Source organism: Pseudomonas sp. LBUM1672 (assembly GCF_059695655.1).
The window spans coordinates 1,709,248-2,620,417 of record NZ_CP166781.1; the positions used below are offsets into that span (position 1 = coordinate 1,709,248).

861 protein-coding genes, 9 tRNA genes, 1 other RNA gene, 12 pseudogenes and 1 riboswitch (1 of these 884 cut by a window edge) are annotated in these 911,170 nt (G+C 59.1%); of the genes and pseudogenes, 493 read left to right on the top strand and 390 right to left on the bottom strand.

Going from position 1 to position 911,170, the window contains the following annotated elements:
- Positions 1–116, bottom strand: partial view of a phenylalanine 4-monooxygenase gene (gene phhA, locus ACA053_RS07670; protein ID WP_109628547.1) — the beginning only. 670 nt of this gene lie to the left of the window's left edge; the window shows 116 of its 786 coding nt (coding positions 1–116); it begins with the start codon at positions 114–116; its stop codon lies off the left edge, out of view.
- A gap of 371 nt (positions 117–487) precedes the next feature.
- Here phhA and ACA053_RS07675 point away from each other — a divergent pair, with 371 nt between their 5' ends.
- The 64 genes from ACA053_RS07675 (at position 488) to ACA053_RS07990 (ending at position 70,846) form a co-directional block, all read left to right on the top strand.
- Positions 488–2,053, top strand: a complete 1,566-nt coding sequence (locus ACA053_RS07675; protein ID WP_497297999.1) for a sigma-54-dependent transcriptional regulator — start codon at positions 488–490, stop codon at positions 2,051–2,053.
- A 369-nt stretch (positions 2,054–2,422) separates the two neighbouring features.
- On the top strand, positions 2,423–3,163 hold the full coding sequence (locus ACA053_RS07680) for a flagellar basal body rod protein FlgF (RefSeq protein WP_109628549.1): 741 nt from the start codon (positions 2,423–2,425) through the stop codon (positions 3,161–3,163).
- A 45-nt stretch (positions 3,164–3,208) separates the two neighbouring features.
- A complete protein-coding gene (gene flgG, locus ACA053_RS07685) occupies positions 3,209–3,994 on the top strand; it encodes a flagellar basal-body rod protein FlgG (protein ID WP_219097700.1) in 786 nt (261 codons plus the stop codon).
- 51 nt (positions 3,995–4,045) lie between these two features.
- Positions 4,046–4,741 (top strand): flagellar basal body L-ring protein FlgH, encoded by a 696-nt coding sequence (flgH, locus tag ACA053_RS07690; RefSeq protein WP_219097699.1) that lies wholly within the window; start codon positions 4,046–4,048, stop codon positions 4,739–4,741.
- A 27-nt stretch (positions 4,742–4,768) separates the two neighbouring features.
- Entirely contained in the window at positions 4,769–5,857 is a 1,089-nt protein-coding gene (locus ACA053_RS07695; RefSeq protein WP_219097715.1) for a flagellar basal body P-ring protein FlgI, read from the top strand.
- Positions 5,858–5,868: 11 nt separating this feature from the next.
- Positions 5,869–7,167, top strand: coding sequence for a flagellar assembly peptidoglycan hydrolase FlgJ (flgJ, locus tag ACA053_RS07700; RefSeq protein WP_497394899.1), 1,299 nt, complete (start codon positions 5,869–5,871; stop codon positions 7,165–7,167).
- Positions 7,168–7,190: 23 nt separating this feature from the next.
- Positions 7,191–9,257 carry a flagellar hook-associated protein FlgK gene (flgK, locus tag ACA053_RS07705; RefSeq protein WP_497316396.1) on the top strand — a complete coding sequence of 689 codons (2,067 nt, stop codon included), beginning with the start codon at positions 7,191–7,193 and terminating at the stop codon, positions 9,255–9,257.
- A 13-nt stretch (positions 9,258–9,270) separates the two neighbouring features.
- A complete protein-coding gene (locus tag ACA053_RS07710) occupies positions 9,271–10,836 on the top strand; it encodes a flagellar hook-associated protein 3 (RefSeq protein ID WP_497316398.1) in 1,566 nt (521 codons plus the stop codon).
- 93 nt (positions 10,837–10,929) lie between these two features.
- Entirely contained in the window at positions 10,930–14,502 is a 3,573-nt protein-coding gene (locus ACA053_RS07715; protein WP_497316400.1) for a glycosyltransferase, read from the top strand.
- Between the two features lie 1,159 nt (positions 14,503–15,661).
- On the top strand, positions 15,662–16,435 hold the full coding sequence (gene rfbF / locus ACA053_RS07720; protein ID WP_461957774.1) for a glucose-1-phosphate cytidylyltransferase: 774 nt from the start codon (positions 15,662–15,664) through the stop codon (positions 16,433–16,435).
- Positions 16,417–17,499: a CDP-glucose 4,6-dehydratase gene (gene rfbG, locus ACA053_RS07725; protein ID WP_497316402.1), complete on the top strand. Its 1,083-nt coding sequence runs from the start codon at positions 16,417–16,419 to the stop codon at positions 17,497–17,499. Before rfbF ends, rfbG begins: the two co-directional genes overlap by 19 nt.
- The gene (locus ACA053_RS07730) at positions 17,496–18,056 is read left to right on the top strand and encodes a dTDP-4-dehydrorhamnose 3,5-epimerase family protein (RefSeq protein ID WP_497394901.1); all 561 of its coding nucleotides are present in this window, start codon (positions 17,496–17,498) and stop codon (positions 18,054–18,056) included. The genes rfbG and ACA053_RS07730 overlap by 4 nt, the downstream gene beginning before the upstream one ends.
- Entirely contained in the window at positions 18,053–19,279 is a 1,227-nt protein-coding gene (locus ACA053_RS07735) for a methyltransferase domain-containing protein (RefSeq protein WP_497316406.1), read from the top strand. The genes ACA053_RS07730 and ACA053_RS07735 overlap by 4 nt, the downstream gene beginning before the upstream one ends.
- Positions 19,276–20,133 (top strand): NAD-dependent epimerase/dehydratase family protein, encoded by an 858-nt coding sequence (locus ACA053_RS07740; protein WP_497316408.1) that lies wholly within the window; start codon positions 19,276–19,278, stop codon positions 20,131–20,133. Before ACA053_RS07735 ends, ACA053_RS07740 begins: the two co-directional genes overlap by 4 nt.
- On the top strand, positions 20,123–21,193 hold the full coding sequence (locus ACA053_RS07745; RefSeq protein ID WP_497394903.1) for a class I SAM-dependent methyltransferase: 1,071 nt from the start codon (positions 20,123–20,125) through the stop codon (positions 21,191–21,193). Before ACA053_RS07740 ends, ACA053_RS07745 begins: the two co-directional genes overlap by 11 nt.
- Positions 21,194–21,210: 17 nt before the next feature.
- Positions 21,211–21,948: a cephalosporin hydroxylase family protein gene (locus ACA053_RS07750; protein ID WP_497316412.1), complete on the top strand. Its 738-nt coding sequence runs from the start codon at positions 21,211–21,213 to the stop codon at positions 21,946–21,948.
- Between the two features lie 51 nt (positions 21,949–21,999).
- Positions 22,000–24,933, top strand: coding sequence for a TIGR00180 family glycosyltransferase (locus ACA053_RS07755; RefSeq protein WP_497316414.1), 2,934 nt, complete (start codon positions 22,000–22,002; stop codon positions 24,931–24,933).
- Between the two features lie 103 nt (positions 24,934–25,036).
- A complete protein-coding gene (gene pseC / locus ACA053_RS07760) occupies positions 25,037–26,206 on the top strand; it encodes a UDP-4-amino-4,6-dideoxy-N-acetyl-beta-L-altrosamine transaminase (protein WP_497394905.1) in 1,170 nt (389 codons plus the stop codon).
- 37 nt (positions 26,207–26,243) lie between these two features.
- Positions 26,244–26,939 carry a pseudaminic acid cytidylyltransferase gene (gene pseF, locus ACA053_RS07765; protein ID WP_497316418.1) on the top strand — a complete coding sequence of 232 codons (696 nt, stop codon included), beginning with the start codon at positions 26,244–26,246 and terminating at the stop codon, positions 26,937–26,939.
- Positions 26,936–28,441: a UDP-2,4-diacetamido-2,4,6-trideoxy-beta-L-altropyranose hydrolase gene (gene pseG / locus ACA053_RS07770; RefSeq protein WP_497394907.1), complete on the top strand. Its 1,506-nt coding sequence runs from the start codon at positions 26,936–26,938 to the stop codon at positions 28,439–28,441. The genes pseF and pseG overlap by 4 nt, the downstream gene beginning before the upstream one ends.
- Complete coding sequence (gene pseI / locus ACA053_RS07775) at positions 28,434–29,486, top strand: pseudaminic acid synthase (protein WP_497394909.1); 1,053 nt, start codon at positions 28,434–28,436, stop codon at positions 29,484–29,486. Before pseG ends, pseI begins: the two co-directional genes overlap by 8 nt.
- A gap of 229 nt (positions 29,487–29,715) precedes the next feature.
- On the top strand, positions 29,716–30,642 hold the full coding sequence (locus ACA053_RS07780; protein WP_497316424.1) for a ketoacyl-ACP synthase III: 927 nt from the start codon (positions 29,716–29,718) through the stop codon (positions 30,640–30,642).
- 96 nt (positions 30,643–30,738) lie between these two features.
- The gene (locus ACA053_RS07785) at positions 30,739–32,031 is read left to right on the top strand and encodes a motility associated factor glycosyltransferase family protein (protein WP_497394911.1); all 1,293 of its coding nucleotides are present in this window, start codon (positions 30,739–30,741) and stop codon (positions 32,029–32,031) included.
- Entirely contained in the window at positions 32,028–32,297 is a 270-nt protein-coding gene (locus tag ACA053_RS07790) for a hypothetical protein (protein ID WP_497316428.1), read from the top strand. The genes ACA053_RS07785 and ACA053_RS07790 overlap by 4 nt, the downstream gene beginning before the upstream one ends.
- Positions 32,298–32,550: 253 nt before the next feature.
- Positions 32,551–33,402, top strand: a complete 852-nt coding sequence (locus tag ACA053_RS07795; protein ID WP_497316430.1) for a flagellin domain-containing protein — start codon at positions 32,551–32,553, stop codon at positions 33,400–33,402.
- Between the two features lie 74 nt (positions 33,403–33,476).
- A complete protein-coding gene (locus ACA053_RS07800; RefSeq protein ID WP_497309185.1) occupies positions 33,477–33,842 on the top strand; it encodes a flagellar protein FlaG in 366 nt (121 codons plus the stop codon).
- A gap of 82 nt (positions 33,843–33,924) precedes the next feature.
- On the top strand, positions 33,925–35,331 hold the full coding sequence (gene fliD, locus ACA053_RS07805) for a flagellar filament capping protein FliD (RefSeq protein ID WP_497394913.1): 1,407 nt from the start codon (positions 33,925–33,927) through the stop codon (positions 35,329–35,331).
- 128 nt (positions 35,332–35,459) lie between these two features.
- The gene (gene fliS / locus ACA053_RS07810; RefSeq protein WP_094471224.1) at positions 35,460–35,855 is read left to right on the top strand and encodes a flagellar export chaperone FliS; all 396 of its coding nucleotides are present in this window, start codon (positions 35,460–35,462) and stop codon (positions 35,853–35,855) included.
- A 10-nt stretch (positions 35,856–35,865) separates the two neighbouring features.
- Positions 35,866–36,162 (top strand): flagellar protein FliT, encoded by a 297-nt coding sequence (gene fliT, locus ACA053_RS07815; protein WP_109628577.1) that lies wholly within the window; start codon positions 35,866–35,868, stop codon positions 36,160–36,162.
- Positions 36,163–36,334: 172 nt separating this feature from the next.
- On the top strand, positions 36,335–37,810 hold the full coding sequence (locus ACA053_RS07820; RefSeq protein ID WP_109628578.1) for a sigma-54 dependent transcriptional regulator: 1,476 nt from the start codon (positions 36,335–36,337) through the stop codon (positions 37,808–37,810).
- Positions 37,811–37,938: 128 nt separating this feature from the next.
- Positions 37,939–39,144, top strand: a complete 1,206-nt coding sequence (locus tag ACA053_RS07825) for a sensor histidine kinase (RefSeq protein WP_497394915.1) — start codon at positions 37,939–37,941, stop codon at positions 39,142–39,144.
- A gap of 5 nt (positions 39,145–39,149) precedes the next feature.
- Entirely contained in the window at positions 39,150–40,529 is a 1,380-nt protein-coding gene (locus ACA053_RS07830; protein ID WP_497316437.1) for a sigma-54-dependent transcriptional regulator, read from the top strand.
- A gap of 263 nt (positions 40,530–40,792) precedes the next feature.
- Positions 40,793–41,122, top strand: a complete 330-nt coding sequence (fliE, locus tag ACA053_RS07835; RefSeq protein WP_010456962.1) for a flagellar hook-basal body complex protein FliE — start codon at positions 40,793–40,795, stop codon at positions 41,120–41,122.
- Between the two features lie 14 nt (positions 41,123–41,136).
- On the top strand, positions 41,137–42,924 hold the full coding sequence (gene fliF / locus ACA053_RS07840) for a flagellar basal-body MS-ring/collar protein FliF (protein WP_497316439.1): 1,788 nt from the start codon (positions 41,137–41,139) through the stop codon (positions 42,922–42,924).
- Positions 42,917–43,936 (top strand): flagellar motor switch protein FliG, encoded by a 1,020-nt coding sequence (fliG, locus tag ACA053_RS07845; RefSeq protein WP_007894195.1) that lies wholly within the window; start codon positions 42,917–42,919, stop codon positions 43,934–43,936. The genes fliF and fliG overlap by 8 nt, the downstream gene beginning before the upstream one ends.
- 7 nt (positions 43,937–43,943) lie before the next feature.
- A complete protein-coding gene (gene fliH / locus ACA053_RS07850) occupies positions 43,944–44,744 on the top strand; it encodes a flagellar assembly protein FliH (RefSeq protein WP_109628583.1) in 801 nt (266 codons plus the stop codon).
- Positions 44,734–46,092 carry a flagellar protein export ATPase FliI gene (fliI, locus tag ACA053_RS07855; RefSeq protein ID WP_109628584.1) on the top strand — a complete coding sequence of 453 codons (1,359 nt, stop codon included), beginning with the start codon at positions 44,734–44,736 and terminating at the stop codon, positions 46,090–46,092. The genes fliH and fliI overlap by 11 nt, the downstream gene beginning before the upstream one ends.
- A gap of 6 nt (positions 46,093–46,098) precedes the next feature.
- Entirely contained in the window at positions 46,099–46,548 is a 450-nt protein-coding gene (fliJ, locus tag ACA053_RS07860; protein WP_109628585.1) for a flagellar export protein FliJ, read from the top strand.
- Positions 46,549–46,764: 216 nt separating this feature from the next.
- The gene (locus ACA053_RS07865; protein ID WP_497316442.1) at positions 46,765–47,070 is read left to right on the top strand and encodes an STAS domain-containing protein; all 306 of its coding nucleotides are present in this window, start codon (positions 46,765–46,767) and stop codon (positions 47,068–47,070) included.
- Positions 47,071–47,075: 5 nt separating this feature from the next.
- Positions 47,076–48,782: an ATP-binding SpoIIE family protein phosphatase gene (locus tag ACA053_RS07870; protein WP_497396138.1), complete on the top strand. Its 1,707-nt coding sequence runs from the start codon at positions 47,076–47,078 to the stop codon at positions 48,780–48,782.
- Between the two features lie 30 nt (positions 48,783–48,812).
- Positions 48,813–49,160, top strand: a complete 348-nt coding sequence (locus tag ACA053_RS07875) for an Hpt domain-containing protein (RefSeq protein ID WP_497316444.1) — start codon at positions 48,813–48,815, stop codon at positions 49,158–49,160.
- 105 nt (positions 49,161–49,265) lie between these two features.
- Complete coding sequence (locus ACA053_RS07880; RefSeq protein WP_497394917.1) at positions 49,266–50,642, top strand: flagellar hook-length control protein FliK; 1,377 nt, start codon at positions 49,266–49,268, stop codon at positions 50,640–50,642.
- A gap of 223 nt (positions 50,643–50,865) precedes the next feature.
- Entirely contained in the window at positions 50,866–51,363 is a 498-nt protein-coding gene (gene fliL, locus ACA053_RS07885; RefSeq protein ID WP_109628589.1) for a flagellar basal body-associated protein FliL, read from the top strand.
- 9 nt (positions 51,364–51,372) lie between these two features.
- Positions 51,373–52,341 (top strand): flagellar motor switch protein FliM, encoded by a 969-nt coding sequence (gene fliM, locus ACA053_RS07890; protein ID WP_109628590.1) that lies wholly within the window; start codon positions 51,373–51,375, stop codon positions 52,339–52,341.
- Positions 52,342–52,406: 65 nt separating this feature from the next.
- Entirely contained in the window at positions 52,407–52,865 is a 459-nt protein-coding gene (gene fliN / locus ACA053_RS07895; protein ID WP_109628591.1) for a flagellar motor switch protein FliN, read from the top strand.
- The gene (gene fliO, locus ACA053_RS07900) at positions 52,866–53,315 is read left to right on the top strand and encodes a flagellar biosynthetic protein FliO (protein WP_497394919.1); all 450 of its coding nucleotides are present in this window, start codon (positions 52,866–52,868) and stop codon (positions 53,313–53,315) included.
- On the top strand, positions 53,315–54,073 hold the full coding sequence (gene fliP / locus ACA053_RS07905; RefSeq protein ID WP_010456947.1) for a flagellar type III secretion system pore protein FliP: 759 nt from the start codon (positions 53,315–53,317) through the stop codon (positions 54,071–54,073). The genes fliO and fliP overlap by 1 nt, the downstream gene beginning before the upstream one ends.
- Entirely contained in the window at positions 54,070–54,339 is a 270-nt protein-coding gene (fliQ, locus tag ACA053_RS07910; RefSeq protein WP_219095676.1) for a flagellar biosynthesis protein FliQ, read from the top strand. Before fliP ends, fliQ begins: the two co-directional genes overlap by 4 nt.
- 3 nt (positions 54,340–54,342) lie before the next feature.
- Entirely contained in the window at positions 54,343–55,128 is a 786-nt protein-coding gene (gene fliR, locus ACA053_RS07915; RefSeq protein ID WP_497316453.1) for a flagellar biosynthetic protein FliR, read from the top strand.
- 3 nt (positions 55,129–55,131) lie between these two features.
- Positions 55,132–56,271 (top strand): flagellar biosynthesis protein FlhB, encoded by a 1,140-nt coding sequence (gene flhB / locus ACA053_RS07920; RefSeq protein WP_497316455.1) that lies wholly within the window; start codon positions 55,132–55,134, stop codon positions 56,269–56,271.
- Between the two features lie 246 nt (positions 56,272–56,517).
- Positions 56,518–58,647, top strand: coding sequence for a flagellar biosynthesis protein FlhA (gene flhA, locus ACA053_RS07925; protein WP_109628595.1), 2,130 nt, complete (start codon positions 56,518–56,520; stop codon positions 58,645–58,647).
- Between the two features lie 11 nt (positions 58,648–58,658).
- A complete protein-coding gene (gene flhF / locus ACA053_RS07930; protein ID WP_497309217.1) occupies positions 58,659–59,993 on the top strand; it encodes a flagellar biosynthesis GTPase FlhF in 1,335 nt (444 codons plus the stop codon).
- A gap of 116 nt (positions 59,994–60,109) precedes the next feature.
- Complete coding sequence (gene fleN / locus ACA053_RS07935) at positions 60,110–60,940, top strand: flagellar synthesis regulator FleN (RefSeq protein WP_003222917.1); 831 nt, start codon at positions 60,110–60,112, stop codon at positions 60,938–60,940.
- On the top strand, positions 60,937–61,677 hold the full coding sequence (fliA, locus tag ACA053_RS07940; protein ID WP_007894214.1) for an RNA polymerase sigma factor FliA: 741 nt from the start codon (positions 60,937–60,939) through the stop codon (positions 61,675–61,677). The genes fleN and fliA overlap by 4 nt, the downstream gene beginning before the upstream one ends.
- A gap of 167 nt (positions 61,678–61,844) precedes the next feature.
- A complete protein-coding gene (locus tag ACA053_RS07945; protein WP_003183998.1) occupies positions 61,845–62,216 on the top strand; it encodes a chemotaxis response regulator CheY in 372 nt (123 codons plus the stop codon).
- A gap of 22 nt (positions 62,217–62,238) precedes the next feature.
- Positions 62,239–63,027 (top strand): protein phosphatase CheZ, encoded by a 789-nt coding sequence (locus tag ACA053_RS07950; protein WP_403099478.1) that lies wholly within the window; start codon positions 62,239–62,241, stop codon positions 63,025–63,027.
- 53 nt (positions 63,028–63,080) lie between these two features.
- On the top strand, positions 63,081–65,312 hold the full coding sequence (locus ACA053_RS07955; protein WP_497316457.1) for a chemotaxis protein CheA: 2,232 nt from the start codon (positions 63,081–63,083) through the stop codon (positions 65,310–65,312).
- A 50-nt stretch (positions 65,313–65,362) separates the two neighbouring features.
- A complete protein-coding gene (locus ACA053_RS07960; protein WP_497316459.1) occupies positions 65,363–66,502 on the top strand; it encodes a protein-glutamate methylesterase/protein-glutamine glutaminase in 1,140 nt (379 codons plus the stop codon).
- Positions 66,502–67,242: a flagellar motor protein gene (locus ACA053_RS07965; RefSeq protein WP_109628600.1), complete on the top strand. Its 741-nt coding sequence runs from the start codon at positions 66,502–66,504 to the stop codon at positions 67,240–67,242. Before ACA053_RS07960 ends, ACA053_RS07965 begins: the two co-directional genes overlap by 1 nt.
- Positions 67,243–67,254: 12 nt before the next feature.
- Positions 67,255–68,148, top strand: a complete 894-nt coding sequence (gene motD / locus ACA053_RS07970) for a flagellar motor protein MotD (protein ID WP_497318199.1) — start codon at positions 67,255–67,257, stop codon at positions 68,146–68,148.
- A 43-nt stretch (positions 68,149–68,191) separates the two neighbouring features.
- On the top strand, positions 68,192–68,980 hold the full coding sequence (locus ACA053_RS07975; protein ID WP_109628602.1) for a ParA family protein: 789 nt from the start codon (positions 68,192–68,194) through the stop codon (positions 68,978–68,980).
- A 1-nt stretch (position 68,981) separates the two neighbouring features.
- The gene (locus ACA053_RS07980) at positions 68,982–69,878 is read left to right on the top strand and encodes a CheW domain-containing protein (RefSeq protein ID WP_497394921.1); all 897 of its coding nucleotides are present in this window, start codon (positions 68,982–68,984) and stop codon (positions 69,876–69,878) included.
- Between the two features lie 89 nt (positions 69,879–69,967).
- On the top strand, positions 69,968–70,453 hold the full coding sequence (locus ACA053_RS07985; RefSeq protein WP_010456928.1) for a chemotaxis protein CheW: 486 nt from the start codon (positions 69,968–69,970) through the stop codon (positions 70,451–70,453).
- Positions 70,454–70,846: a DUF2802 domain-containing protein gene (locus ACA053_RS07990; protein ID WP_461957815.1), complete on the top strand. Its 393-nt coding sequence runs from the start codon at positions 70,454–70,456 to the stop codon at positions 70,844–70,846.
- A gap of 132 nt (positions 70,847–70,978) precedes the next feature.
- Here the strand turns inward: ACA053_RS07990 and ACA053_RS07995 are convergent, their stop codons facing one another.
- Complete coding sequence (locus tag ACA053_RS07995) at positions 70,979–71,308, bottom strand: EscU/YscU/HrcU family type III secretion system export apparatus switch protein (protein WP_497394923.1); 330 nt, start codon at positions 71,306–71,308, stop codon at positions 70,979–70,981.
- Positions 71,305–72,879 carry a flagellar hook-length control protein FliK gene (fliK, locus tag ACA053_RS08000; protein ID WP_497394925.1) on the bottom strand — a complete coding sequence of 525 codons (1,575 nt, stop codon included), beginning with the start codon at positions 72,877–72,879 and terminating at the stop codon, positions 71,305–71,307. The genes ACA053_RS07995 and fliK overlap by 4 nt, the downstream gene beginning before the upstream one ends.
- Positions 72,880–73,076: 197 nt before the next feature.
- On the opposite strand from fliK, the gene ccmA reads away from it, so the two are divergent.
- The 10 genes from ccmA to ACA053_RS08050 all read left to right on the top strand — a co-directional run bounded on the left by ccmA (position 73,077) and on the right by ACA053_RS08050 (position 80,462).
- Positions 73,077–73,712 (top strand): cytochrome c biogenesis heme-transporting ATPase CcmA, encoded by a 636-nt coding sequence (gene ccmA / locus ACA053_RS08005; RefSeq protein WP_497316475.1) that lies wholly within the window; start codon positions 73,077–73,079, stop codon positions 73,710–73,712.
- Positions 73,709–74,377, top strand: coding sequence for a heme exporter protein CcmB (gene ccmB / locus ACA053_RS08010; RefSeq protein ID WP_497394927.1), 669 nt, complete (start codon positions 73,709–73,711; stop codon positions 74,375–74,377). Before ccmA ends, ccmB begins: the two co-directional genes overlap by 4 nt.
- 75 nt (positions 74,378–74,452) lie before the next feature.
- Positions 74,453–75,208: a heme ABC transporter permease gene (locus tag ACA053_RS08015; RefSeq protein WP_109628608.1), complete on the top strand. Its 756-nt coding sequence runs from the start codon at positions 74,453–74,455 to the stop codon at positions 75,206–75,208.
- A complete protein-coding gene (ccmD, locus tag ACA053_RS08020; RefSeq protein WP_027922383.1) occupies positions 75,205–75,381 on the top strand; it encodes a heme exporter protein CcmD in 177 nt (58 codons plus the stop codon). The genes ACA053_RS08015 and ccmD overlap by 4 nt, the downstream gene beginning before the upstream one ends.
- On the top strand, positions 75,378–75,833 hold the full coding sequence (gene ccmE / locus ACA053_RS08025) for a cytochrome c maturation protein CcmE (RefSeq protein ID WP_497316477.1): 456 nt from the start codon (positions 75,378–75,380) through the stop codon (positions 75,831–75,833). Before ccmD ends, ccmE begins: the two co-directional genes overlap by 4 nt.
- A 3-nt stretch (positions 75,834–75,836) precedes the next feature.
- Entirely contained in the window at positions 75,837–77,825 is a 1,989-nt protein-coding gene (locus ACA053_RS08030; protein ID WP_497316479.1) for a heme lyase CcmF/NrfE family subunit, read from the top strand.
- Positions 77,822–78,358, top strand: coding sequence for a DsbE family thiol:disulfide interchange protein (locus ACA053_RS08035; RefSeq protein WP_083375996.1), 537 nt, complete (start codon positions 77,822–77,824; stop codon positions 78,356–78,358). The genes ACA053_RS08030 and ACA053_RS08035 overlap by 4 nt, the downstream gene beginning before the upstream one ends.
- Positions 78,355–78,828: a cytochrome c-type biogenesis protein gene (locus ACA053_RS08040; RefSeq protein WP_109628611.1), complete on the top strand. Its 474-nt coding sequence runs from the start codon at positions 78,355–78,357 to the stop codon at positions 78,826–78,828. The genes ACA053_RS08035 and ACA053_RS08040 overlap by 4 nt, the downstream gene beginning before the upstream one ends.
- Positions 78,821–80,023 (top strand): c-type cytochrome biogenesis protein CcmI, encoded by a 1,203-nt coding sequence (gene ccmI, locus ACA053_RS08045; protein ID WP_077748640.1) that lies wholly within the window; start codon positions 78,821–78,823, stop codon positions 80,021–80,023. The genes ACA053_RS08040 and ccmI overlap by 8 nt, the downstream gene beginning before the upstream one ends.
- A 31-nt stretch (positions 80,024–80,054) precedes the next feature.
- A complete protein-coding gene (locus ACA053_RS08050) occupies positions 80,055–80,462 on the top strand; it encodes a hypothetical protein (RefSeq protein ID WP_497394929.1) in 408 nt (135 codons plus the stop codon).
- 188 nt (positions 80,463–80,650) lie between these two features.
- Here the strand turns inward: ACA053_RS08050 and ACA053_RS08055 are convergent, their stop codons facing one another.
- Positions 80,651–81,370, bottom strand: a complete 720-nt coding sequence (locus ACA053_RS08055) for an SDR family oxidoreductase (protein ID WP_497316485.1) — start codon at positions 81,368–81,370, stop codon at positions 80,651–80,653.
- A gap of 300 nt (positions 81,371–81,670) precedes the next feature.
- Here ACA053_RS08055 and ACA053_RS08060 point away from each other — a divergent pair.
- Positions 81,671–81,898 (top strand): annotated as a pseudogene (locus ACA053_RS08060) (type II toxin-antitoxin system HicB family antitoxin); the annotation flags it as partial.
- Positions 81,899–81,984: 86 nt separating this feature from the next.
- Here ACA053_RS08060 and ACA053_RS08065 read toward each other — a convergent pair.
- Positions 81,985–83,190, bottom strand: coding sequence for an MFS transporter (locus tag ACA053_RS08065; protein WP_497394931.1), 1,206 nt, complete (start codon positions 83,188–83,190; stop codon positions 81,985–81,987).
- Between the two features lie 234 nt (positions 83,191–83,424).
- Between ACA053_RS08065 and ACA053_RS08070 the strand changes: the two genes are divergently transcribed.
- On the top strand, positions 83,425–84,054 hold the full coding sequence (locus ACA053_RS08070; protein WP_497394933.1) for a hypothetical protein: 630 nt from the start codon (positions 83,425–83,427) through the stop codon (positions 84,052–84,054).
- Positions 84,055–84,174: 120 nt separating this feature from the next.
- Here ACA053_RS08070 and ACA053_RS08075 read toward each other — a convergent pair whose 3' ends face one another.
- From ACA053_RS08075 to gcl, 8 genes are all read right to left on the bottom strand, one after another.
- Positions 84,175–85,173 carry a sulfate ABC transporter substrate-binding protein gene (locus ACA053_RS08075; protein ID WP_497316489.1) on the bottom strand — a complete coding sequence of 333 codons (999 nt, stop codon included), beginning with the start codon at positions 85,171–85,173 and terminating at the stop codon, positions 84,175–84,177.
- Positions 85,174–85,265: 92 nt separating this feature from the next.
- Positions 85,266–86,090, bottom strand: a complete 825-nt coding sequence (locus tag ACA053_RS08080; protein WP_109628617.1) for an ion transporter — start codon at positions 86,088–86,090, stop codon at positions 85,266–85,268.
- Between the two features lie 21 nt (positions 86,091–86,111).
- The gene (locus ACA053_RS08085; RefSeq protein WP_497316491.1) at positions 86,112–87,026 is read right to left on the bottom strand and encodes an urea transporter; all 915 of its coding nucleotides are present in this window, start codon (positions 87,024–87,026) and stop codon (positions 86,112–86,114) included.
- Between the two features lie 147 nt (positions 87,027–87,173).
- A complete protein-coding gene (gene pyk, locus ACA053_RS08090; RefSeq protein WP_497394935.1) occupies positions 87,174–88,589 on the bottom strand; it encodes a pyruvate kinase in 1,416 nt (471 codons plus the stop codon).
- Positions 88,579–89,859 (bottom strand): glycerate kinase type-2 family protein, encoded by a 1,281-nt coding sequence (locus ACA053_RS08095; RefSeq protein ID WP_497394937.1) that lies wholly within the window; start codon positions 89,857–89,859, stop codon positions 88,579–88,581. Before ACA053_RS08095 ends, pyk begins: the two co-directional genes overlap by 11 nt.
- A gap of 154 nt (positions 89,860–90,013) precedes the next feature.
- Positions 90,014–90,904 carry a 2-hydroxy-3-oxopropionate reductase gene (locus ACA053_RS08100; RefSeq protein WP_497394939.1) on the bottom strand — a complete coding sequence of 297 codons (891 nt, stop codon included), beginning with the start codon at positions 90,902–90,904 and terminating at the stop codon, positions 90,014–90,016.
- Positions 90,905–91,130: 226 nt separating this feature from the next.
- Positions 91,131–91,913, bottom strand: coding sequence for a hydroxypyruvate isomerase (gene hyi / locus ACA053_RS08105; protein ID WP_109628622.1), 783 nt, complete (start codon positions 91,911–91,913; stop codon positions 91,131–91,133).
- Positions 91,914–92,051: 138 nt separating this feature from the next.
- Complete coding sequence (gcl, locus tag ACA053_RS08110) at positions 92,052–93,827, bottom strand: glyoxylate carboligase (RefSeq protein WP_109628623.1); 1,776 nt, start codon at positions 93,825–93,827, stop codon at positions 92,052–92,054.
- 267 nt (positions 93,828–94,094) lie between these two features.
- Here gcl and ACA053_RS08115 point away from each other — a divergent pair, with 267 nt between their 5' ends.
- Together ACA053_RS08115 and ACA053_RS08120 are read left to right on the top strand one after the other, a co-directional pair.
- On the top strand, positions 94,095–94,535 hold the full coding sequence (locus ACA053_RS08115; RefSeq protein ID WP_497394941.1) for a GlcG/HbpS family heme-binding protein: 441 nt from the start codon (positions 94,095–94,097) through the stop codon (positions 94,533–94,535).
- Between the two features lie 210 nt (positions 94,536–94,745).
- On the top strand, positions 94,746–95,204 hold the full coding sequence (locus ACA053_RS08120; protein ID WP_497394943.1) for an REP-associated tyrosine transposase: 459 nt from the start codon (positions 94,746–94,748) through the stop codon (positions 95,202–95,204).
- 128 nt (positions 95,205–95,332) lie between these two features.
- Here the strand turns inward: ACA053_RS08120 and ACA053_RS08125 are convergent, their stop codons facing one another.
- Positions 95,333–95,938, bottom strand: coding sequence for a TetR/AcrR family transcriptional regulator (locus ACA053_RS08125; protein ID WP_077748647.1), 606 nt, complete (start codon positions 95,936–95,938; stop codon positions 95,333–95,335).
- 134 nt (positions 95,939–96,072) lie between these two features.
- Between ACA053_RS08125 and ACA053_RS08130 the strand changes: the two genes are divergently transcribed.
- Positions 96,073–96,987: a DUF808 domain-containing protein gene (locus ACA053_RS08130; protein ID WP_109628626.1), complete on the top strand. Its 915-nt coding sequence runs from the start codon at positions 96,073–96,075 to the stop codon at positions 96,985–96,987.
- Between the two features lie 189 nt (positions 96,988–97,176).
- Here ACA053_RS08130 and ACA053_RS08135 read toward each other — a convergent pair whose 3' ends face one another.
- Together ACA053_RS08135 and ACA053_RS08140 are read right to left on the bottom strand one after the other, a co-directional pair.
- A complete protein-coding gene (locus ACA053_RS08135; RefSeq protein ID WP_497394945.1) occupies positions 97,177–97,965 on the bottom strand; it encodes an MlaA family lipoprotein in 789 nt (262 codons plus the stop codon).
- The gene (locus ACA053_RS08140; RefSeq protein WP_109628628.1) at positions 97,958–99,256 is read right to left on the bottom strand and encodes a serine/threonine protein kinase; all 1,299 of its coding nucleotides are present in this window, start codon (positions 99,254–99,256) and stop codon (positions 97,958–97,960) included. Before ACA053_RS08140 ends, ACA053_RS08135 begins: the two co-directional genes overlap by 8 nt.
- Before the next feature lie 224 nt (positions 99,257–99,480).
- Here ACA053_RS08140 and ACA053_RS08145 point away from each other — a divergent pair, with 224 nt between their 5' ends.
- Positions 99,481–99,849, top strand: a complete 369-nt coding sequence (locus ACA053_RS08145) for a hypothetical protein (protein WP_109628629.1) — start codon at positions 99,481–99,483, stop codon at positions 99,847–99,849.
- 107 nt (positions 99,850–99,956) lie between these two features.
- Here the strand turns inward: ACA053_RS08145 and ACA053_RS08150 are convergent, their stop codons facing one another.
- On the bottom strand, positions 99,957–101,552 hold the full coding sequence (locus tag ACA053_RS08150) for a glycoside hydrolase family 17 protein (RefSeq protein ID WP_109628630.1): 1,596 nt from the start codon (positions 101,550–101,552) through the stop codon (positions 99,957–99,959).
- 299 nt (positions 101,553–101,851) lie between these two features.
- Here ACA053_RS08150 and ACA053_RS08155 point away from each other — a divergent pair, with 299 nt between their 5' ends.
- From ACA053_RS08155 to ACA053_RS08165, 3 genes are all read left to right on the top strand, one after another.
- A complete protein-coding gene (locus tag ACA053_RS08155; protein ID WP_109628631.1) occupies positions 101,852–102,703 on the top strand; it encodes a glycine betaine ABC transporter substrate-binding protein in 852 nt (283 codons plus the stop codon).
- Positions 102,704–102,930: 227 nt separating this feature from the next.
- Positions 102,931–103,242 (top strand): DUF485 domain-containing protein, encoded by a 312-nt coding sequence (locus ACA053_RS08160; protein WP_109628632.1) that lies wholly within the window; start codon positions 102,931–102,933, stop codon positions 103,240–103,242.
- Positions 103,239–104,897, top strand: coding sequence for a cation acetate symporter (locus ACA053_RS08165; RefSeq protein WP_497316510.1), 1,659 nt, complete (start codon positions 103,239–103,241; stop codon positions 104,895–104,897). The genes ACA053_RS08160 and ACA053_RS08165 overlap by 4 nt, the downstream gene beginning before the upstream one ends.
- A gap of 1,137 nt (positions 104,898–106,034) precedes the next feature.
- Here ACA053_RS08165 and gltA read toward each other — a convergent pair.
- Positions 106,035–107,324, bottom strand: a complete 1,290-nt coding sequence (gltA, locus tag ACA053_RS08170; RefSeq protein WP_109628635.1) for a citrate synthase — start codon at positions 107,322–107,324, stop codon at positions 106,035–106,037.
- 363 nt (positions 107,325–107,687) lie between these two features.
- On the opposite strand from gltA, the gene sdhC reads away from it, so the two are divergent.
- The 12 genes from sdhC to ACA053_RS08230 all read left to right on the top strand — a co-directional run bounded on the left by sdhC (position 107,688) and on the right by ACA053_RS08230 (position 122,235).
- On the top strand, positions 107,688–108,062 hold the full coding sequence (gene sdhC, locus ACA053_RS08175) for a succinate dehydrogenase, cytochrome b556 subunit (RefSeq protein WP_082555868.1): 375 nt from the start codon (positions 107,688–107,690) through the stop codon (positions 108,060–108,062).
- Positions 108,056–108,424 carry a succinate dehydrogenase, hydrophobic membrane anchor protein gene (gene sdhD / locus ACA053_RS08180; RefSeq protein WP_007945134.1) on the top strand — a complete coding sequence of 123 codons (369 nt, stop codon included), beginning with the start codon at positions 108,056–108,058 and terminating at the stop codon, positions 108,422–108,424. The genes sdhC and sdhD overlap by 7 nt, the downstream gene beginning before the upstream one ends.
- Positions 108,425–108,427: 3 nt before the next feature.
- On the top strand, positions 108,428–110,203 hold the full coding sequence (gene sdhA, locus ACA053_RS08185; RefSeq protein WP_008032662.1) for a succinate dehydrogenase flavoprotein subunit: 1,776 nt from the start codon (positions 108,428–108,430) through the stop codon (positions 110,201–110,203).
- Positions 110,204–110,214: 11 nt separating this feature from the next.
- Positions 110,215–110,919 (top strand): succinate dehydrogenase iron-sulfur subunit, encoded by a 705-nt coding sequence (locus ACA053_RS08190; protein WP_157711726.1) that lies wholly within the window; start codon positions 110,215–110,217, stop codon positions 110,917–110,919.
- A 254-nt stretch (positions 110,920–111,173) separates the two neighbouring features.
- The gene (locus tag ACA053_RS08195) at positions 111,174–114,005 is read left to right on the top strand and encodes a 2-oxoglutarate dehydrogenase E1 component (protein ID WP_497394948.1); all 2,832 of its coding nucleotides are present in this window, start codon (positions 111,174–111,176) and stop codon (positions 114,003–114,005) included.
- A 42-nt stretch (positions 114,006–114,047) separates the two neighbouring features.
- On the top strand, positions 114,048–115,268 hold the full coding sequence (gene odhB, locus ACA053_RS08200) for a 2-oxoglutarate dehydrogenase complex dihydrolipoyllysine-residue succinyltransferase (RefSeq protein WP_033056077.1): 1,221 nt from the start codon (positions 114,048–114,050) through the stop codon (positions 115,266–115,268).
- A 110-nt stretch (positions 115,269–115,378) separates the two neighbouring features.
- Positions 115,379–116,815 (top strand): dihydrolipoyl dehydrogenase, encoded by a 1,437-nt coding sequence (gene lpdA, locus ACA053_RS08205; protein ID WP_077749772.1) that lies wholly within the window; start codon positions 115,379–115,381, stop codon positions 116,813–116,815.
- A gap of 200 nt (positions 116,816–117,015) precedes the next feature.
- Positions 117,016–118,182, top strand: a complete 1,167-nt coding sequence (gene sucC / locus ACA053_RS08210) for an ADP-forming succinate--CoA ligase subunit beta (RefSeq protein ID WP_008148602.1) — start codon at positions 117,016–117,018, stop codon at positions 118,180–118,182.
- On the top strand, positions 118,182–119,063 hold the full coding sequence (gene sucD, locus ACA053_RS08215; protein ID WP_008148605.1) for a succinate--CoA ligase subunit alpha: 882 nt from the start codon (positions 118,182–118,184) through the stop codon (positions 119,061–119,063). The genes sucC and sucD overlap by 1 nt, the downstream gene beginning before the upstream one ends.
- Positions 119,064–119,520: 457 nt before the next feature.
- Entirely contained in the window at positions 119,521–120,834 is a 1,314-nt protein-coding gene (gene brnQ / locus ACA053_RS08220) for a branched-chain amino acid transport system II carrier protein (RefSeq protein WP_109628637.1), read from the top strand.
- A 262-nt stretch (positions 120,835–121,096) separates the two neighbouring features.
- Positions 121,097–121,834, top strand: coding sequence for a DUF599 domain-containing protein (locus tag ACA053_RS08225; RefSeq protein WP_109628638.1), 738 nt, complete (start codon positions 121,097–121,099; stop codon positions 121,832–121,834).
- Positions 121,834–122,235, top strand: coding sequence for an MAPEG family protein (locus tag ACA053_RS08230; protein ID WP_109628639.1), 402 nt, complete (start codon positions 121,834–121,836; stop codon positions 122,233–122,235). The genes ACA053_RS08225 and ACA053_RS08230 overlap by 1 nt, the downstream gene beginning before the upstream one ends.
- Before the next feature lie 67 nt (positions 122,236–122,302).
- On the opposite strand, the gene ACA053_RS08235 is transcribed toward ACA053_RS08230, so the two are convergent.
- Entirely contained in the window at positions 122,303–122,536 is a 234-nt protein-coding gene (locus ACA053_RS08235; protein WP_109635983.1) for a hypothetical protein, read from the bottom strand.
- Positions 122,537–122,693: 157 nt separating this feature from the next.
- Between ACA053_RS08235 and ACA053_RS08240 the strand changes: the two genes are divergently transcribed.
- The 4 genes from ACA053_RS08240 (at position 122,694) to ACA053_RS08255 (ending at position 126,400) form a co-directional block, all read left to right on the top strand.
- Complete coding sequence (locus ACA053_RS08240) at positions 122,694–123,170, top strand: PaaI family thioesterase (protein WP_497316520.1); 477 nt, start codon at positions 122,694–122,696, stop codon at positions 123,168–123,170.
- Positions 123,167–123,619 carry a PaaI family thioesterase gene (locus ACA053_RS08245; protein WP_497316522.1) on the top strand — a complete coding sequence of 151 codons (453 nt, stop codon included), beginning with the start codon at positions 123,167–123,169 and terminating at the stop codon, positions 123,617–123,619. The genes ACA053_RS08240 and ACA053_RS08245 overlap by 4 nt, the downstream gene beginning before the upstream one ends.
- Before the next feature lie 81 nt (positions 123,620–123,700).
- The gene (gene htpG / locus ACA053_RS08250; RefSeq protein ID WP_109635985.1) at positions 123,701–125,605 is read left to right on the top strand and encodes a molecular chaperone HtpG; all 1,905 of its coding nucleotides are present in this window, start codon (positions 123,701–123,703) and stop codon (positions 125,603–125,605) included.
- Positions 125,606–125,671: 66 nt separating this feature from the next.
- The gene (locus ACA053_RS08255) at positions 125,672–126,400 is read left to right on the top strand and encodes a dienelactone hydrolase family protein (protein WP_497394950.1); all 729 of its coding nucleotides are present in this window, start codon (positions 125,672–125,674) and stop codon (positions 126,398–126,400) included.
- Positions 126,401–126,559: 159 nt separating this feature from the next.
- Here the strand turns inward: ACA053_RS08255 and ACA053_RS08260 are convergent, their stop codons facing one another.
- On the bottom strand, positions 126,560–127,420 hold the full coding sequence (locus tag ACA053_RS08260; protein ID WP_497394952.1) for a pirin family protein: 861 nt from the start codon (positions 127,418–127,420) through the stop codon (positions 126,560–126,562).
- Between the two features lie 61 nt (positions 127,421–127,481).
- Complete coding sequence (locus tag ACA053_RS08265; protein ID WP_109628644.1) at positions 127,482–127,898, bottom strand: OsmC family protein; 417 nt, start codon at positions 127,896–127,898, stop codon at positions 127,482–127,484.
- Positions 127,899–128,046: 148 nt separating this feature from the next.
- Between ACA053_RS08265 and ACA053_RS08270 the strand changes: the two genes are divergently transcribed.
- The 3 genes from ACA053_RS08270 to ACA053_RS08280 all read left to right on the top strand — a co-directional run bounded on the left by ACA053_RS08270 (position 128,047) and on the right by ACA053_RS08280 (position 131,751).
- Positions 128,047–129,051, top strand: coding sequence for an amidohydrolase family protein (locus ACA053_RS08270; protein ID WP_497394954.1), 1,005 nt, complete (start codon positions 128,047–128,049; stop codon positions 129,049–129,051).
- A gap of 148 nt (positions 129,052–129,199) precedes the next feature.
- Complete coding sequence (locus ACA053_RS08275) at positions 129,200–130,576, top strand: pyridoxal-phosphate dependent enzyme (protein ID WP_109628646.1); 1,377 nt, start codon at positions 129,200–129,202, stop codon at positions 130,574–130,576.
- The gene (locus tag ACA053_RS08280; RefSeq protein ID WP_497394956.1) at positions 130,573–131,751 is read left to right on the top strand and encodes a trans-sulfuration enzyme family protein; all 1,179 of its coding nucleotides are present in this window, start codon (positions 130,573–130,575) and stop codon (positions 131,749–131,751) included. Before ACA053_RS08275 ends, ACA053_RS08280 begins: the two co-directional genes overlap by 4 nt.
- Positions 131,752–131,815: 64 nt before the next feature.
- On the opposite strand, the gene ACA053_RS08285 is transcribed toward ACA053_RS08280, so the two are convergent.
- Genes ACA053_RS08285 through purM form a run of 3 tightly spaced genes read right to left on the bottom strand, consistent with a single transcriptional unit; the run spans position 131,816 to position 134,246 of the window.
- Complete coding sequence (locus ACA053_RS08285) at positions 131,816–132,529, bottom strand: DUF3108 domain-containing protein (RefSeq protein ID WP_109628648.1); 714 nt, start codon at positions 132,527–132,529, stop codon at positions 131,816–131,818.
- A gap of 8 nt (positions 132,530–132,537) precedes the next feature.
- Positions 132,538–133,188, bottom strand: coding sequence for a phosphoribosylglycinamide formyltransferase (gene purN, locus ACA053_RS08290; protein ID WP_497394958.1), 651 nt, complete (start codon positions 133,186–133,188; stop codon positions 132,538–132,540).
- Positions 133,188–134,246, bottom strand: a complete 1,059-nt coding sequence (gene purM / locus ACA053_RS08295) for a phosphoribosylformylglycinamidine cyclo-ligase (protein WP_010456810.1) — start codon at positions 134,244–134,246, stop codon at positions 133,188–133,190. Before purM ends, purN begins: the two co-directional genes overlap by 1 nt.
- Before the next feature lie 383 nt (positions 134,247–134,629).
- On the opposite strand from purM, the gene ACA053_RS08300 reads away from it, so the two are divergent.
- The 6 genes from ACA053_RS08300 to ACA053_RS08325 all read left to right on the top strand — a co-directional run bounded on the left by ACA053_RS08300 (position 134,630) and on the right by ACA053_RS08325 (position 140,041).
- Positions 134,630–135,691, top strand: coding sequence for a DUF2066 domain-containing protein (locus ACA053_RS08300; protein WP_497394960.1), 1,062 nt, complete (start codon positions 134,630–134,632; stop codon positions 135,689–135,691).
- A 38-nt stretch (positions 135,692–135,729) separates the two neighbouring features.
- Positions 135,730–136,803 (top strand): AI-2E family transporter, encoded by a 1,074-nt coding sequence (locus ACA053_RS08305; RefSeq protein WP_497394962.1) that lies wholly within the window; start codon positions 135,730–135,732, stop codon positions 136,801–136,803.
- Positions 136,804–137,033: 230 nt separating this feature from the next.
- Positions 137,034–137,738, top strand: a complete 705-nt coding sequence (hda, locus tag ACA053_RS08310) for a DnaA regulatory inactivator Hda (RefSeq protein WP_010456804.1) — start codon at positions 137,034–137,036, stop codon at positions 137,736–137,738.
- Positions 137,739–137,966: 228 nt separating this feature from the next.
- Positions 137,967–138,608 (top strand): C40 family peptidase, encoded by a 642-nt coding sequence (locus ACA053_RS08315; RefSeq protein ID WP_497394964.1) that lies wholly within the window; start codon positions 137,967–137,969, stop codon positions 138,606–138,608.
- Between the two features lie 220 nt (positions 138,609–138,828).
- Positions 138,829–139,365 carry a C40 family peptidase gene (locus ACA053_RS08320; protein WP_109628654.1) on the top strand — a complete coding sequence of 179 codons (537 nt, stop codon included), beginning with the start codon at positions 138,829–138,831 and terminating at the stop codon, positions 139,363–139,365.
- 22 nt (positions 139,366–139,387) lie between these two features.
- The gene (locus ACA053_RS08325) at positions 139,388–140,041 is read left to right on the top strand and encodes a class I SAM-dependent methyltransferase (protein WP_497316541.1); all 654 of its coding nucleotides are present in this window, start codon (positions 139,388–139,390) and stop codon (positions 140,039–140,041) included.
- Positions 140,042–140,173: 132 nt separating this feature from the next.
- Here the strand turns inward: ACA053_RS08325 and ACA053_RS08330 are convergent, their stop codons facing one another.
- Together ACA053_RS08330 and ACA053_RS08335 are read right to left on the bottom strand one after the other, a co-directional pair.
- The gene (locus tag ACA053_RS08330; protein ID WP_497394966.1) at positions 140,174–141,487 is read right to left on the bottom strand and encodes a PQQ-dependent sugar dehydrogenase; all 1,314 of its coding nucleotides are present in this window, start codon (positions 141,485–141,487) and stop codon (positions 140,174–140,176) included.
- Positions 141,488–141,554: 67 nt separating this feature from the next.
- Positions 141,555–142,139 (bottom strand): hypothetical protein, encoded by a 585-nt coding sequence (locus tag ACA053_RS08335; protein ID WP_497394968.1) that lies wholly within the window; start codon positions 142,137–142,139, stop codon positions 141,555–141,557.
- Between the two features lie 153 nt (positions 142,140–142,292).
- A riboswitch (cobalamin riboswitch) is annotated at positions 142,293–142,525 on the top strand.
- An 81-nt stretch (positions 142,526–142,606) separates the two neighbouring features.
- On the opposite strand from ACA053_RS08335, the gene cobO reads away from it, so the two are divergent.
- The 15 genes from cobO (at position 142,607) to ACA053_RS08410 (ending at position 155,338) form a co-directional block, all read left to right on the top strand.
- The gene (gene cobO / locus ACA053_RS08340; RefSeq protein WP_497394970.1) at positions 142,607–143,218 is read left to right on the top strand and encodes a cob(I)yrinic acid a,c-diamide adenosyltransferase; all 612 of its coding nucleotides are present in this window, start codon (positions 142,607–142,609) and stop codon (positions 143,216–143,218) included.
- 10 nt (positions 143,219–143,228) lie between these two features.
- On the top strand, positions 143,229–144,566 hold the full coding sequence (locus ACA053_RS08345) for a cobyrinic acid a,c-diamide synthase CobB (RefSeq protein ID WP_497394972.1): 1,338 nt from the start codon (positions 143,229–143,231) through the stop codon (positions 144,564–144,566).
- On the top strand, positions 144,563–145,213 hold the full coding sequence (bluB, locus tag ACA053_RS08350) for a 5,6-dimethylbenzimidazole synthase (protein WP_497394974.1): 651 nt from the start codon (positions 144,563–144,565) through the stop codon (positions 145,211–145,213). The genes ACA053_RS08345 and bluB overlap by 4 nt, the downstream gene beginning before the upstream one ends.
- The gene (gene cbiB / locus ACA053_RS08355) at positions 145,210–146,118 is read left to right on the top strand and encodes an adenosylcobinamide-phosphate synthase CbiB (protein WP_497394976.1); all 909 of its coding nucleotides are present in this window, start codon (positions 145,210–145,212) and stop codon (positions 146,116–146,118) included. Before bluB ends, cbiB begins: the two co-directional genes overlap by 4 nt.
- Positions 146,111–147,103 (top strand): threonine-phosphate decarboxylase CobD, encoded by a 993-nt coding sequence (gene cobD, locus ACA053_RS08360; RefSeq protein ID WP_497394978.1) that lies wholly within the window; start codon positions 146,111–146,113, stop codon positions 147,101–147,103. The genes cbiB and cobD overlap by 8 nt, the downstream gene beginning before the upstream one ends.
- Positions 147,100–148,551 (top strand): cobyric acid synthase, encoded by a 1,452-nt coding sequence (locus ACA053_RS08365; RefSeq protein WP_497394980.1) that lies wholly within the window; start codon positions 147,100–147,102, stop codon positions 148,549–148,551. The genes cobD and ACA053_RS08365 overlap by 4 nt, the downstream gene beginning before the upstream one ends.
- A 146-nt stretch (positions 148,552–148,697) precedes the next feature.
- Complete coding sequence (gene cobU, locus ACA053_RS08370; protein ID WP_497394982.1) at positions 148,698–149,219, top strand: bifunctional adenosylcobinamide kinase/adenosylcobinamide-phosphate guanylyltransferase; 522 nt, start codon at positions 148,698–148,700, stop codon at positions 149,217–149,219.
- A complete protein-coding gene (gene cobT, locus ACA053_RS08375) occupies positions 149,216–150,271 on the top strand; it encodes a nicotinate-nucleotide--dimethylbenzimidazole phosphoribosyltransferase (RefSeq protein ID WP_497394984.1) in 1,056 nt (351 codons plus the stop codon). The genes cobU and cobT overlap by 4 nt, the downstream gene beginning before the upstream one ends.
- Positions 150,268–150,843 carry an alpha-ribazole phosphatase family protein gene (cobC, locus tag ACA053_RS08380; protein ID WP_497394986.1) on the top strand — a complete coding sequence of 192 codons (576 nt, stop codon included), beginning with the start codon at positions 150,268–150,270 and terminating at the stop codon, positions 150,841–150,843. The genes cobT and cobC overlap by 4 nt, the downstream gene beginning before the upstream one ends.
- 2 nt (positions 150,844–150,845) lie before the next feature.
- Positions 150,846–151,577 carry an adenosylcobinamide-GDP ribazoletransferase gene (locus ACA053_RS08385; RefSeq protein WP_497316561.1) on the top strand — a complete coding sequence of 244 codons (732 nt, stop codon included), beginning with the start codon at positions 150,846–150,848 and terminating at the stop codon, positions 151,575–151,577.
- Between the two features lie 246 nt (positions 151,578–151,823).
- Positions 151,824–152,759 (top strand): IS110 family transposase, encoded by a 936-nt coding sequence (locus ACA053_RS08390; RefSeq protein ID WP_497312732.1) that lies wholly within the window; start codon positions 151,824–151,826, stop codon positions 152,757–152,759.
- Between the two features lie 187 nt (positions 152,760–152,946).
- Complete coding sequence (locus tag ACA053_RS08395; RefSeq protein ID WP_109628667.1) at positions 152,947–153,351, top strand: MarR family winged helix-turn-helix transcriptional regulator; 405 nt, start codon at positions 152,947–152,949, stop codon at positions 153,349–153,351.
- Positions 153,352–153,403: 52 nt separating this feature from the next.
- The gene (locus ACA053_RS08400; protein WP_497394988.1) at positions 153,404–154,612 is read left to right on the top strand and encodes an MFS transporter; all 1,209 of its coding nucleotides are present in this window, start codon (positions 153,404–153,406) and stop codon (positions 154,610–154,612) included.
- Positions 154,609–154,731, top strand: a complete 123-nt coding sequence (locus tag ACA053_RS08405; RefSeq protein ID WP_497394990.1) for a hypothetical protein — start codon at positions 154,609–154,611, stop codon at positions 154,729–154,731. The genes ACA053_RS08400 and ACA053_RS08405 overlap by 4 nt, the downstream gene beginning before the upstream one ends.
- A 55-nt stretch (positions 154,732–154,786) precedes the next feature.
- The gene (locus tag ACA053_RS08410; protein WP_109628669.1) at positions 154,787–155,338 is read left to right on the top strand and encodes a glutathione peroxidase; all 552 of its coding nucleotides are present in this window, start codon (positions 154,787–154,789) and stop codon (positions 155,336–155,338) included.
- 90 nt (positions 155,339–155,428) lie between these two features.
- On the opposite strand, the gene ACA053_RS08415 is transcribed toward ACA053_RS08410, so the two are convergent.
- The 3 genes from ACA053_RS08415 to ACA053_RS08425 form a co-directional block, all read right to left on the bottom strand.
- Positions 155,429–156,700, bottom strand: coding sequence for an OmpP1/FadL family transporter (locus ACA053_RS08415; RefSeq protein WP_109628670.1), 1,272 nt, complete (start codon positions 156,698–156,700; stop codon positions 155,429–155,431).
- A gap of 146 nt (positions 156,701–156,846) precedes the next feature.
- On the bottom strand, positions 156,847–157,329 hold the full coding sequence (locus ACA053_RS08420; RefSeq protein WP_109628671.1) for a hypothetical protein: 483 nt from the start codon (positions 157,327–157,329) through the stop codon (positions 156,847–156,849).
- Positions 157,330–157,606: 277 nt separating this feature from the next.
- Positions 157,607–157,831, bottom strand: a complete 225-nt coding sequence (locus tag ACA053_RS08425) for a hypothetical protein (RefSeq protein WP_008031832.1) — start codon at positions 157,829–157,831, stop codon at positions 157,607–157,609.
- A 941-nt stretch (positions 157,832–158,772) separates the two neighbouring features.
- Here ACA053_RS08425 and ACA053_RS08430 point away from each other — a divergent pair.
- Both ACA053_RS08430 and ACA053_RS08435 read left to right on the top strand, forming a co-directional pair.
- Complete coding sequence (locus tag ACA053_RS08430) at positions 158,773–159,096, top strand: SEL1-like repeat protein (RefSeq protein WP_109628672.1); 324 nt, start codon at positions 158,773–158,775, stop codon at positions 159,094–159,096.
- A gap of 175 nt (positions 159,097–159,271) precedes the next feature.
- Positions 159,272–160,636, top strand: coding sequence for a DNA recombination protein RmuC (locus tag ACA053_RS08435; RefSeq protein WP_178082342.1), 1,365 nt, complete (start codon positions 159,272–159,274; stop codon positions 160,634–160,636).
- A gap of 140 nt (positions 160,637–160,776) precedes the next feature.
- Here the strand turns inward: ACA053_RS08435 and ACA053_RS08440 are convergent, their stop codons facing one another.
- Positions 160,777–164,247: a hybrid sensor histidine kinase/response regulator gene (locus tag ACA053_RS08440; RefSeq protein WP_497316568.1), complete on the bottom strand. Its 3,471-nt coding sequence runs from the start codon at positions 164,245–164,247 to the stop codon at positions 160,777–160,779.
- A 232-nt stretch (positions 164,248–164,479) separates the two neighbouring features.
- A complete protein-coding gene (locus tag ACA053_RS08445; RefSeq protein ID WP_497394992.1) occupies positions 164,480–165,019 on the bottom strand; it encodes a TetR/AcrR family transcriptional regulator in 540 nt (179 codons plus the stop codon).
- Between the two features lie 91 nt (positions 165,020–165,110).
- On the opposite strand from ACA053_RS08445, the gene ACA053_RS08450 reads away from it, so the two are divergent.
- The 4 genes from ACA053_RS08450 (at position 165,111) to ACA053_RS08465 (ending at position 169,882) form a co-directional block, all read left to right on the top strand.
- Entirely contained in the window at positions 165,111–166,304 is a 1,194-nt protein-coding gene (locus ACA053_RS08450) for an MFS transporter (protein WP_497394994.1), read from the top strand.
- Between the two features lie 42 nt (positions 166,305–166,346).
- Positions 166,347–166,658, top strand: coding sequence for a cupin domain-containing protein (locus tag ACA053_RS08455; protein ID WP_497316574.1), 312 nt, complete (start codon positions 166,347–166,349; stop codon positions 166,656–166,658).
- A gap of 105 nt (positions 166,659–166,763) precedes the next feature.
- On the top strand, positions 166,764–167,909 hold the full coding sequence (locus ACA053_RS08460) for a TDT family transporter (RefSeq protein ID WP_497394996.1): 1,146 nt from the start codon (positions 166,764–166,766) through the stop codon (positions 167,907–167,909).
- Positions 167,910–168,007: 98 nt separating this feature from the next.
- Positions 168,008–169,882, top strand: coding sequence for an MFS transporter (locus tag ACA053_RS08465; RefSeq protein ID WP_497394998.1), 1,875 nt, complete (start codon positions 168,008–168,010; stop codon positions 169,880–169,882).
- A 122-nt stretch (positions 169,883–170,004) separates the two neighbouring features.
- Here ACA053_RS08465 and sugE read toward each other — a convergent pair whose 3' ends face one another.
- The 3 genes from sugE to rdgC form a co-directional block, all read right to left on the bottom strand.
- A complete protein-coding gene (sugE, locus tag ACA053_RS08470; RefSeq protein ID WP_010456757.1) occupies positions 170,005–170,319 on the bottom strand; it encodes a quaternary ammonium compound efflux SMR transporter SugE in 315 nt (104 codons plus the stop codon).
- A gap of 119 nt (positions 170,320–170,438) precedes the next feature.
- Positions 170,439–171,404 carry a bile acid:sodium symporter family protein gene (locus ACA053_RS08475; protein ID WP_497395000.1) on the bottom strand — a complete coding sequence of 322 codons (966 nt, stop codon included), beginning with the start codon at positions 171,402–171,404 and terminating at the stop codon, positions 170,439–170,441.
- A 144-nt stretch (positions 171,405–171,548) separates the two neighbouring features.
- Positions 171,549–172,469, bottom strand: coding sequence for a recombination-associated protein RdgC (gene rdgC, locus ACA053_RS08480; protein ID WP_109628681.1), 921 nt, complete (start codon positions 172,467–172,469; stop codon positions 171,549–171,551).
- Between the two features lie 160 nt (positions 172,470–172,629).
- On the opposite strand from rdgC, the gene ACA053_RS08485 reads away from it, so the two are divergent.
- The 4 genes from ACA053_RS08485 to ACA053_RS08500 all read left to right on the top strand — a co-directional run bounded on the left by ACA053_RS08485 (position 172,630) and on the right by ACA053_RS08500 (position 173,171).
- Positions 172,630–172,705: transfer RNA gene (locus tag ACA053_RS08485), tRNA-Val, on the top strand.
- 18 nt (positions 172,706–172,723) lie between these two features.
- A tRNA-Asp gene (locus ACA053_RS08490) sits at positions 172,724–172,800 on the top strand.
- A gap of 199 nt (positions 172,801–172,999) precedes the next feature.
- Positions 173,000–173,075 (top strand) — tRNA-Val (locus ACA053_RS08495).
- A gap of 19 nt (positions 173,076–173,094) precedes the next feature.
- A tRNA-Asp gene (locus tag ACA053_RS08500) sits at positions 173,095–173,171 on the top strand.
- Positions 173,172–173,256: 85 nt separating this feature from the next.
- Here the strand turns inward: ACA053_RS08500 and ACA053_RS08505 are convergent.
- Together ACA053_RS08505 and ACA053_RS08510 are read right to left on the bottom strand one after the other, a co-directional pair.
- Positions 173,257–174,390, bottom strand: a complete 1,134-nt coding sequence (locus ACA053_RS08505) for a catalase family protein (RefSeq protein ID WP_497395002.1) — start codon at positions 174,388–174,390, stop codon at positions 173,257–173,259.
- Positions 174,387–176,198: a di-heme-cytochrome C peroxidase gene (locus tag ACA053_RS08510; protein WP_497395004.1), complete on the bottom strand. Its 1,812-nt coding sequence runs from the start codon at positions 176,196–176,198 to the stop codon at positions 174,387–174,389. The genes ACA053_RS08505 and ACA053_RS08510 overlap by 4 nt, the downstream gene beginning before the upstream one ends.
- A gap of 269 nt (positions 176,199–176,467) precedes the next feature.
- Here ACA053_RS08510 and bamJ point away from each other — a divergent pair, with 269 nt between their 5' ends.
- The 6 genes from bamJ to ACA053_RS08540 all read left to right on the top strand — a co-directional run bounded on the left by bamJ (position 176,468) and on the right by ACA053_RS08540 (position 179,987).
- Complete coding sequence (gene bamJ / locus ACA053_RS08515) at positions 176,468–177,181, top strand: BamJ family beta-barrel-assembly machinery protein (RefSeq protein WP_497316586.1); 714 nt, start codon at positions 176,468–176,470, stop codon at positions 177,179–177,181.
- Between the two features lie 293 nt (positions 177,182–177,474).
- Positions 177,475–177,930, top strand: coding sequence for a YkvA family protein (locus ACA053_RS08520; RefSeq protein ID WP_109628688.1), 456 nt, complete (start codon positions 177,475–177,477; stop codon positions 177,928–177,930).
- Between the two features lie 114 nt (positions 177,931–178,044).
- Positions 178,045–178,386 carry a helix-turn-helix domain-containing protein gene (locus tag ACA053_RS08525; RefSeq protein ID WP_109628690.1) on the top strand — a complete coding sequence of 114 codons (342 nt, stop codon included), beginning with the start codon at positions 178,045–178,047 and terminating at the stop codon, positions 178,384–178,386.
- A complete protein-coding gene (locus ACA053_RS08530) occupies positions 178,383–178,754 on the top strand; it encodes a hypothetical protein (RefSeq protein ID WP_003223109.1) in 372 nt (123 codons plus the stop codon). The genes ACA053_RS08525 and ACA053_RS08530 overlap by 4 nt, the downstream gene beginning before the upstream one ends.
- Positions 178,755–179,162, top strand: a complete 408-nt coding sequence (locus tag ACA053_RS08535) for an SEL1-like repeat protein (RefSeq protein WP_497395006.1) — start codon at positions 178,755–178,757, stop codon at positions 179,160–179,162. It begins immediately after the preceding gene.
- A 498-nt stretch (positions 179,163–179,660) separates the two neighbouring features.
- Positions 179,661–179,987, top strand: coding sequence for a hypothetical protein (locus ACA053_RS08540; protein WP_497395008.1), 327 nt, complete (start codon positions 179,661–179,663; stop codon positions 179,985–179,987).
- Between the two features lie 137 nt (positions 179,988–180,124).
- On the opposite strand, the gene ACA053_RS08545 is transcribed toward ACA053_RS08540, so the two are convergent.
- Together ACA053_RS08545 and ACA053_RS08550 are read right to left on the bottom strand one after the other, a co-directional pair.
- Positions 180,125–181,915: a bifunctional diguanylate cyclase/phosphodiesterase gene (locus ACA053_RS08545; protein WP_497395010.1), complete on the bottom strand. Its 1,791-nt coding sequence runs from the start codon at positions 181,913–181,915 to the stop codon at positions 180,125–180,127.
- 119 nt (positions 181,916–182,034) lie between these two features.
- Positions 182,035–184,116, bottom strand: a complete 2,082-nt coding sequence (locus ACA053_RS08550; RefSeq protein ID WP_162556189.1) for a carboxy terminal-processing peptidase — start codon at positions 184,114–184,116, stop codon at positions 182,035–182,037.
- A 140-nt stretch (positions 184,117–184,256) separates the two neighbouring features.
- Between ACA053_RS08550 and ACA053_RS08555 the strand changes: the two genes are divergently transcribed.
- Positions 184,257–185,219: a zinc-binding dehydrogenase gene (locus ACA053_RS08555; protein WP_497395012.1), complete on the top strand. Its 963-nt coding sequence runs from the start codon at positions 184,257–184,259 to the stop codon at positions 185,217–185,219.
- 115 nt (positions 185,220–185,334) lie between these two features.
- Here the strand turns inward: ACA053_RS08555 and ACA053_RS08560 are convergent, their stop codons facing one another.
- The 6 genes from ACA053_RS08560 to ACA053_RS08585 form a co-directional block, all read right to left on the bottom strand.
- On the bottom strand, positions 185,335–185,988 hold the full coding sequence (locus ACA053_RS08560) for an HAD family hydrolase (protein WP_497316596.1): 654 nt from the start codon (positions 185,986–185,988) through the stop codon (positions 185,335–185,337).
- 34 nt (positions 185,989–186,022) lie between these two features.
- The gene (locus ACA053_RS08565; RefSeq protein WP_497316598.1) at positions 186,023–187,012 is read right to left on the bottom strand and encodes an ABC transporter ATP-binding protein; all 990 of its coding nucleotides are present in this window, start codon (positions 187,010–187,012) and stop codon (positions 186,023–186,025) included.
- Positions 187,009–187,809 carry an ABC transporter permease gene (locus ACA053_RS08570; RefSeq protein WP_403100910.1) on the bottom strand — a complete coding sequence of 267 codons (801 nt, stop codon included), beginning with the start codon at positions 187,807–187,809 and terminating at the stop codon, positions 187,009–187,011. The genes ACA053_RS08565 and ACA053_RS08570 overlap by 4 nt, the downstream gene beginning before the upstream one ends.
- On the bottom strand, positions 187,796–188,632 hold the full coding sequence (locus ACA053_RS08575; RefSeq protein WP_497318202.1) for an ABC transporter permease: 837 nt from the start codon (positions 188,630–188,632) through the stop codon (positions 187,796–187,798). The genes ACA053_RS08570 and ACA053_RS08575 overlap by 14 nt, the downstream gene beginning before the upstream one ends.
- 5 nt (positions 188,633–188,637) lie before the next feature.
- Complete coding sequence (locus tag ACA053_RS08580) at positions 188,638–189,444, bottom strand: alkaline phosphatase family protein (RefSeq protein ID WP_497395014.1); 807 nt, start codon at positions 189,442–189,444, stop codon at positions 188,638–188,640.
- A 179-nt stretch (positions 189,445–189,623) separates the two neighbouring features.
- Entirely contained in the window at positions 189,624–190,688 is a 1,065-nt protein-coding gene (locus ACA053_RS08585; protein ID WP_497316601.1) for an ABC transporter substrate-binding protein, read from the bottom strand.
- 349 nt (positions 190,689–191,037) lie between these two features.
- On the opposite strand from ACA053_RS08585, the gene ACA053_RS08590 reads away from it, so the two are divergent.
- Complete coding sequence (locus ACA053_RS08590; RefSeq protein WP_008030372.1) at positions 191,038–191,751, top strand: UTRA domain-containing protein; 714 nt, start codon at positions 191,038–191,040, stop codon at positions 191,749–191,751.
- Between the two features lie 111 nt (positions 191,752–191,862).
- On the opposite strand, the gene ACA053_RS08595 is transcribed toward ACA053_RS08590, so the two are convergent.
- The 8 genes from ACA053_RS08595 to minC all read right to left on the bottom strand — a co-directional run bounded on the left by ACA053_RS08595 (position 191,863) and on the right by minC (position 199,910).
- A complete protein-coding gene (locus ACA053_RS08595; RefSeq protein WP_109628716.1) occupies positions 191,863–194,031 on the bottom strand; it encodes a mechanosensitive ion channel family protein in 2,169 nt (722 codons plus the stop codon).
- A 78-nt stretch (positions 194,032–194,109) separates the two neighbouring features.
- Positions 194,110–194,286 carry a hypothetical protein gene (locus tag ACA053_RS08600; RefSeq protein WP_178082289.1) on the bottom strand — a complete coding sequence of 59 codons (177 nt, stop codon included), beginning with the start codon at positions 194,284–194,286 and terminating at the stop codon, positions 194,110–194,112.
- Between the two features lie 288 nt (positions 194,287–194,574).
- A complete protein-coding gene (locus tag ACA053_RS08605) occupies positions 194,575–195,864 on the bottom strand; it encodes a M18 family aminopeptidase (protein WP_497316603.1) in 1,290 nt (429 codons plus the stop codon).
- Between the two features lie 76 nt (positions 195,865–195,940).
- Entirely contained in the window at positions 195,941–197,047 is a 1,107-nt protein-coding gene (locus ACA053_RS08610) for a hypothetical protein (RefSeq protein ID WP_497395016.1), read from the bottom strand.
- Between the two features lie 50 nt (positions 197,048–197,097).
- Positions 197,098–197,733, bottom strand: coding sequence for an RluA family pseudouridine synthase (locus tag ACA053_RS08615; protein ID WP_109628722.1), 636 nt, complete (start codon positions 197,731–197,733; stop codon positions 197,098–197,100).
- 182 nt (positions 197,734–197,915) lie between these two features.
- The gene (minE, locus tag ACA053_RS08620) at positions 197,916–198,170 is read right to left on the bottom strand and encodes a cell division topological specificity factor MinE (protein ID WP_007898843.1); all 255 of its coding nucleotides are present in this window, start codon (positions 198,168–198,170) and stop codon (positions 197,916–197,918) included.
- Positions 198,170–198,982: a septum site-determining protein MinD gene (gene minD / locus ACA053_RS08625; protein WP_109628724.1), complete on the bottom strand. Its 813-nt coding sequence runs from the start codon at positions 198,980–198,982 to the stop codon at positions 198,170–198,172. The genes minE and minD overlap by 1 nt, the downstream gene beginning before the upstream one ends.
- 190 nt (positions 198,983–199,172) lie before the next feature.
- The gene (gene minC, locus ACA053_RS08630; RefSeq protein ID WP_497316606.1) at positions 199,173–199,910 is read right to left on the bottom strand and encodes a septum site-determining protein MinC; all 738 of its coding nucleotides are present in this window, start codon (positions 199,908–199,910) and stop codon (positions 199,173–199,175) included.
- A gap of 118 nt (positions 199,911–200,028) precedes the next feature.
- On the opposite strand from minC, the gene ACA053_RS08635 reads away from it, so the two are divergent.
- Together ACA053_RS08635 and ACA053_RS08640 are read left to right on the top strand one after the other, a co-directional pair.
- Positions 200,029–200,961, top strand: coding sequence for a lipid A biosynthesis lauroyl acyltransferase (locus ACA053_RS08635; protein ID WP_497395018.1), 933 nt, complete (start codon positions 200,029–200,031; stop codon positions 200,959–200,961).
- Positions 200,962–200,996: 35 nt separating this feature from the next.
- Positions 200,997–202,169 (top strand): patatin-like phospholipase family protein, encoded by a 1,173-nt coding sequence (locus ACA053_RS08640; protein ID WP_497395020.1) that lies wholly within the window; start codon positions 200,997–200,999, stop codon positions 202,167–202,169.
- Between the two features lie 116 nt (positions 202,170–202,285).
- Here the strand turns inward: ACA053_RS08640 and ACA053_RS08645 are convergent, their stop codons facing one another.
- The 8 genes from ACA053_RS08645 to puuE form a co-directional block, all read right to left on the bottom strand.
- Positions 202,286–203,071: an outer membrane protein OmpK gene (locus ACA053_RS08645; RefSeq protein WP_497395022.1), complete on the bottom strand. Its 786-nt coding sequence runs from the start codon at positions 203,069–203,071 to the stop codon at positions 202,286–202,288.
- Between the two features lie 375 nt (positions 203,072–203,446).
- Positions 203,447–204,232 carry an outer membrane protein OmpK gene (locus ACA053_RS08650; RefSeq protein WP_497395024.1) on the bottom strand — a complete coding sequence of 262 codons (786 nt, stop codon included), beginning with the start codon at positions 204,230–204,232 and terminating at the stop codon, positions 203,447–203,449.
- Positions 204,233–204,391: 159 nt separating this feature from the next.
- A complete protein-coding gene (locus ACA053_RS08655) occupies positions 204,392–205,750 on the bottom strand; it encodes a nucleobase:cation symporter-2 family protein (RefSeq protein WP_109628733.1) in 1,359 nt (452 codons plus the stop codon).
- Positions 205,751–205,965: 215 nt separating this feature from the next.
- Positions 205,966–207,258 carry a urate hydroxylase PuuD gene (locus ACA053_RS08660; protein ID WP_497316618.1) on the bottom strand — a complete coding sequence of 431 codons (1,293 nt, stop codon included), beginning with the start codon at positions 207,256–207,258 and terminating at the stop codon, positions 205,966–205,968.
- Between the two features lie 50 nt (positions 207,259–207,308).
- The gene (locus ACA053_RS08665) at positions 207,309–207,812 is read right to left on the bottom strand and encodes an ureidoglycolate lyase (protein ID WP_497395026.1); all 504 of its coding nucleotides are present in this window, start codon (positions 207,810–207,812) and stop codon (positions 207,309–207,311) included.
- A 121-nt stretch (positions 207,813–207,933) separates the two neighbouring features.
- Positions 207,934–208,929 carry an allantoicase gene (gene alc / locus ACA053_RS08670; protein ID WP_059404692.1) on the bottom strand — a complete coding sequence of 332 codons (996 nt, stop codon included), beginning with the start codon at positions 208,927–208,929 and terminating at the stop codon, positions 207,934–207,936.
- A 90-nt stretch (positions 208,930–209,019) separates the two neighbouring features.
- Entirely contained in the window at positions 209,020–209,535 is a 516-nt protein-coding gene (uraD, locus tag ACA053_RS08675; RefSeq protein WP_497316620.1) for a 2-oxo-4-hydroxy-4-carboxy-5-ureidoimidazoline decarboxylase, read from the bottom strand.
- On the bottom strand, positions 209,532–210,458 hold the full coding sequence (puuE, locus tag ACA053_RS08680) for an allantoinase PuuE (protein ID WP_109628743.1): 927 nt from the start codon (positions 210,456–210,458) through the stop codon (positions 209,532–209,534). The genes uraD and puuE overlap by 4 nt, the downstream gene beginning before the upstream one ends.
- Before the next feature lie 419 nt (positions 210,459–210,877).
- Here puuE and uraH point away from each other — a divergent pair, with 419 nt between their 5' ends.
- Complete coding sequence (uraH, locus tag ACA053_RS08685; protein WP_010456673.1) at positions 210,878–211,231, top strand: hydroxyisourate hydrolase; 354 nt, start codon at positions 210,878–210,880, stop codon at positions 211,229–211,231.
- A 203-nt stretch (positions 211,232–211,434) separates the two neighbouring features.
- Here the strand turns inward: uraH and ACA053_RS08690 are convergent, their stop codons facing one another.
- The 4 genes from ACA053_RS08690 to folE form a co-directional block, all read right to left on the bottom strand.
- The gene (locus ACA053_RS08690; protein ID WP_497316623.1) at positions 211,435–212,061 is read right to left on the bottom strand and encodes a LysE family translocator; all 627 of its coding nucleotides are present in this window, start codon (positions 212,059–212,061) and stop codon (positions 211,435–211,437) included.
- 79 nt (positions 212,062–212,140) lie between these two features.
- Positions 212,141–213,490 (bottom strand): NCS2 family permease, encoded by a 1,350-nt coding sequence (locus ACA053_RS08695; RefSeq protein ID WP_042932677.1) that lies wholly within the window; start codon positions 213,488–213,490, stop codon positions 212,141–212,143.
- A gap of 404 nt (positions 213,491–213,894) precedes the next feature.
- On the bottom strand, positions 213,895–214,266 hold the full coding sequence (locus tag ACA053_RS08700) for a glutathione S-transferase N-terminal domain-containing protein (protein ID WP_497395028.1): 372 nt from the start codon (positions 214,264–214,266) through the stop codon (positions 213,895–213,897).
- A 101-nt stretch (positions 214,267–214,367) separates the two neighbouring features.
- A complete protein-coding gene (gene folE, locus ACA053_RS08705) occupies positions 214,368–214,913 on the bottom strand; it encodes a GTP cyclohydrolase I FolE (RefSeq protein ID WP_010456659.1) in 546 nt (181 codons plus the stop codon).
- Between the two features lie 370 nt (positions 214,914–215,283).
- Here folE and ACA053_RS08710 point away from each other — a divergent pair, with 370 nt between their 5' ends.
- Positions 215,284–215,943 (top strand): hypothetical protein, encoded by a 660-nt coding sequence (locus ACA053_RS08710; protein ID WP_497316627.1) that lies wholly within the window; start codon positions 215,284–215,286, stop codon positions 215,941–215,943.
- Between the two features lie 46 nt (positions 215,944–215,989).
- On the opposite strand, the gene ACA053_RS08715 is transcribed toward ACA053_RS08710, so the two are convergent.
- The 3 genes from ACA053_RS08715 to ACA053_RS08725 form a co-directional block, all read right to left on the bottom strand.
- On the bottom strand, positions 215,990–216,547 hold the full coding sequence (locus tag ACA053_RS08715) for a Smr/MutS family protein (RefSeq protein ID WP_007898817.1): 558 nt from the start codon (positions 216,545–216,547) through the stop codon (positions 215,990–215,992).
- Between the two features lie 87 nt (positions 216,548–216,634).
- Positions 216,635–216,955: a hypothetical protein gene (locus ACA053_RS08720; protein ID WP_010456650.1), complete on the bottom strand. Its 321-nt coding sequence runs from the start codon at positions 216,953–216,955 to the stop codon at positions 216,635–216,637.
- Positions 216,956–217,085: 130 nt separating this feature from the next.
- Positions 217,086–217,676, bottom strand: a complete 591-nt coding sequence (locus ACA053_RS08725; protein ID WP_109628751.1) for a cysteine hydrolase family protein — start codon at positions 217,674–217,676, stop codon at positions 217,086–217,088.
- A 238-nt stretch (positions 217,677–217,914) separates the two neighbouring features.
- Between ACA053_RS08725 and prmB the strand changes: the two genes are divergently transcribed.
- Complete coding sequence (prmB, locus tag ACA053_RS08730; RefSeq protein WP_497316630.1) at positions 217,915–218,823, top strand: 50S ribosomal protein L3 N(5)-glutamine methyltransferase; 909 nt, start codon at positions 217,915–217,917, stop codon at positions 218,821–218,823.
- A 114-nt stretch (positions 218,824–218,937) separates the two neighbouring features.
- Here prmB and ACA053_RS08735 read toward each other — a convergent pair whose 3' ends face one another.
- Entirely contained in the window at positions 218,938–219,729 is a 792-nt protein-coding gene (locus ACA053_RS08735) for a hypothetical protein (RefSeq protein ID WP_497316632.1), read from the bottom strand.
- Positions 219,730–219,828: 99 nt separating this feature from the next.
- Positions 219,829–220,828: pseudogene (locus ACA053_RS08740) on the bottom strand (alpha/beta hydrolase).
- A gap of 83 nt (positions 220,829–220,911) precedes the next feature.
- Between ACA053_RS08740 and aroC the strand changes: the two are divergent.
- Genes aroC through mtnC form a run of 5 tightly spaced genes read left to right on the top strand, consistent with a single transcriptional unit; the run spans position 220,912 to position 225,060 of the window.
- Positions 220,912–222,003: a chorismate synthase gene (aroC, locus tag ACA053_RS08745; protein ID WP_109628758.1), complete on the top strand. Its 1,092-nt coding sequence runs from the start codon at positions 220,912–220,914 to the stop codon at positions 222,001–222,003.
- Between the two features lie 34 nt (positions 222,004–222,037).
- The gene (locus tag ACA053_RS08750) at positions 222,038–223,183 is read left to right on the top strand and encodes an MFS transporter (RefSeq protein ID WP_497395030.1); all 1,146 of its coding nucleotides are present in this window, start codon (positions 222,038–222,040) and stop codon (positions 223,181–223,183) included.
- Positions 223,180–223,806 carry a methylthioribulose 1-phosphate dehydratase gene (locus ACA053_RS08755; protein WP_497316636.1) on the top strand — a complete coding sequence of 209 codons (627 nt, stop codon included), beginning with the start codon at positions 223,180–223,182 and terminating at the stop codon, positions 223,804–223,806. The genes ACA053_RS08750 and ACA053_RS08755 overlap by 4 nt, the downstream gene beginning before the upstream one ends.
- Positions 223,807–223,826: 20 nt before the next feature.
- Positions 223,827–224,372: a 1,2-dihydroxy-3-keto-5-methylthiopentene dioxygenase gene (locus ACA053_RS08760; RefSeq protein ID WP_109628764.1), complete on the top strand. Its 546-nt coding sequence runs from the start codon at positions 223,827–223,829 to the stop codon at positions 224,370–224,372.
- Between the two features lie 4 nt (positions 224,373–224,376).
- Entirely contained in the window at positions 224,377–225,060 is a 684-nt protein-coding gene (mtnC, locus tag ACA053_RS08765) for an acireductone synthase (protein WP_497395032.1), read from the top strand.
- Between the two features lie 204 nt (positions 225,061–225,264).
- Here the strand turns inward: mtnC and ACA053_RS08770 are convergent, their stop codons facing one another.
- Entirely contained in the window at positions 225,265–225,543 is a 279-nt protein-coding gene (locus ACA053_RS08770) for a DUF3509 domain-containing protein (RefSeq protein ID WP_109628767.1), read from the bottom strand.
- A gap of 344 nt (positions 225,544–225,887) precedes the next feature.
- Here ACA053_RS08770 and ACA053_RS08775 point away from each other — a divergent pair, with 344 nt between their 5' ends.
- The 10 genes from ACA053_RS08775 (at position 225,888) to ACA053_RS08820 (ending at position 235,157) form a co-directional block, all read left to right on the top strand.
- Positions 225,888–227,714: a long-chain-acyl-CoA synthetase gene (locus ACA053_RS08775; RefSeq protein WP_109628769.1), complete on the top strand. Its 1,827-nt coding sequence runs from the start codon at positions 225,888–225,890 to the stop codon at positions 227,712–227,714.
- A 112-nt stretch (positions 227,715–227,826) separates the two neighbouring features.
- A complete protein-coding gene (locus ACA053_RS08780) occupies positions 227,827–228,345 on the top strand; it encodes an ankyrin repeat domain-containing protein (RefSeq protein ID WP_497316642.1) in 519 nt (172 codons plus the stop codon).
- Between the two features lie 271 nt (positions 228,346–228,616).
- Positions 228,617–229,147, top strand: coding sequence for a hypothetical protein (locus tag ACA053_RS08785; protein ID WP_109628771.1), 531 nt, complete (start codon positions 228,617–228,619; stop codon positions 229,145–229,147).
- Positions 229,148–229,211: 64 nt separating this feature from the next.
- Complete coding sequence (locus ACA053_RS08790) at positions 229,212–229,403, top strand: PLDc N-terminal domain-containing protein (protein WP_010456621.1); 192 nt, start codon at positions 229,212–229,214, stop codon at positions 229,401–229,403.
- Between the two features lie 264 nt (positions 229,404–229,667).
- Complete coding sequence (gene speE / locus ACA053_RS08795) at positions 229,668–230,543, top strand: polyamine aminopropyltransferase (protein ID WP_109628773.1); 876 nt, start codon at positions 229,668–229,670, stop codon at positions 230,541–230,543.
- A 222-nt stretch (positions 230,544–230,765) separates the two neighbouring features.
- Positions 230,766–230,999: a hypothetical protein gene (locus tag ACA053_RS08800; protein ID WP_109628775.1), complete on the top strand. Its 234-nt coding sequence runs from the start codon at positions 230,766–230,768 to the stop codon at positions 230,997–230,999.
- A 214-nt stretch (positions 231,000–231,213) separates the two neighbouring features.
- Complete coding sequence (locus ACA053_RS08805) at positions 231,214–231,555, top strand: ribonuclease E inhibitor RraB (protein ID WP_109628776.1); 342 nt, start codon at positions 231,214–231,216, stop codon at positions 231,553–231,555.
- 399 nt (positions 231,556–231,954) lie between these two features.
- The gene (locus ACA053_RS08810) at positions 231,955–233,364 is read left to right on the top strand and encodes a circularly permuted type 2 ATP-grasp protein (RefSeq protein ID WP_017337349.1); all 1,410 of its coding nucleotides are present in this window, start codon (positions 231,955–231,957) and stop codon (positions 233,362–233,364) included.
- Between the two features lie 12 nt (positions 233,365–233,376).
- The gene (locus ACA053_RS08815; RefSeq protein ID WP_010456611.1) at positions 233,377–234,327 is read left to right on the top strand and encodes an alpha-E domain-containing protein; all 951 of its coding nucleotides are present in this window, start codon (positions 233,377–233,379) and stop codon (positions 234,325–234,327) included.
- Positions 234,324–235,157 carry a transglutaminase family protein gene (locus tag ACA053_RS08820; RefSeq protein WP_497395035.1) on the top strand — a complete coding sequence of 278 codons (834 nt, stop codon included), beginning with the start codon at positions 234,324–234,326 and terminating at the stop codon, positions 235,155–235,157. The genes ACA053_RS08815 and ACA053_RS08820 overlap by 4 nt, the downstream gene beginning before the upstream one ends.
- A 120-nt stretch (positions 235,158–235,277) precedes the next feature.
- On the opposite strand, the gene ACA053_RS08825 is transcribed toward ACA053_RS08820, so the two are convergent.
- A complete protein-coding gene (locus tag ACA053_RS08825; protein WP_497316647.1) occupies positions 235,278–236,099 on the bottom strand; it encodes a c-type cytochrome in 822 nt (273 codons plus the stop codon).
- A 598-nt stretch (positions 236,100–236,697) separates the two neighbouring features.
- On the opposite strand from ACA053_RS08825, the gene ACA053_RS08830 reads away from it, so the two are divergent.
- The 3 genes from ACA053_RS08830 to ACA053_RS08840 all read left to right on the top strand — a co-directional run bounded on the left by ACA053_RS08830 (position 236,698) and on the right by ACA053_RS08840 (position 240,897).
- On the top strand, positions 236,698–237,903 hold the full coding sequence (locus ACA053_RS08830; RefSeq protein ID WP_109628784.1) for an acetyl-CoA C-acetyltransferase: 1,206 nt from the start codon (positions 236,698–236,700) through the stop codon (positions 237,901–237,903).
- Positions 237,904–237,928: 25 nt separating this feature from the next.
- On the top strand, positions 237,929–240,073 hold the full coding sequence (locus ACA053_RS08835) for a 3-hydroxyacyl-CoA dehydrogenase NAD-binding domain-containing protein (RefSeq protein ID WP_497395037.1): 2,145 nt from the start codon (positions 237,929–237,931) through the stop codon (positions 240,071–240,073).
- 95 nt (positions 240,074–240,168) lie between these two features.
- Positions 240,169–240,897, top strand: coding sequence for an amidotransferase (locus ACA053_RS08840; RefSeq protein ID WP_497316653.1), 729 nt, complete (start codon positions 240,169–240,171; stop codon positions 240,895–240,897).
- A 115-nt stretch (positions 240,898–241,012) separates the two neighbouring features.
- Here ACA053_RS08840 and ACA053_RS08845 read toward each other — a convergent pair whose 3' ends face one another.
- From ACA053_RS08845 to ACA053_RS08855, 3 genes are all read right to left on the bottom strand, one after another.
- Entirely contained in the window at positions 241,013–241,984 is a 972-nt protein-coding gene (locus ACA053_RS08845; protein ID WP_109628790.1) for a magnesium and cobalt transport protein CorA, read from the bottom strand.
- A 147-nt stretch (positions 241,985–242,131) separates the two neighbouring features.
- Positions 242,132–242,854, bottom strand: a complete 723-nt coding sequence (locus tag ACA053_RS08850; protein ID WP_109628791.1) for a lysophospholipid acyltransferase family protein — start codon at positions 242,852–242,854, stop codon at positions 242,132–242,134.
- Positions 242,855–243,068: 214 nt separating this feature from the next.
- Positions 243,069–243,758 carry a crotonase/enoyl-CoA hydratase family protein gene (locus tag ACA053_RS08855; protein ID WP_131062465.1) on the bottom strand — a complete coding sequence of 230 codons (690 nt, stop codon included), beginning with the start codon at positions 243,756–243,758 and terminating at the stop codon, positions 243,069–243,071.
- Between the two features lie 307 nt (positions 243,759–244,065).
- On the opposite strand from ACA053_RS08855, the gene ACA053_RS08860 reads away from it, so the two are divergent.
- From ACA053_RS08860 to ACA053_RS08895, 8 genes are all read left to right on the top strand, one after another.
- Positions 244,066–244,155 (top strand) — tRNA-Ser (locus ACA053_RS08860).
- A gap of 332 nt (positions 244,156–244,487) precedes the next feature.
- A complete protein-coding gene (locus ACA053_RS08865; protein ID WP_497395039.1) occupies positions 244,488–244,670 on the top strand; it encodes a hypothetical protein in 183 nt (60 codons plus the stop codon).
- 123 nt (positions 244,671–244,793) lie between these two features.
- Positions 244,794–245,114 carry a YbjQ family protein gene (locus tag ACA053_RS08870; protein WP_109628795.1) on the top strand — a complete coding sequence of 107 codons (321 nt, stop codon included), beginning with the start codon at positions 244,794–244,796 and terminating at the stop codon, positions 245,112–245,114.
- Between the two features lie 187 nt (positions 245,115–245,301).
- The gene (locus ACA053_RS08875; RefSeq protein ID WP_131062468.1) at positions 245,302–245,487 is read left to right on the top strand and encodes a hypothetical protein; all 186 of its coding nucleotides are present in this window, start codon (positions 245,302–245,304) and stop codon (positions 245,485–245,487) included.
- Between the two features lie 339 nt (positions 245,488–245,826).
- On the top strand, positions 245,827–246,198 hold the full coding sequence (locus ACA053_RS08880) for a hypothetical protein (protein ID WP_010456583.1): 372 nt from the start codon (positions 245,827–245,829) through the stop codon (positions 246,196–246,198).
- Between the two features lie 192 nt (positions 246,199–246,390).
- Positions 246,391–246,819, top strand: coding sequence for a glycine zipper domain-containing protein (locus ACA053_RS08885; protein WP_109628799.1), 429 nt, complete (start codon positions 246,391–246,393; stop codon positions 246,817–246,819).
- A gap of 126 nt (positions 246,820–246,945) precedes the next feature.
- Positions 246,946–247,128 carry a hypothetical protein gene (locus ACA053_RS08890; protein WP_109628801.1) on the top strand — a complete coding sequence of 61 codons (183 nt, stop codon included), beginning with the start codon at positions 246,946–246,948 and terminating at the stop codon, positions 247,126–247,128.
- A 106-nt stretch (positions 247,129–247,234) separates the two neighbouring features.
- Positions 247,235–247,447, top strand: a complete 213-nt coding sequence (locus ACA053_RS08895) for a hypothetical protein (RefSeq protein WP_109628803.1) — start codon at positions 247,235–247,237, stop codon at positions 247,445–247,447.
- 587 nt (positions 247,448–248,034) lie between these two features.
- Here the strand turns inward: ACA053_RS08895 and ACA053_RS08900 are convergent.
- Positions 248,035–248,430 carry a hypothetical protein gene (locus tag ACA053_RS08900; RefSeq protein WP_497395041.1) on the bottom strand — a complete coding sequence of 132 codons (396 nt, stop codon included), beginning with the start codon at positions 248,428–248,430 and terminating at the stop codon, positions 248,035–248,037.
- Entirely contained in the window at positions 248,417–253,288 is a 4,872-nt protein-coding gene (locus ACA053_RS08905) for an RHS repeat-associated core domain-containing protein (RefSeq protein WP_497395043.1), read from the bottom strand. The genes ACA053_RS08900 and ACA053_RS08905 overlap by 14 nt, the downstream gene beginning before the upstream one ends.
- Before the next feature lie 252 nt (positions 253,289–253,540).
- On the opposite strand from ACA053_RS08905, the gene ACA053_RS08910 reads away from it, so the two are divergent.
- Positions 253,541–254,236 (top strand): HAD-IA family hydrolase, encoded by a 696-nt coding sequence (locus ACA053_RS08910; RefSeq protein ID WP_109628810.1) that lies wholly within the window; start codon positions 253,541–253,543, stop codon positions 254,234–254,236.
- Positions 254,237–254,356: 120 nt separating this feature from the next.
- Here ACA053_RS08910 and ACA053_RS08915 read toward each other — a convergent pair whose 3' ends face one another.
- Positions 254,357–255,103, bottom strand: a complete 747-nt coding sequence (locus ACA053_RS08915) for a 3-oxoacyl-ACP reductase family protein (RefSeq protein WP_109628812.1) — start codon at positions 255,101–255,103, stop codon at positions 254,357–254,359.
- Between the two features lie 126 nt (positions 255,104–255,229).
- Here ACA053_RS08915 and ACA053_RS08920 point away from each other — a divergent pair, with 126 nt between their 5' ends.
- Complete coding sequence (locus ACA053_RS08920) at positions 255,230–256,153, top strand: LysR family transcriptional regulator (RefSeq protein ID WP_497316730.1); 924 nt, start codon at positions 255,230–255,232, stop codon at positions 256,151–256,153.
- Positions 256,154–256,267: 114 nt separating this feature from the next.
- Here the strand turns inward: ACA053_RS08920 and ACA053_RS08925 are convergent, their stop codons facing one another.
- Both ACA053_RS08925 and ACA053_RS08930 read right to left on the bottom strand, forming a co-directional pair.
- Positions 256,268–256,996, bottom strand: coding sequence for an aspartate/glutamate racemase family protein (locus ACA053_RS08925; protein WP_497395045.1), 729 nt, complete (start codon positions 256,994–256,996; stop codon positions 256,268–256,270).
- 543 nt (positions 256,997–257,539) lie between these two features.
- A complete protein-coding gene (locus ACA053_RS08930) occupies positions 257,540–258,280 on the bottom strand; it encodes a phosphoadenylyl-sulfate reductase (protein WP_497316734.1) in 741 nt (246 codons plus the stop codon).
- Between the two features lie 173 nt (positions 258,281–258,453).
- On the opposite strand from ACA053_RS08930, the gene thrH reads away from it, so the two are divergent.
- Positions 258,454–259,071 carry a bifunctional phosphoserine phosphatase/homoserine phosphotransferase ThrH gene (gene thrH / locus ACA053_RS08935; RefSeq protein ID WP_109628821.1) on the top strand — a complete coding sequence of 206 codons (618 nt, stop codon included), beginning with the start codon at positions 258,454–258,456 and terminating at the stop codon, positions 259,069–259,071.
- Positions 259,072–259,223: 152 nt separating this feature from the next.
- Here thrH and pabB read toward each other — a convergent pair whose 3' ends face one another.
- The 4 genes from pabB to rloA all read right to left on the bottom strand — a co-directional run bounded on the left by pabB (position 259,224) and on the right by rloA (position 263,873).
- Entirely contained in the window at positions 259,224–260,561 is a 1,338-nt protein-coding gene (pabB, locus tag ACA053_RS08940; RefSeq protein WP_497395047.1) for an aminodeoxychorismate synthase component I, read from the bottom strand.
- A 248-nt stretch (positions 260,562–260,809) separates the two neighbouring features.
- Complete coding sequence (locus ACA053_RS08945; RefSeq protein ID WP_109628825.1) at positions 260,810–261,796, bottom strand: alpha-L-glutamate ligase-like protein; 987 nt, start codon at positions 261,794–261,796, stop codon at positions 260,810–260,812.
- Entirely contained in the window at positions 261,796–263,331 is a 1,536-nt protein-coding gene (gene rloB, locus ACA053_RS08950; RefSeq protein WP_109628827.1) for an osmotic stress tolerance membrane protein RloB, read from the bottom strand. The genes ACA053_RS08945 and rloB overlap by 1 nt, the downstream gene beginning before the upstream one ends.
- A 5-nt stretch (positions 263,332–263,336) precedes the next feature.
- Positions 263,337–263,873 carry a retropepsin-like aspartic peptidase RloA gene (gene rloA, locus ACA053_RS08955; protein WP_109628829.1) on the bottom strand — a complete coding sequence of 179 codons (537 nt, stop codon included), beginning with the start codon at positions 263,871–263,873 and terminating at the stop codon, positions 263,337–263,339.
- 302 nt (positions 263,874–264,175) lie between these two features.
- Between rloA and ACA053_RS08960 the strand changes: the two genes are divergently transcribed.
- The 6 genes from ACA053_RS08960 to prpD all read left to right on the top strand — a co-directional run bounded on the left by ACA053_RS08960 (position 264,176) and on the right by prpD (position 272,853).
- Positions 264,176–264,895 carry a GntR family transcriptional regulator gene (locus ACA053_RS08960; RefSeq protein WP_178082343.1) on the top strand — a complete coding sequence of 240 codons (720 nt, stop codon included), beginning with the start codon at positions 264,176–264,178 and terminating at the stop codon, positions 264,893–264,895.
- On the top strand, positions 264,892–265,782 hold the full coding sequence (gene prpB, locus ACA053_RS08965) for a methylisocitrate lyase (RefSeq protein ID WP_403100757.1): 891 nt from the start codon (positions 264,892–264,894) through the stop codon (positions 265,780–265,782). The genes ACA053_RS08960 and prpB overlap by 4 nt, the downstream gene beginning before the upstream one ends.
- A 202-nt stretch (positions 265,783–265,984) precedes the next feature.
- Positions 265,985–267,112, top strand: a complete 1,128-nt coding sequence (gene prpC, locus ACA053_RS08970; protein ID WP_109628833.1) for a bifunctional 2-methylcitrate synthase/citrate synthase — start codon at positions 265,985–265,987, stop codon at positions 267,110–267,112.
- A gap of 203 nt (positions 267,113–267,315) precedes the next feature.
- Positions 267,316–269,910, top strand: a complete 2,595-nt coding sequence (gene acnD, locus ACA053_RS08975; protein WP_497395049.1) for a Fe/S-dependent 2-methylisocitrate dehydratase AcnD — start codon at positions 267,316–267,318, stop codon at positions 269,908–269,910.
- Positions 269,911–269,965: 55 nt separating this feature from the next.
- On the top strand, positions 269,966–271,156 hold the full coding sequence (gene prpF, locus ACA053_RS08980; protein WP_497395051.1) for a 2-methylaconitate cis-trans isomerase PrpF: 1,191 nt from the start codon (positions 269,966–269,968) through the stop codon (positions 271,154–271,156).
- A gap of 212 nt (positions 271,157–271,368) precedes the next feature.
- Positions 271,369–272,853: a 2-methylcitrate dehydratase gene (gene prpD, locus ACA053_RS08985; protein ID WP_497395053.1), complete on the top strand. Its 1,485-nt coding sequence runs from the start codon at positions 271,369–271,371 to the stop codon at positions 272,851–272,853.
- A 63-nt stretch (positions 272,854–272,916) separates the two neighbouring features.
- On the opposite strand, the gene ppsR is transcribed toward prpD, so the two are convergent.
- Positions 272,917–273,735, bottom strand: coding sequence for a posphoenolpyruvate synthetase regulatory kinase/phosphorylase PpsR (ppsR, locus tag ACA053_RS08990; RefSeq protein ID WP_084318745.1), 819 nt, complete (start codon positions 273,733–273,735; stop codon positions 272,917–272,919).
- Between the two features lie 174 nt (positions 273,736–273,909).
- On the opposite strand from ppsR, the gene ppsA reads away from it, so the two are divergent.
- From ppsA to ACA053_RS09030, 8 genes are all read left to right on the top strand, one after another.
- Positions 273,910–276,285, top strand: coding sequence for a phosphoenolpyruvate synthase (gene ppsA, locus ACA053_RS08995; protein WP_109628842.1), 2,376 nt, complete (start codon positions 273,910–273,912; stop codon positions 276,283–276,285).
- 98 nt (positions 276,286–276,383) lie between these two features.
- On the top strand, positions 276,384–277,373 hold the full coding sequence (locus ACA053_RS09000) for an alpha/beta fold hydrolase (protein WP_497395055.1): 990 nt from the start codon (positions 276,384–276,386) through the stop codon (positions 277,371–277,373).
- A gap of 121 nt (positions 277,374–277,494) precedes the next feature.
- Positions 277,495–277,986, top strand: a complete 492-nt coding sequence (gene rraA / locus ACA053_RS09005) for a ribonuclease E activity regulator RraA (protein WP_046816185.1) — start codon at positions 277,495–277,497, stop codon at positions 277,984–277,986.
- A 26-nt stretch (positions 277,987–278,012) separates the two neighbouring features.
- On the top strand, positions 278,013–279,008 hold the full coding sequence (gene cmaX / locus ACA053_RS09010; protein ID WP_497316747.1) for a divalent cation transporter CmaX: 996 nt from the start codon (positions 278,013–278,015) through the stop codon (positions 279,006–279,008).
- A gap of 63 nt (positions 279,009–279,071) precedes the next feature.
- Positions 279,072–279,320: a hypothetical protein gene (locus ACA053_RS09015; RefSeq protein WP_007944521.1), complete on the top strand. Its 249-nt coding sequence runs from the start codon at positions 279,072–279,074 to the stop codon at positions 279,318–279,320.
- 2 nt (positions 279,321–279,322) lie between these two features.
- Complete coding sequence (locus ACA053_RS09020; protein WP_008027407.1) at positions 279,323–280,147, top strand: mechanosensitive ion channel family protein; 825 nt, start codon at positions 279,323–279,325, stop codon at positions 280,145–280,147.
- Positions 280,148–280,234: 87 nt separating this feature from the next.
- A complete protein-coding gene (sigX, locus tag ACA053_RS09025) occupies positions 280,235–280,825 on the top strand; it encodes an RNA polymerase sigma factor SigX (RefSeq protein ID WP_010456518.1) in 591 nt (196 codons plus the stop codon).
- A 107-nt stretch (positions 280,826–280,932) separates the two neighbouring features.
- Positions 280,933–281,967: an OmpA family protein gene (locus ACA053_RS09030; RefSeq protein WP_497316750.1), complete on the top strand. Its 1,035-nt coding sequence runs from the start codon at positions 280,933–280,935 to the stop codon at positions 281,965–281,967.
- A gap of 85 nt (positions 281,968–282,052) precedes the next feature.
- On the opposite strand, the gene cobA is transcribed toward ACA053_RS09030, so the two are convergent.
- The 7 genes and pseudogenes from cobA to ACA053_RS09065 all read right to left on the bottom strand — a co-directional run bounded on the left by cobA (position 282,053) and on the right by ACA053_RS09065 (position 292,059).
- Entirely contained in the window at positions 282,053–282,817 is a 765-nt protein-coding gene (gene cobA / locus ACA053_RS09035; protein WP_497316752.1) for a uroporphyrinogen-III C-methyltransferase, read from the bottom strand.
- A 10-nt stretch (positions 282,818–282,827) separates the two neighbouring features.
- A complete protein-coding gene (locus ACA053_RS09040) occupies positions 282,828–285,542 on the bottom strand; it encodes a nitrate reductase (RefSeq protein ID WP_497395057.1) in 2,715 nt (904 codons plus the stop codon).
- A gap of 2 nt (positions 285,543–285,544) precedes the next feature.
- Positions 285,545–286,801: pseudogene (locus ACA053_RS09045) on the bottom strand (NAD(P)/FAD-dependent oxidoreductase); the annotation flags it as partial.
- 326 nt (positions 286,802–287,127) lie between these two features.
- Positions 287,128–288,798, bottom strand: a complete 1,671-nt coding sequence (locus tag ACA053_RS09050; RefSeq protein WP_497395059.1) for a bifunctional protein-serine/threonine kinase/phosphatase — start codon at positions 288,796–288,798, stop codon at positions 287,128–287,130.
- 7 nt (positions 288,799–288,805) lie between these two features.
- A complete protein-coding gene (locus ACA053_RS09055; protein WP_497395061.1) occupies positions 288,806–290,017 on the bottom strand; it encodes a nitrate/nitrite transporter in 1,212 nt (403 codons plus the stop codon).
- A 239-nt stretch (positions 290,018–290,256) separates the two neighbouring features.
- Positions 290,257–290,832: an ANTAR domain-containing response regulator gene (locus ACA053_RS09060; protein WP_008146285.1), complete on the bottom strand. Its 576-nt coding sequence runs from the start codon at positions 290,830–290,832 to the stop codon at positions 290,257–290,259.
- 15 nt (positions 290,833–290,847) lie between these two features.
- A complete protein-coding gene (locus ACA053_RS09065) occupies positions 290,848–292,059 on the bottom strand; it encodes a CmpA/NrtA family ABC transporter substrate-binding protein (RefSeq protein ID WP_497395063.1) in 1,212 nt (403 codons plus the stop codon).
- 232 nt (positions 292,060–292,291) lie between these two features.
- On the opposite strand from ACA053_RS09065, the gene ACA053_RS09070 reads away from it, so the two are divergent.
- Positions 292,292–293,311, top strand: a complete 1,020-nt coding sequence (locus tag ACA053_RS09070; RefSeq protein ID WP_109635990.1) for a quinone-dependent dihydroorotate dehydrogenase — start codon at positions 292,292–292,294, stop codon at positions 293,309–293,311.
- 320 nt (positions 293,312–293,631) lie between these two features.
- Here the strand turns inward: ACA053_RS09070 and rmf are convergent, their stop codons facing one another.
- A complete protein-coding gene (rmf, locus tag ACA053_RS09075; protein WP_003223300.1) occupies positions 293,632–293,847 on the bottom strand; it encodes a ribosome modulation factor in 216 nt (71 codons plus the stop codon).
- A 531-nt stretch (positions 293,848–294,378) separates the two neighbouring features.
- On the opposite strand from rmf, the gene rlmKL reads away from it, so the two are divergent.
- Positions 294,379–296,649, top strand: coding sequence for a bifunctional 23S rRNA (guanine(2069)-N(7))-methyltransferase RlmK/23S rRNA (guanine(2445)-N(2))-methyltransferase RlmL (gene rlmKL, locus ACA053_RS09080; protein ID WP_084318668.1), 2,271 nt, complete (start codon positions 294,379–294,381; stop codon positions 296,647–296,649).
- 141 nt (positions 296,650–296,790) lie between these two features.
- Positions 296,791–299,193 carry a sensor domain-containing diguanylate cyclase gene (locus ACA053_RS09085; protein WP_497395065.1) on the top strand — a complete coding sequence of 801 codons (2,403 nt, stop codon included), beginning with the start codon at positions 296,791–296,793 and terminating at the stop codon, positions 299,191–299,193.
- A gap of 202 nt (positions 299,194–299,395) precedes the next feature.
- Here ACA053_RS09085 and dacB read toward each other — a convergent pair whose 3' ends face one another.
- A complete protein-coding gene (gene dacB, locus ACA053_RS09090; protein WP_497316764.1) occupies positions 299,396–300,856 on the bottom strand; it encodes a D-alanyl-D-alanine carboxypeptidase/D-alanyl-D-alanine endopeptidase in 1,461 nt (486 codons plus the stop codon).
- A 234-nt stretch (positions 300,857–301,090) separates the two neighbouring features.
- Here dacB and ACA053_RS09095 point away from each other — a divergent pair, with 234 nt between their 5' ends.
- Positions 301,091–301,435: a YggL family protein gene (locus ACA053_RS09095; RefSeq protein ID WP_007896965.1), complete on the top strand. Its 345-nt coding sequence runs from the start codon at positions 301,091–301,093 to the stop codon at positions 301,433–301,435.
- A 142-nt stretch (positions 301,436–301,577) separates the two neighbouring features.
- Here ACA053_RS09095 and ACA053_RS09100 read toward each other — a convergent pair whose 3' ends face one another.
- Positions 301,578–302,768 carry a benzoate/H(+) symporter BenE family transporter gene (locus tag ACA053_RS09100; protein ID WP_497395067.1) on the bottom strand — a complete coding sequence of 397 codons (1,191 nt, stop codon included), beginning with the start codon at positions 302,766–302,768 and terminating at the stop codon, positions 301,578–301,580.
- Positions 302,769–303,160: 392 nt separating this feature from the next.
- On the opposite strand from ACA053_RS09100, the gene ACA053_RS09105 reads away from it, so the two are divergent.
- Complete coding sequence (locus ACA053_RS09105; RefSeq protein WP_497316766.1) at positions 303,161–303,925, top strand: GntR family transcriptional regulator; 765 nt, start codon at positions 303,161–303,163, stop codon at positions 303,923–303,925.
- A gap of 109 nt (positions 303,926–304,034) precedes the next feature.
- On the opposite strand, the gene guaD is transcribed toward ACA053_RS09105, so the two are convergent.
- The 4 genes from guaD to xdhA all read right to left on the bottom strand — a co-directional run bounded on the left by guaD (position 304,035) and on the right by xdhA (position 310,182).
- Positions 304,035–305,339 carry a guanine deaminase gene (guaD, locus tag ACA053_RS09110; RefSeq protein WP_497395069.1) on the bottom strand — a complete coding sequence of 435 codons (1,305 nt, stop codon included), beginning with the start codon at positions 305,337–305,339 and terminating at the stop codon, positions 304,035–304,037.
- An 8-nt stretch (positions 305,340–305,347) separates the two neighbouring features.
- Positions 305,348–306,193: a xanthine dehydrogenase accessory protein XdhC gene (gene xdhC, locus ACA053_RS09115; protein ID WP_497395071.1), complete on the bottom strand. Its 846-nt coding sequence runs from the start codon at positions 306,191–306,193 to the stop codon at positions 305,348–305,350.
- A gap of 142 nt (positions 306,194–306,335) precedes the next feature.
- Positions 306,336–308,735, bottom strand: coding sequence for a xanthine dehydrogenase molybdopterin binding subunit (gene xdhB, locus ACA053_RS09120; protein ID WP_497395073.1), 2,400 nt, complete (start codon positions 308,733–308,735; stop codon positions 306,336–306,338).
- A complete protein-coding gene (gene xdhA / locus ACA053_RS09125) occupies positions 308,728–310,182 on the bottom strand; it encodes a xanthine dehydrogenase small subunit (RefSeq protein ID WP_497395075.1) in 1,455 nt (484 codons plus the stop codon). Before xdhA ends, xdhB begins: the two co-directional genes overlap by 8 nt.
- A gap of 266 nt (positions 310,183–310,448) precedes the next feature.
- Here xdhA and ACA053_RS09130 point away from each other — a divergent pair, with 266 nt between their 5' ends.
- From ACA053_RS09130 to ffs, 6 genes are all read left to right on the top strand, one after another.
- Positions 310,449–311,108: a GntR family transcriptional regulator gene (locus ACA053_RS09130; RefSeq protein ID WP_109628876.1), complete on the top strand. Its 660-nt coding sequence runs from the start codon at positions 310,449–310,451 to the stop codon at positions 311,106–311,108.
- A gap of 2 nt (positions 311,109–311,110) precedes the next feature.
- Positions 311,111–314,599: a chromosome segregation protein SMC gene (smc, locus tag ACA053_RS09135; RefSeq protein WP_497395077.1), complete on the top strand. Its 3,489-nt coding sequence runs from the start codon at positions 311,111–311,113 to the stop codon at positions 314,597–314,599.
- 258 nt (positions 314,600–314,857) lie between these two features.
- The gene (zipA, locus tag ACA053_RS09140; RefSeq protein ID WP_109628880.1) at positions 314,858–315,712 is read left to right on the top strand and encodes a cell division protein ZipA; all 855 of its coding nucleotides are present in this window, start codon (positions 314,858–314,860) and stop codon (positions 315,710–315,712) included.
- 228 nt (positions 315,713–315,940) lie between these two features.
- Complete coding sequence (gene ligA / locus ACA053_RS09145) at positions 315,941–318,298, top strand: NAD-dependent DNA ligase LigA (RefSeq protein WP_497395079.1); 2,358 nt, start codon at positions 315,941–315,943, stop codon at positions 318,296–318,298.
- Between the two features lie 228 nt (positions 318,299–318,526).
- A complete protein-coding gene (locus ACA053_RS09150) occupies positions 318,527–319,693 on the top strand; it encodes a zinc-binding metallopeptidase family protein (protein ID WP_497316779.1) in 1,167 nt (388 codons plus the stop codon).
- 298 nt (positions 319,694–319,991) lie between these two features.
- Positions 319,992–320,088, top strand: an RNA gene (gene ffs, locus ACA053_RS09155) — signal recognition particle sRNA small type.
- Positions 320,089–320,266: 178 nt separating this feature from the next.
- Here ffs and ACA053_RS09160 read toward each other — a convergent pair.
- Positions 320,267–320,581: a helix-turn-helix domain-containing protein gene (locus ACA053_RS09160; protein ID WP_109628903.1), complete on the bottom strand. Its 315-nt coding sequence runs from the start codon at positions 320,579–320,581 to the stop codon at positions 320,267–320,269.
- A 303-nt stretch (positions 320,582–320,884) separates the two neighbouring features.
- Between ACA053_RS09160 and ACA053_RS09165 the strand changes: the two genes are divergently transcribed.
- Positions 320,885–322,585, top strand: coding sequence for a putative bifunctional diguanylate cyclase/phosphodiesterase (locus ACA053_RS09165; RefSeq protein ID WP_497395081.1), 1,701 nt, complete (start codon positions 320,885–320,887; stop codon positions 322,583–322,585).
- A 141-nt stretch (positions 322,586–322,726) separates the two neighbouring features.
- On the opposite strand, the gene ACA053_RS09170 is transcribed toward ACA053_RS09165, so the two are convergent.
- A complete protein-coding gene (locus ACA053_RS09170) occupies positions 322,727–323,476 on the bottom strand; it encodes a substrate-binding periplasmic protein (RefSeq protein ID WP_497316783.1) in 750 nt (249 codons plus the stop codon).
- Between the two features lie 145 nt (positions 323,477–323,621).
- On the opposite strand from ACA053_RS09170, the gene dnaX reads away from it, so the two are divergent.
- From dnaX to ACA053_RS09195, 5 genes are all read left to right on the top strand, one after another.
- A complete protein-coding gene (gene dnaX / locus ACA053_RS09175; RefSeq protein ID WP_497316785.1) occupies positions 323,622–325,703 on the top strand; it encodes a DNA polymerase III subunit gamma/tau in 2,082 nt (693 codons plus the stop codon).
- Positions 325,704–325,769: 66 nt separating this feature from the next.
- Entirely contained in the window at positions 325,770–326,108 is a 339-nt protein-coding gene (locus tag ACA053_RS09180; protein WP_109628912.1) for a YbaB/EbfC family nucleoid-associated protein, read from the top strand.
- Between the two features lie 243 nt (positions 326,109–326,351).
- Complete coding sequence (gene curA, locus ACA053_RS09185; RefSeq protein WP_497316786.1) at positions 326,352–327,386, top strand: NADPH-dependent curcumin/dihydrocurcumin reductase; 1,035 nt, start codon at positions 326,352–326,354, stop codon at positions 327,384–327,386.
- Between the two features lie 65 nt (positions 327,387–327,451).
- Positions 327,452–328,054, top strand: a complete 603-nt coding sequence (gene recR / locus ACA053_RS09190; protein ID WP_109628916.1) for a recombination mediator RecR — start codon at positions 327,452–327,454, stop codon at positions 328,052–328,054.
- 198 nt (positions 328,055–328,252) lie between these two features.
- Complete coding sequence (locus ACA053_RS09195) at positions 328,253–329,401, top strand: acyl-CoA dehydrogenase family protein (RefSeq protein ID WP_497395083.1); 1,149 nt, start codon at positions 328,253–328,255, stop codon at positions 329,399–329,401.
- A gap of 133 nt (positions 329,402–329,534) precedes the next feature.
- On the opposite strand, the gene ACA053_RS09200 is transcribed toward ACA053_RS09195, so the two are convergent.
- The 8 genes from ACA053_RS09200 to ccoG form a co-directional block, all read right to left on the bottom strand.
- Positions 329,535–330,083 carry an adenine phosphoribosyltransferase gene (locus ACA053_RS09200; protein WP_497316790.1) on the bottom strand — a complete coding sequence of 183 codons (549 nt, stop codon included), beginning with the start codon at positions 330,081–330,083 and terminating at the stop codon, positions 329,535–329,537.
- 79 nt (positions 330,084–330,162) lie between these two features.
- The gene (gene fnr, locus ACA053_RS09205; protein ID WP_497316792.1) at positions 330,163–330,897 is read right to left on the bottom strand and encodes a fumarate/nitrate reduction transcriptional regulator Fnr; all 735 of its coding nucleotides are present in this window, start codon (positions 330,895–330,897) and stop codon (positions 330,163–330,165) included.
- Positions 330,898–331,026: 129 nt separating this feature from the next.
- The gene (gene hemN / locus ACA053_RS09210; protein ID WP_109635992.1) at positions 331,027–332,409 is read right to left on the bottom strand and encodes an oxygen-independent coproporphyrinogen III oxidase; all 1,383 of its coding nucleotides are present in this window, start codon (positions 332,407–332,409) and stop codon (positions 331,027–331,029) included.
- A gap of 178 nt (positions 332,410–332,587) precedes the next feature.
- Positions 332,588–333,271 carry a sulfite exporter TauE/SafE family protein gene (locus ACA053_RS09215; RefSeq protein ID WP_497395085.1) on the bottom strand — a complete coding sequence of 228 codons (684 nt, stop codon included), beginning with the start codon at positions 333,269–333,271 and terminating at the stop codon, positions 332,588–332,590.
- The gene (ccoS, locus tag ACA053_RS09220) at positions 333,264–333,482 is read right to left on the bottom strand and encodes a cbb3-type cytochrome oxidase assembly protein CcoS (RefSeq protein ID WP_109628926.1); all 219 of its coding nucleotides are present in this window, start codon (positions 333,480–333,482) and stop codon (positions 333,264–333,266) included. Before ccoS ends, ACA053_RS09215 begins: the two co-directional genes overlap by 8 nt.
- Positions 333,483–333,504: 22 nt before the next feature.
- Positions 333,505–335,955, bottom strand: coding sequence for a heavy metal translocating P-type ATPase (locus tag ACA053_RS09225; RefSeq protein WP_497395087.1), 2,451 nt, complete (start codon positions 335,953–335,955; stop codon positions 333,505–333,507).
- A gap of 175 nt (positions 335,956–336,130) precedes the next feature.
- Positions 336,131–336,670, bottom strand: a complete 540-nt coding sequence (locus ACA053_RS09230) for a FixH family protein (protein ID WP_109628930.1) — start codon at positions 336,668–336,670, stop codon at positions 336,131–336,133.
- An 11-nt stretch (positions 336,671–336,681) separates the two neighbouring features.
- Entirely contained in the window at positions 336,682–338,097 is a 1,416-nt protein-coding gene (ccoG, locus tag ACA053_RS09235) for a cytochrome c oxidase accessory protein CcoG (RefSeq protein WP_109628932.1), read from the bottom strand.
- Positions 338,098–338,659: 562 nt separating this feature from the next.
- Between ccoG and ACA053_RS09240 the strand changes: the two genes are divergently transcribed.
- Positions 338,660–339,682 (top strand): metallophosphoesterase family protein, encoded by a 1,023-nt coding sequence (locus tag ACA053_RS09240; protein ID WP_497395089.1) that lies wholly within the window; start codon positions 338,660–338,662, stop codon positions 339,680–339,682.
- 78 nt (positions 339,683–339,760) lie between these two features.
- Here the strand turns inward: ACA053_RS09240 and ccoP (ACA053_RS09245) are convergent, their stop codons facing one another.
- The 8 genes from ccoP (ACA053_RS09245) to ccoN (ACA053_RS09280) all read right to left on the bottom strand — a co-directional run bounded on the left by ccoP (ACA053_RS09245) (position 339,761) and on the right by ccoN (ACA053_RS09280) (position 346,679).
- Positions 339,761–340,744, bottom strand: coding sequence for a cytochrome-c oxidase, cbb3-type subunit III (gene ccoP, locus ACA053_RS09245; RefSeq protein ID WP_109628936.1), 984 nt, complete (start codon positions 340,742–340,744; stop codon positions 339,761–339,763).
- Positions 340,741–340,926 carry a CcoQ/FixQ family Cbb3-type cytochrome c oxidase assembly chaperone gene (locus ACA053_RS09250; RefSeq protein WP_003175465.1) on the bottom strand — a complete coding sequence of 62 codons (186 nt, stop codon included), beginning with the start codon at positions 340,924–340,926 and terminating at the stop codon, positions 340,741–340,743. The genes ccoP (ACA053_RS09245) and ACA053_RS09250 overlap by 4 nt, the downstream gene beginning before the upstream one ends.
- Positions 340,927–340,931: 5 nt before the next feature.
- Positions 340,932–341,540 (bottom strand): cytochrome-c oxidase, cbb3-type subunit II, encoded by a 609-nt coding sequence (gene ccoO, locus ACA053_RS09255; RefSeq protein WP_009042961.1) that lies wholly within the window; start codon positions 341,538–341,540, stop codon positions 340,932–340,934.
- Entirely contained in the window at positions 341,540–342,982 is a 1,443-nt protein-coding gene (gene ccoN, locus ACA053_RS09260) for a cytochrome-c oxidase, cbb3-type subunit I (RefSeq protein WP_109628938.1), read from the bottom strand. The genes ccoO (ACA053_RS09255) and ccoN (ACA053_RS09260) overlap by 1 nt, the downstream gene beginning before the upstream one ends.
- Before the next feature lie 484 nt (positions 342,983–343,466).
- Positions 343,467–344,420: a cytochrome-c oxidase, cbb3-type subunit III gene (gene ccoP / locus ACA053_RS09265; RefSeq protein WP_497395091.1), complete on the bottom strand. Its 954-nt coding sequence runs from the start codon at positions 344,418–344,420 to the stop codon at positions 343,467–343,469.
- Positions 344,417–344,632 carry a cbb3-type cytochrome oxidase subunit 3 gene (locus ACA053_RS09270; protein WP_256597487.1) on the bottom strand — a complete coding sequence of 72 codons (216 nt, stop codon included), beginning with the start codon at positions 344,630–344,632 and terminating at the stop codon, positions 344,417–344,419. Before ACA053_RS09270 ends, ccoP (ACA053_RS09265) begins: the two co-directional genes overlap by 4 nt.
- Positions 344,633–344,635: 3 nt before the next feature.
- Positions 344,636–345,244 carry a cytochrome-c oxidase, cbb3-type subunit II gene (gene ccoO, locus ACA053_RS09275; RefSeq protein WP_109628942.1) on the bottom strand — a complete coding sequence of 203 codons (609 nt, stop codon included), beginning with the start codon at positions 345,242–345,244 and terminating at the stop codon, positions 344,636–344,638.
- A 10-nt stretch (positions 345,245–345,254) separates the two neighbouring features.
- The gene (gene ccoN, locus ACA053_RS09280) at positions 345,255–346,679 is read right to left on the bottom strand and encodes a cytochrome-c oxidase, cbb3-type subunit I (RefSeq protein ID WP_497395093.1); all 1,425 of its coding nucleotides are present in this window, start codon (positions 346,677–346,679) and stop codon (positions 345,255–345,257) included.
- A gap of 99 nt (positions 346,680–346,778) precedes the next feature.
- Here ccoN (ACA053_RS09280) and ACA053_RS09285 point away from each other — a divergent pair, with 99 nt between their 5' ends.
- Entirely contained in the window at positions 346,779–347,456 is a 678-nt protein-coding gene (locus tag ACA053_RS09285) for an alpha/beta family hydrolase (RefSeq protein ID WP_497316809.1), read from the top strand.
- A gap of 21 nt (positions 347,457–347,477) precedes the next feature.
- Here the strand turns inward: ACA053_RS09285 and ACA053_RS09290 are convergent, their stop codons facing one another.
- From ACA053_RS09290 to acnA, 6 genes are all read right to left on the bottom strand, one after another.
- A complete protein-coding gene (locus tag ACA053_RS09290) occupies positions 347,478–347,894 on the bottom strand; it encodes a type II toxin-antitoxin system YafO family toxin (RefSeq protein ID WP_497395095.1) in 417 nt (138 codons plus the stop codon).
- 6 nt (positions 347,895–347,900) lie between these two features.
- Positions 347,901–348,047, bottom strand: coding sequence for a hypothetical protein (locus tag ACA053_RS09295; protein WP_497395097.1), 147 nt, complete (start codon positions 348,045–348,047; stop codon positions 347,901–347,903).
- A gap of 439 nt (positions 348,048–348,486) precedes the next feature.
- Complete coding sequence (locus ACA053_RS09300; RefSeq protein ID WP_015093115.1) at positions 348,487–349,509, bottom strand: IS110 family RNA-guided transposase; 1,023 nt, start codon at positions 349,507–349,509, stop codon at positions 348,487–348,489.
- A gap of 128 nt (positions 349,510–349,637) precedes the next feature.
- The gene (locus ACA053_RS09305) at positions 349,638–351,203 is read right to left on the bottom strand and encodes a methyl-accepting chemotaxis protein (RefSeq protein WP_497395099.1); all 1,566 of its coding nucleotides are present in this window, start codon (positions 351,201–351,203) and stop codon (positions 349,638–349,640) included.
- A 104-nt stretch (positions 351,204–351,307) separates the two neighbouring features.
- On the bottom strand, positions 351,308–352,099 hold the full coding sequence (locus ACA053_RS09310; protein ID WP_497395101.1) for a CPBP family glutamic-type intramembrane protease: 792 nt from the start codon (positions 352,097–352,099) through the stop codon (positions 351,308–351,310).
- A 233-nt stretch (positions 352,100–352,332) separates the two neighbouring features.
- Positions 352,333–355,074, bottom strand: coding sequence for an aconitate hydratase AcnA (acnA, locus tag ACA053_RS09315; RefSeq protein ID WP_497395103.1), 2,742 nt, complete (start codon positions 355,072–355,074; stop codon positions 352,333–352,335).
- 222 nt (positions 355,075–355,296) lie between these two features.
- On the opposite strand from acnA, the gene rlmM reads away from it, so the two are divergent.
- Together rlmM and tusA are read left to right on the top strand one after the other, a co-directional pair.
- The gene (gene rlmM, locus ACA053_RS09320; protein ID WP_497395105.1) at positions 355,297–356,370 is read left to right on the top strand and encodes a 23S rRNA (cytidine(2498)-2'-O)-methyltransferase RlmM; all 1,074 of its coding nucleotides are present in this window, start codon (positions 355,297–355,299) and stop codon (positions 356,368–356,370) included.
- A gap of 210 nt (positions 356,371–356,580) precedes the next feature.
- Complete coding sequence (gene tusA, locus ACA053_RS09325; RefSeq protein ID WP_054054315.1) at positions 356,581–356,832, top strand: sulfurtransferase TusA; 252 nt, start codon at positions 356,581–356,583, stop codon at positions 356,830–356,832.
- Here tusA and ACA053_RS09330 read toward each other — a convergent pair.
- Positions 356,829–358,238: an MATE family efflux transporter gene (locus tag ACA053_RS09330; protein ID WP_497395107.1), complete on the bottom strand. Its 1,410-nt coding sequence runs from the start codon at positions 358,236–358,238 to the stop codon at positions 356,829–356,831. The genes tusA and ACA053_RS09330 overlap by 4 nt on opposite strands.
- Positions 358,239–358,584: 346 nt before the next feature.
- Here ACA053_RS09330 and pdxB point away from each other — a divergent pair, with 346 nt between their 5' ends.
- Complete coding sequence (gene pdxB / locus ACA053_RS09335; protein WP_497395109.1) at positions 358,585–359,727, top strand: 4-phosphoerythronate dehydrogenase PdxB; 1,143 nt, start codon at positions 358,585–358,587, stop codon at positions 359,725–359,727.
- A 185-nt stretch (positions 359,728–359,912) separates the two neighbouring features.
- On the opposite strand, the gene ACA053_RS09340 is transcribed toward pdxB, so the two are convergent.
- On the bottom strand, positions 359,913–360,092 hold the full coding sequence (locus ACA053_RS09340; protein ID WP_497316823.1) for a PA1571 family protein: 180 nt from the start codon (positions 360,090–360,092) through the stop codon (positions 359,913–359,915).
- Between the two features lie 257 nt (positions 360,093–360,349).
- Between ACA053_RS09340 and ACA053_RS09345 the strand changes: the two genes are divergently transcribed.
- On the top strand, positions 360,350–362,128 hold the full coding sequence (locus tag ACA053_RS09345; protein ID WP_497316825.1) for an ABC transporter transmembrane domain-containing protein: 1,779 nt from the start codon (positions 360,350–360,352) through the stop codon (positions 362,126–362,128).
- A gap of 146 nt (positions 362,129–362,274) precedes the next feature.
- Here the strand turns inward: ACA053_RS09345 and ACA053_RS09350 are convergent, their stop codons facing one another.
- Positions 362,275–364,203 (bottom strand): transglycosylase SLT domain-containing protein, encoded by a 1,929-nt coding sequence (locus ACA053_RS09350; RefSeq protein WP_497316827.1) that lies wholly within the window; start codon positions 364,201–364,203, stop codon positions 362,275–362,277.
- 213 nt (positions 364,204–364,416) lie between these two features.
- Here ACA053_RS09350 and ACA053_RS09355 point away from each other — a divergent pair, with 213 nt between their 5' ends.
- The gene (locus tag ACA053_RS09355) at positions 364,417–366,336 is read left to right on the top strand and encodes an ATP-binding cassette domain-containing protein (RefSeq protein ID WP_109628971.1); all 1,920 of its coding nucleotides are present in this window, start codon (positions 364,417–364,419) and stop codon (positions 366,334–366,336) included.
- A gap of 191 nt (positions 366,337–366,527) precedes the next feature.
- On the opposite strand, the gene ACA053_RS09360 is transcribed toward ACA053_RS09355, so the two are convergent.
- Positions 366,528–366,965 (bottom strand): universal stress protein, encoded by a 438-nt coding sequence (locus ACA053_RS09360; protein WP_008151425.1) that lies wholly within the window; start codon positions 366,963–366,965, stop codon positions 366,528–366,530.
- Between the two features lie 104 nt (positions 366,966–367,069).
- On the opposite strand from ACA053_RS09360, the gene ACA053_RS09365 reads away from it, so the two are divergent.
- The 7 genes from ACA053_RS09365 (at position 367,070) to ACA053_RS09395 (ending at position 375,488) form a co-directional block, all read left to right on the top strand.
- Positions 367,070–367,507 carry a hypothetical protein gene (locus ACA053_RS09365; protein WP_223511686.1) on the top strand — a complete coding sequence of 146 codons (438 nt, stop codon included), beginning with the start codon at positions 367,070–367,072 and terminating at the stop codon, positions 367,505–367,507.
- 539 nt (positions 367,508–368,046) lie between these two features.
- A complete protein-coding gene (gene fadB / locus ACA053_RS09370; RefSeq protein WP_497316831.1) occupies positions 368,047–370,194 on the top strand; it encodes a fatty acid oxidation complex subunit alpha FadB in 2,148 nt (715 codons plus the stop codon).
- 32 nt (positions 370,195–370,226) lie between these two features.
- Positions 370,227–371,402 carry an acetyl-CoA C-acyltransferase FadA gene (fadA, locus tag ACA053_RS09375; protein ID WP_010456360.1) on the top strand — a complete coding sequence of 392 codons (1,176 nt, stop codon included), beginning with the start codon at positions 370,227–370,229 and terminating at the stop codon, positions 371,400–371,402.
- 100 nt (positions 371,403–371,502) lie between these two features.
- Positions 371,503–371,739 (top strand): DUF1653 domain-containing protein, encoded by a 237-nt coding sequence (locus ACA053_RS09380; RefSeq protein WP_285435762.1) that lies wholly within the window; start codon positions 371,503–371,505, stop codon positions 371,737–371,739.
- A gap of 114 nt (positions 371,740–371,853) precedes the next feature.
- Positions 371,854–374,481: a type I DNA topoisomerase gene (gene topA / locus ACA053_RS09385; protein ID WP_497316833.1), complete on the top strand. Its 2,628-nt coding sequence runs from the start codon at positions 371,854–371,856 to the stop codon at positions 374,479–374,481.
- A gap of 142 nt (positions 374,482–374,623) precedes the next feature.
- Positions 374,624–375,148, top strand: a complete 525-nt coding sequence (locus ACA053_RS09390) for a DUF6586 family protein (protein ID WP_109628978.1) — start codon at positions 374,624–374,626, stop codon at positions 375,146–375,148.
- 106 nt (positions 375,149–375,254) lie between these two features.
- Positions 375,255–375,488 carry a hypothetical protein gene (locus ACA053_RS09395; protein ID WP_010456352.1) on the top strand — a complete coding sequence of 78 codons (234 nt, stop codon included), beginning with the start codon at positions 375,255–375,257 and terminating at the stop codon, positions 375,486–375,488.
- A gap of 94 nt (positions 375,489–375,582) precedes the next feature.
- On the opposite strand, the gene sulA is transcribed toward ACA053_RS09395, so the two are convergent.
- Positions 375,583–376,056: an SOS-induced cell division inhibitor SulA gene (gene sulA, locus ACA053_RS09400; RefSeq protein WP_109628980.1), complete on the bottom strand. Its 474-nt coding sequence runs from the start codon at positions 376,054–376,056 to the stop codon at positions 375,583–375,585.
- A gap of 10 nt (positions 376,057–376,066) precedes the next feature.
- Positions 376,067–376,675: a transcriptional repressor LexA gene (gene lexA / locus ACA053_RS09405; RefSeq protein ID WP_046026989.1), complete on the bottom strand. Its 609-nt coding sequence runs from the start codon at positions 376,673–376,675 to the stop codon at positions 376,067–376,069.
- 229 nt (positions 376,676–376,904) lie between these two features.
- Between lexA and ACA053_RS09410 the strand changes: the two genes are divergently transcribed.
- The 4 genes from ACA053_RS09410 to ACA053_RS09425 all read left to right on the top strand — a co-directional run bounded on the left by ACA053_RS09410 (position 376,905) and on the right by ACA053_RS09425 (position 382,873).
- Positions 376,905–377,612, top strand: a complete 708-nt coding sequence (locus tag ACA053_RS09410; RefSeq protein ID WP_109628982.1) for a TetR/AcrR family transcriptional regulator — start codon at positions 376,905–376,907, stop codon at positions 377,610–377,612.
- Positions 377,613–377,782: 170 nt separating this feature from the next.
- Complete coding sequence (gene nagZ, locus ACA053_RS09415) at positions 377,783–378,781, top strand: beta-N-acetylhexosaminidase (RefSeq protein ID WP_178082344.1); 999 nt, start codon at positions 377,783–377,785, stop codon at positions 378,779–378,781.
- Positions 378,782–378,793: 12 nt separating this feature from the next.
- Positions 378,794–379,531 carry an S-methyl-5'-thioinosine phosphorylase gene (locus ACA053_RS09420; RefSeq protein WP_497395111.1) on the top strand — a complete coding sequence of 246 codons (738 nt, stop codon included), beginning with the start codon at positions 378,794–378,796 and terminating at the stop codon, positions 379,529–379,531.
- Between the two features lie 45 nt (positions 379,532–379,576).
- Positions 379,577–382,873 (top strand): DEAD/DEAH box helicase, encoded by a 3,297-nt coding sequence (locus ACA053_RS09425; RefSeq protein ID WP_497395113.1) that lies wholly within the window; start codon positions 379,577–379,579, stop codon positions 382,871–382,873.
- Between the two features lie 122 nt (positions 382,874–382,995).
- On the opposite strand, the gene ACA053_RS09430 is transcribed toward ACA053_RS09425, so the two are convergent.
- The 3 genes from ACA053_RS09430 to mfd are packed head-to-tail and all read right to left on the bottom strand — an operon-like array spanning position 382,996 to position 389,726.
- Positions 382,996–385,689, bottom strand: coding sequence for a DEAD/DEAH box helicase (locus ACA053_RS09430; RefSeq protein ID WP_109628988.1), 2,694 nt, complete (start codon positions 385,687–385,689; stop codon positions 382,996–382,998).
- A 10-nt stretch (positions 385,690–385,699) separates the two neighbouring features.
- Entirely contained in the window at positions 385,700–386,266 is a 567-nt protein-coding gene (locus tag ACA053_RS09435; protein ID WP_497395115.1) for a CsiV family protein, read from the bottom strand.
- 10 nt (positions 386,267–386,276) lie between these two features.
- A complete protein-coding gene (gene mfd, locus ACA053_RS09440) occupies positions 386,277–389,726 on the bottom strand; it encodes a transcription-repair coupling factor (protein WP_497316842.1) in 3,450 nt (1,149 codons plus the stop codon).
- A 362-nt stretch (positions 389,727–390,088) separates the two neighbouring features.
- On the opposite strand from mfd, the gene ACA053_RS09445 reads away from it, so the two are divergent.
- Positions 390,089–391,552, top strand: a complete 1,464-nt coding sequence (locus tag ACA053_RS09445; protein ID WP_497395117.1) for a glyceraldehyde-3-phosphate dehydrogenase — start codon at positions 390,089–390,091, stop codon at positions 391,550–391,552.
- A 193-nt stretch (positions 391,553–391,745) separates the two neighbouring features.
- Here ACA053_RS09445 and ACA053_RS09450 read toward each other — a convergent pair whose 3' ends face one another.
- Entirely contained in the window at positions 391,746–393,044 is a 1,299-nt protein-coding gene (locus ACA053_RS09450; protein WP_497395119.1) for an MFS transporter, read from the bottom strand.
- Between the two features lie 133 nt (positions 393,045–393,177).
- On the opposite strand from ACA053_RS09450, the gene ACA053_RS09455 reads away from it, so the two are divergent.
- Together ACA053_RS09455 and sthA are read left to right on the top strand one after the other, a co-directional pair.
- Positions 393,178–394,227 carry an FAD:protein FMN transferase gene (locus ACA053_RS09455; protein WP_497395121.1) on the top strand — a complete coding sequence of 350 codons (1,050 nt, stop codon included), beginning with the start codon at positions 393,178–393,180 and terminating at the stop codon, positions 394,225–394,227.
- A 207-nt stretch (positions 394,228–394,434) separates the two neighbouring features.
- On the top strand, positions 394,435–395,829 hold the full coding sequence (gene sthA / locus ACA053_RS09460; RefSeq protein ID WP_007907752.1) for a Si-specific NAD(P)(+) transhydrogenase: 1,395 nt from the start codon (positions 394,435–394,437) through the stop codon (positions 395,827–395,829).
- A 42-nt stretch (positions 395,830–395,871) separates the two neighbouring features.
- On the opposite strand, the gene ACA053_RS09465 is transcribed toward sthA, so the two are convergent.
- Positions 395,872–396,594 (bottom strand): glycerophosphodiester phosphodiesterase, encoded by a 723-nt coding sequence (locus tag ACA053_RS09465; protein ID WP_497316847.1) that lies wholly within the window; start codon positions 396,592–396,594, stop codon positions 395,872–395,874.
- Positions 396,595–396,608: 14 nt separating this feature from the next.
- On the bottom strand, positions 396,609–397,187 hold the full coding sequence (locus tag ACA053_RS09470) for a PilZ domain-containing protein (protein WP_109629003.1): 579 nt from the start codon (positions 397,185–397,187) through the stop codon (positions 396,609–396,611).
- Positions 397,188–397,281: 94 nt separating this feature from the next.
- Between ACA053_RS09470 and ACA053_RS09475 the strand changes: the two genes are divergently transcribed.
- From ACA053_RS09475 to ACA053_RS09485, 3 genes are all read left to right on the top strand, one after another.
- Complete coding sequence (locus ACA053_RS09475; RefSeq protein WP_109629005.1) at positions 397,282–398,532, top strand: lipoprotein-releasing ABC transporter permease subunit; 1,251 nt, start codon at positions 397,282–397,284, stop codon at positions 398,530–398,532.
- Between the two features lie 7 nt (positions 398,533–398,539).
- Complete coding sequence (gene lolD / locus ACA053_RS09480) at positions 398,540–399,223, top strand: lipoprotein-releasing ABC transporter ATP-binding protein LolD (protein WP_178082290.1); 684 nt, start codon at positions 398,540–398,542, stop codon at positions 399,221–399,223.
- Positions 399,224–399,287: 64 nt separating this feature from the next.
- A complete protein-coding gene (locus ACA053_RS09485; RefSeq protein WP_497316851.1) occupies positions 399,288–400,532 on the top strand; it encodes a lipoprotein-releasing ABC transporter permease subunit in 1,245 nt (414 codons plus the stop codon).
- A 124-nt stretch (positions 400,533–400,656) separates the two neighbouring features.
- Here the strand turns inward: ACA053_RS09485 and ACA053_RS09490 are convergent, their stop codons facing one another.
- A complete protein-coding gene (locus tag ACA053_RS09490) occupies positions 400,657–402,006 on the bottom strand; it encodes a heavy metal sensor histidine kinase (RefSeq protein WP_497395123.1) in 1,350 nt (449 codons plus the stop codon).
- The gene (locus ACA053_RS09495) at positions 402,006–402,686 is read right to left on the bottom strand and encodes a heavy metal response regulator transcription factor (RefSeq protein ID WP_497395125.1); all 681 of its coding nucleotides are present in this window, start codon (positions 402,684–402,686) and stop codon (positions 402,006–402,008) included. The genes ACA053_RS09490 and ACA053_RS09495 overlap by 1 nt, the downstream gene beginning before the upstream one ends.
- Before the next feature lie 155 nt (positions 402,687–402,841).
- Here ACA053_RS09495 and copI point away from each other — a divergent pair, with 155 nt between their 5' ends.
- Together copI and queF are read left to right on the top strand one after the other, a co-directional pair.
- Positions 402,842–403,366 carry a copper-resistant cuproprotein CopI gene (gene copI / locus ACA053_RS09500; RefSeq protein ID WP_497395127.1) on the top strand — a complete coding sequence of 175 codons (525 nt, stop codon included), beginning with the start codon at positions 402,842–402,844 and terminating at the stop codon, positions 403,364–403,366.
- Between the two features lie 61 nt (positions 403,367–403,427).
- Positions 403,428–404,258 (top strand): NADPH-dependent 7-cyano-7-deazaguanine reductase QueF, encoded by an 831-nt coding sequence (queF, locus tag ACA053_RS09505; protein ID WP_497395129.1) that lies wholly within the window; start codon positions 403,428–403,430, stop codon positions 404,256–404,258.
- An 83-nt stretch (positions 404,259–404,341) separates the two neighbouring features.
- Here the strand turns inward: queF and ACA053_RS09510 are convergent, their stop codons facing one another.
- Both ACA053_RS09510 and pcrP read right to left on the bottom strand, forming a co-directional pair.
- Positions 404,342–404,605, bottom strand: coding sequence for a DUF4404 family protein (locus tag ACA053_RS09510; RefSeq protein ID WP_109629019.1), 264 nt, complete (start codon positions 404,603–404,605; stop codon positions 404,342–404,344).
- Between the two features lie 109 nt (positions 404,606–404,714).
- Positions 404,715–405,335, bottom strand: coding sequence for an HAD superfamily inactivated hydrolase PcrP (gene pcrP, locus ACA053_RS09515; RefSeq protein WP_497395131.1), 621 nt, complete (start codon positions 405,333–405,335; stop codon positions 404,715–404,717).
- Between the two features lie 200 nt (positions 405,336–405,535).
- Between pcrP and ACA053_RS09520 the strand changes: the two genes are divergently transcribed.
- On the top strand, positions 405,536–406,225 hold the full coding sequence (locus ACA053_RS09520; protein WP_497395133.1) for an MlaA family lipoprotein: 690 nt from the start codon (positions 405,536–405,538) through the stop codon (positions 406,223–406,225).
- A gap of 61 nt (positions 406,226–406,286) precedes the next feature.
- Here ACA053_RS09520 and ACA053_RS09525 read toward each other — a convergent pair whose 3' ends face one another.
- A complete protein-coding gene (locus ACA053_RS09525) occupies positions 406,287–406,586 on the bottom strand; it encodes a PilZ domain-containing protein (protein ID WP_109629025.1) in 300 nt (99 codons plus the stop codon).
- Between the two features lie 276 nt (positions 406,587–406,862).
- On the opposite strand from ACA053_RS09525, the gene rssB reads away from it, so the two are divergent.
- Positions 406,863–408,044, top strand: coding sequence for a two-component system response regulator RssB (rssB, locus tag ACA053_RS09530; protein WP_497395135.1), 1,182 nt, complete (start codon positions 406,863–406,865; stop codon positions 408,042–408,044).
- A complete protein-coding gene (rssC, locus tag ACA053_RS09535; protein WP_007935262.1) occupies positions 408,044–408,526 on the top strand; it encodes an anti-sigma factor antagonist RssC in 483 nt (160 codons plus the stop codon). The genes rssB and rssC overlap by 1 nt, the downstream gene beginning before the upstream one ends.
- Before the next feature lie 115 nt (positions 408,527–408,641).
- Here rssC and tal read toward each other — a convergent pair whose 3' ends face one another.
- Complete coding sequence (gene tal / locus ACA053_RS09540) at positions 408,642–409,568, bottom strand: transaldolase (protein WP_109629027.1); 927 nt, start codon at positions 409,566–409,568, stop codon at positions 408,642–408,644.
- Positions 409,569–409,887: 319 nt separating this feature from the next.
- On the opposite strand from tal, the gene ACA053_RS09545 reads away from it, so the two are divergent.
- Positions 409,888–410,298, top strand: coding sequence for a hypothetical protein (locus ACA053_RS09545; RefSeq protein WP_497395136.1), 411 nt, complete (start codon positions 409,888–409,890; stop codon positions 410,296–410,298).
- A gap of 7 nt (positions 410,299–410,305) precedes the next feature.
- Here ACA053_RS09545 and ACA053_RS09550 read toward each other — a convergent pair whose 3' ends face one another.
- On the bottom strand, positions 410,306–411,283 hold the full coding sequence (locus tag ACA053_RS09550; RefSeq protein ID WP_497395138.1) for a glycosyl hydrolase family 5: 978 nt from the start codon (positions 411,281–411,283) through the stop codon (positions 410,306–410,308).
- Between the two features lie 302 nt (positions 411,284–411,585).
- Here ACA053_RS09550 and ACA053_RS09555 point away from each other — a divergent pair, with 302 nt between their 5' ends.
- The 8 genes from ACA053_RS09555 to ACA053_RS09590 all read left to right on the top strand — a co-directional run bounded on the left by ACA053_RS09555 (position 411,586) and on the right by ACA053_RS09590 (position 421,170).
- Entirely contained in the window at positions 411,586–412,026 is a 441-nt protein-coding gene (locus ACA053_RS09555; RefSeq protein WP_109629030.1) for a low molecular weight protein-tyrosine-phosphatase, read from the top strand.
- Positions 412,027–412,071: 45 nt separating this feature from the next.
- Positions 412,072–414,300: a polysaccharide biosynthesis tyrosine autokinase gene (locus ACA053_RS09560; protein ID WP_497316868.1), complete on the top strand. Its 2,229-nt coding sequence runs from the start codon at positions 412,072–412,074 to the stop codon at positions 414,298–414,300.
- 107 nt (positions 414,301–414,407) lie between these two features.
- Entirely contained in the window at positions 414,408–415,490 is a 1,083-nt protein-coding gene (locus ACA053_RS09565) for a glycosyltransferase (protein ID WP_109629034.1), read from the top strand.
- Between the two features lie 14 nt (positions 415,491–415,504).
- Positions 415,505–416,617 (top strand): polysaccharide pyruvyl transferase family protein, encoded by a 1,113-nt coding sequence (locus ACA053_RS09570; protein ID WP_497395140.1) that lies wholly within the window; start codon positions 415,505–415,507, stop codon positions 416,615–416,617.
- A complete protein-coding gene (locus ACA053_RS09575; RefSeq protein ID WP_497316870.1) occupies positions 416,614–417,834 on the top strand; it encodes an MATE family efflux transporter in 1,221 nt (406 codons plus the stop codon). The genes ACA053_RS09570 and ACA053_RS09575 overlap by 4 nt, the downstream gene beginning before the upstream one ends.
- Complete coding sequence (locus tag ACA053_RS09580) at positions 417,834–418,937, top strand: hypothetical protein (protein ID WP_109629039.1); 1,104 nt, start codon at positions 417,834–417,836, stop codon at positions 418,935–418,937. The genes ACA053_RS09575 and ACA053_RS09580 overlap by 1 nt, the downstream gene beginning before the upstream one ends.
- 12 nt (positions 418,938–418,949) lie before the next feature.
- Complete coding sequence (locus ACA053_RS09585) at positions 418,950–419,987, top strand: acyltransferase family protein (protein ID WP_497395142.1); 1,038 nt, start codon at positions 418,950–418,952, stop codon at positions 419,985–419,987.
- A gap of 43 nt (positions 419,988–420,030) precedes the next feature.
- A complete protein-coding gene (locus ACA053_RS09590) occupies positions 420,031–421,170 on the top strand; it encodes an SGNH/GDSL hydrolase family protein (protein WP_497395144.1) in 1,140 nt (379 codons plus the stop codon).
- 4 nt (positions 421,171–421,174) lie between these two features.
- On the opposite strand, the gene ACA053_RS09595 is transcribed toward ACA053_RS09590, so the two are convergent.
- Positions 421,175–421,582: a mannose-1-phosphate guanylyltransferase gene (locus ACA053_RS09595; RefSeq protein WP_109629045.1), complete on the bottom strand. Its 408-nt coding sequence runs from the start codon at positions 421,580–421,582 to the stop codon at positions 421,175–421,177.
- Positions 421,583–421,610: 28 nt separating this feature from the next.
- Positions 421,611–422,444: a UTP--glucose-1-phosphate uridylyltransferase GalU gene (galU, locus tag ACA053_RS09600; RefSeq protein ID WP_109629047.1), complete on the bottom strand. Its 834-nt coding sequence runs from the start codon at positions 422,442–422,444 to the stop codon at positions 421,611–421,613.
- A 311-nt stretch (positions 422,445–422,755) separates the two neighbouring features.
- Here galU and galE point away from each other — a divergent pair, with 311 nt between their 5' ends.
- The 6 genes from galE (at position 422,756) to ACA053_RS09630 (ending at position 428,865) form a co-directional block, all read left to right on the top strand.
- Positions 422,756–423,772, top strand: coding sequence for a UDP-glucose 4-epimerase GalE (gene galE / locus ACA053_RS09605; RefSeq protein ID WP_497395146.1), 1,017 nt, complete (start codon positions 422,756–422,758; stop codon positions 423,770–423,772).
- Positions 423,773–423,912: 140 nt separating this feature from the next.
- Positions 423,913–424,155, top strand: a complete 243-nt coding sequence (locus tag ACA053_RS09610) for a hypothetical protein (protein WP_497316878.1) — start codon at positions 423,913–423,915, stop codon at positions 424,153–424,155.
- 87 nt (positions 424,156–424,242) lie between these two features.
- The gene (locus ACA053_RS09615) at positions 424,243–425,352 is read left to right on the top strand and encodes a polysaccharide biosynthesis/export family protein (RefSeq protein ID WP_497316880.1); all 1,110 of its coding nucleotides are present in this window, start codon (positions 424,243–424,245) and stop codon (positions 425,350–425,352) included.
- Positions 425,353–425,366: 14 nt separating this feature from the next.
- Complete coding sequence (locus ACA053_RS09620) at positions 425,367–426,032, top strand: YjbF family lipoprotein (RefSeq protein ID WP_497316882.1); 666 nt, start codon at positions 425,367–425,369, stop codon at positions 426,030–426,032.
- Positions 426,029–426,790: a capsule biosynthesis GfcC family protein gene (locus ACA053_RS09625; protein WP_497395148.1), complete on the top strand. Its 762-nt coding sequence runs from the start codon at positions 426,029–426,031 to the stop codon at positions 426,788–426,790. The genes ACA053_RS09620 and ACA053_RS09625 overlap by 4 nt, the downstream gene beginning before the upstream one ends.
- Positions 426,787–428,865: a YjbH domain-containing protein gene (locus tag ACA053_RS09630; RefSeq protein WP_109629058.1), complete on the top strand. Its 2,079-nt coding sequence runs from the start codon at positions 426,787–426,789 to the stop codon at positions 428,863–428,865. Before ACA053_RS09625 ends, ACA053_RS09630 begins: the two co-directional genes overlap by 4 nt.
- A 257-nt stretch (positions 428,866–429,122) precedes the next feature.
- Here ACA053_RS09630 and ACA053_RS09635 read toward each other — a convergent pair whose 3' ends face one another.
- The 4 genes from ACA053_RS09635 to ACA053_RS09650 all read right to left on the bottom strand — a co-directional run bounded on the left by ACA053_RS09635 (position 429,123) and on the right by ACA053_RS09650 (position 433,118).
- Positions 429,123–430,517 (bottom strand): undecaprenyl-phosphate glucose phosphotransferase, encoded by a 1,395-nt coding sequence (locus ACA053_RS09635; RefSeq protein ID WP_109629060.1) that lies wholly within the window; start codon positions 430,515–430,517, stop codon positions 429,123–429,125.
- 362 nt (positions 430,518–430,879) lie between these two features.
- Positions 430,880–431,569, bottom strand: a complete 690-nt coding sequence (locus tag ACA053_RS09640; RefSeq protein WP_497395150.1) for a helix-turn-helix domain-containing protein — start codon at positions 431,567–431,569, stop codon at positions 430,880–430,882.
- Positions 431,570–431,599: 30 nt separating this feature from the next.
- Positions 431,600–432,349 (bottom strand): EAL domain-containing protein, encoded by a 750-nt coding sequence (locus tag ACA053_RS09645; RefSeq protein WP_109629064.1) that lies wholly within the window; start codon positions 432,347–432,349, stop codon positions 431,600–431,602.
- Positions 432,350–432,377: 28 nt separating this feature from the next.
- The gene (locus tag ACA053_RS09650) at positions 432,378–433,118 is read right to left on the bottom strand and encodes a winged helix-turn-helix domain-containing protein (protein WP_497395151.1); all 741 of its coding nucleotides are present in this window, start codon (positions 433,116–433,118) and stop codon (positions 432,378–432,380) included.
- Positions 433,119–433,617: 499 nt separating this feature from the next.
- Here ACA053_RS09650 and ACA053_RS09655 point away from each other — a divergent pair, with 499 nt between their 5' ends.
- Complete coding sequence (locus ACA053_RS09655; RefSeq protein WP_109629068.1) at positions 433,618–434,451, top strand: undecaprenyl-diphosphate phosphatase; 834 nt, start codon at positions 433,618–433,620, stop codon at positions 434,449–434,451.
- Between the two features lie 54 nt (positions 434,452–434,505).
- Here the strand turns inward: ACA053_RS09655 and dusA are convergent, their stop codons facing one another.
- Entirely contained in the window at positions 434,506–435,516 is a 1,011-nt protein-coding gene (gene dusA / locus ACA053_RS09660; protein ID WP_497395153.1) for a tRNA dihydrouridine(20/20a) synthase DusA, read from the bottom strand.
- 102 nt (positions 435,517–435,618) lie between these two features.
- On the opposite strand from dusA, the gene ACA053_RS09665 reads away from it, so the two are divergent.
- Positions 435,619–436,743 carry a site-specific integrase gene (locus ACA053_RS09665; protein WP_497396141.1) on the top strand — a complete coding sequence of 375 codons (1,125 nt, stop codon included), beginning with the start codon at positions 435,619–435,621 and terminating at the stop codon, positions 436,741–436,743.
- 1 nt (position 436,744) lies between these two features.
- Here the strand turns inward: ACA053_RS09665 and ACA053_RS09670 are convergent, their stop codons facing one another.
- Positions 436,745–437,020, bottom strand: coding sequence for a pyocin activator PrtN family protein (locus ACA053_RS09670; protein ID WP_497395155.1), 276 nt, complete (start codon positions 437,018–437,020; stop codon positions 436,745–436,747).
- 26 nt (positions 437,021–437,046) lie between these two features.
- Between ACA053_RS09670 and ACA053_RS09675 the strand changes: the two genes are divergently transcribed.
- Positions 437,047–437,697 (top strand): hypothetical protein, encoded by a 651-nt coding sequence (locus ACA053_RS09675; RefSeq protein WP_497395157.1) that lies wholly within the window; start codon positions 437,047–437,049, stop codon positions 437,695–437,697.
- 335 nt (positions 437,698–438,032) lie between these two features.
- Here the strand turns inward: ACA053_RS09675 and ACA053_RS09680 are convergent, their stop codons facing one another.
- The 4 genes from ACA053_RS09680 to ACA053_RS09695 form a co-directional block, all read right to left on the bottom strand.
- Entirely contained in the window at positions 438,033–438,512 is a 480-nt protein-coding gene (locus ACA053_RS09680) for a hypothetical protein (protein ID WP_497395159.1), read from the bottom strand.
- Between the two features lie 57 nt (positions 438,513–438,569).
- Positions 438,570–438,893, bottom strand: coding sequence for a pyocin activator PrtN family protein (locus ACA053_RS09685; protein WP_497395160.1), 324 nt, complete (start codon positions 438,891–438,893; stop codon positions 438,570–438,572).
- A 158-nt stretch (positions 438,894–439,051) separates the two neighbouring features.
- Positions 439,052–439,336 carry a phage antirepressor KilAC domain-containing protein gene (locus ACA053_RS09690; RefSeq protein WP_497395162.1) on the bottom strand — a complete coding sequence of 95 codons (285 nt, stop codon included), beginning with the start codon at positions 439,334–439,336 and terminating at the stop codon, positions 439,052–439,054.
- A 10-nt stretch (positions 439,337–439,346) separates the two neighbouring features.
- On the bottom strand, positions 439,347–439,937 hold the full coding sequence (locus ACA053_RS09695) for a hypothetical protein (RefSeq protein ID WP_497395164.1): 591 nt from the start codon (positions 439,935–439,937) through the stop codon (positions 439,347–439,349).
- Positions 439,938–440,250: 313 nt separating this feature from the next.
- Here ACA053_RS09695 and ACA053_RS09700 point away from each other — a divergent pair, with 313 nt between their 5' ends.
- Positions 440,251–441,180 carry a DUF2971 domain-containing protein gene (locus tag ACA053_RS09700; protein WP_497395166.1) on the top strand — a complete coding sequence of 310 codons (930 nt, stop codon included), beginning with the start codon at positions 440,251–440,253 and terminating at the stop codon, positions 441,178–441,180.
- A gap of 4 nt (positions 441,181–441,184) precedes the next feature.
- On the opposite strand, the gene ACA053_RS09705 is transcribed toward ACA053_RS09700, so the two are convergent.
- Complete coding sequence (locus ACA053_RS09705; protein ID WP_497395168.1) at positions 441,185–441,916, bottom strand: LexA family protein; 732 nt, start codon at positions 441,914–441,916, stop codon at positions 441,185–441,187.
- A gap of 79 nt (positions 441,917–441,995) precedes the next feature.
- Between ACA053_RS09705 and ACA053_RS09710 the strand changes: the two genes are divergently transcribed.
- From ACA053_RS09710 to ACA053_RS09865, 32 genes are all read left to right on the top strand, one after another.
- Entirely contained in the window at positions 441,996–442,256 is a 261-nt protein-coding gene (locus ACA053_RS09710; protein WP_414883563.1) for a hypothetical protein, read from the top strand.
- 331 nt (positions 442,257–442,587) lie between these two features.
- Positions 442,588–443,106 carry a phage regulatory CII family protein gene (locus ACA053_RS09715; protein WP_083366735.1) on the top strand — a complete coding sequence of 173 codons (519 nt, stop codon included), beginning with the start codon at positions 442,588–442,590 and terminating at the stop codon, positions 443,104–443,106.
- Complete coding sequence (locus ACA053_RS09720) at positions 443,099–443,326, top strand: TraR/DksA family transcriptional regulator (protein WP_497395171.1); 228 nt, start codon at positions 443,099–443,101, stop codon at positions 443,324–443,326. The genes ACA053_RS09715 and ACA053_RS09720 overlap by 8 nt, the downstream gene beginning before the upstream one ends.
- Positions 443,316–445,532, top strand: coding sequence for a VapE domain-containing protein (locus ACA053_RS09725; RefSeq protein ID WP_497395173.1), 2,217 nt, complete (start codon positions 443,316–443,318; stop codon positions 445,530–445,532). Before ACA053_RS09720 ends, ACA053_RS09725 begins: the two co-directional genes overlap by 11 nt.
- Positions 445,525–445,884, top strand: coding sequence for a PA0613 family protein (locus ACA053_RS09730; RefSeq protein ID WP_497395175.1), 360 nt, complete (start codon positions 445,525–445,527; stop codon positions 445,882–445,884). The genes ACA053_RS09725 and ACA053_RS09730 overlap by 8 nt, the downstream gene beginning before the upstream one ends.
- Before the next feature lie 528 nt (positions 445,885–446,412).
- Complete coding sequence (locus ACA053_RS09735) at positions 446,413–446,757, top strand: phage holin family protein (protein WP_497395177.1); 345 nt, start codon at positions 446,413–446,415, stop codon at positions 446,755–446,757.
- A 133-nt stretch (positions 446,758–446,890) separates the two neighbouring features.
- The gene (locus ACA053_RS09740) at positions 446,891–447,481 is read left to right on the top strand and encodes a terminase small subunit (RefSeq protein WP_497395179.1); all 591 of its coding nucleotides are present in this window, start codon (positions 446,891–446,893) and stop codon (positions 447,479–447,481) included.
- A gap of 4 nt (positions 447,482–447,485) precedes the next feature.
- Complete coding sequence (locus ACA053_RS09745) at positions 447,486–449,501, top strand: phage terminase large subunit family protein (RefSeq protein WP_497395181.1); 2,016 nt, start codon at positions 447,486–447,488, stop codon at positions 449,499–449,501.
- A 1-nt stretch (position 449,502) separates the two neighbouring features.
- Entirely contained in the window at positions 449,503–449,709 is a 207-nt protein-coding gene (locus tag ACA053_RS09750; protein WP_497395183.1) for a phage head-tail joining protein, read from the top strand.
- Positions 449,709–451,190, top strand: a complete 1,482-nt coding sequence (locus ACA053_RS09755; protein WP_497395185.1) for a phage portal protein — start codon at positions 449,709–449,711, stop codon at positions 451,188–451,190. The genes ACA053_RS09750 and ACA053_RS09755 overlap by 1 nt, the downstream gene beginning before the upstream one ends.
- On the top strand, positions 451,187–452,341 hold the full coding sequence (locus ACA053_RS09760; RefSeq protein ID WP_497395187.1) for a head maturation protease, ClpP-related: 1,155 nt from the start codon (positions 451,187–451,189) through the stop codon (positions 452,339–452,341). Before ACA053_RS09755 ends, ACA053_RS09760 begins: the two co-directional genes overlap by 4 nt.
- Positions 452,338–452,682, top strand: a complete 345-nt coding sequence (locus ACA053_RS09765) for a head decoration protein (RefSeq protein ID WP_497395189.1) — start codon at positions 452,338–452,340, stop codon at positions 452,680–452,682. The genes ACA053_RS09760 and ACA053_RS09765 overlap by 4 nt, the downstream gene beginning before the upstream one ends.
- Before the next feature lie 62 nt (positions 452,683–452,744).
- The gene (locus ACA053_RS09770; RefSeq protein ID WP_497395191.1) at positions 452,745–453,740 is read left to right on the top strand and encodes a major capsid protein; all 996 of its coding nucleotides are present in this window, start codon (positions 452,745–452,747) and stop codon (positions 453,738–453,740) included.
- 2 nt (positions 453,741–453,742) lie between these two features.
- Entirely contained in the window at positions 453,743–454,063 is a 321-nt protein-coding gene (locus ACA053_RS09775) for a head-tail joining protein (RefSeq protein WP_497395193.1), read from the top strand.
- Positions 454,060–454,725: a hypothetical protein gene (locus ACA053_RS09780; RefSeq protein WP_497395195.1), complete on the top strand. Its 666-nt coding sequence runs from the start codon at positions 454,060–454,062 to the stop codon at positions 454,723–454,725. Before ACA053_RS09775 ends, ACA053_RS09780 begins: the two co-directional genes overlap by 4 nt.
- Entirely contained in the window at positions 454,718–455,227 is a 510-nt protein-coding gene (locus ACA053_RS09785) for a hypothetical protein (RefSeq protein WP_497395197.1), read from the top strand. Before ACA053_RS09780 ends, ACA053_RS09785 begins: the two co-directional genes overlap by 8 nt.
- Positions 455,224–455,829, top strand: a complete 606-nt coding sequence (locus ACA053_RS09790) for a phage baseplate assembly protein V (RefSeq protein WP_497395199.1) — start codon at positions 455,224–455,226, stop codon at positions 455,827–455,829. Before ACA053_RS09785 ends, ACA053_RS09790 begins: the two co-directional genes overlap by 4 nt.
- A 54-nt stretch (positions 455,830–455,883) precedes the next feature.
- Positions 455,884–456,114: a hypothetical protein gene (locus ACA053_RS09795; RefSeq protein WP_497395201.1), complete on the top strand. Its 231-nt coding sequence runs from the start codon at positions 455,884–455,886 to the stop codon at positions 456,112–456,114.
- 5 nt (positions 456,115–456,119) lie between these two features.
- The gene (locus ACA053_RS09800; protein ID WP_497395203.1) at positions 456,120–456,446 is read left to right on the top strand and encodes a GPW/gp25 family protein; all 327 of its coding nucleotides are present in this window, start codon (positions 456,120–456,122) and stop codon (positions 456,444–456,446) included.
- Positions 456,443–457,330 carry a baseplate assembly protein gene (locus ACA053_RS09805; protein ID WP_497395205.1) on the top strand — a complete coding sequence of 296 codons (888 nt, stop codon included), beginning with the start codon at positions 456,443–456,445 and terminating at the stop codon, positions 457,328–457,330. The genes ACA053_RS09800 and ACA053_RS09805 overlap by 4 nt, the downstream gene beginning before the upstream one ends.
- Positions 457,327–457,935, top strand: a complete 609-nt coding sequence (locus ACA053_RS09810; protein ID WP_497395207.1) for a phage tail protein I — start codon at positions 457,327–457,329, stop codon at positions 457,933–457,935. Before ACA053_RS09805 ends, ACA053_RS09810 begins: the two co-directional genes overlap by 4 nt.
- Positions 457,928–459,529, top strand: coding sequence for a phage tail protein (locus tag ACA053_RS09815; protein ID WP_497395209.1), 1,602 nt, complete (start codon positions 457,928–457,930; stop codon positions 459,527–459,529). Before ACA053_RS09810 ends, ACA053_RS09815 begins: the two co-directional genes overlap by 8 nt.
- Positions 459,530–459,540: 11 nt before the next feature.
- The gene (locus tag ACA053_RS09820) at positions 459,541–459,945 is read left to right on the top strand and encodes a hypothetical protein (RefSeq protein ID WP_497395211.1); all 405 of its coding nucleotides are present in this window, start codon (positions 459,541–459,543) and stop codon (positions 459,943–459,945) included.
- A gap of 103 nt (positions 459,946–460,048) precedes the next feature.
- Complete coding sequence (locus tag ACA053_RS09825; protein ID WP_403108037.1) at positions 460,049–461,215, top strand: phage tail sheath subtilisin-like domain-containing protein; 1,167 nt, start codon at positions 460,049–460,051, stop codon at positions 461,213–461,215.
- Positions 461,216–461,227: 12 nt separating this feature from the next.
- Positions 461,228–461,731 (top strand): phage major tail tube protein, encoded by a 504-nt coding sequence (locus ACA053_RS09830; protein WP_221106765.1) that lies wholly within the window; start codon positions 461,228–461,230, stop codon positions 461,729–461,731.
- Between the two features lie 13 nt (positions 461,732–461,744).
- Entirely contained in the window at positions 461,745–462,065 is a 321-nt protein-coding gene (locus ACA053_RS09835; RefSeq protein ID WP_497395213.1) for a phage tail assembly protein, read from the top strand.
- Positions 462,066–462,213: 148 nt separating this feature from the next.
- Positions 462,214–464,964: a phage tail tape measure protein gene (locus tag ACA053_RS09840; RefSeq protein ID WP_497395215.1), complete on the top strand. Its 2,751-nt coding sequence runs from the start codon at positions 462,214–462,216 to the stop codon at positions 464,962–464,964.
- 12 nt (positions 464,965–464,976) lie between these two features.
- Positions 464,977–465,837 (top strand): phage tail protein, encoded by an 861-nt coding sequence (locus tag ACA053_RS09845; protein WP_497395217.1) that lies wholly within the window; start codon positions 464,977–464,979, stop codon positions 465,835–465,837.
- Complete coding sequence (locus tag ACA053_RS09850; RefSeq protein ID WP_497395219.1) at positions 465,812–466,018, top strand: tail protein X; 207 nt, start codon at positions 465,812–465,814, stop codon at positions 466,016–466,018. Before ACA053_RS09845 ends, ACA053_RS09850 begins: the two co-directional genes overlap by 26 nt.
- 96 nt (positions 466,019–466,114) lie before the next feature.
- Positions 466,115–467,161: a phage late control D family protein gene (locus ACA053_RS09855; RefSeq protein ID WP_497395221.1), complete on the top strand. Its 1,047-nt coding sequence runs from the start codon at positions 466,115–466,117 to the stop codon at positions 467,159–467,161.
- Positions 467,162–467,218: 57 nt separating this feature from the next.
- Positions 467,219–467,782 (top strand): glycoside hydrolase family 19 protein, encoded by a 564-nt coding sequence (locus ACA053_RS09860; RefSeq protein WP_497395223.1) that lies wholly within the window; start codon positions 467,219–467,221, stop codon positions 467,780–467,782.
- A complete protein-coding gene (locus ACA053_RS09865; protein WP_497395225.1) occupies positions 467,764–468,312 on the top strand; it encodes a lysis protein in 549 nt (182 codons plus the stop codon). The genes ACA053_RS09860 and ACA053_RS09865 overlap by 19 nt, the downstream gene beginning before the upstream one ends.
- A 54-nt stretch (positions 468,313–468,366) precedes the next feature.
- Here ACA053_RS09865 and ACA053_RS09870 read toward each other — a convergent pair whose 3' ends face one another.
- Together ACA053_RS09870 and ACA053_RS09875 are read right to left on the bottom strand one after the other, a co-directional pair.
- Entirely contained in the window at positions 468,367–470,100 is a 1,734-nt protein-coding gene (locus ACA053_RS09870; protein WP_497395227.1) for a hypothetical protein, read from the bottom strand.
- Positions 470,101–470,275: 175 nt separating this feature from the next.
- Entirely contained in the window at positions 470,276–470,980 is a 705-nt protein-coding gene (locus ACA053_RS09875; RefSeq protein ID WP_497395229.1) for an SOS response-associated peptidase, read from the bottom strand.
- Between the two features lie 95 nt (positions 470,981–471,075).
- Between ACA053_RS09875 and ACA053_RS09880 the strand changes: the two genes are divergently transcribed.
- Together ACA053_RS09880 and umuC are read left to right on the top strand one after the other, a co-directional pair.
- Positions 471,076–471,501, top strand: a complete 426-nt coding sequence (locus ACA053_RS09880) for a LexA family protein (RefSeq protein ID WP_034154886.1) — start codon at positions 471,076–471,078, stop codon at positions 471,499–471,501.
- Positions 471,494–472,771, top strand: coding sequence for a translesion error-prone DNA polymerase V subunit UmuC (gene umuC / locus ACA053_RS09885; protein ID WP_497395231.1), 1,278 nt, complete (start codon positions 471,494–471,496; stop codon positions 472,769–472,771). The genes ACA053_RS09880 and umuC overlap by 8 nt, the downstream gene beginning before the upstream one ends.
- Positions 472,772–472,903: 132 nt before the next feature.
- Here the strand turns inward: umuC and ACA053_RS09890 are convergent, their stop codons facing one another.
- Genes ACA053_RS09890 through ACA053_RS09900 form a run of 3 tightly spaced genes read right to left on the bottom strand, consistent with a single transcriptional unit; the run spans position 472,904 to position 474,929 of the window.
- Positions 472,904–473,608 carry a hypothetical protein gene (locus ACA053_RS09890; RefSeq protein WP_497395233.1) on the bottom strand — a complete coding sequence of 235 codons (705 nt, stop codon included), beginning with the start codon at positions 473,606–473,608 and terminating at the stop codon, positions 472,904–472,906.
- Positions 473,609–474,136, bottom strand: coding sequence for a hypothetical protein (locus ACA053_RS09895; protein WP_497395235.1), 528 nt, complete (start codon positions 474,134–474,136; stop codon positions 473,609–473,611).
- The gene (locus ACA053_RS09900) at positions 474,114–474,929 is read right to left on the bottom strand and encodes a TIGR04255 family protein (protein WP_497395237.1); all 816 of its coding nucleotides are present in this window, start codon (positions 474,927–474,929) and stop codon (positions 474,114–474,116) included. The genes ACA053_RS09895 and ACA053_RS09900 overlap by 23 nt, the downstream gene beginning before the upstream one ends.
- An 809-nt stretch (positions 474,930–475,738) precedes the next feature.
- Here ACA053_RS09900 and ACA053_RS09905 point away from each other — a divergent pair.
- Positions 475,739–476,901 (top strand): IS3 family transposase gene (locus ACA053_RS09905; protein WP_497394283.1). Its coding sequence is split into 2 segments (ribosomal slippage): positions 475,739–475,994 and positions 475,994–476,901, totalling 1,164 coding nucleotides; the frame shifts between segments, so codons are not numbered across the junction.
- Positions 476,902–476,968: 67 nt separating this feature from the next.
- Here the strand turns inward: ACA053_RS09905 and ACA053_RS09910 are convergent.
- The gene (locus tag ACA053_RS09910; protein ID WP_497395239.1) at positions 476,969–477,691 is read right to left on the bottom strand and encodes an AbiU2 domain-containing protein; all 723 of its coding nucleotides are present in this window, start codon (positions 477,689–477,691) and stop codon (positions 476,969–476,971) included.
- A gap of 90 nt (positions 477,692–477,781) precedes the next feature.
- Complete coding sequence (locus ACA053_RS09915) at positions 477,782–477,997, bottom strand: hypothetical protein (protein ID WP_497395241.1); 216 nt, start codon at positions 477,995–477,997, stop codon at positions 477,782–477,784.
- Positions 477,998–478,114: 117 nt separating this feature from the next.
- On the opposite strand from ACA053_RS09915, the pseudogene ACA053_RS09920 reads away from it, so the two are divergent.
- Positions 478,115–478,201: pseudogene (locus ACA053_RS09920) on the top strand (DUF4113 domain-containing protein); the annotation flags it as partial.
- A 209-nt stretch (positions 478,202–478,410) separates the two neighbouring features.
- Here the strand turns inward: ACA053_RS09920 and ACA053_RS09925 are convergent.
- The 14 genes and pseudogenes from ACA053_RS09925 to ACA053_RS09990 all read right to left on the bottom strand — a co-directional run bounded on the left by ACA053_RS09925 (position 478,411) and on the right by ACA053_RS09990 (position 490,897).
- Entirely contained in the window at positions 478,411–479,307 is an 897-nt protein-coding gene (locus tag ACA053_RS09925) for a S1 family serine peptidase (RefSeq protein ID WP_497395243.1), read from the bottom strand.
- Between the two features lie 72 nt (positions 479,308–479,379).
- Entirely contained in the window at positions 479,380–479,892 is a 513-nt protein-coding gene (locus tag ACA053_RS09930; RefSeq protein ID WP_497395245.1) for a hypothetical protein, read from the bottom strand.
- A 54-nt stretch (positions 479,893–479,946) separates the two neighbouring features.
- Entirely contained in the window at positions 479,947–481,080 is a 1,134-nt protein-coding gene (locus ACA053_RS09935) for a DUF3800 domain-containing protein (RefSeq protein WP_497395247.1), read from the bottom strand.
- A 326-nt stretch (positions 481,081–481,406) separates the two neighbouring features.
- A pseudogene (locus ACA053_RS09940) lies at positions 481,407–481,623 on the bottom strand (hypothetical protein).
- A 343-nt stretch (positions 481,624–481,966) separates the two neighbouring features.
- Positions 481,967–483,160 (bottom strand): hypothetical protein, encoded by a 1,194-nt coding sequence (locus ACA053_RS09945; protein WP_497395249.1) that lies wholly within the window; start codon positions 483,158–483,160, stop codon positions 481,967–481,969.
- 603 nt (positions 483,161–483,763) lie between these two features.
- Positions 483,764–484,555 (bottom strand): transporter substrate-binding domain-containing protein, encoded by a 792-nt coding sequence (locus ACA053_RS09950; protein WP_497395251.1) that lies wholly within the window; start codon positions 484,553–484,555, stop codon positions 483,764–483,766.
- Positions 484,556–484,716: 161 nt separating this feature from the next.
- The gene (locus ACA053_RS09955; protein WP_497316894.1) at positions 484,717–484,986 is read right to left on the bottom strand and encodes a heavy-metal-associated domain-containing protein; all 270 of its coding nucleotides are present in this window, start codon (positions 484,984–484,986) and stop codon (positions 484,717–484,719) included.
- 99 nt (positions 484,987–485,085) lie between these two features.
- Positions 485,086–485,490: a hypothetical protein gene (locus ACA053_RS09960; RefSeq protein WP_497395253.1), complete on the bottom strand. Its 405-nt coding sequence runs from the start codon at positions 485,488–485,490 to the stop codon at positions 485,086–485,088.
- A 104-nt stretch (positions 485,491–485,594) separates the two neighbouring features.
- Positions 485,595–485,987 (bottom strand): hypothetical protein, encoded by a 393-nt coding sequence (locus ACA053_RS09965; RefSeq protein ID WP_109629079.1) that lies wholly within the window; start codon positions 485,985–485,987, stop codon positions 485,595–485,597.
- Positions 485,988–486,074: 87 nt separating this feature from the next.
- Positions 486,075–487,007: a copper homeostasis membrane protein CopD gene (gene copD, locus ACA053_RS09970; RefSeq protein WP_497395255.1), complete on the bottom strand. Its 933-nt coding sequence runs from the start codon at positions 487,005–487,007 to the stop codon at positions 486,075–486,077.
- Between the two features lie 3 nt (positions 487,008–487,010).
- Positions 487,011–487,382 carry a copper homeostasis periplasmic binding protein CopC gene (copC, locus tag ACA053_RS09975; RefSeq protein WP_497316901.1) on the bottom strand — a complete coding sequence of 124 codons (372 nt, stop codon included), beginning with the start codon at positions 487,380–487,382 and terminating at the stop codon, positions 487,011–487,013.
- A gap of 52 nt (positions 487,383–487,434) precedes the next feature.
- Positions 487,435–488,322, bottom strand: a complete 888-nt coding sequence (locus tag ACA053_RS09980) for a copper resistance protein B (RefSeq protein WP_497395257.1) — start codon at positions 488,320–488,322, stop codon at positions 487,435–487,437.
- A 10-nt stretch (positions 488,323–488,332) separates the two neighbouring features.
- Positions 488,333–490,033, bottom strand: a complete 1,701-nt coding sequence (locus ACA053_RS09985) for a copper resistance system multicopper oxidase (protein WP_497395259.1) — start codon at positions 490,031–490,033, stop codon at positions 488,333–488,335.
- A gap of 159 nt (positions 490,034–490,192) precedes the next feature.
- Positions 490,193–490,897, bottom strand: coding sequence for a murein L,D-transpeptidase catalytic domain family protein (locus ACA053_RS09990; RefSeq protein ID WP_109629087.1), 705 nt, complete (start codon positions 490,895–490,897; stop codon positions 490,193–490,195).
- Positions 490,898–490,978: 81 nt separating this feature from the next.
- Between ACA053_RS09990 and ACA053_RS09995 the strand changes: the two genes are divergently transcribed.
- Positions 490,979–492,730 (top strand): L,D-transpeptidase family protein, encoded by a 1,752-nt coding sequence (locus ACA053_RS09995; protein WP_497316909.1) that lies wholly within the window; start codon positions 490,979–490,981, stop codon positions 492,728–492,730.
- Between the two features lie 74 nt (positions 492,731–492,804).
- On the opposite strand, the gene ACA053_RS10000 is transcribed toward ACA053_RS09995, so the two are convergent.
- The gene (locus ACA053_RS10000) at positions 492,805–493,272 is read right to left on the bottom strand and encodes a hypothetical protein (protein WP_497316911.1); all 468 of its coding nucleotides are present in this window, start codon (positions 493,270–493,272) and stop codon (positions 492,805–492,807) included.
- Positions 493,273–493,383: 111 nt separating this feature from the next.
- Positions 493,384–494,232, bottom strand: coding sequence for a LysR substrate-binding domain-containing protein (locus ACA053_RS10005; RefSeq protein ID WP_497395262.1), 849 nt, complete (start codon positions 494,230–494,232; stop codon positions 493,384–493,386).
- 108 nt (positions 494,233–494,340) lie between these two features.
- Between ACA053_RS10005 and ACA053_RS10010 the strand changes: the two genes are divergently transcribed.
- From ACA053_RS10010 to ACA053_RS10025, 4 genes are all read left to right on the top strand, one after another.
- Positions 494,341–495,045, top strand: a complete 705-nt coding sequence (locus ACA053_RS10010) for a haloacid dehalogenase type II (RefSeq protein ID WP_497395264.1) — start codon at positions 494,341–494,343, stop codon at positions 495,043–495,045.
- Between the two features lie 18 nt (positions 495,046–495,063).
- Positions 495,064–495,855 carry an aldolase gene (locus tag ACA053_RS10015; RefSeq protein ID WP_497395266.1) on the top strand — a complete coding sequence of 264 codons (792 nt, stop codon included), beginning with the start codon at positions 495,064–495,066 and terminating at the stop codon, positions 495,853–495,855.
- Between the two features lie 65 nt (positions 495,856–495,920).
- A complete protein-coding gene (locus ACA053_RS10020) occupies positions 495,921–497,492 on the top strand; it encodes a sensor domain-containing diguanylate cyclase (protein WP_497395268.1) in 1,572 nt (523 codons plus the stop codon).
- A gap of 141 nt (positions 497,493–497,633) precedes the next feature.
- The gene (locus tag ACA053_RS10025) at positions 497,634–498,197 is read left to right on the top strand and encodes a DUF1254 domain-containing protein (protein WP_497316919.1); all 564 of its coding nucleotides are present in this window, start codon (positions 497,634–497,636) and stop codon (positions 498,195–498,197) included.
- 586 nt (positions 498,198–498,783) lie between these two features.
- On the opposite strand, the gene ACA053_RS10030 is transcribed toward ACA053_RS10025, so the two are convergent.
- Positions 498,784–499,806, bottom strand: coding sequence for a purine-nucleoside phosphorylase (locus ACA053_RS10030; protein ID WP_109629103.1), 1,023 nt, complete (start codon positions 499,804–499,806; stop codon positions 498,784–498,786).
- 24 nt (positions 499,807–499,830) lie between these two features.
- Complete coding sequence (locus ACA053_RS10035) at positions 499,831–500,787, bottom strand: nucleoside-specific channel-forming protein Tsx (protein ID WP_497395270.1); 957 nt, start codon at positions 500,785–500,787, stop codon at positions 499,831–499,833.
- Positions 500,788–501,186: 399 nt separating this feature from the next.
- On the opposite strand from ACA053_RS10035, the gene selD reads away from it, so the two are divergent.
- On the top strand, positions 501,187–502,221 hold the full coding sequence (gene selD, locus ACA053_RS10040) for a selenide, water dikinase SelD (RefSeq protein WP_497316923.1): 1,035 nt from the start codon (positions 501,187–501,189) through the stop codon (positions 502,219–502,221).
- Positions 502,221–503,324: a tRNA 2-selenouridine(34) synthase MnmH gene (gene mnmH, locus ACA053_RS10045; protein ID WP_497395272.1), complete on the top strand. Its 1,104-nt coding sequence runs from the start codon at positions 502,221–502,223 to the stop codon at positions 503,322–503,324. The genes selD and mnmH overlap by 1 nt, the downstream gene beginning before the upstream one ends.
- 142 nt (positions 503,325–503,466) lie before the next feature.
- Here mnmH and ACA053_RS10050 read toward each other — a convergent pair whose 3' ends face one another.
- Complete coding sequence (locus ACA053_RS10050) at positions 503,467–504,141, bottom strand: histidine phosphatase family protein (RefSeq protein ID WP_497395274.1); 675 nt, start codon at positions 504,139–504,141, stop codon at positions 503,467–503,469.
- 354 nt (positions 504,142–504,495) lie between these two features.
- On the opposite strand from ACA053_RS10050, the gene ACA053_RS10055 reads away from it, so the two are divergent.
- From ACA053_RS10055 to hemB, 3 genes are all read left to right on the top strand, one after another.
- Positions 504,496–505,194 carry a glutathione binding-like protein gene (locus ACA053_RS10055; protein WP_497395276.1) on the top strand — a complete coding sequence of 233 codons (699 nt, stop codon included), beginning with the start codon at positions 504,496–504,498 and terminating at the stop codon, positions 505,192–505,194.
- Between the two features lie 33 nt (positions 505,195–505,227).
- A complete protein-coding gene (locus ACA053_RS10060; RefSeq protein ID WP_497395278.1) occupies positions 505,228–506,070 on the top strand; it encodes a PhzF family phenazine biosynthesis protein in 843 nt (280 codons plus the stop codon).
- A 274-nt stretch (positions 506,071–506,344) separates the two neighbouring features.
- Positions 506,345–507,319 (top strand): porphobilinogen synthase, encoded by a 975-nt coding sequence (gene hemB / locus ACA053_RS10065; protein ID WP_497395280.1) that lies wholly within the window; start codon positions 506,345–506,347, stop codon positions 507,317–507,319.
- Between the two features lie 216 nt (positions 507,320–507,535).
- Here hemB and ACA053_RS10070 read toward each other — a convergent pair whose 3' ends face one another.
- Complete coding sequence (locus ACA053_RS10070) at positions 507,536–509,071, bottom strand: FAD-dependent oxidoreductase (RefSeq protein ID WP_497395282.1); 1,536 nt, start codon at positions 509,069–509,071, stop codon at positions 507,536–507,538.
- A 206-nt stretch (positions 509,072–509,277) separates the two neighbouring features.
- Here ACA053_RS10070 and ACA053_RS10075 point away from each other — a divergent pair, with 206 nt between their 5' ends.
- Entirely contained in the window at positions 509,278–510,372 is a 1,095-nt protein-coding gene (locus ACA053_RS10075; protein ID WP_497395284.1) for a DUF1615 domain-containing protein, read from the top strand.
- Positions 510,373–510,451: 79 nt separating this feature from the next.
- On the opposite strand, the gene ACA053_RS10080 is transcribed toward ACA053_RS10075, so the two are convergent.
- Positions 510,452–510,853, bottom strand: a complete 402-nt coding sequence (locus ACA053_RS10080) for a hypothetical protein (RefSeq protein ID WP_083377053.1) — start codon at positions 510,851–510,853, stop codon at positions 510,452–510,454.
- A gap of 224 nt (positions 510,854–511,077) precedes the next feature.
- Between ACA053_RS10080 and ACA053_RS10085 the strand changes: the two genes are divergently transcribed.
- Positions 511,078–511,698 (top strand): cysteine hydrolase family protein, encoded by a 621-nt coding sequence (locus tag ACA053_RS10085; RefSeq protein ID WP_497395286.1) that lies wholly within the window; start codon positions 511,078–511,080, stop codon positions 511,696–511,698.
- 6 nt (positions 511,699–511,704) lie between these two features.
- Here the strand turns inward: ACA053_RS10085 and ACA053_RS10090 are convergent, their stop codons facing one another.
- The 3 genes from ACA053_RS10090 to ACA053_RS10100 all read right to left on the bottom strand — a co-directional run bounded on the left by ACA053_RS10090 (position 511,705) and on the right by ACA053_RS10100 (position 513,556).
- Positions 511,705–512,424, bottom strand: coding sequence for an anti-sigma factor (locus tag ACA053_RS10090; RefSeq protein WP_109629203.1), 720 nt, complete (start codon positions 512,422–512,424; stop codon positions 511,705–511,707).
- On the bottom strand, positions 512,421–512,942 hold the full coding sequence (locus ACA053_RS10095) for a sigma-70 family RNA polymerase sigma factor (RefSeq protein WP_497316939.1): 522 nt from the start codon (positions 512,940–512,942) through the stop codon (positions 512,421–512,423). Before ACA053_RS10095 ends, ACA053_RS10090 begins: the two co-directional genes overlap by 4 nt.
- 98 nt (positions 512,943–513,040) lie before the next feature.
- Complete coding sequence (locus tag ACA053_RS10100) at positions 513,041–513,556, bottom strand: DUF3455 domain-containing protein (protein WP_109629207.1); 516 nt, start codon at positions 513,554–513,556, stop codon at positions 513,041–513,043.
- Positions 513,557–513,714: 158 nt separating this feature from the next.
- Between ACA053_RS10100 and ACA053_RS10105 the strand changes: the two genes are divergently transcribed.
- A complete protein-coding gene (locus tag ACA053_RS10105; RefSeq protein ID WP_497316943.1) occupies positions 513,715–514,338 on the top strand; it encodes a glutathione S-transferase in 624 nt (207 codons plus the stop codon).
- Positions 514,339–514,535: 197 nt separating this feature from the next.
- Here ACA053_RS10105 and ACA053_RS10110 read toward each other — a convergent pair whose 3' ends face one another.
- Positions 514,536–514,976, bottom strand: a complete 441-nt coding sequence (locus tag ACA053_RS10110; RefSeq protein WP_007944798.1) for a CBS domain-containing protein — start codon at positions 514,974–514,976, stop codon at positions 514,536–514,538.
- A 332-nt stretch (positions 514,977–515,308) separates the two neighbouring features.
- On the opposite strand from ACA053_RS10110, the gene ACA053_RS10115 reads away from it, so the two are divergent.
- Positions 515,309–517,669, top strand: a complete 2,361-nt coding sequence (locus ACA053_RS10115) for a DNA polymerase II (RefSeq protein ID WP_497316945.1) — start codon at positions 515,309–515,311, stop codon at positions 517,667–517,669.
- Here ACA053_RS10115 and ACA053_RS10120 read toward each other — a convergent pair.
- The 3 genes from ACA053_RS10120 to ACA053_RS10130 all read right to left on the bottom strand — a co-directional run bounded on the left by ACA053_RS10120 (position 517,634) and on the right by ACA053_RS10130 (position 520,367).
- Entirely contained in the window at positions 517,634–518,104 is a 471-nt protein-coding gene (locus ACA053_RS10120) for a DUF1810 domain-containing protein (RefSeq protein ID WP_109629212.1), read from the bottom strand. The genes ACA053_RS10115 and ACA053_RS10120 overlap by 36 nt on opposite strands.
- A gap of 30 nt (positions 518,105–518,134) precedes the next feature.
- Positions 518,135–518,956, bottom strand: coding sequence for an aldo/keto reductase (locus tag ACA053_RS10125; RefSeq protein WP_497395288.1), 822 nt, complete (start codon positions 518,954–518,956; stop codon positions 518,135–518,137).
- A gap of 262 nt (positions 518,957–519,218) precedes the next feature.
- On the bottom strand, positions 519,219–520,367 hold the full coding sequence (locus ACA053_RS10130) for an aldose epimerase family protein (RefSeq protein ID WP_497395290.1): 1,149 nt from the start codon (positions 520,365–520,367) through the stop codon (positions 519,219–519,221).
- Between the two features lie 250 nt (positions 520,368–520,617).
- Between ACA053_RS10130 and ACA053_RS10135 the strand changes: the two genes are divergently transcribed.
- Positions 520,618–521,367, top strand: a complete 750-nt coding sequence (locus ACA053_RS10135; RefSeq protein WP_497316951.1) for a hypothetical protein — start codon at positions 520,618–520,620, stop codon at positions 521,365–521,367.
- 255 nt (positions 521,368–521,622) lie between these two features.
- Positions 521,623–522,408 (top strand): sulfite exporter TauE/SafE family protein, encoded by a 786-nt coding sequence (locus tag ACA053_RS10140; protein ID WP_497395292.1) that lies wholly within the window; start codon positions 521,623–521,625, stop codon positions 522,406–522,408.
- Between the two features lie 19 nt (positions 522,409–522,427).
- On the opposite strand, the gene ACA053_RS10145 is transcribed toward ACA053_RS10140, so the two are convergent.
- Complete coding sequence (locus tag ACA053_RS10145; protein WP_497395294.1) at positions 522,428–522,796, bottom strand: VOC family protein; 369 nt, start codon at positions 522,794–522,796, stop codon at positions 522,428–522,430.
- A gap of 181 nt (positions 522,797–522,977) precedes the next feature.
- Between ACA053_RS10145 and ACA053_RS10150 the strand changes: the two genes are divergently transcribed.
- Positions 522,978–523,541 carry a DUF4174 domain-containing protein gene (locus ACA053_RS10150; protein WP_497316956.1) on the top strand — a complete coding sequence of 188 codons (564 nt, stop codon included), beginning with the start codon at positions 522,978–522,980 and terminating at the stop codon, positions 523,539–523,541.
- Between the two features lie 158 nt (positions 523,542–523,699).
- On the opposite strand, the gene ACA053_RS10155 is transcribed toward ACA053_RS10150, so the two are convergent.
- The gene (locus ACA053_RS10155) at positions 523,700–523,846 is read right to left on the bottom strand and encodes an autotransporter outer membrane beta-barrel domain-containing protein (protein WP_497316958.1); all 147 of its coding nucleotides are present in this window, start codon (positions 523,844–523,846) and stop codon (positions 523,700–523,702) included.
- 228 nt (positions 523,847–524,074) lie between these two features.
- On the opposite strand from ACA053_RS10155, the gene ACA053_RS10160 reads away from it, so the two are divergent.
- A complete protein-coding gene (locus tag ACA053_RS10160) occupies positions 524,075–524,452 on the top strand; it encodes a DUF6124 family protein (RefSeq protein ID WP_497316960.1) in 378 nt (125 codons plus the stop codon).
- 77 nt (positions 524,453–524,529) lie between these two features.
- Here ACA053_RS10160 and ampC read toward each other — a convergent pair whose 3' ends face one another.
- Positions 524,530–525,696: a class C beta-lactamase gene (gene ampC / locus ACA053_RS10165; protein ID WP_497316962.1), complete on the bottom strand. Its 1,167-nt coding sequence runs from the start codon at positions 525,694–525,696 to the stop codon at positions 524,530–524,532.
- 160 nt (positions 525,697–525,856) lie between these two features.
- Between ampC and ACA053_RS10170 the strand changes: the two genes are divergently transcribed.
- Complete coding sequence (locus ACA053_RS10170; protein ID WP_109629230.1) at positions 525,857–526,729, top strand: LysR family transcriptional regulator; 873 nt, start codon at positions 525,857–525,859, stop codon at positions 526,727–526,729.
- A 126-nt stretch (positions 526,730–526,855) separates the two neighbouring features.
- Here the strand turns inward: ACA053_RS10170 and gudD are convergent.
- Together gudD and ACA053_RS10180 are read right to left on the bottom strand one after the other, a co-directional pair.
- Positions 526,856–528,196, bottom strand: a pseudogene (gene gudD, locus ACA053_RS10175) (glucarate dehydratase); the annotation flags it as partial.
- Positions 528,197–528,220: 24 nt separating this feature from the next.
- Positions 528,221–529,567, bottom strand: coding sequence for an MFS transporter (locus ACA053_RS10180; RefSeq protein WP_497395296.1), 1,347 nt, complete (start codon positions 529,565–529,567; stop codon positions 528,221–528,223).
- A gap of 282 nt (positions 529,568–529,849) precedes the next feature.
- Between ACA053_RS10180 and ACA053_RS10185 the strand changes: the two genes are divergently transcribed.
- Both ACA053_RS10185 and ACA053_RS10190 read left to right on the top strand, forming a co-directional pair.
- Positions 529,850–530,563, top strand: a complete 714-nt coding sequence (locus ACA053_RS10185) for a FadR/GntR family transcriptional regulator (protein ID WP_497316969.1) — start codon at positions 529,850–529,852, stop codon at positions 530,561–530,563.
- A gap of 92 nt (positions 530,564–530,655) precedes the next feature.
- Complete coding sequence (locus ACA053_RS10190; RefSeq protein WP_497316971.1) at positions 530,656–530,886, top strand: hypothetical protein; 231 nt, start codon at positions 530,656–530,658, stop codon at positions 530,884–530,886.
- A 37-nt stretch (positions 530,887–530,923) separates the two neighbouring features.
- Here the strand turns inward: ACA053_RS10190 and ACA053_RS10195 are convergent, their stop codons facing one another.
- The gene (locus tag ACA053_RS10195) at positions 530,924–531,832 is read right to left on the bottom strand and encodes a DMT family transporter (RefSeq protein WP_497316973.1); all 909 of its coding nucleotides are present in this window, start codon (positions 531,830–531,832) and stop codon (positions 530,924–530,926) included.
- 96 nt (positions 531,833–531,928) lie between these two features.
- Here ACA053_RS10195 and ACA053_RS10200 point away from each other — a divergent pair, with 96 nt between their 5' ends.
- Positions 531,929–532,792, top strand: coding sequence for a LysR substrate-binding domain-containing protein (locus tag ACA053_RS10200; RefSeq protein ID WP_497316975.1), 864 nt, complete (start codon positions 531,929–531,931; stop codon positions 532,790–532,792).
- A 1-nt stretch (position 532,793) separates the two neighbouring features.
- Here ACA053_RS10200 and trhP read toward each other — a convergent pair whose 3' ends face one another.
- Positions 532,794–534,116 (bottom strand): prephenate-dependent tRNA uridine(34) hydroxylase TrhP, encoded by a 1,323-nt coding sequence (trhP, locus tag ACA053_RS10205; protein ID WP_497316977.1) that lies wholly within the window; start codon positions 534,114–534,116, stop codon positions 532,794–532,796.
- A gap of 164 nt (positions 534,117–534,280) precedes the next feature.
- Here trhP and ACA053_RS10210 point away from each other — a divergent pair, with 164 nt between their 5' ends.
- Complete coding sequence (locus ACA053_RS10210) at positions 534,281–535,342, top strand: AI-2E family transporter (protein ID WP_497395299.1); 1,062 nt, start codon at positions 534,281–534,283, stop codon at positions 535,340–535,342.
- Here ACA053_RS10210 and ACA053_RS10215 read toward each other — a convergent pair.
- The 3 genes from ACA053_RS10215 to ACA053_RS10225 all read right to left on the bottom strand — a co-directional run bounded on the left by ACA053_RS10215 (position 535,339) and on the right by ACA053_RS10225 (position 536,418).
- Positions 535,339–535,521 (bottom strand): hypothetical protein, encoded by a 183-nt coding sequence (locus tag ACA053_RS10215; RefSeq protein ID WP_109629246.1) that lies wholly within the window; start codon positions 535,519–535,521, stop codon positions 535,339–535,341. The genes ACA053_RS10210 and ACA053_RS10215 overlap by 4 nt on opposite strands.
- 100 nt (positions 535,522–535,621) lie before the next feature.
- Positions 535,622–535,816, bottom strand: a complete 195-nt coding sequence (locus ACA053_RS10220) for a hypothetical protein (RefSeq protein ID WP_003179723.1) — start codon at positions 535,814–535,816, stop codon at positions 535,622–535,624.
- Positions 535,817–536,052: 236 nt separating this feature from the next.
- On the bottom strand, positions 536,053–536,418 hold the full coding sequence (locus ACA053_RS10225; RefSeq protein WP_109629248.1) for a hypothetical protein: 366 nt from the start codon (positions 536,416–536,418) through the stop codon (positions 536,053–536,055).
- A gap of 246 nt (positions 536,419–536,664) precedes the next feature.
- On the opposite strand from ACA053_RS10225, the gene ACA053_RS10230 reads away from it, so the two are divergent.
- Together ACA053_RS10230 and ACA053_RS10235 are read left to right on the top strand one after the other, a co-directional pair.
- Complete coding sequence (locus ACA053_RS10230; RefSeq protein ID WP_497316982.1) at positions 536,665–537,483, top strand: shikimate 5-dehydrogenase; 819 nt, start codon at positions 536,665–536,667, stop codon at positions 537,481–537,483.
- A gap of 242 nt (positions 537,484–537,725) precedes the next feature.
- Complete coding sequence (locus tag ACA053_RS10235) at positions 537,726–538,244, top strand: cupin domain-containing protein (protein WP_497395301.1); 519 nt, start codon at positions 537,726–537,728, stop codon at positions 538,242–538,244.
- Positions 538,245–538,359: 115 nt separating this feature from the next.
- On the opposite strand, the gene ACA053_RS10240 is transcribed toward ACA053_RS10235, so the two are convergent.
- A complete protein-coding gene (locus tag ACA053_RS10240; RefSeq protein WP_109629254.1) occupies positions 538,360–539,007 on the bottom strand; it encodes a YceH family protein in 648 nt (215 codons plus the stop codon).
- Between the two features lie 139 nt (positions 539,008–539,146).
- Here ACA053_RS10240 and ACA053_RS10245 point away from each other — a divergent pair, with 139 nt between their 5' ends.
- Positions 539,147–539,656 (top strand): DUF1993 domain-containing protein, encoded by a 510-nt coding sequence (locus ACA053_RS10245; RefSeq protein WP_497316986.1) that lies wholly within the window; start codon positions 539,147–539,149, stop codon positions 539,654–539,656.
- 182 nt (positions 539,657–539,838) lie between these two features.
- On the opposite strand, the gene sstT is transcribed toward ACA053_RS10245, so the two are convergent.
- Positions 539,839–541,071, bottom strand: a complete 1,233-nt coding sequence (gene sstT / locus ACA053_RS10250; protein WP_497395303.1) for a serine/threonine transporter SstT — start codon at positions 541,069–541,071, stop codon at positions 539,839–539,841.
- A gap of 279 nt (positions 541,072–541,350) precedes the next feature.
- On the opposite strand from sstT, the gene ACA053_RS10255 reads away from it, so the two are divergent.
- A complete protein-coding gene (locus tag ACA053_RS10255; protein ID WP_497395305.1) occupies positions 541,351–542,505 on the top strand; it encodes an MFS transporter in 1,155 nt (384 codons plus the stop codon).
- Positions 542,506–542,509: 4 nt separating this feature from the next.
- On the opposite strand, the gene nhaR is transcribed toward ACA053_RS10255, so the two are convergent.
- Positions 542,510–543,409, bottom strand: coding sequence for a transcriptional activator NhaR (gene nhaR, locus ACA053_RS10260; RefSeq protein ID WP_109629261.1), 900 nt, complete (start codon positions 543,407–543,409; stop codon positions 542,510–542,512).
- Between the two features lie 135 nt (positions 543,410–543,544).
- On the opposite strand from nhaR, the gene ACA053_RS10265 reads away from it, so the two are divergent.
- The 5 genes and pseudogenes from ACA053_RS10265 (at position 543,545) to ACA053_RS10285 (ending at position 546,239) form a co-directional block, all read left to right on the top strand.
- Positions 543,545–543,787 (top strand): hypothetical protein, encoded by a 243-nt coding sequence (locus tag ACA053_RS10265; protein ID WP_109629263.1) that lies wholly within the window; start codon positions 543,545–543,547, stop codon positions 543,785–543,787.
- Positions 543,788–543,814: 27 nt separating this feature from the next.
- On the top strand, positions 543,815–544,564 hold the full coding sequence (locus tag ACA053_RS10270; protein ID WP_109629265.1) for a TerC family protein: 750 nt from the start codon (positions 543,815–543,817) through the stop codon (positions 544,562–544,564).
- Positions 544,565–544,976: 412 nt separating this feature from the next.
- Positions 544,977–545,704: pseudogene (locus tag ACA053_RS10275) on the top strand (C39 family peptidase).
- A 95-nt stretch (positions 545,705–545,799) separates the two neighbouring features.
- On the top strand, positions 545,800–546,006 hold the full coding sequence (locus tag ACA053_RS10280; protein ID WP_497316996.1) for a DUF6021 family protein: 207 nt from the start codon (positions 545,800–545,802) through the stop codon (positions 546,004–546,006).
- Positions 546,007–546,023: 17 nt separating this feature from the next.
- Entirely contained in the window at positions 546,024–546,239 is a 216-nt protein-coding gene (locus ACA053_RS10285; RefSeq protein ID WP_109629269.1) for a hypothetical protein, read from the top strand.
- 55 nt (positions 546,240–546,294) lie between these two features.
- Here ACA053_RS10285 and pbpG read toward each other — a convergent pair whose 3' ends face one another.
- Positions 546,295–547,233 (bottom strand): D-alanyl-D-alanine endopeptidase, encoded by a 939-nt coding sequence (gene pbpG / locus ACA053_RS10290; protein ID WP_497395307.1) that lies wholly within the window; start codon positions 547,231–547,233, stop codon positions 546,295–546,297.
- 236 nt (positions 547,234–547,469) lie between these two features.
- Positions 547,470–548,324, bottom strand: coding sequence for a bifunctional methylenetetrahydrofolate dehydrogenase/methenyltetrahydrofolate cyclohydrolase FolD (gene folD / locus ACA053_RS10295; RefSeq protein ID WP_109629273.1), 855 nt, complete (start codon positions 548,322–548,324; stop codon positions 547,470–547,472).
- Between the two features lie 275 nt (positions 548,325–548,599).
- On the opposite strand from folD, the gene ACA053_RS10300 reads away from it, so the two are divergent.
- From ACA053_RS10300 to ACA053_RS10350, 11 genes are all read left to right on the top strand, one after another.
- Positions 548,600–548,676 (top strand) — tRNA-Arg (locus ACA053_RS10300).
- A gap of 32 nt (positions 548,677–548,708) precedes the next feature.
- Positions 548,709–548,784, top strand: a tRNA-His gene (locus tag ACA053_RS10305).
- A 56-nt stretch (positions 548,785–548,840) separates the two neighbouring features.
- Positions 548,841–548,925 (top strand) — tRNA-Leu (locus ACA053_RS10310).
- A 77-nt stretch (positions 548,926–549,002) separates the two neighbouring features.
- Positions 549,003–549,078, top strand: a tRNA-His gene (locus tag ACA053_RS10315).
- Between the two features lie 403 nt (positions 549,079–549,481).
- A complete protein-coding gene (gene tig / locus ACA053_RS10320) occupies positions 549,482–550,792 on the top strand; it encodes a trigger factor (RefSeq protein ID WP_497395309.1) in 1,311 nt (436 codons plus the stop codon).
- Positions 550,793–550,885: 93 nt separating this feature from the next.
- Positions 550,886–551,521 carry an ATP-dependent Clp endopeptidase proteolytic subunit ClpP gene (clpP, locus tag ACA053_RS10325; RefSeq protein WP_095167796.1) on the top strand — a complete coding sequence of 212 codons (636 nt, stop codon included), beginning with the start codon at positions 550,886–550,888 and terminating at the stop codon, positions 551,519–551,521.
- A 113-nt stretch (positions 551,522–551,634) separates the two neighbouring features.
- On the top strand, positions 551,635–552,918 hold the full coding sequence (clpX, locus tag ACA053_RS10330; RefSeq protein ID WP_007946893.1) for an ATP-dependent Clp protease ATP-binding subunit ClpX: 1,284 nt from the start codon (positions 551,635–551,637) through the stop codon (positions 552,916–552,918).
- Between the two features lie 162 nt (positions 552,919–553,080).
- The gene (gene lon, locus ACA053_RS10335) at positions 553,081–555,477 is read left to right on the top strand and encodes an endopeptidase La (RefSeq protein ID WP_497395311.1); all 2,397 of its coding nucleotides are present in this window, start codon (positions 553,081–553,083) and stop codon (positions 555,475–555,477) included.
- Between the two features lie 147 nt (positions 555,478–555,624).
- The gene (locus tag ACA053_RS10340; RefSeq protein ID WP_002552737.1) at positions 555,625–555,897 is read left to right on the top strand and encodes an HU family DNA-binding protein; all 273 of its coding nucleotides are present in this window, start codon (positions 555,625–555,627) and stop codon (positions 555,895–555,897) included.
- Positions 555,898–556,130: 233 nt separating this feature from the next.
- Positions 556,131–558,002 (top strand): SurA N-terminal domain-containing protein, encoded by a 1,872-nt coding sequence (locus ACA053_RS10345; protein ID WP_497317001.1) that lies wholly within the window; start codon positions 556,131–556,133, stop codon positions 558,000–558,002.
- A gap of 228 nt (positions 558,003–558,230) precedes the next feature.
- Entirely contained in the window at positions 558,231–559,085 is an 855-nt protein-coding gene (locus ACA053_RS10350) for a DUF2242 domain-containing protein (protein ID WP_497395313.1), read from the top strand.
- Positions 559,086–559,432: 347 nt separating this feature from the next.
- On the opposite strand, the gene ACA053_RS10355 is transcribed toward ACA053_RS10350, so the two are convergent.
- Positions 559,433–560,473, bottom strand: a complete 1,041-nt coding sequence (locus ACA053_RS10355) for an AraC family transcriptional regulator (protein WP_497317004.1) — start codon at positions 560,471–560,473, stop codon at positions 559,433–559,435.
- A 3-nt stretch (positions 560,474–560,476) separates the two neighbouring features.
- Positions 560,477–561,607 (bottom strand): carbon-nitrogen hydrolase family protein, encoded by a 1,131-nt coding sequence (locus ACA053_RS10360; RefSeq protein WP_497317006.1) that lies wholly within the window; start codon positions 561,605–561,607, stop codon positions 560,477–560,479.
- 209 nt (positions 561,608–561,816) lie between these two features.
- On the opposite strand from ACA053_RS10360, the gene ACA053_RS10365 reads away from it, so the two are divergent.
- Both ACA053_RS10365 and ACA053_RS10370 read left to right on the top strand, forming a co-directional pair.
- Positions 561,817–563,856, top strand: coding sequence for an oxidoreductase (locus tag ACA053_RS10365; RefSeq protein ID WP_497317008.1), 2,040 nt, complete (start codon positions 561,817–561,819; stop codon positions 563,854–563,856).
- Positions 563,857–563,999: 143 nt separating this feature from the next.
- Positions 564,000–564,926: a 1-aminocyclopropane-1-carboxylate deaminase/D-cysteine desulfhydrase gene (locus ACA053_RS10370; RefSeq protein WP_497395315.1), complete on the top strand. Its 927-nt coding sequence runs from the start codon at positions 564,000–564,002 to the stop codon at positions 564,924–564,926.
- A 164-nt stretch (positions 564,927–565,090) separates the two neighbouring features.
- Here the strand turns inward: ACA053_RS10370 and ACA053_RS10375 are convergent, their stop codons facing one another.
- The 3 genes from ACA053_RS10375 to ACA053_RS10385 all read right to left on the bottom strand — a co-directional run bounded on the left by ACA053_RS10375 (position 565,091) and on the right by ACA053_RS10385 (position 567,961).
- Positions 565,091–565,639, bottom strand: a complete 549-nt coding sequence (locus ACA053_RS10375; RefSeq protein ID WP_109629289.1) for a cytochrome b — start codon at positions 565,637–565,639, stop codon at positions 565,091–565,093.
- Positions 565,640–565,897: 258 nt separating this feature from the next.
- On the bottom strand, positions 565,898–566,725 hold the full coding sequence (gene phnX / locus ACA053_RS10380; protein ID WP_497395317.1) for a phosphonoacetaldehyde hydrolase: 828 nt from the start codon (positions 566,723–566,725) through the stop codon (positions 565,898–565,900).
- Positions 566,726–566,851: 126 nt separating this feature from the next.
- The gene (locus ACA053_RS10385) at positions 566,852–567,961 is read right to left on the bottom strand and encodes a 2-aminoethylphosphonate--pyruvate transaminase (RefSeq protein WP_497395319.1); all 1,110 of its coding nucleotides are present in this window, start codon (positions 567,959–567,961) and stop codon (positions 566,852–566,854) included.
- A 115-nt stretch (positions 567,962–568,076) separates the two neighbouring features.
- On the opposite strand from ACA053_RS10385, the gene ACA053_RS10390 reads away from it, so the two are divergent.
- Complete coding sequence (locus tag ACA053_RS10390) at positions 568,077–568,940, top strand: LysR substrate-binding domain-containing protein (protein ID WP_497317014.1); 864 nt, start codon at positions 568,077–568,079, stop codon at positions 568,938–568,940.
- Positions 568,941–569,060: 120 nt separating this feature from the next.
- Here ACA053_RS10390 and ACA053_RS10395 read toward each other — a convergent pair whose 3' ends face one another.
- On the bottom strand, positions 569,061–569,933 hold the full coding sequence (locus ACA053_RS10395; RefSeq protein ID WP_109629296.1) for a LysR family transcriptional regulator: 873 nt from the start codon (positions 569,931–569,933) through the stop codon (positions 569,061–569,063).
- 268 nt (positions 569,934–570,201) lie between these two features.
- On the opposite strand from ACA053_RS10395, the gene ACA053_RS10400 reads away from it, so the two are divergent.
- Positions 570,202–571,527 (top strand): MFS transporter, encoded by a 1,326-nt coding sequence (locus ACA053_RS10400; protein ID WP_497395321.1) that lies wholly within the window; start codon positions 570,202–570,204, stop codon positions 571,525–571,527.
- Between the two features lie 10 nt (positions 571,528–571,537).
- Positions 571,538–572,929, top strand: a complete 1,392-nt coding sequence (locus ACA053_RS10405; protein ID WP_497395323.1) for an FAD-dependent oxidoreductase — start codon at positions 571,538–571,540, stop codon at positions 572,927–572,929.
- Here ACA053_RS10405 and ACA053_RS10410 read toward each other — a convergent pair whose 3' ends face one another.
- Positions 572,930–574,258, bottom strand: coding sequence for a type VI secretion system Vgr family protein (locus ACA053_RS10410; protein WP_497395325.1), 1,329 nt, complete (start codon positions 574,256–574,258; stop codon positions 572,930–572,932).
- A 233-nt stretch (positions 574,259–574,491) separates the two neighbouring features.
- On the opposite strand from ACA053_RS10410, the gene ACA053_RS10415 reads away from it, so the two are divergent.
- The gene (locus ACA053_RS10415; RefSeq protein ID WP_109629301.1) at positions 574,492–575,199 is read left to right on the top strand and encodes a YebC/PmpR family DNA-binding transcriptional regulator; all 708 of its coding nucleotides are present in this window, start codon (positions 574,492–574,494) and stop codon (positions 575,197–575,199) included.
- A 136-nt stretch (positions 575,200–575,335) separates the two neighbouring features.
- Here the strand turns inward: ACA053_RS10415 and ACA053_RS10420 are convergent, their stop codons facing one another.
- Entirely contained in the window at positions 575,336–576,652 is a 1,317-nt protein-coding gene (locus tag ACA053_RS10420; protein ID WP_497395327.1) for a leucine-rich repeat-containing protein kinase family protein, read from the bottom strand.
- A 195-nt stretch (positions 576,653–576,847) separates the two neighbouring features.
- A complete protein-coding gene (gene zapE, locus ACA053_RS10425; RefSeq protein WP_497395329.1) occupies positions 576,848–577,969 on the bottom strand; it encodes a cell division protein ZapE in 1,122 nt (373 codons plus the stop codon).
- A 246-nt stretch (positions 577,970–578,215) separates the two neighbouring features.
- Between zapE and ACA053_RS10430 the strand changes: the two genes are divergently transcribed.
- From ACA053_RS10430 to ACA053_RS10460, 7 genes are all read left to right on the top strand, one after another.
- Entirely contained in the window at positions 578,216–578,776 is a 561-nt protein-coding gene (locus ACA053_RS10430) for a Csu type fimbrial protein (RefSeq protein WP_497317024.1), read from the top strand.
- A gap of 19 nt (positions 578,777–578,795) precedes the next feature.
- Positions 578,796–579,329 carry a Csu type fimbrial protein gene (locus tag ACA053_RS10435; RefSeq protein WP_497317026.1) on the top strand — a complete coding sequence of 178 codons (534 nt, stop codon included), beginning with the start codon at positions 578,796–578,798 and terminating at the stop codon, positions 579,327–579,329.
- 20 nt (positions 579,330–579,349) lie between these two features.
- Positions 579,350–579,886, top strand: coding sequence for a Csu type fimbrial protein (locus tag ACA053_RS10440; RefSeq protein WP_109629307.1), 537 nt, complete (start codon positions 579,350–579,352; stop codon positions 579,884–579,886).
- Positions 579,887–579,890: 4 nt separating this feature from the next.
- A complete protein-coding gene (locus tag ACA053_RS10445; RefSeq protein ID WP_497395331.1) occupies positions 579,891–580,394 on the top strand; it encodes a Csu type fimbrial protein in 504 nt (167 codons plus the stop codon).
- 28 nt (positions 580,395–580,422) lie between these two features.
- On the top strand, positions 580,423–581,211 hold the full coding sequence (locus ACA053_RS10450) for a fimbrial biogenesis chaperone (protein WP_497317030.1): 789 nt from the start codon (positions 580,423–580,425) through the stop codon (positions 581,209–581,211).
- A 196-nt stretch (positions 581,212–581,407) separates the two neighbouring features.
- Entirely contained in the window at positions 581,408–583,765 is a 2,358-nt protein-coding gene (locus ACA053_RS10455; RefSeq protein ID WP_497395333.1) for a fimbria/pilus outer membrane usher protein, read from the top strand.
- Positions 583,762–584,724 (top strand): Csu type fimbrial protein, encoded by a 963-nt coding sequence (locus ACA053_RS10460; protein WP_497395335.1) that lies wholly within the window; start codon positions 583,762–583,764, stop codon positions 584,722–584,724. The genes ACA053_RS10455 and ACA053_RS10460 overlap by 4 nt, the downstream gene beginning before the upstream one ends.
- A 199-nt stretch (positions 584,725–584,923) precedes the next feature.
- Here ACA053_RS10460 and ACA053_RS10465 read toward each other — a convergent pair whose 3' ends face one another.
- From ACA053_RS10465 to ACA053_RS10495, 7 genes are all read right to left on the bottom strand, one after another.
- Entirely contained in the window at positions 584,924–585,970 is a 1,047-nt protein-coding gene (locus tag ACA053_RS10465) for an ABC transporter substrate-binding protein (protein WP_497317036.1), read from the bottom strand.
- 18 nt (positions 585,971–585,988) lie between these two features.
- Positions 585,989–587,104 (bottom strand): NAD(P)/FAD-dependent oxidoreductase, encoded by a 1,116-nt coding sequence (locus tag ACA053_RS10470; RefSeq protein ID WP_497395337.1) that lies wholly within the window; start codon positions 587,102–587,104, stop codon positions 585,989–585,991.
- Positions 587,101–588,456 carry an FAD/NAD(P)-dependent oxidoreductase gene (locus ACA053_RS10475; protein ID WP_497395339.1) on the bottom strand — a complete coding sequence of 452 codons (1,356 nt, stop codon included), beginning with the start codon at positions 588,454–588,456 and terminating at the stop codon, positions 587,101–587,103. Before ACA053_RS10475 ends, ACA053_RS10470 begins: the two co-directional genes overlap by 4 nt.
- 133 nt (positions 588,457–588,589) lie before the next feature.
- The gene (locus ACA053_RS10480; RefSeq protein WP_497317042.1) at positions 588,590–588,880 is read right to left on the bottom strand and encodes a (2Fe-2S)-binding protein; all 291 of its coding nucleotides are present in this window, start codon (positions 588,878–588,880) and stop codon (positions 588,590–588,592) included.
- Between the two features lie 7 nt (positions 588,881–588,887).
- Entirely contained in the window at positions 588,888–589,682 is a 795-nt protein-coding gene (locus tag ACA053_RS10485) for an ABC transporter permease (protein ID WP_077749753.1), read from the bottom strand.
- A gap of 6 nt (positions 589,683–589,688) precedes the next feature.
- Positions 589,689–590,558, bottom strand: a complete 870-nt coding sequence (locus ACA053_RS10490; RefSeq protein WP_109629324.1) for an ABC transporter permease — start codon at positions 590,556–590,558, stop codon at positions 589,689–589,691.
- On the bottom strand, positions 590,555–591,574 hold the full coding sequence (locus ACA053_RS10495; protein WP_109629326.1) for an ABC transporter ATP-binding protein: 1,020 nt from the start codon (positions 591,572–591,574) through the stop codon (positions 590,555–590,557). Before ACA053_RS10495 ends, ACA053_RS10490 begins: the two co-directional genes overlap by 4 nt.
- Before the next feature lie 243 nt (positions 591,575–591,817).
- On the opposite strand from ACA053_RS10495, the gene ACA053_RS10500 reads away from it, so the two are divergent.
- Positions 591,818–592,654 (top strand): IclR family transcriptional regulator, encoded by an 837-nt coding sequence (locus tag ACA053_RS10500; protein ID WP_109629330.1) that lies wholly within the window; start codon positions 591,818–591,820, stop codon positions 592,652–592,654.
- 46 nt (positions 592,655–592,700) lie between these two features.
- On the opposite strand, the gene ACA053_RS10505 is transcribed toward ACA053_RS10500, so the two are convergent.
- On the bottom strand, positions 592,701–593,453 hold the full coding sequence (locus ACA053_RS10505) for an anti-sigma factor family protein (protein WP_497395341.1): 753 nt from the start codon (positions 593,451–593,453) through the stop codon (positions 592,701–592,703).
- On the bottom strand, positions 593,450–593,956 hold the full coding sequence (locus tag ACA053_RS10510; protein WP_109629333.1) for an RNA polymerase sigma factor: 507 nt from the start codon (positions 593,954–593,956) through the stop codon (positions 593,450–593,452). The genes ACA053_RS10505 and ACA053_RS10510 overlap by 4 nt, the downstream gene beginning before the upstream one ends.
- Before the next feature lie 163 nt (positions 593,957–594,119).
- Here ACA053_RS10510 and ACA053_RS10515 point away from each other — a divergent pair, with 163 nt between their 5' ends.
- Both ACA053_RS10515 and ACA053_RS10520 read left to right on the top strand, forming a co-directional pair.
- A complete protein-coding gene (locus ACA053_RS10515; RefSeq protein WP_497395343.1) occupies positions 594,120–595,211 on the top strand; it encodes a catalase family peroxidase in 1,092 nt (363 codons plus the stop codon).
- Positions 595,208–595,750, top strand: a complete 543-nt coding sequence (locus tag ACA053_RS10520; protein ID WP_497395345.1) for a cytochrome b — start codon at positions 595,208–595,210, stop codon at positions 595,748–595,750. The genes ACA053_RS10515 and ACA053_RS10520 overlap by 4 nt, the downstream gene beginning before the upstream one ends.
- 149 nt (positions 595,751–595,899) lie before the next feature.
- Here the strand turns inward: ACA053_RS10520 and ACA053_RS10525 are convergent, their stop codons facing one another.
- Together ACA053_RS10525 and ACA053_RS10530 are read right to left on the bottom strand one after the other, a co-directional pair.
- Entirely contained in the window at positions 595,900–597,051 is a 1,152-nt protein-coding gene (locus ACA053_RS10525) for a M14 family metallopeptidase (protein WP_109629339.1), read from the bottom strand.
- A gap of 483 nt (positions 597,052–597,534) precedes the next feature.
- Positions 597,535–597,876, bottom strand: coding sequence for a DUF6124 family protein (locus ACA053_RS10530; RefSeq protein ID WP_109629340.1), 342 nt, complete (start codon positions 597,874–597,876; stop codon positions 597,535–597,537).
- A gap of 129 nt (positions 597,877–598,005) precedes the next feature.
- On the opposite strand from ACA053_RS10530, the gene ACA053_RS10535 reads away from it, so the two are divergent.
- Positions 598,006–598,653: a LexA family protein gene (locus ACA053_RS10535; protein WP_109629342.1), complete on the top strand. Its 648-nt coding sequence runs from the start codon at positions 598,006–598,008 to the stop codon at positions 598,651–598,653.
- Positions 598,654–598,692: 39 nt separating this feature from the next.
- Here the strand turns inward: ACA053_RS10535 and ACA053_RS10540 are convergent, their stop codons facing one another.
- The 4 genes from ACA053_RS10540 to ACA053_RS10555 are packed head-to-tail and all read right to left on the bottom strand — an operon-like array spanning position 598,693 to position 604,260.
- Positions 598,693–600,648, bottom strand: a complete 1,956-nt coding sequence (locus ACA053_RS10540) for an acetyl/propionyl/methylcrotonyl-CoA carboxylase subunit alpha (RefSeq protein ID WP_497395347.1) — start codon at positions 600,646–600,648, stop codon at positions 598,693–598,695.
- A complete protein-coding gene (locus ACA053_RS10545; protein ID WP_497395349.1) occupies positions 600,648–601,463 on the bottom strand; it encodes a gamma-carboxygeranoyl-CoA hydratase in 816 nt (271 codons plus the stop codon). Before ACA053_RS10545 ends, ACA053_RS10540 begins: the two co-directional genes overlap by 1 nt.
- Before the next feature lie 13 nt (positions 601,464–601,476).
- Positions 601,477–603,084: a carboxyl transferase domain-containing protein gene (locus tag ACA053_RS10550; protein ID WP_219097080.1), complete on the bottom strand. Its 1,608-nt coding sequence runs from the start codon at positions 603,082–603,084 to the stop codon at positions 601,477–601,479.
- 12 nt (positions 603,085–603,096) lie between these two features.
- Complete coding sequence (locus tag ACA053_RS10555) at positions 603,097–604,260, bottom strand: isovaleryl-CoA dehydrogenase (protein ID WP_438658451.1); 1,164 nt, start codon at positions 604,258–604,260, stop codon at positions 603,097–603,099.
- Between the two features lie 204 nt (positions 604,261–604,464).
- Here ACA053_RS10555 and ACA053_RS10560 point away from each other — a divergent pair, with 204 nt between their 5' ends.
- Positions 604,465–606,162: an AMP-binding protein gene (locus ACA053_RS10560; RefSeq protein ID WP_497395351.1), complete on the top strand. Its 1,698-nt coding sequence runs from the start codon at positions 604,465–604,467 to the stop codon at positions 606,160–606,162.
- Positions 606,163–606,815: 653 nt separating this feature from the next.
- Here the strand turns inward: ACA053_RS10560 and ACA053_RS10565 are convergent.
- The 3 genes from ACA053_RS10565 to ACA053_RS10575 form a co-directional block, all read right to left on the bottom strand.
- Complete coding sequence (locus ACA053_RS10565; RefSeq protein WP_497395353.1) at positions 606,816–607,715, bottom strand: hydroxymethylglutaryl-CoA lyase; 900 nt, start codon at positions 607,713–607,715, stop codon at positions 606,816–606,818.
- A 217-nt stretch (positions 607,716–607,932) separates the two neighbouring features.
- Complete coding sequence (locus ACA053_RS10570) at positions 607,933–608,334, bottom strand: MerR family transcriptional regulator (RefSeq protein ID WP_497395355.1); 402 nt, start codon at positions 608,332–608,334, stop codon at positions 607,933–607,935.
- A 178-nt stretch (positions 608,335–608,512) separates the two neighbouring features.
- Positions 608,513–609,442 carry a LysR family transcriptional regulator gene (locus ACA053_RS10575; protein ID WP_497395357.1) on the bottom strand — a complete coding sequence of 310 codons (930 nt, stop codon included), beginning with the start codon at positions 609,440–609,442 and terminating at the stop codon, positions 608,513–608,515.
- Between the two features lie 176 nt (positions 609,443–609,618).
- Between ACA053_RS10575 and ACA053_RS10580 the strand changes: the two genes are divergently transcribed.
- Complete coding sequence (locus ACA053_RS10580; protein ID WP_497395359.1) at positions 609,619–610,848, top strand: acyl-CoA dehydrogenase; 1,230 nt, start codon at positions 609,619–609,621, stop codon at positions 610,846–610,848.
- Positions 610,849–611,011: 163 nt separating this feature from the next.
- On the opposite strand, the gene ACA053_RS10585 is transcribed toward ACA053_RS10580, so the two are convergent.
- The 3 genes from ACA053_RS10585 to xthA all read right to left on the bottom strand — a co-directional run bounded on the left by ACA053_RS10585 (position 611,012) and on the right by xthA (position 614,593).
- Positions 611,012–612,352, bottom strand: coding sequence for a substrate-binding domain-containing protein (locus ACA053_RS10585; protein ID WP_497395361.1), 1,341 nt, complete (start codon positions 612,350–612,352; stop codon positions 611,012–611,014).
- Between the two features lie 113 nt (positions 612,353–612,465).
- A complete protein-coding gene (locus tag ACA053_RS10590; RefSeq protein WP_497312732.1) occupies positions 612,466–613,401 on the bottom strand; it encodes an IS110 family transposase in 936 nt (311 codons plus the stop codon).
- 379 nt (positions 613,402–613,780) lie between these two features.
- Positions 613,781–614,593, bottom strand: coding sequence for an exodeoxyribonuclease III (xthA, locus tag ACA053_RS10595; protein WP_109629360.1), 813 nt, complete (start codon positions 614,591–614,593; stop codon positions 613,781–613,783).
- A 174-nt stretch (positions 614,594–614,767) separates the two neighbouring features.
- Between xthA and ACA053_RS10600 the strand changes: the two genes are divergently transcribed.
- The 7 genes from ACA053_RS10600 (at position 614,768) to ACA053_RS10630 (ending at position 626,018) form a co-directional block, all read left to right on the top strand.
- On the top strand, positions 614,768–615,418 hold the full coding sequence (locus ACA053_RS10600) for a GNAT family N-acetyltransferase (protein ID WP_461954808.1): 651 nt from the start codon (positions 614,768–614,770) through the stop codon (positions 615,416–615,418).
- 65 nt (positions 615,419–615,483) lie between these two features.
- Positions 615,484–617,211, top strand: a complete 1,728-nt coding sequence (locus ACA053_RS10605; RefSeq protein ID WP_497317063.1) for an autotransporter assembly complex protein TamA — start codon at positions 615,484–615,486, stop codon at positions 617,209–617,211.
- A complete protein-coding gene (locus ACA053_RS10610) occupies positions 617,208–620,876 on the top strand; it encodes a translocation/assembly module TamB domain-containing protein (protein WP_497395363.1) in 3,669 nt (1,222 codons plus the stop codon). The genes ACA053_RS10605 and ACA053_RS10610 overlap by 4 nt, the downstream gene beginning before the upstream one ends.
- A gap of 235 nt (positions 620,877–621,111) precedes the next feature.
- Positions 621,112–621,585 carry a MarR family winged helix-turn-helix transcriptional regulator gene (locus tag ACA053_RS10615; protein WP_010458806.1) on the top strand — a complete coding sequence of 158 codons (474 nt, stop codon included), beginning with the start codon at positions 621,112–621,114 and terminating at the stop codon, positions 621,583–621,585.
- Entirely contained in the window at positions 621,582–623,051 is a 1,470-nt protein-coding gene (locus ACA053_RS10620; protein WP_497395365.1) for an efflux transporter outer membrane subunit, read from the top strand. The genes ACA053_RS10615 and ACA053_RS10620 overlap by 4 nt, the downstream gene beginning before the upstream one ends.
- A gap of 15 nt (positions 623,052–623,066) precedes the next feature.
- Positions 623,067–624,272, top strand: coding sequence for an HlyD family secretion protein (locus ACA053_RS10625; protein ID WP_497395367.1), 1,206 nt, complete (start codon positions 623,067–623,069; stop codon positions 624,270–624,272).
- A 216-nt stretch (positions 624,273–624,488) separates the two neighbouring features.
- A complete protein-coding gene (locus ACA053_RS10630; RefSeq protein ID WP_109629372.1) occupies positions 624,489–626,018 on the top strand; it encodes a DHA2 family efflux MFS transporter permease subunit in 1,530 nt (509 codons plus the stop codon).
- A gap of 126 nt (positions 626,019–626,144) precedes the next feature.
- Here ACA053_RS10630 and lpxH read toward each other — a convergent pair whose 3' ends face one another.
- Complete coding sequence (lpxH, locus tag ACA053_RS10635) at positions 626,145–626,897, bottom strand: UDP-2,3-diacylglucosamine diphosphatase (RefSeq protein ID WP_497395370.1); 753 nt, start codon at positions 626,895–626,897, stop codon at positions 626,145–626,147.
- The gene (locus ACA053_RS10640) at positions 626,894–627,400 is read right to left on the bottom strand and encodes a peptidylprolyl isomerase (RefSeq protein WP_109629376.1); all 507 of its coding nucleotides are present in this window, start codon (positions 627,398–627,400) and stop codon (positions 626,894–626,896) included. The genes lpxH and ACA053_RS10640 overlap by 4 nt, the downstream gene beginning before the upstream one ends.
- 276 nt (positions 627,401–627,676) lie before the next feature.
- Between ACA053_RS10640 and ACA053_RS10645 the strand changes: the two genes are divergently transcribed.
- Both ACA053_RS10645 and cysS read left to right on the top strand, forming a co-directional pair.
- Positions 627,677–629,377: a glutamine--tRNA ligase/YqeY domain fusion protein gene (locus ACA053_RS10645; protein WP_497317075.1), complete on the top strand. Its 1,701-nt coding sequence runs from the start codon at positions 627,677–627,679 to the stop codon at positions 629,375–629,377.
- Positions 629,378–629,394: 17 nt separating this feature from the next.
- The gene (gene cysS / locus ACA053_RS10650; RefSeq protein WP_497317077.1) at positions 629,395–630,777 is read left to right on the top strand and encodes a cysteine--tRNA ligase; all 1,383 of its coding nucleotides are present in this window, start codon (positions 629,395–629,397) and stop codon (positions 630,775–630,777) included.
- Between the two features lie 215 nt (positions 630,778–630,992).
- Here the strand turns inward: cysS and ACA053_RS10655 are convergent, their stop codons facing one another.
- Positions 630,993–632,840 (bottom strand): sigma-54-dependent Fis family transcriptional regulator, encoded by a 1,848-nt coding sequence (locus tag ACA053_RS10655; RefSeq protein ID WP_497395372.1) that lies wholly within the window; start codon positions 632,838–632,840, stop codon positions 630,993–630,995.
- Positions 632,841–633,268: 428 nt separating this feature from the next.
- Here ACA053_RS10655 and ACA053_RS10660 point away from each other — a divergent pair, with 428 nt between their 5' ends.
- From ACA053_RS10660 to ACA053_RS10685, 6 genes are read left to right on the top strand one after another with little or no spacing between them, the layout of a single operon-like run.
- Complete coding sequence (locus tag ACA053_RS10660; RefSeq protein ID WP_497395374.1) at positions 633,269–634,363, top strand: ABC transporter ATP-binding protein; 1,095 nt, start codon at positions 633,269–633,271, stop codon at positions 634,361–634,363.
- The gene (locus ACA053_RS10665; protein ID WP_109629385.1) at positions 634,363–635,478 is read left to right on the top strand and encodes an ABC transporter ATP-binding protein; all 1,116 of its coding nucleotides are present in this window, start codon (positions 634,363–634,365) and stop codon (positions 635,476–635,478) included. Before ACA053_RS10660 ends, ACA053_RS10665 begins: the two co-directional genes overlap by 1 nt.
- Positions 635,475–636,341, top strand: a complete 867-nt coding sequence (locus tag ACA053_RS10670) for a carbohydrate ABC transporter permease (protein WP_497317084.1) — start codon at positions 635,475–635,477, stop codon at positions 636,339–636,341. The genes ACA053_RS10665 and ACA053_RS10670 overlap by 4 nt, the downstream gene beginning before the upstream one ends.
- Before the next feature lie 8 nt (positions 636,342–636,349).
- A complete protein-coding gene (locus tag ACA053_RS10675; protein ID WP_010458825.1) occupies positions 636,350–637,150 on the top strand; it encodes a carbohydrate ABC transporter permease in 801 nt (266 codons plus the stop codon).
- Positions 637,151–637,160: 10 nt separating this feature from the next.
- The gene (locus tag ACA053_RS10680) at positions 637,161–637,433 is read left to right on the top strand and encodes a DUF2160 domain-containing protein (protein ID WP_109629387.1); all 273 of its coding nucleotides are present in this window, start codon (positions 637,161–637,163) and stop codon (positions 637,431–637,433) included.
- A gap of 48 nt (positions 637,434–637,481) precedes the next feature.
- Positions 637,482–639,224 carry an ABC transporter substrate-binding protein gene (locus ACA053_RS10685; protein WP_109629389.1) on the top strand — a complete coding sequence of 581 codons (1,743 nt, stop codon included), beginning with the start codon at positions 637,482–637,484 and terminating at the stop codon, positions 639,222–639,224.
- Between the two features lie 46 nt (positions 639,225–639,270).
- On the opposite strand, the gene ACA053_RS10690 is transcribed toward ACA053_RS10685, so the two are convergent.
- The 28 genes and pseudogenes from ACA053_RS10690 to ACA053_RS10825 form a co-directional block, all read right to left on the bottom strand.
- Positions 639,271–640,137: an alpha/beta fold hydrolase gene (locus ACA053_RS10690; protein WP_497395377.1), complete on the bottom strand. Its 867-nt coding sequence runs from the start codon at positions 640,135–640,137 to the stop codon at positions 639,271–639,273.
- The gene (locus tag ACA053_RS10695; protein ID WP_497395379.1) at positions 640,137–641,081 is read right to left on the bottom strand and encodes a class I SAM-dependent methyltransferase; all 945 of its coding nucleotides are present in this window, start codon (positions 641,079–641,081) and stop codon (positions 640,137–640,139) included. Before ACA053_RS10695 ends, ACA053_RS10690 begins: the two co-directional genes overlap by 1 nt.
- Positions 641,078–642,313: a YcaO-like family protein gene (locus ACA053_RS10700; protein ID WP_497395381.1), complete on the bottom strand. Its 1,236-nt coding sequence runs from the start codon at positions 642,311–642,313 to the stop codon at positions 641,078–641,080. Before ACA053_RS10700 ends, ACA053_RS10695 begins: the two co-directional genes overlap by 4 nt.
- Before the next feature lie 45 nt (positions 642,314–642,358).
- Positions 642,359–642,487: a hypothetical protein gene (locus ACA053_RS10705; protein WP_256597498.1), complete on the bottom strand. Its 129-nt coding sequence runs from the start codon at positions 642,485–642,487 to the stop codon at positions 642,359–642,361.
- A gap of 570 nt (positions 642,488–643,057) precedes the next feature.
- A complete protein-coding gene (locus ACA053_RS10710) occupies positions 643,058–643,372 on the bottom strand; it encodes a helix-turn-helix domain-containing protein (protein WP_497396143.1) in 315 nt (104 codons plus the stop codon).
- 75 nt (positions 643,373–643,447) lie between these two features.
- Positions 643,448–643,537, bottom strand: a pseudogene (locus tag ACA053_RS10715) (type II toxin-antitoxin system prevent-host-death family antitoxin); the annotation flags it as partial.
- A 229-nt stretch (positions 643,538–643,766) separates the two neighbouring features.
- On the bottom strand, positions 643,767–645,230 hold the full coding sequence (gene nuoN / locus ACA053_RS10720; RefSeq protein WP_109629405.1) for an NADH-quinone oxidoreductase subunit NuoN: 1,464 nt from the start codon (positions 645,228–645,230) through the stop codon (positions 643,767–643,769).
- Between the two features lie 7 nt (positions 645,231–645,237).
- Positions 645,238–646,770 carry an NADH-quinone oxidoreductase subunit M gene (gene nuoM / locus ACA053_RS10725; protein WP_109629406.1) on the bottom strand — a complete coding sequence of 511 codons (1,533 nt, stop codon included), beginning with the start codon at positions 646,768–646,770 and terminating at the stop codon, positions 645,238–645,240.
- A 39-nt stretch (positions 646,771–646,809) separates the two neighbouring features.
- On the bottom strand, positions 646,810–648,663 hold the full coding sequence (gene nuoL / locus ACA053_RS10730; protein ID WP_497395383.1) for an NADH-quinone oxidoreductase subunit L: 1,854 nt from the start codon (positions 648,661–648,663) through the stop codon (positions 646,810–646,812).
- Positions 648,660–648,968 carry an NADH-quinone oxidoreductase subunit NuoK gene (gene nuoK / locus ACA053_RS10735; protein ID WP_010458852.1) on the bottom strand — a complete coding sequence of 103 codons (309 nt, stop codon included), beginning with the start codon at positions 648,966–648,968 and terminating at the stop codon, positions 648,660–648,662. The genes nuoL and nuoK overlap by 4 nt, the downstream gene beginning before the upstream one ends.
- Positions 648,969–648,970: 2 nt before the next feature.
- On the bottom strand, positions 648,971–649,474 hold the full coding sequence (nuoJ, locus tag ACA053_RS10740) for an NADH-quinone oxidoreductase subunit J (protein ID WP_109629413.1): 504 nt from the start codon (positions 649,472–649,474) through the stop codon (positions 648,971–648,973).
- A gap of 9 nt (positions 649,475–649,483) precedes the next feature.
- Positions 649,484–650,029 (bottom strand): NADH-quinone oxidoreductase subunit NuoI, encoded by a 546-nt coding sequence (gene nuoI, locus ACA053_RS10745; protein WP_007905075.1) that lies wholly within the window; start codon positions 650,027–650,029, stop codon positions 649,484–649,486.
- Positions 650,030–650,041: 12 nt separating this feature from the next.
- Entirely contained in the window at positions 650,042–651,049 is a 1,008-nt protein-coding gene (gene nuoH, locus ACA053_RS10750; RefSeq protein WP_008146046.1) for an NADH-quinone oxidoreductase subunit NuoH, read from the bottom strand.
- Positions 651,046–653,760 (bottom strand): NADH-quinone oxidoreductase subunit NuoG, encoded by a 2,715-nt coding sequence (gene nuoG, locus ACA053_RS10755; RefSeq protein WP_497395385.1) that lies wholly within the window; start codon positions 653,758–653,760, stop codon positions 651,046–651,048. The genes nuoH and nuoG overlap by 4 nt, the downstream gene beginning before the upstream one ends.
- A 138-nt stretch (positions 653,761–653,898) precedes the next feature.
- Positions 653,899–655,254 carry an NADH-quinone oxidoreductase subunit NuoF gene (nuoF, locus tag ACA053_RS10760; protein ID WP_497335390.1) on the bottom strand — a complete coding sequence of 452 codons (1,356 nt, stop codon included), beginning with the start codon at positions 655,252–655,254 and terminating at the stop codon, positions 653,899–653,901.
- Entirely contained in the window at positions 655,251–655,748 is a 498-nt protein-coding gene (nuoE, locus tag ACA053_RS10765; RefSeq protein WP_003223804.1) for an NADH-quinone oxidoreductase subunit NuoE, read from the bottom strand. The genes nuoF and nuoE overlap by 4 nt, the downstream gene beginning before the upstream one ends.
- A 2-nt stretch (positions 655,749–655,750) precedes the next feature.
- The gene (nuoC, locus tag ACA053_RS10770) at positions 655,751–657,535 is read right to left on the bottom strand and encodes an NADH-quinone oxidoreductase subunit C/D (protein WP_109629421.1); all 1,785 of its coding nucleotides are present in this window, start codon (positions 657,533–657,535) and stop codon (positions 655,751–655,753) included.
- Positions 657,536–657,607: 72 nt separating this feature from the next.
- The gene (locus tag ACA053_RS10775; RefSeq protein WP_008146035.1) at positions 657,608–658,282 is read right to left on the bottom strand and encodes a NuoB/complex I 20 kDa subunit family protein; all 675 of its coding nucleotides are present in this window, start codon (positions 658,280–658,282) and stop codon (positions 657,608–657,610) included.
- A gap of 10 nt (positions 658,283–658,292) precedes the next feature.
- Positions 658,293–658,706: an NADH-quinone oxidoreductase subunit A gene (locus ACA053_RS10780; protein ID WP_003223812.1), complete on the bottom strand. Its 414-nt coding sequence runs from the start codon at positions 658,704–658,706 to the stop codon at positions 658,293–658,295.
- 639 nt (positions 658,707–659,345) lie between these two features.
- Entirely contained in the window at positions 659,346–660,671 is a 1,326-nt protein-coding gene (gene aceA, locus ACA053_RS10785) for an isocitrate lyase (RefSeq protein ID WP_033057066.1), read from the bottom strand.
- A 500-nt stretch (positions 660,672–661,171) separates the two neighbouring features.
- Positions 661,172–661,933: a secretin N-terminal domain-containing protein gene (locus tag ACA053_RS10790; protein WP_109629424.1), complete on the bottom strand. Its 762-nt coding sequence runs from the start codon at positions 661,931–661,933 to the stop codon at positions 661,172–661,174.
- Between the two features lie 303 nt (positions 661,934–662,236).
- Positions 662,237–662,662 carry a GNAT family N-acetyltransferase gene (locus ACA053_RS10795; RefSeq protein WP_017339601.1) on the bottom strand — a complete coding sequence of 142 codons (426 nt, stop codon included), beginning with the start codon at positions 662,660–662,662 and terminating at the stop codon, positions 662,237–662,239.
- Complete coding sequence (locus tag ACA053_RS10800) at positions 662,655–663,824, bottom strand: ribosomal protein uL16 3-hydroxylase (protein WP_497395387.1); 1,170 nt, start codon at positions 663,822–663,824, stop codon at positions 662,655–662,657. Before ACA053_RS10800 ends, ACA053_RS10795 begins: the two co-directional genes overlap by 8 nt.
- Before the next feature lie 86 nt (positions 663,825–663,910).
- Positions 663,911–665,281, bottom strand: coding sequence for an adenylosuccinate lyase (gene purB / locus ACA053_RS10805; RefSeq protein WP_497395389.1), 1,371 nt, complete (start codon positions 665,279–665,281; stop codon positions 663,911–663,913).
- A 126-nt stretch (positions 665,282–665,407) separates the two neighbouring features.
- Positions 665,408–666,031, bottom strand: coding sequence for a high frequency lysogenization protein HflD (gene hflD, locus ACA053_RS10810; protein WP_109629433.1), 624 nt, complete (start codon positions 666,029–666,031; stop codon positions 665,408–665,410).
- Positions 666,028–667,152: a tRNA 2-thiouridine(34) synthase MnmA gene (mnmA, locus tag ACA053_RS10815; protein ID WP_109629435.1), complete on the bottom strand. Its 1,125-nt coding sequence runs from the start codon at positions 667,150–667,152 to the stop codon at positions 666,028–666,030. The genes hflD and mnmA overlap by 4 nt, the downstream gene beginning before the upstream one ends.
- Positions 667,153–667,211: 59 nt before the next feature.
- Entirely contained in the window at positions 667,212–667,658 is a 447-nt protein-coding gene (locus ACA053_RS10820) for an NUDIX hydrolase (RefSeq protein WP_497317106.1), read from the bottom strand.
- 198 nt (positions 667,659–667,856) lie between these two features.
- The gene (locus ACA053_RS10825) at positions 667,857–670,082 is read right to left on the bottom strand and encodes an NADP-dependent isocitrate dehydrogenase (protein ID WP_497317108.1); all 2,226 of its coding nucleotides are present in this window, start codon (positions 670,080–670,082) and stop codon (positions 667,857–667,859) included.
- 509 nt (positions 670,083–670,591) lie between these two features.
- On the opposite strand from ACA053_RS10825, the gene icd reads away from it, so the two are divergent.
- Positions 670,592–671,848, top strand: a complete 1,257-nt coding sequence (gene icd, locus ACA053_RS10830) for an NADP-dependent isocitrate dehydrogenase (RefSeq protein WP_008146904.1) — start codon at positions 670,592–670,594, stop codon at positions 671,846–671,848.
- Between the two features lie 62 nt (positions 671,849–671,910).
- Here the strand turns inward: icd and ACA053_RS10835 are convergent, their stop codons facing one another.
- Complete coding sequence (locus ACA053_RS10835; RefSeq protein ID WP_109636008.1) at positions 671,911–672,192, bottom strand: cold shock domain-containing protein; 282 nt, start codon at positions 672,190–672,192, stop codon at positions 671,911–671,913.
- A 224-nt stretch (positions 672,193–672,416) separates the two neighbouring features.
- Between ACA053_RS10835 and clpS the strand changes: the two genes are divergently transcribed.
- The gene (gene clpS, locus ACA053_RS10840; protein WP_010458899.1) at positions 672,417–672,800 is read left to right on the top strand and encodes an ATP-dependent Clp protease adapter ClpS; all 384 of its coding nucleotides are present in this window, start codon (positions 672,417–672,419) and stop codon (positions 672,798–672,800) included.
- A gap of 30 nt (positions 672,801–672,830) precedes the next feature.
- Entirely contained in the window at positions 672,831–675,101 is a 2,271-nt protein-coding gene (clpA, locus tag ACA053_RS10845; RefSeq protein WP_007946437.1) for an ATP-dependent Clp protease ATP-binding subunit ClpA, read from the top strand.
- A gap of 236 nt (positions 675,102–675,337) precedes the next feature.
- Here the strand turns inward: clpA and infA are convergent, their stop codons facing one another.
- The 4 genes from infA to trxB all read right to left on the bottom strand — a co-directional run bounded on the left by infA (position 675,338) and on the right by trxB (position 678,126).
- Positions 675,338–675,556 (bottom strand): translation initiation factor IF-1, encoded by a 219-nt coding sequence (gene infA / locus ACA053_RS10850; RefSeq protein ID WP_002553999.1) that lies wholly within the window; start codon positions 675,554–675,556, stop codon positions 675,338–675,340.
- 100 nt (positions 675,557–675,656) lie between these two features.
- Positions 675,657–676,364, bottom strand: a complete 708-nt coding sequence (locus tag ACA053_RS10855; protein ID WP_109629446.1) for an arginyltransferase — start codon at positions 676,362–676,364, stop codon at positions 675,657–675,659.
- Positions 676,365–676,421: 57 nt separating this feature from the next.
- Positions 676,422–677,102 carry a leucyl/phenylalanyl-tRNA--protein transferase gene (aat, locus tag ACA053_RS10860; protein WP_497317111.1) on the bottom strand — a complete coding sequence of 227 codons (681 nt, stop codon included), beginning with the start codon at positions 677,100–677,102 and terminating at the stop codon, positions 676,422–676,424.
- A 64-nt stretch (positions 677,103–677,166) separates the two neighbouring features.
- Complete coding sequence (gene trxB / locus ACA053_RS10865; protein ID WP_497317113.1) at positions 677,167–678,126, bottom strand: thioredoxin-disulfide reductase; 960 nt, start codon at positions 678,124–678,126, stop codon at positions 677,167–677,169.
- 306 nt (positions 678,127–678,432) lie between these two features.
- On the opposite strand from trxB, the gene ACA053_RS10870 reads away from it, so the two are divergent.
- From ACA053_RS10870 to cysG, 6 genes are all read left to right on the top strand, one after another.
- Positions 678,433–680,841 (top strand): DNA translocase FtsK, encoded by a 2,409-nt coding sequence (locus tag ACA053_RS10870; protein WP_109629455.1) that lies wholly within the window; start codon positions 678,433–678,435, stop codon positions 680,839–680,841.
- A gap of 66 nt (positions 680,842–680,907) precedes the next feature.
- Positions 680,908–681,531 (top strand): outer membrane lipoprotein periplasmic chaperone LolA, encoded by a 624-nt coding sequence (gene lolA, locus ACA053_RS10875; protein WP_008154853.1) that lies wholly within the window; start codon positions 680,908–680,910, stop codon positions 681,529–681,531.
- Positions 681,532–681,704: 173 nt separating this feature from the next.
- The gene (locus tag ACA053_RS10880) at positions 681,705–683,027 is read left to right on the top strand and encodes a replication-associated recombination protein A (RefSeq protein WP_497318209.1); all 1,323 of its coding nucleotides are present in this window, start codon (positions 681,705–681,707) and stop codon (positions 683,025–683,027) included.
- Entirely contained in the window at positions 683,028–683,402 is a 375-nt protein-coding gene (gene crcB, locus ACA053_RS10885; RefSeq protein WP_497395391.1) for a fluoride efflux transporter CrcB, read from the top strand.
- A gap of 15 nt (positions 683,403–683,417) precedes the next feature.
- A complete protein-coding gene (gene serS, locus ACA053_RS10890) occupies positions 683,418–684,698 on the top strand; it encodes a serine--tRNA ligase (RefSeq protein ID WP_109629460.1) in 1,281 nt (426 codons plus the stop codon).
- Entirely contained in the window at positions 684,699–686,093 is a 1,395-nt protein-coding gene (gene cysG, locus ACA053_RS10895; protein ID WP_497335417.1) for a siroheme synthase CysG, read from the top strand.
- 117 nt (positions 686,094–686,210) lie between these two features.
- Here cysG and ACA053_RS10900 read toward each other — a convergent pair whose 3' ends face one another.
- From ACA053_RS10900 to ACA053_RS10940, 9 genes are all read right to left on the bottom strand, one after another.
- The gene (locus ACA053_RS10900; protein WP_497395393.1) at positions 686,211–687,212 is read right to left on the bottom strand and encodes a glutathione S-transferase family protein; all 1,002 of its coding nucleotides are present in this window, start codon (positions 687,210–687,212) and stop codon (positions 686,211–686,213) included.
- 90 nt (positions 687,213–687,302) lie between these two features.
- On the bottom strand, positions 687,303–688,304 hold the full coding sequence (locus ACA053_RS10905) for a glycosyl transferase family protein (RefSeq protein ID WP_497395395.1): 1,002 nt from the start codon (positions 688,302–688,304) through the stop codon (positions 687,303–687,305).
- Positions 688,301–688,636, bottom strand: coding sequence for a TusE/DsrC/DsvC family sulfur relay protein (locus ACA053_RS10910; protein ID WP_497395397.1), 336 nt, complete (start codon positions 688,634–688,636; stop codon positions 688,301–688,303). Before ACA053_RS10910 ends, ACA053_RS10905 begins: the two co-directional genes overlap by 4 nt.
- A complete protein-coding gene (gene tusB, locus ACA053_RS10915) occupies positions 688,633–688,926 on the bottom strand; it encodes a sulfurtransferase complex subunit TusB (protein WP_109629476.1) in 294 nt (97 codons plus the stop codon). Before tusB ends, ACA053_RS10910 begins: the two co-directional genes overlap by 4 nt.
- On the bottom strand, positions 688,926–689,288 hold the full coding sequence (tusC, locus tag ACA053_RS10920) for a sulfurtransferase complex subunit TusC (protein WP_497395399.1): 363 nt from the start codon (positions 689,286–689,288) through the stop codon (positions 688,926–688,928). The genes tusB and tusC overlap by 1 nt, the downstream gene beginning before the upstream one ends.
- A gap of 1 nt (position 689,289) precedes the next feature.
- The gene (gene tusD / locus ACA053_RS10925) at positions 689,290–689,682 is read right to left on the bottom strand and encodes a sulfurtransferase complex subunit TusD (RefSeq protein ID WP_497395401.1); all 393 of its coding nucleotides are present in this window, start codon (positions 689,680–689,682) and stop codon (positions 689,290–689,292) included.
- Between the two features lie 200 nt (positions 689,683–689,882).
- Complete coding sequence (locus tag ACA053_RS10930) at positions 689,883–690,587, bottom strand: YoaK family protein (protein ID WP_497317126.1); 705 nt, start codon at positions 690,585–690,587, stop codon at positions 689,883–689,885.
- A gap of 35 nt (positions 690,588–690,622) precedes the next feature.
- Positions 690,623–690,952, bottom strand: a complete 330-nt coding sequence (locus ACA053_RS10935) for a DUF6388 family protein (protein ID WP_109629484.1) — start codon at positions 690,950–690,952, stop codon at positions 690,623–690,625.
- 21 nt (positions 690,953–690,973) lie between these two features.
- Positions 690,974–691,222 carry a hypothetical protein gene (locus tag ACA053_RS10940; RefSeq protein WP_008154823.1) on the bottom strand — a complete coding sequence of 83 codons (249 nt, stop codon included), beginning with the start codon at positions 691,220–691,222 and terminating at the stop codon, positions 690,974–690,976.
- A gap of 162 nt (positions 691,223–691,384) precedes the next feature.
- Between ACA053_RS10940 and ACA053_RS10945 the strand changes: the two genes are divergently transcribed.
- Complete coding sequence (locus ACA053_RS10945) at positions 691,385–691,735, top strand: hypothetical protein (protein WP_109629487.1); 351 nt, start codon at positions 691,385–691,387, stop codon at positions 691,733–691,735.
- 146 nt (positions 691,736–691,881) lie between these two features.
- Here the strand turns inward: ACA053_RS10945 and ACA053_RS10950 are convergent, their stop codons facing one another.
- On the bottom strand, positions 691,882–692,313 hold the full coding sequence (locus ACA053_RS10950) for a GNAT family N-acetyltransferase (protein ID WP_109629490.1): 432 nt from the start codon (positions 692,311–692,313) through the stop codon (positions 691,882–691,884).
- Positions 692,314–692,465: 152 nt separating this feature from the next.
- Between ACA053_RS10950 and ACA053_RS10955 the strand changes: the two genes are divergently transcribed.
- The 4 genes from ACA053_RS10955 (at position 692,466) to ACA053_RS10970 (ending at position 695,533) form a co-directional block, all read left to right on the top strand.
- On the top strand, positions 692,466–692,903 hold the full coding sequence (locus ACA053_RS10955) for a hemerythrin domain-containing protein (RefSeq protein WP_497317131.1): 438 nt from the start codon (positions 692,466–692,468) through the stop codon (positions 692,901–692,903).
- A 222-nt stretch (positions 692,904–693,125) separates the two neighbouring features.
- Positions 693,126–693,761 (top strand): lytic polysaccharide monooxygenase auxiliary activity family 9 protein, encoded by a 636-nt coding sequence (locus tag ACA053_RS10960; RefSeq protein ID WP_109629496.1) that lies wholly within the window; start codon positions 693,126–693,128, stop codon positions 693,759–693,761.
- A 42-nt stretch (positions 693,762–693,803) separates the two neighbouring features.
- Entirely contained in the window at positions 693,804–694,865 is a 1,062-nt protein-coding gene (locus tag ACA053_RS10965; RefSeq protein WP_497395404.1) for a chitinase, read from the top strand.
- A gap of 80 nt (positions 694,866–694,945) precedes the next feature.
- Complete coding sequence (locus ACA053_RS10970) at positions 694,946–695,533, top strand: NUDIX domain-containing protein (protein ID WP_497317136.1); 588 nt, start codon at positions 694,946–694,948, stop codon at positions 695,531–695,533.
- A 181-nt stretch (positions 695,534–695,714) separates the two neighbouring features.
- On the opposite strand, the gene ACA053_RS10975 is transcribed toward ACA053_RS10970, so the two are convergent.
- Positions 695,715–696,230 carry a methylated-DNA--[protein]-cysteine S-methyltransferase gene (locus ACA053_RS10975; protein WP_497395406.1) on the bottom strand — a complete coding sequence of 172 codons (516 nt, stop codon included), beginning with the start codon at positions 696,228–696,230 and terminating at the stop codon, positions 695,715–695,717.
- Between the two features lie 149 nt (positions 696,231–696,379).
- On the opposite strand from ACA053_RS10975, the gene ggt reads away from it, so the two are divergent.
- Both ggt and ACA053_RS10985 read left to right on the top strand, forming a co-directional pair.
- Positions 696,380–698,107: a gamma-glutamyltransferase gene (ggt, locus tag ACA053_RS10980; protein WP_109629505.1), complete on the top strand. Its 1,728-nt coding sequence runs from the start codon at positions 696,380–696,382 to the stop codon at positions 698,105–698,107.
- Positions 698,108–698,176: 69 nt separating this feature from the next.
- Entirely contained in the window at positions 698,177–698,716 is a 540-nt protein-coding gene (locus ACA053_RS10985) for a cysteine hydrolase family protein (RefSeq protein ID WP_497395408.1), read from the top strand.
- Here ACA053_RS10985 and ACA053_RS10990 read toward each other — a convergent pair.
- Positions 698,706–699,605 carry a LysR family transcriptional regulator gene (locus ACA053_RS10990; protein WP_109629510.1) on the bottom strand — a complete coding sequence of 300 codons (900 nt, stop codon included), beginning with the start codon at positions 699,603–699,605 and terminating at the stop codon, positions 698,706–698,708. The two genes, ACA053_RS10985 and ACA053_RS10990, sit on opposite strands and share 11 nt — an antisense overlap.
- A 149-nt stretch (positions 699,606–699,754) precedes the next feature.
- On the opposite strand from ACA053_RS10990, the gene ACA053_RS10995 reads away from it, so the two are divergent.
- The 3 genes from ACA053_RS10995 to ACA053_RS11005 all read left to right on the top strand — a co-directional run bounded on the left by ACA053_RS10995 (position 699,755) and on the right by ACA053_RS11005 (position 703,395).
- Positions 699,755–701,254 carry a purine-cytosine permease family protein gene (locus ACA053_RS10995; protein ID WP_497395410.1) on the top strand — a complete coding sequence of 500 codons (1,500 nt, stop codon included), beginning with the start codon at positions 699,755–699,757 and terminating at the stop codon, positions 701,252–701,254.
- Positions 701,251–702,090: a nitrilase family protein gene (locus ACA053_RS11000; RefSeq protein WP_497395412.1), complete on the top strand. Its 840-nt coding sequence runs from the start codon at positions 701,251–701,253 to the stop codon at positions 702,088–702,090. The genes ACA053_RS10995 and ACA053_RS11000 overlap by 4 nt, the downstream gene beginning before the upstream one ends.
- A gap of 273 nt (positions 702,091–702,363) precedes the next feature.
- Positions 702,364–703,395 (top strand): IS110 family RNA-guided transposase, encoded by a 1,032-nt coding sequence (locus ACA053_RS11005; protein WP_497395414.1) that lies wholly within the window; start codon positions 702,364–702,366, stop codon positions 703,393–703,395.
- Between the two features lie 331 nt (positions 703,396–703,726).
- Here the strand turns inward: ACA053_RS11005 and ACA053_RS11010 are convergent, their stop codons facing one another.
- Positions 703,727–707,635, bottom strand: coding sequence for a hypothetical protein (locus tag ACA053_RS11010; protein ID WP_497395416.1), 3,909 nt, complete (start codon positions 707,633–707,635; stop codon positions 703,727–703,729).
- A gap of 1,000 nt (positions 707,636–708,635) precedes the next feature.
- Between ACA053_RS11010 and ACA053_RS11015 the strand changes: the two genes are divergently transcribed.
- Positions 708,636–708,995: a DUF6124 family protein gene (locus tag ACA053_RS11015; protein WP_497395418.1), complete on the top strand. Its 360-nt coding sequence runs from the start codon at positions 708,636–708,638 to the stop codon at positions 708,993–708,995.
- 236 nt (positions 708,996–709,231) lie between these two features.
- Here the strand turns inward: ACA053_RS11015 and ACA053_RS11020 are convergent, their stop codons facing one another.
- Both ACA053_RS11020 and ACA053_RS11025 read right to left on the bottom strand, forming a co-directional pair.
- On the bottom strand, positions 709,232–710,215 hold the full coding sequence (locus ACA053_RS11020) for an AEC family transporter (protein ID WP_497317146.1): 984 nt from the start codon (positions 710,213–710,215) through the stop codon (positions 709,232–709,234).
- A gap of 62 nt (positions 710,216–710,277) precedes the next feature.
- On the bottom strand, positions 710,278–711,384 hold the full coding sequence (locus ACA053_RS11025) for a mandelate racemase/muconate lactonizing enzyme family protein (protein ID WP_497395420.1): 1,107 nt from the start codon (positions 711,382–711,384) through the stop codon (positions 710,278–710,280).
- Between the two features lie 259 nt (positions 711,385–711,643).
- On the opposite strand from ACA053_RS11025, the gene ACA053_RS11030 reads away from it, so the two are divergent.
- A complete protein-coding gene (locus tag ACA053_RS11030) occupies positions 711,644–712,378 on the top strand; it encodes a FadR/GntR family transcriptional regulator (protein WP_145310806.1) in 735 nt (244 codons plus the stop codon).
- Between the two features lie 133 nt (positions 712,379–712,511).
- On the opposite strand, the gene ACA053_RS11035 is transcribed toward ACA053_RS11030, so the two are convergent.
- Complete coding sequence (locus ACA053_RS11035; protein ID WP_497395422.1) at positions 712,512–713,444, bottom strand: LysR family transcriptional regulator; 933 nt, start codon at positions 713,442–713,444, stop codon at positions 712,512–712,514.
- A 138-nt stretch (positions 713,445–713,582) separates the two neighbouring features.
- Here ACA053_RS11035 and ACA053_RS11040 point away from each other — a divergent pair, with 138 nt between their 5' ends.
- The 3 genes from ACA053_RS11040 (at position 713,583) to ACA053_RS11050 (ending at position 716,815) form a co-directional block, all read left to right on the top strand.
- Complete coding sequence (locus ACA053_RS11040) at positions 713,583–714,896, top strand: MFS transporter (RefSeq protein WP_497395424.1); 1,314 nt, start codon at positions 713,583–713,585, stop codon at positions 714,894–714,896.
- Between the two features lie 61 nt (positions 714,897–714,957).
- Positions 714,958–715,707, top strand: a complete 750-nt coding sequence (locus tag ACA053_RS11045; RefSeq protein WP_497395426.1) for a creatininase family protein — start codon at positions 714,958–714,960, stop codon at positions 715,705–715,707.
- 277 nt (positions 715,708–715,984) lie between these two features.
- The gene (locus ACA053_RS11050; RefSeq protein ID WP_109629539.1) at positions 715,985–716,815 is read left to right on the top strand and encodes a type 1 glutamine amidotransferase domain-containing protein; all 831 of its coding nucleotides are present in this window, start codon (positions 715,985–715,987) and stop codon (positions 716,813–716,815) included.
- A 317-nt stretch (positions 716,816–717,132) separates the two neighbouring features.
- Here the strand turns inward: ACA053_RS11050 and ACA053_RS11055 are convergent, their stop codons facing one another.
- The 3 genes from ACA053_RS11055 to yfcF form a co-directional block, all read right to left on the bottom strand.
- Positions 717,133–717,597 (bottom strand): NUDIX hydrolase, encoded by a 465-nt coding sequence (locus ACA053_RS11055; protein ID WP_497317154.1) that lies wholly within the window; start codon positions 717,595–717,597, stop codon positions 717,133–717,135.
- Positions 717,598–717,769: 172 nt separating this feature from the next.
- Positions 717,770–718,162 carry a VOC family protein gene (locus ACA053_RS11060; protein ID WP_497317156.1) on the bottom strand — a complete coding sequence of 131 codons (393 nt, stop codon included), beginning with the start codon at positions 718,160–718,162 and terminating at the stop codon, positions 717,770–717,772.
- 445 nt (positions 718,163–718,607) lie between these two features.
- The gene (yfcF, locus tag ACA053_RS11065) at positions 718,608–719,240 is read right to left on the bottom strand and encodes a glutathione transferase (RefSeq protein WP_109629543.1); all 633 of its coding nucleotides are present in this window, start codon (positions 719,238–719,240) and stop codon (positions 718,608–718,610) included.
- A gap of 132 nt (positions 719,241–719,372) precedes the next feature.
- Here yfcF and ACA053_RS11070 point away from each other — a divergent pair.
- From ACA053_RS11070 to ACA053_RS11085, 4 genes and pseudogenes are all read left to right on the top strand, one after another.
- Positions 719,373–719,518 (top strand): annotated as a pseudogene (locus tag ACA053_RS11070) (transposase); the annotation flags it as partial.
- A 266-nt stretch (positions 719,519–719,784) separates the two neighbouring features.
- Positions 719,785–719,856: pseudogene (locus ACA053_RS11075) on the top strand (integrase); the annotation flags it as partial.
- A gap of 78 nt (positions 719,857–719,934) precedes the next feature.
- Positions 719,935–720,690: an NUDIX hydrolase gene (locus ACA053_RS11080; RefSeq protein WP_497395428.1), complete on the top strand. Its 756-nt coding sequence runs from the start codon at positions 719,935–719,937 to the stop codon at positions 720,688–720,690.
- A gap of 223 nt (positions 720,691–720,913) precedes the next feature.
- Positions 720,914–721,525 carry a LysE family translocator gene (locus ACA053_RS11085; RefSeq protein ID WP_253436847.1) on the top strand — a complete coding sequence of 204 codons (612 nt, stop codon included), beginning with the start codon at positions 720,914–720,916 and terminating at the stop codon, positions 721,523–721,525.
- Positions 721,526–721,841: 316 nt separating this feature from the next.
- Here the strand turns inward: ACA053_RS11085 and ACA053_RS11090 are convergent, their stop codons facing one another.
- Together ACA053_RS11090 and ACA053_RS11095 are read right to left on the bottom strand one after the other, a co-directional pair.
- Positions 721,842–722,186 (bottom strand): hypothetical protein, encoded by a 345-nt coding sequence (locus ACA053_RS11090; protein WP_497395430.1) that lies wholly within the window; start codon positions 722,184–722,186, stop codon positions 721,842–721,844.
- Positions 722,187–722,232: 46 nt separating this feature from the next.
- Positions 722,233–723,135: a LysR family transcriptional regulator gene (locus tag ACA053_RS11095; protein WP_497395432.1), complete on the bottom strand. Its 903-nt coding sequence runs from the start codon at positions 723,133–723,135 to the stop codon at positions 722,233–722,235.
- A 122-nt stretch (positions 723,136–723,257) separates the two neighbouring features.
- Between ACA053_RS11095 and ACA053_RS11100 the strand changes: the two genes are divergently transcribed.
- The 3 genes from ACA053_RS11100 to ACA053_RS11110 all read left to right on the top strand — a co-directional run bounded on the left by ACA053_RS11100 (position 723,258) and on the right by ACA053_RS11110 (position 726,834).
- The gene (locus tag ACA053_RS11100) at positions 723,258–724,688 is read left to right on the top strand and encodes an aldehyde dehydrogenase family protein (RefSeq protein WP_497395434.1); all 1,431 of its coding nucleotides are present in this window, start codon (positions 723,258–723,260) and stop codon (positions 724,686–724,688) included.
- A 600-nt stretch (positions 724,689–725,288) separates the two neighbouring features.
- Positions 725,289–726,451, top strand: a protein-coding gene (locus ACA053_RS11105) for an IS3 family transposase (RefSeq protein WP_497394283.1) whose coding sequence is annotated in 2 segments (ribosomal slippage) — positions 725,289–725,544 and positions 725,544–726,451 — 1,164 coding nt in all. Because the reading frame shifts where the segments join, the coding sequence is not laid out codon by codon here.
- Between the two features lie 23 nt (positions 726,452–726,474).
- Positions 726,475–726,834: a DUF6124 family protein gene (locus tag ACA053_RS11110; protein WP_497395436.1), complete on the top strand. Its 360-nt coding sequence runs from the start codon at positions 726,475–726,477 to the stop codon at positions 726,832–726,834.
- Between the two features lie 176 nt (positions 726,835–727,010).
- Here the strand turns inward: ACA053_RS11110 and ACA053_RS11115 are convergent, their stop codons facing one another.
- The 4 genes from ACA053_RS11115 to ACA053_RS11130 all read right to left on the bottom strand — a co-directional run bounded on the left by ACA053_RS11115 (position 727,011) and on the right by ACA053_RS11130 (position 732,649).
- Positions 727,011–728,576: an amino acid permease gene (locus ACA053_RS11115; RefSeq protein ID WP_497317168.1), complete on the bottom strand. Its 1,566-nt coding sequence runs from the start codon at positions 728,574–728,576 to the stop codon at positions 727,011–727,013.
- Between the two features lie 133 nt (positions 728,577–728,709).
- Positions 728,710–729,870 (bottom strand): iron-containing alcohol dehydrogenase, encoded by a 1,161-nt coding sequence (locus tag ACA053_RS11120; protein ID WP_497395438.1) that lies wholly within the window; start codon positions 729,868–729,870, stop codon positions 728,710–728,712.
- Between the two features lie 3 nt (positions 729,871–729,873).
- Entirely contained in the window at positions 729,874–731,265 is a 1,392-nt protein-coding gene (locus ACA053_RS11125; RefSeq protein ID WP_497395440.1) for an aldehyde dehydrogenase family protein, read from the bottom strand.
- 10 nt (positions 731,266–731,275) lie between these two features.
- The gene (locus ACA053_RS11130) at positions 731,276–732,649 is read right to left on the bottom strand and encodes a glutamine synthetase family protein (RefSeq protein WP_109629574.1); all 1,374 of its coding nucleotides are present in this window, start codon (positions 732,647–732,649) and stop codon (positions 731,276–731,278) included.
- 391 nt (positions 732,650–733,040) lie between these two features.
- Here ACA053_RS11130 and ACA053_RS11135 point away from each other — a divergent pair, with 391 nt between their 5' ends.
- The 6 genes from ACA053_RS11135 (at position 733,041) to ACA053_RS11160 (ending at position 741,022) form a co-directional block, all read left to right on the top strand.
- Positions 733,041–734,942 carry a potassium transporter Kup gene (locus ACA053_RS11135; protein WP_497317174.1) on the top strand — a complete coding sequence of 634 codons (1,902 nt, stop codon included), beginning with the start codon at positions 733,041–733,043 and terminating at the stop codon, positions 734,940–734,942.
- Positions 734,943–735,121: 179 nt separating this feature from the next.
- Positions 735,122–736,126 (top strand): helix-turn-helix transcriptional regulator, encoded by a 1,005-nt coding sequence (locus ACA053_RS11140; RefSeq protein WP_497395442.1) that lies wholly within the window; start codon positions 735,122–735,124, stop codon positions 736,124–736,126.
- Positions 736,127–736,319: 193 nt separating this feature from the next.
- Entirely contained in the window at positions 736,320–738,161 is a 1,842-nt protein-coding gene (locus tag ACA053_RS11145; RefSeq protein ID WP_497395444.1) for an amidohydrolase, read from the top strand.
- 166 nt (positions 738,162–738,327) lie between these two features.
- Entirely contained in the window at positions 738,328–739,725 is a 1,398-nt protein-coding gene (locus tag ACA053_RS11150; protein ID WP_497317180.1) for a purine-cytosine permease family protein, read from the top strand.
- A 160-nt stretch (positions 739,726–739,885) separates the two neighbouring features.
- The gene (locus tag ACA053_RS11155; RefSeq protein WP_403104202.1) at positions 739,886–740,539 is read left to right on the top strand and encodes a peroxiredoxin; all 654 of its coding nucleotides are present in this window, start codon (positions 739,886–739,888) and stop codon (positions 740,537–740,539) included.
- Positions 740,540–740,563: 24 nt separating this feature from the next.
- Positions 740,564–741,022 carry a GNAT family N-acetyltransferase gene (locus ACA053_RS11160; RefSeq protein ID WP_497317182.1) on the top strand — a complete coding sequence of 153 codons (459 nt, stop codon included), beginning with the start codon at positions 740,564–740,566 and terminating at the stop codon, positions 741,020–741,022.
- A 52-nt stretch (positions 741,023–741,074) separates the two neighbouring features.
- Here ACA053_RS11160 and ACA053_RS11165 read toward each other — a convergent pair whose 3' ends face one another.
- Positions 741,075–741,521, bottom strand: a complete 447-nt coding sequence (locus ACA053_RS11165; protein ID WP_109629589.1) for a cupin domain-containing protein — start codon at positions 741,519–741,521, stop codon at positions 741,075–741,077.
- 193 nt (positions 741,522–741,714) lie between these two features.
- On the opposite strand from ACA053_RS11165, the gene ACA053_RS11170 reads away from it, so the two are divergent.
- Genes ACA053_RS11170 through ligD form a run of 3 tightly spaced genes read left to right on the top strand, consistent with a single transcriptional unit; the run spans position 741,715 to position 746,705 of the window.
- Entirely contained in the window at positions 741,715–743,100 is a 1,386-nt protein-coding gene (locus tag ACA053_RS11170; RefSeq protein ID WP_497395446.1) for an iron-containing redox enzyme family protein, read from the top strand.
- A 9-nt stretch (positions 743,101–743,109) separates the two neighbouring features.
- The gene (locus ACA053_RS11175) at positions 743,110–744,102 is read left to right on the top strand and encodes a methyltransferase (protein WP_497317186.1); all 993 of its coding nucleotides are present in this window, start codon (positions 743,110–743,112) and stop codon (positions 744,100–744,102) included.
- A complete protein-coding gene (gene ligD, locus ACA053_RS11180) occupies positions 744,099–746,705 on the top strand; it encodes a DNA ligase D (protein WP_497317188.1) in 2,607 nt (868 codons plus the stop codon). The genes ACA053_RS11175 and ligD overlap by 4 nt, the downstream gene beginning before the upstream one ends.
- Positions 746,706–746,769: 64 nt before the next feature.
- Here ligD and ACA053_RS11185 read toward each other — a convergent pair whose 3' ends face one another.
- The 5 genes from ACA053_RS11185 to ACA053_RS11205 form a co-directional block, all read right to left on the bottom strand.
- Positions 746,770–747,444, bottom strand: a complete 675-nt coding sequence (locus ACA053_RS11185; RefSeq protein ID WP_497317190.1) for a DUF3313 domain-containing protein — start codon at positions 747,442–747,444, stop codon at positions 746,770–746,772.
- 179 nt (positions 747,445–747,623) lie between these two features.
- Positions 747,624–747,902 carry a DUF3303 domain-containing protein gene (locus ACA053_RS11190; RefSeq protein ID WP_497317192.1) on the bottom strand — a complete coding sequence of 93 codons (279 nt, stop codon included), beginning with the start codon at positions 747,900–747,902 and terminating at the stop codon, positions 747,624–747,626.
- A gap of 182 nt (positions 747,903–748,084) precedes the next feature.
- Complete coding sequence (locus ACA053_RS11195; protein WP_497317194.1) at positions 748,085–748,624, bottom strand: HD domain-containing protein; 540 nt, start codon at positions 748,622–748,624, stop codon at positions 748,085–748,087.
- A gap of 11 nt (positions 748,625–748,635) precedes the next feature.
- Positions 748,636–749,037 (bottom strand): hypothetical protein, encoded by a 402-nt coding sequence (locus ACA053_RS11200; RefSeq protein WP_109629612.1) that lies wholly within the window; start codon positions 749,035–749,037, stop codon positions 748,636–748,638.
- Between the two features lie 33 nt (positions 749,038–749,070).
- A complete protein-coding gene (locus ACA053_RS11205; RefSeq protein ID WP_497317196.1) occupies positions 749,071–749,640 on the bottom strand; it encodes an RrF2 family transcriptional regulator in 570 nt (189 codons plus the stop codon).
- 256 nt (positions 749,641–749,896) lie between these two features.
- Between ACA053_RS11205 and ACA053_RS11210 the strand changes: the two genes are divergently transcribed.
- Positions 749,897–751,102, top strand: coding sequence for an NAD(P)/FAD-dependent oxidoreductase (locus ACA053_RS11210; RefSeq protein WP_497317198.1), 1,206 nt, complete (start codon positions 749,897–749,899; stop codon positions 751,100–751,102).
- Between the two features lie 78 nt (positions 751,103–751,180).
- Here ACA053_RS11210 and ACA053_RS11215 read toward each other — a convergent pair whose 3' ends face one another.
- The 3 genes from ACA053_RS11215 to ACA053_RS11225 all read right to left on the bottom strand — a co-directional run bounded on the left by ACA053_RS11215 (position 751,181) and on the right by ACA053_RS11225 (position 752,552).
- Positions 751,181–751,606 (bottom strand): nuclear transport factor 2 family protein, encoded by a 426-nt coding sequence (locus ACA053_RS11215; RefSeq protein ID WP_497317200.1) that lies wholly within the window; start codon positions 751,604–751,606, stop codon positions 751,181–751,183.
- Positions 751,607–751,751: 145 nt separating this feature from the next.
- Complete coding sequence (gene grxC / locus ACA053_RS11220) at positions 751,752–752,003, bottom strand: glutaredoxin 3 (RefSeq protein ID WP_497395448.1); 252 nt, start codon at positions 752,001–752,003, stop codon at positions 751,752–751,754.
- 30 nt (positions 752,004–752,033) lie between these two features.
- The gene (locus ACA053_RS11225; RefSeq protein ID WP_109629625.1) at positions 752,034–752,552 is read right to left on the bottom strand and encodes a carboxymuconolactone decarboxylase family protein; all 519 of its coding nucleotides are present in this window, start codon (positions 752,550–752,552) and stop codon (positions 752,034–752,036) included.
- A gap of 135 nt (positions 752,553–752,687) precedes the next feature.
- Here ACA053_RS11225 and ACA053_RS11230 point away from each other — a divergent pair, with 135 nt between their 5' ends.
- From ACA053_RS11230 to ACA053_RS11240, 3 genes are all read left to right on the top strand, one after another.
- Positions 752,688–753,518 carry a helix-turn-helix transcriptional regulator gene (locus ACA053_RS11230; protein ID WP_497395450.1) on the top strand — a complete coding sequence of 277 codons (831 nt, stop codon included), beginning with the start codon at positions 752,688–752,690 and terminating at the stop codon, positions 753,516–753,518.
- Between the two features lie 188 nt (positions 753,519–753,706).
- Positions 753,707–754,927, top strand: a complete 1,221-nt coding sequence (locus tag ACA053_RS11235; RefSeq protein WP_497395452.1) for a helix-turn-helix domain-containing protein — start codon at positions 753,707–753,709, stop codon at positions 754,925–754,927.
- 35 nt (positions 754,928–754,962) lie between these two features.
- A complete protein-coding gene (locus ACA053_RS11240; protein WP_497395454.1) occupies positions 754,963–755,601 on the top strand; it encodes a Vgb family protein in 639 nt (212 codons plus the stop codon).
- Here the strand turns inward: ACA053_RS11240 and ACA053_RS11245 are convergent.
- On the bottom strand, positions 755,598–755,867 hold the full coding sequence (locus tag ACA053_RS11245) for a hypothetical protein (RefSeq protein ID WP_109629637.1): 270 nt from the start codon (positions 755,865–755,867) through the stop codon (positions 755,598–755,600). The two genes, ACA053_RS11240 and ACA053_RS11245, sit on opposite strands and share 4 nt — an antisense overlap.
- Positions 755,864–756,220, bottom strand: a complete 357-nt coding sequence (locus tag ACA053_RS11250; protein ID WP_497396265.1) for a hypothetical protein — start codon at positions 756,218–756,220, stop codon at positions 755,864–755,866. The genes ACA053_RS11245 and ACA053_RS11250 overlap by 4 nt, the downstream gene beginning before the upstream one ends.
- Before the next feature lie 70 nt (positions 756,221–756,290).
- Here ACA053_RS11250 and ACA053_RS11255 point away from each other — a divergent pair, with 70 nt between their 5' ends.
- Both ACA053_RS11255 and ACA053_RS11260 read left to right on the top strand, forming a co-directional pair.
- Complete coding sequence (locus ACA053_RS11255) at positions 756,291–757,358, top strand: hypothetical protein (protein ID WP_497317208.1); 1,068 nt, start codon at positions 756,291–756,293, stop codon at positions 757,356–757,358.
- A gap of 16 nt (positions 757,359–757,374) precedes the next feature.
- Positions 757,375–757,728, top strand: a complete 354-nt coding sequence (locus ACA053_RS11260) for a DUF1428 domain-containing protein (protein WP_109629643.1) — start codon at positions 757,375–757,377, stop codon at positions 757,726–757,728.
- A 14-nt stretch (positions 757,729–757,742) separates the two neighbouring features.
- On the opposite strand, the gene ACA053_RS11265 is transcribed toward ACA053_RS11260, so the two are convergent.
- Positions 757,743–757,937, bottom strand: a complete 195-nt coding sequence (locus tag ACA053_RS11265) for a hypothetical protein (protein ID WP_497317210.1) — start codon at positions 757,935–757,937, stop codon at positions 757,743–757,745.
- Positions 757,938–757,997: 60 nt separating this feature from the next.
- Here ACA053_RS11265 and thpR point away from each other — a divergent pair, with 60 nt between their 5' ends.
- The gene (gene thpR / locus ACA053_RS11270; protein WP_497395456.1) at positions 757,998–758,537 is read left to right on the top strand and encodes an RNA 2',3'-cyclic phosphodiesterase; all 540 of its coding nucleotides are present in this window, start codon (positions 757,998–758,000) and stop codon (positions 758,535–758,537) included.
- 260 nt (positions 758,538–758,797) lie between these two features.
- Here thpR and ACA053_RS11275 read toward each other — a convergent pair whose 3' ends face one another.
- From ACA053_RS11275 to ACA053_RS11295, 5 genes are all read right to left on the bottom strand, one after another.
- Positions 758,798–759,895: a polyamine ABC transporter substrate-binding protein gene (locus ACA053_RS11275; protein WP_497395458.1), complete on the bottom strand. Its 1,098-nt coding sequence runs from the start codon at positions 759,893–759,895 to the stop codon at positions 758,798–758,800.
- A gap of 268 nt (positions 759,896–760,163) precedes the next feature.
- Positions 760,164–761,048 (bottom strand): ABC transporter permease subunit, encoded by an 885-nt coding sequence (locus tag ACA053_RS11280; RefSeq protein ID WP_497317216.1) that lies wholly within the window; start codon positions 761,046–761,048, stop codon positions 760,164–760,166.
- Positions 761,045–761,926 carry an ABC transporter permease subunit gene (locus ACA053_RS11285; protein ID WP_162556267.1) on the bottom strand — a complete coding sequence of 294 codons (882 nt, stop codon included), beginning with the start codon at positions 761,924–761,926 and terminating at the stop codon, positions 761,045–761,047. The genes ACA053_RS11280 and ACA053_RS11285 overlap by 4 nt, the downstream gene beginning before the upstream one ends.
- 29 nt (positions 761,927–761,955) lie before the next feature.
- A complete protein-coding gene (potA, locus tag ACA053_RS11290; RefSeq protein ID WP_109629660.1) occupies positions 761,956–763,098 on the bottom strand; it encodes a polyamine ABC transporter ATP-binding protein in 1,143 nt (380 codons plus the stop codon).
- Positions 763,099–763,443: 345 nt separating this feature from the next.
- Entirely contained in the window at positions 763,444–764,205 is a 762-nt protein-coding gene (locus tag ACA053_RS11295) for a gamma-glutamyl-gamma-aminobutyrate hydrolase family protein (protein WP_109629663.1), read from the bottom strand.
- 280 nt (positions 764,206–764,485) lie between these two features.
- Here ACA053_RS11295 and ACA053_RS11300 point away from each other — a divergent pair, with 280 nt between their 5' ends.
- The 5 genes from ACA053_RS11300 (at position 764,486) to ACA053_RS11320 (ending at position 770,502) form a co-directional block, all read left to right on the top strand.
- Positions 764,486–765,862, top strand: a complete 1,377-nt coding sequence (locus ACA053_RS11300) for a glutamine synthetase family protein (protein ID WP_109629666.1) — start codon at positions 764,486–764,488, stop codon at positions 765,860–765,862.
- A 251-nt stretch (positions 765,863–766,113) separates the two neighbouring features.
- Entirely contained in the window at positions 766,114–767,604 is a 1,491-nt protein-coding gene (locus ACA053_RS11305) for an aldehyde dehydrogenase (RefSeq protein ID WP_497395460.1), read from the top strand.
- A 71-nt stretch (positions 767,605–767,675) separates the two neighbouring features.
- Entirely contained in the window at positions 767,676–768,959 is a 1,284-nt protein-coding gene (locus ACA053_RS11310; RefSeq protein ID WP_497396145.1) for an NAD(P)/FAD-dependent oxidoreductase, read from the top strand.
- Between the two features lie 441 nt (positions 768,960–769,400).
- Positions 769,401–769,949 carry a cupin domain-containing protein gene (locus ACA053_RS11315; protein WP_007946335.1) on the top strand — a complete coding sequence of 183 codons (549 nt, stop codon included), beginning with the start codon at positions 769,401–769,403 and terminating at the stop codon, positions 769,947–769,949.
- A gap of 106 nt (positions 769,950–770,055) precedes the next feature.
- The gene (locus tag ACA053_RS11320; protein WP_497395462.1) at positions 770,056–770,502 is read left to right on the top strand and encodes an NUDIX hydrolase; all 447 of its coding nucleotides are present in this window, start codon (positions 770,056–770,058) and stop codon (positions 770,500–770,502) included.
- Between the two features lie 153 nt (positions 770,503–770,655).
- Here the strand turns inward: ACA053_RS11320 and ACA053_RS11325 are convergent, their stop codons facing one another.
- The 3 genes from ACA053_RS11325 to ACA053_RS11335 all read right to left on the bottom strand — a co-directional run bounded on the left by ACA053_RS11325 (position 770,656) and on the right by ACA053_RS11335 (position 772,133).
- Positions 770,656–771,174 (bottom strand): hypothetical protein, encoded by a 519-nt coding sequence (locus tag ACA053_RS11325; protein WP_497317225.1) that lies wholly within the window; start codon positions 771,172–771,174, stop codon positions 770,656–770,658.
- Between the two features lie 96 nt (positions 771,175–771,270).
- A complete protein-coding gene (locus tag ACA053_RS11330; protein ID WP_497395464.1) occupies positions 771,271–771,783 on the bottom strand; it encodes a DUF6644 family protein in 513 nt (170 codons plus the stop codon).
- Positions 771,783–772,133 carry a DUF6152 family protein gene (locus ACA053_RS11335; RefSeq protein WP_497395466.1) on the bottom strand — a complete coding sequence of 117 codons (351 nt, stop codon included), beginning with the start codon at positions 772,131–772,133 and terminating at the stop codon, positions 771,783–771,785. The genes ACA053_RS11330 and ACA053_RS11335 overlap by 1 nt, the downstream gene beginning before the upstream one ends.
- Before the next feature lie 327 nt (positions 772,134–772,460).
- On the opposite strand from ACA053_RS11335, the gene ACA053_RS11340 reads away from it, so the two are divergent.
- Positions 772,461–772,931 carry a GNAT family N-acetyltransferase gene (locus tag ACA053_RS11340; protein WP_497395468.1) on the top strand — a complete coding sequence of 157 codons (471 nt, stop codon included), beginning with the start codon at positions 772,461–772,463 and terminating at the stop codon, positions 772,929–772,931.
- Between the two features lie 114 nt (positions 772,932–773,045).
- Here the strand turns inward: ACA053_RS11340 and ACA053_RS11345 are convergent, their stop codons facing one another.
- Positions 773,046–774,521: a hypothetical protein gene (locus ACA053_RS11345; RefSeq protein ID WP_497395470.1), complete on the bottom strand. Its 1,476-nt coding sequence runs from the start codon at positions 774,519–774,521 to the stop codon at positions 773,046–773,048.
- A 129-nt stretch (positions 774,522–774,650) separates the two neighbouring features.
- Between ACA053_RS11345 and ACA053_RS11350 the strand changes: the two genes are divergently transcribed.
- Complete coding sequence (locus tag ACA053_RS11350) at positions 774,651–775,073, top strand: hypothetical protein (protein ID WP_497395472.1); 423 nt, start codon at positions 774,651–774,653, stop codon at positions 775,071–775,073.
- Positions 775,074–775,195: 122 nt separating this feature from the next.
- On the opposite strand, the gene ACA053_RS11355 is transcribed toward ACA053_RS11350, so the two are convergent.
- From ACA053_RS11355 to ACA053_RS11395, 9 genes are all read right to left on the bottom strand, one after another.
- Positions 775,196–775,930: an ATPase gene (locus ACA053_RS11355; RefSeq protein WP_497395474.1), complete on the bottom strand. Its 735-nt coding sequence runs from the start codon at positions 775,928–775,930 to the stop codon at positions 775,196–775,198.
- On the bottom strand, positions 775,917–776,279 hold the full coding sequence (locus ACA053_RS11360; RefSeq protein WP_497395476.1) for a hypothetical protein: 363 nt from the start codon (positions 776,277–776,279) through the stop codon (positions 775,917–775,919). The genes ACA053_RS11355 and ACA053_RS11360 overlap by 14 nt, the downstream gene beginning before the upstream one ends.
- A 77-nt stretch (positions 776,280–776,356) precedes the next feature.
- Positions 776,357–776,650 carry a fructose-bisphosphate aldolase gene (locus ACA053_RS11365; protein WP_497395478.1) on the bottom strand — a complete coding sequence of 98 codons (294 nt, stop codon included), beginning with the start codon at positions 776,648–776,650 and terminating at the stop codon, positions 776,357–776,359.
- Between the two features lie 573 nt (positions 776,651–777,223).
- Positions 777,224–777,442 (bottom strand): PLD nuclease N-terminal domain-containing protein, encoded by a 219-nt coding sequence (locus ACA053_RS11370; protein WP_109629695.1) that lies wholly within the window; start codon positions 777,440–777,442, stop codon positions 777,224–777,226.
- Positions 777,443–777,616: 174 nt separating this feature from the next.
- A complete protein-coding gene (locus ACA053_RS11375) occupies positions 777,617–779,032 on the bottom strand; it encodes a purine-cytosine permease family protein (protein ID WP_497395480.1) in 1,416 nt (471 codons plus the stop codon).
- 426 nt (positions 779,033–779,458) lie between these two features.
- Positions 779,459–780,610 carry an acetylornithine deacetylase gene (gene argE, locus ACA053_RS11380; RefSeq protein ID WP_497395482.1) on the bottom strand — a complete coding sequence of 384 codons (1,152 nt, stop codon included), beginning with the start codon at positions 780,608–780,610 and terminating at the stop codon, positions 779,459–779,461.
- The gene (locus ACA053_RS11385) at positions 780,607–781,284 is read right to left on the bottom strand and encodes a DUF1028 domain-containing protein (protein ID WP_497395484.1); all 678 of its coding nucleotides are present in this window, start codon (positions 781,282–781,284) and stop codon (positions 780,607–780,609) included. The genes argE and ACA053_RS11385 overlap by 4 nt, the downstream gene beginning before the upstream one ends.
- Positions 781,285–781,427: 143 nt before the next feature.
- A complete protein-coding gene (locus ACA053_RS11390) occupies positions 781,428–781,844 on the bottom strand; it encodes a RidA family protein (protein ID WP_008038953.1) in 417 nt (138 codons plus the stop codon).
- A gap of 24 nt (positions 781,845–781,868) precedes the next feature.
- Complete coding sequence (locus ACA053_RS11395) at positions 781,869–783,179, bottom strand: flavin-containing monooxygenase (protein WP_497317253.1); 1,311 nt, start codon at positions 783,177–783,179, stop codon at positions 781,869–781,871.
- 271 nt (positions 783,180–783,450) lie between these two features.
- Between ACA053_RS11395 and ACA053_RS11400 the strand changes: the two genes are divergently transcribed.
- Positions 783,451–784,434 (top strand): GlxA family transcriptional regulator, encoded by a 984-nt coding sequence (locus tag ACA053_RS11400; RefSeq protein ID WP_497395486.1) that lies wholly within the window; start codon positions 783,451–783,453, stop codon positions 784,432–784,434.
- A gap of 244 nt (positions 784,435–784,678) precedes the next feature.
- On the opposite strand, the gene ACA053_RS11405 is transcribed toward ACA053_RS11400, so the two are convergent.
- Both ACA053_RS11405 and ACA053_RS11410 read right to left on the bottom strand, forming a co-directional pair.
- A complete protein-coding gene (locus ACA053_RS11405; protein WP_497395488.1) occupies positions 784,679–785,167 on the bottom strand; it encodes a copper chaperone PCu(A)C in 489 nt (162 codons plus the stop codon).
- Positions 785,167–785,772, bottom strand: coding sequence for an SCO family protein (locus tag ACA053_RS11410; RefSeq protein ID WP_497395490.1), 606 nt, complete (start codon positions 785,770–785,772; stop codon positions 785,167–785,169). Before ACA053_RS11410 ends, ACA053_RS11405 begins: the two co-directional genes overlap by 1 nt.
- A 436-nt stretch (positions 785,773–786,208) precedes the next feature.
- Here ACA053_RS11410 and ACA053_RS11415 point away from each other — a divergent pair, with 436 nt between their 5' ends.
- Together ACA053_RS11415 and ACA053_RS11420 are read left to right on the top strand one after the other, a co-directional pair.
- Positions 786,209–786,409, top strand: coding sequence for a YbdD/YjiX family protein (locus ACA053_RS11415; protein ID WP_497317259.1), 201 nt, complete (start codon positions 786,209–786,211; stop codon positions 786,407–786,409).
- A 192-nt stretch (positions 786,410–786,601) separates the two neighbouring features.
- Entirely contained in the window at positions 786,602–787,408 is an 807-nt protein-coding gene (locus ACA053_RS11420; protein ID WP_497317261.1) for a hypothetical protein, read from the top strand.
- 40 nt (positions 787,409–787,448) lie between these two features.
- On the opposite strand, the gene ACA053_RS11425 is transcribed toward ACA053_RS11420, so the two are convergent.
- The 4 genes from ACA053_RS11425 to ACA053_RS11440 form a co-directional block, all read right to left on the bottom strand.
- A complete protein-coding gene (locus ACA053_RS11425; protein WP_497395492.1) occupies positions 787,449–788,189 on the bottom strand; it encodes a hypothetical protein in 741 nt (246 codons plus the stop codon).
- A gap of 253 nt (positions 788,190–788,442) precedes the next feature.
- Positions 788,443–788,691 carry a hypothetical protein gene (locus tag ACA053_RS11430; RefSeq protein ID WP_497317263.1) on the bottom strand — a complete coding sequence of 83 codons (249 nt, stop codon included), beginning with the start codon at positions 788,689–788,691 and terminating at the stop codon, positions 788,443–788,445.
- Positions 788,692–788,882: 191 nt separating this feature from the next.
- On the bottom strand, positions 788,883–789,308 hold the full coding sequence (locus tag ACA053_RS11435; RefSeq protein WP_497317265.1) for a hypothetical protein: 426 nt from the start codon (positions 789,306–789,308) through the stop codon (positions 788,883–788,885).
- Between the two features lie 147 nt (positions 789,309–789,455).
- Positions 789,456–791,132 (bottom strand): MFS transporter, encoded by a 1,677-nt coding sequence (locus ACA053_RS11440; RefSeq protein WP_497395494.1) that lies wholly within the window; start codon positions 791,130–791,132, stop codon positions 789,456–789,458.
- Positions 791,133–791,461: 329 nt separating this feature from the next.
- Between ACA053_RS11440 and ACA053_RS11445 the strand changes: the two genes are divergently transcribed.
- Positions 791,462–792,130 (top strand): ATPase, encoded by a 669-nt coding sequence (locus ACA053_RS11445; RefSeq protein ID WP_497317269.1) that lies wholly within the window; start codon positions 791,462–791,464, stop codon positions 792,128–792,130.
- Positions 792,131–792,411: 281 nt separating this feature from the next.
- Here ACA053_RS11445 and ACA053_RS11450 read toward each other — a convergent pair whose 3' ends face one another.
- The gene (locus ACA053_RS11450; RefSeq protein WP_497317271.1) at positions 792,412–793,293 is read right to left on the bottom strand and encodes a serine hydrolase domain-containing protein; all 882 of its coding nucleotides are present in this window, start codon (positions 793,291–793,293) and stop codon (positions 792,412–792,414) included.
- A 114-nt stretch (positions 793,294–793,407) separates the two neighbouring features.
- Between ACA053_RS11450 and ACA053_RS11455 the strand changes: the two genes are divergently transcribed.
- Positions 793,408–794,196 carry a DeoR/GlpR family DNA-binding transcription regulator gene (locus ACA053_RS11455; RefSeq protein WP_109629742.1) on the top strand — a complete coding sequence of 263 codons (789 nt, stop codon included), beginning with the start codon at positions 793,408–793,410 and terminating at the stop codon, positions 794,194–794,196.
- 4 nt (positions 794,197–794,200) lie between these two features.
- On the opposite strand, the gene ACA053_RS11460 is transcribed toward ACA053_RS11455, so the two are convergent.
- The 3 genes from ACA053_RS11460 to ACA053_RS11470 all read right to left on the bottom strand — a co-directional run bounded on the left by ACA053_RS11460 (position 794,201) and on the right by ACA053_RS11470 (position 796,280).
- Positions 794,201–794,401, bottom strand: a complete 201-nt coding sequence (locus ACA053_RS11460; RefSeq protein ID WP_162556148.1) for a hypothetical protein — start codon at positions 794,399–794,401, stop codon at positions 794,201–794,203.
- Between the two features lie 86 nt (positions 794,402–794,487).
- Complete coding sequence (gene yghX / locus ACA053_RS11465) at positions 794,488–795,375, bottom strand: YghX family hydrolase (protein ID WP_218277782.1); 888 nt, start codon at positions 795,373–795,375, stop codon at positions 794,488–794,490.
- A gap of 59 nt (positions 795,376–795,434) precedes the next feature.
- Positions 795,435–796,280 (bottom strand): LysR family transcriptional regulator, encoded by an 846-nt coding sequence (locus ACA053_RS11470; RefSeq protein WP_497395496.1) that lies wholly within the window; start codon positions 796,278–796,280, stop codon positions 795,435–795,437.
- Positions 796,281–796,426: 146 nt separating this feature from the next.
- Between ACA053_RS11470 and ACA053_RS11475 the strand changes: the two genes are divergently transcribed.
- Complete coding sequence (locus ACA053_RS11475) at positions 796,427–797,374, top strand: DMT family transporter (protein ID WP_497395498.1); 948 nt, start codon at positions 796,427–796,429, stop codon at positions 797,372–797,374.
- Positions 797,375–797,495: 121 nt separating this feature from the next.
- Here ACA053_RS11475 and ACA053_RS11480 read toward each other — a convergent pair whose 3' ends face one another.
- Positions 797,496–798,458, bottom strand: coding sequence for an AraC family transcriptional regulator (locus ACA053_RS11480; protein ID WP_497395500.1), 963 nt, complete (start codon positions 798,456–798,458; stop codon positions 797,496–797,498).
- A 67-nt stretch (positions 798,459–798,525) separates the two neighbouring features.
- On the opposite strand from ACA053_RS11480, the gene ACA053_RS11485 reads away from it, so the two are divergent.
- Both ACA053_RS11485 and ACA053_RS11490 read left to right on the top strand, forming a co-directional pair.
- Positions 798,526–799,380, top strand: a complete 855-nt coding sequence (locus tag ACA053_RS11485; RefSeq protein ID WP_497395502.1) for a sterol desaturase family protein — start codon at positions 798,526–798,528, stop codon at positions 799,378–799,380.
- Positions 799,377–799,970 carry an NADPH-dependent FMN reductase gene (locus ACA053_RS11490; RefSeq protein WP_497317282.1) on the top strand — a complete coding sequence of 198 codons (594 nt, stop codon included), beginning with the start codon at positions 799,377–799,379 and terminating at the stop codon, positions 799,968–799,970. The genes ACA053_RS11485 and ACA053_RS11490 overlap by 4 nt, the downstream gene beginning before the upstream one ends.
- Positions 799,971–800,123: 153 nt before the next feature.
- Here the strand turns inward: ACA053_RS11490 and ACA053_RS11495 are convergent, their stop codons facing one another.
- A complete protein-coding gene (locus tag ACA053_RS11495) occupies positions 800,124–800,537 on the bottom strand; it encodes an ester cyclase (protein ID WP_497395504.1) in 414 nt (137 codons plus the stop codon).
- A 102-nt stretch (positions 800,538–800,639) separates the two neighbouring features.
- Here ACA053_RS11495 and ACA053_RS11500 point away from each other — a divergent pair, with 102 nt between their 5' ends.
- A complete protein-coding gene (locus ACA053_RS11500; protein ID WP_497317286.1) occupies positions 800,640–801,518 on the top strand; it encodes a LysR substrate-binding domain-containing protein in 879 nt (292 codons plus the stop codon).
- Positions 801,519–801,575: 57 nt separating this feature from the next.
- Here ACA053_RS11500 and ACA053_RS11505 read toward each other — a convergent pair whose 3' ends face one another.
- On the bottom strand, positions 801,576–803,339 hold the full coding sequence (locus ACA053_RS11505) for an L-lactate permease (protein WP_497395506.1): 1,764 nt from the start codon (positions 803,337–803,339) through the stop codon (positions 801,576–801,578).
- A 405-nt stretch (positions 803,340–803,744) separates the two neighbouring features.
- On the opposite strand from ACA053_RS11505, the gene ACA053_RS11510 reads away from it, so the two are divergent.
- Positions 803,745–803,981: a hypothetical protein gene (locus ACA053_RS11510; RefSeq protein WP_109629760.1), complete on the top strand. Its 237-nt coding sequence runs from the start codon at positions 803,745–803,747 to the stop codon at positions 803,979–803,981.
- Between the two features lie 31 nt (positions 803,982–804,012).
- Here the strand turns inward: ACA053_RS11510 and ACA053_RS11515 are convergent, their stop codons facing one another.
- Complete coding sequence (locus ACA053_RS11515) at positions 804,013–804,864, bottom strand: CAP domain-containing protein (protein ID WP_109629762.1); 852 nt, start codon at positions 804,862–804,864, stop codon at positions 804,013–804,015.
- Positions 804,865–805,029: 165 nt separating this feature from the next.
- On the opposite strand from ACA053_RS11515, the gene ACA053_RS11520 reads away from it, so the two are divergent.
- The 3 genes from ACA053_RS11520 (at position 805,030) to ACA053_RS11530 (ending at position 807,769) form a co-directional block, all read left to right on the top strand.
- Positions 805,030–805,650, top strand: coding sequence for a cell wall hydrolase (locus ACA053_RS11520; protein ID WP_497395508.1), 621 nt, complete (start codon positions 805,030–805,032; stop codon positions 805,648–805,650).
- 108 nt (positions 805,651–805,758) lie between these two features.
- Positions 805,759–806,691, top strand: a complete 933-nt coding sequence (locus ACA053_RS11525; protein WP_497395510.1) for a GlxA family transcriptional regulator — start codon at positions 805,759–805,761, stop codon at positions 806,689–806,691.
- A gap of 103 nt (positions 806,692–806,794) precedes the next feature.
- Positions 806,795–807,769: a nitrilase-related carbon-nitrogen hydrolase gene (locus ACA053_RS11530; protein WP_497395512.1), complete on the top strand. Its 975-nt coding sequence runs from the start codon at positions 806,795–806,797 to the stop codon at positions 807,767–807,769.
- 145 nt (positions 807,770–807,914) lie between these two features.
- Here ACA053_RS11530 and ACA053_RS11535 read toward each other — a convergent pair whose 3' ends face one another.
- Genes ACA053_RS11535 through ACA053_RS11550 form a run of 4 tightly spaced genes read right to left on the bottom strand, consistent with a single transcriptional unit; the run spans position 807,915 to position 810,115 of the window.
- A complete protein-coding gene (locus tag ACA053_RS11535; protein ID WP_109629774.1) occupies positions 807,915–808,613 on the bottom strand; it encodes a dienelactone hydrolase family protein in 699 nt (232 codons plus the stop codon).
- A gap of 35 nt (positions 808,614–808,648) precedes the next feature.
- Positions 808,649–809,272 carry a glutathione S-transferase family protein gene (locus ACA053_RS11540; RefSeq protein ID WP_109629777.1) on the bottom strand — a complete coding sequence of 208 codons (624 nt, stop codon included), beginning with the start codon at positions 809,270–809,272 and terminating at the stop codon, positions 808,649–808,651.
- A 51-nt stretch (positions 809,273–809,323) separates the two neighbouring features.
- Positions 809,324–809,839 (bottom strand): HvfX family Cu-binding RiPP maturation protein, encoded by a 516-nt coding sequence (locus tag ACA053_RS11545; RefSeq protein ID WP_497395514.1) that lies wholly within the window; start codon positions 809,837–809,839, stop codon positions 809,324–809,326.
- A gap of 57 nt (positions 809,840–809,896) precedes the next feature.
- Positions 809,897–810,115, bottom strand: coding sequence for an HvfA family oxazolone/thioamide-modified RiPP metallophore (locus tag ACA053_RS11550; RefSeq protein ID WP_497317297.1), 219 nt, complete (start codon positions 810,113–810,115; stop codon positions 809,897–809,899).
- Positions 810,116–810,507: 392 nt separating this feature from the next.
- On the opposite strand from ACA053_RS11550, the gene glsB reads away from it, so the two are divergent.
- The 5 genes from glsB to ACA053_RS11575 all read left to right on the top strand — a co-directional run bounded on the left by glsB (position 810,508) and on the right by ACA053_RS11575 (position 816,391).
- Complete coding sequence (glsB, locus tag ACA053_RS11555; RefSeq protein WP_010459549.1) at positions 810,508–811,416, top strand: glutaminase B; 909 nt, start codon at positions 810,508–810,510, stop codon at positions 811,414–811,416.
- A gap of 84 nt (positions 811,417–811,500) precedes the next feature.
- A complete protein-coding gene (locus ACA053_RS11560; RefSeq protein WP_497395516.1) occupies positions 811,501–813,003 on the top strand; it encodes an aldehyde dehydrogenase family protein in 1,503 nt (500 codons plus the stop codon).
- Positions 813,004–813,079: 76 nt separating this feature from the next.
- On the top strand, positions 813,080–813,427 hold the full coding sequence (locus tag ACA053_RS11565; protein WP_497395518.1) for a BON domain-containing protein: 348 nt from the start codon (positions 813,080–813,082) through the stop codon (positions 813,425–813,427).
- 149 nt (positions 813,428–813,576) lie between these two features.
- Complete coding sequence (locus ACA053_RS11570; RefSeq protein ID WP_109629791.1) at positions 813,577–814,200, top strand: DJ-1/PfpI family protein; 624 nt, start codon at positions 813,577–813,579, stop codon at positions 814,198–814,200.
- A 127-nt stretch (positions 814,201–814,327) separates the two neighbouring features.
- Entirely contained in the window at positions 814,328–816,391 is a 2,064-nt protein-coding gene (locus ACA053_RS11575; RefSeq protein ID WP_497395520.1) for a 2Fe-2S iron-sulfur cluster-binding protein, read from the top strand.
- Positions 816,392–816,403: 12 nt separating this feature from the next.
- On the opposite strand, the gene ACA053_RS11580 is transcribed toward ACA053_RS11575, so the two are convergent.
- The 3 genes from ACA053_RS11580 to cynS form a co-directional block, all read right to left on the bottom strand.
- The gene (locus ACA053_RS11580) at positions 816,404–817,057 is read right to left on the bottom strand and encodes a carbonic anhydrase (protein WP_497395522.1); all 654 of its coding nucleotides are present in this window, start codon (positions 817,055–817,057) and stop codon (positions 816,404–816,406) included.
- 34 nt (positions 817,058–817,091) lie between these two features.
- Positions 817,092–817,328: a DUF2790 domain-containing protein gene (locus ACA053_RS11585; RefSeq protein WP_109629800.1), complete on the bottom strand. Its 237-nt coding sequence runs from the start codon at positions 817,326–817,328 to the stop codon at positions 817,092–817,094.
- Between the two features lie 87 nt (positions 817,329–817,415).
- Positions 817,416–817,883 carry a cyanase gene (gene cynS / locus ACA053_RS11590; protein ID WP_109629803.1) on the bottom strand — a complete coding sequence of 156 codons (468 nt, stop codon included), beginning with the start codon at positions 817,881–817,883 and terminating at the stop codon, positions 817,416–817,418.
- Positions 817,884–818,005: 122 nt separating this feature from the next.
- Here cynS and cynR point away from each other — a divergent pair, with 122 nt between their 5' ends.
- Complete coding sequence (cynR, locus tag ACA053_RS11595; protein ID WP_497395524.1) at positions 818,006–818,902, top strand: transcriptional regulator CynR; 897 nt, start codon at positions 818,006–818,008, stop codon at positions 818,900–818,902.
- Here cynR and ACA053_RS11600 read toward each other — a convergent pair.
- The 5 genes from ACA053_RS11600 to ACA053_RS11620 form a co-directional block, all read right to left on the bottom strand.
- Positions 818,888–819,193 carry a hypothetical protein gene (locus tag ACA053_RS11600; protein ID WP_010459562.1) on the bottom strand — a complete coding sequence of 102 codons (306 nt, stop codon included), beginning with the start codon at positions 819,191–819,193 and terminating at the stop codon, positions 818,888–818,890. The two genes, cynR and ACA053_RS11600, sit on opposite strands and share 15 nt — an antisense overlap.
- 132 nt (positions 819,194–819,325) lie before the next feature.
- Positions 819,326–819,655 (bottom strand): hypothetical protein, encoded by a 330-nt coding sequence (locus ACA053_RS11605; RefSeq protein ID WP_042932832.1) that lies wholly within the window; start codon positions 819,653–819,655, stop codon positions 819,326–819,328.
- 518 nt (positions 819,656–820,173) lie between these two features.
- A complete protein-coding gene (locus ACA053_RS11610; RefSeq protein ID WP_497395526.1) occupies positions 820,174–820,677 on the bottom strand; it encodes a GNAT family N-acetyltransferase in 504 nt (167 codons plus the stop codon).
- A gap of 49 nt (positions 820,678–820,726) precedes the next feature.
- Positions 820,727–821,356 (bottom strand): glutathione S-transferase family protein, encoded by a 630-nt coding sequence (locus ACA053_RS11615; protein ID WP_497317312.1) that lies wholly within the window; start codon positions 821,354–821,356, stop codon positions 820,727–820,729.
- 115 nt (positions 821,357–821,471) lie between these two features.
- Positions 821,472–823,421 (bottom strand): DNA topoisomerase III, encoded by a 1,950-nt coding sequence (locus ACA053_RS11620; RefSeq protein ID WP_497395528.1) that lies wholly within the window; start codon positions 823,419–823,421, stop codon positions 821,472–821,474.
- 296 nt (positions 823,422–823,717) lie between these two features.
- On the opposite strand from ACA053_RS11620, the gene ACA053_RS11625 reads away from it, so the two are divergent.
- The gene (locus tag ACA053_RS11625; protein ID WP_497395530.1) at positions 823,718–824,086 is read left to right on the top strand and encodes a DUF427 domain-containing protein; all 369 of its coding nucleotides are present in this window, start codon (positions 823,718–823,720) and stop codon (positions 824,084–824,086) included.
- 223 nt (positions 824,087–824,309) lie between these two features.
- On the opposite strand, the gene lldD is transcribed toward ACA053_RS11625, so the two are convergent.
- The 3 genes from lldD to ACA053_RS11640 form a co-directional block, all read right to left on the bottom strand.
- Positions 824,310–825,452: an FMN-dependent L-lactate dehydrogenase LldD gene (gene lldD / locus ACA053_RS11630; RefSeq protein ID WP_497395532.1), complete on the bottom strand. Its 1,143-nt coding sequence runs from the start codon at positions 825,450–825,452 to the stop codon at positions 824,310–824,312.
- A 254-nt stretch (positions 825,453–825,706) separates the two neighbouring features.
- Positions 825,707–827,329 carry an MFS transporter gene (locus tag ACA053_RS11635; protein WP_109629822.1) on the bottom strand — a complete coding sequence of 541 codons (1,623 nt, stop codon included), beginning with the start codon at positions 827,327–827,329 and terminating at the stop codon, positions 825,707–825,709.
- Positions 827,330–827,466: 137 nt separating this feature from the next.
- Positions 827,467–829,116 (bottom strand): GMC family oxidoreductase, encoded by a 1,650-nt coding sequence (locus ACA053_RS11640; protein WP_497395534.1) that lies wholly within the window; start codon positions 829,114–829,116, stop codon positions 827,467–827,469.
- A 133-nt stretch (positions 829,117–829,249) separates the two neighbouring features.
- On the opposite strand from ACA053_RS11640, the gene ACA053_RS11645 reads away from it, so the two are divergent.
- The 3 genes from ACA053_RS11645 (at position 829,250) to ACA053_RS11655 (ending at position 831,552) form a co-directional block, all read left to right on the top strand.
- Positions 829,250–830,146 carry a LysR family transcriptional regulator gene (locus ACA053_RS11645; RefSeq protein ID WP_497317322.1) on the top strand — a complete coding sequence of 299 codons (897 nt, stop codon included), beginning with the start codon at positions 829,250–829,252 and terminating at the stop codon, positions 830,144–830,146.
- Between the two features lie 150 nt (positions 830,147–830,296).
- Positions 830,297–831,178, top strand: a complete 882-nt coding sequence (locus ACA053_RS11650; protein WP_497395536.1) for a tetratricopeptide repeat protein — start codon at positions 830,297–830,299, stop codon at positions 831,176–831,178.
- Positions 831,179–831,336: 158 nt separating this feature from the next.
- Positions 831,337–831,552: a DUF4287 domain-containing protein gene (locus ACA053_RS11655; protein WP_109629835.1), complete on the top strand. Its 216-nt coding sequence runs from the start codon at positions 831,337–831,339 to the stop codon at positions 831,550–831,552.
- Positions 831,553–831,769: 217 nt separating this feature from the next.
- Here the strand turns inward: ACA053_RS11655 and ACA053_RS11660 are convergent, their stop codons facing one another.
- Genes ACA053_RS11660 through ACA053_RS11690 form a run of 7 tightly spaced genes read right to left on the bottom strand, consistent with a single transcriptional unit; the run spans position 831,770 to position 838,115 of the window.
- Positions 831,770–833,188: an ATP-binding protein gene (locus ACA053_RS11660; protein ID WP_497395538.1), complete on the bottom strand. Its 1,419-nt coding sequence runs from the start codon at positions 833,186–833,188 to the stop codon at positions 831,770–831,772.
- Positions 833,185–833,847 (bottom strand): response regulator, encoded by a 663-nt coding sequence (locus ACA053_RS11665; protein ID WP_109629839.1) that lies wholly within the window; start codon positions 833,845–833,847, stop codon positions 833,185–833,187. Before ACA053_RS11665 ends, ACA053_RS11660 begins: the two co-directional genes overlap by 4 nt.
- An 11-nt stretch (positions 833,848–833,858) precedes the next feature.
- Positions 833,859–834,503 (bottom strand): tetratricopeptide repeat protein, encoded by a 645-nt coding sequence (locus tag ACA053_RS11670; protein WP_109629842.1) that lies wholly within the window; start codon positions 834,501–834,503, stop codon positions 833,859–833,861.
- On the bottom strand, positions 834,500–835,309 hold the full coding sequence (locus ACA053_RS11675; RefSeq protein ID WP_497395541.1) for an SDR family oxidoreductase: 810 nt from the start codon (positions 835,307–835,309) through the stop codon (positions 834,500–834,502). The genes ACA053_RS11670 and ACA053_RS11675 overlap by 4 nt, the downstream gene beginning before the upstream one ends.
- Positions 835,296–835,970, bottom strand: coding sequence for an iron-containing redox enzyme family protein (locus tag ACA053_RS11680; protein ID WP_497395543.1), 675 nt, complete (start codon positions 835,968–835,970; stop codon positions 835,296–835,298). Before ACA053_RS11680 ends, ACA053_RS11675 begins: the two co-directional genes overlap by 14 nt.
- Complete coding sequence (locus tag ACA053_RS11685) at positions 835,967–837,448, bottom strand: AMP-binding protein (protein WP_497395545.1); 1,482 nt, start codon at positions 837,446–837,448, stop codon at positions 835,967–835,969. Before ACA053_RS11685 ends, ACA053_RS11680 begins: the two co-directional genes overlap by 4 nt.
- On the bottom strand, positions 837,438–838,115 hold the full coding sequence (locus ACA053_RS11690) for a thermostable hemolysin (protein WP_042932122.1): 678 nt from the start codon (positions 838,113–838,115) through the stop codon (positions 837,438–837,440). Before ACA053_RS11690 ends, ACA053_RS11685 begins: the two co-directional genes overlap by 11 nt.
- A 205-nt stretch (positions 838,116–838,320) precedes the next feature.
- On the opposite strand from ACA053_RS11690, the gene ACA053_RS11695 reads away from it, so the two are divergent.
- Together ACA053_RS11695 and ACA053_RS11700 are read left to right on the top strand one after the other, a co-directional pair.
- Entirely contained in the window at positions 838,321–838,893 is a 573-nt protein-coding gene (locus ACA053_RS11695; protein WP_145310343.1) for a cytochrome b, read from the top strand.
- Positions 838,894–839,411: 518 nt separating this feature from the next.
- A complete protein-coding gene (locus ACA053_RS11700) occupies positions 839,412–839,774 on the top strand; it encodes a DUF6124 family protein (protein ID WP_172790787.1) in 363 nt (120 codons plus the stop codon).
- Between the two features lie 101 nt (positions 839,775–839,875).
- Here the strand turns inward: ACA053_RS11700 and ACA053_RS11705 are convergent, their stop codons facing one another.
- From ACA053_RS11705 to ACA053_RS11715, 3 genes are all read right to left on the bottom strand, one after another.
- Complete coding sequence (locus ACA053_RS11705; RefSeq protein ID WP_497395548.1) at positions 839,876–841,303, bottom strand: restriction endonuclease; 1,428 nt, start codon at positions 841,301–841,303, stop codon at positions 839,876–839,878.
- Between the two features lie 180 nt (positions 841,304–841,483).
- Positions 841,484–841,876, bottom strand: a complete 393-nt coding sequence (locus ACA053_RS11710; protein ID WP_497395550.1) for a hypothetical protein — start codon at positions 841,874–841,876, stop codon at positions 841,484–841,486.
- On the bottom strand, positions 841,863–842,999 hold the full coding sequence (locus ACA053_RS11715) for a polymorphic toxin type 44 domain-containing protein (protein WP_497395552.1): 1,137 nt from the start codon (positions 842,997–842,999) through the stop codon (positions 841,863–841,865). The genes ACA053_RS11710 and ACA053_RS11715 overlap by 14 nt, the downstream gene beginning before the upstream one ends.
- A gap of 399 nt (positions 843,000–843,398) precedes the next feature.
- Between ACA053_RS11715 and ACA053_RS11720 the strand changes: the two genes are divergently transcribed.
- The 5 genes from ACA053_RS11720 to ACA053_RS11740 all read left to right on the top strand — a co-directional run bounded on the left by ACA053_RS11720 (position 843,399) and on the right by ACA053_RS11740 (position 847,638).
- On the top strand, positions 843,399–843,863 hold the full coding sequence (locus tag ACA053_RS11720; protein WP_461674688.1) for a hypothetical protein: 465 nt from the start codon (positions 843,399–843,401) through the stop codon (positions 843,861–843,863).
- A 14-nt stretch (positions 843,864–843,877) separates the two neighbouring features.
- Positions 843,878–844,831 carry an MvdC/MvdD family ATP grasp protein gene (locus tag ACA053_RS11725; RefSeq protein ID WP_497395555.1) on the top strand — a complete coding sequence of 318 codons (954 nt, stop codon included), beginning with the start codon at positions 843,878–843,880 and terminating at the stop codon, positions 844,829–844,831.
- On the top strand, positions 844,828–845,499 hold the full coding sequence (locus ACA053_RS11730) for a hypothetical protein (protein ID WP_497395557.1): 672 nt from the start codon (positions 844,828–844,830) through the stop codon (positions 845,497–845,499). Before ACA053_RS11725 ends, ACA053_RS11730 begins: the two co-directional genes overlap by 4 nt.
- A 192-nt stretch (positions 845,500–845,691) precedes the next feature.
- Entirely contained in the window at positions 845,692–846,999 is a 1,308-nt protein-coding gene (locus tag ACA053_RS11735; RefSeq protein ID WP_497395559.1) for a hypothetical protein, read from the top strand.
- A gap of 462 nt (positions 847,000–847,461) precedes the next feature.
- The gene (locus ACA053_RS11740) at positions 847,462–847,638 is read left to right on the top strand and encodes a hypothetical protein (RefSeq protein WP_497395561.1); all 177 of its coding nucleotides are present in this window, start codon (positions 847,462–847,464) and stop codon (positions 847,636–847,638) included.
- A gap of 256 nt (positions 847,639–847,894) precedes the next feature.
- Here the strand turns inward: ACA053_RS11740 and ACA053_RS11745 are convergent, their stop codons facing one another.
- The gene (locus ACA053_RS11745; RefSeq protein WP_497395563.1) at positions 847,895–848,998 is read right to left on the bottom strand and encodes a DNA alkylation repair protein; all 1,104 of its coding nucleotides are present in this window, start codon (positions 848,996–848,998) and stop codon (positions 847,895–847,897) included.
- 352 nt (positions 848,999–849,350) lie between these two features.
- On the opposite strand from ACA053_RS11745, the gene ACA053_RS11750 reads away from it, so the two are divergent.
- The 3 genes from ACA053_RS11750 (at position 849,351) to ACA053_RS11760 (ending at position 852,503) form a co-directional block, all read left to right on the top strand.
- A complete protein-coding gene (locus ACA053_RS11750) occupies positions 849,351–850,262 on the top strand; it encodes a LysR family transcriptional regulator (protein ID WP_497395565.1) in 912 nt (303 codons plus the stop codon).
- Between the two features lie 105 nt (positions 850,263–850,367).
- Entirely contained in the window at positions 850,368–851,390 is a 1,023-nt protein-coding gene (locus ACA053_RS11755) for an LLM class oxidoreductase (RefSeq protein WP_497395567.1), read from the top strand.
- Positions 851,391–851,411: 21 nt separating this feature from the next.
- Positions 851,412–852,503, top strand: a complete 1,092-nt coding sequence (locus ACA053_RS11760; protein ID WP_497395569.1) for an alkene reductase — start codon at positions 851,412–851,414, stop codon at positions 852,501–852,503.
- Between the two features lie 71 nt (positions 852,504–852,574).
- Here ACA053_RS11760 and ACA053_RS11765 read toward each other — a convergent pair whose 3' ends face one another.
- Together ACA053_RS11765 and ACA053_RS11770 are read right to left on the bottom strand one after the other, a co-directional pair.
- Complete coding sequence (locus ACA053_RS11765) at positions 852,575–853,186, bottom strand: glutathione S-transferase (RefSeq protein WP_497395571.1); 612 nt, start codon at positions 853,184–853,186, stop codon at positions 852,575–852,577.
- 76 nt (positions 853,187–853,262) lie between these two features.
- Positions 853,263–854,183, bottom strand: a complete 921-nt coding sequence (locus ACA053_RS11770; RefSeq protein WP_109629879.1) for a MurR/RpiR family transcriptional regulator — start codon at positions 854,181–854,183, stop codon at positions 853,263–853,265.
- A gap of 311 nt (positions 854,184–854,494) precedes the next feature.
- Here ACA053_RS11770 and ACA053_RS11775 point away from each other — a divergent pair, with 311 nt between their 5' ends.
- From ACA053_RS11775 to ACA053_RS11835, 13 genes are all read left to right on the top strand, one after another.
- Positions 854,495–856,432, top strand: coding sequence for a bifunctional 5-dehydro-2-deoxygluconokinase/5-dehydro-2-deoxyphosphogluconate aldolase (locus ACA053_RS11775; protein ID WP_497395573.1), 1,938 nt, complete (start codon positions 854,495–854,497; stop codon positions 856,430–856,432).
- 134 nt (positions 856,433–856,566) lie between these two features.
- Positions 856,567–857,460, top strand: coding sequence for a myo-inosose-2 dehydratase (gene iolE, locus ACA053_RS11780; RefSeq protein ID WP_497395575.1), 894 nt, complete (start codon positions 856,567–856,569; stop codon positions 857,458–857,460).
- Entirely contained in the window at positions 857,457–858,266 is an 810-nt protein-coding gene (gene iolB, locus ACA053_RS11785) for a 5-deoxy-glucuronate isomerase (RefSeq protein ID WP_497395577.1), read from the top strand. The genes iolE and iolB overlap by 4 nt, the downstream gene beginning before the upstream one ends.
- A 44-nt stretch (positions 858,267–858,310) precedes the next feature.
- Complete coding sequence (locus ACA053_RS11790; protein ID WP_497395579.1) at positions 858,311–859,813, top strand: CoA-acylating methylmalonate-semialdehyde dehydrogenase; 1,503 nt, start codon at positions 858,311–858,313, stop codon at positions 859,811–859,813.
- A 25-nt stretch (positions 859,814–859,838) separates the two neighbouring features.
- Entirely contained in the window at positions 859,839–860,660 is an 822-nt protein-coding gene (locus tag ACA053_RS11795; RefSeq protein ID WP_497395581.1) for a TIM barrel protein, read from the top strand.
- Positions 860,661–860,830: 170 nt separating this feature from the next.
- Entirely contained in the window at positions 860,831–862,762 is a 1,932-nt protein-coding gene (gene iolD / locus ACA053_RS11800) for a 3D-(3,5/4)-trihydroxycyclohexane-1,2-dione acylhydrolase (decyclizing) (RefSeq protein WP_497395583.1), read from the top strand.
- Between the two features lie 32 nt (positions 862,763–862,794).
- Positions 862,795–863,805 carry a bifunctional inositol 2-dehydrogenase/D-chiro-inositol 1-dehydrogenase gene (iolG, locus tag ACA053_RS11805; protein WP_497395585.1) on the top strand — a complete coding sequence of 337 codons (1,011 nt, stop codon included), beginning with the start codon at positions 862,795–862,797 and terminating at the stop codon, positions 863,803–863,805.
- A 133-nt stretch (positions 863,806–863,938) separates the two neighbouring features.
- Positions 863,939–864,991 carry a Gfo/Idh/MocA family protein gene (locus ACA053_RS11810; RefSeq protein WP_497395587.1) on the top strand — a complete coding sequence of 351 codons (1,053 nt, stop codon included), beginning with the start codon at positions 863,939–863,941 and terminating at the stop codon, positions 864,989–864,991.
- Between the two features lie 157 nt (positions 864,992–865,148).
- Positions 865,149–866,075, top strand: coding sequence for a sugar ABC transporter substrate-binding protein (locus tag ACA053_RS11815; RefSeq protein ID WP_010459630.1), 927 nt, complete (start codon positions 865,149–865,151; stop codon positions 866,073–866,075).
- A 70-nt stretch (positions 866,076–866,145) separates the two neighbouring features.
- On the top strand, positions 866,146–867,711 hold the full coding sequence (locus ACA053_RS11820) for a sugar ABC transporter ATP-binding protein (protein WP_497317374.1): 1,566 nt from the start codon (positions 866,146–866,148) through the stop codon (positions 867,709–867,711).
- A 192-nt stretch (positions 867,712–867,903) separates the two neighbouring features.
- Positions 867,904–868,926 (top strand): ABC transporter permease, encoded by a 1,023-nt coding sequence (locus ACA053_RS11825; protein WP_497395589.1) that lies wholly within the window; start codon positions 867,904–867,906, stop codon positions 868,924–868,926.
- Between the two features lie 326 nt (positions 868,927–869,252).
- Positions 869,253–869,657 (top strand): TraR/DksA family transcriptional regulator, encoded by a 405-nt coding sequence (locus ACA053_RS11830; protein ID WP_007907888.1) that lies wholly within the window; start codon positions 869,253–869,255, stop codon positions 869,655–869,657.
- Positions 869,658–870,251: 594 nt separating this feature from the next.
- A complete protein-coding gene (locus ACA053_RS11835; RefSeq protein WP_497396147.1) occupies positions 870,252–871,475 on the top strand; it encodes a methyl-accepting chemotaxis protein in 1,224 nt (407 codons plus the stop codon).
- 187 nt (positions 871,476–871,662) lie between these two features.
- Here the strand turns inward: ACA053_RS11835 and ACA053_RS11840 are convergent, their stop codons facing one another.
- The 3 genes from ACA053_RS11840 to ACA053_RS11850 all read right to left on the bottom strand — a co-directional run bounded on the left by ACA053_RS11840 (position 871,663) and on the right by ACA053_RS11850 (position 872,661).
- A complete protein-coding gene (locus ACA053_RS11840; protein ID WP_282377837.1) occupies positions 871,663–871,902 on the bottom strand; it encodes a DUF2789 domain-containing protein in 240 nt (79 codons plus the stop codon).
- Positions 871,903–872,022: 120 nt separating this feature from the next.
- Positions 872,023–872,253 (bottom strand): hypothetical protein, encoded by a 231-nt coding sequence (locus ACA053_RS11845; RefSeq protein WP_497396149.1) that lies wholly within the window; start codon positions 872,251–872,253, stop codon positions 872,023–872,025.
- Positions 872,254–872,412: 159 nt separating this feature from the next.
- Entirely contained in the window at positions 872,413–872,661 is a 249-nt protein-coding gene (locus ACA053_RS11850) for a hypothetical protein (RefSeq protein ID WP_497317378.1), read from the bottom strand.
- A gap of 431 nt (positions 872,662–873,092) precedes the next feature.
- Between ACA053_RS11850 and ACA053_RS11855 the strand changes: the two genes are divergently transcribed.
- From ACA053_RS11855 to ACA053_RS11870, 4 genes are all read left to right on the top strand, one after another.
- Positions 873,093–873,542 carry a hypothetical protein gene (locus ACA053_RS11855; RefSeq protein ID WP_497318218.1) on the top strand — a complete coding sequence of 150 codons (450 nt, stop codon included), beginning with the start codon at positions 873,093–873,095 and terminating at the stop codon, positions 873,540–873,542.
- Positions 873,542–873,745: a hypothetical protein gene (locus ACA053_RS11860; RefSeq protein ID WP_109629926.1), complete on the top strand. Its 204-nt coding sequence runs from the start codon at positions 873,542–873,544 to the stop codon at positions 873,743–873,745. Before ACA053_RS11855 ends, ACA053_RS11860 begins: the two co-directional genes overlap by 1 nt.
- A gap of 118 nt (positions 873,746–873,863) precedes the next feature.
- Positions 873,864–874,880 carry an ABC transporter substrate-binding protein gene (locus tag ACA053_RS11865; RefSeq protein WP_497395591.1) on the top strand — a complete coding sequence of 339 codons (1,017 nt, stop codon included), beginning with the start codon at positions 873,864–873,866 and terminating at the stop codon, positions 874,878–874,880.
- A 220-nt stretch (positions 874,881–875,100) separates the two neighbouring features.
- Positions 875,101–875,538 (top strand): DUF3995 domain-containing protein, encoded by a 438-nt coding sequence (locus tag ACA053_RS11870; RefSeq protein WP_497395593.1) that lies wholly within the window; start codon positions 875,101–875,103, stop codon positions 875,536–875,538.
- Positions 875,539–875,681: 143 nt separating this feature from the next.
- Here the strand turns inward: ACA053_RS11870 and ACA053_RS11875 are convergent, their stop codons facing one another.
- The 7 genes from ACA053_RS11875 to ACA053_RS11905 form a co-directional block, all read right to left on the bottom strand.
- Complete coding sequence (locus ACA053_RS11875) at positions 875,682–876,044, bottom strand: Na+/H+ antiporter subunit G (RefSeq protein WP_497395595.1); 363 nt, start codon at positions 876,042–876,044, stop codon at positions 875,682–875,684.
- Positions 876,041–876,319: a K+/H+ antiporter subunit F gene (locus tag ACA053_RS11880; protein ID WP_007935991.1), complete on the bottom strand. Its 279-nt coding sequence runs from the start codon at positions 876,317–876,319 to the stop codon at positions 876,041–876,043. Before ACA053_RS11880 ends, ACA053_RS11875 begins: the two co-directional genes overlap by 4 nt.
- Positions 876,316–876,804, bottom strand: coding sequence for a Na+/H+ antiporter subunit E (locus ACA053_RS11885; RefSeq protein WP_497395597.1), 489 nt, complete (start codon positions 876,802–876,804; stop codon positions 876,316–876,318). Before ACA053_RS11885 ends, ACA053_RS11880 begins: the two co-directional genes overlap by 4 nt.
- Entirely contained in the window at positions 876,801–878,486 is a 1,686-nt protein-coding gene (locus ACA053_RS11890; protein ID WP_109629939.1) for a monovalent cation/H+ antiporter subunit D, read from the bottom strand. Before ACA053_RS11890 ends, ACA053_RS11885 begins: the two co-directional genes overlap by 4 nt.
- Positions 878,483–878,827, bottom strand: a complete 345-nt coding sequence (locus tag ACA053_RS11895) for a Na+/H+ antiporter subunit C (protein WP_007986256.1) — start codon at positions 878,825–878,827, stop codon at positions 878,483–878,485. Before ACA053_RS11895 ends, ACA053_RS11890 begins: the two co-directional genes overlap by 4 nt.
- On the bottom strand, positions 878,827–881,745 hold the full coding sequence (locus ACA053_RS11900; RefSeq protein WP_497395599.1) for a monovalent cation/H+ antiporter subunit A: 2,919 nt from the start codon (positions 881,743–881,745) through the stop codon (positions 878,827–878,829). The genes ACA053_RS11895 and ACA053_RS11900 overlap by 1 nt, the downstream gene beginning before the upstream one ends.
- Before the next feature lie 273 nt (positions 881,746–882,018).
- Positions 882,019–883,044 carry a DMT family transporter gene (locus ACA053_RS11905; protein WP_497395601.1) on the bottom strand — a complete coding sequence of 342 codons (1,026 nt, stop codon included), beginning with the start codon at positions 883,042–883,044 and terminating at the stop codon, positions 882,019–882,021.
- On the opposite strand from ACA053_RS11905, the gene ACA053_RS11910 reads away from it, so the two are divergent.
- The 5 genes and pseudogenes from ACA053_RS11910 to ACA053_RS11930 all read left to right on the top strand — a co-directional run bounded on the left by ACA053_RS11910 (position 883,039) and on the right by ACA053_RS11930 (position 887,500).
- A complete protein-coding gene (locus ACA053_RS11910; RefSeq protein ID WP_497395603.1) occupies positions 883,039–883,602 on the top strand; it encodes a helix-turn-helix domain-containing protein in 564 nt (187 codons plus the stop codon). The two genes, ACA053_RS11905 and ACA053_RS11910, sit on opposite strands and share 6 nt — an antisense overlap.
- Before the next feature lie 164 nt (positions 883,603–883,766).
- Positions 883,767–884,105, top strand: a complete 339-nt coding sequence (locus tag ACA053_RS11915; protein WP_497395605.1) for a hypothetical protein — start codon at positions 883,767–883,769, stop codon at positions 884,103–884,105.
- Between the two features lie 264 nt (positions 884,106–884,369).
- Positions 884,370–885,281: pseudogene (locus tag ACA053_RS11920) on the top strand (acyl-CoA dehydrogenase family protein).
- A 3-nt stretch (positions 885,282–885,284) separates the two neighbouring features.
- Positions 885,285–886,052 carry an ABC transporter ATP-binding protein gene (locus ACA053_RS11925; RefSeq protein ID WP_497395607.1) on the top strand — a complete coding sequence of 256 codons (768 nt, stop codon included), beginning with the start codon at positions 885,285–885,287 and terminating at the stop codon, positions 886,050–886,052.
- A gap of 14 nt (positions 886,053–886,066) precedes the next feature.
- Positions 886,067–887,500, top strand: a complete 1,434-nt coding sequence (locus ACA053_RS11930; protein ID WP_497395609.1) for an FAD/NAD(P)-binding protein — start codon at positions 886,067–886,069, stop codon at positions 887,498–887,500.
- 252 nt (positions 887,501–887,752) lie between these two features.
- Here ACA053_RS11930 and ACA053_RS11935 read toward each other — a convergent pair whose 3' ends face one another.
- The 5 genes from ACA053_RS11935 to ACA053_RS11955 form a co-directional block, all read right to left on the bottom strand.
- Positions 887,753–887,977, bottom strand: coding sequence for a hypothetical protein (locus tag ACA053_RS11935; RefSeq protein ID WP_497317399.1), 225 nt, complete (start codon positions 887,975–887,977; stop codon positions 887,753–887,755).
- A gap of 108 nt (positions 887,978–888,085) precedes the next feature.
- Complete coding sequence (locus ACA053_RS11940) at positions 888,086–888,820, bottom strand: substrate-binding periplasmic protein (RefSeq protein WP_497395611.1); 735 nt, start codon at positions 888,818–888,820, stop codon at positions 888,086–888,088.
- 255 nt (positions 888,821–889,075) lie between these two features.
- Positions 889,076–889,495, bottom strand: a complete 420-nt coding sequence (locus ACA053_RS11945) for a hypothetical protein (RefSeq protein ID WP_497395613.1) — start codon at positions 889,493–889,495, stop codon at positions 889,076–889,078.
- Between the two features lie 185 nt (positions 889,496–889,680).
- Entirely contained in the window at positions 889,681–890,994 is a 1,314-nt protein-coding gene (locus ACA053_RS11950) for an ATP-binding protein (protein ID WP_497395615.1), read from the bottom strand.
- Complete coding sequence (locus tag ACA053_RS11955) at positions 890,991–891,731, bottom strand: response regulator (protein ID WP_219094804.1); 741 nt, start codon at positions 891,729–891,731, stop codon at positions 890,991–890,993. Before ACA053_RS11955 ends, ACA053_RS11950 begins: the two co-directional genes overlap by 4 nt.
- A gap of 292 nt (positions 891,732–892,023) precedes the next feature.
- On the opposite strand from ACA053_RS11955, the gene ACA053_RS11960 reads away from it, so the two are divergent.
- The gene (locus ACA053_RS11960) at positions 892,024–892,269 is read left to right on the top strand and encodes a DUF2790 domain-containing protein (protein WP_497317409.1); all 246 of its coding nucleotides are present in this window, start codon (positions 892,024–892,026) and stop codon (positions 892,267–892,269) included.
- Between the two features lie 308 nt (positions 892,270–892,577).
- On the opposite strand, the gene ppnN is transcribed toward ACA053_RS11960, so the two are convergent.
- The gene (gene ppnN / locus ACA053_RS11965) at positions 892,578–893,951 is read right to left on the bottom strand and encodes a nucleotide 5'-monophosphate nucleosidase PpnN (protein ID WP_497317411.1); all 1,374 of its coding nucleotides are present in this window, start codon (positions 893,949–893,951) and stop codon (positions 892,578–892,580) included.
- A gap of 226 nt (positions 893,952–894,177) precedes the next feature.
- On the opposite strand from ppnN, the gene ACA053_RS11970 reads away from it, so the two are divergent.
- Together ACA053_RS11970 and ACA053_RS11975 are read left to right on the top strand one after the other, a co-directional pair.
- Positions 894,178–894,705, top strand: a complete 528-nt coding sequence (locus ACA053_RS11970) for a DUF3087 domain-containing protein (RefSeq protein WP_497395617.1) — start codon at positions 894,178–894,180, stop codon at positions 894,703–894,705.
- Positions 894,706–894,858: 153 nt separating this feature from the next.
- A complete protein-coding gene (locus tag ACA053_RS11975; RefSeq protein ID WP_497395619.1) occupies positions 894,859–896,436 on the top strand; it encodes a sensor domain-containing diguanylate cyclase in 1,578 nt (525 codons plus the stop codon).
- 49 nt (positions 896,437–896,485) lie between these two features.
- On the opposite strand, the gene ACA053_RS11980 is transcribed toward ACA053_RS11975, so the two are convergent.
- Positions 896,486–896,860 (bottom strand): DUF2784 domain-containing protein, encoded by a 375-nt coding sequence (locus ACA053_RS11980; RefSeq protein WP_109629982.1) that lies wholly within the window; start codon positions 896,858–896,860, stop codon positions 896,486–896,488.
- A gap of 168 nt (positions 896,861–897,028) precedes the next feature.
- Between ACA053_RS11980 and ACA053_RS11985 the strand changes: the two genes are divergently transcribed.
- Genes ACA053_RS11985 through ACA053_RS11995 form a run of 3 tightly spaced genes read left to right on the top strand, consistent with a single transcriptional unit; the run spans position 897,029 to position 898,252 of the window.
- Positions 897,029–897,727 (top strand): AzlC family ABC transporter permease, encoded by a 699-nt coding sequence (locus ACA053_RS11985; protein ID WP_497317419.1) that lies wholly within the window; start codon positions 897,029–897,031, stop codon positions 897,725–897,727.
- The gene (locus ACA053_RS11990; protein ID WP_010455066.1) at positions 897,727–898,038 is read left to right on the top strand and encodes an AzlD domain-containing protein; all 312 of its coding nucleotides are present in this window, start codon (positions 897,727–897,729) and stop codon (positions 898,036–898,038) included. Before ACA053_RS11985 ends, ACA053_RS11990 begins: the two co-directional genes overlap by 1 nt.
- Positions 898,039–898,093: 55 nt before the next feature.
- Positions 898,094–898,252 (top strand): hypothetical protein, encoded by a 159-nt coding sequence (locus tag ACA053_RS11995; protein ID WP_497317421.1) that lies wholly within the window; start codon positions 898,094–898,096, stop codon positions 898,250–898,252.
- Between the two features lie 256 nt (positions 898,253–898,508).
- Here the strand turns inward: ACA053_RS11995 and ACA053_RS12000 are convergent, their stop codons facing one another.
- Positions 898,509–898,736: a DUF6555 family protein gene (locus ACA053_RS12000; RefSeq protein WP_497395621.1), complete on the bottom strand. Its 228-nt coding sequence runs from the start codon at positions 898,734–898,736 to the stop codon at positions 898,509–898,511.
- On the opposite strand from ACA053_RS12000, the gene ACA053_RS12005 reads away from it, so the two are divergent.
- Positions 898,735–898,896, top strand: a complete 162-nt coding sequence (locus tag ACA053_RS12005; RefSeq protein ID WP_497395623.1) for a hypothetical protein — start codon at positions 898,735–898,737, stop codon at positions 898,894–898,896. The two genes, ACA053_RS12000 and ACA053_RS12005, sit on opposite strands and share 2 nt — an antisense overlap.
- Before the next feature lie 23 nt (positions 898,897–898,919).
- On the opposite strand, the gene ACA053_RS12010 is transcribed toward ACA053_RS12005, so the two are convergent.
- The 3 genes and pseudogenes from ACA053_RS12010 to ACA053_RS12020 all read right to left on the bottom strand — a co-directional run.
- A complete protein-coding gene (locus ACA053_RS12010; protein ID WP_497395625.1) occupies positions 898,920–899,192 on the bottom strand; it encodes a hypothetical protein in 273 nt (90 codons plus the stop codon).
- Positions 899,193–899,443: 251 nt separating this feature from the next.
- Entirely contained in the window at positions 899,444–900,124 is a 681-nt protein-coding gene (locus tag ACA053_RS12015; RefSeq protein ID WP_497395627.1) for an SOS response-associated peptidase, read from the bottom strand.
- A 49-nt stretch (positions 900,125–900,173) separates the two neighbouring features.
- Positions 900,174–900,314: pseudogene (locus ACA053_RS12020) on the bottom strand (ABC transporter ATP-binding protein); the annotation flags it as partial.
- Between the two features lie 132 nt (positions 900,315–900,446).
- Here ACA053_RS12020 and ACA053_RS12025 point away from each other — a divergent pair.
- Positions 900,447–901,346, top strand: coding sequence for a polysaccharide deacetylase family protein (locus ACA053_RS12025; protein ID WP_497395629.1), 900 nt, complete (start codon positions 900,447–900,449; stop codon positions 901,344–901,346).
- A gap of 211 nt (positions 901,347–901,557) precedes the next feature.
- Here ACA053_RS12025 and ACA053_RS12030 read toward each other — a convergent pair whose 3' ends face one another.
- On the bottom strand, positions 901,558–902,439 hold the full coding sequence (locus ACA053_RS12030) for a LysR family transcriptional regulator (RefSeq protein WP_077749269.1): 882 nt from the start codon (positions 902,437–902,439) through the stop codon (positions 901,558–901,560).
- Between the two features lie 127 nt (positions 902,440–902,566).
- Between ACA053_RS12030 and ACA053_RS12035 the strand changes: the two genes are divergently transcribed.
- The 8 genes from ACA053_RS12035 to ACA053_RS12070 all read left to right on the top strand — a co-directional run bounded on the left by ACA053_RS12035 (position 902,567) and on the right by ACA053_RS12070 (position 910,242).
- Complete coding sequence (locus tag ACA053_RS12035; protein ID WP_162556202.1) at positions 902,567–903,715, top strand: muconate cycloisomerase family protein; 1,149 nt, start codon at positions 902,567–902,569, stop codon at positions 903,713–903,715.
- 10 nt (positions 903,716–903,725) lie between these two features.
- Complete coding sequence (catC, locus tag ACA053_RS12040) at positions 903,726–904,016, top strand: muconolactone Delta-isomerase (RefSeq protein WP_109629998.1); 291 nt, start codon at positions 903,726–903,728, stop codon at positions 904,014–904,016.
- Positions 904,017–904,071: 55 nt separating this feature from the next.
- Positions 904,072–905,001, top strand: a complete 930-nt coding sequence (gene catA / locus ACA053_RS12045) for a catechol 1,2-dioxygenase (protein WP_109630000.1) — start codon at positions 904,072–904,074, stop codon at positions 904,999–905,001.
- A 259-nt stretch (positions 905,002–905,260) separates the two neighbouring features.
- Positions 905,261–906,220 carry an AraC family transcriptional regulator gene (locus tag ACA053_RS12050; RefSeq protein WP_497317432.1) on the top strand — a complete coding sequence of 320 codons (960 nt, stop codon included), beginning with the start codon at positions 905,261–905,263 and terminating at the stop codon, positions 906,218–906,220.
- Positions 906,221–906,515: 295 nt separating this feature from the next.
- Positions 906,516–907,880 carry a benzoate 1,2-dioxygenase large subunit gene (benA, locus tag ACA053_RS12055; protein WP_497395631.1) on the top strand — a complete coding sequence of 455 codons (1,365 nt, stop codon included), beginning with the start codon at positions 906,516–906,518 and terminating at the stop codon, positions 907,878–907,880.
- Positions 907,877–908,365, top strand: coding sequence for a benzoate 1,2-dioxygenase small subunit (gene benB / locus ACA053_RS12060; RefSeq protein WP_497395633.1), 489 nt, complete (start codon positions 907,877–907,879; stop codon positions 908,363–908,365). The genes benA and benB overlap by 4 nt, the downstream gene beginning before the upstream one ends.
- A gap of 10 nt (positions 908,366–908,375) precedes the next feature.
- On the top strand, positions 908,376–909,389 hold the full coding sequence (gene benC / locus ACA053_RS12065) for a benzoate 1,2-dioxygenase electron transfer component BenC (protein ID WP_497395635.1): 1,014 nt from the start codon (positions 908,376–908,378) through the stop codon (positions 909,387–909,389).
- A gap of 79 nt (positions 909,390–909,468) precedes the next feature.
- Positions 909,469–910,242, top strand: coding sequence for a 1,6-dihydroxycyclohexa-2,4-diene-1-carboxylate dehydrogenase (locus ACA053_RS12070; protein ID WP_109630014.1), 774 nt, complete (start codon positions 909,469–909,471; stop codon positions 910,240–910,242).
- Between the two features lie 15 nt (positions 910,243–910,257).
- Here ACA053_RS12070 and ACA053_RS12075 read toward each other — a convergent pair whose 3' ends face one another.
- Complete coding sequence (locus ACA053_RS12075; protein WP_497395637.1) at positions 910,258–910,620, bottom strand: NUDIX hydrolase; 363 nt, start codon at positions 910,618–910,620, stop codon at positions 910,258–910,260.
- Positions 910,621–910,831: 211 nt separating this feature from the next.
- Between ACA053_RS12075 and ACA053_RS12080 the strand changes: the two genes are divergently transcribed.
- Positions 910,832–911,032: a DUF2188 domain-containing protein gene (locus ACA053_RS12080; protein WP_497395639.1), complete on the top strand. Its 201-nt coding sequence runs from the start codon at positions 910,832–910,834 to the stop codon at positions 911,030–911,032.
- Positions 911,033–911,170 lie beyond the last annotated feature (138 nt).

Sequence of the window (911,170 nt, forward strand, 5' to 3'; positions counted from 1 at the left end):
TCGATCACTTTCAGTTGACGAGTAATCAGCGTGTTCCACACCGCGTGTTCTTCAGCGGGGTAGTCGATAAAACCTTGCGCATCGGGCTCGCGAGCCACGTATTGCGTCTGCTTCATGCTGCTCTCCTGCTAGGGGATTTCGTTCTTGTTATGTGCTGCTATGGACTTAGAAATACCCCAAGGCGTGCGGTGTTGCAGCAGGTGAGCGCTGGCGTGCGTAGGAAAAATCGTCGTTTTTCGTAAAGTATTCGTTACGGTTTGGCGCCTATGGCGCAGCTATTGAGATTTGCGGGTTTGAAACGGCGCACAGGTGTCACATAATCTTGACGACTATCTGAGTGCCCCATCAGAAAAATCGGGCGCTAACCCTGTGGGAGCCAGCCTGCTGGCGATAGCGGTGTGTCATTCGACATCAACATCGCCTGATGCGACGCCATCGCCAGCAGGCTGGCTCCCACAGGTCAATCATCGTTTATCAGGCCTTTTATATGCGTATCAAAGTCCACTGCCAGAACCGCATCGGCATCCTGCGCGACATTCTCAACTTGCTGGTCGAGTACGGGATCAACGTCGCTCGCGGCGAGGTCGGCGGAGAGCATGGCAACGCGATCTACCTGCATTGCCCGAACCTGATCAACATTCAGTTCCAGGCATTGCGTCCGAAATTCGAGTCGATTGCCGGGGTGTTTGGTGTCAAGCGTGTAGGGCTGATGCCCAGCGAGCGTCGGCACATGGAGCTCAATGCCTTACTCGGTGCGTTGGAGTTTCCGGTGTTGTCGATCGACATGGGCGGCTCCATCGTCGCGGCCAACCGTGCGGCGGCGCAGTTGCTGGGTGTGCGGGTCGATGAGGTGCCGGGCATTCCGCTGTCCCGATATGCCGAGGATTTCGACTTGCCGGAACTGGTGCGCGCCAACAAGTCGCGGATCAACGGGCTACGGGTCAAGGTCAAGGGCGACGTGTTTCTCGCCGACATCGCGCCGCTGCAATCGGAGCATGACGACAGCGAAGCCATGGCCGGGGCGGTGCTGACGCTGCACCGGGCTGATCGGGTCGGTGAGCGCATCTATAACGTGCGCAAACAGGAACTGCGTGGGTTCGACAGCATCTTCCAGAGCTCCAAAGTCATGGCCGCCGTGGTGCGCGAGGCTCGACGCATGGCGCCGCTGGATGCGCCGCTGTTGATAGAAGGCGAAACCGGCACCGGTAAAGAGTTGTTGGCGCGTGCCTGTCACCTGGCGAGCCCTCGCGGTCAATCACCCTTGATGGCACTCAACTGCGCCGGTCTGCCGGAATCGATGGCCGAGACCGAGCTGTTCGGTTACGGCCCCGGCGCTTTCGAAGGGGCGCGAGCCGAAGGCAAGCTTGGGCTGCTGGAGCTGACGGCGGGCGGTACGCTGTTTCTCGATGGCGTCGGGGAAATGAGCCCGCGCTTGCAGGTGAAATTGCTGCGTTTCCTGCAGGACGGATGCTTCCGTCGTGTGGGCAGTGATGAAGAGGTTTACCTGGATGTGCGGGTGATCTGCGCGACGCAGGTGGACTTGTCCGAGTTGTGCGCGCGGGGTGAGTTTCGCCAGGACCTGTATCACCGCTTGAACGTGTTGTCGCTGCATATCCCGCCGCTGCGTGAATGCCTCGACGGTTTGACGCCGCTGGTGGAGCACTTCCTCGACCAGGCCAGCCGGCAGATCGGCTGCCCGTTGCCGAAACTGGCGCCGGCGGCAATGGAGCGGCTGAGTCATTACCACTGGCCGGGCAATGTCCGGCAGTTGGAGAACGTGTTGTTCCAGGCGGTTTCCCTGTGCGAGGGCGGGACCGTGAAAGCCGAGCACATTCGCTTGCCGGATTACGGCGTGCGTCAGCCGCTTGGCGATTTCTCCCTCGAGGGCGGGCTGGATGCGATTGTCGGGCGCTTTGAGAAAGCGGTGCTGGAACGGCTGTATTCCGAGCATCCGAGCAGTCGGCAACTGGGCAAGCGCTTGGGGGTTTCCCATACGACCATTGCCAACAAGTTGCGTGAGTATGAAGTCGGAAAAGAACCCGGCAACACCTAGGTCCCTGTAGCAGCTGTCGAGCACCGCGAGGCAGCGTTCGGCTGCGCAGCAGTCGTGAAGCCAGACACCGCGGTGTGTCAGGAAAACCTTGCATGCCGGATTTGCGACGGCTTCGTCGCCGAACGCTGCCTCGCGGTGCTCGACAGCTGCTACAAGGGTTCGGTTGAGCCCGTGGAGTCGACACTTGCCACCAAACGGCATAACACCGCCGGTTTTTCGTCTCCGATACATTTCCCCAATCCCCGCAAAACCCCTCAAGTCCTTTGTTTGCCGGGCCTCGCGCCGTCAGAAAAAAGTTGGTCTGTAAATTGCTTATCGCTCAGCAGTACAGCGGTGGACGGCAAACGTCCGGCATGCAGAGGAAAGAGCGTGGATAAGTACCTTTATGTGGCAATGACCGGCGCCAGCCAGAATGCACTGGCGCAGAAGGCTCATGCCAACAACCTGGCAAACATCTCCACCAACGGTTTTCAGAAGGACCTGGAACAGGCCCGTTCGATGCCGGTGTTTGGTGACAGCTTTCCGGCGCGTGCGTTTGCCATGACCGAGCGTCCGGCCACCGACTTCTCTCCAGGTTCGCTGGTTCAAACCGGTCGTGACCTCGACGTCGCGGTGCAAGGCAATGGCTGGATCGCCGTGCAGACCCCCGATGGCGCAGAAAGCTACGTGCGCACCGGCAGCCTGAACGTGGACGCCCTGGGCGTGCTGCGGGCCGGCAACGGTATGCCGGTGATGGGCAATGGCGGACCGATCGCCGTGCCGCCCGAGCAGCAGATCGAAGTCGGCGAAGACGGCACCATCAGCATCCGCGCCATGGGTGAAGGCCCGCGTGTGATGGCTGAAGTCGACCGCATCAAACTGGTCAACCCTGACCTGAAGAACATGACCAAAGGCCTGGACGGTTCGATCCACACCAAAGACGGCAAGCCGGCGCAAGCCGATGCGGGCGTCAAGCTGGTGTCCGGGTTCCTTGAGTCGAGCAACGTCAATGCCGTGGAAGAAATGACCTCGGTGCTGGCGCTGGCCAAGCAGTTCGAGCTGCACATCAAGATGATGAACACCGCCAAAGACGATGACCAGGCCATGGCTCGGGTCTTGCAGATCAGCTAATTATCAGAACGTCGCGCCGTAAAACAGGCGCACGAGGAGAATCGAATGCTTCCGGCTCTATGGGTTGCCAAAACAGGTCTGTCCGCCCAGGACACCAACCTGACGACCATTTCCAACAACCTGGCGAACGTGTCGACCACGGGTTTCAAACGTGACCGCGCCGAGTTCCAGGACTTGCTCTATCAGATCAAACGCCAGCCAGGCGCCCAGTCGACCCAGGACAGCGAACTGCCGTCCGGTCTGCAAGTGGGTACCGGTGTGCGCATCGTCGGCACCCAGAAAAACTTCACCGCCGGCAGCCTGCAAACCACCGAGCAGCCGTTGGACCTGGCGGTCGACGGTCGCGGTTTCTTCCAGATCCTGCAGCCGGACGGCACCACGTCCTACACCCGTGACGGTACGTTCCACCTCGACTCCAACGGTCAGATCGTCAACGCCAGCGGCTTCGCCCTGGAACCGGCCATCGTCATTCCGAACGACGCGCAGACCTTCACGGTCGGTCGCGACGGCACCGTGTCCATCACCGTTCCGGGTAACCCGGCCAACCAGGTGATCGGCAACCTGCAAACCGCCGACTTCATCAACCCGGCCGGCCTGCAAGCCGTGGGGAACAACCTGTTCCTGGAAACCGCTGCCAGCGGCGCGCCGCAAATCGGTACGCCGGGCCTGAACGGTTTCGGTACCACGCTGCAGAACACCCTGGAAACGTCCAACGTCAGCACCGTTGAAGAGATGGTCAACATGATCACCACTCAGCGCGCCTACGAGATGAACTCCAAGGTGATCTCCACCGCCGACCAGATGCTCTCGTTCGTAACGCAGAATCTGTAATCAGTCTATGAGGCGACCATGAGGTCGCCTGCAACACCGTGAGGTAGGGTCATGAATCGCTTTGTATCTGTTCTGGCACTGAGTGGGGTCGTCGTGCTCGCGGGCTGCGTCGCTCCGCCGCCCAAGCCCAATGACCCTTACTACGCCCCGGTGTTGCCGCGCACGCCGCTGCCGGCTGCCGCCAATAACGGCTCGATCTACCAGGCCGGTTTCGAACAGAACCTGTACAGCGACCGCAAGGCGTTCCGGGTCGGTGACATCATCACCATCACGCTGAATGAGCGGACTCAGGCCAGCAAGAATGCCAACTCGCAAATCGGCAAGAACAGCAAGACCGACATCGGTCTGAGCTCGTTTTTCGGCGGTGGCCTGAGCACCAGCGATCCAGTGGGCAGCGGTAGTCTGAGCCTGGACGTCGGCTACGAAGGCGACCGCGCAACCAAGGGCGACAGTAAATCCGGGCAGAGCAACAGCCTGACCGGCTCGATCACCGTGACCGTCGCTGACGTGCTGCCCAACGGCATCATCGCCGTGCGCGGCGAGAAGTGGCTGACGCTCAACACCGGCGATGAGCTGGTGCGGATTGCTGGCATGGTGCGCTCCGATGACATCGCCACTGACAACACCGTGTCGTCGACCCGTGTCGCCGATGCGCGCATCACCTACTCGGGCACCGGTGCGTTCGCCGATGCGAGTCAGCCAGGCTGGTTCGACCGTTTCTTCCTCAGCCCGCTGTTCCCTTTCTAGGTGGCTACGTTGAATCTTAAACACCTGATGGTGGCCGCCCTGATGCTCTCGGCTGCGTTCAACGCGCAAGCCGAGCGGCTGAAGGATATCGCTAGTATTTCCGGCGTGCGTTCCAACCAATTGATCGGCTACGGCCTGGTGGTCGGGCTTAACGGCACCGGCGACCAGACGACGCAAACCCCATTCACCCTGCAGACCTTCAACAACATGCTCTCGCAGTTCGGCATCAAGGTGCCGCCGGGTTCGGGCAACGTGCAGCTGAAGAACGTCGCCGCCGTGTCGATCAGTGCTGATCTGCCGGCGTTTGCCAAGCCGGGTCAGCAGGTCGACATCACCGTTGCATCGATCGGTAACTCCAAGAGCCTGCGCGGCGGCACCTTGCTGCTGACGCCGCTTAAAGGTATCGACGGCAACGTCTACGCGATCGCCCAGGGCAACCTGGTGGTCGGCGGTTTTGATGCCGAAGGTCGCGACGGTTCGAAGATTACCGTCAACGTTCCGTCGGCCGGTCGTATTCCGGGCGGTGCCTCGGTGGAACGTTCGGTACCGAGCGGTTTCAACCAGGGCAACAGCCTGACCCTGAACCTCAATCGTTCGGACTTCACCACGGCCAAGCGCATCGTCGACAAGATCAACGACATGCTCGGCCCTGGCGTGGCCCAAGCCATCGACGGCGGTTCGATCCGTGTCAGCGCGCCACTCGATCCAAGTCAGCGCGTCGACTATCTGTCGATCCTCGAGAACCTTGAAGTCGACCCGGGTCAGGCGGTGGCGAAAGTCATCATCAACTCGCGCACCGGCACCATCGTGATCGGCCAGAACGTCAAGGTCTCGCCGGCCGCCGTGACTCATGGCAGCCTGACAGTGACCATCACCGAAGACCCGATCGTCAGCCAGCCCGGCCCTCTGTCCAATGGCCAGACCGCCGTCGTGCCGCGCTCGCGGGTCAACGCCCAGCAAGAAGCCAAGCCGATGTTCAAGTTCGGCCCGGGCACCACCCTCGACGAGATCGTGCGGGCGGTGAACCAGGTCGGCGCGGCGCCGGGTGACTTGATGGCGATCCTCGAAGCACTGAAGCAGGCCGGCGCGTTGCAAGCCGACCTGATCGTGATCTGAGGACAGCGACCATGGATATGCGCAAGGGCGGTCTTGGTGTGAGCAGCAACGATTCGGGGTCCTATTCGGACTTGAATCGTTTGAACCAGCTCAAGGTCGGCGACAAGGACAGTGACGCGAACATGCGCAAAGTGGCGCAGGAATTCGAGTCGCTGTTCCTCGGTGAAATGCTCAAGTCCATGCGCTCGGCCACCGATGCGCTGGGCAAGGACAATCCGCTCAACACGCCGGCGGCCAAGCAATACCAGGAAATGTACGACCAGCAGTTGGCCGTTTCCATGTCCCGCGAGGGCGGCGGTATTGGTCTGGCAGACGTGCTGATGCGGCAGATGTCGAAGAACAAACCGCTGGCGCCGGGCGAGGCTGCGGCCTTGTCCGCCGCCAAGCAGGAAGCGGCGAAAGCCGCGGTGCCAACGCCGATTGCCGCAGGCACCGTCGCCACCGACGGTCCGCTGTCGCGGCTCAATGGTCAGCGTCCGTTGTGGGCCTCGCGTTCGGTGAAAGCGCCGACAGGCGAGGGCACCCATCACAATGACATGGAGCTGATCAATCAGCGCCGTCTGGCCTTGCCGCCGAAACTGGCCGATCGCTTGCTCGCCGGTCTGGTGCCTTCGGCAACGACGACCGCCGCGACAACTCCGAACAAAACCTTGCTGCCTGAACGCGCCGCGACGCCGGTAGTGACCGGTGCCGGGCCACTGTTCAATGGTGACTGGCTGCCTTCGCCAGCCGATAACAAATCGAGCGGACGCTTGCAGGTTTACGGTCGTGCGATGGCGCAGATTCCACTGGCGCCTCCGAAGAAAGCCTTCAGCTCCGCCGACGAATTCGTCAACACCATGCTGCCGATGGCCAAGGAAGCCGCCGACCGTATCGGCGTCGATCCGCGTTACCTGGTGGCCCAGGCGGCCCTGGAAACCGGTTGGGGCAAATCGGTCATGCGCGCCCAGGATGGCAGCAGCAGCCACAACCTGTTCGGCATCAAGGCCAGCAGCAGTTGGAAGGGTGAGTCGGCACGCGCAATCACCAGCGAATTCAGGAATGGCGAGATGGTCAAGGAGACGGCCGAGTTCCGTTCCTACGACTCGTATAAAGACAGCTTCCATGACCTGGTGACTTTGCTGCAAACCAATAATCGCTATCAAGATGTTCTGAAGTCTGCCGATAACCCAGAACAGTTTGTACGCGAGCTGCAGAAAGCCGGTTATGCAACCGACCCGGCCTACGCAAGCAAGATTTCGCAGATAGCCAAGCAGATGACGAGTTACCAAAACTACGCTGCGGCGGGCGCTTCCACTACGCCTCTATAGGCACAAGGCATAAGGTCTGAACCATGAGTTTGCTCAATATCGGGATGTCGGGTCTGGCCGCTGGCCAATCCTCGTTGATGACTACCGGCAATAACATTGCCAACGCCGACACCGCCGGTTACTCACGCCAGCAAACCGTGCAGGGCACCAAAGCCTCGAATCAGTTCGGCAATGTCTACATCGGCACCGGTACGACCCTGGCCGATGTGCGCCGCGTCTATAACAGCTACCTCGATGCGCAACTGCAGACCACCACCTCGCTCAACAGCGATGCGGCCGCGTACGCCGGGCAGATCAGCCCGCTCGACGCCTTGCTCTCGGACAGCGGCACCGGCCTCAATGGCGCCCTGACCAAGTTCTTCGCCTCGGTGCAGAACGTCAACGCCAAGCCGGGTGATGACGCGTCGCGTCAATTGCTGCTTAGCGATGCCCAGGCGTTGAGCAATCGTTTCAACTCAGTGTCCAGCCAGTTGACCCAGCAGAACGCGAGCGTCAACGGCAACCTGACGAACATGGCCGACCAGGTCAACAAACTCGCCGCCACCGTGGCGCAGTTGAACCAGAAGATTTCCGAGATTTCCAAGGCCGGCGGCATGCCGAACGAGCTGCTCGATGCGCGTAACGAAACCGTGCGTCAGCTCTCCACCTTCACCGGTGCGCAGGTCATCGAGCGCGAGGGTAACCTCGACGTTTACCTGGGCAGCGGCCAGCCGCTGGTCATGGGCGGCACCGCCAGCACCCTGTCCGTGGCACCCAGCCTGAACGATCCTTCGCGCATGGGCATTCAGCTCAATCGCAACGGCACCACCGTCGACATCACCTCGGTCATGACCGGTGGTGAAATGGGCGGTCTGCTGCGTTATCGCAGCACCGTGCTGGACCCGGCCATGAACGAACTGGGCCGCGTGGCCCTGGTGGTCGCCGATCAGATGAACAGCCTCCAGGCACAGGGCATCGACAAGAACGGTGCGTTCGGCTCGAACCTGTTCAACAGCATCAACAGTGCCGCGCAGATGGCCAGCCGCAGTGTCGCCACCGTCGGCAACAGCGCCGGTTCAGGCAACTTTGATGTGACCATCGCGGACAGCGGCAAGCTGACCATCAACGATTACAAGGTCACCTTCACCAGCGGCACCAACTACACCGTTTCGCGTCTGCCGGATGGCACGTCCATGGGCGCTTTCAGCACCCTGACCACGCCACCGCCGGTGATCGACGGTTTCTCGCTGAAGCTTTCCGGCGGCACCGCCGCGGCGGGCGACACGTTCAAGATCACCCCGACCCGCAACGCGGCGGAGAACATCAAGACCGAGATGACCGACTCCAAGCGTCTGGCCATCGCGGCACCGTTGAGCGCGGCCATCACGCCGGGCGGCAGCGGTACCCTGACGATCCCGGCCAGCGGTCAACCGACCCTGACCACGAAGCTCGATATTTACGATGCCGCCACCACCACGGCGATCCAGAACGGCATCAAGAACTCGACGCCAGTCAAAGTGGTATTCGGTGCGCCATCGGCCGACGGCACCAGCCAGACTTACCAGTTGCTGGACGCCAAAGGCGTGCAGATCAGCACCGGCACCATCAAGCCAAACCAGAACAACACCCTGAGCCTGAGCATCCCTCTCAAGGATTCCGCGGGTGTGCCGATCATGGACCCGGGTCCGCCGGCCGTGCAGCGTACCGCGACCTTCGACATGACCGTGGCCGGCTCGCCGGGCACCGGCAGCGCGATCGACATCAACGTCGCGCAGCCAGGCACGATGGACAACCGCAACGGCACCGCCCTGGCCGGTTTGCAAACCAAGCAGGTCGTGGACACCGGGAGCGCCAGCAAAGGCATTTCCCTGACCGACGCCTACGGCAAACTGGTTGAAGGCGTGGGTGCAAAAGCCGCTCAGGGCAAGCTCGACAGTGCCGCCACCGGCGCCATCCTGGCCAATGCCAAAGGCGCTCGCGACTCGTTGTCCGGTGTCGACCTCGATGAGGAAACCGGCAATCTGGTCAAATATCAGCAGTACTACACCGCCTCTTCGCAGATCATCAAGGCTGCGCAGGAAATCTTCAGCACACTGATCAACAGTCTTTAAGGAGTCGTAGCCCATGCGCATTTCTACCGCCCAGTTTTACGAGTCCTCTGCTGCGAACTACCAGAAGAACTTCGCCAACGTAGTCAAAAGCAGCGAAGAGGCCAGCAGCCTGGTTCGCGTCAACACCGCCGCCGATGATCCGGTCGGCGCTTCGCGCCTGCTGCAATTGGGCCAACAGGCGTCAATGCTCGATCAGTACAAGGCCAACACCAACACCCTCAAGGCGACCCTGGGTCAGACCGAAGCGGTGATGACCAGCATCAACAACGTGCTGCAGCGCGCCCAGGAACTGGCGGTCGGTGCCGGCAACGGTGGCTACACCGATGCCGACCGTCAGGCCAACGCCAAAGAGCTGGGTCAGATCGAAGAACAGTTGCTGGGCCTGATGAACAGCAAGGACGAGAACGGCAAATACATCTTCGCCGGCTCCAAGGGCGATACCGCGCCGTTCTCGCGCAACAGCGATGGCACCTACAGCTACAACGGTGACCAGGTGACCCTTGACCTGGCGATCGGCGACACCATGTCGATGGCGACCAACAGCACCGGTTGGGAAGTGTTCCAGCAGGCGATCAATACCAGCCGCAGCCAGGTCACCATGACCGCGCCGGCCGTGGATGACGGCCGCGTGGTCCTGTCCAATGGCCAGGTGTCGTCGAGCGTGACCTACAACAGCAAATTCCGTGCGGGCGAACCGTACACCGTCGACTTCGTCAGCGGTACCCAGTTGAAAATCACCGACTCGGGCGGTAACGACGTGACCGCCGAGGCCAGTCAGGGCGGTGCGTTCGACCCGGCTGCCAAAGCCGGCCAGGGCGTGTCTTTCCGCGGTGTCGAGTTGACCCTGAACATCAACCTGGCGGCCGGCGATAACGCGGCGACCGTATTGCCGGGCCACAGTTTCACTCTGGCGGCCAAGCCTGACACCTTCACGGCAACCCGCAGCCCGGGCAACCCGTCAGCGACTCAAGTGACCGGCAGCAGCATCACCAACCCGGCGGCTTACCACGCCAGTTTCCCGACCGGTTCGGCGGTGATGAAATTCACCAGTGCCACCGCCTTCGATTTGTACGCGGCACCGCTGACAGCCGACAGCAAGCCAGTGTCTTCCGGCACTGTGGTGGCGGGCGTTGCCACCGCCTCGGGCGTGAGCTTCAACCTGGCCGGCACACCGGCGGCAGGCGATCAGTTCAGCGTGGCCGTCAATACACACGAAACCCAGAACATTCTGGACACCGTGAGCCAGTTGAAGTCTGCGCTGAACACGCCAACCAATGGCGACCCGATCCTGACCCAGAAGCTGCAAGCCTCCCTCGCTTCGGGCATCGGTAACCTGGCGAGCGGCAGCGATCAGTTGTCCAGTGCGCTGAGTTCGGTGGGCGGTCGCGGTTCGGCCCTGGATACCCAGAGCGACACCAACCAGAGCCTGGTACTGGCCAACGCCCAGACCCAGTCGTCGATCCGCGATTCCGATCCGGCCGCTGTGATGACTCGTCTGACCTTGCAGCAAACCATGTTGCAAGCGTCGCAACTGGCCTTCAGCAAGATTGCTCAGCTGGGCTTGTTCAACAAGATCTGAGTCTGTGCCTGTCGAGCTGCCAACCGTCTTTTCCTAAGCGGTTACGAAGCCTCTGCCTGAAAGGGCAGGGGCTCGCCGCTCGAGAGTTTCGTCGTGAATCAATACCCTTTAGTCAGTATCGTCATCCCCGCCTACAACCCGCGCTTCTTCAGCCAGGCGCTGGAAAGTTCGCTCGCTCAAACGTATGAGAACGTCGAAATCGTCATCTGTGACGATTCGTCTTCTGACGAGATTCGCGACATCGTCGAGTCGTTTGCCGACCCCGTGCACACCGTTCGTTACCTGCGTAACCCGAAGCGTCTTGGCCTGCAAAAGAACCTGCTGCGCTGCGTCAAGGAAGCTCGTGGGGAGTTCATCAAAGTGTTGTGCGACGACGACCGTCTGTTCACGCCCAGCATCGAGATGCAAGCCCGGGTACTGATCGACCATCCCGACGCCACCCTCGTTTGTGGCCTGCGGATGATGAGCGATGCCAACAATTTCATCTTGCCGCCACGCATCGATAACTGCCGGTTTTCGCCCCTCGATTCGCTGCTCAAAGGCGATGACATGTTGGCGATTTTCGAGAGCACACCGAAAAATTTCATCGGCAACTTCAGCTCGACTTTGATGCGTCGTGCCGATGTGCTGGAGCTGTTGCCTGCGTTGATTCAGGAAGGTTCCGGCTTTGTCGCGATGCTCGATTTTGCGTTGTTCGTGTGCCTGTTGCGTCGCGGTAACCTGGTGGCGATAAACACGGTGCTGAGTACCGAGCGTCTGTACCCGGAGCGCCTGAGCAAAACCCTGGAAATGACTCGGGCCGCCGTGCAGGAATGGGAATGGCTGGCGCAAATGCTGACAGCACGCGGCGGCGAGTCGGCACCGGCCTCGGGTTGGGTGCGCAGCGTTGAGTTGAGCAAGGCCTCTTATGAGCCGCGCCAGTGGGAAGAGTTGTGTGTGGTGCGCGTGTTGGGCAACCGCAACACCGTGGTCAATGGTCGAGTGGGTGGCAATAGCGAAAGCTATGCCGAGTTCTATCGCGAGTGGCTGTCGGTTCGCAAATTCAACCCGGCTGAAGCGCGGCACATGCCGGAACGTATCAGCCGCTGGGCCGTGCGTCCGAACCTGGTGCCGATCATCATCGACACTGAATCCGACAGCGTTGCGCTCAACGCCACGCTAGCCAGCATCGGCACTCAACTGTACGCACCGCAAGCAGTGATCGTGCTGTCCAACGCTGACTGCGATGCCAACGACAAGGTGCTGCAGCTACCGTTTGAGGACAACTGGTCGCAACAGCTCAATGGCGTGGTGCCGCAACTCGAAGGCGCGCACTGGTTTTATCTGCTGCGGGCGGGTGACACGCTACGTGAGTCGGCGTTGCTGGTGCTGGCCGAACGCATCGCCGGTACGCCAGGCATGCTTTGCGCCTACAGCGATGAAGGCGCGCTGGTCGAAGGTGAGTCCATCGAACCGGTGTTCAAGCCGGGTTTCAATCTCGACCTCATGCGTTCTTATCCTTACATCGGGCGGGCGCTGGCGTTCGAGCGTCAGCGCTTTCTGGCGGTGGGTGGCTTCGATTCGGCTCACGGCGAACTGGCGCCGCATGATCTGCTCTGGCGTCTGGTTGAAGAGGCCGGGTTGCACACCATCGAGCACATTGCCGAGATTCAGGTGGAGTCGACCCTGACCTTTGCCGATTGGCTGTCGTTGCCTGAAGTGATTGAGGGCAGTGAGGCGGTGGTCAGCGCGCACTTGACCCGCATCGGTCTCGAGCACCGGATTCGCAATGAAGAGTTGCCGCTGCTCAAACGCATCGATTACCTGCACGCTCACCGGCCTGTGGTCTCGATCATCATTGCCGCGGGCACCTCGCTGTCGGCCTTGCAGCGTTGCACCGAAAGCCTGATCGAAAAGACCACTTACACCGAATACGAGATCCTGATTGTCGATGAGGGGCGCGGTGATGCGGCGATGGCCGAATGGCTGGGCGCCATGGCTCAGTTGGGCGCGGCCATGCTGCGGGTGCTGCGTTATGACGGGCGCTCCGGTGAGGCCGCCATCGTCAACTTCGCTGCCTGCCAGGCACGTGGCGAGTACCTGCTGACGCTCAGCCCGCGCAGTGTGATTTGTGCGGACGACTGGCTCGCTGAACTGCTCAATCACGCGCAGCGTCCGGAAGTCGGCGTTGTGGGCGCGCGGTTGCTGGGTGCCAACGGTGCGATCGTCTCCGCCGGTCTGATTCTGGGGTTGGCCGGGCCTGCCAATTCGCCATTTTTCGGCGAGCATGCCAGTGCCCGAGGCTACATGCAGCGTCTGCAGGTGGCGCAGAACTGGAGCGCTGTCAGCAGTGATTGCCTGATGGTGCGCAAAGAGGTGTTCGACAGCCTGGGTCAGCTGGATGAGGCTAAATTCAACCTTGGGCTCGGCGGTGTTGATCTGTGCCTCCGGGCGGATAAAAACGGCTACCTGATCGTCTGGACACCTTTTGCGACCGTGATGATGGGTGAAGAAACCTCGCCCGCAACCTCGCCGGCCGATGTACAGGCGCAGGTGCTTGAGCACGAAACCTTCTACAAAAAGTGGCTGCCGAAAATCTCCCGTGATCCGGCCTACAACCCGGCGCTGACGCTCGGTGTGGCGAGCTTCAGTCTGGAGCCTTCGCTGCGCAACAACTGGAACCCGTTCTGCCATCGCGACCTGCCGCTGATTCTCGGCTTGCCGGTCAATGAATCAGCGATCGGGCATTACCGTGTGACCGCGCCTCTGGCCGAGCTTGAGGCCGCCGGGCGAGTCATTTCGCGAGTGGCCTACGAGTCGCCGTCGACCGTGGAAATCGAGCGGCTGTCGCCGGACACCATTATCTTGCAGGGGCGCTATAGCGACGGTTCGGCGGCAGACATTCTGCGCATGAAGAAATACTCCAGCGCCCTGCGGATTTTCGAGCTGGACGACTACATTATCAGCACGCCGAAAAAGAACACTCACGCCCGCAACAAGCCGATCAACACCGAGCAGATGTTGCGTGAGTGCGTTGCTCTGTGCGACCGCGTCGTGGTGACCACGCAGGCGCTGGCCGATTCGCTGTCGAGCATGCACAGCGAGATACGCGTGGTGCCCAACATGTTGCCGCCAGATCCGTGGGCGACGCTGACCAGTCAGCGTCGCACCTCGAAAAAACCACGGGTTGGCTGGGGCGGTGGCACCAGCCACACCGGCGACCTGGAAATCATTGCCGACGTGGTTCGCGAACTGGCCAATGAGGTGGAGTGGGTGTTCTTTGGCATGTGCCCGGACGCCTTGCGCCCGTACATCCATGAGTTCTATGGCACGATCGATTTGCAGAGTTACCCGTACAAGCTGGCGAGCTTGAACCTTGATCTCGCCTTGGCACCGTTGGAGTTTCATATCTTCAATGACTGCAAAAGCAATTTGCGGTTGCTGGAATATGGCGCGTGCGGTTATCCGGTGATTTGCACTGATACCCGGGCGTATGACGGGTTTCTGCCGTGTACCAAGGTGGTGAGTAACAGTACTGAGGAGTGGTTGCAGGCGATTCGTATGCACCTGGCTGATCCGGATGCCAGCTATCGCATGGGGGATCAATTGCGGGAGGCGGTGCATCGGGACTTTATGTTGCGGGGGGATAATCTGCAGCACTGGCTTTGGGGGTGGTTGCCGGATTGATTGATTGATTGATTGATTGATTGATTGTTTGGTGTACATATCCGTTTCTGCGGTAACGGCGGCTGGCGGTTTCGCCCTTACGGCGACTCACTTTTTTTTCAAACGCCAAAAAAAAGTAAGCAAAAAAAGGCTCGCCCCGAGCGTCCGGCCCCTCGCCTGGGCTCGGCGTTCCTTCGCTGCGGTATCCATCCGGGGACACTGCCCTCCGGTCTGCTTCGCGACGACCTACATGCAGCGTGTTCGACTGCGTCGAACGGCGCTGCGCGCCACTCCCCGGATGAACACCTCCACTCAGCCTCCCGAAGGGGGGGCAGATCAAGATCAAAAGCTGAAGGCGAGCTAACGCTCGGCCTGATGAGTGGTGAGAAGCGGAAGGCGTACGCCGATCCATTGTGGGAGCTGGCCTGCCAGCGATGGCGGCCTGACAGCCGACCTATCTCTTGCAGGTGTACACCAAACCCCTGTGGGAGCTGGCCTGCCAGCGATGTCGGCCCGACAGCCGACCAATTACTTGCAGATGTACACCGAACCCTGTGGGAGCTGGCTTGCCAGCGATGGCGGCCTGACAGCCGACCTGTTCTTTCGGATGTACGCAAGCTTCTCGACGGCTGCGATCCTTTTGGCTTTGGCTTTGGCTTTGGCTTTGGCTTTGGCTTTGGCTTTGGCTTTGGCTTTTGACGTTGATCTTGATCTCTCGCCCCTTCGGCAGGCCGAGCGTAGGTGTTCATCAGGGGGTTAGGCGCGTAGCGCCGTGCGGCGGAAACGCTCAGGGCGTGAAGCAGACCGTAGGCGATGCCCCCTGATGGACACCGTAGCGAGGGAACGCGGAGCCTCAGCGAGGCGCCGTACGCCGGGGCGAAGCCTTTTGCTTACTTTTCGGCGTCTGGAAAAGTGAGTCGCTGTAAGAGCGAAACCGCCAGTAGCCGTTACCGCAGAAACGGATATGTATACAAATCCCAAATCCCAAATCCCTCCAACCCCCACCAGTCGCCGACCCCAAACAATTGGCTCACTTCCTGCAAGTCCCCCGCATATCGCCATAAAACCTTCACCTCAAAACACGTGAAGGCCCCAGTGGCTGCGGGTAAATGATGTGCATCTGACGGTTCGCCAACCCTCGCGGGGGTGGCAGGGCCGCGCGAAGAGCAAGAGGACAGCGATGAAGGCAGTAATTCTGGCAGGTGGTCTCGGTACGCGGATCAGCGAAGAGTCGCACCTCAAGCCCAAGCCGATGATCGAAATCGGCGGCAAGCCAATTCTTTGGCACATTATGAAACAGTACTCCGCCCACGGGATTCATGACTTCGTGATCTGCCTTGGCTACAAGGGCTACGCGATCAAGGATTTCTTCGCCAACTACTTCCTGCACACCTCCGACGTCACCTTCGACATGTGCAACAACCGCATGGACGTCCACCAGAACTACAGCGAACCGTGGCGCGTCACCCTGATCGACACCGGCGAAGACACCATGACCGGTGGCCGTCTGCGTCGCGCCGCCCGTTACCTGGAAGGCGAAGAAGCGTTCTGCTTCACCTACGGCGACGGCGTTTCGGACCTCAACATTGGCGCCTTGGTGGACTTCCACCTGACCCACGGCAAACTCGCGACCGTCACCGCCGTTCAGCCACCGGGTCGTTACGGCGCTCTGGAGCGCGACGGCGACAGCGTCAAAGGCTTCATCGAGAAACCACGCGGTGATGGCGGCTGGATCAATGGCGGGTTCTTCGTGCTGTCACCCAAAGTGCTGCCCTACATCGCCGACGATCAAACCTCCTGGGAAGCCGAGCCATTAGCCGCGCTGGCCAGCGAACAGCAACTGCAAGCCTTCCAGCACGACGGTTTCTGGCATCCGATGGACACCCTGCGCGACAAAAACCACCTTGAGCAGTTGTGGCTGAGCGGGGAGGCCCCATGGAAACAATGGGACTGAGCCCGGAGTTCTGGCGCGGCAAGCGGGTCCTGCTGACCGGCCATACCGGCTTCAAAGGCAGTTGGTTGACGTTGTGGCTGCAAAGCCTCGGCGCCGAGGTCAGCGGTTTTTCGCTGGACCCGTCGACCGAGCCGAGCTTGTTCGAGCTGGCGCGGGTGCACGAAGGCATCAACGATCAGCGCGGCGACTTGCGTGACCTCGGCGCGTTGCTGGAGCTGATCGCCGAGACCCAGCCGGAAATCGTCCTGCACCTGGCGGCCCAGCCGTTGGTGCGCGAAGCTTATCGCGACCCGCTGGGGACTTACTCCAGCAACGTCATGGGCACCCTCAACCTGCTCGAAGCGATCCGCCAAGTCGGCGGCGTGCGCGCCTGTGTGCTGGTGACCACCGACAAGGTCTATGCCAACCAGGAATGGCTGTGGCCGTACCGTGAAAACGAAGCCCTCGGCGGGCACGATCCCTACAGCAGCAGCAAAGCCTGTTGCGAGTTGTTGGCACAGTCTTACGCCGCTTCGTTCTTCCCGGCGGAAAAGCATGCCGAGCACGGTCTGGCCCTGGCCACCGCGCGTGCCGGCAACGTCTTGGGCGGCGGTGATTTTGCACCAGAGCGTTTGATCCCCGATGTGCTCAAAGCCTGGTCCGCCGACGAACCCGTGACCCTGCGCTACCCACAAGCCGTGCGCCCGTGGCAGCACGCGCTGGAGCCCCTGGCCGGTTACCTGCAACTGGCCGCCGGCCTCTATGAAAAAGGTCCGGCATTTGCCGGTGCGTGGAACTTCGGGCCGAGCGAAGCGGACATGTGCAGCGTCGGCGAAGTCGTCGAATTGCTTGCCAGCCGCTGGCCGCAAGCCCGTGGTTTGCGCATCGAGCCGAGTGATTTGCATGAGGCCGGTCTGTTGCGTCTGGACAGCAGCCGCGCCCGTCAACTGTTGGCCTGGCAACCGCGATGGTCGTTGCAGCAGTGCCTGACCCAGACCCTCGACTGGCACCTGGCGTGGCAAAACGGCGACGACATGCGCGCTATCACCCTGGGCCAGTTGAACCTGTACCGAGGCGCGCTGTGAGCGAGTTTCTGTTGAAACCATTGCCGCTCGCCGGGCTGTTCAGCGTGCAGCACAAACGCTTCGAAGATGAACGCGGACACTTTGCGCGGCTGTTCTGTGAAGGCAGCCTCAGCGCGTTCGGCGAGCCGTTTCATATTCGCCAGATCAACCATTCCTGCACCCGCGAACGCGGCAGTGTGCGCGGTCTGCATTACCAGAACGCGAGTGCGCCGGAAGCCAAGCTGATCACCTGCCTGCGCGGTGAAGTCTGGGACGTGGCGGTGGATTTGCGCCCCGACTCCGAGACCTTCCTGCACTGGCACGCCGAACACCTGCGCGCCGGCGACGGTCGCAGCCTGTTGATTCCGGCCGGGTTCGCCCACGGTTTCCAGTCCCTGACTGACGACGCCGAATTGCTCTACCTGCACAGCGCTGACTACACGCCTGTGCACGAGGGTGGTTTGAGCGTGAATGATCCACGGCTGGAGATTGCCTGGCCGTTGCCTGTCAATAATCTGTCGGCACGGGATTCCAGCCATCCCTTGCTCGATGAACAATTCGCTGGAGTGCGTGTATGAACTGCCGTGGTTGCGGGACTTCCCTGGCCTTGCCGCTGATCGATCTCGGCACCTCGCCGCCGTCCAACGCCTATGTGCGCGCCGATCAACTTGAGCAAGCCGAGCAATGGGTGCCGCTGAAAGTGGCGGTGTGTCAGCAGTGCTGGCTGGTGCAGACCGAGGATTACACCAGCGCCGATAGCCTGTTCGATGCCGAGTACGCGTATTTCAGTTCGTTTTCCAGCACCTGGCTGGCTCATGCCGATAAGTACGTGGCCGAGATGGTCGAACGCTTCGGCCTGAACGCCGACAGCCGCGTGGTGGAAATCGCCGCCAACGATGGCTACCTGCTGCAGTACGTGGCCGGGCGCGGCATTCCCTGCCTGGGCGTCGAGCCGACCCGCAGCACCGCGCAAGCGGCGCGAGAAAAAGGCCTGGAGATCCGCGAGCTGTTCTTCGGCCGCGACACGGCTGCGCAATTGATCGCCGACGGTTGGTCCGCCGACCTGATGGCGGCCAATAACGTGCTGGCCCATGTGCCGGACATCAATGATTTCCTCGGTGGTTTCGCGACATTGCTGAAACCGACCGGCGTGGCGACCTTCGAATTTCCGCAATTGCTGGCCCTGATGGCCGGACAGCAGTTCGACACGCTGTATCACGAGCACTATTCCTACCTGTCGCTGACCGCGGTGCAGACCCTGTGCGAGCGCAACGGTCTGGAAGTGTTCGACGTCAGTCAGCTGTCGACCCATGGTGGATCGCTGCGCGTGTTCGTTCAGCGCTTTGATGGTCTGCGCCGGGAAGTCCAGCCAGCGGTTCAAGAGCAACTGCAAGCCGAACGCGACGCCGGGGTGAAAACCCCCGAGTACTACGCGACCCTCGCGCCCGCCGCCGAGCGCATCAAGCACGAACTGCTGTGTTTCCTGTTGCAGGCCAAAGCCGATGGCAAGCGCGTGGTCGGTTACGGCGCCGCGGCCAAGGGCAACACCTTGCTCAACTACGCCGGGGTCAAGCCGGACCTGCTGGCCTGGGTTGCCGACGCCAATCCGCACAAGCAGGGCAAATACCTGCCAGGCAGTCGCATCCCGATTGTGTCGCCGGCGCAGATCGATCTGGAAAAACCCGATTACGTCCTGGTGCTGCCGTGGAACCTGTTGCACGAAGTCAGTCAGCAACTGGCCCAGGTGCGCGAGTGGGGCGGCCGCTTTGTCATCGCCGTGCCTGAGTTGACCGTCCTGTGAAGGTCCTGGTCACCGGGGCGACCGGGTTCGTCGGTCGCCATCTGGTCGAGGCCTTGCTCGCCCGCGGCTGCGAAGTCCGCGCCGTGGCACGTAACGTCGAGACCGCTGCGAACATGCCGTGGATCAATGCCGTGGAATTCGTTGCGGCGGATATTCACGCCGCCGACCTCGACATCGCCGCGCTGACCGATGGCATCGACGCCTTGGCGCACCTGGCTTGGCCTGGGTTGCCGAACTATCAGGCGCTGTTTCACTTCGAGCACAACTTGATGGCCGACTATCGGTTCATCAAGGGCGCGGTCGAGGCGGGCGTTTCGCAAGTGCTGGTCACCGGCACCTGCTTTGAATACGGCTTGCAGAGCGGTCCGCTCGGCGAGCAAACCGCGCCACAGCCAAGTAATCCTTATGGCTTGGCAAAGAACACACTGCGCCTGTTCCTCGAAAATCTGCAGCGGGTTCAACCGTTCACCCTGCAATGGGCGCGGCTGTTTTACCTGCACGGCGAGGGGCAAAACCCGAACAGTTTGCTGGCGGCGCTGGACCGGGCCATCGATGCCGGTGACGCCAGTTTCAATATGTCGGCCGGCGAACAGTTGCGCGATTACCTGGCGATCGAGACGGCCGCCGGCTACCTCGCCGCCATCGTGCAACACCGTGAATTCGACGGCGTGATCAATTGTTCCAGCGGCCAGCCGATTTCGGTGCGGGCGCTGGTCGAGCAGCGACTGCAGGAACGTGGCGCGGCGATCCGTCTGAACCTCGGTCATTACCCATACCCGACCCACGAACCCATGGCGTTCTGGGGCGTGGCGGACCGTTTGCAACAGCTACTGGGAGCAGAGCATGAGGCATGAGTTGTATCGGGTCGCCGACCTGCCGGTGTTGCAGAACCGCACCTTTGCCGACCCTGCGTCGGCGAAAGCGTCAGCGTGCGCCGACATGGTCCTGGTGCAGGACGACAAGAGCGGGTTGATCTTCAACCAGGCCTTCGATGCCGACAAGCTCAGCTACGACGCTGACTACCAGAACGAGCAGGCGCACTCGGGCCAGTTCCAGAAGCACCTGAGCGATGTCGAAGGCATCATTGCCCGTCACTTCAAGGGTCAGGAACTGATCGAAGTCGGCTGCGGCAAAGGCTACTTCCTGGAGCTGCTGAAAAGCCTGGGCTACGCCATCACCGGCATCGACCCGGCCTACGAAGGCAGCAACGCCGATGTGATCAAGGCACCGTTCACTCGAGGCCTGGGCTTGGCGGCGGACGCGATCGTGCTGCGCCATGTGCTGGAGCACATTCAGGATCCAGTGAGTTTCCTCGCTGAAATAGCCGACGCCAATCAGGGCGGGCAAATCTACATCGAAGTGCCGTGCTTCGACTGGATCCTGGAGCACCGCGCCTGGTTCGACCTGTTCTACGAGCACGTCAATTACTTCCGCCTCGACGATCTGCGCCGGATGTTCGGCACGGTGCACGAGGCCGGTCACCTGTTCGGTTGCCAATACCTGTACATCGTGGCGGACCTGGCGACCTTGCGCCTGACCCCGGAACAACCGGTGCCGCGCCTTGAGTTGCCACAGGGTTTCACCAGCAGCCTCGAGCGCGCGGTGCAGATCATTCAAGCCGCCCCCGAGCAGGGTTCGGTGATCTGGGGCGCGTCGTCCAAAGGCGTGATCTATTCGCTGTTCCTGCAGCGGGCCGGTGTGGCGGTGGATCGCGTGGTGGATATCAACCCGGCCAAACAGGGCCGGTATCTGCCCCTGAGCGGCGTGCGGGTGTCCTCGCCGCAAGAGGCCATGGATGCGTTGCCCGAAGGCGCCAACCTGTTTGTGATGAACTCCAACTACCTCGAAGAAATCAAGCGGATGACCGATGGACGCTACGTCTATCACGCCGTCGACAGCGCTTCGTTCCAGTGACTATTGAGATTAGAAAAATGACTGACAACACCATCAATACAGCCTTCGAAGCCGAATGCCAGGCAGAAATCGCAGCCCAGGGCGACGACCAGAAACTCACCGGCCTGGCCCAGGATTTCTTCAACCAGTCGGCGAAGCACAAGTACAGCTACCACTTCTCGTGGATGGGCCGTCCGATCATTCAGTTGCCGCAAGACATGATGGCGATGCAGGAAATCATCTGGCAGGTCAAACCCGACCTGGTGATTGAATGCGGCATCGCCCACGGCGGTTCGATCATCTACTACGCCTCGTTGCTGGAACTGCAAGGCCACGGTGAAGTGCTGGGCATCGACCTCGACATTCGCCCGCACAACCGCGAAGCCATCGAATGCCACCCGATGAGCAAGCGCATCAAAATGATTGAAGGTTCGAGCATCGACGCGGCCATCGCCGAGCAAGTGCGCGCAGCGGCCGAAGGCAAAAAAGTCATTCTGGTCCTGGATTCCAACCACACCCACGACCACGTGCTGGAAGAGCTGCGCTTGTATGCGCCACTGGTCTCGGTCGACAGCTACTGCGTGGTGATGGACACCGTGGTTGAAGACATGCCGGCCGACTTCTTCCCGGATCGTCAATGGGGCCCGGGCGACAACCCGAAGACTGCCGTGTGGAAATACCTGGAAGAAAACGCTGACTTCGAGATCGACCGTCAGTTGCAGAACAAGCTGCTGATCACCGTGGCGCCGGACGGCTACCTGCGTCGCGTTCGTTAATCATTATTGAATCTGGGTTCTCGGCGCTTGGCCGGTTGTGGGGATAGAGATATGCGCGTTCAAAACACTGCTCGTAACGATGTGGCATCGCTGAAAGAACGGTTGACGGTGGTGGTGATTTCCCACAACCGCAACGCCTACCTGCGGCGCACCTTGCAGTACTACAGCAGCTATCCCTGCACGATCCTGGTCCTGGATTCTTCGCTGAAAAGCGATGAAAACATCACCCGCGATTACCCGATGGTCGATTACCGGCACCTGCCGCAGTTCACCTACACCGGGCTCCAGGAAAAACTCGCCTATGGCGTGAACCAGGTGACCACGCCGTACATGGTGCTGGCGGCTGATGACGATTTCCTGATCCACGATGCGGTCACCGAGTCGCTGGAGTTCCTCGAAGACAACGCCGATTACGGCATGGCCCACGGCTACGGGATCATGTACCTGGCCCGCGCCACGGAAGTGAATTACTTCCGCCGCGACCGCAAGGGGCCGGAAGATTACTGCTCCGATAAAGCCGAAGATCGCCTGATGCAATTCATGGGGCACTTCCTGCCGCCGTTCTACGCGGTCAGCCGCACCGAGCTGCTGCAAGACTGGCACAACGCTTTGCTGCCAGGCACCAGCTTCGAATGGCAGGAAATCGGCCATGCCTATTACATGCTCGCTCGGGCCAAGGCGCGGATTTTGCCGATCCCGTTCGCCGTGCGGGAAATCCCTTACGGGGCCTCGGAGCACAACACCAACGTGCTGACGGTGTTGACGCTCAAAGACGCAAAAACCGTGGCCGACCGCGAGCGCTTCGCCGAGTTTCTGGCCTCATTGCCGACCGGCATGAGCCACAAGACGCTGGCCGAGGGCAAGCAGGTGGCGCTGGACAGTTTCGCCACCATGGCCGACTGCCTGAACAACATGCGTTCGCTGAAAGGCACGCTGATTTTCACCTCGGCCTGGCTGGAGTCTGGCAAAGAGCCGGTGCGCACGTTCAACACCGAGCAGTTTGTCGAAATGCCGTTCTACAACCAGCCGGTGTTCGATCTGCTGACTGAATTCGAATTCCTCCTGCACACCATGCCGGCCGGCAAACTGCAGTTGCAGGAACTGGAAGGCATCTTGCTCAAGCAACATGAGCTGATGCGCGTTCATCCCAATGATAACGACCGCACTCTGCGTGCCCGTTTGTGGGAAGCACTGAGCCTCTATGCGTTCAACCGCACCGTGGTTGCGCGTCTGGCCGAGTCGTTGCAGGGCACCGAAGAAGAGGAGGAGGGCGTCAAGCTGCAAGCCTGGGCCAAGCGTCTCGTGTCGGTGCCGAAACAGGACGAACAGTCGTTGTTCGAGAACATGCCGTCCGGTCGCCTGCTGAACTGGATCGAAGCGCGCAATCCTGACGCAAAGCAACTCAAGTCGATCAGTGCGCACCTGGCCAAACACAACGGCGGTCCGCAATTCGGCATTCTCTTGCTGGACCTTGACGCTGACATGGTCAAGTTGCAGACCACCTTCGACAGCCTGGTCAGTGGTCACTGCAAAGCGTTCAAGGTGGTGGTGTTTACCACCGGCGATTTGCCAGCGACCACCACGGCGCGTGACACGGTGCACTTCGTCAAGGTCACCGCCACCAACTATGTCGAACGCATCAACCAGAGTGTGACCCAGTCCACCGCCGACTGGCTGGTGCTGGCCGAGGCCGGTGATCAGTTCACCGCCAGCGGCCTGCTGCGCGCGAGCCTCGAATTGTTGGGTGCCGAAGGCGTGCGCGCCGTGTCCATGGACGAAATCCAGCGTCAGGAAAACGGTTCCCTGAGCGATGTGTTCCGTCCAGGCGTCAACCTCGATCTGCTGCAAACCGTGCCGTCGATGATGGCCCGTCACTGGTTGATCCAGCGTGACGTCTTGGTCGAGGCGGGTGGTTACTCGACTGAATACGCGTCGGCACTGGAATTCGATCTGGTGTTGCGCCTGATCGAAGACGGCGGCTTGGGTGGCCTGGCACATCTGGCCGAGCCGCTGCTGATCTGCAACGCGCCGTCGACCGAGGAAAACGCCCACGAACGTCAGACCCTGACACGTTCCCTCAAGGAGCGCGGTTATCGCGCTCAGATCAGCTGCGAATTGCCGCAGACCTGGCAGATCAACTACCAGCACGCCGAACGGCCGAAGGTCTCGATCATCTTGCACAGCCAGGACAATTTCGAGTCGCTGCAACAAGCCGTGGTCAGCGTACTGCAACGCACCCGTTATCAGCAGCACGAAATTCTGATCGCCGATAACCACAGCCAGTCCGAAGAATTGCTGACCTGGCTGGCCAGCCTGGAAGGTAAGGACGATCGCCTGCGCGTCCTGCGTACCGGCGAGCGTCTGAGCGCCTCGGCGCTGCATAACTTTGCCGTGCGTGAGGCCAAGGGTGCCTACGTGGTGCTGATGTCTACTGACGCCGTAGTGGTCAACGCCAACTGGCTCGACAGCCTGTTGAACCAGGCCCAGCGTCCGGAAGTCGGGATTGTCGGCGCCAAGCTGATGGACATTCGTGGCGTCACCACGCAAGCCGGCCTGGTGCTGGGCCTCAATGGCGTGCTGGGCTCGGTGTTTATCGATGAGCGCAAAGATGCCAAAGGCTACATGAACGGCCATCAGGTGGAGCAGAACTACTCGGCGGTGTCCGGGGCCTGCATGATGGTTCGCAAAGACCTGTATGAAGCGGTCGGCGGTCTGGACGAAGAACATTTCGACGAAGCCTTCGCAGACATCGACCTGTGCCTGAAAGTCGCCGACGCCGGTTACCTGATCGTCTGGTGCCCTCAAGCGCAAATGCTGCACCCGGGCCTGTTGCCTGACGCACCGCAAACCGCCGCGGCCCTGCAAGACAAATGGCAAGCGCGTTTTGCCCAAGATTCGGCTTACAACCAGAACCTGGCCTTGACCGGCAAGGGCTTTACCCTCGGCGACGCTTCCAGTGTGAACTGGGCGCAGTTGCTTGCTTAAGCTGTCTGATCAGCAAAAGGACTCAGCACATGTGCAACCGCAAAATGATGTTCAAGGACACGCGTGTCTGCCTGCGGGTTGGGCAATGTGTTGAGTCACGGTCATGATGCCGTACCGGATTCCCTACGGCCGACAAAACATTGATCAGTCAGACATCGACGCCGTCATGGCAGTGCTCAACTCGCCCTGGCTGACTCAGGGGCCGACGATCGAGCGCTTTGAAAAAGCCCTGGCCGAACACTGCCAGGCTGAATATGCGGTCGCGGTGTGCAACGCCACGGCGGCACTGCACATTGCCTGTCTAGTCGCGGGACTTGGACCGGGCGACTACCTCTGGACCAGTCCCAACACTTTTGTCGCCTCGGCCAACTGCGGTCGCTACTGTGGCGCCAACGTCGATTTCGTCGACATCGACCCGCACACCTTGAACCTGGATGCACGGTTACTCGCAGAGAAACTGGAGATCGCCGAAGCCGCCGGCAAGCTGCCCAAAGTGGTGGTGGCGGTCGCGTTCGCGGGGCAGAGTTGCGACATGCGAACAATCTCGCAATTGTCCGAACGCTATGGCTTTACCTTGATCGAGGACGCTTCCCATGCGGTGGGCGCCTCGTATCTGGGGCGGCCGGTGGGTTGTGGTCAATACGCAGCCATGACGATTTTCAGCTTCCACCCGGTCAAGATCATCACCAGCGCCGAAGGCGGCATGGTGCTGACCAATCGCGCGGAATTCGCCGACCGTTTGCGTCGCTTGCGCAGTCACGGCATTACCGGTGATCCGGCGCAGATGAACGTGCCGGACACGGGGTTGTGGTACTACCAGCAACTGGAGCTGGGCTTCAATTACCGCATGACCGATCTGCATGCTGCCTTGGGCCTGTCGCAGATGGCGCGGCTCGATGCGTTTGTCGCCCGGCGTCGTCAATTGGCCGCGCGTTATGAAACACTGCTGGCCGGTATCGCGGTGACGTTGCCGGTAACCCAGCCAGGTACTGAATCGGCCTGGCACCTGTACGTTGTCCGGTTGCAGCTGGAGCAGATCAAACTCAATCAGGCCCAGGTGTTCGAAGCGTTGCGAGCCGCCGGGCTGGGAGTGAACCTGCATTACATTCCGGTGCATTTGCAGCCGTATTACCGTGAGCAGGGTTTCAAGGATGGCGACTTCCCGCAGGCTGAGCGGTATTTTTCCGAAGCCATCAGCTTGCCGCTGTTCCCGGATCTGACGGATGAAGAGCAGGAAGAAGTGGTGGAACATTTGAGGCGAATTCTGGGGTGAGCATCATGATTTGTCGTCGGGCAACGGAGAGTTGGCTGTGAGTTGCATCGCCATCATTCCGGCCCGGGGCGGCAGCAAGCGCATACCGCGCAAGAACCTTAAGCCGTTCGACGGCGTGCCGATGATCGTTCGTTCGATCCGTACGGCACTGGATTCGCAGCTGTTCGACCAAGTGATCGTCAGCACCGACGATGATGAAATCGCCGGGGTCGCGCGCGCGCATGGCGCTCAGGTGCCGTTCATGCGTCCAGCAACATTGGCCGATGAATTCACGGGAACGGCGGCGGTGATGGTGCATGCCTTGAATGAGCTTCCGGCGTTCGACTATGCCTGTTGTATCTACGCGACCGCACCGCTTTTGCAGGCGCGGTATCTGCGTCAGGGATTTGAATTGCTGGAGCAGCATCCCGATAAATCCTTCGCATTTTCCGTGGCCGGTTTCGGCTTTCCCGTGCAGCGTGCCTTGACCCTCGACGAGCACGGTGCGCTGACGTCGCTGTACCCGGAATTTCGCAACACCCGCTCTCAGGATCTGGCTGAAGCCTTTCAAGATGCGGGGCAGTTCTATTGGGGGCGTCGCGAGGCCTGGTTGCGTGGCGATGTGTTGTTCTCCCCGGCGAGCCTGCCGGTGATTCTGCCGCGGCATCTGGTGCAGGACATCGACACTCCCGAAGACTGGAAGCGCGCTGAATACCTTTACGCCGCGCTGAAGGCCGGCGGTGAACTGCAATGAGAGTGCTGATTCGTTCCGACGCGTCGCCGACCATTGGCAGCGGGCATATCGCTCGCTTGTTGCCTCTGGCCAGAACCTTGCGCAAGCAGGGCTCGCACGTGGCCTTTGCTTGCCGGCTGCTGCCGGGGCATCGTCTGGACGCGCTGGCGGCCGAAGGCTTTGAAACCTTCGCTCTGCCGGCGCGTTATCTGGATGAAGACCCGCAGCAAGCGATCGAATCCATGCTGCCGTGGCAGGCAGACATCGACGCGCTCGCGCACGCGCTGGAAAACCAGCCGGCGTTCGACTGGATCGTCGTCGACCACTATGGTCTCGACCATCACTGGCAGACGGCGGCCCGGCGCTGGGCGCCTCGGATTGCTGCGGTGGATGACCTTGCTACTCGCCAGTACGCCGTCGATCTGCTGCTCAACCAGAACCTGTCCGGCACGCCAGAGGCTTATGAATCGCTGCTCGCGCCAGGTTGCCAGACATTGTTCGGTCCACGTTTCGCGATGCTGCGCGACGAATTCTGCTGCCCGGCGATTCTGATCAAGCCCCAGGCCAAACGGATCCTGGTGAATTTCGGCGGCTTCGATGCGGCGATGCAGACTCATCACGCGATGCTGGCGATGGCGGATTTCGACGCGCTGGAAGTCGATTTCGTGGCCGGTGCCGACAACCCGGCCTGGGACACGATGGCGGCCATGGCGGCGGATCGTCCGAACTGGCGCTTGCACCGTTTTGTCAGCGACTTCTACCGGCTGATGACCGAGGCCGACCTGTTTGTCGGTGCCGGTGGCGGCACCAGTTGGGAGCGGGCGGCCATGGGGTTGCCGACGATTTGCATTGCGGTCTCGAACAATCAGCAAGCCAACGGCGAGGTGATGGCGGCTTCGGGTGCCCATGTTTTTTTGGGGGCTCGTGAGCAGGTCAGCGTCGAACAGTTGCGTCAGGCGATCGGTTTTGTCGCGGGCAATCAGGGAATACGTCAGAGCCTGGCCGACCGTTCACGGCAATTGGTTGATGGCCGAGGCGCGCAACGGGTAGCGGCCGCCTTGGCCGGTGCGGTGTTGCAGATCCGTGCTGCAACCCTCGTCGATGCCCGGCTACTGTTCGACGGACGCAATGCCGAGGCGGTACGACGCTGGTCGCTGGAGACCGGTGCGATTGAATGGTCGTCGCATCAAAACTGGCTGACCGCCAGTTTGAACAATGCGCAACGCTTGCTGTTGATCGCCGAAGCTGATGACGGTCCTGTGGGCGTGTTGCGTTATGACTTGCGTGGCTTTACAGCGGAAGTCTCGATTTATCTGTTCGAAGATCGCATGGGCCTGGGCTGGGGCAGGGCGTTGCTGGCCCGCGGCGAGGCGTTCGTCACGGCCCACTGGCCGCAATTGATCGCCATCACCGCCCAGGTTTTGCCAGCCAACCAGCCGTCGCTGAAGGTCTTTCGCGAAGCCGGTTTCACTCAGAGTGCTTGCGCGTTCACGCGCGTATTGAAGGATCACAGAAATGACTAGCTTCAAGATTGGCGACCGCATGATCGGTACCGACGCGCCGCCATTCATCATCGCCGAGATGAGTGGCAACCATAACCAGTCGCTGGACATGGCTTTGCAAATCGTCGAAGCCGCAGCCAGGGCCGGCGCGCATGCCTTGAAGCTGCAAACCTACACCGCCGACACCATGACCCTGAACCTGTCCGAAGGCGAGTTCTTCATCAAGGACCCCAACAGTCTGTGGGCCGGGACCTCGTTGTTTGCGTTGTACGAGAAAGCGCATACACCGTGGGAGTGGCATGCGCCGATTTTCGCCCGAGCCAAAGAGCTGGGCATGCTGGCGTTCTCCACGCCCTTCGATGACAGTGCTGTCGACTTCCTCGAAAGCCTCGATGTGCCGGCCTACAAGATCGCCAGTTTCGAAAACACCGATCTGCCGCTGATTCGCCGGGTCGCAGCCACCGGCAAGCCCTTGATCATCTCCACCGGCATGGCCAGCATCGCCGAGCTCGACGAAACCGTACGCGCGGCCCGTGAGGCGGGGTGCAAGGATTTGGTGCTGCTCAAATGCACCAGCACTTATCCGGCGACACCGGCCAACAGCAACGTGCGGACCATTCCTCATTTGCGCGAATTGTTTGGCTGCCAGGTCGGCCTGTCCGATCACTCCATGGGTGTCGGCGTGTCCGTAGCGGCGGTGGCGCTGGGCGCGACGGTAGTGGAAAAACACTTCACCCTTGACCGTTCGGCCGGTGGCGTGGACGCCAGTTTCTCCCTGGAGCCGGCCGAACTCGAAAGCCTGGTGATCGAAACCGAGCGTGCCTGGCAGGCCATGGGTCAGGTGCATTACGGGGTGACCGAAGCCGAGCGCAAGTCCCTGGTGTACCGACGCTCGCTCTATGTCACGCAGGACATGGCGGCCGGCGAGCCGTTTACCGTCGCCAATCTGCGGGCCATCCGTCCTGGCCTGGGGCTGGCACCCAAACACGCTGAAACCCTTCTGGGCCGCCGCGCCCGCCATGCCATCAAGCGTGGAACCGCGCTGGACTGGTCGTTGGTCGAATAACGCCTTGCAGCTCTGTTTCGGCAAAATAGCGTGACCTGCGGGTCATAACGCGCATCTTCACTGTATTGTATTAATCGGGGAGGTGGCGCCTGGTCTGTTTTCAGCCCAGTGATGGCCTTTTATTTCTTCCCGCTGCCGCCTCGATGGGGCGACGTTTTTCACTGTTTGTCGGCGCCCCTCGAATCATTACGAGCGGTGGTATTGGGCTGTTTATTATTGGGAAGCCGTAATGATTGGCATAAAAAGCATTGCGAGCTACGTTCCTGTAGCCGGCGTGGACAATTACGCACAAGGTGCAAAATTCGAAAAGGATGAAGAGTTCATCCTGGGCAAAATCGGTTCGGCCTTCCTGCCGCGCAAAGACGCCGGGCAGGAAACTTCGGACCTGTGTGTCGAAGCAGCCAATGCGCTGTTCGCCAACAACCCCGATCTGAAACGTGAATCCATCGATGTGCTGATCGTCGTCACCCAGAACGGCGACGAAGAAGGCCTGCCCCACACCGCAGCCATCGTTCAGGACAAGCTCGGCCTGCCGACCACCGTGGCCGCGTTCGATATTTCCCTGGGCTGCTCCGGCTACGTCTATGGCATCTACGCGATCAAGGGCTTCATGGAAGCCGCCGGCCTGAAGAATGGCTTGCTGATCACCGCCGACCCGTATTCGAAGATCGTCGACCCGGAAGACCGCAACACCACCATGCTCTTCGGTGACGCCGCCACCGCGACCTGGATGGGTGAAAACGCGCCGTGGCAGCTGGGCAAAGCCAAATTCGGCACCGACGGTTCCGGTGCACCGCACCTGAAAGTCACCGACGGCGTGTTCTACATGAACGGTCGCCAGGTGTTCAACTTTGCCCTGCTCAAAGTCCCGGCGCATTTGCATGAGTTGCTGGCCGACTCGCAACTGACCGCTGATGACATCGACGCCTTCTGCATTCACCAGGGCAGCGCAGCGATTGTCGACGCCGTGGCGCGTCGCTTCGAAGGCGAGCCGGAGAAGTTCATCAAGGACATGGTCGAGACCGGTAACACCGTGTCTTCGAGCATTCCGCTGCTGTTGGAAAAACACGTGCTGGACTCCGACTGGAAGCGCGTCGCGTTGAGCGGTTTCGGTGTTGGCCTGTCCTGGGGCTCGGCGATCCTTTATCGCCCTTGAATCCGGTGTTTTAGTCAACGAAAGCCAGACACAAAAATAGCGCTCAAGGTGTAATCTTGAGCGCTATTTTTTTGCCCGAACCAAAAGCGAGGCGCCATGAGCGAGTTCTTTGAGCACAACGTCGACGTCATCCAGCAGCGCTGGCCGGCGTTGGCTGTGCGTTTGCTGGTCGAAGACACGAGCCTGTTGCAGGCTGATCTGGTGGAAGGCCTGGGTTCGACGTTGAGCATCAATGGCATTCAGCTGACCAGCCGCCATGATCGCAGTCGCGAGGCCATGCTTCAGGCCAACAGCTTGCCGCTCGACAGTCCGGTGGCGCATGTCTACGGCACCGGGCTCGGTGATCTGCAAATGGATTTGTTGCGACGCGCCGGTCTTGAGCGGCTGTACGTGCACATCCTCAACGGCGCCGTGTTTTCCTTGGTGCTGCAACTACTTGATCAGCAGGCGTGGCTCGGTGATCCTCGGGTCGAGCTGCTGTATGCCGGTGACCTCGGGGAAATCCAACTACCGTTTTTTGCCTTGCCCTCCGAGCTGGTGCTGGCCGACGATTTCAACGCGAAGATCCGTGATCGCCTGATCAGTGAAACTCATCTGACCTTCAACAACCGTGAGTTCGATCCGCAGGCGCCAGAGATTATCGAGCGCTTGCAGGTCAGTCTCAAATGGGTGCAGGCCGATCGCGACGTGGCCGAGTTGTCCGGTTCACAACCGGGGAGGGAGGTGTTTGTCATCGCCACCGGCCCGAGCCTGGAACAGCACTTTGCGACCTTGCGCGCGATTCGCAATGAAGCCGGGCGGCCGTTGTTCATCTGCGTCGATACGGCTTATCGCCCATTGCTCAAACACGGCATACGGCCCGACATCGTCGTCAGCATCGACCAACGTATTTCGGATCGACACCTGCCGTCTGAAGGCACGACCGAGATCACGCTGGTGTACATGCCCATGCTTGATCCGGCGGTGATCGAGGCCTGGCAGGGGCCGCGTTATGCCGGTTACTCCGCGAGCCCGATCTACCAGCAGCTGCGTCGGCAATTGCCGAGGGGCGAGTTGTATGTCGGCGGCAGCGTGATTCATCCGGCGGCGGACCTGGCGGTGAAAATGGGCGCGGCGCAGATCACGTTGTTCGGCGCCGACTTCGCCTTCCCGGGCGACAAGACCCACGCCGGCTGGAACGACGGTGATCTGGGGCCGCAACTGGGCGCCGCCAAGCACTGGGTGCTGGACGGTCACGGCCAGCGCATCAAGACGCAGCTCAACTTCCGCAGCTATTTGTGTGAGCTGGAGCGTTTTATCGCGGGCCATCCGCAGGTGCGCTTCTTTAACAGCAGTCGGGCAGGGGCGATGATCGCCGGCACGGTTTTTCATCCGGAGTTTGCATCGTGAGCGCGCTTGAAACCTTCGTTGCCGATGCGCAGCACTGTGCAGCCTTGTTCCGTCTGGGGCGTGATGTCGAAGCCGGGCTGGCGATGATCGAGTTGGCCGGTGCGGTCCACCCGGTGTTCGATTCGAAGCCGCAGGAGGCTCAGCAGCAGTGGGCATTTGTGCTCGGCCAGATGTTCGCGTGTCAGGAAGCGCAGAACTGGCTCGCACTGGCCGATTACCTGGAATATGAACTGGTCCAGTTGCTGAATGACACGCTGTCCATATAAGCAATTTGCCCTCTGTCGGTGCCGGCGAGTCCTCGCCCACCTGTCGCCGACATTTCCCTGACGTCATTTTTTCGCTGTCGGATCGTCGCCAACCCCTTGATTTGCGGGGGGTGGCAACGTGATGGCAAATAATTTTGAAAATCCCCTAAAGCAAGTTGCATTGGCGACGATAACTATTACGAAGGTTCTCTAGGCCATACCCGGCGGTTGCCAGGGCCGGAAGCCGCAGTACCCAACCAACGAGGAATTCGTCATGGCTTTAACAGTAAACACCAACGTCACATCGTTGAGCGTTCAGAAGAACCTGAACCGCTCCTCCGACGCTCTGTCGACTTCGATGACTCGTCTGTCTTCCGGCCTGAAAATCAACAGCGCTAAAGACGACGCCGCCGGCCTGCAAATCACCACTCGTATGACCTCGCAAATCCGCGGTCAGACAATGGCGATCAAAAACGCCAACGACGGTATCTCGATCGCTCAGACCGCTGAAGGCGCGATGCAGGAAACCACCAACATTCTGCAGCGTATGCGTGAACTGGCCGTACAAGCTCGAAACGACTCGAACGGTACTCAAGACCGCGTTGCTCTGAACAAAGAATTCGCGGCAATGTCGGACGAGATCACTCGTATCGCCAACTCCACCAACCTGAACGGCAAGAACCTGCTGGACGGTACTGCTGGCACCATGACCTTCCAGGTTGGTTCCAACACTGGTTCGGCTAACCAGATCACTCTGACCCTGGCCTCCGGTTTCGGCGCTGCAACCCTGTCGGTTGACTCGGCTACCACTCAGATCACTGGTAACAACTCGGCTACCGCTCAGGCTTCGTTCTCCGCTGCCCTGACCCGTATCGACGCCGCTCTGCAGACCATCAACACCGCCCGTGCTGACCTCGGTGCTGCACAAAACCGTCTGACCAGCACCATCTCCAACCTGCAGAACATCAACGAAAACGCTGAAGCTGCTCGTGGTCGCGTACAAGACACCGACTTCGCTGCTGAAACTGCTCAGCTGACCAAGCAACAAACTCTGCAACAAGCTTCCACCGCAATTCTGGCTCAGGCCAACCAACTGCCATCCGCTGTACTGAAACTGCTTCAGTAATAGCTGATTGAGTTTTGGCGAGGGGTGTGCGCTGGTCGTGCCCTCTCGCTTTTTTACTTTTAGAGGTGATGGACATGGATATGAGCGTGAAGCTGAACTTGTCTTATCCGACGGCGAAGCACGCAACCACGGTGGCGGACAAGCCTGCGGAAAAGCCTCGAGCGGAGCCCGCGAAAGTGGTCGACGTCAAGGAGGTGCGCAAGAGCGCACAGACTGAGCAGGACAAGCTGAAAATGGCTGTTCAAGAAATTGAAAAGTTCGTTCAGTCGGTTAAACGTAATCTGGAGTTCTCGATTGATGAGCCTTCAGGTCAGGTTGTTGTGAAAGTCATTGCCAGTGAATCCGGTGAGGTGGTCCGTCAGATCCCCAACGAAGAAGTCCTGAAACTGGCCAATAGTTTGAATGATGCAAGCAGCCTGTTGTTCAGCGCTAAAGCCTGACAGTTGGCATGAATTTTGTTGCTATGTTCTTTTGGGCGTTGTAGTGGTCAAAAGGCCGGCGACACACTGAAGGGAGTTCCACATGGCAAGTCCAATTTTACCGGGCACGGGTTTAGGCTCTGGCCTTGATACCGGTGCTATCGTCAAAGCCTTGGTGAACGCTGACAAAGCGGCCAAGCAAGGTCAGATCGACCGTGGGACCACTACCAACACCGCGAGCATTTCCGGGATTGGTACACTGAAGTCGCTGCTGGCCACGTTCCAGAAAGCACTCACCGATCTGGGCAGCACGACGACCCCTCAGTTCACGGGTTATTCGGCAACGTCTTCCGACCCCAAAGTGCTGACTTCCACGTCCAGTAACACGGCTGTTGCCGGCAATTACGTGGTCAAAGTCACCAGCCTTGCCACCTCGTCGAAAGTCGCCTCGGCGGCCTTTGCCGGCGGCGCGACCAGTGCTATCCCGGCAGGCACGCTGACCATCACCCAGAACGGCACCAGCTACCCTGTCACCGTAGGTGCGGGCGCCACGCTGCAATCGGTGCGTGACTCGATCAATAGTCAGTACCAGGCCAGTGGCCTGAGCGCCAACATCGTGACCGACAGTTTCGGTTCGCGCCTGGTACTGGGTTCTACCGCGACCGGTGCAGGTTCCGATATCTCCGCCAGCGGTATCGCCGGCCTGACAATCGACGGGACGGCCCCAATGCCCGACGTACCGACCGCAACCTCTTCGGGTGCTATCGGTGGTCTGGCCGCGGATGCGGTGTTCTCGGTCGATGGTCTGGCGATGACCAGCAAGTCCAATACCATCGCCAACACGATCTCCGGTCTGAGTCTGACCCTGACCGGCGCAGGTACATCGACTGTTAACGTCGCTCCCAACAACGATGGTCTGAAGGCATCGATCCAGAAGTTCGTTGACGCCTATAACGCCATCGCTAATGCTGTGACGTCCTTGACCAAACCGTCCCTGGATGACGATGGCAAGCCGACTGTCGCTGCTGCGCTGACCGGTGACCCGTTACCACGGTCGCTGCTGGCCGCCATTCGTGGTCCGCTGTCCCAGACCGGTGCTGGCGACAAGCTGACCGTGCTCTCGCAGTTGGGGATCACCACTGACCAGAAAACCGGTGCACTGAACTTCGACTCCACCAAGTTCACCGCAGCGATGAATACCAAGAAGCTCGGTGGCGAAGTTCAAACCCTGTTTACCGGTACCAATGGTCTGCTTGAGCGCATGAACAATGTGATCAAGCCGTACACCGATACGGGCGGTATTCTTGATACTCGCACCACCAATCTGAATGTGACCAAAACCAGGCTGACCGCTGATCAGGCTAATTTGGATCGTCGGGTCGAAACACTGACCGCGGTATTGACCAAAAAGTACAACGATATGGATACGCTCGTTGGCAAGTTGAAGGCGACAGCCAGCAACATCACCTCGATGTTTGAAGCGATGAACGCGCAGCAGAAGAACTCGTAACACGCACAACGCCAAAAGCCCGGCAGCGTTTTCAAGCGCTCCGGGCTTTTTGCATTTGAATCTAAAGTTTTTTGACGCGTCGTCGATACACTGGTTAGACGAACTACAGAATTTTGATGAGGTACAACATGAATCCAATGTTAGCCCTTCGCCAATACAAGAAGATTGGCGCTCAAGCGCAAACTTCCGAAGCCAGCCCGCATCGTCTGGTTCAGATGCTGATGGAAGGCGGGCTTGACCGTATCGCCCAGGCCAAGGGTGCGATGGAGCGCAAAGACATTCCGAACAAGGGTGTACTGATCGGCAAGGCCATCGGCATCATCGGTGGTTTGCGTGAAGGCCTGGACCTTGAGAACTCCGTCGAAACAGTGGGTGAACTGGACAACCTGTACACCTACATGATGAAGCGTCTGGCCGAGGCCAACATCAAGACTGATCCGGCGATTCTCGACGAAGTCGCTGATTTGCTTCGAACAGTCAAAGACGGTTGGGATGCGATTGCCGCACCGGGTCCGCAGTTTTAAGGAGATCACCATGAGTCTTGTATTGCAGCGTATCGAACACACCCGCGACGCCCTGGTCGGTGCATTGGCCGAGCGCAATTGGGAAGCCATTGGTGAGTTGGACCTGGCGTGTCGTTCCTGCATGGAAGACGTCTTGAGTGAGGCTTCGGTGGACGAAGCTGCTCTGCGCGATAATCTTGAGGAGTTGCTGGGGGTGTACAAGCAGCTTCTGGAGGCGGCGACGGGGGAGAGGCAGGCGATAGTCGACGAGATGTCGCAGATCCATCAAGCACAGAGCGCGGCAAAGGTTTACCATCTGTTTGGTTAATTAATCCTCAGTTAATCCGAACATAGTGCGCCATAAATTTGACTGTGCACGGTTTTTTGACTTAACTAGTGGCTGGTTCCAGATTTCAGGCGTCTACAGGCATAACGTGTCTGCAAGCGTCTAGCTTGCCCCATCATTTGGGCATTGAGTTGACTAGGGAAGTTGCTATTGCATGTGGCGTGAAACCAAAATTCTGCTGATTGATGACGATAGCGTCCGCCGCCGCGATTTGGCGGTGATTCTAAATTTTCTCGGCGAAGAAAATTTACCCTGCGGTAGCCATGACTGGCAGCAGGCGGTCGGCTCTTTGTCATCAAGTCGTGAAGTGATCTGTGTCCTCATCGGGACGGTCAATGCTCCTGGCGCACTTCCGGGCTTGTTAAAGACACTCGCAACCTGGGATGAGTTCCTTCCGGTTTTGTTAATGGGCGATAATTCTTCCGTTGACTTGCCTGAAGACCAGCGTCGCCGAGTGCTTTCGACACTCGAAATGCCGCCCAGCTACAGCAAATTGCTCGACTCGCTGCACCGTGCCCAGGTCTATCGCGAGATGTATGACCAGGCCCGCGAGCGCGGTCGTCATCGCGAACCCAATCTTTTCCGCAGCCTCGTCGGCACCAGTCGGGCGATCCAGCACGTCCGTCAGATGATGCAGCAAGTGGCCGACACTGACGCCAGTGTGCTGATCCTCGGCGAGTCCGGCACCGGCAAGGAAGTGGTCGCGCGCAACCTGCACTACCACTCCAAGCGTCGTGACGGGCCATTCGTACCGGTCAACTGCGGGGCGATCCCGGCCGAGTTACTGGAAAGCGAATTGTTCGGCCACGAAAAGGGCGCCTTCACCGGGGCGATCACCAGCCGCGCCGGGCGTTTTGAACTGGCCAACGGCGGCACCCTGTTCCTCGACGAAATCGGTGATATGCCGCTGCCGATGCAGGTCAAGTTGCTGCGCGTGTTGCAGGAGCGCACCTTCGAGCGCGTGGGCAGCAACAAGACTCAGAGCGTCGACGTGCGCATCATTGCAGCGACCCACAAGAATCTCGAAAGCATGATCGAGATCGGCACCTTCCGTGAAGACTTGTACTACCGCCTGAACGTGTTCCCGATCGAGATGGCGCCACTGCGTGAACGTGTCGAAGACATCCCGTTGCTGATGAACGAGTTGATCTCGCGCATGGAGCACGAGAAGCGCGGTTCGATCCGCTTCAACTCGGCGGCGATCATGTCGCTGTGCCGCCACGGCTGGCCGGGCAACGTCCGCGAACTCGCCAACCTAGTGGAGCGCATGGCGATCATGCACCCATACGGAGTGATCGGCGTGGTCGAACTGCCGAAAAAATTCCGCTACGTCGATGACGAAGACGAGCAACTGGTCGACAGCCTGCGCAGCGATCTTGAAGAGCGAGTGGCCATCAACGGTCATACCCCGGACTTCACCGCCAACGCCATGTTGCCGCCGGAAGGCCTGGACCTCAAAGACTACCTCGGTGGTCTGGAGCAGGGCTTGATTCAGCAGGCGCTGGACGATGCCAACGGCATCGTGGCGCGTGCAGCGGAACGCCTGCGTATTCGTCGCACCACCCTGGTGGAGAAGATGCGCAAGTACGGCATGAGCCGTCGTGACGGTGATGAACAGGCGGATGATTGACGCCTGTTTTTCAAGTCGTTCATATATAGGCGGTTTTTTTTAGGCACGGGTATTGCTACATCCCTCGCAACGTTCCGTTTAACTGACGGTCAGCCAAGCGAGAGAGCACGATGCCCCAAGCCGCCCAGATGTCTCCTGTCCCTGACACTTCGGGGCAACCGTCGTCCGTAGAGCAGGCAAGCCGGCTTGGCCTTGAGCAGGCGTTCTCGCTGTTCAATCAGATGTCGAGCCAGTTGACTGATTCCTACAGCATGCTTGAAGCCCGGGTCACCGAGCTCAAGGGCGAGCTGGCAGTGGTCAGCGCGCAGCGCATGCAAGAGCTGGCGGAAAAAGAACGTCTGGCCAACCGTCTGCAAAACCTCCTTGATTTGTTGCCCGGCGGCGTCATCGTCATCGACGCCCAAGGGATCGTGCGCGAAGCCAACCCGGCGGCCTGCGAACTGCTCGGACTGCCTCTCGAAGGCGAACTCTGGCGCCATGTCATTGCCCGCTGCTTTGCGCCCCGCGAAGACGACGGTCATGAAATCTCTCTCAAGGACGGTCGGCGTCTGTCGATCGCCACTCGCTCGCTGGATGCCGAGCCTGGGCAGTTGGTGTTGCTCAACGACCTGACTGAAACCCGTCATCTGCAAGATCAACTGGCCCGTCACGAACGCCTGTCGTCCCTTGGGCGAATGGTCGCTTCGCTGGCCCATCAAATTCGTACGCCGCTGTCCGCCGCCTTGCTCTATGCCAGTCATTTGACTGAGCAGGAGTTGCCTGTCGCCACCCAGCAGCGTTTCGCCGGGCGCCTTAAAGAGCGCCTGCATGAACTGGAGCATCAGGTTCGCGACATGCTGGTGTTTGCGCGCGGCGAGCTGCCGTTGACCGACCGCGTCACGCCCAAGCAGCTGATGCAGTCGCTGCAATCGGCAGCGCTGACCCATGTTCAAGACCTGCCGATTCGCTGGCAGTGCGACAGTCACGCCGGCGAGTTGCTGTGCAATCGCGACACCCTGGTCGGGGCGATTCTCAATCTGATCGAGAACGCCATTCAAGCCAGTGCCGGTGATGTCCGCTTGAAGGTGCATTTCTACGCCCGTGAAAACAACCTGCGCGTGTGCGTCAGTGACAGCGGCAGCGGTATCGACGGTAAAGTGCTGGCGCGTCTCGGCGAGCCGTTTTTCACCACTAAAACCACAGGGACTGGCCTGGGCCTGACCGTGGTCAAGGCAGTGGCCCGTGCTCATCAGGGAGAATTGCAGTTGCGCTCGCGGCCGGGTCGCGGCACCTGTGCGCAAGTGACCCTGCCGCTTTTTTCCGGTGAGCAGCCCAGCGCTCAGGGAGCGGAGTGAAGGAAATGGCAATCAAGGTTCTGCTGGTCGAGGACGACCGCGCGCTACGCGAAGCACTGGCCGATACGCTGTTGCTCGCGGGGCACGATTACACGGCGGTCGGTTCGGCGGAAGAGGCGCTCGCGACGGTCGGTAACGAGGCGTTCAGCCTGGTGATCAGCGACGTCAATATGCCGGGCATGGACGGCCATCAACTGCTCGGTTTGCTGCGAGCGCGTCAGCCGCAGCTGCCGGTGTTGCTGATGACCGCTCACGGCGCTGTCGAACGGGCCGTCGATGCGATGCGCCAGGGCGCTGCGGATTATCTGGTCAAGCCGTTCGAACCCAAAGCCTTGCTCGATCTGGTGGCGCGGCACGCATTGGGCGCGCTCGGCGCGACCGAGAGCGAAGGGCCGATCGCCTTCGAACCGGCCAGCGTGCAATTGCTGGAGCTGGCCGCGCGGGTTGCGCGCAGCGATTCGACGGTATTGATCTCCGGCGAGTCCGGGACCGGTAAAGAAGTGTTGGCTCGCTACATTCATCAGCACTCCCATCGCTCCAGTCAGCCATTCATTGCGATCAACTGCGCGGCGATCCCCGACAACATGCTCGAAGCCACCTTGTTCGGTCACGAAAAAGGTTCGTTCACCGGTGCCATCGCGGCGCAGGCTGGCAAGTTCGAGCAGGCCGATGGCGGCACCATTCTGCTCGACGAAATTTCTGAAATGCCCCTCGGGCTCCAGGCCAAATTGCTGCGTGTGTTGCAGGAGCGCGAAGTCGAGCGGGTCGGCGCGCGCAAGCCGATCACCCTGGATATCCGGGTCGTGGCGACCACCAACCGTGATCTGTCCGGTGAAGTGGCGGCGGGGCGCTTTCGTGAAGACCTCTTCTATCGCTTGTCGGTGTTTCCGCTGGCGTGGCGTCCGTTGCGTGAGCGCACCGCCGACATCCTGCCGCTGGCCGAGCGTCTGCTGGCCAAACACGTCAATAAAATGAAGCATGCTGCGGCGAAACTGTCACCCGAGGCGCAGGCGTGCCTGATCGGTTATCCGTGGCCGGGCAACGTGCGTGAACTGGACAACGCAATCCAGCGCGCCTTGATTCTGCAGCAGGGCGGTTTGATCCAGCCTCAGGATTTCTGCCTGGCCGGGCCGGTGGCCTGTGCGCCGTTGCCGGCCTTGGCGCCGGTGCGGGCGGTGGAGGTCGAGGCTGAATCGGCCGGGGCGTTGGGCGACGACCTGCGCCGCCGTGAGTTCCAGATGATCATCGACACCTTGCGCACCGAACGCGGCCGCCGCAAGGAAGCCGCCGAGCGACTGGGCATCAGCCCGCGCACCTTGCGCTACAAGCTGGCGCAGATGCGTGATGCCGGCATGGATGTGGAAGCGTATTTGTTTGCTACCTGAAAGTTGACGCTAGCAACACCGATCGACATGTGGGAGCGGGCTTGCTCGCGAAAGCTGTAGTCCAGCCAGCATCTCTGTTGAATGGAAAACCGTATTCGCGAGCAAGCCCGCTCCCACTTGGTTTTTGTGGTGATTCACAGTTGAGGAGGGCCCGGGAAGGGCTTTTGTTCAGAGCGGCCACGGAGCTGGCACCCTTGTTGCTAACACCTCACTACCCGCCGAGTGAGTGTCAAAAAATTGCGGGTCGCCAATGAGAGTAGATCATGAGCCAAGGTATTGAATTCAATCGGTTGATGCTGGACATGCGTTCCATGCAAATGGATGCCATGTCTGCGCCTAAATCGACTGCCGCAGTCCCTGAACTGGGTGGCAGCAGCTTTTCCGACATGCTCGGTCAGGCTGTCAATAAAGTGAACGACACCCAGCAGGCGTCCAGTCAGTTGGCCAGTGCCTTCGAGATCGGCAAAAGTGGCGTCGACCTGACGGACGTGATGATTTCCTCGCAGAAGGCCAGCGTGTCTTTTCAAGCGTTGACCCAAGTGCGCAACAAGCTGGTTCAGGCATACCAAGACATCATGCAGATGCCGGTTTAAGGACGAATTGAGTCATGGCAGAAGCAGTCGCCGATAACGTTCCGGCCAAGGCCACCCCAGTAGACGGCAAACCGCCGCTGTTCGGGTTGTCCTTCCTGGAAAACCTCTCCGAGATGACCATGTTGCGTCAGGTAGGCCTGTTGGTCGGCCTGGCTGCGAGCGTGGCGATTGGCTTTGCCGTGGTGCTGTGGTCTCAGCAGCCGGACTACCGGCCTCTGTACGGCAGCCTTGCCGGTATGGACGCCAAGCAGGTCATGGATACCCTGGCCGCCGCCGATATTCCCTACACCGTGGAACCCAACTCCGGCGCCTTGCTGGTCAAGGCCGAAGACCTGTCCCGTGCGCGGCTCAAGCTCGCGGGCGCTGGTGTCACTCCCAGCGATGGCAACATCGGTTTTGAGATCCTCGACAAGGACCAGGGCCTGGGGACCAGCCAGTTCATGGAAGCGACCCGTTATCGTCGCGGCCTCGAAGGCGAACTGGCCCGCACCATTTCCAGCCTGAACAACGTCAAGGGTGCCCGCGTGCACCTGGCGATTCCGAAAAGCTCGGTGTTCGTGCGTGACGAACGCAAGCCAAGTGCATCGGTGCTGGTTGAGCTGTATTCCGGCCGCTCGCTGGAGCCGGGTCAGGTGGTGGCGATCATCAACCTGGTCGCGACCAGCGTTCCCGAGCTCAGCAAATCCCAGATCACCGTGGTCGATCAGAAGGGCAACTTGCTTTCGGATCAGGCGGAAAACTCCGAACTGACCATGGCCGGCAAGCAATTCGACTACAGCCGTCGCATGGAAAGCATGCTGACCCAGCGCGTGCACAACATCCTGCAACCGGTGTTGGGCAACGACCGCTATAAAGCCGAAGTATCGGCCGACGTGGACTTCAGCGCCGTCGAGTCGACTTCCGAGCAGTTCAATCCGGACCAACCGGCGCTGCGCAGCGAGCAGTCGGTCAACGAACAACGCACCGCCAGCAATGGCCCGCAAGGTGTGCCGGGTGCCCTGAGCAACCAGCCGCCATCGCCAGCCTCCGCGCCGCAAACCACCGGTGGCAGCACCGCAGCCGCCGGCATGGTGCAGCCAGGCCAGCCGTTGATCGATGCCAACGGTCAGCAAATCATGGACCCGGCCACCGGTCAGCCGATGCTGGCGCCGTACCCGGCGGACAAGCGTCAACAATCCACCAAGAACTTCGAACTCGACCGCTCGATCAGCCACACCAAGCAACAGCAGGGTCGTCTGAATCGCCTGTCGGTGTCGGTCGTCGTGGATGATCAGGTCAAGGTCAACGCCGCCAACGGCGAGACCACTCGTGCGCCGTGGAGCGCCGATGAGTTGGCGCGCTTCACGCGCCTGGTGCAGGACGCCGTCGGTTTCGACGCCAGCCGGGGTGACAGCGTCAGCGTGATCAACATGCCGTTCTCCGCCGAGCGCGGTGAAGTGATTGCCGATATTCCGTTCTACTCCCAGCCGTGGTTCTGGGACATCGTCAAGCAAGTGCTGGGTGTGTTGTTCATCCTGGTGCTGGTGTTCGGTGTGCTGCGTCCGGTGCTCAACAACATCACCGGTGGCGGCAAAGGCAAACAGCTTGCTGGCTTGGGAAGTGATGTGGAACTCGGTGGCATGGGCGGCCTGGACGGCGAACTGGCCAACGACCGCGTCAGCCTCGGCGGTCCGCAAAGCATCCTGCTGCCGAGCCCGAGCGAAGGCTATGACGCACAGTTGAATGCAATCAAGAGTCTGGTGGCAGAAGATCCGGGTCGCGTGGCCCAGGTCGTGAAAGAGTGGATTAACGCAGATGAGTGATAACCGAGCCGTTGCCGCCAAACTGACCAAGGTCGACAAAGCCGCGATTCTGCTGCTGTCCCTGGGTTCTACCGATGCTGCGCAAGTGTTGCGCCACATGGGGCCCAAAGAGGTCCAGCGTGTGGGTGTGGCCATGGCGCAGATGGGCAACGTCCATCGCGAGCAGGTCGAGCAGGTCATGAGTGAGTTCGTCGACATCGTCGGCGACCAGACCAGCCTGGGCGTCGGCTCCGACGACTACGTGCGCAAAATGCTCACCCAGGCACTGGGCGAAGACAAGGCCAACGGCCTGATCGACCGGATCCTGCTGGGCGGCAACACCAGCGGCCTCGACAGCCTGAAGTGGATGGAGCCGCGCGCCGTCGCCGACGTGATCCGATACGAGCACCCACAGATCCAGGCGATCGTCGTGGCGTACCTCGACCCGGATCAGGCCGGTGAAGTGCTTGGCAACTTCGATCACAAGGTGCGTCTGGACATCATTCTGCGGGTTTCCTCGCTGAACACCGTGCAGCCAGCGGCCCTGAAAGAGCTCAACCAGATTCTCGAGAAGCAGTTCTCCGGCAACTCGAATGCCTCGCGCACCACCCTGGGTGGCATCAAGCGCGCGGCCGATATCATGAACTTCCTCGACAGTTCGATCGAAGGCCAACTGATGGACTCGATTCGCGAAGTCGACGAAGACCTGTCCGGTCAGATCGAAGACCTCATGTTCGTGTTCAACAACCTGTCCGATGTCGACGACCGCGGGATTCAGGCGTTGCTGCGCGAAGTGTCCTCCGACGTGCTGGTGCTGGCCCTCAAGGGTTCGGACGAAGGCGTCAAGGAGAAGATCTTCAAGAACATGTCCAAACGAGCGGCCGAACTGTTGCGCGACGACCTCGAGGCCAAAGGCCCGGTGCGCGTCAGCGACGTGGAAACCGCGCAGAAAGAAATCCTCACCATTGCCCGCCGTATGGCCGAAGCCGGAGAAATCGTTCTCGGCGGGAAGGGCGGCGAAGAGATGATCTAAGGTCACTATGTCGTCCAAACATGATGAGTCCCAGACCGACCTGATCCGAGGCAAGGACGTCGCCGGTTTCGACGTCTGGGCGTTGCCCAGCTTCGATCCTTTTGTGCCGGAGCCCGAGCCGGAACCCGAGCCTGAACCGCCGGAAATGGAAGAAGTGCCGCTGGATGAAGTCCAGCCACTGACCCTCGAAGAACTCGAAAGCATCCGTCAGGAGGCTTACAACGAAGGCTTCGCCATCGGCGAGAAAGAAGGCTTCCACAGCACCACGCTCAAGGTCCGTCAGGAAGCCGAAGCCGTCCTGGCACCAAAGGTCGCGGGCCTGGAACAGCTGATGGCCAACTTGTTCGAGCCCATCGCCGAGCAAGACACCCAGATCGAAAAGTCTTTGGTTGATCTCGTGCAGCACATCACCAAACAGGTGATTCAGCGCGAACTGGCCATCGACTCGACGCAAATCGAACACGTCATGCGCGAAGCCCTCAAGCTTTTGCCGTTGGGCGTGGGCAATGTGCGGCTGTACATCAATCCGCAGGATTTCGAACAGGTCAAAGCCCTGCGCGAGCGCCATGAAGAAACCTGGCGCATCGTCGAGGACGAGTCTCTGTTGCCTGGCGGTTGCCGGGTCGAGACCGAGCACAGTCGCATCGACGCCACTGTTGAAACCCGTGTCGCCCAGGTCATGGCCAAGCTCTTCGATCAGTTGCACGACCAGGCCTTGCACCCGGCTGCGCCGGATCTGAGCCTGGAACTGCCGGTCGACGAGAAGCCTGCGGTCGCTCCGACACTGGACGACCCCGATGCGCCTTGATCGCACCAGCTTCGCCAAGCGCCTCGGCAGTTACGCCGAGGTCACTACGCTGGCGGGGGCGCCGATCCTCGAAGGCCGTCTGCTGCGCATGGTCGGCCTGACCCTCGAAGCCGAAGGTTTGCGCGCTGCCATGGGCAGCCGCTGCATGGTCATCAACGACGACAGTTATCAACCGGTGCAGGTCGAAGCCGAAGTCATGGGTTTCTCCGGCAGCAAGGTGTTCCTGATGCCGGTCGGCAGCGTCGCCGGCATTGCGCCCGGTGCCCGTGTGGTTCCTATGGCAGACACTGGCCGCTTGCCGATGGGCATGAGCATGCTCGGGCGGGTGCTGGACGGCGCCGGTCGTGCGCTGGACGGCAAGGGCGGCATGAAGGCCGAAGACTGGGTGCCGATGGACGGCCCGACCATCAACCCGCTCAAACGCGAACCCATCAGTGAGCCGCTGGACGTGGGCATCCGCACCATCAACGGTTTGTTGACGGTCGGTCGCGGTCAGCGTCTCGGTCTGTTCGCCGGTACCGGCGTCGGTAAATCCGTGCTGCTGGGCATGATGACCCGCTTTACCGAGGCCGACATCATCGTGGTCGGGCTGATCGGTGAGCGGGGCCGTGAAGTTAAAGAGTTCATCGAGCACATCCTCGGTGAAGAAGGGCTCAAGCGTTCGGTGGTCGTCGCCTCGCCGGCGGACGATGCGCCGCTGATGCGTCTGCGCGCGGCCATGTACTGCACGCGCATCGCTGAATATTTCCGCGACAAGGGCAAGAATGTCCTGTTGCTGATGGATTCGCTGACCCGTTTCGCCCAGGCCCAGCGGGAAATCGCCCTGGCCATCGGCGAACCGCCCGCGACCAAAGGTTATCCGCCGTCGGTGTTCGCCAAGTTGCCGAAACTGGTGGAGCGGGCCGGTAACGCCGAGAAGGGCGGCGGTTCGATCACCGCGTTCTACACCGTATTGTCGGAAGGCGATGACCAGCAGGATCCGATTGCCGACTCGGCGCGAGGCGTGCTCGACGGGCACATCGTGCTGTCCCGGCGCCTGGCCGAAGAAGGCCATTACCCGGCTATCGACATCGAAGCGTCCATCAGCCGGGTCATGCCCTCGGTGGTCAGCCCCGAGCACATGGCGCGCGCGCAGATGTTCAAGCAGTATTGGTCGCGCTATCAGCAAAGCCGCGACTTGATCAGCGTCGGCGCCTACGTGCCGGGCGGTGATCGAGAAACCGACATCGCGATTTCCCTGCAACCGGCCATGACCACGTATCTGCGTCAGGGTTTGAACGACAACATCGGCATGGGCGCCAGCGAAAACCACCTCGCCACCATCTTCGCCCCGGCAGCGGGCGGCTAACCGGCCATGGCCCAGAGCCGCGCGGCACGCTTGGCACCGGTGGTGGAAATGGCCGAAAAGGCCGAAAAAACCGCGGTCATGCGCCTCGGGCACTTCCAGGGCCAGGTTCGTGTGGCGGAAAGCAAACTCGCCGACCTCGAAAACTTTCGCCTCGAATACCAGGAACAATGGATCGTGCGCGGCAGTTCGGGCGTTTCCGGTCAGTGGTTGCTCGGCTATCAGGGCTTTCTTGCGCAACTGGGCACCGCCATCGATCAGCAGCGCCAAAGCCTGAACTGGCACCAGAACAACCTGAACAAGGCGCGCGAGTCATGGCAGCAGGCGTTTGCCCGGGTCGAAGGCTTGCGAAAACTTGTACAACGCTACATGGACGAGGCGCGCAAGCTCGAAGACAAGCGCGAGCAGAAGCTGCTGGATGAGTTGTCCCAGCGGTTGCCGCGGCATGATCCGTATTGAGTCAGTCGGACCGCGTGATCGTTCTTCGCGGGCAAGCCTCGCTCCCACAGGATCCGTGTCGTTCGTAATTGCTGTGTACGACACAAAACCTGTAGGAGCGAGGCTTGCCCGCGAAGGCGGTCTGACAGACACCACAATTTCCCGCCTTGCTCCCATCTCCGCCAAGTGCTAAACCTTGTACACGTACGTTCCCCCATGACAAGGAAGCCGTTAAAAATGTCAGTCGTTACAGAAATCTCCCAGGATGGGCAAAAACTGACGATTTCGATCAAGGGACGATTCGATTTCGCCAAGCATCAGGAGTTTCGTGAATCCTACGAAAACCTGCAGCCAAAACCCGAGTCCTTCGAGGTGGATTTGAAGGATGCCACCTACCTCGACAGTTCCGCGCTCGGCATGCTCTTGCTGTTGCGTGATCACGCCGGCGGCGAGAATGCCGAAATCACATTGACCAACGCCAACGCCGATGTGCGCAAGATTCTCGCCATCTCCAACTTTGAACAAATCTTCGACGTTGCATGACCGCCATGCAGCCGTCGCTTGAACCGCTGACGATCCTCATCGCCGAAGACAGCGCGGCCGATCGCATGCTGCTGTCGAGCATCGTCCGCCGCCAGGGCCACCAGGTGCTCACGGCCGCCAACGGTGCCGAAGCGGTCGAAGCGTTTCGCGAGCAGCGGCCGCACCTGGTGCTGATGGACGCCATGATGCCGGTGATGGACGGGTTCGAGGCGGCACAGCAGATCAAGGCGCTGGCCGGGGAAACCTTGGTGCCGATCATCTTCCTGACCTCGCTGACCGAAAGCGAGGCCCTGGCCCGATGTCTGGAGGCCGGTGGCGATGACTTTCTGGCGAAGCCCTACAACCAGGTGATCCTCGCCGCCAAGATCAAGGCCATGGACCGCTTGCGCCGGTTACAGGCCACGGTGCTGCAGCAGCGTGACCTGATCGCCAAACATCACGACTACTTGCTCAACGAGCAGCGGGTGGCCAAGGCCGTGTTTGACAAGGTGGCGCATTCGGGCTGCCTGAGTGCGCCGAACATCCGCTACCTGCAATCGCCGTATGCGTTGTTCAACGGCGATCTGCTGCTCGCAGCGTTCACCCCGGCCGGCGACATGCACGTGCTGCTGGGGGATTTCACCGGTCACGGTTTGCCGGCCGCCGTGGGCGCCATGCCCCTGGCTGAAGTCTTTTACGGCATGACCGCCAAGGGCTACGGCCTGGCCGAAACCTTGCGCGAGATGAATGCCAAGCTCAAACGCATCCTGCCGGTGGACATGTTCTGCTGCGCCACCTTGCTGAGTCTGAGCTTTCAGCGGCGCTCGGTGGAAGTCTGGAACGGCGGGATGCCGGACGGTTACTTGCACAGTATCGCCACGGGGGAGCGCACGCCGCTGCCGGCGCGGCACTTGCCCCTGGGTGTGCTGAGCCCGCAAACCTTCAATGACCGCACCGAAGTGTTTCCGATGGCCGTCGGCGATCGGGTGTTCCTGCTGTCCGACGGGGTCATCGATACCTGCGATGCCAACGAACAGTTGTTTGGTGTGGAGCGGCTGCAGCGGGTGTTTGCGGCCAATCGTCATCCAGACGCGCTGTTCGAGGAAATCGAGCAAGCGTTGCTGGACTTTCGTGGCGAGGCTCGCGATGACGTGAGCATGGTCGAGGTCAGTCTGCTGGAGGCTGCGCAACTGATTCCACCGGCGCCGGTGTATTCCGACAGTGGTCAGTCCTGTCCGCTGGACTGGTCGGTGAGTTTCGAATTTCGTGCCGCGACCCTCAAGCGTTTCAATCCGCTGCCGTACCTTTTGCAATTGTTGCTTGAGGTCCACGGTCTGCGAGCTCAGAGTGGCGCGCTCTACAGCGTGTTGGCAGAGCTTTATTCCAATGCCCTTGAGCACGGCGTGCTCGGGCTGGATTCAAGCCTCAAACGCGATGCCTCGGGGTTCGCGCGCTATTATCAAGCGCGCGGTGAGCGGCTGGAGGCGTTAAGCGACGGCTATGTGCGGGTGCATTTGCAAGTCGTGCCGACCGGCAAGGGCGGGAGCCTGATTGTGCGGGTCGAAGACAGCGGCAAAGGCTTTGATGTGGCGCGGGTGATGGAGCGTCCCGTTGACGGTGGCCGTCTGTCGGGACGCGGCGTCAGTCTGATCCGCCAATTGAGCCGTAGCGCGAGCTGGTCCGACGATGGTCGTAGTGCTCGCGTGGAGTTTTTCTGGGAGGCTCTGGCATAATTCACCCATTCTTGATCAAGGAGTGAGCAAGTGGCTGACACACATCTGGACCGCGACGTGCTGAGCGCGTTGCAGGAAGTCATGGAGGGTGAGTATCCGATGTTACTGGATACCTTCATCTCCGACTCCGAAGAGCGTTTGCGCGTGTTGCGAAAGGCAGAAGATGCAGCGCAACTCATGAATGCCGCCCACAGTTTCAAGGGCAGCAGCAGCAACATGGGCGCCGTTCGCTTGGCAGAGTTGTGCAGTGAGCTGGAACGTCGCGCCAAGGAAAAGAGCCTCACGGGTATCGAAGCGCTTGTCGGTGAAATCGATGGTGAATTTGCCATTGTCCGCCCGCTGTATGAGGCTGAGAAACAGCGCTCTATCGCTGAGTAACGCGACCGTCCGGCGCTTTTGGCCGCTGTCGAGCCAACCTGGCTCGACCTTTGCAACTATCTCGCTCAACTGTACCTACGATCCCAGTGCAGCGGAGACCGTTTTATGCCCGTTACCCCCCATTCGCTTCTGCAGGCCGTCGCGACGGCCAAGACTCAAGTCGCCTCCGCCAATACCCCGGCGCCAGGCTCTGAGCCAGGGGGCAAGGCGTCCAGCTTCGCTGATGTTTACGCCAATCAAGCCCGGAACAAGCCTTCTGCGGTCGCTGATAAACCGACTAAATCTGCTGCCGATAATGCCCCGCAGGGCACCGGCAAACCGGATGTGAGCAGTGACAAGCCTGCCGCTCCGGAGCCGGTGGTTGCCGATAGCGGCAATTCCTTGCCCGCCGATAAACCGGCGCCGACCGATGACGTAACGGCCAGCGACGATCAGGCCGAGACCACTGAAACGCCGGTGGTTGATGCGGCGCCTGTTGATCCGAGCCTCGATCCCGCCCTTGATACTGCGTTGATGCAGGCAGTGCAGCCGTTGGTGACCGTGCCGGTCGTACCAACCGCTGCGCCAGTCGTCACGCCCGCACCGCCACAGGCTGAAGCGCCAGTTGCCGCAGCCGTCGTTGCCGCGACCGTGCAAGCGGCGCCTGTCACCGATAGCGATTTCGATCCTGAGGCTGATCCGCTCGACGCGCTGCCGGCCGTGCGCATGGCCATGGAGCAGAGCGGTCATGTGTCCGCCAGCAGCCAGGCCCAGCCAAAAGCCACACCTGCCCAAACCCAGGCTGACGGTGAGCTGACGGCGGCGCAGAACTTTGCCGCCGGCATGGCCAGCATGCTCGACGTGCAAGCCGACAAGGACAGCACCAGCCAGGGCGGCGAGAAGGCTTTCAGCGGTCTGATCGATAGCGGCCTCAAGGATTTGACGTCTGCCAGCAGCGATACCCGAGTCGATGACTTCGCCAACCGTCTGGCGGCACTGACTCAGGCGGCCACTCCGAAAACCGCCAATGCCTTGCCGGTGAACCAGCCGATTGCCATGCATCAGAGCGGCTGGACCGAGGAAGTGGTCAACCGCGTCATGTACCTTTCCAGTGCCAACCTCAAGGCAGCCGACATTCAGTTGCAACCGGCGGAACTGGGGCGTCTCGATATCCGGGTCAACATGGTTCCGGACCAGCAAACCCAGGTCACCTTCATGAGCGCCCATCCAAGCGTACGCGAAGCGCTGGACAGCCAGATCCATCGCCTGCGTGACATGTTCACGCAACAGGGCATGGGCCAGGTGGACGTCAACGTGTCCGACCAGTCTCGTGGCTGGCAAGGGCAGGGCCAGGATCAGGCTCAACAGGGGCAGGGCGGTCGGACCAATGCCAGCGGCGGACGCCTCGATGGCATGGATGACGAGGTTGCACCGACCGTCACTGAAGTGGCGGCCACCGCGACCAGCGTGATCGGCTCCAGCGCCGTCGACTATTACGCCTGATCCAACGCAATACCCACTCTGGGAGCGAGCCTGCTCGCGATAGCGGTGTAACAGTCAATGCATATGTTGAATGTTATGGCCTCATCGCGAGCAGGCTCGCTCCCACAGGGGGTTGTGGTGTGCCGCAACTCCCCGCTCAACTCCCTCCCGACACTTCTGGCATAACACTTGCTCTTGCCTTGCCGTGCGACTGTGAAAACTAGAATAGTGACGGATTATTGGCATGGCGAAGAGCGACGCAGTAGTAAAAGACCCCGCAACCAAAGGCAAGATCAAGCTGATCATTGTGATCGTGGTGGCCCTGCTGCTGGCGATCGGCATGTCTGTGGGGGCGACCTGGTTCTTCATGCACAGCGCCCAGAGCAAACCTGCCGCCGCTGAAACTGCTGTCGTCGGCAAGCAGCCCGCGATTTTCGAGCCCATGGCCCCGGCTTTCGTGGCCAACTACAACGTGAGCGGTCGCCAGCGTTACATGCAGGTGAGCATCACCATGCTGGGGCGCAATCAGGCTGATCTGGAAGCGCTCAAAGTGCACATGCCGGTGATCCGCAATAACCTGGTCATGCTGTTCTCCGGCCAGGATTTCGCCACGCTGGCGACCCCGGTCGGCCAGGAGATGTTGCGTCAGAAGGCCACGGCCAGCGTCCAGGAAGTGGCGCAGAAAGAACTCGGCAAAGTGGTTATCGAACAGCTGCTTTTCACTAATTTCGTACTGCAGTAGGAACACGACATGGCCGTGCAGGACCTGCTGTCCCAGGATGAGATCGACGCGCTGTTGCATGGCGTCGACGATGGTCTGGTACAGACCGATACCGCCGCCGAACCCGGCAGCGTAAAAAGCTACGACCTGACCAGCCAGGATCGCATCGTCCGCGGACGCATGCCGACCCTGGAAATGATCAACGAGCGTTTCGCCCGCTACACCCGCATCAGCATGTTCAACATGCTGCGCCGCTCGGCGGACGTTGCCGTCGGTGGTGTGCAGGTGATGAAGTTCGGCGAATACGTGCACTCGCTGTACGTGCCGACCAGCCTCAACCTGGTCAAGATCAAGCCGTTGCGCGGCACCGCGTTGTTCATCCTCGACGCCAAACTGGTGTTCAAGCTGGTGGACAACTTCTTCGGCGGCGACGGCCGTCACGCCAAGATCGAGGGGCGTGAATTCACCCCCACCGAGTTGCGCGTGGTGCGCATGGTGCTGGAGCAGGCCTTCGTCGATTTGAAGGAAGCCTGGCAGGCGATCATGGAAGTGAACTTCGAGTACATCAACTCGGAAGTGAACCCGGCCATGGCCAACATCGTCGGCCCGAGCGAAGCGGTGGTGGTGTCGACGTTCCACATCGAACTCGATGGTGGTGGCGGCGACCTGCACGTGACCATGCCGTACTCGATGATCGAGCCGGTGCGCGAAATGCTCGACGCCGGCTTCCAGTCGGACCTGGACGACCAGGACGAGCGTTGGGTCAACGCCCTGCGCCAAGACGTGCTCGACGTCGACGTGCCGATCGGTGCCACGGTTGCCCGTCGCCAGTTGCGCTTGCGCGACATCCTGCACATGCAACCGGGGGACGTAATCCCGGTCGAGATGCCCGAAGAAATGATCATGCGCGCCAACGGCGTGCCGGCCTTCAAGGTCAAGATGGGCTCGCACAAAGGCAACCTCGCGTTGCAAGTGATCGAGCCGATCGAGCGTCGCTGACCGGCGCTCCAACCCCCTATTAATTGGCTGCTCTTGATTGAGCAGTTGCCCGCCGAGGACACATGATGAACGACGATATGAACGCCCAGGACGACCAGGCACTGGCTGACGAATGGGCTGCCGCCCTGGAAGAAACCGGTGATGCCGGCCAGGACGATATCGACGCCTTGCTGGCTGCCGACGCCGCCAGTTCTCCGTCCAACCGTCTGCCGATGGAAGAGTTTGGCAGCGTGCCGAAGAACCACGATCCGGTCACCCTCGACGGTCCGAACCTCGATGTGATTCTCGACATCCCGGTGTCGATTTCCATGGAAGTGGGTAGCACCGACATCAACATCCGCAACCTGCTGCAACTCAACCAGGGTTCGGTGATCGAGCTCGATCGCCTGGCCGGTGAGCCGCTGGACGTGCTGGTCAACGGCACCCTGATCGCCCACGGCGAAGTGGTCGTGGTCAACGAGAAGTTCGGCATCCGCCTGACCGACGTGATCAGCCCTAGCGAACGTATCAAGAAGCTGCGCTAAGTGAAAAAGGTTCTGGGGCTTCTGCTTGCGTTGCCGTTCAGTGTTCTGGCAGCCGAACCCGTGGCCACGGTTGCAACGGTCGCTGCTGCACCGGCGACCAGTAGCGGTGTGGCCGGGCAATTGACGCAGTTGGTGTTCGGCTTGCTGCTGGTGCTGGGGTTGATCTTCTTCCTCGCCTGGCTGCTGCGCCGGGTCCAGCAGGCCGGGCCGGCCGGTAAAGGGCAGGTGATCGAGATTGTCGGCTCCCGTGCCTTGGGGCCGCGCGATCGTTTGATGCTGGTGCAGGTCGGCAACGAGCAAATCCTGCTTGGCCTGAGCCCTGGCACGATCACTGCGCTGCATGTGCTTAAAGAGCCGATTGACGTGCCGACCACCACCGAGAGCGCGACTCCGGAGTTTGCCCAGCATCTGTTGAAGATGCTCGGCAAGGATCAGAAGGATAAGAAGTAATGGGTGCGTTACGCATCGTCTTGACGCTGGCCCTGATGCTGGTCGCGCCGCTGGCGTTCGCCGCCGATCCGTTGTCGATCCCGGCGATCACGCTGGGCACCAACGCCAATGGCGCTCAGGAATATTCGGTCAGCCTGCAAATTCTGCTGATCATGACGGCGCTGAGTTTCATCCCGGCGTTTGTCATGTTGATGACCAGTTTCACCCGGATCATCATCGTCTTTTCGATCCTGCGCCAGGCCCTGGGCCTGCAGCAGACGCCGTCGAACCAGATCCTTACCGGCATGGCCCTGTTCCTGACGCTGTTCATCATGGCGCCGGTATTCGACCGCGTGAATCAGGACGCCTTGCAGCCATACCTGGCGGAAAAGCTCACCGCTCAGGATGCTGTGGCCAAGGCCCAGGTGCCGATCAAGGACTTCATGCTGGCGCAGACGCGCAGCAGCGATCTCGAGCTGTTCATGCGCCTGTCCAAGCGCACTGACATAGCCTCGCCGGATCAGGCGCCGTTGACCATTCTGGTGCCGGCCTTCGTGACGTCTGAGCTGAAAACCGCGTTCCAGATCGGCTTCATGATCTTCATTCCGTTCCTGATCATCGACCTGGTCGTGGCCAGCGTGCTGATGGCCATGGGTATGATGATGCTCTCGCCGCTGATCATTTCCCTGCCGTTCAAGATCATGTTGTTCGTGCTGGTGGATGGCTGGGCGTTGATTATCGGTACCCTGGCGAGCAGCTTCGGTGGTGTGTCGCCATGACGCCGGAAGTGGCGGTAGACATCTTCCGCGAAGCGCTGTGGCTGACCACGATGATGGTTGCGGTGCTGGTGATTCCGAGCCTGCTGGTGGGCCTGCTGGTGGCGATGTTCCAGGCCGCCACGCAAATCAACGAACAGACCCTGAGTTTCCTGCCGCGCTTGCTGGTGATGTTGGTGACGCTGATCGTCGCCGGCCCGTGGATGGTGCAGACGTTCATGGAATATATCCTGCAGCTTTACGGCAGCATTCCTCAGGTCATCGGCTAAACCATGCCGACGCTGCTGCAACTGACCGATACCCAGATCAGTACCTGGGTCGCGACGTTCATGTTGCCGCTGTTTCGCATTGGCGCGTTGCTGATGGTCATGCCGGTCTTTGGCACGTCCCTGGTGCCCACTCGCGTGCGCCTGTACTTCGCCCTGGCGTTCACAGTGGTGATTGCGCCGGGCCTGCCGCCGATGCCGCCGATCAATGCGCTGGATTTGAGTGCGCTGTTGCTGATCGCCGAGCAGATCCTCATCGGCGCGCTGCTGGGCTTTTCCTTGCAGTTGTTTTTCCAGGCGTTCGTGGTGGCGGGGCAGATCGTCTCCATTCAGATGGGCATGGGCTTCGCGTCGATGGTCGACCCCACCAACGGCGTCTCAGTGGCGGTGATCGGGCAGTTCTTCACCATGCTGGTGACGCTGTTGTTCCTGTCCATGAATGGCCACCTGGTGGTCTTCGAAGTCCTGACCGAAAGCTTCACCACGATGCCGGTAGGCAGTGGCTTGATGGTCAATCATTTCTGGGAACTGGCCGGCAAGCTGGGCTGGGTCCTCGGTGCTGCGTTATTGCTGGTGCTGCCGGCGATCACGGCGTTGCTGGTGGTCAACATTGCGTTTGGCGTGATGACCCGGGCCGCGCCGCAGCTGAACATCTTTTCCATCGGCTTCCCGCTGACCCTGGTGCTCGGGCTGTTCATCGTCTGGGTCGGTCTGGCGGACATCATCAATCAGTATCAACCGCTGGCCTCCGAGGCCTTGCAGTTGTTACGCGAACTGGCACGGGCGCGCTGAGTCATGGCTGAGAGCGAAAGCGGTCAGGACAAAACAGAAGACCCCACGGAGAAACGTAAAAAGGACTCCCGGGACAAGGGCGAGATTGCGCGCTCCAAGGAACTCAACACCCTGGCGGTCATGCTTGCCGGCGCCGGTGCGCTGCTGATTTTCGGCGGCGCGTTGGCCCAGGACCTGATGGAGTTGATGCGGATGAACTTCACGCTGTCGCGTGAAGTGATTCTGGATCAGCGCAACATGGGCACCTTCCTCTTGCACTCGGGGCAGATCGCCCTGCTGTCGATTCAACCGGTAATGATCACTTTGTTACTGGCTGCGCTGATCGGCCCAATTTCCCTCGGTGGCTGGCTGTTTGCAGCGGGCTCCATGGCGCCGAAATTCAGTCGCATGAACCCCGGCGCGGGGCTCAAGCGAATGTTCTCGGCCAAGGCGCTGGTCGAACTGCTCAAGGCGTTGGCGAAGTTTTTCATCGTGCTGTTCGTGGCGCTGGCGGTGTTGTCTTCCGACATCGACGATCTGATGCGCATTGCCCACGAACCGTTGGACATGGCGATCATTCACAGCCTGCAAGTGGTCGGCTGGAGCACCTTGTGGATGGCCTGCGGGCTGATCATCATCGCCGCCGTCGACGTGCCGGTGCAGCTGTGGGAAAGCCACAAGAAACTGCTGATGACCAAGCAGGAAGTGCGCGACGAACACAAGGATCAGGAAGGGCGTCCGGAGGTCAAACAGCGCATTCGCCAGTTGCAGCGCGAGATGTCGCAGCGGCGGATGATGGCGGCCATTCCCGAAGCTGATGTGGTCATCACCAACCCGACGCACTACGCCGTCGCCCTCAAGTACGACCCGGACAAGGGCAGTGCGCCGGTGCTGTTGGCCAAGGGTAATGACTTCCTCGCCTTGAAGATTCGTGAAATCGCCGTGGCCAACAATGTGCTGCTGCTCGAATCGCCGGCCCTGGCACGTTCGATCTACTACTCCACGGAGCTGGAGCAGGAAATCCCTGGTGGGTTGTATCTGGCGGTTGCCCAGGTATTGGCCTACGTCTACCAGATCCGCCAATACCGCGCGGGCAAGGGCAAGCGCCCGGATCCGCTCAAGGATAATCTGCCGATTCCACCGGATCTGCGCCGCGATTCCTGAGTTTTGCGCTGTCGCTGATGGCCTCTTCGCGAGCAAGCCCGCTCCCACATTCGACCGCATTTCTCTGAGCGCGCGCGGTTAAATGTGGGAGCGGGCTTGCTCGCGAAAGCGCCGGATCAGCCACTGCGATTTCCCTTAGACCCCCTCTATTTCAAGCGCCTGCAAAAGTTGGAAGGTTTCTTGCAATAGCCGCCTTGCGCCTGGTTTGGGCGTCAAAAGTTTGCTTTAAAGAAACGGGGAAAACCGGTGGATCGCTCTCAGTTATTCAACACTGCCCGCACAAACGTTGCCGACTTGAGTCGGGGCAACCTGGGTGTGCCGTTGTTGCTGCTGGTCATGCTGGCAATGATGATGTTGCCGATCCCGCCGTTCCTGCTGGACGTGTTTTTCACGTTCAACATCGCGTTGTCGATCGTCGTCCTGCTGGTTTGCGTCTACGCCTTGCGGCCGCTGGATTTCGCAGTGTTCCCGACCATTCTGCTGGTGGCGACGCTGTTGCGACTGGCGCTGAACGTGGCATCCACCCGGGTGGTGATGCTTCACGGACAGGACGGTCACGCTTCCGCCGGTAAGGTAATCCAGGCCTTCGGCGAGGTGGTGATCGGCGGTAACTACGTGGTTGGTATCGTGGTCTTCGCGATCTTGATGATCATCAACTTCGTCGTGGTGACCAAGGGTGCCGGGCGGATTTCCGAGGTGAGCGCGCGTTTCACCCTCGATGCGATGCCCGGTAAACAAATGGCGATCGACGCCGATTTGAACGCCGGCCTGATCGACCAGAACCAGGCCAAACTGCGCCGGGTGGAAGTGGCCCAGGAAGCCGAGTTCTACGGCTCAATGGACGGTGCCAGCAAATTCGTGCGCGGTGACGCCATCGCCGGTTTGCTGATTCTGTTCATCAACCTGATCGGCGGCATGGCGGTCGGTATCTTCCAGCACGGCATGACCTTTGGCGACGCCGGCCGGGTGTACGCCTTGCTGACCATCGGTGACGGTTTGGTGGCGCAATTGCCATCACTGCTGTTATCGACCGCTGCAGCGATCATGGTGACCCGTGCGTCCGGTTCGGAAGACATGGGCAAGCAAATCAATCGCCAGATGTTCGCCTCGCCCAAAGCGTTGGCCGTGGCGGCCGGTTTGATGGCGGTGATGGGCCTGGTGCCCGGCATGCCGCACTTCTCCTTTCTGTCCATGGCCGCGTTGGCGGCCGGTGGTGCGTACCTGTTCTGGAAGAAGCAGAACGTGGTCAAGGTTCAGGCCCTGCAAGAGGTCAAGCGTCAGCAAGAGCTGCTGCCATCGCCGGCCCGTGCCATGGAAACCAAGGAGCTGGGCTGGGACGATGTGACGCCGATCGACATGATCGGCCTGGAAGTCGGCTATCGCCTGATTCCGCTGGTGGATCGCAACCAGGGTGGTCAGTTGCTGGCGCGGATCAAGGGCGTGCGCAAGAAGCTGTCCCAGGACCTGGGCTTCCTGATGCCGACTGTGCATATTCGTGACAACCTCGACCTGGCGCCGAGTGCTTACCGCCTGACCCTGATGGGCGTGATCCTGGCCGAAGCCGAGATTTACCCGGATCGCGAACTGGCGATCAACCCGGGGCAAGTCTACGGCACGCTCAACGGCATAACCGCCAAAGATCCGGCTTTTGGCCTGGAAGCGGTGTGGATCGAAATCAGCCAGCGTGCCCAGGCACAATCGCTTGGTTACACCGTCGTGGATGCCAGCACGGTCGTGGCGACGCACTTGAACCAGATTCTGTACAAGCACTCCAGCGAGTTGATCGGTCACGAAGAAGTCCAACAACTCATGCAATTGCTGGCCAAAAGCTCACCGAAGCTGGCCGAAGAGCTGGTGCCGGGGGTGGTTTCGCTCTCGCAGCTGCTCAAAGTGCTTCAAGCGTTGTTGGCCGAACAGGTGCCCGTGCGGGATATTCGCAGCATCGCCGAGGCCATCGCCAACAATGCGGCCAAGAGTCAAGATACTGCCGCTTTGGTGGCTGCGGTGCGCGTCGGCGTTTCCCGCGCAATCGTCCAAAGCATTGTAGGCACTGACTCCGAGCTACCAGTTATCACGCTGGAGCCAAGGTTGGAACAAATATTGCTCAATAGTCTTCAGAAGGCAGGACAAGGCTCGGAAGAGGGCGTTCTGCTGGAGCCAAGCATGGCTGAAAAGCTGCAGCGTTCGTTGATCGATGCGGCGCAGCGTCAGGAAATGCAAGGTCAACCGGTGATTCTGCTGGTGGCCGGTCCGGTTCGCGCGATGCTTTCGCGATTCGGCCGACTGGCAGTCCCGGGTTTGCATGTGTTGGCTTATCAGGAAATACCTGACAACAAGCAAGTGACCATCGTTGCGACAGTAGGGCCCAACGGCTGAGGTAGTGGTTTATGCAAGTTAAGCGTTTTTTCGCCGCCGATATGCGTCAGGCCATGAAACTGGTTCGTGATGAGCTGGGCGCTGATGCCGCCATTATTGGCAATCGCCGGATCGCCGGTGGTGTCGAGCTGACGGCTGCCCTGGATTACAAATTGTCGGCGCTGGCCCCGCGTGTTCCGAACATGGAACTCGAGGATGAGTTGCGCAAGACCCAGTCGCGGATCGTCACCGCCCAGGCCGAATTGAGCCTGCGTGGCGAAGGCGAGACCGAAGGCGACAAGACCACCAATCGCCAGTTGTTCGCCGGCCTGCCATTGACCGCCGCCGAGCCGCTGATCGAACCGACCTACGCCGAACCTCGTCGTTCCGCTCCAGCCCCGGCACCCGCTGCTGGCGGCGTGGACCCACGGGCTTTCGATTCGATGCGTTTCGAGCTCAACAGCCTGCGCGAGCTGATGGAAGTGCAACTCGGCTCCCTGGCCTGGAATCAGCTGCAAGGCAGCCGTCCGGCCCAGGCCAATCTCTGGCGTCGCCTGCAACGCATCGGCCTGTCCGGCCCGTTGTCTCGCGACTTGCTGGCGATGATTGCCGACATTGACGAGCCCCGTCAGGCCTGGCGCATGTTGCTGGCGCACCTGGCGCGGATGATTGCCACGCCGGAAGTCGAGCCACTGGAAGAGGGCGGCGTGATTGCCATGGTCGGCCCGGCCGGCATGGGCAAGACCACCACCCTGGCCAAGCTCGCGGCCCGCTACGTGCTCAAATACGGCGCGCAAAACATCGCGCTGGTGAGCATGGACAGCTACCGTATCGGTGCGCAGGAACAATTGAAGACCCTGGGCCGGATTCTCAACGTGTCGGTCACTCACGTCGATCCGGGCCAATCGCTGGTGCAGGCGCTGGATCCCTTGTTGCGCAAACGCGTGGTGCTGATCGATACCGCGGGCCTTCAGGCCAGTGATCCGGCCCTGCGCATGCAGCTCGAAAGCCTGGCTGGACGTGGCATCAAGTCAAAAAATTATCTGGTTCTCGCAACCACCAGCCAGAAACAGGTTCTAACGGCCGCTTATCACAGTTACAAGCGCTGCGGGCTAGCTGGCTGCATCCTGACTAAACTGGATGAAACGGCAAGTCTGGGCGAGGTGTTGAGCCTGGCGATCAGTCATGAATTGCCGGTGGCTTACCTGACCGATGGCCCGCGTATTCCGGATGATTTGCATCTGCCGCGTCGTCATCAGTTGGTCAGTCGCGCCGTAAGCGTGCAAATGCAGGAAGAACCCAGCGAAGAAGCCATGGCTGACATGTTCGCTGATATTTACCACAGCCCGACCAAGCAGGTTGGCTGAGGTACTAATGAACAGTTTTTGTACCTACATCGATGGTCTGCCATGCATTGTTCAGTTGATGAACGCGCAGCCAGTAATGTGGCCTCCGTCTATGCAAGACAAGGTAAAGAAATAACATGGGCAGCATGCATCCCGTACAGGTGATCGCGGTGACCGGCGGCAAAGGTGGCGTCGGGAAGACTAACGTGTCAGTGAACTTGTCCCTGGCTCTAGCTGAGCTCGGCCGGCGCGTCATGCTGCTGGACGCCGATCTGGGGCTGGCGAACGTCGACGTCCTGCTGGGGCTGACACCCAAACGTACCCTGGCCGACGTGATCGAAGGCCGCTGTGAGCTGCGCGACGTGCTGTTGCAAGGCCCCGGCGGTATCCGCATCGTCCCGGCCGCGTCCGGCACGCAGAGCATGGTTCATTTGAGCCCGGCCCAACACGCCGGCCTGATCCAGGCCTTCAGCGATATCGGCGACAACCTCGACGTCTTGGTGATCGACACCGCTGCGGGCATTGGTGACTCGGTAGTCAGTTTCGTTCGCGCCGCGCAAGAAGTTTTGCTGGTGGTCTGCGACGAGCCGACTTCGATCACGGATGCCTACGCGTTGATCAAACTGCTGAACCGCGACTACGGCATGAACCGCTTCCGCGTCCTGGCCAACATGGCCCAGAGCCCGCAGGAAGGTCGCAACCTGTTCGCCAAGTTGACCAAGGTCACGGACCGCTTCCTCGACGTCGCCCTACAATACGTTGGCGCGGTGCCTTACGACGAAAGCGTGCGCAAGGCTGTGCAGAAGCAGCGCGCCGTCTACGAAGCCTTCCCGCGTTCCAAGTGCGCCCTGGCGTTCAAGGCAATCGCGCAGAAGGTCGACACCTGGCCGTTACCTGCCAACCCGCGTGGGCACCTGGAGTTTTTCGTCGAGCGCCTCGTGCAACAGACCGCAGGACCCGTCCTATGACAGCCAGTGGCTACAACCTCTACAAGAAGTCGGCACGTGATGCGCAGTACGAGCTGATCGAGCGTTACGCGCCACTGGTCAAACGCATTGCTTACCACTTGCTGGCCCGTCTGCCGGCCAGTGTTCAGGTTGAAGACCTGATCCAGGCCGGGATGATTGGCCTGCTTGAAGTATCGACCAAATATGACGCCAGCAAAGGCGCGAGTTTCGAGACGTACGCGGGCATTCGAATCCGTGGCGCGATGCTCGATGAAGTACGCAAGGGGGACTGGGCGCCACGTTCGGTCCACCGCAATACCCGGATGGTCAGCGACGCAATTCGCTCGATTGAAGCTAAAACCGGTCGTGACGCTAAAGATCATGAGGTTGCGGCCGAACTCCAATTGAGTCTCGATGATTATTACGGGATTTTGAACGACACCCTGGGCAGCCGGTTATTCAGTTTCGACGATCTGTTGCAGGACGGCGAACACGAAGGGCTGCACGAGGATGGCGCGAGTGCACATCTGGAGCCGTCACGCGATCTGGAAGATGAACGCTTCCAGGCAGCGCTGGCGGACGCGATTGCCAATTTGCCGGAGCGTGAGCGACTGGTGTTGGCGCTGTACTACGACGAAGAGCTGAACCTCAAGGAAATCGGTGAGGTCCTGGGGGTCAGCGAATCGCGGGTCAGCCAGTTACATAGCCAGTGCGCGGCCCGTTTGCGGGGGCGTTTGGGGGAGTGGCGAGCGCGCTGAAGGCAGTGTGGGGACACTGCGAACGAGGCCGGTGGGGTGTTGAACTGCACCGGTCGCGATCTGTTGTGCTCCAGACAGTCATCGAATGCATTGCCGGATTGATTGAAATGGCGCGTCCAGGTGCTGGGCGCGTTTAAGACTGCTTGGAGGTCGAATTGGACAAGAACATGAAAATCCTCATCGTTGATGACTTCTCAACGATGCGGCGGATCATAAAAAACCTGTTGCGTGACCTTGGGTTCACCAACACGGTCGAGGCTGACGATGGCACTACCGCCATTCCGGTTCTCAACAGCGGGAGCATCGACTTTCTGGTAACGGACTGGAACATGCCTGGCATGACCGGTATCGATCTGCTGCGTCACGTACGCGCCGATGAAAAGCTCAAGCACCTGCCAGTGCTGATGGTGACTGCAGAAGCCAAGCGCGAGCAGATCATCGAAGCGGCCCAGGCCGGTGTTAACGGCTATGTGGTCAAACCCTTCACGGCCCAGGCGTTGAAAGAAAAAATCGAGAAGATTTTCGAACGCATCGGTTGATCCACTGCGCCACGGGGGAGCTATGGAGCATAAAGAATCTTCATTGGGCGATTTTGAATCGACCCTGAAAAAACACGCGGTCGAACTGGTCGAAAGCCTTGAAAAAGGCAGGTTCGGCGACGCCGTGCAACTGATCCATGAGCTCAATCAGACCCGTGACCGCGGCCTGTATCAGGAAGTGGGCAAGCTCACTCGCGAGCTGCATAGCGCGATCGTCAATTTCCAGATTGACCCGAACATGCCGCAAGCCGAGGAAGTGTCGCAGATCACGGACGCCACCGAGCGCCTGGGGTATGTGGTCAAGCTGACCGAGGCTGCCGCCAACCGCACCATGGACCTGGTGGAGAACGCCACGCCGCTGGTCAACAGCCTGAGCGAAGAAGCCCAGGCGTTGAGCACGGATTGGGGTCGGTTCATGCGTCGCGAAGTCGGAGCCGAAGAGTTCCGCGAACTGGCTCGGCGGGTCGACGGTTTCCTGACACGCAGCAGCGAAGACAATCGCACGGTGTCGAGCAACCTCAATGACATTCTGCTGGCCCAGGATTACCAGGACCTCACCGGTCAAGTGATCAAACGCGTAACCCAATTGGTCACCGAAGTTGAAAGCAACTTGCTCAAGCTCGTGCTCATGGCCAGCCAGGTAGACCGCTTTGCGGGTATCGAACATGACCGTGATGCGATGCTCGCTGAAAAAGATCCGCAAAAACATCTCTCTCAGGGTGAAGGTCCGCAGATTCATGCCGATAAAAGAGAAGACGTTGTGTCCGGTCAGGACGATGTGGACGATTTGTTATCCAGCCTAGGATTTTAGAGTTTTAGCATTTTAGGTTTTTTAGGTTTTTAGACCTCAGGAGCACCCCCTTAATGAGCTTCGGCGCCGATGAAGAGATCCTTCAGGATTTCCTGGTTGAGGCCGGCGAGATTCTAGAGCAACTGTCCGAACAGCTGGTCGAGCTGGAAAGCCGACCGGATGATGCGGATTTGCTCAATGCAATTTTTCGCGGTTTTCACACTGTAAAAGGGGGCGCCGGCTTCCTCCAGCTCAACGAGCTGGTGGAGTGCTGTCACATCGCCGAGAACGTGTTCGACATCCTGCGCAAGGGTGAACGTCGCGTCGACTCGGAACTGATGGACGTGGTTCTCGAAGCGCTGGACGCGGTGAACAGCATGTTCACCGAAGTGCGCGAACGCAGCCCGATCACGGCTGCCACGCCTGAATTGCTCGCGGCACTGGCCCGTCTGGCCGAGCCGCAAACGGCTGATGAAGCTGCACCGGTGGCTGAAGTGGTCGAAGCACCGGCCGCTGAAGAGTCGGGCGACATCACCGATAACGAATTCGAACAACTGCTGGACTCGCTGAACGCCGTCAAGGCTCAAGCCGAAGCACCGGCAGCTGCTCCAGTGGCTGCTGCGGATTCTGCGGCCAGCGACGAAATCACCGATGCCGAGTTCGAGTCGTTGCTCGATCAACTGCACGGCAAAGGCCAGTTCGCTGTCGACGCAGTGGCAGCGCCCGCTGCACCGGCTGCCCCGAAAGCGGCAGGCGACAGCTCTGACATCACCGACGACGAATTCGAAGCATTGCTCGATCAACTGCACGGCAAGGGCAACTTTGCGGTGGATGCGCTGGAATCGGCCATTGCCGCCGTACCTGCACCGGCTGCGCCAACCGCTAAAGCGGCTGGTGGCGATCTGATCTCCGATCACGAGTTCGAGTCGCTGCTCGACGAATTGCACGGCAAAGGCAAGTTCACCGAAGTCGGCACAGGTGCAGCAGTCGCTGCTCCAGCCGCCAAGGCTGCGGCGCCGAAACCGGTTGCCAAGGCGCCCGAGCCGAAAGCCGAAGCGCCGAAGCCAGCGGCTGCCGCTGCACCGGCTCCAGCCCGTGCACCGTCCGCGCCACCACCGGAAAAACCGGCCAGTGAAGCCGAGACCACCGTGCGGGTTGATACCGCGCGTCTCGACGAAATCATGAACATGGTCGGCGAACTGGTTCTGGTGCGTAACCGCCTGGTCCGTCTGGGCCTCAACAGCGGCGACGAAGCCATGTCCAAGGCCGTGTCGAACCTAGACGTGGTCACGGCCGACCTGCAGACCGCGGTCATGAAGACCCGGATGCAACCGATCAAGAAAGTCTTCGGGCGCTTCCCGCGTCTGGTTCGCGACCTGGCTCGCCAGCTCAAGAAAGAGATCAACCTGGAGCTGGTCGGCGAAGAAACCGACCTCGACAAGAACCTCGTCGAGGCCCTGGCCGACCCGCTGGTCCACTTGGTGCGCAACTCGGTCGACCACGGTATTGAAGAGCCGGCCGAGCGTGAAGCGATGGGCAAGCCTCGCAGCGGCAAGGTGATCCTGTCCGCTGAGCAGGAAGGCGACCACATCCTGCTGTCCATCTCCGATGACGGCAAAGGCATGGACGCTGACGTTCTGCGCGGCATCGCCGTGAAGAAAGGCTTGATGGACAAGGATGCAGCCGATCGCCTCAGCGAGTCCGATTGCTTCAACCTGATCTTCGCGCCGGGTTTCTCGACCAAGACCGAAATTTCCGATGTCTCCGGACGCGGCGTGGGCATGGACGTGGTGAAAACCAAAATCGCCCAGCTCAACGGCACCATCAATATCTATTCGACCAAGGGCAAGGGCTCGAAGATCGTCATCAAGGTCCCGTTGACCCTGGCGATCATGCCGACGCTGATGGTCATGCTCGGCAACCAGGCGTTCGCGTTCCCGCTGGTGAACGTCAACGAGATCTTCCACCTCGACCTGTCGCGCACCAACGTGGTGGACGGCCAGGAAGTGGTGATCGTGCGGGACAAGGCACTGCCATTGTTCTACCTCAAGCGCTGGCTGGTCAGCTCCGCCGCTCACGAAGAGCAGCGCGAGGGCCACGTGGTGATCCTTTCGGTGGGCACTCAGCGGATCGGCTTCGTCGTCGACCAACTGGTGGGCCAGGAAGAAGTGGTCATCAAGCCATTGGGCAAAATGCTCCAGGGAACCCCGGGCATGTCGGGCGCCACCATCACCGGTGACGGTCGCATTGCGCTGATTCTCGATGTACCGAGCATGCTCAAGCGTTACGCCGCACGGCGTATTTGATTCTGGTGGAGCGGGGCGACTGAGCCTCGCTCCGTCCTAACGGAGTGTTTATGGTAGTCAAAGTCCTGGTGGTGGACGATTCGGGGTTTTTCCGCCGCCGCGTCTCGGAAATTCTTTCAGCGGATCCGAATATCCAGGTCGTCGGTACGGCGACCAACGGAAAAGAGGCGATCGATCAGGCGCTGGCCCTCAAGCCAGACGTGATCACCATGGACTACGAGATGCCGATGATGGATGGCATCACGGCGGTGCGGCACATCATGCAGCGCTGCCCGACCCCGGTATTGATGTTCTCCTCGCTGACGCACGAAGGCGCTCGGGTAACCCTCGACGCGCTGGACGCTGGCGCGGTGGATTTCCTGCCGAAGAATTTCGAAGACATCTCCCGTAACCCGGAGAAGGTCAAGCAACTGCTGTGCGAGAAGATTCTCAGCATCTCGCGCAGTAACCGTCGTGCCAACACCTACAGCGCACCGGCTCCTGTCGCCGCGCCAGCCCCGACGCCTGCGCCTTCGAGCGTCAGCAGTTACGGCAGCAGCACGCCTGCGCGTCCGGCAGCGGCACCGATTCCGGCGCGTAGCTACGCCCCGGCATCGTCGGGCCCGTCGTCGCCCGCGCCAAAACGCAAAGCCTACAAACTGGTGGCCATCGGCACGTCCACGGGCGGCCCGGTTGCCTTGCAGCGGGTGTTGACCCAGTTGCCGGCCAACTTCCCGGCCCCGATCGTGCTGATCCAGCACATGCCGGCCGCCTTCACCAAGGCTTTCGCCGAACGGCTGGACAAGCTTTGCCGCATCAGCGTCAAGGAAGCCGAGGATGGCGACATCCTGCGTCCGGGCCTGGCGCTGCTGGCGCCGGGTGGCAAGCAAATGATGATCGATGGCCGTGGCGCGGTGAAAATCCTGCCGGGCGACGAGCGTCTGAACTACAAACCGTGCGTGGACATTACCTTCGGTTCCGCCGCCAAGTCCTACGGCGACAAAGTTCTGGCGGTCGTACTGACCGGCATGGGCGCCGACGGTCGTGAAGGCGCGCGCCTGCTCAAGCAGGGCGGCAGTGCGATTTGGGCACAGGATGAAGCCAGCTGCGTGATCTACGGCATGCCGATGGCGATCGTCAAAGCAGACCTCGCCGACGCGATCTACGGCCTGGACGATATTGGCAGACACTTGGTCGAGGCCTGTATCTGATGGATGTTTTAAGCCTTATCGGGATCATCATGGCGTTTGTCGCCATCATTGGCGGCAATTACCTTGAAGGCGGTCACCTCGGCGCATTGGCCAACGGCCCGGCGGCACTGATCGTAATCGGTGGGACCGTCGGCGCGGCGTTGCTGCAATCGCCGATGAGCGCTTTCAAGCGTGCCATGCAAATCGTTGGCTGGATTCTGTTTCCGCCGCGCGTTGACCTGGCCGGCGGTATCGACCGCGTCGTCAACTGGAGCCTGACCGCGCGCAAGGAAGGGCTGCTCGGTCTGGAAGGGGTGGCCGATGCCGAACCTGACAGTTATTCGCGCAAAGGTCTGCAACTGCTGGTGGACGGCGCTGAGCCGGAAGCGATTCGCAGCATTCTGGAAGTGGATTTCTACACCCAGGAATCCCGCGACATCGAAGCGGCCAAAGTTTTTGAAAGCATGGGCGGTTACGCGCCGACCATCGGCATCATCGGTGCGGTAATGGGCCTGATCCATGTCATGGGCAACCTGGCCGATCCGTCGCAACTGGGCAGCGGCATCGCCGTCGCCTTCGTCGCCACCATCTACGGCGTGGCCAGTGCCAACCTGGTGTTGCTGCCGGTTGCCGCCAAGCTCAAGTCCGTTGCCTTGCGCCAGTCGCGTTATCGCGAAATGTTGCTGGAAGGGATCCTGTCGATCGCCGAAGGTGAAAACCCTCGCTCTATTGAGTTGAAGCTTCAGGGCTTCATGGATTGATGGGGGATATGGATCATGGCTCGTCGTCGGCAACCTGAAGAACATGTAAACCATGAACGCTGGCTCGTTTCCTATGCCGACTTCATCACGTTGCTGTTCGCATTCTTCGTGGTCATGTATTCGATTTCTTCGATCAACGAGGGCAAGTACAAGGTCATCTCGCAGGCGTTGATCGGGGTCTTTACGGATGCCGATCGCTCGCTCAAGCCGATTCCGATTGGTGAAGAACGGCCGCAGACCGTGACCCCGGCCAAGCCGCTGGTCAAGGACAGTGAGCAGGTCGATGCCGGTGTTTCCGGTGCCAGCGATCCGCTGAAAAGCATCGCCGATGACATCAGTGCGGCGTTTGGCGACTTGATCAAGTCCAACCAGATGACCGTGCGCGGCAACGAGTTGTGGGTCGAGATCGAACTCAACTCCAGCCTGTTGTTCGGCAGCGGCGACGCCATGCCCAGCGACATGGCGTTCAGCATCATCGACAAGGTTGCCGGCATTCTGAAACCGTTCGACAACCCGATTCACGTCGAAGGCTTTACCGACGATCAACCGATCCGCACCGCGCAATACCCGACCAACTGGGAACTGTCCTCGGCCAGGTCGGCGAGCATCGTGCGCATGCTGGCGATGCAGGGTGTGAACCCTGGCCGCCTGGCATCAGTGGGTTACGGCGAATTCCAGCCAGTAGCCAACAACGCCACTGCCGAGGGCCGGGCACGCAACCGTCGCGTCGTACTAGTCGTGTCTCGAAATCTCGATGTACGCCGCAGCCTCACCGGCACCGGGACCGCCCATGCGCAACCGGATGCGGCGTTGAAGCGTGCTGGCACACAAACTGCACCGACCCCGGTCAAGTCGCCGGTACGAGAGAGCGCCGTCAATTCTCCGTCACCTGCATCAACACGTTGAGCTATTTCTCGGTCCACCTTGTCGACCGAGTGGAACAATCCGAATGAGAGTCTGGGCCGTTGCCAATCAAAAGGGTGGTGTTGGTAAAACCACTTCCTCTATCGCTTTAGCCGGGTTACTGGCCGAGGCGGGCAAGCGCGTGGTCGTGGTCGATCTCGATCCGCACGGCTCGATGACCAGCTACTTCGGCTACGACCCCGACAGCCTGGAACACAGCAGCTACGACCTGTTCCTGCACAAGGGCAGCGTGCCGCAGGGCTTGCCTGGTCAATTGCTGTTGCCGACCAGTGACGAACGCATTTCGTTGTTGCCGTCGAGCACCGCTCTGGCAACGCTTGAACGTCAGTCGCCGGGCCAGAGTGGCCTGGGCCTGGTGATCGCCAAGAGCCTGGCGCAACTGTGGCAGGACTTCGATTACGCGGTCATCGACAGCCCACCGTTGCTCGGCGTGCTGATGGTCAATGCCTTGGCGGCAAGCCAGCAACTGGTGATCCCGGTGCAGACCGAGCACCTGGCCGTCAAAGGACTGGAGCGCATGGTCAACACCTTGGCGATGATCAACCGCTCACGCAAAGTGGCGTTGCCGTTCACCATCATTCCGACCCTGTTCGACCGCCGCACCCAGGCATCCCTCGGGACCCTTCGCGTGCTGCGCGACAAATACCCGGAAGAAATCTGGCAGGGCTACATCCCGATCGACACGCGTCTGCGGGATGCGAGCCGGGCCGGGCTGACGCCTTCGCAATTCGACGGCAAGAGCCGTGGGGTGCTCGCGTACCGCGCACTGCTCAAGCATTTGCTGGCGGCACAACTTGTCCCGCAGGTGGCCTGAGATGAATCGGCCGGTGAAAATCACCTCGCGTCCGCAACTGGCGCTCCAGTCTTATCTGGACAGCTTGCTGATGGAGGCAACTGAAGAGTTGCCGCTGGAAGTCGAAGCGGTGGCTGAAGTCATTGAGGTCGTTGAAACGGTCGAGGTTGAAGCGGCACTGGACGAGTTCCAGGCAGCAGTGCTTGAAGAGCAGGCGCGTGATGCGCAGAAGTCCGTTGTGGCTGCCGCGCCTGTCGAAGCGCCAGTGCTTGCGCCGGTCGCAAAAGCCCCGGTGGTGATCGAAGAATCGCCGGCACCGATCCTGGCCCCGGTCTCGACCCTCGCACCGTTGCTGCAAACCCTCGTGCCGCCGTTGGTCGAAGTCCATCTGCCACCGAGCAACACGCCGCCACCGGTGGAAACCGACGGTCGTCCGGCGTGGGCCGCCGAGCCGTTCGAATGCCTGCTGTTCGATGTCGCCGGGTTGACCCTGGCGGTGCCGCTGGTGTGTCTGGGCTCGATTTACTCGCTGGCGGGGCACGAGCTGACGCCGCTGTTCGGTCAGCCGGAATGGTTCCTCGGGATCCTGCCGAGTCAGGCCGGCAACCTGAAAGTCCTGGATACCGCGCGCTGGGTCATGCCCGACCGCTACCGCGATGATTTCCGCCAGGGCCTGCAATACGTTATTTCGGTTCAGGGCTACGAGTGGGGGCTGGCGGTGCATCAGGTCAGCCGCTCGTTGCGCTTGGACCCGAATGAAATCAAATGGAGAAGTCACCGAGGTCAGCGGCCATGGCTCGCCGGCACGGTGATTGAGCACATGTGTGCATTGCTGGACGTCTCCGCATTGGCCGAGTTGATCGCCAGCGGCGGGGCAAAGCACATGGGCGGCAGCAAGCCGCTACACAAATCGACATAACAGCCGACATAACAATCATGCGACGGCATTGTTGAATGCCGCCACACAGAACACACGCCGCCAGAAGCGGTTTTTCGAGGGGTCAGGGTATGAGTAGTCAAGCGACGAATGCAAAAGGTTCCGAAGATCCGATCCTGCAATGGGTAACCTTCAAACTGGATAATGAAACCTACGGCATCAACGTGATGCGCGTTCAGGAAGTCCTGCGCTACACCGAAATCGCCCCGGTTCCGGGTGCTCCGAGCTACGTGCTGGGCATCATCAACCTGCGCGGTAACGTGGTCACCGTGATCGACACCCGTCAGCGCTTCGGCCTGATGAATGCCGAGATCAGCGACAACACCCGTATCGTCATCATCGAAGCCGACAAGCAAGTGGTCGGGATCATGGTCGACAGCGTGGCCGAAGTGGTTTACCTGCGTCAGTCAGAAATCGAAACCGCGCCAAACGTCGGTAACGAAGAGTCCGCCAAGTTCATTCAAGGCGTGTGCAACAAGAACAACGAACTGCTGATCCTGGTCGAACTGGACAAGATGATGAGCGAAGAAGAATGGTCGGACCTGGAGAACATCTGATTGATTCTTGAGGTAGCGGTCATTGTCCTGTTCCTTTTCTGGGCAGGTACGCTGGCAATGTTCCTGGCGTACATTCGCGCTCAACGGCAAATTGCCGCGCAACAGGCCCAGGGTGATGCGCTGCGCGATCAGCGCATCAAGGACCTGGCCAAGCGCGTTGATGACTATCAGAGCGGCAACGTGCGCATGGGTGAAGACCTGCACGAACTGCGCGCCGTCGTCGGTCCCCTGCCGGACAAACTGGCGCAGCTTGAACAGCGTGATCCGTCGAGCCTGTCGTTTGCACAGGCGGCACGCCTGGTCGGGATGGGAGCTACGGTGGATGAACTGACTCAGTCTTGCGGGTTGACCCAGGCTGAGGCGGAGTTGATGCGCAAGCTGCACAAGAGCTGATCATTGCGACTCGGCTGAGATTGCCATCGCGAGCAGGCTCGCTCCTGCATGGGGATGGGGTTGAACACAAATTGTGTGAACACCGCTGAACCCTGTGGGAGTGAGCCTGCTCGCGATGGCATCCGTGAAGTTTTAGTAATCATCCCCGCGTTCGGTAACATCCTTCTCGACCATCACTGCATCCGGATCATGCCCCGCCGGAAACTTGCCCTTCAGGTTCCACGCAAACGCAATAATCTCGGCAATCGTGCGGTACAACTCTTCCGGAATACTTTCCCCCAGTTCCATCCGCGCCAGCAGCTTCACCAGCTCGGCGTTTTCATAGATCGGCACTTCATAATCACGGGCAAGCTTCAGAATGGCTTCGGCCAGTGCTTCGTCGCCTTTGGCCGTGAGGGTAGGGGCGTGGGTGCCGTCGTATTTGAGGGCGATGGCCTGGCGTGGGGTGTTGGGGTTTCTCATGCGGTTTCGTCGACCCAGCGTTGTTCGAGGCGGGTTTGCGGGCCTTGCGGTGGGGTGCCGAGGTGGCAGTCGAGATCACCGACGTTCAGCCCGGAATCCAGCAAGCGCTGGCGCAGCGCGGCCAGATTGCTTTCGATCAGGCTGGCGGTGTACGGCCGTTCGGCCCACAGCTGGCTGGACAGGCTGCCCTTGATCAGCTGCGCCTGAATCTGCAACGGGCCCAGCGGTTCCATGTCGAACGCCAGGTCCACGCGCCACAGTTGTTGCTTCGGCTCGCGTTCGTCCCGACGTTCGTGCGGCTGTTCTTTCTCCGGCGCTTCTTCGCGCTGGAACTTGACTTGCAACGGCACGATGTCCTGCAAATTGCGCATGGGGATTTCAAGCTGCCAAGTGCTGAGCAGTCGACCATCGTCAGTGACGCCGGTCTGCTCAAGACTCGACAATTGATGGCTTTGCAGGCGCGAAACCGCCGCCGCAGCCAGACGCAGTAAATGCTCCAGATCGTTTTCACCGTCCTGGCTTTGCAGCAGGCGCTCGGGCAGCGGGAAACTGGTCGGCAGCGGTTTGGCGCTGACCTGACCGAGCATGCCCAATGCGCTTCGCACAAAACTCGGCATGGTCTGGACCAGCGTATTGGCCGCAATGATCGCGTTGAGATTGGTGTTGGCCGGCAATCCTGGCGTCAATTGCGCGATCAGCTTGAGCAGATCGCCTTTCATGTCCGGCGCCAGTGTCGGATTTTGCCCGGTCAGCAGTTTCGCTTCGAGGAACACACCGCTATTGGCCAGCGCCTGAGCCAAACCTTTCGGGGTACTCAGTTGCTGAACGTCCGGCAAACCGGCCAGCAGTTTTTCCACGGCAACCCGCAGGTCGCTGGACGTCTGATCTGACGGTGGCAGGTTTTGCAGGACTTTGATCAAGCCATCCAGCGAGCCTTGGCGGCTCTGCTGACTGACCAATTGCTGGGTGACCGCCAACTGCTCCTGACGATTGCTCAGCGGCACGAATTTCAGGGTTTGCGTGTCCTGCACCAGGGCGCTCAACAACGTGCCGATGCGCAGCGGCGTCGGACTCTCGATGCTCAGCGTGCTGCCGCTCAACGCGGTGTTGAGCAGGCTCACCATCGAACGAAACACCGTCGGTTGCCCCGGCACCTGCGGCAGCACCTGCGAGGTCAGCACTTTGCCTTGCAGCAAGGTGCCGACCGGCAGCTGCGCGGTGTCGATGCGGGTGAGGGTGGCGACGCTGGACGCGATGGCCTGTTGCACCGTGATCGCCAGATTGCTGGCTGACGGCTGGGTGATCGCCAGGCTCGTGCCTTGGGGCAGCGGCTGGGTGCTGGTGGCCTGGACCGTGGTCTGGCGGCCGCTCTCAAGGGTGACTTTGAGCAACAGTTGAAAGGTCTGATCCGCTTGCTTGAGCGACAGCACTTCGGCCTTGGCGGTTTGGCCGGGTGTGATCAGGCCCTCCATCGGCGTCAGCAGCTTGAGCAGATCGCCACTCACCACCAGCGGCCGCGAAGTCGCGGGGGTGGTCTGTGGGAGCGGGAGGATGTTCATTTCGCCTGTCATACGCGGTCACAACCTGAGGAAAATGCACTCTTTAGAGTAGGGCATGGCATGTATAATGCCGCCCGTCTTTCGGGGAGTGGCGAAAACATTGCATTTGTTTGACGCAGCTCTCTAGAACAAGCCGCCAATGCATCTATGCTGCATCTCTTTAGCGGCCGCTCCGCCGCCGACTTGAACCGCAAAAGGCCCGTGATCTCTTGACCAGTCCTGTCCTGCAAACCGTTGCCCTCGCTTGTGAGCGAGACCTTCGGCTGCTCTTCGAAAATCTCGAATTGAGACTGGCCAGTGGCGAAATGGTGCAAATCAGCGGCCCCAACGGCAGTGGCAAGACCAGCCTGCTGCGTCTGTTATCCGGCTTGATGCAACCGACCGCCGGTGAAGTGCTGCTCAATGGCCAGCCGCTGAACGATCAGCGCCTGGAACTGGCGCGTAACCTGTTGTGGATCGGCCATGCCGCCGGCATCAAGGATCTGCTGACGCCGGAGGAGAATCTGACCTGGCTCTGTGCGCTGCATCAACCGGCCTCCCACGAGGCGATCTGGCAAGCGCTGGCCGATGTCGGACTGCGTGGTTTCGAGGATGTTCCCTGTCACACGTTGTCTGCCGGGCAGAAGCGCCGCGTGGCGTTGGCACGGCTGTATCTGGACAGCCCGCCGCTGTGGATCCTCGACGAACCGTTCACCGCGCTCGACAAACAAGGCGTGGCGCAACTCGAAGAACACCTGGCCGCCCACTGCGAGCGCGGCGGCATGGTGGTGCTGACCACTCACCACACGCTGAGCCGCATGCCGGCCAGCTATCGCGATATCGATCTGGGGAAATGGGCCGTATGAGTGTTTTCGGTCTGTTGGTCGCCCGTGAGGCCCGTCTGTTGTTCTGCCGTCCTGCGGAATTGGCCAATCCGCTGGTATTTTTCGCGATCGTCGTTTCGCTGTTCCCTTTGGCGGTCGGCCCCGAGTCTCAATTGTTGCAAACCTTGTCTCCGGGACTGGTCTGGGTGGCGGCCCTTTTATCGGTCCTGCTCTCGCTGGACGGGCTCTTTCGCAGTGATTTCGAAGACGGATCGCTTGAACAGTGGGTCCTTTCGTCGCACCCCCTGCCTCTTCTGGTTTTGGCCAAGGTACTGGCACACTGGGCCTTCTCTGGCCTGGCACTGGTTTTGCTCGCTCCACTGCTGGCGTTGATGCTCGGTTTGCCAACCGCCTGTCTGCCGGTGTTGCTGCTTTCTTTATTGCTGGGTACACCGGTGCTGAGCCTGCTCGGTGCGGTGGGCGCAGCCCTGACGGTGGGATTGAAGCGTGGCGGCCTGTTGCTGGCGCTACTGATTCTGCCGCTGTACATCCCGGTGTTGATTCTCGGCAGTGGCGCCTTGCAGGCAGCCTTGCAGGGCATGCCGGCGACCGGTTATCTCTTGTGGCTTGGTAGCCTGACCGCCCTGGCGATAACACTGACACCGTTTGCAATAGCTGCTGGCCTGAAGATCAGCGTCGGCGAATAATGAGGTCTGGTTAAATTTTGACCAGTAAAGACCCTTGGCTCTTCATAGCGAAGAGCAACCGTGATGGAAACAGTAATGAACTGGACCTGGTTTCATAAGCTCGGCTCGCCCAAATGGTTTTACGGCATCAGTGGCAAACTGCTGCCGTGGCTGAGCATCGCCGCGTTATTGCTGATCGGCATCGGTGTCGTTTGGGGCCTGGCTTTCGCGCCGCCTGACTACCAGCAAGGCAACAGCTTCCGCATCATCTATATCCACGTTCCCGCGGCCATGCTGGCGCAGTCCGTCTACGTGATGCTGGCGGTGTGCGGCATCGTCGGGCTGGTCTGGAAAATGAAACTGGCCGACGTCGCCCTACAATGCGCGGCGCCCATCGGTGCGTGGATGACCGCCGTGGCGCTGGTCACCGGCGCGATCTGGGGCAAGCCGACCTGGGGCTCGTGGTGGGTCTGGGATGCGCGACTTACGTCCATGCTTATTCTGCTGTTCCTGTACTTCGGTCTCATTGCGCTGGGCAACGCGATCAGCAATCGTGACAGCGCGGCCAAGGCCTGCGCGGTCCTGGCGATTGTCGGCGTGATCAACATCCCGATCATCAAATACTCGGTGGAGTGGTGGAACACCCTGCACCAGGGCGCGACCTTCACCCTCACCGAAAAACCGGCGATGCCTGCCGAGATGTGGCTGCCACTGCTGCTGACGGTGCTGGGCTTCTACTGTTTCTTCGGCGCGGTGCTGTTGCTGCGCATGCGCCTTGAAGTGCTCAAGCGCGAAGCCCGGGCGAGCTGGGTGAAAGCGGAAGTGCAGAACAGTCTGGAGGCCGTTCGATGAGTTTTGCTTCATTCGGCGACTTCCTCGCCATGGGCCATCACGCCCTGTATGTCTGGTCGGCCTATGGCATCTGCCTGGCGGTGCTGGTCCTCAACGTGGCGGCGCCGATCCTGGCCCGCAAGCGGTATCTGCAACAAGAGGCGCGTCGTCTGCGCCGGGAGAACGGCAAGTGAATCCGCTGCGCAAAAAGCGTCTTATCATCATTCTCGCGATCCTGGTGGGTGTCGGCGCAGCCGTCGGCCTGGCCCTGAGCGCCCTGCAGCAGAACATCAATCTGTTTTACACCCCGACCCAGATCGCCAACGGCGAAGCCCCGCAAGACACGCGCATTCGCGCCGGCGGCATGGTCGAGAAAGGTTCGCTGCAACGTTCCGGCGATTCGCTGGACGTGAAATTCATCGTCACCGACTTCAACAAGTCCGTGACCATCAGCTATCGCGGCATCCTCCCGGACCTGTTCCGCGAAGGGCAGGGCATCGTGGCGCTGGGCAAACTGAACGCCGAAGGCGTGGTGGTGGCCGACGAAGTGCTGGCCAAGCACGATGAAAAGTACATGCCGCCGGAAGTGACCAAGGCTTTGAAAGACAGCGGTCAATCTGCTCCAACGCCCGCGAAGGAGGGTTGATCGATGACATCCGGACTGTTTATTCCTGAACTCGGCCACCTGGCCATGATCCTGGCGCTGTGTTTCGCGCTGGTCCAGGCCATCGTGCCGTTGCTCGGCGCCTGGCGCGGTGACCGCTTGTGGATGAGTCTCGCGCAGCCGGCCGCCTGGGGTCAGTTCACTTTCCTGGTGTTCGCCTTCGGTTGCCTGACCTACGCGTTCATGGCCGACGACTTCTCCGTCGCCTATGTGGCCAGCAACTCCAACAGCGCCTTGCCGTGGTACTACAAGTTCAGCGCGGTGTGGGGCGCTCACGAAGGTTCGCTGCTGCTGTGGGCCTTGATCCTCGGCGGCTGGACCTTTGCAGTGTCGGTGTTCTCCCGGCAGTTGCCGCAAGTGATGCTGGCCCGCGTGCTGGCCGTGATGGGAATGATCAGTACCGGTTTCCTGCTGTTCCTGATTCTTACTTCGAACCCGTTCAAGCGCATCCTGCCGCAAGTGCCCAGCGATGGCGCGGACCTCAATCCGCTCCTGCAAGACATTGGTCTGATCGTTCACCCGCCGATGCTGTACATGGGTTACGTCGGTTTCTCGGTGGCCTTCGCCTTCGCCATTGCGGCGCTGATGGGCGGTCGTCTTGATGCGGCGTGGGCGCGCTGGTCGCGTCCATGGACCATCGTTGCCTGGGCCTTCCTCGGTATCGGCATCACCCTCGGTTCGTGGTGGGCCTACTACGAACTCGGCTGGGGCGGCTGGTGGTTCTGGGACCCGGTGGAAAACGCCTCGTTCATGCCTTGGCTGGTCGGTACGGCGCTCATTCACTCGTTGGCGGTCACGGAAAAACGTGGCGTGTTCAAGAGCTGGACCGTGTTGCTGGCCATCGCCGCGTTCTCGTTGAGCTTGCTCGGCACGTTCCTCGTGCGTTCCGGTGTACTGACTTCGGTTCACGCGTTTGCGTCCGATCCTGAGCGAGGCGTGTTCATTCTGATTTTCCTGCTGTTCGTGGTCGGCGGTTCGCTGACGCTGTTCGCCCTGCGCGCGCCGGTGGTGAAGAGCCACGTCGGCTTCAACCTCTGGTCCCGGGAAACCCTGCTGCTGGGCAACAACCTGGTGCTGGTGGTGGCGGCGTCGATGATTCTGCTGGGCACGTTGTACCCGCTGATTCTTGATGCGATGACTGGTGCCAAGCTGTCGGTCGGCCCGCCGTACTTCAATGCGCTGTTTATTCCGTTGATGGCGTTGCTGATGATGGTGATGGCGGTCGGCATGCTGGTGCGCTGGAAAGACACCCCGGTCAAATGGCTGATGAGCATGCTCACGCCGGTGTTGCTTGGCAGTGCTGCGTTGGCCGTGGTGGCCGGTGTCGCTTACGGCGATTTCAACTGGGCGGTGATCGCCACGTTCATGCTCGCCGCGTGGGTGTTGCTGGCCGGTGTGCGCGACATCCTCGACAAGACCCGCCACAAAGGCCTGATCAAAGGCCTGCCGACCTTGACCCGCAGCTACTGGGGCATGCAGATCGCGCACTTGGGCATCGCCGTGTGTGCCCTCGGTGTGGTGCTGTCGAGCCAGAACAGCGCCGAGCGCGATTTGCGCCTGGCGCCGGGCGAGTCCATGGACCTGGCCGGTTATCACTTCGTGTTCGAAGGCGCCAAGCACTACGAAGGCCCGAACTTCACCTCCGACAAGGGCACCGTGCGAGTGATCCGCGATGGCAAGGAAGTCAGCGTATTGCACCCGGAAAAACGCCTGTACACCGTGCAGAACTCGGTGATGACCGAAGCCGGGATCGACGCCGGTTTCACCCGTGACATTTACGTCGCACTCGGCGAACCGCTGGGCGATGGCGCCTGGGCTGTGCGCGTGCACGTCAAACCGTTCGTGCGTTGGATCTGGTTCGGCGGGCTGCTCACAGGTTTCGGCGGGTTGCTGGCGGCGCTGGATCGCCGTTATCGGGTCAAGGTGAAAAGCCGTGTGCGTGAAGCACTGGGCATGACAGGAGCCACTGCATGAGACGTTGGTTAATGCTGTTGCCACTGGCGATTTTTCTGGTGGTGGCTGTTTTCCTGTATCGCGGGTTGTACCTGGACCCGGCCGAGTTGCCTTCGGCGATGATCGGCAAGCCGTTCCCGGCGTTTTCCCTGCCGACCGTGGAAGGCGACAAGACCCTGACCAAGGCCGACATTCTCGGTAAACCGGCGCTGGTCAACGTCTGGGCCACTTGGTGCATCGCCTGCAAGGTCGAGCACCCGGTACTGAACAAACTGGCCCAGCAGGGCGTGACGATTTATGGCATCAACTACAAGGACGTCAACGCCGACGCGAAGAAGTGGCTGGTGGAATTCCACAACCCTTACCAGTTGGGCATCAGTGATGCGGACGGTTCGCTGGGCCTGAACCTCGGCGTATACGGCGCCCCGGAAACCTTCTTCATCGACGCCAAGGGCATCATCCGCGACAAGTTCGTCGGGGTGATCGACGAGCAGGTCTGGCGCGAAAAACTGGCGGCCCGGTATCAGGCGCTAGTCGACGAGGCCAAGCCATGAAACGCTGGATAGCCGCTGTTGTACTGGGTTTGAGCATGGCCGGCGTCGCGCACGCGGCCATCGACACCTATGAGTTCGCCAAAGAAGGTGATCGCGAGCGTTTTCGCGAGCTGACCAAAGAGCTGCGTTGCCCCAAGTGCCAGAATCAGGACATCGCCGATTCCAATGCACCCATCGCCGCCGACCTGCGCAAAGAGATTTTCCGCATGTTGGGCGAAGGCAAGGACAACCAGCAGATCATCGACTTCATGGTTGATCGCTACGGTGATTTCGTCCGCTACAAACCCGCTCTGAACGCCAAGACCGCCTTGCTCTGGTTCGGCCCTGCCGGCCTGTTGCTGGGCGGTTTTGTGATCATCGCCGTGATCGTCCGCCGTCGTCGCGTGCAACGCACGGACACCAAGGACGAGCTTTCTGCCGAGGAGCGTGAGCGCCTCGACCACCTGTTGGATAAAACCAAGAATGATTGATTTCTGGCTCGCTGCAGGTCTGCTACTTCTGGTTGCCCTGAGTTTTCTGCTGATCCCCGTTTTGCGTGGCCGTCGTGCGCAGCTTGAAGAGGATCGTACTGCCCTGAACGTCGCGCTGTATCAGGAGCGCGTGGCTGAGTTGCAAACCGAACAGGAAGAGGGCGTGCTCAACGCTGCGCAACTGGAAACCGGTCGCGCCGAAGCGGCCCGTGAGTTGCTCGCCGACACCGAAGGCGTCGAGGCACCGCGCGTGGCGCGCCTGGGCAAACCGTTGCCCTTGCTGGCGGCGATTCTGGTGCCGGTCCTGGGGTTGGGCTTGTACCTGCATTACGGTGCCAGCGACAAGGTCGAACTGACTCGCGAATTCGCCCAGGCGCCGCAGTCGATGGAGGAGATGACCCAGCGTCTGGAGCGCGCGGTCGCGGCGCAGCCGGATTCCGCTGAAGGCTTGTATTTCCTCGGTCGCACGTACATGGCTCAGGACCGTCCTGGCGATGCGGCGAAGATCTTCGAGCGCACGGTGAACCTGGCCGGTCGTCAGCCGGAGCTGCTCGGTCAATGGGCCCAGGCCCAGTACTTCGCCGATGGCAAAAAGTGGTCGGACAAGATTCAGGCGCTGACTGACGAAGCGCTGAAAGCCGATCCGAAAGAAGTCACCAGCCTTGGCTTGCTGGGTATCGCGGCGTTTGAAAGCCAGCGGTATCAGGACGCCATCGACTACTGGAATCGCCTGTTGGCGCAACTGCCGCCGGAGGACAGTTCCCGTGCCGCGCTGCAAGGCGGGATCACCCGGGCCACCGAGAAACTCGAAGCCAGCGGCGGCAAAGTCGCCCAGGCCCCAGTGGCCAAAGCGGCAGCGAAACTTAAAGTCACTGTCGATCTGGCGCCTGAGCTCAAAGCCAAGGTCCAGCCTGGCGACAGCGTGTTCATTTTTGCCCGCGCCACCTCGGGTCCACCGGCCCCGCTGGCCGCCAAGCGTCTGACCGTGGCCGACTTGCCGGCCACCGTCGAACTGGGCGATGCCGACGCAATGATGCCGCAGTTGAAACTGTCTAACTTCCCTGAAGTCCAACTGGTTGCGCGCATCTCACGCGCCGGCCAACCGACTGCCGGCGAATGGATCGGTCGCAGCCAGCCCCTGGCCAGCAGCACCACTGCGGCGCAAAAACTGACTATCGACAGCCCGGACAAATAACAGCCCGGGATAATTAACAGGAAGCACCGCCATGACCGCCATCGCTCGTATCACCCTGCTCAGTCTGGTTTTGGGGTTAAGCGCTTGTGCGGTCCAACGGCCCCCTGAGCAGCCAACCCCGCCACCGATCCCACCATCGCAGCCCAGCACCAAACCGGCGCCCTCGACGGTGCCAAGCAAACCGACCACCCCGGCCAAACCCGCCAAGCCGCTGCCACGCACTTCCGCGAGCTTTGCGCCACCACCGGGCGGCAACAGCCATTGGGATGCCAAGCTTGGCGTTTACGTGCTGGATGATCAGCCCAATACCTTCTACCGCCAGCGCACCTACTACCGCTGGAACAACGGCTGGAGCCGGTCGATCAGCCCGAACGGGCCATGGGAAGAGACCAATATCCATGGCGTGCCGGGTGGGTTGGGGCGGCAGTTCGGGGAGTAACCGCTAGCACAGAACAAGGCGACCTTCGGGTCGCCTTTTTTGTGCGCGCAGGAAATCGATTCTGGTTTCAACCCAACTCCCTGTGGGAGCGAGCCTGCTCGCGATGATGGCGGCACATCCAACATTAATGTGACTGACAGTCCGCCATCGCTAGCAGGCTAGCTCCCACAGGGGATTTGTGTTGTTGGTCAGAACGCGGCTTTGCCGATAGAAGAACCGCCATCGACAAACAACGTTTGCCCGGTGATAAACCCGCTCTGCTCGGACAGCAAAAACGCAATCGCCGCCGCGATCTCATGCGGCTGCCCCAACCGACCCATCGGCACACCCGCCAGATACCGCGCCTCGCCTTCGCTACCCGGCGGGTTGTTGGCGCGAAACAGCTCCGTTTCCGTCGGCCCCGGCGCCACGGCATTCACGGTCACGCCGGTTTGCGCCAGTTCCAGCGCCCAGGAGCGCGTGAAGCTGATCAGCGCTGCTTTGGCCGCCGCGTACGCCGTGCGCTGGGTGATCCCGAGCACGGTCAAACTGGAAATATTCACCACCCGGCCCCAGCCCTTGGCGCGCATGTTCGGCAGCAGCGCCTGAGTGGCCTGCAACGCCGAATGCAGGTTGACACGCATTACGTCGTCGAAGGTATCGAGGTCGATTTCGCCCAGCACTTGCGGGCGAACCAGGCCGACGTTATTCACTAGCCCATCGAATTCATACGTTCTGGACAAATCCGCCAGCACTTCCTGGGTCAGCGTCCTGTCGCTCAAATCCAGCGGAAACAGAATGCCGGGGAACGACAGGTCCGGGGTTCGGGCAATCCCGACTACCCGATGCCCCGCGCGGTCCAGATGCTCGGCCACTGCCCGGCCAATGCCTTTGCTGGCGCCAGTGATGAGAAAAGTACGTCGGGTCATTGCGAACTCCTTGAAAGGACATGCCGCCGGGGCAGGCAGCCGTTGAACGGGTCAGCCGCGAATCGCATCCGGCATCGCTTCAGGCGCTGGACGCTGAGTGTAATCCGGGTTGGCCCTGGCGGTAACGAATCAGGTGAGATCCATCCTGACCGCAGGGGCGAAATGCGCTCAGGTGAAGCTATAGGATTCATGCTTGGGGCATGAGGAATTCACATCCTGAAAAACAACGTGAACAGATCCTGCCTGGCTTCTATGGTGCAGTGGCGTTCCATTAAGGTGAATTTTGCTGAAGGAACCGCTGTGCACTATCCAATCATTATTGAGTGGGGAGATGAACGGACTGCGACAGGTATTCAAATACCGGATATCCCGGGTGCTGTGGCTGCCGGGGATACGTTCGAGGAGGCATACGACGCAGATACTTCTGCAACAAATGGAAGAACTGGGGATGTTCCGGCGCCCACATCGGTGAGCGAGCATCGAGGCAATCCGGAGTTCTCAGGCAGAGGCTGGGGAGTGTTGAAGATTTGATGTGCGGAACATCAGTCGCACATCAATCACGAGCAAACCAGATTCCTGTGGGCGCGTGGCTTGCCCGCGAAGCTTTTGACGCCTTAAGCCGTCGCCAACGAAGCCTTCGGCGAAACGCTCAAAAACCGCAACAACGCCAACAGCGGAAACGCGCTGCCCACGATCACGATCCACAGCCAGCCGCCATGCTCATACACCGCGCTGGCCACCGACGAACCGAACGCGCCGCCGATAAAGATGCTGGTCATGTACAACGCGTTCAAGCGGCTGCGGCTTTTGGCGTCGAGGGCGTAGACCGCGCGTTGGCCGAGGACCATGTTCATCTGCACGCAGAAGTCGAGCACCACGCCGGTGACCGCGAGGCCGATGACGCTGTAGACCGGGTGGATGAACGCTGGCAGGAAGCTGAGGCTGGCGAACAGCAGGGCCAGCAATGAGGCGATGCGGGTGTGGCCGGCGTCGGCCAGGCGACCGGCGATAGGCGCGGCAATCGCACCGATGGCACCGACCAGGGCGAAGATCGCGATTTGGGTTTGCGACAGGCCATGATTGCGCGCCAGTTCCAGCGGCACGGCAGTCCAGAACAGGCTGAACGTGGCGAACATGCAGCCCTGGTAGAACGCGCGTTGACGCAACACCGGTTGCTGGCGCAACAGCGTCCATAGAGAACCCAGCAACTGGCCATAAGAGGCGCTGTGATCAGGCTGGCGCTTGGGGATCGTCAGTGCCAGCACCACGCTGATCGCCGCCATCAACACGGCCGCGATCACAAACATCGCGCGCCAGCCGAAGTGGTCAGCCACGAGGCTGGACACCGGCCGCGCCAGCAGAATCCCCAGCAGCAACCCGCCCATGATCCCGCCGACGACCCGACCCCGTGACTCTTCCGGCGCAAGGTGCGCCGCCAGCGGAATCAGGATCTGCACCGACACCGAGCTGAAACCCACCAGCAACGAGATCAGCAAAAACGCGTTCGGCTGATCGGTAAACGCCGCACCCAACAAGCTGGCGATCGCCACCACAGTGGTGATGATCATCAGCCGGCGATTTTCCAGCAGATCCCCCAGTGGCACCAGGAAGAACAGGCCCAGCGCGTAACCGATCTGGGTCAGCGAAACGATCAGGCTGGCCATGGTGCTGGTCAGGCCGATGTCCGGCGCGATCAGGCCGATGATCGGCTGGGCGTAGTAGATGTTGGCCACAATCGCGCCACAGCAGAAGGCGAACAGCAGCACCATGCCTTTGGTCATTGTCGCGGTGCCGTGGGGCACCTGAGTCGCTGGGTTCATAAGGTGTCTCGCTGAACAAAAGGGAATGCGCGCAGGCTAAAGAGCTATCGAATTCGGCAGAAGAGGGGTTGGAGTGATAGCAATCATTCCTTTGCGGAATGAGTGACGGACGTGAGTGCTGTCCATCGACGAACCTTGCGTCAAAATGTTGAGGTCCGATGATACATTCACTTACATCCTGTTCGATAGCGTGCTTATGTTCTCCTTCACGATTCATAACCGGAAGGCACTTCCATGAATGCGATGTTTCGTCACCTTATTCGCGGCGTTTCAGTGGTCACCTTGATCGGCATGTTCACGGCAGGTTTCGCTCAAGCCGCCGACGCGCCGGGAATGCGCATTGGCGTGCGCGGCGAGATCACCGGGGTCAGCCCCGATGTCTTGAAAGTCCACGTCAATAGCGGTGAAAACGTGGTGATCAACCTGACCCAAGACACCAAAGTCCGCGCCGTTACCCTGGCCAATATCGAAGATATCAAACCCGGCAGCTACATTGGTTCGGCGGCCATTCCACAAGACGACGGCACCTTGAAGGCGCTGGAAGTCCACGTCTTTCCACCGGAACTGGCAGGCAGCGGCGACGGGCATCGACCGTTCGACCTGGCCAAGGGCAGCAGCATGACCAATGGCAGCGTGGGCGATCTGGTGGTCAGCAATGGCCGGGTGTTGACAGTCAACTACAAGGGCGGGCAGCAGAAGATCCTGGTGCCGGAAGATGTGCCGATTGTGAACCTGATGCCGGGGGATCGGAGTTTGCTGAAGGTCGGGGTGAAGATCGTCACGTTTGTGACCCAAAGTGCTGACGGGACGCTCACCGCTCAATCGATTTCTGCCGGCAAGGATGGCGTCACCCCACCGATGTAAAGCGAATCGAAATCCTTGTGGGAGCGAGCAAGCCCGCTCCCACAGTTGTTCAGTGGGCGTGGCTAAAAAACCACAAAAAAAGGCGACCTTATCGGGTCGCCTTTTTGTTGGGCTCAGGAATTACTGACCGCTGTAAATCTGATCAAAAACCCCACCATCATTGAAGTGAGTCTTCTGCACAGTCCGCCAGTCGCCAAAGGTCTTCTCCACCGACAGGAAATCCACTTTCGGGAAACGATCGGTGTACTTGGCCAGCACCGCCGGATCACGTGGACGCAGGTAGTTGGCCGCGGCAATTTCCTGACCTTCAGGCGACCAGAGGTACTTCAGGTATTCCTCGGCTGCGGCGCGGGTGCCTTTCTTGTCGACGGTTTTGTCGACCACCGACACCGGCGGCTCGGCTTCAGCGGAGACGCTTGGGTAGATCACTTCAAACTGGTCACGACCAAACTCGCGGGCAATCATTTCCGCTTCGTTTTCGAAGGTCACCAGCACGTCACCGATCTGGTTGGTCATGAACGTGGTAGTAGCGGCACGGCCGCCGGTATCCAGCACTGGCGCTTGCTTAAACAGTTTGCCGACGAAGTCTTTGGCCTTGTTCTCGTCGCCACCGTTTTTCAGCACATAACCCCAGGCGGACAGGTAGGTGTAGCGACCGTTACCCGAGGTTTTCGGGTTCGGCACGATCACTTGCACGCCATCCTTGAGCAGGTCCGGCCAGTCTTTCAGGGCTTTCGGGTTGCCTTTGCGGACGATAAACACGGTGGCCGAGGTAAACGGTGCGCTGTTGTTCGGCAAGCGGGTGACCCAGTTGTCCGGGATCAGTTTACCGTTGTCCGCCAGGGCATTGATGTCGGTGGCCATGTTCATGGTGATGACGTCAGCCGGCAGGCCATCGATCACCGAACGCGCCTGTTTGCTGGAACCGCCGAAGGACATCTGCAGGGTGATGTTCTCGTTGTGCTCGGCTTGCCAGTGTTTCTGGAACGCAGTGTTGTAGTCCTTGTAGAAATCGCGCATCACGTCGTAAGAAACGTTGAGCAGGGTCGGTGCGGCCTGAGCCACGCTGGTCAGTGCCAGGCCAGCGGCCAGAAGTGAGGCGCCAAAGAGTTTTTTCACTGCGCATTCCTTGTTCTATTTAAAAGTGAGGCAATTTGCCAGCGACTATAGCCGGGCTCGCATAGGCCCTTAAAGATTAAAAAGCTCTTTGCTTATTCCAGTTTCTTAAACAGAGCGTTGCCGCATCGCGAGCAGAATGCCGCACCGTGTTCGTGGCTGTTTTTCTTGCATACCGGGCAGTCGTGTTGCAGCTGTTCACCGCGCATGGCATTGGCCAGTTCGGCGGTGAAAATCCCGGTGGGTACGGCGATGATCGAATAACCAGTGATCATCACCAGCGACGAAATCACCTGGCCCAGCGGTGTCTTTGGCACGATGTCGCCGAAGCCCACCGTGGTCAACGTCACGATCGCCCAGTAGATGCCTTTGGGAATGCTGGTGAAACCGTGTTCCGGGCCTTCGATCACATACATCAGCGTGCCGAATACCGTCACCAGCGTGCAGACGCTGACCAGAAACACCACGATTTTCTGCTTGCTGCCGCGTAGCGCCGACATCAAATAGTTGGCTTGCTTGAGGTACGGGCTGAGCTTGAGGACGCGGAAGATCCGCAGCATCCGGATGATCCGGATAATCAGCAGGTATTGCGCATCGGCGTAATACAGCGCCAGGATCCCGGGCACGATCGCCAGCAGATCCACCAGCCCGTAAAAGCTGAACGCATAGCGTAACGGCTTGGGTGAGCAGTACAGACGCAAGCCATATTCGATGGCGAAAATGACGGTGAAACCCCACTCGATGTACGCCAGCACGTCGGCGTAGTTCTTGTGGACCGTGTCGATGCTGTCGAGCATCACGATCACGATACTGGCGAGGATGATCAACAGCAATATGCCGTCGAAGCGCCGCCCCGCCTTGGTGTCGCTCTGGAAAACCATGACGTAAAGCTCTTCACGCCAGTTTTTGCTGCTGTCCATGGATACCGCCTGAACCAATGATCAGCGAAGCCTAGGTTGATTCTCCTCCAGAGTGCAAGGCGTAAGGGCGACAGGAGTCTTGCCGAGCATTTGAACAACGGTGCGGATCAGCCAGCAGGCGAGGATGAACGGCGCGGTCAGCGTTGGCAGACCGATGGCGGCAAACACCGGCGTCAGCAACAGCGCTGATGCAATACCGAGCAGCGGCAGCCAAGGTTTCTGGCGTTGCGAGCTGAAGGCGAGGGCGGCGAGTACGGCGTTATAGCCACCGAGGCCGATCAATGCGGTATAGAAGTCGTGATGCAGCAGGCTCCAGCCCATGCCCGCGACAGACGCCAATAACGCCCAACAGAATGCGCGGCGATCAGCGATCAGCAAACCCACGGCAATCATCGCGCCGGCCAGGGGATGGCCGAGGAACATCACCTGGCCAAGGCCTTTGAGTGGTGCGATGAGCATGTTCAGCGTATTGATTTCGATCAAGTGTGGAGTTGTCGAGGGCGTGGCGAAGCACAGCAGCAACCAGCCCAGCCCCACAAAGGGCGCGGTGTAGGCAGGCAGGTAGTGGCTGACCCGGACGCGTTTGAGCCACTGTTGAGTGACCATCGCACTCAGCCCACCCGCAGCGATGACCAGCGGTGGCAACAGCGCGGACCAGGGGAAATAGAGGCTCAGCAGCAGGCCGAGCAAGACACCGTTGTAACTGAACAGCCCGGCCTGGCGATCGGCCTTGGCATAGCCGCGACGTTGCGCCGTGAGCAACCCGGCGACACCGCCCAGCAGTGCACCGCCGAGCAGGGTGGGCGCGGTGAGAAGAATCGCCAACAGGCACAGCAGACCGCACAGCGGATGACGCTGGAGGAAGATCTGGCTGAAACCGTTGAGCAGGGCAGTCGCCCAATCGGGGCAGTGGGTGTTGAAGTGGTTGGCAGGCATGGCAGTTCTAAAAGACAGTGAAACCGAGTCGCCTTCATCGCCAGCAGGCTGGCTCCCACACTGAATCTCAGTTCAGTCTTGATTCCGTGATCGACACAAAACCAATGTGGGAGCCAGCCTGCTGGCGATGAGGCCGGTATGGGCGCTCTAGATCAACGTCTCGATACGCAGTGAGTTAGTCGACCCCGGCTGCCCAAACGGCACACCCGCGGTGATCAACAACGTGTCCCCGCGCTGCGCCATTCCCTGCGCCTGCGCAATCTCCAGCGCCGTCGAGCAGACCTCATCCACCTGGCGCAGCCGATCATTGACCACCGAGTGCACGCCCCACGCCACGGTCAAGCGGCGCGCGGTCTGCAGGTTCGGCGTCAGGTTGAGGATCGGCACGGTCGGCCGTTCCCGCGCCGCACGCAGGCTCGACGTCCCCGACTCGCTGTAATTCACCAGCACCGCCACCGGCAGCACGTTGCTGATGCGCCGGATTGCGCAGCTGATCGCATCGGAAACCGTCGCCTCGGCCTTCGGCCGGCTCACGTCCAGTTGTGCCTGATAATCCGGACCGTTTTCCACTTGGCGAATGATCTTGCTCATCATCTGCACGGCTTCCAGCGGGTACTCGCCGGACGCGGTTTCGGCCGATAGCATCACCGCATCGGCACCTTCGGCCACGGCGTTGGCGACATCGGTGACTTCGGCGCGGGTCGGGGCCGGGGAGAAGCGCATCGATTCGAGCATCTGCGTCGCCACCACCACCGGTTTGCCTAGTCCGCGGCAAATGCTGATGATGTTTTTCTGAATCTGCGGCACGCTTTCCGCCGGCACTTCCACGCCCAGGTCACCGCGAGCGACCATGATCGCGTCGCTCAACTCGGCGATCTCGCGCAGCTGGGTCACGGCCGAGGGCTTCTCGATCTTGGCCATCAAAAACGCTTTGTCGCCGATCAGTTCGCGGGCTTCGCGGATGTCTTCCGGACGCTGCACAAACGACAGCGCCACCCAGTCCACACCCAGTTCCAGACCGAAGCTCAAGTCACGACGATCCTTGGCGGTCAGCGGGCTCAATTCCAGCACCGCTTGCGGCACGTTCACGCCTTTGCGGTCCGAGAGTTCGCCGCCGTTGAGCACGGTGGTATCGATCGCGTCGGCGTACTTGGTGACCACGCGCAGACGCAGCTTGCCGTCGTCCAGCAACAGGTCCATGCCGGGTTCCAGCGCGGCGATGATTTCCGGGTGCGGCAGGTTGACCCGACGCTGATCACCCGGCGTCGTATCGAGATCCAGGCGCAGGGCCTGGCCGCGGTGCAGTTGCACCTTGCCCTCGGCGAACTTGCCGACCCGCAGTTTCGGGCCTTGCAGGTCCATCAGGATGCCCAACGGGTAATTCAGTTGGCGCTCGACCTCACGAATCCACTGATAACGCTGAGCGTGGTCGGCGTGATCGCCATGGCTGAAGTTCAGGCGAAAGATGTTGACCCCGGCCTGCACCAGCTCACGGATGTCGTCGATCCCGTCGGTGGCAGGACCGAGGGTGGCAAGGATTTTAACCTTCTTGTCAGGCGTCATTTTTTGGGCTCTCGAGGATCAGGATGGCGCGGAAGTCGTTGACGTTGGTGCGGGTCGGCTCGGTGACGATCAGTGCGTCCAGCGCCTCGAAATAGCCGTAGCCATTGTTGTTGTCCAACTCGTCGCTGGCGCTCAAGCCGAGGGCGGCGGCGCGGGCGTAGCTGTCCGGGGTCATGATGGCGCCGGCGTTGTCTTCGGAGCCGTCGATGCCGTCGGTGTCACCGGCCAGGGCGTAGACGCCGGGCAAGCCTTTGAGGCTGTCGGTCAGGCTGAGCAAGAATTCGGCGTTGCGTCCGCCACGGCCATTGCCGCGCACGGTGACGGTGGTTTCTCCGCCCGACAAAATCACGCACGGCGCCGCCAATGGCTGGCCATGCAGGACCACCTGGCGGGTGATGCCGGCGTGAACCTTGGCCACTTCGCGGGATTCGCCTTCCAGATCGCCGAGGATCAGCGGACTGAAACCGGCCTGACGGGCTTTCACCGCGGCCGCTTCAAGGGATTGCTGAGGACGGGCGATCAACTGGAAATGGCTGCGTGCCAGACTCGGATCTCCGGGTTTGACGGTTTCCGATTCCGGGCTCTGCAGCCAGTTGCGCACCGAGGCCGGAACGTCGATGCCGTAGCGTTTGAGGATCGCCAGGGCTTCAGCCGAAGTGCTTGGGTCGGCCACGGTGGGGCCGGAAGCGATGACCGTGGCGAGGTCGCCCGGCACATCGGAAATCGCGTAGGTATAAACAGTGGCGGGCCAGCAGGCCTTGCCGAGGCGGCCGCCCTTGATCGCCGAGAGGTGCTTGCGCACGCAATTCATCTCGCCGATGGTGGCGCCGGATTTGAGCAGGGCTTTGTTGATCGATTGCTTGTCGGCCAGGGTGATGCCGGCCGCCGGCAATGCCAGCAGCGCAGAACCGCCGCCCGAGAGCAGGAAGATCACGCGGTCGTCTTCGGTCAGGTTGCTGACCATTTCCAATACCCGTTTGGCTACTGCCAGACCAGCAGCATCAGGCACCGGGTGAGCGGCTTCGACGACTTCGATTTTTTCGCACGGGGCGCCGTGGCCGTAACGGGTGACCACCAGGCCGCAGACTTCACCCTGCCAGCAACGCTCGACGACTTGGGCCATGGCGGCTGCGGCTTTGCCGGCGCCAATGACGATCACCCGACCGCTGCGATCCTGGGGCAAATGGGCTTCGAGGACTTGCTGCGGATGGGCCGCGTCGATGGCTGTGGCAAACAGCTCGCGCAGGAATTGTTGCGGATTGACCGACATGGCGGGCTCCCGGGAATTCTTGTTATTCGAAAGGGCAACTCAGATCCCTGTGGGAGCTAGCCTGCTAGCGATTCAGGCGCCCAGGTCTATCAGACACACCGCGTTGATTTCATCGCTAGCAGGCTAGCTCCCACAGGTTTTGTGCAGGGCTTTGTTACTTATCGCGAATCGAGAAGTTCGCCATGTGTTCCAGGCCCTTGATCAGCGCCGAGTGGTCCCAGTTGCTGCCACCGATGGCCGCGCAAGTGCTGAACACTTGCTGGGCGTTGGCGGTGTTCGGCAGGTTGATGTTCAGCTCTTTGGCGCCTTGCAGGGCCAGGTTCAAATCCTTCTGGTGCAGGCTGATGCGGAAGCCCGGGTCGAAGGTGCCTTTGATCATGCGCTCGCCGTGCACTTCGAGGATCTTCGACGAAGCGAAACCGCCCATCAGCGCTTCACGCACCTTGGCCGGATCGGCACCGTTTTTCGCGGCGAACAACAGCGCTTCGGCTACGGCCTGAATGTTCAGCGCGACGATGATCTGGTTCGCCACTTTCGCGGTTTGACCGTCGCCATTGCCACCGACCAGGGTGATGTTCTTGCCCATCGCCTGGAACAAAGGCAGTGCGCGTTCGAAAGCATCGGCATCGCCACCGACCATGATGCTCAGGCTTGCAGCCTTGGCGCCGACTTCACCGCCAGACACTGGGGCGTCGAGGTATTGCGCGCCTTTTTCGTTGACCTTGGCCGCAAAGGCCTTGGTGGCGGTCGGCGAGATCGAGCTCATGTCGATGACGATTTTGCCTTTGCCCACGCCGGCCGCAACGCCGTCGGCGCGGAACAGCACGTCGTCGACCTGCGGGGTATCCGGCACCATGATGATGATGACTTCAGCTTCCTGGGCGACTTCTTTCGGGTTGGCCAGGGCGACGGCGCCACCGGCAACCAGGTCGGCCGGTGCGGCGTCGTGGTGCGCCGACAGGAACAGGCTGTGACCGGCATTCTGCAGGTTCAACGCCATTGGGTGGCCCATGATGCCGGTGCCGATAAATCCGATTTTAGCCATGAGAAATTCCTCTTGTTTTTGTGTAGCCAAATAATGTGCGCGTAGCTGAGGCGACCACTTTCTGTGGCGAGGGAGCTTGCTCCCGCTCGGCTGCGTAGCCGTCGCAAAACCTGAGAACCGGTTCTGCCTGATACACCACGGTGGATGGCTTTGGGGCCGCTTCGCGACCCAGCGGGAGCAAGCTCCCTCACCACAAGTACAAGGCCACAAAAGGCCTGCTTTAGTGTCAGATCGCGTTGTGGGTTTTCAACCACCCCAGGCCCGCTTCAGTGGTGGTCAGCGGCTTGTATTCACAGCCAACCCAACCCTGATAACCGATGCGGTCAAGGTGTTCGAACAGGAAGCGGTAGTTGATTTCACCGGTGCCCGGTTCGTTGCGCCCCGGGTTGTCGGCCAACTGGATATGGTTGATCTCGCCCAGGTGCGCAGCCATGGTGCGGGCCAGGTCGCCCTCCATGATTTGCATGTGGTAGATGTCGTATTGCAGGAACAGATTGGCGCTGCCGACCTGTTCGCGAATCGACAGGGCCTGCGCCGTGTTGTTCAGATAGAAGCCCGGGATGTCGCGGGTGTTGATCGCTTCCATCACCAGTTTGATGCCCGCTGCTTGCAGCTTGTCGGCGGCGTATTTGAGGTTGGCGACGAAGGTTTTTTCCACGGTGGCATCGTCGACGCCTTGTGGACGAATACCGGCCAGGCAGTTGACCTGGGTGTTGCCGAGCACTTGCGCATAAGCGATCGCCAGATCGACACCGGCACGGAACTCTTCGACACGGTCCGGCAGGCACGCGATACCGCGTTCGCCCTTGGCCCAGTCACCGGCCGGCAGATTGAACAGCACCTGGGTCAGGCCACTGGCGTCGAGCTTGGCCTTGATCTCGGCGGAGCTGAAGTCGTAGGGGAACAGGTATTCGACACCACTGAAGCCGGCCTTGGCGGCCGCTTCGAAACGGGCAAGAAAATCCTGCTCAGTGAACAGCATGGACAGGTTGGCTGCGAAACGCGGCATGGTGGTCTCCCGAAAGTATGTGCAGATCCCCTGTGGGAGCCAGCCTGCTGGCGATAGCGGTGGGACAGTCAACATCAATGTTGAATGTGCCGGCCTCATCGCGAGCAGGCTCGCTCCCACAGGGAGAGCGTTCAGCTGTTAATCAAGCAACGAAATCGCGGTCGGCGCGTCGTTGCCGACCAGCGCCAGGTCTTCGAATTCGTTGACGGCGTTGATCTCGGTACCCATGGAAATGTTGGTCACGCGCTCCAGGATAATCTCGACGATCACCGGCACCTTGAACTCTTCGATCAGCTCCTGGGCCTTGCGCAGGGCAGGCTGGATCTGACCCGGTTCGAACACTCGCAGCGCCTTGCAGCCGAGGCCTTCGGCAACCGCGACGTGGTCGACACCGTAACCGTTGAGTTCCGGAGCGTTCAGGTTATCGAAGGACAGTTGCACGCAGTAGTCCATGTCGAAACCGCGCTGGGCCTGACGAATCAGCCCCAGGTACGAATTGTTGACCACGACGTGGATGTACGGCAGCTTGAACTGCGCGCCCACCGCCAACTCTTCGATCATGAACTGGAAATCATAGTCGCCCGACAGCGCCACGACCTTGCGGGTCGGATCGGCCTTGACCACGCCGAGTGCTGCCGGAATGGTCCAGCCCAACGGACCGGCCTGACCGCAGTTGATCCAGTGACGCGGCTTGTAGACGTGCAGGAACTGCGCGCCGGCAATCTGCGACAGACCGATGGTGCTGACGTAGCAGGTGTCTTTGCCGAACACCTGGTTCATCTCTTCGTACACACGCTGCGGTTTGACCGGCACGTTGTCGAAGTGAGTCTTGCGCTGCAGGCTGGCTTTGCGCTGCTGGCAGTCTTGCAGCCAGGCGCTGCGGTTTTTCAGCTTGCCGGCGGCTTGCCATTCGCGAGCGACTTCGATGAACACGGTCAGCGCGGCAGCGGCGTCGGAAACGATGCCCAGGTCCGGGTTGAACACGCGGCCGATTTGCGTCGGCTCGATGTCTACGTGAATGAATTTGCGGCCTTCGGTGTAAACGTCGATCGAACCGGTGTGGCGGTTGGCCCAACGGTTACCGACGCCCAATACCACGTCGGACTTCAGCAGGGTGGCGTTGCCGTAACGGTGCGATGTCTGCAAGCCCACCATGCCGACCATCAGCGGGTGATCGTCCGGGATGGTGCCCCATCCCATCAAAGTCGGGATCACCGGAATACCGGTCAGCTCGGCGAATTCAACCAGCAACTCGCTGGCGTCGGCATTGATGATGCCGCCACCGGCTACCAGCAATGGACGCTCGGCCTGGTCGAGCATGGCCAGGGCCTTCTCGATTTGCACGCGGTTGGCGGTTGGCTTGGCCAGCGGCAGTGGTTGGTAAGCATCGATGTCGAATTCGATTTCAGCCATCTGCACGTCGAACGGCAGGTCGATCAGCACCGGGCCCGGACGGCCGGAGCGCATTTCATAGAAGGCTTTCTGGAACGCATACGGCACCTGGCCCGGTTCCATGACGGTGGTTGCCCACTTGGTCACTGGCTTGACGATGGTGGTGATGTCAACGGCCTGGAAGTCTTCCTTGTGCATACGGGCGCGGGGTGCTTGCCCGGTGATGCACAGAATCGGGATCGAGTCGGCCGAGGCGCTGTAGAGCCCGGTGACCATGTCGGTGCCGGCCGGGCCGGAAGTGCCGATGCACACGCCGATGTTGCCGGCCTTGGTGCGGGTGTAACCCTCGGCCATGTGCGAGGCGCCTTCAACGTGGCGCGCGAGGACGTGATCGATGCCACCGACCTTCTGCAAGGCGGAGTACAGCGGGTTGATCGCGGCGCCCGGGATGCCAAAAGCGGTATCAACCCCTTCACGGCGCATCACCAGAACGGCGGCTTCGATTGCTCTCATTTTGCTCATGGTTTTGTGCCTCTTACGTTTTGTAATTGTATACAAGTGGCTTTGCGCAGAGTGTATTCACGGCGGACGGCGCAGGTCAATCCATTTTCTCAAGCGACTGTTTCATTCGTCGGAAGCCCAGTCTACTGTGGCTTTTCGTCGCGTGTGGCGCTTTTCGAGAATTATTGTATGCAAAAAAATAACTCATTGTGTTCTATTTGTTGCATCGGACTGCGGCACAACCGCGCAGGCCACTGGCTTTCCCTATAACAAAATGAGGACGGCACCATGAGCGCTTTAACCTTGAAAGTTGCAGTCAACCTGATCAATCAGGCCATCACCGCCGGGCGTGCAATCTCCGCGGCGCCACTGACCATCGCGGTACTGGATGCCGGCGGGCACGTGATTAGCCTGCAACGCGAAGACGGCGCGAGCCTGCTGCGCCCGCAGGTCGCCATCGGCAAAGCCTGGGGCGCCATCGCCCTCGGCAAAGGCTCACGCCTGCTGGCACTGGACGCCCAGCAACGCCCGGCCTTCTTCACCGCGCTGAACAGCCTGGGGCAGGGCAGCGTCGTGCCGGCACCGGGCGGTGTGTTGATTCGGGATCAGGACGGGAACGTGCTGGGGGCGGTGGGGATCAGCGGGGATCTGTCGGATGTTGACGAGCAGTGTGCGATCAGTGCGATCGAGGCGGTGGGGTTGAGGGCGGATGCTGGGGTGGTGGCTTGATCTTCAGCGCCTGACCCGATGCCATCGCGGGCAAGCCCGCTCCCACAGTGTTAGTGGGTGGACACAAAATTTGTGAACACCCTTGATCCTTGTGGGAGCGGGCTTGCCCGCGATGACTATTTATCAGACACATCCAGCTAAAAGTCTGTCCCACTCTCTGGCATTCACAAGTCTAGTCTTCTCATGAATACATGAGAGAGAGGCAAAGGAATGCCTGATTTACCCGCTTCACATCGCCTGCGGATGGGCCGCTACGCCGAACCCAACCGAATCTATTTGCTGACCACCAATACACATGACCGCAAGCCGGTTTTTGCCGACTTCGCTTTGGGCAGATTGGTGGTTCATCAATTTCGTCGGGCACAAGATCTCGGATTGGCAAAATCACTGGCTTGGGTCGTCATGCCCGATCATTTCCATTGGCTGGTCGAATTGGAAAACTGTTCGCTCAGAAAGCTGATGCGCCAGACTAAATCCCTTATCACTAGAGAGGTGAATCTTTCGAGTAGTAAAAGTGGGCCGCTTTGGCAGCAGGGTTATCACGACCGGGCGTTAAGGCGGGAAGAGGATTTGGTGAAATTGGCCCGGTATGTCGTGGCAAACCCGTTGCGGGCTGGGCTGGTGGAAAAGCTTGGTGACTATCCGTTGTGGGATGCTGTTTGGGTTTGAATCGGCACCGAGTTGCCTTCATCGCTGGCAAGCCAGCTCCCACAGGGATTTGGGTCGTTCTCAACATTTGAATCCAACACAGAAACTTGTGGGAGCTGGCTTGCCAGCGATGGCTGCACCACCGTGTATCAATCCGGCTCACACCCTTTAAGCACCAACCGAATAATCGTCTGCGCCGCCGCTTCATAGTCCTCTTCATCCAGCTTGGCCTTGCCAGTGATGGCAGTGATCTGCCAGTCAAAGTCGGCGTAGGTCTGGGTCGCGGCCCAGATGCTGAACATCAGGTGGTTGGGATCGATCGGGGCGATTTGCCCGCGGTCGATCCAGGTCTGGATGCAGTCGATGTTGTGCTTGGCCTGGCCGTTAAGCTGTTCGACCAGGTCGGCGCTCAGGTGCGGGGCGCCGTGCATGATTTCGCTGGCGAACACTTTGGAGGCGAAGGGCAGGTCGCGGGAGATGCGGATTTTCGAGCGGATGTAGCCGCTCAGCACTTCGCTGGGCACACCGTCGGCGTTGAACGGCGTCGAAGCCTGCAGAATCGGTTCGATGATGCTTTCCAGGACCTCACGGTAGAGGTTTTCCTTGGATTTGAAGTAGTAATAGACGTTGGGCTTGGGCAATCCCGCCTTGGCTGCGATATCACTGGTTTTGGTCGCAGCGAAGCCCTTGTCGGCAAATTCTTCACTGGCGGCACGCAGGATCAGTTCTTTGTTGCGCTCGCGGATAGTGCTCATAAACCAGGGGGTTCCTTGCCTGTTCTGGCGGTTGCGCATGGTAGCACCGGCCTCGCGCAGCGCTCAAGAATGCCCCGTGTGGCGCTCGGTCGCGCTATGCTGCGCAGCATTCATTCCAGAAGGACACCTGATTCATGGCAGGAAGCAGTTTGCTGTTGCTGATCGACGACATCGCCGCCGTTCTCGACGATGTGGCGTTGATGACCAAAATGGCCGCCAAGAAGACCGCTGGCGTACTCGGCGATGATCTGGCGCTAAATGCCCAACAGGTTTCCGGCGTACGTGCCGAGCGGGAAATCCCGGTCGTATGGGCGGTGGCCAAGGGCTCGTTTCTCAACAAACTGATCCTGGTGCCGTCAGCCCTGGCCATCAGCGCATTCATTCCGTGGCTGGTCACGCCGTTGTTGATGATCGGCGGCGCGTACCTGTGCTTCGAAGGTTTCGAGAAGCTCGCCCACAAATTCCTGCACAGCAAGGCTGAAGACCAGGCCGAGCATGCGGAGTTGGTCGAAGCGGTGGCCGATCCGGCTGTTGATCTGGTGGCGTTCGAGAAAGACAAGATCAAGGGCGCCATCCGCACTGACTTCATTCTGTCGGCAGAAATCATCGCCATCACCCTCGGCACCGTGGCGGATGCGTCGTTGACCCAGCAGGTCATCGTGCTGTCGGGCATCGCCATCGTCATGACCATCGGCGTCTATGGCCTGGTGGCGGGCATCGTCAAGCTTGATGACCTGGGCCTGTGGCTGACCCAAAAGCCTGGGCAGATGGCCAAAAGCATCGGCGGCGGGATTCTGCGTGCAGCGCCGTACATGATGAAAAGCCTGTCCGTGATCGGCACGGCGGCAATGTTCCTGGTGGGCGGCGGGATTCTGACCCATGGCGTGCCGGTGGTTCATCACTGGATTGAGAGCGTCAGTGCAGGGGCGGGCGGTGCCGGGTTTATCGTGCCGACGTTGCTGAATGCGGTGGCGGGGATTGTGGCGGGGGCCGTTGTGTTGGCTGGTGTGATGGTCGTCAGCAAACTCTACAAGGCGCTGAAAGGCTGAAGGCGGACACTGTCCAAATGTGGGAGCGAGCCTGCTCGCGATAGCGGAGTGTCAGTCAGCATAGATGTTGACTGTGCTGGCCCCATCGCGAGCAGGCTCGCTCCCACAGTGGTTTCGTGGTGCTTGAAAAATACCCATTAAAAAGGCCATTCGATCCGCATCGAATGGCCTTTTTTGTTGCCGCCGGATTTACTCGGCAATCTGCAACTTGCGTGACTCGGTGTACACGTAACGCACTTTCTCGTACTCGAACGGCGAGTTCAGCTGGCCGTAGCGGAAGCTGTTCTGGTAGCGCTTGTCGACGCCGCGCAGGGCCCAGACTTCAGGATGGTTAGAGCTGACTTCCGAGACGTTCAGGAAGTTGATCGCCGATTCGGCGCTGAAGTCCACCACCAGGCCGCCGGTGTCGCGGATGTTCGAAGGGCCGAGGATCGGTAACACGAAGTAGGCGCCGCCCGGTACACCGTAGAAGCCCAGGGTCTGACCGAAGTCTTCGGCCTGGCGCGGCAGGCCCATGGCGGTGGCCGGGTCCCACAGGCCGGCAATGCCGATGGTGGTGTTGAGCAGCAGGCGCGCGGTGGTTTCCATCGAACGCTTGCCTTTGAACTGCAGCAGGCTGTTCATCAGGTTCGGCACATCGCCGATGTTATTGAAGAAGTTGCTCACGCCGGTGCGCAGGAAACTTGGCGTGATGTAGCGATAACCGTCGACCACCGGCAGAAACACCCATTGGTCGAAGCGGTAGTTGAAGTGATAAACCCGGCGGTTCCACTCTTCCAGCGGGTCGTAGACGTTCAGCGCGTTGAGCGTGGAACGTTCGAACTCGCGCTGATCCAGCCCTGGGTTGAACTTGAGTTTACTCAGCGGTTCCTTGAAACCGTCAGTGTCGACCACGACAGGGGCGTTGGCTTTGCTGTTGTCTGCATTGGCGACGCCTGCACAGAGTAACGCAGCGATAAGCAGGAGGTATTTAGCCACGGAAGAACTCCAGCATAGCGTCGCTGTTGACGCGGTAATTTAGGTTGCCGCAATGGCCGCCCAGTGGATAAACGGTCAGACGGTCGCCGAAGGTCTTGCGCAGGAAACCGAGGTCGCCTGGGCCGAGGATCACGTCGTCGGCGTTGTGCATGACCGCGATTTTCGGGCTGTCGTGCAGGTAATCCTTGAGGGCATACAGGCTGACCTGATCGATCAGTTGCAGCAGGCTGCCGCCGTCGGTGCGGGCGCGCCACATCGGGATAACCTGCTCGGTGATGTAGCAGTCGAAGTCGCATTGCAGCGCACGCTTGAGGAACGGCGTGAGGCTGGTGCCTTCGGTGATCGGGTATTTCGGAGGGGTGATCAAGCCGCGACGGTTGATCAGGTCCGAGGTGAAGGCAATGTCGGCCGCCGAAAAGCGGAACGAAGTGCCGATCAGCATGGCCATCTGTTCGTTGGTCAGGTGCTGCTTGGACTGCTGGAAGTCGTAGAGCAGGGCATCGTTGAGGTCGATGTAGCCTTTTTGCTGGAAGTAGCGGGTCAGCTTGTTCAGCACCAGTTCATAGAACGTGGTGCTGTTGTTGATGCCCTTGACCTCGGTCTGGACCAGCTTGTCCAGGTTGGTGATCGAGGTGTAGAGGTTGACCGGCGGGTTGAGCAGCAAGACTTTCTTGAAGTTGAAGCTGCGACGGGTTTCGTCCAGGTGCGCGACGAAGGCCGCGTCCAGCGCGCCCAGGCTGTAACCGGTCAGGTAGTAATCAGTGACGGGGACGTTCGGGTTTTGCGCCCGCACGGCCTGCATCACCCGGTACATGTCTTCGGCATCTTCCTTGGTGATACCCGGTGTGGCAAAGCGTGAAGCCGCGCTCATGAAGTCGAAGCTGGTGGGCGACGACAGCTGCACCACGTGATAACCGGCCTTGTAGTAGAGCTTTTTCAGGTACTCGTTGAGGCTGCTGTCATAACGCGCACCGGTGCCGGCGATCAGAAAAATCAGCGGCGCTGCCTTGTCTTGCGTGGCAATGCGGTAGGTCAGCTTTTTGACCGGCCAGAAATTGTCTGGCAGTTCGAATGCACGCTCTGGGCGCAGGGTCACGCTGCGTGTCTGTTGGTCGATGTCGTCGTCCAGCGGCAACTCCGGACGCAGGTCCGGCGGAGTCGTGGCGATAGTCGCCTCGAACGGGTTGGTCAAGGGGTAGCCATAACTGGCGGCGTCGATATCGACCGCCAGTGCGGACGCACTCAAAATAAGGCCGCCAAACAGGGCGGCGAAGCGCAAGGAACGGAGCATGACTAGATCCCTTAGAGGAAGGTGCCGAATGAAGTTCGCAGGCTATGACCACGGGGTTTGCGCCAAAGTGCCATGCTGCGGCACCAATCAGGGCGTATTTCGGATCAATAGTAGCTGGACGATACACTTTGCAGCTATTTCGTGACCAATTATCTGCTATGCGCGTTTGCTAAGTGCTGTCGGGGGATTAAGCTGGCCGCCGTTTTCGTTTATTGGAGTGCTTCATGTCTCGCCGTCTGCCTGTGATTCTGCTACTCGTTCTGCTGCCGTTATGGCTGGCCGCCAGTTATGGCGCGCGTTATGGCTTTATGGAGGATGCGCAGTGGGTTGGCGTCTGTGTGGACGAGTCGAGTCGTTGGGAATGCCAGATTCGTTCGAGCCTGGGCTTGATGATTCACTTCAAGATGTTGGGCTACGCCGCATTGGCCGCCGCGATCATCGGGTTTGTGGTGCCGGGTCGGGCGGGGTGGTGGCTGGCGGTGCTGGCGCTGGTGTTCGGGTTTCCGGCGCTGGCGTTGTACAACACTACTTTGGCTGTTTTTGCGGTGGTGATTGCTGCTCTGCGTCTGGTCAGGGCTTCCCGCAGCGCCTGACAGTCCGTTATCGCGAGCGGGCTCGCTCCCACAGGGATCATCTGAGCGACAGAGATCAACTGTGGGAGCGAGCCTGCTCGCGATGAGGCCGGTAGCCGCGCTGAAGATCAGGCCTTGCGAACCCGCAAACAGCGCCACAACGCGGCAACCATCAACACACTCACCAGAGCCCAACCCCAGGCCTGCTGGTTCTGCAAGCCTTCAACGTACAGCTGCGGCGCAATGCCGGCGCCTATGATGAAGGTCAGCAGGGCGATTTCACGGCGCGGCACGTTCACCGGGCGGCACAGGTAAACCAGTGCCGGCAGGATGAACGCGACACTCGGGAAACTGCGATAACGCGGATCGAACACCAGCTCCAGCATCATCACCGCCGCCGCAAAACCTGCCGCAGCGACCAACCAGCCCGCTCGACGTTCCAGTGCATTGAACGCCCGCTCACGCCAGCCAGTTCGGGCGCTCAGCGTCAGCGCGGCATGCGCCAGTACCAGCAGATTCAACCCCGTCAGCAACGCCACCCACAACCATTCACTCGCAAATCGGGTAGTGACACGCGCCAGATCGCCCCACGCGCCAATCGAGCACGCCGCCAGTGCGCCGAGCAGCGGCAGCACCAAGGCGGCGCGCGTGGTGCGTACACGCCCGCCGAGCATCAGCGTGCCAAGGAAGATCAAGCCGCCAACGGCCAGCCACTGCGACCAGTACGGCACGTTCGACACAGGGCCGGCCAGCACGCCTTTGTCCTGGCGATCAGCGTCGAACAGCCCCCAGTAACCACCGACGGCACCTTCGCTGGCGCGTTTCCAGGGCTGGTCGAAGGCTTCGATCAGGTTGTAATGCCAGCCTTGCTGTTCGGCCATGATGACAAAACCACGGATGAACTTGGCTTCGTTAACCCGGCTCGGCAGGGCGGTTTCGCGCTGGCGGCCTTCGCTCGGCCAACCGGTTTCGCCAATCACCACGTCCTTGGGCGCGAATTTGTTGCCGAACACCTGACGCACTTCAGCCACGTGCTGCAGCGCTGCGTCGATGTTCGATGGATCGTCTTCCCAATACGGCAGCAAATGGATGGTCAGGAAATCCACCGCCGGGGCGATTTCCGGGTGCTTGAGCCAAAACTCCCAGACGTCGGCGTAAGTGACCGGCTGCTTGACCTGACTTTTGACTTTATTGATCAGCTTCGCCAGTTGCGCACCGGTGATTTCCTTGCGCAGCAGGGTTTCGTTGCCGACGATCACCGAAGTCACCACGTCCGCATTGGCGTTGGCCGAGGCGATCAGCAGGTCGACTTCTTTCTCGGTGTCCACCGGGTTGCTGTTGACCCAGGCACCGATCATCAGTTTCAGACCATGCTTGCGGGCCAGATCGGGCAGGGCCTCGAGACCGGTCATGGAATAGGTGCGAATGCATTCGAAGCTTTTGGCCAGCAGCGCCAGGTCGGCGTCCATGCGCTCGGGGCGCAATTTGAACGGCACGTCGAACGGCGACTGGTCTTTGTCGAACGGGGTATAGGAGGCGCACTGCAGCTTGTGCGTCGCACTGGCCACGTCCGGCAGAACCACCGGTTTACCGAGGCCATACCAGAAGCCGCCAAGGGCAAACAGCCCCAGCAGGCAAGCGAAGAGATAAGCCAGAAAAGGAAAGCGGGATGTCGCGGGCATGGTCAGGCCGTCTGGGAGCAAAGCCGCGCATGTTACCTGCATTTACCCCGCACTTGGGCCCTTGCATGATTTTGACATGCAAAGTTCAGGCGGATTGGCCGGTGTGCTTTCTGTGCACTAGATTAATGGCGATCTGATGTCGTTTCTCGATGCCTTGAGGTCGCTGACAGAGCAGGTCGCGGTTGTCGTCAGGTTGATGATCGACGCATCAGTGCTCTCATTGAAAATCACGCTGATGTTCGAACGAGTTTGCGGTGGGTGTGATGGGGGCGCTGTGCACCATAACAATACGTTGACGCGACTCGGCACCCGTCGAGCGCAGCACTTTCGGGGAAGTAACGATGAAGATGCGACGACTTTTAGGCGCCGGTGCCGCTCTGGTGCTTGCGATTGGCTCCACGATGGCCAATGCCGAGAGCAAAACCCTGAGCATCGGTTACGTTGACGGCTGGTCCGACAGCGTCGCGACCACCCATGTGGCCGCCGAAGTGATCAAGCAAAAGCTGGGTTACGACGTGAAACTTCAAGCCGTCGCCACCGGGATCATGTGGCAGGGTGTGGCCACCGGTAAACTCGACGCCATGTTGTCGGCCTGGCTGCCGGTGACTCACGGCGAATACTGGACCAAGAACAAGGATCAAGTCGTCGATTACGGTCCGAACTTCAAGGATGCAAAAATCGGCTTGATCGTGCCGGAATACGTCAAGGCCAAAACCATTGATGATCTGAAAACTGACGACACCTTCAAAAAACGCATCGTCGGCATCGACGCCGGTTCGGGCGTGATGCTTAAAACCGAGCAGGCGATCAAGGATTACGATCTGACCGGGTATCAACTCAAGGCCAGTTCCGGCGCCGGCATGATTGCCGAGCTGACCCGTGCCGAGAAGAAGAACGAATCCATTGCCGTGACCGGTTGGGTGCCGCACTGGATGTTCGCCAAGTGGAAACTGCGCTTCCTGGACGACCCGAAAGGCGTTTATGGCGCGGCTGAAACCGTAAACAACATCGGCAGCAAAGAACTGGCGACCAAGGCACCCGAAGTTGCCAAGTTCCTGAAGAACTTCCAGTGGGCGTCGAAAGACGAAATCGGCGAAGTCATGTTGGCGATTCAAGATGGCGCCAAGCCTGAAGCCGCGGCGAAGGATTGGGTGGCAAAACACCCTGAGCGCGTTGCAGACTGGATCAAGTGATTTGAGCTGAAGCCTCTAATCAGCACCTCTCAAGGCCCTTTGGCAGTTCTGCCAACGGGCCTTTTTCTTTTCCGCAGGAGAAGGGTGCAAAGCTGGCTAATTATTATCTGCTGGAAAATGGCCAGACCGTCATGTCGTTCTAATACTAAGGTCGTCTGGAACCAGTTCCGCAGCCGCATAGAGTGGATAACGTTCCAACTTTAATCTGTGCTGCGAGGATAAAAACAATGAACGACAGCATTTACCTCTCGATTCAAAACAGCCCGCGCTTCAAGGAGCTGGTTAGTAAGCGAGAAAGGTTCGCCTGGATTCTTTCGGCGATCATGCTTGGGCTGTACTCCGGATTCATCCTTTTGATTGCTTACGGGCCGCATATTCTTGGGGCGAAAATCAACCCCGAGTCTTCGATTACCTGGGGGATACCGATTGGTGTCGGGCTGATTCTCTCGGCCTTTGTCCTGACTGCAATCTACGTACGACGCGCCAATGGCGAATTCGACGACCTGAACAATCTGATTCTCAAGGAGGCTCAGCAATGATCCGGCGTCTATTGGCTCTATTGAGCGTTGCAGCATTCGCACCGGGTGCCTGGGCGGCTGAAGCCCTGACCGGCGCCGTGCAGAAACAACCGCTGAACGTCGCCGCGATCCTGATGTTCGTGGCGTTTGTCGGCGCGACTTTGTATATCACCTACTGGGCCTCCAAGAAAAACAACTCGGCGGCCGACTACTATGCGGCTGGCGGCAAGATCACCGGTTTCCAGAACGGTCTGGCGATTGCCGGTGACTACATGTCCGCGGCGTCCTTCCTGGGTATTTCCGCTCTGGTGTTCACCTCCGGCTACGATGGCCTGATCTACTCGATCGGCTTCCTGGTGGGCTGGCCGATCATTCTGTTCCTGATCGCCGAGCGCCTGCGTAACCTGGGTAAGTACACCTTTGCCGATGTGGCGTCCTACCGCCTTGGGCAAACCCAGATTCGCTCGCTGTCCGCTTGCGGTTCGCTGGTGGTGGTGGCGTTCTACCTGATCGCGCAAATGGTCGGGGCCGGCAAGCTGATCCAGTTGCTGTTCGGTCTGGATTACCATGTAGCCGTGATCCTGGTCGGCGTCCTGATGTGCATGTACGTGCTGTTCGGCGGCATGCTGGCGACCACTTGGGTGCAGATCATCAAGGCAGTACTGTTGCTGTCCGGTGCCTCGTTCATGGCGCTGATGGTGATGAAGCATGTCAACTTTGACTTCAACACGCTGTTCTCCGAGGCGATCAAGGTTCACGCCAAAGGCGAAGCGATCATGAGCCCGGGCGGTCTGGTGAAAGATCCGGTTTCCGCGTTCTCCCTCGGCCTGGCACTGATGTTTGGTACCGCTGGCCTGCCGCACATTCTGATGCGCTTCTTTACCGTGAGTGACGCGAAGGAAGCTCGCAAGAGCGTGCTGTACGCAACCGGCTTCATTGGCTACTTCTACATCCTGACTTTCATCATCGGCTTCGGTGCGATCCTGCTGGTCAGCACTAACCCGGTCTTTAAAGATGCGGCTGGCGCGCTGTTGGGCGGCAACAACATGGCGGCGGTGCACCTGGCCAACGCGGTGGGTGGCAGTATTTTCCTGGGCTTCATCTCGGCGGTAGCGTTCGCGACCATTCTGGCAGTGGTTGCCGGTTTGACCCTGGCCGGTGCTTCGGCGGTGTCTCACGACCTGTATGCCAGCGTGATCAAGAAAGGCAAGGCCAACGAGAAGGATGAGATCCGTGTCTCGAAAATCACCACCATCGCTTTGGCGGTGCTGGCGATCGGTCTGGGCATTCTGTTCGAAAGCCAGAACATCGCGTTCATGGTGGGCCTTGCGTTCTCCATCGCGGCGAGCTGTAACTTCCCGGTGCTGCTGCTTTCCATGTACTGGAAGAAACTGACCACTCGCGGTGCGATGATCGGTGGCTGGTTGGGTCTGATCAGCGCTGTTGGTTTGATGGTGCTTGGGCCAACCATTTGGGTGCAGATCCTGCATCACGAGAAGGCTATCTTCCCGTATGAGTACCCGGCGTTGTTCTCGATGGCCATTGCGTTTGTCGGGATCTGGTTCTTCTCGATCACTGACAAGTCCGCGGCTGGCGTTAATGAGCGTGCGCTGTTCTTCCCGCAGTTTGTTCGTTCGCAGACCGGGTTGGGGGCGAGTGGGGCGGTTTCTCACTAAGGCTTCGAGTTTGTCTGTGTAAGTTGCGTTAAACGAAAAATGCCCCGGTCGAGAGATTGGGGTATTTTTTTGGGCGTTGGGTTGAATCTGTGGGAGCTGGCTTGCCTGCGATGGCGGCCTGATAGCCGACCATGTTCTTTCAGGTGTACATATCCATTCCTGCGGTAACGGCGGCTGGCGGTTTCGCCCTTACGGCGACTCACTTTTTTTTCAAACGCCAAAAAAAAGTAAGCAAAAAAAGGCTCGCCCCGAGCGTCCGGCCCCTCGCCTGGGCTCGGCGTACCTTCGCTCCGGTATCCATCCGGGGACACTGCCCTCCGGTCTGCTTCGCGACGACCTACATGCAGCGTGTTCGACTGCGTCGAACGGCGCTGCGCGCCACTCCCCGGATGAACACCTCCACTCAGCCTCCCGAAGGGGCGGGCAGATCAAGATCAAAAGCTGAAGGCGAGCTAACGCTCGGCCTGATGAGTGGTGAGAAGCAGGTGTCGTCGATCTGCTTTATGTGGGCGTGAGCCTGCTCGCGATGGCGGCCTGACAGCCGACCAATCTCTTGCAGGTATACACCGAACCCTGTGGGAGCTGGCTTGCCTGCGAAGGCGGCTTGGTAGCCGACCTGTACTTGCGGATGTACGCAAGCTTCCCGAAGGCTTTGGCTTTGGCTTTGGCTTTGGCTTTGGCTTTGGCTTTGGCTTTGGCTTTGGCTTTGGCTTTTGACGTTGATCTTGATCTTGATCTTGATCTTTCGCCCCTTCGGCAGGCCGAGCGTAGGTGTTCATCAGGGGGTTAGGCGCGTAGCGCCGTGCGGCGAAGCCGCACACATCGAGAGGAGGTCGTCGCGAAGCAGACCGTAGGCGATGCCCCCTGATGGACACCGTAGCGAGGGAACGCGGAGCCTCAGCGAGGCGCCGTACGCCGGGGCGAAGCCTTTTGCTTACTTTTCGGCGTCTGGAAAAGTGAGTCGCTGTAAGAGCGAAACCGCCAGTAGCCGTCACCGCAGAAACGGATATGCACCCAACCCAAAACCCAGTCGGCCCACTGGCCGCTGATACCACTGAAACCACACAAACAAAAACGGCCTCTATATAAATAGAGGCCGTTCCCGGTACAACTTAAGACGTTATCGCAAGACAGGTCTTATTTGCGGTCTTCCAGCTTGGTAATGTCACGCGACTCGTAGCCAGTGTACAGCTGGCGCGGACGGCCAATCTTGTACGGGCTGGAGAGCATTTCTTTCCAGTGGGAGATCCAGCCGACAGTCCGCGCCAGAGCGAAGATCACGGTGAACATGCTGGTTGGAATGCCGATCGCCTTGAGGATGATCCCCGAGTAGAAGTCGACGTTCGGGTACAGCGAGCGTTCGATGAAGTACGGGTCGGTCAGCGCGATCTCTTCCAGGCGCATGGCCAGTTCGAGTTGCTTGTCGTGCTTGATCCCCAGTTCCTTCAACACTTCGTCGCAGGTCTGCTTCATCACGGTGGCGCGCGGGTCGCGGTTTTTGTAAACCCGGTGACCGAAGCCCATCAGCTTGAACGGATCGTTCTTGTCCTTGGCCTTGGCGATGTACTTGTCGATGTTCGACACATCGCCAATTTCATCAAGCATGGTCAGAACAGCTTCGTTCGCGCCGCCGTGGGCAGGGCCCCACAGTGCAGCGATGCCGGCGGCGATACAGGCGAACGGGTTGGCACCCGAAGAACCGGCCAGGCGTACAGTGGAAGTCGATGCGTTCTGCTCGTGGTCGGCATGGAGGATGAAAATCTTGTCCATGGCGCTGGCGAGTACCGGGCTGATCGGTTTGATCTCGCACGGGGTGTTGAACATCATGTGCAGGAAGTTTTCCGCGTACGTCAGGTCGTTGCGCGGGTACATCATGGGTTGGCCCATGGAGTACTTGTAAACCATCGCTGCCAGGGTCGGCATCTTGGCAACCAGGCGAATCGCGGATATTTCGCGATGCTGCGGGTTATTGATGTCCAGGGAGTCGTGGTAGAAGGCCGAGAGGGCGCCGACTACACCGCACATGACGGCCATTGGGTGGGCGTCGCGACGGAAGCCGTTGAAGAAGGTCTTCAGCTGCTCGTGAACCATGGTGTGGTTCTTCACGGTGCTGACGAACTGGGCCTTCTGTTCTGCGGTCGGCAATTCGCCGTTGAGCAGCAGATAGCAGGTTTCCAGGTAGTCCGATTTTTCAGCCAGCTGTTCGATCGGGTAACCGCGGTGCAGCAGAATGCCGTTGTCGCCGTCGATATAGGTGATCTTCGACTCGCAGGAAGCTGTCGACATGAAACCAGGGTCAAAGGTGAAACGGCCCGTGGCCGTCAGGCCCCGAACATCGATTACATCGGGACCAACGGTGCCGGTTAAAATGGGCAGCTCGACGGGGGCTGCGCCCTCGATGATCAACTGCGCTTTTTTGTCAGCCATGTGGCCTCCTATTTATGCTTGAAATCATCAGACAGACCCCCCACGCAGGGCCCGCACCACTATAGTGAGATAAATTCGAATGTCAATTTGCCTAAAGTCTTGCTCCAGAAGGCTTTAACCGGACTTTTTCCTCGAAATTGACTGCCATTTACGCCTTTTATCCAACTTGTGCAATGAGCTATTAGGGGAAGGTGAACGCGTTGTCATTAGTAGCCTAACTGTCTATACTCGGCCTCCGACCGCCAGGGGCTTTTGGGCCTGCTTTACTGGGGGTCGCACTCCCTGGGTGGTGGGTACCTGACCAGTGCACTCCCCAACAACTTTGCCCTGATTGTTAGGGGCTCTTCAGTGTGAAAAAAAGCCGTGAATAGCCAACGACCTGTAAACCTAGACCTAAGGACCATCAAACTCCCAGTCACTGCTTACACGTCCATTCTTCACCGAATCTCCGGAATCATTCTCTTCGTCAGCCTGGCCATCATGCTTTATGCATTGGACAAGTCGCTCGACTCGGAAGAAGGCTTCGGTCAGGTGAAAGCGTGTCTGACCAGTCCGCTAGCCAAGCTAGTGATTTGGGGCATCCTGTCCGCCTTGCTGTATCACCTGGTTGCCGGTGTGCGCCATTTGATGATGGACATGGGCATCGGCGAGTCGCTTGAAGGCGGCAAACTGGGCTCGAAAATCGTTATCGCCGTTTCCGTGGTGGTAATCGTTCTGGCAGGAGTCTGGATATGGTAACTAACGTCACGAACCTGTCGCGTTCGGGCCTCTATGACTGGATGGCACAACGTGTGTCTGCGGTCGTTCTCGCGGCTTATTTCATTTTCCTGATCGGATACGTCGTCGCCAACCCTGGCATCGGCTACGCCCAATGGCATGAACTGTTCGCAAGCAACTGGATGCGTATTTTCAGTCTCCTGGCCCTCGTTGCCCTCGGCGCTCACGCCTGGGTCGGCATGTGGACCATCGCGACCGACTACCTGACGCCAATGGCGTTCGGCAAGTCCGCGACTGCAATACGTTTCCTTTTCCAGGCAGTATGCGGCGTTGCGATGTTCGCTTACTTCGTCTGGGGTGTGCAGATTCTCTGGGGTATCTGATTCATGTCTACTACCGTTAATACGCTTTCGTTCGACGCCATCATCATTGGCGGCGGCGGTGCTGGCATGCGCGCTGCGCTGCAGCTGGCACAAGGTGGTCACAAGACTGCCGTGGTTACCAAGGTTTTCCCGACTCGTTCGCACACTGTATCCGCCCAGGGTGGCATCACCTGCGCCATCGCCTCGGCTGATCCGAACGATGACTGGCGCTGGCACATGTACGATACCGTCAAGGGTTCCGACTACATCGGTGACCAGGACGCTATCGAATACATGTGTTCCGTAGGCCCGGAAGCTGTTTTCGAACTTGAGCACATGGGCTTGCCGTTCTCCCGTACCGAGCAGGGCCGCATCTATCAGCGTCCGTTCGGCGGTCAGTCGAAAGACTTCGGTAAAGGTGGCCAGGCTGCACGTACGTGCGCCGCTGCCGACCGTACTGGTCACGCGCTGCTGCACACCCTGTACCAGGCCAACCTGAAGGCCGGCACCGTATTCCTCAACGAATACTACGGCGTCGACCTGGTGAAGAACGAAGATGGTGCCTTTGTCGGCATGATCGTCATCTGCATCGAAACTGGCGAAACTTCCTACGTCCGCGCTAACGCCACCGTACTGGCGACTGGCGGTGCAGGTCGTATCTACTCGTCCACCACCAATGCCCTGATCAACACCGGTGACGGCGTCGGCATGGCCCTGCGTGCTGGCGTGCCGGTACAAGACATTGAAATGTGGCAGTTCCACCCGACCGGCATCGCCGGCGCTGGTGTGCTGGTTACTGAAGGTTGCCGCGGTGAAGGCGGTTACCTGATCAACAAGCACGGCGAGCGTTTCATGGAGCGTTATGCTCCGAACGCCAAAGACCTGGCTGGTCGTGACGTTGTTGCTCGCTCGATGGTTAAAGAAATCATCGCCGGCAACGGTTGCGGTCCGGATGGCGACCACGTAATGCTGAAACTCGATCACCTCGGTGAAGAAGTTCTGCACAGCCGTCTGCCAGGCATCATGGAACTGTCCAAGACCTTCGCCCACGTCGATCCAGCCGTGGCGCCGATTCCGGTCGTTCCAACCTGCCACTATATGATGGGCGGCGTAGCCACCAACATTCATGGCCAGGCAATCACCCAGGACGCCGACGGCGTCGACCAGATCATTCCTGGTCTGTTCGCAGTGGGCGAAGTGGCGTGCGTATCGGTTCACGGTGCCAACCGTCTGGGCGGCAACTCGCTGCTCGACCTGGTGGTATTCGGCCGTGCGGCCGGCCTGTTCCTGGAGCAGACCCTGAAAGAAGGCGTTGATTACGCCCGTCCTCGCCAGTCCGACATCGACGCAGCCCTGGCTCGTCTCGATGGCCTGAACTCGCGTACCGAAGGCGAAGACGTCGCCACCCTGCGTAAAGAGCTGCAAAGCTGCATGCAGAACTACTTCGGTGTATTCCGTACCGGCGAATACATGCAGAAGGGTATTGCCCAGCTGGCTGATCTGCGTGGCCGTATCGCCAACGTCAAGATCAACGACAAGAGCCAGGCGTTCAACACCGCTCGAATCGAAGCCCTGGAACTGCAGAACCTGCTGGAAGTGGCCGAAGCCACTGCCATCGCTGCAGAGATCCGCAAAGAGTCCCGCGGCGCTCACGCCCGTGAAGACTACGAAGATCGCGACGACGAAAACTGGCTGTGCCACACCCTGTACTTCCCGGGTGACAAGCGCGTGACCAAGCGTGCTGTGAACTTCTCGCCGAAGACTGTTCCGACTTTTGAACCTAAGATTCGGACTTATTAAGGGTGGCCGCCATGTTGCAAGTCAGTGTTTATCGCTACAACCCTGATCAGGACGCTGCGCCGTTCATGCAGGAATTCCAGGTCGACACCGGTGGTAAAGACCTGATGGTGCTGGACGTGCTGGCCCTGATCAAAGAGCAGGACGAAGGTTTCTCCTATCGTCGCTCTTGCCGTGAAGGTGTTTGCGGTTCCGACGGCATGAACATCAACGGCAAAAACGGCCTGGCGTGTGTCACGCCGCTGTCTTCTGTCGTAAAAGGTAACAAGCTGATCGTTCGTCCGTTGCCAGGTTTGCCGGTTATCCGTGACCTGGTCGTCGATATGAGCATCTTCTACAAGCAATACGAGAAGGTTAAGCCATTCCTGCAGAACGACACGCCGGCTCCGGCCATCGAACGTCTGCAGACTCCTGAAGAGCGTGAAAAGCTCGACGGTCTGTACGAGTGCATCCTGTGCGCTTGCTGCTCGACCTCTTGCCCGTCCTTCTGGTGGAACCCGGACAAGTTCCTGGGTCCAGCTGCCCTGCTGCAAGCGTACCGCTTCCTGGCAGACAGCCGCGACACCAAGACTGCCGAGCGTCTGGCTTCACTGGATGACCCGTTCAGCGTATTCCGCTGCCGCGGGATCATGAACTGCGTCAACGTCTGTCCGAAAGGCCTGAACCCGACTAAGGCCATCGGTCACGTACGTAACATGCTGCTGCAAAGCGGCGTGTGATTCAGAAGGCAGGACCGCTGTACCCGTAGATGCTACGGCGCAGGCTTCAACCGGCGCCGTAGTTTTAACCTGAGCAGCAGCTTATAAGGCTGCGGCTCTTATTTTGAAGAAATGAGACAAGCAGGGGCATCCGGGCTGGTACCCGGACTATCAGCGTGATCCTAAGTGGCTTGTTTTGGTCGCTGCATTCGGACTTCTGCAAGTTTGCTCGGTGTCGACGCCGGTGGTGTTCCCCTAACCGAGGGTGACCAAGCATGCAAGAAAGCGTGATGCAGCGCATGTGGAACAGCGCCTACCTATCCGGTAGTAACGCTGCCTATGTGGAAGAGCTTTATGAGCTCTACCTGCACGACCCTAACGCTGTGCCAGAAGAGTGGCGCACCTACTTTCAGAAGTTGCCGGCTGACGGCAACCCTGCCACCGATGTTTCGCACTCCACAATTCGCGATCATTTCGTGCTGCTGGCAAAGAACCAGCGCCGCGCCCAACCGGTTTCCGCCGGCAGCGTGAGCAGTGAGCACGAGAAGAAGCAAGTTGAAGTGCTGCGATTGATCCAGGCCTACCGTATGCGTGGCCACCAGGCAGCCCAGCTTGACCCGCTGGGGCTGTGGCAGCGTCCTGCACCTGCAGACCTGTCGATCAATCATTACGGCTTGACCAATGCCGATCTTGATACGACCTTCCGTGCCGGCGACCTGTTCATCGGCAAAGAGGAGGCGAGCCTACGCGAAATTCACGAAGCGTTGCAGCAGACATATTGCCGCACCATCGGCGCTGAATTTACGCACATCACCGATTCCGAGCAGCGCCAGTGGTTCCAGCAGCGTCTGGAAAGCGTGCGTGGTCGCCCGACGTATTCCGCCGACATCAAGAGCCACTTGCTTGAGCGTGTTACTGCCGGCGAAGGTCTGGAAAAATACCTGGGCACCAAATACCCGGGCACCAAGCGTTTCGGTCTGGAAGGCGGCGAGAGCCTGATTCCGATGCTCGACGAACTGATCCAGCGTTCCGGTTCCTACGGCACCAAGGAAATCGTCATTGGCATGGCCCACCGTGGCCGTCTGAACGTGCTGGTCAACACCTTCGGCAAGAACCCGCGCGAGCTGTTCGACGAGTTCGAAGGCAAGAAGAAGGTCGAGCTGGGTTCCGGTGACGTTAAATATCACCAGGGCTTCTCGTCCAACGTCATGACCACCGGCGGTGAAGTTCACCTCGCGATGGCCTTCAACCCGTCTCACCTGGAAATCGTATCTCCAGTGGTCGAGGGTTCGGTTCGCGCCCGTCAGGATCGTCGTAACGACCCTACCGGCGAGAAGGTTCTGCCGATCTCCATCCACGGTGACGCGGCATTCGCCGGTCAGGGCGTGGTGATGGAAACCTTCCAGATGTCGCAGACCCGCGGTTTCAAGACCGGCGGCACTGTGCACATCGTGATCAACAACCAGGTTGGTTTCACCATCAGCAACCCGCTGGACTCGCGTTCCACCGAGTACGCGACCGACGTTGCGAAAATGATCCAGGCGCCGATCCTCCATGTGAATGGTGATGATCCGGAAGCCGTTTTGTTCGTGACCCAGCTGGCCATCGATTACCGCATGCAGTTCAAGCGTGACGTGGTGATCGACCTGGTCTGCTACCGTCGTCGCGGCCACAACGAGGCCGACGAGCCAAGCGGCACCCAGCCGATCATGTATCAGCAGATCACCAAACAGCGCACCACCCGTGAGCAGTATGCCGATCGTCTGACCCAGGGCGGCGTACTTGACGCAGAGCGTGTTCAGGCGAAAGTCGACGAATACCGCAACGCGCTGGACAACGGTCTGCATGTTGTAAAAAGCCTGGTCAAAGAGCCGAACAAAGAGTTGTTCGTGGACTGGCGTCCGTATCTGGGCCACGCCTGGACCGCACGTCATGACACCCGCTTCGACCTGAAAACCTTGCAGGAACTGTCCGCCAAGCTGCTGGAAATTCCGGAAGGCTTCGTGGTTCAGCGCCAGGTCTCGAAAATCTACGAAGACCGTCAGAAGATGCAAGCCGGCGGCCTGCCGATCAACTGGGGTTACGCTGAAACCATGGCGTACGCGACCCTGGCGTTCGAAGGTCACCCGATTCGCATGACGGGTCAGGACATCGGTCGCGGTACGTTCTCGCACCGTCACGCTGTCTTGCACAACCAGAAAGACGCGGGAACCTACGTTCCGCTGCAAAACCTGTACAAGGGCCAGCCGCGTTTCGACCTGTACGATTCGTTCCTGTCCGAAGAAGCCGTGCTGGCGTTCGAATACGGTTACTCGACCACCACGCCTGAGGCGCTGGTGATCTGGGAAGCCCAGTTCGGCGACTTCGCCAACGGTGCCCAGGTGGTTATCGACCAGTTCATCACCAGTGGCGAGCACAAGTGGGGCCGTCTCTGCGGTCTGACCATGCTGCTGCCGCACGGTTACGAAGGTCAGGGGCCGGAGCACTCGTCGGCACGTCTGGAGCGTTACCTGCAACTGTGCGCCGAGCACAACATTCAGGTGGCTGTACCGACTACCCCGGCGCAGATCTATCACTTGCTGCGCCGTCAGGTGATTCGCCCGCTGCGCAAGCCATTGATCGTTCTGACTCCGAAGTCGCTGCTGCGTCACAAACTGGCCGTATCGACCCTGGAAGATCTGGCCGAAGGTTCGTTCCAGACCGTGATCCCGGAAATCGATGCACTGGACCCGAAAAAGGTCGAGCGCGTTGTTCTGTGTAGCGGCAAGGTCTACTACGACCTGCTGGAAAAACGTCGTGCCGAAGGTCGTGATGACATCGCCATCGTGCGTATCGAGCAGCTGTACCCATTCCCTGAGGACGACTTGAACGAAGTCCTGGCTCCGTACACCAACCTCAAACATATCGTTTGGTGTCAGGAAGAGCCGATGAACCAGGGTGCCTGGTACTGCAGCCAGCATCACATGCGCCGCATCGTTGGCAATCACAACAAGTCGCTCGTACTCGAATACGCCGGCCGTGATGCTTCTGCTGCACCTGCTTGTGGTTATGCATCGATGCACGCTGAGCAGCAGGAAAAACTGCTGCAAGACGCCTTTACTGTTTAACGCCTTCGCGCACCTGAAACCGAATTTAAGGACTCACAGATAATGGCTATCGAAATCAAAGCCCCCACTTTCCCGGAATCGGTTGCCGATGGCACCGTTGCCACCTGGCACAAACAACCGGGCGACGCTGTAAAGCGTGACGACCTGATCGTCGACATCGAAACCGACAAGGTTGTGCTGGAAGTGTTGGCTACCGCCGACGGTGTGCTGGGCGCTATCGTCAAGAACGAAGGCGACACCGTTCTGTCCGACGAAGTCCTGGGCTCCATCGAAGCGGGCGGCGCTGCTGCCGCCCCAGCTGCTGCCGCTGCTCCGGCCGCCGCACAAGCTGCTGCTCCAGCCGCTGAAGGCGAAGACGATCCTGTTGCTGCACCGGCTGCTCGCAAGCTGGCTGAAGAAAACGGCATCAACATCGCCTCCGTTGCCGGCACTGGCAAAGGCGGTCGTGTGACCAAGGAAGACGTGGTTGCAGCCGTTGCTGCCAAGAAAGCCGCTCCGGCTGCCGCGCCTGCCAAGGCTGCAGCCCCGGCTGCCGCTGCTCCTGTGTTTGCCGCTGGCGACCGCATCGAGAAGCGCGTTCCAATGACCCGCGTTCGCGCTACCGTGGCCAAGCGCCTGGTAGAAGCGCAGTCGAACATGGCGATGCTGACCACCTTCAACGAAGTCGACATGACTGAAGTCATGGCCCTGCGTTCGAAGTACAAGGACCTGTTCGAGAAGTCCCACAACGGCGTACGCCTGGGCTTCATGTCGTTCTTCGTCAAGGCTGCCACCGAAGCGCTGAAACGCTTCCCGGCTGTCAACGCGTCGATCGACGGTGCCGACATCGTTTACCACGGCTACGCTGACGTCGGTGTGGCTGTTTCCAGCGACCGCGGCCTGGTTGTACCGGTTCTGCGTAACGCCGAACTGATGAGCCTGGCTGAAATCGAAGGCGGCATCGCCACCTTCGGCAAGAAGGCTCGCGACGGCAAACTGTCGATGGACGAAATGACCGGCGGTACGTTCACCATCACCAACGGTGGTACCTTCGGTTCGATGATGTCGACCCCGATCGTCAACCCGCCACAAGCGGCCATCCTGGGCATGCACAACATTCTGCAGCGTCCTATGGCGATCAACGGTCAGGTCGTAATCCGTCCGATGATGTACCTGGCTCTGTCCTACGATCACCGTCTGATCGATGGCAAAGAAGCTGTGACCTTCCTGGTTACCATCAAGAACCTGCTGGAAGACCCGGCTCGTTTGCTGCTGGATATCTGATTTCGTTGCACGGGCCGGCCAGTGATGGGCGGCCCTCCTGTAATGACCAGCTTCGTCCCACGACAATCCCCAAAAGGGATAGTCCGGTTTGATTCGAGAAGGAATGACACATGACTCAGAAATTCGACGTGGTAGTGATTGGCGCGGGCCCTGGCGGTTACGTGGCTGCCATTAAAGCAGCGCAACTGGGCCTCTCCACTGCCTGCATCGAGAAATACACCGACAAGGAAGGCAAACTGGCCCTCGGCGGTACTTGCCTGAACGTCGGCTGCATTCCATCCAAGGCGCTGCTGGACAGCTCCTGGAAATACAAGGAAGCCAAAGAAGGCTTCGCCATCCACGGTATCAATCACGCTGGCGTGACCATGGACGTGGCGGCAATGGTTGGCCGTAAAGCCAACATCGTCAAAGGCCTGACCTCTGGCGTTGCTACCCTGTTCAAGGCGAACGGCGTTACTTCCCTGCAAGGCCACGGCAAACTGCTGGCCGGCAAGAAAGTCGAACTGACCAAGCCGGACGGCACCGTCGAAATCATCGAAGCCGAGAACGTGATTCTGGCTTCGGGTTCGCGTCCTATCGACATTCCACCGGCTCCGGTTGACCAGAACGTGATTGTCGATTCGACCGGCGCTCTGGAATTCCAATCCGTACCTAAGCGTCTGGGCGTGATCGGCGCTGGCGTCATCGGTCTGGAACTGGGTTCGGTGTGGTCGCGTCTGGGTTCGCAAGTGGTTGTCCTGGAAGCGCTGGAGAAGTTCCTGCCAGCCGCTGACGAAGCCGTTTCCAAGGAAGCCTTCAAGACCCTGACCAAACAAGGTCTGGACATCAAGCTGGGCGCTCGCGTCACCGGTTCCAAAGTGAACGGCGACGAAGTCGTTGTGAACTACACCGATGCCAACGGCGAACAGAACATCACCTTCGACAAGCTGATCGTTGCCGTTGGTCGCCGTCCAGTGACCACCGAACTGTTGGCTGCCGACAGCGGTGTGAACATCGACGAGCGCGGTTTCGTATTCGTTGACGACCAGTGCGCCACCAGCGTGCCGGGCGTTTACGCGATCGGTGACGTGGTTCGCGGCATGATGCTGGCGCACAAGGCGTCCGAAGAAGGCATCATGGTGGTTGAGCGCATCAAGGGCCACAAAGCCCAAATCAACTATGACCTGATCCCGTCTGTTATTTATACTCACCCGGAAATCGCGTGGGTCGGTAAAACCGAGCAGGTCTTGAAGGCTGAAGGCGTTGAAGTTAACGTTGGCACCTTCCCGTTCGCAGCCAGTGGCCGTGCCATGGCAGCCAACGACACCGGCGGTTTCGTCAAAGTCATTGCCGATGCCAAGACTGACCGCGTATTGGGCGTCCACGTGATTGGCCCGAGCGCTGCAGAACTGGTTCAGCAGGGCGCGATCGGCATGGAATTCGGCACCAGCGCTGAAGACCTGGGCATGATGGTTTTCTCCCATCCGACCCTGTCTGAAGCCTTGCACGAAGCAGCTTTGGCTGTGAATGGCGGCGCCATCCACATTGCCAACCGCAAGAAGCGTTAAGACAAGACAATAAGAAACCACGGCGGAAGGCCCGTCGTGAGCCTTGCGTGCAAGACTCACCGCGGAATGTCCGCCGGACGCAGCCTTGCGTAGGCTCACCGGTTATCCGGAACACGTACGCAAGCAGCAGTCACAGGTGGTGCGGCACTTGAACAAGTGCAGCACCGAATGCGCAGTACCTAACGAAGACGGTAATAAGCATGAATCTTCACGAGTATCAGGGTAAGCAGCTGTTCGCTGAATACGGCCTGCCAGTATCCCAGGGTTTCGCCGTAGACACCCCGGAAGCAGCAGCAGAAGCGTGCGACAAAATCGGCGGGACCGAATGGGTTGTCAAAGCCCAGGTTCACGCAGGTGGTCGCGGTAAAGCGGGCGGCGTAAAGCTGGTTCGCAGCAAAGAAGACGCCAAGGCCTTCGCACAGCAGTGGCTGGGCAAGCGTCTGGTGACTTACCAGACTGACGCCAACGGCCAGCCAGTCACCAAGATCCTGGTTGAATCGTGCACTGATATCGCTAAAGAGCTGTACCTGGGCGCTGTCGTTGACCGTTCGAGCCGTCGCATCGTGTTCATGGCTTCCACCGAAGGTGGCGTGGACATCGAGAAAATCGCTCACGACACACCAGAAAAAATTCTGAAAGCCACTATCGATCCACTGGTTGGCGCTCAGCCATTCCAGGGTCGCGAGCTGGCATTCCAGCTGGGTCTGGAAGGCAAGCAAGTTGCTCAGTTCGCCAAGATCTTCGTAGGTCTGGCCAAGCTGTTCAAGGATCACGACCTGGCTCTGCTGGAAGTGAACCCGCTGGTGATCAAGGCTGACGGCGATCTGCATTGCCTCGACGCCAAGATCAACATCGACGCCAACGCCATGTACCGTCAGCCTAAGCTGAAGACTTTCCACGATCCGTCGCAAGACGATCCGCGCGAAGCGCACGCTGCCAAGTTCGAACTGAACTATGTAGCGCTGGAAGGCAACATCGGTTGCATGGTCAACGGTGCTGGCCTGGCCATGGGTACCATGGACATCGTCAACCTGCATGGCGGCAAACCAGCCAACTTCCTCGACGTGGGCGGCGGTGCTACCAAAGAACGCGTTACCGAAGCGTTCAAGATCATCCTGTCCGACACTAACGTCGCTGCAGTACTGGTCAACATCTTCGGCGGCATCGTTCGTTGCGACATGATTGCCGAAGGCATCATTGGCGCCGTGAAAGAAGTCGGCGTGAAAATCCCGGTTGTTGTTCGCCTTGAAGGCAACAACGCTGAGCTGGGCGCTAAAGTACTGGCAGAAAGCGGTTTGAACATCATCGCTGCTACCAGCCTGACCGACGCTGCTCAACAAGTCGTTAAAGCTGCGGAGGGCAAATAATGAGCGTCCTGATCAATAAAGACACCAAAGTTATCTGCCAGGGTATTACCGGTTCGCAAGGTAGTTTCCACACCCAGCAAGCCATCGAATACGGCACCAAGATGGTTGGCGGCGTAACTCCTGGCAAAGGCGGCACCGAGCACCTGGGCCTGCCAGTGTTCAACACCGTGAAAGATGCTGTAGCTGCCACTGGCGCCACCGCCAGCGTGATCTATGTTCCAGCTCCTTTCTGCAAGGACTCCATCCTGGAAGCAGCATTCGGCGGCATCAAGCTGATCGTTTGCATCACTGAAGGCATTCCTACCCTGGACATGCTGGATGCCAAGGTCAAGTGCGACGAACTGGGCGTAGTCCTGATCGGTCCTAACTGCCCAGGCGTGATCACTCCAGGTGAATGCAAGATCGGCATCATGCCAGGTCACATTCACTTGCCAGGCAAGGTCGGTATCGTTTCCCGTTCCGGCACCCTGACCTACGAAGCTGTTAAGCAGACCACTGACGCCGGTTTCGGTCAGTCGACTTGCGTCGGCATCGGCGGTGACCCGATCCCGGGTTCGAACTTCATCGACATCCTGAAGCTGTTCCAGGAAGACCCGAAGACCGAAGCGATCGTAATGATCGGTGAGATCGGCGGTTCGGCTGAAGAAGAAGCGGCTGCCTACATCAAGGCACACGTGACCAAGCCGGTTGTTTCCTACATCGCTGGTGTGACTGCCCCTGCGGGCAAGCGCATGGGCCATGCTGGCGCAATCATCTCTGGCGGCAAAGGCACTGCAGACGAGAAGTTTGCTGCCCTGGAAGACGCAGGCGTTAAAACCGTGCGTTCGCTGGCAGACATCGGCAAGGCTTTGTCCGAGCTGACCGGTTGGGCGATCAAGTAAGCCTCGCGCTTACCTGACGCTTCACCAAACAAAGGCCACCTTCGGGTGGCCTTTGTCGTTTCTGGAGATTGTGATGGGCCGTTGTGGCGAGGGGATTTATCCCCGTTCGACTGCGCGGCAGTCGTAAAACCATTGTATGCGGTGCATCTGATACACCTCGAATGCAGGTTTTGGGGCCGCTTCGCGACCCAACGGGGATAAATCCCCTCGCCACGGGGTTCTGTGCAAGTAAATAAAATATGTAAACGCGACACAGAAATGTCGCGTATCGGATAGATCGCCCCTTAACAGTGCGTTTGTCGGGCAAATTCGTTAGGCTAGCCGCCATTTTTGCGTTTGCGTCCCACAAGGAAGCGTCGCGCTAAACGGGTCAGTCCTATACGGACCGACAGCATTTCCCTCACCCCTCAGGGAAATCCCTCTCTAAATTCCGATTCAGTAGTGTGGTATTTCCTTAATGAAAGTGTTGAAAGGCCAGGACATCCTGGCACTTGGTTTTATGACGTTTGCCCTGTTTGTCGGGGCTGGCAACATCATCTTCCCGCCTATCGTCGGCTTACAGTCCGGGCCCAATGTCTGGATGGCGGCACTGGGCTTTCTGATCACAGCGGTCGGTCTGCCGGTCATCACGGTGGTTGCACTGGCCAAGGTCGGCGGCGCGATGGATGCGCTGAGCAGCCCGATCGGCAAAGTCGCCGGCGGTTTGCTGGCTGCGGCGTGTTACCTCGCGGTTGGCCCGTTGTTCGCCACGCCGCGCACCGCAACCGTGTCGTTCGAAGTGGGCCTGGCGCCGCTGACCGGCGAAAGCCCGTTGGCGCTGTTCCTCTACAGCTCGGTGTACTTCCTGCTGGTGTTCTTCATTTCGCTGTATCCGGGCCGTTTGCTGGATACCGTGGGACGTTTCCTCGCGCCGCTGAAGATCATCGCCCTGGCCGCCCTCGGCATCGCCGCGTTCGCACTGCCGGCCGGCGATATTGGCGTGGCCACGCCTGAGTATGTCGCGGCACCGTTCTCCCAGGGGTTCATCAATGGTTACCTGACCATGGATACCCTTGGCGCGCTGGTGTTCGGCATCGTCATCGTCAACGCGATCCGCTCCCGTGGCGTCGAGTCTCCAGCGCTGATCACCCGTTACGCGATCATCGCCGGTTTGATCGCTGGCGTGGGCCTGGCGCTGGTGTACGTCAGCCTGTTCCGGCTGGGTTCCGGCAGCCATGAAGTGGCGGCGGGTGCAACCAACGGCGCCGCGGTGCTGCACGCTTATGTTCAGCATACCTTCGGTTCGTTGGGCAGCGGCTTCCTGGCGGTGCTGATCTCCCTGGCCTGTCTGGTCACGGCGGTCGGTCTGACCTGCGCTTGCGCTGAATACTTCAGCCGTGTGCTGCCGTTGTCTTACAAGACATTGGTCATCATCCTCGCCGCATTCTCCCTGCTGGTGTCCAACCTGGGCCTCACCAATCTGATTGCGTTCTCGATCCCGGTGCTGACCGCGATTTACCCACCGTGCATCGCCCTGGTAGCGCTGAGCTTCTGCAAGGACTTCTGGCATGAACAGGGCCGTATCGTTGGCCCGGTGATGCTGGTGTCGTTCATCTTCGGCATGATCGATGCGCTCAAGGGCGCGGGTCTGGCGGACTGGATGCCGACTCAGCTGTCCCACTTGCCACTGAGCGAGCAGGGCCTGGCGTGGCTGGTGCCGTCGGTGATGACCCTGGTGGTTGCGGTGGTGTGCGACCGTCTGCTGGGCAAGCGCGAAGAAGCGCTGGCTTAAGCGGCTTCATGGCCCGCCACAAGCGGGTCTTGAGCCTCTACAGAAATGCCCCGTATCAATCGATACGGGGCATTTTTTATGCGCGTGATGCGGTGTCTTTTTTTGTCAGCTAACGTCGAAACACTGCAAATCCCCTGTGGGAGCGGGCTTGCTCGCGAGGCGGTGGGTCAGTCGACATCAATGTTGAATGATAAGCCGTCTTCGCGAGCAAGCCCGCTCCCACAGGGTTTCGGTGTACCGATCTCACATCACAAGGACCTGCATGTCGTTCATCCACGCCAACATCATCCACATCCTCGCCGCCGTCTGGTTTGTCATCTGCTGGGGTGGTTACACCCGATACGCCTCGTGGAAAGGCCGCGACACCGCGTGCCTGGCCAGTGTGCTGCACTTGTACCGTGAAGACTGGATGCGCCGTATGCTGCTGCGCGATAACCGCATCGCCGACGCCAGCGTGGTCGGCAATCTGGAGCGCAACGCCTCGTTCTTTGCTTCCAGCACGCTGATTATCCTGGCCGGTATTCTTACGGTGCTCGGCGCGTCCGAACGGGCCGTGTCGTTGCTGGCGGATATTCCGATGGTGCAGCAGGCGTCGCAAGGCATGTCCGAGATCAAGTTGCTGTGTCTGGCGCTGGTGTTTGTCTACGCGTTCTTCACCTTCAGTTGGTGCATGCGCCAGTACAACTTCGCCGCCATTTTGATCGGGTCGGCGCCAATGGTTGGCGAGCGCCACGTGTCTGAACAAGAGCGCAAAGCCTTTGCGGCCCGCGCGGCCCGGGTTATTTCCATGGCCGCCAACCAGTTCAACTTTGGCCTGCGTTCTTACTACTTCGGCATGACCATGCTGGCCTGGTTTGTCAGCCCGTGGCTGTTCATGTTGATGAGTGCCGGCGTGGTGCTGGTGTTGTATCGCCGGGAGTTTCATTCCGACGTTCTCGATGTGATGGTCTATACCCCTACAGAGGCGCCATTGCCCGAAGCCAACAAAGAGGCCGCTTGATGAGTATTCCGTTCTGGTGCGTGTTTATCAGCGCCTTGCTGATTTACGTGGCAAAGATTCCGGTGGCCAAGGCCATGAAAGAGCAGGGCGGTTACGACAATCACCTGCCGCGTCAGCAACAAGCGCAACTCACCGGTTTTGGCGCCCGCGCGGTGGCGGCTCATCAAAACTGCTTCGAGGCATTCATATTATTTGCGGTGGGAGTGTTGATGGCGCACACCACGCAAACGGCCGGGTGGCTGATCGATTCGCTGGCAATCATCTTCGTGATCACCCGGATCATTTATTTGCTGTGCTATTGGGCAGATCTTGCCTGGCAGCGGAGTCTGGTGTGGTTCATCGGACTAGTGTGTTCGTTGCTGCTGATGATTAGTCCGACTTTTAGAACTATTTTGCTCTAGCGGGACAAATCACAGGCAAAAGAAAACCCGCACTTGGCGGGTTTTCTTTATCACGCTAAAAACTGTTTTAGTTTTTAGGTGCTTCTTTTGCTGCCGCTGCATCCGATTCAGCCTGAGCTTTGGCGGCTTCGGCGTTTTCTTTCGCAGCGTCGTTCACTTTATCCTGAGCTTTGTTCATGTCTTGCTGAGCTTGCTCGGCATGTTGGTTAGCATCTTGAGCTTTGTCCTCGGATTTTTTATCGCAAGCAGCGAGACCGAGGGAAGCGGTCAACATCAAGGCAATAGCTAAAGTCTTACGCATGGGGTGTATCTCCTTATGGAAAATATCTACTGGCCTTTCGAGCACAGCCATCAGGGTTAAGTTCCTCAATTCGTTCAGATATATAAGATTATTCCCACGGGAACTTTTACGAATACGCTGAATACGATTTTCGAGTACTAAAAAGAGTGTTTATCACATGGCCGAAAACCCCGTTTTTGAGCGCGCGACGCGATTTCTTTCCGCGCTCAGGCATTGTCAGGTATTGGGTTTGCGCGTTCACAGCGCCAGCAGCGACGGACTGACGGTCATCCTGCCGTACAGCCCGCAAATCGTAGGCAATCCGCGAACCGGGGTGATCCATGGCGGGGCGCTGACCTCACTGATGGACACCGCCTGCGGCATGTCGACCCTCTGCGTCCTGCCCGAATTTGAAGTCTGCCCGACCCTCGATTTGCGCATCGACTACATGCACGCCGCCGAGCCTCACAAGGATGTCTACGGTTTCGCCCAATGCTACCGGGTGACCACCGACGTGATCTTCGCCCGCGGCTTTGCCTACCAGGACGATCCCGAGCAGCCGATCGCCCATGTCGTCGGCACATTCATGCGCATGGGCAAGGCCGTCAAAGGCACCAAGGGTTTTGGCGGTGCGATCGCCGGAGGTGCGAAATGACTGACACGTTCAAGGAACAACTTCAGCAGGCCCACGAGCAGGGCGATTACGCCTCGCTGCTGCATTTGCTTCCCTACGCCAAACTGATCGGCGTCGAGTGTTCGCGTGTCGGGGATGAGTTGCTGTTTCGCCTGCCGGCCAACAAGGACAACATTGGTAACCCTTTGCTGCCCGCCATCCACGGTGGGGTGATCGCCGGGTTCATGGAGCTGTCCGCAGCGCTGCACCTGCTGATTTTCACCGGTTCGCCCGGTGTGCCGAAGATCATCGACTTCTCCCTCGACTACCTGCGAGCCGGGCAGTTTCGCGACACCTGGGCCAAATGTCAGGTTTGCCGCCAGGGCCGGCGCGTGGCAAACGTGGCGATTACGGCCTGGCAAACCACCGAAGGCGAACCGATTGCCACGGCCCGCGGCCATTTCAAAATTGAAGAGCCCTTGAAATCCTGAACTCAGCCCCAAACTCTGATGACAACCCGCCGCCGACCCTCAAGGTCGCGGCCACTGCCATCTGATTGGAGTTTGATGACCATGAGTGTGGAAACTCAAAAGGAAACCCTGGGCTTCCAGACCGAGGTGAAGCAATTGCTGCACCTCATGATCCATTCGCTGTATTCCAACAAGGAAATTTTCCTTCGCGAATTGATCTCGAACGCCTCTGACGCTGTCGACAAATTACGTTTCGAAGCCCTGTCCAAGCCTGAACTGCTGGAAGGTGGCGCCGAACTGAAAATCCGTGTGAGCTTCGACAAGGACGCGAAAACCGTCACCCTCGAAGACAACGGCATCGGCATGAGCCGTGAAGACGCGATCACCCACTTGGGCACGATCGCCAAATCCGGCACTGCCGACTTCATGAAACACCTGTCTGGCGATCAGAAGAAAGACTCGCACCTGATCGGTCAGTTTGGTGTTGGTTTCTACTCGGCCTTCATCGTTGCCGACAAAGTCGACGTGTTCAGCCGCCGTGCCGGTGTTGCCGCCAGCGAAGGCGTGCACTGGTCGTCCAAGGGTGAAGGCGACTTTGAAGTGGCCACCGTCGAGAAAGCCGAGCGCGGTACCCGTATCGTTCTGCACCTGAAGTCCGGTGAAGACGAATTCGCCGATGGCTGGCGCTTGCGCAACATCATCAAGAAGTACTCCGACCACATCGCTTTGCCGATCGAGTTGCCGAAAGAAGTGGCAGCTGTCGAAGGCGAAGAGAAGCCGGCCGTTGAATGGGAAACCGTCAACCGCGCCAGCGCCCTGTGGACCCGTCCTCGCACCGAGATCAAGGACGAGGAATACCAGGAGTTCTACAAGCACATCGCTCACGATTTCGAGAATCCGCTGAGCTGGAGCCACAACAAGGTCGAAGGCAAGCTGGAATACAGCTCGCTGCTGTACGTGCCGACCCGTGCTCCGTTCGATCTGTACCAGCGTGAAGCGCCGAAAGGCCTGAAGCTGTATGTGCAGCGCGTATTCGTCATGGACCAGGCCGAGTCGTTCCTGCCGCTGTACCTGCGCTTCATCAAGGGCGTGGTCGATTCCAACGACCTGTCGCTGAACGTGTCGCGGGAAATTCTGCAGAAAGACCCGATCATCGACTCCATGAAGTCGGCGCTGACCAAGCGTGTTCTGGACATGCTGGAAAAACTGGCGAAGAACGAGCCTGAGCAATACAAAGGCTTCTGGAAGAACTTCGGTCAGGTCATGAAAGAAGGCCCGGCAGAAGACTTCGCCAACAAAGAGAAAATCGCTGGCCTGTTGCGTTTCGCCTCCACTCAGGGCGAAGAAGGTGAGCAGGTTGTGGGTCTGGCGGATTACCTGGCTCGCGCCAAGGAAGGTCAGGACAAGATTTACTACCTGACCGGCGAAACCTACGCGCAAGTCAAAAACAGCCCGCACCTGGAAGTCTTCCGCAAGAAAGGCATCGAAGTGCTGCTGCTGACCGACCGCATCGACGAGTGGCTGATGAGCTACCTCAGCGACTTCGACGGCAAGAGCTTTGTCGACGTGGCCCGCGGTGACCTGGACCTGGGCAACCTGGACTCGGAAGAGGACAAGAAAGCCGCGGAAGAAGTCGCCAAGTCCAAAGAGGGCCTGGTTGAGCGTCTGAAAACCGCGCTGGGCGACTCCGTTGCCGAAGTGCGTGTTTCCCACCGCCTGACCGACTCCCCGGCGATTCTGGCCATCGGCGAGCAGGACCTGGGCATGCAGATGCGTCAGATCCTCGAAGCCAGCGGTCAGAAGGTGCCGGATTCGAAGCCGATCTTCGAATTCAACCCGGCTCACCCGCTGATCGAGAAGCTCGACAACGAGCAGAGCGACGAGCGCTTCGGCGACCTGTCGCACATTCTCTTCGATCAGGCGGCCCTGGCGGCCGGCGACAGCTTGAAAGACCCGGCCGCGTATGTGCGCCGCCTCAACAAGCTGCTGGTTGAACTGTCGGTTTAACTGAGTTGTACAAAAACCCGCTTCGGCGGGTTTTTTCATTCTGGTGTCTTTTGCTGGGAGTTAGTCATGAGCCAAATCACTGTTCGTTCCGTCGCTTATCAGATTGATGGCCAGGCGTATGAAAGCCGCCTGGCGTTCGATGCCGGCCACAAAGGCCCACGACCCGGTCTGTTGATGGCGCCAAACTGGATGGGCGTCAGTGCCGGTGCCGAGGAGATTGCCAGGTCGGTGGCAGCGAAGGGTTATGTGGTGCTGATCGCGGACCTGTACGGTCAGTCGGTACGCCCGCAGAACGCCGACGAGGCGGGCGCAGCGATGATGCCGCTGAAGAACGACCGCGGGTTGCTGCGCACGCGCATGCAGGCGGCGTTCGAACAGTTGCAAGGGCAGGGCGAGGCGGCGGTCGATACCTCGAAGCTGGCGACTTTCGGTTTCTGTTTTGGCGGTTGCTGCGCACTGGAACTGGCCCGCACGGGCGCGCCGGTCAAAGCGGCGGTGTCGTTCCATGGCACGCTGGATACGCCGAACGTCAACGATGCGAAAAACATCAAGGGCTCGGTGCTGGTGTTGCACGGCGCGTCCGATCCGTTGGTGCCGAAAGAGCAATTGCCGGTGTTTGAACAGGAAATGAACGCAGCGGGCGTGGATTGGCAACTGCTGAGCTACGGCGGTGCGGTGCATTCGTTTACGGATCCGCATGCGGACGTGCCGGGCAAGATGATGTATGACGCGAAGACGGCGGCTAGGGCGTTTACCTCGATGCACAATTTGCTGGATGAAGTTTTTAAAGACTGATAGCTGATTCCGCCCTGAGACTCTCGGTGTCAGTGCCGACCTCATCGCGGGCAAGCCCGCTCCCACAGGGAATTGTGTCGTATGCAACTTTTGAATACGACTCGGCAAACTGTGGGAGCGGGCTTGCCCGCGATGGCGCAATGACTGACGCAGAAGATCTTAAGGCAGTTCAATCCGCTCGCTTTCCCCGGGCACCGTCGGCCAATCCCCAGCCGCCCAGCGCCGCCGCGCTTCATCGATCGCCGCCGGATCGCTCGCCACAAAATTCCAGTTGATCCGCCGCGGCCCGTCCAGCGGCGCCCCGCCAAACAGTACCGCATGACAGTCGCTCTCGGCGAAAAGTGTCATTTCCTCCCCAGCAGGTAACACCACCAGCGCATGCGGTTCCAGCAGTTCGCCATCCAGCTGCGCTTCGCCACTGAGCACATACAGCGCCCGTTCTTCATGCTCGGCCGGAATCAGCAAGGTGGTCGCGGTTTGCAGGTTCAGCTCCGCATACAACGTAGGAGAAAGCACCGGTACCGGCGATTCCAGGCAAAAGCCTGACCCGGCAATCATCCGGATCTTCACACCAAGGTTATCGCTGACCGGCAACGTCGCCGCCGGGTGATGGCTGTAGTGGCCTGGGCCCTGTTCATGCTCCTTGGGCGATGCCAGCCAGATCTGCAAGCCGTGCATCGTGAAGCCGCTTTCTTTCAAGGCTTCAGGGGTACGTTCAACGTGAGCAATCGCACTGCCCGCCGTCATCCAGCTGACATCACCGGCTTCTACCACCTGATCAGAGCCAAGGCTGTCCTTGTGCTGGATTTTGCCTTCGAACAAGTAGGTGAGCGTGGACAGACCAATGTGCGGATGCTGACGGATGTTCATGCCTTTACCCGCCGGATAACGGGTTTCGAGCATGTGGTCGAAAAACACGAAAGGCCCGACGCTGCGGCATTTGGCCGACGGCAATGGGCGGAGAATGGGCTGGCCTTCGACATCTTCGGCGCGAGGGCGGATCACGAGCGGAGTGTTCATGGTGCATTCCAGGCTGAGCGGGTGACGCGTGGAGCATAACCCGCTTGCGCAGCCCTTGCCGCTATTGGCTGAAGGCACCTTCGGACAGGTGGGTTTCGATGCTGACTTCAGAGCTGGTCATCAGCTTGTGCACCGGGCAGCGGTCGGCCACGCGGTGCAGCTCGTCGCGCTGTGCGTCGGTGAGCACACCCTTGAGGGTCAGCTTGACGTGCAGGGCGTATTTGCCTTTCTGCTCTTCGCTGTTGTCACGTTTGACTTCGACCGTGACGCCAGTCAGCGGAATGTCTTTCTTCTTCGCGTACATCTTCAGCGTCAGGGCCTTGCAGGCGCCCAGGGCAGCGTCGAAGTAATCGTGTGGCTCAGGGGCCGTGCCTTCGCCGCCGGATGTGGTCGGCACATCGGCAAAGAGTTCGTGGTCATCGATCTGGACGCTGTGGCGAAAACCTTCGGCGGAAACGGTATTGACGGTAACGGTCATGAGAAGCCTCCCAGGCTAAAAAGTCATTCGATCAAAAAAGACCTTGAAGGTATAGAGCATTCCTACTGGTGCGCGTTCCACTTTATTACAGGATGAACCGCTTCGAGTGCGCGGAGGTCTACGTGTTTCCTGCCCCCGGAGATTGCCCGTGCCCTTGTTCCGTTTGAGCCTTTTCTGTTTGCTGGCGCTGTCCAGTGCTTACGCCAATGCACGCGAATACGCCTACAGCGACGCGCACCTGCATTACGTGGACTTTTTCCAGGAAACGGCCGGCATGCCGACATTGCTCAAGGCCATGGACGACAATGCCATTGAGCACGTGATGATTTCCGGCATCCCGGTGGCGAAGAAATGGCACGAAGACGAACCGAAGCGCCCACGCTATTACGCCGGTGATGACGCCGATGCCTATTGGTACAGCGCCACTGATGTGATCGTTGCGGCGGCGGTGAACAAATTAACGCCCGAGCAGCGCCAGCGTTTTCACCCGTTCCTGTCGGGCTTCAACCCCAACGACAAAAACTCCGCGGCGCACATCCAGCGCATGCTCGACCTTAATCCGGGGTTGTGGCAGGGGATTGGCGAAGTGTTCACCCGGCACGATGACCTGACCGCGCTGACTTCCGGGGACACGCCACGGGCCAACAACGAAGCGATGACGCGGATCTATCACCTCGCGGCCGAGAACGACTTGCCGGTGATGCTGCACTCCAACATCACCTCCAAGCGTGAGAAAAATCCGCTGTACCTGTCGGAAGTCGAGGAGCCGCTGCGCAATCACCCGCACACGCGATTCATTTGGGCCCACGCGGGGACCAGCGCTGAAGTCCATCGGCATCAGACCCAGCTGGATTTTCTGTTGCCGACCCTGACACGAATGCTCGAGGCTTACCCCAATCTGTACATCGACCTGTCCTGGAGCATGCTGACGCCTTATTTGCTGGATGAGCAGGGCAAACCCTCGCAAGCCTGGCTGAAACTGGTGGAGCGCTTCCCGGATCGCTTCATGCTCGGCTCTGATGTGGTGGGACGTTTCAACAAGCTCGGTAAGGAAATGCGCAGCTTCGATCCGTTTCTCGACGCCTTGCCTGAAGAGGTTGCGAGGAAAGTCGCACGGGACAATTTCCTGTCGATTCTGCCGCGTAACCGTTAAGGCGGCCAGGTGACCGATTGGCTGCGGGCGGTTGCGGATGACGCAATCCGTGCCTATGTTCCAAGCGAGGCATTATTGGCGACTCGCGTGCGATGACCCGCCGCAGTCGCTGTCCATCCAGTGCGGATTCTCGCAGCGAGGTTACGACATGCCAAACGACTCCCGCCCTGCCGTGCTTGAACTGATCGGCAATACGCCGCTGGTGCGCGTCAGCCGCTTCGACACCGGCCCGTGCACACTGTTTCTCAAACTCGAATCGCAGAACCCCGGCGGTTCGATCAAGGATCGCATCGGCCTGGCGATGATCGACGCCGCCGAACGCGATGGCCGTCTGCAACCCGGCGGCACCATCGTTGAGGCCACCGCCGGCAACACCGGCCTCGGACTGGCCCTGGTCGGTCGTGCCAAAGGCTATCGAGTGGTGCTGGTGGTGCCGGACAAGATGTCCACCGAGAAGGTCTTACACCTCAAGGCCATGGGCGCCGAGGTGCACATCACCCGTTCCGACGTCGGCAAGGGCCATCCCGATTACTATCAGGACGTGGCGGCGCGGCTGGCGCAGGAAATTCCCGACGCGTTCTTCGCCGATCAATTCAACAACCCGGCCAACCCGCTGGCCCACGAGTGCAGCACCGCGCCGGAAATCTGGGCGCAGACCCAGCATGATCTGGACGCCATCGTCGTCGGTGTCGGTTCGGCCGGCACGCTGACCGGGCTGACGCGCTTCTTCCAGCGCGTGCAGCCTAACCTGGAAATGGTGCTGGCCGACCCGGTCGGCTCGGTGATGGCCGAGTACAGTCGCAGTGGCATTCTCGGCAAGGCCGGGTCCTGGGCGGTGGAGGGCATCGGTGAGGATTTCATTCCGTCGATTGCAGACCTCTCAAGCGTGCGCCATGCCTATTCGATCAGCGACGAGGAGAGCTTCGATCATGCCCGCCAGTTGCTGCGCGCCGAAGGCATTCTCGGCGGCTCCTCGACCGGTACATTGTTGGCGGCGGCCCTGCGTTACTGCCGTGAGCAAACCGAGCCGAAGCGCGTGGTCAGCTTCGTCTGCGACACCGGCACCCGCTACCTGTCAAAGGTCTACAACGACCAGTGGATGAACGATCAGGGCCTGCTGCAATACAAGCGCTACGGCGATCTGCGCGACCTGATCGCGCGGCGCTTCGAGGATGGCCGCGTGATCAGCGTCGGCCCCGACGACACACTGCTCACGGCCTTCCAGCGCATGCGCCTGGCGGATGTCTCACAACTGCCGGTGCTGGCGGACGGTAAGCGGCTGATCGGTGTGATAGACGAGTCCGACATTCTGCTGGGTGTGCACCAAGACGCTTCGCACTTGCGCATGCCCGTGGCCAGCGCGATGACCGACAAGTTGCAAACCCTGCCGGCGGACGCCAGTCTGGCCGAACTGCAGGCGGAGCTCGATCGCGGGCTGGTGGCGATCATCGCTGATGCCTCGGGCTTCCACGGCTTGATTACACGAGTCGACATGCTCAATCACTTACGGAGATCCCTTTCATGAGTCAGCACGATGAATCCGGCGCGCCACGTGCCTTCGGCACCCGTGTGATCCATGCCGGACAGACGCCGGATCCTTCCACCGGGGCGCTGATGCCGCCGATTTATGCCAACTCCACGTACTTGCAGCAGAGCCCCGGCGTACACAAGGGCCTCGACTATGGGCGCTCTCATAACCCGACGCGTTTCGCGCTGGAACGTTGCGTGGCAGACCTCGAGGGCGGGACCCGGGCGTTCGCCTTCGCCTCCGGACTGGCGGCGATTTCCACCGTACTGGAGCTGCTCGACGCCAACGCGCACATCGTCTCCGGCAACGACCTGTACGGCGGAACATTCCGACTGTTCGACAAGGTGCGTCAGCGCAGCGCCGGGCATCAGTTCAGCTACGTCGACCTGACCGACCTGTCGGCCTTCGAAGCGGCGTTGCAAGACGACACGCGGATGGTCTGTGTCGAGACGCCGAGCAATCCTTTGCTGCGCCTCTCTGATCTCGCCGCCATTGCGCGTATCTGCCGCGAGCGCGGCATCCTCTGCGTGGCCGACAACACCTTTGCCAGCCCGTGGATACAGCGTCCGCTGGAGCTGGGTTTCGATATCGTGGTGCACTCGACGACCAAGTACCTGAACGGCCACTCAGACGTGATCGGCGGTATCGCGGTGGTCGGGCAGAACGCTGAACTGGCCGAGCGCCTGGGCTTCTTGCAGAACGCGGTGGGCGCTATCGCCGGGCCGTTTGACGCGTTCCTCACCCTGCGTGGGGTGAAGACCCTGGCGTTGCGCATGGAGCGCCATTGCAGCAACGCGCTGGAGCTGGCGCAATGGCTGGAGCGTCAGCCGCAGGTGGCGCGCGTCTACTATCCGGGCCTGCCGTCGCACCCGCAGCATGAACTGGCCCGGCAGCAAATGCGTGGATTCGGCGGGATGATATCCCTCGATCTGAACAGCGACCTGGCCGGTGCCAGACGCTTCCTTGAAAGTGTGCAGATTTTCGCCCTGGCCGAGAGCCTGGGTGGGGTGGAAAGCCTGATTGAGCACCCAGCGATCATGACCCACGCCACCATCCCGGCAGACACGCGCGCGCAACTCGGCATTGGCGATGCGCTGGTGCGTTTGTCCGTGGGTGTCGAGGATATCGAAGACCTGCGCGGTGATCTGGCCCAGGCGCTGGCGCGAATTTAGCTTTCAGCAGGCATAAAAAAATCCGGAATCCTTGTCGGATTCCGGATTCTTGTGTCGAACCTGATCAGCTGCCTTTGACGGTCTTGCCGTTGACCTTACCGTCGAGGAGCATGATGTTGTACTCCTTGCCGTCGGTTTCGACCTGTTGCAGGCGGACCAGCAAGTAATCCCAATCCTTGGCGAACCACAGGACGGTGATGCGCTTGCTTTGTGTCGGGTCGCGCACGCGCTCGACCTTGATCGCGTCGATCTGGCCGGCTTTGGTGTCGACTTTTTCCGAACCCAGCACACGGAAGTCATAGGTATCGACTTCGCCATCATCGACAACCTGATAGCTCATGCTTTTCTTGCCGGCGGCTACGTCGTGCTGCAGGGCCAGCTGATACGTGGATTTGTCGACCATGCCGCGATTGAGCGGGATCTTGACCGCGTCACCGCGATCGGTGCCGGTGACCATTTTGTTGGTCCAGTCGAAGTCCAGGTCGGCTTTCTTGGCTTTACCCAGGCCACCGCGTTCGAAGTGGTAGGACTGTGGCAGCAGGGTGTCCTTGTCCACAGTCAGGGTGCTTTCTTCGGTCAGGCTGGCGATCATCATCGAAGCCTTGAAGCTGAGCTTCCAGACACCGTTGGCTTCCTTGGTCAGGCTGCGTTCGGCCGTGCCGCTCATGGGCAGCTGTTTCCAGTCGGCGGTGTAGCTGGCGGAGAACGGTTGAAGTTCTGCTGCCTGCGCAAAAGGCAGTGCGAGCAGAGCGCAAGCGAAGAGCAGGGCGCGACGCATAAAATCTCCTAGTTTCGAATCAAGTGGCCGCTGGCCGCGAGTAACTTTCCATCCAGTAACGCACCTTGCTCGCCGAGCGATAAACGACCCTCGGCAAACCAGCGTACGGCCATCGGGTAGATCAGGTGTTCCTGAACGTGGACCCGCTGCGCCAGACTCTGCGGCGAATCGTGCAACTCTACCGGTATTACTGCCTGTACGACCAGTGGTCCGCCATCGAGTTCCTCGGTGACGAAGTGCACGGAGCAGCCGTGTTCCGTGTCGCCGGCTTCCAGCGCGCGCTGATGAGTGTGTAACCCTTTGTATTTGGGCAGCAGCGAGGGATGAATGTTCAGCAGACGACCCGCGTAATGGCGCACGAAGTCGGCGCTGAGAATGCGCATGAAACCGGCCAGTACAACGAGTTTGGGGTTGAAAGCGTCGATCAGTTCGATCAGCGCGGCATCGAAGGCTTCGCGGCCTTCGAAAGCCTTGTGATCCAGGGAGCGGGTGTCAATACCCGCGTCCCTGGCGCGTTGCAGGCCGTAAGCGTCGGCGCGGTTGGAAATCACCGCAGCGATGCGGACCGGGCTGTTGCCGGTCCGCGTGCTGTCGATCAAGGCCTGCAAGTTACTGCCGGTGCCGGACAACAGCACCACCACATCACAGGTCTGGGACATCAATGAGCCTTGAGGTTCTTCAGTTCAACCTGGGCTGCGCCTTCGGCAGCGGTGGCGATCTGACCGATGACCCAAGGTTGCTCGCCGGCTTCACGCAGGACGTTCAGCGCAGTCTCGACGTGCTCTTGAGCGACGCAGATAACCATGCCGACGCCGCAGTTCAGCACGCGGTGCATTTCGTTTTCGTCGACGTTGCCTTTCTCTTGCAGCCAGTCGAATACCGCAGGGCGGGTCCAGCTCGCGACGTCAACCACGGCTTGTGCGCCTTTTGGCAGAACGCGCGGGATGTTGTCCAGCAGGCCGCCACCGGTGATGTGGGCCATGGCTTTGACGGCGCCGGTGTCCTTGATCAGCTTGAGCAACGGCTTCACGTAGATGCGGGTCGGGGCCATCAGCAGGTCGGTCAGCGGTTTGCCGTCGAGCTGGATGTTTTCGATGTCGGCACCGGACACTTCGATGATCTTGCGGATCAGCGAGTAGCCGTTGGAGTGCGGGCCGGAAGACGGCAGGGCGAGCAGGGCATCGCCGGCAGCGACTTTCGAACCGTCGATGATTTCGGATTTTTCCACGACGCCGACGCAGAAGCCGGCCAGGTCGTAGTCTTCGCCTTCGTACATGCCAGGCATTTCAGCGGTTTCGCCGCCGACCAGGGAGCAGCCGGACAATTCACAACCAGCGCCGATACCGGTCACGACCTGGGTCGCGGTTTCGACGTTCAGTTTGCCCGTGGCGTAGTAGTCGAGGAAGAACAGCGGCTCGGCGCCGCAGACCACCAGGTCATTCACGCACATGGCCACCAGGTCGATGCCGATGCTGTCGTGCTTGTTCAGGTTCAGTGCCAGGCGCAGCTTGGTGCCCACGCCGTCGGTGCCGGAAACCAGTACGGGCTGCTTGTAGCCGGCCGGGATTTCGCAGAGGGCGCCGAAACCGCCCAGGCCGCCCATGACTTCCGGGCGCGCAGTGCGCTTGGCGACGCTCTTGATGCGTTCGACCAATGCTTCACCGGCGTCGATGTCTACACCGGCGTCCTTGTAGCTCAGGGAGGGTTGCTTGCTCATGATCCAGGCCTTTAGGGGGGATTCAGGGGTAACGACCGAGTCCAGTGGGACCGCCGAAACAGACGAAGGCGAGTGCCGTCCGCGAATTTCAGGGTGCCCGGCTGTTGCCGGTCTGCGAAGGCGCGCGATTTTATCAGGCTTGAGGGGCAGCGGCCATCCTCACGCCGACGGCAGGGGCATATCGGCTGAAAAAAACCGTTATTGCCCATGTTGGTCGCAGCCTCGATGGCTGTATAAGGTATCGCGATTAACCGTCTATCGTTATGACAGTGCGAAAACTTAGTCAGATCGTGGTGAATGTTTTGCGCAGGGACGTGGTCACAGCCTTGCTCGATCATCTTCATGCGGTCTGTTCCAGCCGCTCTCGTCGTCAGGAATCTTCCATGCGTTTTTTTTCCAGATTTTTATTTGCAGGCTGTTTGTCACTGGTCAGCTTGGCGAGCCATGCCGAAACCGTCAAAGGCTTGTATCAAGTGCGCGAGCCTGTCAGCAGTCAGTCGGCCGAGGAGCGCGATCAGGCGACCCAGCGCGCGCTGGACACGCTGGTGCTGCGCCTGACCGGCGACCCGAAGGCTGCGCAAAGCCCGGGGTTGGCGGCACTGCGTAAAGACCCGCAGCAGATCATCAGTCAATACGGTTTTGATGCCGGCCCGCCGGAAGTACTGAAGGTCGATTTCGACCCGGCCAGCACCGAACAGGCCTTGCGCCGCGCCGGGTTGTCTTTGTGGGGGGCGAATCGACCTTCGATCCTGAGTTGGTGGTTGAACGATTCCGCCGAGGGTTCCAGCCTGGTGGGTGATGGCCAGGCCAGCGCCGCGCCGTTGCGTCGCGCGGCACAACACCGTGGTCTGCCGTTGCGTCTGCCGCTAGCGGACCTGAGTGAGCAACTGGTCGCTACGGCACCGAATCTTGAAGGGGCGGATGCAGCGCCGCTACGTGGTGCATCCGATCGTTACAACGCGGACGCCTTGCTCGCAGTGCATGCCCGGGAAGAGGGTGGCCAGTGGCAGGCCAAGTGGAATTTGTGGCTGGGCGACAAGAAGGAAGCGGGCAGCGTACAGGGGGCGGACCAGGCCGCGGTGGCCGATGCGGTGATGCTGGCGGTGAGCCAGCGTCTGGCGCCGCGGTTTGTCGTCAAGCCGGGGGCTTCGGGGGAACAATTGCTGGAAGTGCAGGGCATGAACCTGGAACGCTACGCCGCCCTTGGTCGTTTGCTGGAGCCTTTTGGGGCGCGCCTGCAAACGGTCGACGGCGATCGCATTCTCTATCGGGTCAATGGCAGTGCCGAGCAGTTACGCTCGCAGCTGTCCCTGGCGAAGTTGCAGGAGGTTCCGGCCGGTGAGGCGCCAGCTCCGGCAGCGCCTGTTCAGCCGGTGGCCGATGGTTCGGCGCCTGTGGTTGCGCCAACCCCGGCACCGGTGCCGCAGTTGAGATTCCGTTGGTAAGGTTTTCTTTCTTTATATAGATGCAGATGGAGTGGTACATGGCCGATACGCGGCGTTGGTTTTGGTTGGGTGGGGTGGTTCTGCTCTGCGTGTTTGTCTGGTTGTTGCATCCGATCCTGACGCCTTTTCTGGTCGCGTTGCTGCTGGCCTATCTGTTCGATCCGCTGGTGGATCGGCTGGAGAGGGCCGGTCTGTCACGGACCTGGGGCGTGGTGGCGGTGTTTGCGCTGTTTACCTTGATCTTCACGACACTGCTGTTGGTGTTGGTGCCGATGCTCGCCAAGCAGTTGTTTCGCTTGTACGAACTGACGCCGCAGATGCTCGATTGGTTGCAGCACACCGCACTGCCGTGGGCGCAATCGAAATTTGGACTGTCGGATAATTTCTGGAAGTTCGACAAGCTCAAGGCTGCGATCAGTGAGCACATGGGCCAAACCACTGACATTGTCGGTGTTGTGCTGAGTCAGGCAACGGCCTCCGGCCTCGCATTGATTGGCTTGCTGGCGAATCTGGTGCTGATTCCGGTGGTGGTCTTCTATTTGCTGCGGGACTGGGACCTGATGATGGCCAAGATCCGCAGCCTGCTGCCCCGTGATCGCGAAGAGCGTGTTGTGACCCTGGCAGGTGAATGCCATGAAGTGCTGGGTGCATTCGTGCGCGGGCAGTTGCTGGTGATGGTGGCGTTGGGCGTGATCTACGCGGCGGGCTTGATGCTGTTGGGACTGGAGTTGGGGTTGTTGATCGGTCTGATCGCAGGCCTGGCGGCCATTGTGCCGTACATGGGTTTTGTCATCGGCATCGGCGCGGCGTTGATTGCCGGCCTGTTCCAGTTCGGTGGCGATCTGTATCCCATGATCGGCATCGTCGCGGTATTCATGGTTGGGCAGGCGCTGGAAGGCATGGTGTTGACGCCTTTGCTGGTGGGCGATCGTATCGGCCTGCACCCGGTAGCGGTGATCTTCGCCATTCTGGCGGGGGGTGAACTGTTCGGCTTTACCGGCATATTGCTGGCGTTGCCGGTGGCGGCGGTGATCATGGTGTTGGTGCGCCATGTTCATGATTTGTATAAGGATTCGGATATCTACAGTGGCGTCGACGAACCGGAGTTATAAAGGTCGTTGAAGTCTCATGGCGGGCGGCCTGGTGTCATGCCAGGCAGGCCCGTATCCCTCGCGCTGCTGTCACATGCGCCGCCAAAGAAACTGTCATGAAACCAGGGCGTTAACGCAAACCTTTGATTTTGCTTGTGGTCTGTCGCATTGTGCGACCCGCCTCACGGGTATAAACTTCGCAAACTTTACACAGAGGCCACTAACGGTTCCTTTGGAACTGTTCAGTCAGCATGAAACCGATTCAGCTGCCCCTAGGTGTGCGTCTGCGTGATGACGCTACCTTTATCAATTACTACCCAGGCGCCAATGCCGCTGCACTCGGCTATGTCGAGCGGCTATGCGAAGCCGACGCCGGCTGGACCGAAAGCCTGATTTACCTCTGGGGCAAGGACGGGGTAGGGCGTACGCATTTGTTGCAGGCGGCCTGCCTGCGCTTTGAACAACTGGGAGAGCCTGCGGTGTATCTGCCGCTGGCCGAGCTTCTGGATCGCGGCATCTCGATTCTCGACAACCTCGAACAATATGAACTGGTCTGCCTTGATGATCTGCAGGCGGTCGCCGGCCGGGCGGATTGGGAAGAGGCGCTGTTCCATCTGTTCAATCGTCTGCGCGACAGCGGTCGGCGTCTGCTGATTGCGGCATCGACCTCGCCGCGCGAACTGCCGGTGAAACTGGCTGACCTGAAATCGCGCCTGACCCTGGCACTGATTTTCCAGATGCGTCCACTCTCCGACGAAGACAAACTGCGTGCGCTGCAGTTGCGTGCTTCCCGTCGCGGCCTGCACCTGACCGATGAAGTCGGGCATTTCATTTTGACGCGCGGTACCCGCAGCATGAGTGCGCTTTTCGAATTGCTCGAGCGACTCGATCAGGCCTCCCTCCAAGCTCAGCGCAAGCTGACGATTCCCTTCCTTAAAGAAACGCTGGGCTGGTAAAAAAAGCTTGGCCAAACCCAAGCCTGGCGGGGTTTTCGGCATATTTCAGGCGCCAGAAAATCCGCTTTCCTACAGGTTGCAGGCAGCGCAGGCGTTTAGAACGGGCTTAAGCGCTTAGATGTAAACCCGGAACCGGGAAGTCACATAAAGTTCGATTGAATTTGCAAATGAGGATGATAGCGGGCATAGTCGCGGCTTCTTTACCCACTATCAGCCACGGTCGTGCCCATGCTAAAGCGCTTCGCACCCCTCGTGCCTCTCGCACTCGTTACCCTGTTGTTCGGTTGCGCTGCCCACTCTCCAGTGTCTCAGCAAGAGCAACAACAGCAGGTCAAGAATTCAGTTACTGCGCAGTCCACTTCCGTTCTTTTCCAGGAAGATCTTTACCAGGACGGCGTGGCCACCGATAAAGAGCTGGCAAACTTCGCCGACGGCAAGTCATACCAGCTTCCGGTTCTGGCCGACAGCATCCTCGAACGTGGCATGTCCCTGATCGGTACCCGTTACCGTTTCGGCGGCACCTCCGAGGCTGGCTTCGATTGCAGCGGTTTCATCGGTTATCTGTTTCGTGAAGAAGCCGGCATGAACCTGCCGCGCTCCACTCGCGAAATGATCAACGTGGACGCTCCGCTGGTGGCTCGCAGCGCGCTGAAGCCGGGGGACCTGCTGTTCTTCGCCACCAATGGTCGTCGCGGTCGTGTCAGTCACGCCGGGATCTACCTGGGCGACAACCAGTTCATCCACTCCAGCAGCCGCAAAAGCGGTGGTGTCCGGGTCGATAGCCTGGGCGATAGCTACTGGAGCAAGACCTTCATCGAAGCCAAGCGCGCACTCGCAATGGCCCCGACCGTGGTCACGGCACGCAAGTAAATCTTCAGCCTGTCGCCACGTCAGTGGCGACAAAAGCCTCTTCGCAACGAAGTAGGCGGACAGTTTGTAAGGCGAACTTAAAGTCTTACTTGAAGTTTGGCGTATAGCCGCTAGAATCCAGATCTATTATTGATGGCAAACCGCCTGCGTCCTGCGCAGGCGGTTTTCTTTTCTGCCTTTGCGGCAGGAAAAGCCGCAGCCAGATCAGGATGTTCTGCTTATGACGATGTCGGCCCGCCTCACCATCATGCTCTTCGCAGCCCTGCTCAGCGCCTGCGCCAGTCGCACACCGCCGCCCGCGCCGGTGGTTCGCGCCCCCATTGTTTTCGGCAACCCGCAACCCTTTTCCCCCGAGGCAGAAGACGTGCTGTTCCGCGCGCTTGGCCTGGTGGGCACGCCGTATCGTTGGGGTGGCAACACGCCGGATTCGGGCTTCGATTGCAGCGGCCTGATCGGTTACGTCTACCGTGATGTCACCGGCATTTCCCTGCCGCGTACCACCCGCGAAATGATCAGCATGCAGGCAGCCAGCGTTGGCAAGGAAGGCCTGCAAACCGGTGACTTGATCTTCTTCGCCACCAATGGCGGCTCCCAGGTCAGCCATGCCGGTATCTACGTCGGTGAAGGCCGCTTCGTTCATGCGCCAGCCACTGGTGGCACGGTCAAGCTCGACAGTCTGTCCAAGGCTTACTGGCAGAAAGCGTATCTGAGCGCCAAGCGCGTTCTGCAGCCTGAGCACTTGGCGCGCAACCCGTAGCATTCTGTCCGAAGAGGTTGTCATGACCGCTCGCACGCTCAATCTCGACGATTCCCTGTACCAATACCTGCTCGATGTTTCCCTGAGAGAAACGCCGTTGCTCAAGCGCTTGCGCGACGAAACCCAGGCGCTACCCATGGCGCGCTGGCAAGTGGCGCCGGAGCAGGGGCAGTTCCTCGCGTTACTGGTCAAGCTCATCGGCGCGAAGCGCTTGCTGGAAGTCGGCACGTTCACCGGTTACAGCGCCTTGTGCATGGCTTCAGCGTTATCGGAGGACGGCTCGCTGATCTGCTGTGATATCCCCGGCGACTACAACGCTATCGCACGCCGTTACTGGCAGGAGGCGGGGCTCGCCCATCGTATTGATCTGCGCCTGGCGCCTGCGCTGGCAACCTTGGCTCAGCTGAATCAGCCGGGGCAATTCGATCTGATCTTCATCGATGCCGATAAAGCTAACTATCCGGGCTATCTGGAGCATGCGCTGCGTTTACTGCGCGTTGGCGGGCTAGCAGTGTTCGATAACACGCTGTGGAGCGGGCGGGTGCTTGAGCAGAGTCCCGAGAGTGCAGATACCCGCGCCATCCAGGCGCTCAATCGCGCCTTGAAGGATGACACGCGGGTGGATCTGTCGTTGTTGCCGTTGGGGGATGGTTTAACGCTGTGCCGCAAAAGGTAGGCGCTGAACCGATCTAATGTGGGAGCGGGCTTGCTCGCGAAGACGTCATAACAGTCGACATTGATGTTGAATGTAATGCCGTCTTCGCGAGCAAGCCCGCTCTCATATTGGTTAGATGTTGGCAGTTGAGACCTATTTAGCGGTCGAAACCCGCCACACCTTGTTCCCGACATCATCGGCCACCAGCAAACCTCCCTGCTGATCAATCACCACGCCCACCGGCCGGCCCATAGCCTTCTCATCCTTATTGAGGAAACCAGTCAGCACATCCACCGGTTGCCCGGTCGGCTTGCCTGCGCTGAATGGGACGAAAATCACTTTATAACCACTGTGCGGTTTGCGGTTCCATGACCCGTGCTGGCCGATGAAGGCGCCTTCCTTGAACTGCGCTGGAAGTGTGTTGCCCTCGGCAAACGACAGGCCCAGCGACGCGGTATGCGGGCCCACCGCGTAGTCCGGGGCAATGGCCTTGGCCACCAGGTCCGGGTTTTGCGGCTCGACGCGAATGTCGACGTGCTGGCCGTAATAGCTGAAGGGCCAGCCGTAGAATCCGCCGTCCTTCACTGACGTGATGTAGTCCGGCACCAGATCGCTGCCGATCTCGTCACGCTCGTTGACTGCCGTCCACAGCGCGCCGGTCTGCGGTTCCCACGCAAGGCCGTTTGGATTGCGAATCCCCGAGGCGAAGATCCGGTGGTTGCCGGTGGCGCGATCCACTTCCCAGATCGCCGCCCGACCTTCCTCCTGATCCAGACCATTTTCGCCAACGTTGCTGTTGGAGCCGACCGTGACGTACAGCTTGCTCCCGTCCTTGCTGGCGATGACGTTTTTGGTCCAGTGATGATTCAGCGTGCCGCCCGGCAGATCGACCACCTTGATCGGCTGCGATTTGATCGCGGTATCGCCATTTCCATAGTGAAAACGCAACAAACGATCGGTGTCGGCGACGTACAGGTCATTGCCAACCAAGGTCATGCCGAAAGGGGAATTGAGGTTTTCCAGGAACACCGTGCGGGTTTCGGCGATGCCGTCGTGGTCCTTGTCCCGCAGCAGCGTGATGCGGTTCGGGCTGGGGACGCCGGCACCGGCGCGACCCATGACTTTGCCCATGACCCAGCCGCGAATGCCTTTGCCGTCATCGGGTTTCGGTGGCGCGTTGGTTTCAGCCACCAGCACATCGCCGTTGGGCAGCACGTAGAGCCAGCGCGGGTGATCGAGCCCTTCGGCAAAGGCCGCCACCTGAGTGCCGGCTGCGGCGGTGGGTTTCGCACCTTCCGGCCAGCCGATCGCCGGGGCGATATTCACCGTCGGGATCAGGGTCTTGTTCGGTTCGGGCAACTTAGGTGACGGGCCGGTGCCGTCGGAGACTTGCAGGCTGGAGGTTTCACCACAAGCGGCGAGCCCTCCGGCGAGCGCGATGACAAGAACGAGCTGGGGCTTGCGCATGCTGGACTTCCCTATGAATGCATTGACTTAATCATAGAGAAGCTTAGACGCGCGATGGTTCAACCGGTCAGCCGCGGGCTTCCTTGAACAGGACGGCGATGCCAGGGTGATAGTTGCCGGCTTCGTTGCGCAACTTGCGATAGGCGTACGGGAAATACCAGGCCACGGCGCAGCTGTGTTCCTTTTGCAGGTCGTCGACCATGTCCTGGAGTTCTTCCGGCGTCGCGCTCTGCTGGGCCTTTTGTGGCGCAACGAACAGGCAGCCGAGTTTCAGGTCGCTGGCGTAGCTGATGCGTTTGGCGTCGCTGGTGATGTCCTGCAATGCCTGGGTCAGGTTCAGGCTATTGACCTTCGGCCAGCGTTGCGTGGCCTGCAGGTAGGCGCGTTCTTCGGTGGTTGCGATAAACAGATCGGCGCGGCTGTTGCGTTCGCCTTCTTCGTTCTGTTTACGGGTCGGCGTTTGTTGCAACGTGACCATTTCCGCCATCCAGGCCGCGGCGGAGAGCAAGCCAAGGTTGGCTTTTTCGTCGTACCAATAAGGCGTGTCGTTATCGCCGCGCACCGCATTGTAGCGGTCGATACAGTCAAACCAGCGTTCCAGCGCCGGTCGCAGGAATTCCAGCTTCGGATTGCTGATGATCATGCCTTGCATGTGCTCACCCTTGTAATTGTGTTGTTGGGTTGTGGCGCTTTGATATCACTGCTGACAGTGTGGTGCAAGTTGGGGTGTCAGTAAATTGACCGGCGGCAGTATATCGCTCGCCCTGGCTTTGTCTTCAATTGACGCTCCACCCCCAACCCTCTAACCTTCGCGCTTGTTTCAGGTGCTCTGTGGCGAAGCCGACAGAGTGAAACAGGGAAGCTGGTGAGTGACTATCTTCACGCGACGAAACGTCACGATCCCGGCGCTGCCCCCGCAACGGTAAATGAGTGAAGACTACGCCTTGAGCCACTGTGTTGACTGTCGACATGGGAAGGCGCGCAGTCCGGCGAATGCCGCTCATGAGCCCGGAGACCGGCCTGATTCATCCAACGGCATCACGGTGGGCGATGCCAGGCTTCTTGCCGTCTGTTTCTGTGCCTGCCCGCCGTTATCCAGCCTCAACGGAGAGCTCCCCCATGACTGATTCCCCTGATCGTGACGAACGCCATCTGGCGCGCATGCAGCGCAAAAAAGCCGTGATCGACGAACGCATCGCCAACTCGCCGAACGAGTGCGGCCTGCTGCTGGTGCTGACCGGCAATGGCAAAGGCAAGAGCAGCTCGGCCTTTGGCATGCTCGCCCGGTCCATGGGCCACGGCATGCAGTGCGGCGTGGTGCAGTTCATCAAGGGCCGCAACAGCACCGGCGAAGAATTGTTCTACCGGCGCTTCCCGGATCAGGTGCGTTTTCATGTGATGGGCGAGGGCTTCACCTGGGAAACCCAGGACCGCCAGCGTGACATAGCCGCCGCCGAAGCCGCCTGGGCGGTGTCCCGCCAATTGCTGCGCGATCCATCGATCGGCCTGGTGGTGCTCGATGAATTGAACATCGCCCTCAAGCACGGTTACCTCGACCTTGATCAAGTGCTCACTGACTTGCAGGCGCGTCCGTCGATGCAACACGTGGTGGTCACCGGTCGCGGCGCCAAGCCGGAGATGATCGAGTTGGCTGACACGGTCACCGAAATGGGCGTGATCAAGCACGCATTCCAGGCCGGGATCAAAGCGCAAAAAGGCGTCGAGTTGTGAGCTGCACTTTATGAATAGCCATCGTCATTGCCCGGCGGTACTGATCGCCGCGCCGGCCTCCGGTCAGGGCAAGACCACCGTCACCGCCGCGCTGGCCCGTTTGCATCGCAATCAGGGACGCAAGGTCCGCGTGTTCAAATGCGGGCCGGACTTTCTCGACCCGATGATTCTCGAGCGCGCCAGCGGTGCGCCGGTGTATCAACTGGACATGTGGATGGTCGGCGAGCAGGAAAGTCGTCGACTGTTGTGGGAAGCCGCCGGTGAAGCCGACCTGATCCTTATCGAAGGCGTCATGGGGCTGTTCGACGGTACGCCGTCCAGCGCTGACCTGGCGCGGCACTTCGGTGTGCCGGTGCTCGGCGTGATCGATGGCACGGCCATGGCGCAGACCTTTGGAGCGCTGGCGCTGGGTTTGGCGAAGTATCAGCCGGACTTGCCGTTTGCCGGTGTGTTGGCCAACCGCGTGGGCACTTTACGCCACGCGCAATTGCTCGAAGGCAGCCTGACTGAAGGTTTGCGCTGGTACGGCGCGTTGTCGCGGGAAACCGGGATCGAATTGCCGAGTCGGCATCTCGGTCTGGTCCAGGCCAGTGAGTTGAACGATCTCGACCTGCGCCTCGATTCGGCGGCTGAATCGCTGGCCAGCAGTTGCGATGTGGCGCTGCCTCCGCCCGTGGAATTTGCGGCGCCTGAAATGATCGTCGCCGAGCCTTTGCTGGCCGGCGTGCGAATCGCCGTCGCCCGTGATGAAGCGTTCGCTTTCACCTACGGCGCGAGCCTGGATTTGCTACGGGCGATGGGCGCCGAGTTGCTGTTTTTCTCGCCTATCCGCGATGCTGATTTGCCAGAGGCGGACAGCCTTTATCTACCGGGCGGTTACCCGGAACTGCACCACGTGGCGCTGTCACAGAACACCTCGATGCTGAATGCGATCCGCGCCCATCATGCCGCCGGCAAACCGTTGCTGGCCGAGTGTGGCGGGATGTTGTACCTGCTCGACTCCTTGACCGATGTCGAAGGCACTCGCGCCGAACTGGTCGGCTTGCTCAAAGGTGATGCGGTGATGCAAAAGCGTCTGGCCGCGCTGGCGTTGCAAGCGGTTGAGTTGCCGGAAGGTTCGCTGCGCGGGCACACCTATCACCATTCGCTGACCAGCACCGAGCTTGAGCCGATTGCCCGCGGGCTGAGCCCCAATGGCGGGCGTGGGGCTGAGGCGGTTTATCGTGAGGGGCGGATGACCGCCTCTTATGTGCACTTTTATTTTCCGTCCAATCCATCGGCGGTTGCAGCGCTATTTGCGCCTGACCAAAACCCTGTGGGAGCGGGCTTGCCCGCGAAGAGGCCATGAGCGACAACGCCTTCTCCGAGGCCGAACGCGAAGCGGTTTATCGGGCAATTGCTGAACGCCGTGACATGCGTCATTTCAGCGGTGGCACGGTCGAGCCCGAGTTACTGCGACGCCTGCTCGAAGCCGCCCACCAGGCGCCGAGCGTCGGCCTGATGCAGCCCTGGCGGTTCATCCGCATCAGCGACCGGGCCCTGCGCGGCAAGATCCAGCAACTGGTGGAAGAAGAACGCATCCGTACCGCCGAAGCCCTCGGCGAGCGCACTGATGAATTCATGACGCTCAAGGTCGAAGGCATTAACGACTGCGCCGAGGTGCTGGTCGCCGCGCTGATGGACGATCGCGAGCGCCATATCTTCGGTCGTCGCACCTTGCCGGAAATGGACATGGCCTCGTTGTCCTGCGCGATCCAGAACCTGTGGCTGGCCTCCCGCGCCGAAGGTCTGGGCATGGGCTGGGTGTCGCTGTTCGAGCCACAAGCGCTGGCGGACTTGCTGGGTCTGCCGCCCGGGGCCAAGCCGTTGGCGGTTCTTTGTCTCGGTCCGGTCAAGGAATTCTATCCGGCGCCGATGCTGGTACTCGAAGGGTGGGCGCAGGTGCGTCCGCTCAGTGAGTTGCTGTATGAAAATTATTGGGGAGTGAGTCAATGAGTGTGGCGTTATTGAGTGTCGCCGCGGTTGCGCTGGACGCGCTGCTGGGTGAACCCAAACGCTGGCATCCGCTGGTGGCGTTCGGCCGTTTTGCCGACCGCATCGAGCAACGTTTCAACGGTGAAGGTCGTGGCTGGCGTAGTCATGGCGTCACCGCTTGGGTGATTGCAGTGTTGCCGCTGACCTTGCTGGCCACGGCGTTTTCCTGGGCGCCCTATGTCGGCTGGATTGTCGAGATTCTCGCGCTCTATTGCGCCCTCGGCATGCGCAGCCTCGGCGAACACGTCGAGCCGGTGGCCAAGGCCTTGCGCAGCGATGATCTGATTGAAGCGCGTATTCGCGTGGGCTATCTGGTCAGCCGTCAGACCAGCGAACTGGACAAGACCGAAGTGGCCCGCGCCGCCACCGAATCAGTCCTGGAGAACGGCAGCGACGCGGTGTTCGCCGCGCTGTTCTGGTTTGCCGTGGCCGGCGCACCCGGCGTGGTGCTCTATCGCTTGAGCAACACCCTGGACGCAATGTGGGGTTATCGCAACGAACGCTTCGAACGTTTCGGCTGGGCGGCGGCGAAGATCGACGACGTCCTCAACTACATTCCTGCGCGCCTGGTGGCGTTGACCTACGCGCTGCTGGGCAAAACCCGACTGGCGTTGAAATGCTGGCGCACCCAGGGCCCGACCTGGGACAGCCCGAACGCCGGGCCGGTGATGGCGGCCGGTGCCGGGGCGCTCGGCGTCGAGTTGGGCGGGGCGGCGATCTATCACGGTGAACTGCATCAGCGTCCGCAACTGGGCGAAGGCGTGCCGGCGGATGCCGACTCCATCGACCGTGGCTGGCAATTGGTCCAGCGCGGGGTATGGTTATGGCTGCTGATTCTCTGCGTGGGAGCTGAATTCTATGCTTGAGCACGGTGGCCGGTTGCGTAAGGCAGCGCTCGAATACGGCATCGCCGAAGCCGATTGGCTGGACCTGTCCAGCGGCCTCGCGCCGTGGCCATTCCCGGCCCCGGAGATTCCGCTGCGGGCCTGGGCGCGCTTGCCGGAAACCGATGACGGCCTGGAGCAGGCCGCTTGCGATTATTACGGTGCGGCCCAGGTGCTGCCGGTCGCCGGTTCGCAAATGGCCATCCAGTTGCTGCCGCGTTTGCGCCGGGCCGGCAAGGTCGGCGTGTTGTCGCCGTGTTACGCCGAACACGCGCAAGCCTGGCGGCGTAACGGCTACATCGTGCGCGAAGTGCTGGAGCAGGAAGTCGACTTCTATATCGACAGCCTCGACGTGCTGGTGGTGGTCAACCCGAACAACCCGACGGGCCTGAGCCTGACCCCGAGCCGCCTGCTCGACTGGCACGCCCGACTGGCCTCGCGCGGTGGCTGGCTGGTGGTGGACGAAGCGTTCATGGACAACACGCCGACGCTGAGCCTGGCACCGTTTGCCCATCAGGTCGGTTTGATTGTGCTGCGTTCTTTCGGCAAGTTTTTTGGTCTGGCCGGTGTGCGGCTGGGCTTTGTGCTGGCTGAGCGCAAGCTGCTCAAACTGCTCGCCGAGCAGGTGGGCCCGTGGGCGGTCAGTGGCCCGACACGGGTGTTGGGCCAAGCCTGTTTGCTGGACACCGAAGGCCACGCCAGGCAGCGCGTGCGCAGCGAAGCGGCCAGCGAGCGTCTGGCACTTTTGCTTGGGCAGTATGGTTTGCAGCCGCAGGGTGGCTGCGCGTTGTTTCAATGGCTGATCACCGAGCATGCTGAAGCGCTTCACGAGTTCATGGCGCGGCGCGGCATTTTGCTGCGGCTGTTCACCCACAACAGCAGCGTGCGTTTCGGCTTGCCGGCGGATGAAGCCGATTGGCTGCGTCTTGAGCAAGCGCTTCAAGCCTTCGTAAAGGAAACCCAATGACAACGTTGATGGTGCAGGGCACCACGTCGGATGCCGGTAAAAGCACGCTGGTGACGGCGCTGTGTCGCTGGGTCACGCGTCAGGGCGTGCGTGTCGTGCCGTTCAAACCACAGAACATGGCGCTCAACAGTGCCGTGACCGCCGACGGTGGCGAGATCGGTCGCGCCCAGGCGGTGCAGGCTCAGGCGGCCAACCTTGAGCCGCACACCGACATGAATCCGGTGCTGCTCAAACCCAACAGCGACACAGGCGCCCAGGTCATCATCCATGGTCGCGCGGTCACGACGATGAACGCAGTCGCCTATCACGACTACAAAACCATCGCCATGCAAGCGGTGCTGGCCTCCCATGAGCGATTGAGCGCGGCGTATCCGGTGGTGATGGTCGAAGGTGCGGGTTCGCCGGCCGAGATCAATCTGCGTGCTGGCGACATCGCCAACATGGGCTTTGCCGAAGCGGTGGATTGCCCGGTGGTGTTAATTGCCGACATCAATCGTGGCGGGGTTTTTGCGCATCTGGTGGGCACGCTGGAACTGCTGTCGCCGACCGAACAGGCGCGGGTCAAAGGCTTCATCATCAACCGTTTTCGCGGTGACATCGCCTTACTGCAACCCGGCCTCGACTGGCTGGAAGCACGCACCGGCAAACCGGTAATCGGCGTGCTGCCGTATGTGATGGATTTGCACCTGGAAGCCGAGGACGGCATCGATCAGCGCCAGACCGACAAGGCTGAGCGCGTGCTCAAAATGCTGGTGCCGGTGCTGCCGCGCATCAGTAACCACACCGATTTCGATCCGCTGCGCCTGCATCCGCAAGTTGACCTGCAATTCATCGGCCCCGGCCAGGCGATCCCGCCGGCTGATCTAATCATTCTTCCCGGCTCGAAAAGCGTGCGCAGTGACCTCGCGTACCTGCGGGCCAATGGCTGGGACACGGCCATCAGTCGTCATTTACGTTATGGCGGCAAAGTGCTGGGGATTTGCGGCGGTCTGCAAATGCTCGGTGAGCAGGTGCACGATCCGCTGGGCCTCGAAGGCGCGCCCGGTTCCAGTACCGGTCTGGGTTTGCTGGCGTTTGAAACCCGGCTCGAAGAAGAGAAGCAATTGCGCAATGTGCGCGGTCGTCTGGCGCTGGAGGATGCGCAGGTCAGCGGCTACGAAATCCATGCCGGAGTGACCACCGGCCCCGCGCTGGAAAACGCTGCGGTGCAGCTGGACGACGGTCGCTGCGATGGTGCGCAAAGTGCTGACGGCCAGATTTTTGGTACCTACTTGCATGGCCTGTTTGAATCACCCGCAGCCTGCAGTGCGCTGCTGCGCTGGGCGGGTTTGCAGGATGTGCAAGATGTGGATTACCACGGGTTGCGCGAGCGGGATATCGAGCGGTTGGCGGATCTGGTGGAGAAGCATTTGGATACCCGATTGCTGCGTGAGCTCTGCGGGATTTGAGGTGGCTGTGCCGGCCTCATCGGGGGCAAGCCCGCTCCCACAAGGATGGAGGCTGCTCACAAATAGGTGTCCACCACAGAAACTGTGGGAGCGGGCTTGCCCGCGATGAGGCCAGTCGCCTCACCGATGATTTTAAGGAATGAACCATGCTGCAACTAATCCTTGGCGGCGCCCGCTCCGGCAAAAGCCGCCTCGCTGAAAAACTCGCGACAGACAGCCAGCTTCAGGTCACCTATATCGCCACCAGCCAGCCACTGGACGGTGAAATGAACGAACGCGTCGCCCATCACCGTGCCCGTCGCCCGGCCGAATGGGCGTTGATCGAAGAGCCTCTGGAAATCGCCCGAGTGCTGCGCGAAAACGCCCGCGCCGAGCGTTGCCTGCTGGTGGATTGCCTGACCCTGTGGCTGACCAATCTGCTGATGCTCGACGACGCCGAACGTCTCAACGCTGAACGCGAAGCCCTGCTGGACTGCCTGGCCTCGTTGCCGGGTGAAATCATTTTTGTCAGCAACGAGACCGGAATGGGTGTCGTGCCGCTGGGCGAATTGACTCGCCGCTATGTCGATGAAGCCGGTTGGCTGCATCAAGCCCTGGCCGAGCGCTGCCAACGTGTCGTCCTGACCGTCGCCGGCCTGCCCCTGACTTTGAAAGGAACTGCGTTATGACTCAAACCTGGTGGCTGAACCCGTGCAAGCCGGTCGATTCGCAAACCGTGGAACTGGCGCAGGCACGTCAACAGCAACTGACCAAACCCGCCGGCTCCCTCGGCCGGCTCGAAGCCGTTGCGGTGCAATTGGCAGGGCTGCAGGGTCAGGTCAAACCGAGTCTTGATCAGCTGTGGATTGCCATTTTTGCCGGCGATCATGGTGTGGTGGCGGAAGGCGTCTCGGCGTTCCCTCAGGAAGTCACCGGGCAGATGCTGCACAACTTCGTCAGCGGCGGCGCGGCGATCAGCGTGCTGGCGCGCCAGCTCGGAGCTTCCCTGGAAGTGGTCGACCTCGGCACCGTAACGCCGTCGTTGAACCTGCCGGGCGTGCGTCACCTCAACATCGGTGCGGGCACCGCCAATTTCGTCAAAGGTCCGGCCATGACGCAGGCCCAGGGTGAACTCGCTTTGCAGGCCGGTCGCGACAGCGTGCAGCGTGCGGTCGCCGCCGGTGCGCAGCTGTTCATCGGCGGCGAGATGGGCATCGGCAACACCACGGCGGCCAGCGCGCTGGCCTGTGCCTTGCTCGATTGCCCGGTGGTGCATCTGGCTGGGCCGGGTACGGGTCTGGACGCTGCGGGTGTCAGCCACAAAGCCCGGGTCATCGAACGTGCCTTGGCATTGCATGGCGCTCAGCGCGGCGATGCGTTGCAGACGCTGTTCAACCTCGGTGGGTTTGAGATTGCGGCGCTGGTTGGCGCGTATCTGGCGTGCGCCCAGGAGGGTGTTGCGGTGCTGGTGGACGGCTTTATCTGCAGCGTCGCCGCGTTGGTGGCAGTGCGCTTGAACCCGCAATGCCGTGAATGGCTGTTGTTCGGCCATCGCGGCGCCGAGCCGGGTCATCGTCATGTGCTGGAAACACTGAACGCCGAGCCGTTGCTGGATCTCGGCCTGCGTCTGGGCGAGGGCAGTGGTGCTGCGTTGGCTGTGCCGTTACTGCGTTTGGCCTGCGATCTTCACGGGCAGATGGCAACCTTCGCCGAAGCGGCAGTGGCGGACCGCCCGGCATGACGTTGCGTCTGGACCTTCTGCGTCATGGTGAAACCGAACTCGGCGGCGGTCTGCGCGGCAGCCTCGACGATGCGCTAACCGCCAAGGGCTGGGAGCAGATGCGCGCAGCGGTGGTCGAGCAAGGGCCATGGGATCGGTTGATCAGTTCGCCGTTGCAACGTTGTGCGCGGTTTGCTGATGAACTCGGAGCGCAGTTGGGGCTGCCCGTTCACCTCGACAACGATCTGCAAGAACTGCACTTTGGTGCCTGGGAAGGGCAGCGCGCGGCGGCGTTGATGGAAACAGACGCCGAAGGGTTGGGGCTGTTCTGGGCCGATCCGTATTCGTTTACGCCGCCTGAGGGTGAGCCAGTCGGGGATTTTTCGACGCGGGTGCTGACGGCGGTGGAGCGTCTGCACGCGGCGTATGCGGGCGAACGGATCTTGTTGATCAGCCATGGCGGCGTCATGCGTTTGTTGCTGGCGCAGGCTCGGGGTTTGCCGCGAGAGCAGTTGCTGAATGTCGAGGTCGGGCATGGCTCGCTGTTTTCGTTGAGCGTCGAGTCGGGCGCCATTCTCAAGGAAACGATCTGACCATGTTGCCCTTCTGGATCGCCCTGCAATTTCTCAGCAGTTTGCCGATTCGTCTGCCCGGCATGCCGGCGCCTCAGGAACTCGGACGTTCGCTGTTGTTTTATCCGCTGGTCGGGCTGCTGTTCGGCGTCATTTTATGGGCGCTGAACTGGCTGTTACTAGGCACGCCGTTGTTGCTTCACGCCGCGCTGTTGCTGACGGTTTGGGTGCTGCTCAGCGGCGCGTTGCACCTGGACGGCCTGGCCGATAGCGCCGACGCGTGGCTCGGTGGTTTCGGCGACCGCGAGCGCACGCTGACGATCATGAAAGACCCACGCAGCGGGCCGATTGCGGTGGTGGCGCTGGTGCTGGTGTTGCTGCTCAAATTCGCCGCGTTGCTGGCGTTGATCGAGCAGCAGGACACTGTTTTGCTGATCATCGTTCCGCTGATGGGTCGTAGCGCGATGCTGGGGTTGTTTCTGACCACGCCGTATGTGCGTGCCGGCGGGTTGGGGCAGGCGCTGGCCGATCATTTGCCGCGCTCGGCGGGTAAGCAAGTGTTGGCGGTCAGTGCGTTGGCGTGTGTGCTGATCGCAGGGTTCAGCGGTGTCTGGGCGCTTGTTCTGGCGGGCGGGATGTTCGTTTGGTTGCGGCAGGTGATGCTGCGGCGATTGGGCGGGACGACGGGCGATACGGCCGGGGCGATGCTGGAGTTGCTGGAGATGGTGGTGTTGGTAGGATTGGCGTTGGTCTGATGGTTTGTGGGCAGGATGTACCGGCCTCATCGCGAGCAGGCTCGCTTGTATGTTTAGACTTGAAGGGGTGGGTGGGACTACAGACTCGATTCTGACTCTGACCAGTACAGACTGTGGGAGACTTCTCGTCCCGCCCCTTCTACCCAAAGCGCCGATAAGGAATTCATCGGTAAACCGACGATAGAGACAAGCCAGCGCAACGGTAGACCCCAACAAGCACTTAAACCCTAGCTCCGAGGATTCGTCATGACAATCCTTACTTCGCAGACGGTTGTTGGTATCGATATCGCCAAGGCCCAAATTGCTGTCTATCGCACCGACCTGCAAATCATTCAAGACATCAAGAACGATCGAACCGCCCTCAAGCGTTGGCTTAAAACCCTGCCTGCCCAAAGTGCTATCGCCGTTGAAGCCACCAACATCTACCACTTGGACACGGTAGAGCTGGCCCATGAGATGGGTCATCAGGTCTACGTGGTGGATGCTTATCGCGTGAGTCATTACCGCCGTGGCGTTGGCCAACGAGCCAAGAACGATCCCTGCGATGCGCGTTTGCTGGCGCGTTACCTGGAGAATGAACAAAGCAAACTGCGGGTCTGGAGCCCGCCACCCAAGGCCTACAGCTCGCTGAAAAGCCTGCTTCACAGACGTGCAACGCTGATCCAGAACCATGCTGGGCTGATGTTGAGTTGGGCCAATGAACCCTTGTTGAAGAAAGTGCAGGTCGCTCAGCAGAAGGCGTTCAAGCAAGCGGATCAGGCGATTCAGAAACTGCTGCGCAAGGTCAGCAAAGAGGCGGGAATTGAGGCGAATATTGATCGCTGCAAAGCCATCGAAGGCGTTGGGGAACTGACCGCAACCGGGTTGGCGACGACCTTTATGCGGGGCGATTTTGCGAACAGCGATGCGTTCATCGCATTCCTGGGAATGGACTTGGCAGTCGAAGACTCCGGCAAGAAGAATGGGCAGCGGTACCTGACCAAAAAAGGAGATCCGGAGGTTCGTCGTTTGGCGTACAACGCCGCAATGGCGGCGTGTCGCTCGCCTAAATGGAAGCCGTTTTACGAGGCATACCTGGCTAGAGGCTTCTCGAAAACCCAGGCCTTGGTTGCCTTGGCCCGAAAGCTCTGTCGAGTGGCATTTGCCCTGATGAAAAATCAGAGCGAATACCTGTCAGCCTGAGAATTCAGGGTTGCCGGGCAACATAGAATCTCCCACATTTATTGCGTCGTACATGAATTCAACATTCACTGAAGATCTACTGTGGGAGCGAGCCTGCTCGCGATTGCGGTCGGCCAGACATTTCTATATCGCTGATTGAACCCATCTGTAACTTGATTTAACACACTCGCGGGTATATACACGCACCATGCTCGACTCTCAATGTTTATGCACCAACCTGCGACGCGCCGCCCGTGGCGTCAGCAGGCATTATGACGGCGCTCTCGATGGCTTCGGAATCAACGTCGCCCAGTATTCTTTGCTGTGCAATCTGCAGCGTCTGAATGAACCGAGTATTTCCACCCTGGCCGAAGCCATGGGCCTGGACCGTAGCACCCTGGGGCGCAATCTTCGGGTGCTGGAAGGTGAGGGGCTGGTGGCGCTGGTCGAGGGCGAGGACATGCGTAACCGCATCGTCCGCCTGACCCAGGCGGGTGCTGATCGCCTGACAGCGGCCTTGCCGGCGTGGGAAGCGGCACAGCAGCGGTTGATCGACCGTCTGGGTGCCGAGAAACGCGAAACCTTGTTGCGACTGCTGGACGAACTGGCGTGATGCCGGTTTTTCCGATCATAAGCGGGTATATACCCGCTACCGGAGAATAAGAATGACCTCGATGTGGCGTACGTGCGGTTGGGTGTTGGTGGGGAGTGCGCTGATCCTGGCATTGTCGTTGGGCGTGCGACACGGCTTCGGCCTGTTTCTGGCACCGATGAGTGCCGAATTCGGCTGGGGACGGGAGACGTTTGCGTTTGCCATTGCCTTGCAGAACCTGATCTGGGGCCTGGCGCAGCCGTTCACCGGCGCGCTGGCCGACCGCTTTGGCGCGGCGAAAGTGGTGTTGGTCGGTGGTGTGCTGTACGCCTTGGGCCTGGTGTTCATGGGCTTGTCCGACTCGGCGGTAACCTTGTCCCTGAGTGCGGGCCTGTTGATCGGCATCGGCCTGTCGGGCACGTCGTTCTCGGTGATCCTCGGCGTGGTCGGTCGCGCCGTGCCGCCGGAGAAACGCAGCATGGGCATGGGTATCGCCAGCGCCGCCGGTTCGTTTGGTCAGTTCGCCATGTTGCCCGGTACGCTGGGGTTGATCGGCTGGCTGGGCTGGTCCGCGGCATTGCTGGTGTTGGGCCTGCTGGTGGCGCTGATCATTCCATTGGTAAGCATGCTCAAGGACAAACCGCTGCCTGTGCTCGGCCATGAACAGACCCTTTCCGAAGCGCTGCATGAAGCCTGCTCCCATTCGGGTTTCTGGCTGTTGGCGTTCGGCTTTTTTGTCTGCGGTTTCCAGGTGGTGTTCATCGGCGTGCACTTGCCGGCGTATCTGGTGGATCAACACCTTCCCGCCACGGTGGGCACCACGGTGCTGGCGCTGATCGGGCTGTTCAATATCTTCGGCACGTACACCGCAGGATGGCTTGGCGGGCGCATGTCCAAGCCGCGTTTGCTCACCGGTTTGTATCTGCTGCGGGCGGTGGTGATTACGCTGTTCCTGTGGGTACCGGTCACCACGACCACCGCGTACCTGTTCGGCATGGCGATGGGCTTCCTGTGGCTGTCGACCGTGCCATTGACCAACGGCACGGTGGCGACCTTGTTCGGTGTGCGAAACCTGTCCATGCTCGGTGGGATTGTTTTTCTCTTCCACCAGCTCGGCTCGTTCCTCGGCGGCTGGTTGGGCGGGGTGGTGTATGACCGGACCGGGAGCTATGACTTGATCTGGCAAGTGGCAATCCTCTTGAGCCTGTTGGCCGCCGCCCTGAACTGGCCGGTGCGTGAGCAGCCGGTAGCGCGCCTGCAAACCCGGTTGAGTGCGATATGAACGGTCTCTGGCCGCGAATAGCGGTCGCCGCTGTCGGCGCCTTGCTGCTGGCGCTGGCCTGGTGGGGCTGGCATCAAGGCGGGCTGGCGCTGATGCAGTTGGGCATGGGTGCTTGCTAGGAACAGGCGAGGGCGAGTAACTTCGTTTGTGACCATTGATCAAGGATAAACCGACATGCTGATGCGCTGGATTGCAGTCCCCGCGTTGCTGGTGGCGTTTACCGGATTGGCACAAGCGGCCGAGTGCCCGGAGTTGTTGCAGGGTTCGTTGCCCAAGCTGCGCGCCAAGGAATCCATCGACCTGTGCCAGCGGTTTGAGGGTAAACCGCTGGTGGTGGTCAATACCGCAAGCTTCTGTGGTTTCGCCCCGCAGTTCAAAAGCCTTGAGGCACTGAATCAGCGCTACAAGGATCAGGGGCTGGAGGTGATCGGCGTTCCGTCCAATGACTTCAAGCAGGAGTCCAAGGACGGCGCCGAGACCGCCAAGGTTTGCTACGTGAACTACGGCGTGACGTTCACCATGACCGAGCCACAGAAAGTCCGCGGTGACGACGCGACTCACCTGTTCAAGGTCCTCGCCAAACAGACCAGCGCGCCGAAGTGGAATTTTTACAAATACGTGGTTGATCGCAAGGGTAAGGTGATCGCCAATTTCTCCAGCCTGACCAAACCCGACGACCCTGAGTTCATCGAGGCGGTGGAAAAAGCACTGGCCTCGCAACCCTGATTGACGCCCACTAAAAAGCCCCGCCTCTGTACAAGAGCGCGGGGCTTTTTTTGATTCAGGTGGCGAGCGTTTCAGGCTCGCCGTGAATCATCAGAAGCGGTAGGTCGCGCCTACACCGAAACCGTTCGCATAGTTTTCATACTTGGCGTTGTAGTTCTGGCCACGGTTGTTGCTGTTGTCAACTTTGACCGACTCTTCACGCAGGTACGAGTACGCGACGTCGATGGTCAGGTCGTCAGTCGGGCTCCAGCCAGCGCCCAGGCTGAAAATCTTGCGATCGCCAGTCGGAATGCGTGGGGAACGGTCGGTGTTGTTGGTCGGCGCCTGGTCGACGGACAGACCGGTACGCAATACCCATTGCTTGTTCAACTGGTAGGACGCGCCGATGGCGTGAGCCCAGGTGTCGTGCCAGTTCTGTTCTTCGGTGATGGTGCCGAACTGGCCGTTCAGGATCGCCGGAACACCTTTGTTATCAACGGTGATTTCTTTCAGGCGGCTCCAGCGAGTCCAGGTGCTGCCTGCGTAGAGGGTCCACTTGTCGTCCAGCTGGTGAGTGACCGAGAAGTCCACCGATTCAGGCGTGGTCAGGTCCAGCGAGGCATCGTACTTCTGGCTTGGGTTCTGACCCACGGCAGCGAGGACGTTGTAGTCGACCTTGGTGTTGCCCTCGAGCTTGTACTTCACTTTCGAGTGGTAGGTCAGGCCGACGCGAGTGCTGTCGGTGGCTTGGACCAGCACGCCGATGTTGTAGCCCAGCGCAGTGTCGTCACCTTCGATCTTGACCTTGCCGTCCGGCGCGGCCTGGGTGATCGACAGGTTCGATTCGAGGGTGCCGTCGACGCGGTTGATGGTCGGGCCGAAACCGATGGAGACCTTGTCGTTGAAGGCGTAGCTGACAGTTGGTTGCAGGGTCACGATCTTGACTTCGCTCTTGCTGCCGAAGTAACGGCCGGCAAAGCCTTTCTCGTAGTCGGTCACCAGGCCGAATGGAGCGTAGACGCCGAAACCGACTGCCCAGTGGTCATCGATTGGCTTGACGTAGTAGCCCATCGGCACGCCCATGAAAGGGACCATGTCACCTTTGTTGGTACCGCCATTCGGACTGGAGCTGGCGTCACTGATGTCAGTGTGCGCGTCGATGAATGCAATACCGCCGGTCACTTGTTCGCGCTTGAGGCGGGACATGCCGGCAGGGTTACCAGCAATGGTGGATGCGTCGTCGGCAGAAGAAGATCGCCCGGCAAAACCTGTTCCCATCCCGCTGATGCTTTGTTCGTTGAGGGCAAAGCCACTTGCGAAAATCTGGGTGGATGCCATGGCAACGGCGAGGCTAATGGTGGTTTTGAGCATTACTTTTTTCATTATTAGAACTCCTGGTGATCACCGGGGCGAAAATTACCAACATTTTCGTCCCAGCGCTATAGGCTGTATCGCTTGAGTTAGAGCGGTTTTGTAGGACAATCCAACCAGATTCGCGACCCGTTACAGGATCTTTGGAAACCGGAGGGTCAGCAGGCGACCTGATTCATTGGTGAAACACAGGTTTGCCAAGCGTAGGTGAAGTCGCGAAGGCGACCTTGAGGCTGAAAAGTCTGGCGCCAGATTCGGGCCATTCCCAACAAGTCATCTGCGGCGGGGAGGGGAGTGTTCTGTTCTTCCACCAGCAGCCAGGCGATGGCAGTGGCGTAACGCAGGTTGACGGTCAATTCCAGGTGCGGTCCGCTGAGAAAGGCATGCTGGCTGGCCAAGCCGCGCACGAGACTTGCTCGCTCCGGGTCCAGGGCCAGGTAATGATCCCAGAGAGCCTGGTGGCGGGGTTCGGCAATTCGGTACAGGCCGTGCCCACGGCGGTCATGCAGGGCGGAACCAAGGGCTGACTGACTGGCGGCGATGCCCAGCAGCAAGGATTCGGCAGTTGCGCTATGGCGCCCTAGGTAAATCAAAGTCGGGCGGATCACATAACGGCACAGTTCGCTGGCAGCGATACCCATAAAGCCCTCGGAACATGAAGTGGTCGGCGATACCTGAAGGGAGCGTTGGCAGCTGGTGAATCGAATCAGGCTCGCCGGAAGCGGAACAAGCCGCTTGAGTTGAAGTGTAGTGTCATATTCGCGCTGTAAAGGACTGTTTTTAAAATATTTCCGGCTTCGAGTTATAACCGTTATATCGGTTAGTGCTTAGCCGCAGGCTGCCTGAGGGGAAATAACAGGCAATAAAAAGCCCCACTTTTTGAGCAGGGCTTTTGAGGTTTTCAGTCTTTCTGGCGTATCAGGCAACCAGTGCCTGACGGGTACGCTCGATCACGGCCTGCAGCGGTTCTGCGCTGGAGTATTGATCGGGGTAGAGGCGTTCGCTGTGACGAGCGATGCCGTGTTCGTTGACCAGAGTGAAGCTGAAGCAGCCTTTGCGAGCAGCCATGATCAGGCAGTTCATTGGTGCAAAAGCGTTGGTTAGGGTGCGGATGGCATCCTGGGTGTGGATTTGAGTAGTCATTAAATGGGTGTTCCTACAAGCGACACGGATAAGAACCGTGCAAAATTAAAACGTTCCAGTGACGACGACCACCATTGGTCGAACGAAGAACCCGACTGGAACAAAGCAGCCAGTTTGAAGCGCTGATAATTGGCGCGCTTGGGCTGGCAGGTAGGTACTTAGGAGGGCAGGCAACACATCAAGGGCAAAGGTTCTGGGCCCGGGGTGAAGATCCTGATCAATTTGCAGGCTGGTTCGGTCAGAGTAAGTGAGCTTCGCAACACCCTTTGCTTTCGATTCAAAGGCTGTGTTGGCGCAAGGTTTACCTGGAAACCATCGAGGTGGTCGATCCCGCTTGTTCGGTAGAGGCTTCCGTTGGGAAGGCTGACCGGGAGGATTTGTTCGACCAGAATTGACTTTCAGCTTGGTACTAACGCCGCGGATACTAACGGATCGAGTGGGCGAAGGGAAGCGTGAAAGCAAAATAATTGCAGAGCCCCGCAATCTCGCTCCGCATTGGGCCGATTTCCGACCACTGGTCATCTGTCCGGCACAAGCCTGGGACAAGGGTTTGCCAAGGTTATCCCCAGAAACGGTCTGCAAAACGCTCCGAAAAAGCGCATCGATATAACTGCCGCGAAGGTACTTGTGCACATAAGTTGCGCAGACTGTAACCGCACTGTCATCCGCGAATCGATCACAGTGGGTGCCTGTATTGAAAATTTAAGTCAATGAAAAACATCGCTTTTTTTTACTGGTGAAAAAATCGTCAGTTTGACTGCGAGCCCCATTCCACAGGGCTTTGCGAGAGTTCAAGGGCGGTTGTCCACTGAGTTATCCACAGCTTCTGTGGATTGTCCCGAGCGCTTGCTCTAGGACGGGCGTGCCGGGTTTTTTTAGGCTTTACCTGTAAGAAAAAAAGAGTAGAGTGGCGCGCCTTCCGATCTGCCCCACAGTGCTTTATGAAGTTTCGCTCCGTATCAGTTTCTGCGACCTCCACACCTCCCGGTGTTACCCCTCCCAAACGCTTTTCGATGCGAGTGGCGGAGTGGTTGCTCGATAGCCCGCGCCTGGGTGAAAACACCAACGTCAAACACTTCGCCGGGCGTTTGCTCAAGCAGCCTGCCCGTGAAGGTGTCGTGGCCGCGCAAAGTCGTCTTGGCCAGCTGATGTGCCGCGAATGCGGCAATGCCCGCGATCGCCGCATTGGCCAGGACCTGCTGCGCCAAGCCGCGCGAGCAGGGGATCGGCGCGCCCTACAGGAACTGGGCCTGGTCGAAGACTGAGCTGTCCAAGTTCTGACGCCTTGGTTACCCTTCAAGCTTTATCTCATCGGCAGGAGTCGCTATGGCTATGGACTTGACCAGCATTTTGCTTGGTCTGGCGGGCGCTGCATTGCCATTGCTGGTACTCGCCTGGCAGATCCAGCGCCGGGCGAGCGCGGGGCAGGCCGAGGTGGCCTTGCTGGAAGAGCGTCTGGCCATGTCGCAACTGGCGCAGGACGGTTTGAACGCTCAGCTCGAAGCCTGCCGCGATGAAATCGGTGATCTGAGCCAGGCCAACGGTGCCAAGCAAGCAGAGTTGGCCGCCATGCGCCGTGAAATCGAACTGCTGCAAATCGAGCGCGATGACGCCCGCGATGCATCTCACGCCTGGAACATCGAGCGCGCCGGCAAAGAAGCCGAGCTGCGGCGCCTGGACGCCCGGGCGGCCTCGCTCACCGCCGAACTGCGTGAGCAGCAGGACAGCCATCAACAACGCCTCAACGACCTGCAAGGCTCGCGTGACGAGCTGCGAGCTCAGTTTGCCGAGCTGGCGGGCAAGATCTTCGACGAGCGTGAACAGCGTTTCGCCGAAACCAGCCAGCAGCGCCTGGGCCAATTGCTCGATCCTTTGAAGGAACGCATCCAGTCTTTCGAAAAACGCGTTGAGGAAAGCTATCAGGCCGAAGCCCGCGAACGGTTTTCCCTGGCCAAGGAACTGGAGCGCCTGCAGCAGCTGAACCTGCGCCTGAGCGACGAAGCCACCAACCTCACCCGCGCCTTGAAAGGGCAGAAAACCCAAGGCAACTGGGGCGAGCTGATTCTTGAACGCGTGCTCGAACACGCCGGGTTGGAGAAGGGCCGCGAGTACCAGACCCAAGTCACGCTCAAGGGCCCGGACGGTGAGCGTTTCCAGCCGGACGTGATCATTTATCTGCCGGGCGACAAGCAGGTCGTGGTCGACTCCAAGGTCAGCCTCACGGCCTATCAGCAATACGTGGCGGCCGAAGACGATGCCATCGGCCAGATCGCCATCAAGCAGCACGTCCTGTCGCTGCGCAATCACGTCAAAGGCCTGTCGGGCAAGGATTACAAGCGACTCGACGGCTTGCACAGCCTGGATTTCGTCTTGCTGTTCGTGCCGATCGAAGCGGCGTTTTCCGCTGCCTTGCAGGCTGAGCCGACACTGTTCCAGGAAGCCTTCGACCGCAACATCGTCATCGTCAGCCCGACTACGTTGCTGGCGACCCTGCGGGTCATCGACAGCCTGTGGAAGCAAGAGCGCCAGAGCCAGAACGCCCGGGAAATCGCCGAGCGTGCCGGGTGGCTGTACGACAAGTTCGTGTTGTTCATCCAGGATCTGGATGAAGTCGGCAATCGCTTGCAGCAACTGGACAAGGCCTACAGCTCTGCGCGCAACAAGCTGACAGAAGGGCGCGGCAATCTGGTCAGTCGCAGTGAGCAGTTGAAATTGCTGGGTGCGCGCGCCAGCAAGAGCTTGCCGGCTGATCTACTGGAGCGAGCGATGACCGATGTCGATGGATTGGCTGAGTTGCCTGAATAGGTCAAAAGCTTCGCGAGCAAGCCCGCTCCCACAGGTTTTTTGGCTTGCTCACTCGATGTGTGCAACAACTCCGATTCCCTGTGGGAGCGGGCTTGCTCGCGAAGGCGTCAGCACTGCCGCCAAAGAGCTCAAGCCCTCCATCACAACGGCAAATGCCGACTCAACAACGCCCGCAACGCCGCCGGTTTCACCGGTTTGGCCAGGTACTCCAGGCCCGCCGCATGCACCTGGGCCACCGTCTCGGGCCGGCCATCGGCACTGATCACCACCCCCGGCACCGGCTCTCCCAATTGAGTGCGCAACCACGCCATCAACTCGGTCCCGGTCTCGCCATGGTCCAGGTGGTAATCCACCAGCGCCAGCTGCGGACGTACACCGTCCTTCAGCAGCGCCGCGCATTCGTCGCGGTTGCGCGCGGTCCAGACCTGGCAACCCCAGCGTGTCAGCAAGCTGTTCATGCCGATCAGGATGCTGTCTTCGTTATCGATGCACAGCACCTGCGCGCCGCTCAACACATGGCCATTGAGTTCGCTGACCTTGGCCGGCGCGACAGTCTGAGCCCGCGCGAGCGGCACGCTGACACTGAACACGCTGCCACGCCCCGGCCAGGACCGTACGCGCAAGCTGTGACCCAATACGCGACACAGCCCGTCGGCAATCGCCAGTCCCAGACCCAGGCCTTTCTCGGCGCGCGTCTGGTGGCTGTCGAGGCGTTTGAACTCCTCGAAAATCACCTGCAGTTTGTCTTCCGCAATCCCCGGCCCACGGTCCCAGACCTCCAGGCACAACTCGCCCTTGCGCCGCCGGACGCCAAGCAGCACCGGCCCCTTGGCATAGCGGAACGCGTTGGTCAGGAAGTTCTGCAGAATCCGTCGCAGCAGTTTGATGTCGCTGTCGATCCGCAACGTGCTGCCCCGAACCCGGAATTTCAGCCCTTGCTCCTGAGCCAGTGCCTTGAACTCGGCACCGAGCGCATCAAACAGTTCGTTGAGCGCGAAGGGTTTGGGGTCCGGGTTGATCTTGCCGTTTTCCAGGCGGGAAATGTCCAGCAGATCGCTGATCAAGTCCTCGGCAGAACGCAGCGAACTGTCCAGGTGATGCACCAGTTTCTGCGCCTCGCTGGACAGACCGTCCTCTTGATGGGAAAGAGCGGCGGAGAACAGGCGCGCGGCATTCAGCGGCTGCATCAGGTCATGGCTGACCGCTGCCAGAAAGCGGGTTTTCGACTGGTTGGCCGATTCTGCGGTGCCCTTGGCTTCGGTCAGCGCCACGTTGAGTTGTGACAGTTCATGGGTCCGCTCGGTAACGCGTTGCTCCAGGCCTTCGTTGGCTTCGGTCAGGGCCTGTTCGGCCTCTCGGAACGCGGTGATGTCGGTGAAACTCATGACGAAACCGCCGCCGGGCATCGGGTTGCCGATCAGCTCGATCACACGCCCGTTGGGGAACAGTCGTTCAGAGGTGTGGGCGCGGCCCTGGCGCATCCAGTGCAAACGGCGAGCGACGTGCACTTCGGCCTCGCCGGGGCCGCACAGCCCGCGTTCAGCGTTGTAGCGAATGATGTCGGCAATCGGTCGGCCAAGCCTGATCAGCCCGTCCGGGTAATTGAACAGCTCCAGATAGCGCCGGTTCCAGGCCACCAGTTTCAGCGACTGGTCGACCACGCTGATGCCCTGAGTGATGTTTTCGATAGCGCCTTGCAACAGGGCGCGGTTGAACTGCAGCACCTCCGAGGCTTCGTCGGCGATGCGGACGACATCCTCCAACTGCATTTCCCGACCTTCGATGGCGGCCTTTACCACCGCGCGCGTCGAAGAAGCGCCGAGTACACCGGCCAGCAACCGTTCAGTGTGAGCAATCCATTCACCGTCAGCGTTCTGGTTCGGGTTGAAGCCTTTGCCTTGGCGGTAGGCAAAACGGATGAAGCTCTGCCGCGCCCGTTCTTCACCGACGAAGCGTGCAGCCAGTTGCAGCAAATCGTTGATCTGCACCGCCAGCATCGAGCGGGCGCTGGGGCGTGCGCTGATTTCCTGGCCGATGAAACGACCGGCCTGCCAGTGCTCCGACACCCGCGTGCGTGACAGCACGGATACCCAGGCGAACAGCGTGAAGTTGGCCGCCAGCGACAGCACCACGCCTTGGGTCAGCGGGGTCAGCGGCAGGTTCAGCGGGTTGCTGTGCAACCAGGCCAGCCCTGGAAAGCTACTCAAGGACAAACCGAGGCTGTGGGCGGCGATTGGCAGAATCAGGGTGTAGAACCAGAGGAATGTCCCGGCGGCGAGGCCAGCGAAAACCCCTCGGCGGTTGGCCTGCTTCCAGTACAGCGCGCCGAGCATGGCCGGGGCCAGTTGGGTCACGGCGGCGAAGGCGATCTGGCCGATGGTCGCCAGGCTGGCGGTCGAGCCAAGCAGGCGATAACTGACATAGGCCAGCAACAGAATCACCACGATGCTGACGCGGCGCACCGAGAGCATCCACTGGCGGAACACTTCGAACGGTCGCTCAGCGTTGTTCCGCCGCAGCAGCCACGGCAGCAACATGTCGTTGGAAACCATGGTCGACAGCGCCACGCTGGCGACGATCACCATGCCGGTCGCCGCTGAGGCGCCACCGATAAAGGCCAGCATCGCCAGGGCCGGGTGGGCTTGGGCCAGCGGCAGGCTGATGACGAAAGAGTCCGGCAGTACCGAGCTGGGCAGCAGCATCTGACCAGCGAGGGCGATCGGTACGACGAACAGCGCGGCCAGCGCCAGGTAAGCCGGGAACACCCATTTGGCCAGGCGCAGATCCTGGGGATCAATATTTTCCACCACCGTCACGTGGAACTGCCGGGGCAGGCAAATGATCGCCATCATTGCCACGCCGGTCTGCACCACCATCGACGGCCAGTTGATGGTTTCCTTCCAATACTCTTCGAGGCGCGGGGCGAGCATGGCCTGGTTGAACAGGTCGTCGAAGCCGTCGTACAGGCCGTAAGTCACGAATGCCCCGACCGCGAGAAACGCAAACAGCTTGACCAGCGATTCAAAGGCAATCGCCAGCACCATGCCACGGTGGTGTTCCGTGGCGTCGAGGTTGCGGGTACCGAAGACAATGGTGAACAGCGCCAACACCAGCGACACGATCAGCGCCGTGTCCTGCGCGCGAGTGCCCATGGCGTCGGCACCGGCACCGATCAGCAGGTTCACCCCGAGCACGATGCCCTTGAGCTGCAAGGCGATGTAAGGCAGCACGCCAACCATGCAGATCAGCGCCACCACCACCGCCAGCGATTGGGATTTGCCGTAGCGGGCGGCGATGAAGTCGGCGATGGAGGTGATGTTCTCCTGTTTGCTGATCATCACCATTTTTTGCAGGACCCACGGCGCGCAGACCAGCAACAGGATCGGCCCGAGGTAGATCGGCAGGAATGACCAGAGCTGCTCGGCGGCCTGGCCGACAGCGCCAAAGAAGGTCCAGCTGGTGCAATAGACCGCCAGCGACAGGCTGTACACCCACGCGCGCACTCGCGGCGGCAACGGTGTGCTGCGACGGTCGCCGTAAAAGGCGATGGCGAACATGATGGCCATATAGGCCAGGGCGACGACGGCGATCAGCCCGCTGGACAGCGACATGGGAACTCCCGGCAAAAGACACCCGGGACTCCCGCCCGGTCAGACAGTCTCGCACGATGGCCGGGGTTAGTCAGTGTCGACCAAGGTCGTGGCGTGGTGGGGTGTCGCAGGGTGTTTGTCAGTTGGATTTTTAGTGTTTGTGCTGGCCTCTTCGCGAGCAAGCCCGCTCCCACATTGGATTTGCGTCGTTCACAAATTCCCTGTGGGAGCGGGCTTGCCCGCGAAGACGGCCTCACTGACTCAACGCAATCTCGATCAACTGATGCAATTCCCCAACCTCCAACGGTGCCGCCGAAAACAGGATGCGAAACACCGTCGGTGCCGCCACCAAATTGATCAATCGATCGACACTCGGCTTCGGCTGATCCGGGTAACGATCCAGAATCGCCTGCAACTGCCCGCCAATGATCGTCGCGCAGTAAACCGGTGTGATGCTGCATTGCACGTCGCGCAGCATGTTCCGGCCGGGCTCGGAGCTCATCTCGTCCAGATACTGCTCCGCCCAGGCCCGCACATCACCGCGCAAGCTGCCGGTGACGGCCGGTTCGCTGTCCGGGCGCAGGCGGGCGAGGGCGACGTCGGCCAGCAACACCGACAAATCGCCCCAACGCCGATAGATCGTCGACGGCGTCACCCCCGCGCGCGCAGCGATTTGCGGGACGGTCACGGTGGCGCGGTCCTGCTCTTCGAGGAGTTGGCGGACAGCCGAATGAATCGACTCTTGCACCCGGGCGCTTCGACCGCCGGGGCGTAAACCTTCTTTAATAGCCATACGGCGGACCTTAACACAAAGAATTTGCTTTAAGCGCTGGCCAGTAGCACACTCCGCAAACGCAATAAATTAGCTTTTGCGGAGTGTGCGCATGTCCAGCTCGATATCAAACCGTTCCAGCCTGTGGTTTCTGGCGATTACTTTACTGAGTTTTCTTGCCGCTTCCACTGCGCCAACGCCGCTGTACCACTTGTATCAGGAACACCTGCAATTCTCAGCAGCGACCCTGACCCTGATCTTCGGCGTCTACGCCATCAGCCTGCTCGCGGCGTTGCTCACCGTCGGTTCGCTGTCGGATTACCTGGGGCGAAAACCGGTGATTTTCACCGCTGTGGTGCTGAACATGCTGGCTATGCTGCTGTTTATCAATGCCGACAGCGTCGCCTGGTTGATCAGCGCCCGAGTGCTTCAAGGCTTTGCTACCGGAATGGCCACGGCTGTATTAGGTGCCGCGCTGCTCGACACTGATCGCCAGCAAGGTCCGCTGGTCAATAGCGTCGCGCCGCTGCTCGGCATGGCGGTGGGTGCCATGGGGTGTGGTTTGTTGGCCGAGTTTGCGCCGTTGCCGCTGCAATTGACCTTTTGGGTGTTGCTCGGACTGTTCGGGTTGCAAGCGCTGTACGTCTGGCGTCTGCCGGAAAGCGTCAGCCCACAAGCGGGGGCATTGGCTTCGCTGTTTCCGACCCTGCATGTACCGATCCAGGCGCGGCGCGTGTTGTGGCTGGTGCTGCCGCTAAACACCGCCGCATGGGCGCTCGGCGGCTTCTTTGCCTCCCTCGCGCCGTCCCTTGTACGGACGGCCACCGGATCGACCTCGAATCTGATTGGCGGCGCGACAGTGGCTGCGCTGACCGTCACCGGCGCATTGATGATCTACACCTTGCGCAGTCGCCCGGCTGACAAAGTCTTGCGGATCGGCGCAAGCATTCTGCCCGTGGGTGTAGCGCTGATTTTACTGGCGGTCCACAGCGCCAGCCTGCTGCTGTTTTTCATCGGAACGCTGGTGGCCGGATGCGGTTTCGGGGCCAGTTTCTTGGGTTCGTTGCGCAGTGTCGTGCCGCTGGCCTTGCCTCACGAACGGGCCGGGTTGATGTCGGCGTTTTATGTGCTCAGTTATCTGGCGTTCTGTCTGCCGTCGTTGCTGGCGGGGAACCTGACGCGAGCCTTTGGTCTGGTGGCGACGACCGATGGTTATGGCGCGGTGCTGATTATCCTGTCGGTCAGTGCTCTGCTCGCGTTGATGCGTCAGGAGCCTGTCAAAGTCTGTGGCGCCAATGTTCGATGACCGCTAGCCTTGGCACCGCCACTCATTTCGACGGACCACCCGATGAAGATCATTCGCAGCAAATCCTTCACCGCTGACCGTGCCTGGGGCGCCCTGGATATCGCCAACATGAACGGCATCACCACCCGTTTGCACTGGACCGACCAACCGTATAAATGGCATGTCAACGATGGGCAGGAAGTGTTCGTCGTGCTGGATGGGCAAGTGCGGATGCACTACCGCGAAGAGGGCGTCGAAAAGGAAACACTGCTGGACGTGGGCGATATTTTCTATGCGTCGGTCGGCACCGAGCACGTCGCTCATCCACAAGGTGCGGCGAGGATCCTGGTGATCGAAACGGAAGGCAGCGTCTGACGCTATATCTGCTAAACAGATAACAGTTAGAGATATTACCCGTTATATAGATATTCGATTCGGATCTACCATGAATTCCACCTCACAAGAGGAGAGGAATTCATCATGACATGCCCCAACACCACCGGTTTCAAGCCACTCAGCCATTTGCCACACCCGCTTGAGGCTATTCGCCAATTCACGCCCAACTGGTTCGCCGCGACCATGGGCACAGGCGTGCTGGCATTGGCGCTGGCGCAATTGCCCGTCGCCATACCCGGCCTGCATGCGGTGGCCGAAGGCCTATGGCTGCTCAACATCTGCCTCTTTGCATTGTTCACCGCCGCCTACGCAGCACGCTGGGTGCTGTTCTTCGATGAGGCTCGGCGGATTTTCGGCCATTCCACGGTCTCGATGTTTTTCGGCACCATTCCCATGGGGTTGGCGACCATCATCAACGGCTTCCTGGTGTTCGGCTTGCCGCGCTGGGGCGACGGAGTGATTCATGTCGCCGAAGTGCTGTGGTGGCTGGATGTGGCCATGTCTCTGGCCTGCGGCGTATTGATTCCGTACATGATGTTCACCCGTCAGGAACACAGCATCGACCAGATGACAGCGGTCTGGCTGTTGCCAGTGGTCGCGGCGGAAGTGGCTGCCGCCAGTGGAGGTCTGTTGGCACCGCACCTCGCCGATGCCCATTCGCAACTGGTGGTGCTGACGACCAGCTACGTGCTGTGGGCCTTTTCCCTGCCGGTGGCGTTCAGCATTCTGACGATCTTGTTACTGCGCATGGCGCTGCATAAATTGCCTCACGAAAACATGGCTGCCTCCAGCTGGCTGGCGCTGGGGCCGATCGGCACCGGGGCCTTGGGCATGTTGCTGCTGGGCGCCGACGCGCCGGCCATCTTTGCGGCCAACGGTCTGCCGGGCATCGGTGAAATTGCTGAAGGGCTGGGCCTGGTGGCCGGGATCACGCTGTGGGGCTTCGGCTTCTGGTGGATGCTGATGGCTGTGCTGATCACCGTGCGTTACCTGCGCGAAGGTATCCCGTTCAACCTTGGCTGGTGGGGCTTCACCTTCCCGCTGGGCGTCTATTCTCTGACGACGTTGAAACTGGGCAGCACCTTGAACCTGGCGTTTTTCAGTGTCTTTGGCTGCGTGCTGGTGGCGATGCTGGCGGTGATGTGGCTGATCGTCTCCACACGCACGGTGCAAGGCGCGTGGCGGGGCGAGTTGTTTGTCTCGCCGTGCATTGCAGGATTAAAGAAATAAGCGGCAAAGATTAGGTAATGTGTGGCCTGAATCGACGTTCGACATTCCAATAACAGTCGCCAAGCCACTCTCTACCCAACATCAGGGACACATGGAAGATGAGCCACCCCTCGCAGTTCACCTTGCTTCGCACCCGGCGCTTCCTGCCATTCTTTATTACGCAGTCCCTCGGGGCGTTCAACGACAACATCTTCAAGCAGTCGTTGATCCTCGCCATTCTGTACAAGCTGACTATCGAAGGTGACCGTTCGATCTGGGTCAACCTGTGCGCGCTGCTGTTTATTCTGCCGTTCTTCCTGTTCTCGGCGCTGGCCGGCCAGTTCGGCGAAAAGTTCGCCAAGGACGCGCTGATCCGTCTGATCAAGCTCGGGGAAATCGCCATCATGGCGGTCGGCGCGGTCGGATTCCTGTTCGATCACCTGTCGCTGATGCTGGTGGCGCTGTTCGCCATGGGCACCCACTCGGCGCTGTTCGGGCCAGTAAAATATTCGATCCTGCCCCAGGCCCTGCGAGAAGAAGAGCTGGTGGGCGGCAACGGGCTGGTGGAAATGGGCACGTTCCTTGCGATCCTCGCCGGCACCATCGGCGCCGGGATCATGATGTCCTCCAGTCATTACGCGCCCATCGTTTCCACCGCGATCATCGGTATCGCGGTGCTCGGCTACCTGGCCAGTCGCAGCATTCCCCGAGCGGCCGCTTCATCACCCCAAATGCGCCTGAACTGGAACATCTTCAGCCAGTCCTGGGCCACCTTGAAACTGGGCCTGGGGCAAACGCCTGCGGTGTCGCGTTCCATCGTCGGCAACTCGTGGTTCTGGTTTGTCGGGGCGATTTATCTGACGCAGATCCCGGCCTATGCCAAGGAATGGATGCACGGCGACGAGACCGTGGTGACGCTGATTCTGACGGTGTTCTCGGTGGGTATTGCCCTCGGTTCGATGCTTTGCGAAAAACTCTCCGGACGCAAAGTCGAGATCGGCCTGGTGCCGTTCGGTTCCTTTGGGCTGACGGTGTTTGGCTTGCTGCTGTGGTGGCATTCGGGCGGTATTCCAGACAGCGTTGATGGCCATGGCTGGATCGAAATCCTGGGGTTTGGCCACACCTGGCTGGTGCTGGTCGACATTCTCGGCCTGGGGATCTTCGGTGGTTTCTACATTGTGCCGCTGTATGCGCTGATTCAGTCGCGCACCCCCGAGAACGAACGGGCGCGGGTGATTGCCGCCAACAACATTCTCAACGCATTGTTTATGGTGGTGTCGGCGATTGTCTCGATCGTTTTGTTGAGCATGGTCGAGCTGTCGATCCCGCAGCTGTTTCTGGTGGTGTCGCTGCTGAACATCGGCGTCAACGCCTACATCTTCAGCATCGTTCCTGAATTCACCATGCGCTTCATGATCTGGCTGCTCAGCCATTCCATGTACCGCGTGGAGCATCGCAACCTCGATCTGATCCCGGATGAAGGCGCGGCGTTGCTGGTCTGCAACCACGTGTCCTTCGTTGATGCGCTGCTGATTGGCGGCGCGGTGCGTCGGCCGATTCGCTTTGTCATGTATTACAAAATCTACAACCTGCCGGTGCTGAACTTTATCTTTCGCACGGCGGGGACGATTCCGATCGCGGGTCGCCAGGAAGACATTCAGATTTACGAAAAGGCCTTCACACGGATTGCTCAATATCTGAAGGACGGTGAGCTGGTGTGCATCTTCCCTGAAGGCAAGTTGACCGCTGACGGGGATATGAGTGAGTTCAAGGGCGGGCTGGTGCGGATTCTTGAAGAGACGCCGGTGCCGGTGATTCCGCTGGCGTTGCAAGGACTGTGGGGGAGTTTCTTCAGCCGCGATCCGGGCAAGGGGTTGTTTCGTCGGTTGTGGTCGCGGGTGACATTGGTGGCAGGGCCGGCGGTGGCGGTTGAGGCGGCGGAGCCAGCGAAGTTGCAGGCGATGGTTGGGGATTTGCGTGGGACCGTTAGATAGTTGGCGAGTGTGGTGGCCTCATCGCGGGCAGCCCGCTCCCACAGGTTTTTTGGCGTGCCACAGATGGCAGGCATAAAACTGAACCCTGTGGGAGCGGGCTTGCCCGCGATAGCGGTAGTGGCTTAGGCGCTAACCTTGAGGCCAATCAACCCGGCAATAATCAACGCAACGCTGGCCAGCCGGAACAGCGCCATCGACTCGCCAAACAAAATAATCCCGGCGATGACCGTGCCCACGGCACCCACACCGGTCCAGATCGCATAGGCCGTGCCCAGCGGCAATTCCTTCATGGCAAGGCCCAGCAAACCAAGGCTGATCGCCATGGCGGCAACGGTCAATGCGGTCGGGAGAGGGCGGCTGAAACCGTCGGTGTACTTCAGGCCAACGGCCCAGCCGACTTCGAACAGACCGGCGAAAAACAGAATGATCCAGGACATGAAAGACCTCCATCGATTGACGGGGTCGTCCCCAGACTAATGACTCGATCGAGCCGCGAGGTCGTCCTCGCGTTGCGCCATAGAGTGCCCATCATTAATCCGGGGATCAAGTTTGCGGATCACTCGGCAGCTTGTTGTGCCGCGGTTTCGCGGTCTTGTTTCTCGCTCATGCGGCGGAAATACGTCGAAAGCAACGCCCCGGAAATGTTGTGCCAGACGCTGAATAGCGCGCTAGGCACCGCCGCCAGTGGCGAGAAGTGCGCACTGGCCAACGCGGCGCCCAGACCGGAGTTCTGCATGCCGACTTCCAGCGCCAGGGATTTGCGCTGGGCCAGTGGCAAGTTGAACAGGCGCCCGGTGAAGTAACCCAGCAAATAACCGAAGCTGTTGTGCAGCATGACCACGGCCATGATCAGCAGGCCAGACTCGGCGATCTTCGCCTGGCTGGCGGCCACCACGGCGGTGACGATGATCACGATGCTCACCACCGAAATCAGCGGCAACACTTCCACCGCATGGCGCACCCGATCACCCAGCAGGCGTTGGGCAACCACACCGAGCACGATCGGTAGCAGCACGACTTGCAGGATCGACCAGAACAGCTCCATGAAGGACACCGGCAGCCACGCCGAAGCCAACAGCCAGATCAGCGCCGGCGTCAGCAACGGAGCGAGGAGGGTGGTGACAGCGGCGATGGCCACCGACAGCGCCAGGTCACCGCGCGCCAGCCAGGTCATTACGTTCGACGAGGTGCCGCTTGGGCAGCAGCCGACGAGAATCACGCCGACGGCGATTTCCGGCGGCAGGTGAAACGCCTGGCAGAGCAACCACGCCACGCCGGGCATGATCACGAAATGTGCAACCACGCCCAATGCCACGCGCCATGGATGGCGAGCGACTTCGGCAAAGTCTTCGAGTTTGAGGGTCAGGCCCATGCCGAACATCACCAGGCCCAACAGCGGCACGATCGCGCCTTTCAGGCCGATGAACCACGCCGGCTGCAAAAACGCCACGACGGCGAAAATCAGTACCCAGTAAGCGAAGGTGTTGCCGACAAAACGACTCAATGCAGCGAGGGCGCGCATGGCCTGATCCTTTTTATTAAGTAACACCACGAAACCAATGTGGGAGCGGGCTTGCTCGCGAAGAGGCCGGTACATTCAACATTTATGTCGCCTGTAAGACCGCCTTCGCGAGCAAGCCCGCTCCCACATTTAGACCACGTCGGTTTAGATCCCCTGCGGAAGCTCTTCACCGCCCAACGCTTCAACCAGTGCCGGCAGGAAGTCGCCGAAGGTCAGCATCATCAGGGTGAAACTGGCGTCCAGCTGGCCGAGGGCTTCTTCGCCGCCGTCCTGTTCCGCCTGGTCTTGCAGCAGGTCTTCGAACTTCAGGCGCTTGACCACCATCTTGTCGTCGAGGACGAAAGACAGCTTGTCTTGCCAGGCCAGCGACAATTGAGTGACCACTTTGCCGGTGCTCAAGTGCAGCTGGATTTCTTCGCTGGTCAGGTCCTGACGCTTGCAACGCACGATGCCACCGTCTTCGTGGGTGTCGCGCAGTTCGCACTCGTCCAGCACAAAGAAGTCGTCCGCGGCTTTCTGGGTGGTGACCCATTCGGTCATGGTCGCGGTCGGCGACATTTTAACGGTCAGTGGACGTACTGGCAGTGTGCCGATCACTTCACGCAAAGTGGACAGCAGGTCTTCGGCACGTTTCGGGCTGGCCGAGTTGACCAGGATCAGGCCCTGTTTCGGTGCGATGGCGGCGAAGGTCGACGAACGACGGATAAAGGCACGCGGCAGGAACGCCTGGATGATTTCATCCTTGATCTGGTCGCGTTCCTTTTTGTAGACCTTGCGCATTTGTTCGGCTTCGATCTCTTCGACCTTTTCCTTCACGGCGTCACGCACGACGCTGCCCGGCAAGATGCGTTCTTCTTTACGGGCGGAGATCAGCAGGAAGTCGCCGCTGACGTGCACCAGGGGTGCATCTTCGCCTTTGCCGAACGGCGCGACGAAACCGTAGGTGGTCAACTCCTGGCTTGCACATGGACGCGCCAGTTTGGTGGCCAGTGCAGTTTCCAACGCCTCGGCATCAAAAGGCAGATCTTGGGTCAGGCGATAGATAAGCAGGTTTTTGAACCACATGGGGCGAGTCTCTCCTTTATACAAAGGGGGGCATTATTCTCTTAGCGAAGCCATAGGCCAACCCTTCTCTAAGCCTTTGGAAGGGCTGCAAAAATTATTTAAAAAAGTGCTTGCCAGAGGTGGGGTCGCTCCGTAGAATGCGCGCCACACCGAAAGTGAAGGGTGATTAGCTCAGCTGGGAGAGCGTCTGCCTTACAAGCAGAATGTCGGCGGTTCGATCCCGTCATCACCCACCATTCGCTTTAGTGTTACGCGCAGCGGTAGTTCAGTCGGTTAGAATACCGGCCTGTCACGCCGGGGGTCGCGGGTTCGAGTCCCGTCCGCTGCGCCATATTCGGTAACCTGGAATGCTGAACGCCAGGTCACCACGGAAAAGCCCGCTAACGCGGGTTTTTTTCTGCCCAAAGTTTGTACGTTGTTCCTGCAGGTCGTGTCGTTTCACCGGATTTCAGATTTTTTTGAAAAATTATTCAATTAAATCAACACTTTACGAAAATCTGTGGCACAATGCGCCCCGCAACGAAGGTAAAGGGTGATTAGCTCAGCTGGGAGAGCGTCTGCCTTACAAGCAGAATGTCGGCGGTTCGATCCCGTCATCACCCACCACTTACTTTCAACGCTACGCGCAGCGGTAGTTCAGTCGGTTAGAATACCGGCCTGTCACGCCGGGGGTCGCGGGTTCGAGTCCCGTCCGCTGCGCCATATTCGGTAACCTGGAGCGCTGAACGCCAGGTCACCACACAGAAAGCCCGCTTTATGCGGGCTTTTTGCTGTCCGGGATTTGGCTTTATTGCTCGGCGTTGCGGCTGTGGCGGTAATCGCTGACCGCTTCGTACACCGCTTTGCGCAAGCGGTTGATGCCACCAATCGGCCGATGAGCCTCAAGCCCGAACCACGGATTGAACGACTGGTTGTCGCATTGCAGGTTCAGCGCCGGCGTATCGAAGTCCTGAGCGGGCAGTTTGATCCGGGCCACGGTTTCGAACGTCGCATCCTTTTCCTTCCACTCGATACTTGTGTCCTCGATCGGCATGTACTTGCCCGGATCCTGGCGCTGGATCTGCAAGACGAAGCACGCCGGCACCCGATCCGTCGACAATTGCTGATTCAGCGCATTGCGTAAAAAATTCGGCAGCTTCTGGTTCTGCACCGGCAGCGTGTAGGCCGGGCAATTGTCGGGATCCGGCGTCACCCGAAACTTCGCGTTGGCGTCACCAAACTTGTAGGGCGAAACTGAAAAGTACGTCGTCTGCGTCGGACTTTCCGGGGCAGGGGAGAGCGTCGCCAAGGCAATGAACAGATGACGAACCTGCCACGTGCGCGGATCCCAACCGGGGAAAAACGCCATCAGCTTCTTGCCATCGGCCTGGGCGGCCACATTCTGACGGTATTCGGCGACATCGCTGACGAAGAAGTTCGGGTGGCTGAACATCACAAAGTCTTGTTCACCACGGCTTTGTTGATCGGCGAGCAGTTGTTTGCCGGGCACATCGAGCAACTTGATCGCCATGCCCCGGGCATCGCGGATACTGTCGAACTGTGGATAAGCATTGCCATTGGACAGCCGCATCGTCGCGTTCCAGGTTTTGCCGGGTTCGCTGAACACGCCCTGACGCAGCTCATCCGCCAGATCCGGCAGCACTTGGACTTCGGCCTTCACGCAACCGTGCGCCTTGGCATGCGCATCGCGCAGGTAGCGGGTGTTTTCACGGTGCTGATCGACGATGCGCACGGCCGTCTGGATGATGTCCTGAGTCATCGCCGCTTCGCCGTTCGGGATCAGTTCTTCAGCCGAGACCGGTCCCCGGTGCTGCCAGGCAAACCACGCCGTGGCCAGTGCCCAGCCGAGTAACCCCAGGCCCAGCAACCACAACAGGGTTTTGCCGAGGAAGACGCCAAACCACCTCCAGAGTCTGCTCATGGCAATTGTGCCTCCAACGGGCCGCCCAACACTTTTAGATATTCCAGCAGCGCCCAGCGCTCCTCCGGTTGCAGCAGGCGACCGATCACGCCGTTGCCGCGCTTGCCAGCCCGGAATTCGTGGCCACTGTTGTGATTGCCGGTGATCCACGTGTCGAACTTGAAGCCATTGGTGAACGCTTCGGTGCGATAGCCCAGGTGCCTGGGGTCGTACTCGAACGTGCCTTTGTAGAAGGTCGTTGCGCGTTCATCCTGGGGCGAGAGCAGTTGATAGATGCTTGGTACCGAACCGTTGTGCAGAAACGGCGCCGTCGCCCAGACCCCGGCCAATGGTCGGGCTTTGTAGTCGCGCAATTCACGCACGCCAATCGGCAGGCCGAAGCCATCCATGTCCGGGCGCTCGGCCTCGGGAATTTTCGCCTCGCGGTAAGCGCGGTTTCCTACGAACGCGGTGACGTAGGCCAGGCCTTTGGCTGACGAGAGCTTGCTCAAGTCCAACGGCTCGGTGGGCGGCGGCTGCAACTGCACATCCAGTTTCGCCAGCTCTGCCGGGTCCCATTGCAAGGCGCTTAGGTCGAAGCGATGGTCGGCGATGTTGTTGGCGGCGCCCGGGTCTGTGCCGATGTAGTCCACCGGCAGCATTTTCAGGTGTTGCACCCAGCGCCCGTTGGTCTGGACCGATCGAGGCACATGGCAACCGGCGCAGTTTTCACTGAACAATTCGCGCCCTTTGGCGGCCAAGGGCTTATCGACAGCGCCGAGCACGTCTTCCGGCCAGGCAGGTGGTTTGAGCCGTTGCAGGGTTTGTTCGATCTGGTGCAGGTCGCGCAAGCGGACACTCGACGGGTAGCGCGCGTCACCTTTCAGCGGTTGGCCGTTGGCGTCGAAGAAGCTCAGGGTTGCGCCGACGCCCAGCGCCTCGCCGATGTTGCGGGCCATCGGTTGCTGCGCCGAACCGTTCCATTGCACCCAGTCAAAGGTCCACATGTCCCACAGTTGCGGGTAGTCCACCGGTGCGTTGGCCACGCGGTAGTTATCGGTGGAAATCGCGTCGCCGAAGCTGGCATTGGCAATTCGCCCGAAGGCATCGGTGCGGCCGGGGCCTTCCTCGGTCGGGTAGAGCCCGCGATGGGTATCGTTCCACGCCACTTTTACAAAGGTATCAAGCGAGGTTTTGAAGTCTTTTCGTAGTTGTTCGCGGCGGGCGTCGTAGTCCTCGCCAAGCACGTTGCGTGCGAAGCGTTCGAATTTCCACGGGTTGTAGTACGTCGAGGCCAGACTGGCGACAAGCGCTTGTCCGAAACTGCCACCGCGCAATGTAGGAACGCTGGAAGGCAGGACATGCTGCGCCGAACCACCGTCGATGCGCACGGCCTGGCCGTTGAAACGCAATTCACCGGTGTGGCAGGCGGCGCAGGTGATGTCGAGGAACTCATCCTGACTGCCGGGGTTTTGATGGCGGGCAAACCCTACCGGCAGGTTGCCAGGGTTGTTGTTCGGCGTTTCCTTCTGGTCGCGGTCGATCAGAAAACCAAAGCGCGCGAGATACTCGGGGGCGGCGAATCGTTGTTCCGAGAAGGGCAGTTCGAGTGCCTTGAACCAGTCATAGCGCAAGCCCTTGACCTGAGTGCCTTGTGGGGTGAAGTAGTAAGTCTGGCGGTCGGCGGCGCTCCACTGCTCCAGGTAATGCACCTGTTGCGCTGGTGACCAGGTCGGCAGTTTCGGGTTGGCGACGTAGTACAGCACCACGGCCAGGCCCAGTCCCAACAGCACAGCAAGCAACACCAGCAGGCGGAATAAGAGGCGCAAGATAAACATCCTTGTCGATTTGTAGCTCTCTTATGCCTCAGTGCCTGAGGTGCGGCAAGTGGCCATTACGCCAGATGCTGTGGGATCCGGTATCCATCCCTGTGGGCCCAAGATGACAGAAGCTTCATCCTTCCAATCCCGAAATGCGTTAAAACCCCTGAACTTATCAGAAGTTTCCTGCTCTCATGCCGGTAGCCATTGGTCGTGGCCGCCTGATAAGCTCGCGGCTTTACTCGATTGCCCTTTAGGCGCATGAACAAGGAAATAGCATGAAACAGCATCGGTTGGCGGCGGCGGTGGCCCTGGTTAGCCTGGTACTTGCGGGTTGTGATTCGCAGACCAGCGTAGAGCTGAAAACCCCGGCGCAAAAAGCTTCCTACGGAATTGGCCTGAACATGGGCAAGAGCCTGGCTCAGGAAGGCATGGATGACCTGGACTCCAAAGCCGTAGCCCAAGGCATTGAAGATGCCGTCGGCAAGAAAGAACAGAAGCTGAAGGATGACGAGCTGGTTGAAGCCTTCGCAGCACTGCAGAAGCGTGCTGAAGAGCGTATGGCTAAAATGAGCGAAGAGTCGGCAGCCGCCGGCAAGAAATTCCTCGAAGACAACGCCAAGAAAGCGGGTGTCACCACCACTGCTTCGGGCCTGCAATACGAAGTGGTCAAGAAAGCGGATGGCGCACAGCCTAAGCCGACCGACGTAGTGACTGTTCACTACACCGGCAAGCTGACGGACGGCACTACCTTCGACAGCTCCGTCGACCGTGGCAGCCCGATCGATCTGCCGGTCAGCGGCGTGATTCCGGGTTGGGTCGAAGGCCTGCAACTGATGCACGTTGGCGAGAAGTACAAACTGTACATCCCTAGCGAGCTGGCCTACGGGGCCCAAAGCCCAAGCCCAGCGATTCCAGCCAACTCGGTGCTGGTTTTCGACCTGGAACTGCTGGCGATCAAGGATCCAGCAAAAGCAGACGCCGCTCAGTAATCAGCGTCGGCTTTAAAAACAACGCCTCGCTTTTTGCGGGGCGTTGTTGCATCTGGCGTTCGGCAAGGGTAAACAAAGCGAACGGACGCTGTACGTTGCAGTCATAGCCATTGAGGACGCCGTGCTAGCCGCGCCGGCGCGCCAAGTCAATGAAATCTTGGGTTTTTTTATGTGAGTAAAAAACGCCCGATCTGAGTTGAGCCCTTATGAAACGGGGCTTTCAGCCGTGAAATATAGCTCTGTTCACAAGGTTATCCACAATTTGTGTGGATAACATTTCAGCGGGAGGAATGATGAAAGCACCCTGGAATTTTGCTCGTTTCCTGCCACTCGCCGGACGCCTGCTTGCCCGTGGACGCTTGCCGACCCTGCTGTTCGCCGTCGCCAGCAAAGGTGCCAGCCAGGGCAACCGCCTGGGCAAGCTCAAGGACGATTTGCGCCTGTTACAGGCCCTGTGCCTGGCCTACTGGCGTGGCGAGTACCGCGCCATCAGCCCGAAGGCAATAATCTCGGTGGTGGCCGGCCTGATGTACTTCCTCAGCCCGGTGGATGCGATTCCGGACTTCATCCCGATGTTCGGCATGCTCGATGACATCGCCGTGCTGGCCTGGTTGATGAAAGTTCTCGACGACGAACTCAATGCCTTCCGTGCCTGGCGCAAACGCCAGGTGCCGGAGAAGCTTGCGGTGGTCGAACGTCTTCCCGATACCCCTGAGCAACTTCAGCTTCAGGGCCCGAAAAAAACCTGATTCGATTGAGGATCGTCCTTATATTCATACCCCCCGCGACCGTGGCCGCTGTTAGGATTACACTTCTAGGGAAAAGTGCCGACTCGCTAAGTGTCGTTGTCCTACGGGGAAGTCATGGATATTCAGATAATCACACGCGAAGGCGAGCCCGAATACGCGGTTTTGCCGTGGGCTCAGTACCAGGCTCTACTGAAAGCAGCAGGCATCAACCAACAACCGGCGCCCGACACGCCGGTGCGTCACGCAGCATCACCCGACCCGATTCTTCCGGGTCTGGATCAACTACGCAGTTTGCGCGAAGGGAAGGGCATCGCCATTGAGGCGCTGGCCCGCACGGTAGGCATCAGCCCGTCTTATCTGGCCCTGATCGAAAGTGGCGAGCGTCAACCCGACGCTGCGATTCGCCGCAGTCTGGCCTGGGAGCTGACGGTGCCAGGGTGGAGGGATGAATCGTGAGCGTACGCATCAGTCGTCAACATTGGGACGGGTTGCTCGGTGAGCTGGATCAGGCTCGTCGGCAGCGCCATCTGCTGACTTATCGAGCCTTGCTGGAACGTTTGCAATTGCCCACGCCGGCCATGCAAACCCTCACCGCCGCGCTTGAGCACCTGGCCGCGCTGGACGCCAAGGCCGAGCAGCCGCTGCGCAGCTCCCTGGTGATCAGCCAAGGCGCCAGCCGCCTGCCACGCACCGGTTTCTTCGAATGCGTCGAACGTCTGGGGCGTTTCTCCGGTCCGTCCGACGGCGTTGCTGCCGCCTCGTGGCACGCCTCGGAAGTGGTGCGCGTGTTCGAATACGAGTACCCGGAATCGGCGGAGGCCTGAGTGTTTCTGAAACTCAAGGCGCGGGCCGGTTACTGGCTGGCCCGCCGGTTGTTTCACTGGTCGTGGTTCGTGCGTCAGCCGCGCGGCTGGAGCTGGCTCGAAGGCCAGTTCGCCCGCATGGCCAACCTGGGTGACGTCGGCGCGCAAAGCTTCTACGGCCACATCCTGACCTTTCGCGGCGTCGGCCTTGGGGCGCGTGAAGAGGGTGTGCGATTGCTGCGCCTGGCGGCGTTGGCGGGGGATGGCAAAGCGGCGTATCAGGTGGGCGTGATCAGTTTGGCGGGATCGCCGAGCAAGGCGCCGGATCCGGCTGAAGCGGCGAGATTTTGGGAGATGGCGGCAAAGGCGGGGCATCCGTTGGCTGAGACGAAGCTCAAGGAGCTGGCGTCTCGTGATGCTGCGAAGTAAGTCCATCATTTGTTTGAAGAACATGACGTGGCGTGAGGGAAACCTCCCGCCACGTTTGCGTTTCTGACGTTTCTTTTATTAGCGACGGCGCATTAGAGAATTGCCCTACGCCAACATCGTCCTTTGCTGGCTTCTTTCCTGATTGATCCCCCGCAAAGTGCTGCGCGTTTATTGTTGTGTAAATCCGTCGGAGATTTCCTTCGAGTTGTGGCGGCTTTCATGAACTGGTGCGAAGGAGGTTCACCCGATAGCCTTTGATGGTCACTGAAAACTCAGTGGTGGGGTGTAGGAACCCTTTCAGCATCGGTATTGCGTTAGCGTCGAAACCTGATTTGCGGCCGTCTATGTACGTCCGTAACATCTGTTGCGGCGGCTGTGCGCGGGCACGCTTCGGCGTGGTCGAGTCTCCGATGCTCGGTATTCCTACCCCGCGTATAGCTGCCACCCAAGCCTGTAGGAAGGCTTTTGGCAGCTCCCATTGTCATCGGAAGGTCTCAAATGCCAACACTTCATCCTGATCCACCCTACGAAAAGCCGATTTCCCATCCAAAAAACCGCTTCATGGCGCTGACCAGTAATTGCAGCGACATGCCCACACTGTTCGTCGATACCCACGCGCCGCTGGATATTTTGACCGACGCCGCCCGCTACCGAATCCGAGCCGTCACCCAAGTGCTGGAGAACCTGTCCATGCGCGGTTCGATTGAGTGCGATTCCATGATTCTCAGCGACTTCGCGTTGCTCTGCGCCATTCCGTTGCGCGATGGCTGTGATGTGCTGGATGTGGTTGGGCGGCGGTTGGGGGCGCGGTCAGCGGCTGACTAGATCCTGAGATTTTGGTTGTCTGGTCGGGCCTCTTCGCGGGCAAGCCCGCTCCCACAGGGTTTTGTGTCGTTCACCATAATCACAAACGACACAAAACCCTGTGGGAGCGAGGCTTGCCCGCGAAGGCGTCCGTTCAATCACCGCTGTTCAATGATCAAGTTCACGTCCTGCACCGGCACCACCAAACTATCAATCACATGCACGCTATACCCCGGCACATTTTTCGCGTGATGCTTGGCCTGCGATGCCATCTCCGCCAACTGGCTCGCATCGAGTTGTCCACAGGCCTGTGGATGCAAATGCACCACGCCAATCGACAATGACAGCAGCGCAAACTCCTGGCGCACGCCCTGGCGATTCGGTGCGATGAAGCAGCCAGCTTCCAGGTGTTCGCTGCGGTAGAAGCGTCGGCACTGGCTCTGGAAGTCGTCCAGCAGCTGGTTCAAACGTCTGCGCCAGTCTTCCGGACCGAGCACCAGCAGAAAGTCATCACCGCCGATATGACCGACAAAGTCGCGGGACGGGTCGACGCGATCGTTCAGGCATTGCGCCAGGCATAGCAGGACTTCATCCCCACGGCCGTAGCCGTAGATGTCATTGAAGGGTTTGAAACTGTCGATGTCGACGTAACAAATCACCGATTCCCGCTCCTGTTGCAGCAGCCGCGTCAGGCATTGCTGGATGGGCACGTTGCCCGGCAACAGGGTCAGCGGGTTGGCGTAGCGGGCTTGCTGGATTTTCAGTTCGGTAATCAGCTTGAGCACATCGATCACCCGGCCCAATCCCAGATAACCGCCGTTGAGGGTGATGATGAAATCCTCCTCGATGCGTTGCCGCGCGCGGCTGGTGATCAAGCGGCTGACCTGTTGCAGCGACTGGCTCATTTCCACGGCGAGGAAGTCATCGTTCATCAAGCGGCTGATCGGCTTGCGCGCAAACAGGTCGGTTGCAAAGGGCTTGAGCAACGCGTCCGAGAGCGAATGCCGATGGACGATGCCGCAGGGATGGCCTTGCTCGTCGAGCACCGCCAGTGAGTTCAGGTTGGCCTGGCGGCGGAAGGCTTCCAGCACTGTGGCCGTCGGAGTGTCCCGGGCCACGGCCGGTTGGTCGTTGAGCAAGGCGCTGAGGTCGCTGCCTTCGTCATTCAGCGCCACGGCGGTGTTGTCCTGTTTGGGCATCAAGGCCCGGGCGTCGCGAGGTGGATGTTCCTGGGGGCGGCAAAGCAGATAACCCTGGACCAGATCCACGCCCATCTCGGTCAACACCGCGAGCTCTTCCGGTAGCTCGATCCCTTCGGCAATCACTTTCGCCCGCGAGGCCTTGGCGATTTGCAGGATCGAGCCGACGAACTCGCGCTTGAGTGCGTCCTGATGAATACCGTCGATGAAATGCCGGTCGATCTTCACATAGTCCGGACGCAGTTCTGACCACAGCCGCAAGCTTGAATAACCAGCGCCCAGATCATCCAGTGCAATGGAAAACCCCATCGCCCGATAGTGATGCAGGGCGTTTTGCAGTAACTGGAAATCGTCGGTCGGGGTCTGTTCCGTGAGCTCGATCACCACCTGGCTCGGTGGGATGCCAAAGTCCTGCAGCAATTGCAGGGTGCGGCCCGGTTGGTGAGCGGCTTCAAGCAGGGATTCCGGAGAGACGTTGAGAAACAGTTTGCCCGGAAGCTGTTGTTCGTTGAAACGTCGGCAAGCGCTTTCACGGCAGGCGATTTCCAGCTCGCTCAAGCGGCCGGCCTGACGGGCGACCGCGAACAACGCGATGGGGGAGTGCAGTGGACTGTTCGAGGGGCCGCGGGTCAGGGCTTCGTAGCCGACAATGCGTCGCTCGGAGAGGGAAATGATCGGCTGGAACAGACTGTGCAAACCGCTTTGAGTCAGTATTGAACTCAATGCACTCAGCTGTTCGGTCGTGGTCATGGCGATCTCTGGCGATAAAAAAAGGACTGAGCGCCAAAGCGCTCAGTCCTTTATTTCACGACAGAATGATGACTGTATGATGACGCTCCGAAGAGCGTCAGCATTAATTTGCCATCATCTTAATGCTTGGCGACCGCAGTGTTGAGTTTCAGGTAGTCCAACAGAATCCGCCCGGTCTCGCTCAGGTAGGCATCGTCTTCTGGCTTGGTCTTGTCCAGCTCGGCCGCAATCGCGTCTTCGTCTTCTTTCTTGAGCTCTTTGAGCGGTTCTTCGCCCTTGGCCTTGCGACGGAGGTTTTCCATCACCAGTTGCTTGGCTTCTATATCGGCGTGTTGCGCACGACGATCGGCTTCATTGAGGCTGACGGTTTTTTCCGTCATCAGCTTCTGCGCCAGGGCCAGCTTGTCGCGGATGAACACGAACTCTGCGTCTTTGGCCGAACGCACGTCATGCTCGGACTTGAGCTGCGCGATGTACGGTTTGAACGGATCGACCGCCGGCTTGATGGCCGCACGGATGGTGTCCCACGGCATGGCTTCCGGCAGGGCGCTTTCGCCGATTTCCTTGGTGTCGATGATCGACGGGTAATCGATGTCCGGCAGTACGCCCTGATGCTGGGTGCTCTGGCCGGAAACCCGGTAGAACTTGGCCAGGGTCAGTTTCAGTTCGCCATGGTTCAGCGGCTGAATGGTCTGCACGGTGCCTTTGCCGAAGGTCTGGCCGCCGATGATCAGTGCGCGGTGGTAGTCCTGCATGGCGCCGGCGAAAATCTCCGAAGCCGAGGCCGACAAGCGGTTGACCAGCAACGCCATCGGGCCTTTGTAGAACGCACCCGGGTTTTCATCTTCCAGCACGTCAACCCGGCCGTCGGCGTTACGCACCAGCACGGTCGGACCTTTGTCGATGAACAGGCTGGTCAGCTCGGTGGCTTCCTGCAAGGAGCCGCCGCCGTTGTTGCGAAGGTCGATGACCACGCCGTCGACTTTTTCTTTCTGCAACTCGGTCAGCAGTTTCTTGACGTCGCGAGTGGTGCTCTTGTAATCCGGATCGCCCGCGCGGAACGCCTTGAAGTCGAGGTAGAAGGCCGGGATCTCGATGACACCGAGCTTGTAGTCCTTGCCATCCTGTTTCAGGTTGAGGACCGACTTCTTCACAGCCTGGTCTTCAAGCTTCACCGCTTCGCGGGTGATCGGCACGATCTTGCTGGTCTGGTCGTTTGGCGCATTGCTGGCCGGAATCACTTCCAGGCGCACCACGGTGCCTTTCGGACCACGGATCAGCTTGACCACTTCGTCCAGGCGCCAGCCGACCACGTCGACCATCTCTTTGTTGCCTTGGGCAACGCCGATGATCTTGTCTGCCGGTGCAACCTGTTTGGTCTTGTCGGCCGGGCCGGCAGGCACCAGACGCACGATTTTTACCTGGTCGTTATCGCTCTGCAACACGGCGCCGATGCCCTCGAGGGACAGGCTCATGTTGATGTCGAAGTTTTCCGCGTTATCCGGCGACAGATAGTTGGTGTGCGGGTCGTAGGACATCGCGAAGGTGTTGATGTACGCCTGGAAGATGTCTTCCGCACGGGTCTGGTCCAGGCGCGCCAACTGGTTCTTGTAGCGCTTGGTCAGGGTTTCCTGAATCTGCTTGGAGTCCTTGCCCGCGATCTTCTGCCGCAAGACTTCGTCCTTGACGCGTTTGCGCCACAGGTCGTCGAGTTCGGCGGTGGACTTGAGCCAAGGGGCGTCCTTGCGATCGATCAGCAAGGTTTCCTTGGTGTTGAAGTCGATTTTGTCGACGCCCTTGTTCAGCTCGGCAAGGGCAAAGTCCAGACGCGCTTTGACGCGGTCCAGGTAGCGCTTGTAGATGGTGAACCCGGCGTTCAGGTCGCCGCTTTTGAGGAAGTCGTCGAACTGGGTTTTCCACTTGTCGAATTCGGCAATGTCGCTGGCCATGAAGTAGCTGCGCGACGGATCCAGCAGCTTGATGTAGCTGTCATAGATGATCACGGAGCGCGCGTCATCGAGCGGCGGCTTGCTGTAGTGATGGCGCTTGAGCAACTCGACGACGTTCAGGCTGGCGATCACTTCGTCACGATCAGGCTGAAGCTTGTCCCAGCTATTGGCTGCGAAAGTATTGCTCGACATCGGCATCAGGCCGATACCAATGAACAGGGCTAGGGCGGTGCTGGGGAGAAAATGCTTCATGCTGATTCGACGCGGGGACAATTGATCACGCATATTAGGCCGTCTTTGAAGTCGCCGGTTCCACAAAGGGCCGGTCACATAATGCAAGAAAGCCCGGCGCTACAGCTACGGGCTCAGTCCAGACTCACTATGGAGGCACTGTGAAAGCATTGCAAGGCGTGGAAGGTCAAGTGGAGTGGGTTGAAGAGCCCAGTCCTACATGCGATGTAGGACAAGTTCGAATTCGAGTGGCGGCAGCGGGCCTCAATCGCGCCGATTTGTTACAGAAGGCAGGACTTTATCCGCCACCGCCGGGAGCCAGCCAGGTACTGGGTCTTGAGTGTTCGGGGGTGATCAGCGAGGTCGGTGCGGGCTCGTCCTGGCAGGTCGGCGATCGGGTTTGCGCCCTGCTGGCCGGGGGCGGGATGGCCGAGGAGGTGGTTGTCGACGGACGGCATGTGCTGCCGGCTCCCGAAGGTTTTTCCCTGGCCGAGGCGGCGGCATTGCCGGAAGTTTACGCGACCGTCTGGCTGAATTTGTTTCAACTGGCTGCGCTCAAACCGGGTGAGAAAGTTCTCCTGCACGCCGGAGCAAGTGGAATCGGTTCAGCTGCCATTCAGCTGTGCAAGGCCTTTGGCAACCCGTGCTGGGTCAGCGTTGGTTCTGCCGAGCGTCTGGCGTATTGCGAAGCACTGGGTGCGCAGGGTGGGGTGGTGCGCACCGGCGACCTGGACAGCTTGCGTGATCTGGGGCCGTTCGACGTGATTCTCGATCCGGTCGGCGGCAACTATGCCGCGCTGAATCTGAAAATGCTGGCGCTCGACGGTCGTTGGGTGCTGATCGGTTTGATGGGCGGTCGTGAGGCGAAGCTGGACCTGGCGCAGGTCCTGGCCAAGCGCGTGCAAATACTGGGATCGACCTTGCGCAGTCGCGATGAGCAGTTCAAGGCAGATTTGTTCAGTGATTTGAGCCAGCACGTGTGGCCGCTGTTTGCCGAGGGGCGGTTGAGTCCGCAGTTGGCCAAGACATTCCCGATCAAGGACGCCGAAGCGGCGTTTGCGGAGTTGGCGAGTAATAAGGTGGCGGGGAAGTTGGTGTTGATAATCGACCCAAGCCTGTCCTGAAGGACACACTGACCCTGTAGGAGCGAGGCTTGCCCGCGAATGAGGCGTCGCGGTTTACCAGTGAGACCGCGTCATCGTTCTTCGCGGGCAAGCCTCGCTCCTACAGGGGTATCGGTTATTTCCAGAGATGGATCGGCCAGCCGGCCTTTTCGGCGTGCTCCAGCAACACCGGATCCGGATTCACCGCATGTGGGAAATCCACCTTCAATAGCAGCGGCAAATCGTTACGCGAATCGGAATAGAAACTCGCGCCTTCCAGATTTTCCTCTTCCGCATCCAGCCACTCCAGCAATCGAACGATCTTGCCTTCGCGGTACGTCAGCGTTCCAACGGTGTGGCCGCTATACACCCCATGCGCCACTTCCAGTTCAATGCCGAGAATCTCGTCGATGCCCAGCCGGTCGGCAATCGGCCTGACCAGGTGCGTACCCGACGCCGAAATCACCAGGATCCGGTCGCCGGCCTTGCGATGGGCCGCGATGGCTTTGGTGGCATCACTGAAAATGATCGGCTCGATATAGTCTTCCACCCAAGGCCCGACCAGATGGTCGACCTCTTCCGGTGTGCGCCCGATCATCGGTTCCAGGCTGAAATCCATGTACTCTTCCATCCGCAACTTGCCGTGGCTGTAAGCGTCCATCAGTTCGTTGTTCTGACGCATGAACGACTCGGGATCGACCCAGCCCAGGCGACCCATTTGCTCGCTCCAGAGGGTGGCGCAGTCGCCGTGAATCAGGGTTTCGTCCAGATCAAAAATTGCCAGGGCCATCAGTGCAGTTCTCTCTTCGACATCAACAAAGGCATCAGGCTACCTCACGCAGGGCCGTCGGATCGATGGAAAGTGCCAGGCGCTGACCATCGGGGTGCAGATCGGCCGCCGAGCGGTTCAGTACATCCACCACCAATTCCACACCCCGGGCTTCAACCCGATAACGAATCACGTTGCCCAGCAAACTGTGGCTGCGCACTTGCGCATCAAGCTCGCCGTTCAGGCTCAGCTCGATGGCTTCCGGGCGAATCGCAATGCGATGGCTGATCGGCCGCTGCAGCAGTTTCGAGGCACTGTCGGCGTCCAGCAGGTTGTAGTTGCCGATAAAACCTGCGGCAAACACATCCACTGGCGCCGTGTAGAGGGTTTCGGCGTCGCCGCTCTGTACGATCTTTCCCTGATTCATCAGGAAAATCCGGTCAGACATCGTCAGGGCTTCTTCCTGATCGTGTGTGACGAAAATCGTGGTCAAACCGAGTTCGCGCTGGATCTGACGGATCTGTTCGCGCAGGTGCTTGCGAATCCGCGCATCGAGGGCCGACAGCGGTTCATCCAGCAACAACAGCCGTGGCCGCGTGACCAAGGAGCGGGCGAGGGCCACGCGCTGGCACTGGCCACCCGACAGTTGGTGCGGATATCGCGCGGCGAAGTCCTTCAGTTCCACCAGTGCCAGCACTTCGGCGACGCGCTTTTGGCTGTCGTCGGCGTTGACCTTCTGCATGCGCAAGCCGAAGGCGACGTTTTGCTCTACGGTCATGTTCGGGAACAGCGCGTAGCTCTGGAAGACCATGCCGATCCCGCGTTTCTGCGGGCTCAACGGCACGATGTCGACGCCATCGAGCAGAATCTTGCCGCCATCCACCGACGTCAGGCCGGCGATGCAACGCAACAGCGTGGATTTGCCGCAACCGGAAGGACCGAGGAGTGTGACGAACTCACCTTTCTGGATCTCGCAGTCGATATCGCTGAACACCGGGGTGCCGGCATAGCTTTTTTGCAGGTGTTGGACGCTGACATAGCTCATTCGCTTTTGTCCTTGTTCAAGATATTGGCCGCCCAGGTCAGAACCAGCACAAAGAAGAAGTAGGAAATCACCAGCGCGCTGGTGAAGTGGCCGCTGCTGTTACGCATGTTGTTGAGGTAGACCTGCAGGGTTTCGTAGCGGGTGCCGACCAGGATGTTGGCGAACACGAACTCACCGAACAGGAACGAGAACGATAGCAGCAACGCCACCATCAAACCCTTGCGCAGGTTCGGCAGCACCACCAGGAACGCCGCTTGCCAAGTGCTGGCGCCGAGCAACTGCGCGGCGTCCATCAGGTCGCGCAGGTTGATCGCTTGCAGGTTGTTGGTGATCGCCCGGTACATGAATGGCAGCGCGATGGTGAAGTAGCAGCCGATCAGAATCCACGGCGTACCGACCATCGCAAACGGCCCGGAACCATAGAGCTGCAACAGCCCCACCGATGACACTACCGGCGGCACAGCGAAGGGCAGCAGGATCAGGATGTTCATCAGTGCATCAAGTTTCGGGAAGTGGTAATGCACCACGAACAGCAGCGGCAGAATCAGCACCACCGACAAAATCAGCGCACCGACACACACCAGCAGCGACTGCCCGAAGGCATGCAGAAAACGCGGATCGCTCCACAGCTGGATGTACCACTTGAAGGTAAAGCCGCTGGGCAGAATCGTCGCCGACCAACTGCTGGCGATCGAGTAGATCAGCGTCCCGGCCAGCGGCAGCAACAGAATGGCGAACAGCACATACACCACGACGCGGTGATAGACACCGACGGGGCCCAGTTCAGCGCGAGACATGGTAGCTCCTCTTCAACAGCAGTTGATGCACGATGGTCACCAGGGTCATCAATGCCACGAGCACCACGGCCAGGGCGCTGGCCAGGTTCGGATCAAGGGAAATGTCGCCGGACACCATCGCCGCGATGCGGATCGGCAGCACGTTGAAGTTGCCGGTAGTCAGCGCGTAGACCGTGGCGTAGGCGCCAAGGGCGTTGGCCAGCAAGATCACGAAGGTGCCCAGCAGCGCAGGCGTCAGCACTGGCAAACCGATGTGCCGCCAGAACTGCCAGCCGTTGGCGCCGAGCAGTTCGGCGGACTCACGCCAGTCTTCGCGCAGGGCGTCGAAGGCCGGGTAGAGCAGCAGCACACCCAATGGAATCTGGAAGTAGGTGTAGAGAATGATCAACCCGGTTTTCGAGTACAGGTTGAAGTCCTGAATGATCCCGGCCTGCTTGAGCATGATGGTGAAGCTGCCGTTGAAGCCCAGCAGGATGATGAACGCGAAGGCCAAAGGTACACCGGCGAAGTTGCTGGTCATGTTGGCGAAAGCATTCACGAAGTTACGCAGTTTCGAATCGACCCGACGCAGGGAATAGGCGCCGAGTACCGCGATGATGATGCCGAATACGCTGGACCAGAAACTGATCTCGAGGCTGTACTGGATCGCCTGCATATAGAACTTCGAATTGAAGATCTTGGTGAAGTTGGCCAGGCCCCAGCCGAACTCTTCCGATTGCAGGCTGTTGATCATTACCCAGACCAGCGGGGCGATCTCGAACACGATAAAGAACAGGGCGAAAGGTACCAGGCACAACGCTGCCAGCCACTTGCCACGGGTCATGGAGTTCACTTGAGCAGCTCCCGGCAGACAGGTTTGTCGTGGGCCACGCCCAGCAACTCGCAGACAGTGCCGCAGATTTGTGTTTGTTTCGGCGCCGCATCGGCATTGAAACTGAAGGCGTCGCCGAGCACGAACAGCGGCACTTCGCGTTCTTCGGGCAGCAGACCGTTGTGAGAGCGGTCGTTGTTCATGCCGTGGTCGGCGGTCACCAGCACCTGATAGCCGGCGTCAAGCCAGCCTTGCAGGTAGTCGGCGATGAAGATGTCGGCGAAGCGTGCACTGTTGCGGTATTGCGCAGTGTCGAGGCCGTGCTTGTGCCCGGCGTCGTCGATGTTCATGGGGTGGATCAACAAGAAGTTCGGCGCGTGGCGCAGACGCAGGTTTTCGGCGTCGGCGAACAGGTGCGAATCCGGATAGTGATCGTTCCAGTAGAAGTGACCGTGCTGGATCGGCAGGTCGGGGCTGTCGGTGTGACGATCCCGGGCGGCCACGAACGGCGAGCGGTTATACAGCTCGCTGACCCAGTGATAGGCCGCGGCGGCGGTGGTCAGCCCGGCATCCGTGGCGTAGTGATAAATGCTGCGCTGGTTGGACAGGCGCGAGACGTTGTTGTGGACGATGCCGCTCTCGATCGGCGGGACGCCGGTAAGGATGCATTCGTAAAGCGGTCGGGACAGGGCCGGCAGTTCGCACTCCAGTTTGTAGAGTGCCGCGCGTCCTGCGCCGACATAAGCCTGCAGGTGCCCCATGGCGTGGCGCGCGACCTCGTAGTTGAGGCCGTCGAGCACGACAAGGATGACGTTGTGCTTCATAGGGCAAAACTCCGCGAAACAGATGATTCAGGTACGCAACCAATTCCCCTGTGGGAGCGAGCCTGCTCGCGATGGCGGCGTGTCAGTCAACATATGTGCTGAATGTAAGTCCGCTATCGCGAGCAGGCTCGCTCCCACATTGGATCTCCAGTGGATCTCCAATGTGGGGTTTTACAGGGTTATTTCATCTCGACGAGGACTTCTTCGTTCCACTTCTGCGGCAAAGCCTTGGAAGTCTTTTCCCACGCATCCGCGTCTTTGATCGGCGTGACCTTTTTGTACTGCTCGTTAGGCAGCAGCTTGGCCTGCACGTCTGCCGGCAACTTGATGTGCTCGGCGCGGATCGGACGGGCGTTGCCTTTCGCCAGGTTGATCTGACCGGCATCGCTGAAGATGTATTCGCGGGTCAGCTTGGCGGCGTTCGGGTTCTTCGCGTATTTGTTGATGATGGTGGTGTAGCCGGAAATCACCGAACCGTCGGACGGGATCAGCACCACGTAATCATCCGGGTTGGCCATCTTGGCTTTGTAGCTCAGGCCGTTGAAGTCCCAGACCACGCCGACTTCGATTTCACCCTTTTCCATCGTGGCGATGGTCGGGTTGGCCATGGACAGGCGGCCCTGTTTGGCGATGTCTGCGAACAGCAACAGCGCGGGCTGCAGGTTCTTCTCGTCGCCACCGTTGGCCAGTGCCGCGGCCAGTACACCGTTGGCGGCCTGTGCGGCGGTGCTCACGTCACCGATCGAGACTTTGTATTTACCGGTTTTCAGGTCAGCCCATTTGGTCGGGGCTTCGGAACCGTGCAGCAGCTTCTTGTTGACGATGAACGCGATGGTGCCGGTGTACGCCAGCGCCCAGTTGCCGTCCTTGTCTTTGGCCCAGTCCGGGATCTGATCCCAGGTGCTTGGTTTGTAAGGTTGCACCACGCCTTGTTTGACCGCGATCGGGCCGAAGGCTGCACCAACGTCGCCGATGTCGGCGCTGGCGTTGTCTTTCTCGGCGGCGAACTTGGCGATTTCCTGCGCCGAGCTCATGTCGGTGTCGATGTGTTTCAAGCCGTATTTTGTGGCCAGGTCTGCCCAGGTGCCTTTCCAGTTGGCCCAGTCATCGGGCATGCCGACGCTATTGACCGCGCCTTCCGCTTTCGCAGCGGCTTCCAGGGTTTTCAAATCATCAGCGGCCATGGCGGCGCTGCACATGGCAATGGTCGAGCCTAACAGTGATGCCAGGAAAAGCTTTTTCATCCGAAGCTCCTTTGGGCGTTTTCACGCTGCGATTGCGGTTGTGTTGGTCTAGGTCAGCAATACCTGAGCCAATTTAGGCGCCGCTGATGACATTTTGATGTCGACGATCGGTCGGCCTACATTTTTCACGCGGTAACGCTCAGGCTTGCGAGTAAGCGTAGACCATGGCTAAAGGGCTGATCCGAAAGGACTTGGCCGTGAATTTGCAGGTGTCTTGCGCAACCGTTCGGCGGCTTTGTCATCTGCCAGTCACACGCAGTGCCTAGGCTTGCAGGAAGTTGAAGGAGCCGGTTTGAATCACGGTTTCTGCCCCGAAACAGTGCTGGTCTAGTCCAGATAGGTAACGTTGATGCGCATCGAGACCACCAAAGCGGTGACAGCCATCGGGCAGGTTCTGCAAGAACAGCTCGACCATGGCCTGTTGGCGCCCGGGAGCAAACTGCCGGCCGAGCGCAAGCTCAGTGAGTTGTTCGGTACCACGCGCATTACCGTGCGTGAAGCATTGTTGCAACTGGAGGCCCAGGGGCAGATTTATCGCGAGGAACGCCGTGGCTGGTTCGTGTCGCCACCGCGCCTGGCCTACAACCTGATGCAGCGCAGTCACTTTCACGCGATGGTCAGTGCGCAGGGGCGGGTGCCGTCGACCGAGGTGATCTCGGCGCGGTTACAGCCGGCGTCGGCGGCGGTGTGTGCGTGGTTGCAGTTGCCGGCGCTGTCCAGCGTGATCCAGATCTGCCGGGCGCGGCGCATTGATGAGCGGCTGGTGTTGTACGTGGAGCACTACCTGAATCCGCAGTACTTTCCGGGGATTCTGGAGTTCGATCTGAATCAGTCGATCACCGAGCTGTACGCCAGGCATTACGATCTGCACTACGGCCGGGTGCGTTTCGAGATCGTGCCGACGGCGTTGTCGGTGGATGCGGCGGCAGCGTTACGGGTGTCGGTGGGGAGCCCGGGGTTGCGGATTGCCCGGGTCAATTACGATCAGCATGAGCGGCTGATCGATTGTGACCTGGAGTTTTGGCGGCATGATGCGATTCATGTGGGTGTTGATGTGGTTTAGTCAGATAAACCGCGTCGTGGCCATCGCGAGCAGGCTCGCTCCCACATTGAAATGCACTCCAAAGTGGGAGCGAGCCTGCTCGCGATGGCGGCCTCTCAGCCACCCTATAAATCAGGTAGCGGACACATCCTTCTGCGGGCCACCACCCGCGGTTATCACCTGCACACTCATCCGTGGTGTCGCCAGGTCCATCCCGGCCTCATCCAGATGCCGCTTCAGCGACAAATTGAACGCTCGTGAAACTTCCCACTGTTTGATCGGCGCAGTCTTGAACCGCGCCCGAAGAATCGCGTTGCCCGACTCGAAACTCTCGACACCCTGAATCTCCAGCGGCGACCAGATGTTGCGCCGTTGCAGCGGGTCGGTGCGCATTTTCTGGCCGACTTCGCGCATCAGTTTGATCGCCTCGTCGATGTCCATGCTGGCGGGCACCGCCACCCGGAAGATCGCGTAGCCGAATTCCCGGGAGTAGTTCTTGATGCTTTTGATTTCGCTGAACGGAATGGTATGCACGATGCCGTCGATGTCTCGCAGGCGCACGGTGCGGATGGTCAGGCCTTCGACGGTGCCAAGGTGGCCGCCGACGTCCACGTAGTCGTCGATGGCCAGGGAGTCTTCGATGATGATGAACAGGCCGGTGATCAAGTCCGCGACCAGCGACTGCGCACCGAAACCAATGGCCAGGCCGATCACGCCGGCACCGGCCAGCAGTGGCGTGACGTTCATGCCCATGTTCGCCAGCGCGACGATCAGCGCAATGATGAAAATCGCCACGAACAACACGTTGCGGATCAGCGGCATCATCGTCTGTGCGCGGGCGTTGGCCAGGCCTTTGCGCGAGCGGGTGAGGGCGTGATGCACTGCGGTGTCGCTGAGAATCCAGATCAGCCAGGCAAAAATCAGCGTGCCGGCGAGGCTGAACAGTTTGACGCTGACTTCATGGCCTTCGCCTTCAGTGAAGGCAATCAGCGACATGCCCCAGACCCGCAGGCCCAGTTCGATAAAGACCAGCCAGACCACGAGATGGGCGAGGGTGTAGAAGAAGCTTTTCAGGCGCTCCGAATACAACGCATGACGCTTCACACCCCGTTGCGGTTTCAGCGAATGGCGGCGCACCAGGCCGTTGATGACCATGCACAACACCAGCAACACCGTGCAGATCAGTGCCTGACGCAGTGCGGTGCTGGTGTCGCCGGCAGAGACAAACGTGGCGAACAGCGAGATGCCCACCAACACCAGGGCCGGCACGTACCAGAAGGTGCCGAGAATATCGATGGTGTCGCTGAGCGCGCGGCGGGTCAGGCGTCGGGACAACGGCTGGTTGCGGATCAAGTGGGCGATCGGCCGACGGAAACGCAGGATGAACAACCCGGTGGACAGCGCCGCCAGCACGTTGGCGACGGTGGCGGCGGTGTGAGCCAGGTGACTGCCGAGGCTGGCGACCAGACGCGGATCGCTCAGCGCTTCACCGAACGCGGCGAAACTGCCGATCAGCCACAGCGGCCGGAAGGCTTGATGGCGCAGGATGTACAAGGCGCGGTGGCGATGCGGGCCGTCGAGCAAGGAAAACGCGATCACGCAGATCGCCGAAAAACAGGTGCCAACCACCAGCGCATAGGCCAGCACCATGGCGAGGCTTTTGCCCAGTGACGAAGGCAAGGCGTAACTCATGTAGACCGTGATGACCAAGGCAATCAGCCACGGCCCGAGTTTGCGCAGTGCGAAGCGCAACATGTCGAGGGCCTTGGGGTGTTGCGGCAGTTCTTCGGTCAGGCCGAAGCGCAGGCGTACCCGGTGACTGACCCAGATCAGCGCAGCGGCCAGCAGGCTCCAGACCATCAGAATCATCGCGAAGGCAAAGATGATCGGCAGCCACTCGCTGGCCGGCAGCATCAGTGCCGCGAGTTCGTCCTTGGCCAGATCAAACTCCTCGGACCAGCGCGTCAGCGGACTGCCCGCTCCGGAGAACTGCTTTTCGAAGGTGGCCAGCGTGCCGCCGATCAGGCCGAGTACGCCTTGTTCAGCGGTCGGCTGGGCTTTTTTGGTGACGTCGCGCAGCTTCTTCAGATCCGCCAGCAGTTTGCTGCGCTGCTGATCGTTCTCCAGCGACTTGATGACTTCGTCCAGCGACTGCCCCAGCGGTTCTTGCGCCTCCGGCTGGGCTTTTGACGAGCTGCCGAGCAGCCCCGGCAAGCCGACCGCCTGGGCAGGCGTCATCGGCAGCAGCGTCATCAGGCAGACAAGGAGGAAACACGGCAGGGCGAAAAGACGAGCGAACACTAGGCGGTCAACCTTGGGATAAACAGATCGGCCGAGTGTACGAGCCCGTCAAAATCAATGCGAGCCAAGGGGGAGGATTTATTCGTTGAGTTTGGCGAGGATCTTGAACACCACGGTGGCGAGGATCGTCAGCATGCCGATCCACATGGCGAACACGCCGGCGTTTTTATCGCGGAAATTGAAGCCGATGGCCAGCATGATCATCCCGGCAAGAATGGGGATGAGCATGGCGTGGAACGAGGACATAGAGATCATGGGCGACTGCCTTGTCGGAGGGAGTATTTAAAGTCTAGGTGGCTTTTGGGGGATCGGTGGTGATGTGTGTCAGCGACGGGCCACACATAAAACGCAATATGTGTAGATGGAAAGCTTCTGTGGCGAGGGGATTTATCCCCGTTCGACCGCGCAGCGGTCGCAAAGCCAGCGAATGCGGTCTGCCTGAGAGACCGCGGTGCCAGTTTCGGGGCCGCTGCGCAGCCCAGCGGGGATAAATCCCCTCGCCACAGATGAATATCCTCACTACAGGTTGGTCGTTGGGTCGAGTTACGGCAATTCCTGGCAGGCGTAGAACGCGCTCAGCACTTTGACCAGGTGGGCCAGGTCATGGCTGCCGCACAGTTCGCGGATCGAGTGCATGGCGAACGTCGGCAGGCCGATGTCCACGGTGCGCACGCCCAGGTGGCTGGCGGTGATCGGGCCGATGGTCGAGCCGCAGCCCATGTCGCTGCGCACCACGAAGCTTTGCACCGGCACTTCTTCGGCCATGCACAGATGGCGGAAGAACCCGGCGGTTTCGCTGTTGGTGGCGTAGCGCTGGTTGCTGTTGACCTTGATCACCGGGCCGGCGTTGAGTTTCGGGCCGTGGTTGGCGTCGTGCTTTTCCGCATAGTTGGGGTGCACGCCGTGGGCGTTGTCGGCCGAGACCAGCAGGGATTTCTGAATGGTGCGAACGAATTCGTCACCTTCAGGCAGCAGGCGACGCAAGGTTTGCTCAAGCATCGGGCCATCGGCGCCGCAGGCCGAGCAGGAACCGACTTCTTCGTGGTCGTTGCACACGAGCACGCAGGTTTCGTCGGTTTCAGCGGTCAGCAAGGCTTGCAGGCCGGCATAGCACGACAGCAGGTTGTCCAGGCGCGCGCCGGCGATGAAGTCGCCGTGCAGGCCGATGATCGCAGCGCTTTGCGTATCGTAGAAGCTCAGCTCGTAATCGAGCACCACGTCGGCATTCAAGCCATGTTCCAGCGCCAGCTGATTGGTGAGCACGGCACGGAAGTCCACGCGCTCGTCACCGGCAAATTGCGCGAGGATCGGCGGCAGTTCGGTCTGGGCGTTGATGGCCCAGCCCATATTGGCTTCACGGTTGAGGTGGATCGCCAGGTTCGGGATGGTAGCGATCGGTGCCTTGAAGTCGATCAACTGGCTCTCGACCTTGCCGTCGCGGCGGAACGTCACGCGGCCGGCCAGGGACAAGTCGCGGTCAAACCACGGCGCCAGCAACGCACCACCATAGACTTCGACGCCCAGTTGCCAGAAACCCTGGCGCTGCAGTTCCGGCTGCGGCTTGACCCGCAGGCACGGGCTGTCGGTGTGGGCGCCGACCAGGCGAATACCGCCATGCAGCGGCGAATGACGGCCCATCTTGACCGCGACAATGGACGAGTCGTTACGGGTGACGTAGTAACGACCGTTGGCTTCGGTAGTCCAGGGCTCGCGCTCGTCAAGGCGCACAAAACCCGCCGCTTCCAGACGCTGAACAAGGCTGGCAGTGGCATGAAACGGGGTAGGGGAGGCCTTGAGGAAGTCGATCAGGCCTTGGTTCAACTCTTCGCGCATAAGAAGCTCCAGACAGCAGTGGGCGGGAGTTTAACGTATTGGCCGGGGCCTTTGGGCATGACGTGAGCCGGTCACGTCAGCTGGCAGCCTCTACCCGCTTTTTCAGGTACTTCATGATGATCCGCTCATCTTCAGGCTTTTCAGGCTTGGGCAATTGCCGGGGCCAGCCGTTCTGATGGGTCTCCAGCAGCTTTTTCTGTTGCGCCTGGTCCCAACGAAGGATCTCCCGCGAGGCACACTCCCACCATTCGTGGCGGCAGGCCGTGTAGTACGGGTGATCGGGCGCCGCGCTGCCGTAAAGCAGATCGCGGCCGACCTTGCGCAGGGCGCCACTCTGGTTGCGCAGTTTCCATTTGATTTTCAGCCGCTGCCAGGCCGAAGGGAAGGGTTTGACCCGTGGCACGTCCCGGCACAATTCAACCAGCCGCTGGCTGAACCGCTCGCCATGCTGAGAGAAAAAATACGCCTGCATCGCATGGAAAAAGCGTTTTTCCGCAAAGTAGTGATAGATGTATTTTCGGGCTTCATAAATCGGTTTGTCGCGCATGGCGAACGACAAGGCGATCTGCTCGATGGTGTGGATGTCGAAGCCGTCCCGGGTCCATTCGTCGATGTACTTGATGGACTCTTCGAACAGCCCGGCGTCGCGGTCGGTCACGCCACACAATCCGCTGTTGTACAGCTTGAAACCGTTGTCCGCAGTGACGCCGTGAGCGTGCAGGCAACCGCCGAGCTTCACGTATTCGGGGCGTTCACACACGTTCTGCCAGTCGTACTCGAAGCGATCCATCAAGTAGTGCTGCGGCTGGATCTGGTTGAAGATCAGGTTCGGATCGCTGGTGAACAGCGTGTCGGTATCGACGAACAGGGTTTTTTCCGCAAACTGCAGGCCGGCGGCAATCGCGCAGGCCTTGCGGCGATGGTGATAGCCGTTTTCGCCTTGCCACAGGGTCAGGGTTTCCTGGGTCAGCAAGACCGTTTCGACCGGCCAGCCGGCGTAGTCCTGAGGGCGATCCGTGAGGATGCGGATGCTCGGGAGCTTGCCGTTCTTCGCGTGGGACAGCGCGGTCAAGATACTGAATTTGGCTTCGCGCCGGTAAACGTCCTGGCTGCCATAGATCAGGTAGAGCAGTTGATTTCGGGTTTTCTTGACGGGTGTTGCCGGGAATTCGGTAAAGCTCATCGGGATGGGTATCCTTTTGCTAAAGCAGGCGACTGCGTGTCAGGCAGTGCTTAAAACGGTGCGGGACATTCGAAGCGCAAGCGTTCACCGGTTTGCGGATGGGTGAAGCTGAGCATGCTGGCGTGCAGGCACAAACGCGGCCAGGCGGTCAGGGCCTGTTCGTGGGCATAAAGCCCGTCACCCAGCAGCGGGTGGCCGATGGAAAGCATGTGCACGCGCAACTGGTGGGAGCGGCCGGTGATCGGCGTCAGTTCGACGCGGCACCAATCGCCACAACGCTCCAGCACTCGCCAGAAGGTCAGGGCATGTTTGCCGAACTCATGGTCCACCACGTGGCGTGGCTTGGTCGGCGGATCGTAGCGCAAGGGCAGGTCGATGCTGCCGCTGTCCAGTTCCGGTTGTCCCCAGCACAGGGCGGTGTAGGCTTTTTCGGTTTCGCGGTCGTGAAATTGCCGAGACAGCTCGCGATGTGTGTCTGGGTCACGGGCCAACAGAATGATTCCGGACGTTTCCCAATCCAGGCGATGGACGATTCGCGCTTCCGGGTAGCCGTTTTCTTGCAGGCGAGTGATCAGGCAGTCCTTGTTGTCATCGGCCCGGCCAGGGACAGAGAGCAGCAGGGTCGGTTTATCCACCACCAGTACGGCGGCGTCCTGATGGATGATGCGGATGTTGGACAACGGCATTAAAACAGCCTCGTAACAAACGCCAACGGCGACTCAGGCCCCCGCACTCTGTAGGAGCGAAGCTTGCTCGCGAATGCGTCACCTCGGTCTATCAGATACACCGAGTTGCCTCTGTTCGCGAGCAAGCTTCGCTCCTACGGAGTGCATAAGAGCCTGCGCCGCCGTGGCTCCCGCTGGATCGACTAGCGATCCGGCAGGGTGATATTGAGTTCCAGAATCGAGCAGCTGCCCTGGTTTTCCAGCGCGACGTGCACGTCGTCGGACCCGATATTGACGTACTTGCGGATCACTTCCACCAGTTCCTTCTGCAAGGCTGGCAAGTAGTCCGGCGTACTGCGCTGGCCGCGTTCATGCGCCACGATGATCTGTAGACGCTCTTTCGCTACCGACGCGGTGCTGACCTTTTTGCTGGCACGAAAGAAGTCAAAAAGATTCATTATCTACCTCCAAACAGGCGCTCGAAGAAGCCCTTCTTCGTCACATCGAGAAAACGATGTTCCACGGATTTGCCCAGCAGACGATCGACCGCATCGCTGTACGCCTGACCGGCGTCGCTCTGGTCGTCGAGAATCACGGGCACGCCCGAGTTGGAGGCCTTGAGTACCGCTTGGGATTCCGGGATGACACCCAGCAGGGCGACCGCCAGGATTTCCTTGACGTCTTCGACGCCCAGCATTTCGCCATCACTGACACGCTGCGGGTTGTAGCGGGTCAGGAGCAAGTGTTCCTTGATCGGATCTTCGCCCTTTTCGGCGCGACGGGATTTGCTGGCCAGCAGGCCCAGCATGCGGTCCGAGTCACGTACCGAGGACACTTCCGGGTTGGTCACGATAATCGCTTCATCAGCGAAGTACATGGCCAGGTGGGCGCCTTTCTCGATGCCGGCCGGGGAGTCGCAGACCACGTATTCGAAGTCTTCTTTCAACGCCATCAGGACTTTTTCAACGCCTTCCACGGTCAGCGCGTCTTTGTCGCGGGTCTGACTGGCGGCCAGGACGTAGAGGTTTTCCAGGCGTTTGTCTTTGATCAGGGCTTGTTGCAGGTTGGCTTCGCCATTCACAACGTTGACGAAGTCATACACCACGCGGCGCTCGCAACCCATGATCAGGTCGAGGTTACGCAAACCGACGTCGAAGTCGACGATCACTGTTTTGTGGCCGCGCAGTGCGAGGCCGGTACCGATAGCGGCGCTGGTGGTGGTCTTACCCACACCACCCTTGCCGGATGTAACCACTAGAATCTTGGCCAAGGTGTTTCACCCCTAAGGAAAAGGACTTTTAGCCCCTGAAAAACATCTCTTGAAAAACTACTGCAGTCGGACAGCCTTGGCTGGAATCCGGTCCAGAACAGCGATAAACACTGCGTTTGGCCTTTTTCCTACTTCGTTTGAGCCGTTTTCGCTACGTTTTAGAGATGCTTGGAAAATGCGGCAGTATCCGTTAAAGCCGAATGATGTTCAACACGTCACCTGACAGGCTGACTTGCACGCCCGCCCCCCACAAAGGGTCACGGCGCAAATCCTCGGAAACCTTGTAGTGGCCGGCGATGGAGACCAGTTCAGCGCTCATCTGCTGACAGAAAATCCTGGCTTTCGTGTCGCCTTTGACCCCGGCCAACACGCGACCGCGCATCGGACCGTATACATGGATGTTCCCATCGGCGAGAAGTTCCGCACCCGGGCTGACCGAGGAGATCACCACCAGATCGCAGCCCTGGGCATAAATCTGCTGGCCACCGCGTACGGGCGACGTGATGATTTTCGTCGGTTTGATGGTCGGCTCAGGCGGTTTTTCCGGCTTTTTCTTGACGGCGCCTTCGAGCGGATCAAGAGGACGCTCACGGGCGCCGGACGGCGGCAACACCGGCAAATCCACCGCGATGGCGGCGGCGATGTCTTCGATGCGGCTGGCACGGATCGCCAGGGTGCGCAGGCCATGTTGGCGGCACACACGCATCACGCCCGGCAGATCAACGGCGCCTTCACTGGCCGGGAGTTTGTCCAGGGCCAGCACCAGCGGCGCGTTGCTGAAGAAATTGGGCGCCTGGGCGACCTTGGCGGCCAGTTGCCGATCAAGGTTCTCGAGGTCGTTGCGGGCCAGCTCCAGCACCGTAATGGCGAGCATGCTGCCCTTCAACTGGAACACGGGATCCTGGTCTTGCGGTTCGGTTTGGCTCATGGTCGGCATACAACGGCTTGTCACTAAAAGTGCCGAGACTTATAACGAGAACGCCCGCAAGCCGCAAGCCGGGTCGAACGATGTAGAATGCGCGGCCATTGTCTTTCCGGAACCTTTAATGGATCGCCCGCGTTTTCGAAAAACATTTCTTATGCCGCGTTTCTGGCCGCTGTGGTGTGGCTTGGGGCTGTTGTGGCTGATTGTTCAGTTGCCGTATCCGGCGTTGCTGTTTATCGGTCGCCTGCTCGGTGCACTGATGTATCGGCTGGCCGGCGACCGACGGCGCATTGCCAAGCGCAATCTGGAACTGTGTTTCCCTGAAAAGTCCGCCGACGAGCGCAAACGCCTGCTCAAGGAAAACTTCGCCTCCACCGGCATCGCTTTCTTTGAAATGGCCATGAGCTGGTGGTGGTCGCGCGAGCGGCTGGCGAAGCTGGCCCATGTCGAAGGCCTGGAGCATCTGAAAAAGGCCCAGCGCGAAGGCAAGGGCGTGATCCTGATGGCGGTGCATTTCACCACGCTGGAAATCGGCGCGGCGCTGTTGGGGCAGCAGCACACCATCGACGGCATGTACCGCGAGCACAAGAATCCGTTGTTCGACTACATCCAGCGCCGGGGCCGCGAGCGGCACAACCTCGATTCGCTGGCGGTGGAGCGCGACGACGTGCGCGGCATGCTCAAGTTGCTGCGGGCCGGTCGGGCGATCTGGTACGCACCGGATCAGGACTACGGCGCCAAGCAAAGTATTTTTGTGCCGCTGTTCGGGATTCAGGCGGCGACGGTCACGGCCACCAGCAAATTTGCGCGGCTGGGCAAGGCGCTGGTGGTGCCGTTCACCCAGGAGCGTCTGGCGGACGGCAGCGGTTATCGGTTGACGATTCATGCGCCGCTCGAAGGGTTCCCCGGCGAGACCGAAGAGGCCGACTGCATCCGCATCAATCAGTGGGTCGAAGGCGCCTTGCGCGAGTGCCCTGAGCAATACCTCTGGGCCCATCGCCGCTTCAAGAGCCGTCCACCGGGCGAGCCGAAGCTGTACAAGAAACGCGCTTGAGTCACCCATCCCTTTAAGCACCATGGAGTGTTGCGATGAGTCCTGCTGAACCGGTTACAGGGTTGATTCTTTCCGGCGGCGGGGCTCGGGCGGCGTATCAAGTGGGCGTGCTGGCGGCGATTGCCGAGTTACTGCCGGTGGGCGCAGACAATCCGTTCCCGGTGATCGTCGGCACCTCGGCCGGGGCGATCAACGCGGTCAGCCTGGCCAGTGGGGCGATGGACTTTCGTGGCGCGATTGAGCGCCTGACCGCTTTCTGGCAAGGCTTTCGCAGTCATTTGGTTCTACGCAGCGACTGGCCGGGCGTGATCCATCAGGCCAGCCGCTTCGTCAGCCACAGCTTGCTCGGCATTGGTGCTCAGGTTCCGGTTGCCTTGCTCAACAGTTCGCCGCTGCGCGGGTTGCTCAACGACAAATTGCACATGAACGGCATTGCCGAGGCCATCGCCCAGAAGCAGTTGCAGGCGGTGGCGGTCACGGCGTTCGGTTACGAGTCCGGGCAGGCCGTCACGTTCTATCAGGGCGGCGGCACCATCGATGCCTGGTTGCGCCATCGGCGGATCGGCGTGCCCACGCAATTGACCGTCGACCACTTGCTGGCCAGTTCAGCCATTCCGCTGTTGTTCGCGCCGGTGAAAATCGGCGAAGAGTATTTCGGCGACGGCGCGGTGCGCCAATCAGCGCCGATCAGCCCGGCCCTGCACCTGGGCGCCAGCCGGGTGCTGGTGGTGGGCGTCAGCGGCAACCCGCGTGGCGTCGACCCGGAGCAGCCACTGCAACGCGCCTACACCGGTCAGCAGCCGACCCTGGCGCAGATCGGCGGGCACATGCTCAACAGTACGTTCATTGACAGCCTGGAAAGTGACATCGAGTTGCTGCAGCGTCTGAATCAGTTCAGTCACTTGTTGCCCGATGGCACGCCGACCCGTGCGCTGGGCGTGGCGCCGGTCGAGGTGCTGGTGATTTCGCCGAGTCAGCCGATCGATGAAATCGCGGCGCGGCATCGGCAGGAATTGCCGGCGGCGTTGCGCCTGTTTCTGCGCGGGCCGGGGGCGACCAAGACGAGTGGGGCGGGGGTGCTGAGTTATCTGCTGTTCGAGGCGGGGTATTGCAGCGAATTGATTGATCTGGGGCGGCGGGATGCGTTGGCCAAGCGCGAGGAGTTGTGCCGGTTTCTGGGGTTGTCGGAGCCGGTGGTTACGGCCTGAGAGCTGCGGTGTTGCTATCGCTAGCAGGCTAGCTCCCACAGTGGATCTTCAGTGTCATTCAGATCAACTGTGGGAGCTAGCCTGCTAGCGATGGCGTCCTTACAGACGCCGCCGGATCAGAAGTGAACCTTGACCAGGAAGCTGGTCACGCTCTGATCAGTCTTGAAACCCTGGCTGTCTTCGATGCCGTACTTGTTTTTCCAGTAGTCATACTCGACGCCGACGTACAACTGCTTTTCGCCCAGGTTCAGTGCCTTGCCCAGGTCGTATTTGACCTGCGGATTGAAGTGCAGGTTGGCGTGATATTCGCCCTTTTTGTTGACGTCGTTGTCGACCACCCAGTCCATGAAACCGTCGATCAGGATGTTCGAATCGCCAACGGGAATGGTGTAGGACCAGACCGGTGTGATCTGCCAGATATCATCACCCGGACGGTCGCCTTCGGTGTGACGGTTGTAGAAGTTCAGCTGGAAGTAGTCGAAACCTGGAATGGCCAGGTCGAAACCAGGACCGATCAGGTAGGACTCGGTATCGTCTTCACCGAACTCATACGTCATGGCCAGCAGCACGTCTTTGACTGGGCCGAATTCGAGTTTCTGGTCGAAGATCTTGTTGAACGACAAGCGTGGGCTGAACTCACCGTAGTAGGTGTTCTCACCGGCGAAGGCGTCTTCCTTGCCGTTGTAGAAGATCTTGTCGATGAAGAAGAAGTTGTCGCCGTATTTCCAGCCATCGGCGTGTTCGAAAGTCACGGTCTGCTGAATGCGCGGGTTGACCTGGAAGTCCTTGCCATACAAGTAAGTCAGGCTGTTGTTCTGCCATTGCAGCAAGTCGCCGGCCATGGCCTGGCCCCCGGCCAGCAGCGATCCCGCGAGCATCAGGCTGGTGCACATACGTTTCATTCGGTTGCTCCCAAAAAGTAGTAGTTCCACGTTATTTTTCTAAGGTCGACGCTCTGGTGTGGCGCCTTTTTCTGTAGCGGTAAAAAATCATCCATTCGGTCAGCTTCAGTGCTGTTAGCAAGAGCTGCGCCAAGGCTTTCAAAAAACCAAAAAACTCCCGCTCGGCTGCTCAAGAGCAGTCGATTGAGAGGGGGGGTGGAGTGCCTTGGAACCGTCCAGAGCCGGGATAAGTTGGCTTTCTGGTCAGGAATTAAATCCGGGCTTTTTTTTAAAGCGGATTCAGGCGGCCGCGGAGAATACTGACTCCTTGGCCAGGTCTCAAGTGCCCCGCAACAGCGCACCGACGACAGGTTTGGAGCACGGTTGCGGGCCATCTTAGAAGTGCACCTTAACCAGCAGGCTGGTGGTGTTTTCATTGGTGTCGAAGTTGCCGTTGTTTTCGATGCCGTACTTGTCTTTCCAGTAGCTGTACTCGGCGCCGACGTACACCTGTTTTTCGCGCCAGCCGAGGGCTTTGCCCAGGTCGTACTTGATCTGCGGGTTGAAGTGCAGGTTGGCGTGATAGGTGCCGTGCGAGTTCTGGTCGTTGTCCACGACCCAGTCGATGTAGCCGTCGATCAACAGGCTCGAATTACCCAATGGAACGGTGTAAGACCAGGCCGGTGTGATCTGCCAGACATCATCGCCGGGGCGCGAGCCTTCGGTCTGGCGGTTATAGAAGTTCAAGGTGAAATAGTTGAATCCTGGCACCGCGAGATCGAAGCCGGGGCCGATCAGGTAGGCCTCGGTGTCGTCTTCGCCATTCTCGTAGGTCATGGCCAGCAGCACGTCCTTGATCGGGCCGAATTCGAAACGGCGGTCGAGGATTTTGCCGAAGGAGAGGCGCGGACTGAACTCTCCGTAATAGGCGTGAACGCCTTTGTTCCGGTCTTTCTCGCCGTTGTAGTAAGTGCTGTCGACGAACAGAAAGTTGTCGCCGTACTTCCAGCGGTCGGCATGCTCAAAGGTTATCGTCTGCTGGATCGACGGGTTGACCGCGAAATCCTTGCCGTACAAATAGCTGAGGCTGTTGGTCTGCCACAGCAATAAATCGCCGGCCATGGCCTGGCTTGCAGCCAGCAGGCCACCGCCCAACAGCAGGGTTGTCTGAGTCCGAATCATCTGTTGCTCCCTCTTGTTTTTATTGTTTGAGGCACAGGCAGCCCCAACCTGTGGGAGCGAGCCTGCTCGCGATGGCGTCGGTTCAATCAACATTGATGTTGAATGTGATACCGCTATCGCGAGCAAGCTCGCTCCCACAGGTTTTGGGGCGTTATTGGGTTAGCGCGGGTGAGCGTGGCAGTCGTTGATCGCCGCGCGTTCGCGGCCGCCAAGAATGTTGAACAGCAGGTTCAGCGACAGCGCACTCAGCGTCGCCATCGCAATGCCGCTGTGGGTGATCGGACTCATCCACAACGGCAAGTGCGCGAAGAACTCCGGACGCACCACCGGGATCAGCCCCATGCCGATGCTCACCGCCACCAGCAACTGGTTGCGACGGTCACCGATGTCGGCTTCCTGGAGAATCTTGATCCCGGTGGCGGCGACCATGCCGAACATCGCAATCGCCGCGCCGCCCAGCACCGCCGGCGGAATCGATGCCACCAGGAATGCCGCTTTCGGCAGCAAGCTCAGCAGCACCAGCAAACCACCGGCAACGATGGTCACCGAACGGCAACGCACGCCGGTCATCTGCACCAGGCCGATGTTCTGCGCGAAGGAGGAGTGAGTGAAGGTGTTGAAGAAACCGGCGAAGAACGAGGCGCCGGCATCACACAGCAAGCCGCGACGCAGCATCCGTGGGCAGACTTCCTGGCCGGTGATTTTGCCCAGGGCGAGGAACATCCCGGTGGACTCGACGAAGATGATCACCACCACCAGGCACATGGACAGGATCGGTGCGAGTTCAAACTTGGGCATGCCGAAATGCAGTGGGGTGACGATCTGCAGCCATGGCGCATCCGCCATGCCGCTGAGGTCGACCATGCCGATCAGCCCGCAAATCACGTAGCCGAGGCACATGCCGATCAGCACGGAAATATTGACCCAGAACCCGCGCATGAAGCGGTGGACCAGCAGGATGGTGGCCAGCACCAGCGCGGCGATGGCCAGGTAAATCGGTGAGCCGAATTGAGTGGCGCCAGCACCGCCGCCCGCCCAGTTGACGGCCACGGGGAACAGCGACAAACCAATCGAGGTGATGACCGTGCCGGTCACCAGCGGCGGGAAGAAGCGTACGACTTTGGACATGAACGGGGCGATGATCATGCCGAAGAAACCGGCGGCGATGGTCGCGCCGAAGATCCCTTGCAGACCGATGCCCGGCATGCCGGCCATGGCGACCATGCTGCCGACGGCGGCGAAACTGGCGCCCATCATCACCGGCATGCGGATGCCCATCGGGCCGATGCCTAAGGATTGCACGATGGTGGCGATGCCGGCGACCAGCAGGTCGGCGTTGATCAGGAAGGCGATTTCTTCACGACTCAGACCGGCGGCCTGTCCGATGATCAGCGGCACCGCGATGGCTCCGCCGTACATCAGCAGAACGTGTTGCAGACCGACCAGGATCAGTTGCAAAAGGGGCAAACGCTGAATAGCGGGTGCGTCGGGGATGCGCGCTTCGGATAGCTCGGACATGCAACACCTCGGATCTTTTTTATTCTTGTGATTGACAACTGCGGTGCTGCTGGCAGTTGTTTTCGAATCAGGTGGACCTGTGGCGAGGGAGCTTGCTCCCTCTGGACTGCGTAGCAGTCCTCTACTTTTTTGACAGGAAGTGGGGGCCGCTTCGCGACCCAGCGGGAGCAAGCTCCCTCGCCACAAAAGCCCGCTTTCACGGGCTTTTGTTCTGCTTAGTTGGTGGGAGCTCCCTGAACAATCCATGCACCGATCAGGTCACGTTCCTGCTGGGTCATCTGGGTGATGTTGCCCAGTGGCATGATCTGGGTGGTGACGGCTTGCGCCTGGATCCGCGCGGCGTTCTGACGGATCTGTTCGGGGGTGTCGAACATCACACCGCCCGGCGCGGCACTGAACAGCGGACTGGTCGGTTTGGCCGAATGGCACACCGAGCAACGTTCCTGGATCACACTGTGCACCTTGTCGAAACTCGGGCCGGCGTTTGACGCCTGGACCGGTGCTTCAGCAGGTTTCGCAGCGGCAGGTTTGGCACCGCCACCGACGGCGGTTTCCGGCAGCGGCTGGTACTCGATGGTGCCAGGAGCCTTGGCCACTTCAGGTGCGCTCGGCATTTGCGCCGGGCCAGTCACGTAGGCCAGGCAGATCATGCCAACAGCCGCGACAGGCAAGGTCCAGGCGAACTTGTGGCTGTCGTGACGGGTGTTGAAGTAGTGACGCACCAACACCGCCAGCACCGCGATCCCGGCCAGGATCAGCCAGTTGTATTGGCTGCCGTAGGTGCTCGGGAAGTGGTTGCTGATCATGATGAACAGCACTGGCAAGGTGAAGTAGTTGTTGTGACGCGAACGCAGCAAGCCTTTGGCCGGCAGCGCCGGATCCGGCGTGCGGTTCTCGGCAATCGCCGCCACCAGGGCGCGCTGCGCCGGCATGATGATGCGGAACACGTTGCCGACCATGATGGTGCCGATGATCGCGCCGACATGCAGGTACGCACCCCGACCGCTGAACACTTTGCTGAAGCCGTAAGCGGCGCCAATGATCAGCACGAACAGGATGAAACCGAGCAGGGCAGGGCGTTTGCCCAGGGCCGAGTCGCAGAGGAAGGAGTAGACGAACCAGCCGACGAACAACGAAGCAATGCCCAGTGCGACCCCTTCAGGGCCGGTCAGGCTGCTGCCCGGTGCCAGCAGGTACAGCGTCGGGTTGGAGTAGAACACCACGCACAGCAGCGCGATCCCCGACAGCCAGGTGAAGTAGGCTTCCCATTTGAACCAGTGCAGGTTGTCCGGCATGGTCGGTGGGGCCAGTTTGTATTTTTCCAGGTGGTAGATACCGCCGCCATGGATCGCCCACAGATCGCCCGCCAGACCGCTTTTCGGGTTGACCCGATTGAGGTTGTTTTCCAGCCAGACGAAATAGAACGACGCACCGATCCAGGCCACGCCAGTAATCATGTGAACCCAGCGCACGCTCAGGTTCAGCCATTCCAACAGATGTGCTTCCACAGTCTTTACCTCTCGCCTGTCACTCTGTTGTCGAGTGATCAGACCTTCTCTTATTGGTGGGGGGCAAGGATCAAACGCTCATCCTCTTTGAAAAAATGCTCATCGCAGTTATTGCCTGTGCCACTGCGATCAACCACCAGGAAGTCATCCCGCTTTTCGATCGTCAGCACCGGATGGTGCCAAACGCCGCGATGGTAATTAATGCCCTGCCTGCCGTTGGTGACGAAGGCGCGGACCAAGCCTGATACAGGTTCATCGCCAAGTGGCGCGACCACGATCAGAAAGGGGTTGCCGAGCAGCGGAATGAAAGCCTGGCTGCCCATCGGGTGACGCTCCAGCATGCAGACGGTCAGCGGCATGTCCTGCGCGTCGGCGCGGAAGATGCTGATGATCGCGTTGTCCTCTGGCGTGGCGGTTTGCACCGTCGCCAGTTTATGGAAGCGCATGGTCGAACCGTTGTTGATCATGAAGTGATCGCTGCCGTCGGTTTCGATCACGTCACCGAAAGGGGCGAAGGCTTCTTTGGTCAGCGGTTCAATCGTCAGTGTGCGCATGCTGGTCTTCTTACCTTGAGTTCTGTGTTGTTTGTTCTATTGCTATCGCTAGCAGGCTAGCTCCCACATTTGGAATGCATTCCCCTGTGGGAGCCAGCCTGCTGGCGATTGGGTTCAGCGCTTATTTAGCGACCTTGCCCAATACCCGCAGGCGGCTAACACCACCATCCGGGAACACGTTCAGGCGGATGTGGGTGATCGGACCCAGCGCCTTGATCTGCTCGGCGAAGGTGTGTTCGGCGTGCATTTCCAGTTTCTGCGCCGGCAACAGTTCGCGCCAGAACAGCGACTGGGTTTCGATCTGGCTGTCGGTGCCGCCCTTCACGAACGCGCCCTGGATCGAGCACGTGTCCGGGTAGTTGCCTTTGAAGTGCAGGGTGTCGACGATGACTTTTTCGATCTCGCCGGCATGACCCAGCGCGACGATCACCCAGTCATTGCCCGGCGTACGACGACGTGCAGTTTCCCAGCCGTCGCCCATGTTGATGCCACGGCCCGGGTTGAGGATGTTGCTCATGCGGCCGAAGTGTTCGTCGGAGCAGGCGAGGGCGCGGCCACCGTTGAGGGCTGCAGCCAGGTCAACCTGCTCGTTGTCGCCGACAGCGGACCAGTCGCGGAACGGAATGCCGTACACACGCAGACGGGCCACGCCACCATCCGGATAGATGTTGAAGCGCAGATGGCTGAACGCCTGGTCGTTGCTGATTTCGTGGTAGTGATGGCTGTTGCCTTGCAGCTCGACGGCGGACAGCACTTCAGTCCACTGGGTGTTGTCGTCCGGCTCGCCCGAGGCCAGGAAGCAGGCCTCCAGGGACGCCGATGGCGGGAAGTTGCCGGTGAAGAATGAAGTGTCGATGTCCACGCCTTTGATCGAACCCGGTACGCCCAGGCGGATCACCGCGCTGTCGTAGCCTTCGAAGCGCTTGCGGCGCGACTCCCAGCCGTCCATCCACTTGCCGTTGTCATCGAACACGCCTTCTTTCCACACAGCCGGAGTCGGCTGGAACAGGCGGTTGGCATCAGCGAACCAGTCATCGGTGACCGAGATGATTTTGGTGCCCAGACGGGCGTCGGCCAGGTTGACGAACTTCTCGAAAGGTACGGCGTAAGCTTTCATTCTTCTTGTCTGCCTTTAATAAGTTGGCTTGGGATGCTTGCAGGGCCCTGGGAAACGCAAGCGTTCATGAGGTTTCTCGGGCCAGGCTCGCTATAGGGTCAGTAAACGGAACAAGGCGATCTTGTTGATCTCCGCCAGCGCGCATTTGAATTCGGTGTCTGCCGAGTTGTGAATGCGCGTTTCGAACGCCGCGAGGATCTGATGCCGGTTGCTGCCTTTTACCGCCATGATGAAGGGAAACTTGAACTTGGCCTTGTAGGCGTCGTTCAGCTCGGTGAAGCGAGAAAACTCTTCGGCCGTGCATTGGTGAATACCGGCGCCAGCCTGTTCATTGGTGCTGGCTTCGGTCAGTTGGCCCTGGACGGCGGCTTTGCCGGCCAGGTCCGGGTGAGCGTTGATCAGGGCCAGTTGGCTTTCGTGATCGGCGCTCAACAGGATGTCGCTCATGCGTTGGTGCAGGGTTTCGATCTCGTCGATCGAGGCGTCCTGGCCCAAATCGAAGGCCTTCTCGGCCACCCATGGCGAATGTTCGTAGATGTCGGCGAAAGCGGCGACAAACGCGTCGCGGGCCAGGGTCGAGGGTTTCAGCGTTTGAAAGGTGCTCATTTGGCAGCCTCTTGGTACGGGTGGGTTTCGTGCCAGTGGCGAGCGATGTCGACGCGACGGCTAAACCACACCTGTTCATGACTTTTAGCGTATTCGATAAAGCGTTTGAGCGAGGCCAGACGCGCCGGACGGCCGATCAGTCGGCAGTGCAGGCCGATCGACAGCATTTTCGGTGCATCGGCGCCTTCGGCATACAGCACGTCGAAGGCGTCTTTGAGGTATTCAAAGAAGTCGTCGCCCTTGTTGAAACCCTGGACCTGGGTGAAGCGCATGTCGTTGGTGTCCAGCGTGTACGGGATCACCAGATGCGGCTTGCCGGTCGGGTTGTTCGGTTCCCAGTAGGGCAGGTCGTCGTCGTAGGTGTCGCAGTCGTAGAGGAAACCGCCTTCTTCCATCACCAGGCGACGGGTGTTCGGGCCGGTGCGGCCGGTGTACCAGCCCAGTGGGCGCTCGCCGGTGATTTCGGTGAGGATGCGGATCGCTTCGAGCATGTGCTCGCGTTCCTGCGCTTCGTCCATGTACTGGTAGTCGATCCAGCGATAACCGTGGCTGCAGATTTCGTGGCCGGCCTCGACCATAGCGCGGATCACATCCGGGTGACGCTGGGCGGCCATGGCCACGGCGAAGATGGTCAGCGGAATGTCGAATTCCTTGAACAGTTTCAGAATCCGCCAGACGCCGGCTCGGCTGCCATACTCGTAAAGCGATTCCATGCTCATGTTGCGCTCGCCCTGCAGCGGCTGCGCCGAGACCATCTCCGACAGGAAGGCTTCGGATTCTTTATCGCCGTGCAGGATGTTGCGCTCTCCGCCTTCTTCGTAATTGAGTACGAACGACAGGGCGATACGGGCATTGCCCGGCCAGTGTGGGTGAGGAGGGTTACTGCCGTAACCGATCAGGTCGCGTGGGTAGTCAGCGCTCACTGCAGTCTTCCTTCTTATTCGTTGACAGGTTGTGTGGCGTGCCTGCAGATGGGAAGTCAGGCTGGCGTCACAGCGATGGGCTGATTGTATACAACTTTATGTTCACTTTGTAAGCCTGATTTTTTGCATTTTTGATGAGCTGTCATTTGTTCATGTTATTGCAAGAAACCTGCCTGAATGGTCAGCTTATGGAGGGAAGATCCTTTGAACGTATGGTTTGGCGTTAGATTTTCCGTATTTCCATGAATGGCGAGGGTAGCGCTAAAAATGTCGTTTTTATTGTGTACAATTTTTCTGAAAAGTGTCTTAATCAATCGCTCGCCGCAGCGTTTCGTGCTCCGAATCGGTGCGGTCTCCTTTTCAACTGACTTCGGGAGGCGCGAGGTCTGACTGCTCCATGCAGCAGGCGCGCAGAATCAATGGGACGTTTGACTACACACGTTTTGGACGCTGCACACGGTTGCCCGGGCAGCTCGATCAAGGTCGAGTTGTACCGCGTTGAAGGCTCGCAGCTGGAATTGGTCGCCAGCGCGATCACCAACAGCGACGGCCGTGTCGATGCTCCGTTGCTGCAAGGCGATGACTACCGTTCCGGGGTCTATCAGGTTCAGTTTCATGCGGGCGATTACTACCGCGCCCGCGGCGTTCAGCTGCCGGAGCCGGCGTTTCTGGATGTGGTGGTGCTGCGGTTTGGCATCTCTGCGGAACAGGATCACTACCATGTGCCGTTGCTGATTTCGCCGTACAGCTATTCCACGTACCGCGGCAGCTGATCCCCCAAGCAGCTGCCTCAACCTGGAAGCGACTGCGCATATAGCTTCTTTGGTCTTTCGCCCGCTCACACTGCGGGCTTTTTTTTGCCTGGTGAAACGTGGCGTCCGTGCAGGCGTAATCGCTAGCAGGCTAGCTCCCACAGGAGGCTTGCGAACGCCGCAAATCCAATGTGGGAGCTAGCCTGCTAGCGATGCTTTAGACTTTAGCGGCTCAACAACGAAGCCGCACCGGCACCACTGAACAACCCCGCACTCACCCGATTAAACCAACTCTGCCCCTTGCCACTGCGCAAGTACCGCGCCGCGCCGTGGGCTCCCAGCCCGTAAGCCAACTTGCACAGCAAATCCAGTACGGTCCACGTTGCAATCATCACCAGCAATTGCGGCAGGAACGGTTGCCCGGCACTGAGGAACTGCGGAAGGAAAGCGGCGAAGAACAGAATGTCTTTCGGATTGCTCGCACCCAGCACAAACGCGCGCCCGAACAGTGCGCGAAAGCGTGGCACTGGCGCAGCCTGGGGCACTTCAGCGCCGACGGAGGGCAGCCGCGATTGCTGCCAGCTCTGCCAGGCGAGGTAGAACAGGTACAGGGCGCCGACGATTTTCAGCGCGCTGAACAGCTGTTCCGATGCCAGCAGCAACGCACCCAAGCCAAGTGCGGAAGCGCTTAACAGGCAGATCGAAGCAAACACGCCGCCCAGAAACGCCGGGTAAGAACGGCGCAAACCGTAATTCAGACTGTTGCTGATCATCAGCAAAGACAGGGGCCCCGGGATCAGGATCACCACCAGCGCAGCGGCGCTGAACAGCAGCCAGGTTTCCAGACTCATCACTTTCCTCCATTTGTGCAAAAGCCCCACCCGCCGGGGTGAGGCTGTTTTGAAACACTGTTTTTGAAACGTGGACGGCTTACAAGAAAATGAACTTGGCGATGAAGATCGCGCACAGCACCCACAGACTGACGGAGATTTCCTTGTGCTTACCGGTGAAAGCCTTCAGCACCACGTACGTGATAAAACCCAGCGCGATGCCGTCGGCGACCGAGAAGGTCAGCGGCATCATGATCGCGGTGACGATCGCCGGAATGCTGTCGGTCGCTTCGTCCCACTCAATGTGCGCCATACCGCCCATCATCAGCATCGCCACATAAATCAGCGCACCGGCGGTGGCGTAAGCGGGAATCATGCCAGCCAGCGGTGCGAAAAACATTGCCGCAATAAATAGCACACCTACGGTCACGGCGGTAAGACCAGTCCGACCACCCGCCGCTACACCCGCGGCACTTTCCACGTAGCTGGTGACGGGAGGAACACCCACCACCGCACCAAACACGCTGGACGCACTGTCGGCTTTCATGGCGCGGGAGAGGTTTTCGATGCGGCCGTCAGCGTTCACCAGGTTGGCGCGCTGGGCGACGCCCATCAGGGTGCCAGCGGTGTCGAACATGTGCACGAACAGGAAGGCCAGCACCACGCTGATCATGCTGACGTTGAATACGCCGGCAACATTCATGGCCATCCAGGTCGGCGCCAGGCTCGGCGGGGCAGACATGATGCCTTCGTAGTGGACGAGGCCCAGGCCCCAGCCCGCGAGGGTCACGGTGATGATGCTGATGAGGATTGCACCGAACACTTTGTGGTAGCTGAGCACGGCGATCATCAGGAAGCAGATGGCGGCCAGCAGCGGGCCGGGTTCGCGCAGAGAGCCGAGTTTGATCAGGGTGGCCGGGCTATCGACGACGATGCCGGCGGTTTTCAGGCCGATCAACCCCAGGAACAGACCCACGCCGGCACCCATGGCGTAACGCAAGCTCACAGGAATGCTGTTGAGCAGCCATTCGCGAATCCGCGAAAAGGTCAGGAACATGAACAACACACCGGAAACAAACACCGCGCCGAGGGCGGTTTCCCAGTTGTAGCCCATGGTGCCGACCACGGTGTAGGTGAAGAACGCGTTCAAACCCATGCCAGGCGCGAGGCCGACCGGCCAGTTGGCGTAAAGGCCCATCAACAGGCAGCCCAAGGCCGCAGCGATGCAGGTTGCGACGAACGCGGCACCGTGATCGATCCCGGCGTCGGCCATGATGTTTGGGTTGACGAAGATGATGTACGCCATGGTGATGAAGGTTGTCAGACCGGCAATCAGCTCGGTCTTCACCGTGGTGCCGTGCAAGCTGAGTTTGAAGATGCGCTCAAGCAAGCCATTGCGTAACGGCGGCGAGAGTTCCAGCGTCGGGGCTTCGGATTTGCGGCTTTCCACAGCGAATACTCCTCAAGAGTTTTATTTTTATTTCCAGGGCCGGACCCATGAGGGTGGCAGCGACCCTTTGAGGCACTTGCGAATTTGTTGACCGGCTGGTCAGAAACTCGCACGAAGTGGATTATGCTTTTGTATACAAATAAAGCAAATAATGTTTTTGGTTTTGTAGACGAAAAGTTTGGCAATAGGGGTATATCGCCGGGAGGGATGCTTTCGCGAGCCGTCTATCGCCGGTGTGCGGGCGAAAAAAAACCGGCGATCGGCCGGTTTTTTCTGTTCGGGATTTGCAGTGTTGGTGCGGGCCTCATCGCGGGCAAGCCCGCTCCCACAGGTTTTGTGTGCACCACAGATCACTGTGGGAGCGGGTTGCCCGCGATGGCGTCAGTCAAATCACCACAAAACCATCAGGCCGCTGCGAACCGCTTATCCAGATAATCAATAATCGCCTTGGACTCATACATCCAGGTGGTCTGCCCATTCTCTTCAATGCGCAGGCATGGCACCTTGATCTTGCCGCCTTGCTCCAGCAGGGTCTGGCGATCCTGTTCGTTGTTTTTCGCATCGCGCAACGCCACCGGTACATTCAGGCGACGCAGGGTGCGGCGGGTTTTCACACAGAACGGGCAAGCGTGGAACTGATACAACGTCAGGTCCTTGGCGGCCGATTCGACCTGGGCCTGGGCGGCGGCAGGGCGCTGCTTCTTGCCAGGGCGGGTGATAAAGTCGATGAAGATGATCAGTTGGCCAAGGCCGACACGAAGCGCTTTTACGAACACGGAATAAGCCTCACAGGGCGAACGGAAGGCGCGCAGCTTACCTGATTTTTCACAGGCGAAAAAAAACCGGCGATGAATGCCGGTTTTCTTCGTGTAACAAATTACTTGATCAGGCTGAGAAACTCGCTGCGGGTCGCCGCGTTTTCGCGGAACTCACCCAGCATCACCGACGTGATCATCGACGAGTTCTGTTTCTCCACACCACGCATCATCATGCACATGTGCTTGGCCTCGATCACCACAGCAACGCCCAGGGCGCCGGTGACTTGCTGGACCGCATCGGCGATCTGGCGGCTGAGGTTTTCCTGGATCTGCAGGCGGCGGGCGTACATATCGACGATCCGTGCGACTTTCGACAGGCCCAACACTTTGCCGCTCGGAATGTAGGCGACGTGAGCCTTGCCGATGAACGGCAGCAGGTGGTGTTCGCACAACGAGTAAAGCTCGATGTCCTTGACCAGCACCATTTCGCTGTTGTCGGAGCTGAACAAGGCACCGTTGGTGACTTCTTCCAGTGTTTGTTCATAGCCGCGGCAAAGGTACTGCATGGCTTTGGCGGCACGCTTTGGCGTGTCGAGCAGGCCCTCGCGGGAGACGTCCTCGCCCAATTGGCCGAGAATCGCGGTGTAATTCTGTTCCAGTGTCACAGAGGCTGATTCCATAAGGGTTTCAGGAGGGTACTTATTCTGTCTGTACCAATTTTGTATCAATCGAGCTGTTTCGTTTGCCTAGGTCATCCAGTCGGTGCTGGAGGTCCACAGGGCATAGGTCGACAGCATCTGACGCTTTGACCGAGCTTAAAGGCAGTGATTGCAGGGTTTCATACCCGTCGTGCTGCACATGGTAGCTTAAGTGTGTCGGCAGTTGTATGGCCGGCGGGCGTGAACCTTCAATCCGGTCGGTGCTGACCTGAGGTATCTGCAGACCACACCGGCCTGCTTGGGTTGAAGAGACAAATCTGATCCAGGGCTGATAGCATTGGGCTATCCCTTGCCCTCTATCCCAGGAACGGAATCCATGTTTAAAAAAACCTGTGCGCTGGCCCTGTCCATGGTAGCCATTATCTCGAGTGCGCAGAATGCAGTTGCAACTGACAACCTGTTTAAAAACTACGCTTATGACTCACCTATCTCAAAGTATACTGAGGCTACCGGTTATCATGATTGTTCGTCGCAGGTAGGTACTACGGCTAAATGTACTGAATTGGTTTTTATTGAAAATAAATTCACAGCATCGCTAGTTTTCAAAAATGACAAGCTTTCGATGGTTTCGCTACGTTCCCCGTTTGATCGTGAGTTGTACCTGCGCGCCATGGCTGCCGTTAGGAAGAGCTTTGGCATGGCAGTGATTAGCAATGGGGAATCTACTATCGATATACTTTATCTGGCGAGCAGATTGACAAAAGCCGAGGATGTAAAAATCGGAGTTTCTAATTATGAAAGTATGGCCTTGGGGGCGGGTCATGTTGCTTATACTTTCATAGATAATAGAGTTTCGATTGGATATGCTAAAAACTTTCGTCGATTATTATTATTGGCCCCTGACAATGTGAGGACCGTAGATCTAATCGTCAATAGCGTAGGTAAAGATGCTTATTTGATTTTAAAGTTTTCCTTTCCAAAGCTTGACCAAAAAAAGCTGGATCAGCAGGCAAATAAGCCAGTCGAGTCGTTTTAAAGAAAATTGCCATAGGGCACGGCGCTGCAAGCGTGAAGCGACAGCTTTACTCGTCACGACCTTCCATCATGGTCCGTTTGAGCATCACATAAACCGCGCCGGCACCGCCATGTTTCGGTTGGCACGAGGTGAAGCCGAGCACCTGTGAATGCTGACGCAACCAGGTGTTGACGTGGCTTTTGATCATCGGCCGCTTGCCGTCCAGACGCACGGCCTTGCCGTGGGTGACACGCACGCAGCGGATTTCGAATTTGGTCGCTTCGGCCAGGAATGCCCAGAGGGTTTCCCGGGCTTTCTCCACGTTCATGCCATGCAGGTCGAGGCTGCCTTCGAACGGGATCTGTCCGATCTTGAGCTTGCGCATCTGGCTTTCCTGAACACCGTCGCGGGCCCACATCAGTTCGTCTTCCGGACCGACATCGATCACGAACTGGTCAGACAGACCATCAACGGTGGTGGCATCGGTGCGAACGGTCGCGGCCTGGCGCAGCTTGGCGATTTGCGCGCGATCGGCCTTGGGTTTGCCGGTTTCGGCGCGATCGTGCTTGATCGGCTTGACGCCTTGGATCGCACTTTTGAACAGGGAAAAATCGTCGTCTTGCATGTCAGCCTCCGCGAAGGGCGGCCAGTTTACCCAAGTCGAGGCGCTATCCATAACAATTGAGGCCCGCCTGAGCGCCGGGCCTTTGATTCAATCGTGTTTTTTCATCAGGTGCGGGGACATGTTCAGCTCTCGCGACTGGCGCGAGCGGCGACGGCAGCGACGCCACAGCCACACCCCGATATAAAGCACGAACAGGCCAACCGCCAGAATGATCGCCGAGCCCAGCGGGCTGGCATTCAACTCGCCCAGGGCCGGGGGACGGCCCAGCAGACTGGCGGCACCGGCCATGGCCAGCAACACACCGCACGTCGCCAGCAAGGCAGCAAAAGCTGCGCCGAATCGAAAACGCCAGTTGCGTTGGCCCTTGGGCCGCAAGCGGCGTGCATCAAAACCATCGGATAACTTCATTCCGACCTTCCTCAATGGGTATCGGCCCTTCGACCGGGAGTTGTCCGGGTTGTTCCTGAGGCTAAGTCAATTGCAGCAAATGAGAGGCTTTTGCGGATGAGCGGCGGTATTGACCGCTCTTCGAAGCCGATCAAATCAGTTCGTGAGTCAGTGCGAGGGTGGCGAAGTTGTCCGCCATGATCGCCATTTCGGTCTGTTGAACGTGCTCGGCCGTGAGTACACCACCTTTGTAGGGCAAATCGCGCGTCGCGCAGGCGTCTTCAACCAGGGTGCAGCGAAAGCCCAGGTTCTTCGCTGCACGCACGGTAGTGCTGACACTGGAGTGGCTCATGAAGCCGCACACGATCAGGTCCAGGGAACCCAGGTTCTGCAAGCGTTCCAGCAATTCGGTGCCGTGAAACGCACTCGGCAGCAGTTTGCCGATAATGGTTTCGTCCGCCTGTGGCTCCAGGCCCGGGATGAACTCACCGCGTTCGCCCTGTGGATCGAACAGCCCGCCGACAGTGCCGAGATGGCGTACATGCACGATCGGACGACCGGCTGCACGGGCAGCGGCGACCAGTTGCTTGATGTTCGCGACGGCAGCATCCATGCCGCTCAGGGCCAGCGGGCCGCTGAGGTATTCTTTCTGGGCATCGATGATGATGAGGGTCGCTTGGCTCAGTTTGGCCGCCGGGTAACCGCGACCGCTGAGTTGAAACATCGTTTGTGGAACGGACATTCTGGGGCTCCTTGGAGTGGGGCTTTTGCGACATTGTCCTCTGGCTGAGCGGTTCTGTGAATCGCTACTATCGTAGACGCCGTCGTTGCTGGCGTGCAGCCTTGTCAAGATGCAGGTTTTGTTCAATAGCCAACAGCAAAAATGGATGTGTCCTACATCTGATCCGCTGTTTTCCCGCGTCGTCGTGGCGCGTTTTGGCTGTTAGAATCGCCAGTCGTTTTTTCTGGAGTTTGCCCCCGTGATCACTTCCCGCCTTCGTACCCTGCGTGACCATATCCGTTGGGCCGTCAGCCACTTCCATGGGGAGGATCTGTTTTTTGGCCATGGGACCGACAACGCCTGGGACGAAGCCCGTCAACTGGTGTTGGGTGCCTTGCACTTGCCGTGGGAAATCGCCGACAGCTACCTCGACTGCAATCTGGAAGAGGACGAGTTGGTCAACCTGCAACGCCTGCTCAAGCGCCGTATCGAAGAGCGCATCCCGACTGCTTACCTGCTGGGCGAAGCTTGGTTTTGTGGCATGTCGTTCATCGTCGACGAGCGCGTGCTGATCCCGCGTTCACCGATTGGCGAGCTGATCGAAAAACGCTTTGAACCCTGGCTGGGCGCCGAGCCTGCGCGGATTCTGGACCTGTGCACCGGTTCCGGCTGCATCGGCATCGCCTGCGCCTACGAATTCCAGAACGCCGAAGTGGTGCTGGCCGATCTGTCGTTCGAAGCGCTAGAAGTGGCCAACCAGAACATTGAGCGTCACGGCGTTGATGAGCGGGTCTACACCGTTCAGGGTGACGGGTTTGATGGCTTGCCGGGTCAGCGTTTCGACCTGATCGTGTCGAACCCGCCCTACGTCGATGCGGAAGATTTCGCCGACATGCCGGACGAATATCAGCACGAACCCGAGCTAGGCCTGGCCTGCGGTGATGATGGTTTGAACCTGGTGCGACGGATGCTCGCCGAGGCGGCAGATCATTTGACCGAGAAGGGCTTGCTGATTGTTGAAGTGGGCAACAGCCAGGTTCACGTCGAGGCGTTGTACCCGGAAGTCGACTTCGCCTGGCTCGATTTCGAACGCGGCGGGCATGGTGTGTTCATGTTGAGCGCAGAGCAGTGCCGCGATCATCAGGCCCTGTTCGCTTCCCGCGTCTGACTGAATTGGCTTTTGTGGCGAGGGGATTTATCCCCGTTGGGCTGCGAAGCGGCCCCCAAAAGAGGGACTGCTACGCAGTCCAACGGGGATAAATCCCCTCGCCACCAAAAGCAATCAGCGGTGCGTAGCAATCCAGATCAACAACCCCGCCTGAAACACCGCAAACGCCACCAGACACGTAATGGTAAAGCGCAGCCCGGCGTCTTCACGCTTGTACTTGCTGACCTTTTCTTCGTGTTTCTTCAGCTTCACTTCCTGCTCGGCCAGATTCTGCTCGGCCTGCTGAAGCATCTGCGCGGCTTCAAGGATTTCCACCAGTTGCAGCTTTTCGCTGTTCCAGTCACCCACAAGGTCTTCGACCTTTACTTCTTTGACGCTGCCTTTCAAATGCTGAGCGTCGGCATACACCACCTCAAACCCATGCGCCTTCAGAAAGTGATCGCGGCGCAGGCGGGTGTCTTCGTTCAACGCATCTTTATTGTTCAGATCGGTGCCGTCGACGGTGTAGCCGGGCCAGCGTTTTTTCGCCCAAGTAATCCCTTGGGCGGCCATGAACCGGCCGATGCCACGGTTGATCGGTTCAATCTGCAAGCCGCTATCGGGCTCGAAATGCACACGTTTGGTGGTGTGATTGACCCACACGTCCAGGTGATTCTGCTCTTTGCGCACGCGCTGGCCGGGCAGCTTGATGCTCATGCGCATCAGGCTGTAGTCCTTGCTGTTGCGGTCGGCGTAACCGAACTCGACAAAGCGCAGCGGCCGCCCACCGGTATTGCGGTCGGTCTGCAGCGGCGCCAGACGGAGCATCTTGTGGTGCTCGACGTGGACGTCCGCCCACGGCAGCTCGACCGCTGGCGGTGCGTCTTTTTCAGCGGTCGTGTCGGGTGAAGTCTGGGTATCAGTCATAACGGCGAGATCCTGTCCAAGCTCTGCTTGTCGCCAGTCATAGCGCTGGCGACAAAGGCTTATCGGCCGTTTTTTTCAGGACTGGAGGGCAAAAGCCTCTTAACTGGCGCGAAGTCCGTCAATAAACCCGAGGATTCGTGCACCAAGTTCGGCGGCCAGAGGCAATTGTGGATCCTTGTACGAGGCCATTTGCCGTTTCACGTCGTTGGGCACGATGCGCATGACGTGGTTCATGCCTTCGATCAGCGCCAGTTCGGCGTCAGGCTTGGCGGCCTTGAGCATTCGGGCGTCACCGACGCCGACCTGGATGTCGTTGCTGCCCTGAATGATCAGCGCCGGCATTTTCAATTTGCTGAACGCCGCCGCCGGATCCTGACGGAACAACGAAATCAGATACGGCTGCACACTCGGGCGGAAGATCACCTGCAACTGCGGTGGCACGTTGTCGTCGGTTTTGCCGGCCTTGAGGCTGTCGAGCAGTTCATTGCTGCGCAGCATCAGCGGCGGGGGCAGGCGATTGCTCAATTGCTGACGCAACACCTCATCGATCGGCCGGGCGCTGCCGGACATGGAGATGACCGCTGCGGCTTCGACGCTCGGTGCCGCGAGGCTGGCAATCAAGGCGCCTTCGCTGTGGCCCAGCAAAATCAGCTGGCCAAAGCGCGGATCGGTCTTGAGCTTGCGGCCCCAGGCCTCGGCATCGGCCACATAGGCTTCCACCGACAGATTGCGCTCGTCCGGCGTCGCCGCAAGGCTCGCCGCCACGCCGCGCTTGTCGTAACGCACGCTAGCGATGTTGTGTTTGGCCAGCACCCAGGCCAGCCGCTTGAGGCTGTCGTTGCGTCCGCCATCGGGGTTATTTCCGTCACGATCCGTAGGACCAGAGCCGGAAATGATCAGGACAACCGGCACCGGGGTCTCGGATTTCGGCAGCAACAGCGAGCCGAAAAGCTCGCCGGTGCCGGTATCCAACGTGATCGGGCGTTGCAGGACAGTGGCCTGGGCAAAGCCGGTAAACAGGGTAAGGCTCAAGGCTAGAACTCGCAGCATCATCACGCCATCATTCACAAAGGTGCCGGTTGGACTCGCGGGCACCCATAAGGTTCGAGGATGAACTACTTGGGTAGCCTGCGTATACTGGCGCGCATTACGTATTCAGGTTCATTTCACGGAGCGTCCTGCATGTCCGGCAATACCTACGGCAAGCTGTTCACTGTCACCACCGCGGGCGAAAGCCATGGTCCGGCGTTGGTCGCCATTGTCGACGGCTGCCCGCCGGGGCTGGAGATTTCCCTTGAGGATTTGCAGCGCGACCTGGACCGCCGCAAACCCGGCACCAGCCGCCACACCACGCAACGCCAGGAAGCCGACGAAGTCGAAATCCTCAGCGGCGTATTCGAAGGTCGCACCACCGGTTGCGCCATCGGCCTGCTGATCCGCAACACCGACCAGAAGTCCAAAGACTACTCGGCGATCAAGGATCTGTTCCGCCCGGCCCACGCCGACTACACCTACCACCACAAATACGGCGAGCGCGATTACCGCGGCGGTGGTCGCAGCTCCGCCCGTGAAACCGCCATGCGTGTGGCCGCCGGCGCGATTGCCAAGAAATACCTGGCCACCCAGGGCATCGTCATTCGCGGCTACATGAGCCAGCTCGGCCCGATCGAAATCCCGTTCAAGACCTGGGATTCGGTGGAAGACAACGCGTTCTTCAGCCCTGACCCGGACAAGGTGCCGGAGCTGGAGGCCTATATGGACCAGTTGCGCCGTGATCAGGATTCGGTCGGCGCAAAGATCACTGTCGTCGCCGAAGGCGTGATGCCTGGCCTCGGCGAGCCGATCTTCGACCGCCTCGACGCCGAACTGGCCCATGCACTGATGAGCATCAACGCGGTCAAGGGCGTGGAAATCGGCGCCGGTTTCGCCAGCGTTGCCCAGCGCGGCACCGAACACCGCGATGAAATGACCCCGGAAGGTTTCCTCAGCAACAACGCCGGCGGTATTTTGGGCGGCATCTCGTCCGGTCAGCCAATCGTTGCGCACCTCGCGCTTAAGCCGACCTCGAGCATCACCACGCCGGGCCGCTCCATCGACGTTCATGGCAACCCGGTGGATGTCATCACCAAGGGCCGTCACGACCCGTGTGTCGGCATCCGCGCCACGCCGATCGCCGAAGCGATGATGGCCATCGTGCTGATGGATCACCTGTTGCGTCATCGCGGGCAGAACGCCGACGTGCGCGTGAGCACGCCGGTGCTGGGTCAGCTTTGATGGCTGACCTTTACGCCGCAGCGGCCTGACGGCCGTGGCGGCACTCCCGTACTGGCGGCTTTCCAGTTTCTATCTGTTCTATTTCGCCTTGCTCGGTTCGACAGCGCCGTTTCTGGCGCTGTACTTCGATCACCTGGGCTTTTCCAGCGCGCGCATCGGCGAGCTGGTGGCGATCCCGATGCTGATGCGCTGCGTGGCGCCGAATATCTGGGGCTGGCTCGGTGACTACACCGGCCGTCGCCTGGCCATCGTGCGCTTCGGCGCCGTCTGCACACTGCTGACGTTTTCGCTGATTTTCGTCAGCAAAACCTACGCCTGGCTGGCGATGGTCATGGCCTTGCATGCGTTCTTCTGGCACGCGGTGTTGCCGCAGTTCGAAGTCATCACCCTCGCTCACCTGAAAGGGCAGACCTCGCGCTACAGTCAGATCCGCCTCTGGGGCTCCATCGGTTTCATCATCACCGTGGTCGCGCTCGGCCGGATGTTCGAATGGCTGAGCCTCGACATCTACCCGGTGGCGCTGGTGCTGATCATGGCCGGCATTGTCGTCAGCAGCCTGTGGGTGCCCAACGCTCAACCGGTTCAGGGCGAGCGAATTGCCGGAGACGGGTTTCTCAGGCAATTGCGCAATCCCGGTGTGTTGGCGTTTTACGGCTGCGTCGCGCTGATGCAGGTGAGCCACGGGCCTTATTACACCTTTTTGACCCTGCACCTTGAACGGCTCGGTTACAGCCGGGGCGTGATCGGCATGCTCTGGGCGGTCGGCGTGGTCGCCGAAGTCCTGATGTTCCTGGCCATGAGCAAGATCCTCGCGCGCTTTTCGGTGCGTAGGGTCCTGTTTGTGAGCTTTCTGCTGGCGGCCGTGCGCTGGTTGCTGCTGGGTTCGTTGGCTGAATTCCTCTGGGTGCTGTTGTTTGCCCAAGTGCTGCACGCCGCAACGTTCGGCAGCTTTCACGCCGCTGCCATCCAGTTCGTGCAACGTAGCTTCGGTGCGCGCCAGCAAGGGCAGGGCCAGGCGCTTTATGCCGCGCTGGCCGGCACCGGCGGCGCATTGGGCGCGTTGTACTCCGGCTACAGCTGGAACGCCCTTGGTGCCACGTTCACCTTTAGTATTGCCAGTCTCGCAGCCTTCGCCGCTGCCGTTATCATTGCCACACGTATGCAAGAGGACAGGCCATGAGCCTTACCCGTGAACACCTCGCCCAGGAAATCATCGACGCCGGGCGTTTTCTGTATGGCCGCGGCTGGTCGCCGGCCACCAGCAGCAATTACTCGACCCGCCTGTCGCCGACCGAGGCGCTGTTGACTGTGTCCGGCAAGCACAAAGGCCAGTTGGGTCCAAATGATGTGCTGACCACCGACTTGTCCGGCAACAGCCTGGAACCGGGCAAAAAGCCGTCCGCCGAAACCCTGCTGCACACCCAGCTCTACAGCTGGCGCCCGGAGATCGGCGCGGTGCTGCACACCCATTCGGTGAACGCCACGGTGCTGTCGCGCCTGACGCCAGACGCGTTCATCGAGTTCGAAGATTACGAACTGCAAAAGGCCTTCAGCGGCGTCTCGACCCACGAGTCCCGGGTGCGCGTGCCGATTTTCGACAACGATCAGGACATTGCGCGCCTCGCCGCCAAGGTGCAGCCTTGGCTCGAAGCCCATCCCGATTGCGTCGGCTACCTGATTCGCGGCCACGGCCTCTACACCTGGGGCGCGCGGATGAGCGACGCGTTGCGGCAGATTGAAGCGTTTGAATTTCTGTTCGAGTGCGAGTTGAAGATGCGCTCACTCTTGAACCATAAAAGCTGAACCGTTAAGGAGTTGCCCTGATGAGCAGCCTGTCCGTTTACCACGTCTCAAGCCCTGACATTCCGAACAAGGTGCTGACCCATTTCGAAGACATCGCCTCGACCCTGGCCGAGCAGGGCGTGCGTTTCGACCGCTGGCAAGCCACGGCGAAAATCCAGCCCGGCGCCAGCCAGGAAGAAGTGATCGCCGCGTACCAGGAACAGATTGACAAGCTGATGACCGAGCGCGGTTACGTCACCGTCGATGTGATCAGCTTGAACAGCGATCACCCGCAAAAAGCAGAGTTGCGCGCCAAGTTCCTCGACGAACACCGCCATGGCGAAGACGAAGTCCGATTTTTCGTCGCCGGCCGTGGGCTGTTCACCCTGCACATCGACGATTACGTCTACGCCGTGCTCTGCGAGAAGAACGACCTGATCTCGGTGCCGGCCGGCACGCCGCACTGGTTCGACATGGGCGAGCATCCGCATTTTGTCGCGATCCGTCTGTTCAACAACCCTGAAGGCTGGGTGGCCAAGTTCACCGGCGAAGACATCGCCAGCCGCTTCCCGCGTCTTGAGGACTGAGCCGATGCCGATCAAAGCGATTCTCACCGACATCGAAGGCACCACCAGCGCGGTGAGTTTTGTGTTCGACGTGCTGTTCCCATACGCCGCTAAACACCTGCCGGATTTTGTTCGCCAGCACGCCGGGCGCGCCGATGTAGCCGAACAACTGGCCGCAGTGCGCCGTGACAGCAACGAGCCGGACGCCGATGTTGAGCGGGTGATCGACATCCTGCTGGGCTGGATTGCCGAAGACCGCAAGGCCACGCCGCTGAAAGCGTTGCAGGGCATGGTGTGGGAGCAGGGCTATCAGGCCGGGCAGTTGAAAGGCCACGTTTACCCGGACGCCGTCGAAGCGCTCAAGCGCTGGCATCAGGATGGATTCAAACTATTTGTGTATTCCTCGGGCTCGATCCAGGCGCAAAAGCTGATCTTCGGCTGCTCGGAGGCGGGGGACTTGTCGCCGCTGTTCAGCGGCTACTTCGACACCACGTCGGGGCCCAAGCGTGAAGCGCAGTCTTACGCGCGCATCGCCCAATCCATCGGGGTTGAGGCTGCGCAGATTGTGTTCCTCTCCGATATAGTCGAAGAGCTGGACGCGGCGCGCACGGCTGGCATGGCCACCTGCGGACTGGCCCGAGAAGGTGGGGAGCTGGCAGGGCATGTAACCGTCGACAGCTTTGCGCGGATTGATCCCTCCACCTTCTAAATCACAACACCCTACCCGTAGGAGCGAAGCTTGCTCGCGAAGGCGGCGTGTCAGTCAACATTAATACTGTCTGACACGCCGCCTTGGCGAGCAAGCTTCGCTCCTACAAAGGCTCGGTGTAGGTTCAGAAACTAAACAGGCCGTGGAGCGAAAGCTCTCACGGCCTGTTTGTGTGCAGCGTATTTCTTTACACCACCGCAGGGTTCACGCCGAGTGATAGGTCGGCAGGGCAAACCGTTGCTGGCTTTGCAGCATGGAGATCTGCGGCAGCTCGCTGGCCTGTTCGGCCAGGTCACGGCGAATTGCACTGATCACCCACGACAACTGATCGCCGGCATGCAATTGCTGGTATGAAATCGAACGCTTGAACACTTTGCCTTCGGCGCTGCGCAGGGTCAGCAGAATGCCGCCATCCGGACGTGGTTGGGTGTTCACTTCGAAGTTGGAGAACAGGGAGGTAAATTTTTCTTGGATCAGGCTCATGTCTATCAGCTCCGTTAGCACTTGATTGGCAAGCATGGAGAGGTAGTTGCAGTGATTGTGCCAGCACCTGATATTTTTAAAATGCTTATAAATCAATAAGTTATGTTTTCAGTGGTTTTTTGCTTTCGTGCAATCTGCATGAATGGCCATCGTGCATCCTGCATTTTGCGTGGTCGGCCATGATTCGATGGAACCAATCACCCTCGCTGAGGTTCCCGATCTCGAACGCACCGGGCGCGGATACAAAACATTTCAAAAACCGCGTGTACAGCTCAAGAACCCCTGACGTATTTTCGGGCTCATAGACCGCCACCCGACAATAAAAAGATCGAACGGGAGCAAGCATGAGCGACACGATTACCTGGGGCATGATGCTCCGCAAGCTGCCTTCCATTGCCAAAGCCATTCCGCGAGTGGTGAAAGGCATGAAAGTCGCCAACGTCAAGGACCCGACCCAACCGTGTGGCCTCGGCTGGACGTTCGAGCAAGCGACCTTGCGCAATCCTGACGGCCCAGCGTTGCTGCAGGGCGACGTGACGCTGAGTTATGCACAGGTCAACCAGTGGGCCAATCGCATCGCCCATCACCTGATCTGCGAAGGCATCAGAAAGGGCGATGTGGTCGCGGTTTTTCTTGAGAACCGTCCGGAGTTGCTGGTGACGATATTGGCAGTGGCCAAGGTCGGTGCGATCAGCGCCTTGCTCAATACCTCGCAAACCCGCGACACCCTGGCCCACAGCCTGAACCTCGTGGCACCAGCGGCGATCATTGTCGGCGAAGAACTGGTCCCGGCTTTCAGTGCAGTCCGCGAGCGGGTATCGATCGAGCCGACGCGCACCTGGTTCGTTGCCGATCAAGACACCTACCGGCATCCGGGCAATGCGCCCGACGGTTTCATCAATCTGATGAGTGCCAGCGCCCAAACGTCCAGTGAGAATCCGGCCAGCAGCCAGCAGGTTTTCTTCGACGATCCTTGTTTCTATATCTACACCTCAGGCACCACCGGGTTGCCCAAGGCGGGTGTTTTCAAACACGGTCGCTGGATGCGCAGCTCGGCGAGTTTTGGCCAGATCGCCCTGAATATGCAGCCGCAGGATGTCGTCTATTGCACCTTGCCGCTGTACCACGCCACCGGACTCTGTGTGTGCTGGGGCTCGGCGATCAGCGGCGCCGCAGGATTTGCCATCCGCCGCAAGTTCAGCGCCAGCCAGTTCTGGAATGACGTGCGCAAATACCAGGCGACCACCCTCGGTTATGTCGGCGAATTATGCCGCTACCTGGTGGATCAACCACCCTCGGCCGACGACAACCAGCACCGCGTGACCAAGATGATCGGCAATGGCCTGCGGCCCGGTGCCTGGCGCGAGTTCAAGACGCGCTTTGGCGTTGATCACATCTGCGAGCTATACGCCGCCAGCGACGGCAACATCGGGTTCACCAACATCCTCAACTTCGACAACACCATCGGTTTTTCCCTGATGGCCTGGGAGCTGGTGGCCTACGACCACGACAGCGGCCTGCCGATTCGGGACGCCAAGGGCTTCATGCGCAAAGTCGCCAAGGGCGAGCAAGGTCTGTTGCTGGCGAGAATCGACGACAAGGCGCCACTGGACGGTTACACCGATCCGCAGAAAACCGAAAAAGTCGTGCTCCACGACGTGTTCACCCAGGGCGACCGCTACTTCAATACGGGCGACTTGCTGCGCAACATTGGTTTTGGCCATGCGCAGTTTGTGGATCGGTTGGGCGACACCTACCGCTGGAAGGGTGAAAACGTCTCGACCACCGAGGTCGAGAACATCCTGCTGCAACACCCGAATATCTCTGAAGCCGTGGCGTATGGCGTGGAAATCCAGAACACCAATGGACGTGCCGGCATGGCTGCTATCACCCCGGCGGAGTCCTTGGCGACCCTGGACTTCAGCGAGTTGCTGGCGTTCGCCCGCCAGCAAATGCCCGCGTATGCGGTGCCGCTTTTCCTGCGGGTGAAAGTGAAAATGGAAACCACCGGAACCTTCAAATACCAGAAGACCCGGCTCAAGGACGAAGCCTTCGACCCCGGCAAAACCGGCGATGACCCGATCTACGCCTGGCTGCCCGGCACCGAGACTTACGTGCAAGTCACTCCGCAGTTGCTGGCGGATATTCACGGCGGCGCTTTTCGTTATTGAAAGCAGCGCTATTGAATGTGGCTATGACGGCGCTCGAGAAAAAAGAAGTGACAGCCTCGGGGCTGCTCGGGAAACTGTCGGCTTTCCCGAATGACAGAAAGTGGAGTCCCCAATGTCAGACCAAAGCCGCCAGATGACCCCCGAAGAAGCCGCTGAATTTGCCGAACAGGTATTCAACAAGGCGCGTGAGGGCGATGCGGCCATGATGGCTGCGCTGCTGACCAAAGGCCTGCCGCCGAACCTGCGTAACCACAAGGGCGACACGTTGCTGATGCTTGCCGCTTACCACGGCCATGTGGAGACGGTAAAAGTGCTGCTGGAACACAAGGCCGATCCGGAAATCCGCAACGACAACGGCCAGAGTCCGATTGCCGGTGCCGCGTTCAAGGGCGACCTGGCGGTGGTCGAGGCGTTGGTCGAGGGTGGTGCGCAAGTGGAAGGTTCGTCCTTCGATGGCCGCACGGCGCTGATGATGGCGGCGATGTTCAATCGCGTTGAAATCGTTGATTACCTGATCAGCAAAGGCGCCGACCCGAAAGCCAAGGATGCCAATGGCGTCACAGCGCTGGATGCCGCGAAGACCCTCGGCGCTGTCGATACCACTGCGCAGCTGCAAAAACTGCTGGCCTGATTTCGCACGGTCCCCTGTGGTGGGTCATCCTGTTCACTTAAAATAATCTTCAGTCGAGCAGAATCCTGTGGCGAGGGGGCTTGCCCCCGTCCGGCTGCGAAGCAGTCGCAAAACCGGACAACTCGGTTTGTCTGAGCGGACGCTGGGGGCCGCTTCGCTGCCCAACGGGGGCAAGCCCCCTCGCCACAGGGAGCTCACCACAAGTCCGCATCTCACGCTGAATGCGCTATCCTTCGCGCCCTCAAAATTCACTCGCTACAGGATCCGCCCCATGAAAGCCGCACTCGTCGAACTCATCACTAAAATCAGCTCCGGGTGCATGAGCGATGACGAAATCCTGAAAGTCGCCGACGAAGCGGCCCAGGCCTACGCCGATCCCGAGGCTTTCCTGACGGCCAATCCGGACATCAACTACGACGACACCTTCCCGATTCCACTGGGCGAGTGGGTGGTGGTCGGCAGCCTGCCGGAAACCGTGCTGTTCCAGGCCGACACCTACGTGGACCTGTTCGCCCAGATCGTCGCCTCGTTTGGCCCCGGTGTTGATTTCAACATCAAGCCCAAGCAACTGGCCAAGACCGAAGCCCTGACCGCGCTCAATCGCATTCAGGTGCAGATGGGCAGCATGAACAAGGAAAACGGCGGTTACACGCTGATGAACTTCAGCCAGTTGCTCGACGACGAACTGCAAGTGGTGCTGGTCTTCGGCAACGACGTACCGCGCGTGCTCGAGTTGTGCGCCGAAGTGGGCATCACCGCCGCACCCTCGCTCGAAGCCCTGAAAATCGCGGTCCACGTTTAAAAAGCGGAACCCTCGCAAGGCCCGGCTATCCTAAGAGTGCACACCACTCTTAGGGAGCGACACCATGGGTTCCACGTTCAACGGCCTGATTGGCCTGATTATTCTTGTCCTGGACATCTGGGCAATCATCAACGTGCTCAAAAGTGGCGCCGACACAGGGATGAAAATCATCTGGGTGCTGCTGATCCTGCTGCTGCCGGTCCTGGGCCTGATCATCTGGGCCATCGCCGGGCCACGGGGCAATGTCCGGATCTGAATACGCAACCAAAGCCATCACTATTCCCCTGTGGGAGCTAGCCTGCTAGCGATAGCGGAGTGTCAGCCACAACTTTACTGACTGACACTCCGCTATCGCTAGCAGGCTAGCGCCCACAGGTATTGTGTCGACTCATCAAGTGAGGTTCGACCTGTCATCTTCCGCAACGTAGAATGCGCGCCTTTCCCGGTTAATCGAGCCGATCGATTAGCCGTCATGGGCGGGTAACCGTCCGTTGCCACCGCATTCATCGGAGCACTTCCCATGAGCAACATCACCACCAGCGATTACCTGGAAACCCTCTACGAAGGCTACGGCCAGCGTTTTCGCATGGAAAAACTGCTGCACGAAGTGCGCACCGAACACCAGCACCTGGTGATTTTCGAAAACCCGCGCATGGGCCGGGTCATGGCGCTGGACGGTGTGATCCAGACCACCGAAGCCGACGAATTCATTTACCACGAGATGCTCACCCACGTACCGATCATCGCCCATGGCTCCGCCAAGCGCGTGCTGATCATCGGTGGCGGCGACGGCGGCATGCTGCGTGAAGTGGCCAAGCACCGCAGCATCGAGCACATCACCATGGTCGAGATCGACGGCACCGTGGTCGACATGTGCAAGGAATTCCTGCCGAACCACTCCAAGGGTGCGTTCGATGATCCACGCCTGAACCTGGTGATCGACGACGGCATGCGTTTCGTCGCCACCACCACTGAAAAATTCGACGTGATCATTTCCGACTCCACCGACCCTATCGGTCCGGGTGAAGTGCTGTTCTCGGAAAACTTCTACCAGGCCTGCCGTCGCTGCCTGAACGAAGGCGGCATCCTCGTGACCCAGAACGGCACGCCGTTCATGCAGATCGAAGAAGTCAAAACCACTGCCGGTCGCCTGCGCAGCCTGTTCCCGGACTGGCACTTCTATCAGGCGGCGGTGCCGACCTACATCGGTGGCTCGATGACCTTTGCCTGGGGCGCGACCAACACGGCCTATCGCAAGTTGTCCCGTGAAACCTTGCAGCAGCGTTTCGCCGGCAGCGGCATCATCACCCGCTACTACAACCCGGAAATCCACATCGGCGCCTTCGCCTTGCCGCAATACGTGCTGCAAGCGATCAACAAGCCAAGCAACGACTAAACTCAAGATGTACGCATAACCCCTTGTGGGAGCGGGCTTGCTCGCGAAAGCGGTTCTCCATTCAACAGTGATGTTGCCTGACAGACTGCCTTCGCGAGCAAGCCCGCTCCCACAGGTTCTGTGTTTTTCATACTTCTACGCGGTAATCCGTTTGAACGATCACTCAGGCCAAAAGTCCAGATGGTTGTAAGCCCATTTGCGGGTTTGTTCGAGGAGGCACTGATGCAAAAGTGGAAAATCACTTTCGTGGATGATCACGGTGAAACACTCGATGAAGTCTTTGAGTGCGAGGAATGCCCGGACAACGAGCAAGCCGCGAAACTCATCAAGGCCCGGCTCCTTCCTGTCGCCGCCGAACTGGATCTGAACGATCTGGAAGGGCGAACCGCCGACGCAAGCGTCAAAGATCTCAAGACCCAGAACAGCATACAAATCCTCGGCATCACGCCAATCTGAACAACACCTGTCTCATTCTTATCCAGGCCTTGGCAGCGCCTCTGTCTTGGGGCTACTCTGCAAGCGAGATCAGCGAACGGATCGCTAAGGTCTGGTCTTGTCAGCTACATGCTTGCTTCCCACCGGCAACGTTGTTGCCGCATCGCTCGCACCAATCGGTTGCGAGTGCCGGGAATACGGAAAGTCTATCCATCAAGATTGAGGGGGACGTTTCATGAGCACAGCCTATCAAGAAGACATCAGCAGCAGCGTGTTGCGCCGCATGAAAGAAGGCGGTTTCGATTTCTCACGATTCCATCCCATCGAGTTCTACGCCATTTTCCCGGACGAGGAGCGGGCACGCAGGGCGGCAGGGCAATACAAGGGTGAATCGTTGAACGCGCAAATCAGTGTGCGCGATGACGGCGCATGGGCGCTCGAACTGAGCAAAGTCATGTACGCCACCTACGATGACATCGGCGATTTCGAACAGGGTTTCGAGGCGGTGGTTGAGCCTCTGGGCGGTATCATCGAAGGGTGGGGCGTCAAGCAGGAAGTACGAGGGCGACTCGCATAACGTTATGAACAGTGACAACGCTCAGCAACGGCTGACCTTCGGGTTGGCCGTTTTCGTTTATGGCGCCCGGAACATCCCCTCGGCAAAACCCTGAAACAAGAATCCGACGCAAAAAAAACCGCCTGAGCAGGCGGCTAAAGGGAAGTTTTGGTCAGGTTTTGCAGCGAATGCGCGGATTATCCGCAGCGCCGGCCGGGCAGTGAAATCAACTCTGACTATGCTGGTGATAGGCGACAACGTCGCCTTGCAATGAAGCGGGGGCGATCAGGTTGAGGCGTTTGCTGCACAGGATTGGTGCGGTGCAAACGGCGTGATTATCCAACTGGTTGATAACAAAGCGTTTCTGCCGATGGCACGGGCCTTGCGAAGCCTAGATGTCCGGGTGACAAGGAGTACGGCATGATCCGCACCTATTTTGATGAGATGTACGATGCCGGCGGCCAGGTCCGCCCGCATTATCGGGAGTTTGCCCGTTGGCTGGCCGAGACGCCTGACGAGCTTTTGGCACAACGGCGACGCGAGGCCGATCTGTTATTTCATCGCGCCGGGATTACTTTCACGCTCTACGGTGATGAGCAGGGCACAGAGCGCCTGATTCCTTTCGACACCATCCCGCGCAGCATCCCCGCCAGTGAATGGCGGATCGTCGAGCGCGGCTGCATCCAGCGGGTCAAGGCGTTGAACATGTTCCTCGCCGACCTCTACCATGAGCAGCGCATCATCAAGGCCGGCATCATTCCGGCCGAGCAAGTGCTGGCCAACGAGCAATACCAGCTGGCGATGCAAGGGCTCGATCTGCACCGCGATATCTACTCGCACATCTCCGGCGTCGACCTGGTGCGCGATGGTGACGGCACGTACTACGTGCTCGAAGACAATCTTCGTACACCCAGCGGCGTGAGCTACATGCTCGAAGACCGCAAGATGATGATGCGGCTGTTCCCCGAACTGTTTTCGGCCCAGCGCATCGCGCCGATCGATCATTATCCGAACCTGTTGCTCGACACCCTGAAAAGCTCCAGCCCGATCGATAACCCGAGCGTAGTGGTGCTGACGCCGGGTCGCTTCAATAGCGCGTTTTTCGAGCATGCCTTCCTGGCGCGGGAGATGGGCGTCGAGTTGGTTGAGGGCGCGGACCTGTTCGTGCGTGACGACAAGGTGTTCATGCGCACCACGGACGGGCCGAAAGCCGTCGACGTGATTTACCGTCGCCTCGACGATGCGTTCCTTGATCCGCTGGCGTTCAACCCGGACTCGATGCTCGGCGTTCCAGGGCTGCTGTCGTCTTACCGCTCTGGCAACGTGGTGCTGGCGAACGCCATAGGCACCGGGGTGGCGGATGACAAGTCGGTGTATCCGTTTGTCACCGACATGATCCGTTTTTACCTGGACGAAGAACCGATCCTGAAGAACGTGCCGACGTTCCAGTGTCGCAATCCTTCTGAGCTTTCCCACGTACTGGCCAATCTTCCAGACCTGGTGGTCAAGGAAACCCAGGGCTCTGGCGGGTACGGAATGCTGGTGGGGCCGGCGGCGACCGCGGCGGAAATCGAGTCGTTCCGCGCACGGATAAAAGCCAAGCCCCACGCGTACATCGCGCAACCGACGTTGTCGCTGTCGACCTGTCCGACCTTTGTCGAAAACGGCATCGCGCCACGTCACATCGACCTGCGTCCGTTTGTATTGTCTGGCCGCGAAACCCGGGTTGTGCCCGGTGGTTTGACCCGTGTCGCCCTGCGTGAAGGCTCCCTGGTGGTGAATTCCTCCCAGGGCGGCGGCACCAAGGACACCTGGGTAGTCGAGGATTGAAGGAAGCTTGCCATGTTAAGTAGAACTGCCTCGGATTTGTATTGGATGTCGCGTTACCTGGAGCGGGCGGAAAACCTCGCACGGATGCTCGACATCAGTTATTCGCTGTCGCTGATGCCACAGGATGGTCGCGGCGACGGTCTGCACGAACTGGCCATGCCGCTGCTGATCACCGGCACCCTGGACGATTACCTCGAGCGTCACGGAGATTTGCACGCCGAACGGCTGCTGCATTTCTTCGCCCTGGACGCGGCCAACCCGGCGAGCATCTACAGCTGCCTCGGCGCAGCGCGGGCCAGTGCCCATGCGGTGCGTGGGCGAATCACCGCCGACATGTGGGAAAACATCAACGCCACCTGGCTGGAAATTCGCGGGATCGCCGAACAAGGCTTGAGTCGCTACGGCATGAGCCGTTTTTGCGAGTGGATCAAGGAACGTTCCCACCTGTTCCGTGGTGCGTCCTACGGCACGATCATGCGCAACGATGCGTTCCGCTTCATCCGCCTGGGGACGTTTATCGAACGGGCCGACAACACCTTGCGCCTGCTCGACGCCCGATACGAAATGGCCGGCGATCAGGCCGAAGCGGTCAGCGATGGCACGGCTCACGCGTATTACCAGTGGAGCGCTTTGTTAAGGGCGTTGTCGTCGTTCGAGGCTTACACCGAGATCTACCGCGACGCACCCGGCGCCCGGCATGTGGCCGAATTGCTGTTGCTGCGCGCCGATGTGCCACGTTCCTTGCGCGCCTGTACCGAAGAAATCGACCAGATCCTTGCCCAACTGCCGGGGGCCAATGGCCGTCCCGCGCAGCGTCTGGCGGCGGAAATGGACGCGCGCCTGCGCTACACCGGCATCAACGAAATTCTCGACGAAGGGCTGCACGCCTGGCTGACCGAATTCATCCCGCTGGTGCGCCAGTTGGGTAACGCCATTCACAGTTCCTACCTGGAGGCTGCATGAGACTTTCCATTAGCCACGAAACCACCTATCACTACGAAGATCAGGTGCGGGCGAGCATCCAGTACCTGCGGCTGACACCCCACGACAGTGAGCGCCAGCACGTGCTCAGCTGGCAACTCGACCTGCCGCGCCCGGTGCGTGCGCAACTCGACCCGTTCGGCAACATCCTGCACGTGCTGACCATGGACGAACCCCATGAGGCGATCATCATCGGCGCCCGGGGCCAGGTGGACATCGACGAACTGCGCGAAGCCGAACATGAGAGCCAGTCGGCGCTGCCGTTCCTGCGCTTCACCCGGCTGACAGAAGCCGACGAGGCGTTGCGTGCGTTCGCTGAGAAAGAATGCAAAAAGCGCCGGGATCGTACGGCGCTGATCGACTTGATGCATGGTCTGAATTCGCACATGACCTACACGCCGGGCTCCACTGAAGTCGACACCAGCGCCGCCCAGGCCTTCGCCGGGCGTTCCGGCGTCTGTCAGGACCACACCCATGCGTTCCTCGCGTGTGCTCGCAGCCTGGGCATTCCGTCGCGTTATGTGTCGGGTTATTTGTACAGCGAGAACAGCGAGCACTTGGCCAGTCACGCCTGGGCCGAAGCCTGGCTGGATGACGCCTGGTACAGCTTCGATGTGACCAACGAACTGGCCCGCCCCGAGCGCCATTTGAAACTGGCCGTGGGCCTGGATTACCTGGACGCCTGCCCGGTACGCGGCATGCGCCGTGGCGGTGGGTGCGAGCAGATGCATGCGAAGGTGTTTGTGTCGCCGACGCCGACGCCGACGCCGATGCCGGCGCCGGCGCCGGTTATCTCGGTCCAGCAGCAATAACCGCAGCACCAAATAACCCCTGTGGGAGCTAGCCTGCTAGCGATAGCGGACTGTCAGTCACAACTGTACTGACTGACGCACCGCTATCGCGAGCAGGCTCGCTCCCACAGGGGGGAAGTGTCAGGGCTTAGCTTTGCGCCCGGCCATATGCTTCAAATACCCCACCAGCATTTCCAGATCCCCCTCCGGCAATACCGTCGCCGCAAACCCCGGCATCTTCGCCTGAGGCCACTGCCGCAAGCTCTGCGGATCTCGAATGTAGCGCTTTAGAAAATCCGCCCCAAAGTACTCGGTCGGGTTAAACGGAATGTTCAAGTCCGGCCCGAACTGCGCATCCCCGGCACCGTTCAATCGATGGCAGGCCAGGCAATTTTTCTGAAACAACGCAAAGCCTTTATTCACCGGATCATCCGGCTTCAACGCAGGATCAGGCAGCAGGGCAGGGAAGCGCTCGGCCACCGGCGCCATGCGCTTGATGCTCGCCACTTGAAACGGCCATTGCTCAGGGCTGATGTTGCCGGCCTGCGGATCGACCCAAACCAGATAAAACGGCCCGGCGCCGGGTTTCCCTTCGGATAAGGCAGGCCACGGCTTGGCCGGGTCTTCAATCGCCAGCCACGCGCGCGCGCCCTTGGTGTTCAGCAATGGTGCCGCCGACAGTTCTGCGGCAAACCCGTCCAGCGCCACGGCTTGCAGATGATCTTCAGGCTTGATGCCGGTCAACAATGCCGCCAACGGAACTGCGCGATAACTCATCTCCCGCTTGTAGGAAACGTCGTCGCTGATGGTGATGGTCTGGGTCTGAGGGTGCTTGAGCAATTCCTCGGTCTGCCAGGTGCGACTGCTCGCGCCCAACTCGAGATTGAGCTGGGCGGCATATAGAGGCGTGCTGAGCAGCAAGGCCCCGAACAGAATGAGCGTTTTCAAATGATCGCCGTCCATGTCGTGGAAGTGCCATAAAGGTTGGCACACCCACGCTGGCCCGGGTAGCGAACCAGTCACATTTTTAAGAGGGCGATATAAAAACCTGGCGCCGTATTATTTGAAGTCCGACTAGCCGATCACCTTGGTCAGGTTCGGCAAAATCAACAACAGCGTAGTGGCGAAAAGAATGAGCCCGGCTTGACGTACTTTCGAATGCTTGAACATGGCTTGACCGCCTTTATTGTTATTTCCTGATGCTTGCCTGCATATCTCCATGACGGCAGAGCGCTGAACTTCCTGTAAGACGAGTGCCTCGGCAAAACCCGACGACAACTTCGTATATGTTCACCTTAGAGCCCGCGTCACGCTTGGTTTAGATCCATTTCGTATGGTTTTATCACTTAAAGCTTTTAAAAACGCATGAGGCCTATTGCCAGCTTCTTGGGCGCCCGTCTGCTAGACAGCTTGGTGACGTGAATCGGTTAATCCACACTCGAACGACCGTCCGTCTGAGCGTGACCGTCAACGCCAGTGAGCACTGCGGTCATTGAATCCATGGCGGCTCGGCCTAAGGTGGAAGCTCAGTATTTACTCACCGCCCAGGTTCGAGGACGTCATGACCCAAGCTTTGATTTTCGACGCGTTACGCACGCCCCGTGGCAAAGGCAAGGCCGATGGCGCCCTGCACAGCGTCAAACCGGTGAATCTGGTGGCCGGGCTGCTCACGGCGTTGCAGCAGCGCACTTCGCTGGATACCAGTCAGGTCGATGACGTGGTGCTCGGCTGTGTCACGCCGATCGGCGATCAAGGCTCGGATATCGCCAAGACCGCGGCACAGGTCGCCGATTGGGACGTCAGTGTGTCCGGCGTGCAGATCAATCGCTTCTGCGCTTCGGGGCTGGAAGCCGTGAACCTCGGCGCGATGAAAGTCCGGTCTGGTTTCGAAGATCTGGTGGTGGTCGGTGGCGTCGAGTCCATGTCCCGCGTACCGATGGGCAGCGATGGCGGCGCTTGGGCGCTGGATCCGGAAACCAATCTGCACAGCCATTTCACCCCGCAAGGCGTCGGCGCCGACCTGATCGCCACGATTGAAGGCTTCAGCCGCGAGGACGTCGATGCCTACGCGCTGCATTCCCAGCAAAAGGCAGCGCGCGCGCGGGCAAACGGCTCGTTCAACAAGTCGCTGGTGCCGGTGCAGGATCAGAACGGCATCATCCTGCTCGATCACGATGAGTTCATCCGCGCCGAATCCACCCTTGAAGGCCTGGGCAAGCTCAAGCCAAGTTTCGAGATGATGGGGCTGATGGGTTTTGACGCCACCGCGTTGCGCGTTTACAGCCAGGTGGAACGGATCAACCACGTCCACACCCCGGGCAACAGCTCCGGCATCGTCGATGGTGCCGCCCTGATGTTGATTGGCTCCGAGGCCAAGGGCCGGGCGCTGGGTCTGCAGCCACGGGCGCGGATCGTCGCCACCGCCGTGACCAGCACCGATCCGACCATCATGCTCACCGGCCCGGCACCGGCCACTCGCAAGGCACTGGCCAAGGCCGGGCTGCGGGTCGAAGACATCGACCTGTTCGAGGTCAACGAAGCCTTCGCCTCGGTGGTGCTGAAATTCATCAAGGACATGGCCATCGACCCGGACAAAGTCAACGTCAACGGCGGCTCCATCGCCATGGGCCATCCGCTGGGCGCCACTGGCTGCGCGATTCTCGGCACGCTGCTCGATGAACTGGAAATCCGGCGCCTGCGCTATGGTCTCGCGACCCTGTGTGTCGGCGGCGGCATGGGCATTGCCACCATCATCGAACGCCTCTGAGCCCCGACCTTAAGGAACAAGTGACATGACCGAAGCCATTCGTTACGAAAAAGGTCAGGACCAGATCGTCGTCCTGACCATCGACATGCCGGGCCAGAGCGCCAACACCATGAACGCGGTCTATCGCGAGGCCATGGCCGCCTGCGTCGCCCGTCTGGTGGCCGAAAAGGACAGCATTGCCGGCGTGATCATCACCTCGGGCAAGAAGACTTTTTTTGCCGGCGGTGACCTCAATGAACTGATCAAGGTTGGCAAACCCGAAGCCAAGGCCTTTTACGACATGGTCCTGACACTCAAAGGCCAGCTGCGCACTCTGGAAACCTTGGGCAAACCGGTGGTGGCCGCGATCAATGGCGCGGCGCTGGGCGGCGGCTGGGAAATCTGCCTCGCCTGCCATCATCGCGTGACGCTGGACAGTCCATCCGTACAACTCGGCCTGCCGGAAGTGACCCTCGGCCTGCTGCCGGGCGGTGGCGGTGTAGTGCGCATGGTGCGGATGCTGGGCATTGAAAAAGCCTTGCCGTACCTGCTCGAAGGCAAAAAAGTCCGGCCGCAACAAGCGTTGCAAGCCGGTTTAATCGATGAGCTGGCAGCGGATCGCGATGAATTGCTGAGCAAGGCGCGAGCCTGGATTATTTCCAATCCGGCGGCCGTGCAGCGTTGGGACGTGAAGGGTTATCAGATTCCCGGCGGCACGCCGTCGAACCCGAAAGTCGCGCAAATGCTCGCCATCGCGCCGTCGATCCTGCGCAGTAAAACCCAGGGTTGCATGCCGGCGCCGGAGAAGATTCTCTGTGCCGCCGTTGAAGGCGCCCAGGTGGATTTCGACACCGCACACCTCATCGAAACCCGCTATTTCACGGAACTGACCACCGGCCAGATCTCGAAAAACCTGATTGGCACCTTCTGGTTCCAGCTCAATGAAATCAACGCCGGTGGCTCGCGGCCCAAAGGGTTTGCGCCTTACGTCACGCAAAAAGTCGGTGTGCTCGGCGCCGGGATGATGGGCGCGGGCATTGCTTTTGTCAGCGCCTCGGCCGGCATCGACGTGGTGCTCAAGGACATCAACCTCGCGGCAGCGGAGAAGGGCAAGGCCCACTCGGCGGCGCTGCTGGACAAGAAAGTCGCGCGCGGCCAGATGCTCCCGGAACAGCGAGAGGCGATTCTGGCGCGGATCCACACCAGCGAAAGCGATGCGGACCTGGCCGGATGCGACCTGATTATTGAAGCGGTCTTCGAAGATCGCGAGCTGAAAGCCAAAGTCTCCTCGGCGGCGCAGAAAGTCGTCGGCCCGTCCGCCGTGATTGCCTCCAACACCTCGACCTTGCCGATCAGCGGCCTGGCCACCGCAGTGCCGGATCAAGCGAAGTTCATCGGCCTGCATTTCTTCAGCCCGGTGGAGAAAATGCCGCTGGTGGAAATCATCAAGGGCGCCAACACCAGCGACGAAACCCTGGCGCGCGGGTTCGATTTCGTCCTGCAAATCAAGAAAACACCGATTGTGGTCAACGACAGTCGTGGCTTCTTCACTTCGCGAGTGTTCGGCACCTTTACCAATGAAGGCATCGCGATGCTCGGCGAGGGCGTGAGCGCGCCGATGATCGAGACCGAAGCGCGCAAGGCCGGCATGCCGATCGGGCCTCTGGCGATCTCCGATGAAGTTTCCCTCAGCCTCATGAGCCATATCCGCCAGCAAACCGCCAAAGACCTGCAAGCAGAAGGGAAACCGCTGATCGAGCACCCGGCGTTCGCCGTGATTGACTTGCTGCTCAACGAATACAAGCGGCCCGGTAAAGCCGCAGGAGGCGGGTTCTACGAGTACCCGGCCGGTGGCCAGAAACATCTGTGGCCCGAGCTCAAGACCCGTTTCGAGAAAGCCGACGGGCAGATTTCGCCAAAGGATGTGCGCGATCGCCTGTTGTTCGTGCAAGCCATCGAAACCGTGCGGTGCGTGGAGGAGGGCGTGTTGACTTCGACGGCGGACGCCAACGTCGGCTCGATCTTCGGCATCGGTTTCGCGGCCTGGACTGGCGGGGCGCTGCAATTCATCAACCAGTACGGCGTAAAAGACTTCGTTGCCCGCGCGCAATACCTGGCCCGGCAATATGGCGAGCGTTTTGCGCCGCCGGCGTTATTGCTGGAGAAAGCGGCCAAAGGGGAGACCTTCTAAGGGACGTATGACGCCTTCCGGGGCTTGCCTTGTCACGGTGTTTCGAGGCAGGCTCTGGGGTGTGCATTATTCCCATCACGTGTCAGGTATTTTTTATGTCGTTACGCATCTGCATTCTGGAAACCGACATCCTGCGTCCAGAGCTGATCGATCAATATCAGGGTTACGGGCAGATGTTCCAGCATCTGTTTTCGCAGCAGCCTATCGCTGCAGAGTTCACGGTGTACAACGTGGTGCAGGGCGAGTACCCGAGTGATGATTTGACGTTCGATGCCTACCTTGTCACGGGCAGCAAGGCCGATTCCTTCGGCACCGATCCGTGGATTGAAACCCTCAGGGCTTATCTGCTGACTCGCTATAAGCGCGGCGACAAATTGCTGGGCGTGTGCTTCGGCCACCAGTTGCTGGCGCTGTTGTTGGGCGGCAAGAGTGAGCGTGCGACCCAGGGCTGGGGCGTCGGCACTCACCAATACAAACTCGCTGCCAAGGCGCCGTGGATGAGTCCGGTGCGTGAAGAGCTGACGCTGTTGATCAGCCACCAGGACCAGGTGACGTCGCTACCGGAAAACGCCACCGTGATCGCGTCGAGCGATTTCTGCCCGTTTGCCGCGTACCACATCAACGACCAAGTGCTGTGCTTCCAGGGGCACCCGGAATTCATTCACGATTATTCCCGGGCGCTACTGGAGATTCGGCAGGAGGCGCTGGGTCAGCAGGTTTATACGAAAGGCGTGGCGAGCCTTGAGCTGGAGCATCACGGCACGACCGTTGCGGAGTGGATGATGCGGTTTGTGGCGCACAAGCCAGAAGCTAAAGCGGTTTAAAGCCGTGCAGTGAATGTGTGGCGAGGGAGCTTGCTCCCGCTGGACTGCGAAGCAGGCCCATTTTGGGGCAACTTCGTTGCCCTGCGGGAGCAAGCTCCCTCGCCACAAAAGCGTTTCAAAGCCACCCTGACTTCTTGAAACTCGCCCACAAACTCACGCACCCCACTGCAATAAACCCCAACACCCCGAAATACCCGTAGTGCCAGGTCAACTCCGGCATGTTCTGGAAGTTCATCCCGTAAATTCCCGCCACTGCTGTCGGGAACGCAAGAATCGCCGCCCACGCCGCAAACTTGCGCTGCACCACGCTCTGCCGTGACGCCTCCAGCAACACTCCGACCTCAATGGTCTGGCTGGCAATATCGGCCAGGGTCGTCAGGTCTTCCATCTGCCGTGTTACGTGAATCTGCACATCGCGGAAATACGGGCGCATGTTCTTGTCGATAAACGGAAAGTTCAGCTTCTGCAGTTCCTCACCAATCTCCACCATCGGCGCCGCATAACGACGCAAGCGCAACACGTCCCGGCGCAGGCCATGGAGCTTCTGGATGTCGTGTTCATTCAACGCGCTGCACAGCACGTTGCGCTCCAGCTCATCGATCTCGGCATGGATCGCTTCGCCCATCGGCTGGTAGTTTTCAATCACAAAATCGAGGATGGCATAGAGGACGAAATCTTCCCCGTGCTCCAGCAGGATCGGACGCGCCTCACAACGCTGGCGGACCAGGGCGTAGGACGCCGAGTGACCGTTGCGGGCGGTAATGATGTAACCGTTGCCGGCAAAGATATGAGTCTCGATGAACTCCAGTTTTCCTTCGTGCCGGATCGGCGAATACGTGACGATAAACAAGGCGTCGCCGAAGGTTTCGAGCTTCGGTCGGCTGTGTTTTTCCAGGGCGTCTTCGATGGCCAGTTCGTGCAGGTTGAACTGACGTTGCAGGTTGGTCAGCTCCAGGGCGTTCGGCTCTTCAAGGCCGATCCAGACAAAGTGGCCAGGCTTTGCAGCCCAGGCAGCGCCTTCGTCGAGGGTGATATTGGTGACTTTCTTACCGGCGCTGTAAACCGCAGCAGCAACAACTCTACCCATGATTCAGGTTCACTTCTTATTTGCAGGTGGCAGTGGCAGGCAGTGCTCAGCTTAGCCTTGTCTGCTGCTTGAGAGTCAGTGAAATCTGCCGAGTTCGCCGGCAAAAGTCCGCAGGCGAAAAAAAACCCGCACTCGGCGGGTTTGTTATCAAGCGGCTTGCAGTTGCCGATCCATCGACTCGATGCACTCACGCATCTGCTCGCGGCACTGGGCCATCAGCAGAGGCATGTCGTCCAGGCTCATTCCCGCCGTAGGAATCGCCGGCAGCGAGCGAATCAGAATTTTCCCACTGCGCCAGCGGTTCAATCGCATGTGTTTGACGTAACTGCTGACACACACCGGCACGATTGGCACGCCCGCGGCGATCGCCATCTGGAACGCGCCTTTCTTGAACGGCAGCAACTCTTCACCGAAGTTGCGCGTGCCTTCGGGAAAGACCCAGATCGAGGTGTCTTCATGCTGCAAAGTATGGGTGGTGGTCAACATCGACTGGCGCGCCTTGTGCGCATTGCCGCGATCGATCAACACATTGCCGGCCAGCCAGAACAACTGCCCGAACAGCGGCACCCACTTCAGGCTCTTCTTGCCAATGCACACGGTGCGGCGGGGCACCACGTTGCCGAACACGAACAGATCGTAGTTGGACTGGTGGTTGGCGACGATCACGCAGCTGTCGGGCTTATCCATCAGCGGCCCGACATCGGCCTTCACCCGCAAACGCAAAATACACATCGCCGGCCACGCATACAGGCGCGCGCACAAACGGCTGTTGTCCGGGTTGAACGGACGGCACAGGCCCAGAATCACCCCCAGCACACCGGCCAGAATAAAGTGCAGGCCCATCAATAACATACGAAACACGAACAGCATTTACAGGCCCCACCGGGACAAAAGGTGGCGCAGTGTACGGATGTGCACTGTTTTCGGCAATTGCCGCTATAGAGGGTGGAGATAGGCGATGTTTGTGCGCATGTTTCCGACTTGTGGGTCAGACGCGTCCTAGAGCGGTTGTGAGATTTTCAACAGCGCACGTACGAAAAAGCCCGACACGACGGTCGGGCTTTTCGGTGCAGCGTGTCTGGGCTCAGCCCATGTGTTCCTGATCCAGTATGATCGCGTTGTCCAGCGTATCGAGCAGCGCCTTGCGCACTTTCAGCTTGGTGTTCTTGTGCGCGGTCATGTTGATCTTCTTCAACTGGCGCGCAGCCGCCAGCGCAGCACCTTGCAGCTCTTCGGCCGACACCACCACGTCGAGGAAACCGGCATCCACCGCGCTCTGTGGGTTGAACATCTCACCGTTGATGACGGAGCGGTGGAACGCCGACTTGCGCAGGCGATCACGTGCGATCTCGATACCGGCGTGGTGCATGGTCATGCCGATCTGCACTTCGTTCAGGCCAATGCTGAACGGACCGTCGACACCGATGCGGTAATCCGCCGACAACAGCAGGAACGCGCCCTTGGCCACTGCATGCCCAGGGCACGCGACGATCACCGGGAACGGGTGCGACAACAGACGACGGGCCAGCGTCGAACCGGCCGTCACCAGCGCCACCGCTTCTTTAGGGCCGGAGGTCATCACCTTCAAGTCATAACCGCCGGACAGAATTCCCGGCGTACCGGTAATGATCACTACCGCACGATCAGTCACCGCCTGATCCAGCGCAGCATTAAACGCAGCAATCACGTCCGGGGAGATGGCATTGACCTTGCCATTGCTCAAGGTCAGGGTCGCGATACCGTCTTCGAGGTGGTAGGAAATCAACTCACTCATGACGCTATTCCTTGTATGAAAGTTGGGCAGACGTTACCCACCGCGGCAGGCCAGGTAAAGCGCCGTGACTGACCCGCCAGTCACCGTTTCCCCGCCGGGCAAGCGTAGCCCGCCACTCCTGCCGTGCATTCCTCTCCTTATAGAAGAGGGCGCGAAGCCGGAGATTGGCAGGTTTGCCATCGCCCGGAACCGACAGGAACGACTAAATCGCTAAGCGCATGAAAATTCTGCAAAAAAAGTTTGCCATCAGAAAAGCTTTCGACTACATTAGCGCGCCTCGACAGACAGAACATGTTTGACGAGATACGGTGAAGTGTCCGAGTGGCTTAAGGAGCACGCCTGGAAAGTGTGTATACAAGAAATTGTATCGAGAGTTCGAATCTCTCCTTCACCGCCAAATTCGATGTAACCAGAACCCCTGATTTCGAGAGAAATCAGGGGTTTTGTGGTTTCTGGCGTTAGTATTTGAATCATGGCACCGTTGTTGGCTCAAGCGAATAAGCGAAGTCGCTTCTGAAAATGGTGTAGGAATAGTGAAAGGCGTGTGGGAAGTAACGCAGGAGCGCCAAGCGGATGGGGGCTTCCGACGGTTCAAACGACTCAAATGAACTCTTTCGTGAAGGGGTATTCGTTTCGTACCCCTGGGGTACAAAATGAATCAAAGGCAGCGCATAGGGCGTTCCCCCCACTATTCGGAATGGACCCACGTACGTTATGCAGGAAATGACCATGAAGCAGGCAGAGCTGGAAAAGGTTCATGTGGAAATCGTCAAGCTGATGGCTGAGCAGCGAAAGCTGAACACTGAAGCCGGCAAGATGACTCGTGAAACCTTCTGGTATCCGGTGGCTGTTGCGACTGGACTGATTGGCACGGTGGCAACCATCACGACGGTGTTGATCAAGCTTCTTTGACTCTGTAAATATGCCTGAAGAACTGTGATACCTGATTATCGAAGCCCAGCCGTTGCTGGGCTTTTTGTTTTCAACGATTGGCCGCAGAGGAATAATGCGTGCCTGAATAAAGAAGGAATTCCCATGATCACCACCACCACCCACGCCATCGAAGGCCGTCAAATCACCGCTTACCTGGACATCGTCAGCGCCGAGTCGGTGCAGGGCGTAAACGTTATTCGCGACATGTTTGCCGGAATGCGGGATTTTTTCGGTGGGCGTTCTCAAACGCTGGAGCGGGCGTTGAAGGAAGCGCGGATTCAGGCGACCGAGGAGATCAAGGAGCGTGCGCGGGCGCTTCAGGCGGATGCGGTGGTCGGGCTCGATTTTGAGATCAGCATGCCGGCCGGAAAGGGCGGGATGGTGGTGGTGTTTGTGACCGGGACGGCGGTCAAGCTGAGGTGAGTGAAGCAATAGGCCTGTTTATTCGCTAGTGGGTTTTGTAGGAAGCGGCGTGGTCCATTCGTCGGGCACGGGGAAATATGAATTACAAGTCCGGTAATGACCGGCTAGTCTCAAAAGCCTTGGTGGTCGATATTTTTCAGGCAATAGGGCTTGCCGGTATCGATCCCGCTTTGAGAGGGGAAGAGCTATGGCTGATCCGTATATCGAAGACGACGGGGCAGAATTTCCAATCAACAATTGCGTGCAGTGTGGCCAGACGGAGTATGTGGCGGGCTTTGGTGAAGATCCGCTCGAGACCAGCAAAGTGAAATCTGCAGCGACCAAAGTGTTCAAATCGAAATTCAGGCCCAAAGTGGTGCCGCCCACGAAGTAATGATCAACCGGACGAACCCCGCCAATGAGTGGGGTTTTTTGTTGTTAGAGGGGCTCTATACCCCCGGAAATGGCCGACAGACAAACGAAAATTTTTCTGTTGATGTTTTTTCACAAACTTTTCACACCCGCCTACGTAGTCTCAGCTCATCCGTTAGAAAGCAGTACCCTAGCCCGTTCCCCAGCGGGCTTTTTTTTGCCTGTCATAAAACCTTTTCCATAAAAGCTGTCCAACCGTCGCCAATTGCGAGAAGGGGGGCGATTTTGTGTGGACGTTTTCCTCCTCGAAAGCATTCAATCCCCGGCTTTTCGGTATTCTCTATTTTTGAGGTTTTTCGTCATGCGTTTAACACTGCCTGCTCTGGTTCTGGGACTTCTGGTGACTCAAGGTGCGATGGCTGCCGGTGATGGCACCGCTGCGATCGGTGGTGGTCTGGGTGGTGCGTTGGGTAACGTGGTCGGCCAGAGCATGGGCGGCAGCACCGGCGCGGCAATCGGTGCGGGTGTTGCGGGCGCAGCCGGCAGTGCGGTGGCAGCACGTAAAGGCAGCCGCACCAAAGCGGCCATCGGTGGCGGTGTCGGTGCGGCCGGTGGTTCGGTAATCGGCAACAGCCTGGGCGGCAAGACCGGTTCGACCATTGGCGCAGGCTTGGGCGGCGCATTGGGCGGCGGCGTGGGCAGCAATCTGGCCAAAGGTCACAAGCGTCACTGATTCTGATCGATCGGATCGAACAGCCCGGCTAGATGCCGGGCTTTTCGTATCTGGATGTTTCTTTTTCTCCTACTTCGAATTTACCGCTGTCCAACCTTCATCGCTGGCCGGATTCAGTGAGTGCAGGTGCTAGACTCACGCCCATCCGCAAGGCGTACTTTCACCCCCGATGCGGAATTTGAGGTTCATATCATGCGTTTGACATTGTCCACGTTGTTTCTGGGACTTCTGGTCGCTCAAGGTGCAATGGCTGCCGGTGACGGCACTGCGGCAGTTGGCGGTGGTATTGGCGGTGCACTCGGTAACGTAGTGGGTCAGCAAATGGGCGGCAGCACAGGCGCAGCGATTGGCGCCGGCGTTGGCGGTGCTGCGGGCAGTGCGGTTGGTGCGAACAAGGGCAGTCGCACAGAGGCAGCGATTGGCGGTGGATTAGGCTCGGCAGGCGGATCGGTGATTGGCAATAGCCTCGGCGGTTCTACCGGTTCGACCATTGGCGCAGGCCTGGGCGGCGCAGCAGGTGGGGCAGTAGGCAACAATCTGGGCACCGATAGTGGCAAGTCTCATTCCGGTGGCGGACACAAGCATAAGCACAAGAACAAGCACAGAAACAAAAATCACTGATTCGACATCAAGTGACACCAGAAACCCGGCCCAGGCCGGGTTTTTCGTATCTGCCTGCAGCGCTCCGGAACGTTTGGCCCCAGGGCGCCTCGAACGTCATACACCCCAAACGTTGTGAGGACTGCCATGACTCCTGAAACCGAAGGCAAGGAAGAAAAAGGCCCGAGTGGGCTTCCGTTCATCAATGACCCCGGCAATGAAGATCCGGGTTCTCTGATGGATGACGCAACGGTACCGCTCAACGATTCCGATGACGCCGGCGATGTGGGAAACCTCGAGTATGAAGACGAGGAAGAAGACGAAGATTGACCTGCGTGGTGGCGCAATCGACCGATCGTCCCTCTGATCGAACGCAAGCATTGCCCAGCCCTCGAAATTTCAGGGCCTGCCTTTCAGGCCCTTCGAGAGGTGCTTTATGAACGCTGATCCGAAAGTCGACGATGTCGACGACACCCCTGAATACCCGCTGCCTTCGCCCACCGATTCATTGAGTCGCGATCAGCGCCCGCCTGACGACGACACCGCAGTGGAGCAAGTGCCGACTGATGATGTGAAGCGCGGCGATGTCGAGGCGATCCCCGAAGACCCAGACATTGCCGGTAACGATGGCTCCGGTGAGCCGAGCTAAAAAACCATTCGTCGATTGAGCGGCACCTTTAAAAAGCCAGCGCTGCCAGAAATCAGGTACGCACTTTTTTAAGGAGATGCACCATGATCAGGTCAACATTGATGGCCCTGACGGTGAGCAGCGTGTTGTCGATCAGTTCAATGGCGGCGTTTGCTCAATCTTCCGGCGCGCCGGTGGATAAGGGTGGAATGCCGCCGTCTACTGAAATGAATGCGGGCTCTGACGATGCGAAGACGCTGCCGCCGGGCTCCATTGGCGGTGGAAATGCGGGGGATGCGAACGGGAGTAGTACCAGCCCGGGGGCGGGAAGCGGGTCGATGAGTGGTGGAAGTTCGACTGGGAGCGGTTCTGGCGGTGGGTCTGGAGGATCCGGTAGTTCTGGTGGTTCAGGAATGAGTGGCGGTGGGAGTGGTGGGAGTTCGGGGAGTGCGGGAGGAGGGACGGGTAGTGCTGGGGGTGGGACTGGTGGTTCGGGTGGTTAAACAGCTCAATGTTTGAAGTTGAATGCCCAGCGATCTGCTGGGCATTTTAGGTTCACGCTAATTCGTTGAGGCTTGAGCTTTCGCTAAGAGCTTTGACTTTTTTGATTACTCCGTGTGTAGCGATTCTAGCCAAGATTTATAAAATTCTTTCTGTTCTTCCAATGTTTTTGCAATGTTATATTCCTCGTAATCGAATATGTGAACTATGTCGTTGAATGTTGCGGATTTTCCCATTGTTAGTTCGTATGCGACGAATCCGCCACTCATTTGAGAACACATTCTGGATGGGGTTACATTAAGTTTGGATCCTTTGCATAGGAATTTTACATGTGGAAGATCATGCCTTATTTTTGCCAGGCATAAGTAAAGGTCTTCGCTTTCATATTTTTTGCGGAAACCATTTTTCATTGTGAAGATTATAAATATTTTTGCAGCGTCATATTGCAGCTGTGCCTGTTCCTTATGATCGTCAACGACTATGGATATTCTAGTGGTTTCCATTTTGTCTCCTGCTTGGGTTTGGCGTGGAGTATCCGACATAGCTCCCGTCCTTCTTTAACGGTGTTACACCTAATATATCGGTCGTATCAATTCTATCTGGTATCGCAATTTCGGTTTCATCAGCAAACGGAACAAGATTTTTCAGCTCTTTATTGACGTCTCTTCCGTTAATTTTTCTCAGTGTGTACAAGAAACCTTTCCTTGTTTCAAATTTTGTACCAAATTGTATGGCTGTACGCCGGGATGGCGACGTGCTGATGAAATTGCTTGGCGGATCATCGCTGTCAATAGCATGAAGCAATAGGTCGCGGCTTTCTCCTTTGCTCCTAAATCCTGTTCTGAATATTTCCTCGGGGTGCTTCGAGTCACCGCGATAGAGATATTCTGCCTTGACGCCAGGTATTGGAGGTGTTGCTTCCCCCCCATCAACCTTCACCTTCCCCGCCGGATCCTCATCCCCAAACGAAGGCCTCTTACACCCATCCCCTCCAGGACACTCACTCAACCCCAACGGATCAACCCACCCCGTCGGATTGCGCGTGTACTGATACCCGTTTAACCCACCCGCCAACTTGCTCGGATCCGGCGTCAGATACCGTCCCACATCCGGGTTGTAATACCGGTGCCGGTTGTAGTGCAGCCCCGTCTCCGCATCGAAGTACTGCCCCTGAAACCTCAGCGGCTGATCCAGAACCTGATGGGTATCACGATTGAGGCGAGTCAGGCGGCCGTAGGTCGTGTATTGCGCGGCCCAGATGATGTCGCCGCTGTAGTCGGTGAGTTCTTGCGGTGTACCGAGGTGGTCGAGTTGGTAGTAGAACGGGCAGGCCTGGCGTGGCCCTCTGCTGTCGAGCATGGCCAGTGGGCGGAAGGTGCCCGGTTCGTAGACGTAACTGCGGTAATGCTCGCTGCCACTTTCGGCGACGAGATTGTCGCCTTGCCAGAAAAACTCGGTGGTGTTGCCATCGACGGTTTTGCTGACGCGGCGGCCGAAGGCGTCGTAGCGGTAGCTGGCGGTGCTGCCGTTCGGGAGCGTGGCGCCGATTAATCGATGCTGGCTGTCGTAGCGGTATTCGGTGACGAGTTTTTGTGCGGTGCCGCGGCGTTCGCGGATCAGGTTGCCAAAGGCGTCATAGTCGAAATGGCGATCGCCTTGCATCAGCAGGCGATTGCCTTTGAGGGTGGCCGGCCCGGGCCGGTCCTGCATCAACAGGTTGCCGGCGGGGTCGTGGGCGAAGCTTTCGGGTTGTTGGTCGCGGGAGTGGCGGACGCGGATCAGGCGGTCGAGCGGATCGTATTGATAGCTGCGTTGGCCATGACGGGTGTCGGCGATGTGTTCGAGATTGCCGTTGGCGCTGTAGGCATAGTCGCGGCGATACAGCTGTTGCTGGGGGTGGCTGATAGCGTGGGCTTTCAGACGACCCTGTTCATCGTAGTCGTATTGGCTCGACAACATGCCTTGCTGACGCTGCAGCTCGCGGCCGGCTTTATACGTATGGCTTGTAAGGCGTGTGCCGTTGAGATCGATGGCTGTCAGCACACCGCCTTTGGCGTGGTGATAGTCGAGCTTGCTGTTGTCCGGCAGACGCAAATGGTTGAGCTTGCCGCAAGCGTCGTAGCCGTAGCGCAACGTGCCCCAACCCTGATGCTCGGTGATCAGCCGATTGTGCTTGTCGTACGCGAACTCCAGCGGATGGTCGTGACCGTCATCGACGCTGGCCAATCGGCCGAGGCTGTCATAGCGATATTCGACGTTGACGCCATCGGGCAGGTTTTTGACCAGCAGGCGTCCGGCCGTATCCCGTTGGTAGCTCGTAAACAGCTGCGAGCCGTCATCGCCGAATTCGGTTTTTTCCAGGAGATGACCATTGAGGTCGTAGGCATACGCCGTGCGTCGGCCATCGAAGCCGGTTTCCTGTCGGATCAATCCACCAGGCGTGTAGTCCAGCCGATAGTGTTCGCCGGATTCGTTTTCGATGTCCGTCAGTAGCAGCCGTGCATTGTCGTAGCGATAACGCAACTGCGTGCCGTCGGGGTTGATCCGGCGACTGACCAGGTGCAAGTCATTGTCGTATTCAAAACGGGTGACGCGCCCCAGCTCATCGCGTTCGGCGGTGATCTTGCCGTAGGCGTTGTAGCTGGACGCGCGGCTGGCGCCGGTAGGATTCACCGTCCTGATCAGTCGGCCAACGGCGTCCCATTGGTGTTGAGTGACGGCGCCGTGTTCGTCCTGACGGGTAATCTGCCGGCACAATACATCGTAGGAAAAACGCCGCTGACTGCCATCCGGCAACGTTTCTTCAATCAGTTGCCCGATTGCATCCCATACGAACACATGACGGCTGTTGTCTGGGTAGCGGATAGACAGCAACCGTCCTCGAGCATCGTAGTGGTAGTGAGTGATGTGGCCGTCGGGGTCGATTGCCTCGGTGACATCACCCTGAGCATTGCGTTGGTATTTCCACACCGCTTTACCGTGATATCGCGCATGCAGGAAACCGTTGCGATATTCGTAGGACGTTGGCTCTTCTTCAGGAGGAATCAGCGCAATCAGCCGGCCAATCTCGTCGTAGCGGTATTCAGTAGTCGCCCCCAGCGGCCCCTGCTCGGCAATCAACTGGCCTTTTGGGTCGTATGCCTTTAGATACTCGCCGCCATCCGGCTCGACCCGACGCACCAATCGCGCTTTATCGTCATGGACATAGACCTCTTCACTGCCATCGGCGTTTTTAACCAGAACCCCGCCGTCGTCGTCCCAGACATAGCGTGTATCCATCTGCGAAAAAGTCGCCCGGTGCCTGACGCATCTGGCGGCTTTGCCGGACCTTTCCCACTCCCAAAAGAAACTGGCCCCACCGGCCAGTTGCCGCTGGAGAATCACGTGTTGATCGTCGTAGTCGTACCGTTCGGCTTCGCCGGCAGCATTGGTCGCTTCGATCAGGCGGTGTCGGGCGTCGTAACGGTAGGCAATCAGCGTTTGCTCTGTATGCCAGGCATCTACCAATCCCTCCGCGGGGTGAAACGACTGATACTCGACCGCCACGATGTGCCTGCGCTCGTAACGCAAAAGCAGTGAGCGGCCTGCGCCGTTGTCGATGCGTTGAATGCGATCCTGGCGGTCGCGGGTGATGTGCAGCCGGTTGTCGTAGGCATCACTGATGGTCGTCAGCCGACCATTCACAAAGTGATAAAACCGCACCTTTGCACCGGCCAGTGCGACCACCAATTCTTCAGGCTTGTTTCCCAGGTAAATCGCGGCCCGCGACAGGCTGTTATGAATTGCCGGACGCGAAAGACTGGGCTGCGGAAACGTCGTACGACGGTTTTCATGGTCGGTCCAGACGACGTGTTCTGCGTCCAGTTCCAGCCGATGTGCCAGTGAATGACTCCAGCCCCGGCCCAGCCCGCAATCGAGTTCTACGGCGCTGGTTCGGTACAACCGGGTAAACGCAAACGGCAGCAAACCGTTCAGCGATCCGTCGTCGAGGGTCAGCAATTCTTCGCCGGTGACCATCGACACCGGGCAACCGTTGGTACAGGTCAACAGCCCGCAATCGGCGCTGTCTCCGTTGGGGTTTTTCGCTTGATCGGGAACGTCGTCACGGTGCTCCTGCCGGCCCAGTCGGGTCATGGCGGCGGATTTGTCACGAGCAATGGCAACCGGGTTTTTCACTAACAAAACCGGCGTAGTGCCCGTGCTGATCTGTAACGGCACGGCGGGCGCGGGGTTCAGAGGAGCATTTCGGACATTGACTGCGAGGGGTTTGAGTACGCCCGCGTGGGTCGTCAGGTCGGACCTGGTGCCAAGCCCGGCCAACCTCAGGCTCGCGGCGGCCAGCCAGTTGCGCGCGCGGTCGGATTTGACCTTGTCCAGCACCTTCGCGCTGATGCCGAACTTCAATCCGGCAGCACCTGTGAAGCGCGCCAGCAGGAAGCCGATCAATATTCCTGTGCGAATCTGCGCCACGACTTCGGCAATGAACTGCGGCGGCAACATCCTCAGCCAACTGGTAATCGCCGCCAGATGAATGAACATCAGCGGTTCATCACTCAACACCAGCAGCAGGTTGGCGATGGATTCCGCCGAAGCCTGCAGCAGTGTTTCAAGTTCGGTTTCGGTCAGGTATTCAAGGAGCTTTTCACTGTTGGCCTGCAGGTTCGCTATCAGCGCGTAGATCTGCTTCACGTCATCCCATAATCCGTTCAACGAAGCCTCGAAACCAAGCCAGTCAGCCTGCTGCAGAAGGCCGTAGCGCTTGATGAAACCGGCTTCGGCGAACTCGGCCCACGAGGGTTCGAACTCAGTCGTCCACTCGTTGCGCAGCCAGCCTTCCAGATCGCTGATGACGCCTTGATAGGAGGCGTAGAGCGCTTTGACATGCTCGGCGGAAACATTCGGGAAGAAGGTGATGCGGTAACGCAGGCTGCGCTCGCACTCTGGGATTTCGAGGATGCCGCTGGAGCCGATCTCGTCATAAACCGGCTCGCCGAATGTGCCGTCAGCGTTCAGAGGCTCAAGCATCACCGGCGTGTTGCCGATCGGCACGAACCGCGCCGCGTCGAACATGTGCACCAGTGTCAGGGGACCTGCTGCCGGGCACGCGGCGACGGTGGAGCTGACGGGAGTGGTGGAGTTTTTCGGCGCGGCCAGGCGAACGTCGTGACCGACCTTGAACACCTGCTCGACATCCAGCGACTGGCCGGTCCAGAAACTTTCAGCCCAGGCGTCGTAGTCATTGAGGCAAAGCCGAAAGTCACTGAGCAATGCTTCGACGTTCGGCTGCTCGGGGTCCATGGCGGCGACCACCAGCAGGCCAATGGCGTTATTCAAGGCCAGTACCTTGTCAGGTACGAACATTCGCAGTCCCTCGCGCAGATCAAGTTTGAGCGCGAGACTTTGCTTGGGATCAACGGGTAAAGAAGTCGGGAAAAGAGGCGTTTTATGTAGGGAAAATCGCTAAATGACGACGAGCACTTTTTGTATCTGTCAGGCATTGCCCGTTGCTCGATGGCTGCCGCGCTCGCTATGCTGCTGAATCCTTTAATCGATCACGGACCCGGCCGCACCTGAGCCGCCTCTGGGATGTCATTAGAAAACGGATCAGATGCGATGAATGCACCGCTGAATGAATTCGGCCCGATCAAGGCCGTGATTTTCGATATGGACGGCTTGCTGCTGGACACCGAGGGCATCTATACCGAGGTTACATCCCTGATTGCTGCGCGTTACGGTCGGGTTTTCGACTGGAGCATCAAACAGAACATCATCGGTCGTGGCGCGGGTGATCTGGCGCGGTACGTGGTCGAGGCGCTGGAGCTGCCCATCACCGCCGAAGAGTTTCTGGTGATTCGCGAGCCGCTGATGCGCGAGCGTTTTCCGCAAGCGCTGGCGATGCCCGGCGCCGAGGAACTGGTCCGGCACTTGAAAGCCAACAACATCCCGATTGCGGTTGGCACCAGTTCTTCGCGCCAGTCGTTCGGCCAGAAAACCACCTTGCATCGCGACTGGTTCGCGCTGTTCGATTTTATTGTGACGGCCGATGACCCTGAAGTCGGCGCGGCCAAACCGGCGCCGGACATCTTTCTGACGGCAGCGCGGCGCTTGGGCGTTGCGCCTGAAGATTGCCTGGTGTTCGAAGATTCGCCGTTCGGGGTTACGGCAGCGAAAGCGGCGGGGATGACGGCGATTGCGATTCCCGATGCGGCGATGGCTGACGAAAAGTACGCACACGCCGATGGGATTCTTCGTACGTTGAAGGCGTTCAAGCCAAGTGCTTGTGGTTTGCCAGCGCTCGAATGGACTTAACGACGATCAATGTGGGAGCGGGCTTGCTCGCGAAGAGGGAGTGTCAGACAACATCAATGTCGCCTGACACTACGCTTTCGCGAGCAAGCCCGCTCCCACATTTGGTTTGCGTTTAAAGCATCAGGCGCCAAAACCACCGTCGATGGTCAGGCTCGCCCCGGTGATGTAACCGGCTTCCGGCCCTACCAGGTAGGCAACGAAGCTGGCGATTTCTTCGGATTTGCCGTAGCGACCCACCGCCATCAGCGGGATCAGGCTCTCGGCGAAGTCGCCACTGGCCGGGTTCATGTCGGTGTCGACCGGGCCCGGTTGCACGTTGTTGATGGTGATGCCGCGTGGGCCCAAGTCGCGGGCCAGGCCTTTGGTCAGGCCAACCAGTGCTGATTTACTCATGGCGTACGGGCCGCCACCGGCGAAGGGCATGCGGTCGGCGTTGGTGCTGCCGATGTTGATGATGCGACCGCCTTCAGTCATGTGTTTGGCGGCGGCCTGGGTGGCGATGAACACGCTGCGCACGTTGATGGCCAACGTCTGGTCGAAATCTTCGAGTTTGAAATCCTCCAGTGGCGCAACAGCCAGCACGCCGGCGTTGTTGACGAGGATGTCCAGGCGGCCAAAGGCTTCTACGGTGGCGTTCACGGCATTGCGAATGGCCTCGGCGTCGGCGCTGTCAGCCTTGATGGCGAGGGCTTTGCCGCCGTTACCGATGATGCTGTTTTGCAAGGCTTCGGCTTTGGCTGTGGAACTGACGTAAGTGAAGGCAACGGTCGCGCCTTCAGCAGCCAGGCGCTGGACAATGGCTGCGCCGATGCCGCGGGACCCGCCTTGAATCAAAGCCACTTTGCCGCTGAGGTTCTGAGTAGTCATGTCGATCTCCAGAGTCCCGAGGCGAGATTGTCTCGGTTGATGGAGCCTAGTATTGATTGAGGATTACACGCTGAGTAGACGGCAATTGCGATAGTCTGTGTAAACCAGAAGTTTATAGTGGTGCCTATGGAAACCTTCAGCAGTATCGAATGCTTCGTGCGCAGCGCCGAGGTTGGCAGCTTCGCCGAAGCCGCGCGACGCTTGAGCCTGACCCCGGCGGCGGTGGGCAAAAGTGTCGCCAAGCTCGAGGCCCGACTGGGTGTGCGGCTGTTCCAGCGCAGCACGCGCAGCCTGACGCTGACTGAGGCCGGTCATCTGTTTCTCGGCGAAGTCAGTTCCAGCCTGCACACGATTCAGAATGCGGTGGCTAACCTCGCCAGCGCCGAAGGGCGGCCGGCGGGAACACTGAAGGTCAGCATGGGTACGGTGTTCGGGCGTCTATATATCGTGCCCTTGCTGGGTGAGTTTCTTCGGCGTTTTCCGGCGATCAACCCGGACTGGCATTTCGATAACCGTCAGGTCGATCTTATCGCTCAGGGTTTCGATGCGGCGATCGGTGGGGGATTCGAACTGCCGCAGGGCGTGGTGGCGCGCAAGCTGACCCCGGCGCATCGGGTGTTGGTGGCATCAACGGATTATCTGGCTGCGCGGCCTGTGATCGTCGAGCCCGATCAACTCAAGGACCACGATGGCATCCTGATTCGCTCCCCACAGACAGGCCGTGTGCGTTCCTGGCAATTGACCAGTCGCACTCAGCAACACAACCCGCTGACGCTCAAGGCGCGAATGACCATGAGCGATTCGGAAGCGGCGTGCGCGACGGCGGCCCAGGGGTTGGGCATTGCATTGGTGAGCATGCCGTTTGCTGTGCAGTATCTGGAGGCCGGGACGTTGCAACGGGTGTTACCTGACTGGTATGTCGACGACGGCAATATTTCTATCTATTACGCAGAACACAAACTGCTGCCGGGCAAGACCCGGGCGTTTGTGGATTTCATTATTGAGCTGTTTGCGGAGCAGGGGTTGGGGCGGCGGTTCAGTGCGGTTTGAGTTTGGCTTGATTGCGAGTAGTCCCCATCGCGGGCAAGCCACGCTCCCACAGGGATTTGTGTCGTTCATAGAACCCTGTGGGAGCGGGCTTGCCCGCGATGGGGTCGACTCGGTCTATCTGCCAAACCGCCCCGGCCAACCAATAATGTTCTTCGGCCGAGGCGTCGCATACGTCCGCACCTTGGAAGTGGACAACCCCAACCGCACCAGCGACTCGGCAATCGTCACTGCCGCCGTGACCCCATCCACCACCGGAACCCCGGTGCGCTGGCGAATCTGTTCATCCAGCCCGGCCATCCCTCCACAGCCCAGGCAAATCACTTCGGCCTTGTCCTCCAATACCGCCAATTCCGCCTGACGAACAATCGCTTCCAGCGCCCGTTGCGGGTCAGATTCCAATTCAAGCACCGCCAGACCACTGGCCCGCACCGACGCGCAGCGGTCCCACAATCCGGACAGTTTCAGTCGATCCTCGATCAGGGGCACGGTGCGGTCCAGCGTGGTGACCACCGAGTAAGCATGGCCCAGGAACATCGCTGTGCTGGCCGCCGCATCGGTAATGTCCACCACCGGTACGTTGAGCAATTCCTGCAAACCTTCGCGACCGTGCTCACCATAACCGGCCTGGATCACGGCGCCGAAGGGTTGATCGTAAGCCATCACTCGGTCCATCACCGCGATGGCGGCCAGGTAGCTTTCGAAATTGCCCTCGACGGAGTCGGCGCCGAAGTAGGGCGTCAGACCAATGATTTCGGTACCCGGCGCGGCCACGGCTTGTGCGGAACGAGCGATGGCCTGGGTGATGGATTCGGTGGTGTTGACGTTGACCACGAGTATTCGCATGGAAAATCCTTCTTCGCTGTAAAACTACGGCACGTTGATCTGGCCTTTTCGTACAAGCCAGTAGTCGACCGTACAGCGGCCGAGCAGGGCGCCGAGGCCGGACTTACGGATCTAAGTGTGTGTATGTTTTTAAATGATTGTATACAAAGAATGTATGCGCTTAAGCCAGATCCATGCCAGATACGGATCTATGAAAATCGCTTCTAATTTCGTTTTGTTGATGGATCACAATAAGTGACTGAAAAAAAGGCGATATAAATTGACCGGTTGAACAGGTATTTATTTTCCGTCGGAGGATGTGGGAAAGCTCGACTGGGGAAGTCAGGAAAAGAGGATGTAACCTTTTGGGGCGCACAAATGAAAAGTGCACACAAAAATGGCACCTATGGTGATATTTGTGTACACATCTTTGAGGCAGGTCACAGAACCTGTGGGAACGGGCTTGCTCGCGAAAGCGGTGTCTCAGCAAACGCTGATGTCGACTGAGACGCTCTATTCGCGAGCAAGCCCGCTCCCACATTTGGATCTCCACAAGGCTGGAGGTTATGCCTTGGATTTGCTGATGATATTCCCCGCATGCAACCCGCATTCTTTCTGCGTCGCTTCTTCCCACCACCAACGGCCTTCACGTTCGTGCTGGTTTGGCAGCACCGGGCGGGTGCAGGGTTCGCAGCCAATGCTGATGAAGCCGCGCTCGTGCAGGCTGTTGTACGGCAGTTCGAGCATGCGGATGTAACCCCAGATCTCTTCGCTGGTCATCTGCGCCAGCGGGTTGAACTTGTACAGGGTGCGTTCCGGGGTTGAGAAGGCGGTGTCGATTTCCATCACCGCCACAGCACTGCGGGTACCCGGGCTCTGGTCCCGACGCTGGCCGGTGGCCCAGGCGCTCACGCCCGACAGCTTGCGGCGCAGCGGCTCGATCTTGCGGATGCCGCAGCACTCGCCGTGGCCGTCCTTGTAGAAACTGAACAGGCCTTTTTCCTTCACGAACGGTTCAAGTTTCGTGTAGTCCGGCGACACCAGTTCGATGTTGATCTTGTAGTGCTCACGCACTTGATCGATGAAGCGGTAGGTCTCCGGATGCAAGCGGCCGGTGTCGAGGCTGAACACCTTGACGTTCTTGTTAAGCTTCCAGGCCATGTCCACCAGCACCACGTCCTCGGCGCCGCTGAAAGATATCCACAGGTCATCGCCAAACTCGGCAAACGCGAGTTTCAGGATGTCCTGGGCGGATTTGTTGGCATAGGTCGTGGCGAGTTCCACGACATCGAACGATGGGCTCATCAGGGCGGCTTCCTACAGGTCGGTGGCGCTGGGCGCTCTATATAGGGCCGATGGTAACAAAATCCAGCAACGCCTGGCGCGCCCTCTGCGTTGCGCGGTGCAGCTTGAGTCGCTAGAGTTCGGCAGTCCTTTTACTCGCTCGACTCAATAATCAATACAAATGGGAGTGTCTTGTGGAAATTGCCTGTCTGGATCTCGAAGGCGTACTGGTCCCGGAAATCTGGATCGCGTTCGCTGAAAAAACCGGTATTGAATCCCTGAGGGCGACCACCCGGGACATTCCCGACTACGACGTGCTGATGAAGCAGCGCCTGCGGATTCTCGACGAACACGGCTTGAAACTCACTGACATTCAGGAAGTGATCGCTACGCTGAAGCCACTGGACGGCGCCATCGAGTTCGTTAACTGGCTGCGTGAGCGCTTTCAGGTGGTGATTCTGTCGGACACGTTCTACGAGTTCTCCCAGCCGCTGATGCGTCAGCTAGGGTTCCCGACGTTGCTGTGTCATCGTCTGATTACCGACGATTCAGGGCGGGTGACGAGCTATCAGTTGCGTCAGAAAGATCCGAAGCGGCAGTCGGTGCTGGCGTTCAAGAGTCTGTATTACCGGGTGATTGCGGCGGGGGATTCCTACAACGACACCACCATGCTGGGTGAGGCGGATGCTGGGATTCTGTTTCATGCACCTGATAATGTGATTCGCGAGTTCCCGCAATTTCCGGCGGTGCACAGCTTTGAGGATTTGAAGCAGGAGTTCATCAAGGCTTCGAATCGGGCCCTAAGTCTGTAAGCACAACCTGTGGCGAGGGAGCTTGCTACCGCTCGGCTGCGCAGCAGTCGTCAATGCGGCGCATGCGCTCTATCTGACGATGCGCTGTGCCTGGTTTTGGGGGCGCTTCGCACCCCGGCGGGAGCAAGCTCCCTCGCCACAAAAGCCCGGAATCAAAGGTTTTGCAGGGTATCGAGCAGGACCTTCACCTTGGTAATCGACTCTTGATACTCGGCCTGCCACTCCGAGTCCGCAACAATCCCGCCACCGCCCCAGCAGCACACCTGCCCATCCTTGACCAGTAAACTGCGAATGGCGATGGAGCTGTCCATCTCGCCGCGCACGTCCAGGTACAGCAACGAACCGCAATACAACCCACGCCGGGTCGGCTCCAGTTCGTCGATGATTTGCATGGCCCGAATCTTCGGCGCACCGGTAATCGAGCCGCCCGGGAAACTGCCGGCGATCAGGTCCAGCGCGTCCCGGTCATCCGCCAGCTCGCCAGTCACGCTGCTCACCAGGTGATGCACGTTTGGATAGCTTTCCAGGCTGAACAACTCCGGTACCCGCACCGAACCGATGCGGCAGGTGCGGCCGAGGTCGTTGCGCAGCAGGTCGACGATCATCAGGTTTTCCGCACGATCCTTGGGGCTGGCCAGCAGTTCGGCGGCGTTGGCGGCGTCTTCGGCAGTCGTCAGGCCGCGCGGGCGGGTGCCTTTGATCGGGCGGGTTTCCACGTGACGTTCGCTGACTTTGACGAAGCGCTCAGGAGACAGGCTCAACACCGCGCCGCCGTCGGGCAGGCTCTGGAAACCGGAAAACGGTGTCGGGCACGCGGCCCGTAGTGCGACATACGCGGCCCACGGATCGCCTTGGCATTCAGCCCGGAAGCGCTGGGCGAAGTTCACCTGATAGCAATCGCCGGCCTGAATGTATTGCTGAATGCGTTCCAGGGCGTGGCGATATTCATCGGTGCTCAGATCGGCCTTCATTGGCGCTTTCAGCTTGAACGGCTCGATCGGTTCAACCGCAGGCTGACTGAACAAGGCGATCAGGCGCTGGCGCTCGCTGTCGACCAGCGACGGGTGGAAGACCAACTGACTTGTGCTCAGTTGGTGATCGCTGATCAATGCCCAGTCATACAGCCCGAAACGCGCGTCGGGCAGTTTCAGGTCGTCCTGCGCCTGGCTCGGCAGATGTTCCAGATGCCGGCCGAAGTCATAACTCAGGTAACCGATCAGGCCACCGGCGAACGGCAGCTCATCGGGAACGGCCGCTTCGCCGAGTCGCGCCAGATTGTCGCGAAGGCGTTGCAGGAAATGCAGGCCGCTCTCGTCCGGTAATACGGCCAACTGCTCCAGCGGCCAGGCGCTGAGCAGGTCAAAACGCCCGCGATCAGCGGTGGGCCGGCCGCTGTCGAGCAGCACGGCGCCGGGGGCATGACGGATCGCCGCGAAGTACTCGGCGGGGTTGGCGCGATAGGGCAGCGAGTGTACGGAACAGGTCAACATGGGCGGGGCAGATCAGCCATCGAGGCGGGGTGGCGATTGTAGTCCTCTGCAGGATTTGCTCCTAGAGGGGATGTCGGGAACTGACCGATTAGCAGCGGCAATACGAAACCTGTGGCGAGGGAGCTTGCTCCCGTTGGGTTGCGAAGCAGCCCCCGGATCATTCACCTCGGGAGTATCAGGCAGATCGCATCAGCCGGTTTACGACTGCTTCGCAGCCGAGCGGGAGCAAGCTCCCTCGCCACAAAGGATCAGCCTTCGACGGCAGGAATATGCCCAAACATCTCCTGAACAAACTCAACCCGCTCCTGAACTGTCTCAACAACCCCGCGCGCCTTCAGCGCTTCCAGCCGCGCTTCAACCGCATGGGTGCGCAGCGTCAGGCCGCAATCGTTGGCAATCTGGATATTCAAACCAGGCCGGGCATTGAGCTCAAGAATCAGCGGGCCCTTTTCCTGGTCGAGCACCATGTCGACACCGATGTAGCCCAAGCCGCACAGCTCATAACAGCCGGCAGCGAGTTTCATGAAACCGTCCCAGTAGGGCAGTTGCACGCCGTCCACCGCATTGGTGGTGTCCGGGTGTTTGGTGATGATGTTGTTCAGCCACGTGCCGCGCAAAGTCTGCCCGGTCGCGAGGTCGACGCCGACGCCGATGGCGCCCTGGTGCAGGTTGGCCTTGCCGCCGGACTGGCGCGTCGGCAAGCGCAACATCGCCATCACCGGATAGCCCATCAACACAATGATGCGAATGTCCGGCACGCCTTCGTAGCTGATGCTTTTGAAGATCTGGTCCGGAATCACGCGGTATTCGATCAGCGCACGGTCGCGGTGACCGCCCAGGGAATACAGGCCGGTGAGGATGCTGGAGACATGGTGCTCGATTTCCTCATGGCTGATGATCTTGCCGGACACCGTGCGATAACGGCCCTCGAAACGGTCGGCCACCACAATGATGCCGTCGCCGCCCGCGCCCTGGGCGGGCTTGATCACGAAGTCGGTGCGCCCGCCGATGATCTTGTCGAGGTTATCGATTTCCTTCTCGGTGGAGATCACGCCATACAGTTCCGGCACATGAATGCCGGCGGCGATTGCGCGCTCCTTGGTGATGATCTTGTCATCGACGATCGGGTACAGGCTGCGCTTGTTGTACTTGAGCACGTAGTCCGCGTTACGCCGATTGATCCCCATGATGCCCCGGGCTTCCAGGGCCTTCCAGGTCTTCCAGAAGCCGAACATCAGGCGTCAGCCTTTTTCAGGAAAGCCTTGAAACGCACCAGTTCGGTCAGGCGGTAACCGCGATAACGACCCATCGCCAGCATGAAGCCCACCAGGATCAGCAGGATCGCCGGGAAGGTGAACACGAAGTACACCAACTCCGGCACGCTCATGATCAGGTGCGCCAGGGCGGCGGCGAACAGCGTACCGATTGCCACTTTCATCGCATGCCCGGAACCGCGTTCTTCCCAGGTAATCGACAGGCGTTCGATGGTCATGGTCAGAATCACCATCGGGAACAGCGCCACGGACAGCCCGCGTTCCAGGCCGAGTTTATGGCTGAACAGGCTGATCGCCGCGATCAGCACCACCACGAACGTCAGCACCACCGACAGCCTCGGCAGCATCTGCAACTTCAAGTGTTCAAGGTAGGAGCGCAGCGACAGCCCCAGCGCCGTGATGACCGTAAACAGCACGATGCCAAAGCCGAGCTGGGTTTCGCGGAAGGCGAGGGCGATCAGCACCGGGGTAAAGGTGCCGAGGGTCTGCAAGCCGATCAGGTTGCGCAGGATCAGGATCACCAGCACGCCGATCGGGATCATCACCATGATCATGAAGGTCTGCTGAGTTTGCAGCGGCAGACCGTACAGCGAGTATTCGAGGAAGTTGGCGTCGGTGTTTTCGTCGGTCAGCTTGGCCAGGCGAATCGCGTTCATTTCACTGTTGTTCAGGCTGAACGTCACGTTGGCTTTCTTGCCGCCATCGACGGTGATCAGGTTTTCGTCGCCCGTCCACCACAGCAGGCGGTCGGTCGGCAGGCCTTGTTCGCCGGTTTCCGGGTTGAAGTACAGCCAGTCGGTGCCATTGAAACTGCGCAGCCAGAGTTCCGGTGTTTGCGGCTGGTCGGCCACCAGACGAATGGTGTGGACCTTTTCCACCGGCACGTGGGCGATGGACAGCACCAGCTCGACGATTTTCGCTTTGTGTCCAGGGGACGGATCGCCACCCAGCAACAGCTTCACGTTGTCGTCGTTGAGATTGTTGACACGCTTGATGGCTTCGCCGATGAAGGTTTCGACGTCGGCCGAGTGTTGGCGGATTGGCGCGAGCAGCGCTTCGGCGGCGACTTTTTCCGCGCCTTCGACGGCGATGCTGTCGCGGAAGGTCGGGCCTTTGACCTTGGATTTTTCGCCGGTGTAGCGCTTGGTCAGCACCAGGCGGTAATAAAGGGTCTGATTGCCCTTGGCCCGGCGCGCCGACCAGGTCACCTTGCGGTTGCCGTCGACGCGGTTCACGGCCACGCCGTAGTTATTGGAAATGAAACTTTCATTGAGGCTGACGTAGTCGCGGCTCAGCGGCGGCACGAACATCTGGATCTTGACCGGGTCTTTGGCACTGGCGACGAACTCGACCTTGGCGTCGATGTTCCACAAGTCGTCGGTGGCGTCTTCGGTCACGGGAATGCCGAGCACGAAAATCTGATAGGCCGTAACTGAAATGCCCAGCACCACCAGGATGGCGATCAGGAATTTCAGGTGAAGGGTAAGAGAGCGCATTGGAATTACTCTGCGGTATGTGCGTCGGTGGCGCAGGCGGGTTTGCCAGCAGCGTATTTAAGACTGGGGTCGACCAGCGCGTCGAAGCGTTTCAGCGCTTCGGAGCCGATCAGCAGCGGATATTGGAAGGCACTTCGGTCAGTTAGGTTCACTTCGATGCTGCGTAAAGCCGATCCCATGCAGATATCCAGCTCGATCACCGGACGGGCGGTGTACTTCTTGCCTTCATCCGGGTCGTAGTCGCCGGCACGGCGCTTGATTTTGCTGACACGGGCCAGTGGCCGTTCGATGGGGTGCGAATGCGCGGCGTCGATAGCGAGATAAAAGCGTACCCAGGACTCGCCATTGCGTTTGAAGCGTTTGATATCGCGGGCACTCAAGGACGCTGTTTTCGCCCCGGTGTCGAGTTTGGCGGCGACTTCCAGGTTGATGCCGTTCAGAGACGCGTACTCGTTGAGGCCGTACACGGTCTTTTCCCCCGCCGCGGCGAAACCGGGCAGGCAAAGAAGATAAAGGAAGGTGGGGAAGGGCTTGAGTCTCATAAATCCTGGTGCGCAGCGGTCCGTACTTCGATTCAAGGCCCTGGCATCGCTGCGCAAGCTCCCTCGTATGCCTATCAACTATTTTTGACAAGCCGTGCAGATGTCACAAACAAATGCGGGCGGCATTCTAGCACGGTGGGTTTATGGCGCCACCGCTGGCAGGCGGCTATAAACAGAGGGGCTGCTTCCTTGTGGTGCAGTCGGTTATTAGACGATTGTCGACAATACCTATTTATCCTTTGACTGTTGCGCCTGTTTTCGCTAGTTTTTGCGGCATTGGCTTTCAAGGTGTCGACAATATGCTGGATCAACTCGATCCCCCGGTGATAACGCAAGACGATTCGGAGACGCTGTCCGAAAACGTCTTCCGCCGTATTCAGGCGGCCATCGTCAAAGGCGAGATCGCCCCGGGCAGCAAGATCTCCGAGCCGGAACTGGCCCGTACCTATGGCATCAGCCGCGGGCCGTTGCGCGAGGCGATCCATCGTCTGGAAGGCCAGCGCCTGCTGGTCCGCGTGCCGCACGTCGGGGCGCGGGTGGTTTCGCTGAGCCATGCCGAGCTGCTGGAACTCTACGAGATTCGCGAATCGCTCGAAGGCATGGCTTGCCGCCTGGCGGCCGAGCGCATGACCGTCGAAGAAATCGACGAACTGCGCCGGGTCCTCGAAACCCACGAGCGCGATGAGGCGTTTCAGGCAGGCGTTGGCTATTACCAGCAGGAAGGCGACTTCGACTTCCATTACCGGATCATCCAGGGCAGCGGCAACCGCACCCTCACGCAAATGCTCTGCGGCGAGCTCTATCAGCTGGTGCGCATGTACCGCATCCAGTTTTCCACCACACCCAATCGCCCGCACCAGGCCTTTGCCGAGCACCACCGAATTCTCGACGCCATCGCCGACCGTGACGGTGAGCTAGCCGAGTTGTTGATGCGCCGCCACATCGGCGCCTCCAAACGCAATATCGCCCGTCACTACCAGGACGGCGCTAACCAGACAGCCACTGAACGAGGTGAGTCATGAGTTCCAACAAGAGCACTCCAGGCCAGCGTTTCCGCGATGCGGTCGCCAGCGAACATCCGCTGCAAGTGGTCGGCGCGATCAACGCCAACCACGCGTTGCTGGCCAAGCGCGCCGGTTTCAAGGCTATTTACCTGTCGGGTGGCGGGGTGGCTGCCGGCTCCCTCGGCGTGCCGGACCTGGGCATCACCGGTCTGGACGACGTGCTGACTGACGTGCGTCGCATCACCGACGTGTGCGACCTGCCGCTGCTGGTGGACGTGGACACCGGTTTCGGTTCCTCGGCGTTCAACGTCGCGCGCACCGTCAAGTCGATGATCAAGTTCGGCGCGGCGGCGATTCATATCGAAGACCAGGTCGGCGCCAAGCGCTGCGGTCACCGTCCTAATAAAGAGATCGTGTCGCTGCAGGAAATGGTCGACCGGATCAAGGCGGCTGTTGATGCGCGCACCGACGACAGCTTCGTGATCATGGCCCGCACCGATGCGTTGGCGGTGGAAGGTCTGGAATCTGCTCTGGATCGTGCCGCGGCGTGCATCGAGGCCGGCGCCGACATGATCTTCCCGGAAGCCATCACCGAACTGGACATGTACAAACTGTTCGCCAACCGCGTGAAAGCGCCGATCCTGGCCAACATCACCGAATTCGGCGCGACCCCGCTGTATACCACCGAGCAACTCGCCGCTGCCGACGTGTCGCTGGTGCTGTACCCGCTGTCGGCTTTCCGTGCCATGAACAAGGCCGCGGAAAACGTCTACACCGCGATCCGCCGTGACGGCACGCAACAGAACGTCATCGACACCATGCAAACCCGCATGGAGCTCTACGATCGCATCGACTACCACACCTTCGAGCAGAAGCTCGATGCGTTGTTTGCGTCCAAGAAGTAGAGGTTTATGTAGCAGCTGCCGAGTAGCGCGAGGCTGCGTTCGAGTCCGAAGGACTCGCCAAGACAGGCGATCGCGTCAGCAGGATTTACGACTGCTGCGCAGCCGGACGCAGCCTCGCGCTGCTCGACAGCTGCTACGAAAAGAAGACAACCGTATAGAAATTGCAGATTCCCTAACAAATTCAAGAAAACTGGAGACAGCAATGGCCGAAGCAAAAGTACTCAGTGGCGCCGGGCTCCGTGGCCAGGTTGCCGGGCAAACCGCTCTGTCAACCGTGGGCCAGTCGGGCGCAGGCCTGACCTATCGTGGCTACGACGTTCGCGAACTGGCGGCTGACGCACAGTTCGAAGAAGTGGCTTACCTGCTGCTTTACGGCGAACTGCCAACCAAAGCGCAGCTCGCCGCTTACATCAGCAAACTGGGCAAGCTGCGCGACCTGCCGCAAGCGCTCAAAGAAGTGCTGGAACGCATCCCCGCCGACGCCCACCCGATGGATGTGATGCGCACCGGTTGCTCGTTTCTGGGCAACATCGAACCGGAGAAAGACTTCTCCGAACAACACGACGTGACCGACCGTCTGCTGGCCGCGTTCCCGGCGATCATGTGCTACTGGTATCGCTTCAGCCACGACGGCAAACGCATCAGCTGCGTGAGCGACGAACAATCCATTGGCGGCCACTTCCTGCACTTGCTGCACGACAAGAAGCCGAGCGAGTTGCACGTCAAGGTGATGAACGTTTCGCTGATCCTCTACGCGGAACACGAGTTCAACGCCTCGACTTTCACCGCACGGGTATGCGCTTCGACACTGTCGGACATGTATTCCTGCGTCACTGCCGCCATCGGTTCGCTGCGTGGTCCGTTGCATGGCGGCGCCAACGAAGCGGCGATGGAAATGATCGAGCGCTTCTCGTCGCCTCAAGAGGCCGTCGAGGGCACCCTTGGCATGCTGGCGCGCAAGGACAAGATCATGGGCTTCGGTCACGCGATCTATAAGGACAACGATCCGCGCAATGAGGTGATCAAGGGCTGGTCGAAAAAACTCGCTGAAGAAGTGGGCGACACCGTGCTGTTCCCGGTTTCCGAAGCCATCGACGCCACCATGTGGGAGCAGAAAAAACTGTTCCCGAACGCCGACTTCTACCATGCGTCGACGTACCACTTCATGGGCATCCCGACCAAATTGTTCACACCGATCTTCGTCTGCTCGCGCCTGACTGGCTGGGCAGCGCACGTGTTCGAGCAACGTGCCAACAACCGCATCATCCGCCCAAGCGCCGAGTACGTCGGCGTCGAACAGCGCAAGTTCGTGCCAATCGAACAACGCTGAATGGTGGGGGCCTGACACAGGGATTTGAACGTTACGCAAATCCCTGTGGGAGCGGGCTTGCCCGCGATGACGGAGTCACATTCGACATAAATGTCGCCTGACCCACCGCAATCGCGGGCAAGCCCGCTCCCACAGGGGTTGTGTTGAATTCAAACCGAATGCCAGGCCCCACCTTTTGCAATTACCGTGACCGAGTCCTGACGATGAACACTGAATTCCGCAAACCGCTGCCCGGCAGCCATCTGGATTATTTCGACGTCCGCGCGGCTGTCGAAGCCATCCAGCCCGGCGCCTATGACACCCTGCCGTACACCTCCCGCGTGCTGGCGGAAAACCTGGTGCGTCGCTGCGACCCGGCCACGCTCACCGAATCCCTGAAGCAATTCATCGAGCGCAAACGCGACCTCGACTTCCCGTGGTTCCCGGCCCGCGTGGTCTGCCACGACATCCTCGGCCAGACCGCACTGGTCGACCTCGCCGGCCTGCGTGACGCCATCGCCCTGCAAGGTGGCGACCCGGCGCAAGTAAACCCGGTGGTGCCGACGCAATTGATCGTCGACCACTCCCTGGCCGTCGAGCGCGGTGGCTTCGATCCGGAGGCGTTCGAGAAGAACCGCGCCATCGAAGACCGTCGCAACGAAGACCGTTTCCACTTCATCAACTGGACCAAAAAGGCCTTCAAGAACGTTGATGTGATTCCACCGGGCAACGGGATCATGCACCAGATCAACCTGGAGAAAATGTCTCCGGTAATCCAGGTGCGTGACGGCGTGGCGTTCCCCGACACGTGCGTCGGCACCGACAGCCACACCCCGCACGTCGATGCGCTGGGCGTGATCGCCATCGGTGTCGGTGGCCTGGAAGCCGAGAGCGTGATGCTCGGCCGCGCTTCCTGGATGCGCCTGCCGGAAAGCGTTGGCGTTGAACTGACCGGCAAGCTGCAACCGGGCATCACCGCCACCGACATGGTGCTGGCGCTGACCGAGTTCCTGCGTCAGCAAAAAGTCGTCGGTGCATGGCTGGAGTTCTTCGGTGAAGGCGCCGCGGCGCTGACCCTGGGCGACCGCGCGACCATCTCCAACATGGCCCCGGAATACGGCGCCACGGCGGCGATGTTCTACATCGATCAGCAAACCATCGACTACCTCAAACTCACCGGCCGTGAAGACGAGCAAGTGCAGTTGGTCGAGAACTACGCCAAGACCACTGGCCTGTGGGCTGACAGCCTGAAAGACGCGCAATACGAGCGCGGCTTGACCTTCGACCTGTCCTCGGTGGTGCGCAACATGGCTGGCCCGAGCAACCCGCACGCCCGTGTCGCGGTGTCGGATCTGGCGGCCAAAGGCATCTCGGGTCAGTGGGATGACGTGCCGGGCCAGATGCCGGACGGCGCGGTAATCATCGCCGCCATCACCAGCTGCACCAACACCAGCAACCCACGCAACGTGATCGCCGCCGGCCTGCTGGCGCGCAACGCGAACAAACTCGGGCTGACCCGCAAGCCGTGGGTCAAATCTTCCCTGGCGCCGGGGTCGAAAACCGTGGCGCTGTACCTCGACGAAGCAGGCCTGACCGACGAACTGGAGCAACTGGGTTTTGGTGTAGTGGCCTTCGCCTGCACCACCTGCAACGGCATGTCCGGCGCGCTCGACCCGGTGATCCAGCAAGAGATCATCGACCGCGACCTGTACGCCACCGCTGTGTTGTCCGGCAACCGCAACTTCGACGGCCGGATTCACCCGTACGCCAAGAACGCGTTCCTGGCTTCGCCGCCATTGGTCGTCGCTTACGCCATCGCCGGGACCATCCGTTTCGACATCGAAAAAGACGTGTTGGGCCTGGACGCAGACGGCAAGGAAATCCGCCTGAAAGACATCTGGCCGAGCGACGAAGAAATCGACGCAGTGGTCAAAGCATCGGTCAAGCCGGAGCAGTTCCGTCAGGTCTACATTCCGATGTTCGCCATCCACGAAGACACCGGCCCGAAAGTCACGCCGCTGTACGACTGGCGCGAAATGAGCACCTACATCCGCCGTCCGCCGTACTGGGAAGGCGCACTGGCCGGTGCCCGTCCGCTCAAGGGCATGCGCCCGCTGGCGGTGCTGCCGGACAACATCACCACCGATCACCTGTCGCCATCGAACGCGATCATGCTCGACAGCGCCGCCGGCGAATACCTGGCGAAAATGGGCCTGCCGGAAGAGGACTTCAACTCTTACGCGACCCACCGCGGTGACCACCTGACCGCGCAGCGCGCCACCTTCGCCAACCCGAAACTGTTCAATGAAATGGTTCAGGAAAACGGCAAGGTGAAGCAAGGTTCGCTGGCCCGCGTCGAGCCGGAAGGCCAAGTCATGCGCATGTGGGAAGCCATCGAAACCTACATGGAGCGCAAGCAGCCGCTGATCATCATTGCCGGCGCCGACTACGGTCAGGGTTCGTCCCGCGACTGGGCGGCCAAGGGCGTGCGTCTGGCCGGTGTAGAAGCGATCGCCGCCGAAGGTTTCGAACGCATCCACCGCACCAACCTGGTGGGCATGGGCGTGTTGCCGCTGGAGTTCAGATCGGGCACCGACCGTCACACATTGGGCATCGATGGCAGTGAAACCTACGACGTCATCGGTGAGCGCACACCGCGCGCCGACCTGACGCTGGTGATCAACCGCAAGAACGGCGAACGCGTCGAAGTGCCGGTGACTTGCCGCCTCGATACCGCCGAAGAAGTGTCGATCTACGAGGCGGGCGGCGTGTTGCAGCGTTTCGCGCAGGACTTCCTTGAATCGGCAGTCGCCGTCTAAATCACGATGTGCGGACACGGGATGTAGAGTCCCGTGTCTGCTTTGAAGGAGCACCATGGCTCACGCACCTCAGATCAAAATCCCCGCCACCTACATGCGCGGCGGCACCAGCAAAGGCGTGTTCTTCAGCCTGAAAGACCTGCCCGAAGCGGCACAGATTCCCGGCCCGGCACGCGATGCCTTGTTGCTGCGCGTGATTGGCAGCCCCGACCCGTACGACAAGCAAATCGACGGCATGGGCGGTGCGACCTCCAGCACCAGCAAAACCGTGATCCTGTCGAAAAGCACCAAGGCTGATCACGACGTCGATTACCTGTTCGGTCAGGTCTCGATCGACAAGCCTTTCGTCGACTGGAGCGGTAATTGCGGCAACCTTTCTGCAGCGGTCGGTTCGTTCGCCATCAGCAACGGTCTGGTAGACGCCAGTCGCATTCCGCACAACGGCGTTGCCGTGGTGCGCGTATGGCAAGCCAACATCGGCAAGACCATCATCGCCCACGTGCCGATCACCAATGGTGAAGTGCAGGAAACCGGTGATTTCGAACTCGACGGCGTGACCTTTCCCGCCGCCGAAGTGCAGGTCGAATTCATGGACCCGGCGGCGGAAGAAGAGGGCGGCGGTGGTTCGATGTTCCCCACCGGCAACCTGGTGGATGACCTGGAAGTGCCCGGCGTTGGCACCTTCAAGGCGACCATGATCAACGCCGGCATCCCGACGATTTTCGTCAACGCCGAAGACATCGGTTACACCGGCACCGAGTTGCAGGGCGCGATCAATGGCGACCCGAAAGCCTTGCTGATGTTCGAGACCATCCGTGCATATGGCGCGTTACGCATGGGCTTGATCAAGGACCTGGACGAAGCGGCCAAGCGTCAGCACACGCCAAAGGTGGCCTTCGTGGCCAAGCCGGCGGACTACGTGGCGTCCAGCGGCAAGGCGATTAAGGCAAGTGATGTCGACCTGCTGGTGCGCGCACTGTCGATGGGCAAACTGCATCACGCGATGATGGGCACGGCGGCGGTTGCCATTGGTACGGCGGCAGCGATTTCCGGCACCTTGGTCAACCTGGCAGCAGGCGGTATCGAACGCAACGCAGTGCGCTTCGGCCATCCGTCCGGCACGTTGCGCGTGGGGGCCGAGGCCAGTCAGGTGAACGGCGAATGGACCGTGAACAAAGCCATCATGAGCCGCAGTGCGCGGGTGTTGATGGAAGGCTTCGTGCGCGTGCCGGGTGATTCGTTCTGACACAAATCCAGAAATAAACACTAAACCCTGTGGGAGCGAGCCTGCTCGCGATGAGGCCATAACATTCAACATCCTTGTTGCCAGTCATACCGCCATCGCGAGCAGGCTCACTCCCACAGTGGATCGCATTTCAATAATAAGAATGTTGTCACCGACTGAGATTTAACTGAACCGAGGTCCCATCAACGAAGCACTAACCGAGTGAATCGAACATGAGCACCAACGTTGACCTGAACAACCGCCCCGACTACGACACCGTCCTGCAGGACATCGCCGATTACGTCCTCAACTTCAAAATCGAATCCAAAGAAGCGCTGGACACCGCCCGCAACTGCCTGATCGACACCCTCGGCTGCGGCCTGCTGGCCTTGCGTTTCCCCGAATGCACCAAACACCTCGGCCCGATCGTCGAAGGCACCGTCGTCCCGTTCGGCGCGCGGGTTCCCGGCACCCGTTTCCGGCTCGATCCGGTCAAGGCGGCGTGGGACATCGGCTGCATCGTGCGCTGGCTCGACTACAACGACACCTGGCTCGCGGCCGAGTGGGGCCACCCGTCCGATAACCTCGGCGGGATTCTCGCGGTGGCCGACCACGTGTCACAAAAGCGCCTGGCCAATGGCGATGAGCCGCTGACCATCCGCGCGGTGCTCGAAGCCATGATCATGGCCCACGAGATTCAAGGCGTGATCGCCCTGGAAAACTCCTTCAATCGTGTAGGGCTCGATCACGTCATCCTGGTGAAAGTCGCCTCGACCGCCGTCACCGCCAAACTCATGGGCGCCAATCGCGCGCAACTGCTGTCAGCGTTGTCCCACGCCTTTGCCGACGGGCAAGCGCTGCGCACCTATCGGCATGCGCCGAATGCCGGGTCGCGCAAATCCTGGGCGGCGGGCGATGCGTCCAGTCGGGGTGTGCGCCTGGCGGACATCGCGATGCGCGGCGAGATGGGTATTCCCGGCGTGCTGACGGCCAAGCAGTGGGGTTTTTACGACGTGTTGTTCAGCCACACCAACAACGATCTGGCGCTCAAGCCGGACGACAAGCGCGCGTTCAGTCTCTCCCGCAGCTACGGCACCTACGTGATGGAAAACGTGCTGTTCAAAATCAGTTTTCCCGCTGAATTCCACGCACAAACCGCCTGTGAAGCGGCAGTGACCCTGCATCCACAGGTTAGAAATCGTCTGCATGAAATCGACAAGATCGTCATCACCACCCACGAATCGGCGATCCGCATCATTTCCAAGGTTGGCCCGTTGGCCAATGCCGCGGACCGCGATCACTGCATTCAGTACATGACCGCCGTGCCGCTGGCGTTTGGCAACCTGGTCGCCGAGCAATACGAAGATGACTTCCATGCGGCGCATCCGATCATCGACGTGCTGCGGGAAAAAATGGTCATCGTTGAAGAGCCGCGATTCACCCGCGAATATCTGGAAGCTGACAAGCGTTCCATCGCCAACGCGATCCAGGTGTTTTTCAAGGACGGTTCAAGCACCGAGAACGTGGTGGTCGAGTACCCGATCGGTCATCGGCGTCGCCGTGCTGACGGGATTCCGTTGCTGGAGGATAAGTTCAGGGCGAACCTGGCGACACGCTTCACCGCGCAGCGCAGTGATGAGATTTTCGAGTTGTGCAAGGATCAGGCAGCGCTTGAAGCGACGCCTGTTAATCGGTTTGTGGATTTGTTTGTTATCTAGAGGACCGCGTTATCGTTCAATCGCTAGCCTGCTGGCGATGAGGCCATAACAGGCAATGGAGAATTACTTGAACCGCCGCTCAACACCTTTTTCGACGAGGATCTTCGCGGAAATTTCTTCAACGGAAAAATGCGTGGAGTTGATGTTGGGAATGTTCTCCCGACGGAACAGGTTTTCCACCTCGCGCACTTCGAACTCGCACTGGGCGTAGCTCGAATAGCGGCTGTTGGGCTTGCGCTCGTTGCGGATGGCGGTGAGACGGTCCGGGTCGATGGTCAGGCCGAACAGCTTGTGCTGGTGAGCACGCAGGGCGTTCGGCAAGGTCAGGCGTTCCATGTCGTCTTCGGTCAGCGGGTAGTTGGCCGCGCGGATGCCGAATTGCATGGCCATGTACAGGCACGTCGGCGTCTTACCACAACGCGACACGCCCACTAGGATCAGGTCGGCCTTGTCGTAATAATGCGTGCGGGCGCCGTCGTCGTTGTCGAGGGCGAAGTTCACCGCCTCGATGCGTTCCATGTAATTGGAGTTACCACCAATGGAATGGGACTTGCCGACGGTGTAGGAGGAATGCTCGGTCAGTTCCTGTTCAAGCGGCGCCAGGAAGGTCGAGAAAATGTCGATCATGAAACCATTGGACGTTGCGAGGATCTCACGGATGTCCTGATTGACGATGGTGTCAAAGATAATCGGCCGGAAGCCGTCGGTTTCGGCGGCTTTGTTGATTTGTTGTACCATGGCCCGCGCTTTATCCACGTTATCGATGTACGGACGCGTGAATTTGCTGAAGGTAATGTTTTCGAACTGCGCCAGGAGGCTTTGACCGAGGGTTTCGGCGGTAATACCCGTGCCATCGGAGATAAAGAAAGCAGATCGTTTCATTTGCACCTTGGGCCTTAAGCTAGTGAAGATTTCTGGATATGATAGGCGCGATTTGCCGGCCGCCAGTGGCCCGCATTCTCACTTATTTTCCAGGTCCAGGCCATACAGCCGGTAAACGCTCCCCCGAGCCGCCGGCTTCTGAGCTTTTCCAACACAGTTAGTGGAGAGATCACCTTGGTAGAGTACGTAGTTTCCCTCGATAAGCTCGGCGTCCATGATGTAGAGCACGTAGGGGGCAAGAACGCATCCCTGGGCGAGATGATCAGTAACCTCGCAGGCGCCGGTGTATCGGTGCCCGGTGGCTTCGCCACGACAGCTCAGGCTTATCGTGATTTTCTGGAACTGAGCGGCCTGAACGATCAGATCCACGCCGCCCTCGACGCTCTCGACGTCGACGATGTCAACGCCCTGGCCAAGACTGGCGCCCAGATCCGTCAATGGATCATGGAAGCCGAATTCCCCGAGAAGCTCAACGCCGAGATCCGCACTGCGTTCGCCACGCTGTCGGCCGGCAACCCTGACATGGCCGTGGCCGTGCGCTCTTCCGCTACCGCCGAAGACCTGCCGGACGCTTCCTTCGCCGGTCAGCAAGAAACTTTCCTGAACATCCGTGGTGTCGAAAACGTCATTCGCGCCGCCAAAGAGGTGTTCGCCTCCCTGTTCAACGACCGCGCGATTTCCTACCGCGTCCACCAGGGCTTCGACCACAAGCTGGTGGCCCTGTCGGCTGGTGTGCAGCGCATGGTCCGCTCCGAAACCGGCACTGCCGGCGTGATGTTCACCCTCGATACCGAATCGGGCTTCCGTGACGTGGTGTTTATCACCGGCGCCTACGGCCTGGGTGAAACCGTCGTACAAGGCGCGGTGAACCCGGATGAGTTCTACGTCCACAAAGGAACGCTGGAAGCCGGTCGTCCGGCCATCTTGCGTCGCAACCTGGGCAGCAAGGCCATCAAGATGATCTACGGCGAAGTCGCCACGGCCGGTAAATCGGTCAAGACCATCGACGTGGACAAGGCTGATCGCGCCCGTTTCTGCCTGACCGACGCTGAAGTCAGCGAACTGGCCAAGCAAGCGATGATCATCGAGAAGCACTACAAGTGCCCGATGGACATCGAATGGGCCAAAGACGGTGACGACGGCAAGCTCTACATCGTTCAGGCCCGCCCTGAAACCGTGAAGAGCCGTACCTCGGCCAACGTCATGGAACGCTACCTGTTGAAAGAAACCGGCACCGTGCTGGTTGAAGGTCGCGCCATCGGCCAGCGCATCGGCGCCGGCAAGGTCCGCATCATCAAGGACGTGTCCGAGATGGACAAGGTCCAGCCAGGCGACGTACTGGTCTCCGACATGACCGACCCGGACTGGGAACCGGTCATGAAGCGCGCCAGTGCCATCGTCACCAACCGTGGCGGTCGTACCTGCCACGCGGCGATCATCGCTCGCGAACTGGGCATCCCGGCCGTGGTCGGTTGCGGCAACGCCACCCAGCTGTTGAAAGACGGCCAGGGCGTGACCGTGTCCTGCGCTGAAGGCGACACCGGTTACATCTTCGAAGGCGAACTGGGCTTCGACATCAAGAAAAACTCCGTGGACGCCATGCCTGATCTGCCGTTCAAGATCATGATGAACGTCGGCAACCCGGACCGCGCCTTCGACTTCGCGCAACTGCCGAACGCCGGTGTGGGCCTGGCCCGTCTGGAGTTCATCATCAACCGCATGATCGGTGTTCACCCCAAAGCGCTGTTGAACTACGACGGCCTGCCGCAGGACATCAAGGACAGCGTCGACAAGCGCATCGCCGGTTACGACGATCCGGTCGGCTTCTACGTCGATAAACTGGTCGAAGGCATCAGCACCCTGGCCGCTGCGTTCACCCCGAAAAAGGTCATCGTGCGTCTGTCGGACTTCAAGTCCAACGAATACGCGAACCTGATCGGCGGCAAGCTCTACGAGCCGGAAGAAGAAAACCCGATGCTGGGCTTCCGCGGTGCTTCGCGTTACATCAGCGAAGCGTTCCGTGACTGCTTCGAACTCGAGTGCCGCGCCCTCAAGCGCGTGCGCAACGAGATGGGCCTGACCAACGTTGAAATCATGGTGCCGTTCGTCCGTACCTTGGGCGAAGCGAGCCAGGTGATCGATCTGTTGGCGGAAAATGGCCTGGCCCGCGGCGAGAACGGTCTGCGCATCATCATGATGTGCGAACTGCCGTCCAACGCGATCCTCGCTGAAGAATTCCTCGAGTTCTTCGATGGCTTCTCCATCGGCTCCAACGACCTGACTCAGCTGACGCTGGGCCTGGACCGTGACTCCGGGATCATCGCTCACCTGTTCGACGAGCGTAATCCGGCGGTCAAGAAGCTGCTGGCCAACGCCATTGCCGCGTGCAACAAGGCCGGCAAATACATCGGCATTTGCGGTCAGGGCCCTTCGGACCACCCTGATCTGGCCAAATGGCTGATGGAGCAGGGCATCGAAAGCGTTTCGCTGAACCCCGATTCCGTACTGGAAACCTGGTTCTTCCTGGCTGAAGGTCAGGCTTCGGCTTGATGGTGTGAGTGAAGCCCCGGCAGCTTTAGTGGCCGGGGCTTTAAGATTCAAGTAGGGCGGGCTCCTCTGGATGCCGCCCTTTTTTGTGCAAGAGCATTATGCAAAGCAGCAGCAACCTATTTCCTGTCGCCCTGATCAGCGCCGAGCGGCGCGGTGATCTGAGCGAAGATGTCTATCGTTTGAAACCCGGCAACAGCCCTGACGGCACCGTCGAACTGGCTGTGACGCGTCTCGGCATGGCCGATGAACCGTCCGTGCGTGGCGTGCCGGTGATTCTGTTGCACGGCAGCTTTTCCAATCGCCGGTTCTGGTTCTCGCCGAAAGGGCTGGGGCTGGGCGCCTACCTGGCGCGTCTGGGCTTCGATGTCTGGATTGCGGAGATGCGTGGCCACGGCCTGTCCCAGCGCAACCAGAACTACCGCAAGAACCGCGTCAGCGACTACGCCCGTTACGATCTGCCGGCCATTGGCGCGTTCGTGCGTGAGCAGAGCGGCCAGATCCCGCACTGGATCGGTCACTCGCTGGGCGGCATCACGCTGGCGGCGGCACTGGGTGGGGAATACATCGGCGAGCCTGTCGTTGCGTCTGCGGCGTTTTTCGGTACGCAAGTCAGTCGCACTTACTGGCCGTTGAAGATTCCACCAGTGGAGTGGAGCGGGCGCTTCATTCTCAAGCGTTTCGCCCAGCTGTCCGGTTCACGGCTCAAGCGCGGCCCGGAGGACGAGCCGATTGGCCTGGCCCTGGAAAGCATGCGCTGGTATGGCCTGTTCGGACGCTTCGGCGATGCGGACAAGGATTGGTGGGCGGGATTGGCCGAGGTTCAGGTGCCGGTGCTGGCAGTGAGCGCCGCTGGCGATCATCAGGATCCGGCGTGGGCCTGTCGCAAGTTGTTCGATCAGGTGGGTTCCGAACACAAGCAATTCATCAACCTTGGCCGCGAGCAGGGCTTTGGCGATAATTTTGGTCACGTGGAAATGCTCGTCAGCAAAGCCGCTCAAGCCGAAGTCTGGCCGTTGGTGGCGCGTTGGCTGGCGGATCAGCAAACGCCTTTGCTGGGAGAAAAGCCGGATTTGGCCTCGGCAGTCTGAGCCTGATGCTCTAACAAGGGCATTTCGCTCTGTTCGGCTTGAGGCTAAGATATGACGCATTGAGCTGTTCCGGTCACTTTGCGACACACTCGATTGTCTTCCTCTTTACAGGAGTTTCTCGATGAACCATTACCTCACGCCTGACCTGTGCGACGCCTATCCGGAGCTGGTGCAGGTGCTGGAACCGATGTTCAGCAACTTTGGCGGCCGTGACTCGTTCGGCGGCGAAATCGTGACCATCAAGTGCTTCGAAGACAACTCGCTGGTCAAGGAACAAGCCGAGCTCAAGGGCAATGGCAAGGTGTTGGTGGTCGATGGCGGCGGTTCCCTGCGTCGTGCGCTGCTGGGCGACATGATCGCCGAGAAAGCCGCGAAAAACGGTTGGGAAGGGCTGGTGATCTATGGTTGCATCCGTGACGTCGACGTCATCGCGCAAACCGACCTGGGGGTTCAGGCCCTGGCCAGCCACCCGATGAAGACCGACAAGCGCGGTCTCGGCGATCTCAACGTGGCGGTAACCTTTGCGGGCGTGACCTTCCATCCGGGCCATTACATCTACGCGGACAACAACGGGGTGATCATCTCGCCAAGCCCGCTGAAGATGCCTGAATAAAGCCGCGAATCAACAAAGGGGTGAGGATGTTCGAGGAAGACAACGCGCAGTGGGGGCTGGTGCATGCCCTGGTGCTGGATGGTAAAGGCGGTGCGCGTTCGATAGCCCGGACTGAACTTGACGACTTGCAGCTGCAGGCCCATGAAAGCCTGTGGCTGCACTGGGATCGCAGTCACCCGCAAACCCAGACCTGGCTGCGCAAATCCAGCGGTCTGAGTGAATTCAGCTGTGACCTGCTGCTTGAAGAGAACACCCGCCCGCGTCTATTGCCGCTGCCGGACTCTGAACTGCTGCTATTTCTGCGCGGGGTCAACCTGAACCCGGGTGCCGAGCCGGAAGACATGGTCTCGGTGCGGATCTTCGCTTCTGCGCAACGCGTCATTTCCCTGCGTTTGCGCCCATTGCGCGCCACCGATGAGTTGCTGGTGCAGCTGGCTGAAGGCAAAGGGCCGAAAACCGCCTCCGAACTCATCCTTTATATGGCTCAGTACCTCACCAACAAGGTGCAGGATCTGGTCAGTTGCCTCTCGGAAGTGGTCGATGAGGAAGAAGAAAAGCTGGATGCCGACGAACGGTATACGCCCGAGCATGGCGCCATTTTGCAGATCCGTCGAAGGGCTGCCGCACTGAAACGTTTCCTTGCGCCGCAGCGGGAAATTTTCGGGCAGCTGACGCGGATAAAACTGCCGTGGTTCGTCGAAGACGATGGTGATTACTGGAACGAATTGAACAACAGCCTGACCCGTTATCTCGAGGAGCTGGAATTGACCCGGGAGCGGGTGGGGCTGGTCCTCGAGGCCGAGGACAGGCGTTTGAGCGTGCGCATGAACCGCACGATGTACCGCTTCGGGATCATCACCGGGATCTTTTTGCCGATGAGTTTTCTGACCGGTCTGTTGGGCATCAACGTCGGTGGCATTCCGTTCTCGGCAAGCCCTTATGGCTTCCTGATCGCCTGCCTGATGATGGTCTCGGTGGCGCTCGGGCAGTGGTGGTTATTCCGCCGTTTGCGATGGGTGTGACGATGACTCATGTGACCCGGGCAAATTTGACCGCGTCTTTCACAGACATCACGAGAGGTGCGTATGCACGATCCGTTTGAACAGTCTTTGCGCGACATGCTGAACGCTTCGCCGTCCACCCGTGACGACGATGCGTGTCTTGGGCGTGTCCTGAAAACCGCCAACCGCCAGGTCGGCGCTGGCGATCTGTTCAGCCTGCTGGGCCGCTGGTTGCCCGCGCTGATGATTGCTCTCAATAACGGCTCGGCCCACGTCTCGCCGGTATCCCGCCACCGTAAACCTACCGTTCGCACCGCTGATAAGGCTGATTGAATATGGAACTTGATCTCTGGACTCAGAGCCTCGTCACTGCAATGACTGCGTTATGGACCAAGGTGGCAAATTTCATCCCGAACCTGTTCGGCGCACTGGTTGTGTTGCTGTTGGGTTTCGTCGTTGCGAAACTTTTGGACACTTTGCTGTCCAAGTTGCTCGCCAAGCTGGGCCTTGATCGCCTGATGGGCGGCACCGGTCTGACAAAATTACTGTCCCGGGCCGGCCTGCAAGTACCGATCTCGACCCTGATTGGCAAGATTGTCTACTGGTTCGTTCTGCTGATTTTTCTGGTTTCTGCCGCAGAATCCCTTGGACTTGAGCGAGTTTCGGCTACGCTGGACATGCTTGCGCTGTATTTGCCGAAAGTATTTGGCGCCGCGCTGGTGCTGCTGGTGGGTGTTTTGCTGGCGCAACTGGCCAATGGGCTGGTGCGTGGTGCAGCAGAAGGCGTAGGGCTGGATTACGCCGCGGGCCTGGGGCGAATTGCCCAGGGCCTGGTGATTATCATCAGTATTTCTGTCGCAATCAGCCAGTTGGAGGTCAAGACTGACCTGCTCAACCATGTGATTGTGATCGTATTGATTACCGTTGGTCTGGCGGTTGCGCTGGCCATGGGGTTGGGAAGCCGGGAAATTGCCGGTCAGATTCTTGCGGGAATCTATGTGCGTGAGTTGTATCAGGTTGGGCAACAAGTGCGTGTTGGCGAGGTCGAAGGTCAGATCGAAGAGATCGGCACGGTTAAAACCACATTGCTGACCGATGAGGGTGAGCTAGTCTCTCTCTCCAATCGGATCCTCCTGGAGCAGCATGTGAGTAGCCGCTAACCCGGCAAACCCTGCTAATGTATGCCGCCGCAAAGTGCCCTGTAAGGGCTGCGGCGGACATTGACCTGACTGTCGGCCCGACTTGTTTTGAATAAAGCTCAATCGCTCTCCACGCGCTACGACCCCCGCGAGCTCTCTGATGAGGAGTTGGTCGCGCGCTCGCATACCGAGCTGTTTCACGTAACACGCGCCTATGAAGAACTGATGCGGCGTTACCAACGAACATTATTTAACGTCTGCGCACGATATCTGGGGAACGATCGCGACGCAGACGATGTCTGTCAGGAAGTGATGTTGAAGGTGTTGTATGGCCTGAAGAACTTCGAGGGGAAATCGAAGTTCAAGACGTGGCTCTACAGCATCACGTACAACGAATGCATCACGCAGTATCGGAAAGAACGGCGAAAGCGTCGCTTGATGGACGCTTTGAGTCTGGACCCCCTTGAGGAAGCGTCTGAAGAAAAGACGCCGAAACCCGAGGATAAGGGTGGACTTGATCGCTGGCTGGTGTATGTGAACCCGATTGACCGTGAAATTCTGGTGCTACGATTTGTCGCAGAGCTGGAGTTTCAGGAGATCGCAGACATCATGCATATGGGCTTGAGTGCAACAAAAATGCGGTACAAACGTGCTCTAGATAAATTGCGTGAGAAATTTGCAGGCATTGCTGAAACTTAGTTCGGCGCAAATATCTCTTACGTGTAGGCAAGTTCTGATAGACTTGCCGCCGAGTTGTCCCCCGGTTTGCGGGACTGCTTCACAATCACCAGATGGGGATTTAACGGATGAAACTGAAAAACACCTTGGGCTTGGCCATTGGTTCTCTTATTGCTGCCACTTCGTTCGGCGCTCTGGCACAAGGCCAAGGCGCAGTTGAAATCGAAGGCTTCGCTAAGAAAGAACAATTCGACAGCGCTCGTAACTTCAAGAACAACGGCAACCTGTTCGGCGGTTCTGTTGGTTACTTCCTGACCGACGACGTAGAACTGCGTCTGGGCTACGACGAAGTGCACAACGTTCGTTCCGACGACGGCAAGAACATCAAGGGCGCCAACACCGCTCTGGACGCTCTGTACCACTTCAACAACCCAGGTGACATGCTGCGTCCTTACGTCTCTGCCGGTTTCTCGGACCAGAGCATCGACCAGAATGGCAGCAACGGTCGTAACCGTTCTACCTTCGCCAACGTTGGCGGCGGTGCCAAGCTGTACTTCACCGAGAACTTCTACGCCCGTGCTGGCGTTGAAGCTCAGTACAACATCGACCAAGGCGACACCGAGTGGGCTCCAAGCGTCGGTATCGGTGTGAACTTCGGTGGCGGCTCCAAGCCTGCTGCTGCTCCAGTTCCAGCACCCGCTGAAGTCTGCTCCGACAGCGACAACGATGGCGTGTGCGACAACGTTGACAAGTGCCCGGACACCCCAGCCAACGTAACTGTTGACGCTGATGGCTGCCCAGCAGTTGCTGAAGTTGTTCGTGTTGAACTGGACGTGAAATTCGACTTCGACAAGTCGGTAGTCAAGCCTAACAGCTACGGCGACATCAAAAACCTCGCTGATTTCATGAAGCAGTACCCATCGACCAGCACCACTGTTGAAGGTCACACTGACTCCGTCGGTCCTGACGCTTACAACCAGAAACTGTCCGAGCGTCGTGCAAACGCCGTTAAGCAAGTTCTGACCAACCAGTACGGTGTTGAATCGTCCCGCGTTCAGTCTGTTGGCTACGGCGAATCCCGCCCAGTTGCTGACAACGCTACTAAAGCTGGCCAAGCTGTAAACCGTCGCGTAGAAGCGTCGGTAGAAGCTAACGCTAAGTAATTAGCGCGCAGCTCTGAGAAAAGCCCGGCTTAGGCCGGGCTTTTCTTTGTCTGCGATTTGGTGAGCGAGGGGGAATCAGTGACATTCAGGCTGATTGATCGGCCGTCATCGCGGGCAAACCGCGCTCCCACAGAGATGGAGTCGCAACGGCTGCTACCGTGCCGATCACCAGAATCGCCGGGCTTTTGAGTTCGAAGCTGTGGGCAGCTTCTTCCATGGCCGTCAGATCGCTCCGACATTCTCGTTGGTGCGGCAAAGAAGCGTTTTCAATCATCGCCACCGGCGTATCCGCCGCCATCCCCCCAGCCAGCAGTTGCTCGCGAATCTCGCTCAGCTTCGCCACGCCCATGTAAACCACCAGCGTCGTGCCACCCTGTGCCAGGGCCTGCCAGTTAAGGCTACTGCCATCCTGAGTGTGGGCGGTGACCAGCGTCACGCCACGGGCAACGCCTCTGAGGGTCAGCGGAATATCGCATTGCGTCGCACCCGCCAGCCCGGCAGTAATGCCGTTGACCAGTTCGACTTCAACCCCGCGCTCGCGCAACCATTGCGCTTCTTCGCCGCCACGACCGAAGATGCATGGATCGCCGCCCTTGAGTCTCACCACGCATTTACCCTGGCGGACATAACGCAGCATCAGTCGATGAATAAAGGCTTGAGGCGTGGAGCGACAGCCGCCGCGTTTGCCCACGGGTATGATCCGCGCGCCGGGGCAATGCTCCAGCACCGCGTCATTGACCAGATCGTCGATCAACACCACATCCGCTTCACTCAGCGCCCGAACCGCCTTGAGGGTCAATAATTCTGGGTCGCCGGGACCCGCACCCACCAGCCAGACTTTTGCGCTCATCGTATTTTCCTCACGAGATGACGGCGATCGGCTGCGCAGTGGCAGCCAGCAGGCGCTTGATTTCCGGGACGCAGGAGCCACATTGCGTGCCGCAACCCAATTCTTGTTTCAAACCCTGCAAATCCAGGCCACAGCTGATGCCGGCGCAGACCGCGCCTTGGCTGACGTTCTTGCAGTTACACAGGATTTTTGTACTTGCTGTGGCAGTTCCAGCGTTGCCCGGTGGCGCGCTCAGCGGTGCCAGCAGCCAGCGCCGCAGTTGTTCGTCGGCGCGCCCCTCAAGCCAAAGGTTTTGCAGCCAGTGTTGGGCGAGGGTTTCGCCGGCCAGGCGAATCGCAGTGATCCGGCCGTTGTCGATCCGCACGCGTTTGCCGATGGCGCGGCGTGGGTCGTCATAGGCCAGTACCGGGCCATCGGTGAGCGCCAGGCATTGATCAATATCGCGCAGCAATTGCGGATCAGGCGCGATGGCGCTGGCAGCGCGTATCAGCAGCGCGGGGCGCTCGCGGCCGACAAGGCTGAGGCTGGCGTAGGAAAACGCCTCACAGAGCGGTCGTAGGGTCTCGAAATGCTGTTGAACATTGCCCTCTACCAGGGCGAATAGCTGCCAAGGCAGGTGCACAGGCTCGATTCGCACGCCGCTGTGTTTCAGTTCCGGTTGTTTCGACAGCGGGTCGAAGGCGGGAAGGGTGAGGGTATTCACGCCGCCCTTGAGGAATCGGTCGCCGAAATGCATGGGCAGAAAGGCTTGTCCGGGCCGCACGCTGTCGTCGCTGGCAACCGGCACGATCACCGCGCCTCGCCGACTTTTCAGGCTGATCAGATCGCCGGGTTGCAAGCGATGCCGACTCAATTCATCCGGGTGCAGGCTCAGCACGGCTTCGCTGACATGTCCGAACAGCTGCGCGGCGGTGCCGGTGCGGCTCATGCCGTGCCATTGATCGCGCAAGCGACCGGTGATCAGCGTCAGCGGGAAGTGTGCGTCGCGTTGTTCCTTGGCGGCGCAATACGGATCAGCCACAAACTTCGCGCGCCCGCTGGCGGTCGGGAAAACACCGTCGAGGTACAGTCGGGCAGTGCCGGTGCTGGCACCCTCGGGGAAGGGCCATTGTTGAGGGCCGAGGCGGTCGATCAGCTCATGGCTGATGCCGGACAAGTCCAGATCACGCCCGCGGGTCAGGAGTTTGTATTCGTCGAAGACCTGCGCCGGCGTTTCAAAGGCAAACAGGCTGTCTTGGCCGGGGCGAAGATGGTGTTCCAGGCGTTGTGCGAAATCCACGGTGATCGCCCAGTCGGCGCGCGCTTCACCCGGTGCGACGATGGCTCGGCGAACGTGGGAAATACGCCGTTCGGAGTTGGTCACGGTGCCGTCTTTTTCGCCCCAACTGGCGGCGGGCAGCAGCAGGTCGGCGAATGCCGCGGTTTCGGTGGTGCGAAAGGCTTCCTGCAACACCACGAATGGGCAGGCTTCCAGGGCCGCGCGCACAGCGGTCTGGTCCGGCAGCGATTGCGCGGGGTTGGTGCAGGCAATCCACAGGGCTTTGATTTTTCCACTTCGAACCTGCTCAAACAGCTCGATCGCGGTAAGTCCGGTGTTTTCCGGCAGTTGCTCAACGCCCCAATAAGCCGCCACTTCCGCGCGATGCTCTGCATTAGCCGCTTCGCGATGGCCTGGCAGCAGGTTCGACAGACTGCCGGTTTCCCGTCCGCCCATGGCATTTGGCTGACCGGTCAGGGAGAAAGGTCCTGCGCCGGGGCGGCCGATTTGCCCGGTGGCCAGGTGTAGATTGATCAGCGCACTGTTTTTTGCACTGCCGGCGGTGGACTGGTTCAGCCCCATGCACCACAGCGACAGAAACGACTTGGAGGTGCCGACCCATTCGGCGCATTCCTGTAATTGCTCGACCTCGATCCCACACAGCTGCGACACCATTGACGGCGTGTAATCGCGCACCAGGTTTTTCAGTTCGGCCAAGCCTTCGGTGTGAGCCTGGATGAAGTCGCGGTCGATCCAGTCTTCCCACAGCAGCAGGTGCAGAATCCCATGGAACAACGCGACATCGGTCCCGGGAAGAATCGCCAGGTGCAGGTCAGCCAAATCGCAGGTGTCGGTACGACGGGGGTCAATGACGATGACTTTCATCTGCGGGCGGCGGGACAGGGCTTCTTCCAGGCGGCGAAACAGTACCGGGTGGGCGTAGGCCATGTTACTGCCGACGATCATCACGCAGTCGCTCGACTCCAGGTCTTCGTAGCTGCACGGCGGCGCATCGGCGCCCAGGCTGCGCTTGTAGCCGACCACCGCCGACGACATGCACAGCCGCGAATTGCTGTCGATGTTATTGGTGCCCACCAGCGCCCGCGCCAGTTTGTTGAAGGCGTAATAGTCCTCGGTCAGCAACTGCCCGGAAATGTAGAACGCGACGCTGTCCGGGCCGTGTTCGACGATGGTCTGGGCGAAGACATTGGCCGCGTGATCGAGAGCGGTGTCCCAGTCGGTACGGCTGCGTGCCAGGCCTTTGCCCAGGCGCAGTTCGGGATACAACGCTCGCGCCGTCAAATCGCCGGTCAGGTGCAGGGTCGAACCCTTGCTGCACAATTTGCCGAAGTTGGCCGGGTGGCTCGGATCGCCGCTGACGCCGAGGATTTGCTCGCCGTCATGCTCGATCAGCACGCCGCAGCCGACCCCGCAGTAGCAGCAGGTGGAAGCGGTGATCTGGTTCATCAGCTTGCTTCCCGGCCTGAGTGTCCTGCGTCGCCGAGGGCCGGCCCCGGAAACGAAGAGCTGCCGAACATCAGGTGATCGCGGATCTCGTCGATGGCGTGATTCTCACGGATCTGCCGGAAGTACCAACCGCCATCTTCCGTATCGCCATACAGGCAAGCGCCGACCAGCACGTCATCCTTGATCACCAGTTTTTTGTAGATCCCGCTGATCGGGTCGGAGAGGGTGATGGTTTCGGTGCCTTCGCCGCCCATGAAGTCGCCGGCGGAAAACAGATCGATGCCGGTGACTTTCAGTTTGGTCGAGGTCACCGAGCCCTTGTAGGTGGCGAAGCCCAGTTGCGCGAGGTGGTTGGCGCAGACCTTGGCTTGCTCGAACAGCGGCGCGACCAGGCCGTAGGCGGTGCCACGGTGGCTGGCGCATTCGCCGATGGCATAGACCCGAGGGTCGTAGGTTTGCATCGTGTCATTGACCAGGATTCCGCGATGGCAAGGGATGCCGGATTTTTCTGCCAGTTCCGTGCTTGGGCGGATGCCGGCCGCCATGACCACCAGGTCGGCGGGGATAATGTCGCCGTTCTTGAATTCAACCGAGCCGACCCGGCCGTTACCGGCATCGTGCAGGGCCTGGGTCTGTTCGCTCAGGCGAAAATGCAGGCCACGGGCTTCCAGGGCGGTTTGCAGGAGTTGGCCACTGGTTTTGTCCAGTTGCCGTTCCAGCAGCCACTCGCCAATGTGCACCACCGTGACGTGCATGCCGCGCAACATCAGGCCGTTTGCAGCTTCCAGGCCGAGCAGGCCGCCACCGATCACCACGGCGTGCTTGTGGGTTTTCGCGGTGTTGATCATGGCTTGGGTGTCGGCAATGTCGCGGTAGCCGATCACGCCCTGCAAGGTGTTGCCGGGAATCGGCAGGATGAACGGGGTCGAGCCGGTGGCGATCAACAGGCGATCGTACTCGGCCTCGGTGCCGTCATCGGCGATCACGCGGCGTTTGATCCGGTCGATCTCCACCACTTTGCGGTTGAGCAGCAACTTGATGTGGTTGTCCAGGTACCAGTCGAGATCGTTGAGTACGATCTCTTCGAACGTCTGCTCGCCGGCCAGTACCGGCGACAGCAGGATACGGTTGTAGTTGGTATGGGGTTCGGCGCCGAAGACCGTGATGTCGTACAGCTCGTTACTCAGCTTGAGCAGTTCTTCCAGGGTGCGGACCCCGGCCATGCCGTTGCCGATCATCACCAGTTTTAATTTCTTCATCAGGTTCTCCGGGGAGCTCGGACCCGCCTCATCTGGGCTGTCAGGTCTTGCTCGACATATTTTGCGCAAACAAAAAAAGGCGTCCCGCTAGTTGCCTAGCGAGGACGCCTTTGTCCTGGTCCCGTTCTCTCGGGAAGCGCACCCTTCATCGTTGAAGGCTGGGCTTTATGTCTGTTGGGAGAGGTAATGCAGTGGTTGTGCCAAGTGCTTCAGATTCTCGGATTTCTACGGTTTTATCGCGCTCTCGGCATTTTGATAGGGGCGCTTTTGCACCGATTAAATGCACGTTGCCCGCAATTGGCGCGGTTTTTGTGAAGGGGGCAGTGTTAGCCGTGAAATACCACGACCAGCAGCACCAGATTCACCACCAACGACACCAGCGCCAACGTCCGCCATACCTTCAACGGCTCGCGCTCCAGCAAGGGCCTGGGCCGCACACTCAAGCTGCGCCGCTCACCCTGTTCTAATAGCAGCAACCATTCCTCCGCCGTTTCAAAGCGCTGACCCGGATCCACCGCCACCGCGCGTTCCAGACTTTGCGCGATCCAGTCCGGCAGGTCGGGGCGGTAGCGGCTGGCGCTGACAGGCACGCCAAACCGTGGGCGCTGGAAGGCTTCGATTTCGCCGTAGGGATAATGACCGGTCAGCAGGAAATACAAGGTCACTCCCACCGCGTACAAATCCTGCTGCGGTGTCGGTGCCTCACCGCCAAAGGCTTCCGGCGCGATGTAGCTGGGAGTTCCGGGCAGTGCAGAGGGCTGATCCTCGGACAGACCGGGGCAGTAAGCGAGGCCGAAATCCAGTAGGCGCAACTCACCGTCGTCCCCCAGCAACAGGTTCTCCGGCTTGATGTCGCGATGAAGAATCTGCCGCCGATGCAGCATGCCGACAGCTTTCAGCAGGCGCTCGGCCAGATCCTGCCATTGCGCCAGCGGCAACGCGGCAACCCGTTCGTGCAACTCCGCCAAGGTTGATCCGGAATATTCGCGCATCACGTAGTACAAATGCTGACGCTGACTGGCGGCATGGACTTCAGGAAAATGCCGTCCGGCCACGCGCTTGAGAAACCATTCCTCCGACAGCAATGCCTGCCCGGCCAGATGATCGTCGCGCAGCGCAGCGGGCAAGGTTTTCAGCAGCCAGGGTTGTTGTTGGCTGTCGCGAACCCGATAGAGCAGTGACTGCTGGCTCTGGCCGAGAATCCCTTCGACCTGCCAACCCTCGAACGTATGGCCCGGTTTCAGCGCGGGCGGCAGCGGCCATTGCTGCAAATGAATCAACGCGTCGCCGATGCTCGTTTCACCGAGGGCATCGACCCGCACCAGCAGGGCGCTGGCATTGTCCTGGCTGCCGGCCAGATGCGCCGCGCTGACCAGGGTTTGCGCAGCGCTGTGCAGGTCCGGCTGGTCGCGCAGAATCGCCGCGATAGCCGTGTCACCCAGCACAGCCCAGATACCATCGCTGAGCAGCACAAAGCTCTCATCGAGGAGCAACTCGCCATCGAGGAAATCCAGGACTAAATGCTGATCGAGCCCCAGCGCACGCTTGAGCACATGCTGCATGCCCGGTTGCTCCCAGACGTGATCCTCGCTGACCCGTTGCAAGGTGTCGGCGTGCCAGCGATAGACCCGGCAATCGCCCACATGCGCCAGGGTAAAACGCCTGCCGCGCATGACCAGGGCACTGACCGTGGTGAGCAGCGGTTGCCCACCGCCATTGGCCTGCAGCCAGCGATTTTGTGCCAACAGCAGGCGGTCCAGCGCTTGCGCGACACCCCAGGTTTCCGGGGTGGCGTAATAGTCCAGCGCCAGAGCCTGCAAGGTTGAACGGGCGGCGAGCCCGCCGTCGGCGCACTGGCTGACCCCATCGGCGATGGCGAACAGGTAACCCTTGCTCGCCGCCAGCGCCGGGGCCGGAGTGACCAGGCGCAGGGCGTCCTGATTTTCCTCGCGAGGACCGATGGCGCTCGCTTCGGCAAAACTCAGTTGCAGGCTCATTGAAGTTTCAGACCCGGGCAGCGGTCACAGCGGCCGAACCCCAGGTGGTTCTCCAGCGACGTTTCACCCCGTGCAGACCGAACCAGGCGAGCACGCCGAGGCTGGCGAACAACCACAAGGCCATTTGATAACTGCCGGTGCTTTGCTTGATCGCACCCATGCCCGCCGCCAAGGCGAAGCCGCCAATGCCGCCGGCCATGCCGATCAAACCGGTCATCACGCCGATCTCACGACGAAAACGCTGCGGGACCAATTGGAAAACGGCGCCGTTACCCGCACCCAAACCGAGCATGGTGCAGACGAAAAGCGCCAGTGCCGCGTAGGAACTCGGCAGGTTGAAACCTACAGCCGCGATGCAGACCGCTGCGACCGTGTACATGCCCAGCAACGTGCGAATCCCACCAAATCGATCGGCCAGCGCGCCGCCCAATGGACGCATCAGGCTGCCACCGAACACGCAAGCTGCGGTGTAGTAACCAGCGGTCACCGGGTTCAAGCCGTATTGGTCGTTGAAGTAGCCGGGCAGGGCGCTGGCCAGGCCGATGAAACCGCCGAAGGTCACGCTGTAGAAAAACATGAACCACCAACTGTCGCGGTCGCCCAATGCTTTCATGTAGTCGGACATGGACTTGGCTGTCGGCCGCTCAGGGGCGTTTTTGGCCAGCCAGGCGAAGACGATGATGGTCAGGATCAGCGGGATCAGGGCGAAACCGAACACGTTGCTCCAGCCGAAGGCGGCCGCCAGCACCGGGGCGATCAATGCGGCGAGCACGGTGCCCGAGTTGCCGGCCCCGGCGATGCCCATGGCCTTGCCTTGGTGTTGCGGCGGATACCATTGCGAGGCCAGCGGCAGGGCGACGGCGAAGGATGCGCCGGCCACACCGAGGAACAAGCCCAATAGCAGCGCTTGTTCGTAACTGTGGATGCCGTGTTTCCAGGCAACGAACAGGGCGCAGATGACGATCACCTGGCCGATCAGGCCAGCGGTCTTGGGCGACAGGCGATCAGCCAGCAAGCCCATCAAAAAGCGCAGTATGGCCCCGGCCAGAATCGGCGTGGCCACCACCAGCCCGCGTTGCTGGGTGGTCAGTTGCAGGTCGGTGGCGATCTGCACCGCCAGTGGGCCGAGCAGGTACCAGACCATGAAGCTCAGGTCGAAATAGAGGAACGCTGCGAACAATGTCGGCGTGTGACCGGATTTCCAGAAGCTTGAATTCATCGCGCACCTCAGCTGTAGGGAGTCTCGAGAAGGAGTCAGGAGCTTGCAGGTGGGGCGCCGCATCGGCCGCACCACCGGCCCCGATCTCTGGGGCCAAAACTAAAAAACGCCGCCACCCGATTCGCCATGGGCAAATGAGGTGAGCGACGTCTTTGTCGTAGGTGGGGCAACCGCCGTTGGTTACCTGTAACGATTACTTAGCCAGATCTGTGCCAACACCCTGCTTTTGTGGCGAGGGGTCAGCCGAGCAATTCGCTCATGGCAATTATCTGCTCCGCCACCTGAATCAGCTTCTGCTGCCGGCTCATGGCCTGGCGGCGCATGAGGGTGTAGGCCTCTTCCTCGTTGCAGTCCTTCATTTTCATCAGCAGCCCCTTGGCCAGCTCGATGCGCTTGCGCTCGGCCAGTTGCTGGTCGCGGGCGTTGAGCTGGGCGCGCAGGGCCTGGTCGCTTTCAAAGCGGGCCATGGCCACGTCAAGAATCGGCTGCAAGCGTTGTGCGTGAATGCCTTCGACGATGTAGGCACTGACCCCGGACTTGATCGCCTGGCGCATCACATCGGGATCGTGCTCGTCGGTAAACATCACAATTGGCCGCGGCTGATCGCGGGAAACCAGCACCACTTGCTCCATCACATCGCGGCTCGGTGACTCGGTATCGATCAGGATCACGTCCGGACGCACCGTTTCGACGCGCGCGGGCAGGTCGATGGTCAGGCCGGATTCATCAATGACCTCAAACCCGGCTTCGGTCAGCGCCGCTTTCAGGCGACCGACTTTTTTTGCTGTGTCGTTGATCAGCAGGATACGCAACATATTCGCAGTCTCCTGTCAGCGGCTGGCGATTCGGTGCGAGCTTTCGCTCATGGCATGCAGCTTGAAACTGCGGGCATAGCCGGCCGGGTCGGAGCCGTCCCAGATTTTGCCGTCGATCAACTGGCTGCTGCGCATTGCCTCGCCCTCGCAGGCAACACCGACTGCGCTGGCGGCCTCTCGGTACAAGTCTAGTTGCTGGACCTGACGGGCCACGCCGAGGTAATCCGGGTCGTCGCGCAACAAACCCCAGCGGCGGAACTGAGTCATGAACCACATGCCGTCGGACAAGTACGGCACGTTGACCTCGCCGTTCGCATGAAAACGCAGCGCGTGCGGGTCCTGCCAACGATTGCCGAGGCCATCGGCGTAGTCGCCGAGCAAGCGCGGTTCGATGCAATCGAGTGGTGCATCGAGGTATTGCGGCGCGCTCAACAGCTTCGCAGTGCTGCGGCGGTTTTCGTTGTTGTCTTCGATGAAGCGACTGGCTTCGAGGATCGCCATCACCAACGCTCGGGCGGTGTTGGGGTATTGCTCGACAAAGGCGCGGGTGCAGCCGAGGACTTTTTCCGGATGGTCGGGCCAGATGGTCTGGCTCGTCGCCATGGTGAACCCCAGGTTCTGCTTCACTGCGCTGGCGGACCACGGCTCGCCGACGCAGAAACCATCGATGCGCCCGGCTTGCAGGTGCGCGACCATCTGTGGCGGTGGCACCACCACACTGTCGACGTCCTGCAACGGATGAATGCCCTGGCTCGCGAGCCAGTAATACAGCCACATCGCGTGGGTGCCCGTGGGAAATGTCTGGGCGAAGGTCAGTTTTGGGCGACTTTGGTGCACGTGCCGGTCCAGTGCTTCAGGACTGGTCACCCCCAAGGCCTGCAAGCCGTGAGAAAGATTGATGCTCTGGCCGTTCTGGTTCAGGCCCATGAGCACCGCCATGTCGGTCGGCACCACGCCGCCGATGCCCAGGTGCACGGCATAAATCAGGCCATACAGGCTGTGGGCGGCGTCGAGTTCGCCGCTGACCAGTTTGTCTCGCAGGTTGGCCCAGGACGACTGGCGCTTGAGGTTCAGGGTCAGGCCGTAAGGCTGTGCAAAACCTTGCGTGGCCGCGACCACCACCGAGGCACAGTCGCTCAAGGCCATGAAGCCGAGGTTGATTTCAGTCTTTTCCGGGGCATCGCTGCCATTGACCCAGGCCAACGGGCCCGCTGTGGTTTCATTCATGGCTAAACACCTTCCAAAAAAAAAGCGCCGTACCGGGCTGCTTGCCAGGGCAAGGCCAAGTGACGACGCCTTTGTCTTTCGACTCATCCCGCCGTTGGCATGAGTGCTGATGTCAGTGTTGGTGCAAGGCATATGCCATCGTCCGCTGATTTTGTTGTGCGCCTCGCTTGCGACCGCGATGCCCGGCTATAATCGCCGCCTCATTTCGCCGCCAATCGAGTCAAAACCGCCCATGTACACCCTGGCCCGTCAGCTGTTGTTCAAACTTTCCCCGGAAACCTCCCACGATCTGTCCCTGGACCTGATCGGCGCGGGCGGACGTTTGGGCCTCAACGGTTTGCTGTGCAAGGCGCCGGCGAAAATGCCAGTGAATGTCATGGGTCTGGAATTTCCGAACCCGGTGGGTCTGGCGGCCGGTCTGGACAAGAACGGCGCGGCCATCGACGGTTTTGCCCAGTTGGGTTTCGGTTTTGTCGAAATCGGCACCATCACCCCGCGTCCGCAGCCGGGCAACCCGAAGCCACGGATTTTCCGTCTGCCGGATGCCGAGGCGATCATCAACCGCATGGGGTTCAACAACCTCGGCGTCGATCACCTGCTGGCCCGCGTGGCGGCGGCCAAGTACAAGGGCGTGCTGGGCATCAACATCGGCAAGAACTTCGATACGCCGGTTGAGCGCGCAGTCGACGATTACCTGATCTGCCTGGACAAGGTCTACGCCCACGCCAGCTACGTGACGGTCAATGTCAGCTCGCCGAACACCCCGGGCCTGCGCAGCCTGCAGTTCGGCGATTCGCTCAAGCAATTGCTGGCTGATCTGGCGACCCGTCGCGCAGAACTGGCGTTGCGTCACGGCAAACATGTACCGCTGGCGATCAAGATCGCACCGGACATGACCGACGAAGAAACCGCGCAGGTCGCGCAAGCGTTGATCGACACCGGGATGGACGCGGTGATTGCCACCAACACCACCCTGAGCCGCGTGGGCGTCGAAGGCATGGAGCATGGTGACGAGGCGGGCGGTCTGTCCGGCGCACCGGTTCGCGAGAAGAGCACCCATACCGTGAAGGTACTGGCGGCGGAACTGGCCGGGCGCTTGCCGATCATCGCCGTGGGCGGCATCACTGAAGGCAAGCACGCAGCCGAGAAAATCGCCGCGGGCGCGAGTCTGGTGCAGATCTACTCCGGCTTCATCTACAAGGGCCCGGCGCTGATTCGCGAATCCGTCGACGCCATCGCCGCCCTGCGCTGAACCCCTGTGGCAAGAGTGCTTCTGGGCTGAGGTGAGTTCTCTGTGGCGAGGGGATTTATCCCCGTTCGGCGGCGAAGCCGTCGCAAATCCGGCCAATGAGTTTTGACTGATTCACCGAGTTGCCTGGGTTTGGGGCCGCTTCGCGACCCAACGGGGATAAATCCCCTCACCACAAAAGCGATTTCCCCAGTGCGTGTTTTTACAGGCATAAAAAAGGGCACCTCGAAGGTGCCCCTGGGCCGGAGCCCGCCGCCCGGATGGGGCGTGCGTGGTAAGTCGTTACGTAATCAGATTGTCGTGTCGGAGTGTTGTGCCCTGTGTTAGCCGACGGCGTGAAGTTCGTTGAGTCTGTGGATTCCCGCAGTGCCGGTCATACCGTCCCAGTTGTCGCCGCGTCCTTCTCGCCAGCCGTTAATCCAGGCTTGGCGTACCGACGGTAGAGTAAATGGGCAAAGCTCACGGGATTTGCCACCAACGCCATATTGATATCCGCGCAAAAATGCTCTTTCCAACGGATCACGCTTAAGTCTTCTCATAGGGTGTTGCCCTCACTTGTTGACTGTATTTATCGCGTCGACCTCAATTGAGGTCTGGCAGAAAAAAACTCCTGCCGTTGGGGCTCGCTGCCGGCGTCGCGAGCCAAGGTGTTGACGCCGTTGCGACGTCAACCTGTGTTGAGTTCTAACCAATGCGTCACATCGAGGGAATGATCGTTTTGTCATAAGAACGTAACCAGAAAGATGCTAAGGCCATAAGTAACACGATGTTGTCCCGTGTTTATTGGTCAAAGCCCTGTATGATCGGCCCCCCGCAGGATGACGGGGTTAATCCTTTAGTGAGAATGGCTCCTGTTGAGCAGGACGACTATTCGACGAAGGGTCGGCTTATGACATTTTGTTGCATCAACTTTTTTATCTGCCTGTGCATCTAAGCTCTTCTAACCTGAGCAGCACGGGTGGGACGGCACACCTTCGTGCCACGCGGGCGCTCTTTTAGAAAAGCGCCTGATTGAAAACCGGGCCGGCAATGCGTTGCCGGTTCACTTAGCTAAAGGCTCTGGAATTACCATGTCCGATCGTTTCGAACTCTTCCTCACTTGCCCAAAAGGTCTTGAAGGCCTGCTTATCGAGGAAGCCGTCGGGCTTGGCCTTGAAGAAGCGCGTGAGCACACCTCGGCTGTGCGCGGCATGGCCACCATGGAAACCGCTTATCGCCTGTGCCTGTGGTCGCGTCTGGCGAACCGGGTCCTGCTGGTGCTCAAGCGTTTCCCGATGAAAGACGCCGAAGACCTGTACCACGGCGTGCTCGACATCGAGTGGCAAGACCACATGCTCAACGACGGCACCCTGGCCGTCGAGTTCAGCGGTCACGGCTCGGGCATCGACAACACCCACTTCGGCGCCTTGAAAGTCAAAGACGCCATCGTCGACAAACTGCGCACCCCGCAAGGCGACCGTCCGTCCATCGACAAGCTCAACCCGGACCTGCGCATTCACCTGCGCCTGGACCGTGGCGAAGCCATTCTGTCCCTCGACCTGTCCGGCCACAGCCTGCACCAGCGCGGTTATCGCTTGCAGCAGGGCGCGGCGCCGCTGAAGGAAAACCTCGCGGCCGCGATCCTGATCCGCTCCGGCTGGCCACGCATTGCGGCCGATGGTGGCGCGCTGGCTGACCCGATGTGCGGTGTCGGTACGTTCCTCGTCGAAGCAGCGATGATCGCCGCCGACATGGCGCCGAACCTGCGTCGCGAGCAGTGGGGCTTCACCGCCTGGCTCGGTCACGTGCCGGCGCTGTGGAAAAAGCTCCACGAAGAAGCCACCGAACGCGCTGCGGCCGGCCTGGCCAAGCCACCGCTGTGGATTCGCGGTTACGAAGCCGACCCGCGCCTGATTCAACCGGGCCGCAACAACGTCGAGCGTGCAGGCCTGAGCGAGTGGATCAAGATCTACCAGGGCGAAGTCGGCACCTTCGAGCCGCGTCCGGACCAGAACCAGAAAGGCCTGGTGATCTGCAACCCGCCGTACGGCGAGCGTCTGGGCGACGAGGCGAGCTTGCTCTACCTCTACCAGAACCTCGGCGAGCGTCTGCGTCAGGCGTGCCTGAACTGGGAAGCGGCCGTGTTCACCGGCGCGCCGGACCTGGGCAAGCGCATGGGCATCCGCAGCCATAAACAGTATTCGTTCTGGAACGGCGCCTTGCCGTGCAAATTGCTGCTGATCAAAGTTACCCCGGACCAGTTCGTCACCGGCGAGCGTCGCACCCCGGAACAGCGTCAGGTCGAGCGCGAGCAGGCGGAAGTCGAAGTTGCAGACAACGATGTAGCGCCGGGCAAGTACGAGAAGTACAACAAGAACGGCAACCCGATCAAACCGGCCCCGGTGGTGATCGAGCAACCGCGCTTGAGCGAAGGCGGGCAGATGTTTGCCAACCGCCTGCAAAAGAACCTCAAGGCGTTGGGCAAGTGGGTCAAGCGTGAAGGCATTGATTGCTACCGCGTCTACGATGCCGACATGCCGGAATATTCCATGGCCATCGACCTGTATCAGGATTGGGTCCACGTCCAGGAATACGCCGCACCGAAGTCCATCGACCCGGAAAAAGCCTCGGCGCGCATGTTCGATGCCCTGGCCGCGATTCCCCAGGCGTTGAACATCGACAAGAGTCGTGTGGTGGTCAAGCGTCGCGAGCGTCAGAGCGGCACCAAGCAGTACGAACGCCAGGCAGCGCAGGGCAAGTTCGTCGAGGTCAACGAAGGTGGCGTCAAGCTGCTGGTCAACCTCACCGACTACCTCGACACCGGTCTGTTCCTCGACCACCGCCCAATGCGGATGCGCATCCAGAAAGAGGCGGCCGGCAAGCGCTTCCTCAACCTGTATTGCTACACCGCGACGGCCAGCGTTCACGCGGCCAAGGGCGGCGCGCGCAGCACCACCAGCGTCGACCTGTCGAAAACCTACCTGGACTGGGCGCGTCGCAACCTGTCGCTGAACGGTTTCTCTGACAAGAACCGCCTGGAGCAGGGTGACGTGATGGCGTGGCTCGACGCCTGCCGTGACGAATACGACCTGATCTTCATCGACCCGCCGACGTTCTCCAACTCCAAGCGCATGGAAGGGATCTTCGACGTGCAGCGCGATCAGGTGCAATTGATTGACCTGGCCATGGCGCGCCTGGCGCCGGGCGGCGTTTTGTATTTCTCCAACAACTTCCGCAAGTTCACGCTCGAGGAAAACCTCACCGAGCGTTATGCCGTTGAAGAAATCACCGCCCAGACCATCGATCCGGATTTCGCCCGTAATGGCAAGATCCACCGTGCCTGGAAAATCACAGCCCGTTGACAGATCAGTGATTGGATCCACAGAGCCTTGATTTTTAAAGGCTCTTGGGTTCTTTCTGTGCTGGTCAAATTGATGGCTAATAGCTATAACTCAACTCATGGCCAATGGGCTTTCCCGCACCTGGCGTTTTGAGTTGCGTTTATGTCGTTGCACGCCGTGCGTCCCAAGATCCTGGGTTTTATCAGCGAAGATGTCTCGGCCTGGCTGGTCGCGCTGCTGGTATTGCTCGTCGGCGGGATTCTTACCGGATTGCTGGCCTGGTCGACGCTGAATCTATATCACCATCAATTACGGCAACGTTTCCAGCTGCTCGCCAGCGAACGTTACAGCCGCATCGAAGAACGTTTCGAAGATCAGGAGCAGCGCCTCGACGGCCTGCGCCGGTTCTTCGCCAATTCCGAGTCGGTCTCCCGCGAGGAGTTCGACGGCTACACCCAACCATTGCTGCACCGCACCCAGGCGTATTCATTCGCTGCGCGGGTCACACGCGCCGAGCGGGCAGAGTTCGAGCGCAAGGTGCGCGAAGAAGAAGGTTTGAGCGACTTCACCCTGCGTGAGCTCAACGCCGAGGGCCAACTGCAATTGGCCGCCGAACGGGATGAATACGTGGCGGTGCTCTACAGCCAGACCCGAAGCCGGCTCGGCTCGCCGCTCGGCTACGACTTGTTTGCCCAGCCGTTGCGCCGCGCCACCCTTGATCGGGCTGACAATTCGGGCAGCATGGCGGTGTCGCAACCGATGCATCTGGTCGGCATCGAGCCAGCCTATGCGCGGGGTGTGCTTTTGGTGGCGCCGGTGAAGCGTCAGAGTGATGCGGCGACGCCGGCCGCCAAGCCCTTCGGTTATGTCATGGCCGTGATCAGCATGCGTCAGCTGCTGGCGGACGGGTTGCCGGAGGCCAGCTATGACTACCTCTCGGTACGCATCCTCGACCTGTCCACCGACGACCAGCACGAAGTGCTTTACGAGTCTTATAACTCGGCAGCGCCCAGCGAATTATCTGCGACACGCTTGTTGCGTATGGCTGACCACGACTATCAAGTCGACATATTACCCAGCGAAGCCTTTCTGAAAGCCAACCATTCCTCGGTGACCAGCCTGGTGGTGCTTGGGGGGTTGCTCAGTGTGCTGCTCAGTGCGTTGCTCTACGTGTTGGTCAGCCAACGCCAGCGTGCGTTGAAAATGGTCGAGCAGCGCACCCAGGAGTTGCACGACCGCGAGCAGGAATTGCGCGGCACTCACGGCCAGTTGCGCGGCGTGCTGGATGCCGCGACGCAAGTGGCGATCATCGCCACCGACCTGCGTGGTGTCATCAGCACCTTCAACGCCGGGGCCGAGCAGATGCTGGGTTACTCCAGCGCTGAAGTGGTCGGGCACATGACCCTGGAAAACCTGCACTTTCCCCGGGAGCTGGTGACTCGCGCGGCGGAGTTGAGTGCGCGCTATGGCAAGCCGATCCCGACCTGTCAGGCAATGTTGGTCGAAGGCGGAGAACAGGGCGGTCACGAAGCGCGGGAATGGACGCTGGTCCGTCAGGACGGTAGCCATTTGACCGTTAATATGCTCGCGACCCCGGTACTCGACGAGCAAGGCCTGTGGGTCGGGCATCTGGCGGTCTGCATCGACATCACCGAACGCAAACGTGTTCACGAGGCCCTGGCCGCGCGCGATCTGTTGCTGAAAAAACTCAGCGCCCATGTGCCCGGTGGCATTTATCAATTCAAGATGGAATTCGACGGTCGTTTCAGCGTGATCTACGCCAGCGACGGGATTCGCGAGATCTACGAGCTCGAACCGGATGTGCTGCTGCTCAACGCGGAAGCGATCTTTACGCGGATTCATCCACAGGACACGACTCGCGTGCGCGCCTCGATCCGCGCGTCGGCGGACACCCTCAGCCCGTGGCGCGAGGAATACCGGGTGCAACTGCCTCAGCGCGGCCTGCGCTGGGTTCGCGGCGAAGCGACCCCGGAGGAACTGCCGGGTGGCGGCGTGCTCTGGCACGGTTACATCTCGGACATTTCCGACCTCAAGCGGGTGGAAGAAGAGCTGCGGGCGCTGTCGATCACCGACTCGCTGACCGGCATCCACAACCGCCGCTACTTTCAAGAGCGCCTGACCACCGAAATGGCCCGGGTCGAGCGCGGTGGTGGCGAGTTGTCGGTGATCATGCTCGACATCGACCACTTCAAACGCATCAATGACCTGCATGGCCACGCCGTGGGTGATCGGGTGTTGCAAGCCGTGTGCGAGCGCATCGGCCATCGTCTGCGGCGTACTGATGTGTTCTGCCGCCTGGGGGGCGAGGAATTCATGGTGTTGTGCCCGGACATCGATGCCGAACAGGCTCACGTGCTGGCCTTGCAGTTGTGGCAAGGGTTGCGCAGTTCACCGATCGAAGGCGTAGGAACCGTGACCGCGAGTTTCGGGATTGCCAGTTGGCGAGTCGGGGAGGGCGCGGATGCGCTGTTGCTGCGGGCGGATTCGGGGGTGTACGCAGCGAAGCAGGCGGGACGGGATCGAGTCGAAGGGCAGATGAACTAAGCCTTCATGCCGAACCCTGTGGGAGCGAGCCAGTGTGGTGAGGGGATTTATCCCCGTTGGGCTGCGAAGCGGCCCCGAATCGAACAATGCGGTGTATCAGATACACCGCATGCAATGGTTTTACGACTGCTTTGCAGCCGAACGGGGATAAATCCCCTCGCCACAAAAGCTCGCTCCCGCATTGGATCTGAGGTGTTCTGCTTTACAACACCGAAGCCGTTTCCGGCACTTTCGGCTGGCGATACAGGTCAAGAAGTACCTGATCCAGCACCGACGATGCGCCAAACGGGGCCTTGTCGTTGAGGATCGCCACCACCGCCCAGGTGTTGCCGTTGACGTCACGGCTGTAACCGGAGATCGCGCGCACGGTGTTCAGGGTGCCGGTCTTGACGTGGGCTTCGCCGCGCATCGCCGTGGTCTTCAGGCGTTTGCGCATGGTGCCGTCGGTGCCGGCAATCGGCATCGAACTGATGAACTCGGCGGAATACGGGCTGCGCCAAGCGGCTTGCAGCATCGCCGCCATTTCACGGGCGCTCACACGTTCGGCGCGGGACAGGCCGGAGCCGTTCTCCATCACCAGGTGCGGCGCGGTGATGCCTTTCTTCGCCAGCCACTGACGCACCACGCGCTGGGCAGCCTTGGCGTCGTCGCCGTCGGCGTCGGTGCGGAATTTCTGGCCCAGGCTCAGGAACAGCTGCTGAGCCATGGTGTTGTTGCTGTATTTGTTGATGTCGCGAATGATTTCCGCCAGATCCGGCGAGTAAGCCCGGGCCAACACCTTGGCGTTGCTCGGCGTCGGAGACAGACGATCCCTGCCCTGAATGCTGCCGCCCAGTTCCTTCCAGATCGCCCGCACGGCACCGGCGGTGTAGGTTGCGTGGTCGAGCAGCGACAGATAAGTCTGCGAGCTGCAGCCTTCGCCCAACTGACCGCCGACCGTCACGGTCACGCTGCCATCGGCCTGGGTCACCGGGTTGTAACGCACGCCACCGGTGCATTGCTTGGAATTGACCGCTTTGACCTGGTTTTCGATATTGATGCTGGCAATCGGCGGCTCTACTGACACCAGGACCCGGCCATTGTCGTTGCGCGCCACGAAACGCAGGGCCTTGAGGTTCACCAACAGCGAGTCGGGTTTGACCAGGAACGGTTTGTTCTCGTCATTGCCGTCGTCGTTGAACTCCGGCAGTTGCGGTTGCACGAAGAAACCGCGGTCCAGCACCAGGTCACCGGTGATTTGCGTCACGCCATTGGCGCGCAGGTCACGCATCAGCAGCCAGAGCTTTTCCATGTTCAGTTTCGGATCGCCGCCACCCTTGAGGTAGAGGTTGCCGTTGAGGATGCCGCCGCTGAGGGTGCCGTCGGTGTAGAACTCGGTTTTCCACTGATGGTTCGGGCCAAGCATTTCCAGCGCGGCATAGGTGGTCACCAGCTTCATGGTCGAGGCCGGGTTGACCGATACGTCCGCGTTGTAAATGGTCGGGGTGCCCGGACCGTTCAACGGGATCATCACCAGCGACAAGGCGTTGTCCGGAAGCTTGCTGGCCTTGAGGGCCTTTTCGACGTTGGGTGACAGACCGGTGTTGATAGTGGCGGCGGAAACGGAGAAGGCCAGAGGAAGAAGGAAACCGGCCAGCAACAATGGACGTAAAGATTTGATCATCTGAAATACAACCCTGCATTCGAGGGGAAAAAAGGCGAGGGCATGAAGATAAATTCCCTCAGTGGTCATGAAAGTGTCGGCATTATGCCCCAAGGTGTAACGGCTTGTGCCTTGCCGTGGCCCTCTAATCCGCAATTTTTTTACCGACGGTCACTGACGCGCCCCAGAGAGTCGGGCAATTAGCGGCTTAAACTGCTAAAGTGCCGCCCGTTATTACTTATGAGGATTGTTCCAATGGCGACTAACCGTTCCCAGCGTCTGCGCAAAAAACTGTGCGTCGATGAATTTCAAGAGCTGGGTTTCGAACTGAACCTGGATTTCAAAGAAGATTTGGCTGATGAAGCCATTGATGCTTTCCTCGACGCGTTCCTGAAAGAAGCCATGGAAGCCAACGGTCTGGGTTATGTTGGCGGCGACGACTTCGGTCTGGTTTGCCTGCAGAAACGTGGCTCGGTGTCCGAAGAGCAGCGCGCTGCTGTTGAAGCCTGGCTCAAAGGCCGCAGCGAACTGACCGAAGCAACCGTCAGCCCGCTGATCGACGTCTGGTACCCGGAAAAGCCGATCAATCCGGTAGCTTGATGTCAAAAAAAACGGCGACCCAAGGGTCGCCGTTTTTTTATGCCTACAAGATCAAGAGGCTCACAGCCTCGTTGCACTCGACAGCGGCTACGTTGGAATGCGCTCCCTGTAGCAGCTGTCGAGTGCAACGAGGCTGCGTCTTTCAGGTCTTGCGCCAATTCAGAATCACCAGCGTCAACACCCCCGCGACAATCCCCCAGAACGCCGAACCAATGGAAAATAGCGTCAGCCCCGACGCCGTGACCATAAAGGTAATCAACGCTGCCTCCCGCTCTTTCACTTCGGTCATGGCAATGCTCAGGCCGTTGATGATCGAGCCGAACAACGCCAGCGCTGCAATCGACAGCACCAGCTCTTTAGGCAGCGCCGCGAACAACGCCGCCAGCGTTGCGCCGAACACGCCGGCGATCCCGTAGAAAATCCCGCACCAGACCGCTGCCGTGTAGCGTTTGTTGCGATCTTCATGGGCATGTGGCCCGGTGCAGATCGCCGCGCTGATGGCCGCCAGGTTGATCCCGTGGGAGCCGAACGGCGCCAGCAGCAGCGAGGCGATGCCGGTGGTGGTGATCAGCGGCGAGGCGGGCACGGTGTAGCCGTCGGCGCGCAATACGGCGATGCCGGGCATGTTCTGCGAGGTCATCGCCACCACAAACAACGGAATGCCGATGCTGATGGTCGCGGCCAGGGAGAAGTGCGGCGTGGTCCAGACCGGCGTCGCCATTTCCAGATGGAAACCGCTGAAATCCAGCAACCCCATAAACCCCGACAGCGCGGTACCGATCAGCAACGCCGCAAGCACCGCATAACGCGGCGACAGGCGCTTGACCAGCAGATAAGTGAAGAACATCCCCAGCACCAGCCCGGTACGATGCTGGGCGGCGACGAAGATTTCGCTGCCGATCTTGAACAGAATTCCCGCCAGCAGGGCGGCGGCCAAGGACGCCGGAATCTTTCTCACCAGCCGTTCGAAGCTGCCGGTCAGGCCGCAAATGGTCACCAGCACCGCGCAGGTGATGTAGGCGCCGATGGCTTCGCCGTAGGTCACGCCGCCGAGGCTGGTGATCAGCAACGCCGCGCCGGGCGTCGACCAGGCGATGGTGATCGGCGTGCGATAACGCAGGGACAGGCCGATCGAGCACACCGCCATGCCAATCGAGATCGCCCAGATCCACGAGGAAATCTGCCCGCTGGTCAGGCCCGCCGCTTGTCCGGCCTGAAACATCAGGACCAGGGAGCTGGTGTAGCCGGTCATCATCGCAATGAAACCGGCGACGATCGCCGACGGTGACGTATCGGCCAAGGGGCGGAGCTGCGTGTGCGTGGCGTCGTTCATGACAGCGGTGTTCCTTATGGCTAACGGTGACTTCAGCGTGGCTTTTGTGGCGAGGGAGCTTGCTCCCGCTCGGCGGCGAAGCCGTCGTAAACCCTGCTGACACGTTTTGATTGAAGCTGCGATCAGGTTGGTTTTGGGGCCGCTTCGCAGCCCAGCGGGAGCAAGCTCCCTCGCCACAGAGTTTGTACGGATCTCAAATTTATGGATTCAAGCCTAAACTCAAAAGTAACCAACCGTTGCGATACAGCAGAAGCGACAAACAGCCGTACAGTCGTGTTGCCACCATCCATTGTGTACAATCGCGGTGTTTTTTACGCGATACTTGCCAGCGACCTACTGTGCCGTATTACAGTCACGGTCAATTCGCCGCAGTTCTCCCGACTCGAGTGCCCATGAACGAACAGTTGCAGCCCCTAAAGAAACAACCGCGAGCAGGCAAAGCCGGCCGCAGCGGTACCCAGGACGATATTGTCTACGCGCATATCTTCGAGGCCATCCTCGAACAGCGTCTGGCGCCCGGCACCAAGTTGAGCGAAGAAGCGCTGGGGGAAATTTTCGGGGTCAGTCGCACCATCATTCGCCGCGCGCTGTCGCGCCTGGCCCATGAAGGCGTTGTGCTGCTGCGTCCGAATCGCGGCGCTGTCGTCGCCAGCCCGAGTGTCGAAGAGGCCCGTCAGGTGTTCCTCGCGCGGCGTCTGGTCGAGCGCGCAATCACTGAACTGGCGGTTCAGCATGCCACTGCCGAGCAGATTGCCGAGCTGCGGCAGATGGTCGACGACGAACGGGACAGCTTCTCCCGCGGTGATCGCGGTGCGGGTATCCGTCTGTCGGGTGAATTCCACCTGAAACTGGCCGAAGCGGCGAAGAATGCGCCGCTGATCAGCTTCCAGCGCAGCCTGGTGTCCCAGACGTCGCTGATCATCGCCCAGTACGAGAGCGGCAACCGTTCCCACTGTTCCTACGACGAGCACACCCAACTGATCGACGCCATTGAAGCGCGCAACGGTGAGTTGGCGGTGAACCTGATGATGCATCACATGGATCACATCGACAGCAAACTCAACCTCGACGAAGAAAGCGCGTCGGATGATTTGCATGCGGTGTTCTCGCATTTGTTGCAGACCAAGAAGCCGGGGCGGCCTGCGGTCAAGCTTTAAGATAGACCGAGGCGACCCAATCGCTGGCCTGCCAGCGATAGCGATCTGACCGGCAACAAAAATCCCCCGGGCTGCAAAGCAACGGGGGATTTTTTATGCCTGGAAGAACTTACCGCTGATGCACCTGATTCCCCGCCGCATACGTCTGCAACACGGTCCGGTCATCCCCCAGTGTCATCAGCACAAACAACGTCTCGGCAATGTTATTGGCCTGCTTCAAGCGATAACTCAGCAACGGCGTGGCGTTGTAATCCAGCACCAGGAAGTCCGCGTCGGTGCCCGGTTGCAGGGTGCCGATCTTGTCTTCAAGACGCAGCGCACGCGCACCGCCGAGAGTCGCCAGGTACAACGATTTGAACGGGCTCAGTCGAGCACCTTGCAGCTGCATGACTTTGTACGCCTCGTTCAACGTTTGCAGCAGCGAGAAACTGGTGCCGCCGCCGACGTCCGTGCCCAAACCGACATTGAGTTTGTGCTTCTCGGCCATCGGCAGGTTGAACAGGCCACTGCCGAGGAAGAAGTTGGAAGTCGGGCAGAACGCGATCGCCGAACCCGTCTCCGCCAGCCGCGCGCATTCGTCGTCGCACAGGTGCACGCCGTGGGCAAACACCGAGCGCTCGCCCAGCAATTGGTAGTGATCGTAAACGTCCAGGTAGCCCTTGCGCTCGGGGAACAGTTCCTTGACCCACTCGACTTCCTTGAGGTTTTCGCTGATGTGGGTCTGCATGTACAGGTCCGGGTATTCACTCAGCAACTGGCCGGCGAGGGTCAGTTGTTCCGGGGTGCTGGTCGGGGCAAAGCGCGGGGTGACCGCGTAGTGCAAGCGGCCCTTGCCGTGCCAGCGCTCGATCAGCGCCTTGCTTTCGACGTAACTGGATTCGGCGGTGTCGGTCAGGTAGTCCGGTGCGTTGCGGTCCATCATCACCTTGCCGGCGATCATCCGCAGGTCCAGCTGTTCGGCGGCCTCGAAGAACGAATTCACCGATTGCGGGTGCACGCTGCCGAACACCAGGGCCGTGGTGGTGCCGTTGCGCAGCAATTCCTTAATGAAAATGTCCGCGACTTCATCGGCGTGAGCCTTGTCGGCGAACTGGCTTTCGCACGGGAAGGTGTAGGTGTTGAGCCAGTCCAGCAATTGCTCGCCGTAGGCGCCGACCATGCCGGTTTGCGGCAAGTGGATGTGGGTGTCGATGAAACCCGGGGTGATCAGCGCGTCCTGGTAATGAGTGATCTCGATGTCGGCCGGCAGGGTTGGCAGCAATTCGCTGGCGTGGCCGAGGGCACTGATCTGGCCGTTATCGACCACCAGCAGCCCGTCTTCGAAATACTCGTAAGAGGCTTCGATACCCACTTCGGCAGGGTCGGCGATGCTGTGCAGGATGGCGGCGCGGTAGGCTTTGCGAGTCAAAGGCATGTGATTTCTCAACTGGTGGCTTGGCTGCGGCGTGAAGCAGGCAGCAGTTTGGCAATCGATGATCCGGCGCTGGCAGTTTGCTGGCCGAAACTGGCGTTATAGGTGGCGATGATTTCGCCGGCGATGGAGATGGCGATTTCCACAGGCAACTTGCCTTTGACTTCGCCGATGCCCATTGGGCAGCGCATGCGTTGCAGCACGGCGCTGTCGAAACCACGGTCACGCAAGCGGTGTTCGAACTTCACCCGTTTGGTCTTCGAACCGATCAGGCCGAAGTAGGCGAAGTCGTTGCGCTTGAGGATCGCGGCGGTGAGTTCGAGGTCGAGCTGGTGGTTGTGGGTCATGACGATGCAGTAGCTGCCGGCGGGCAGGTTGTCGATTTCATCCACCGGTTCTTCGGCGACGATTTTGCGCACACCGTGAGGGATCTGTTCGGGAAATTGCGCTTCCCGCGAATCGATCCAGCGCACCCGGCAGGGCAGGCTGGCGAGCAGCGGCACCAGCGCCCGGCCGACATGGCCGGCGCCGAACACGGCGATCTGCGCCTGGACCTGGCCCATCGGTTCGAACAGCAACACGGTCACGCCGCCGCAGCACTGGCCCAGGCTGGCGCCGAGGCTGAAGCGCTCCAGGTGCGTGTCTTGTTTGCCGCTGGCCAGCATCTCGCGGCCGATCTGCATGGCCTTGTATTCCAGGTGCCCGCCACCGATGGTGTCGAAGGTCTGGGTGGCGCTGATGACCATTTTCGAACCGGCATTGCGCGGCGTCGAGCCGAGCTCTTCGATGATGGTCACCAAGACGCAGGGTTCACCCTGGGATTGCAGGTCGGCGAGGGCGTCGATCCAGTTGTACATATTTCACCTCTACATCTCTGGTGTCTGTTCGGGCCTCATCGCTGGCAAGCCAGCTCCCACAGTGTTTTGTGGCGTCACAGAATTTGTATTCCACGCAAATCCTGTGGGAGCTGGCTTGCCAGCGATGGCAGCGACTCGGTCTTTAAAGCGAAGCCAACTCGGCTTCAGCCTTGACAGCCTTCGCCGCCTTCAACTGCCGCATCTGCTCACACCCCCACAACACCCGCTCCGGGGTCGCCGGTGCGTCGATCTTCGGTTGATGCTTGTAGTCACCGAGGCTCGCCACGGCATCCTTGATCGCGCACCACGACGCGATGCCGAGCATGAACGGCGGCTCACCCACGGCCTTGGAATGGAACACCGTGTCTTCCGGGTTCTTGCGGTTTTCCACCAGCTTCACCCGCAGGTCCAGCGGCATGTCGGCCACGGCGGGGATCTTGTAGCTGGCCGGACCGTTGGTCATCAGTTTGCCTTTGTTGTTCCACACCAGTTCTTCCATGGTCAGCCAGCCCATGCCCTGGATGAAGCCACCCTCGACCTGGCCGATGTCGATGGCCGGGTTCAGCGAGTCGCCGACGTCGTGGAGGATGTCGGTACGCAGCATTTTGTACTCGCCGGTCAGGGTGTCGATGATCACCTCGCAACAGGCGGCACCGAAGGCGTAGTAGTAGAACGGCCGACCACGCGCCTGGCTGCGGTCGTAGAAAATTTTCGGGGTCTTGTAGAAGCCGGTGCTCGACAGCGACACCTGGGCGAAATACGCCTGCTGGATCAGCGCTTCGAACGTCAGGATGTGATCGCGAACCCGCACATGGCCGTTGTGGAATTCCACATCTTCTTCGCTGACCTTGTACTGGCGCGCGGCGAATTCCACGAGGCGTTTCTTGATGATCTCAGCCGCGTTCTGCGCCGCTTTGCCGTTCAAATCGGCACCACTGGAAGCAGCGGTCGGCGAGGTGTTCGGCACCTTGTCGGTATTGGTGGCGGTGATCTGCACGCGGTCCATTTCCACCTGGAACACTTCGGCCACAACCTGCGCAACCTTGGTGTTCAACCCTTGACCCATTTCCGTGCCGCCATGGTTCAGGTGGATGCTGCCGTCGGTGTACACATGGACGAGCGCACCGGCCTGGTTGAGGAAGCTGGCGGTGAAGGAAATACCGAATTTCACCGGGGTCAGCGCCAGGCCTTTTTTCAGGATCGGGCTGTTCGCGTTGTAACGACGGATCGCTTCGCGGCGCTCGGCGTACTGGCTGCTTTCTTCCAGTTCGGCGGTCATTTCCTCGAGCATGTTGTGCTCGACGGTCTGGTAGTAATGGGTGACGTTGCGCTCGGTCTTGCCGTAGTAGTTGGCCTTGCGCACCGCCAGCGGATCGAGGCCCAGATGACGGGCGATCGCGTCCATCACTTCTTCGATGGCGACCATGCCTTGCGGACCGCCGAAGCCACGGTAAGCGGTGTTAGACGCGGTGTTGGTCTTGCAGCGATGACCATTGATGGTCGCATCGCCCAGGTAGTACGAGTTGTCGGCGTGAAACATTGCGCGGTCGACAATCGAGGCCGAGAGGTCCGGCGAGCAGCCGCAGTTGCCGGCCAGTTCCAGGGCGATACCGTGCAGGCGGCCGGTGCTGTCGAAGCCGACGTCATACTCGACGTAGAAGGGGTGACGCTTGCCGGTCATCAACATGTCTTCGACGCGCGGCAGGCGCATCTTGGTCGGCTGGCCGGTGAGGTGCGCGACCACTGCGCACAGGCATGCCGGGCTCGCGGCCTGGGTTTCCTTGCCACCAAAACCACCGCCCATGCGGCGCATGTCGACGACGATTTTGTTCATCGACACGTCGAGCACTTCAGCGACAAGCTTCTGCACTTCGGTGGGGTTCTGCGTCGAGCAGTAAACGATCATCCCGCCGTCTTCAGTCGGCATCACCGAAGAGATCTGGGTTTCGAGGTAGAAGTGTTCCTGGCCACCGATGTGCAGCGTGCCTTGAATACGATGTTCAGCGGTCGCCAAGGCGCCGGCCGAATCGCCGCGCTGATGGGTGTGGCTGTCGAGCACGAAATGGCGTTTGCGCAACGCTTCGACCACGTCCAGCACCGGCTCGAGATCTTCGTATTCGATGATCGCGGCCATCGCGGCTTTGCGGGCGGTTTCCAGGTCCTTTGCGGCAACGGCGAGCACCGGTTGACCGACGAATTGCACGTCATCAATCGCCAGCAGCGGATCACCCGGTAGCAACGGACCGATGTCTTTCAGTCCCGGCACGTCTTCGTGGGTAATGACGATGCGCACGCCTTCGAAGGCGTAGCAGGGCTGGGTGTCGATGCTGATGATTTTCGCGTGGGCACGGTCCGACAGGCGTGCGTAAAGGTGCAACTGATTGGGAAACTCCAGCCGGTCGTCGATGTACTGCGCCTCACCGGACACATGCTTGGCGGCGCTGTCATGCTTGACGCTGCGGCCGACACCGGTGGTCAGGTCCTTGGCGAACAGTTCAGCCAGTTCGGCCTGGGTCTTCTCTACGGCGTGATGGTTAGACATAAGCGGTCACCCGAGTCTCGATGTGCGGCGTTTGCAGTTCGATGAAGTATTTGCGCAGCAGGTTTTGCGCGCTGAGCAGGCGATACTCCTTGCTGGCGCGGAAGTCCGAGAGCGGCGTGAAATCTTCGGCCAATGCGGCGCAAGCGCGTTCGACGGTGGCGTGGTTGAACGGTGAGCCGAGCAGCACGGTTTCGCAGTTGTTGGCGCGTTTCGGAATCGCGGCCATGCCACCGAACGCCACACGGGCATCGGCGATCACGCCGTTTTCGATGCGCAGATTGAACGCGGCGCAAACCGCGGAAATGTCATCGTCCAGGCGCTTGGAAACCTTGTAGGCGCGGAACAGTTGTTCGGCGCTGGCACGCGGCACGATGATCTTTTCGATGAACTCGCTTTCCTGGCGTGCGGTGACCCGGTAATCGATGAAGTAATCTTCCAGCGCCATCGTCCGGCGGACTTCGCCTTTGCACAAAACGATCTGCGCGCCCAACGCGATCAGCAGGGGAGGCGAGTCACCGATTGGCGAGGCGTTGCCGATATTGCCGCCGAGGGTGCCCTGGTTGCGGATCTGCAAAGAGGCGAAGCGTTGCAGCAATTCGCCGAAGTCCGGGTACTCGGTTTTCAAGGCTTCGTAGCAATCGGAGAGGGCGGTCGCAGCACCGATTTCCAGACGATCGTCGAAGCGATCGATGCGCTTCATTTCAGCAACGTTGCCGACGTAGATCATCACCGGCAACGCGCGATGAAATTGAGTGACTTCCAACGCCAGGTCCGTACCGCCGGCCAGCAGCCGGGCTTGTGGATAAGCGTCGTAGAGGTCGGCCAGATCGGCCACGGTCAGCGGCACCAGGCAGCGCTTGTCGCCACTGTTGAGTTCGCCGATGTCGGTGGGAGCGATGGCTTTCAGGCGGGCGATGGTGTCGGCTTCGCGAGCGTCGAACTGATCCGTTTGCTTGTCGCAGCAGGATTGTTCGGCGGCTGCCAGAATCGGCCGATAGCCAGTGCAGCGGCAGAGATTGCCGGCCAGCGCTTCGTGGGCTTTATGGGCGTCGGGTTGATCGCTGTTCTTTTGCAGCGCGAACAGCGACATCACGAAGCCCGGGGTGCAGAAGCCGCACTGCGAGCCGTGGCACTCGACCATGGCTTTCTGCACGCTGTGCAGTTCGCCCTGGTGCTTGAGGTCTTCGACGCTGATCAGTTGTTTGCCGTGCAATGACGACACGAACGTCAGGCACGAGTTGAGGCTGCGATAGCGAATGTGTTCGCGGCCATCGTCATCCGTTTGCAGCTCGCCGACCACCACGGTGCAGGCGCCGCAGTCGCCGCTGGCGCAGCCTTCTTTGGTGCCGGGTTTGCCCACATGGTCGCGCAGATAATTGAGCACGGTCAGGTTTGGGTCCAGGGCGTGCTCGCTACGGAGTTCCTGGTTAAGTAAAAACTGGATCACGGAAGGCCTCGCAGACTCATTATTGTTGTTAACCGACTTGGACCGAATTTATCAGGTCTGACTTTGCGGTCAATGATTTTCTGACTTAAAGGTCAGGAAACAGTATTTTGTCGATCAACGACTCGTTCCTTCATTATTGACCCTCGCGGGTTAGCCTGCTTTTTGCTTGATTCGTGCCAAAAACCGCTGAGTGGGCACTCCGCCATGACCCTTCATGTGCGCTACACTGCGCCGCTTGTGCAGATCGAAGAATTTGAAGGACACACATGACGTTCAAGGCGCCGGACAGCCTCGCCGAGCAAATCGCCCATCACCTCGCCGAACGCATCATTCGCGGCGAAATGAAGCCGGGAGAGCGCATCCAGGAACAGAAGGTCACGCTGGCCCTCAATGTCAGCCGCGGTTCGGTCCGTGAGGCCTTGCTGATCCTCGAGCGCCGCCACCTGATCGCGATCCTGCCGCGACGCGGTGCCCACGTCACCGAGCTCACCGCCCATAAGGTGCAGAGCCTGTGCACGCTGATGAGCGAGCTCTATATTCTGCTAGGCAATGCCGTGGCCAAAGGCTGGCAGGTCCAGGCCGACATGGCGCCGTTCGTGCAGATCCAGCAGCGCCTGGCCGCCAGCTACGAACGTCAGGACATCCGCACTTTCGTCGACGACAGCTTCAACGTGATGCGCGCCGCGTACCCGTTCGCCAACAACCCGTACTTGCAGGAAACCGTCGAGAACCTGCAGCCGGCCATGAGCCGCGCGTATTTCCTCGCCCTGGACCAGCGCAAGGCGTCGATGAGCGAGTTCCTCGAACTGTTCGAACGCTTGCTCGCGGCCGTGCTGGCTCGTGACTTTCCGCAGATCCGCGAAGTGCTGACGGCCTATGCCCAGCGCAGCAGCGATCTGGTGGTTTCTGCCCTGACGGACGCTTAAGCGTGCGGCTCAAGTGCATAAAACTGGCAGGGTTCAAATCCTTCGTCGACCCGACCACGGTGAACTTCCCGAGCAATATGGCGGCAGTGGTCGGGCCCAATGGCTGCGGCAAGTCGAACATCATCGACGCCGTTCGTTGGGTGATGGGCGAAAGTTCGGCGAAGAACCTCCGTGGCGAGTCGATGACCGACGTCATCTTCAATGGTTCGACCAGCCGTAAGCCGGTGAGCCAGGCGAGTATCGAGCTGGTGTTCGATAACTCCGACGGCACCTTGCTCGGTGAATACGCCGCCTATGCGGAAATTTCCATTCGCCGCAAAGTGACCCGCGACAGCCAGACCACTTACTACCTCAACGGCACCAAATGCCGCCGTCGTGACATCACCGACATTTTCCTCGGCACCGGCCTGGGCCCGCGCAGCTATTCGATCATCGAGCAGGGGATGATCTCCAAGCTGATCGAGTCCAAGCCCGAAGATCTGCGCAACTTCATCGAAGAAGCGGCGGGCATCTCCAAGTACAAGGAACGTCGGCGCGAGACCGAAAACCGTATCCGCCGCACCCATGAAAACCTGGCCCGCCTGACCGACCTGCGCGAAGAGCTCGAGCGTCAGCTTGAGCGTTTGCACCGCCAGGCCGAGGCCGCCAAGAAGTATCAGGAATACAAAGGCGAGGAGCGTCAGCTCAAGGCCCAGCTGTCGGCCCTGCGCTGGCAGGCGTTGAACGAACAGGTCGGGCAGCGCGAAGCGATCATCGGCAATCAGGAAGTCACTTTCGAAGCCTTGGTCGCCGAGCAGCGCAATGCCGATGCGGCTATCGAGCGCTTCCGTGACGGGCACCATGACCTGTCAGAGCGCTTCAATCTGGTGCAGGGACGCTTCTATTCGGTCGGCGGCGACATCGCCCGGGTCGAGCAGAGCATCCAGCACGGTCAGCAGCGCTTGCGGCAATTGCAGGATGATCTGAAAGAAGCCGAGCGCGCGCGCCTGGAAACCGAATCGCACCTGGGCCACGACCGCACCTTGCTGCTGACCCTCGGCGAAGAGCTGGACATGCTCACGCCGGAGCAGGAAGTCACCAGCGCCGCCGCCGAAGAAGCCGCCGCCGCGCTGGAAGAATCCGAGACCACCATGCACGCCTGGCAGGAGCAGTGGGACACGTTCAACCTGACTGCCGCCGAGCCGCGCCGCCAATCCGAAGTTCAGCAGTCTCGCATTCAGCAACTCGAAACCAGCATGGAGCGTCTGGCCGATCGCCAGAAGCGCCTTGGCGAAGAGCGCGCGTTGCTCTCGGCGGACCCGGAAGATGCCGCAATCATGGAACTCAGCGAGCAACTGGCCGCGAGCGAAGCGACGCTTGAAGATTTGCAGGCCAGCGAAGAAGCCCAGGTCGAGCGCCTTGAGCAACTGCGTCAGGAATTGCAGTTGGCTTTGCAAAATCAGCAGCAGGCCCAAGGCGATTTACAGCGCCTTAACGGTCGTCTCGCGTCCCTCGAAGCGTTGCAGCAAGCCGCGCTCGATCCGGGCACCGGCACCGCCGAATGGCTGCGCGAACAGCATCTGGCGGACCGTCCGCGTCTGGCCGAAGGTTTGAAAGTTGAAGCGGGTTGGGAGCTGGCGGTGGAAACCGTGCTCGGCGCCGACCTGCAAGCGGTGCTGGTGGATGACTTCGGCGATTTCGATCTGGCCGGGTTTGCCCAGGGCGATTTGCGTTTGCTCAGCCCGGCCAGCGATGGCGTGCGCGTGCCGGGCAGCCTGCTCGACAAGGTTGAAGCGCAGATCGATCTGTCGCCGTGGCTGGGGCAGGTCAAACCGGTTGAGAACCTTGAACAGGCGTTGGCTTTGCGCAGTCAATTGACTGCCGGCCAGAGCCTGATCAGTCGCGACGGCTTTTGGGTCGGGCGGCACTTTCTACGTGTGCGGCGGGCCAGCGAAGCGGAGAGCGGCGTGCTCGCTCGTGGTCAGGAAATCCAGCGTCTGAGCATCGAGCGTGAAGAGCGCGAAGCCACGGTCGAAACCCTGGAAACCCAGCTGCAAAACCTCAGGGCGCAGCAGCGTCAGCAGGAAAACGGTCGCGAACATTTGCGTCGTTTGCTGCAAGACGAAGCGCGTCAGCAAGGTGAATTGAAAGCCCAGTTGTCTGCCGGCAAAGCCAAGGTCGAGCAGCTGACGTTGCGTCGCACGCGCCTCGATGAAGAACTCACCGAGCTGGCCGAACAACGGGCGCTTGAGCACGAAAACATCGGCGAAGCGCGTCTGCAATTGCAGGAAGCCCTCGACGCCATGGCGCTGGACACCGAGCAGCGTGAGTTGCTGCTGGCCCAACGCGACAGCCTGCGCGAGCGACTTGATCGGGTGCGCCAGGAAGCCCGGCAGCATAAGGATCACGCTCATCAACTGGCGGTACGCCTCGGCTCGCTCAAGGCGCAACATGACTCGACGCGTCAGGCGCTGGAGCGTCTGGAAATGCAGTCCGAGCGCCTGACCGAGAAACGCGAACAGCTGAGCCTCAATCTGGAGGAGGGCGAAGCGCCACTGGAAGAGTTGCGCCTGAAACTCGAAGAGTTGCTCGACAAACGGATGACCGTCGACGAAGAACTCAAGACGGCGCAGATCGCCCTGGAAGACGCCGACCGTGAATTGCGTGACGCGGAAAAGCGCCGCAACCAGGCTGAGCAGCAATCGCAGATGATTCGCGGGCAGATGGAAACCCAGCGCATGGAATGGCAAGCCCTGACCGTGCGCCGCAAAACGCTGGAAGATCAGTTGCTGGAAGACGGCTACGACCTGCATGGCGTGCTCGCCACGCTGACCGCCGAGGCCAGCGAGAAGGACGCCGAAGAAGAACTCGAACGCATTGCCGCGCGTATTCAGCGCCTCGGTGCGATCAACCTGGCCGCCATCGACGAATACCAGCAACAATCCGAGCGTAAACGTTATCTGGATGCGCAGAATGACGATCTGGTGGAAGCACTGGACACCCTCGAGAACGTGATTCGCAAGATCGACAAGGAAACCCGCAACCGCTTCAAGGATACCTTTGATCAGATCAATGGCGGTTTACAGGCTCTTTTCCCAAAAGTTTTCGGTGGAGGGCGCGCGTATTTGGAACTGACGGGCGAAGATCTACTCGATACAGGGGTAACGATCATGGCGCAGCCGCCAGGAAAGAAGAACAGCACCATCCATTTGCTCTCCGGTGGCGAAAAAGCCCTGACCGCATTGGCCCTGGTTTTTGCGATCTTCAAGTTGAATCCGGCGCCGTTCTGCATGCTCGATGAAGTGGATGCACCCCTGGATGACGCTAACGTTGGACGCTACGCACGGTTGGTCAAAGAGATGTCGCAGACGGTGCAGTTCATCTACATCACCCACAACAAGATCGCCATGGAAATGGCTGAACAATTGATGGGTGTGACGATGCACGAACCGGGTTGCTCGCGTCTGGTAGCAGTGGATGTCGAGGAGGCGATGGCGATGGTGGAGGCCTGAGTCGGCGCTTGTAGGGCAAGTATTTTGGGTCTGTAGGACTTTTTTACCTGTCTTGACTTGCTGGCCAATCGACATATTCGCGCAAGCCGGTGTGACAGACGGTGTAAAGTTGCCTTTGGTCGTGCTAGTTTAATGTCAATTTTTCGTATACGTGGGCAAAACGCCTGTCAGAACATAGAGTTGGCGCCACGTTTTAAAGCGGTTTACGAGTTGTAAACCCCTTATTTTTCAGCATTTTTTATAGAGGCACGGGATTACATGGAAATCGGTCTGCGCGAGTGGCTGATCGTCATCGGCATTATTGTCATTGCCGGTATTCTTTTCGATGGCTGGCGTCGCATGCGCGGCGGCAAGGGAAAACTGAAATTCCGTCTTGACCGAAGTTTGTCCAACCTGCCGGACGAGGACACCAGCGCCGAGCTGTTGGGCCCGCCCCGCGTGCTGGATACGCATAAAGAACCACAACTGGACGAGCACGATCTGCCGTCGGTGAGCATGCCTGCACGTGAACCGCGTGAGTCGGGTTCCAAGCGCGGCAAGCGTGGCCACGGCGAACCTTCCCAGGGTGACATGAACCTCAGCCTGGACCTGGACGGCGGCCCGAGCTTCAGCAGCCGTGACGACGATTTCCCGGATGACACCAAGTCCTCGCCTTCGGTCAGCGACAAGGAACAACCGCAAGCCGAAGAAGTGCTGGTGATCAGCGTGATCTGCCGTGACGCAGCCGGCTTCAAGGGCCCGGCGCTGTTGCAGAACATTCTGGAAAGCGGCCTGCGTTTCGGCGAGATGGATATTTTCCACCGCCACGAAAGCATGGCCGGCAACGGTGAAGTCCTGTTCTCCATGGCCAATGCGGTCAAGCCGGGCATCTTCGATCTGGACGACATCGACCACTTCAGCACCCCGGCGGTGAGCTTCTTCCTCGGCCTGCCAGGCCCGCGTCATCCGAAGCAAGCCTTCGACGTGATGGTGGCCGCGGCGCGCAAACTGTCCCAGGAGTTGAACGGCGAACTGAAAGACGACCAGCGCAGCGTGCTGACCGCCCAGACGATTGAGCATTACCGTCAGCGTATCGTTGAGTTCGAACGTCGCGCCCTGACCCAGAAGCGTTGATTCAAAACGAAGCTCTCTATGTCAGGAGAGCTTTTTGTGGCGAGGGAGCTTGCTCCCGCTGGGCTACGAAGCAGCCCCCTTCATTCAGACACACCGCAATCGCTGGCTTTACGACGGCTTCGCCGCCGAGCGGGAGCAAGCTCCCTCGCCACAGAACATGCGTCGTTACGCTATTGTTTAGAAGATTGAGCAGCCTCGGCTGCTCTTTTGCTTTATGAGAGACCACCCATGACCGCCGCCAAAACCCGCATTCTAGAGCTGCGCGCTGAGCTGGACCAGCACAACTACCGTTATCACGTGCTGGACGAGCCGAGCATTCCGGACGTCGAATACGACCGGCTGTTCCACGAGCTCAAGGCCCTCGAAGCGGCCAACCCCGACCTGATCACCAGCGACTCGCCGACCCAGCGCGTCGGCAGCGCGGCGCTGTCGGCGTTCACTCAGGTGCGCCACGAAGTGCCGATGCTCAGCCTCGGCAACGCCTTCGAAGAAACCGACATGCGCGAGTTCGATCGCCGGGTGACTGAAGGCCTCGACCTGCCGGCCGGCGACTTGTTTGGTGGCGGCGCGGCGGTGGAATACAGCTGCGAACCGAAGCTCGATGGCCTGGCGGTCAGCTTGCTGTATCAGGACGGCGTGTTGGTGCGCGGCGCGACACGCGGCGACGGCACCACCGGCGAAGACATCAGTGTCAACGTGCGTACCGTGCGCAATATCCCGCTGAAACTGCAAGGCACCGGCTGGCCGGCGACCCTGGAAGTGCGCGGCGAAGTGTTCATGTCCAAGGCCGGTTTCGAACGCCTTAACGCCACGCAACTGGAAGTCGGCGGCAAGACCTTTGCCAACCCGCGCAACGCGGCGGCCGGCAGCTTGCGCCAGCTGGATTCGAAGATCACTGCCAACCGTCCGCTGGAATTCTGCTGCTACGGCATCGGCCAGATTTCGGCGGACATTGCCGACACGCACATTGGCAATCTCAAGCAGCTCCAGGCGTGGGGCATGCCGATCAGTCGCGAACTGAAACTGGCGCACGGCATCGATGAGTGCCTGGATTACTACCGCGACATCGGTGAGCGCCGTAACGGCCTGGCCTATGAAATCGACGGCGTGGTGTTCAAGGTCAACAGCATCGCGTCCCAGCGTGAACTGGGCTTCCGTGCTCGCGAACCGCGCTGGGCAATTGCCCACAAATTCCCGGCCATGGAGGAGCTCACCGAACTGCTCGACGTGGAATTCCAGGTCGGTCGTACCGGCGCCGTGACGCCTGTGGCGCGCCTGAAACCGGTCAAGGTCGCCGGTGTCACCGTGGCCAATGCGACGTTGCACAACATGGATGAAGTGGCGCGTCTGGGCCTGATGATCGGCGACACCGTGATCATCCGCCGTGCGGGCGACGTGATTCCGCAAGTGGTGCAAGTGGTCATGGAGCGTCGCCCGGACGATGCGCGTCCGGTACAGATTCCGGAGCAGTGCCCGGTTTGCGGCTCGCATGTCGAGCGCACGCAACTGGTCAAGCGCAGCAAGGGGCGCGAGACCGTCAGCGAAGGCGCGGTGTACCGCTGCGTCGGTCGTCTGGCCTGCGGTGCGCAACTCAAGCAGGCGATCATTCACTTCGTCTCCCGCCGCGCGATGGACATTGAAGGCTTGGGCGACAAGAGTGTCGAACAATTGGTCGATGAAGGTCTGGTGAGTTCTCCCGCCGATCTGTATGCCTTGAAGTTCGATGACATTGTCGACCTGGAAGGCTTTGCCGAGCTGTCGAGCAATAAGCTGCTCGCCGCGATCGAAGACAGCAAGACACCGAGCCTGGCACGGTTTATCTACGCCCTCGGGATTCCCGATGTCGGCGAGGAGACGGCCAAGGTGCTGGCGCGCTCTCTTGGCTCGCTGGAGCGGGTTCAGCAGGCGTTGGCGCAAGTGCTCACGTACTTGCCGGATGTCGGCCTGGAAGTGGCTCACGAGATTCACAGCTTCTTTGAAGATGCGCATAACCGGCAGGTGATTGCGGATCTGCTCAAGCACGGTATGCAGATTCAGGATCAGGGCGAGTTGGGTGCCGAGTTTGCCGCCAGCACCACGTTGGGTGGATTCCTCGACAAGCTGCACATTCCATCGGTCGGGCCGGGCGGGGCGCAGAAGCTGGCGGACAAGTTTGGTTCTCTGGAAGGTGTGTTTAGCGCGGACTGGCTGGACATGCGTCAGGCCTTGCCGGAGAAGCAGGCGAATTCGGTTCGCGAGTTTTTCGCGATTGCTGAAAATCGCCAGATTGCTGAGGCTGCCGAAAAGCAGTTGCGCGATTTCGGCATGCACTGGCAGAGCGAGAAAAAAGTCGTCGAAGGCCTGCCGCTGGCGGGCCAGACCTGGGTGTTGACCGGTTCGCTGGAATTGATGAGCCGCGACATCGCCAAGGACAAACTCGAAAGCCTCGGAGCCAAAGTGGCGGGTTCGGTGTCGGCCAAGACTCATTGCGTGGTGGCGGGGCCGGGTGCCGGTTCGAAGCTGACCAAGGCTAACGAATTGGGACTGAAAGTGCTCGATGAAGAAGCGTTCGTCGATTTCCTGAAAAAACACGACATCTCGATCTAACACTGAACTTGTGGTGAGGGGATTTATCCCCGTTCGACGACGAAGTCGTCGCAAGGCCGTTGCCCGCAATCTGTCTGTGATAATGCGGTTGCCGGATCTGGGGTTGCTTCGCAACCCAACGGGGATAAATCCCCTCGCCACAAAAGCAATGCACGCAGGTGTGTTCTCGTGGGAACGATCTTCGCTGGGGAATGATCTAGTCTTGGCAAGCCCCAGGGAGAGATCGTCATGTACCGCTTCTTCGAACAGCTGAGCTCACGCATCGCCGCGCCCTTCGTGGGTGAAAGTTCGCGCAACAGCAAGGTCTGGCATTGCCGCTGCGGGCAGTCGCTGTTCTTTCGCAACAGCCAGTGCCTGGCCTGTTCGGCAGCGTTGGGTTATCAGCCGGAGCAAAGTCGCTTGTCCTCGCTGCAACCAGGCTTGCAAGCGGATACCTGGTTGCTCGACGCCGACCCCGAAGCCGGTTTGTTCCGACGCTGCGCCAACCTCGATTCCCCGGCCGCGTGCAATTGGCTGCTGCCGGCCAATGACCACGATGCGCTGTGCATCGCTTGTAGCCTGAATCGCACCATCCCTGACCTGTCGATTGCCGAAAACCACGAACGCTGGCGCCAGGTCGAAACCGCCAAGCGTCGCCTGGTCGCGCAGTTGATCAGCCTGGGGTTGCAGGTGATCCCCAAAACCGTCGACGAGCAAACCGGTCTGGCCTTCGATTTCATCGGTGTCGACCTTGAAGGCAAACCGCCGACCACGGGTCACGCCAACGGCCTGATCACCCTTGATATCAAGGAAGCCGACGATGCCCACCGTGAAAAGGTCCGGGTGCAAATGCACGAGCCTTATCGCACGCTGCTCGGGCATTTTCGTCATGAGGTCGGTCATTACTACTGGGATCGGCTGATCGCCAACGGTCACTGGCTGGAACCATTTCGCGGGCTGTTCGGCGACGAGCGTGTCAGCTACGCCGACGCCCTCGAACGCCATTACCAGCAAGGCGCGCCGCTCGACTGGCAGCACCAGTGCGTCAGCGCCTACGCCACCATGCATCCGTGGGAAGACTGGGCGGAAACCTGGGCGCATTACCTGCACATGATGGACGCGGTGGACACCGCGCTGGGGTTCGGCATGAGCGCGCGGGAAATGGACTTCGACTACCAGCCGTTTCCGTCCAGCACGCTCTACGATCCACGGCATCCCGGCGGCGCGGCGTTCCTGTCGTTCGTCAACGCATGGATCGAACTGGCCGGCATGCTCAATGAACTGTCGCGCAGCATGGGCCAGCCCGATTTTTACCCGTTCGTCCTGCCGCCGGCAGTGATTGCCAAGCTGCACTTCATCCATCTGGTGATCCAGCAAGAGGGCGGCAGGGCGGATGAAGTGTTGCAAGACCTGTAGCCGCCCGCGTCCGCTTGTAGCAGCTGTCGAGCTTGCGAGGCTGCGTTCGGCTGCGCAGCAGTCGTAAATCCGGTATGCGCGGTTTACCTGAAAAACCAAGTCGCCTGATTTTACGACTGCTTCGCAGCCGAACGCAGCCTCGCAGGCTCGACAGCTGCTACAAGACTGCGGTGTTCTGCAGACTTTGCATGTCCTTGAAGCAGCACATATTTTTTAATCCCCCCGAACGGTTGTAACTTCGTCTCAGATAGGTACAATGGCGCGGCTCGCCGTCAGGTGAGCGTCGTTATGGTGACCCCATCGGTCCCCCCGCAACGATTACCCGTGAACCTGGTCAGATCCGGAAGGAAGCAGCCACAGCGGGAACATTGTGTGCCGGGGTGTGGCTGGTGGGGTTGCCTCCATAACGCACCGCGAGTTCTCTCTCGCGTTATCTATCCAAAAGACTTTTGTTGTGCTGCCATGGCGTTTGTTCCAGGTGGTTTTTTGTCGTTTCCGATTTACAGAATGAACGTAAAAAAGGAGGCCGACGTGTCGTATCAGACACGTCGGCCTCCTTTTTCATTTCCGCCACTAAGGCTTGGACAAGGCCTGGTCAACCGCTGCGATCAGCTTTCCCAGATCCTTCGGGGTGGCTTTGTGGATGACACCGAACAGATATGCCCGCTGTTCCTCTTCATCGCCTAAATCCGCGAAAAAGGCTTTCAGCTTGACGTCCAGCACGTCGGCAAGCAGGAACAAGGCTTCAACGCTGGGGGTATAGGTTCCGGTTTCAAAGCGGCTGATGGTTTTAGGGTCAAAACCGGTTTTTTCGCCGAGTTCAGCCTGAGTAAGCCCCGCGACCTTGCGGTAGCGTCGGATGGCTGGACCCAAACTTGAAATTTGCATCGCTCAATTCCCATTTAGAATCAAGAACTTAACGATAGATTTTTGCATTAGACAACTGCATGATCCATCACCTTGCTTTGCAAAATGTGATGTGTTTCGTAGAATCGCCGCCAATAAGGGGTGATTGGTGACCTGTTTCCCGAAAATGGGCGATGCGAAACCGCCAGCATTGCGCTCCTTTGCGAGCCTTGCACGAGGTTTTTGAGACTAGCTGATCTTCGGTTCTGCGAGTTCATCAAATGCTGGCCATGGAGTGAAAACGTGTTTGCGCAGTCCCACCGCTAGCGACAGCGAGCCTGATTCATGGATGAGAAGTACCGCAGGGCCGTGGATGCCGCCGCCATTTTTTCCGAGACCGACCTGAGCGGCCGGATCACCCACGTCAATGATCAGTTCTGCGCGGTGTCCGGCTATAGCCGCGACGAGTTGCTCGGGCAGAATCATCGTCTCCTCAATTCCGGCGTGCACACCGCGGAGTTCTTCGCCGGCATGTGGCGCACCATCGCGCTGGGCGAAGTCTGGAAAGGCGATATCTGCAATCGCGCCAAGGACGGCAGCCTGTACTGGGTGGAAAGCACCATGGTGCCGGTCCTCGATGACGCCACCGGACGGGTTGATCGATACCTGTCGATTCGTTTCGACATCAGCGAAAAACGCCAGTTGTTGCATTCCCTGCAATGGCGGGTCGGCCATGACGTGCTGACCGGGCTGCCCAATCGCGCATTCCTCTCGGATCTTCTGGATCAGGCGCTGGAGTTTTCCCGGCAGGAAAACATCCCGCTCGCCGTGTGCATGCTCGACCTTGACGGGTTCAAGGCGGTCAACGACGGTTACGGGCACGCCAGTGGCGATCAATTGTTGGTAGAAGTGGCCAAGCGCTTGCGCCAGATCGTGCGCGGCGAAGATGTGGTGGCGCGGCTGGCCGGTGACGAGTTCGTGCTGGTGTTGCGTTACGTGCGGGATCTGCCGGAATTGCGCGCGGCGCTAAACCGGGTGCTGGGGGCGATCTCGGCGCCGTACACCTTGCACGGCAAAGACATCAATGTGTTCGCCAGCATCGGCGTCACGCTGTTTCCCCTCGACCATGAAGATGCCGAAACCTTGCTGCGTCACGCCGATCAGGCCATGTACGTGGCCAAGCAGCGCGGGCGCAACCGATTCCATCTGTTCGATGTGTCCCGGGATCAGGAGGTCAAGGCCACTCACCAGACGGTCGAGCGCGTGCGCCAGGCGCTGGCCGCCGATGAGTTGCGTCTGCATTTCCAGCCCAAGGTCAACATGCGCCTTGGTGTAGTGGTCGGTTTCGAGGCGCTGTTGCGCTGGGAACATCCGCAAAACGGCATGGTGCCGGCCCGGGAGTTCTTGCCGTTTGTGGAAGAGACGGACCTGATCGTCGACATCGGTGAATGGGTGATGGATCAGGTGCTGACGCAGTTGCACCGCTGGCAGCAGGCGGGGCAGGGCTGGCCGATCAGCATTAACATCGCGGCACGGCATTTTCAGCGCGCGGATTTCGTCGATCGGCTCCGGCAAGTCCTCGCCCGGCATACCGAAGTTGCGCCGCAGATGCTCGACCTGGAAATCGTCGAGTCGGTGGCGATCGAAAATATCCAGCACGTCAGCGCCTGTCTGCAGGCCTGTCAGGCGCTCGGGGTGCAGTTTTCACTGGGCGATTTCGGCACCGGCTATTCATCGCTGAGCTACCTCAAGCGTTTGCGCACCCAAACCATCAAGATCGATAAATCCTTTGTGCGCGACATTCTGGATGATCGCGATGACCTGGCGCTGACTACGGCAGTGATCGGACTGGCCCGGGCGTTTGGCCGGCAGGTGATTGCCGAAGGGCTGCAAAGTATCGAGCACGGGGAATTGCTGTTGCGACTGGGGTGTGAAGTGGCTCAAGGCAATTTCATCGCCCGGCCAATGCCGCCCGCCGAAGTGCCGGCGTGGGTCGCCGGGTTTGTCGCGCCGCCGCAATGGCAAGCGATGGATCAGGTTGGCTGAAGTCTTGAGATCACCACTGGACTCATGTGGGAGCGGGCTTGCTCGCGAAAGCGGTGTATCAGTCGACATCAACGCTGAATGACACACCGCTTTCGCGAGCAAGCCCGCTCTCACAGGGGCCCGAGTTGATTAGAAAGATCGCTAAGGCGCACCAGGCTCCGAACCTATATAAAGCCGGATAATGTCATCAATCTCCCCCGACATTTTCATCCGCAGCAACGTGCGCAATATACGTTGCACCGGCACCTTGGGGTCGTTGCGCATGTAGCAACCGACACTCTGTTCCTGCAGCACCGCCACGCCTTTGAGTTGCTTGTCGGGTAACAGGCGTTGATTGAACCAGTCCAGCGTCCATTGATTGCTCACGGCATAGCGATAGCGCCCGGCGTGGAGTTTTTCCAGCACCTGTTCCTGGTTGCGCGCGTCTTCACGGTGCAGTCGGTCGGTATCGAACAGCGGTTGCAACGTTGGGTAGCTGTAGCCGAGTACGGTGCCGACGGCTTGTCGCGACAGGTTTGCAGGCACTACCGAGGGCAGCGGATCTTGCCGGCTGATCAGCATGTCGCGCTGAAACCAGAGCGGAATGCTCCAGATGTAGTCGCCGGACTGATTCGGCAGCCAGGACTGCGCGGCATAGCAGCGCACGTCGACCTCACCGTGTTCCATGGCGCCTTGCACCCGCGCCCGCGGCAGCACGTGAAATTCGGCCGGCACGCCGACCTGGGTGGCAAGGCTGAGCATCACGTCATACAGGATGCCCTGGGTTACACGCCCGCGCTCCAGTTGCACCATCGGCATCGCCCAACTGTCGGGCACCACGAAACGCAGCGGCGCTTCAGCGGCGGCGACGTTCAGGCTTATCCACAGCAGTGCCCCTAAGGCAAAACGCATAAACGCTCCGGTACGTCGCAAACCTGAGCCGATAAAAGCCCCCCCAAAGTGCATCTTAGCCAGATTAGACGAGCGCACCGGATGCAATTTTGGCCTTGCTCCGCTAGCATTAGCCGCTTCTGTTCCTTAGTTGCGACGGTTTTCGATGAGTTATCAGGTTCTTGCACGTAAATGGCGTCCGCGCTCGTTCCGCGAAATGGTCGGCCAGACCCATGTGCTCAAGGCTCTGATCAATGCCTTGGACAGCCAGCGGCTGCACCACGCCTACCTGTTCACCGGGACGCGCGGGGTCGGCAAGACCACCATCGCGCGCATCATCGCCAAATGCCTGAACTGTGAAACAGGTATCACTTCGACGCCTTGCGGCGAGTGCTCGGTGTGCCGTGAAATCGATGAGGGCCGCTTTGTCGACCTGATCGAGATCGACGCCGCGAGCCGGACCAAGGTCGAGGACACCCGCGAACTGCTCGACAACGTGCAGTACGCGCCGAGCCGCGGGCGCTTCAAGGTCTACCTGATCGACGAAGTGCACATGCTCTCCAGCCATTCCTTCAATGCGCTGTTGAAAACCCTTGAAGAGCCGCCGCCCTACGTCAAGTTCATCCTGGCGACGACTGACCCGCAGAAACTTCCTGCAACCATTCTGTCGCGGTGCCTGCAGTTCTCCTTGAAGAACATGACCCCGGAACGTGTGGTTGAGCATTTGACCCACGTGCTGGGCGTCGAGAACGTGCCGTTCGAAGACGATGCATTGTGGCTGCTGGGCCGCGCCGCCGACGGTTCGATGCGTGACGCCATGAGCCTGACCGACCAGGCCATCGCCTTCGGTGAAGGCAAGGTCATGGCCGCCGACGTGCGGGCCATGCTCGGCACGCTTGATCACGGTCAGGTCTACGACGTTCTGCATTCGCTGATCGAAGGCGACGCCAAAGCCTTGCTCGAAGCCGTTCGTCACTTGGCCGAACAAGGCCCGGACTGGAACGGCGTGCTCTCGGAAATTCTCAACGTGCTGCACCGTGTCGCCATCGCCCAGGCCTTGCCTGAAGGCGTCGACAACGGTCACGGCGACCGCGATCGGGTGCTGGCCCTGGCTCAAGCCTTGCCGGCCGAAGACGTGCAGTTTTATTACCAGATGGGCCTGATCGGTCGGCGCGATTTGCCGCTGGCGCCGGACCCGCGTGGTGGCTTCGAGATGGTCCTGCTGCGAATGCTCGCGTTCCGACCGGCGGACACGGCCGACGCCCCGAGGCAACCGCTAAAGCCAGTGGGGATCAGCCAGGCCACAGTTGATTCCGCAAATTCAGTGGCTGCCGCGCCGGTTGTGGCGCCGGTAGTCGCTGTGGCAGTTGCACCCGTTGTGCCCGCGCCTGAACCCGTTGCGGCGGCGGTTGCTGCTCCAGCGCCTGAGCCGGTTGCGCCCGTTGTCGTGACCGAGCCCGTGGTCGAGCCTGTCGCGGTTGAAGCGGTGGTCGACTTGCCGTGGAATGACCCGGTTGAGCCCGAACCCGTCCAGCAACCCGCCGTCGAGCCGGTCCTGGAAACTGCCAGCGAACAACCCGATCTACCGCCCATGCCGTTGCCGACGCCTGACAGCGTGGTGCCGGACGCGCCGGAGTGGGCCGCTGCGCCGATCCCGGAGCCGTCAGTGGCCGAAGTCGATGCCGCCACCCCGGGCGTGGACCTGGATGACGAGCCGCCGCTGGACGAAGACTACATCGAGCCGGACATGGATTCGGCCTACAGTTACCTTGATGAACTGGCCAGTGAACACACCGCCGAACCCGCGCCGGAAGCCGAGCCTGAGCCGGCCGCCATGCCCGCCACCGGTCTGGCCCTGCAATGGCTGGAGCTGTTCCCGAAACTGCCTATCTCCGGCATGACCGGCAGCATCGCCGCCAACTGCACCCTGATCGCCGTCGATGGCGACAATTGGCTGATGCACCTGGACCCGGCCCACAGCGCCTTGTTCAACGCGACCCAGCAACGCCGTCTCAACGATGCGTTGAACCAGTTTCACGGGCGTACGCTGACCCTGACCATGGAGCTGATCAAGCCTGAGCAGGAAACCCCGGCCCAGGCCGCGTCCCGTCGTCGTGCGAACCGTCAGCGCGAGGCCGAGGAGTCGATCCACGGTGATCCGTTCATCCAGCAAATGATGCAGCAGTTCGGTGCGGTGGTCCGCAACGATACTATTGAACCTGTCGAAGCCCTGGTCAGTCAGGGCTAATAACTGAAGGCGCTAGGCCCTTAGGGCCGGGCGCTGTTTAATCCAAGTACTTTTGAGGTGATTCCCATGATGAAAGGTGGCATGGCCGGCCTGATGAAGCAGGCACAGCAGATGCAGGAAAAAATGGCCAAGATGCAGGAAGAACTGGCCAACGCCGAAGTCACCGGTAAAGCCGGCGGCGATATGGTCACCGTGGTGATGACCGGTCGTCACGACGTCAAGCGCGTGACCATCGACCCAAGCCTGGTTGAAGGCCTGAGCGAAGACGACAAAGAGATGCTGGAGGCCGTGTTCGCCGCCGCCGTCAACGACGCCGTGCGCAAGATCGAAGCCAACAGCCAGGACAAAATGGGCAACATGACCGCTGGCATGCAACTGCCACCGGGTATGAAACTGCCGTTCTGATTCGCCAAAGCGCGTCGGATGAGCTACAAAAAAATGCCAGGCATCGCGCCTGGCATTTTTGTTTTTGCCTGGCGGCGCGAAGCGGCCCCGCTCTTTAGCTGAAAAGAAGGGGGCCGGCCGCTGCGCAGTCCAGCGGGAGCAAGCTCCCTCGCCACAATGAAAGGCAGAAACATCGAACGCCACACCACCACAAAGGTCTTCTCCCCTATACCGCCGAATTCATCGATCACAGGAGACGCTCACATGCCAGACGCATTGACCCTCAACCAACGTATCGTCCTGGCGTCCCGCCCCGTAGGCGCACCGACGCCAGAGAATTTCCGCCTGGAACGGGAGGCCCTGCCGGACCTGGCTGACGGTCAGGTCCTGCTCAAAACGCAATACCTGTCGCTGGATCCCTACATGCGCGGCCGTATGAGTGATGCGCCGTCCTACGCCGCACCGGTGGAAATCGGCGAGGTGATGACCGGTGGCGCTGTCAGCCGCGTCGAGCGCTCGCTGAATCCGAAATTCCACGAAGGCGACCTGGTGGTGGGCGCCACCGGTTGGCAGAGCCACAGCATCAGCGATGGCCGCAACATCATTCCGGTGCCGTCCGGGTTGCCGAGCCCGTCCATGGCCTTGGGTGTGCTGGGCATGCCGGGCATGACCGCGTACATGGGCCTGATGGACATCGGCCAGCCCAACGCTGGCGAAACCCTGGTGGTCGCGGCGGCGTCGGGTGCGGTGGGTTCGGTGGTCGGCCAGGTGGCGAAGATCAAAGGCCTGCGCGTAGTGGGCGTGGCGGGCGGAGCGGAAAAATGTCGCTACGTGATGGAGGCGTTGGGATTCGATGCCTGCGTCGACCACAAGAGCCCGAACTTCGCCGAGGAACTGGCACAAGCGTGCCCCGAGGGCATCGATATCTACTACGAGAACGTCGGTGGCAAGGTGTTCGACGCGGTGGTGCCGCTGCTCAATGCCAAGGCGCGGATTCCGCTCTGCGGCCTCATCGCGTCCTATAACGCCCACGAAGCACCGACCGGCCCGGATCGCCTGCCGCAGTTGCAGCGTACGTTGCTGACCAAGCGCGTACGCATCCAGGGCTTTATCGTGTTCGACGACTACGGTGATCGTCAGCCAGAGTTCGTCAGTGCCATGGCGCCGTGGGTCCGGGACGGCAAGGTCAAGTTCCGCGAAGACGTGGTCGATGGCCTTGAGAATGCCCCCGAGGCGTTCATTGGTCTGCTTGAAGGACGCAACTTCGGCAAACTGGTGGTACGGGTCGCCCAGGACTGAATAATTGACGCTATACAGAGGCGCGGGTATAAACCGCGTCTCGTTGATTTGTCGGACGTTTCCCCATGAGCTTCAGCCCTTTGATTCGCCAACTGATCGATGCCCTGCGAATTTTGCCGGGTGTCGGTCAGAAAACCGCCCAGCGCATGGCGCTGCAACTGCTTGAGCGTGATCGCAGCGGTGGTTCGCGACTGGCGTCGGCACTCAGCCAGGCCATGGAAGGGGTGGGCCATTGCCGGTTATGTCGCACGCTGACCGAAGATGATCTCTGCCCGCAATGTGCCGATACGCGCCGTGACGACACCTTGCTCTGCGTGGTGGAAGGTCCGATGGACGTCTACGCCGTGGAGCAGACCGGGTTCCGGGGTCGCTATTTTGTGCTCAAGGGCCATCTCTCGCCGCTCGACGGCCTGGGACCCGAGGCCATTGGCATTCCGCAGCTGTTGGTGCGGATTGAAGAGGCGGGCACCTTTACCGAAGTCATCCTGGCGACCAACCCGACGGTGGAAGGTGAGGCGACGGCGCATTACATCGCGCAGTTGCTGAGTAATAAAGGCCTGGTTGCTTCGCGTATCGCCCACGGTGTGCCGTTGGGGGGTGAGCTGGAACTGGTGGATGGCGGGACGTTGGCGCATTCGTTTGCCGGGCGTAAACCGATAGCCTTGTAGTGCTTGAACTGGCGCCATCGCGGGCAAGCCCGCTCCCACAGTGTCCGGTGTTGATTACAAATCTGTGAGAACCCCAGTCCCTGTGGGAGCGAGCTTGCTCGCGATGCAGGCACCTCGATCCATATGGTTCACAACAATCCTGTTGAAAACCAAGCAAGCGCTCGGTTAACTTCGCTGAACCTTCAGTGGAGTTCGCCGATGCCTGCCTTCCAGGAATACTTCGATCCCAGCCACCAATTGGTCCGTGACAGCGTCAGACGTTTCGTCGAACGCGAGATCCTTCCGGACATTGACCAGTGGGAAGAGGCGGAAAGCTTTCCGCGCGAGCTCTACCTCAAGGCCGGTGCGGTGGGCATCCTGGGGATCGGTTATCCCGAATCTTTGGGCGGCAGCCACGAAGGCGACCTGTTCGCCAAGGTCGCGGCCAGCGAAGAACTGATGCGTTGCGGCTCTGGCGGTCTGGTGGCCGGCCTCGGTTCACTGGACATCGGCCTGCCGCCGATACTCAAGTGGGCCAGTCCCGAAGTCCGTGACCGCGTCGTGCCGCCAGTGCTGGCCGGCGAGAAGATCAGCGCGCTGGCGGTCACCGAACCCAGCGGCGGCTCCGACGTTGCCAACCTGCAAACCCGTGCGGTACGTGACGGTGATTTCTACCGGGTCAGCGGCAACAAGACCTTTATCACCAGCGGTGTGCGCGCGGATTTCTATACCGTTGCGGTGCGTACCGGCGAGCCGGGTTTCGGCGGCATCAGTCTGCTCCTGATAGAAAAGGGCACACCGGGTTTCACCGTAGGGCGGCAGTTGAAGAAAATGGGCTGGTGGGCGTCGGATACCGCCGAATTGTTCTTCGACGATTGCCGGGTGCCTGTAGGAAATCTGATTGGCGCCGAGAACATGGGCTTCGCCTGCATCATGGGTAACTTCCAGAGCGAACGCCTGGCGTTGGCGTTGATGGCCAACATGACGGCGCAGTTGGCGCTGGAGGAAAGCCTGAAATGGGCGCGTCAGCGTGAGGCCTTTGGCAAACCCATCGGCAAATTCCAGGTGCTCAAGCACCGCCTCGCGGAAATGGCTACGGCGTTGGAGGTGTCACGGGAGTTCACTTACCGTCAGGCGGCGAAAATGGCGGCGGGGCAGAGCGTGATCAAGGAGATTTCCATGGCGAAGAATTTTGCGACGGACACGGCTGACCGAATTACCACGGATGCGGTGCAGATTTTGGGTGGTTTGGGTTACATGCGTGAAAGCCTGGTGGAGCGGTTGTATCGGGATAACCGGATTCTGTCGATCGGTGGCGGGACGCGGGAAGTGATGAACGAGATTATCAGCAAGCAGATGGGGCTTTAATCGGCGGTGTAGCGGCTGACACCATCGCGGGCAAGCCCGCTCCCACAGAATTATCGTCAGACACAAATCTTGTGTACGGCGTAGGTCACTGTGGGAGCGGGCTTGCCCGCGATGGCGTCAGTACAGGCGCCGCTTACTTCTCGCTCAACGAAAACTGCGTCAGGCAAAAAGTCGCAATCCCCATCTCTTCCAGCCGCTGCGACCCACCCAGCTCCGGCAGATCAATAATCGCCGCCGCTTCATGAACCCGTGCGCCCATGCGCCGGATCAGGTTCGCCGCTGCGATCAGCGTGCCGCCGGTGGCGATCAAATCATCAAACATCACCACCGAGTCGCCTTCGCACAAGCTGTCGGCGTGTACTTCGAGAAAGGCTTCACCGTATTCGGTCGCATAACCTTCGGATAACACGTCGGCCGGCAGTTTGCCTTGCTTGCGGAACAGCACCAACGGCTTGTTCAACTGATAGGCCAGGATCGAGCCGATGAGGAAACCACGGGCATCCATCGCCCCGATGTGCGTGAAGTCCGCCTCGACATAACGATGGGCGAAGCTGTCCATCACCAGGCGCAGGGCCGTGGGCGACTGGAACAACGGCGTAATGTCGCGAAAGATCACGCCCGGCTTCGGGAAGTCGATCACGGGACGGATGAGGGATTTGATGTCGAAGGCGTCAAAGGCCATGGTCGAAGAATCCTGGCAGGCTGCAAACGTCGCAGTATAACGGCGGCTGAACCGTTTCGCTCAGCCGCAATCGCCAGAATCAGCCTTCGAGGGAACCACCGGCCAGGGCGCAGAGCTGGATCGGGTCGAGGATGTGGATTTCCTTGCCCTCGGCGGCGATCAGTTCGTTTTGCTGGAAGCGCGTGAACACCCTGGACACGGTTTCCACCGCCAGGCCCAGGTAATTGCCGATTTCGTTGCGCGACATGCTCAGGCGGAACTGATTGGCCGAGAAACCCCGCGCGCGAAAGCGTGCCGAGAGGTTGACCAGGAATGTAGCGATGCGCTCGTCGGCGGTTTTCTTCGACAGCAGCAACATCATTTGTTGATCGTCACGAATCTCGCGGCTCATCACTCGCATCAACTGACGGCGCAGTTGCGGCAGTTGCAGGGCCAGTTCGTCGAGGCGTTCGAAAGGGATTTCGCACACCGACGTGGTTTCCAGGGCTTGCGCCGAAACCGGATGCTTCTCAGTGTCCATGCCCGACAGCCCGACCAGTTCGCTTGGCAGGTGGAAACCGGTGAGCTGTTCTTCACCGCCATCGCTCAGGCTGAAGGTCTTGAGGGCGCCGGAGCGTACTGCATAAACGGAATCGAAAGTGTCGCCCTGGCGGAACAGGAACTCGCCTTTTTTCAGCGGACGACCCCGTTTGACGATTTCGTCCAACGCTTCCATGTCTTCCAGATTCAGAGAAAGTGGCAAGCAGAGGGGGGCCAGGCTGCAATCCTTGCAATGGACCTGGCTTTGAGCGCGCAGTTTTACTGGCTCGGACATTTCTTCAATCCTTGTGGGAAAACACACATAAGCCGTAAGGGTAACTCACGGGAGGACATTCAGGCACGCGGCGATTTTGCCGCAGGGTCGTAAAGCCAGCATTTTGCTAACCGGCAAGTGAGCTGATGACTAGATCACTCGCGAAAACCGCTGGTGATTGTGCTGTTGCAAATAGGCATCGAACACCATGCACACCGAGCGCACCAGCAAGCGACCGGCGGGCAGTACGCTGATCCGCTCGTTGTCGAGGCTGATCAAACCGTCATCGGCCATGGTCTGTAGCTGAGGCCACAGTTCACCGAAGTAACCGCGAAAATCGATGTTGAAGGCCTGTTCGATGTCCGCGAACTCCAGGTTGAACGTGCAGATCAACTGTTGAATCACCGCCCGTCGCACGCGGTCATCGGCGTTGCACAGCAAACCACGGCTGGTGGCCAGTTGGGCGGAGGCCAGCGTGTTCTGATACTGATTCAGATCGCTGTTGTTCTGGCAGTAGAGGTCGCCGATCTGACTGATGGCCGACACCCCCAGCCCGATCAAATCGCAATGGCCGTGAGTGGTGTAGCCCTGAAAGTTACGTTGCAGGGTCGATTCTTCCTGGGCAATCGCCAGCTCATCGTCGGGCAAGGCGAAGTGGTCCATGCCGATGTAGCGGTAACCGGCAGCGGTCAGTTGTTCAATGGTGCGCTGGAGCATTTCCAGCTTCTGCGCCGGCGTCGGCAACTCGTTGCTGTTGATCCGCCGCTGCGGCATGAAGCGTTCCGGCAGGTGCGCGTAGTTGAACACTGAAAGCCGATCCGGTTGCAGTGCGATGACTTCGTCGACCGTGCGGGCGAAGTTGTCCGGTGTCTGCTTCGGCAAGCCGTAGATCAGGTCGATGTTGATCGAACGAAATTGCAGGGTCCGGGCGGCGTCGATCACGGCGCGGGTTTCTTCCAGGCTTTGCAGGCGATTGACCGCCCGTTGCACCGCCGGGTCGAGGTCTTGCAGGCCAATGCTGACCCGATTGAAGCCCAGTTCGCGGAGCAGGCCCATGGTCGACCAATCGGCTTCGCGCGGGTCGATCTCGATGCCGTAGTCGCCGGAATCGTCGTCCAGCAGGTTGAAGTGCTTGCGCAGATGAGCCATCAACTGGCGCAGTTCGTCGTGGCTGAGAAAAGTCGGGGTACCGCCGCCGAAGTGCAGTTGCTCGACTTTCTGAGCCGGGTCGAGGTGGCAGGCGATCAGCTGGATTTCCTGCTCAAGGCGCTGCAAATAGGGCAGGGCGCGGCCACGGTCCTTGGTGATGACTTTGTTGCAGGCGCAGTAGTAGCAAATGTTCGCGCAGAACGGCACGTGCACGTACAGCGACAACGGGCGCAGTGCCTTGCGGCTGTCGCGCAGGGCGTGAAACAGGTCGAAGGTGCCGACCTGTCCGTCGAATTGCACGGCGGTGGGGTAAGAGGTGTAGCGCGGCCCCGCCAGGTCGTAACGGCGGATAAGATCAGTGTCCCAACGAATGGCGTCGAGCATCATGCGGGCATTCCCCCGGATAGGCTGGCAGTGTCAGCGAGTCTATGGGGTGGGGCGGCGGGGCATCTTGATTTGCATCAACGGTCAGGATTTGTGTTGTTGATCAGGAACTCTTCGCGGGCAAGCCTTGCTCCTACAGGTAGGAGCGAGGCTTGCCCGCGAAGGGCGCACCACCGATCTAATGCCCCATGAGCCAATGCTGATGCGGCCCCGGCAAGGTCCAGATGCCGAACACCATCACCAGCAACCCACCCGTCATCCGCACACTGCGTTTGCGCAACAACGCCATGACCCGCTCCGCCGCGAGCCCCGTGGCCAGCAGCACCGGCCAGGTGCCGAGCCCGAACGCGAGCATCAGCAGCCCACTGTCCAGCGCATTGCCCTGGCTCGCCGCCCACAGCAACGTGCTGTAAACCAACCCGCACGGCAGCCAGCCCCACAGTGCGCCCAGCAGCAACGCGCGGGGCAGGCTCGATACCGGCAGCAGTTTGTTGGCAACCGGCTGGATATGCCGCCACAGGCCTCGTCCGAGGCTTTCGATGCGGGTCAGGCCGCTCCACCAGCCGGCGAGGTAAAGCCCCATCGCGATGAGCAGCAATCCGGCAATCACGCGCATGAACATGGCCGCCGGACTGTTGGCGACCGCCCAGCCCGCCAGGCCGATCAGAAGACCGGCCGTCGCATAGCTGAGAATTCGCCCCAGGTTGTACGCCAGCAACAGTCGAAAACGTCGGCTGCGTTGCTCCTTGGGAATCGCCAGGGTCAACGCGCCCATCAGGCCGCCGCACATGCCCAGGCAATGGCCTCCGCCGAGCAGGCCGAGAATCACCGCAGACACCAACAGTGGCGCCAACTCAAGCATGAGGCGGCGCCTTGTCGTCCGGTTTGGCCGGATGGCCGCTGGCTTCGTCGACCGCGGCCTTGTGGTTCGGGTCCTGGTCGTCGAACAGAATGCTGTGGGCCGGGCCGTCGAGGTCGTCGTACTGACCGCTGTCGACCGCCCAGAAGAAGATAAAGATAGCGATGGCCACGATCAGCAGCGCGGCCGGGATCATCACGTAGAGAGCTGGCATCTGGACTCCATGCCCGCGCGGCTCAGGCCGGCAGCGGGCGGGTTTCTGGCGTGGTGTGGGCGGCAGGCGCGCTCGGCAGGCGAGTCAGGCGCAGGGCGTTCAGCACCACGGTCAACGAACTGATGGACATGCCGACCGCAGCCCACACCGGAGTGATCCAGCCGAGGGCGGCGAACGGCAACATGAGGCCATTGTACAGCCCGGCCCACAGCAGGTTCTCGATGATTACCCGGCGGGTGCGCCGCGCCAGGCTGAAGGCTTGCACCAGCGCATCGAGACGGTTGGACAGCAACACCGCATCGGCACTGGTTTTCGCCAGATCGGTGGCCGAACCCATCGCCACGCTGATGTCGGCAGCGGCCAGCACCGGCACGTCATTGACCCCGTCACCGAGCATCAACACCTTGCGGCCTTCCTTGTGCAGCTGTTGCAGGACCTGCAATTTGTCATCGGGGCGCAAACCGCCCCGGGCTTCGTCGATGCCCAGTTCGACGGCGACGCTGGCGACCATTGGCGAGGTATCGCCCGACAGCAGCAATGTGCGCCAGCCACGGGCCTTGCACGCTTCCACTAGCGCCGGCGCATCGGCACGCAAGCGGTCATCGAGGACAAACCACGCCAGTGGCCCTTGGCTGTCGCCGAGCAGCAGCCACTGACCCGCTTCGTCGGGCATCACCGGCACGGCGGCGCCACTGAGTTCGCAGACGAAACCCGGCTGGCCAATGCGCAGGCGCTGCGTGCCGACCAAACCTTCGAGGCCCAGCCCCGGCGTGCTGAGGACTTCTTCGGCCGCCAGCGGCGCCCGGCCAAATGCGCGGGCGATCGGGTGTTCGGAACGGTTTTCCAGCGCGGCGGCGAGACTCAGGCATTGATCGCTGTCGAGTGCGCCGAGCGGGCGGATCGAACGCAAGGCCAATCGACCTTCGGTCAACGTGCCGGTCTTGTCGAAAATCACCGTGTCGATCTGGTTCAGACCTTCCAGCACATGACCGCGGGTCAGCAGTAAACCGAGTTTGTGCAGCGTGCCGGTGGCGGCGGTGAGGGCGGTCGGCGTGGCCAGCGACAAGGCGCACGGGCACGTCGCAACCAGCATCGCCAGAACAATCCAGAAGGCTCGTGACGAATCCAGTTCCCACCACAACAGGCCAATCGCTGCGGCAGCGATCAATGACAGCAACAGGAACCATTGCGCGGCGCGGTCGGCGATTTCCGCCAGTCGCGGCTTCTCGGCCTGAGCGCGGTCCAGCAGGCGGACGATGGCTGACAGTCGCGTGTCCTGACCCAGCGCCAAGACTTCCACGGTCAACGCGCCTTCGACGTTCAGGGTGCCGGCGGTGACCGCATCGCCTTGGGTACGCGGTTGCGGCAAGTATTCGCCGGTCAGCAGCGATTCGTCGATGCTCGACTGGCCATCGAGGATCTTGCCGTCGGCCGGCAGAATAGCGCCCGGGTGCACCAGCACTTGATCGCCGACACGCAACTCGCTAAGCAGGATCCGCTCGCTCTGGCCGTCGGAGCTCAGGCGCAGGCACGAAGCAGGTAACAGGTTTACAAGCTGTGCGGTAGCGGCGGCGGTGCGTTCGCGGGCGCGACGTTCCAGATAACGCCCGGCCAGCAAGAACAGCGCGAACATCCCTACGGCATCGAAATACAGCTCGCCGACGCCGGTGATCGAGGTCCAGATCCCGGCGATGTAGGCACTGCCGATCGCCAGTGACACCGACACATCCATGGTCAGGTGGCGGGTGCGCAAATCACGCATCGCCCCTTTGAAAAACGGCGCACAGCTGTAGAACACGATCGGTGTGGTGAGGAACAGCGCGACCCAGCGCAGGATGGTGTGCAGCTCGGGGCTGAGGTCGATATTGAATTCCGGCCAGGTGGCCATGGTCGCCATCATCGCCTGGAACCACAGCAGTCCGGCGACACCGAGTTGGCGCAAGGCCAGGCGGTTTTCGCTGGCCAGTTGTTCGCTGGCGCGGTCGGCTTGATACGGGTGCGCGGCGTAGCCGATGTGGCGCAATTCGCTGAGCACTTGGCTCAACGGCAATTGCGCGTCGGCCCAGCGTACGTGAAGGCGATGGTTGGACAGGTTCAATCGCGCTTCGGCCACCGCGGGCAAGGCGCGCAGGTGTTTTTCGATCAACCAGCCGCAGGCGGCGCAGCTGATGCCTTCCATCAACAGGGTGGTTTCGGCGAGTTCGCCGTCGTGACGCACGAAAGGCTTTTGCACGTCGGCGCGGTCGTAGAGCGCCAACTCATCCACCAACTGCACCGGCAAGGCTTCGGGGTTGGCCGACGACTCGCTGCGATGCTGGTAATAGCTTTCCAGCCCACCGGCCACAATCGCCTCAGCCACGGCCTGGCAACCCGGGCAGCAGAACTCGCGGGTTTCACCGAGGACCGCAGCGGTGAAGCGGCTGCCGGCCGGGACGGGCAGGGCGCAGTGGTAGCAGGGCAGTTGGGTGGTCATCTAAGTGGCCATGAAAACAATATTGTTAAAACCGGGGCAGGTTCTGTGGCGAGGGGATTTATCCCCGTTCGGCTGCGAAGCAGTCGTGAAACCTGTTAGCGGAAATATGACTGGAAGAATGCAGGGGGCCGCTTCGCAGCCCAACGGGGATAAATCCCCTCGCCACATTGCGAGTTTACTTCTTCAGGTCTTCCGCGCCTTGCAGCGGCTCGTCACCCAAGAGCAGATCCTTGTCATGGCTGACCAGCTCTTCTTCGAACATGCGCCAGATGTGGTCGTCCTGAGTGCCCAGCAATTCGACGAAACGACGGCCTTCAACCTTGTCACTCAACTGGCCAATATAGCGGCCCTGTTCGGTTTCGCTGCGGGCCAGGGTGATCTTGCGATCCTTCTCCGGCTGGGTCGGCGAGATCAGGTTCAGCTCAAGGGTTTTCGGTTGGCTGTTGCCGCTCAGGCGCAAATCGACTTCGCCGGTCACATCGTCCAGATGAACGCTGGCGCGCAGCAACAGGGTCTGGGCCAGCAGCTCGCGGTCAAGGGAGCGGTTGATGCCTTTGCCGGCCTCGTAGTAGTTGTCGTTGACCAGGTTGTCCGGGTTGTTCACCGCGATGGTCACCATGGACAAGGTCAGGGTCACGGAACAGGCCAGGATGGCGATGATGATCCATGGCCAAAGATGCTTGTACCAAGGGCTTGCGGCGTTTGCTGCGGGCATGATCACTTCTCTCAACGAATTTGTGGGCCGATGAATCGGCTCTTGGCTTCAACGTGGACGCTGTCGTCATCGGCATCCTTGAGGATGAATTTCACCTCGTTGGTGCTCGACGGCAGTTTTTCCGGTGCGATCGACAATTCGACCGGCTGGCTGAAAATCTCCCCGGCGGCGACTTTGATCTCGCGCTTGCCTTGCAGCTTCAGGTCCGGCAAACCGGAGGCTTCCAGCACGTAGGTATGGTCGTGCTGGTCTTTGTTCATGATCTTCAGGCTGTAGACGTTTTCGATCCGGCCTTCGGCGTTCTCGCGGTACAGCACGCGGTCCTTGCTGACGTCGAAACCCACCAGCGAACGCATGAAGAACGCGCCCGCCAGCAAGCCCATCATGGCCAGCAGCACCAGGGCATAGCCGATCAGGCGCGGGCGCAGTTTATGGGTTTTTTGCCCGGACAGGTTGTGTTCGGTGGTGTAGCTGATCAACCCGCGGGGGTAGTCCATCTTGTCCATGATGCTGTCGCAGGCATCGATGCACGCCGCGCAGCCGATGCATTCAATCTGCAGACCGTCCCGAATGTCGATCCCGGTCGGGCAGACCTGGACGCACATGGTGCAGTCGATGCAGTCGCCCAGGCCCTGGGCCTTGTAGTCGATGCCTTTCTTGCGCGGGCCGCGACTTTCACCACGGCGCGGATCGTAGGAGACGATCAGGGTGTCCTTGTCGAACATCACGCTCTGGAAACGCGCATACGGGCACATGTAAATGCACACCTGCTCACGCAACCAGCCGGCGTTGCCGTAGGTGGCGAGGGTGAAGAAACCGACCCAGAAATACGACCAGCCATCGGCTTCGCCGGTGAAGAAGTCGATCGTCAGTTCGCGAATGGGCGAGAAGTAACCGACGAAGGTCATGCCGGTGACGAAGCCGATCAGCAGCCACATCGAGTGCTTGCTGAATTTGCGCAGGAATTTGTTGGCACTCATCGGCGCCTTGTCGAGTTTGATGCGCTGGTTGCGGTCGCCTTCGGTGACCTTTTCGCACCACATGAAAATCCACGTCCAGACGCTCTGCGGGCAGGTATAGCCGCACCAGACCCGACCGGCGTACACGGTAATGAAGAACAGGCCGAAGGCGCTGACGATCAGGATCCCGGAAAGCAGGATGAAATCTTGAGGCCAGAAGGTCGCCCCGAAGATGAAAAACTTGCGCTCCGGCAGGTTCCACCAGACGGCTTGATGGCCGCCCCAGTTCAGCCAGACCGTGCCGAAATACAGCAGAAACAACCCGGCACCGCCCATCATCCGCAGGTTGCGGAACAGGCCGGTGAAGGCTCGCGTGTAGATTTTTTCCCGAGAGGCGTAGAGGTCGACGCTGGTGTTCGCGTCTTTGGCTGGCGGTGTGACGTCGTGTACCGGAATCTGATTGCTCATCATTGCATCCCACGGCAGTGGAAAAATGCCTCGGTCAGTACATGCCGACCGCGGTCAAAAAGAGGTGTTGCAGTGGCGCAATGATACGCCTGTCGCTCTAGCTCAAGGGTGCGACCTTTGGTCACGTTGGTGGAAATCAACTGACAGTGTAATGACTTGAATCAATTGACTTGTGAATTATGGACGGTTTTGCAGGGCGCGCGGGTCAATCAGCACGGGTTGATCAATCGCACAGGGCTGGAAGGAGCGTCCGCCATGTTGCGAGTCATTGCCTCAGCCTGGGGGGGGCGCAAATCAGCAATCACGTTCGTATCGAGCAGGAACATCAGGACAGATCCACGGTTCGATGAGGGTGATTCCACGCTCGATTTAGAGGTGTCACCAACAAGTAAGTAATGGTTGAATTTATGTTCGTTAGTTGGGAGTTCTCAAATGTTTGGTGGTTTTTGAAATATAGGTTGTTAATTGCGGGCTTTGCATGGATTTAAAACATGGCATAAATTGTTGGTAGGTTTGTAAGTTGCACACCTGTTAACTAATCTTGTTATGGAAATGGAATTCTATGTTTTTGACTAAATGCACCAGGCCACTTGCTGGCGTGTTGTTATGTATTGCCGCGTCGGCTGCCCATGCGAACCCCACCGACTTCTCGCCTCGCCATTTGATATTTACTTCGGATCCGCAATTCCCCTGGACCGAAAGTTCTGATTACGGTTGGGAGGAGTCGGATTCGGACCGAGACAAGCGTTCTCGTTGGTTGATTGAAACCCAGTATTCGGATGTCGCCAGTTTTCGGAGCAACCACAGCCAGGACCCTGGCCATATTCCGGTCATGATCAATGGGGATATGACGGCTTTCGGCCACGGCAGCGAACGCTCCACAACCCAGTCGATTCTGGAGAAGTACCTGGGCGGTGTTTATGACTACGGTCTGGGTAATCACGACTACGAAAACAATATTAATGACTGCAGTTTTCCCGAGAATAATTGCGCCGCTGGTAGCATTGTTGAGTTGCGGGGAAAATATTGGGGGAAGGTCAATACGTTTGATTTTGCAGCTCGGAGCGAGGGGGGTGCAAAAGTCTATTACGGAAGTCTTGCTTATTCAAAGTCTGTGGGTGATGTTCACCTGATACAACTCAATAACGAGCCTACTTACACGGTGAATTTTTCCTCGGGGTTTCCTTTGAATAAGGTTAACTTTGAAATCTCGGATGCGCTGGATTGGCTGGAGCGCGATCTGCTGCAGGCGCGCAATCAGGGTCAGATCATTTTAATTAATATGCACAAACCTGATCGCTGGAAGGGAAGCCCGGAACAGATTGAACGCTTCAAGGCCATGATTGCACGCTACGAGGTCACCGCGGTGTTCGCAGGGCATTTACATAATGAACCGGGGCGTTTTACCGGATGGAACAGGACGGATTACTTTGGTGACGTTCCGGTGTTCCTGAGTGGCGGCGCTTCCAATCAGACCTACCTGATCGCCAGTTTTGCGCTGGATCGCAAGACGCTGACGGTGCATCAGGTCAACGGTAACAACTGGCCAAGCCGCAAGGAGGTCGAAACCATCGCGGTTCGATAATCCCCACATTCCGGCCCCAAACGAAAACGGCCCCGTCAAATGACGGGGCCGTTTTTTTGTTGCAGCAAGCGTGTGCCTTTACTGAGCGTCTTCCGCCGGCGCTTTCTCACCGTGAGAGAGGCTGTAGACGTAAGCGGCCAGCAGGTGAACCTTGTCGTTGCCTTGCAGCTGTTCTTGCGCAGGCATCTGGCCCTGACGGCCGTAACGGATGGTCTGCTGCAGTTGAGCGAAGCTCGAACCGTAGATGAACGCTGCCGGGTGAGTCAGGTCAGGTGCGCCCATCGCTGGGGTGCCTTTGCCTTCCGGACCGTGGCATACCGCGCAATTGGCGGCGAACAGCTTCTGACCGGCGACCGGATCAGCCTTGGTGCCTTCCGGCAGCTTGCGGCCATCGAGGTTGGTCAGCACGAACGAAGCAACGTCCGCAACGCCTTGCTCGCCGATCACGTCAGCCCACGCTGGCATGACCGCGTGACGGCCACCCATGATGGTGGTCTTGATGGTTTCCGCTTCACCACCCCAGCGCCAGTCGGCGTCGGTCAGGTTCGGGAAGCCATAAGCGCCTTTTGCGTCGGAGCCGTGGCAGACCGAGCAGTTGGAGGCGAACAGGCGGCCACCCATCTTCAGGGCTTGCGGGTCCTTGGCGACTTCTTCAATCGGCATGGAAGCGAACTTGGCGAAGATCGGACCGAACTTGGCGTCCGACTTGGCCATTTCCTTTTCCCACTCGTGAACGCCGGTCCAGCCGGTCTGGCCGTTGGCGAACGCGGTCTGCTTCTCGTTATCCAGGTAGTTGTAACCTGGCAGCAGGCCTTTCCAGTTGCCCAGGCCCGGGTACAGCACCAGGTAGCCCAAGGCGAAGATGATGGTGCCCACGAACAGCATGAACCACCATTTCGGCAGTGGGTTGTCGTACTCCTCGATCCCGTCGAAGGAGTGGCCAACCGTTTCCTCTGTCTGCTCGGCTCGCTGGCCCTTGCGGGTGGACAGCAGCAGCCAGGTCAGGGCGAAGATGGTGCCGAGACTGAGGACTGTGACGTACAGACTCCAGAACGTAGTCATTCTTTGTTACTCCTAGAAGCTTGCTCGACGTGCTTGATGGCTTCGGGATCGTCCGCGAAAGGCAGCAAGGTCGCGTCTTCAAACTCCGACTTGCGCTTTGGGCTGAATACCCACAACGCCAGACCGATGAAGGCCACCATCACAACAACGGTGCCCAGGCCACGAATCATCCCGATATCCATCTAAATCACCGTTTGCTTTTGATGATGGTGCCCAGGCCTTGCAGATAGGCCACCAGCGCGTCCATTTCGGTTTTGCCCTTCACAGCATCCTTGGCACCGGCGATGTCTTCGTCGGTGTAAGGGACGCCGAGCGTGCGCAAGACTTCCATTTTCTTGGCAGTGTCTTTGCCGTCGAGCTTGTTTTCCACGAGGAACGGGTAGGCCGGCATTTTCGACTCAGGCACCACGTTGCGCGGGTTGTACAAGTGCGCACGCTGCCAGTCATCGGAGTAACGACCGCCGACACGGGCCAAGTCCGGACCGGTACGCTTGGAACCCCACAGGAACGGGTGGTCCCAGACGCTTTCACCGGCAACGGAGTAGTGGCCGTAACGTTCGGTTTCAGCACGGAACGGGCGGATCATCTGCGAGTGGCAGCCGACACAACCGTTGGCGATGTAAACGTCGCGGCCTTCCAGTTCAAGGGCGGTGCGAGGCTTCATGCCTTCGACCGGCTTGTTGGTGACGTCCTGGAAAAACAGCGGAACGATCTGGGTCAGGCCGCCGATGCTGACGGCGATAACCATGAAGAAGGCCAGCAGGCCAATGTTCTTCTCGACTGCTTCATGCTTCATCAGTGAGCTCCAACTACAGCAATCTGAGCGGCGGCTTCGGCTTCAGCCGGGTTCGAGGCACGTACGGTCCGCCATACGTTGTAGGCCATGAACAGCATGCCGCTGGCAAAGAACGCACCGCCCAGGGCGCGAACGATGAAACCAGGGTGGCTGGCTTGCAGGGCTTCGACGAACGAGTAGGTGAGGGTGCCGTCGTCGTTGATTGCACGCCACATCAGGCCCTGGGTGATGCCGTTGACCCACATCGAAGCGATGTACAGAACGGTGCCAATGGTCGCGAGCCAGAAGTGCGCGTTGATCAGGCCGATGCTGTGCATCTGCGCGCGACCGAACAGTTTCGGGATCATGTGATAGATGGCGCCGATCGAGATCATCGCAACCCAGCCCAAGGCGCCGGCGTGTACGTGGCCGATGGTCCAGTCGGTGTAGTGCGACAGCGAGTTCACGGTCTTGATGGCCATCATCGGGCCTTCAAAGGTCGACATGCCGTAGAAGGCCAGCGACACAACCAGGAAGCGCAGGATCGGGTCGGTGCGCAGCTTATGCCAGGCGCCCGACAGGGTCATCATGCCGTTGATCATGCCGCCCCAGCTTGGAGCCAGCAGGATGATCGACATCGCCATGCCCAGGGACTGAGCCCAGTCCGGCAGTGCGGTGTAGTGCAGGTGGTGCGGACCGGCCCAGATGTACAGGGTGATCAGCGCCCAGAAGTGCACGATCGACAGGCGATAGGAGTAGATCGGACGCTCGGCCTGCTTCGGAACGAAGTAGTACATCATCCCCAGGAAGCCGGTGGTCAGGAAGAAACCGACCGCGTTGTGGCCGTACCACCACTGGATCATCGCGTCAGTCGCACCGGCGTAGGCCGAGTAGGACTTGAAGAAGCTGACCGGCAGGGACGCGTGGTTGACGATGTGCAGCATCGCCGTCACGACGATGAAGGCACCGTAGAACCAGTTACCCACATAGATATGCTTGGTGTTGCGCTTGGTGATGGTGCCGAAGAACACCAGACCGTAGGACACCCAGACGATGGCCAGCAGAATAGCCAGGGGCCATTCCAGTTCCGCGTATTCCTTGGTGGTGGTGTAACCCAACGGCAAGGTAATGATCGCGCCGACAATGACCGCTTGCCAACCCCAGAAGGTGAAGGCTGCGAGGCTGTCGGAAATCAGTCGCGTTTGGCAGGTTCGCTGCACGACGTAATAAGAAGTGGCAAACAGAGCACAACCACCGAAGGCGAAAATCACCAGGTTGGTGTGCAACGGGCGTAAGCGTCCAAAAGTCGTCCACGGCAGACCGAAGTTCAATTCCGGCCATACAAGCTGTGAGGCGATGAAGACACCAAGCCCCATGCCAAGGATCCCCCAGACCACCGTCATGATGGCGAACTGGCGGACTACCTTATAGTTATAAGCAGTCGGACTGATTGCTGTGCTCATTCTAAGGTTCCACGGTTTGGGTGTTTTATTAGGAGTAAAAATCGGCCGCAAGTATGTAGAAAGCGGGGGGTCATTGCAACGCGCCATGACCTGGGTCAATGCTTTCAAAAGCTGATTCTGCGGCCTTTCCATGCGCCGCGTAAGGACAAAATCGGCCTCGGACAAAATGTCGCAGTGAACGAAAAAGGTGAGGGGGTCAGGTCAGTTGTTACGGGGTGTGTTCAAACACAACGATCGGGTGACCGATGGCAATTGGCACGACAGCCGGTATCTACCAGCCTTTGCGGCCTGTCATCGAGCAGATTCGTCGAACACATCGGGTTGAGTCGACCTGGAACCGGCTCATGCCAGTTCGCATCGGAGCAAGCTTAGACCCGAATCAGGTGAACCGAAAGGAGGACCAACGGAGGGGTGCGACACTTGGTCGCAAAGAGGCAGGGAACTGCCGCATCCGGGGAGAATGCGGCAGTAGAGCGGTCGAGATTTATTCGCGTTTGTCTTCGGCTTGCAGACGGTCGGTGTTCAGACCGTGAGACAGGCTGTAAACGTAGGCGGCCAGCAATTGCACCTTGTCGTTGCCGAGCAATTCGTTCTGCGCCGGCATATGGCCCTGGCGGCCATGGCGGATGGTCTGTTGCAGTTGCGCCAGGCTTGTACCGTAGATGAATCCGGCCGGTTGCGTCAGGTTCGGCGCGCCCATGGCTTCAGTGCCTTTGCCGGTTGCCCCATGACAGGCTACGCAGGTGGTGCTGAATGCTTGCTGTCCGGCGTGCAGATCGGCGGTGTCGTCAGCGGGCAGTGGCAGGCCGGCCAGTTCGTGACGCACATACGCGGCCACGTTCTTCACGCCGGCCTCACCGAGGATTTCACCCCAGGCCGGCATGGCCGCCATGCGACCGCCCATGATTGTGGTCTTGATCAGCTCGGCGTCGCCGCCCCAACGCCAGTTGCTGTCGGCCAGGTTCGGGAAGCCGAAAGCGCCCTTGGCATCCGAGCCGTGGCACACCGAGCAGTTGGACGCAAACAGGCGACCACCCATTTTCAGCGCTTGCGGGTCATTGGCCACTTCTTGCACCGGCATGGCGGCGAATTTGGCGAAGATCGGCCCGAACCTGGCGTCTGCCTTGTTCATCTCCTTTTCCCATTCGTGGACGCCGGTCCAGCCGTCCTCGTAACCCGGCAGGATGCCTTTCCAGTTGCCCAGGCCCGGATAAAGAATCAGGTAGCCCACGGCGAATACCAGCGTGCCGGCGAACAGCATGAACCACCACTGCGGCAGCGGATTGTCGTACTCCTCGATGCCGTCGAAGCTGTGGCCCATGGTCTGGTCGACGCTGCCCTTGGTTTCGCCCTTGCGGGTGCCGATCAGCAGCCAGGTCAGGCCGATCAGGCTGCCGATGGTCAGTACGCAGATCCACGTACTCCAGAAGGTGGTCATGGCCGGGTACTCCTTGTTTCAGGTTCTTGGGTGCTATCGGGTTGTGGCTCATCGGCAAACGGCAACAGGCGCGCTTCGGCGAATTCCGGGTTGCGCTTGCTGTTGAACACCCATAGCGTCAGGCCGACGAAGGCCACGAACACGACGACCGTACCGAGACCGCGGATCATTCCACTGCTTATCACGGTCACTATTTCGAAGGGTATGGTCATGGCTCACCTCTTGCTCTTGATGGCAGTGCCGAGCACTTGCAGGTAAGAAACGAGTGCGTCCATTTCGGTCTTGCCCTTGAGGCTGGCGACCGCGCCGCTGATGTCGTCATCGCTGTATGGCACGCCGAGGGTGCGCATGGTGCGGATCTTGGTTTCGGTGTGGCTGCTGTCGACCGCTTGCGTGACCAGCCATGGGTAGGCAGGCATCTTCGATTCGGGTACGACGTTGCGCGGGTTGTACAAGTGCGCGCGGTGCCAGTCATCCGAGTAGCGCGCGCCGACCCGGGCCAGGTCCGGACCGGTACGTTTCGAGCCCCAGAGGAATGGGTGATCCCAGACGCTTTCACCGGCCACCGAGTAGTGGCCGTAACGTTCGGTCTCGGCGCGGAATGGCCGGATCATCTGCGAGTGGCAACCGACGCAGCCTTCGCGGATGTAAATGTCGCGACCTTCCAGTTGCAGCGCGGTGTAGGGCTTCATGCCTTCCACCGGTTTATTGGTCACGTCCTGGAAGAACAGCGGGACGATCTGGGTCAGACCGCCGATGCTCACGGCCAAGACCATCAGCAGCATCAGCAGGCCGACGTTTTTCTCGATTGTTTCGTGTTTCATGGCGGACTCCTCAGGCGATCTGCGCGGCAGCGGTGACTTCGGCAGGCTGCGAGGCCCGCACGGTGCGCCAGGTGTTGTAAGCCATCAGGAACATGCCGCTGAGGAAGATCGCACCGCCCACCAGTCGCACGACGAAGCCTGGGTGGCTGGCCACCAGGGTTTCGACGAAGGAGTAGGTCAGCGTGCCGTCTTCGTTGACTGCGCGCCACATGAGGCCCTGGGCGATGCCGTTGACCCACATCGAGGCGATGTACAGCACGGTGCCGATGGTGGCGAGCCAGAAGTGCGCGTTGATCAGGCCGATGCTGTGCATCTGCGTGCGGCCGAAGATTTTCGGGATCATGTGGTACAGCGCGCCGATTGAAATCATCGCTACCCAACCGAGTGCCCCGGCGTGAACGTGGCCGATGGTCCAGTCGGTGTAGTGGGAGAGGGCGTTGACCGTCTTGATCGCCATCATCGGCCCTTCGAAGGTCGACATGCCGTAGAAGGCCAGCGAGACCACGAGAAAGCGCAGGATCGGGTCGCTGCGCAACTTATGCCAGGCGCCCGACAGGGTCATCATCCCGTTGATCATCCCGCCCCAGCTTGGCGCCAGCAGGATCAGCGACATCACCATGCCCAGCGACTGCGCCCAGTCCGGCAGCGCGGTGTAGTGCAAGTGGTGCGGACCGGCCCAGATGTACAGGGTGATCAGGGCCCAGAAGTGCACGATCGACAAGCGATAGGAATACACCGGACGCTCGGCCTGTTTCGGCACGAAGTAATACATCATCCCGAGGAAACCGGCGGTGAGGAAAAAGCCTACGGCGTTGTGGCCGTACCACCACTGAACCATGGCATCGGTCGCACCGGCGTACACCGAGTACGACTTGGTGAAACTCACCGGCAATTCAACGTTGTTGACGATGTGCAGAATCGCCACGGTGATGATGAACGCACCGAAGAACCAGTTGCCGACGTAGATGTGCTTGGTCTTGCGTTTGGCCAGTGTGCCGAAGAACACGATGGCGTAGGCGACCCAGACGATGGTGATCAGGATGTCGATCGGCCATTCCAGCTCGGCGTACTCCTTGGAACTGGTGTAGCCCAGGGGCAGGCTGATCGCCGCCAGCAGGATCACCAATTGCCAGCCCCAGAAGCAGAACGCGGCGATTTTCGGTGCAAACAGCTGGGTCTGGCAGGTGCGTTGCACCGAATAGAATGAACTGGCGAACAGGGCGCAACCGCCGAAGGCGAAGATCACCGCGTTGGTGTGCAGCGGGCGCAACCGGCCGAAACTGGTCCACGGCAAATCGAAGTTGAGTTCAGGCCAGACCAATTGGGCCGCGAGAAAAACCCCGAGCCCCATGCCGACGATGCCCCACACCACCGTCATAATGGCGAATTGGCGGACCACCTTGTAGTTGTAGGCGGTACTGATAGAAGTGTTCATGGTTCCCCATCCACGGTTCAGCCGAAGTGAGCACGCTTGCAACAAAAAGGCAGCGCGTCCTTCGCCTGGAGTTATAGGCAGACTAAAAGCGAGGTAAGCATGGACAAAGAGCACAAGGCCAGTATTGACGGGGATCAATGGGCGCAGTGTGTGCGGGATCATGGATGGTTGTGGAATGCCGCCTCAGGACCTGCATCGGTAACCCTGATCCTCGCCCACGGCGCCGGTGCGCCAATGGACAGCGGCTGGATGAACGACATGGCTGCACGCCTTGCTGCATCTGGGATCAACGTGCTGCGTTTCGAGTTTCCATACATGGCACAACGGCGTATTGACGGGGGTAAGCGTCCACCGAATCCGGCGCCGAAACTGTTGGAATGCTGGCGTGAGGTGTACGCCGAGGTGCGACGCCATGTCACTGGGCGTCTGGCCATTGGCGGCAAGTCCATGGGCGGGCGGATGGCCAGTCTTTTGGCGGATGAGCTGGAGGCGGATGCGCTGGTGTGCCTCGGTTATCCGTTTTATGCAGTGGGTAAACCGGAGAAACCTCGGGTCGAACATTTGTCTTCGTTGAAGACGCCGACATTGATCGTGCAGGGTGAGCGGGATGCGCTGGGCAATCGCGAGGCGGTCGAAGGTTATGAGTTGGCGCCGAGCATCCAGGTGTTCTGGCTGGTGGCGGGGGATCATGATTTGAAGCCGTTGAAGGCTTCGGGGTTTACGCATGAGCAGCATTTGGTTGCAGCGGCGCAGAAGGTAACTGGATTTCTTGCGTAATGTTGAAAGGTCCCCCGGCGACTAATCATCCAGATCTGGATAGTGAATCTTGCCAACTACCCAAGGTTCGACAATTTCACAATGCACCGTGCGCAGAAATGAACCCCATTCACTGCGGTTATGTGCATCCGGGCCAGTGATCGTCAGCAAAAGATACTCATCCCGGAAAGCGTCATAGGCATAGATCAGCCAGAAGTCATTGCCGGGGTCGTCAAGCAGAACCGTTCGATAATATTGACGGTCGATTTTTGCCCAACGTGCTTGAGTTTCCTGAGTGCTGGCCAAATGGATGTGGTGCATATCAATCAGGTCGAGTCGTTCGTCTCGCCCGAAAATGGCTGGCAGTTCATCGCACACTTTGTAGTTGTAGAAGTGTGCGGCGAAGTTCTGCCAGTTGTTGATCTGTTCAAAAAGCGCAGAAATTTTGACGGCTGGCATCCAATGCTACTTTGTAATAGGTAGCTTGCCAGTGATCACAAATTTATCGAACGCTTTCTGCCCATCACGCGCGGCCTGCCGGACATCAAGAAAAGTCAGTTCATCGCGAACGAGCTTTTTGTCGGGTTTGCCAATCTTTCTGGTGGTGGCCATCGGAGGCTCCGAAGGAAATGTATTCATGCTGACCAGCTTAAGTGATTGAGTTTTTGCCAGCAAACAATAGAGTCCGGCCTTGAGGCGAACAAGTCGGCGGATTCCGGTGCGGCTGTAGGCAGTGGCGCATAGTTGTGTAGCCTGCGATGGTGGGCTTTTGGCATTTGAGCTTTTAAACCGATAATAAAATGTATGGTCAGCCCATCTCCTGCAACCTCATGGGCTGTTTTCGGTAAAGCTGGCTTGCGCTAATGTATCCGGGCTCATTGTGAGCGTTGCTGCAACAACGCTCGGCCCTCGATGAGTAGCCGCTCCCGACTGTCCTGAAAAAACCCTCAGCCTCTAAAGCTGATTTTATTGCCAGGTTCTCAGTCGGGCCGTTTGCCGTTTACTGTCATCAGTCAGTGACGTCGCAAAAGCCGGTAGTAAAGCTGTACGTTCAAGCGTTCGGATGTGGGTCGTACTGGCCGCCTTTGGCCAGTACCGCCCACACGATGCGCGCCAGTTTGTTCGCCAGCGCGCACGCGACAACATTGGAGTGGCGACGCGTCAGCAGCTCTCGAACCCAGGGCCCCAAGGCGTCTTCCCGCTTATCGATATGCTGCATGATGGATCGCGCGCCCTGCACCAGCAGTTGGCGGATGTGCTTGTCGCCGCGCTTGCTGATCCCCAGTAGTACTGTTTTTCCGCCCGTCGAATACTGCCTCGGCACCAGCCCTAGCGAAGCGGCAAAATCGCGTCCACTTCGATAGTTCGACGCATCGCCCACATCCGCCAATACCGCGCTGGCGGTGATCGGGCCGATGCCAGGAATACTCTGCAAACGACTCCCGGCATCGTCTTCTTTCAGCTGCTGCTTCAGATCGGACTCGATGTCCTTGATTTCATCATTCAGCTGTTGAATTTGATGATGGAGACGCATCACTACGCCCTTTAGGCGCAACGGAACCGGGTGCTGCGGGTCGTCCAACAGCGCCGGCACGCGGTGCAACGCAGCGGCACCTATAGGCAGGCTGATCCCGAACTCCAGCAGAAAGCCATGAATCTGGTTGGTCGCGACGGTTCGCTGGCCAATCAAAGATTTACGGACACGATGCAGGGCTGAAAGCGTTTGTTGCTCTGCGGTTTTGATCGAGCAGAAGCGCATCGCGGGGCGGCTCGCCGCCTCGCAAATCGCTTCGGCATCAATGAAGTCGTTTTTGTTGCCTTTGACGAATGGTTTGACGTACTGCGGGGCGATCAGCTTCACCTCGTGGCCCAATGCACCAATCTGTCGAGCCAGCCAATGGGCGCCGCCGCAGGACTCCATTACCACCGTACAGGACGGTACCTGCGCCAATGTGCTGAGCAATTGGCCGCGGTTGGTTTTCTTGCGCAATACCTGATGACCTTTGGCATCCTGGCCATGCAGGTGGAAACTGTGTTTGCCAATGTCGATACCGAGAAGCGTCATCGTATTCATGAGAGATCCTCCGCCGAAAACGAGAAAAGCCCTGCAAGCGTAAACCTGCAGGGCTTCTCGGTCAGGCTGACCATCTCATTAAACCCGGAAGCTCTCGCCATCCGGGTTTTCTGACTTCACCAAGCCAATCAGCGATTGAACCGCTCCACCAACGAATACTGTGTATTCGCCGTCTTCGTCAGCTCTTCACTTAACAACGCCGAGTGCTGCGCCTGTTCCGACGTCTGATCCGCCAGTTGCGAGATGTTGCTGATGTTGCGGCTGATCTCTTCAGCCACCGCACTTTGCTCTTCAGTCGCCGCAGCAATCTGGGTGGTCATGTCGGTGATGTTGGCTACCGCTTCGCTGATCCCCACCAGCGCCTGATCCGCTTCCAGTACCCGCGCCACGCCTTCTTCCGCCTGGCGATGCCCGGCTTCCATGGTTTGCACCGCGGTGCTGGCGGTTTGCTGCAGCTTGGCGATCAGGGCGTGAATCTGCCCGGTGGATTCGCTGGTGCGTTGCGCCAGTTGACGCACTTCGTCAGCCACCACCGCAAAACCACGGCCCATCTCGCCGGCACGGGCCGCTTCGATGGCGGCGTTCAAGGCCAGGAGGTTGGTCTGGTCGGCGATGCCTTTGATCACATCGACCACGCCGCCGATTTCATCGCTGTCCTTGGCCAGCTGGGTCACGGTCAGCCCGGTTTCACCGACCACCACCGACAGGCGCTGGATGGCTTCGCGGGTTTCCCCGGCGATGTCGCGGCCGCGACCGGTCAGGCGATTGGCTTCCTGAGTCGCGTCGGCGGTGCGCTGTACGTGGCTGGCGACTTCCTGCGTGGTGGCGGCCATCTGATTGACGGCGGTGGCCACTTGCTCGGTTTCGACGCGTTGACGTTCCAGGCCAGTGGAGCTGCTGTGAGCCAGGGTGTCGGACTGTTTTGCCTGGTCGCTCAAATGCTCGGCAGTGTCCTGCAAGCGGGTCAGGCAGGTTTTCAGACGCGCTTCCTGGCTGAGGATCGACATCTCCAACCGTGCCTGGGCGCCACGGCTGTCAGTGTACATCTGCGCAATCAGCGGGTCGGAGGTGGTCTGCTCGGCCAAGCGCAGCAAGCGCTTGAGACCACGCTGTTGCCAGCTCAAGCCCAACAGGCCCAACGGCACCGAAAGACCGGCGGCGAGGGCGAAGCCCCACTGGGAGTTGAGCGACGCACCGATCATGAAGCTCAGTTGGCTGACCAGAATGAACGGCAGCCAGTCCTGAAGCACCGGCAACCATTTGTCTGTCGAAGGAATGGCCGACTTGCCCTGGTTGATGCGTTGGTAGAGCGCTTCGGCACGGCGGATCTGCTCGGCGGTGGGTTTGACCCGCACGGACTCGTAGCCGACCACCTGACTGCCTTCGAACACCGGCGTGACATAGGCGTTAACCCAGTAGTGGTCACCGGTCTTGCAGCGATTCTTGACAATGCCCATCCATGGCAAGCCTTGTTTCAGTGTGCCCCACATGTGTGCGAACACCGCGGCCGGGACGTCGGGGTGACGGACCAGGTTATGCGGCGCACGGATCAGCTCCTCACGAGAAAACCCGCTGATTTCGACGAAGGCGTCGTTGCAGTAGGTGATCACGCCCTTGGCGTCGGTGGTGGAAATCAACCGTTGCTGAGCCGGGAAGGTCCGTTCGCGTTGTGTGGTGGGCTGGTTGTTACGCATGGCTTTTTCAATCCGCAAGGCTTTGAGAGGTTGTCGGCGCCGTCAGGAATTTATTGAAAATTATTTTTCAATAATCAGCGGCGCGTCGCAAAACGGCCATTGCCTCAGCCGGCGAGCATCGGGTAGGTGAACAGGGCGAAATGCAGCAGGTTCAAGCCGGAATGGGTGGCGATGGCCGCCCCCAAACCGCCAAAACGGTAGGCTAGACCATAGCCGACACCTGCCAGGCCCGCCAGCAGCACCCAATGCCAACCCGCCCCCACATGCGCCAGGCCGAACAACAGTGAGGCGAGCAGCAACGCCAGGTTTTCGCCGTAGGGCAGGTGTTTGAAGCACCGGCTGAGGCCGCCCTGGATGTAGCCGCGGAACAACGCTTCCTCCACCAGCGTCACCAGCAGCAAATTGTTCAGTACCCACAGCCCGGCTTGATCCGGCCACTTCGGCGCCCAACTGATCACCCCCAGCAAGAGCGCACCGCCCAATGCCAGCACGGCACTTAACGTGAGCGCCAATGCGGTGGCATAGAGGGAAAGACGCAGTGAGCGCCGGCCGACAATCCATGGGCACACCAGCAACAGCCAGAAGCCGATCAGGGGTTTGTCCTGATTCAGGTACATGGAAAACGGCACGGCATCGACGGTGAAGCGTTGCGGGGCGATGCCGCGACCGTTGTAGAAGCCGGGCAGCCAGTGCATCGCCAGCGCCACGGCGAGGATGATGAACACGCCATGACCGAGGTAGCGTGCAACGGGAATCTTTTGCTGGCGGACAGCGAAACCGGCGACCAGCAGCAACGCGACGGAGATACCGGCCAGCCAGCCGATTTGGCCGTAGGTCAGGGCGAGGGTGTAGCCGAGGGAGAGAAGGGCCAGGTAAGTCCATGGCAGGGCGAGCATTTTAAGTCCTTGTGTCCGAAGTGTTGCGGGTTGGCTCGGTCCATGTGGGAGCGGGCTTGCTCGCGAAGAGGCCATGACATTCACCATCATCGTCGACAGCTAATCCGCTTTCGTGAGCAAGCCCGCTCCCACATTTAGATCAGTGTTGTCTGCACGTTGGGTGCAGGATTATAGAGGCGTAGGCGACTCAAACAAAAACACCGCCCGAAGGCGGTGTCTGTGTCAGCAGGCGGTTACGACGCAATCAGCTGCCGCAACACGTAATGCAAAATCCCCCCTGACTTGAAGTATTCCACTTCATTGAGCGTATCGATCCGGCACAACACCTCGATTTTCTCGCGGCTGCCGTCTTCGCGGGTAATGATCAGTGTCAGGTTCATCCGCGGCGTCAACTCGACGCCGGTCAAACCGAGGATATCCAGCGTTTCTTTGCCGGTGAGGTTGAGGGTCTTGCGGTTCTGATCCAGTTTGAACTGCAACGGCAGCACACCCATGCCCACCAGGTTGGAACGGTGAATCCGCTCGAAGCTTTCAGCGATGACCGCTTTTACACCCAGCAGGTTGGTGCCCTTGGCCGCCCAGTCTCGGCTTGAGCCGGTGCCGTATTCTTGCCCTGCGATCACCACCAGCGGCGTGCCCGACGCTTGATAACGCATGGCCGCGTCGTAGATCGGCATCCTTTCCCCGGTCGGGATGTAGATCGTGTTGCCGCCTTCTTCGCCGCCGAGCATCTCGTTGCGGATGCGGATATTGGCGAAGGTGCCGCGCATCATCACTTCGTGGTTGCCGCGACGGGAACCGTAAGAGTTGAAGTCCCGCGGCTCCACGCCTTTCTCGCGCAGGTAATGCCCGGCCGGGCTGTCGGCCTTGATGTTGCCGGCGGGGGAGATGTGGTCGGTGGTCACCGAATCGTCGAGCAGCGCAAGGACCCTGGCACCCGCGACGTCCTTGACCACCGGCGGCGGGCCGCCGATGTCATCGAAGAACGGTGGATGCTGGATGTAAGTCGAATCGTCCTGCCACACATAGGTCGCCGCTTGCGGCACTTCAATCGCTTGCCATTGCTCGTCGCCGGCAAACACTTCGGCGTATTCCTTGTGGAACATGGCGGTGTTGACCTGATTCACCGCGTCGGCAATCTCTTGGGTACTCGGCCAGATGTCCCGCAGGTAAACCGGATTGCCGTCCTTGTCGTTGCCCAATGGCTCGCTGCTAATGTCGGTGCGCACCGTACCGGCCAGCGCATAGGCCACGACCAGTGGCGGGGACGCCAGCCAGTTGGTTTTCACCAGTGGATGCACGCGACCTTCAAAGTTACGGTTGCCCGACAGCACCGAGGCGACGGTCAGGTCGGCGGCCTGGATGGCTTTTTCGATCGGCTCCGGCAAGGGGCCGGAATTGCCGATGCAGGTGGTGCAGCCGTAGCCGACCAAGTCAAAACCCAGTTCATCCAGGTATTGCGTCAGGCCGGCAGCCTTGTAGTAGTCGGTGACCACTTTCGAACCCGGGGCCAGCGAACTCTTGACCCACGGTTTGCGCTTGAGGCCTTTCTCCACCGCTTTTTTCGCCACAAGACCAGCGGCCATCATCACGCTCGGGTTGGAGGTGTTGGTGCAAGAGGTGATCGCGGCGATCACCACCGCGCCGTTTTTCAACCGATAGGTCTGACCGTCGTATTCATAATCGGCTTCGCCCGTCAGATCGGCATTGCCCACCGCCACGCCACCACCGCCTTCACTTTCAAGGCGACCGACTTCCTTGCTGGTGGGTTTGAATTGCAGGTCGATGAAATCACTGAACGCTTGCGCGACATTCGGCAGCGAAACCCGGTCCTGTGGGCGTTTCGGCCCGGCCAGGCTGGCTTCGACGCTGGCCATGTCCAGCGCCAGGGTGTCGGTGAACACCGGTTCCTGGCCCGGCAGGCGCCACAGGCCCTGGGCTTTACTGTAGGCCTCGACCAGTTTCACGGTTTCAAGCGGGCGACCGGACAGGCGCAGGTACTCCAGCGTGATGTCGTCCACCGGGAAGAAGCCGCAGGTGGCGCCGTATTCGGGGGCCATGTTGGCGATGGTCGCGCGGTCGGCCAGCGGCAGATCGGCGAGGCCATCGCCGTAGAACTCGACGAATTTGCCGACCACGCCTTTCTTGCGCAGCATCTGCGTGACGGTCAGCACCAGGTCGGTGGCGGTGATGCCTTCCTTGAGCTTGCCGGTGAGTTTGAAACCGATCACTTCCGGAATCAGCATCGACACCGGTTGGCCGAGCATCGCCGCTTCCGCTTCGATCCCGCCGACGCCCCAGCCAAGTACGCCGAGGCCGTTGATCATGGTGGTGTGGGAATCGGTGCCGACCAGGGTGTCGGGGAAGGCGTAGGTGCGGCCGTCCTCGTCCTTGGTCCAGACCGTGCGGCCGAGGTATTCCAGATTGACCTGGTGGCAAATGCCAGTGCCCGGCGGCACCACGCTGAAGTTGTCGAAGGCGCTCTGGCCCCAGCGCAGGAACGCGTAACGCTCACCGTTGCGCTGCATTTCGATGTCGACGTTCTGTTCGAAGGCGCTGGAGCTGCCGAACTTGTCGACCATCACCGAGTGGTCGATCACCAAATCCACGGGGGAGAGCGGATTGATGCGCTGCGGGTCGCCTCCGGCCTTGGCCATGGCGGCGCGCATGGCCGCCAGGTCGACCACGGCAGGCACGCCGGTGAAGTCTTGCATCAAGACGCGGGCAGGGCGGTACTGGATTTCGCGGTCGGAGCGCCGCTCCTTGAGCCAGGCGGCAATCGCCCGAAGGTCGGCGCCGGTGACAGTTTTTTCATCTTCCCAGCGCAGCAGGTTTTCCAGCAGCACTTTCAACGACATGGGCAGTTTGTCGAGATCGCCCAAGCTTTTGGCGGCATCCGGCAAGCTGAAATAGTGATAGGTCTTGTCGTCGACTTGTAAGGTTTTAAGGGTGTTCAGGCTATCGAGGGACGGCATTGCGATCACTCCTTTGAGTCCGCACGGCTACGGACTGAGGGGACGGACAGAGCATTAAAACTAGCCCTGTTTTAAGTAGCTGGCTAATAACTGGACTCTATCGACAAGTCCGAGGTTCCGAACTCGGCTATCATGCGCCGGTTTTCGTGACAGGCTTTGCTTCAACGCAAGCCTGGGCATCGCGCAGTGGCTGAATTCTTCGCCAACTGCCCAGGAGTAAGAATGAACACCCTCTTTATGCATTGCCGGCCGGGCTTCGAAGGCGAAGTCTGTTCCGAGATTTCCGAACACGCCGCACGGCTGAATGTGGCGGGTTATGCCAAGGCCAAGACCGCCAGCGCCTGCGCGGAATTCATCTGCACCGAAGAAGACGGCGCCGAGCGCCTGATGCGCGGGCAGCGTTTCGCCGAGCTGATCTTCCCGCGCCAGTGGGCGCGCGGGATCTTCATCGATCTGCCGGAAACCGACCGCATCAGCGTGATCCTCGCGCACATGGCGGACTTCCCGCTGTGCGGCAGCCTGTGGCTGGAAATGGTCGACACCAACGATGGCAAGGAACTGTCGAACTTCTGCAAAAAGTTCGAAGGCCACCTGCGCAAGGCGCTGATGGCGGCCGGCAAGTTGGTCGAAGACGCGCACAAACCGCGTCTGCTGCTGACTTTCAAGAGCGGTCGCGAAGTGTTCATGGGCCTGGCCGAATCCAACAATTCGGCGATGTGGCCGATGGGCATCCCGCGTCTGAAGTTCCCGCGTGAAGCGCCGAGCCGTTCGACACTGAAACTGGAAGAGGCCTGGCACCATTTCATCCCTCGCGATCAGTGGGATGAGCGTTTGCACAGCGACATGACTGGCGTCGACCTCGGTGCCGCCCCCGGCGGCTGGACCTGGCAACTGGTCAACCGTGGCATGCTGGTGACCGCGATCGACAACGGCCCGATGGCTGAAAGTTTGATGGACACCGGTCTGGTGCAACACTTGATGGCCGACGGTTTCACCTTCAAGCCCAAGCAACCGGTGGACTGGATGGTCTGCGACATCGTCGAGAAGCCAGCGCGCAACGCCGCGATGCTGGAAGAATGGATTGGCGAGGGGCATTGCCGCGAAGCGGTGGTCAACCTGAAACTGCCGATGAAGCAGCGTTACGCCGAGGTGAAACGCTTGCTGGAACGGATTGCCGAGGGGTTCAAGGAGCGCGGGATTCGGGTCGAGATCGGCTGCAAGCAGCTGTATCACGACCGTGAAGAGGTGACGTGCCATTTGCGCCGGCTTGACGTGAAGAAACCCAAGTCCCGCTGAAAGGCTTTTGTGGCGAGGGAGCTTGCTCCCGCTGGGCTGCGCAGCAGCCCTAAAATCAGGCGCCGAAATCTTCTGATAGACCGCATAGCCAGAATTTGGGCCGCTTCGCGACCCAGCGGGAGCAAGCTCCCTCGCCACAGTTACAGTCAGTACGATTTGTTAAGGCACCCGGCAATGCGCGACAATGCCGGCCAGTTTCAGGAGTGAATCATGAGTGAAATGCTTGATACGCCGGTTGACGGCACCCTCGACGCCACCGGCCTCAACTGCCCGGAACCGGTGATGATGCTGCACCAGCACATCCGTGACCTGGCACCCGGCGGCTTGCTCAAGGTGATCGCGACCGATCCGTCGACCCGTCGCGACATTCCCAAGTTCTGCGTGTTTCTCGACCATGAACTGGTCGCACAGCACGAAGAGGCAGGCACCTACCTCTACTGGATCCGCAAGAAACTCGCTTAACCCGCCGAATGACTGATGCGGATCCGCTTGCGTGCGCTGCGCGTCAGGCGGATCGACAGCATCAGCGCCGCGCAACTCAAGCCCACGATCAAACCCTGCCACAGCCCGCTCGGGCCGCTCGGCGTGCCGAACCAGTCGGTCAGGCCCAGAGCGTAGCCCACCGGCAAGCCAATCCCCCAGTAGGCGAACAGGGTCAGGATCATCGTCACCCGAGTGTCCTGATAACCACGCAGTGCGCCGGCAGCTGTGACCTGGATCGCATCGGAAAACTGGAACAGCGCCGAATACACAATCAACATCGCCGCCACACGAATCACCGTCGGATCGGCGGTGTAGATCGTTGCAATGTGTTCGCGCAGCAACAGCATCATGCTCGCCGAAATACACGCATAGGCCAGCGCCGTACCCATGCCGACGCCGGCGGCAAAGCGCGCTTCACGCGGCTCCTGACGACCGAGCGCCTGGCCGACGCGCACGGTCACGGCCATGCCGAGGGAGTAGGGGATCATGAACACCAGCGAGCTGAAGTTCAGGGCGATTTGATGGCCTGCAACCACGGTGGCGCCGAGGCTGCCGATCAGCAGGGCGATCACCGCAAAGATGCTCGACTCGGCGAACACTGCGATGCCGATCGGCAGGCCGATGCCCAGCAGGCGTTTGATCACCGGCCATTGCGGCCAGTCGAAACGGCTGAACAACTGGCTCGACTGATAGGCCGGTGCCCAGCGCTCCCAGCCGGCCATGCCCAGCGCCATCACCCACATCACAATCGCCGTGGCCCAGCCGCAACCGACGCCGCCCATGGCCGGCACTCCGAAGTGGCCATAGATGAAGATGTAGTTAAGAGGAATGTTCAGCGCCAATCCGCACAAGCCGAGGACCATCGCCGGACGCGTCCGGCCCAGGCCGTCACTGAAGCAGCGCAACACATGGTAGAAGGCGACGGCGGGCAGACCGCTGGCGATGCCGTGCAGGTACTGCATGCACGGGCCGATCAGCTCGGGATCAACCTTCATCAAGTGCAGAATCGGCTCGGCGCTGAGCAGCATGCCGGTCGCCATCAAACCCACCACCAGGGCCAGCCATAACGCCTGACGTACAATCGGGCCGATCTCGCTATGGGTGCCCGCGCCGAAACGCTGGGCGACTTTCGGAGTAGTGGCGAGCAAAGTGCCGGTCATCAACAGGAACACCGGCACCCAGATCGAGTTGCCGAGCGCCACAGCCGCCAGATCACGCGGGCCGACCCGGCCCGCCATCACCGCATCGACGAAGCCCATGGCGGTGGTCGCCAGTTGCGCGACCATGATCGGCAACGCCAGGGCGAGCAGGTTTTTCAGCTCCAGGCGAACCCGGGCAGGGCGGGTGAGGGAAGTAGCGGCGGGGTGATCAGTCACGGAATTCAAGGGCGAAACGTCCAAAGATTTTGATGCACGAGGCGGCGCATTCTACGCCTTGACGCAGTGGTCAGGAAAAGTCCTGTGTTAGCTATTTGTAATCACCTTTCGAACGTTGCGACATTCCTTGTGGTGAGGGGATTTATCCCCGCTCGGCTGCGAAACAGTCGCCAATCCATTGCACTCGGTGTTTCAGAAAGGACGGGGTTGAAGCCTTCAGGGCCGCTTCGCAGCCCAACGGGGATAAATCCCCTCGCCACAAGGGAGCAGTGTTCACAGCCAAGTGCTGTGCAATGCCCGCTGGCCCACTACAGTCATCTACGCCTACACTGCCAGCCCGCCAAAGGAGCCTGCCATGCTGATTGTTGCCGACGAAAATATTCCGCTGCTCGAGGCCTTCTTCGAAGGTTTCGGCGAAATCCGCCGGGTGCCGGGACGTTCCATCGACCGCGCCACCGTCGAGCAGGCCGATGTGCTGCTGGTGCGTTCCGTGACCAACGTCAATCGCGCGTTGCTCGAGGGCAGCAAGGTGCGCTTTGTCGGCACCTGCACCATCGGCACGGATCATCTGGATCTGGATTACTTCCAGCAGGCCGGCATTACCTGGTCCAGCGCACCCGGTTGCAACGCCCGGGGCGTGGTCGACTATGTGCTCGGCAGTCTGCTGACCCTGGCCGAAATCGAAGGCGCCGACCTGACTCGGCGCACTTACGGCGTGGTCGGTGCCGGTGAAGTCGGCGGGCGTCTGGTCAAGGTCCTGCAAGGTCTGGGCTGGAACGTGCTGGTGTGTGATCCGCCACGGCAAGCCGCTGAAGGGGGCGATTACGTCAGCCTCGAACAGATCATCGAGCAGTGCGATGTGATCAGCCTGCACACCCCTTTGAAGAAACACGGTTCACAGTCAACCTGGCACCTGTTCGATAAAAACCGTCTGAATCAACTCAAGCCCGGCACCTGGCTGATCAACGCCAGTCGTGGCCCGGTGGTGGACAACGCTGCCCTGCGCCAGGTCTTGTTGCAGCGCGAAGACCTGCAAGCGGTGCTCGACGTGTGGGAAGGCGAGCCTGAAGTCGATGTGGCGCTGGCCGACCTCTGCGTGCTGGCGACACCGCACATTGCCGGCTACAGCCTCGATGGCAAGCAACGAGGAACGGCGCAGATTTATCAGGCGTATTGCGAATTTATCGGGCAGCCGACCGAGGTCAGCTTGAGCGATCTGCTGCCGGCGCCGTGGTTATCGCACGTGACCCTGCACGCGGACAGCGATCCGGCCTGGGCGCTGGCGATGTTGTGCCGTGGCGTGTACGACCCACGCCGGGACGATGCGGATTTTCGGCGTAGCCTTGTAGGCAATGTGAGCGAGCAGCGTGCGGCGTTTGATGCGTTGCGCAAGCATTACCCGCAGCGGCGCGAGATTGATGGGTTGACGGTGCGGATTGAAGGGAATTCGCCTGAGTTGCTGAAAATTGTGGCGGCATTGGGTGCAACGGCTGTCTGAAGATCGAGTTGACCCCATCGTGGGCAAGCCACGCTCCCACAGGTTTTGGGTCGTCCACCTGTTTTGCGAACAACCCAAATCCTGTAGGAGCGTGGCTTGCCCGCGAATAGCCGCACCGCAAGTCCCGGATAAGCACCCATAAAAAACCCGGCCATCAGGGCCGGGTCAAGAAGACGGTGGCTATATCACTCTTGTTCGGCAGGCTTGACCAATCGCTTTTCCAGTTCGCGACAAGCGTCCTGGATCATGCCTTCAGTGATCGGTACTTCTCGCCCATCCTTATCAATAATTGAGCAACCCAGAGACTGGTCTGGCTGTGTGCGGATCACTTGAATCTTGTCATCGCTGCTGTTTTGCAAGGACATGGCCTGTCTCCTCATCAGGTTGTGTACCCACTTTAAAACCGCCAGGTGACCGGGCTGTGACAACTCCCTGCGATCTTTCCAGGGCGGCAATATCAGTCCACCAGAAATACCGCAGTGTTGCCACCCGGACTTTAGACCAATAGCGTCTAGGTGCTAGTCGTTGTGGTCATAATTAACCTGACTCATTGTGATTTACAGAGTTCCACCCCACTTAAGCGGTATAGGCTGGCCCCATCACTTGCGTACTGGATAACCCGATGCTCTCTGCCCGTCACCGCCGCGCGATCCGCCTGACCAGCCGTTTTCTTGCACCTTATCGCTGGCCGGCCTTCGGTGCCTTGCTTGCCCTGATCATCACCGCCGGCATCACCTTGTCGATGGGGCAGGGCATTCGTTTGCTGGTGGATCAGGGCTTCATGACCCAGTCGGCGCATCTGCTCAACCAGACGATAGGCCTGTTCATGGTGCTGGTGGTCGGGCTTGCGATTGGCACCTTTGCGCGCTTCTATCTGGTGTCGTGGATTGGTGAGCGCGTGGTCGCGGACATCCGCAAGCAAGTGTTCAACCACCTGGTTTATCTGCATCCCGGTTTCTATGAAGACAATCGCAGCTCCGAGATCCAGTCACGGCTGACCGCCGACACCACGTTGCTGCAATCGGTGATCGGCTCTTCGTTGTCGCTGTTTCTGCGTAATTTGCTGATGGTGATTGGTGGGATCGTCCTGCTGTTTATCACCAACCCCAAACTCACCAGCATCGTGGTCGTGGCGTTGCCGCTGGTGATCGCGCCGATCCTGATTTTCGGCCGTCGGGTACGCAGCCTGTCGCGCCTGAGTCAGGATCGGATCGCCGACATTGGCAGTTACGTCTCCGAAACCCTCGGCCAGATCAAAACCGTGCAGGCCTACAACCACCAGATCCAGGACGAGCAGCGCTTTGCCGTGACAGTGGAAGAGGCCTTCAACACCGCGCGCAAACGCATATTTCAACGGGCCTGGCTGATCACACTGGTGATCGTGCTGGTGCTGGGCGCCGTTGGCGTGATGTTGTGGGTCGGTGGCATGGACGTGATCGCCGGGCGGATCTCGGCAGGTGAACTGGCGGCCTTCGTCTTCTACAGCCTGATCGTCGGCAGTGCCTTCGGCACGTTGAGCGAAGTGATCGGCGAATTGCAGCGCGCGGCGGGCGCAGCCGAGCGGATTGCCGAATTGCTGCGCTCGGAAAACATTATCCAGCCGCCCACCACAGGCCTGGTGACATTGCCTGATCGGGTGAAGGGCAATCTGGTACTGCAGGACGTGCGCTTTTCCTACCCGTCACGTCCAGAAAGTTACGCCGTCGATGGCTTGAGTCTGACTATAAATGCGGGCGAAACCCTCGCCCTGGTCGGTCCGTCCGGAGCCGGCAAGTCCACCGTGTATGACCTGTTGCTGCGTTTTTACGATCCTGCCTCGGGCCAGATCCTGCTCGATGACGTGCCGCTGACCCAGCTCGATCCGCTCGACCTGCGCCGCTGCTTCGCCCTGGTCTCGCAAAATCCGGCGCTGTTCTTCGGCAGCATTGAAGAAAACATCCGCTACGGCAACCCGTCGGCGACCCTGGCCCAGGTTCAAGAAGCGGCAAAAATCGCCTACGCACACGACTTCATCGAGCAAATGCCCAACGGCTACCAGACCCACCTGGGTGACGGCGGCCTCGGGTTGTCCGGCGGCCAGCGCCAACGCCTGGCTATTGCACGGGCGCTGCTGGTGGACGCGCCGATCCTGTTGCTCGATGAAGCCACCAGCGCCCTCGATGCGCAGAGCGAACACCTGATCCAGCAAGCCCTGCCAAGTCTGATGAAAAACCGCACCACCCTGGTCATCGCCCACCGCTTGGCCACGGTGAAAAACGCCGACCGGATTGCGGTGATGGACCAGGGGAAACTGGTGGCGGTAGGGACGCATCAGGAGTTGATTGCGAGTAATGCGTTGTATGCACGGTTGGCGGCGTTGCAGTTTAGTGATGGGAAGGCTGAACTCGGACTTGAACTGTAGGAACTGTAGGAACTGTAGGAACTGTAGGAACTGTAGGAACTGTAGGAGCTGTCGAGTGAAACGAGGCTGCGATCTTTTGATCTTGTCTTAACAAAAATGCCCGCATCAATCGATGCGGGCATTTTTATTTCCAGTTCAAATCACTATCACTGATCGTCAAAGTACCGCTCATGCCAATCCACCAGCGGCTGTGGCGAGTTGAGTTTCTGGCCGTAGATCACCGAGTACGACAGCACGTTCTGTACATACTGGCGGGTTTCATCGAACGGAATGCTTTCCACCCACACGTCGAAGCTCAGGTGATCTGCACCGCGCAGCCACTGGCGCACACGGCCAGGGCCGGCGTTGTAGGCGGCGGAGGCGAGGACGCGGTTGCCGTTGAACTGGCTGTGGACCTGGCTCAGGTACGCGGCGCCGAGCTGGATGTTCTTGTCCGGGTCGAGCACTTGCTGCGGTGAGGCCAGCGGGATGCTGAACTTGCGCGCGGTTTCCTTGGCGGTGCCGGGCATCAGTTGCATCAGGCCGCTGGCGCCGACGCCGGAGCGGGCGTCGGCCATGAAGGCGCTTTCCTGACGGGTGATGGCGAACACCCAGCTCGAGTGCAAGCCACGGACCTTGGCTTCACGCACCAGGGTTTCGCGGTGGGCCATCGGGAAGCGGATGTCCAAATCGTCCCAGTACTGCGCCTGACTGATGGTGCGGATCGCCGGGAAATACCATTTCAGGTCGTAGGCCAGTTTCGCCTGGGCGACCATTTCGTCACGGCTGAAGTGACGGCTGACGTGGTACCACTCGCGACGACCGTCGACGATCTGCCCGCGTGCGTGGAATTCAAGGGCGCGACGAATGCCTGGCGTGTTGCGCACCTTGTTGATCAGCGCCTGGCTCAGGACCAGTGGTTTGTTGTTGAGCGAGTAGGGCGATTGTGAACGGTCAGCGGCAAGGAAACCGTAGAAGTCGCGCTCACGGGCCAGATTCTTGTACAGGTTTTGTGCTTCCGGGTTCTGCGGCTGCGCCAGTTCCAGGCTGCGGGCCTGCCAGTAGCGCCAGCGGTTGGTGGTCGCAAGGTCCTGTGGCAAGCGACGCGTCAACTGATAGGCATCGTCCCAACGGGCCAGACGCAACAGCAGGCGCATACGCCATTCGGACACGGTGTTGTCGCGCAGTTCCGGGTCATACCTGGTCATCATTTCCAGCGCGCGAGGATCGAAGCGTTTGGCGAGGGTCAGCCCGATTTCGCGGGCGATCGCCACTTTTTCGTCGCGGGAAAAGTGCATGCTGCTGGCATAGCCGTCGAGCAGGCTCATGGCCTTGTCGGGATCCTGGCGTGCCAGACGGCGCAGACCGAGGCTGACCACGTCGGACATCGGTTCGTCGGCCGGGGTGAAGCGCGATGGCTGGTTCAACAGTTCAGGCTTTTGCGCCACATCCACCAGCAAACGACCGCGAGGGGCGAGGGTGGACAGGCCGTTGACCAGGCTGTTGGCCAGCGGATAGTTGCGCGCCTGGGCCGCGAGCTTGACGCGCTCCCAGCGTTTTTGTTCGGTCAGTTGACCTTCGGCGGCCCATTGCCCGAACAGCGCATCGCAGGCAGCGGGTTGGGATTTGCCGGTCAGCCACAGTTTATTGGCGTTGGCATAGCCTTCGGTTTTCTGGTTATGACCGATCTGGTACTGCGCGTTCAGGCAGTCCAGTTCGGTGAAATTGAGCTTGGGGTCGTAGTACTTGACGAAGGTCGCCCAGTCGCCGCGCTCCGCCAGCCAGCGCAACCAGCGCAACTTCATCCAGTTGGCCTGGGGCAGGTCACCATGTTCTGCGAGGAATTTTTCGATCTCGGCATTACTGGCGGATTTCAGCCGCGCGGTCAGCTCGTCGTAGGCCAGGTACGGCTCCAGTGGATAATCGCTGAGGGCCTGGCTGTAACGGAAATAAGGGCCGGTATCGCCCTTGGCCAAGGCGCGCTTGGCCTCATCGTAATATTGGCGCTGGGTGGACAAGTCCACCGCCTGGGCGGTTTGAACGGCAGCGGCAGAAAGAAGCAAACAAGATAAAAGACTGAAGAGGCGACTGCGCATGAGACGTCCGGGCATAGAAATCACGACAAGTGCAGGCATAACCTGCACTGAATTATCTGTAGCTTAGCCTTTTGCCAGCAACGGGCGAAAGCTTTGCCGGCCTCTCGGCATAAGTTCGCAACAATTGTCATGCAGAGTGCTTCGACATTGAAATTGCCGGCCTTCTGAAGCCTCAAGTCAGGTAGAATGCGCGCCCGGTTTTTGGAGAAGCTCATGACCCTGCTCAAATTCAGCGATGTGTCCCTTGCTTTCGGCGCTATGCCGTTGTTGGACAAGGTGTCCTGGCAGATCGCCCGTGGTGAGCGGGTGTGCATCATCGGCCGCAACGGCACTGGCAAGTCCAGCATGATGAAGCTCGTCAAGGGCGACCAGAAGCCCGATGAGGGCTCCGTTTGGCGTGCCCCCGGCCTCAAGATTGGCGAATTGCCGCAAGAATTGCCGGTAGCCGACGAGCGGACCGTGTTCGACGTAGTGGCGGAAGGCCTGGACGGTGTCGGTGAGCTGCTCGCGCAGTATCACCACCTGAGCCAGAACATCGTCACCGACGCCGACCTGGACAAACTGATGCACGTCCAGCACGACCTCGAAGCCCGCGACGGCTGGCGTTTGCAGCAACTGGTGGACAGCACCTTGAGCCGTCTGCAGTTGCCGGCCGACAAGACCCTCGCCGAGCTGTCCGGTGGTTGGCGTCGTCGCGTCCTGCTGGCCCAGGCCCTGGTTTCTGAACCGGACCTGCTGCTGCTCGACGAACCGACCAACCACTTGGACATCGGTGCAATCGCCTGGCTCGAAGAAGCGCTGAAGGATTTCCAGGGCGCCGTGCTGTTCATCACGCACGACCGTTCATTCCTGCAGAACCTCGCGACCCGCATTCTGGAACTGGATCGCGGTGGCTTGATTGACTGGAACGGCGACTACGCCAGCTTCCTGGTGCACAAGGAAGCCTCCCTGGCGGCTGAAGAAACCGCCAATGCGTTGTTCGATAAAAAGCTGGCTCAGGAAGAAGTCTGGATCCGCCAGGGCATCAAGGCCCGTCGCACCCGTAACGAAGGCCGCGTTCGCGCATTGAAGGCTTTGCGCGTTGAGCGTAGTGAGCGTCGTGAGCGCACCGGCAAGGCCAACATTCAGCTGGACACCGCTGACAAGTCCGGCAAACAGGTGATGGTCCTCGAGAACGTGAGCTTTGCTCACCCGGGCGGCCCGTTCCTGATCAAGGATTTCTCGATGGTCCTGACGCGCGGCGACCGTATCGGTCTGCTGGGCGCCAACGGTACCGGCAAGACCACACTGCTGAAGCTGATGCTCAGCGGTCTGCAGCCAACCAGTGGCACAGTGGAAGAGGGGACGCGCATCGACGTGGCCTACTTCGACCAGTTGCGCCATCAGTTGGACCTGGAAAAGACCGTAATTGACAACGTTGCAGAAGGTCGCGACTTCATCGATATCGATGGTCAGAGCCGTCACGTGCTGAGCTACCTCGGCGACTTCCTGTTCAGCCCGCAGCGTGCCCGCACGCCGGTGAAGGCGCTGTCCGGTGGTGAGCGTGCCCGTCTGCTGCTGGCGAAACTGTTCAGCAAGCCGGCGAACCTGCTGGTCCTCGATGAACCGACCAACGACCTCGACGTCGAAACCCTCGAGTTGCTGGAAGAGGTCTTGCTGACCTTCAACGGCACCGTGCTGATGGTCAGCCACGACCGGGCATTCCTCGACAACGTGGTCACCAGCACCCTGGTCTTCGAAGGTGAAGGCAAGGTTCGTGAATACGTCGGTGGTTACCAGGACTGGCTGCGTCAGGGCGGTTCGCCGCGCCTGCTGGGCGTGACCGAGAGCAAATCCGGCAAGGCCGACCTGACCTCGGCGGTCGTGACGGCGGAAGCGGCACCGGTTGCGGCAGCCGTTGAAGCGCCAGTGGCGAAGAAAAAGCTCAGCTACAAGTTGCAGCGTGAGCTGGAAATGTTGCCAGCTCAGATCGAAGCCATGGAACAGCAGATCGCTGCCGTCGAGGCCCAAATGGCCGATGCGGGTTTCTATCAGCGTCCTGCGGCAGAAACCGCTGCGGTGATCGCTCAGCTTGAGCAGTTGCAGGCTGAGCTCGACGTGATGGTCGAGCGTTGGGCCGAGCTGGATGCCTGATTGATCCTGTAATAAAAAAGCCCGGCGTTCAGTGATGAGCGCCGGGCTTTTCGTATGGAATGCGATCTGTTCGTTGCTATAGATCTCATGTGGGAGCGGGCTTGCTCGCGAAGAGGAGCTTACATTCAACATTGATGTCGACTGAATGTCCGCCTTCGCGAGCAAGCCCGCTCCCACATGGTTGTGTGTTGTCAGCTTTTGATCAGGCGCACCGCCAGCACATCACACGGCGCACCGTGCAGCACGTCATTGGCCGTCGAACCCAGCAGCAATGCCAGGCCATGTCGGCCGTGGCTGCCCACCACGATCAGGTCGCAGGTCTGTTCCTTGGCCAGGTGGTGAATTTCCTGGCGGGGCTGGCCGTAGGTCAGGTGGCTGTATTCTTTGGAGAGTTCCGGATACTTGACGATCAGTCGGTCCAGGCGTTCCTTGGCCTGGTCGAACTGCTGCTGTTGCAGTTGTGACAGGTCCATGGGTACGTCACCACCAAAGGCCATGGCCATCGGTTCGACGATGTGGACCAGCGACAATTTCGCGCCATTGCTCACTGAGAGCTCGCGAGCACGGTGGATTACAGGGTCGCACTCTTCGGTTAGATCTACAGCGACCAGAATGTGGTTGTAGGGCATGAGGTGCTCCTCCTGAGGATTGCAATATTGGTAAGTATGGCTGGTTTCAAGCGCAATGGTTCCAAAGTGACTCAAAGCGCCCATCAAGAATCGGGAGTACAGATATGACGGTCTGGATAGTGGTGTCAATCCTGCTGGTGGTCCTGAGTCCGCTGGCATGGTTGCGACCGTCCCGTGGACAGAGCGGGCGCATGGCCCTGCGCATGGAGGCGCGGCGTATCGGCCTGGCCATGCAACTTGCGCCCCAGGAGTGGCCGCACTGGCTGAGCCAGGAGCCGCCAAGCCCTTGCGCCCAGTACCATCGGCCGCGTCGTGGCAATCAGCCGGCGTGCTGGAGTTACTGGCAAAAGTCGCCGGGCGTGTGGGTGAACCAGTGGCAGGAGGTCTGCGAAGATCGAGCGCTACTCAATCATTTCGAAAAATTGCCAGCCAATGTCTACAAGGTCGAGGCGGATAAACAGATGATCACCCTGTATTGGGGCGAGAAGGGCGAGGCGACGGTTTTGCAGGACATCGATGCGGTGCTGAAAGCGCTGGCATGATTCGCAGACATTTCGCGCTGCAATGGCGCGAAACCTCCGACAGACAGGCAATAAAAAGCCCGACATCATCATCGGGCTGGGGTTGGCCAGGCAGGCCGGTAATTCTTTGTGCCGCCGATCTTACGCTTGGCGTTCGCCAAAAGTGTTCAAATTTTTTCTCAATGTTCCGCCAGCGTAGCTTGTTAAACAAAGGCTGCAGCGAATTAGGGCGACTTTTCTAACTATTGATTCTATGAATGGCTTCACATGCAGGTGCGTGTTGAAGATCTTCGCAGTACGGAAGTGACCGCAAAGTCGCGTTTCAACCAGTATTTTGGGCGATTGACAATTGCCGGAAATTCCGTGAAGGTGGCGTACCCAAATCAAACGGGCGTATGAATTGAGCGTTTGTATTTCAGACCGCTCCTACAGAATCCCGACTATCGCGTTGGCGGGTGTGCCGGGTGGATTGGCGTTAGCATCGACGATAAACGTCCTGCCGAGCCAGTCGCCTGCGTCCGACGTGTACTGTTCAGCTTCCATATCGTGGAGATCAGTTGATGATTTACGAAGGTAAAGCCATCACGGTTAAGGCTCTTGAAAGTGGCATCGTCGAATTGAAATTCGACCTCAAGGGTGAGTCCGTCAACAAGTTCAACCGTCTAACCCTGAACGAACTGCGTCAGGCCGTAGACACCATCAAGGCAGATGCTTCGATCAAGGGTGTGATCGTCAGCAGTGGCAAGGACGTCTTCATCGTCGGCGCCGACATCACCGAATTTGTCGAGAACTTCAAGCTGCCTGATGCAGAGCTTGTAGCTGGCAACCTCGAAGCCAACAAGATTTTCAGCGATTTCGAAGACCTCAACGTCCCGACTGTCGCCGCGATCAACGGCATCGCGCTGGGTGGCGGTCTGGAAATGTGCCTGGCGGCGGACTTCCGCGTCATGTCCACCAAGGCCAAGATCGGTCTGCCGGAAGTCAAACTGGGCATCTACCCGGGCTTCGGCGGTACCGTGCGTCTGCCGCGCCTGATCGGTGCCGACAACGCCATCGAGTGGATTGCCGCCGGCAAGGAAAACCGTCCTGAAGACGCGCTGAAAGTCGGCGCCGTCGATGCAGTGGTTGCCCCTGAGAAATTGCAGGAAGCGGCCCTGGAGCTGATCAAGCGCGCCATCTCCGGTGAGTTTGACTACAAGGCCAAGCGTCAGCCGAAGCTGGAAAAGCTGAAACTGAACGCCATCGAGCAAATGATGGCCTTCGAAACCGCCAAAGGTTTCGTGGCAGGTCAAGCCGGCCCGAACTACCCGGCACCGGTCGAAGCGATCAAGACCATCCAGAAAGCAGCGAACTTCGGTCGTGACAAGGCGCTGGAAATCGAAGCCGCCGGTTTCGTCAAACTGGCCAAGACCTCTGCCGCGCAGAGCTTGATCGGTCTGTTCCTGAACGATCAGGAACTGAAGAAAAAGGCCAAGGCCTACGACGAAATCGCCAAGGACGTGAAGCAGGCCGCTGTATTGGGCGCTGGCATCATGGGTGGCGGTATCGCTTATCAGTCGGCCTCCAAAGGTACGCCGATCCTGATGAAGGACATCAATGAGCACGGTATCGAGCAAGGCCTGGCTGAAGCCGCCAAGCTGCTGGTCGGCCGCGTTGATAAAGGTCGCATGACCCCGGCGAAAATGGCCGAAGTGCTTAACGGCATTCGTCCGACCCTGTCCTATGGTGATTTCGGTCACGTGGATCTGGTTGTCGAAGCAGTCGTCGAGAACCCGAAGGTCAAGCAGAAGGTTCTGGCGGAAGTCGAAGACAAGGTCAAAGAGGACACCATCCTCGCGTCCAACACCTCGACCATTTCCATCACCTTGCTGGCCAAGGCCCTCAAGCGTCCGGAAAACTTCGTCGGCATGCACTTCTTCAACCCGGTGCACATGATGCCGCTGGTTGAAGTGATTCGTGGCGAGAAGTCCAGCGAGCTGGCTGTTGCCACCACCGTTGCCTACGCCAAGAAAATGGGCAAGAACCCGATCGTCGTCAATGACTGCCCGGGCTTCCTGGTCAACCGCGTCCTGTTCCCGTACTTCGGCGGTTTCGCCAAACTGGTCAGCGCCGGTGTGGACTTCGTCCGTATCGACAAGGTCATGGAAAAATTCGGTTGGCCAATGGGCCCGGCATACCTGATGGACGTGGTCGGCATCGACACCGGCCACCACGGCCGCGACGTGATGGCTGAAGGCTTCCCGGACCGCATGAAAGACGATCGCCGTTCGGCTATCGACGTGCTCTACGAAGCCAAGCGCCTGGGCCAGAAGAATGGCAAGGGTTTCTACGCCTATGAGACCGACAAGAAAGGCAAGCAGAAGAAAGTCGCCGATCCGTCGGTGCTGGAAGTGCTCAAGCCGATCGTTTACGAGCAGCGCGAAGTCACTGACGAAGACATCATCAACTGGATGATGATCCCGCTGTGCCTGGAAACCGTGCGTTGCCTGGAAGACGGCATTGTCGAAACCGCCGCCGAAGCCGACATGGGTCTGGTCTACGGTATTGGTTTCCCTCCATTCCGTGGCGGTGCGCTGCGCTACATCGATTCGATCGGTGTTGCCGAGTTCGTTGCCCTGGCTGACCAGTACGCTGATTTGGGCGCGCTGTACCACCCGACCGCAAAACTGCGTGAAATGGCCAAAACCGGCCAACGGTTCTTCGGTTAAGCGTCCCAACACTTGAGCGAGAGTGAAATTTTATGAGCTTGAATCCAAGAGACGTCGTGATTGTCGACTTCGGTCGTACTCCGATGGGCCGCTCCAAGGGCGGCATGCACCGCAACACCCGCGCCGAAGACATGTCGGCGCACCTGATCAGCAAATTGCTGGAGCGCAACGTCAAGGTCGACCCGAATGAAGTCGAAGACGTCATCTGGGGCTGCGTAAACCAGACCCTGGAGCAGGGCTGGAACATCGCCCGCATGGCGTCCCTGATGACGCAGATCCCGCACACTGCCGCCGGCCAGACCGTCAGCCGACTGTGTGGTTCGTCGATGAGCGCTCTGCACACTGCCGCACAAGCGATCATGACCGGCAACGGTGACGTGTTCGTCGTCGGCGGCGTCGAGCACATGGGCCACGTGAGCATGATGCACGGTGTCGACCCGAACCCGCACATGTCGCTGTACGCGGCAAAAGCCTCGGGCATGATGGGCCTGACCGCTGAAATGCTGGGCAAAATGCACGGCATCACTCGCGAACAGCAGGACGCTTTCGGCGTGCGCTCCCACCAGCTCGCCCACAAGGCGACCCTGGAAGGCAAGTTCAAAGACGAAATCATCCCGATGCAGGGCTACGACGAGAACGGTTTCCTGAAACTGTTCGACTACGACGAAACCATTCGTCCGGAAACCACCCTGGAAAGCCTGGCGGCTTTGAAGCCAGCGTTTAACCCGAAGGGCGGCACCGTGACGGCTGGTACTTCGTCGCAGATCACCGATGGTGCTTCGTGCATGATCGTGATGTCGGCACAGCGTGCTCAGGACCTGGGCATCCAGCCGCTGGCGGTTATCCGTTCGATGGCAGTGGCAGGTGTGGATCCGGCAATCATGGGCTATGGTCCAGTACCGGCCACTCAAAAAGCACTGAAGCGTGCGGGCCTTGGCATTAACGATATCGACTTCTTCGAGCTCAACGAAGCTTTCGCTGCACAGGCCCTGCCAGTGCTGAAAGATCTGAAAGTGCTCGACAAGATGAACGAGAAGGTTAACCTGCACGGCGGCGCGATCGCCCTGGGTCACCCGTTCGGTTGCTCCGGTGCGCGTATCTCCGGCACCCTGCTGAACGTGATGAAGCAGAATGGCGGCACCTTCGGGGTAGCCACCATGTGCATTGGTCTCGGCCAAGGCATCTCCACCGTCTTCGAACGCGTTTAAGCGTTTCGTTGATGGAAGCCGGGGCCAAGTGCCCCGGTTTTTGTTTTTCTGAATTTATTTTTTGTTTTTATTTTTAAAAGATTTGAGTGAGGGCCAAACCATGCCGATACAACCTGGGCTCTACCAGCATTACAAAGGTCCGCAGTACCGCGTATTCAGCATCGCGCGGCATTCGGAAACCGAAGAAGAAGTGGTCTTCTACCAAGCCCTGTATGGCGATTACGGCTTTTGGGTGCGTCCCTTGAGCATGTTCCTGGAGTCGGTCGAGGTTGACGGCGAACAGGTGCCACGCTTTGCTTTGGTGCAAGCCGAACCGAGCCTTTTTTCGACGCCATAAGCTGAGTGCGCGCAGGACCCTGCGCTTGACCTCACCTTGTAGCCACTATATATAGCGGTGCCGCGTCAGGCGCCAACCGCCTTTCACTTCTAGAATTCAGGAATTTTCTGATCCATGGGCAAATCGCTGGTCATTGTGGAATCCCCGGCTAAGGCCAAGACCATCAACAAGTATCTGGGTAACCAATACGTGGTGAAGTCGAGTATCGGCCATATCCGAGACCTGCCCACCAGCGGTTCGGCTAGCGCCAGCAAAGAGCCAGCCGCCAAGCGCGGCAAGGCCGCCGCGGGTGAAGGTCCGGTGCTCACGCCGAAAGAGAAGGCGCGCAAGCAGCTGGTCTCGCGCATGGGTGTCGATCCCGATCATGGCTGGAAAGCCAAGTACGAGATCCTCCCGGGCAAGGAAAAGGTCATCGAAGAGCTGCGCCGGCTCGCCAAAGATGCTGACACCATCTATCTCGCAACCGACTTGGATCGCGAGGGGGAAGCCATTGCCTGGCACCTGCGCGAAGCCATCGGTGGAGATGACAGCCGCTACAAGCGCGTGGTGTTCAACGAAATCACCAAGAAAGCGATCCAGGAAGCCTTCTCCAAACCGGGCGAGCTGGACATTGACCGTGTCAACGCCCAACAGGCGCGTCGTTTCCTCGACCGCGTGGTGGGTTACATGGTTTCGCCGCTGCTTTGGGCCAAGGTCGCCCGTGGCCTGTCCGCCGGTCGTGTGCAGTCGGTTGCGGTAAAACTGGTCGTTGAGCGTGAGCGTGAAATTCGCGCGTTCAACCCGGAAGAATACTGGGAAGTCCACGCTGATCTCGGTACCACCAAGGGCGCAACCGTGCGCTTTGACGTGGCTCGGGAAAAAGGCGAGGCCTTCAAGCCGCTCAACGAAGCCCAGGCCATGGCCGCGCTGGAGAAGCTCAAGGCTTCCAGCTACAGCATCGTCAAGCGCGAAGACAAACCGACCAGCAGCAAGCCGTCGGCACCGTTCATCACCTCCACCCTGCAACAGGCCGCGAGTAACCGCCTGGGCTTCGGTGTGAAGAAAACCATGATGATGGCCCAGCGTTTGTACGAAGCCGGCTACATCACGTATATGCGTACCGACTCCACCAACCTCTCGGCCGATGCCGTGACGATGGCGCGCACTTATATTGAAGGCGAGTTCGGCAAGAAGTACCTGCCGGAAAACCCGAACGTCTACAGCAGCAAGGAAGGCGCACAAGAGGCTCACGAAGCAATTCGTCCGTCTGACGCCAACACCGAGCCAAGCAAGCTGTCGGGCATGGAGCGTGATGCAGAGCGGCTCTACGAGCTGATCTGGCGCCAGTTCCTCGCTTGCCAGATGCTGCCGGCCCAATACCTGTCGACCACGGTCACCGTCGGTGCCGGCGATTTCGAGCTGCGCGCCAAGGGCCGCATCCTGAAATTCGACGGCTACACCCGCGTCATGCCACAAATCGCCAAGCCTGGTGATGACGACGTGCTGCCGGACATGGCCCAGGGCGACGCGATGAAGCTGATCAAGCTTGATCCGACCCAGCACTTCACCAAGCCACCGGCGCGTTATTCGGAAGCGAGCCTGGTAAAAGAAATGGAAAAACGTGGCATCGGTCGTCCTTCGACCTACGCGGCGATCATTTCGACCATCCAGGACCGCGGCTACGTCGCGCTGCACAACCGTCGTTTCTACTCGGAAAAGATGGGCGACATCGTCACCGAACGTCTGGCCGAGAGCTTCTCCAATCTCATGGACTACGGCTTCACCGCCGGCATGGAAGAGAACCTCGATGACGTGGCCCAGGGCGAACGCGACTGGAAAAACGTGCTTGACGAGTTCTACGGCGACTTCAAGAAAAAACTCGAAGTAGCCGAAAGTGCCGAAGGTGGCATGCGCGCCAACCAACCGGTCATGACTGACATTCCGTGCGTGTTGTGCGGTCGTCCGATGCAGATTCGTACCGCATCGACTGGCGTGTTCCTCGGTTGCTCGGGTTACAGTCTGCCGCCGAAAGAACGCTGCAAGGCCACCGTCAACCTGGTGCCGGGCGATGAAATCGCTGCGGACGACGAGGGTGAATCGGAATCCCTGGTGCTGCGTGGCAAGCACCGCTGCCCGATCTGCAGCACGGCAATGGACGCTTACCTGCTGGATGAGAAGCGCAAGCTGCACATCTGCGGTAACAACCCGGATTGCTCAGGCTACGAAATCGAAGAGGGCACCTATCGCATCAAAGGCTACGAAGGTCCGAGCCTGGAATGCGACAAGTGTGGCAGCGAGATGCAGCTCAAGACCGGCCGTTTCGGCAAGTTCTTCGGTTGCACCAACGCGACGTGCAAGAACACCCGCAAACTGCTGAAAAGCGGTGACGCGGCGCCGCCGAAGATGGACCCGGTGAAGATGCCTGAGCTGAAATGCGAAAAGGTCAACGACACCTACATCCTGCGCGATGGTGCTTCCGGTCTGTTCCTGGCGGCCAGCCAGTTTCCGAAAAACCGCGAGACGCGTGCTCCGCTGGTCATGGAAATTGTGCCGCACAAGGATGAGATCGATCCGAAGTACCACTTCCTCTGTGAAGCGCCGAAAAAAGATCCGGACGGCCTGCCTGCTGTGATCCGTTACAGCCGCAAGACCAAAGAGCAGTACGTGCAGACAGAAGTCGACGGCAAGCCGACCGGCTGGAAGGCGTACTACGACGGCGGCAAATGGACGGTTGAAGACAAGCGTCCGGCAGCCAAAGCGTAAAAACAGGCTGTACACAAAAGGCCGCATGACAACCCACGGGTTTTCATGCGGCCTTTTTGTTTTGTGCTTGCGGTCAGCTCGGCTGATCCACGACACTGTCTGATCTGCGTGAAGCAATTTTTTCGTTGTGGAGGCTGCCGTCATGGCCCACGAACTCTATACCCGTACTAATCAAAAGATTTATTTCGCCGGCCTGTCGCTCGAAGCGCTTGCCAGAGCCGAAGAGGGGCGGACGATGAATTCCCTGGCGCTGATTCAGGCCGGGCGTGAGTCGGCGTTGTTTCACTTGTACGGCGCGTTGCTGGGGCTGTGCCATGAAATTGCCGGTTTCTATCGCTTGCCGCAGGCCAATGCGCCTCGGGTGGAGATGCTGCTGACTCGGGAAGTGCTGGAAGCCATCGCCATTCCCGAGATGGCTGAGATGGTCGAGCTGGCCCAGAATCCGGAAACCTGGCTGGCCAAGCTGCTGGCGGCTCACGCGGCGATGTTCCAGCCGCCTCGTGCTCCACACAAGCCCAAGGGTGACGTCACTCAGCCGCTCATCCTGGCCGTTAACCTGGATGAAGAAGAGGCGCCAGAGGAGTTGAGTCGCGAAGAGCTGGAGAGCTGGCGCCAGAACCTGAAAGGGTTGGCGATCCGTTTTCGCGAAGGCTTGAACGAGTGCTGATCGACTGAGTGCCGGCGGTGCGATTAAAAGCGCTGCTGGTCAAGTTACCGAGCGAAGCCTGGCCGATGCCTATATAATCCCCGCCTTTCGTGGAGAACAGACCTTTATGCCAACGTCCTTTCTAGAAATTGTCGAGTTACCAGACGGCCGAATCGAGCTGCGCAGGGCTGAGGACGAGGGTTCTCTGGTCACTTTGGATTTCTCCGAGGATGCCAAGGCTTTCCTGCAGGGCCAGCACGTCGAAGTCGCCAAGGCGATGTTGAGCGTCGGTGTTCAGATGGCAGGGCGTCTGGTTGAAGGCGAATTCAATACGGATGAGAGTTCGCGGGTTCTCCACTGATCCCATTCGTCGCTTTCTGCTGATACGGCTTCGGACCGGCTTCTCTAATCCTTTGAGAAGCCCCGCGCAATTGATTGCGCGCTTTGTTTACAGGTTAACCCAATCGAATATTCAGGCTCTGCGCATCCCCGGTACGGGCCGCGCTGATCAACTGTTGCCGTGAATTTGTGCTCAAGGGGTTGAGCCAGCTGACAACGGTGTGGCTGCGGCCCAGGCGCAAAGCTTCGCAGGTCAGCTGCTGGGCGCTCTGAGTGCCGCGAGGTTGCAGCAGCAGGATGCGTTCGCGGTTGAGACCGGCGTCCCGCAGCCACGCCTGGGTCAGGCTGGCGGGCGGGGCGATCAGTGTCAGCCATCGCGCGTCCTGATCCTGGCTCAGTTCCCGAAGGATCGGCGCCAAAAGGTTCAGGCAGTTCCCGGCCGCACCACGCAGTGAAAGCTCGCTGAAAACTTCGGGTTCGGCGCTCCAGGGCGTCTCGACCACGTCTTTCAGGATTGGCGCCAACGGTTGCACCATGAATGCCTCGAACAACGGCAGTTGGGCTTGCTGTGATGTGTGTGGGAACTGCATAAAGCCTCCTTTAGCGGCGAATGACGCCGACACTCAAGCCTTCGATCACCAGTTCCTGATCTTTCAGGTTGACTTCGATTGGGGCAAATTCAGGGTTTTCGGCAATCAACCAGACCTTGCTGCCGTCGCGCTTGAAGCGCTTGACGGTCACTTCGTCACCGATCCGTGCCACGACGATCTGGCCATTGCGGGCTTCCCGGGTGGTGTGGACGGCCAACAGGTCGCCGTCAAAAATACCGACGTCCTTCATGCTCATGCCATGAACGCGCAGCAGATAATCAGCGCGCGGATGGAAGAAGGCAGGGTTGATGTTGCAGGACTCTTCGATGTGCTGCTGGGCCAGAATCGGCGCACCGGCAGCGACTCGGCCAATGATCGGCAGGGTAGAATCATCGGCCTTGGCTTCGAAGCCCGGAATGCGAATGCCTCGGGAAGCGCCCGGGGTCATCTCGATCGCACCTTTGCGGGCAAGCGCCTTGAGGTGTTCTTCCGCCGCGTTGGGCGATTTGAAACCCAGTTCCTGAGCGATTTCCGCACGGGTTGGCGGGTAGCCGTTGTCTTCTAGGCAGCGTTTGATGAAGGCCAGAATCTCTGCTTGGCGTGGCGTCAGCTTTAGCATATTGATCGCTCTGTCTTTTTATACAGTGACTGGGATTATATACAGTGAAACGGTCTTGGCAATGCCCCTTTTTTGGCCGGCCGCTGGACGGTCAATCAGCCTGCTGATTAAAGCCTCGCCGTTGTATGGTTAAATAGCTGACCGACCATTCCCAAAACGAACCGGCAGGCTTGACAATGCACAGGCTGAAACGTATGTTTCAAACAAGTGTTTGTCAGGCGGAGTAGCCATGGCCCAGTCGGAAACCGTTGAACGCATTCTCGATGCTGCCGAGCAGTTGTTCGCGGAAAAAGGTTTCGCCGAAACCTCGTTGCGTCTGATCACCAGCAAGGCTGGTGTCAATCTGGCGGCGGTCAACTATCATTTCGGTTCGAAGAAGGCGCTGATCCAGGCGGTCTTCTCGCGCTTTCTCGGGCCGTTTTGCCTGAGTCTTGATAAAGAGCTGGAGCGGCGTCAGTCCAAGCCTGACAACAAGCCGACACTCGAAGAGTTGCTCGAGATCCTCGTTGAGCAAGCCCTCGTCGTGCAGCCTCGCAGCGGCAACGACCTGTCTATCTTCATGCGCTTGCTGGGACTGGCGTTCAGTCAGAGCCAGGGTCACCTGCGTCGTTATCTGGAAGACATGTACGGCAAGGTGTTCCGCCGCTACATGATGCTGGTAAACGAAGCTGCGCCGCGCATTCCACCGATCGAGCTGTTCTGGCGCGTGCACTTCATGCTCGGCGCCGCGGCGTTCAGCATGTCGGGGATCAAGGCGTTGCGAGCGATTGCCGAGACCGATTTCGGCGTCAACACATCCATTGAGCAAGTGATGCGCCTGATGGTGCCGTTCCTGGCTGCAGGCATGCGCGCCGAAACCGGCGTCACCGATGCGGCCATGGCCACTGCGCAACTGCGTCCGCGCAGCAAGTCGACCCCGGCTGCCGCCAAGGTTTAACCGAGCACGGGTGGGCGCGGCGGCTGACATCCGCTAAGCTAGCCGCCCATGCCGACTCTCGTTCTGAACCCGCTCCCCATTGATATCGCCGACCTGCCGGGCACAGCCCAAGGCGGCGAACGCGTGCGAGCCGGGTTTTTCGTTCTCAAGGAATCTCTATGACTGCTGGCCTGCAAGGCTCGTTGATGGTGGACGTCGCCGGTACCTGGCTGACGGCCGAAGATCGCCAATTGTTGCGTCAGCCCGAAGTGGGCGGCCTGATCATTTTCGCCCGCAACATCGAAAGCCCGCGCCAGGTGCGCGAGCTCAGCGCTGCAATCCGCGCCATTCGTCCCGACCTGCTGCTGGCGGTGGATCAGGAAGGTGGTCGCGTTCAGCGTCTGCGCCAAGGCTTCGTCCGGCTGCCGGCCATGCGCGCCATTGCCGACAACCCGAACGCCGAGTATCTGGCCGAGCAGTGCGGCTGGATCATGGCCACCGAAGTGCTGGCCGTTGGGCTCGACCTGAGCTTCGCCCCGGTGCTGGACCTGGATTACCAGCGCAGCGCCGTCGTCGGCACTCGCTCGTTCGAGGGTGATCCGGAGCGCGCAGCCTTGCTCGCGGGTGCCTTCATCCGCGGCATGAACAGTGCCGGCATGGCCGCCACCGGCAAGCATTTCCCCGGTCACGGCTGGGCCGAGGCGGATTCCCACGTCGCGATCCCGAACGACGAGCGCAGCCTCGACGAAATTCGCGCCAAAGACCTGGTACCGTTCGCCAAGTTGAGCAAGCAATTGGCCGCCATCATGCCGGCCCACGTTATTTATCCACAAGTCGATTCCCAGCCCGCAGGCTTCTCACGCCGCTGGTTGCAGGACATCCTGCGCGGCGAGCTGCAATTCGATGGCGTGATCTTCAGCGACGACCTGTCCATGGCCGGTGCCCACGTGGTTGGCGATGCCGCCAGCCGTATCGAAGCCGCGCTGACTGCCGGTTGCGACATGGGCCTGGTGTGCAATGACCGCGCTGCGGCGGAGCTGGCGTTGAGTGCCGCCCAGCGCTTGAAAGTCACGCCGTCCGAGCGCATCGCGCGGATGCGTGGCCAGTCGTACGCCAACACTGAATACCGTCAGAACCCGCGCTGGCTGACTGCCATCGGCGCGCTCAAAGAAGCTCAACTTATTGAATAAGGACTTTTCGTTATGACGGTTCACGCGATTATCGGTGGCACCGGCCTGACTCAACTCGAAGGCCTGAACATTCGTCAGTCACTGGCGGTGGATACGCCCTATGGCGCGCCTTCGGCCGACGTGCAGATCGGTGAATACGCCGGCAAGGAAGTGTTGTTCCTCGCGCGTCACGGTCACCCGCACCGTTTTCCGCCGCATCAAGTGAACTACCGCGCCAACCTCTGGGCGCTGAAACAGGCCGGCGCCGAAGCGATACTCGCGGTCAACGCCGTGGGCGGGATTCATGCCTCCATGGGTACCGGGCATTTCTGCGTGCCGCATCAACTGATCGACTACACCAGCGGTCGCGAACACACCTATTTCGCCGATAACCTGGAACACGTCACCCACATTGACTTCAGCTATCCCTACAGCGAGACGTTGCGTCAGCAATTGATTGCGGCGCTGGCGGCTGAAGGCGTCGATTACAGCAGCCAAGGCGTCTACGCCTGCACCCAGGGCCCACGTCTGGAAACCGTCGCTGAAATCGCGAAGCTGGAGCGTGACGGTTGCGACATCGTCGGCATGACAGGCATGCCGGAAGCGGCGTTGGCCCATGAGCTGGAACTGGAGTATGCGTGTCTGGCACTGGTGGTGAATCCGGCGGCGGGCAAGTCCGCGGCGGTGATCACCATGGCCGAGATCGAGCAGGCGTTGCATGACGGGATGGGCAAGGTTAAGTCGACGTTGGCGCGGGTGTTAAAAGGCTAGGTTGTACGCCACCATCATTAATTCATTACCAAAAGCATTGAGTGTATGTCGACAATCATCGAGCAACTTCAACAGCTGCCGTGGGCGGAGGCATTCAGTCATCGCGCTCTGGATAAGGCGCGCAGATACGCCCCTGAGCATCGGGTAGAAATCCTTGAACTTGATGATGTGTTGGTTCGGGCGACCTGCAGGGGCTCTCAAGGTAACGTCTACGAACAGCACATCGAACTGGTCGAAGATGCCAATGGTGATTTTGAGCTGGACTGCACCTGTTCATGCCCCGTAGTGATTGATTGCAAACATTGCGCAACCGTTATCTATCACCTGCAAGAGCTTCCTGTCGCGGTGGCTGACAGTGCGGCTTCCGCTCACCTGAATCGTGAGCTGGAGCGCTGGCTTGATGGTATTCCATCTGCAAGCAACTCCCTCGATGAACCGTCGCAGGTAACAAGTACGCGCCTGTTGTACAAACTCAGGGCAACGCCTACCGCCGGAAAATGGACACTGGAGATTTTCAAGGCGCGTCAGCTCAAGGACGGCCGTTTGCAAGACATCAAGTCGATGTACTCGATGTCGGACACGCTGATACGCCAACCCGGTTACCTGACCGGGCTCGACCTGCGAATCGCCAGGTTGTTAGTCGCCATTCACTCCCACCACGCCTATTACTCTGGCTACCCCTTGGAAGGCAGTAGCGGCGCCGAGCTCATCGAAATGCTGTTGCGAACCTCGCGCCTTTTCCTTGATCTCGAACAGCCACAACCCCTGACGCCCGGGATGAGAAGAACGGGTCAGTTTGCCTGGGCTGAACAAGTCAATGGCAGTTTTCGCCCGCAATGGGGCAGTGACGCAGCCCCAGTGGAAACGATCCTGGCCCTGGAGCCCTTGTACTATCTGGATCGCGAGCGGCTACAAGTAGGGCCGCTGTTCAGCGAGATGGATGAAAAACTGGCTTGTCACCTGTCGTTGGTCCCGGATATTCCGGCGCGTCAGGCAATGCAGTTCAGTCATCGGATGAGGGCAGCGACGCAAGTTGCACCGCCGCCGCATGCCCTGACGGAGCGGGTCATTGACGGCGTTTTTCCTCAGGCTCACCTGACACTCGCCAGCGGCAAGCGTTATGTCCGCTGGCAGCATGAACCAGAGCATCGCGCTGCATTGGCGTTCACCTACAACGGCCATCCGACGTCGGACAGAAACCCGGAAGTATTGATCCTTTCCGGGACTGAAACCCAGCGTATACAGCGCAATCCCTCCGCCGAGAAAGCCCTGCGTCAGGCCCTGCAAAAACACGGTTTTAAGAAGGCCACGCGCAAAAGTAGCCTGGATCGTCCCGGCGAAATGTTCACCTTGGCGGATGACGCAGCCTGGGTTACTTTTGCGCAGGACGGGGTCCCGGCGCTGAGGGAGAAAAACTGGCTGATCGATATCAGAGATAACTTCCACTTCAACTTGCAGCCTGTGGAAGAGTGGTATGCGCAAGTCGAGGAAGAATCGGGGCACCAGTGGTTCGATTTGCAACTGGGTATCGTGGTCAACGGCGAACGCCACAGCCTGTTACCAATCTTGCTGCATTTGCTGCGCAGCCAGCCGCAACTGCTGGATCCCGCAATCCTGGCGCAACGTAACGATGACGAACTGTTGCTGATTGGACTGGGTGATGGGCGTTTCGATGCCAAACCCCATGGCAAAGTCGCACTGCCCTATGGTCGGGTCAAACCGCTGATGGCCACCTTGGGCGAGTTGTACCTGGGGGCGCATCAAGGTGATTCATTGCGTTTGAGTTTGCCGGATGCCGCGCGCCTCAACGCACTGGAAGGCATTCCGCTGATTTGGCAGGGCGGCGAGCGGCTGCGCAGTTTTGCAAAACGATTGCGTGAGTCGACCCATGCTCACGTCTCGGCGCCCGAGGGGTTGAAGGCAACATTGCGACCGTATCAGCTGGAAGGGCTGAACTGGATGCAAACCCTTCGCGAACTGGAAGTTGGCGGCATCCTCGGTGACGACATGGGCTTGGGGAAAACCCTGCAAACCCTGGCTCATCTGCTGACGGAGAAGCAGGCCGGGCGGCTTGATCGTCCGGCACTTGCCGTGATGCCCACCAGCCTGATCCCCAACTGGCTCGACGAGTCACTGCGCTTTACGCCGCAGCTGAAGGTACTGGCGTTACATGGCCCCGCACGGCAAAAAGACTTTGCCGGCCTTGCCGAATACGACTTGGTGTTGACCACCTACGCGCTGCTGCCGCGGGATCTGCAGATTTTGCAGCCTCAGTTATGGAGTGTGCTGATTCTCGATGAGGCACAGAACATCAAGAACCCGGTCAGCAAAGCGGCTCAGGCCGCCCGAGCCTTGCAGGCCCGCCAGCGTTTGTGTCTGTCCGGCACGCCGCTGGAAAACCACCTCGGCGAGTTGTGGTCGCAATTTCACTTTTTGCTGCCCGGCTGGCTTGGCGACAGCAAAACCTTCAACCGCGACTACCGCACGCCGATCGAGAAGCACGGTAATAGCGAACGGATGCAACACCTGACCGCCCGGATAAAGCCCTTTCTGCTGCGTCGCAAGAAAGATCAGGTGGCGACAGAATTACCGCCGAAAACCGAGATTGTGCATTGGGTTGATCTCAGCGATGGACAGCGGGACGTGTACGAAACCGTGCGCGTGGCGATGGACAAGAAGGTGCGTGACGAAATTGCCCGCAGTGGTGTCGGGCGCAGCCAAATCATCATCCTCGATGCATTGCTCAAGCTGCGTCAGGTGTGCTGCGATCTGCGGTTGATCAAAACGCCGCTCACCGCCAAGGCCCTTCGGTCTGGTAGTGGGAAACTGGTCAGCTTGATGGAGATGCTGGAAGAGTTGCTCAGCGAAGGCCGAAAGGTTTTGCTGTTTTCACAGTTCACTTCGATGCTCGCCTTGATTGAGGAGGAGTTGCAGCAACGTGGTCTGGGCTACTCGTTGTTGACGGGTGAGACAACGGATCGGCGCACACCGGTCAAGGATTTTCAGAGCGGTAAAGTGCCGCTGTTTCTGATCAGTTTGAAGGCCGGCGGCACAGGTCTGAACCTGACTGCTGCGGATACGGTCATCCATTTCGATCCCTGGTGGAATCCGGCGGTGGAAAACCAGGCGACTGACCGGGCCTACAGGATTGGGCAAAACAAACCGGTGTTCGTCTACAAGCTGATAGCTCGTGGCACCGTAGAAGAAAAAATACAGGCACTGCAGCTGGAGAAGGCGGCATTGGCTGGGGCGGTGCTTGAAGGCGGGACGACTGGCGGGTGGAAGCTTGAGCAGAGTGATATCGAGGCGCTGTTTGCACCGCTGCCAAATCTCAAGTCCTGATTTCCGATCTTAAATGAAACCGAGTTGACGCTATCGCGGGCAAGCCACGCTCCCACAGAATGATCGCTGAACCTGTGGGAGCGGGCTTGCCCGCGAAGGCGATCTACCAGGCGCCGCAGATTTCAGCGCTTCTCCAGCTTATCCGGTAACGGCGCAAACAACGCTTCAATATCATCGCTCTGCAACTTCCAGTCCCCGGTCTTGCGCCCATCCAGCACACCCGCCGCCAGGTCGGATTTTTCCTTTTGCAGGTGCTGAATCTTCTCTTCCACCGTGCCGCGAGCAATCATCTTGTAGACGAACACCGGCTTCTCCTGGCCGATGCGATACGCCCGGTCGGTCGCCTGATTTTCCGTCGCCGGGTTCCACCACGGATCGTAGTGGATCACCGTATCCGCCTCCGTCAGGTTCAAACCGACACCGCCTGCCTTCAAGCTGATGAGGAAGATCTGACGCTTGCCGCTCTGGAAGTCCTTCACCGGCGCCCGTCGGTCCCGGGTCTGACCCGTGAGCAACGCGTATTCAACACCGCGCTTCTTCAGTTCAACTTCGATCAGCGCCAGCATCGAGGTGAACTGTGAAAACAGCAAAATCCGCCGACCTTCCTCAAACAACTCATCCAGCATTTCCATCAGGCTATCGAGCTTGCCCGAGGTGCTGCCGCGCGTCGGCAGTGCGGCATCGTTGACCAAGCGTAAATCGCAGCACACCTGGCGCAGCTTCAGCAGCGCTTCAAGAATGATGATCTGGCTGCGCGCCACGCCTTTGCGGGTGATCTCGTCGCGGACTTTCTTGTCCATCGCCAGGCGCATGGTTTCATACACATCGCGTTGGGCTTCGTTGAGTTCGACCCAATGGATGATTTCGGTCTTGGGTGGCAACTCCGTCGCGACCTGTTCCTTGGTTCTGCGCAACAGGAACGGTTTGATCCGACCATTGAGGTGCTGAAGTCTGACTTCACTGGCGCGCTTTTCAATCGGCACGCGGTAATCGCGGTTGAAGCTTTTGACGTCGCCGAGCCAGCCGGGCAACAGGAAGTGAAACAGCGACCACAGTTCGCCCAAGTGGTTTTCCAGCGGCGTACCACTCAGGCACAGACGCTGACGCGCATTCAACTCGCGGGCCGCCTGGGCAGCCTTGCTGTTGGGGTTCTTGATGTATTGCGCTTCATCCAGCACCAGCACGTGCAGAGGCTGAGCGGCCAGACGTTCGACGTCCTTGGGCAGCAGCGCATAGGTGGTGAGGATCAGGTCGTAATCGGCCAGATGGTCGAAATGCTTTTTGCGACTGGCGCCGTACAGCGCCAGCACGTTGAGTTGCGGCGTAAAGTGCGCCGCTTCGTCGAGCCAGTTCGGGATCAGGCTGGTGGGCATCACCACCATGCACGGCCGGTCGAGGCGCCCGGCGATTTTCTCGCTGAGAATATGCGCCAGGGTCTGTAGGGTTTTACCCAGACCCATGTCGTCCGCGAGAATGCCGCCGACTTCCAGTTGCCGCAACGATTGCATCCAGCTCAGGCCTTCCAGCTGATACGGGCGCAAGGTTGCGTTCAAACCTTCGGGGGCCGTCGCGGTGTAATCCTTGATGTCCCGCAGGCGCTGGGCAAACGTGCGGATCTGCTCGCCACCTTCCCAAAGCAGCGGCATGCCTTCCAACGGGTTCAGGCGTGTCGCGTCGGCCTTGCTCAGGCGCAGCGTGGTTTCGCCGGGCTCTTGCAGGTAGAACTCGCCAAGGGTCGCCAGCACCGGTTTCAACCGGCCGAAGGGCAGGGCGACCTGCAAGGGGCCGTACTCGGAATTCGGGCGGTTGGGGATGTTCACCAGAATCAGTTCGTCGTCACGCCGCCGGGCGAGGCGTTCCGGATTGAGGATTTCGGTGTGGGAGCGCATCAGGTTCAGCAGGATCGGCAGCAAGCTCAGGCGCTCGCCGTTGACGATGATCCCCAGCTCCAGATCAAACCAGTCGCGCTCCGGCGCCTGTTCGACGGTGGCATACCAGTCGTCCACCGCGGTCAGGTCGAAGCCGAAATCTTCGTCGATCTGCAGCTCCCAGCCTTGAGTGCGCAGCTTTGGCAGTTCGTTGAGGGTGAAGGTCAGCCAGGCGCTGTCGTTGACCATCTCATAGAGTTCGCCGGCACTTTCCGGCAAGGCTTTGCTTTGACGGGTAGCGACTTTGAAACCGAGGATTCGCAGCTGTTCCCTGTAGGTCTGTTCGACTTCCGGGTGGCGTTTTATCCGCAGCGTCTGGGTTTCCTGACGAATCAGGACGTCGGCGTTCTTCTGCCCGGAAACGTATTCATCGAGATAACTGAAAGACAGCGCCGCACGGTGCTGGATGTAGCGCTGCATCTTGCCGTTGCGCGGTTCGAAGGCGCTGAATTCGATGCTCGCCAGCCACAGGCGCGGCACCGGTTGCACGTTATCCACAAGCACTTGGGGCGGCGCCTTCGGACTGCGGTTTTCCAGCACGGCCTGAAGTTTTTCCAGCAGTTCGGCGTCTTGTGCGGCGGCGGGGTAGGCCAGGGTTTCTTGCACCTTCAGCAGCACGGCCGCGCAATGTTTGCAGTTGACGTGAACCGGGCACGTGCACGTGGCGTCGACCATCAGCAAGGTCGCTTTGGCTGACTCGCGCAGGCGGATGGTCTGACGGTAAACGTTACCGCCAGAGCCCTCGCAAGCGGCGATGATCGTGGCGTCGCCGGCCTCGACGATCCTGACGCGGTTTTCCAGTGCGTAACGACGGCCACGCTCCAGGCTCTGTTCCTTGAATCGGCTGACCCATGAAGGTGCCAGGGGTTTGCTCAGGGTCGCTGACATAAGGACTCAATCAGTCCGGAATTTCATCGGGGACTGGCCGAGGTGCCGGGGCGGTCAGCGAAGTGATCTTGATCAGCAGGCCAAGGTGGCCGTTGTCGAGGAAGTTCAGCTGGCCGTTCTTGGTGTGGCTTTCCTGCTTCAGTCGTTCGCTGGCGGTGACCAAGCCATTGGCGTCGATCTGGTTGACCCAGAAGTCGGCGTCGACGTCGGTGAACCGCCCCAGTTTCATGCTCAGCGTGCCCTCGATCGGGAACTGGCCAAATTGTTCGGTGCCCTCGCTGATCGCAACTTTGGTGGCTTCTTCGCCGAGCGGTTGCTGCCACGCCTTGTGCAGCAACACCGAGTACTCATTGCTGGCGGTGAGCTTTTCCACTTCGGGATTCAGGCTCGGCGTGCGGAAGCTGTCGGGGCTGATGCGCTGGGCGCCGGCTGCCCAGTCTTCCGGGGCGGCTTTGCTGACAATGGCGGGCACGGCGTTCTGCCGCACCAGGATCATTTCAACCTGGTACAGGTCATCGGCAAACGCCGTTGGAGCGACCAGGGTGGTCAGCAAAGTCAGTAAACGAAACAGGCGCATGCGGCGTCCTTCAAGCAGTTTTCGGAATGAGGCACTCAAGCAGCGCCTCTACAGTATTAAAGCGCTCTTGCGGGCTTTCCATCGGGACCATGAATTTAAACATCGTGGCACCTTCGAATTTGTAGCGTTTGGGCTGGCCCTGGATCAGTTTGATCAGGGTCAGCGGGTCGACAGGCGTCTGCGCCGCGAACTCGATCCGGCCGCCTTGCGGGCCACCGTCGACTTTCTTGATGCCCAGCAGTTCGGCTTGCAACTTCAACGCCGTGATGCGCATCAGGTTCTTGGTCGGCTCCGGCAGCAGGCCGAAACGGTCGATCATCTCCACTTGCAGGTCCTTGAGGCCTTCCTCATCGGTGGCCGAGGCAATGCGTTTGTAGAGAATCAGACGGGCGTGCACGTCCGGCAAGTAGTCTTCCGGAATCAGCGCCGGGACGCGCAAATTGACTTCCGGACCACCGCCCAGCGGCTGATCGAGGTTCGGTTGTTCGCCCTTGCGGATCGACTTCACCGCGCGCTCGAGCATTTCCATATACAGGGTGAAGCCGACGGCCTGGATCTGCCCGCTCTGACCGTCGCCCAGCAATTCGCCGGCGCCACGGATTTCCAGGTCGTTGGTGGCGAGCACGAAGCCCGCGCCGAGGTCCTGGGTGTTCGCGATCGCTTCCAGACGCTTTTCCGCGTCCGGGGTGATCTGCTGACGCGGCGGCGTCAGCAAATAAGCATAAGCCTGGTGGTGACTGCGACCGACGCGGCCGCGCAATTGGTGCAACTGCGCCAGGCCGAATTTGTCGGCACGCTCGATGATGATGGTGTTGGCGCTCGGCACGTCGATGCCGGTTTCGATGATGGTCGAGGCGATCAGCACGTTGAAACGCTTGTGGTAGAAGTCGCTCATCACCTGTTCGAGTTCGCGTTCGCGCATCTGCCCGTGGCCGATGCCGATCCGCGCTTCCGGCACCAGTTCGGCGAGGTCGGCGGCGCATTTCTCGATGGTCTTCACGTCGTTGTGCAGGTAGTAGACCTGACCGCCACGCAGCAACTCACGAAGCAGGGCCTCTTTGACCGTGCTTTTGTTCTGCTCCATGACGAAGGTCCGCACCGACAGGCGACGGGCCGGCGGCGTGGCGATGATCGACAGGTCGCGCATGCCCGACACCGCCATGTTCAGCGTGCGCGGAATCGGCGTGGCGGTGAGCGTGAGGATGTCGACTTCACTGCGCAGGGCCTTGAGTTGTTCCTTCTGACGAACACCAAAACGGTGCTCTTCGTCGATGATCACCAGCCCGAGGTTTTTGATCTTCACATCATCTTGCAGCAGCTTGTGTGTGCCGATGACGATGTCGATCTTGCCTTCGGCCAGATCCGCAACCGCGGCGTTCACTTCCTTGGTCGACTTGAAGCGGCTCATCACTTCCACGCTCACCGGCCAGTCGGCGAAGCGGTCGCGGAAGCTGTTGTAATGCTGTTGGGCGAGCAGGGTGGTCGGCACCAGAATCGCCACCTGACGACCACCGTGCACCGCGATGAACGCCGCGCGCATCGCCACTTCGGTCTTGCCGAATCCGACATCGCCGCAGACCAGGCGATCCATCGGCTTCGGGGCGAGCATGTCGGCACGGACCGCATCGATGGTGGTCTGCTGGTCCGGGGTTTCTTCGAACGGGAAGCCGGCGCTGAACGTCGCGTAATCGGCTTTCGGGTCTTCGAATGCATAACCTTCGCGAGCGGCGCGACGGGCATAGATGTCGAGCAATTCGGCGGCGACGTCGCGCACCTGTTCGGCGGCTTTGCGTTTGGCTTTCTGCCAGGTTTCCGAGCCGAGGCGGTGCAGCGGGGCCAAGGCGTCATCGCTACCGGTGTAACGCGCAATCAGGTGCAGGTTAGCCACCGGCACGTAAAGCTTGGCGCCTTCGGCATATTGCAGCGTGAGGAACTCGGCGGCTTGATCGTCGATTTCCAGGGTCGCAAGCCCGAGGTAGCGACCGACGCCGTGATCGATATGCACGACCGGCGCGCCTTCGCGCAGCTCGGTAAGGTTTTTGATCACTGCGTCATTGTTGGCGTCGGCGCGTTTTTCGCGGCGACGACGCTGCATCACGCGCTGACCGAACAACGGGCTTTCGGCCACCAGCGCCAGGGCCGGATTGTCGAGCACCAAGCCCTCGTCGAGCGGTGCGATGGTGATCGCCAGGCGCTCCTTGCTCGCGACAAAGTCCGGCCAGCTGTCGACGGTTTTCGGCCGCAGCTTCAGGCGTTCGAGCAATTCCAGCAGCACTTCACGGCGGCCCGCAGACTCGGCGGTGAACAATACGCGGCCGGGGAACTCGTCGAGGAAGCCGGCCAGCGCCGCCAATGGCTGGGTAGCCTTGGCTTCGATGGCCAGGTTCGGCAGTTCGCGCGCCGGGAAGCGCTCGCGGCCGACGCCGGTTTCCACGTCCTGTTGACTGGCCACCACACGCGGCCAGTTCTTCAAGCGGGCAAAGCAGTCTTCCACCGGCAGGAACAGCTCGGCCGGTGGCAATAAAGGACGGGAAGGATCGACGCGGCGCTCTTCATAGCGGTTGCGCACATCGTTCCAGAAGTTTTCCGCCGCTTGCTCGATGCCCGGCAGGGAAAACACTTGGGTGTCCTGGGGCAGGTAATCGAACAGCGTCGAGGTTTCGTCGAAGAACAGCGGCAGGTAGTACTCGATACCGGCCGGCGTGATCCCGCTGCTCAAATCCTGGAAGATCGGGCAGCGACGGAAGTCGACATCGAAACGCTCACGGAAGCGCGCCTTGAAACGGGTGACCGCGTCTTTCTGCAGTGGGAATTCCCGCGCGGGCAACAGGCGAACGGTGTCGACTTTATCGATGGAGCGCTGGTTTTCCGGATCGAAGGTACGCAGCGTCTCAATTTCGTCGTCGAACAGGTCGATACGGAAGGGCAGTTTGCTGCCCATCGGGAACAGGTCGATCAGCGAGCCGCGGACGGTGAATTCGCCGTGTTCGTACACCGTGTCGACGTAGCGATAGCCGCTGGCTTCAAGTCGGGTGCGCATCTGCTCGACGTCGAGCTTCTGGCCAACGTCCAGCACCAGGCTGCTGCCGAGCAGGAACTTGGTCGGCGCCAGGCGGTGCAGCGCGGTGGTGATCGGCACGACCAATACGCCATGACTCAGCTCCGGCAACCTGTACAAGGCTGCGATGCGCTGGGAAATGATGTCCTGGTGTGGCGAAAACAGATCGTAGGGCAGGGTCTCCCAGTCCGGGAAATGCAATACGGGCAAATCCGGGGCGAAGAAACTCAGCTCCTGTTCCAGCCGTTCGGCACTTTGGCTGTCGGCGGTCAGCAGCAGGGTAAAGCGCTTGGCAGCGCTGGCAGCCTCGGCAATGGCCAGGCTCAGGGCGGCACCGGGCAGGTTGCCCCAGTGCTGTTTACCTGCCGCGGCAGGGAGAAGCGGTAGACGCAGAACGGGCACGGAAGGTTGAGCTCCAAGCGTTGCGACAAAGTCGGTAATTGTAGCGGCCCCGGGTGCCGCCTGTCAGTTGCAGATGTGTCTATTACGCCGGTTTGGCGAAATGTAGTGGTAAAGACAAAATTCGCCGGTTTTTTGCTGAAAATTGATGATTATGTAGTGGCAAAACGACCGAGTGTTACGGAGGGTTACGGATAAGACAGCGGTGTCTCCAAAAAATTGACTGCGCTGAAAGCCGCGGTTTTACTGGGCTTTAGCGGTGCGTAATTTTTTTGAACAGGAATTTGTTACGGATCGCGCGACAGGCGCGCATTGCTACGAGAGGCACTCGGCGGCATAATGTAGCCCCTTTTTTCTGCCCCTACATGTGGAAGGTTCCCGTGACTCAGAAGCCCGACCAGTGTCTTGGTGAATGGATCGACCGTGAAGCACTCGCAGAAGCGATGATTCCGCTTATCGGTCAGCTCTACCGCAATAACAACGTGGTGAGCTCGATCTATGGCCGCAGCCTGATCAATCGTTCAGTCATTGCGATTCTCAAAGCTCACCGCTTTGCTCGTCATCGTCAGTCCGATGACAGCGAATTGTCCGTCCACGAAACATTCCCGCTGCTCAAGGCGATGAGCGAGCTCAAGCTCGGCGCCGCTTCGGTTGACCTGGGCAAGCTTGCCGTCAAGTTCAAGGCCGAAGGCAATGGCCGCACTGCCGAGCAGTTCGTTCGCGAAGAACTGGCTGACGTCGTTGGTCAGCAAAACGTTGCCGCTCGTAAAGGCACCGACGTTGTCCTGTACGGCTTCGGTCGTATCGGTCGTCTGCTGGCGCGCATCCTGATCGAGAAAACCGGTGGTGGCGACGGCCTGCGTCTGCGCGCCATCGTTGTCCGCAAGGGCGCCGAGAACGATCTGGTCAAGCGTGCAAGCCTGCTGCGTCGTGACTCGGTTCATGGTCCGTTCGATGGCACCATCACCATTGATGAAGCCAACAACACCATCACCGCCAACGGCAACCTGATCCAGGTTATCTACGCGAAAAACCCGACTGAAGTGGATTACACCCAGTACGGCATCAAAGACGCGCTGCTGGTGGACAACACCGGTGTATGGCGTGACGCCGATGGCCTGGGCCAGCACCTGACTTGCCCGGGTATCGATCGCGTTGTTCTGACCGCGCCGGGCAAAGGCAAGCTGAAGAACATCGTTCACGGCATCAACCACGGTGAAATCACCGCTGATGACAAGATCGTTTCGGCCGCTTCCTGCACCACCAACGCCATCGTGCCGGTACTGAAGGCTGTCAACGACAAGTTCGGCATCATCAATGGCCACGTCGAAACCGTTCACTCGTACACCAACGACCAGAACCTGATCGACAACTTCCACAAAGGCGATCGCCGTGGCCGTAGTGCCGCGCTGAACATGGTGATCACCGAGACCGGTGCTGCCACCGCTGCTGCCAAGGCTCTGCCTGAGCTGGCCGGGAAGCTGACCGGTAACGCGATCCGCGTTCCGACGCCAAACGTGTCGATGGCCATTCTCAACCTGAACCTTGAGAAAGCCGCTACCCGTGAAGAGATGAACGATTACCTGCGCTACATGGCGTTGCACTCCGATCTGCATAAGCAAATCGACTACGTCAACTCGCAGGAAGTGGTTTCCACCGACTTCGTTGGCTCGCGCCACGCAGGCGTTGTGGACGCTGAAGCGACCATCACCCAAGACAACCGCGTTGTTCTGTACGTTTGGTACGACAACGAATTCGGTTACAGCTGCCAGGTGGTTCGTGTGATGGAAGACATGGCCGGTGTAAACCCGCCAGCATTCCCGCGCTAAGCCTTAGCTGCACATGAAAACGCCCCGACTTTGGTCGGGGCGTTTTTGTTTGTGGCGGTTGTCAGTGGGAGATGTGTTGTTTGTGCTGGCCTCTTCGCGGGCAAGCCCGCTCCCACAGGTTTGGTGGTGTTCACTCGATGGTGTTCGCGCAACAGATCCCTGTGGGAGCGGGCTTGCCCGCGAAAGCGATTTGTCAGGCGCCGCCGACCACAGCGGCCTGCGCCGTCCGCAGTTCATGCCGATTGCCTTTGAACAACACCAGTGTCGCGATCAACCCCAACACCGCCGCGCCACTGAGCCAGATCCCCGGCGCCGCCTTGTTGTCCAGCACGTGGATCAGGTACGTGCACGCCGCCGGTGTAAACCCGCCGAACGTTGCAGTCGCCAGGCTGTAGGCCAACGAGAAACCAGTCGTACGAACTTCCACCGGCATGATCTCGGTCAGCGCCACGACCATGGCGCCGTTGTACGAGCCGTACAGGAACGACAGCCACAACTCGACAATCAGCAAATGGCTGAAGCTCGGGTTTGCCACCAGCCACGACAGGGCAGGGTAGGCCGTGAGGATCGCCAGAATGGTCGCCGTCAGCAGTAGGGGTTTACGCCCGATTTTGTCGGACACAGCACCCATCACCGGCAACCAGAAGAAGTTCGACAGGCCGATGCACACTGTCACCAACAACGCATCCAGATCGGACAGGTGCAGTTCGGCTTTGCCAAAGGTCGGGGTGTAGGCAGTGATCAAGTAGAACGACACGGTGGTCATCACCACCAGCGCCATGCCGGCGATGACGATGCCGAAGTTCTGACTGATCGAGCGGACCACGTCGCGCAGGGTAGGCCGGTGTTTGCGCGCCTGGAACTCCGGGGTTTCTTCCAGCGAACGACGAATCACGAAAATCACCGGCACGATCATGCAGCCGATCAGGAATGGCACGCGCCAGCCCCAGTCACCCATCTCTTCCGGGCTGAGCCAATGGTTCAAACCGACGCCGAGCAGACCGGCGAACACCACTGCGGCTTGCTGGCTGGCGGACTGCCAACTGACAAAGAAGCCCTTGCGGCCCGGGGTGGAAATCTCCGCCAGGTACACCGAGACACCGCCCAGTTCCACGCCGGCCGAGAAGCCTTGCAGCAGTCGGCCGAACAACACGAGCAGCGGCGCGGCCACGCCGAGGGTGGCGTAACCCGGCACGCAGGCAATCAGCACCGTACCGGCAGCCATCATCGCCAGGGTGATAATCAGGCCTTTGCGGCGGCCATGACGGTCGATGTAGGCGCCGAGGAAAATCGCACCCAGTGGGCGCATCAGGAAGCCGGCACCAAAAGTGGCCAGCGACAACATCAGGGAGGCGAACGCGCTGTCGGCAGGGAAGAAGGTTTTGGCAATGGCCGTGGCGTAAAAGCCGTAGACCATAAAGTCGAACATTTCGAGAAAGTTACCGCTGACAACGCGAAAAATCGCTTTGCCTTTGCTCGTATTGGAAGACATTTTCAGGTACTCACGCTGGTAAATCTTGCTTGAAACGCTGGGCCTGAGGGAGCGAGCAGGTTCGCTCCCTCAGATTTTGCGTCTTACTGACGGGCACTGGCAGACCTCGCTCCCATGCGCTCTGAGGCCCATAATGGCGGGCGCGGTTTTGAGGGGAGATGAAGATTTGTTAACTGGACGGTGGGGTGGACTTGTGGTGCTGGCCGGCGTTTTGTCCGGTTGTGGCAACGGCGACAGCCTGGAACGCTTCGACGGCCCGACCATGGGCAGTCGTTATTCCATTCAATACGCAAGACATTCCTCCACGCCCGGGCCGAAAGCGGTGCAGGCCGAAGTAGAAAAAATCCTCGCCGACGTCGATCAGCAAATGTCGACTTATCGCAGCGACTCCGACATCGAGCGCTTCAACGACTTGCCTGCCAATCGCTGTCAGAAAATGCCAGCCTCAATCCTCAAACTGGTACGCGTCGGCGAGCAACTCTCAGAACAAAGCGAAGGCTCCTACGACCTGACGGTGGAACCGTTGCTCAACCTTTGGGGGTTCGGCCCGCAGGCCCGCGAGGAAAAAGTCCCCGCAGCTCAAGCGCTCGCCGAAGTAAGGCAGCGGGTCGGCTACCAACACCTGCGCATCGACCGTGATCAGTTGTGCAAGGACGCCGCCGTCGAAGTCGACTTCAACAGCATCGCCGCCGGTTACGCCGTCGACACCATTGCCGAAAAACTCGAAGCGATGGGAATCCACAACTACCTCGCCGAAGTGACCGGCGAGCTGAAGGCTGCGGGCAAAAAGCTCGATGGCTCAGCCTGGAAGATCGCGCTGGAAGAACCCCGTGACGACCAGCAAGTGGCCGAACGCATCATCTCCATCGACGGCTACGGTCTGTCCACCTCCGGTGACTACCGCAATTATTTTCAGCAGGACGGCAAGCGCTATTCCCACACCTTCGATGCCCGCACTGGTGCGCCGGTCTCGCACCTCCTGGCATCAGTCACGGTGATTAATCCTTCCGCGTTAATGGCCGATGGCTTATCGACGCTGTTGCTGATTCTCGGCCCGGAGCGCGGTTGGGACTACGCAGAAAAACACGATATCGGCGCATTTTTTGTGATTCGTGCCGATACAGGTTTCGTCACACGAACCAATCAGGCTTTTGAGCGCCTCAGTGGTGGTAAAACCAAATGATTGCGGCGATCAGCGCATTGAAGACTGGCGTTGTAGTGCAGGCAAAACTAGCCTACGACGCGACCAAGGGTTAATGTGCCCGGCGTTGACGCTTCTATAGACTGTGTCCGGGTTCTGCATTGGCCCCAAATTGTTCCTTCACGCCACAGATCGGCGTGATTTAGCCGCAGGTGCCGAGGGCGCCGCGGCCTGTTCTGAGGAGTACGCATGGCTGTCTACAACTACGACGTGGTGGTACTGGGTTCCGGCCCGGCGGGAGAAGGCGCGGCAATGAACGCCGCCAAAGCAGGGCGCAAGGTGGCGATGGTCGATAGCCGTCGCCAGGTCGGCGGCAACTGCACCCACCTGGGTACCATCCCGTCCAAGGCACTGCGTCACTCGGTCCGGCAGATCATGCAGTTCAATACCAACCCGATGTTCCGGGCGATTGGTGAGCCGCGCTGGTTCTCGTTCCCGGACGTGCTGAAAAGCGCAGAAAAAGTCATTTCCAAACAAGTCGCCTCGCGCACTGGCTACTACGCCCGTAACCGCGTCGACGTGTTCTTCGGCACCGGCAGCTTCGCCGACGAGCAAACCATCGAAGTGGTCTGCGCCAACGGCGTGGTCGAAAAACTGGTGGCCAAGCACATCATCATCGCCACCGGTTCGCGTCCTTATCGCCCGGCGGACATCGATTTCCATCACCCGCGTATCTACGATAGCGACACCATCCTCAGCCTCGGCCACACCCCGCGCAAACTCATTGTTTACGGCGCTGGTGTGATCGGTTGCGAGTACGCGTCGATCTTCAGTGGCCTGGGTGTACTGGTCGAACTGGTGGACAACCGTGGTCAGTTGCTGAGTTTCCTGGACTCGGAAATTTCCCAGGCCCTGAGCTATCACTTCAGCAACAACAACATCACGGTTCGCCACAACGAAGACTACGACCGCGTCGAAGGCGTGGACAACGGCGTGATCCTGCACCTCAAGTCCGGCAAGAAGATCAAGGCCGACGCCTTGCTCTGGTGTAACGGCCGTACCGGCAACACCGATCAGCTGGGCCTGGAAAACATCGGCGTGAAGGTCAACAGCCGTGGCCAGATCGAAGTCGACGAAGCCTACCGCACCTGCGTACCGAACATTTACGGCGCCGGTGACGTGATCGGCTGGCCGAGCCTGGCCAGTGCCGCGCACGACCAGGGTCGTTCGGCCGCTGGCAGCATCGTCGATAACAATAGCTGGCGCTTCGTGAATGACGTGCCGACCGGCATCTACACCATTCCGGAGATCAGCTCGATCGGCAAGAACGAGCAGGAGCTGACCCAGGCCAAGGTGCCGTACGAAGTGGGCAAGGCGTTCTTCAAGAGTATGGCGCGTGCACAGATTGCCGGCGAGCCTCAGGGCATGCTGAAAATCCTGTTCCACCGCGAGACCCTGGAAGTGCTGGGCGTTCACTGCTTCGGTTATCAGGCGTCAGAGATCGTGCACATCGGCCAGGCGATCATGAGCCAGCCGGGCGAATTGAACACCTTGAAGTACTTCGTCAACACGACGTTCAACTACCCGACCATGGCCGAAGCCTATCGGGTAGCGGCGTACGATGGCCTCAACCGGCTTTTTTGAGCGGCTCCGGCCGGTGGCCTGAGCCGGCCGGGGAGACCGATTTCAGCAACTCTCGAGGGTGGCGCTGGCCAAACCGGGAAAGTCTGTAATCAGGCTGTCAACGCCGAAGTCGGCGAGTCTGCGCATCAGCGCGGGCTCGTTGACTGTCCACACCGACACATGCAACCCCTGACGCTGCGCCTTCTGCAGGCGTTCCGGCGTACACAGGGTCCAGTTCAGCGCCAGAATCTCACAGCCATAACTTTGCGCGACCTTCAACGGGTCCAGCCACGCATACTCGGCCACCAATCCACGGGACACGTCCGGCACCAGGTCGAGCGCGGCTTTCAGTACTTCACGTGAGCTCGACGTGATCGTGACCTTGTCGAGCAGGCCGAAACGCTGGGCCATTTCGCGAATCGCCAGCACGGTCGTCGCGGCGCGGGTGCGTGAAGCGCTTTTGACTTCCAGCTGCCAGTGCTCGAAATCGCATTTCTCGAACAGTTCTTCCAGCGTTGGGATCGGGCAGGGCTTGATCCAGCCCGGACCGCCCTTGCGTGCGTCGTAGGTCACCAGTTCTGCCGCCGTGTGCTCGACGACCTTGCCGCGTCGGTCGGTAGTGCGTTTGAGCGTCGGGTCGTGGATGACCATCAACTCGTTGTCCATGGACAGGTGCAGGTCCAGTTCGCAGCGGCGCACGCCGTGCTTGAGGCATTGCTGAAAACTGGTCAGCGTGTTTTCCGGTGCTTCGCCCTTGGCGCCGCGATGGCCGTAGATGAGGGTCACGGTTCTTCCTTAAATTAAATGCCTGATTCGTTTTCGCGGGCCAGACGTCGTTCCTGGGCCTGCTTCTGCAAAATGTAGCGGGCGAGCAATTGGCGCTGCGCGTCGGTCGGGTATTCGAACTCGGTGCCGACGTCGTAGGCACCCGCCTTGCGATCGCAATGCGTGACCTTGGCCCGCAGCAACAGGCCGAGGGCTTGCGGCATCAGTACCAGCTTGACCGACAGGTGCGCGCCCACGGCGATGGGTGTCGGGTATTGAAAGTCGATGCCGCCTTCGGAAATGATCACCGGCTGCGGCTCTCCGATCTGCCCGAGCACGGTGATGGCGATCACCTGGCTCAGCAGATCGATGCGTTTGTTCTGGGATTTCAGGAACGCTGCGAGGTTGCGGTCGCGCTCACTGATCTGGCGCAGCAGGTGCTGCGACTCGAATTCGCTCAGGTGCAGTTCGCTGAGCAAGTTGAACAGAGGGGAAGCATCCTGCAACACTTCCTGGCCTGCAGCTTCGGGAGCGGACAGGGGCCGAATTTCCAGTGCGATCGTGTCCTCGATACGGTAGTATTCGCGGCGATCTTCTTCATCTAATGTCGACATGGCGAACCCATGGTAGCGGCGGTGGTCTGAGTGTAAAGCTGGTTATCGACCCCCGCCACAAGGACGTTCCTTTTCCCTCCGAACAAGCCCCGACATGTTCAGACCTCTCTTCGTATTTATTGGCACGCGTTATACCCGTGCAAAGCGCCGCAATCATTTTGTGTCATTCATTTCCCTGACCTCGATGATCGGACTCGCCCTCGGCGTAGTGGTGATGATCGTCGTGCTTTCGGTCATGAACGGCTTCGATCATGAGATGCGCACCCGCGTGCTGGGCATGGTGCCCCACGCGACCATCGAGTCCGGTGAACCGATCAGCGACTGGCAAAGCCTGGCCGCCAAGGTCAAGCAGAACCCGCAGGTGACGGCCGTGGCGCCGTTCACTCAGATGCAGGGCTTGCTGACCAACAACGGCAAGGTCTCCAAAGTCCTGCTCAATGCCATCGACCCTGCGCTGGAACGCCAGGTCTCGATCATTGATAACTTCATGCAGCAGGGCAAACTCGACGACCTCACGCCAGGCAGCTTCGGCATCGTCATCGGCGACAAGGCTGCCGCGAAGCTCGGCGCGGCCATCGGCGACAAGCTGACGTTCGTGGCGCCGGAAGTCACCGTCACCCCGGCCGGGATGTTCCCGCGCATGAAACGCTTTACTGTGGTCGGCATCTTTCATGTCGGCGCCGGTGAGATCGACGGCTATCTGGGCGTGACGAACCTGCAGGATCTGGCAAAGTTGCATCGCTGGAAACCGGATCAGGTCCAGGGCATCCGCCTGAAGTTCGACGACCTGTTCCAGGCCCCGCGCACGGCGTGGAACATCGCCCAGCAACTTGGCGAAGACCATTTCTATGCCCGGGACTGGACACGCACCCATGGCAATCTGTATCAGGCGATCCGCATGGAAAAAGCCATGATCGGCCTGCTGTTGCTGCTGATCGTCGCCGTCGCCGCGTTCAACATCATTTCTACACTGGTGATGGTGGTGAACGACAAGAAGGGCGACATCGCGATTCTGCGCACCCTGGGCTCCACGCCGGGGCAGATCATGGCGATCTTCATGGTCCAGGGCACGGTCATTGGCGTGATCGGTACGCTGATCGGCGCCGTGGTCGGGATTTTCGCCGCGCTGAACGTCAGCGCCGCTATCTCAGCCCTCGAAGGGTTGATCGGCCATAAGTTCCTCAACGCCGACGTCTACTTCATCGATTACCTGCCGTCGCAAGTGCAGAGCCAGGACGTATTGATGGTCTGCGCCGCCGCGTTGGTCCTGAGTTTCCTCGCCACCCTGTATCCAGCCTGGCGTGCCGCGCGCACCCAGCCTGCGGAGGCGCTACGTTATGAGTGAGTTGGGTATGAGTGATAAAGCAATCTTGAGCTGCCGCGACCTGGGCAAATCCTACGAGGAAGGCCCGGAGTCGGTAGAAGTGCTGGCCGGCCTGCAACTGGAGTTGCATCCGGGTGAGCGCGTGGCAATTGTCGGCACCTCGGGTTCGGGCAAAAGTACTTTGCTCAACCTGTTGGGCGGTCTCGACACGCCGACCAAGGGCAGCGTCTGGCTCGACGGCGAAGAGTTGTCGGCCCTGAGCGAGAAGAATCGCGGCCTGCTGCGCAACCGGTCGCTGGGTTTCGTTTACCAGTTCCACCATTTGCTGCCTGAGTTCACCGCGCTGGAAAACGTCTGCATGCCGCTGCTGATCGGCAAGACCGCGATCCCGGAAGCGCGTCAGCGTGCGACCGCGTTGCTGGAGCGGGTAGGGCTGGGCCATCGCCTGGAGCACAAACCGGCCGAACTGTCCGGCGGCGAACGTCAGCGTGTGGCCATCGCCCGCGCGCTGGTGAACAAGCCAGGCCTGGTGATGCTCGACGAGCCGACCGGCAACCTCGACTCCCACACCGCCCAGGGCATTCAGGATTTGATGCTGGAACTCAGCACCTCGATGCGCACGGCGTTCCTGGTGGTGACTCACGACATGAACCTGGCCCGCCAGATGGATCGCGTCCTGCATTTGCAGGAAGGTTGCCTGACGCCCATCTGATTGACCGAAACCCGACGTGTGAAGAACGCGTCGGGTCTTTTATTTTTATACGGTGCCCCAGCGAATGTTCAGACCGTTATCGATCTTTATCGGCACGCGCTATACCCGCGCCAAGCGCCGCAATCGCTTTGTTTCCTTCATCTCGATGACCTCGATGATCGGCCTCGCCCTCGGTGTGCTGGCGATGATCGTGGTGCTGTCGGTGATGAACGGCTTCCAACGCGAGATGAGCTCGCGCATCCTCGGCATGGTGCCGCACGCGACCATCGTTGGCGTGAAGCCGATCGACGATTGGCAGCCCGTGGCCGCCGCCGCGATGAAAAATCCGGAAGTCACCGCTGCCGTGCCGTTCACCGAGATGGAAGGCATGCTCTCCTATAAAGGCACGATGCAGCCGATCCAGGTCAGCGGTGTTGATCCGGCGCTGGAAGGCAAGGTCTCTATTGTCGCCAAGCACATTGTTCAGGGCCGTCTCGATGCCTTGAAACCGGGCGAGTTTGGCGTGGTGATCGGCGAAATCACTGCGCGACGTTTCCGCTTGAACGTCGGCGACAAGATCACTCTGATCGTGCCGGAAATCAGCAGCGCACCGGGGGGCATCACCCCGCGCATGCAGCGGCTGAATGTGGTCGGCGTGTTCAAGGTCGGCGCCGAGCTGGATGGCTCGATGGCGCTGATCCACGTCGCCGATGCCGCGCAGATGCAGCACTGGGAACCGAATCAGGTGCAGAGCGTGCGTTTGGCGGTGAAGGATTTGTACGCGGCGCCGAAGGTCTCCAGTGATGTTGCCAGCGGGCTGGGCACTGCTTACAGGGCTGACGACTGGACCCACACCCAGGGCAGCCTGTTCAGTGCGATGAAGATGGAAAAAACCATGATTGGTCTGCTGTTGCTGATGATCGTCGCGGTGGCGGCGTTCAACATCATCGCAACGCTGATCATGGTGGTGAACGACAAGGGCGCGGACATCGCGATCCTGCGCACCATCGGCGCGACACCGCGGCAGATCATGGCGATCTTCATGGTGCAGGGCACGGTGATCGGGGTTGTCGGCACCTTGATCGGTGGGGTGCTCGGCGTGATTGCGGCGTTGAACGTCAGTGAGTTGGTGGGCTGGATGGAGCGGGTCAGTGGCCAGCACATCTTCAGTTCCGACGTGTATTTCGTCAGCAACCTGCCTTCGGAACTGCAGGGTGGGGATGTGCTGTTGATCTGCTCGGCGGGGTTCGTCTTGAGCTTCCTGGCGACGGTATACCCGGCTTGGCGTGCGGCGAAGATCGAGCCGGCTCACGCGTTGCGTTATTCGTAAGCCGTTACACCGTCATCGCGGGCAAGCCTCGCTCCTACAGGTTTTTGGGCCGTTCACAATATTGTGATTCAACTCGGTCACTGTGGGAGCGGGCTTGCTCGCGAAGGGGCCAGACCTGCTGGCCTCAATCCCCCTTCGGCAACTCAATCACAAACCGCGTCCACCCATTCTCCGATTCACATCGAATCTGTCCACCATGGGCACGAATGATCGACTGCGTAATCGCCAAACCCAACCCCGCATGTTCACTGCTGCCTTCCTGGCGCGCCGGATCACCCCGATAAAACCGGTCAAACAATCGCGGCAGCAACGCCGCATCAATGCCTTCGCCACTGTTCTCAACCGTTAAGCTCAAGCCGTTGACCTGATCGACAATCCGCACCCGAACCTCGCCATCAGCGGGCGTAAACCGCATCGCGTTATCCAGAAGATTCGACAGCGCACGCCGCAACATGCTGCGGTCGCCCGCCATCCGCGCGCAGCCGTCACGGCTCATTGTCACCCGGGCGTCTTCCGCCAACGGCGCAAAGAACTCCAATAACACATCCGCTTCTTCTGCCAGTTCCAGGGATTCGTGCTTGGGCGTCAGCAAACCATGGTCAGCCTTGGCCAGGTACAGCATGTCGTTGACCAGTTGCGCCATCCATTGCAGTTCTTCGAGGTTGCTGTGCAGCGCTTCGCGATAATCCTCTATCGGCCGAGGGCGGGTGAGGGTGACCTGGGTGTGGGTCAGCAGGTTCGACAGTGGCGTGCGCAGTTCATGGGCGATGTCAGCGGAAAACGCCGAAAGACGTTGAAACGAGTCGTCGAGGCGTCCGAGCATGGCGTTGAAGCTGTGGGCCAATTCCGTGAGCTCCGACGGCATATTCGCTTCGGGCAGCCGGGCATTGAGCGATTGTGCCGATACGCCGCTGGCAATCGCACTCATACGCCGCAACGGGCGCAAGCCACTGCGCGCCGCCCACGCACCGAGCAGCGCGGTGGCCAGCGCTGACAAACCGACAGTCAGCCAGATCAGGTGCTGCATGCGTTGAAGAAAGTGCTGGTGATGGGTGATGTCCAGCAGCAAGGTCAGTTGTGGTGAATCGGGGCGGTCGACAAATAACGGCGCATTCAGCACGCGATAATCGGTGCCGTCATCGTTCAGCGTGGATAAACCCGGTTTTTGCGGGTTTTTTTGCGGTAGCCGCGCCGAGCTGTCATACCAGCGCTGGCCATCGCTGCCGGTGATTCGCAGCGACAGATCCGCCTGCTGGCTCAGCTCGTCAGCCAGTTTGACTTCGCTTTCACTCGACTGAATGTCGTGCAGCGCCCGACGCAAACCAATCAACTTGCCCTCCAGCAACTGCTGGTCGAGCTCAATGAAGTGCGCCTCACTGGCGCGACTGAACAATACTCCGGCAAACAATGAAACCACGGCGGTACAGGCCGCAAACAGCAGCGCCAGACGGCTGCTCAGCGAAAGTCGACGCATCAGGCAGGGCGCTCTTCAAGGACATAACCCATGCCGCGCACGGTATGAATCAGCTTGTTGGGGAACTCATCGTCGACCTTCAGGCGCAAACGGCGGATCGCGACCTCGATGACATTGGTGTCGCTGTCGAAATTCATGTCCCAGACCTGGGAGGCGATCAGCGATTTGGGCAACACTTCGCCCTGGCGCCGCAGGAGCATTTCCAGCAGCGCGAATTCCTTGGCTGTCAGGTCGATGCGCTGACCGCCTCGCTCTACCCGGCGGCGGATCAAATCCATGCGCAAGTCGGCCAGTTGCAGGCTGGTTTCCTGCGGCGAAGCACTGCCACGTCGCAACAAGCTGCGGACCCGCGCCAGCAACTCGGAGAAGGCGAACGGTTTGACCAGGTAATCGTCGGCACCCAATTCAAGGCCGTGGACTCTGTCCTCCACCGCATCTCGCGCCGTCAGAAAAAGGACCGGCGTATCGAGACCGGCGCCGCGCACCGCTTGCAGAATTTGCCAGCCATCGCGGCCCGGTAGCATCACATCAAGGATCAACAGCGCGTAATCGCCACTCAACGCCAGTTGTTGCCCGGTATTGCCGTCGGCCGCCAGCTCAGTGGTGAAACCGGCCTCGGTCAGGCCCTGGCGCAGGTAGTGGCCGGTTTTCGGTTGGTCTTCGACGATCAGCAGTTTCATGGGCGACTCGAGGCAAATGGAACGAACGCTTTATACCGTGGGCGGCGTTGATACAGCTCAACCTGACAGAGTTGTAATCTGGCTGTCAGGTTGTGGGCAGTGGCGACAGTTTAGAGTTTTCCACAGGCTGAACCTTATCTTGTTGGAGTACGACTATGTTTTTGCGCAAACCTTTGGGGCTGGCCGCGAGTTTGCTGGCACTGAGCTCGCCGGTGTGGGCATCACCGGCGCCTACCTACGATTTCGGTCAACCGGCCCCGGCGGCCAAGGCGACCCGCAGTGTCGAGGTGGTGATGGGCGACATGTCGTTCACGTCCAAGGCAATCGATATCAAGGCCGGTGAGACGGTTCGTTTTGTGTTGGTGAATAAAGGCCAGTTGCTGCATGAATTCAACCTCGGCGACGCAGCGATGCATGCCCGGCATCAGCAGGAAATGTTGAAGATGCAGCAGAGCGGCATGCTCACGCCTACAGGCATGAAGGAAATGGACCACGGTTCGATGGCGGGCATGGATCACGGAATGATGAAGCATGATGACCCGAACAGCGTCTTCGTCGAACCGGGTAAAACCGCCGAGCTGACCTGGACCTTCACCAAGGCCACGAACCTGGAATTTGCCTGCAATATTCCCGGCCACTATCAGGCAGGCATGGTCGGCAAACTGACTGTCAGTCAGTAAGCACTCAAAGGCGAGCGTAAAGGCTGGTAGAATCCGCTGATTCTTCAGTCAGGTTTCCGCCATGCATCCCGCAGCCGAACACTCGCCGCTGGGCAAATCCAGCGAATACATCGCCACCTATACGCCGTCCCTGCTGTTCCCGATCCCGCGCACTGCGAAATGGGCCGAGTTGGGCCTGACGGCGCAGACCCTGCCCTACAAAGGTGTGGACTTCTGGAACTGCTTCGAGCTGTCGTGGCTGTTGCCGTCCGGCAAACCGGTGGTGGCGATTGGCGAATTCAGCATCCCGGCGGATTCGCCGAACATCATCGAGTCGAAGTCGTTCAAGCTGTACCTGAACTCGTTGAACCAGACGCCTTTTGCCGACACCGCGACCCTTGAAGCGACGCTGGTGGAAGACCTGTCAGCCGCTGCCGGCAAGCCGGTTGGTGTGCGGATTCGCAGCCTCAAGGAGGTTGAAGCCGAAGGCGTCGTGGCGCTGCCGGGCGTGTGCATCGATGACCTGGAAATCAGCGTCAGCAACTACGAGCATCCGCGTCCGGAGCTGCTGCGTTGCGATGATTCGCGCATTGTCGAAGAGAGCGTGCACAGCCATTTGCTCAAATCCAACTGCCCGGTCACCAGCCAGCCGGACTGGGGCAGCGTAGCGGTGGAATACCGTGGCGCGGCGCTGGATCACGCGAGTCTGCTGGAGTACATCGTGAGCTTCCGTCAGCACTCGGACTTCCATGAACAGTGCGTGGAGCGGATTTTTCTCGACTTGCAGCGGTTGTTGAAACCGGAAAAGTTGACGGTCTATGCGCGGTATGTGCGGCGCGGTGGGCTGGACATCAACCCGTATCGCAGCACTGACGACGTGCAATTGCCGAACCATCGGTTGGTCCGCCAATAAAGCCCGCTCCCACAAGGGAAAGCATTTCCTAGAAATGAAAAAGCCCCGCTAGCGATAGCGGGGCTTTTTTGCATCTGGAGGGTTCAGATCCCCATGTTGGCCAAGGCTTGCACGATGTTGCGCAAGGTGCCAGCAAGGGTAGGGTGTTCAATTTCGAAGCGCTCGACGGCCAGGTTCACATTGTCGGCGAGGCTGGAGTCCTGGGTTTTGGTTTCGATCTCGAGCTCCAATTCGATCTGTTGCATCAGCGCGTGCAGGTCTTCGCGCTCGGCTTCCGTCAGGGGCGGATTCTGTTCCAATTGCTCGCGCAGAGTATTGAGCTGTTCTTGCAGTTCGCGGGCAGGCATGGCGTTCTTCCTTTTATCGATAGGCACTGGCATAGACCGCAGCAGCGCGCCAAAGGTCTATGGCTTGCCTTTAGATTAATCCACTCCTGTGCAACGTGCATGATCTCGATCAGGGCTTTTCGCCCTTGAGCCGACGCAGGCTGATGTCGGCCAGGCAGGTATCGAGTTCGCCCAAGTGATCGATCACCGAATGTACGCCCAGACTGAACAGCTGCACGGTCGCTTTACCGCGCCGATGCTCGCGTTCCTTTTGGCTCAAGGCCTGCCATGCGCTGGGTGCCAACCCGCAAAGCGAGCCGCAGGACGCCAGGCCGATCGTCCACAGCCCGGCGTTCAGTCCCGATTGCAGCAATCGCGGTTCGCCGCTGACCAGCACGCAACCGTCCAGTCGTTGGACATTCAAGGTCATCAAGGCTTGCCAACAGGCGTTCGGGGCCGGCCAAGGATTGATTGTTGCGTGGTGTTGCGAGGGTTTGATCCACGCAGGCAGGGCGCCGGCCAGCGAATGGCTGAGGGCGGGGGACAACTCGTCCAGCCAGGCACAAGGAATCTGCTGACGCTGCAAGCTGTTCAGGCTGTCCAGCGCGCCAGGTGTGAGCTCGGCATGTTCGAGCGTGTGAGCATCGTTCTGGCGTATCCGGGCGCCGAAGTCCACCAGGCAACCGCTGAGCCCGAACAATACGGCGGTCAGGCTGGGTGCAGCGAGGGGCAAGGCTTCGGCGTGCGGCATATCAACGTCCCTGAAATAGCGACAAGCCTATGCGTTGCCGGTGACAGTTGAGTGACACTGATATGAAGCGCTCTCAATCAGGGTGAATCATCCACAGGCCAATGCGCGCGAGGCTGCCCTAAATCGGCTTTTCCGTCTTATACTAGCCAGCTTATCGCCTGGGCCAAGTGCCCATGTCAGTACAATCCAAGGAGTTTTCTATGCGCTGGAGCAATCGTCTAGCTCAGCTTAGTGTGTGTGCCAGCATGTTGCTGGTTCCGTTTGCAGCCCAGGCCGCCACGGAAGAAGACCCTTGGGAAAGCGTCAATCGTCCTATCTTCCAGTTTAATGATTTCGTCGACACCTATGCACTGAAGCCAATCGCTCAGGGCTATCAGTTCGTGACGCCGCAGTTTCTGGAAGACGGGATTCACAACATGTTTCGCAACGTCGGTGATGTCACCAACCTTGCCAACAACGTCCTGCAGGTCAAACCGGCAGCCGCGGGCGTAGACACGGCGCGACTGATCTTCAACACCACCTTCGGCTTGCTGGGCTTCTTCGATGTCGGCACGAAGATGGGCCTGAATCGTAGCGATGAAGACTTTGGCCAGACGCTCGGCTACTGGGGCGTGGGCAGCGGCCCGTACGTCATGCTGCCACTGTTGGGTCCAAGCACGTTGCGTGACGCACCCTCCAAGTACGTCGACGGCTACACCGGCCCGTACCGCTATATCAACGACGTGCCCGTGCGTAACTCGATCTTCGGCCTGAACATCGTCGATACCCGCGCCAGCTTGCTGTCGAGCGAGAAGTTGATCACGGGCGACAAGTACACCTTCATCCGCAATGCGTACTTGCAGAACCGCGAGTTCAAAGTCAAAGACGGCCAGGTCGAAGACGATTTTTGATCTCGACCGGTAAAATGAAGAAGGCGGCCAATCGGCCGCCTTCTTTCGTTTGAGTCAGGGCTTATTTCATCTTCAAGATTGTAAGCCCGAGTTTCTGACTGCCACCGTCCTGTTCCTTTACCCAGACCACTTCGGTGTCGGCTTCAAGGCCTTTGAGCGCGGCGTGGTCGGAATCGATGCGCACGTTGATTCGGTCACCGACCTTGAACAGGCGGGGTGCCTCGACCTGCATGCCGCTGCTGGAAAGGTCGATGCAGACGGCTGGCACCTCATCACCTTCGTGAATCAGCGACACATCGGCATCGACCCGCATGCGGATGAAATCGCGCTTTTCGCTGTAGTCCCGATCGGTTTGGCTCATGAGCTTCATCCTTCCATTGGGTTACGGATTTGCCTGTTCTTATAACTCCCGGTGATTTGACAAGTAAAGACGTCAAGCGACCATCGGCGTGAGCTTGAAACGCCCCGCGGATGGGAGTACCGTCTGCGCCTTAGAAGGGCACCTCTGGTGTACCTGTGTGTAGGGCAAATGCCCGATAACGGTGCGACAGAGAGGCTAGAAAGCGAATCCAGTAGTGTGAGCCGGGTTAAACCCCGTGCCTGCTACGCCAACCTAATTCTGGCGCCGTTTGCCCACATGCCAAAAACCAGTGCCACGCTGCTGATAATCGATGATGACGAAGTAGTGCGCGCGAGCCTCGCGGCCTACTTGGAAGACAGTGGTTTCAGTGTCCTGCAGGCCAGCAATGGTCAGCAGGGTCTTCAGGTATTCGAGCAAGACAAGCCCGACTTGGTCATCTGCGATCTGCGCATGCCGCAGATGGGCGGACTCGAACTCATTCGCCAGGTCACGGAGCTGTCGCCGCAAACCCCGGTGATTGTGGTTTCGGGTGCCGGTGTGATGAACGACGCGGTCGAGGCTTTGCGCCTGGGCGCGGCGGACTACCTGATCAAGCCTCTCGAGGATCTGGCTGTGCTCGAGCATTCTGTGCGCCGGGCCCTGGATCGCGCGCGTCTGCTGCTGGAAAACCAGCGCTACCGCGAGAAGCTGGAAAAGGCCAACCGCGAGCTCGCCGCCAGCCTGAACCTGCTCCAGGAAGACCAGAACGCCGGTCGCCAGGTGCAGATGAACATGCTGCCGGTCAGCCCCTGGACCATCGACGAGTTTCAGTTTGCGCACCAGATCATCCCGTCTCTCTACTTGTCGGGTGATTTCGTTGACTACTTTCGGGTCGACGAGCGTCGGGTAGCCTTCTACCTGGCGGACGTTTCCGGTCATGGCGCCTCTTCAGCCTTCGTCACCGTGCTGCTGAAATTCATGACCACGCGCCTGCTGTTCGAATCCAAGCGCAGCGGCACATTGCCGGAATTCAAGCCTTCAGAGGTCCTTGGTCATATCAACCGGGGCCTGATCAGTTGTAAGCTGGGTAAACACGTCACAATGGTCGGTGGAGTCATCGACGAGGAGACAGGTTTGTTGACCTATAGCATCGGTGGTCATTTGCCGTTGCCTGTGTTGTACACGCCAGACAGTGTTCGTTATCTGGTAGGACGTGGTCTGCCGGTGGGCCTCTTTAATGAAGCCACCTATGAAGACCACGTGCTGGAACTGCCGCCGACGTTCAGCCTGACGCTGATGTCCGATGGCATTCTGGACCTTTTGCCAGAACCTACACTCAAAGAAAAAGAAGCGGCTTTGCCCCAGCGGGTCAAGGCAGCGGGCGGCAGCCTGGATGGTCTGCGGCAGGTTTTTGGATTGGCCACGCTAGGGGAGATGCCGGATGATATCGCCCTGTTGGTGTTGAGCAGGAATCTTTGATGAGTACCGGTAGAATCCAGTTCGCCGAGCAGGATGGCACCTTCGTCCTGAAGTTCGTCGGTGAAGTTCGCCTGACCCTGTGTTCGGCGTTGGATGCGACTATTGAGCGGATCTTCACCGCGTTGAACTTCAACGCGATCGTGATCGACCTGACCGAAACCCGCAGCATCGACAGCACCACCCTTGGCCTGCTGGCCAAACTGTCGATCCTGTCGCGGCAAAAGGTCGGCTTGCTGCCGACCGTCGTCACCACCCACGAAGACATCACCCGTCTGCTGCAGTCCATGGGCTTCGAGCAAGTGTTCAACATCGTTGACCGCCCGATCCCGTGCCCTGAGTGCCTGACCGACTTGCCAGACCAGGATCAGTCCGAAGAAGTGGTGCGGATCAAAGTGCTTGAGGCACACAAAATACTCATGGGGCTGAATGACTCCAATCGTGAAGCGTTCCATGACCTGGTGAATGCCCTAGAGCGCCACTAATCTCTATGTGGCGAGGGAGCTTGCTCCCGCTGGGCTGCGAAGCGGCCCCAAAATCTACGCATAAAAAAGGGCGAACCCGTTAAGGTTCGCCCTTTTTGCGTTTGCTCTTGCTGAATCAGAGCTTGGCTTGCAGCAACGCTTCGAGTTTTTCCTGGTCTCGAGCGAACTGACGAATCCCCTCAGCCAGTTTCTCGGTCGCCATCGCATCTTCGTTGGACAACCAACGGAACTGCGCTTCATTCAGGCTCAAGCGCGCTTCACCCGCATGGCCCGGGGCCAATTTGCGTTCCAGCTTGCCAGTGTCCGCTGCCAGCTTCTCTAGAAGGTCCGGACTGATGGTCAGGCGATCACACCCGGCCAACTGCTCGATCTGATTCAGGTTGCGGAAGCTTGCACCCATGACCACGGTCTTGTAGTCATTGGCCTTGTAGTAGTTGTAGATGCGCGTGACGGACTGCACGCCTGGATCATCCGCGCCGGTGTAGTCGTTGCCGTTGGCTTTCTTGTACCAGTCGTAGATGCGGCCTACGAATGGCGAAATCAGGAACACGCCAGCGTCAGCACACGCTGCAGCCTGAGCAAACGAGAACAGCAGCGTCAGGTTGGTTTGAATGCCTTCTTTTTCCAGCTTCTCGGCGGCGCGAATGCCTTCCCAAGTGGAGGCGATCTTGATCAGCACGCGGTCGCGACCGATGCCGGCCTTGTCGTACAGCTCGATCAAACGGTGCGCACGCTTCAATACGGCGTCTGTGTCGAACGAAAGGCGTGCATCCACTTCGGTGGAAATACGGCCTGGTACAACTTTCAGAATTTCTTGCCCTACCGCCACGCCAAATCGGTCGCTGGCCAGGCCCACATCGCCCTTGCAGTCGTGAACGCAGGCGTTGAGCAGTTCGGCATAACCGGGAATGGCGGCCGCTTTCAGCAGCAGGGAAGGGTTGGTGGTAGCGTCGACGGGTTTTACGCGAGCGATAGCTTCGAAGTCGCCGGTGTCGGCAACGACGGTGGTCATTTGTTTGAGTTGTTCCAGCTTGGAAGTCATGGGCGTGCTCTGTCCTATGGGTCTAATGACATTACCCGAGCGCTGACAGCCACTCAAGGGCGCATGTACGTATCGGTGGCCCCGTGGGCAACATCCGCGAAACGGATGTTTGAAAGGCGGGGCGCGGGTATCGGTTAATACGATGCCAAAACGCGGCGCAGGTTCAAAGCAACTGACCGCTGACGGCTCTCGGGCAACGCCGGCGCCTGACCTGTCATGCCTGCATGGCGGTGTCCGTGAGCGTTAAAAATGGTCAAGTTCAAACGTTATAAGAAGTCAAAAAGAGCCGCTCGGATGGCGTGTAATGTGGCGCGCATAAATGCAGGTGTTGGATGAGAAGATGATTTCACAGGAGGAACGGGTGTCCGCCATGGTGGAGGCCTTCGATGATCTTATTCTCGGTTATGCCTTGAAAAAGTTGACCAGCGTGTTTGAAGAATTGATGGCCGCTTCAAAGAAAAACCACCCGGACAATCTAAAGGGGCTGGTGGAGATGGGCAGGGTGAAAGCAACAAAGAAAATCCCTGGCTGGCTGAAACGAGTAAAACACAGTATGCCCAGGCAAGTCACAGGCGTGCTGATGAAGCAAATAAGCGATTCGCAGATGTTCAAACATGACCTGCGCCTCGAAGCGCAAGTCGTATTGTTCGAAGTGCTGGTGGAGGCATCACTGGCAATGGACGCTGCGAGTTATGCGGAGTTGATTAATAGAAAGCCAGATTTAACGTAGCGCGGCTTCATTCACTGGGCGACGTTAATAACATTTTGACGGCTGTTTCCGCAGGTTTTGATTGTCCATCAGACGACTTCAATCCGAAACTTCTCTCGCGATCATTACTGCCAGAGTCGCTGTTTTTCCACTCGTAAAGGGAGGTCAGCGGGATATTCAGTTTTTTGACATCCGAGATGAATCTTGTGATGCGTGATGCTTGCCCGGCGGTGCCTCCGATGGAACTGAGCGATGGCACACCCCATTCGGTAATGACCCCTGGCACATGAAAGTTCTCAAGAATAAACGCTTGAGTAGTGCTGATCTGCGTGCCCGACATGCCATAGGGGTGGTAAGAAACAGCACTGAGGCATTGCGGATAATCCTTCAGGATTTTAGTCAGTGCGACGGTCGCCTTGGAGTCTTTGGTGGGTGCCTTTGCGAACCCGAACCCGATCAGTGGTGTTGAGTGATCGCGCTTTTGCAGTGTGCTGCACACTGAGCTCATGAAAGGCACAAACGTGACTTCAAAATCCTGGGTAGGCCAGTATTTTGGCAAGTCTGGTTCATTCCAGATTTCAATGGCCACAAGCTGCGTGCTGAAGGCGTTTTCAAGGCCGATGACCGAGTTCGCGAAGGCGTCTCCCGCTGCGGCGAGATCACTGCCACTGCTTTGCGTCTTGTGGGTTAACGCTTTGGTTGAGCGAACAGTCATCAATACCGGTAGATCGGCGGATTTGGCGGAAGCGAAGGCTTCATCAATCTGGTGTTGGTACGCCGGGTTGCCCAGGCTGTTCGTCCATACGCCAAAGCGTACGAATCCGAACCCGGAGGCTTTGATCTGGTGGGCGTCGGCGGCTGAGAAATTCTGAATCTTGACCTGGACGCCTATTGTCTTGTTGTCTTGCGCTAGTGTTGAAAAAGCCTCGCTGGCATCAGCGTGGCTGCATGCGCCAAGTAAAAATAGTGTTGAAGTGGCAATCAGTCGCAAACGCGGGGAGGGCATAGCTGGATTTCCTGATGATTCAATGTGAGCCGGGTGAAAATAGCATTAGTCAGTTAATACAGCGATATCATCATTCCTCTATTCCAGGCGCTTCATTGTTAATTTTTGTCGGATAAACAACTTCCAGATCTCAATTGTTATTTATGGTCCGCCTTTCCGGTTGGGCGTTTTTTAGGTGTCGTGGTATTTAATACGAAAGTATTTTCATGTTGGATCCCTCTCTGAATGCGGGACAATCTTTTCGGTCCAATAAGCTCCTCGCTATACGTGGGCCGATTCGACACTACACGGGAAGAGTAGCCTTGTTCAGAAAGATTCTTGTGGTGTGCGTCGGCAATATTTGCCGAAGTCCGACCGCTGAACTGTTGCTTCGTCATGCGCTGCAACCTTCAGGTATTTCAGTGACCTCCGCGGGATTGAACGCGCGGGTGGGTGAGTCTATGGAGCCCGACGCACTTCGGGTTTTGGAAGAGCAAGGGCATGCAGCCCAAGGGTTTAAAGCGCGGCAGATCACGCCAGCCATTGTTAATGAATCAGACCTGATTCTGGTCATGGAAAAAGAGCATGTGCAGGGCGTACTAAAGATTGCATCACACGCCAGGGGCAAAGTGTTTCTTCTGGGGAAGTGGCAAAGCGAGCGCGAAATAAAGGACCCGTATCGTCAAGGAACAGCTGCTTTTGTCCATGCCCACGCATTGATTGAAGATGCCGTTTGCTCATGGGCGCAGCGCCTCGGACGTTGATGGACGAATTTTCAGATTAGTAATAATGGTAAAAGAATAGACCTTATGCAGTTACCGTCAGTAATCAACACCCGGGATCAAGATAAAGACGAAATTGATCTGCTCGGTTTATTAGGCACATTGATTGACCATAAATGGTTGATCGGGGCCATCACCGGGGCGTTCATGGTGACCGGTGCCGCGTATTCGGTTTTATCGCCACCCGTGTATCTGGCGAACGCGCTGGTTCAGGTCGAGCCGAAAAAGAACGACATGCTGGGGTTCTCGGATATCAGCAGCATGCTCGGTGGGCAATCACCGGCGGCAACTGAGATCGGCATCATCAAGTCCCGCGCGGTCATCGGTAAAACGGTCGATGATCTGCGTCTTGATATTGTGATCACCCCCAACACCTTTCCCGTTATCGGCGGCTTTCTCGCACGGCGATATAAAAGTACGCCAACGGAAACGGTTTCGCCGCCGCGCTTTGGCATGAGCAGTTATGCATGGGGCGGCGAGCGCCTTGATATCGAACAGCTGCATCTGCCGAATGAGCTGCTGGGCAAGAAACTGACGCTGGTTGCCGAAGAGCGCAATCGGTTCAAGCTATACGACGACAATGGCGGTTTGTTGGCCGACGGAGTTACAGGCGAGTCCGTCGCGCAGGAGGGTGTCGAGGTGCTCATCGCGAGCATGATCGCGAATCCAGGCACTAAATTTGAAGTGGTGCGCAATCCACGTATCGTCACCATTCAGAATTACCAGGACGCCCTCGAAGTCTCCGAGCAAGGTAAAGAGTCGGGCATTATAAGCCTGGCCCTGGCCAGCACCGATTACGCCATGGCGGTGAAGATTCTCAACAAGATCTCAAGGCTTTACGTGCAGCAGAATGTGCAACGCACTTCTGCCGAGGCGGCCCAGAGTCTGGAGTTTCTGCAGGCGCAACTTCCGCAAGTCAAAGACGATCTGGTGAAAGCCAGCAACGCGCTGAACAGCTATCAAACCCGCGGCAATACGGTAAACATCTCGCTCGAAACCAAGTCTGTCCTGGAACAGATTGTGGTGCTGGATACGCGCATTTCGGACCTGAAACTCCAGCAAGCGGACATGGATCGAAAGTTCACCCGAGAGCACCCGGCCTACCGTGCCTTGATGGCTCAGATGGGAGATTTGAACAAGCAGCGACAAGGGTTGGAAAAGAAGGTCCAAGGGCTGCCAGCGACACAGCAGGAACTGTTAAACCTGACCCGTGACGTGGAAGTAGCAACACAGATCTATACCCAACTTCTGAATAAATCCCAGGAGCTGGACATCGTCAGGGCAGGGGCGGTCGGCAATGCGCGGCTGATTGATACGGCGGACGTCGACATCACCACCCCGGTCAAACCCCGCAAAGCCCTGATCGTTCTGATTGCAACTTTCCTGGGGGGCTTTGTCGGTGTTGCCCTGGTGTTAGTGCGTAAATCGCTGAGCAGAGGACTCGAAGGGCCGGAAGCCATCGAGCAACTTGGGCTGCCCGTTTATGCCTCCATTCCTTACAGCACCCTGCAACAGGAAGAGGACACTAAAAAAGTCCGGCTCGACGACGGCGACAACAGCCAGTCGTTTCTATTGGCCCTGCGTAACCCCACCGACCTGTCGATCGAATCGATACGCAGCCTGCGAACTTGCCTGCACTTTGCCGGGCTGGATGCGACCAACAACCGGATCATGATTTCCGGTCCGAGCCCTCAGGTTGGCAAGACGTTTGTCTCTTCTAACCTGGCCGCGGTCATTGCGCAAAGCGGGCAGAGGGTCGTCCTGATCGATGCTGATATGCGCAAAGGTCATCTGCACAAAACGTTAGCGACTCCAATCAGCAATGGCTTGTCCGATCTGTTGACCAAGCGCTGCAGCATTGAGCAAGCGATCAATAAGCTAGAAATCGAAAACCTGCATTTCATCAGCCGTGGACAGGTGCCGCCCAACCCGTCAGAGCTGTTGATGCATGCCAACTTCAGAGCGCTACTCGCAGAACTAAGCGAACTCTACGACGTGGTGATCATCGACACGCCACCTCTTCTGGCCGTGACCGATGCGGCAATCGTTGGTCGAGAAGCCGCCATTAATCTGATCGTGACGCGCTTCGGTGTAAATCCAGCCAAAGAGATCGAATTGACGATTCGTCGATTTGCTCAAAACGGTATCGAATTGAAAGGTGCGATTTTTAACGGTGTCGAGAAGCGGGCGTCCAGTTATTACGGTAATGGCAGCTACGGCTATTACAACTATGAATACGCCTCTGACAAGTCGTGATGCGAGTGCTATCTGCCAGGTAATCAGGTTGAGAGTGGATTAACGATCGTTAACCACTTTCCGGGTTTCTTTTGCCCTGCGAATACGTTCATGGAATTGGGTGGATTGTGAAAAAAATATTACACGTAGCGGAAACGATCAAAGGTGGCGTTGCGACGGTCATTCGGACGATATCGACCCCCCCTGAGGACGACGTCCAGCAGTATGAACTGGTCTATTTGATCCCGTTCGACCAGAAGAAAGAACTGCATGGCATTGATGAAAAAGACATCAGGACGTTCTCTCGGAACAAGAGAGATGTTGTCTCCCTGCTGCGGTTTGCCTGGCAACTCATCCGAGTGATCTTCAAGGAAAAACCTGATGTCGTGCACTTGCACAGCACGTTTTCCGGCGTCATAGGTCGATGCGTCTGCCTGGTCATGCGCCCTTGGCGGTCACCGAAAATCATCTATTGCCCGCACGCGTTTTCGTTCTTGATGGAAAGCTCTCCGGCCAAACAGAAAGTGTATTCGCTGATTGAGCGGCTTTTGCAGAAAGTGACGGATGTCATTATCTGTGTCAGCCAATATGAACTGGATAAAGCGGCCTCGTTTGGTATCGACCGTCACCGCATGAAACTGATCTACAACGGCATTCATTATAAAAACGATGAGAGCCTGTCCGATCAGCGTACGGATATTCAGCTCTTGTTTGTGGGGCGACTGGACTACCAGAAGGGCTTTGATGTTTTGCTCAAGGCGTTCACGGACGTCGAGCGCACCGACTTGAAACTGACGGTTGTTGGCAGTGCCGTGAATGAGGAGTCGGTGGAGTGCCCCGTCATTGACGCCGTGGAATACCTGCCTTGGGTGACCCCGGCCGAAGTAAATGCCCTCTATAAAACGGCCGATGCCCTGATTGTCCCCAGTCGCTGGGAAGGTTTTGCCATGGTCCCTCTCGAAGGAATGGCCATGGGCGTACCCGTTATTGCCAGTGACTGTACATCCCTGCCTGAACTGGTGACGCACAACGTCACGGGCTACATATTTTCAACGGGCGATCACCAGGCGCTGACCAACATTTTAGTGAATATCAAGAAACAGAAGTTGCTGGAACTCGGCACCGAAAGCCGCAAGCGGGTGCGCGAACGGTTCAGCGCATCGCTGATGATCCAGCAAACCTACGACGTGTATTCCGCTCAAACTTATTAAGTAGATATCAAGCTATGAACGTAACTATTTTGCATGGCTACAGTGCATCCAATTCAGGTGACGGCCTTCTCGTGGATTTGGCTATCGCCCTGGTGCTGCGAAACTTTGGTGCTGACACGTTAATCAACGTCGTTGCGTCCGACCCCAAATCATTCAGTTATCTTCCGTATAAGCGGTATGACGCGCCGGTCATGGCGGCTAAAGGGCTGGGGCGCGTAAAGGAAGCGGTGTTCCTTAAACAGTCTTACGCGCCGCTCGCTGACCTCTTGAGCACTACCGATCTGATTGTCGGGGTGGGCGGCGGGTACATGCGGTCAAAAAGCGCCTTTGAACACATCAAGCTGAAACTGGGTCATGCCAAACAACTTGAAACGGCGATCTTGAGCAAGGTGCCGTCGGTTTACCTGCCGCAAAGTATTGGCCCGTTCCACGGTGAGAGCAGTGCCATCGTAAAACACTACGCCAGCGCCGATGCGGTGTTTGTCCGTGACAACAGGTCTTCGGCCATTTTCGAAGCCAATGAAAATGTCTATCGAGCGCCAGACCTGGCGGTCCAGGCGTTGGCGAAAAAGATGTTGATGCAACCCAAGTTCACTCGATGTGCGTCATCGCCTGCCGTGGTTTGCGTGGTTTTACGCAAACCGCCGGAATGGAGCAAAGAGAAGAAAGTTGCCTATGTTGCCAACCTGAAGCTTCTGTTGAAGCGACTAAGGGCGAAGAGCAAAGTGGTCTGCGCTGTCCAGAGCGCCGTCCGTGGCAACGATGACGGGGCGTTCTACCGGGAACTCGGTATTACCGAGGACCTCCTGCCCCTGAAGGCGACACTGGCCAAGTATCAGCCTGATCTGGTCATTTCCGTACGGCTGCACGGAGCCATTGAATCGCTCCTCGCCGGCGTGCCTGCGTTCCATATCAGCTATGAACGAAAAGGCTTTGGCGCCTATCAGGATATGGGCGTGGAAGACTGGGTGATCAACGGTGGAGATATCAATGTCGACACCATTATCGACACTGTTTACGCGCCAAACGCCTTGTCCCGATTCGGTAAGAAGCTGATGGATACCTGCAAAGAAATCGAAGCCAAAACGGAGCTGATGGACACTATCATCAAAGGGATTGTTCGATGATATTTCGGTTGTTGCTACGGGGAGGGGCATTAGGCGCGAAGTTTTTGCTGGTGTTGGCCATCACTCATTACCTGGGTTATGACGCATTGGGTTTCTACGGTGTGGTGGTCGCTGCCTCTTTGATCGCCTCCAAGTTTTACAGCGTCGGATTCAGCTCTGAAATCAATCGGCTGATCAGCGTGGGAGGCAGTACAAGGCTCGTCGTTGATAAGGTGCTGATTCTGTACCTGGCCGTTGGTTTGTTGTTATCGGTGGTCACGGTCGCACTCTATTCACTGTTCAGCGATGTTGAGGCGAGTGCCGCGTTGATCGCGTGCGTCACGCTGTTGCTGCTCACCGAGCATCTTTCCTTCGAAATAAACTCGTTTGTCTTTTCCGCACAAAAAGCCAACTGGGGCGCGTTGTTGTTTTTCATCAAGACCGGCCTCTGGGCGCTCGTTGCCGTGGGCGGACTCATGGCGGGCGTAGTGTCTACCATCGCCAGTGTGCTTTGGTTATGGGTGGCCACCAACCTTATGGTGATCGTGGCCGGTTACTTGATTGTGGTTAACGTTCACAAGGGGCGGGACATCAGTGCCGTCACCACGGTTTCGGTCTGGCGGGCAGGGCTGCCCTTTTATCTGGGCGGTGGGCTGATCGCATTAAGTCAGTACGCTGAGCGTTTTCTGATTCTGGACTTGGAACCGTATGCCAGCCTCGGCAAGTACGTGTATTCCTGGTCCGCCGCCAATACGTTGCAAGCGCTGTCCTACGCCGTTGTCGCAGTCGTGGGCATTCCCGTGCTCGCCAAGCGTTATAAAGACAACCAGCAGGCGCTGACGGTCCGGCAGTTATTCGTCAATCAATGGGTGCTGCGTTCACTCATTGTTTCCTGCGCGGTGGCTGTGCTGATTTATGCCTTTTTTAACATCTTGCTCGATTACGTGGCCGCGGCAGTTCCGCGTCCGGATAACCGGATTTTAGCGATTCTGATTTTCTCGTTTGCCCTGCGCGCCGTCGGCGACATCGTATGGGGCGGCCTTATTGCCTCCAGGAACAGTCGGGTTTCATTAGCGAGTGCGGCGATCTGCCTGGTGATTTCGTTGCCTGTCAGTTATGTGCTCATCAAGCACTATTCAATTTATGGCGCGGCGTGGGGCAATGTCTTTTCAATTACGGTGCAACTGGCCGTTATTGCGTTGCTGACCAGGTTTGCCCGGGCGAAGGGGAGCTTGTAATGGCTATCTCTCTACCGTCCATAGAGTTTCGCGGAAGAAAACTCGATTCGCCCATTTCATTCCTGATTCTGCTCTGTGGTCTTTTTCTGTCTATTGCGATGCCGCTATTGATGCACCGCGATCCGGGTCCTGATGCAATGACCTTGTGGACGTCATACGTACGTTCAGACAACTGCAATTTCTGGAATCCGTTTTCACCAGACCGATCCTCTTACGAATGTTCCGCCTACCTGTTGCGTCCCACCGGTATCAACCTGACCAATGCGTGGGCATACGGGATGCTGTGCAATCTGTTTCTGACCTCTATCCCGATCTTCATCTTCAAACGAATACCGATAACGATCTTCCTGACCTTGTGCCTGTGGGGCGTTGTCAGGTCATTTTTCCTGGACAACCTGACCAAGGAAATCATTGTCTCGGTGGCGGTGATCGCCATTTTGTTTTTTTCCTTTTCGAAACGATACCGAGCGGGCTTTTTCCTTTCTGCGCTGTTTTACGGCGTGTTGATTCGCCCTTACTGGATATTGTTTTCACTGGTCTGGGTCGGTGTGTGCTTCATGAAAAAGCATGTATCGCGTTTCAGCTTTTTCGTGATGTTGTTCATGTTCTATCTGGTGATCGCGACGGCGATTCAATTGCTGGTCGGCTATTCCGTCTCGTCCATTCGCGCCAGTAACAATGAACAGCGGACCCTCGGTGAAGAGGGGTCAAAGTCGTTGATCGTGTCGTGGCTCAGTGGCGGTGATTTCGTGTCGCAGGCCGTGGACTCGATGAGCATCTTTTTCAGGCTGTCGTTCCCGGTAGAGTTGATTCTGCTCTCCGGCCTGGGGCAGATCATATTCGTCGTCCTGATGATGATGACCTCGTTGCTGATGTTCAAAATGATGACGTCGAGTCATTACAAGGGCGCAACCATCGCGCCGAAAGTCAAAGAGCTGATTGCGATCCCACTGTCCTTTCTATTGGTGCAGGGTTTGTTCGAGCCTGACTTCGGCTCGTTCGCCCGACATTTCTCCATGGTGGTGCCGGTGCTGTTTCTGGGGCTGGGGTTGCAGTTGCGCTCAAGAACACCTGAGTCGGTTGAATCAAGCGTGTTGCGCTGAGGTTTGCGGTCTATGCAAAGCAAGAAAAAATCGTTGGAAATCGAAACGCTCAGGGGCCTGGCGTGCCTGTTGCTGGTGCTCTATCACGTGATAGGTCCGCTGGGTGGCGGACTGAAAATAGACCTGGCCTCGCCATTTCGGATTCTCGCGGATTCGATGGTGTACGTCAGGATGCCGCTGTTCACCTTTATCTCGGGCTATATCTATTCGATTTACAAAATCCGGGGCAATGACTTCTCCGCTTACTGCGTTGGCAAGGTGAGACGGTTGATCGTGCCTTTGTTTTTTGTCGGTATCCCTTTCTCGGTGCTGCAGGTTGTCGGGCCAGGTGTGAACAAGGACCTCGGTTTAATAGACGCCTTGTTGTCGTTCTACGTGCCGGTTAACCATTTCTGGTTTTTGCAGGCGGTTTTTATCATCTTTATGTTTGTCGGGTTTTTACAGTGGCGCGGTCTGTTGCAGACGGCGACGCGGCTGTACCTGCTGTTTTTGTTCTCGGCGGTGGTGTTCTTGCTGCCGTTGTTTCCGGTCGATGCGTTTGGCATCAATGGCGCTGTCTATTTGCTGCCGTTCTTCGTGACGGGGATGATTTGCCACGAAAAGGTCAGCGTTTTAAAGCAGTCACTCAAAGTGATCGGGCCGGTCGTGTTCGTCTTGATATCGGTCGCGCTGCTTTATATCGCCGCGGTGGATCGCGAACTCATTGTCGATCGCCGAAGTCTTGTCGGTTTGCTCGTTGGCTGTACGTCCTGTGTCGCGCTACTGTCGAGTGACATGCGCTCCAAAGCACTGATCTGGCTCGGTGGATATTCTTACGCCATCTTCCTCTTTCACGTACTGTTTGCCGCCAGTTCACGGTTCGCCTTGGGGCGTTTGGGCGTTATGGACGAAAGCGTTCTGGTCGTCGGCGGTGTGTTGTGCGGGTTGTTGGGGCCGGTGGTGCTGTCGAATATTTTCAGCCGTTTTGCCATGACTTCAGTTCTGTTTTTGGGCGAACGTTCAAGCAGCAAAAAGATTCCAGTGTCAGGGCTCAAGGTGTCTCAATCCTGAGCGCCGATTCTGCCGACCTGCTGATAGATAGATGGATGAGCCAATGGACTATGTCGAAGATGTACGACCCGTTTCGGCTCCGGTGATCGAAGTGAGCCGTCCACGCGAACGGCTTGCCGCAATGGCCAAGGGTAAAGCGGGGGAGGTACTGGCCATCTCGGTGATCGGCGACAGCTACAGCGCCGGGCAGGACTTTTACTTGAATGGCCTCACTCAGCACCTGGCGAAAGATTTCGGTTTCGCCGGGCCTGGTTATGTCGGGTTCAATCACGGCGCCGCACTCGGTGGCTCGAATTTCAAATACACCCGCAGCAGCAAGAAGCACTTCGGTGGGGATTGGGACGTTTCCAGTCTTGGCCAGGCAAGTCCGGACAGCCGCACCGTTTCCGGGCAACCGGGTGCTTATCTAGAAGTGGATTCCAACGAAACGGCGGTCATCAATACCTCCATCGCCCAAGCCAAATTGCTGTATCTGGGCGATGGCAAAACCAGTGAGATGCGCTACCGGTGGTCACCTTCGGACGACTGGCATCCTTTGACGATGACGGGGTCAGGGGTTCAGGAAGTGCAACTAAGCGTTCCCGCCAAGGCTGAATGGGCGCTAAGGCTCGAAGTGGTGAAAGGTGCGCCGACGTTGTTTGGTCTGTGGCTGGCTAATAATCGTGGCGGCGTCAGGGTCTCCAAACTCGCCGCTTCCGGTGCCGCCTCAGGTGACTTTTATAAAAGCGATCGCCAATGGCAGACCCAATGGAAGGCCGTCGTTTCGAAGATACCGGCGGACGTTTACCTGATCATGTTAGGCGGTAATGACCAGGGATTTGGCGTAAAGCCCAAGGACTACCTGGAGAACATGAAAGGGTTGGTACGGATGATTCGTGAAGTTCATCCGGCGGCGAGCATCAACGTGATCCTGCGTCAGGACACGACACGCTCCAGTGCCTATCCGATGACGGAGTACGCCCAGGTGCTTGAACCCTGGGCGCGTTCGCAAAACATCGCGTATTCGAGTTTGCAGTGCACGTTCGGTCCCGACTTTAAACGCTATGCCAATGACGGGCCGACCCCCATGATTGGCCCGGACAAAATACACCCGATCCCGGGGGCGGGCGGCCGGCTTATCTCCGATTACGTGTATCGCTTGATTGTCGGTGGAGTCAGTGAGTGCGATTCTGCGTTGAAGTAATCACTCACCGTTCAAAGTGTTCCAGATGGCTCAGCAGCTCTGCGGTCTTCACTGGCATCAAGTCAGGATCACGTCGGGTTTCAACATTGATAACGATTGCCGGGTCGCTGTAACGGACGCGAACCCGGAATCGCCAATCGTTGAGAATCACTTTGAGTCCGTCGCGATCATCCATATCCAGAGCCTGGTGCGCGTACAGACTTTTCAGGTGGTCCAAGAGCGCAAAGGGATTGCTGACCGGGCGATGGATATCGCCCGAAGAGGGGAACACCCCGATGCGCTCAACCAGTAAGGGTGTACCAAACCAGGCAGCCGAGGTGGAAGATAACGACGGGTTTTTTGACAGCCAGGCCATCACCCCGAAATTGCTCGCTTTGTGTTCGATGTCTGCCGAGCGTTTTGCAGTGGTCATAGTGGCCTGCCTGGGTGAATGGGTCGGGTTAAAGACCGTTGAGATACAGCTGCTCGTAGCAAAAGTTGGTGGCGTCGATATAGCCTTCTGCACCACCGCAATCAAAGCGCATTCCTTCGAACTTGTAGGCCAGTACGCAGCCATTTTGCGCCTGCTTCATCAGCGCGTCGGTGATCTGGATTTCACCGCCCTTGCCTGGTTGGGTGTCGGCGATCAGATCAAAAATATCCGGGGTCAGAATGTAACGGCCAATGATTGCCAGGTTGGACGGTGCGTCTTCGGGCGCCGGCTTCTCGACCATGCTGTTGACCCGGTAGATGCCTTCGGAAATCAGCTCGCCGGCGATCACGCCGTATTTGTGCGTCTGATCCCGTGGGACTTCTTGAATGGCCACGATCGAGCAGCGGAATTTTTTGTAGAGTTTGATCATCTGCGCCAGTACGCCGTCACCTTGCAGGTTCAGGCACAAGTCATCCGCCAGCACCACGGCAAAAGGTTCGTCGCCGATCAAGGGGCGACCGCTGAGAATCGCATGCCCCAGGCCCTTCATTTCGACCTGGCGGGTGTAGGCGAACGTGCAGGTTTCAATCAGCTCCCGCGTGCCGGCCAGAAACTTTTCCTTCTCGGTGCCGCGAATCTGGTGTTCCAGTTCATAGCTGATATCGAAATGGTCTTCCAGCGCACGTTTGCCCCGGCCGGTCACAATCGCCATGTGTTGCAGACCGGCGTCCCGTGCTTCTTCAACGGCGTACTGGATTAAAGGCTTGTTGACGATCGGCAGCATTTCCTTCGGCATTGCTTTAGTAGCAGGCAAGAAACGCGTGCCATAACCGGCGGCGGGGAACAAGCATTTACGAATCATAGATATATCCTGGAAAGTCATTGTCCACAGCCATACAGAGAGCAGTGTCGGGAATGGCCGTGAGTTTTGATGTATTGCTGAAGTTGTACTTTAATACCTGAATGGGGGTTTATTGGCAATTATTAGCGGGTGCAGAGTAGGGTAAATGTTATTAGTTGTCGGGCTTGAGGTTGTTTAGTTAGTTTTAGTCGGTGTCTATCAATAGTGTCGGTTGTTTTGAAGTGCTAATAAGTGTTCGGCGTCACTTCGTTACGTGCGCATCAAACATTGCATGTAATCGAGCACTTCAATACCCCACTATGGACCGCTCTATGAAGATTCTGGTAACGGGTGGAACCGGTTATATCGGTTCTCACACCACACTTGCGCTGCTTGAGGCGGGCTTCGACGTGGTTGTGCTGGACAACCTTTGCAACAGCTCTGACGCGTCGCTGCACGCCATTGAAGCCATCTGCGGCAAAACCCCGTTGATGATTCGCGGGGATGTGTGCGACCGGGCATTGCTGGACCGGATTTTTCAGGAGCACTGCATCGATGCTGTCCTGCATTTTGCCGGGCTCAAAGCCGTAGGCGAGAGCGTGCGCAAGCCGCTTGAGTATTACGAAGCCAACGTCTGCGGGAGCATTACGCTGTGCCAGGCGATGTCCGCGGCCGGTGTATTCCGCTTGGTGTTCAGTTCATCGGCGACGGTGTACGGCGCGCCGGAGCAGATGCCAATTCGCGAAGATTTTCCTACAGGCACGCCGACCAATCCTTACGGGCAATCCAAGCTGTTCATCGAAAACGTGCTGCAGGATCTGAGTGCGGCAGAGCCGCGCTGGAGCATTGCGCTGCTGCGCTATTTCAACCCGATCGGCGCACACGCCAGCGGCCATATGGGCGAAGACCCCAACGGGATTCCCAATAATCTGGTGCCTTACATCAGCCAGGTTGCCGTCGGCAGCCTGCAGGAACTGTCGATATTCGGTGACGATTACCCCACCGTCGATGGCACCGGCGTGCGCGACTACATCCACGTGGTGGATCTGGCGGACGGGCACCTCAAGGCATTGCAGTCGATCTCGTCGCGCACCGGCATCAATATCTGGAACCTGGGCACGGGCGACGGTTACAGCGTTCTCGAGGTCCTGCGGGCATTCGAACAGGCTTCCGGGCGGCCAGTGCCTTATCGGGTGATGCCGCGACGTTCCGGCGACGTTGCCACGTGCTGGGCCGACCCCTCCAAAGCGGCAAAGGAGCTTGGCTGGAAGGCCACGCGGAGTTTGCAGGAGATGATGGCGGACACCTGGCGTTGGCAATCGAACCATCCCAGGGGCTACATCGACTAATGCTTGAGGGGCCCTTCAACCCATGGTTTTTCTGCTGAACTGTTATATCAGGGCGCGATGTTAATTATGGTCGGGAAAATTGACTGGAAACACATCCGGCAAGTCCGTAGATATAAAGAACACGCAGGAAGGAGTTTGATATGAAAAAGATGATAGTCATTGCCGTGCTGTCCCTGATGAGCAGTGGGGCCTTCGCGGTCGAAGCACCCCTCACACTGGATACAAAAGTGCTGGGTGATGTAACGGCGGCACAAGCTGCACTGGCCAGCACTGCGCTGGTTTCAGGTGCCGTGGCGGCCTCCAGCAGTGGTGGAAGTTCCAATGGCGGAACCACCGGAAGTACCGGGACAACTGGCACTACCGGGACCACCGGCACAAACTGAAAAAATACCGCAGGTGTCACACAAGATTGCCCGGCTAACACTGGGCGATCTTGTTTTGGGTTTGCCCTTGAATAGCGTAGTGCCATTATGATTCGTAGTGTTCCTTTTTTAATGCTGGCAAGTATTGCTTTGCAAGGTTGTATGTTTTCGCCGGGGCAACATATGAGCACCAGCGATATCACTCGCGAAGGCGCCAGTGAAAACAGTCGGGTCGAGCTTATTCCGATTACCCCCAAGCTCATCGCCATGGACAGGGCCACTCAGACACATGAGTCATTGCCTCCGGAATTGCTGACCACGCCCGACGAATACCGCATTGGCAACAACGATGTCTTGTACATCACGGTATGGGATCACCCCGAGCTGACCGCACCTTCTGGCGCGCAACAGCAGATCGATGCGAACGGCCGTCTTGTGCGTTCCGATGGCACGCTTTATTACCCCTACATCAAAGAAGTCCAGGCAGCCGGAAAGACCATCCAGCAACTGCGATCCGACATCGCCGAGAAGTTATCGACCTTCATCTCGGACCCACAAGTGGACGTCGCCGTATTGCGCTTTGCCAGTCAGAAAGTGGTGGTGTCGGGCGCCGTATTGAGAGCTGGCCCGCAAGCGATTTCCACCAACCCGCTCAATGTGGTCGAAGCCTTGGGTTCGGCCGGTGTCGATCCGCTGAATGCGGATTTGTCCGGGTTGCTGTTGACGCGAAATGGACGGAGCTATCCGCTGAATCTCGATGGGCTCAATCAGCAAAATGCCGAGTTGCAAAACGTTTACCTCAGAGGCGGTGATCAGTTGTACTTGCCGTACAACGACAGCAAAAAGATCTACGTGATGGGCGAGGTCAATCAGCCGCGTGCGTTGACGTTCAAGACCCGCACCATGAATCTTTCTGACGTCATTGGCTCGGTAGGCGGATTGAACCAGACCACCTCCAACGGCAACGCCGTGTACGTCATTCGTGGGGTGGAAAACCTCGATGTCGAACCCGCCAAGATCTATCAGCTGCAAGCCGAGTCGCCGTCCGCCATGGCGCTCGCCACTCACTTCGATGTTCGTCCCCAGGACATTGTTTACGTAGGCCCTGCCAACGTCACCCGCTGGAACCGCTTCATCAGTCAATTGGTGCCATCGGCCTCGATTCTCGGCATGGGCGCGGCGGCACAAAACAATTTAAGTGAAGCCAACAGCAGATAAGGTCTGGTCCCACTGTGAGAACGTTGAAAGTTAGCGTCTGCTTGATGGCGGCCTTGCTGTTGTGTGGATGTAATCCGCTGATGAAGGCCACGTTGGCCAACTTCAAAGCCGTGGCCGCCGGGCCCGACGACCTGGAGTTGACCCCGGCGCAAGTGGCCGAAGTTCAGTATCCGCAACTCAAATTGTCCACCCCTTCTGGTGAAGGGGTGTTGGCGATGGTGCGTGAGCGAGGCGACTTGCAGTACTGGGTCGCGTCCGGCAAGCAGGTGCTGTTGCTGCGCGACGGCCTGGCGGTTCGTACTGTCGGACTGGGCTTCGAAGGTGACCTGGACGGGACCCGTATCGAAGCGGATTCGCCGTTCAAGCAAGGCCTTCACCGATTGCCCGATGGCTACACCAGCCAGCGCTGGATCGATCTTTATCGCGGTTACGAAGTGGGTGTGGTCGTGCGCAGTCGCTTCAACCGAAAACCCATGGAGACCATCAGGATCCTGGACAAGGAATACGCCGTGCTGCGTGTCGATGAGCAGATAGAGGCTCCGGCCATTGGCCTGCGCGCGACCAATCATTATTGGGTCGACCCGGCTAACGGTTTCATCCTCCAGAGTGAGCAGCAACTGACGGGGCAACTCAGGGTGAAGATCGTGCAGTTGACCTCTGAACGCAGGGCTGTCCGTTGAAGTTTCCCAAGGTGTTATGGACGTGCCTGTTGTTGATCGCCGGCGGCGCGAATGCGGCCGTCACCGTCAGCGGCGATGTGCGCAATCCGGGGCCGGTCGAACTGCAACCCGGGGGCCGCGTGCTGGACGTGATGCGTGTCGCGCAACCCAATCCTGAAAGCTACTGGCTGGCGGCCGCCTGGCTGCGACACTCATTGATCGAGGAGCAGACTCGGCTCAAAGCCGGGGTCTTGTTCGATTTGAAGGTGCTGCAACGCACCGCATTGCTCTTCGATCGCCCGAGCCGGGCGGCATTGGCGTTGCGGTTGTACGAGCACGTCAGCCGCTGGCCGGTCACCGGGCGTCAGGTGGCGGTGCTGGATCCGGTCGCGGTCGAGGTCGGGTTCGCGCGCAACTTCCGACTCGATGATGGCGACAGCCTGATCTACCCGATGCGTTCCGATGGGGTTGAAGTGCTGGGCGCTGTCGCCGAACCGTGCCGGCTCGCTTATCGCCCGCTGCAGGAAGCCCGCGATTACTTGCAAGGGTGTTCGCCTTTGGTCGATGCCGACGCCGATTACCTCTGGATCATTCAGCCCGATGGTGTCACCCGCCGGGTCGGCATTGCGCCGTGGAATCGCGAAAGCGGGCAGGTGCCTGCGGCCGGTAGCAAAATCCTGGTTCCTGTCAAAACCGATGATCTTAATCCGCCTATACCTGAACTGAATCAGCAGTTGGCCGAATTTCTTGCCACGCAACTGGCTGAGGTGGTTCCTTGAATTTACGTTTTGCTGCAGTGCTGTTGTTGCCGTGTGGTTTGGCTCACGCAGAGCCGCGATTGACTCAAAATGATTTCGGCGGCGTGGGCTTGATGCAGACGCCGACGGCCCGAATGGCCCCGGCCGGTGAACTGAGCGTGAATGCCAGTCGAACCGATCCCTATACCCGTTACAGCGTTTCATTGCAGCCGTTCGAATGGCTGGAAGGTTCGTTTCGCTACACCGCGATCACCAACCGCCGGTATGGCCCCGAGTCGTTGAGTGGCGACCAGAGTTATAAAGACAAAGCCGTGGACCTCAAGGTGCGCCTGTGGCAAGAAAGCCACTGGGCGCCTGAGTTGGCCCTGGGCTTTCGCGACATCGGCGGTACCGGCCTGTTCTCCAGCGAATTCCTGGTCGCCAACAAACGCTATGACGACTTTGATTTCAGCGCCGGTATCGCCTGGGGATACATCGGCAATCGAGGCGATTTCGACAACCCGCTGGGTTGGGCGGCGGATCGCTTCAACACCCGGCCGGACGGCGAGGGCACCGGTGACGTCAACACCAATGCCTATTTCCGTGGGCGACCTTCATTGTTTGGCGGCGTCACCTACCAGACACCGTGGGACCCGCTCAGCCTGAAGCTCGAGTACGAAGGCAACGACTACAAAAACGAGCCGAAAGACAATGCCATCAAGCAAGATTCGCCCATCAATATCGGCGCTGTGTTCAAGCTGACCGATTCGGTGGATCTCAGCGCGGGTTGGGAGCGCGGCAATACCGCGATGTTCGGCATCACACTGCATACCAACTTCGTCAGCCGCAAGACGCCGGCCAAGACTTACGATCCGCCGGCGGAGCGTTTGCCGACACAGGCACCCGCCACCCCTCCGGATCAGGTCAATTGGGCCAACGTGTCCCAACGCTTGCAGAAAAATGCCGGCTACAAAGTCGAGCGCATCACCCAGCGCGGCCCCGAGTTGTTTGTGTACGGCGAGCAGACCAATTATTTCCATTCAGCCAAAGCTGTCGGCCGCGCCAGCCGGATCCTGGACAACAGCGTCAATGACGATATCGACTGGTTCACCTTGGTGAACAAGCGCTACGACATGCCGCTGGAAGAAACCAGCGTGCCTCGCCAGACCTTTCGCGAAGTGGTCAATAACGAGGAGCCGCTGCAAACGTTGCACCGCACGACCGAGGTCAATGGGGCGATGCCGCACAACGAGACCACGCTCTTTACTGCGGCGCGCGATCCGTTCAACTACGGCATCGGGCTGGGCTACAAACAGAACGTCGGTGGCCCTGACGGTTTGCTCTATCAGTTGAGTGCCGATGCGGACGCCGAGTATCGCTTCACGCGCAATACCTGGTGGAGCGGCCTGCTCAGTGCCAACCTGGTGAACAACTACGACAACTTTACCTACGACGCACCGAGTGGCTTGCCTCGAGTACGGACGGACCTGCGCAAGTACCTCACGACCTCTGACGTCACCATGCCCACGTTCCAACTCACCCATGCCGAGCAGTTGGATAAAGACCTGTACGGCATGGTCTACGGCGGCTATCTGGAGTCGATGTTTGCCGGGGTTGGCGGTGAGGTGCTGTTTCGTCCGGCAGGCCAGCGCTGGTCGGTGGGTGCAGACCTGAACTACGTGCGTCAGCGCGAGTTCAACCAGGGCTTTGGCCTGCGTGATTACTCAACCGTGACCGGCCACATCACCGGCTATACCGATTTGCCTTTCGATACCCAGGCAGCCGTCAGTGTCGGCCGTTACCTGGCGCGGGATTGGGGCGCCACCGTCGACCTGTCGCGGGAGTTCCGTAATGGTGTACGATTCGGTGCCTGGGCCACGCTCACCACCGCGACAAAAGAGGAATACGGCGAAGGCAGCTTCGACAAGGGCATCTACATCTCCATTCCTTTCGACGAACTGATGAGCATGTCGACCATGCGTCGCGCCAATATCGTCTGGTCTCCGCTGACCCGGGACGGCGGTGCGCGGCTCAATCGCAGCTACTGGCTGCATTCCATGACCGATAGCCGTGACAGCGATTTGTTCTACCGCAACTTCGACAAAATCACTGAGTGAAGGCGGGCGAACTACAGGGCGACAGGCGTTGTAGTTCGCGACGCGGTGAACCGGAAGGGTGATGCCCGGAAGGTTTTACAGTGAGGACACTTCTGCGCAGGATTCCCTGCGTTATCCCACCTATTCACAACGGTAAGCAGGGGGCTGGCATAGATCCCCTGTTAATGGTCTTGAGTCCGTATCCAAGCCTGATAGACGCCCACGAAAAAGGGGACTTTCGTCCCCTTGTCGTTTTGCGGTTTCTGATTTCTAAGCCATCAATAAATGTCTTTTGACAGCAAGGTGAAAGGTGTCTTTACCAAGATCTTCAGGTCCAGCCACAACGACCAGTTATTGATGTACTTGAGATCGATCTCCACACGCTTCTGCATTTTGTCGATGGTGTCGGTCTCGCCGCGGCAACCGTTGATTTGAGCCAACCCGGTAATCCCCGGTTTGATTCGGTGACGCGCCATGTAGGCGAGAATTTTCCCGGAGTAGTAATCATTGTGCGCAACGGCGTGCGGACGTGGCCCGACCAAAGCCATATGGCCTTGCAGCACATTGATCAGTTGCGGCAGTTCATCGAGCGAAGTGCGACGGATAAAGCGTCCAACCGGAGTGATCCGCGAATCGTTACGGCTGGCTTGCTTGACCTCCAGATCATCGTGCACGCGCATCGAGCGAAACTTCCAGACCTGGATCACCTTGCCATTCCAGCCGTGACGGTCTTGCTTGAAAAACACCGGGCCCGGGGAGTTGAGTTTAACGGCCAGGGCAATCAGCAACAGCAGCGGGCTCAGAAGCACAATGGCCAACAGCGCCACGCTCTTTTCCAGCAGGCTCTTACTCAGTGCCGCGGTCGGCTGGCTGGTCAACGGGCTTTCATTCAAGTAGATCGCCGGCAGGCCGTCCACGACTCTTACCGAGTGGTTGAGCAGCGTCAGGCTGTTCAAGTCCGGTACCCAGACCACGTCTACGTTGGCACCCAGCAAATCGATATACATCGCTTCGATTTTTGCCGCTTCACTCAGGGGCAGCGTGATGTACAAACGTCGGATGTCATGGGCCTTGATCAACTCCAGCAGCTGCTCCTGCGGGCCTACGATCGGCGGTGAGCCCATCGCCAGCGGGAGCGTGGTGTCGGTGCTGACCAACCCCACCAGTGGGAAGTGTTCAAGGCTACGCAGCTTCCTGGCGAGTCCCAATGCCAACTCACCGGTACCGACGATCAGGGTTTTATGCTCGCTTTGAAGTGAGCGTTGATAGTATTGCGAGAAGCCGTGCAGCGGAACGTAAAACAGTGCCTGCCCGATGTAACCGCAGGCGGCCCATACCAGAATCAGTTGACGGGAAAACAGTTCATCAGCCTTGCAGATGAACGCCACACAGGCCAATGCCGCCAGGGTCATTGTCCAGCCCATCAACAAACGTCCCAATCCCTCCAGGTAGTTATCTTTCTTCGCATAGACGCCACACCAGGTATAGGCGGGAACCGAAGCAAGTACCGTCAGAATTGCGCACACTCGATAATAGAACTCTACCGTTCCGGTCTGGTAATAAACCAATAGAAACAACAGGGCTACAACAAAGCCCTGACCCAGTGCCCATTGTCCCCAGAAGGTCAATCCTTTGAGGTGGGTATTTCGATTGATACGAAGATTGTTAACCATGCGATATCCCCAAAATACGTCCATTCGCGCGTCGACAGACAACAGCCAAGTTGATGTAACAAACATTATTATTTTTATAAGAGGGCAAAGCATTGACGGTCGAAACGCCACTGTGCGGCGCGCTCGTCAGTGAATAGATTAATTTATTGGGCTGAAAGCTGTCTGACGACTTTTAACGGGTGAGTTATTTGTTTGACGGTTATGTTGGGGGTGGCGAGGTGTTAGAAATAGTCGAGAATTTAAGTTGTTTGAGGGGAGGTTCAAGCGGGATTTATTTGAGAGGAGAGAGGTGCTGAAAAGATGAAGTGGTGGGGTGCTTTTGTTGTTTTTGTATGCACTACCATGGTGGTCATTTCATTGGCTCAGGTGAGGCTTTTCCCCCGAATGATTTTTTGAATCAGGCAATAGCCGCGATTTCTAACCGCTCGGAAAAGACGCTCACCATTACTGGCATTTTTAAACTTTTCCTGTAGCCGGCTCAGGCACATTTCCAGGCCTCGATAATGTTCGGGTTCTCTGCCAATGCTCCGAATAAGGTCATCTTTACTGACTACCCGGTCATCATGGTGCAGCATCTTTTTGACCAGTGTGGCCTCCAGGCCAGTCAAGACAATTTCGACGTCGTCTTTAATCAAAGCGCCATTGACATTGCTGAGTCGCCAGGCTTCGGTATAAGGGTAGTGGGGGCTGGTCGACACATTGGACAGGGAGTCCCGGGTGTCATCTCGATCTTCATCTGCCAGTGAGGATCTGTTATTAAACCGTGTTTCTGACTGCGCCGCTCGCCACTCGGATTCGAAGGTCGAGAGTATGCGCTGTGTATCATGTTTGATAACAGGAGGGACAAACCTGTCAAGGTGAGGGGAAATAAATTCCATTAGCTTAGGGGCGGAAGAAGGTAGGGCAACACCTTCGACAAACATCTTTGCCTGCGACGTACCGAATGAATTATATCGCTCGCTCGATAGTAATGCCTCAAGCTCAAGTTGTAATGCCGGGCTATGAGTAACGACGACAAAATATTTTCTGGGGAGGGGTGTACTGCTTTCCATGTCTCTCTCCTGAAGGGGTGCACTCGGATTTTAGTTTAATAGGATGTCGGCAGGGGAGTAATGGCTCCCTTGAAAGTAATCAAAAGGTAATGCGCGTGCCAGTATATGGCTAGCCGCATGCTCGACTCTGTCAGCTATAAACGCGACTTTGGTGGTGTGAGTCAGCATGGTCATGCGTTCGTGCAGACGATTGAATAAATCGGGGTTGCCCGTCAGTTTAAGGCTCAAGTCTAGGGCTGAAAGAGGAATCTTTATATAGTCGAAAAGATTCAGGGTTGTAAATATTTCGATACTTTCGTTTTCGATGTTATAGCCATCGAACGCGATTTCTACACCGTGATCTTTCAACAGATATACGTTGTTGAGGATTTTCTTTTTATCAATGAAGCTGACCGCCGAAAGGGGTAACTCATTGAACGCGATAACCAGTGTCTGGCCAAAGTTGCGAAGGGCGTCGCTGGACTGTATCAACTCTTCCGTGAGTGCGGAATCGGCCAGATCTGACTGCCCAGCGCAAACGAATCGACGGCTTAAGTATTTGTTTTTGCTAGAAATATTATGGTCCTTTAGCGAAAAGGCAATCAGCCGAGTCTGCATGAGAACTTCACTGTAAATGCCGTTTATCTCTTGCGGTACAGCATAGGATGCATGAGTCTGACTGGCGTCAAACTGAATTCTGATCTCACTGCCAAATGGGCAGTCGTCGCGAGTGAGGATCAATTGTCGAGACAGATAATGACTCGCACGATAGATGTGTGACGCGCTCATCGTAGCGTTCATATTGCAATAACTCCCTGCATATTAATCATCAGGCGGTCGAGATCAGACCCCTGACAAGACGATATCCATGCCCACGAATACTTTGAATGGCGTTGGTGCCATACATACCTTTTATCTTTCCGCGAAGGCGGCTGATAGATTTTTCCAAGGCTCTTGGGTCATAAAACGTTATATTCAGACCCATGATTCTGGCGATTTCATCATGGCTCAATATTTGATTTTTCGTTTCGGAAAAAGCTTCAAGAATTTTCATTTCCGGAAACGATACATCCAGCTTCTTGTAGTCTCCAATCAAGCACATGCGCGTCGGATCCAAGAGCAAATTGTGCTGCTTGTGCCATTCTGCGCTATTAAAGAACTCGGAAAGTGCGTCCGTTTTTTCTTCAGGAGTCATGCTGAATTTAATACAATGGTCGGCCCCTGCAAGATAGTATTTCATCTTGTTATAAGTGCCTTTGCCAGTGATGGCCACAAAGATAATAAGGGCCTGGTTGTCGGCACGCATATTTTCCACGAGGGCGAGGCTTTCATCGAATGCCTGAGGGCTATCAATGACTATGAATGCTGCACGGTATGAATAGAGTTCCTTGTTTTTTTTAAACGAGTTGTTGTAGCACATCGTATCAACGGGTATATCATGCGCTACATAACTTGCAACTGATGTCTTGAAACCCTCAGCTAAACTATGGGTCCGCCCAATGGTGAGAATACCCGTCACCTCCTTTGCGTGGCTGTGGCTGGTATTCGTTAATTTCCCTGTAAGCATCATGCTTTGACTCGGCTGGGTGCTGACATTTGGATGTTAAAGCACCAATTCTCATTTGTGACTGACAATTGGTAACATTTCACGGATTTTTCAAGCAGGCGTCACAAATTTTTTAACATTGCTGTCAATCTGACGAGATCCTTTGTGCTGCGTGCGCTTGGTCCGCGCAGTGGCAAAGGAGTATCATTGTGCCATCTTTTCGCTCAATGTCCCGCTTTTCCAGTTCAATAAGCATGGCACCGGTGGCTAGAGCATCCGTAGTTGAATTGGTTAAATGGGTATTATGAGTTGACGTAACTAGTCTGATTTATGTGTCGTTTTGGGCCTGTCGTTAGTTTTGAACTAGGTGATATGGGTTGTTATATAACACCCCGGTTGATGTTGTGGTCATGGACGATTGTTAACGTTGAGTTTTAATAGAAGGCTAAATGCGCTTTACTGACGCGTTGGCGCTAAATTTGAAGTTCGTCAGCGGATTTGCTTTTGTCGATGAGGGGGATTAATGGATTTTTGGACTACCGTAACGGTATTGATTTTAGGCGTGGTGGAAGGGCTGACGGAGTTTTTGCCTATATCCAGTACTGGCCACCAGATCATTGTGGCGGACCTGCTCGACTTCGGCGGTGAGCGAGCGATGGCCTTCAACATCATCATTCAACTGGGCGCCATCCTTGCTGTGGTATGGGAGTTTCGCCGCAAGATCCTCGAGATCTTCACAGGCCTGCCAATCCAACGCAATGCACAACGTTTTACCTTGAACTTATTGATCGGTTTTATGCCGGCCGTCGTCTTGGGCGTATTGTTCGCCGATAAGATTCATGAGTATCTGTTCAACCCAATCACCGTGGCGACTGCATTGGTTGTGGGCGGCATCATCATGTTGTGGGCTGAGCAGCGGGAACATGTGGTGTATGTCGACCATGTCGACGACATGCGCTGGTCTGACGCGTTAAAGGTTGGTTTCGCTCAATGCCTGGCGATGATACCGGGCACCTCACGCTCTGGGTCGACCATTATCGGTGGGTTGCTGTTTGGACTGTCGCGCAAGGCGGCCACCGAGTTCTCGTTCTTCCTGGCCATGCCGACCATGGTCGGTGCGGCGGTCTATTCAGGCTACAAGTATCGCGATCTGTTCCAGGCCGGCGACCTGCCAGTCTTCGCCTTGGGCTTCGTCACCGCGTTCTTTTTCGCCATGATCGCCGTGCGCGGCTTGCTCAAGTTTATCGCCAGCCATAGCTACGCCGCATTCGCCTGGTACCGGATCGCATTCGGTTTGCTGATCCTGGCGACTTGGGTATTCGGTTGGGTTAACTGGACTGAAGCAGCAGCGCTCTGACACTTGAACCAGGCTGCGGACCCGCCAGCCTGGTATTTATAAAGATAAAACGGATTAACGCCCTTCTAGCAACTCCGCCGCCTGATCCAGCAACGCCAAAGGCTCTTTAGCCTTGTGAATATCCACCGACAACAACTGCCGAAACTTGCGCGCCCCCGGAAACCCGGTGCCGAGTCCCAGCACATGCCGGGTGATATGGTGCATTGAACCACCCGCATCAATATGCGCCGCTATATAAGGCCGCAACTGCGCCAGCGCCTCCGCTCGAGTGATCACCGGCGCCGTGCTGCCAAACAACTGCTGATCCACCTCAGCCATCACATAAGGATTGTGATACGCCTCACGGCCCAACATCACGCCGTCGAACGTCAGCAAATGCGCATGACACGCCTCCAGCGTCTTGATCCCGCCGTTGAGAATAATCTCCAATTCCGGAAAATCCGCCTTCAACCGTGCCGCCACGTCATAACGCAGAGGCGGAATGTCACGGTTCTCCTTCGGCGACAACCCCTCCAGAATCGCAATCCGCGCATGCACCGTAAAACTCGTGCACCCGGCATCCCGGACCGTGCCGACGAAATCACACAACTCCTCGTAACTGTCCCGTCCGTTAATCCCGATCCGATGCTTCACCGTCACCGGAATCGACACCGCATCGCGCATCGCCTTCACACAATCCGCCACCAACTGCGGATGCCCCATCAGGCACGCGCCAATCATATTGTTCTGTACCCGATCACTCGGGCAGCCGACATTCAGATTCACCTCGTCGTAACCGTGGTCCTGGGCCATGCGGGCGCAGGCGGCCAGGTCCAATGGAACACTGCCACCGAGTTGCAGGGCGAGCGGGTGTTCGGCTTCGTTGTGACGCAGGAAGCGGTCGTGATCGCCGTTGAGGAGCGCGCCGGTGGTGACCATTTCGGTGTAGAGGAGGGCGTGCTTGGAGAGTAGCCGTAGGAAAAAGCGGCAGTGGCGGTCAGTCCAATCCATCATCGGCGCGACGGAAAACCGCCGAGATAGCGCAGGGCTTGAGTTTACTGGGCTGGAGTGGGTGTTTGGTACCATTTGGCTCAACGTATTTATAGCGTGTTTTTAGGCGTTTTCAGGCGTTTTTTCGATGGCGCTGGTACAATGTACCAATCACTTTCGGAATTGTACCAGTTCACTATGGCAACGATCAGAGCACGAAAACGCACCGATGGCTCAGTCAGTTACACGGCACAGATACGCCTGTTTCGCGATGGAGCGCAAGTCTACCAAGAGAGCCAGACCTTCGCCCGGAAACAGGCGGCACAAGCGTGGGTGCGGCGACGTGAGGCAGAGCTAGATCAGCCTGGTGCGATTGAGCGGGCGAACCGCAAGGGCGTCACCGTACAGGACATGATCAAGCAGTACCTGGATGAAATGGAGAAAGTCCGGCCGTTGGGTAAAACCAAGGAAGCCACTCTAAATGCTATCGCGGCGACGGAGTTTGGCCAGACCGTTGATTCGGCTATCAACAGTCAGCGCTTGGTGGATTTTGCACTCTGGCGTATGAGCAAAGAGGGCGGCGGTGTCCAGCCGCAGACGGCCGGTAACGATCTGGCGCACCTTGGGGCTGTCCTATCGATTGCACGGCCAGCTTGGGGGTATGAGGTCGATATCCACGCGATGGCAGATGCTCGAAAGGTGTTGAGAAAGCTGGGATACAACATGAAAAGCCGCGAGCGGGATCGGCGGCCGACCAAGGAAGAGCTGGATAAGGTGCTTGAGCACTTTGTAGGTATTCAGCAGCGTCGCCCTAGTTCGATCAATATGCTCAAAGTCACCGGCTTCGCGTTGTTCTCCACGCGTAGGCAAGACGAGATCGGCCGAATGCTTTGGGAGGACGTCGATGAAGAGCGTCAGCGGGTGATGGTGCGGGACATGAAGAACCCAGGCCAGAAGATTGGCAACGATGTTTGGTGTCACCTCCCGGATGAAGCTTGGCGCATCCTGAAGAGCATGCCAAAGGAGCGTGCAGAGATTTTCCCCTACAACTCGTCATCGATCGCCACTGCTTGGGCAAAGGCATGCAAGTTTCTGATGATTGAAGATCTGCACTTCCACGATCTGCGGCACGACGGCGTGAGCCGGTTATTTGAAATGGACTGGGACATCCCGCGAGTGGCCAGTGTTTCTGGGCATCGGGATTGGAATTCATTGCGTAGATACACGCATCTGCGCGGACGAGGTGACCACTATGCCGAATGGCCGTGGCTAGAGAAGATCATTCAGGCGCCCGTAAAGCTGGGCGCCTGGGGCAAGCAGTAAATTAGCTGGCTCGGCGGTATCCGTTGAGCTGGTTGCATTCCTTCACGGCCGCCTCGCGTTGCAATTCTAGGTAGGCCGCTAAATCAGTGATGTGTATACCCTTTGCACTTTTCTGGCTGGGCTCCAATCGGGTGATTGGAATTTTGATCTGGCCTGCTAGCACCTTGCGCTGAAACATTTCCGGTGTCAGGTGTGTGAAGTAGTCCTTGCAGACCTGGTCCAGGGGGATGATTGCTCGGCCATTGTATTGGGCCATCAGGATGAACGCGGTGTTCATGCTGCCCCCTGGAACTTAGAAGGAAGATGGGGCAATCTTTCGCCGCCATTGAAGGCAAGGAGATGAAGATGCTGCCCGAGAGAGTTGTCGTAACTATTCCCATCATCACGCTGTTGAAGGCTTTGATGCTGTCGCCTTTGGTTGTGTTGATAGGTTGGTGGGTATTTACGTGGTCTTGGGAAAGTCAGGCTGCACCTGCCTGGGTGCAGGCAGTTGGTTCGATTGGCGCCATCTTGGCTGCGGGTGCTGTTCCGGCCTGGCAACGAAGGCTTGAGGGGCTTCGACGAGAAGCCGACCAATATCAGAGACAAATCGCCGACTGCTTTCAGTTGAGGCGTCTGATTCAAGAAATTCAGCATCTGCTTACCAAGGGTGATCAGGTCAATCCCAATTGTTTTGGAAGGAATCGCGCTCTTGTTGAAACTGGAATGCTGGATATCCTCCAGCGTTTGAGTTCTCTGGAGTCTGGGCGATCTGATAAGTTTCTGCTGAAGAGCACCTACGATATGCGCCTGATTGTTCTGGACTTTTTGGGATCTATCAGCCCGAGCGACGCGTGTAGTGCCAACGTTCGGCGTGGGTTCGAAGGGCGTCTGATCGAGATCCATAATGATCTTCCTGGCTATATTCTTAGCCTTGAGAAAATCATTACGGAAATTGATGCTGAAGCTAAGTGAGCTCTCATACCCCACGACAGGCTGCGCGAGCGGGCGTTTCTGAGCGTTTAGCGTTGCATCATCGAGCGCTGCCCAGCGCAGCTTTTCGTGGGGTCTAAGTGCTTCGGCAGTGGAGCTGAGAGGAGCAATAATGCCTGCAGCTGCGCAGCAGAGGCTGTTTGTTTCTAGTGTGTCGACGCTGATTTCCGTGCGGAGCACAGCGGTCGTGGATTGGGTGTTGTGCTGGTCCTTTTGCATGCCGCTTTCCTCCGAGGTTCGAATGCGCGTTGGTTCATCAGCCGCTGATAGGGCGTTAGCCGGATTGCGGTGGTTGCTGGATCGGGGACGGATCTCGCTCATACGGCGTTCTCTTGTTTGGCCGGCTCAAGCAGGGCAGCCATGGCTAGCGCCTGATCGCGGAGGGTGCGGGTGTCGCGTTCCAGTTTTTTGCCGGTGCGAAAGGCGCTGAACGTCTCAGATGCGATCCGTAGCTTCTCGGCGATTTCCAGCAAGGTGAGTCGTTCGTTTTCACCAAGTTTTGAAGCTGCAAGTGCGCGCTCGTAGTGGGTGTACAGTTTCTTGCGCTGGTCAGTTGCCTGATTGAGGGAGTGTTCCAAGTTGCGAATCTCTTCCCAATTTTCAGATCGTTGAATGGTTTTGCCTTCAGCCATCCCGTCTCGAAATCCAACGCAGCCGCCGACGTCATAGCCTTCGCTGTAGCCCTCTGAGTGTCCCTCGGCGCGGCCGTTGCTGAAGCCATTGCGGTAGGCGAGACAGTAAACGCCGGCGGTCATGAGGACGATCGCTACCAGCGCATAGATTTGAACTGCAGTCATGTGGTGTGCTCCTGGTGAAGTCTTCGGCTGGTGGTGGCAGCCATTCGGTTTTGGGTGTTACTCGTTGGTGTCGTCCTGCTGCCGCTGCTGCTGCATGTCTTCGTCGGCCTTGTAGGCGCGGATGTCGATCAGGGAAGCGACGTGCCGGATGTGGGCGTACTTCGGTGCCTTGCGGCTGGTGTCCAGTGTGGTGATGGGGAGCTGGATACGGCCGCTGCTGATCTCGGCCACGAACGATTGCTCGTTGAGATTGCGAAAGTACTGCTCGCGCACTTTGTCCAGCGGAATCAGGACGTCGCCGAATATGCGGTAGAGCAACTCAACGGTGGCGGACTCCGGTGCCGGGTGCAGACGGAGCGGGTTTTGTGCTGTGCTACTCATGGCTTTGTTGGGCCTCCTTGCGTTGTTTTCTGGCCGGGTGGTTCCAGGCGTTCAGGCAGTGCCGTTTGGTCAGCTCGCGCAGATGTTCGGGCACTTCGAGGAGCGCGGCGTTGCGCTCCTCTCGTGTCCGCATGGCGATGATCTGGCGGGCGTATTCCCTAGGCCACGTCACGGCTGTCTGCCGGAATGGCGGGTAGGTCGATACCCAACTGCTCGGCTAGCCAACGGATACCGGGCTGTTTGATCCGGGTCGATTGGCTGTACTGCATTCCGAGCTGATCGTGGTACCACTGACCGTCCTTGATTCGCAGGTAGTCGCGATCACGGTTGGGGTAGGTCGGTAGGTTGCGCTCGTTGAGCAGACCTTTTTCACGCATGCGTGCGATGAGCTTCGGACGAGTCAGGCCAAGTTGGGTTGCTGCTTGGGCGAGGGTGCGTTCCATGGTGTGCCCCTCATGCCGCGTGAGCAGCAGGAGTTGCTGCTGCAGCAAGGTGGTTGATGGACTCGCTGACCTTGCCGTAGATCTCGACATCGGTGCCGTACACGGTGAAGCAACGGGTGTGCGGGCTTTTGTTACCGATGCTCAGGATGGTGGTGACACCTGATCGAGAGTGAGTGCGATGGAGTGCGACGATTAGTGGATAGTCGAAACCCATGTCGAGGCTCAGCACGCCGCCGGTACGCACCAGCTCAAACACTCGCTGCTTGTCTGAGACTTCAAAGCGGCCGTATTCGCGGCTGGCGTGGGGGCGATGCAGCAGGTCGCTGGTATTGCTCGCGTCGAACGGGCCGTTGGCGATCTCTTCGATGAAGTCGGCCAGCTTGAGATGCATCTTCTTATCGTTTGGCAGGGTCAGCGTGTGGCGTTCGCTGCCCAGCTCCACGACGAAGGAGCTTTCCGTGATGCCACGTTCAACCTTGAGGCGAAACGCCAGACACTCGCGCCTGGGCGCGGTCCGTAGGACGTGGTTGAAAGTCTCTGTCAGGTTTACTTGTGCATTGAGCAACTGCAGGGTGCGGTTGTCGATCATGTACTTGATCATGCTGCATGCCCTCCGCCGTTCGGATTGACTGGGGCAGGAGTGGCGCGTGCTGTCAGCTTCGGTTTGCTGATGGCGAACGCGCAGCCGTACTCGCGGGCTAGGCGCCTGATCTCAAAGATTTGGAACGGGTTGGCAGCGGCCGGGTGGACATGCAGGGTAGCTGTGGTGTGCATGATGTTGCCTCGCTCTGTGGTGGAAGAGTGAGGCGAATATCAACCAATGGTTGCGATAAGTCAACCTTAGGTTGATTTTTGATTTTTCTGCGATTCAGGAACACTGATTGCTATGATCGGGCAATGCTGACGGGAGCCCTATGAAAAAAATTTACCACTACACCTCTGCTTCTTCGTTAATCGGGATGTTGACCCACAGCCAATTTTGGGCGACTGACATTGCTTTTCTGAATGATCATAAGGAGCATGTCTATGGATACACTGCGGCACTAGCTTTTATCGACCATAAGATCGAAACAATGATGGATCCTTATAAGGAAGTGCTCATAGGTTTCTACAAAACTCTTCGCGAATTTATTGAGCCTAACGTGCTTGGTAGAGATACATACGTTGTCTCGTTCGCCACAGATCGGGATAGTATTTCTCATTGGTTTAGCTATTGCGAAAAGAACCAAGGTTATTGTATTGGCTTTGACGAGGATTCATTTTTTGATCCGTCCGAGAAGCTTGAAATAGCGATGAAATACGCTTTGAAGTTTGAGGGCGTATTATATGAGTCGGCGAGCTTCAATGCTCGATTGGAAAAAATTCTGTCTAAAGATGTAATTGTCGAGGCAATTACTAGAGGGATGAGGGCGGGAGCTTATGGATCTGGTCAAGAAAAAGGGAAATCGAAGAGCACGATTTTAGATGAAATCATTGAAGAATCTCATCCGCTTGGCCCATTAAAGCAACTGGAGAGGATTTTTAATGAAATTGTTTTTTCTTGTGGAGCTTACAAATTCGAAGGGTTTAAACACGAGGTAGAGCGTCGGCTAGTGTTGTCATCCAAAAAATTCAAGCTACATGAGGACTATGATTATAAGGAAAGTGACGTTAATTTCAGGGAACGGAATGGGGTGATCTTTCCCTATGTGCCTATTAAATTCAACAGTAACAGTATTCGCGAAATTATTATCGGTCCATCTGGTGATTTTCAGTTGCGAAAAGCTGGTCTGCAAAAAATGTTGGATAAATTGGGTGTGGAATGTGAGATTACATCATCATCAACACCATTAAGGTTTTCCTGATCTATTACTCAGGAATGAAGGATCCGACCACTTTTCCGCAAATATGCGTCTCCTCCGTGATTTCAATTATGGGGTACTGCGGGTTGATAGGTTTTAAAAATTGTCGTCCCGCATCTTCTACTAGAACTTTGAATGTGGCCTCGTTAGTTCTGGGAACTCTAGCGATGACTCTATCTCCTGTTTTCGTTTCTGCTTCAGGATCAACAAAAATAATACATCCTGTTGGATAGCTGCGCCCCGGCCCTGGATTAGTCATTGAATCACCGAGAACTTTCAACGCGTAGCCATGTGTGCTGATCGGAACCGGGCACGACAACCAAGAATCACTGTCATAGTTCTCAATATTTGAGATCGCCTCACACCAAGCACCCGCCTGAACCCAAGAGATCAATGGTACCTTGCCAAAGCGCTGATTGATTTCGCTAACGTTGCTCAAATCACTAGGGGCTATAGCGCGAACGTTGCTATGGCCAGTCTGCTCTTTTGGCAGCACCCCGTACTCAAGCCATTCCCGCCTGACACCAAGCCATGAGCAGAGCGCAGACATGCTATCCGCCTCAGCCATCGCTTCGCCATTCAACCACTTGCTAATGGCTTGGGTTGTTTTATCAACCCCCACGCTTTTCAGGTGTCGATGGATGTCCACACCACGACCCCGGCTGCGTATGCCGGCATCGTCGAGGGCTTCGTGTAGGCGCTCGCTGAAAGCTGCGCGGAGAGAGTTTTTATCAACCATGGGTTGAGAGTCTCATAAAGGTTGCGCAATAGTCAGTTGATCTATAACATCAACCGCAAGTTGATAAATGGAGGTTGTCATGTTGGACCCCGCAGATTTTCCGAGCGCGATTGCGTTCGCGTTTGAAGCCGTCGGCGGCATCGGGGCCGCCGCGAAGGTTTGCGATAGAAGCTATCAAGCGCTGAACAAATGGCGTCAGGCGGCATGTCTACCGCGAACGGATTACACAGGTGAAACCAAATACGCCGAGCTGTTGGCGACTGCGGCGAAACAGAAAGGCAATGCTTTTCAAGCTGCTTGGTTGTTGAACGCTTCGGCTCCGCAAAAAGCTGCTGCGTAGTCAGAAAAAAGGCGACCAATTGGCCGCCCAGTTCCTCCCGGCACGCACCACCACAGCGCTGTCGGGTCGCGATAGAGAAAGGCGGACACACCACATGCAACCACCTTTCTTTATCGCGCTTTTCCAAGGCTCGGAAGCCTTGGTGTTGCTGCCTTTTCCACCACAGATTAGGCAGCTGTTGCGCCAGGGGTGAGCAACGGATTGCTCGCCCCGGCACGGTGCCGGTATCGATCCCGAAGATCTAGCCGGCGTTTGGGCCCTTTCAAGCCACGCGGCAAATGTATCACCACTGCATGTCGCGCGGCACTGGCAACTTACAAGGATTAATGCCATGAGCCGTATCGCTCTGAGTTCTGTTGAGCGGGCGCAGCGGGAAGTTTTGCCGCTCGATCTCGCGCTTTACCATGCCGCTCGGGACTACCCCGGCGGCGCCGCAGCCATCGCCGCCACCACCGGCCGAAATGCGACCACGCTGCAGCACAAGCTGTCCCCAACCCACCCAAGCCATACGGTGAACATTCAAGAGTTCGGCGAGATTCTGGAGCTGACCAAGGATCGCCGAATTCTGGATGCCGTGCATGCATTGGTCGGTGACACGACTTGGCAGGAGCTGGCTGAGGCGTACACCAATGACATGCCCGAGACGTTGACCACCGGAATTGCTGAGTACTTCCGGCAGGTCGCGGATCTGGCGGATACCTGGGCCAAGAGCATTGGCGACGGGGTGGTTTCTGATGAAGAACTGGCCGCGATTCGCCTGCAGGTGTTTCGAGGCATTCAAGGGCTGTTGGGGTTGTTCAACCGCGCCACCTACGTCAATCAGACGACGCGGGGTGTTGATCGTGGCTGACATCGCGGATTTCGCTAATGACCTGGTGCAAGAGCGCATCGATCAAGCGCTCGCTGCACGCAACGCTGCTAAACCTGCATTGGCGGCGCATTCGTTTCTATTCTGTGAAAACTGCGACAGCCCAATCCCTGAGGGGCGGCGATTAGCTGTTCCTGGCTGCACGCAATGCGTGAGCTGCCAGGAGGTCGAGGAGATCATGGAGGCCGTCCATGCTCGATGAAGTATTGGGGCAATTCGCGGACTACGGCCTTGAGCCTGCGCAGCCTCTGGTGTTTGGCAAGCTGACCCGGTGTAAGACTTCGCAGGACAAGGGCAAGGAAAAGAACGGCTGGTATGTCGTTCATGAGCAGCGCACCGAGAAAGGCGAAATGCTTATCTTCGGTGCGTTCGGTGACTGGCGTTCGGGCGAGTCTCAGAAGATCAAGGTCAAGGCCGGGCGGATGTCGCCTGAAGAGCGCGAGGTTATGCGCGCTCGACAGGAAGAGGCCAAGCGCCGGGCAGCTGAGATCTCGGCCAGCGCAGCGCGTCGTGCGGCCAAGCGAGCGGCCGGTATGTTCAAGCGCATGCCGGAGAAGGGCCGTAGCGACTATCTGGATCGCAAGCAGATTGTCGGCTTCGGTGTTCGGTACGCGCCGCGCACTGGTGCGTTTCTGGTACCTATGAGCAACGTGCGTGACGAGATTGTCGGCCTGCAGGTGGTGTTTCCGACCAAGCAAGAGGACACCGGCCGGGACAAGTCCTATTGGCCTTACGGCATGTCGAAGGAAGGTGCTTTCCATCTCATCGGGCCGCACCCGGATCCGGGCGAGCCGGTGCTGGTGTGTGAGGGTTACGCTACAGGCGCAAGTCTGCATATGGCCACGTCACTGACTGTGGCCGTCGCGTTTGATGCGGGTAATTTGCTGGTGGTTTGCAAGGCCATGCGCGAGCGTTTCGCCGGTTGCCCTCTGATCATTTGCCGAGACGATGACTGGAAAACCACGAAGCCAAATGGTGATGCGTGGAACCCCGGTGAAGAGAAAGCGAACAACGCGGCGCTGATTGTCGGTGGCCAAGTAGTTGCGCCATTCTTTTCCGGTGAACGGGAAGCCAAGTGGACCGACTTCAACGACCTGCATGTTGCGGAAGGTTTGGAGGCGGTGCGCCGTCAGGTGTTGGCGGTGGTCAAGCCCCCGGCCGCTGGTGGTTGGAAGGATCTGTTGGCACGCAGCGAAAGCGGCGCGCTGATTGCGCACATGCAGAACGTCGAGTTGATCCTGGCCAACGATGAGCGTTGGGCCGGGGTGATCAGTTACAGCGCGTTCAGTTCGAAAATCGTGAAGCTGCGGGCGGCGCCTTATGGCGGCGGAACGGGCGATTGGGCGGACATTGATGATGTTCGGGTGATGAAGTGGCTCGCGCAGCAGTACAACTTGCGGGTCAAGGCATCGCATGTGATCGAGGCGGTGAGTGTGGTTGCGCATGACCATGCGTTTCATCCAGTACGCCAGTACCTGCGCAAGCTGCAGTGGAATCAGGTGCCTCGGCTCGAAAGTTGGCTTACCGACGTCATGGGCGTGAAGGCGACAGATTATTCGGCAAAGGTCGGCAAGCGCTGGATGCTATCGGCGGTAGCGCGGGTGATGAAGCCCGGCTGCAAGGCTGACTCGGTGATGATTCTGGAAGGTGCGCAGGGCGCTGGTAAATCGACCGCGATGAGCATTCTCGGTGGCGAGTGGTTCATGGACACGCCGTTTGCCCTGGGCGACAAGGACGGCTTTCAGGCGATCCGGGGCAAGTGGATCGTTGAGCTGGGCGAACTGGACAGTTTCAACAAGGCTGAGAGTACGAAGGCCAAGCAGTTCTTTTCGGCGTCCACCGACACCTATCGCGAGAGCTACGGCCGCAGAACGATGGACGTGCCACGCCAGTGTGTTTTCGTGGGTACGACCAACCAAGACGAGTACCTGAAGGACGCCACCGGCAACCGGCGTTACTGGCCGGTAGCGTGTACCAAGGTGGATCTGGAGTTGTTGCGCTCGATGCGCGATCAGCTGTGGGCCGAGGCGGTGTTCTGCTACGACGCGGGCGACCTCTGGTGGGTGACGCTGGATGAGGCGGCAATGTTCGGCGAAGAGCAGGACGAGCGCTTCGTTGTGGATGAATGGGAGGGGCCGATTCTGACGTGGCTTGAAGAGTCGCAGATTGGCGAGACCACCACCGGCAGTGACGTGCTGACCAGTGCGTTGAAGTTGGACTTCGGACATTGGGGCAAACCGGAGCAGATGCGCGTCGGCGCGATCATGCATCGGTTGGGCTGGCGGCGTGTTCGGTTGCCGGCGTTGGCTAAGAGCGGCCAGCGGCCTTGGGCATACAAAAAGCCGGCAGGGTGGGGCGGCGCCTCGGCGTTGCAGCGTGAAACGATCGAGGAGCCTTGCTTTGATTAAGGAGATCGATTCGCTGCTTAGGTTGTGGGCGCAGGAGCTGCACTCGGAATATTCAAAAGGAGGGCTGGCAGGGGGGAATATGGTTGCAATGATGATGGAGAGCAACGGGCAACTGATCAGGGGGCGGCGTGCCTTCCGTGCGCCGCTGGAGAGTTCGTTGGACATCGAACTGATCGTGACCAAGCACCTCGCGCCGGAGCTGGTGACGGTGGTGCGGGAGCATTACTGCACGCTCGATGTGGATATGCGCTTGCGGTATGCCCACTGCGGTTGTGGCCGCGATACGTACTACCAGCGTTTGCATGAGGCACATCTGCAGATCTTCGGCGTGATGATGGGGCTGGCTGCGTGACCCCGAGTATTCGTCTGGCTGTTGTTGTCCCACTGTCCCGTCTTGTCTCGCTGCGTTTTGATGCAGTGGGACAGGTGCGGGCCTTGTCGTTGTTGGGTTGTCCCACCGTCCCGCCTAGTAGTGCCTCCCGCCCGTGTGAGCGTAGCGGGTGATCATTACGCGCTTATGCGCGAACGCGTGTTCTTTAAAATTCTTCCTTTACACGAGAAAGAAGAAAGATAAGTAGGACAGTGGGGCGAAGCCCCGAATTTAGGCACTCTCAGGCGTCCCACTTCGATTTTGAAAAGTGGGACGTATGGGACACCACCGCAACAACAGAATGCCGTGGTGATGTATTCGCCGACATTCGCTAGGCGTTCACCCTGTGTTACCCACTTATTCACCGGGTGGCATTAAAACAGGGTTGCTGCCACCGGAATCGACCTGTAAAAAGTAGTCATCTTCGATAGGTGCGACCGCAGAGAGCGGCAGGCACCACACCACCAAACCCGGCCATCGCGCCGGGTTTTTGCGTTCATGGGGTAGGCGATGACAAACGAGCAACAAGCACTGGCAGAGATGCCAATCTGGTTAGTGGTTGTCCTGGCGCTGGTCGGCGGTGTGTCGGGGGAGATGTGGCGGGCAGACAAGGATGGGGCGCGAGGCTGGGCGTTGTTGCGCAGGCTCGCGCTTCGGTCTGGTGCCTGCATTGTCTGCGGGGTCTCGGCGATGATGCTGATGATCGCTGCTGGCATGTCGCTCTGGACAGCGGGCGCCTTGGGTTGCCTGACGGCAATGGCCGGCGCGGATGTTGCCATCGGGTTGTACGAACGCTGGGCTGCCAAGCGGCTTGGTGTGTGCGAAGTTCCGCCGAATGGCGGCGGCCCAGCCTGAAACCACCGGGGACCCTGGGGTTATTTGGAGGGTACGGGGTCGGAAACCCGCGGGACTGTGTTAGCGGACAGTTCACCAGTTTAGTGAACTCAGGTGAACAGGTGAACACCCGAGGTGAACAGGACATTCCATCATGACTGCAATTAGCAAAACGGAGTTTGCGGCACGGCGAGGTTGGGCTAAATCCTATGTTTCCAAGTTAGCTAATCAGGATCGGTTGGTGTTGACCCAGGACGGCAAGGTCGACCTTGAAGCCACGGAAGCACTCCTGGCTAAGACTGCTGATCCCAGCAAAGCTGCTGTTGCCGATCGCCATCACCAAGATCGGCTCCAACGGGATGTGTACAGCCAGCTATCTACGCAGGTAGAGCCGACTTCAACGGCTGCGCCGCCGCCCCTGATCAACCCTGCGGGGCAAGTGCCCGACTTCCAGAAAGCCCGGGCACTGCGCGAACACAACCTCGCTCAGCTCGCCGAGATCGAGTTGCACAAAGCCAAGGGGTCACTGGTCGCACTGGCAACGGTCAAAACCGGCGCCTACAACGCCGGCCGCATGCTGCGCGACCAACTGCTCGGCATGCCTCCGCAGCTCGCTCCCGAACTGGCGTCCATGACCGACCCTTGGGAAATCGAAAAGCACCTCACGGCGGCGATACGTCGCTCCCTGGAAGACGCTGAACGCATGTCGACAGCGGACCTTGAACACGCATTGACCACGAGTTAATCCTATGCACACGGAATTTCCTGACGGTGCAGTGGTGTACCGCGAGGAGTATTTCCGTGGGCTGCGGCCCGACCCGGATGTCTGGATCGATCAGTGGGCCGACGAGTACATGCGGATCCCGCGAGACACCGGCGCCGCTGAGCCCGGCAAGTACCGCACTGCGCGCACGCCGTATGCCCGCGAGCCCATGCGATGCCTGTCGCCCGCGCACCCCTGCAAGCGCGTGGTCACCATGGTGGCCTCGCAGCTGATGAAAACGCAGATCGCTTTGAACTGGATCGGCGGCCTTATCCACATGGCGCCGTCCAACATCCTGACTCTGTTGCCGAGCCTTGGCCTGGCCAAGCGGGTGTCGTCGCGGATCAGCAAGACGATCAAGGCCACGCCGGTATTGCGTGAACGCGTAGCGTCCAGCCGATCGCGGGACTCGCGAAATACGATGGACACCAAGGAGTTCGAGGGCGGTTCGCTGTACGTCACGACGGCCGGCTCGGCGGCCAACCTGGCCGAGCTGTCCGCGCGCTATGTATACGGCGACGAGATCGATCGTTGGGAGGTGGACATCGGTGAAGAAGGTGACCCGATTGAGCTGGCCGAAACCCGAGGCAGTACCTTCGGCCGCAACGCCAAGTTCTACTTTTCCAGCTCGCCGACGATCAAGGGCGCCTCGCGGATCAACGACCTGTTCGAGGGAAGCGACCAGCGTTACTACTACGTCCCGTGTCCGAGCTGCGGCCTCATGCAGACTCTGGAGTGGGAACGGCTGCATTACTCGAAAGACTACAGCGTCGTGCATTACCAATGCGCCGGCCCTGATTGTGACGTCTTGATCGAGGAGTACCACAAGGGCGAGATGCTCGCCAAAGGCGAGTGGCGTGCCCATGCCGAGGGCGACGGTGAGACGATCGGCTTTCACTTGAATGCGTTGTACTCGCCGCTGGGCTGGATGGACTGGAAGTCACTGGCCAAGCAATTCGAGAAAGCAAAAAAGGCTCAGGCCAAGGGGGATCTCGAACCGATGCAGGTGTTCTATAACACCCGTCTGGCCAAGGTCTGGGATGCGGCTCAAGAGCAGACCAAAGCTGATGTGCTGCGGCAGCGCGCACGTTTGGAATCCTTCACCCTCGGCTCGCTGTCGGCCGCGGTGCTGATGATCACCGGCTCCGTCGACGTTCAGGCGAACCGCCTAGAGTTCATGGCGATGGGTTGGGGCGTCGGCATGGAGCGCTGGGTGGTCGACTACCAGGTGGTGGCGGGCGATCCCGCAGACGAGCGTACTTGGGCGGCTTTGGACGAATTGCTCAAGGCCAAATACCGCCACCCGTGCGGTGTCGGCCTAGGCATTCTGGCGGTCGCCGTCGACTCCGGTGGTCACCACACGGACGAGGTCTACCAGTTCTGCCGCGTGCGCCGCTGGCGAAATGTGTTCGCCATCAAGGGCGCGAGCAAACCCGGTAAGCCGGTGATTGCTCAGCGCCCGTCGATGGTGGACGTGACCTGGAAAGGACAGACCGAACGCAACGGCGCCGAGCTGTGGTTCGTCGGTACCGACACGGCCAAGGACTGGATCTACAACCGCTACCCATTCGAGTCGGGGCCGGGAGCGCTGCACTTTGCCAATGACCTGCCCGACGATTTCTTCGACCAGTGCGTCGCCGAACGCAAGGTCGCGCGCTACATACGCGGCCACAAGCGCATCGAATGGGTCAAGGGCAAGGCCGAGCGCAACGAAGCGCTCGACCTGATGGTGTATTGCCTGGCTATGGCGCATTACCTCGGCCTCAACCGTTACAAGGAACATGACTGGGAGCGAGTGCGTCAGTCCCTGGCGCAGTCGGGTCTGTTCGACGACCCCTTGGGCATCAAGTCCGTTCAAGGTGAACGCGTCACCTCACCAGCAATATCCGCTGCTGCACTGCAACCGGCTTCGCAACCCACTGCTCCGGTCGTGCAACCGCGACCAGCAGCACCGCCACCTCAACGCCGCAGCTCCACCAGCGGTTACCTGAAGAGACGCTGATATGTCATTTACCCAGAAGCACCTCGACGCGGTTGAGGCGGCCATCGCGCGCGGTGAAAAAGTCGTGCGCTACACCGACCGTACCGTGGAATACCGCACCATCGACGAACTGCTCAAGGCGCGCGAAGAAATCCGTTCGTCACTGATCAGCGCGGCCGGGCCACGCTCTCGGGTGGTTCGGTTGTACCACGGAGGTAAAGGACTCTAATGGCTCGCCACTATCCGACGCTCACCCGTAACGGATTCGTATTGCCGTCGAACATCAAGGCCAGTTACGAAGGCGCCGGAGAGGGCCGACGATCCACTGGTTGGGATGCTCCCGACAACGGGATCAACAGTATCAACACCCCGGCGTTGCGCAACTTGCGTTCACGTTCTCGGGCAGCGGTTCGCAACGACCCGTATGCCTACAACGTCATCGATAAGCGCGTCAGCAACCTGATAGGCACCGGCATTACGCCGAGACCGAAAACCGACGACGAAGCCCTGCGCAAATTGCTGCAGGAACTCTGGGACGATTGGGTCGATGAATCGGACGCCGATGAACGCACCGACTTCAACGGCCAGCAGGCACTGGTGGCACGCACAGTGGAAACCTCAGGCGAATGTTTTGTGCGGCTGCGACCTCGCAGCTTGGATGAAGGTCTCGCTGTTCCGTTGCAGCTCCAGATCTTGGCACCGGAGTTCGTGCCGCACGACAAGTTTGAGACCACCAAAACCGGCAACCTTATCCGCGCCGGGATCGAATTCACCCCCGGCGGTAAGCGGGTGGCGTACTGGATGTACCTGTCTCATCCGCGTGATGCGTCGTCGCTGAACGCCGGTTACAACCAATTGGTGCGGGTACCAGCCGCGCAGGTGCTGCATATCTTTGAACCGGTCGAGCCGGGCCAGCTACGTGGCGTGCCGCGCTTGTCGCCAGTACTCAAGCGCCTGCGCAGTCTCGACAACTACGACGACGCAGTATTGTTCCGCCAGGAGGTGGCCAACCTGTTTGCCGGGTTCATCAGTAGACCGGCGCCGGACTCCGGACCAACGCCCAGAGATCCCGTCACCGGCCAACCGTTGAGTCTTGATCGCGATGGCTTCACGCCGATGGTGGCCTTGGAGCCTGGCACCATGCAGGAATTGGGGCCGGGTGAAGAGGTGGAATTCTCCAAACCACCGGACGCCGGCAACAACTATCCCGACTTCATGCGGCAGCAGTTGATGGCTGCAGCGGCGGGGACCGGCACGCCTTACGAGATCCTCACCGGCGACATGCGCGAGGTGAACGACCGGGCACTGCGGGTGGTACTCAACGAATTTCGGCGTCGCTTGGAGCAACTGCAATTTAGCGTTTACGTGCACCAACTTTGTCGCCCGGTGCGGGCCGCTTGGATGGACATGGCCGTGTTGTCCGGTGTCCTGGTGCTGGGCGATTACGCGCAGAAGCGCCGTGACTATTTGCGTACCCGTTGGGTGCCGCAAGGTTGGGCCTACATCCAACCGGTGCAGGACGTTCAAGCACGACGGATGGAAGTGCAGGCCGGCTTTGCCTCGCGCAGCGAGATGGTCCTGCGCACTGGCTACGACGCCGAAACGGTCGACCTGGAAAACGCCGCCGATCTGGCGCGGGCCACCGCACTGGGCCTCAACTACAACACCCTGGATGCCGTCGAATTAACCGACGACAAGGAGCAACCATGAGCAAAAAAACGCGACCGCGCGTTTACAACCGGGCAGGCCAGCGTGTGCAAGTTCAGGACAAAACCTGGTACGCGTTGCAGGCCAGCGGCGAGGACACCGAGCGAGTGATCGAAGTCTTTGTCTATGGCGAGATTGGCACCTGGGGCATCACTGCCAATCAGTTTGTACAGGACCTGCGCGCCATGGACGACGGCGTCTCGCCGGTGATCGCGGCATTCAACAGCATCGGCGGCGATTTGTTTGACGGGTTGGCGATGCACAACGCGCTGTCGCGTCTGGGCGAGCGCTGCACCGGCCGGATTGATGCGTTGGCCGCCAGTGCGGCCAGCGTGGCGGTGTGTGGTGCACACCGTGTCGTCATTGCATCGAACGCCATGCTGATGATCCACAACCCTTACACCTATGCCGGAGGCGACGCGGAGGACTTCCGCCGGGTCGCTGATGTGCTGGATCAGACCCTGGAGGCGATCATTGCGGCCTACAAGGCCAAGGCGCCCGACATCGATGACGCGGAGCTGCGGCGCATGGTCAACGCCGAAACTTGGCTGACGGCCAATGAAGCGGTGGCACTGGGTCTGGCCGATGAAGTCGGCGACGGCATTACGGTCAAGGCCTGCCTCGGCCAAGGGGCCGTGCTGCAGCGTTACCAGCATGCACCGGCTGAACTAGTGGCCCAGCTCGACGAACCACCGGAAACGGATCTGGATCTGGATCCGGTCGATCCACCCTTGGTGCCGCCGGTCGTCGATTCGGCCAAGTTGGCATTGATGATCACCCAGCGCTGCACGGCGGCGGGCATCAGCAACCTGGTCGAGTCGCTGCTCAGCTCGACCCAGCTCGAAAGCGAAGAGATCGTCTTGGCCGGATTAGCGCGTGCCAAGGCGGTGAATGACCTGTGTGTGGCCGCCCGCTTGCCAGAGTTCAGCGCCGAGTACGTGTCAGCGGGGCTGGACGCTGCAGCGGTTCGAGCGCGTCTGTTCGACAAGATTGTCACCAGTGGAAAGGGATTTGAAATCGACAACAGCCTACCGCTCGACCACGACCCGGCAGTCAAGGTGCTGGCCAAACAACCTGATCCCACCTCGATCTGGGCTTCGCGACAAGCGGCCCAATCTGGAACTGCGCGCGGCGCGAAAGGAGCAAGAGCATGACCATCAAAAAAGAGCCGATCCACGCAGGTGAGTTTCTGCTGTCCGAGGGCGCAGGGAACATTTCTCGGGAAACAATCAACGTCGCCGCTGGCCCCGCGCTGAATCCGGGTCAGGTTCTCGGTCTGGTGACGGCCACAGGCGAATTCGCACCCTATGCCCCGGCCGCTGAAGACGGTACCCAGGCTGCCGTGGCGATTCTCTACGGGCCACTGGGAGAGTCGGACATCGTACGCCGGGGTCGGGCCGTTGTGCGCATGGCGGAGGTCAGCGAGGTGCACCTGACCGGGTTGGACCCCGAGGCCGAAAAAGACCTGGCCACCAATTTCGTGATCGTTCGTTAAGACCGTCATTCACGTTTGCCCAGCCCGCCTTGAGCGGGTTTTTTCATTTCTGGAGAGTACCCATGGCCGAGATCGCCATTTTTGACGACGAAGCGTTTACCGTTACCGCGTTGACTGCTGCACTCAACGATCAACCCTACTTGCCGGGCCGCATCAGCGCCCTGGGCCTGTTCCGCGAGGAAGGCATTACCACCCTGACCGTTCAGATCGAAAAGGACGGCGACACACTGGCTCTGGTGCCAGCCGGGGAACGCGGCAGCTCTGGCCTGGTAGTCGCAGCCAGCAAGCGCAACTTGATCCCGTTCAATACCGTGCACCTGCCGGAGCGCTTCACTATCAAGGCCGATGAGATCCAGGGTATTCGCGCCTTCGGTACCCGCACCGAGTTGCAGGCGGTGCAGGATGTCGTCAATACCCGCCTGGCCAAAGCACGCCGTCAGTTGGACGCGACTCATGAATTCCAGCGCATGGGGGCGCTCAATGGACTGATCTTGGATGCTGATGGCCAGACGCCGCTGTTAAATATTTACGATCGTTTTGGTGTCGAGCGGCAGACGTTGTCCATGGGTTTGGCCGACCCGAACACGAAACTACGGGTCAAGTGCCTTGAAGCGCTGGATATGCAAGAAGACGCATTGGGCGCCGTGACTAGCACCAGTTCCCGAGCCTTCTGCGGCAAGCACTTCTGGAACAAGCTCGTTGTTCACAAGTCGGTTGAGGACACCTATCTCAACAGCCAGCAGGCGGCGTCCTTGCGCGGTGATGCCCGGGAAAGCTTCGAGTTCGGTGGCATTATCTGGGAGCGCTACCGTGGCAAAGTGGCCGGTGTGTCGTTTGTCCACGATGACAAGGCGCTGTTGGTTCCAGAGGGCGTGCCGGATCTGTACATCTCGGCGTTTGCTCCTGCCGACTACATGGAGACGGTCAACACTCAGGGTATTCCGTACTACAGCAAGATTGAGCCGATGCAGTTCGGCAAGGGCATGGCCGGTGAAGCCCAGTCCAACCCGCTGCACCTGTGCACCCGGCCGCGTGCACAGATCCTGCTGGAGCTCTGACCGTGGGCTTTCGCGACCTGGTGGCCGAGGTCGACGCGGTGGTGTTCGAAACTCTGGGCGATAGCGCGCGGATCGAGGGCCGAGCTGAACCGGTGCTCGGCATGTTCGCCGCGCCCTGGTTACAGCCCAAATTCGGCAAGCTCAACACCGGGTTGCGTGAGCCACGGTTCGAGATCCGCGTCAGCGATTCACACGGCCTGGAGCAGGGCATGCTGGTCAGCATCGATCTGCCCGCGCTGGATGGCGGTGGCGATTACGACCTGCTGCAGTTGGAGCCGAGCGGCGACGGTCTGGTTGCCTTGATTCTGAGGATGCGCCCGTGAGCGTCGGCAGTTACTTCAAGCCCTCGGCCGGTGGCGGGATGATTTCCATCCAGTCCTCGACGGCGGACCTGAACGCGTTTCAGGACTTCGCCAAGCTGGTGCCTAAGGCTGCCGCAGCCGCCCAACGTCGGGCGATCAACAAAACGCTGGGTTGGCTGCGCACGCACATCGCCCGGGCGGTGAGTCGGCAAGAGCGTATTGCCGTCGCGGCGGTCCGTCAGCGCTTGCGCAGCTACCCGGTCACCGGTGGGGCCACCAGCGGTAAATTGTGGTTCGGTTTGAACGCCATCGAGTCCAGCCGGATCGGCCGAGCGCGGCAGTCTGGTAGTGGCGTGTCGGTGGCCGGTCGGCGTTACCAAGGTGCCTTTCTGAAGAAGGTCTACGGCAACAAGCCCGACATCTGGATCCGCACCGCGAGCAAGCATTTCAACGCGGACGACTATCCCGATAGCACGGTGTCGTCCGGTGGCGGCGCCAGTTCGGGCTGGGTTGCGGAAAATGGCAATCGCTTTCCGTTGGCGAAAGCGAAGGTGTCACTGGAACAAGCCCGGCCGCACTTCGACAGTTGGGTCAAACGCGCTGATGCGCGCCTGCTGGAAGTCCTGCGGCAGGAATTCAACTTTGAGCTGCAAAAGTATTTGAAGGGGACGGCCAATGCCTGATGAGCCGTTTAGTCTCGATCAGCTTTACCGGGCAATAGAACAACACCTGAAGGCTCATCTTCCAGGCGTTCACGCGGTGACAGCGTGGCCGAACATCAAGGACCGCATTGCACTGCCGGCGGTGTTCATCGAGTTGGCTGAGATGGAACCTGGTGTCGACATCGGAACAGGGCAAACCACTCTGGTTTGCAAGTTCGAAGCGCGGATCATTGTCGATCCAATTCGGCCGCAGCATTGCCAGCAAGCCGCGTACCTTGCAGCCCAGTTGGCTGTTTTGTTGCGACTGCAAACCTGGGGGCTTGAGGTCGACCCCGCCGAGTTTGTCCAGGCCATGCAGGACTGGACCAAGCCGGAGCTGGATGGCTATGTGGTCTGGTTGGTGGAATGGACTCACCAAATCTACCTGGGTATCGAGGAGTGGCCATGGCCGGACGAGCCTCCAGGCTCGCTGGTGTTTGATATTGAGCCGGGTGATGGTCCGGTTAAGCCGGAGGACCTGTGAGTTTCGCGGTAGGTGAGCATGACCGCATGATCGCGGCCATGCTGATGCCGTGTGCGGTGGTCGGGTTGGATCTGCCGGCGGCCATGGTGCGGGTATCGAATGGCGAGTGGACGAGCGCCTGGGTGCGTTGGCACAGTCTCGCGGCTGGTAAAGCGCGGCACTGGCGAGCGCCGAGCATTGGCGAGCAAGGGGTGTTGTTTAACCCCAGTGGTCAGGCCGGCATGGGCACCTTTATCCCGGGGCTGTACGGCAATTCCGGCGCGCCGCCGGATAATCGCGACCATGTCGAAGTCTGGCGTTTCGACGATGGCGGCTCTCTGGTCTACGACTGGCAGGCCATGACCTACACCATCACTCTGCCGAGCGGGACGGTGACGATCAAAGTCGGCAGTACCGAGGTGGCCGTTACGGATGACGCCGTGACGGCTAATGTCGGCGGCACGGAAGTGGCGTTGACATCGGAGTCGGCGACGGTCACGGCGGCGGCCATCAAGCTGGTCGGCGCAGTGGGAATCGACGGTCCGTTACACGTCACGCAGAACATCACCAGTGACGCCTCGATCATCGACGCCACGGGTAACAGTAACCATCATTCGCACTAATCACTAACCCATTCAAGCCCGCCCGGTGCGGGTTTTTTCATGCCTGGAGAAACCATGGCGAAGACAAACGATGTTCTCAGCATTGAGCAGCCGCAGCCGCAGCCGCACCGAGCGACGGATTTAATTCTGAAGTTTCGCGACAAGGTCTTTACCTCTCGCACTTTGATCATTACGGGCTCAGGTCGCACGTTGCCGGTGGCCAAGGGCTGCGTCGAAGTGTCCGTGTCTGACGAGCAGGCTGTCAGCTACCTGAAGGCCCATCAAGAATTCGAACCGATGGGGTGATTTAGATGATCGGAATGGATCGCCACACCGGCCAACCCATCTCCGGCATCGAGCATCTGCGCCAGTGCATCGCTGACATTCTGGGCACGCGGCTGGGCAGTCGTCGGCATCGGCCGGAGTACGGCAGCAAGGTGCCCTCATACGTCGACATGCCGGTTAACGAAGGCTGGAAAAGCTCGGTGCAAGCCGAGGCGGTCCGCGCGATCGGGCGCTGGGAGCCGCGCGTCAAGCTGGAGCGCATCCGCATCGTTTCGGTGTTGGGCGGCAAGGTCCAGCTAAGTCTTGCCGGCGAATACCTCGGCGACCGTTTTCTGTTTGAGGTGAGCGTATGAGCATCGTGGATCTGTCGGCGTTACCGGCGCCGGACGTGTTGGAAGGTCTGGACTTTGAAGACACTTACGACGAAGTGCTGGCCACCTTTCGCGGCTACATGGGCGACAACTGGAGCGCGCCGCTGGAGAGTGATCCGGTGGTGAAGTTGCTGGAGGTGGCGGCCTATCTGAAGGTCGGTAACCGCGCCCGGGTCAACGATGCCGGCAAGGCGTTGTTGCTGGCCCATGCGATCGGCCCTGACCTCGATCACCTAGGCGCCAATTACAACCTGAAACGCCTGGTGATTCAGGCGGCGGATCTGGCGGCGGTGCCACCGGTGCCCGAGGTCAAGGAACTGGACGACCCGTTTCGCGAGCGCATCCAGTTGGCCTTTGAGGGCCTGACCACGGCGGGGCCGCGTAACAGCTACATTCTTCACGCGCGCAACGCCTCGGGGCTGGTGGCTGATGCTACGGCCGAAAGCCCGGCGCCTTGCTACGTTACGGTAACGGTGTTGGGTTCTGAAGGGCGCGGCGAGGCCAGTCCCGCGCTGTTGGACACGGTCAGGGCCGCCCTGAATGACGACGACGTGCGGCCGGTGTGCGATCGGGTGACGGTGCAAAGCGCGGAGATTATCGAGTATCGCGTTGACGCCATTCTGCACATGACCGGCGCCGGGCCTGAGGGGGACGCCAGTTTGGTCGAAGCCAAAAAGCGCTTGGCGGCGTGGATCAATCCGCGCAAACGCTTAGGGGTCGAGGTCGCGCGGTCGGCCGTGGACGCGCAACTGCACGTTGCCGGCGTGGCCCGGGTGGAGCTGGTCGACTGGGTGGACTTGGCGCCGACCAAGGCGCAGGCGGCGTGGTGCGTCGATTACGAGGTGACTTTGGCGGGGGCGACATGAAAAGTCTGCTGCCGAGCAATAGCACGCAACTGGAGCGCGCCCTGGAGGCGGCTTTCTACGAGCGAACGATTGTCCCGCTGCGCACCCTGTACAACCCCGACACCTGCCCGGTCCATTTGCTGCCGCATTTGGCGTGGGCGTGGTCGGTCGATCGCTGGGACTATCGGTGGTCGGAAGCGACCAAGCGCGCGGCCATCAAGGCGTCGTATTACATCCATGCCCACAAGGGGACCATCGGCGCGTTGCGCCGGGTGGTCGAGCCTCTGGGTTATCTGATCGAGATCATCGAGTGGTTCAAGACGGTGCCGGAGGGGCCGCCGGGCACCTTTGCGCTGAAGGTCGGCGTGCTGGATACCGGCATCACCGAGGAAATGTATCAGGAGCTAGAGCGCCTGATTGACGACGCCAAGCCCGTCACCCGGCAGCTCACGGGGCTGGCGATCAGCCTCGAAACCCAAGGTCATTTGAACATTGCCGCTTGCCTCTACGAAGGCGACGAAATCGACGTGTACCCGCCGGTGATGCGTGACATCGAGGTCACGGGACGCTTTGCCGTGATCGGCCGCGAACACTCCATAGACACCCTGGACGTTTACCATGATTGATGCGAATTCCCAGTTTTTCGCCATCCTTACCAATGTGGGGCTGGCCAAGCAGGCGAACGCCGACGCGCTCGGCATTCCCTGGAAGATCACCGACATGGGCGTGGGTGATGCCAACCTGACCGACCCGATCCCTACGGCGACGCAAACCCGTCTGATCAACGAATGGCGTCGCCGGCCGCTGAATCAGCTCAAGGTCGACGCGGCAGACCCAGCGATCATCATTGCCGAGCAGATCATTCCGGCCGATGAGGGCGGGCGCTGGATTCGTGAAATCGGTCTGTACGACGCGGACGGCGATCTGGTGGCGGTGGCCAACTGCGCGCCGAGCTACAAGCCGTTGTTGTCGCAGGGCTCCGGCCGCACGCAAGTGGTGCGGATGAATTTCATCGTCAACAACTCCGGCAACATCACGCTCAAGATTGATCCGGCGGTGGTGCTGGCGTCGCGGGCTTACGTCGACGCGGCCATTCTGGAGGTGCTGCCGAAAAACAAGATCCCGGGCGAGTGGACGCGGGTTAAAACCAACGATCGCGGGGTTGTGGTGTCGGGTGACAACCCCAGCACGCTGGCCGCCATGGGCATCATGGATGCGTACACCAAGCCGGAAATCGAGGCGATGATTGCCCAGGCTTCGGCGCTGCCGGTCGGCACGATGGTGGCCTTCCCGGTAAACAAACTCCCGCCCGGGTTTCTGGAAATTGACGGCAGTGTCAAAAGCATTGCGGCTTATCCCGATCTGGCGGCGTTTCTCGGGACGGCGTTCAATACGGGCGGCGAAGGGGCGGGCAATTTCCGTCTGCCGGAATCACGCGGTGAGTTCCTGCGCGGTTGGGACCATGGGCGCGGGGTCGACGTTGGCCGTGGGATTGGCACTTATCAGCTAGGCCAGAACGAAAGCCACAATCACCGTTATTTTGATGCGGTGGATGCAGATATCGACCCCTATGGCCTTGCTGCTACTGGTGTTGTTAACGGTGTTGTCAGGCCAATAGCCCTCGGCGGGTTCCTCGCTGGTACGGGCGCTGATTCCGTGCAGACTGTGGCCACTACCAATACGGTTAACTCAGGTGGCTCCGAAACGCGTCCGCGCAGTCTCGCGGTGATGTGGTGCCTCAAGGCCTGGAACGCCCCTATCAACCAAGGGAGCATTGATATAGCGGCCCTAGTGGCACTTGCCGCTCAAGCCACTGAAGCGAATCAGGGGACGGCGAAGATTGCGACGCAGGCGCTTACAGATGCTGGTGTTGATGACACCAGAATCGTAACGCCCAAAAAACTGCGCTGGGGTTTTCAGATACTCAAGGCTGCAAACGGTTATTTGGTTCTGCCGTCATGGTTGGGTGGCTTCATTTTTCAATGGGGTTACTCTTCAATTCCAGCAGCCTCGACCGCTATCCCGTTCCCGCTTACCTTTCCGAGCGCCTGTTTCGGCGTGCAGGCCACCGCGTTCAACGTGACGGGTGGTGCCGACGTTGTAGAACTGACCGCAGTGCCTAATACAACCGGATTCAATGCCGTCGGGGTTACTTCTGGTGCGACGGGGACGGCGGTGCAAACAGTAGTGAACTTCTACTGGCTATCAATCGGGCATTAAGGTGGGGCAGCATGAAGTTTTTAACTTTTGATGGGGCTGGAGTTCTTAAAGAGCGCCTGATCCGTGGCGTAAATGAAATACCTGAGAAGGCTGTGGAAATTGACGAAAGCCTGTGGATGCGGATCACCCAAGAGGTCGATGGCGTCTGGAAGCTGGGCGAGGATGGCGCTATTTCCAAGCATTCTTTGCCTGAGCTTTTGCCGTCTGAATACACCAGCGAGCTGGTCGAGGCTATGCGCCTTCGCGCCTATGCTGATCCGCTGACAGGCTCCGATCGCTACTTTGCAGAAGCCCAGCGCATGGAGGCCATGGGCGAGCCCGGTTGGCAGGATATTCGCGCTGCAGGTGTGCGGCGGTTTAACGAAATCCAAAAGGAATTTCCGTGGTCCACGCCGGCCGCTGAAATGACCGAATAACGCCCCGCACTGACGGGGCGTTTTCTTTTCCGTTACGCGTAACACGACCATCCCTGACAGCCCCGCTTATGCGGGGCTTTTTCGTTTCTGGAGAGTAAGCCTTATGAGTTTCTTTCACGGCGTCACCACCTCGTTGATCGACACCGGCGCGCGCACCATTTCGCTGCCGTCGTCGTCGATCATCGGCCTGTGCGACACCTTCACCCCGGGCGTTCTTGGCGGCGGTACGGCGCTGGCTGGCGAGCTGGTGTTGCTCACGTCCGAGCGCGAAGCCATTGCCGCATTCGGTCCTGACTCGGCAATCACCAAGGCCGCCCAGGCGATCTACGTGCGGGCCAAGGCGGTGATCGTCGCCATCGGCGTGCCTAAGCTCGCTGACGCGGCGCTGCAAACCTCCGCCATCATCGGTGGCGTTCTCGCCTCGGGCCAGCGTACCGGCCTGCAAGCGCTGCTGGACGGCAAGAGCAAGCACAACGCCCAGCCCAAGCTGTTGATCGCCCCGGGGCATTCGTCGACCCAAGCGGTGGCCACGGCCATGGACGCCCTGGCCGGCAAGTTGCGTGCGATCGCCATCATCGACGGTCCGAACACCACCGATGAGGCGGCCATGGCTTACGCCCTGGAGTTTGGCAGCAAGCGCATTTATCTGGTCGACCCCGGCGTGAAGTACTGGGACACCGTCGCCAGTGAAACGGTCGATGCGCCGGGCTCGGCGTGGGTCGCGGGGCTGTTTGCCTGGACCGATGCCAATTACGGCTACTGGGCGTCGCCGTCGAACAAAGAGTTCGTTGGCATCACCGGCACCACTCGCCCGATCGAGTACCTGGACGGCGACGAAACGTGCCGGGCCAACCTGCTGAATAACGCGAACATCTCGACGATTCTCCGTGATGGCGGTTATCGCCTGTGGGGTAACCGCACGTTGTCGAGCGATCCGAAATGGGCGTTCGTTACCCGGGTGCGGACCTGCGACATCTTGATGGATGCGATTCAGGCCGGGCACAAGTGGGCGGTCGACCGTTCGATTACCAAGACTTACGTGCAGGACGTGACCGAAGGCCTTCAGGCGTTCATGCGCGACCAGAAGAACGCCGGCGCGATCATCAATTTCGAGGTCTACGCGGACACGGAACGGAACACGGCCAGCCAAATCGAGCAGGGCAAAATTTACTGGCGCATCCGTTTCACCGACGTGCCGCCGGCCGAAAACCCGAATTTCCTCATTGAAGTCACCAACGAATGGTTGACCGAAGTTCTTGAAACCGCCTAAGGGGGCCGCTCAATGATTCCTCAAGTTCTCTCCAACATGAACGCCTTTGTCGACGGTGTGAGTTTCGCCGGCGACGTGCCAACCCTGTCGCTGCCCAAGCTGACGCAAAAGACCGATGACTATCAGGGTGGCGGCATGTCCGCCCCGATTGAAATGGCCATGGGCTTGGAAAAGCTCGAGGCGGCATTTACCACCAACGGCGTGCGCCGCGAGTCGCTGAAGTACTTCGGTCTGGCCGATCAGACCGCCTGCACCATCGTTTTCCGTGGCGCCTTCCGGGGCCTGAAAGGCGTGGTGACACCGGTCGTGGTCACCCTGCGCGGCGGCATCAAAGAGGTCGACATGGGCGACTGGAAGCCGGGCGATAAAGCCGAGATCAAGCACGCGATCAAGGCCGTTTACTACAAGCTCGAAATCGACGGTCGCGTGATGTACGAGATCGACCCGATCAACATGATTCAGGTGGTCGACGGTGTCGATCAACTGGCCGCAGAACGCTCGGCCCTCGGCCTCTAAGGACTAAAAGAACATGACTCAAGTAACCCAAGACACCTCCGAGCCGACCTTGCCGAAGTGGCTGAAGGTAAGCGACGAGGGCGTGACCGTAACGCTCAAATACCCAACCCTGATCAGTGACGTTCTCACGGACGCGCTGACCATGCGTGCGCCCAGCCTCAAGGACTGGCGCGCGTCCAAGGTCGCCGGCAATGGTGACTATGAAAAGCAGGAAATATCGCTGTTCAGCAGCTTGACCGGGTTGTCTGAAGCGGAGCTGTTGACCTTGAAGTTCAAAGACTACCAGCGCCTTTCGGCGGGCTATTTTCGCCTGGTCGAAGAAGACGACGTTTAACGCCGTCACGCTGCGGGGCACGGCTCAACGCTTGGCCAAAGAGACAGGGTTCTCGGCGGTCGAAATTGAGAGCCTGCCCTTCGATCAGATGCTGTGGTGGCTCACGGATTGAGCCGCCTTTGAACTCCCCGACGTATAGGGCACGAACATGGCGAACAAACTCGCGCTCGGTCTGGTCATTGGCGGGGCGGTCAGCTCCACGGTGGGCTCGGCGTTCAAGGACGTCACCAGTCGCATCAAGCGCCTGGAGACGGAAGGCAAAAATGCCCGGGTGCTGGAAAAGACCATTGGCGACACCATGAGCCTGCGCGACGAATGGCGCCGGGCGCACATGGCCGGCGAGAAGGGCGCCTCGGCGTTGCAAAAGCAACTCGAAAGCAACCTGAACAGCCTGAAGAAAGAAGGCGTGGAAGTGCGCAATCTGACCAAGGCCTATGCGGCCATGGGGCAGGCGGCGAACAAGGCCGAGCTGAAGGCCAAAGGTCACCAGCAGCTCGACGAAGGCAAGCAGAAACTCAAAAGCAGTGTCGGCCAAGCCGTGGCCGCCACGGCGGCGATGGCGATCCCGACCAAGGTCAGCGCGGACTATGGCGCGATCATTCGTGACATCGCGATCAAGTCCAACATTGCCAACAAACCCGAAGAAGCGCAGTTGTCGAGAAAGATCGTCGACACGTCGCGGGACACGGGCATGGCGCGCAATCAGGTGGCCGAGGTGGTCAACGCCCTGGTGGGTGCTGGCATGGAGCTGGACAAGGCCCTGCAATACGCCCCGACGGCCGCCAAGTTCGCCGTGGGGCAGGGCTCCGACGGTGGCGAAACGGCGCGCATGATCAACGCCCTGGGGCAAAACGCCAAGATCACCGACCCGGCCATGATGCAAAAGGCCTTGGAGGCGATCGCCTACCAAGGGCAGGCGGGCAGTTTCGAAGCGGCCGACATGGCGCGTTGGTTCCCCGAGTTGCTGGCGGGGATGGGCAAGCTGGGCATCACCGGCATGGACTCCGTGTCGCAACTGGGCGCCATGCTTCAGGTGCAAATGAAGACCGCCGGCGGTTCCGATGAGGCGGCCAACAACCTCAAGAACTGGATGGAAAAGATCGGTTCGGGTGACACGGTCGAGGCCTACAAAAAGGCCGGGATCGATTATCAGGCGTCGATGAATACCGGGCTGCAGAATGGTAAATCCACGCTGGAATCCAGCTTTGAATTGGCGCAAAAGTACATCGCCGCGACCGATCCGAAGAAGGCCGCCGCCATGGCCGAAGCCACGGCCAAGATCAGCAAGGAGGCCGACCCGGAAAAAGCCAAGGCCATGATCGCGTCCCTGGAACAAGCCTTGCGCACCGGCGATCTGTTCGCCGACATGCAGGTCAAGGGCGCGCTGACGGCGTTCATGCAGAACAAGGAGCTATACGCGAGTCTGAAAAAGGATTCGGCCAACGCCACCGGGATCTTGGACAAGAACCTGGAGGAACGCCGGCAATCGTCGGCGCAGAAGTGGGCGGAAATGGCCCAGGGCGCGGACGACGCCATGCGCGCGATCGGCGACGCGTTTCGCCCGGTCACGGATGCCGTGGCGGACGGGCTGACCTACGTCACCCAAGGGTTGAGCAAGCTGTCGGACGAATCGCCCAAGGTGGTGACCGGCATCGGCGCGGCCGTGGCAGCGGTGATCGCCTTTCAGAGCGCGATGAGTACCTTCAAGATCGCCAAGGGCTTGCTCAACATCGGTCGCGGTTCGCTGATGGGTAACCCGAACATCCCGCAAAAGGTCATTGTGGTGGGCGGGGGGGGTGGCGGGGGTGGTGGCCTGGATGCTGGTGATCTGGACGACGACGGCAAGCGCGACAAGAAGGGCAGGAAGGGCGGCCGAGGTGGTAAAGGCGGCAAGTTGGCCAGTGTCGCCTCGACCGCCGCAAACACGGCCAAGGCGGCCAGCACGGCCGGCGCTGCCGGTTCAGTCGGGCGGGCGGTGAGTGGCGTCGGTCGAACCGTGGCCTCGGGGGTCAAGGGGCCGGCCATCTTTGCGGTCGTTGAGGCCGGTCTGAAAGCCAAGGACACCTACGACAACGCGGTGACGCAGGACGAAAAGGCCGAAGGTTACGGCGCGGCCGCTGGGGGCTTGGCGGGTACGCTGACCGGGGCGGCCGCTGGGGCGGCGCTCGGCACGATGGTGCTGCCGGTGATTGGCACCTTCGTCGGCGGTTTGATTGGCGGCTATCTCGGCAGTCAGGGCGGTGACGCCCTGGGCGGTGCGCTGGGTAAGGCCGCTTTTGGCACGCCTGACGAGCTGAAGCGCCTGCCGGCCGCTGGGCCGCTGATGATGGCCAATGCCGGCAAGGACATCCCGCCGGTGCTGGGCGGCATTGCCCAATCGTTCGCCCCGTCGACCACCGGGCCGCTGATGCTGGCCAGTCCCGGCGCTGGCCCGGGGGCGAGTGTCGCCGCGACGACGGCCGCCGCGCCGATCGTGCCGGCCGCGCCGCCGGTGTCGTATGACCCGCGCGACCTCAACTCGAAAGACGCCATGTTGATGCCGCACTTTGCCAACAAGGTGCGCTTCCCGGGTTCGGAGTTGCGTCGACCGAAAGTCATTCGTTCGGGCCTGGAAGATCCGGCGCCGCAACCGGGGCAGGCGGCCAAAGCCATGATGCTGCCGCCAGCCAGTGCCGACGCGGCAGCGGGGGCCTTGGTCAAGCCGATGGCGGCGAAAGCGGAGGCGCCCAAAGTCGAGTCCAACGTGGCGATTCAGGCGCCGTTTTCGCTGACGGTCAACGGTGACGTCAAGGACGCGGCGCAACTCTATGGCCAGCTCAAGCCGTTGCTCGATCAGCACTATCGCGATATGGCCAAGCAAATGGGGAGCGCTCAGCTCCACGACGCGCCGCACGTTTAATCAGGAGGGCGTATGTCTGATCAGGAAAAGACTTCATTGCAGCGGTTACAGTCGGGGCTGAAGTTTCTGGCCTCGGCCGGGGAAACAGGCCGGCGCAGCCTGGACGGCATGTTGGGGCCGGTGAATGGCGCGATCGGGGAAATCACCGGCGCGGCGTCCGAGCTGGAGGGTTTGCCCTTTGTCGGTCCGGCGATCGGGGCCAAGCTTCAGCGCGTCATGCGCGGAGTGAATGCAGCTCAGGCTAAGGTCGGGCAAGTGGTGGCCATGTACGGCACGGCCACCCGGGCGCTGTCGCAAATTGACGAGCGCTTGGGCGTGCTAAAGGAGCAGGCGGGCAAGGCGGCGACGGCGATCAACAAGATCGCCGGCAAGGTCAGTCCGTCGCTGGCCAACATCGTGCCCACTAGGGCCTTTGCCACGGATCAGACGCCGGCGCCGGAGGCGGTTAAGCCGTTTCCACACCTGCTGATCATCCAGCCGGAAGACCCCAAGGCGCAGCCGTATTTCTTCAACCTCGACACGGCGGCCTTTGATGAGCTGCGACGCTCGACCGAATTCCGCTGGGCCTCCCAGGAGCGTCTGTCGCGTCGGCCGGCGCAGCAAGGCGTGGGCATGGGTGAGGAAAAGATCACGCTCAAGGGCGCTATTTTTCCCGGCTTCAAGGCAGGCCTGAAGCAGCTCGACATGTTGCGCGCGCTGGGGGGGCAACTCAAGCCACTGTCGCTGACCACGGGTTATGGCGACGTGCTGGGCACCTGGTGCCTGAAAAGCGTCGACGAAGAACAAAGCTCGCTGATGCAGGGCGGCATCCCGCGTAAACAAGGGTTCACTCTGGAGTTTGTGCGCTATGGCGACGACATGCAGAACGTCTGACGGGGATCTGCTGGACACCATCTGCCATAACTTTTATAGCCACCTCAACGGCAGCGTGGAGGCGGTCCTTGATGTCAATCAGGGGTTGGCCGATGAGCCCCAACCGTACCGCGCCGGCGTGGTGATCGTGCTGCCGGATCTGGCGGCACCCGCCCAGGAACAAGTCACCCTGTGGGATTGACGCCGTCCGGAGCGCCGTCCGGTGAATCCGTTCGTTACGCGTAACGCTCTATCCCCCTAAGCCCGCCTTGTGCGGGTTTTCTTTTGGAAAAAATCCATGACCCCCATGTTTCGTATCGTGGCCGATGGTGCCGACATCACCGCCCTGATCAACGATCGGCTGATTCAGCTCAGCACCACCGACAAGCCGGGCATGGAGTCGGACACCTTCGAGTTGCGCATTGATGACCGTGACGGGCTGGTGACGCTGCCCCGGCGCGGCATCGGGATCGAGGTCTACCTGGGCTATGCCGAGACGGGGCTGGCCCGCTTGGGCCGCTACGTGGTCGATTCGGTGACGGTGTCCGGGCCGCCGGATACGATCGTGATCAAGGGCAAGGCCAGCGACATGCGCGGCAGTGGCAAGACTGTCCGCAGCGGGAGCTGGGAGGACGTGCCGCTGTCGAAGGTCGTCGGCGATATCGCCGCGCGAAACGGCTGGGCGCCGGCGTGTCCGGTGTCGACCAAAGTCGCCCGGGCGGACCAGCTCAACGAGTCCGACTTTCATTTCATCACGCGCCTGGCTAAGCAATACGACTGCACGGCCAAGGTCGCCGACGGCAAATTGATGGTGATGCCGCGTCAAGGCGGGCAGACCGCCAGCGGCAAGGCCTTCGGCGCGATCACCCTGACGCGCCGCGACGTGAGCCGTTGGCAGTTCAATCTAGAGGATCGCGACACGCACAAATCGGTGGGGGCCAAGCACCAAGACAAGAAAACCGGAAAGCTGGTGGTGGTGTCCCTGGACAATGACGACCTGCCGGCCGGGCTGCCCTCGGTGCACACCGACCGGCATATCTACCCCAACAAAACCGCCGCCGAATCCGCCGCCAAGGCGCGCTTGGCCGCGTTCAACCGATCGAGCGCCGGCGTGCGTTTCGAAATGCCCGGCCGCACGGACCTGTTTGCCGAACGCCCGATCATCGCCCAGGGCTTCAAGGTCGGCCTCGATGGCGAATACCTGGCCGACTCCGTCGAGCAGGTTTTTACCCAAGCCGGCTGGTCGACCACCGTCGAATGCAACGGCGGCAAGACGGGCAAGGCCAGTGCCAAGGGCAAGAAAAAGAAGAAGGAAGCCAAGCCGCTCAAAGTCGTGACCCTGTAACCGCGCAATCGCGCATCCCAATCCGCCGCGTGCGGTTTTTTTGTGCCTGGAGTTTGTATGTCCATCACCGAGCAACAGCTACAACGCATCATGCCGAACGCCCGCCGCCAAGCGGGCGTTTTTGTATCCGCCCTCAACGCAGCCATGGCGCACCGGCAAATCAATACGCCGAAGCGCCAAGCGGCGTTTCTGGCACAAGTGGGGCACGAGTCGGGCCAGCTGCAGTACGTCCGTGAGCTGGGGGGTGAGCAGTACCTGAGCAAATACGACACCGGCAATCTGGCGGTAAAACTCGGCAACACGCCGGAATCGGACGGCGATGGCCAGCGTTATCGGGGTCGCGGTTTGATCCAGATCACCGGCCACAACAATTACCTGCGCTGCAGCTTAGCGTTGTTTGGTGATGAGCGACTGTTGCGCACCCCAGAGCTGCTGGAACTGCCGCAATGGGCTGCTGAGTCGGCCGCGTGGTTCTGGTCGGTGAATGGGTTGAACGCGCTGGCGGATCAAAACGAGTTCAACGCGATCACCCGCAAGATCAACGGCGGCCTCAATGGCCTGGCGGATCGACTGCAGCTGTGGGAGCGGGCGAGGGCGGTGCTATGCGTCTCGTCGACCTGATCCCTGCGCCGTATCGGCTGGTCGCCATTGGTGTGCTGCTCGTCGCCGTGGTTGGTGGTTCTGCCGCGTTGACTTGGCAGGTTCAAGACTGGCGTTACGGCCAGCAATTGGCGGAGCATGCCAGGCTGCACACCGACACTCTCAATCAGCTGGCTTTGGCCGCGGCGGCGCAACAACTCGCCGAGCAGGATAAGCGCCTGGCGCTCGAGCAGCGGCTTTCCGTCAGTGAACAAACCCATTACCGAGTTTTGAGCGATGCCCAACGTGATCAAGGTCGCCTGCGCGACCGCCTTGCCACTGCTGATCTGCGCTTGTCAGTCCTACTCGACGCCACAGATACAGCCAACGGCTGCACAGTGTCACCCGCCACCACAACCGGCGGCATGGTTCATGGCGCCACAAGAGCCCAACTTGACCCAGCGCATGCTCAACGAATTATCGGCATCACCGATGCCGGCGACCAAGGACTGATCGCGCTGGCGGCCTGTCAGGCCTACGCCAAAGAAGTTTCATTTTTGAAGGCCAACTGATGCTCGTCGCTAAGACTCAATTTCTATAAAAATTATTTTGAGTAAGAATTATCGTTACTCAGTTTTATGAATTATTTTGAACTTCAACTCGTCTAAAATATACTCGTTGCTAAGTGGCTCGTCGTTATGGGTTTTTGTTCCGTGAGGTTTTTCTGTGTTCTTTATCATGGAGATGAGGTCTGATAATCTCGAGCTTTTGGTTTTCCGCTGCTTGATTAACTCGACAGAATTAAAGAAGTGATTCCAATTTGCATGGGCCGTATTATTGCATGCAGTTAGATCCTTTAGAGGGTGGCTGTAATGCTTCGCTATTATAAGGCGGAACACATTCAGCGTTGGGAATCCCTTGTTTAGTCGAAGTGAGTTTCTGATGCCTGCTTCTCCTACATGTTCTATCCATTTATTTAAGCTGACAAGCCAGCGAGTTGCTTCTTCCTTTAAGCGATTGGCTCGAATATGTTTCGAATGAAGATCCTGTCCGTAAAGTTCCTGGAACTTTAATTGACAAAGAAATACTGTTCCTGTGGATCTTTCAATTACTGCCAGATCAATATCTGTTAATAATTTGCCGTCTAATTTTATCTTGATATTTTCAAGGTATTCAAGATCCTCAAATCCATCATTTAAAATTCGTTTCATTGCTGTTTGCATTGATCTTTCACGAGACTGTTGATGTTTGTCGTAATCCTTAGGGTAATGGTGTCTCAGGGATTCCAGCAGGAATAGTATGGAGTTACTGTGAGCTCCAGTAAGTGAACGGATAAAGCCTTGATCGGAGCATTGGATCAGGTGGGGGAAAGGGGATCCGGGTTTTGCTAGTAACGCAGTGTTTTTCCTACTGCATGAAAGGACTTCGAATATACGTCGGGCATCTTCCAAACTCGTTTCTTCAAAGTCTATGCTGTCAGCTCCAAAATGATTGATTGCATCTCTGAGCGCCTCTACAAAGCTCTCTGTCTCAGCTGAGATAGTGAGTATATTTTCTAGTTTTACACTGGGGTCTTTCTTTACGAGTGCTTCAGCAAAGCGCTCGTGTCGAATTGATATGGCGTTGGTGAAGTTTAACGCTATGATGTAATTTTGGAGATGGATTCCGCCGAAACGGGTTGCATAGTTAAATGTATCATAACCTTCAAGAGTTTGGAGCTCGCTAAATGCGATGCTGTAAAAGTAACTATCTAGTAGGGGGGCACCACCATATCCGATAAAGTGAGTGTGAAAGGGGAAAACTAATGCCTCTAGAATTTCATCTATATCTGTTTCGAATTCTTCGCTAAGGGTTAAATTTCGAGCCTGATTGACAAACCTTATGGATTCCCTTCGATAGTGCTCTGCAAGTTCGCGCTCATAGTATTCGTCATCTGGCAACTCAAGTGGCAAGGTGATGATGAATTCTTTTCCATCTATACTTTCAATGCTACACAGTCCAGTCGAAACAGTCTGAGCGACGCGACGACCGTGTTCGATGAAGCCTAAGCCGGCTGCCAGCTCTAATACCGGAATTGTTATCTCTTTTTTTCGCGTAAACATGAGTGTCGGTGCATCAAAGGATGGCCGCGCGTCTAGTGCTAGCTGTATCAGTCGGCCAACTCCAAGTTTCATTATGTAGTACTGCTCTGTTTGATCGTAAGACGGGTTTTCGCTTCTGCTGATATTGTAGTGATACCAGTCCAACTCATTAATTGCGGCCCTTAAATATAAGCCAAGATTGTCTGCCTCGAGTTTGGGGATGAATTTTTTTTCTTGCCTATTAAGAGCCTCGAAAAAGGAACTGAGAGTCATATTCATTTTTTATGTCACCAGCAATCATGTTATTCGGTGGCGTAACTACGCGGTGCTTGTGTCTGAAGTATATCCATTTGATGAATGTTTTCGAAAATCAATTTTCGGAACGAAAGCCGAGTTGTGAGGTAAGGTTGTGATTTTCAAAGCGGCGATTGATCACAGCAAGTCGAGGAGCGATCTAGAAAGAATTATCGTCTTGAACTGCGGAAATTGCATTGATCAACTCGGGTCCTTGATTACGCACATTGCCCACTGACCGATCCACCTTAAACCATTCAAACGCCTCAGTCGGATCACCTCGGAGCAACACCATCTGCTCGGCGCGCTCCTTGGGCGTGGCAGGATCCAGCCATTCCCGGGCCAGATCAGGTGATAGGGTCACTGGGCGCCGGTCATGGATGTCGACCATGCCGCCGGCGCTGTCGGCGGTGAGAATCACGAAGCCATCGTGTTCGTTGGTTTCACGGTCGTTAGTCGGATACTGGCCGATGGCAGCGCAAAGAATGGGTGACCCATCCCGATGCCGGATCAGGTAGGGTTGCTTCTTCGGGCCGCCTTCATCCACCCATTCAAACCAATTGTTGATCGCGATAATCGCCCGGTGCGGCCAGATCGCGCGAAAGAACGGACCGTGGGCGACTTTCTCCACCCGGGCGTTGATGGACGCCGCCCGATCCTTGGCCCAGTGTGGACGCCATCCCCAACGGACCATGTCGGCGTGCAGGTACTGACCTTCCTGATGAAAAATTGCCAGTTGTGTTGTCGGGGCAGCGTTGTACCGACTGAAGGGTTGATTGCCAGTATTGTTCACCAGGGCGTTAGGCATGCTTAACGCTGCCACAAAGTCATGGATACCGTCGTACTGAGAAAGTCGTCCGCACATATGTCGCCCGCCTATCAGATATTTACTACAGAAATTGACCGCAAGCGTTTCTGAAAGTTAACTGTACATTCGTACAGTATTGGAAGTCGTGCGTCATGAGCTACTCAATTCTAGGCCGTATTGCCGAGGTCGGCCGGAAGCTGCCTCTGTGTCTGTTCCAGGTGCCCGCTGGATTTCCTTCGCCGGCGGCAGATCACATTGAGGCACACATCTCTTTAGATGAGGTGCTGAACATCCGCGCCCCGCATGTCTATCTGGTGAAAATCACCGGGGAAAGTATGCAGGGGGCGGGCATCTTTGACGGCGACCTTGCCGTGGTAGATCGCTCGCTGGAGCCGGCCCATGGTCACATCGTCGTGGCGCTGTTGAACAACGACCCGCTATGCAAACGCCTGTGCATCCGGGGAAAGGACGTTATCCTTTTATCCGAGAATCCCAAGTATCCGCCTCGGTACGTGTTGGAAGGTGATGAGTTGGCCATCTGGGGTGTCATCATCGGCAGCGTGCGCAGCCATGTCTAAAGTGACGCCGGTATTCGGCCTGATCGATTGCAACAGTTTCTACGCCAGTTGCGAGCGCGTCTTCCGCCCGGATCTGGCCAAGGTGCCGATTGTGGTGCTTTCGAACAACGACGGCTGCGTCATCGCACGGAGCTACGACGCCAAGCCGTTCGTGAAAATGGGGGAGCCGTATTTCCAGATCAAGCAACAACTCCGGCAGCACGGCATCGTTGCTTTCTCGTCTAACTATGCACTGTATGGCGATATCAGTGAGCGGGTGATGACCATCATTGAGTCGATGGTCCCAGCGGTCGAGGTCTATAGCATTGACGAAGCCTTTGCCGATCTCACCGGTATTGAAGGTCTGGATCTGCTCGGTCGGCAGATTCGCAGCCAAGTGTTGCGTTGCACAGGTATACCGGTCGGCGTGGGTATCGCTCCTACCAAGACCTTGGCCAAGCTCGCCAACCATATGGCTAAACGATTGCAGGCGCAGACTGGCGGAGTCGTGAATATTTGCGACCCGGTTAAACGTGACTGGGTGCTACGCAATACGGATGTGGCCGAGGTGTGGGGTGTAGGTCGGCGCATGAAAATGCACCTAAATTCCATGGGCATCAAGACGGCCATGGATCTGGCCCAGGCTGACGCTTGGTCGCTGCGCAAGAACTTCACTGTGGTGATCGAGAAGACGGCCCGCGAGCTTGCCGGCACTTCGTGCCTGGAGCTGGACGAACCGAACCCGCCAAAGCAGGAGATTTGTTGCAGTCGTATGTTCGGCAGACGGCTGAAGGAACTGCCGCCGATCAAGGAGGCCGTGGCCACCTACATGATGCGGGCATCGGAAAAGCTCCGGGCGCAGAAATCACTGTGTAAGAAGATCCGAGTCAGCATCCGCACCGGTATGTTCAATCCCGATGAGGCCAAATACGCAAATGGTGTAATGGTAGATCTGCCCTACCCGACGGATGACGTTCGGCTGCTGACTGCGGCTGCCGTCGATGCGGTTGATCGCGTGTTCCGTCCCGGTTTCAGTTACAGCAAAGCAGAGGTCATGCTGCTGAATCTGTGTCAGCCAGGCGAGTATACCGACGATCTGTTCGCCACTTCCCAGCCAATAGAAGCGACAAGAGTTATGGCAGTGCTTGATCAGATCAATGGACGGTGGGGGCGGGGCACACTACGAACCGCTATCGTGCCGACCAATCCTGATTGGGGTATGCGACGGGAAATGATGAGTCAGAGCTATACAACCAAGCTTGATCAATTATGGACGGTATCTTGCAATTAGCTCATTAGGCGGGAGTATCTAGGGGTAAACCGTGTTCCTATGCGGGCTTGGGTCGATATACCCCAAGTCTCCGTCCTACGGTAATGTAGGCTTTACGATCGTGCTCATTGGCCGATCGATAGTCGACGCTCTTCACCCAGCCTGCAATATGCCCTGCATAATTGGTTGTGGCGGCAAAGGACAAATTCTATTGAGATGTGTTCTTAGTTCGCCAGCGATTTGCTGCACTGCGGTGTAGGAAGCTGGTCGCTGGTCGACTGGCAGAGTGGCAGCGGCAGCTAACTCAAACGGTATCAGCCGTAAGTCACTCATGCCTTTCTCAACGGCTTCAATATGCTTCTCTTCTGCACCATGCTCCCTAAGGAGTTTAATTACCTCCGCCACCCACTCAGCGTTGGAGGGGGAAGGTTCCCAGGATTCTTCATGAATGAGCAAGACTGCTGCCGATCTCATAACTTCCAGCACGAATGATGCGCAAGTCAGGCCGGTGCTTCCCTTTGGGGGCGAGTACACAGAGCCGTTGAACGAACCTTTCGAAGCAATGAAATCAATTCCATAGGAAATTTTTGGCAGTTTCCGAGATATCGCCCGGACCACTGCCACTACTCCCTTACTTGCAGACGGTGGTAGGGCCAAAGGAATAGCAATCCCACACTTAGGACGTGGAAGGTCCGATACGAACAGCTTGTGATGCCACCCAAGCTCCATCAGCCTAAGCTTGTTACCTTTTTCGTTGAACAAAATTCCAAGATGCCCCCCACCCAGATCACTATGAAAAAGGGCAAGCGCGATTCCGTGCTCGGGTAAGACAACATTATTTACGCTGCCGAATACCATTTAGAGGCTCTTAACCATTCCATAGAGTGCATCATCCGGATCAACGCCCTGATCCACCAAAGCCTGACGTGCGACGTCAAGAGCCTGATTCCAGCCAGGAATTTCGTTACGCCATACATAAGTAGCACGCAGGAGAGTTGCCAGATGCTCCCCGTGGATCTGTAGTCCGATTAGATCGTTTGTAGGAATGATTTCCGGGCCGAATTCAGCAACTGCCTCAAGCGCAGCTTCGGCGGTCACAGTTAAACTGTCTATGTCCGCTAGACGGTTCTCGGAGGAAACCAGAGCCCGCAGCTTACTGTAGGTAGTCACTTCCTGAGTGGACCTGACGTAATCCTTAAGGGTCTTGTCAGCTCCCGAATAGAAGCTACCTACCATGAAGGCAACCTCTCGAAACTGTCGTAGTGTTTGGCTCAGTTCCGGCATGCCGAAAGCGTGGCCGAGATCCACTTTGGTCCGATAGCGCTGCTGGGTTTCCCGGCTAGCAATCTCCGGAAACCAGGTATTACTGAGGGATGAGTGCATCATGCAGCTTCTCCGTAATTGCGCGCCGGAACAAGGCCCCTGCATTGCTGTGCAGAGTCTCCAGCAGGGTTTCTAACTCCTCAGAAGATTCCGTAACGTTGCGGGACTCATCTGTTCCATCAATCTCGAGAAAGAAATCAGCGTCGATCAAGAATGCCTTGGCGCCATCAGCCATCGAGGTTAGCAGTGAAGTCTGCAGAAGCAGCTTGCACTCATCGAGGCGAATGAGCGATTGGGATACCTGACTTTCAATCGAATCCTCATCAAAGTGATCTTCGTCCAACAAAGCATTGCGGGCAAGGGGTCCGAGCAAAAATGGCTTAATTAGCTCATGCCAAGGCGTTCCATCCAAGCCCAACACTGAGCGCTCAATGACATCTTTGTACCGCAGACCGATGCGTGTCACACGCAGCGTCTCAGCTTCTTGATTCAACGAGGCAACAGCCCTCAACAAATCAGGAGCATATATGTCCCAGCTTTGATAGATCGTCGAGGTGTATGCAATGAATTCTGGACCAATGGAAACCTTCGATGTCCCGTCAGTTTTGGCATAGTGACGAATCGTAGAGCCAATACTTGTCCGCGGAATCGGTGGAGAACCGTCCTCAGCTGCTTCCAGAACGACGTTGAATGAGACTTCGTCGTTCCGTTGGGTGTAACCGCTCTCGCTGAAGCAGTGCTGGAGCTTCTCAAACGAGGCATCGGAGATTTCTAAGGGCTGAAACCGAATCTGGCATACAACTTCTGCTAGAGGGTTTTTCCCGTAGACAACTCGGTCAGTCGAGGCAATTTTCATGAAAAATCAAACGCTTCCTAAGAAAGAATATGCTCCCGTAGCTTTCAACTATTAACCGCTACAGGGGCCGAATAGGAGAAACGGATACATTCACCGGCGACTATAGACTCAGACGGAAGGTTTTGCACGGGATTGCCCGGATCCATAAAGGACAAAGGAGGGCGAATCCCCAACGCCTAGCAGAGTAAAGTCTTATCCGGCATTTGGATCCATATTCCATGGTAAACCCGGCATGAGGTAACGGGAGTGTCGAAAGGCTGCTCGATCGGATACTGCCGCAGCGTGATGAATTTTCCTGTCCTGATGCCGTTTTCGTACTGTATATATGTACAGCTAAGTGAGCAAGAAAAAACGAGTCTGTGCGTGACCGACTCTGTTAGAACCATGGCCAGATTCGTCAGTCGAGCAGCGTTGTGGGATGTAATCGTCGCTTCGCAAATTACCTTCAGGGTGGCGTGAACCTTCCTTCCGGCCTCTTATGAATCCGCCGTTTCGATCATGCTGTCCAGTTCCATTGTCCCTTCCTCTGGGTTAGCTGATTGCGATAACTTCTTTGCGACCAATAGGCGAAAAGTGTCAACACCTGGTATGAGGTCGACGCCTTCAAAAGCCCTGATCACTGAAGCGGCAGTGATGGTGAGGTTTAGGGCAAAATTAGGGCAAACTCAGGGCCGCTATAGACCTCAGGACACCAACACCAAAGAGCAAAAACGTTGCAGCCGTTGGCCTTCAGCGGTCTACAAGGTGTAGTGGTCTAATGAAACCGGACACCCATTTAGGCGAGAATGCTCGCCAGATCGAGGTGTCAGATGACCAAACAACGCCGTTCCTTTTCCGCTGAGTTCAAACGCGAGGCTGCCGACCTCGTGCTCAAGCAAAACTACAGCTACATCGAAGCCAGCCGTTCACTCGGCGTCGGCGAGTCGGCCCTGCGCCGTTGGGTTGACCAGGTTCAGAAGGAACGCCAAGGCGTTACTCCGCAGAGCAAAGCGCTGACATCAGAGCAGCAGAAAATCCAGGAGCTGGAAGCCCGGATCGCCCGCCTTGAACGGGAGAAATCGATACTAAAAAAGGCTACCGCGCTCTTGATGTCGGAAGATCACGAGCGTACGCGCTGATCAATCAGCTGAGCGTCCACGAGCCGGTTGATTGGCTGTGCCAAGTGTTTGAAATCAACCGCTCAAGTTACTACGCCCACCGCCTCAAGCGTCGAACGCCTGATGTCGAACGGCTTCGGCTACGCAGCCGGGTGAGCGAGTTGTTTTCGCAAAGTCGCAGTGCTGCCGGCAGCCGTAGCATTCTCTCGTTGATGCGTGACGATGGTGAGCAACTCGGTCGGTTCAAAGTACGCAGCTTGATGCGTGAGCTTGACCTCGTGAGCAAACAGCCAGGGTCTCATGCTTATAAACGGGCGACGGTTGAGCGGTTGGATATCCCGAACATCTTGAATCGGGAGTTCGATGTCCCGGCACCCAACCAAGTGTGGTGCGGCGACATCACCTACATTTGGGCTCAGGGGAAATGGCATTATCTGGCTGTCGTGATGGATCTTTGCGCGCGCCGGGTGGTGGGCTGGGCGTTGTCGGAAAAGCCGGACGCCGAGCTGGCTATCAAGGCGCTGGATATGGCCTACGAACAACGAGGAAGGCCTCGGGGCCTGCTGTTTCACTCTGATCAAGGGTCGCAGTATGCGAGTCGTTTATTTCGCCAGCGACTGTGGCGTTATCGAATGCGTCAGAGCATGAGTCGTCGGGGAAATTGCTGGGACAACGCGCCGATGGAGCGCGTGTTCCGCAGCTTGAAAACAGAATGGATACCGACCACGGGCTACAGGACTGCTCAAGAAGCCCAACGCGATATCAGTGATTTCTTGATGCATCGGTACAACTGGATTCGGCCCCATCAATTCAACGATGGACTGGCGCCAGCTCGGGCCGAAGAAAAACTTAACGTCGTGTCCGGGATTAGTTGACCACTACAAGGACACAGGAAGGGGTTCGAATCCCCATCCCGCATAATTGACTCGCTGCAATGGGTGGTTAGCTAGCCACTTCATCCACGCCCCAAAGGCCCATGCTCGCGCGCTTCAGTTGCTCATCGAATGATTCCCATGCGAAACCGGCATTGCGGATTAGCATCCCGATGATCTCCACAAGCCGTTGCATCTGCTCTAGAGTTGCTTTCATGTCTCCCCATTTAATGCCCAGTGTGCCGATATCAACGAGCTGGTATTTGTCTACGACCAAGTGCACTTCGGTATGCGCAGTTACCTTGTCACGGATGGTTCTAAAGGATTTAATCGTTGAACTGTCGGATAAAGCTGACCACAGGCCGGTGGCCTCGCAATACAAATCATCGAATTGGGCTCCGCGTTGAGCCTCCTCTCGCAGCTCAATGCGTCTGAGAGCCTCAAGTATCTCCGGCTCAGTTTCATCCTCTTCCTGAGGGATTTCCCAGGCAGCAAACTGCTCACGCAGTGTGAGTCGAAGCGCGTCGTCTGCTAGTGCTCGAATAACATTTTTTAAACTAGGAGTTCGCGTGTCGTCATCGAGCGTCAGTTTTGCTATGTCCTGCGCGCAAGAGAGGAATAGCGAGTCCTTGAGAATGCTAAATCCCACAGCTCGTTTTCCGGAGCCAAGGGTGGTCACTACAGTTTTATCGAAAAGCAACGGTTCGAGGATCGAATACCTTTGACGCAGTTTAATAAAAGCGTCGAGCAAGTGGGATGCGTGAGCCTCAAGTTTCTCTAACTGGGTTGGCATGAGAGGTGATCCTTGGACGTTGTAGACACCAGATGCTGTTTATCCCGAAAGCGGCCGAGTAGTGCTCGTTCGGAACGGCAATAACCGAGGCTAACTCCCACTCTTTCCCTTCAGCTTGGCCAGTCCTTGCTTGATGTATCCAGCGTTTTCGCCAATCGCCCACAAGGCCCCACGGACGTTGTCTCCGACTTCGGTGAAACCTTGCTGTTCAACATGAAGCGTAATCTCCATCAGGGCGGCTTCCAGGCCGAGCTGATTCTGGTAGATCCTTTCCAGCACATCCGATAACGAATATTTGTCAGTCACAGCATCGACTCCTTTGGCAAAAGGAAAAGCATAGTACCGGTAGTGCCCTTTGTGGACTCTAGTTGCTGGATGCTTAGAAATTGCTACAAAGCAGGGTGCAGACGAGGGACTACGCCCAATCCGGATAGGGGCATGCGACGGGATATTATGAGCCAGAGCTATACGACCAAGCTTGATCAGCTGTGGGTGGTGGCTTGCAAATAGTGATTTGATGCCAGCAGACAGGACGCTGGAGAGTGCGGAATAGATTCAGAGGGCCTGCGCGCGGGCTGTTTCAGTTCGTCATGTATCTGGGAAAACCAAAAACAGACACCTGAACAGACACTTGGTTGAAGCGGTTAAGGCTGGAGGCCTTGAATATAGTAGAGCGGGTGAAGGGAATCGAACCCTCGTTATCAGCTTGGGAAGCTTGCTCAATCGGCAAATCCCCAATCGTCCCAATCGAAGAAGTGTTGATCGCCTCTTTTTGGGTGTTCTCTGACGCTGAGTACATGTGATGACTCACCTCTCTTACTACCTTCAATAATTTCTATGATCGCTCGTTCTTTCCAGACAATTCCTAGCTGAGCATCGAATGGTTCGCGGCCAATACTTCCAGAGTAACATCCCAAAAATTCGTAGCACGTTCCTAATATAGCTTCTCCCATGTCTTGGGTGCCGACAGGCAAATTGAAGCCAGTTAGTTTGGCGAAAACCGGTGACCCAGACATTCCCTTTCGGGTTGCCGTATCCAAGATAAACTTTGGTAGGTTGTCAAGGTCAAAGTCAGGTTCGGATGCAATACTTCCTCTTTTCCACACCGGGAATTTTGAGCCGCCTGAAATGCCGTGAGGGAAACCAAGTATCATGGCTTCCGTGCCGGCGCCTATATTTTGGTATTTCGCTACGTCTTCATTCTCATTTGTGAACAGCATTGCTGTTTCGTCTATGCCATAAACTTCTATAGCAACGACATCAACTAATGAACCATGCTTGGGATGCTCAAGCCAAATGGGTTTATCAGAGTCGTCATAAAGTTTTAATTTTCTTCCTTGCCAGCCTAAAAGTTTATTTTCACCCGACGATTTTAGCTCTGGATAACGAAATTGTATGTTGTCCGGTATCGCCGCGTGGGCGGAAAGGCATTCATGTGTGAGGGGGTTGCGACCTGTTACATTGTGCCAGTTTGTTATGAAGTAGGATCTTCCATTGTGTTTATAAGCAAAAGCCGTTCCGCTAGCAAGGCGAATTTCGTTGACGCTGGGGAAAATTTCAAATGCTGAGTATGATAGGTTTTGAGATATTCCAACAATGCGGGCTGAATCTGACATGTTTTATATCCTGCTGTAAGAGGGATGAGTGCGCACTTCCTAATGGACTTAGAGAATGCCTTGCATAACCTGTTACGTAGCCAGTGATTTATTCTTTGCATTGTCTTTAAGATCCGAGGAGCATCGGAACGCCACGAAATACGGAGAGGCCAATAAGCTTCCAGCTAAGGAATTTTTCCACCCTTCAATTTCCAGGATTTGTGACGATAGACTGGCTCCAACCATAAAAAGCCCTCCATAAAGACAGGCTCTAGAAATGGTTCCCACCAACAGTATATTTGGTACATGAAGCAATCTAAGCGACAGCTCTTCCTTTGAAACAAGCTTCCAATTATCGATTGATTTCTGCACTCCATATAAGCAAAGCATTCCACAGGCAAAGTAAAGGATTAACAAGGATATCGAGAAGAATCTTAATGAGTTTATTTCAATTTCAAAAAATGGAATTATGTAGGGGGACTTGCTCTCTCCGGATATGGCTACGAAATAAGCGACTCCGGAAACGGTTAATCCAGATATTAATGCTTTCTGCGCTAGTTCCAAAGAGTCATGATAATAATTTACCGCGATTTCGTCGAGATCCATTTCTACATCCTTAGTACATTCGATAAAGGTTGGGCGCTTGTGACGCCAACAGAATCAGGGGCGATTCATTTGGTATCTAGGCGAGCTGAGACTTCGCGCTAGGCCTATAATCATCTCCCTCGCTCCTTCAATGAGATCAACCCCCCGCGTAGCTCGATCATGCAATTGATGTAGTACTAAGGCATTGAGTTTCGAACGGGAGTTCTCCAACTTCACTTCGTCCATGTCTGGAATGACGCTGCCGTAGTGGGCCTGACGTGCGATGATGTAGCGCCAATGCTCGGTCGACTCATCTACCTTTCCAGAGAATACGTAGACTGCAGCAGCTGCAATCGTGTCCGCGAGCTGAATACCGTGCGTCGTGCGGGAGTCTGCAAACTCTATCGGCCCCGAAAGGTTGAAAGTCACGGGATGTTCTTGCCCGTCCACAAGCCCTGAAAAAATCTTTTTAGTATTACCAATCATGCCGCTATACATCTCCTGATTGGCTAGGAGCGGCTTGGAGTGATCACAGATCGCGGTAAGCTGCTCATACTGAGTGCCCCAGTTTGCCAGGAGGGTGAAAAGCGCGCTGTCGGTGAGATCCAATACCCACTTGCCGGTCTCTCCGTCAGCAAGAGAGTCCAGCTCCTTTTGAATATCGGTGTGACGCTTCTGGGCGAATTCTCTGATCATCCTGAGGGTTTCGGAATGAGAGGCATCGGATGAGGAGAAGATTGTCTGCAGATCTTTCCCATCCAACTCGCGCATCAGACTCTCAAACTCAGCGAATAGTTCTTCCGCACCTGCGCCCCGGGCCACGAACTCCATGTACAGGATGTTTGCGATGAATCGGTGAAAGCCAATTCCGTAGAAAAGTGAGCTCACATCGGAGTAGCAGGGCTCGAATATATACTCATGAATTTTCCCTGCGAGCGCGAATTTTTTGTCCGAGATCGAGATTTTTATGCGCCCATCGAAGGCCGCCAATATTTCGGAAATCGCTTTCCGGCCTTTGGCGAACTTCACTAAGTTGGAGCCTTTAAGCTCACCATTTTGAATGTTGTACTTCTTGATCAATCGCTCAACGAGAACCTTGGCTTCATCATCATCGGACGCAATGGAGGCGTAGGCAAAATAGTTTTGACGAGGGTGCAATAGGTTGTTGCCTGTGAAACCGGATTCGTCAAAGTAAATTTTTTGAGGCATTGCAGTTCCTTTCCATTCAATGTTCTGATTACAGCCTAGGTGGACATTAGGCCAAGACATGCATCGCGCTGTCGCCTGATCAGGGTCCTTACCTAGTCCAGAATGAACACCGCAATTCGTTTGCTGAATTTGGGCGAGTCTTGCAGAGAGCGAGATGCTCCTCAATCCCTTTATGCCACAGTGCCACCATGATCTGTGATTTACCTCTGATTCCCCAGACGGTTCCGACTGGCTCCTTTTGGCCGATGATGGCCGGCTGAGCATATTTATATTGGCAATCTTTAGGCTTACCGCGGGCGACACTGAAGTCGCCTCGAGTTTGGCGCTTAGCCGAGATCCAGACCCTTAAGCCGAGCCAGACCCTGTTTGATATGGCCAGCGTTTTTCACCAATCGACTGCAGCGCCCCCCGGACATTTTCTCCCGTCTCAGCTAAACCCTGCTGTTCCACCTGAAGCGTCAGCTCCATCACGGCCGCCTCCAGAGCTAACTGGGTGTGGTAAATCCTCTCCAACACATCCGACAACGAATAATCACCTGGCATGAATCGACTCCTTTCGAGACAACCCAAGCATAGCAGCGACAGTGCCCGTAACAGGCACCACAGAGAAGTCGCTTAAAATTTGCTACAGGGCGGGAAGGACTGTTGTCAGATTACGTATGGTCAGCGCATGTTTGGACCGCTGGTATCAAATGGCAAACACGTATGTATGCACTAAAGGGACGCGAAAAATTAATTTGTACGGACAACAATTTAGAGAGACGAGTGGATAGCGCTGGTACAAAACTGGTACGGGGCAGATCGTTATCGGCTACAGGCTATATAGATAAAGGCGGTAATCAGTAATCAGTCCAATCCATCATGTAAAGCTCTCATGCTGGTCAGACTACCAATAGAGCTTATTTCTATTAACCTTTCTATGATTTAGAGAGAAAACTGTTTGTAGTCTTACATCTTTAGTCAGTGCACCTGAATCAGAGCCTTCAGTGAAGGTTAAGCCGATTGCGCTGGAACAGTTTAAGGTTGCATATAAGAAAGAGTTTTGCCTTTGGTTTTTTGCGGCAGGTGTCAGTAAGTAACTCAAAATTTCATCCTCATAGTTTGAGGACTTTTTACTTGATGTAACAATACCGTATGGGTCGAGGTTCCAAACTAAATATTTGTAAGTTACCCCAGCAATGTCGCACATATTAAGGATCTGGTAATGGCTCCAGTCTAGGCCGCAATAGAATGAATTCGGTGTCTTTTCATACCCTAGTACATCGCTTCGAGGAAGCAGCTTGTCAAGCTCGTCTGCCAATGCGTGAGTTCTATCTCTGCTAGCTATACTGCCGGTAAGAACCTTGTTGTTGTAAAAATTTATTTTTGGTGTCGTATTGGTGATGATCTTCGAAATATTTGAAAAGCTTGGCGAAAAGCTTGTTGTGAATTTTCTAACCCCTAGCGTGGGGTATTTTCGCTTGACTTCAAGGAAGGTGAGGGTTTTGGTTTCGCTTAAAGTGATAGCGTCGATATCAACGCAGTTACTCATGGAGTTCATGATGCAGCGCTGTATAAAGATTGACTCGAGTTCACTTTGATCAAGGCGGTGAAACCATTTTGAGAGCAATCCGCTCACTTTGTTGAGGTTCTTTTTTATCAGATAGTTGTCAAGCTGTTGTTGCAAGTTTGGGACGGCAGATTGCGATCGATCAATCTCGTCGTTAAGTTTTATTTCACTTACAGTCAGTCCAATTTTTTTATTCGGTATATCGATCAAATCTGACGAATATTCAACAGAAAAGAAACGTCTTCCCACTTGAGAGAAGGTGTTGACAACTGAATGGTCAACCGTCGAAAGCGTAGTGCCTGGAGTAATCAACCTATACCAGTGCTCTTCCTCTCCACCCAGTTCGATAGAGTAGCAGGAGTCTAGTTTTCGAATGATCCAACCTGTTTGAATATCCGAATATTTGTATTGGGCGAGCTTGGTCGTAAGTTTTTGCAACAGATAACGTTCGATAATGATGCCAGCAAGTCGTGCGTCATTGTTGGTTTCGACCGCAAAAATTGCATTAGTCAGTTGCGTTATGTTGCTCATTATAGTGGTTACATTCTTCCCTAGCGTGGTGGCATGGTGCCATTTCTGCTCGGAAAAATGGAGAGAATTTTACCTTCTGAAGCTGATGAGCTACACAGAAAACAACGTATTAGCATAGAAGATGGTACGGAACTGGTACTGGAGTAAGTGAATCTCGTTAAAGCCCTATATTTCATTGGCTTTTACAGTAGGTCGGTCCAATCCATCATCGGGGCGACGGAGAAGCGGCGGGAGAGCGGGGCGGGTGTGGCGGTGATTGAGGGCATTGGGGATCTGGAATCGGTGGGGCTGGGTGGTGGGGGAGTTTATCAGGAATGGGCTTTTGAGGTTGAGGCGAGTCTGACGTGGGGGCGTTGCGGTATAAGAGAGCGCCCTTTTTTACATCCAAAAACCGCCATAGCTGAACTAATGCTGTCGCACGGTCGGGTTTCATAATGTCTGACGAATTGGCGTCTTAGGATGAGGACTAAGGCATGATGCAACGGCGGAAGATGTTTCCGCCGGGGCGCGTTGTTATCTGATGCACCATGGGGGCTGACTTTGCGACTGCTTCGCAGCCGAACGCAGGCTTCGCCAGCTGTTACAGGGGGCGTGGTGTGGCGGCTATTTGGAGGCGGGCGTTGCGATCCATTGGCTCAGGACTTTCTGATAGGTGCCGGTCACTTTGGCCAAGTGCAGCCATTGATCGACATATAACTTCCAGGTCATGTCATCGCGGGGCAACAAGTAGGCCTTTTCACCGTACTGCATAAACTGGCTCGGATTCACTGCACACAACCCGGGTTTAAGTTTCTGCTGATACAGCGCTTCCGACGCATCGGTAATCATCACATCGGCCTTCTGATCCAACAGTTCCTGAAAGATGGTCACGTTGTCGTGAAGTCTCAGTTGCGCCTTGGGCAGAAACGCGTGAACAAACGCTTCGTTGGTGCCGCCGGCCGGTTCAACCAAACGAACAGAAGGCTGGTTGATTTGTTCGACGGTCTGGTACAGCGCCTGATCTTCGCAGCGCACTAATGGGATTTTGCCGTCGACATCCAGTGTTGTGCTGAAGAAGGCTTTTTTCTGGCGGTCCAGGGTGACCGAGATGCCGCCGACGCCGATGTCGCATTTGCCGGCCAGCATGTCGGGCATCAGCGTTTTCCACGTGGTCTGCACCCACTCAACCTTGACGCCCAGGCTGTCGGCCAGTGAGCGGGCCATGGCGATGTCGATCCCCGAGTATTCGCCGTTCTCGGCTTTGGAGGTATAGGGTTTATAGTCGCCCGTCGTACACACGCGCAGTTGGCCTTGCTGGATGATGCTGTCCAGATGCGAAGGGCCGTCCTGTGCCTGAGCGCCGAAGGAGAGCGCGAGCAGGCCACCGAGCATCATAGTGCGTTTTATGGTTTTCATTTTTGGCGGACTTTTATGAGGGTGGGTTTGAAGAAAATGGAGTGTAGTGAAACAGTTTCTCGGCGGCTATCCACGACGAAAAAGGGCGCTCATTGTGGGAGCGCCCTTTTTTGTGTTTGCAAAATGCGGTCTGGCCTCGATGTCATCCTGACCGTTCGGACTCAGTGACAGCAGCAACTTGAACCGCCGCACCCTGACTTTTTCTTGATGTTTTCGGGGCTTTCCCCCGTCAACACGCTTGCCGGATACCCAGCTTCATTCAATGCCGATAACAGGGCATTGCTGTCGGTGTCCCCGGTCACTTTGACCCGGCCGGACGTCAGATCGACAGTCACTTCACCAACCCCGGCCAGCGGCAGCAACGCAGCGTTGACGTGTTTGACGCAGCTGCCGCAGCTCATGCCTTCAACTTGCAGTTCAGTACTGTTCATTACGTAAACCTCTTTTACGGTGAGTGGCAGGTGGTGTGATGACGTGCATCGATGGTTGACCTTGCCACGATGGCAAGGTCAAGCGCTTCTTTCAGGCGGTTACTGCGCCATCGGCATCTTCATCATGCTCGACTGCTGATCCATCATTTTCATCATCATGCCCATCATCTGTTCTGAGTGGTCCTTACCGGCGGACATGCCTTTGCCCATGCCCATGCCTTGGCAATGGTTGTGCATCATGCCCATGCTGGCCTTCATCGTGGCCATGCCTTCTTGCATGGCGGCCTGGCGCTCGGCCGGGGTTTTGGCGGCGATCATTTTTTCGTGGGCCGCCTGCATTTTTTCCATCTGTTCGCTCATGGCCTTGTCTTGCGTGGCGGCGGTGGCGGTGGCGGTGGCCGGTGTGGCTGGCGCTGTGTCGGGGTGATGTTCCTCGACGGCCATAGCAACCAATGGGCTACTGATGAGCAGTGCGGCGACGAGTGCTTTGAAGTGCGTATGCATGGCAATCTCCAGTGAGTCAGGGACGTACAGGAACTATTGAGCCGCGCTAAAGAGGCGAAGCCAAAGGGGGGGCGGCCGGAACTCCGGACGCTCGAAGAGTGGTTTTAATCGTTGAAGCGAACGAATCGCAGACGCGCTGGCGGCCGGGGTGGCGCCGGGCGGTGTAGGGTGAGAAACGCGAACCGAGTCTGGGAGCGGGCACTCAGAATCAGTGCAGGCAGCAGAAACAGGACGGCCCAAAGGGTGTGTTCGAAGGTGGGCAGGGTCAGAGTGGGGCTCAGCGCTGTGGAGCTGTGTTCGCAGTACTGCAGGCAGCCGCTGGCATGCAGCTCATGACTGTCGACAGGGTCGGCGCTGTGGGTAATTTCATGGGTGGCGGTCAGGTCATGAGGCGGCAGGCTCAGGCATCCCTGGCTCGCCGCTACTGCAAAGGCCAGCAGCCACAGTGCGAGCACTTGGCGGATCAGCAGCGGTAGGTGAGTGCGGAGCCAGAGCATTGTGTGTACCTGATCCGAGGGATTTTCTTGAGCTTAGTCCCGAGCAAGAGGCCATCATTGATCCATATCAACTAGTGCACCTTTACGTTACTCCGCGCTGACTTCCATCTCTGGACTCAACGTCCCCAACCAGGCAACCAAACCCACAATCAACACCGCCGCCATCAACTCCACTACCACACTGCGCTGCAATGCATTCGCCGCCACCCGAAATTGCCCCTTGCGCAACGCCAGTTGCAGAGCCGGTCCAAGGTGAAACCGGTTCAACGCGGCGAGCACCAGCATCCCCGTAAACAAGGCGACTTTGATAAACAGCAAAATCCCGTAAGTGCTTAGAAATACTTCATCAAGCTTAAGCCCAACGATGAAGAGATAGTTCACAACACCCGTGACGGTGATGACGACCACAATCAACGCGCCCACCGATTCAAACCGTTTCACTGCGCGGGCCAGCAGCCGGATGCGCTCTTCGGTCTGCAGAACATTTTTCGCCATCAACGCTAGCGCCACCAGCGCTCCCAACCACACGCCAGCAGCCAGCAAGTGCAGGATGTCGGTAGTGAAATGCCAGACACGGCGGATGCCTTCATCCATCGCCCCATGTCCGTTCCAGGCGAGAGAGGCGAGAGCGATACCGCCAGCAATCGCCGCAACCAGCAAGCTAAAGCCGGGGGCACGATGGTTTAGCGTCACCGCCAATCCTCCAACAACCAGTGCGACAAGACGCACGACCCAGGCCAGGCCCATGTCCGTTTCCAACACCATCATCTCGATGTGTGGACGCAACTCGGCAAAGTCCGTTTCACCGCTCATGCCGCTCGCCATCACCACCATGCTCGCGATAGACAACAGCAACCCAAGCGCCGCCGTCCCCGCCAGCATCAACCGAAATGGCAACACAGCGCCCGACACGCGTTCCCGCCCTCTAAGGCTGTAAAACCCAAACAGCGGCAATCCCACCAGCAGCATCAAATCCACATACAAGCCAAACCGCAGCGCAATGCCGATCGAGTCGCTCATTAATCACTTCACTTTGAACGTAACGTTGCCGGTGATCGGGTGTGTGTCCGAAGAGACCGCGCGCCATTCGACTTTGTAGGTGCCGATGGGCAGTGGCGAAAGCGGGGTGATGACCATGGTTTTCGGGTCGCTGCCGCCGGAGACTTTGGCCTTCATCGGCATGGGGGCGTGGGCCATGCCGGGCATTTCGGTCATGACCAGTTTCGCGCCAGAAAACTGGGTCATGAGATTTTCGGAAAAGTGCAGTTCGATTTTGGCGGGTGCTGCGCCGTCTGCACCTTCAGCGGGGGAGGAGGACAGTAGTTTCGGATGGGCTTGAGCGAGTGCGCTCATCAGCAGCCCCAGGGCAACAAGGGTGGTTTTGATCATGCGCATGCGAGGCCTCTTACCGTTTTAAACGGTTGGTTTTTGGTTTTTGTTGAAGCGTTCAGAACCACAGCCGAACGCCGAGGACCAGGCGCGCTTCGCTGCGATCCTCGCCTTCATCGTTGGCGTAGTCGGCGGTTTTGCCGTAAGTGCGGTTCCAGGTTACGCCGATGTAGGGCGCGAATTCCCGGCGGATTTCGTAGCGCAGCCGCAGGCCAGCCTCGGTGTTGGATAATCCGGAACCGATACCCCGTTGCGGGTCGTTTTTGCCGTAGAAGTTGAGTTCGGCTGTCGGCTGCAAAATCAGCCGATTGGTCAGCAGGATGTCGTAGTCGCCTTCCAGTCGTGCGGCGGTTTGGCCACCTTCGCCGATGAAGGCTGTGGCTTCGGTCTCAAGGTTGTACAGCGCCATGCCTTGCACACCGAAGGCGGCCCAGGTTTGTGGTGCGCCGGGTTTGAAATCCTGGCGCACGCCGCTCACCACGTCCCACCACGGGGAGATCGCGTGGCCCCACAGTGCCTGGATTTCGGCGTCTTCGGTCTTGCCGTTGATGCGTTCGCCCTCGGAGCGCAGCCACAGACGGTCGATGTCGCCGCCGACCCAGCCTGATAAATCCCAGGCCAGGGCGCTGCCGTTGTCCGCGTCCTGCCATTCGAGTTTGTCGGCGAGGAAGTAATAGTTGAGTGCGGTGTCATGCACGCCGTGCCCGGTCGGGCTGGCGTACACGGCGGCGCGGTCGGCATCGGTCAGCGTCGGGATCGGCGTGCGGCTTTCGGTCGGCGCGGCGGGCTGCATCTGGCCGTCATCCATGCTTTGCATTTGGCTGTGGTCCATGCCAGGCATCTGGCTATGGTCCATGCCCTGCATGTCGTCGGTGGCGGCCATTGCCGAAGAAAGTGTCAGGCCCGCGGTCACGAGTGCTAAAGAGAGGGGAGTCAATCTGGTCATGGGATGCGCCTCATTCTTCCACGCGAACTTCACGGAACATGCCCATTTCCATGTGGTACAGGAGATGGCAGTGATAGGCCCAGCGGCCCAGCGCATCGGCGGTGACCCGATAGCTGCGCCGGGAGCCGGGCGGCATGTCGATAGTGTGTTTGCGCACCATGAACTCGCCATTCTCGTCTTCGAGATCGCTCCACATGCCGTGCAGGTGAATGGGGTGGGTCATCATCGTGTCGTTGACCAACACCACGCGGACCCGCTCGCCGTACTTGAGGCGCAGCGGCTCGGCGTCGGAGAATTTCACGCCGTTGAACGACCAGGCGAATTTCTCCATGTGGCCGGTGAGATGCAGCTCAATGGTGCGGCCGGGTTCGCGGCCGTCCGGGTCTTCGAAGGTGCTGCGCAGGTCGGAGTAGGTCAGGACTCGGCGCCCGTTGTTACGCAGGCCCAGTCCGGGATCGTCGAGCTTGGGCGAGGTGGTCATGGCTTGCATGTCCACCAACGGGTTGTCTTTTTCGGTGTCCGGATGAGATTGCATGCCGGCCATGTTGCTGTGATCCATGCCCGCCATATCGCCCATGCTGCCGTGATCCATCCCGCCCATGCCCATGTCATCCATGGTCACCAACGGACGAGGGTCCAGCGCGGGGGTCGGCGCCGACAAACCAGGCTTCGTTGCCAGCGTGCCCCGTGCAAACCCCGTGCGATCCATCGATTGCGCGAACAGGGTGTAAGCCGCTTCGGTCGGCTCGACAATCACGTCAAACGTCTCTGCAACCGCGATGCGAAACTCGTCGACGCTCACCGGTTTGATGTGCAGGCCGTCGGCTGCGACCACCGTCATTTTCAGCCCGGGAATGCGCACGTCGAAGTAGCTCATGGCGGAGCCATTGATAAACCGCAGCCGCAACTTCTCGCCGGGGCGGAATACACCGGTCCAGTTCATGTCGGGTGCCTGGCCGTTCATCAAGTAGGTGTAAGTGGCGCCGCTGACGTCGGCGATGTCCGTGGGGTTCATCTTCATCTCGGCCCACATCGTTCGGTCCGCGACCGTGGCCCCCCAACCTTTTTCGCTGACGTCGTGGATGAAATCACCCACGGTGCGCTTGTTGTAGTTGTAGTAATCCGCCTGCTTTTTCAGCGTCTTCATCAGGCCGACGGCGTCTTCGTCGGTCCAGTCGGTCAACATCACCACGTAATCGCGGTCGTACTGGAACGGCTCTGGCTCCTTGGCATCGATGACCAACGGGCCGTAAACGCCGGACTGTTCCTGAAAGCCCGAATGGCTGTGATACCAGTAAGTGCCGTTCTGACGGACTGTGAATTGGTAGACGTACAGGCCGCCCGGTTCGATGCCGTGAAAACTCAGGCCTGGTACGCCGTCCATGTTGGCCGGCAGCAAGATGCCGTGCCAGTGAATGGACGTGTCGACCTTTAGCTTGTTCCGCACCCGCAACGTCACAGTGTCGCCTTCGCGCCAGCGCAGCAGCGGGCCGGGAATGCCGCCGTTGATGACCATGGCGCTGCGCGGGGTGCCGGTGATGTTGACTGGGGTTTCGCCAATCGACAGATCGAAGTCGGTGCCCGTCAACACCTGGGGTTCGCCAGGGCTGGTAATTGCCCAGACCGGCGTGCGCCATAAGCCGAGACCGCCAAGCAGCCCGCCCGCAGCGAGCCCTTTCACGAAGGTGCGTCTTGTAGTGTTGGAATGCATGCCGTTGTGTTCCCCGTCCGTCAGCCTGGAGCTAGCTTGACGTCGAGGCTAACGAGCGGCACCTTTCAGAAGGCTGAGGCCAGGATTACAATTTTGACAGTTTCGCCGGTGTAGGCGCGTTGAAGCAGGAGGGAGGCGCCACTGAACGGGCGCCTTTTCTTAAAGGTGTTTTTTGGGCCCGGATGTATCAGCCACGGTGCCGCTGCCACAATTGATATACGAAGATGACTTCAACCAACGCTGATCCGGATAGTAAGAAAACAACAGCTGCCCACCCTTCATCGAATCAATCAGGCGGCGAGCAACCGCCGGTCTGACCGCCGGGCAACCGAGGCTCCTGCCAATCCGCCCATTTGCACGGGCCAGGACCGGACTCACATAAGGCGCGCCATGAATCACGATGGCGCGGTCAAACGCGTTGTCATTGAAACCCGGCTCCAGGCCTTCCATGCGCAGCGAGTAGCCATTCTGCCCGACATAACTTGACTGCGTACGGTACAAGCCGAGACTGGTAGCGAAGCTTTCGTTTTGATTGGAAAAGTTGACTGCCATGTTCTCGCCGCTGTTTCGTCCATGGGCGACCAGTTCATGAAACAGCAACTTGCGCTTCTTTAAATCGAACACCCAGAGCCGCTGTTCGGTCGAAGGCAGGGAATAGTCGATGACCGCAAGCCTTTGGGCAGGCGCTTTGCCTTGAGCGATGCTGCATTGAGAGGCGCGAACGGCGAGGTTGATGACGTTGGCGTTAGCTTTCGGCGCCGCTTTGATGAGGGCGGCCGCGAGAGAATCGGCGTAGGCTGACGGTACGGACATTGCAGTCAGTAGCAGGGCCGAAAGTAGATAGCCAATACGTAGTGGCGCCATATAGATGTCTCATCATGTTAAGTTCGAGTCTAGCAGTGCGTTGGCAGCCAGGCGTTGAATGCGGGAGATTAAGGATTATTCATGGTGCTTTTAACAAGGTTATTCGTCATAAGCCGCGTATTTTTTATGGGCTTTCTGATCAGCGGCACGGCGCTCGCGGAAACTTCGTCGATTGAGCCTGTAAATGCGCCTAGCTCCATGATCGAGGCTGCAGCGGACGATAACGTCGGTCAAGCGATCCAGGCCTCGCTTGAGCCGTTGAAAACCGCATTTCCGCCGTTGCTCACCGCACCACGCAATCGGCGGGTAGACGTGAGCCATCTGGTCATGGATTTTTATACCCATCGTGCCTATCGCGCGGCGTGGACGAATGACAGCGATGTCGCGCAATTGATCGCCAGCCTGAACGCGACCGAGGCTGACGGCTTGACCCCGGCGGACTTTCATATCGATGAATTGATCCGGTCCCAGACCACGATGCAGACCACGCCGGTAACGCCCGAGCAGCGGGCGGCTTTCGATTTGGCGACAACTCATACTTTCATCACCGCGCTGCTGCAGTTGCGTCGCGGCAAGGTCGACCCTTCGCGGCTCGATATTCACTGGAATTTTGATTCGAATGGCGTCGATCCACGTGACGACGTCAATGCTTTCTTTGCCGCGCTCGACAGTCACGACGTGGCCAAGGCGTTTGCCCAGGCACCGCCGCAAGAGGCGGTGTACGTCGGTTTGCGTCAGGCCCTGGCGCAATTGCGCGGTATCCGCGATCGGGGCGGCTGGCCGAAAGTGGTGGTCGACCATTCGCTCAAACCGGGCATGGACGAACCCGCTGTCGCGCATTTGCGCGCGAGGCTGGTCGCGGCCGGTTTCCTCGATCCGCGACTGATCCACGGCACCCAGTACGACGGTGTCGTCACCGCAGCGGTGAAAAAGTATCAAAACGAGCAATACCTGGGCGCGGACGGCATGGCAGGGGCGACAACACTGGCGGCGCTGAACGTGCCCGTTGAGGCGCGCATCGACCAGGTCCGGGTGAACATGGAGCGGGCGCGCTGGCTGCTCTACAAACTCCAGGGCACGTTCGTCATCGTCGATATCGCCGGCTACAAGGTGGCGATGTACCGCGATGGCCTGCCGATCTGGCGATCCCGGGTGCAGGTCGGTAAAGCGGCGCGCAATACCCCAATCTTCCAGGCGCAGATTACCTACATCACGTTTAACCCGACCTGGACCGTACCGCCAACGATCCTCAAGGAAGATATGCTGCCGAAGGTTCAGAGCAATCCCGGCTACCTCGCGGCCAACCGGATTCGAGTGCTGGATCGCGAAGGTAATGTGCTCGATCCGTCGACCGTCGACTGGACTAATCCTCGCGGCCTCACGTTACGTCAGGACGCTGGGCCCGACAGCTCGCTCGGCCAAGTGGTCATCCGGTTTCCCAACGACTATGCGATCTACCTCCACGACACCCCGCATCGGGAGTTGTTTGCCAAAACTGTCCGTGCGACCAGCTCGGGCTGCATTCGGGTAGAGAATCCGCTGCAACTGGTGGAGTTGTTGTTCAACGACCCGGTCCGATGGAACAGCGAAGGCATTCAAAAGCAGTTGGCCAGCGGCAAGACCGAGAACATTCGGCTGCCAGTGAAAGTGCCGGTGTTGCTGGCGTACTGGACCGTGGATTTGGGCAGCGACGGGCGAGTGGCGTTCAAGCCTGATGTGTATGGCTACGATGCGCCGGTGTTGCGGGCGTTGAATCGGCCTTCGCCTGCGCCTGTGATGGAGTTGCACACGGCGGTGGGGTCGGTGGTAGCGGCAGGGCCGGCGCGGCAGTAGGGGCGTGGGCTTGTTTTAATAAGTCCGTCCCCTTTCCGTTGTATTAGGACTTCTACATGTCCGGAATTTAATAATTAGAGTTCCAGTCCCTCTTGTACAACTGAAAGCAGATTGTGCTCAGTCAGCGCAACCGCATCCAGTTGCTGTCCGGCCTGCTCTATCGCCTGCAGCCACCAATGCGTCTCGCCATGCTCGTCCACCGTGCGCAGCAGCGCGAGTTCTTTGCCTTTCGAGTGGATCTCGACACGCCCCGCGCCATCTTCGGTAAAGCGCGCAACAGGGTCGAAGGTGATGCCGTGCTCATTGCCTTCGATCAGCAATTGGTCAATTGCATAATCGAAAGTCGCGCCCTCTGAATCGCACTCGAAGACATGCGTGGGATTGCGCCGAAGGACCAGGCCGACCTCGGTCACTGGCAGCAGCCACGCCTCGATCTGCTCATACAGCTCGTAGACTTGGCCGGGCCAGCTGTCGATCATCTGATCCGCGCTGGTAGGCCGGGTATGTTTCAGCTTTGCCGCGAGTTCGTCTGCCTTACTCATTTCGATTCCCTGTCGTGATGTAAGAGTAATCGTAGCTCCTTCAATGCCATCCGGGCTTTGCCCTGCGTCATGTCAGTGACACAAGCGTGACAAATCATTTCTACTCAACAGTCAGTTGCCCGAGACCGCCAGTTCTCCCCGCAAAAACTCCACCAGATCCCGCTGCAACCCCGTCAACGCTCCCTCGCGGCTGATCAACGCCAACTCCGTCGGCGGCAACTCCGGCAGGTCAGTACACACGCTGTGCTCCGGCAACACCGCCGAAGCCGGCAGCACGGAAATCCCCAACCCCGAAGCCACCGCCGCCTGGATCCCGGTCAAACTGTGGCTGCCAAACGCCACCCGCCAGGGGCGCTGCGCCACGTCCAGCAAACGAATCGCCCGCTGCCGATAAATGCACCCTTGCGGAAACAACGCCAATGGCAACACCCCGTTGGCCGAGTCCACGCCCGCGCCTTTGACCCACACCAGCACTTCCGGCCACGCCGCCCAGCACGGCCCGCTGTCCGGTTCGCGTTTGACCAAGGCGATGTCGATCCCACCCGATGCGAGTTTCTGTTTCAGATCCGTGCTCATGCCGCTGACCGTTTCCAGCCGGGCTTGCGGCCGCGCACGATTGAAGCCGGCCAGGATCAGCGCCATGCGCCGCGCATCGAAGTCTTCCGGTACGCCGATGCGCAGGATCTCCAGATCCAGGTCGCTGGCCAGCGCTTCAACGGCTTCAGATGACAGGGCCAACAAGCGCCGGGCGTAGTGAATCAGCAGTTCGCCATGCTCGGTGACGTTGACGTTCTGCCCGGTGCGGTCACGCAACAGCAGCGGATGACCGACCAATTCTTCCAGTTTGCGAACCTGCTGGCTCACGGTGGATTGGGTTCGATGCACGCGTTCGGCAGCACGGGTGAAGCTGCCTTCATCGACCACGCAGACGAAAGTCTTGAGCAGTTCAAGGTCAAGCATGGTGGTCTCCTTGATATTTGATTTGCCACTGACGGATCAGTATTAATTTAATTTCACACTATCATCAACGGCTCGTAATCTGAAGATCACCCTTCAGAGGATGCCAACATGACACTCAACAACACCCCGCGCCCCGAATGGCTGACCTTCGATTGCTACGGCACGTTGATCCAGTGGGATGAAGGTCTCAAGGCCGTGGTCGCCGAAATCCTGCACGACAAAGGTGACCACAGCGTTGAAGTCGCTCGTCTGATCGAGGTCTACGACTGCCATGAACATCGGCTGGAGCAGATGCCGCCGCATCGCTCGTTTCGCCAACTGAGCACGCTCGGGTTGCAGCTCGCCCTGGAGGAGTTGGGGTTGGCGAGCCTGCCCGAAGACAGTCAACGGTTGGCCGGCGCGATTCCGCGGATGCCGCCGTTCCCGGAAGTGATCGAGACCCTCGCGAAACTCAAGGCAATGGGTTTCAAACTATGCATCGTTTCCAACACTGACGACGACATCATCGCCGGCAACGTTGCGCAACTGGGCGGGCATATTGATCGTGTGATCACCGCGCAACAGGCGGGGGCCTACAAGCCGAATCCGCGGTTGTTTGACTACGCTCATGAACAGCTCGGTGTCAGCCGTGATCAAGTGGTGCACATCTGCGCCAGCCCGACGCTGGATCACACCGCCGCCCGCGACATGCACTTTCGCTGCGTGTGGATCGACCGTGGCACCGGTCGGCAATTGCTGCCGGACTACCGACCCGATGCGATATTGAACACGCTGGATCAAGTCGTGCCTTTGTTCACATCCCTGGGCTGGTAAAAACACGGAGACTTCGCCATGGCACACACCCTTGCAGGCCGTTCACGTTCCGCGCGTTATGCCGACCTCAACCTGGATTCGCAAGCCGTCATCACGGCCCGCACGGAGCTGGCCGCGTGTTTTCAACTGGCCGCGTTGCATGGCCTGGAGGAGGGCATCTGCAACCATTTTTCGGCGATGGTGCCGGGGCGCGATGATCTGTTTTTTGTGAACCCCTACGGGTACGCGTTCGCCGAGGTGACGGCGCAGAATCTGCTGGTGTGTGACTTCCACGGCAACGTCGTCGATGGTGAGGGGCAGCCCGAGGCGACTGCGTTTTACATCCATGCCCGCCTGCATAAACAGCTGCCGAGGGTGAAAGTGGCGTTCCATACCCACATGCCTCACGCCACGGCGTTGTGCTTGCTGCAAGGGCCGCCGCTGTTGTGGTTGGGCCAGACGGCGCTGAAGTTTTACGGTCGCACGGCGGTGGACGAGAACTACAATGGCCTGGCCCTCGATGAATCCGAAGGTGACCGGATTGCCAGTGTCATGGGCGACGCCGACGTGCTGTTCCTCAAGAACCACGGGGTGATCGTCGCCGGGCCGACCATCGCCGAAGCCTGGGATGATTTGTATTACCTGGAACGTGCCGCGCAAGTGCAACTGATGGCGATGGCAACCCAACGTGACCTCAAGCCGGTGCCCCATGACATTGCCCTGCGGGCCTACGAGCAAATGCGCCGGGGCGATGCCGAAAGCGCGCGGGCGCATTTGCACAGTGCGATGCGGCAGCTATCCAAAGGACAATTGCCCCTCATTACTGCGTAGACTAAGCTCACAAAATATAAGGGCTTTGGGCCTTCGCCCATGCCTTGCCCTTACAGGACGAGCTTTTGCCTATCCTCACTCAAGATCCGGAGCAAATCCCGGGCGGCGCTTTGAAACGGTTATCCCTGCTCAAGGCAGCGGTGCTGTTTATCGCCACGGTGTGCCTGTGTCTCTTTGCTCTGCTTTACCTGCAGCTGGAGCAATCGCGGCGCCACGCGCTGGCAGTGGCGCAAGTCTCGTCGTCGAACCTGGCGCGCGCGATGGCGCAGCAGGCTGAAGACACGTTCATGAAAGCCGACCTGGTGTTGACCAGCCTGGTGGACTGGATTCAGGCCGATGGTTACGGCGCGGCACAAAAACCACGCTTGCAGAAAACCTTCGCCCGGCGGGTGCAGACACTGGGTCAATTGCACGGGATCTTTCTGTTCGACAAACAAGGGCAGTGGGTCGTGACCTCATTCGAGGATTTGACCCATGGTCCCAGCGTGGCTGATCGGGAGTACTTCAAGTTCCACCAGCAGAACGCGTCCACCCTCGCGCACATCGGGCCGGCACTTCGCAGTCGGGAGAATGGTGACTGGATCATTCCGGTCTCCAAACGGTTGAACGACAAGAACGGCAACTTCCAGGGCGTGGTGTTGGCCGGGATCAAAATGGCCTACTTCGATCAGTTCTTCAAAAGCTTCAGCATCGATGACAATGGCTCGATGTTTTTGGCGTTGGCCGACGGCACGTTGCTGGCGCGCAGGCCGTTTGTGGAATCACAGATCGGCACGTCCCTGGCCAAGGGCGAAATTTTTCAGAAGCGCTTGCCTGCCGCGCCTGCCGGCAACGCGATGATCAGCTCGGTGGTCGATGGCGTTGTACGTTTGTATGGCTACCGTCAGCTCGACGCGTATCCGCTGGTGGTCTCGGCGGCATCGTCCAGGGACTCGATACTCAAGGAATGGTACGGCACCGCCTTTCAATCCAGCGTCATCGTTGCCCTGGTGGTATTGGGTGTCGGCCTGTTCGGCTGGGTGTTCGTTCGCCAGGTGCGCGTCGGCGTGCGGGTCGAGGCCGATTTGCGCAAGGCCAAGGACGCCCTGAAGCTGATCGCCACTCACGACAGCCTGACGGGCCTGGCCAATCGCCGGCTGTTCGAGCAGGCGCTGGACATCGAGTTTGGCCGAGGCGCCCGGCAGTCGAGTTCGCTGAGCCTGGTCATGCTCGATATTGATTACTTCAAGCGCTACAACGATGCATATGGCCATGTAGCGGGGGATCATTGCCTGGCGGAAGTGGCGCGGGCGGTGAAGGGTTGCTGCCATCGCAAAGCCGATCTGGCGGTGCGTTATGGCGGCGAGGAGTTTGCGGTGTTGCTGCCCGACACCGACCTTCATGGCGCAGTGGTGATTGCCGAACAGATCCGTCGTAGCGTCATGGACAAGAACATCACCCACAGCGGTTCGCCCACGGGTTACGTGACGGTCAGTCTTGGCTGTTACGCGTTTGTACCGACCGGGCACGACAGCATCGAAGTGTTCATAGAGCGCGCGGATGCAGCGCTTTATCAGGCCAAGCATTCGGGTCGAAACCGTTCGGCGGTGCTGTCGATGGAGGGTGGCGTGGAGGCGTTGATGCGCTCTGATCGTTGAAACATTTGTGCCGTTGTTTCAGTGCTGCAACAGTTCATCGTCCGTTTGTCTACCTGTCAGGTCCATCTGCTTTGATCGTCTAGAGTTCCGGTAGCTCTGCCGAACCCGTCAGGTCTCCCCACAGCACGGACGATCGCCAAAATGTTGATACCTCAAGCATTGACAGCCGTTGCTCTAACCCTTGCAGCCTGCGCTGTCTTTCCGCTGGCCAGCCAGGCTCAATCGAATATCTCGCCGCAGGAAGCCAACGCCTTTGTGACGGTGCCGCAGTACCCGTCCGAAGATTTCAAAGCCGTGGTGCAGTCGAATGTCGACACGTTGTATTCCATCGCCTGGCTCGATTTGACCAAAGAACCGCTGGTGATTACCGCGCCGGACACCGCCGGGCATTTTTACGTGTTGCCCATGCTCGACATGTGGAGCGATGTGTTCGCCGCGCCGGGTGGATATGCGACGGACACACAGGCCAGTGAGTTTCTGCTGACGCCACCGGGATGGGCCGGAACGGTGCCGGCAGGACTGAATCATTTGCCGGCGCCCACGCCCTTCGTCTGGGTTGTCGGTCGCACCGACGTCAGCGGAGCGGTGGACTATGCGACGGTAAACAGGATTCAGGCGGGCTACACCGTGACGCCGTTGTCGCAGGTCGGCAAAAAAACGGAGCCGGTCGCAATCCATGCTCGAGTGGTCACGGCGGGTCGATGATTGCCGGCACTCTCGGCGGGTATGGCAACTACGTTAAGCACACTGAGTAGAGAGCAGCCGAAGATTTCCCGTCATTGGCCGCTTCTACGCGTCCAGCTGCCGGTCCCGCCTCCCGCACCGCCGGTCCCTCCACCGGCAGCGCCCGTGCCGCCGCCCGCACCCGAGCCACTGTTCCCGGCATTTCCACCATTGCCTTCTCTCGATGAGCCATATCCGCCTTTTCCCCCGTCAGAGGTATATCGCCCTGAGGGTTGATCCGGAGAGTGATTGGGCGACATGATCGAGCGTCCGCCAGACCAGGACCGTGTCTCGCTCGCCTCATTGTCGTTGCCGGAGGCTGCGTAAGTGACCCCTGTTGCTGCGGCCAGCAAACCCGTCAACAACAGCGTGGTGATTTTGATGTTCATCTGCGCACGTCTCCCAGGATCAGTCGTTACCTGCTGATGGTGTAACGGGGACGGCGGAGGGTGTTGGCGGGATGACGAATGGTGATGACGCCTTCGCGAGCCGGCTCGCTTGTCTCCCGCAGGGATTGCGCTGAACCTGTGGGCGCGAACCTGCTCGCGATGGCGCTATCAAGCGTGACTCAAGCCTCGGGAACACCATTCTCCCACGCCGACCAATTGTTCAAGATGTCCTGCACCAACGGATTCCCCGTCCGATACAGGTTCTCCAGCGCCGGCACAAACCCGCCCTGATCCGCATACTTGAGCAGGTTATCCACCTCACTCTGACCCGGTGCCGGTCGATCAAAATCGGAGCCGGCACGCACCACTGCCAGGCGTTGCACATCCACCAAACCCTCGCGACTGGCGCGCAACAGCGCTTCATAGGTGGAGTTGTCTTCCTGTTGCGTCGTGCAGTATTCGCCTTTGTTGTCGGTCAGGAGTTTGGTCCAGACCTCGGCACGCTCACTCAAGCGCGTCCCGGAAAACCAGGTGTTGCCCGCCAGCGTGTCGCACCGGGTGACTACCGGCGGCTGATTGGCCGGGGCCGACGGGTACTTCAGACGCCACGCCGCCGATTCCTTGCTCTCGCTCAGTTCAACGTTGTGAGTCAGCGCGAATGCCTTGGCCTGCAACTTCGGATTGAGCTCGAACACTTCGGTCTTGTAATCCAGCGGCGGTTTTTCGTTCGGGCCTTTGGTGTTGATGCCGATGTACCCGGTCGGCCAGTCCTTCGGCGCGTCGCGCGAATCCAGTTCCCACTGGGTGCCGAACTCCACCAGATAATGCGCCCACGCGGCCGTGCCGATGGTCCCGTGTTTCGGGCTGATGCCGGCAATCCCGGCGATCAGGAAATAGCTTTTACGCAGGTCGAATTTTGGCGACAGGGCCAGGGCCAGTGTCGAAGCCGCAGCGTTGGTCTGGCCCATGCCGGTGACCATCAGGCACACCTGCTGCGTGTTGCAGCGAATGGTCGGGTACTCGGCGGACAGGCCTGGCACCCGGACTTCCTGCTTGAGTTCCAGGCGATCAATCCAGTTTTGCGCCTCAGGGGCGAACATGGTGATCAGCATCACTTTCGGCTGGATCGGCGCTTCGCTCGCCCAGGCAGTGGAAGAGAGCAGGGCGGCACAGGCCAGGGAAACACGCGTCATTGCATTCATAAAACCTCCAGGTTCAATCAAGCCTCAAAACTGATAACCGATGCCGGCGTAGTAACCCCAGCCATTGGAGCGAGCGCGAAAGTCGCCGTCGCCGAAATTCAACTCGCTGCCATCGTCCCAGTTGCCGCCGTTGTGGAAATAACGGCCGACCAGGGTGAAGCGCAAATGGGTGAACGAGTACAGCAACACGTTGGTGGCGACGGTGGCGTTGGCGGTGCGGGCCGGGTTGTCCTTGTGCAGGTCCGAGCCGAAATCGAAGTTGGTAAAGCCGATGTACGTCAGCGACGCCCCGTTGCTGAAACTGCTGATCGGCACGATGTATTTGAGTTGGGCGCGGTAGCCGTCCCACGAATACTCGTTGCTGGCGCCGTAGTTTTCCCACTGATAACGCCCGTAGAAATTCGCCGACAGATTGACTCGCGAGTGGGTGTCGATGTCGGTGCCCAGGCCGCTGTACAGCGTATTGGCGCGGTTGGCGCTGTTGCTGCCGTGGTCGTAGATCCAGTCGAACGCCACGTACCATTCCTTGAACGGCCCGATGGCCAGGCTGCGGCCGGCGAGGTAGTCGATGGAGATGCGCGGTTCGTGCTCCATGAACACCGGTGAACCGTGGTCCCATGCGCCTTTGTCATGACTGTTGCCGATGTCGAAGATCTTCGGGATGTCGATGTAGCCGTACAACTCGAACGGCCCCTTGCGCCCGAAGTACTCGTACTCCAGGTAAATGTCGTCGGCCGGTTGCGGGCCGAAACTGATGTCTTTGCTGCCGATGACGGTCAGGTCCTGGTTGAACCAGTCCGACAGGTAGACGCCTTTTTTCGGCGGGCTGGCTTCAGGGCTGAGGGTTTCGCCCTGGGCGGATTCTTCGGCGGGGGCGGGTTGCGCTAAAACGGTGCTGCTGAGTAGTCCTGTAACGCTGGCCAACAGCAAGGAAACAGCAAAGGTGCGCGAGCAAGTCACGCGGCTGGACGAGCGGTGCATTAAAAGTCCCTTTTCGTGCGGATCGAAAGCCCGGTTCTTCGGGCGTGCGCAGTTATGTCGTGAAAACGTCTGTATCAGCGACTCGCAAACGTTTGCACAAGCGATGCCAATTATTTCAATTCCATGAAAAATCGATGAATTCAGAGTTTTTATTGTCGTTTTGGTCAGGTACGCGGGCTGACGCTTCTGTAGCAGCTTTGTGGCGAGGGGATTTATCCCCGTTCGGCTGCGAAGCAGTCGTAAAACCTGAACGCACGGTCTATCTGATACACCGCATTGCTTGATTTCGTGACTGCTTCGCAGCGAACGGGGATAAATCCCCTCGCCACAAGGTGTTGCGCCTTGGATTGGCCGCCAATGCTAGACTCGCCCCTATTGTCTTCACGAGGTTATTCCCCCATGAGCGAGCCGATTCGTCTGACTCAATACAGCCACGGCGCAGGCTGTGGCTGCAAGATTTCGCCGCAGGTGCTGGAGGTGATTCTGGCCGGCAGCGGGGCGCAGAATCTGGACCCCAAACTCTGGGTCGGCAACGCTTCGCGCGATGACGCGGCGGTGTATGCGATCGACGACGAACGCGGCGTGGTCTCGACCACCGACTTCTTTATGCCGATCGTCGATGACCCGTTCGATTTCGGCCGCATCGCCGCCACCAATGCCATCAGCGATATCTACGCCATGGGCGGTGATCCGTTGATGGCGATTGCGATCCTCGGCTGGCCGGTGAATGTGCTGGCGCCGGAGATTGCCCGGGAAGTGATTCGCGGCGGTCGCTCGGTGTGTGACGAGGCGGGTATTCCGTTGGCCGGTGGGCATTCCATCGACGCGCCGGAGCCTATTTTCGGCCTGGCGGTGACCGGGCTTGTGCAAAAACGCCACATGAAGCGCAACGACACCGCCACCGCCGGCTGCCTGCTCTATCTGACCAAACCGCTGGGCATCGGGATCCTCACCACCGCCGAGAAAAAGGGCAAGTTGCGCACGGCCGACATCGGCCTGGCCCGCGACTGGATGTGCACCCTGAATAAACCCGGCAGCCGCTTCGGCAAGCTCGACGGCGTAACCGCGATGACCGACGTCACCGGTTTCGGTTTATTGGGGCACCTGGTGGAAATGGCCGACGGCAGCAACGTCACCGCGCGCATCGAATACAACCGTGTGCCGCGTCTGCCGGGTGTCGAGTATTACCTCGATCAGGGCTGCGTACCGGGCGGCACCTTGCGTAATTTCGACAGCTACGCCAGCAAGGTCGGGCGCGTGCAGGAACTGCATAAACGGGTGCTGTGCGATCCGCAGACCAGCGGTGGCCTGCTGGTTGCGGTCACGCCGGAAGGCAACGAACAGTTCCTCAAAGTGGCCAGCGAACTGGGCCTGTCCCTTGAGCCGATCGGTGAGCTGGTTGAGCGACAGACCAACGCGGTCGAGGTGTATTGATGTCAATCGACTTCACCGATTACCGCGACATCTTCCTCAACGACCGGCCGATGATGGATGCCCGCGCGCCGGTCGAATTCCACAAGGGTGCATTCCCCGGTGTGGTCAATCTGCCGCTGATGAATGACCACGAGCGGCAGCGGATCGGCACCTGCTACAAACAACACGGCCAGCAAGCGGCGATCACCCTGGGGCATCAACTGGTGTCCGGCGAGATCAAGGCCGAACGCATCCAGGCCTGGGCCGAATTTGCCCGGGCGCATCCTGAGGGTTATCTGTATTGTTTTCGCGGCGGCTTGCGTTCGCAGATCGTCCAGCAGTGGCTCAAGGACGAGGCCGGCATCGACTATCCACGCGTCGGTGGCGGCTACAAGGCGATGCGCAGCTTCCTGCTGGACACGATCGATCAAGCCGTTGCCCAGTGCGATTTCGTGTTGCTGGGCGGCATGACCGGCACCGGCAAGACCGAGGTGCTCACGCAGCTGCGCAACGGCCTGGACCTTGAAGGTCACGCCAATCATCGCGGTTCCAGCTTCGGCAAACGTGCCACCGGCCAACCCTCCAATATCGACTTTGAAAACCGCCTGGCGGTGGACGTGCTGAAGAAGCGCGCCCATGGCATCGAGCAGTTTGTGCTGGAAGACGAAAGCCGCGCGATCGGAAGCTGCGCGTTGCCGTTGCCGCTGTTTCAAGGCATGCAGCAGTTCCCGATGGTCTGGCTGGAAGACAGTCTGCAAGGGCGGGTCGAACGGATCTTGCGCGATTACGTCGTGGACCTGTGTGCCGAATTCATCAGCGTGCATGGCGATGAGGGTTTTGCGCTGTTTTCCGAGCGTCTGCTGGAGAGCCTGAACAACGTGCAGAAGCGTCTGGGCGGTGAACGGCACCGGCGGATGTTGACCCTGATGGAAGACGCGCTGGCGGAGCAGGCGAACAGCGGAGCGGTGGATTTGCACCGGGGCTGGATCGAAGGGTTGCTGCGTGAATATTACGATCCGATGTATGCGTTTCAGCGGGAGAAGAAGGGCGCGCGGATTGAGTTTGTCGGGGAGAAGGGCGCGGTTCTTGAGTACCTGCGCGAGCGTGCTATCCAGCGAGGATAACGTTGTTTTTGCCGGCCTCATCGCGGGCAAGCCCGCTCCCACAGGGTTTGTGTTCACCACGGATCCCTGTGGGAGCGGGCTTGCCCGCGATGAGGCCCAAACAGGCGCTATAAACTTTAATGCCGGGAAGGGGCCCGACAGCTTAAGTCGGACACGTCTCCCGCCCATTATCCAGCCCTTGCTTGTAGCTATGGCTCTGCAGACTCGCCTTGCCGTTGTGCCACGTCAGCGTAAGCACAAACAGCGAGTCGTAGTCGCTGGATTCCCAGTCTTCAGTGATCTTCTGTTTCTTGCCGACCGCGTCGCCCGCGACCTTGTTGATCAGCTCGGGCAGGTAACCGTGGGACCAGGCCGTGTAGATGACCGAGTTGTGATACTTGTCGTGGAGTAGTTCGTCCGCCAGGTCGCTGGTGTCGTTGGCCGAAAAGTTGATGTTCACTGGCAAGCCGAGCTTGATCGCGCTGGGGCTGATGGTCATCAGCGGGCGGATGTAGCTGTAGGAATTATCGAGTTCGCCTTCCTCGACATTGCGGGTCGGGTTGGCGGCAAAGACATAATTGGCCTTGCCGAATTTTTCCGGCAGCAAGGTGGCCAGGTCGATGGCACGGTTCAGGCCCTGGCAATTGAGCTGGCCCAGGCCGCCTTCGGGTTTTTCCGCGTGACGCAGGAACACCAGGGTCTGGGTGCCGTCTGCCGGTTGGGCGCGGCTCTCGCTGGACTCCAGGGAAAGGAACAACGCGCTCACCGCCAGCAGGGAGGGCAGGACGACATACGCACGTTGCTTGAAGCGATTGACAAATTTCAAAAGGTTCATCATTTGAATAGGTGATCTTCAGCTTATTCGGTTAAGGCTGACAAACCTTTACACCACGAGCTCCCAGCATCGGGTGTTTTCCATGTCGTTGTGCCGGTCCGTTTCCGAAAGGGCAGTTCTCAGAGTCCTCTGAAGCCCATTTGGTTCGATTCCGGCGAGTGCGCCGCAATGTACCGGTAACCTTGCATGGGTTGGAGCAGAGGTTATCGACAGGATGTTGCGGATTTATGGACACGGTACACGTAGAGGCGCCGAAGAAAGACTGCAATGTTTTGATCTTGTTCATCAGCAAGATTGATACGAAAAAAGCCGGCTCCTCCATTATGATCAGCGCTACTTTTCCCTGTGGATGCTCCCATGACCGATCTGTCCGCGTTCCCGATTACCCACAAATGGCCGGCTCAATACCCAGACTGGATCCAGCTGTACTCCTTGCCGACCCCCAACGGCGTCAAGGTGTCGATCATGCTCGAAGAGATCGGTCTGCCTTACGAGCCCCATCGCGTGGGCTTCGACACCAACGATCAAATGTCCCCTGCGTTTCTGTCGCTGAACCCCAACAACAAGATCCCGGCGATCCTCGACCCCCACGGTCCCGATGACAAACCCCTGCCGTTGTTCGAATCCGGCGCGATCCTGATTTACCTCGCCGACAAGAGCGGCCAGTTGCTGGCGCAGGAATCGGCGGCGCGTTACGAGACGATCCAGTGGTTGATGTTCCAGATGGGCGGCATCGGGCCGATGTTCGGCCAACTCGGTTTCTTCAACAAATTCGCCGGCAAAGATTACGAAGACAAGCGTCCGCGTGACCGTTACGTCGACGAAAGCAAGCGCCTGCTCAAAGTGCTGGATGGCCGTCTGGAAGGACGCGACTGGATCATGGGCGAACGCTACACCATCGCCGACATCGCGACCTTTCCGTGGGTGCGCAACCTGATCGGCTTCTATGAAGCTGGCGATCTGGTGGGCATCAAGGATTTCCCCAATGTCACACGCGTACTGGAGCGTTTCCTGGCGCGGCCGGCGGTGATCCGCGGGTTGGAAATTCCCAAGTAAACCTCTTCGACTTTCTCAAGACCAAGGCAGGCAATGAGCTCATTCGATTTCAAGCAAGTGGATGTCTTCAGCCGGGTTGCGCTCAAGGGCAATCCGTTGGCGGTGGTGTTCGGTGCAGACAGGCTCAGCGATGAACGCATGGCGGCGTTCGCGACCTGGACCAACCTCAGCGAAACCACGTTCATCCTCGAACCGCGCGACCCTCGCGCCGACTATCGGGTACGGATCTTCACCACCCTGAACGAGTTGCCGTTTGCCGGTCACCCGACGCTCGGCACCTGCCACGCATGGCTTGAAGCCGGTGGCGTGCCCAAGGGCGACGAGATCATTCAGGAGTGCGGCGTCGGTCTGGTGCGGGTCCGCAGGCAAGGCGCGGAGCTGGCCTTTCTTGCGCCGCCACTGATCAGGACCGGGCCGGTGGACGCCGACGTGGTCGAGCGCGTGCGCCGTGGGCTGCGGTTGGAGCCGGGTGCGATTGTCCGGGCTCAGTGGGTCGATAACGGAGCCGGCTGGTTGGCGGTGATGGTCGAGGATCGCCGGCAGGTACTGGATTTGCAGCCGGATCATTCACAAATGCTGGGCCTGGCCGTCGGTGTGATCGCGCCGTGGCACCCCGAGCGCGATGGCGATGACGCGCATTTTGAAGTGCGCGCCTTCATCTCCGGCGACGGCATGCCGGAAGACCCGGCGACCGGAAGCCTGAACGCCGGGATTGCGCAGTGGTTGCTTGCTGAAGGGCTGGCGCCGCCGGCTTACGTGGTCAGCCAGGGCCTGACCATGGGCCGCGCCGGGCGCATTCAGGTGGAGCAGGTGGGGGATGAGATCTGGATTGGCGGGTCTGTGGTGACCTGCATAAGCGGCACCCTGAGACTTTAATCGGAAGTAATGCCCCCTGTAGCAGCTGTCGAGCACCGCGAGGCAGCGTTCGGCTGCGTAGCAGCCGTAGAACCTGCAAAGGCGTTCTGCCTGACAGACCGCCGACGCAGCCTCGCGCTGCTCGACAGCTGCTACGAAGGTTTGTGTTGCAGGAGATTATTGCCGGTCTGGTAACGGTGTGTTCTGTGCTTGAGGTTTGTACCCCGCGCCTCGCAGGGCATAAGCTTCGCCTCCTATGACTTTCGTCTCGTCCTCGGTTTTTCAGGAACCCCTCATGTCCAGTCAGTTCCCCGAAGCACGTCCACGCCGTTTGCGCCGCAATGCGAGCCTGCGCAGCCTGTTCCAGGAAACCGAGTTCAGCCTGAACGACCTGGTGCTGCCGATTTTCGTCGAGGAAGAAATCGATGATTTCGTGCCGATCAAAAGCATGCCGGGCGTGATGCGCGTTCCGGAGTCGAAACTGGCTGGCGAGATCGAGCGCTATGCCCGGGCCGGGATCAAGTCGGTGATGACGTTCGGCGTGTCCCATCAACTGGACAGCAGCGGCAGTGATACCTGGAGCGACAACGGCCTGGTGTCGCGCATGTCGCGTATTGCCAAGGATGCGGTGCCGGAGATGATCGTGATGTCCGACACCTGCTTTTGCGAATACACCGATCACGGCCATTGTGGCGTGATGCACAACCACGAAGTCGACAACGACCAGACCCTGATCAACCTCGGCAAACAAGCCGTGGCGGCAGCCCGGGCGGGGGCTGATGTGATTGCTCCGTCAGCGGCCATGGACGGGCAGGTCCAGGCCATTCGCCGGGCACTCGACGCAGCCGGTTTCACCCAGACTGCGATCATGGCCTATTCGACCAAGTTCGCGTCCGCGCTTTACGGCCCGTTCCGCGAAGCCGGCGGCAGCGCGCTCAAAGGCGACCGCAAAAGCTACCAGATGAACCCGATGAACCGCCGCGAAGCGGTGCGCGAGTCGCTGATGGACGAGCAGGAAGGCGCCGATGCGTTGATGGTCAAGCCGGCCGGCGCGTACCTGGACATCATCCGCGACATCCGCGAGGTATCGCGTTTGCCGCTGTCGGCGTATCAGGTCAGCGGCGAGTACGCGATGATCAAATTCGCCGCGCAGGCCGGGGCGATTGATGAGGAGCGCGTGGTGCGTGAAAGCCTTGGCGCGATCAAGCGGGCGGGGGCGGACCTGATCTTCACCTACTTCGCGATGGACCTGGCGCTGGCCGGGATCTAAACCCCACCATCTATCCCCCTGTGGGAGCGGGCTTTTGTGGTGGTGGGGCTTTTGTGGCGAGGGGATTTATCCCCGTTGGGTTGCGAAGCAGCCCCAAATCGAACACTGCGGTGTATCAGACACACCGCAAACAATGGTTTTACGACTGCTTCGCAGCCGAACGGGGATAAATCCCCTCGCCACAAAAGCCTGGTCTCACATTTGGACTGTACTGAATCAGAGCGAACCAAAAAACGGCCGGATCCCGTGCTCCTTGAAATACCGCTCAATCACCTTGGGATCGGCCGAGTTGTCGGCAATCGCCACATAGGTATCCGGCCGCAGCAGGTAAAACCCGTTACGCCCCAACCCCGCCGCTTCAAACGCCGGCCGCCAGTCGAACACGTGCAACGGCAGGTGATGCTCGTGGCACCAGGCGATCATTTCGTCGCTGGTGTCGCCATACACATGCACTTGCCAGGTCGGGTTCTTCAGCGTTTCGAAATTGTCTCCCTCGCCGTCGTGCGCCCAGGGCAGGCGATCGCCTCCATGAACATGGCCGGAGACACCCGCGCTCAACGCTGTCCCACGATAGTTCAGGGTGATCTGTGAGACCGTGCGAAACAGAAACTCGCGAGACGTCTCGAACGAGGCCATTTTCGGGATCAGGAACGGTGCCAGACGGGTGCGCAGCAAATCGGCCATGCGCCCTTCGGCGGTGACGAAGGTGAACACGCGGTCGGTGGTGGCCACCAGTTTTCGGGCAAAAGCGATGCGTTCGGTTTCGTAGGTGTCGAGCAGCGTGGCCTTGGCGCCGCCGCTCAAGACGGCCGCCAGTTTCCAGGCCAGGTTGATGGCATCGCCGATCCCGGTGTTCATGCCTTGGCCGCCCGCCGGGCTGTGGACGTGCGCGGCGTCGCCCAATAGAAAGGCGCGACCGTTGCGAAAGTGATCCGCCACGCGGTGATGCACCCGGTAGGTCGAGAACCAGTTCACCTGATCAATCTGCACTTTCATATGCTCGATGGCCCGGCTGCTGACGTCTTTAAACTGCAGGGTTTCCGCCCGGTCGGCGCGCTCATCGCGCACGGTGCCGATCAAGCGGGCGCGGCCTTCACCGGCTAACGGAAACACCGCGAGAAAGTCCGCTTCATCGAGGTCCAGGTGCAGTTCGCCGTTGAACGTCGGCCCGCGAGCCTGGACGTCGGCCACATAGAAAATCTGCTGGTAAGTGCCGCCTGGAAAACCGGTGTCCAGGGTTTTGCGCACGATTGACCGGGCGCCGTCGCAACCCGCCAGATAACACGCCTGGCAGATTTCCTGCTGGCCATCGGGCAAGCGCAATCTTGCGCTGATGCCATCGCCGGTTTCTTCAAAATTTTCCAGTTCGGTGTTGCGCTCGACCTTGATGCCGAACCCTTCGAGGCGTTCAATCAGCAACTGTTCGTGTTCGTCCTGAGGGAACATCTCGAGAAACGCGTAAGGCGTCAGCCCCTCGCCGATACCGGTCAATGGCAGGCGCGCCACGGGCTCGCCCTTGACCCAGAAATTCGCCGCGTCCACTCGATGACCTTTCTGTACCACGGCATTGCTGAGGTCGAGCTGGCGATAAAGCTCCAGCGTCCGCGCCTGGACCGCCAGCGCCCGCGACGTGGTGCCGGGGGCCGACGTCTTGTCGATAATCCGTACCCGAATTCCCAGTTTGCTCAGCCACAGCGCCAGTACCAGCCCGGTCGGGCCAGCGCCGACGATCAGTACGTCACTACGGTTCATGAGCCTGTCCTCCTCGGTGTGTGGCTCCAGTATGGTCTAGCACGGGCATATGAAAAGGCCGGCCGCCCAACGGAAAAAGGCCCCGCAACCGTGAAGTGGCGGGGAGATGCCGGGCAAGGGGAACGGGGCGTTGCGGCAGGAGTCATAGCCTGCGCCATGCCTTTGGTCGTATGGTTAACCCGGTTCAGCAGCGTTGATGGAGCACCATGCAAGCCAATCGATTGATCATGAGCGTCGCTGCATTGCTGGTGTTGGCCGGTTGCGGCACCCAGCGCACTCAGGAGTTGCCGGCCCGAAAACCCGCCGAGGTCAAGGCCGAGATCGTGCGCCTGCTGCCGGCCAAAACCGTCGACCGCCAAGGCTGGGCCACGGACATCTACGCTGCTTTCGCCGCGCAGAACATCTACCCGTCCACGCAAAACCTGTGTTCGGTACTCGCGGTCACCGAGCAAGAGTCGACCTTCCAGGTCGACCCACCCGTGCCGGGCCTGGGCAAGATCGCCCGCGAAGAGATCGACCGTCGTGCCGCCAAAGTGCATATCCCCAGCCTGCTGGTCAGCGGTGCACTGCAGGTCAGTTCATCCAACGGTAAAAGCTACAGCGACCGACTGAATGCGGCGCGCAGTGAAAAGGAACTCAGCGCGATTTTCGATGACTTCATCGGCATTGTGCCCATGGGGCGCACCTTGTTTGCAGGGCTCAACCCGGTGCACACCGGTGGGCCGATGCAGGTCAGCATCGACTTCGCCGAGCAGCAGGCGCGGGATTATCCGTATCCGGTGGAAGGCTCGATCCGTCGTGAAGTGTTCAGTCGTCGCGGCGGCATGTACTTTGGCATCGCCCATTTGCTCGGGTACCCCGTGAGCTACAAGCAACCGCTGTATCGCTTCGCCGATTTCAATGCAGGCTGGTACGCCAGCCGCAATGCGGCGTTTCAGAACGCGGTGAGTCGTGCGTCCGGAATCCCTTTGGCGCTGGATGGGGACCTGGTGCGTTACGACGCGATCATGCCGGGCACTACGGAGTTGGCGGTGCGTACGCTGGGCAAGCAACTGGGCATGCGTAACACGACCATTCGGGATCAATTGGAGGAGGGCAAAAGCCTCCAGTTCGAGGACACCCAGCTCTATACGCGTGTGTTTGACCTGGCCGAGAAAGCTGAAGGTCGACGGTTGCCTCGGGCGGTGTTGCCGGGGATCGTGCTGCAAAGCCCGAAAATCACCCGCAAACTCACGACAGCGTGGTTTGCCAAGCGGGTCGATGAGCGTTATCAGCGATGCATGACGCGGGCGGGCAAGTGATCGGTCGCAAAAAACAGGCGTAAAAAACCCGGCTGATAAGGCCGGGTTTTTCGTCGAGTACTGCGGTAAAACCAATCATTTATGCAGCGCGGCTTTCGATCAGGCGGTCAGAGCCACCTTCAGCGACGCGGTTTTCGATCAGACGGTCGGAACCACCTTCAGCGACGCGGTTTTCGATCAGACGATCCGAGCCACCTTCAGCGACGCGGTTTTCGATCAGACGATCCGAACCACCTTCAGCGACGCGGTTTTCGATCAGACGATCCGAACCACCTTCAGCGACGCGGTTTTCGATCAGACGATCCGAACCACCTTCAGCGACGCGGTTTTCGATCAGACGATCCGAACCACCTTCAGCCACACGGCTTTCAATCAGACGATCCGAGCCGCCTTCAGCGACAACCGGGTGAGCAGAAGAAGCGGCGAAAGCGTTAACTGCGAAAACCGAGAAAGCGATGCTGAGAAGGATTTGGCGTTTCATGATGGTGTGCTCCGGGGTGTAGTTGTTTGGTATGGAGCCGATCTTACGCTGCGGATTTTTTATGAGAACTTCATTGAGGTGATGGTGAACATCGACGGCAATGATAGGTCGCGCGATACCCCCTCGTGGGCGTGATGGTTCAGTCGTCGGATGGTCGCGATTGGATTGAGCGGCGCTTCTACACTGGATAGCTGGCGCGTGCCCTTGCCCTTGAGGAGTCGATCATGAATGCCAGTGCCTATGTTCCCGCCCACACCGGCCTGCTGCTGGTGGATCCTTACAACGACTTCCTCAGCGAAGGCGGCAAACTGCATGGCCGCGCTCAACCGGTGGCCGACAGCGTCGGCACGCTGGCCAACCTGAAGACCGTGGTGGCGGCCGCTCGCAAGGCCGGAATCCAGATTTTCTATGTTCCGCATCACCGCGCCGAACCTGATGAACTGGCGCGATGGAAACACCCGAGTCCCTATCAACAAGGTGCCAGCCGCGCGCAGGTATTTGCCGCCGGAACCTGGGGCGGTGAGTGGCATCCAGACTTTCAGCCCAAGGCCGGTGACGTGATCGTCAAGGAACACTGGGGCGGCAGTGGTTTTGCCAACACCGATCTGGACTACCTGCTTAAACAACACGGGATCGACAAGGTCGTGGTGGTGGGGATGCTCGCCAATACGTGCATCGAAAGCACCGCCAGATTCGCCGCTGAACTGGGCTATCACGTGACGCTGGTGCGCGACGCCACTGCCGCTTTCAGTACCGAGGCCATGCACGCCGCCCATGAGATCAACGGGCCGACCTATGCCCACTCGATTGTCACGACGGCGGAGTTGATCGCGGCGCTCGCCTGATCGCGGTCAGATGACTTTCACTGCCCGTCCGATGAACTGGATCGGTCCGGTGGGCTTGCCGATCGGAGAGCCCTGCGGATTTTCCAGCGTCAGTTCGAACAGCTGGTTGGGTTGCAGCGGCGGCAATTTGTCGAGCGGGATGGACAGCGTCTGTCCCGGCTTGACCAACCCCAGTGACACCGGTCCTTGCCAGCCATCGGCCTTGGTCCAGAACTCGAGCGCCTTGTCGGCCGGGACCTCGACGATGCCCAGCGGAATCAGCTGGATTTCCCGCGGGTTGCTGGCCTGGATCACCCAGCCCGGTGCCTTGTCCTGGGGGCCGACCAACACCACCAGGTAAGTCGGCTTGACGGTGGTCTGCGTCAGCATCAATGCGCCGAGCAGCAACGTGGCAGCCAGACCTGCACCGGCGAGCCCGCGCCAGAGCGGCAACAGATTCCACCAGGATGAAGACTGAGCCGCGACAGGCGAAGTCGGCCGATTCACGTTATTCACGCTGCGCTCGATACGCTGCCAAAGGTGGGGTGACGGCGGGTGAGGCGCGGCCAGATCGGTCAGGCCGAGCAGTCGACGTTCCCAGGCGTCCACGGCAGCCCGTAACTCAGGTTCGTCGCGCAGGCGCTGCCGGACCTGAGTGCGAAGCTCTGCCGACAGTGTGCCCAACACATATTCGCTGGCCAGTTCATCGAGTTCTTCCGGGGTTTCATTCGTTGGTTTGCTGATCATCCCATGCACTCCCGCAATGCCGTCAGGCTCCGCTTGATCCAGGCTTTGACGGTGCCCAGCGGGGTGCCGAGTTTGTGTGAGATTTCAGCGTGAGAATACCCGTCGACGTAGGCATGCAGGATACAGACGCGCCTTGCAGGGTCCAGTTGTTCCAGGCAGTGATGAATGCGCCCCGAATGAGCCTCGGCATCGAGTGTTGCGGTGTCCTCCACCTCATCGAAATCGCTTTGAATCTCGCGGCTGTTGTCACGGATGAAGTTCAGTGCCAGATGCCGCGTCAAACTGAACATCCAGCCCCGCGCCGAGCCTCGCGCCGGATCGAACTGCGCGGCGCCATTCCATATCTTGATGAAGGCGTCGTGGACGATGTCTTCCGCCAGCGCAGTGTCACGCACCAGGCGTTTGGCAACGCCCAGCAGGCGCTGACTCTCCTGCACATACAAATCACGCAGGGCCTGACGTTCACCGCGGGCGCAGGCGGCGAGGTGGGCTTCGTAATCGAAAAGAGTTTCGGGCAAGGACACTGTATTCAGCCGTCAATAATGGGTCGCAGCCCCGGGCCACAGGACCGGGGCCAGTGTTGAGCAGCGTAGACCAATTTTCCGCAGGCCTTGTTTCAGTTGGCCGCCCAGAAAATGTAATCCGCCTGGTACTTCACCACTTCTTGCTTGCCCTTGTTGGCGGTCGAACATTCAGTGCTCGGGGCCACGCCACCTTTGAGGGCGACGCGCTGGATGTAGCTGACGCCGGTCATCGCACCTTTGCCTTCAGCCGGATTGGCCTTGACCAGTTGGTAGGGCAGGTTGCCCGGACTCGAAGGCGCGACAGCCAACTGGGTGCCGGTGACTTTCGAGCCATCTTTCGCCTGCCAGGTAGCTGGCGGCCCGAAATAGGTGCCGATCTGTTTGCCGCTGCGATCATTGAGTACCGCTTTGGGACCGACAAACAACCATTCGGTCTGGCCGGCAGGATTGATCTTGCATTCGTAAGTAATCTCGCCGACACCGGTGGTTTCGAGGGCGACCTTGTGCCCGTCCGGGACCTTGATGCTGTCGGGCACGCCTGGCTGGGCGTAGGCCATGGAACCTGCGACGAACAAACCGGCAAGGCAAATCAGCTGTCTGGCGTTCATGAATAGCGCTCCGTAAATGAGTAATCTGCTCGGCAACCTCAGGGCTGCTACAGGTACTACCCATCGGAAAGCGATTTGGATGCAGTGGTATAAAAAGAAATTTTCCAGCATGGTCAGTATCAGATGCTACAACGAGACAATCTTGAAGGGGGGTGCTTATGTATCAGCTCTACGGACACCAGAACTCCGGCGCCGCCGCGATAGAAGCCGCCCTCGAGCTCTGTGAAATCCCTTATCGCTTCATCGACGTCGAGTCGTCTGCAGAGGCCGCCAAAGCCCTGGAGAAACTCAACCCGCTCAAGCAGATTCCCACCTTGCAACTGCCCGACGGCAGCATTCTCACCGAGAGCGCGGCGATCCTGATTCATCTGGCGCTGGCGTTTCCCGAGTCGAACCTGCTGTCAAAAACCCCCGCCGAGCGGGATCAGGCCATTCGCGGCCTGGTGTACATCGTCAGCAATTGCTACGCGGCCATCGGCATCATCGATTACCCCGAGCGCTGGCTGATCGAGGCGAATCAATCGGCCATGGAAAACCTCATGACCGGCGCCCGTCGACGGTTGCACTGGAGTTGGGAGGTATTTGCCGATCAGTTCTCGGGCGAGTTGTACCTGGACGACGAGACGCCGGGCGCACTGGATGTGCTGGCGGCGGTAGTGACGCGGTGGGCGGGCAGTCGCGAGCATCTGCGCAATGCCCGACCCGGTTTTTATGCCTGGCTGACACGCATCGACCGCCATCCCACGCTGGCCCCCGTCTTCGCCCGCCACTGGCCAACCTGAAAACACCACCAACCCAATGTGGGAGCGACCTGTGGAGAGGGGATTTATCCCCGTTGGGTCGCGAAGCGGCCCCAAAACCTGCAGCCGCCGTCATTCAGGTAAACCACTTGCATAGGTTTTACGACTGCTTCGCAGCCGAACGGGGATAAATCCCCTCGCCACAGTTCGCTCCCACAGGGATATGTGGTGTGTTGGAATCACTCGCCGCGAATGTACTGCTCCAACTGGCGAATCAATTCAGCCTGTTCGGCGATGGCTTCCTTGACCAGGTCGCCGATTGACAGCAAGCCGATCAACTTGCCGTTTTCCACCACTGGCAGGTGGCGCAGGCGTCTGTCGGACATGATGCCCAGGCAGGTATCGACGGTTTGATGGGTGTCCACGGTGATCACCGGCGACACCATAATGTCGCGAACCGGCGTGCCCACTGAAGAACGGCCATGCAGCACCAGTTTGCGCGCGTAGTCACGCTCGCTGATGATGCCCAACACTTCGTCATTTTCCACCACCAGCAAGGCGCCGACGTTCTTTTCGGCCATCTTCATCAGGGCTTCCAGCACCATGTGATCGGGTTTGATCTGGTGCACTTCCTGATTTTTCTGATCTTTCAACTTGAGCAGTTGGGCGACGGTTTTCATGATGGCTTCTCAGGTGTTGTCGTTGTTCTTGAAGAATCGTAGACCCGAGCGCAGAGGGCAAGGCGGAAAGCGGCAGATAACGCGCAAAAAACGCCATTCAGCGGTTTTTATTCGGAAAACCTGAAGTTTTTCCCTAATCCATGAGCTCCACTCAACCCTGTGGGAGCGAGCCTGCTCGCGATAGCGGCGTAACAGTCGACACTCGTATTGGCTGACCCACCGCTTTCGCGAGCAGGCTCGCTCCTACAGGGATTGCATCAGCTTCGAGATGGGGCTATCCCCCGCAATGACGCGTAGAATTGCCGCCTGAATCAAATCTTGAGGTTGCAGTGGTGGATTTACAGCAGGGTTTCGTCCTGACCCGGCATTGGCGCGACACCCCGGCCGGTACGCACGTCGAGTTCTGGCTGGCGACGGACACCGGTCCCCAGCGTATCCGTCTGCCTCATCAACCGTCGGTGGCGTTCATCCCGGCTGTCCAGCGCGAGCAGGCCGAAGCCGTTTTGCGCGGCGAAAAAAATGTCGAGCTAAAGCCATTGGCCCTTCAGGACTTCGAGCACCGCCCGGTACTCGGCCTGTATTGCCAGCAACACGGTCAGTTGATGCGCCTGGAAACCGCGCTGCGCAAAGCAGGCGTCGAGATGTTCGAGGCCGACGTGCGCCCGCCGGAACGCTACATGATGGAGCGCTTCATTACCGCACCCGTGCTGTTCGGCGGCACGCCAGGCGACGACGGTCTGCTGCTCGACGCACAGATGAAACCGGCTCCCGCCTACCGGCCCAACCTCCGGCTGGTGTCCCTGGACATCGAAACCACCGCTCAGGGCGAGTTGTATTCCATCGCCCTGGAAGGCTGCGGCGAGCGCCAGGTCTACATGCTTGGCCCGCCGAATGGCGACGACAGCGCGGTGGATTTCCAGCTCGATTACTGCGACTCCCGCACCGTGCTGCTGAAAAAGCTCAACGAGTGGTTCGCCCGCCATGACCCCGACGCGATCATCGGCTGGAATGTCGTGCAGTTCGACTTGCGGGTGCTGCACCAGCACGCCCGACAGCTGGGCGTCCCGCTGAAACTGGGGCGTGGCGGTGAAGAAATGCAGTGGCGCGAGCACGGCAGTCGCAACCATTACTTCGCCTCGGCCGCCGGCCGGTTGATCATCGACGGCATCGAGTCCCTGCGCTCGGCGACCTGGAGCTTCCCCTCGTTCAGCCTCGAAAACGTCGCGCAAACCCTGCTCGGCGAGGGCAAGGCGATCAGCACGCCGTACCAGCGCATGGACGAAATCAATCGCATGTTCGCCGAGGACAAACCGGCACTCGCCACGTACAACCTCAAGGACTGCGAGCTGGTAACCCGGATTTTCGCCAAGACCGAATTGCTGACGTTCCTGCTGGAACGCGCCAGTGTCACCGGTTTGCCGGCGGACCGCAGCGGCGGTTCGGTGGCGGCGTTCACGCACCTGTACATGCCGCTGATGCACCGCCAGGGTTTCGTGGCGCCGAACCTAGGGAACAAGCCTGCGCAGGCCAGCCCCGGCGGTTTTGTCATGGACTCGCAACCGGGTCTGTACGAGTCGGTGCTGGTGCTCGACTACAAAAGTCTCTATCCGTCGATCATCCGCACCTTCCTGATCGACCCGGTCGGGCTGATCGAAGGCTTGCAGCATCCCGATGACAGCGAGTCCGTACCGGGTTTCCGTGGCGCGCGTTTTTCCAGGACCCGGCACTGCCTGCCGTCGATCGTCGCCCGGGTGGCCGAAGGCCGCGAGACCGCCAAGCGCGAACACAACGCGCCGCTGTCGCAAGCGCTGAAGATCATCATGAACGCCTTCTATGGCGTGCTCGGTTCCAGCGGCTGCCGCTTCTTCGATACGCGACTGGCCTCGTCCATCACCTTGCGTGGCCACGAGATCATGCTGCGCACCCGGCAATTGATCGAAGCACAGGGGCACACGGTGATTTACGGCGACACCGACTCGACCTTCGTCTGGCTGCGTCGTGCTCATGGCCAGGAAGAAGCCGCGCAGATCGGCCGCGCGCTGGTGGACCACGTCAACCACTGGTGGCGTAAGCATGTGCGGCAGGAATACGGTCTGGAAAGTGCCTTGGAGTTGCAGTTCGAGACCCACTACAAACGCTTTCTGATGCCGACCATTCGCGGCGCCGAGGAGGGCAGCAAGAAGCGTTACGCAGGGCTGGTCACCCGCGCCGATGGCACTGACGAAATGGTCTACAAGGGCCTGGAAACCGTGCGCACCGACTGGTCGCCGTTGGCCCGGCAATTCCAGCAGGAGCTGTACTCGCGGATTTTCCATCGCCAGCCGTATCAGGATTATGTGCGCGACTACGTGCGCAAAACCCTGGCCGGCGAGTTCGACGACCGCCTGATCTATCGCAAGCGCCTGCGCCGTACCCTGGACGATTATGAGCGTAACGTGCCGCCCCACGTTCGCGCAGCGCGGATCGCCGATGACTACAACGATCAGCAGGGCCGCCCCCGGCAATACCAGAACGGCGGCTGGATCAGCTACGTGATCAGCGTCGCCGGACCCGAGCCGCTGGAGATTCGCAGCGCGCCCATCGACTACGACCATTACGTCACCCGGCAATTGCAGCCGGTGGCGGATGCAATTCTGCCCTTCGTGGACGACGACTTCTCAACCTTGATTGGTGGGCAACTGGGCCTGTTTTGAGTCCAGCAGCTGCAGCGTCCAGTCATCCCGTATGCCGTGGAAATACTGATCCAGTGCCTTATGGAACACGCTGCCTTTGGGGGCGATCTGGGCGAACAGGGTCATCGACGAGTGAAACTTGAGGTTGTCGGGATGTCCGAAAATCTCGGTAATCGTGCGCTGTTTGCTGTCCAGGACCAATTGCGTGCAGGTTCGCAGGCGGGCGCCCAGCTTTGGATGTTCAAGGTAGGCCGCGGCTTCTTCGCGGGAACGGATTGCATAATGTCGGGACATCTCGCTACCGCCCAGTCCGGCGAATTGCGGAAAGACGAACCACATCCAGTGCCGGCGCTTGCGGCCGGCTTTCAACTCTTCCTGGACCCACTCGAACACCGGGTCTTGCGCTTGCACAAAGCGTGGCAAATTGAAGTCGTCGAGCTGATCAGTGCTTCTCATGCAGAAGCCCTCTGACAGTACCGCGATGGCTTAGACCATGGCCAACCGGTGCTTGCGTTGTGGCGCGTGAAACGCGTGGTCCAGCGCCTTCAGGTCCTCGTCTTCGAGCCGCAATTGCGCGGCCTGCGCATTCAGTTGCACATGTTCATGTCTGACCGCCTTGGGGATGGCGATCACGTCTCTTTGTCGCAGAATCCATGCCAGTGCTACTTGAGCCGGCGTCACGGCGTGATGGGTGGCGATCTGCTTGAGCGCCGTATGAGCCAGCATCGTTCCTCCCTGACCGATAGGACAGTATGCCATCAACGGCTGCCGATGCTGTTGGCACCAGGGCAACAGGTCAAATTCGATGCCGCGCTCTTCCAGGTTGTACAGCACCTGGTTGGTGGCGCAGGCCGGCGAGTTCAATTCCTGCAGATCGTCTACGTCGAAGTTGGACACGCCCCAACGGCCGATCTTGCCTTCTTCACGCAGGCGTTCGAAGGCTTCGACAGTTTCCGCGAGCGGATACTGGCCGCGCCAGTGCAGCAGGTATAGATCGATGTAGTCGGTATTCAGACGGCGCAGGCTGCGTTCGCAGGCCTGGGGGATGCCTTTGCGGCTGGCGTTGTGCGGGTAGACCTTGCTGACCAGAAAGACCTTGTCGCGCAGACCGGCGATGGCTTCACCCACCACTTCCTCGGCGCCGCCTTCGGCATACATCTCGGCGGTGTCGATCAGGGTCATGCCCAACTCGATGCCCAGACGCAGCGCGGCGACTTCCTTGCTGTATTGCGAGGGATCTTCGCCCATGCGCCAGGTGCCTTGGCCGATGACCGGTACGTTGACGCCGGCCAATTCGAGGGTCCGCATGAAAACCTCCTTTTTCCAATCGATAAGTGCTCTCTGGTTGGCAGCAGAATAGCCCGGTGGTTCCGTAGATGTGTAGCTGCCCTGTGGCGAGGGGATTTATCCCCGTTGGGCTGCGAAGCGGCCCCCTACATTCCTTCTGACGTAAAGCGCTTGCAGGTTTGACGACTGCTTCGCAGCCGAACGGGGATAAATCCCCTCGCCACACAAGCCCGCTCCCACAGGTGGGGCAGGCTCGGAAGCTGCATCGAGTGATGCCGGAGGTTTAGTTAGCCGAAAACTTCAGCACGGTGCTCTGGGTATAGGTTTTACCCGGGTCGAGTCGCGTGGACGGGAAGTTCGGCTGGTTTGGCGAGTCGGGATAGTGCTGAGTCTCCAGCGTGAACGCGCCCCAATGCGGATAAACCTTGCCACCCTTGCCCTTGACCGTGCCATCGAGGAAGTTGCTGGTGTAGAACTGCACGCCGGGTTCGCTGGTGTAGAGCTGCAAGCGGCGCCCCGATTGCGGATCACTGACATCGGCGGCCAGTTTGCCAACGTCACCCTTGGCGTCCAGGACCCAGTTGAAATCGAAACCGCCTTGTTTGGGCTCGGCGAATTTCAGTTGCGGGTGATCGGCCTTGATGTTTTTACCAATGGCGGTGGGCTGCGTGAAGTCCATCGGCGTACCGGCGACCGGAGCCAGTTCGCCGGTCGGAATCAGCTTGGCGGTGACCGGCGTGTAGTGGGTCGAATGCAGGGTGACGAGCTGTTTCAGCACATCCCCGTTGCCGGCGCCGGCGAGGTTGAAGTAGCTGTGGTTGGTCAGGTTCAGCACGGTCGGTTTATCGGTGCTGGCCTTGTAGTCGATGCGCAACTCATTGTTCTCGGTGAGGCTGTAGGTGACCTCGGTTTTGAGGTTGCCGGGGAAGCCCATTTCACCGTCCGCCGACAGATATGTCAGGGTTACGCCCACCGAATCCTTGCCTTTGCTCGGCTGGGCTTTCCACACGTGTTTGTCAAACCCTTGCGGGCCGCCGTGCAGCGAGTTGGAGCCGTCGTTGAGCGGCACCTGATAGCGTTTGCCGTCCAGTTCGAACGCGCCGTTGGCCAGGCGATTGCCGAAACGCCCGATGGTCGCGCCAAAGTACGCGGTGCCGCTCTGATAGCCCTGAACGTCGTCAAAACCCAGCACCACATCGTCGAGCTTGCCGTTTTTGTCCGGTACTTTCAGCGACTGCAAGATGCCGCCGTAGGTGATGACCGTGGCTTGCAGGCCATGGCTGTTGCGCAAGACGTATTGCTCGACGGGGGTGCCGTCGTTGGTCTTGCCGAAGGCTTTGTGTTCGCTGGACAGGCCAGCCGCTTGAGCGGTGAGGGTGGCGATCATCAGGGACAGTCCGAGGCCGGAGAGCAGGTGTCGGGATTGCAGCATGGTTGACCTTCCTTCTTGTTGTTTTTGGTATGTAGTCATACTAATGATCGGTTTGACAGGCGATCAAGGAAGGATTTATAGCTTATGTGCAACGTGTTGCAATTAAAAAGTATGACTAATGTGATGGTAATCGTTCTGGGCGCCAAGGTTTACGGACCATCGGCACTGCACTTTTTCAGCTTTGGCGGCTCTATCCTTGGCCAGCCTGCGGCGATCCCCACCGCCGGCCAATGCCCAAGTTCAAGCACCCATGGCTCGAGTTTTACCCTGTTTCACTTCATCAATCCGTCGCCAATGCCTGCTGCTGGCCAGCCTGTCGATGCTCTTCGCCAGCGGTTGCAGCCAGCAACAGGGCAGCGACTTCGTCAGCCAGTTCCGTGAAGGCAGCCCCCAGGAATTCCTCCAGACCAGCGTCGACCGCATGGCGACCCTGGCGATGCGCGACAACCTCGACAGCCTTTACTTGCTGATGAGCAAGCTCTACCTGCGCAACCCGGACGAGTTGAAAAAATCCGGCTTCCTCGACGCCCGCACCGCAGGCAAGCAAGTACGTCTGGCCATCGAACAACAACAGCCGCTGCCAACCCTCGGGGGCAAGAAAGACCTCGCCGCGCTAAGTTATGCCATGAGCCCGGAGTTTCTCGGCGACCGGGTCGGTGCCTTCATCTACGCCATCGGCAGCATGTTGGTCACGGCCCACGGCAATCGCCTCGAGTTCTACATGACCGATGCGATCAACCCGACCTTCGTCAACAACGCTGCGCGAAATATCGAGAAAGCCACCTGGATCCTGAGCCAGCGGCAAAACAAGAAGGGTGAGCCTTTGTTGTTCTCCAACGAAATTTCGGAGGAGGGAAGCAACCTCAGTTTTGCCGTGGAGTTCGGCAAGATCGTCGCGCGGCTGGACCTGCTGACGCAGATGCTGGACGAGCGCTACCGGCGGATCGGTCTGAACTACGCCCAGAGCTTGCTGTTCTTGAATTTCTTGCCGGTGCAGTAAATCAACCCCACCGCACTCACTGACACAGCAGATCCCCTTGTGGGAGCGGGCTTGCTCGCGAATGCGGTCGAACATTCAACAAAATTGTTGGCTGACAGTCCGCTTTCGCGAGCAAGCCCGCTCCCACAGGGAATTGAGTACACCTGACTCATCGAGTGTTGTGGAATAACGATAGTCCGCATCGATATAAGTGGTTATAAGAAAAATCGCTATGCTGCGGGCCAGTTTTTTCATGCTTTTTTTGCGGGCGTGTTAATGGATTTCGTTAACTTCGGGTTGGTGGTTGCAGGATTGGTCGTCGGCTTTATCGTCGGCATGACTGGCGTGGGCGGTGGGTCGTTGATGACCCCGATTCTGTTGTGGTTCGGGATCAATCCGGCCACGGCGGTGGGCACCGACTTGTTGTACGCGGCCATTACCAAATCCAGCGGTGTGCTGGTCCATCGCAAGAACAACAACATCGACTGGGCGATTACCGGTTGGCTTACTCTCGGCAGTGTGCCGGCGGTGGCGCTGACGCTGTGGTTCCTCAGCAGTTTGCAGACTTCACCCGATGCGATGAACGCCGTCATCAAACAGGCGCTCGGCTTCGTACTGTTTGCCACGGCACTGGCGATTTTCTTCAAGAAACGCCTGCTCGACTTCGCCCACAAACGGGCGGGCGGCCAGTACAACCCCAGCGGTTCGCGCCTGAATTTTCTGACGGTCATCACCGGTCTGGTGCTGGGCACCATGGTTGCGCTGACCTCGATTGGAGCCGGCGCCCTCGGCACCGTGGCGCTGTTCATCCTCTATCCGCTGCTGCCGACGCGCCGCCTCGTCGGCACGGAAATCGCCCACGCCGTGCCCCTGACCCTGGTCGCCGGCCTGGGCCACGCGAGCATGGGCAACATGGATTGGCATGTGCTGGGTTACTTGCTGATCGGTTCGCTGCCGGGGATTTACCTGGGCAGTCACTTGACCGGTCGCATCTCTGACGAAGTGCTGCGTCCGTGCCTGGCCACGATGCTGGTGCTGATCGGCTACAAACTGGCGTTCTGAGCCGGCACGGCTTGCCGCATCAGGGCCGTGTGAGAATCTCCAGCAGATGCCCGTCCGGGTCATCGAAATAAACCCGCCGGCCACCGCCGTAATCGTTGATCTCGTACGGCCGTTGCTTGCCGGGATCAGCCCACCAGGGTTGCTTGCGCGCTTGCAGGCGTGCGAAGGCCGCATCGAAATCCTCACCGCCGATCAAAAACGCATAGTGCTGGGAAGCGATGGGCGGGTCGTTGTCGTAGAAATCCAGCAAAACACCATTGTCGAACTTGACGACCAGCATCGGCCCGAACGGCTCGGGAGCGGGCAGGCCGAGGATCTCGGCGAGGTAATGGGCCGAGATCTGCTTGTCTCGGCACCAGACAATGGTGTGGTTTAACTGAGCGCTCATGGCGGGTGTCCTCACGGCGGATCAGGTGGATCGTTATGAGTGATGAGATTAGCTCAGCCTGTTGCGCAATGACCGCCCTGACCTAAGCTTGGGTCAAGGCGGAACACAATTGCGGTGCGTCACCCGGAACGATCGCCGCGATGCGCAATCATTAGAGCGTGGATATCAAAAGGAGATGCGCATGCTCATCAGGTCTTTGACCCTGACTACCTTGCTGGCTTTCGCCGGCCCCTTGCTCGCCGCCGAAGACGGCTCACCGCTGGACATAGACAAGGGCAGGGCCCGACCACTGATTGTGATTGCTCCCAGCACGGTTGACCCGGTCTGGACGGGCCTGAAAAAGTCGCTGAGTGATCCGGCCAACAAGGACGGTGTCGCCCAGCGCAACATCAGGGTGTACACCGTGCTGAACATGTTCGGTCAACTGGACGGCAAGGACCTTGGCCAACAAGACACCATGGCACTGATCCGCTCGCTGAAACTCGGCGCGGGGGCGCTGCCCAAAGTCATTCTGGTGGGCAAGGACGGCGAGAAGAAGTTCGAGAGTTCGGGGGATGAATCAAGGTCGGTCGATCTGAAGAAAATCTTCGACACCATCGACGCCCTGCCGGCGACCGAGAAAGAAGCCGCGCCGCCGACAGTCGCAACGCCCGTCGTCGCCGAACCGGCCGCCAAAGGCGCCAAGGGCGCAAAACCGGGTAAACCGGCGAAACCGGCCAAGCCCCCTGAAATGCCGGACGATTGAACACCCACTGACTCCTGTGGAAACCGGCCCGGTCTTTGTGCGCGCCGCCAACCCCTTGTGGGAGCGGGCTTGCTCGCGAAGGCGTCAGTTCAATCGATATCAATGTTGAATGTGCCGGCCTCTTCGCGAGCAAGCCCGCTCCCACAGGGTTGATGTCGTTACCAGGTGTAGCGATAGCCGACCGTCACTGCCCAAGACTGTTCGATATCGTTGCCTTTGGTATAGCCCGCTTCGGCGAAGAAGTTGTGTGTTTCAGCCGCCGTCACCCTGACGCCACCCCCCACCTCGGCCCGTGAGCCCGGCAAGCTGCTCGGCAGTTGCTACAAAAAAAAGCGTGTTCGGCGCGGAGATGTCTTGGTTTCATTGGTCTCGGAAATTTCCTGCAAGTCCTGTCGGACTTCATGAACTGGTTTCTGTCAGAGCGCGCCGTTAGCCTTCGTCAGCCACCGCACAAATCGCGGTCGGACGTGGGAATCCGCAACACTGAGGGATCCAGGGACGAAAAAACCAATGGCCAGAAAGGAGCCTCGTCTATGAAGAAGTTCGGCAAGAATGATCCGCAACGCCCAACCGATGCCAGTCACCTGAAGCTCGTCAGGCTGGGAGAAACGACCGGGCACGGCACCAGCATTCGCGTGCGCAAGCCAAGGCGTTCCGTCCCGATCAACCAAATCTTGTCAGTTGCCCCGGGCGTCGACACCATCACCCTCTTGCATCAGGCCTGCGAGACCCTTGCTTCGCTGAATGCCGTGATTATGAATTTTGCCGACAAGCTGGATGGCTCGAACCGAGCGATGTTGGGGGCGATTCAGCAACTGACAGGGATTGCGGAGTTGATGGTGAATCAGGTTCGGGACAACCTTGATCCGAGGAACGATGTGCCTGACCCTCAGACGCCGACCCGGCATTGAGCTGACGCAGTAACGACAATGGGCGACCTCAAGAGGTCGCCCATTTTTATTGCCAGCATTGACCCCTGTGGCGTGGGTTATTCGGTCAGGGCACTCAGTATGTTGTGAGCCAGCTTTATTCGCTCCGAGTTCGGGTAATTCTTGTTCGCAAGAATAACGATACCGATATCTTCCGAAGGCACGAACGCGACATAAGCCCCGAAACCACCCGTCGACCCGGTCTTGTTGAACCATGCCGCGTCTTGCGCAGGTTGCGGCGGGTTCAGCCACTGGACTTTATGCGCCTCCATCGCCATCTCCGTCGAGTTGCCATTCAGCAACGTATCGAGGCTGGCCGGATAGTGGTAGTGCTCCCATCCCAACCCCTGCGTCATCTTGCCCACGGTGTAGTACCCGCTGTGAGTCAGGGCGATCGCTTGCTGCAATGGCTTCTCCAGCGTCGCCGGTTTCAGGTTCGCTTCAACATAACGAAGCAAATCCGCCGCGCTGGTTTTTACGCCATAGGCCTCCGAATCCAGTGCGCCCGGGCTCACCCGCACCGGACTGCCATCCTTGCCGTAACCCTGGGCATAAAGCCCCATCTGATCCTGCGGCACTTTGAGGTAGGTGTGCTTGAGGCCGAGTTTCGGTAGCAGGGTTTTTTCCATCAACTCATCAAACGGCTGGCCCATGCTTTTGGCCGCCAGATAACCGGACAGCCCAAGGCTGGGGTTTGAATACTGGCGGTGGGTGCCCGCGGCATACACCGGTTTCCACTGTTTGAAATAGGCCAGCATTTTGTCTGGGCGATCGGCCTCGTCAGGGAACTGCAGCGGCAGCCCGCCAGCGGTGTAGGTGGCGAGTTGCAACACGCTGATAGTGTCGAACGCACTGCCTCGCAAGTCAGGCCACACCTGGCTGGCCCGGTCAGACAAAGACAGCTTGCCGCTGGCCTGGGCATAAGCTGCCAACGTCGTGGCGAAGGTTTTACTCACCGAACCAATTTCGAACAGGGTGTCTTGGCTGACCGGTTTGCCGTCCTCTTTCGACGCCACGCCGTAGTTAAAGTAATGCTGCTGGCCATTCAGGGTGATCGCGACGGCTACGCCGGGAATATTCTGTTGCTGCATGACCGGCCCGATGGCGGCTTTTACCAGGGCGTCGAGTTGATCGTCGGATTTTGTGGCGGCCATACAGTGACTTGCACTGAGCAACAGGGCGAAAGCGCTGAAGGACGCCAATCTTGGCAGATGAAATTTGTACATGATTGGAACCACTCTCCATGAGTTGCCATTACTTTAACCGCTACACTCCGAACGGATTGAAAACCGGACGGCTAACGGGCGCGCCAAATCTAGGCAGTCGGGCGACAATCGACAAACGACGATATTTCGGGTTAGCCATTAGAAAAATTTGGGAGTGGACATGATTCGTCCTCATCTGCCGCTGAATGCATTGCGCGCCTTCGAGGCTTCCGCGCGCCATTTGAGCTTCACTCGGGCGGCGGTGGAGTTGTTCGTCACGCCAGCGGCGGTCAGTCATCAAGTCAAAAGCCTTGAAGCCCAGCTTAACGTGACGCTGTTCAAACGCTTGCCCCGCGGCCTGATGATGACCAGTGAGGGTGAAACCTTGCTGCCGGTATTGCGCGAGTCTTTCGACCGGATTGCCGAAACCCTTGAGCGTTTCGAAGGGGGGCATTTTCGTGAAGTGTTGACGGTGGGCGCGGTGGGAACGTTTGCGGTGGGTTGGCTGTTGCCGCGACTGGCGGACTTCCAGTCGAAACATCCGTTCATAGATTTGCGCCTGTCGACCAACAACAACCGGGTGGACGTGGCCGCCGAAGGGCTGGATTACGCCATCCGATTTGGCGCCGGCGCCTGGCACGGGATCGAAGCGCTAAAACTGATTGAGGCGCCGTTGTCGGTGCTCTGCGTTCCGGAAATAGCCGGGCAGTTGCAAGAACCTGCCGATCTGCTCAAGCAGACGCTGTTGCGTTCCTACCGCACGGATGAGTGGCCCGAATGGTTTCTGGCTGCCGGGTTGCCAGCCAATACGCCGGCGCCGAAAAGCATTGTCTTCGACTCTTCGCTGGCCATGATGGAAGCCGCCCTACAGGGCGCCGGCATCGCCTTGGCGCCCCCACTGATGTTTGCCCGGCAACTGGCAGCAGGTGCGATCGAGCAACCGTTCGACATCGGCATCACCACCGGCAGTTATTGGCTGACTCGTTTGCAGTCGCGCCCTGAAACGTCGGCGATGACGATGTTCAAGGAGTGGCTGCTGCAAGCTTCGGGCTGATACAAAAACCTGTGGGAGCGGGCTTGCCCGCGATGGCGGCCTGTCAGTCAACATCAATGTTGAATGTCAGTCCCTCATCGCGGGCAAGCCCGCTCCCACAGAGAATGAGGTGTTTCGAAGGATTTTGCGCACCAGGCACGGCCGCTTGTTATCGAACTGCCATCCCGGAATCAGAAACTGCATCGCCACGCTGTCATCCCGCGCGCCCAGTCCCATGCCTTTGTACAACTCATGGGCCTTGGCCAGTTGATCCAGATCCAGCTCAACCCCCAGCCCCGGTTTCTTCGGCACCTGCACGCAACCACCGACAATTTGCAGCGGAGCCCTGGTCAGGCGCTGGCCGTCCTGCCAGATCCAGTGCGTGTCGATGGCGGTGATATCACCCGGCGCGGCCGCGGCGACATGGGTGAACATCGCCAGGGAAATATCGAAATGGTTGTTGGAATGCGAGCCCCAGGTCAGGCCCCATTCGTGGCACATCTGCGCCACGCGAACCGAACCCTGCATGGTCCAGAAATGCGGGTCGGCCAGCGGGATGTCCACCGATTGCAGCTGGATCGCGTGGCCCATTTCCCGCCAGTCGGTGGCGATCATGTTGGTCGCGGTTTTCAGGCCCGTGGCACGGCGGAACTCGGCCATGACTTCACGACCCGAATAACCGTTTTCCGCCCCGCACGGATCTTCAGCGTAGGCGAGCACGCGATGCTGATCACGGCACAGGCGGATGGCTTCCTTGAGTGACCACGCACCATTCGGATCGAGGGTGATTCGTGCGTCCGGGAAGCGTTCGGCCAGCGCGGTGACGGCTTCGATTTCTTCGTCGCCACTGAGCACGCCGCCCTTGAGTTTGAAGTCCTTGAAGCCGTAGCGAGCGTGCGCGGCCTCGGCCAGGCGCACCACGGCGTCGGCGCTCATGGCTTTCTCGTGGCGCACGCGGAACCAGTCGTTGTCGGCGTCCGCTTCGCTGCGATAAGCCAGGTCGGTTTCATTGCGGTCACCGACATAAAACAGATAACCGAGCATCTTCACTTCGTCGCGCTGCTGGCCTTCGCCAAGCAGGGCGGCGACCGGCACGTCCAGATGCTGGCCGAGCAGGTCGAGGAGGGCGGCTTCCAGGCCCGTGACCGCGTGAATGGTGATGCGCAGGTCGAAGGTCTGCAAGCCGCGACCGCCGGCATCGCGGTCGGCGAAGGTCTGGCGCACCTGATTGAGGATCTTCTGATAAGTGCCGATCGGACTGCCGACCACCAGCGAACGTGCGTCTTCCAGCGTCTGGCGAATGCGCTCGCCGCCCGGTACTTCGCCGACCCCGGTGTGCCCGGCGTTGTCCTTGAGGATCACGATGTTGCGGGTGAAAAACGGGCCGTGGGCGCCGCTCAGATTGAGCAGCATGCCGTCATGACCGGCCACCGGCACCACCTGCATGCTGGTGATGATCGGGGCTTTGGCGATGTCTTGTGGGTTCATGGTCTTGTCCTTCAAAACAGAGATTCAGGCGTGATTGGGCGCTGGTTTGCCCAAGGCAACGACAGGTGCGGTTTTCGGTGTGTTGCGTGCGGCGAAGACGATGATCGCGGCGATGATCGACGTCGCGGCCAGGCCATACAGCCCGCCCTGAATGGAGCCGGTGTGTTCTTCAAGCAGGCCGAAGGTGGTCGGCGCAACGAAGCCGCCGAGGTTGCCCACCGAGTTGATCAACGCGATCACACCCGCCGCGATCCGCGCATCCAGATAAGCCTGAGGGATCGGCCAGAACAGCGACGACGCGGACTTGAAACCCAGCGCCGCGAAGCAAATCGCCACGAAGGCAAAGATCGGCCCGCCGGTGGTGGACATGAACATCCCGGCTGCCGCGATCAGCAGTGCAGCGGCGACCCAGGCTTGCTGGTGTTTCCATTTGGCCGACAGCGAAGCGAAGGCGTACATGCCGACGATCGAGAGCAGCCACGGGATCGAGTTGAACAGCCCGACCTGAATGTCGCTGAGGTCGCCCATCTTCTTGATGATGCTCGGCAGCCAGAAGGTCGCGGCATAAATGGTCAGCTGGATGAAGAAGTAGATCAGGCAGAACAGGATGATCTGGCGATCCTTGAGCAGCGTGCCCAGCGACGGCTTGATCGGTGTCGCCGCTTCCCGGGCCAGTTGTTCGTCATCGATGGCTTTGACCAGCGCATCTTGCTCGGCACGGGTCAGCCATTTGGCGTCGTGGGGTTTGGAATCCAGCCAGAACCATACGAACACGCAGAGCCCGACTGAGAACATCCCCTCGATGAAATACATCCATTGCCAGCCGTGCATGCCGAACCCGCTGATCTGCAACAGCAACCCGGACAGCGGGCCGGAAATCAGCGAAGCAATGGCCGAACCGCTGAGGAAAATGGCAATCGCCTTGCCGCGCTCGACGCCAGGCAACCAGCGTGTGAAGTAATAAATCACCCCGGGAAAGAACCCGGCTTCCGCCACGCCCAACAGGAATCGCAGGATGTAGAAGTGGGTTTCGTTCTGGATGAATGCCATGCCGGCGGCGACCAGGCCCCAGGTCAGCATGATGCGGGTCAGCCAGATGCGGGCGCCGACTTTTTGCAGAAGCATGTTGGAGGGGACTTCGAACAACGCGTAACCGATGAAGAACAGGCCGGCACCGAGGCCGTAGGCGGCAGCGCCGATGCCCAGGTCCTGTTCCATGTGGGCGCGGACGAAGCCGATGTTCACGCGGTCAATGTAGTTGACGATGAACATGATGACGAACAGCGGCAGGACATGGCGTTTCACTTTCGAGATGGCGGACTTCAGGACCGAATCGGCGCCCTCGTGCATCCCGGATACGGATGTATTCACTTGGTTTTCTCCCACTGATTATTTTTATGCGGGGTGTAGCTGGATGTTGCGGTGTCGATAGACATCATACAACTAGGTTTTTTCGTCTTGCAAGCACTGCTGTCCAGCTAAGTGGCGCTTTAACGCCGATTTCTTATTCTTTTTGCGGTTTCGTCTGATCTTCTGGAAGGCCATTTACGTCCACTTGTTGAGTGTTGTCATACAAGTGCCGGGTTGATTTCTTGGGGATTCCAGCCAAGCGCAGTGCTACGATTCCGTTAGCCCAGCTTCCGGATGATCGCCATGCAAGAAGACCTCGACGCGCCCGCGCGCAAGCGCACCCACAACCTCGCTCATGACCTGGTGGCCAAGCTGAGCCAGAGCATCTTGCTCGGGCAGATGTTGCCGGGAGACAAGCTGCCGTCGGAGAACACGATTGTTCAGGAGCACGGGGTCAGTCGCACGGTGGTGCGTGAGGCGATCTCGAAGTTGCAGGCATCAGGCCTGGTGGAAACCCGTCACGGCATCGGCACCTTTGTGCTGGAGCGCGCACCGGAGCAGGGGCTGCGATTGAATGTCGATACCGCGCTGGGGGTACGCAGCATTCTGGAGTTGCGCATGGGCCTGGAAACCCAGGCCGCCGCACTGGCGGCTAGCCGTCGCACCGAGCAGCAGTTGATGCAGATGCGCGAAGCGCTCGATGACTATCAAAGTTTGCTCGCCAACAACGACAGCTGCGTCGAGGCCGACAAGCGCTTCCACCTGCTGATCGCCGAAGCCACCGGCAACGTGTGCTTCACCGAAATCATGCAGCATCTGGGCAGCGCCATGATTCCGCGGACCCGGGTCAACGCCGCCGAGCGTGGCGTCGCGGATCTGAGCAAGCTCGGGCAACTGGCCAACCTCGAGCACGAGGCGATTCTCAACGCGATCAAACGGCAAGACCCGGACGCTGCGCGCGCCGCCATGTGGCTGCACTTGACCAACAGCCGCGACCGGTTTTCGGCCGGTGCCTGACGACCGTTTGTCTACTCGATAGCACGCCATTCGCGCGCCTGCTTCCAACGAGTACGGCCCAGATTTGCTGGACCTCATCAGTGAGGTGCGTCATGGCTAACGACTCAATGTTCCAGGGTGGAACACCCAATACCGACCCCACCAGACCCATGCCCGGCACCGACGAGCCGACGCTGGATCACGATGCTCCGCCCGGCAGGGACCCGTCGCTGGACCCGGCTGCCGCAGACGCTGATCGACCTGAAGACTGGAAGGATCCGACTGCTGACGAGGACGTTCCGCCAGCGGATGAGCCAACCCCCTTGTCCGACGACAGGCGATAAAGAGAACCCGGCCAATGTGCCGGGTTTAATGAGATGGTCAGCGCTGGCCGGGCAGGCTGGTCGCGATGACGGTGGGACGCCGCTCCAGATTCAACGCCAGCACACTGATCAGCACCACCACCGCACCGACCCCGACCATCAACGTCGGCTGTTCACCCAGGGCAAACGCTGCAATGACCATGGCCGTCGGCGGAATCAGATACAGCGTCATGGTTGCCCGACTCAAATCGATGTGGGCCAGCACAAACGCCCAGGCCAGGTAGGCGAGGGCGCTGGGGAACACACCCAATGCGATCACTGCCATTTGCACCGGCATCGGCGCACTGACGACCTTGCCGGCCAACCCCGGCAGATAAATCAGCAACAGCGCGGTGCCCGACCAGACCGTGTAGCAGACCAGCGTCAAACCGTCGTAGCGCCCGGAATGATGCTTCTGCAACGCGAAGTAGAAACTCCACGACACCGCCGCCAGCAAGATCAGCAACCCGTGCGCATCAAGGCTGCCCAGCCCACGATCACCGGCCACCACAATCACCACCCCGATCAACCCCAGCAACACACACGCCCAGCGCCAGGCGCTGACCCGGTCCTTGAACACGAACCGCGCCAGCAAGGTGCTGAACAGCGGGGTCGATTGCGCCAATACACTGGAGGCGCCGGCGCTGACACTTTGCTGGCCGATATTCAGGGCGACGTGGTGCAGGCTCACGGCAAAGAAACCCAGGACGAACAGCAGCGGCAAATCGCCAAGCTTCGGCAGGCTGATGCCTTTGAACGCGGCGACGACAGCCATGAATACCGACGCAATCAGAAAGCGCAGCAGCGCCAGGTGGCCGGGGTCATAGGCCTGCAAACCAATGTGGATGCCGGTCGGTGAGTAACCCCAGCAGGCGACGACAAACGCCATGGCCAGGATAATTTTCAGGGTGTGTGTGGAGGGCTTCATGGTCGATCACCGGTGGGTTGATGCACCGAGTATCGGAAGCCTGATCATTCGCCACAACTGACTTATACTGCGCAAACTGTTCACTTTTGGTGATGTATGGAGCTGGCGCAGATTCGTATGTTCAAGACCGTTGCCGAGGTCGGCAGCATCGCCCGGGCGGCGGAGCTGTTGCATTGCGTGCCGTCGAATATCACGGCACGCATCAAGGCGCTGGAAGCCGAGTTGGGTGTGGCGCTGTTTTTGCGCGAGGGTCGAGGTTTGCGCATCAGCCCGGCGGGGCAGACGTTTCTGTCTTACGCCTCGAAGATTCTGGCGCTGACCGTTGAAGCCAAACGCGCCGTTGACCCTTCGGCCGAACCTTCCGGCCCGCTGCGTATCGGTGCCATCGAGTCCTCGGCCACCGGTCGTCTGCCGCGCCTGCTGGCCAAGTTTCACAAGCGTTATCCCGGCGTCGCGTTGGAACTGACCACCGGCACCTGGAGCCAACTGCTCGATGAGACCCTCAATCATCGGCTCGACGGTGCAATCGTGGCGGTGGATGTCGAGCGCTCGCAACTCAAACGCACGCCCATGTACCGCGAAGAGCTGCTGCTGATTGCCTCGACATCCCTGGGGCCGGTGCGTGATATCGCCGATTTGCAGGACAAGACCGTGTTCATGTGGCCACAAGGTTGTCCTTATCGCGCGGCGCTGGAGCATTGGCTGTTGCGGCAGGGGCAGGCGTTGCCGATTGTCAGTCTGGCCAGTTATGGAGCGATTGTCGGGTGTGTCAGTGCCGGGGCCGGGGTCGCGCTGGTGCCCAAAGGCGTGTTTGACCAGTACGCCAAAGGGGCTGGGTGCGCAGGGTTCGAGTTTCCCGAGCTGACGGCCATCGACAACTTGTTTTACTGGCATGAAAACGCCGGGGTTCATCCGGCGCGGGAAGCGTTTGTGGCGATGTTGTGCGAGGAGTTCGTTTGATCTACGCGCCCACATCCCGCATCAACAGCCCGAACCGCAAATCCACCGCATCCGGAATCGGCACATACACCGTGTGCCCGTCCCCCGGCGCCACGTCGATCGCCTCACCTTTGCCGTTCTGCATCTGATGCAGATCGAAGTGGAAGTTACCCTGGGGCGTCATCAGTTCCATGTGATCGCCCAGGCTAAACCGGTTCTTGACCTTCACTTGCGCCAGCCGGTCACGACGCTCACCGGTCAACTCGCCAACAAACTGCTGGCGTTCTGAAACCGAGCTGCCGTGCTGATAGTTCTGGTATTCGTCATGCACATGCCGGCGCAGGAAACCTTCGGTGTAGCCGCGCTGGGCCAGGGACTCCAGATCCGTCATCAAGCTGCGATCGAACTCGCGACCGGCCACTGCGTCATTAATCGCGCGGCGATAAACCTGCGTGGTACGCGCGCAATAGAAGTGCGATTTGGTCCGGCCTTCGATTTTCAGCGAGTGCACGCCCATCTGCGTCAGGCGTGCGACATGCTGCACGGCGCGCAGGTCCTTGGCGTTCATGATGTAAGTGCCGTGCTCGTCTTCGAAGGCCGGCATCAGTTCATCCGGGCGATTGGCTTCCTGCAACAGGAACACCTGATCGGTCGGCGCGCCGATGCCCAGGGTCGGTTCAGGCCGGAACTGCTGGACGATTTCACCGAGCTGATTTTCCATGGCTTGCGTCGCCGAATACTTCCAGCGACAGGCGTTGGTGCAACTGCCCTGATTGGCGTCGCGCTTGTTCATGTAACCCGATAACAGGCAGCGGCCGGAATAGGCCATGCACAGCGCGCCATGGACAAACACCTCAAGCTCCATCGCCGGGACGTGCTGGCGGATCTCGGCGATTTCTTCCAGCGACAGTTCCCGCGACAGGATGATCCGGCTCAAGCCCTGTTGCTGCCAGAACTCGACGCTGGCCCAGTTCACCGTGTTGGCCTGCACCGACAGGTGGATCGGCATCTGCGGGAAGTGCCGGCGCACCAGCATGATCAGGCCCGGGTCGGACATGATCAGCGCGTCCGGCGCCATGGCAATCACGGGGGCCAGGTCGTTGAGGAAGGTCTTGAGCTTGGCATTGTGCGGCGCAATGTTCACCACCACATAGAAGCGTTTGCCCTGCGCCTGTGCCTCGCGAATGCCGAGGGCGAGATTGGCGTGATCGAATTCGTTGTTGCGCACCCGCAGGCTGTAACGCGGCTGGCCGGCGTAGACCGCATCGGCACCGTAGGCGAAGGCGTATCGCATGTTTTTCAAGGTGCCGGCGGGAGCCAGCAGTTCTGGAGCAAGGAGAGTCATGGCGGTGTTGATCGCAAAAGCCCGCAAGCGTAATCGGCTTGCCCGCGGGGTTCATTGATCTGGATCTATGCTTGATGAATAAACGGATGGCACTCGCGCGAACCGTGGCGGACTAAGCATCAGCACGGCTCTTCAATACGAGAGCGCACTGACATGGATCGGACATGAACGAACAGACGGTACACAATAAATCGCTGGTGATTTTGCTCGGAGTGGTCTCCGCCGCTTTTATCTGGATTTTGCTGCCGTTCTATGGCGCGGTGTTCTGGGCGGTGATCCTCGGGATTCTGTTCGCGCCGCTGCAGCGGCGGATACAACTGAAGTTCGGCTGGCCGCGCAACCTGACGTCGCTGCTCACCCTGAGCATCTGCCTGGTGATCGCGATCCTGCCGGTGATCATCCTCAGTATCTTGCTGGTCCAGGAAGGGGCGTCACTCTACAAGAGCATTGAAAGCGGCGAGCTGGACATTGCGGGGTATGTGACGCATTTCAAGCACAGCTTGCCGCCATACTTCCAGCATTTGCTGGATCGGGCCGGGCTCGGCGAGCTGGACGGGCTGCGGGAGAAAATCATCAAGAGTGCGGTGACGGGCAATGAGTTTGTCGCCACGCAAGTCTTCAGTTTCGGTCAGGGCACGTTCGATTTTGTGGTCGGCTTTTTCATCATGCTCTACCTGCTGTTCTTCTTCCTGCGAGACGGCGCGGAACTGGCCCGTAAAGTTCGCTCTGCCGTACCTTTGCAGGAACACCAGAAACGCCGTTTGCAGCTCAAGTTCAACCGCGTGGTTCGGGCGACCGTAAAGGGAAACCTGCTGGTGGCGATCACTCAGGGCACATTGGGCGGTTTGATTTTCTGGTTTCTGGACATCCCGAGCGCGTTGCTCTGGGCGGTATTGATGGCGTTTCTATCGCTGTTGCCAGCCGTGGGGGCGGGGATTGTGTGGGCGCCGGTGGCGGCGTTCTTCCTGTTCACCGGGGCGATCTGGCAGGGCGTGGTGCTGGGGTTGTTCGGGGTTTTCGTGATCGGCCTGGTGGATAACGTGCTGCGACCGATCCTGGTGGGCAAGGACACGAAGATGCCGGACTATCTGATCCTCATCTCGACCCTGGGCGGCCTGGCGATTTTCGGCCTGAACGGCTTTGTCATCGGGCCGCTGATTGCAGCGCTGTTCATGTCGAGCTGGGCGATCTTCATCGAAACCAAACCAAGGGTGCAGCTGCCTTAAGCGCTGAGCTGCCCCTGGCCGATTTGTTGCGACAGTGCCTTGGCGGCCGGCAGCGAAGTGAGCGGTCCGCTGATCGGTTCGCCGTCCTGAACCAGATACCAACAGGCGAGCAATCCTAGCTCTCTGAGCGGTGCGGGAACGGCGCTGCCGATGACGGACATGATTTGAACCTGGGCCATAAGTACCTCCACTAATCTATGGAGCCACCTTACGGACCAGCCACTAAAACGGACAATCAACACTTTCGATAGTCGTCATTGATGACAGTGAGTCTTGGGATCAGTCCACCACCAGATCAAGCATGTGGACCACTTCCTGCTCGTTGAGCAGGCCTTTGCGCACCAGGTTTTCGGCCAGCAGCGAAAGAAACTTGGCGCTGCGATGGCCTTCCAGGTGCTTGAGTTCGGTCAACGCGTTGTACACCTTGCTGGAAGTGCACAAGCCGACGATGCGGTGCGGGTTTTGCGTGGGCATGAGGTCGTCCTTGTTTTTATCAACCTGTTGTTTACGGACAGATCCAAGCTTGCGGACCTGGCGTGACATAAATATGACCGTTTTACCCAATGCGGGGGAAGGGCGGGCGCGTCAATCTTGCCAACTTGAACCGCCCACACTGTCCCGACAGCGACCTTGACGCGATTTTTCCAGACCTTTGCCGACGAACGGTCACAAAAAAGCCCCGCTGATAAGGCGGGGCCTGATTGAGGCTGTTACCAGCGGCCATAACCGTGGGGATGGCCGTAGTAGCCGCGCGGTGGACCGTAATAGCCACGTGGCGGGCCGTAGTAAACCGGCGGTGGCGCGTAGTAGACCGGTTGCTGCACGTAGACCGGCGCAGGCTGGTAATAAACCGGTGGCGGTTGTTGTACGTAAACCGGCTGCGGCTGGGCGTAGACCGGTTGCTGTACGTAGACAGGCCGGTTGCTGTTGATGATGGCCGAGCCGACGATTGCCGAACCAACGATCGCGCCAAATACCGCTGGACCCTGCCAACCGTGACCGCCGCCAGCCTCTGCCTGCCCTGTGATAGCAAGAGCACCAAGCAGCAAAGCAACTGTGGGGATTTTACGGATCATGATAATTCCTCGGTTCTTCGACCCGGCGCTTGCGTCTGCAATAGACCCAAGGATCGTCGCGGGGATACATCTAAGACAGCGTTTTTTTGAAAATCAGCACAGCCGTTGGGTAAATTTTGTGTAAGGTCTGTACCGGCTTCTTTACGGCCCTTGCGAACCTGCACTGGCACGCCTTAATGATCGATCAGAACGCGATGGAATGGCTAATCCCGTCCATCTGAAAGTGCTTATAGAAGGAGATGTTTCATGCAGATGAACCCCAACCGAGACACCCAGCTGTGCATGTCGCTGTCCGGGCGCCCCGGCAACTTCGGCCTGCGGTTTCACAATCATCTGTATGAACAGTTGGGCCTGAATTTCTACTACAAGGCGTTCAGCAGTCAGGATCTGCCGGGTGCCGTTGGCGGCATTCGTGCACTAGGCATTCGTGGTTGCGGCGTGTCGATGCCGTTCAAGGAAGCCTGCATTGCACTGGTCGATGAGCTGGACGCTTCCGCAGCGGCCATTCAATCGATCAATACGATCGTCAACACCGACGGCCATCTCAAGGCCTACAACACTGATTACATCGCCATCGCCCAACTGCTTGATACCCATCGGGTGCCGAAGGAGTCGACTTTTGCCCTGCGCGGCAGCGGCGGCATGGCCAAGGCCGTGGCCAGTGCCTTGCGCGATGGCGGCTACAAAAACGGCTTGATCGTGGCCCGTAACGAACGCGCCGGGCGGGCGTTGGCGCAGTCGCTGGGTTATCAGTGGCAGGCGGAGCTGGGCGCTGAGCGTCCGCAGATGTTGATCAACGTCACGCCGATCGGCATGAGCGGTGGTCCTGAGGCCGATCAACTGGCGTTCGACGCTGAAACCATCGCTGCTGCCGAGACTGTCTTCGATGTGGTGGCGATTCCCTCGGAAACACCGCTGATCGTGCGCGGTCGCGCCGAGGGCAAGCGCGTCATTACCGGGCTGGAAGTGATCGCGATCCAGGCGCTGGAGCAGTTTGTCCTGTACACCGGCGTGCGGCCGACGGATGAGCAGTTCAAGAAAGCGGTGGAGTTTGCCCGGGGCTGAACCCTCCAGTTGTCTGTTGACTGTACTGACGCCATCGCGGGCAAGCCCGCTCCCACAGGATCTGAGTCGACCTCAATTTTTGCGGGCAACCCAACCCATGTGGGAGCGGGCTTGCCCGCGATGGCCGCGACTCGTCCTTGAGTCATACCCTGGGTCAGTTGCCGCACATTTCCCCGCCTATACTCCCCGCCAGCCAGCAAAGACTTGCCGCCCCCAACCAACAAACCGTGCCCGAGGTTCCCATGCATCCCCCCATTCTCAACCTGAATCAGGTCGAACTCGAACCGCTGCCCGAAGCCCTGGCGCCCACTGGTGAAACCGCCGGGCGCTACCAGCAAAGAATGGCCCGGGTCGGCCAGCAACTGGGCGCGCAAAAGCTCGGTTATCGGCTGTACGTTCTGGAGCCGGGCATGCGTGGCAGCCCGTTTCACAGCCATCGGGTCAACGAGGAGATGTTTTATGTCGTGGCCGGGGAAGGGGAGGTGCGCCTCGGTGCCGAGCGTTTTCCGATCCGCGCCGGCGACGTGATCGCCTGCCCACCGGGCGGTCCTGAAGCTGCGCACCAGATCATCAACACCAGCAAGGGTGAACTGCGCTACCTGGCGGTCAGCACCCAGCAATCGCCGGAGATTTGCGAGTACCCGGATTCCGGCAAATACGCAGTGATGGACGATTTCAAGATCGACGCCGAAGGCAATGCCTCAGGCTTCGTCGCCATCGCCCGGCCGGGTGACGGCGTTGATTACTGGGATGGCGAGTAGCACTCCTTTTGTAGGAGCGAGGCTTGCCCGCGAAGGCGATTTTCAATTCGACGATAATGTTGGATGTTGAATCGCTTTCGCGGGCAAGCCTCGCTCCTACAGGCCACAGTGTTGGTTATTCGAGGCGAGCCAGGCGTTCTTCCAGCGCTGAAATCCGCGCCTCAAGCTCTTCGATCCGCTCTACGGAGACGCCGCTGCTGGTGCCACGTTCGGCCGGGTTTTGCCGGGCGGCGAGGATGACTTCGATATCCGCCGGATCACCCAACGCATGCATATATCGGTCTTCGCGCTGCCCGGCCTGGCGCGGAATCAACAACGCCAGCCCACGAGCAATCAAGCGTTCCAGTTGATGCACCACCTGTTCGGCGTCTTCAAAATCGTGCATGCGGCCGCTGCGGGTCAGCAGTTCATTGACCGTCTGCGGGCCTCGCAGAAACAGCAGTCCCGCCAGAATCACCTGGGCCGGCACCAGTTCCAGCGCCTTGTCGACCTTGTGCTCCCAGCGATCGGCACGGCTGCCCATCACCAGTTTGGTAAAGCCGCGACCTTCAAGGGCGCGCAGGCTCTGGCCGACCTGGCCTTGTGTCAGGTTCATCACCGGTTCACGACTGGTTTTCTGGTTGCAGGCGATCACCAGTGCATTGAGGGTCAGCGGATAGGTTTCCGGGCTGGTGGCCTGCTTCTCGATCAACGAGCCTAGAATGCGGATTTCCGTGCTGTTGAGCCGCGGTTCGTCGAAGGTCGTTTCTTGCTCAGTGCTCATCGCGCTTTTCCCTATGCAGTCGAAGCATGCAGTCGAAGCCGCCTAGCCTAATCCTTGCAGGATAAAAGACAAGCCGCAGGAGGGGCGGGCATGGCTATAATCGGCCCACGTTTTCCTCCTGTCACCACATGAGACTGTCATGACTATTTCCCTGTATGCCGCTTCCGTTCCTGTTTTCAAACAAATGCTCAACGCCCTGAGCGACGTTCTGAACAAGGCCGAAGCCCACGCCACCGCCAAGAACATCGATCCGAACGCGTTCCTGCAAGCCCGTCTGTACCCGGACATGTTCCCGCTGGTGCGTCAGGTGCAGATCGCCGTTGATTTCGCCAAAGGCGTTTCCTCGCGCCTGGCCGAGATCGAAGTGCCGAAGTACGACGACACCGAAACCACCTTCGCTGAGCTGCAAGCCTTGATCGCCAAGGTTCTGGCTTACATCGGCGAGATCAAGCCTGAGCAGATCGACGGCAAGGAAGGCATCGAGATCGTCACCCGTCCAGGCACGCCTAAAGAGAAGCGTTTCAGTGGCCAGGCTTACCTGCTGAGCTACGGCCTGCCGCAGTTCTTCTTCCACGTCACCACCGCTTACGCACTGCTGCGTCACAACGGTGTGGAAGTGGGCAAGCGCGATTACATGGGCGCGTTCTAAACCGTCCGCGCACTAAAAAGCCCGCCAAGGTGCAAGCCTTGGCGGGCTTTTTGTTTGACTCTACGGATCAGGGGATATCGTGCTTTTGCGGCTCACGCCAAACCTGTAGGAGCCAGGCTTGCCGGCGAAGGCGTCCTTGATATCGCCTTCGCCGGCAAGCCTGGCTCCTACAAGGTGCGGTGTCAGGCCAGGCGTTCTGCTTTCGCTTCTTCGCCCAGGCAAGCCGCGGCGGTAAACAGCACGTCAGTGGAGGAGTTCAGCGCAGTCTCCGCAGAGTCCTGCAATACCCCGATTATGAAACCTACCGCCACCACCTGCATGGCGATTTCACTCGGAATGCCGAACAGACTGCACGCCAGCGGAATCAGCAGCAGCGAACCACCGGCCACACCCGAAGCGCCACAGGCACAGATCGCCGCCACCACACTGAGCAGAATGGCTGTCGGAATATCCACGGCGATGCCCAGGGTATGCACAGCCGCCAGCGTCAGCACGGTGATGGTGATCGCCGCGCCGGCCATGTTGATGGTCGCGCCCAGCGGAATCGATACCGAGTAAGTGTCTTCATGCAGGCCCAGGCGCTTGCTCAATTCCAGGTTGACCGGAATATTCGCCGCCGAGCTGCGGGTAAAGAACGCGGTGATGCCGCTTTCCCGCAAGCACATCAGCACCAGCGGATACGGGTTGCGACGCAGTTTCCAGAACACGATCACCGGGTTCATCACCAGCGCCACAAACAACATGCAGCCCAGCAGCACGGCCAGCAGATGCACGTAGCCGATCAACGCACCGAAGCCGGACGTGGCGAGGGTCGACGCGACAAGGCCGAAGATCCCCAGCGGCGCGAAACGAATCACCAGGCGCACGATCAGGGTCACGCCGTTGGACAGGTCGCCGAGCACTTCGCGGGTCGTTTCGCCGGCATGGCGGATTGCAACACCCATGCCGATCGCCCAGGCCAGAATGCCGATGAAGTTGGCGTTCATCAGCGCACTGACCGGGTTGTCGACCACGCTGAGCAGCAGACTTTGCAGCACTTCGCTGATGCCGCCCGGCGCAGTCACGGCGACGTCATGAGTGGACAGCACCAGGCTGGACGGAAATATCATGCTGGCAACGACCGCGACCACCGCGGCGGCAAACGTGCCCAGCAGGTACAAAAACAGAATCGGCCGGATGTGGGTTTCCTGGCCGTGCTTGTGGTTGGCGATCGACGCCATGACCAGCACGAACACCAGAATCGGCGCGACGGCTTTCAGTGCCGAGACGAAGACTTTGCCGATGAACGCCGTGGACTTCGCCACCTCAGGCGCGATCAGCGCCAGGGCAATCCCGGCGATCAGGCCGATGACGATTTGCGAGACCAGGCTCAAGCGTTTCAAGCGTTGCAATAGCGAAGGGGATGAAGCAGTCATAAAACGGCATCTCTGATTATTAGGTGCGGGGGTATCGCGACATCAATGCCAATGAATGGCCGATGAACAGGGTGTACGTATCGCAGGGCGCGGACTTTATCACAGCGTGGTCTTGATCCTTCAGACCTGTGACGATCTGCCACCCGCACGTTCAACGAGATCGGCAGGTTCGTGCAACCCTGATCGGAAACACTCTGTTAAGATTGCGCATCCTCATTTCAAAGTCATGCCAGTGGGCCTTCGGGCTATCGCTGGTGTCGTCGTTTTCTGGAGTTCTGCATGCTGTTGCCCATCCTTCTGTTGTCAGCCGCCGGTTTTACCGTGCTGACCACGGAATTCATCATCGTCGGCCTGTTGCCGGCGATTGCCCGAGACCTTGAAGTCAGCATTCCCCAAGCGGGTTTGCTGGTGACTTTGTTCGCCTTCACCGTCGCCGCGTTCGGGCCGTTCCTGACCGCCTACTTCGCAAGGTTCGAGCGGCGCAAGCTGTTCATCTCGGTGCTGATCATGTTCGGCCTGGCCAACACCCTCGCGGCGTTTGCGCCGAACATCTGGGTAATGGCCATCGCCCGGTTGATCCCCGCGCTGGGGCTGCCGGTGTTCTGGGCGTTGGCCAGTGAAACCGCGGTTGACATCGTCGGGCCGGATTTCGCCGGGCGGGCGATCGCCAAGATCGGGTTCGGCATTGTCTGCGCCACAGTGTTCGGCATTCCGGTGGGCACGCTGATTTCCGATGCGTTCGGCTGGCGCAGTGCCTTCGGCATTCTGGCGGTGATCGCGTTTGCCAAGGCGTTGCTACTGTTTATCTACCTGCCGAAAACCAACCTGCACCAGCATCAGGTGAGCTTTCGTTCGCAGTTCAAGATCTTGCGCAGCCCGTTGATGCTGGGCCATGTGCTGCTGTCGATCCTGGTGTTCAGCGGCATGTTCACCGTTTACACCTACCTGGCGGACATCCTTGAACGCCTCGCCGGTTTCAACGGCACGGTGGTCGGTTGGTGCCTGATGGGCTTTGGCGCAGTCGGGCTGATTGGCAACTCGTTGGGCGGTCGTGCGGTGGATCGTCATCCGCTGATGGCTTCGGTGATGTTCTGCGCGTTCATGATCGCCGGCATGGTGGCGTTGGTGCCGAACATTCATTCGCCGCTCGGTCTGGCGGCGGCGATGGGGATTTGGGGCGTGACCCAGGCCGCGCTGTTCCTGGTCAGCCATGTGCGATTGATGAAGGTCGCGCCCGAGGCGCCGGCCTTTGCCGCGTCGCTGAACATCGCCGGGGCCAACCTCGGGATTGGCTTGGGCGCGATGGTTGGCGGGCGGGTGATCGACAGCGTTGGTCTGGGCGGGCTGGGTTTTGCAGCCGCCGCGTTTATCCTGGTGTCGATTCTCTTGGCCATGGCGCTGATGACCATGAAGCCGCGCGAAGTCTGCGCCTGACCTTTCACACCTCGGTGAACAGTTCGCGTCGGGCACCTTCGGTAATCGCAACGATGCCGGGGTGCTTGACCTTGCGTTCCACTGAAATGGCGTAGAACGACTCCGTCACGGCGTCGGTCTGGCCAATCAACTCCACGCCGTATTGGCGTTTCACCTCGTCGGCAATCACGCTCGGACCGATGAAAATCCCGCTGCCGGACTGACCGAAAGCCTGCATCAGGGCGCTGTCGTCGAACTCGCCGACGATGCGTGGCTGGATCTGCTGCTCGGCAAACCAGCGTTGCAAGCGGCTGCGCACCACGGTTTCCGGCCCGGGAATCAGCAGCGGTGCGCCGTGCAGGCTGCGCGGGAAATCCTGACCGTACTGCGCCGCCAGTTCGGCGGTGGCGAAGAAGCTGATCCCGCATTCACCGAGTTTCTGGCTATAGCCCTTGATGTCCAGGTGCGACGGCATCGGGCTGTCGGAAATCACCAGATCCAGGCGCTGGATCGCCAGGTCGGCGAGCAAACGCTCAAGTTTGTCTTCGCGACAGGTGATGCGCAGCGGCTCGCTCAATTCCATGGTCGGCGCAATCAGGCGATAGACGATGGATTTGGGCACCACGTCCGCGACGCCCACCCGGAACAGGATCTGCTGTTCGTTGGGTTGCGCCCGCAGCATCAACTCCAGTTCGCCACCCAGCTGAAACATTTGCTCGGCGTAGGGCAGGGTCTGACGCCCGGCCTCCGTCAGCTCAAGCTGCCGACCGACTCGTCGGAACAGCTCGATGCCATAGGTTTGTTCGAGCAAGGATATCTGCCCGCTGATGGTCTGCGGTGTCAGATTCAGTTGCTCGCAGGCGCGTACGATGCTGCCTGTCTTGGCTACCACCCAGAAATAATGCAATTGCCGATAGTTGAGCATGACGACCTAAAGTTCGTAAAAACCGAAGTATAGCTGCTAAAAATACGAATTTTCCTGAAGTGTTTGCCTCCCTAGAATGCATCGCTATCAACGGGCCATCGTTTCGGCCCGTTCTGTTCTATCGAGGAAGGCATCATGAAGCTTAAAACCACGGCACTGCTGATCGCGTCTTTACTGGTACTGGCCGGTTGCGACCAGGCCGAGAAGAGCGCGCAGCAATTGATGGGCAAGGCTGCCGAAACCGCTAAACAGGCGATCGACGACACCCACAAAGCCGCCGAACAAGCGATCAGTGATGCCACCGGCGGCCTGATCAGCAAGAAAGAACCATCGGCCGAAGACAAGCGCAAAACCGAATCTTCGTCCCAGGAAATCTAAACCGTCACAACGAGTCAGGACTGACCCATGGAATACCTTTTAGAACTTGCTGCAAGCCCCACCGCCTGGGTCGCCCTGGCCACGTTGATCGTGATGGAAATCGTGCTCGGCATCGATAACCTGATCTTCATCTCGATCCTGACCAACAAACTGCCCGAGCAGCATCGGCAGAAAGCACGCCGCATCGGTATCGGCATGGCGTTGATTCTGCGACTGGGCCTGTTGAGCACCATCGCGTTCATCGTCCAGTTGACTGAGCCGGTGATCGATATTCTCGGCCACGCGTTCTCCTGGAAGGACATGATCCTGATCGCCGGTGGCCTGTTCCTGTTGTGGAAGGCGACCACCGAGATCCATCACAGCATGGACCCGGCCCCGGATGATCCGATGTCGGCGACCTCGACCGTGACCCTGGGCTTTGCTGCCGCGATCGGTCAGATCCTGATGCTGGACATGGTGTTCTCCATCGACAGCATCATTACCGCAGTGGGCATGACCGAGCACTTGCCAATCATGATCATCGCCGTGGTGGTGTCGGTGCTGGTGATGTTGCTGGCGGCTGATCCTCTGGCCAAATTCATCAACGACAACCCGACGGTGGTGATGCTGGCGCTGGGCTTCCTGATCATGATCGGCATGACGCTGATCGCTGAAGGTTTCGGGGCTCACGTGCCTAAGGGCTACGTCTATGCAGCCATGGCCTTCTCGGCGACGATCGAGGGCTTGAACATGATGTCGCGTCGGGCCAGGCAGAAGAAAATAGCGGCTGAAGCTTAACCCGCGAAAAACGAAACGGCCGCCTGCGCTCGAAAGAGCCCAGGCGGCCGTTTTTGTTGGCGAATCGGAAAGGATCAGTGCGCGGTCGCGTGGTGGACCGGTGGTTTATCGGTCTTTGCCAAAGGCGCCGATTGAACGGGGTGGTGATGGTGCCGACGGGTAATCCGCAAAACGCCCCACAACATGGCGGCCGCCACAGCCAGCCAGCCGGAAATCAACATCACGATTGTCATTGTCAGGCTCATCAGTGCCTCCTCTTTGCCCTGCCTCGGGCACACACTCTTTGCAAATGACAGTCTAGTCGCTGCTGTGTTTCAGGCTATTGACCAAAGGTCGGCTGTCATCAACCAGTTCGCTCTATCGAACGCACTCAACTGCGGTTTAAGGCTATACCGCCGCTGCGTGGCGTCCTATGATCGACGGCCAAGCCGGGAGCGTTTTGCCTGGCGTCTGAACAAGAGAGTGATGATCGTGCGGGTATTTTCTCGAATTCGAACGGCGGCGCTGATAGTCGGCTGCGTTGCAGGTTTGGCCGGATGCGCGGGGAGTGTGGTGCCGGAGATCAAGCGACTGCCGGAACGCGTCGAACTCAGCGGCACGTTCTACCGCGGCCAAGACCATCAAAGCGGGCCTCAGGTGCTGGCCAGCCTGTTGTCGCAGCAGGGCATCGTGATTACGCCTGGATTGCTCGAAAAACCCTTGCACTTGCCGGGCGCCGAGGCCCAGTTGCAGCAGAACATGCAAAACCTGGCGCGTGAGTACGGGATGGTGGTGTATCCCCTCGACAGCAATTTGCCGGCGCTGTTGACCCAGGTCGCGGCCGGCTATCCGGTGATGGTGCGCTTCACTGAAGGCTCGGCGCTCTGGGCTGAGCCGCGTTATGCCATTCTCGCCGGATACAATCGCCAGAAGCAGACGGTGTTGCTGCGTGCCGGGATGAATCGCCGGAATTTGATGAGCTTCAGTTCGTTTGAGTCGGCGTTCAAGGATGCTGGCGGCTGGGCCGTCCTCATCCAGAAACCCAATCAGATCCCCGCCAATGTCGATCAGCAGCGCTGGCTCAAGGCAGCGAGTGATCTTGGCCAGGCCGGTCAGGAACAGGCCGCTGCCCGTGCGAAGAAGGCGCTGACCTCGCAATAAGCTTCCGTTCGTCATGTGCCCGGCACCGCCGGGCGTACCTGGCCTCTAAAGGACAAGACCCGGTTTCTCCGGGCCAGATCCCAGGAGGCGCCCCCATGGCACATTCCAATACCCCCGACGGCCCGCATTCATCCGAGCATTCTTCGGGTGACGAGTTGGGTTTCGACCCTGATTCGCCGGACCTCTCTGACCCTCAGGTCGATCCCATCGGGCCCGCCAAGGCGCCCCGGGATGTGAAGCCGGGCGACAATCCCAAGGCTCCGGCGAAGCCTTACGACCCACTCGCTGATCTGAAACCCTAACCCTTGGTGAGGTGCGTATGTCTACTGATTCGAGTTTCAACGACAAACGTCCGGACAGTGTTCCAACAACCCCCGAAAAGGGTGTTGATCCGGTGATGGATCCTGATGACCCGCTAAGAGATCCGTTGGCGCGTCCGATGGTGGTCCCGACGGAGCATCCCCATGGCATGAAAGATCCAAGTGCCGGGGATGGCATTCCGGATGACGATCAGATGCCGTTGCCCAACGATTAGCTCCAGACGAAAAAAAGCCCCGAATGATCGGGGCTTTGTTTTTTCTGTCCCTGACTTATTTTGAAGCTTCAACCACACCGCTCTGACGGTGCTTGAGGTTCTTGTCCGACTTGTACTGCAAGGCTACCGACGGCACGTCTGCGCCTTTGCCGGTTTCCACCCAACTGCGGATGCGGGCGGCATCGGCGAAATGCGTGTACTTACCGAAGGCGTCGAGGATCACTAGCGCCACCTGGCGATTGCCCATGCTGGTCACCAACACCAGGCAGTGACCGGCTTCATTGGTGAACCCGGTCTTGGTCAGCTTGATGTCCCAGTTTGGCTTGCGGACCAAATGGTCGGTGTTACGGAAACCCAGGCTGTATTTGGGTTTGCGGAAGGTGACGGTTTTTTCCTTGGTGGTACTCAACTCGGTCAATAACGGATATTTGTGCGCGGCGATCAGCAATTTGCTCAGGTCGCGGGCGGTAGAGACGTTACGAGGGGAGAGGCCCGTCGGCTCGACGAAGTGGGTGCTGGTCATGCCCAGCGCCTTGGCCTTGGCGTTCATCGCGGCAATGAATGCGACATAGCCGCCCGGATAGTGATGGGCCAGGCTCGCGGCTGCACGGTTTTCCGAGGACATCAGGGCGATCAGCAGCATTTCCCTGCGCGGCAATTCGCTTTTGAGTTTGACTCGGGAAAACACGCCTTTCATTTCTGGCGTGTCGCTGATGTTGATATTGATGTACTCGTCCATGTTCTGTCGGGCTTCAACCACAATCAGGCCGGTCATCAATTTGCTGACGGAGGCGATAGGGACAACCACGTCGGGGTTGCTGGCATAAATGACTTTGTTGGTCTGCATATCCAGCAGCAAAGAGCTGCCGGAAGCGAGCTTGAGTTGTTTCGTGTCTCGGGGGGCCGCGGTGGTCTCCGCAGCGCTGGCGGTTGGCGTGATGAACGTCCCTGTAAATGCAAAAAATAGGCTCAGGATGGAAAGACGGATTTTCACGCTGGCAGACTCATAAGGTGTTGATAAGCCGTTATGTAACGGGCTATTTCGTAAAAGCGCGACATTCTGGAGTATGGCTGAATAACTGTCGATGGTTGTTCTAGCAGGACGTAAAAGTCCTTGGGAACATGAAAAAAAAGTCATTTTCCGGCGGATGGTCGATCTTTTACTTCAGGCAAAAAGAACCCCGCCATTGGCGGGGTTCTTTTATTCGTCGCTTATGCCAAAACGGGCACTCAGCTGTGCAGTGTTTCCGCAGCGTACAACGTGTTTTCCAGCAGGCAGGCGCGCGTCATCGGGCCGACTCCGCCCGGTACCGGAGTGATCCAGCCGGCGCGGGGCAGGGCGGTTTCGTAGATCACGTCACCGACCAGTTTGCCGTCTTCCTGTCGATTGATACCGACGTCGATCACGATCGCGCCTTCCTTGATCCACTCACCTTTGACCAAGCCCGGCTTGCCGGCGGCGACGACGACCAGATCGGCACGGCCGACGTGGTCCGCCAGATCCTTGGTGAATCGGTGGGTGACGGTCACGGTGCAGCCGGCCAGCAGCAATTCCATCGCCATCGGACGGCCAACAATGTTGGACGCTCCGACGACCACGGCATTCATCCCGTAAAGGCAAGCACCGGTGCTTTCCAGCAGGGTCATGATGCCTTTGGGGGTGCACGGACGTAGCAGCGGGATGCGCTGGGCCAGGCGACCGACGTTATAAGGGTGGAAACCGTCGACGTCTTTATCCGGACGAATGCGCTCCAGCAATTTGGAGGCATCCAGGTGTTCAGGTAAAGGAAGCTGAAGCAGAACGCCGTCAATTGCCGGATCGTCGTTCAGGCGATCGATCAGATCGGTCAGTGCTTCTTGAGTGGTTTCGGAAGGCAGGTCGTAGGCTTGGGAAATGAAGCCGACCTCTTCACAGTCTTTACGCTTGTGCGAGACATAAACCTGAGAGGCAGGATCGCTGCCGACCAGGATCACCGCGAGGCCCGGCGTGCGCAGGCCTTGCTCGCGACGCTCGTTGACCCGTTTGGCGATCTGCTGGCGCAGGCTGGCGGCGATCGATTTGCCGTCGATTAGTTGTGCAGTCATTGCGCGTGATTAACCATCGAGAGGGGAAAAAAAGAGAACGCATTCTCGCATGTCATGCGGTGAGGGCAAAGGCGCTTGGTCTGCAAATTCCTCTAAGCCCTTTAATTAAATGAATTTTTTATAAAAAGGATTTGACGACCCTCGGGGCGCTCTATACTATTCGTCGCACTTGTCGGGCACAGCCTAGCACTGGATGAGAAGGTCGAGCGGAATTACGGTTCTGCGAGGCTGGAAAGCTCTTAGTTTGTAGTCCTCCAAGAGTACAGATTAATAAGGCGCCCGTAGCTCAGCTGGATAGAGCATCCGCCTTCTAAGCGGATGGTCGCAGGTTCGAGTCCTGCCGGGTGCGCCATTAGGCAGCTTTGGCACAAGTAGCGCAATATGGTGGGCGTAGCTCAGTTGGTAGAGCACGGGATTGTGACTCCCGTTGTCGAGGGTTCGATCCCCTTCGTCCACCCCATATTTCGAAAGGCGCCAGATTAACAGTCTGGCGCCTTTGCTTTAACAGCTTCAAACGCGGATGTGGTGGAATTGGTAGACACACTGGATTTAGGTTCCAGCGCCGCAAGGTGTAAGAGTTCGAGTCTCTTCATCCGCACCAAATAAGCTTCACTCAGGCCGGCTGGCTTGATTGGGGCGCAGCAAGGGAGTTGTTTGGCTTCTTTGCAAGGCAATATGGTGGGCGTAGCTCAGTTGGTAGAGCACGGGATTGTGACTCCCGTTGTCGAGGGTTCGATCCCCTTCGTCCACCCCATATTTCGAGAGGCGCCAGATTTAACAGTCTGGCGCCTTTTTTGTTTTAGCGGTTCGAGTATCAAGTGGCTGCATGTTCTGGGTCGCAGGGGTGGGGTGTTTCATCGTATTTATGTTTCTCGATGATGCCGCGCCGCCCGCCGGCCTTGCTCGCAAGACCGGCTGTCAGGGAGATGATTGGCAACTTCTTCTATATATAGAAGGATGGGTGCAGGGCCCTGGCGTGACTGGCTGTATTTGCTAACAGGGCGAGGCACAACCGTTTGTCCCTCGCCTATAAATTGCCTGCTGCTTTTTTACCCGTTTTCAGTAGGGTGACTTCTTGAGTTTGACCCACTAGAATGCATGCCCTTGATTCTGGGGTCGGAAACGGCCGGCTAACGTCTGTGCAACGAGGAATATCCATGCAAGTTTCTGTTGAAAATACTTCTGCTCTTGAGCGCCGCATGAGCATCACCGTGCCGGCTGAGCGCATCGAGACTCAGGTCAACAAGCGTCTGCAGCAGACTGCCCAAAAGGCCAAGATTGCTGGCTTCCGTCCAGGCAAAGTGCCAATGAGCGAAATCAAGCGCCGTTTTGGTGCTGATGCGCGTCAGGAAGCTGTAGGCGATGTGATCCAGTCTTCGTTCTACGAAGCTGTTGTCGAGCAAAAGCTGAACCCGGCTGGCGCCCCTTCGATCGAGCCTAAATCGATGGAAGCCGGCAAAGATCTGGAATACGTTGCCATCTTCGAAGTGTTCCCTGAGTTCACCGTTGCCGGCTTTGAAGGTATCACCGTAGAGCGCCTGAGCGCTGACGTGGCTGATGCCGATCTGGACAAGATGCTGGACGTGCTGCGCAAGCAGAACACCCGTTTCGAAGTGGCCGATCGCGCTGCCCAGAACGAAGACCAGTTGAACATCGATTTCGTTGGCAAGGTTGACGGCGAAGTGTTTGCTGGCGGTTCCGCCAAAGGTACTCAGCTGGTTCTGGGTTCCGGCCGCATGATCCCTGGTTTCGAAGACGGTCTGGTTGGCGCTAAAGCCGGCGAAGAGCGCGTTCTGAGCCTGACCTTCCCAGAGGACTATCAGAACCTCGACCTGGCGGGCAAAACCGCTGAGTTCACCGTGACTGTGAACACTGTTTCCGAGCCAAAACTGCCAGAGCTGAACGAAGAATTCTTCGCTCAATTCGGCATCAAGGAAACCGGTCTGGAAGGCTTCCGCACCGAAGTTCGCAAGAACATGGAGCGCGAACTGCGTCAGGCGATCAAATCCAAGGTCAAGAATCAGGTAATGGACGGTCTGCTGGCCACCAACCCGATCGAAGTGCCTAAGGCTCTGCTGTCCAACGAAGTTGACCGTCTGCGTGTGCAGGCTGTTCAGCAGTTCGGCGGCAACATCAAGCCTGATCAACTGCCGGCCGAGCTGTTCGAAGAACAGGCCAAGCGCCGCGTTGTGCTGGGTCTGATCGTGGCTGAAGTGGTCAAGCAATTCGACCTCAAGCCAGACGAAGCCCGCGTTCGTGAAATGATTCAGGAAATGGCTTCGGCCTACCAGGAGCCTGAGCAGGTTGTGTCTTGGTACTACAAGAACGACCAGCAACTGAACGAAGTCCGTTCGGTTGTGCTGGAAGAACAAGTTGTGGATACTGTTCTGCAGAAAGCTAGCGTGACCGACAAATCGGTCTCTTACGAAGAAGCAGTCAAGCCGGTAGAAGCTCCACAAGCCGACTGATCGTTTTTGCGATAAGAAGTACACACCATAAGCCAGCCTTCGTGCTGGCTTATGCGTATTCAAGACATAACTATTTGGGAGTGACTGCAGAGCATGTTCCGTAATTCGTATATTCAGCAGAACTCTGATATCCAGGCCGCAGGCGGCCTGGTCCCGATGGTTGTCGAGCAGTCTGCTCGTGGCGAGCGCGCCTATGACATTTACTCGCGTCTTCTCAAGGAGCGAGTGATCTTTCTGGTTGGTCCGGTAGAGGACTACATGGCCAACCTGATCTGTGCGCAACTGCTGTTCCTTGAAGCGGAAAACCCGGACAAGGACATCCATCTCTATATCAACTCCCCGGGCGGTTCGGTGACAGCAGGCATGTCGATCTACGACACCATGCAGTTCATCAAACCCAACGTATCGACCACCTGTATCGGCCAGGCGTGCAGCATGGGCGCGTTTCTGCTGACCGCCGGTGCTGCCGGCAAGCGTTATTGCCTGCCGAATTCGCGCGTGATGATTCACCAGCCGCTGGGCGGTTTCCAGGGGCAGGCGTCGGATATCGAAATCCATGCCAAGGAAATTCTCTTCATTCGTGAGCGTCTCAACACGCTGATGGCCAAGCACAGCGGCCACACTCTTGAAGAAATCGAGCGCGACACCAACCGCGATAACTTCATGAGTGCAGAAGCTGCGCGTGAGTACGGGTTGATCGATGAAGTGATCGCCCAGCGCCCTGCTTAAAAATAAGCAGCTCAAAATAGGCTTGGTCGGCTGGTCTGATCATTAGCGGGCTTGAAAAAGCCCGCAATAGCCTTCATCTTGTGTTGCAAGCCTATCGGATTTGGATCGAACGAATGACTGACACCCGCAACGGCGAGGACAACGGCAAGCTGCTCTATTGCTCCTTCTGTGGCAAAAGCCAGCATGAAGTGCGCAAATTGATTGCCGGCCCCTCGGTCTTTATCTGCGACGAGTGCGTCGACCTGTGCAATGACATCATCCGAGAGGAGGTGCAGGAAGCCCAGGCCGAAAGCAGCGCGCATAAATTGCCTTCGCCTAAAGAAATCAGCGGCATCCTTGATCAGTACGTGATTGGTCAGGAGCGTGCGAAAAAGGTTCTGGCCGTAGCGGTGTACAACCACTACAAGCGTCTGAATCAGCGTGACAAAAAGAATGACGACGTCGAGCTCGGCAAGAGCAACATCTTGCTGATCGGCCCGACAGGCTCGGGTAAAACCCTGCTTGCCGAAACACTGGCCCGTTTGCTGAACGTTCCGTTCACCATCGCTGACGCAACCACCCTCACCGAGGCGGGTTACGTGGGTGAAGATGTCGAGAACATCATTCAGAAGCTGCTGCAGAAGTGCGATTACGACGTAGAAAAAGCCCAGATGGGCATTGTCTACATCGATGAGATCGACAAGATCTCGCGCAAGTCTGACAACCCGTCGATCACCCGGGACGTTTCCGGTGAAGGCGTGCAGCAGGCCCTGCTCAAGTTGATCGAAGGCACGGTCGCTTCCGTTCCGCCGCAAGGTGGTCGCAAGCATCCGCAGCAGGAATTCCTTCAGGTCGACACCCGTAACATTCTGTTCATCTGCGGTGGTGCGTTCTCCGGTCTGGAAAAGGTTATTCAAAACCGTTCGACCAAGGGCGGCATCGGTTTCAACGCGGAAGTTCGTAGCAAGGAAGAAGGCAAGAAAGTCGGTGAATCCCTGCGTGAAGTCGAGCCTGACGATCTGGTCAAGTTCGGTCTGATCCCGGAATTCGTCGGTCGTCTGCCGGTCCTTGCCACGCTGGACGAGCTTGATGAGGCTGCATTGATGCAGATTCTCACCGAGCCGAAAAATGCTCTGACCAAGCAGTATGCCAAGCTGTTCGAGATGGAAGGTGTGGACCTGGAATTCCGGGCCGACGCGCTGAAATCGGTCGCCAAACGTGCCCTGGAACGCAAGACCGGTGCCCGTGGACTGCGCTCGATTCTCGAAGGTGTATTGCTCGACACTATGTATGAAATCCCCTCGCAGTCCGAGGTGAGTAAAGTAGTGATCGACGAAAGCGTGATAGAAGGCAAGTCCAAGCCACTGTATATCTACGAAAACAGTGAGCCGGCTGCCAAGGCTGCGCCAGACGCTTAAGCGTCAGGCAGCTGGAATAAAGAAGGGGCCTTCGGGCCCCTTTTCTTTTAAAGAGTTTTTAACACCCTCATTGCGCTTGTTTTTTTTCAAAGCAGCCCCCATCTTGGTTTCAAGCTTACTTCCATCTGTTTACGGCCTTATGGCCGCCGTAGAGGCGAAATCATGAAGACAACCATCGAATTGCCTCTCCTGCCATTGCGTGATGTTGTGGTTTATCCGCACATGGTTATCCCGCTGTTCGTGGGGCGCGAGAAATCCATCGAAGCCCTCGAGGCCGCGATGACGGGCGACAAGCAGATCCTTCTGCTGGCTCAGAGAAACCCTGCTGACGACGATCCCGGTGAAGAAGCACTTTATCGCGTAGGTACAATTGCGACCGTTCTGCAGCTGCTCAAGCTGCCTGACGGCACGGTCAAGGTTTTGGTCGAAGGCGAGCAGCGGGGCGCCGTGGAGCGCTTCAGCGAAGTGGACGGCCACTGCCGTGCCGAAGTCTCGCTGATCGACGAAGTCGACGCGCCAGAGCGCGAGTCGGAAGTATTTGTCCGTAGCCTGCTGGCTCAGTTCGAACAATATGTGCAGCTGGGCAAGAAAGTCCCGGCTGAAGTCCTCTCGTCGCTCAATAGCATCGACGAGCCAGGTCGCCTGGTCGACACCATGGCCGCGCACATGGCCCTGAAGATCGAACAGAAACAGGAAATCCTCGAAATCATCGATTTGTCGGCCCGGGTCGAGCACGTCCTGGCGTTGCTGGATGCCGAGATCGATCTGCTGCAAGTCGAAAAACGCATTCGCGGTCGCGTCAAGAAACAAATGGAGCGCAGCCAGCGCGAGTACTACCTGAATGAGCAGATGAAGGCCATTCAGAAAGAGCTCGGCGACAGCGACGAAGGCCACAACGAAATCGAAGAGCTGAAAAAGCGCATCGATGCCGCCGGCCTGCCGAAAGATGCCTTGGCCAAAGCCCAGGGTGAACTGAACAAGTTGAAACAAATGTCGCCAATGTCCGCGGAAGCGACCGTGGTGCGTTCGTACATCGACTGGCTTGTTCAGGTGCCGTGGAAGGCCCAGAGCAAAGTGCGCCTGGACCTTGCTCGCGCAGAAGACATTCTCGATGCAGACCACTATGGTCTCGAAGAAGTCAAAGAGCGGATCCTCGAATACCTCGCCGTGCAAAAGCGCGTGAAGAAAATTCGCGGTCCTGTGTTGTGCCTGGTCGGTCCTCCGGGGGTGGGTAAAACCTCTCTGGCGGAGTCGATCGCTCACGCCACCAACCGCAAATTCGTCCGTATGGCCCTTGGTGGTGTGCGTGACGAAGCGGAAATTCGTGGTCATCGCCGGACTTACATCGGTTCGATGCCAGGAAGATTGATTCAAAAAATGACAAAAGTGGGCGTCCGCAACCCGCTGTTCCTGCTCGATGAGATCGACAAAATGGGCAGCGACATGCGTGGCGATCCGGCGTCGGCGTTGCTGGAAGTGCTCGATCCTGAGCAGAACCACAACTTCAACGATCACTATCTGGAGGTCGACTACGACCTGTCCGATGTGATGTTCCTTTGCACCTCCAACTCCATGAACATTCCGCCGGCGCTGCTCGACCGGATGGAAGTGATTCGTCTGCCGGGTTACACCGAAGACGAGAAGATCAACATCGCCGTCAAATACCTTTCGCCAAAGCAGATTACGGCCAACGGCTTGAAGAAAGGCGAGCTGGAATTCGACGCTGAAGCGATCCGCGACATCATCCGCTACTACACCCGCGAAGCCGGTGTACGTGGGCTGGAGCGCCAGATTGCCAAGGTTTGCCGCAAGGCAGTCAAAGAGCATGCAATGGAAAAACGCTTCTCTGTGAAGGTCACTGCCGAGATGCTGGAACACTTCCTGGGCGTGCGTAAATTCCGCTACGGTCTGGCCGAATCGCAGGATCAGATCGGTCAAGTGACCGGGCTGGCATGGACTCAGGTGGGTGGCGAATTGCTGACCATCGAAGCAGCTGTCGTGCCGGGTAAAGGCCAGTTGATCAAGACCGGTTCACTGGGCGATGTGATGGTCGAGTCGATCACCGCCGCGCTGACCGTTGTCCGCAGCCGCGCGAAGAGCCTGGGGATCCCCCTGGACTTCCACGAGAAGCGCGACACGCACATCCACATGCCGGAAGGGGCGACTCCGAAAGACGGCCCTAGCGCCGGTGTAGGTATGTGCACGGCCCTGGTGTCGGCATTGACCGGGATCCCGGTGCGTGCGGATGTCGCCATGACAGGTGAAATCACCCTTCGTGGCCAAGTGTTGGCAATCGGCGGTCTGAAGGAAAAACTGCTGGCGGCTCACCGTGGTGGAATCAAGACCGTGATCATTCCTGAAGAGAACGTACGCGATCTGAAGGAAATTCCTGACAATATCAAGCAAGATCTGCAGATTAAACCGGTTAAATGGATTGACGAGGTCCTGCAAATTGCGCTGCAATACGCGCCGGAGCCGCTGCCTGATGTGGTTCCAGAGATAGTTGCAAAGGATGAAAAACGCGAGTCTGACTCTAAGGAAAGAATTAGCACGCATTAGTACGCATTTGCCTGAGTGGCTTGTTGACAGCTTTTTAGAGCCCTTGTTATAAAGCGGCTCTTAAGTGTCTGTAGGCCATTCAGCACACGTTTTTGCTTTCACCAAAAAACTTAGAATCATACTCAAATAGATATAAGGGGACTTAGAGTGAACAAGTCGGAACTGATTGATGCTATCGCTGCATCCGCTGATATCCCGAAAGCTGCTGCTGGCCGTGCGCTGGACGCTGTAATCGAATCCGTCACTGGCGCTCTCAAGGCTGGCGACTCTGTTGTTCTGGTTGGTTTCGGTACCTTCTCCGTTACCGATCGTCCAGCTCGCATTGGTCGTAACCCACAGACCGGTAAGACGCTGGAAATCGCTGCAGCCAAAAAACCAGGTTTCAAAGCCGGTAAAGCACTGAAAGAAGCTGTCAACTAAGTTCGCTTCAGGTTTTTGCCTATCCGGGTCGGGGTCATGCCTGACCTGGCAGCGGAGCGGTAGTCCAGTCGGCAATTTGCCGGTCCGAGACACCGAGGGTCGCAAGTTCGAACCCTTGGTCCGCTCCGCCAGTTACGAGAAGGCGCATCCTCGGATGCGCCTTTCTTCTATCCGGATTCTACCCACGCTCCACGGTTGCCTAATTTTGAAGTTCAACCGTTTCTGGGGGACGCATGCTGCAGAATATCAGGGACAATTCACAAGGCTGGATTGCCAAGACCATTATCGGGATCATCGTTGTACTGATGGCTTTCACCGGTATCGAGGCCATTTTCCAAGCTACGACCAACAGCCAGGATGCGGCCAAGGTCAATGGCGAAGAAATCAGCCAGAACGAGCTGAGCCAGGCGGTCGATATGCAACGCCGTCAGCTGATGCAACAGCTGGGCAAGGATTTCGACGCTTCCTTGCTCGACGAAAAAATGCTGCGCGAATCGGCCCTCAAAGGCCTGATCGATCGCAAACTGCTGCTGCAAGGCGCAGAAGAATCGAAATTCGCTTTCTCCGAAGCGGCTTTGGACCAAGTGATCCTGCAAACGCCTGAGTTCCAGGTGGATGGCAAGTTCAGTCCCGATCGTTTCGACCAGGTGATCCGTCAGCTCGGCTACAGCCGCATGCAATTTCGCCAGATGCTGGCTCAGGAAATGCTGATCGGTCAGCTGCGTGCTGGTTTGGCGGGTAGCGGTTTCGTCACCGACTCACAGGTTCTGGCGTTCGCCCGTCTGGAAAAACAGACCCGCGATTTCGCTTCCCTGAACGTCAAGGTTGACCCAGCAGCGGTGAAGCTGACCGACGATGAGGTCAAGGCTTACTACGACGAACACGCCAAGGAATTCATGACGCCGGATCAGGTGGTCATCGATTACCTGGAATTGAAGAAGTCTTCCTTCTTTGATCAGGTCGCCGTCAAGGACGAAGACCTGCAAGCGGCGTATCAGAAAGAAATCGCGAACCTGTCCGAGCAACGCCGGGCTGCGCACATTCTGATCGAAGTGAACGACAAGGTGACCGAAGCGCAAGCCAAGGCCAAGATCGAAGAAGTTCAGGCGCGTCTGGCCAAAGGCGAGAAATTCGAGGCCCTGGCCAAGGAATTCTCCCAGGATCCAGGTTCGGCGAACAACGGCGGTGATCTGGGCTACGCAGGCCCTGGCGTTTACGATCCAGCATTCGAAACCGCGCTGTATGCGTTGGCCAAGGATCAGGTGTCGGCACCGGTTCGCACTGACTTCGGTTTCCACCTGATCAAACTGTTGGGCGTTGAAGCACCTGAAGTGCCGACGCTGGCCAGCCTGAAAGACAAGCTGACCCGCGAGCTGAAAACCCAGCAGGTCGAGCAGCGTTTCGTCGAGGCGACCAAGCAACTGGAAGACTCCTCGTTTGAATCTTCCGATCTGGCCCAGCCGGCGCAAGACCTCAAGCTGACCGTTCACACCTCCAAGCCGTTCGGCCGCGAGGGTGGCGAAGGTGTTACGGCCAACCGTGCCGTGGTCACCGCTGCGTTCAGCCCTGAAGTGCTGGATGAAGGTGCCAACAGCACCGCCATCGAACTGGACCCGGAAACCGTGATCGTGCTGCGCGCCAAGGAGCACCTGAAGCCTGCGCAACTGCCGCTTGAAAGCGTCAATGCCAGCATTCGTGCGCAATTGGCCAAGGAGCACGCCAGTGCTGCCGCCAAGACCAAGGCTGATGAGCTGATCGCCAGCCTGCGCGACGGCAAGACGCCACTGGACAAGGCGATTGACGGCCAGAGCTGGAAAGTCACCGCAGCAGCGACTCGCGCTCAGGAAGGGATTGACCCAACCGTGCTGCAAGCACTGTTCCGCATGCCTAAACCTGTCGCCAAGGACAAGCCGACCTTCAGCAGCGTGACCCTGGCCGATGGTAGCCTGGTGATCGTGCGCCTGAACGGCGTGAACGAAGCCGCCGCGCCGACCGAAGAAGAGAAGGCTCAGTACCGTCGCTTCCTCGCCTCGCGCATTGGCCAGCAGGACTTTGCGGCTTACCGCAAGCAGCTGGAAAGCGAGGCCGAGATCAAGCGTTTCTGATGCTTGATTGAGTTGCCCGCTACACAAAGACCCCGGCCGAAAGGCCGGGGTTTTTTATGGAAGAAGCAAAAGCATATTGGCGATCCGTCGGCTGCGTATGTACCGCCCGACTTTTTCCTGTAAATGACCGTCAGTAGATTTGTAAACGTTTTAAGACACTAATCGATGCTCCGCTAAGCATCGATCTGTTGCACAATACGCCCCGGATCGTTTTCCTCAGGATGTTCAATGTTTAAATCAATTCCCATGCGTGTTGCCGGGCTGGCGCTGATGCTGGCCACTGCTGCCGGCTGCTCGTCAAAGAAAGCCCCCATCTATGAGCATGAGAACTTCGATGACTCCGGGACGTTTTCGCGCAATTACCCGGTGACGGATGCGCAAACCTGCGAAGCCGCCCGTCGGGCGTTGCTCAGCCAGGGCTACATCATCACCAGCGCCGACCCGAAACTGGTCAGCGGGCACAAAAGCTTCCAGCAGACCGGCGAGACCCACATGGAGATCAGCTTCAGTGTGGTCTGTGCCGATGACGGCAGCGAAGGGCATCATGCGACCATGTTCGCCAACGCCCTGCAGGACCGCTATGCGCTGAAGAAAACCAATAACTCCGCCAGTGTAGGTGTAGGCGTGTTGGGTTCGGTATCGATGCCGATCGGCTCATCCGACGATTCGATGGTCAAGGTCGCCAGCGAAACCGTCTCGTCGGCCAAGTTCTACGAGCGATTCTTTGCGCTGGTCGAGTTGTTCCTGCCGCCGGAAGCAAAGAAGGCTGCGCACATCCCCGAGAAACCCAAGACCGACCTGGGCATGCCTGAGGCCAAGGCTGCTCCGGCGCCTTTGGCTCCAACGCCGGCTCCTGCGGCGGAACCCGCGCCAGCGCCTGCGGCTGAACCAGCTCCAGCTCCTGCTCCTGCTCCAGCACCTGCTGCCTCGGAACCCGTCGCACCGCCGCCTGAAACAGCGCCGATCACCCCGGTTGAAAACCCGGAACCGGCGCCGTCCTCGGAAACCGTTACGCCACCGCCGCAATCCAGCCTGCCGCCACCGAGCGAGCCTATTTCGGCCATGCCTGGCGCTAGTCAGTAATCGATCTACATTTCGGGACCGTGTCAGATGACACCGTTCCCGAAATGGCTTTTTGATTGATCCGCGTCAACCCGGGCTGTAGTCCTACAACCCCTATCGAAAAAATCCTGTGATAAATTCCTGACCGCCTGCTACGTTTTATAAGTAGCCGCTGAGCGGTGCGCCCGCGTCATTTTTCTTTCACGTGGGCACTTTATGCTCAAGGCGTTGGTCATTTATTCAGGCATTTTTTAAACGAGCGGTAGGGGGATTTCACAATGGACGATTATCAAGAAGAGCTGCTCGAGTATCAGGCGTTTGAACTGGACCCATTGGAGCCAGCGGAAGACGCTACAGAGCTGTAAACATCACGCGGATTGGCGATGACTGCGGCGAAACTCGCCGGGGGTCTGGCCGTTCCAGCGTTTGAAGGCCCGTTGAAACGCTTCGGCTGAGGCAAAGCCCAGCAAGTAGGCGATTTCACCGAATGCCAGTTCCGTGTCGCGGATGTAAGTCATGGCCAGGTCGCGGCGGGTGTCGTTGAGAATCGCGCGAAATTGCGTGCCTTCTTCGGCGAGTTTGCGACGCAAAGTCCAGGTAGGCAGCTTCAGGCGTGCCGCCACTTCTTCCAGGTCGGGTTCCCGGCCACCATTGAGCAACGGCCCCAGCAACTGAGTGATCCGTTCACGCAGGCTGCGGGTGCGTGTCAGTTGCTCCAGTTCCCTTTCGCAGAGCTGCAGCAAGTGTCGCCAGGTACTCGGGCAGTGCTCCGGATTGCGCTGGGCGAGGCTGGCCAGGCTCAGGCGCAGTTGATTCTGTTCGGCGCCGAACTGAATCGGGCAATCGCCCAGCGCGGTATACGCCTCACGATAATCCGGTTCGGCAAACTCGATCTCGATACGCTCGGCGCGTAGCGGGGCAGGGCTCACGCTGGACAATTGGTGCAGCCAGCCAGCGATGATCGAATCCACCACGAAGCGGTTGTAGGCGTTGTAGGGGCTGATGGAATAGAACCGCAGCCACGCGCCCTGAGCGTCTTCATGAAAGCTCGATTGGCCACGATAGTTGGAGCCATACAAGGCTTCGAAGCGAATCAGGCACCGCGCCGCTTCTCGAACCGTCGGTGCCTGGGCGGCGGTGACCCCGGCCAGACCGGCCTGACTCAGACGACTGAGCTGGCCCATGCGCAAACCCAGCGCCGGGTCGTCGGTCAACTGAATGGCACCGTGGCCCAGGCGCATGTAGCGCGGGATCGACAGCCGGGCGCCTGCCTCGGCCAAACGCGCGGCATCGAGGCCGTATTGCTCAAGCAACGGTTGCGGGTCCACACCGTGGCTGCGCACGGCGTCGGCCAGGCTATGAACAAAGCCCACCGACAGATCCCCAAGGCGCATCGGCAGCGGTTTCATGGTTTACAACCAGAGGTTCAGCAAACGCGCGCCACGGGCATTGCCGTCGGCGAACTGCTGCCCGTTGTTACTGAGAAAACTTTGACCCGCGCTGCCCTTGTCCCAGAACTGACCGCGCAGGAACACGCTCATGCCGGCAATGGCCTGGCTGCTGGGCGATTGGCCGGTCAGTGTCAGGCGATGCCAGGCCTGGCCTTCACTAAGTTCACCGGCCTTGAGGCTGACGGAGCCTGGCGTCGACAACCCCTTGTAACCCCGCCACGGTTTGTCCCAGGTGTCGCGGCCGACGACATAGGCGGGGACAGCCACCAGATGGGCGCCCTGGGCGTCGAGTTTGCGGTAGTTGTCCGGGTACCAGCTGTCGCTGCCGATGAGTACGCCCAGGCGTCCTGCCGGGGTGTCGACGACGTTGAGCGTGTGCTCGCCATTGGCTTCGATAACGTCTTTTTCAGCGAAGACCGGATGCATCTGGCGTTGCGGCTGGCCCAGCGGCAGCCCGTCGCGGCCGAACACCACGCTGCTGTTATACAACGCACCGTGGCCGACCTTCAGCGTGCCGTCGATGATGCTCGGCTCGGGCAACACAATCGTGCCGGCCACCAGGGTCACGTTGAACGCCTTCGCCAGCCCGCCGAACAGTGCCTGATAGTCCTTGGCCATGCCTTTGGCCTTCATCCGCAAGTGAGCGTCGTCGAGACGGCTTTCGCCCTTGGCGCTGATCAGCGCACGGACGAACTGCACGGGATTGCTCACCGCCAGCCAGTTCATCGCTTCCTTGAGGGTGGTCGCCTGGTACAGCTCATCTTTCTCGCCACTGACCATCAGCCAGGTGCCGATGTGTTCGGGCAGCACGACGATGGTCTTTTCATTGAGCAGGCCTTGGTCCTGAGCCTGCTGCAAATAGGCGGCGAGCTTACGGTGCAGGCGTTCGGGGCTTTGATAGTCGGTGGGGAATAGCTCGGGCTGAATGCCCAGCAGATTGCCGCGATCGGCAGGGGTGCCTTGATCAACCGCGAGGTGGATGCGCAGGTCCGACAGGTAATGACCCACCGGACGGTCCGCGGCCCACATGGCGTAGGTCGTCAGGGCGGCAATCAATGCCATGGAGAAAGTCAGGTACAGAAGTTTGCGCATGGGGAAACAGTCGACAGCCGTGTGCAGGGTTCGCGACTAGGGTAGGGCGCATGCCGGCGCTTGCCAAGGGGCGCTGCACATTTGGATCAATAAGTTGTCAGTTTCGGTCATTGAGTGACAAGGGCGCGACTCTTAGTCTGTCCTACATGACTGACGGGGGCCGAAGAGCTCCTGCATATTTTCCGTGATCGCTCGATGTGGAGTTACAAATGGCCGCCGCTCATTACCCGCACCTGTTGGCCCCGCTGGACCTGGGTTTCACCACGCTGCGCAACCGCACCCTGATGGGTTCGATGCACACCGGTCTGGAAGAGAAGCCCGGCGGTTTCGAACGCATGGCGGCGTACTTCGCCGAGCGTGCTCGCGGCGGTGTGGGCTTGATGGTCACCGGCGGCATTGGCCCGAACGATGAGGGCGGGGTGTATTCCGGCGCGGCCAAACTGACCACCGAAGAAGAAGCGCTCAAGCACCAGATCGTGACCCGTGCGGTGCACGAGGCGGACGGCAAGATATGCATGCAGATCCTCCACGCCGGCCGTTATGCCTACAGCCCGAAACAGGTCGCGCCGAGTGCCATTCAGGCGCCGATCAACCCGTTCAAGCCTAAAGAGCTGGACGAGGAAGGCATCGAGAAACAGATCAGCGACTTCGTCACCTGTTCGACCCTGGCGCAAAAAGCCGAGTACGACGGCGTCGAGATCATGGGTTCGGAAGGTTATTTCATTAACCAGTTCCTCGCGGCCCACACCAACCACCGCACTGACCGTTGGGGCGGCAGCTACGAAAACCGTATGCGCCTGCCGGTGGAAATCGTCCGCCGTGTACGTGAAGCGGTCGGCCCGAACTTCATCATTATCTTCCGCCTGTCGATGCTCGATCTGGTGGAAGGCGGCAGCAGCTGGGAAGAGATCGTGACCCTGGCCAAAGCCATCGAGCAGGCCGGTGCGACCATCATCAATACCGGCATCGGCTGGCACGAAGCGCGGATTCCGACCATCGCCACCAAGGTGCCGCGTGCAGCGTTCAGCAAGGTCACGGCCAAGCTGCGCGGTTCGGTGAACATTCCGCTGATCACCACCAACCGCATCAACACCCCGGAAGTGGCCGAGCAGATTCTGGCCGAAGGCGACGCCGACATGGTGTCCATGGCGCGGCCGTTCCTCGCCGACCCGGACTTCGTCAACAAGGCGGCCGCAGGCCGTGGCGATGAAATCAACACCTGCATCGGTTGCAACCAGGCGTGCCTGGACCACACCTTCGGCGGCAAGTTGACCAGCTGCCTGGTGAACCCGCGCGCTTGTCATGAAACCGAACTCAACTACCTGCCGGTGCAGCAGATCAAGAAAATCGCCGTGGTCGGAGCCGGTCCTGCGGGCCTGTCCGCTGCCACAGTGGCGGCGGAGCGTGGGCACTCGGTGACGCTGTTCGATTCGGCCAGTGAGATTGGCGGCCAGTTCAACATTGCCAAGCGTGTACCGGGCAAGGAAGAGTTTTTCGAAACCCTGCGCTATTTCAACCGCAAGTTGCAGACCACCAATGTCGAGGTGTGCCTGAACACCCGTGTCGATGTGGCGAAACTGGTGGAGGGCGGTTATGACGAAATCATCCTGGCCACCGGCATTGCCCCAAGAACCCCGGCGATTCCCGGCGTTGAGAACGCCAAGGTGCTGAGCTACCTCGACGTGATCCTGGAGCGTAAACCGGTGGGCAAGCGCGTCGCGGTGATTGGCGCAGGCGGTATCGGTTTCGACGTATCGGAATTCCTCGTTCACCAAGGCGTGGCCACCAGTCAGGACCGCGAGGCGTTCTGGAAAGAGTGGGGCATCGACACGCATCTGGAAGCGCGCGGCGGTGTCGCCGGCATCAAGGCTGAACCCCATGCACCGGCGCGGGAAGTGTTCCTGCTGCAACGCAAGAAATCCAAGGTCGGCGACGGTCTGGGCAAAACCACGGGCTGGATTCACCGGACCGGTCTGAAGAACAAGCAGGTGCAGATGCTCAACAGTGTCGAGTACCTGAAGATCGACGACGAAGGCCTGCACATCCGTATCGGCGAAACCGGTGAGCCGCAGGTGCTGCCGGTGGACAACATTGTGATCTGCGCCGGGCAGGATCCGCTGCGTGAATTGCAGGAGGGTTTGGTCGCAGCGGGGCAGAACGTGCATTTGATTGGTGGTGCGGACGTGGCAGCGGAGCTGGATGCCAAGCGCGCGATCAACCAGGGTTCGCGGTTGGCTGCCGAGTTGTAATCTGCAGGTTTAGCGTGCCAATGGCTTTCGTGGGCAAGCCTCGCTCCTACGGGAATCGTGTTTTTCTGTAGGAGCGAGGCTTGCCCGCGAAGGCATCCTCAAGGCTGCTAAGATGCCGGTTATTTACCGCAGAGCCGGCATCGATGCTTCTCCCTCCCAACGACTGGCTCCCCCAAGCCCCGCTCCAACCCCTTCACCTCGACTGGCTCACCGCAGCCGGAATCGAAGTCGCCATCCTGCGCCTCGACCAGATCGACCCACTGATCAGCGGCAACAAGTGGTTCAAACTCATCGAACACCTCAAAGCCACTGACCAAACTGGCGCCCAAGGCATCATCAGCCTCGGCGGTGCGCATTCCAATCATTTGCATGCACTGGCCGCCGCCGGCAAACGCTTCGGTTTCAAAACGGTCGGCCTGCTGCGCGGTCATCCGCAGGAAACGCCGACGATAAAGGACTTGCAAGCGTTCGGCATGCAGCTGCACTGGTTGGGTTATGGCGGTTATCGAGCACGGCACGAAGCGGGTTTCTGGCAGCCATGGCAGGCGCAATACCCCGATCTGCACCCGGTGCCTGAAGGTGGCGGTGGTCTGCGTGGGGCGCGTGGCTGCATGCAGTTGAAGGCGATGGTCCTTGAGCAACTGGGCAATTTGGGCTGGAGCGATTACGACGGTTGGTGGCTGGCCTGCGGAACTGGCACGACCCTGGCCGGCCTGGCGCTGGCCGAGGCGGGCGAACATCCGGTGTATGGCGCGCTCGCCGTGCCCGACGATCATGGTGTGGCACAGCAGGTTGAATCAATTGTCCGAGAGGCCGGTTTGCAGGAGCCGGATTACGAGTTGTTCGATGCCAGCCGTGGCGGCTTTGCCAAAGTCGATCCGCTGTTACTCGACTTCATCGACCAGACCGAGCAGGTCACGGGTATTTCGTTTGAACCGCTGTACACCGGCAAGGCATTGCTGATGCTCAAGCAGCACGTCGAGGCTGGAAAATTTGAAAAGGGCACGCGCCTGATCTTCATCCACACTGGCGGTTTGCAGGGCCGTCGGGGGTTCAGTTCAACACTGTAAAAGACACCGAATGCTTTTGTGGCGAGGGAGCTTGCTCCCGCTCGACTGCGAAGCAGGCGCAAAACTGTTGAACGCGCTGTGCCAGACGGGATGCGGGCGCAGGTATTGGGGCTGCTTCGCAACCCAGCGGGAGCAAGCTCCCTCGCCACAAGGTTGGTTACCGCTCACCCGCGCTTGGGCATCATCCGCAGCAGCGTGTTATCGCGCACCACATAATGGTGATAAATCCCCGCCGCCGCGTGCAGGCCGATCAGCCAGTAACCGATGGTGCCACCGAGCTCATGCCAGCCCTCGATTTGCTTGGCCAGTACTTTGTCCTCCGAGATCAGCAACGGCAAATCAAAGCCGTAAAACATCACCTGATGCCCCTTGGCACTGGTCACCAGCCAACCGAGGATCGGCATCGCGATCATGAATATGTACAACGCCCAGTGCATCAACCTGGCGAGCACCGTCTGCCACCGGGGCGAGGCCGGGAAGATTTGCGGCGCGGGGCCCAGGCTGCGGGCGAACAGCCGCAGCCAAACCAATACGAACACCGTCAAACCGAGCATGAAGTGCGATTCGGTGATCAGCGTCCGGCCACCGCTGCCTTTGGGGAAGAACCCGCGAAGCTCGATACAGGCGTAAACCAGCGCCAGCAGAACCAGCATCAACCAATGCAGCGTGATCGACACGGTGCTGTAGCGTGAGTCGGAGTTCTTCCACGGCATACGGTGTTCCTCACAGGTCGGCCACCGTTCTTGGTCGACGGTGTTCCTTAACTGTAAGCCTGATTCGACGGGTCTGCCTGATCCTGGTAAAGGTTCAACGTGCTGGTTCAGGCTACAGGCAGAAAAAAGCACCGCTATCCCTTGTAGGAGCGAGGCTTGCCCGCGAAGATGTCTGAACATTCAGCAGGGATCTCGGCTGGTAGGACGTCTTCGCGGGCAAGCCTCGCTCCTACAGGGAACGCGGTGCTTTTGGGTGGATCAGCTGCTTTGCGGCATCTCACCCTTGGCCAGGCGCTTGTTGATGTCAGCGATCACTTCCGGCAAGTCGGTGATGGTGTCGATCATGTAGTGCGGCCGCGAGCCTTCGAACATCCCGTGGATGCGTTTGCGTTCACTGTCGAGTTGCTCACTGCCGAGGGCGCGGAAGCCTTCGTAGTCCAGACCCAGCGCGTTGCCGGAGCAGATCAGCGCCACGGTCCACATGCCGGCGCGACGACCTTCGAGAATGCCCGGCACGGTGTCATCGATCTTCACGCAAGCCGCGACGTCGTCGATGCCCAGCGCAATCACGTTGGCCAGTGCCTGAGCCGGCCATGGGCGGCCGTTCGGCACTTCATCGGTGGCGACCACGTGGTCGGCCACGTAACCGTTGGTGGCGGCCAGTTCGACCACCTTGTCCATGACCTGTTTCGGGTAGCCGGAGCAGGAACCGATCTTGATCCCTTGCTGACGCAGGTTGGCGATGGTGTCGAGTGCACCCGGAATCAGCGCCGAGTGCTCTGCGATTTTCTCGATCTGCAGCGGCATGAAACGTTTGTAGATGGCGGTGACGTCATCGTCGGTCGGCGTGCGGCCGAACACGGCACGATAGCGCTCGGCGACTTCCGGCTGATCGCACAGGGTGCGGATGTGGTCCCACTTGCCCATGCCCATCGGCCCGCGGGCTTCTTCGATGGAAACCTGGACGTCGAATTCGGCGAAGGCTTCGACAAAAATCTGCGTCGGCGCGAAAGAGCCGAAGTCGACCACGGTGCCGGCCCAGTCGAGGATGGCGGCCTGGAGTTTGGTTGGGTTTGCGTAATTCATGTCTTAAATTCCTTTGTAGGAGCGAGGCTTGCCCGCGAAGAACGATAATTCGGTGTGCCTGAAGGACCGCGTCGTCTGCATTCGCGGGCAAGCCTCGCTCCTACAGGATCAGCGGTGTGTGCTCATTCAGATGTCGAGGACTTCCATCTCGCGCAGCACTTCGGCGACCGCCGCCACGGCCGCGTGCATCTCGGCCTGGTTGACGTGTCCGATGCAGCCGACGCGGAAGGTTTCGACCTGGGTCAATTTGCCGGGGTAGAGGATGAAACCCTTGGCCTTGACGCGTTCGTAGAATTCCTTGAACTGGTAGCGCGGGTCTTTCGGCGCGTGGAACGTGACGATGATCGGCGCCTGGATCTCAGCGGGCAGGAAGCTGCGCAAGCCGAGTTTGGCCATGTCATCGAGCAGCACCTGGCAATTGTTGGCGTAGCGCTGATGCCGCGCCGGCAAACCGCCTTCTTCGTTGTATTGCAGCAGGGCTTCGTGCAGCGCGGCGACCACGTGGGTCGGCGGTGTGAAGCGCCATTGGCCGGTCTTGGCCATGTAGGTGTGCTGGTCGTACAAATCCATCGCTAGGGAGTGAGAGTTGCCGGCTGCGTTGGCCAGCGCGTCTTTGCGAGCGAAGACAAAACCCATGCCCGGCACGCCTTCCAGGCATTTGCCCGAGGCGGCGATCAGCGCATCGAAGGGCACCTGTTGTGCGTCGACCGGCAAGGCGCCGAAGGAGCTCATGGCATCGATGATCAGGCGTTTGCCGTGTTGCGCGATGACGTGGGCGATTTCCGGCAGCGGGTTGAGGATGCCGGTGCTGGTTTCGCAGTGAATCAGCGCGACGTGGGTGATGCTGGCGTCGGCGTGCAGCAGACGGTCGACGTCGGCGGCGGTGGTCGGTTCGTCTTCGGCGGTTTCGAAGGTGCTGAACGGGCGACCAAGTACTTCGCAGATTTTTGCCAGGCGTTTGCCGTAGGCGCCGTTGATCAGCACCAGCACTTTGCCGTCGCGGGGCACCAGGGTGCCGATTGCCGCCTCGACGGCAAAGGTGCCGCTGCCTTGCAGGGGCACGCAGTGGTGGCTGTTGCCGCCGTTGATGATTGCCAGCAATTGTTCGCACAGGCTGGCGGTCAGTTGATTGAAGCGATCATCCCATGAACCCCAGTCGACCATCATCGCCTGACGGGTGCGGGCCGATGTGGTCAGTGGGCCGGGGGTGAGCAGGATTGGCTCGGCAGTGCTCATTCTTGTGTCCTCGCAAAAGCTCTCTGTGGGATGAAGCTACGGGACATAAATTGCAATTTCGGGTGCTATCAATCAAATTGTTTGTTGTTATGCTAGCCATCAGTGAGAGTTATCCATGAACCTGTTCCAGCTTCGAGCGTTCGACGCCGTGGCCCGCGAAGGCAGCTTCACCCGCGCGGCCGAGCGGCTGTTCATCAGCCAACCGGCGGTCACCGGACACATCAAGGCTCTGGAAGAGCATTACCAGATCACCTTGTTGCGCCGCACTGCGCGACGCGTGGAGCTGACGGAAGAGGGCACCAAACTGGCGGCGATCACTCGGGCGATGTTCGGCCTGGCCGAAGAAGCGCAAGTGCTGCTGGAGGCGAATCGGCAGTTGCTGACCGGGCGCCTTGAGGTGGCGGCGGACGGGCCGCACATGGTGATGCCGATGCTGGCCAGCCTGCGCGCGCGGTACCCGGGGATCACCGTGAACCTGCGCTTGGGCAATGCTCAGGAAACCTTGTCGGCGTTGTTGTCCGAGCACGCCGACGTGGCGGTGTTGACTGAAGTCGAGCCGCGCAAAGGCCTGCATCTGCAAGCGTTGAGCGAATCACGGATTTGCGCGCTGGTGCCTGACAGTCATCCCTGGGCCAAGGCGTCCAAGGGCGTGAAGCTCAAGGAGCTGGATCAGGTGATCATGGTGTTGCGCGAGCCGAGCTCGATTACCCGACGGACATTCGATGAGGCTTGCGCGATGGCGTCGGTCAATCCTCGGGTGCTGTTAGAGCTGGACAGCCGCGAGGCGGTGACCGAGGCCGTTGCGGCCGAGTTGGGGGTTGGCGTGGTGTCGTCGGTGGAGGTCAGTCACGACCCGCGGGTGGCGGCGGTGCCGATTCTTGGCGAGGGTCTGGTTAACCGGCACATGATCGGGTGCATGGAACGGCGGCGGGATTTGCGTTTGATTCGGGCGTTTTTTGAGTTGGCGCCTACCCGATAGACCGAGGCGCGGCCTTCGCGGGCAAGCCACGCTCCCACAGGGTTTTATGCTGGCCGCAGATCTTGTATACGACGCATAACCTGTGGGAGCGTGGCTTGCCCGCGAAGCGGCCAGACCTGCCTACACCAGACTCTCGCGCACCATCTCCAGAAACGTCGCCACCACCCGCCGCGAACTCTGCTCGCGCAAGCACACCAGCGTCTCTGTCAGGCGCCGTGTGCAATCGGTGATCGGCAACGCACACACCCGCGAATCCGCGCCAAACTCGGCGGCCGACACCACGCCAACCCCAATCCCCACGACCACCGCCTCACGCGCGGCTTCCCGACCTTCCACCTGGATCGCCGGGCGGATGGAAAACCCGGCCTGGGCCATTTCCTCTTCCAGTGTCTGGCGCGTCACCGAACCGATTTCCCGCAGTACCAGTGGTGTGTCGTGCAAATCCGCCAGGCAAATCGATTCGCGATCTGCCCACGGATGATTGCGCGAAACGAACGCCACCATCGGGTCGTTACGCAGCGGCAACGAGATCAGACGTTCGTCACTCACCTCCCGACCCAGCAACGCCAGGTCGGCCTGATAGTTGAACAGCCGAAACAGCGATTCATCGGTGTTGCCGGTTTCGATCTTCACGCTGATGCCGGGGTAGCGCTCGCAAAATCGAGCAATCTGCGGCAACACGTGCACTGGCGCATCCACCGCGAGAATCAGGGTGCCGGTTTGCAAGGCCCTGGAGTCGTGCAAGAGCTCCTGCGCCTCGGCCTCGATGACGAACAGCCGTTGGGTAATGGTCAACAAGCGCTCGCCCAGATCAGTGAGGCGCACCGAGCGTTTGTTGCGGTGGAACAGCAGCACACCGAAGCGCTCTTCGAGCTTGCGCACTTGGTCGGAGATCGCCGGTTGCGTGAGAAAAAGCCGCTCGGCGGCTTTGGTAAAGCTTCCGTGGACGGCCACGGCGTGGAAGGCTTTGAGCTGGGCGTGGGAAACCGACATCGGAACCTCCAGTAACAAGCTGAGCTTATATTGGAAATACGATAAATCGATTTCACTTATTAATCAGTAATTGTTTTTATCGACCTCAGCCCCGGTGACTGGTCAGTCGAACAGCATCGGCGGCCATGAGCCTGTGCGTGCAATTGCAGGCCTCATCTGACCGGTATCGCCAAAGGGAAGCCGCGGTATCGAAGTGCTCAACAATAAAAAAACAGGCGTTATTTCTCAATTTCTGCCGGCACACTCACACCCTGAGGTCAGAACCACAATGAACAAGCACATCGGCACTATCAAGCGTTGGCGCGTGCAGATCTTCGCGATCACCTGGCTCGCTTACGCCGCTTTCTACTTCACCCGCAAAGCTTTTTCCGTGGCAAAACTGGGGATCGCCGAAGACCCCAGCTTCATGCTCGACAAAATGGCCATGGCCAACCTCGACGCCATCTACCTGACCGCCTACGCCATCGGGCAATTCACTTGGGGCATTCTGGCCGACCGCTTCGGCCCAAGGGTCGTAGTGTTTGGCGGGTTGTTGATTTCAGCAGCGGCAGCCTTGGTGATGGGCAGTTTCGCGACGTTGCCAATCTTCGCTACCTGCATGCTGATTCAAGGGTTTGCCCAGTCCACCGGCTGGTCCGGGCTGTGCAAGAACCTCGGTAGCTTCTTTCCCTCTGAACAGCGCGGGCGGGTGCTGGGGTTGTGGAGTTCCTGCTACGCCTTTGGCGGTCTGGTGGCTTCGCCGTTTGCAGGCTGGTGGGCGTATACGCTGATCGGCACCTGGCATGCGGCGTTCTTTTCCAGTGCGGCGGTGGTTGGGCTGGTCGCCGTGCTGTTTTTTATTTTTCAGCGCAACAAACCCGAAGACGTTGGTTTGCCGGCGGTGGAACCGGAGCCGCAACTGACGGCGCAAGAGGCTGAAGCGCAAAGCAAGATCAGCATGCTGGAACCGTTAAAAGAAATTCTGCGCAACCGCACCGTGCTGGTTCTGGGCCTCGCGTACTTTCTGCTGAAACCGGCGCGCTACGCGATTCTGCTCTGGGGGCCGGTGATCGTCTTCGAGCAGATGCCCTCGGTGGGCAAGGTCGGCGCGGCGATCATTCCCACTGCGTTCGAACTGGCCGGGCTGCTGGGGCCGATCCTGCTCGGGCTGGCCTCAGACAAACTGTTCGGCGCCCGACGCATGCCGGCGTGTGTGCTCAGCCTGTTGGCGCTGACCGTGACCTTGACCTTGTTCATGGGCGCCCTGCATACCGGCAGCGTGATGCTGGTGGTGGCGCTGCTGTTCGTCATGGGCCTGACCCTGTACGGACCGGACTCGATGATCAGCGGCGCGGCCGCGATCGATTTCGGCACCGCCAAGGCGGGTGCCACAGCGGCCGGTTTCGTCAACGGTTGCGGCTCCGTCGGGGCGATTCTCGGCGGATTGCTGCCGGGCTACTTCGACTCGGTCACCGTGTTCATCGTCTTCGCCGGCTGCGCGTTGTTCTCCGCCCTGGTGCTGATCCCCCATTGGAACAGCCGTCCGGCTGGCCTGCTGATCAAAAGCGCTTTCGTGCCTAACCAGGCAATGACCGTAAAACCCCTGCGTACCTGAGGAAAAACCGATGAGACCTTTCTGGCTGGAACAGGCGCTGGAGGCTGAGTCCTGCGTGCCGTGTGAACCTTTGGCTCGTAATACCCGGGCTGACGTCTGCATCGTCGGCGGCGGCTACACCGGGCTGTGGACCGCGATCATGCTCAAAGAGCAGAACCCCGAGCTGGATGTGCTGCTGATCGAAGCGGACATCTGCGGAGCCGGCGCCAGCGGACGAAACGGCGGCTGTGCGCTGTCGTGGTCGGCCAAGTATTTCACCCTGGAAAGGTTGTTCGGGGTCGAGGAGGCGGTGCGGCTGGTCAAGGAATCCGAGCACAGCATTTATGCGATCGGCACCTTCTGCGAACAGTACGGCGTGGACGCCGATTACCGCCTCGATGGCACGCTCTACACCGCCACCAACCGCGCGCAATGCGGCTCGACCGATGCGGTGATCGCGGCGCTGGAGCGCAACGGCATCAACTCCTTTACGCAAAGGCCGGTTGCTGACGTGCAGCGCATGGCCGGCTCCAGCAAGCATCTGGAAGGCTGGTTCTCGCCGGCCGCCGCGAGTGTGCAGCCGGGCAAGCTGGTGCGCGGTTTGCGGCGGGTTGCCTTGCAGCTGGGCGTGAGGATTCATGAGAACACGGCGATGACCGGCCTGGAGGAGGGCCGGGCGGCGAGGATTCAAACCCCCAACGCCACCATCCACGCTGACCGGGTGGTGTTGGCCATGAACGCCTGGATGGCCCGCGCGTTCCCGCAATTCGAGCGCAGTGTGGCGATCGTTTCCAGCGACATGCTGATCACCGAGCCCCGGCCCGATCTGCTCAACGAAATCGGTTTGACCAGCGGCGTCACGGTGCTCGATTCGCGGATTTTCGTGCACTACTACCACAACACCCCGGACGGTCGGATCATGCTTGGTAAAGGTGGCAATACCTTTGCCTACGGCGGGCGAATGTTGCCGGTGTTCGATCAACCGTCACCCTATGCCGGTTTGTTGAAACACAGCCTGAGCGAGTTCTTCCCGGCGTTTGCCGAGGTCAAGGTCGATGCCACCTGGAATGGCCCCTCGGACCGCTCGGTGACCGGTTTGCCGTTCTTCGGCCAGATGAGTGCCAGCGGTAACGTGTTTTACGGTTTCGGTTATTCCGGCAGCGGCGTCGGCCCGTGCCATATGGGCGGGCAGATCCTCGCCTCGATGGTTCAGGGGCTGGACAATGCCTGGACTCGCTCGCCCTTGGTCAATGGCCCGTTGGGTTTCTTTCCGCCGGAACCGATTCGTTACCTCGGCTCATTGTTGGTGCGCAACGCCATCCGCCGCAAGGAGCGCGCCGAGGATCACGGACGCCGGCCACGGCATCTGGATGTGCGACTGGCCAAATTCGCGGCGGCTGCGGGCAAGGCTGACAAGGGCTGATCAATCCTGACGGTTGACCAGCCAATCGAGCAGAAGTCGGCCGTCACTGCGGGGCTGGCGAGCGAGTCGAGGCGCGGGCGGGTTGCTCGCCGCGACGCAAAGCACCGGGCGATCCGGGTCGCTGTCGAGAAAACTGATCAGCACCTCGGTGCCCGCGAGCGGCAGCCTCGACGGATCGATCCGACCGTCCGCCGCGGCTAGCGCCACGGGTAGCCACAGGCCGGTGGATTGATCGTCATCGGCCGGCGCTGTGGGCCACAACCGAACCTCAATCCGCCCCTGTGCATCCAGCACCGCCGGTTGACCGGCAGGGCCCAACACTCGCGCCGGTTGATAGCCCGGAATGCTCGGCCTGGCCTGTGTCAACGCGGGGCGGAACACCGTTGACCACGGGATGGCGCTGAATTGGTTGCTGTAACGCCGGGTTGTGTTGAATGTGTCCTCGGCGAGAATCGACGGCTGTTGGCCCTGATGCCGGATTTCGGTGAGCAGCCACTGATCGTTGAAGTTCGCGATGGGATGTTCCGATACTTGCACGATGCAGCCACTGCGCAATTCACTGTGGTTACTTTGCCCCTGTATCTGCCGATGTTGGCAGCGCAGACGTTCGAGTAAGCGACGACTCGATTGCTCACGCTCGAGCTGTTGCGGCGCAGGCGCCGCGGTCAGTGGGGGCGAGGCATGACGCTGGAACAACTCACTGATCACCGGCGCGTGGGTGCCTTGAGGTGATTCGTCGTAAAACGGCATCAACAGCGGTTCCTGGGGAAAGCTCAGGCTGTCATCCGCCAGCACCAGCACATGGCCGTCGCGCTGATGTTCGAAGTGATAGTGGATGCCTTCCTCTTCGCAGAGCCGTTGCAGGAAGGCCAGGTCGGTCTCGTCAAACTGAATGCAAAACGGTCGCACGGGATAACGCCCGTTCGGTAGTTCAAGACGGTAGCTGTGTTCGGGAATTGCGTTGTCGACGAGCAACTGGTGCAAGATGTCGGGCACGCCGAGTTGATGAAACACCCGACGGCAAGGGCGATGGTCCAGTTGTTGGAGCCAGGGCACCAGCACCAGTTCGTAGCCGACCCGGTGCGGGCCACGGTATTCGCGACTGGCGGTGTGCAAGATGCCGTGAATGCCGGTTTCATCCCCCAGGCTCAGGAACGCCGGTTGCTGCAGCAACTGCGTAAGGTTCATGGCCGGTGCCAGGCCGATCACTTCGATCTCGAAACGATAGGGCTGATTGAGACGTTCACGGCCACTGAACCGCAACACCTGCAGACTCAATCCACTGTCCAGGAGGGTCAGGGTGTAGGGACTTTCCTTGTCGTTGTGCATCGAACGCGCTTCTGCCATGGAATATGGGCGCAGAGGGTACGAAACCACGGCCCCTTATAGTCACCGCAAATCGACTTTTCAGAATCGCCCTACAAGCACTGGTGAATATGTCGATTGGTCACGCCGGTGGGCCAGGTGGAATTTTTGGTCGATTGCCAACTTTAGGCCGTATAAACTTGGCGCCATGCGTCGGCCAATAGATGTCTCGGCGCCACAGATCAAGAGAGTGAGTAATGGGCGCACAGTGGAAGGTTAAACACAAAGAAGCGGCATCTAACGCCAAGGGCAAGATCTTCGGCAAACTGGTGAAAGAAATCACCATAGCTGCCCGCAACGGTGCCGATACTGCCACCAACGCACACCTGCGCCTGGTGGTCGAGCAGGCCAAGAAAGCCTCGATGCCCAAGGAAACCCTGGATCGCGCGATCAAGAAAGGCGCGGGCCTGTTGGGCGAAACCGTGCAGTACCATCGCGTGACCTACGAAGGTTTCGCCCCGCATCAGGTACCACTGATCGTTGAGTGCGTGACCGACAACATCAACCGCACCGTCGCGGAAATCCGCGTGGCCTTCCGCAAGGGCCAATTGGGCGCGTCCGGTTCGGTGGCGTGGGATTTCAACCATGTGGGCATGATCGAAGCGTCCCCGGACAGCCCTGACGCCGATCCGGAAATGGCCGCGATCGAAGCTGGAGCCCAGGATTTCGAGCCAGGTGAAGAAGAGGGCACCACCCTGTTCCTGACCGAACCTGGTGACCTGGACGCCGTTCAGAAAGCGCTGCCTGAGCAAGGCTTTACCGTGTTGGCGGCCAAGCTGGGTTATCAGCCGAAAAACCCGGTGAGCGGTTTGAGCGACGAGCAGATGGCTGAAGTCGAGGCGTTCCTGGAAGGCCTCGATAACCATGATGATGTGCAGGATATGTTTGTTGGTTTGGCGGGTTAAGCCGAACTGTTTGTGATTCTATTGTGGCGAGGGAGCTTGCTCCCGCTCGGGTGCGCAGCAGCCGTCGTTTTTGGGACGGCTCCGCCGTCCAGCGGGAGCAAGCTCCCTCGCCACAGGTTTTGTATTTGCCTTTAGCTCAGTGGGAGGCAGCTAACTCCAGTCCTATCTCCCTGAACCCCGGCCGCGCCAACACCTGCGCCTGACAGCAGCGCTGCTGTAATTCCTCCAGCTGCACACGCCTTTCATCGCTCAACCCCGAATCGATCCGCGCCAGCAATTCCCCCAGCAACACCCCAAACGCCCGCACTTCAATGCGTTGCAGCGCACGGCTTTCAAGGCTGTCGGATGTCGCATGGAACGACGCCGCGCCAAAGTCCCCCAGCAAGCAATCCCCGTGCTCGTTCCACAAGATATTGTGGCCATAGAGATCGCCGTGGGTGATGCCTTGGCGGTGCAAATGCTCCGCCACCGAGGCGATGCCACGGGCTATGCGCAGCGCCACCTCAGCACTGAAACGGGTGTCATCGGCATAGACGTCACGGGTGCAGGACGCCAGGCTCGGCAGCCCGGCGAGATTGCGATAACTCGGATCAATCAGTTGCATCACCAGCCCGGCCTGCTGTTCGGGATGCCCGACGATGCGGCCTTCGACCCGGATCAGATTGGGGTGAATGCCGGCGGTGATGCAGGCGTTCATTTCGTGCAGCGGTGAACCATCGCTGGTCATTTCGCCTTTGTAGAGTTTGACCGCGACTTGAGTGGCCGGTTGGCCCGGTCGTTCCCACGTGGCCCGATGAATCACCCCCGAAGCGCCTTCGCCCAATTGTTGCTCCAGGCGCAGCCCGGACCACGGGATGCTCGCCGTGGCATTGAGGGCCGCCGCATCGGCTTCGGTTTCCAGCGGGTTCCCGGCGTAGGCCAGCCAGGTCAGGCTCGGCAGGGTCAGCAGCCACTCGGGCAGTTCGGTCAGCTGATTGGCAGCGATGCGGATCAGTTCGAGTTGATGGCAGTGGCTCAGGCTTTCGGGCAGGCGTTGCAAGCGGTTGCCGGCAAGCATGAGTTTTTGCAGGTGTGGGCGATGACCCAACTCGGCGGGCAATTCAAGCAGGCGGTTATCGGTCAGGATCAGCCAGCGCAGCAGCGGCGGCAGTGCAGCCGCAGGGACGGTTTCGATGGCATTGGCCTTGAAGCCGATCATCGTCAGCGCGGCGCATTGGCCGAGGCACGCGGGCAGTTCGGTGAACTGGTTGTCCGAGCAAAACAGCACGCGCAAACGGGTCAGGCGATGCAGGTCATCCGGCAGGCAGCTCAAGGCGTTGCCGCTGAGGTTGAGCACTTCCAGTGAGTCCGCCAGATCGAAGATTTCGCGTGGAAATTCGGTCAGGCCGCAAGCCAGGTCCAGACGGGTGATGCCTGTCAGTTGACCGGCGCGCAGTTGGGCGAGGGTATCCATGGGCGGGTTCGCTTTTGATCGAGGGAGGGCGCGGGGGCCTGGAAATGGGCGACATGATAGCGGCAAAGGCAGGTTGCCTGTGAGGCCGCCTTCGCGAGCAAGCCCGCGCCCACATGAGTCCGAGTCCACCCAGGCAACTCGGTCACCAGTGGGAGCGGGCTTGCTCGCGAAGAGGCCGAAACTGCGACACAAAAACTACGGCTCCCTGACCTCCATCAACTGCCCCAACCGACTCCGCGTACGCGCAAAGTCAATCGCATCGCCCCCCAGGCTTTCACGCAACGACTGCTCACCGACCAACGTCAGGTGCTTGTCCTGATCGTACAAAACGTCAATCAGATTGATGAAACGCTGTTGCGCCGCCATCGAGCACGCTGCCAGGTTGGGCAGCTGGTCGATGGTCCAGTCATCGAAACGCCGGCACAGGTCCAGGTAATCCATGACTGCCGTGGGGTGTTCGCACAGGTCGTCAAAGGTAAAACCGATGCTGCGGTCTTCGCAGCGTCGCGCTTGAAGATGCCGTGCGCCGACCGGCAGTTGCAGGGCCGGTGCGCCACGTTCCGGCAGTTTCAACGCCTGACGTTGCTCCACGGTGCCCGGCCAGACGTACCGTCCCTGGGTAAACACCTGATGCGCGTGTGTTTTCATCTGACTGCGGTAGTCATGGGGCCCGCCGACTTCCATGACCTGCATGCGCGCGTGGATCAAGTCGATCACCGGTTTGAACCGGGCGTGGTAGAGCGGGTTGGGCAACAAACCTTCCGGCGGATAATTGGAGGTCACCAGCAGCAGGATACCCCGTTGGAACAAAGCCTTGAACAGGCGCGTGATGAGCATCGCATCGCCGATGTCGTGGACGTGGAACTCGTCGAAACACAACACGCGGCAGTCGTTCAGCAACTCATCAAGGGTGACGGCCAGCGCATCGGGCTGATCACGGTGAGTGAACATGCCCTGGTGCAGCCGGGCAAAGAACTGATGAAAGTGCAGGCGCTGTTTTTCCGCGATCGGGATGGCCTGGAAAAACCCGTCGAGCAACCAGCTCTTGCCGCGACCGACCGCACCATGCAAGTAAAGGCCGGGGAGTGTTTTCGCCGATGCACCGAGCAGTGCCGTGGCGTGCTGCGCCATGCAGTCGATCACGCGCTGTTGGCTGTGGCTGAGGGTGTAGCCCTGGGCGTGAGCCTTGTGGCGGAAGTAGTCGTGGATCACTCGACCGGACGCACTGGCTGGCGCAGCCGACACCTTGCCGAACAAACGGCGAAGCGAGGGCCAGCGCGGTGCGAGTCGCGAACGGTTGGGCGGTCGAACAGCCACTGTGAGGTCACCCCGTAATCGTCAGGCAGGCTGCCCGAGCTGCGGCGGCGTAGTGTAACCAAAGGCTGAATTTGCCTGCCAGTGCTGTCGACCGATGACCCGATATCTCAACAGGATTCTTCGGGTTGTAGAGCTTTTTTAAGCCGTTATATCGGTGTTATTCCGCCAAATCCCGGTAGAAAACGCCTGTTGCAGAGGTGCAATGACGATCAGCGGCTGGCGAAATTCGGGTCCATTGCTACCCTGATGTCTAGTAGCCACCCCACACAAGGAAATGGGACCGTGAAAGGAATTAGGGTCGTGGCAATTATAGGTCTGGCGCTCAGCGCGCAAGTGTTTGCCGCCGAACTTCAGGTCGACGTGCGCATCGACGTGCAGCGTGGTTGCCAGGTGATTGGGCAGCAACACCGAGCAGGAATCGAGCAACTGGGCGTGCTCGACTTCGGCAGCACCGCGCGACTGGATGACCCGGCCGGACCGCTGGGCGCGGCGCTGATGAATGAGCGACTGCCACGGCTCGAATGCAACCCCGACACCCCTTATCAATTACGCGTCGACGGCGGCCTGCACGGTGGTGTCGGTGACGTGCGCTACATGGCCGGTTCCGCCGGCAGCAAACCCATCCCTTATCGGCTCTACCAGGACCCGGCGCGACTGATCCCGCTGGCGGTGAATGTCCCGGTGAGTGGTCGTGTACCGGATTCCGGTTCAGTGGATTTGCCCTTGTATGCCCGTATCGAACGGCTCGCGGAGATTCCCCGTGTCAGCCGCTATTCAGACGTGGTGAAAGTGACGGTCACCTGGTAACGAGGAGTGGGTTGGCGCCATGACAAACAGGCACTGGAGGGTGATCGCCACGAGCTTGCTGGTTCTGCTGGCCGAAGACGCGCAAGCCGCGGTCAGCGGGCAGATTCATGCGCGGCTGACCATTACCTCCGGATGTGAAGTCACCAATGGTGCCGAACCTGGCAGTGCGCCCAGCGATTTCGGCACGCTTGATTTTGGCCAGCAAGGCCCGACCTGGAATCGTCCGATCAACGCCAGCCTGGGCGATGACGGTAACGGCAGGCTGAACGTGGTCTGCAATCCGTCGGTCACCGGGTTCACCGTCACCATTGATGGCGGCGCCCATGGCGACGGTACGACTCGTCGCCTGAGCAACGGCAGCGAGACCATCCCTTATCAGTTGTTCCTCGATGCGTCCGGAAACCAGCGTTACAGCATCGGCCAGCAACACAATTTCGCTGTCACCAGCGGGGCCCGGATACCGATTCCGGTATTTGGCTCGGTGGTGGCGAATGCCCGAGCGCTACCGGCCGGTGTCTATACCGACACCCTGACGGTAACGCTGGATTGGTAACCCCGTAGAGGACGGACACCATGCACATGCTCGTATCAAGGATAGGTTTGTCATTGCTCGGCCTGACGCTGGTGTCCAGTGCCCATGCCGCGACCACGGTCACCGGCCAGATCACCTCCAGCCTGATCCTGACCAACAGTTGTCAGGTCAACGGTGCCGGTGGTTCCAGCGGCCTGAACTTCGGTGCTTTGAATTTCGGCACCGAAAACAGCCTGTTCACCACCGCCAATGCGCAAGTGCTGGGCGGCGGTGGCGGGGCGTTGTCGATCCTCTGTTCCAGCGGCACCACGCCGGCGGTGAAGGTCCGGGCGGGTGCCAATGACGGCCTGTCTGCCGGCGGAACCCGGGCGCTGGCAGATGGCAGTGGCAACTACGTGCCGTATGACCTGTACACCGACTCCGGGCATTCTCAGATTCTGGCCATCGACGGGGTGATCAATCTCGCGACCAGCACCGGTGTGGCGCAGACCGTGAACCTCTACGGTAAAGCCGTGGGCAAGGCCGGGCTACCGGCCGGTACTTACACCGACACCGTTGCCGTCGAACTGACGTTCTAGCGCGATGACCCAAAAGCACGGCTATGCGGCGCTGATCCTGCTGTGTGCTGGGAGCGTGCCGTTGCCGCTGGCGGCGGTGACCAGCCAGAGTTTTCAGGTCAGCGCTACGATCACCGCCGGGTGCCTGGTGGTGGGCGGCGTATCGAATTACGGCAGCCTCGACTTCGGCAGTCAGTCAGCCCTGGCCACCGACACGGTGCAGGTGGCGTTGAGCGCTGGTGTGCGTTTGCAATGCACGCCGGGGGTGACGATGAACATGAGTGTCGATGGTGGCCAGTACAACAACAGCGGGCGGCATATGCAGCTCACCACCGGCAGTAACCGTGTGGCGTATCAGCTGTTTCGCGATGCGGCGTTCAGCCAGAGCCTGGGGATTGGCCAGAGTGTTGCCGTGGCCTACAGCGATGCCAATAACATCAGCCTGCCGATTTATGGACGGGTGCAATTACCGGGCAATCAGCCTGGGGGGACGTACAGCGATGTGTTGCAGGTGCAGCTGTCGTGGTAACGCGTCGTTTTGAATAAGGAGCAGGCCTATGAGTTCACCTTCGCAGCGGCATTCAGTCATGCGTTGTGCGGTATTGGTGATGGTGTTGCTGGGGACGGTCGAGGTGCAAGCCGCCAGTTCGGTGCTGATCTGGCCGATCGACCCGGTGCTGGAGGCTGATCAACAGGCCAGTGCCTTGTGGCTGGAAAACCGCGGCAATGAGACCGCCAACCTGCAGATCCGGGTATTCGCCTGGAGCCAGAGCGGCTTCAACGATCAGTATCAGAATCAGCGCGATGTGATTGGCAGCCCACCGGTGGCGAAGATTGAACCGGGTCAGAAACAACTGGTGCGCCTGACCCGCACCCGGGAGATTCCACCGGGGCAGGAACTGGCTTACCGCATCATCATCGATGAAATTCCCTCGGCTAAAACCCCGGCTTCCGAAAACGGCAAGACCGCTGCGGCGATTCGTTTTCAGATGCGTTATTCCGTCCCGTTGTTCGCCTATGGCGCCGGGCTGTGGAGCAAGGAAGACACCACCCGCCAACGCGATCCCAAAGGCGTCGGCTTGCCCGATCTGAGCTGGCGTACGGTGGCGGTGGACGGTCGGCCCTATGTCGAAGTGCGCAATCAGGGCGCAGTGCATGCTCGGCTGACCGATGTGGCACTCAAGCAAGGCGGCCAGACCCAACCCCTGGTGGAAGGCCTGCTGGGTTACGTGCTGCCCGGCGCAATCATGCGCTGGCCGGCACCGGGACCGATGGCCGCCAATCCGGCGTTGCAGGTGCGGATCAATGGCGCGCCGCAGGTTCAAAGCATCACGCCCGCTCGTTGATCACATCCCTGTAGCAGCTGGCGAAGCCCGCGTTCGGCTGCGAAGCAGTCGCAAAACGGTCTCCGCGATTTACCTGAATAACCCCGGTGCCTGATCAAGCGACTGCTGCGCAGCCGAACGCAGCCTTCGGCAGCTGCTACAGGTCGTGTGTGCTGTGACAAGGAGGGATCTGTCCATAGACGGACCTAATGCGCGAATGAGCCAACGCCTGGCTCGCAGTTTCCAGCGGCCGTTGTGGGCATTGAGCTGCGCGTGCTGGTTGGTGTTCAACTCTCAGGCCCGGGCCGGTGATCTGCCGCCCCCGCCCAGCGGCATGGAGGCTGTGGCGGATGCACAGTTGTTTCTGGAATTGGTGGTCAATCAGATGAATACCGGACGAATCGTGGCGGTGGAGCAGCGGGGCGCAAGCTTCTTTCTACCGGCCAGTGCGTTGCGCGACAGCGGCATCAAATTGCCTGAAAACACCGACACCGAAGTCGACCTCGACAGCCTGCCGGGCCTGCACAGCGAGTACGACAGTGGTGCTCAACGGCTGCTGCTGGAGGTTCCGCCGGACTGGCTGCCGGAGCAGTTCGTCGGCAACCGCCAAGCCTATCCGCGAACGCCAGCGCTGAGCAGTTTCGGGGCCTTGCTCAACTACGACCTGTACCTCAACGACACCGATGACGCCGGCACCTACCTTGCGGCGTGGAACGAAGTAAGGCTGTTCGACAGCTGGGGCACGCTGTCCAACACCGGGCAATACCGCCGCACCTTGTCGGGGAATGCGGTCAGCACACTGAACAACGGTTACCTGCGCTACGACACCACCTGGCGTTACTCCGACGACGAGCGATTGCTCACTTATGAGGCCGGCGACCTGGTCAGCGGCGCCTTGCCCTGGAGCAGTTCGGTGCGCCTGGGCGGCGTGCAGGTCTCCCGCGACTTCGGCGTGCGCCCGGACCTGGTGACCTATCCGTTGCCGCAGTTTGCCGGGGAAGCGGCAGTGCCGTCCTCGGTGGACCTGTTCATCAATGGCTACAAATCCAGTAGCGCCGAACTGCAGCCCGGGCCTTACACACTGACCAATATCCCGTTCATCAACGGCGCCGGCGAAGCGGTCGTGGTGACGACGGATGCACTGGGCCGACAGGTCTCGACCACGGTGCCGTTCTACGTCACCAGCAGCTTGCTGCAAAAAGGCTTGAGTGATTATTCCGTGGCGGCGGGCACCTTGCGCCGGGACTACGGGATCCGCGATTTCAGCTACGGCCCCGGTGTTACGTCCGGCAGCCTGCGTTACGGCCTGAGCGATAACCTCACCCTGGAAAGCCATGCCGAAGCTTCGGATTCCCTGAGTCTCGGTGGCGTGGGCGGTAACCTGCGGCTGGGCAATTTCGGGGTGCTCAATACTGCGCTCAGCCAAAGCCGTTTCGACGGCAAAAGCGGTCAGCAACTGAGCCTCGGTTATCAGTACAGCAGCCAGCGCTACAGCTTCTCCTGGCAGCGTCTGCAACGTCGCGACCATTACGCCGACCTGACCGTGATCGACAGCCCTTACACCACCCTGAGCACACGCAGCGAACAAGCGACCCTGAGCCTCAACCTCGAGACCTGGGGCAGCCTCGGTGTCGGTTATTTCGACGTGCGTGCGGCGGATGATTCGCGCACCCGGCTGCTCAACATGACCTGGAGCAAACCCTTGTGGCGCAACAGTAGTTTCTACCTGTCGGCCAACCGCGAAATCGGTGACAGCAACTGGGCGGTGCAGGCGCAACTGGTGATCCCCTTCGATCTGCGCGGTAGCCTGGCCATCAGCAGCGAGCGCAGCAAGACCGGGCAAAACCAGCAGCGGGTCAACTACAGCCGTGCGGTGCCCACCGAAGGCGGGGTGGGTTTCAACCTCGGTTACGCCCAGGGCGACGGCCCGGATTATCGTCAGGCCGACCTGACCTGGCGCCTGCAATCGGTGCAGTTGCAGGCGGGTGTCTACGGCAACAGCGACGCTGAAACCCGTTGGGCCGATGCCAGCGGTTCGCTGGTCTGGATGGACCGTCAGGTGTTTGCGGCCAACCGGATCGACGATGCGTTCGTGGTGGTCAGCACCGAGGGTTTCGCCGACATTCCCGTGCGCTACGAAAACCAGCAGGTCGGCCAGACGGATCGCAACGGCCACTTGCTGGTGCCGTGGAGCAGCGCCTATTACCGTGGCAAATACGAGATCGATCCGCTGAATTTGCCGGCCAACGTGCGCAGCCCCAATGTCGAGCAGCGGATCGCGGTACGCCGGGGCAGCGGTTATCTGCTGGAGTTTCCACTCACCAAGGTGATTGCCGCGAGCATCGTGCTGGTGGATGCGCAGCAACAGGAGTTGCCCTTGGGCAGCAACGTTGTACACGAGCAGAGCGGCGTACAAACCGTGGTCGGTTGGGACGGTCTGGTGTACCTGGAAAACCTTCAGAAGCAAAACAGCTTGCAGGTGACCCTGGCGGATGGAAAGACCTGTCAGGTGCATTTCGCCGTGGACTTGAATCAGGATCAGATTCCGTTGATCGGTCCGTTGGTGTGCCAATGAAATGGCTGGTGTTTTTGGCACTGTGGCTGCCGGGTGGCGCCTGGGCGCTGTGCTCTGTGGTCAGCACCACAGCGGCGGGGTTCGGTTCCCAGAGTTCGATTGCGGTGCGCACCACGGCTCAAACCAGTTCCACCCCCAATGCGGGGTTGAGTTGCAGCGGTTCACTGCTGTCTTTGCTGACCAATAATGACCACTTCTACGCAACAGTCTCATCGACTCAATCCGGCTTGCTCGGGCCGACCGGGGACGTCATCGGCTACACGTTGTACGCCGACAACAGCACCAGCTATCCGATCAACCGGGCCGTGGCATTCGATTTCGCCCGCAATGGCATCATCGACGCCCTCGGCCTGCTGGGCAGTGTGATACCGAAAACCGCGCCCGTTTATTTGCGCACGACCATCGGCAGCAATGTGGCAGCGGGCGTCTACAGCGAAACCCTGAGTATTTTCTGGAACTGGAATTATTGCGCGGGCGTCGGTGCCGGCAGCATCTGCCTGGGGCGCGACATCGGCAGTGGCACTGCGACGTTAACCGTTAACATGACCGTGGCCAACGACTGCACCATCACCGCGCCGAACATCAGTTTCGGCAGTGCGCCGGTGGTCAGCGCCTTCACCGCCGTCACCGGCCAGACCATCAACCTGGCCTGCACCAAGGGCAGCGCGTACACCGTGGGGCTGGACGACGGCCAGCATGCGGCCGGTATCGGCGGGCGTCGACAGATGATCTCCGGGGCCAATTACCTGGCCTACGACATCTTCAAGAGCGCCGGCACCACCCGCTGGGGCAATGTCGGCAGTGCGCGCCGGGCCAGTTCCGATGCGGAGGTCAACCCAGGCAATGGCTTGGGCACGGGCAGCCAGGTGTTTAACTACAACGCAAAAATCTACACGGACCAGATCACACCGCCGGCCGGGACCTATCTGGACAGCGTGATCCTTGATGTCGGGTTCTAACCAAGCACTCCCACCTGTAGCAGCTGCCGAGCAGCGCGAGGCAGCGTTCGGCTGCGAAGCAGTCGTAAACCCGGGTTACGCGGTTTTCCTGAAAGAACCGGTTGCCTGATTTTACGACTGCTTTGCAGCCGAACGCTGCCTCGCGCTGCTCGGCAGCTGCTACAGGGGTAGCATTCCAGTCGAACAGTAGTGTCAGTGACTACCGCTCAATGCTGCGATTCCACCGCGCATTCCACGCCGGGCGCTGTTCGTTGACCTGATCCCAATCAATCGCAATCGCGGTGGTCAGGTACTGCTTCATCGCCTCGACCTGGCCGCGGGTCTTGTCGGTGGTCGGCGTGTTCGGGTTGGACGGGATCTGGTCGCCATCTTCCAGCGCCGCGGCCTGGGCTTCAGGGGTCAGCAAAAACGCAGCGAGTTTCTGCGCCAGTTCCGGTTGGGTGTTGTTGGCGATGGCGCACTCAGCCACGTTGAGCACCACGGAGCCTTCCTTGGGCTGCGCATATTCCACCGGCATGCCCTTGAGTTTCAGCGCGGTGACCTGGGTCGGGGTCAGCGGGAACAGCGCCGCTTCGTCGGTCTGGAGCATTTCGGAAATCTTCGCCGAACTTGGAATGTACTCCAGCACGTTGCGCCCGACGGTATTCGGCCAAGCCTTGAAGCCCGGTTCGACGTCGGTTTCGCTGCCGCCCTGAATCCGGTTGAACATCAGGAAACCGTGCAGGCCGAAGGTCGAGGAGGCCATCGACTGGAACACCAGTTTGTCCTTGAAGCGCGGGTCGGCCATGTCCATCCACGAGGTCGGCGCAGCCCAGCCTTTCTCCTTGAACAGGCGCGTGTTGTACGCCAGCCCGGTCACGCCGAGGCTGACCGCCACTGCTTGATCCTTGATGCGACCCTTGGCCGGAATCTGCGCCAGCGGTGCGCTGTCTTCGAGCTTGTCGCACAAGCCCATGGCGATGGCGCGGTACATGATGCCGTCGTCGAGGAACATCACGTGCATCTGCGGGTTGCCTTTGCTGGCCTGGACCTTGGCCAGGATATCGGCGGAAGTCCCCGGCACGATCACCACTTTGACGTTGTTCGCCTTCTCGAACACCGGCAGCACCTTGTCGGCATAGAGCCGCTCCATGGTCCCGCCGTTCATGCCGAGATAAAGCGTGGGTTCGGCCTGGGCCTGGGTGACTGTGAACAGGGCAGTCAGACAGGAGAAACCGAGCAGTGCAGTGCGTTTGACGTTATTCATTGGCGCGACCTTCCTCTATCAAGCAACGGAGATGGAGTGAAACCGGGTGATGGAAAACGCATCCAGTGGCGTCTTGGAGGCGCCGCTGCAGATGATCTCGGTGAGCGCCAGGCCCACCGCCGGACCGATCTGGAAACCCGCGCCGGCAAAGCCGAAAGCGTGCAACAGACCGGGCCGGGTGCTGCTATGCCCGATCACCGGTTGGCGATCAGGCAGATAACCTTCGGTGCCGCTCCAGGTACGAATCGCCTGGGCACCTTCAAGAAACGGGTAGAGCTCGACGGCCTGGCGCAAGATCTCGATCACGGCGTGCTGGCCGGGGCGGGCGCGCGCGTCATCGAGGGCAAAACCCTGGCCGCCGCCGAGCACGCAATTGCCGCGCGCCACCTGGCGGGCGTAGATGCCGCCACCCTCGACGCCGGTGCTGGCATTCATCACCAGCGGCAATGGCTCGGTGACCAGCATCGCCGGGTGGCCGGCGTGCATGGGCACCGCTTCGCCAAACTGTGCGGCCAGGTGTCCGGCCCAGGCCCCGGCGCAGTTCAGCAACCAGGGCGCGTGCAATTCGAGGCCGGTTTGAGTGCTGATACGAAAGCGCTGACCGTCATGTTCCACCGCCGTTACGGCGCATTGTTCATGGACTTGCGCGCCGTGCCGACGAGCCGTTTGCGCGAAGGCGGGGGACACCAGTCGCGGGTTGGCGTGGCCGTCGTCCGGGCAAAACGATGCGCCCACTGCGACGTCGCCGACCCACGGAAAACGCGCGCGCAATTCGCGTCGGTCGAGCACCTGCAAATCGAGACCGAAGCCCTGGCTACTGACGGCATAGTGCTGCAAGGCATGCAGATCGCTGAGGCTGCGGGCCAGTTTCAAGTGACCGCTGCGCTGGTATTCGCCGTCGATGCCGATCAGTTGCGGCAACTGTCCCCATAGCTCGTGGGCCCGTTGCGACAATGGCAACTGCGACAGCGGACGGCCCTGTCGTCGCACGCCGCCGTAGTTCACGCCGCTGGAATGCGAGCCGCAAAAGTCGCGCTCCAGCAGCGCGACACGACGGCCGGCCTTGCTCAGAAACAGTGCGGCCGAGGCCCCGACAATGCCGCCGCCAATGATCACCGCATCGACTTCGATCATGGCTCGACCTCCAGGCCAAACGGCAGCGGTTTGATCGGCGCCTGCGCCCGTAATCGACCGATTTCCGACACCGGGCGCCGGCTTTCGCAGGCAATGATTTCCGCCGCTGCGGCACCGCACATCCGCCCCTGGCAGCGACCCATGCCAATGCGGCAATGCGCCTTGACCCGATTGATCTCCCAGTGACCTTCACGCACCACCTGGCGGATCTCGCCGGCGCGCACTTCTTCGCAGCGGCAGACGACCACCTCATCGGCGGTTTCGTTGGCCCAGTGCTCGGGAAAGGCGAAGGCGCGCTCCAGTCCGTGGCGGAATTCGCCGATGCGTTGCAGGGAGCGTTCAAGGTTGTCGGGACGTTGCGGTGGAATCAGGTAGCCGATGTCTTCGAGCAATGCCAGGGCTGCCCGTTCACCCGCCATTTCAGCGGCATCGGCGCCCATGATGCCGGCGCCATCACCAGCCAGATAAACCTCGGCGACACTGCTGCGGCCGGCGTGGTCGCGCTGCGGCAACCAGGCGCGGTTGAGTGGGTTCCAGGCGAATGCGCAACCCAGCAAATCGGCGAGTTGGGTTTCACTGCGCAGGCCATGGGCGAAGGCGACGGCGTCACAATCGATCTGCTGTTCACCTTTGGCGTTGGACCAGTCCAGCGAGTGCACGCGTTGTTCGCCATTGATGCGTTTCAGGGTTGCGCCCTGATGCACCGGGATGCCGTGGGCGGTCAGCCAGCTGCGGTAATAGATGCCTTTGGCCAGCGTCGATGGTTGCGACAGCAGGCCGGGCAGGGCGCGGGCCTGAGCGCTGAAAGGGGAGCTGTCGAGCACCGCCACCACCTTCGCGCCGGCCTTGGCGTATTGATACGCCACCAGGTACAGCAACGGGCCGCTGCCGGCGAACACCACGCGTTCACCGATGGCGCAGCCCTGGAATTTGAGCGCGATCTGCGCGGCGCCGAGGCTGTAGACACCCGGCAACGTCCAGCCCGACACCGGCAGAATCCGGTCGGTGGCACCGGTGGCGACGATCACGCGGGAGAATTCCAGTCGTGCGGCACGGCCCACATGCAAGGTGTCCAGCGCACCGTCTTCGGCGTTCCAGACTAGCGTCTCGGGGCGGTAGTCGAGGTGTTCGCGCAGCGCGTCGATCGTCTGATGCAACGCACTGGCCTTACTCGCCTCGAAGCCATACAGCTTGACCGCCGAGCGCTTGAAATTCTCCGGCTGGCGCCGATAAATCTGCCCGCCACCGCGCGCCGCTTCGTCCAACAGAACCGGACGAACCCCATGCGCCACCAACGTCTGCGCCGCCCGAATCCCCGCCGGCCCGGCACCGACAATGACCACAGGCTTCATACCCATCCCCCTGTGGGAGCGAGCCTGCTCGCGATGACTGCGGCCCATTCAACATGGGTGGTGACTGACAGACCGCTATCGCGAGCAGGCTCGCTCCCACAGGGGGTCTCGGTTCTGCGGGTAGAAAAGGTGTTCATACGGAGCGCCCCGGTTCGCGGCTGATGTGTTGGCCGGCTTCAAGCAGTGTTGAACAGGCGCGCACGCGGCGGCCATCGCCCAGGCGCACCCAGCAGTCCTGGCAGGCGCCCATCAGGCAGAAGCCGGCGCGGGGTTCGGCGCTGAAGTCGCTGCCGCGCAGGTGTTCGCTGCAGGTCAGCACGGCGGTCAGCAGCGTGTCGCCGAGCAGGCCGGTCGCCGGTTTCCCGTCGAGGGTAAATTCCACAGCCGGGCGGTCGCCTTCGGCCAGTCGTTTCAGCAGTGCCATGGCGCCCTCATTGTTTACCCACCAGCACCCGATCCAGGCCATACACCCGATCGAGCAGAATCATCGTCAGCGCAGTCAGCCCGATCACCAGTGCCGACACCGCCGCCATCATCGGGTCAATGGATTCGGTGGCGTACACATACATGCGCACCGGCAGGGTTTGCGTGGCCGGCGAGGTGACGAAAATCGACAGCGTGACCTCGTCAAAACTGTTGATGAACGCCAGCAGCCAACCGCCGGCGACCCCCGGCAGAATCATCGGCAAGGTGATTTCCCGGAACAGCGTGAAACGCCCGGCACCGAGTGATTGCGCCGCGTGTTCGGCGCTGCGATCCAGGCCAATGGCCGAGGCCAACACCAACCGCAACACATACGGCGTAATCACCAGCACATGGGCGAAGATCAGCCAGGCGAAGCTACCGTTGACGCCCATCAGCGCAAACAGACGCAACAGCGCCACACCCAGCACCAGGTGCGGAATGATGATCGGTGACAAAAACAAACCGTTGAGAAAATCCCGGCCCGGAAACTCGAAACGCGTGATCGCCAGCGCCGCCGGCACCGCAATTAACGTCGCGATACTGGCCGCGCAAAATGCCAGAATCAGACTGTTGTAGAACGCATCGACAAAGTCGGCGCGCTCGAACACCGCGCGGAACCAGCGCAGGGAAAACTCCGTGGTGGGCAGGCTCAGGGTGTTTTCCGGGGTGAAGGCCACGAGGCACACCACCACCAGCGGCGCGAGCATGAACAGCACCACCAGGGCATGGAACAGCAGGGCGAAAGGACCGTTCTTGGACATGACGAGTTATCCCAATGACTTCTTGTAGCGGCCTTCGATCATCCGGTTCCACGACAGCATGATCAGCAGGTTGAGCAACAGCAGCGCGACCGCGATGGCTGCGCCCATCGGCCAGTTGAGCTCCGACAGGTATTGGTCGTAGATCAGCGTCGCGACCATCTTCAGGCGACGCCCGCCGAGCAGGCCGGGAATGGCAAAGGAACTGGCGGCGAGGCCGAACACGATCAAGGTGCCCGACAACACGCCCGGCATGATCTGCGGCAACACCACCTGGCGCATTACCGTGAAGTGGCTGGCGCCCAGCGACAGCGCGGCCTGCTCGGCGGCGGGGTCGAGTTTCTGCAGCGAGGTCCAGACCGGAATAATCATGAACGGCAGCATCACGTGGACCAGCGCAATCACCACTGCGAACGGCGTGTACAGCAACTTCATCGGCGAGCCGCCGAAGGCTTGCAGGGTCTGGTTGACTAGCCCGTCGGCACCGAGCAGCAGGCTCCAGCCGAAGGCGCGCACCACCACTGATATCAGCAGCGGCGTGAGGATCAGAATCAGGAAAATCGAGCGCCAAGGCGCGCCCATGCGGCTGAGGATGTAGGCCTCTGGCACACCGATCACCACGCAGAGCAGGGTGGTCAAGGCGCTGATCCACATTGTGCGCAGGAAGATTTCGTAGAAGTACGGATCGCCCAGCAAGCTGCTGTAGTGATCAAAAGTGAAAGCGTCGCCATTGATCCCCGAGCTGTAGTCAAAGACGTTGAACGACAGCACCAGGGTCAGGAGCAGCGGGATGATCAGCAGCCCGAGGTACAACGCCAGGGCCGGTGCCGACAGCCAGTAACCCTGGCGCCCTTGGCGAATGGCGGCAAGCGTACTCATGCCGGCACCTCATCGACAGTCAGCACCCGCAGCAATGTCGCGTCCCAATCGAGGCCGACCGCTGTGCCTTCGGTCAGCGGTGCCGAACCGTCGTTGCGGCGCACCACGCTGAGTTCGCCCAAGGTCGTCGAGACGCCGTACAACCATTGGCTGCCGAGGAAGAAACGGCTGACAATCTTGCCTTGCAGGCGACCCTGGCCCTGGTCGCGCAAATCGATTTTTTCCGGGCGCAGGCTCAGGGTCAGGTCACCGTCTCTTTGCACCTGGACCACGCCGGCGGCATCACGCTCGCCGGGCAGCAAATTGGCTTTGCCGACGAAGCCGGAAATGAACTCGGTGCGCGGGTGTTCGTAAAGGGTGTAGGGCGCATCGATCTGGGTGATGCGCCCGGCCTGCATCACCACCACGCGGTCGCTGATCGACAGCGCTTCGGATTGATCGTGGGTCACCATCAACGTGGTGATCCCGACTTCGCGCTGGATGCGGCGGATCTCGAATTGCATCTCTTCGCGCAAGTTGGCGTCGAGGTTGGACAGCGGCTCATCGAGCAGCAGCACCGGCGGCTCGATCACCAGGGCCCGGGCCAGTGCAACACGCTGGCGTTGGCCGCCGGAGAGTTCCCGAGGGTAACGCTCGGCGTGCTGATTGAGGCGCACCAGTTTCAGCACCCGATCGACCCGCTGTTGCAACTCGGCAGCGGGCACTTTGCGCATCCGCAAGCCAAAGGCGACGTTGTCTTTGACGGTCATGTGCGGGAACAGCGCGTAACTCTGGAACACCACGCCCAAGCCACGGCTGGCGGGTTTGGCGTGGGTGATGTCGCGACCGTCGAGCAGGATGCGCCCGCTGCTGACTTCAACGAAGCCGGCGATCATTTGCAGGGTGGTGGTTTTGCCGCAGCCGGAGGGGCCGAGCAGGGACACGAATTCGCCTTTCTCGACCGAGAGGTCGGTGGCGACGACGGCGTCGATCTCGCCGTAACGTTTGCCGAGTCCTTCAAGTTGCACAAAAGCCATAACTGCGCTCCACCTGAGATTGTTATGCGTCGCCCGAAGGCGCGCTTTTTTGTATGGGCAGATACGAAAGGTGTTGCTGGGTGCGTTGGCGCTCGACTTCAGTCGGCTGCCGCTGTTGTTCGAATCGCCCCTGTCTGGACGCAGAGTAGGACGAAGCCTAGGATGGGCTCAATGGCCTATTTCACTGAAGCGATGACTATTTTCAGTTTCATTCAGTGAGTAAATTTATTGTCGAGAAATCACATGCCTGATTCCATTGAGCGGAATGAAAACAAAAATGAAGTCGGTGTCGGGGCTGTGTCCAGACTGTTTGCGGTATTGCGCAGCCTGGGTGACACCGTCGAGGGCGGGGAGCGAGTGACGCAACTGGCGCAGCGCATCGGGCTGTCGCAACCGACCACCCACCGCTTGTTGCGCAGTTTGATGGACGAAGGCATGGTCGAGCAGGATGCACGCAGTAAACGCTATCGCCTGAGCCTGGAGTTTTTCGCGTTGGCGGCGCGGGCCGGCAACACCGGAAACCTGCGCGAACTGGTGCGGCCGTCGTTGTTGCGGCTGTCGGCTTCGTTGGGGGATTCGTTGTTTTTGCTGGCGCGCAGCGGCTTTGATGCGATCTGTCTGGACCGCAGCGAAGGGCCGTTTCCGATTCGCACCTTTACCGGCGATATCGGTGGGCGGGTGGCGCTGGGTGTGGGGCAGGGCAGCCTGGCGATTCTGGCGTTTCTGCCGGAGGAGGAGCGCGATACGGTGATCCATTACAACTTGCCGCGGCTCAAGGATTTTCACCTGTACGACGAGGTGTTCCTGCGTTCGGAAGTCGAGAATGTGCGCACGCTGGGTTACGCCGGGCGCAACACTGGCGTGCTGCAAGGCATGGCCGGGGTGGCAGTGCCGATTCTGGATCGCGAGGGGCGGGCCGTGGCGGCGTTGAGCGTAGCCACGGTGAGTGATCGCCTGGGGCCGGACCGTTTGCCGACGGTGGTGGAGATGCTCAAGCGCGAAGCGGCGTTGATCGGGCCGCGGATCAATCCGTTTGATCCGTTGTTGCGCAGGCCTTCGCAAGTGTTCGGGCAGGGCTGAACACATCCCTCACATCATCGCTCCCACAGGGGGATCGGTGGTGTGGTCAGAACTGGGTGGTCTGCTTGAGCATCTGCGCCGCCGGTGTATCGCTCGGGCTGACCATCGCATAGTTGTAACCGGCGCCGGACCAATACTCGGCCTGTAATTCACCATCGCTGCGACTGCCCCGAGGCAGCAGGTTGTTTTTCGGCCCGGGTGGTCGCACGTAGAAGCTGATCTTGTGCCCGCCCTGATCCTCGTAAACCACCATCGCCGCCGGCCCTTGCTCGGTGCTGAGCAAGCGGCCGCTGACCGGTTTGAAGCCTGAGCCCGACAGGTCCGGCAGGCGATTGGCGTGAGAGAAATAGCGGTCGAGCCAACCCTGCATGTCGCCGTCGTCGCTGACCTTGTAGTCGGCCGGCAGGATGCCTTGCTGGGCGATCAAACGGTAAGCCTGCATCGCATCGGTCATCGGCGGTGGCGCGCTGACCAGCGTCATTTCCCGCGCCTGCCAGCCGCTCAATCCGCCCACGCTGACGGCGATCAACAGCACCGCAGCGCTGGCCAGATGACGGCGGGACTGGCGTCTGATTCGTTGGCGGATCAACGCCGGGTCGAGGTCCGGGTTGGCCGTGTAGTGCAACGCGCCGCTCATGGCCGCGCGCAGTTGTTGGGCGTCCTGCTGCCAGTCGCGCACTTGCGCGGCGGTTTCCGGATTGCTCGCCAGGTAGGTTTCCACCAGGCGTCGGTCGGCGTCGTTGAGTTGATGATCGACGTAGGCGTGCAGGTCGCGTTCGCTCGGGGGCATGCTGATCATTTGAGTATCCGCAGAGAAGGGCTGGTGATTTCGCCGTCGCTGAGTTGGCGCAGGGCCTGACGGGCGCGGGACAGGCGGGACATCACGGTGCCGGTCGGGACGTCGAGAATCTCGGCGACCTCTTTATAACTCAAACCTTCCACCGACACCCAGAGCAGCAGCGCGCGCTGTTCAGTGGTGAGCTGGTCGAAGGCTTGCAGGGTGGATTGGGCAATCACGGTGCGTTCTACCGACGGCTCGGCATCGTCACGGCCGGTAAAGAATTCGAGCATCCGCGCGTAACGCCGGGTGCGCCGATGAGCGTCGAGAAATTGCCGGTAAAGAATAGAAAACAGCCAGGCGCGCAAATCGCCCTCGGCACGTTTGTCGCCCCAACTCGACAGGGCGCGCTCCAGGCTCGACTGCACCAGATCGTCTGCGCTGCTGGGATTGCGTGTCAACGACACGGCAAACCGGCGCAGTCTGGGAATGATTTCTCTGAGTTGTTCGTCGATATCGTTCATGAAGTTCTGACTAGTCACTACGCTGTGGTGAGTGTCAGGGAGACGCCCGCCATTGGAGGTTATTCCACGCCTGAAAAAATAAATACCGGGCGATGGAATAAAGCGGTGTGGCGTACGTCTGCTTGGTTCTTCTCACTTGTGGCCGATGGCCCTGGAGTCATTCATGGTAGATCGCTCATCTCCGCCCACCCGGCCACCCTTGAGTGCCGCGAGCCGGGCATTTCGCCTGACCGGCATTGCTGTGGTCGTCGCTGTTTTGGCCGGGGCTTTTGCCTACGTCAACGGCACACTCGACCCACAGCGCTTGACGCCGAAAAAGCTGATCAATGTGCTGGAAACCAACAACGGCGTGCACCCGGGGTTTCGCCGTAACCACTCCAAAGGGGTGTGCGTGATCGGGCATTTCGAGAGCAGTGGCGAGGCACGCAGCTATTCCAGCGCCCAGGTCTTCAGCGAGCCGCAGACCCCGGTGGTCGGGCGTTTCGCATTGCCTGCGGGCAATCCCTACGCGCCTGACAACAGCGTGCCGATCCGCAGCATGGCGTTGCGTTTCACCCAGGCTAACGGTCAGCAATGGCGCACCGGGATGAACAGCATGCCGGTGTTCCCGGTGGGCACGCCTGAAGCGTTCTATCAATTGCAGCAAGCGCAATCGCCGGACCCGGCCACCGGCAAGCCGAACCCCGCGGCGGTTCCGGCCTTCTTTGGCGCTCACCCGGAAGCCGCGCCGTTCCTGGCCTGGATCAAGACTGCCAAGCCGTCAGCCAGTTATGCGACGGAGACCTACAACAGTGTCAACGCGTTTTACCTGGTGAACGCGGCCGGTCAGCGCCAAGCGGTGCGTTGGAGCATGACGCCGATTGCTCAGGATGCGGCGGGTGCCACGGCGCCTGAAGGGGCTGACTTCCTGGAAAAAGACCTGGTGCAACGTTTGTCCGCCGGGCCGCTGCGTTGGCAGTTGAACATCACCCTGGCGAACGCCGGTGATCCGGTCAACGACGCCAGCAAGGCCTGGCCTGACGGCCGCAAAGTGGTGAACGCCGGCACCTTGGTGCTGGAACGCACGCAACCGCAACTCGACGGCGAATGCCGTGACATCAACTACGACCCCCTCGTATTGCCGGCCGGTATCGAAGGTTCCGACGACCCATTGCTCGCCGCGCGCTCGGCGGGGTACGCCAGTTCCTACCTGCGCCGCACCAGTGAAGTCAAACAGTTGCCTGCCGCCAACGCTAAACAGGAGGCTCATCAATGAGCGCTCAACCTAACCATTTCGCACCGTTGGCGCGGCTGCTGCATTGGCTGATGGCGCTGATGATCATCGCAATGCTGTTTATCGGCGCGGGCATGGTGGCCTCGGTGTCCGAGCGGCATGAATGGCTGATCCATCTGCACAAACCCTTGGGCATCGCGATTCTGTTGCTGGTGATTGTGCGGCTGGTGGTGCGTTTTTCCACGCAACAGCCACCATTACCGGCGGACTTGCCCGGTTGGCAAGTGGTGGCGGCGAAGGCTTCGCATGTCTTGCTGTACGCGTTGATGCTGATTTTGCCGCTGCTGGGCTGGGCGATGATCTCGGCGGCGGGTGACCCGGTGATGCTCAGCAATTCGATTCAGTTGCCGTCGATCCTGCCGGCCAATGCACAGATGTTTGCGTTTCTGCGCAAGGCTCATGGGTATCTGGCGTATCTGCTGTTTCTAACCGTGCTGTTGCATCTGGCAGCAGCGTTGTTTCACGGTTGGGTGCGACGTGATGAGGTGCTGGATAGCATGTTGCGCGGGAAGGATCGCTGATGATCTGTAGCAGCTGGCGCAGCCTGCGTTCGGCTGCGAAGCGGTCGTAATTCGGACACCTCGGTTGATATGAAAGACCGCGGTGTTTGGTTTTACGACTGCTTCGCAGCCGGACGCAGCCTTCGGCAGCTGCTACATGGACCGCGTTGTCAGCGCAGGGTATCGACCATATCGGCAACGGTCGTCAGCACGTCTTTGCCCAATTGCTTGGAGCGCTTGCCCGACCAACCAGTCAGTGCGTTGGGCGCGTCGTTGTTGTCCTTGAAGGGCATTTCCAGGGTCAGCGACAGGCAGTCGTACTTCTGACCAACACTGTTACAGGCCAGCGTCATGTTGGCCTTGCCCGGTTCGTCGCGGGTGTAGCCGTGCTTGGTCTGGAAGTCTTTGGTCAGGTGTTTCAGATGATCGCGGAAGTGGGTTTCGAGTTTTTCAATCCGCGGCGTATAACCCGGGTTGCCTTCGCAACCGGCGGTAAACACGTAGGGGATTTCCTCATCGCCATGGATGTCGAGGAACAAGTCGACGCCGTACGCTTCCATTTGTTGCTGAACGAACAGCACTTCCGGGCTGATTTCCTGGCTGGCGCTCTGCCAGGCGCGGTTCAGGTCCTGGCCCATGGCGTTGGTGCGCAGGTGACCGTGAAAGGCACCGTCCGGGTTCATGTTCGGCACCAGGTACAGGTCGGCGCTGGCCAGCAGTTTGTTCAGGACCGGGTCGTCGTGCTTTTCCAGACGTTCGATCACGCCTTCCATGAACCACTCGGCCATGTGTTCGCCGGGGTGTTGCTGGGCAATCATCCAGACCTTGCGCTGACCTTCGGCGCCGGTGCCTTTACGCAATAACTGGATGTCACGACCTTCCGCGCTTTTGCCGGTCGCCAGCAGCTCGGCGCCGGCCTTGGTCTGCGCCTGTTCGATCAGCCAGTCATGACGGCCACGGCTGTAGGGTTCGAAATAGGCAAACCAGGCGTGGGTGGCCGTGGCTTCGAGGCTGAAACGCAGGCAGTCGCCTTCGAAGATGGTCGGCACGCGGAACCAGTTGACGTGGTCGTAGGACGCCACGGCCTGATAACCGTCCCAGGCCTTGTTATACGAGGACTTGCTGGCATTGTTCAGTCGAAACCAGTGCTCTTGACCGACGTGCAGACCGCTGGCCTTGAAATGGAACCACTGGAAATGTTGGCTGCGGGTGTCGGGTTTGATGGCGAGCAGGGCTTGAAGTGGATTGCTGATGTCCAGCACTTCAATGTTGCCGCTGTCGAAATTGGCGCTGATGTCGAAAGAAGATTTAGCCACGGTCATAGTCGATTCCTGAATATGATTTTTATGGCTGCTACTTTACACGCTGGGAGGGGAAAAACCGGGGGAAATTGCGGGGTAAAAGGGGGGCGTCTTCCTTGACGCAGACGCAGCTTAGAGACTGTGCTAGTGATTCTCAAGTGCTATTTTTCTTTAGTTTGGGCCAATGATGCCGGGCTTCTCTTGCCAATGGATACTCTTTTGATATCATCCGCGCCAATCGAATTCGCAACACTTGAAGACTTCATTAGCCTGAAGCCAAAGCCAGAATAACTGGCAAAAAAAAGACCCGGCAAAAAGCCGGGTCGAAAACCGTGATTAGCCTGATGAGGAGATAGTCCAGGAGACCGACCTAAGGTCTCTTGGTCCATCGACTGATCTCGCGATCAGCTGAATGCAATAATAATCATTCTCGTTTGCAAGTCAAATGATTTTATCTGCGCGATTGGAAAATTCTTTCCCGTCTTCCTCAGCAGAGCGTCCGACTCAGACGCTCTGATGCCCTTGTAAAGAGCGATCAATCATCGCCTTGGCCATGTCGATCATATGCACCGTCGAAAAGGCCAGATCGCGCCTTGCGCCGTTCAGGTTGCTGGCCGACTCGTAGGCCGTCGCCGCGGCACACCGCAACAGATCCGACGCATGCACCAGCGCCTCTTCACCGCTGACGGCAGGGTTCACATCAAAAAATCGCTCCTCGACCACCGCTTCTGACACAGTTGGTTTCAAGTAATAGTCCAAGGCTTTTTGCGCGGCGGCGTTGCCTTTGGGCGAGGTGAGGGTGGTGTCCATTTGCATATCCGACAGGTCATTGCTGGGTAACGTCATGGCGATGGCAAGCTCCGTGATAGATTCAGATCCGTGAAACAATCCTAGTACGAACTGTATTTGTGACGAGAATTTAAATACTACAATTTGTGTTTTGTTGCTCGGAGTCCGCGACGTATCGTGCCGCCCATGGATAAATGGATTGAGTTGGTCAAAGCCAAGATGAGTGAACTCAAAGTCACTCAGGAAGTACTCGCCGATCGCCTCGGGATGTCCCAGGGTGGCGTGGGTCATTGGCTGAATAAACGCCGTCAGCCGAGCATCGAAGACATGAATCGTGTCTTGCGCGCGCTCGGGATGGATTTTCTGGAAGTGGCAATGGTGATCCGGGAGCCCGTGGTGCTGCAGGACGACGAGATGTCCCTGACGCACAAGTACAACCCGTACTTCCGTTACCCGGTCAGTGACTGGCGCCTGCCTGCCGAGGTGCGTGACGGTGAGCTCTCGGTCTACGGCAAGCCGCGATTCGAACTGACCGATTACCACGCTCAGGGCGCGGCCTTCTGGCTCGAAGTGGTCGGCGACGCTATGACCGCGCCGAGCGGAATCAGCATTGCCGAGGGCATGATGATCCTGGTGGACCCGGCCATTGTGCCGGAACCCGGAAAACTGGTGATCGCGCAATGGGCGGACAGCGTCGAAGCGATCTTTCGCAAGCTGATCGAGGAGGGCGGGCAGCGTTACCTGGTCCCGCTCAATCCGACGTATCCGAAAGCCCTGTTCACCGAAGAGTGTCGAATCCTCGGTGTAGTGGTTCAGGCAACGGCTAAATTCTAGTCAGATCGGTCCTCGCAATGCGTAGGACCGATCTTCATTTCACGCTTCTTCCAGTTCGACCAACGCACTGCCTTCGCTGACCATCTCGCCTTCCTGGCAATACAGCGCCTTGATCACCCCGGCGTGAGGCGCGCGAATGCTGTGCTCCATCTTCATTGCTTCCAGCACCACCAGTTGCGCCCCGGCTTCGACCGTTTGCCCTGCCTCGACCAGTACGCGCACGATACTGCCGTTCATGGGCGCGGTGAGCCCACCTTGATGGCTGTGGCTGGCTTCGACGGCACTGATCGGGTCGTAGGCCTCGATGCGGCGCAATTCACCTTCCCATTGCAGATACACCACCTCGCCACGACGGATTGCCCGGTGCTGGCGACGCACGCCGTCGTGTTCGGTCAGCAACTGCTCACCCTTGAGCTGTGCGGTGTGGGTGTCAACGTTACCCAGCGTCAGCGCCCGGTCCTGTCCTTCGCAACTCAAGTGAAGGGTGATTTCTCTCGGCAGTCCCGCCCGGAAACCATTGCCCACAGCCCAAGGCGAACTCAGGTTATCAGCCCGAGGAGTACCCGGCTGGCTCTGCGCAAACGCCTGGGCGGCGGCTTGCCAGAACTCATCACTGAGGTCCGCAGGCTCTGGCAACAATTGCTCCTGATAACGCGGAATAAACCCGGTATCCAGTTGCGCCGCAGCGAATGCCGGGTGAGCGATGATCCGGCGCAGGAAGTTGATGTTGGTCTTCAGCCCGCCGATCGCAAACTCATCGAGCATGCTCAACAATCGCAGTCGCGCCTGCTCACGGTCCTCGCCCCAGGCAATCAGCTTGCCGAGCATCGGGTCGTAGAACGGCGAAATCTCATCGCCTTCTTCGACGCCACTGTCGACCCGACGTCCCGGGCCTTCGGCTGATTCGCGATACAGCGCCAGGCGCCCGGTGGCCGGCAGGAAATCATAGCTTGGGTCTTCGGCATACAGCCGCACTTCAATCGCATGGCCGATCAACGGAACCTGTTCTTGAGTCATCGGCAACGCTTCACCGCGCGCCACACGAATCTGCCACGCCACCAGATCGAGGCCAGTGATCGCTTCGGTCACCGGGTGCTCGACCTGCAGACGCGTGTTCATCTCCATGAAGAAAAACTCGCCGCGTGAATCCAGCAAAAACTCCACGGTGCCGGCGCCGACATAGCCGATGGCCTGCGCCGAACGCACGGCGGCTTCGCCCATGGCGCGACGCAGTTCCGGGCTCAAGCCGGGAGCGGGCGCTTCTTCGACGACTTTCTGATGGCGACGCTGAATCGAGCAGTCACGTTCATTGAGGTACAGGCAGTTACCGTGCTGATCGGCGAACACCTGGATCTCCACATGACGCGGCTTGAGCAGGTATTTCTCCACCAGCATCCGCGAATCACCAAACGAGGATTTCGCTTCACGTTGCGCCGAGGCCAGGGCTTCGGCCAACTGGCTGACGTCCTCAACCACTTTCATGCCTTTGCCACCGCCGCCCGCCGTGGCCTTGAGCAGCACCGGATAACCGATGCGTTCGCAGGCGTCGCGGAAGGTGTCGAAGTCCTGGGCTTCGCCGTGATAGCCGGGCACGAGGGGCACGCCAGCGGTTTCCATCAAGGCTTTCGCGGCGGACTTGCTGCCCATCGCGTCAATGGCCGAGGCGGGCGGGCCGAGGAAGATCAGGCCGGCGTCTTCAATGGCACGGGCGAACCCGGCGTTCTCGGACAAAAAGCCATAACCGGGATGAATCGCCTGAGCGCCGCTGGCCTTGGCCGCCGCGATCAGTTTATCGATTTGCAGGTAACTGTCAGCGGCTTTGCTGCCGCCGAGGTCGACGCGGATATCCGCTTCGCGGCTGTGTCGGGCTTCACGGTCAGTGGCGCTGTGCACGGCCACGGTGGTCAGGCCCAGGGCTTTGGCGGTACGCATGACCCGGCAGGCGATTTCGCCACGGTTGGCCACCAGCAGGGTGGTGAGAACAGGTGCGCTCATCAACGCGGCTCCTTGGTGGTGGTCGGGGCTTGCCAGCTCGGCGGACGCTTCTGCAGAAAGGCGCGCAGGCCCTCCTGGCCTTCGGGGCTGACGCGGATGCGGGCGATGGCATTCTCGGTGTAACGACGTAGCGCAGGGGTCAGCGCGCCGTTGCCGACTTCGCGCAGCAAATCCTTGCTGACGCGCATGGCGGCCGGGCTGTTGAGCAGCAGGTTGTCGATCCACTTTTCCACGTTCTGTTCCAGCTCAGCGACCGGATAGCTTTCCGATAACAGGCCTATCTCCCGCGCCCGTTGGCCGCCGAAACGCTCGGCGGTCAGCGCATAGCGACGTGCCGCGCGTTCGCCAATGGCTTGCACCACGAACGGGCTGATGACCGCCGGCGCCAGGCCGATGCGTACTTCCGACAGGCAAAACTGCGCGTCATCGGCGCCAATCGCCATGTCGCAGCAACTGATCAGGCCCAGCGCGCCGCCATAAGCCGCGCCCTGAACCACGGCCAGGGTCGGGATTTTCAGTTTGGCGAGGTTGTACATCAACTCCGCCAGTTCCCGGGCGTCGTCGAGGTTGGTGTGGTAATCGAGCTCGGCCGATTGCTGCATCCAGGCCAGGTCGGCACCGGCGCTGAAATGCTTGCCGCGGCCGCGCACCAGCAGAAACCGCAGGCTGGCATCGGTCGACACCTTGTCCAGGGCGAGGATCAGTTCGCGGATCATCTCGGCGTTGAACGCGTTGTTCTTTTCTTCACGGCTGAGCCACAGGGTCGCGAAACCTCGTGGGTCGGTCAGCAGTTCGAGGGTGTTGAAGTCGCTCATGATTTTCTCCCGATCACATCCGGAACACGCCGAAGCGGCTCGGTTCGATTGGCGCGTTCAGCGACGCGGACAAGGCCAGGGCCAGCACGTCGCGGGTCTGCGCCGGGTCGATGACGCCGTCGTCCCACAGCCGTGCGCTGGAGTAGTAAGGGTGGCCCTGTTCCTCGTATTGATCGAGGATCGGCTGCTTGATCTCGGCCTCCTGCTCGGCGCTGAAACCCTGGCCACTGCGCTCGGCCTGCTCGCGTTTGACCTGAACCAGCACGCCGGCCGCCTGTTCGGCGCCCATCACGCCGATGCGCGCGTTCGGCCACATCCACAGGAAACGCGGATCGTAAGCGCGTCCGCACATGCCGTAGTTACCGGCGCCAAAACTGCCGCCAATGATCACCGTGAATTTAGGCACCTTGGCGCACGCCACCGCGGTCACCAGTTTTGCGCCGTGCTTGGCGATGCCGCCGGCCTCGTATTTCTGGCCGACCATGAAACCGGTGATGTTTTGCAGGAACAGCAACGGAATGCCGCGCTGGCAGGCCAGTTCAATAAAGTGCGCGCCTTTCTGCGCGGCTTCGGCGAACAGGATGCCGTTGTTGGCAAGGATCGCGATCGGGTAACCGTGCAGATGCGCGAAGCCGCACACCAGCGTGGTCCCGAACAGCGCTTTGAATTCGTCGAACACCGACCCGTCGACCAACCGCGAGATCACCTCGCGCACATCGAACGGTTGCTTGGCGTCGGCCGAGACCACGCCGTACAGCTCGTCGCTGGCGTAGAGTGGGGCGATCGGCGTGCGCTGTTGCAGTTCGCCGAGCTTGCGCCAGTTGAGGTTGGCAACGCTGCGTCGTGCAATGGCCAAGGCGTGTTCGTCGCTCTCGGCGTAATGGTCGGCGACACCGGAAATCTTGCAGTGCACATCGGCCCCGCCGAGGTCTTCGGCGCTGACCACTTCACCCGTCGCCGCTTTTACCAGCGGCGGACCGGCGAGGAAAATGGTGGCCTGCTGGCGCACCATGATCGCTTCGTCAGCCATCGCTGGCACATAGGCGCCACCGGCGGTGCAGGAACCCATGACCACCGCGATTTGCGGAATGCCCATGGCGCTCATGTTGGCCTGGTTAAAGAAGATCCGCCCAAAATGCTCACGGTCCGGAAACACTTCATCCTGACGCGGCAGGTTGGCGCCGCCGGAGTCCACCAGATAGATGCACGGCAAGCGGTTTTGCTGAGCGATAGTCTGCGCGCGCAGGTGTTTTTTCACGGTCAGCGGGTAATACGAGCCACCTTTCACGGTGGCGTCGTTGGCGACGATCATGCATTCGACGCCTTCCACACGGCCGATCCCGGCAATCACGCCAGCCGCCGGAACGTCTTCGCCGTACACCGCGTAGGCCGCCAGTTGGCTGATCTCGAGAAACGGTGAGCCCGGATCGAGCAGGCGATTGATCCGCTCACGCGGCAGCAATTTGCCCCGCGATGTATGACGCTCTTGCGCCTTTGGGCCGCCACCTTGCTGCACTTGGGCGAGCAGGGTGTGCAGGGCGTCGACCTGTTTGAGCATCGCCGCGCTGTTGGCCGCGAACTCCGCCGAACGGGGGTTGAGCTGGGTATGCAGGATAGCCATGGACAGCTCCGTTTAGCGGGTTTCGTTGAACAGTTCGCGACCGATCAGCATGCGACGAATCTCACTGGTGCCGGCGCCGATTTCGTACAGCTTGGCGTCACGCAGCAGACGACCCGCCGGGAATTCGTTGATGTAGCCGTTGCCGCCCAGAATCTGGATCGCGTCGAGGGCCATTTGCGTGGCGCGTTCGGCGCTGTAGAGGATCACGCCGGCGGCGTCCTTGCGGGTGGTTTCGCCACGCTCGCAGGCCTGGGCCACCGCATACAAGTAGGCGCGGCTGGCGTTGAGTTGGGTGTACATGTCGGCGACTTTGCCCTGGATCAGCTGGAACTCGCCGATGCTTTGGCCGAATTGCTTGCGGTCATGGATGTACGGAACGATCAGGTCCATGCAGGCTTGCATGATGCCGGTCGGGCCGCCGGACAGCACGACGCGTTCGTAGTCGAGGCCGCTCATCAGCACTTTCACGCCGCCGTTGAGGATGCCGAGGATGTTTTCTTCCGGCACTTCGACGTCATCGAAAAACAGCTCGCAGGTGTTGGAGCCGCGCATGCCGAGCTTGTCGAATTTGTTGCTGCGGCTGAAGCCTTTCCAGTCACGTTCGACGATGAATGCGGTGATGCCGTGGGGACCTTTTTCCAGGTCGGTCTTGGCGTAGATCACGTAGGTGTTGGCGTCCGGACCGTTGGTGATCCAGGTTTTGCTGCCGTTGAGAACGTAGTGATCGCCACGTTTATCGGCGCGAAGTTTCATCGACACCACGTCGGAACCGGCATTCGGTTCGCTCATGGCCAGGGCGCCGATGTGTTCGCCGCTGATCAGCTTGGGCAAGTACTTGGTTTTCTGTTCGTGATTGCCGTTGCGGTTGATCTGGTTGACGCAGAGGTTGGAATGCGCGCCGTAGGACAGGGCGACCGACGCCGAGCCGCGGCTGATTTCTTCCATGATCACTACATGCGCCAGATAGCCCAGGCCAGCACCGCCGTATTCTTCCGGCACGGTAACGCCGAGCAGGCCCATGTCGCCGAATTTGCGCCACAGGTCGGCCGGGAACAGATTGTCGATGTCGATCTGAGCGGCGCGCGGGGCGATCTCTTTGGCGACGAAGGACTGAACCTGATCGCGCAGCATGTCGATGGTTTCACCGAGGGCAAAGTTCAGGGATGGGTAGCTCATGGGTCACCTTTTGGCTTTTTTGTAGGGTGGGGAGGGCAGTGTTTCGGCTCTCACCTTTACGTTAACGTAAGCCTGTGACGAATGGCTGTCAATCACCCTTTACGTTAACGTCAACTTGAGCGACAGTAGGGTCAGTTCATAGAAGGCGAGCCAACTCTGTGGAGGCCGCCGTAACACCCACTAATAAAGACAATAGGGGTCGTCATGGATCAACCCAGTGCAAGCCCGCAGCGCAGCTATACCCGTGGTTCCCAGAACAAAGTGTTGTTAGCGATGACCATCGGCGAGAAGTTCGATCAGACCGTCGCGCAATACCCGGCCGGGGAAGCGCTGGTCGTGCGCCATCAGCAGTTGCGCTACACCTGGCAGCAACTGGCCGATGCCGTCGACCTGCACGCCAGAGCCCTGTTGGCGCTGGGTTTGCAGGCCGGCGACCGCCTCGGTATCTGGGCCCCGAATTGCGCGCAGTGGTGCATCAGCCAGTTTGCCAGCGCGAAGATCGGCGTGATCCTGGTCAACATTAATCCGGCCTATCGCAGCTCCGAACTCGAATACGTGCTGAAGCAATCCGGCTGCCAATGGCTGGTCTGCGCCGGTGCTTTCAAGACCTCCGACTATCACGGCATGCTGCAAGGCCTGGTGCCTGAATTGGCGGAGCAATCCATCGGAAAGCTGCACAGCGAACGCCTGCCGGAATTGCGCGGCGTCATCAGCCTGGATGCGCAACCACCGTCGGGTTTCCTGCCGTGGTCGCAATTGGGCGATCTCGCTGTCAGCGTGTCCGCTGAACAATTGCGCGAACGCCAGGACAGCTTGAACTTCGACCAAGCGGTGAACATCCAGTACACCTCCGGCACCACCGGTTTCCCGAAAGGCGCGACCCTCAGTCACTACAACATTCTCAACAACGGTTACATGGTCGGTGAAAGCCTCGGGCTGACCGCCGATGATCGCTTGGTGATCCCGGTGCCGTTGTATCACTGCTTCGGCATGGTCATGGGCAATCTCGGCTGCATCACCCACGGCAGCACCATGATTTACCCCAACGATGCGTTCGATCCGCTCTTGACCCTGACCACGGTAGCCGAAGAAAAAGCCACCGCGCTCTACGGCGTGCCGACCATGTTCATCGCGATGCTTGATCAACCCAAGCGCGCCGAGTTCGATCTGTCGAGCCTGCGCACCGGGATCATGGCCGGGGCGACCTGTCCGATCGAGGTCATGCGCCGGGTCATCAGCGAGATGCACATGAGCGAAGTGCAGATTGCCTATGGCATGACAGAAACCAGCCCCGTGTCTTTGCAGACCGGTCCGTCGGACGAATTGGAGTTGCGCGTCACCACTGTCGGCCGCACCCAGCCGCAACTCGAAAGCAAGATCATCGACGAAGCGGGCAACCTGGTGCCGCGCGGCACCATTGGCGAACTGTGCACCCGCGGTTACAGCGTGATGCTCGGCTACTGGAACAACCCGCAAGGCACCGCCGAAGCCATCGATCAAGCGGGCTGGATGCACACCGGCGACCTGGCGAGCATGAACGACGAGGGTTACGTATGCATCGCCGGGCGTAACAAGGACATGATCATCCGCGGCGGTGAGAACATTTACCCGCGTGAGCTGGAGGAGTTCTTCTTCACCCATCCGGCAGTGGCGGACGTGCAGGTGATCGGGATTCCGTGTTCGCGCTATGGCGAAGAGATTGTTGCCTGGATCAAGTTCCACCCGGGCCACAGTGCGACCGAGCAAGAGCTGCAAGCCTGGTGCAAGGAACGCATCGCGCACTTCAAGACGCCGCGTTACTTCAAGTTTGTGGAAGAGTTTCCGATGACCGTGACCGGCAAGATCCAGAAATTCCGGATGCGCGAGATCAGTACCGAGGAATTGCGCGAAAAGCAGGGCTGATAAATTCTCTCTGGTGGGAGCCCGCCTGCTGGCGATAGCGGAGTGTCTGAATCACCGCAATCGACAGCAGGCTGGCTCCCACAGGGGCGGTGGTGAAAACACAAATCGCAGAAAGCACAAAGGGGAGCCGAAGCTCCCCTTTAATTTTCGTTGCGCGTGCTCTTTTTTTATTATTGAGGGGCGGTCTGTTGTTGTTTTTAGTGACCGTGGCCCTTTACCGCTGTTTTTGTCGATCCCCATCCGGGATCAAGAGCAAACGTATTTTTTTGAGCGCTGATCTACTTTTTCGCTAAGCGATCCAACCAGTTCGGGAGCTACCTGAAGGTAGTTTTATTGTTCTCTGCCCGGTTGCGGGTTACTTCGAAAAGCACCCTGAAAAGCACATCCTCTCCAAAAAAATCTGTTAGCTGCGTCTCTGCCGTGTTGTTTTTGTTATGTCAGAGTCGTTACGTCTTATTTTTATTAGGTTTGCCGCTTTTTTTGTTCTTGTTATGCAGTAGAGATAGCAGAAGCCGTGCCAACTTTTAAAAATCGTTATAAATCAAATAGTTAAGATTTTGTCGGATTTTTCCTTCGGGCGAAACCAGACAATTTGTTTCCGTGTTACTCGCTTACGCCCCACGTTTCAGGCGCAGCGGTAACACCCCCACGCCTCACTTTGCGCTGCGAGCCTTGGCCACGCGCGAACCGGTTGGTCGCCCCAGCACCGCGCAAATCTGCTGACCAGCCAGAATCAGAGCGTCCAGATCAATGCCTGTCTCGATGCCCAAGCCGTTGAGCAGGTAAACCACGTCTTCGGTGGCCACGTTACCGCTGGCACCCTTGGCGTATGGGCAGCCGCCGAGGCCGGCGATGGAGCTGTCGAACACCGAGATGCCTTCCAGCAGGCTCGCATAGATGTTGGCCATGGCCTGGCCATAGGTGTCGTGGAAGTGCCCGGCGAGTTTTTCACGCGGCACCTCGGCCGAGACCACGTCGAACATCTTGCGGGTCGCGCCGGCGGTGCCGGTGCCGATGGTGTCGCCCAGAGAGACTTCGTAGCAGCCCATGGCGTAGAGCTCGCGGGCGACCCGTGCGACTTGTTCCGGGGCGACGTTACCTTCGTAAGGGCAACCCAGCACGCAAGACACATAACCACGCACGCTGACGCCATGTTGTTTGGCGGCGTCCATGATCGGCACGAAGCGCTCCAGGCTTTCGCTGATCGAGCAATTGATGTTGCGTTGGGAAAACGCTTCGGAGGCCGCCGCGAACACCGCGACTTCCTTGACCCCGGCCGCGATCGCATCCTCAAACCCGCGCAGGTTGGGGGCGAGGGCGCCATAGGTCACGCCCGGTTTGCGCTGGATCTGCGCGAACACTTCGGCGGAACCGGCCATTTGCGGCACCCACTTGGGCGAAACGAAACTGCCGACTTCTATATAGCCGAGGCCTGCAGCGGTCAGCGCGTCGACCAGTTGCACCTTGTCGGCAACGCTGATGGGTTGGGCTTCGTTTTGCAGACCGTCGCGGGGACCGACTTCGACCAGGCGTACGTGAGTGGGTAGGGACATGGGAATCGACCTGTGCTGATTGTCTGAATATTCAGAAAACCCTATAGGAGCGGGCCTGTGTGGTGAGGGGATTTATCCCCGTTCGGCTGCGAAGCAGTCGCCAAACCGGTGAATTCGGTTTATCTGAGATACGTGGTCTCAGGTTAGGGGGCCGCTTCGCGACCCAACGGGGATAAATCCCCTCGCCACAGTTGCTCCCACAGGGGACTGTGTTGACTTACTGAATCGCTTCCTGGCTCTTGATCGTCTGCTCCAGCGCCTGGGTGCAGCGCTCCTGCGCCGTGTCCAGTTCCAGCTTCATCTGCTCGATGTCGAGCATCTGCTGCTCCAGCTGTTCGCGGCGCTCGGCGATCTTGCTCAGCATGGTTTGCAGTTGTTTCTGGTTGCCGCCGGTCGGGTCGTAGAGTTCGATCAGCTCGCGGCATTCGGCCAGGGAGAAGCCAATGCGCTTGCCCCGCAGGATCAGCTTCAAGCTGACCTTGTCACGGGGCGTATACACGCGTTCCTGGCCACGCCGCTCAGGGCTGAGCAGGCCTTGCTCTTCATAAAAGCGAATGGCCCGCGTGGTGATGTCGAGCTCGCGGGCGAGGTCGGAAATGCTATAGGTCTGGCTGCTCATGGAAGCGCTCGAAGAAGGTCATGGCGCTAAGCTAATGGCAGGTTGACGTTTACGTCAAGGGGCAGGGATCTTCATTGATATCACTGGCCTCTTCGCGGGCAAGCCCGCTCCCACAGAGATCGCGTTATACCTGTGGGAGCGGGCTTGCCCGCGAAGAACGATAACGCGGTCCAAAGCCCTAAACCTTATCGAGCTTCTTCTCATGCGCCGTCACTTGCTGGCACAACTCAATCATTTGTTCGCGCATCCAGCGGTTGGCCGGGTCCTGGTCGGTGCTTTCGTGCCAATAGAGGTGCGTTTCCACCGGCGGCACGTCGTTGACCGGCAAGTTCACTGAGTACAAGTCATGACGACGGGCAAAGCGCTCCGGCACGGTCATGACCATGTCGGTCTGCTGCAACACCTGGGATGCCATCAGATAATGCTGCGAGCGCAGGGCGATCTTACGCTGGATGCCCATTTTCCCCAGGGCCAGGTCGACATGCCCCAGGCCGCTGCGGCGGCTGGAAATATGAATGTGCGTCAGCGACAAATAATCATCGAGGGTGAATTTCTCCTTGCCCGCCAGCGGATGACCCTTGCGCATGGCGCAGACGTAACGGTCTTCCATCAACTTGACGTGACGCACCTGCGGGTCGGTATTGAGCGGCGCATCGACGGCGAAATCCAGACGACCGGCCGCCAGTTCCTTGGTGGTCTCGCGGCGCTTGGACAGAAAACTTTCGATGATCACCGTCGGCGCCAGGCGACGCAGGCGTTGGAACAGTGGGGGCAGAATCACCGCTTCGGTCAGGTCGGTCATGCTGATGCGATACGTCTTGACCGCCTGCAACGGGTTGAAGATCCGGCTTTCCTGCACCGACACCCGCAACAGGGAGAGGGCGTTACGCACTGCCCCGATGATGTTCTGCGCCATCGGCGTCGGCACCATGCCCTGCGCAGTACGCACGAACAACGGGTCGTTGAAGGTCTCGCGCAGGCGGGCCAGAGCGTTTGAGACGGCTGGCTGGGTAATGCCGACAATCTGCCCGGCGCGGGTCAGGTTGGCTTCGGTGTAGATCGCGTCGAAGACGATGAAAAGGTTGAGGTCGACCTTGCTCAGATTCATTACGCGGCTCTCTTGTTGTAGGGGCGTTTTTGGCCTTGATGATCAGCCGATCATATATCGGTGATGAATGTTAATACACGCCGAGAATAGGCTAGGTAAATTTTCGTAGCTGTTCTAGCATCGATTACATGACCTGAACAACTCCTCTGAACCCAGTCAAAAAGGTAGAGCTGCCCATGGATTTCGCTTATTCGCCCAAGGTGCAAGAACTGCGTGAGCGCGTGACCGCGTTCATGGACACCTACGTTTATCCCGCCGAAGCGGTGTTCGAGCGCCAGGTCGCCGAAGGCGATCGCTGGCAGCCGACCGCGATCATGGAAGAGCTCAAACTCAAGGCCAAGGCTGAAGGGTTGTGGAATCTGTTTCTGCCGGAGTCCGAACTCGGCGCCGGCCTGACCAACCTCGAATACGCGCCATTGGCGGAAATCATGGGCCGTTCGCTGCTCGGTCCTGAGCCCTTCAACTGCTCCGCGCCGGACACCGGCAACATGGAAGTGCTGGTGCGTTACGCGAACGAAGAGCAGAAGCAACGCTGGCTCGAACCGCTGCTACGCGGCGATATTCGCTCGGCGTTTGCCATGACCGAACCGGACGTCGCTTCGTCCGACGCCACCAACATGGCCGCCCGCGCTGTGCGTGACGGCGACGAGTGGGTGATCAACGGCAAGAAATGGTGGACCTCAGGCGCCTGCGACCCGCGCTGCAAGATTCTGATCTTCATGGGCCTGAGCAATCCCGACGCGCCGCGCCATGCCCAGCACTCGATGATTCTGGTACCGGTGGATGCCCCTGGCGTGAAGATCGTTCGTCCGTTGCCGGTGTTCGGCTACGACGACGCGCCTCACGGCCACGCCGAAGTGCTGTTTGAAAACGTCCGGGTGCCGTACGAAAACGTTCTGCTGGGCGAAGGGCGCGGCTTCGAAATCGCTCAAGGTCGCCTTGGCCCTGGCCGCATTCACCACTGCATGCGTTCGATCGGCATGGCCGAACGTGCGCTGGAGTTGATGTGCAAACGTGCGGTGAGCCGTACCGCGTTCGGTAAACCGCTGGCACGCCTGGGCGGCAACATCGACAAGATCGCCGACTCACGGATGGAAATCGACATGGCACGCCTGCTGACGTTGAAAGCGGCGTACATGATGGACACCGTCGGCAACAAAGTGGCGAAGAGCGAGATCGCGCAGATCAAAGTCGTCGCGCCGAACGTGGCCTTGCGGGTGATCGACCGGGCGATCCAGATGCATGGCGGGGCGGGGGTTTCCAACGATTTCCCGCTGGCCTACATGTATGCCATGCAGCGCACCCTGCGCCTGGCCGACGGCCCGGACGAAGTGCACCGCGCGGCGATCGGCAAGTTCGAGATCGGCAAGTACGTGCCGAAAGAGATGATGCGTAGCGGGCAGTAACCCTGTGGGCTGTTGTGGCGAGGGAGCTTGCTCCCGCTGGGGCGCGAAGCGGCCCTGAAATACGGCAACCCGGTGTTTCAGATGTACCGGGTTGCCTGATTTTGCGACTGCTGCGCAGCCGAGCGGGAGCAAGCTCCCCCGCCACATTTGTTCGCATGCAGGTTCAATACACCCAAACCTCAACCCGCCGATTCTTGATCCGCCCCTCATCCGCGCTATTCGCCGCCACCGGCATCTCGGCGCCAAAACCGCGGATCTCGCGAAACACCACGCCGCTTTTCACCAGCTCCCGCCGTACCGCCATCGCCCGCAACTTCGACAACAGGTCGGCACGCGCCGGATCACTCTTGGCATCACCAAACCCAACCAGCGTCACCTGTCGATTGGTTTTGTCACGCTGCTTTATATAGTCGAGCACCCGCGACAAGTCTTGTCGGGCCTTGTTGTCCAGCGTCGCGCTGCCTTCCTCGAAGCGGAAATTCACCGACAACCGTTGGGCGTGGCGACTTAGCGCTTGATAACCCTCGGGCATCAAGGCGTTCGGCGTGACACTCATGGCTTGCACGGTCTGCGCGATAAAACCGTTAGACGCGACGATTTCCTGCCCTTTGCTGCTTTGCGCGAACGCCACCAACGCTTGTGCCCACGGATTTTTCCCGTTGGGTGGCAGGTAAAAGAACAACCGCCGGGACAGCGGATAATCTTCCGTGGCAATCAGGTTATTGAGCGGCAACATGGCCTGGGACTGGCCATCGGCAATCGCCACGGCTTTGGCTTGGCGCACGTATGGCAAACCGATAAAACCGATGCCTTGCGGATCCTGGCTGACGGCGTCGGACAATTGCTCGCTGGATTCGAAGCGTTTCGCGGCGTTACTCAGCGTTTTCCCACGACGACTGAGGACCAATTCCTTGAAGGTGTCGTACGTGCCCGACTGATCATCCCGCGCATACAGATGAATCGTCCCACCACGGCCGCCGAGTTCTTCCCAGGTTTTTGCCTCGCCGCTGAAGATTCGCGCCAGTTGTTCGGTGGTGAGTGGGTTCAGCGGATTTTGCGGATGGAGGATGATCGCCAGTCCATCGATGGCGATGACTTGTTCCGCGCCGGGGCTTTTAAAGTCGCCCAAGGATTTGAGGTCTTCCCGTTCGCTGTCCTTGATCGGGCGCGAGGAGGCAGCAAGATCGGCGGAGGCGGTTTTCAGGGCGCTGAACCCGGTGCTGGAACCATGGGCCGCGACGTCCACCACAACCCGGCGTCCCTGAATGGTTTCGCCGACGATGCGTTGTTCGTTGGCTTTATCCGGGATTTCGCTGTGGACCTTGATGAGGCCCTGTTCGCGCATCAGGCCTTCGACCAGCGCCGGCCCCAATGCGGCGCCGATGGTGTTGGAGCCCTGGATGCGCAGGACCGGGCCGTTTTCGGGTGTCGGCAAATCGCCGGCCGAAGCCGTCAATGGCAAACAGGCGCACAGCATCAACAGGAACGATATGCGCAGCGTCATGCCGGCACCTTGTTTGGCCAAAGGAAGTGCCGGGAGAATAAGTCAGTAAGATTTCTAAAAGATGACAGCTGCTAAATGTGGGAGATTCTATGTTGCCCGGCAACCCTGAATTCTCAGGCTGACAGGTATTCGCTCTGATTTTTCATCAGGGCAAATGCCACTCGACAGAGCTTTCGGGCCAAGGCAACCAAGGCCTGGGTTTTCGAGAAGCCTCTAGCCAGGTATGCCTCGTAAAACGGCTTCCATTTAGGCGAGCGACACGCCGCCATTGCGGCGTTGTACGCCAAACGACGAACCTCCGGATCTCCTTTTTTGGTCAGGTACCGCTGCCCATTCTTCTTGCCGGAGTCTTCGACTGCCAAGTCCATTCCCAGGAATGCGATGAACGCATCGCTGTTCGCAAAATCGCCCCGCATAAAGGTCGTCGCCAACCCGGTTGCGGTCAGTTCCCCAACGCCTTCGATGGCTTTGCAGCGATCAATATTCGCCTCAATTCCCGCCTCTTTGCTGACCTTGCGCAGCAGTTTCTGAATCGCCTGATCCGCTTGCTTGAACGCCTTCTGCTGAGCGACCTGCACTTTCTTCAACAAGGGTTCATTGGCCCAACTCAACATCAGCCCAGCATGGTTCTGGATCAGCGTTGCACGTCTGTGAAGCAGGCTTTTCAGCGAGCTGTAGGCCTTGGGTGGCGGGCTCCAGACCCGCAGTTTGCTTTGTTCATTCTCCAGGTAACGCGCCAGCAAACGCGCATCGCAGGGATCGTTCTTGGCTCGTTGGCCAACGCCACGGCGGTAATGACTCACGCGATAAGCATCCACCACGTAGACCTGATGACCCATCTCATGGGCCAGCTCTACCGTGTCCAAGTGGTAGATGTTGGTGGCTTCAACGGCGATAGCACTTTGGGCAGGCAGGGTTTTAAGCCAACGCTTGAGGGCGGTTCGATCGTTCTTGATGTCTTGAATGATTTGCAGGTCGGTGCGATAGACAGCAATTTGGGCCTTGGCGATATCGATACCAACAACCGTCTGCGAAGTAAGGATTGTCATGACGAATCCTCGGAGCTAGGGTTTAAGTGCTTGTTGGGGTCTACCGTTGCGCTGGCTTGTCTCTATCGTCGGTTTACCGATGAATTCCTTATCGGCGCTTTGGGTAGAAGGGGCGGGACGAGAAGTCTCCCACAGTCTGTACTGGTCAGAGTCAGAATCGAGTCTGTAGTCCCACCCACCCCTTCAAGTCTAAACATACAAGCGAGCCTGTGGTGAGGGGATTTATCCCCGTTGGGGCGCGAAGCGGCCCTGAACCTGTGATTACGGTCTCTCAGAAGAACCGCATTCTCCGGTTTTACGACTGCTTCGCAGCCGAACGGGGATAAATCCCCTCGCCACAGTTCGCTCCCACAGTTGATTTATGTAGATGTCGAGAGGATCAGCTCAACTCAAGCCAGATCGGCGCATGATCCGATGGTTTTTCCATCCCGCGCAGTTCGTAATCCACGCCTGCATCCTTCACCCGCGGCAACAGTCCATGGGACGCCATGATCAGGTCGATCCGCAGCCCGCGCTTGGGCTCGTCCTCGAAGCCGCGGCTGCGGTAGTCGAACCAGCTGAAACGGTCGGCCACGTCCGGGTTCAAGTGGCGGAAACTGTCCACCAGGCCCCAGTTCTTCAGGCGGGCCATCCACTCGCGTTCTTCCGGCAAGAAGCTGCATTTACCGGTTTTCAGCCAGCGTTTCATGTTGTCCGGGCCGATGCCGATGTCGCAGTCTTCCGGGGAGATGTTCACGTCGCCCATGACCACCACCGGCTGTTCATTGCTGAACTGGCTTTCCAGCAACTGTTGCAAGTCGCCGTAGAAACGCTCTTTGGCCGGGAACTTGGTCGGGTGATCGCGGCTTTCGCCCTGTGGGAAATAGCCGTTCATTATGGTCACCGGCACGCCATTGGCGTCGGCGAACGAGCCCCAGATGAAGCGGCGCTGGGCGTCTTCTTCATCGGTCGCGAAACCTTTATGCAGCGCAATCGGTTCTCTACGGGAGAGCAGGGCGACGCCGTAATGGCCTTTCTGCCCGTGGAAATACACGTGATAACCCAGCGCCTGAACCTCGGCCAGCGGGAACTGGTCGTCGTGGACCTTGGTTTCCTGCAGCCCGATCACGTCCGGCTGGTGCTTTTCGATCAGCGCCGCCAGCTGATGCGGGCGAGCGCGCAGCCCGTTGATGTTGAAGGAGACGATCTTCATGGTCGGCAGTCCTGGCAAAAGGGCGATGCTAGCTGACCTGTAGGAATCGGGCCAGTCCAGTCGATGAAGATCCAGCCTTGGTCTATACCTGTGGGGGAACTGTATTACCACCCAAAGGCTCGTACCAATAAGAGCGCCGCCATTTTGAGCGGCGCCCGGGGGAGATCTACCGTTATGCCCGAAACCTCGACCGCCATAGCCGATATCCACATGCTCGACAGCGGCTACGCCCACGAAGCGCGCTCCCTGCTTTACCACGCTTACCGGCACGAACCGACCTTCGGCTACCTGTTCGAGGCTGAACGCCCCGGCTACGAGCATCGCGTGCGGGCGACGGTGCGGGAACTGGTCAAGCAACACTTTCTCCAGGACTTGCCGGCCATCGGCTTGCTGGTCAACGACCGCCTGATCGGCATCGCCCTGATCGCGCCGCCACAACGTCGACTGGGCATCACTGAAAGCTGGGCCTGGCGCTTGCGCATGGTGCTCAGCACTGGTTTCCGTTGCACCCGCCGCTATCTGGATTACCACGCCGCCGTTGCTGCTTGCGTGCCGTCCGACTCGGTGCATGTCCTGCCGTTGCTGGGGATTCATCCGCAGTTCCAGGGCAAGCACTTTGGCGAGCAACTGCTGCAAGCAGTGCACAACTGGTGCGCCGTGGATGAAACTTCCGAGGGCGTGATCCTTGATACCGGGAATCCACGTTATCTGGAGTTCTATAAACGGCAGGGCTACGAGGAAATCGGCGAGGTCGCCGTCGGACCGATCCGCGAACACGTGTTTTTCCACGCCAATCCCCAGGTGTTACAAACAGCAACGGCATAAAGGTAGAACTTTCACGCCACGCCAGGCTCTATCACGCTCCCAAGCTCGTGATAGCATCCGCGCCTATGAAGTTTCCAGGAAGAATTACCAGTGGCGTGCTGATGCTGATCACCAGCTGCGCGGCACTGGCGCAAAGTGAATTGGATGTGCGGATCAAACCGTCCAACGATGAACTGAAAGCCAATATAGAGGGCTATATCGGCAGCCTCGGCGGCCGTGACGAAGAAGCCTTGCTGCGCTTCAGTCGTGGCGCCGAGGAACAGGCGCGCAAGGCCGCCCAGGCCTTGGGGTATTACCAGCCGCAGATCGACAGCGACGTGAAGGGCGGCAAGACGCCGCGCCTGATCCTCAACATCGATCCTGGCGAGCCCGTGCATTTGCGCAATGTCACGATTCGCGTCGACGGCCCGGCGGCCTCGCTCAAATCCTTTCGTGTCCCCAAAAGCGCTGCGCTGACAACCGGCGCGGTGCTTAACCATGGCCGTTATGAAGACGCCAAGAAACTGATCCAGAATCAGGCCTCGCGCTATGGCTTCTTCAGCGGCCACTTCACTCATCAAACATTGTCGGTGGACCCGCGTGCCGGCGTCGCCGACATCGACCTCGTCTACGACAGCGGTCCGCGCTATGCGCTGGGCAAGGTCAGTTTCGAGGGTGACACGCCGTTCGATGAAGACCTGCTGCGGCGCATGGTGCCGTTCAAGGAAGGCGCACCTTACGACTCCGAGCTGATCGCCGAACTCAATCAGGCGATGCAATCGAGCGGCTATTTCGAAAGCGTGCGGGTGGATGCAGCGCCGACGGCGTCGAAGAACGATGTAATCCCGGTCGACGTCAAACTCGAAACCCGCAAACCACGGACTATGGGCCTGGGGCTTGGCTATTCCACCGACGTCGGCCCCCGGGTCAAGGCCAACTGGACCCGGCACTGGGTCAACCCGCAGGGTCACAGTTATGGCTGGGAGACCGAAGTTTCGGCGCCCCGACAGAACGTCGGGGTGTTCTACGACATCCCTCTGGACCCGCCGCTGACCGACAAATTGCGTTTCGCCGGCGGTTACCAAAACGAAGAAATTGCCGACAAGGACTCCCTCAGCAAACTCCTGACCCTCGGCCCTGAGTGGCACAGCAAGTTGCCCAGCGGTTGGCAGCGCGTGGTGTCGCTCAAGTGGCAGCGCGAGGAATACCGGCTCGGCGACGACTCGGGGCTCAGCACGTTGCTGATGCCCGGCGTCAGTTATTCCTACCTGAAAAGCGACAACCGCATCGACCCGCACAACGGCTATCGCCTGGAATTCGAGACCAAAGTGGCCAAGGAAGGCCTGGGTTCGGACACCAACCTGGTCTACGGCACTGCGTTGGTCAAAGGCTTGACCACGGTCTTCGATAAACACCGTTTCCTTGGTCGAGTGCAGGTCGGCGGCAGCGCCACCAACGGCTACAAATCCGTGCCGCCGTCGTTGCGCTTTTTCGCCGGTGGCGATCAGAGCGTGCGCGGCTACGACTATCAAAGCCTGTCCCCGGAAAACTCCGATGGCGACCGCATCGGTGGCCGCTACATGATCGCCGGTAGCGTCGAATATCAGTATTCCGTGGCCGAAAAATGGCGGGTCGCGACCTTCGTTGACCAGGGCAACTCCTTCAATACACTCGAACTGCCGAACCTCAAGACCGGCGTGGGCATCGGCGTGCGCTGGGTTTCCCCGGTGGGGCCGATTCGCCTCGACCTGGCCCACGCGATGGACGACGACGGCGGCATTCGACTGCACTTTTCCATGGGGCCTGAGCTGTGAAGCGTGGTTTGAAGATAACGCTGCTGGCGATTCTGGCGCTGCTGATGCTGGTCATCGTCGCCGTGACCACGGTGCTGGGCACAGCGACGGGCAGCCGTTGGGCGCTCGGCTGGGTGCCGGGTCTCACTGTGGAGAATTTCCAGGGCCGACTGGGCGGGCAGTGGAGTGCCGATCATCTGCTGTGGCAGCAGGACACCAGCCGGGTTGAGCTGAGCAAACCGATATTCGCCTGGTCGCCGCTGTGCCTGTTGCGCATGACCTTGTGCATCGAGCAATTGAAGGCCGATCAGGTCAGCCTGCAATTCCCGCCGGGCACTGAAGAAGACAGCGACGGGCCGATCACGCTTCCGGATCTGGACTTGCCCCTGGCGATCGAACTGGGTGATGTGCAGGTCGGCAGTCTGTTGTTCAACGGCAGCGAAGAACTCAAGGGCTTGCAACTGGCCGCGCACTGGACGGCGCAGGGCTTGCAGATCGACTCGGTGAAGTTGCAGCGTGACGAGCTCAGCCTGAACCTGTCCGGCCTGCTGCAACCCAGCGGCAACTGGCCGCTCAAGGCCGAAGGCACGTTGACCTTGCCGGCTCCCGAGCCTTGGAGCCTGGCGTTGAAGGTGGACGGTGACCTGCTGAAAACCCTGAACCTGAAAGCCGACAGCAGCGGTTACTTGAATGGCCAGCTGACTGGCGAGCTGCAACCGCTGGTCGACAACCTTCCGGCGAAAGTACGGATCACCGCCGATGGCTTCAAGCCCAGCGCCGATTTGCCGGAAACCTTGCAACTCAATCAACTGGAGCTCACTGGCGACGGCGACCTGAAAAACGGTTACCAGTTGCTCGGCAAAGCCACGCTGCCTGCTGAAAAAGGCCCGGTGGCCCTGGTGCTGCAAGGCAAGGTCGACGCCAACGGCGCACAGATTGCTGCCCTCGATCTGACCGCCAACGACAAGCAAAACCTCAAACTCACCGGTAACCTCGACTGGAGCAAAGGCCTGAGCGCCGACGCGAAAATCGATTGGCTGGATTTCCCCTGGCACCGTCTCTATCCGCTGATCGACGAGCCTGAAGTGGCGTTACGCAGCTTCAATGGTGAAGTTTCCTACACCGACGGAAAATACATCGGTCACTTCAAATCGGCACTCGATGGCCCGGCAGGTGCGTTCAGCCTCGAAAGCCCGTTCAGCGGCGACCTGACAAAAATCTATCTGCAACAAATTCAACTCGAAGCCGGGCAGGGCAAGGCGGCAGGGCATCTGAACCTGCAATTTGCCGATGGCATTGCCTGGGACACCGCGCTCGACCTCTCGGCGATCAACCCGGCGTATTGGGTCGCGGAGTTGCCGGGGACGCTGGCCGGACCCTTGCGCAGCAAAGGCGAGATGAAGAATGAAAAACTCAGCCTGAACGCCGACCTCGACCTCAAAGGCAAACTGCGCGGACAACCGGCGGTGCTTCAGGCCAAGGCCGATGGCGCCGGTGAACAATGGAACCTCAACGCGCTGCACATCCGCCTCGGTGACAACAGCATCAACGGCAAGGGCAGCCTGCAACAGAAGCTCGCCGGGCAGATCGACATCAAGCTGCCGCGCCTGGCCCAACTCTGGCCGCAACTGCGCGGTCAGCTCAACGGTCGCCTCGACGTCGCCGGCACGCTCAAAGCGCCGCAAGGCAAGCTCGGGCTGCAAGGCACGCAACTGGCCTTCCAGGACAATCGCCTGCAAAGCCTGAACCTGGACGCGACCCTCGATAGCGCGCAACGGGCGAAAATCGACCTCAAGGGCAGCGGCATTCAGGCCGGTGACACCTCGCTGGGCACGCTGACCGCCCGCGGCCAGGGCGATATCAAGAACCAGAAACTTACCCTGGATCTGCAAGGGCCGAAGCTGAAACTGGCGCTCGGCCTGGACGGCAATCTGGACAAGGGCAACTGGCGCGGACGCCTGGCCAGCGGCGATATCCAGGCCGGTGGTCAGGACTGGAAGTTGCAAGGTCCGGCGAAACTTGAACGGCTGGCGGACGGCAAGATCAACTTTGGCGCCCATTGCTGGATGTCTGGCGCGGCCAGTCTGTGTGGCGAAGACCAGCGTCTGATGCCGGAGCCGAAGCTGCGTTATCACCTCAAGCAATTCCCGATTGAAAGCCTCGCGCAATGGTTGCCGAAGGAGTTCGCCTGGAAGGGCCGGCTCAATGCCGACCTGCAACTGGACCTGCCGGCCAGCGGCCCGAACGGCCAGATCAGCGTCGATGCCAGCGGTGGCACGTTGCGCATGAAGGAAAAGGATCAGTGGCTGGACTTCCCGTACCAGACCCTGAAACTCACCAGCAAACTCACGCCTAAACGCATCGACACCGATCTCAATTTCGTCGGCGGCAAGCTCGGCGAACTGATGGTGCAGGCGCAGATCAATCCGCTGCCGAAAAACAAACCGCTTACCGGTTCGTTCCGTCTCACCGGACTGGATCTGTCGGTGGCGCGGCCGTTTGTGCCGATGGTCGAGAAACTCACCGGGCGTTTGAATGGTAGCGGCACGCTCTCCGGCGATCTGCTGGCGCCGCAGGTAAACGGCAATCTGCTGCTCAGCGACGGCGAAGTGTCCGGGCCTGAACTGCCGATGGAGTTGCAGGGCTTGCAGCTTCAAGCGCAGATCGCCGGCGAAGCGGTGCAATTGAACGGTGGCTGGAAAAGCGGCAAAAGCGGGCAGGGCAGTCTTAACGGCAACATTGCCTGGGGTCAGGCGCTGGTGGTGGATCTGACGCTCAAGGGCTCGCAATTGCCCGTCACCGTCGAACCGTACGCCAAGCTGGAAGTGGCGCCGGACCTGAAAATCTCGATGAAGGATGAGCAACTGGCGATCGCCGGCAAAGTGCGGGTGCCCAAGGGCGAGATCACCGTGCGCGAGTTGCCTCCGTCCACGGTCAAGGTCTCCGATGACACGGTGATCATTGGCCAGCAGACCGAAGAGGGCAAACCGCCGCTGGCCATGAAGATGGACATCGACGTGGTGGTGGGTGAGGACAAACTCAGTTTCGCCGGGTTTGGCCTGACCGCCAACCTGCAAGGGCACGTGCACATCGGCGACAACATGGACACCCGCGGCGAGCTCTGGCTTAACGACGGCCGTTACCGGGCGTACGGTCAGCGGCTGACGGTGCGCCGTGCGCGGCTGCTGTTCGCCGGGCCGATCGATCAGCCGTATCTGGACATCGAGGCCATTCGCCAGACCGACGACGTGATCGCCGGCATTCGCCTCAGCGGCAGCGCCGAGCAGCCGACCACGCAGATCTTCTCCGAGCCGGCGATGAGCCAGGAGCAGGCGTTGTCCTATCTGGTGCTGGGGCGTCCGCTGAGCAGCAACGGCGAAGACAACAACATGCTGGCCCAGGCGGCGCTCGGGTTGGGCTTGATGGGCAGCTCTGGGGTGACCGGCAAACTGGCCAACGACCTGGGGATTCAGGACTTCCAGCTCGATACTCAGGGCAGCGGCAACACCACCAGCGTCGTGGCCAGCGGCAATATCTCCGAGAAGCTCAGCCTGCGTTATGGCGTGGGCGTGTTCGAGCCGGCCAACACCATTGCCTTGCGCTACAAGCTGAGCAAAAAGGTCTACCTCGAAGCCGCCGGCGGCGTGGCCAGTTCGCTGGATATCTTCTACAAGCGGGATTTCTAAGTCCCGCATTCTCCAAATCCGAGTCGCTCCCATCGCGGGCAAGCCCGCTCCCACAGGTTTAGCGAGATCCCTGTGGGAGCGTGCTTGCCCGCGATGGCGTCAGAGTATTCACCACAAAAATCCGCGCCTTTTATCAACTGAATAGCAAGCAACCTAACTATTACGTTGACATTCGCTGCCTAGGCAGTAACATCTCGACATACATTCTCTGCCTAGGCAGCTAATTGGTGGTCAGATGAAACACTTCACCCCAGACGAATTCCACACTTGCCATCTCGGCCTCCTGCTCGGGCGCGCTGCGCTGCTCAAGGACCGGATCATCGACACGCACATGGAACCCCACGGCATCACCGCTGCGCAGTTCAAAGTGCTGATCATCATGGCCCAGTTCGGCGTCGATACCCCGGCCGAGCTGTGCCGGCACCTGTCGCTGGACAGCGGTTCGATGACTCGCATGCTCGACCGTCTGGAACAGAAAGGTTTCCTCGCCCGCCAACGTTCCGAGGCGGATCGCCGTCAGGTGCAACTGGTGCTCACCGAGCAAGGCCAGCAATTGACTGACCGCCTGCCGGAGATCGGCGCTGATGCCATGAATGAACTGGCTGGCGCGATCACACCGGATGAGCTGAAAACCCTGGAACAGATCCTCAAGAAAATCCTTGTGGCGGCCGGTGACTCGATCACCTTGCTGCGGGTAGGTGACAAATGAGCAGTAAAACCCTGCGTGTCGGCCTGAGCCTGGTGCTGGCGGCCATGACCCTGGCCGGTTGCGCCAGTTACAGCGGCCTGAATACCGAAGGCGTCAGCCTTGATGCGACAAACCTCAAGGCCGGGCAATCCCTCAGCGGCGTGACCCTGTCGCCCGCGGCCTGGCCGAAAAGCGACTGGTGGACAAGCCTCGGCGACCCGCAACTCGACGGCCTGATCCGCGAAGCCTTGCACGACAGTCCCGACATGCAAATCGCCGACGCTCGCGCCCATCAGGCCAGCGCCGCCGCGTACGCCGCCGATGCCGCGCGCATGCCGACCCTCGATGCCAGCGCCGGAGTCAGCCGTTCGCGCCTGGCACGAGATCAAGACCCGAGCGGGCAGGGCGGTACGTATTCCACCGTGCGCAACATCGGTGCCAGTTTCAATTACAACTTCGACCTCTGGGGCGGTCAGCGGGATGCCTGGGAAGCTGCGTTGGGCGAGGCCCGTGCGGCCGAAGTCGATCAGCAGGCCGCACAACTGACCTTGTCCGCCGACGTCGCCCGCGCCTATAGCGACCTGGGGCAGGCGCACATCGTCTACGACCTGGCCAACGAAGACCTCAAACGCACCAAACAAATGCTCGACCTGAGCCAGCGTCGCCTGAGCTCGGGGATCGACAGCCAATACCAGTTCCAGCAAACCGAAAGCCTGGAAGCGAGTTCCGAAGCGAGCCTGATCGACGCCGAAAAGCGCCTGCAAAGCGCGAAGATTGCGTTGGCCGTGCTGCTCGGCAAAGGCCCGGATCGCGGCAATGAAATCGCCCGGCCGAAGATCCTGCAAGCCAGCGCCGTTGCCTTGCCATCGGTACTGCCCGCCGAGTTGCTCGGTCGTCGTCCAGACCTAGTGGCTGCACGCTGGCGGGTCGAAGCCGCGAGCAAGAACATCGCCGCCGGTAAAACCCAGTTCTACCCCAACCTCAACCTGAGCGCGGCGGCCGGTGCCGAGTCGTTGCTGGGTGATGCGATGTTTGGTTCGGCAAGCCGTTTCTTCAACGTTGCACCGACGATTTCCGTGCCGATTTTCGACGGCGGCCGCCTGCGTGCCGACCTCGATTCCCGCGACGCCGATTACGACCTCGCGGTGGCGCAGTACAACAAAAGCCTGGTGAAAGCCCTGGGTGATGTCAGTGACACCATCAACCAGTTGCGCGATATCGGCCGGCAGATCGGGGCGCAGCAACACGCCACCGACATTGCCCAGGATTCTTACAACACCGTGGTCCAGCGGTACGGTTCCGGCATCGGTAACTACCTGGACGTGCTCAGCATCGAGCAGCAATTGCTCCAGGCCCAGCGTCAGTTGGCCAACCTGAATGCCGAGCAGATCGACCTGTCGATCCAACTGATGCAGGCGCTGGGCGGCGGCTTCCAGGGCGAAACCCTGACCGCAGCCAACGTACTCCCAGCCACGCAGCACAACTAATTCAAGGTATTTGTCATGGCCACCGCCGAAACGACAACACAAACTCCTGACAACGCTCAAGACACCAGCAATCCGCGCAAGCGCAAAGTCATGCTGGTCGTGCTCGCGATCGTCGTGATCCTCGCCGGTGTCGGTGTCTGGGGTTATCACGAACTCTACGGCCGCTGGAACGAAAGCACCGACGATGCCTATGTGAACGGCAACGTGGTGGAAATCACCCCGCTGGTCACCGGCACCGTGGTCAGCATCGGCGCCGACGATGGCGACCTGGTCCATGAAGGCCAGGTGCTGGTCAATTTCGACCCGAACGACGCCCAGGTCGGTCTGCAAAGTGCCCAGGCCAACCTGGCCCGCACCGTGCGTCAGGTGCGCGGCTTGTACAGCAACGTCGATGGCATGAAAGCCCAGGTCAACGCCCAGCAGGCCGAAGTGCAAAAGGCCCAGGACAACTTCAATCGTCGGAAAAACCTCGCCGCTGGCGGGGCGATTTCCCAGGAAGAACTGTCCCACGCCCGTGACGACCTGACCTCGGCGCAAAACGCCCTGGCCAACGCCAAGCAGCAACTGAAAACCACCAGCGCGTTGGTGGATGACACGGTGGTCTCGTCGCATCCGGACGTGATGGCGGCGGCTGCGCAATTGCGTCAGGCCTACTTGAACAATTCCCGCAGTACCTTGATCGCGCCGGTCACCGGTTACGTGGCCAAACGCTCTGTGCAACTGGGCCAGCGCGTCCAGCCGGGCACGGCGCTGATGGCGGTTATTCCGCTGGATCAGCTGTGGATCGACGCCAACTTCAAGGAAACCCAGCTGCGTGACATGCGCATTGGCCAACCGGTCGATATCGAAGCCGACCTCTACGGCAGCGACGTGAAGTTCAGTGGCACCATCGACAGCCTCGGCGCCGGCACCGGCAGCGCGTTTGCCCTGCTGCCTGCGCAAAACGCCACCGGTAACTGGATCAAGATCGTGCAGCGGGTGCCGGTGCGGATTCACATCAACGCCGAACAACTGGCCAAGCACCCGTTGCGCGTAGGCCTGTCGACCCAGGTTGATGTGAACCTGCATGACCAGAGCGGCCCGGTGCTGGCGCAACAGCCGCCGCAAAAGGCTTCGTTCAGCACCAACGTCTACGACCGTCAGTTGGCTGAAGCCGACGCGATGATCACGCAGTTGATCCACGACAACAGCGCAGCGGTCAGCAAAACCGCGCAGCGCTGATTGCCATCCGCCAACCCTGTGGGAGCGAGCTTCTGTGGTGAGGGGATTTATCCCCGTTGGGTCGCGAAGCGGCCCCAAAAGCTTTGCGACTGCTTCGCAGCCGAACGGGGATAAATCCCCTCGCCACACAAGCTCTCTTGCCACAAAAGCTCGCTCCCACAAGGTCAGCTGCGTCTGTAAAAGGCGCTGCGCCCATCAGGTTTCAAAGGATTTGCGATGAGCAATAACGCGTCTTTCACGCCGCCCAGCCTGCTGCTCAGCACCATCGGCCTGTCGCTGGCGACTTTCATGCAAGTGCTCGACACGACCATTGCCAACGTGGCGCTGCCGACGATTTCCGGCAACCTGGGTGTGAGTTCGGAGCAGGGCACCTGGGTGATCACTTCGTTTGCGGTGAGCAACGCCATCGCGCTGCCGCTGACCGGTTGGCTCAGCCGGCGCTTTGGTGAAGTGAAGCTGTTTCTCTGGGCGACCATTCTGTTTGTGCTGGCCTCGTTTCTCTGCGGCATCTCGACCTCGATGCCCGAGCTGATCGGCTTCCGGGTGTTGCAAGGCCTGGTGGCCGGTCCGTTGTACCCGATGACCCAGACGCTGCTGATTGCGGTCTATCCGCCGGCCAGGCGTGGCATGGCCCTGGCGTTGCTGGCGATGGTCACGGTGGTCGCGCCGATTGCCGGCCCGATCCTCGGCGGCTGGATTACCGACAGTTACAGCTGGCCGTGGATCTTCTTCATCAACGTGCCAATCGGCATCTTCGCGGTGATGGTGGTGCGTCAGCAACTCAAGGCACGCCCGGTGGAAACCAGCCGTCAACCGATGGATTACGTCGGGCTGATCACTTTGATCATCGGCGTCGGCGCGTTGCAGGTGATCCTCGACAAGGGCAACGACCTCGACTGGTTCGAATCGAACTTCATCCTCATCGGCGCGGCGATTTCAGTGATCGCGCTGGCGGTGTTCGTGATCTGGGAAATGACCGACAAGCATCCGGTGGTCAACCTGCGGCTGTTTGCGTATCGCAACTTCCGCATCGGCACCATCGTGCTGGTGTTGGGTTATGCCGGGTTCTTCGGCATCAATCTGATCCTGCCGCAATGGCTGCAAACCCAGATGGGCTACACGGCGACATGGGCGGGGCTGGCGGTGGCGCCGATCGGGATTCTGCCGGTGTTGATGTCGCCGTTTGTCGGCAAATATGCGCACAAGTTCGACCTGCGGCTGCTGGCCGGTCTGGCGTTTTTGGCGATTGGCCTGAGCTGTTTCATGCGCGCCGGGTTCACCAACGAAGTGGACTTCCAGCACATCGCGCTGGTGCAGCTGTTCATGGGTATTGGCGTGGCGTTGTTCTTCATGCCGACCTTGAGCATCCTGATGTCGGACCTGCCACCGAGCCAGATCGCCGACGGCGCTGGTCTGGCGACGTTTCTGCGGACGTTGGGCGGTAGTTTCGCGGCGTCGCTGACCACATGGATCTGGATTCGCCGGGCGGATCAGCATCACGCCTATATGAGCGAAAGCATCACCACTTATGAACCGGCGACCCGTGAGGCACTGAATGCGCTGGGCGGGGCGGGCAACCCGGCGTATGCGCAGCTGGATCATGTGCTGACCAGCCAGGCGTACATGCTCTCCACCGTGGATTACTTCACGTTGCTGGGGTGGGCGTTCATGGGTTTGATCGTGATTGTGTGGCTGGCGAAACCGCCGTTTGCCGCGAAGGCAGGGCCAGCCGCCTCCGGCCATTAAGTCAACACGCGGCAAATGTGGGAGCGGGCTTGCTCGCGAAAGCGGTGTGTCAGTTGATACAAGTGCTGGCTGACAGGACGCCTTCGCGAGCAAGCCCGCTCCCACAATGGGATCTGTGGTGATCTGTCAGTTGGTGGGGGCTGCCAGTTGTGGCGGCGGGGTGAAGTCGAAGGGGGCCAGGGCAAACCCTTGCTCATCCACCTGCAACGCCCAGCCTTGACGGTCCCAATCCCCCAGCACAATGCGTTTGGCTGCTTGCTCGCCAATCTGCAACTTGTGGATGGCGGGGCGATGGGTGTGGCCATGGATCAAGGTCTTCACGCCATATGCCTGCATGATCCGCGGCACTTCGTCTGGCGTGACATCGACAATGTCATTGGCCTTCATCCGCGTCTGGGCCCGGCTTTCGCTGCGCAGTTTGCGCGCCAGTTTATGCCGTGCGCGCAGTGGCAAGTGCCGCAGGATGAACAGGGTGATCGGGTTGCGCAGATAGCGACGCAGCTTCATATAAGCCTCGTCGCGGGTGCAGAGGCTGTCGCCGTGCATCAAGAGCACCGGCTCACCGTTGAACTGCACGACACTCGGGTCCTTCAGCAATGTGCAGCCGGCCTGTTTGCAAAAGGCCTGGCCGAGCATGAAGTCGCGATTGCCGTGCATCAGAAAAATGGCCGTGCCGCTGTCGCTAAGATCGCGCAGGGCCTGGCAGATGGAACGCTGGAATGGCGTCATGGCATCGTCGCCAATCCACGCCTCGAAAAAGTCGCCCAGAATGTACAGCGCACTCGCCGAGCGGGCGCGTCCGGCGAGCAAATCCAGAAACGCCCGGGTAATGTCCGGGCGCTCCTCTTCCAGATGCAAGTCTGAAATCAGCAGTATCACGCTTCGATGATCTCGGCTTTCTCGATGATCACGTCTTCTGCTGGCACGTCCTGGTGGCCGGACTTCATGGTGGTGGAAACACCTTTGATCTTGTCGACAACGTCGGTGCCTTCAACGACTTTGGCGAATACGGCGTAGCCCCAGCCCTGAGTGGTCTTGGCGCTGTGGTTCAGGAAGCTGTTGTCAGCTACGTTGATGAAGAACTGGGCGGAAGCCGAATGCGGCTCCATGGTGCGAGCCATGGCGACGGTGTATTTGTCGTTCGGCAGGCCGTTGTCGGCTTCGTTCTGGATGCTTGGGCGCTTGTCTTTCTTTTCTTTCATGCCTGGCTCGAAACCGCCGCCCTGGATCATGAAGTTACCGATGACGCGGTGGAAAACGGTGTTTTCGTAGTGACCGGCGTTGACGTACTCGATGAAGTTGGCAACGGTCAGCGGTGCCTTTTCAGCGTTCAGTTCCAGGACGATGTCGCCATGGTTGGTGGTGAGTTTGACTTGGGTCATGATCGTGGACTCTTTTAGGAGATGCGTTTTATATGAATTCGTGGGTTTCGGGGCGTTACAGCCCCCAACCGGTCTGGCCAGCAACAGCCAAGGTGCGCAGTTTAGCGTGCCGGGCGCGAATTTCGAGGCTGTTTTTCATTTGCATCCGATTAAATGCAGCCGTTTTCGGGCCTGCTCTGTCAGCGACTTGACGGCATCGGCTATGATAAGCCCCTTTGTTTTAACAGCCGCTTTGATTTGGCCAACTGGCCGCGCACTTGTACGTTCAAGGATCCTATGAGCAAGCCCACTGTCGACCCTACCTCGAATTCCAAGACCGGCCCTGCCGTGCCGGTCAATTTCCTGCGCCCGATCATCCAGGCGGACCTGGACTCGGGTAAGCACACGCAGATCGTCACCCGTTTCCCGCCTGAGCCCAACGGCTACCTGCACATCGGTCACGCCAAGTCGATTTGCGTGAACTTCGGCCTGGCCCAGGAATTTGGCGGCGTCACGCACCTGCGTTTCGACGACACCAACCCGGCCAAGGAAGACCAGGAATACATCGACGCGATCGAAAGCGACGTCAAATGGCTGGGCTTCGAATGGTCCGGTGAAGTGCGCTATGCCTCGCAGTATTTCGACCAGCTGCACGACTGGGCCGTCGAGCTGATCAAGGCCGGCAAGGCCTACGTCGACGACCTGAGCCCGGAACAGGCCAAGGAATATCGTGGCACGCTGACAGAGCCAGGCAAGAACAGCCCGTTCCGTGACCGCTCCGTGGAAGAAAACCTCGACTGGTTCGCCCGCATGCGTGCCGGCGAATTCCCGGACGGCGCACGCGTGCTGCGGGCCAAGATCGACATGGCTTCGCCGAACATGAACCTGCGCGACCCGATCATGTACCGCATCCGTCACGCGCATCACCACCAGACCGGCGACAAGTGGTGCATCTACCCGAACTATGACTTCACCCACGGTCAGTCGGATGCCATCGAAGGCATCACCCACTCGATCTGCACCCTGGAGTTCGAAAGCCACCGTCCGCTGTACGAGTGGTTCCTGGAGAACCTGCCGGTCCCGGCGAACCCGCGTCAGTACGAATTCAGCCGCCTGAACCTGAACTACACCATCACCAGCAAGCGCAAGCTCAAGCAACTGGTCGATGAAAAGCACGTTCATGGCTGGGACGATCCGCGCATGTCCACGCTGTCGGGCTTCCGCCGCCGTGGCTACACGCCTGCGTCGATCCGCAATTTCTGCGACATGGTCGGCACCAACCGTTCTGACGGCGTCGTCGATTTCGGCATGCTCGAGTTCAGCATCCGTCAGGATCTGGATCAGAACGCTCCGCGCGCCATGTGCGTGCTGCGTCCGTTGAAGGTGGTGATCACCAACTACCCGGAAGACCAGGTCGAGAACCTCGAACTGCCGCGTCATCCGCAGAAAGAAGAACTGGGCGTGCGCAAGCTGCCGTTCGCCCGTGAAATCTACATCGACCACGATGACTTCATGGAAGAGCCGCCAAAAGGCTACAAGCGCCTGGAGCCGAACGGCGAAGTGCGTCTGCGCGGCAGCTACGTGATTCGTGCCGATGAAGCGATCAAGGACGCCGACGGCAACATCGTTGAACTGCGTTGCTCCTATGACCCGGAAACCCTCGGCAAGAACCCTGAAGGCCGCAAGGTCAAAGGCGTGGTGCACTGGGTGCCGGCCGCGGCCAGCGTCGAGTGCGAAGTGCGTCTGTACGATCGCCTGTTCCGCTCTGCGAACCCTGAGAAGGCCGAAGACAGCGCCAGTTTCCTGGACAACATCAACCCTGACTCGCTTCAAGTCCTCACCGGTTGTCGTGCTGAGCCTTCGCTGGGCAATGCACAGCCGGAAGACCGTTTCCAGTTCGAGCGCGAAGGTTACTTCTGCGCGGATATCAAGGACTCGAAACCAGGTGCTCCGGTATTCAACCGTACCGTGACCTTGCGTGATTCGTGGGGCCAGTGATTCAAGGAACCTCTAACGTGCTTTCGATCTACAACACGCTCACCAAGAGCAAAGAAGTTTTCAAGCCGCTGGATGGCAACAATGTGCGCATGTACGTCTGCGGGATGACCGTGTACGACTACTGCCACATTGGCCATGGCCGCAGCATGGTCGCGTTCGACCTGGTGACCCGCTGGTTGCGGTTCAGCGGTTATAACCTGACGTATGTGCGCAACATCACCGACATCGAAGACAAGATCATCAATCGGGCCAAGGAGAACGGCGAGCCGTTCGACGTGCTGACCGAGCGCATGATCACCGCGATGCACGAGGACGAGGCGCGCCTCAACATCCTCAAGCCGGACATGGAACCGCGGGCCACCGATCATATTCCGGGCATGCTGAGCATGATCCAGACCCTGATCGACAAGGGTTACGCCTACGCCCCGGGCAATGGCGACGTCTACTACCGCGTCGCCAAGTTCATGGGCTACGGCAAGCTGTCGCGCAAGAAGATCGAAGACCTGCGCATCGGCGCACGGATCGAAGTCGACGAGTCGAAACAGGACCCGCTGGACTTCGTGCTGTGGAAAGCCACCAAGCCGGGCGAACCGAGCTGGGAATCGCCGTGGGGCGCCGGGCGTCCGGGCTGGCACATCGAGTGCTCGGTGATGTCGACCTGCTGCCTCGGCGAGACCTTCGACATTCATGGCGGCGGCAGCGACCTCGAGTTCCCGCACCACGAAAACGAAATCGCCCAGAGCGAAGCGGCCACCGGCAAGACCTACGCCAACGCGTGGATGCATTGCGGCATGATTCGCATCAATGGCGAGAAGATGTCCAAGTCCTTGAACAACTTCTTCACCATTCGCGACGTGCTGGAAAAGTACCACCCGGAAGTCGTGCGTTACCTGCTGGTGTCGAGCCACTACCGCAGCGCGATCAACTATTCGGAAGACAACCTCAAGGACGCCAAAGGCGCACTCGAGCGTTTCTACCATGCGTTGAAAGGCCTGCCGAACGTGGCGCCGGCTGGCGGCGAAGCCTTTGTCGAGCGCTTCACCCAGGTGATGAACGACGACTTCGGCACGCCGGAAGCCTGCGCGGTGCTGTTCGAGATGGTGCGCGAGATCAACCGTCTGCGTGAGAGCGATCTTGATGGGGCGGCGGGTCTGGCAGCGCGCTTGAAGGAACTGGCCAGCGTGCTGGGCGTGTTGCAGCTTGAGGCGGATGACTTCCTGCAGGCCGGTGCCGAAGGGCGGGTGGATGCGGCTGAGGTTGATGCGCTGATTGCTGCGCGTCTGGCGGCTCGTGCGGGTAAAGACTGGGCAGAGTCCGACCGTATCCGCGACCAGTTGACCGCGATGGGCGTGGTGCTGGAAGACGGGAAGGGCGGCACGACCTGGCGTCTGGCTGACTGATTGCTGTGTTTGCTACAAACAAAACCCGCCTTGTGCGGGTTTTTGTTTGTGGGCTGGGCTTAAATGCAGTGGTGTACCGGCTGGCGCCATCGCGGGCAAGCCCGCTCCCACAGTGATCGAGGTGGATTCCGATTTTGTAAACGCCACAAAACCCTGTGGGAGCGGGCTTGCCCGCGATGGTCTCAAGCCGAACACTATCACCGCAGTTCACTCAATTACTCAGCCTGGCGCAATCGCTTGTAAAGGGTATTGCGGCTCACCCCTAACCGCCGGGCGAGGTGCGAAATATTCCCCCCAGCCGCCTGCAACAACCGATTCAAATCCTCGGCATCATTCAAATCCACCGCCAGCGGCTCTTGCGATTCCACCGGCTCCATCTCCAGATCGACAAAAAAATCATCCGGCAAATGCTCCGGCCGCACCGGTTGTTCCTCGGCCATGGCCAGCGCGACCTGCATCACGCTGCTGACTTGCCGTAGATTCCCCGGCCACGGATGACGGCCGAACAACTCCATTACCTCCCGACTCAACCCGGCCCACTGCGATGGCTCGCGATGCTGTTCCCACAAGCGCTTGAATAGCGCCTGTTTATCACTGCGTTCCCGTAGCGGCGGCAACTCCAGGGTCAAGCCGCCAATCCGGTAATAAAGATCCTCACGAAACCGGCCGAGCTGCACCTGCTCACGCAACGAGCGGTTGGTCGCCGAAATAATGCGGATGTCCACCGGGAACAACTCGCTGCTGCCCACCGGTTGCACGCAACGCTCCTGCAAAACCCTTAACAGCCGAGCTTGAGTCGGCAACGGCATGTCACCAATTTCGTCGAGGAACAGCGTGCCTTTATCCGCCTTGCGGATGAGGCCGATGCTGCCTTTCTGATTGGCACCCGTGAATGCACCTTTCTCGTAGCCAAACAGTTCGGATTCCACCAGTTCGGCGGGGATCGCTGCGCAGTTGACGGCGATGAATGGATTTTTGCTGCGGGAACTGGCCTGATGCAGGGCTTTGACAAAGACTTCCTTGCCGACCCCGGTTTCACCGTGGATCAACAGCGGAATGTCTTTTTCCAGCAATCGTTCGGCCTGGCGCACGGCTTTTTCCACGCGACTGTCGCCGAAATGCAGGGTATTGAGGCTGATCGCAGCGGGCGCGGCCACGGCCGGTTCCGCGCTTTTGGTTTCAGAAAACATTCTGGCTTGAATCGGCACCTGTTTCGGCCGTTTCAACAGGCATTGAAAACGGTTGCGCCCGGAGGCTTGCAGCGCAAAAGGCAGGCCTTCCGGCTGGTTCAGCAACTCCAGCAATGACACCTTGAACAGGCTCTCGACACTGACCCGGGACAGGCTGATGCCCAGCAGATTGTCGGCACGGCGGTTGGCGGACAGCACCTGGCCGGTTTCATCGAAGATCAACAAGCCGGCCCATTGGCTGTCGAGGTTGTTCAGCCCGGTGTTGAAGGTCAGTTGAAAATGCTGGCCGTGGAAGAGGTTGAGGATCAGCCGGTTTTCCACGGTCTGGCTCATCATCTTGACCATGCCGAGGGTGTGGGACGGCGGCAGGTAGCTGTCGCTGGACACGTCCAGCACCGCGATCACCTTGCGTTCGGCATCGAAAATCGGCGCGGCGGAACCGGTCATGAAGCGGTTGGCCTTGAGGAAATGCTCATCGTGCTCGATGTGCACCGCTTGCTCGCAGGCCAGGGCAGTGCCGATCGCGTTGGTGCCGCTGCAACGCTCCATCCAGCTGGCGCCGGCGCTAAAGCCGCGGGTCAGGGTCGGTTCGATAAAACGCTGGGTGCCCCAGGACGTCAGCACCTGGCCCTGATTGTCGGCGAGCATGATCAGGCAGTTGGAATTACTCAGGATGTTTTCGTAATACGGCAGGACTTCCTGATGCGTGGTCTGCACCAGCGAATGCTGGCTTTCCAGCAACTGGGCGATGCCTTCGGCCGGGAGCTGATCGAACGCCGGGGCGCTTTGATGATTAAGGCCGAACGCGCGACAACGGGACCAGGAGTCCTGGATGATGGTGTCGTGGGAGAGCGGCGAGGCAGGTACGGCCATGGCAGTCGATCTCTGAGCATTATTATTTTTGTTATGTGCAGCGCGATTCATGTAGCAGCTGGCGGAGCCTGCGTTCGGCGACGCAGTGGTCGTAAAACCTGCATGTGCGGTCATCCTGACACATCGCGCTGCTTGATTTCACGACGACTGCGTCGCCGAACGCAGGCTCCGCCAGCTGCTACAGGATCGTGGTGAATTCGGATAATCGTGTCACAAAAGCATCCGTAGAGTGTTGTTCACTATTGTTCATTGTCAACGGCTGGATTGTTCAATTGTTCAGTCGCGGTTGTTCATTTCTGTTCAGCATCGAAAGCGGTTTTATCGCTGCCTCGAAGATTTTCAAAGTAGTTCAACAACTTACATTTTTTGGCATGAAACTCGCTCTACAGCCTGGGTCGCTTGACTCCAAATAATAAAAAGGCCGAGCCATGTCATTAACCCTGGAGCACGTCAGCCGCACCGTCGAGGGCCAGACCTGGATCGACGATGCGTGCCTGAGTTTCGAAGCCGGATCCTTCAACGTTTTGCTTGGGCGTACGCTGTCCGGCAAGACCAGTCTCATGCGCCTGATGGCCGGGCTGGACAAGCCCGACAGCGGCCGCATCCTGATGAACGGTGTCGACGTCACGCAGCGCCCGGTGCGTTTGCGCAACGTGTCGATGGTCTATCAGCAGTTCATCAACTACCCGACCATGACCGTCTTCGACAACATCGCTTCGCCATTGCGCCAGGGCGGTGTTTCCAACGAGCTGATCCAGAGCAAAGTGCTGGAAACCGCGAAGATGCTGCGCATCGAGAAATTCCTCAAGCGCTATCCGCTGGAGCTTTCTGGCGGCCAGCAACAGCGCACCGCGATGGCCCGGGCGTTGGTCAAGGATGCTGAGTTGATCCTGTTCGACGAGCCGCTGGTCAACCTCGACTACAAGTTGCGCGAAGAACTGCGTCAGGAAATGCGCGAGCTGTTCAAGGCCCGGCACACCATTGCCATCTACGCCACCACCGAACCCAATGAAGCGCTGGCCCTGGGCGGCACCACCACCATTCTTCACGAAGGCCGGGTGATCCAGAGCGGTAAATCCTCGGAGGTCTATCACCAGCCACAAACGGTGCTGGCGGCGGAGCTGTTCTCCGAGCCGCCGATCAACCTGATGCCGGGCCGTATCGCGGGCAACGAAGTCAGCTTCGCCAATTTCGTGCATTTCCCATTGAACGTCGATTTGCGCCCGGTGGGCGAGGGCGAGTTCCGTTTCGGCGTGCGCCCAAGCCATATCTCACTGGTGCCGAGCAACGACGATGACCTCGAACTCGCGGTAACCGTCGAGGTGGCCGAGATCAGCGGTTCGGAAACCTTCCTGCATGTGCGCAACGAGCATTTCCTGCTGGTGCTGCACTTGCCCGGCGTTCACGAATACGACGTCGATGCGCCGATCCGGATCTATATCCCGACCCATAAACTGTTTGTGTTCGATGCGCAGGGGCGGCTGGTCCAGGCGCCCGGTCGCCGTATCGCGAGGGTTGCCTGATGGCCGAAATCCGTTTGCAGAACCTCGCCCACAGCTACACCAGCACGCCGACCGGTCCCGAGGATTACGCGATCCGCGAGATGGACCACGTCTGGGAGCAGGGCGGTGCTTATGCCTTGCTCGGGCCTTCGGGTTGCGGCAAGTCGACGTTGCTCAACATCATTTCCGGGTTGCTCAGCCCGTCCCAGGGCCAGGTGCTGTTCGACAGCAAAGTGGTCAATGACCTGACTCCCGAGAAGCGCAATATCGCCCAGGTTTTCCAGTTTCCGGTGGTGTACGACACCATGACGGTGTTCGACAACCTGGCGTTCCCGCTACGCAATCAAGGCATGGCCGAAGCAAAAATTCACAGCAAGGTGCAGGAAATTGCCGAGGTCCTTGACCTTCAAGCGCTGCTGAGCAAAAAGGCGCGCAACCTCACTGCCGATGAAAAACAGAAAGTCTCCATGGGCCGTGGGCTGGTGCGCGACGACGTCTCGGCGATCCTGTTTGATGAGCCGCTGACGGTAATCGACCCGCACCTGAAGTGGAAACTGCGGCGCAAGCTCAAGCAGATCCACGAGCAGTTCAACATCACCATGGTCTACGTCACCCATGATCAGCTCGAAGCCTCGACCTTCGCCGACAAGATCGCGGTGATGTACGGCGGCCAGATCGTGCAATTCGGCACCCCGCGGGAATTGTTCGAGCGGCCGACCCACACCTTTGTCGGCTATTTCATCGGCAGTCCGGGAATGAACCTGATCGAGGTGCAGCCACAACCGGGCGGCGTCGGTTTTGCTTCGACGCACCTGCCTTTGTCCGACGCGCAACAGAAACGCATCGCCGAATCGGAATGGAAAACCCTGAAGGTCGGCATCCGTCCGGAGTTCGTGCACGTGTGGGACGAGCCGTTCGATGACGCGATGCAGGCACAAGTCGTACACGTCGAAGACCTCGGCACCTACAAGATCATGACCCTGAACCTCGACGGCGCGCCGTTGAAAGTGCGTCTGGCCGAAGACAAACCGGTGCCGGAAGGCACGGCCTGGATCAGCTTCCCGGCGCAGTGGTTGATGGTCTATGCGGACGATTACCTTCTGCCAGCGCAAGCCAATCATGAGGTGCAGCCATGAACAAGGTGCAGAACAACAAGGCCTGGTGGCTGGTGCTGCCGGTGTTTCTGCTGGTGGCGTTCAGTGCGGTGATCCCGATGATGACCGTGGTCAACTACTCGGTGCAGGACATCTTCGACCAGTCCAGCCGCTACTTCGTCGGCGCCGACTGGTACAAGCAGGTGCTGCTCGATCCACGGTTGCACGACTCGCTGCTGCGGCAATTCATCTATTCCGCCTGCGTATTGCTGATCGAAATCCCCCTGGGCATCGCCATCGCCCTGACCATGCCGACCAAGGGCCGCTGGTCGTCGCTGGTGCTGATTATCCTGGCGATTCCGCTGCTGATTCCGTGGAACGTGGTCGGCACTATCTGGCAGATTTTCGGTCGTGCGGACATCGGTCTGCTCGGGGCCAGCCTCAAGGCGATGGGCATCAACTACAACTACGCGGCCAACACCATGGACGCCTGGGTCACGGTGCTGGTGATGGACGTCTGGCATTGGACGTCGCTGGTGGCGCTTTTGTGCTTCTCCGGGTTGCGGGCGATTCCGGACGTGTACTACCAGGCAGCGCGGATTGATCGGGCATCGTCCTGGGCGGTTTTCCGACATATCCAGCTGCCCAAGCTCAAGAGCGTGCTGCTGATCGCGGTGATGCTGCGCTTCATGGACAGTTTCATGATCTACACCGAGCCCTTCGTCCTCACGGGCGGCGGACCGGGGAATGCCACGACCTTCTTGAGTCAGACCTTGACTCAGATGGCTGTAGGGCAATTCGACCTCGGCCCGGCGGCAGCTTTCTCGCTGGTGTACTTCCTGATCATCCTGTTGGTGTCCTGGCTGTTCTACACCGCCATGACTCACTCTGACGCCAACCGCTGAGGTCCGCCATGAGCAAGAGAAAGCTGATTCCGTTGCTGATCTACATCCTGTTCCTGCTGGTGCCGATCTACTGGCTGCTGAACATGTCCTTCAAGAGCAACACCGAAATCCTCGGCGGTCTGACGCTGTTTCCGCAGGATTTCACCTTTGCCAACTACAAGGTGATCTTCACCGATCCGAGTTGGTACAACGGTTACCTCAACTCGCTGTACTACGTGAGCCTGAACACGATCATTTCCCTGAGCGTGGCGTTGCCGGCGGCCTACGCGTTCTCGCGCTATCGCTTTCTGGGTGACAAGCACCTGTTTTTCTGGCTGCTGACCAACCGCATGGCGCCACCGGCGGTGTTCCTGTTGCCGTTCTTCCAGCTGTATTCCTCGATCGGTTTGTTCGACACGCACATCGCGGTGGCCCTGGCCCACTGCCTGTTCAACGTGCCGTTGGCGGTGTGGATTCTTGAAGGCTTCATGTCCGGCGTTCCGAAAGAAATCGACGAAACCGCTTACATTGACGGCTACAGTTTCCCCAAGTTCTTCGTGAAGATCTTCGTCCCGCTGATCGGCTCGGGGATCGGCGTCACGGCGTTCTTCTGCTTCATGTTTTCCTGGGTCGAACTGCTGCTGGCACGGACGCTGACATCGGTGAACGCCAAACCGATTGCGGCGGTGATGACCCGCACGGTCTCGGCGTCCGGCATCGACTGGGGCGTGCTGGCGGCGGCGGGGGTATTGACCATCCTGCCGGGCATGCTGGTGATCTGGTTTGTTCGCAACCACGTGGCCAAGGGCTTTGCCCTGGGCCGGGTCTGAGGAGCTGATGATGGAATGGATGAGCTGGACTGTCCCCACGGCGGCGTTCTTCATCGCCATTGGCCTGATCCTGGCGGGCATGACGACCTGGGAATTACGTTCGCCGAGTGTCCCTCGGCGTGGTTTCTTGCCGATTGCCACCACCCGTGGCGATCGGCTGTTTATCGGTCTTCTCGGCAGCGCCTACCTGCATTTGCTGGTAATCGGCGTCACCGACTGGAGCATCTGGGTTGCGTTCGCGTTGTCCCTGGTGTGGCTGTTGGCTGTGATGCGTTGGGGCTAGTCGAAATCGATCGGCAATGTTGCTCCGAAAACCAAACAGGAGGTCTCTATGTTCGACAAAAACAATAAGCTGCGACATAGCATTTCATTGGCAGCCATGCTGGCACTCAGCGGTCTGAGCGCTTCGGCCTGGGCCGATGCCTACGAAGACGCCGCGAAGAAATGGATCGGCAGCGAATTCAAACCGTCCACCCTCACGCCAGAGCAGCAGCTCGAAGAGCTGAAGTGGTTCATCAAGGCCGCCGAGCCGTTTCGCGGGATGAGCATCAAGGTGGTCTCGGAAACCATCGCGACCCACGAATATGAATCCAAAACGCTGGCCAAGGCCTTCACCGAAATCACCGGGATCAAGCTGACCCACGATTTGCTGCAGGAAGGCGACGTGGTGGAAAAGCTGCAAACCCAGATGCAGTCGGACAAAAACATCTATGACGGTTGGGTCAACGACTCGGACCTGATCGGTACGCACTTTCGCTACGGCAAGACCGAATCGATCACCGACCTGATGGCCAACGAAGGCAAGAACTTCACTTCGCCGACCCTGGACCTCAAGGACTTTATCGGCATTTCGTTCACCACTGCACCGGACGGCAAGATCTATCAATTGCCTGACCAACAGTTCGCCAACCTGTACTGGTTCCGTGCCGACTGGTTCGAGCGGCCAGAGCTCAAAGCCAAGTTCAAGGAAAAGTACGGCTACGAATTGGGTGTGCCGGTGAACTGGTCGGCCTATGAAGACATCGCCAAGTTCTTCAGCGAAGACGTCAAGGAGATCGACGGCAAGCGAGTCTATGGGCACATGGACTACGGCAAGAAAGACCCGTCCCTCGGCTGGCGCTTCACCGATGCCTGGTTCTCCATGGCCGGTGCCGGCGACAAAGGCATCCCCAACGGTTTGCCGGTGGACGAGTGGGGCATCCGCGTCGAGGATTGCCACCCGGTCGGTTCCAGCGTAACCCGTGGCGGCGACACCAACGGCCCGGCGGCGGTCTATGCGACGCAGAAATACGTCGACTGGCTCAAGGCCTACGCACCACCGGAAGCAGCGGGCATGACCTTCTCCGAATCCGGCCCGGTGCCGTCCCAAGGCAACATCGCCCAACAGATCTTCTGGTACACCGCGTTCACCGCCGACATGACCAAACCGGGTCTGCCGGTAATGAACGCCGACGGCACGCCGAAATGGCGCATGGCGCCATCACCCCGCGGACCGTACTGGGAAGAGGGCATGAAGCTGGGGTATCAGGACGTGGGTTCCTGGACGTTCATGAAATCCACGCCTGAGAAGCAGAAACTGGCGGCCTGGCTCTATGCGCAATTCGTGACCTCGAAAACCGTGTCGCTGAAGAAAACCATCGTCGGCCTGACGCCGATTCGTGAGTCGGACATCAACTCGCAAGCCATGACCGACCTGGCACCGAAACTCGGCGGCCTGGTGGAGTTCTACCGCAGCCCGGCCCGCGTGCAATGGACCCCGACCGGGACCAACGTGCCGGATTATCCACGTCTGGCTCAACTGTGGTGGAGCCACATCGCGGAAGCGGCCAGCGGCGAGAAGACTCCGCAACAGGCGCTGGATGGCCTGGCCAAGGATCAGGACGCGATCATGGCGCGTCTGGAACGCTCGAAGGCTCAAGCCACCTGCGCACCGAAAATGAACCCGGAGCGCGATGCTCAGTACTGGTTCGATCAGCCGGGTGCACCGAAGCCGAAACTGGCGAACGAGAAGCCTAAAGGTGAAACCGTGAGCTATGCCGAACTGCTGAAATCGTGGGAGGCGGCGCGCAAGTAACAGACCATCTGCACTGTTGAACGGCACCTTCGGGTGCCGTTCTTGTTTAACGCTCACTTTCACGTTTCAGCGACTGGCGCACGGCTTTCAGAATCGGGAGGTCGAAGGCATTGTGTCCGGCGAAGAGTAGCCGGCACCGTAGCGGCTGGCGCTGCCGAAGCCACCGCACGCTGGACATGCCGAAGGTGTCTCTGATGCCTTGGATCACTTCAGTATGGGCATCAAGCGAAGGCGCTTCGTCCGCGCGTGTGAAGAAGTACTGGTTTACGTGGTAATGCAATTCTAGGCGGATAGCGCGCACGGCTTCGTCGTCCACGAATTCTTCGAGTGCGCTCGGCTGCATCGATTGTCCGCTCAATTGCAAAGTCGCCCTTAACCAGTGGAGGGCCGCCTGACGCTGCTGGATTGCGCAGCCATTGTCCAGGAGTTGGTAGATCGCACCGGCACTGACGGCGCATGCCCCATGTGCCATGGCTGACAGGCCGTCATTCAAGGTTTGATCGTAGGCATTTACGTTGGCTGCAAACGGTACGAATACTGAGACCAGTGTGGTTTTCAGAACGGCCTCTGGATAGCGTTGCTGGTATTGAATGGCCAGCCAGCTGCCCCATGAGACGCCGAGCATGCTGATTTTTTCGAACCCCGGATGCTGCCGCAGGGCATCGATGTCTTCGACGCAAAGCCCGGTGTCGTTGTGTTGGCGTTCGCCGTGGGGAACGGAGCGGCCGCAGCCGCGCTGGTCGAACAGGATAATGTCGAAACAGCGTTCATCGAAGAACTTGAGATGACGGCTGTCGCTGCAACCCCCCGGTCCGCCATGCAGGAAAAATATCGGTTCGCCACCGGGTGTGCCGTGCCGCTCCCAATAGAGTTGGTGACCGTCGCCGGTCGAGTAGTAGCCACTGTTCACCATTAGGCGGGTGTCCTCAGCCTGTAGAATTGAAACAGTTCTGTGTGGCCGGGCCGGGCCGCTACGCTGGATATCAGTTCAAGCTTCAGCGCCTGCGCCATATAGGGCACGGCGATCAGTACCGGCGTATGGCCGAAAAGGAGAATCGTGCCACCCGGTTTAACGCCGGCTGCCATATCGAGGAGAGCTCGCTGCGCGTCCTTGCGCGTCATCACTTCGGCATTGAGGAAACGCAGGATCAGCACATCGCATTGAATACCTGTAGTCGCGATGTGGCGGGCATCGGCCAGGTAGAACCGGGCGGCTGAGGTGCCATGATGCTTTTTGGCATAGTCGATCATCGACGCTGAGCGATCAGACCCCAGGCACTGGCGATCCGGAAGTTCGCCAGCGAGGTGTGCGATGAACTCGCCCGTCGAACACGCCGGGTCATGGATCACCGCGCCGGGCGATGACAGGGAGTTGAGCAGACGTGTGCAATGCTGGCGAAAATGCTGTTCGTCAGCATCCAGCTGTGTGGCGAGCGATTCATTGCATTGCCAATACTCGGGCGGGCAGACGCACTCTCGGCCGCTGTCATCCATGGCAGGAAACGGAAAACTCACTTCGCTGCCCGACTGCGTCAATGCGTTATGGAACGCGGTTTCTTTCTCCTGCGCAGTTACCGCACGGAAATAGATCACGGTGCCTTGATTGCCCCATTGCCATTGCACCAGCGGTCCGAGCAGCATCCAGGGTTGGAGCACGCTGCTGATGTGCCAGCCGACCGTCTCGCTGTATTGCAGGACTTTGCGGCCGACCCATTCGTTGCCGCCGACACGCAATACAAACACATGATGCAGGCCCGAGCCGAAGGGTTCGATGAAGCGATCGAGCTCGCCCGGCGATGCCTTGCGCCGGGGGAATGATTGAGCGAGGTGGTGTTCTCGACAAAGGGCAGGGGTCATGCTGCCACTCCCTGATTCCTTTGCAGGCGCCGCCCTCGTGCCTGCGGTATCACCACATTGCCACTGGACACCACAAAAAAACGCTCCAGCCCCGGAATGACGACGTTGACCAGCGTGGTCCCCAACGAGGTTTGATGGAGTTGGGTGACCCCCAGCGCGCGCCCATGCTGGTGGAGATCTTCTGCCAGCAAGTTGATTTGCTCGGCCAACGGGCGCTCATTGATCGTTTCGGGTAATTCGACCGTGACTTGCTCGCACAAGGTAAGCAGTGGATACAGATCAAATTGCAGGCAGCGGAGCAGGCGAGGAAATTTGCTCAAGTGCCGTTGCGCGTTACTCAGGTAGTGTTGCAGTTCTGGCTCCGAGGCCCCGTGATGGAGTTGGACGAGTTCGGTCAGCGCCCGCCAGGCGCCATGTCGGGCGCTGATCGAACTACCGCTGCCGAACACGCGAGGATGGGAGCCGGGTTCGGTTGAGAACGCCAGAAAGGTGTGTGGCAGGAATTCAGTGCTGATGTCGATCAGGATGATTTCCGCTCCGATCTCCGCTTCGGCATCCGACCACAGTTGGCCCAATTGTTCGTGATCTGCCACGCGACCGACCCGGCGCAGCACAGGCCGGTTCTCGTAGTAAAAATGCTCCAGCAGAAACAACGAAACCGCATCGCGCTCGATGCATTCATTTGCCGCATGCAAGACCGCTTCGTCGTAGCTCGCGCCAATGGCCGTTCCACTGTTAGAGGCATAGCGCCGTAATACGCCGTAGTTCGTAGAGTCTTGTTCCAGTGGCTGGTGTGAATAGTCGGGAGTGCATAATGCAACGGGGTAAGAGAATAAAGTTTTTTTGAATATGTCCGTGTAAGTTCTGCAGGCTGTCAAAGCATCGGGTTGGTCGGTGAGAGTAGAAAGAACCGTGTCATCGACAAATAGTGGGGAGTCAGAAAAGTAATGCGGGGCAATACAGTGAATATCGCAGGCGCTGAAATGATCACTTAGATGGTGTTCCAGTGTTTCGTAAAGTGCACCCACCTGGGCGTGATGGAGGTAACCTTTTCCCGCTCCCCTGGCGATGCCCTGTTGATTGCCAGCACTCGCCGAGACATGCACCGCGACAATTTTTTGCCCGAGTATGCGGGGTTCTGCGCGAAGCCCCAGGTTTTCCAGTTCGGCGTGAATCCTCTTTTCAGCCTGCGCAAGGGTGAGTTCTCGTTCTACGCGTGTAAAGTTATCCATCGTTCCCTCCCTTGAAAAAACGGGGGGCATTTGCCCCCCGCTTTCTTAAACGGCTTCCAGTTCTGCTTGTTCATCCTCGGTCAGTTGCAGTTGTTCAATTTGCTCTGCTGTGGGGGTGTCCTGTTGTTCCAGATCGATAACTTTGTTTGCGTTCCAGCTGACAAGGTAACCCATAGGTAAACTCTCTTTTTTGTTGGATAGTGGAGTGCTTAATCAAGCACGGAGCAACTGTATAAGTTGAAAGTTGGTCGGTCAAAAGTGACGGGGAGTTACGGTGTCGTTATTTCTGGTGTGAGGAAATACATACACATTAATCCGCGATTGACGACTTTGATTCGTAAACAGGGGCGGATGCCGAATAAACGCCGCATTTGCTGCAGCGAAGGGGGAAATGGGATGTGGGAAAATTCAGATAGTTGGGTAGCCAGCTCGCAATGATTAGTTCGTTTTCGTTCCTTTGCAGGTGGTAAGCGGAGACTTTTCCTATCGCGTTTGAAGTTTCTTCAGGCAGCGGTGCGGTTTTACCCTTCGAATTCAACCGGCAGAAGCCTTTGCTGTCTGCACAAATGAAAACTCCCCGAACAAGTCGGGGCGTTTTTCTTGAAACCACCTTCAGTGCCTATTCACTCAGGTTTGAGAGGTGCCGTTTTTGTTTGTGCCAGTTCCACCGCTTTAGCGAGCAGGTCGAACCGTCACTCCGGGCGACGATCCGGTGAACGGGTCATTAAAGATGGCACAGACAATTCAAGTCAGCGCCGCCAGTTGCGCTACTGTCTGCGGAAAGCGTTCCACCAGACGGATCAGTGTCGTGGCTTGGGCATTGGGTACTGCCCGACCCTGTTCCCAGTTTTCGAGGGTTCGGGTGTTGGTGCGCAGATACATGGCGAACACCGACCGGGAAAGATTGAGCTGTTGGCGGATGGCTACCACTTCCTCGGCCGTGATGGGCACCAGTTTTGGCAATTGAACCTTGTGGGTTCGCAAAGTGATTTTGCCTTGGCGCTCATCCGACAGGGCTTCGAGGCCATCCATCAGTTCGGAAAAAATGTCACGTTTCATAGTGGGATCTCGTATCGGCTTCTCTATTGGATGCTTCTCGTGTTTCAACGCGCATGAGGGAAGCAATGGCAGCAACCCTTCGAAGGCATCCAGCAGTTCGTCTGACAGAGGAGCATCGAAGTCAGCGGGAAGCACAAGTTTGCCCTTCATTGCTCCGATTCGTTGTTCGCGCAGTTCTTCACGTTTCATTGTTCGCTCTTGCATCGGTTCGTCTTCCAGCAGGCATTCACGATAGAGGCATTGCCTCAATTCTGGCTGTAGGACGAACCTGACAATCCCGCATGAGCTTTCTGGGATTGCAGAAGGAGGGCAGGGCAGCGGTAACAAATCCCACAAATGCAAAAACGGCACCCGAAGGTGCCGTTCTTGTTTGTAGCCAGATATCGCCGAGTGATCAGCCCGCCAGACCCGACTGCTGAACCAGAGTCAGCAGCGGTTGTGGGTAGACGCCGAGGAAGAATGCCACCAGAGCGATGGCCAGCAGCATTACGCCGCCTGCACGTTGTTCCCAGTGCAGTTGCGCATCGTGGCGACGCAGGTTCGGCTCGATCAGGTACAGGGTGACCATGACGCGCAGGTAGTAGAAGACGCCGATGGCGCTGCCCAGTACCAGGGAACCGACCAGCCACCATTGGTGCGACTCGACACCGGTGGCGATGATGTAGAACTTGCCGATGAAGCCCGCGGTGAGCGGGATACCGGCCAGGGACAGCATCATCACGGTCAGGACGGCGGTCAGGTACGGACGACGCCAGAACAGGCCGCGGTATTCGTACAGGGCATCCGCGTCACGGCCGTTGTACGGCGAGGACATCAGGGTGATCACGCCGAACGCGCCGAGGCTGGTGATCACGTAGGTGACCAGGTACACGCCGATGGCTTCCACGGCCAGACCCTTGCTCGCCACCAGGGCGATCAGCAGGTAGCCGAAGTGAGCGATGGACGAGTAACCCAGCAGACGCTTGAGGTTGCTCTGGGTCAGTGCCAGCAGGTTACCGAACAGGATCGACGCAATGGCGATGATGGTCAGCACGTCGCTCAGCACACCGCTGCTTGCTGCAGGCGAGATCTGGAACAGACGCACCATCACGGCAAACACGGCCACTTTCGAAGCAGTGGCCAGGAACGCCGCCACCGGTGCCGGAGCACCTTCGTAAACGTCCGGGGTCCAGAGGTGGAACGGTACCAGCGACAGTTTGAACGCCAGACCGATCAGCATCATGCCCAGGCCCAGTTGCGCCAGCGAGCTCGGCAAGCCGGTGGCGGCCAGCGCTTGGCCGATACCGACAAAGCTCAGGCTGCCGGAGTCGGCGTAGAGCAGGGCCATCCCGAACAGCAGGAACGCGGAACCGGCAGCCGACAGCACCATGTACTTGATACCGGCTTCCAGCGAACGCTTGTTGAAGAAGGCATAAGCCACCAGACCGTAGACCGGTACCGAAAGCAGTTCCAGACCGATGAACAACCCGGCCAGGTGTTGCGCGCTGACCAGTACGAGGCCACCGGCGGCGGCCATCAGGATCAGCAGGTAAAGTTCTTCACGGTTGCCCGGGTAACCCGAACCGCCATCGCCGAGGTAGGCGTGGGCGAGGGTGACACAGGCGAGGGTGGCGACCAGGATCAGCGCCATGTACAAGCAGGCGAAGGTGTCGATCTGCAGCAACGGAGTCACGGCCAGAGGCGCGACTTTCAGGGCTGGCAGGATCGACAGCAACGCCAGGTTCAGACCCGCCACGGAAATCAGGAAGGTCTGCGAGTGGTTGCGGCGCCAGGCAATCGCCAGCATCACCACGATGATCGTGGCGCTGGTGATCAACAACGGCGCAAGCGCGATAAAGTGTTGAGTCGTGAATTCCATAGCGCTCTTACCGGGCCGAAGCGAGTTGAGTGAAGGCGGTGCCGAGCCACTGCTGCACGCCATGCATCGTCGCGGCAGAGGTGTCGAGGAACGGTTGCGGGTACACGCCGATGTAAATCAGCAATGCCGCCAGACCGACCACCATGATCAGTTCGCGACCATCCATGCCATGCAACACCGCGTCCGACTTGGACGGGCCGAAGTAGGCACGGTGGATCATGATCAGCGAGTAGACCGAACCGAACACCAGACCGGACGTCGCGATGATGGTGATCCATGGGGCGGCCGGGAACGTGCCGATCAGAATCAGGAACTCACCGACGAAGTTACCGGTGCCCGGCAAGCCCAGGGACGCGGCGGCAAAGAACAGGCTGATGGCCGGCAGGTAAGCGATCTTCGACCACAGGCCACCCATTTCACGCATGTCGCGGGTGTGGGTGCGCTCGTACAACTGACCGCTGAGGATAAAGAGTGCCGCGGCCGACAGACCGTGCGCCAGCATCTGCATCACTGCACCCTGCAGCGCCAGTTGGCTGCCGGAGTAGATGCCGATCAACACGAAACCCATGTGGGAAACGGAGGAGTAGGCGATCAGACGCTTGATGTCGGTTTGTGCAAAGGCCAGGAACGCACCGTAGAAGATCCCGATCAGACCCAGGGTCATGGCGATCGGCGCAAACTCGGCCGAGGCATTCGGGAACAGCGGCAGGGCGAAACGCAGGAGGCCGTAAGCCGCGGTCTTCAACAAGATACCGGCCAGGTCGACCGAACCCGCTGTTGGCGCCTGGGCGTGAGCATCAGGCAGCCAGGAGTGGAACGGTACGACTGGCAGCTTCACCGCGAAGGCGATGAAGAAGCCGAGCATCAGGATGTACTCGGTAGTGAGCGACATCTTGGTTTTCAGCAGATCGGCGTAGTTGAACGTGATCACGCCGGTGCTGTTGAAGTTGACCAGCACCAGGCCCAGGATCGCCACCAACATGATCAGGCCGGACGCCTGAGTGAAGATGAAGAACTTGGTCGCCGCGTAGATCCGGGTTTTCTTGCCGTCCGAAGAACTGTGACCCCAGAGCGCGATGAGGAAGTACATCGGCACCAGCATCATTTCCCAGAAGAAGAAGAACATGAACAGGTCGAGGGCGAGGAACACGCCGACGACACCGCCCAGGATCCACATCAGGTTCAAGTGGAAGAAGCCAACGTGACGCTGGATCTCTTTCCACGAGCAGAGTACCGAGAGGATACCCAGCAGACCGGTCAACAGGATCATCAACAGCGACAGGCCGTCGAGGGCCAGGTGCACGCTGATGCCGAAGCGCTCGATCCAGATGTGCTTGAACTCAAGCGCCCAGGTCGGATCGGCGCCAGGCGCCGGAGCAAATGAATAATCACCGTGGGCCCACAGCCAGAGGCCGAGCGCGAGTTCCAGGGTCATGGTCAACAGCGCAATCCAGCGGGGGAGGGTAGCGCCGAAGCGCTCACCCATCCAGCACAGCAGGCCGCCGATGAAGGGGATCAGGATTAGCCAAGGCAGAATCATGACGGGCTCAATTCCTTTCGCAAGTTCGCAAGGTTCATATCAGACCGCTACCAGCACGATGGCGCCGATGACCAGCACGGAGCCGGCTGCCATCGATGCCGCGTACCAACGCAGTTGACCGGTTTCGGTACGGCTCAGGGCGGTGTGACCGCCTTTGGCCATACGCGGGATCAGACCGATGGTCTGGTCGAGCGGGTCTCTGCGCAGTGCGTGGCTGATCGCAAGGTATGGCTTGACGAACAGTTTGTCGTAGATCCAGTCGAAGCCCCAGGCAGCGAACCACCAGGCCGAAAGGAAGCGGCCGATGCCGCTGTTGGCGATTGCAGTGACGAAACGACGCTTGCCAAGGAACAGCAGCGCGGCCAGCAGGATACCGGCCAGGGCGATGGCGCCCGAGGCGATTTCCAGACTGTGCTTGGCTTCGCCGCCGGCATGGCCGACGCTTTCCGGCAGCACACCGTGCAGTGGCGGAACGATCATGGCGCCGACGAAGGTCGACAGCACGATCAGCACCGACAGCGGCAACCAGTGAGCGATGCCGTGACCGGCGTGCGCTTCGGTCTTCGCTTCACCGTGGAACGCGATGAAGATCAGGCGGAAGGTGTACAGCGAAGTCATGAACGCGCCCACCAGACCTGCGTAAAGCAGACCGTGGTTGCCGCTGGCAAACGCTTCCCAGAGGATTTCGTCCTTGGAGTAGAAGCCTGCGGTCACCAGTGGCAGGGCCGACAGTGCCGCGCCGCCGACGATGAAGCTGGCGTAGGCCAGTGGCAGTTTCTTCCACAGGCCGCCCATCTTGAAGATGTTCTGCTCGTGGTGGCAGGCAACGATCACCGCACCGGACGCAAGGAACAGCAGCGCCTTGAAGAAGGCGTGGGTCATCAGGTGGAAAATCGCGCCATCCCATGCACCAACACCCAGCGCCAGGAACATGTAGCCGATCTGGCTCATGGTCGAGTAGGCGAGGATACGTTTGATGTCGGTCTGAACCAGTGCGGCAAAACCTGCCAGGACCAGGGTCACGCCACCGACGATTCCTACTAGATGCAGGATGTCCGGCGCCAGGGCAAACAGACCGTGGGTACGGGCGATCAGGTAGACACCGGCGGTTACCATCGTTGCGGCGTGAATCAGTGCCGAAACCGGAGTAGGACCGGCCATCGCGTCCGCCAGCCAGGTTTGCAGCGGCAGTTGCGCGGATTTACCGACAGCGCCGCCCAGCAGCATCAGGGTGGCCATGACCATCCAGAAGTCGCCGGCCTGGAATTTCTGCGGTGCCAGCACCAGCAGTTCCTGGATATTCAGCGTGCCCAACTGTTGGAACAGGATGAACAGGCCGATGGCCATGAACACGTCACCGATACGGGTGACGATAAAGGCTTTCAGTGCCGCGTTACCGTTGTTGCGGTTGCTGTAGTAGAAACCGATCAACAGGTACGAGCACAGGCCCACACCTTCCCAACCGAAGTACAGGAACAACAGGTTATCGCCCAGGACCAGGAACAGCATGCTGGCGATAAACAGGTTGGTGTAGGCGAAGAAGCGCGAGTAACCGGCTTCACCGCGCATGTACCAGGACGCGAACAGGTGGATCAGGAAGCCGACGCCGACGACCACACCGAGCATGGTCAGGGACAGACCATCCAGGTACAGCGCGAAGTTAGGCGTGAAGCCTTCCACCGCCATCCACTGCCACAACACCTGGGTGTAGTGACCGCCTTCAGGTGGTGCGACGTTGAATTGCCAGATCACGTAAGCGGTGACGATGGCAGACAGGCCGATGGAACCGACGCCAATCAGCGCCGACAGGTTTTCCGAAAAGCGGCCGCGTGAGAACGACAGCAGCAGGAAACCTATGAGAGGGAATACGAAAGTCAGATAGAGAAGATTCATCCGCGCATCTCGCTGGCAGCGTCGATATCGAGAGTGTGGAAGCGGCGATACAGCTGCAACAGAATCGCCAGGCCAATACTGGCCTCGGCGGCTGCCAGGCTGATCACCAGGATGAACATGATCTGTCCATCCGGCTGACCCCAGCGGCTACCGGCGACGATGAAGGCCAAGGCGGAGGCATTCATCATGATCTCCAGGCTCATCAGCACGAAGAGAATGTTGCGGCGGACCATCAGGCCGACCAGACCGAGGCAGAACAGGATGCCGGCGACCGCCAGACCATGCTCCAGAGGGATAGCAGGCATCGTCATTGCTCCTTGGCTTCGTTACGGCCCAAGTGGAACGCCGTGACGGCTGCGGCAAGCAGCAGCATCGAGGCGAGTTCGACCACCAGCAGGTAAGGACCGAACAGGCTGATGCCCACGGCCTTGGCGTCTACGGTGGTGTGGCCGATGGCCTCACCGCTGGAGTGGCTGAACAGCACGTACAGCAGTTCAACCAGCAGCAGGGTGCCGAGGGCGACCGGGCCGAGCCAGATGCCGGGCTTGAGCCAGACGCGCTCTTGCTGAACCGAGGCGGGACCGAGGTTCAGCATCATCACCACGAACACGAACAGCACCATGATGGCGCCAGCGTAGGCGATCACTTCCAGAACACCGGCAAACGGTGCGCCGAGGGCGAAGAACGTCATGGCCACGGCGATCAGCGAAATGATCAGGTAGAGCAGGGCGTGCACAGGGTTGGTGTTGGTGATCACGCGAAGCGTGGACACCACAGCGATACCCGATGCGAAATAGAAAGCGAATTCCATCTTTCTTCCTTAAGGCAGCAAGCTCTTCACGTTGATCGGCTGGGCTTCATTCTGCGCGGAGCCTTTCGGCTTCCCGGCAATCGCCATACCTGCAACACGATAGAAGTTGTAATCAGGGTTTTTGCCGGGGCCGGAGATCAACAGATCTTCTTTCTCGTAAACCAGGTCCTGACGTTTGAACTCGGCCATCTCGAAATCCGGTGTCAGCTGGATCGCGGTGGTCGGGCAGGCTTCCTCGCAGAGGCCGCAGAAAATGCAGCGCGAGAAGTTGATGCGGAAGAAGTCCGGGTACCAGCGACCGTCTTCGGTTTCAGCTTTCTGCAGCGAGATGCAGCCAACCGGGCACGCCACGGCGCACAGGTTGCAGGCAACACAACGCTCTTCGCCATCAGGGTCGCGGGTCAGGACGATACGCCCACGAAAGCGCGGCGGCAGGTACACGGCTTCTTCCGGGTACTGCAGCGTGTCGCGCTTGCGGAAGGCATGGCCGAAGATCATCACCAGGCTGCGAAGCTGGGTGAAGAAGCCATGCACGATGTCAAATATGTACTTCATGATTCTCTATCCTCACTGAGCCGCGACGGCGGGCGTGTTGAGCAACACGATCGCAGCGGTCACCAGCATGTTGACGAGGGTCAGCGGCAGGCAGAACTTCCAGCTGAAATCCATCACTTGGTCATACCGTGGGCGCGGGATCGAGGCGCGCAGCAGGATGAAGAACATGATGAAGAACGCGGTTTTCAGCGCGAACCAGATGAACGGGATCTGCGGCAGAATGCCGAACGGGCCGTGCCAGCCACCGAAGAACAAGGTCACCAGCAGCGCCGAAATCAACACGATGCCGATGTACTCGCCAACGAAGAACATGCCCCATTTCATGCCGGCGTATTCAATGTGGTAACCGTCGGCCAGTTCCTGCTCCGCTTCCGGCTGGTCGAACGGGTGACGGTGAGTCACGGCGACGCCGGCAATGAAGAAGGTCAGGAAACCGAAGATCTGCGGAATCACGAACCACAGGTTCTGCGCCTGGTATTCAACGATGTCGCGCATGTTGAACGAGCCGACCTGGATCACGATGCCCATCAGCGACAGGCCCATGAACACTTCGTACGACACGGTTTGCGCCGAGGCCCGCAAGCTGCCCAACAAGGCGAACTTGTTGTTACTCGACCAGCCGGCGAACAACACCGCGTAGACCGACAGACCAGCCATGGCGAAGAAGAACAGGATGCCGATGTTGATGTCCGCCACACCCCAGGTCGGGGTGATCGGGATGATCGCGAAGGCAATCAGCAAGGCACTCATGGCCACGACCGGCGCCAACGTGAAGATCACCTTGTCGGCGAACGGAGGGGTCCAGTCTTCCTTGAAGAACATCTTGATCATGTCGGCCGCGATCTGGAACGCACCGAACGGGCCGACGCGGTTCGGACCGTAACGGTCCTGCCAGAGGGCGAGCAGACGACGCTCGACCCAGCTCAGCAGCGCGCCGCACACCACCACGGCGAGCAGAATCACGATGGCCTTGAGGACCGCGATGATCACGTCAATCACTTCAGGCGTGAACCAGGTCATTGAGCTGCCTCCTGCAGACCGTCAACGGATTTGCCAAAGATCGCGGGCGGAATGCCGGCGATACCGGCCGGCAATGCGACCAGGCCGGCACCCAGCTCTTCGTTGATGCGCAGCGGCAGACGCAAGGTCTGGCCAGCGACGTTCAAACTGAGCAAGGCGCCGTCATTGACACCCAGACGGTCGGCTTCGGATTTGGCCAAAGCGACGTAGGCGGCCGGAATGCGTTCCTGAACCGGCGCGGCTTTGGAAGAGTTCTCTTCGCTGCCGAACAGGTGGAAGAACGGTACGACTTGCCAGGTGCCCGGTGCCGGGTTGAACGCACGCGGAACAGCAGCGAACCAGTTCAGCGAATCACCGGTGCTTTCGATCAGGCGGGTGCCCGGGTCGCCAGCGCGGATGTGACCACCGACTTCGTCCTGGAACTTGTTCCAGGCTTGCGGCGAGTTCCAGCCCGGAGACCAGGCGAATGGCACTTGCTGACGCGGTTCGACCGAGCCCGAGTAACCTTCCATGGAGAACGAGAACGCAGTGTCGTTATCCTGGGAAGTACGCGGTTCGTGCACGCTGATGTCGGCGCGCATGGCGGTACGACCGGAGTAACGCAGCGGCTCGCGGGCCAGTTTCAGGCCTTTGATACGGAACGCGGCGGACGGTGCGGCATCGACGATGCGCGCCAGTTGCGGCGTGCTGGCGGCGCAGGCAGCAGTGACGTGGTCCAGTTGGGTCCAGTCGATCGGCTGGTTCAACAGGGTCGCGCGCAGGGCATGCAGCCAGCGCCAGCCTTCGTGAACCAGGATGCTCGCGTCGAGGTAAGTCGGGTCGAAGACCTGGAAGAAACGCTGGGCGCGGCCTTCCTGGCTGACCAGCGTACCGTCGCCTTCAGCGAAGCTGGCGGCTGGCAGGACCAGGTGCGCGCGATCGCTGGTGGCGGTCTTCTGATGGTCCGCCACGATCACCACTTTCGCGGCGTTCAGGGCAGCATCGACACGGGCTTTGTCGGTGCGGGTGTACAGATCGTTTTCCAGCACGACGATGGCGTCGGCCTTGCCGTCGATCACCGCTTGCAGCGCTTCGTCGACCGAGTTGCCACCGAGCATGGCCAGGCCAAGGCTGTTGGCCTCTGGCACGATCAGGCTGATGGAACCGTTCTTCTCGCGCAGCTTCAAGGCTTTGGCGATGTTGGCGGCGGCTTCGATCAGCGCCTTGGAACCCAACGAGGTGCCGGCGATGATCAATGGACGCTTGGCCGCGAGCAGGGCGTCAGCAATGCGCTTGGCCAGATCGAGGGCTTCAGTGTCGAGGCCTTCAACCGCTGGAGCGCTGGCGTCGAGGGCGTGAGCCACGGCGAAACCGATGCGGGCCAGGTCGTCCGGTGCTGCGTGAACGCATTCTTCAGCAATGTCGTCGAGCTTGGTTTCAGCCAGGCTGGCGATGAACAGCGGGTTCAGCGCGTGCTGACCGATGTTTTTCACTGCAGCGTCGAGCCAAGGTTGAACGCGCATGGCATCGGCCATGTCTTCGGCTTTGCCCTTGACCGATTGACGCAGGGACAGCGCCATACGGGCAGCGGTCTGGGTCAGGTCTTCGCCAAGCACGAAGATCGCATCGTGATCTTCGATGTCGCGCATGTTCGGGATCGGCAGCGGGCTGTCTTTCAACACCTGCATGACCAGACGAATGCGTTCCAGTTCGGCGGCTTCGATACCGGAGTAGAAGTGCTCAGCGCCGACCAGTTCGCGCAACGCGTAGTTGCTTTCGAGGCTGGCACGGGGCGAACCGATGCCGACGATGTTGCGACCGCGCAGCAGGTCAGCGGCTTTATCCAGTGCTTCGTCGAGGGTCAGCTTGGCGCCGTTGGCCAGCTTTGGCTGACGCGGGCGGTCTTCGCGGTTGACGTAGCCGTAGCCGAAACGGCCACGGTCGCACAGGAAGTACTGGTTTACCGAACCGTTGAAACGGTTTTCGATACGACGCAGTTCACCGTAGCGCTCGCCCGGAGAGATGTTGCAACCGCTGGAGCAGCCATGGCAGATGCTCGGCGAGAACTGCATGTCCCACTTGCGGTTGTAGCGCTCGGAGTGAGTCTTGTCGGTGAATACACCGGTCGGGCAGACCTCGGTAAGGTTGCCGGAGAACTCGCTTTCCAGGGTGCCGTCTTCAACGCGACCGAAGTACACGTTGTCGTGGGCGCCGAACACACCGAGGTCGGTGCCGCCAGCGTAATCCTTATAGAAGCGCACGCAGCGGTAGCAAGCGATGCAGCGGTTCATTTCGTGGGAAATGAACGGGCCCAGTTGCTGGTTCTGGTGAGTACGCTTGGTGAAGCGATAACGGCGCTCGTTGTGGCCGGTCATCACGGTCATGTCTTGCAGGTGGCAGTGACCGCCTTCTTCACAGACCGGGCAGTCGTGAGGGTGGTTGGTCATCAGCCATTCAACGACGCTGGCGCGAAACACTTTCGCTTCTTCGTCGTCGATGGAGATCCAGCTGCCGTCGGTGGCGGGCGTCATGCACGACATGACGATCCGACCACGCTTGTCGTTTTCGTCGGTGTACTGCTTGACCGCGCACTGGCGGCAAGCGCCAACGCTGCCAAGGGCGGGGTGCCAGCAGAAATAAGGGATATCGAGGCCTAGCGACAGACATGCCTGTAACAGGTTGTCTGCCCCGTCGACTTCGAGCTCTTTGCCGTCTACGTGGATAGTGGCCATGGTTCAAAGTTCTTCGTTGGCCCGGTGTCAGCGGGCGTGGCTAATGGAATCTTGTTATTCGTCCGAATCCAAACAGCCCATAAAAGGCGTCATCGAACGAGAAGGCGAAGGGCACGGACCCTTCGCCTTTTTAAGCGTTTACGCGCCGACTACGATCGGCCTTGCCAGAGGCGGGACGGCGGCGCTGGTGGGCGCGATGCCGGCTTCGAATTCTGGACGGAAGTATTTGATTGCGCTGCCCAATGGCTCCACGGCGCCCGGTGCGTGAGCACAGAAGGTCTTGCCCGGGCCGAGGAAACCGACCAGACCCAGCAAGGTCTCGATATCGCCGGCTTGCCCTTCACCGTTCTCGATCGCGCGCAGCAGCTTGACGCTCCACGGCAGACCGTCACGGCACGGGGTGCAGAAACCGCACGACTCACGGGAGAAGAACTCTTCCATGTTGCGCAGCAGGGACACCATGTTGACGCTGTCGTCCACCGCCATGGCCAGGCCGGTACCCATGCGGGTGCCCACTTTGGCGATGCCGCCAGCGTACATTTGTGCGTCGAGGTGTTCAGGCAACAGGAAACCGGTACCGGCGCCGCCTGGCTGCCAGCACTTGAGCGTGTAACCGTCGCGCATGCCACCAGCGTAGTCTTCAAACAGCTCGCGACCGGTGACGCCGAACGGCAGTTCCCACAGGCCTGGGTTCTTGACCTTGCCGGAGAAGCCCATGAGCTTGGTGCCCATGTCTTCACTGCCTTCGCGCGCCAACGATTTGTACCAGTCCACGCCGTCGGCAATGATCGCCGGCACGTTGCACAGGGTTTCAACGTTGTTCACGCAGGTCGGCTTGCCCCACACGCCAACGGCGGCAGGGAAGGGCGGCTTGGAACGCGGATTGGCGCGGCGACCTTCGAGGGAGTTGATCAGTGCGGTTTCTTCACCGCAGATGTAACGCCCGGCGCCGGTGTGGACGAACAGCTCGAAATCGAAGCCGCTGCCCAGGATGTTTTTACCCAGCAGGCCGGCTGCCTTGGCTTCTTCCACTGCACGGTTGAGGTGCTTGGCGGCGGTGGTGTATTCGCCGCGCAGGAAGATGTAGCCACGGTAGGTTTTCAGCGCGCGAGCACTGATCAGCATGCCTTCGATCAGCAGATGGGGCAGTTGCTCCATCAGCATGCGGTCTTTCCAGGTGTTCGGTTCCATCTCGTCCGCGTTGCACAGCAGGTAGCGGATGTTGATGGATTCGTCTTTGGGCATCAGGCCCCACTTCACGCCCGTGGGGAAGCCTGCACCGCCGCGACCTTTGAGGCCGGAGTCTTTCACGGTCTGGACGATGTCGTCCTGAGCCATGTCGGCGAAGGCTTTGCGCGCGGCGGCGTAACCGTTCTTGGCCTGGTACTCGTCAAGCCAGACAGCTTCGCCGTCGTCGCGCAGACGCCAGGTCAGCGGGTGAGTCTCGGCCGAACGCTTGATGCGGTTGGCAGGACCGAAGGAAGTCAGGGTCATACGTAGCCCTCGAGCAATTTGGCAACGCCTGCTGGCTGCACATCACCGAAAGTGTCGTCGTCGATCATCAACGCCGGCGCCTTGTCACAGTTGCCGAGGCAGCAGACCGGCAGCAGGGTGAAACGACCGTCGGCGGTAGTCTGACCCAGGCCGATGCCCAGATTGTTCTGGATTTCGCTGACTACGGATTCGTGGCCGCCGATGTAGCAGACCATGCTGTCGCAGACGCGAATGATGTGGCGGCCGACCGGCTGACGGAAGATCTGGCTATAGAATGTCGCCACGCCTTCAACGTCGCTGGCCGGGATGCCGAGGATCTCGCCGATGGCGTAGAGCGCGCCGTCAGGCACCCAGCCACGTTCCTTCTGGACGATCTTCAGGGCTTCGATCGACGCCGCGCGCGGGTCTTCGTAGTGATGCAGCTCGTGCTCGATGGCCGAGCGCTCGGTTTCACTCAAGGTGAAACGGTCTGTCTGGATAAGCGTGCTGTTCATGCTTAGCGGTCCACGTCGGCCATAACGAAATCGATACTACCCAGGTACGCGATCAAGTCCGCGACCATGCTGCCTTTGATCACCGAAGGGATCTGCTGCAGGTGCGGGAAGCTTGGGGTGCGAATCCGGGTGCGGTAGCTCATGGTGCCGCCATCGCTCGTCAGGTAATAACTGTTGATGCCCTTGGTCGCTTCGATCATCTGGAAGGATTCGTTGGCCGGCATGACCGGGCCCCACGAAACTTGCAGGAAGTGCGTGATCAGGGTCTCGATGTGCTGCAGCGTGCGCTCTTTCGGTGGCGGCGTGGTCAGCGGGTGATCCGCCTTGTACGGGCCTGCCGGCATGTTGCGCATGCACTGCTCGATGATCTTGATGCTCTGGCGCATTTCTTCGACGCGCACGATGCAACGATCGTAGGCATCGCCATTGACGGCCAGGGGCACTTCGAACTCGAAGTTCTCGTAACCGGAGTACGGGCGCGCCTTACGCAGGTCGAAGTCGCAACCGGTCGAACGCAAGCCTGCACCGGTGACGCCCCATTCGAAGGCTTCCTTGGTGTTGTAGGCAGCGACGCCGATGGTCCGGCCTTTGAGGATGCTGTTGTCCAGCGCGGCCTTCTGGTATTCGTCCAGACGCTTTGGCATCCACTCGACGAAGTCTTTGACCAGTTTTTCCCAGCCGCGCGGCAGGTCGTGAGCGACGCCACCGATGCGGTACCAGGCCGGGTGCAGACGGAAACCGGTAATGGCTTCGATCACCGTGTACGCCTTCTGACGGTCGGTGAACGTGAAGAACACCGGGGTCATGGCGCCGACGTCCTGGATGTAAGTCCCCAGGAACAGCAGGTGGCTGGTGATCCGGAAGAACTCGGCCATCATGATGCGGATGACGTCGACCTTCTCGGGCACCTTGATGCCGGCCAGTTTCTCGACCGAGAGCACGTACGGCAGGTTGTTCATCACGCCGCCGAGGTAGTCGATACGGTCGGTGTACGGGATGAAGCTGTGCCAGGACTGACGCTCAGCCATCTTCTCGGCACCACGGTGGTGGTAACCGACGTCAGGCACGCAGTCGACGATCTCTTCACCGTCCAGCTGCAGAATGATGCGGAACGCACCGTGCGCGGAAGGGTGGTTGGGACCGAGGTTGAGGAACATGTAGTCCTCGTTCGCACCGGAACGCTTCATGCCCCAGTCTTCAGGCTTGAAGCGCGCGGCTTCTTCCTCAAGCTGTTGCTTTGCCAGCGTCAGGCTGAACGGATCGAACTCGGTGGCACGGGCCGGGAAGTCCTTGCGCAGCGGGTGACCTTCCCAGGTCGGCGGCATCATGATGCGGGTCAGGTGCGGGTGGCCGGCGAAATTGATGCCGTACATGTCCCACACTTCACGCTCGTACCAGTTGGCGTTCGGCCAGATACCGGTCACGGTCGGCACGCTAAGGTCGCTCTCGGACAAGGCGACCTTGATCATTACGTCACTATTACGTTCGATCGACATCAAGTGATAGAACACTGTGAAGTCGGCGCCGCTTGGCAGCCCTTGACGCTTGGTGCGCAGACGCTCGTCCACGCCGTGCAGGTCATAGAGCATGACGTATGGCTTGGGCAGGTTGCGCAGGAAGGTCAGGACTTCGACAAGTTTGGCGCGGGCAACCCAAAGCACCGGCATGCCGGTGCGGGTAGGCTGGGCGGTGAACGCCTCGGGGCCAAAACGGTTGTTCAGTTCGACGACCACATCCTGGTCGTCTGCCTTATAAGGCGGGATGTACAGAGCACTGCCTGTAGTCATGGTTATTTATCGCTTTCGGTCAACGTAAAGAATGAAGCCAGTGTCTCGTTCTATAAAAGAAGCAGATCTGGATCAGACTTCGTCGGGGCTGCGCAGGTTGGTGACTGCGATACGCTGTTCGCGGCGCTGTTCCTTTTGCGAAGGCATCTCGGCGCGGTACACGCCTTGATCACCGACGACCCAGGAAAGCGGACGACGCTCCTGTCCAATCGATTCTTGCAAGAGCATCAAGCCTTGCAGAAAAGCTTCAGGACGGGGCGGGCAGCCAGGCACGTAGACGTCCACGGGCAGGAACTTGTCCACCCCTTGAACGACAGAGTAGATGTCGTACATGCCACCGGAGTTGGCGCACGAACCCATGGAGATAACCCATTTAGGTTCGAGCATTTGCTCGTAGAGACGCTGAATGATCGGCGCCATCTTGATGAAGCAGGTACCGGCGATAACCATGAAATCCGCCTGACGCGGCGATGCCCGGATAACCTCGGCGCCAAAGCGCGCGATGTCATGGGGCGCCGTGAAGGCGGTGGTCATTTCCACGTAGCAGCACGAAAGACCGAAGTTATACGGCCACAGGGAGTTCTTGCGCCCCCAGTTGATCGTGCCGTTAAGCACGTCTTCGAGCTTGCCCATGAAGATGTTTTTGTGGACTTGATCTTCTAACGGATCGGAAACGGTTTCCCGCTCGCCAATCGGATACTGCTCGTTAGGAGCATCGGGGTCGATCCTGGTGAGATTGTATTGCATTGCCAAAGCCTCATTGTTTCAGCTTCGCCTGCCGCTTGCGACGAGCTTCCGGAGCCCAGTCAAGGGCGCCCACTCGGAACAGGTAGACAAGACCTGCCAACAGAATTGCTATGAAAACGAGAGCTTCGACGAATCCGGTCCAGCCGCTTTCGCGGACGGACACAGACCAGGCAAAGAGAAAGAGGGCTTCGATATCGAAGATCACGAAGAGCATCGCGACCAGATAGAATTTGGCTGAGAGCCGCAAGCGGGCGCCACCTGTAGGTAGCATGCCGGATTCGAACGGTTCGTTTTTGCTGCGGCCCCAGGCTTTTGACCCGAGGAGGCTGGAGACGCCAAGCATGAAGGCGCAAAGGCCGACGACGCCCAGAAGGAAAATGGCAAAGCCCCAGTTGTGGGCCATGAGTCCTGTCGCTTCGGGCATGCTGGTAATCCTTAACAGAGAGCAAAGGTCTCTGAGCTTGAAAAGAAACAAAGCAGTGACGATATGTCGCAGCAATCAATCCCGCTGATTTTATGGCACAACACGGTGCAAGTAAAATTCAGATAGCGAAATTATTTAATGGAATAAGGACATAGCGCACCTCCGAAGCCCCGCAGCCCATGCGATGCGGGCATTAGCCGGGTTTTTATCAATATTGTTTTGTAGGGAATGTAACGAACATAGTTGCGGCTAAATGATAATCAATATTGTTTGGCTTGGTTTTTAAACTGTTTAACGGGTGAGTGGGCCGGAAGTTGTCTTATATGGCTGTTACTGCAAATAGCGGCCGTCAACGTTTTACTCTGTTTTCCTGGTCGTGAAACTGCTCTGGATCAACGGTTTTTCCCGAATCACCATCGACCCTGTGGGAGCGGGCTTGCTCGTGAATGCGGTTCAACATTCAACATTGATGTCGGCTGATCTACCGCTTTCGCGAGCAAGCCTGCTCCCACAGGGTTATGTGGTGTTTGGTAAATCCCGGGCAAAAAAACGCCCCGAACCAGTCGGGGCGTCAGATGTGCGGCGTTGCGGTTAGCTTTCTATTCGGTCCGCAACGGCCGTTAGCTCAGGCGAAGCAGATCAGTGGAACTGTTCTTCTTCAGTCGAACCGGTCAGCGCGGTCACCGAAGACGAGCCACCTTGAATCACGGTGGTCATGTCGTCGAAGTAGCCGGTGCCCACTTCTTGCTGGTGAGCCACGAAGGTGTAGCCCTTCGAAGCGTCAGCGAATTCCTGCTCTTGCAGCTTCACGTAGGCAGTCATGTCGTTGCGGGCGTAGTCGTGCGCCAGGTTGAACATGCTGTGCCACATGTTGTGAATGCCGGCCAGGGTGATGAACTGGTGCTTGTAACCCATGGCGGACAGTTCGCGCTGGAACTTGGCGATGGTCGCGTCGTCCAGGTTTTTCTTCCAGTTGAAGGAAGGCGAGCAGTTGTACGACAGCAGTTGGTCCGGGTATTCCTTTTTGATCGCTTCAGCGAAGCGACGAGCCTCGTCCAGATCCGGCTTGGCGGTTTCGCACCAGATCAGGTCGGCGTACGGCGCGTAAGCCAGGCCGCGAGCGATCGCCTGGTCCAGGCCAGCGCGCACTTTGTAGAAGCCTTCCTGAGTGCGTTCGCCAGTCACGAACGGCTGGTCGTACGGGTCGCAATCAGAGGTCAGCAGGTCAGCTGCGTTAGCGTCGGTACGGGCCAGGATGATGGTCGGAGTACCGGCAACGTCAGCCGCCAGACGGGCAGCGGTCAGCTTCTGTACAGCTTCCTGGGTAGGAACCAGTACCTTGCCGCCCATGTGGCCGCATTTTTTCACGGAAGCCAGTTGGTCTTCGAAGTGAACGCCGGCGGCGCCTGCTTCGATCATGCTCTTCATCAGCTCGTAAGCGTTCAGAACGCCGCCGAAACCGGCTTCAGCGTCAGCCACGATCGGTGCGAAGTAGTCGATGTAGCCTTCGTCGCCCGGGCCTTTGCCGGCTTTCCACTGGATCTGGTCAGCACGACGGAACGAGTTGTTGATGCGCTTGACCACGGTTGGAACCGAGTCCACCGGGTACAGCGACTGGTCCGGGTACATCGATTCGGCGGAGTTGTTGTCCGCAGCCACTTGCCAGCCCGACAGGTAGATTGCCTGGATGCCGGCTTTGACTTGTTGTACAGCCTGGCCGCCGGTCAGGGCGCCCATGCAGTTGACGAAATCTTTATCAGGACGGAAGGATGGCTTGGCGCCCTGGGTCACCAGGTTCCACAGCTTCTCGGCGCCCAGTTTTGCAAAGGTGTGCTCAGGTTGAACCGAGCCACGCAGGCGGACGACGTCAGCAGCGGAGTAAGCGCGTGTCACGCCTTTCCAGCGTGGGTTTTCAGCCCAATCTTTTTCGAGGGCTGCAATTTGCTGTTCGCGTGTCAGTGCCATGGAGATAAACCTCGTCGCATAGGTCTGGGGTGGAAAATTCCTGCTCCTGCCAACTACGCAAATTAAAGAAGCGTAAAAGGCTGCTCGCTGACCAGAAGCTTAGGTGGTCAAGTCGGATTCGGCGGGGTTGGCGACGGGATGAACGATGGGCTCGAGGGGAAGTGAGCAGGTAAGGGCGAACTGGCGAGCGGATTCGGGCGTCGTGGGCCTTTATACGAACTTCAGTGTGGAGCCGGGTTACCTAATTACGCTTCCGTCCCTCGGGACAACTTCGTTCCAGTCGGCAACCTCGTCAAACACACCTTGTGGGCGGTACAGACACGAAACGGCTCGCTGGGGTAGATGCGAGCATCGCTTCGAAGGCCCTTGCCAGGGCCCCTGATTAGCGGGAGCGAGGCCATCATGCCTTTGCTTTTTTCGATCGTCAAACGTTTTGTAGTGCTTTTTTTCAAGCACTACATCTTTGGTCTAATACGACTTATCAGTCAGTTTCCGGTGGTTTAGTCCAAGGTATCGACTTTCACCCGCAGGGTCATGTCATCCCGGCCTTGAGTCGAGTAGCTGCGGGTCAGGCCCTGTTTGTCGGCCTGAGTCTGGCGGTTTACCCCGGCCAGGGTGATCCACTCGCCCAAGCGTCCCGTGACAGTTGTGTCGGTACTTTGCACATTCACTACATCGGGACGTTCCTGGCTCATGCGGTCACGGTTGGTACTGATCGACAGGTGAACGATGTCGCCGGTGACGCTGGCGGTGACATAGAAACCCTGGGTGACGTTGCGGTATTCGGTCTGGCTGCGCAGATCGCCGTAGGAATCGGTCTGGCTGCTGGTGAGCGGCACGCTCTGGCCGACCTGAATCAATGCCGGTGCGCCTTCGCTGGCCTGAATCTGCTGGATGCCGCCATCGCGGCTGTCGGTGCTGCGGTTGATGATGCGCGTCTGGCTCGGCTTGGCGCCGTTCACCGAGTAACCCTGGTCGCCCTGGAAGTTATTTTCGTTGGTGTCGACGGTGATCAGCAGGCGCTTGGCGGCCACGTCGAGTTGGGTAACAAGGGCCTTAAGTTCGTCGATCTTGCGTTGATCGGCATTGACGATCAGCTGATTGCCGTAGGCGCTGACCTGGCCGTCCTTGCCAATAAAATCCTGTGCCATGGGGAGCATATCAGCACTGGTGCGGTAGTTCAGGGGCACGATCTCGGTGGCTGCCATGGCTGAAAAACTGCACGTCAGCAGCAGCGTGGTGAGCAGGGTGCGTAGGGACATATCCGTTATCTCCGACATCTTGAAGTGTTGATATTGCCAGTTTGTCGGCCCGGCGTGGGGCAAGTTGAATCGCAGACAGCAAAACGCCCCGGCATCGGTCGATGGCGGGGCGTTTTGTGGTGTTCCCTGTGGCGAGGGGGGTTATCTGTGGTGAGGGGATTTATCCCCGTTGGGTCGCGAAGCGGCCCCAAAATTTCTAACCACAGTGCATCAGGTATACCGCATCCGATGGTTTGACGACTGCTGCGCAGCCGAACGGGGATAAATCCCCCTCGCCACAGATTAAGTCCCCACCACAGGGTTTTAGGCGGAATGCCGCACCATGTCCACATGCGGAATCCCGGCTTCCAGGAACTCCTCACTGACCAGGCTGAAACCCAAGCGCTCATAGAACGCCGTGGCCTGGACCTGTGCGCTCAGCATCTGCTGCTTCAGTCCACGCTTCTCGGCTTCACCGATCACCGCTTGCATCAGCGCATCGCCGACTTTCAGGCCGCGCCAGTCTTTAAGCACCGACACCCGGCCGACGTGACCATCGGGCAACAGGCGTGCGGTGCCGATCGGAAAGTCGCCTTCGAAGGCCAGGAAATGCACTGCCGTAGCGTCATCGGCATCCCATTCAAGCTCAGGTGGAACGGATTGCTCGGCAATAAACACCGTCTCACGAATGCGCCGGATCTCGGCGTTGTCCTTTTGCCAGTCTGCGACACGTACGTGAATTTTATTCATCAGCGAACCCCAGGCTCCCTTGCTTGATCAGTTCGCACAGCAGGCCGCGGCCGTCTTCGTCGCTCAGCCAGTCACCGAGGTTGTCGGTGTGCAGGGCGTCAGCGGCGCAGATCAATTTCAGCAGCTCGCGCAGCTTGCCTGGCAGGTAACGGCTCTGGCCGCTGGCGAACAGCAGCAGGTCGTCATCGACTTCGGACCAGGCCAGGCGCGCGCTCGGGTTGCGGATCAACACAGCGCCTTGTTCGAGGCTGGCGAGGAAGTCTTCTTCTTCGATTTCTTCCGGGCCGGCAACCAGTTCCGGGTAGCGCGGCTCGGTCATGTACTGGCCGAACCAGGTCAGCAGCAGGCGCTCGTCGCTCATGTGCTCGGCCAGCAAGGCTTTCAGGCGATCAAGGGCGTCGTGCTGGATCTGATGCGGATCGACAGCAGGCACTGCGTCGGCGTCGGTGTAACGCTCTTCGTCGGTCAGGAACTGGCTGAGGAAGTCGGTGAAGTGTGTCAGCACTTCCGAGGCGCTTGGGGCGCGGAAGCCGACCGAGTAGGTCAGGCAGTCATCGACGGCCACGCCGCAATGGGCCAGGCGCGGCGGCAGGTAGAGCATGTCGCCCGGTTCCAGGACCCACTCATCGGAGGCTTCGAAATCAGCGAGGATGCGCAGGTCCGCGTGCTGCAACAATTTGCTCTCGGAATCGCACATCTGGCCGATTTTCCAGTTGCGCTTACCGTGACCCTGCAGCAGGAACACATCATAGTTATCGAAGTGCGGACCGACGCTGCCACCCGGGGCGGCAAAGCTGATCATCACGTCGTCGACGCGCCAGCTCGGCAAGAAGCGGAAGTTCTCCAGCAGCTCGGCGACTTCCGGTACGAATTGGTCAACCGCTTGAACCAGCAGGGTCCAGTCACGTTCCGGCAGTTTGCTGAATTCATCTTCGGCGAAGGGGCCGCGGCGCAATTCCCAAGGACGCTCGCCGTTCTCGATTACCAGGCGCGACTCGACTTCTTCTTCCAGCGCCAGTCCGGCCAGTTCGTCGGCGTCGATCGGGCTTTCGAATTCAGGAATCGCCTGACGGATCAGCAGAGGTTTTTTCTGCCAGTAGTCGCGCAGGAATTCGCGCGCCGTGATGCCGCCTAGAAGTTGAAGAGGAATGTCAGGATTCATGTGTAACCTATTGAAAAAATGCACTTTTCATACGGGAATAAAAACGCCCGGCGCTGCCGGGCGTCTCAAACGGGTAAAGCGGTCGATCAGATGCGTTTGGCTTGTGCCGCAGCGTTACCGATGTAGTTCGCCGGGGTGAGCAATTTCAGCTCGGCCTTGGCGGCGGCTGGCATGTCCAGGCCGTCGATGAAAGTTTGCAGTGCTTCAGGGCTGATGCCCTTGCCACGGGTCAACTCTTTCAGCTTTTCGTACGGGTTTTCGATGTTGTAGCGGCGCATCACGGTCTGGATCGGCTCGGCCAATACTTCCCAGCACGCGTCCAGGTCAGCGGCGATCTTCTGCGCGTTGAGCTCCAGTTTGCTGATGCCTTTGAGGCTGGCTTCGTACGCGATCACGCTGTGGGCAAAGCCGACACCGAGGTTGCGCAGCACGGTGGAGTCGGTCAGGTCACGCTGCCAGCGGGAGATCGGCAGCTTGCTCGCCAAATGCTGGAACAATGCGTTGGCGATACCCAGGTTGCCTTCGGAGTTTTCGAAGTCGATCGGGTTGACTTTGTGCGGCATGGTCGACGAACCGATTTCGCCAGCGATGGTGCGCTGCTTGAAATAACCCAGGGAGATGTAGCCCCAGATGTCACGGTCGAAGTCGATCAGGATGGTGTTGAAGCGGGCGATCGCGTCGAACAGCTCGGCAATGTAGTCGTGCGGTTCGATCTGCGTGGTGTACGGGTTGAAGCCAAGGCCCAGTTCGTCTTCGATGAAGGCGCGGGCGTTTTCTTCCCAGTCGATCTTAGGGTAGGCCGACAGGTGAGCGTTGTAGTTGCCGACAGCGCCGTTGATCTTGCCCAGCAGCGGAACGGCAGCGACCTGAGCGATTTGACGCTCCAGTCGGTAAACCACGTTCGCCAGCTCTTTGCCCAGGGTGGTCGGCGAGGCCGGTTGACCGTGGGTGCGCGACAGCATCGGCACGTCAGCGAAGCGGATGGCCAGTTCGCGGATGGCTTCAGCGGTCTGGCGCATCAGCGGCAGCATTACGTCATCACGGCCTTCGCGCAGCATCAGGGCGTGGGACAGGTTGTTGATGTCCTCGCTGGTGCAGGCAAAGTGGATGAACTCGCTGACCTTGGCCAGTTCCGGCAGCTTGGCCGCTTGTTCCTTGAGCAGGTACTCAATGGCTTTGACGTCGTGGTTGGTGGTGCGCTCGATCTCTTTGACGCGCTCGGCGTGCTCCAGAGCGAAGTTGTCCGCCAGGGTGTTCAGCACCGCGTTGGCTTCGGCGGAGAACGCCGGCACTTCGCTGATGCCTGGATGAGCGGCCAGGCGCTGGAGCCAGCGCACTTCAACCAGAACGCGAGCACGGATCAGGCCGTACTCACTGAAAATTGGGCGCAGGGCCTGGGTTTTGCCGGCGTAGCGGCCGTCAACAGGGGAAACCGCAGTGAGCGAAGAAAGCTGCATGGGGTGTTCTCGGACAGTCGGGCAACGAAATGGGGCGCGTATCATACATGAAAAAATCCGCCGGTCCGTTGCCAACTGACCGGCGTATTACGCGTTACAGATCTAAATCAGTGTTGCGGGCGCGGTTCAGCTGCTGCGCATCAGCGGGTAAAGCTCTTTAAGCAACTTGCGGCGGCTGATCACCAACTGCCAGCGATGACCGCCCAACTGCCGCCATAGGCGCGCGGAACGAATCCCGGCCAGCAACAGGGCGCGGATCTTCGAGGCGTTGCTCGGTTGCTGCAGGTTGCGCATGTCGCCGTGGACCTGAATTCGTTGGCGCAAGGTGCTCAGGGTGTCCTGGTACAGCGCGCCGCAAGCAGCAATCACGTTTTCATGCGCCGGGCCGAAGTGCTCGACCTGGGATTGAATCTGCGGCAGACGCTTGCCGATCACATCAAGCATGTCATCGCGCTTGGCCAGTTGACGTTCAAGGCCCAGCATGGCCAGGGCGTAGCGCAGCGGTTCGCGCTGCAGGGTGCTCGGGTCGCGCTCCAGGGCGCCGATCAATGCGCGATAGCCTTCGCGCAGATTGATGTCGTCGCCGCCGTACACTTCCAGGGTGTCCTTGGGGTCGCGGATCAGCAGACTGCCGAGCATGCAGGTCAGGCCGGCTTCGGTGGTCTGGCCGGTCTTGGCAATCTTGTCGACGAGGACCGCGGCGAGAAACACGCCGCCCAGCGCCGTCAGTTGCTCCTGAGTGGGGTTCATGCCTTGCTGCTCCATGGCTCTGCGACTTCAATCACGCCGCCGCCGAGGCAGATTTCACCGTCATAGAACACCACTGACTGGCCCGGGGTGACCGCGCGTTGCGGGTCATCGAATGTGGCGCGGTAGCCGGTGGCGGTTTTTTCCAGCGTGCACGGTTGATCGCTTTGGCGATAACGAACCTTGGCGGTCAGCTTGCGCGGCTCGGTCAGATCGATCGGGTTGACCCAATAGATGTCCGAAGCGAGCAGGGCGCGGGAGAACAGGTAAGGGTGGTCATTGCCCTGGCCGACGATCAGCTCGTTGTTTTCCAGGTCCTTGATCAGCACGTACCACGGCTCGTCGCCGGCGTCTTTCAAGCCGCCGATGCCCAGGCCCTGACGCTGTCCGATAGTGTGGTACATCAAGCCGTGGTGACGGCCGATGACTTCACCTTCGGTGGTCTTGATCTCGCCCGGTTGTGCCGGCAGGTATTGCTTGAGGAAGTCGCTGAAGCGGCGTTCGCCGATAAAGCAGATCCCGGTGGAGTCCTTTTTCTTCGCGGTCGCCAGGTCGTGTTTCTCGGCAATCGCGCGCACTTCGGGTTTTTCCAGTTCGCCGACCGGGAACAGGGTCTTGGCGATCTGTTCGCCGCCGACAGCGTGCAGGAAATAGCTCTGGTCCTTGTTCGGGTCCAGGCCCTTGAGCAGCTCGGTGCGACCATCGATGTCGCGGCGGCGCACGTAGTGGCCGGTGGCGATCAGGTCGGCACCGAGCATCATGGCGTAGTCGAGGAACGCCTTGAACTTGATCTCGCGGTTGCAAAGGATGTCCGGGTTCGGCGTGCGACCGGCCTTGTATTCGGCCAGGAAATGCTCGAACACGTTGTCCCAGTACTCGGCGGCGAAGTTGGCGGTGTGCAGCTTGATGCCGATCTTGTCGCACACAGCCTGGGCGTCCGCCAGGTCATCCATGGCGGTGCAGTATTCCGTTCCATCGTCTTCTTCCCAGTTCTTCATGAACAGGCCTTCCACCTCATAACCCTGCTCGATCAGCAGGAGAGCGGAAACGGAAGAGTCTACGCCGCCGGACATGCCGACAATGACGCGCTTCTTTTGTGTGTCAGAAGGGGCTGGATCACGCATAGGGATTCAATGAGTGTCTTGAAAAAGGACGCGATTCTAACAGGCCGAAGCCCGCAAGGCTAAAGAGAAGGGCGGATCAGTTCGAGACCGAAGTGAAAGCCTCCCAGATAATCATCGATACAGCGGATGATCAGCTCACTGCGCCAGTTTGCGCGCTGTGCCAGCAGTTCGTCACGGGTTAGCCATTTGGCGCCGACGATACCGTCGTCCAGTTGATAGTCGGGGTGATGTTTGAGCGGTTTGGCGGTGAAGCAGACGCGCTGGTAGGTCACGCCGTTGCTCGGGGCGGTGTAAAGGTAAATACCTACTACGCCGGTCGCTTCGACGTCCCAGCCGGTTTCTTCCAGGGTTTCGCGCACGGCGGCTTCGATCAGGGTTTCGTCCGGGTCGAGATGGCCGGCGGGCTGGTTGAGTACCGTTCGTCCGTGCTTGGTTTCCTCGACCATCAGGAAACGGCCGTCGTCTTCGACGATGGTGGCGACGGTGATGTGGGGTTTCCAGTCCATGAAGCTTCCTCGAATTCCAAAGGTTGAAACACTATCCCTGTGGGAGCTGGCCTGCCAGCGATTGCGATTAGTCAGTCACCATTAATGTTGCATGATAAGCCGCTATCGCTGGCAGGCCAGCTCCCACAGGGTTTTGCGTTGTCTTCAAAAACGCAAACCCCGGCACATGGCCGGGGTTTGTGATGCTTCCTTACAACCTTAAACCAGCGCAGCGATCGCGGCGTTGAAAGTGTTGCTCGGGCGCATGGCCTTGCTGATCAGCTCGGCATTGGCGTGGTAGTAACCGCCGATGTCCACTGGTTTGCCCTGAACGGCGTTGAGCTCGGCAACGATGGTTGCTTCGTTCTCGGTCAGGGTCTTGGCCAGTTGGCCGAACTGCGCTTGCAGTGCGGTGTCTTCGGTCTGGGCCGCCAGGGCTTGAGCCCAGTACAGCGCCAGATAGAAGTGGCTGCCGCGGTTGTCGATGTTGCCGACTTTGCGCGATGGCGACTTGTTGTTGTCAAGGAACTGGCCAGTGGCCTGATCCAGAGTCTTGGCCAGAACCAGCGCTTTCGGGTTGTTATAAGTAACACCCAGATGCTCGAGGGAAGCGGCCAGGGCCAGGAATTCGCCCAGCGAATCCCAGCGCAGGAAGTTCTCTTCCAGCAGCTGCTGAACGTGCTTCGGTGCCGAACCGCCGGCGCCGGTTTCGAACAGGCCACCGCCATTCATCAGCGGAACGATCGACAGCATCTTGGCGCTGGTGCCCAGTTCCATGATCGGGAACAGGTCAGTCAGGTAGTCGCGCAGTACGTTGCCGGTCACCGAGATGGTGTCCTTGCCTTCGCGAGTGCGGTCCAGGGTGAACTTCATCGCGTCGACAGGCGCCATGATCTGGATGTCCAGACCGGCAGTGTCGTGATCCTTCAGGTAAGCCTGAACTTTCTCGATCACCACGCCATCGTGGGCGCGCATCGGGTCCAGCCAGAAAATAGCCGGGGTTGCGCTTGCACGGGCACGGTTGACGGCCAGTTTGACCCAGTCCTGGATCGGCGCGTCTTTGGTCTGGCACATGCGGAAGATGTCGCCGGCTTCAACCGACTGCTCCAGCAAGGTGCGGCCAGCGCCATCGGAAACCCGAACGACGCCGTTGGCCTTGATCTGGAAAGTCTTGTCGTGCGAGCCGTACTCTTCGGCCTTCTTCGCCATCAGGCCAACGTTTGGCACGCTGCCCATGGTGGTCGGATCGAAAGCACCGTTTACCTTGCAGTCTTCGATGACCGCTTGGTAGATGGTCGCGTAGCAGCGATCCGGGATCACAGCCTTGGTGTCGTGCAGCTGACCGTCAGTGCCCCACATTTTGCCGGAGTCACGGATCATGGCCGGCATCGAGGCGTCGACGATCACGTCGCTCGGCACGTGCAGGTTGGTGATGCCTTTGTCGGAGTTGACCATGGCCAACGACGGACGAACGGCGTAGACCGCCTGGATGTCTGCTTCGATCTGCGCTTGCTGTTCAGCCGGCAGGGCTTTGATGCGAGCGTACAGGTCGCCGATGCCGTTGTTCAGGTTGAAGCCGATCTGTGCCAGCACGTCAGCGTGCTTGGCCAGTGCGTCTTTATAGAACTCGGCAACGATCTGGCCGAACATGATCGGGTCGGAGACCTTCATCATGGTGGCTTTCAAGTGAACCGACAGCAGCACGCCTTTTTGCTTGGCGTCTTCGATTTCGGCAGCGATGAAGCTGCGCAGAGCGTTTTTGCTCATGACCGCGCAATCGAGGATCTCACCGGCTTGCACGGTGGTTTTTTCTTTCAGGACGGTGGTGGTGCCGTCTTGAGCGATCAGTTCGATTTTGACGGCGTCAGCGGCGTCGATCAGGGCAGCTTTTTCGCTGCCGTAGAAATCGCCGGTGCTCATGTGCGCGACGTGGGACTTGGAGTCCGCAGCCCAGGCGCCCATTTTGTGCGGGTGCTTGCGCGCGTAATTCTTGACCGACAGCGGCGCGCGACGATCGGAGTTGCCTTCGCGCAGAACCGGGTTTACGGCGCTGCCCTTGATCTTGTCGTAGCGCGACTTGGCGAGCTTGTCGGCGTCGCTGGTCACGGTTTCCGGGTAGTCCGGCAGAGCGAAGCCCTGGGCTTGCAGCTCTTTGATCGCGGCTTGCAGTTGCGGAACCGAGGCGCTGATGTTCGGCAGCTTGATGATGTTGGCTTCAGGCGTAACGGCCAGGTCGCCCAGTTCGGCGAGGTGATCGGCTACGGCTTTGTCACCCAATTGCTCGGGGAAGCTGGCCAGGATGCGCCCTGCAAGAGAGATATCGCGAGTTTCCACGGCGATATCAGCGGAGGCGGTGAAGGCCTCTACGATAGGCAACAGTGAATAGGTGGCGAGGGCGGGAGCTTCGTCGGTGAAGGTATAGATGATCTTCGAGCGGGTGGGCATATTCGGATTAACTCTCTCTTCTTTGCTAAAGCGTGCGCAGAAAAACTCGAGGGGCGCCGGGTAAGCGCGTTCGTTCAAAGTCGTCCATGAGCCGAATGTCGAGATTTGTGCGCGGTGATGTTGGGTGCATCAGTCGAGCGTCAAGCGGGTGGGTTGCGGTAACAACCCTGCTTTTTCAGGCCCAAGTCTCGGCTACTTATTCAGTTGCAGGAAAGGTTGGCCGTCGTGACTCTGTGGTCAGCGGGCGGCATTATACATAGGTAGCTGGCAATCTGCCGATGGTTCATACGTAACGATTCTCGTCCATTGGTCTAAAGGTCGCAGGGGCGAGTGGGGCGTAGAGTCTTGCACCGTGCTTGAGTTTGGCGCTTTTCCCTTTGCTTTCAGGCTTGTACGTCGCGAACTGTGCAGCTTTGCGGCAGATGGTTGGAACATAGGGTTTGCGTGCCGATTTAACTGGGGTACGCTCGAACGAAGCCAGATGTTCAATCCAAACAATGGAGTTCAGCATGGGATACAAGAAGATTCAGGTTCCAGCAGTCGGCGACAAAATCACCGTCAACGCGGACCATTCTCTCAATGTTCCTAACAACCCGATCATCCCCTTCATCGAAGGCGATGGTATTGGCGTTGATATCAGCCCGGTCATGATCAAGGTTGTCGATGCTGCTGTTAAGAAGGCTTACGGCGGCGAGCGCAAAATTTCCTGGATGGAAGTCTACGCCGGGGAGAAAGCGACTCAGGTTTACGATCAGGACACCTGGCTACCTCAGGAAACCCTGGACGCAGTTAAAGATTACGTGGTTTCCATCAAGGGCCCTCTGACCACCCCGGTCGGTGGCGGCATCCGTTCCCTGAACGTGGCCCTGCGTCAACAACTGGACCTTTATGTCTGCCTGCGCCCGGTGCGCTGGTTCGAAGGCGTGCCTAGCCCGGTCAAGAAGCCAGGCGACGTCGACATGACGATCTTCCGTGAGAACTCGGAAGACATCTACGCCGGTATCGAGTGGAAAGCCGGTTCGCCGGAAGCGACCAAGGTCATCAAGTTCCTTAAAGATGAAATGGGCGTCACCAAGATCCGTTTCGACGAAAACTGCGGTATCGGCATCAAGCCGGTTTCCCTGCAAGGCACCAAGCGTCTGGCGCGAAAAGCGCTGCAGTATGTAGTCGACAACGACCGCGACTCGCTGACCATCGTGCACAAAGGCAACATCATGAAGTTCACCGAAGGTGCCTTCAAGGAATGGGCCTACGAAGTGGCCGCTGAAGAATTCGGCGCGACCCTGCTCGACGGCGGTCCGTGGATGCAGTTCAAAAACCCGAAAACCGGCAAGAACGTTATCGTCAAGGATGCCATCGCCGACGCCATGCTCCAGCAGATCCTGCTGCGCCCGGCCGAATACGATGTGATCGCGACCCTGAACCTGAACGGCGACTATCTCTCTGACGCCCTGGCGGCGGAAGTGGGTGGTATCGGTATCGCACCGGGTGCCAACCTGTCCGACACCATTGCCATGTTCGAAGCGACCCACGGTACTGCGCCGAAGTACGCCGGCAAGGACCAGGTCAACCCGGGCTCGCTGATCCTGTCCGCGGAGATGATGCTGCGCCACATGGGCTGGACCGAAGCGGCTGATCTGATCATCAAGGGCACCAACGGCGCGATTTCCGCCAAGACCGTGACCTATGACTTCGAACGTCTGATGGAGGGTGCGAAACTGCTGTCTTCTTCGGCGTTTGGTGATGCGCTCATCTCGCATATGTAAGCGAATCGGCATAAAAAAACCGCCCTCGGGCGGTTTTTTTTATGACTGGATGACGGGGAGCGTCAGCTCGACACTTTCTCCTGCTGGATGGCAGGGGCAGCCTTTTCATTCTCGACAGGGGCGGTTGTAATGTTTACCGCGTGCAGCCCTTTGGGGCCCTGGATGATCTCGAAGCTTACGATTTGCCCGGCCTTCAGTGTCCTGTACCCGTTCATATCGATGGCCGAGTAGTGGGCAAAGAAATCAATAAGACCACCGTCCTCGTCACGACCTTCTCTGGCATCGGTGTTAATGAAACCGAACCCCTTGGCATTGTTGAACCATTTCACCTTACCGACTGACATACCCATATCCCTCTGCAACAGACTCCATCACTGGAGTATCATCCAGTACATCCGCAGTCAGATCTTTAAATAAGATTGACTCCGCGGACCTTTTTTACCCACTGTGGGCTCTATTGGTTGTAACACTGTTTTCCCGATAGTCAAGGTGACCGGGCGGTCGGAGTTGAAATCGTCCATAGCCGCCCCCACCACTGTATTTGAACAACTGACGAACCTTTCTTTCCATGCATGCAATCAGCCAGATTCGACTAACATTCAATCAGGATCGCCCGGCTCTCCAAAAAGATCACCCGGAGCCCCACGACGACGATTCCGCAGGCATTGCTGTTCAGGAGGCAAAGCCTGCTTTACAGGCGCCGCCGATGTACAAGGTGGTTTTGTTCAACGATGACTACACACCGATGGATTTCGTCGTCGAAGTGCTCGAGGTGTTTTTTAACCTGAATCGGGAGCTGGCGACCAAGGTCATGCTGGCCGTCCACACAGAAGGACGGGCAGTATGTGGAGTGTTTACCCGCGACATCGCCGAGACTAAGGCCATGCAGGTCAACCAGTACGCCAGGGAAAGCCAGCATCCGCTACTCTGTGAAATCGAGAAGGACGGTTAATCGCCGACCACTTGGGTATGAGGTGAAGCTATGTTAAACCGCGAGCTCGAAGTCACCCTCAATCTTGCCTTCAAGGAGGCTAGATCGAAGCGTCATGAATTCATGACCGTCGAACACCTCCTGCTGGCCCTATTGGACAATGAGGCTGCCGCCACCGTTTTGCGTGCCTGCGGCGCAAACCTCGACAAACTCAAGCACGATCTGCAGGAGTTCATCGACTCCACCACGCCATTGATTCCTGTCCATGACGAGGATCGCGAAACCCAGCCAACCCTGGGCTTCCAGCGTGTACTGCAACGTGCTGTTTTCCACGTACAGAGCTCGGGCAAACGCGAAGTGACTGGCGCTAACGTGCTGGTCGCCATCTTCAGTGAGCAAGAGAGTCAGGCAGTGTTCCTGCTGAAACAGCAGAGCGTTGCGCGCATTGATGTCGTCAACTACATCGCCCATGGCATTTCCAAAGTGCCTGGGCATGGCGATCACTCTGAAGGTGAGCAAGATATGCAGGACGACGAGGGCGGTGAGTCTTCTTCTTCAGGCAATCCTCTGGATGCTTATGCCAGCAACCTCAACGAACTCGCGCGCCAGGGTCGTATCGATCCGTTGGTCGGCCGTGAGCTGGAAGTCGAGCGCGTCGCGCAGATCCTGGCGCGTCGTCGCAAAAACAATCCGTTGCTGGTGGGCGAGGCGGGCGTGGGTAAAACCGCGATTGCCGAAGGCCTGGCCAAACGCATTGTCGACAACCAGGTGCCGGACTTGCTGGCCAACAGCGTGGTGTATTCCCTCGACTTGGGCGCCTTGCTGGCCGGGACCAAATACCGCGGCGATTTCGAGAAGCGCTTCAAGGCGTTGCTCAACGAGCTGAAAAAACGTCCGCAGGCGATCCTGTTCATCGACGAAATCCACACCATAATCGGTGCGGGCGCTGCGTCCGGTGGCGTCATGGATGCCTCGAACCTGCTCAAGCCGCTGCTGTCGTCGGGCGATATCCGTTGCATCGGATCGACCACGTTCCAGGAATTCCGCGGGATCTTCGAGAAGGACCGTGCCTTGGCCCGGCGCTTCCAGAAGGTCGACGTGTCGGAGCCTTCGGTGGAAGACACCATTGGCATCCTGCGCGGCCTGAAAGGTCGTTTCGAAGCGCACCACAACATCGAATACAGCGATGAAGCGTTGCGTGCCGCCGCTGAACTGGCGTCGCGCTACATCAATGACCGGCACATGCCGGACAAGGCCATCGACGTCATCGACGAGGCCGGCGCCTATCAGCGTCTGCAGCCAATCGAGAAACGCGTGAAACGCATCGAAGTTCCTCAGGTCGAGGACATCGTTGCGAAAATCGCGCGGATTCCACCTAAGCACGTCACCAGCTCCGACAAAGAGCTGCTGCGTAACCTTGAGCGTGACCTGAAGCTGACCGTATTTGGCCAGGATGCCGCGATCGACTCGCTGTCGACCGCGATCAAACTGTCCCGTGCCGGCCTCAAGTCGCCTGACAAGCCTGTCGGTTCGTTCCTGTTCGCCGGTCCTACCGGTGTCGGTAAAACCGAAGCGGCGCGTCAGCTGGCCAAGGCGTTGGGCATCGAGCTGGTTCGTTTCGACATGTCCGAGTACATGGAGCGCCACACCGTATCGCGTCTGATCGGTGCGCCTCCAGGCTACGTCGGGTTCGATCAGGGCGGTCTGCTGACCGAAGCCATCACCAAGCAGCCTCACTGCGTGCTGTTGCTCGATGAGATCGAGAAGGCGCATCCGGAAGTCTTCAACCTGCTGCTGCAGGTCATGGACCACGGTACGCTGACCGATAACAACGGGCGCAAGGCGGATTTCCGTAACGTGATCGTTATCATGACGACCAACGCCGGTGCCGAAACAGCTGCTCGCGCTTCGATCGGTTTCACCCATCAGGACCACTCGTCCGATGCGATGGAAGTGATCAAGAAGAGCTTCACGCCGGAGTTCCGCAACCGTCTGGACACTATTATCCAGTTTGGTCGCCTCAGTCATGAGGTCATCAAAAGCGTGGTGGACAAGTTCCTTACCGAGCTTCAGGCGCAGCTGGAAGACAAGCGTGTGCAGCTGGAAGTGACCGACGCAGCGCGAAGCTGGCTGGCAGCCGGTGGCTACGACTCGGCGATGGGTGCTCGACCAATGGCGCGTTTGATCCAGGACAAGATCAAGCGTCCGCTGGCGGAAGAGATCCTCTTCGGCGAACTGGCCGACCATGGCGGCGTGGTGCACATCGACCTCAAGGACGGCGAGCTGACCTTCGAGTTCGAAACCACGGCTGAAATGGCCTGACGTTAACCGCAACAAAGCAAAAGGCGCCGAGAGGCGCCTTTTTGCTGTCTGGGGTTTGTACACCGCACCCTGTGGGAGCGAGCCTGCTCGCGATGAGGCCCGCACATTCAACGTCAATGCAAGCTGATCCACCGCTATCGCGAGCAGGCTCGCTCCCACAGGGGGCAGAGTTGATCCATCAAATCGCAGACAAACAAAAACGCCCGGCATAAACCGGGCGTTTTGTATTGACTTGATTAGCGAGCGCGGTAAGTGATGCGCCCTTTGCTCAAGTCATAGGGCGTCAGCTCGACGCGCACTTTGTCACCGGTAAGAATACGAATGTAGTTCTTGCGCATCTTGCCGGAGATATGCGCGGTTACGACGTGCCCATTTTCCAACTCCACACGAAACATGGTGTTGGGCAGGGTGTCGACGACAGTGCCTTCCATTTCGAAGCTGTCTTCTTTCGACATGCAGTAAAGCCCTCGGTGTCCAATGAATGGCCCGGTGCAACTGCGCCAGGCAAAAGCGGCGTGCATTGTGCCCGAAAAATGGGGTTTAAGCCAAGGGGTTCTAGTTCAGGATGACCCAGCGCTGATTAATCAGCAGTTCGATAGGCCGATATTGCGTCTTGTAGCTCATCTTTTTGCAGTTTTTGATCCAGTAGCCGAGGTAGACGGCTTCCAGCCCGAGGCGCTGGGCCTCGGCGATTTGCCAGAGGATCGCGTAGCGACCCAGGCTGCGGCGTTCTTCATCGGGTTCGTAGAAGGTGTAGACCGCCGACAGACCGTTCGGCAGCAAGTCGGTCACGGCCACCGCCAGCAGTCGGCCTTCGAGACGAAATTCGTAAAAACGCGAGAACGGCAGGTCACGTACCAGGAACGTCGAAAACTGGTCGCGACTCGGTGGGTACATGTCGCCATCGGCGTGACGCTGTTCGATGTAGCGCTGATAGAGATCGAAATACTCTTCGCTGAATGTCGGCCGGGCCGGGCGCACTTGCAGGTCGGCGTTGCGTTTGAAGATGCGTTTCTGCTGACGGTTGGGTGCAAATTGCGCCACAGGGATGCGCGCCGGGACGCACGCATTGCAATTCTGGCAATGAGGCCGGTAGAGATGATCGCCGCTGCGACGAAAACCCATTTCAGACAGGTCTGCGTAGACATGCACATCCATGGGCTGACTAGGGTCGAGGAACAGCGTCGTGGCCTGCTCCTCGGGCAGATAACTGCAAGAGTGGGGCTGAGTGGCATAAAACTTCAAACGCGCCAACTCGGTCATGATCAACCCTCGGGAATAAGCTTTGGATTAAGTGTAAGCCACGCGCGCAAAAGTCGCTCAGCAAACCCAGGTGGCGCGGCTGGGTTGATCCAGATGCTGCGCGAGGAAGTTGGCGAAATCGCGCCTAGGAATCGCTCGGGCGCCGAGACTGTGCAGATGGTCGGTCGGCATCTGGCAGTCGATCAGCACAAAACCTGAATCTTTCAGATGTCGCACCAGAGTGGCAAAGCCATATTTCGAGGCATTGTCAGCGCGGCTGAACATCGATTCGCCGAAGAACAGCTGACCCATCGCCAGGCCATAGAGCCCGCCGACCAGCACGCCATCATCCCAAACCTCCACGGAATGCGCGTAGCCACGCTTGTGCAGTTCGAGGTAAGCCGTCTGCATCGCGTCAGTGATCCAGGTGCCGTCGGCATACTCCCGGGGTGCGGCGCAGGCGCTGATCACCGAGGCAAAATCCTGATCAAAGGTCACTTGATAGCGTTGCTGGCGCAGCAATTTATTCAGGCTGCGCGAGACATGCAGTTCGTCGGGAAAAAGAACGGTGCGCGGATCGGGCGACCACCAAAGGATCGGCTGGCCTTCCGAGAACCATGGAAAGCAGCCGTGGCGATAAGCCTGAATCAGGCGATCGGCGGACAGATCGCCACCCGCGGCCAACAATCCGTTGGGGTCGCGCATGGCTTTTTCCAGCGGCGGGAAGGTCAGGGTGTTGCGTTGTAACCAAGTCAGCATGGCATCCGGGCTTGCAGAAGGGGAGGGCGGTGGCGGGCTGGTGGGCCCGCCGTAAAGTGTGCCGTCAAACAGTGGGAATGTCGTCGAGGTATTTCTCGGCGTCCAGCGCGGCCATGCAGCCAGCCCCGGCGGAGGTCACGGCCTGGCGGTAAACGTGGTCGGCCACGTCGCCGGCGGCGAACACCCCCGGGATCTCGGTGGCCGTGGCATCGCCTTCGCTGCCACCCCTGACCAGCAGATAACCGTCACGCATTTTCAGCTGGCCCTCGAACAGGTCGGTATTGGGCTTGTGACCGATGGCGATGAACACGCCAGCCACCGCCAATTCACTGGTTTCGCCAGTATGACTGTCGCGCAGACGGGCGCCGGTCACGCCGCTGGCATCACCCAATACTTCATCGAGATTCTGATTCCAGTGCAGGCGGATATTGCCGTTGGCGGCTTTTTCGAAGAGCTTGTCCTGGAGAATCTTCTCCGAGCGCAACTTGTCGCGCCGGTGAATCAAGTGTACTTCCTTGGCGATGTTCGACAGGTACAGCGCCTCTTCAACCGCTGTGTTGCCACCGCCGACAACCGCGACCACTTGATTGCGATAAAAGAACCCGTCGCAGGTGGCGCAGGCTGAAACCCCACGGCCGGCAAAGGTTTCTTCCGATGGCAGCCCCAGGTACTGCGCTGAAGCGCCGGTCGCGATAATCAGGGCGTCGCAGGTGTAAGTGTCGCCATCGCCGATCAGCTCGAACGGCCGTTGCTGCAACTTGGCGGTGTGGATGTGGTCGTAAACGATCTCGGTGGCAAAGCGCTCGGCGTGTTTTTGCATGCGTTCCATCAGCACCGGGCCGGTGAGGCCTTCGACGTCGCCAGGCCAGTTGTCGACTTCAACGGTGGTGGTCAGCTGGCCACCTGCCTGTATGCCGGTGATGACAACGGGTTTGAGGTTGGCGCGTGCGGCATAAACGGCCGCGCTGTATCCGGCAGGGCCGGAACCCAGAATGATCAGGCGGGAATGCTTCGGTTCGCTCATAAAAACACCTCATAAGCCTTTGTCACAAAAGAGAATGCATGCTCAAATTGAACCGCGCGTAACGTGCTGCTGGCTATGCTACACCGAAGGGCTTCAAGCATGGCATCGGGCGAACAAACCCGTACAATGCCGTCTGTAACAGTGGTTGTAACAAAATAAGCTGTGCGTGCCGTGTTTATAAAAACCGGGGTGCAGTGTTAAAAGTAGTCCCAGTTGTGCGTGTTAACTTTTTTACCTGCCTGGATTGGGCAGTTTTTATAGTCATTCAACAGATGGACGCGCCACAGGCGCAGGAAAAGAAGCGTTTTGAAGAAATCCACCGCAGCACCTAAACCAGCCGTCGTTCCACTTTGGCGCCAGCATTTGCACTACCGGCTCAAGGAAGGTGCATTGATCGCCATCGGCGGCTTGTGCCTGTTCCTGATGATGGCCTTGTTGACCTATGGCAAGGACGATCCAGGCTGGAGCCATAACAGCAAGATCGACGACGTGCAGAACTTCGGCGGACCGGTCGGCTCCTACAGCGCCGACATCCTGTTCATGGTGCTGGGTTACTTCGCCTACATCTTCCCGCTGTTGCTGGCGATCAAGGCCTATCAGATCTTCCGTCAGCGCCACGAACAGTGGCAGTGGAGCGGCTGGCTGTTCTCCTGGCGCCTGATCGGCCTGGTGTTTCTGGTGCTGTCGGGCGCCGCTTTGGCGCATATCCATTTCCATGCGGCCACCGGTCTGCCGGCCGGTGCTGGCGGCGCGTTGGGCGAAAGCCTTGGCGACCTGGCCAGGAACGCGCTGAACATCCAGGGCAGCACGCTGTTGTTCATCGCGCTGTTCCTGTTCGGCCTGACCGTATTCACCGACCTTTCGTGGTTCAAGGTGATGGACGTCACCGGCAAGATCACCCTCGACCTGTTCGAACTGTTCCAGGGTGCGGCCAATCGCTGGTGGGCCGCCCGTGTCGAGCGCAAACAGCTGGTTGCGCAGTTGCGTGAAGTCGACGATCGCGTGCATGACGTGGTCGCCCCGACGGTGACCGACAAACGCGAGCAAGCCAAGGTCAAGGAACGCCTGATCGAACGTGAGCAGGCCCTGAGCAAGCACATGTCGGACCGCGAAAAGCAGGTGCCGCCTGTCATCGCACCTGCGCCGCCCAAGCCGGCAGCGCCGAGCAAGCGCGTAGAGAAAGAGAAGCAGGCGCCGTTGTTCGTTGACAGCGCCGTCGAAGGCACCTTGCCGCCGATCTCGATTCTCGACCCGGCCGAAAAGAAACAACTCAATTATTCGCCAGAGTCGCTGGCCGCCGTCGGCCACTTGCTGGAAATCAAGCTCAAGGAATTCGGCGTCGAAGTCTCGGTGGATTCGATTCACCCGGGCCCGGTCATTACCCGTTACGAAATCCAGCCGGCCGCCGGCGTCAAAGTCAGCCGCATCTCCAACCTGGCAAAAGACTTGGCGCGTTCCCTGGCCGTGACCAGCGTCCGTGTGGTGGAAGTGATTCCGGGCAAGACCACCGTTGGTATCGAGATTCCCAACGAAGACCGCCAGATCGTGCGTTTCTCCGAAGTGCTGTCGACGCCTGAGTACGACAACTTCAAGTCGCCGGTCACCCTGGCCCTGGGCCACGACATCGGCGGCAAGCCGGTCATCACCGACCTGGCGAAAATGCCGCACTTGCTGGTGGCCGGTACGACCGGTTCCGGTAAGTCGGTGGGTGTGAACGCGATGATCCTGTCGATCCTGTTCAAGTCCGGCCCGGAAGACGCCAAGCTGATCATGATCGACCCGAAAATGCTCGAGCTGTCGATCTACGAAGGCATTCCGCACCTGCTGTGCCCGGTCGTGACCGACATGAAGGACGCGGCCAACGCGCTGCGTTGGAGCGTGGCGGAGATGGAGCGTCGCTATAAGCTGATGGCGAAGATGGGCGTACGAAACCTGTCGGGCTTCAACGCCAAGGTCAAGGAAGCCCAGGACGCCGGCACGCCGCTGACCGATCCTCTGTACAAGCGCGAAAGCATTCACGACGAAGCACCGCTGCTGACCAAGCTGCCGACCATCGTCGTGGTGGTCGACGAATTCGCCGACATGATGATGATCGTCGGCAAGAAGGTTGAAGAACTGATCGCCCGTATTGCCCAGAAGGCCCGTGCGGCCGGTATCCACTTGATCCTCGCGACCCAGCGTCCGTCGGTTGACGTGATCACCGGTCTGATCAAGGCCAACATCCCGACCCGTATGGCGTTCCAGGTGTCGAGCAAGATCGACTCCCGGACCATCATCGACCAGGGCGGTGCCGAACAACTGCTGGGCCACGGTGACATGCTCTACATGCCGCCGGGCACCAGCCTGCCGATTCGTGTCCATGGTGCGTTCGTGTCCGATGACGAGGTTCACCGGGTGGTTGAAGCCTGGAAACTGCGTGGCGCACCGGAATACAACGACGAAATCCTGGCCGGTGTTGAAGAGGCCGGTAGCGGTTTCGACGGCGGCAGTGGCGGTGGTGACGAAGACAGTGAATCCGATGCGCTTTATGACGAAGCGGTGCAGTTCGTCCTGGAAAGCCGTCGTGCGTCCATCTCTGCGGTTCAGCGCAAGCTGAAAATCGGCTACAACCGCGCTGCGCGCATGATCGAAGCCATGGAAATGGCCGGGGTCGTGACGTCCATGAATACCAACGGCTCGCGTGAAGTCCTGGCGCCTGGCCCGGTACGCGACTGATTTGATTTTGAAAGGATGGCGCACTGATGCGCCACCCGAACTCCCACGAATGTTATGAGGACTCCCATGCGTCTTATCCGCATGCTGTTGCTGCCGGTACTGGCTTTGACCACGCTCTCGGCCCACGCCGATGACAAGGACGTGGCGCGTCTGACCCAACTGCTCGAAAAATCCCAGACCCTGACTGCGCGCTTCTCTCAGCTGACGCTGGACGGCAGCGGCACCCAGTTGCAGGAAACCGCGGGTGAAATGTCCTTGCAGCGTCCTGGCTTGTTCTACTGGCACACCAACGCGCCAGCCGAACAGACGATGGTTTCCGATGGCAAGAAGGTAACGTTGTGGGATCCGGACCTGGAGCAGGCCACCATCAAGAACCTCGACCAGCGTCTGACCCAGACGCCGGCACTGTTGTTGTCCGGTGACGTGTCCAAGATCAGCCAGAGCTTCGACATCAGCGCCAAAGAAGCCGGCGGCGTGATCGATTTCACCTTGAAGCCGAAAACCAAGGACACCCTGTTCGACAGCTTGCGTCTGTCGTTCCGCAACGGCCTGGTCAATGACATGCAGATGATCGACAGCGTCGGTCAGCGCACCAATATCCTGTTCACCGGCGTGAAGGCCAACGAGCCGATCCCGGCCTCCAAGTTCAAGTTCGACATCCCTAAAGGCGCGGACGTCATCCAAGAGTAAAACGCAAAACCTGTGGGAGCGGGCTTGTGTGGCGAGGGAGCTTGCTCCCGCTGGGGCGCGAAGCGCCCCCCAAAATGGGACTGCTGCGCAGTCCAGCGGGAGCAAGCTCCCTCGCCACAGGATTTCGCCAGACTTGAGAACTGCGTAATAAAGCGAGGTTTCAACCGCACGTGATGGACCTGTTTCGCAGCGCCCCGATAGCTCAACCATTGGCAGCACGCCTGCGCGCAGCCAATCTGGACGAGTACGTCGGTCAGGAACACCTGCTCGCTCGCGGCAAGCCTTTGCGCGAAGCGCTGGAGCAGGGTGCCTTGCACTCGATGATCTTCTGGGGTCCGCCGGGCGTGGGCAAGACCACCTTGGCGCGGTTGCTTGCGGAAGTCTCGGATGCGCACTTCGAAACGGTCTCGGCGGTGCTGGCCGGCGTTAAGGAAATCCGTCAGGCGGTGGAGATCGCCAAGCAGCAGGCCGGCCAGTACGGCAAGCGAACCATCCTGTTCGTCGATGAGGTGCATCGCTTCAACAAGTCGCAGCAGGATGCATTCCTGCCGTACGTCGAAGACGGCACACTGATTTTCATCGGTGCGACCACGGAAAATCCCTCGTTCGAACTCAACAACGCGTTGCTCTCCCGGGCACGCGTCTACGTGCTCAAAAGCCTCGACGAATCGGCCCTGCGCAAACTGGTGAATCGGGCGTTGACCGAAGAGCGTGGCTTGGGCAAGCGGCAACTGACCCTCAGCGATGAAGGCTTCCAGATGCTGTTGTCCGCCGCCGATGGCGATGGTCGGCGCCTGCTCAACCTGTTGGAAAACGCTTCCGACCTGGCCGAAGACAACAGCGAGATCGGTGTCGATCTGCTGCAAAGTCTGCTCGGGGATACCCGTCGGCGTTTCGACAAGGGCGGCGAAGCGTTCTACGACCAGATTTCCGCGCTGCATAAATCGGTGCGCGGCTCCAATCCCGACGGTGCGCTGTACTGGTTCGCGCGCATGATCGACGGCGGTTGCGATCCGCTGTACCTGGCCCGGCGCGTGGTGCGCATGGCCAGCGAAGACATCGGCAACGCCGACCCGCGTGCCCTTAGTCTGTGCCTGGCGGCGTGGGAAGTGCAGGAGCGCCTCGGCAGCCCCGAAGGTGAATTGGCGGTGGCCCAGGCCATCACCTATCTGGCTTGCGCGCCGAAAAGCAACGCGGTGTACATGGGCTTCAAGGCCGCCATGCGCAGCGCCACCGAACACGGTTCGCTGGAAGTGCCGCTGCACCTGCGCAACGCGCCGACCAAACTGATGAAGCAATTGGGTTACGGCGATGAATACCGTTATGCCCACGATGAGCCGGATGCTTATGCCGCCGGCGAAGACTATTTCCCGGAAGAACTCGAGCCGCAACCGTTCTATCAGCCCGTGCCCCGTGGCCTGGAGCTGAAAATCGGCGAAAAGCTCAATCACCTCGCACAACTTGACCGTCTAAGCCCCCGGCAGCGGAGAAAATAAGTGATTTCTTTGGTCATTGCGGTCTCCGTCGGCGGTGTCGCCGGAACACTGTTGCGCTTTGCCACCGGTAATTGGGTCAACGCTAATTGGCCGCGGCACTTCTATACCGCAACGCTGGCCGTTAATATCGTCGGCTGTTTGTTGATCGGCGTTCTATACGGTCTGTTTTTGATACGCCCGGAGGTGCCGATCGAGGTGCGCGCCGGGTTGATGGTCGGCTTCCTCGGGGGGCTGACGACTTTTTCATCCTTTTCACTGGATACGGTGCGCCTGCTCGAAACCGGGCAAATGCCGCTGGCCCTGGGCTATGCTGCCATCAGCGTATTCGGCGGGCTGCTCGCCACCTGGGCTGGCCTGTCCTTGACCAAACTTTGATAACGAGAGACCGATATGCTCGATTCCAAACTGTTACGTAGCAACCTTCAGGACGTAGCGGACCGCCTGGCATCCCGTGGCTACACGCTGGATGTTGCGCGCATCGAAGCGCTGGAAGAACAGCGCAAGACCGTCCAGACCCGCACCGAAGCACTGCAGGCTGAACGTAATGCGCGCTCAAAATCCATCGGTCAGGCCAAGCAGCGCGGCGAAGACATCGCGCCGCTGATGGCCGACGTCGAGCGCATGGCGAACGAATTGAGCGCCGGTAAAGTCGAGCTGGACGCGATCCAGACCGATCTGGATTCGATCCTGCTCGGTATCCCGAACCTGCCGCACGAGTCCGTGCCGATCGGTGATGACGAAGACGGCAACGTCGAAGTGCGCCGCTGGGGCACCCCGACCGCTTTCGATTTCCCGGTTCAGGATCACGTGGCCCTGGGTGAGAAGTTCGGCTGGCTGGACTTCGAAACAGCCGCCAAGCTGTCTGGCGCCCGTTTCGCCTTGTTGCGCGGCCCGATCGCCCGTATGCACCGCGCCCTGGCGCAGTTCATGATCAACCTGCACACCAGCGAACACGGTTACGAAGAGGCTTACACGCCGTATCTGGTCCAGGCGCCAGCACTGCAAGGCACTGGTCAGCTGCCGAAGTTCGAAGAAGACCTGTTCAAGATCAGCCGTGAAGGCGAAGCGGATCTGTACCTGATCCCGACCGCTGAAGTGTCGCTGACCAACATCGTCGCCGGCGAGATCGTCGATTCGAAACTGTTGCCGATCAAGTTCGTTGCTCACACGCCGTGCTTCCGCAGTGAAGCCGGTGCGTCGGGCCGTGACACCCGCGGCATGATCCGCCAGCACCAGTTCGACAAGGTTGAGATGGTGCAGATCGTTGAGCCGTCGACGTCGATGGAAGCACTGGAAGGCCTGACCGCCAACGCTGAAAAAGTCCTGCAACTGCTGGAACTGCCTTATCGCACGATTGCCCTGTGCACCGGCGACATGGGCTTCAGCGCGGTCAAGACTTACGATCTGGAAGTGTGGATCCCGAGCCAGGACAAGTACCGCGAGATTTCGTCGTGCTCCAACTGCGGCGACTTCCAGGCGCGTCGTATGCAAGCGCGTTTCCGCAACCCGGAAACCGGCAAGCCTGAACTGGTTCACACCCTCAACGGTTCCGGCCTGGCGGTCGGTCGTACGCTGGTGGCAGTGCTGGAAAACTACCAGCAGGCCGACGGTTCGATCCGTGTGCCAGAAGTGCTGAAACCGTACATGGGTGGCCTTGAGGTCATCGGCTAAATGGACTATCTGCCGCTGTTTCATAACCTTCGCGGCAGTCGTGTGTTGGTCGTCGGCGGCGGGGAGATTGCCTTGCGCAAATCCCGCCTGCTGGCCGAAGCCGGTGCGCTGCTGCGGGTGGTTGCACCTGAAATCGAACCGCAACTGCGCGAGCTGGTTGTCGGCAGCGGTGGCGAGTGTCTGGTGCGTGGCTACGTCGAAGCGGACCTGGATGGTTGCGGGCTGATCATTGCCGCCACCGATGACGAACCGCTGAACGCGCAAGTCTCCGCCGATGCCCATCGGCGTTGCGTGCCGGTCAACGTGGTGGATGCGCCGGCCTTGTGCAGCGTGATCTTCCCGGCGATCGTCGACCGTTCCCCCTTGATTATCGCGGTGTCCAGCGGCGGCGATGCTCCGGTGCTGGCGCGGCTGATCCGCGCCAAGCTGGAAACCTGGATTCCTTCCACCTACGGTCAACTGGCCGGTCTGGCGGCGCGTTTTCGCAGCCAGGTCAAACGCCTGTTCCCGGATGTGCAGCAGCGTCGGGCGTTCTGGGAAGATGTGTTCCAGGGGCCGATTGCCGACCGCCAACTGGCCGGGCAGGGTGCCGAAGCCGAGCGCTTGATGCTCGCCAAGATCAATGGCGAAGCGCCGGTCGCCACGGGTGAAGTGTATTTGGTCGGCGCAGGTCCAGGTGATCCGGACTTGCTGACCTTCCGTGCCTTGCGCCTGATGCAGCAAGCCGATGTGGTGCTCTACGACCGCCTGGTCGCCCCGGCGATTCTCGATTTGTGCCGTCGCGATGCCGAGCGGGTCTACGTCGGCAAGCGTCGCGCCGATCACGCCGTGCCTCAGGATCAGATCAACCAGCAATTGGTGGATCTGGCGAAGCAGGGCAAGCGGGTCGTGCGATTGAAGGGCGGTGATCCGTTCATCTTCGGTCGCGGCGGTGAAGAGATCGAAGAGCTGGCGGCCCATGGCATCCCGTTCCAGGTCGTACCGGGCATCACGGCCGCCAGCGGTTGCGCGGCGTACGCCGGGATTCCGCTGACTCATCGTGATTACGCGCAGTCGGTGCGATTTGTCACCGGGCATTTGAAGGACGGCTCCACCGATTTGCCGTGGGCCGACCTGGTCGCGCCGGCGCAAACCCTGGTGTTTTACATGGGGTTGGTGGGCTTGCCGATCATCTGCGAGCAGTTGATCAAGCACGGTCGCGGGGCGGACACCCCGGCGGCGTTGATCCAGCAGGGCACCACGGTCAATCAGCGGGTGTTTACCGGCACGCTGGCTGATCTTCCTCGACTGGTGGCGGAGCATGAAGTGCATGCGCCCACGCTGGTGATTGTTGGGGAAGTGGTGCAACTGCGCGAGAAACTGGCGTGGTTTGAAGGGGCTCAGGCGCAAGTCTGAACACTGAGTCGCCCCAATCGCTAGCAGGCTAGCTCCCACAGGGGATTTGTGAACGACACAAATCCAGTGTGGGAGCTAGCCTGCTAGCGATTGGGGTCCTCAAAAACGGTACAAACCTCAGGCCCTGCGCCAAACCCCTTTCCCACTCAACCGCGCTCGATCATGAGCCGCGGTGAAATCCTGTGCCGGCCCCTTCGGCACAACCCCGGTCGGGTTGATGGTCTTGTGGCTGCCGTAGTAGTGATTTTTGATGTGCTGGAAATCCACCGTCTCGGCAATCCCCGGCCACTGATACATCTCCCGCAGCCAGTTCGACAGATTCGGATAATCGGCGATCCGCCGCAGGTTGCACTTGAAGTGGCCGTGGTACACCGCATCAAAGCGAATCAGCGTGGTGAACAGCCGAATATCAGCTTCGGTCAGGTACTCGCCCGTCAGGTAACGGTTGGCGCCCAACAGCTGCTCCAGTCGATCCAGTTCGGCAAACACATCATCGAACGCTTCTTCATACGCCTGCTGTGAGGTGGCAAACCCGGCGCGGTAAACGCCGTTGTTCACGGCCGGGTAAATCCGCTCGTTCAACGCATCGATCTCACCGCGCAGGGGCGCCGGGTAGAAATCCAGGTCATTGCCGGTCAGGTCGTCAAAGGCGCCATTGAACATGCGGATGATCTCCGCCGATTCATTGTTGACGATGCGATTCTGCTGTTTGTCCCAGAGCACCGGCACGGTGACACGACCGGTGTAATCGGCGGTGTCGGCGGTGTAGCGCTGGTGCATGAAATCGAAATGATCGAGCTTGTCGCCGGTCGATCCGAGGTTCTGGTCGAAGGTCCAGCCGTTTTCCAGCATCAGCCAGCTGACCACCGAGACGTCGATGAGGCTTTCGAGGCCTTTGAGTTTGCGCAAAATCAGCGTGCGATGCGCCCACGGACAGGCGAGGGACACGTAGAGATGATAACGACCGGCCTCGGCTGCAAAACCACCGACACCTGTGGGGCCGGGCTTGCCGTCGACGGTCAGCCAGTTGCGACGTTGCGCCTGTTCACGCTGGAACGCGCCGTCCTTGCTGCTTTCATACCACTGGTCCTGCCAGCGACCTTCAACTAACAAACCCATGTTCAAGACTCCTCAACCGATAAGCGTTGGAGAGGAGTCTATTCGCATAGGTTCGATAAAATAGCGCAAAGGTTCGGGGGTTATGATCGGTTAAATCGATCTGTCCCGAGCGTCCCAAAACTGCTGGGCGGTTTTGAAGGCCTGTTCGCGTGTCTGACCGAGGCCGCGCAACGCGAGGGCCATGGTCGAGATCAAGGCCATTTGCGGGTAGCTGTCGACCACATCACCACGCCAGACGGCTTTCAAATGCTCGGGATCGAGCGCGGCGGGTTTGACGTGGCGCTGGCTCGACAACTGCGGCCATTCCTCGTCCCAGCTTTCGCCGCCGGTGGTGCCGTACAAGTGGCTGTCGGCGTCCGGGTTGATCTCGATTTCGCCACCGTCGCCCTTGACCACAATCGCCGTGTCGCCGAGCAAGCCGCTGGCATCGCGATGCACCGCCTGGTAACCGGGGTGGAAAATGCTTTGCAGGCCGCAACGAGCGCCCAACGGATTGAGGATCCGGGTGAGGGAATGGATCGGCGAGCGCAGGCCCAAAGTGTTGCGCAGGTCGATCATGCGCTGAAGTTGCGGCGCCCAGTCCACCAGCGGCATGAACGCCAGGCCACCGTTATCGAGTGCCGTGCCGACCTGCTGCCAGTCGCGGCACAACGGAATGTTCAACCCGTCCAGCAATTGCTCGCTGTACAGCCGACCGGCCGTGTGCGCGCCAGCGCCATGCATGAAGATGCGCACACCGTTCTGCGCCAGGCATTTGGCCGCCAGCAAGTACCACGGCAGGTGACGCTTCTTGCCGGCATACGTCGGCCAGTCCAGGTCTACCGCCAGGGCTGGCGGGTTCAACCGTTCACGCAGGGCTTCGGTGAAGCCGGCCATTTCCTCGGCGCTTTCTTCCTTGTGCCGCAACAGCATCAAGAACGCACCGAGCTGGGTGTCCTCGACCTTGTCGTCGAGCACCATGCCCATGGCTTCCCGCGCTTCAGCCCGGGTCAGGTCGCGGGCGCCACGCTTGCCCTTGCCGAGGATGCGCACGAACTGGGCAAACGGGTGTTCGGCGGGCGTTTCGAGAGTCAGCGCTGGAAAGTCGGTCATAAGCAATTCGTCGGTTTGGGCAGGCCCGCCAGTTTCGCGGCGAGTTTGGCAGGGGTGCCTTTGAACAGTTTATTCAGGTGCAGGCTGTTGCCTTTTTCCGGGCCGAGCTTCAACGCGGTGTACTTGATCAGCGGGCGGGTGGCCGGGGACAGCTGGAATTCGGCGTAGAAACTGCGCAGCAATTCGAGGATTTCCCAGTGGTCTGGACTCAGCTCGATGTCTTCGGCGGCGGCGAGGGCGATGGCCACCTCGTTCGACCAGTCGCTCAGTTCGACCAGGAAACCGTCCTTGTCCAATTCGATGGCGCGAGCGCCGACGGTCATTGAATTCATAACCAGCTGTTGACCTTGTCGTAGTGAATCGACAGCTCGACGAAGGCTGGGTAATCAATGGCTTCGGCTGCGGCGGGAATCTCCAGCGCCCGGGCCTGGGCGTCTTCGGCCAGTACGAACAGTTTCAACGGGCGAGCAGTCAGCGCGTTGAACGGCGTGGTGCCCGGCTGCAACGCGTATACCGCGTCACCGGTCAGCAACAGCGCGTCGTTCGTGCCGATCACGCGCAGGCAACTGGTCAGGCGGTCATCGCCGAACGGGGAATGAGACAACACATGCAAAGTCGACATCAGAGGGTGATCACCTGGTCGTAACGGTCAATAAGTGCAGTGATTTCCTGAGCGGCCAGCACTTGGGCTTCTTCAAGCGAGCGACCGTTGAGGTCCAGACCCCGTTCAGCAGCGCTGTCGCGACAGACAAACAGGTCTTCAACACCGAACATCGGCAGCGCTTGCAGGTTGGCGCTCAGGTCTTTCTGTTGCAGCGCCTTGGCGTCCTGTTTCGCAGCGAGCTGGAACACCCCGTCATCGAGAAACAACAAGCCAATGGGCAGGTCGAACGCGCCGCCGGCCAGCACGATGTCCAGTGCTTCCCGGGCGCTCGGCCCGGACCACGGGGCCTGACGGCTGATGATCAGCAGGGATTTAGCCATCTCAAGCGCCTCCGAAACAGATCAGGCGGTCAGCGTCTTGCACCGCGTCATGCAACTGGCCGAGGCCGGACAATTCCCACGGCGCGCCCACGGCAACGGCGTCACGCTGATAGCGTCCGGCTTCCTCTGCGTTCAACACACCACGGCGCAGGGCGGCGGCGATGCACACCACGCCGTCCAGCTGATGCTCGGTGACAAAGGCGCGCCATTGCTTGGGCAGGTCCAGCTCATCCTGTGGGGTGACCAAGCTACCGGAGGCGTTATAGACGCCGTCTTGATAGAAAAACAGCCGGACAATCTCATGCCCGCCGGCCAGTGCAGCCTCGGCAAACAGCAAGGCACGGCGCGAGGAGGGCGCATGGGCGGCGGAAAACAGCGCGATGGCGAACTTCATGACGGACTCGATCAGCAAAACTGTGGCCATGATAAAGCTTTATCGGCGGGGCGGCGAAGGGCGTTTACTCCTAGACCGAGTCGCGGCCATCGCGAGCAGGCTCGCTCCCACAAGGGATTTGTGTCGTACACGAAATTGAAATTCTCTACAAAACCCTGTGGGAGCGAGCCTGCTCGCGATGGCTGACTCTCAGGCACCGCTCAACGCGGCATATACCCCAACTGCCACCGCCGCGGAATCTTCAGCGACAGCAACCCGATCGCCCCCGCCAGCAACCCGCTGACAAACATCGCTTTAAGCCCAAGGTAATGTTCCAGCACTGCGCCGAGCACCGCACCGGCAAACATCCCGGTCCAGGGAATCAACTGAACCCGCCAGCCATTACGCCGCTCACCGAGCATCCACCGTCCCAGCCCACGGCCGAAGCGCGACAGGGCGCCGGTGACGTAGGTGAGGCCGACCGGCAGGCCATTCACTTCTTCCACCGCGGCATTGAGCATGCCCATGGCAATGATTGCCGCCAGCAGCGCCGGCAATTGCTCTTCATAAGGCCAGGCTGCGGCGCCGCAGAGCAGCATCGCGATGCACAGCAACAAGGGCAGCGCACGGCGACCACCGAGGCGGCTGACGACAATGCCCAAGGCGTTACCGACGACGAAGGTCGCCACAAGAATCAACAGACGCAGTGTCAGCCCGAGATCGCCGTCGCTGATGGCCACGGCGAGGCGGGTGGTGTTGCCGCTCATGAAGGAGACAAAATCGCCGCTGGCCATGAAGCCGATGGCGTCGGTCATGCCGGCGAGTACCGAAAGGGCGGCCACCAGCACCATGCCGATGCGTCCGCGCCATTTCTGTATATGCAGGTGGCCCGGACTGGCGCGAGAAGTCGAGAGGGATGGCAACATCGGCGGAAATCGTCCTCAGGCAGCGACCGTCACGGTCACTTGGTCAAACCATATAACTCGCAATAGTCCAGCCAGTCCATACCAGCCATCTCGGCCACTTCCTTGTGCACTTCCCTACGCTGGGCCTCGTAGTCTTCAGGCGTCGCGGCAGTCAGTTGCAAGGTCAGCTCCCAGGCAAACAGACCCAGGCGCTCGGCCTCGGCTTCGAAGGCCTCATGCAGGCGCTCGTCGCGGTACTGCGCTGCGGTCTCGCCCTTGGCCTGAGCCAATAGCGGGTTGAGGTTGTCGAGTTCGACCCGCAGTTCAGGGCGCTCATCGAGAAACTTCTTCAGCGCCTGTTCGTGTTGCTGTTCGGTTGCCGCCATGGTCGTTCCTTGAGGCTGGGGTTACGAAGATTGCTTCTTGCTGGCTTTGGCCGCAGCGGCCAGGCACTCGAGGGCAAACTGCTCGGGGTAGGTCATCTGGATCGGCGTGGTTTCGCCTTTGACGGTGCGTTCGCCGTCGAGGATGTAACGAATCCGTTTGTCGGTGACGCCAATTCGCTTGGCGATCCAGGACGGCGTCTGACCGATCTGGCTGATCAGCTTGTCCGCGTATTCGGCGGTCGGTTTGTAATACTCGGCGTTGGGTGTCATGACCTTTCCAGAAAAATGAGCCCGAAAAAATGGGCGATGCAACGTTAATGGCGCGACAGGGTGCGCGAATCGTCACGCGGTGTCGCGGTATAAATGAAGTAAAGCAGAACGATACGCCGTGCCACGGTGATACAGTCCGCTTTTTCTTGATGAGCGAACACAATGCGAATTCTGATGGTGGCGCTGGCCGCAACGTTGCTGGCGGGATGCGCCGGCTCGGTGATGAACGATGCCCGCACCAAAGCCCCGTACAAGACCCTGAACTCGGACAAACCGGAAAAAGTCGTCGCCCAGTGCGTGCAGTTTTCCTGGCAGGACGAGGCGGTGTTCGGTGTTGATGCCGGCGCTTATTTGCAGCCGGGTGAGAAGGGTGGCTCCACCGTCTACACGCGTTCGGCGGAGTCGTTTGTCGACGTGACGACCGATGCTTCCGGTACCGTGCTGAGTTACTACGCGCAGCAGGATGACTTCGTGGCCAAGCGCCGCCTCGCGGCGCTCGCGACCTGCCTCTGAATTGAGGCGTTGATCCACACCGTCCACCTGTGGGAGCTAGCCTGCTGGCGATAGCGGTTCATCATTCAACAGAGATGTCGACTGACCCAACGCTATCGCTAGCAGGCTAGCTCCCACAGGTGGACGGTGTGGATCATACGAGTTGGTTACACGTCGTTGATCAGGCGCTTCTGGAAAAACAGGCGCTTGTGCCCCGGCGGATAGTCGACGATCTGCCCCAACTCGCTATAACCCAGCTTCTTGTAGAACTCCGGCGCCTGGAAGTCGAAGGTGTCGAGCCATACCCCGACGCATGCCTTCTCCCGCGCAAGGTCTTCGGCCATTCGCATCAGCTTTGAGCCCAGGCCTTGTCCCCGGGCCTGCTCAGGCACTGATAGCAATTCGATAAACATCCATTGGTAAAACACTCGACCGTAGAGACCACCGAGGATCTCGCCGTTGTCGTCACGCACCAGCAAGGCAAATGTCTCCTGCGTCGAGACACCGGCCTTTGAGGCGTTGTAGGCACGCAACGGCAGCAGGATCGCTTGCCGTTCTTCATCCGTGGGGTTCAGCGATTGTTCGATACGCAGGGTCATCCGCTACATCCTTATGGCTTTGGAAAAAAACAGGCCCAAGCCTATCGCGCCAAGCAGCCGTAGTTCCAGCGCTTCAGGTGGAACCCTCGCTCGCGCCTGGATGTCTAGCCTAAACAGCGTCATTCCTGAACGCGGCCAATGAGGATCACCCCGTGAATATTTTTGAAGCCCTGCGTGAAAGTCACGACCGCCAGCGCACCTACGCCAAAGCCCTCATCAAGACCAGCGGTGACACCCCGGAGCGGGTCGAGGCTTACAAACAGCTCAAGTCCGAACTCCAGGCCCACGAAACCGCTGAAGAACGCCACTTCTACATTCCGCTGATGGAGTTCGACAATGGCGTCGATCTCAGCCGCCACGCCATCTCCGAGCACCACGAGATGGACGAAATGATGGAAGAGCTGGATGAGACGGAAATGTCCAGCCCGTCCTGGCTGGCGACCGCCAAGAAGCTGTCCGATAAGGTTCATCATCACTTGGAAGAGGAAGAGCAGAAATTCTTCCAGATGGCCGGCAAGCTGCTCGACGACAAGCAGAAAGAGACCCTGGCTGGCCAATACGAAAAGGAATACAAGGCACAGCTTTCCTAAGCGTCACCATGACCCCGATTGCTGCCTTGCGTTGTAATCCTTTTGCTACACAGGGCGTAGGATTTGAATCAGGGCACTGGTTATATATCCAGTGTTTGCAGGTGGTCAGCCAAAGCGGCCTCATCCGGGCCACAAATGGGTCGATGGACAAAAAAACCAGCTCCGTTAGGTTGAAGGCCTCTCCTCAGGAAGGAGAGTTCTTAAATCAACGGAGTGAAAAAAATGAACCAACCACAGACTCAACCGCAACTTCGACACGGTCGTGTCACCTCTCCCTCCAGCCGCGGTGCGGTCGCCGTCGAGCTGGGGCTGCTGGGTAACTGGCAAGTCAACGAAATGGAAGGCGGCAAGAACTTCCCGTCGCTGACGGCGGGGCCATTCGCGGTGCCGTATCAAACCGACAGCGACAGCGTCACGCCACCCGCCGACGGCAACATCCTCAGCGGAGGCAAGACGGATGCCCGTGACTGCATCAACTTCACTAACGAAGAAATGAGCCTCAAGCTTGGCCGCCCGTTCACCTGGCCTTTGCTGAACGTCGATCCGGGTCAGACCTTCAAGGTCACCTGGGAATACACCGCGCCCCACGTGACCCGCGGCTACAGCTGGTTCATCACCAAGGATGGCTGGAACCCGAAACAGCGCATCAACCGTGCGCAACTGGAGCCGAAATCGTTCTTCGACGACTTCTATACCCAGGTCCCGTACTTCAGCCATTCCGCTGAAATGAAGGCCAAGGTCAACCACGAAGTGAAACTGCCCGGCAACAAAAAAGGCCATCACGTCATCGTGCTGATGTGGATCGTGGCCAACACCGGCAATGCCTTCTACCAAGCGTTCGACGTGGACTTCAAGTAAGCCCGCAGCGTTAATCCTCCACACGTTCTGAAGGAATAGAACATGTCAAAATTCGACTTTACGTTATTGAAATCGCCACTCGCCGACGCCGCTTCGTTGATGCCGAGCATTGCCGGCAAAAAGATCCTCATGGGCTTCTGGCACAACTGGCCCGCCGGCCCGAGCGACGGTTACCAGCGGGGCCAGTTCGGCAACATTTCGCTGCAGGATGTGCCCAAGGATTACAACGTGGTGGCCGTGGCCTTCATGAAGGGCAACGGCATCCCGACCTTCAAGCCATACAACCTGTCCGACGCCGAGCTCCGTCGCCAGGTCGGTCTGCTGAATAGCCAGGGCAGGGCGGTGCTGATTTCCCTCGGTGGCGCCGACGCGCACATCGAGCTGCACAAAGGCAACGAACAACCGCTGGCCAACGAAATCATCCGTCTGGTGGAAACCTACGGCTTCGATGGGCTGGACATCGATCTTGAACAGAGCGCGATTGATTTCGCCGACAACAAGAGCGTCCTGCCTGCCGCGCTGAAGCTGGTCAAGGACCATTACGCCGGTGAAGGCAAGCACTTCATCATCAGCATGGCCCCGGAGTTCCCATACCTGACCACTGCCGGCAAATATGTCGGTTACCTTCAGGCGCTGGAAGGCTACTACGACTTCATCGCCCCGCAGTATTACAACCAGGGCGGCGACGGAATCTGGGTGCCGGAAGCCAATAACGGCAATGGCGCGTGGATCGCGCAGAACAACGACGCGCTGAAAGAGGACTTCCTGTTTTACCTGACCGAAAGTCTGGTGAGTGGCACTCGTGGGTTCACGAAGATCCCGGCGGACAAATTCGTGATTGGCCTGCCCGCCAACGTCGATGCGGCGGCCACCGGCTACGTGATCAACCCGGCGGCAGTGGTGAATGCCTTCAAGCGTCTCGACGCCAAGGGACTTTCGATCAAGGGCCTGATGACCTGGTCGGTGAATTGGGACAACGGGGTCAATAGGGACCGCGTGCCTTACAACTGGGAGTTCAGCCGTCGTTACGGGCCGATGATCAATGGCAAGCAGCTCTCTTCACAGGAAGACAGCGCGCTGCCTGACGTCGCCAGCCAGCTGTAAAAGAAGCCCGGCAGAGATGCCGGGCTTTTTCGTTTTCGCCTACCATGTGGATCTTCTGACGAAAAAAAGGATGCGTTGTGATGGCGAACACAGCCGAAAGGGTCAACATCATTGAGTCCCAGGTGTTGTCCCACGACTGGTACCTGCTGAAGAAAATCACCTTCGACTATCTGCGTAACAATGGCGATTGGCAGCGCCAGACTCGCGAGGTGTACGACCGTGGCAATGGCGTGGCGATTCTGCTGTTCAATCGCGAGAAAAGAACCGTGGTGCTGACGCGTCAGTTTCGGTTGCCGGTGTTCGTCAACGGCCATGATGGTTTGCTGATTGAAGTGGCGGCGGGGCTGCTCGAAGGCGCTGCACCAGAAGAGCGCATTCGCGCCGAAGCCGAAGAAGAAACCGGCTATCGCGTTCACCACGTGCAAAAGGTCTTTGAGGCCTACATGAGCCCAGGCTCGGTAACCGAAAAACTGCACTTCTTCATCGCCGAATATGACGCTGCGTCGAAAGTCAGCGAGGGCGGCGGGCTGGAAGAAGAGACCGAAGAACTGGAAGTGCTGGAGTGGACATTCGACGAAGCGCTCGAGGCGTTTTATCGCGGGGAGATCTGCGATGCGAAGACCATCATGTTGCTGCAGTACGCCGCGATGAAAAACATCTTCATCTGAGCGACGCTTGCCCTTTGTGGCCGCTGTCCTGTGGCGAGGGGATTTATCCCCGTTCGGCTGCGAAGCAGCCGCAAAACTTGAGCGCACGGTCTATCTGATGCACCGCGTAGTCCGGATTCACGACTGCTGCGCAGCCGAACGGGGATAAATCCCCTCGCCACAGAGTTTCCGGGGGCTCAGTTTAAAACAGCTCGCCCGTTCGCTTGGCCGCTGACCACTCGCAACCCTCCAGCGTCAACAAACGCTCCTTCGCCTCAAGCCCACCCGCAAACCCGGTTAATTTCCCCGACGCCCCAATCACCCGATGGCACGGCGCAATAATCGAAATCGGGTTCCTGCCATTCGCCGCGCCCACCGCCCGCACCGCACTCGGGTTGCCAATCTGTTCGGCGATTTCGCTGTAACTGCGCGTCTCGCCAAACGGAATGGTCAGCAGCGCCTGCCACACCTTCTTCTGAAAGTCCGTTCCGGCAAAATCCAGTTCCAGCTCGAAGCGATTCCGCGTGCCGGCGAAGTATTCCTGCAGCTGTTGAACGGCGCGCACGAGGATCGGATTGTCCGGGGCTTCGCTCATCGGCCCGAGCCGTACGCGGTTCGGCTTGTCGTTTTCCCAGAGGATGGCGGCCAGTCTTGAATCTTTCGCAACCAGCTTCAGCTCGCCGACCGGAGACGCCATGGTGGTGAAGGTGTAGGTCATGCCGGCGAACTCCGCGCAAGGGCTGGACAGAGGCCAAGCATACTGCCTCGACGGGGAGGCGCAATACGCAATCCCAGCCATACTTGCCTCTGCTTTGAAACGTTTCCTCCGTTTTTAAACAGAGCCAAAAAACAAAAAGAGACCGACTCATGAAGTTCGAACCTTTTGCCAAATCGCTGATTGCGACCTCCTTGGCGCTCAGCTGCCTCAGTGCTTACGCGGCCTCGGTGGCCCCGGTTGCGGCCGAAAACGGCATGGTCGTCACGGCCCAGCATCTGGCCTCCCATGTGGGCGTCGACGTACTCAAGAACGGTGGCAACGCCGTCGATGCCGCAGTCGCGGTGGGTTATGCGCTGGCGGTGGTTTATCCCGCTGCGGGTAACCTGGGTGGTGGCGGTTTCATGACCGTTCAACTGGCGGACGGGCGCAAGACTTTCCTCGATTTCCGCGAAAAAGCCCCACTGGCTGCCACCGCCAACATGTACCTCGATAAAGAGGGTAATGTCGTGCCGGAGCTGAGCACCCGTGGCCACTTGGCGGTTGGCGTGCCCGGCACCGTATCCGGCATGGAACTGGCGCTGAAGAAATACGGCACCAAACCGCGCAAGGAAGTGATAGCCCCGGCGATCAAGCTCGCCGAAGACGGATTCGTGCTGGAGCAGGGCGATGTCGAATTGCTGGAATACGCCACCGACGTGTTCAAGAAGGACATCAAGGATTCCGGCGCGATCTTCTTGAGCAATGGCGAGCCGATGCAAGTCGGGCAAAAACTGGTACAGAAGGATCTGGCGAAAACCCTGCGGGAAATTTCCGAGAAGGGCGAAGACGGTTTCTACAAAGGCTGGGTGGCCGACGCTATCGTCACCTCCAGCCAGGCCAACAAGGGCATCATCACCCAGGCCGACCTCGACAAATACAAGACCCGTGAACTGGCGCCGATTGAGTGCGACTACCGGGGTTATCACGTGGTCTCGGCACCGCCGCCCAGCTCCGGTGGTGTGGTGATCTGCGAGATCATGAACATCCTCGAAGGCTACCCGATGAAAGACCTGGGCTACCACTCGGCCCAAGGCATGCATTACCAGATCGAAGCGATGCGCCACGCCTATGTGGACCGCAACAGCTACCTCGGCGACCCGGACTTCGTGAAAAATCCGATCGCCCACCTGCTGGATAAAAACTACGCGACTAAAATCCGTGCCGCGATTGATCCCAAGAAGGCCGCCGTATCGAGCGAACTCAAACCCGGCGTAGCGCCCCATGAAGGCAGCAACACCACGCATTACTCCATCGTCGATAAATGGGGCAACGCGGTATCGGTGACCTACACCCTCAACGACTGGTTCGGCGCCGGTGTCATGGCCAGCAAAACCGGGGTCATCCTCAACGACGAAATGGACGACTTCACCTCGAAAATCGGCGTGCCCAACATGTACGGCCTGGTACAAGGCGAAGCCAACGCCATCGCACCCGGCAAGGCACCGCTGTCGTCCATGAGCCCGACCATCGTCACCAAGGACGGCAAGGTTGTGATGGTCGTCGGCACCCCCGGCGGCAGTCGCATCATCACCGCGACCTTGCTGACCATCCTCAACGTGATCGACTACGGCATGAACATCCAGGAAGCGGTCGATGCGCCCCGTTTCCACCAGCAATGGCTGCCGGAAGAGACCAACCTGGAAACCTTCACCACCAGTCCGGACACGGTGAAGATGCTCGAAAGCTGGGGCCACAAGTTCGCCGGGCCGCAAGATGCCAACCATGTGGCAGCGATCCTGGTGGGCGCGCCTTCGCTGGAAGGCAAACCAGTGGGCAACAATCGCTTCTATGGGGCCAATGACCCGCGCAGGAATACCGGATTGTCGCTCGGTTATTAAGGGTTGTTTTTCAAAGGGGACAGATCTATTTTCTGTCCCCTGATCCACCGACCTCTTAAGGAAGGAACCATGACTACTGCACTGCTGATCATCGACGTCCAGCATGCCTTGTGCACTGGCGAGTACGAATGCTTTGAGATCAAGCGCGTCATCGAGAAAATCAACAGCCTGAGCGCCAAGGCCCGAGAGGCCAAGATACCGGTCATCCTCATCCAGCACGAAGAAAAGGGCGATCTGCTGCAACAGGGTTCTGAAGGCTGGCAACTGGCCGAAAGCCTGATGACTTCACCGCAAGACCTTCGCGTGCGAAAAACCACGCGAGACTCGTTCTACAAGACCCACTTGCAAGCCCAACTGCAAGATTTTGCCATCGACCGCCTGATTATCTGCGGGCTGCAAACCGACTATTGCGTCAACGCCACAGTCCGCCAGGCCCTGAACCTGGGCTATGACGTGGTGCTCGCCGCCGACGCGCATTCCACCGTCGACAACGGCAACCTCGCCGCCGAAGACATCATCGCCGAGCACAACGCAGACCTGGCGCACTTGACGGGGCCCGTTGCACGGATCGACATCATCCCGGCCAGCGAAATAGTGATCAAGAACTGAAGATATCGATCAGCTCGCTCAGAAACGCGCTGACCAAATCGCGCTGCCGCGCCGAATGCCGAACCGCCGCATGAAAGCCGACCTCATAACGCAACAGCTCAGGGTTGAGCGGATGCAACTGTCCCAGCTGTTCATGCTTCGCCGCATAGTGCTGCGGCAGAAAGCCCAGGTGCTGGCCCGACAGAATGAGCAGCGCCGCGCCGTCCATGCTGTCGGTGAGCACGGTCAGGCGTTCGATCGAGGTGGGCGCGGGCATTTCCGGCAAGGGGTGGCTGGGCCATACCCAGTCGTAGTCACTGACGTCATCCCGGGTCAGCTCGCCCACCTTCTCGAACAACGGGTGGGCCGGGGCGCAGTAGGCGATCTGGGTTTCCTGGAACAAGGGGAAGTAATCGATGTTGGGCAAGCGGTGCCAGAAGTAACCGATCGCCAGATCGATATGGCTGTTGATGATTTTCTCTTCCAGCAGCGACGACGACAGTTCCGTGAAGTGGAAATACAGGCCTTCATGGCGGGCCCTTAAACGCGCGATGGCCAGGGCGATTTTCTTGTTGGCAACGGGGTCGATCTGACCGAGCAAACCGATGTTGATGTTGCCCGACACCTTGCGATTGATGTGCTGGACTTCAACCCGAAAACCTTCAGCCGCCGCCAGCAACCGGCGGGCCGCCTCGACAAACTGTCCGCCCTTGGGCGTCACCGAAAAACCGCCGCGCCCGCGCTCGCACAGACGAAATCCCACCCGCGCTTCCAGCGTCGCCAATTGCGCACTGATGGTGGGCTGGGTGGTGTTTAGCGCGGTTTGCGCAGCCGAGATGCCGCCCGCCTCAACGACGGTCAGAAAGACCCGGATCAAACGCAGATCCAGCTCCGATACAGTGCCCAGCATGGGGTGTCCCTCAATGTTCATTCACATAGACCCGGATCTATGTAAACAGTGTGCCCGCGATATTTTACAGCCCTGTCTGAGGCCCTACATTGCAATGAAACCGGCGCTTTGCCCATAAAAACAACAATCAACTGCATAGGAACAATCGTATGTCAGGGTCTCCTCATTCTGCGCACGCCCTCGAGGCGAGTGGCGGGTTGGCCATCGAAGGCCACTCGATCGATTACATTCCGGAAAACGAACGTCACGCCAAACTCAGCAGCCAGGGGCCTTTCTGGTTTTTGGGCAACTTCCACTTCTTCACCATCTCCATCGGTTTTGTCGGCCCAAGCCTCGGCTTGTCGGCGCTGTGGACTATGGTGGCCGGTGCGCTCGGGATCATGTTCGGCACGATCTTCATGGCCTTCCACGGCTCGCAAGGTCCCGAAATGGGCCTCCCGCAAATGATCCAGTCCCGCGCCCAGTTCGGTTATCGCGGTGTGATCCTGGCCTTGATGGCGACGATGTTTGTGTTCGTCGGCTTCAACGTGGTGAACATCTCGCTGATCATGAACGGCCTCGAACACGTCTTTGGCATCGACCCGACCATCGTCGCCGTTGCGGTGGTGCTGATCGGTGCGCTGCTGTCGATCTACGGCCACGACCTGATGCACAAAGCCTTCAAATGGGCGTTGCTGGCGACCTTACCGCTGTATGCGCTGGTCACCATCGCCTTGATGTTCGGCGCCGGCCAAGAGGGCGTCGCACCGGCGACCGATCTGGGTTTCAGCTGGGTCGCGTTCGCCACGCTGTTTGCCATCGGCGCGAGCTACAACATTTCCTATGCGCCCTATGTCTCCGACTATTCCCGCTACCTGCCGAAAAGCACCAGCCGGCCAAAACTGATCGCCGCCATCTTCATCGGCGCATCGTTGTCGGGCGGCTGGATGATCGGCCTCGGTGCCTGGCTCGCGCAGCAGTTAAAAGCGGCGGATGCGCTGGTGGCGCTTAACCAGGTTGGCTCTTCGATGATTCCGGGCCTGGGCAATGTGCTGGTCATCGTCTCGGTGCTGGGTTTCCTGCCGATCATCGCGCTCAACACCTACAGCGCGATGCTGACGTTATTGACGGGCGTCGACTCGATCAAAAAGATCACGCCGACACCCCGCGCCCGGGTCATGTCGATCTCCGCGATCAGCCTCATCCTGTTGACCTGCGTACTCTCGATCAAAGGCGACGGCATCGCGCTGTTGAACACCTTCCTCGTGTTGCTGTTGTACTTCCTCGTGCCCTGGACCGCGGTCAATCTGGTCGACTACTTTTTCGTGCGCAAAGGCCGCTACGCGATCCCGCACTTCTTCACGCCGAAGGGCATCTATGGCGCCTGGCAATTCCGCGGGATCGTCTCGTACCTGATCGGCTTTGCCGCAATGGTGCCATTCTTCTACATCTTCGATGCCGCCGCCGGCAAAGAAGTGTTCGTCGGACCACTGGCGCGCATGCTCGAAGGCGTGGACATCGCCTGGCTGGTGGGCCTGGTGGTTTCAGGCCTGACGTATTACCTGCTCAGCCGTTCGATCGACCTCGAATACGAACGCCGAATCATCGACTCCATCACCGAGAGCGACATTGTTTCCATGGCGCATCAACCAGTGGAGGAGGGACGTTGAACAGCGTGAAAAATACCGTGGTCGCCTGCTGCCAGGTGGCACCGAAAATAGGCGACCTCGCTTACAACCGGACCCTGACAGAACGTGCGATTCGCTCGGCGGCGTTGCAAGGTGCCCAAGTGGTGGTGCTGCCTGAACTGGTGCAGAGCGGCTACCTGTTTGCTGACCATGACGAAGCGTTGTCCTTGTCCGAAACAACCGACGGACCAACCTTGCGTCTGTGGGCGGCGCTGGCGAAGGAATTGAACGTCGTTGTAGTGGGCGGATTCTGCGAGCGACTGCAAGGCGATGAACTGGCCAACAGCGCGGCGATGATCGATCCCCAGGGCCTGCGCGCCGTGTACCGCAAAGCACACCTGTGGGACGCCGAGAGCGAAATCTTCAGCCCCGGCAACGACGCGCCGCCGGTTGTGGAAACGGTCCATGGACGGATCGGCATACTGATTTGCTACGACCTGGAGTTTCCGGAATGGGTGCGACTGCCTGCGCTGGCTGGCGCTGACCTTCTTTGCGCTCCCGTCAATTGGCCCGATGGGCCGAGGCCGCCAACTGAGCGTCCGGCGGAAGTGGTGCGGGTTCAGGCCAATGCATCGGTGAACCGGATGTTTATTGCTGCGTGTGATCGGCATGGGCATGAGCGTGGGGTTGGTTGGGTGCAGGGTTCGGTGATTGTTGATGCGGATGGTTATCCGCTGGCAGGGCCGGCGGAGCAGGGTGGGGAGCAGATTTTGTTGGCGACGCTTAACCTTGCTGAGGCGCGGAATAAGCGGATTAGTGCGCGTAACGATTTGCATCGGGATCGGCGGTTGGGGTTGTATGGATGTGTTGAGGGGTGAAGCGGTATCCCGTTCCTGTTTTGGCATATCAGATGCCGAGGTAGGGAAGGGGCGACTTCTACTTTTTTGTGTAAACCGCTCATGAGTTTTTTAGCGACGTACTGTTCAGGGGCGGGATCTGCCTGACTGCCCACACATCTTCTGGCCGATTTCTGCCTGATACGAAGGACAGAAATCGGCCATAAGCAATGGGATGGACTCCTCCTCACTTCGGCATCTTGGGTGCCAGACTGAAAGTGCGAACCACAGTCAACAGTGAGAAGGAGTCCACACATGAAGCTTATGCGAATTGGGGTCGACCTGGCCAAGAACGTATTTCAGATCCATGGCGTGGATTGTCATGAGAAGCCGGTCTGGAGGCAGCGGCTCCCACGTGATCGCTGGCTTCAAACGGTGCTGGAAAAGGTCGAACCTGGTTGTGAGATCGGCATGGAGAGTTGTGGTGGGGCCCATCATTGGGCGCGGCAACTAGAAGCTCTCGGATTTCGAGTCAAGCTGATCGCCCCTCAGTTCGTTAAACCTTATGTCAAAAGCAACAAGAACGACGCGAACGATGCCGAGGCGATCTGCGAAGCGATGAGCCGTCCCAGCATGCGCTTCGTCGCCATCAAGACGATCGAACAACAGGATATCCAGGCGACGCATCGCATCCGGGCCGGCTTAATCGAACAGCGGACGGCCAAAGCCAATCAGATCCGTGGGCTGGTCGCCGAGTACGGTCTCGTTGCACCGAAGGAATTGCTGATGCTGCGTCGTGCAATACCGTGCTGGCTAGAGGATGCGGATAACGGTTTGACGGCACGCTTTCGTCGTCTGCTGGATGGTTTGTGGGACGACCTTCGTGCGCTGGATGGGCGTGTATGCAAGCTCGACGGCGAGATCACTGCGATCGCGACAAACGAGCCGTCCGCCGTTCGCCTTCAACAGCTGCGCGGTGTTGGTCCAATGATCGCCACAGCGCTCGTCGTCGCCCTCGGTGATGCCCGTCAGTTTGCCAATGGCCGACAGTTTGCCGCCTCGCTGGGACTGACACCGAGGCAACACAGTTCTGGTGGTAAGGATCGACTGCTCGGTATCAGCAAGCGCGGTGATACGTATCTGCGAACATTGATGGTGCATGGCGCACGCTCGGCGCTACGCACAGCCAAATCCAAAGAGGATCGGCTCAGCCAGTGGGCCGTTCGTTTAGCCGAGCGATCGCATCCCAATGTGGCCGCTATTGCGCTGGCCAACAAAACTGCACGCATGGCTTGGGCGATGCTGCGTCACGGTACTGATTACCAACCGAATCAGGCAGCGGCCTGATCTATTTACCCGGCGTGTTCTACGAGAGAAACAACTCTTAACCACGATTGCGAAGCAACCTGAACGATGGCAAACCGGTCGAACCGGCGTCGGCAAAACCCTCGAATGTCCAAGTGCGAAAAGCACGAAAAAGCGATCGGGAGCCGGCGCGCGAATAGCCCATCATGGCCCTGCATCGAAACGATGCCGTATTAAGAGGCCGAATATACGTGTGCAGTCGGCACGGGCGCCAAAGCAACGGGGCTTGCAATGAGGAGGAGTCCATATACGGACACTCAGCTTTTTTTCTGGTGGGTGAGTCATGTATAAATACGACTCATCGCACCCAATGCTAATTTAGACGACGTCTTACTCCCGCATTTGTATCTTCCCTGAGAGCGTCATAGTCATAACTTGTCGCTAAGTTTAAGAGTAGTTGGGAGGAAACAAACGGGTGAGAAATTTTTAGAGCCTCACTCCATGAGCGGTATTTTTCTGCAAGTTCGCGCTCCTGTGCGCCATCCTCACCACGGAAATGAGCTCCGCGCATATTAAAAGTGCCGATCTGGGTGCCATGTACCATTCTTTCCGACTGGATTTGTTCAATTACTTCGCGTACGGGTTCGCAAGGCCATATGCCATCCATGCCCACAGGGGCATGCGCTAATAGCTCTCCGATCCAATAGTCAGCTTTACCGTTTCGGCTATACATATCACAGGCATCCCGAACGGCGACAATCCAACTTAAAAGCAACGTCGCTTCCAGCTCTCCACCTTCGTTGTGTCCAGGGATATTTTTCAGCGACTGAAGAAATTTCATTCCTCGTTTTGCCATAGTTTGACCTTGCTCTTCCATGACGTGGAGTTCAACCGGGTCTGCTCCTTCATCACTTCGCTTGTATACCCAACAAATTGCTTGAACAAAAAACTCTGAGTGCGATTCAATATATCGCTCGAGATTAGGTATTTGATAGCCCTCCTGACGCCCTAAAGACTCGCCTAAGATATCAATATAAGCAAATTCCAGACTTGCCATCTGTTCAATCGTTGAAATGCCACTATCATTCAGTTGTTTGAAGGCCTCTTGCACATAATACTTATCAAGCATGTAGTGACCTGCCTGCTCTTTCCCAGGCTGAATTATGGCCCACAATAGCTTTGCAAGAACTTCCGGATTAATTTCCTTTAATGAATGACATACTCCCGAGAATGCTGCTCGTGGTCTACCATGGTTCAACAATCTTTCGACGCTCTCATTGCATTCGGAAGGCGAGTCATGGATATGTTCAGGCGTTACATCCTCCCAATATTTTTTCTGACTTTCTACACTAAGAGTGTCTACCCAAGCCCAAGTATCCCTGGAAAATTTCGAGAGCAAAAGAATCTCTACTATTTGTACTTCCGGATGACCCTTGGTGACATTCCTAATTACTTCCCTACGTACGTCGTTATCTGCCAAAGAGCGAATTATCCCTCTAACTAGATTTTTATATAGACCTGCGCACTCACTATTCTCTTTTATGCAAGGCAGAGTGAGAGTCAAAAGGTCCTCAAGGTCTTTTCTCGAAAGGACATAGCTCGCCGATAGTGCTCCGATTATCCAAGAAGCCTGGCCCAGTTTGGCAAGCTCTAGAATTCCGGCTGAACCATGGAGCTCAAATATTTCGCGCAATGCATTAACTCTCATATCTTGCGCTCGCTCTTCCCTAGCTCTAAAGTCTACTTCTTCTACATTTTCGAGGTCATCTGCGGACTCTTGGATCCATCCACTTCGGAACAGCCAAGAGTGCCTATTAATAATTTCAGTAGGTTCTAACGCTGCGCACACTTCTTTTCCGGCGGCGGCTAAACCCGATGAACTACCATTCCTTTTTGCACGTATTAAGGCACCGCGAGAGAGAGTAGTCACACGGATTTTTTCGCGCATTGCGGCTTTATCGCTATCACTAGCAGTTTTCTGGGCCCACGTGACGATTATTTTCCAGACGCGACTTTGGTCTTCTTCTGAAAAAAAAGATAGTTGCTCCACCAGATCGTAAAGTTTTTCAATAGAATAACTATGCCAATCCAATACCATGTCCGTCATCTCGCGGACGAACTCGATTCGCGGTTCCAATCTAATCAAAGGTTCGCCAAATCCGTACCCGTCTGGACGCCACCGTGGCTTATGGCTGTATTCCCCAAATTGTGCGTGAGTGCCAAATTGGGCGATGCAAATTTTCCAAGCAACGTCTGGAAACCGTTCAGCTATCCTTTTCATTAGGGCGATTCGATCTTGTAGGTTCGCTGCGGTTTGCGGCATCCAGGACCGAAAAATTGACTCCAACGAGTGGGCGGGTTTATTCACCCAATTATCATTTATTTCGATCTGCGCGAGCCGCGCTAAGATAAACGTTGCGCGAGGCAACGTATTGGGAGCCCATGCAAGTCCTTCCAGCGCCCAGAGCAGACCTGTTCGGCTCGGGCTGCTCCCAAAAACACCTGAATTAACTGGGCGTAGAAGACCAAAAACAGCCGGATTCTCAGAGTTTAAATCCCGCTCGATGATGGAAAGAAATTCGTCGGGCGCAGCTTCTGCATAGGTAGCTAAATCGTGGTCATTTGCTTCTAAGATCCTTGTTGTTAACGGCGTCGGCAGCAATTCCCTTATCGTACGTATGACTTCAGTATTTGTGTGAACGCCTAACCGAATGTCAAATAACTGTTGACCATGTACTGCAAGCAGTACGAGCGTTTCAGATATTCCTTGCCTGAAGGCGCTTGAGAATTCACGCGTCTTGCCATGTATTGATGCTGCCCACCGCTGGTCTTCCTCAAGATCGAGGGAAGGATCATCTTCTCCTAGCACCATTCGAGCGACAGTGAAATAGCGGTCAAGGTCGGCAGCCGTTACGACTCCCGCAATTGCATATAGCAGGTCAATCTTTGATACCACACCCCTAAAGGTGCCAATTGACCAGACTGGAGAATCATTTAGGTGGCAAAGGCTCTGAAGTTCCTTTTCAATCTCATCAAAATTACGACCTCCGCTCAAAAGGTTCAGCCCAATTTGATCCGACTGGTTAGAAGTGTCCCAAGCACCGACAAAAAGAAATGGAATAAGCTGTGATGCAACTGAGCCGTCCGCAGCCCATTCCGGCATCTGTACGGCTGGAACTGTCGAAAGCTTGCGCCGAAGAACCGTTAATGAACGTCCCGACGCGTCAGAAAGCCGCGAAATTTCATCTCGGGTTTTTCCCATACTTTCTAATGCATTACTGAATGATTTTTGACTGACCGGCTCCAAAGTAATGTCCGGCTTGTTGTTTATTGCGTTTCGGGGATAGACAACTAAAGAATGAATTAAGTTTGCATGAGTTGCTAGTTCGCGCTCTACCTCTCGGCTGAATACTACCGGAATAAATGTTTTTTCCTCAGCCGCCAATCTTGGCAAAGCGCCTGCCTGATCGATTATTATAACTTGTTCCCGATATGCACTGAGTTCGTTGCCACCCAGTTCGCCGAAAAGTTGCGAGATGAACGCGAGAGCTTCCTCGGCAGAATCAGCGGTAATTAGAAGGGGCTTCTCGGGCGGCTGTGATATCCAAGACAGAACCTTTCGCTTTGAAGCTTCGATCGCGGAGCTAAACAGCGAACCTACGAGAGGGGGCGTAGCGACCTTTGCCCAGTCGTCCCAGCCCACGTCCAACGTGCGAAAGCTGATGCTAGATGAACGCTCGAGATGACTTCTAATCTCATGCAGTTCGCTGGTAATTCCTAGATGCGAGGCGGTGATGAGAGCGCCCCCGCCTCGGTCGTCTACTTGGGACTTTACCGAGGCGACGAGAATAGCAATTACTGTTTCAACCAGCCCGCTGGCTTCGCGAACCCCGGCAAAGGCGATTTTGATGAAAGACGTTTCAAGATGCTTTATGAGATCTGTAGGCGGCTCAGTTCCTAGCAAATTTGCGGCCACAGCTCTTCTGAGCCCGGCCTTTACGTCCGGTAATGAGAGCCATGCGCCGAGGTTCGGTGACTTTAAAAACGAAGGTGTAGACAATAGACCAGTTATGTTGCTGACACACTTCTGAATCAACGATTCGTCTAGCTGACCAGCTGCCATGCGGCGCATCGCAGAGTCGAAAATCTCCTCATCGATTGGGTTCGCGCTGCTAGGGTCGATAGCTGCTGCGCGTTCAGCTCGAAAGATATTCAAACGTCTCCACGCGGCCTTCAGCATCGGAAGTATTGCTCGAAGCCCCGCTGTGATTACTGGTTCCATGTTTCATCCTTGCGCACACTGGTACGCGCTAACAACGTTCACCGCAGTTTAGCGGTAACTCAAAGGCATTTGGTATTCAACAAAAAAGCCGATCTTTTGTCTCTCGATTGATAGCTGTTTATCAGGCATGCGTCTTGCTCTGTGACCTCAGCCGGGTGTACATGCTGGACAGAAATTGGCAATGGCCCTGATACAATCGGGCTCATCTTTTTTGTGCGGAAGCTGCTTGTTGAACAGACCAGTAACGAAAGTCTAATTTGCTTCATTTTTGCGTCAGCTTGAATCGTCCTTTTTAGATTCTCAAAGGCTTCATTTGGCTACTTTCCGCCCGTGTTGACCGGCATCTATTGGCCGAGGCTGTGTAAAAACGTTTTCGATCTGTGTAGGCAGACGAAAACAGCCCAAAAATCGCGTCCCTATGCAAATTTCAGGTCTACTTACCAAACGGTCGACGCCAGATTTCACGTAGCAACGCTGACTTCAAAGTGACGAATGCGTTTTTACACGGCCTGGGCCGATAGCTGACTGATTCAAGAGAGCACGTTGCTTTCACACTTGCGACGGTCATCTTGTAAATTCGGCAGTGGCTTCCTGAGTTTTTTCGAAGCTTCCACCGCCTGTAGGAAGTGCGTATCAGCTTTTTCAACAACTCTAGAGGGTGCGTGTTTAAACGCCCTCAAGGTTACGTCCTGAAAGCTACAAAACCTTGCGCCGTTGCCTACGGCTGCACCAGAATCCGCCGGCTTGTGCGCTTTTGGGACGCTCGGTAACTTGATTCGTGTCACTGCCCTTCAGTGATCGGGTTTAGCAGCCCGTCGTGACGAAGCGTATCTGCATCCAGACAGTCAGGTCATTTCATGCCTGCACTTTATGGTAGCTGTGCGCAGGGCGCCCTCGGGCGCGCCGGATTTTCGTCTCCGCCGGTCTGCTAACCTGCACACAGCTGCCACCCCACGTTTAGCAGCGTTCGGTGACGGCTCCATATGTTGGAGACAGAAATATGTTTAAGGCCACACCGAATCCACCCGACACCGATCCAGTTTCCCCCTACGAACCCGATTCAAAAAAACTCAACGAAGCCGCCGAACGCGCCCTCGATTTCCACTTCCCATCAAGCGCCGATATCAAAGCCGCCCCGCGTACCTCCAGTAGGCTGTTTTCCGTAGATCCAGAAGCCACGGCCGAAACCCTGGCGGTTTTTTTGGTCGAGACGTTGGCGTCGGTCGACGTGATGGTCCATCAGTTGGTGGATCATCTGGAGGGGGAGTCGCGTTATGCCTTGTTGGGCATTTCAAACAGCATCATGGTGGCGGAGGTTGCGGCGAACCGGGTGTTGGATAGGGTTGAGCCGTCTAAGTAGTTGCTGACCTGCGGGGAGGGGGATTGCTTCCACTGAGCGGCGACGCGGGTTCAACAGATGGGCCTGCTGCGCAGGCCAGCGGGAGCAAGCTCCCTCGCCACAGGTTGCTTGTTGTTTGTTCTGTTTGTGTTCGTAAAAACGGGACGCTTGGCGTCCCGTTTTTTAGGGTGGTGGTATCAGCCTCCAGCGCGTTTATTCAACGCCTCTACCGCAGCAGCGCCTGCGCGAGCCCGCAGTCAAGCAGCGGCAAGCCCTCCATCAATCAGGTAGATCGCAAAGGAGAACGTCACGATCGACAGCACGGTGCTGACCAGAATGGAGGTCGCTGCTTCGCTTTGATAGGCGCCGGTCTGGTTCGCAAACATCGCCGGGATCGTCGCCGATGGAAGGGCGCAAAGCAGGATCATCTGTTGTGCGTACAGGCCATGAGTGCCGAGCAGTACCGTGGCGCCGAACATTAACACCGGGTGAATGAGCAGCTTGAGCCCAAGGTTGCCCCAGACTTCACCGGACATTTTCAGTTTCTCCGACGACATGATCAGTCCCAGGCACAGCAGGGATACACCAGGCGTGGCCTTGCCGAGAAGGGTGAAAGACTCCGCCGCAAGCGCAGGCAACTCGACCTGCAGCACGGAAAGCAGAATCCCCAAGGCCGGCGCCCACATCAGCGGACGACGTACCGCCCCTGAAAGGCTCGACAAAAACGCCTGGCCGCCACTGGCCTTTCCATCGGCGATGGTGAGCAACATGGTCGTCAGTGGGATCATCACCAGGCTCGCGACCAGGTTCAGCACCAGCACCGAATAGATGCTGCCCGCGCCGTACATTGCACCCAGGATCGGGATGCCCATGAAGGCGGCGTCGGGATAACCGTTCACGAAGCCCTTGAGCGTTGCCACCTTGAGATCGCGAGTGCTGAACCAGCCGATTGCCAGCGCTATCGTGTACATGCCCATGATGCCGATGAATGTCGCCACGATGAACTTGAAGTCGAAGAGCTGTTCACGGGGCGTGCTCGCCATCCCGACAAAAAGCAACGCTGGGAATATCCAGCCCAGCACCAGCCGGCTGATCAGCAGGCTGTCCGAATGGGTCAGCCGTCCGCGCTTGCCGGCGATGTAGCCCAGCGCGATCACAAAGGCGACGGGCAAGATGGGTCCTACGATCCTGTCTAACATGTCATCAATCCTCGTATTTATTTTTATCAAGAATGTCGTCATGGCTGATCGAGGCCGACACGTCGGCGTCGATCAACGCTGCAGTGAACCAGCGGCTTTTGGGGTCAAGGTTTGAAGCGGTAGTCCCGGATGACGTCCTGGTCCGGCTCGATGCCGAGCCCCGGCCCTTGAGGTACGTCGATGCGTCCGTCACGCGGAATGATGGCGTCGCCATAGAGTTGCGCTTCGAGATCGAAGTAACGCCATTCGACCAGTGACTTGGCGCCGCCCAGGGCCGCACTTCCATGCACCGCCGCCAGCAGGCCGGGGCCGTCATAAAAGGCGTGGACCATCACGGTGACGCCATGGGCGTTGGCCAGTGCATAGACTTTTTGCAGTTCGGTGATGCCGCCCATTTTGGCGGGGCTCGGCTGCACGAAATCCACCGCGCCGGCCTCAAGCAGGTGCTGGAAGTCCATGAGCGTCGAGGCATTCTCGCCAGCCGCAACCGGGATGCCGCCGTGCGCGCGCACCCTTGCCAGCCCCGAGTAGTCTTCCGGTGGCCACACCGGTTCTTCGATCCAGCGCAGGTTCAACGGGCGAAGTTTTTCGGTCATGTCCAGCGCTTCGCGCACCGTCCACGGAGCGTTGACGTCGAGGGTGATTTCCACGCCGGGACCGGCGGCTTCGCACGCAGCGCGGATGACGTCGATATCCACTTCGTGCAGCTTGAGGTGACGGAAACCGCTGTTGACTGCGCGCTGCACATTGACGCGGATGAGTTCGGGATCGGCATACCGGATCAGGCTTGCATACGCCGCAAGAGACGTGGCCTCACTGCCGCCCAGCAACTGGTAGATCGGTTTTTCGGCGGCTTTGCCCGCGATGTCCCACAGCGCGATGTCAATCGCCGAGAGGCCATAGATGAACGCGCCGCTGCGACCGAAAACATGAAACTTCTTCTGCAGATCGCCCTGTAATTTCTCCCGTCGAGTGACATCGCTGCCAATCAGTTCAGGCGCAAGGATGGTGTCGATCACCACTTTTACCGCAGGGATCGCGGTGAAGCCGAAGGTTTCGCCCCAGCCAACGATGCCGTCATCGGTAGTGATCTTGACCACGAGAGAGTCGACCATTTGCAGGTCTTTCGGCCCCCAGACCCCGCCGGCCGACGGGCCACCCGTGGTGAAGGGAATACGAAGCGGAATGGTTTCAATGCTGGCAATTTTCATAGGATTGCGCCTCAGGCGGGTTGCGAAGCTGGCACGGCGATTTTTTTATTCGTCCGTGCCAGGTTGAGGGCAACGTACATCACATCCTGTTGTCCTTCAACAGAACAACTGCGCCATTTCGGCAGATTTTGAACTGCTCTTTATATAAGTGATTGTTTTAATAGAATAATGTGTTTTGTGCGTTCAGCGAATTTCAGTTTCAACTGTCAGGAACAAGTCTTCTGATGTAGATTAAGAAGACATGAGGGGAGAAAAAAGAATGAGTGAAATGAATGTGCAACCCGTAACCCGCCGACCTCATCTGGCCGAGCACATCGCCCGCTCGCTGAGCGACGAGATTGCTTCCGGGCGGCTGCGGCCGGGAGACCGTTTGCCCACTGAACAGTTTCTCTCGCAGAACTTCGGCGTCAGCCGCAACGTGGTGCGCGAGGGCATCGCCACGCTGCGGGCGCAGGGGCTGATTCAGTCTCGCCAGGGCGTAGGCGTCTTCGTCTCCGCCGCCTCCCAAGCGTCAGAGCCTTTGGCACCGCAGGCGAGTGCGCCGATGCTGGACGGTGACAACACCATCCGAAACATGTTTGAAGTGCGGGCCGTCCTGGAAAGCCAGGCCGCCGCGCTCACCGCGTCGCACATGACCCCGGCCAAGCTGAAAGTCATTCAGGCCGCGGTCCTGCGCATGCAATACGAAGGCGAACCGACCCTGGAAACCGTCAACGCCGACCTCGATTTTCACAGGGCCGTTGCGGCAGCGTCGGGCAACGATTATCTCGAGACGATGATTCGCACAGTGCTCGAGCCAATGCGCGCACTGATCACCATGAACTTCGCGCGGCGAGGCCCGGTGTTCAGCAACATTCCTCACGCCGCGCGCGGGGAGCATGAAGAACTCGTGCAGGCTTTTATCGATCGAAATGCGACGGCGGCACGCCAGATCATGGGGGAACATATCGTCAACGCAGCCTCGCGATTCGGCTACGAGATCACATTTTTCTGATGGTTTGTGCCGAGCGGATCTTGTTTCGTTGTTCTACAACCTGGTCAGGTTGTTCCTTTGGCCTTCCGAGCATCTCGAACACGTCTGTTCCATCAGGAGAGAAGGCGAGGGAATAGGGATGACTTGTCTCTGGTCAGGCACTCGGCACTCCTGTACCAGACGCAAACATCGGCAAGCGTTGCAACATCCAGTTCAGCAGCTCTTGAGCAGGGGCGGCCAACGGTCGGCCGGACTTCACCAACAGTTTTGCTTCAACCCCAAGAAACAACGGATGGTCGATCGATACCGCCGCCAGGCTGCCGTTGGCGATTTCCCGATAGGCCGCGAATTCGCCGAGCAACGAAGCAAAACCGCCGTCCTCCACCATGCGCTTGAGCGCCGCGAGGGAGTTGCTGACGAGTACCGGGCGGATCTCGATTTTCTCGGCATACTCGAGCATCTTGATCGCATGACCGATACCGAACGTCGTGGGCGTCAGGACCAGTTGGCAGGCGAGGATATCCTCGACGGTTGCCGCCGTGCCTCGCGATGCCAGCGGATGATCCGGGCGAACCAAGAGCATCACCGGTTGCGAAAACGTCGCGCGGTAGTCGATGTGCGGATGCGGCGGCGGATTGTACGCAAGGCCGATGTGCGCACGGTTTTCGGCGACTTCGTTGAGGACATCGTCGACGGGCAGAATGTCCAGCCGCACATCGAGCTTGGGGTACTGCTTGCAGAACGGCGCGAGCACGTTGTCGACCAACGCATCGACATAGCCCTCGCTGATGACGACGCGCACATGGCCTTGCTGCAGGCCCTTGATCGCTTGCAACTGATCTTCGAGTTTCTCTTGGTGCGATCGATAGCCGCGCCAGAACTCCAGCAGGTGCGCCGCAGCCTCGGTGGGCTGAACGCCCCGTGCCTGGCGCTCGAACAGTTTTGCGCCGATTTCCTCTTCCAGCAGCTTGATCTGGCGCGTGATCACTGAGGGCGACGTATTGATGTTGTCGGCCGCGCCACGAATCGATCCGTGAGTCAGCACCTCATGAAAATACCGAAGCCGTTGTTGATTGATTTCGCGCATGTCGGGAACTCTCTCCAGAGATGTAGCGTTGCCTATAAAGCAACACTACACGAACTTAGTTGCTCTTGCTGGTCCTGAGGTGCCGGTGCAACATTCTTTGGCACGAACGCGGACCAACAAGAATAACGGGAGATTCGCATGTCAATTCTTCAGGCGCAGGCACGAAGTGATGCCCTTTCAGCCCTTTACCGCAAACTCAACTGGCGGCTGCTGCCGCTGCTGTTCATCTGTTACGTATTTGCGTATCTGGACCGGATCAACGTCGGCTTCGCCAAACTGCAGATGCAGAATGACCTTGGGCTTTCCGATGCGGCCTATGGCGCGGGCGCCGGTATTTTCTTTCTGGGGTATGTGTTGTTCGAGTTGCCGAGCAACCTGATGCTGCCGAAGGTCGGCGCACGGAAAACCTTCAGCCGTATTCTGGTGTGTTGGGGCATCACCTCGGCCTGCATGTTGTTCGTGCGCAACGTGCCGATGTTTTACGCCATGCGCTTTTTGCTGGGTGTGTTCGAAGCCGGTTTTGCACCGGGCATGATTTATTACCTGTCCTGCTGGTACGGTCCCAAGCGTATGGCGCGGGCCATTGCGATCGTGTTTATCGCTGGCCCCATTGGCGGCATTGTGGGTGGCCCCCTGTCTGCGTGGTTGATCACCACGTTCGAAGGCGTTGGCGGTCTGGCCGGCTGGCAGTGGATGTTTTTGATTGAAGGCTTGCCGTGCGTTTTCCTCGGTGTGCTGACTTATTTCATCCTTTCCAATCGACCCGCTGAGGCGCGCTGGCTGAGCCATGAAGAGAAGGGCTTGCTGGCCAGTGAGCTGGGTGAATCGACCGGTCGCGTCCATTCGTTCCGTGCGGTGTTGCGCGACCCGAAAATCTACATTCTCGCCAGCGCCTATTTCTGCATCATCTTCTCGATCTACGCCATGAGTTTCTGGCTGCCGGCAATCCTCAAGGCCCAGGGCGTCAACGACACCATGCAACTGGGCTGGTACGCCGCGATTCCCTATGTCGCCGCCGCTTGCGGCATGTACTGGATAGGGCGCCGATCAGACCGTGTCGGTGAAAGGCGCTATCACTGCGCAGTGCCTGCGGGGATCGGCGCGATCCTGCTGCTTCTGTACCCCTTTGCCGACGGCAACCTGATGGCCGCGCTGGCACTGCTGACCCTGGCAACCGCCATGATGTTCATGGCCTACACCGTGTTGTGGGCGATGCCCTCCGAACACATCAAGGGCGAGGCGGCGGCAGGCGGTATTGCCTTGATCAATACCATCGGTCTTTCCGGCGGCTTCTGGGGGCCGGCCATAATCGGCTGGGCAAAAACCGCAACCGGCAGCGCGAATCTTGGCATCGTTATCGTGGGTTGCGTATTTCTGTGCGCAGCATTGGTGATCTTGTCGACCAAGCCGAAAACGCGTGACGGCGCGGTGCCTGAATACAGTGCGGGTTGATCTTTCGCCACCCGCGTTCTATGTCATGTTCCGCAAGGAACCCTTTAAAGAGAGAACTCAAATGCTTTTACACCTGTCGACCTGGGCCGAGATCGGCCAATTTCTTCAACGCAGCCGCACCATCGTGATCCCGATTGGTTCGAACGAACAACACGGTCCTACCGGCCTTCTGGGGACCGACTGGATGTGCCCGGAAATCATTGCCGGTGAAGCGCAAAAAAACGCAGACATCCTGATTGCACCGACCTTCAATATCGGCATGGCCCAGCACCATCTTGGGTTCGCTGGAACCATCTCGCTGCGTCCGTCGACCTTTATTGCGGCGATTGGCGATTGGGTGCGCTCGCTGGCCGCTCACGGGTTTGAAAAAATCCTCTTCCTCAATGGCCACGGTGGCAACGTTGCATCGATTGAGGCGGCGTTCTCTGAGCTCTACGCCGAAGCCAGCTTCGCTCGACGCCCAGCAGGGTTCGCGCTGAAGTTGTGCAATTGGTGGGACCTTGAGGGGGTAGGGGAGCTTGCGCGCGAGCAGTTCCCTACGGGGCACGGCGTTCACGCCACGCCGTCCGAGATTGCGGTCACACAATGGGCCTACCCGGATTCGATCAAATCGGCTGAATACTCGCCGCAGATCGCCCCCTGGGGCCCGATCCGCGAAGCGATGGACTTCCGCGCACGCCATCCTGATGGCCGCATGGGCTCGGCCCCGGCGTTGGCGACGCCAGAAAAAGGTCGTGACCTGGTCATGCTGGCAGCACAGAGCCTGGTGCGGGAGTTGGACGCTTTCAGCCGCGAATCAATACCTGGCTGAACAATCGCATCAAGTCTTTTCCATTGGCCAACGCCCGGTATTTCCGGGCGTTGGCACGTCCTGTTTGAGGAAATCCCTATGATCGTTGATACGGAGGGTTATCCATGCCCCGGAGTTTGCACCGAGAAAATTTCAACCACAGGCCTAGCACTTCAGCGACAGCAAGTCCCCACTATTGATTACCCAGTGTAATAAGTGAAATTCAATTCAGGGGCTCTATCACTGTCTGCTCTAGTAATAAGATGGCGTCAACAAACCATTGCTACTGGAGAATCGCGTGAAAAAAACCATTATTGCCGCCCTGCTAACCGCTGCCGCTAACTATGCCAACGCCGGCACGGTATTGGTTGTACTGTCGGATCAGGCTCAACTGGACCTGAAAGACGGCAAGGTCATGCAAACAGGCTTCTTCCTGAACGAATTAATGCAACCGGTGCAGACCTTCATCGAGGCGGGTCAAACCGTCGTATTTGCCACCCCTAGCGGCAAGGCGCCAACCGCGGACCAGAAATCCAATGATGTGAGCTTCTGGGGCGGCGATGAAAAGGCCCGTCAGGAAAGTCTCGCGCTGTTGGACACGCTGAAGCTGACCTCGAAGAGCGGCTCGCCGGCAATCAGCTTCGCGCAGGTTCAGAAAATCGGCTACGACAAGTTCGATGCCGTATTCGTGCCTGGCGGCCATATCCCGATGCAGGATCTGCTGAAGGACAAGCAACTGGGCCAACTGCTGACCAACTTCCATGAAAAAGGCAAGGTCACCGGCTTCACCTGCCATGGCACCATAGCCATGTTGTCGGCGATCCCGGACGCGCACGGTTTTGTCTCTGCACTGGAATCGGGCAAACAGCCGGCAGCGCCAGCCAATTGGATCTACAAGGGCTACAAAGTCACCGCCTTCACCGACGCCGAAGAGGAGCAGGCCAAAGGTTTCCTCGGCGGCGGCCATATGAAACTGTTCCCGCAGGATGGCCTGACGGCAGCCGGTGCTAACTTCTCCGAAGCCAAGCCATGGAGTGAGAACGTGATCGAAGACCGAGAAGTCATTTCCGGCCAGAACCCACAATCGGCCAAGGCAGTCGCCGTAGCCATGCTGGCGAAACTGAAGTAATTCTGGGCGGCCGTCCCGGGCAATCCGGGCCTTAGGTGCTGAGGGTCGATCTGCTTTGGCTCCAGCACCACCGTCTATCCCGTGGTATTGGGCCTCGTACCCAGTACCGGATTGGTCCGAGCCGAAGTCAAGATGTGATCGATAATCTGCCAAGTCGCATCTCACCTGCCTACTTATATGCGTTCGACCTGACCAATTATTTGCATTGCACCTGACTAACCAGATACCAAAGTCGTAAGCGACCGGAATCGACCCGGTGAGGCTGGTGACAGACAGAAATCGGCCATAACCGGCCGCTCGAAAGACGCCTGAGAACATCAAGTCGGAGCTTCGGATGATGTGTTTCTGCTTTGATCATGAGCCAATACAAAACCTCGCGCTGTCAGCCTGGCAGTTAGGACGCTTAATGCTCGGCGGAAGACCGGATGACAGTCGGCATACGGCAAATTATCGAGCGGAGCCCAAAAAAAGCTGAAGGTATGGCCATGGTCATCGAGCGTGTGATGAGTCCATTGCTCCGGCAAGGATGCCCGCGTGAAACACAGCTGGAATGACCATATCTGGTCGAGATGCCCGGCGTCCCAGCAGCCCATATTGCTGACAACCGAGGCGGCTATGCCTGATTCTTCGCTTAATTCGCGCAGAGCGGTCTCAGCTGGAGTTTCACCTTTCTCGATTGTCCCTTTGACCAGTTGTACGCCTGCTATTGGATGGCGGAACAGAAGGATGTGTGCACCAGGAATGCTGGAGAGGATGACGGGGCAAGCCTTGTTCGGTGACATGGCGATTTCCTTATCGACAACGAAGCACACATCTTGCGACCTTAGCCTCGATGTTCAGCTTGAATAAAGCGCTTCATGGGCAATCCTTGCGATGAAATCCTCAGAAATCATAGAAGGGTTCTCGACAATGTTTTGTTCACGATTTCAGCCAAAAATATATCCTACACTTGATCTATTCTGGATCGTGACAACAGACGCAAAGCTTGTTTCCTTCAGGGTCTCGAAAGTACGCCCCATAAAAATTCGGGTGGTATTCGGGTCGCAGGCCCGGAGTGCCTTCGCATGTTCCATCCAATACCAACGCCAAAGCATGGGCGTTGTGTACGATCTGTCGATTAGGTGCTAGCAGAGCAATCATTTGCCCATTTCCTAGCGTCGCAGATTCGCCGTCGAACGGTTTGCCCACCACGAAAAGAGGGCGTGCAGTGTCGGGGTGTTTCCAGCCAGCCCATGGGCGTTCAAGGTCTGTGAACTTGAGATCAAGTCCGAGTATCTGCATGACCCCTTGATAAAACACAAGTGCTCTATTGAAGTCATTCACTCCGATGAATACATGTGAAATCATTTTTGTCCTAAAAAGAGGAAGCCTTCTCGCACCATACCAAGAATTTTCAGGCTGTTTTTAACTCCTGGCCTGAAACATACTCCGTCGACCTTGGAAGCTGTTTTTACACAAACTGGGCCGATTGCTGCCTGTTGTGAAGGGCTGCTATCGACCCAGGCTGTGTGAAAGCACAAGCAGCATTTTGAAGTCCTCGCCTTTACGTAAAATCTGCCAGCGTTCGGTCAGTCGGCGAACTTGGAGTTTGCTCAGAAACGCGATGTCCACTCCGATTACAATCGCCGCCGCTGATCGAAAGCGTTTTTCGATTGGTACCCTGTACCTATTCCCGAAGCTGCTTGCGTTACATCCGGCCATCGAGAATGGGTCCCAGGCCTAGTTTCTGAAACGAGCCCGAAACCCTCTCTCTAAAAATAAGCCGCTCTCCATAAAATGATACGTGTGCCGACTACATCGGAGGACGTTGTAATTTGACCCACTCCTGTACGGTTGGTCGTTGCCATTGGCGTTGCGCGTACTCCACCAGCGCGGGTGGTACGGAGTCACCATTGAATATCAGCCGGTTGAGCATCAAGGCCAGATCCACATCGGCGATCGACCATTGGCCGAACAGGTACTCGGGGCTGTCGGCCAGTAGCGTTTGTGCGGCACCGAACAGCTTGCGCGCTGCCGACTCGGCAGCTGGCGACAAGGGGTTTGATTTGAGTCCATAAAACACAACCAATGTGGATCGTTCCTGCCGAATGGGCAGCAGGTCACTTCGCACCCATGCCTGGACTTGTCGTGCCTTTGCATGCTGCATCAGGTCTTGTGGGTAAACCGGCGCCTGGGGGAAAACGTCTTCTAGGTACTCAGTGATCGCCGACGATTCAGATAAGGCGAAGTCGCCGTGCACAAGTGTGGGTACCCGCTGGGTCTGCGAGAGGCTGGCATAGTCCTCTGACTGGTTTTCGGATGCGTCGAGGTCTAGCGGGATCATTTCAAATTCGATGCCCTTTTCGCGGAGTACCACGAAAGCCGACATGGCATAGGGGCTGGAAAATTGAGAGTCAACGTACAAGCGCAGGCGGGAATTATTCACAGGGTCATCTCCTTATGCAGAAGGAGGCACGCTACGAGATCCACAGCGATAAATAAAATTCATGATTTTCATGGGCGTATTCCTGACCGGAATACCTTGTTTGCCGCCCGCCCTCGTCTGGCTTCCTTCAGATTGGGCGCGCTCGGTTTTGAGGGTGTTGACCCCGCCACGACAGGTCGCCCGGCTTATCATTCAGCGGTCGTGCTGAAGATCTGTCTCACGGCTATCTCAATCGGATTCAGTCCAGCCGCCAGCTTGAACGGGAGGCCGAGCGCAACCCACGGGGACCAGAGCCCCCTGAGTCGGTCCACGCATCCACATACCGGTCTGAATGGTCTGCGTGGACCAATCGGGTACTTCTTTTTCCAACCCCTCAGGTGAGCTGCGCAAGTTCTAGCGTTTAATTCATCCAGCGAGATTTCACACAGCCTTGGCCGATTGCTGCCCATCGCCAAGGGTTGCTCTGGGTCGAATAGCGACCACCACTCATTGTGACTGATCCACCCTTGTCCTCCCTGAGCGTGGAGGACAAGCCACGAACACTATTGCTACATACAGCCATCAGCCTTGGAACAAGGGAAAGATTGTCGGGCAGAAAGCCCCATTGCGGCAAAAGATTTGTGTAGGTTGAGCCCGCCAGACACGTCGATGATCTAGAATCGCTCTTGGAAATAAAAGGCGAAGGGAGACGCTGATGAGATTTGACCTAGATCGATATAATGGAGTCGTGATCGATCCGACTTCACTGCCGGCAGACATTAATAATCTGATCATTGATCTCGAAGAATTAATCACCTATTTGATTCGGCAGCGAAAATCGCTTGCCTGGATCTCAGTCCCGATCGCGTCCGCAGCAAGCATTCCTCTTTTCATCAATGCAGGCTTTACGTTCCATAGCTGCCTGCGAGATGAGCTGACTTTGGTTCGACAACCGGAATATCCAACCTTCGTACCGTTTGTGCCAACACATACCATTGGTGCAGGTGCAATCGTTCTGAGCGACACAAACGAAATCTTGGTCGTGAAAGAACGGGGTAGCAAAGGATTCAAGCTGCCCGGCGGTCACGTCGAAGCAACGGAACGAATTCAAGATTCAATCCAGCGAGAAGTGCTGGAAGAAACAGGAATCGATGCAAAATTTGAGTCAATTGTCGGTTTTACGTCCAAACACCCCTATCAGTTTGGCAAATCCAACCTCCATTTCATCTGCCAGATGAGAGCCTTGACGCATGCTATTAACATCTTGGACGTTGATGAGATCGAGGACGCAAAATGGATTTCGCTGAACGCGTACATTTCGGACCCCACCAACAGCCTCTCAAATCGCGAGATGATTAGCCGTGTTGCTTTCAGCTCAGGGCTGATGGCAACGGACGTTTCAGGGAATAACGGACCGCACCGCAAACATGAAATTTTTATGGCCGTGCCTGCGGTCGTGGCCCATCTTTAACGCCGTTCTCAGAGTGCTCATATCAAATATGACCGCTTTGGGTCGTTTTCTGCCTCTCGCGACGGCAGAAAACGACCCTTAGTGGACGGTCACTTGGGCCGATCAGATTGAACAAACGAGCCGTTCACCCACGCTGCTGATAAAGGTTTCCCGTATTGTTTTACCTGCTCACCCAATGCGAATATGCCGCTTTGCAAACCAAGGCAACATGGAGGCTTCGCACGTGAGCGCTACTTCTTCGATCTGGTTTTTTGTCGTGCCCTTCGCGATTGCAGCAGCAATCCCCGGCCCCGCTCAGGGAGCCCTTCTAGGTCAAGTGGTGTCGCGTGGCGCAAGGTCTACGATCCCTTTCATCGGCGGCATGGTGCTGGGTAATGCTGTCTGGTTGGTGGTCGCCACCCTCGGTCTCGCGGCGCTGGCACTGCAGTTCGAGCCTGTGTTCATCGCGGTGAAATGGCTCGGTGTTGCCTTTATCCTGTTCATCGCATGGAACTTATGGTCGAAGAACACCGAACAACTTCAAGAACCTCCGAAGCGCTCAGCTAGCCGAGGCCTTCTTGCAGGCGCTGTGCTGACTCTGAGTAATCCAAAGGCCGTTGTATTTTTCGGCGCGGTGCTGCCTCATGCATTTGATCTGACGGCGCTGACCTGGCCAGAAGTCGTCTTTATTACCGCGCTCGGCATCGGGATCGATCTCACCATCCAACTGGTTTACCTGGTTACCGCATCGCGAATCAAGCGCACCATCCAGTCACCGAAGGCAATGAAGCGTCTGAACAGAGCGTCAGCCGGCGTAATGACCGGTTGTGCGGGCTGGATGGCCGTTTCGCGCTGATCTTCTCTGCAGTAAGGCTTTGCAAGCCTGCAAAGCCTTTTCGCTTTGCAGTTGACCGAATAGCCCCCCCTCTGCCTTCAATGATCTGATCTCCTGGTCGCATGCTTGGGTGGACGTCTGCTGTTGGCCGAAAGCGGTCCTTTCTGATGGGTGGTTTTTGGCCGAAGGGGGGCAGCTTGCACTGGTTTGTAGGCCCGTACGCGAGTAGACCGGCAGGCTCGAAAGCGCCCTGTGCATGACAACCATCAAACCGGGTCGAATGAACGCCGCAACGGTGTACTGCCTCCCTTTTTGTCTATCACAGGGCCAATCAATCTCATCTTCCCCACAGCAACCTTTCAACCTCATCAAATTTGCCGGCGACCTTCAAATAAGTCTCAGCCCATCCACTACTTATGCCTAGTTCCTGCAACGGTCCGGTGGGCGCAAACAACACGGCGACGTTCAACCGCTCAGGCAAGGTACCGGTTTTTAATGAGTGGATCAGGGCTTGTAGTTCAGCTTTCGCCTTGAACTCATCAGCCCAATACGACCAGCAGAAATCATTTCCCGGAATCGACACCAGTTCAACAGCGGCCTCAAGTATGAGGATGAGAGACTCGACAGCGGAATTACACTCCGCTGTTCCCTGGAGCAAGCGATGCAGGTGGCGGGTTTCCATGGGTATTCCAGGACAGTTTGGACGATAAAAAGTGGGCGAAACATGATCAAACCACCGTGGGCCGCAACTCCTGCGCCAGTTCAATCAGTGCGCGCAATCGCGCCGGCACGAAGCGATGGCCCGAGTAGTAGAGCCTCAACCCGCCAAACGACGGACACCACGGCATCAACACCGGCAACAGGGCGCCGCTTGCCAGTTCTTCTTGGATGAACCACTCGGAAATGAAACCAATGCCAAGGCCCAACACCACGGCCTGTTTGATGGCCAGCACTTCGTTGGAGGCGAAGCGCACCGGCGGATCCATCTGCAGCTTCTGGCCATCGCGCTCCAATTCCCACTGGTAGAGGCCACCATGGGCCATGCGCATGCCGATGCTCCGGTGGGTGAGTAGATCTCGCGGATGCTCGGGCACGCCGTGGCGTTCGAGGTACTCGGGCGTTGCTACCACGAGCATCCGGATGTCACCTGACAGTGCCACGGCAATCATGTCTTGCGGCACAGACTCTGCCAGGCGAATCCCGGCATCGAAGCCACCGGCGATAATATCGACCATGCTTGATTCGCTGACGATGTCGATGCGCACTTCGGGATAGCGCTGAGCGTACTGCTTCAATAGCGGATCCAACAGCAGGTAGGCCGCGCCATGCGGTGCATTGATGCGCAATGTGCCGCTGGGTTCATCGGGGCCGACGCTGGCTTCTTCGCCGGCACTTTTGATCTGCGCCAACGCAGGTGCGATGCGTGCCACATAGCGTTGCCCGATGTCGGTGAGGGCCACGCTGCGCGTGGAGCGATTGAACAGGCGCACTTTCAGGCGTGCTTCCAGGCTGGCCACCGCGCTGCTCACGGCGGTAGTGGACATGCCCAACTCCTGTGCTGCGCCGCGAAAACTGCTGCGGCGCGCAACGGCCAGAACCACTTCCAGCTCGGTCATTCCTGTTCTGTGCATGGATTGTCCTGAATATAAGGATGCTTCATAAGGAAAAGGATGGCTTATCGGAATAATGAACCCTTCTTAGACTTCATCACAGGGGCTCGATTCAGGCGAGTCATTTTGAGCGAGGAGTCGCCATGCAACGCATTGAACATATCTACATCAACGGCGAGTTCGTTATTCCACACGGTCAGGAATGGTTCGACCTTCATAACCCGAGCACCGAGAAAGTCATTGGTCAGGTTCGATTGGGCGATGCACTGGACGCTCAGCGTGCCATCGCAGCAGCCAAGGCTGCGTTCCCGGCGTGGGCTCGTACAAGCAGGGAAGAACGAATTTCGGCATTGCAACGCATGCACCAGGCCGTGGCGGCAAAGGAGGAAGAGCTGCTGGAAGCCATCCTCACGGAATACGGTGCGCCTGCGGCTCGCGGGCGCTCGATGGCGACTTATCCGGCCGACGTGATCGCGCAAGCAATCGATGCCCTGCAGGCGTTCGATTTCGAGGAGCAGGTCGGCATGGCCAGGGTCATTCTCACGCCCGTGGGCGTTGCCGGTCTGATCACACCCTGGAACAGCAATGCGGGCTTCATCTGCAACAAGCTGGCCACCGCGCTGGCAGCAGGCTGCACTGCCGTCATCAAGCCAAGCGAGATGAGCGCGTTACAGACGCAGGTCGTGGTCAGAGCGTTGCACGAGGCCGGTCTGCCACCGGGTGTATTCAATGTCGTCAACGGACGAGGCGATGTAGTAGGTGAGGAAATCGCCCGTCATCCCGACGTTGCCAAAATCTCGTTCACGGGCTCGTCCGCTGTCGGTCAGCATCTGGTAAGAACCGGTGCCGACACCATGAAGCGCGTGACGCTCGAGCTCGGCGGCAAGTCGCCCACCGTGGTGCTTGACGATGCGGATTTCCAGGCAGTCATGCCGCTGGTGCTGCAAGCCGGATTTCTCAACAGCGGCCAGGCTTGCATCGCCGGCACTCGTATCCTCGTGTCGCGCAGCCGGTTGGCAGAGTTCGAGCGGATTGCGAAGGAGGGTGTCTCACAGATTCAATCGGGCGATCCACGAAACGTCGACACCGACATCGGTCCGATGGTGAGCCAGAAACAATGGGAACGGGTGCAGCGCTACATCCGTACCGGCCAGGAAGAAGGCGCGAGGTTGTTGGCGGGTGGCGAAGGTCGACCGGAAGGCTTGCATGCCGGATGGTTCGTGAAGCCCACGATCTTCACTGATGCCCACAACCGGATGCGCATCGCGCGTGAGGAAATCTTCGGGCCCGTGTTGACGATCATCCCCTACGAGGATGATGCCGATGCGATCAGCATTGCCAACGATACGGACTATGGGCTGAGCGCCCTGGTGCTGGGAAAAAACTCCGAACGTTGTATGAACGTCGCCCGTCAGATCGATTCGGGACGCGTGCTCATCAACACCCTGGCCCACGAACCGCGTGCCCCCTTCGGTGGATTCAAGCATTCAGGCCTTGGGCGCGAAATGGGCAGGTGGGGGATGAGCGCGTATTTGGAGCCGAAGACGTTGATCAGGTATGACCCGTTGAAATGACTGGGTCTGGTTCCTGTCTGGGAACACTGGATGGGGAATGGCAGTTAGCGTCCACTTTTGGCCGATAGCAGGCTGATCCAAGAGGCCACGTTGCTGACACATATGCGATGCTTACCCTCGTAATCACGACATTGGCTTTCTGAATTTTTTTCGAAGCTTTCGCCGTCTGTAGGAAGTACGCATTAGCTTATTCAACAACCCTTGAGGGAGTATGTTTAAACACCCTCAAGGTTACGTCCTGAAAGCTACAAAACCTTGCGCCGTTGCCTACGACTGCACCAGAATCCGCCGGCTTGTGCGCTTTTAGGCCGCTCGGTAACTTGATCCGTGTCACTGCTCATCAGTGATCGGGTTTAGCAGCCCGTGGATAACCTAAGACGCACGACGCTTCTATCAGTCAGGTTTTGCACCTGCATTTTGATGGTAGCTGTGCGCAGGGCGCCCTTGGGCGCGCCGGCTTCTTAGGTTTCCCGGTCTGCTAACCTGCGTGCAGCTGCCTCCCTCTCGTTTAGCAGCAAGAGGTTGGCACACCATTATGTAGTGGTCTAATGAAACCGGACACCCATTTAGGCGAGAATGCTCGCCAGATCGAGGTGTCAGATGACCAAACAACGCCGTTCCTTTTCCGCTGAGTTCAAACGCGAGGCTGCCGACCTCGTGCTCAAGCAAAACTACAGCTACATCGAAGCCAGCCGTTCACTCGGCGTCGGCGAGTCGGCCCTGCGCCGTTGGGTTGACCAAGTTCAGAAGGAACGCCAAGGCGTTACTCCGCAGAGCAAAGCGCTGACATCAGAGCAGCAGAAAATCCAGGAGCTGGAAGCCCGGATCGCCCGCCTTGAACGGGAGAAATCGATACTAAAAAAGGCTACCGCGCTCTTGATGTCGGAAGATCACGAGCGTACGCGCTGATCAATCAGCTGAGCGTCCACGAGCCGGTTGATTGGCTGTGCCAAGTGTTTGAAATCAACCGCTCAAGTTACTACGCCCACCGCCTCAAGCGTCGAACGCCTGATGTCGAACGGCTTCGGCTACGCAGCCGGGTGAGCGAGTTGTTTTCGCAAAGTCGCAGTGCTGCCGGCAGCCGTAGCATTCTCTCGTTGATGCGTGACGATGGTGAGCAACTCGGTCGGTTCAAAGTACGCAGCTTGATGCGTGAGCTTGACCTCGTGAGCAAACAGCCAGGGTCTCATGCTTATAAACGGGCGACGGTTGAGCGGTTGGATATCCCGAACATCTTGAATCGGGAGTTCGATGTCCCGGCACCCAACCAAGTGTGGTGCGGCGACATCACCTACATTTGGGCTCAGGGGAAATGGCATTATCTGGCTGTCGTGATGGATCTTTGCGCGCGCCGGGTGGTGGGCTGGGCGTTGTCGGAAAAGCCGGACGCCGAGCTGGCTATCAAGGCGCTGGATATGGCCTACGAACAACGAGGAAGGCCTCGGGGCCTGCTGTTTCACTCTGATCAAGGGTCGCAGTATGCGAGTCGTTTATTTCGCCAGCGACTGTGGCGTTATCGAATGCGTCAGAGCATGAGTCGTCGGGGAAATTGCTGGGACAACGCGCCGATGGAGCGCGTGTTCCGCAGCTTGAAAACAGAATGGATACCGACCACGGGCTACAGGACTGCTCAAGAAGCCCAACGCGATATCAGTGATTTCTTGATGCATCGGTACAACTGGATTCGGCCCCATCAATTCAACGATGGACTGGCGCCAGCTCGGGCCGAAGAAAAACTTAACGTCGTGTCCGGGATTAGTTGACCACTACATTAGGAACCTAAGGTATGTTCAAAATCACACCCAACCCACCCGACACCGATCCAGTTTCCCCATACGAACCCGATTCAAAAAAACTCAACGACGCCGCCGAACGCGCCCTCGATTTCCACTTCCCATCAAGCGCCGATATCAAAGCCACCCCGCGTACTTCCAGCAAACTGTTTTCCGTAGACCCAGAAGCCACGGCCGAAACCCTGGCGGTTTTTTTGGTCGAGACGCTGGCGTCGGTCGATGTGATGGTCCATCAGTTGGTGGATCATTTGGAGGGTGAGTCGCGTTATGCCTTGTTGGGCATTTCGAACAGCATCATGGTGGCGGAGGTTGCGGCGAACCGGGTGTTGGATAAAGTTCAGCCTTCTGTTTAACCGCGGACCTGTGGGGAGGGAGCTTGCTCCCGCTGGGCAGCGAAGCGGCCCCAAAAGATGGGCCTGCTGCACAGGCCAACGGGAGCAAGCTCCCTCGCCACAGGTTGCTTGTTGTTTGTTCTATTTGTGTTTGTAAAAACGGGACGCTTGGCGTCCCGTTTTTTAGGGTGGTGGTATCAGCCGCCAGCGCGTTTATTCAACGCCTCTTCCGCCGCAGCGATTTCAGCCTGGCGTCTGATGATCACGTCGCCCACCGGCGGCCCCTGGAAGCGGCGGGCTTCGAAGCCGAACCAGACGATGGCCGTCAGCACCAGAAAGCCGATGGTGATGTACAGCGCCCAATCGTTCGGTGGCTGGATGCCGATGATGAAGATGATCACCATCGACAGGATTGAGAGCAGGGCAAACACGGTGAACCAGAAGCGCCCCATGTTCCACGGTCCCATGGTGGGCCACTTCGACGTCCCGTAGGTGAACAGGCCCAGCACGATAGGGATGATGAAGGAGAAGAACAGGAAGATCACCGTGCAGGAGACCACGATGGTATAGACCGGCGTTTCGCCGACCGAGATCACCGACGAGCCCCAGACGAACAGCACTGCGAGGGTGGCGCCGGTCCAGATCGCCGCCACCGGGCTGCGCAGGGTCGGCGAGACCGAGGCCAGTGCTCTGGAGAAGGGCAGGCCGCCGTCGCGGGAGAAGGCGAAGATCATCCGTGACACCGAGGTCACGGTCGCCAGTCCGCAGAGGAATTGCGAGATGAAAATGGCCACGTACAGCGCCGTTTTTACCGTCGGGTTCACTTGCGTGTCCATTGCCCAGAAGAACACGGTCCAGCCATGCTTCGCGGCCTCGTCCATGCTCGGCAGCATCAGCACAAAGGAGCTGAGCATGACCCAGCCGAACAGCAACGACCAGACCACCGACATAACCATGCCGCGGGGCACCGACATGGCGGCGTTGCGGGTCTCTTCCGAGGTGTGCGCGGAGGCGTCGTAACCGGTGATGGTGTAGATCGGCAAGAGCAGGCCAAGCATGAAAACCCAGCCGTTCGAGACCTGCGGCCAGACGCTGCCGCCCGCTTCGCCGGAGTAGTTGCTGAAGGTCCACAACCGGGCGAACTCATAGCTGGGCGCCGAGATCAGGCAGACGATGGTCAGCGCCAGTGCCGTGGCGAAGATCAGATAGCCCGAGAAGTCGGTGAGTTTCGCGGTCAGGCCGATACCCAAGTGGTTACACAAGGCTTGCAGGCCCGTGAGGATCGCCAGGAAAATCACCCGTGTCGTGGTGGTGTCTTCCATGCCTATTGCCGGTCCGAAGGCGCCGAAAAAGAAGTAATAAGTACCGACGTTGATCGCGCCGAGCACGGTGACCAGCCCCAACAGGTTGAACCAGGCCGTCAGCCAGCCGGTGAAGCGGTTACCGAGAATCGAGCCCCAGTGATAGAGGCCGCCAGCGGTGGGGTAGGCGGAGGAGATCTGCGCCATGGCCATGGCGAAAACCCCGGAGATCAGGCAGCCGATTGGCCAGCCGATGCCGATGGCCGCGCCGCCTGCACCCGAGGTGCCCTGGGCGAGTGAGTTGATGCCACCCGAGAGGATGCAGATGATCGAAAAGGAAATGGCAAAGTTGGAGAAAACGCCCATGCGTCGCGAGAGCTGCTGGGCGTAGCCCATGCTGTGCAACACCTTGACGTCATCGTCTTGCGGCGCGCTTGTGCCGGGCTGACTTGCTGGATTCATGTTGTGTGCCCCTTCAGGTTTTGATACGCATCCATCCGGGTCCCGGATGGGCTGGCTTTCAACCCCTTGTCGTACTGCTCCTTTTCCAACCGCTACACACTGTCCATGCCTTATGTCTGGACAGACAACTGCTCTAAATACGGCCGTGATAAGCCGCCGCGAAAATGTTTGCCGCGCCTTCCCGAGTCAATGGCAATGGATTGCCGCCGGCAGAGGGATCGACAATGGCCATGTCCGCGATCAAGTCTGCTTGCCGATCATCCACGCCCAATTCAACCAGCGTGTGCGGCACGCCGATGTCTTTGCGTAGTTTGAGGATGAAGGCCAGAAAGCTGTCGAACCCGGGCGAGGGCAGGCGCAGATAAGCCGCCAGGCGTGTGATGCGCTCTTCGATGGCCGGGCGATTGAATTGCAAGACGTAGGGCATGAAGGTGGCGTTGGTCATGCCGTGATGGGTGTCGTACAGCGCGCCGACCGGATGCGAGAGGGCGTGCATGCCGCCCAGGCCTTTCTGGAATGCCGTGGCGCCCATCGCGGCGGCGGCGAGCATTTGCGCACGTGCATCCAGGTCGGAGGGTGTGTGGACGGCCCGTACCAAAGCGTTGGCCACCAGACGCATGCCTTCCACTGCGATGCCGTCGGCTAAAGGGTGAAAGCCGGGAGCGCAGTAGGCTTCCAGGCAATGCGCCAAGGCGTCCATGCCCGTGCCGGCGGTGATTTTTGCCGGCATGCCGACGGTCAGGGCCGGGTCGCTGATGACCACGCGCGGCATCATTTTCGGGTGGAAGATGATGCGTTTGGTGTGGGTGCGCTCGTCGATGATCACCGCCGCGCGACCGACTTCCGAACCGGTGCCTGCGGTGGTCGGCACTGCGATAACCGGGGCGATTTGGCTTTCGTCGGCGCGAGTCCAGTAGTCGCCGATGTCTTCGAAATCCCAGACCGGCCGGGTCTGGCCGCTCATGAAGGCGATGAGCTTGCCCATGTCCAGGCCGCTGCCGCCGCCGAAGGCGACCACGCCATCGTGTTTGCCGGCGCGCCAGGCATCGAGCCCGCCCGCGAGGTTGGCTTCGACGGGATTGGGCTTGAGGTCGCAAAACAGCGCGACACCGAGGCCGGCATCACGCAAGGAATCCAGCGCGGCCGTGGTGATCGGCGCGCGCGCCAGGCCGCTGTCGGTGACCAGCAACGGTCGCTGGATACCCTGGCTGCGACAGACCTCGGCCAGCTCGCTGATGCGGCCGACACCGAAGCGGATGCTCGTGGGGTAGTTCCAGTTCCCGGTCAGGCTCATGGCTCAGATCTCGTGGCGCAAATGGAAGGATTTTGCCCGGGTCAGGTGTTCGTAACCCAGGCGCGACAGGGTCACGCCGCGGCCGCTGTTCTTGACGCCGGTCCAGGCCAGGGCCGGGTCGAGGTAATCGCAGCGGTTCATGAATACGGTGCCGGTGTCGATCTCGTTGCCGAGGCGTTCGGCGGCGGCGAGGTCCTGGGTCCAGAGGGAAGCGCTGAGCCCGAACTCGCTGTCGTTCATCAAGGCGATGGCTTCGTCATCACTGGCCACCGGCATGATGCCGACCACCGGGCCAAAGCTTTCTTCGCGCATCACCGACATTTGATGAGTGACGTCGATCAGCACCTGCGGCGCGAGGTAGGCGCTGCCCGGTGCGTCGAAGGGAAAGGCCTTCGGATCGATCAGTGCCTTGGCGCCTTTTGCCAACGCGTCGGCGATCTGGCTGCGCACGAATTCAGCCGCGCCCGGGTTCACCAGCGGGCCGAGCGTGGTGGCTTCGTCCAGTGGATTGCCCAGCACATATTGATTCGTCAGTGCGACGAAACGCTCGACAAACGCCGGGTAGATTTTTTCATCGACATAAATGCGCTCGACGGCGCAGCAACTTTGCCCGGAGTTGAAGAAGCTGCCGTCCACCAGGTTTTCCACCGCATGTTCAAGGTTGGCGTCTGCGCGAACGTAGGCCGGGTCTTTGCCGCCAAGTTCCAGGCCCAGGCCGAGGAAGCGGCCCGTTGCGGCGGTTTCCATGGCTTTGCCGGCGTCGACCGAACCGGTGAAGTTCACCTGCTGCACGCGGCCGGAGGCGATGATCTCGCCAGTCTGGCGATGATCGAGCAGCAGGTTCTGGAACAGACCTTCGGGCAGATTGGCACGGCGAAATGCTTCGCCGAACCGTTCACCCACCAGCAGCGTTTGCGAAGCGTGTTTGAGGATGACGCTGTTGCCGGCCATCAACGCCGGAATGATCGTATTCACTGCCGTCAGATAGGGGTAATTCCATGGCGCGATGACCAGCACCGTGCCGAGCGGCTCACGTTTGATATGCCGTCGAAAACCGGCGACAGGCGTGGGTTCAACCGCTGCCAACGCTTCAGGCGCAATGGCGATCATATGCCGGGCGCGCTCTTCGAAGCCGCGCAGTTCGCCCGCGCCAAAGCGCACCGGGCGGCCCATCTGCCAGGCCAGCTCCGGGACGATTTCGTCTTTCATGGCCAGCATCGCGTCCACCGCAGCGCTGCAAAATGCGGCGCGCTCGCTCAGTGGCCGGCGTCTCCATAAAGCCTGGGCCGTTGCGGCTGCCGTCAGTGCCTGTTCGAGTTGAGTCTCATCGGCACAGCGACGTTCGACATAGACCCGGCCATCGACCGGTGAGATGAGTTGAATCGTTGCAGTCATGATGTCGGTCTCAATAGCGCTCGAAACCGCGCTGCAATTCCCAGTCGGTGATACGCCGGTCGTACTCTTTCTGCTCCCATTCGGCGGTGTGCACGTAGTGGTCGATCACTTCATCACCGAACGCTTCGCGCAACATCGTCGAGCTCTGGAGCGCGGCGCAGGCTTCGCGCAACGTCTTCGACACCTCAGGCAGATGTTCGTCAACGTAGGCATCGCCTTCGAAGGGCGGCGTGAGGTTGAGCTTCTCGTCGATACCCGCCAGGCCCGCGGCAATCAATGCGGCGAAGGCCAGATATGGGTTGAGGTCGGCGCCGCCGATGCGGCATTCGATGCGGATGGATTTGCTGCTTTCCGCACACAGACGAAAGCCTGCGGTGCGATTGTCACGACTCCAGACCGCCCGGGTCGGCGCAAAGGTGCCGGCCTGGAAACGCTTGTAGGAATTGATATAGGGCGCGAGAAAGCAGGTGATGTCGTTGGCATACTTCAGCTGCCCGGCCACCCAGGCGCGCATCAGTTTCGACATGCCGAACTCAGCCTTGGCGTCGAAGAACAGCGGTTTTTTGCCGTTCTTGTCCCATAGCGAATTGTGGATATGGCTGCTGGAACCGGCGGCATCATACCGCCACTTGGCCATGAACGTGATCGCCTTGCCTTGCAGCTGCGCGATCTCTTTGCAGGCGTGCTTGATGATGACGTGGTGGTCGGCCATGGTCAGCGCATCGGCGTAACGAATGTTGATCTCTTCCTGGCCCGGGCCCCATTCACCCTTGGAGTTTTCCACGGGAATGCCGGACGCCTGCAGATGCTTGCGAATCGCCCGCAGCACCGGCTCCTCGCGAGTGGTCTGGAGGATGTTGTAATCCTCGATGTAGTGGCCGGCAGTCTTCGGCTTGAGGTAATTGCGTTTGTGGATAGCCTCGTAGCTTTCGTCGAACAGATAGAACTCAAGTTCCGAGGCGAACATGCCGGTGTAGCCGCGTTCGCGCAGTCGCTCGATCTGCTTTTTCAGGATCGCCCGCGGGCTGTGCGGCAGGTCGCGCCGATGGTGGTGATCGAGCACGTCGCACAACACCAGCGCCGTGCATTCAAGCCAGGGCACTCGCCGCAACGTCGACATGTCAGGCTTGAGGACAAAGTCGCCGTAGCCTTTGCTCCAACTGGCAGCGGCGTAACCCGGCACGGGTTCCATGTCGATGTCGTCGGCCAACAGGTAATTGCAGCAGTGGGTTTCTTCATGGCCGCTGTCGATGAAAAACTCGACCTGGAATCGCTTGCCGACCAGTCGGCCTTGCATGTCGACCATGCAAACAAGAACAGTATCAATTTCGCCGGAGGCGGCAGCACGCTTGAGTTGATCAAAACTGAGGAGGGGCTCGGTCATCACGTAGTCCTGCGTGAATAGGTTGGGCCTGTCTGAAATAGCTGTTGCAGACGCTCTCCAGAACAACCCAAAACCTGCAGACGCGAGCATCGTGAGCAATTAGCTGCCCTAAGCTTAGCCTACGGTTGCTGAACGCAAGTTTTCTCGCGAGCAGACAAAAATGGTGAAGAAGAGAACTCGACACGTACCGACGTCTCGAACTGCAGCCCCCGGATTACCTGGCTGCCGTAAAAATTTTTACGCTTTCTTTACGTTCGTTGCTTTTGCCCGCAACGATACTGGCCGCGATTTTTTTGATCGTCCATGCGCCTTGCTTTTCCAATGGCCCTGGCAAACTGTATTGCCCAAGGATGGGATGCACTTCCTCCCCGTAATTTGAGAGAAGCGACCCTTGAGTGAGACAGCAACCGTTGCACACGAAGACTTCCCATCCAAAACCTCTGGAGTGGGCTTGCTCGTCGCCGCTGTCGGGGTGGTTTACGGGGACATTGGCACCAGCCCCCTCTACACGCTGAAAGAAGTATTTTCCGGCCACTACGGTGTCCAGGTAAACCATGACGGCGTGCTCGGTATTCTGTCGTTGATCTTTTGGTCACTGATCTGGGTCGTCTCGATCAAATACGTGCTGTTCATCCTGCGTGCCAACAACCAGGGTGAAGGCGGCATCATGGCGTTGACAGCGTTAGCCCGCCGCGCGGCTGCGCCTTATCCGTACATGAGCAAGGTCCTGGTGTTGCTCGGCCTGTTTGGTGCGGCACTTTTTTACGGGGACAGCATGATCACCCCGGCTATTTCAGTGCTCTCTGCGGTCGAAGGACTTCAGCTGGCGTTTGACGGGATAGAGCACTGGGTTGTGCCCCTGTCAGTGGTCGTGTTGGTGGCGCTGTTCTTGATACAGAAACATGGTACGGCCCGAATCGGCATCCTGTTCGGCCCTGTCATGGTGCTGTGGTTTGTGGTGTTGGGTGCACTCGGTGTCTACGGTATTTTGCAGCGCCCCGAAGTTCTGCAAGCGCTTAACCCCGCTTGGGCCGTGCAGTTTTTCGTGGTTCATCCGGGCATGGGTGTAGCGATTTTGGGCGCTGTCGTGTTGGCACTGACCGGTGCTGAGGCGCTGTATGCCGACATGGGCCACTTTGGTCGCAAACCGATTTCCCGTGCCTGGTTCATTCTGGTGTTGCCAGGGTTGGTTCTCAATTATTTTGGCCAGGGTGCGCTGATCCTGGAGAACCCGGACGCTGTGCGCAATCCGTTCTATCTGCTCGCGCCGAGCTGGGCGCTGCTGCCGATGGTCGCGCTGTCCACACTGGCGACCATCATCGCTTCTCAAGCCGTGATCTCTGGTGCTTTCTCCCTGACGCGACAGGCTATCCAGCTAGGTTACGTTCCTCGGATGTTTATCCAGCACACCTCCAGCCAGGAACAGGGGCAAATTTACATCGGCACGGTCAACTGGGCGCTGATGGTCGGTGTTGTGCTGCTGGTGATCGGCTTCGAGTCGTCCAGTGCCTTGGCTGCTGCCTATGGGGTCGCTGTGACGGGCACCATGTTGATCACCACCATTTTATCTTCAGCTGTCGTCCTGCTTCTTTGGAAAACGCCGCGCTGGCTGGCCATCCCGATGCTGCTCGGATTTTTGCTGGTAGACGGTCTGTACTTCGCCGCCAATGCGCCGAAGATTTTTCAGGGCGGTGCGTTTCCGGTGATCGCCGGTATTGGCCTGTTCATCTTGATGACCACCTGGAAGCGAGGGCGAAAAATCATCGTCGAGCGGTTGGACGAGACCGCACTGCCTCTGCCGTTGTTCATCAGCAGCATTCGTTCGCAGCCGCCGCATCGGGTGCAGGGTACGGCGGTTTTTCTGACGGCCAGGGCCGATGCAGTTCCGCATGCGCTACTGCACAATCTGCTGCATAACCAGGTTTTGCACGAGCAGGTAGTATTGCTAACCGTGGTGTCCGAAGACAGTCCTCGGGTGCCTGCTGATCGACGATTTGAAGTTGAAGCTTATGGCGAAGGTTTCTTCCGAGTCAGTCTGCACTTCGGTTTCATGGAGGAGCCCGATGTACCGATGGCCTTAAGTCTTTGTCACTTGAATGAGCTGGATTTCAGTCCGATGCGCACGACCTATTTCCTCAGTCGGGAGACGGTGATCGCCACCAAGCGCATGGGTATGGCGCGCTGGCGAGAAAGTCTGTTCGCGTTCCTGCTGAAGAATGCCAACAGCAACCTGAAATATTTCAGATTGCCACTGAACAGGGTGATTGAACTGGGGACTCAGGTGGAGATGTAAGGACAAACAAGGACGCGAACATGGTCAGTCCACTCACAGAGTTTCTGTGAGTGTCTTGAGGTGCTGATTGCGCAGACCATTGGTAAACAGCTGTACAACCTGAACAGCTCGCTGGACGCTATTACCCGGCCTATGGCATCGTCGAAAAAATACGTCGTACAGCGAACAGGATCAGAACGATGGAGGAGGGTGATGAAGTCGGCGCGCAGCCGTCGATGGCAACGCTCAAGGCGTTCAATCGTTGCGTGCTGCACCTGGGGCGGCTGGCTCGGGAGCGTGGCGCCTCGCAGTTCATCGCCGAAGGCCTGCAAGCGTTCCGCCAACTGGTGCCCTTTGCGTCGGCGTGGTGGGGCGAGATGTCTGCATCAGCCGTCAACGCACCGCCTAAAAGCTGGATGCACGGGCGCATCAACCTGCCCGAATCGTTTGCCGCTGAATGGCACAAGAGCGCGGGCCGCGACAAATTCTCCCACGACACCCTGAGTCAACCCGGTGCGGTCGTGCGCGACAGCGGCTTCACCGATCCTGATGAAGCGGTGGACGCCTTCGCTCGGCGCCATGACCTCTTTCATCCGATGTGCATCACCTTCGAATTGCCCGAAAGCGGCTTGATGTTTTTCGTCTGTCTCTACCGTGGCATGGATGCTCCTGCGTTCAGCGACAGCGAGGCCGCGTTGTTTTCGGCGTTCTGCGATCACCTGTTGCAGCTGTGGCGGTTCCAGGTGCAAGACATGATCCGCAGCGACACCGGCAACGGCGCGACCGACTTTGGCGTGGCGCGTTTGGACGGCAGTCTGCTGTACGTCGGCGCCAGCCTGTGCGCCGCCATTCAGCGCGAGTTGCCCGGGTGGAGCGGTTCGATGCTGCCGGCCGAGGTGATCGGGCAACTGCAAAAGGCCCCTTGCGTGATGCGTCTGGGCCGGTGTGCGCTGACGCTGAGTCCCAACGCAGAGCATGTGATTCTGTCGCTCGAAGCGCAGTCCCGCGCAGCAGTGCTCCCGCCACGGGAACGGACGGCGGCGATGCTGTTTGCGGCCGGTCATTCCTATAAAGAAATTGCGAAAATCCTGACCTTGAGCCCGGCGACCGTGCGCACCTATCTGCGTAACTGCTACTTGCAGCTCGGCGTGAAAAGCAAGGTCGAACTGGGTTCCGTCCTGCGAGACGCCACACGCCGCGATTAACGCCACAAATCTCCCCAACTAAATGCTCGCTCCCACAAGGGGAGATTTGTTGCTGGGCTATTTTTGTTGCCCCTCCTCATTTGTGGAGGTCCCGCAGGCGGCGGCGCTCTATAGGGTATGCCCTGCATATCAGGGGCTTGCACGGCAGTCTGTCCGGGCCACTTCCAAAACTATAAAAACAGAGGTGAGGCAGTTGAAATTTTCCAGGCTGTTTATCGCGGTTGCGACCACTACGGCACTTTCTTCCATGGCGCTGGTGGGGTGTCAGACCCAGGGCTCGGCGCCCGCTGACATGGTGATGCGCAACGGCTACGTCTACACCGTCGATGGCCAGAACTCCGTGCAGCAGGCGATTGCCGTTTCGGGCGGGAAGATCGTTTATGTCGGCAGCGACGAAGGGGTTTCTGCGTACATCGGCAAGCAGACCCAGTTGATCGATCTGGCCGGGCGCATGCTGATGCCGGGCTTCATTGATGCGCACATGCACCCGGGGGACGGCGGTCGCGCCATGACCTTGTGCGACCTGAAATACCAGACGATGACGCGCAAGGTATTCCAGGAAACCATTCAAGCGTGCCTGGACGCCGACAAGGACAAGGGTCCCGATGTCTGGCTCGAAGTCGGCAGCTGGGATCGCATGGGCATGGACGGACTCGACGGCGACCCGGACAAATCAACGCTGGACGCGCTCAAGACCCAGCGTCCGATCCAGGTCCGCTCCACCGACTTCCATACCGTGCTGACCAACTCCCGCGGCCTGGCCGTGGCCGGCATCAACAAAAACACCGCCAATCCGAGCGATGGCAAATACGTGCGTGACAGCGCCGGTAACCCGAACGGCATCTGCGAAGACGGCGCGGCCGATGCCATGGCCGCCGTGGTGCCACCCGCCACCGATGCAGAGAAACTCAACCAGACCCGCGCCGCGCTCGACGCCATGCGCCAGCAAGGCATCACCAGTTTCTTCGATGCCTTGTCAGGGCCCGAAAACGGCAAGGCGTTCACCAGCCTGCAGCAGTCGGGCGAGCTGACCGCCCGGGCCTTGCTGGCGATCAAACTGGACCCGGCCGCTGCTGCTGCGGATCCAACAAAAACCATCGCCGAAGCCAAGGCATTGGCCACGACTTACGATCAGGGCGAAGCCAACGTCGCGCCGGGCGTGAGCATGCGCCACGTCAAATTGTTCATGGACGGCATCATCAATGCCCCGGCGGACACCGGGGCAATGCTGACGCCGTACTTGAAAAATGCCGGAACCGAAAAGGCACCGAAGTGGACAGCGGGCAAGAACGTCGGTGAGCTGTACTTCCCGCCGCAAGTGCTCAAGCCGTTGCTGTTGCAAGCCGTTCAAGCCGGCCTCGACCCGCACCTGCACGCCACCGGAGACCGTGCGGTGCGTGACTCGCTGAACGGCATCGAATACGTGCGTCAGCAATTGCCTGGCAATGGTTTTCGCCCGGCCATCACTCACAACGAGTCCGTGGACCCTGCCGACTATCCACGCTTCAAGGCCCTCGACGTGACCGCGAACATGTCCTTCCAGTGGGCCCAGCAGGCACCGTCCACCATCGACGGCACCAGCGATCACCTCGGTGCCCAGCGTTTCGCTCGCATGGAACCGTCGGGCAGCATCGCCCGGGCAGGCGGACGCGTGGCGTATGGCAGCGACTGGCCCGTCGACCCGCTCGACGAGTTCCTCGCGCTGAAGATCGGCGTCACTCGCTCAGGCGATCCGCAAAACCCACACAGCTACGGCCCCAAGTACGCCGGCCGGCTGAATGCCGACCCGGCACTGTCGCGCACGGAGGTGCTGCGCACCATCACCATCAACGCTGCCGAACAGCTGAAACTGGACGCGGTGGTCGGCTCGGTGGAAGTGGGCAAGTTCGCCGACCTGATCGTCCTGGACAAGAACTTCATGCAAGTGCCTGAGGATGAATTGGCCCGAAATGAAGTGCTGATGACGGTGGTCGGCGGCAAGGTTGTGTGGGCCAAGGCGCCGCTTGTGGCTGGCGTACAAAAGCCGATCCAATAAAGGCCAAACACAAAACCCTTGTAGGAGCGAGCCTGCTCGCGATAGCGGTGTGTCAGCCAGCATAAATGTCGACTGACACTCCCTCATCGCGAGCAGGCTCGCTCCCACAGGTTCTGCGCCATAGATGATCGTCAGTAGCGTCCACCCATAACAAGAGAACACCGTAATGACCCAACAACGAAGTCCCCTGATCGAGACCCGTTCGATCGATTACATCCCCGAGGCCGAGCGTCATGGCAGCCTCTACAGCCAGTTCACCCTGTGGCTCGGCGCCAACCTGCAAATCACCGCCATCGTCACCGGCGCACTGGCCGTGGTGCTGGGCGGTGACGTGTTCTGGTCGCTCATCGGCTTGCTGATCGGCCAGGTGCTCGGCGGCGCGGTCGTGGCCTTGCACGCCGCCCAAGGACCTAAGCTCGGGCTGCCGCAGATGATCTCCAGTCGTGTGCAATTCGGAGTCTATGGGGCGGCGATCCCGATTGTGCTGGTGTGCCTGATGTACCTCGGTTTCAGCGCCACCGGCGCGGTCCTGTCGGGGCAAGCCATTGCGCAACTGATCCATGTCAGCGACAGCGCCGGTATCCTGATTTTCGCCGCCTGCATCGCGTTTCTGACGATCTTCGGCTATCGGGTCATTCATCTGGTCGGACGGGTGGCCAGCGTGTTGGGCATCATTGCCTTTGCCTATCTGTTTACCCGGCTGATGACGCTCAATGATATCGGCCTGTTGCTGGAAAACCGTCACTTCGGCTGGAGCACCTTCCTGCTGGCCGTGTCGCTGTCCGCGTCCTGGCAAATCGCCTTCGGCCCTTACGTGGCCGACTACTCACGCTACTTGCCGAGTAAAACCTCGTCCTGGAAGACCTTCGCTGCCGTCGGCCTGGGCACCGTGCTCGGCGCCCAGGCGTCCATGGTGCTGGGTGTGTTTGCCGCAGCGTTGGCCGGCGTGAATTTTCGCGGTCATGAAGTGGCAACCATCGTCGGCCTGGGTAGCACCGGAGTGATGGCCTCGCTGCTGTATTTGAGCGTGGTGTTCGGCAAGGTCACGGTGTCGACGCTCAACGCGTATGGCAGCTTCATGTGCGTGGCGACGATCATCAGTGGCTTTCGCAGCCGTCTCGAAATCACCGCCCGCCAGCGCATGGTGTTTGTGCTGTTGATTGTCGCGGCGTCCACCACGTTGGCGCTGCTGGGGCAGTACTCGTTCCTCAACTCGTTCAAGTACTTCATCCTGTTTCTGCTGACCTTCTTCACCCCGTGGAGCGCGATCAACCTGGTGGATTACTACTTCATCAACAAAGAGCGCTACGACATTCCGGCGTTGTCCGATCCGGCAGGCCGTTATGGTCGCTGGAACGTGCGCGGGATCAGCGTGTATGTCATCGGCGTATTGATCCAGTTGCCTTTCGTCGACACCCATTTCTACTCCGGACCGATGGTCGCGCAGCTCGGCGGTGTCGATATTTCCTGGATCGTCGGGCTGGTGGTGCCGGGCATTTTCTACTACCTGCTGGCGAGAACATCAGCGGTGGCGGTGTTGCCTGAGCAGCCTTCAAAGGCTTGAATCAAGGACTTACAAAGTGAATGCGCCGGTCACCGGCATGTCTTGAAGCGTCTCCTATACTGATCCGCGTTGACAGGTTCAACACAGATCCCGAACGCCGTTGGAACCGCAACTCGCGTTCCGACGGCTTCCCTACGAGCTCACAGTCAGGAGAACGATCATGACCATCCGCATTGGCGACGAAGCACCGGACTTTACCGTCGAAAGCACCGAAGGCACGCTGCATTTCCATGAGTGGATCGGCGACAAGTGGGCGATTCTGTTCTCGCATCCCAAGGACTTCACCCCGGTGTGCACCACTGAACTCGGTTACATGGCCGGGCTCAAGCCGGAGTTCGACAAACGCAACACCAAGGTCGTCGGGCTCAGCGTCGACCCCGTCAGTAACCATGCAAGCTGGGCCAAGGACATCGAAGAAACCCAGGGACATGCGGTCAACTACCCCATGATCGGCGACGAGAACCTGGTGGTGGCCAAGCTCTACGACATGATCCATCCAAATGCCAGCGGCGGCGCACGCACGGCCGTGGACAACGCCACGGTGCGTTCCGTGTTCATCATCGGGCCGGACAAAAAGGTCAAGGCGATGCTCATCTACCCGATGAGCGCCGGGCGTAACTTTGATGAGGTACTGCGCCTGCTCGATGCGCTGCAATTGAATGCCAAGCACACCGTTGCCACCCCGGTTAACTGGCGTCCGGGTGAAGATGTGATCATTCCGACTTCGGTGTCCGATGAGGACGCGAAGAAGAAATACCCGGATGGTTTCAAAACGGTGAAACCTTATTTGCGCACGGTGGCGCAACCGAAGTAACTCATACGTACGGAGACCCTCAGCATGGCCGTTCAAGTCTTGCGCGTCGACACAACGCACATCGACAAAATCGCGAGTCTCTTCGACGCTTATCGAGGCTTTTACGGCCAGCCTTCGAACTTGCAGCAGTCTCGGGATTTCATTGCTGAGCGCGTTGCCCGGGATGAATCGGTTATTTTTTTCGCATCGGATTCCACCGGCGATGCGCAGGGGTTCGTCCAGCTGTATCCGACGTTCTCCTCAATCGACGCCCACCGCACCTGGCTGCTCAGCGACCTGTTCACCGCCCCCGAGGCAAGGGGGCAGGGCGTGGGGAGGTTATTGATGAACGCTGCCCGAGCCTTTGCGCTATCGACTGGCGCCAAGGGCATGGTGCTGGAAACGGCTACGGATAATTTCGGCGCTCAGCGGTTGTATGAGTCGTTGGGTTACGTGCGCGACACCGGTTATTACACCTACTGCCTCGACTTGAAGCAGGGTTGACTGAGTCACGCCACCCCTGTTGCCACTGGCGAAGCCTGCGCAGACTCGGCAGCTACACGGCAGGCGGTGATTTCGGCACCAGAAAGATGACCCCATGCGCTTCGGCAATCTCGAGTATCCGCGGCAAATCCTCCGGCACCCTTAATTGATCCACCGCCGCAAAAAACTGCCCGCCCCGTGGATCCGACACCACGCCAATCATCTTCGCGGTAGGGCTGATGTTCTTGTAGGCATGGATGGATCCGCCGGGGATATGCACGTACCCCCCGGCAGAGACAGTGGTGGACTTGCCCGCCACAGTCACTTCGACCTGGCCGTCGACCACGTAGAACGCTTCGTCCCAAGGATGAAAATGCGGCGGCGGTCCCCCGCCTTGCACGCCTTCCTGAATATGCATTTCAAAGGGCTTGCTCAGGTCGCCGCCTGCGAGAATCGTGATCGCCTCGCCCACGACATTCACCGGCGCAGGCGCTTGTTCGATGACGTGCACCGTTCGCATGATTGCTCTCCGAAGATGAGTCAACACCCACTGAGTATATGCCTGGCGCGTCAGCCAAGCGGCGCCCCCACAAGCCCGTCCGTCAGGGCAAATTCAACGCCAATTGAATTTTTATCCAGGCAAATCGCTCTGCTGATGTAGAGACCTGTTGATTCAGCGTCCTGCCACTGGCCTCAGACCGAGAGATGCGCCCATGACTGCCCTGACACGACTTGAATCGCGGACTGCCGACGAACACCCGATCCCGGACGCCGGAAGCCTGAAACAAGCCTATGAACAACTGCTACTGAGCGACGACCCCGAGCAACGGCGCGCACTTGCCCGAAGCTTTCTTGAGACGCAGATCGAACACGCCACCGACCTGCCTCAGGAGATGCCGACGGACCTGTCGGCGCTGCAGTCGTTCGTCGAGCAGCACAGCGTCGAGGTCGCCCGCCAATACGCCGACTACTTGCAACAACGCAAGGCAGGCGGGCCGCGCCAGTTCTTTACGAACAAGGCGCACGCGCTGTTTTTCCTGCAAGCCGTGGCTCCGACCAAACTGGTTGACGGCGCCTGGCTGTACGGCCTGTTACGTCAGTGGCGCGACCCGCGGTTTGAAGGGCTGATTTGCACTTATCTGGAAGAGCTGGGCGACGGCAACCCGGCGCAGAATCACGTGGTGATCTACCGCAAGCTGCTCGCCGAACATGGCCTGCAAGACACCGGGGTGATCGCCGACGAGCATTACCTGCAAGGCGCGATACAACTGGCGCTGGGCGAATCCGCCGACGAGTTTCTGCCGGAGGTGATCGGCTACAACCTCGGCTACGAACAACTGCCGCTGCATTTGCTGATCAGCGCCTATGAACTCAGCGAACTGGGTATCGATCCGTATTACTTCACCCTGCACGTGACCATCGACAATGCCAGCACCGGCCACGCGCACAAGGCCGTGCAGTCGGTGCTGCAGCTGCTGCCGGTGGAGGGCGATCGTGAAGACTTTCTGCGCCGGGTCGCGTTGGGTTATCGACTCAATGATCTGGGGCAGGGTAGTCGCGCGATCATCGAATCGTTCGATCTCGACACCGAGCTGCTCAACATGCTTGAGCGCAAGCGTCCGTTCGGCCAGCACATGCATTCCGACTACTGCCGCTTCGAAGGCAAGACCGTCAACCAATGGCTGTCGGCACCCGAGCAGTTGCCAGGTTTCCTCACCGCCATGGAAAACAAAGGCTGGATCAAGCGTCAGCAGGACCCGCAAGCCAGCCGGTTCTGGCAGTTGATCGAGGGTGACGGTGCCGCGATGTTCGGGGTGTTCAGCCCTTACGAAAAACAGCTGCTGCATGACTGGATCGCCGGCGACTGGACGCCTGAGCGCCCGGCCACAGCGGTTCGCCGGGGCACGAGCGTCGCGACAGAACCGCCGGTGCCCGAAAACGATCCGGATATCCAGAGCCTGCAAACCTCGCTGGACGGGCTTGCCGCACACGAACAGATGCCGGTGTTGATCCCATGGTTGTCGGCGCATCGGCATTCTCATCCGGCCGGCCTGATGGCCACGCGACGGTTCATCGAACTCAAATCCCGCCTGCGATAGGAGCACGGCATGAATCAGGAAGAGCAACTGGGCACGGCCGATCTGGCGCTGGTGCAACTGGGGCGCCGCTTGCAGGCCGATGGCTACCGGTTCATCACCCCGACGCCGCTCACCCATCAGCGGGTCAACGACCGCGCTTTCGGACAGAGCGCTCGGACCCTGCGTGATGTGTTCGGTTGGTCTCGCTCGTTCGAACCGGGCCTGCTGTCGGCGGATGAACAGTTGCAGTTACAGCAGGCGGGCGTCCTTCAAGAAAGCAACGGCCGACTGAAAAGCCGCGTCCGCTGGTCCAGCCTGGATGAAATGCTGTTCGTGCACTCGGGGTTTCCTACCGATGCAGCTGACGCGGTGTTTTTCGGCCCGGACAGCTACCGTTTCGCGCAGCTTATTCACGCCCATTTGCAGCAAAACTTCGCCCCGATCCGACGCGCCGTGGACATCGGCTGCGGCGCGGGTGTCGGAGCGATTGTGATTGCCCGCGCACGCCGTGAAGCCGAAGTGCTGGCCGTCGACATCAACCCCGCGGCGCTACGCTTGACGGCCGTCAACGCGGCGCTGGCCGAAGTCGCTAACGTCACGGTCGAAGCCAGCGATGTGCTGCAAGACGTCGACGGCCATTTCGACCTGATCGTCGCCAATCCGCCCTACATGGCCGACCCAGCCGAGCGTGCTTACCGCCATGGCGGCGGCGAATTCGGTGAGCAATTGTCGTTGCGCATTGTCGAGCAGGCGTTGTATCGCCTGGCGCCGGGTGGCTCTTTGGTGCTGTACACCGGGGTGGCAATGATCGATGGCCAGGACCCGTTTCTCGAGGCGCTGACCCCGCATCTCGAGGCGTCGATGTTCGGCTGGACCTACCGCGAACTCGATCCCGATGTGTTCGGTGAAGAGCTGCTGACCCCCGGTTATCAACGGGTGGAGCGGATTGCAGTCGTGGCCTTGATCGTCACGCGCATCGGCTCCGGCATTGGGGGAAGCGTTGAGCCAGCAGGTGCGCCATGAGCAAGAATCTCGACGACTACAACCGCATGCGCGATTTCTCGGCGACCTCTGAACCCGCCGCGAAACGCTCGGGCAAAAAAACCGCGAAAGACCACGCCTTGCAGTTCTGTATCCAGAAGCACGATGCCTCGCGCCTGCACTATGACTTTCGCTTGGAACTCGACGGTGCATTGAAGAGTTGGGCAGTGCCCAAAGGCCCTTCGCTGGACCCCAAGGTCAAGCGCCTGGCGGTCCACGTTGAAGACCATCCGATCGATTACGCCACGTTCGAGGGCAGCATTCCAGAAGGGCATTACGGCGCCGGCGACGTGATTGTCTGGGACCGGGGCGTATGGATTCCGCAGGAAGATCCGGCCAAGGCCTACGCCAAGGGAAAACTCAAGTTCGAACTCAAAGGCGAGAAACTCGGCGGCCTGTGGAATCTGGTGCGCACGCATATGCCCGGCAAGCAGGAGCAATGGTTTCTGATCAAGCACCAGGACAGTGCGGCGAAACCCGAAAGCGATTACGACGTGGTCGTCGCCGAACCGGACAGCGTGCTCAGTGACCGAACCATCGTCCCCAGGAAGGCAAAGGCCGAGGCCAAACCCAAACCCAAACCGGTCAAGAAGCCTGCGCGCAAGGTCACGCCGAAAGAACAGTCAGCGCAACTCACCGGCGCGCACAAGGCCAAGCTGCCTGACCAGCTCAAACCGGAATTGGCGACGTTGGTGGAAAAAGCCCCGCAGGGCGAGTGGAGTTATGAGATCAAGTTCGACGGCTACCGGATCATGGCCCGCATCGACCACGACGAGGTGAAACTCTTCACCCGCAACGGCCACGACTGGACCCACAAGCTGCCGAAACAGGCCGAGGCGCTGGCGGCGCTGGGCCTCGAATCCGCCTGGCTCGACGGTGAAATGGTGGTGGCCAACGAGCAGGGCGTGCCGGACTTTCAGGCGCTGCAAAATGCCTTCGAAGCCAACCGCAGTGGCAACATCGTTTATTACCTGTTCGATATGCCTTACCTCAATGGCGTCGACCTGCGCGAAGTACCGGTCGAGGAGCGGCGGGTCGCGCTGGCGACGGTGCTCAAACCCAATAAAGACCCGCTGCTGCGTTTCTCCGACGCGTTCGGCGAAGAACCGGAAGCCTTGCTCAACAGTGCGTGCCAGATGCAGATGGAAGGGCTGATCGGCAAGCGCCTGGGTTCGCCTTACGTGTCCCGGCGCAGCAACGACTGGATCAAGCTCAAGTGCAAGCATCGGCAGGAGTTCGTTGTGGTCGGTTTCACCGATCCCAAAGGTGCGCGCAATGCCTTCGGTGCGTTGCTGTTGGGCCTGCATGACCGTGACAGCGGCGAGTTGCGCTACGCCGGCAAGGTCGGCACCGGGTTCAACGAGACCACGCTCAAGCACATCTACGAACAGCTGAAACCGTTGCAGGTGAAAAAGCCGGCAGTGGTCAATCCACCGACCGGTTTTGACGCCAAGGGCGTGCATTGGCTCAAACCGGTTTTGCTCGCCGAAGTTGCGTTCGCCGAGATGACCAAGGACGGGTCGGTACGCCACGCGGTGTTCCATGGCTTGCGCGATGACAAACCCGCCGAAGACATCACTGAGGAGCGTCCGAAAGCCGTGAAAGCCCAGACCAGCAAGAAAGCCGCTGCTGACAAGCCTGCCGCCGCGGCGAAAAAGAAACCGGCCAAGGCAGCGCCCGCGCCCTCACAAATCGGCCTCGGCGAAGGCAAGGTGCGCATCACCCATCCAGACCGGGTAATCGATGCCAGCAGCGGCACCACCAAAGTGCAGCTGGCGGAGTATTACGCCAGTGTCGCCGAATGGATCTTGCCCGAGCTCAAGGACCGGCCAGTAGCGCTGGTGCGCGCCCCGGACGGCATCGCCGGCGAGCTGTTCTTTCAGAAAAACGCCGAGCGCCTGGCCATTCCGGGCATCACTACGCTGGACAAGGACGTAACCGGCCAACCGGTGATGATCATCAACAACGCCGAAGCCTTGATCGGTGCGGTGCAGATGAGCACCGTCGAGCTGCACACTTGGAACGCCACCACGGAGAATCTCGACAAGCCTGACCGCTTCGTCCTCGACCTCGACCCGGACCCGGCGCTGCCGTGGAAAAGCATGGTCGAGGCGACTCAATTGACGCTGTCGGTGCTTGATGAATTGGGGCTCAAGGCCTTTCTCAAGACCAGCGGCGGCAAGGGGATTCACCTGGTGGTGCCGCTGACTCGCAAATTGGGTTGGGACGAGGTGAAGGACTTCAGCCATGCGATTGTCAGCCACATGGCCAAGTTGCTGCCGGAACGTTTTTCTGCGGTGTCGGGGCCGAAGAATCGAGTCGGGCGGATCTTCATCGATTACCTGCGCAATGGTCTGGGCGCCACCACCATTTGCGCCTATGCCGCCCGCACCCGTGAAGGGCTGCCGGTGTCGGTGCCGATCTTTCGCGAAGAAGTGGCCGAGTTGAAGGGCGGTAATCAGTGGAACATCCACAACGTGCAGGAGCGACTGGCGGAAGTGGGTGATGAGCCCTGGGCGGACCTGAAGAAAACCCGGCAAGCGATCACCGCCGACATGCGTCGGCGGGTCGGGATGAAAAAATAGCGCCCGACACAGCCTTGTAGCAGCTGCCCTGTGGCGAGGGGATAAATCCCCTCGCCACAGGTTGCTAGCGGATAAACGCCTGCAAATCGCTGGTCAGTTTATCGATCGCCACTTTGAAATCCTTGGCAGTGATTTTCTGGCTGGCGTTTTCCAGTGTGCTGCCAAACACCTTGCGCACCACCTTGGCCACGGTCTGGTTGTTGCTGGGATCGATAAATTCAGCCTCGATGAACAGCGTGGTGTCCTGATCCCGATGCCCGCTGGCTGCGGAAACGCCACCGACGACAGCCGCGACAGGCACCACTTCATACCATTTCATGCCTTCGTTTTCCGCATTCACCCCGGTGATCGCCGCGCGCATGATCAGTTTTTTTGAACCGGCCGGCGCTGATTGTTCGCTCGACACCACCCGGTATCTCTGGCCCAGCACGCCTTTGGTCTTGCTGGTCATGTAGCTCTGCAGTTCATCCAGGGTTTGCCGATTGACCCGCTCGTTGGGCTTTGGCGCCGGATAGAGCTCCAGCTTGTTGAAGACGACGGTGTCATAGGCTTTCGGATTCCACGACGGGCTGACCCAGCGCATCGCGGTTTCGCCGCTGCTGGTGGTGACTTGCTGCAAGTTGTTGTAGTTGGACAGGAAGCCTGAGTACTGGTCTTTTTCCGTGACTTTCGAGGTGCACCCGCCGAGCAACAGGCTGGCAAGTGCAGCGCCTATGAACAGTTTCTGCGACAGGTTCATTTGTTTTCTACTCCGTAGGTTCAGCGCAGGGTCGGCCCGGTCAGTCCAGGCCGGGGCAAACCCTGGCTCAAACCGGATCCTTCGCCATGAGCGTAGGTTCGGTCGCAGAATTTTCCAGTCGGTTTCAGTGGTTCGACAGAGGATGGGGCGGCGAGCAACATCCGCCGCCCCGATGACAGCTATTTGCCGACCGTACCTGCCAGCAGCGGTGCCATTTGTTCATCGGTCAATGCCGCCTGGACGTCCATCTTCATGATGTCGTTCCACTCCAGCACCCACTTCTGAATCAGCACCAGATCACTGGCTTCTGCGATGCCAAAACCGCTCGAACCACCGACGGCATGCCAACGCCCGAGCATCTGCACGCCGGCCGGTGGGACGGCGCCGGTCTTGAGGAAGCGCTCGATCGCTTTGTTACGGTTGTCCGAATTTATCGACCAGCTGACGATGAATAACATTTGCCACCTCCTGTTACGGATCGGCACCTGTTTGTCTGAGCGCACCGGGTTGGCGCCGGGACCACGGTGACGCTGTGTCTAGCGCTACTTGCCCCCTGTGAAGGCATAGCAGCGCCCGGCCGTGTGCGTACGACCGCTGATCCTCTTTAATGGCTTTTTTCGAGGTTTGAGCGACGCCTGTTTCACCAGCGAAACATCGGCAGCGGCTTGAGCGGGGAGCGCAGGAATTGCCGCGCGGTTTGCCGGAGCAGCATCTCGTGAAAGCCATGATTGGGCAGCGCCAACTTCACTGATTTGATGTACGCCCGTGGCAGACCGAACGTCAGCAGGCCGAGGGATACATCAATGACATCGGCGCGTCGGAAGGGCTCGACGCTGAGCGCATGGTCGGCAGCGTAAGGCCGCACTTTGTGGTGCTCCAGAATCAGCGCCGTCACTTCGCCACTCAGGTGCGACAGTTGCCGCTTGGCGAGGTAGTCGGTGGCCAGGCGAACCGAGGGTTCCAGGTAATCGATGGTCTGGTCGGTCCAGATGCCCAGGTCGTGAAACGCCCCCGCGATCTGCACGGCTTCGGAGGGCAGGCTTTCAATACCGCTGATCGCGCGGTAGAAGTTCAGCACCCGGTAAATGTGATTGCGATAACCCGGCAGATCGGTGCCGATCGCCAGCGCATAGGACGTGAGTATTTCGTCGGTAACGGGGAATTCGAGAAGGAGGTTCATCGGTGCGGACCTCAGGCGTCGCGCAACAGGTCATTGGCGTTGAGGATCTCGAAGGCGATCTCCGGGCGCTTCTCCAGGCTGCGACGAATCGCGGCCGGGATCGACTGCCGGGTCTTGCGACACAGACCGGGCAATTCGCCGAGGGTGATGCCGATGCCGCGCATGGTGCGTACTTCGTTGAAGCTGGGGACGATGTCCACGCGGATGCCCAATTGTTCGTACATGCGGTTTTGCAAGCGTTCGAGGTCAGCCAGGCTTTGCAGGTTTTCCAGACGATCAAGCAGACGCTTTTCTTCCTGACGGGTCAGAAACAGGATGCGCACGTCCGCCCCCGGTGTTTCCAGCAACGGGTCTCGCCCGCAGATGCAGGCGCCGGGCGGGCAGGGTGAGCGGATCGGGGTCGAGGTCGTCATGGGCCTTAATCATAGAGCGGCCCGGACAAATCGTCAGTCGGAAATATCGGTCGCCGGGATGATCTGTTCGCCATCGGGCTGAGTGCCGGTGGCGGTTTTCTTTTCCCGACGATCATTGATCCAGTTGTCCACCTGGGCGCCGAACTCGGCCGGGGCTTTTCGCCCGACTCTGCGGGCAAGGTCGAGAATAGTCTGCTGGGCGAGGGCATCTTCCATGCGTTGCTGTGCGGTCATCATCACCGCGTGAACCGAGCAATGACCTTCCACGGCCCACGTCGGCGGGGAACCGTCAAACAACGCGCAGCGCCCGCGGATATCTCGACAATCGAAGATCAGCTTCTGGCCGTCGATGGCGTTGACGATGTCCAGCACGCTGATTTCATCCGCCGGCCGCGCCAGTTTGAACCCGCCACGCACACCCTCGGTCGCCACAACCAGTTTGGCCTTGGCCAGCTTGGTGAAGATTTTTGCCAGGTAGTCCAGAGGCACGCCTTGCAGTTCAGCGAGGTCGCGCACGCTTGCCTCACGGCTATCGCCGTAATCGCCTACCAGAAAAAGCAGGCAGTGAATGCCGTACTCAACGCCCGCGCTGTAAAGAGACATGGTTATCTCCGACTGAATGAGTCGCCAATGTTACCAGCCGATGGTCAGTGCTGCAACGAGCCATCGGCATGGCTTGAACACCTTTATGCACTGCGCAGCTTGTGGGTAGAAGCTCTAGTGAGGACGGCCGAAGTATCTGTATGAGTGATGATAACCATCGATAGATGGTCATTGCTTCCGTTAACTCGGATCACTATAGTCGCCGTTGTCAGCTCGGCAACGAGTTCAGTCTTTAGTCTTCTTCGGAGTTAAAACAATGAAACAGCACATTCTGGTAATAGGCGCAGGTTTCGGTGGCATGTGGACGGCATTGAGCGCCACGCGCCTGTTGGACATTCACGATCACAATCACGTAGAAGTCACGGTACTGGCGCCTCAGGCCGAGCTGCGGGTACGTCCGCGCTTCTACGAGCCGAATGCTCATCAACTCGCTGCACCCCTCGGCGACCTGTTCGATGCGGTCGGTGTGAAGTTCATCAAGGGCGCCGCAGAAACCATCGACGTGCAGCAAAAACGCGTCGGCTACACCGATGCGTCGGGTGCCAAACAAGTGTGCAGCTACGACAAACTCGTTCTGGCCACCGGCAGCGGTCTCGCGCTGCCCAACACCCCGGGCGTGGCCAAACACGCCTTCGACGTGGACCAGATCGAACAAGCCGTGCGCCTGGAAAACCATCTGAAATCCCTGGCCAACCTGCCGCAAAGCAAAGCCCGCAACACCGTCGTGGTGGCCGGCGGTGGTTTCACCGGGATTGAAACAGCGACCGAAATGCCGGCGCGACTGCGGGCCATCCTCGGTGAAGACGCCGACATCGAAGTGATCATCGTTGATCGCGGCGAAAAAGTCGGGGCGTCCATGGGCAGCGAAATCAGCCATTCAATCGCCGAAGCCAGCTCTGAGCTGGGGGTGAAATGGCGCTTGAAGTCGTCGGTAGTGGCCGTCGATGAAAACGGTGTGACCCTGGACAATGGCCAGCGCATCGACGCCAAAACCGTGGTCTGGACCACCGGTGTACGGGCCAGCTCGCTCACCGAGCAGATCCCGGCCGAACGCGATCACCTCGGCCGCCTGCACGTCGACGCGCATCTGAAAGTCATCGGTCAGGACGACATTTTCGCCACGGGTGATGTGGCCTATGCCGCCACTGACGACATCGGCAACTACGCCTTGATGACCTGCCAACACGCGATCTCGCTGGGGCGTCACGCCGGCAACAACGTTGCTGCGCAAATTCTGGGCGTGGATCCGAGGGCGTACAGTCAGCCCAAGTACGTTACCTGTCTGGATCTGGGGGCGTGGGGCGCGGTGTACACCGAGGGCTGGGATCGCCAGGTGAAACTGGTCAAGGAGGAAGGCAAATCGCTGAAGACCCAGATCAACACGGTGTGGATCTACCCGCCGGCGGCTGACCGTGCAACAGCGCTGGCGGCAGCGGATCCGATGATTCCGGTTGTGGCCTGAGAGGTTGGCAGCGGTGTCTCGATGATACGGCCTGCCTGAAAAAATCCCGCTCAAGTGATCTTGGGCGGGATTTTTTATTCAGATGCGGAAGGCTTGTCGGCCTACCAGCAACCATTTGCCAGCCTTCTTCTGCCAGATCTGGAAGTTCTCGATTTCAGTCGGGACCAGTTCGGTGCCCTTGATCGCCTGTGCCGAAAAATGATGGCGAACCAACGCAACATCACCCGAGACGGTGATGGTCTGGTTCTGCATTTCCAGGGTTTTGAAAGCGCTCTTGCCCGTTTCGATATCGGCGATGAAGTCTTTCTTGTCCTGGACCTTGCCGCTGGAGTGCCCGTAGGTCAGGTTTTCAGCGGTCAACGCTTTCAGTTCGGGGATGTTTTTATGGAGCATGGCTTGCGTCAGATGGTCCACAGCGTCTGCGACATCCTTCTCGCCCGGGGCTGCTGCCACGTAGCCACTGAACAGGCACAGAAAACCAATCAGCACGTTCACTTTTTTCATGGGTATTTCCTTGTTGTTATGAATGACTCGTCGGTCATCGTACAACTTGGCAGAATTAAAATGAAGAGTGGCAAAACGACGAAGCAAGACTTCTATGCTGATAGAAGTCTTGCCGGGTAAAGGGAAGGGCGTCTGGATTACAGCTTCAGGCCAGCATCGACAGCAGAGCACCTTGACGGTCCAGTTTGGCCAGGTCGTCGAAGCCTCCGACATGGGTGTCACCGATGAAAATCTGCGGCACGCTGCGACGACCGCTGCGGGTGAGCATCTCCTGGAATTTGCCGGGGTCTGACTGCACGTTTATTTCCCGGGCGGCGATCCCTTTGCTGGCCAGCAACGCCTTCGCATTGCGGCAATAGGGGCAGGTGTCAGTGGTGTAAAGCGTCACAGTATTCATGGTGTGTACTCCTCGAATTAGAGATCCGCTTCAAGCGTCGATGGCCGGGAAGTCGATGTCGGTCAGCGCCAGATTGTTCAGGTAGTTGGTCAGGGTCTGCGAGGCAATGTGGGCGACCACCTCGATGATCTTGGCGTCGGAGATGCCGGCTGAGCGCGCCGCTTCAATCTGCTCGTTGCTCACGTGGCCGCGACTTTCGGTGATCTGCCGGGCAAGCGTGGCAAATGCGTTGAGTTGGCCGTGTCGGGCGCTGACGATGTCTTGCGCAGACAACCCGGCCTTGCCGGCAAACAGCGTGTGCGCCGCCAGGCAGTAATCGCAGCCGTTGACTTGCGAGGTGGCCAGGAAGATGGCTTCTTTTTCAGGCGCACTCAGGGACGTTTTGCCTAGGGCCACCGACTGTTGCAGATAGGCAGACAGCACAGCGGGGGCATGGGCCAGCGTCTTGAAGACGTTAGGCAAAAAGCCGATTTTCTTTTGCACGCCTTCCAGCAGCGGGCGAGTGGTTTCGGTGGCTTGGTCAAGGCTCAGGGTGTTGATGCGGCTCATGGTGAGACTCCGTCGATTCAAGCGCGGTATGCGCTGGGTACGGGGTCCATGCTAGGGATCTGTGCTGGCTTTGAGGGTGCAAATCGTCGAGGATATGCGACAGATCGTCCAAATATGCTCCCGGGGAGTCGTTCCATGGATCGCTTGTCCACCTTGCTCACGCATTTCGGTGTCAGTGCCGGAACCTTCCACAGCGGGGATTTTTGCGGCGTCACGGCGTTTGATGGCGACCAGGCCACCGGACACCTGCATTTGCTTCAGGCCGGCGAACTGACGCTCAAACTCGCGGATGGGCGAGACCTGCAACTCAATGAGCCGACGTTGATTTTCTTCCCGCGACCTTATCGCCATCGGTTGCTCGCCAACGAAACGTCGGGCACTCAATTGGTGTGTGCCACCCTGGAATTCGATGGCGGGGCGGGCAATGCCCTGGCGGCCGCGCTGCCTGAATACCTGGTGCTCGAACTCGACAGCATCCCGACCCTGGCCGGCACGCTGGACTGGTTGTTTAGCGAAGCCTTCGGCGGCATTTGTGGTCGCGAGGCGATGATGGACCGGCTGTTCGAACTGCTGGTGATTCAGTTATTGCGGCACATTCTGACCAGCCGCGACCAGACGCCCGGGATGATGGCCGGCCTTGCCGATCCACGCCTGGCGCGTCCCTTGAGCCTGATGCATGACTCGCCCGGCAAAGCCTGGACGGTGGCTGAACTGTCGGCAGCGGCCAATATGTCCCGGGCCAGTTTCGCTGAATACTTTCGTTCCGTGGTGGGGCAGACGCCGGTCGACTATCTGGTGAGCTGGCGTATCAGTCTGGCGCAGAAACGTTTGCGTGAAGGCAAATCCATCGCACTGATCGCCGATGAAGTCGGCTACGAAAGCCCCTCGGCGCTGGCCCGGGCGTTCCGGCGCAAAACCGGCGTCAGCCCGCGCGAATGGCTGCAAGACGCAAGAAGCCCGCGCTGACCACCCTGTCGATTGAACACAATCCCTGTAGGAGCGAGCCTGCTCGCGATGGCGGTGGATCAGTCGCCATCGATGTTGGATGTGCCGGACAATTCGCGAGCAGGCTCGCTCCCACAGGTTTCGTGGGCGTGAGATAGACTCATCAACGGGCATCGAACCGTGGGAGTGACACCTGTGGCGCAATTCAAATGGATTCGTTGATCACCGCTGCAGCGCACGCACTCGCGGCGGGTGATCCCCTCGGCGCGTTGAACCGGGTTGCCTTGCGCGACGATGCCCCTGCGCTGGCACTTCGCGGCATCGCCATGGCGCAGTTGGGCGATCTGGTCCGGGCCAAGGCATTGGTGCGCAGCGCCGCACGCGCCTTCGGTCCGAAAGCGCCGGTAGCCCGGGCGCGGTGCGTGGTCGCCGAAGCCGAAATCGCCCTGGCTTCGCGGGATCTGGCTTGGCAAGTGAAGACGCTCGAAGCGGCGCGAGTGACGCTGGAGGCCCATGGCGATCACTCGAACGCGGCCCATGCGCGGTATTTGCAGATTCGCCGTTTGTTGCTGATCGGGCATCTGGATGAGGTCGAAGGGATGCTCGCCGAGCTCGACCCTGCGCCGCTGCCGCCGGCATTGCGTGCCGTTCATGAACTGGTGGTGGCCGGGGTCGCCGTGCGGCGACTCGAAACAAAAAAGGCGCGGTCTGCGCTCGAAAGGGCTCAACGTGCTGCGTTCGACGCCGGCATTCCCGCGCTGACCGCCGAGGTCGAACACGCCGCTCAAGTCCTCGACACGCCCGTGGCACGACGGATTGCCCGTGGTGAAGAGCGCCCCCTGTTGCTGGATGAAGTGGAAGCGCTGCTGAGTTCACCGTCACTGGTGGTGGACGCGTGTCGATACGGCGTGCGCGGCGCGGGGATGTCGATATCCCTGGCCAAACGCCCGGTGCTTTTTACCCTCGTGCGGGCATTGGCCGAAGCCTGGCCCGCGGATGTGGCGCGGGAAACGCTGATCACCCAGGCCTTTCGCTTGAAGCTCACCGACGAGTCCCATCGCGCACGGTTGCGCGTCGAAATCGGTCGGCTTCGTGCGGCGCTGAAGCCTCTGGCCGGTGTCAGTGCGACGAAGCGCGGGTTTGCGCTGCAACCGCAGATTGCTGACGAGGTTATGGTGCTGGCGCGGCCCGTCGAAGAGCCGCAAGCGGCGCTGCTCGCTTTCCTGGCCGACGGCGAGTCGTGGTCGAGTTCGGCGCTCGCCCTGGCGCTGAAGGCCAGTCAGCGCACGGTGCAACGGGCACTCGATTCGCTGGCGGCGGCGGGCAAAGTGCAGTCCTTTGGCCGCGGGCGAGCCCAGCGCTGGATGATGCCGCCGCTGCCGGGATTCGCGACGACTTTGTTACTCACAGCTTGGGTGCCGGGTGACTAGGATCCATTCCACCACCCAACGAAGAGGATGCAACCATGAAGCAATCATCTGCCGAAATCATCCGCGAATACGGACCCTTTCCGGGCGTCGACAGCGTGCATGGCGTGTCTTATGACGGCCAGCACGTCTGGTTCGCCTCCGGAGAAAAACTCAATGCCCTCGACCCGACTAGCGGGAAGACACTGCGCTCGCTTGATATCGCCGCACATGCCGGGACCGCCTTTGACGGCCAGCACCTGTTCCAGATCGCCGAGGATCGCATCCAGAAGATCGATCCTTCGAACGGCCGGGTACTCGGCACCATTCCTGCGCCTGGCGGCGGTGGCGATTCAGGGCTCGCGTGGGCCGAAGGAACGCTGTGGGTCGGGCAGTATCAGGAACGCAAGATCCATCAGATCGACCCGGACACCGGCAAGATTCTGCGCACGATCGAGTCCAACCGCTTCGTCACCGGCGTGACCTGGGTGGAAGGCGCTCTTTGGCACGGCACATGGGAAGGAGAGGAAGGGGAATTGCGGCGAGTAGACCCGAACACCGGCGAGGTGCTGGAAAGCCTTACGCTGCCGACCGGTGTCGGCGTATCGGGGCTTGAGTCCGACGGCGCGGAGCGGTTTTTCTGCGGCGGAGGGAACAGCGGTAAGGTACGGGCCGTTCGTCGGCCCGCCTCATCCTAGAAGGTGAACGCGCGAGAAGATCGAGGCGCGCTTTGCGCCAATTCGATCTCCAGCAGGTGTTCAACCAAAACGTCATTGAGAAACCGGAACTGATCGTTGAGCCCGACCACTTCATTGTTGAAGTGGTTGGCGGCGGCCGGTATCAGCAACGCCTCGAAGTTTTTGTCGAACACCAGCGACAGCACCTTGCGAGAGACGAATGGCTGCGAATAGAAGTTGTTGCCGAACACCGGGAAGCTGACGGACAGGGTAATGGCGTGGATCATGATCTGCGCTCCTCGGCGAGGACAATGTAGGAAAAAACGGTCAAGGTCACGGCCGTCAGGGCCAGACAGGTCAGCAGATGGATCAACATGATTTTCCCCTCCGGTGTGGGGTTTTGCCTTGGGATGAGTTGATCCTGCGCCTGGCGGTTTTTTAGCGGAAGGCAATCATCGCGATGGTGAGTATCGACGCCGTTGATGGTGGTCTCGCGGGCCTCATCGCGGGCAAGCCCGCTCCCACAGTGGTTTGCGGGGGAACACAGTTTTGCAATCGACACAAAACCCTGTGGGAGCGGGCTTGCCCGCGATGAGGTCCTGAAAATCACCACCAATCCCAAGCGAACAATTACCGCCACCTATACTCAAATAAATAGGCTTTTCGAGCACCGGACATACCGCCCGGGGAACACTGTAGGAACCGCGATCTTGAACCTGCGTTCGCTGATCGTCGCCGTGATGGTGGTGTTGGCGGGATGCGCCACGCCTCCGCGTGCCCCGGTGGTGGCGCCGATCGTGGTGGTGTCCGAAAGCACTTGGCGCCAAGTGGATCAGGAGATTGTCGCAGCCTCCCAATCGGCCACCGAACAGACCAAAATCTACGCTCGCGGCGCCATGGATTACTGGCGCACCCGGGTCTACCAACTGACCGAAGAGAACTTCATTCCCTGGTTCAGCAGTTACTGGACCCAGGAATGGCTGTCGATGAAGGTCAGCTGGTACAGCCTCAGTGCCCAGGGCGAGCAGGATGCCTCGGCCAAGCGCCTGGCCGCCTATCTGCTGGAGCAATACCAGAAGCGCGTGCTGGCGCCGGTCGCGGTGGAGATCGATCCCGACGCGATTCTCGGCCTGGCAACGGCCTTCTACGTGGACATTGTTCAGGAAGAGCTGCAGCGAATCTCTCAGCGCCACGGCATACCAATGACCCAGCTCAACGGCCGCATCCAGAAAATCCCCGCCATTGCACTGGGCCCGCCGCCCGCCCGGGATGCTTCGTTGTATCAAGTGGTGCACACCCAGCCGTTGAACAGCTTGCCGGCGTATGCGGCGCTGATCGAGAAGATCCACAAGGCGGGCGGCGACAAAGGGGTGGATAACACCGAGACCGCCATGGCACCGGTGGCCAAGCGCGCCAGTAAACGGATAGAAGCGGAAATGGCCCCGCGAGGAGCGGCCAGTGCGGTGGCGGCGGCCGCCGGGAAACTGGCCGGAGCGCTGATTTCGGTGGGGGTCGCGGGCGTTCGGGCGATTATCCAGGCCAACGATCGGCCGGACAGCGAGGCGCTGATTCGCAGCAGCCTGGGCAATACGTTCGACAAAGCCTGGACGAAACTGGTGCAGAACCCGACTACCGGCGTGATGGCGGGGACGTTGTACATGGCGGCGCAGATCGAGGGCAACCTGGCGGGGAGCGCCGACGTACCGTCGGTCAGTTCGAGCAGCGGCGCTGTCGATTGGAGCCCGATGGAAACGACTAGCCAGCAGACCGTTCCATAACCGAAGGAGAAACACCATGTCCTACGTTGATGGCTTCCTCGCTGCTGTTCCCACCGCCAATCGCGAAAAATTCAAGAAACACGCCGAAACCGCCGCAGTCATTTTCAAGGAAAGCGGCGCGCTCAGCGTCGCTGAATGCTGGGGTGACGATGTGCCTGAGGGCAAGGTGACTTCGTTTCCCATGGCGGTAAAACTCAAGGAAGACGAAACCGTAGTCTTCAGCTGGATCATCTGGCCAGACAAGGCCACCCGTGATGCGGGCATGGACAAACTCATGAACGATCCGAGAATGCAGCCGGACGTCAATCCGATGCCCTTCGATGGCCAGCGCCTGGTCTATGGTGGTTTCGAGATGATTGTGAAGGCCTGATCCCGACGAAAGGATCACTCCGGCGACGGGGTGATCCTGCAGCTTTTGCGGTTGCGGATCTCGCTGTCCGTCGGCCGCTCCCTGACGAACTCGAAGCGCGGCTCACCTTCGCTATAGTGAACCAGCCAGCCCCATTCCAGCTCGGACTCATCCTGCCCCGGTTTCGGTGGCATCGCCCACCATGGCTCTTTGCTGATGATTGCTCGCATGGCCCCCTCCCGTTGATTCGGTTGGTTCAACTATAACGTGCATGTCAGGAGCTGCCAGGCATGACTGACGAATCCCATGAACCGTCCAAACGGCTGTTCTTTGCGCTGAATTGCCCGCCGGAGCAACGCAAGGCCATTGCCCAATGGCGCAGCGCCCTTGAGCTGCGCAGCGGGCGCCCGGTGCCGGCGGACTACTTTCACCTGACGTTGTTGTTTTTAGGGGCTGTCGGCGTGGCGCAGATCGGCGAGATCTGTGCGGCGGCTGCGAAGGTTCGCGTACCGGGTGCGCCACTGAGCCTGGCGCTGGATCGGCTGGATGTCTGGCGCAGGGCAGGGGTGTTGGTGCTGGCGCCAGAACAGGCACCACCGGAGTTGTTGCGTCTGGTGTATGCGCTGGAACAGGCGATGTTGCCGTTTGGCTTTGAGGAGGCGCCGAAAGAGTTTCGGCCGCACTTGACGCTGATGCGTGATTATCGAGTGCCGGTGCCTGAATCCGCGACGCCGCCCGAGTTTTTCCTGCGGGCCGACCGCTTTGTCTTGTTTGAATCCCATAAGGGAAGGTATCGGGCGCTGGCGGAATGGCCGCTCGTCCCCACATAAAAAAAGGCGCCCGAGGAGGGCGCCTGAATTCACCTGAACCGAGGAAGCCAGGTGAGGCCGTTCGTCAGAGAGGGTGCAGCGGTGGTAAGGCGCTGCGTGAACGGAAACGGTAATACCTGCCAGCATTGATGGTGAAAGCTCTGGCCTCATCGCGAGCAGGCTCGCTCCCACATTATTCCGTGGTGGAACACAGGCTTGTGAACGACACGAATCCCCTGTGGGAGCGAGCCTGCTCGCGATGGCGGTTTCAAATTCAGCAATTACTTCCCGAGCTTCACCCGCGTCCAGCCCCGGGTCATCACCCGTTGAACACCGATCGGCATATCCGGAATCGCATACAACGTCGCCATCACCGCTTGCGGCGGGTACGACCCCGGGTCATTCCGGATCGCCTCATCCACCAACGGCGTGGCCGCTGCGTTGGCGTTGCTGTAGCCGATGTTGTTGGTGATCTCGGCGATGATGTCCGGGCGCATCAGGAAGTTCATGAACAGGTAGGCGTTCTCGACGTTTGCCGCGTCCCGCGGGATCGCGACCATGTCGTAGAAGCTGCCGGCCCCTTCTTTCGGAATGCTGTAGTCAATCTTCACCTTGTCGCCCGCTTCCTGGGCGCGCGCTTTGGCCTGCAGCACGTCGCCGGAGTACCCGACCGCGACGCAGATGTTGCCGTTGGCCAGATCGGAGATGTATTTCGACGAATGGAAGTACGCCACCGACGGCCGAATCTTCATGAACAGCGCTTCGGCTTCTGCGATCTGAGCCTTGTCCTGGGAGTTCACCGGGTAGCCCAGGTAGTGCAGGGCGGCCGGCAGCATTTCCGTCGGCGAATCAAGGAAACTGATACCGCAGGCTTTCAGCTTTTCCGCGTTTTCCGGTTTGAACAGCAAGTCCCAGGAGTTGGTCGGTGCGTTGGCGCCGAGCACTTCCTTGACCTTGGCTGGGTTGAAACCAATGCCGATGGAGCCCCACATGTACGGGAAAGCATGACCGTTATCCGGGTCGCTCGCGGACGCGTTTTTAAGCAGCACCGGGTTGAGGTTTTTCCAGTTCGCCAGCTTCGACTTGTCCAGTTCCTGATAGACCCCGGCCTTGATCTGCTTGGCCAGGAAACTGTTGGACGGCACAACGATGTCATAGCCGGATTTGCCTGCGAGCAGCCGCGCCTCAAGGGTTTCATTGCTGTCGAACACATCGTAGGTCACGCGGATGCCGGTCTCGTCTTCGAACTTCTTGACCGTGTCCGGGGCGATGTAATCCGACCAGTTATAGACGCGCAGAACCTTGTCATTGGCCTGGGCGCCAGTAGCCATTGCGCCCAATAAGGACAGTGTCAGCAGAGTCCTGCCAAACATTTTCATCGGTACAACTCCATTTCTTTTTTATTCAAAATCACACAGCAAGATGCAGTGAACACAAAACCCTGCAGTAAGGGGATTTACCTGTAGTGAAGGGATCTATTTGTGGCGAGGGGATTTATCCCCGTTCGGCTGCGAAGCAGTCGTAAAACCATCACACGCGGTGTACCTGATACACCTCGGTTGCAGGTTTTGGGGCCGCTTCGCGACCCAACGGGGATAAATCCCCTCGCCACAGTTTTTGTGTTCACTCACCTCATCAACAACGGCACTACGCCGTCGCTTCCGCCATTCGCTTTTCAGGTTGCTGCCACGACTCGCTCGCGGTCTGGTCCATCGCTTCCTGAATCGCGCGTTTACGGGTGGCTTCGGCGCGGCGGCTGAAGTACCAGACCATGAACGTTACGATCGAAACCGCCAACAAAATCAAACTGGCCACGGCATTGATCTCAGGCTTCACGCCCAGACGCACCGCCGAGAACACTTCCATCGGCAACGTCGTCGAACCCGGCCCCGACACAAAACTCGCCAGCACCAGGTCATCCAGCGACAAGGCAAACGACATCATGCCGCCGGCCGCCAGTGACGGCGCGATCATCGGAATGGTGATCAGGAAAAACACCTTGAACGGCTTCGCCCCCAGGTCCATGGCCGCTTCTTCGATGGACAAGTCCAGCTCACGCAAACGCGCCGAGACCACCACCGCCACATACGCTGCACAGAACGTGGTGTGGGCGATCCAGATGGTGACGATGCCACGCTCCATCGGCCAACCGATCAACTGCGCCATCGCCACGAACAGCAGCAACAGCGACAGACCGGTGATCACTTCCGGCATCACCAACGGCGCCGTCACCAAGCCACCGAACAACGTGCGTCCCTTGAAGCGCGTCACCCGAGTCAATACAAACGCGGCCAACGTCCCCAACGCGACAGCGGCAATCGCCGTGTAGCAGGCGATTTCCAGCGAGCGCACCACCGAGCCCATCAGTTGCGTATTGTCGAGCAAGCCGGCGTACCACTTGAACGACCAGCCGCCCCAAACGGTGACCAGCTTGGAGGCGTTGAACGAGTAAATCACCAGAATCAGCATCGGCAGGTAGATAAACGACAGGCCGAAAATCAGCATGAACTTTGAAAATCCGAAGCGTTTCATCCCCGACCCTCCATCTCTTTGGCCTGGCTACGGTTGAACAACAGGATCGGCACAATCAGGATCAACAGCATTACCACCGCCAGGGCAGACGCCACCGGCCAGTCGCGGTTGTTGAAGAACTCTTGCCACAGCACGCGACCGATCATCAGGGTCTCCGGGCCGCCCAGCAGTTCCGGAATCACGAACTCACCGACCACCGGAATGAACACCAGCATGCAGCCGGCAATGATCCCGTTCTTGGCCAGCGGCACGGTGATTTTCCAGAAGTTGTTGAAGTTGCTCGAACCCAGGTCGGACGCGGCTTCCAGCAAGCTTTGATCGTGCTTGACCAGGTTGGCGTACAGCGGCAGCACCATGAACGGCAGATACGCATACACCACGCCGATATACACGGCGGTATTGGTGTTGAGGATCTCGATCGGGTGATCCGTCAGCCCGGTCCACATCAAAAACCCGTTGAGCAAACCGTTGTTGCTGAGAATGCCCATCCACGCATACACGCGGATCAGGATCGCGGTCCAGGTCGGCATCATGATCAGCAACAGCAAAACGTTTTGCGTTTCCTTGTTCGCCTTGGTGATCGCGTAGGCCATCGGGAAACCGATCACCAGGCACATCAGCGTGCTTAAAAACGCGACCTTCAACGAGCCGAAGTAGGCCGAGATGTACAGCTCATCTTCGGTCAGCAGCGAGTAGTTGCCGATGTTCAGCAGCAGCTGGAATTTCTGCTCGGCGAAAGTGTAGATCTCGGAGTAGGGAGGAATGGCCAGGGCCGCTTCCGAGAAGCTGATCTTCATCACCAGGAAGAACGGCAACAGGAAAAACAGGCACAGCCACAGGAACGGAATCCCGATGACGAGCTTTCGACCACTCGGCATCAGCCGCATGAACTGCTGATTGAGTGTTTTCATGAGCGCAGTACCACGCCGCTGTCGTCTTCCCACCACACGTAGACCTTGTCGTCCCAGGTCGGACGGGCGCCACGGCGTTCGGCGTTGGCCATGAACGATTGCACGACCTTGCCGCCAGGCAGCTCGACGTAAAACACCGAGTGACCGCCGAGGTAAGCGATGTCATGCACCTTGCCTTCGGACCAGTTGTAACGGGTGTCCGGCTTGAGGGTGCTGACCAGCATTTTTTCCGGACGGATCGCGTAGGTGATCGACTTGTCCTGCACCGAAGTGCTGACGCCGTGACCGACGTAAATCTTCTGCTCCAGGTCCGGGCTGTGAATGATCGCGTGACCTTCCAGGTCTTCCACCACCGTGCCTTCAAAGGCGTTCACGTTGCCGATGAATTCGCAGACCATGCGGCTGACCGGTGCTTCATAAATGTCGATCGGGCTGCCGATCTGCGCGATCCAGCCCAGATGCATGATCGCAATGCGCTGGGCCATGGTCATGGCCTCTTCCTGGTCGTGGGTCACCATCACGCAGGTCACGCCGACGCGCTCGATGATTTCCACCAACTCCAGTTGCATCTGCGAGCGCAGCTTTTTATCCAGTGCGCCCATCGGTTCGTCGAGCAACAGCAGCTTCGGACGCTTGGCCAGGGAGCGGGCGAGGGCCACGCGCTGACGCTGACCGCCGGACAACTGATGGGGTTTGCGTTTAGCGTATTGAGTCATGTGCACCAGGCGCAGCATCTCTTCAACGCGGGCGTCGATTTCGCTGGCGGGCAAACGGTCCTGTTTGAGGCCGAAGGCAATGTTCTGCGCCACGGTCATGTGCGGGAACAGGGCGTACGACTGGAACATCATGTTGATCGGCCGTTCGTACGGCGGCATGTCGGTGATGTCGACACCGTCGAGGAAAATCCGTCCTTCGGTCGGGCGCTCGAAGCCGGCGAGCATGCGCAGCAGGGTCGATTTGCCGGAGCCGGAACCACCGAGCAGGGCGAAGATTTCCCCTTGATGAATCTCAAGCGAGACATCGTCTACGGCGCAGGTTTCGTCGAACTTCTTGGTGACGCGGTCGACTTTCACCAACACCTTTTTCGATGTCTGGTGACCTTCAAGAGCCTTCCTGTAAGTGCTGGAGGCGTTTGCCATGTGAAACTCCCAACAGGTTTCAGTCGTCGGGCCAACGCGGCCTGACTTAAGAGTGGATTGCTAGCCTGAGCCGGTATTACCGGTTGGCGCTTGCCCTTGTAGGAGCGAAGCTTGCTCGCGAAGACGGCGTGTCAGTCGACATCATCGTTGCCTGATACACCGCCTTCGCGAGCAAGCTTCGCTCCTACAGGGGATTGCGCTTGCTGACCGCTCAGGCTAATTCGGCGCCGCCATCCTGGCTGCCTGGGTCGTACTTGTTGTTATTGCAGTGTGTTGTTTCGCAAGTCACGGACGCGCAAAGGCACGCCCGCCGGACTCGCGGGGGCAGTAAAGGGGTGTTTTAAGTCAGCGGGTTTTACGCAGCGCGGCCCGTTGCCGGCACGCATCGCCGAACGCCTGGAAAATACTTAAATAGGGTGGATTCGAAAGGACCTGCCATTCCGGATGCCATTGCACGCCGACGGCAAACGCCTTGCTGTGCTCCACCGAAATCGCCTCGATCAAGCCGTCTGGCGCAACTGCTTCCGAGCGCAATCCCGGCGCCAGTCGGTCGATGCCCTGACTGTGAATCGAATTGACCATGAACTCCGCCGGCAACTCCAGCGCTTCGAATACACCACCCGGCTGCACCGTCACCGCATGGGCCGGTGCGTATTGCACCGCCAGCTCCGGACTGTCCGCTTCGCGGTGATCGAGCATGCCCGGCAGTTCATGCACCTTCTGATGCAGGCTGCCGCCGAACGCCACGTTCATTTCCTGGAAGCCGCGGCAGATGCCGAGCACCGGAACGCCCGCCGCAATGGCTGCACGCAATAAAGGAAGGGTAGTGGCGTCCCGCGCCGGATCGTGATCCGTGCCGGGGGCACTGGCCGGGCCTTGATAGTGGAAAGGTTCCACGTTTGAAGGAGAGCCGGTCAGCAGCAGACCGTCGAGATGCGCCAGCACATCTTCGATTTCAGTCAAATCGCCTAAGGAAGGAATGACCACAGGCAGCCCCAAAGCCGCAACGCTGACAGCACGCAAGTACTTGTCGCCGCTGATGTGGTAGGGGTGCAGGCCAATCTGTTTGACGCACGCTGTAACGCCGATCAATGGCTTGAATGCCATTTTTATCACCTCGAAGTTTCACACTTGAACGAGCTTTTCCGGAGCTTAGCCTTGTTGATTTTAATTAACAACTCTCATGTAAAAAATTCTAAACGCCGCACGTCTGATCATCAGGGTTTACGCAGTGCGCATGACTAAATTGGCACTCTCGTCCCCAAAAAAGGCCTGAAAATAAAGGTTGAGAGGCCAGGTGTTCGCTATTGACTTCACTTTGCCGTTCGGGTTGACTGGGCTCGCAACAAGGTAGTGAACATAATAATTAACAGCTAATAGGTGCATCATGTCGGTCCCTCTGCGTACCGTTCAACTCAACGAAGCAAACGCATTCCTTAAGAAATATCCTGAGGTTTTGTACGTCGACCTTCTGATTGCGGATATGAACGGTGTGGTGCGCGGCAAGCGCATCGAACGCACCAGTCTTCATAAGGTTTACGAAAAAGGCATCAACCTCCCGGCGTCACTGTTTGCTCTGGACATCAACGGTTCTACGGTGGAAAGCACCGGCCTGGGTCTGGACATCGGCGACTCGGACCGAATCTGCTTCCCCATCCCGGGTACCCTGAGCATCGAGCCGTGGCAGAAGCGCCCAACCGCTCAGTTGCTGATGACCATGCACGAACTTGAAGGCGAGGCGTTCTTCGCCGATCCGCGCGAAGTGCTGGCCAATGTGGTGCGCAAGTTCGATGAGCTTGGCCTGACCATTTGCGCGGCATTCGAACTCGAGTTTTATCTGATCGACCAGGACAACGTGAACGGTCGTCCACAGTCGCCGCGTTCGCCGGTATCGGGCAAGCGACCGGTGTCGACCCAGGTCTACCTGATCGACGACCTCGACGAGTACGTCGATTGCCTGCAAGACATCCTCGAAGGCGCGAAAGAGCAGGGCATTCCTGCTGACGCCATCGTCAAGGAAAGTGCTCCGGCGCAGTTCGAAGTGAACCTGCATCACGTTAACGACCCGATCAAGGCCTGCGACTACGCGGTGCTGCTCAAGCGTCTGGTGAAGAACATCGCCTACGACCACGAGATGGACACCACGTTTATGGCCAAGCCGTATCCGGGCCAGGCGGGCAACGGTTTGCACGTGCACATTTCGATTCTCGACAAAGAGGGCAACAACATCTTTGCCAGCGAGGATCCCGAGCAGAACGCCGCGCTGCGACACGCGATCGGCGGTGTGCTCGAGACCCTGCCGGCGCAGATGGCTTTCCTGTGCCCGAACGTCAACTCGTACCGTCGCTTCGGCGCGCAGTTCTATGTGCCGAACTCGCCGAGCTGGGGCATCGACAACCGTACCGTTGCAGTGCGTGTACCGACCGGTTCGCCGGACTCCGTGCGCATCGAGCATCGCGTAGCCGGCGCCGATGCCAACCCGTACTTGCTGATGGCGTCGGTGCTGGCCGGTATTCACCACGGCCTGACCAACGAAATCGAGCCGGGCGCACCGGTTGAAGGCAACAGCTACGAGCAAAACGAGCAGAGCCTGCCGAACAACCTGCGCGATGCCCTGCGCGAGCTGGACGACAGCGAAGTCATGTCGCGCTACATCGACCCGCTGTACATCGACGTGTTCGTGGCGTGCAAGGAAAGCGAGCTGGCCGAGTTCGAGAACTCCATCTCGGACCTTGAGTACAACTGGTATTTGCACACCGTTTGAGTCTGAAAGGCCCTCACCCTAACCCTCTCCCAGAGGGAGAGGGGACTGACCGAGTTATCTCAGGACATTCAGCGACCTGACCGATCCAGTCGATTATGGAGTCGGTACAAAAGCTTCAGGTCGCAGGAGTTCCCGAGCATCCCCCGATCAGTCCCCTCTCCCCCCGGGAGAGGGCTAGGGTGAGGGCTGGACCCCAAGCCAAACACATCAGCCAGACACCCACCCAATTTCCTCTGCGTCGAGTCACAACCATGACAAACACTCGTAGCGACTGGGAACAACGCTTCCAGTCCCTCACCCTCGAAAGCCGCGCCTTCATCGACGGCCAATACCGCCCGGCACTCAGCGGTGACACTTTCGAATGCATCAGCCCGGTCGACGGCCGCTTCCTGGCCAACGTCGCCAGCACCGACGAAGCCGACGCCAACGAAGCCGTGGCCGTCGCGCGCCGCACTTTCGAATCAGGCATCTGGGCCAACCTTGCCCCGGCCGAGCGCAAGCGCATCCTGATCCGCTTCGCCGACCTGATCCTGGCCAACCAGCAAGAACTGGCCCTGCTCGAAACCCTCGACATGGGCAAGCCGATCAACGATTCGATGAACATCGACATCCCGGCGACCGCCAACGCGATCCGCTGGAGCGCCGAGGCCATCGACAAGATCTACGACGAAGTCGCCGCCACGCCGCACGACCAACTCGGCCTCATCACCCGCGAACCTGCGGGCGTGGTCGCCGCCATCGTGCCGTGGAATTTCCCGTTGATCATGGCCAGCTGGAAGTTCGCCCCGGCCCTGGCCGCCGGCAACTCGTTCATCCTCAAGCCTTCGGAAAAGTCGCCACTGACCGCGATCCGTATCGCTCAGTTGGCGCTGGACGCCGGCATCCCCAAAGGCGTGTTCAACGTCCTGCCAGGCTACGGTCACACCGTCGGCAAGGCGCTGGCGTTGCACATGGACGTCGACGTGCTGGCCTTCACCGGCTCCACCGCGATTGCCAAGCAACTGCTGATCTACGCCGGGCAAAGCAACATGAAACGCGTCTGGCTCGAAGCAGGGGGGAAGAGTCCAAACGTGGTGTTCGCCGACGCGCCGGATTTGCGCGCGGCAGCACAAGCGGCGGCCGGTGCGATTGCCTTCAACCAGGGCGAAGTCTGCACTGCCGGTTCGCGCTTGCTGGTGGAGCGTTCGATCCGCGAGCAGTTCATTCCGCTGCTGGTGGAAGCACTGCAAGCCTGGAAACCGGGACACGCTTTGGACCCGGAAACCACCGTCGGCGCGGTCGTCGATCAGCGTCAACTGGACAACGTGCTGCGCTACATCCAGGTCGGCAAAGACCAGGGCGCGCAATTGATCGCGGGCGGTAGCCGCACCCTCGAAGACACCGGTGGCCTGTACGTGGAACCGGCGATTTTCGACGGCGTGACCAACGCCATGACCATCGCCCGTGAAGAAATCTTTGGCCCGGTGCTGTCGCTGATCACCTTCGACACCGAGGAAGAAGCGCTGGCGATTGCCAACGACAGCATCTTCGGCCTGGCGGCAGGCGTGTGGACCAGCAACCTGAGCAAGGCCCACACCTTCGCCCGTGGCTTGCGTGCCGGCAGCGTCTGGGTCAACCAGTACGACGGCGGCGACATGACTGCGCCGTTCGGCGGGTACAAGCAGTCGGGTAACGGTCGGGACAAATCGCTGCACGCGTTCGACAAATACACCGAACTCAAAGCGACCTGGATCAAGCTCTAATACCTATAAAAAAGCGACGGTCACCGGCACGCTGCCGGTGGCCATCGGAGAAAGCTATGAAACAAGATTCTGTGAAACAAACCCACGTAAACAGCTACTACGCCGCCACCCGCAACTTCACCGGCGACTTCCCGGTGCTCGAACAAGCGGTGGACTGCGACGTCTGCGTGATCGGCGCTGGCTACACCGGTTTGTCCTCGGCGCTGTTCCTCTGCGAAGCGGGCTACAGCGTGACCGTGCTGGAAGCCGCCAAAGTCGGTTTCGGCGCCAGCGGTCGCAACGGCGGCCAACTGGTCAACTCCTACAGCCGCGATGTCGATGTGATCGAAGAACGCTACGGCGACAAGACCGCCGAGGTCCTCGGCAGCATGATCTTCGAAGGCGCCGACATCATTCGTCAGCGCATACAACACTACGACATCCAGTGCGACTACAAGCCGGGTGGCATCTTCGCTGCGTTGAACAAGAAGCAGCTCAAAGGCCTGGCCGAGCAGAAAAGCAGCTGGGAACGTTACGGCAACAAAAACCTGAAAATGCTCGACGCCGCGGATATCAAGCGCGAAGTCGGTTGCGACAACTACGTCGGCGGCCTGCTCGACATGCAGGGCGGCCACATCCACCCGCTGAACCTGGCCCTCGGCGAAGCCTCGGCCATCATCGGCCTGGGCGGCAAAATCTACGAACAATCGGCAGCCGTGGAAATCACCTACGGCGAACCGATCACCGTGCGCACCGCCAAAGGCCTGGTCCGCGCCAAGTACTTGTTGATCGCCGGTAACGCCTACCTGCCGCAGGGCCTAGACAATCGCGTGACCAGCAAAAGCATGCCGTGCGGCTCGCAAATCGTCGTCACCGAGCCGTTGTCCGAGAAGGTTGCGCGCAGCCTGATCAAGAACAACTACTGCGTCGAAGACTGCAACTACCTGCTCGATTACTACCGCCTCACCGCCGACAACCGCTTGCTGTACGGCGGCGGCGTGGTCTACGGCGCCCGCGAACCGGACGACATCGAGCAACTGATCAAGCCGAAAATCCTCAAGACCTTCCCGCAACTGAAGGACGTGAAAATCGATTACCGCTGGACCGGCAACTTCCTGCTGACCATGTCGCGCATGCCGCAATTCGGCCGCATCGAGAAAAATGCCTACTACATGCAAGGCTACAGCGGCCACGGCGTCACCTGCTCGCACCTGGCCGGCAAACTGATCTCGGAAATGATCCGCGGCGACGCCGAACGCTTCGATGCCTTCGCCTCGCTGCCGCACATGCCCATGCTCGGCGGCCGCACCTTCCAGGCCCCACTCACCGCCATGGGCGCCGCGTATTACGCACTGCGGGACCGGTTTGGCATCTAGCCCCAACGCAATCCCTGTAGGAGCCAAGCTTGCTGGCGAAGACGGCGGCACAGTCAACATCGATGTCGCCAGAACCACCGCCATCGCGAGCAGGCTCACTCCCACAGGGATTAGCGGTGTACACAAACTCGGCTAACGCACAGATCAATCTGTGGGAGCGAGCCTGCTCGCGATGAGGCCCTATCAGTCACCATCGATATCGCCTGACTCACGCTCATCACAAGCAGACTCAATCCCGCAGCTTGCGTCGCTGAACTGGCTGGCATCAGCGCCCAACAACCTTTTTACCCAACCACTTATCGAACCTGCTGAGCAACACCACCAAACGTGATTTAATACCCGCCTTTCACATTTCCGGGACAGGGAAGCGGTACTTTCGCGGCCAAAAGTCGCCCGCCATCCACCCCCATAACCCTTAAGTATTTCTCGCATAAGGCTGTCATGGACACGGGCTCACGACTCAAACTAGTACGCGAAAGCTACAAACTCTCCCAGCGCGAGCTGGCCCGGCGTAGCGGCGTCACCAATGCCACCATCTCCCTGATCGAACAGAATCGCGTCAGTCCCTCCGTCAGCTCCCTGAAAAAACTGCTCGAAGGTATCCCCATGTCTTTGGCGGACTTCTTCACCTTCGACCAACCACCGCGTGAGCATCAATACGTGTTCCGCGCCAATGAACAACCGGACCTCGGCCGTCATGGGCTGCGGTTGCTGCTGATTGGGGCTTCGGTGCCGAGCCGGCAGATGCGCTTGTTGCGTGAGCAATACGCACCGGGGGCGAGTTCGGGGGAAGAGCCGATTGTGCATTCGGAAGGGGAGGAGTGTGGGCTCGTGACTCGGGGCACTGTTGAGCTGACGGTTGATGGACAGATCAGTGTGCTCAACGCTGGCGACGGGTATTACTTCCCGACGACGCTGCCTCACAAGTTTCGCAATATCGGCCAGGATGAGGCGGAGATTATCAGCGCCAACACGCCGGCTAACTTCTGATATCAAAACGGACACCCTGTAGCACCTGCCGAAGGCTGCATCCGCGGCCAACGCCGATGGGCAGCAGCTGCTATAGGGTTTAAACAAAGTAAATGGACTTCACCTCATGACCTCACTCCGCATTCGCGCCCTAGCACTCTGCATCTTCCATCACGATGGCAAGATACTGGTCAACGAAGCACTGGACCCCGTTACTGGAAAGCCATTCTTGCGCCCAATCGGTGGCGGAATCGAGTTTGGCGAAACCAGCGCCCAAGCCGTAATACGTGAAGTCGATGAAGAACTTGGTATATCCATCACCGATGTTCGCCTGCTCGGCACGCTCGAAAACATCTTCACCTATGCCGGCACACCCGGGCACGAAATCGTGCAGGTCTACGATGCAAAATTCGTGGATGCCGCCGTCTATGAACGGTCCCACTTGAACGCTCAAGAAAGCGATGGCGCTGCCTTTATTGCGAAGTGGCTGCCGCTCGACAGTCTTACTGGCGATACGCCGCTGGTTCCTGCCGGGTTGTACGAGCTGCTGAAGAAGGTTGCACTGTTGGACTGATGTTTGGTCATTAGACATGCCGCTGTTTAGCTTACGATCGTTAGGATGCGGTCACTTTTCAAGGAACGAAAATGACAAACGCTGATGCCGACGCCGTTGAGGGCCCGACGATCAGTAACGGAATAGATGACAGCGCTCAATCAGTCAGCGCGCTCAAGGCGTTGGCAGTGATAACCGATCCAGAGCACAGCCGTTGGCCGGTGACTGTTTAGCCTGAAAGAGTCGAGCTCCGGAATCCAGATCAACGATGTTGATCTGGCAGCCGCTCATGACATTGGGGCCATCAGTGATTCCGCCCTTGATCACATAGCGGGCGCCCGGCAGGAACTCACTGACAAAATCGACCGTGCATCTGCGGTTGCCGCTGGCCCCGCCTTCCAGCACCAGGTGAATCGGTTTGCCCGCTTCAATGGCTCGAAAACCTTCGGGTTTCGAGGGGTACCCACCACTGACCGAGAACAGTTCCCGTGCGGGTGTAACGGGTACCGACCTGCCGTACTTGCAGGCTGTGGTCGGCGCTGCGCTAAGGGTCAGGTAGTTGCGACGGTTGATCAGTGCGTCCATTTCACTGCGAATCTGAGCTTGGGGCGCATTGGCGGGAGTTTCGTATTGCGGGATCGGCGAGCAACCCGCAATCAGAAGCAGGAGCGAGCCTGAATACAACGGTTTCATGGGCGTTTCTATCCGTAGCGCTTAGAGGTGGGCACTCTAATACTATTTGTTGGAAGTGGAATAAATAGATCAGGTCATTTTTTCTATTTTGCCCTGTCAGGTGTACGCCAACAGTCGACCGCAAAACACCACGCTGACCCATAACATAATCGAAAAGATCGCCTGGATTTTTGCTATTCCAGGCGCCGCGATGTCGGTGTTCCACCGGGCTACTGAACGGAAGACACCCACGTGAAAAAGAGCCGCATTGAGGCCCGCAATACCGATCAAGCAAAGCTTAAGAATGAAAACGCCGTTGGATGCGAAGTCGTGCGGATGGGCTGAAAACATCATCAGCCCAGCCGGGACGATCAATAGCAGGGCCGCGACTCCCCACCTCAGGAGGTGGCGAGCCAGTGCCGTCACCGCAAGATCTCTCGACAGCCCGAGAACCCGCAGGTCGAACATGACGACAGAGCCGACAAGCACCACGAAACCAAGGATGTGAACCACCTCGACGATCGGATACAGCCATAACTCGCTGCGCATGGCCGAACCGAGTGGCGAGTCACCCACATAGTCCAGCCAGCCGTCCAGACCCGATCCACCGCTGGTACCAGTTGTCTGCATCAGCGTAACTCAGTGGTTTTGTTGTCGACCGTGATGCGTTCTGCGCGCAGTTCATCGGGGTTGCTGCGATTCTGATAGCCCACCACCGTAGCCCGTTTTCCGACACTCAGCATTTCCTTGGAAAGACCACGGTTCTCCATGCGCGAGGGCGGCGCCAGCACAATGTTCCAGGTCTTGTCGTCTGTCTTCAGGCGAACGAACCCATGCGGGTGGGAATAACCGGACTCCTCGATCGTTCCGTCCAGCTGCAAGGCTTTGCTCGAGTCGTACTCACTCCAGCCGTGATGAGCAAACACCGCCGATGCCACCAGTAACAATGAGAATCCAAGGGCTCCAAGCAAGCGCTTCATGATGCGATCTCCTGTTTCGGATCATTGATGACCGTCAACCTGTTCTGATCAGGAACAGGTCAATCCAGAGAATCTATAAAAATAGTACAAATTCGTGACGTGGGGAGGCCGACCTATTCCCCCTCAAAATTGACAACCCGGATCATTCAAAACACTATCGACCCATGACTTACATTTCCCGCATGAACATGATGTGCACTTCCATGACCGCCGCTGGCGGGCCGTGAGGTCACGCGTTCACAGGATTTGACGTAGTGACACAAGGCCCCGCCAGAAATGGACGGGGCTTTTTAGTTCTCCGTCCACCGATGGCTCAAGGAGAATGAAATGTTCAAGATCAGACGCGCCCAGCCCAGCGATGCCCAAACCGCATTCGATATTCGCCTTCAAGCGATACGGCACCAATGCATCGGCGCTTATACCGCAGAACAAATGCTCGCCTGGACAGCCGGAGCCGCCAAGGATGGGTATGGCGATTTAATGGAAAAACACTTTTATCTGGGCTGTATACAGGGGGAGCCGGTGGCGACAGGGATGCTTGATCTGGAGAACAGTGAAATCGGCGCGATATTTGTGCTGCCCGGTTTCATGGGGCAAGGCATCGGCTTGAAGATGCTTAACCATCTGGAATGCCTGGCTCGGGAGGTGGGCGTGAAAGAAGTTAATCTGGAAGCGACGTTAAACGCGGCTGATTTTTACCGGCGCTGCGGTTTCGTAGGCAACGAACCTGCGATTTACCATTCACCTTCAGGGCTTCAGTTGGCGTGTGTGCCTATGGTGAAGGGGCTTTTGCCTTGATTGGGAAAGGTGGAGAGGGGCTAAAAACAGGTGATGAAAAACCCGCAGTGATGCGGGTTTTTTGTGGCTGAAAAATGCGGACAAGATCTGTTCACTTTTTAATGGCTAGGCCACTTAAGATTCCACCACCTCAATCGTCCATTCTGCCTGCACGTTCTTCGTGACGTATTGGAACGGCACAAACATTCCATACGCTTCGAGGTAGACGTAAATGTCGGTGCTGTATTGGTAAGAATCTTTAATGCAGCTGATTACCTTGGCAGTCCCGGTCAAACTCGGGTGATACGTGCTGGCGGGTTTCTGTGACTGCACCTCACAGCTGTATCTGTCGTCGACCGGCACCAGGGCTCTGGGACCTTTCCCGTTGTTGGTATAAAGAAGCCGCATCTCCTGCGCCGTGTATCGCAGGAGTGCGCCGACCGGCATGTGCGCCCAATCGCCCTCGAAGCTGAGGTTCGTCAGCGTCTTTTTCTCGATCGTTATCTCACCTGCACGAGTTCTGTATTTACTTTCACCCAAGTCAATCAGGCCTCGGAACGTGGCTTTGACCCACTGACTTCCTTGCTTTTCAAAACGCTCCGTCAGTTGATTGCCTGCCTCGCTTGAGAGGTATTTCGAGTCACGCCCGTTGAGCCGCAAGCCTTCATCTGAATACTGTCTTGGCTCGGAGTTATCCTTGAACACCCGACGCAGGTGCTGAATGCTTTTCTCCGGTTTAGGCATATTCAATGCCTCGATGGCTTTCAACACCGGGGCAGCAACGACGGGGGCCGGTGGTTCGAAGGGCGACTGCTCACGCCCTTCAAATTGTTTGTAATGGTCCAGCGACTGCGGTGTGCCACAGGCCACTTGAATCAGCTGACGCTCATCGGCGCCGAGGCTTTGCGGGCCGATGGCTTTGAAATCTGTCTGCATGCTTCCAGCGAGCACACGACTGTGAGTATCAAGGTAGAAATGGCTTAACCCAGTCAGTTGTTGCAGGTCGCAGTTGGCCGTCCACCGCTGGCGTACCTGCCCATACAAGGCGTTTTTGCCGGGCATCAACATCTCGCCGGGCAGTACCCGAGCCGTCCAGAAAGTCACCTCATCACCTTTTACTTTCAGGCTGGCGCGGTCGATCATCTGCCAATCCTGATGATCGGGTGCCGAGAAAATGCGCCATTGAGGAGGTGTTGTCTGGGCACACACCTGCTTCAACTGCGCACTTTGCAGGTACTGACTCTTTTGTTCAGCAGGCAATTGCCGGGCGTCCTCCGAAAGCCCCCGCGGGTTGGCGGCGAATAGCGACATTCCCGCTTTGCTGCGGTAAGCCATTTGCGCATCCGGCTGGCTGCAGTGGGCGTCGAAACGTGCCAGATAGTGGAGATCCGGACTTGGGGACGAAGTCACTAGATAGGTGATCCGATCGCCCTCACGCACGATCGAGTTCGGCTCCGGTGTCTCGAACAGCACACTGTTGAAAACCGCAAAACCCGGCTGGGCCTCAGGTGTTTTGATTTGAGCGGGTGTTGTTGCTTGGCATCCAGAGAGGATCACGGCAACGGTCAGCAGTGAAAAAAAGCTGAAAGGGCGGAGGAACGTGGCATCCATGCGGGTGTACTTCATTGATAGGGTGATGGCATATTAGCATGAGTGCTGGCTGCCAAATAGAACGGCGCTTACAGCGACAAACAGGCATCTGGATTTCAGGGCTGCGACTCAAATTATGGAGAGGCAAAGATGACTGGACAGGTTTTGAAGTCGAAGTTGGTGAATTTTCTGGTGGCCGATGCCGAGGTGAATTACGACAACGTGGACGATTTATATTCCATGGTTGAGGCGGGCAATGTGGACGCGTTGGGCGATGTGCTGGAGGCCTTCAAGGAAGCATACGGCGGACTTTGGGTTGGCGGGAAGATGGAGCTGACTCAAAAAATGGTTCGTTTGAGTGCCAATGCCATGAACCGCCTAGTTCAGGACGGGACGCTGGATATTGAACTCCCATTGGCATTAATCCGGAAGGTCACGATTGAAGGCGGGTTCATGACGAAGATCATCCGTCTGGATACCGGCGCTGGCAGCGTTAAGTTTCGGTGTTTTGGTGCGAAGGATGTTGCTGCGATGATAGAGAAGACCATTCTCTCGCCAACTGGGCAGGTCTGAACAAAATAAAAAACCCGCAACTCGGTGCGGGTTTTTTACGGAAAAAAGATGACAGCGTTATTTCAATAAATAGATCTGTCGCCTTTTTAATTTCAACTTTTCATGCTTGTTTTTCTATGTTTTTAAGTGGTTTCAACTTTATCGACATACGATTCGAAGAACCAATCCGGGACATCGTCAGTGCAAAATTCAAGGCTTATTCCATCTGTAATCTCCGCCAGAAGAACCGTACTGTCGCCGGAGTTATCGAAGATGTACGCCCGGTTGCTGACTGCAATGGCGTCTGGTAGAAGGCCCAGAGATTTGTAATACCGTTCGCTCACTTTTTCAGATGCCACGGGATGTCCGCCTTCGCGTACTCTGATTCCTACGCGGTCTATGTTGATCGCCGGGTTTTCAGTCGAAACGAAGTAAAGGTATGTCCGATAACCGCGAGCTTGAGCCTCTCTCATGAAGTCCACCTTGCTGCGATGTGACATCACCGTCTCGAAGGTAAAACTCACGCCTTTTTCCAGCAGGCGTTGGCGAAGGAAGTCCGATAGCACAGAGGCCAGATAGGAATTGACGTTGACGTTTCGGTAGTCGACTTTGGTACCCAGCAATCCAATCTGTTCGGCTTGACCGCTGAGCCCTCTGTTTCTGATCAGATAGTGTTCGGTATGGAATGTGAGCAACTCGGATAATGTCGTGGCGACTTCAAAGGTAGCCAAATCGATGAACCCGGTCTCTTTTGCTTCCTTCTCGAGATCATCGGCATTCACGTACGTCTTGATAAGGGCGGGATCAATTTCTCCCTTGATGGTGCTCTTGCCTGACCCATTCGGTCCCGCAAATATTCGAAACCTAGGCATGACCACCAGCCGTTTGATCTTCGACGCGGCGCACTGTGATTACCTCGCCTACCTTGACTCTGCGGCGAGGTTTTGCTTTTGCTACAACCGTCTTGCTGCCGTCAAGTGACATCCATACCAAATCGCCAGAATCGACACGCAGTACGCTATCGCTCACCAACAGTGCGCGGGCATATGCCGTCTTTGTAGCTATTTCAGCGAGATCCGGTACCTGGCGCTCCAGCGCGTCCATTTCCTGTTCCGAAAGCTTTTTGGTTTTTGCAGTCATCGGGATTCTCCGCTTGAGCGAGCGCTCTGGTGCTTCGTGCCCGGATAATACCGCATTAACCGGGCTTTCGAATGTCATCAGGTCCATATCAATCTCCTCGGTAGTCTACGCCTTGAGTAATGGGAAAAACCGCAGCAACGGTTCTTGCTGCGGTATAAAACGGGTCAGTGCCCCTTGTGCGTATCAAACCCACGCTGCTCTATCACCCGAAACACATCGTTCACATCCTGGACCAGGATCCGGGCGATGTTGGTGACGGTGTTGATGTCGTGTTCGGCGTAGTCGGGGAGGCTGGTGCAAGCCATGAGGTTGAGGTATTTGAGGACGGCGTTTAAGCGTTCGCTGAGGCAGTTGTGGAGTTCGCGCAGTGGGGCGTCGTAGTCGATGAGCAGGACGGGGTAGTCGGTGGCGAGTTGGGACATTGGGGTGAAGCGGCGGGGAGGGTTTTGAGTTGACATGCTTATAGTCCTAAAAAATGAATCAAAGTCGCCAAAATCCATTCACAGACGGAAACCGGCCGTGTCATGTCTGACGGTATTTGGTGATCTTCTTTTAGGGCTGCGAAACCCTGTCTCTGATGGTCGTCAGTGACGGGGCAAACTATAAGCGGCGATTTTGGCGGCTGCAAACGGGGTTGTAGGACCGAAATCCGGATTTTGTAGGTGATGGTGGAGACTGCGTTTGGCTGAGTAACTGACGTGAATCCAGAGGTGTTTAGTGCCAGGTGAACCGTGCGCGCCGGGATTGCGGCTGCTGCGCAGCCGAACGCAGGCTTCGCCAGCTGCTACAGGATGTGGACACGTTTAAAAGTTTGGCGAGGTTTGGGGCGGCTTCGCTGCCCAGCGGGAGCAAGCTCCCTCGCCACGGAGGGTGGTTTCCTACACGATTTTCGGAAGGCAAAATCAAAAGATTATGGCTGTCGGCGGCTCATACGCTGATCGAATGGCCAGAAACAACAAAGCCCCAAATCATCGGGGCTTTGTCATTTCGAATTGTGCAGTTTCCAAATCGTTACCGCGGACCATCCGACCTTATTGTCTAGCCTGCGGTGAATGCGGATTGTGCTCAGTGTGTTTCGGTCCCGCCAACGCCCACGCCACCAGCCCGATCAGCGGCACAAACACGATCACCACGATCCACAAGAGTTTGTTGCTCGATTTGCCTTGGGCTTTGCGCACTCGGTTGATGGCCCATAGCTCGACCAGCAAAAGAACGGCTGTGAGTACGATCCAGATTGTTTCGATTTGCATGGGTCACCCTCCAGATAGTCTCTCTGTTAGGTGGGGTGTGCTGGGCAGGGTTCATTTAATTTTGGGGAGACGTAAGTGGGGCTGCTCGCGATGGAGGTCTGTCAGTCAAATTGATATTGGCTGTCAGGGCCTCATCGCGAGCAGGCTCGCTCCCACAGGGGATTGGGGGATTAGTTAGATCGAGTTGGCCAGTTTTCCGGTCGAGAGGCGGCGTTTGTACGCGGTGTCGCGGTTGGCCAGCCAGTAGTAGAGCGGGGAGGTGATGAGCAAACCGACTAGCCAGGACAGGTCAGCGCCGTTGATGTGTTCGGAGATCGGCCCGACGTACAGCGGCGTGTTCATGAACGGAATCTGCACCGCGATCCCGATCGCATACGCCAGCAATGCCTGCGGGTTGTAGCGGCCGTAGATCCCGCCATCGACCTGGAAGATCGATTTGATGTCGTACTGACCTTTGTGAATCGCGTAGAAGTCGATCAGGTTGATCGCGGTCCACGGCACCAGCACCACGAGCAGCACCAGCACCATGTCGACGAAGTGGCCGATGAAGTTGGCGGACGCGCCGACGGCGGCGAAGCAGCAGGCGGCAAGGATGATGAGGGAGAGGACGGCACGGCTTTTCGCGGTGGGGATCCAGCGGTAGGCGAAGGTTTGCACCAGGGTGATCAGCGACAGCACGGCGCCGTAGAGGTTGAGGGCGTTGTGGCTGATGACGCTAAGCAGGAACAGCACGAGCATCAGCGGGCCGATGGACCCGGTGGCGAGTTTGACGGCGTCCATGGTGTCCATGCCGACGGGCGTGGCGAGCACGGCGACGGCGCCGAAGATGAACGAGAGGCTGGAGCCGAGCACGGTGCCGAGATAGGTGGTCCAGAACGTCGCGGCCACGGGCACGTTTGCCGGCAGGTAGCGCGAGTAGTCGGAGACGTAGGGCGCGAAGGCGATTTGCCAGAGTGCGGCGAGCGACACAGTGGCGAGCCAGCCGGAGATGTTGAAGCTGCCGCGGGTGAGGAAGTCGGCGGTTTGTACGTGGGTGAAGATGTAGCCGAAGCCGAGCACGATGCCGGCGCCGAGTACCCAGGTGCCGATGCGGTTGAGCACGTGGATGAAGCGGTAGCCGATGATGCCGATGATGCCCGAGCCGAGGGCGCCGATGACGATGCCCACCGGCACCGGGACGCTGTCGACCACGCCATGCAGCGACTTGCCAGCGAGGACGATGTTGGAGGCGAAGAAGCCGATGTACATGATGCCGGCGATCAGCACCACCAGCAGGGCGCCGAGGGAGCCGAACTGGGCGCGGCTCTGGATCATTTGCGGGATGCCCATCTGCGGGCCTTGTGCCGAGTGCAGCGCCATCAGCACGCCGCCGACCAGGTGGCCGACGAGGATGGCGACGATGCCCCACACCAGGTTGAGGTGGAACATCTGCACGCCGAGGGCGCCGGTGACGATGGGCAGCGGGGCGATGTTGCCGCCGAACCAGAGGGTGAACAGGTCGCGGGTTTTGCCGTGGCGATCTTCGGGCGGCACGTAGCCGATGGTGTGTTTCTCGATGAGCGGGGCGGCGGTTGTTGCTGTGGTAACCATGACGGACTCCAAGGCAATTTGAGTACGTGGACGTACTTCGGTGAGCGCCACGCGGGGGCGACGCTTTTCTTGTTGGAGTGGATGATGTGCGGTGGGGGCGGATAGATAAATTAGTAAGATTGTGGGTATAGACGTTAAAAAATGTATGCCGCCGGGTCGCCGAAAAACCTGTGGGAGCTAGCCTGCTGGCGATAGCGGTTTGACAGTCAAAATTGATTTGGCTGACAGATCGCTATCGCTAGCAGGCTAGCTCCCACAGGGGTTTTTGGGTGTTCAATGCTTCGTGATTTCAGGCCTGCCGGATCGTTAAAACACCACGGACCGTGTAGGAGCGAGGCTTGCCCGCGAAGGCGGCCGAACGATTCAACATCGTGGTTGACTGACACACCGCTTTCGCGGGCAAGCCTCGCTCCTACAGGTTGCGTGTCAGTCGGCGATGGAGGTCAGCATCCGTTGCAGCATGGTGTCGCAGGCAGTGAGTTGTTCGAGGCTGACGAATTCGTCGGGTTTGTGGCCCTGGTCCATGCTGCCGGGGCCGCAGACGACGGTGGGGATTCCGGCGGCGTCGAACAGGCCGCCTTCGGTGCCGAAGGCCACGGTGCCGAACTCCCGGGAGTCGCAGAACATGGCGATCAACTCGGCCGCTTCGCTGTGCACATCGGTGGCCAAACCGGGATACGCCGACAACTGGCTGAATCGAATCTCGCTCTGTTCACTCACCGCCCGCATACGCGGTAAAACCTGCTGCTCGGCATAGGCCTTCATTGCCTGCGCAACCTCACTTGGATCATGCGAGGGTAACGCGCGGATTTCGAAGTCGAAGCGGCAATCGGCGGGGACGATGTTCAGTGCTTTGCCACCGGAAATCACCCCGGTTTGCACGGTGCTGAACGGCGGATCAAACCGCGTGTCGTGATGCTCAGGCGCTTTGAGTCGGTTGCCGATCCGCCCCAGTTCACCGATCAGTTCGGCGGCGTATTCAATGGCGTTGACCCCAAGCGGCGCGTACGCCGAATGGCACGCTTCACCGTGAATATCGCAACGCATCGCCAGTTTGCCTTTATGCCCGAGCACCGGTTTCAACTCGGTCGGTTCACCAATGATGCACAGCGTTGGTTTGACCGGACGCCGTTCCAACTCCGCCAGCAACGAGCGCACGCCGAGGCAGCCGACTTCTTCATCGTAGGACAGCGCAATGTGCACCGGCAGCCGCAGCCGGGCGTTCATCAACGACGGCACCAATGCCAACACGCAAGCGATATAGCCTTTCATGTCCGCCGTCCCGCGACCGAATAACTTGCCGTCGCGCTCGGTGAGTTCAAACGGCGCAACGCTCCACGGCTGGCCATCGACGGGCACCACGTCGGTGTGCCCTGACAGCACGATACCCGGCCGATCCGCCGGGCCAATCGTCGCGAACAGATTGGCCTTGCTGCGTTGCTCGTTGTAGATCAGTTCGCACGGCACATCGAAACCCGCGAGGTAGTCTCGAACAAACTCAATGAGCTGCAGATTCGATTCGCGGCTGGTGGTGTCGAACGCCACCAGGGTTTTCAGCAAATCGCGGCTTGCGCTCATCGGTCGTCTCCGGCAACGCCGTAGCCTGGGGATTTGTCGGGGGCGAGGGCGCGGTCGATGTAGTCCTGAACTTGTGGACGATAAGCGTCCCAGAGTTTTTCCAGCTGGCCGATCGGGTTTTCATCGGCCCAATCCACCCGCAGGTTGATGATCGGCCAGGTCAGTTCGCCGACCACCACCATCGCCGCCGAATGCACCGGCCCGGCTTCGCCACCGGAGGCGATGGCCGCTTTCATCGCAGCGAGCAAGCGATCAGCGAGTTGGCCTTCGCCGTGTTCGAACGCTTCGACCATGGCCTCGATCACCGCGCGGTCGGCGAGCATGTTGCCGGCGGCGACGCATTGCTCACCGGAGACGGCGTTGTGGTTGCCGAGGGTTTGCGCGCCGCTGAAATGCGCGGTCTGGCCGAGGTGGTCGATGGCGGTGATCTGGCGGTATTGGCTGTAGCCGTTGCGGGTCAATACCTTGTCCAGCGCCTCGGCGGGGGCGAGGCCTTGCTCCATGAGGGCGAGGACTTCCGGGCCTAACGACGGCAGGGTGATGTTTTGTGTGGAGACGGCGCCGACACCCGGCAGCAGCCATGGGCAACGGGCGCCGACGGCAATGCTGGAGGAACTGATCGCAATGCCGAACTGACCGGTTTCGGGGCAACGGGCGGTGATGGAGAAGGTCATGGGTTTTGCTCCTTGGTTGGCCTTGGCGAATAAGGTGTCTGTGCGGGCCTCATCGCGAGCAGGGGGTCTTCAGCGAACACAGATTTTGTGCACGACGACTAACCCTGTGGGAGCTGGCCTGCCAGCGATGGCCGCGACTCGGTCTACTCAGGAATCACCGCAATCACATCAATCTCCATCAACCACTGCGGTTGCCCCAGCGCCGACACCACCAGTCCGGTCGAAATCGGAAACACACCTTTCAGCCACTTGCCGACTTCCTGATAAACCGGCTCGCGATACCGCGGATCAATCAGATAAGTCGTGGTTTTCACGATGTGGCTGAGGTCACTGCCAGCCTCTTCCAGCAACTGCTTGACGTTGCGCATGGCCTGCTCGGTTTGCGCGCGCGGATCACCGAGACCGACCAGTCGGCCCTCAAAATCAGTCCCGACCTGGCCGCGAACATAAACGGTGTTGCCGGCCCGGACGGCCTGGCAAAGATCGTTGTCCAGGCTCTGGTTCGGGTAGGTTTCCTTGGTGTTGAACATGCGAATTCGGGTATGGGTTGGCGTGGACATGTTTAGCTCCTGACAGAAAAAGGCTTAGGCACTGACTGTGGTTTTATGGGCGACCGGGGCCTGTTCAGTCTCGCGTTGCGCCGCATCGTGGTAGTCGAGATAAGAGCGCTGGATGGCGATGTGATCAGCCACGTACTTCGCGTCATGCCACACGCCCCAGATGAACGAAGAGCCGCGCCGCGACTGCCACGGCAGGCCGAGGAAATACACACCAGCCTCGCTCGACACCCCGCGCTGATGCTGCGGCTTGCCGTTGTCGTCGAAGGCATCGACCTTGAGCCAGCTGTAATCCGTGGCAAAACCGGTGGCCCAGATGATCGAGGTGACGCCGGCCATGGTCAGGTCGAGTTCAAGAATCGGATGGGTCACGCATTCGGGATCCGGGAACACGTGGCGGGCTTCAGGTTCTTCCGGCAAGTCCAGACCGTTGCGTTCGATATAGGCGTCGGCGGCATTCAGCAGCGCCAGGTAGTTCTCATCGCCACGGGCCAGGTTGTCGGCCAGGTTCGGCTGGAACGTCGCCACGCCACCGTTGAACGATTGAGTCAGACCGACCAGCGTCATGCCGCGATGAGCCAATCCACGGAAGTCCACGGTGCGGCCGCCATGGGCGCCGCTGACCGCGATGGTCACGTGTTCCCGGCCCGGTTTCATCGCCGCCTGATCCCACTCGCCCAGCACCCCCAGCCACCAGCAGAAATCACGGTTGCGATAAGCGCGAGGAGGGCGATCGTGAGCGCCGACCGAGAGGTAGACCTTCTTGCCGGCGCGCTGCAATTCATCGGCAATCTGCACGCCGGACGAACCCGCGCCGACCACCAGCACCGCGCCTTCAGGCAGTTGCGCCGGGTTGCGGTAGTCGGCGGAGTGGATCTGCATGAAAGGCTGATCTTTGGGCGCAATCGGTGGAATGACCGGCCGCTGGAAAGGCCCGGTGGCCGCGACTACGCGGTTGGCTTCAATCACGCCTTCGGAGGTTTCAATGGTGAAGCCCGGGCGACCGACATTGCGCTCGACTTTAAGTACGTCGACGCCGGTGCGGATCGGCGCGTTGAATTTCCTGGCATAGGCTTCGAAGTAATCGGCGACGCGTTCTTTCGGGGCAAATTCGTCGGGGCTGAGGTCGTCAAAATCAAGACCGGGAAAGCGGTCATGCCACGCCGGACCATTCGCCACCAGCGAATCCCAGCGCCCGGTGCGCCAGCGCTCGGCAATGCGGCTGCGCTCCAGCACCAGGTGCGGCACGCCAAGTTTGCTCAGGTGTTCACTCATGGCCACGCCAGCCTGACCGGCGCCAACAATCAGCGTATCTGTTTTTATTTTTTCAGTGGTCATCTCAATACCCTTCGAAGTTGGAGTGAGGTCGCGAACGACCTGCCATTTCTTGGGCTCAAGACTAGGGATGACCCTGGTATCGGTAAAATATTATTAAGCTGGCATTTGAGTATAAATAACTGAGGCAGCGGGTTTGCTTGCGCTCTATCGAGCGTACGCCGTAGTGGCGTTGCGGGGTAAGATGGCGCTTTATCAAAGCACCAGACAACCTGTTCGGTAACGTAATGGAGTGGGGCGAGCATTGATCGAACGACGCCAATTTAGCGGAGGCATGAAGGGCAAAAACCTTCGCTACCTGAATGAGCACCCGGATGGGATCCAGCAAACGGTCCGCGCAGGATTCCTGCTGCTCGAACATTTCTCGCTGCCTGCGTTCACCCAGGCGCTGGACACGGTGGTTACGGCCAATCTGCTGCGGCCGGAGTCGTTTTCTTCGCGCACGTTCGGCTTGAACGACGGCGAAGTCATCAGCGATCTGGGCCTGGTCATTCGGCCCGATGCCCGTATTGATTGTCCGGCGGTCAAAGAGCTGGACCTGCTGGTGATTTGCGGCGGCTACCGGACGGAACTCAAGGCCAGCGAAGGCTTGATCAGCCTGTTGCGCACGGCATCGGACCAGGGCGTCAGCCTGGCCGGTTTGTGGAACGGTGCATGGTTTTTGGGGAAGGCCGGTTTGCTCGACGGTTACCGTTGCGCGATTCACCCGGAACATCGCCCGGCGCTGGCGGATTTCTGCAAGGCCACGCAGGTCAGCAGCGAGCCCTACATCATTGATCGGGACCGGCTGACGGCGTCCAGTCCTTCCGGGGCCTTCCACATGGCGCTGGACTGGATCAAGGGGCTGTATGGCAAAGCGCTCGTCGAGGGAATCGAGGACATCCTGGCGTTCGAGGAATCTCGCTACCGGCGCATCAAACCGACGGAAAATGTCTGTGTGAGTGCGCCGTTGCGCGAGGTGGTGAAGCTGATGGACGCCAACCTCGAAGAGCCTTTGGAGCTGGAGCAGCTGGCGGTGTACGCAGGGCGTTCGCGGCGACAACTCGAGCGCTTGTTCAAGGAGCAACTGGGCACCACGCCGCAGCGCTATTACATGGAGCTGCGGATTACCGAAGCGCGGCGGTTGCTCCAGCATACGGAGCTGTCCCAAGTGGACGTGCTGGTAGCGTGTGGCTTTGTGTCGCCGAGTCATTTCAGCAAGTGCTACAGCTCGTATTTCGGCTACCGGCCATCCAAGGAGAAGCGACTCGTTAAATAAGATCAGCCGAGCATAAATCCTGTGGCGAGAGGGCTTTTGTGGCGAGGGGATTTATCTGTGGCGAGGGGATTTATCCCCGTTGGGCTGCGAAGCGGCCCCCAGCGTCCATTCAGACAAACCGAGTTGTCCGGATTTACGACTGCTGCGCAGCCGAACGGGGATAAATCCCCTCGCCACGAGTAACCCTCGCCACAAAAGCTCCGCCAGGCCACAAATATGGGTGGCATTGCTTGGGTGAACAGCGTTAATGCATCTTGCTGTGATCAACCATGCCCAGTGCCCGAGCCTCAGCGTCTACCTTAATCGTCTCCTTCTCGCCCTTGGCGTTTTCCACGGTCAGGATCAGCGGGACTTTATCGCCTTCCTTAACTTGCGCCGTCAGATCCATCAGCATCACGTGGTAACCGTGGGGATCAAAACTCACCGGCTTGCCGGCCGGCAGCGCGACGGACTCGACCTGACGCATGCTCATCACATCGTCTTTCATGCTTGATTGGTGAATTTGCACGATTTTAGCGACAGACGATTGCACGCTCAGCAGCTTGCTGTCGCTGTCGGCTTTCAGGGTCATGAACGCGCCGGTCGATGGCTGGCCGGCCACGGTTGCGCGGACCCAGGCGTCGTCCACTCGGGTTTGCGCCGATACCTGCCAGGCCATGCCGATCAGGGCGCAGCCCAGGACCAGTTGCTGGACGCGGCGCGAGAAAGTGGTGTTTGCGTGGATCGAATTCATTAGCAGACTTCCATGACGGTGAGCAGGTCTTCTGCGCACTCTTTAGCCGTAAGGGACGCGGACAGCCCCAGGCGCAGGTTGCCCCGGGAGTCGAAGACGTAGCTGGTCGCGGTGTGGGAGAGGGTGTAGGTCGAACCGCTGGGGATCTTTTCAAAGAACACACCGAACTCTTTGGCGGTGGCGGCGGTTTCTTCCAGCGTGCCGTGCAGCGCCTCGAAACTCGGATCGAACGATTTGACGTAGGCGTCGAGCATTTGCGGTGTGTCGCGTTCGGGGTCGAGGGTGATGAAGATCACCTGCAACTTCTCGCCATCGCGGCCCATCAGTTTTTTGGCTTGCGCCGCACGGGCCAGGGTCGTGGGGCAGACCGCCGGGCACTGGGTGAAACCGAAGAACACCATCGGCATCAGGCCACGATAACTGGTGAGCATCTTCGTTTCGCCCTGGGCGTCTTTGAGCTTGAAGGTACGTCCCATGATCTTGTCGCTAAGGTCCTTGCCGTATTTGAACGACAGCTTGGGGCCATCATCGCAGCCGGCGATCAGGCCAAGACCCAACAAGCCCATACCGCGCAGGACCGTGCGACGGGTAAACAACGTACTCATGGAAAAACATTCCTGTGTTGCGACGGGAAATCTACAGCGCCTGATGAGTCAGACGAAAAAAACGCGTGGATATTAACAAACTGTGGCCGTGCGTCGCGCATTGTTGGACGAGGGGCGGGTTTGGTACAGGTGCAGTAACTGCAGAAAACTACAGATCAGCAGAAAAGCGACCGACCATACCGCGATCCCCTGTAGCAGCTGGCGAAGCCTGCGTTCGGCTGCGCAGCAGTCGTAAAATCAGGCGATGCGGTGTGTCAGGCATTCCGTGCATTCTGGGTTTACGACTGCTGCGCAGCCGAACGCAGGCTTCGCCAGCTGCTACAGGTTATGCGTTGCGGTTGATCGCTGGTATTGGACACATTGTCGCGCGGACACATTCCAGATACATAAGTGCGCTTTCATGGGCACGTCCCCCCATCACAATGAGAGCGTTGCCATGTTCCGTAAACTGCAACAAGCCGCCCGCGTCCTCCGCCAGAGCGCACGTTTGATGGTCGGCGTCCCCGATTACGACAACTACGTCGCGCAGATGGCGCTCAAACACCCGGAACAGCCGGTGATGAGCTATTCGGCGTTCCTTCGTGAGCGTCAGGAAGCCCGTTACGGCGGCAAGCAATGCACCACGCGTTGCTGCTGAATGCCGCCGGGAATGCGCTGATCACCACAATCTCCTCGCCATTGCGTTACGGCTGCTAAGCTTCGACGTTGCAGCGTCCGAGCCTTCTTGGAATCGGGCGTTGCGCGTGGCCATGGAGTACGACTTCAGTATCAATATCCACTTCTGACAGGGGTGGCGAACGATTGTCGGTAACCTGCACGGAGGCAGGCAATGGTGATCAAGCACGTAGGCCATTCGAGTGCCGAGGGTATTCCCGAGCCACTCGATCGTGAAGAGATGGAACGGGTGCTGGCGTTGTTGCTGGCCAGTCCGGTGTTTGCCAAGTCCAGGCGCATGGGCAGTTTGTTGCGGTTCCTGGTCGATCACGATCTTCAATTTTCCAACATTCCGCTCACTGAACATGCCATCGGCATTGCGGTGTTTCGCCGTGACCCGGCGGTTTACTGCACGGGCGATGACCCGGTGGTGCGCGTCCAGGTGGGCCGGTTGCGGCGCAAGCTCGCGACCCATTACGCCACCCTGGGGCAGCAAGACCCGGTTCGTTTGAGCATACCGGCCGGTTGTTATCGACTGGCTTACCAGCGGCTCAGGCCCAAAAGCACCTCGACTCGTCATCCTGTCCTGCAGATTCAGCCATTTACCTGCATCACCCGCGACGGCGATGACTTCACCCGGGGCTTGTGCGAAGAGCTGAGCTGCCGGCTGTTCGAGTCGTTCGAGCAGACGCAAAGCCATGGTAACCATGTGTTGATGAAGGTGCCGCGAAGCAGCATTAAGGCACTGGACGTTATGCGAGCCGGGCGCGGTAACTATTCCCTTGAAGGCAGCGTGAGGGTGGAGCCGAGCCGTGTCCGGACGTCGGTGCGCCTGATTGATGTCGCTCAGGGGCGCATCCGCTGGTCCGAGCAGTTCGATCGCAATCGACCTTACGGCATCGCGACCCAGGAAGATCTGGCGGAATCTATCTGTCGATCATTGACGGGCTATTTCGCCAGGGGCGGTGGTGACGTTTCCTGAGTAGAAGGGGCAACCGCGAGGTTGCCCCTCGATGCGACGGCTATATCGTTTTCCATTCGCCGCCTTCGTAGAGGCGGGCTGCATCATTAGCGAAGGTAAGGTCGATTTCGATGGACTTGGAGCGTGAGGTGCTGAACATGGTGCTGGTCTGCATATTCTGTTCGAACCACACGAGAATGGTCTCGACGGGGGTCAAAACGGTGTTGCCGGTGACGACCTGGTTGACGGCTACGTAGATGGGTGTACTGATCTGAGTGCCATCGATGCCCGTAGACAACTGATTAACTCCTGGGTGAATGGGCGCGTAGTTGTTCACCATTGTGAAGGAGGTGGCAGGGCCGCCTGTCACCGCAGGGCCCATCACACCACTGGAATCGAGTATCGCGGTTTGCCCAAGGCCAATGTCGACGGGTTTGGTTGAGGCTTTGACTGTTACGTTGTCCTTGAACACGTTGGAGGCAAACAACTGATACTGAGGCGTCCAGCTGAAGTCGTTGTTGCTCAGGTATGCGTCATAGGACTGCCAGACCACGTTGTAATCTTCGATACCCACCTTTTTGGCAAAGCACAGCTTGTATTTAGACTGCTTGAGCATTTTCAGATCAGCGTCGGCGATCTCGATCGTGACCACTTTTTGAGTAGCTGCCAGAGTCGACCTCAACACCTTGCCATAGTCGGCAGGGCTCAAGGCCGTGGTGGCTCCAAGAATCGCCTGGACGGCCTCTTGCACGTCATTTTGAAGTTGTTGGCTACGATTGCTTACTGCGGTTGACTTGCTCATGGTTTCCCTCTTCCTTGGTTGTGTTGGGCAATCAATGGGCAGCGGGCAGCGAATCCGACAAGTGATCGGGCAGCACCCTCTAAACACATTGACGGCTTCACAGTAGGCGCAGGATTCAGGGCGGCGAAGTGTCTTGGCGTTACAGGGGGGAGGGTGTTTGAACCGGCGAGGTAACAGCTTGCGTAACCAGGTTGTATCAAGGGGATCTGTGATTGAAACAGCGGGGCGGCCGTGCGGCCGCCCCACCGTGGCGTCATGCCGCCGGGCTACTCACCTTCGCGTCCGCCCAGACGAAGTTCCAGCTGGTTCGTTTGCCCTTGGCAATCTCGATCAGCTTGTTCTCATACACGGTGTGATTGACCGTGCCGGTGTAAGTCAGCTTCCGGGCCGCGTTGCTCCCGGTGACTTCCCCGGGTTTGCCGCCAGAGTCGGTCATGGCCTTTTTCATATCGGCTTCCGACGGGGCGCTGCTCTGGTTTTTTTCAACGGTTACGAAACTCATGGTGTCACCTCTTCCGTGATGGGGGGATCGGCGGACAGCAGGGTCGAGAGGTTTTCTCGATCCTGCCAACACACCGAAGCCAATACTCTATTGGCCTGCCGGGCACCGCAGAAGTGACAACTCGGTCGGTAAGGTAACAACGCGGATACAGCGAAAAGCGCAATGTAACGGCGACGTATCAGCCGGCGACATCACTTCGCTTTCCAGTGCCCACCGCCCGATTCGCAATCGATCTTCGATTGGTTCAAGTGTTCCGCGCCGTAGTAATACGTAGTGACTTGGGCGTTGTCGGGAATATTCAGCGACTTGCTGTTCTTGTCCTTGCTGGTGGAGTGAGGGTTGGCCAGGGATTCCTGGGTCAAGGTCGCGATGCAGGTGGCCTGGTAATGGTCGTCACACTGTTCGACTTTTTTCTTGGTGCTGCTGAGCATTTCCTTGCTCTCGTTGCTGCATGACCAATCGATGGCGTTCACCGGCATGCCTTTGTACTCATAACAGCTATGGGACTCGACCACCGGAACGGAAGGGCTTTGGGATCGGGTCAGGACGTCACAGCCTTCAGCGAATACCAGCGTGGGGCTCAGGCTGGCGAGCAGAAACAGCAGTCTACGGTTCATCGGGATTACCTCTCCAATGGCGCTGCTCAAGATCAAAGATCGGCGCTTATAGGGTTTCGAATACGTGAAGAGGCGTGGGGTTCAATTCGTTTTGTGATCCCGCAGAAGGACTGCCCTCTCGCTCGCACGAGAGGGCAAGTGCCAGGCTCAGGTGTGATGAATCTCCCGATCCTTGGTTTCCGGCATGAAGCATATGCCCAGAACGGCCGTCATCAAGGCGATGACGATCGGGTACCAGAGGCCGTAGTAGATATCACCCGTGGCCGCGACCATCGCGAACGCCACTGTCGGCAGGAAGCCGCCGAACCAGCCGTTGCCGATGTGATAGGGCAGCGACATCGAGGTGTAGCGGATGCGCGCCGGGAACAGTTCCACCAGCCAGGCGGCGATCGGGCCGTAGACCATGGTCACGTAGATCACGAGGATGGTCAGGAGCAGCAGGACCATTGGGTAATTGGTCTTGGTCGGGTCGGCTTTCTCGGGGTAGCCGGCCTCTTTGAGCGAGGTGCCGAGGGCGGCGGTGAAGGCGTCGTTCTTGGCCTTGAAGTCGGCGGCCGGCATGCCGGTGCCCTCGAAGCTCTGGATCACCTTGTCGCCGATGCGCACCTGCGCGACGGTGCCCGGTTCGGCTTTCTCGTTCTTGTAGGGGATGGCCCGCTTCGCCAGCACCGTCTTGGCGAGGTCGCAGGAGCTGGTGAATTTGGCCTTGCCCACCGGGTCGAACTGGAACGAGCACTGGTCGGGATCGGCGATCACCGTGACCGGGTTCTTCTCCTGCGCGACGAACACGTCGGGGTTTCCGTATTGGGTCAACGCATGGAAGATCGGGAAGTAGGTCAGCGCCGCGATGATGCAGCCGGCCATGATGATGCCCTTGCGGCCAATGCGATCGGACAGGCTGCCGAAGATGACGAAGAACGGCGTGCCGATCAGCAGTGAGCCGGCAATCAGCAAGTTCGCGGTCTGTGGGTCGATCTTCAGCGTTTGCAGGAGGAAGAACAGCGCATAGAACTGCCCGGTGTACCAGACAACCGCCTGGCCAGCCGTACCGCCGAGCAGAGCCATGATGACGATTTTCAAGTTGTCCCAGCGGGCGAAGGATTCGGTCAGCGGCGCCTTCGAGGACTTGCCCTCAGCCTTCATTTTCACGAACACCGGCGACTCGCTCAGTTGCAAGCGGATGTACACCGAGACAATCAGCAGCAGGATCGACAGCAGGAACGGAATCCGCCAGCCCCAGGCCTCGAAGGCTTCGTTGCCGAGGATCGTCCGGCAAGCAAGGATCACCAGCAGGGAAAGGAACAGGCCCAGGGTCGCGGTGGTTTGAATCCACGAGGTGAAATAACCGCGTTTGCCTTTCGGCGCATGCTCGGCGACGTAGGTCGCCGCGCCGCCGTACTCGCCACCCAGCGCCAGGCCTTGCAACAGGCGCAAGGTGATCAGGATGATCGGCGCCGCCACGCCGATCGTCGCGTAGCCGGGCAGAAAGCCCACGATGGCGGTGGAGATACCCATGATCACAATGGTGATGAGGAAGGTGTGCTTGCGCCCGATCATGTCGCCCAGTCGACCGAACACGATCGCGCCGAAGGGACGCACCGCGAAGCCCGCGGCGAACGCGAGCAGCGCGAAGATGAAGGATGTTGTCTCGTTGACGCCTGCGAAGAAGTGCTTGGCGATGATCGCGGCCAGGGAGCCGTAAAGGTAAAAGTCGTACCACTCGAATACGGTGCCCAGGGACGAGGCGAAGATGACCTTGCGCTCCTCCTTGGTGATGCCGTGGTGGGGCGCGCTGCCCGTGGAAGTGTTGTCGATTGCGGCCATGAGTCTTCTCCGTCGTTCTTGTTATAGGCCGGAGTACCTAATACCTCTTTGCCGCACCCAGGCCCTTGGGCTGTTATCGTCGGATTACGGATTTCGCGAAGCATGCACACAGGTTGACTGCCTCGCATCGCTGCAAGGTTTCCTGAAGCATAATCGGCTTCGCGCAGATATCCACTCGCCATCACTTTCAACCGCTGGATCAGGCCGCAGGGCTCACTTCGCAACCATTCGTTTAATCAATAATCACCATCAAGGAAGGCAAGTTCCGTTTTTCTGTCATGAGAGGAGGATAGCGTCATACCAAAGTCGCCTCTGAAGGAACCTGCGCGATGAGAATCTCTACCATGTTGGCCCTGGCCGCCGTTTTGACCGGCAGTGTTGCCGCCACCGCACCGGCCTACGCGGCTGACCCGTCCTGCCATTTCCTGCCGATGGCCGACAGCCCCGCCAGCTTGCAGCACACTCAATCGGTGGGCGTGCTCTACAGCGAAAACACCCTGAATACCCTCGAATACCTTGAGCAGTACCATTCTGTCGCGCTGAACGGTGCGAAGAACCCTGCGCTGGATTCGCGCATCAGCAACGCCTTCGTCAACAGCTCCGATCCGAAACGGGCGATCAACTGGCTGATGGGCTCGCTGCAGAAACAATTCGCTTCGGTGACCGTCTACGACAACCTCGACGCCGTGGTGCAAGCCCATCCCGATGTGGTGGTGATGCTCGACACTTACAGCCGTCTGGTGTCCAAGCGCAACAACCAGGTCGAAGCGCGTTTCCTGGCTAAGTTCTACGACTCGAACCTGCAATACATCGGCAAGGCCGAAGGCTCACGTGAACAGCAGATGCCTTCGGTCTGGGTGCAAGGCAAAGCCGCCCCGGAGATTGCCGCGCAGATAGACCAGCAAAACGTGGTGCAGGTGAATGCGTTGAAGCAGTTTGATGCGTCGTTGAAGGCGCTGGTGACCTCTGGTAGTGGGGCGCAGGTCGCCAGTTACTGATGCACATTCAACGTGATCCGTTAATCCGCCAAATTTGTGAATTTTCCACATCGAGGTCTGACTGCGCACAATCCTGTGGCGAGGGGGTTTACCCCCGTTCGGCTGCGCAGCAGTCGCAAATCCTGCGCACGCGGTTTATCTGAATAAATGCGGTGGCAGGTTTTGGGGCCGCTGCGCGACCCAACGGGGGCAAGCCCCCTCGCCACAGGTTTTGTGTGCTCCCCTGCATTGAGGTATTGCCGCCCCCCTTGAGGCGGAGGGCGGTCAGATGATTCTCGGATTTATTCAAGTGCCGCGTTTATCAGGTGGCGCACGACCTCGGCCTCCACAGCCCCTTCGTTGCCGCTTTCATCAAAAATCGCGCAACTCGCCGAACGGCCGCCATCGACGCAGCGGTAGACCGCAATGACGCTGCCTGGTCCAGCTCCCGTGTGACCGCTCAAGGTGAGCCCACCCTCCACAGTGCCCTGCATCAAACCAAGGCCGTAACCCGGAGCAACCCAGGGACGTCCAGCCATCGGTCCGCCCAGCGTGCGTACGGTTTGCATCTCCCGCAGCAATGCTTGCGGCAACAGATCTCCACCCAACAACCGGTCCAGGCACAGGGCCGCGTCAGCAAGCGAACCGACCAGCAAACCGTGATAGACCCAACCCGGATCGTAACTCGCGGCCGCTCCCATCTTCACGCCATCCAGATCGTCGCGCTTCGTGGCCAGGCGCACCCGCGATAACCCGAGAGGGGACAACACGCGTTGCGTCAGTGCATCCTCAAGCGCGACACCGGTCACTCGCTCAATGAGTCTGGCGATGTACAGATAGCCCACGTTCGAATATCGCCAGCCGTCTCCCGGTGCATAGCGCAACCGGGCGGCATCCAGCCGCTGCAGCATTTCAGCGGCTGGCCAAGATGCCTCATGGCGAGAAACAGCGGCGTGGTAGTCAGCGAGTTCACCATAATCCGCCAACCCCGCCTCATGCCGCAGCAGTTGACGCAACGTGAAAGGACCTTCAGGCACAACATCGTCCAGACCGATCAATCCATCACGCACCAACGACAACGCCGCGGCGGCGAGCACCGTCTTGGTGAAACTCCACCACGGCACGGTTATGTCGGGCTGTTCAAGCGTGAGGAGTGAACCGTTTGAGACAAGGGCGAAATGCATGGGGTGAATGCTCTCGATGGACGCGCCGGGGAGTTTGCCAGAAAACAAAACCGCGATTGTGTTTGCGCAGCGCTTTGGCTAATCTCGCACAAACACGCAAAATCAGGCGCAAACATGCAAGATCAGCATTTGGCAAATGAGCTTCCTTCCGTGCGCCGGCAAAAAATCCTTCTGATTCTTGAGCGCGACGGCAAGGTCATGGCCTCGGAATTGAGCCAGCATTTCGCCGTTTCAGAAGACACCATTCGCCGCGACCTGTCGGAGCTGCACAGCGCCGGTCTGGTGCAACGCGTGCACGGTGGGGCGCTGCCTCGTCCCAAGGACACGGGCAAGGATTTCCTCACTCGGGTGGGTGAAACCGATGAGGTGAAAGTGCACCTCGCACAGCTCGCCGCGCGACACGTCCGGGACGGTCAGATCGTGATGTTCGATTCGGGAAGCACCACGCTGCAGATCGCCCGGTCCTTGCCTTCGACTATTTCCATCACGGCCATCACCACATCGCCGTTGACCGCGATTACCCTCGCGGAATACCCAGGCATCAAGGTGATTCTGGCGGGTGGGCAACTTAACCTGGCGACGATGTCGGTCAGCGGTCACGAGACCGTGCGTTTGTTGCAGGGCATCAAGGCTGACGTGCTGTTTACCGGGGTGTGTGCGATTCATCCGGAGGTCGGCATCAGCTCGCTGCATTTTGATGAGGTGCCCGTGAAGCAGGCGCTGTTCGACAGTGCCTCTCAAGTGATCGCCGTCACCACGGCCGACAAACTGGGGGCGGTGGAACCGTACATCGTCGTGCCGTGCTCACGTTTGCACACCCTGATTACCGAGCGTCACGTGGCGTCGGGCGACATCGACGACTATCGCAAGCTGGGAATCGAAGTGGTGCAAGCGCACGCCTGAGCGATCAGCCATGCCCCAGCGCAATCGCAAACGACACCACGATCAAGCACGCAAACGCAAAATTGATGTTCATGAAGCTTTCGCCCGAATTATCAGAGGTGGCGCCATCCTGAACTCGCCGCTGAAAAATAAAAAATTCGGCTTCATGATTTAAAAGATCGAAGCAATTGATAGCTGGGTCGCCCACACCTGCAAACAACCCCAAAGATCGCCGCCTCGTTTCACTCGACAGCTGCTACAAGCAACCGGTGTAGCAGCTGTCGAGTGGAACGAGGCTGCGATCTTTCGAACTTAAATCAGGTATTTGTTGAACCAGGCCACTGTCCTGTCCCACGCGAGTTTCGCCGCGGCTTCGTCGTAGCGAGGCGTGGAGTCGTTATGAAAACCGTGATTGCAGCCCGCATAAATGTAGGCCTCGTACGTCTTGCCCGACGCCTTCAGCGCTTTCTCATACGCCGGCCAGCCTTCATTGATGCCCTTGTCCAGTTCACCGTAATGCAGCAGCAACGGTGCCTTGATTTTCGGCACATCCTCAGCCTTTGGCTGACGGCCATAAAAGGGCACGGCCGCCGCCAGTTCCGGATACGCCACCGCCGCCGCATTGGAAACGCCGCCGCCATAGCAGAACCCGGTGATGCCGACTTTCCCGGTGGTCTTGTCGTTTTTCATCAGCCATTCAATCGCTGCGAAAAAGTCATTCATCAGTTTTTCCGGGTCGACAGCCGCTTGTAACTCCTTGCCTTTTTCATCGTTGCCCGGATAGCCGCCCACCGAACTCAGGCCATCGGGGGCGAGGGCGATGAACCCTGCCTTGGCAACGCGTCGGGCGACGTCCTCGATGTAAGGATTGAGCCCACGGTTTTCATGCACCACCACCACCGCCGGCACCTTGCCGGTGGCTTTGGTCGGGCGCACCAGATAGCCGCGGACATTGCCGTGGCCCTTGGGCGATGGATAGGACATGTACTCGGCGAGGATGTCCGGGTCGGTGAATTCAACCTGCTCGGCGAGCGCGTAGTTCGGGCTCAGGGCGGCGAGGAGGGCGCTGGCCGTCAGACCGCCCAACGTGAACAGCGCCGCCCGATCAAGAAACTCGCGCCGGTTGATCTTGCCGTGCGCGTAGTAGTCGTAGAGCTCAAGCAATTCCGGGGCGAAGTCTTTGGCGGTGAGACGGTCCATGGGGGCGCTTCCCGTTGGTTCAGGATCTGAATCAGTAAAGCAGTGTTTGGCGCACTGACTCAGTTTTCGAAGCACGACGCCAGAAAACCCATCACCGCCTGCACCGACGGGGTGTGCCGGATATCGCTGTGCACCACCAGCCAGACTTCACGCGCAAGGTCCGCACCCACAGTCTCCATCGCTTGCAAGCCGTAGTGCTCGCCCAGGAAGTATGGCAATGCCGCAACGCCGACGCCGGCCTGGGCAATGGTTGCCTGGATGTTCAGATCATTGCTGCGCAGCAGGATCGGGCGATCACCCGCTTGTTGCTTGAGCCAGGCCTGTTGCGGGGTTTGCTCCATGGACTGGTCGTAGGCGATGAAGGCCAGATCTTCTGGGTCTGTCTTGGCCAGATAATCCGCCGAGCCGTACAGGTTGAACTGCACCGTCGCGACCTTGCGTGCCACCAGGTCCGGTTCCTTGGGCCGGCTCAGGCGTACGGCAATGTCGGCTTCGCGCCGCGACAACGAAGCGCTGTCCAGGCTGCCAATCAGCTGCAACGACAGCTGAGGATGCTGGGTTCGCAACGCTTTGATTCGCGGCGCGATCAACGCGCAGGCGAGGGCGGGCGGGGCGCTGACGGTGACTTCGCCGGTAAAGCTTTCCTGCCCGGCTAACGCCGTGCGCTGCACCGCGAAAGACTCGCTTTCCATGCGCCGTCCCAGCTGCGCAATGCGTTCGCCGTCCTCGGTGATGACATAGGAACGAGGGCGGCGGTCCACCAATTTTAGGTTCAGCGAACTCTCCAGTGCGCTGATGCGCCGCGCCACGGTGGCGTGGTCGACCTTGAGTTTGCGCGCCGCCGCGGACAGCGACTGCTCGTGGGCGAAGACGATGAAGTAGCGCAAATCCTCCCAATCGAACATGGGCGTTTTCTCACATGAAGGGTGAATAAATAGGGAATTCTGCACCGCTACCAAGCCTGCAAGAATCCTTCAACACCTGACAAGCAGGTCTGAAGCATTCCGCGGTTTGCGGTGTGTTCATCGCACGACTTGACGAGGAAACAGCCATGTCAAAATCAACGCCTCTCGCGTATGCCGGCATCGTCGGTGCCACGTTTTTCTGGGGCACCAACTTCAACGCCGGTGCCTACATCATCAAGAGCATGGCACCGATCAGCGCGTCCATTGAGCGCTTTGCCATTTCCACCCTGTTGCTCGTGCTGATGTTCGGCCTGGCGGGCAAATTGCGCCTCAGCACGCTGAAAAACAATCTTGCGGCCTTCATCGGTCTGGGCCTGCTGGGCTTCACCGCGTTCAACCTCGCGACCTTCTTTGGCCTGCAAACCACCACGCCCATCAACGGCGCGCTGATCCTGGCGACCACGCCACTGTGGACCATGATCTTCGCCGTGCTGCTCGAAGGCGAACGCATCGATCGCGGCCGCGTCATCGGGCTGGTCTTGGGTTTGCTGGGCGTCGGCCTGGTGATTACGCGCGGGGACATCCAGGTGCTGCTCGGCCTGAAAGTGGCGACCGGTGACACGATCATCCTGGCCGGCAGCATCGCCTGGGCGGCCAACATGGTCGGCACACGACGCTTCGTCAAAGACTCGACTCCGCTGGAAACCACCACGTTTTCGATGCTGTTCGGGGTCATTGGCTTGATCGTGCTGGGCTTCATCTATGAGGATCCGATGGCCTCAATCAGCACGGCTTCGCTGTCGGTACATGGCGCTGTTGCTTATCTGGCGGTCTGTGGTTCGTTGATTGCGTACTTGCTGTGGTTCAGGGGCATTCATGCGATCGGTGCGGCGCGCACGTCGATCTTCTTTAACCTGGCGCCTGTCTTCACCATGTTGGTGTCCTCGATACTCGGCGTGCTGCCCAATGTGTGGCAGTTGCTGGGGGCGGGTGGGGTGATTCTTGGGGTGGTGTTTGCTTCGGGGTTGGTGTTTGGAGCGGGGCAATCTTCGGCGATGAAGGTTCGTGGGGACTTGGCAGACAAGGCCGTTTGATAGGGCAGTTCTGTTCACTAAAGCGCGAGCCCCCTCGACACGGGTTCTGGCTTGACTGAGGATTCACCTGGTGTGGGAAGCTGGCACCAAGTGAATAAACATCGCTAATTAGGCCGCCACCTTATTTCCTGTCACGCCATCGACTTCGGGCATGCAGATAGGCAGTCAAATCGCTGTAGCCCAATTGAGCTGCAATCTCCGTTAACGACTCTCCTTGCAACTCAAGATGCAGTTCCAGTTCTGCACGAATCTGATCGAGTAAATGTCTGAAGGTCGTGCCTTGCTCTTCCAGGCGTCTGCGTAGAGTCCTGGGCGTCTGGTGCAGCGCCTTTGCCAGATTGTCCAGGTTAGGAGTTTCACCCCTCGCCAGAGAACGTCGCGCACCTTCGGCAACCTTGGCTGACCAACCGCTGAAATTGCGATGCGCGGCAATTCGTCGATCCAGCTCCTGAGTCAATAACTCCAACATCCCGTGATGACGGGTCTGCATCGGCAGGCTCAAGCTTTGAGCATGGAAATAGAAGCGGTTAACCGGGCAGTCAAACTCGATACGGTCTCCAAACCACTGGGTGTATTGCTGGTAATACGGCGGACGCGAATGAGTGAATTTTGCCAGAATCGGCTGCACATCCTGCCCCGTTCCACGTCGCAATTGCGCGATGGACATCACGCCGTAGTGTTCGATGACATACCGCGCCAACTCTCCTGGTGCATCGACGCAAACCTCGATCCCGACGCCATTTTCATCATTCACCAACTTCACTATGTCTGTGTCCGATGCAAGCGGTGCGTACCGGGCCCAAAGGTGCATGGACGACAAAACGTCGGGGCTATACAGGCAAAGATAAGCCAGGACGTGCCAGTCCTGAGGCGTGAACAGCGCGAACAGTTTTAACCCGATAGCCGGATCAATGCGCGCCGCCTCGCGCCAAAGCTGATCCAGCTCGATCAGGCTGTAATCCGTGCTTTTTCGGGAAACCTGGCTGTCAAGGAAGCGCTCCAGCACTTGGCCCAGCCTGCCACGATGAAAGCGCTGGGGCGGGCGATTGGCCGGTTCTAGCTCAATTCTGTCCATTTCGCGCATTGGGAAGGCTGACTCCTGAGTTTCTAATGACAAGGCATTGCCCACAAGGGCCTAAATCGAGAGTGCCATGAATATAACAATGCTCGCCAATAACCCTGCTGTGATAGTGGCCGGGATTTTCCTTGCCTTCATTTTGCTAGAGCTTGCCTGTTCCTCGTTTCGTCAGCCGTCAGGCGGCAAACGTGACGTACTCATTGAGGTCGTCGGTTCTGGAATACTGGTGGCGGTCACATTCCCTTTAGTCATGTGGCTAAGTGGCAAGATGTTAAATCAGGCTGTACCGGACATGAAGGACGCGTTGGACGGAATTCCGTGGATGGCAGGATTTGTATTGTTTTTACTGCTGGATGACATGACCCAATATTGGTGGCATCGTCTGACTCACCGGGTTTCTGCACTTTATGCATTGCATCGTGCGCATCATTCCGCGCCTTACATGAGTGTTCGCATCGTCTATCGCAATAACAGTTTCTACTATCTTCTGATGCCCGGCATCTGGTTGTCCGGCGTGCTGATTTATCTTGGGCTTGCCCCTGTTTATTATGTTTATTTGATTCTGAAAATGACCGTGATCTTCGCTGCACATAGCAGCATCGCGTGGGACGACAAACTTTATCGCATCCCCGCGTTACGCCCAATTATTTGGGTTTTAGAGCGAACCTTCTCCACACCATCCACTCACTCTGCGCATCACGGTTTGACTGCAGAGGATGGCGTTACGCATTACAAAGGCAATTTCGGCAACCTGTTATTTCTTTGGGACGTACTGTTCGGAACAGCAAAAATTACCCGTCGGCGTCCGCCAGCCTACGGAATCGAACACTTGTCACCGATAAGCTGGAAAGAAGAATTGTTCTGGCCCATCGTGCGCTCCCGCCGTACCGCACCCAAGGTAAACGCTAACCAGAAGGTGGCGCGATGAGTCGTCATATCGTTTTGCTGTCTGGATCGAACAGATCAAATAGTCAATCAGTCAAGGTCGCCAGGTTTCTGCGCGATCGATTAGAGAAACTTGAGCTTTGTGACTCAAGTGAATTGATAGACCTGGCTTCTCATCGGTTACCGCTTTGGCCAGAAGAAGACACCGACAGAGTCTGGAACGCCCAGCAATCCATCCTCAAAAGAGCAACTGCACTGATCGTGATCAGCCCTGAATGGAATGGCATGGCTTGCCCAGCCCTGAAAAACTTCTTTTTGTACGCAGGGCTCAATGAAATTGGACATAAGCCTGCGCTCTTGGTGGGCGTTTCGGCTGGGCTTGGCGGGGCATATCCAATTGCTGAGTTACGTGCATCGAGCTACAAAAATAGCCGGATCTTGTATTTGCCTGAACAACTCATCATTAGAAACGTAGAGTCGATGTTAAACAGCGAAGAGCCTTCAGATGAAAATGATAGTCGCATTCGGGCACGTGCCGACTGGGTGCTGCAAATACTATGTCGATACGATGCAGCCTTACTCACCCTACGATCTGCAATCGAACACCCGCCAGAGTTCTCTACCGGAATGTAGAGCCCCGAATGCTGAAATCCATCACAACTCCAGGTGGTCGCGCACCGTGTGGGGGCGTGAGGATCTGCAGAAACAATATGAAGAACGTCGTCGGTGCCATTTCAGTTCAACCACGGGGCGAAACTATGCAGTGGGCACTTAACGCGTTGAAGTTCAGAGCCCGATCAAATCACGATGAACTTCCAGCGCATTACGCTCCACCCAGTTGTGCGCCAGCAGGCCGTCCGGGCGAACTTCCCAGACCGCAGTGCCGAGCATTTCAAACGGGCTGTTACACGAGCGGCCACCAATAAAGCCCTGGTTCTTTCCGACCAGTTTCCAGCGTGAGGCAACGCGAGTGCCTTCGGCATTTTGAAACGTCTCGATACTGCCGAATTCGAAGTCTTCGATCTTCGACAGAAAGACACCGATCCATTGAATGAAGGCTTCGCGGCCAACGATATCCATACCGCCAGACGTGATGACAAAGTCTTCAGCCACAAAGCGTGCTGCGGCGTGTGGATCTTTGGCTTGCCAGACTTCGCGCCAGAAACGTTCAACGATCTCTACGGCTGTATTGACTGACATTTTGGAACTCCTCGTATTCAGGTTGAGTACGATGTTCGGCAATTGCTATCTAGAACACAAACGCATAAATTTAATGACATCCAGTTGAAAGGCGAATTCATCATGCAAGGCAGCGACCTTGAGATTGGCCTGCTACGGGCGTTTATCGCAGTGGCGGAGACCGGCAGTTTCACCGCCGCTGCCGAGGTGATCGCGCGGTCGCAATCGGCGGTGAGCCAGAAGATCATCCGGCTGGAGGAGGTGCTCGGCTTTCGTGTCTTCGAACGCACCAGCCGCGCGCTGACGCTGACCCCGGACGGCGAGCGCCTGCTGGTGGGCGCGCGCCGGATGATGGTGCATTTCGATACCTTCATGCGGGACATCAAGGCGCCGGCCACCGTCACCCTGCTGCGCCTGGGAATCTCGGAAAACCTCGTACCGACCCAGTTGCCCAAACTGCTGTCGCGCTTCACCCAGTTGTATCCCGACATTCAACTGGAACTGACCACCGGCTTGAGCGACGACCTGCTCACCGATTACGAAGCCGGGCTACTGGACGTGGTCATTTCCAAACGAAAATTCAGTTCGGGCGCCACGCGAGGCCGAGTCATCTGGCGCGAGCCGTTGGTGTGGATTGCCGCGAAGGATTACCAAATCGAATCGTCGAAACCTGTGCGACTGGTGATGATGCGGCCACCCTGTGCGTATCGGGCCATCATGATCGAGGCCTTGGCTACGGTTGGGCGTGAATGGGCGTCAGCGTGCCTGGCCAGCAATTTGATGGGTGTTCAGGCGGCGGTTGCGGGTGGGTTGGGGATTACGGCGTTGGGGACGTCGTTTTTGCAGGAAGGGATGCGGATCCTGGAACCGTCGGAGAAATTACCGACTTTGCCGAGTACCGAAGTGGCGGTGATTGGCGATGATGTTCGCACTCAGCATCTGGTGCAGCCGTTGGTGTCATTGCTGACGGAGGGGTTGATGTCGGGGGGCCGTCTGACTTGATCCGGCGTTGCAAGCCATAACCCGGGCAACTCGCCCGGGTTATGGACCGTTTGACGTCTAGTGCCCGCCCACCACCATACTGCTGAACGGCGCCACATACGCCTGCAACGTCACCAATCCACCGACCAGAATCGCCAGCACAATCGAGTGGAAGAACACATAGCGCAGAATCTCCCCTTCATGCCCGTACCAGCGAGTCGCCGTGGACGCGACCACGATCGACTGCGCGTCGACCATTTTGCCCATGACCCCGCCGGAACTGTTGGCCGCGGCCATCAGCACCGGGCTGATCCCCAGTTGCTCGGCGGTCACTCGTTGCAAGCCGCCGAACAGCACGTTGGAGGCGGTGTCGGAGCCGGTCAACGCCACGCCGAGCCAGCCGAGGAGGGTGCCGAACATGGGGTAGAAAATGCCGGTCGCGGCGAAGGCCAGGCCCATGGTCGCGTCGAGGCCCGAGTAGCGCGTGAGAAAGCCGAGCGCGAGCATGGCCACGATCGTGATGAGTGAGTAACGCACCACCCACAGCGTTCGCAGGTATTGGCGTGCCAGTTGCGGGATGGAATAGCCCATCAGCAGGCCGCCGACGATGGCCGCCAGGAGGATGCCGCTTCCGGTGCTGGTCAACCAGGTGAACTTGTAGACCGCTTCCTCGGTTTTAGCCGCGGGCACTACGGGTGGCACCTTCTCGATCTGCTGGTGAATGGTGGTGAAGGTCACGACCGGGGCGAAGATCGGGTTGGCTTCGCGCATCGGTTTACCTTGTGGATCGAGCTTGGCCGAGTTGGTGGCCGGATCGATCGCCGGACGGGTATCGAACATGTTTTTGAAGCTTTGGGTGCCCCAGGCGAACACGAACACGGTGAGAATGATCCACGGCATCCACGCGCGCATCACCGCCGGTTTCGCATCGCTGGCAAAGGCCCCGCTGGACTCGGGCTTTTGCTGATGCTCCTCGTCGATTATCGAGTTGTCGACGCGCCCGGACAGGGCGGCGGAGGTGTGGATCGTGGCCGGTTTCCAGACCTTGAGAAAACCGGTCAGGCACGCCATGGAGATCAGCGCGGCGATCACGTCCACCAGCATCGGCCCGTGGTAGTTGGACACCAGGAACTGCGGCACGGCGAAACTGACCCCGGCCACCAGAATGGCCGGCCAGATTTCAAGCATCTTGCGCCAACCGGCAAAGGCCCAGATCAACCAGAACGGTACGAGCACCGAGAAGAACGGCAATTGTCGGCCGACCATCATCGACAGCTCCATTTCATCCAGCCCGGTGACCTTGGCCAGCGTGATGATGGGCGTGCCCAGCGCGCCGAACGCCACGGGCGCGGTGTTGGCGATCAACGCCAGGCCGGAGGCGGCCAGCGGCGAGAAGCCCAACCCGATCAGAATCGCCCCGGTCACCGCCACTGGCGTGCCGAACCCGGCAGCCCCTTCGAAGAAGGCGCCGAAGCAGAAGGCAATCAGCAGCAGTTGCAGGCGTCGATCGTCGGTGATGCGCGCCAGGGAATCCTGCAGCACTTTGAATGAGCCGTTCTCGGTGGTTAGCCGGTGCAGGAAGATGATGTTGAGCACAATCCAGCCAATCGGCAGCAAGCCGTTGGCGGCGCCGTAAAGTGCCGCCGAGCCGGCCATGTTCGCGGGCATGCCGAAGGCGAAGATGGCGATCAATAGTGCCGAGCCAAGGGCCAGCAGGGCCGCCAGATGCGCCTTGATATGGAAAAACGCCAGGGATGCCAGCATCACCACCACGGGCACTGCCGCCATGAGTGTTGAGAGCACCGGGTTACCAAAGGGATCGTAGATTTGCTGCCAGACCATGTTCCACCTCTGCTTTTTATTGTTGGTAGTGCAGGCCCCGGGCGGGGTTGGTGGCATGGAGTATAGGTGGCATTACGCCGCTGTCCCGCCGCAACATCAGGCTTCTCGCCACCCATCCCGCAACGCGCAACCGATGTAGCAGCTGTCGAGCTCCGCGAGGCAGCGTTCGGCGGCAAAGCCGTCGCAAACCCTGCAACCGAGTTCTCTCTGTTAGACGGTAGACGCAGCCTCGCGCTGCTCGACAGCTGCTACAGAATGTTGACTTGAACAAGATTCGGCGTGCGGGTTTTACCGAAGTCGTCAACAATGAGGAGATCACGATCAACGCGGTGAAGCGGCTTGCACAAAGGGGGTTATCTCCGCGTGCCCCGTTACTCGGCTACTACCGACGAGAGGGAGACAGCGATGACTGAACGCCATGAGGAACACAAGGAAACGCTTTCCAACGGATGCAGGATCGAGGTGAAAGCCGAAATATTGAAAGACGGCTCCCTGAAGATGTTCATCGGAGTCTACCGGCCGGACGGCTCGGTCATTGAAGAGGACAATCGCCCGTCCCCCCATATGCTGGACATGGAGGCGGCGTTGGAATGGGCAATCGAAAAAGCCAAAGACATCGGTAACCAACAACATACGTTGTAAGAGCGGTGAACCACCGCTCTTGCCACCGCCGTTATTGCGTACCAAACATGGCGGTCCAGTAAATCCCGGCGTCACTCTTTGGATCAACCGCATAGGCCGCGCCCAGTTCGCGGAACTTCGGGTTCATCAGGTTGGCGCAATGCCCGGCGCTGGCCAGCCAACCATCGACGACTTTGCGCGGGGTGTCTTGCCCGGCAGCGATGTTCTCGCCGATCTCCTGAAAGTTGTAACCCGCCAGTTCCGCGCGGTCACCCGGCGTGCGGCCGTCGCGGTCCTTGTGGTCGAAGAAATTGTTATTGGCCATCGACCGGGAATGTTCCTGGGCCGCAGTCGCCAGCGTTGCGTTCCAGGCCAGCGGCGTGGTTGCGGCGAACGGTTGACCGCCGCACTGGCGCGGCTGGGTGCGGGCGGCGTTGAGCATTTCCAGCAGCTTCTGGCCTTCGACCGCGGCGTCGCCCAGGCGTGCGGTCAACAGGGGGCGCGCGAGCACAATGCGCCAGTCGCGTCCCTCGTGGCTGACACCCACGTCGACGAACTGCGAGTCCAGCACCACTTGGCAGAAGCTCTCCTTGATCGCCGTGATGGCGGACTGCGCATCACGCGGCCCGGACAAGGTGATCGCCTGCACGTTGACCATCGGGTACGACGCCCGGGCCATGGCTTGCTGCAAGTCGACGGGCCCGCTGGCCGATAAAACCAGACGCTGATCGCTCGTCAGCGGTGGCAATTCCTGTGACGCCTGACCGGCACACTTTTGCGCCTGGCTGCGGTAAGCGTTGATCGACTCGACCAGTTGCGTTTCTTCGGTGGCCACGGCAGTGGCGGCGAATACCAACCCCAGCGGCAACACGGCAAAACGCACAGCGGATGACAGGACGCGCATGGAATTCTCCCTTGAATTGACTGCGCCCATGATGCGCGATTCCACCCCATGCCGCGCAATGCCTTTTTGTGCTTTGTTGCCAGCGTTTGACATGATTTGGCTACTACACTGAAGCCAAGTCGCCAGACGGGCGCTTCCCTCGACGCCACACAGAGTGTCTCCCTCATGTCCTTCAAATGGTCCGTTGTGATTCTTGTGGTTACCCTTGTCGCAGGCCAGGTTATTGCCGACGACCAGCAGCAGAAAAAAGAAGTGGCCGAAGACAAGGCCCAAGTGCTTGAGCACAAGGCAGCAGAGAAGGGCGGCGATCTGCCCGTACCGAAATCCGAAGCGATTACCCAGTCCGAAGTCCAGGCCGTCGATCCCGCCGGCAAGTCCCCACTGGACGACGCTATTACCTGCATGGCCCGCTCCATCTATTGGGAAGCCAAAGGCAAAAACACGGCCGACATGGAAGCGGTCGCCAACGTGGTCATGAATCGCCTCGGCCACGAAGGTTTTCCCGACACGGTGTGCGCGGTGGTCAAGCAAGGTTCCGAAACCAAAAGCTGCCAGTTTTCGTGGTGGTGCGACGGCCGCCCGGACACGGTCCAGGAAGAAACCGAATATGCACTGGCCAAGGAAATCGCGCGCAAGGCGCTGAACAAACAACTGCCGGATCGCACCGGCGGCGCCATGTATTTTCATGACCGCACGGTGAAACCGGACTGGGCCAGGGCGTACACCAAAACCTTTGAAACCAAAATGTTCCGGTTTTACAAACCGCATGATGGGTCGGCGAAGTAGGCCGACAGCCATCTCCTTTTTTGATCAACGGCTGATTCCATTTTGGAGAGCGTGGGGTTTTACTACGATGGCTTGAAACCCGTCATGCCACGTAATCGGACAGCCGCCATGCACACCATCGGACTCATCGTTTACCCCGGCTTCCAGGTGCTGGGCCTCGCCATGTGCGCCACCTTCGAGTTGGCCAACATGGCAGCCGACGAGCCGGTGTACAGCATCGCGTTACTCTCCGAGCACGGCGGCTCGGTGAAAACCTCTGCTGGATTCGGCGTGGAAACCAGCGCGTTCGACCAGCGCACATTCGATACGCTGCTGGTGATGGGCGACAACCTGATCCGCCCGACATCACCGGGCATGGTCGCGTTTTTGCGCAGCGCCAGCCTGACCACCCGACGCCTGGGGTCGATCTGCACCGGCGCGATTGCGCTGGCGGAGGCCGGTCTGCTGGATGGCCGACGGGCGACGACGCATTGGTGTCATGCGCCGGCCTTGCAGCGGGCGTACCCGAAAGTGAAGGTCGAAGAAGACCGCATCTTCATCAACGACGGCCACATCTGGACTGCCGCGGGCATGAGCGCTTGCGTCGACCTGGCTTTGGCCCTGGTGGAAAAGGATTTGGGCGCGGACGTCGCCCGTCGGGTGGCCCGGCAACTGGTGGTGTATCACCGACGGTCGGGAGGGCAGTCGCAGTTTTCCGTGATGCTCGAACTGGAGCCCAAGACCGACCGCATCCAGGCCGCGCTGACCTACGCCAAGCAAAACCTCAAATCGGCGCTGTCGGTCGAAGAACTGGCCAGCGTGGCCAATCTCAGCCCGCGGCAGTTCAGTCGGGTGTTCCAGGCTGAAACTGGCCAATCCCCGGCCAAAGCCATCGAAAACCTGCGGGTGGAAGCGGCCCGGCTGATGATGGAAACCGGCCGGCACTCGATTGATGCGGTGGCCACCGACACCGGTTTTGGCGATCGCGAGCGCATGCGTCGGGCGTTTATCCGTGCGTTCGGGCAGCCGCCGCAGGCGATCCAGCGCGCCCATCGTGCGTGACGTTAGTTGTGTCCTAAAAGGTGGTGTATTCGGCATTTGAGACAAAATATGATTTCCGTAATCTAGATCTCATCGAAGTCCAACCCTCAATGAGATCACCGCCATGACCCTCGTCAAAGCCGCCGCCGTACAAATCAGCCCGGTGCTCTACAGCCGCGAAGGCACCGTCAATAAAGTCGTACAGAAGATTCTGGAGCTCGGCGACCAAGGCGTTCAGTTCGCCGTGTTCCCGGAAACCATCGTGCCGTACTACCCGTACTTTTCCTTCGTGCAGTCGCCGTTCGAAATGGGCGCCGAGCACCTCAAACTGCTGGATCAGGCCGTCACGGTGCCTTCGGACGCCACCGATGCCATCGGCGCCGCGGCCAAACAAGCCGGCATGGTCGTGTCGATCGGCGTCAATGAACGTGACGGCGGCACGCTGTACAACGCGCAGTTGCTGTTCGACGCCGATGGCACGCTGATCCAGCATCGCCGCAAAATCTCCCCGACTTACCACGAACGGATGATCTGGGGCATGGGCGATGGCTCCGGACTTCGCGCCACCGACAGCGCGGTCGGGCGCATCGGTCAACTGGCGTGCTGGGAGCATTACAACCCGCTGGCCCGTTACGCCTTGATGGCCAACGGCGAACAGATTCACGCCTCGATGTACCCGGGGTCGTTTGCGGGACCGCTGTTCACGTCGCAAATGGAAGTCAACATCCGTCAGCATGCCCTCGAAGCAGCGTGCTTCGTGGTCAACTCCACGGCGTGGCTCAACCCTGAGCAGCAGGCACAAATCATGGCCGACACCGGTTGCCCGATCGGCCCGATTTCCGGTGGTTGCCTCACGGCGATCATCAGCCCGGACGGCGTGGTGCTGGGTTCCTTGCAGGACGGTGAGGGCGAGGTGATCGTCGACCTCGACATGAGCCTGATCGACAAGCGCAAACGCATGATGGATTCTCGCGGTCACTACAGCCGTCCGGAGTTGCTGAGTCTGCTGATCGACCGCACGCCAGCGGCGCATGTGCATGAGCGGGGTGCTCATCTGCAGGTGGCGGTGATTGATTCTGTGGAAGAGATCAGCCGCTGATTGGCTTGAGACCGCGCCGCCCCCTTCGCGGGCAAGCCTCGCTCCTACAGGTCATACGCCACATCAAAATGGGCGCATGACCTGTAGGAGCGAGGCTTGCCCGCGAAGAGGCCATCACAGGCGCAACAAAAAAAGGGACTTGTCTTTACAGTTCCTGCCCCAAAAAGATCAACGTATTGCCATGAGCCTCAGCCGCGGCACGCTGGTTGTAACTGTCGCGGTGCGAGCAGTTGAAACCATGCTCGGCCTCCGGATACACGACAATTTCCACGTTGTCGTTATTCTCGAAACGCTCGGCGATTTTCTCCACGGCTTCCAGTGAAATGTGGCTGTCCTGCTCACCGAAGTGCATCAGCAACGGCACTTCGATTTCATCGGCGCGGTCCAGATAATTCTGGATGCCGCCGCCGTAGTAGGCGATGGCCACATCCACCAGGCCATTGGTGGCGGTCAAGTAGGACAGCAAGCCGCCAAAGCAGTAACCGATGGACGCGATCCCGCCTTCCAGGCCAGGTTGCGCATCCAGCGCGTCGATGGCCAGTTTGATGTCGGCCTGTGCCTTGTCGATGTCGGTGGCGTTCATCAGTTCGACGGCGCGTTTCCAGCCGGCTTCGTCGTAAGTCAGCTCGATACGGTGGCCGTTGCGCCAGAACAGGTCCGGCGCGATCACCAGGTAACCATCGGCGGCGTATTGCTCCGCGACCGATCGGATGTGTTCATTCACGCCGAAGATCTCCTGGATCAACACGATCCCCGGGCCTTTGCGGGTATGCGGAATCGCCAGGTAAGCGCCGAAGGTGCCTTCGTCGCTGTCGATCTCGATCCATTGGGTGGTCACGCTCATGGTGGCTCCTGTCTACGCAAGTGAGAGGGGAAAGCTTATTGCGGTGGTGTGGCCTGAAAGCTCGGCAATGCCTGAACCCGTTTCCACCAGTCATCGAAGCCATTAACGGCAAACACCTGCGGTGCATCCGGGGTCATTGCCATGTAAGCACAGGCCGGTGCCAGGTAAAAGTCACCGAGGCTCGGATCCTGGCCGGCGACGAAGGGGTCGGAGCCTTTGATTTTCATCAATTCACGCAGGACCATTTTTGAGGTCTCGATGCCTTTGCGACGGGATTCTTCGTTCTTTCCGCCGATAAAGTCGGGGAACAAGTGATAGCCGAACACCGAGCCTAGTGCACCGTAGCCATAAGAATCGTAAATTCCCATGACCATATGTGTGCGGGCACGGTCGTGGGCATTGTCGGGCGTCAGGGAAGGGCCCGGCAGGACTTCGTCCAGATAGGCCACGATCGCGTCGGTTTCGATGATCCGGAAACCGTCGTGATCGATGACCGGCACCTTGCCGAATGGATGGCGTGCCAGGTGTTCGGGCAGGTGCGGTTCGCCTTTCATCACATTGACCTGCAACTGGTCGAAATCCGCACCTTTTTCCGCAAGCAGCATCTTCACTGTGCGCACATACGTACTGCCGTCAAATCCGTAGAGAGTGAGGCTCATGGCGAATGCTCCGTGTTTATGGGAGTGGAGGACGCGCCGGGCTCTGGTCGGTCAACGGTTATGGCGACGCCAGAAGAATCGAGCCAACAGTGCATCCAGGCTGAGCTTGCCGGCACCCGAGAGCAACAGTGGCATAAGGGCGGCGAGGTAGATCAGCGGCAGTTTGAAGTTGCCGTGGCCCTTGTTGCTGATGGAGTAACCCTGGGCAAGCTCACTCAATGTAGACCAATCGGCCGGCCAGTGAACGGCGGCGGTCGCGACGATGGTGACAACAATCAGAATGATGGCCGATACCCGTGTTCCGAGGCCGACCAGGATGGCCAGGGCGCAGATCAGTTCAGCCCACATCGACAGTTCCCAGTTCAGCGTGGCCGGCACGTGATTGAACGGAAACGGGAAGGCGTCCTGGATGTCGGCGAACCAGTTCTCGCCGTTCCATTTTTCCAGGCCCGACTCGAAAAATTCCCAGGCAATGAACAGCCGCAGCGTCAAAGGCGCGAGCCAGCCGCCGGCACGGTCGAGGTTCAGGTGCAGGCCTTTGACGGCCGATGAAATTGAGGTGTTCATGAGCTTGATCTCCGTTCAGTCAGGTGTGCGGGGCAGTAATTGCCCCGCGGCAATGAATTACTCGCCGGAACCGCACTTGCCTTCACCGCACTTGCCTTCGCCACATTTGCCTTCAGCGGGTTTTTCCGAGGTGTCGGCCTGGGCCTGGCTGTAGCCGTGGGCCAGTTGCTTCATGCTGAACGCTTCGGATTCGGAAGCCGAAGCGACGTTGGACAGGGCCAGGCCGCCGGCGATGATCAGGCCGAGGGTGAGGGAGGAAGTCGAGAGCTTGAACATGGTGATACTCCGTAGCGTTGAGTGAGTTGAGCGCTTTGATCGGCGTGGCCAATCGACAGGCACAGTTCATCAAGCGGGTGTATCTGCGATGTGTCTTTGGTGCGGGGTTTTATGGACGGGGTGTGTCGCAGGCGGGTCTGTACACACTGCGATACACAGCCACTAAAACCTCGAGCTGATGCCCCCCCTGTGGGAGCTAGCCTGCTAGCGATAGCTGACGGTCAGTCGACATTGATGGTGTCTGACACACCGCTATCGCGAGCAGGCTCGCTCCCACAGGGGGCATGGGTGATTTTGAGATTGTGGTCGGTCAATCTGTGGCCTGGCGCCAGCCAACAGCGTCTAGCCTCCGTGTCCCCGCAATCCCTCGGGGCGAGACTTCGGAACCCGGCATGCAAGCGCTGTTGAACGAGATCCTTGACGCTGTCCGGCCGCTGATCGGTCAGGGCAAGGTGGCTGACTACATTCCCGCCCTCGGCACGGTGCCGGCCAATCAGTTGGGCATTGCGGTGTATGGCAACGACGGCGAGTTGTATTGCGCGGGCGATGCCGATACGCCGTTCTCGGTGCAGAGTATTTCCAAGGTGTTCAGCCTGGTACAGGCCATCGATCATTCCGGCGAAGCGATCTGGGAACGCCTCGGTCACGAACCCTCCGGTCAACCGTTCAACTCGCTGGTGCAGCTGGAGTTCGAGCGCGGCCGCCCGCGCAATCCGTTCATCAACGCCGGTGCCCTGGTGATCTGCGACATCAACCAGTCACGCTTTGCCGCGCCGGCGTTGTCGATGCGCGACTTTGTCCGTCGGCTGTCCGGCAACCCGCAGGTCATGGTGGACGGCAAGGTCGCCGAATCCGAATACCAGCACCGCGCGCGCAACGCGGCCATGGCGTACCTGATGCAATCCTTCGGCAACTTTCACAACGATGTCGAGGCCGTGCTGCGCAGCTACTTCAGCCATTGCGCGGTGCGCATGAACTGCGTGGACCTGGCCCGGGCGTTCTGCTTCCTGGCCAACGACGGGTTCTGCAAACACAGCGGCGAACAGATCCTCACCGCGCGCCAGACCCAGCAGGTCAACTCGATCATGGCCACCAGCGGGCTGTATGACGAAGCCGGCAACTTTGCCTATCGTGTCGGTTTGCCGGGCAAAAGCGGCGTCGGCGGCGGAATCGTCGCGGTGGTGCCGGGGCAGTTCACGGTGTGCGTCTGGTCTCCGGAATTGAATGCCGCCGGCAACTCGCTGGCCGGGATGGCGGCGCTGGAACTGCTGAGCCAGCGGATTGGCTGGTCGGTGTTCTAAGGCATTCGGGCTGGCGCGGTTAATGACGCTCAGTGGATTTTCCTATACATTTTCCAGCCGCCCCCTGCATGGTGAAACCGCTTCATGTCTCTTGCGCTCGAACGTCTAGTCGCTGGCACGCCGATCCCTTTTGCCGGTAATCGTGTCACTGTCGTCAGCCCCGAACTGGCCGCGCGCTTTCAGCCCGGGGACCATCTGCTGGTGGAGCAGGTCAGCGGCGAATTGTTGCTGATTCCGGTGGCTGACCAGCAAGCGGCGGCGGTCGCTATCGAGCGCGCCGAAGCGGCGTTCAGCGTGCTGTCCAGCGTTTCGGATCAGGCGATCAGCGCGTTCTTCGATCTCTTCGCTCAGCGCTTGGAAAACCCGGATTGCTGGGCCTTGATCGAGGCCGCGAACCTGGCTGACATCGAACGCGCCAAGGCCCGCGGACGTTCCACCACGCGCTTGCTGGCCGATGAACGCATGCGCCGCGACATGATCGCCGGCCTGCGTGCCTGGCGCGATGCGTCGGCGACTCGCGGCAAGGTCATCAGTTGCGTCGAGCACGACGGCTGGAAGGTCGAGCAAGTGGTGTCGCCGCTGGGCATCGTCGCGTTTGTGTTCGAAGGCCGACCGAATGTGTTCGCCGACGCCGCTGGTGTGTTGCGCACCGGCAACACCGCCGTGCTGCGTATTGGCAGCGATGCGCTGGGCACCGCTCAGGCCATCGTCACTCACGCACTGAACCCGGCCCTCAGCGACGCCGGTTTGCCGACCGGCGCGGTGTCCTTGGTGGAAAGCGTCAATCACGCCGCCGGTTGGGCGATGTTTGCCGACCGCCGTTTGTCTCTGGCCGTGGCCCGGGGTTCGGGTCGCGCGGTCAGCCAACTGGGCAGCATCGCCCAGCAAGCCGGCACCGCCGTCAGCCTGCATGGCACCGGTGGTGCCTGGCTGATTGCTGATAAAGACGCTGACGCGCCGCGCTTCGCCGCCGTGGTGCGCAACTCTCTGGACCGCAAGGTCTGCAACACCCTCAACGTCTGCCTGATCCAGCGCGATCGCGCCGCTGAATTGGTGCCGTTGTTCCTCGACGCACTGCAACAGGCCGGCACCGCTCGGGGCCAGGGCTGCAAGTTGCACATCGTCGAGGGCAGCGAGTCGTGGCTGCCGACTGAATGGCAAACCGGCAGCGTTGAGGTGTATCGCGCTGAAGGCTACCAGACCGAAGCGCTGGCCGAACCCTTGGCCGAGGATCAGTTGGGCCGCGAGTGGGAGTGGGAAGAAACCCCGGAAGTCAGCCTGAAAATCGTTGATGACCTGGACAGCGCGATTGCCTTGTTCAATCGCTACAGTCCGCAGTTCACCGTGTCGCTGATCAGTGAAGAGGGCGCGGCGCATGAGCGCTTCTACAATGCGGTCAACGCACCTTTTGTCGGCAACGGGATTACCCGCTGGGTCGATGGACAGTACGCGCTGAACAAGCCGGAACTGGGGCTTTCGAACTGGGAGAGCGGTCGCCTGTTCGCCCGCAGCGCGATTCTTTCGGGAGATGGCGTGTTCACTATCCGTAGCCGCATGACCCAGACGGATCTGTCGGTCAAACGCTGAGCATTCCGGGCGCAGGCAACGATCGCACTATAATTAAGGGTGTGTTTGCGTCTGTGTTCTGAGTGAGGGCTGCGTCATGAAACTTCATTCTTTTCGGAATTACTCCCACGATCTGGAAACGGTCGTCCACGACACATGGATTACCACCAAGGTGAAATCTGCCCTGACCAGGGCCGAGCCGGCCCTTGGCATGAATATCCATGTCAAAACCCATGCGGGCACGGTCTCACTGAGCGGTCGCGTCAACACGCACCGCCAGTGTGAGCAGGTGGTTGCACTGGCCCGGTCGGTGCCGGGTGTCGTCGAAATCGACGCCCGGGACTTGCTGACCCACGTGTTCACGCCTGGCAGCAATCCAGTTCCCCCCAACGCCGAAGAAACCTCCGAGCGTCGGCCTTCATCGGAAGATCAGGACGACCACTGATCAGGGCGACCTTGTGAGCAGCGCTCCCGTCAATCGGGAGCGCTGCGTCGCGGGCATTTCAGTTCCAGCAACAATGGATTGCGTTTTCTGGGTGTTCTCTCATGTAAGGCAAAGGCCGACTATCGGCCGATCCCTGAGAGGTGTACCCGATGAAACGCGTCCTCATGTTGTTGGCCAACGGTGTTGAACCGCTGGAAATGGCGGCTTTTACCGATGTGCTCGGTTGGGCCAATCTGCTTGGCGACCAACCCGTGGAATTGATCAATGCCGGCCTGCGGCCGCAGATCGTGACGACCTTCGGGCTGTCCCTCAACCCGGCTCATTTGTTGAGGGACCTTGACCTGGACAGCTTCGATGCCTTGGCATTGCCCGGAGGTTTCGAACCGTCGGGCTTTTATGAAGAAGCCTTGAGTGAGCCGTTTCTGGAGGCCATCCGGCACTTTGTCGCGGCCGGTAAAACCGTCGCCAGTGTCTGCGTGTCTTCGGTGTGCCTGGGCGTTGCCGGGGTGCTGAAAGGCAAAGACGCCACGACCTATCACCAGGTGGGTGGCAAGCGCAAAAACCAGCTGGTGGAAAGCGGTGCGCGTTTTGTCGACTGGCCTGTTGTAGTCGATGGCCGCATCATCACCTCAAGCGGTCCCGGCACGGCAACGGAAGTCGCCTTCGTGCTGCTGGAACAGCTGAGCAGCCCCGCGAACGCCGCGCATATCCGGCAGAAAATGCGATTCCCGACGCCGTCTCGCCAGTGGTATGAAACGCCGCAAGTGCCTTGATCTGGCCCGTACATCCGACGACCCGCCACAGGCCGTTTTAGCGAACTACGCTTGAACGCCTGAGCCACAAAAGCCATCACGGGCTTTCGGGCGAAAGACACCTGTTTACGAAGGCGTAGAGGTCGTCATGAATCAGTCGCAGGAGCAAGGCGCGTCACCCTGGCACGCGGGCGAGCGGCAGTTGCAGGAAAGCGTCGGTGTGGCCGAGCGCATGGAGGTGTTCGGGCGCAAGGTGGTGCGCGATTACCTGCCCGAGCAGCATCAATTGTTCTACGCGCACCTGCCGTATTTACTGGTGGGCGCCGTCGATGAGCACGGCGTGCCATGGGCGACCCTGATTGAAGGGCCGCCCGGATTTGCGCATTCGCCTGATCCCCGTCAGTTGTTACTCGACCGCCTGCCCGCCGAAGGCGATCCCGTCAGGCCCGCGCTCAAGGCGGGTGCCTCGGTGGGGCTACTCGGTATCGACCTGAAAACCCGCCGACGCAACCGAATGAATGGTCGCATCAGCACCGCCACCCAAGACGGTTTTGCCGTGGCCGTCGAACACGCCTTCGGCAATTGCCCGCAATACATTCAACTGCGCGCCGTCGACCCCGGGTCAGTGGGCCGCGCTTCGTCTGCTGTGGCGGTCGAGCGATTGGATGAGCTCGACGAAGCCGCCCGGGCGACCATCGGCAACGCCGATACCTTTTTCCTTACCAGCTACGTAGACCTTGATGGCGACCCGACAAAACGTTCGGTGGATGTCTCGCACCGTGGCGGCAATGCCGGCTTCGTGCGGGTCGAGGGCAACGTGCTGACGATCCCCGATTTCGCCGGCAACCTGCATTTCAATACCCTGGGCAATCTGCTGCTTAATCCGCAGGTGGGCCTGCTGTTTGTCGACTTCGAATCCGGTGATGTGCTGCAAGTCGCGGGGCGCACTGAGATCATCCTGGAAGGCCCGGAAATAGCGGCGTTCCAGGGCGCCGAACGGCTATGGCGAATGACTGTGGAACACGTCGTGCGTCGCGCCGGTGTGCTGTCGCTGCGCTGGCAATTCGAAGGGTTCTCACCCAACAGCCTGATGACCGGCAGTTGGCAGCAGGCTGAGGGGCGGTTGCAGGCCGATGCCCTGCGCGATCAATGGCGGCAGCTGCGCGTGACCCGCATCGTTGAAGAAAGCACCCGTATCCGTTCGTTCTACCTGGAGCCGACCGACGACGCGGGCTTGCCGCGCTTCGAGGCCGGGCAGCATTTGCCCGTGCGCTTTTGCCTAACGGAGGGGCAGGCGCCTTTGGTGCGCACGTACAGTCTGTCGAGCGCACCGTCGGACAGCTTTTTCCGGATCAGCGTCAAGCGCGACGGGCTGATTTCATCGCATCTGCACGAGCGTGTCCGCGAGGGCGATCTCATTGAAGCCCGCGCGCCACAGGGCCGGTTCACGGTGAAAGCGGATGAGCGTCGACCGCTGGTGCTGCTGGCCGCAGGCGTCGGCGTGACGCCATTGCTGTCGATGCTGCGCGAAGTGATCTACGAAGGCGAACGCATCCGCCGCACTCGACCGACCTGGTTTATTCAAAGTGCCCGCAGCCTCGCCGAACTGGCGTTTCGCGATGAGCTGTACGAACTGGCCACTCGTGCCAAGGACTCGGTGCGAGCGCTGCGCCTGCTCAGCCAACCCGAGGATCATGCCCGTGAAGGTGAGGATTTCGAGGTGGCGGGGCGCGTTGACATCGAGTTGCTCAAGGCGTTACTGCCGCTGGACGATTACGATTTCTACCTGTGCGGCCCCGGTGCATTTACCCAGGGGATCTACGACAGCTTGCGGGCTTTGCGCATTGGCGACGAGCGTATCCATGCGGAGACGTTCGGGCCTTCCACGTTGATTCGTCTGCGCGACCAACTCAGTCCCGCCCCGGCACAGGTGCCGGCAGCGGACAGCCCGGTGAAAGTGGTGTTTTCAGGGTCGGCCAAGGAGGCACGCTGGGAGCCGGGTGGCGGGAGCTTGCTGGAACTGGCTGAAAGCCGCGGCTTGAATCCGGACTTCAGTTGCCGTGGAGGTTCGTGCGGGACGTGCCGCACCCGGTTACTCAGCGGGCAGGTGCATTATCTGAACATGCCCGCCGAGTTGCCGGCGCCTGGGGAAGTGCTGATCTGCTGCGCGGTGCCGGCCAAGGGCGATGAGCCCTTGGTGCTAGAGATCTAGCGCGGCCAGCCATCAAGCAGCCGCTTTGCCATACACGGAGCAGGTGGTCGGGTGTTCAGCCAGCGACACAAAGCGGCGGCTGTCGGCCTCCAGGGCGTCGATCGAACCGGTCTCGATGTCGTAGACCCAGCCGTGCAGGTTCAGCTGACCTTTTTCCTGGGCCAGGCGTACGCTCGGGTGCGTCTGGATGTTGGCCAGTTGCGCGATGACGTTCTCCCGGACCATCGAACTCACCTTCGCCGCGTCGTCGGCGTGAGGGCGGGATTCGTTGATGACCTTGGCAGATTCGGCGTGTTGTAACCAACCGCTGACTGCCGGCAGGTGATCCATGCATGTGCACTTGGCGATGGCGGTCATGGCGCCGCAGTCCGAGTGGCCGCAGATCACGATGTCCGTCACGCCCAGTACTGCGACTGCGTATTCGACCGTGGCCGAGACACCGCCCGGATGCGGGCTGTAGGAGGGCACGATGTTGCCGGCATTGCGGATCACAAACAATTCGCCGGGTTCTTGCTGGGTCAGCAGTTCGGGGACCACCCGGCTATCGGAGCAGGTGATGAACAACGTGCCGGGATGCTGGGTGGTGGCCAGGTGTTTGAACAGGTCGGTGCGTTGCGGGAACGCTTCGTTCTGGAACTTCAAGAAACCTTCGATGAGCGCTTTCATGGTGACGTCCTCATAAGTGATGAACAGTGGCTACTCAGTTCGAGCAACCGGTGCCGAATTCGCTGTATTGCAGAATGTGAGTCGCGCCTTTGGAGTCGAGGTAAGTCATCTCCACCGGAACCACGCCGCAGACATCAGCGGCCGGGGTGATTGCGACGACGTGGGCGATGTCCAGGTTCATGCCGTATTGGTAGGCAACGGCGGCGTCCTGGGCTTGAGCCTGGGCCGATACGCCCGCTATCAACGAAAGAACCAGCAGCATTTTTTTCATGGGGCATCCTCCATTCGAATGTGGTGAGCGGACAAAGTGTTTGGGGTATCGGGTCTGGCCCGCACCGGAGTGCGGGCCGGTATCAACTCAGAAAGGACGCAGTGGCAGGAACTTGCCGTCGAGGGTGATGACTGCGCGGTGGCCGCCTTCCGGGTCTTCGACTTTCTTCATATCTAGCTTGAAGTTGATCGCGCTGATGATGCCGTCGCCGAACTGCTCATGAACCAGGGCTTTGAGCGTGGTGCCGTAGATCTGGATCATTTCGTAGAAGCGGTAGATGGTCGGGTCGGTCGGCACGCCGGAGAGGCTGCCGCGCAGTGGAATGATTTGCAGGCGGGCCACGGCGTCGGCGTCCAGGTCGAGTTTTTCGCCGACCACTTTGGCGGCGGATTCCGGCAGCGGGTGCTGGCCGAGCAGGGCTGCGGTGACGTAGGCCAGGCTCAGGCCGGTGCCCTCGGCCATGTCTTCGAATGACAGGTTTTTGCGAGCTTTGGCGTCCAGAATTTTGGCGGTCAGTTCGAGGTTGGTGTCGTTATAAGCGTGGGACTGTTGCATGGTGTTTCTCCTATCGGCGTTGTGTTGCTTGGGTGTGAAGCAATCTTCTGCCGATTGATCCATAGCGTCCAAGACCGATATACAATGCTTCGCATAAGTCCTGCCTATAGATGGTGTTCACCATGTTGCTGCGACATCTGCGTTACTTGTTGGCGGTTGCCGACCACGGCGGCTTCACCCGCGCCGCTGAGGCGCTGCACGTTTCACAACCGACCCTGTCCCAGCAGATCCGCCAACTGGAAGAAACTCTGGGCGTGAGCCTGTTCGACCGAACGTCGCGCACGGTCAAGCCGACCGATGCGGGCGAGGCCTACATCGAATGTGCTCGTCGAGTGTTGGTGGAACTGGAGGCCGGAAAACGGGCGCTGCATGACGTGAAGGATTTGTCGCGCGGCACCTTGCGCCTGGCCATGACGCCCACGTTCATGGCGTATCTGGTGGGACCGTTGGTGCGCGACTACGTGGCACTGTTTCCCAATATCCACCTGCAGATTTTCGAGTTGTCGATGGATGACATTGAGGCGGGGCTGGCGGATGACTCGCTGGACATCGCCATCGCCTTTACTCAGGTGCGAAATGCCGACATCGAATCGATCCCGGCGTTTACCGAAACCCTGGGGGTGATGGTAGGGCGGGATCACCCGTTATATGAACGCCAGGTCGCGTTGTCCGCTGAAGAGGTGGCGCAACTGGACTTTGCGCTGTTGGCCCAGGACTTCGTCACCCGCACTCGCATCGATGAATATTTTGCCCAGGAGCAAATCACGCCCAAGGTGGTGATTGAGGTCAACTCGGTGAGCACCTTGCTGGAGGTGATTCGACATACGGGCATCGCCACCATTCTCCCTGAGCCTATTGCCACTCAGGACCGGGCACTGCGCAGAATTCCGTTGCTGGGTGAAGCGCCTACGCGCGGGGCGGCGCTGCTTCGGCGCAAGAACAACTATCACAGCGCGGCGTCGGTGGCGTTCATGAATCTGGTGTTGGGCGCGGTGGCGACGGAGTCAGTCGTCCAGTGATTGGCAAACGCCGTTGGGGGCCTTGCCCGTGGAGCTTACGGTCACCGAGTCATCATCGGCGAGAACGATCGAAATCGTCACGCCTGATCCCTTGGCTTCGAAGCTGCGCTCTTTGATCATGGCTTTGGTTTCGGCTTCTACGTTGTTGATCAACACCGGTCCGTCCTGATCCGCGTGAACGATGATTTTTCCGGGGCATTCGACATCGAATGATGGAACACCTTCGATCTTGTTTGCGTGAGCAATCGTTGCAGTGGATAGCAACAGCAGAAATGTCAGGGCATTTTTCATCGCAAGTCTCCATGGGCACAGCAGCGAATACGCTTAACGATAGCTGCATTTGCCGCGCACGAGACAAACAAAAAAAGGCCCCGCTCGATATTACGAGCGGGGCCTTTTTATTGTTGAGCGGCGGGGGAGATATCAGTAGAACCGGTCAATCACCCGAACTTCGTTCTGGTTCTGCATCGAGGCCCACGCCTGTTTCAGCGTTTGCAGAACATTACCGATGAAGTCCTTGTCGGCTGCGGCTTTCTTGCCGACATAGCCTTGGCCGCGACGGTACATCTTCAGTCGGGCCAGCAGGTTCTGGTTGTTCTGGTCGAACTCCGCTTCATGGGCGTGTGGCGACAGGCAATCGATATGAACCTGGCCCGATTTGCTGATCCACAGAATGTGGCTGTCGTGGCTGTCTTTTTGCGCCGCGAAGATACGAGCCAGTTCATCGATAGTAGGTTGATTGTTCAGATTCATAATATGCCCCTTGACCATTTGGTGATCTTTCAAAGTTGATTCGCTAATACAGGTAGCCCATCGGTTAGTTGATCCCTGGCACCGAAACCAGGACGTCAGCGGTCAGCCGTCGATTCGACGGGGTCTCGCGTCTGTTGCATGTAGTCGTGTTGAATAACTGCTACGCAATAGCGTCACAACGAAGAGAAGCAGCGAAAACCTGGAGGCCACCGCCGACTTTTGAGGGTCGGCCACAAGCTTCATGAGGATTGATCGCCAGCGCTTCTCGTCTTTGTACTGGACGTTCGGGCCAGGTCAGCTTCTTCAATCTGCCTTGTGGGCAGCGTGTATCCGGGAAAAACAGCTCGGCGGTCAGACGAGCTTGCTCAAACATGTTGCCTTACTCCCGATCGGGGAGATGTCTGCATCATGCAAGGGCAAATCGGAGGCGTCAACCGTTATGTAGTGATTATTTTCAGTCACTACATATTGTCGGACAAAGCGCTTTGGAATTAAAAAGGGGAGTCGCGAGGTGCCAGTCAGGGCGCTGGCAGCGAGCATTGGAAGCGGTAGAAGGTGCAAGGATAACCGTCTACCGGCAGCTGATGCAGGGTGAATCCATCGTCTGCGAGTTCGGGCATCACCGTGGCCCAGAACCGCCGTGCAGGCAGGTTCGCGTCGATGTGGAAAATCTGCCATTGACCGGGGAGCCGGCTCAAGAGGGTAGACACGACAAACTTCGCGACACCTTGGCCACGAAAGCGCCGACTGACAAACAAGTAGCCGATGTTGTGCTCGGCGCCGTCGATATGCGTGTCGTCGTCCACGGTCACGAAACCGGCGAGTTCACCGTCCACCTTGATCAGAAATGGCTGGGTCCCAGGCTTGCGCCAGTAATCTTGGTTGGATCGGATGTCGAAGAAACCGTGCTCGCCGAGTTTCAGCGGTAGAAACTCGCTGAAGTCGTGCATGTAGAACTGCATCAGGTTTTCGAGCGTTTCCAGTTCGTCGCGGTGTGCGGCGTGCAGTTCAATCGAAGGCATGCTGGGCATCTCTCCAGATGCGGGCCGTCCGTGGCCCTTTCGGGATCACTCAGTGGGGCGCGAAGTCGTACGTGCCACCCGTCTTCAACGCCGCCGCGTAAGCAGGACGGGCCTGGAAGCGTTCAACCCAGGCCGCCACATGAGGGTAGTTGCCCAGCTTGCCTTGGGCGCGGGCAATTTCACCGATAAAGCTCATCTGGATGTCGGCGGCGCTGAACTCGTCACCGAGCAGGTAATCGGACTGACTCAATGCCGTGTCGAGGTAGCCGAGGTAGTTGGCCACTTCCGAGTTGATGCGCGGATGCAGCGGCGCACCGGCCTCACCCAGGCGCCCGACGTACAGGTTCAGCATCAGCGGCAGCATGGCCGAACCTTCGGCGAAGTGCAGCCACTGGACGTATTCGTCGTAGGCGGCGGTGGACGGGTCCGGTTGCAGGCGGCCTTGGCCATGACGGCGGATCAGGTAGTCGATGATGGCCGAGGATTCGATCAGCTTTTGCGCGCCATCTTCGATGACCGGCGATTTGCCCAGGGCGTTGATCGCTTTCAATTCCGGCGGGGCCAGATTGGTTTTCGGGTCACGCTGATAGCGTTTCAGCTCATAAGGAATGGCCAGTTCTTCCAGCAGCCAGAGAATTCGTTGGGAGCGGGAGTTGTTCAGGTGGTGCACGATAATCATAAACAAGATTCCTGTAGCAGCTGTCGAGTGAAACGAGGCTGCGTTGCTTTTTAGAAAAGGGGGCCATCGCCGGGCTTGAAGAACACTAGACCATCACGGCCCATCCGAAGTGCCCTCACGCTTTGCTGGCCGGTTTCGCCGCGCGCGTGGTGCCCGTCGCTGGCTTGCGCTTGGCAGTTTTTCGTTTGTTTTTCCACGGTGTGGCACCCCGTCCGGCCGGGCTCGCCGGCCCACTGATGGTCAGGCTCAGGCCGGCGCAACGGGCGACCTGCTTGCTCATCCACGCGGCCTGCTTGGTGACGAATTCTTCCAGACTCATCTCGCCGCTCTGCACCATGTCCAGCGCCTGTTCCCAGATCGCCGTGGTGCCGGGATCGGCAATCGCGCGCGGCACCGCATCGATCAGGCTGAAGGCGGCCGGAGTCGCGGCCAGGGCCTTGCCGTTCTTGATCAGATAGCCGCGGTCGAGCAGGCCCTGGATGATCGAGGCGCGAGTCGCTTCGGTGCCAATGCCGGTGGTGTCCTTGAGCTTCTGTTTGAGCAGCGGGTCTTCCACCAGTTTGGCGACGTTCTTCATCGCTTTGATCAGGTCGCCTTCGGTGAATGGCTTGGGCGGTTGCGTCCAGAGGTCCTTGAGCTTCACGTCGGCCACCGCGCAGTCCCGCCCTTCGGCCAATGCCGGCAGGGTTTGCGGTGCCGGCGCCTCGCGACCCTTGGCCGGGGCGAGCGCTTCGGGCAGGGCGCGTTTCCAGCCCGGCTCGACGATCTGCTTGCCGACGGCACGCAAGGCTTCACCGGCGCAATCGAAGTCCGCCTGGGTGCGGTCGTATTCATGGTTGGGAAGGAACTGCGCCAGATAACGCGCACGGATCAGCGTGTAGACCGCCCGTTGCTTGCCCACCAGTCGATCAAGATTCTTTGCGGCAGCCGTGGGGATGATGCCGTGGTGAGCCGTGACCTTGGCATCGTTCCAGGCCCGTGAACGGCGCTGTGGCTCCAGGTGATCGTTCAAGGCATCAAGAGACGGATCGGCCTGCCGGAGCGCGGCGAGAATGCCCGGGGCTTCGCTGTGCTGGCTCAGCGGCAGGAAACCGCAATCGCTGCGCGGGTAGGTGATGACCTTGTGGGTTTCGTAGAGCGCCTGGGCGATGTCGAGGGTTTCCTGGGCGCCGAGACCCAGTTTCTTCGAACAGACTTCCTGCAAGGTGCCCAAGTCAAACGGAAGAGGCGCGATTTCACGCATCCGCTCAGTGCGCAGCTTGATCACCCGGGCACTCGCGGCGCTGCTGATGGCGGCGGCCGCTTGCTGGGCCAGCGCCTGATTCAGGCAGCGATCCTGATCGTCACAGACGTCGGAGGCCGCACGCCACTGGGCGGTGAACGCCGTGCCGTCGTGCAACAGCTGCACGTCGATGGCCCAATAGGCGACCGGCACGAAATCGGCAATGCTGCGGTCGCGATCCACCACCAGCCGCAAGGTCGGCGTCTGCACCCGGCCCACCGGCAACACGCCCTGATAACCGGACTGCCGGCCCAGCAGTGTGAACAAGCGGCTCATGTTCATCCCGATCAACCAGTCGGCCCGGGAACGCCCCAGCGCCGAATGATAAAGGCTGAACGTCTCGGCCCCCGGTTTGAGCGCCGCCAGCGCCTTGCGTATCGACGCATCGTCCAGCGCCGACAGCCACAGTCGCCGGATCGGCCCGCGATAGCGGCAATGCTCCACCAGCTCCCGGGCAATCATCTCGCCCTCACGGTCGGCGTCGGTGGCGATGACCAGTTCATCAGCCTCGCCGAGCAAGCGTTTGACCGCCTTGTACTGGCTGGCCGTGCGCGGTTTGACCGTCATCTTCCACTTCTCGGGAATGATCGGCAGATCCGCCAGCACCCAACGCTTGTAGCGCGCGTCGTAGGCATCCGGCGGCGCGGTTTCGAGCAGATGGCCGATGCACCAGGTCACCGTGACACCCGTGCCCAGCCAGCAACCGTCGCCCCGACGCTTGGCGCCGAGTACCGCCGCGATGTCTTTGGCCTGGGAAGGTTTTTCACAGAGGTACAGCTGCATAACCACCATCGTTCATCAAGTGTGCAAGAGGCGCACAGAATGGCCGTTGATGAGCAATGGATCAATCAATATCTGTATGGATGTACAGCAAAGCTGTTGCGTTTGTTTGCGGCAGTCAAAACACCCCGTTCGGCTGCGAGGCCGTCGTGTCGGCGAATTTTGGGTTATACCTGACACTTCGCAGTCTCAGATTCTGGGGCCGCTGCGCAGCCCAGCGGGAGCAAGCTCCCTCGCCACATGAGCGGGGCGCCAATCTTGCCTCCACAGGTTCATCACCGTCATGAGGAACGTATTCCATGAAAAGCACCGGTCCCAGTCCTGTCATCACCATCGCCGAGCAGCCGGGCTGCCTGTTGGTGAAGTTTCACGGTATTCAAGTGGCCGCGTCGACGCGTGCGCTGGTGCTGCTGGAGGCCAATTATCCTCCGGTGTATTACGTGCCTTGGGAGGACATCGCCGAAGAATATTACGCCCGGACCGACCACACGAGCTATTGCCCGTACAAGGGTGATGCCACTTATTACAGTTTGCAGATCCCGGGGCATGAGGGCGCTAATGCGGTGTGGCGCTATGAGAATCCCAAAGTGTCGGTGGATCAGATTCGCGGGTATGTGGCGTTCTATCCCGATCAGGTCACGTTTGAGGTGCTCAAAGACGTTGAGTGAACCGCATTGACGGCAATGCAGTGCTCTCAAACCATCCTTGTCGAACACAAAACCTGTGGCGAGGGGATTTATCCCCCGTTGGGCTGCGAAGCGGCCCCCTGCGTCCGTTCAGACCGACCGAGTTGTCTGGATTTACGACTGCTTCGCAGCCGAACGGGGATAAATCCCCTCGCCACAAGGGCCCCTTGCCACAAACGTTAAGTAAACGACATTGCCCGCACCCTCAGCGAACAGCTCCCACCAGCGTCGATTCATCAATCTGACCAATCGAAGTTACCCCGGTCAGCGTCATGGCCACGCGCATTTCCTTGGCGAAAATATCCAGCATGTTCTCCACCCCGCGTTGCCCATCGGCGGCCAGCGCATAGGCCATGGATCGCCCAAGCAATACGCCTTTCGCACCCATGGCCAACATCCGCACGACATCCAGTCCCGAACGGATCCCCGAGTCGACCAGCACCGTCAAATCATTGCCCACCGCCTGCATGATCGGCGGCAACGCCTTGGTGGTGGAGAGCACGCCGTCCAGCTGCCGTCCGCCGTGGTTCGACACCACAATGCCATCCGCGCCGAAACTGACCGCGTCCTTGGCATCCTGAGGGTCGAGGATGCCCTTGATGATCATCGGGCCTTCCCAGAAATCACGAATCCACTCCAGATCGCTCCAGCTGATCGACGGGTCGAAATTGTTGGCCAGCCAGCCCATGTAGTCTTCGAGCGTGACGGCTTTGCCCAGGTACTTCGAGATGTTGCCCAGGTCGTGCGGACGGCCCATGACGCCGACGTTGAACGCCCAGTCCGGTTTGGTCATGGCCTGAAGCATTCGCCGCGATGAGGCAAAAGGCCCCGACATGCCTGAATGCGCGTCCCGGTAGCGGGCGCCGGGGGTAGGCATGTCGACGGTAAACACCAGATTTTTCACGCCGGCGGCCTTCGCGCGCTCCAGCGCGTTTTTCATGAAGCCCCGGTCTTTCAATACGTACAACTGAAACCAGATGGATTGCTGGCTCTGCGCCGCGACTTCCTCGATCGAACACACCGACACCGTAGAAAGGCACAGGGGGATGCCTTTGTTCTCTGCCGCTCTGACCGCCTGCACTTCACCTCGGCGGGCGAACATGCCCGTCAGGCCGACCGGCGCCAATATGACGGGCATTGAAAGTGGTTGATCGAAAAGGGTGGTTTCCAGGCTCAGGGTTTCGACGTTTTTCAGGATGCGCTGACGCAGGCTGATGCCCGTCAGGTCGGCGCTGTTGGCCCGTAGCGTGTGCTCGGCATAAGCCCCGCCATCGATGTAATCGAACAGAAAACGGGGGAGTTTGCGGCGTGCTGCCTCGCGGTAGTCGGATGCGGATGAAATGATCATGGTGCCTCGGTCTGGTGAGTGTCGGGGCTGTAGAGACCGTTGAGCTTACCTGTGGTGAGGGGATTTATCCCCGTTGGGCTGCGAAGCGGCCCCAGCGTTCTTTCATACTGAATGAATTGTCCGGATTTACGACTGCTTCGCAGCCGAACGGGGATAAATCCCCTCGCCACAAAAGCCCCCTCGCCACATATGTGTCGCCCCGGGCTTGAGTGAACAGTATCACCGCAGCGCGGGGCGTTATTTCACGGTCGCTATCAGTTGGTATCCAGATCCACGTTTTTCGTCTCACGCAGACAAATCATCCCCACCACCAAACTCACGGCGGTAATCACCACCGGGTACCACAGCCCGTAGAAGATGTCCCCGGTATACACCACCAACGCAAACGACACGGTTGGCAGGAACCCGCCGAACCAACCGTTGCCGATGTGGTAGGGCAGGGACATCGAGGTGTAGCGGATGCGGGTCGGGAACAGTTCGACCATCAGCGCCGCCAGCGGGCCGTAGCACATGGCGGAAATAATGATCAGCACCACCATCAGCCCCACGATCATCGGCTTGTTGACCTGTTGCGTATCGGCTTGTGACGGATACCCCGCCAATGTCACCGCACCACGCAGGGCCGCTTCGTCGAAGCCATCCAGTTTCACGTCACCGACGCTGACTTGCACGGCGCTACCGGCCGGGGCCGCTTCGCTCTTGTAAGGCAGGCCCTGTTTCACCAGGAAGGTTTTGACCTTGTCGCACGGGCTGTCAAATTTCGCCTTGCCCACCGGGTCGAACTGGAAGGTGCAGGTGGCCGGGTCGGCCAGTACGGTGATCGGTGCCTGACGGCTGGCCTGGTCAATGGCCGGGTTGGCGTAGTGGGCGATGGACTTGAAGATCGGGAAGTACAGCGCGGTCGCCAGCAGCAAGCCGATCATCAACACCGGTTTGCGCCCGACCTTGTCCGACAGCCAGCCAAAAAAGATGAAGAACGGCGCGCCGATGATCACGCTGACAATCAGCAGGCTGTTGGCCAGGGCCGGGTCCATCTTCAGGAACTGGGTGAGGAAAAACAGCACGTAGAACTGCGCCGCATAGAAGGTCACGGCTTGCCCGGCGTTGATGCTGAACAGAGCAATCAGAACGACTTTGAGGTTTTCCCATTTACCGAAGGAATCGCGCAGCGGCGACTTGCAAAGCTTGCCTTCCTCTTTCATTTTCACGAAGGCCGGCGACTCGTGCAGGCTCAAGCGAATCCAGGTCGAGATGCCCAGCAGCACGATGGAAAACAGAAACGGAATCCGCCAGCCCCAGACTTCAAACTGGTCACCGGTGAAGTAACGGCAGCCGAGCACCACCAGCAGCGACAGCAGCAACCCGAGGGTCGCGGTGGATTGAATCCAGCTGGTGTGGAAACCGCGTTTACCCATCGGCGCGTGTTCCGCGACGTACGTCGCAGCACCGCCGTACTCACCGCCCAGGGCCAGGCCCTGAAGCATGCGCAGCACCACGAGGATGATCGGCGCGGCGATGCCGATGCTGGCGTAGGTCGGCAGCAACCCGACGCAGAAGGTCGCCAGGCCCATGAGGACGATGGTCGCGAGGAACGTGTATTTACGCCCGATCATGTCCCCCAGCCGTCCGAACACCAGCGCACCGAAGGGCCTCACGATGAAGCCGGCCGCGAAGGCCATCAGCGCAAAGATGAACGCCGTGGTGTCGTTGACCCCGGCGAAAAACTGCTTGCTGATTACCGCCGCGAGGGCGCCGTAGAGGAAAAAGTCGTACCACTCGAACACCGTCCCGAGTGACGACGCGAAGATGACCTTGCGGGTGTCGGGGCTGGTGTCGACGCTGAGCGTGGCGTCCAGCGGCTGAACATGTTCTGACATATCGGTATCCCTCACAGTGATTGTTTTTGTTGTTCCACTGGTGTTGCGTAGTCAACGTCCGTGAATCAGGGTGCGATCCCTTGTGGGAGCGAGCCTGCTCGCGATAGCGGTGTGTCAGTTGACACCAATGCTGGGTGTCACACCGTCATCGCGAGCAGGCTCGCTCCCACAGGGGGTGTGTCAACAGTAGCGGTAAGGATCAGTTGCGCAGCCTTTTCGGCAATCATCAACGTAGGCGAACAGGTATTGCCCGAGGTGATGCGGGGCATGATCGAAGCATCAGCAACGCGCAGACCGGGAATCCCATGAACGCGAAGCTCGGCATCCACCACCGCATCCCCATCATTGCCCATGCGACAGGTGCCCACCGGATGGAAAATCGTCGTGCCAATCCGCGCCGCGGCTTCGTGCAATTCCTCTTCAGTCTGCAAGCGGTCACCGGGCAAATACTCAATAGGTTTGAACGCTTGCAGGGCAGGGGCGGCGACGATGCGCCGGGTCAGGCGAATAGCATCAGCCGCAACCCGCAAATCCTCCGGATGGCTCAAATAATTGGGTTGAATCAACGGCGCTTCCTGCGGATCAGCAGAACGAATCTCCACGCGCCCGCGACTCTGCGGCCTCAGATCGCAAACCGACGCCGTAAAAGCAGGAAACGCATGCAACGGCTCGCCAAACCGCTCCAGCGACAACGGCTGCACGTGGTATTCAAGATTGGCCGACGTCTGCTCCGGCCCCGACCGGGCAAACGCCCCGAGCTGACTCGGCGCCATCGACAGCGGGCCGCTGCGGTCATACAGATAGCGCAAGCCCATGCCCATCTTGCCCCACACGCTGCCGGCGATCTGGTTCAACGTGCGCGCATTTTCCAGTTTGTAGATCAGCCGCAGTTGCAGGTGATCCTGCAAATTACCGCCCACCCCGGGCAGCTCATGGGCCACGCCGATTCCCAGTTTTTCAAGCAGCGGGCGAGGGCCGATTCCGGAGCGTTGCAGGATGCTCGGCGAGCCGACAGAGCCCGCGCACAACACGATTTCCTTGCGCGCCTTGAAGGTTTTCGCCTGACCCTGATAACGCGTACTGACCGCCGAAGCACGGCCGTTTTCCAGCAGCACGCGGTCCACTTCGACGTCGGTCAGCACGGTGAGATTGGGTCGGTTACGGATCGGTTTGAGAAACGCCTTGGCCGCGTTCCAGCGAATCCCGCCTTTCTGGTTGACCTGAAAATAGCCGCAGCCTTCGTTATCGCCCTGGTTGAAGTCATCGACGCTGGCGATGCCGGCTTGCGCGGCGGCGATGCGGAACGCGTCCAGAATCGGCCACGACAGCCGTTGACGCTCGATCCGCCATTCCCCGGCGGCGCCGTGAAATTGCGAGTCGCCGGCAAAATGGTTTTCACTTTTCTTGAACAGCGGCAGCACGTCGTTCCAGCGCCAGCCCGGATTGCCGTCGGCGGCCCAGCCGTCATAGTCGCCGGCCTGGCCGCGCATGTAGATCATGCCGTTGATTGAGGAGCAGCCGCCCAGCACTTTGCCGCGCGGGTAACTCAAGGCGCGACCTTGCAGGCCGGGTTGCGCTTCGGTCTTGAAGCACCAGTCGGTGCGCGGGTTGCCGATGCAGAACAGGTAACCGACGGGGATATGAATCCACGCGTAGTTATCGCGGCCGCCGGCTTCGAGCAGCAATACGCGGTGTTGCGGGTTGGCCGACAGCCGATTGGCCAGCAAACACCCGGCCGGCCCGGCGCCGACCACGATGTAGTCGAATTCATCAAGGGAAGTCTGCATCCCTGACCTCGTATTGTTGTTCTTGTTGTCGGTCATCCTAGTTGTTAGCTTTCGTCAAAAGAATGTTAGTTTTTGCGCAGCCGCTGTGCGTTTTTAGACAGCACCTCACCCAGCGTAGACCCAAGGACGACTCATGTTCGACTGGAATGACCTGCGGTTTTTTCTCGAATTGCAGCGCAGCGGGCGTTTGCTCACCGCCGCCCGCCGTTTGAACACCACGCACGCCACCGTCGCCCGGCACATCGAGGCCATCGAAAAGAGCCTCGGCACCGCGCTGTTTGTCCAGCACGCCCAGGGCTACGAACTGACCCCGGCCGGCGAAGCGCTGCTCAAACACGCCGAAGCCATGGAAAACGTCGCGTTGCTGGCGCAAGAGGAAATCACCCAGTCCACCGCGCCACTGGGCAAAATCCGCGTTGGCGTCACCGAAGGATTGGGCATCATGTTCCTCGCCAGCCGCATGAACGGCCTGTTCGAACGCTACCCTGGACTGGAAGTGGAACTGGTGGCCGTGCCGCGCTTCGTCAGCATCCTCAACCGCGAAGCCGAGATCAGCATCCACCTCGAACGCCCGGCTGCCGACATGCTGGTCACGCGCAAACTCACCGACTATCGCCTGGCGCTCTACGCCAGCCAGGCCTACCTCGACAAGGCGCCCCCGCTGCACAGCCGCGAAGACCTCGGCCGGCACGCGTGGATCGGCTACGTCGACGATTTGCTGTTCAGCCAGGAATTGATGTTCCTCAACAGCTTCTGCCGCAACCCGCAGGTGGTGTTCCACAGCACCAGCGTCATCGCCCAGCAACAGGCGGCGCGTTCGGGATTGGGGATCGCGGTGCTGCCGTGCTACATGGCCAGCGCCGATCCGGAACTGGTGCCGTTGTTTCCGGATGAGAGCATTGAGCGCAGCTACTGGATCAGCACGCGGCGGGAGTTGCACAAGTCGGTGAGATTGCGGGTGATGTGGGATTACGTGGTGGAGCTATGCGAACGCGAACAAACCTTACTGCGCGGCCCAAATCCCCTGTAGGAGCGAAGCTTGCTCGCGAAGGCGTCAAGCCTGATACACCGCGTATTCGTTCTTCGCGGGCAAGCCTCGCTCCTACACACCCACGTCAGGTAACTCAGTTTTTCTTCACGACGGCCGATGAAGTTCAGACGATTTCATCGGATGCAGTTCATGAACAAGGCTGTTGCTTTACTGGCGTTCACTGCTCTCATTGCAGGATGCCAATCCATCCTCCTTCCAAGCGGTCTGGACAATAAAGTTTCCCCCGGCTTGCGTTGCTTTGGTTACTGGGGTCATGAGTCCACCAACGCGCTGGAGGCCGCCTACATACAGGAACTTAGCAAAAGCGGCGATAGCTTATGCAGATCGATCCTCGGCAGTCTTTACGAGAATGGCCATGGTGTGCCCCAGGACATACCGAAAGCCAAGGCTATCTATCAGTCCTTGGCCGACGCCGATCCGAGGGCCTATGGCGAACTCGGCCGCATGGCGGAAAAAGGCATTGGCGGGCCGCCCAACCTGGTTGAGGCCCGACAGTTTTATCAGCGTGCCGTCGCCAAACCCGGGGCTCCCGACAATGAAGTCAAACTGGCTGAGTTCATGGAGTACGGCATAGGTGGCCCCCAGGACTTCCAAGGTGCGCTGAAGCATTACTTGAATTCCGCCGGGGTCATCGACAGCGCCTCATGGGAAGGTGTGGCACGGATGCGCGCCAAAGGCCTGACCCTGACAACTGAACAGCAACAGCGCTACAACTACGTCTTCGCCAGCCGCGTGCAGGACGGCGTCAGAAAGAAGAGCGAGGCCATCAAGGAGACCCTGGCGGCGGAGCACACGCCGGTGCCTGCCAGCAAACGTGTGCAAGTACAGCTGGTATATACGCCCGGGTCGGTGGTTCCTGCGATCTCGTTGCTGGAAAGTTCGGGTAATAGAGCAATCGACCAAAAGGTAATGCAGGGCTTCAGCGACTATCGCTTCCCCGCCGATCCAATAATGCCCCCGAGCCAGAAGACTTATAAGGCGATTGGTACCCTTAATGGAGCGTTGAAGTGACAGGCTCCAGCCAACACCGCTGAGTTATTCGCAATGACGAGGCGGGTCGAGTGAAGGCGGGGCAGGGTGGTTGCCGGAATAACACTTGGCGTCCAATCTTAGGCGTGACGACAAGGAGCGTTATCCGACACTCCGTCGCGAAACAGGGAGCTTGCAACATGAGCGAAGAGACAAAAGTGAAAGGCCCGGCGTCGTACTTCCCGTCCATCGAGAAAAAGTACGGCCAGCCGATCAGCCATTGGCTGGATCTGCTTGGGACAGTGAGTGGCAAGAAGCATATGGAAATGGTGGCTTGGCTGAAGGATGAGCACGGTATGGGGCATGGCCACGCCAATGCGTTGGTGGCGCATTATTTGGCGAGTGCTAAAAAGTGAGGCAGCTGTTAACGGCTGGCTAAGTTGTATGGCAATGACTTCAAGGCTGGATGTGCCACCGCCATCGCGAGCAGGCTCGCTCCCACATTGGTTCGGTGTCGTTCGCGAGTGTTGTGGTCGACACCGGCCCCTGTGGGAGTGAGCCTGCTCGCGATAGCGTCAGAACTGGCGCACCGCCTTCAGCCGAGGATTACTCGCTCGGAGGTAACGGGATCACTCAAGCACTCGGCGGCAACTCGCGGGTGGTGCGTTGTAGCGGGTCTTGCGGCTGACTGTCGGGAATGGACAGCGTCGCGCACAACCCACCTTCGGGGCGGTTGGCCAGCGTGATGTGTCCGCCCATCCGCGTTGCGATGGTGTTGACGATGGTCAGGCCCAGACCCGCTCCATGGGCATTCCCTCGGCTGTAAAAACGTTCGAACAACCGCGCGCGATCCGCTTCGTCGATGCCGGGCCCCTGATCTTCGACGCTCAGCGAATAGAACCCGTCCGCCTGACTCAACTGCACCGTGATAACGCCGTGTTCGGGGGAAAAGTTGGCCGCGTTGCTGATCAGGTTGTTGAGGGCGATGTCGATGGCGGCGGCGTCGGCCACCACTTCAAAAGGGCGATCCGTAACGTCGAACGCCAGCTCAAGGTTTTTACTCAGCAACCACGGCGTCAGTTGCACGAGGCTGTCTCGCACGGTGGCGGCCAGGTCGATGCGCTGCAGCACCGGGTCCATGCCTTTGGGTTCGAGGCGGGCCATGGTCAGCAGTTGATTGACCAGCCGGCTGGTGCGGTCGACACCGGCGATCAGGAATTCCAGTGATTCGCGGCGTTCCTGTTCAGTGCCGGCCTCCAGCAGGTTTTGCGCATGCACACGCAGCACGGCCAGCGGGGTGCGCATTTCATGGGCGGCGTCGGCGATGAAGCGCCGCTCGCGGCCCAGCACTTCCTGAATCTGCGCGAGCATGCGGTTGAGCGCCGCTTGCATCGGCTCCAGTTCACTGGGCAACGGGGTCAGTTGCAGCGGCTCCAGCGAGCCGCTGTGCCGTGCGCGCAAGGTCGCCGCCATGTCTTCCAGCGGCTTGAGGCCCCAGCCGATGGCCATCCAGATCATCGCCGCCAGAATCAGGCTGCCCAGCACATTGGGCCACAAGGTGTGCCGCACGATCCGGTCCACCAGGTCCGAACGCACGTCGTCCCGTTCGCCGACCCAGATTCTCAGGTCGTTCTGTTTGTCTTCCAGCAGGAACGCGCGCCAGTGGCGGTTGTTCAGGTCCACCACGTCGCTGAAGCCGGGTTTGGTCGGCGGCGCGTTGAAGGAGGGCGCGCTGGCCGTGTGCACCAGCACTTCACCGGTGCGGTTCCACACCTGAAAGGCCATTTTCGATTCGTAGGGATGGCCGTCGACCCGAGGCTCCGCTTCGCCCAGCGCCTTGTTGAAGGCCTGATACAGATCGGCGTGTTCCTTGCTGGCCATCGGCATGCGCATCACGCCCTGCAACAGTCGGGCGTTTTGCGCGAGTTGGGCATCGTAGACTTCGGCAATTTCGTGATTGCTGTCGTGCAGGTTGAATAGGCTGATCACCGCCACCCCCACCAGCATCAGGCCAATGATCAGCGTGAGGGTGCGGCGCCGGATCGACGTCATCGACGCTCCTCCACCAGATAACCGACACCGCGAATGGTGCGGATCAGGTCGGTGGAGAACTTTTTGCGCAGGTGATGAATGTGCACTTCCAGGGTGTTGCTTTCAGCTTCCTCGTTCCAGCCATACAGCAACTGCATCAGGTGATCGCGGGTCATGACCCGGCCCGGCGGCGAAAGTAATTCGTGGAGCAACTGATATTCCTTGGGCGTCAGCGCCACTGGCTCGCCCTGATAACTGACTTGCTGGGTGCCGGGGTTCAGGCTGATGCCAGCGTGTTCGATCAGCACCTGGGCGCGGCCGGCACTGCGGCGCAACAAGGCCCGCAAGCGAGCCTTCAGTTCCGCCAGATCAAACGGCTTGATCAGGTAATCGTCGGCCCCGGCATCCAGTCCGGCAATGCGGTCTTCGGTCGCGTCCCGCGCGGTGAGAATCAGCACCGGCAGGTTGGAACCGCTGTCGCGCAAGCGCCGCAGCACTTCCAGCCCGTCCATGCGCGGCAGACCGAGGTCGAGCACCGCCAGGTCAAAGGTTTCACTGAGCAGCGCATGCAAGGCGCTGGCGCCGTCCTTTAGCCAGTCGACGGTGTAGCCTTCGCGGCCGAGGGCCTGATGGATGCCCTCGCCGAGCGCAACGTCGTCCTCAATCAGTAATAAGCGCACACGGACTCCTGTCAGTTAAGTTTCTTGTTCACGTCCACCAGCAACGTTTCGATCTCTTTGCGTCGCCCGGCGTCGGCGAGTTCCCGGCCTGGTCTTGGGGCGGCTTGCAGGGCCTTTTTCAATGCGGCCTGCGCTTCGTTGTAGCGTTTTTGACGGTAGAGGTGATCGCCCCAGAAGTACAGACTATCGATGCCCTCCGGGTTGAGTTGCAAGGCCTGTTTGAGTAACTGTTCGGCCTTGTCCGAGTCGCCGAAACCGATCGGCCAGCCGGGGACGCGGTCATACAACGCGCCGAGGCTGGTGTAGGCCGAGCCTTGCAGGGCTTTGGGGTCCAGCGTCATGGCTTTTTCCAGATCGGCTTTCGCCGCTTTCACCTTGCTCAGCGCACCGAGTCCACCCTGCGCACCGGCCCAACTGCTGCTGACGATACCGGACCAGATCCACGCTTCGGCCACCGATTGGCGTTCCTGGGTGAACGCGGAGGCCTGGGCCGCCAGCTTCTCGAACGCTGCGGTGCGTTGCGCTTCCGGGACTTCGTATTGAATGTGCGCCCAGCTTTGCTGGATGCCCTGCAGGCGTTGCTGGTCGGCGGGTTCCAGTGCCCAGACGCTTTGGCTCAGGGCCCCCAGCAGCAGGCACGCGATGATTTTTTTCATGGTTTGAGGTTCTCGTTGTCAGGCTTTTGACTCAGGCGACGGATCAGCGGCAATTGCTTGCGCAAGCCACGGTCCACCAGATTGGGCAGCAGGCTGTTGAGGCGCACGAAAAAGCGCTCCGGCCAGCCCAGGTACAAGTCGCGGCGGTCACCGGCAATCGCATGCATCACCGCAGCGGCAACGGTTTGCGGATCATCGACGTTGGCCTTGAGCGCATCGTTCAACGCCTGCGCGGCCGGGCTGTTCATGCTGGTGCGGGTGGCGCGCGGGGCGACGTAGAGCACGCTGACCCGGGTGTCCGCCAGCTCCCGGCGCAAGGCTTCGGAAAACCCGCGCAAAGCAAACTTGGTGGCGCAATAACTGGCGTAGCCGGGGTAGCCGATGGAGCCGTAAGTCGAGCCGACGTTCACCACCATCGCGCTTTCGGCTTGCTTGAGCAGCGGCAGCAGGGTTTTGGTCAGGCAGATCGGCGCGCTGATGTTCACCGCCAGCATCGCGTGGACGTCGCTGTCCTCCAGCTGTTCGAGCATGGCGAAGTGATTGACCCCGGCGGCGTTGATCAGCAGGTTGACCCCGCCAATCGCTTCGGCCGCGCTCAGCACCTTGCGCCGGTCGGACAGCACGGTCAGGTCCGCGCCGACCCAGCACAGGTGTTGCGGATAGCGTTCAAGCAACGGCAGCAGCGGTTCCTGGTGCCGCGCCACCGCGAGCACCCGGGCGCCACTGGCACACAGCGCGGTCGCGATCGCCAGGCCGATGCCGCCGCTGGCACCGGTCAGCACCACGCGAGCTTCATGCAACTTCATGCAGGGCCTCCCCGTCACGCGGCAAGCCGCGGAACATGTCGGTGTAAAGCCTGTACACCACTTTGGAAGCGTGAATCACCGCCGCCTGGTCCGCCGGATCGTCAAGGGTGTTCATCAACCGGCGATAAGTCTGCATGTGCTCGATGTCCAGCGATCCATGGGAACTCAGGTAACTGAAGGCGCTTTCCGGCAAATCCAGACGCTCGCGAATGCTGCCGGCGGCGTGGGTGGCCAGGGCGATGCTGGTGCCTTCCAGCACGTTGACCATGCCGAACAGACCGACCGGGTTATCGCGGGCAATCAGGTCGTAGAGGTAGCTGACCATCAATTCAATCGGCAGGCTCGGACGACCGTCGCGCACGGCAATGCGGTCGCCGCCGCAGGCTTCGATATCGTCCAGCACCCACTGCTCGTGACCGTATTCCTCCTCGATGTACTCGCACACCGCTTTGCGCAGCCATTCCAGGCGCGACGGTAGTTTTGCACCGCAGGCCATCATCAACGGCACCGTATGGCGCACGTGGTAATAGGCTTGCGCGAGAAAAGCGCGATAGCTTTCGAGGCTGACCTTGCCCTCAAGGGCATCGCGGATGACCGGCAGATTGAACAGTTCATGGCGTTCGTGTTGCGTGGCTTCTTGCAGCGTGTCGAAAAAACTCATGATGCGGATTCCTCGGAAAATACAGATTCAGTCAGTTGCGCCCGATAGCGCTCGACGATGGCGTCACGGCGCGGGCGGCCATTGGCGGTGAGCAGGCCATTGGCGGGGGTGAACGGTTGATCGAGACGGGTCCAGTGATGGACCTGCGCATAACCGGGCAAGGCCTCGTTGGCCTCGGCGACAGCAGCGGCCAGTTCACCGTCGGTGCAGTCCGGGCGATGGGGCCAGAGCAGCGCGTGGTTGTGCGGCATGGCTTCGCCGTAGACGAAGGCCTGGGCGATATGGCGGCGCTGGGTCAGTTCGGACTCGACCCATTCCGGGTTGACGTTGCGCCCGAAACTGGTGACGAATTGATGCTTCTTGCGCCCCTTGAGGTAGAGAAAGCCATCCGGGTCAAACTCGCCGAGATCGCCGGTCGGCCACCATTCTTCGCTGTGCGGCGCCTCGCCCAGGTAACCGAGCAAGGTCGAGCCCTTGACCAGCACTTCGCCGTCCTCGGCCAGGCGAATCGTGACGTGGGGCAGGGGCCTGCCGACACTGCCGAGACGTCGCGCTTCGGGGCGATTGAGGCACACCACCGAGGCGCACTCCGACAGGCCGTAACCTTCGTAAACAGGGATGCCGATGCGTTGCGCGCGGTGCAGCAACTCCTCGGCCACCCGCGCGCCACCCACCGCCGCAAACCGCAACGAATAGGGACTGAAGGCTTTTTGCTCGGCGGCGCTGACCAACATCTGCAACAACTGCGGCACCAGGATCAGGCTCTCGGGCGCCCGGGTGGCCAGGCAACCGAGCAGCCGCGGCACATCAACACCGCTGGCGCCCTGAATCCCCAGGGTTTTCTGACTGGGCAAACTCAACGTGGCCCCGGCATACAGCGCGGCGTAGCAACCGAGGTTTTCCAGCAAAATCGCCAAGGGTAACAACGCCAGATGATGCTGCGGATCGGCGGGTTTGCTCGCCTGATTCAGTTCGCGAGCGACCGTCAACAGGCTCTCGGCGCTGAGGCACACGCCTTTGGGCGTGCCCGTGGTGCCCGAGGTGAAGGTCAGTTTGGCGGTCCCTTCCGGCATACGGTTCGGGCCGTTGAACGTGCGGCGCCAGAACTCACCGGTCTTCTCGTAGCCGGCCGCTTGCAACTCGTCGTCCAGCGCGGGTTCGGCAATCACCCGTTCGGCCTGGCTCTGTTCCAGACAATGGGCGCGCTGAGCGGGGCTGAAAAAAGGCGGCAACGTCAGGCAAGTCAGGCCTTCGAACAGCGCGGCCAAGTCCCAGAGCATCGCTTCGACGCCATTGTCCAACGCCAGCGCAATCACCTTGACCTGCTCATCGCGCAGCCGTTGCTGGCGATACACCACCTCGGCATACAGCGTGGCGTAATCCACCTTCTGATGATCACCCCACAACGCGATGGCGCTGGTCTTGCGCTCGGCATGGCTGCGCAAGGTCTGTTTGAAACGCTCGGTTTCAGGCGACATGGCTGGATTCCTCAAGGGATGTCGGCAAACCCAGGCGATTGAACATCCCGATGTTGCGCAAATGAATAAAACCGGCGCGGATGTTGCCGACGTGCACCCAAGGCTTGCTCTCGTAATAACTGCCCCAGTGCTGGCGTTCGTCCCCCAGCCGCTCAGGGTCGGCCGCGCACAGCGTCACCGGTTTCAAGCCCAGGCGATGAAAGCTGTTCACCAAGCCGATGTTGCCGGTGAACGCCACCCATTCCAGGCCGCCCATGGCCAGCAAGTAAGTGATGGCGATGATGCTCATCCGCGCACTGCCGGTGTCACTGGCGGCCAGATTGCCGACCTCGACGATACCGGCACGATCCACCGGGCGGTCAGCCGCAGCACTGATCAGCGGCTCAATCGACTCGTCCAGATAACGTTCCAGAAACAACGATTCAGCATTGGCCATGCGCACACCGGCCACCGCACACAGCGAGCCGGAGGCATCGCTCATGCCAAACAGCTCCGGCATGAAATGACGAATATCGGCGCCATGGGCCTTACGAAAACGTTGCTGAATAAAGGCTTCGAAGACCGGGCGCTCGACGTCGTCCGGTAACGCCCTGGCCAGGTTCATCGGCGGGGCTTCGGCCTGGCCGAAGCGTAGGGGTAGAGGAATATTCCATTCAAAGTCAGGCATTGGAAGACGCCTCCCGAGTAAGTGTGGGAGAAGTATCGAAGCCATTTCTTAACGGAATCTGAAGGTGCGAAAAAGATCATCTTCCGCTGTCTTCAGATTGCCTTAAGACTTCGCGGGCAGGGTGTGCCCCGTCGGTGCGTTGACACACCGCACCCCGGCCGCACGAATGACTCGGCCGCCGGCAATGACATTCATGAGGCCCGTTATGACCCGCGAATCAATGACCCATCGGTATGGAAAACTCTCGATCACCTTGCACTGGCTGATGCTGGCACTGTTCGTCGGCGTGTACGCCTGCATTGAAATCAAAGGCCTGCTGCCCAAGGGCCAACCGTTGAGAGCCATGTTTCTCGGGCTGCACGGCCTCTTCGGCTTAAGCATATTTGCCCTGGTGTGGGTGCGACTGCTCGGACGCCTGACGCCTCGGCCACCGATCACCCCGGCACTGCCCAAATGGCAGACCGGCGTTTCGCACCTGATGCACCTGGCCTTGTACGTATTAATGATCGCCACGCCGCTGCTGGCCTGGCTGATGCTGTCCGCCGGCGGCAAACCGATGCCTTATTTCGAGTTCTACCTGCCATCGCCGGTCGCGGTAGACCCGGACCTGGCCAAGCAATTCAAGTACTGGCACGAACTGCTAGGCAGCGCGGGTTACTGGCTGATCGGCTTGCACGCGGCGGCGGGGTTGTTTCACCACTACTGGGTCCGCGACAACACCCTGACCCGCATGCTGCCCGGCCGATCCAACAATCCCATCAACCAGCGCCAGCGCTAATCCCAAGCCCGGTGCCAACCAGACACCGGCCATATCCATAGCCACCCCGAGACCCCGAATTCACCCCAAACCCCCTGTGGGAGCGAGCCTGCTCGCGATGGCGTCATCCCAGACGCCATCAATCTCAGCCATGGATTCCCACTTCGATATTCGCTGTTTTAAACATGTTTGAGCGCCCACGTTTAAAGACACTCAGTGTTACTTCCTAACGGCTACAAGGCCTTGCGTCGTTGCCTACGCGTACGCCAGAATCCGCCGGCTTGTGCGTCTAGGGCCCCGTCGGTAACTTGATTCCCGTCACTGCTCATCAGTGATCGGGTCTGCAAGCCCGCCGGAATGCCAGTCGCATAGCCCTATCACAGGACGCTCATTCAGGTCCTTGAAATGGCGGCTTTGTGCGGGAGACCTTACGGTCTGCCGGGTTCCTGGTTTCCCGGTCTTGCAGACCCGCGCATAGCTGCCACCCATCATCTGCAAGTGATGTTGGTAGCTCCTAATGAACAATCAGGAGTTTCACCATGATCAAACCAACACCCAACCCACCAGACACCAATCCGGCATCCCCCTACGAATCCCTCGATTCCAAAAAACTCCACGAAGCCGCCGAACGCGCCCTCGACCACTACCTCAATCCAGGTGCCAACATCATGGCCAGCACCCACGAACCCGAACCCATGTTCCTCGCCAACCCCAAATACGACACCGAATCCCTGCTGGCCAACGCCAGCGAATCACTGGGCTCGGCGACGACCATGCTCAGCAATTTCGCGGCGTTGCTGGATAACTCGCACCGCAAGACGCTGCTGGGGATTACGCAGGTGGTGATGTTGGGGGAATTGGCGGTGAATCAGGCGTTGGATAAGGTTGAGGTGAAGGAGTAAGGGCGAACCCTCTGTGGCGAACGCTAACCGTTGCCACAGAGGGAATACGAAAAACCTAAATCCGAGCTGCGATGAGTATTACATTGTTAATGACGCTCTCCTCACTTGCTCAGTGAAAACCCTAGCGTATTAGCGATCGAGTCTTTCGCTAGTCCAGTAGGTTGCCATACGTCAGTGTGAGGCATGCGAAGGCATTTTAATGATGGCGCTAGTTGGATCAGTTTTTCAATGTAAGCTGTATCTATTACATTAACTGAAATGAGTAGTTCAAGTAAATTTATGCCTTTGGCTTCTACATATTCCTTGTCGCGCTCATCGAAGCTTGATATCAGTGTCTTGACTGACTTTATAAGTTGTTGTTCTTCGTCCAGTCTTATGGCTATTCTGGATAATGCATATTCTTTTGAAATTGCTGAGTGCAATCCTGATGGGCAGAAACAAAGTAGAGATGCATAGTAACCTCTTTCCGAAGTGCGGCCGGTCGAAGCTATTTCAGCGAGCGATAGTTCATCTCGCAAACCTTTTGCGCGATAAGCATATCCGTCTTTTTTTTCATATTCAGTTATCGCATTGACAAGGTCGTTTGTAGTGGTTGATGTTAAGCCAACCAAGAGATCTTCACGTCTATCAATAAGTGTTCTGCCGTAAATATAAACAGACTGTGCGAGTCTTAAATTCCAGAATGACCATACAATACACAAGCTTTTTAGGCCGAATCGATTTTTTTCAGAGCAAATTTTTTTTATTAGGTTTATATCCCAGCTTGGGAATAGATCTTGAGTGCGCACGTTATCATCTTGGATAAAAGCTGGACGAACAAAAGAGCCAGGCACAATCAGACAAAAATCTTTGATGCGCTCGATGAACACAGTGGAAAATGCTTTTTCCGTAGCCAGTTCATTCGCAAACGATACGAGCTCCTCAGTAGCCGTTTTTTCTGCTTCAACGTCATCTGCTCGATAATGTACAGTGGTCGGTATACCGTTTATTCGCGAAGATCCTTCTCTACTCACAACGTGCTCCTTACTGTATTCGGAGAACGGAAGGACTAATGTTGTTGCGATTCTAGAGAAACTTTTAGGAAACCAGCGAAAAGCGAGCATCCATCCGGCTGAAGAGGCAGTCGCAATTAAATTGCGTTCGATGTCTTCATTGTCAAATATCTGACACTTGAACGCCGGGTTGTTTGCTTTGGTTTGTCTTAATTTTGCTTCTAAACCGGACGATGGTTCGGGGTTATAGAATCCAACAAACTGTTGGCATCCCCACTGCTGCATGTCTCCAAGCGGGGCTTTTTCGACGTCGCGTAGGATTGCGCCTTTGGAGTAGTTTTTGCAACTTACAAGCCAGCGCTCATCATTTACTCGGATAACAATATCGGCGCCGCCATCAGGTCCTCGGCCCACTGTTTTCTCGACTACAGCCCCATAAAGTGTAATAAAGAAGTCTTTCGCAAATTTCTCAAAAGCACTGACATCTGCCGATGGAGCTTTAGATGGAGGAATTTCGGAGAAGTCTAGTAAAGCCACTTGGTATCACCGGAATAGTTTAGTTTGATTTATTTGCAGCTGGCTTAAAGCGAGATTTTTTGCTGTTGGATATGATACTTCCAATTTTCGGTCTTTCAAAAAAATGGGCGGATTTGTTTTCCAAGGTGTACAAAAAAGGGGATATAAAATTGAATCCCCCCTTTTGTCCCTGGTTAAATCCTACTCGCAAGCTTTCAATCGCTCTCCATCAGTGCCACTGCCTTCACTGGTGTCAATCTCGCTGTTACGGTCAAGATGTATTTCCGTTGTCGGCCATTGGGGCGTAATGCTGATGCAACGGTTCAGGCCCTTCGCGTTCCACCAGTCGAGACGCATGAAGAACTCATCGTCAGGAAAAATATGTCCTGCATCACCCATTGTCTTTCCGGGCAGCAGTTCACCGCGAACGATGGTGTGCTGTGTGTTCAGGACGTAACTAATTTTCTTGGTGCCGTCTTTTGAGTAGTAAACGACAACTCGCGGGATAGCTACGTACCAACACGCCACAGCACCAATAAGAACCAGCCCTATCCACCGCCCAATATGCCGTGGTCGCTTTTCACTTGCAGACATGTTTTTGAACCCCTGTACCCCAGTCAGCGATTGGCACTGCCAACACTTTGTCCATGATGATTTGTGCAGTGACACCGCCGTTCGGATACTCCTTGTAGAGCTCCATTCCCAGGATGATCGACACCCTATCTGGAGCATCGTCCCATGCTCGCATCCCTTCGACTTCTTCCGTCTTTCGTGGGCCATCAAACCTCTTGGGGTCTTTGAGGAAGCGCCAACTGTCTGAGCCTATTTGCTCAACTCCAGCGCCGTCCAATTGCATGCTGTCGGAGAGTCCACCGGCTAAGCCGACATACCCATAATGGATGTTCGACCAGATATCGTAGTAGAAGTCATACGCTCCTTGTTTGTGCCAAGGTGCGCCAAACAGTTTGGCCAATTTGGGCTTGTGATCCCAATCCTGACCCTGACCCACCTGTTTCGTCCAGATGGCGAAAGCCATCGCCTTTTTTCCAAGTGCCATGTTGTAAAACTGGGGGTCTTGCCCTAGGCGCAGGTAGAGCGGAAGCTCCATGAACTTCTTGGTTTCTGCCTCAGGATCGAAGCTGTTTAGTTCTTTCATTTCCAAGACTGCCGGGTCTTTGATATTGCGGTTCATCTCATCGGCGATGTAACCGGCCAGTTGCTCCATCATGTCAGGGTCTTTGCACGTAGTAGGTGCTTCAGGCTCTGTCTTCGCTTCGGGTTTTTCGGTGCTTGCTTGCGGATCTACCAAGGCATTCGCAGCCAGAGCCTTCTCTTTCAAATTTGGATTAGAGAGCAAGGTCGCCATCTTCTCATCGTCCACGGTGCCATCTGGACGGAACGCTCCCAGCGCCATGAAGTTGATGATAGTTGCACCGCCAGCATCGCCCATTACAAACCCGCCACCTACATCGCCTGACCCGGTGATGATGGTTCCGCCATGGCTGGTAGGACTGCCAAGGTGGGCCATAGGACGGCCATTCACTTGAATCGATGGAAACCCTGTGGTGATTACGGCGCCACAACCACATGTATCGCCAACACGTGCGGAGCCCATAAAGTTGATATTTACGTCGCCACTTGCGGAGGCAATCGGGGTGGTGCCATGGCCAGGCAAAGGACAGACATGCTTGTCACCCAGTCGTGCAGAAGAAATCATGTATCGTCCTTGAGTCTTTGCGAGGTGTTCCAGCTTGGAGCTGGGTAGTCTGACTTTATCGGGAAGCTCAAACAATGGCTGCAAGACAAATCCCAAAAGTCTTGCTGAAAACCTTCCGCGTTCCGTGTCGGTTGCTTACTAAAAACGATACCGGGTCTTGGTGAATCGCCCGTAGTTTCGTAGACACATCCGACTGACTCCTTTTGGCCGGTCGCTGCCTATCATGAAGGGCAGCAACCGGCCAGAAGCTGACATTCCGTGTGCTTAAAAATTAGGAGTGATGCAAAGTGGTCGGGAGGAACCTCAGCTTCGTACAGCTAGTGAGTCGACTTCGTGATGTCAAAGCAGTATCGTCAGTTACGGCTATTTGATAGTAGCCTTGAGCAGGGAGAGCAAAACATGGGCGTGATGAAAAAAGTAATATCTGGCGAGGCTATGCCATTTTTGGCGCGCTTTGCGATCGCAAGAACGGGCGAGGACAGATTGCCCGGTTACTACTCAACCGAAATGGCGATGTGGGTCGTAGATTCAGAAACTGGCCCTGTTCCCATTATTGACCATTTTGCGTTAGCCGAGCTTATGACGAAGACCAAAGTGAACGCGGAGCAGGATGACGAAGGCCTTTATTCGCTGGACGAGCTGAAAACTATAACTGAGGTACGGGCAGAAAGTGATGATGTTGACTCTGCAATGAGCCATCTGTTGGAACTGGTGACCAAGACAGACACCGTTGTCGAAAAAGATGATGCTGCGAACGATTTCAACCAGTTTTTGGAGCTCGTTACCAAGACCAATGTGCAGGTGGAAAAAGATGATAACGGCGATCCGGCGTCTGGCTTGGAGTCTCAGTATTTCAACGATTAGCCAAAGGAATGACGATGATTTTATTGGTTACCAATCGACGGGATATAACGATGGACTATGTGGTCGCCGAACTAAGGCGCCGCGAGATACCGTTTTACCGGCTCAACACTGAACTCTTGCCGCAGTCAATCAGTACCATGTCGGGGCGAGAGCGTAGAAAATGGTCGATTCGCATCGGCGACCACGAGATTCGAGGAGACCAGGTCACGGCAGCCTACTTCCGCCGTCCTGGAGCACCTAATGCCTTGGATTCCGTGAAGGATCAAGCCGAGAAGAGATACGTGGAGTCCGAGTGGGGTAGTTTTCTCAAAAGCTTGTATATGCGTCTTGAAGATATCTGGTTTAGTAGCCCTACGCAGATATTTTTAGCTGAAGACAAACCTCGACAATTAATCCTCGCTCACGAACTGGGTTTCGACATACCAGAAGGCTGCGTTACTAATGATTGGACGTTGGTGAAGAAGCTGACAAATCAGCACCGATCGATTGGAAAACCTTTGCGAGAAGCCGTTCTTTCTGGCGATAACGAGCGTGTAATGTTCACTCATCGCATCGATGAGCTGAATGAGAGCGATGCTGAAGCTGTCGCACTAGCTCCCTTCATTGTTCAAAAGGAAATTCTTAAACGTTACGATGTGCGGGTAACGGTGGTCGGTACCAACATTTTCGCGACTGCAATTTGGTCGCAGACCAATGCAGAGACTGAAGTAGATTGGCGTCAGGGCACTCGAACCGATTTGAAACATGAGAGGATTGAGCTCGAGGAATCGATTAGTCGTCGCTGTATTGCTCTCGTTAGGGCGCTAGGGCTGAAATTTGGTGCCATCGATTTTGTGTGCGACCAAGAGGGCAAGCTTTGGTTTTTGGAGGTCAACCCGAACGGACAATGGGCGTGGATAGAGAACTTGACGGGTTATCCGATTTCCAAAGCCATTGTTGACGAGCTGGAAGAGATATCCTTCGGATGAACAGAATTCGCGAGTTTGTTTGGCCCATTCTCGAAAAGCAAACTGTCGCGGAGGCCCAAGCCCTAAGCGATTCTGAGAGCAAGCTTCGGGCCTCCATTCAGCAGGATAATTGGAGCCCAGGCGCCGCTGTTGCGCTTGATGAGGCACGTCGTCTTTATGATGCAGAAGCTGAACGCCGCAGAAGCGCTGACACAAAAGCTGGAATCTACTTTGCCGCGATCACTGCGCTTGTGCCGGTTTTGACATCTCTTATCCCCAGTATCTGGAACGATAAGGCGAGCGCAATATTTTCGGGTGCGTCACTACTGATATTTGCATTGGCCGTCTGTTACTTGGTCAACGCCGGCCTGTGGGCATTTCATACGCTGAGGGTATCTCAATTTAACCAAATTCATTCGAGTGATTTGGTCCGCCTCGCAGGTAGCTCCGAATCTCCAACGACACTCATCAAGGAAATCACACTTGCCATCCACTTGAATTATCCGTTGGTGAACGAAAAAGTTACCTGTATAAAAATGACCCATGTTTTTCTATTGCGAGCATTTTTGACTTTCGCATTGCTGATGGTTATTCAGGGTCTTTGGCCTCCAGTGACGTCCGCATTTGATTGGGCTAAAAAGAAATACTTACCCAGCAATCCCGCTCCAGTAGTGATGTGCTACTCGTGACATAGATCTATGAGTCGCCCGTAGTTTCGTAGATTCATTTGGAGGTATACCTTTGGCCGATAGCAGGCGCTCGCGAGAGACTTTGCGGATGCAAGAACTACGAAGTAGAGGGAGCCTGCTTCAATTCTATTGGTGCATTCTAAATGCTATAATTTAATGCGCCACGATATCAAACTACTAGGCGGAAATTTTATGGACGAGTTCTCGTTAGAAAAAAAGTCAGACAGTATTCATTATGGCAGGACAAAAGAATATTTCAGAGAGGTTTTGTCTTCATATCAAAACGGAAATTATAGATCGGCAGTCGTGATGCTTTGGTCGGTAGCGATATGCGACATTGTTTATAAGTTACAAAATCTGATCGATCTGTATGATGATGGGTCAGCGAAGGCGATATTAGATGAGGTCAGTAAGATTCAAGAGCTAGATCAGAAATCTGCCGCTTGGGAACTGAAGTTGATTGATGAGGTAAATGATAAAACAAATTTGCTGGATAGTTCCGAATACGAAAATTTGAGATATCTGCAAAAGCAAAGACACCTTTCAGCGCATCCTGTTTTGAACAGGGAGCGTGAGCTGCATTCACCTAACAAAGAAACCGTTAGAGCATTAATTCGAAATACTTTGACCGATGTTTTAATCAAGCCTCCTTTCTATACCCAGCATATTCTTCAAGAATTACTTGATGATATTTCAGAGTCTCGCGAGATACTTAATGACAGATCAAAAGTAAAAAAATATGTTGTGAATCGGTATTTTGATAGAACTACCGTGCCAGTTGAGTTAAATATATTTCGTTCGCTATGGAAGATTGTGTTTAGAGTTGAAAATGAGCAGTGTGAAACTAACAGACTGATCAATCTTCATGTGCTTGAGGTGATAGCTACCAGAAATAAAGCTTTGCTTCCTGAAGCAATACGAGGAGATGTTGATTTCTTTAGCAATCTGGCTAGCGCTGGTAGCCCTTTGCAATATCTTATATTCTTCCTTTCTGAAAATCACGAATTGTTCCCCATTTTAAGCGACGCTGCTCGTCTAAAAGTTGAACATTATATTGAGAGCGACCCTATAGGTAAAACTGCAGGATGGTTTGTAAAGGAGAATATTTTCAAGCATGGCGATGATCTACAGGAGTGGATTGTAAAAGACAAGCCAGTTTTCAGTTCATACCAATTTGATTACATACTTAAACTCTCCGATTCTGAAGAATGGCAAGAGAAGTTCTGTATGATTGCCTCAACTTACTACGGAGTCAGCACAAACTATGATCAGGCGGATTCGCGCTTTCAAGTATCGATCCCCCAGTACATAAAGCTATTTAATGAAAACTCCATTAAATATCTGGCCGGACAAATTGAAAAAAACTCTCAATGCCACGATAGAGGTCGCGCTCGCCATGATTACACAATCATCAAAGCGAGAATAGATGAATTGTTTGGAGGCGCATTTGACTATACAGATTATTACTGGTTTAGCAGAAAGCTTGGCCTTGCTGACTGAGCTATAAATCCGATCTCCAAGGGCGTGAGGTTGAGCGTCAGCTTATGGCCGAAAGCTGCCTGTCGCGAAGCTGTAATCGCCCCCAAACGAACGACACAAAGAGCAGTTTTTTTGCGATAACGCGAGAGGTCAGTCCTGACGCCATCGCGAGCAAGCCTCGCTCCTACAGAAGAACGGCGTGTCTCAGGCGAGGATTTCGAATGAGGTGCCGGCAAGGCATTCACCAGAATGCGCACTGCATATTTGCCCACATAGTGCTTGCGCGTGGTGAGCTCCTTGATCTGCTGACCACGACAGCGGAAAAAAGGGATGGATGTATTTTCCAACAAGGACCGAAAAATACACCAATTCCCGTTTTAGCTTCTCAACTCCCGACACCACCTTTGCCTAGTTAATGCCCCCCATGCCATGGCCATCAATCCACAGGTAGACTCCCTCACTTCTCATAGCATCGGAGGCATCATGAAGTACATTCTCTGGGTCGTTCTTAGCGGCGCGTCGCCCGTTGTATCGATTGATCATGCTGAGTACGAGAATCTGGAGGCATGTCAGTACGCAGCTGAACAGCTCAAGGAAGAAGTCGGGCAGGGTCAGATCGGTGTTCACACCAGATGCACACCCACGAAAAAGACAAAATAAAGCGCGGCCATCAGGCGATGTTGTCATTTTTGATGTGCTGGCAAGATTGGTCTGGGAAGAGCGGGGTGGATTTACTTAACAGGCAATCGGTGCCTGGATGTGTAGCGGCTGATGAGCGGCGCGAGGTTGCGTTTGAGGACGTTGTCTTCGCATGCCGGGAAACGCGGTTTTTCTGAAAGAACCAGCTGCCTGATTTCACGACTGCTTCGCAGCCGAACGGGGATAAATCCCCTCGCCACGAGGCAGCGGCTTCAGGTTATGCGAGGATTTCGAAGGAGGTGGTGGCGAGGCGTTCGCCATTCACCAGGATGTGCACCGCATGTTTCCCCACATAGTGCTTCCGAGTAGTCAGCTCCTTGATCTGCAGCCCACGACTAACCCGTTCAGTCACCCCACCAGCCAACGTCAACGCCTTAAGCTTGAACACCTTCGCCGAAGTGCTGCCATTGGCCTTCACATAATCAATCGCATAATCAATCACCAACCGCTGACTCTCCGCCACCGTGGATTTGACCGCAAACGACAACGTAATCTTCTCCCCCAACCGAATCACCGCCGGCTCTACCTTCACCCCAACAATCTCAACCTCCGCTTTACCACTCGCCCCAATAATCGCCAACGCCCGCTGATTCCCCTGCTTAATCAAACTGCGCAGCGCATGCTTGGCAATCCACGCGGTGTGCTTGTTCTCCAGCGACCACCCCTCAATCAAGTCCAGCACCCACTCCGGATGGTCCTTGGTAATGTCATTCAGGTGATTGGCCACGGACTTGCGCACGTAAAGGCTGTCATCCGCCTTGAGGTTGTCGAGAATCGCCGCCGCCAACGTCGGATCACTCTGAATCTGCTCCAACCGAAACGACCACGGCAACCGCGGTCGACTGCCTTCGCTGGCCAGGCGCCGCACATGTTCATTGTCATCCCGGGACCATGCCTTCATCAGCGCCAATGACCGCTGCAGATCGCTGCGCAGAAAATACCGAATCGCAAATTCCGCAGAGCCAAACGCGGTGAAGTACTTGAGCGCGTCCATCGATTGCTCGAAATCATGCGCGCCATACATCGCCACGTAATGCGGCAGGGAGATGCTGACAAACCCGCTGTTGAGGCGGGGGGCGAGGGCGCGCAGGACTTCGAGGGATTTGTCGTAGTCCAGCGGCAGCACGGCGTGCAGGCATTCGCTGACGCGGGCCATGCGTTGCATGATCGACAGGTCGGCGAGGCCGTCGTTGGCCATTTTCAGGAAGGCTTTGGCGTTGAAGGCCGGGTAGACCGCCGTCATTTCGGTGGCGATGTGCTTGAGGCGTTCGGCGTTGAAGATTTCCTTCAGCGCCGGGGCAGGTTGTTCGGCGGCGGTCATGGTCGGGTCCGTTCGAGGGGGCCGGTCAGGTTATCGGGGTACTGATGAAGGCCTCAAGCTTTTCTGCTCGTGCGGTGAATTTCGCGATAGTTGCAGGCTCACAGGTCAAATCATTCCCCCGGGGGATCGACGTTCGCTGACGCTGACGATGGACGCTCGGGCCGGTTCAGGAGGGGAGTTGAGTGGGTCCATACGGACGGTGCCTGTGAAGTACGCTTCAGGGGCTTTTATCGAGGGTTGCGAGCCTGCGCGCTTGAGGATCATGATCCGGTCCTATTGATAAATGAACAGGAAATTTTATGGGCCTCACGCTCCACATACACTCTCTGCATGTCCTGGAGTAAAGCGACCCATGGAAGCCAACCGTTTTGGTGACATCGCTGCATTTGTCTGCGCCGTAAAGGCTGGAAGCTTTACCGCGGCGGCGGCCTCTCTCGGTCTGACCCGGTCGGCGGTGGGGAAAAGCATAGTTCGCCTGGAAAGCCGGATGGGCGCACGGCTTCTCAATCGCACGACGCGCAAACTGAGCCTGACTGACGAGGGGCAGGTGGCCTTTGAGCGCTGGCGTCAGATTCTCGAAGACCTGGATGAAGTGGAAGCGACCATGGCCTTGCGCCGAGGGCGGCCCACCGGGACCTTTAAGCTCACGGCACCGCTGTCCTTTGGTCAGCGCCACATTCTGCCGATTCTGGATGCTTATCTGAAGCAGTGGCCTGAACTGCGGGCGGATGTCTGGTTTACCGATCGCTTTGTTGATCTGGTCGAGGAGGGCATCGACATCGCCATACGAATTGGCATGCCCAAAGATGACTCCCAATTATTTACCCGTACCGTGGCTTGGCAGCAATTCGCGACGTGTGCATCGCCTGCTTATCTGGCCCAACGCGGCGTGCCGCAAACGCCCGCTGACCTTGTCGGGCATGACACCATCGCTTTGTTCGGTGGCGAGCGGCCGACCGTCTGGCGTTACCAGACACCTGCCGGCGTTCATCTTTACGAACAGCCAGGGCGACTGAACATCGACAGTTCAGAAGCCACGCGAGAAGCGGCGCTGGCAGGCATCGGCCTGATTCATCTGCCGACCTACATTACGGGGAACGACCTGCGCGATGGCACGTTAGTGGAAGTGTTGAAACCCTATCGCGCACCTCCTGATCCCATCAGAGTCGTCTACACCAGCAAGCGCCACCTGTCCCCCCGCGTTCGCAGGTTTATTGACCTGTTGATCGAGCGTTGGGAAACAGGAGTGCCTTGGGAAAGATAGCGATATTGGGGACTCAGCGGACCGTGTAACGGTCGCGAACTGCTGTTTATCCAGCCTGAGGAATCAATAAATATGTCAGTCATCGTCACTCACGGGACTGCCATCATGACTACCGCCACACACTTCTCTCCGCCAGGTCAACCTGCGACTTTACTGACTGCCCATCCTTCGCTTGAGCGCCATCCCGGGTTTCAACGCTTGTTTAAACCGCAGGCGCTCACGATTGGCCTGATTTTGCCCCTCGAAACCCACCCGGGCCGACCAGCGCCGACCATGCGTGATCACGTGGAGATGGCGCAACGCGCCGAAGCGCTGGGCTTTGGTGCCTTGTGGATGCGCGACATACCTTTCTACGACCCGGATTATGGCGATGTGGCGCAGATCTTTGAGCCGCTGGTCTACATCGGTTACCTGGCCGCCGCCACCCGCAGCATTGTCTTGGGCACCACGGGTATTGTGCTGCCGACCCGTGATCCGATGTATCTGGCCAAGCAAGCGACGTCCCTCGATCAACTCAGTGAAGGTCGACTGGTGTTGGGGCTGTCCTCGGGTGATCGATACAGTGATTACCCGATGCTGGGCATCGATTATGAATCCCGTGGTGATCGCTACCGTGATGCCTTTTCGGTGTTTCGAACCTTGATCGAGCAGAGCTTTCCGCGTTTTCGCTCCGAGCGATTCGGTGGCTCACACGGAAACCTGGACCTGGTGCCGAAAGCGCCGTATGGCCGCGTCCCGTCAATTGCTGTTGGCCAGGCGCAACAGAGCGTTGAATGGTTGGCTCAGCACCTTGATGGCTATCTTGCCGGCGTCCAAAGCCCGGAGCGGTTGGCATCGTTGGGCGAAAGCTGGCACGCCGCCGTGCAGGAGGCAGAGAACCGCAACGCTTTCAAACCGTTGGGCCTGGGCGGCTATTTCGACCTCAGCGACAACCCGGATCAGCCATTCCAGCGCATCCAGGGCGGCTTCCGGGCGGGGCGCAACGGCCTGCGCAATTACCTGGAGCACGCGCAATCTGCCGGCGTTTCGCATATCGCGCTCAACCCCAAGGTCAGCCGTCAACCCTATGGCGAAATCCTCGACGAACTCGGCGAGTACGTTCTGCCGTACTTTCCGTCACATGCCTGAGATCACGCGGAGGAATCACTCATGTCATCACTTTTCGACTCTTACGACCTCGCGGATCAGGTGCTGCCCAATCGCATCGTCATGGCGCCGATGACCCGCGCTCGTGTCGAGGGCACCGTGCCGTCTGAAGACATGGCGACCTACTACGCCCAGCGCGCCGGAGCCGGTCTGATCATCAGTGAAAGCGCGCAGGTCTCTCCACAGGGACGTGGCTACTTGTTTACCCCGGGGATCCACAGCGCAGCGCAAATTGAAGGCTGGAAGCGCGTGACTGATGCGGTTCATCAAGCCGGGGGACGCATGTTCCTCCAGCTCTGGCATGTGGGGCGCGTCTCGCATTCTTCCTTGTTGGACGGACGCTCACCTGTCGCGCCTGTGGCCATGCCGGCCAGTCAAACGCTGGTGCATGCTTACGACAGCGACGGCAAGCCTGCGCAAGTTGCGGTGAGTGCGCCCGTGGCTTTGGATGCAGACGGGATTCGGCAGGTCATTGCAGACTTTCGCCTGGCCTCGGCCAATGCAATGTCGGCAGGTTTTGACGGCGTTGAAATTCACGCCGGCAACGGGTATCTGTTTGAACAGTTCATCAACGGCGGCTTCAACACGCGTGAAGACCGTTACGGTGGTGCACCGATCGCGAATCGCCTGCGATTGCTGCTTGAGACGGTCGATGCGGTGAGTGCGCAGATCGGCAGTTCGAAGGTGGGTGTACGCGTGTCGCCTTTTGCCCACCTGGCGGATCTGCACCCGTTCGATGGCGAAGAGGCCACTTGGCTCGCTCTGGCTGGAGCACTGTCGCAACGCCAGATTGCCTACTTGCATGCGAGCCATCTCGGCACGGTGGACTTTCAAAAAGACTTCCGCGCAGCTTACGACGGCACCTTGATGGTGTCGGGCGGGTTCAATCTTGAAACAGCGCAGCAGGCCATCGAAGAAGGATTAAGCGACCTGGTGGTTTTTGGCCGGCCATTTATAGCCAATCCCGATCTGGTCAATCGCTTGCGCCATGGCTGGCCACTGGCCGAAGCGGGAAGGGAGGCTTACTACGGCGGGGGAGCGCATGGCTACATCGATTATCCCGCGTACTCGTCGCCAGTCGCAGAAAGTGCATAGTGGACCCGTCGTGCAGCGCCGGGGCAGGTTGTTCGGCGGCGGTCATGGTCGGGTCCGTTCGAGGGGGGCGGTCAGGATATTGGGGTACTGATGAAGGCCTCAAGCTTTTCTGCCTGCGCGGTGAATTCGGCTATACGCGGGAAACGTGTGGCATCGACTTGATCCGGGGTCACTAGGTTGGTGAAGCTCCAGGCAACGGCGAGGGTGATGCCGTCTTGTCCGATCAAGGCGTCGTTTGCCAGAGGCTGTTTTTCCAGTTCGCGTTCAAGTGCTGAATAGGCTGCGGCGAGTTGGCCTTCGACGCGCTCAACCCAAGGCTGGTATTGAATCTCGGCGGGGCGCAGGTTGCGTTCGTAGTAAAGCTGCACGGACTTTTCGCACGCCGCCAACCCGAGCCCGATTAGGCGCCATGCGTGCAGCCGTTGCTTGAGGTCGTCGGGCATCAGGCTTTTGCCGGGACCGGCCAAGGCTTCGAGGTAGTCGATGATCAGGGTCGAGTCGATCAACACTTCGCCGTCGTCCAGCACCAGGGTCGGCGCCTTGACCACGGGGTTGATCTGCTGGAAGTGCTCGAAGTGGCGGAACACGGAAACCGACTCGTGCTCCAGGTCGATGCCCAAATGCTTAGCGGAAATGGCCACGCGCCGCACGTAGGGCGAATCCAGCATGCCGATCAGTTTCATTGCGCCACTCCTTCAGGTGTCCATGTCGGGATGGACTACCTTAGCTGAGGTTCGGCGACGTGCAAACGGTGCGGGGCTAATCCTCGAAACCGACCTGTTCGTGAATCTCGTCAACCTTCAATTCCAGGCGATAGGCCACGGCGATGAACAGCGCCTGGCACAGGCACAACGTCGCGCTCAACGAGCGGAAGGCGAACGAGCTGCCTTCATTGACCAACAGCACGGTGTTGGCGCGTTTGGCCAGGGGCGAGAGGTTGCTGTCGGTGATGATCAGGGTTTTCGCCTGGTTGTGCTGGGCGATGCGCAGGCAGTGTTGGGTTTCCTTGCCGTAGGGCGTGAAGCTGATGGCGATGACCAGGTCATTGGCGCGCACGCTGCGCATCTGCTCGCGGTAGCTGCCGCCGAGGCCGGAGACCAGATGGATGCGCTTGTTGGTGTGTTGCAGGTTGTAGACCAGGTAATCGGCCACGGCGAACGAGCGGCGCACGCCGACCACGTAGATGTTGTCGGCATTGACCACCAGGTCCACGGCTTTGTCGAAGGCTTCGTCATCGAGCTCTTGCCCCAGTCGCTCGATGCCGGACAGGGTCGCGTCGATGCATTCGCGGGCGAGGTCGCCGCCGCTGGCTTTCTGCGATTTGTTGGCGATCATGCTGCGAATGCGCTGCTGGTAGTTCTGCACCGGCGTGGTTTTGTGCGTGTACGCCTCGCGGAACAGGGCCTGCATTTCGCTGAAACCGCTGAACCCGAAGCGCTGGGAGAACCGCACGATGGCCGAGGGGTGGACTTCGCACTCGCGGGCGATGTCGCTGATGCGGTCGACCATGATCCGGTCGCTTTGCTGGCTCATGTAGCTGGCGATGCGTTTGAGCTGGCGCGGCAGGCTTTCGTATTCGTTGGTGATCAGCTGCAGCAGACGCTCGGCATTGATCGGGGGGCTGACGAGATCGCTGTCGGGCGTGCTCTCGGTCGTAGCCGGCTGATCGGTGCGGGACATAGGGAATCCTTCTGGCTTGTTCTTATAGGGCTGACTTGCGTGTCATCCCCTGACAATAGGTTGGCTGTGCGCAGTCTACAGGGTAGGCCGGAATAAAATCTTGAGCTTGCGGCCGGCGTGAGGTTTGCTGAAACGATGCACTGTGTCTGGAATGCTTTTGTAAAAGTTTATTGGAAAAAATATTCCACGTAAAAATTATTTGGAATAATTATTGATTGTTCGGTCCCGGTCGTTTTAGTCTGCATCCCACCAAGAGCGTTCGGCGCCTGAAACGCCCCGAACGCAGGCTGATAAAAATAACAGGAGCCAGCATGGGCCAGACTCGTTTTGCCAGTGGGCGTCAATTGGATCTGATTTGCCTGGGGCGCCTCGGCGTCGACCTCTATGCGCAGCAAGTCGGGGCGCGGCTCGAGGATGTTTCAAACTTCGCCAAATACCTTGGCGGGTCCTCCGCCAACATTGCTTTCGGCACTGCGCGGCTGGGCCTGAAATCGGCGATGTTGAGCCGGGTAGGGGACGACCACATGGGTCGCTTCCTGCTGGAATCCCTGGCCCGCGAAGGCTGCGACGTCAGCGGCGTCAAGGTTGATCCGGAACGCCTGACCGCCATGGTCCTGCTCGGTCTCAAGGACCGCGAAACCTTTCCTTTAGTCTTCTACCGCGAAAACTGCGCCGACATGGCGCTGCGAGCCGAGGACATCAGCGAGGCCTTTATTGCCTCCAGCAAAGCCTTGCTGATCACCGGCACCCATTTCTCCACCGACGGCGTCTACAAGGCGAGCATCCAGGCGCTGGATTACGCCCAGAAGCACAACGTCAAACGCGTGCTGGATATCGACTATCGCCCGGTGCTGTGGGGGCTGGCCGGCAAGGCTGATGGCGAGACGCGATTCGTCGCCGATCAGAATGTCAGCCAGCATGTGCAGAAAATCCTGCCGCGTTTTGATCTGATTGTTGGCACTGAAGAAGAGTTTTTGATTGCTGGCGGTTCGGAGGATTTGCTCACGGCGTTGTGTAATGTCCGGCGTTTGAGTGATGCAACGTTAGTGGTGAAGCTCGGGCCGCAGGGTTGCACGGTGATTCACGGGGTGATTCCGGTGCGCCTTGAAGACGGGGCGATTTACCCTGGCGTTCGGGTGGAAGTGCTCAACGTGTTGGGGGCCGGCGATGCGTTTATGTCGGGCTTCCTCAGTGGTTGGCTGGAGGATGCCAGTGACGAGCGCTGCTGCCAGTTGGCCAATGCTTGCGGCGGTCTGGTGGTGTCGCGCCATGCCTGCGCCCCGGCGATGCCGACCCGCGCTGAACTCGATTACCTGTTCAATAGCCCGGTGCCGATTACCCGGCCGGATCAGGACGCGGTGTTGCAGCGGCTGCACCAGGTCAGTGTGCCGCGCAAACAGTGGCGGCAGCTGTTCATCTTTGCCTTTGATCATCGTGGGCAACTGGTGGAATTGGCGCACAAGGGTGGTCGTGACCTGAGCGCTATCTGCGAACTCAAGCAACTCTTTATCAAAGCCGTGGAGCGGGTTGAAACCGATTTGCGTGAGCAGGGTATTGATGCCGATGTTGGGCTGCTGGCTGATCAGCGTTTCGGCCAGGACTCGCTGAATGCCGCCACCGGTCGTGGCTGGTGGGTGGCGCGGCCTGTGGAAGTGCAGGGCTCGCGGCCTTTGGCGTTTGAACATGGTCGCTCGATCGGCAGCAACCTGATTGCCTGGCCGCAAGAGCAGATCATCAAGTGCCTGGTGCAATTCCATCCTGATGACGAGCCGTTGCTGCGCCTGGAACAGGAAGCGCAGATCAAGGGTTTGTATCAGGCCTCCCAAGTCAGTGGGCATGAACTGCTGCTGGAAATCATCCCGCCGAAGGATCATCCGTCGACCCACCCGGACGTGCTGTATCGCGCGCTGAAGCGCCTCTACAACCTCGGCATCTACCCGGCGTGGTGGAAGATCGAAGCGCAGAGTGCCGAGGAGTGGAAGCAACTTGATGAGCTGATTCAGGAGCGCGATCCGTATTGCCGTGGTGTGGTGTTGTTGGGGTTGAATGCGCCGGCGTCTGCCCTGGCCGAAGGGTTTCAACAGGCCCGGCTGAGTCAGACGTGCCGAGGTTTCGCCGTGGGCCGGACGATATTCCAGGAACCGAGCCGCGCATGGCTGGCCGGTGAAATCGACGATGAAGCGCTGATCCGCCAGGTGCAGGACACCTTCGTCGAACTCATCGACGCTTGGCGCACCGCCCGCGTATGACGCAACACCGCGTTATCGTTCTTCGCGGGCAAGCCTCGCTCCTACGGTATTGCGGTGATTTGTAGGAGCGAGGCTTGCCCGCGAAGACGGCCTCAGACCCAACGGAAATTTAAAAAACAACAAAAGGTGCAGCCATGCCCGCTATCCGAATTGGCATCAACCCGATCTCCTGGAGCAACGACGACTTGCCGTCCCTCGGTGGCGAGACGCCGCTGAGCACTGCGTTGAGCGAAGGCAAGGAGATCGGTTACGAAGGTTTCGAACTCAACGGCAAATTCCCCAAGGATGCCAAAGGCGTCGGTGACGTGTTGCGGCCCTATGATCTGGCGTTGGTCTCGGGCTGGTATTCCAGCCGTCTGGCCCGTCGTTCGGTGGCGGAAGAAATCGACGCCATCGGCAGCCATGTCGAGCTGCTGGCGAAGAACGGCGCCAAGGTCCTGGTTTACGGTGAAGTGGCGGACTCGATCCAGGGCCAACGCATTCCCTTGGTCGAACGCCCGCGCTTCCACACCGAACAGGCCTGGCAGGAATACGCCGACAAGCTCACCGAACTGGCGCGTTTCACCCTGTCCCAAGGCGTGCGCCTGGCGTATCACCACCACATGGGCGCTTACGTCGAATCCCCGGCCGACATCGACAAGCTGATGGCGCTGACCGGCAGCGAAGTCGGTCTGCTGTTCGATTCGGGCCATTGCTATATGGGTGGTGGCGAGCCGTTGCAGGTGCTGCGCAAACACATCGAACGCATCTGCCACGTGCATTTCAAGGACGTGCGTAAACCGGTGATGCAACTGGCGCGCAACAACCTGTGGAGCTTTCCGGACTGCATCATCAACGGCACTTTCACCGTGCCCGGCGATGGCGACATCGACTTCGCCGCGCTGCTCGATGTGTTGCTGGCCAACGATTACCACGGCTGGCTGGTGGTCGAGGCCGAGCAAGACCCGGCCGTGGCACCGAGCTACGTTTACGCGAAAAAAGGCTACGACACCTTGCGTGCGTTGCTCGACGAGAGGATTGCGCGATGAGCCTGCTGGTCAAAAGCAACGCCCGTGGCCGGACGATGGTCGAGTTGGGCAAAGGTGAGCTGGAATACGTCGGCTTCGCCGCTTACCGCTTGAGCCTGGGCGAAACCTTGCCGGTGGCGGCGGGTGATAAAGAACTGTGCCTGGTGCTGCTCAGCGGCCGGATCAGCATCAAGGGCGAAGCACCGGGGCAGGGCGCCTTCGACTGGGACAACCTCGGCGATCGCCAGTCGGTGTTCGAAGACAAATCGCCGTTCGCCGCGTACTTGCCGCCCGGCAGTCAGGCCCAGGTCGTGGCGTTGAGCGATGTGCAGATCGCCGTCTGCGCCGCCCCGGGCTCAGCTGAAAAAGGCCTCGGCCCAAGGCTGATCAAACCCGAGAGCATGAAACGCAGCGTGCGTGGCAAGGGCGCCAACACCCGCTACGTCTGCGACATCTTGCCGGATACCGAGCCCGCCCATTCGCTGCTGGTGGTGGAAGTGCGCACGCCGTCGGGACACTCGTCGAGCTACCCGCCGCATAAGCACGACACCGACGACCTGCCGCACCAGAGCTTTCTCGAAGAAACCTATTACCACCAGATCAACCCGCCTCAGGGCTTCGTGTTCCAGCGCGTCTACACCGACGACCGCAGCATCGATCAAGCCATGGCCGTGGAAAACAGCGACCTCGTGGTCGTGCCCAAAGGCTATCACCCGGTCAGCGTGCCCTACGGCTACGAGTCGTATTACCTGAACGTGATGGCCGGCCCGAAACGCGTCTGGCAGTTCCATAACGATCCGCAGCACAGTTGGCTGCTCGATCTCTGAACTTAAAAGCCTGAATTCCATTTTCTGCACGGAGAACAAGAACAATGAGCAACGCCCCGGTCATCGGCCATTACATCGACGGTCAAGTGCAAGACAGCGGCAGCGAGCGGTTCAGCAATGTCTTCAACCCGGCGACCGGCGAGGTGCAAGCGCGCGTCGGGCTGGCCAGTCAGAAAACCGTCGATGACGCCGTTGCCTCGGCCCTGAAAGCATTCCCGGCCTGGTCCGAGCAATCGTCCTTGCGCCGTTCGCGGGTGATGTTCAAGTTCAAGGAACTGCTCGACCGTCATCACGATGAACTGGCGGAAATCATCAGCCGCGAACACGGCAAGGTATTCTCCGACGCCAAGGGCGAAGTCACCCGTGGCATCGAAATCGTCGAATACGCCTGCGGTGCGCCGAACCTGCTGAAAACCGAGTTCAGCGACAATATCGGCGGCGGCATCGACAACTGGAACCTGCGCCAGCCACTGGGCGTGTGCGCCGGGGTCACGCCGTTCAATTTCCCGGTGATGGTGCCGCTGTGGATGATCCCGCTGGCGTTGGTCACCGGTAACTGCTTCATCCTCAAACCCTCCGAGCGCGACCCGTCCGCCAGTTTGCTGATGGCCCGCTTGCTCACCGAAGCCGGGTTGCCGGACGGCGTGTTCAACGTGGTCCAGGGCGACAAGACCGCCGTCGATGCGCTGCTGCAACATCCGGACATCGAGGCGATTTCCTTTGTCGGCTCGACGCCGATTGCCGAGTACATTCACCAGCAAGCCACCTCGCGCGGCAAGCGGGTTCAGGCGCTGGGCGGTGCGAAGAATCACATGATCGTCATGCCCGATGCGGATCTGGATCAGGCCGCAGACGCCTTGATCGGCGCGGCTTTCGGTTCGGCGGGCGAGCGCTGCATGGCGATCTCGATTGCCGTTGCGGTGGGCGATGTTGGCGACCAGTTGATTGCCAAGCTGCTGCCGCGCATCGATCAGCTCAAGGTTGGCAATGGCATGCAGGGCGACAGCGACATGGGGCCGTTGGTGACGGCCGAACACAAGGCCAAGGTCGAAGGCTTCATAGATGAAGGCGTGGCCCAAGGCGCGCAGCTGATTGTCGACGGTCGCGGGTTCAAGGTGCCGGGCGCGGAGAACGGCTTCTTCGTCGGCGCGACGCTGTTCGATAACGTCACCACCGAAATGAGCATCTATCAGCAAGAGATCTTCGGTCCGGTGTTGGGCATCGTCCGCGTCCCGGATTTCGCCAGCGCCGTCGCTTTGATCAACGCCCACGAATTCGGCAACGGCGTGTCGTGTTTCACCAGCGACGGCGGCATCGCCCGCGCGTTTGCTCGCACCATCAAGGTCGGCATGGTCGGCATCAACGTGCCGATTCCGGTGCCGATGGCCTGGCACTCGTTCGGCGGCTGGAAGCGTTCGCTGTTTGGCGACCATCACGCCTATGGCGAAGAAGGCATCCGCTTCTACAGCCGCTACAAAAGCGTGATGCAACGCTGGCCCGACAGCATCGCCAAAGGCCCCGAATTCAGTATGCCGACAGCCAAATAATTCACCTGTGCGGAGAACAACAATAATGAGCAAGCCCCTGCGTTTCGCCCTGAACCGTATGGTCGCCCCACGTTTGTCACTGCCCGCTTTCATCGACCTGGCGGTAGCCCTCAAGGCCGATGCCATCGAGATTCGTAACGACCTTAAAGGCGTCGAGATCGAGGACGGTACTTCGGCCGAGCATGTCCGTGAATTGTGCGTGGCCCAAGGCATCACCGTGCTGTCGATCAACGCGCTGTATCCGTTTGATGTGTGGAGTGACGAGCGCCGGGTTCAGGCCTTGAAACTGGCGGCTTATGCCCGGGATTGCGGCGCGCAGGGTTTGGTCATGTGTCCGCTGAATGATCGTACCGATACGCGCAGCGAGGCCGAACGCGCCGACGGGTTGCGCATTGCGTTGAGTGAACTGGCGCTGATCCTGCGCGATCACGGCATCCTCGGTTTCATCGAGCCGCTGGGTTTCGAGGAATGCTCGCTGCGGATTAAACGTACGGCGGTGGAGGCGATCAAGGCTGTCGGTGGGCTGGATGTGTTCCGCTTGGTTCACGACACCTTTCACCATCACCTTGCCGGCGAGTCCGAGTTTTTCCCCGAATTGACCGGGCTGGTGCACATCTCTGGCGTCGAGGATACCAAGGCGCCGCTGGCGACCATTCGCGACGGCCATCGCGTGCTGGTGGGCGAGGGCGACATTCTTGGTAACGCGGCGCAGATCGACACCTTGCTCGGCAGCGGTTACAGCGGCTACCTGTCGTTCGAACCGTTTGCCGACAGCGTCCATGGCCTGGCCAATATCCAGCAGGCCATCGGCGCAAGCATGGATCACCTGCAAAACTCCCTGACCTGACACGTTTATCGAGTCGATGGAGATCCCCTGTGGGAGCGAGCCTGCTCGCGATGACGGCGGCACATGCAAAATTAATGTCGCCTGAAACACCGCCATCGCGAGCAGGCTCGCTCCCACAGTGATCGCATTTCACAGCACACACCGGATTCAGCTTCAAAGGAAGGTGCCGCATGACCACAACAAGACTGACCATGGCCCAGGCCCTGGTGAAATTCCTCGATAACCAGTACATCGAGGTCGATGGCGTCCAGAGCAAATTCGTCGCCGGGATCTTTACCATTTTCGGCCACGGCAACGTGCTGGGCCTGGGGCAAGCGCTGGAGCAGGACAGCGGCGACCTGATCGTCCATCAGGGCCGCAACGAGCAAGGCATGGCCCATGCCGCCATCGGTTTCGCCAAGCAACACCTGCGGCGCAAGATCTACGCCTGCTCCTCATCCGTCGGCCCGGGCGCGGCGAACATGCTGACCGCCGCCGCGACGGCCACCGCCAACCGTATTCCCTTGCTGTTGTTGCCCGGTGATGTCTACGCCTGCCGCCAGCCGGACCCGGTGCTGCAACAGATCGAACAGTTCCACGACTTGAGCATCAGCACCAACGACGCGTTCAAGGCCGTGAGCAAATACTGGGACCGCATCAACCGCCCCGAGCAGTTGATGACCGCGGCGATCCACGCCATGCGCGTGCTCACCGACCCTGCCGAAACCGGCGCCGTGACCCTGGCCTTGCCGCAAGACGTGCAAGGCGAGGCCTACGACTATCCTGATTACTTTCTGCAAAAACGCGTGCACCGCATCGAGCGTCGTCCGGCCACCGAAGCGATGCTTGGCGATGCCTTGGCACTGTTCAAAGGCAAGCGCAAGCCGCTGATCATCTGCGGTGGCGGGGTTCGTTATTCCGGTGCCAATGCGGCATTGCAGGCGTTTGCCGAGCGTTTCGATATTCCCTTCGCCGAAACCCAGGCCGGCAAGAGCGCGGTGGTGTCCAGCCATCCGTTGAACGTGGGGGGGATTGGCGAAACCGGGTGTTTGGCGGCGAATCTGCTGGCCAAAGAGGCGGACCTGATCATCGGCATCGGCACCCGCTACAGCGATTTCACCACCGCGTCGAAATCTCTGTTTCAGCATCCGGACGTGCAATTTCTCAACCTCAACATCAGCCCGTGCGATGCCCTGAAACTGGATGGCGTGCAACTGCTGGCGGATGCGAAAGCCGGTTTGCTGGCACTGGCCGAAGCACTGGGCGATTACCGTTCCAGCTGGGGCGATCAACCGCGCCAGGCCAAGGCGCAACTGGACGAGGAGGTCGATCGTCTCTATCAGGTCGAGTACCAGACCCAAGACTTCTCCCCGGAAATCAACGACCACATGGACCCGGCGGTCCTGCGTGAATTCATCGAGCTGACTGGCTCCTGCCTGACCCAGAGCCGCGTACTCGGCGTGCTCAACGAGACCCTCGACGATGACGCCGTGATCGTCGCCGCCGCCGGCAGTCTGCCCGGTGACTTGCAGCGCAGCTGGCGCAGCAAGGGCGTGAACACCTATCACGTCGAATACGGTTATTCCTGCATGGGTTACGAGGTCAACGCCGCACTGGGCGTGAAGCTCGCAGAGCCGGGTCGCGAGGTCTATGCGCTGGTCGGCGACGGCTCTTACATGATGCTGCACTCGGAGCTGGCGACCTCGATCCAGGAGCGACGCAAGATCAACGTGGTGCTGCTCGACAACATGACCTTCGGCTGCATCAACAACTTGCAGATGGGCAACGGCATGGACAGCTTCGGCACCGAATTCCGTTTCCGCAATCCGGACACCGGCAAGCTCGATGGTGGTTTTGTGCCGGTGGATTTCGCCATGAGCGCGGCGGCCTATGGCTGCAAGACTTACAAAGTGAACACCGCTGACGAGCTGAAAGCCGCGCTGGCGGATGCGCGCTTGCAGACGGTGTCGACGCTGATCGACATCAAGGTACTGCCCAAAACCATGATTCACGGCTACCTGTCGTGGTGGCGGGTCGGCGTGGCGCAAGTCTCCACCAGCGCCCGCACCAACGCGGTGGCCAAGACCCTGAATGAACGACTGGCCAAGGCCCGTCAGTACTGATTGCCCTGAATCGAACACCAAGGAGTCCTTACATGTCATTAAAGTTAGGCGTCATCGGCACCGGGGCCATCGGCCAGGATCACATTCGTCGTTGCAGCCAGACCTTGCTCAACAGCCAGGTGGTCGCCGTCACCGACATCAATTTGCAGCAAGCGGCCAAGGTCGTTGCCGACCTGAAGCTGACCGCCGAGGTCTACCCGGACGGCCTGGCGCTGATCAACGCGCCAGAAGTCGAAGCGATCCTCGTCACCTCCTGGGGGCCGAGCCACGAAGCGTTTGTATTGGCGGCGATTGCGGCGGGTAAACCGGTGTTCTGCGAAAAACCCTTGGCCGTCACCGCTGAAGGTTGCCGCAACATCGTCGAAGCCGAAGTGGCCCACGGCAAGCGCCTGGTGCAAGTGGGTTTCATGCGCCCCTATGACGAAGGGTATCGCGCACTCAAGGCAGTGATCGACAGCGGCCAGATCGGCGAACCGCTGATGCTCCATTGCGCGCACCGCAACCCGACCGTGGGCGAGAATTACAAGACCGACATGGCGATCACCGACACGCTGATCCACGAACTCGACGTGCTGCGCTGGTTGCTCAACGACGATTACGTGTCGGTGCAAGTGGTTTTTCCGCGCAAGAGCAGCAAAGCCCTCGCACATTTGAAAGACCCGCAGATTGTGTTGCTGGAAACCGCCAAGGGCACGCGGATCGATGTGGAAGTGTTCGTCAATTGCCAGTACGGCTACGACATTCAATGCGAAGTGGTGGGGGAGACCGGCATCGCCAAACTGCCTGAGCCTTCGCAGGTTCAACTGCGCAGCGGGGCGAAGCTGTCCAACGCGATTTTGATGGACTGGAAGGATCGCTTCATTGCCGCCTACGACGTTGAGTTGCAGGCGTTCATCGACGGCGTGCGAGCCGGGCAGGTGGGCGGCCCATCGGCATGGGACGGCTTCGCCGCCGCAGTAGCTGCCGACGCCTGCATCGAAGCCCAGAACAGCGGCCAGATCGTAAAAGTCGCACTCCCTGACCGCCCCCACTTCTACGGCTAACCAAAAAACCTGTGGGAGCGGGCTTGCCCGCGATAGCGATCCGTCAGTCACATAGACGTTGAATGTGCTGCCGTCATCGCGGGCAAGCCCGCTCCCACAGGGACTGTGTTCTATTTATAAGGAGAATCCATTCATGCGCATCGGACTTGTCGGCTACGGCCACGGCGGCCGGTTTTTCCATGCTCCGCTGATCAGCAGCCTGCCAGCGGCGACGTTCGTGGGCGTGGTCACTCGCTCCCTGGAGCGCCGACAATTGCTGGCGACCGAGCACCCCGGCGTACCGGCCTTCGACAGCATCGGCCAATTGGTCGAAGCCGGGATCGATGTGCTGGTGGTGTCGACACCGCTCAAGGGGCGCCCGGCGCTGGTGCTCGACGGCATCGAACACGGCGTGGCGGTGGTTAGCGACAAGCCGTTTGCCGCCGATGCGCAGCAAGCGCAAACCCTGATCACCATGGCCGAGCGCCAGGGCGTGCGGCTCAGCGTCTACCAGAACCGTCGCTGGGACTCGGACTTCCTCACCGTGCGCAAACTCATCGAGTCCGGCGCTCTGGGCCGTGTCACCCGTTTCGAGTCGCGGATCGAGCGTTACTCGCCGCAATCGGTGAACAACAGCAGTGGCGGCGGCTTCCTGCGCGATTTGGGCAGCCACCTGGTGGATCAGGCGTTGCTGCTGTTCGGCCCGGTGACCCGGGTGTACGCCGAACTGGATTACCGGGAAAAAGACCAGGCCTTCGACAATGGCTTCTTTGTATCCCTGACCCACGCTAACGGAGTGATCTCGCACCTGGGTGGCAGTTGCCTGCAAAACACCCCGGGCCCACGTTTTCGCGTGACCGGCACTCAAGGTTGTTACAGCGTCGATGGCCTGGACGGGCAGGAAGCTTCAGCGCTCGCCGGGCTCTCGCCGAAATCCGAGGGTGAGCGCTGGGGCGTGGAAGAGCATCGCCGCTGGGGCTGGTTCGAACAGGGCGAAGTGCGCGAGCGGGTGCCTTCGGAGCGTGGCTGCTGGAATCAGTTCTATTTGCAGCTACAAACCGCGTTACAGAGCGGTGGCCCACTGCCCGTGGACGCCCGTGATGCACTGGCGACCACCCGCGTTCTAGACGCTGCGCGGTTGAGTTTCGAACGGCGTCAGGTCGTGGAATTGAGCCCGTTTGCGAGCCATGGAACAAAATTAGAATAAAATTCTAAAATTAGTTGATATAGAAATAATATTCCAATAAAGTCATTTCCAGCGAACTGCCTCGCACACGTTTTAAACGCTTTTCCCGCTTGCCTGCTTACTGAAAATCGTCACGCCTCATCCATAAAACCAACAAGAATGTGGAGAAAGACTTTTCATGAAGACCAAGATCCGTTTTGCCTCACTGGCCTTGTCCCTGATGTTCGCCAGTGGCGCTGCCCTCGCCGACATGAAGATCGGCGTCAGCATGTCCCAGTTCGATGACACCTGGCTGACCTACCTGCGCGAATCCATGGACAAGAAGGCCAAGTCCTACCCCGATGGCGTGCAGCTGCAATTCGAAGATGCCCGCAGCGACGTGGTCAAGCAGTTGAGCCAGGTCGAAAGCTTCATCAGCCAGAAAGTCGATGCCATCGTGGTCAACCCGGTGGACACCGCCGCCACCAAGAAAATCACCGAAGCCGCCGTCAAGGCCGGCATCCCGCTGGTCTACGTCAACCGTCGCCCGGATGACCTGAAGCTGCCCAAAGGCGTGGTCACGGTGGCCTCCAACGACCTGGAGGCCGGTGAAATGCAGATGCAATACCTGGCCGACAAAATGGGCGGCAAGGGCGACATCGTGATCCTGTTGGGCGACCTCGCGAACAACTCCACTACCAACCGCACCAAAGGCGTCAAAGAGGTGCTGGCCAAATACCCGAACATCAAGATCGAACAAGAACAGACCGGCACCTGGCTGCGGGATAAAGGCATGACCCTGGTCAACGACTGGCTGACCCAGGGCCGCAAGTTCGATGCGGTCGTGGCCAACAACGACGAGATGGCCATTGGTGCCGCGATGGCCCTGCAACAGGCTGGCGTCGACAAGGGCAGTGTGCTGATCGCCGGTGTCGACGGTACGCCGGACGGCTTGAACGCGATCAAGAAAGGCAGCCTGGCGGTCTCGGTGTTCCAGGACGCGAAAGGCCAGGCCGACGGCTCCATCGACACGGCAGTGAAAATGGCCAAAAACGAGCCGGTTGAACAGGCCGTGTGGGTGCCATACCGCTTGATCACCCCGCAGAACGTCGACACGTTCAAATAGCTCGCCTGCCCCATAACAACAATAAGCACGCAAGGTTGCCACCGCGACCTTGCTGATGGAGTACCTGATCATGTTCGCTTCAGCGACTGCTTCAAGCACCCCGTTGGTGGGTATCCAGCCAACCGCAACACCTGTCGATGAGCCGTACCTGCTGGAGATCATCAACGTCAGCAAGGGTTTTCCCGGTGTGGTGGCGTTGTCCGACGTGCAGCTGCGGGTTCGCCCCGGCTCCGTGCTGGCGCTGATGGGCGAGAACGGCGCGGGCAAATCGACCCTGATGAAAATCATCGCCGGCATCTACCAGCCGGACGCAGGCGAACTGCGCCTTCGGGGCAAACCGGTGGTGTTCGACACGCCGCTGGCCGCGCTCCAGGCCGGGATCGCGATGATCCACCAGGAACTCAACCTGATGCCGCACATGAGCATCGCCGAGAACATCTGGATCGGCCGCGAGCAGCTCAACAGCCTGCACATGATCGACCATCGCGAGATGCACCGCTGCACCGCGAAATTGCTCGAACGCCTGCGGATCAACCTCGACCCGGAGGAGCAGGTCGGCAACCTGAGCATCGCCGAACGGCAAATGGTCGAGATCGCCAAGGCCGTGTCCTACGACTCCGACATCCTGATCATGGACGAACCGACCTCGGCCATTACCGACAAGGAAGTCGCGCACCTGTTCTCGATCATTGCCGACCTCAAGAGCCAGGGCAAAGGCATCATCTACATCACTCACAAAATGAACGAAGTGTTCGCCATCGCCGATGAAGTGGCGGTGTTCCGTGACGGCGCCTACATCGGCCTGCAACGGGCCGACAGCATGGACGGCGACAGCCTGATTTCGATGATGGTCGGCCGCGAGCTGAGCCAGTTGTTCCCGGTGCGCGAGAAGCCGATCGGCGATCTGTTGCTGTCGGTGCGCGACCTCAAGCTGGAGGGGATTTTCAAAGGCGTGTCCTTCGACTTGCATGCCGGCGAGATTCTCGGCATCGCCGGGCTGATGGGCTCGGGCCGCACCAACGTTGCCGAAGCGATTTTCGGCATCACTCCTAGCGACGGTGGCGAGATTCGCCTCGATGGCGAAGTGGTGCGCATCAGCGATCCGCACATGGCGATCGAAAAGGGCTTCGCCTTGCTGACCGAGGACCGAAAACTCAGCGGCCTGTTTCCGTGCCTGTCGGTGCTGGAAAACATGGAAATGGCAGTGCTGCCGCATTACGCCGGCCACGGCTTCATCCAGCAGAAAGCTTTACGAGTCTTGTGCGAAGACATGTGCAAGAAGCTGCGGGTGAAAACCCCGTCGTTGGAACAATGCATCGACACCTTGTCCGGCGGCAACCAGCAGAAAGCCTTGCTGGCGCGCTGGCTGATGACCAATCCACGGATCCTGATCCTCGACGAGCCGACCCGCGGCATCGATGTCGGCGCCAAGGCCGAGATCTACCGGCTCATTTCCTACCTCGCCAGCGAAGGCATGGCAGTGATCATGATTTCTTCGGAACTGCCGGAAGTGCTCGGCATGAGCGACCGGGTGATGGTCATGCACGAGGGCGACCTGATGGGCACCCTCGACCGCAGCGAAGCGACCCAGGAACGAGTCATGCAACTGGCCTCGGGTATGTCCGTACGCCATTGAATCAAGGGTGAGCAGAGTCCAGGGGTGAGCTGAGTTCAGTGGTGATCAGGGATTCTGTGGCGAGGGGATTTATCCCCGTTGGGCTGCGAAGCGGCCCCAAAAGAATGGGACTGCTGCGCAGTCCAACGGGGATAAATCCCCTCGCCACGAACAAGCTCTCTCGCCACATGCATTTTATTTAAAGGGTGGGTTATGAACGCAATTCTGGAAAACAAGCCAGCAACGGCACCGGCCAAGAGTCGCCGGCGCTTTCCGACCGAGTTAAGTATTTTCCTGGTGCTGATTGGTATCGGCCTGGTCTTCGAAGTGTTCGGCTGGATCGTGCGCGACCAGAGCTTCCTGATGAACTCCCAGCGCCTGGTGCTGATGATCCTGCAAGTGTCGATCATCGGCCTGCTGGCGATTGGCGTGACCCAGGTGATCATCACCACCGGTATCGACCTGTCCTCCGGTTCGGTGCTGGCATTGTCGGCGATGATTGCTGCCAGTCTGGCGCAGACCTCGGATTTCTCCCGGGCGGTGTTTCCGTCGCTGACTGACTTGCCGGTGTGGATTCCGGTGATCGTCGGGCTCGGCGTAGGACTGCTGGCGGGCGCGATCAACGGCAGCATCATTGCCATCACCGGGATTCCGCCGTTCATTGCCACCCTCGGCATGATGGTCTCGGCGCGTGGCCTGGCGCGTTACTACACCGAAGGCCAGCCAGTGAGCATGCTCTCGGATTCCTACACGGCCATCGGACATGGCGCCATGCCAGTGATCATTTTCCTGGTGGTCGCAGTGATCTTTCACATCGCCCTGCGCTACACCAAGTACGGCAAGTACACCTACGCCATCGGCGGCAACATGCAGGCGGCGCGCACCTCGGGGATTAACGTCAAGCGTCATTTGGTGATTGTCTACAGCATCGCCGGGTTGCTGGCGGGCCTGGCGGGCGTCGTGGCCTCGGCGCGTGCCGCGACCGGGCAGGCGGGGATGGGCATGTCTTATGAGCTGGACGCGATTGCCGCGGCGGTGATCGGCGGCACCAGCCTGGCCGGTGGCGTCGGGCGCATCACTGGCACCGTGATCGGCGCGTTGATACTCGGGGTGATGGCCAGCGGGTTTACCTTTGTCGGGGTTGATGCGTATATTCAGGACATCATCAAGGGAATGATTATTGTGGTGGCGGTGGTGATCGACCAATACCGCAACAAGCGTAAACTCAAGCGCTGAGTCGTAGAACAGACAGCCAATGCGCCACGCCTGACCCGCGTGGCGCAGCCGTTTGTCTTCTCTATACAGCCGCTCGATTGAATTTCTTGCTATAAACGCACTCCGATAACCACCGCAAAGACTGCCATAGAGCACTTTCCGGGCTTTGTCGGACAAATTCGCTGTCTTTTCAGTTGCTGATGCCTCAAGTCGGCCTTAGACTGCCGGCCCTCGTAAATTGAGTGCCGGGTGGCGCTTGGAATAAACGGCGCCTTTGCGACGGCCAGACTTGGTCCGCCGGAACGCTCCCTAATTCGCCTTAATGCACGTTTTTTATAGAGATATCAATGACAAAGGACAAGTTGCTGGCCATGCCGGCGGATGACTACATGAATGCCGAGCAACATGCTTTCTTCTCCGAGCTGTTGCAGAACATGAAAGTCGAAACCCATGAGCGCATCGAACAGAACCGCATCGCCATCGAGAGCCTGGACACCCCAGCCGATCCGGCCGACGCTGCTTCTGTTGAAGAAGAGCGCACCTGGCTGGTGAACGCGATCGATCGCGACCAGCGCATGCTGCCTCAGTTGGAACAGGCTCTGGAACGCATCAAAGAAGACAGCTTCGGCTGGTGCGACGACAGCGGCGAGGCCATCGGCCTGAAACGCCTGCTGATCAGCCCGACCACCAAGTACTGCATCGAAGCTCAAGAGCGTCACGAACAGATCGACAAGCACCAGCGTCAGGCCTGATTTCGTAGCGCCCCGCATCGCGGGCAATCCCGCTCCCACGGTTCACGATGAACCTGGAGTGAGGCTTGCCCGCGATGCTTTTTGCTGTCTGCGAAAACCTCAAGCACTTCTATTGATCTGCTGCAACGCCCACTACTAATGGACCATAGATAATGGCCCTGTAGTGGCGTTTAATGCATGCACAACAATTAGAAGGTTCATGGGGTGACGAAGATGACGAGAGACGGATCTCTGGTTGCGGCAGTGCCTGCACCAGTGTTTTTGCCGAAAAACCCTTGGCTGACGCCAACCCTGCAAAGCGTCGCCCTGATGCTCTTGCTGTGCGGCATGGCGCTGGGTGGCTGGTCGCTTTACCTTTGCCTGCCACTGGCGGTGCTGGTGATCTGGCTGCCTCGACTGCGCACGCGCGCCACTCCCGAAGCAACGGCTGTCGACGGCGCCAGCGCCATCGCCGAGTTGACTCGCGATCTTTCCTACACCACCAGTCATAACGCCTTGTCGGCCGCAGGCGTCGCCTTTTCGGTCAAGCAACTGGCGGACAAACTGCAATCGCAACTCGACGCGGCGGCGCGAATCGTCAGCAACGCCGAAGTGATGATCGCGACCGAAAAAGCCACCTCGACACTCAGCCGCGAAGCCCTCAGTGCCGCCAGCGAAGCTCATCAGAGCAGCGCAGCAGGGCGCACGGAACTGATCGAATCCATCAGCCGCATGCATCAGCTCAGTCAGCGCGCCAGTAACAGCCGCGAACTGATCGAGGCCCTGAGTCTGCGCAGTGACGATATTCAACGGGTCACTTTGGTGATTCAGTCCATCGCCAGCCAGACCAACTTGCTGGCGTTGAACGCCGCGATCGAAGCGGCCCGGGCCGGGGAGCACGGTCGTGGATTTGCGGTGGTGGCGGATGAGGTTCGCGGTCTGGCGGCGCGCACGGCGACGGCGACTGGTGAAGTCGGGGAGATGGTCGCCGATATCCAGCAACGCACGGCGCAAGTGGTGGAGCAGATCCGCCAACTGTCCAGCGACCTCGACATCGGTGTCCAGCAGGTCGAGCACACTGGCCAGCACCTGGAAAACATTGCGCGCCTGGCCGCTGGCGTAGAGAGTCAGGTTGGAGAAATCGCCAAGGGCGCGGACACCAACCGCGAGCAACTCGACAGCCTGTTCCACGCCATCGAACAAATGCGCAGTGACCTGGCGGTCAGTGACCAACAGACCCAGCGACTGGCCCAGGCGGCGGTGCAAATGGAAGGTCAGGCCGAAACCATCAGCGAGCGTCTCGCCGAAGTCGGACTGGATGACTACCACCAACGGATTTATGACCTGGCCCGCGAAGGCGCCAGCCAGATTGCCGCGCGTTTCGAAGCGGATATCGATCAGGGTCGGGTCAGCCTCGATGACCTGTTCGATCGCAGTTACCAGCCGATCCCCAACACCAGCCCGGCCAAGTTTCAGACCCGCTTCGATCGCTACACCGATCAGGTTTTGCCGGCCATCCAGGAACCGTTGCTGCCGCGCCATGAAGGTCTGGTGTTTGCCATCGCCTGCACCCAGCAGGGTTACGTGCCGACCCATAACAAAATTTTCAGTCAGCCGCTGACTGGCGATGCGCAGGTTGATACGGTGCAAAATCGCACCAAACGCAAATTCGCCGACCGCACCGGCATCCGCTGCGGCAGCCATCAACAGCCGGTGTTGTTGCAGACCTACACCCGCGACACGGGCGAACTGATGCACGACCTTTCTGTGCCGATCATGCTCAAGGGGCGGCATTGGGGTGGGTTGCGGTTGGGCTACAAGCCCGAGAGTCCTCGCTAAAGGCGTGATGCTGGTTTTTGTGGCGATTGGGCTTCCCGTGGCGAGGGGATTTATCCCCGTTCGGCTGCGCAGCAGTCGTAAATCCGGACAATTCAGTATGTCTGAACGGACGCCGGGGGCCGCTTCGCGACCCAACGGGGATAAATCCCCTCGCCACAAGGTTTATCGTTTGGCTCAGGAATAGATGTCAGTGAACCTGATGCATACGCAGGTTCAGGTCGTCGACCACCCGCGCCCAATCGGCGTCTTCACGCAATTGTTCTTTGAGGAAGCCGGCTTGTTGCGGCGTCCAGAACTCGGCATCGATCAATTTCTTGTCGTCGGCCAAAGGCGAATGGCGCGCGATGAAATCGTCGATGGCTTTCTCGCTGGAGTCCAGACCGAGCTGGTCGAACAAACCTTTCAAGTCGTGTGTAGGTGAATCCATCTTTATCTCCTTGCGGTCGCGATCTGAGGTGCGGCTTCATTGCATCTGAGGGAGCCGCGCGTCAGGAGTTCGAAAGCGATGTTGGAAAGCAGGAGAGAGCATAGACGGCAAATCCGACGATCAGGCTTTCAATGCACCTTCATCGACAGCAGTTTTCAGAGCCTGGGCAGCTTCTTTGGCGGCGATGGCAGCGACGTCCGAGGTCTTGAACCAGCGATCCTTCTCGACCTGGTGATACGTCACCGCGGTCAAGGGAGGTTTGGCACGCATGACAATGACTGCCTGGAATTCGCCTTCGACCTCTCTGGCTTCGCCCCGGATAAAAAATTCACCGATATCAAATTCCGTCACGTAGCTGCCTTCCCTTGGAAATATGTTGTTGTATTGAACGCCGTCCGTCCTGGGGACGGATTTCATTGGTCGGGCAGTATGGCAGCAGTTGCCTGCCGGCGGCTGAGTTAAGTCGCCGGTGTGACGAAACGTCTATAGGCATGAAGACAGACGAGGGCGTCAGCCGCGTAGCTCGAATGAGCGGGCGAGGGCGCAGGCTTCGTTATGGCAGCCACGGAAACCTCTTACACGACCCGTGGAAATTTCCTTGATATGGAAGAAGGAACTGCCCGCCAGCACGACCTGAAAGCGCGGCAGCAGAAGGCTTTCAGGCTGCAACTCATGGGGCTGGTACATCGCCGGGTGCAAGGGGGCGGAGCTGTTTAAGCGCGTTGCCTGCGAGGAAGCGAAGTGAGTCATGGTGCACATGTGAAGTCCTTTTCATTGTTTTACCGACGTGTGTACGTCGTTTTGGGTAGTCTCGGTGAGCATGGCTGCTCTAGAATCACCAACACCGGTTGGCGAATGGTGTTCATCTAAAGCAATTTTTTACTGGCGATATGTCGGAAAAGTGCTTTTTTTAGAGAGAAACTTCCCTAAAGTTGGTAATCCGGTTTCCTCTGGCTGCAAGAAGGGCGTTTTCCTTCAACACCTGACGACTTTCACAGAGGACGGCGCGAGTGGTATTCCAGTAATCTCACTGTCCTCGCGAGGCATGAGCACTCTGCTCGGCTCAGGATTTCAATTCGGGTCTTACGGTAAAACTTCGGCATGGCCGCTTTTTTCTGCTGTGCGCTTTTTCTGCGTGCGGCATCAATTTCAGATGTGGGGATGTTTCCTTGGCAGTAAGTAATCTCGATATGCATGCTTTGTTCGTGCTGGGTGATTTGCGCGCAAAGCTGGTTAAACAGTTCCAGTCACGTTTCGTTTACATCACCGAACAGAACGCTGAAGGCATTTACATTGCCGAGATAGACACCGAAGAGGCGTTGGTGGTCGATGACAAGCCAGGGCTCAAGCTCAAGGTCGGTGATCATTTCAGCGCTTCGGTATTGCCCAGTCGTGAAGGCGGCAAGCTCGACATCAAGTTCCGTGAAATCAAACTGACGGTGTACGGGCTGGGCGATTACGCCTTTGTCACCACCGCAGACGGTCAAGCGGTTGTGTTCAAGGAAGGTCATAGCGTGGTGATGGTCTTCGCCGCCCACCAGCAATTGCAGGAAGGCCTGACCAAAACCCTGAAAGCCGTAACCGCCAAAGCCGCCAAGTGGCGCAAGGGCGAACTGGTGACGTTCAAGGCCAGCGAGTAATGACCCTGGCCCGCGCCGATTTCCACGAACAGAACCAGGCCAGTGCGCAAGTCGAAGCCCGGCGACTGTTCGAGCAGAAGGCTGTTCTGCAGGGAGGCTGGCTGAATTGGGTGGCGTCACAGATCTACACGCTGCGCCCGGCGGCGTACGCCAGCATGGTAAGAAGAGAGCTGGCAAGCTTGCAGGAAACTTCCGAAAAGTAATTCATGCCCCCTCGAATGCAGGAACCTCTACTACAGTCAGTTGACTGAGTATTCAGAGGCTTGCGGTCTTCTGTCAGGCCATCCTGCTATTGCTGTGAACAGCACGAGGTGCAAAAGCATGAAAGGATTTCGACGGTTGCTGGCCGTTGCCCTGGCCACGTTGGGTGTGTTGAGTTCGCCCGTTCCGGTATCCGCTGCCCAGGCGCCGATTCACTTCGCCGACCTGAACTGGGAAAGCGGCAGCCTGATCACCGACATCCTGCGGATCATCGTCGAGAAGGGCTACGGCCTGCCGACCGACACCTTGCCCGGGACCACCATCACCCTGGAAACCGCCTTGGCCAACAATGACATTCAGGTCATTGGCGAAGAGTGGGCCGGTCGCAGTCCGGTCTGGGTCAAAGCTGAAGCCGAGGGCAAAGTCGTGAGCCTGGGCGATACGGTCAAGGGCGCGACTGAAGGCTGGTGGGTGCCCGAATATGTGATCAAGGGCGACCCGGCCAAAGGCATCAAGCCGCTGGCCCCGGGTTTGCGAAGTGTCAGCGACCTGCCCAAGTACAAGGACGTGTTCAGCGATCCGGAAAGCCCGGGCAAGGGACGCTTCCTCAACAGCCCGATTGGCTGGACATCGGAAGTGGTGAACAAGCAGAAACTCACCGCCTATGGCCTGAACGACAGCTATGTGAATTTCCGTAGCGGTTCCGGGGCGGCGCTGGATGCAGAGATCAGTTCGTCGATCCGTCGTGGCAAGCCGGTGCTGTTTTATTACTGGTCACCGACGCCGTTGCTTGGGCGCTTCAAGCTGATTCAGCTGGAGGAACCGCCCTTTGATGCCGAAGCCTGGAAAACCCTGACGGACGCTGACAACCCCAATCCGAAACCGACGCGCTCGCTGGCCTCGAAGCTCTCGATCGGCGTGTCCACGCCCTTCCAGAAACAGTATCCGCAGATTGCCGATTTCTTCAGCAAGGTCGATTTCCCGATCGATCCCTTGAACAAGGCACTGGCCGAAATGAGCGAAAAACACACCCCGCCACGGCAGGCGGCAGAGGCGTTCATGAAGGCGCACCCAGAGGTTTGGCAGGCATGGTTGCCGAAGGATGTGGCGGATAAAGTCTCCGCCGAGTTGAAGTGATGAGTTTGATACCGCCTTCGTGAGCTGGCTCGCTCACACATTGGATCTGCTGTGTTCACAAAAAACACGACGCAGCGATAAAGCATCGCGGCCATCTATGTGCGAGCAGTGCGGGCGAGTTTCATTCAGCGGCGCTTTACCGGCGTCGATAACAAATACCCTTACAAAAACGTTCAAGGAGGTTCATCCTGCTGCGACATTTCACGCTGGATGTCTGAATATGAGCCTGATGATCGCGCAAGGGATGGCTGCCATCTTCCTGTTGATCAGCCTGATCCACCTGTACTGGGCGGCAGGTGGAAAGTTGGGTAGCGAGGCGGCGGTGCCGCGAATATCACCAGACGGTGGCGGGGAACCCAGGCCGGCGTTCAAACCGTCGGGGTTTGCCACGTTGCTGGTCGCGGTGGGATTGCTGTTGATCGCGATGCTGGTGTGCCTGCGGGTCGGGCTGTACTTGCCGGCGGTGCAGCACTGGGCGCTGCAATGGGTGATCAGCGCCATTGCGATGCTGATGTTTGCCCGGGCGATCGGCGATTCGAATCTGGTCGGGTTCTTCAAGCAGGTCAAGGATTCGAAGTTTGCCCGGCTCGACACCTGGGCGTATTCGCCGTTGTGTGTGGTGTTGGGGGCGGGGTTGCTGGCAGTCGCCTGGATCTGAGTCGTTGCAGTAATAGCCATCGCGAGCAGGCTCGCTCCCACATTGGATTTTCAGTGAACACAGATTTTGTGTCTGACAGAGATCAACTGTGGGAGCGAGCCTGCTCGCGATGAGGCCCGCCCAATCAACAAAAACGTCTGAACCTAACTCCCGCTTTCCGTGCGCCGGCTACTCACCTCGGCCGGCACATCATCCCCCGCCATGCGCTTGCGAAACAGCGCCGCCCGCGCCAGCAGCAATGTTGTTACCGGCACCGTGATCGACAACAGGATCGGAATCAGCCAGGCATGCAGCACCGGCCCGGACTTGAGCGCCGAAAAGTAAATGATCGACGCCAGCGCCACACACCACGCCCCCAATGTCGAAGCCAGCGCCGGCGGGTGCATGCGCTGGAAATAATCCTTCATACGCACCAGGCCAATGGCGCCGATCAGTGCAAACAGACTGCCGAGCACCAGCAGAATCGCCACCGGAATATCAATCCACAGAGACAGTTGCGTGTTCATTCGATCACCTCGCCACGCAGCAGGAATTTGGCCAGGGCAAACGAGCCGACGAAGCCGAACAGGGCGATCAGCAGCGCCGCCTCGAAGTAAGTGTCACTGGCATAACGAATGCCTAGCGCCAGCATCATCAGCATCGCAATGATGTACAGGTAGTCCAGCGCCAGAACCCGGTCCTGGGCCGACGGGCCTTTGAACAGGCGAATAAGGGTCAGGATCATCGCCAGGGAAAAAATGAACAGGCTCAGCAGGATCGCGTTCGACAGCAATTCGCTCATTCGAAGATCTCCATCAGGGGGCGCTCATAAGTCACCTTGAAGTGCTCGATAAACAGCGCTTCATCGTCCAGATCGAACACGTGCAGCAACAGGATGCTGCGGTCCAGCGCCAGTTCCGACCAGACCGTGCCGGGCACCACCGTGCAGATCATCGACAGCGCCGCGAGGCCGTTGGCATCGCGCAAAGCCAGCGGTACTTTAACGAAACGCGAGCGCGGTGGGCGGCGACCAGCGTTGAGCACGCCCCAGGCGATGACGAGGTTGGACACCAGCACGTCGCGACCGACCATAAAGAACAAACGCAGGATCACCCCTGGTCGACGAATTCGGATCGGCAGCGGCCGCAGCTTGCGCATCATCAGCGGCGCGCAGAGCCCCAGCATCGCGCCGAGCAACAGATTGCCAGGGCTCAGCGAGAGGTTCAGCAGCAGCCACAGCAGCCACAACGCCAGTGACAACCACGGTGCCGGAAACAGATGCTTCATGGCTGCACCTCCAGCATCGCCGCACGGGCTTCCGGGCTCGGCACCACACGCGTACCCAGCACCGCCATGACGTATTGCTGCGGATTGTTCAACGCATTAGCGGCCGCCTGGGTGTAGCGCAGCAGGGGTTCGGCCTTGAAGGTCAGCGCAACGCTCAGCCCCAGCAGGACGATGATTGGCACGCATTCGAAACGGCGCAGCAAGGGTGACGGCCGTTCTTCGGGGGTCCAGAAACGCTGGATGCCCAGGCGTGAGAAGGCAATCAGCGACGCCAGCCCGGACAGAATCAACAACGCCAGCAAGCCCCACGCCGCATTCGACACCGGTTCATCAGCGCCATTGCCCAACCCCAGCGGGTTAAGCAGGGCGCTGAGCAGGCTGAGTTTGCCGATAAACCCGGACAGCGGTGGCATGCCGATGATGAGCAGCGCGCAGGCAATGAAGCTCAAGCCGAGGAACGCCACGGTCCAGGGAATCACCTGGCCGACCACGGCTTTCTGCTCGTCATCGAGGTTGATGCCTTTGGGCGGTTGCAGGGATTCCATCGGCCGTGGCAGCAGGTCGCCGTCGTCGAACAGCGGCATTTCGTTGGCCGAACGGGAACGCTCGATCAACTCGGCCAGCAGGAACAGCGCGCTCAACGCCAGGGTCGAGCTGACCAGATAGAACAGCGCCGCACCGATCAGGTTTGGCTGGGCGAAACCGATGGCCGACAGCAGGATCCCCGCTGACACCAGAATGCTCAGGCTGGCCAGGCGTTCCAGCCGTTGTGCGGCAAGAATCGCCACGCCGGCGCAGGCGATGGTCGCCATGCCGCCGTAGATCAGCCAGTCGCCGCCAAAGTACGCCGACGCCCCGGCCTGCCCGGAGAACAGCAGGGTCCACAAGCGCAGCAAGGTGTACACGCCGACCTTGGTCATGATCGCGAACATCGCCGCCACCGGCGCGCTGGCCGCCGAATAGGCCGGCACCAGCCAGAAGTTCAGCGGCCACATCCCGGCCTTGGCCAGGAACGCTACGGCGAGAATTCCCGCGCCGGCATGCAGCAGGCCGCGATCGGCTTCCGGCACCAGCGGGATTTTCAGCGCCAGGTCGGCCATGTTCAGCGTGCCAGTGACGCCATAGATCAGCGCCGCGCCGATCAGAAACAGCGACGACGCCAGCAGGTTGATCGAGATGTAATGCAACCCCGACGACACCCGCGCCCGGCCCGAACCGTGGAGCATCAGGCCGTAGGAGGCTGCCAGCAGCACCTCGAAGAACACGAACAGGTTGAACAGGTCCGCCGTCAGGAACGCGCCGTAAAGTCCCATCATCTGAATCTGGAACAACGCATGGAAACTCGAACCGGCGCCGTCCCAACGGGCCATGGCGAACAGCAAGGCGCTGACGCCGATGATCCCGGTCAGCACCAGCATCAACGCCGACAGGCGATCGACCACCAGCACGATACCGAACGGCACCTGCCAGTTGCCCGGCAGGTAGACACCGATCGAGCCCGGCACGCCGGTGGTTTGCGTCCATTGCAGCAACAGCACGGAAATCCCCAGGCCCAGCAGGCTGGAGAACAGGTTGATCTTGGCTTTCAACGGGCGGTGTTTCTCGCCGAGCATCAGCATGATGGCGGCGGTCAGCAGCGGCAGCAGAATCGGTGCGGCGATCAGGTGCGTCATCGCAGTCATTCTTTAGGCTCCCGGCCATCGACATGGTCGGTCCCGGTCAAGCCCCGGGAGGCGAGCAACACCACTAGAAACAGCGCGGTCATGGCGAAGCTGATCACTATGGCGGTCAGCACCAGCGCTTGCGGCAAGGGGTCGGTGTAATGCAGCAAGTCCTGCGGCACGCCGTCCTTGATGATCGGCTCCTTGCCGATAAACAGGCTGCCCATGCTGAAGATGAACAGATTGACGCCGTAGGACAGCAGGCACAGGCCCATCACCACCTGAAACGTCCGTGGCCGCAGGATCAACCAGACGCCGGACGCGGCCAGTACGCCGATGGCGATTGCGATGACTTCTTCCATCAGACGGCTCCTTTGGTGGCGACGGATCTGGGCAGGGCTGCGGTCTTGTGACCCCGAACCGATTGGTGGGCGAGGGCGGTGAGGATCAACAGCGTCGAACCGACCACCACGGCGTACACGCCGATGTCGAAGAACAGTGCGCTGGCGACGTGAATGTCACCCAGCACCGGCAGTTCGAAATGCCAGGTGTGGGTGGTCAGGAACGGATACCCGACTGCCATCGCACCGAGCCCGGTGGCCGTGGCGAACAGCAGGCCGGTGCCCATCCAGCGCAGCGGTCGAAGGCTCATTTGCGCCTCGACCCACTGGGTGCCGGCGACCATGTATTGCAGGATGAACGCGACCGACATCACCAGCCCGGCGACAAAACCGCCGCCCGGTTGGTTGTGCCCGCGCATGAACAGATAGAAGGACACCACCACTGCAATCGGCAGCAGCAGGCGCACCAGCACCGCCGGGACCATCATGAAACCGAGCGCGGTGTCGCTGGCGTGACGCGGGTTGACCAGGTCGGTGACGACGTCGGGTGCGAGCAGGCGCTGCTGGGCCGGCAACTGCAGGCTTTCTTTCGGTGGGCGGAAGCGTCGCAGCAGGGCGAATACGGTCAGGGCCACGGCCGCCAATACGGTGATTTCACCGAGGGTGTCGAAGCCGCGGAAGTCCACCAGCATCACGTTGACCACGTTGCTGCCGCCGCCTTCGGGCAGGGCGCGACTGAGGTAGAACGAAGAAATGTGGTTCGGCGTCTGGCGCGTCAGCATCGCGTAGGACAGCAACGCCATGCCGCCGCCGACGGCGGTCGACAGCAGCAAGTCGCGGATACGCCGCACGCGCGCCTTGCGCAAGGTGCTCGGCAGTGGCGACACCTCTTCGATCCGGCGCGGCAACCAGCGCAGACCGAGCAGGATCAGCACCGTGGTCACCACTTCGACCACCAGCTGCGTCAGCGCCAGGTCCGGTGCCGAAAACCAGACAAAGGTCACGCAGGTCATCAGACCGCAAACGCTGACCATGGTCAGGGCCGCGAGCCGGTGATACTTGGCCTGCCACGCGGCGCCGAGGGCGCAGGCAATCGCCAGCAGCCAGAGGGTCACGAACACGATCGAGCCGGGAATTTTCGGCCGGTCGCCCCAGCTCAGGCTGCTGTGCAGCATCGGGATCAATCCGGCAAACACCGCTGCGAGGACCACCAGGAATAATTGGGTTTGCAGGCGTTTGGTGCTGACCCGCCGCTCCAGCCGACGGGCCAGGCGCATCATGATCACCAGGCTGCGCTCGAACTGGCGCTTGCCGTTGAACCGGCCAATGATCGGCGGGTATTTGAAACGCCCGAGTTTGAGCTGCTTGCGCAACAGCAGATAGAGCACGATGCCGCAGGACATGGCGATCAGGCTCATGATCATCGGCGCGTTCCAGCCGTGCCAGATCGCCAGGCTGTATTCGGGCAAGGTTCCGCCCACCACTGGCAGGGCCGCCGCGGCCAGCAACGGGCCGACCACTTGCGCCGGGAAAATCCCCACGATCAGACACGCGAACACCAGCAACTCCACCGGCGCGCGCATCCAGCGTGGCGGTTCGTGCGGGGTGTGGGGCAGGTCGGTGGCGGTCGGGCCGAAGAACACGTCAACGGTGAAGCGCAGCGAGTAGGCGACGCTGAAGGTGCCGGCGATGGTCGCAACGATCGGCAAGGTCATCTCGACCCAGGCCGTGGCGTTGATGAACACGGTTTCGGCGAAGAACATCTCTTTTGACAGGAAGCCGTTGAGCAGCGGTACGCCCGCCATCGAGGCGCTGGCGACCATCGCCAGGGTCGCGGTGAACGGGATCAGCTTGATCAGGCCGCTGAGCTTGCGGATGTCCCGGGTGCCGCTTTCGTGGTCGATGATCCCGGCGGCCATGAACAGCGAGGCCTTGAACGTGGCGTGGTTGAGGATATGGAATACGGCGGCCACGGCGGCCAGAGGGCTGTTCAGACCCAATAGCAGGGTGATCAGGCCGAGGTGGCTGATGGTTGAGTAGGCCAGCAAACCTTTGAGGTCGTTCTGGAACATCGCGCAGTACGCGCCGAGCAACAGGGTGCAGGCCCCGGCGCCGCTGACGATGTAGAACCATTCTTCACTGCCGGACAGCGACGGCCATAGCCGTGCGAGCAGGAACACCCCGGCCTTGACCATGGTTGCCGAGTGCAAATAGGCCGAAACCGGTGTCGGTGCCGCCATCGCATGGGGCAGCCAGAAGTGGAAGGGGAATTGCGCACTTTTACTCAGGGCGCCGATCAGGATCAGGGGTAGCAGGATAGGGTAGAGGTGGTTCGCGCGAATCAGGTCGCCGGCGGCCAGGACCTTGTCCAGGTCATAGCTGCCGACCACATGGCCGAGCAGCATGACCCCCGCCAGCAAGCACAGTCCACCGGCGCCGGTGACCATCAGCGCCATATAGGCGCCGCGTCGCGCATCGGCGCGGTGGTGCCAGTAGCCGATCAACAGGAAGGAAAAGAGGCTGGTCAGCTCCCAGAAAAACACGATCTGGATCAGGTTGCCGGAGATCACCAACCCAAGCATCGCGCCCATGAACGCCAGGAAAAAAGCGAAGAACCGCGGCACCGGATCGTCCGGCGACATGTAATAGCGGGCGTATAAAGAAACCAGCGTGCCGATGCCCAGCACCAGCATCGAGAACAGCCAGGCGAAACCGTCCATGCGCAGGACGAAGTTCAGGCCCAGGCTGGGCAGCCAGAAGAACTCTTCACGAATGACGCCGCCATCGGCGATTTGCGGGTACAGAAGGGCAACCTGCACGGTGCCTATCAAGGCAACCAGGCCAGCCAACAAAGATTCGGTGTTACGCGCGTTGTGAGGCAGCAATGCCGCCAGACAGCTGCCGATAAAAGGCAGAAGCAGTAGAACTATCAGGGACATAGGCTTCTAATCTGCGGAAGTTTGTGAAGCATCATACGTGCCAGCTCCCCGATCACCAAACGCCAAGCTGTCGCAGAATCCTACAAGGTAGACGGAAAAACCCTGATTCACATTGTTTCAACGGGCTGTATTCAGCAGGTCTGGCCTCTTCGCGAGCAAGCCCGCTTCCACAGTGGATTTACTGTGTACACATAACCTGGGCACAACACAGTTCCAGTGTGGGAGCGGGCTTGCTCGCGAAGGCGATCTACCATACGCCACAGATAATGCGGTTTAACCGTGAGTTTCGCGTTCCAGCTCTTCCTCCGCCGCAGCCGCCTTACCCTTGGTCTTCAACTCACTCACAATCACCGCCGCCACAATCAACCCCGCACCCACCAAGGCAATCGCCGGCAACCGCTCCCCGGCGATCCTTCCGACAATCCCGGCCCACACCGGCTCGCCCGCGTAAATCAACGTCGCCCGGGTCGGCGAAACGCTTTTCTGCGCCCAGTTCATCGCCACCTGGATCGCCGCGCTCGCAGCCCCCAAGCCCAGCGCACTGCACAGCAACAACCATGAGAAATCCGGAATCACTTCCTGAGTCGGTACCACCATCAGGAACGACAGCACCGACGTGGTTGCCAGTTGCACCACCGTTACCCGCCGCACATCGACCTGGCCGGCATAGGTGCTGATCAAAATGATCTCCGCCGCAATCGCCACGGCGCTGATCAACGTGGCGATTTCACCGGGACTGAAATTAAAGGAAGCACCAGCCGGCCCGGACAGCAGCATCAACCCGGTAAACGCCAGCATGATGCCGATGCTCGGCATCAGCCCCGGACGCCGCCCCAGCACCAGCCATTGCAGCAATGGTACGAAGGGCACGTACAACGCGGTGATAAACGCCGACTGACTGCTGGGAATGCTCTGCAAACCCACGGTCTGCAAGCCGTAGCCAAGCATGATCGCCACGCCGATAAAGGCACCGGCCTTGAGTTCGAACAGGGTCAGCTCCCGCAGGTGACGCCAGGAGAACAGCGCAACAATGATCGCCGCCGCGGCAAAGCGCAGGCCGACGAAAAACATCGGTCCGCTGACGGTCATCGCATGCTGCACCAGCAAGAATGTCCCGCCCCAGACCATGGTGATCAGCACGAGCACGCACTCGGCTTTGCTGAACCGCGAGAAACGGGAAGAAGTGTGAGGGGCGTTCACAGACGTCATGACCTTGCGTACTACCTGAGGGCGACGCACAATGCGCCGAATGTTGCGCAGTATACTGCCCAACCCCACCGAGTGAGCAATATAGTGCACAAAGATTCTCCCCAGCGGGCTTCGGTCCTCCAGCACGTCAGCCAGAACGTCCGACGCCTGCGCCATGCCGCCGACATGAGCCAGACCGCGCTGGCCGAAAAGTCCGGGGTCAGCCGCCGCATGCTGGTGGCCATCGAGGCCGGCGAGAAGAACGTCAGCCTGACCACCCTCGACCGCGTGGCCGAAGCGCTGGACGTGGCGTTCAGCGATCTGATCCAGGCCCCGGATGCCCGCGACCCGAGCCGCATCAACGAAGTCGCCTGGGCCGGAAAGATTCCCGGCAGCAAAGCCGTTTTGCTGTCGAAAGCCACCGCCACCCGTGAAGTGGAACAGTGGGAGTGGTGCCTGCAACCGGGGGAGGTTTATCCGTCGCAGCCGGATGCGGAAGGTTGGAGTGAACAGATCTATGTGTTCGAAGGCTGCCTGACGTTGATGCTGGGCGATACCCCTCATGAGATCGCGGCCGGCGAGTTCTACATGTTTGCCAGCGACCAGCCCCATGCCTATCGCAACGATGGGCCGGTGGCGGCGCGATTTGTGCGAAACGTGGTGATCTAAGCCCTGATTACCGCTCATCGGAAATGAGCGCATACCTGTTATTTCTGACAGTAGACGTTAAACGTCATTGAGCTCTCAATAGCGTTCAGCGCTTCATAACTTCAGCGGTGCAAATTATCTGCTGATAGCGCTTCTCTCGAACGTGTACTAGAAGGAATCAGGAAATGGATTTGGACCCGCTTAAAATTAAAGAAGCTATCGATGGGGTGATCACGATGTCGGCGGTCGAAGAGGGCGGGACGGCTATTATTTCTTGTTGGTCTGATGCTTCTCGTGGTGATGAAGTTGATATTCACATTAAAAAAGAAGTTGTCTACACCTATACACTTACGGGGCTGGAAGGTGAAGAGATAGAGGTGGTGGTGCTAAAAAAATTCTTCCTTAACTACTCAGGCCAGGAAAAGGTTCCATTTACGTATATTGTCTACCCGGGTGGCGGTGGTAATGGATGGCAGTCAAAACCGGTTTCCTATGATATTCACTTGGCTGTGAGATCAATCTAAACTTCCCTGTTTATAAGCAGGGAGGACTTATAAGTTGGTTTTGATTGCTGCTTCGATGGCATGCTCAGCGTTCTCTAAGCGAGAGCGCTGATAAGTTCCCCTACATGCTGTTGCTCAAGCAACAGGTAAACGTCAGTTTGCTGCATATTCTTTATCGGATAATGCATGTTTTTTTGCATAACCAGTTGAATAATAAGGAATAGATATTCTGGCACGGCTTGTGAAAGAGATCTCGGGTACTCACCCGAAATCCGGAGTCGGCCCATGACAGCCTCTGCCCAAGCCCCTCGCACCGCCCACGTCATCCACTCTGACGCCGAAGCCATTGCCGTCGCTCACAAGCTCGCCGCACGCTTCGCCGTCGAGGCCAGTGTCCGCGACCGTGAACGACGCCTGCCCGTCGCCGAGCTCGACGAGTTCTCCGCCAGCGGTCTCTGGGGCATCACCGTTCCCAAGCCATACGGCGGCGCCGGCGTTTCCTACGTGACCGTCGCCGAAGTGATCAAGATTATTTCCGTCGCCGACTCATCCCTTGGCCAAATTCCGCAAAACCACCTCGGCGTCCTCGACATCCTGCTGCAAACCGCCACCGAAGAGCAGAAGCGCTACTACTTCGGCAAAGTGCTGCAGGGCTATCGTTTCGGTAATGCCTTCTCCGAATCCAAAAGCAAAAACGCCGGTGCCTTCGAAACCCGCATTCGTTTCGACAAAGCCGGCACGGATTTCGAGATCCACAAACGGCTCAAGTAGAACATCCTCGACAAGGGCAAAAGCGACCTAAAGGACCTGAAGAATTTCGGCAGCGTCTACTACAACTCCGGGCTGGTGAACGCCGCCGTGATGGTCGAAGCGATCCGTACCGCCCAAGGCAAGTTCGGCAAGCGCCCGCTCAATGGCGAGGAAGGGCGCTGGGGCCTGGAACACCTGAACATCGACGATGCGCGGCTCAAAGACATGGGCTACTTCGGTTTGATGCAGAACCTCAAGCTGTCCTGCAAGGATCACGAGGGTGGCGGTTCGGCGCGGGTTCAACAATGGGACGGCGCCAACTGGACGCTGATCAGCGACTGGATCCCCGCCGACCGTGCACTGTTGCGGCCATTGATCGATGAGAAATCCGCCGCCTTCGCCAAGGAAAAAGGTCTGACGCCACGCACCTGCACCGGGGATGAATAAGCCATGAGCCAAGCCGCCAGCGACATTGCTGCCCAGGACCTGTTGCAGGTCAAAGACATCGAGGTGATTTACGACGGCGCGATTCTGGCCGTGGCGGGCGTGTCGCTGACTGTGCCCAAGGGCGGCATCGTGGCGTTGCTCGGGGCCAACGGCGCGGGCAAAAGCACCACGCTCAAAGCGATCTCCGGGTTGGTGCGCGCCGAGAGGGCGGAAGTCAGTCGCGGGAGCATCGAGTTTCTAGGGCGCGATACGGCGGGTGTCGATCCAAGCCTGCGGGTGCGCCAGGGCATGGTCCATGTGCTGGAAGGTCGCCACGTCTTCCCGCAACTGACGGTCGAAGACAACCTGCGCAGCGGCGGGTTTGTCCGGCGTTTGAGCCGTCAGGACATGGCTCATGATCTGGAGCGCATCTACGCGTGGTTTCCGCGCCTGAAAACCAAGCGCAAGACCCAGGCCGGGCTGACTTCCGGCGGCGAGCAGCAAATGGTCGCCATCGGTCGGGCGTTGATGACGCGTCCTACTTTGGTACTGCTTGATGAACCTTCCATGGGATTGGCGCCTATTATCGTCCAGGAGATTTTCGAGATCGTCGCGCAACTCAATCGCGACGAGCAGGTGAGCTTCCTGATTGCCGAGCAAAATATTAACGTGGCACTCAAATACGCATCGACGGCCTACGTGTTGGATACCGGTCGAGTGGTGCTGTCCGGGAGCAGTGAGGCGCTGCTGGCGCGGGGCGACCTGCACGATTTCTATTTAGGTAAACATTGACCAGTGAGAACGCCATGACTCAAACCCAACGCGGACAGGCGACCGACGCCATCCGCCACGCGGACATCCTGATCGTCGGCGGCGGCCTCAGCGGCGCGATGCTGGCGGCGCAGTTGCTGCGATTGCCCGGCAAGCGTTCGGTGCTGGTGATTGAGCCGCGCGCTGAACTTGGCCGGGGCGAGGCGTACAGCGCGGTCGAGCTGGGCCATACGCTCAACGGCAACGCGGCCCGTATGAGCGTGGAACCAGACAACGCCGACGACCTGACCCAATGGCTGACAGAGCACATCGCGGCGGGTGGCTGGCCGGAGTCGGATGAGCAGCATGTGCCGGTCAGCGAATTGTTCCCGCCTCGGGGGCTGTTCGGTGTCTATGTGCAGAAGCGCCTGGCGGAGGCGCAGGCGGTGGGGGCGGTGAACGGTTCAACGGTCGAGCATGTGCGGGCCGAGGTGGTTGATCTGCAAACCCGCGATGATTCGGTGTTGGTGACCTTGAGTGACGGGCAACGCTTGCAAGGCGCCTACGCGGTGCTGGCCACCGGGATGTTTCCCGCCGCGCGCACGCCGCAGACCGAGTCCAGCGGTTTGAACGCTGCCGCGCTCGATCCGTGGGATGTCGCGGCCATGCGCCGGTTGGACCCGCAGTCGACAGTGCTGATCATCGGTTCGGGCCTGACCATGGTCGATGCCGTGGTGTCGCTGGAACAGGCCGGGCATCGCGGGCCGATCGAAGTGTTTTCCCGTCATGGCTTGCTGCCGCACGTGCGCCGGCAGCCGCCAACGTGGGTGGATTTTCTTGCCGAGGACCTGAGTATTCGCACACCTCGACAGTTGGTGCGCGAACTGCGCCGGCATTGCCGGGACGCCATCGCTCAAGGCATCGACTGGCAGGCGCCGCTCGACACCGTGCGGGCACATATTGGCCGGTTGTGGAATCAGGCGACGGACGTGCAGCGGCGGCAATTTGTGCGACACGTGCGGCCATGGTGGGAAAGCCATCACCACCGCTCGCCACCGTTGAGTGCGGAATTGGTGGCGCGGCTGCACGAGGAAGGGCGGTTGCGGATTCAGGCGGCGTCGTTCAAAGGGCTGGAATCGACGGTCGAGGGGCGGGTGAGCATTCGCATCCGCCGTCGTGGTGAGGTTGAAACCACGGTTGTGAGCGGCGCGGCGTTGATCAATTCCAGCGGCATTGAATACGACTGGCGCCGGGTGGCTCGACCGTTACCGCAGCAACTGTTGGCTCGCGGGCTGATTCAACCGGGGCCGTTGGCGTTGGGGATTGCGGCTGCAGTTGATGGCGCAGTGCTGGACGCTGACGGGAAGATCGCCGAACGCCTGTTCGCCATGGGCCCGCCGTTGCGCGGTATGTGGTGGGAAAGCACGGCTGTCACCGACGTGGCGAGCCAGGCCAAAGCCCTTGCCGAACGACTCGCCCGGTTTCTGTAGCAGCTGCCGTTGTGGCGAGGGGATTTATCCCCGTTCGGCGGCGCAGCCGTCGTGAAACCTGTGATCGCGGTTCGCCTGAAACACCGCGGCGTCTGATTTCACGACTGCTACGCAGCCGAACGGGGATAAATCCCCTCGCCACAATGCAAGCTCGACAGCTGTTACGGGATCAATGATCACCTGAAATGAAGAAACCCCGGGTAGATCGGATCTACCCGGGGTTTCTTGTTTCAAGCAGGCCAAAGCCGTTAATCAATAACGCTGATACTTCGAGCCAAACTCAGGGCGGTTTTCAGCGACGTAGAGTTTGCTGGCTTGGTTGTCTTTGTGATCAACACCGACAGTGTTTACGTTCACTGTTGCCGGTTGGCTGACTTTAGCGGCTGCGACAACTTGCGAGGTGGCGTGTGGGGCAGCGATGGCGGAAGTAGCGCCAAGGACCGACAGGGCGAAACCGAGACCGATGATGCTTTTCATGATGTTGCTCCAGTAGAGTGGGGAGAAGATGTGGCCACTGTAGGGCTGGAGCGTCGCAATGAGAAAACACCTTTGCGCATAGTTGTTATCACGCGCGTTGATCCACGGTCAGCGGGGCAGGTTGTCGCTGAGCCAGCGTTGCTTGAGTTGTTCGAGGCGTCCGTCGCGGCTCATTTCCTCCAGCGCCTGCTGCCAGCGCGCCACCTGACGGGCATCGATGAGCGGAGAAAACGCAATGTAGGCGCCTTGCTTCATCAGCGGCATCTGGTAATGCAATTGACTCGGCGCCAGGCCTTCTTCCCGCGCCAGGGCGGCGATGGAGAGGGTGTCCGCCACCACGAATTCGGTACGCCCCAGGCGCGCCAGACGCATCATTTGTTCGGGCGTTTCCACGCCGTATAGGTTGTTCAAACCCTGCTTCTGCAAATAGCTGTAAACCAGCCATTTTCGCGGAACAACGATGCGGCCCAGGCTGCCGGCGTCCTGCAAGCTGCGCACCGGTTGTTGGGCGTCGTTGGCGGAGTAGAGCGCCGTTTCCACTTCCATCAACGGGCCGACCCATTGGTACTGGCCATCGCGCTCGGCGGTGCGCAACACGGTAAACACTGCGGTGGCCGGCTCGTTGGTGGCGATACGCAAGGCGCGCAGTAAAGGGACTTGTTGAAAATGCACCTGGTCACCGGCGCTTTCGGCCAGCGCCTGCACCACATCCACACCGAACCCCACCAGTTGGTTGCCTTGCTGGAAATGCAGGGGCGGATGGTTGTCGGTGAGCAGGTTCAGATCAGCCGCCACCGCAGTGAATGTCAGGAAAGACAGCAGGCAACCGGCAATGCGCTTCATGAATCGTCCTTGATTGAATGAGGTGCAAATCTTAGTACGGGTGTATTCAGCTGTCTCGGGAATTTGTCGGACTATTTCGACAGATTTCAGGATTTATGGCTTTAGTGCAGGAACATAGGCAAAACACTAAACAACTGTGGGAGCGGGCTTGCTCGCGAAGAGGTCCTGTCAGTCGACATCATTGCCGTCTGACACACCGCTTTCGCGAGCAAGCCCGCTCCCACATTTCGATCTCTGCTGTGTTGTCGAGCTTGCTCAGTAACGCTGATATTTCGAACCGAACTCAGGGCGGTTTTCCGCGACGACCACACCCCCTTGTACGGCATTCTTCGGGCTGATCAGCGCGACACGTTCGCGCAGTTCTTGCAGACGCTCAGCACCGCCTTCAGCGACGCGGTTCTCGATCAGGCGATCGGAGCCGCCTTCAGCGACACGGTTCTCGATCAGGCGATCGGAGCCGCCTTCAGCGACACGGTTCTTTTGCAGGTTTTCAGAGCCATATTCAGCGACGCGATTCTGTTGCAGGCGGTCCGAGCCGCCTTCCACCAGCAGTTGCTGGATCTGGCTGTGGGACGCAGCGCTTGAGGTATTCGCCGATGCCAGGTTCGACAGGCCGAGACCGCCTACCAGTGCCAGACCGAGTGCCAGGGACGAGACTTTCGAGAAGTTGAACATGGTTGATTCTCCGTGCGCTTGAGTGTGTGGGTCGGTAGCTGCTGCTATCCGGTGAACACAGTTAAACGCCGGGGTGTATCGGTGATGTGTGCTTGAACGAGCTGAAATCGGCTTCTACGTATCCGTTCGGGGTTCTTATACAGACGGATACAAAACCCTTCGATTTTCTACTCCTGTAGCAGCTGCTACAGGGTTTGTGGCGGGAGGGTGAGTTCAGCGCACAAGCCGCCGCCTTCGCGGTTGCTCAAGGTCAGCGAGCCGCCGATGGCCAGGGCCAGTTGTTGCGCGATGGCCAGGCCCAGGCCGGTGCCGCCGGTGTTGCGGTTGCGCGAGTTTTCGACGCGGTAGAACGGCATCAGGACTTGCGCCAATTCTTCTTCGGCAATCCCCGGCCCTCGGTCCAGCACCTTTATTGAATGGCTGCCGTCGGCCTTCGATACCACCTGCAATTCGGCGGCACCGGCGAACTTCAGCGCGTTATCCGTCAGGTTGACCAGTACCCGGCGCAGGGCATGCGGGCGCGTGTCGATGACCCCGGCGTTGTCGCCGCTAAGCTCCACGGCCTTGCCCATGTCCTGATAGTCGTAGACCAGGCTGTTGAGGAACGAGTCCAGATTGATCCGGCAACTGGCTTCGGTGGAACCGTGAACGCTGCGGGCATAGGCCACGCCTTCGCGCACCAGGTGCTCGATTTCGCTGAGGTCGTTGGAGAGTTTTTCTTTCTCGCTGGAATCGTCCATGAATTCGGCCCGCAGTTTCATGCGGGTGATCGGGGTTTGCAGGTCATGGGAAATCGCCGCCAGCAGTTGCATGCGTTCTTTCAGGTAGGCGGCAATGCGCGCCTGCATGGCATTGAACGCCCTGGCGGCATGGGCGACTTCGGTCGGGCCTTTTTCGTCCAGATGCACCGCGTGGGTGTTCGGGTCCAGGGTGTCGACTGCTTGAGCGAGGCGGGTGAGGGGGCGGATGGCGACCCGTACCGCGAGCCAGGTGCAGATCAATAGAAGGGTCAGTTGCACCAATAGCACCATCGGCAACCAGGAGGACAGCGGCATCACGGACGGCCGGACGTCGATGGTCAGCGGGCTGCCGTCGGCGAGTTTCAGATGGGCCTGGAAATGCTGCTGCGCGCCTTCGATGCGAGTGAAGGTGAGGGCATATTGCTCACCAACAGCGTCCTGGATGGACTGCACCGCGTCGTGGGCATCCTTGAGATTGATTGGCGTGCCTGGCAAGCCTTCGCCCAGCGAATAGCGATAGGTGCGGCGCTCGAAGCGGGGCACCCAATCAGCGCGCTCGGCGGCCGGCAAGCGGTCGAGGATCGAGACCGCGATCGACACGTCGTTTTCCAGATTACCCAGCAACATCGCCTCGGCGCTGCGATAACGTTCGTAGAACTGCACGCCGAAGGACAAGCCGTGGGCGACGATCAGGCCCGCCAGGAAAATCAGCGACAACCGGGACGCCAGCGTACGCGGCCAATACAGGGCTGGCTTCATGATTCTGCGCCGAGCAATTCCACGGGGTAGGAGAAGACGTAGCCTTCGCTGCGCACGGTCTTGATGTAGGTCGACTCCCGGGAGTCATCCATCAGCCGTTGGCGCAGGCGGCTCACCAGCAAGTCGATGGAACGGTCGAACAGGTCGGCGTCGCGGCCCTGGGTGAGGTTGAGCAACTGGTCGCGACTGAGCACGCGCTGCGGGTGATCGAGGAACACCCGGAGCAAGCGGTATTCGGCGCCACTGAGCGCGACCATCGTGCCGTCTTCGTCCAGCAGATGGCGGGCGGTGGTGTCCAGGCGCCAGCGGCCGAAGCCCAGCAACCGACCGCTTTCGGTGATGAGCAGGTTGGGCGGCAGCATCCGGGTGCGGCGCAGCACGGCGTTGATCCGTGCCAACAGTTCGCGGGCGGCGAACGGCTTGGTCAGGTAGTCGTCGGCGCCCATTTCCAGGCCGAGGATGCGGTCGGTTTCGTCGTTGCGAGCGGTGAGCATCAGGATCGGCGTGGCCTTGTGTTTGCCTGAGCGCAATTCACGGCACAGCAGCAGGCCGTCATCGCCGGGCATCATGATGTCGAGCACGATCAGGTCCACGGTGTTGGTTTCCAGAAAGCTGCGCATTTGCCGGCCGTCGGCGACCACCGTGGTGCGCAGGCCGTTCTTCTTCAGGTAATTACCGACCAGTTCGCGGATCTCGCGATCGTCGTCAACGATCAGGATGTGGTTCACGTGTTCCATTGCTCAACCCTCTTGTTATTCGCACGTCGCGCATTCTAGGGAGCCGCATCGCGCCTGCCTGCCGGCCTTTGTATCTCACTGTATCTGGAGGCGACTTTGATACATGGGCATACAAGGCGGCTTTTTTCAGGTGTGGGTGTATCGAACTGTATCGGGTGCCCTGTGTGACACCTTACACCTTGATAATCCCGGTTTTGCGACACATGGCAGATACCTCGGGCCGGTTAAATGGGTTCCATCGAGGCAGGATGACTTGCCTCGCTCCACTGCCCATCGACTTAGAGGACAGATCATGAATTGGAACAAATTGGTTGCCGCTGGCTTCTTTGCTGTCCTGAACGTTGCGGCGTTTTCGGCGCATGCGGATGTTCAGGCTCGCAGCAGCCACCTGGACATCAAGAAGGTGATTTCAACTGTAGAAGATGGCGGGGCGAATTGCGGGATTGTGAATGCGCGGATGACGTATCTGGATTCGAGCGGTACGCAGAAGGTGCTGGATTACAGCAAGTTCGCGGCGTGTGGCAATCAGGGCGGTTGACCTAGGCGGCCTGTCAGCCGACCAATCTCTTTCAGATGTACACACAATCCTTGTGGGAGCTGGCTTGCCTGCGATGGCGGTCTGACATCCAGCATTTATGCCGGCTAACACACCGCCATCGCGGGCAAGCCACGCTCCCACAGGGGGAAATGAGTCGTGCACAAAACTGGCGTTCGACACCGCTTTACTGTGGGAGCGAGCCTGCTCGCGATGAGGCCTTGTCATTCAACATTAATGTTGGATGACACTCCGCCATCGCGAGCAGGCTGGCTCCCACAGTGGATTGGGTGTTTGTCAGGCGCCGTTTATTACGCAACTACCTGATAACACGGCACATAAGCCGCGCCACCCGGCAGTTTCATCCGGTGCTGCGCAACGAAGGCCTTGAGCAGTTGATCCAGCGGATGCATGACCGCTGCATCGCCCCGGATCTGGTACGGCCCGTGTTCTTCGATCAGGCGGATGCCCTTGTCCTTGACGTTGCCGGCGACGATGCCGGAGAACGCGCGGCGCAGGTTGGCAGCCAGTTCGTGGGGGGGCAGGTCGCGGCTGAGTTTCAGGTTGGCCATGTTTTCGTGGGTCGGGTCGAACGGGCGCTGGAAGCCTTCGTCGATTTTCAGCAGCCAGTTGAAATGGAACGCGTCGTTGCGCTCGCGGCGGAACTGTTTGACCGCTTTGAGGCCTTGGGTCATGTGCCGCGCGACTTCGGCCGGGTCGTCGATGATGATTTCGTAGTGTTGTTTCGCGGCGTCACCCAAGGTCGCGCCGACGAACGCGTCCAGTTGTTCCAGATACGGAGCCGCATGTTTCGGCCCGGTGAGGACGACCGGGAAGGGCACGCCGGCGTTGTCCGGGTGCATCAGGATGCCGAGGAGGTACAGGAACTCTTCGGCCGTGCCGGCGCCGCCCGGGAAAATGATGATGCCGTGGCCCACGCGCACGAAGGCTTCCAGACGTTTTTCGATGTCTGGCAGGATCACCAGCTCGTTGACGATCGGGTTCGGCGCTTCGGCGGCGATGATGCCGGGCTCGGTCAGGCCGAGGTAGCGGCCACCGTGGATACGCTGTTTGGCGTGGGCGATGGTCGCGCCTTTCATCGGGCCTTTCATCACGCCAGGGCCGCAACCGGTGCAGATGTCGAGGCTGCGCAGGCCCAGTTCGTGGCCGACTTTCTTGGTGTATTTGTATTCTTCAGTGTTGATCGAGTGGCCGCCCCAGCACACCACGATCTTCGGTTCGACGCCGGGGCGCAGGGTGCGGGCGTTGCGCAGCAGGTGGAAGACGTAGTCGCTGATGCCCTGGGAGGTGCTCAGGTCGATGCGCTGGGCGTCGAGTTCGTTTTCGGTGTAGACGATGTCACGCAGGGCGCTGAACAGCATTTCCCGGGTGCTGGCGATCATTTCGCCGTCGACGAAGGCGTCGGCCGGGGCGTTCAGCAGTTCCAGGCGCACGCCCCGGTCCTGCTGGTGGATGCGGATTTCGAAGTCTTTATAGGCTTCGAGGATGGTCTTGGCGTTATCAACATGGGCGCCGGTATTGAGGATGGCCAGGGCGCACTGGCGGAATAAGGTGTAGGTGCTGCCGGATCCGGCTTCGCTCAGTTGCTGTACTTCACGTTGAGAAAGGGTTTCCAGGCTGCCTTTAGGGCTGACGGAGGCGTTGATTACTTGTCGTTGGGTCATTCAATGATCCTTAAAACGATGCCGTTCATACCCGCAAATGGCATCCGAATAGTATGTATCCATGAAAGAAGATGGCACGAACTGCGCGGTATCGCCATGTTCCCCGATTGACGATGAAAAGATGAAGAGGCGCCCAGCATAGCTAAATCCTGCGCAGGGGCGATAATGCCCCGCAGTCTTTTTGCTCACCGAGCCTTTTACCATTGATGCAAGGAACCCCGTCACGATGTTCGAAATCCAGCCGATGAACGCCGAACGCTTTCGACAACAGACGCGACGCAGTACGGTGATTATTGCCCTGATTTTCCTGGCCCTGGCGATGGTGCTGTCCACCACGGCGGTGGCGTTGTTCGGTGAACCCGGGGGCGACAATCTGCGGTTTAACGTCGGCGGCGTGTTTGTCGCGGTGTTGGCGATGGTGGCGCTGATGCGCGGCACGTTCTGGTCTCAGGCGTGGATGGCGCCGGCGGTGTATGGCTGGCAGCTCAAGCGCAGCCTGATGAGCATCACCAATGTGATGCATCAGTTGACGGCGGCGGTGGAGGCGGGTGATCCGACGGCCATGAAGCTGCTGCGTTTCTACCACCTTGGATTGAGCCAGATGCACGAACTGGACGGCAACTCCAGCGACCATGGCCAATTGAGCCGGGAAATGGAGCAACACAAGGCGCGGATGGAAGCGCTGGGTCTCGACACCGAACAGACGCAGTTGAATCCCGCCTGGCTTGAAGCGATCAAGCAGACGTCGAATTAAAATCCGTGGTGTGGCTCATCACCCCGACATAAACCCTTCACAACGCTAACAGATCGCCTATCTTGTTTCTGATGGGGCACCGCGATCCACAACTGGATGGGGCTAAAGGGCGAACGGGAAAAGTCGCCATGTCATAACGATTCAGGGAGCGTCATGGGACATCCGTCCATCAACGACCGAATTGAACACACCCGGCCCACCGTGCCTTGGGAGCCCGAACCGATTGAGTCCCGACTCAGGGTTCGCTATGCGGTTGTCCTGCTCGTGGCGGTGTGTCTGTCGTTAACGACCATTGTGATCTGGGAAGCCTGGAGCTCACGTCAGTACCATTTGCATGACAAAGAAGTGGCGATGTCCAACCTGGCCCAGACCTTGGCATCGCAAGCGCAATCGTCGATCAAGCAGGCCGATACGCTGCTGTTTACCTTGGTGGACCGCATCGAAAATGAGGGCGTGAACCCGGCGCAGTTGCCCAGATTCAGACGTTTGCTCGCCACCCAGCGCAGTGAGCTGGCCCAGCTCCATGGCTTGTTCGTATTTGACGAAAAAGGCGGGTGGATCGCCAATTCCAACGGCGCGGATATGCCCGGTGCGAACAATTCCGACCGTGAATATTTCATTTACCATCGTGATCATCCTGACCGAGGCCCCCACATCGGTCCGTCGATCAAGAGTCGCTCGACCAGCGAATGGATCATGACCGTGTCACGCAGGATCAACCACCCGGATGGCAGTTTCGCCGGTGTGGCGCTGGCAACGATCTACCTCACCCATTTCCTCGGGCTGTACGACAGCATCGACATGGGCAAGAACGGCGTGATCAACCTGATCGCCGACGACGCCAGCATCGTCGTTCGCCGACCATTCAACGAAGCAGAAGTGGGCACCAGCGTCGCCAAGGGGCCGCTGTTTATGCAGCTGTTGCCCAAGGGCAATTCCGGCACGGCCACCGTCAAGTCTTATGTGGATGGTGTCGAGCGCGTGGTCGGGTTCCGACGAGTCGATGGTTATCCGCTGATCGTCTTCGCCGGCCTGGACAAGCAAGACGTCCTGGCCGGTTGGCGCGAGGAGTCAATCCTCAGCGCCGGCATCGTGCTATTGCTGCTGGTGTTTCTAGGAGGGCTCGGTTATCGCCTGATTCGCTTCATGAAGCAGCAGAATCACATTCAAAGCGTATTGCTCGATGCCCAAGAGAAGCTCATCGAGGTCAACCGCAGCCTTGAATTGCTGGCGCTCGAAGACGCACTGACCGGGCTTTCCAACCGGCGTCAGTTCGATCTGTTTATTCTCGCGGAAATGGGCCGTGCCCGGCGCACGGTGACTCACCTCGCCATGCTGATGATAGATGTCGATCACTTCAAGAGCTTCAACGATCGATACGGGCACGTGGCAGGCGATGAGTGCCTGCGCAAAATCAGCGCGATCATCAAGGACAACATCAAGCGCCCCGGCGATCTGGCCGCCCGCTATGGCGGCGAGGAGTTTACGGTGGTGCTGCCCGGCACCGATTATGTGGGGGCGTTCCTGGTCGCGGAAAAAATCCGCCGCGCGGTCCAGCAGGCCAGTATCGAACACAGCGAATGCCCGGAAGGGACGGTGACCGTCAGTGTGGGAGTCTGCGCCTACAACCCGGCCTCGCAGGATCAGCCCGACGACCTGGTCAGCGCTGCGGACAAGGCCTTGTATGTGGCCAAGGCCAGTGGACGGAACATGAGCGTCATTGCCAACTGAATTCAAACGAAGCGATCACTACTTTTTTTCTCTGTCCTCGGCGGGTGTTTCAGGCAGCTCGGCGTAACTTCCACAACCTGATCAGCCGAAGATAGACCACGACGTTGATCGCCAGCACCACACTGCCCAGTGCCAGTTGAATCGCGGGTGTCAGCCCGGCCGGGTAGATGACCGGCCACACGTAATGTTCAATGAAACCACCGCCGTAACCGGTTTGCCCGGCGGCCTGGCGCATGAGGTTTTCCCATTGCGTCAGCGGGCATGGCAGGTGAAAAACCTCCACACTCACGCCCCACACAGCCGCGGGCAGGTGCCACCAGATCAGGGGGCGCCATTTGAGCACCAGCAGCCCGCCGAACAGCACGAACAGAATGAACAGCAAGTGAAACAGCACCAGCCCATCGGCGGCGATCCGGTAAAGCATGTCGACTCCCTGACGCATTAGGCGAATAGCTCCATGGTACTCGCGTTCTCTTCATTACAGCGGTTCAGCGCCATTCGGCAGGCGTTGCCCGCAAGTGCGCAAGATTGTTCAAGCCATCGACCGCAACTGCTGGCACAGTCTGGCGTCTTTCCCTGGTTGTAGAGCGTTATGTCGAACTCACTCATGCCGCGCAGTGCCTTTCTTCGCGGCGCCGTAGCGATCATGCCGTTGTCCCTGGCGACTGCGCCCTGGGGGTTGCTGGCCGGGTCCATGGCCATCGAGGCCAATCTCACGCCGCTGCAAGGTCAGGGCTTGTCGAGCATCGTGTTTGCCGGTGCCGCGCAACTGGTGGCCATCGGCATGCTCAAGGGCGGTGCCGGGATCTTTTCGATTCTGCTGACCACGCTGCTGCTGACCTCGCAGCATTTGCTATACGGGATGAGCATGCGTTCGGTGATTTCACCGCTGCCGGGCCGTTGGCGTGTGGGGCTGGGCTTTTTGCTAACTGATGAGCTGTTCGCCCTGACCAGCCAGCATGACAAGCAGCAGTTCAATCGCTGGTATGCCCTGGGCGTGGGCCTGACGTTCTACATCGCCTGGAACCTGTTCACGCTCGCGGGCATTGTGCTCGGCAGCAGCATTCCCGGCCTCGAACACCTGGGGCTGGACTTTTCCATTGCGGCGACTTTTATCGCCCTGATCACCCCGGTGGTGCGCAACGTGCCGACGGTGGTCTGCGTCGCGGTTTCGCTGTTTTGTTCGGTGCTGTTCAGCTACTGGCAGTGGGGCTCGGCGCTGGTGCTGTCGGGATTGGCGGGTATGACTGCAGGCTTCATCTGCAACAAATTCTACATGGGGCGCACATGATGGTCTGGGCTGTGATTATCGGGATGGGCGTGCTCGTCTTTCTGAACCGCTACGTGTTCCTCGAACCTCGACTGCCGCTGCGCCTGAGCAGCAATGCCCGGCAGTTCCTCGGTTTTGCCGTGCCGGGGATGTTGACCGCGATCTGCGGACCGATCGTGTTCATGCCGGACAAACAGCTGAATCTGCAGTGGGACAATCCGTACCTGATCAGTTCGCTGGTGGCGGTGGGGTTGGTGCTGTACACCCGCAATACCTTGCTCAGCATGTTGTTGAGCATGGGGTTTTTCTTTTTGCTGCGTTGGTGGCTTTGAGTCGGGCTTTGGAAATTGTTCTACGCTTAAAGGGGATTCCCTTCAGGAGGTGAGCATGGCTAACGAACCTAAGCGGCGTACGGATCTGAATGAAGAAGAGGATGAACCCACGGAGGAAGAACTCGAGCGGCAGAGGCGTTCAAGCCAGACCTGGAAACATGACGACAGTCGAGAGCTGTCAGACCGTGACGAAGAGCGTCCACTGAAGCCTTGAGCGGTCAGCACAAACCAAAAGCTCGCGATCAAGCGCAATGTTGTTCACTCAATCTTCAATCGAGCAAGAAACCTGTGGCGAGGGAGCTTGCTCCCGCTTGAGTGCGCAGCACTCACAACAATCGGCATGGTTATCACATTTTGGGGCCGCTACGCAGCCCAGCGGGAGCAAGCTCCCTCGCCACAAAGACAGGCGTGCCTGAAGTACTGTGATTGAGTGAACAGCGCTGCGCAATCAAGCGCAGCGGATGAAGGGGTCAGATCGCCTCATTCCAGCGTATCTGCGTGATGCCCAATTGTTGAGCGCTCAAGCGCGCCGCTTCGAGAGAGGCATGTGCGGCGATCTTTCGCTCGGATTGCGGAAAGGCATGCGCGGAGGCCGAATGAATCGCGTCCACGTCGGAGAACTGTTCAGCCAGTTTGAAAAAGTGCTGACGAACGCCGTTGAGCAAATAGTGCACGGCATAGGGAACGAGTTCGCTCATGTATTCCTCCTTAACTGCGCAGGGCTCTGGTTCAGTCTTCGAATGGGTCATTGAAAAAATCTGCGGTGTCATCCTTGCGCAGATAATGAAGGTTGAAAAAAAAGAGGCCCAGATGGGCCTCTTCTTCGAGTGCAACGGTGTCCGGTTCGTTCAGTTGTGAGTTGAACTGAACCGTGTATCACTTTAAAGATCTTCCAGTGGCGGAAAATCCGGGTGGGAGGCCCGATAGCCCAACGTCTTGTCGATCCAGGCATTCAGCTCGTTGACCATGACCGGTGGTGTGCCGGAGTAGGCCGCGAGGGTGGAATGAAGGATGTCGTTGATATTGGGGATGGAACGCAGGTTTCGGGTCTTTATGTATTGCCCGATAAAACAGTCAAGTTGATAGCGTTCTGTCAACGACAGGTACACGCAGTCCAGACCGCTGACTTGATTAATTACAAGATCGTCGCGCAACTTAGTTCTCTGCAAGGCTTGTTAAATTTCGGGATTTCCTTGTTTATTGACTCTTTGGTCAATTGGGTACTGCCGAGGGAAATGCGGCGCGCATGCTAGCTGTAGCGTTTCTAAATGTATGCACGATGATTCAATTGTCAGACAAGCGGTTAATGCGTCCTTTTGTTGCATTCCGCTAAGTGTTTCTATTATGAAACAGTCTGCGTAACGTCTATCTCGTTTGGTTATTCAGGCTCAGGAATGGATCCACTTTAAACCAGCTTGTTAATCAAAATCGCACCCTGGTTCCTGACATTTCCCACCGCTTTATCGACCCTGTACCACTCGAACACTTCGCTGGCTTCACCTTGCATCAGCACCATCTGCTCGGCGCGCTCTTTGGGTGTGGCCGGGTCCAGCCATTCACGGGCCAGTTCCGCTGACAACACCACCGGTCGCCGGTCATGAATGTCGAGCATGCCGCCGGCGCTGTCCGCCGTGATGATGACAAAACCGTCGCCTTCCTTTTGCTCGCTGCCACTCGATGGAAACTGGCCGATCGCCGCGCAGCAGATCGGCGCCCGATCTCGTCGACGAATCAGCCACGGCTGCCTCGTCGAATCGCCGGCATCCACCCATTCGAACCAGTTGTCGATCGGCACAATCGCGCGGTGCGGCCAGATCGCCCGGAAAAATGGGCCGTGAGCGACTTTCTCGACCCGGGCGTTGATCGGCGCCGCGCGATCCTTCGCCCAATGCGGCCGCCATCCCCAGCGCACCGAATCGGCGTGCAACCCGTCGGGCTCAAGGTGCAGCAGGGCGAGCTGGGTAGTAGGCGCGGCATTGTAGCGGGCCAGCGGTTCATCACCGACATGGTTGATCAGCGCGTCGGGAATGCTCAGCACCGCGACAAAGTCGTGGATGCCACGGTACTGCGAGAGTCGTCCGCACATCGGCTGATCTCCGGCTGGAAAGCGCTGGCTGGAGCGTTCAGCTTAGTCTTCAAATCACAGGGGCACGCTGCAACTCGGTCAGCGACAACGCCTTCAGTTGCGCGAGCAACGGGTCCCGCCGGTCACGAGGATGTGGCAATTCCACAGCCAGCTCCTGACGAATGCTGCTCGGGCGAGCTACGAGGGTGAGCGCTGGAACCAAACACTGTGTAACCTGATCCAACCTCGGCCCGTAGCCACCTGCGGGCCGACAATGGATCAATGGGCGAAGGGTTTTTGCCGTTTAACGTGATGACCGTCAAGGTCTGGCCCAAGGCAAACCATGAAACAGCTGTTCAAGGTTCTCTCTGCGCTCGCCATCGCTGTCGCGCTGGCTGGCTGCATTGCCTCACCGATCGAGCTGACCCCGCAGACCGAACAGCGTTTGCGCGAGCAACCACCGATCCGCTTCCTGCTGACCTTCGACGACGGTCCCAGCGCGTCGAGCTTCTGGAACCCGAGCATGACGGTGCTCGACAGCCTCGCGCAGAACCCGGTGCAACCGGGGATCAAAGCAGTGTTCTTCGTCCAGACCGGCGCGCCACGGGCCGGCGACAGCGACATCGGACGCGCAGTTATGCGCCGGGAACAGGCGGAAGGGCATGTGCTGGGTTTCCACACGGCGACTCATTCGCACACCAATCACCGCTCGCTCAGCCCGCAAGAGCTGGAGCAGTCGCTGAGCAAAGGCAGTGCCGACATCGCCGCGATCACCGGCGCGCCGCCTACCCTGGTGCGTCCGCCGTTCTGGAATTACGACAAACGTGTGTTCGCCGCCTACCAGCGCCACGGCATGCACCTGTTGCTGACGGACCTGAGCGCCAACGACGGCAAGATCTGGGGCTTCAACGCCAGCCCGCGTCGGCGGGCCAACATGCTGCTGCAACTGTCGGAAGTGCGCGAGCGCATTGCGCTGGGCGAGCTGCCGACGGTGGAGGGTGTGATTCCGGTGGTGGTGACCTTTCACGACTTGAATCGCTATACCGCCCGGCATGCCCGCGAATACCTGCAAATCCTCCTCGACAGCGCCCGGGCCACTGGGGTGACGGTGGCGCAAAAACCGTTTTACGACGACACGGCGGCGCTGCGACGGGCGGCGTTGGCGCGCACCGTAAGTAGCGGTTCAGAGGAAGTGAAGTTGCCGGGGATCTGGAATTGGCTGTGGGATGGGGATTCTCATTAGAGCGTGAGAAATATGAGAAACGGCCCGTAGGAGCGTAATACTGTTCACTTAAACGCGAGCCCACACATTTGTGGCGAGGGGATTTATCCCCGTTGGGTTGCGAAGCGGCCCCAGCGTCATTTCAGGCAGAATAAGTTGTCTGGATTTACGACTGCTTCGCAGCCGAACGGGGATAAATCCCCTCGCCACAGGTCATTTTTTGGCTGCTCCATCACCGGGGCAGCAACTCATCAATCATCTTCAAGCAGTGATTCAACCCCGGCGTCACATCGCCCACGCGCCGGCTGAGGATGATCGGTGAGGTCGCGTTGTCTTCCAGCAGCGGGGTAAAACCAATGTCATCTCGGTGCAGCAACTGCACCGACGCGGGTACCAGCGTGACGCCGATTCCAGCCCCCACCAGACCAATCGCCGTTTGCAGTTCATTGGTCCATTGCGCCACGTGAATGCTCACGCCGTAGGATTCGAACAGTGCAATCACATGATCGGCGTAGCTGGGGCGCGGGTTGCCGGGGTACAGCACAAAGGGTTCCTTGGCCAGTTGGCGCAGGCTGATCGGCCCGGCCAGTAGCGGATGGCCGGCGGGCAGGGCGGCGACCAGCCGGTCTTCGGTCAATACGGTCTGAATGATCGCCGGGTCGTCGATGCGAATCCGCCCGAACCCGATGTCGATGCGCCCGGCCTTGAGCGCCTGTACCTGTTGCAATGTGGTCATTTCCGAAAGCCCGAGCTCAAGCTCCAGGGGCTCGCCACTGCGTAAACGGCGGATCAGTTCCGGCAGCACGCCGTAGAGGGTCGATGGCGCAAAGCCGATGCCCAGCCAGGTCTTTTCCCCCAGACCGATGCGCTTGGTGTTGTCGCACACTTTGGCGAGTTGTTCGAGCAGGGCGGTGGAGTGTTCATGGAAGAAACGTCCGGCGTCGGTCAGCTTCAGCGGCCGGCCGCGTTCGAGCAATAACACCCCGAGTTCATCTTCCAGTTGCTGGATCTGCCGGCTCAGGGGCGGCTGGGCAATGTGCAGCAGCTCGGCGGCGCGGGTGAAGTTGAGGGTTTGAGCCAACACCTGAAAATACCGCAGGTGACGCAGTTCCATGGGGCCTCCAGGCATTGATCAGTTGAATACCTTTAAGGTATCGAGCCAGACCAATTCTATATTGGCCGTGGGGAAAAAGCCGTACGAGAATCCATTTCAGAACTTCAAGAACCTGACGGGTATCGACATGCGTGCAACTGCCATTGAATCGATCGAGACGATCATCGTCGATCTGCCGACCATTCGCCCGCACAAACTGGCCATGCACACCATGCAGAACCAGACCCTGGTGATCATCCGTGTGCGCTGCGCCGATGGCATCGAAGGCATTGGCGAGTCCACCACCATCGGTGGCCTGGCCTATGGCAACGAAAGCCCGGACAGCATCAAGACCAACATCGACAAACACTTCGCGCCCCTGCTGATCGGTGAGGACAGCGGCAATGTGAACGCCGCGATGTTGCGCCTGGAACGCAGCATCCGTGGCAACACTTTCGCTAAATCCGGTATCGAAACCGCCTTGCTCGACGCCCATGGCAAACGCCTTGGCCTGCCGGTCAGCGAGTTGCTGGGCGGTCGCGTTCGTGATGCGCTGCCGGTGGCCTGGACCCTGGCCAGCGGCGACACCGACAAGGACATCGCCGAAGCGGAAAAAATGCTCGACCTGCGGCGCCACCGGATCTTCAAACTGAAAATCGGTGCCGGCGAAGTCAATCGCGACCTGGCCCACGTCATCGCCATCAAGAAAGCCCTGGGCGACCGCGCCAGCGTGCGGGTCGATGTCAATCAGGCCTGGGACGAGGCTGTCGCACTGCGCGCCTGCCGGATCCTGGGCAGCAATGGCATCGACCTGATCGAACAGCCGATCTCGCGCAACAACCGTAGCGGCATGGCACGCCTGAATGCCGTGAGCCCGGCGCCGATCATGGCCGATGAATCCATCGAGTGTGTGGAAGACGCCTTCAACCTGGCGCGCGAAGGGGCCGCTTCGGTGTTCGCCCTGAAGATCGCCAAGAACGGCGGGCCACGCGCCGTGTTGCGCACCGCCGCCATCGCCGAGGCCGCCGGTATCGGCCTGTACGGCGGCACTATGCTGGAAGGCGGGATCGGCACGCTGGCCTCGGCGCATGCCTTTGTCACCCTGAATAAACTGGCCTGGGACACCGAGTTGTTCGGCCCGTTGCTGCTGACGGAAGACATCCTCAGCGAGCCGCTGGTCTATCGCGATTTTGCGCTGCATGTCCCGCAAACACCGGGCCTTGGCCTGAGCCTGGATGAAGAGCGCCTGGCGTTTTATCGCCGCGACAAAACATCCACTTCCGTTCATCAAGCCTGAGGAGAGCATCATGCTATTCCACGTAAAAATGACCGTGAATCTGCCGGTCGACATGAATCCTGAAACAGCCACCAAGCTGAAGTCCGACGAGAAAGCCCTGGCCCAGCGCCTGCAAGAGCAAGGCAAATGGCGTCACCTGTGGCGCATCGCCGGGCACTATGCCAATTACAGCGTTTTCGACGTCGACAGCGTTCAGGAATTGCACGACCTGCTCATGCAATTGCCGCTGTTTCCGTACATGGCGATCGAGGTCGACGCGATGTGCCGGCATCCTTCTTCCATTCGAGACGATGACCGCTGAACCCAGCCTGTTCAGTTCGCTACGCTAATAATTACAAGATGAGGAACCGCCAAAAATGAACGTCAAGATTTCCCACACTGCCAGCGCCCAGAAGTTTCTCGAAGATGCCAGCGGCTTGCTCAACGACGCTGGCGACCCACGGGTCAAAGCCCTGATTTACCGCATTCTGCGTGATTCGGTGAACATCATCGAAGACCTCGCCGTGACCCCGGAAGAGTTCTGGAAAGCCGTCAACTACCTCAACGTACTGGGCGCGCGTCAGGAAGCCGGTTTGCTGGTGGCCGGGCTCGGCCTGGAACACTACCTGGACTTGCTGATGGACGCCGAAGACGAGCAGGCCGGGAAGGCGGGCGGTACGCCGCGGACCATCGAAGGTCCGTTGTATGTGGCGGGTGCGCCGCTGTCTGACGGTGAGGCGCGACTGGATGATGGCGTTGATCCGGGCGTGGTTCTGTTCATGCAGGGCCAAGTGCGCAACACCGCTGGCGAACCGTTGGCCGGTGCGGTGGTGGATGTCTGGCACGCCAACACCGGCGGCACTTACTCTTACTTCGATGCCACGCAATCGGAGTTCAACCTGCGCCGCCGCATCGTCACCGATGCCGAGGGTCGCTATCGCTTCCGCAGCATCGTGCCGTCGGGCTACGGTTGCCCGCCGGACGGTCCGACCCAGCAATTGCTCGATCAACTGGGCCGTCATGGCCAGCGTCCGGCGCATATTCACTTCTTCATCTCCGCGCCGGATCACCGTCACCTGACCACTCAGATCAACCTCGACGGCGACCAATACCTGCACGATGACTTTGCCTATGCCACCCGCGACGAACTGATCGCCCACATCGCCTTCAGCGACGATCCACAGCGTGCGGCGGCCCATGGCGTCAGTGGCCGGTTTGCCGAGATCGAATTCGATTTCACCTTGCAGACCTCTGCGCAACCTGACGAACAACAGCGTCACGAACGGGTTCGTGCACTCGAGGATTGATTGCTGCGCCTTGTGGGAGTGGGCCTGCTTGCGAAAGCGGAGTGTCAGTCAACGTTGATGTGAGGCTGGTGGCCCTATCGCGAGCAGGCTCGCTCCCACATTTTGACCGCGTTGGCCCTGAAGAAACCCGGCCAACTGTGGGAGCGGGCTTGCTCGCGATAGGGCCAGAACCTTCCACAGGTCAGCCCACTGACACACCGTTGCAGGTACTGCCTTAGAATGGCCCGACAACACCTATAACAACAACGAGAGTGACCCGATGATGCACGCGCAACTATTGAGTCAGCGCAGCAGAATATTCGACCACGCCGACCCTTACGCGGTGTCGGGTTATGTGAATCAGCATGTCGGCAACCATTGCATCCTCATGCCCAGGGCCGGCAGTCCGCTGGCCAGCCTCGGTCATCGCAAATTCGCCAGCCTCGACCTGTGCCGTATCAGCTACGGCGCCAGTGTGCGAGTGACCTCCGGCGCGCTGGAAACGATCTATCACCTGCAAGTGTTGCTGCGCGGCAACTGCCTGTGGCGCGGGCACGGTCAGGAGCATTACTTTGCGCCGGGCGAATTGCTGCTGATCAACCCCGACGACCCGGTGGACCTGACGTACTCCGACGATTGCGAAAAATTCATCCTCAAAGTGCCGACCCGACTGTTTGAGTCGGTGTGCGAGGAGCAGCGCTGGCGCTATCCGGGGCAGGGCGTGCGGTTTCTGGAAAACCGTTATCAGCTCGATCAACTGGAAGGTTTCGTCGGCCTGCTGGCGATGATTTGCCAGGAAGCCGAAGCCACCGAGCAGATCCCACGGGTGCAGGAACACTACGCGCAGATCATCGTCAGCAAGATGCTCAGCCTGATGAAAACCAACGTCATCCGCGGCAGCCTCGGTTCGTCGTCGGCGACGTTCGAGGGGATTGCCGATTACATCGCACGCAACCTCAAGCAGGACTTCGACAGTGAAGAACTGGCGCGGCAGGCCAGTATGAGCCTGCGTTCGCTGTACGGCTTGTTCGAGCGCAACGCCGGCACCTCGCCGCAAAACTACATCCGGCAGAAGAAACTCGAACGCATCAACCTGTGCCTGAGCGACCCGACCTGCAATGTGCGCAACATCACGGAAGTGGCCATGGATTACGGCTTTCTGCACTTGGGGCGGTTCTCCGACAACTACCGCAAACAATTCGGCGAATTGCCGTCGGACACCCTCAAGCGCCGGCACTGACTGCAGACGACGAACACCTGTGGCGAGGGAGCTTGCTCCCGCTCGACTGCGCAGCAGTCGCAAACCTGTGACCCCGGTTTTACAGAATGATCGCGGTTGCAGGTTTTGGGGCCGCTTCGCAGCCCAGCGGGAGCAAGCTCCCTCGCCACAGGTCAGTGTTAATCCTTGTGATAAGCATCAGCCATTCACCGCACGTTGCAGTAATCGGATGCACGTCTGCACCCATCGGATAGTCCCCCGCATCCCCCCGTCCTAGCATGGCCCTGCCTGAATAAAAACAATGGAGGCGGCGGCCATGTCCCTGCGACCCGAATACCTTCACTCCCTGCTCGAAGACGACAAAGAACAGGGCATCTACCGCTGCAAGCGCGAGATGTTCACTGACCCACGGCTGTTCGACCTGGAGATGAAACACATCTTCGAAGGCAACTGGCTGTACCTGGCGCACGAAAGCCAGATCCCCAACATCAACGATTTCTACACCACCACCATGGGGCGCCAGTCGATCTTCATCGCGCGCAACAAGGAGGGTGTGCTCAACGCCTTCATCAACGCTTGCAGCCATCGCGGCGCGACGCTGTGCCGGCACAAGACCGGCAACAAGAGTTCCTACACCTGCCCGTTCCACGGCTGGACCTTCAACAACTCCGGCAAACTGCTCAAGGTCAAAGACCCGGCAGCTGCGGGTTACCCAGCGAGCTTCAACTGCGAAGGCTCCCACGACCTGACCAAAGTCGCGCGTTTCGAGTCCTATCGCGGCTTCCTGTTCGGCAGCCTCAATGCCGATGTCGTGCCGCTGGTTGAGCACCTGGGCGAGTCGGCCAAGATCATCGACATGATCGTCGACCAGTCCGCCGATGGCCTCGAAGTGCTGCGCGGCTCCTCAAGCTACATCTACGAAGGCAACTGGAAACTCACCGCGGAAAACGGCGCCGACGGCTACCACGTCAGCTCGGTGCACTGGAACTACGCCGCCACCCAGAACCAACGCAAACAGCGTGAAGCCGGTGACAGCAACCCGACCATGAGCGCCGGGAGCTGGGCCAAGCAGGGCGGGGGTTTTTACTCGTTCGACAAGGGCCACATGCTGCTCTGGACCCGCTGGTCCAACCCTGAGGATCGTCCGCTCTACGAGCGCCGCGACGAACTGTCCCGGGACTTCGGCCAGGCCCGCGCCGACTGGATGATCGAGAACTCGCGCAACCTGTGCCTGTACCCGAACGTGTACCTGATGGACCAGTTCAGCTCGCAGATCCGCATCGCCCGGCCGATCTCGGTCGACCGCACGGAAATCACCATTTACTGCATCGCCCCCAAAGGCGAAAGCGACCACGCCCGGTCGAGCCGGATTCGTCAGTACGAGGATTTCTTCAACGTCAGTGGCATGGCCACGCCGGATGATCTGGAAGAGTTCCGCTCGTGCCAGACCAGCTATCAGGGCAGCGTCACGACATGGAATGACATGTCCCGCGGTGCCGAGCACTGGGTCGAGGGCGCCGATGAGGCGGCCAAGGAAATTGATCTGCATCCGCTGCTCAGCGGCGTGCGTACCGAAGACGAAGGCCTGTTCGTGCTGCAACACAAGTATTGGCAGCAAACCATGCTCAAGGCCCTGGCCGCCGAACAGTCCGGGTTGATTGCTGTGGAGGCCGTGAAATGACCATCACTTATGACGCCGTGCGCGATTTTCTCTACCGCGAAGCGCGCTACCTCGATGACAAGCAATGGGACGACTGGCTGGAAATGTACGCCGCCGATGCCTCGTTCTGGATGCCGTCCTGGGATGACAACGACGAGTTGACCGAAGACCCGCAGCGCGAGATTTCGCTGATCTGGTACGGCAGCCGCACCGGCCTGGAAGACCGCATCTTCCGGATCAAGACCGAGCGCTCCAGCGCGAGCATTCCGGACACCCGCACCTCGCACAACATCAGCAACATCGAGCTGCTCGAACAGGCTGACGGCCTGTGCAAGGTGCGCTTCAACTGGCACACCTTGAGCTTTCGCTACAAGACCGTCGACAGCTATTTCGGCAGCAGTTTCTACACCCTTGATGTGCGCGGTGAAAACCCGCTGATCAAGGCCAAGAAAGTGATCCTGAAGAACGATTACGTTCGCCAGGTCATCGATGTCTACCACCTCTGAGGCGGCCGTCATGACTCATTCCATTGCATTCAATTTTGAAGACGGCGTCACCCGGTTCATCGACGCCAATGTGGGCGAAACCGTGGCCGATGCTGCGTACCGCCAGGGCATCAACATTCCGCTGGATTGCCGCGACGGCGCGTGTGGCACTTGCAAGTGTTTCGCCGAGGCCGGCCGTTACGATTTGGGCGAGGAGTACATCGAAGACGCGCTCAGCGCTGATGAAGCGCAGCAGGGTTTTGTCCTGACCTGCCAGATGCGCGCCCAGAGCGATTGCGTGGTGCGCGTGCCGACTTCATCGCAGGTTTGCCGTACCCAGCAGGCCAGTTACGACGCCACCATCAGCGCCGTGCGGCAGCTGTCCGACAGCACTATCGCGCTGTCGATCAAGGGCGAGTCGCTGAGCAAACTGGCGTTCCTGCCGGGCCAGTATGTGAACCTCGGGATTCCCGGCAGTGAACAGACACGCGCGTATTCCTTCAGCTCGCTGCAGCGTGACGGCGAAGTCAGTTTCCTGATCCGCAACGTGCCCGGCGGCTTGATGAGCAGCTTCCTCACCGGCATGGCCAAGGCCGGCGATAGCATGCGCCTGGCCGGGCCATTGGGCAGTTTTTATCTGCGTGATATCCGCCGGCCGTTGTTGCTGCTGGCGGGCGGCACCGGTCTGGCGCCGTTCACCGCGATGCTGGAAAAAATCGCCGAGCAGGGCAGTGAGCATCCGCTGCATTTGATCTACGGCGTGACCAACGATTTCGACTTGGTGGAACTGGATCGGCTCGAAGCGTTTGCCGCGCGAATTCCGAACTTCAGCTTCAGTGCCTGCGTCGCCAACCCCGACAGCCAGCACCCGCTCAAAGGCTACGTAACCCAGCACATCGAGCCACGGCATTTGAACGATGGCGACGTCGACGTCTACCTGTGCGGCCCGCCGCCGATGGTCGAAGCGGTCAGCCAGTTCATTCGCGAACAGGGCGTCGCCCCGGCGAACTTCTACTACGAGAAATTCGCCGCCAGCGCGGCTTGAGTATCAGCAACGACACCGTCTCTGTAGCAGCTGCCGAGATAGCCGTTCCCGCGAAATTGATTTTCGTATTGAGGTGACCATGAACAGATTTCACGAAAAAGTCGCGCTGATCACTGGCGCGGCGCAAGGCATCGGTCGGCGTGTGGCGGAGCGCATGGCCGCTGAGGGTGCGCGATTGATTCTGGTTGATCGCTCGGACCTGGTGTTCGAGGTGCAGCAACACTTGGCGCAGGACAGTCAGGTGCTTGCCTTGACCGCTGACCTTGAGCAATACAGCGAATGCAGCCGTGTGATGCGCACCGCCGTCGAGCGCTTCGGGCGTCTGGATGTGCTGGTGAACAACGTGGGCGGCACGATCTGGGCCAAGCCTTTCGAGCACTACGAAGAGCAGCAGATCGAGGCTGAAATCCGCCGTTCGCTGTTTCCGACATTATGGTGCTGCCATGCTGCGCTACCGTTCATGCTGGAGCAGGGCAGCGGCGCCATCGTCAACGTATCCTCCATCGCCACCCGCAGCATCAATCGCGTGCCCTATGGTGCGGCGAAGGGCGGCGTCAACGCGCTGACCGCCTGCCTGGCGTTTGAAACCGCCGGGCGAGGGGTTCGGGTCAATGCCACTGCGCCCGGTGGCACGGAAGCGCCGCCACGGGTCATCCCGCGAAACAGTGAAGAGCAGAGCACCGAAGAAAAGGTCTGGTACCAGCAGATCGTCGACCAGACGCTCGACAGCAGTTTGATGAAACGCTACGGCACGCTGGATGAGCAGGCAGGCGCTATCCTGTTTCTGGCCAGCGACGAAGCGTCGTACATCACCGGCATGATCATGCCGGTGGGCGGCGGCGACCAGGGCTGAGATGACTGCACAAACTTACAGGCGACGCTGAAAGGCTCTGACGATCTTGAGCGTGGCGTCGCTTGTGTTCAGGTTTTGAACCGCGTCCAGCGGATACCACATGCAATCGAAGATTTCATTTTGCGGCCGGGCTTCGTCCGAATTGAGCACTGACGCCTCATAAACATGGTGTCGGGTGCTGCCCGTTTCCAGCTCCATCAAGTACAGCAAGCCGTCGACGCCCAGCCCTGTTTCTTCCAGGAGTTCGCGCATGGCTGCGCCCGCAGTGGTTTCACCGCGCTCGACTTTTCCTCCGGGCAAGGTCCAGCGGCACCTGGGTTTGCGCACCAGGAGAACATGCCGATCCTGCTCGCAAATGACTGTTGCCCTTACTTTCATGTGTTACTAAACCGCCGCTTGTCATAAAACAGTCATAAAAATGCAATATTCAGGCCGAGGCCCGTGTTTCAAGGGTTGGAGTCGTGGGAGCTGCAGAAAGTGCAAAGGAATGTCGTAAACCCGGCGCGACGTCTGGTCGGCACTTGGGCGAAGGTCGGGTGTAAGGTAGCCAAGTCAATCGTGGCTTATCACTGCCGAAAAGGAGGTGACTATGAGCGTTCCGATGCTGAATAAAATGCACATGAACGGTTATGACGTACTCAGCGTAAACAACGGCCCCTGGCGGGTGTGCACCAAAGGCGACCGGCTCGGAGCCTTTGGCAGCAGAGAGGAGGCACTGGCGTTTGCAGCCGCTCTTCCCGCCTACAAAGCTAGAGAGGGTCGATCGACTGCAAGCCAGAAATCAGAATGAGCGAGCGTTTGAAGCCCTGGTATGCCGGGGCTTTTTTTTGTCTTCAAACCAGGGGCGGGAGGATTTTAAACGTGACATTTGGGTGAGAGCCCGTTCTCGATTCTCCTGACCTCAAAAGCGAAAAGATCACTTCGTTCG

Bases quoted from the DNA above. Each gene is read 5' to 3' on its own strand.
- ACA053_RS07675 (WP_497297999.1), top strand. From the start codon at position 488: ATGCGTATCAAAGTCCACTGCCAGAACCGCATCGGCATCCTGCGCGAC.
- flgG (WP_219097700.1), top strand. From the start codon at position 3,209: ATGCTTCCGGCTCTATGGGTTGCCAAAACAGGTCTGTCCGCCCAGGAC.
- flgH (WP_219097699.1), top strand. From the start codon at position 4,046: ATGAATCGCTTTGTATCTGTTCTGGCACTGAGTGGGGTCGTCGTGCTC.
- ACA053_RS07695 (WP_219097715.1), top strand. From the start codon at position 4,769: ATGGTGGCCGCCCTGATGCTCTCGGCTGCGTTCAACGCGCAAGCCGAG.
- flgJ (WP_497394899.1), top strand. From the start codon at position 5,869: ATGGATATGCGCAAGGGCGGTCTTGGTGTGAGCAGCAACGATTCGGGG.
- flgK (WP_497316396.1), top strand. From the start codon at position 7,191: ATGAGTTTGCTCAATATCGGGATGTCGGGTCTGGCCGCTGGCCAATCC.
- ACA053_RS07710 (WP_497316398.1), top strand. From the start codon at position 9,271: ATGCGCATTTCTACCGCCCAGTTTTACGAGTCCTCTGCTGCGAACTAC.
- rfbF (WP_461957774.1), top strand. From the start codon at position 15,662: ATGAAGGCAGTAATTCTGGCAGGTGGTCTCGGTACGCGGATCAGCGAA.
- rfbG (WP_497316402.1), top strand. From the start codon at position 16,417: ATGGAAACAATGGGACTGAGCCCGGAGTTCTGGCGCGGCAAGCGGGTC.
- ACA053_RS07735 (WP_497316406.1), top strand. From the start codon at position 18,053: ATGAACTGCCGTGGTTGCGGGACTTCCCTGGCCTTGCCGCTGATCGAT.
- ACA053_RS07745 (WP_497394903.1), top strand. From the start codon at position 20,123: ATGAGGCATGAGTTGTATCGGGTCGCCGACCTGCCGGTGTTGCAGAAC.
- ACA053_RS07750 (WP_497316412.1), top strand. From the start codon at position 21,211: ATGACTGACAACACCATCAATACAGCCTTCGAAGCCGAATGCCAGGCA.
- ACA053_RS07755 (WP_497316414.1), top strand. From the start codon at position 22,000: ATGCGCGTTCAAAACACTGCTCGTAACGATGTGGCATCGCTGAAAGAA.
- pseC (WP_497394905.1), top strand. From the start codon at position 25,037: ATGATGCCGTACCGGATTCCCTACGGCCGACAAAACATTGATCAGTCA.
- pseG (WP_497394907.1), top strand. From the start codon at position 26,936: ATGAGAGTGCTGATTCGTTCCGACGCGTCGCCGACCATTGGCAGCGGG.
- pseI (WP_497394909.1), top strand. From the start codon at position 28,434: ATGACTAGCTTCAAGATTGGCGACCGCATGATCGGTACCGACGCGCCG.
- ACA053_RS07780 (WP_497316424.1), top strand. From the start codon at position 29,716: ATGATTGGCATAAAAAGCATTGCGAGCTACGTTCCTGTAGCCGGCGTG.
- ACA053_RS07785 (WP_497394911.1), top strand. From the start codon at position 30,739: ATGAGCGAGTTCTTTGAGCACAACGTCGACGTCATCCAGCAGCGCTGG.
- ACA053_RS07795 (WP_497316430.1), top strand. From the start codon at position 32,551: ATGGCTTTAACAGTAAACACCAACGTCACATCGTTGAGCGTTCAGAAG.
- ACA053_RS07800 (WP_497309185.1), top strand. From the start codon at position 33,477: ATGGATATGAGCGTGAAGCTGAACTTGTCTTATCCGACGGCGAAGCAC.
- fliD (WP_497394913.1), top strand. From the start codon at position 33,925: ATGGCAAGTCCAATTTTACCGGGCACGGGTTTAGGCTCTGGCCTTGAT.
- fliS (WP_094471224.1), top strand. From the start codon at position 35,460: ATGAATCCAATGTTAGCCCTTCGCCAATACAAGAAGATTGGCGCTCAA.
- fliT (WP_109628577.1), top strand. From the start codon at position 35,866: ATGAGTCTTGTATTGCAGCGTATCGAACACACCCGCGACGCCCTGGTC.
- ACA053_RS07820 (WP_109628578.1), top strand. From the start codon at position 36,335: ATGTGGCGTGAAACCAAAATTCTGCTGATTGATGACGATAGCGTCCGC.
- ACA053_RS07825 (WP_497394915.1), top strand. From the start codon at position 37,939: ATGTCTCCTGTCCCTGACACTTCGGGGCAACCGTCGTCCGTAGAGCAG.
- ACA053_RS07830 (WP_497316437.1), top strand. From the start codon at position 39,150: ATGGCAATCAAGGTTCTGCTGGTCGAGGACGACCGCGCGCTACGCGAA.
- fliE (WP_010456962.1), top strand. From the start codon at position 40,793: ATGAGCCAAGGTATTGAATTCAATCGGTTGATGCTGGACATGCGTTCC.
- fliF (WP_497316439.1), top strand. From the start codon at position 41,137: ATGGCAGAAGCAGTCGCCGATAACGTTCCGGCCAAGGCCACCCCAGTA.
- fliG (WP_007894195.1), top strand. From the start codon at position 42,917: ATGAGTGATAACCGAGCCGTTGCCGCCAAACTGACCAAGGTCGACAAA.
- fliH (WP_109628583.1), top strand. From the start codon at position 43,944: ATGTCGTCCAAACATGATGAGTCCCAGACCGACCTGATCCGAGGCAAG.
- fliI (WP_109628584.1), top strand. From the start codon at position 44,734: ATGCGCCTTGATCGCACCAGCTTCGCCAAGCGCCTCGGCAGTTACGCC.
- fliJ (WP_109628585.1), top strand. From the start codon at position 46,099: ATGGCCCAGAGCCGCGCGGCACGCTTGGCACCGGTGGTGGAAATGGCC.
- ACA053_RS07865 (WP_497316442.1), top strand. From the start codon at position 46,765: ATGTCAGTCGTTACAGAAATCTCCCAGGATGGGCAAAAACTGACGATT.
- ACA053_RS07870 (WP_497396138.1), top strand. From the start codon at position 47,076: ATGCAGCCGTCGCTTGAACCGCTGACGATCCTCATCGCCGAAGACAGC.
- ACA053_RS07880 (WP_497394917.1), top strand. From the start codon at position 49,266: ATGCCCGTTACCCCCCATTCGCTTCTGCAGGCCGTCGCGACGGCCAAG.
- fliL (WP_109628589.1), top strand. From the start codon at position 50,866: ATGGCGAAGAGCGACGCAGTAGTAAAAGACCCCGCAACCAAAGGCAAG.
- fliM (WP_109628590.1), top strand. From the start codon at position 51,373: ATGGCCGTGCAGGACCTGCTGTCCCAGGATGAGATCGACGCGCTGTTG.
- fliN (WP_109628591.1), top strand. From the start codon at position 52,407: ATGAACGACGATATGAACGCCCAGGACGACCAGGCACTGGCTGACGAA.
- fliP (WP_010456947.1), top strand. From the start codon at position 53,315: ATGGGTGCGTTACGCATCGTCTTGACGCTGGCCCTGATGCTGGTCGCG.
- fliQ (WP_219095676.1), top strand. From the start codon at position 54,070: ATGACGCCGGAAGTGGCGGTAGACATCTTCCGCGAAGCGCTGTGGCTG.
- fliR (WP_497316453.1), top strand. From the start codon at position 54,343: ATGCCGACGCTGCTGCAACTGACCGATACCCAGATCAGTACCTGGGTC.
- flhB (WP_497316455.1), top strand. From the start codon at position 55,132: ATGGCTGAGAGCGAAAGCGGTCAGGACAAAACAGAAGACCCCACGGAG.
- flhF (WP_497309217.1), top strand. From the start codon at position 58,659: ATGCAAGTTAAGCGTTTTTTCGCCGCCGATATGCGTCAGGCCATGAAA.
- fleN (WP_003222917.1), top strand. From the start codon at position 60,110: ATGGGCAGCATGCATCCCGTACAGGTGATCGCGGTGACCGGCGGCAAA.
- fliA (WP_007894214.1), top strand. From the start codon at position 60,937: ATGACAGCCAGTGGCTACAACCTCTACAAGAAGTCGGCACGTGATGCG.
- ACA053_RS07945 (WP_003183998.1), top strand. From the start codon at position 61,845: ATGAAAATCCTCATCGTTGATGACTTCTCAACGATGCGGCGGATCATA.
- ACA053_RS07950 (WP_403099478.1), top strand. From the start codon at position 62,239: ATGGAGCATAAAGAATCTTCATTGGGCGATTTTGAATCGACCCTGAAA.
- ACA053_RS07955 (WP_497316457.1), top strand. From the start codon at position 63,081: ATGAGCTTCGGCGCCGATGAAGAGATCCTTCAGGATTTCCTGGTTGAG.
- ACA053_RS07960 (WP_497316459.1), top strand. From the start codon at position 65,363: ATGGTAGTCAAAGTCCTGGTGGTGGACGATTCGGGGTTTTTCCGCCGC.
- ACA053_RS07965 (WP_109628600.1), top strand. From the start codon at position 66,502: ATGGATGTTTTAAGCCTTATCGGGATCATCATGGCGTTTGTCGCCATC.
- ACA053_RS07975 (WP_109628602.1), top strand. From the start codon at position 68,192: ATGAGAGTCTGGGCCGTTGCCAATCAAAAGGGTGGTGTTGGTAAAACC.
- ACA053_RS07980 (WP_497394921.1), top strand. From the start codon at position 68,982: ATGAATCGGCCGGTGAAAATCACCTCGCGTCCGCAACTGGCGCTCCAG.
- ACA053_RS07985 (WP_010456928.1), top strand. From the start codon at position 69,968: ATGAGTAGTCAAGCGACGAATGCAAAAGGTTCCGAAGATCCGATCCTG.
- ACA053_RS07995 (WP_497394923.1), bottom strand. From the start codon at position 71,308: ATGAGAAACCCCAACACCCCACGCCAGGCCATCGCCCTCAAATACGAC.
- fliK (WP_497394925.1), bottom strand. From the start codon at position 72,879: ATGACAGGCGAAATGAACATCCTCCCGCTCCCACAGACCACCCCCGCG.
- ccmB (WP_497394927.1), top strand. From the start codon at position 73,709: ATGAGTGTTTTCGGTCTGTTGGTCGCCCGTGAGGCCCGTCTGTTGTTC.
- ACA053_RS08015 (WP_109628608.1), top strand. From the start codon at position 74,453: ATGAACTGGACCTGGTTTCATAAGCTCGGCTCGCCCAAATGGTTTTAC.
- ccmD (WP_027922383.1), top strand. From the start codon at position 75,205: ATGAGTTTTGCTTCATTCGGCGACTTCCTCGCCATGGGCCATCACGCC.
- ACA053_RS08030 (WP_497316479.1), top strand. From the start codon at position 75,837: ATGACATCCGGACTGTTTATTCCTGAACTCGGCCACCTGGCCATGATC.
- ACA053_RS08035 (WP_083375996.1), top strand. From the start codon at position 77,822: ATGAGACGTTGGTTAATGCTGTTGCCACTGGCGATTTTTCTGGTGGTG.
- ACA053_RS08040 (WP_109628611.1), top strand. From the start codon at position 78,355: ATGAAACGCTGGATAGCCGCTGTTGTACTGGGTTTGAGCATGGCCGGC.
- ccmI (WP_077748640.1), top strand. From the start codon at position 78,821: ATGATTGATTTCTGGCTCGCTGCAGGTCTGCTACTTCTGGTTGCCCTG.
- ACA053_RS08050 (WP_497394929.1), top strand. From the start codon at position 80,055: ATGACCGCCATCGCTCGTATCACCCTGCTCAGTCTGGTTTTGGGGTTA.
- ACA053_RS08055 (WP_497316485.1), bottom strand. From the start codon at position 81,370: ATGACCCGACGTACTTTTCTCATCACTGGCGCCAGCAAAGGCATTGGC.
- ACA053_RS08065 (WP_497394931.1), bottom strand. From the start codon at position 83,190: ATGAACCCAGCGACTCAGGTGCCCCACGGCACCGCGACAATGACCAAA.
- ACA053_RS08070 (WP_497394933.1), top strand. From the start codon at position 83,425: ATGAATGCGATGTTTCGTCACCTTATTCGCGGCGTTTCAGTGGTCACC.
- ACA053_RS08080 (WP_109628617.1), bottom strand. From the start codon at position 86,090: ATGGACAGCAGCAAAAACTGGCGTGAAGAGCTTTACGTCATGGTTTTC.
- ACA053_RS08085 (WP_497316491.1), bottom strand. From the start codon at position 87,026: ATGCCTGCCAACCACTTCAACACCCACTGCCCCGATTGGGCGACTGCC.
- pyk (WP_497394935.1), bottom strand. From the start codon at position 88,589: ATGACGCCTGACAAGAAGGTTAAAATCCTTGCCACCCTCGGTCCTGCC.
- ACA053_RS08095 (WP_497394937.1), bottom strand. From the start codon at position 89,859: ATGTCGGTCAATCCGCAACAATTCCTGCGCGAGCTGTTTGCCACAGCC.
- ACA053_RS08100 (WP_497394939.1), bottom strand. From the start codon at position 90,904: ATGGCTAAAATCGGATTTATCGGCACCGGCATCATGGGCCACCCAATG.
- hyi (WP_109628622.1), bottom strand. From the start codon at position 91,913: ATGCCGCGTTTCGCAGCCAACCTGTCCATGCTGTTCACTGAGCAGGAT.
- gcl (WP_109628623.1), bottom strand. From the start codon at position 93,827: ATGAGCAAAATGAGAGCAATCGAAGCCGCCGTTCTGGTGATGCGCCGT.
- ACA053_RS08115 (WP_497394941.1), top strand. From the start codon at position 94,095: ATGAGCGCTTTAACCTTGAAAGTTGCAGTCAACCTGATCAATCAGGCC.
- ACA053_RS08120 (WP_497394943.1), top strand. From the start codon at position 94,746: ATGCCTGATTTACCCGCTTCACATCGCCTGCGGATGGGCCGCTACGCC.
- ACA053_RS08125 (WP_077748647.1), bottom strand. From the start codon at position 95,938: ATGAGCACTATCCGCGAGCGCAACAAAGAACTGATCCTGCGTGCCGCC.
- ACA053_RS08130 (WP_109628626.1), top strand. From the start codon at position 96,073: ATGGCAGGAAGCAGTTTGCTGTTGCTGATCGACGACATCGCCGCCGTT.
- ACA053_RS08140 (WP_109628628.1), bottom strand. From the start codon at position 99,256: ATGCTCCGTTCCTTGCGCTTCGCCGCCCTGTTTGGCGGCCTTATTTTG.
- ACA053_RS08145 (WP_109628629.1), top strand. From the start codon at position 99,481: ATGTCTCGCCGTCTGCCTGTGATTCTGCTACTCGTTCTGCTGCCGTTA.
- ACA053_RS08150 (WP_109628630.1), bottom strand. From the start codon at position 101,552: ATGCAGGTAACATGCGCGGCTTTGCTCCCAGACGGCCTGACCATGCCC.
- ACA053_RS08155 (WP_109628631.1), top strand. From the start codon at position 101,852: ATGAAGATGCGACGACTTTTAGGCGCCGGTGCCGCTCTGGTGCTTGCG.
- ACA053_RS08160 (WP_109628632.1), top strand. From the start codon at position 102,931: ATGAACGACAGCATTTACCTCTCGATTCAAAACAGCCCGCGCTTCAAG.
- ACA053_RS08165 (WP_497316510.1), top strand. From the start codon at position 103,239: ATGATCCGGCGTCTATTGGCTCTATTGAGCGTTGCAGCATTCGCACCG.
- gltA (WP_109628635.1), bottom strand. From the start codon at position 107,324: ATGGCTGACAAAAAAGCGCAGTTGATCATCGAGGGCGCAGCCCCCGTC.
- sdhD (WP_007945134.1), top strand. From the start codon at position 108,056: ATGGTAACTAACGTCACGAACCTGTCGCGTTCGGGCCTCTATGACTGG.
- sdhA (WP_008032662.1), top strand. From the start codon at position 108,428: ATGTCTACTACCGTTAATACGCTTTCGTTCGACGCCATCATCATTGGC.
- ACA053_RS08190 (WP_157711726.1), top strand. From the start codon at position 110,215: ATGTTGCAAGTCAGTGTTTATCGCTACAACCCTGATCAGGACGCTGCG.
- ACA053_RS08195 (WP_497394948.1), top strand. From the start codon at position 111,174: ATGCAAGAAAGCGTGATGCAGCGCATGTGGAACAGCGCCTACCTATCC.
- odhB (WP_033056077.1), top strand. From the start codon at position 114,048: ATGGCTATCGAAATCAAAGCCCCCACTTTCCCGGAATCGGTTGCCGAT.
- lpdA (WP_077749772.1), top strand. From the start codon at position 115,379: ATGACTCAGAAATTCGACGTGGTAGTGATTGGCGCGGGCCCTGGCGGT.
- sucC (WP_008148602.1), top strand. From the start codon at position 117,016: ATGAATCTTCACGAGTATCAGGGTAAGCAGCTGTTCGCTGAATACGGC.
- sucD (WP_008148605.1), top strand. From the start codon at position 118,182: ATGAGCGTCCTGATCAATAAAGACACCAAAGTTATCTGCCAGGGTATT.
- brnQ (WP_109628637.1), top strand. From the start codon at position 119,521: ATGAAAGTGTTGAAAGGCCAGGACATCCTGGCACTTGGTTTTATGACG.
- ACA053_RS08225 (WP_109628638.1), top strand. From the start codon at position 121,097: ATGTCGTTCATCCACGCCAACATCATCCACATCCTCGCCGCCGTCTGG.
- ACA053_RS08230 (WP_109628639.1), top strand. From the start codon at position 121,834: ATGAGTATTCCGTTCTGGTGCGTGTTTATCAGCGCCTTGCTGATTTAC.
- ACA053_RS08235 (WP_109635983.1), bottom strand. From the start codon at position 122,536: ATGCGTAAGACTTTAGCTATTGCCTTGATGTTGACCGCTTCCCTCGGT.
- ACA053_RS08240 (WP_497316520.1), top strand. From the start codon at position 122,694: ATGGCCGAAAACCCCGTTTTTGAGCGCGCGACGCGATTTCTTTCCGCG.
- ACA053_RS08245 (WP_497316522.1), top strand. From the start codon at position 123,167: ATGACTGACACGTTCAAGGAACAACTTCAGCAGGCCCACGAGCAGGGC.
- htpG (WP_109635985.1), top strand. From the start codon at position 123,701: ATGAGTGTGGAAACTCAAAAGGAAACCCTGGGCTTCCAGACCGAGGTG.
- ACA053_RS08255 (WP_497394950.1), top strand. From the start codon at position 125,672: ATGAGCCAAATCACTGTTCGTTCCGTCGCTTATCAGATTGATGGCCAG.
- ACA053_RS08260 (WP_497394952.1), bottom strand. From the start codon at position 127,420: ATGAACACTCCGCTCGTGATCCGCCCTCGCGCCGAAGATGTCGAAGGC.
- ACA053_RS08265 (WP_109628644.1), bottom strand. From the start codon at position 127,898: ATGACCGTTACCGTCAATACCGTTTCCGCCGAAGGTTTTCGCCACAGC.
- ACA053_RS08275 (WP_109628646.1), top strand. From the start codon at position 129,200: ATGCCAAACGACTCCCGCCCTGCCGTGCTTGAACTGATCGGCAATACG.
- ACA053_RS08280 (WP_497394956.1), top strand. From the start codon at position 130,573: ATGAGTCAGCACGATGAATCCGGCGCGCCACGTGCCTTCGGCACCCGT.
- ACA053_RS08285 (WP_109628648.1), bottom strand. From the start codon at position 132,529: ATGCGTCGCGCCCTGCTCTTCGCTTGCGCTCTGCTCGCACTGCCTTTT.
- purN (WP_497394958.1), bottom strand. From the start codon at position 133,188: ATGTCCCAGACCTGTGATGTGGTGGTGCTGTTGTCCGGCACCGGCAGT.
- purM (WP_010456810.1), bottom strand. From the start codon at position 134,246: ATGAGCAAGCAACCCTCCCTGAGCTACAAGGACGCCGGTGTAGACATC.
- ACA053_RS08300 (WP_497394960.1), top strand. From the start codon at position 134,630: ATGCGTTTTTTTTCCAGATTTTTATTTGCAGGCTGTTTGTCACTGGTC.
- ACA053_RS08305 (WP_497394962.1), top strand. From the start codon at position 135,730: ATGGCCGATACGCGGCGTTGGTTTTGGTTGGGTGGGGTGGTTCTGCTC.
- hda (WP_010456804.1), top strand. From the start codon at position 137,034: ATGAAACCGATTCAGCTGCCCCTAGGTGTGCGTCTGCGTGATGACGCT.
- ACA053_RS08315 (WP_497394964.1), top strand. From the start codon at position 137,967: ATGCTAAAGCGCTTCGCACCCCTCGTGCCTCTCGCACTCGTTACCCTG.
- ACA053_RS08320 (WP_109628654.1), top strand. From the start codon at position 138,829: ATGACGATGTCGGCCCGCCTCACCATCATGCTCTTCGCAGCCCTGCTC.
- ACA053_RS08325 (WP_497316541.1), top strand. From the start codon at position 139,388: ATGACCGCTCGCACGCTCAATCTCGACGATTCCCTGTACCAATACCTG.
- ACA053_RS08330 (WP_497394966.1), bottom strand. From the start codon at position 141,487: ATGCGCAAGCCCCAGCTCGTTCTTGTCATCGCGCTCGCCGGAGGGCTC.
- ACA053_RS08335 (WP_497394968.1), bottom strand. From the start codon at position 142,139: ATGCAAGGCATGATCATCAGCAATCCGAAGCTGGAATTCCTGCGACCG.
- cobO (WP_497394970.1), top strand. From the start codon at position 142,607: ATGACTGATTCCCCTGATCGTGACGAACGCCATCTGGCGCGCATGCAG.
- ACA053_RS08345 (WP_497394972.1), top strand. From the start codon at position 143,229: ATGAATAGCCATCGTCATTGCCCGGCGGTACTGATCGCCGCGCCGGCC.
- bluB (WP_497394974.1), top strand. From the start codon at position 144,563: ATGAGCGACAACGCCTTCTCCGAGGCCGAACGCGAAGCGGTTTATCGG.
- cbiB (WP_497394976.1), top strand. From the start codon at position 145,210: ATGAGTGTGGCGTTATTGAGTGTCGCCGCGGTTGCGCTGGACGCGCTG.
- cobD (WP_497394978.1), top strand. From the start codon at position 146,111: ATGCTTGAGCACGGTGGCCGGTTGCGTAAGGCAGCGCTCGAATACGGC.
- ACA053_RS08365 (WP_497394980.1), top strand. From the start codon at position 147,100: ATGACAACGTTGATGGTGCAGGGCACCACGTCGGATGCCGGTAAAAGC.
- cobU (WP_497394982.1), top strand. From the start codon at position 148,698: ATGCTGCAACTAATCCTTGGCGGCGCCCGCTCCGGCAAAAGCCGCCTC.
- cobT (WP_497394984.1), top strand. From the start codon at position 149,216: ATGACTCAAACCTGGTGGCTGAACCCGTGCAAGCCGGTCGATTCGCAA.
- cobC (WP_497394986.1), top strand. From the start codon at position 150,268: ATGACGTTGCGTCTGGACCTTCTGCGTCATGGTGAAACCGAACTCGGC.
- ACA053_RS08385 (WP_497316561.1), top strand. From the start codon at position 150,846: ATGTTGCCCTTCTGGATCGCCCTGCAATTTCTCAGCAGTTTGCCGATT.
- ACA053_RS08390 (WP_497312732.1), top strand. From the start codon at position 151,824: ATGACAATCCTTACTTCGCAGACGGTTGTTGGTATCGATATCGCCAAG.
- ACA053_RS08395 (WP_109628667.1), top strand. From the start codon at position 152,947: ATGCTCGACTCTCAATGTTTATGCACCAACCTGCGACGCGCCGCCCGT.
- ACA053_RS08400 (WP_497394988.1), top strand. From the start codon at position 153,404: ATGACCTCGATGTGGCGTACGTGCGGTTGGGTGTTGGTGGGGAGTGCG.
- ACA053_RS08405 (WP_497394990.1), top strand. From the start codon at position 154,609: ATGAACGGTCTCTGGCCGCGAATAGCGGTCGCCGCTGTCGGCGCCTTG.
- ACA053_RS08410 (WP_109628669.1), top strand. From the start codon at position 154,787: ATGCTGATGCGCTGGATTGCAGTCCCCGCGTTGCTGGTGGCGTTTACC.
- ACA053_RS08415 (WP_109628670.1), bottom strand. From the start codon at position 156,700: ATGAAAAAAGTAATGCTCAAAACCACCATTAGCCTCGCCGTTGCCATG.
- ACA053_RS08420 (WP_109628671.1), bottom strand. From the start codon at position 157,329: ATGGGTATCGCTGCCAGCGAACTGTGCCGTTATGTGATCCGCCCGACT.
- ACA053_RS08425 (WP_008031832.1), bottom strand. From the start codon at position 157,831: ATGACTACTCAAATCCACACCCAGGATGCCATCCGCACCCTAACCAAC.
- ACA053_RS08430 (WP_109628672.1), top strand. From the start codon at position 158,773: ATGAAGTTTCGCTCCGTATCAGTTTCTGCGACCTCCACACCTCCCGGT.
- ACA053_RS08440 (WP_497316568.1), bottom strand. From the start codon at position 164,247: ATGTCGCTGTCCAGCGGGCTGATCGCCGTCGTCGCCCTGGCCTATATG.
- ACA053_RS08445 (WP_497394992.1), bottom strand. From the start codon at position 165,019: ATGGCTATTAAAGAAGGTTTACGCCCCGGCGGTCGAAGCGCCCGGGTG.
- ACA053_RS08450 (WP_497394994.1), top strand. From the start codon at position 165,111: ATGTCCAGCTCGATATCAAACCGTTCCAGCCTGTGGTTTCTGGCGATT.
- ACA053_RS08455 (WP_497316574.1), top strand. From the start codon at position 166,347: ATGAAGATCATTCGCAGCAAATCCTTCACCGCTGACCGTGCCTGGGGC.
- ACA053_RS08460 (WP_497394996.1), top strand. From the start codon at position 166,764: ATGACATGCCCCAACACCACCGGTTTCAAGCCACTCAGCCATTTGCCA.
- ACA053_RS08465 (WP_497394998.1), top strand. From the start codon at position 168,008: ATGAGCCACCCCTCGCAGTTCACCTTGCTTCGCACCCGGCGCTTCCTG.
- sugE (WP_010456757.1), bottom strand. From the start codon at position 170,319: ATGTCCTGGATCATTCTGTTTTTCGCCGGTCTGTTCGAAGTCGGCTGG.
- ACA053_RS08475 (WP_497395000.1), bottom strand. From the start codon at position 171,404: ATGCGCGCCCTCGCTGCATTGAGTCGTTTTGTCGGCAACACCTTCGCT.
- rdgC (WP_109628681.1), bottom strand. From the start codon at position 172,469: ATGTGGTTCAAAAACCTGCTTATCTATCGCCTGACCCAAGATCTGCCT.
- ACA053_RS08505 (WP_497395002.1), bottom strand. From the start codon at position 174,390: ATGAGCAGACTCTGGAGGTGGTTTGGCGTCTTCCTCGGCAAAACCCTG.
- bamJ (WP_497316586.1), top strand. From the start codon at position 176,468: ATGAAACAGCATCGGTTGGCGGCGGCGGTGGCCCTGGTTAGCCTGGTA.
- ACA053_RS08520 (WP_109628688.1), top strand. From the start codon at position 177,475: ATGAAAGCACCCTGGAATTTTGCTCGTTTCCTGCCACTCGCCGGACGC.
- ACA053_RS08525 (WP_109628690.1), top strand. From the start codon at position 178,045: ATGGATATTCAGATAATCACACGCGAAGGCGAGCCCGAATACGCGGTT.
- ACA053_RS08540 (WP_497395008.1), top strand. From the start codon at position 179,661: ATGCCAACACTTCATCCTGATCCACCCTACGAAAAGCCGATTTCCCAT.
- ACA053_RS08545 (WP_497395010.1), bottom strand. From the start codon at position 181,915: ATGACCACGACCGAACAGCTGAGTGCATTGAGTTCAATACTGACTCAA.
- ACA053_RS08550 (WP_162556189.1), bottom strand. From the start codon at position 184,116: ATGAAGCATTTTCTCCCCAGCACCGCCCTAGCCCTGTTCATTGGTATC.
- ACA053_RS08560 (WP_497316596.1), bottom strand. From the start codon at position 185,988: ATGGCCCTGGCAATTTTTGATCTGGACGAAACCCTGATTCACGGCGAC.
- ACA053_RS08565 (WP_497316598.1), bottom strand. From the start codon at position 187,012: ATGAGCTATGTCAGCGTCCAACACCTGCAAAAAAGCTATGCCGGCACC.
- ACA053_RS08570 (WP_403100910.1), bottom strand. From the start codon at position 187,809: ATGTCTCGCGCTGAACTGGGCCCCGTCGGTGTCTATCACCGCGTCGTG.
- ACA053_RS08575 (WP_497318202.1), bottom strand. From the start codon at position 188,632: ATGACCCGTGGCAAGTGGCTGGCAGCGTTGTGCCTGGTACCTTTCGCC.
- ACA053_RS08580 (WP_497395014.1), bottom strand. From the start codon at position 189,444: ATGAAGCACAACGTCATCCTTGTCGTGCTCGACGGCCTCAACTACGAG.
- ACA053_RS08585 (WP_497316601.1), bottom strand. From the start codon at position 190,688: ATGAAAAAGCTTTTCCTGGCATCACTGTTAGGCTCGACCATTGCCATG.
- ACA053_RS08590 (WP_008030372.1), top strand. From the start codon at position 191,038: ATGCGCATCGAGACCACCAAAGCGGTGACAGCCATCGGGCAGGTTCTG.
- ACA053_RS08600 (WP_178082289.1), bottom strand. From the start codon at position 194,286: ATGATCTCTATGTCCTCGTTCCACGCCATGCTCATCCCCATTCTTGCC.
- ACA053_RS08605 (WP_497316603.1), bottom strand. From the start codon at position 195,864: ATGCGCGAAGAGTTGAACCAAGGCCTGATCGACTTCCTCAAGGCCTCC.
- ACA053_RS08610 (WP_497395016.1), bottom strand. From the start codon at position 197,047: ATGAGCTTTACCGAATTCCCGGCAACACCCGTCAAGAAAACCCGAAAT.
- ACA053_RS08615 (WP_109628722.1), bottom strand. From the start codon at position 197,733: ATGCCGTTGTCCAACATCCGCATCATCCATCAGGACGCCGCCGTACTG.
- minE (WP_007898843.1), bottom strand. From the start codon at position 198,170: ATGAATCTTTTTGACTTCTTTCGTGCCAGCAAAAAGGTCAGCACCGCG.
- minC (WP_497316606.1), bottom strand. From the start codon at position 199,910: ATGAGCCAAACCGAACCGCAAGACCAGGATCCCGTGTTCCAGTTGAAG.
- ACA053_RS08635 (WP_497395018.1), top strand. From the start codon at position 200,029: ATGGATCGCCCGCGTTTTCGAAAAACATTTCTTATGCCGCGTTTCTGG.
- ACA053_RS08640 (WP_497395020.1), top strand. From the start codon at position 200,997: ATGAGTCCTGCTGAACCGGTTACAGGGTTGATTCTTTCCGGCGGCGGG.
- ACA053_RS08645 (WP_497395022.1), bottom strand. From the start codon at position 203,071: ATGAAACGTATGTGCACCAGCCTGATGCTCGCGGGATCGCTGCTGGCC.
- ACA053_RS08650 (WP_497395024.1), bottom strand. From the start codon at position 204,232: ATGATTCGGACTCAGACAACCCTGCTGTTGGGCGGTGGCCTGCTGGCT.
- ACA053_RS08655 (WP_109628733.1), bottom strand. From the start codon at position 205,750: ATGTCCGAGCTATCCGAAGCGCGCATCCCCGACGCACCCGCTATTCAG.
- ACA053_RS08665 (WP_497395026.1), bottom strand. From the start codon at position 207,812: ATGCGCACACTGACGATTGAACCGCTGACCAAAGAAGCCTTCGCCCCT.
- alc (WP_059404692.1), bottom strand. From the start codon at position 208,929: ATGAAAGCTTACGCCGTACCTTTCGAGAAGTTCGTCAACCTGGCCGAC.
- uraD (WP_497316620.1), bottom strand. From the start codon at position 209,535: ATGAGCACCTTTCAAACGCTGAAACCCTCGACCCTGGCCCGCGACGCG.
- uraH (WP_010456673.1), top strand. From the start codon at position 210,878: ATGGGACGTTTGACTACACACGTTTTGGACGCTGCACACGGTTGCCCG.
- ACA053_RS08690 (WP_497316623.1), bottom strand. From the start codon at position 212,061: ATGAGTCTGGAAACCTGGCTGCTGTTCAGCGCCGCTGCGCTGGTGGTG.
- ACA053_RS08710 (WP_497316627.1), top strand. From the start codon at position 215,284: ATGTTTAAAAAAACCTGTGCGCTGGCCCTGTCCATGGTAGCCATTATC.
- ACA053_RS08715 (WP_007898817.1), bottom strand. From the start codon at position 216,547: ATGCAAGACGACGATTTTTCCCTGTTCAAAAGTGCGATCCAAGGCGTC.
- ACA053_RS08720 (WP_010456650.1), bottom strand. From the start codon at position 216,955: ATGAAGTTATCCGATGGTTTTGATGCACGCCGCTTGCGGCCCAAGGGC.
- ACA053_RS08725 (WP_109628751.1), bottom strand. From the start codon at position 217,676: ATGTCCGTTCCACAAACGATGTTTCAACTCAGCGGTCGCGGTTACCCG.
- ACA053_RS08735 (WP_497316632.1), bottom strand. From the start codon at position 219,729: ATGACTGATACCCAGACTTCACCCGACACGACCGCTGAAAAAGACGCA.
- aroC (WP_109628758.1), top strand. From the start codon at position 220,912: ATGTCCGGCAATACCTACGGCAAGCTGTTCACTGTCACCACCGCGGGC.
- ACA053_RS08755 (WP_497316636.1), top strand. From the start codon at position 223,180: ATGAGCCTTACCCGTGAACACCTCGCCCAGGAAATCATCGACGCCGGG.
- ACA053_RS08760 (WP_109628764.1), top strand. From the start codon at position 223,827: ATGAGCAGCCTGTCCGTTTACCACGTCTCAAGCCCTGACATTCCGAAC.
- mtnC (WP_497395032.1), top strand. From the start codon at position 224,377: ATGCCGATCAAAGCGATTCTCACCGACATCGAAGGCACCACCAGCGCG.
- ACA053_RS08770 (WP_109628767.1), bottom strand. From the start codon at position 225,543: ATGAGCCTGATCCAAGAAAAATTTACCTCCCTGTTCTCCAACTTCGAA.
- ACA053_RS08775 (WP_109628769.1), top strand. From the start codon at position 225,888: ATGAGCGACACGATTACCTGGGGCATGATGCTCCGCAAGCTGCCTTCC.
- ACA053_RS08780 (WP_497316642.1), top strand. From the start codon at position 227,827: ATGTCAGACCAAAGCCGCCAGATGACCCCCGAAGAAGCCGCTGAATTT.
- ACA053_RS08785 (WP_109628771.1), top strand. From the start codon at position 228,617: ATGAAAGCCGCACTCGTCGAACTCATCACTAAAATCAGCTCCGGGTGC.
- ACA053_RS08790 (WP_010456621.1), top strand. From the start codon at position 229,212: ATGGGTTCCACGTTCAACGGCCTGATTGGCCTGATTATTCTTGTCCTG.
- speE (WP_109628773.1), top strand. From the start codon at position 229,668: ATGAGCAACATCACCACCAGCGATTACCTGGAAACCCTCTACGAAGGC.
- ACA053_RS08800 (WP_109628775.1), top strand. From the start codon at position 230,766: ATGCAAAAGTGGAAAATCACTTTCGTGGATGATCACGGTGAAACACTC.
- ACA053_RS08805 (WP_109628776.1), top strand. From the start codon at position 231,214: ATGAGCACAGCCTATCAAGAAGACATCAGCAGCAGCGTGTTGCGCCGC.
- ACA053_RS08810 (WP_017337349.1), top strand. From the start codon at position 231,955: ATGATCCGCACCTATTTTGATGAGATGTACGATGCCGGCGGCCAGGTC.
- ACA053_RS08815 (WP_010456611.1), top strand. From the start codon at position 233,377: ATGTTAAGTAGAACTGCCTCGGATTTGTATTGGATGTCGCGTTACCTG.
- ACA053_RS08820 (WP_497395035.1), top strand. From the start codon at position 234,324: ATGAGACTTTCCATTAGCCACGAAACCACCTATCACTACGAAGATCAG.
- ACA053_RS08825 (WP_497316647.1), bottom strand. From the start codon at position 236,099: ATGGACGGCGATCATTTGAAAACGCTCATTCTGTTCGGGGCCTTGCTG.
- ACA053_RS08830 (WP_109628784.1), top strand. From the start codon at position 236,698: ATGACCCAAGCTTTGATTTTCGACGCGTTACGCACGCCCCGTGGCAAA.
- ACA053_RS08835 (WP_497395037.1), top strand. From the start codon at position 237,929: ATGACCGAAGCCATTCGTTACGAAAAAGGTCAGGACCAGATCGTCGTC.
- ACA053_RS08840 (WP_497316653.1), top strand. From the start codon at position 240,169: ATGTCGTTACGCATCTGCATTCTGGAAACCGACATCCTGCGTCCAGAG.
- ACA053_RS08845 (WP_109628790.1), bottom strand. From the start codon at position 241,984: ATGGGTAGAGTTGTTGCTGCTGCGGTTTACAGCGCCGGTAAGAAAGTC.
- ACA053_RS08850 (WP_109628791.1), bottom strand. From the start codon at position 242,854: ATGCTGTTCGTGTTTCGTATGTTATTGATGGGCCTGCACTTTATTCTG.
- ACA053_RS08855 (WP_131062465.1), bottom strand. From the start codon at position 243,758: ATGAGTGAGTTGATTTCCTACCACCTCGAAGACGGTATCGCGACCCTG.
- ACA053_RS08865 (WP_497395039.1), top strand. From the start codon at position 244,488: ATGAAGCAGGCAGAGCTGGAAAAGGTTCATGTGGAAATCGTCAAGCTG.
- ACA053_RS08870 (WP_109628795.1), top strand. From the start codon at position 244,794: ATGATCACCACCACCACCCACGCCATCGAAGGCCGTCAAATCACCGCT.
- ACA053_RS08875 (WP_131062468.1), top strand. From the start codon at position 245,302: ATGGCTGATCCGTATATCGAAGACGACGGGGCAGAATTTCCAATCAAC.
- ACA053_RS08880 (WP_010456583.1), top strand. From the start codon at position 245,827: ATGCGTTTAACACTGCCTGCTCTGGTTCTGGGACTTCTGGTGACTCAA.
- ACA053_RS08885 (WP_109628799.1), top strand. From the start codon at position 246,391: ATGCGTTTGACATTGTCCACGTTGTTTCTGGGACTTCTGGTCGCTCAA.
- ACA053_RS08890 (WP_109628801.1), top strand. From the start codon at position 246,946: ATGACTCCTGAAACCGAAGGCAAGGAAGAAAAAGGCCCGAGTGGGCTT.
- ACA053_RS08895 (WP_109628803.1), top strand. From the start codon at position 247,235: ATGAACGCTGATCCGAAAGTCGACGATGTCGACGACACCCCTGAATAC.
- ACA053_RS08900 (WP_497395041.1), bottom strand. From the start codon at position 248,430: ATGGAAACCACTAGAATATCCATAGTCGTTGACGATCATAAGGAACAG.
- ACA053_RS08905 (WP_497395043.1), bottom strand. From the start codon at position 253,288: ATGTTCGTACCTGACAAGGTACTGGCCTTGAATAACGCCATTGGCCTG.
- ACA053_RS08910 (WP_109628810.1), top strand. From the start codon at position 253,541: ATGAATGCACCGCTGAATGAATTCGGCCCGATCAAGGCCGTGATTTTC.
- ACA053_RS08915 (WP_109628812.1), bottom strand. From the start codon at position 255,103: ATGACTACTCAGAACCTCAGCGGCAAAGTGGCTTTGATTCAAGGCGGG.
- ACA053_RS08920 (WP_497316730.1), top strand. From the start codon at position 255,230: ATGGAAACCTTCAGCAGTATCGAATGCTTCGTGCGCAGCGCCGAGGTT.
- ACA053_RS08925 (WP_497395045.1), bottom strand. From the start codon at position 256,996: ATGCGAATACTCGTGGTCAACGTCAACACCACCGAATCCATCACCCAG.
- ACA053_RS08930 (WP_497316734.1), bottom strand. From the start codon at position 258,280: ATGAGCCCATCGTTCGATGTCGTGGAACTCGCCACGACCTATGCCAAC.
- pabB (WP_497395047.1), bottom strand. From the start codon at position 260,561: ATGTTGACCTGTTCCGTACACTCGCTGCCCTATCGCGCCAACCCCGCC.
- ACA053_RS08945 (WP_109628825.1), bottom strand. From the start codon at position 261,796: ATGTTCGGCTTCTGGAAGACCTGGAAGGCCCTGGAAGCCCGGGGCATC.
- rloB (WP_109628827.1), bottom strand. From the start codon at position 263,331: ATGCGCTCTCTTACCCTTCACCTGAAATTCCTGATCGCCATCCTGGTG.
- rloA (WP_109628829.1), bottom strand. From the start codon at position 263,873: ATGAGACTCAAGCCCTTCCCCACCTTCCTTTATCTTCTTTGCCTGCCC.
- prpB (WP_403100757.1), top strand. From the start codon at position 264,892: ATGAGTTCCAACAAGAGCACTCCAGGCCAGCGTTTCCGCGATGCGGTC.
- prpC (WP_109628833.1), top strand. From the start codon at position 265,985: ATGGCCGAAGCAAAAGTACTCAGTGGCGCCGGGCTCCGTGGCCAGGTT.
- acnD (WP_497395049.1), top strand. From the start codon at position 267,316: ATGAACACTGAATTCCGCAAACCGCTGCCCGGCAGCCATCTGGATTAT.
- prpF (WP_497395051.1), top strand. From the start codon at position 269,966: ATGGCTCACGCACCTCAGATCAAAATCCCCGCCACCTACATGCGCGGC.
- prpD (WP_497395053.1), top strand. From the start codon at position 271,369: ATGAGCACCAACGTTGACCTGAACAACCGCCCCGACTACGACACCGTC.
- ppsR (WP_084318745.1), bottom strand. From the start codon at position 273,735: ATGAAACGATCTGCTTTCTTTATCTCCGATGGCACGGGTATTACCGCC.
- ACA053_RS09000 (WP_497395055.1), top strand. From the start codon at position 276,384: ATGCAAAGCAGCAGCAACCTATTTCCTGTCGCCCTGATCAGCGCCGAG.
- rraA (WP_046816185.1), top strand. From the start codon at position 277,495: ATGAACCATTACCTCACGCCTGACCTGTGCGACGCCTATCCGGAGCTG.
- cmaX (WP_497316747.1), top strand. From the start codon at position 278,013: ATGTTCGAGGAAGACAACGCGCAGTGGGGGCTGGTGCATGCCCTGGTG.
- ACA053_RS09015 (WP_007944521.1), top strand. From the start codon at position 279,072: ATGCACGATCCGTTTGAACAGTCTTTGCGCGACATGCTGAACGCTTCG.
- ACA053_RS09020 (WP_008027407.1), top strand. From the start codon at position 279,323: ATGGAACTTGATCTCTGGACTCAGAGCCTCGTCACTGCAATGACTGCG.
- ACA053_RS09030 (WP_497316750.1), top strand. From the start codon at position 280,933: ATGAAACTGAAAAACACCTTGGGCTTGGCCATTGGTTCTCTTATTGCT.
- cobA (WP_497316752.1), bottom strand. From the start codon at position 282,817: ATGAGCGCAAAAGTCTGGCTGGTGGGTGCGGGTCCCGGCGACCCAGAA.
- ACA053_RS09040 (WP_497395057.1), bottom strand. From the start codon at position 285,542: ATGAACCAGATCACCGCTTCCACCTGCTGCTACTGCGGGGTCGGCTGC.
- ACA053_RS09050 (WP_497395059.1), bottom strand. From the start codon at position 288,798: ATGAGCCTGCAACTGAGTTTTGCCGAAGCGAGCGCCATCGGTCCTCGC.
- ACA053_RS09055 (WP_497395061.1), bottom strand. From the start codon at position 290,017: ATGAATTCAAGCTTCTGGAAATCCGGTCACACGCCGACATTGTTCGCA.
- ACA053_RS09060 (WP_008146285.1), bottom strand. From the start codon at position 290,832: ATGTTGCGTATCCTGCTGATCAACGACACAGCAAAAAAAGTCGGTCGC.
- ACA053_RS09065 (WP_497395063.1), bottom strand. From the start codon at position 292,059: ATGAATGAAACCACAGCGGGCCCGTTGGCCTGGGTCAATGGCAGCGAT.
- ACA053_RS09070 (WP_109635990.1), top strand. From the start codon at position 292,292: ATGTACACCCTGGCCCGTCAGCTGTTGTTCAAACTTTCCCCGGAAACC.
- rmf (WP_003223300.1), bottom strand. From the start codon at position 293,847: ATGAGAAGACTTAAGCGTGATCCGTTGGAAAGAGCATTTTTGCGCGGA.
- rlmKL (WP_084318668.1), top strand. From the start codon at position 294,379: ATGTCCGATCGTTTCGAACTCTTCCTCACTTGCCCAAAAGGTCTTGAA.
- ACA053_RS09085 (WP_497395065.1), top strand. From the start codon at position 296,791: ATGTCGTTGCACGCCGTGCGTCCCAAGATCCTGGGTTTTATCAGCGAA.
- dacB (WP_497316764.1), bottom strand. From the start codon at position 300,856: ATGATCAAATCTTTACGTCCATTGTTGCTGGCCGGTTTCCTTCTTCCT.
- ACA053_RS09095 (WP_007896965.1), top strand. From the start codon at position 301,091: ATGGCGACTAACCGTTCCCAGCGTCTGCGCAAAAAACTGTGCGTCGAT.
- ACA053_RS09100 (WP_497395067.1), bottom strand. From the start codon at position 302,768: ATGAACGACGCCACGCACACGCAGCTCCGCCCCTTGGCCGATACGTCA.
- ACA053_RS09105 (WP_497316766.1), top strand. From the start codon at position 303,161: ATGAACGAACAGTTGCAGCCCCTAAAGAAACAACCGCGAGCAGGCAAA.
- guaD (WP_497395069.1), bottom strand. From the start codon at position 305,339: ATGCCTTTGACTCGCAAAGCCTACCGCGCCGCCATCCTGCACAGCATC.
- xdhC (WP_497395071.1), bottom strand. From the start codon at position 306,193: ATGTACAACTGGATCGACGCCCTCGCCGACCTGCAATCCCAGGGTGAA.
- xdhB (WP_497395073.1), bottom strand. From the start codon at position 308,735: ATGTCTAACCATCACGCCGTAGAGAAGACCCAGGCCGAACTGGCTGAA.
- ACA053_RS09130 (WP_109628876.1), top strand. From the start codon at position 310,449: ATGACGTTCAAGGCGCCGGACAGCCTCGCCGAGCAAATCGCCCATCAC.
- zipA (WP_109628880.1), top strand. From the start codon at position 314,858: ATGGAAATCGGTCTGCGCGAGTGGCTGATCGTCATCGGCATTATTGTC.
- ligA (WP_497395079.1), top strand. From the start codon at position 315,941: ATGACCGCCGCCAAAACCCGCATTCTAGAGCTGCGCGCTGAGCTGGAC.
- ACA053_RS09150 (WP_497316779.1), top strand. From the start codon at position 318,527: ATGTACCGCTTCTTCGAACAGCTGAGCTCACGCATCGCCGCGCCCTTC.
- ACA053_RS09160 (WP_109628903.1), bottom strand. From the start codon at position 320,581: ATGCAAATTTCAAGTTTGGGTCCAGCCATCCGACGCTACCGCAAGGTC.
- ACA053_RS09165 (WP_497395081.1), top strand. From the start codon at position 320,885: ATGGATGAGAAGTACCGCAGGGCCGTGGATGCCGCCGCCATTTTTTCC.
- ACA053_RS09170 (WP_497316783.1), bottom strand. From the start codon at position 323,476: ATGCGTTTTGCCTTAGGGGCACTGCTGTGGATAAGCCTGAACGTCGCC.
- dnaX (WP_497316785.1), top strand. From the start codon at position 323,622: ATGAGTTATCAGGTTCTTGCACGTAAATGGCGTCCGCGCTCGTTCCGC.
- ACA053_RS09180 (WP_109628912.1), top strand. From the start codon at position 325,770: ATGATGAAAGGTGGCATGGCCGGCCTGATGAAGCAGGCACAGCAGATG.
- curA (WP_497316786.1), top strand. From the start codon at position 326,352: ATGCCAGACGCATTGACCCTCAACCAACGTATCGTCCTGGCGTCCCGC.
- recR (WP_109628916.1), top strand. From the start codon at position 327,452: ATGAGCTTCAGCCCTTTGATTCGCCAACTGATCGATGCCCTGCGAATT.
- ACA053_RS09195 (WP_497395083.1), top strand. From the start codon at position 328,253: ATGCCTGCCTTCCAGGAATACTTCGATCCCAGCCACCAATTGGTCCGT.
- ACA053_RS09200 (WP_497316790.1), bottom strand. From the start codon at position 330,083: ATGGCCTTTGACGCCTTCGACATCAAATCCCTCATCCGTCCCGTGATC.
- fnr (WP_497316792.1), bottom strand. From the start codon at position 330,897: ATGTCCGAGCCAGTAAAACTGCGCGCTCAAAGCCAGGTCCATTGCAAG.
- hemN (WP_109635992.1), bottom strand. From the start codon at position 332,409: ATGCTCGACGCCATTCGTTGGGACACTGATCTTATCCGCCGTTACGAC.
- ACA053_RS09215 (WP_497395085.1), bottom strand. From the start codon at position 333,271: ATGCTTGAGTTGGCGCCACTGTTGGTGTCTGCGGTGATTCTCGGCCTG.
- ccoS (WP_109628926.1), bottom strand. From the start codon at position 333,482: ATGCCAGCTCTCTACGTGATGATCCCGGCCGCGCTGCTGATCGTGGCC.
- ACA053_RS09225 (WP_497395087.1), bottom strand. From the start codon at position 335,955: ATGACCACCCAACTGCCCTGCTACCACTGCGCCCTGCCCGTCCCGGCC.
- ACA053_RS09230 (WP_109628930.1), bottom strand. From the start codon at position 336,670: ATGCCCGCAGCAAACGCCGCAAGCCCTTGGTACAAGCATCTTTGGCCA.
- ccoG (WP_109628932.1), bottom strand. From the start codon at position 338,097: ATGAGCAATCAGATTCCGGTACACGACGTCACACCGCCAGCCAAAGAC.
- ACA053_RS09240 (WP_497395089.1), top strand. From the start codon at position 338,660: ATGTTTTTGACTAAATGCACCAGGCCACTTGCTGGCGTGTTGTTATGT.
- ccoP (WP_109628936.1), bottom strand. From the start codon at position 340,744: ATGACTACGTTCTGGAGTCTGTACGTCACAGTCCTCAGTCTCGGCACC.
- ACA053_RS09250 (WP_003175465.1), bottom strand. From the start codon at position 340,926: ATGGATATCGGGATGATTCGTGGCCTGGGCACCGTTGTTGTGATGGTG.
- ccoO (WP_009042961.1), bottom strand. From the start codon at position 341,540: ATGAAGCATGAAGCAGTCGAGAAGAACATTGGCCTGCTGGCCTTCTTC.
- ccoN (WP_109628938.1), bottom strand. From the start codon at position 342,982: ATGAGCACAGCAATCAGTCCGACTGCTTATAACTATAAGGTAGTCCGC.
- ccoP (WP_497395091.1), bottom strand. From the start codon at position 344,420: ATGACCACCTTCTGGAGTACGTGGATCTGCGTACTGACCATCGGCAGC.
- ACA053_RS09270 (WP_256597487.1), bottom strand. From the start codon at position 344,632: ATGACCATACCCTTCGAAATAGTGACCGTGATAAGCAGTGGAATGATC.
- ccoO (WP_109628942.1), bottom strand. From the start codon at position 345,244: ATGAAACACGAAACAATCGAGAAAAACGTCGGCCTGCTGATGCTGCTG.
- ccoN (WP_497395093.1), bottom strand. From the start codon at position 346,679: ATGAACACTTCTATCAGTACCGCCTACAACTACAAGGTGGTCCGCCAA.
- ACA053_RS09285 (WP_497316809.1), top strand. From the start codon at position 346,779: ATGGACAAAGAGCACAAGGCCAGTATTGACGGGGATCAATGGGCGCAG.
- ACA053_RS09290 (WP_497395095.1), bottom strand. From the start codon at position 347,894: ATGCCAGCCGTCAAAATTTCTGCGCTTTTTGAACAGATCAACAACTGG.
- ACA053_RS09295 (WP_497395097.1), bottom strand. From the start codon at position 348,047: ATGGCCACCACCAGAAAGATTGGCAAACCCGACAAAAAGCTCGTTCGC.
- ACA053_RS09300 (WP_015093115.1), bottom strand. From the start codon at position 349,509: ATGAATACGATGACGCTTCTCGGTATCGACATTGGCAAACACAGTTTC.
- ACA053_RS09305 (WP_497395099.1), bottom strand. From the start codon at position 351,203: ATGCGTAACAACCAGCCCACCACACAACGCGAACGGACCTTCCCGGCT.
- ACA053_RS09310 (WP_497395101.1), bottom strand. From the start codon at position 352,099: ATGCTCGCCCTGCCATGGACTTACCTGGCCCTTCTCTCCCTCGGCTAC.
- acnA (WP_497395103.1), bottom strand. From the start codon at position 355,074: ATGCCGTCCCTCGATAGCCTGAACACCCTTAAAACCTTACAAGTCGAC.
- rlmM (WP_497395105.1), top strand. From the start codon at position 355,297: ATGAACACCCTCTTTATGCATTGCCGGCCGGGCTTCGAAGGCGAAGTC.
- tusA (WP_054054315.1), top strand. From the start codon at position 356,581: ATGAGTGAAATGCTTGATACGCCGGTTGACGGCACCCTCGACGCCACC.
- pdxB (WP_497395109.1), top strand. From the start codon at position 358,585: ATGCTGATTGTTGCCGACGAAAATATTCCGCTGCTCGAGGCCTTCTTC.
- ACA053_RS09340 (WP_497316823.1), bottom strand. From the start codon at position 360,092: ATGTCCTTGCAAAACAGCAGCGATGACAAGATTCAAGTGATCCGCACA.
- ACA053_RS09345 (WP_497316825.1), top strand. From the start codon at position 360,350: ATGCTCTCTGCCCGTCACCGCCGCGCGATCCGCCTGACCAGCCGTTTT.
- ACA053_RS09350 (WP_497316827.1), bottom strand. From the start codon at position 364,203: ATGCGCAGTCGCCTCTTCAGTCTTTTATCTTGTTTGCTTCTTTCTGCC.
- ACA053_RS09355 (WP_109628971.1), top strand. From the start codon at position 364,417: ATGACCCTGCTCAAATTCAGCGATGTGTCCCTTGCTTTCGGCGCTATG.
- ACA053_RS09360 (WP_008151425.1), bottom strand. From the start codon at position 366,965: ATGCCCTACAACCACATTCTGGTCGCTGTAGATCTAACCGAAGAGTGC.
- ACA053_RS09365 (WP_223511686.1), top strand. From the start codon at position 367,070: ATGACGGTCTGGATAGTGGTGTCAATCCTGCTGGTGGTCCTGAGTCCG.
- fadB (WP_497316831.1), top strand. From the start codon at position 368,047: ATGATTTACGAAGGTAAAGCCATCACGGTTAAGGCTCTTGAAAGTGGC.
- fadA (WP_010456360.1), top strand. From the start codon at position 370,227: ATGAGCTTGAATCCAAGAGACGTCGTGATTGTCGACTTCGGTCGTACT.
- ACA053_RS09380 (WP_285435762.1), top strand. From the start codon at position 371,503: ATGCCGATACAACCTGGGCTCTACCAGCATTACAAAGGTCCGCAGTAC.
- topA (WP_497316833.1), top strand. From the start codon at position 371,854: ATGGGCAAATCGCTGGTCATTGTGGAATCCCCGGCTAAGGCCAAGACC.
- ACA053_RS09390 (WP_109628978.1), top strand. From the start codon at position 374,624: ATGGCCCACGAACTCTATACCCGTACTAATCAAAAGATTTATTTCGCC.
- ACA053_RS09395 (WP_010456352.1), top strand. From the start codon at position 375,255: ATGCCAACGTCCTTTCTAGAAATTGTCGAGTTACCAGACGGCCGAATC.
- sulA (WP_109628980.1), bottom strand. From the start codon at position 376,056: ATGCAGTTCCCACACACATCACAGCAAGCCCAACTGCCGTTGTTCGAG.
- lexA (WP_046026989.1), bottom strand. From the start codon at position 376,675: ATGCTAAAGCTGACGCCACGCCAAGCAGAGATTCTGGCCTTCATCAAA.
- ACA053_RS09410 (WP_109628982.1), top strand. From the start codon at position 376,905: ATGGCCCAGTCGGAAACCGTTGAACGCATTCTCGATGCTGCCGAGCAG.
- ACA053_RS09420 (WP_497395111.1), top strand. From the start codon at position 378,794: ATGACGGTTCACGCGATTATCGGTGGCACCGGCCTGACTCAACTCGAA.
- ACA053_RS09425 (WP_497395113.1), top strand. From the start codon at position 379,577: ATGTCGACAATCATCGAGCAACTTCAACAGCTGCCGTGGGCGGAGGCA.
- ACA053_RS09430 (WP_109628988.1), bottom strand. From the start codon at position 385,689: ATGTCAGCGACCCTGAGCAAACCCCTGGCACCTTCATGGGTCAGCCGA.
- ACA053_RS09435 (WP_497395115.1), bottom strand. From the start codon at position 386,266: ATGCGCCTGTTTCGTTTACTGACTTTGCTGACCACCCTGGTCGCTCCA.
- ACA053_RS09445 (WP_497395117.1), top strand. From the start codon at position 390,089: ATGTGGAAGGTTCCCGTGACTCAGAAGCCCGACCAGTGTCTTGGTGAA.
- ACA053_RS09450 (WP_497395119.1), bottom strand. From the start codon at position 393,044: ATGTCTTCCAATACGAGCAAAGGCAAAGCGATTTTTCGCGTTGTCAGC.
- ACA053_RS09455 (WP_497395121.1), top strand. From the start codon at position 393,178: ATGGCGGGCGCGGTTTTGAGGGGAGATGAAGATTTGTTAACTGGACGG.
- sthA (WP_007907752.1), top strand. From the start codon at position 394,435: ATGGCTGTCTACAACTACGACGTGGTGGTACTGGGTTCCGGCCCGGCG.
- ACA053_RS09470 (WP_109629003.1), bottom strand. From the start codon at position 397,187: ATGTCGACATTAGATGAAGAAGATCGCCGCGAATACTACCGTATCGAG.
- ACA053_RS09475 (WP_109629005.1), top strand. From the start codon at position 397,282: ATGTTCAGACCTCTCTTCGTATTTATTGGCACGCGTTATACCCGTGCA.
- lolD (WP_178082290.1), top strand. From the start codon at position 398,540: ATGAGTGATAAAGCAATCTTGAGCTGCCGCGACCTGGGCAAATCCTAC.
- ACA053_RS09485 (WP_497316851.1), top strand. From the start codon at position 399,288: ATGTTCAGACCGTTATCGATCTTTATCGGCACGCGCTATACCCGCGCC.
- ACA053_RS09490 (WP_497395123.1), bottom strand. From the start codon at position 402,006: ATGCGTCGACTTTCGCTGAGCAGCCGTCTGGCGCTGCTGTTTGCGGCC.
- ACA053_RS09495 (WP_497395125.1), bottom strand. From the start codon at position 402,686: ATGAAACTGCTGATCGTCGAAGACCAACCGAAAACCGGCCACTACCTG.
- copI (WP_497395127.1), top strand. From the start codon at position 402,842: ATGTTTTTGCGCAAACCTTTGGGGCTGGCCGCGAGTTTGCTGGCACTG.
- queF (WP_497395129.1), top strand. From the start codon at position 403,428: ATGCATCCCGCAGCCGAACACTCGCCGCTGGGCAAATCCAGCGAATAC.
- ACA053_RS09510 (WP_109629019.1), bottom strand. From the start codon at position 404,605: ATGCCTGCCCGCGAACTGCAAGAACAGCTCAATACTCTGCGCGAGCAA.
- pcrP (WP_497395131.1), bottom strand. From the start codon at position 405,335: ATGCCGCACGCCGAAGCCTTGCCCCTCGCTGCACCCAGCCTGACCGCC.
- ACA053_RS09520 (WP_497395133.1), top strand. From the start codon at position 405,536: ATGCGCTGGAGCAATCGTCTAGCTCAGCTTAGTGTGTGTGCCAGCATG.
- ACA053_RS09525 (WP_109629025.1), bottom strand. From the start codon at position 406,586: ATGAGCCAAACCGATCGGGACTACAGCGAAAAGCGCGATTTCATCCGC.
- rssB (WP_497395135.1), top strand. From the start codon at position 406,863: ATGCCAAAAACCAGTGCCACGCTGCTGATAATCGATGATGACGAAGTA.
- rssC (WP_007935262.1), top strand. From the start codon at position 408,044: ATGAGTACCGGTAGAATCCAGTTCGCCGAGCAGGATGGCACCTTCGTC.
- tal (WP_109629027.1), bottom strand. From the start codon at position 409,568: ATGACTTCCAAGCTGGAACAACTCAAACAAATGACCACCGTCGTTGCC.
- ACA053_RS09545 (WP_497395136.1), top strand. From the start codon at position 409,888: ATGCAGGTGTTGGATGAGAAGATGATTTCACAGGAGGAACGGGTGTCC.
- ACA053_RS09550 (WP_497395138.1), bottom strand. From the start codon at position 411,283: ATGCCCTCCCCGCGTTTGCGACTGATTGCCACTTCAACACTATTTTTA.
- ACA053_RS09560 (WP_497316868.1), top strand. From the start codon at position 412,072: ATGCAGTTACCGTCAGTAATCAACACCCGGGATCAAGATAAAGACGAA.
- ACA053_RS09570 (WP_497395140.1), top strand. From the start codon at position 415,505: ATGAACGTAACTATTTTGCATGGCTACAGTGCATCCAATTCAGGTGAC.
- ACA053_RS09575 (WP_497316870.1), top strand. From the start codon at position 416,614: ATGATATTTCGGTTGTTGCTACGGGGAGGGGCATTAGGCGCGAAGTTT.
- ACA053_RS09580 (WP_109629039.1), top strand. From the start codon at position 417,834: ATGGCTATCTCTCTACCGTCCATAGAGTTTCGCGGAAGAAAACTCGAT.
- ACA053_RS09585 (WP_497395142.1), top strand. From the start codon at position 418,950: ATGCAAAGCAAGAAAAAATCGTTGGAAATCGAAACGCTCAGGGGCCTG.
- ACA053_RS09590 (WP_497395144.1), top strand. From the start codon at position 420,031: ATGGACTATGTCGAAGATGTACGACCCGTTTCGGCTCCGGTGATCGAA.
- ACA053_RS09595 (WP_109629045.1), bottom strand. From the start codon at position 421,582: ATGACCACTGCAAAACGCTCGGCAGACATCGAACACAAAGCGAGCAAT.
- galU (WP_109629047.1), bottom strand. From the start codon at position 422,444: ATGATTCGTAAATGCTTGTTCCCCGCCGCCGGTTATGGCACGCGTTTC.
- galE (WP_497395146.1), top strand. From the start codon at position 422,756: ATGAAGATTCTGGTAACGGGTGGAACCGGTTATATCGGTTCTCACACC.
- ACA053_RS09610 (WP_497316878.1), top strand. From the start codon at position 423,913: ATGAAAAAGATGATAGTCATTGCCGTGCTGTCCCTGATGAGCAGTGGG.
- ACA053_RS09615 (WP_497316880.1), top strand. From the start codon at position 424,243: ATGATTCGTAGTGTTCCTTTTTTAATGCTGGCAAGTATTGCTTTGCAA.
- ACA053_RS09635 (WP_109629060.1), bottom strand. From the start codon at position 430,517: ATGGTTAACAATCTTCGTATCAATCGAAATACCCACCTCAAAGGATTG.
- ACA053_RS09640 (WP_497395150.1), bottom strand. From the start codon at position 431,569: ATGGAAAGCAGTACACCCCTCCCCAGAAAATATTTTGTCGTCGTTACT.
- ACA053_RS09645 (WP_109629064.1), bottom strand. From the start codon at position 432,349: ATGAACGCTACGATGAGCGCGTCACACATCTATCGTGCGAGTCATTAT.
- ACA053_RS09650 (WP_497395151.1), bottom strand. From the start codon at position 433,118: ATGATGCTTACAGGGAAATTAACGAATACCAGCCACAGCCACGCAAAG.
- ACA053_RS09655 (WP_109629068.1), top strand. From the start codon at position 433,618: ATGGATTTTTGGACTACCGTAACGGTATTGATTTTAGGCGTGGTGGAA.
- dusA (WP_497395153.1), bottom strand. From the start codon at position 435,516: ATGGTACCAAACACCCACTCCAGCCCAGTAAACTCAAGCCCTGCGCTA.
- ACA053_RS09665 (WP_497396141.1), top strand. From the start codon at position 435,619: ATGGCAACGATCAGAGCACGAAAACGCACCGATGGCTCAGTCAGTTAC.
- ACA053_RS09670 (WP_497395155.1), bottom strand. From the start codon at position 437,020: ATGAACACCGCGTTCATCCTGATGGCCCAATACAATGGCCGAGCAATC.
- ACA053_RS09675 (WP_497395157.1), top strand. From the start codon at position 437,047: ATGGGGCAATCTTTCGCCGCCATTGAAGGCAAGGAGATGAAGATGCTG.
- ACA053_RS09680 (WP_497395159.1), bottom strand. From the start codon at position 438,512: ATGACTGCAGTTCAAATCTATGCGCTGGTAGCGATCGTCCTCATGACC.
- ACA053_RS09685 (WP_497395160.1), bottom strand. From the start codon at position 438,893: ATGAGTAGCACAGCACAAAACCCGCTCCGTCTGCACCCGGCACCGGAG.
- ACA053_RS09690 (WP_497395162.1), bottom strand. From the start codon at position 439,336: ATGGAACGCACCCTCGCCCAAGCAGCAACCCAACTTGGCCTGACTCGT.
- ACA053_RS09695 (WP_497395164.1), bottom strand. From the start codon at position 439,937: ATGATCAAGTACATGATCGACAACCGCACCCTGCAGTTGCTCAATGCA.
- ACA053_RS09700 (WP_497395166.1), top strand. From the start codon at position 440,251: ATGAAAAAAATTTACCACTACACCTCTGCTTCTTCGTTAATCGGGATG.
- ACA053_RS09705 (WP_497395168.1), bottom strand. From the start codon at position 441,916: ATGGTTGATAAAAACTCTCTCCGCGCAGCTTTCAGCGAGCGCCTACAC.
- ACA053_RS09710 (WP_414883563.1), top strand. From the start codon at position 441,996: ATGTTGGACCCCGCAGATTTTCCGAGCGCGATTGCGTTCGCGTTTGAA.
- ACA053_RS09715 (WP_083366735.1), top strand. From the start codon at position 442,588: ATGAGCCGTATCGCTCTGAGTTCTGTTGAGCGGGCGCAGCGGGAAGTT.
- ACA053_RS09725 (WP_497395173.1), top strand. From the start codon at position 443,316: ATGCTCGATGAAGTATTGGGGCAATTCGCGGACTACGGCCTTGAGCCT.
- ACA053_RS09735 (WP_497395177.1), top strand. From the start codon at position 446,413: ATGACAAACGAGCAACAAGCACTGGCAGAGATGCCAATCTGGTTAGTG.
- ACA053_RS09740 (WP_497395179.1), top strand. From the start codon at position 446,891: ATGACTGCAATTAGCAAAACGGAGTTTGCGGCACGGCGAGGTTGGGCT.
- ACA053_RS09745 (WP_497395181.1), top strand. From the start codon at position 447,486: ATGCACACGGAATTTCCTGACGGTGCAGTGGTGTACCGCGAGGAGTAT.
- ACA053_RS09750 (WP_497395183.1), top strand. From the start codon at position 449,503: ATGTCATTTACCCAGAAGCACCTCGACGCGGTTGAGGCGGCCATCGCG.
- ACA053_RS09755 (WP_497395185.1), top strand. From the start codon at position 449,709: ATGGCTCGCCACTATCCGACGCTCACCCGTAACGGATTCGTATTGCCG.
- ACA053_RS09760 (WP_497395187.1), top strand. From the start codon at position 451,187: ATGAGCAAAAAAACGCGACCGCGCGTTTACAACCGGGCAGGCCAGCGT.
- ACA053_RS09765 (WP_497395189.1), top strand. From the start codon at position 452,338: ATGACCATCAAAAAAGAGCCGATCCACGCAGGTGAGTTTCTGCTGTCC.
- ACA053_RS09770 (WP_497395191.1), top strand. From the start codon at position 452,745: ATGGCCGAGATCGCCATTTTTGACGACGAAGCGTTTACCGTTACCGCG.
- ACA053_RS09785 (WP_497395197.1), top strand. From the start codon at position 454,718: ATGCCTGATGAGCCGTTTAGTCTCGATCAGCTTTACCGGGCAATAGAA.
- ACA053_RS09795 (WP_497395201.1), top strand. From the start codon at position 455,884: ATGGCGAAGACAAACGATGTTCTCAGCATTGAGCAGCCGCAGCCGCAG.
- ACA053_RS09800 (WP_497395203.1), top strand. From the start codon at position 456,120: ATGATCGGAATGGATCGCCACACCGGCCAACCCATCTCCGGCATCGAG.
- ACA053_RS09805 (WP_497395205.1), top strand. From the start codon at position 456,443: ATGAGCATCGTGGATCTGTCGGCGTTACCGGCGCCGGACGTGTTGGAA.
- ACA053_RS09810 (WP_497395207.1), top strand. From the start codon at position 457,327: ATGAAAAGTCTGCTGCCGAGCAATAGCACGCAACTGGAGCGCGCCCTG.
- ACA053_RS09815 (WP_497395209.1), top strand. From the start codon at position 457,928: ATGATTGATGCGAATTCCCAGTTTTTCGCCATCCTTACCAATGTGGGG.
- ACA053_RS09820 (WP_497395211.1), top strand. From the start codon at position 459,541: ATGAAGTTTTTAACTTTTGATGGGGCTGGAGTTCTTAAAGAGCGCCTG.
- ACA053_RS09825 (WP_403108037.1), top strand. From the start codon at position 460,049: ATGAGTTTCTTTCACGGCGTCACCACCTCGTTGATCGACACCGGCGCG.
- ACA053_RS09830 (WP_221106765.1), top strand. From the start codon at position 461,228: ATGATTCCTCAAGTTCTCTCCAACATGAACGCCTTTGTCGACGGTGTG.
- ACA053_RS09835 (WP_497395213.1), top strand. From the start codon at position 461,745: ATGACTCAAGTAACCCAAGACACCTCCGAGCCGACCTTGCCGAAGTGG.
- ACA053_RS09840 (WP_497395215.1), top strand. From the start codon at position 462,214: ATGGCGAACAAACTCGCGCTCGGTCTGGTCATTGGCGGGGCGGTCAGC.
- ACA053_RS09845 (WP_497395217.1), top strand. From the start codon at position 464,977: ATGTCTGATCAGGAAAAGACTTCATTGCAGCGGTTACAGTCGGGGCTG.
- ACA053_RS09850 (WP_497395219.1), top strand. From the start codon at position 465,812: ATGGCGACGACATGCAGAACGTCTGACGGGGATCTGCTGGACACCATC.
- ACA053_RS09855 (WP_497395221.1), top strand. From the start codon at position 466,115: ATGACCCCCATGTTTCGTATCGTGGCCGATGGTGCCGACATCACCGCC.
- ACA053_RS09860 (WP_497395223.1), top strand. From the start codon at position 467,219: ATGTCCATCACCGAGCAACAGCTACAACGCATCATGCCGAACGCCCGC.
- ACA053_RS09865 (WP_497395225.1), top strand. From the start codon at position 467,764: ATGCGTCTCGTCGACCTGATCCCTGCGCCGTATCGGCTGGTCGCCATT.
- ACA053_RS09870 (WP_497395227.1), bottom strand. From the start codon at position 470,100: ATGAATATGACTCTCAGTTCCTTTTTCGAGGCTCTTAATAGGCAAGAA.
- ACA053_RS09875 (WP_497395229.1), bottom strand. From the start codon at position 470,980: ATGTGCGGACGACTTTCTCAGTACGACGGTATCCATGACTTTGTGGCA.
- ACA053_RS09880 (WP_034154886.1), top strand. From the start codon at position 471,076: ATGAGCTACTCAATTCTAGGCCGTATTGCCGAGGTCGGCCGGAAGCTG.
- umuC (WP_497395231.1), top strand. From the start codon at position 471,494: ATGTCTAAAGTGACGCCGGTATTCGGCCTGATCGATTGCAACAGTTTC.
- ACA053_RS09890 (WP_497395233.1), bottom strand. From the start codon at position 473,608: ATGGTATTCGGCAGCGTAAATAATGTTGTCTTACCCGAGCACGGAATC.
- ACA053_RS09895 (WP_497395235.1), bottom strand. From the start codon at position 474,136: ATGATGCACTCATCCCTCAGTAATACCTGGTTTCCGGAGATTGCTAGC.
- ACA053_RS09900 (WP_497395237.1), bottom strand. From the start codon at position 474,929: ATGAAAATTGCCTCGACTGACCGAGTTGTCTACGGGAAAAACCCTCTA.
- ACA053_RS09910 (WP_497395239.1), bottom strand. From the start codon at position 477,691: ATGCCAACCCAGTTAGAGAAACTTGAGGCTCACGCATCCCACTTGCTC.
- ACA053_RS09925 (WP_497395243.1), bottom strand. From the start codon at position 479,307: ATGTCAGATTCAGCCCGCATTGTTGGAATATCTCAAAACCTATCATAC.
- ACA053_RS09930 (WP_497395245.1), bottom strand. From the start codon at position 479,892: ATGGATCTCGACGAAATCGCGGTAAATTATTATCATGACTCTTTGGAA.
- ACA053_RS09935 (WP_497395247.1), bottom strand. From the start codon at position 481,080: ATGCCTCAAAAAATTTACTTTGACGAATCCGGTTTCACAGGCAACAAC.
- ACA053_RS09945 (WP_497395249.1), bottom strand. From the start codon at position 483,160: ATGAGCAACATAACGCAACTGACTAATGCAATTTTTGCGGTCGAAACC.
- ACA053_RS09950 (WP_497395251.1), bottom strand. From the start codon at position 484,555: ATGAAAACCATAAAACGCACTATGATGCTCGGTGGCCTGCTCGCGCTC.
- ACA053_RS09955 (WP_497316894.1), bottom strand. From the start codon at position 484,986: ATGAACAGTACTGAACTGCAAGTTGAAGGCATGAGCTGCGGCAGCTGC.
- ACA053_RS09960 (WP_497395253.1), bottom strand. From the start codon at position 485,490: ATGCATACGCACTTCAAAGCACTCGTCGCCGCACTGCTCATCAGTAGC.
- ACA053_RS09965 (WP_109629079.1), bottom strand. From the start codon at position 485,987: ATGCTCTGGCTCCGCACTCACCTACCGCTGCTGATCCGCCAAGTGCTC.
- copD (WP_497395255.1), bottom strand. From the start codon at position 487,007: ATGAGCGACTCGATCGGCATTGCGCTGCGGTTTGGCTTGTATGTGGAT.
- copC (WP_497316901.1), bottom strand. From the start codon at position 487,382: ATGCGCATGATCAAAACCACCCTTGTTGCCCTGGGGCTGCTGATGAGC.
- ACA053_RS09980 (WP_497395257.1), bottom strand. From the start codon at position 488,322: ATGACCAGATTGACTCCCCTCTCTTTAGCACTCGTGACCGCGGGCCTG.
- ACA053_RS09985 (WP_497395259.1), bottom strand. From the start codon at position 490,033: ATGCATTCCAACACTACAAGACGCACCTTCGTGAAAGGGCTCGCTGCG.
- ACA053_RS09990 (WP_109629087.1), bottom strand. From the start codon at position 490,897: ATGGCGCCACTACGTATTGGCTATCTACTTTCGGCCCTGCTACTGACT.
- ACA053_RS09995 (WP_497316909.1), top strand. From the start codon at position 490,979: ATGGTGCTTTTAACAAGGTTATTCGTCATAAGCCGCGTATTTTTTATG.
- ACA053_RS10000 (WP_497316911.1), bottom strand. From the start codon at position 493,272: ATGAGTAAGGCAGACGAACTCGCGGCAAAGCTGAAACATACCCGGCCT.
- ACA053_RS10005 (WP_497395262.1), bottom strand. From the start codon at position 494,232: ATGCTTGACCTTGAACTGCTCAAGACTTTCGTCTGCGTGGTCGATGAA.
- ACA053_RS10010 (WP_497395264.1), top strand. From the start codon at position 494,341: ATGACACTCAACAACACCCCGCGCCCCGAATGGCTGACCTTCGATTGC.
- ACA053_RS10015 (WP_497395266.1), top strand. From the start codon at position 495,064: ATGGCACACACCCTTGCAGGCCGTTCACGTTCCGCGCGTTATGCCGAC.
- ACA053_RS10025 (WP_497316919.1), top strand. From the start codon at position 497,634: ATGTTGATACCTCAAGCATTGACAGCCGTTGCTCTAACCCTTGCAGCC.
- ACA053_RS10030 (WP_109629103.1), bottom strand. From the start codon at position 499,806: ATGAATGCAATGACGCGTGTTTCCCTGGCCTGTGCCGCCCTGCTCTCT.
- ACA053_RS10035 (WP_497395270.1), bottom strand. From the start codon at position 500,787: ATGCACCGCTCGTCCAGCCGCGTGACTTGCTCGCGCACCTTTGCTGTT.
- selD (WP_497316923.1), top strand. From the start codon at position 501,187: ATGAGCGAGCCGATTCGTCTGACTCAATACAGCCACGGCGCAGGCTGT.
- mnmH (WP_497395272.1), top strand. From the start codon at position 502,221: ATGTCAATCGACTTCACCGATTACCGCGACATCTTCCTCAACGACCGG.
- ACA053_RS10050 (WP_497395274.1), bottom strand. From the start codon at position 504,141: ATGATGAACCTTTTGAAATTTGTCAATCGCTTCAAGCAACGTGCGTAT.
- ACA053_RS10055 (WP_497395276.1), top strand. From the start codon at position 504,496: ATGACCGATCTGTCCGCGTTCCCGATTACCCACAAATGGCCGGCTCAA.
- ACA053_RS10060 (WP_497395278.1), top strand. From the start codon at position 505,228: ATGAGCTCATTCGATTTCAAGCAAGTGGATGTCTTCAGCCGGGTTGCG.
- hemB (WP_497395280.1), top strand. From the start codon at position 506,345: ATGTCCAGTCAGTTCCCCGAAGCACGTCCACGCCGTTTGCGCCGCAAT.
- ACA053_RS10070 (WP_497395282.1), bottom strand. From the start codon at position 509,071: ATGAACCGTAGTGACGTACTGATCGTCGGCGCTGGCCCGACCGGGCTG.
- ACA053_RS10075 (WP_497395284.1), top strand. From the start codon at position 509,278: ATGCAAGCCAATCGATTGATCATGAGCGTCGCTGCATTGCTGGTGTTG.
- ACA053_RS10080 (WP_083377053.1), bottom strand. From the start codon at position 510,853: ATGAAACGCCAAATCCTTCTCAGCATCGCTTTCTCGGTTTTCGCAGTT.
- ACA053_RS10085 (WP_497395286.1), top strand. From the start codon at position 511,078: ATGAATGCCAGTGCCTATGTTCCCGCCCACACCGGCCTGCTGCTGGTG.
- ACA053_RS10090 (WP_109629203.1), bottom strand. From the start codon at position 512,424: ATGATCAGCAAACCAACGAATGAAACCCCGGAAGAACTCGATGAACTG.
- ACA053_RS10100 (WP_109629207.1), bottom strand. From the start codon at position 513,556: ATGAACGCCAGACAGCTGATTTGCCTTGCCGGTTTGTTCGTCGCAGGT.
- ACA053_RS10105 (WP_497316943.1), top strand. From the start codon at position 513,715: ATGTATCAGCTCTACGGACACCAGAACTCCGGCGCCGCCGCGATAGAA.
- ACA053_RS10110 (WP_007944798.1), bottom strand. From the start codon at position 514,976: ATGAAAACCGTCGCCCAACTGCTCAAGTTGAAAGATCAGAAAAATCAG.
- ACA053_RS10120 (WP_109629212.1), bottom strand. From the start codon at position 518,104: ATGAGAAGCACTGATCAGCTCGACGACTTCAATTTGCCACGCTTTGTG.
- ACA053_RS10125 (WP_497395288.1), bottom strand. From the start codon at position 518,956: ATGCGGACCCTCGAATTGGCCGGCGTCAACGTACCGGTCATCGGCCAA.
- ACA053_RS10130 (WP_497395290.1), bottom strand. From the start codon at position 520,367: ATGCTGCAATCCCGACACCTGCTCTCCGGCCTCGGACTGTCCCTGATG.
- ACA053_RS10135 (WP_497316951.1), top strand. From the start codon at position 520,618: ATGGCTCGAGTTTTACCCTGTTTCACTTCATCAATCCGTCGCCAATGC.
- ACA053_RS10140 (WP_497395292.1), top strand. From the start codon at position 521,623: ATGGATTTCGTTAACTTCGGGTTGGTGGTTGCAGGATTGGTCGTCGGC.
- ACA053_RS10145 (WP_497395294.1), bottom strand. From the start codon at position 522,796: ATGAGCGCTCAGTTAAACCACACCATTGTCTGGTGCCGAGACAAGCAG.
- ACA053_RS10150 (WP_497316956.1), top strand. From the start codon at position 522,978: ATGCTCATCAGGTCTTTGACCCTGACTACCTTGCTGGCTTTCGCCGGC.
- ACA053_RS10160 (WP_497316960.1), top strand. From the start codon at position 524,075: ATGAAGAAGTTCGGCAAGAATGATCCGCAACGCCCAACCGATGCCAGT.
- ampC (WP_497316962.1), bottom strand. From the start codon at position 525,696: ATGTACAAATTTCATCTGCCAAGATTGGCGTCCTTCAGCGCTTTCGCC.
- ACA053_RS10170 (WP_109629230.1), top strand. From the start codon at position 525,857: ATGATTCGTCCTCATCTGCCGCTGAATGCATTGCGCGCCTTCGAGGCT.
- ACA053_RS10185 (WP_497316969.1), top strand. From the start codon at position 529,850: ATGCAAGAAGACCTCGACGCGCCCGCGCGCAAGCGCACCCACAACCTC.
- ACA053_RS10190 (WP_497316971.1), top strand. From the start codon at position 530,656: ATGGCTAACGACTCAATGTTCCAGGGTGGAACACCCAATACCGACCCC.
- ACA053_RS10195 (WP_497316973.1), bottom strand. From the start codon at position 531,832: ATGAAGCCCTCCACACACACCCTGAAAATTATCCTGGCCATGGCGTTT.
- ACA053_RS10200 (WP_497316975.1), top strand. From the start codon at position 531,929: ATGGAGCTGGCGCAGATTCGTATGTTCAAGACCGTTGCCGAGGTCGGC.
- trhP (WP_497316977.1), bottom strand. From the start codon at position 534,116: ATGACTCTCCTTGCTCCAGAACTGCTGGCTCCCGCCGGCACCTTGAAA.
- ACA053_RS10210 (WP_497395299.1), top strand. From the start codon at position 534,281: ATGAACGAACAGACGGTACACAATAAATCGCTGGTGATTTTGCTCGGA.
- ACA053_RS10215 (WP_109629246.1), bottom strand. From the start codon at position 535,521: ATGGCCCAGGTTCAAATCATGTCCGTCATCGGCAGCGCCGTTCCCGCA.
- ACA053_RS10220 (WP_003179723.1), bottom strand. From the start codon at position 535,816: ATGCCCACGCAAAACCCGCACCGCATCGTCGGCTTGTGCACTTCCAGC.
- ACA053_RS10225 (WP_109629248.1), bottom strand. From the start codon at position 536,418: ATGATCCGTAAAATCCCCACAGTTGCTTTGCTGCTTGGTGCTCTTGCT.
- ACA053_RS10230 (WP_497316982.1), top strand. From the start codon at position 536,665: ATGCAGATGAACCCCAACCGAGACACCCAGCTGTGCATGTCGCTGTCC.
- ACA053_RS10235 (WP_497395301.1), top strand. From the start codon at position 537,726: ATGCATCCCCCCATTCTCAACCTGAATCAGGTCGAACTCGAACCGCTG.
- ACA053_RS10240 (WP_109629254.1), bottom strand. From the start codon at position 539,007: ATGAGCACTGAGCAAGAAACGACCTTCGACGAACCGCGGCTCAACAGC.
- ACA053_RS10245 (WP_497316986.1), top strand. From the start codon at position 539,147: ATGACTATTTCCCTGTATGCCGCTTCCGTTCCTGTTTTCAAACAAATG.
- sstT (WP_497395303.1), bottom strand. From the start codon at position 541,071: ATGACTGCTTCATCCCCTTCGCTATTGCAACGCTTGAAACGCTTGAGC.
- ACA053_RS10255 (WP_497395305.1), top strand. From the start codon at position 541,351: ATGCTGTTGCCCATCCTTCTGTTGTCAGCCGCCGGTTTTACCGTGCTG.
- nhaR (WP_109629261.1), bottom strand. From the start codon at position 543,409: ATGCTCAACTATCGGCAATTGCATTATTTCTGGGTGGTAGCCAAGACA.
- ACA053_RS10265 (WP_109629263.1), top strand. From the start codon at position 543,545: ATGAAGCTTAAAACCACGGCACTGCTGATCGCGTCTTTACTGGTACTG.
- ACA053_RS10270 (WP_109629265.1), top strand. From the start codon at position 543,815: ATGGAATACCTTTTAGAACTTGCTGCAAGCCCCACCGCCTGGGTCGCC.
- ACA053_RS10280 (WP_497316996.1), top strand. From the start codon at position 545,800: ATGGCACATTCCAATACCCCCGACGGCCCGCATTCATCCGAGCATTCT.
- ACA053_RS10285 (WP_109629269.1), top strand. From the start codon at position 546,024: ATGTCTACTGATTCGAGTTTCAACGACAAACGTCCGGACAGTGTTCCA.
- folD (WP_109629273.1), bottom strand. From the start codon at position 548,324: ATGACTGCACAACTAATCGACGGCAAATCGATCGCCGCCAGCCTGCGC.
- tig (WP_497395309.1), top strand. From the start codon at position 549,482: ATGCAAGTTTCTGTTGAAAATACTTCTGCTCTTGAGCGCCGCATGAGC.
- clpP (WP_095167796.1), top strand. From the start codon at position 550,886: ATGTTCCGTAATTCGTATATTCAGCAGAACTCTGATATCCAGGCCGCA.
- clpX (WP_007946893.1), top strand. From the start codon at position 551,635: ATGACTGACACCCGCAACGGCGAGGACAACGGCAAGCTGCTCTATTGC.
- lon (WP_497395311.1), top strand. From the start codon at position 553,081: ATGAAGACAACCATCGAATTGCCTCTCCTGCCATTGCGTGATGTTGTG.
- ACA053_RS10345 (WP_497317001.1), top strand. From the start codon at position 556,131: ATGCTGCAGAATATCAGGGACAATTCACAAGGCTGGATTGCCAAGACC.
- ACA053_RS10350 (WP_497395313.1), top strand. From the start codon at position 558,231: ATGTTTAAATCAATTCCCATGCGTGTTGCCGGGCTGGCGCTGATGCTG.
- ACA053_RS10355 (WP_497317004.1), bottom strand. From the start codon at position 560,473: ATGAAACCGCTGCCGATGCGCCTTGGGGATCTGTCGGTGGGCTTTGTT.
- ACA053_RS10360 (WP_497317006.1), bottom strand. From the start codon at position 561,607: ATGCGCAAACTTCTGTACCTGACTTTCTCCATGGCATTGATTGCCGCC.
- ACA053_RS10365 (WP_497317008.1), top strand. From the start codon at position 561,817: ATGGCCGCCGCTCATTACCCGCACCTGTTGGCCCCGCTGGACCTGGGT.
- ACA053_RS10370 (WP_497395315.1), top strand. From the start codon at position 564,000: ATGCTTCTCCCTCCCAACGACTGGCTCCCCCAAGCCCCGCTCCAACCC.
- ACA053_RS10375 (WP_109629289.1), bottom strand. From the start codon at position 565,639: ATGCCGTGGAAGAACTCCGACTCACGCTACAGCACCGTGTCGATCACG.
- phnX (WP_497395317.1), bottom strand. From the start codon at position 566,725: ATGAATTACGCAAACCCAACCAAACTCCAGGCCGCCATCCTCGACTGG.
- ACA053_RS10385 (WP_497395319.1), bottom strand. From the start codon at position 567,961: ATGAGCACTGCCGAGCCAATCCTGCTCACCCCCGGCCCACTGACCACA.
- ACA053_RS10390 (WP_497317014.1), top strand. From the start codon at position 568,077: ATGAACCTGTTCCAGCTTCGAGCGTTCGACGCCGTGGCCCGCGAAGGC.
- ACA053_RS10395 (WP_109629296.1), bottom strand. From the start codon at position 569,933: ATGTCGGTTTCCCACGCCCAGCTCAAAGCCTTCCACGCCGTGGCCGTC.
- ACA053_RS10400 (WP_497395321.1), top strand. From the start codon at position 570,202: ATGAACAAGCACATCGGCACTATCAAGCGTTGGCGCGTGCAGATCTTC.
- ACA053_RS10405 (WP_497395323.1), top strand. From the start codon at position 571,538: ATGAGACCTTTCTGGCTGGAACAGGCGCTGGAGGCTGAGTCCTGCGTG.
- ACA053_RS10410 (WP_497395325.1), bottom strand. From the start codon at position 574,258: ATGCACAACGACAAGGAAAGTCCCTACACCCTGACCCTCCTGGACAGT.
- ACA053_RS10415 (WP_109629301.1), top strand. From the start codon at position 574,492: ATGGGCGCACAGTGGAAGGTTAAACACAAAGAAGCGGCATCTAACGCC.
- ACA053_RS10420 (WP_497395327.1), bottom strand. From the start codon at position 576,652: ATGGATACCCTCGCCCAACTGCGCGCCGGTCAACTGACAGGCATCACC.
- ACA053_RS10430 (WP_497317024.1), top strand. From the start codon at position 578,216: ATGTCTAGTAGCCACCCCACACAAGGAAATGGGACCGTGAAAGGAATT.
- ACA053_RS10435 (WP_497317026.1), top strand. From the start codon at position 578,796: ATGACAAACAGGCACTGGAGGGTGATCGCCACGAGCTTGCTGGTTCTG.
- ACA053_RS10440 (WP_109629307.1), top strand. From the start codon at position 579,350: ATGCACATGCTCGTATCAAGGATAGGTTTGTCATTGCTCGGCCTGACG.
- ACA053_RS10445 (WP_497395331.1), top strand. From the start codon at position 579,891: ATGACCCAAAAGCACGGCTATGCGGCGCTGATCCTGCTGTGTGCTGGG.
- ACA053_RS10450 (WP_497317030.1), top strand. From the start codon at position 580,423: ATGAGTTCACCTTCGCAGCGGCATTCAGTCATGCGTTGTGCGGTATTG.
- ACA053_RS10455 (WP_497395333.1), top strand. From the start codon at position 581,408: ATGAGCCAACGCCTGGCTCGCAGTTTCCAGCGGCCGTTGTGGGCATTG.
- ACA053_RS10460 (WP_497395335.1), top strand. From the start codon at position 583,762: ATGAAATGGCTGGTGTTTTTGGCACTGTGGCTGCCGGGTGGCGCCTGG.
- ACA053_RS10465 (WP_497317036.1), bottom strand. From the start codon at position 585,970: ATGAATAACGTCAAACGCACTGCACTGCTCGGTTTCTCCTGTCTGACT.
- ACA053_RS10470 (WP_497395337.1), bottom strand. From the start codon at position 587,104: ATGATCGAAGTCGATGCGGTGATCATTGGCGGCGGCATTGTCGGGGCC.
- ACA053_RS10475 (WP_497395339.1), bottom strand. From the start codon at position 588,456: ATGAAGCCTGTGGTCATTGTCGGTGCCGGGCCGGCGGGGATTCGGGCG.
- ACA053_RS10480 (WP_497317042.1), bottom strand. From the start codon at position 588,880: ATGGCACTGCTGAAACGACTGGCCGAAGGCGACCGCCCGGCTGTGGAA.
- ACA053_RS10485 (WP_077749753.1), bottom strand. From the start codon at position 589,682: ATGTCCAAGAACGGTCCTTTCGCCCTGCTGTTCCATGCCCTGGTGGTG.
- ACA053_RS10490 (WP_109629324.1), bottom strand. From the start codon at position 590,558: ATGAGTACGCTTGCCGCCATTCGCCAAGGGCGCCAGGGTTACTGGCTG.
- ACA053_RS10495 (WP_109629326.1), bottom strand. From the start codon at position 591,574: ATGGCTTTTGTGCAACTTGAAGGACTCGGCAAACGTTACGGCGAGATC.
- ACA053_RS10500 (WP_109629330.1), top strand. From the start codon at position 591,818: ATGCCTGATTCCATTGAGCGGAATGAAAACAAAAATGAAGTCGGTGTC.
- ACA053_RS10505 (WP_497395341.1), bottom strand. From the start codon at position 593,453: ATGATCAGCATGCCCCCGAGCGAACGCGACCTGCACGCCTACGTCGAT.
- ACA053_RS10510 (WP_109629333.1), bottom strand. From the start codon at position 593,956: ATGAACGATATCGACGAACAACTCAGAGAAATCATTCCCAGACTGCGC.
- ACA053_RS10515 (WP_497395343.1), top strand. From the start codon at position 594,120: ATGGTAGATCGCTCATCTCCGCCCACCCGGCCACCCTTGAGTGCCGCG.
- ACA053_RS10520 (WP_497395345.1), top strand. From the start codon at position 595,208: ATGAGCGCTCAACCTAACCATTTCGCACCGTTGGCGCGGCTGCTGCAT.
- ACA053_RS10525 (WP_109629339.1), bottom strand. From the start codon at position 597,051: ATGACCGTGGCTAAATCTTCTTTCGACATCAGCGCCAATTTCGACAGC.
- ACA053_RS10530 (WP_109629340.1), bottom strand. From the start codon at position 597,876: ATGACGTTACCCAGCAATGACCTGTCGGATATGCAAATGGACACCACC.
- ACA053_RS10535 (WP_109629342.1), top strand. From the start codon at position 598,006: ATGGATAAATGGATTGAGTTGGTCAAAGCCAAGATGAGTGAACTCAAA.
- ACA053_RS10540 (WP_497395347.1), bottom strand. From the start codon at position 600,648: ATGAGCGCACCTGTTCTCACCACCCTGCTGGTGGCCAACCGTGGCGAA.
- ACA053_RS10545 (WP_497395349.1), bottom strand. From the start codon at position 601,463: ATGAGCGACTTCAACACCCTCGAACTGCTGACCGACCCACGAGGTTTC.
- ACA053_RS10550 (WP_219097080.1), bottom strand. From the start codon at position 603,084: ATGGCTATCCTGCATACCCAGCTCAACCCCCGTTCGGCGGAGTTCGCG.
- ACA053_RS10555 (WP_438658451.1), bottom strand. From the start codon at position 604,260: ATGAGCTACCCATCCCTGAACTTTGCCCTCGGTGAAACCATCGACATG.
- ACA053_RS10560 (WP_497395351.1), top strand. From the start codon at position 604,465: ATGGATCAACCCAGTGCAAGCCCGCAGCGCAGCTATACCCGTGGTTCC.
- ACA053_RS10565 (WP_497395353.1), bottom strand. From the start codon at position 607,715: ATGTCCCTACCCACTCACGTACGCCTGGTCGAAGTCGGTCCCCGCGAC.
- ACA053_RS10570 (WP_497395355.1), bottom strand. From the start codon at position 608,334: ATGAGCAGCCAGACCTATAGCATTTCCGACCTCGCCCGCGAGCTCGAC.
- ACA053_RS10575 (WP_497395357.1), bottom strand. From the start codon at position 609,442: ATGAATCTGAGCAAGGTCGACCTCAACCTTTTCATCGTCTTCGACGCG.
- ACA053_RS10580 (WP_497395359.1), top strand. From the start codon at position 609,619: ATGGATTTCGCTTATTCGCCCAAGGTGCAAGAACTGCGTGAGCGCGTG.
- ACA053_RS10585 (WP_497395361.1), bottom strand. From the start codon at position 612,352: ATGACGCTGCGCATATCGTTCCTGTTGATGCTGTGCGCCTGTTTGCCA.
- ACA053_RS10590 (WP_497312732.1), bottom strand. From the start codon at position 613,401: ATGACAATCCTTACTTCGCAGACGGTTGTTGGTATCGATATCGCCAAG.
- xthA (WP_109629360.1), bottom strand. From the start codon at position 614,593: ATGAAGATCGTCTCCTTCAACATCAACGGGCTGCGCGCTCGCCCGCAT.
- ACA053_RS10600 (WP_461954808.1), top strand. From the start codon at position 614,768: ATGCCCGAAACCTCGACCGCCATAGCCGATATCCACATGCTCGACAGC.
- ACA053_RS10605 (WP_497317063.1), top strand. From the start codon at position 615,484: ATGAAGTTTCCAGGAAGAATTACCAGTGGCGTGCTGATGCTGATCACC.
- ACA053_RS10615 (WP_010458806.1), top strand. From the start codon at position 621,112: ATGAAACACTTCACCCCAGACGAATTCCACACTTGCCATCTCGGCCTC.
- ACA053_RS10620 (WP_497395365.1), top strand. From the start codon at position 621,582: ATGAGCAGTAAAACCCTGCGTGTCGGCCTGAGCCTGGTGCTGGCGGCC.
- ACA053_RS10625 (WP_497395367.1), top strand. From the start codon at position 623,067: ATGGCCACCGCCGAAACGACAACACAAACTCCTGACAACGCTCAAGAC.
- ACA053_RS10630 (WP_109629372.1), top strand. From the start codon at position 624,489: ATGAGCAATAACGCGTCTTTCACGCCGCCCAGCCTGCTGCTCAGCACC.
- ACA053_RS10640 (WP_109629376.1), bottom strand. From the start codon at position 627,400: ATGACCCAAGTCAAACTCACCACCAACCATGGCGACATCGTCCTGGAA.
- ACA053_RS10645 (WP_497317075.1), top strand. From the start codon at position 627,677: ATGAGCAAGCCCACTGTCGACCCTACCTCGAATTCCAAGACCGGCCCT.
- ACA053_RS10655 (WP_497395372.1), bottom strand. From the start codon at position 632,840: ATGGCCGTACCTGCCTCGCCGCTCTCCCACGACACCATCATCCAGGAC.
- ACA053_RS10660 (WP_497395374.1), top strand. From the start codon at position 633,269: ATGTCATTAACCCTGGAGCACGTCAGCCGCACCGTCGAGGGCCAGACC.
- ACA053_RS10665 (WP_109629385.1), top strand. From the start codon at position 634,363: ATGGCCGAAATCCGTTTGCAGAACCTCGCCCACAGCTACACCAGCACG.
- ACA053_RS10670 (WP_497317084.1), top strand. From the start codon at position 635,475: ATGAACAAGGTGCAGAACAACAAGGCCTGGTGGCTGGTGCTGCCGGTG.
- ACA053_RS10675 (WP_010458825.1), top strand. From the start codon at position 636,350: ATGAGCAAGAGAAAGCTGATTCCGTTGCTGATCTACATCCTGTTCCTG.
- ACA053_RS10680 (WP_109629387.1), top strand. From the start codon at position 637,161: ATGGAATGGATGAGCTGGACTGTCCCCACGGCGGCGTTCTTCATCGCC.
- ACA053_RS10685 (WP_109629389.1), top strand. From the start codon at position 637,482: ATGTTCGACAAAAACAATAAGCTGCGACATAGCATTTCATTGGCAGCC.
- ACA053_RS10690 (WP_497395377.1), bottom strand. From the start codon at position 640,137: ATGGTGAACAGTGGCTACTACTCGACCGGCGACGGTCACCAACTCTAT.
- ACA053_RS10695 (WP_497395379.1), bottom strand. From the start codon at position 641,081: ATGACCCCTGCCCTTTGTCGAGAACACCACCTCGCTCAATCATTCCCC.
- ACA053_RS10700 (WP_497395381.1), bottom strand. From the start codon at position 642,313: ATGGATAACTTTACACGCGTAGAACGAGAACTCACCCTTGCGCAGGCT.
- ACA053_RS10705 (WP_256597498.1), bottom strand. From the start codon at position 642,487: ATGGGTTACCTTGTCAGCTGGAACGCAAACAAAGTTATCGATCTGGAA.
- ACA053_RS10710 (WP_497396143.1), bottom strand. From the start codon at position 643,372: ATGAAACGTGACATTTTTTCCGAACTGATGGATGGCCTCGAAGCCCTG.
- nuoN (WP_109629405.1), bottom strand. From the start codon at position 645,230: ATGGAATTCACGACTCAACACTTTATCGCGCTTGCGCCGTTGTTGATC.
- nuoM (WP_109629406.1), bottom strand. From the start codon at position 646,770: ATGATTCTGCCTTGGCTAATCCTGATCCCCTTCATCGGCGGCCTGCTG.
- nuoL (WP_497395383.1), bottom strand. From the start codon at position 648,663: ATGAATCTTCTCTATCTGACTTTCGTATTCCCTCTCATAGGTTTCCTG.
- nuoK (WP_010458852.1), bottom strand. From the start codon at position 648,968: ATGCCTGCTATCCCTCTGGAGCATGGTCTGGCGGTCGCCGGCATCCTG.
- nuoJ (WP_109629413.1), bottom strand. From the start codon at position 649,474: ATGGAATTCGCTTTCTATTTCGCATCGGGTATCGCTGTGGTGTCCACG.
- nuoI (WP_007905075.1), bottom strand. From the start codon at position 650,029: ATGAAGTACATATTTGACATCGTGCATGGCTTCTTCACCCAGCTTCGC.
- nuoH (WP_008146046.1), bottom strand. From the start codon at position 651,049: ATGACCTGGTTCACGCCTGAAGTGATTGACGTGATCATCGCGGTCCTC.
- nuoG (WP_497395385.1), bottom strand. From the start codon at position 653,760: ATGGCCACTATCCACGTAGACGGCAAAGAGCTCGAAGTCGACGGGGCA.
- nuoF (WP_497335390.1), bottom strand. From the start codon at position 655,254: ATGACCCTGACTTCCTTCGGTCCTGCCAACCGCATCAAGCGTTCGGCC.
- nuoE (WP_003223804.1), bottom strand. From the start codon at position 655,748: ATGAACAGCACGCTTATCCAGACAGACCGTTTCACCTTGAGTGAAACC.
- nuoC (WP_109629421.1), bottom strand. From the start codon at position 657,535: ATGACTACAGGCAGTGCTCTGTACATCCCGCCTTATAAGGCAGACGAC.
- ACA053_RS10775 (WP_008146035.1), bottom strand. From the start codon at position 658,282: ATGCAATACAATCTCACCAGGATCGACCCCGATGCTCCTAACGAGCAG.
- ACA053_RS10780 (WP_003223812.1), bottom strand. From the start codon at position 658,706: ATGCCCGAAGCGACAGGACTCATGGCCCACAACTGGGGCTTTGCCATT.
- aceA (WP_033057066.1), bottom strand. From the start codon at position 660,671: ATGGCACTGACACGCGAACAGCAAATTGCAGCCCTCGAAAAAGATTGG.
- ACA053_RS10790 (WP_109629424.1), bottom strand. From the start codon at position 661,933: ATGTCCCTACGCACCCTGCTCACCACGCTGCTGCTGACGTGCAGTTTT.
- ACA053_RS10795 (WP_017339601.1), bottom strand. From the start codon at position 662,662: ATGAATAAAATTCACGTACGTGTCGCAGACTGGCAAAAGGACAACGCC.
- ACA053_RS10800 (WP_497395387.1), bottom strand. From the start codon at position 663,824: ATGAATCCTGACATTCCTCTTCAACTTCTAGGCGGCATCACGGCGCGC.
- purB (WP_497395389.1), bottom strand. From the start codon at position 665,281: ATGCAGCTTTCTTCGCTCACTGCGGTTTCCCCTGTTGACGGCCGCTAC.
- hflD (WP_109629433.1), bottom strand. From the start codon at position 666,031: ATGAACCCCACTCAGGAGCAACTGACGGCGCTGGGCGGCGTGTTTCTC.
- mnmA (WP_109629435.1), bottom strand. From the start codon at position 667,152: ATGCGTGATCCAGCCCCTTCTGACACACAAAAGAAGCGCGTCATTGTC.
- ACA053_RS10820 (WP_497317106.1), bottom strand. From the start codon at position 667,658: ATGGACTGGAAACCCCACATCACCGTCGCCACCATCGTCGAAGACGAC.
- ACA053_RS10825 (WP_497317108.1), bottom strand. From the start codon at position 670,082: ATGCCCACCCGCTCGAAGATCATCTATACCTTCACCGACGAAGCTCCC.
- icd (WP_008146904.1), top strand. From the start codon at position 670,592: ATGGGATACAAGAAGATTCAGGTTCCAGCAGTCGGCGACAAAATCACC.
- ACA053_RS10835 (WP_109636008.1), bottom strand. From the start codon at position 672,192: ATGTCAGTCGGTAAGGTGAAATGGTTCAACAATGCCAAGGGGTTCGGT.
- clpS (WP_010458899.1), top strand. From the start codon at position 672,417: ATGCATGCAATCAGCCAGATTCGACTAACATTCAATCAGGATCGCCCG.
- clpA (WP_007946437.1), top strand. From the start codon at position 672,831: ATGTTAAACCGCGAGCTCGAAGTCACCCTCAATCTTGCCTTCAAGGAG.
- infA (WP_002553999.1), bottom strand. From the start codon at position 675,556: ATGTCGAAAGAAGACAGCTTCGAAATGGAAGGCACTGTCGTCGACACC.
- ACA053_RS10855 (WP_109629446.1), bottom strand. From the start codon at position 676,364: ATGACCGAGTTGGCGCGTTTGAAGTTTTATGCCACTCAGCCCCACTCT.
- aat (WP_497317111.1), bottom strand. From the start codon at position 677,102: ATGCTGACTTGGTTACAACGCAACACCCTGACCTTCCCGCCGCTGGAA.
- trxB (WP_497317113.1), bottom strand. From the start codon at position 678,126: ATGAGCGAACCGAAGCATTCCCGCCTGATCATTCTGGGTTCCGGCCCT.
- lolA (WP_008154853.1), top strand. From the start codon at position 680,908: ATGCGTCTTATCCGCATGCTGTTGCTGCCGGTACTGGCTTTGACCACG.
- ACA053_RS10880 (WP_497318209.1), top strand. From the start codon at position 681,705: ATGGACCTGTTTCGCAGCGCCCCGATAGCTCAACCATTGGCAGCACGC.
- serS (WP_109629460.1), top strand. From the start codon at position 683,418: ATGCTCGATTCCAAACTGTTACGTAGCAACCTTCAGGACGTAGCGGAC.
- cysG (WP_497335417.1), top strand. From the start codon at position 684,699: ATGGACTATCTGCCGCTGTTTCATAACCTTCGCGGCAGTCGTGTGTTG.
- ACA053_RS10900 (WP_497395393.1), bottom strand. From the start codon at position 687,212: ATGGGTTTGTTAGTTGAAGGTCGCTGGCAGGACCAGTGGTATGAAAGC.
- ACA053_RS10905 (WP_497395395.1), bottom strand. From the start codon at position 688,304: ATGACCGACTTTCCAGCGCTGACTCTCGAAACGCCCGCCGAACACCCG.
- ACA053_RS10910 (WP_497395397.1), bottom strand. From the start codon at position 688,636: ATGAATTCAATGACCGTCGGCGCTCGCGCCATCGAATTGGACAAGGAC.
- tusB (WP_109629476.1), bottom strand. From the start codon at position 688,926: ATGTCGACTTTGCATGTGTTGTCTCATTCCCCGTTCGGCGATGACCGC.
- tusC (WP_497395399.1), bottom strand. From the start codon at position 689,288: ATGGCTAAATCCCTGCTGATCATCAGCCGTCAGGCCCCGTGGTCCGGG.
- tusD (WP_497395401.1), bottom strand. From the start codon at position 689,682: ATGAAGTTCGCCATCGCGCTGTTTTCCGCCGCCCATGCGCCCTCCTCG.
- ACA053_RS10930 (WP_497317126.1), bottom strand. From the start codon at position 690,587: ATGTTGCCATCCCTCTCGACTTCTCGCGCCAGTCCGGGCCACCTGCAT.
- ACA053_RS10935 (WP_109629484.1), bottom strand. From the start codon at position 690,952: ATGGCGGCAACCGAACAGCAACACGAACAGGCGCTGAAGAAGTTTCTC.
- ACA053_RS10940 (WP_008154823.1), bottom strand. From the start codon at position 691,222: ATGACACCCAACGCCGAGTATTACAAACCGACCGCCGAATACGCGGAC.
- ACA053_RS10945 (WP_109629487.1), top strand. From the start codon at position 691,385: ATGCGAATTCTGATGGTGGCGCTGGCCGCAACGTTGCTGGCGGGATGC.
- ACA053_RS10950 (WP_109629490.1), bottom strand. From the start codon at position 692,313: ATGACCCTGCGTATCGAACAATCGCTGAACCCCACGGATGAAGAACGG.
- ACA053_RS10960 (WP_109629496.1), top strand. From the start codon at position 693,126: ATGAACCAACCACAGACTCAACCGCAACTTCGACACGGTCGTGTCACC.
- ACA053_RS10965 (WP_497395404.1), top strand. From the start codon at position 693,804: ATGTCAAAATTCGACTTTACGTTATTGAAATCGCCACTCGCCGACGCC.
- ACA053_RS10970 (WP_497317136.1), top strand. From the start codon at position 694,946: ATGGCGAACACAGCCGAAAGGGTCAACATCATTGAGTCCCAGGTGTTG.
- ACA053_RS10975 (WP_497395406.1), bottom strand. From the start codon at position 696,230: ATGACCTACACCTTCACCACCATGGCGTCTCCGGTCGGCGAGCTGAAG.
- ggt (WP_109629505.1), top strand. From the start codon at position 696,380: ATGAAGTTCGAACCTTTTGCCAAATCGCTGATTGCGACCTCCTTGGCG.
- ACA053_RS10985 (WP_497395408.1), top strand. From the start codon at position 698,177: ATGACTACTGCACTGCTGATCATCGACGTCCAGCATGCCTTGTGCACT.
- ACA053_RS10990 (WP_109629510.1), bottom strand. From the start codon at position 699,605: ATGCTGGGCACTGTATCGGAGCTGGATCTGCGTTTGATCCGGGTCTTT.
- ACA053_RS10995 (WP_497395410.1), top strand. From the start codon at position 699,755: ATGTCAGGGTCTCCTCATTCTGCGCACGCCCTCGAGGCGAGTGGCGGG.
- ACA053_RS11005 (WP_497395414.1), top strand. From the start codon at position 702,364: ATGAAGCTTATGCGAATTGGGGTCGACCTGGCCAAGAACGTATTTCAG.
- ACA053_RS11010 (WP_497395416.1), bottom strand. From the start codon at position 707,635: ATGGAACCAGTAATCACAGCGGGGCTTCGAGCAATACTTCCGATGCTG.
- ACA053_RS11015 (WP_497395418.1), top strand. From the start codon at position 708,636: ATGTTTAAGGCCACACCGAATCCACCCGACACCGATCCAGTTTCCCCC.
- ACA053_RS11020 (WP_497317146.1), bottom strand. From the start codon at position 710,215: ATGACGACATTCTTGATAAAAATAAATACGAGGATTGATGACATGTTA.
- ACA053_RS11025 (WP_497395420.1), bottom strand. From the start codon at position 711,384: ATGAAAATTGCCAGCATTGAAACCATTCCGCTTCGTATTCCCTTCACC.
- ACA053_RS11030 (WP_145310806.1), top strand. From the start codon at position 711,644: ATGAGTGAAATGAATGTGCAACCCGTAACCCGCCGACCTCATCTGGCC.
- ACA053_RS11035 (WP_497395422.1), bottom strand. From the start codon at position 713,444: ATGCGCGAAATCAATCAACAACGGCTTCGGTATTTTCATGAGGTGCTG.
- ACA053_RS11040 (WP_497395424.1), top strand. From the start codon at position 713,583: ATGTCAATTCTTCAGGCGCAGGCACGAAGTGATGCCCTTTCAGCCCTT.
- ACA053_RS11045 (WP_497395426.1), top strand. From the start codon at position 714,958: ATGCTTTTACACCTGTCGACCTGGGCCGAGATCGGCCAATTTCTTCAA.
- ACA053_RS11055 (WP_497317154.1), bottom strand. From the start codon at position 717,597: ATGTCACCGAACAAGGCTTGCCCCGTCATCCTCTCCAGCATTCCTGGT.
- ACA053_RS11060 (WP_497317156.1), bottom strand. From the start codon at position 718,162: ATGATTTCACATGTATTCATCGGAGTGAATGACTTCAATAGAGCACTT.
- ACA053_RS11080 (WP_497395428.1), top strand. From the start codon at position 719,935: ATGAGATTTGACCTAGATCGATATAATGGAGTCGTGATCGATCCGACT.
- ACA053_RS11090 (WP_497395430.1), bottom strand. From the start codon at position 722,186: ATGGAAACCCGCCACCTGCATCGCTTGCTCCAGGGAACAGCGGAGTGT.
- ACA053_RS11095 (WP_497395432.1), bottom strand. From the start codon at position 723,135: ATGCACAGAACAGGAATGACCGAGCTGGAAGTGGTTCTGGCCGTTGCG.
- ACA053_RS11100 (WP_497395434.1), top strand. From the start codon at position 723,258: ATGCAACGCATTGAACATATCTACATCAACGGCGAGTTCGTTATTCCA.
- ACA053_RS11110 (WP_497395436.1), top strand. From the start codon at position 726,475: ATGTTCAAAATCACACCCAACCCACCCGACACCGATCCAGTTTCCCCA.
- ACA053_RS11115 (WP_497317168.1), bottom strand. From the start codon at position 728,576: ATGAATCCAGCAAGTCAGCCCGGCACAAGCGCGCCGCAAGACGATGAC.
- ACA053_RS11120 (WP_497395438.1), bottom strand. From the start codon at position 729,870: ATGAGCCTGACCGGGAACTGGAACTACCCCACGAGCATCCGCTTCGGT.
- ACA053_RS11125 (WP_497395440.1), bottom strand. From the start codon at position 731,265: ATGACTGCAACGATTCAACTCATCTCACCGGTCGATGGCCGGGTCTAT.
- ACA053_RS11130 (WP_109629574.1), bottom strand. From the start codon at position 732,649: ATGACCGAGCCCCTCCTCAGTTTTGATCAACTCAAGCGTGCTGCCGCC.
- ACA053_RS11140 (WP_497395442.1), top strand. From the start codon at position 735,122: ATGGAGGAGGGTGATGAAGTCGGCGCGCAGCCGTCGATGGCAACGCTC.
- ACA053_RS11150 (WP_497317180.1), top strand. From the start codon at position 738,328: ATGACCCAACAACGAAGTCCCCTGATCGAGACCCGTTCGATCGATTAC.
- ACA053_RS11155 (WP_403104202.1), top strand. From the start codon at position 739,886: ATGACCATCCGCATTGGCGACGAAGCACCGGACTTTACCGTCGAAAGC.
- ACA053_RS11160 (WP_497317182.1), top strand. From the start codon at position 740,564: ATGGCCGTTCAAGTCTTGCGCGTCGACACAACGCACATCGACAAAATC.
- ACA053_RS11165 (WP_109629589.1), bottom strand. From the start codon at position 741,521: ATGCGAACGGTGCACGTCATCGAACAAGCGCCTGCGCCGGTGAATGTC.
- ACA053_RS11170 (WP_497395446.1), top strand. From the start codon at position 741,715: ATGACTGCCCTGACACGACTTGAATCGCGGACTGCCGACGAACACCCG.
- ACA053_RS11175 (WP_497317186.1), top strand. From the start codon at position 743,110: ATGAATCAGGAAGAGCAACTGGGCACGGCCGATCTGGCGCTGGTGCAA.
- ligD (WP_497317188.1), top strand. From the start codon at position 744,099: ATGAGCAAGAATCTCGACGACTACAACCGCATGCGCGATTTCTCGGCG.
- ACA053_RS11185 (WP_497317190.1), bottom strand. From the start codon at position 747,444: ATGAACCTGTCGCAGAAACTGTTCATAGGCGCTGCACTTGCCAGCCTG.
- ACA053_RS11190 (WP_497317192.1), bottom strand. From the start codon at position 747,902: ATGTTATTCATCGTCAGCTGGTCGATAAATTCGGACAACCGTAACAAA.
- ACA053_RS11195 (WP_497317194.1), bottom strand. From the start codon at position 748,624: ATGAACCTCCTTCTCGAATTCCCCGTTACCGACGAAATACTCACGTCC.
- ACA053_RS11200 (WP_109629612.1), bottom strand. From the start codon at position 749,037: ATGACGACCTCGACCCCGATCCGCTCACCCTGCCCGCCCGGCGCCTGC.
- ACA053_RS11205 (WP_497317196.1), bottom strand. From the start codon at position 749,640: ATGTCTCTTTACAGCGCGGGCGTTGAGTACGGCATTCACTGCCTGCTT.
- ACA053_RS11210 (WP_497317198.1), top strand. From the start codon at position 749,897: ATGAAACAGCACATTCTGGTAATAGGCGCAGGTTTCGGTGGCATGTGG.
- ACA053_RS11215 (WP_497317200.1), bottom strand. From the start codon at position 751,606: ATGAAAAAAGTGAACGTGCTGATTGGTTTTCTGTGCCTGTTCAGTGGC.
- grxC (WP_497395448.1), bottom strand. From the start codon at position 752,003: ATGAATACTGTGACGCTTTACACCACTGACACCTGCCCCTATTGCCGC.
- ACA053_RS11225 (WP_109629625.1), bottom strand. From the start codon at position 752,552: ATGAGCCGCATCAACACCCTGAGCCTTGACCAAGCCACCGAAACCACT.
- ACA053_RS11230 (WP_497395450.1), top strand. From the start codon at position 752,688: ATGGATCGCTTGTCCACCTTGCTCACGCATTTCGGTGTCAGTGCCGGA.
- ACA053_RS11235 (WP_497395452.1), top strand. From the start codon at position 753,707: ATGGATTCGTTGATCACCGCTGCAGCGCACGCACTCGCGGCGGGTGAT.
- ACA053_RS11240 (WP_497395454.1), top strand. From the start codon at position 754,963: ATGAAGCAATCATCTGCCGAAATCATCCGCGAATACGGACCCTTTCCG.
- ACA053_RS11245 (WP_109629637.1), bottom strand. From the start codon at position 755,867: ATGATCCACGCCATTACCCTGTCCGTCAGCTTCCCGGTGTTCGGCAAC.
- ACA053_RS11260 (WP_109629643.1), top strand. From the start codon at position 757,375: ATGTCCTACGTTGATGGCTTCCTCGCTGCTGTTCCCACCGCCAATCGC.
- ACA053_RS11265 (WP_497317210.1), bottom strand. From the start codon at position 757,937: ATGCGAGCAATCATCAGCAAAGAGCCATGGTGGGCGATGCCACCGAAA.
- thpR (WP_497395456.1), top strand. From the start codon at position 757,998: ATGACTGACGAATCCCATGAACCGTCCAAACGGCTGTTCTTTGCGCTG.
- ACA053_RS11275 (WP_497395458.1), bottom strand. From the start codon at position 759,895: ATGAAAATGTTTGGCAGGACTCTGCTGACACTGTCCTTATTGGGCGCA.
- ACA053_RS11280 (WP_497317216.1), bottom strand. From the start codon at position 761,048: ATGAAACGCTTCGGATTTTCAAAGTTCATGCTGATTTTCGGCCTGTCG.
- ACA053_RS11285 (WP_162556267.1), bottom strand. From the start codon at position 761,926: ATGCCGAGTGGTCGAAAGCTCGTCATCGGGATTCCGTTCCTGTGGCTG.
- potA (WP_109629660.1), bottom strand. From the start codon at position 763,098: ATGGCAAACGCCTCCAGCACTTACAGGAAGGCTCTTGAAGGTCACCAG.
- ACA053_RS11295 (WP_109629663.1), bottom strand. From the start codon at position 764,205: ATGGCATTCAAGCCATTGATCGGCGTTACAGCGTGCGTCAAACAGATT.
- ACA053_RS11300 (WP_109629666.1), top strand. From the start codon at position 764,486: ATGTCGGTCCCTCTGCGTACCGTTCAACTCAACGAAGCAAACGCATTC.
- ACA053_RS11305 (WP_497395460.1), top strand. From the start codon at position 766,114: ATGACAAACACTCGTAGCGACTGGGAACAACGCTTCCAGTCCCTCACC.
- ACA053_RS11315 (WP_007946335.1), top strand. From the start codon at position 769,401: ATGGACACGGGCTCACGACTCAAACTAGTACGCGAAAGCTACAAACTC.
- ACA053_RS11320 (WP_497395462.1), top strand. From the start codon at position 770,056: ATGACCTCACTCCGCATTCGCGCCCTAGCACTCTGCATCTTCCATCAC.
- ACA053_RS11325 (WP_497317225.1), bottom strand. From the start codon at position 771,174: ATGAAACCGTTGTATTCAGGCTCGCTCCTGCTTCTGATTGCGGGTTGC.
- ACA053_RS11330 (WP_497395464.1), bottom strand. From the start codon at position 771,783: ATGCAGACAACTGGTACCAGCGGTGGATCGGGTCTGGACGGCTGGCTG.
- ACA053_RS11335 (WP_497395466.1), bottom strand. From the start codon at position 772,133: ATGAAGCGCTTGCTTGGAGCCCTTGGATTCTCATTGTTACTGGTGGCA.
- ACA053_RS11340 (WP_497395468.1), top strand. From the start codon at position 772,461: ATGTTCAAGATCAGACGCGCCCAGCCCAGCGATGCCCAAACCGCATTC.
- ACA053_RS11345 (WP_497395470.1), bottom strand. From the start codon at position 774,521: ATGGATGCCACGTTCCTCCGCCCTTTCAGCTTTTTTTCACTGCTGACC.
- ACA053_RS11350 (WP_497395472.1), top strand. From the start codon at position 774,651: ATGACTGGACAGGTTTTGAAGTCGAAGTTGGTGAATTTTCTGGTGGCC.
- ACA053_RS11360 (WP_497395476.1), bottom strand. From the start codon at position 776,279: ATGGACCTGATGACATTCGAAAGCCCGGTTAATGCGGTATTATCCGGG.
- ACA053_RS11365 (WP_497395478.1), bottom strand. From the start codon at position 776,650: ATGTCAACTCAAAACCCTCCCCGCCGCTTCACCCCAATGTCCCAACTC.
- ACA053_RS11370 (WP_109629695.1), bottom strand. From the start codon at position 777,442: ATGCAAATCGAAACAATCTGGATCGTACTCACAGCCGTTCTTTTGCTG.
- ACA053_RS11375 (WP_497395480.1), bottom strand. From the start codon at position 779,032: ATGGTTACCACAGCAACAACCGCCGCCCCGCTCATCGAGAAACACACC.
- argE (WP_497395482.1), bottom strand. From the start codon at position 780,610: ATGAGCGCAAGCCGCGATTTGCTGAAAACCCTGGTGGCGTTCGACACC.
- ACA053_RS11385 (WP_497395484.1), bottom strand. From the start codon at position 781,284: ATGACCTTCTCCATCACCGCCCGTTGCCCCGAAACCGGTCAGTTCGGC.
- ACA053_RS11390 (WP_008038953.1), bottom strand. From the start codon at position 781,844: ATGTCCACGCCAACCCATACCCGAATTCGCATGTTCAACACCAAGGAA.
- ACA053_RS11395 (WP_497317253.1), bottom strand. From the start codon at position 783,179: ATGACCACTGAAAAAATAAAAACAGATACGCTGATTGTTGGCGCCGGT.
- ACA053_RS11400 (WP_497395486.1), top strand. From the start codon at position 783,451: ATGAAGGGCAAAAACCTTCGCTACCTGAATGAGCACCCGGATGGGATC.
- ACA053_RS11405 (WP_497395488.1), bottom strand. From the start codon at position 785,167: ATGAATTCGATCCACGCAAACACCACTTTCTCGCGCCGCGTCCAGCAA.
- ACA053_RS11410 (WP_497395490.1), bottom strand. From the start codon at position 785,772: ATGAGTACGTTGTTTACCCGTCGCACGGTCCTGCGCGGTATGGGCTTG.
- ACA053_RS11415 (WP_497317259.1), top strand. From the start codon at position 786,209: ATGTTCCGTAAACTGCAACAAGCCGCCCGCGTCCTCCGCCAGAGCGCA.
- ACA053_RS11420 (WP_497317261.1), top strand. From the start codon at position 786,602: ATGGTGATCAAGCACGTAGGCCATTCGAGTGCCGAGGGTATTCCCGAG.
- ACA053_RS11425 (WP_497395492.1), bottom strand. From the start codon at position 788,189: ATGAGCAAGTCAACCGCAGTAAGCAATCGTAGCCAACAACTTCAAAAT.
- ACA053_RS11430 (WP_497317263.1), bottom strand. From the start codon at position 788,691: ATGAGTTTCGTAACCGTTGAAAAAAACCAGAGCAGCGCCCCGTCGGAA.
- ACA053_RS11435 (WP_497317265.1), bottom strand. From the start codon at position 789,308: ATGAACCGTAGACTGCTGTTTCTGCTCGCCAGCCTGAGCCCCACGCTG.
- ACA053_RS11440 (WP_497395494.1), bottom strand. From the start codon at position 791,132: ATGGCCGCAATCGACAACACTTCCACGGGCAGCGCGCCCCACCACGGC.
- ACA053_RS11445 (WP_497317269.1), top strand. From the start codon at position 791,462: ATGAGAATCTCTACCATGTTGGCCCTGGCCGCCGTTTTGACCGGCAGT.
- ACA053_RS11450 (WP_497317271.1), bottom strand. From the start codon at position 793,293: ATGCATTTCGCCCTTGTCTCAAACGGTTCACTCCTCACGCTTGAACAG.
- ACA053_RS11455 (WP_109629742.1), top strand. From the start codon at position 793,408: ATGCAAGATCAGCATTTGGCAAATGAGCTTCCTTCCGTGCGCCGGCAA.
- yghX (WP_218277782.1), bottom strand. From the start codon at position 795,375: ATGGACCGTCTCACCGCCAAAGACTTCGCCCCGGAATTGCTTGAGCTC.
- ACA053_RS11470 (WP_497395496.1), bottom strand. From the start codon at position 796,280: ATGTTCGATTGGGAGGATTTGCGCTACTTCATCGTCTTCGCCCACGAG.
- ACA053_RS11475 (WP_497395498.1), top strand. From the start codon at position 796,427: ATGTCAAAATCAACGCCTCTCGCGTATGCCGGCATCGTCGGTGCCACG.
- ACA053_RS11480 (WP_497395500.1), bottom strand. From the start codon at position 798,458: ATGCGCGAAATGGACAGAATTGAGCTAGAACCGGCCAATCGCCCGCCC.
- ACA053_RS11485 (WP_497395502.1), top strand. From the start codon at position 798,526: ATGAATATAACAATGCTCGCCAATAACCCTGCTGTGATAGTGGCCGGG.
- ACA053_RS11490 (WP_497317282.1), top strand. From the start codon at position 799,377: ATGAGTCGTCATATCGTTTTGCTGTCTGGATCGAACAGATCAAATAGT.
- ACA053_RS11495 (WP_497395504.1), bottom strand. From the start codon at position 800,537: ATGTCAGTCAATACAGCCGTAGAGATCGTTGAACGTTTCTGGCGCGAA.
- ACA053_RS11500 (WP_497317286.1), top strand. From the start codon at position 800,640: ATGCAAGGCAGCGACCTTGAGATTGGCCTGCTACGGGCGTTTATCGCA.
- ACA053_RS11505 (WP_497395506.1), bottom strand. From the start codon at position 803,339: ATGGTCTGGCAGCAAATCTACGATCCCTTTGGTAACCCGGTGCTCTCA.
- ACA053_RS11510 (WP_109629760.1), top strand. From the start codon at position 803,745: ATGACTGAACGCCATGAGGAACACAAGGAAACGCTTTCCAACGGATGC.
- ACA053_RS11515 (WP_109629762.1), bottom strand. From the start codon at position 804,864: ATGCGCGTCCTGTCATCCGCTGTGCGTTTTGCCGTGTTGCCGCTGGGG.
- ACA053_RS11520 (WP_497395508.1), top strand. From the start codon at position 805,030: ATGTCCTTCAAATGGTCCGTTGTGATTCTTGTGGTTACCCTTGTCGCA.
- ACA053_RS11525 (WP_497395510.1), top strand. From the start codon at position 805,759: ATGCACACCATCGGACTCATCGTTTACCCCGGCTTCCAGGTGCTGGGC.
- ACA053_RS11530 (WP_497395512.1), top strand. From the start codon at position 806,795: ATGACCCTCGTCAAAGCCGCCGCCGTACAAATCAGCCCGGTGCTCTAC.
- ACA053_RS11535 (WP_109629774.1), bottom strand. From the start codon at position 808,613: ATGAGCGTGACCACCCAATGGATCGAGATCGACAGCGACGAAGGCACC.
- ACA053_RS11540 (WP_109629777.1), bottom strand. From the start codon at position 809,272: ATGAGCCTCACTCTCTACGGATTTGACGGCAGTACGTATGTGCGCACA.
- ACA053_RS11545 (WP_497395514.1), bottom strand. From the start codon at position 809,839: ATGAACACCTCAATTTCATCGGCCGTCAAAGGCCTGCACCTGAACCTC.
- ACA053_RS11550 (WP_497317297.1), bottom strand. From the start codon at position 810,115: ATGTTCAAGCTCTCGACTTCCTCCCTCACCCTCGGCCTGATCATCGCC.
- glsB (WP_010459549.1), top strand. From the start codon at position 810,508: ATGCAAGCGCTGTTGAACGAGATCCTTGACGCTGTCCGGCCGCTGATC.
- ACA053_RS11560 (WP_497395516.1), top strand. From the start codon at position 811,501: ATGTCTCTTGCGCTCGAACGTCTAGTCGCTGGCACGCCGATCCCTTTT.
- ACA053_RS11565 (WP_497395518.1), top strand. From the start codon at position 813,080: ATGAAACTTCATTCTTTTCGGAATTACTCCCACGATCTGGAAACGGTC.
- ACA053_RS11570 (WP_109629791.1), top strand. From the start codon at position 813,577: ATGAAACGCGTCCTCATGTTGTTGGCCAACGGTGTTGAACCGCTGGAA.
- ACA053_RS11575 (WP_497395520.1), top strand. From the start codon at position 814,328: ATGAATCAGTCGCAGGAGCAAGGCGCGTCACCCTGGCACGCGGGCGAG.
- ACA053_RS11580 (WP_497395522.1), bottom strand. From the start codon at position 817,057: ATGAAAGCGCTCATCGAAGGTTTCTTGAAGTTCCAGAACGAAGCGTTC.
- ACA053_RS11585 (WP_109629800.1), bottom strand. From the start codon at position 817,328: ATGAAAAAAATGCTGCTGGTTCTTTCGTTGATAGCGGGCGTATCGGCC.
- cynS (WP_109629803.1), bottom strand. From the start codon at position 817,883: ATGCAACAGTCCCACGCTTATAACGACACCAACCTCGAACTGACCGCC.
- cynR (WP_497395524.1), top strand. From the start codon at position 818,006: ATGTTGCTGCGACATCTGCGTTACTTGTTGGCGGTTGCCGACCACGGC.
- ACA053_RS11600 (WP_010459562.1), bottom strand. From the start codon at position 819,193: ATGAAAAATGCCCTGACATTTCTGCTGTTGCTATCCACTGCAACGATT.
- ACA053_RS11605 (WP_042932832.1), bottom strand. From the start codon at position 819,655: ATGAATCTGAACAATCAACCTACTATCGATGAACTGGCTCGTATCTTC.
- ACA053_RS11610 (WP_497395526.1), bottom strand. From the start codon at position 820,677: ATGCCTTCGATTGAACTGCACGCCGCACACCGCGACGAACTGGAAACG.
- ACA053_RS11615 (WP_497317312.1), bottom strand. From the start codon at position 821,356: ATGATTATCGTGCACCACCTGAACAACTCCCGCTCCCAACGAATTCTC.
- ACA053_RS11620 (WP_497395528.1), bottom strand. From the start codon at position 823,421: ATGCAGCTGTACCTCTGTGAAAAACCTTCCCAGGCCAAAGACATCGCG.
- ACA053_RS11625 (WP_497395530.1), top strand. From the start codon at position 823,718: ATGAAAAGCACCGGTCCCAGTCCTGTCATCACCATCGCCGAGCAGCCG.
- lldD (WP_497395532.1), bottom strand. From the start codon at position 825,452: ATGATCATTTCATCCGCATCCGACTACCGCGAGGCAGCACGCCGCAAA.
- ACA053_RS11635 (WP_109629822.1), bottom strand. From the start codon at position 827,329: ATGTCAGAACATGTTCAGCCGCTGGACGCCACGCTCAGCGTCGACACC.
- ACA053_RS11640 (WP_497395534.1), bottom strand. From the start codon at position 829,116: ATGCAGACTTCCCTTGATGAATTCGACTACATCGTGGTCGGCGCCGGG.
- ACA053_RS11645 (WP_497317322.1), top strand. From the start codon at position 829,250: ATGTTCGACTGGAATGACCTGCGGTTTTTTCTCGAATTGCAGCGCAGC.
- ACA053_RS11650 (WP_497395536.1), top strand. From the start codon at position 830,297: ATGAACAAGGCTGTTGCTTTACTGGCGTTCACTGCTCTCATTGCAGGA.
- ACA053_RS11655 (WP_109629835.1), top strand. From the start codon at position 831,337: ATGAGCGAAGAGACAAAAGTGAAAGGCCCGGCGTCGTACTTCCCGTCC.
- ACA053_RS11660 (WP_497395538.1), bottom strand. From the start codon at position 833,188: ATGACGTCGATCCGGCGCCGCACCCTCACGCTGATCATTGGCCTGATG.
- ACA053_RS11670 (WP_109629842.1), bottom strand. From the start codon at position 834,503: ATGAAAAAAATCATCGCGTGCCTGCTGCTGGGGGCCCTGAGCCAAAGC.
- ACA053_RS11675 (WP_497395541.1), bottom strand. From the start codon at position 835,309: ATGAAGTTGCATGAAGCTCGCGTGGTGCTGACCGGTGCCAGCGGCGGC.
- ACA053_RS11680 (WP_497395543.1), bottom strand. From the start codon at position 835,970: ATGAGTTTTTTCGACACGCTGCAAGAAGCCACGCAACACGAACGCCAT.
- ACA053_RS11685 (WP_497395545.1), bottom strand. From the start codon at position 837,448: ATGTCGCCTGAAACCGAGCGTTTCAAACAGACCTTGCGCAGCCATGCC.
- ACA053_RS11690 (WP_042932122.1), bottom strand. From the start codon at position 838,115: ATGCCTGACTTTGAATGGAATATTCCTCTACCCCTACGCTTCGGCCAG.
- ACA053_RS11695 (WP_145310343.1), top strand. From the start codon at position 838,321: ATGACCCGCGAATCAATGACCCATCGGTATGGAAAACTCTCGATCACC.
- ACA053_RS11700 (WP_172790787.1), top strand. From the start codon at position 839,412: ATGATCAAACCAACACCCAACCCACCAGACACCAATCCGGCATCCCCC.
- ACA053_RS11710 (WP_497395550.1), bottom strand. From the start codon at position 841,876: ATGTCTGCAAGTGAAAAGCGACCACGGCATATTGGGCGGTGGATAGGG.
- ACA053_RS11715 (WP_497395552.1), bottom strand. From the start codon at position 842,999: ATGATTTCTTCTGCACGACTGGGTGACAAGCATGTCTGTCCTTTGCCT.
- ACA053_RS11720 (WP_461674688.1), top strand. From the start codon at position 843,399: ATGGGCGTGATGAAAAAAGTAATATCTGGCGAGGCTATGCCATTTTTG.
- ACA053_RS11725 (WP_497395555.1), top strand. From the start codon at position 843,878: ATGATTTTATTGGTTACCAATCGACGGGATATAACGATGGACTATGTG.
- ACA053_RS11730 (WP_497395557.1), top strand. From the start codon at position 844,828: ATGAACAGAATTCGCGAGTTTGTTTGGCCCATTCTCGAAAAGCAAACT.
- ACA053_RS11735 (WP_497395559.1), top strand. From the start codon at position 845,692: ATGGACGAGTTCTCGTTAGAAAAAAAGTCAGACAGTATTCATTATGGC.
- ACA053_RS11740 (WP_497395561.1), top strand. From the start codon at position 847,462: ATGAAGTACATTCTCTGGGTCGTTCTTAGCGGCGCGTCGCCCGTTGTA.
- ACA053_RS11745 (WP_497395563.1), bottom strand. From the start codon at position 848,998: ATGACCGCCGCCGAACAACCTGCCCCGGCGCTGAAGGAAATCTTCAAC.
- ACA053_RS11750 (WP_497395565.1), top strand. From the start codon at position 849,351: ATGGAAGCCAACCGTTTTGGTGACATCGCTGCATTTGTCTGCGCCGTA.
- ACA053_RS11755 (WP_497395567.1), top strand. From the start codon at position 850,368: ATGACTACCGCCACACACTTCTCTCCGCCAGGTCAACCTGCGACTTTA.
- ACA053_RS11760 (WP_497395569.1), top strand. From the start codon at position 851,412: ATGTCATCACTTTTCGACTCTTACGACCTCGCGGATCAGGTGCTGCCC.
- ACA053_RS11765 (WP_497395571.1), bottom strand. From the start codon at position 853,186: ATGAAACTGATCGGCATGCTGGATTCGCCCTACGTGCGGCGCGTGGCC.
- ACA053_RS11770 (WP_109629879.1), bottom strand. From the start codon at position 854,183: ATGTCCCGCACCGATCAGCCGGCTACGACCGAGAGCACGCCCGACAGC.
- ACA053_RS11775 (WP_497395573.1), top strand. From the start codon at position 854,495: ATGGGCCAGACTCGTTTTGCCAGTGGGCGTCAATTGGATCTGATTTGC.
- iolE (WP_497395575.1), top strand. From the start codon at position 856,567: ATGCCCGCTATCCGAATTGGCATCAACCCGATCTCCTGGAGCAACGAC.
- iolB (WP_497395577.1), top strand. From the start codon at position 857,457: ATGAGCCTGCTGGTCAAAAGCAACGCCCGTGGCCGGACGATGGTCGAG.
- ACA053_RS11790 (WP_497395579.1), top strand. From the start codon at position 858,311: ATGAGCAACGCCCCGGTCATCGGCCATTACATCGACGGTCAAGTGCAA.
- ACA053_RS11795 (WP_497395581.1), top strand. From the start codon at position 859,839: ATGAGCAAGCCCCTGCGTTTCGCCCTGAACCGTATGGTCGCCCCACGT.
- iolD (WP_497395583.1), top strand. From the start codon at position 860,831: ATGACCACAACAAGACTGACCATGGCCCAGGCCCTGGTGAAATTCCTC.
- iolG (WP_497395585.1), top strand. From the start codon at position 862,795: ATGTCATTAAAGTTAGGCGTCATCGGCACCGGGGCCATCGGCCAGGAT.
- ACA053_RS11810 (WP_497395587.1), top strand. From the start codon at position 863,939: ATGCGCATCGGACTTGTCGGCTACGGCCACGGCGGCCGGTTTTTCCAT.
- ACA053_RS11815 (WP_010459630.1), top strand. From the start codon at position 865,149: ATGAAGACCAAGATCCGTTTTGCCTCACTGGCCTTGTCCCTGATGTTC.
- ACA053_RS11820 (WP_497317374.1), top strand. From the start codon at position 866,146: ATGTTCGCTTCAGCGACTGCTTCAAGCACCCCGTTGGTGGGTATCCAG.
- ACA053_RS11825 (WP_497395589.1), top strand. From the start codon at position 867,904: ATGAACGCAATTCTGGAAAACAAGCCAGCAACGGCACCGGCCAAGAGT.
- ACA053_RS11830 (WP_007907888.1), top strand. From the start codon at position 869,253: ATGACAAAGGACAAGTTGCTGGCCATGCCGGCGGATGACTACATGAAT.
- ACA053_RS11835 (WP_497396147.1), top strand. From the start codon at position 870,252: ATGATCGCGACCGAAAAAGCCACCTCGACACTCAGCCGCGAAGCCCTC.
- ACA053_RS11840 (WP_282377837.1), bottom strand. From the start codon at position 871,902: ATGGATTCACCTACACACGACTTGAAAGGTTTGTTCGACCAGCTCGGT.
- ACA053_RS11850 (WP_497317378.1), bottom strand. From the start codon at position 872,661: ATGTGCACCATGACTCACTTCGCTTCCTCGCAGGCAACGCGCTTAAAC.
- ACA053_RS11855 (WP_497318218.1), top strand. From the start codon at position 873,093: ATGCATGCTTTGTTCGTGCTGGGTGATTTGCGCGCAAAGCTGGTTAAA.
- ACA053_RS11860 (WP_109629926.1), top strand. From the start codon at position 873,542: ATGACCCTGGCCCGCGCCGATTTCCACGAACAGAACCAGGCCAGTGCG.
- ACA053_RS11865 (WP_497395591.1), top strand. From the start codon at position 873,864: ATGAAAGGATTTCGACGGTTGCTGGCCGTTGCCCTGGCCACGTTGGGT.
- ACA053_RS11870 (WP_497395593.1), top strand. From the start codon at position 875,101: ATGAGCCTGATGATCGCGCAAGGGATGGCTGCCATCTTCCTGTTGATC.
- ACA053_RS11875 (WP_497395595.1), bottom strand. From the start codon at position 876,044: ATGAACACGCAACTGTCTCTGTGGATTGATATTCCGGTGGCGATTCTG.
- ACA053_RS11880 (WP_007935991.1), bottom strand. From the start codon at position 876,319: ATGAGCGAATTGCTGTCGAACGCGATCCTGCTGAGCCTGTTCATTTTT.
- ACA053_RS11885 (WP_497395597.1), bottom strand. From the start codon at position 876,804: ATGAAGCATCTGTTTCCGGCACCGTGGTTGTCACTGGCGTTGTGGCTG.
- ACA053_RS11890 (WP_109629939.1), bottom strand. From the start codon at position 878,486: ATGACTGCGATGACGCACCTGATCGCCGCACCGATTCTGCTGCCGCTG.
- ACA053_RS11895 (WP_007986256.1), bottom strand. From the start codon at position 878,827: ATGGAAGAAGTCATCGCAATCGCCATCGGCGTACTGGCCGCGTCCGGC.
- ACA053_RS11900 (WP_497395599.1), bottom strand. From the start codon at position 881,745: ATGTCCCTGATAGTTCTACTGCTTCTGCCTTTTATCGGCAGCTGTCTG.
- ACA053_RS11915 (WP_497395605.1), top strand. From the start codon at position 883,767: ATGGATTTGGACCCGCTTAAAATTAAAGAAGCTATCGATGGGGTGATC.
- ACA053_RS11925 (WP_497395607.1), top strand. From the start codon at position 885,285: ATGAGCCAAGCCGCCAGCGACATTGCTGCCCAGGACCTGTTGCAGGTC.
- ACA053_RS11930 (WP_497395609.1), top strand. From the start codon at position 886,067: ATGACTCAAACCCAACGCGGACAGGCGACCGACGCCATCCGCCACGCG.
- ACA053_RS11935 (WP_497317399.1), bottom strand. From the start codon at position 887,977: ATGAAAAGCATCATCGGTCTCGGTTTCGCCCTGTCGGTCCTTGGCGCT.
- ACA053_RS11940 (WP_497395611.1), bottom strand. From the start codon at position 888,820: ATGAAGCGCATTGCCGGTTGCCTGCTGTCTTTCCTGACATTCACTGCG.
- ACA053_RS11945 (WP_497395613.1), bottom strand. From the start codon at position 889,495: ATGTTCAACTTCTCGAAAGTCTCGTCCCTGGCACTCGGTCTGGCACTG.
- ACA053_RS11950 (WP_497395615.1), bottom strand. From the start codon at position 890,994: ATGAAGCCAGCCCTGTATTGGCCGCGTACGCTGGCGTCCCGGTTGTCG.
- ACA053_RS11955 (WP_219094804.1), bottom strand. From the start codon at position 891,731: ATGGAACACGTGAACCACATCCTGATCGTTGACGACGATCGCGAGATC.
- ACA053_RS11960 (WP_497317409.1), top strand. From the start codon at position 892,024: ATGAATTGGAACAAATTGGTTGCCGCTGGCTTCTTTGCTGTCCTGAAC.
- ppnN (WP_497317411.1), bottom strand. From the start codon at position 893,951: ATGACCCAACGACAAGTAATCAACGCCTCCGTCAGCCCTAAAGGCAGC.
- ACA053_RS11970 (WP_497395617.1), top strand. From the start codon at position 894,178: ATGTTCGAAATCCAGCCGATGAACGCCGAACGCTTTCGACAACAGACG.
- ACA053_RS11975 (WP_497395619.1), top strand. From the start codon at position 894,859: ATGGGACATCCGTCCATCAACGACCGAATTGAACACACCCGGCCCACC.
- ACA053_RS11980 (WP_109629982.1), bottom strand. From the start codon at position 896,860: ATGCTTTACCGGATCGCCGCCGATGGGCTGGTGCTGTTTCACTTGCTG.
- ACA053_RS11985 (WP_497317419.1), top strand. From the start codon at position 897,029: ATGTCGAACTCACTCATGCCGCGCAGTGCCTTTCTTCGCGGCGCCGTA.
- ACA053_RS11990 (WP_010455066.1), top strand. From the start codon at position 897,727: ATGGTCTGGGCTGTGATTATCGGGATGGGCGTGCTCGTCTTTCTGAAC.
- ACA053_RS11995 (WP_497317421.1), top strand. From the start codon at position 898,094: ATGGCTAACGAACCTAAGCGGCGTACGGATCTGAATGAAGAAGAGGAT.
- ACA053_RS12005 (WP_497395623.1), top strand. From the start codon at position 898,735: ATGTATTCCTCCTTAACTGCGCAGGGCTCTGGTTCAGTCTTCGAATGG.
- ACA053_RS12000 (WP_497395621.1), bottom strand. From the start codon at position 898,736: ATGAGCGAACTCGTTCCCTATGCCGTGCACTATTTGCTCAACGGCGTT.
- ACA053_RS12015 (WP_497395627.1), bottom strand. From the start codon at position 900,124: ATGTGCGGACGACTCTCGCAGTACCGTGGCATCCACGACTTTGTCGCG.
- ACA053_RS12025 (WP_497395629.1), top strand. From the start codon at position 900,447: ATGAAACAGCTGTTCAAGGTTCTCTCTGCGCTCGCCATCGCTGTCGCG.
- ACA053_RS12030 (WP_077749269.1), bottom strand. From the start codon at position 902,439: ATGGAACTGCGTCACCTGCGGTATTTTCAGGTGTTGGCTCAAACCCTC.
- ACA053_RS12035 (WP_162556202.1), top strand. From the start codon at position 902,567: ATGCGTGCAACTGCCATTGAATCGATCGAGACGATCATCGTCGATCTG.
- catC (WP_109629998.1), top strand. From the start codon at position 903,726: ATGCTATTCCACGTAAAAATGACCGTGAATCTGCCGGTCGACATGAAT.
- catA (WP_109630000.1), top strand. From the start codon at position 904,072: ATGAACGTCAAGATTTCCCACACTGCCAGCGCCCAGAAGTTTCTCGAA.
- ACA053_RS12050 (WP_497317432.1), top strand. From the start codon at position 905,261: ATGATGCACGCGCAACTATTGAGTCAGCGCAGCAGAATATTCGACCAC.
- benA (WP_497395631.1), top strand. From the start codon at position 906,516: ATGTCCCTGCGACCCGAATACCTTCACTCCCTGCTCGAAGACGACAAA.
- benB (WP_497395633.1), top strand. From the start codon at position 907,877: ATGACCATCACTTATGACGCCGTGCGCGATTTTCTCTACCGCGAAGCG.
- benC (WP_497395635.1), top strand. From the start codon at position 908,376: ATGACTCATTCCATTGCATTCAATTTTGAAGACGGCGTCACCCGGTTC.
- ACA053_RS12070 (WP_109630014.1), top strand. From the start codon at position 909,469: ATGAACAGATTTCACGAAAAAGTCGCGCTGATCACTGGCGCGGCGCAA.
- ACA053_RS12075 (WP_497395637.1), bottom strand. From the start codon at position 910,620: ATGAAAGTAAGGGCAACAGTCATTTGCGAGCAGGATCGGCATGTTCTC.
- ACA053_RS12080 (WP_497395639.1), top strand. From the start codon at position 910,832: ATGAGCGTTCCGATGCTGAATAAAATGCACATGAACGGTTATGACGTA.